General features: G+C 42.9%; 822 protein-coding genes, 2 tRNA genes, 2 other RNA genes, 3 pseudogenes and 2 riboswitches (2 of these 831 cut by a window edge). Of the genes and pseudogenes, 434 read left to right on the top strand and 395 right to left on the bottom strand.

Features of this window, described 5'->3' with window-relative positions; all coding sequences use genetic code 11:
- On the top strand, positions 1-2163 hold the 3' portion of the coding sequence (locus GVT53_RS11780; RefSeq protein WP_166248813.1) for a methylmalonyl-CoA mutase family protein. Its footprint begins 1296 nt before the window's first position; 2163 of the gene's 3459 nt are visible here — the last part of the coding sequence; its start codon lies off the left edge, out of view; the stop codon is at positions 2161-2163.
- 6 nt (positions 2164-2169) lie between these two features.
- On the opposite strand, the gene GVT53_RS11775 is transcribed toward GVT53_RS11780, so the two are convergent.
- Complete coding sequence (locus GVT53_RS11775; protein ID WP_166248812.1) at positions 2170-2571, bottom strand: hypothetical protein; 402 nt, start codon at positions 2569-2571, stop codon at positions 2170-2172.
- A 122-nt stretch (positions 2572-2693) separates the two neighbouring features.
- Between GVT53_RS11775 and GVT53_RS11770 the strand changes: the two genes are divergently transcribed.
- The 3 genes from GVT53_RS11770 (at position 2694) to GVT53_RS11760 (ending at position 5331) form a co-directional block, all read left to right on the top strand.
- Positions 2694-3146 (top strand): Lrp/AsnC family transcriptional regulator, encoded by a 453-nt coding sequence (locus GVT53_RS11770; RefSeq protein WP_166248811.1) that lies wholly within the window; start codon positions 2694-2696, stop codon positions 3144-3146.
- A gap of 62 nt (positions 3147-3208) precedes the next feature.
- Positions 3209-4636, top strand: a complete 1428-nt coding sequence (locus GVT53_RS11765; protein WP_166248810.1) for an alpha/beta hydrolase — start codon at positions 3209-3211, stop codon at positions 4634-4636.
- Positions 4637-4692: 56 nt separating this feature from the next.
- Complete coding sequence (locus GVT53_RS11760) at positions 4693-5331, top strand: DUF1684 domain-containing protein (protein ID WP_166248809.1); 639 nt, start codon at positions 4693-4695, stop codon at positions 5329-5331.
- A 55-nt stretch (positions 5332-5386) separates the two neighbouring features.
- On the opposite strand, the gene GVT53_RS11755 is transcribed toward GVT53_RS11760, so the two are convergent.
- From GVT53_RS11755 to GVT53_RS21065, 6 genes are all read right to left on the bottom strand, one after another.
- The gene (locus tag GVT53_RS11755) at positions 5387-6439 is read right to left on the bottom strand and encodes an outer membrane beta-barrel protein (protein WP_166248808.1); all 1053 of its coding nucleotides are present in this window, start codon (positions 6437-6439) and stop codon (positions 5387-5389) included.
- Positions 6440-6586: 147 nt separating this feature from the next.
- Positions 6587-7867 carry an ammonium transporter gene (locus GVT53_RS11750; RefSeq protein WP_166248807.1) on the bottom strand — a complete coding sequence of 427 codons (1281 nt, stop codon included), beginning with the start codon at positions 7865-7867 and terminating at the stop codon, positions 6587-6589.
- 34 nt (positions 7868-7901) lie between these two features.
- The gene (locus GVT53_RS11745) at positions 7902-8240 is read right to left on the bottom strand and encodes a P-II family nitrogen regulator (protein WP_108246498.1); all 339 of its coding nucleotides are present in this window, start codon (positions 8238-8240) and stop codon (positions 7902-7904) included.
- A 272-nt stretch (positions 8241-8512) separates the two neighbouring features.
- On the bottom strand, positions 8513-8884 hold the full coding sequence (gene crcB, locus GVT53_RS11740) for a fluoride efflux transporter CrcB (RefSeq protein ID WP_166248806.1): 372 nt from the start codon (positions 8882-8884) through the stop codon (positions 8513-8515).
- A gap of 15 nt (positions 8885-8899) precedes the next feature.
- Complete coding sequence (locus tag GVT53_RS11735) at positions 8900-9079, bottom strand: hypothetical protein (protein ID WP_166248805.1); 180 nt, start codon at positions 9077-9079, stop codon at positions 8900-8902.
- A gap of 118 nt (positions 9080-9197) precedes the next feature.
- Positions 9198-9386 carry a hypothetical protein gene (locus tag GVT53_RS21065; protein ID WP_240904994.1) on the bottom strand — a complete coding sequence of 63 codons (189 nt, stop codon included), beginning with the start codon at positions 9384-9386 and terminating at the stop codon, positions 9198-9200.
- A gap of 40 nt (positions 9387-9426) precedes the next feature.
- On the opposite strand from GVT53_RS21065, the gene GVT53_RS11730 reads away from it, so the two are divergent.
- Positions 9427-9813, top strand: coding sequence for a pyrophosphohydrolase domain-containing protein (locus GVT53_RS11730; protein WP_166248804.1), 387 nt, complete (start codon positions 9427-9429; stop codon positions 9811-9813).
- Positions 9814-9848: 35 nt separating this feature from the next.
- Here GVT53_RS11730 and GVT53_RS11725 read toward each other — a convergent pair whose 3' ends face one another.
- On the bottom strand, positions 9849-10916 hold the full coding sequence (locus GVT53_RS11725; protein ID WP_166248803.1) for a branched-chain amino acid aminotransferase: 1068 nt from the start codon (positions 10914-10916) through the stop codon (positions 9849-9851).
- A 106-nt stretch (positions 10917-11022) separates the two neighbouring features.
- On the opposite strand from GVT53_RS11725, the gene GVT53_RS11720 reads away from it, so the two are divergent.
- The 10 genes from GVT53_RS11720 (at position 11023) to GVT53_RS11675 (ending at position 20495) form a co-directional block, all read left to right on the top strand.
- Positions 11023-11499 carry a DUF4920 domain-containing protein gene (locus GVT53_RS11720; RefSeq protein WP_166248802.1) on the top strand — a complete coding sequence of 159 codons (477 nt, stop codon included), beginning with the start codon at positions 11023-11025 and terminating at the stop codon, positions 11497-11499.
- Complete coding sequence (gene mnmC2 / locus GVT53_RS11715) at positions 11496-12161, top strand: tRNA (5-methylaminomethyl-2-thiouridine)(34)-methyltransferase MnmC2 (RefSeq protein ID WP_166248801.1); 666 nt, start codon at positions 11496-11498, stop codon at positions 12159-12161. Before GVT53_RS11720 ends, mnmC2 begins: the two co-directional genes overlap by 4 nt.
- A gap of 133 nt (positions 12162-12294) precedes the next feature.
- Positions 12295-13239 (top strand): TIGR01777 family oxidoreductase, encoded by a 945-nt coding sequence (locus tag GVT53_RS11710; RefSeq protein WP_166248800.1) that lies wholly within the window; start codon positions 12295-12297, stop codon positions 13237-13239.
- Positions 13240-13376: 137 nt separating this feature from the next.
- The gene (locus GVT53_RS11705; protein WP_166248799.1) at positions 13377-13955 is read left to right on the top strand and encodes a nucleotide exchange factor GrpE; all 579 of its coding nucleotides are present in this window, start codon (positions 13377-13379) and stop codon (positions 13953-13955) included.
- A 6-nt stretch (positions 13956-13961) separates the two neighbouring features.
- Positions 13962-15077 (top strand): molecular chaperone DnaJ, encoded by a 1116-nt coding sequence (gene dnaJ, locus GVT53_RS11700; protein ID WP_166248798.1) that lies wholly within the window; start codon positions 13962-13964, stop codon positions 15075-15077.
- A gap of 182 nt (positions 15078-15259) precedes the next feature.
- Positions 15260-16198 (top strand): ABC transporter ATP-binding protein, encoded by a 939-nt coding sequence (locus GVT53_RS11695; protein ID WP_166248797.1) that lies wholly within the window; start codon positions 15260-15262, stop codon positions 16196-16198.
- Positions 16188-17525 carry an ABC transporter permease gene (locus tag GVT53_RS11690; protein WP_166248796.1) on the top strand — a complete coding sequence of 446 codons (1338 nt, stop codon included), beginning with the start codon at positions 16188-16190 and terminating at the stop codon, positions 17523-17525. Before GVT53_RS11695 ends, GVT53_RS11690 begins: the two co-directional genes overlap by 11 nt.
- A 6-nt stretch (positions 17526-17531) precedes the next feature.
- Positions 17532-18419 carry a mechanosensitive ion channel family protein gene (locus GVT53_RS11685; protein ID WP_166248795.1) on the top strand — a complete coding sequence of 296 codons (888 nt, stop codon included), beginning with the start codon at positions 17532-17534 and terminating at the stop codon, positions 18417-18419.
- 80 nt (positions 18420-18499) lie between these two features.
- Positions 18500-19321 carry a DUF6268 family outer membrane beta-barrel protein gene (locus GVT53_RS11680; protein WP_240904992.1) on the top strand — a complete coding sequence of 274 codons (822 nt, stop codon included), beginning with the start codon at positions 18500-18502 and terminating at the stop codon, positions 19319-19321.
- A 10-nt stretch (positions 19322-19331) separates the two neighbouring features.
- Positions 19332-20495, top strand: a complete 1164-nt coding sequence (locus GVT53_RS11675) for a sigma-54-dependent transcriptional regulator (protein ID WP_166248794.1) — start codon at positions 19332-19334, stop codon at positions 20493-20495.
- 7 nt (positions 20496-20502) lie between these two features.
- On the opposite strand, the gene GVT53_RS11670 is transcribed toward GVT53_RS11675, so the two are convergent.
- Complete coding sequence (locus GVT53_RS11670) at positions 20503-21213, bottom strand: hypothetical protein (RefSeq protein ID WP_166248793.1); 711 nt, start codon at positions 21211-21213, stop codon at positions 20503-20505.
- Between the two features lie 182 nt (positions 21214-21395).
- On the opposite strand from GVT53_RS11670, the gene GVT53_RS11665 reads away from it, so the two are divergent.
- Together GVT53_RS11665 and GVT53_RS11660 are read left to right on the top strand one after the other, a co-directional pair.
- A complete protein-coding gene (locus GVT53_RS11665; protein WP_166248792.1) occupies positions 21396-22280 on the top strand; it encodes a PPK2 family polyphosphate kinase in 885 nt (294 codons plus the stop codon).
- Positions 22277-23674 carry a M20/M25/M40 family metallo-hydrolase gene (locus tag GVT53_RS11660; protein ID WP_166248791.1) on the top strand — a complete coding sequence of 466 codons (1398 nt, stop codon included), beginning with the start codon at positions 22277-22279 and terminating at the stop codon, positions 23672-23674. Before GVT53_RS11665 ends, GVT53_RS11660 begins: the two co-directional genes overlap by 4 nt.
- A 61-nt stretch (positions 23675-23735) precedes the next feature.
- Here GVT53_RS11660 and GVT53_RS11655 read toward each other — a convergent pair whose 3' ends face one another.
- From GVT53_RS11655 to mnmE, 5 genes are all read right to left on the bottom strand, one after another.
- Positions 23736-24296 carry a PepSY domain-containing protein gene (locus tag GVT53_RS11655; protein ID WP_166248790.1) on the bottom strand — a complete coding sequence of 187 codons (561 nt, stop codon included), beginning with the start codon at positions 24294-24296 and terminating at the stop codon, positions 23736-23738.
- A gap of 141 nt (positions 24297-24437) precedes the next feature.
- Positions 24438-24725 carry a hypothetical protein gene (locus GVT53_RS11650; protein WP_166248789.1) on the bottom strand — a complete coding sequence of 96 codons (288 nt, stop codon included), beginning with the start codon at positions 24723-24725 and terminating at the stop codon, positions 24438-24440.
- A 124-nt stretch (positions 24726-24849) separates the two neighbouring features.
- Positions 24850-25182, bottom strand: a complete 333-nt coding sequence (locus tag GVT53_RS11645; protein WP_166248788.1) for a DUF3291 domain-containing protein — start codon at positions 25180-25182, stop codon at positions 24850-24852.
- Positions 25183-25329: 147 nt separating this feature from the next.
- Entirely contained in the window at positions 25330-25806 is a 477-nt protein-coding gene (locus GVT53_RS11640) for a tryptophan-rich sensory protein (RefSeq protein WP_166248787.1), read from the bottom strand.
- Between the two features lie 360 nt (positions 25807-26166).
- The gene (gene mnmE, locus GVT53_RS11635) at positions 26167-27537 is read right to left on the bottom strand and encodes a tRNA uridine-5-carboxymethylaminomethyl(34) synthesis GTPase MnmE (protein ID WP_166248786.1); all 1371 of its coding nucleotides are present in this window, start codon (positions 27535-27537) and stop codon (positions 26167-26169) included.
- A gap of 87 nt (positions 27538-27624) precedes the next feature.
- Here mnmE and GVT53_RS11630 point away from each other — a divergent pair, with 87 nt between their 5' ends.
- Positions 27625-27987 (top strand): DUF4870 domain-containing protein, encoded by a 363-nt coding sequence (locus GVT53_RS11630; protein ID WP_127140680.1) that lies wholly within the window; start codon positions 27625-27627, stop codon positions 27985-27987.
- Positions 27988-28046: 59 nt separating this feature from the next.
- On the opposite strand, the gene dnaN is transcribed toward GVT53_RS11630, so the two are convergent.
- The 5 genes from dnaN to GVT53_RS11605 all read right to left on the bottom strand — a co-directional run bounded on the left by dnaN (position 28047) and on the right by GVT53_RS11605 (position 32815).
- Positions 28047-29165, bottom strand: a complete 1119-nt coding sequence (gene dnaN / locus GVT53_RS11625; protein ID WP_108246520.1) for a DNA polymerase III subunit beta — start codon at positions 29163-29165, stop codon at positions 28047-28049.
- 121 nt (positions 29166-29286) lie between these two features.
- A complete protein-coding gene (gene gldG, locus GVT53_RS11620) occupies positions 29287-30951 on the bottom strand; it encodes a gliding motility-associated ABC transporter substrate-binding protein GldG (protein ID WP_166248785.1) in 1665 nt (554 codons plus the stop codon).
- Positions 30951-31682 carry a gliding motility-associated ABC transporter permease subunit GldF gene (gene gldF, locus GVT53_RS11615; RefSeq protein ID WP_166248784.1) on the bottom strand — a complete coding sequence of 244 codons (732 nt, stop codon included), beginning with the start codon at positions 31680-31682 and terminating at the stop codon, positions 30951-30953. Before gldF ends, gldG begins: the two co-directional genes overlap by 1 nt.
- Positions 31682-31984: a putative quinol monooxygenase gene (locus GVT53_RS11610; protein ID WP_166248783.1), complete on the bottom strand. Its 303-nt coding sequence runs from the start codon at positions 31982-31984 to the stop codon at positions 31682-31684. Before GVT53_RS11610 ends, gldF begins: the two co-directional genes overlap by 1 nt.
- A complete protein-coding gene (locus tag GVT53_RS11605; protein ID WP_166248782.1) occupies positions 31985-32815 on the bottom strand; it encodes an SAM hydrolase/SAM-dependent halogenase family protein in 831 nt (276 codons plus the stop codon).
- 119 nt (positions 32816-32934) lie between these two features.
- Between GVT53_RS11605 and GVT53_RS11600 the strand changes: the two genes are divergently transcribed.
- The 5 genes from GVT53_RS11600 to acs all read left to right on the top strand — a co-directional run bounded on the left by GVT53_RS11600 (position 32935) and on the right by acs (position 38972).
- Positions 32935-33894 carry a PhoH family protein gene (locus GVT53_RS11600; protein WP_166248781.1) on the top strand — a complete coding sequence of 320 codons (960 nt, stop codon included), beginning with the start codon at positions 32935-32937 and terminating at the stop codon, positions 33892-33894.
- A gap of 8 nt (positions 33895-33902) precedes the next feature.
- Positions 33903-34856 carry a phosphoribosylaminoimidazolesuccinocarboxamide synthase gene (locus GVT53_RS11595; RefSeq protein ID WP_417940442.1) on the top strand — a complete coding sequence of 318 codons (954 nt, stop codon included), beginning with the start codon at positions 33903-33905 and terminating at the stop codon, positions 34854-34856.
- A 144-nt stretch (positions 34857-35000) separates the two neighbouring features.
- The gene (locus tag GVT53_RS11590) at positions 35001-35264 is read left to right on the top strand and encodes a DUF4212 domain-containing protein (protein WP_166248779.1); all 264 of its coding nucleotides are present in this window, start codon (positions 35001-35003) and stop codon (positions 35262-35264) included.
- Positions 35265-35284: 20 nt separating this feature from the next.
- Positions 35285-37000 (top strand): sodium:solute symporter family protein, encoded by a 1716-nt coding sequence (locus GVT53_RS11585; protein ID WP_166248778.1) that lies wholly within the window; start codon positions 35285-35287, stop codon positions 36998-37000.
- A 64-nt stretch (positions 37001-37064) separates the two neighbouring features.
- Positions 37065-38972, top strand: a complete 1908-nt coding sequence (gene acs, locus GVT53_RS11580) for an acetate--CoA ligase (RefSeq protein WP_166248777.1) — start codon at positions 37065-37067, stop codon at positions 38970-38972.
- Between the two features lie 33 nt (positions 38973-39005).
- Here acs and GVT53_RS11575 read toward each other — a convergent pair whose 3' ends face one another.
- Both GVT53_RS11575 and GVT53_RS11570 read right to left on the bottom strand, forming a co-directional pair.
- Positions 39006-39656 carry a 3'-5' exonuclease gene (locus tag GVT53_RS11575; protein ID WP_166248776.1) on the bottom strand — a complete coding sequence of 217 codons (651 nt, stop codon included), beginning with the start codon at positions 39654-39656 and terminating at the stop codon, positions 39006-39008.
- Entirely contained in the window at positions 39656-41575 is a 1920-nt protein-coding gene (locus tag GVT53_RS11570; protein ID WP_166248775.1) for a DUF294 nucleotidyltransferase-like domain-containing protein, read from the bottom strand. The genes GVT53_RS11575 and GVT53_RS11570 overlap by 1 nt, the downstream gene beginning before the upstream one ends.
- Positions 41576-41762: 187 nt before the next feature.
- Between GVT53_RS11570 and GVT53_RS11565 the strand changes: the two genes are divergently transcribed.
- On the top strand, positions 41763-42695 hold the full coding sequence (locus GVT53_RS11565; protein ID WP_166248774.1) for a peptidylprolyl isomerase: 933 nt from the start codon (positions 41763-41765) through the stop codon (positions 42693-42695).
- A gap of 435 nt (positions 42696-43130) precedes the next feature.
- Here the strand turns inward: GVT53_RS11565 and GVT53_RS11560 are convergent, their stop codons facing one another.
- Positions 43131-43325: a cold-shock protein gene (locus tag GVT53_RS11560; protein WP_014034358.1), complete on the bottom strand. Its 195-nt coding sequence runs from the start codon at positions 43323-43325 to the stop codon at positions 43131-43133.
- An 82-nt stretch (positions 43326-43407) separates the two neighbouring features.
- A complete protein-coding gene (locus GVT53_RS11555) occupies positions 43408-44046 on the bottom strand; it encodes a peroxiredoxin (protein ID WP_166248773.1) in 639 nt (212 codons plus the stop codon).
- A 144-nt stretch (positions 44047-44190) separates the two neighbouring features.
- Between GVT53_RS11555 and GVT53_RS11550 the strand changes: the two genes are divergently transcribed.
- Positions 44191-44733, top strand: coding sequence for a YfiT family bacillithiol transferase (locus GVT53_RS11550; RefSeq protein ID WP_166248772.1), 543 nt, complete (start codon positions 44191-44193; stop codon positions 44731-44733).
- Position 44734: 1 nt separating this feature from the next.
- Here the strand turns inward: GVT53_RS11550 and GVT53_RS11545 are convergent, their stop codons facing one another.
- The 4 genes from GVT53_RS11545 to GVT53_RS11530 all read right to left on the bottom strand — a co-directional run bounded on the left by GVT53_RS11545 (position 44735) and on the right by GVT53_RS11530 (position 48149).
- The gene (locus tag GVT53_RS11545) at positions 44735-45277 is read right to left on the bottom strand and encodes a GNAT family N-acetyltransferase (RefSeq protein ID WP_166248771.1); all 543 of its coding nucleotides are present in this window, start codon (positions 45275-45277) and stop codon (positions 44735-44737) included.
- Between the two features lie 6 nt (positions 45278-45283).
- Positions 45284-45844: a thioredoxin family protein gene (locus GVT53_RS11540; protein WP_166248770.1), complete on the bottom strand. Its 561-nt coding sequence runs from the start codon at positions 45842-45844 to the stop codon at positions 45284-45286.
- Positions 45845-45938: 94 nt separating this feature from the next.
- Positions 45939-46319 (bottom strand): PUR family DNA/RNA-binding protein, encoded by a 381-nt coding sequence (locus GVT53_RS11535; RefSeq protein WP_166248769.1) that lies wholly within the window; start codon positions 46317-46319, stop codon positions 45939-45941.
- Positions 46320-46394: 75 nt separating this feature from the next.
- Positions 46395-48149 carry an ABC transporter ATP-binding protein gene (locus GVT53_RS11530; protein ID WP_166250476.1) on the bottom strand — a complete coding sequence of 585 codons (1755 nt, stop codon included), beginning with the start codon at positions 48147-48149 and terminating at the stop codon, positions 46395-46397.
- Positions 48150-48331: 182 nt separating this feature from the next.
- On the opposite strand from GVT53_RS11530, the gene nusB reads away from it, so the two are divergent.
- The 4 genes from nusB (at position 48332) to GVT53_RS11510 (ending at position 51544) form a co-directional block, all read left to right on the top strand.
- Positions 48332-49279: a transcription antitermination factor NusB gene (nusB, locus tag GVT53_RS11525; protein ID WP_166248768.1), complete on the top strand. Its 948-nt coding sequence runs from the start codon at positions 48332-48334 to the stop codon at positions 49277-49279.
- Between the two features lie 38 nt (positions 49280-49317).
- Positions 49318-49794 (top strand): DUF1573 domain-containing protein, encoded by a 477-nt coding sequence (locus tag GVT53_RS11520; RefSeq protein WP_166248767.1) that lies wholly within the window; start codon positions 49318-49320, stop codon positions 49792-49794.
- Positions 49795-49807: 13 nt separating this feature from the next.
- Positions 49808-50101 (top strand): preprotein translocase subunit YajC, encoded by a 294-nt coding sequence (gene yajC, locus GVT53_RS11515; protein ID WP_127138804.1) that lies wholly within the window; start codon positions 49808-49810, stop codon positions 50099-50101.
- 93 nt (positions 50102-50194) lie between these two features.
- Entirely contained in the window at positions 50195-51544 is a 1350-nt protein-coding gene (locus GVT53_RS11510) for a Gfo/Idh/MocA family protein (protein WP_166248766.1), read from the top strand.
- 88 nt (positions 51545-51632) lie between these two features.
- Here the strand turns inward: GVT53_RS11510 and GVT53_RS11505 are convergent, their stop codons facing one another.
- Positions 51633-52223, bottom strand: coding sequence for a YdeI/OmpD-associated family protein (locus GVT53_RS11505; protein ID WP_166248765.1), 591 nt, complete (start codon positions 52221-52223; stop codon positions 51633-51635).
- Positions 52224-52225: 2 nt separating this feature from the next.
- Complete coding sequence (gene pepT, locus GVT53_RS11500; RefSeq protein ID WP_166248764.1) at positions 52226-53455, bottom strand: peptidase T; 1230 nt, start codon at positions 53453-53455, stop codon at positions 52226-52228.
- A gap of 103 nt (positions 53456-53558) precedes the next feature.
- On the opposite strand from pepT, the gene GVT53_RS11495 reads away from it, so the two are divergent.
- The 5 genes from GVT53_RS11495 (at position 53559) to GVT53_RS11475 (ending at position 57228) form a co-directional block, all read left to right on the top strand.
- Positions 53559-53978 (top strand): hypothetical protein, encoded by a 420-nt coding sequence (locus GVT53_RS11495; RefSeq protein ID WP_166248763.1) that lies wholly within the window; start codon positions 53559-53561, stop codon positions 53976-53978.
- Positions 53979-54034: 56 nt separating this feature from the next.
- Complete coding sequence (locus GVT53_RS11490) at positions 54035-55075, top strand: quinone-dependent dihydroorotate dehydrogenase (RefSeq protein ID WP_166248762.1); 1041 nt, start codon at positions 54035-54037, stop codon at positions 55073-55075.
- 6 nt (positions 55076-55081) lie between these two features.
- A complete protein-coding gene (locus GVT53_RS11485; RefSeq protein ID WP_166248761.1) occupies positions 55082-55738 on the top strand; it encodes a LysE family translocator in 657 nt (218 codons plus the stop codon).
- A 21-nt stretch (positions 55739-55759) separates the two neighbouring features.
- Positions 55760-56623, top strand: a complete 864-nt coding sequence (locus tag GVT53_RS11480; protein ID WP_166248760.1) for a hydroxymethylglutaryl-CoA lyase — start codon at positions 55760-55762, stop codon at positions 56621-56623.
- Positions 56624-56709: 86 nt separating this feature from the next.
- Positions 56710-57228 carry a hypothetical protein gene (locus GVT53_RS11475; protein WP_166248759.1) on the top strand — a complete coding sequence of 173 codons (519 nt, stop codon included), beginning with the start codon at positions 56710-56712 and terminating at the stop codon, positions 57226-57228.
- Here the strand turns inward: GVT53_RS11475 and GVT53_RS11470 are convergent.
- Positions 57215-57544, bottom strand: coding sequence for a DUF6686 family protein (locus GVT53_RS11470; RefSeq protein ID WP_240904990.1), 330 nt, complete (start codon positions 57542-57544; stop codon positions 57215-57217). The genes GVT53_RS11475 and GVT53_RS11470 overlap by 14 nt on opposite strands.
- 173 nt (positions 57545-57717) lie before the next feature.
- Between GVT53_RS11470 and guaB the strand changes: the two genes are divergently transcribed.
- Positions 57718-59190, top strand: a complete 1473-nt coding sequence (gene guaB, locus GVT53_RS11465) for an IMP dehydrogenase (RefSeq protein ID WP_166248757.1) — start codon at positions 57718-57720, stop codon at positions 59188-59190.
- Positions 59191-59219: 29 nt separating this feature from the next.
- On the opposite strand, the gene GVT53_RS11460 is transcribed toward guaB, so the two are convergent.
- Positions 59220-59735 carry a thioredoxin family protein gene (locus tag GVT53_RS11460; protein ID WP_166248756.1) on the bottom strand — a complete coding sequence of 172 codons (516 nt, stop codon included), beginning with the start codon at positions 59733-59735 and terminating at the stop codon, positions 59220-59222.
- A 99-nt stretch (positions 59736-59834) separates the two neighbouring features.
- On the bottom strand, positions 59835-61073 hold the full coding sequence (lysA, locus tag GVT53_RS11455) for a diaminopimelate decarboxylase (RefSeq protein WP_166248755.1): 1239 nt from the start codon (positions 61071-61073) through the stop codon (positions 59835-59837).
- 161 nt (positions 61074-61234) lie between these two features.
- On the opposite strand from lysA, the gene GVT53_RS11450 reads away from it, so the two are divergent.
- The 5 genes from GVT53_RS11450 (at position 61235) to GVT53_RS11430 (ending at position 64927) form a co-directional block, all read left to right on the top strand.
- Positions 61235-61873 (top strand): LON peptidase substrate-binding domain-containing protein, encoded by a 639-nt coding sequence (locus tag GVT53_RS11450; protein WP_166248754.1) that lies wholly within the window; start codon positions 61235-61237, stop codon positions 61871-61873.
- 118 nt (positions 61874-61991) lie between these two features.
- Positions 61992-63185 carry an ADP-forming succinate--CoA ligase subunit beta gene (gene sucC / locus GVT53_RS11445; RefSeq protein WP_166248753.1) on the top strand — a complete coding sequence of 398 codons (1194 nt, stop codon included), beginning with the start codon at positions 61992-61994 and terminating at the stop codon, positions 63183-63185.
- A 344-nt stretch (positions 63186-63529) separates the two neighbouring features.
- A complete protein-coding gene (locus tag GVT53_RS11440) occupies positions 63530-63865 on the top strand; it encodes a hypothetical protein (RefSeq protein WP_166248752.1) in 336 nt (111 codons plus the stop codon).
- 118 nt (positions 63866-63983) lie between these two features.
- The gene (locus GVT53_RS11435; protein ID WP_166248751.1) at positions 63984-64385 is read left to right on the top strand and encodes a TerB family tellurite resistance protein; all 402 of its coding nucleotides are present in this window, start codon (positions 63984-63986) and stop codon (positions 64383-64385) included.
- A 116-nt stretch (positions 64386-64501) separates the two neighbouring features.
- Complete coding sequence (locus GVT53_RS11430; RefSeq protein ID WP_166248750.1) at positions 64502-64927, top strand: Hsp20/alpha crystallin family protein; 426 nt, start codon at positions 64502-64504, stop codon at positions 64925-64927.
- Between the two features lie 90 nt (positions 64928-65017).
- On the opposite strand, the gene uvrB is transcribed toward GVT53_RS11430, so the two are convergent.
- The 3 genes from uvrB to GVT53_RS11415 form a co-directional block, all read right to left on the bottom strand.
- Entirely contained in the window at positions 65018-67006 is a 1989-nt protein-coding gene (gene uvrB / locus GVT53_RS11425) for an excinuclease ABC subunit UvrB (RefSeq protein ID WP_166248749.1), read from the bottom strand.
- Positions 67007-67071: 65 nt separating this feature from the next.
- Positions 67072-67905, bottom strand: a complete 834-nt coding sequence (locus tag GVT53_RS11420) for an ABC transporter permease (protein ID WP_166248748.1) — start codon at positions 67903-67905, stop codon at positions 67072-67074.
- Positions 67906-67916: 11 nt separating this feature from the next.
- A complete protein-coding gene (locus GVT53_RS11415) occupies positions 67917-68813 on the bottom strand; it encodes an ABC transporter ATP-binding protein (protein WP_166248747.1) in 897 nt (298 codons plus the stop codon).
- A gap of 77 nt (positions 68814-68890) precedes the next feature.
- On the opposite strand from GVT53_RS11415, the gene GVT53_RS11410 reads away from it, so the two are divergent.
- Positions 68891-69967 (top strand): hypothetical protein, encoded by a 1077-nt coding sequence (locus tag GVT53_RS11410; RefSeq protein ID WP_166248746.1) that lies wholly within the window; start codon positions 68891-68893, stop codon positions 69965-69967.
- Here GVT53_RS11410 and GVT53_RS11405 read toward each other — a convergent pair.
- Genes GVT53_RS11405 through GVT53_RS11380 form a run of 6 tightly spaced genes read right to left on the bottom strand, consistent with a single transcriptional unit; the run spans position 69964 to position 75434 of the window.
- A complete protein-coding gene (locus GVT53_RS11405) occupies positions 69964-71022 on the bottom strand; it encodes a nucleoid-associated protein (RefSeq protein ID WP_166248745.1) in 1059 nt (352 codons plus the stop codon). The genes GVT53_RS11410 and GVT53_RS11405 overlap by 4 nt on opposite strands.
- 38 nt (positions 71023-71060) lie before the next feature.
- Positions 71061-71567 carry a plasmid pRiA4b ORF-3 family protein gene (locus GVT53_RS11400; protein WP_166248744.1) on the bottom strand — a complete coding sequence of 169 codons (507 nt, stop codon included), beginning with the start codon at positions 71565-71567 and terminating at the stop codon, positions 71061-71063.
- Between the two features lie 43 nt (positions 71568-71610).
- The gene (locus GVT53_RS11395) at positions 71611-72624 is read right to left on the bottom strand and encodes a COX15/CtaA family protein (protein WP_166248743.1); all 1014 of its coding nucleotides are present in this window, start codon (positions 72622-72624) and stop codon (positions 71611-71613) included.
- Complete coding sequence (locus GVT53_RS11390; protein ID WP_166248742.1) at positions 72621-74051, bottom strand: CCA tRNA nucleotidyltransferase; 1431 nt, start codon at positions 74049-74051, stop codon at positions 72621-72623. The genes GVT53_RS11395 and GVT53_RS11390 overlap by 4 nt, the downstream gene beginning before the upstream one ends.
- Before the next feature lie 2 nt (positions 74052-74053).
- Positions 74054-74614: an L-threonylcarbamoyladenylate synthase gene (locus GVT53_RS11385; protein WP_166248741.1), complete on the bottom strand. Its 561-nt coding sequence runs from the start codon at positions 74612-74614 to the stop codon at positions 74054-74056.
- A 4-nt stretch (positions 74615-74618) separates the two neighbouring features.
- Complete coding sequence (locus tag GVT53_RS11380; protein WP_166248740.1) at positions 74619-75434, bottom strand: zinc-binding alcohol dehydrogenase; 816 nt, start codon at positions 75432-75434, stop codon at positions 74619-74621.
- A 66-nt stretch (positions 75435-75500) separates the two neighbouring features.
- Between GVT53_RS11380 and GVT53_RS11375 the strand changes: the two genes are divergently transcribed.
- Positions 75501-76334 carry a glycosyltransferase family 2 protein gene (locus GVT53_RS11375; protein ID WP_166248739.1) on the top strand — a complete coding sequence of 278 codons (834 nt, stop codon included), beginning with the start codon at positions 75501-75503 and terminating at the stop codon, positions 76332-76334.
- Here GVT53_RS11375 and GVT53_RS11370 read toward each other — a convergent pair.
- Together GVT53_RS11370 and glf are read right to left on the bottom strand one after the other, a co-directional pair.
- Entirely contained in the window at positions 76316-77119 is an 804-nt protein-coding gene (locus GVT53_RS11370; RefSeq protein ID WP_166248738.1) for a glycosyltransferase family 2 protein, read from the bottom strand. The two genes, GVT53_RS11375 and GVT53_RS11370, sit on opposite strands and share 19 nt — an antisense overlap.
- Before the next feature lie 191 nt (positions 77120-77310).
- Positions 77311-78429 carry a UDP-galactopyranose mutase gene (gene glf, locus GVT53_RS11365; RefSeq protein WP_166248737.1) on the bottom strand — a complete coding sequence of 373 codons (1119 nt, stop codon included), beginning with the start codon at positions 78427-78429 and terminating at the stop codon, positions 77311-77313.
- 93 nt (positions 78430-78522) lie between these two features.
- On the opposite strand from glf, the gene GVT53_RS11360 reads away from it, so the two are divergent.
- On the top strand, positions 78523-79566 hold the full coding sequence (locus tag GVT53_RS11360) for a glycosyltransferase (protein ID WP_166248736.1): 1044 nt from the start codon (positions 78523-78525) through the stop codon (positions 79564-79566).
- Between the two features lie 3 nt (positions 79567-79569).
- Here the strand turns inward: GVT53_RS11360 and GVT53_RS11355 are convergent, their stop codons facing one another.
- Positions 79570-80385 (bottom strand): 2,3,4,5-tetrahydropyridine-2,6-dicarboxylate N-succinyltransferase, encoded by an 816-nt coding sequence (locus GVT53_RS11355; RefSeq protein WP_166248735.1) that lies wholly within the window; start codon positions 80383-80385, stop codon positions 79570-79572.
- A 99-nt stretch (positions 80386-80484) separates the two neighbouring features.
- Between GVT53_RS11355 and ruvX the strand changes: the two genes are divergently transcribed.
- The 3 genes from ruvX to GVT53_RS11340 are packed head-to-tail and all read left to right on the top strand — an operon-like array spanning position 80485 to position 81988.
- Entirely contained in the window at positions 80485-80895 is a 411-nt protein-coding gene (gene ruvX, locus GVT53_RS11350) for a Holliday junction resolvase RuvX (protein ID WP_166248734.1), read from the top strand.
- 3 nt (positions 80896-80898) lie between these two features.
- Positions 80899-81489 carry a peptide deformylase gene (def, locus tag GVT53_RS11345; protein WP_166248733.1) on the top strand — a complete coding sequence of 197 codons (591 nt, stop codon included), beginning with the start codon at positions 80899-80901 and terminating at the stop codon, positions 81487-81489.
- 55 nt (positions 81490-81544) lie between these two features.
- Positions 81545-81988, top strand: a complete 444-nt coding sequence (locus GVT53_RS11340; RefSeq protein WP_166248732.1) for a DUF5606 family protein — start codon at positions 81545-81547, stop codon at positions 81986-81988.
- Between the two features lie 3 nt (positions 81989-81991).
- On the opposite strand, the gene GVT53_RS11335 is transcribed toward GVT53_RS11340, so the two are convergent.
- Positions 81992-83527: a beta-N-acetylhexosaminidase gene (locus GVT53_RS11335; protein WP_166250475.1), complete on the bottom strand. Its 1536-nt coding sequence runs from the start codon at positions 83525-83527 to the stop codon at positions 81992-81994.
- A 54-nt stretch (positions 83528-83581) separates the two neighbouring features.
- The gene (locus GVT53_RS11330) at positions 83582-84226 is read right to left on the bottom strand and encodes a GDSL-type esterase/lipase family protein (RefSeq protein ID WP_166248731.1); all 645 of its coding nucleotides are present in this window, start codon (positions 84224-84226) and stop codon (positions 83582-83584) included.
- Positions 84227-84564: 338 nt separating this feature from the next.
- On the opposite strand from GVT53_RS11330, the gene mazG reads away from it, so the two are divergent.
- The 5 genes from mazG to GVT53_RS11305 all read left to right on the top strand — a co-directional run bounded on the left by mazG (position 84565) and on the right by GVT53_RS11305 (position 89546).
- A complete protein-coding gene (gene mazG, locus GVT53_RS11325) occupies positions 84565-85338 on the top strand; it encodes a nucleoside triphosphate pyrophosphohydrolase (protein WP_166248730.1) in 774 nt (257 codons plus the stop codon).
- Positions 85339-85420: 82 nt separating this feature from the next.
- The gene (locus GVT53_RS11320; RefSeq protein WP_166248729.1) at positions 85421-86788 is read left to right on the top strand and encodes an MATE family efflux transporter; all 1368 of its coding nucleotides are present in this window, start codon (positions 85421-85423) and stop codon (positions 86786-86788) included.
- 306 nt (positions 86789-87094) lie between these two features.
- Positions 87095-87322: a hypothetical protein gene (locus GVT53_RS11315; protein WP_166248728.1), complete on the top strand. Its 228-nt coding sequence runs from the start codon at positions 87095-87097 to the stop codon at positions 87320-87322.
- The gene (locus GVT53_RS11310; protein ID WP_166248727.1) at positions 87322-87891 is read left to right on the top strand and encodes a phosphatase PAP2 family protein; all 570 of its coding nucleotides are present in this window, start codon (positions 87322-87324) and stop codon (positions 87889-87891) included. The genes GVT53_RS11315 and GVT53_RS11310 overlap by 1 nt, the downstream gene beginning before the upstream one ends.
- Positions 87888-89546, top strand: coding sequence for an ArnT family glycosyltransferase (locus GVT53_RS11305; protein WP_166248726.1), 1659 nt, complete (start codon positions 87888-87890; stop codon positions 89544-89546). Before GVT53_RS11310 ends, GVT53_RS11305 begins: the two co-directional genes overlap by 4 nt.
- Here the strand turns inward: GVT53_RS11305 and GVT53_RS11300 are convergent.
- The 3 genes from GVT53_RS11300 to meaB are packed head-to-tail and all read right to left on the bottom strand — an operon-like array spanning position 89543 to position 92437.
- Complete coding sequence (locus tag GVT53_RS11300) at positions 89543-90415, bottom strand: lysylphosphatidylglycerol synthase transmembrane domain-containing protein (RefSeq protein ID WP_166248725.1); 873 nt, start codon at positions 90413-90415, stop codon at positions 89543-89545. The two genes, GVT53_RS11305 and GVT53_RS11300, sit on opposite strands and share 4 nt — an antisense overlap.
- Positions 90396-91358, bottom strand: coding sequence for a glycosyltransferase family 2 protein (locus GVT53_RS11295; protein ID WP_166248724.1), 963 nt, complete (start codon positions 91356-91358; stop codon positions 90396-90398). The genes GVT53_RS11300 and GVT53_RS11295 overlap by 20 nt, the downstream gene beginning before the upstream one ends.
- Before the next feature lie 35 nt (positions 91359-91393).
- A complete protein-coding gene (gene meaB / locus GVT53_RS11290; protein WP_166248723.1) occupies positions 91394-92437 on the bottom strand; it encodes a methylmalonyl Co-A mutase-associated GTPase MeaB in 1044 nt (347 codons plus the stop codon).
- A gap of 211 nt (positions 92438-92648) precedes the next feature.
- Here meaB and GVT53_RS11285 point away from each other — a divergent pair, with 211 nt between their 5' ends.
- From GVT53_RS11285 to GVT53_RS11270, 4 genes are all read left to right on the top strand, one after another.
- On the top strand, positions 92649-93074 hold the full coding sequence (locus GVT53_RS11285) for an Ohr family peroxiredoxin (protein ID WP_166248722.1): 426 nt from the start codon (positions 92649-92651) through the stop codon (positions 93072-93074).
- A 150-nt stretch (positions 93075-93224) separates the two neighbouring features.
- A complete protein-coding gene (locus GVT53_RS11280; protein ID WP_166248721.1) occupies positions 93225-93761 on the top strand; it encodes an RNA polymerase sigma factor in 537 nt (178 codons plus the stop codon).
- Positions 93751-94353, top strand: a complete 603-nt coding sequence (locus GVT53_RS11275) for a hypothetical protein (RefSeq protein WP_166248720.1) — start codon at positions 93751-93753, stop codon at positions 94351-94353. The genes GVT53_RS11280 and GVT53_RS11275 overlap by 11 nt, the downstream gene beginning before the upstream one ends.
- Positions 94325-95782, top strand: coding sequence for a hypothetical protein (locus tag GVT53_RS11270; protein ID WP_166248719.1), 1458 nt, complete (start codon positions 94325-94327; stop codon positions 95780-95782). The genes GVT53_RS11275 and GVT53_RS11270 overlap by 29 nt, the downstream gene beginning before the upstream one ends.
- An 82-nt stretch (positions 95783-95864) precedes the next feature.
- Here GVT53_RS11270 and msrA read toward each other — a convergent pair whose 3' ends face one another.
- Positions 95865-96560 carry a peptide-methionine (S)-S-oxide reductase MsrA gene (msrA, locus tag GVT53_RS11265; RefSeq protein WP_166248718.1) on the bottom strand — a complete coding sequence of 232 codons (696 nt, stop codon included), beginning with the start codon at positions 96558-96560 and terminating at the stop codon, positions 95865-95867.
- 404 nt (positions 96561-96964) lie between these two features.
- On the opposite strand from msrA, the gene GVT53_RS11260 reads away from it, so the two are divergent.
- Positions 96965-97201, top strand: coding sequence for a hypothetical protein (locus tag GVT53_RS11260; RefSeq protein ID WP_166248717.1), 237 nt, complete (start codon positions 96965-96967; stop codon positions 97199-97201).
- Positions 97202-97387: 186 nt separating this feature from the next.
- Here GVT53_RS11260 and GVT53_RS11255 read toward each other — a convergent pair whose 3' ends face one another.
- The 8 genes from GVT53_RS11255 to GVT53_RS11220 form a co-directional block, all read right to left on the bottom strand.
- Positions 97388-98608 (bottom strand): sensor histidine kinase, encoded by a 1221-nt coding sequence (locus GVT53_RS11255; protein WP_166248716.1) that lies wholly within the window; start codon positions 98606-98608, stop codon positions 97388-97390.
- 155 nt (positions 98609-98763) lie between these two features.
- Positions 98764-102126: a preprotein translocase subunit SecA gene (gene secA, locus GVT53_RS11250; RefSeq protein ID WP_166248715.1), complete on the bottom strand. Its 3363-nt coding sequence runs from the start codon at positions 102124-102126 to the stop codon at positions 98764-98766.
- 135 nt (positions 102127-102261) lie between these two features.
- Positions 102262-102486: a DUF2795 domain-containing protein gene (locus tag GVT53_RS11245; RefSeq protein ID WP_013551418.1), complete on the bottom strand. Its 225-nt coding sequence runs from the start codon at positions 102484-102486 to the stop codon at positions 102262-102264.
- 125 nt (positions 102487-102611) lie between these two features.
- Positions 102612-103169 carry a cob(I)yrinic acid a,c-diamide adenosyltransferase gene (locus tag GVT53_RS11240; protein WP_166248714.1) on the bottom strand — a complete coding sequence of 186 codons (558 nt, stop codon included), beginning with the start codon at positions 103167-103169 and terminating at the stop codon, positions 102612-102614.
- Positions 103170-103236: 67 nt separating this feature from the next.
- A complete protein-coding gene (locus GVT53_RS11235; protein WP_166248713.1) occupies positions 103237-103398 on the bottom strand; it encodes a hypothetical protein in 162 nt (53 codons plus the stop codon).
- Positions 103399-103415: 17 nt separating this feature from the next.
- Positions 103416-103916: a hypothetical protein gene (locus tag GVT53_RS11230; protein WP_166248712.1), complete on the bottom strand. Its 501-nt coding sequence runs from the start codon at positions 103914-103916 to the stop codon at positions 103416-103418.
- 3 nt (positions 103917-103919) lie between these two features.
- Positions 103920-105791, bottom strand: a complete 1872-nt coding sequence (locus GVT53_RS11225) for an ABC-F family ATP-binding cassette domain-containing protein (protein WP_166248711.1) — start codon at positions 105789-105791, stop codon at positions 103920-103922.
- Positions 105792-105812: 21 nt separating this feature from the next.
- Positions 105813-106982 (bottom strand): lipoprotein N-acyltransferase Lnb domain-containing protein, encoded by a 1170-nt coding sequence (locus GVT53_RS11220; protein WP_240904988.1) that lies wholly within the window; start codon positions 106980-106982, stop codon positions 105813-105815.
- A gap of 101 nt (positions 106983-107083) precedes the next feature.
- Between GVT53_RS11220 and GVT53_RS11215 the strand changes: the two genes are divergently transcribed.
- Positions 107084-107809: a CDP-alcohol phosphatidyltransferase family protein gene (locus GVT53_RS11215; protein ID WP_166248710.1), complete on the top strand. Its 726-nt coding sequence runs from the start codon at positions 107084-107086 to the stop codon at positions 107807-107809.
- A gap of 2 nt (positions 107810-107811) precedes the next feature.
- Here GVT53_RS11215 and GVT53_RS11210 read toward each other — a convergent pair.
- Positions 107812-108021: pseudogene (locus GVT53_RS11210) on the bottom strand (LPS export ABC transporter ATP-binding protein); the annotation flags it as partial.
- Positions 108022-108251: 230 nt separating this feature from the next.
- On the opposite strand from GVT53_RS11210, the gene GVT53_RS11205 reads away from it, so the two are divergent.
- Positions 108252-110696 (top strand): hypothetical protein, encoded by a 2445-nt coding sequence (locus GVT53_RS11205; protein WP_166248709.1) that lies wholly within the window; start codon positions 108252-108254, stop codon positions 110694-110696.
- Here the strand turns inward: GVT53_RS11205 and lptB are convergent.
- From lptB to GVT53_RS11185, 4 genes are read right to left on the bottom strand one after another with little or no spacing between them, the layout of a single operon-like run.
- A complete protein-coding gene (gene lptB / locus GVT53_RS11200) occupies positions 110693-111433 on the bottom strand; it encodes an LPS export ABC transporter ATP-binding protein (protein ID WP_108246602.1) in 741 nt (246 codons plus the stop codon). The two genes, GVT53_RS11205 and lptB, sit on opposite strands and share 4 nt — an antisense overlap.
- A gap of 57 nt (positions 111434-111490) precedes the next feature.
- Positions 111491-111841, bottom strand: coding sequence for a carboxymuconolactone decarboxylase family protein (locus GVT53_RS11195; protein ID WP_166248708.1), 351 nt, complete (start codon positions 111839-111841; stop codon positions 111491-111493).
- Positions 111831-112685 (bottom strand): twin-arginine translocase subunit TatC, encoded by an 855-nt coding sequence (gene tatC / locus GVT53_RS11190; protein WP_166248707.1) that lies wholly within the window; start codon positions 112683-112685, stop codon positions 111831-111833. The genes GVT53_RS11195 and tatC overlap by 11 nt, the downstream gene beginning before the upstream one ends.
- Complete coding sequence (locus tag GVT53_RS11185; protein WP_166248706.1) at positions 112685-113650, bottom strand: KpsF/GutQ family sugar-phosphate isomerase; 966 nt, start codon at positions 113648-113650, stop codon at positions 112685-112687. The genes tatC and GVT53_RS11185 overlap by 1 nt, the downstream gene beginning before the upstream one ends.
- Positions 113651-113846: 196 nt before the next feature.
- On the opposite strand from GVT53_RS11185, the gene recQ reads away from it, so the two are divergent.
- Positions 113847-116048, top strand: a complete 2202-nt coding sequence (recQ, locus tag GVT53_RS11180; protein ID WP_166248705.1) for a DNA helicase RecQ — start codon at positions 113847-113849, stop codon at positions 116046-116048.
- Here the strand turns inward: recQ and GVT53_RS11175 are convergent.
- From GVT53_RS11175 to GVT53_RS11165, 3 genes are read right to left on the bottom strand one after another with little or no spacing between them, the layout of a single operon-like run.
- Entirely contained in the window at positions 116045-116356 is a 312-nt protein-coding gene (locus GVT53_RS11175; RefSeq protein WP_166248704.1) for a CCC motif membrane protein, read from the bottom strand. The genes recQ and GVT53_RS11175 overlap by 4 nt on opposite strands.
- Before the next feature lie 9 nt (positions 116357-116365).
- Positions 116366-116689 (bottom strand): CCC motif membrane protein, encoded by a 324-nt coding sequence (locus GVT53_RS11170; RefSeq protein ID WP_166248703.1) that lies wholly within the window; start codon positions 116687-116689, stop codon positions 116366-116368.
- 12 nt (positions 116690-116701) lie between these two features.
- Positions 116702-117013, bottom strand: a complete 312-nt coding sequence (locus tag GVT53_RS11165; protein ID WP_240904987.1) for a DUF2752 domain-containing protein — start codon at positions 117011-117013, stop codon at positions 116702-116704.
- 79 nt (positions 117014-117092) lie between these two features.
- Here GVT53_RS11165 and GVT53_RS11160 point away from each other — a divergent pair, with 79 nt between their 5' ends.
- On the top strand, positions 117093-117635 hold the full coding sequence (locus GVT53_RS11160; RefSeq protein ID WP_166248702.1) for a Smr/MutS family protein: 543 nt from the start codon (positions 117093-117095) through the stop codon (positions 117633-117635).
- Here the strand turns inward: GVT53_RS11160 and GVT53_RS11155 are convergent.
- The gene (locus tag GVT53_RS11155; protein ID WP_166248701.1) at positions 117632-118153 is read right to left on the bottom strand and encodes a hypothetical protein; all 522 of its coding nucleotides are present in this window, start codon (positions 118151-118153) and stop codon (positions 117632-117634) included. The two genes, GVT53_RS11160 and GVT53_RS11155, sit on opposite strands and share 4 nt — an antisense overlap.
- Before the next feature lie 109 nt (positions 118154-118262).
- Between GVT53_RS11155 and GVT53_RS11150 the strand changes: the two genes are divergently transcribed.
- Complete coding sequence (locus GVT53_RS11150) at positions 118263-119411, top strand: cysteine desulfurase family protein (RefSeq protein WP_166248700.1); 1149 nt, start codon at positions 118263-118265, stop codon at positions 119409-119411.
- Here the strand turns inward: GVT53_RS11150 and GVT53_RS11145 are convergent, their stop codons facing one another.
- Positions 119412-120062, bottom strand: coding sequence for a hypothetical protein (locus GVT53_RS11145; RefSeq protein ID WP_166248699.1), 651 nt, complete (start codon positions 120060-120062; stop codon positions 119412-119414).
- Between the two features lie 121 nt (positions 120063-120183).
- On the bottom strand, positions 120184-121875 hold the full coding sequence (locus tag GVT53_RS11140; RefSeq protein ID WP_166250472.1) for a M23 family metallopeptidase: 1692 nt from the start codon (positions 121873-121875) through the stop codon (positions 120184-120186).
- A 167-nt stretch (positions 121876-122042) separates the two neighbouring features.
- Here GVT53_RS11140 and GVT53_RS11135 point away from each other — a divergent pair, with 167 nt between their 5' ends.
- The 5 genes from GVT53_RS11135 to GVT53_RS11115 all read left to right on the top strand — a co-directional run bounded on the left by GVT53_RS11135 (position 122043) and on the right by GVT53_RS11115 (position 124936).
- Positions 122043-122333, top strand: a complete 291-nt coding sequence (locus GVT53_RS11135; protein WP_166248698.1) for a hypothetical protein — start codon at positions 122043-122045, stop codon at positions 122331-122333.
- A gap of 18 nt (positions 122334-122351) precedes the next feature.
- Positions 122352-122645 (top strand): cell division protein ZapA, encoded by a 294-nt coding sequence (locus GVT53_RS11130; RefSeq protein ID WP_108246612.1) that lies wholly within the window; start codon positions 122352-122354, stop codon positions 122643-122645.
- A 55-nt stretch (positions 122646-122700) separates the two neighbouring features.
- A non-coding RNA gene (gene ssrS, locus GVT53_RS11125) (6S RNA) lies at positions 122701-122810 on the top strand.
- Positions 122811-122863: 53 nt separating this feature from the next.
- The gene (gene rny / locus GVT53_RS11120) at positions 122864-124435 is read left to right on the top strand and encodes a ribonuclease Y (protein ID WP_166248697.1); all 1572 of its coding nucleotides are present in this window, start codon (positions 122864-122866) and stop codon (positions 124433-124435) included.
- Between the two features lie 75 nt (positions 124436-124510).
- On the top strand, positions 124511-124936 hold the full coding sequence (locus tag GVT53_RS11115) for a CBS domain-containing protein (protein WP_166250471.1): 426 nt from the start codon (positions 124511-124513) through the stop codon (positions 124934-124936).
- 70 nt (positions 124937-125006) lie between these two features.
- Here the strand turns inward: GVT53_RS11115 and GVT53_RS11110 are convergent, their stop codons facing one another.
- The 14 genes from GVT53_RS11110 to GVT53_RS11045 all read right to left on the bottom strand — a co-directional run bounded on the left by GVT53_RS11110 (position 125007) and on the right by GVT53_RS11045 (position 141512).
- The gene (locus GVT53_RS11110; RefSeq protein WP_166248696.1) at positions 125007-127064 is read right to left on the bottom strand and encodes a DUF349 domain-containing protein; all 2058 of its coding nucleotides are present in this window, start codon (positions 127062-127064) and stop codon (positions 125007-125009) included.
- 143 nt (positions 127065-127207) lie between these two features.
- Positions 127208-127939, bottom strand: coding sequence for a shikimate dehydrogenase family protein (locus tag GVT53_RS11105; RefSeq protein WP_166248695.1), 732 nt, complete (start codon positions 127937-127939; stop codon positions 127208-127210).
- The gene (locus GVT53_RS11100; RefSeq protein ID WP_166248694.1) at positions 127914-128951 is read right to left on the bottom strand and encodes a DUF368 domain-containing protein; all 1038 of its coding nucleotides are present in this window, start codon (positions 128949-128951) and stop codon (positions 127914-127916) included. Before GVT53_RS11100 ends, GVT53_RS11105 begins: the two co-directional genes overlap by 26 nt.
- Before the next feature lie 19 nt (positions 128952-128970).
- Positions 128971-129888, bottom strand: coding sequence for a polyprenyl-phosphate transporter (locus GVT53_RS11095; RefSeq protein WP_166248693.1), 918 nt, complete (start codon positions 129886-129888; stop codon positions 128971-128973).
- Positions 129889-129910: 22 nt separating this feature from the next.
- Positions 129911-131311, bottom strand: a complete 1401-nt coding sequence (locus GVT53_RS11090; RefSeq protein ID WP_166248692.1) for a tetratricopeptide repeat protein — start codon at positions 131309-131311, stop codon at positions 129911-129913.
- Between the two features lie 86 nt (positions 131312-131397).
- Positions 131398-132594: an aspartate aminotransferase family protein gene (locus GVT53_RS11085; protein WP_166248691.1), complete on the bottom strand. Its 1197-nt coding sequence runs from the start codon at positions 132592-132594 to the stop codon at positions 131398-131400.
- Positions 132594-134297, bottom strand: coding sequence for an OstA-like protein (locus tag GVT53_RS11080; RefSeq protein WP_166248690.1), 1704 nt, complete (start codon positions 134295-134297; stop codon positions 132594-132596). The genes GVT53_RS11085 and GVT53_RS11080 overlap by 1 nt, the downstream gene beginning before the upstream one ends.
- Before the next feature lie 95 nt (positions 134298-134392).
- Positions 134393-134833: a DinB family protein gene (locus GVT53_RS11075; protein WP_166248689.1), complete on the bottom strand. Its 441-nt coding sequence runs from the start codon at positions 134831-134833 to the stop codon at positions 134393-134395.
- 5 nt (positions 134834-134838) lie between these two features.
- Positions 134839-135318: a Dps family protein gene (locus GVT53_RS11070; protein ID WP_166248688.1), complete on the bottom strand. Its 480-nt coding sequence runs from the start codon at positions 135316-135318 to the stop codon at positions 134839-134841.
- Between the two features lie 109 nt (positions 135319-135427).
- The gene (locus GVT53_RS11065) at positions 135428-136696 is read right to left on the bottom strand and encodes an adenylosuccinate synthase (protein ID WP_166248687.1); all 1269 of its coding nucleotides are present in this window, start codon (positions 136694-136696) and stop codon (positions 135428-135430) included.
- A 12-nt stretch (positions 136697-136708) separates the two neighbouring features.
- On the bottom strand, positions 136709-137164 hold the full coding sequence (locus GVT53_RS11060; RefSeq protein WP_166248686.1) for a Fur family transcriptional regulator: 456 nt from the start codon (positions 137162-137164) through the stop codon (positions 136709-136711).
- A 41-nt stretch (positions 137165-137205) separates the two neighbouring features.
- Positions 137206-139410 (bottom strand): RelA/SpoT family protein, encoded by a 2205-nt coding sequence (locus GVT53_RS11055; protein ID WP_166248685.1) that lies wholly within the window; start codon positions 139408-139410, stop codon positions 137206-137208.
- Between the two features lie 44 nt (positions 139411-139454).
- Positions 139455-140687: a M48 family metallopeptidase gene (locus GVT53_RS11050; RefSeq protein WP_166248684.1), complete on the bottom strand. Its 1233-nt coding sequence runs from the start codon at positions 140685-140687 to the stop codon at positions 139455-139457.
- 3 nt (positions 140688-140690) lie between these two features.
- On the bottom strand, positions 140691-141512 hold the full coding sequence (locus GVT53_RS11045) for a TrmH family RNA methyltransferase (RefSeq protein ID WP_166248683.1): 822 nt from the start codon (positions 141510-141512) through the stop codon (positions 140691-140693).
- 49 nt (positions 141513-141561) lie between these two features.
- On the opposite strand from GVT53_RS11045, the gene GVT53_RS11040 reads away from it, so the two are divergent.
- Complete coding sequence (locus GVT53_RS11040) at positions 141562-142365, top strand: DUF6503 family protein (protein WP_166248682.1); 804 nt, start codon at positions 141562-141564, stop codon at positions 142363-142365.
- 227 nt (positions 142366-142592) lie between these two features.
- Here GVT53_RS11040 and GVT53_RS11035 read toward each other — a convergent pair whose 3' ends face one another.
- The 6 genes from GVT53_RS11035 to GVT53_RS11010 form a co-directional block, all read right to left on the bottom strand.
- A complete protein-coding gene (locus tag GVT53_RS11035; RefSeq protein ID WP_166248681.1) occupies positions 142593-143891 on the bottom strand; it encodes an amidohydrolase family protein in 1299 nt (432 codons plus the stop codon).
- Positions 143892-143901: 10 nt separating this feature from the next.
- Positions 143902-146847: an amidohydrolase family protein gene (locus GVT53_RS11030; RefSeq protein WP_166248680.1), complete on the bottom strand. Its 2946-nt coding sequence runs from the start codon at positions 146845-146847 to the stop codon at positions 143902-143904.
- Positions 146848-146906: 59 nt separating this feature from the next.
- Positions 146907-147980, bottom strand: coding sequence for a DUF3810 domain-containing protein (locus GVT53_RS11025; RefSeq protein ID WP_166248679.1), 1074 nt, complete (start codon positions 147978-147980; stop codon positions 146907-146909).
- A gap of 84 nt (positions 147981-148064) precedes the next feature.
- Entirely contained in the window at positions 148065-149168 is a 1104-nt protein-coding gene (locus tag GVT53_RS11020) for a peptidylprolyl isomerase (RefSeq protein ID WP_166248678.1), read from the bottom strand.
- An 11-nt stretch (positions 149169-149179) separates the two neighbouring features.
- Positions 149180-149728, bottom strand: a complete 549-nt coding sequence (gldI, locus tag GVT53_RS11015; protein ID WP_166248677.1) for a gliding motility-associated peptidyl-prolyl isomerase GldI — start codon at positions 149726-149728, stop codon at positions 149180-149182.
- A complete protein-coding gene (locus GVT53_RS11010; protein WP_166248676.1) occupies positions 149725-150741 on the bottom strand; it encodes a DHH family phosphoesterase in 1017 nt (338 codons plus the stop codon). The genes gldI and GVT53_RS11010 overlap by 4 nt, the downstream gene beginning before the upstream one ends.
- A gap of 74 nt (positions 150742-150815) precedes the next feature.
- Here GVT53_RS11010 and GVT53_RS11005 point away from each other — a divergent pair, with 74 nt between their 5' ends.
- Both GVT53_RS11005 and GVT53_RS11000 read left to right on the top strand, forming a co-directional pair.
- Entirely contained in the window at positions 150816-151850 is a 1035-nt protein-coding gene (locus GVT53_RS11005) for an alkaline phosphatase D family protein (protein ID WP_166248675.1), read from the top strand.
- A 48-nt stretch (positions 151851-151898) separates the two neighbouring features.
- Positions 151899-152318: a nucleoside-diphosphate kinase gene (locus GVT53_RS11000; protein ID WP_166248674.1), complete on the top strand. Its 420-nt coding sequence runs from the start codon at positions 151899-151901 to the stop codon at positions 152316-152318.
- 193 nt (positions 152319-152511) lie between these two features.
- On the opposite strand, the gene GVT53_RS10995 is transcribed toward GVT53_RS11000, so the two are convergent.
- From GVT53_RS10995 to recF, 3 genes are read right to left on the bottom strand one after another with little or no spacing between them, the layout of a single operon-like run.
- Positions 152512-152808 carry a DciA family protein gene (locus tag GVT53_RS10995; protein WP_108246636.1) on the bottom strand — a complete coding sequence of 99 codons (297 nt, stop codon included), beginning with the start codon at positions 152806-152808 and terminating at the stop codon, positions 152512-152514.
- Positions 152808-153230 carry a hypothetical protein gene (locus tag GVT53_RS10990; protein WP_166248673.1) on the bottom strand — a complete coding sequence of 141 codons (423 nt, stop codon included), beginning with the start codon at positions 153228-153230 and terminating at the stop codon, positions 152808-152810. Before GVT53_RS10990 ends, GVT53_RS10995 begins: the two co-directional genes overlap by 1 nt.
- 4 nt (positions 153231-153234) lie before the next feature.
- Positions 153235-154314, bottom strand: a complete 1080-nt coding sequence (recF, locus tag GVT53_RS10985; RefSeq protein WP_166248672.1) for a DNA replication/repair protein RecF — start codon at positions 154312-154314, stop codon at positions 153235-153237.
- A 127-nt stretch (positions 154315-154441) separates the two neighbouring features.
- Between recF and GVT53_RS10980 the strand changes: the two genes are divergently transcribed.
- From GVT53_RS10980 to GVT53_RS10950, 7 genes are all read left to right on the top strand, one after another.
- Positions 154442-155203 (top strand): tetratricopeptide repeat protein, encoded by a 762-nt coding sequence (locus GVT53_RS10980; RefSeq protein WP_166248671.1) that lies wholly within the window; start codon positions 154442-154444, stop codon positions 155201-155203.
- A 3-nt stretch (positions 155204-155206) separates the two neighbouring features.
- Positions 155207-155689, top strand: coding sequence for a 6,7-dimethyl-8-ribityllumazine synthase (gene ribH, locus GVT53_RS10975; protein WP_166248670.1), 483 nt, complete (start codon positions 155207-155209; stop codon positions 155687-155689).
- Between the two features lie 162 nt (positions 155690-155851).
- On the top strand, positions 155852-156136 hold the full coding sequence (locus GVT53_RS10970; protein ID WP_108246641.1) for a riboflavin synthase subunit beta: 285 nt from the start codon (positions 155852-155854) through the stop codon (positions 156134-156136).
- Positions 156136-157986, top strand: a complete 1851-nt coding sequence (mutL, locus tag GVT53_RS10965) for a DNA mismatch repair endonuclease MutL (RefSeq protein WP_166248669.1) — start codon at positions 156136-156138, stop codon at positions 157984-157986. The genes GVT53_RS10970 and mutL overlap by 1 nt, the downstream gene beginning before the upstream one ends.
- A complete protein-coding gene (locus tag GVT53_RS10960) occupies positions 157987-158742 on the top strand; it encodes a rhomboid family intramembrane serine protease (protein WP_166248668.1) in 756 nt (251 codons plus the stop codon). It abuts the gene before it with no gap.
- A 3-nt stretch (positions 158743-158745) separates the two neighbouring features.
- Positions 158746-159609 carry a rhomboid family intramembrane serine protease gene (locus tag GVT53_RS10955; protein ID WP_166248667.1) on the top strand — a complete coding sequence of 288 codons (864 nt, stop codon included), beginning with the start codon at positions 158746-158748 and terminating at the stop codon, positions 159607-159609.
- A gap of 195 nt (positions 159610-159804) precedes the next feature.
- Entirely contained in the window at positions 159805-160653 is an 849-nt protein-coding gene (locus GVT53_RS10950; RefSeq protein ID WP_166248666.1) for an endonuclease/exonuclease/phosphatase family protein, read from the top strand.
- Here GVT53_RS10950 and GVT53_RS10945 read toward each other — a convergent pair.
- From GVT53_RS10945 to udk, 11 genes are all read right to left on the bottom strand, one after another.
- Positions 160642-160950 (bottom strand): DUF6122 family protein, encoded by a 309-nt coding sequence (locus GVT53_RS10945; RefSeq protein WP_166248665.1) that lies wholly within the window; start codon positions 160948-160950, stop codon positions 160642-160644. The genes GVT53_RS10950 and GVT53_RS10945 overlap by 12 nt on opposite strands.
- Complete coding sequence (locus tag GVT53_RS10940) at positions 160943-161575, bottom strand: WbqC family protein (RefSeq protein WP_166248664.1); 633 nt, start codon at positions 161573-161575, stop codon at positions 160943-160945. Before GVT53_RS10940 ends, GVT53_RS10945 begins: the two co-directional genes overlap by 8 nt.
- 20 nt (positions 161576-161595) lie before the next feature.
- Positions 161596-163335, bottom strand: a complete 1740-nt coding sequence (gene lepB / locus GVT53_RS10935) for a signal peptidase I (RefSeq protein WP_166248663.1) — start codon at positions 163333-163335, stop codon at positions 161596-161598.
- Between the two features lie 50 nt (positions 163336-163385).
- Entirely contained in the window at positions 163386-164087 is a 702-nt protein-coding gene (gene dapB, locus GVT53_RS10930; protein ID WP_166248662.1) for a 4-hydroxy-tetrahydrodipicolinate reductase, read from the bottom strand.
- A 3-nt stretch (positions 164088-164090) separates the two neighbouring features.
- Positions 164091-164747: a DUF5683 domain-containing protein gene (locus GVT53_RS10925; RefSeq protein ID WP_240904985.1), complete on the bottom strand. Its 657-nt coding sequence runs from the start codon at positions 164745-164747 to the stop codon at positions 164091-164093.
- Positions 164740-165645 (bottom strand): ParB/RepB/Spo0J family partition protein, encoded by a 906-nt coding sequence (locus tag GVT53_RS10920; protein ID WP_166248661.1) that lies wholly within the window; start codon positions 165643-165645, stop codon positions 164740-164742. Before GVT53_RS10920 ends, GVT53_RS10925 begins: the two co-directional genes overlap by 8 nt.
- The gene (locus GVT53_RS10915; protein WP_166248660.1) at positions 165646-166419 is read right to left on the bottom strand and encodes a ParA family protein; all 774 of its coding nucleotides are present in this window, start codon (positions 166417-166419) and stop codon (positions 165646-165648) included.
- A gap of 134 nt (positions 166420-166553) precedes the next feature.
- Positions 166554-168602, bottom strand: coding sequence for a methylmalonyl-CoA mutase (scpA, locus tag GVT53_RS10910; protein WP_417941830.1), 2049 nt, complete (start codon positions 168600-168602; stop codon positions 166554-166556).
- 16 nt (positions 168603-168618) lie between these two features.
- Complete coding sequence (locus GVT53_RS10905) at positions 168619-170001, bottom strand: methylmalonyl-CoA mutase subunit beta (RefSeq protein WP_166248658.1); 1383 nt, start codon at positions 169999-170001, stop codon at positions 168619-168621.
- Positions 169994-170326, bottom strand: a complete 333-nt coding sequence (locus GVT53_RS10900; RefSeq protein ID WP_166248657.1) for an FtsB family cell division protein — start codon at positions 170324-170326, stop codon at positions 169994-169996. Before GVT53_RS10900 ends, GVT53_RS10905 begins: the two co-directional genes overlap by 8 nt.
- A 1-nt stretch (position 170327) precedes the next feature.
- A complete protein-coding gene (udk, locus tag GVT53_RS10895) occupies positions 170328-170936 on the bottom strand; it encodes a uridine kinase (protein ID WP_166248656.1) in 609 nt (202 codons plus the stop codon).
- 179 nt (positions 170937-171115) lie between these two features.
- On the opposite strand from udk, the gene GVT53_RS10890 reads away from it, so the two are divergent.
- Genes GVT53_RS10890 through GVT53_RS10880 form a run of 3 tightly spaced genes read left to right on the top strand, consistent with a single transcriptional unit; the run spans position 171116 to position 174612 of the window.
- Entirely contained in the window at positions 171116-171616 is a 501-nt protein-coding gene (locus tag GVT53_RS10890) for an acyl-CoA carboxylase biotin carboxyl carrier protein subunit (RefSeq protein ID WP_166248655.1), read from the top strand.
- A gap of 6 nt (positions 171617-171622) precedes the next feature.
- The gene (gene accC, locus GVT53_RS10885) at positions 171623-173065 is read left to right on the top strand and encodes an acetyl-CoA carboxylase biotin carboxylase subunit (protein ID WP_166248654.1); all 1443 of its coding nucleotides are present in this window, start codon (positions 171623-171625) and stop codon (positions 173063-173065) included.
- Between the two features lie 5 nt (positions 173066-173070).
- Positions 173071-174612, top strand: coding sequence for an acyl-CoA carboxylase subunit beta (locus tag GVT53_RS10880; protein ID WP_166248653.1), 1542 nt, complete (start codon positions 173071-173073; stop codon positions 174610-174612).
- 77 nt (positions 174613-174689) lie between these two features.
- Here the strand turns inward: GVT53_RS10880 and GVT53_RS10875 are convergent, their stop codons facing one another.
- Positions 174690-175751 carry a Gfo/Idh/MocA family protein gene (locus tag GVT53_RS10875; protein WP_166248652.1) on the bottom strand — a complete coding sequence of 354 codons (1062 nt, stop codon included), beginning with the start codon at positions 175749-175751 and terminating at the stop codon, positions 174690-174692.
- A gap of 185 nt (positions 175752-175936) precedes the next feature.
- Between GVT53_RS10875 and GVT53_RS10870 the strand changes: the two genes are divergently transcribed.
- A complete protein-coding gene (locus GVT53_RS10870; protein WP_166248651.1) occupies positions 175937-177151 on the top strand; it encodes a multidrug effflux MFS transporter in 1215 nt (404 codons plus the stop codon).
- Here the strand turns inward: GVT53_RS10870 and GVT53_RS10865 are convergent.
- The 9 genes from GVT53_RS10865 to nagB form a co-directional block, all read right to left on the bottom strand.
- Positions 177148-178236 (bottom strand): anhydro-N-acetylmuramic acid kinase, encoded by a 1089-nt coding sequence (locus GVT53_RS10865; RefSeq protein ID WP_166248650.1) that lies wholly within the window; start codon positions 178234-178236, stop codon positions 177148-177150. The genes GVT53_RS10870 and GVT53_RS10865 overlap by 4 nt on opposite strands.
- Positions 178233-178898, bottom strand: coding sequence for a class I SAM-dependent methyltransferase (locus GVT53_RS10860; protein ID WP_166248649.1), 666 nt, complete (start codon positions 178896-178898; stop codon positions 178233-178235). Before GVT53_RS10860 ends, GVT53_RS10865 begins: the two co-directional genes overlap by 4 nt.
- Complete coding sequence (locus tag GVT53_RS10855) at positions 178895-180487, bottom strand: glycoside hydrolase family 3 protein (protein ID WP_166248648.1); 1593 nt, start codon at positions 180485-180487, stop codon at positions 178895-178897. The genes GVT53_RS10860 and GVT53_RS10855 overlap by 4 nt, the downstream gene beginning before the upstream one ends.
- Positions 180480-181760 (bottom strand): MFS transporter, encoded by a 1281-nt coding sequence (locus GVT53_RS10850; RefSeq protein WP_166248647.1) that lies wholly within the window; start codon positions 181758-181760, stop codon positions 180480-180482. The genes GVT53_RS10855 and GVT53_RS10850 overlap by 8 nt, the downstream gene beginning before the upstream one ends.
- The gene (locus tag GVT53_RS10845) at positions 181757-182242 is read right to left on the bottom strand and encodes a GNAT family N-acetyltransferase (RefSeq protein WP_205791636.1); all 486 of its coding nucleotides are present in this window, start codon (positions 182240-182242) and stop codon (positions 181757-181759) included. The genes GVT53_RS10850 and GVT53_RS10845 overlap by 4 nt, the downstream gene beginning before the upstream one ends.
- 3 nt (positions 182243-182245) lie before the next feature.
- Positions 182246-183730, bottom strand: a complete 1485-nt coding sequence (locus GVT53_RS10840; RefSeq protein WP_166248646.1) for a glycoside hydrolase family 10-like protein — start codon at positions 183728-183730, stop codon at positions 182246-182248.
- Between the two features lie 91 nt (positions 183731-183821).
- Entirely contained in the window at positions 183822-185162 is a 1341-nt protein-coding gene (locus GVT53_RS10835; protein WP_166248645.1) for a RagB/SusD family nutrient uptake outer membrane protein, read from the bottom strand.
- 17 nt (positions 185163-185179) lie between these two features.
- The gene (locus tag GVT53_RS10830) at positions 185180-188152 is read right to left on the bottom strand and encodes a SusC/RagA family TonB-linked outer membrane protein (protein ID WP_166248644.1); all 2973 of its coding nucleotides are present in this window, start codon (positions 188150-188152) and stop codon (positions 185180-185182) included.
- Positions 188153-188209: 57 nt separating this feature from the next.
- On the bottom strand, positions 188210-190117 hold the full coding sequence (gene nagB / locus GVT53_RS10825) for a glucosamine-6-phosphate deaminase (RefSeq protein WP_166248643.1): 1908 nt from the start codon (positions 190115-190117) through the stop codon (positions 188210-188212).
- A 178-nt stretch (positions 190118-190295) separates the two neighbouring features.
- On the opposite strand from nagB, the gene GVT53_RS10820 reads away from it, so the two are divergent.
- Both GVT53_RS10820 and murQ read left to right on the top strand, forming a co-directional pair.
- On the top strand, positions 190296-191045 hold the full coding sequence (locus GVT53_RS10820) for a DeoR/GlpR family DNA-binding transcription regulator (protein WP_166248642.1): 750 nt from the start codon (positions 190296-190298) through the stop codon (positions 191043-191045).
- A gap of 63 nt (positions 191046-191108) precedes the next feature.
- The gene (gene murQ / locus GVT53_RS10815) at positions 191109-191867 is read left to right on the top strand and encodes an N-acetylmuramic acid 6-phosphate etherase (protein ID WP_240905224.1); all 759 of its coding nucleotides are present in this window, start codon (positions 191109-191111) and stop codon (positions 191865-191867) included.
- A gap of 2 nt (positions 191868-191869) precedes the next feature.
- On the opposite strand, the gene GVT53_RS10810 is transcribed toward murQ, so the two are convergent.
- Complete coding sequence (locus GVT53_RS10810; protein WP_166248640.1) at positions 191870-192988, bottom strand: PQQ-dependent sugar dehydrogenase; 1119 nt, start codon at positions 192986-192988, stop codon at positions 191870-191872.
- 153 nt (positions 192989-193141) lie between these two features.
- On the opposite strand from GVT53_RS10810, the gene GVT53_RS10805 reads away from it, so the two are divergent.
- From GVT53_RS10805 to mobB (GVT53_RS10785), 5 genes are all read left to right on the top strand, one after another.
- On the top strand, positions 193142-201469 hold the full coding sequence (locus tag GVT53_RS10805; protein ID WP_166248639.1) for a T9SS type B sorting domain-containing protein: 8328 nt from the start codon (positions 193142-193144) through the stop codon (positions 201467-201469).
- Between the two features lie 235 nt (positions 201470-201704).
- Positions 201705-201778: transfer RNA gene (locus GVT53_RS10800), tRNA-Pro, on the top strand.
- Between the two features lie 217 nt (positions 201779-201995).
- Positions 201996-203231 carry a site-specific integrase gene (locus GVT53_RS10795; RefSeq protein ID WP_166248638.1) on the top strand — a complete coding sequence of 412 codons (1236 nt, stop codon included), beginning with the start codon at positions 201996-201998 and terminating at the stop codon, positions 203229-203231.
- A gap of 262 nt (positions 203232-203493) precedes the next feature.
- Complete coding sequence (locus GVT53_RS10790; protein WP_166248637.1) at positions 203494-204078, top strand: BfmA/BtgA family mobilization protein; 585 nt, start codon at positions 203494-203496, stop codon at positions 204076-204078.
- 5 nt (positions 204079-204083) lie between these two features.
- Positions 204084-205106 carry a MobB family relaxase gene (mobB, locus tag GVT53_RS10785; protein ID WP_166248636.1) on the top strand — a complete coding sequence of 341 codons (1023 nt, stop codon included), beginning with the start codon at positions 204084-204086 and terminating at the stop codon, positions 205104-205106.
- Positions 205107-205278: 172 nt separating this feature from the next.
- On the opposite strand, the gene GVT53_RS10780 is transcribed toward mobB (GVT53_RS10785), so the two are convergent.
- The 5 genes from GVT53_RS10780 to GVT53_RS10760 form a co-directional block, all read right to left on the bottom strand.
- On the bottom strand, positions 205279-209730 hold the full coding sequence (locus tag GVT53_RS10780; RefSeq protein ID WP_166248635.1) for a sacsin N-terminal ATP-binding-like domain-containing protein: 4452 nt from the start codon (positions 209728-209730) through the stop codon (positions 205279-205281).
- Between the two features lie 12 nt (positions 209731-209742).
- Positions 209743-210438 carry a hypothetical protein gene (locus GVT53_RS20940; protein ID WP_205791628.1) on the bottom strand — a complete coding sequence of 232 codons (696 nt, stop codon included), beginning with the start codon at positions 210436-210438 and terminating at the stop codon, positions 209743-209745.
- A complete protein-coding gene (locus tag GVT53_RS10770; protein WP_166248634.1) occupies positions 210428-211255 on the bottom strand; it encodes a DUF6615 family protein in 828 nt (275 codons plus the stop codon). The genes GVT53_RS20940 and GVT53_RS10770 overlap by 11 nt, the downstream gene beginning before the upstream one ends.
- Positions 211249-211518 (bottom strand): restriction endonuclease subunit S, encoded by a 270-nt coding sequence (locus GVT53_RS10765; RefSeq protein WP_166248633.1) that lies wholly within the window; start codon positions 211516-211518, stop codon positions 211249-211251. The genes GVT53_RS10770 and GVT53_RS10765 overlap by 7 nt, the downstream gene beginning before the upstream one ends.
- Before the next feature lie 312 nt (positions 211519-211830).
- Positions 211831-212094 carry a hypothetical protein gene (locus GVT53_RS10760; protein WP_166248632.1) on the bottom strand — a complete coding sequence of 88 codons (264 nt, stop codon included), beginning with the start codon at positions 212092-212094 and terminating at the stop codon, positions 211831-211833.
- 133 nt (positions 212095-212227) lie between these two features.
- Between GVT53_RS10760 and GVT53_RS10755 the strand changes: the two genes are divergently transcribed.
- From GVT53_RS10755 to GVT53_RS10745, 3 genes are all read left to right on the top strand, one after another.
- A complete protein-coding gene (locus GVT53_RS10755; protein WP_240904983.1) occupies positions 212228-213019 on the top strand; it encodes an RNA polymerase sigma factor in 792 nt (263 codons plus the stop codon).
- Position 213020: 1 nt separating this feature from the next.
- Positions 213021-214118, top strand: a complete 1098-nt coding sequence (locus GVT53_RS10750; RefSeq protein ID WP_166248631.1) for a hypothetical protein — start codon at positions 213021-213023, stop codon at positions 214116-214118.
- Between the two features lie 544 nt (positions 214119-214662).
- Entirely contained in the window at positions 214663-216240 is a 1578-nt protein-coding gene (locus tag GVT53_RS10745) for a sigma factor-like helix-turn-helix DNA-binding protein (protein ID WP_166248630.1), read from the top strand.
- Positions 216241-216263: 23 nt separating this feature from the next.
- Here the strand turns inward: GVT53_RS10745 and GVT53_RS10740 are convergent.
- Both GVT53_RS10740 and GVT53_RS10735 read right to left on the bottom strand, forming a co-directional pair.
- A pseudogene (locus tag GVT53_RS10740) lies at positions 216264-217600 on the bottom strand (IS3 family transposase).
- A 107-nt stretch (positions 217601-217707) separates the two neighbouring features.
- Positions 217708-220110 carry a hypothetical protein gene (locus tag GVT53_RS10735; RefSeq protein ID WP_166248629.1) on the bottom strand — a complete coding sequence of 801 codons (2403 nt, stop codon included), beginning with the start codon at positions 220108-220110 and terminating at the stop codon, positions 217708-217710.
- A 417-nt stretch (positions 220111-220527) separates the two neighbouring features.
- Between GVT53_RS10735 and istA the strand changes: the two genes are divergently transcribed.
- Both istA and istB read left to right on the top strand, forming a co-directional pair.
- Entirely contained in the window at positions 220528-222072 is a 1545-nt protein-coding gene (gene istA / locus GVT53_RS10730) for an IS21 family transposase (RefSeq protein ID WP_166248628.1), read from the top strand.
- 20 nt (positions 222073-222092) lie between these two features.
- Positions 222093-222830 (top strand): IS21-like element helper ATPase IstB, encoded by a 738-nt coding sequence (istB, locus tag GVT53_RS10725; protein WP_166247880.1) that lies wholly within the window; start codon positions 222093-222095, stop codon positions 222828-222830.
- A 2-nt stretch (positions 222831-222832) separates the two neighbouring features.
- On the opposite strand, the gene GVT53_RS10720 is transcribed toward istB, so the two are convergent.
- Both GVT53_RS10720 and GVT53_RS21220 read right to left on the bottom strand, forming a co-directional pair.
- Complete coding sequence (locus GVT53_RS10720) at positions 222833-223246, bottom strand: hypothetical protein (protein WP_166248627.1); 414 nt, start codon at positions 223244-223246, stop codon at positions 222833-222835.
- A 220-nt stretch (positions 223247-223466) separates the two neighbouring features.
- On the bottom strand, positions 223467-223700 hold the full coding sequence (locus GVT53_RS21220; RefSeq protein ID WP_335341874.1) for a helix-turn-helix domain-containing protein: 234 nt from the start codon (positions 223698-223700) through the stop codon (positions 223467-223469).
- 751 nt (positions 223701-224451) lie between these two features.
- On the opposite strand from GVT53_RS21220, the gene GVT53_RS10715 reads away from it, so the two are divergent.
- The 3 genes from GVT53_RS10715 to GVT53_RS10705 all read left to right on the top strand — a co-directional run bounded on the left by GVT53_RS10715 (position 224452) and on the right by GVT53_RS10705 (position 231312).
- The gene (locus GVT53_RS10715) at positions 224452-227484 is read left to right on the top strand and encodes a SusC/RagA family TonB-linked outer membrane protein (protein ID WP_166248626.1); all 3033 of its coding nucleotides are present in this window, start codon (positions 224452-224454) and stop codon (positions 227482-227484) included.
- 20 nt (positions 227485-227504) lie between these two features.
- The gene (locus tag GVT53_RS10710; RefSeq protein WP_166248625.1) at positions 227505-228932 is read left to right on the top strand and encodes a RagB/SusD family nutrient uptake outer membrane protein; all 1428 of its coding nucleotides are present in this window, start codon (positions 227505-227507) and stop codon (positions 228930-228932) included.
- 70 nt (positions 228933-229002) lie between these two features.
- Positions 229003-231312 (top strand): zinc-dependent metalloprotease, encoded by a 2310-nt coding sequence (locus GVT53_RS10705; protein WP_166248624.1) that lies wholly within the window; start codon positions 229003-229005, stop codon positions 231310-231312.
- A gap of 133 nt (positions 231313-231445) precedes the next feature.
- Here the strand turns inward: GVT53_RS10705 and GVT53_RS10700 are convergent, their stop codons facing one another.
- The 4 genes from GVT53_RS10700 to GVT53_RS10685 all read right to left on the bottom strand — a co-directional run bounded on the left by GVT53_RS10700 (position 231446) and on the right by GVT53_RS10685 (position 233675).
- On the bottom strand, positions 231446-231694 hold the full coding sequence (locus tag GVT53_RS10700) for a DUF6520 family protein (protein WP_166248623.1): 249 nt from the start codon (positions 231692-231694) through the stop codon (positions 231446-231448).
- 85 nt (positions 231695-231779) lie between these two features.
- Positions 231780-232214 carry a MauE/DoxX family redox-associated membrane protein gene (locus tag GVT53_RS10695; RefSeq protein ID WP_166248622.1) on the bottom strand — a complete coding sequence of 145 codons (435 nt, stop codon included), beginning with the start codon at positions 232212-232214 and terminating at the stop codon, positions 231780-231782.
- A gap of 76 nt (positions 232215-232290) precedes the next feature.
- Positions 232291-233253: a helix-turn-helix domain-containing protein gene (locus GVT53_RS10690; RefSeq protein ID WP_166248621.1), complete on the bottom strand. Its 963-nt coding sequence runs from the start codon at positions 233251-233253 to the stop codon at positions 232291-232293.
- Between the two features lie 50 nt (positions 233254-233303).
- Positions 233304-233675: a DUF7793 family protein gene (locus GVT53_RS10685; protein ID WP_166248620.1), complete on the bottom strand. Its 372-nt coding sequence runs from the start codon at positions 233673-233675 to the stop codon at positions 233304-233306.
- Positions 233676-234048: 373 nt separating this feature from the next.
- On the opposite strand from GVT53_RS10685, the gene GVT53_RS10680 reads away from it, so the two are divergent.
- From GVT53_RS10680 to GVT53_RS10660, 5 genes are all read left to right on the top strand, one after another.
- Positions 234049-234888, top strand: a complete 840-nt coding sequence (locus GVT53_RS10680) for an RteC domain-containing protein (RefSeq protein ID WP_166248619.1) — start codon at positions 234049-234051, stop codon at positions 234886-234888.
- A 270-nt stretch (positions 234889-235158) separates the two neighbouring features.
- A complete protein-coding gene (locus GVT53_RS10675) occupies positions 235159-235446 on the top strand; it encodes a helix-turn-helix domain-containing protein (protein WP_166248618.1) in 288 nt (95 codons plus the stop codon).
- A complete protein-coding gene (locus GVT53_RS10670; RefSeq protein ID WP_166248617.1) occupies positions 235443-236117 on the top strand; it encodes a hypothetical protein in 675 nt (224 codons plus the stop codon). Before GVT53_RS10675 ends, GVT53_RS10670 begins: the two co-directional genes overlap by 4 nt.
- Entirely contained in the window at positions 236101-236778 is a 678-nt protein-coding gene (locus GVT53_RS10665; protein ID WP_166248616.1) for a P-loop NTPase family protein, read from the top strand. The genes GVT53_RS10670 and GVT53_RS10665 overlap by 17 nt, the downstream gene beginning before the upstream one ends.
- 18 nt (positions 236779-236796) lie before the next feature.
- The gene (locus GVT53_RS10660; protein ID WP_166248615.1) at positions 236797-237912 is read left to right on the top strand and encodes an exonuclease/endonuclease/phosphatase family protein; all 1116 of its coding nucleotides are present in this window, start codon (positions 236797-236799) and stop codon (positions 237910-237912) included.
- 49 nt (positions 237913-237961) lie between these two features.
- Here GVT53_RS10660 and GVT53_RS10655 read toward each other — a convergent pair whose 3' ends face one another.
- The 3 genes from GVT53_RS10655 to GVT53_RS10645 form a co-directional block, all read right to left on the bottom strand.
- On the bottom strand, positions 237962-238558 hold the full coding sequence (locus GVT53_RS10655) for a mobile mystery protein B (RefSeq protein WP_166248614.1): 597 nt from the start codon (positions 238556-238558) through the stop codon (positions 237962-237964).
- The gene (locus GVT53_RS10650; RefSeq protein ID WP_166248613.1) at positions 238549-239010 is read right to left on the bottom strand and encodes a mobile mystery protein A; all 462 of its coding nucleotides are present in this window, start codon (positions 239008-239010) and stop codon (positions 238549-238551) included. The genes GVT53_RS10655 and GVT53_RS10650 overlap by 10 nt, the downstream gene beginning before the upstream one ends.
- A gap of 337 nt (positions 239011-239347) precedes the next feature.
- Positions 239348-239968, bottom strand: coding sequence for an N-acetylmuramoyl-L-alanine amidase family protein (locus GVT53_RS10645; RefSeq protein ID WP_166248612.1), 621 nt, complete (start codon positions 239966-239968; stop codon positions 239348-239350).
- Between the two features lie 247 nt (positions 239969-240215).
- Between GVT53_RS10645 and GVT53_RS10640 the strand changes: the two genes are divergently transcribed.
- Genes GVT53_RS10640 through GVT53_RS10605 form a run of 8 tightly spaced genes read left to right on the top strand, consistent with a single transcriptional unit; the run spans position 240216 to position 247104 of the window.
- Entirely contained in the window at positions 240216-240509 is a 294-nt protein-coding gene (locus GVT53_RS10640) for a hypothetical protein (RefSeq protein ID WP_166248611.1), read from the top strand.
- A 37-nt stretch (positions 240510-240546) separates the two neighbouring features.
- Positions 240547-240837 carry a hypothetical protein gene (locus tag GVT53_RS10635; RefSeq protein WP_166248610.1) on the top strand — a complete coding sequence of 97 codons (291 nt, stop codon included), beginning with the start codon at positions 240547-240549 and terminating at the stop codon, positions 240835-240837.
- Positions 240812-243238 (top strand): TraG family conjugative transposon ATPase, encoded by a 2427-nt coding sequence (locus tag GVT53_RS10630; protein WP_240904982.1) that lies wholly within the window; start codon positions 240812-240814, stop codon positions 243236-243238. Before GVT53_RS10635 ends, GVT53_RS10630 begins: the two co-directional genes overlap by 26 nt.
- Complete coding sequence (locus GVT53_RS10625) at positions 243225-243830, top strand: coiled-coil domain-containing protein (protein ID WP_166248609.1); 606 nt, start codon at positions 243225-243227, stop codon at positions 243828-243830. The genes GVT53_RS10630 and GVT53_RS10625 overlap by 14 nt, the downstream gene beginning before the upstream one ends.
- A gap of 11 nt (positions 243831-243841) precedes the next feature.
- Positions 243842-244666: a hypothetical protein gene (locus GVT53_RS10620; protein ID WP_166248608.1), complete on the top strand. Its 825-nt coding sequence runs from the start codon at positions 243842-243844 to the stop codon at positions 244664-244666.
- Positions 244667-244695: 29 nt separating this feature from the next.
- Positions 244696-245313, top strand: coding sequence for a conjugal transfer protein TraK (locus tag GVT53_RS10615; RefSeq protein WP_166248607.1), 618 nt, complete (start codon positions 244696-244698; stop codon positions 245311-245313).
- 7 nt (positions 245314-245320) lie between these two features.
- Positions 245321-246235 (top strand): conjugative transposon protein TraM, encoded by a 915-nt coding sequence (gene traM, locus GVT53_RS10610; RefSeq protein WP_166248606.1) that lies wholly within the window; start codon positions 245321-245323, stop codon positions 246233-246235.
- On the top strand, positions 246232-247104 hold the full coding sequence (locus GVT53_RS10605) for a DUF4138 domain-containing protein (protein WP_166248605.1): 873 nt from the start codon (positions 246232-246234) through the stop codon (positions 247102-247104). Before traM (GVT53_RS10610) ends, GVT53_RS10605 begins: the two co-directional genes overlap by 4 nt.
- A gap of 536 nt (positions 247105-247640) precedes the next feature.
- Here the strand turns inward: GVT53_RS10605 and GVT53_RS10600 are convergent.
- Positions 247641-249458: an alkaline phosphatase gene (locus tag GVT53_RS10600; RefSeq protein ID WP_166248604.1), complete on the bottom strand. Its 1818-nt coding sequence runs from the start codon at positions 249456-249458 to the stop codon at positions 247641-247643.
- Between the two features lie 360 nt (positions 249459-249818).
- Between GVT53_RS10600 and GVT53_RS10595 the strand changes: the two genes are divergently transcribed.
- The 14 genes from GVT53_RS10595 (at position 249819) to iolG (ending at position 270154) form a co-directional block, all read left to right on the top strand.
- Positions 249819-252980 (top strand): SusC/RagA family TonB-linked outer membrane protein, encoded by a 3162-nt coding sequence (locus tag GVT53_RS10595; protein WP_166248603.1) that lies wholly within the window; start codon positions 249819-249821, stop codon positions 252978-252980.
- A gap of 12 nt (positions 252981-252992) precedes the next feature.
- The gene (locus GVT53_RS10590; RefSeq protein WP_166248602.1) at positions 252993-254369 is read left to right on the top strand and encodes a RagB/SusD family nutrient uptake outer membrane protein; all 1377 of its coding nucleotides are present in this window, start codon (positions 252993-252995) and stop codon (positions 254367-254369) included.
- A gap of 21 nt (positions 254370-254390) precedes the next feature.
- Complete coding sequence (locus GVT53_RS10585) at positions 254391-255914, top strand: BspA family leucine-rich repeat surface protein (RefSeq protein WP_166248601.1); 1524 nt, start codon at positions 254391-254393, stop codon at positions 255912-255914.
- Positions 255915-255983: 69 nt separating this feature from the next.
- Entirely contained in the window at positions 255984-257891 is a 1908-nt protein-coding gene (locus GVT53_RS10580; protein ID WP_166248600.1) for a hypothetical protein, read from the top strand.
- 34 nt (positions 257892-257925) lie between these two features.
- Positions 257926-258798: an alpha/beta hydrolase gene (locus GVT53_RS10575; RefSeq protein WP_166248599.1), complete on the top strand. Its 873-nt coding sequence runs from the start codon at positions 257926-257928 to the stop codon at positions 258796-258798.
- 278 nt (positions 258799-259076) lie between these two features.
- The gene (locus GVT53_RS10570; protein WP_166248598.1) at positions 259077-260096 is read left to right on the top strand and encodes a LacI family DNA-binding transcriptional regulator; all 1020 of its coding nucleotides are present in this window, start codon (positions 259077-259079) and stop codon (positions 260094-260096) included.
- Positions 260097-260243: 147 nt separating this feature from the next.
- Complete coding sequence (locus tag GVT53_RS10565) at positions 260244-261215, top strand: class II fructose-bisphosphate aldolase (RefSeq protein ID WP_166248597.1); 972 nt, start codon at positions 260244-260246, stop codon at positions 261213-261215.
- Complete coding sequence (gene iolB / locus GVT53_RS10560; protein ID WP_166248596.1) at positions 261212-262102, top strand: 5-deoxy-glucuronate isomerase; 891 nt, start codon at positions 261212-261214, stop codon at positions 262100-262102. The genes GVT53_RS10565 and iolB overlap by 4 nt, the downstream gene beginning before the upstream one ends.
- Entirely contained in the window at positions 262095-263108 is a 1014-nt protein-coding gene (gene iolC / locus GVT53_RS10555; protein ID WP_166248595.1) for a 5-dehydro-2-deoxygluconokinase, read from the top strand. The genes iolB and iolC overlap by 8 nt, the downstream gene beginning before the upstream one ends.
- 99 nt (positions 263109-263207) lie before the next feature.
- A complete protein-coding gene (gene iolD / locus GVT53_RS10550; RefSeq protein ID WP_166248594.1) occupies positions 263208-265067 on the top strand; it encodes a 3D-(3,5/4)-trihydroxycyclohexane-1,2-dione acylhydrolase (decyclizing) in 1860 nt (619 codons plus the stop codon).
- A 36-nt stretch (positions 265068-265103) separates the two neighbouring features.
- A complete protein-coding gene (locus tag GVT53_RS10545) occupies positions 265104-266702 on the top strand; it encodes a solute:sodium symporter family transporter (RefSeq protein WP_166248593.1) in 1599 nt (532 codons plus the stop codon).
- A 36-nt stretch (positions 266703-266738) separates the two neighbouring features.
- Complete coding sequence (locus GVT53_RS10540; protein WP_166248592.1) at positions 266739-268211, top strand: CoA-acylating methylmalonate-semialdehyde dehydrogenase; 1473 nt, start codon at positions 266739-266741, stop codon at positions 268209-268211.
- Positions 268212-268221: 10 nt separating this feature from the next.
- Positions 268222-269127 carry a sugar phosphate isomerase/epimerase family protein gene (locus tag GVT53_RS10535; protein WP_166248591.1) on the top strand — a complete coding sequence of 302 codons (906 nt, stop codon included), beginning with the start codon at positions 268222-268224 and terminating at the stop codon, positions 269125-269127.
- A gap of 16 nt (positions 269128-269143) precedes the next feature.
- Positions 269144-270154, top strand: coding sequence for an inositol 2-dehydrogenase (gene iolG / locus GVT53_RS10530; RefSeq protein ID WP_166248590.1), 1011 nt, complete (start codon positions 269144-269146; stop codon positions 270152-270154).
- 105 nt (positions 270155-270259) lie between these two features.
- Here iolG and GVT53_RS21255 read toward each other — a convergent pair.
- The 6 genes and pseudogenes from GVT53_RS21255 to GVT53_RS10500 all read right to left on the bottom strand — a co-directional run.
- Positions 270260-270407: pseudogene (locus tag GVT53_RS21255) on the bottom strand (IS256 family transposase); the annotation flags it as partial.
- Positions 270408-271027: 620 nt separating this feature from the next.
- On the bottom strand, positions 271028-271984 hold the full coding sequence (locus GVT53_RS10520; protein ID WP_166248589.1) for a hypothetical protein: 957 nt from the start codon (positions 271982-271984) through the stop codon (positions 271028-271030).
- The gene (locus tag GVT53_RS10515) at positions 271981-272442 is read right to left on the bottom strand and encodes a hypothetical protein (RefSeq protein ID WP_166248588.1); all 462 of its coding nucleotides are present in this window, start codon (positions 272440-272442) and stop codon (positions 271981-271983) included. Before GVT53_RS10515 ends, GVT53_RS10520 begins: the two co-directional genes overlap by 4 nt.
- Positions 272443-272801: 359 nt before the next feature.
- Positions 272802-273965, bottom strand: coding sequence for an IS4 family transposase (locus GVT53_RS10510; protein WP_166248587.1), 1164 nt, complete (start codon positions 273963-273965; stop codon positions 272802-272804).
- Between the two features lie 289 nt (positions 273966-274254).
- A complete protein-coding gene (locus tag GVT53_RS10505; protein WP_166248586.1) occupies positions 274255-275112 on the bottom strand; it encodes a nucleotidyl transferase AbiEii/AbiGii toxin family protein in 858 nt (285 codons plus the stop codon).
- Positions 275109-275747, bottom strand: coding sequence for a type IV toxin-antitoxin system AbiEi family antitoxin domain-containing protein (locus GVT53_RS10500; RefSeq protein ID WP_166248585.1), 639 nt, complete (start codon positions 275745-275747; stop codon positions 275109-275111). The genes GVT53_RS10505 and GVT53_RS10500 overlap by 4 nt, the downstream gene beginning before the upstream one ends.
- A 315-nt stretch (positions 275748-276062) precedes the next feature.
- Between GVT53_RS10500 and GVT53_RS21250 the strand changes: the two genes are divergently transcribed.
- On the top strand, positions 276063-276167 hold the full coding sequence (locus GVT53_RS21250; RefSeq protein WP_417941801.1) for a transposase-like zinc-binding domain-containing protein: 105 nt from the start codon (positions 276063-276065) through the stop codon (positions 276165-276167).
- 674 nt (positions 276168-276841) lie between these two features.
- Here GVT53_RS21250 and GVT53_RS10495 read toward each other — a convergent pair.
- The 8 genes from GVT53_RS10495 to GVT53_RS10460 all read right to left on the bottom strand — a co-directional run bounded on the left by GVT53_RS10495 (position 276842) and on the right by GVT53_RS10460 (position 284431).
- Positions 276842-278464 (bottom strand): type IV secretory system conjugative DNA transfer family protein, encoded by a 1623-nt coding sequence (locus tag GVT53_RS10495; RefSeq protein WP_240905208.1) that lies wholly within the window; start codon positions 278462-278464, stop codon positions 276842-276844.
- Positions 278465-278469: 5 nt separating this feature from the next.
- On the bottom strand, positions 278470-279495 hold the full coding sequence (mobB, locus tag GVT53_RS10490) for a MobB family relaxase (protein WP_166248584.1): 1026 nt from the start codon (positions 279493-279495) through the stop codon (positions 278470-278472).
- 2 nt (positions 279496-279497) lie between these two features.
- Positions 279498-280085 (bottom strand): BfmA/BtgA family mobilization protein, encoded by a 588-nt coding sequence (locus GVT53_RS10485; protein ID WP_166248583.1) that lies wholly within the window; start codon positions 280083-280085, stop codon positions 279498-279500.
- A 531-nt stretch (positions 280086-280616) separates the two neighbouring features.
- The gene (locus tag GVT53_RS10480) at positions 280617-281066 is read right to left on the bottom strand and encodes a JAB domain-containing protein (protein ID WP_166248582.1); all 450 of its coding nucleotides are present in this window, start codon (positions 281064-281066) and stop codon (positions 280617-280619) included.
- 75 nt (positions 281067-281141) lie between these two features.
- Positions 281142-281522, bottom strand: a complete 381-nt coding sequence (locus tag GVT53_RS10475; RefSeq protein WP_166248581.1) for a DUF6876 family protein — start codon at positions 281520-281522, stop codon at positions 281142-281144.
- Positions 281523-281586: 64 nt separating this feature from the next.
- Positions 281587-281997 carry a single-stranded DNA-binding protein gene (locus GVT53_RS10470; protein ID WP_166248580.1) on the bottom strand — a complete coding sequence of 137 codons (411 nt, stop codon included), beginning with the start codon at positions 281995-281997 and terminating at the stop codon, positions 281587-281589.
- On the bottom strand, positions 281994-282188 hold the full coding sequence (locus GVT53_RS10465) for a hypothetical protein (RefSeq protein WP_166248579.1): 195 nt from the start codon (positions 282186-282188) through the stop codon (positions 281994-281996). Before GVT53_RS10465 ends, GVT53_RS10470 begins: the two co-directional genes overlap by 4 nt.
- A 677-nt stretch (positions 282189-282865) precedes the next feature.
- Positions 282866-284431 (bottom strand): Fic family protein, encoded by a 1566-nt coding sequence (locus tag GVT53_RS10460; protein ID WP_166248578.1) that lies wholly within the window; start codon positions 284429-284431, stop codon positions 282866-282868.
- 695 nt (positions 284432-285126) lie between these two features.
- Between GVT53_RS10460 and GVT53_RS10455 the strand changes: the two genes are divergently transcribed.
- The 16 genes from GVT53_RS10455 to GVT53_RS10380 all read left to right on the top strand — a co-directional run bounded on the left by GVT53_RS10455 (position 285127) and on the right by GVT53_RS10380 (position 297444).
- Positions 285127-286401, top strand: a complete 1275-nt coding sequence (locus GVT53_RS10455) for a site-specific integrase (protein WP_036385944.1) — start codon at positions 285127-285129, stop codon at positions 286399-286401.
- Positions 286402-286485: 84 nt separating this feature from the next.
- Positions 286486-286869, top strand: coding sequence for an ArsR/SmtB family transcription factor (locus GVT53_RS10450; protein ID WP_036379075.1), 384 nt, complete (start codon positions 286486-286488; stop codon positions 286867-286869).
- Complete coding sequence (merTP, locus tag GVT53_RS10445) at positions 286862-287464, top strand: mercuric transport protein MerTP (RefSeq protein WP_036379073.1); 603 nt, start codon at positions 286862-286864, stop codon at positions 287462-287464. The genes GVT53_RS10450 and merTP overlap by 8 nt, the downstream gene beginning before the upstream one ends.
- A 2-nt stretch (positions 287465-287466) precedes the next feature.
- Complete coding sequence (locus tag GVT53_RS21055; protein ID WP_081894160.1) at positions 287467-287679, top strand: GDCCVxC domain-containing (seleno)protein; 213 nt, start codon at positions 287467-287469, stop codon at positions 287677-287679.
- 108 nt (positions 287680-287787) lie between these two features.
- Positions 287788-288120 (top strand): ArsR/SmtB family transcription factor, encoded by a 333-nt coding sequence (locus GVT53_RS10435; RefSeq protein WP_036379071.1) that lies wholly within the window; start codon positions 287788-287790, stop codon positions 288118-288120.
- A 68-nt stretch (positions 288121-288188) separates the two neighbouring features.
- Positions 288189-288821 carry a hypothetical protein gene (locus GVT53_RS10430; RefSeq protein ID WP_166248577.1) on the top strand — a complete coding sequence of 211 codons (633 nt, stop codon included), beginning with the start codon at positions 288189-288191 and terminating at the stop codon, positions 288819-288821.
- Positions 288818-289288, top strand: a complete 471-nt coding sequence (locus GVT53_RS10425) for a DUF6428 family protein (RefSeq protein WP_036379069.1) — start codon at positions 288818-288820, stop codon at positions 289286-289288. Before GVT53_RS10430 ends, GVT53_RS10425 begins: the two co-directional genes overlap by 4 nt.
- 16 nt (positions 289289-289304) lie before the next feature.
- Positions 289305-289937 carry a low molecular weight phosphatase family protein gene (locus tag GVT53_RS10420; RefSeq protein WP_036379068.1) on the top strand — a complete coding sequence of 211 codons (633 nt, stop codon included), beginning with the start codon at positions 289305-289307 and terminating at the stop codon, positions 289935-289937.
- Positions 289938-289940: 3 nt separating this feature from the next.
- Positions 289941-290987 (top strand): ACR3 family arsenite efflux transporter, encoded by a 1047-nt coding sequence (gene arsB, locus GVT53_RS10415; protein ID WP_036379066.1) that lies wholly within the window; start codon positions 289941-289943, stop codon positions 290985-290987.
- A gap of 2 nt (positions 290988-290989) precedes the next feature.
- On the top strand, positions 290990-291760 hold the full coding sequence (locus GVT53_RS10410) for a metallophosphoesterase family protein (RefSeq protein ID WP_036379065.1): 771 nt from the start codon (positions 290990-290992) through the stop codon (positions 291758-291760).
- A 322-nt stretch (positions 291761-292082) separates the two neighbouring features.
- On the top strand, positions 292083-292679 hold the full coding sequence (locus GVT53_RS10405; protein WP_051947131.1) for a sigma-70 family RNA polymerase sigma factor: 597 nt from the start codon (positions 292083-292085) through the stop codon (positions 292677-292679).
- An 85-nt stretch (positions 292680-292764) separates the two neighbouring features.
- Entirely contained in the window at positions 292765-293001 is a 237-nt protein-coding gene (locus GVT53_RS10400; protein ID WP_051947130.1) for a thioredoxin family protein, read from the top strand.
- 12 nt (positions 293002-293013) lie between these two features.
- A complete protein-coding gene (locus GVT53_RS10395; RefSeq protein ID WP_051947129.1) occupies positions 293014-293988 on the top strand; it encodes a permease in 975 nt (324 codons plus the stop codon).
- A 12-nt stretch (positions 293989-294000) separates the two neighbouring features.
- Positions 294001-294540, top strand: coding sequence for a sigma-70 family RNA polymerase sigma factor (locus tag GVT53_RS10390; protein ID WP_051947128.1), 540 nt, complete (start codon positions 294001-294003; stop codon positions 294538-294540).
- 74 nt (positions 294541-294614) lie between these two features.
- On the top strand, positions 294615-295082 hold the full coding sequence (locus tag GVT53_RS10385; protein ID WP_161594391.1) for a DUF2703 domain-containing protein: 468 nt from the start codon (positions 294615-294617) through the stop codon (positions 295080-295082).
- Positions 295083-295647: 565 nt separating this feature from the next.
- On the top strand, positions 295648-297444 hold the full coding sequence (locus GVT53_RS10380) for a ParB/RepB/Spo0J family partition protein (protein WP_036385939.1): 1797 nt from the start codon (positions 295648-295650) through the stop codon (positions 297442-297444).
- 129 nt (positions 297445-297573) lie between these two features.
- Here GVT53_RS10380 and GVT53_RS10375 read toward each other — a convergent pair whose 3' ends face one another.
- Together GVT53_RS10375 and GVT53_RS10370 are read right to left on the bottom strand one after the other, a co-directional pair.
- Complete coding sequence (locus tag GVT53_RS10375) at positions 297574-299121, bottom strand: Fic family protein (RefSeq protein WP_036379063.1); 1548 nt, start codon at positions 299119-299121, stop codon at positions 297574-297576.
- A gap of 201 nt (positions 299122-299322) precedes the next feature.
- Positions 299323-300078: an SOS response-associated peptidase gene (locus tag GVT53_RS10370; protein WP_036379062.1), complete on the bottom strand. Its 756-nt coding sequence runs from the start codon at positions 300076-300078 to the stop codon at positions 299323-299325.
- Between the two features lie 116 nt (positions 300079-300194).
- Between GVT53_RS10370 and dinB the strand changes: the two genes are divergently transcribed.
- The 7 genes from dinB (at position 300195) to GVT53_RS10340 (ending at position 313079) form a co-directional block, all read left to right on the top strand.
- The gene (gene dinB, locus GVT53_RS10365; protein ID WP_036379060.1) at positions 300195-301409 is read left to right on the top strand and encodes a DNA polymerase IV; all 1215 of its coding nucleotides are present in this window, start codon (positions 300195-300197) and stop codon (positions 301407-301409) included.
- 1 nt (position 301410) lies between these two features.
- Positions 301411-304392, top strand: a complete 2982-nt coding sequence (locus tag GVT53_RS10360; protein ID WP_166248576.1) for a DNA polymerase III subunit alpha — start codon at positions 301411-301413, stop codon at positions 304390-304392.
- A 246-nt stretch (positions 304393-304638) separates the two neighbouring features.
- Entirely contained in the window at positions 304639-304947 is a 309-nt protein-coding gene (locus tag GVT53_RS21200; protein WP_081894468.1) for a DUF6660 family protein, read from the top strand.
- A 124-nt stretch (positions 304948-305071) separates the two neighbouring features.
- Positions 305072-309445: a CusA/CzcA family heavy metal efflux RND transporter gene (locus GVT53_RS10355; RefSeq protein ID WP_166248575.1), complete on the top strand. Its 4374-nt coding sequence runs from the start codon at positions 305072-305074 to the stop codon at positions 309443-309445.
- 4 nt (positions 309446-309449) lie between these two features.
- A complete protein-coding gene (locus tag GVT53_RS10350) occupies positions 309450-310649 on the top strand; it encodes an efflux RND transporter periplasmic adaptor subunit (RefSeq protein ID WP_119618874.1) in 1200 nt (399 codons plus the stop codon).
- A gap of 15 nt (positions 310650-310664) precedes the next feature.
- Positions 310665-311081: a Fur family transcriptional regulator gene (locus GVT53_RS10345; protein ID WP_067036187.1), complete on the top strand. Its 417-nt coding sequence runs from the start codon at positions 310665-310667 to the stop codon at positions 311079-311081.
- 42 nt (positions 311082-311123) lie between these two features.
- Complete coding sequence (locus tag GVT53_RS10340; RefSeq protein WP_067036191.1) at positions 311124-313079, top strand: heavy metal translocating P-type ATPase; 1956 nt, start codon at positions 311124-311126, stop codon at positions 313077-313079.
- A gap of 362 nt (positions 313080-313441) precedes the next feature.
- Here GVT53_RS10340 and GVT53_RS10335 read toward each other — a convergent pair whose 3' ends face one another.
- Positions 313442-313726 (bottom strand): hypothetical protein, encoded by a 285-nt coding sequence (locus GVT53_RS10335; protein ID WP_166248574.1) that lies wholly within the window; start codon positions 313724-313726, stop codon positions 313442-313444.
- A gap of 237 nt (positions 313727-313963) precedes the next feature.
- On the opposite strand from GVT53_RS10335, the gene GVT53_RS10330 reads away from it, so the two are divergent.
- From GVT53_RS10330 to GVT53_RS10300, 7 genes are all read left to right on the top strand, one after another.
- Positions 313964-314317: a single-stranded DNA-binding protein gene (locus GVT53_RS10330; RefSeq protein ID WP_166248573.1), complete on the top strand. Its 354-nt coding sequence runs from the start codon at positions 313964-313966 to the stop codon at positions 314315-314317.
- 62 nt (positions 314318-314379) lie between these two features.
- Positions 314380-314829, top strand: a complete 450-nt coding sequence (locus GVT53_RS10325; protein WP_166248572.1) for a JAB domain-containing protein — start codon at positions 314380-314382, stop codon at positions 314827-314829.
- 141 nt (positions 314830-314970) lie between these two features.
- Positions 314971-315192: a hypothetical protein gene (locus GVT53_RS10320; protein ID WP_166248571.1), complete on the top strand. Its 222-nt coding sequence runs from the start codon at positions 314971-314973 to the stop codon at positions 315190-315192.
- Between the two features lie 305 nt (positions 315193-315497).
- Positions 315498-315677 carry a hypothetical protein gene (locus tag GVT53_RS10315; protein ID WP_067036202.1) on the top strand — a complete coding sequence of 60 codons (180 nt, stop codon included), beginning with the start codon at positions 315498-315500 and terminating at the stop codon, positions 315675-315677.
- A gap of 472 nt (positions 315678-316149) precedes the next feature.
- A complete protein-coding gene (locus GVT53_RS10310) occupies positions 316150-316737 on the top strand; it encodes a BfmA/BtgA family mobilization protein (protein ID WP_166248570.1) in 588 nt (195 codons plus the stop codon).
- A gap of 2 nt (positions 316738-316739) precedes the next feature.
- Complete coding sequence (gene mobB, locus GVT53_RS10305) at positions 316740-317759, top strand: MobB family relaxase (RefSeq protein ID WP_166248569.1); 1020 nt, start codon at positions 316740-316742, stop codon at positions 317757-317759.
- A gap of 11 nt (positions 317760-317770) precedes the next feature.
- Positions 317771-319357, top strand: a complete 1587-nt coding sequence (locus GVT53_RS10300) for a type IV secretory system conjugative DNA transfer family protein (protein WP_205791914.1) — start codon at positions 317771-317773, stop codon at positions 319355-319357.
- Positions 319358-319634: 277 nt separating this feature from the next.
- On the opposite strand, the gene GVT53_RS10295 is transcribed toward GVT53_RS10300, so the two are convergent.
- The 8 genes from GVT53_RS10295 to GVT53_RS10260 all read right to left on the bottom strand — a co-directional run bounded on the left by GVT53_RS10295 (position 319635) and on the right by GVT53_RS10260 (position 327659).
- Positions 319635-319937, bottom strand: coding sequence for a hypothetical protein (locus GVT53_RS10295; RefSeq protein WP_166248568.1), 303 nt, complete (start codon positions 319935-319937; stop codon positions 319635-319637).
- Between the two features lie 443 nt (positions 319938-320380).
- Positions 320381-321295 (bottom strand): MvdC/MvdD family ATP grasp protein, encoded by a 915-nt coding sequence (locus GVT53_RS10290; protein ID WP_166248567.1) that lies wholly within the window; start codon positions 321293-321295, stop codon positions 320381-320383.
- A 5-nt stretch (positions 321296-321300) separates the two neighbouring features.
- The gene (locus GVT53_RS10285) at positions 321301-321642 is read right to left on the bottom strand and encodes a hypothetical protein (protein WP_166248566.1); all 342 of its coding nucleotides are present in this window, start codon (positions 321640-321642) and stop codon (positions 321301-321303) included.
- A 19-nt stretch (positions 321643-321661) separates the two neighbouring features.
- Positions 321662-322174, bottom strand: coding sequence for a hypothetical protein (locus GVT53_RS10280; RefSeq protein WP_166248565.1), 513 nt, complete (start codon positions 322172-322174; stop codon positions 321662-321664).
- 61 nt (positions 322175-322235) lie between these two features.
- Positions 322236-324872: a KAP family P-loop NTPase fold protein gene (locus GVT53_RS10275; protein ID WP_166248564.1), complete on the bottom strand. Its 2637-nt coding sequence runs from the start codon at positions 324870-324872 to the stop codon at positions 322236-322238.
- A gap of 66 nt (positions 324873-324938) precedes the next feature.
- The gene (locus GVT53_RS10270) at positions 324939-326204 is read right to left on the bottom strand and encodes an FRG domain-containing protein (protein ID WP_166248563.1); all 1266 of its coding nucleotides are present in this window, start codon (positions 326202-326204) and stop codon (positions 324939-324941) included.
- Positions 326205-326493: 289 nt separating this feature from the next.
- Positions 326494-326982 carry a hypothetical protein gene (locus GVT53_RS10265; protein WP_166248562.1) on the bottom strand — a complete coding sequence of 163 codons (489 nt, stop codon included), beginning with the start codon at positions 326980-326982 and terminating at the stop codon, positions 326494-326496.
- A 329-nt stretch (positions 326983-327311) separates the two neighbouring features.
- Complete coding sequence (locus GVT53_RS10260) at positions 327312-327659, bottom strand: hypothetical protein (RefSeq protein WP_166248561.1); 348 nt, start codon at positions 327657-327659, stop codon at positions 327312-327314.
- Between the two features lie 753 nt (positions 327660-328412).
- Between GVT53_RS10260 and GVT53_RS10255 the strand changes: the two genes are divergently transcribed.
- From GVT53_RS10255 to GVT53_RS10245, 3 genes are read left to right on the top strand one after another with little or no spacing between them, the layout of a single operon-like run.
- Entirely contained in the window at positions 328413-331436 is a 3024-nt protein-coding gene (locus tag GVT53_RS10255; RefSeq protein ID WP_166248560.1) for a SusC/RagA family TonB-linked outer membrane protein, read from the top strand.
- A 26-nt stretch (positions 331437-331462) separates the two neighbouring features.
- On the top strand, positions 331463-332833 hold the full coding sequence (locus GVT53_RS10250; protein ID WP_166248559.1) for a RagB/SusD family nutrient uptake outer membrane protein: 1371 nt from the start codon (positions 331463-331465) through the stop codon (positions 332831-332833).
- Complete coding sequence (locus tag GVT53_RS10245; RefSeq protein WP_166248558.1) at positions 332820-335108, top strand: zinc-dependent metalloprotease; 2289 nt, start codon at positions 332820-332822, stop codon at positions 335106-335108. The genes GVT53_RS10250 and GVT53_RS10245 overlap by 14 nt, the downstream gene beginning before the upstream one ends.
- A 31-nt stretch (positions 335109-335139) precedes the next feature.
- Here GVT53_RS10245 and GVT53_RS10240 read toward each other — a convergent pair whose 3' ends face one another.
- The 5 genes from GVT53_RS10240 to GVT53_RS10220 form a co-directional block, all read right to left on the bottom strand.
- Positions 335140-335424 carry a DUF6520 family protein gene (locus GVT53_RS10240; protein ID WP_166248557.1) on the bottom strand — a complete coding sequence of 95 codons (285 nt, stop codon included), beginning with the start codon at positions 335422-335424 and terminating at the stop codon, positions 335140-335142.
- Positions 335425-335482: 58 nt separating this feature from the next.
- A complete protein-coding gene (locus tag GVT53_RS10235) occupies positions 335483-336586 on the bottom strand; it encodes a hypothetical protein (protein ID WP_166248556.1) in 1104 nt (367 codons plus the stop codon).
- Positions 336580-337026, bottom strand: coding sequence for a MauE/DoxX family redox-associated membrane protein (locus GVT53_RS10230; protein ID WP_166248555.1), 447 nt, complete (start codon positions 337024-337026; stop codon positions 336580-336582). Before GVT53_RS10230 ends, GVT53_RS10235 begins: the two co-directional genes overlap by 7 nt.
- Positions 337027-337122: 96 nt before the next feature.
- On the bottom strand, positions 337123-338049 hold the full coding sequence (locus GVT53_RS10225; RefSeq protein ID WP_166248554.1) for a helix-turn-helix domain-containing protein: 927 nt from the start codon (positions 338047-338049) through the stop codon (positions 337123-337125).
- 18 nt (positions 338050-338067) lie between these two features.
- A complete protein-coding gene (locus GVT53_RS10220) occupies positions 338068-338454 on the bottom strand; it encodes a DUF7793 family protein (protein WP_166248553.1) in 387 nt (128 codons plus the stop codon).
- Between the two features lie 198 nt (positions 338455-338652).
- Here GVT53_RS10220 and GVT53_RS10215 point away from each other — a divergent pair, with 198 nt between their 5' ends.
- From GVT53_RS10215 to GVT53_RS10195, 5 genes are all read left to right on the top strand, one after another.
- Complete coding sequence (locus tag GVT53_RS10215) at positions 338653-341058, top strand: aminotransferase class I/II-fold pyridoxal phosphate-dependent enzyme (protein WP_166248552.1); 2406 nt, start codon at positions 338653-338655, stop codon at positions 341056-341058.
- 12 nt (positions 341059-341070) lie between these two features.
- Positions 341071-341910: an RteC domain-containing protein gene (locus GVT53_RS10210; protein WP_166248551.1), complete on the top strand. Its 840-nt coding sequence runs from the start codon at positions 341071-341073 to the stop codon at positions 341908-341910.
- Between the two features lie 284 nt (positions 341911-342194).
- Positions 342195-342473, top strand: a complete 279-nt coding sequence (locus GVT53_RS10205) for a helix-turn-helix domain-containing protein (RefSeq protein ID WP_166248550.1) — start codon at positions 342195-342197, stop codon at positions 342471-342473.
- A 1-nt stretch (position 342474) separates the two neighbouring features.
- Positions 342475-343014, top strand: coding sequence for a hypothetical protein (locus tag GVT53_RS10200; protein ID WP_166248549.1), 540 nt, complete (start codon positions 342475-342477; stop codon positions 343012-343014).
- Entirely contained in the window at positions 343011-343673 is a 663-nt protein-coding gene (locus GVT53_RS10195; RefSeq protein WP_166248548.1) for a P-loop NTPase family protein, read from the top strand. The genes GVT53_RS10200 and GVT53_RS10195 overlap by 4 nt, the downstream gene beginning before the upstream one ends.
- An 11-nt stretch (positions 343674-343684) precedes the next feature.
- Here the strand turns inward: GVT53_RS10195 and GVT53_RS10190 are convergent, their stop codons facing one another.
- On the bottom strand, positions 343685-345076 hold the full coding sequence (locus GVT53_RS10190) for a hypothetical protein (protein ID WP_166248547.1): 1392 nt from the start codon (positions 345074-345076) through the stop codon (positions 343685-343687).
- Positions 345054-346085 (bottom strand): nucleoid-associated protein, encoded by a 1032-nt coding sequence (locus GVT53_RS10185; protein ID WP_166248546.1) that lies wholly within the window; start codon positions 346083-346085, stop codon positions 345054-345056. Before GVT53_RS10185 ends, GVT53_RS10190 begins: the two co-directional genes overlap by 23 nt.
- Before the next feature lie 311 nt (positions 346086-346396).
- Between GVT53_RS10185 and GVT53_RS10180 the strand changes: the two genes are divergently transcribed.
- From GVT53_RS10180 to GVT53_RS10145, 8 genes are read left to right on the top strand one after another with little or no spacing between them, the layout of a single operon-like run.
- Positions 346397-346684, top strand: coding sequence for a hypothetical protein (locus tag GVT53_RS10180; RefSeq protein WP_166248545.1), 288 nt, complete (start codon positions 346397-346399; stop codon positions 346682-346684).
- Positions 346684-346962: a hypothetical protein gene (locus GVT53_RS10175; RefSeq protein ID WP_166248544.1), complete on the top strand. Its 279-nt coding sequence runs from the start codon at positions 346684-346686 to the stop codon at positions 346960-346962. Before GVT53_RS10180 ends, GVT53_RS10175 begins: the two co-directional genes overlap by 1 nt.
- A complete protein-coding gene (locus GVT53_RS10170; protein WP_166248543.1) occupies positions 346955-349366 on the top strand; it encodes a TraG family conjugative transposon ATPase in 2412 nt (803 codons plus the stop codon). Before GVT53_RS10175 ends, GVT53_RS10170 begins: the two co-directional genes overlap by 8 nt.
- Positions 349363-349968: a conjugal transfer protein gene (locus GVT53_RS10165; protein ID WP_166248542.1), complete on the top strand. Its 606-nt coding sequence runs from the start codon at positions 349363-349365 to the stop codon at positions 349966-349968. The genes GVT53_RS10170 and GVT53_RS10165 overlap by 4 nt, the downstream gene beginning before the upstream one ends.
- Positions 349968-350807, top strand: a complete 840-nt coding sequence (locus tag GVT53_RS10160; protein ID WP_205791912.1) for a hypothetical protein — start codon at positions 349968-349970, stop codon at positions 350805-350807. Before GVT53_RS10165 ends, GVT53_RS10160 begins: the two co-directional genes overlap by 1 nt.
- Before the next feature lie 10 nt (positions 350808-350817).
- Positions 350818-351444, top strand: a complete 627-nt coding sequence (locus tag GVT53_RS10155; protein ID WP_067029097.1) for a conjugal transfer protein TraK — start codon at positions 350818-350820, stop codon at positions 351442-351444.
- Complete coding sequence (gene traM, locus GVT53_RS10150) at positions 351425-352357, top strand: conjugative transposon protein TraM (protein WP_067029095.1); 933 nt, start codon at positions 351425-351427, stop codon at positions 352355-352357. Before GVT53_RS10155 ends, traM (GVT53_RS10150) begins: the two co-directional genes overlap by 20 nt.
- Positions 352354-353139 (top strand): DUF4138 domain-containing protein, encoded by a 786-nt coding sequence (locus tag GVT53_RS10145; RefSeq protein WP_166248541.1) that lies wholly within the window; start codon positions 352354-352356, stop codon positions 353137-353139. The genes traM (GVT53_RS10150) and GVT53_RS10145 overlap by 4 nt, the downstream gene beginning before the upstream one ends.
- A gap of 271 nt (positions 353140-353410) precedes the next feature.
- Here the strand turns inward: GVT53_RS10145 and GVT53_RS10140 are convergent, their stop codons facing one another.
- The 3 genes from GVT53_RS10140 to GVT53_RS21245 all read right to left on the bottom strand — a co-directional run bounded on the left by GVT53_RS10140 (position 353411) and on the right by GVT53_RS21245 (position 356406).
- Complete coding sequence (locus GVT53_RS10140) at positions 353411-355498, bottom strand: copper-translocating P-type ATPase (protein WP_417941782.1); 2088 nt, start codon at positions 355496-355498, stop codon at positions 353411-353413.
- Positions 355499-355514: 16 nt separating this feature from the next.
- Positions 355515-355808, bottom strand: a complete 294-nt coding sequence (locus GVT53_RS10135; RefSeq protein WP_090294862.1) for a phosphoribosylpyrophosphate synthetase — start codon at positions 355806-355808, stop codon at positions 355515-355517.
- A 178-nt stretch (positions 355809-355986) separates the two neighbouring features.
- Complete coding sequence (locus GVT53_RS21245) at positions 355987-356406, bottom strand: HYC_CC_PP family protein (RefSeq protein ID WP_067029091.1); 420 nt, start codon at positions 356404-356406, stop codon at positions 355987-355989.
- 607 nt (positions 356407-357013) lie between these two features.
- Between GVT53_RS21245 and GVT53_RS10130 the strand changes: the two genes are divergently transcribed.
- The 19 genes from GVT53_RS10130 to GVT53_RS10040 all read left to right on the top strand — a co-directional run bounded on the left by GVT53_RS10130 (position 357014) and on the right by GVT53_RS10040 (position 380501).
- The gene (locus GVT53_RS10130; RefSeq protein WP_083158111.1) at positions 357014-357394 is read left to right on the top strand and encodes an HYC_CC_PP family protein; all 381 of its coding nucleotides are present in this window, start codon (positions 357014-357016) and stop codon (positions 357392-357394) included.
- A gap of 104 nt (positions 357395-357498) precedes the next feature.
- Positions 357499-361335, top strand: coding sequence for an efflux RND transporter permease subunit (locus GVT53_RS10125; RefSeq protein ID WP_166248540.1), 3837 nt, complete (start codon positions 357499-357501; stop codon positions 361333-361335).
- 1 nt (position 361336) lies between these two features.
- Positions 361337-362560, top strand: coding sequence for a TolC family protein (locus GVT53_RS10120; protein ID WP_166248539.1), 1224 nt, complete (start codon positions 361337-361339; stop codon positions 362558-362560).
- Positions 362561-362564: 4 nt separating this feature from the next.
- Entirely contained in the window at positions 362565-364406 is a 1842-nt protein-coding gene (locus GVT53_RS10115; protein ID WP_067035951.1) for an efflux RND transporter periplasmic adaptor subunit, read from the top strand.
- Between the two features lie 25 nt (positions 364407-364431).
- Positions 364432-366888 (top strand): multicopper oxidase domain-containing protein, encoded by a 2457-nt coding sequence (locus tag GVT53_RS10110; RefSeq protein WP_036385870.1) that lies wholly within the window; start codon positions 364432-364434, stop codon positions 366886-366888.
- Entirely contained in the window at positions 366889-368196 is a 1308-nt protein-coding gene (locus tag GVT53_RS10105; RefSeq protein WP_166248538.1) for an APC family permease, read from the top strand.
- A gap of 131 nt (positions 368197-368327) precedes the next feature.
- Positions 368328-368957, top strand: coding sequence for a DUF3347 domain-containing protein (locus tag GVT53_RS10100; RefSeq protein WP_067035964.1), 630 nt, complete (start codon positions 368328-368330; stop codon positions 368955-368957).
- A complete protein-coding gene (locus tag GVT53_RS10095; RefSeq protein WP_036385864.1) occupies positions 368958-369416 on the top strand; it encodes a heme-binding domain-containing protein in 459 nt (152 codons plus the stop codon).
- A 340-nt stretch (positions 369417-369756) separates the two neighbouring features.
- Positions 369757-370254 (top strand): YybH family protein, encoded by a 498-nt coding sequence (locus tag GVT53_RS10090; RefSeq protein WP_036385862.1) that lies wholly within the window; start codon positions 369757-369759, stop codon positions 370252-370254.
- Positions 370254-370955, top strand: coding sequence for a PepSY domain-containing protein (locus GVT53_RS10085; RefSeq protein ID WP_166248537.1), 702 nt, complete (start codon positions 370254-370256; stop codon positions 370953-370955). Before GVT53_RS10090 ends, GVT53_RS10085 begins: the two co-directional genes overlap by 1 nt.
- Positions 370956-371228: 273 nt before the next feature.
- Entirely contained in the window at positions 371229-371816 is a 588-nt protein-coding gene (locus tag GVT53_RS10080; RefSeq protein WP_036383511.1) for a helix-turn-helix domain-containing protein, read from the top strand.
- Positions 371817-372020: 204 nt separating this feature from the next.
- Positions 372021-372245, top strand: a complete 225-nt coding sequence (locus tag GVT53_RS10075; protein WP_161594393.1) for a heavy-metal-associated domain-containing protein — start codon at positions 372021-372023, stop codon at positions 372243-372245.
- A gap of 336 nt (positions 372246-372581) precedes the next feature.
- Complete coding sequence (locus GVT53_RS21050; protein ID WP_235855789.1) at positions 372582-372920, top strand: DUF305 domain-containing protein; 339 nt, start codon at positions 372582-372584, stop codon at positions 372918-372920.
- A gap of 293 nt (positions 372921-373213) precedes the next feature.
- On the top strand, positions 373214-375472 hold the full coding sequence (locus tag GVT53_RS10065; RefSeq protein ID WP_166248536.1) for a heavy metal translocating P-type ATPase: 2259 nt from the start codon (positions 373214-373216) through the stop codon (positions 375470-375472).
- A 27-nt stretch (positions 375473-375499) separates the two neighbouring features.
- The gene (locus tag GVT53_RS10060) at positions 375500-375709 is read left to right on the top strand and encodes a heavy-metal-associated domain-containing protein (protein WP_090297511.1); all 210 of its coding nucleotides are present in this window, start codon (positions 375500-375502) and stop codon (positions 375707-375709) included.
- 781 nt (positions 375710-376490) lie between these two features.
- Positions 376491-377714 carry a site-specific integrase gene (locus GVT53_RS10055; RefSeq protein WP_166248535.1) on the top strand — a complete coding sequence of 408 codons (1224 nt, stop codon included), beginning with the start codon at positions 376491-376493 and terminating at the stop codon, positions 377712-377714.
- Between the two features lie 110 nt (positions 377715-377824).
- Positions 377825-378370 carry a DUF2004 domain-containing protein gene (locus GVT53_RS10050; protein WP_166248534.1) on the top strand — a complete coding sequence of 182 codons (546 nt, stop codon included), beginning with the start codon at positions 377825-377827 and terminating at the stop codon, positions 378368-378370.
- A 168-nt stretch (positions 378371-378538) separates the two neighbouring features.
- Positions 378539-379036 carry a hypothetical protein gene (locus GVT53_RS10045; RefSeq protein ID WP_166248533.1) on the top strand — a complete coding sequence of 166 codons (498 nt, stop codon included), beginning with the start codon at positions 378539-378541 and terminating at the stop codon, positions 379034-379036.
- A gap of 175 nt (positions 379037-379211) precedes the next feature.
- A complete protein-coding gene (locus GVT53_RS10040) occupies positions 379212-380501 on the top strand; it encodes a hypothetical protein (RefSeq protein WP_166248532.1) in 1290 nt (429 codons plus the stop codon).
- A gap of 428 nt (positions 380502-380929) precedes the next feature.
- Here the strand turns inward: GVT53_RS10040 and GVT53_RS10035 are convergent, their stop codons facing one another.
- Positions 380930-381925: an IS110 family RNA-guided transposase gene (locus GVT53_RS10035; RefSeq protein ID WP_166248531.1), complete on the bottom strand. Its 996-nt coding sequence runs from the start codon at positions 381923-381925 to the stop codon at positions 380930-380932.
- Between the two features lie 741 nt (positions 381926-382666).
- Here GVT53_RS10035 and GVT53_RS10030 point away from each other — a divergent pair.
- The gene (locus GVT53_RS10030; RefSeq protein ID WP_166248530.1) at positions 382667-383233 is read left to right on the top strand and encodes a BfmA/BtgA family mobilization protein; all 567 of its coding nucleotides are present in this window, start codon (positions 382667-382669) and stop codon (positions 383231-383233) included.
- A 146-nt stretch (positions 383234-383379) separates the two neighbouring features.
- Here GVT53_RS10030 and GVT53_RS10025 read toward each other — a convergent pair whose 3' ends face one another.
- Entirely contained in the window at positions 383380-383787 is a 408-nt protein-coding gene (locus GVT53_RS10025; protein ID WP_166248529.1) for a helix-turn-helix domain-containing protein, read from the bottom strand.
- A 144-nt stretch (positions 383788-383931) separates the two neighbouring features.
- Here GVT53_RS10025 and GVT53_RS10020 point away from each other — a divergent pair, with 144 nt between their 5' ends.
- From GVT53_RS10020 to GVT53_RS09925, 20 genes are all read left to right on the top strand, one after another.
- On the top strand, positions 383932-385158 hold the full coding sequence (locus GVT53_RS10020) for a HEPN domain-containing protein (RefSeq protein WP_166248528.1): 1227 nt from the start codon (positions 383932-383934) through the stop codon (positions 385156-385158).
- Complete coding sequence (locus tag GVT53_RS10015) at positions 385142-385492, top strand: hypothetical protein (protein WP_166248527.1); 351 nt, start codon at positions 385142-385144, stop codon at positions 385490-385492. The genes GVT53_RS10020 and GVT53_RS10015 overlap by 17 nt, the downstream gene beginning before the upstream one ends.
- Positions 385493-385496: 4 nt before the next feature.
- Positions 385497-385844, top strand: coding sequence for a hypothetical protein (locus GVT53_RS10010; protein ID WP_166248526.1), 348 nt, complete (start codon positions 385497-385499; stop codon positions 385842-385844).
- 30 nt (positions 385845-385874) lie between these two features.
- Complete coding sequence (locus GVT53_RS10005; RefSeq protein ID WP_240905206.1) at positions 385875-386198, top strand: hypothetical protein; 324 nt, start codon at positions 385875-385877, stop codon at positions 386196-386198.
- 433 nt (positions 386199-386631) lie between these two features.
- Entirely contained in the window at positions 386632-387291 is a 660-nt protein-coding gene (locus GVT53_RS10000; RefSeq protein WP_166248525.1) for a hypothetical protein, read from the top strand.
- A gap of 61 nt (positions 387292-387352) precedes the next feature.
- Entirely contained in the window at positions 387353-388237 is an 885-nt protein-coding gene (locus tag GVT53_RS09995) for a hypothetical protein (protein ID WP_166248524.1), read from the top strand.
- A gap of 153 nt (positions 388238-388390) precedes the next feature.
- Positions 388391-389476 carry a metallophosphoesterase family protein gene (locus GVT53_RS09990; protein WP_166248523.1) on the top strand — a complete coding sequence of 362 codons (1086 nt, stop codon included), beginning with the start codon at positions 388391-388393 and terminating at the stop codon, positions 389474-389476.
- Positions 389473-393078, top strand: coding sequence for an NACHT domain-containing protein (locus GVT53_RS09985; RefSeq protein ID WP_166248522.1), 3606 nt, complete (start codon positions 389473-389475; stop codon positions 393076-393078). Before GVT53_RS09990 ends, GVT53_RS09985 begins: the two co-directional genes overlap by 4 nt.
- A gap of 365 nt (positions 393079-393443) precedes the next feature.
- A complete protein-coding gene (locus GVT53_RS09980) occupies positions 393444-395444 on the top strand; it encodes a DUF4365 domain-containing protein (protein ID WP_166248521.1) in 2001 nt (666 codons plus the stop codon).
- A 105-nt stretch (positions 395445-395549) separates the two neighbouring features.
- Positions 395550-397535: a DUF4365 domain-containing protein gene (locus GVT53_RS09975; RefSeq protein ID WP_166248520.1), complete on the top strand. Its 1986-nt coding sequence runs from the start codon at positions 395550-395552 to the stop codon at positions 397533-397535.
- Positions 397536-397541: 6 nt separating this feature from the next.
- A complete protein-coding gene (locus tag GVT53_RS09970; protein WP_166248519.1) occupies positions 397542-398429 on the top strand; it encodes a restriction endonuclease in 888 nt (295 codons plus the stop codon).
- 287 nt (positions 398430-398716) lie between these two features.
- Positions 398717-398872, top strand: a complete 156-nt coding sequence (locus GVT53_RS09965) for a hypothetical protein (protein WP_166248518.1) — start codon at positions 398717-398719, stop codon at positions 398870-398872.
- 9 nt (positions 398873-398881) lie between these two features.
- Entirely contained in the window at positions 398882-399493 is a 612-nt protein-coding gene (locus tag GVT53_RS09960) for a GNAT family N-acetyltransferase (protein WP_166248517.1), read from the top strand.
- A 600-nt stretch (positions 399494-400093) separates the two neighbouring features.
- Positions 400094-400564 (top strand): hypothetical protein, encoded by a 471-nt coding sequence (locus GVT53_RS09955; protein WP_166248516.1) that lies wholly within the window; start codon positions 400094-400096, stop codon positions 400562-400564.
- A gap of 92 nt (positions 400565-400656) precedes the next feature.
- On the top strand, positions 400657-401871 hold the full coding sequence (locus tag GVT53_RS09950) for an efflux RND transporter periplasmic adaptor subunit (RefSeq protein WP_166248515.1): 1215 nt from the start codon (positions 400657-400659) through the stop codon (positions 401869-401871).
- A 125-nt stretch (positions 401872-401996) separates the two neighbouring features.
- Positions 401997-405167, top strand: a complete 3171-nt coding sequence (locus tag GVT53_RS09945; protein WP_166248514.1) for an efflux RND transporter permease subunit — start codon at positions 401997-401999, stop codon at positions 405165-405167.
- Between the two features lie 11 nt (positions 405168-405178).
- A complete protein-coding gene (locus GVT53_RS09940; protein ID WP_166248513.1) occupies positions 405179-406648 on the top strand; it encodes an efflux transporter outer membrane subunit in 1470 nt (489 codons plus the stop codon).
- Positions 406649-406711: 63 nt separating this feature from the next.
- The gene (locus tag GVT53_RS09935; RefSeq protein WP_166248512.1) at positions 406712-407599 is read left to right on the top strand and encodes a helix-turn-helix domain-containing protein; all 888 of its coding nucleotides are present in this window, start codon (positions 406712-406714) and stop codon (positions 407597-407599) included.
- Positions 407600-407697: 98 nt separating this feature from the next.
- Complete coding sequence (locus tag GVT53_RS09930; RefSeq protein ID WP_166248511.1) at positions 407698-408378, top strand: SDR family NAD(P)-dependent oxidoreductase; 681 nt, start codon at positions 407698-407700, stop codon at positions 408376-408378.
- A gap of 243 nt (positions 408379-408621) precedes the next feature.
- A complete protein-coding gene (locus GVT53_RS09925; RefSeq protein WP_166248510.1) occupies positions 408622-409083 on the top strand; it encodes an alpha/beta hydrolase fold domain-containing protein in 462 nt (153 codons plus the stop codon).
- A gap of 219 nt (positions 409084-409302) precedes the next feature.
- Here the strand turns inward: GVT53_RS09925 and GVT53_RS09920 are convergent, their stop codons facing one another.
- The 3 genes from GVT53_RS09920 to GVT53_RS09910 form a co-directional block, all read right to left on the bottom strand.
- Positions 409303-409509 carry a hypothetical protein gene (locus tag GVT53_RS09920; RefSeq protein ID WP_166248509.1) on the bottom strand — a complete coding sequence of 69 codons (207 nt, stop codon included), beginning with the start codon at positions 409507-409509 and terminating at the stop codon, positions 409303-409305.
- Between the two features lie 219 nt (positions 409510-409728).
- Positions 409729-410211, bottom strand: coding sequence for a thiol-disulfide oxidoreductase DCC family protein (locus tag GVT53_RS09915; RefSeq protein ID WP_166248508.1), 483 nt, complete (start codon positions 410209-410211; stop codon positions 409729-409731).
- Between the two features lie 143 nt (positions 410212-410354).
- A complete protein-coding gene (locus tag GVT53_RS09910; protein WP_166248507.1) occupies positions 410355-411335 on the bottom strand; it encodes a GlxA family transcriptional regulator in 981 nt (326 codons plus the stop codon).
- Positions 411336-411485: 150 nt separating this feature from the next.
- Here GVT53_RS09910 and GVT53_RS09905 point away from each other — a divergent pair, with 150 nt between their 5' ends.
- From GVT53_RS09905 to GVT53_RS09830, 16 genes are all read left to right on the top strand, one after another.
- Entirely contained in the window at positions 411486-412019 is a 534-nt protein-coding gene (locus GVT53_RS09905) for a dihydrofolate reductase family protein (RefSeq protein ID WP_166248506.1), read from the top strand.
- A gap of 1 nt (position 412020) precedes the next feature.
- Entirely contained in the window at positions 412021-412530 is a 510-nt protein-coding gene (locus tag GVT53_RS09900; protein WP_166248505.1) for a DinB family protein, read from the top strand.
- Entirely contained in the window at positions 412520-412936 is a 417-nt protein-coding gene (locus tag GVT53_RS09895) for a VOC family protein (RefSeq protein ID WP_166248504.1), read from the top strand. The genes GVT53_RS09900 and GVT53_RS09895 overlap by 11 nt, the downstream gene beginning before the upstream one ends.
- Before the next feature lie 22 nt (positions 412937-412958).
- Positions 412959-413402: an SRPBCC family protein gene (locus GVT53_RS09890; RefSeq protein WP_166248503.1), complete on the top strand. Its 444-nt coding sequence runs from the start codon at positions 412959-412961 to the stop codon at positions 413400-413402.
- A 36-nt stretch (positions 413403-413438) separates the two neighbouring features.
- Positions 413439-413861 carry a VOC family protein gene (locus GVT53_RS09885; RefSeq protein WP_166248502.1) on the top strand — a complete coding sequence of 141 codons (423 nt, stop codon included), beginning with the start codon at positions 413439-413441 and terminating at the stop codon, positions 413859-413861.
- A 28-nt stretch (positions 413862-413889) separates the two neighbouring features.
- Complete coding sequence (locus GVT53_RS09880) at positions 413890-414135, top strand: hypothetical protein (protein ID WP_166248501.1); 246 nt, start codon at positions 413890-413892, stop codon at positions 414133-414135.
- A gap of 107 nt (positions 414136-414242) precedes the next feature.
- Positions 414243-414448: riboswitch (cobalamin riboswitch) on the top strand.
- A 160-nt stretch (positions 414449-414608) separates the two neighbouring features.
- Complete coding sequence (gene metE / locus GVT53_RS09875; protein WP_166248500.1) at positions 414609-416930, top strand: 5-methyltetrahydropteroyltriglutamate--homocysteine S-methyltransferase; 2322 nt, start codon at positions 414609-414611, stop codon at positions 416928-416930.
- A 46-nt stretch (positions 416931-416976) separates the two neighbouring features.
- Complete coding sequence (locus GVT53_RS09870; RefSeq protein ID WP_166248499.1) at positions 416977-417468, top strand: PAS domain-containing protein; 492 nt, start codon at positions 416977-416979, stop codon at positions 417466-417468.
- An 80-nt stretch (positions 417469-417548) separates the two neighbouring features.
- A complete protein-coding gene (locus GVT53_RS21045) occupies positions 417549-417917 on the top strand; it encodes a hypothetical protein (RefSeq protein ID WP_240905204.1) in 369 nt (122 codons plus the stop codon).
- 168 nt (positions 417918-418085) lie between these two features.
- Positions 418086-418886: an MbnP family protein gene (locus tag GVT53_RS09860; RefSeq protein WP_166248498.1), complete on the top strand. Its 801-nt coding sequence runs from the start codon at positions 418086-418088 to the stop codon at positions 418884-418886.
- Positions 418887-418934: 48 nt separating this feature from the next.
- Positions 418935-419987 carry a cytochrome-c peroxidase gene (locus tag GVT53_RS09855; RefSeq protein WP_166248497.1) on the top strand — a complete coding sequence of 351 codons (1053 nt, stop codon included), beginning with the start codon at positions 418935-418937 and terminating at the stop codon, positions 419985-419987.
- Between the two features lie 4 nt (positions 419988-419991).
- Positions 419992-420972, top strand: coding sequence for an autotransporter outer membrane beta-barrel domain-containing protein (locus tag GVT53_RS09850; RefSeq protein WP_166248496.1), 981 nt, complete (start codon positions 419992-419994; stop codon positions 420970-420972).
- A gap of 276 nt (positions 420973-421248) precedes the next feature.
- Positions 421249-421848, top strand: a complete 600-nt coding sequence (pnuC, locus tag GVT53_RS09845) for a nicotinamide riboside transporter PnuC (protein WP_166248495.1) — start codon at positions 421249-421251, stop codon at positions 421846-421848.
- Positions 421835-422872, top strand: a complete 1038-nt coding sequence (locus GVT53_RS09840) for an acyl-CoA dehydrogenase family protein (RefSeq protein ID WP_166248494.1) — start codon at positions 421835-421837, stop codon at positions 422870-422872. The genes pnuC and GVT53_RS09840 overlap by 14 nt, the downstream gene beginning before the upstream one ends.
- Positions 422873-422926: 54 nt before the next feature.
- Positions 422927-423358 carry a hypothetical protein gene (locus GVT53_RS09835; protein ID WP_166248493.1) on the top strand — a complete coding sequence of 144 codons (432 nt, stop codon included), beginning with the start codon at positions 422927-422929 and terminating at the stop codon, positions 423356-423358.
- A gap of 132 nt (positions 423359-423490) precedes the next feature.
- Complete coding sequence (locus GVT53_RS09830; RefSeq protein ID WP_166248492.1) at positions 423491-426505, top strand: WD40/YVTN/BNR-like repeat-containing protein; 3015 nt, start codon at positions 423491-423493, stop codon at positions 426503-426505.
- 33 nt (positions 426506-426538) lie between these two features.
- On the opposite strand, the gene GVT53_RS09825 is transcribed toward GVT53_RS09830, so the two are convergent.
- Complete coding sequence (locus tag GVT53_RS09825; RefSeq protein WP_166248491.1) at positions 426539-426757, bottom strand: hypothetical protein; 219 nt, start codon at positions 426755-426757, stop codon at positions 426539-426541.
- A gap of 3 nt (positions 426758-426760) precedes the next feature.
- Positions 426761-427258, bottom strand: coding sequence for a DinB family protein (locus tag GVT53_RS09820; RefSeq protein ID WP_166248490.1), 498 nt, complete (start codon positions 427256-427258; stop codon positions 426761-426763).
- Between the two features lie 221 nt (positions 427259-427479).
- Between GVT53_RS09820 and GVT53_RS09815 the strand changes: the two genes are divergently transcribed.
- Together GVT53_RS09815 and GVT53_RS09810 are read left to right on the top strand one after the other, a co-directional pair.
- Positions 427480-428442, top strand: coding sequence for a helix-turn-helix transcriptional regulator (locus tag GVT53_RS09815; protein WP_240905223.1), 963 nt, complete (start codon positions 427480-427482; stop codon positions 428440-428442).
- Positions 428443-428458: 16 nt separating this feature from the next.
- The gene (locus tag GVT53_RS09810) at positions 428459-429070 is read left to right on the top strand and encodes an alpha-ketoglutarate-dependent dioxygenase AlkB family protein (RefSeq protein WP_166248488.1); all 612 of its coding nucleotides are present in this window, start codon (positions 428459-428461) and stop codon (positions 429068-429070) included.
- Here GVT53_RS09810 and GVT53_RS09805 read toward each other — a convergent pair whose 3' ends face one another.
- Both GVT53_RS09805 and GVT53_RS09800 read right to left on the bottom strand, forming a co-directional pair.
- Positions 429071-430612 carry a vanadium-dependent haloperoxidase gene (locus GVT53_RS09805; protein ID WP_166248487.1) on the bottom strand — a complete coding sequence of 514 codons (1542 nt, stop codon included), beginning with the start codon at positions 430610-430612 and terminating at the stop codon, positions 429071-429073.
- Positions 430602-431606 carry a transporter family protein gene (locus GVT53_RS09800; RefSeq protein WP_205791910.1) on the bottom strand — a complete coding sequence of 335 codons (1005 nt, stop codon included), beginning with the start codon at positions 431604-431606 and terminating at the stop codon, positions 430602-430604. Before GVT53_RS09800 ends, GVT53_RS09805 begins: the two co-directional genes overlap by 11 nt.
- Before the next feature lie 295 nt (positions 431607-431901).
- Between GVT53_RS09800 and GVT53_RS09795 the strand changes: the two genes are divergently transcribed.
- The 19 genes from GVT53_RS09795 to trxB all read left to right on the top strand — a co-directional run bounded on the left by GVT53_RS09795 (position 431902) and on the right by trxB (position 460623).
- Entirely contained in the window at positions 431902-434664 is a 2763-nt protein-coding gene (locus GVT53_RS09795; RefSeq protein ID WP_240905203.1) for a Two component regulator three Y domain-containing protein, read from the top strand.
- A gap of 234 nt (positions 434665-434898) precedes the next feature.
- Positions 434899-437949 (top strand): SusC/RagA family TonB-linked outer membrane protein, encoded by a 3051-nt coding sequence (locus GVT53_RS09790; protein ID WP_166248486.1) that lies wholly within the window; start codon positions 434899-434901, stop codon positions 437947-437949.
- 14 nt (positions 437950-437963) lie between these two features.
- Positions 437964-439514, top strand: coding sequence for a RagB/SusD family nutrient uptake outer membrane protein (locus GVT53_RS09785; RefSeq protein ID WP_166248485.1), 1551 nt, complete (start codon positions 437964-437966; stop codon positions 439512-439514).
- Positions 439515-439537: 23 nt separating this feature from the next.
- A complete protein-coding gene (locus tag GVT53_RS09780; protein WP_166248484.1) occupies positions 439538-441331 on the top strand; it encodes a LamG-like jellyroll fold domain-containing protein in 1794 nt (597 codons plus the stop codon).
- A gap of 53 nt (positions 441332-441384) precedes the next feature.
- The gene (locus GVT53_RS09775) at positions 441385-442761 is read left to right on the top strand and encodes a glucoamylase family protein (RefSeq protein ID WP_166248483.1); all 1377 of its coding nucleotides are present in this window, start codon (positions 441385-441387) and stop codon (positions 442759-442761) included.
- Positions 442754-444130, top strand: coding sequence for a glucoamylase family protein (locus GVT53_RS09770; RefSeq protein ID WP_166248482.1), 1377 nt, complete (start codon positions 442754-442756; stop codon positions 444128-444130). Before GVT53_RS09775 ends, GVT53_RS09770 begins: the two co-directional genes overlap by 8 nt.
- A 1-nt stretch (position 444131) precedes the next feature.
- Positions 444132-444917: a carboxylesterase family protein gene (locus tag GVT53_RS09765; RefSeq protein ID WP_166248481.1), complete on the top strand. Its 786-nt coding sequence runs from the start codon at positions 444132-444134 to the stop codon at positions 444915-444917.
- A gap of 49 nt (positions 444918-444966) precedes the next feature.
- On the top strand, positions 444967-447234 hold the full coding sequence (bglX, locus tag GVT53_RS09760) for a beta-glucosidase BglX (protein WP_166248480.1): 2268 nt from the start codon (positions 444967-444969) through the stop codon (positions 447232-447234).
- A gap of 8 nt (positions 447235-447242) precedes the next feature.
- On the top strand, positions 447243-448871 hold the full coding sequence (locus tag GVT53_RS09755) for a sulfatase family protein (protein ID WP_166248479.1): 1629 nt from the start codon (positions 447243-447245) through the stop codon (positions 448869-448871).
- Positions 448868-449698, top strand: coding sequence for an endonuclease/exonuclease/phosphatase family protein (locus tag GVT53_RS09750; protein ID WP_166248478.1), 831 nt, complete (start codon positions 448868-448870; stop codon positions 449696-449698). Before GVT53_RS09755 ends, GVT53_RS09750 begins: the two co-directional genes overlap by 4 nt.
- A 193-nt stretch (positions 449699-449891) precedes the next feature.
- Complete coding sequence (locus GVT53_RS09745) at positions 449892-450347, top strand: (2Fe-2S)-binding protein (RefSeq protein WP_166248477.1); 456 nt, start codon at positions 449892-449894, stop codon at positions 450345-450347.
- Positions 450348-450365: 18 nt separating this feature from the next.
- Positions 450366-452570 (top strand): xanthine dehydrogenase family protein molybdopterin-binding subunit, encoded by a 2205-nt coding sequence (locus GVT53_RS09740; RefSeq protein WP_166248476.1) that lies wholly within the window; start codon positions 450366-450368, stop codon positions 452568-452570.
- A 464-nt stretch (positions 452571-453034) separates the two neighbouring features.
- The gene (locus GVT53_RS09735) at positions 453035-454489 is read left to right on the top strand and encodes an arginine decarboxylase (RefSeq protein ID WP_166248475.1); all 1455 of its coding nucleotides are present in this window, start codon (positions 453035-453037) and stop codon (positions 454487-454489) included.
- A gap of 19 nt (positions 454490-454508) precedes the next feature.
- Positions 454509-455444 carry an agmatinase gene (gene speB, locus GVT53_RS09730; protein WP_166248474.1) on the top strand — a complete coding sequence of 312 codons (936 nt, stop codon included), beginning with the start codon at positions 454509-454511 and terminating at the stop codon, positions 455442-455444.
- Entirely contained in the window at positions 455437-456411 is a 975-nt protein-coding gene (locus GVT53_RS09725) for a deoxyhypusine synthase family protein (protein WP_166248473.1), read from the top strand. The genes speB and GVT53_RS09725 overlap by 8 nt, the downstream gene beginning before the upstream one ends.
- 2 nt (positions 456412-456413) lie before the next feature.
- Positions 456414-456722: a hypothetical protein gene (locus GVT53_RS09720; protein WP_166248472.1), complete on the top strand. Its 309-nt coding sequence runs from the start codon at positions 456414-456416 to the stop codon at positions 456720-456722.
- A gap of 226 nt (positions 456723-456948) precedes the next feature.
- A complete protein-coding gene (locus GVT53_RS09715) occupies positions 456949-457719 on the top strand; it encodes an RMD1 family protein (RefSeq protein ID WP_240905202.1) in 771 nt (256 codons plus the stop codon).
- A 13-nt stretch (positions 457720-457732) separates the two neighbouring features.
- The gene (gene rimK, locus GVT53_RS09710) at positions 457733-459103 is read left to right on the top strand and encodes a 30S ribosomal protein S6--L-glutamate ligase (protein WP_166248470.1); all 1371 of its coding nucleotides are present in this window, start codon (positions 457733-457735) and stop codon (positions 459101-459103) included.
- Positions 459104-459654: 551 nt separating this feature from the next.
- Positions 459655-460623 (top strand): thioredoxin-disulfide reductase, encoded by a 969-nt coding sequence (gene trxB / locus GVT53_RS09705; RefSeq protein ID WP_166248469.1) that lies wholly within the window; start codon positions 459655-459657, stop codon positions 460621-460623.
- 69 nt (positions 460624-460692) lie between these two features.
- On the opposite strand, the gene GVT53_RS09700 is transcribed toward trxB, so the two are convergent.
- Positions 460693-461136: a hypothetical protein gene (locus GVT53_RS09700; protein ID WP_166248468.1), complete on the bottom strand. Its 444-nt coding sequence runs from the start codon at positions 461134-461136 to the stop codon at positions 460693-460695.
- A 304-nt stretch (positions 461137-461440) separates the two neighbouring features.
- Between GVT53_RS09700 and GVT53_RS09695 the strand changes: the two genes are divergently transcribed.
- Positions 461441-464503 carry a SusC/RagA family TonB-linked outer membrane protein gene (locus GVT53_RS09695; protein ID WP_240905201.1) on the top strand — a complete coding sequence of 1021 codons (3063 nt, stop codon included), beginning with the start codon at positions 461441-461443 and terminating at the stop codon, positions 464501-464503.
- Between the two features lie 9 nt (positions 464504-464512).
- Entirely contained in the window at positions 464513-465916 is a 1404-nt protein-coding gene (locus GVT53_RS09690) for a SusD/RagB family nutrient-binding outer membrane lipoprotein (RefSeq protein WP_240905200.1), read from the top strand.
- 84 nt (positions 465917-466000) lie between these two features.
- Here the strand turns inward: GVT53_RS09690 and GVT53_RS09685 are convergent, their stop codons facing one another.
- The 7 genes from GVT53_RS09685 to GVT53_RS09655 all read right to left on the bottom strand — a co-directional run bounded on the left by GVT53_RS09685 (position 466001) and on the right by GVT53_RS09655 (position 473114).
- Positions 466001-467203: a C40 family peptidase gene (locus tag GVT53_RS09685; protein ID WP_166248466.1), complete on the bottom strand. Its 1203-nt coding sequence runs from the start codon at positions 467201-467203 to the stop codon at positions 466001-466003.
- A gap of 57 nt (positions 467204-467260) precedes the next feature.
- Positions 467261-468304, bottom strand: a complete 1044-nt coding sequence (locus tag GVT53_RS09680; RefSeq protein WP_166248465.1) for a pyridoxal phosphate-dependent aminotransferase family protein — start codon at positions 468302-468304, stop codon at positions 467261-467263.
- The gene (locus GVT53_RS09675; RefSeq protein WP_166248464.1) at positions 468304-469314 is read right to left on the bottom strand and encodes a dipeptide epimerase; all 1011 of its coding nucleotides are present in this window, start codon (positions 469312-469314) and stop codon (positions 468304-468306) included. The genes GVT53_RS09680 and GVT53_RS09675 overlap by 1 nt, the downstream gene beginning before the upstream one ends.
- Positions 469315-469422: 108 nt before the next feature.
- A complete protein-coding gene (locus tag GVT53_RS09670) occupies positions 469423-470145 on the bottom strand; it encodes a head GIN domain-containing protein (protein WP_166248463.1) in 723 nt (240 codons plus the stop codon).
- A 126-nt stretch (positions 470146-470271) separates the two neighbouring features.
- On the bottom strand, positions 470272-472014 hold the full coding sequence (locus GVT53_RS09665; protein WP_166248462.1) for a PspC domain-containing protein: 1743 nt from the start codon (positions 472012-472014) through the stop codon (positions 470272-470274).
- A 9-nt stretch (positions 472015-472023) separates the two neighbouring features.
- Positions 472024-472353: a PadR family transcriptional regulator gene (locus GVT53_RS09660; RefSeq protein ID WP_166248461.1), complete on the bottom strand. Its 330-nt coding sequence runs from the start codon at positions 472351-472353 to the stop codon at positions 472024-472026.
- A gap of 278 nt (positions 472354-472631) precedes the next feature.
- Positions 472632-473114, bottom strand: a complete 483-nt coding sequence (locus GVT53_RS09655) for a DUF4870 domain-containing protein (RefSeq protein ID WP_166248460.1) — start codon at positions 473112-473114, stop codon at positions 472632-472634.
- A gap of 168 nt (positions 473115-473282) precedes the next feature.
- On the opposite strand from GVT53_RS09655, the gene GVT53_RS09650 reads away from it, so the two are divergent.
- The 4 genes from GVT53_RS09650 to nudK all read left to right on the top strand — a co-directional run bounded on the left by GVT53_RS09650 (position 473283) and on the right by nudK (position 476188).
- Positions 473283-473741, top strand: a complete 459-nt coding sequence (locus tag GVT53_RS09650; protein ID WP_166248459.1) for a DUF4442 domain-containing protein — start codon at positions 473283-473285, stop codon at positions 473739-473741.
- A 117-nt stretch (positions 473742-473858) separates the two neighbouring features.
- Complete coding sequence (locus GVT53_RS09645) at positions 473859-474659, top strand: TIGR00266 family protein (RefSeq protein ID WP_166248458.1); 801 nt, start codon at positions 473859-473861, stop codon at positions 474657-474659.
- Positions 474660-474933: 274 nt separating this feature from the next.
- Complete coding sequence (locus GVT53_RS09640; protein ID WP_166250457.1) at positions 474934-475587, top strand: DUF2461 domain-containing protein; 654 nt, start codon at positions 474934-474936, stop codon at positions 475585-475587.
- A 13-nt stretch (positions 475588-475600) separates the two neighbouring features.
- Positions 475601-476188: a GDP-mannose pyrophosphatase NudK gene (nudK, locus tag GVT53_RS09635; protein ID WP_166248457.1), complete on the top strand. Its 588-nt coding sequence runs from the start codon at positions 475601-475603 to the stop codon at positions 476186-476188.
- On the opposite strand, the gene GVT53_RS09630 is transcribed toward nudK, so the two are convergent.
- A complete protein-coding gene (locus GVT53_RS09630) occupies positions 476182-477465 on the bottom strand; it encodes a D-alanyl-D-alanine carboxypeptidase (protein ID WP_166248456.1) in 1284 nt (427 codons plus the stop codon). The two genes, nudK and GVT53_RS09630, sit on opposite strands and share 7 nt — an antisense overlap.
- Before the next feature lie 120 nt (positions 477466-477585).
- Here GVT53_RS09630 and GVT53_RS21040 point away from each other — a divergent pair, with 120 nt between their 5' ends.
- On the top strand, positions 477586-477783 hold the full coding sequence (locus GVT53_RS21040) for a hypothetical protein (protein ID WP_240905222.1): 198 nt from the start codon (positions 477586-477588) through the stop codon (positions 477781-477783).
- A 32-nt stretch (positions 477784-477815) separates the two neighbouring features.
- Here GVT53_RS21040 and GVT53_RS09625 read toward each other — a convergent pair whose 3' ends face one another.
- Positions 477816-478757: a LysR substrate-binding domain-containing protein gene (locus GVT53_RS09625; protein ID WP_166248455.1), complete on the bottom strand. Its 942-nt coding sequence runs from the start codon at positions 478755-478757 to the stop codon at positions 477816-477818.
- A 144-nt stretch (positions 478758-478901) separates the two neighbouring features.
- Positions 478902-479321, bottom strand: coding sequence for a DUF2141 domain-containing protein (locus GVT53_RS09620; RefSeq protein ID WP_166248454.1), 420 nt, complete (start codon positions 479319-479321; stop codon positions 478902-478904).
- Positions 479322-479535: 214 nt separating this feature from the next.
- Between GVT53_RS09620 and GVT53_RS09615 the strand changes: the two genes are divergently transcribed.
- Positions 479536-481698 (top strand): TonB-dependent receptor, encoded by a 2163-nt coding sequence (locus GVT53_RS09615; protein ID WP_166248453.1) that lies wholly within the window; start codon positions 479536-479538, stop codon positions 481696-481698.
- 1 nt (position 481699) lies between these two features.
- Here the strand turns inward: GVT53_RS09615 and GVT53_RS09610 are convergent, their stop codons facing one another.
- A complete protein-coding gene (locus tag GVT53_RS09610; RefSeq protein WP_166248452.1) occupies positions 481700-482122 on the bottom strand; it encodes a DoxX family protein in 423 nt (140 codons plus the stop codon).
- Between the two features lie 227 nt (positions 482123-482349).
- Between GVT53_RS09610 and GVT53_RS09605 the strand changes: the two genes are divergently transcribed.
- Positions 482350-482991, top strand: coding sequence for a hypothetical protein (locus tag GVT53_RS09605; protein ID WP_166248451.1), 642 nt, complete (start codon positions 482350-482352; stop codon positions 482989-482991).
- A gap of 11 nt (positions 482992-483002) precedes the next feature.
- Here GVT53_RS09605 and GVT53_RS09600 read toward each other — a convergent pair whose 3' ends face one another.
- Positions 483003-483473, bottom strand: a complete 471-nt coding sequence (locus GVT53_RS09600) for a GNAT family N-acetyltransferase (RefSeq protein WP_166248450.1) — start codon at positions 483471-483473, stop codon at positions 483003-483005.
- A gap of 272 nt (positions 483474-483745) precedes the next feature.
- Between GVT53_RS09600 and GVT53_RS09595 the strand changes: the two genes are divergently transcribed.
- Both GVT53_RS09595 and GVT53_RS09590 read left to right on the top strand, forming a co-directional pair.
- On the top strand, positions 483746-485539 hold the full coding sequence (locus tag GVT53_RS09595) for a PorP/SprF family type IX secretion system membrane protein (protein WP_166248449.1): 1794 nt from the start codon (positions 483746-483748) through the stop codon (positions 485537-485539).
- A gap of 23 nt (positions 485540-485562) precedes the next feature.
- Positions 485563-485883 carry a DUF7677 family protein gene (locus tag GVT53_RS09590; protein ID WP_166248448.1) on the top strand — a complete coding sequence of 107 codons (321 nt, stop codon included), beginning with the start codon at positions 485563-485565 and terminating at the stop codon, positions 485881-485883.
- A gap of 45 nt (positions 485884-485928) precedes the next feature.
- Here GVT53_RS09590 and GVT53_RS09585 read toward each other — a convergent pair whose 3' ends face one another.
- On the bottom strand, positions 485929-486540 hold the full coding sequence (locus GVT53_RS09585; RefSeq protein WP_166248447.1) for an FMN-binding negative transcriptional regulator: 612 nt from the start codon (positions 486538-486540) through the stop codon (positions 485929-485931).
- A 155-nt stretch (positions 486541-486695) separates the two neighbouring features.
- On the opposite strand from GVT53_RS09585, the gene GVT53_RS09580 reads away from it, so the two are divergent.
- The 8 genes from GVT53_RS09580 (at position 486696) to GVT53_RS09545 (ending at position 491269) form a co-directional block, all read left to right on the top strand.
- A complete protein-coding gene (locus tag GVT53_RS09580; RefSeq protein ID WP_166248446.1) occupies positions 486696-487319 on the top strand; it encodes a tetratricopeptide repeat protein in 624 nt (207 codons plus the stop codon).
- 6 nt (positions 487320-487325) lie between these two features.
- Positions 487326-488654, top strand: coding sequence for a 2TM domain-containing protein (locus GVT53_RS09575; protein WP_166248445.1), 1329 nt, complete (start codon positions 487326-487328; stop codon positions 488652-488654).
- A 243-nt stretch (positions 488655-488897) separates the two neighbouring features.
- Entirely contained in the window at positions 488898-489176 is a 279-nt protein-coding gene (locus GVT53_RS09570; RefSeq protein WP_166248444.1) for a 2TM domain-containing protein, read from the top strand.
- A 44-nt stretch (positions 489177-489220) separates the two neighbouring features.
- Complete coding sequence (locus GVT53_RS09565; RefSeq protein ID WP_240905199.1) at positions 489221-489523, top strand: 2TM domain-containing protein; 303 nt, start codon at positions 489221-489223, stop codon at positions 489521-489523.
- A complete protein-coding gene (locus GVT53_RS09560; protein ID WP_240905197.1) occupies positions 489514-489831 on the top strand; it encodes a 2TM domain-containing protein in 318 nt (105 codons plus the stop codon). The genes GVT53_RS09565 and GVT53_RS09560 overlap by 10 nt, the downstream gene beginning before the upstream one ends.
- A 4-nt stretch (positions 489832-489835) precedes the next feature.
- Positions 489836-490168 (top strand): 2TM domain-containing protein, encoded by a 333-nt coding sequence (locus tag GVT53_RS09555; protein ID WP_220123547.1) that lies wholly within the window; start codon positions 489836-489838, stop codon positions 490166-490168.
- Positions 490169-490172: 4 nt separating this feature from the next.
- On the top strand, positions 490173-490466 hold the full coding sequence (locus tag GVT53_RS09550) for a 2TM domain-containing protein (RefSeq protein WP_166248441.1): 294 nt from the start codon (positions 490173-490175) through the stop codon (positions 490464-490466).
- Between the two features lie 47 nt (positions 490467-490513).
- The gene (locus tag GVT53_RS09545) at positions 490514-491269 is read left to right on the top strand and encodes a LytR/AlgR family response regulator transcription factor (protein ID WP_166248440.1); all 756 of its coding nucleotides are present in this window, start codon (positions 490514-490516) and stop codon (positions 491267-491269) included.
- A 90-nt stretch (positions 491270-491359) separates the two neighbouring features.
- Here the strand turns inward: GVT53_RS09545 and GVT53_RS09540 are convergent, their stop codons facing one another.
- Positions 491360-492550 carry an LETM1-related biofilm-associated protein gene (locus tag GVT53_RS09540; protein ID WP_166248439.1) on the bottom strand — a complete coding sequence of 397 codons (1191 nt, stop codon included), beginning with the start codon at positions 492548-492550 and terminating at the stop codon, positions 491360-491362.
- A gap of 165 nt (positions 492551-492715) precedes the next feature.
- Between GVT53_RS09540 and GVT53_RS09535 the strand changes: the two genes are divergently transcribed.
- Positions 492716-493996 (top strand): tetratricopeptide repeat protein, encoded by a 1281-nt coding sequence (locus tag GVT53_RS09535; protein ID WP_166248438.1) that lies wholly within the window; start codon positions 492716-492718, stop codon positions 493994-493996.
- 92 nt (positions 493997-494088) lie between these two features.
- On the opposite strand, the gene GVT53_RS09530 is transcribed toward GVT53_RS09535, so the two are convergent.
- Positions 494089-494628: a mechanosensitive ion channel domain-containing protein gene (locus GVT53_RS09530; RefSeq protein WP_166248437.1), complete on the bottom strand. Its 540-nt coding sequence runs from the start codon at positions 494626-494628 to the stop codon at positions 494089-494091.
- A 70-nt stretch (positions 494629-494698) separates the two neighbouring features.
- Here GVT53_RS09530 and GVT53_RS09525 point away from each other — a divergent pair, with 70 nt between their 5' ends.
- Positions 494699-495679, top strand: a complete 981-nt coding sequence (locus tag GVT53_RS09525; protein WP_166248436.1) for a CorA family divalent cation transporter — start codon at positions 494699-494701, stop codon at positions 495677-495679.
- Between the two features lie 14 nt (positions 495680-495693).
- Here the strand turns inward: GVT53_RS09525 and GVT53_RS09520 are convergent, their stop codons facing one another.
- The 8 genes from GVT53_RS09520 to GVT53_RS09485 form a co-directional block, all read right to left on the bottom strand.
- Positions 495694-496497 (bottom strand): anti-sigma factor, encoded by an 804-nt coding sequence (locus GVT53_RS09520; protein WP_309474622.1) that lies wholly within the window; start codon positions 496495-496497, stop codon positions 495694-495696.
- Positions 496494-497021 (bottom strand): RNA polymerase sigma factor, encoded by a 528-nt coding sequence (locus tag GVT53_RS09515; RefSeq protein WP_166248435.1) that lies wholly within the window; start codon positions 497019-497021, stop codon positions 496494-496496. The genes GVT53_RS09520 and GVT53_RS09515 overlap by 4 nt, the downstream gene beginning before the upstream one ends.
- Positions 497022-497062: 41 nt before the next feature.
- A complete protein-coding gene (locus GVT53_RS09510; protein ID WP_166248434.1) occupies positions 497063-497365 on the bottom strand; it encodes a GNAT family N-acetyltransferase in 303 nt (100 codons plus the stop codon).
- A 17-nt stretch (positions 497366-497382) separates the two neighbouring features.
- Positions 497383-497580 carry a (4Fe-4S)-binding protein gene (locus GVT53_RS09505; protein WP_166248433.1) on the bottom strand — a complete coding sequence of 66 codons (198 nt, stop codon included), beginning with the start codon at positions 497578-497580 and terminating at the stop codon, positions 497383-497385.
- Positions 497581-497635: 55 nt separating this feature from the next.
- Complete coding sequence (locus GVT53_RS09500; protein ID WP_166248432.1) at positions 497636-498223, bottom strand: superoxide dismutase family protein; 588 nt, start codon at positions 498221-498223, stop codon at positions 497636-497638.
- 69 nt (positions 498224-498292) lie between these two features.
- Complete coding sequence (locus GVT53_RS09495) at positions 498293-498991, bottom strand: DUF2490 domain-containing protein (protein WP_166248431.1); 699 nt, start codon at positions 498989-498991, stop codon at positions 498293-498295.
- Positions 498988-500907: a S9 family peptidase gene (locus GVT53_RS09490; RefSeq protein ID WP_166248430.1), complete on the bottom strand. Its 1920-nt coding sequence runs from the start codon at positions 500905-500907 to the stop codon at positions 498988-498990. Before GVT53_RS09490 ends, GVT53_RS09495 begins: the two co-directional genes overlap by 4 nt.
- A gap of 6 nt (positions 500908-500913) precedes the next feature.
- Positions 500914-504132: a VPS10 domain-containing protein gene (locus GVT53_RS09485; protein ID WP_240905196.1), complete on the bottom strand. Its 3219-nt coding sequence runs from the start codon at positions 504130-504132 to the stop codon at positions 500914-500916.
- Between the two features lie 256 nt (positions 504133-504388).
- On the opposite strand from GVT53_RS09485, the gene GVT53_RS09480 reads away from it, so the two are divergent.
- A complete protein-coding gene (locus tag GVT53_RS09480) occupies positions 504389-505642 on the top strand; it encodes an MFS transporter (protein WP_417941740.1) in 1254 nt (417 codons plus the stop codon).
- Between the two features lie 3 nt (positions 505643-505645).
- Here the strand turns inward: GVT53_RS09480 and GVT53_RS09475 are convergent, their stop codons facing one another.
- The 6 genes from GVT53_RS09475 to GVT53_RS09450 are packed head-to-tail and all read right to left on the bottom strand — an operon-like array spanning position 505646 to position 513533.
- A complete protein-coding gene (locus GVT53_RS09475) occupies positions 505646-506215 on the bottom strand; it encodes a YdeI/OmpD-associated family protein (protein WP_166248428.1) in 570 nt (189 codons plus the stop codon).
- Between the two features lies 1 nt (position 506216).
- Positions 506217-507830 (bottom strand): M1 family metallopeptidase, encoded by a 1614-nt coding sequence (locus GVT53_RS09470; protein WP_166248427.1) that lies wholly within the window; start codon positions 507828-507830, stop codon positions 506217-506219.
- Positions 507831-507844: 14 nt separating this feature from the next.
- Positions 507845-509176: a M28 family metallopeptidase gene (locus tag GVT53_RS09465; RefSeq protein WP_166248426.1), complete on the bottom strand. Its 1332-nt coding sequence runs from the start codon at positions 509174-509176 to the stop codon at positions 507845-507847.
- Position 509177: 1 nt separating this feature from the next.
- A complete protein-coding gene (locus GVT53_RS09460) occupies positions 509178-509795 on the bottom strand; it encodes a TMEM175 family protein (RefSeq protein ID WP_166248425.1) in 618 nt (205 codons plus the stop codon).
- A gap of 4 nt (positions 509796-509799) precedes the next feature.
- The gene (locus GVT53_RS09455; RefSeq protein ID WP_166248424.1) at positions 509800-511326 is read right to left on the bottom strand and encodes a nuclear transport factor 2 family protein; all 1527 of its coding nucleotides are present in this window, start codon (positions 511324-511326) and stop codon (positions 509800-509802) included.
- A complete protein-coding gene (locus tag GVT53_RS09450) occupies positions 511323-513533 on the bottom strand; it encodes a bifunctional alpha,alpha-trehalose-phosphate synthase (UDP-forming)/trehalose-phosphatase (RefSeq protein WP_166248423.1) in 2211 nt (736 codons plus the stop codon). The genes GVT53_RS09455 and GVT53_RS09450 overlap by 4 nt, the downstream gene beginning before the upstream one ends.
- Positions 513534-513636: 103 nt before the next feature.
- On the opposite strand from GVT53_RS09450, the gene GVT53_RS09445 reads away from it, so the two are divergent.
- Positions 513637-515436 (top strand): glycoside hydrolase family 15 protein, encoded by a 1800-nt coding sequence (locus tag GVT53_RS09445; protein WP_166248422.1) that lies wholly within the window; start codon positions 513637-513639, stop codon positions 515434-515436.
- 70 nt (positions 515437-515506) lie between these two features.
- On the opposite strand, the gene GVT53_RS09440 is transcribed toward GVT53_RS09445, so the two are convergent.
- From GVT53_RS09440 to GVT53_RS09415, 6 genes are all read right to left on the bottom strand, one after another.
- Positions 515507-517312 (bottom strand): acyl-CoA dehydrogenase family protein, encoded by a 1806-nt coding sequence (locus GVT53_RS09440; RefSeq protein ID WP_166248421.1) that lies wholly within the window; start codon positions 517310-517312, stop codon positions 515507-515509.
- 40 nt (positions 517313-517352) lie between these two features.
- On the bottom strand, positions 517353-517682 hold the full coding sequence (locus tag GVT53_RS09435; protein WP_240905195.1) for a four helix bundle protein: 330 nt from the start codon (positions 517680-517682) through the stop codon (positions 517353-517355).
- A 61-nt stretch (positions 517683-517743) separates the two neighbouring features.
- Positions 517744-518934, bottom strand: coding sequence for an acetyl-CoA C-acyltransferase (locus GVT53_RS09430; protein ID WP_166248420.1), 1191 nt, complete (start codon positions 518932-518934; stop codon positions 517744-517746).
- Positions 518935-518971: 37 nt separating this feature from the next.
- Positions 518972-519319, bottom strand: a complete 348-nt coding sequence (locus GVT53_RS09425) for a four helix bundle protein (RefSeq protein WP_166248419.1) — start codon at positions 519317-519319, stop codon at positions 518972-518974.
- Between the two features lie 42 nt (positions 519320-519361).
- Positions 519362-521767 carry a 3-hydroxyacyl-CoA dehydrogenase/enoyl-CoA hydratase family protein gene (locus tag GVT53_RS09420; RefSeq protein ID WP_166248418.1) on the bottom strand — a complete coding sequence of 802 codons (2406 nt, stop codon included), beginning with the start codon at positions 521765-521767 and terminating at the stop codon, positions 519362-519364.
- A gap of 15 nt (positions 521768-521782) precedes the next feature.
- On the bottom strand, positions 521783-522232 hold the full coding sequence (locus GVT53_RS09415; protein ID WP_166248417.1) for a MarR family winged helix-turn-helix transcriptional regulator: 450 nt from the start codon (positions 522230-522232) through the stop codon (positions 521783-521785).
- 205 nt (positions 522233-522437) lie between these two features.
- Between GVT53_RS09415 and GVT53_RS09410 the strand changes: the two genes are divergently transcribed.
- Positions 522438-523952, top strand: coding sequence for a BspA family leucine-rich repeat surface protein (locus GVT53_RS09410; protein WP_166248416.1), 1515 nt, complete (start codon positions 522438-522440; stop codon positions 523950-523952).
- A gap of 144 nt (positions 523953-524096) precedes the next feature.
- Here GVT53_RS09410 and GVT53_RS09405 read toward each other — a convergent pair whose 3' ends face one another.
- The 3 genes from GVT53_RS09405 to purL form a co-directional block, all read right to left on the bottom strand.
- Positions 524097-525866 carry an AMP-dependent synthetase/ligase gene (locus GVT53_RS09405; RefSeq protein ID WP_166248415.1) on the bottom strand — a complete coding sequence of 590 codons (1770 nt, stop codon included), beginning with the start codon at positions 525864-525866 and terminating at the stop codon, positions 524097-524099.
- A 92-nt stretch (positions 525867-525958) separates the two neighbouring features.
- The gene (locus tag GVT53_RS09400; RefSeq protein WP_166248414.1) at positions 525959-526414 is read right to left on the bottom strand and encodes a GNAT family N-acetyltransferase; all 456 of its coding nucleotides are present in this window, start codon (positions 526412-526414) and stop codon (positions 525959-525961) included.
- Position 526415: 1 nt separating this feature from the next.
- Positions 526416-530075 carry a phosphoribosylformylglycinamidine synthase gene (purL, locus tag GVT53_RS09395; RefSeq protein ID WP_166248413.1) on the bottom strand — a complete coding sequence of 1220 codons (3660 nt, stop codon included), beginning with the start codon at positions 530073-530075 and terminating at the stop codon, positions 526416-526418.
- Positions 530076-530607: 532 nt separating this feature from the next.
- On the opposite strand from purL, the gene GVT53_RS09390 reads away from it, so the two are divergent.
- Positions 530608-532200: an amidohydrolase gene (locus tag GVT53_RS09390; RefSeq protein ID WP_166248412.1), complete on the top strand. Its 1593-nt coding sequence runs from the start codon at positions 530608-530610 to the stop codon at positions 532198-532200.
- Between the two features lie 73 nt (positions 532201-532273).
- Here GVT53_RS09390 and GVT53_RS09385 read toward each other — a convergent pair whose 3' ends face one another.
- The 3 genes from GVT53_RS09385 to GVT53_RS09375 form a co-directional block, all read right to left on the bottom strand.
- Positions 532274-533176, bottom strand: a complete 903-nt coding sequence (locus GVT53_RS09385; protein WP_166248411.1) for a helix-turn-helix domain-containing protein — start codon at positions 533174-533176, stop codon at positions 532274-532276.
- Positions 533177-533234: 58 nt separating this feature from the next.
- Positions 533235-534077 carry an SDR family oxidoreductase gene (locus GVT53_RS09380; protein WP_166248410.1) on the bottom strand — a complete coding sequence of 281 codons (843 nt, stop codon included), beginning with the start codon at positions 534075-534077 and terminating at the stop codon, positions 533235-533237.
- 117 nt (positions 534078-534194) lie between these two features.
- Complete coding sequence (locus GVT53_RS09375) at positions 534195-535406, bottom strand: RsmB/NOP family class I SAM-dependent RNA methyltransferase (RefSeq protein ID WP_166250452.1); 1212 nt, start codon at positions 535404-535406, stop codon at positions 534195-534197.
- A gap of 59 nt (positions 535407-535465) precedes the next feature.
- Here GVT53_RS09375 and GVT53_RS09370 point away from each other — a divergent pair, with 59 nt between their 5' ends.
- Positions 535466-536497, top strand: coding sequence for a WD40/YVTN/BNR-like repeat-containing protein (locus GVT53_RS09370; protein WP_166248409.1), 1032 nt, complete (start codon positions 535466-535468; stop codon positions 536495-536497).
- Between the two features lie 52 nt (positions 536498-536549).
- On the opposite strand, the gene GVT53_RS09365 is transcribed toward GVT53_RS09370, so the two are convergent.
- Genes GVT53_RS09365 through GVT53_RS09350 form a run of 4 tightly spaced genes read right to left on the bottom strand, consistent with a single transcriptional unit; the run spans position 536550 to position 541657 of the window.
- Positions 536550-538376: an ABC transporter ATP-binding protein gene (locus tag GVT53_RS09365; protein WP_166248408.1), complete on the bottom strand. Its 1827-nt coding sequence runs from the start codon at positions 538374-538376 to the stop codon at positions 536550-536552.
- Positions 538377-538379: 3 nt separating this feature from the next.
- Positions 538380-540086, bottom strand: coding sequence for a phospho-sugar mutase (locus GVT53_RS09360; protein ID WP_166248407.1), 1707 nt, complete (start codon positions 540084-540086; stop codon positions 538380-538382).
- Positions 540087-540145: 59 nt separating this feature from the next.
- Positions 540146-541093, bottom strand: a complete 948-nt coding sequence (locus GVT53_RS09355; RefSeq protein WP_166248406.1) for a glycosyltransferase family 2 protein — start codon at positions 541091-541093, stop codon at positions 540146-540148.
- Positions 541094-541135: 42 nt separating this feature from the next.
- Positions 541136-541657 (bottom strand): DUF4199 domain-containing protein, encoded by a 522-nt coding sequence (locus tag GVT53_RS09350; RefSeq protein WP_166248405.1) that lies wholly within the window; start codon positions 541655-541657, stop codon positions 541136-541138.
- Between the two features lie 160 nt (positions 541658-541817).
- Here GVT53_RS09350 and GVT53_RS09345 point away from each other — a divergent pair, with 160 nt between their 5' ends.
- Both GVT53_RS09345 and GVT53_RS09340 read left to right on the top strand, forming a co-directional pair.
- Positions 541818-542090 (top strand): type B 50S ribosomal protein L31, encoded by a 273-nt coding sequence (locus GVT53_RS09345; protein WP_166248404.1) that lies wholly within the window; start codon positions 541818-541820, stop codon positions 542088-542090.
- Positions 542091-542171: 81 nt separating this feature from the next.
- On the top strand, positions 542172-543350 hold the full coding sequence (locus tag GVT53_RS09340) for a GlmU family protein (RefSeq protein WP_166248403.1): 1179 nt from the start codon (positions 542172-542174) through the stop codon (positions 543348-543350).
- Positions 543351-543615: 265 nt separating this feature from the next.
- On the opposite strand, the gene GVT53_RS09335 is transcribed toward GVT53_RS09340, so the two are convergent.
- On the bottom strand, positions 543616-544917 hold the full coding sequence (locus GVT53_RS09335) for an alpha-L-fucosidase (RefSeq protein ID WP_166248402.1): 1302 nt from the start codon (positions 544915-544917) through the stop codon (positions 543616-543618).
- 684 nt (positions 544918-545601) lie between these two features.
- Between GVT53_RS09335 and GVT53_RS09330 the strand changes: the two genes are divergently transcribed.
- Together GVT53_RS09330 and mtaB are read left to right on the top strand one after the other, a co-directional pair.
- Entirely contained in the window at positions 545602-547230 is a 1629-nt protein-coding gene (locus tag GVT53_RS09330) for a BspA family leucine-rich repeat surface protein (RefSeq protein WP_166248401.1), read from the top strand.
- A gap of 630 nt (positions 547231-547860) precedes the next feature.
- Positions 547861-549189, top strand: coding sequence for a tRNA (N(6)-L-threonylcarbamoyladenosine(37)-C(2))-methylthiotransferase MtaB (mtaB, locus tag GVT53_RS09325; protein WP_166248400.1), 1329 nt, complete (start codon positions 547861-547863; stop codon positions 549187-549189).
- 51 nt (positions 549190-549240) lie between these two features.
- On the opposite strand, the gene GVT53_RS09320 is transcribed toward mtaB, so the two are convergent.
- Positions 549241-549534: a GNAT family N-acetyltransferase gene (locus GVT53_RS09320; protein WP_163626701.1), complete on the bottom strand. Its 294-nt coding sequence runs from the start codon at positions 549532-549534 to the stop codon at positions 549241-549243.
- Positions 549535-549698: 164 nt separating this feature from the next.
- Here GVT53_RS09320 and GVT53_RS09315 point away from each other — a divergent pair, with 164 nt between their 5' ends.
- Together GVT53_RS09315 and GVT53_RS09310 are read left to right on the top strand one after the other, a co-directional pair.
- Complete coding sequence (locus GVT53_RS09315) at positions 549699-550361, top strand: alpha/beta hydrolase (protein ID WP_166248399.1); 663 nt, start codon at positions 549699-549701, stop codon at positions 550359-550361.
- Between the two features lie 47 nt (positions 550362-550408).
- Complete coding sequence (locus GVT53_RS09310) at positions 550409-551377, top strand: lytic transglycosylase domain-containing protein (RefSeq protein ID WP_166248398.1); 969 nt, start codon at positions 550409-550411, stop codon at positions 551375-551377.
- Positions 551378-551407: 30 nt separating this feature from the next.
- On the opposite strand, the gene GVT53_RS09305 is transcribed toward GVT53_RS09310, so the two are convergent.
- From GVT53_RS09305 to GVT53_RS09280, 6 genes are all read right to left on the bottom strand, one after another.
- The gene (locus GVT53_RS09305) at positions 551408-552298 is read right to left on the bottom strand and encodes a hypothetical protein (RefSeq protein ID WP_166248397.1); all 891 of its coding nucleotides are present in this window, start codon (positions 552296-552298) and stop codon (positions 551408-551410) included.
- A 144-nt stretch (positions 552299-552442) separates the two neighbouring features.
- Positions 552443-552913, bottom strand: a complete 471-nt coding sequence (locus tag GVT53_RS09300) for a hypothetical protein (RefSeq protein WP_240905194.1) — start codon at positions 552911-552913, stop codon at positions 552443-552445.
- A 376-nt stretch (positions 552914-553289) separates the two neighbouring features.
- Positions 553290-553949, bottom strand: coding sequence for a peptidoglycan DD-metalloendopeptidase family protein (locus tag GVT53_RS09295; RefSeq protein WP_166248395.1), 660 nt, complete (start codon positions 553947-553949; stop codon positions 553290-553292).
- Positions 553950-554135: 186 nt separating this feature from the next.
- Positions 554136-554735, bottom strand: a complete 600-nt coding sequence (locus tag GVT53_RS20935) for a hypothetical protein (RefSeq protein WP_205791906.1) — start codon at positions 554733-554735, stop codon at positions 554136-554138.
- Positions 554736-554991: 256 nt separating this feature from the next.
- A complete protein-coding gene (locus GVT53_RS09285; protein WP_166248394.1) occupies positions 554992-556176 on the bottom strand; it encodes a hypothetical protein in 1185 nt (394 codons plus the stop codon).
- A gap of 288 nt (positions 556177-556464) precedes the next feature.
- Positions 556465-556980, bottom strand: a complete 516-nt coding sequence (locus GVT53_RS09280) for a DUF2892 domain-containing protein (protein ID WP_166248393.1) — start codon at positions 556978-556980, stop codon at positions 556465-556467.
- A gap of 169 nt (positions 556981-557149) precedes the next feature.
- Here GVT53_RS09280 and rpmH point away from each other — a divergent pair, with 169 nt between their 5' ends.
- Positions 557150-557308, top strand: coding sequence for a 50S ribosomal protein L34 (rpmH, locus tag GVT53_RS09275; RefSeq protein WP_072882462.1), 159 nt, complete (start codon positions 557150-557152; stop codon positions 557306-557308).
- A gap of 94 nt (positions 557309-557402) precedes the next feature.
- Positions 557403-560255: a carbamoyl-phosphate synthase large subunit gene (gene carB / locus GVT53_RS09270; RefSeq protein WP_166248392.1), complete on the top strand. Its 2853-nt coding sequence runs from the start codon at positions 557403-557405 to the stop codon at positions 560253-560255.
- Positions 560256-560449: 194 nt separating this feature from the next.
- Here carB and GVT53_RS09265 read toward each other — a convergent pair whose 3' ends face one another.
- The 3 genes from GVT53_RS09265 to GVT53_RS09255 form a co-directional block, all read right to left on the bottom strand.
- Positions 560450-561034 carry a hypothetical protein gene (locus tag GVT53_RS09265; RefSeq protein WP_166248391.1) on the bottom strand — a complete coding sequence of 195 codons (585 nt, stop codon included), beginning with the start codon at positions 561032-561034 and terminating at the stop codon, positions 560450-560452.
- A 110-nt stretch (positions 561035-561144) separates the two neighbouring features.
- Positions 561145-561585 (bottom strand): carboxymuconolactone decarboxylase family protein, encoded by a 441-nt coding sequence (locus GVT53_RS09260; RefSeq protein WP_166248390.1) that lies wholly within the window; start codon positions 561583-561585, stop codon positions 561145-561147.
- A gap of 65 nt (positions 561586-561650) precedes the next feature.
- Positions 561651-562235, bottom strand: coding sequence for a Crp/Fnr family transcriptional regulator (locus GVT53_RS09255; RefSeq protein ID WP_166248389.1), 585 nt, complete (start codon positions 562233-562235; stop codon positions 561651-561653).
- 247 nt (positions 562236-562482) lie between these two features.
- Between GVT53_RS09255 and GVT53_RS09250 the strand changes: the two genes are divergently transcribed.
- From GVT53_RS09250 to GVT53_RS09235, 4 genes are all read left to right on the top strand, one after another.
- Positions 562483-562884 carry a hypothetical protein gene (locus GVT53_RS09250; protein WP_166248388.1) on the top strand — a complete coding sequence of 134 codons (402 nt, stop codon included), beginning with the start codon at positions 562483-562485 and terminating at the stop codon, positions 562882-562884.
- Between the two features lie 144 nt (positions 562885-563028).
- On the top strand, positions 563029-564111 hold the full coding sequence (locus tag GVT53_RS09245; RefSeq protein ID WP_166248387.1) for an efflux RND transporter periplasmic adaptor subunit: 1083 nt from the start codon (positions 563029-563031) through the stop codon (positions 564109-564111).
- A gap of 20 nt (positions 564112-564131) precedes the next feature.
- Positions 564132-567404: an efflux RND transporter permease subunit gene (locus GVT53_RS09240; protein WP_166248386.1), complete on the top strand. Its 3273-nt coding sequence runs from the start codon at positions 564132-564134 to the stop codon at positions 567402-567404.
- The gene (locus tag GVT53_RS09235) at positions 567364-568827 is read left to right on the top strand and encodes a TolC family protein (protein ID WP_166248385.1); all 1464 of its coding nucleotides are present in this window, start codon (positions 567364-567366) and stop codon (positions 568825-568827) included. Before GVT53_RS09240 ends, GVT53_RS09235 begins: the two co-directional genes overlap by 41 nt.
- Positions 568828-568926: 99 nt before the next feature.
- On the opposite strand, the gene GVT53_RS09230 is transcribed toward GVT53_RS09235, so the two are convergent.
- From GVT53_RS09230 to gndA, 8 genes are all read right to left on the bottom strand, one after another.
- A complete protein-coding gene (locus GVT53_RS09230) occupies positions 568927-570024 on the bottom strand; it encodes a serine hydrolase domain-containing protein (RefSeq protein WP_166248384.1) in 1098 nt (365 codons plus the stop codon).
- A 17-nt stretch (positions 570025-570041) separates the two neighbouring features.
- A complete protein-coding gene (locus tag GVT53_RS09225; protein WP_166248383.1) occupies positions 570042-570962 on the bottom strand; it encodes an amidohydrolase family protein in 921 nt (306 codons plus the stop codon).
- Positions 570959-571807: a helix-turn-helix domain-containing protein gene (locus GVT53_RS09220; RefSeq protein ID WP_166248382.1), complete on the bottom strand. Its 849-nt coding sequence runs from the start codon at positions 571805-571807 to the stop codon at positions 570959-570961. Before GVT53_RS09220 ends, GVT53_RS09225 begins: the two co-directional genes overlap by 4 nt.
- A 12-nt stretch (positions 571808-571819) precedes the next feature.
- Complete coding sequence (locus GVT53_RS09215) at positions 571820-572350, bottom strand: YybH family protein (protein ID WP_166248381.1); 531 nt, start codon at positions 572348-572350, stop codon at positions 571820-571822.
- Positions 572351-572423: 73 nt separating this feature from the next.
- The gene (locus GVT53_RS09210; protein WP_166248380.1) at positions 572424-572912 is read right to left on the bottom strand and encodes a YybH family protein; all 489 of its coding nucleotides are present in this window, start codon (positions 572910-572912) and stop codon (positions 572424-572426) included.
- Between the two features lie 11 nt (positions 572913-572923).
- Positions 572924-574954, bottom strand: a complete 2031-nt coding sequence (locus tag GVT53_RS09205; RefSeq protein WP_166248379.1) for a S9 family peptidase — start codon at positions 574952-574954, stop codon at positions 572924-572926.
- A 221-nt stretch (positions 574955-575175) separates the two neighbouring features.
- The gene (locus GVT53_RS09200; RefSeq protein WP_166248378.1) at positions 575176-575670 is read right to left on the bottom strand and encodes a hypothetical protein; all 495 of its coding nucleotides are present in this window, start codon (positions 575668-575670) and stop codon (positions 575176-575178) included.
- A 20-nt stretch (positions 575671-575690) separates the two neighbouring features.
- Complete coding sequence (gene gndA / locus GVT53_RS09195; RefSeq protein WP_166248377.1) at positions 575691-577100, bottom strand: NADP-dependent phosphogluconate dehydrogenase; 1410 nt, start codon at positions 577098-577100, stop codon at positions 575691-575693.
- Between the two features lie 165 nt (positions 577101-577265).
- On the opposite strand from gndA, the gene zwf reads away from it, so the two are divergent.
- A complete protein-coding gene (zwf, locus tag GVT53_RS09190; RefSeq protein ID WP_166248376.1) occupies positions 577266-578798 on the top strand; it encodes a glucose-6-phosphate dehydrogenase in 1533 nt (510 codons plus the stop codon).
- A gap of 97 nt (positions 578799-578895) precedes the next feature.
- A complete protein-coding gene (pgl, locus tag GVT53_RS09185) occupies positions 578896-579609 on the top strand; it encodes a 6-phosphogluconolactonase (RefSeq protein ID WP_166248375.1) in 714 nt (237 codons plus the stop codon).
- Positions 579610-579658: 49 nt separating this feature from the next.
- Here pgl and GVT53_RS09180 read toward each other — a convergent pair whose 3' ends face one another.
- The gene (locus tag GVT53_RS09180; protein WP_166248374.1) at positions 579659-580984 is read right to left on the bottom strand and encodes a hypothetical protein; all 1326 of its coding nucleotides are present in this window, start codon (positions 580982-580984) and stop codon (positions 579659-579661) included.
- A 336-nt stretch (positions 580985-581320) separates the two neighbouring features.
- Positions 581321-581866 carry an acyl-CoA thioesterase gene (locus tag GVT53_RS09175; RefSeq protein WP_166248373.1) on the bottom strand — a complete coding sequence of 182 codons (546 nt, stop codon included), beginning with the start codon at positions 581864-581866 and terminating at the stop codon, positions 581321-581323.
- A gap of 56 nt (positions 581867-581922) precedes the next feature.
- On the opposite strand from GVT53_RS09175, the gene GVT53_RS09170 reads away from it, so the two are divergent.
- Positions 581923-582321, top strand: coding sequence for an endonuclease domain-containing protein (locus GVT53_RS09170; protein WP_166248372.1), 399 nt, complete (start codon positions 581923-581925; stop codon positions 582319-582321).
- A 49-nt stretch (positions 582322-582370) separates the two neighbouring features.
- Here GVT53_RS09170 and GVT53_RS09165 read toward each other — a convergent pair whose 3' ends face one another.
- The 5 genes from GVT53_RS09165 to GVT53_RS09145 all read right to left on the bottom strand — a co-directional run bounded on the left by GVT53_RS09165 (position 582371) and on the right by GVT53_RS09145 (position 587265).
- The gene (locus GVT53_RS09165; RefSeq protein ID WP_166248371.1) at positions 582371-582736 is read right to left on the bottom strand and encodes a 6-phosphogluconate dehydrogenase; all 366 of its coding nucleotides are present in this window, start codon (positions 582734-582736) and stop codon (positions 582371-582373) included.
- Between the two features lie 12 nt (positions 582737-582748).
- On the bottom strand, positions 582749-584062 hold the full coding sequence (locus GVT53_RS09160; RefSeq protein WP_166248370.1) for a DNA recombination protein RmuC: 1314 nt from the start codon (positions 584060-584062) through the stop codon (positions 582749-582751).
- A 240-nt stretch (positions 584063-584302) separates the two neighbouring features.
- Positions 584303-585082 (bottom strand): ABC transporter ATP-binding protein, encoded by a 780-nt coding sequence (locus GVT53_RS09155; RefSeq protein WP_166248369.1) that lies wholly within the window; start codon positions 585080-585082, stop codon positions 584303-584305.
- Complete coding sequence (locus tag GVT53_RS09150; protein ID WP_166248368.1) at positions 585082-586113, bottom strand: FecCD family ABC transporter permease; 1032 nt, start codon at positions 586111-586113, stop codon at positions 585082-585084. Before GVT53_RS09150 ends, GVT53_RS09155 begins: the two co-directional genes overlap by 1 nt.
- Positions 586114-587265 (bottom strand): ABC transporter substrate-binding protein, encoded by a 1152-nt coding sequence (locus GVT53_RS09145; RefSeq protein ID WP_166248367.1) that lies wholly within the window; start codon positions 587263-587265, stop codon positions 586114-586116. It lies immediately after the preceding gene.
- Positions 587266-587320: 55 nt separating this feature from the next.
- A riboswitch (cobalamin riboswitch) is annotated at positions 587321-587554 on the top strand.
- Between the two features lie 69 nt (positions 587555-587623).
- Here GVT53_RS09145 and GVT53_RS09140 point away from each other — a divergent pair.
- Positions 587624-589486, top strand: coding sequence for a TonB-dependent receptor plug domain-containing protein (locus GVT53_RS09140; RefSeq protein WP_166248366.1), 1863 nt, complete (start codon positions 587624-587626; stop codon positions 589484-589486).
- 32 nt (positions 589487-589518) lie between these two features.
- On the opposite strand, the gene GVT53_RS09135 is transcribed toward GVT53_RS09140, so the two are convergent.
- On the bottom strand, positions 589519-591012 hold the full coding sequence (locus GVT53_RS09135; RefSeq protein WP_166248365.1) for a S41 family peptidase: 1494 nt from the start codon (positions 591010-591012) through the stop codon (positions 589519-589521).
- Between the two features lie 212 nt (positions 591013-591224).
- Here GVT53_RS09135 and GVT53_RS09130 point away from each other — a divergent pair, with 212 nt between their 5' ends.
- The 6 genes from GVT53_RS09130 to GVT53_RS09105 all read left to right on the top strand — a co-directional run bounded on the left by GVT53_RS09130 (position 591225) and on the right by GVT53_RS09105 (position 595517).
- Complete coding sequence (locus GVT53_RS09130) at positions 591225-591734, top strand: RNA polymerase sigma factor (RefSeq protein WP_166248364.1); 510 nt, start codon at positions 591225-591227, stop codon at positions 591732-591734.
- Complete coding sequence (locus GVT53_RS09125) at positions 591721-592155, top strand: hypothetical protein (RefSeq protein WP_166248363.1); 435 nt, start codon at positions 591721-591723, stop codon at positions 592153-592155. The genes GVT53_RS09130 and GVT53_RS09125 overlap by 14 nt, the downstream gene beginning before the upstream one ends.
- 13 nt (positions 592156-592168) lie before the next feature.
- Positions 592169-592708, top strand: coding sequence for a DUF4252 domain-containing protein (locus tag GVT53_RS09120; RefSeq protein WP_166248362.1), 540 nt, complete (start codon positions 592169-592171; stop codon positions 592706-592708).
- Between the two features lie 113 nt (positions 592709-592821).
- Positions 592822-593361, top strand: a complete 540-nt coding sequence (locus GVT53_RS09115) for a DUF4252 domain-containing protein (protein WP_166248361.1) — start codon at positions 592822-592824, stop codon at positions 593359-593361.
- Positions 593362-593486: 125 nt separating this feature from the next.
- Complete coding sequence (locus GVT53_RS09110) at positions 593487-594302, top strand: mechanosensitive ion channel family protein (RefSeq protein WP_166248360.1); 816 nt, start codon at positions 593487-593489, stop codon at positions 594300-594302.
- A 387-nt stretch (positions 594303-594689) separates the two neighbouring features.
- The gene (locus GVT53_RS09105; protein WP_166248359.1) at positions 594690-595517 is read left to right on the top strand and encodes a DUF1963 domain-containing protein; all 828 of its coding nucleotides are present in this window, start codon (positions 594690-594692) and stop codon (positions 595515-595517) included.
- A 57-nt stretch (positions 595518-595574) separates the two neighbouring features.
- On the opposite strand, the gene purB is transcribed toward GVT53_RS09105, so the two are convergent.
- From purB to GVT53_RS09065, 8 genes are all read right to left on the bottom strand, one after another.
- Positions 595575-596918: an adenylosuccinate lyase gene (gene purB / locus GVT53_RS09100; RefSeq protein WP_166248358.1), complete on the bottom strand. Its 1344-nt coding sequence runs from the start codon at positions 596916-596918 to the stop codon at positions 595575-595577.
- Positions 596919-596964: 46 nt separating this feature from the next.
- Entirely contained in the window at positions 596965-597537 is a 573-nt protein-coding gene (locus GVT53_RS09095; protein WP_166248357.1) for a hypothetical protein, read from the bottom strand.
- Entirely contained in the window at positions 597534-598229 is a 696-nt protein-coding gene (locus tag GVT53_RS09090; protein WP_166248356.1) for an SIR2 family NAD-dependent protein deacylase, read from the bottom strand. Before GVT53_RS09090 ends, GVT53_RS09095 begins: the two co-directional genes overlap by 4 nt.
- Before the next feature lie 21 nt (positions 598230-598250).
- Positions 598251-598997, bottom strand: a complete 747-nt coding sequence (locus GVT53_RS09085) for a DJ-1/PfpI family protein (RefSeq protein ID WP_166248355.1) — start codon at positions 598995-598997, stop codon at positions 598251-598253.
- 70 nt (positions 598998-599067) lie between these two features.
- Complete coding sequence (locus GVT53_RS09080) at positions 599068-599517, bottom strand: MarR family winged helix-turn-helix transcriptional regulator (RefSeq protein WP_166248354.1); 450 nt, start codon at positions 599515-599517, stop codon at positions 599068-599070.
- An 8-nt stretch (positions 599518-599525) separates the two neighbouring features.
- Positions 599526-600011: a glutathione peroxidase gene (locus GVT53_RS09075; RefSeq protein WP_166248353.1), complete on the bottom strand. Its 486-nt coding sequence runs from the start codon at positions 600009-600011 to the stop codon at positions 599526-599528.
- A gap of 1 nt (position 600012) precedes the next feature.
- Entirely contained in the window at positions 600013-600435 is a 423-nt protein-coding gene (locus tag GVT53_RS09070) for a DoxX family protein (RefSeq protein ID WP_166248352.1), read from the bottom strand.
- Positions 600436-600577: 142 nt separating this feature from the next.
- Positions 600578-601588 (bottom strand): glycoside hydrolase family 43 protein, encoded by a 1011-nt coding sequence (locus GVT53_RS09065; protein ID WP_166248351.1) that lies wholly within the window; start codon positions 601586-601588, stop codon positions 600578-600580.
- Positions 601589-601669: 81 nt separating this feature from the next.
- Between GVT53_RS09065 and GVT53_RS09060 the strand changes: the two genes are divergently transcribed.
- Genes GVT53_RS09060 through GVT53_RS09050 form a run of 3 tightly spaced genes read left to right on the top strand, consistent with a single transcriptional unit; the run spans position 601670 to position 603277 of the window.
- Positions 601670-602323: a TrmH family RNA methyltransferase gene (locus tag GVT53_RS09060; RefSeq protein WP_166248350.1), complete on the top strand. Its 654-nt coding sequence runs from the start codon at positions 601670-601672 to the stop codon at positions 602321-602323.
- A 42-nt stretch (positions 602324-602365) separates the two neighbouring features.
- Positions 602366-602893: an SRPBCC family protein gene (locus GVT53_RS09055; protein WP_166248349.1), complete on the top strand. Its 528-nt coding sequence runs from the start codon at positions 602366-602368 to the stop codon at positions 602891-602893.
- 3 nt (positions 602894-602896) lie between these two features.
- Complete coding sequence (locus GVT53_RS09050) at positions 602897-603277, top strand: VOC family protein (protein WP_240905193.1); 381 nt, start codon at positions 602897-602899, stop codon at positions 603275-603277.
- Between the two features lie 3 nt (positions 603278-603280).
- On the opposite strand, the gene GVT53_RS09045 is transcribed toward GVT53_RS09050, so the two are convergent.
- The 4 genes from GVT53_RS09045 to GVT53_RS09030 form a co-directional block, all read right to left on the bottom strand.
- On the bottom strand, positions 603281-604963 hold the full coding sequence (locus GVT53_RS09045; protein WP_166248348.1) for an alpha-amylase family glycosyl hydrolase: 1683 nt from the start codon (positions 604961-604963) through the stop codon (positions 603281-603283).
- Between the two features lie 98 nt (positions 604964-605061).
- Complete coding sequence (locus GVT53_RS09040) at positions 605062-605844, bottom strand: carboxypeptidase-like regulatory domain-containing protein (protein WP_166248347.1); 783 nt, start codon at positions 605842-605844, stop codon at positions 605062-605064.
- 75 nt (positions 605845-605919) lie between these two features.
- Complete coding sequence (locus tag GVT53_RS09035; protein WP_166248346.1) at positions 605920-607677, bottom strand: DEAD/DEAH box helicase; 1758 nt, start codon at positions 607675-607677, stop codon at positions 605920-605922.
- A 146-nt stretch (positions 607678-607823) separates the two neighbouring features.
- The gene (locus tag GVT53_RS09030) at positions 607824-608405 is read right to left on the bottom strand and encodes a non-canonical purine NTP diphosphatase (protein WP_166248345.1); all 582 of its coding nucleotides are present in this window, start codon (positions 608403-608405) and stop codon (positions 607824-607826) included.
- 58 nt (positions 608406-608463) lie between these two features.
- Between GVT53_RS09030 and GVT53_RS09025 the strand changes: the two genes are divergently transcribed.
- Both GVT53_RS09025 and serA read left to right on the top strand, forming a co-directional pair.
- Complete coding sequence (locus GVT53_RS09025) at positions 608464-608916, top strand: methyltransferase family protein (protein WP_166248344.1); 453 nt, start codon at positions 608464-608466, stop codon at positions 608914-608916.
- Between the two features lie 158 nt (positions 608917-609074).
- Positions 609075-610967 (top strand): phosphoglycerate dehydrogenase, encoded by a 1893-nt coding sequence (gene serA, locus GVT53_RS09020; protein WP_166248343.1) that lies wholly within the window; start codon positions 609075-609077, stop codon positions 610965-610967.
- 88 nt (positions 610968-611055) lie between these two features.
- On the opposite strand, the gene rlmH is transcribed toward serA, so the two are convergent.
- Positions 611056-611529 carry a 23S rRNA (pseudouridine(1915)-N(3))-methyltransferase RlmH gene (gene rlmH / locus GVT53_RS09015; protein ID WP_166248342.1) on the bottom strand — a complete coding sequence of 158 codons (474 nt, stop codon included), beginning with the start codon at positions 611527-611529 and terminating at the stop codon, positions 611056-611058.
- 92 nt (positions 611530-611621) lie between these two features.
- On the opposite strand from rlmH, the gene nadC reads away from it, so the two are divergent.
- Genes nadC through priA form a run of 4 tightly spaced genes read left to right on the top strand, consistent with a single transcriptional unit; the run spans position 611622 to position 616347 of the window.
- The gene (nadC, locus tag GVT53_RS09010; RefSeq protein WP_166248341.1) at positions 611622-612479 is read left to right on the top strand and encodes a carboxylating nicotinate-nucleotide diphosphorylase; all 858 of its coding nucleotides are present in this window, start codon (positions 611622-611624) and stop codon (positions 612477-612479) included.
- Positions 612480-613460: a YihY/virulence factor BrkB family protein gene (locus GVT53_RS09005; protein WP_166248340.1), complete on the top strand. Its 981-nt coding sequence runs from the start codon at positions 612480-612482 to the stop codon at positions 613458-613460. It begins immediately after the preceding gene.
- A complete protein-coding gene (locus tag GVT53_RS09000; RefSeq protein WP_240905192.1) occupies positions 613435-613884 on the top strand; it encodes a DUF2147 domain-containing protein in 450 nt (149 codons plus the stop codon). The genes GVT53_RS09005 and GVT53_RS09000 overlap by 26 nt, the downstream gene beginning before the upstream one ends.
- 3 nt (positions 613885-613887) lie before the next feature.
- On the top strand, positions 613888-616347 hold the full coding sequence (priA, locus tag GVT53_RS08995; RefSeq protein WP_166248339.1) for a replication restart helicase PriA: 2460 nt from the start codon (positions 613888-613890) through the stop codon (positions 616345-616347).
- Here priA and GVT53_RS08990 read toward each other — a convergent pair whose 3' ends face one another.
- A complete protein-coding gene (locus tag GVT53_RS08990; RefSeq protein ID WP_100818563.1) occupies positions 616348-617040 on the bottom strand; it encodes a LytR/AlgR family response regulator transcription factor in 693 nt (230 codons plus the stop codon). It abuts the gene before it with no gap.
- A gap of 235 nt (positions 617041-617275) precedes the next feature.
- Between GVT53_RS08990 and rpsF the strand changes: the two genes are divergently transcribed.
- The 10 genes from rpsF to GVT53_RS08940 all read left to right on the top strand — a co-directional run bounded on the left by rpsF (position 617276) and on the right by GVT53_RS08940 (position 638495).
- Positions 617276-617614: a 30S ribosomal protein S6 gene (gene rpsF / locus GVT53_RS08985; RefSeq protein ID WP_014031369.1), complete on the top strand. Its 339-nt coding sequence runs from the start codon at positions 617276-617278 to the stop codon at positions 617612-617614.
- A 4-nt stretch (positions 617615-617618) separates the two neighbouring features.
- Positions 617619-617915, top strand: a complete 297-nt coding sequence (gene rpsR, locus GVT53_RS08980; protein WP_014031368.1) for a 30S ribosomal protein S18 — start codon at positions 617619-617621, stop codon at positions 617913-617915.
- A gap of 13 nt (positions 617916-617928) precedes the next feature.
- Positions 617929-618381 carry a 50S ribosomal protein L9 gene (gene rplI / locus GVT53_RS08975; protein WP_166248338.1) on the top strand — a complete coding sequence of 151 codons (453 nt, stop codon included), beginning with the start codon at positions 617929-617931 and terminating at the stop codon, positions 618379-618381.
- A gap of 248 nt (positions 618382-618629) precedes the next feature.
- Positions 618630-621761: a TonB-dependent receptor gene (locus tag GVT53_RS08970; protein ID WP_166248337.1), complete on the top strand. Its 3132-nt coding sequence runs from the start codon at positions 618630-618632 to the stop codon at positions 621759-621761.
- A gap of 258 nt (positions 621762-622019) precedes the next feature.
- Entirely contained in the window at positions 622020-624020 is a 2001-nt protein-coding gene (locus tag GVT53_RS08965; protein ID WP_166248336.1) for a TonB-dependent receptor, read from the top strand.
- 45 nt (positions 624021-624065) lie between these two features.
- Positions 624066-627590: a deaminase domain-containing protein gene (locus GVT53_RS21035; RefSeq protein WP_240905184.1), complete on the top strand. Its 3525-nt coding sequence runs from the start codon at positions 624066-624068 to the stop codon at positions 627588-627590.
- On the top strand, positions 627577-627822 hold the full coding sequence (locus GVT53_RS08955) for a hypothetical protein (RefSeq protein ID WP_166248335.1): 246 nt from the start codon (positions 627577-627579) through the stop codon (positions 627820-627822). Before GVT53_RS21035 ends, GVT53_RS08955 begins: the two co-directional genes overlap by 14 nt.
- Before the next feature lie 434 nt (positions 627823-628256).
- Positions 628257-633095: a hypothetical protein gene (locus GVT53_RS08950; RefSeq protein ID WP_166248334.1), complete on the top strand. Its 4839-nt coding sequence runs from the start codon at positions 628257-628259 to the stop codon at positions 633093-633095.
- 5 nt (positions 633096-633100) lie between these two features.
- Positions 633101-635188: a fibronectin type III domain-containing protein gene (locus GVT53_RS08945; RefSeq protein WP_166248333.1), complete on the top strand. Its 2088-nt coding sequence runs from the start codon at positions 633101-633103 to the stop codon at positions 635186-635188.
- A gap of 589 nt (positions 635189-635777) precedes the next feature.
- Positions 635778-638495: a T9SS type A sorting domain-containing protein gene (locus GVT53_RS08940; protein ID WP_166248332.1), complete on the top strand. Its 2718-nt coding sequence runs from the start codon at positions 635778-635780 to the stop codon at positions 638493-638495.
- Between the two features lie 68 nt (positions 638496-638563).
- On the opposite strand, the gene GVT53_RS08935 is transcribed toward GVT53_RS08940, so the two are convergent.
- Entirely contained in the window at positions 638564-639028 is a 465-nt protein-coding gene (locus GVT53_RS08935; RefSeq protein ID WP_166248331.1) for a DUF4168 domain-containing protein, read from the bottom strand.
- 171 nt (positions 639029-639199) lie between these two features.
- Between GVT53_RS08935 and GVT53_RS08930 the strand changes: the two genes are divergently transcribed.
- Positions 639200-639670: a DUF6495 family protein gene (locus tag GVT53_RS08930; protein WP_166248330.1), complete on the top strand. Its 471-nt coding sequence runs from the start codon at positions 639200-639202 to the stop codon at positions 639668-639670.
- A 178-nt stretch (positions 639671-639848) separates the two neighbouring features.
- Positions 639849-641237, top strand: coding sequence for a histidine--tRNA ligase (gene hisS, locus GVT53_RS08925; protein ID WP_166248329.1), 1389 nt, complete (start codon positions 639849-639851; stop codon positions 641235-641237).
- Here hisS and GVT53_RS08920 read toward each other — a convergent pair.
- Together GVT53_RS08920 and GVT53_RS08915 are read right to left on the bottom strand one after the other, a co-directional pair.
- A complete protein-coding gene (locus GVT53_RS08920) occupies positions 641221-641769 on the bottom strand; it encodes an NUDIX hydrolase (protein ID WP_166248328.1) in 549 nt (182 codons plus the stop codon). The genes hisS and GVT53_RS08920 overlap by 17 nt on opposite strands.
- Positions 641770-641852: 83 nt before the next feature.
- Positions 641853-642941 (bottom strand): M42 family metallopeptidase, encoded by a 1089-nt coding sequence (locus GVT53_RS08915; RefSeq protein WP_166248327.1) that lies wholly within the window; start codon positions 642939-642941, stop codon positions 641853-641855.
- 102 nt (positions 642942-643043) lie between these two features.
- On the opposite strand from GVT53_RS08915, the gene GVT53_RS08910 reads away from it, so the two are divergent.
- Complete coding sequence (locus GVT53_RS08910; protein WP_166250448.1) at positions 643044-643763, top strand: DUF4294 domain-containing protein; 720 nt, start codon at positions 643044-643046, stop codon at positions 643761-643763.
- Here the strand turns inward: GVT53_RS08910 and GVT53_RS08905 are convergent.
- The gene (locus tag GVT53_RS08905; protein ID WP_166248326.1) at positions 643760-643996 is read right to left on the bottom strand and encodes a DUF6095 family protein; all 237 of its coding nucleotides are present in this window, start codon (positions 643994-643996) and stop codon (positions 643760-643762) included. The genes GVT53_RS08910 and GVT53_RS08905 overlap by 4 nt on opposite strands.
- Positions 643997-644053: 57 nt before the next feature.
- Between GVT53_RS08905 and GVT53_RS08900 the strand changes: the two genes are divergently transcribed.
- Positions 644054-645373, top strand: a complete 1320-nt coding sequence (locus tag GVT53_RS08900) for a GntP family permease (RefSeq protein WP_166248325.1) — start codon at positions 644054-644056, stop codon at positions 645371-645373.
- A gap of 8 nt (positions 645374-645381) precedes the next feature.
- Here the strand turns inward: GVT53_RS08900 and GVT53_RS08895 are convergent, their stop codons facing one another.
- The 8 genes from GVT53_RS08895 to GVT53_RS08860 all read right to left on the bottom strand — a co-directional run bounded on the left by GVT53_RS08895 (position 645382) and on the right by GVT53_RS08860 (position 656581).
- Positions 645382-646275, bottom strand: a complete 894-nt coding sequence (locus tag GVT53_RS08895; RefSeq protein WP_166248324.1) for a DUF4249 family protein — start codon at positions 646273-646275, stop codon at positions 645382-645384.
- Between the two features lie 4 nt (positions 646276-646279).
- Positions 646280-648655, bottom strand: coding sequence for a TonB-dependent receptor (locus GVT53_RS08890; RefSeq protein WP_166248323.1), 2376 nt, complete (start codon positions 648653-648655; stop codon positions 646280-646282).
- A 146-nt stretch (positions 648656-648801) separates the two neighbouring features.
- A complete protein-coding gene (locus tag GVT53_RS08885) occupies positions 648802-651021 on the bottom strand; it encodes an NADP-dependent isocitrate dehydrogenase (protein WP_166248322.1) in 2220 nt (739 codons plus the stop codon).
- Between the two features lie 621 nt (positions 651022-651642).
- Entirely contained in the window at positions 651643-651993 is a 351-nt protein-coding gene (gene rplS / locus GVT53_RS08880; protein ID WP_014031354.1) for a 50S ribosomal protein L19, read from the bottom strand.
- Positions 651994-652113: 120 nt separating this feature from the next.
- A complete protein-coding gene (gene trmD, locus GVT53_RS08875) occupies positions 652114-652791 on the bottom strand; it encodes a tRNA (guanosine(37)-N1)-methyltransferase TrmD (RefSeq protein ID WP_166250447.1) in 678 nt (225 codons plus the stop codon).
- Positions 652792-652889: 98 nt separating this feature from the next.
- Positions 652890-653495 carry a tRNA (guanine-N1)-methyltransferase gene (locus GVT53_RS08870; protein WP_166248321.1) on the bottom strand — a complete coding sequence of 202 codons (606 nt, stop codon included), beginning with the start codon at positions 653493-653495 and terminating at the stop codon, positions 652890-652892.
- A 107-nt stretch (positions 653496-653602) separates the two neighbouring features.
- Entirely contained in the window at positions 653603-655051 is a 1449-nt protein-coding gene (locus GVT53_RS08865) for a glyceraldehyde-3-phosphate dehydrogenase (protein ID WP_166248320.1), read from the bottom strand.
- Between the two features lie 129 nt (positions 655052-655180).
- Positions 655181-656581: a S1C family serine protease gene (locus tag GVT53_RS08860; protein WP_166248319.1), complete on the bottom strand. Its 1401-nt coding sequence runs from the start codon at positions 656579-656581 to the stop codon at positions 655181-655183.
- A gap of 134 nt (positions 656582-656715) precedes the next feature.
- On the opposite strand from GVT53_RS08860, the gene dapF reads away from it, so the two are divergent.
- The 4 genes from dapF to GVT53_RS08840 all read left to right on the top strand — a co-directional run bounded on the left by dapF (position 656716) and on the right by GVT53_RS08840 (position 659857).
- Positions 656716-657498 (top strand): diaminopimelate epimerase, encoded by a 783-nt coding sequence (gene dapF / locus GVT53_RS08855; RefSeq protein ID WP_166248318.1) that lies wholly within the window; start codon positions 656716-656718, stop codon positions 657496-657498.
- On the top strand, positions 657486-658019 hold the full coding sequence (locus GVT53_RS08850; RefSeq protein WP_166248317.1) for a GNAT family N-acetyltransferase: 534 nt from the start codon (positions 657486-657488) through the stop codon (positions 658017-658019). Before dapF ends, GVT53_RS08850 begins: the two co-directional genes overlap by 13 nt.
- A complete protein-coding gene (gene mltG / locus GVT53_RS08845) occupies positions 658009-659052 on the top strand; it encodes an endolytic transglycosylase MltG (protein WP_166248316.1) in 1044 nt (347 codons plus the stop codon). The genes GVT53_RS08850 and mltG overlap by 11 nt, the downstream gene beginning before the upstream one ends.
- A gap of 160 nt (positions 659053-659212) precedes the next feature.
- Positions 659213-659857: a hypothetical protein gene (locus GVT53_RS08840; protein ID WP_166248315.1), complete on the top strand. Its 645-nt coding sequence runs from the start codon at positions 659213-659215 to the stop codon at positions 659855-659857.
- A gap of 49 nt (positions 659858-659906) precedes the next feature.
- Here the strand turns inward: GVT53_RS08840 and GVT53_RS08835 are convergent, their stop codons facing one another.
- The 3 genes from GVT53_RS08835 to dnaA are packed head-to-tail and all read right to left on the bottom strand — an operon-like array spanning position 659907 to position 662533.
- Positions 659907-660635 carry an SAM-dependent methyltransferase gene (locus tag GVT53_RS08835; protein WP_166248314.1) on the bottom strand — a complete coding sequence of 243 codons (729 nt, stop codon included), beginning with the start codon at positions 660633-660635 and terminating at the stop codon, positions 659907-659909.
- Between the two features lie 4 nt (positions 660636-660639).
- Entirely contained in the window at positions 660640-661092 is a 453-nt protein-coding gene (locus GVT53_RS08830) for a low molecular weight protein-tyrosine-phosphatase (protein WP_166248313.1), read from the bottom strand.
- Between the two features lie 16 nt (positions 661093-661108).
- A complete protein-coding gene (gene dnaA, locus GVT53_RS08825) occupies positions 661109-662533 on the bottom strand; it encodes a chromosomal replication initiator protein DnaA (protein ID WP_166248312.1) in 1425 nt (474 codons plus the stop codon).
- A gap of 201 nt (positions 662534-662734) precedes the next feature.
- Between dnaA and GVT53_RS08820 the strand changes: the two genes are divergently transcribed.
- The gene (locus GVT53_RS08820) at positions 662735-663133 is read left to right on the top strand and encodes an acyl-CoA thioesterase (RefSeq protein WP_166248311.1); all 399 of its coding nucleotides are present in this window, start codon (positions 662735-662737) and stop codon (positions 663131-663133) included.
- 197 nt (positions 663134-663330) lie between these two features.
- Here the strand turns inward: GVT53_RS08820 and GVT53_RS08815 are convergent, their stop codons facing one another.
- Genes GVT53_RS08815 through ribD form a run of 4 tightly spaced genes read right to left on the bottom strand, consistent with a single transcriptional unit; the run spans position 663331 to position 666456 of the window.
- Complete coding sequence (locus GVT53_RS08815) at positions 663331-663945, bottom strand: IMPACT family protein (protein ID WP_166248310.1); 615 nt, start codon at positions 663943-663945, stop codon at positions 663331-663333.
- Positions 663945-664808, bottom strand: a complete 864-nt coding sequence (locus tag GVT53_RS08810; protein WP_166248309.1) for an EamA family transporter — start codon at positions 664806-664808, stop codon at positions 663945-663947. The genes GVT53_RS08815 and GVT53_RS08810 overlap by 1 nt, the downstream gene beginning before the upstream one ends.
- On the bottom strand, positions 664809-665411 hold the full coding sequence (locus tag GVT53_RS08805) for an HAD family hydrolase (RefSeq protein WP_166248308.1): 603 nt from the start codon (positions 665409-665411) through the stop codon (positions 664809-664811).
- Positions 665404-666456, bottom strand: coding sequence for a bifunctional diaminohydroxyphosphoribosylaminopyrimidine deaminase/5-amino-6-(5-phosphoribosylamino)uracil reductase RibD (gene ribD, locus GVT53_RS08800; RefSeq protein WP_240905180.1), 1053 nt, complete (start codon positions 666454-666456; stop codon positions 665404-665406). Before ribD ends, GVT53_RS08805 begins: the two co-directional genes overlap by 8 nt.
- Before the next feature lie 31 nt (positions 666457-666487).
- Here ribD and GVT53_RS08795 point away from each other — a divergent pair, with 31 nt between their 5' ends.
- From GVT53_RS08795 to GVT53_RS08770, 6 genes are all read left to right on the top strand, one after another.
- Positions 666488-666973, top strand: a complete 486-nt coding sequence (locus tag GVT53_RS08795; RefSeq protein WP_166248306.1) for a GNAT family N-acetyltransferase — start codon at positions 666488-666490, stop codon at positions 666971-666973.
- Complete coding sequence (gene prmC, locus GVT53_RS08790; RefSeq protein WP_166248305.1) at positions 666973-667923, top strand: peptide chain release factor N(5)-glutamine methyltransferase; 951 nt, start codon at positions 666973-666975, stop codon at positions 667921-667923. Before GVT53_RS08795 ends, prmC begins: the two co-directional genes overlap by 1 nt.
- Positions 667924-667954: 31 nt before the next feature.
- Positions 667955-669955 carry an NAD-dependent DNA ligase LigA gene (ligA, locus tag GVT53_RS08785; RefSeq protein ID WP_166248304.1) on the top strand — a complete coding sequence of 667 codons (2001 nt, stop codon included), beginning with the start codon at positions 667955-667957 and terminating at the stop codon, positions 669953-669955.
- On the top strand, positions 669952-670245 hold the full coding sequence (locus tag GVT53_RS08780; RefSeq protein ID WP_166248303.1) for a hypothetical protein: 294 nt from the start codon (positions 669952-669954) through the stop codon (positions 670243-670245). The genes ligA and GVT53_RS08780 overlap by 4 nt, the downstream gene beginning before the upstream one ends.
- A gap of 780 nt (positions 670246-671025) precedes the next feature.
- Positions 671026-672759 (top strand): BspA family leucine-rich repeat surface protein, encoded by a 1734-nt coding sequence (locus tag GVT53_RS08775; RefSeq protein WP_166248302.1) that lies wholly within the window; start codon positions 671026-671028, stop codon positions 672757-672759.
- 476 nt (positions 672760-673235) lie between these two features.
- Positions 673236-674741, top strand: a complete 1506-nt coding sequence (locus GVT53_RS08770) for a BspA family leucine-rich repeat surface protein (RefSeq protein WP_166248301.1) — start codon at positions 673236-673238, stop codon at positions 674739-674741.
- Positions 674742-674965: 224 nt separating this feature from the next.
- On the opposite strand, the gene GVT53_RS08765 is transcribed toward GVT53_RS08770, so the two are convergent.
- Positions 674966-675877: a metallophosphatase gene (locus GVT53_RS08765; protein ID WP_166248300.1), complete on the bottom strand. Its 912-nt coding sequence runs from the start codon at positions 675875-675877 to the stop codon at positions 674966-674968.
- Between the two features lie 3 nt (positions 675878-675880).
- Entirely contained in the window at positions 675881-676702 is an 822-nt protein-coding gene (locus GVT53_RS08760; RefSeq protein WP_166248299.1) for a 5'-nucleotidase C-terminal domain-containing protein, read from the bottom strand.
- Between the two features lie 7 nt (positions 676703-676709).
- Here GVT53_RS08760 and GVT53_RS08755 point away from each other — a divergent pair, with 7 nt between their 5' ends.
- The 13 genes from GVT53_RS08755 (at position 676710) to GVT53_RS08695 (ending at position 689530) form a co-directional block, all read left to right on the top strand.
- Positions 676710-677243, top strand: coding sequence for a DUF6913 domain-containing protein (locus GVT53_RS08755; RefSeq protein ID WP_166248298.1), 534 nt, complete (start codon positions 676710-676712; stop codon positions 677241-677243).
- A gap of 4 nt (positions 677244-677247) precedes the next feature.
- Entirely contained in the window at positions 677248-678138 is an 891-nt protein-coding gene (dapA, locus tag GVT53_RS08750) for a 4-hydroxy-tetrahydrodipicolinate synthase (protein ID WP_166248297.1), read from the top strand.
- A 108-nt stretch (positions 678139-678246) separates the two neighbouring features.
- Positions 678247-679080: an outer membrane protein assembly factor BamD gene (locus GVT53_RS08745; RefSeq protein ID WP_166248296.1), complete on the top strand. Its 834-nt coding sequence runs from the start codon at positions 678247-678249 to the stop codon at positions 679078-679080.
- A gap of 24 nt (positions 679081-679104) precedes the next feature.
- The gene (locus tag GVT53_RS08740; RefSeq protein ID WP_108246241.1) at positions 679105-679431 is read left to right on the top strand and encodes a DNA-directed RNA polymerase subunit omega; all 327 of its coding nucleotides are present in this window, start codon (positions 679105-679107) and stop codon (positions 679429-679431) included.
- A gap of 3 nt (positions 679432-679434) precedes the next feature.
- A complete protein-coding gene (gene coaBC, locus GVT53_RS08735; RefSeq protein WP_166248295.1) occupies positions 679435-680640 on the top strand; it encodes a bifunctional phosphopantothenoylcysteine decarboxylase/phosphopantothenate--cysteine ligase CoaBC in 1206 nt (401 codons plus the stop codon).
- On the top strand, positions 680633-681523 hold the full coding sequence (porD, locus tag GVT53_RS08730) for a type IX secretion system protein PorD (protein ID WP_166248294.1): 891 nt from the start codon (positions 680633-680635) through the stop codon (positions 681521-681523). Before coaBC ends, porD begins: the two co-directional genes overlap by 8 nt.
- Before the next feature lie 233 nt (positions 681524-681756).
- A complete protein-coding gene (gene recN, locus GVT53_RS08725) occupies positions 681757-683409 on the top strand; it encodes a DNA repair protein RecN (RefSeq protein WP_166248293.1) in 1653 nt (550 codons plus the stop codon).
- Positions 683410-683729: 320 nt separating this feature from the next.
- Positions 683730-684542: an enoyl-ACP reductase FabI gene (locus GVT53_RS08720; protein ID WP_108246237.1), complete on the top strand. Its 813-nt coding sequence runs from the start codon at positions 683730-683732 to the stop codon at positions 684540-684542.
- Between the two features lie 54 nt (positions 684543-684596).
- Complete coding sequence (locus GVT53_RS08715; protein WP_166248292.1) at positions 684597-685604, top strand: glycosyltransferase family 2 protein; 1008 nt, start codon at positions 684597-684599, stop codon at positions 685602-685604.
- Between the two features lie 2 nt (positions 685605-685606).
- On the top strand, positions 685607-686563 hold the full coding sequence (locus tag GVT53_RS08710; protein WP_166248291.1) for a CdaR family protein: 957 nt from the start codon (positions 685607-685609) through the stop codon (positions 686561-686563).
- Entirely contained in the window at positions 686560-687153 is a 594-nt protein-coding gene (gene coaE, locus GVT53_RS08705) for a dephospho-CoA kinase (RefSeq protein ID WP_166248290.1), read from the top strand. The genes GVT53_RS08710 and coaE overlap by 4 nt, the downstream gene beginning before the upstream one ends.
- Positions 687154-687217: 64 nt before the next feature.
- A complete protein-coding gene (locus GVT53_RS08700) occupies positions 687218-688804 on the top strand; it encodes a sensor histidine kinase (protein ID WP_166248289.1) in 1587 nt (528 codons plus the stop codon).
- Between the two features lie 9 nt (positions 688805-688813).
- The gene (locus tag GVT53_RS08695; RefSeq protein WP_166248288.1) at positions 688814-689530 is read left to right on the top strand and encodes a response regulator transcription factor; all 717 of its coding nucleotides are present in this window, start codon (positions 688814-688816) and stop codon (positions 689528-689530) included.
- Between the two features lie 79 nt (positions 689531-689609).
- Here the strand turns inward: GVT53_RS08695 and GVT53_RS08690 are convergent, their stop codons facing one another.
- From GVT53_RS08690 to GVT53_RS08655, 8 genes are all read right to left on the bottom strand, one after another.
- A complete protein-coding gene (locus GVT53_RS08690) occupies positions 689610-690104 on the bottom strand; it encodes a gluconokinase (RefSeq protein ID WP_166248287.1) in 495 nt (164 codons plus the stop codon).
- The gene (gene miaA / locus GVT53_RS08685; protein ID WP_166248286.1) at positions 690094-691020 is read right to left on the bottom strand and encodes a tRNA (adenosine(37)-N6)-dimethylallyltransferase MiaA; all 927 of its coding nucleotides are present in this window, start codon (positions 691018-691020) and stop codon (positions 690094-690096) included. Before miaA ends, GVT53_RS08690 begins: the two co-directional genes overlap by 11 nt.
- On the bottom strand, positions 691017-691868 hold the full coding sequence (locus GVT53_RS08680) for an ion transporter (RefSeq protein ID WP_166248285.1): 852 nt from the start codon (positions 691866-691868) through the stop codon (positions 691017-691019). Before GVT53_RS08680 ends, miaA begins: the two co-directional genes overlap by 4 nt.
- Positions 691869-691871: 3 nt before the next feature.
- Positions 691872-693188 (bottom strand): exonuclease domain-containing protein, encoded by a 1317-nt coding sequence (locus GVT53_RS08675; protein ID WP_166248284.1) that lies wholly within the window; start codon positions 693186-693188, stop codon positions 691872-691874.
- Between the two features lie 13 nt (positions 693189-693201).
- Positions 693202-693861, bottom strand: a complete 660-nt coding sequence (locus GVT53_RS08670) for a YggS family pyridoxal phosphate-dependent enzyme (RefSeq protein WP_166248283.1) — start codon at positions 693859-693861, stop codon at positions 693202-693204.
- A gap of 306 nt (positions 693862-694167) precedes the next feature.
- Positions 694168-695403: a DUF1015 domain-containing protein gene (locus GVT53_RS08665; protein ID WP_166248282.1), complete on the bottom strand. Its 1236-nt coding sequence runs from the start codon at positions 695401-695403 to the stop codon at positions 694168-694170.
- 6 nt (positions 695404-695409) lie between these two features.
- Positions 695410-696297, bottom strand: a complete 888-nt coding sequence (locus GVT53_RS08660) for a 3-hydroxybutyryl-CoA dehydrogenase (RefSeq protein ID WP_166248281.1) — start codon at positions 696295-696297, stop codon at positions 695410-695412.
- A gap of 51 nt (positions 696298-696348) precedes the next feature.
- Positions 696349-697314, bottom strand: coding sequence for a Gfo/Idh/MocA family protein (locus tag GVT53_RS08655; RefSeq protein ID WP_166250446.1), 966 nt, complete (start codon positions 697312-697314; stop codon positions 696349-696351).
- Positions 697315-697429: 115 nt separating this feature from the next.
- Here GVT53_RS08655 and GVT53_RS08650 point away from each other — a divergent pair, with 115 nt between their 5' ends.
- Positions 697430-698071, top strand: a complete 642-nt coding sequence (locus tag GVT53_RS08650; protein ID WP_166248280.1) for a protein-L-isoaspartate(D-aspartate) O-methyltransferase — start codon at positions 697430-697432, stop codon at positions 698069-698071.
- Here the strand turns inward: GVT53_RS08650 and smpB are convergent.
- Positions 698068-698529, bottom strand: a complete 462-nt coding sequence (gene smpB / locus GVT53_RS08645) for an SsrA-binding protein SmpB (RefSeq protein WP_166248279.1) — start codon at positions 698527-698529, stop codon at positions 698068-698070. The two genes, GVT53_RS08650 and smpB, sit on opposite strands and share 4 nt — an antisense overlap.
- 80 nt (positions 698530-698609) lie before the next feature.
- Here smpB and GVT53_RS08640 point away from each other — a divergent pair, with 80 nt between their 5' ends.
- A complete protein-coding gene (locus GVT53_RS08640; protein WP_240905178.1) occupies positions 698610-699347 on the top strand; it encodes a DUF6503 family protein in 738 nt (245 codons plus the stop codon).
- Between the two features lie 2 nt (positions 699348-699349).
- On the opposite strand, the gene GVT53_RS08635 is transcribed toward GVT53_RS08640, so the two are convergent.
- Positions 699350-699874 carry a SixA phosphatase family protein gene (locus GVT53_RS08635; protein WP_166248277.1) on the bottom strand — a complete coding sequence of 175 codons (525 nt, stop codon included), beginning with the start codon at positions 699872-699874 and terminating at the stop codon, positions 699350-699352.
- Positions 699875-699947: 73 nt separating this feature from the next.
- Between GVT53_RS08635 and GVT53_RS08630 the strand changes: the two genes are divergently transcribed.
- Entirely contained in the window at positions 699948-701414 is a 1467-nt protein-coding gene (locus GVT53_RS08630; protein WP_166248276.1) for a PorP/SprF family type IX secretion system membrane protein, read from the top strand.
- Positions 701415-701503: 89 nt separating this feature from the next.
- On the opposite strand, the gene GVT53_RS08625 is transcribed toward GVT53_RS08630, so the two are convergent.
- From GVT53_RS08625 to clpB, 10 genes are all read right to left on the bottom strand, one after another.
- The gene (locus tag GVT53_RS08625) at positions 701504-702067 is read right to left on the bottom strand and encodes a hypothetical protein (RefSeq protein ID WP_166248275.1); all 564 of its coding nucleotides are present in this window, start codon (positions 702065-702067) and stop codon (positions 701504-701506) included.
- A 4-nt stretch (positions 702068-702071) separates the two neighbouring features.
- On the bottom strand, positions 702072-706334 hold the full coding sequence (locus GVT53_RS08620; protein ID WP_166248274.1) for a leucine-rich repeat domain-containing protein: 4263 nt from the start codon (positions 706332-706334) through the stop codon (positions 702072-702074).
- A 41-nt stretch (positions 706335-706375) separates the two neighbouring features.
- Positions 706376-710455 (bottom strand): DUF4132 domain-containing protein, encoded by a 4080-nt coding sequence (locus tag GVT53_RS08615; RefSeq protein WP_166248273.1) that lies wholly within the window; start codon positions 710453-710455, stop codon positions 706376-706378.
- A gap of 135 nt (positions 710456-710590) precedes the next feature.
- Positions 710591-710761: a hypothetical protein gene (locus GVT53_RS08610; RefSeq protein WP_166248272.1), complete on the bottom strand. Its 171-nt coding sequence runs from the start codon at positions 710759-710761 to the stop codon at positions 710591-710593.
- Between the two features lie 2 nt (positions 710762-710763).
- Positions 710764-711678: a leucine-rich repeat domain-containing protein gene (locus tag GVT53_RS08605; protein WP_166248271.1), complete on the bottom strand. Its 915-nt coding sequence runs from the start codon at positions 711676-711678 to the stop codon at positions 710764-710766.
- 272 nt (positions 711679-711950) lie between these two features.
- Positions 711951-712547 (bottom strand): TetR/AcrR family transcriptional regulator, encoded by a 597-nt coding sequence (locus GVT53_RS08600; protein WP_166248270.1) that lies wholly within the window; start codon positions 712545-712547, stop codon positions 711951-711953.
- A 171-nt stretch (positions 712548-712718) separates the two neighbouring features.
- Positions 712719-713783: a dipeptidase gene (locus GVT53_RS08595; protein WP_166248269.1), complete on the bottom strand. Its 1065-nt coding sequence runs from the start codon at positions 713781-713783 to the stop codon at positions 712719-712721.
- Between the two features lie 12 nt (positions 713784-713795).
- Positions 713796-714260, bottom strand: a complete 465-nt coding sequence (locus GVT53_RS08590) for a RidA family protein (RefSeq protein ID WP_205791904.1) — start codon at positions 714258-714260, stop codon at positions 713796-713798.
- A gap of 11 nt (positions 714261-714271) precedes the next feature.
- A complete protein-coding gene (locus GVT53_RS08585) occupies positions 714272-715585 on the bottom strand; it encodes a gluconate:H+ symporter (protein ID WP_166248268.1) in 1314 nt (437 codons plus the stop codon).
- Between the two features lie 314 nt (positions 715586-715899).
- Positions 715900-718500 carry an ATP-dependent chaperone ClpB gene (gene clpB, locus GVT53_RS08580; RefSeq protein WP_166248267.1) on the bottom strand — a complete coding sequence of 867 codons (2601 nt, stop codon included), beginning with the start codon at positions 718498-718500 and terminating at the stop codon, positions 715900-715902.
- Between the two features lie 142 nt (positions 718501-718642).
- Here clpB and ytxJ point away from each other — a divergent pair, with 142 nt between their 5' ends.
- Positions 718643-719032 carry a bacillithiol system redox-active protein YtxJ gene (gene ytxJ / locus GVT53_RS08575; protein ID WP_166248266.1) on the top strand — a complete coding sequence of 130 codons (390 nt, stop codon included), beginning with the start codon at positions 718643-718645 and terminating at the stop codon, positions 719030-719032.
- A 31-nt stretch (positions 719033-719063) separates the two neighbouring features.
- Here ytxJ and GVT53_RS08570 read toward each other — a convergent pair whose 3' ends face one another.
- The gene (locus GVT53_RS08570; RefSeq protein WP_166248265.1) at positions 719064-720248 is read right to left on the bottom strand and encodes a hypothetical protein; all 1185 of its coding nucleotides are present in this window, start codon (positions 720246-720248) and stop codon (positions 719064-719066) included.
- Positions 720249-720498: 250 nt separating this feature from the next.
- Here GVT53_RS08570 and glyA point away from each other — a divergent pair, with 250 nt between their 5' ends.
- Positions 720499-721773 (top strand): serine hydroxymethyltransferase, encoded by a 1275-nt coding sequence (gene glyA, locus GVT53_RS08565; protein WP_166248264.1) that lies wholly within the window; start codon positions 720499-720501, stop codon positions 721771-721773.
- A 17-nt stretch (positions 721774-721790) separates the two neighbouring features.
- Here glyA and GVT53_RS08560 read toward each other — a convergent pair whose 3' ends face one another.
- The 7 genes from GVT53_RS08560 to GVT53_RS08530 all read right to left on the bottom strand — a co-directional run bounded on the left by GVT53_RS08560 (position 721791) and on the right by GVT53_RS08530 (position 728641).
- Positions 721791-722453 carry a hypothetical protein gene (locus tag GVT53_RS08560; RefSeq protein ID WP_166248263.1) on the bottom strand — a complete coding sequence of 221 codons (663 nt, stop codon included), beginning with the start codon at positions 722451-722453 and terminating at the stop codon, positions 721791-721793.
- 180 nt (positions 722454-722633) lie between these two features.
- Entirely contained in the window at positions 722634-723302 is a 669-nt protein-coding gene (locus GVT53_RS08555; RefSeq protein WP_166248262.1) for a response regulator transcription factor, read from the bottom strand.
- Between the two features lie 28 nt (positions 723303-723330).
- A complete protein-coding gene (locus tag GVT53_RS08550; RefSeq protein WP_166248261.1) occupies positions 723331-725415 on the bottom strand; it encodes a tetratricopeptide repeat-containing sensor histidine kinase in 2085 nt (694 codons plus the stop codon).
- Between the two features lie 335 nt (positions 725416-725750).
- Positions 725751-725924 carry a hypothetical protein gene (locus GVT53_RS08545; RefSeq protein WP_166248260.1) on the bottom strand — a complete coding sequence of 58 codons (174 nt, stop codon included), beginning with the start codon at positions 725922-725924 and terminating at the stop codon, positions 725751-725753.
- A gap of 138 nt (positions 725925-726062) precedes the next feature.
- The gene (locus tag GVT53_RS08540; RefSeq protein WP_166248259.1) at positions 726063-726797 is read right to left on the bottom strand and encodes a LytR/AlgR family response regulator transcription factor; all 735 of its coding nucleotides are present in this window, start codon (positions 726795-726797) and stop codon (positions 726063-726065) included.
- A 408-nt stretch (positions 726798-727205) separates the two neighbouring features.
- The gene (locus GVT53_RS08535; RefSeq protein WP_166248258.1) at positions 727206-727598 is read right to left on the bottom strand and encodes an acyl-CoA thioesterase; all 393 of its coding nucleotides are present in this window, start codon (positions 727596-727598) and stop codon (positions 727206-727208) included.
- Complete coding sequence (locus GVT53_RS08530; protein ID WP_166248257.1) at positions 727598-728641, bottom strand: glutaminyl-peptide cyclotransferase; 1044 nt, start codon at positions 728639-728641, stop codon at positions 727598-727600. Before GVT53_RS08530 ends, GVT53_RS08535 begins: the two co-directional genes overlap by 1 nt.
- Before the next feature lie 98 nt (positions 728642-728739).
- On the opposite strand from GVT53_RS08530, the gene ffs reads away from it, so the two are divergent.
- The 3 genes from ffs to fsa all read left to right on the top strand — a co-directional run bounded on the left by ffs (position 728740) and on the right by fsa (position 730368).
- Positions 728740-728838: signal recognition particle sRNA small type (gene ffs, locus GVT53_RS08525), an RNA gene on the top strand.
- 24 nt (positions 728839-728862) lie between these two features.
- Positions 728863-729672, top strand: coding sequence for an SDR family oxidoreductase (locus GVT53_RS08520; protein ID WP_166248256.1), 810 nt, complete (start codon positions 728863-728865; stop codon positions 729670-729672).
- A gap of 39 nt (positions 729673-729711) precedes the next feature.
- Entirely contained in the window at positions 729712-730368 is a 657-nt protein-coding gene (fsa, locus tag GVT53_RS08515) for a fructose-6-phosphate aldolase (protein WP_166248255.1), read from the top strand.
- Positions 730369-730423: 55 nt separating this feature from the next.
- On the opposite strand, the gene GVT53_RS08510 is transcribed toward fsa, so the two are convergent.
- The gene (locus GVT53_RS08510; RefSeq protein ID WP_240905177.1) at positions 730424-731812 is read right to left on the bottom strand and encodes a TlpA family protein disulfide reductase; all 1389 of its coding nucleotides are present in this window, start codon (positions 731810-731812) and stop codon (positions 730424-730426) included.
- Between the two features lie 171 nt (positions 731813-731983).
- Here GVT53_RS08510 and GVT53_RS08505 point away from each other — a divergent pair, with 171 nt between their 5' ends.
- Positions 731984-733612, top strand: a complete 1629-nt coding sequence (locus GVT53_RS08505; RefSeq protein WP_166248254.1) for an ABC-F family ATP-binding cassette domain-containing protein — start codon at positions 731984-731986, stop codon at positions 733610-733612.
- On the opposite strand, the gene GVT53_RS08500 is transcribed toward GVT53_RS08505, so the two are convergent.
- Positions 733609-734328, bottom strand: coding sequence for a hypothetical protein (locus GVT53_RS08500; RefSeq protein ID WP_166248253.1), 720 nt, complete (start codon positions 734326-734328; stop codon positions 733609-733611). The two genes, GVT53_RS08505 and GVT53_RS08500, sit on opposite strands and share 4 nt — an antisense overlap.
- Before the next feature lie 207 nt (positions 734329-734535).
- Here GVT53_RS08500 and GVT53_RS08495 point away from each other — a divergent pair, with 207 nt between their 5' ends.
- Positions 734536-735069: a fasciclin domain-containing protein gene (locus GVT53_RS08495; RefSeq protein WP_166248252.1), complete on the top strand. Its 534-nt coding sequence runs from the start codon at positions 734536-734538 to the stop codon at positions 735067-735069.
- On the opposite strand, the gene pheT is transcribed toward GVT53_RS08495, so the two are convergent.
- On the bottom strand, positions 735070-737484 hold the full coding sequence (gene pheT, locus GVT53_RS08490; protein WP_166248251.1) for a phenylalanine--tRNA ligase subunit beta: 2415 nt from the start codon (positions 737482-737484) through the stop codon (positions 735070-735072). It lies immediately after the preceding gene.
- 129 nt (positions 737485-737613) lie between these two features.
- Between pheT and GVT53_RS08485 the strand changes: the two genes are divergently transcribed.
- Positions 737614-738852 carry a peroxiredoxin family protein gene (locus GVT53_RS08485; RefSeq protein WP_166248250.1) on the top strand — a complete coding sequence of 413 codons (1239 nt, stop codon included), beginning with the start codon at positions 737614-737616 and terminating at the stop codon, positions 738850-738852.
- 192 nt (positions 738853-739044) lie between these two features.
- On the opposite strand, the gene leuB (GVT53_RS08480) is transcribed toward GVT53_RS08485, so the two are convergent.
- Both leuB (GVT53_RS08480) and GVT53_RS08475 read right to left on the bottom strand, forming a co-directional pair.
- The gene (gene leuB / locus GVT53_RS08480; protein ID WP_166248249.1) at positions 739045-740163 is read right to left on the bottom strand and encodes a 3-isopropylmalate dehydrogenase; all 1119 of its coding nucleotides are present in this window, start codon (positions 740161-740163) and stop codon (positions 739045-739047) included.
- A 5-nt stretch (positions 740164-740168) separates the two neighbouring features.
- Complete coding sequence (locus tag GVT53_RS08475) at positions 740169-741341, bottom strand: 2-isopropylmalate synthase (RefSeq protein ID WP_166248248.1); 1173 nt, start codon at positions 741339-741341, stop codon at positions 740169-740171.
- A 147-nt stretch (positions 741342-741488) separates the two neighbouring features.
- On the opposite strand from GVT53_RS08475, the gene GVT53_RS08470 reads away from it, so the two are divergent.
- Positions 741489-743033 (top strand): hypothetical protein, encoded by a 1545-nt coding sequence (locus GVT53_RS08470; RefSeq protein ID WP_166248247.1) that lies wholly within the window; start codon positions 741489-741491, stop codon positions 743031-743033.
- On the opposite strand, the gene GVT53_RS08465 is transcribed toward GVT53_RS08470, so the two are convergent.
- Together GVT53_RS08465 and panB are read right to left on the bottom strand one after the other, a co-directional pair.
- On the bottom strand, positions 743023-743727 hold the full coding sequence (locus GVT53_RS08465) for an RluA family pseudouridine synthase (RefSeq protein WP_166248246.1): 705 nt from the start codon (positions 743725-743727) through the stop codon (positions 743023-743025). The two genes, GVT53_RS08470 and GVT53_RS08465, sit on opposite strands and share 11 nt — an antisense overlap.
- Positions 743728-743923: 196 nt before the next feature.
- Positions 743924-744742 (bottom strand): 3-methyl-2-oxobutanoate hydroxymethyltransferase, encoded by an 819-nt coding sequence (gene panB / locus GVT53_RS08460; RefSeq protein ID WP_166248245.1) that lies wholly within the window; start codon positions 744740-744742, stop codon positions 743924-743926.
- Positions 744743-744812: 70 nt separating this feature from the next.
- Here panB and GVT53_RS08455 point away from each other — a divergent pair, with 70 nt between their 5' ends.
- On the top strand, positions 744813-745292 hold the full coding sequence (locus GVT53_RS08455) for a nuclear transport factor 2 family protein (RefSeq protein ID WP_166248244.1): 480 nt from the start codon (positions 744813-744815) through the stop codon (positions 745290-745292).
- Here GVT53_RS08455 and GVT53_RS08450 read toward each other — a convergent pair.
- Positions 745289-746713 (bottom strand): L-serine ammonia-lyase, encoded by a 1425-nt coding sequence (locus GVT53_RS08450; protein ID WP_166248243.1) that lies wholly within the window; start codon positions 746711-746713, stop codon positions 745289-745291. The genes GVT53_RS08455 and GVT53_RS08450 overlap by 4 nt on opposite strands.
- 232 nt (positions 746714-746945) lie before the next feature.
- Here GVT53_RS08450 and dnaK point away from each other — a divergent pair, with 232 nt between their 5' ends.
- A complete protein-coding gene (dnaK, locus tag GVT53_RS08445) occupies positions 746946-748874 on the top strand; it encodes a molecular chaperone DnaK (protein ID WP_166248242.1) in 1929 nt (642 codons plus the stop codon).
- Between the two features lie 73 nt (positions 748875-748947).
- Here dnaK and GVT53_RS08440 read toward each other — a convergent pair whose 3' ends face one another.
- Both GVT53_RS08440 and GVT53_RS08435 read right to left on the bottom strand, forming a co-directional pair.
- The gene (locus tag GVT53_RS08440) at positions 748948-749592 is read right to left on the bottom strand and encodes a response regulator transcription factor (RefSeq protein ID WP_166248241.1); all 645 of its coding nucleotides are present in this window, start codon (positions 749590-749592) and stop codon (positions 748948-748950) included.
- 692 nt (positions 749593-750284) lie between these two features.
- Complete coding sequence (locus tag GVT53_RS08435; RefSeq protein WP_166248240.1) at positions 750285-751133, bottom strand: TolB-like translocation protein; 849 nt, start codon at positions 751131-751133, stop codon at positions 750285-750287.
- A 345-nt stretch (positions 751134-751478) separates the two neighbouring features.
- Between GVT53_RS08435 and GVT53_RS08430 the strand changes: the two genes are divergently transcribed.
- Positions 751479-752975, top strand: a complete 1497-nt coding sequence (locus tag GVT53_RS08430) for a potassium/proton antiporter (protein ID WP_166248239.1) — start codon at positions 751479-751481, stop codon at positions 752973-752975.
- An 8-nt stretch (positions 752976-752983) separates the two neighbouring features.
- Here the strand turns inward: GVT53_RS08430 and GVT53_RS08425 are convergent, their stop codons facing one another.
- Positions 752984-753334 carry a tRNA-binding protein gene (locus tag GVT53_RS08425; RefSeq protein ID WP_166248238.1) on the bottom strand — a complete coding sequence of 117 codons (351 nt, stop codon included), beginning with the start codon at positions 753332-753334 and terminating at the stop codon, positions 752984-752986.
- A gap of 55 nt (positions 753335-753389) precedes the next feature.
- Positions 753390-753779 carry a DoxX family protein gene (locus GVT53_RS08420; protein WP_166248237.1) on the bottom strand — a complete coding sequence of 130 codons (390 nt, stop codon included), beginning with the start codon at positions 753777-753779 and terminating at the stop codon, positions 753390-753392.
- A 154-nt stretch (positions 753780-753933) separates the two neighbouring features.
- Between GVT53_RS08420 and GVT53_RS08415 the strand changes: the two genes are divergently transcribed.
- Positions 753934-755124, top strand: a complete 1191-nt coding sequence (locus GVT53_RS08415; RefSeq protein WP_166248236.1) for a TlpA family protein disulfide reductase — start codon at positions 753934-753936, stop codon at positions 755122-755124.
- Positions 755125-755150: 26 nt separating this feature from the next.
- Here the strand turns inward: GVT53_RS08415 and GVT53_RS08410 are convergent, their stop codons facing one another.
- The 5 genes from GVT53_RS08410 to GVT53_RS08390 all read right to left on the bottom strand — a co-directional run bounded on the left by GVT53_RS08410 (position 755151) and on the right by GVT53_RS08390 (position 758711).
- Positions 755151-756098, bottom strand: a complete 948-nt coding sequence (locus GVT53_RS08410; RefSeq protein WP_166248235.1) for a TolB family protein — start codon at positions 756096-756098, stop codon at positions 755151-755153.
- Positions 756099-756173: 75 nt separating this feature from the next.
- A complete protein-coding gene (gene arsB / locus GVT53_RS08405; protein ID WP_166248234.1) occupies positions 756174-757232 on the bottom strand; it encodes an ACR3 family arsenite efflux transporter in 1059 nt (352 codons plus the stop codon).
- Positions 757232-757849 carry an arsenate-mycothiol transferase ArsC gene (locus GVT53_RS08400; RefSeq protein ID WP_166248233.1) on the bottom strand — a complete coding sequence of 206 codons (618 nt, stop codon included), beginning with the start codon at positions 757847-757849 and terminating at the stop codon, positions 757232-757234. The genes arsB (GVT53_RS08405) and GVT53_RS08400 overlap by 1 nt, the downstream gene beginning before the upstream one ends.
- A gap of 16 nt (positions 757850-757865) precedes the next feature.
- The gene (locus GVT53_RS08395) at positions 757866-758333 is read right to left on the bottom strand and encodes a DUF6428 family protein (protein WP_166248232.1); all 468 of its coding nucleotides are present in this window, start codon (positions 758331-758333) and stop codon (positions 757866-757868) included.
- A gap of 48 nt (positions 758334-758381) precedes the next feature.
- Complete coding sequence (locus GVT53_RS08390) at positions 758382-758711, bottom strand: ArsR/SmtB family transcription factor (protein WP_166248231.1); 330 nt, start codon at positions 758709-758711, stop codon at positions 758382-758384.
- Positions 758712-758862: 151 nt separating this feature from the next.
- Between GVT53_RS08390 and GVT53_RS08385 the strand changes: the two genes are divergently transcribed.
- From GVT53_RS08385 to GVT53_RS08340, 10 genes are read left to right on the top strand one after another with little or no spacing between them, the layout of a single operon-like run.
- Positions 758863-760017 (top strand): cysteine desulfurase family protein, encoded by a 1155-nt coding sequence (locus GVT53_RS08385; protein WP_166248230.1) that lies wholly within the window; start codon positions 758863-758865, stop codon positions 760015-760017.
- Entirely contained in the window at positions 760014-761168 is a 1155-nt protein-coding gene (locus tag GVT53_RS08380) for an XdhC family protein (protein WP_166248229.1), read from the top strand. The genes GVT53_RS08385 and GVT53_RS08380 overlap by 4 nt, the downstream gene beginning before the upstream one ends.
- Positions 761165-761770 carry a nucleotidyltransferase family protein gene (locus GVT53_RS08375; RefSeq protein ID WP_166248228.1) on the top strand — a complete coding sequence of 202 codons (606 nt, stop codon included), beginning with the start codon at positions 761165-761167 and terminating at the stop codon, positions 761768-761770. The genes GVT53_RS08380 and GVT53_RS08375 overlap by 4 nt, the downstream gene beginning before the upstream one ends.
- A complete protein-coding gene (locus GVT53_RS08370) occupies positions 761767-762003 on the top strand; it encodes a MoaD/ThiS family protein (protein ID WP_166248227.1) in 237 nt (78 codons plus the stop codon). Before GVT53_RS08375 ends, GVT53_RS08370 begins: the two co-directional genes overlap by 4 nt.
- On the top strand, positions 762000-763013 hold the full coding sequence (locus GVT53_RS08365; RefSeq protein WP_166248226.1) for a HesA/MoeB/ThiF family protein: 1014 nt from the start codon (positions 762000-762002) through the stop codon (positions 763011-763013). Before GVT53_RS08370 ends, GVT53_RS08365 begins: the two co-directional genes overlap by 4 nt.
- Complete coding sequence (locus GVT53_RS08360; RefSeq protein WP_166248225.1) at positions 763006-763449, top strand: molybdenum cofactor biosynthesis protein MoaE; 444 nt, start codon at positions 763006-763008, stop codon at positions 763447-763449. Before GVT53_RS08365 ends, GVT53_RS08360 begins: the two co-directional genes overlap by 8 nt.
- The gene (gene moaCB, locus GVT53_RS08355; protein ID WP_166248224.1) at positions 763450-764346 is read left to right on the top strand and encodes a bifunctional molybdenum cofactor biosynthesis protein MoaC/MoaB; all 897 of its coding nucleotides are present in this window, start codon (positions 763450-763452) and stop codon (positions 764344-764346) included.
- A complete protein-coding gene (moaA, locus tag GVT53_RS08350; protein ID WP_166248223.1) occupies positions 764339-765331 on the top strand; it encodes a GTP 3',8-cyclase MoaA in 993 nt (330 codons plus the stop codon). The genes moaCB and moaA overlap by 8 nt, the downstream gene beginning before the upstream one ends.
- Entirely contained in the window at positions 765331-766497 is a 1167-nt protein-coding gene (locus GVT53_RS08345; RefSeq protein ID WP_166248222.1) for a molybdopterin molybdotransferase MoeA, read from the top strand. The genes moaA and GVT53_RS08345 overlap by 1 nt, the downstream gene beginning before the upstream one ends.
- A 3-nt stretch (positions 766498-766500) precedes the next feature.
- Positions 766501-767256 (top strand): sulfite exporter TauE/SafE family protein, encoded by a 756-nt coding sequence (locus GVT53_RS08340; RefSeq protein ID WP_166248221.1) that lies wholly within the window; start codon positions 766501-766503, stop codon positions 767254-767256.
- Here the strand turns inward: GVT53_RS08340 and GVT53_RS08335 are convergent.
- Positions 767253-767600: a winged helix-turn-helix domain-containing protein gene (locus tag GVT53_RS08335; RefSeq protein WP_166248220.1), complete on the bottom strand. Its 348-nt coding sequence runs from the start codon at positions 767598-767600 to the stop codon at positions 767253-767255. The two genes, GVT53_RS08340 and GVT53_RS08335, sit on opposite strands and share 4 nt — an antisense overlap.
- Before the next feature lie 417 nt (positions 767601-768017).
- Here GVT53_RS08335 and GVT53_RS08330 point away from each other — a divergent pair, with 417 nt between their 5' ends.
- On the top strand, positions 768018-770111 hold the full coding sequence (locus tag GVT53_RS08330; RefSeq protein ID WP_166248219.1) for a hypothetical protein: 2094 nt from the start codon (positions 768018-768020) through the stop codon (positions 770109-770111).
- Positions 770112-770186: 75 nt separating this feature from the next.
- On the opposite strand, the gene GVT53_RS08325 is transcribed toward GVT53_RS08330, so the two are convergent.
- Positions 770187-770271, bottom strand: a tRNA-Ser gene (locus GVT53_RS08325).
- Positions 770272-770425: 154 nt separating this feature from the next.
- On the opposite strand from GVT53_RS08325, the gene GVT53_RS08320 reads away from it, so the two are divergent.
- Entirely contained in the window at positions 770426-771178 is a 753-nt protein-coding gene (locus GVT53_RS08320) for a sulfite exporter TauE/SafE family protein (RefSeq protein WP_166250443.1), read from the top strand.
- Positions 771179-771190: 12 nt separating this feature from the next.
- Positions 771191-772384 (top strand): DegT/DnrJ/EryC1/StrS family aminotransferase, encoded by a 1194-nt coding sequence (locus tag GVT53_RS08315; RefSeq protein ID WP_166248218.1) that lies wholly within the window; start codon positions 771191-771193, stop codon positions 772382-772384.
- 65 nt (positions 772385-772449) lie between these two features.
- Here the strand turns inward: GVT53_RS08315 and ribB are convergent, their stop codons facing one another.
- From ribB to GVT53_RS08260, 11 genes are all read right to left on the bottom strand, one after another.
- Entirely contained in the window at positions 772450-773589 is a 1140-nt protein-coding gene (gene ribB, locus GVT53_RS08310; protein ID WP_166248217.1) for a 3,4-dihydroxy-2-butanone-4-phosphate synthase, read from the bottom strand.
- Positions 773586-775079 carry an LptF/LptG family permease gene (locus tag GVT53_RS08305; RefSeq protein ID WP_166248216.1) on the bottom strand — a complete coding sequence of 498 codons (1494 nt, stop codon included), beginning with the start codon at positions 775077-775079 and terminating at the stop codon, positions 773586-773588. Before GVT53_RS08305 ends, ribB begins: the two co-directional genes overlap by 4 nt.
- A gap of 3 nt (positions 775080-775082) precedes the next feature.
- Entirely contained in the window at positions 775083-775730 is a 648-nt protein-coding gene (lolA1, locus tag GVT53_RS08300; RefSeq protein ID WP_166250442.1) for an outer membrane lipoprotein periplasmic chaperone LolA1, read from the bottom strand.
- 4 nt (positions 775731-775734) lie between these two features.
- A complete protein-coding gene (locus GVT53_RS08295; protein ID WP_166248215.1) occupies positions 775735-778125 on the bottom strand; it encodes a DNA translocase FtsK in 2391 nt (796 codons plus the stop codon).
- A 62-nt stretch (positions 778126-778187) separates the two neighbouring features.
- A complete protein-coding gene (locus GVT53_RS08290; protein WP_166248214.1) occupies positions 778188-778553 on the bottom strand; it encodes a diacylglycerol kinase family protein in 366 nt (121 codons plus the stop codon).
- On the bottom strand, positions 778546-779052 hold the full coding sequence (gene tpx, locus GVT53_RS08285; protein ID WP_166248213.1) for a thiol peroxidase: 507 nt from the start codon (positions 779050-779052) through the stop codon (positions 778546-778548). The genes GVT53_RS08290 and tpx overlap by 8 nt, the downstream gene beginning before the upstream one ends.
- Before the next feature lie 96 nt (positions 779053-779148).
- Positions 779149-779406: a DUF6952 family protein gene (locus GVT53_RS08280; RefSeq protein ID WP_166248212.1), complete on the bottom strand. Its 258-nt coding sequence runs from the start codon at positions 779404-779406 to the stop codon at positions 779149-779151.
- Entirely contained in the window at positions 779387-779701 is a 315-nt protein-coding gene (locus tag GVT53_RS08275) for a thioredoxin family protein (protein WP_166248211.1), read from the bottom strand. Before GVT53_RS08275 ends, GVT53_RS08280 begins: the two co-directional genes overlap by 20 nt.
- 7 nt (positions 779702-779708) lie before the next feature.
- A complete protein-coding gene (locus tag GVT53_RS08270; protein ID WP_166248210.1) occupies positions 779709-780353 on the bottom strand; it encodes a peroxiredoxin in 645 nt (214 codons plus the stop codon).
- A 209-nt stretch (positions 780354-780562) separates the two neighbouring features.
- Entirely contained in the window at positions 780563-782053 is a 1491-nt protein-coding gene (gene nhaC / locus GVT53_RS08265; RefSeq protein WP_166248209.1) for a Na+/H+ antiporter NhaC, read from the bottom strand.
- Positions 782054-782125: 72 nt separating this feature from the next.
- Complete coding sequence (locus GVT53_RS08260) at positions 782126-783346, bottom strand: aminotransferase class I/II-fold pyridoxal phosphate-dependent enzyme (protein ID WP_166248208.1); 1221 nt, start codon at positions 783344-783346, stop codon at positions 782126-782128.
- 150 nt (positions 783347-783496) lie between these two features.
- On the opposite strand from GVT53_RS08260, the gene GVT53_RS08255 reads away from it, so the two are divergent.
- The 3 genes from GVT53_RS08255 (at position 783497) to lpdA (ending at position 788078) form a co-directional block, all read left to right on the top strand.
- Entirely contained in the window at positions 783497-783955 is a 459-nt protein-coding gene (locus GVT53_RS08255; protein ID WP_166248207.1) for an Lrp/AsnC family transcriptional regulator, read from the top strand.
- 479 nt (positions 783956-784434) lie between these two features.
- Positions 784435-785862, top strand: a complete 1428-nt coding sequence (locus tag GVT53_RS08250; RefSeq protein WP_166248206.1) for a BspA family leucine-rich repeat surface protein — start codon at positions 784435-784437, stop codon at positions 785860-785862.
- An 812-nt stretch (positions 785863-786674) separates the two neighbouring features.
- Positions 786675-788078, top strand: a complete 1404-nt coding sequence (gene lpdA, locus GVT53_RS08245; protein WP_166248205.1) for a dihydrolipoyl dehydrogenase — start codon at positions 786675-786677, stop codon at positions 788076-788078.
- Positions 788079-788312: 234 nt separating this feature from the next.
- Here the strand turns inward: lpdA and GVT53_RS08240 are convergent, their stop codons facing one another.
- Positions 788313-789509, bottom strand: a complete 1197-nt coding sequence (locus tag GVT53_RS08240; protein ID WP_166248204.1) for a heparan-alpha-glucosaminide N-acetyltransferase domain-containing protein — start codon at positions 789507-789509, stop codon at positions 788313-788315.
- Positions 789510-789641: 132 nt separating this feature from the next.
- Between GVT53_RS08240 and GVT53_RS08235 the strand changes: the two genes are divergently transcribed.
- The 7 genes from GVT53_RS08235 to GVT53_RS08205 all read left to right on the top strand — a co-directional run bounded on the left by GVT53_RS08235 (position 789642) and on the right by GVT53_RS08205 (position 799592).
- The gene (locus GVT53_RS08235; RefSeq protein ID WP_166248203.1) at positions 789642-790178 is read left to right on the top strand and encodes an NADPH-dependent FMN reductase; all 537 of its coding nucleotides are present in this window, start codon (positions 789642-789644) and stop codon (positions 790176-790178) included.
- Between the two features lie 3 nt (positions 790179-790181).
- Positions 790182-791480: an anthranilate synthase component I family protein gene (locus tag GVT53_RS08230; RefSeq protein WP_258537647.1), complete on the top strand. Its 1299-nt coding sequence runs from the start codon at positions 790182-790184 to the stop codon at positions 791478-791480.
- A 147-nt stretch (positions 791481-791627) separates the two neighbouring features.
- Entirely contained in the window at positions 791628-792935 is a 1308-nt protein-coding gene (gene tilS / locus GVT53_RS08225; RefSeq protein ID WP_166248201.1) for a tRNA lysidine(34) synthetase TilS, read from the top strand.
- Positions 792923-794911 (top strand): protein-disulfide reductase DsbD family protein, encoded by a 1989-nt coding sequence (locus GVT53_RS08220; RefSeq protein WP_166248200.1) that lies wholly within the window; start codon positions 792923-792925, stop codon positions 794909-794911. The genes tilS and GVT53_RS08220 overlap by 13 nt, the downstream gene beginning before the upstream one ends.
- Before the next feature lie 80 nt (positions 794912-794991).
- Positions 794992-797379, top strand: a complete 2388-nt coding sequence (locus GVT53_RS08215; RefSeq protein WP_166248199.1) for a penicillin acylase family protein — start codon at positions 794992-794994, stop codon at positions 797377-797379.
- Positions 797380-797485: 106 nt separating this feature from the next.
- Positions 797486-799021 (top strand): YifB family Mg chelatase-like AAA ATPase, encoded by a 1536-nt coding sequence (locus tag GVT53_RS08210; protein ID WP_166248198.1) that lies wholly within the window; start codon positions 797486-797488, stop codon positions 799019-799021.
- Between the two features lie 160 nt (positions 799022-799181).
- Positions 799182-799592, top strand: coding sequence for a hypothetical protein (locus tag GVT53_RS08205; protein ID WP_166248197.1), 411 nt, complete (start codon positions 799182-799184; stop codon positions 799590-799592).
- On the opposite strand, the gene GVT53_RS08200 is transcribed toward GVT53_RS08205, so the two are convergent.
- Entirely contained in the window at positions 799589-800032 is a 444-nt protein-coding gene (locus GVT53_RS08200) for a hypothetical protein (protein ID WP_166248196.1), read from the bottom strand. The genes GVT53_RS08205 and GVT53_RS08200 overlap by 4 nt on opposite strands.
- Positions 800033-800211: 179 nt before the next feature.
- On the opposite strand from GVT53_RS08200, the gene GVT53_RS08195 reads away from it, so the two are divergent.
- The 11 genes from GVT53_RS08195 to GVT53_RS08145 all read left to right on the top strand — a co-directional run bounded on the left by GVT53_RS08195 (position 800212) and on the right by GVT53_RS08145 (position 813171).
- On the top strand, positions 800212-801408 hold the full coding sequence (locus tag GVT53_RS08195; protein WP_166248195.1) for an Nramp family divalent metal transporter: 1197 nt from the start codon (positions 800212-800214) through the stop codon (positions 801406-801408).
- Positions 801408-802151 (top strand): 5-oxoprolinase subunit PxpA, encoded by a 744-nt coding sequence (gene pxpA / locus GVT53_RS08190; protein WP_166248194.1) that lies wholly within the window; start codon positions 801408-801410, stop codon positions 802149-802151. Before GVT53_RS08195 ends, pxpA begins: the two co-directional genes overlap by 1 nt.
- Positions 802148-802882, top strand: a complete 735-nt coding sequence (gene pxpB, locus GVT53_RS08185) for a 5-oxoprolinase subunit PxpB (RefSeq protein WP_166248193.1) — start codon at positions 802148-802150, stop codon at positions 802880-802882. The genes pxpA and pxpB overlap by 4 nt, the downstream gene beginning before the upstream one ends.
- Complete coding sequence (locus GVT53_RS08180; RefSeq protein ID WP_166248192.1) at positions 802875-803714, top strand: 5-oxoprolinase subunit C family protein; 840 nt, start codon at positions 802875-802877, stop codon at positions 803712-803714. The genes pxpB and GVT53_RS08180 overlap by 8 nt, the downstream gene beginning before the upstream one ends.
- 360 nt (positions 803715-804074) lie before the next feature.
- The gene (ilvD, locus tag GVT53_RS08175; RefSeq protein ID WP_166248191.1) at positions 804075-805751 is read left to right on the top strand and encodes a dihydroxy-acid dehydratase; all 1677 of its coding nucleotides are present in this window, start codon (positions 804075-804077) and stop codon (positions 805749-805751) included.
- 36 nt (positions 805752-805787) lie between these two features.
- Positions 805788-807521, top strand: a complete 1734-nt coding sequence (gene ilvB, locus GVT53_RS08170) for a biosynthetic-type acetolactate synthase large subunit (RefSeq protein WP_166248190.1) — start codon at positions 805788-805790, stop codon at positions 807519-807521.
- A complete protein-coding gene (locus tag GVT53_RS08165) occupies positions 807522-808100 on the top strand; it encodes an O-methyltransferase (RefSeq protein ID WP_166248189.1) in 579 nt (192 codons plus the stop codon).
- 7 nt (positions 808101-808107) lie between these two features.
- On the top strand, positions 808108-808635 hold the full coding sequence (gene ilvN, locus GVT53_RS08160; protein WP_166248188.1) for an acetolactate synthase small subunit: 528 nt from the start codon (positions 808108-808110) through the stop codon (positions 808633-808635).
- Positions 808636-808659: 24 nt separating this feature from the next.
- Positions 808660-810135 (top strand): ketol-acid reductoisomerase, encoded by a 1476-nt coding sequence (gene ilvC, locus GVT53_RS08155; protein ID WP_166248187.1) that lies wholly within the window; start codon positions 808660-808662, stop codon positions 810133-810135.
- Positions 810136-810153: 18 nt separating this feature from the next.
- Positions 810154-811419, top strand: a complete 1266-nt coding sequence (gene ilvA, locus GVT53_RS08150; protein WP_166248186.1) for a threonine ammonia-lyase — start codon at positions 810154-810156, stop codon at positions 811417-811419.
- 159 nt (positions 811420-811578) lie between these two features.
- Positions 811579-813171: an NADP-dependent glyceraldehyde-3-phosphate dehydrogenase gene (locus tag GVT53_RS08145; protein ID WP_166248185.1), complete on the top strand. Its 1593-nt coding sequence runs from the start codon at positions 811579-811581 to the stop codon at positions 813169-813171.
- Positions 813172-813365: 194 nt separating this feature from the next.
- Here GVT53_RS08145 and leuB (GVT53_RS08140) read toward each other — a convergent pair whose 3' ends face one another.
- The 5 genes from leuB (GVT53_RS08140) to recG form a co-directional block, all read right to left on the bottom strand.
- On the bottom strand, positions 813366-814424 hold the full coding sequence (gene leuB / locus GVT53_RS08140; RefSeq protein WP_166248184.1) for a 3-isopropylmalate dehydrogenase: 1059 nt from the start codon (positions 814422-814424) through the stop codon (positions 813366-813368).
- Positions 814425-814470: 46 nt separating this feature from the next.
- A complete protein-coding gene (locus tag GVT53_RS08135; RefSeq protein WP_166248183.1) occupies positions 814471-815988 on the bottom strand; it encodes an alpha-isopropylmalate synthase regulatory domain-containing protein in 1518 nt (505 codons plus the stop codon).
- Positions 815989-816018: 30 nt separating this feature from the next.
- On the bottom strand, positions 816019-816615 hold the full coding sequence (gene leuD, locus GVT53_RS08130; protein ID WP_166248182.1) for a 3-isopropylmalate dehydratase small subunit: 597 nt from the start codon (positions 816613-816615) through the stop codon (positions 816019-816021).
- Between the two features lie 74 nt (positions 816616-816689).
- A complete protein-coding gene (leuC, locus tag GVT53_RS08125) occupies positions 816690-818102 on the bottom strand; it encodes a 3-isopropylmalate dehydratase large subunit (RefSeq protein WP_166248181.1) in 1413 nt (470 codons plus the stop codon).
- 200 nt (positions 818103-818302) lie between these two features.
- Positions 818303-820408: an ATP-dependent DNA helicase RecG gene (gene recG / locus GVT53_RS08120; RefSeq protein ID WP_166248180.1), complete on the bottom strand. Its 2106-nt coding sequence runs from the start codon at positions 820406-820408 to the stop codon at positions 818303-818305.
- Between the two features lie 46 nt (positions 820409-820454).
- On the opposite strand from recG, the gene GVT53_RS08115 reads away from it, so the two are divergent.
- Both GVT53_RS08115 and GVT53_RS08110 read left to right on the top strand, forming a co-directional pair.
- On the top strand, positions 820455-822545 hold the full coding sequence (locus tag GVT53_RS08115) for a M1 family metallopeptidase (RefSeq protein WP_166248179.1): 2091 nt from the start codon (positions 820455-820457) through the stop codon (positions 822543-822545).
- Positions 822542-823456 carry a patatin-like phospholipase family protein gene (locus GVT53_RS08110; RefSeq protein ID WP_166248178.1) on the top strand — a complete coding sequence of 305 codons (915 nt, stop codon included), beginning with the start codon at positions 822542-822544 and terminating at the stop codon, positions 823454-823456. Before GVT53_RS08115 ends, GVT53_RS08110 begins: the two co-directional genes overlap by 4 nt.
- A 1-nt stretch (position 823457) precedes the next feature.
- Here GVT53_RS08110 and GVT53_RS08105 read toward each other — a convergent pair whose 3' ends face one another.
- The 5 genes from GVT53_RS08105 to GVT53_RS08085 form a co-directional block, all read right to left on the bottom strand.
- Positions 823458-823979, bottom strand: coding sequence for a DUF7935 family protein (locus GVT53_RS08105; RefSeq protein WP_166248177.1), 522 nt, complete (start codon positions 823977-823979; stop codon positions 823458-823460).
- 76 nt (positions 823980-824055) lie between these two features.
- A complete protein-coding gene (locus GVT53_RS08100) occupies positions 824056-824829 on the bottom strand; it encodes a coiled-coil domain-containing protein (RefSeq protein WP_166248176.1) in 774 nt (257 codons plus the stop codon).
- A 42-nt stretch (positions 824830-824871) separates the two neighbouring features.
- Positions 824872-826434 carry an FMN-binding glutamate synthase family protein gene (locus GVT53_RS08095; RefSeq protein ID WP_166248175.1) on the bottom strand — a complete coding sequence of 521 codons (1563 nt, stop codon included), beginning with the start codon at positions 826432-826434 and terminating at the stop codon, positions 824872-824874.
- 237 nt (positions 826435-826671) lie between these two features.
- A complete protein-coding gene (locus tag GVT53_RS08090) occupies positions 826672-827958 on the bottom strand; it encodes an amidohydrolase (RefSeq protein WP_166248174.1) in 1287 nt (428 codons plus the stop codon).
- A gap of 22 nt (positions 827959-827980) precedes the next feature.
- Positions 827981-828520 carry a DsrE family protein gene (locus tag GVT53_RS08085; protein ID WP_166248173.1) on the bottom strand — a complete coding sequence of 180 codons (540 nt, stop codon included), beginning with the start codon at positions 828518-828520 and terminating at the stop codon, positions 827981-827983.
- Positions 828521-828660: 140 nt separating this feature from the next.
- Here GVT53_RS08085 and GVT53_RS08080 point away from each other — a divergent pair, with 140 nt between their 5' ends.
- Both GVT53_RS08080 and GVT53_RS08075 read left to right on the top strand, forming a co-directional pair.
- A complete protein-coding gene (locus GVT53_RS08080; RefSeq protein WP_166248172.1) occupies positions 828661-830991 on the top strand; it encodes an ATP-dependent helicase in 2331 nt (776 codons plus the stop codon).
- A gap of 146 nt (positions 830992-831137) precedes the next feature.
- Positions 831138-833378, top strand: a complete 2241-nt coding sequence (locus GVT53_RS08075; RefSeq protein ID WP_166248171.1) for a hypothetical protein — start codon at positions 831138-831140, stop codon at positions 833376-833378.
- A 7-nt stretch (positions 833379-833385) separates the two neighbouring features.
- Here GVT53_RS08075 and GVT53_RS08070 read toward each other — a convergent pair whose 3' ends face one another.
- Entirely contained in the window at positions 833386-834012 is a 627-nt protein-coding gene (locus GVT53_RS08070; RefSeq protein WP_166248170.1) for a hypothetical protein, read from the bottom strand.
- 237 nt (positions 834013-834249) lie between these two features.
- Between GVT53_RS08070 and GVT53_RS08065 the strand changes: the two genes are divergently transcribed.
- Positions 834250-834870 carry an L-threonylcarbamoyladenylate synthase gene (locus GVT53_RS08065; RefSeq protein ID WP_166248169.1) on the top strand — a complete coding sequence of 207 codons (621 nt, stop codon included), beginning with the start codon at positions 834250-834252 and terminating at the stop codon, positions 834868-834870.
- A gap of 59 nt (positions 834871-834929) precedes the next feature.
- Here the strand turns inward: GVT53_RS08065 and GVT53_RS08060 are convergent, their stop codons facing one another.
- From GVT53_RS08060 to GVT53_RS08050, 3 genes are all read right to left on the bottom strand, one after another.
- Positions 834930-835802, bottom strand: a complete 873-nt coding sequence (locus GVT53_RS08060; RefSeq protein ID WP_166248168.1) for an OmpA family protein — start codon at positions 835800-835802, stop codon at positions 834930-834932.
- 96 nt (positions 835803-835898) lie between these two features.
- Positions 835899-836900: a glycosyltransferase family 2 protein gene (locus GVT53_RS08055; RefSeq protein ID WP_166248167.1), complete on the bottom strand. Its 1002-nt coding sequence runs from the start codon at positions 836898-836900 to the stop codon at positions 835899-835901.
- Positions 836901-836912: 12 nt separating this feature from the next.
- Positions 836913-837359, bottom strand: a complete 447-nt coding sequence (locus tag GVT53_RS08050) for a type I restriction enzyme HsdR N-terminal domain-containing protein (protein ID WP_166248166.1) — start codon at positions 837357-837359, stop codon at positions 836913-836915.
- Between the two features lie 26 nt (positions 837360-837385).
- Here GVT53_RS08050 and holA point away from each other — a divergent pair, with 26 nt between their 5' ends.
- Positions 837386-838387, top strand: coding sequence for a DNA polymerase III subunit delta (gene holA, locus GVT53_RS08045; protein ID WP_166248165.1), 1002 nt, complete (start codon positions 837386-837388; stop codon positions 838385-838387).
- A gap of 3 nt (positions 838388-838390) precedes the next feature.
- Here the strand turns inward: holA and GVT53_RS08040 are convergent, their stop codons facing one another.
- The 5 genes from GVT53_RS08040 to uvrA all read right to left on the bottom strand — a co-directional run bounded on the left by GVT53_RS08040 (position 838391) and on the right by uvrA (position 847842).
- Entirely contained in the window at positions 838391-838768 is a 378-nt protein-coding gene (locus tag GVT53_RS08040; protein WP_166248164.1) for a DoxX family protein, read from the bottom strand.
- A 96-nt stretch (positions 838769-838864) separates the two neighbouring features.
- Complete coding sequence (locus GVT53_RS08035; protein WP_166248163.1) at positions 838865-841276, bottom strand: alpha-ketoacid dehydrogenase subunit alpha/beta; 2412 nt, start codon at positions 841274-841276, stop codon at positions 838865-838867.
- Between the two features lie 157 nt (positions 841277-841433).
- On the bottom strand, positions 841434-844319 hold the full coding sequence (locus GVT53_RS08030) for a gluzincin family metallopeptidase (RefSeq protein ID WP_166248162.1): 2886 nt from the start codon (positions 844317-844319) through the stop codon (positions 841434-841436).
- Positions 844279-844965, bottom strand: a complete 687-nt coding sequence (locus tag GVT53_RS08025) for an LOG family protein (RefSeq protein WP_166248161.1) — start codon at positions 844963-844965, stop codon at positions 844279-844281. Before GVT53_RS08025 ends, GVT53_RS08030 begins: the two co-directional genes overlap by 41 nt.
- Positions 844966-844980: 15 nt before the next feature.
- Positions 844981-847842, bottom strand: coding sequence for an excinuclease ABC subunit UvrA (uvrA, locus tag GVT53_RS08020; protein WP_166248160.1), 2862 nt, complete (start codon positions 847840-847842; stop codon positions 844981-844983).
- Between the two features lie 108 nt (positions 847843-847950).
- On the opposite strand from uvrA, the gene GVT53_RS08015 reads away from it, so the two are divergent.
- Positions 847951-848850: a nucleoside hydrolase gene (locus GVT53_RS08015; protein ID WP_166248159.1), complete on the top strand. Its 900-nt coding sequence runs from the start codon at positions 847951-847953 to the stop codon at positions 848848-848850.
- A gap of 64 nt (positions 848851-848914) precedes the next feature.
- The gene (locus GVT53_RS08010; RefSeq protein ID WP_166248158.1) at positions 848915-849442 is read left to right on the top strand and encodes a hypothetical protein; all 528 of its coding nucleotides are present in this window, start codon (positions 848915-848917) and stop codon (positions 849440-849442) included.
- Here the strand turns inward: GVT53_RS08010 and GVT53_RS08005 are convergent, their stop codons facing one another.
- Together GVT53_RS08005 and GVT53_RS08000 are read right to left on the bottom strand one after the other, a co-directional pair.
- Positions 849443-850219: a TIGR03915 family putative DNA repair protein gene (locus tag GVT53_RS08005; protein WP_166248157.1), complete on the bottom strand. Its 777-nt coding sequence runs from the start codon at positions 850217-850219 to the stop codon at positions 849443-849445.
- 11 nt (positions 850220-850230) lie between these two features.
- Entirely contained in the window at positions 850231-851493 is a 1263-nt protein-coding gene (locus GVT53_RS08000) for a putative DNA modification/repair radical SAM protein (RefSeq protein WP_166248156.1), read from the bottom strand.
- A gap of 146 nt (positions 851494-851639) precedes the next feature.
- On the opposite strand from GVT53_RS08000, the gene GVT53_RS07995 reads away from it, so the two are divergent.
- Complete coding sequence (locus tag GVT53_RS07995; protein WP_166248155.1) at positions 851640-852392, top strand: XRE family transcriptional regulator; 753 nt, start codon at positions 851640-851642, stop codon at positions 852390-852392.
- Between the two features lie 6 nt (positions 852393-852398).
- On the opposite strand, the gene GVT53_RS07990 is transcribed toward GVT53_RS07995, so the two are convergent.
- The 4 genes from GVT53_RS07990 to GVT53_RS07975 are packed head-to-tail and all read right to left on the bottom strand — an operon-like array spanning position 852399 to position 856632.
- Positions 852399-853394 (bottom strand): SMP-30/gluconolactonase/LRE family protein, encoded by a 996-nt coding sequence (locus tag GVT53_RS07990; RefSeq protein WP_166248154.1) that lies wholly within the window; start codon positions 853392-853394, stop codon positions 852399-852401.
- Between the two features lie 37 nt (positions 853395-853431).
- Positions 853432-854358, bottom strand: a complete 927-nt coding sequence (locus GVT53_RS07985; RefSeq protein WP_166248153.1) for an ATP-grasp domain-containing protein — start codon at positions 854356-854358, stop codon at positions 853432-853434.
- Between the two features lie 10 nt (positions 854359-854368).
- Entirely contained in the window at positions 854369-856051 is a 1683-nt protein-coding gene (gene ggt, locus GVT53_RS07980; RefSeq protein ID WP_166248152.1) for a gamma-glutamyltransferase, read from the bottom strand.
- Entirely contained in the window at positions 856039-856632 is a 594-nt protein-coding gene (locus GVT53_RS07975) for an acyl carrier protein phosphodiesterase (RefSeq protein ID WP_166248151.1), read from the bottom strand. The genes ggt and GVT53_RS07975 overlap by 13 nt, the downstream gene beginning before the upstream one ends.
- A 91-nt stretch (positions 856633-856723) precedes the next feature.
- Here GVT53_RS07975 and glmM point away from each other — a divergent pair, with 91 nt between their 5' ends.
- A complete protein-coding gene (glmM, locus tag GVT53_RS07970) occupies positions 856724-858112 on the top strand; it encodes a phosphoglucosamine mutase (protein ID WP_166248150.1) in 1389 nt (462 codons plus the stop codon).
- On the opposite strand, the gene GVT53_RS07965 is transcribed toward glmM, so the two are convergent.
- Positions 858109-859026, bottom strand: a complete 918-nt coding sequence (locus GVT53_RS07965; protein WP_166248149.1) for a lysophospholipid acyltransferase family protein — start codon at positions 859024-859026, stop codon at positions 858109-858111. The two genes, glmM and GVT53_RS07965, sit on opposite strands and share 4 nt — an antisense overlap.
- A gap of 53 nt (positions 859027-859079) precedes the next feature.
- Here GVT53_RS07965 and GVT53_RS07960 point away from each other — a divergent pair, with 53 nt between their 5' ends.
- The gene (locus tag GVT53_RS07960; protein ID WP_166248148.1) at positions 859080-859730 is read left to right on the top strand and encodes a rhomboid family intramembrane serine protease; all 651 of its coding nucleotides are present in this window, start codon (positions 859080-859082) and stop codon (positions 859728-859730) included.
- 59 nt (positions 859731-859789) lie between these two features.
- On the opposite strand, the gene GVT53_RS07955 is transcribed toward GVT53_RS07960, so the two are convergent.
- Together GVT53_RS07955 and GVT53_RS07950 are read right to left on the bottom strand one after the other, a co-directional pair.
- A complete protein-coding gene (locus GVT53_RS07955) occupies positions 859790-860911 on the bottom strand; it encodes a TlpA disulfide reductase family protein (RefSeq protein ID WP_166248147.1) in 1122 nt (373 codons plus the stop codon).
- 95 nt (positions 860912-861006) lie between these two features.
- Complete coding sequence (locus tag GVT53_RS07950) at positions 861007-861507, bottom strand: hypothetical protein (protein WP_166248146.1); 501 nt, start codon at positions 861505-861507, stop codon at positions 861007-861009.
- An 89-nt stretch (positions 861508-861596) separates the two neighbouring features.
- Here GVT53_RS07950 and GVT53_RS07945 point away from each other — a divergent pair, with 89 nt between their 5' ends.
- Positions 861597-864512, top strand: a complete 2916-nt coding sequence (locus GVT53_RS07945) for an FAD-binding and (Fe-S)-binding domain-containing protein (RefSeq protein ID WP_166248145.1) — start codon at positions 861597-861599, stop codon at positions 864510-864512.
- Here the strand turns inward: GVT53_RS07945 and GVT53_RS07940 are convergent.
- Positions 864483-865403 carry a UDP-2,3-diacylglucosamine diphosphatase gene (locus GVT53_RS07940; protein WP_166248144.1) on the bottom strand — a complete coding sequence of 307 codons (921 nt, stop codon included), beginning with the start codon at positions 865401-865403 and terminating at the stop codon, positions 864483-864485. The two genes, GVT53_RS07945 and GVT53_RS07940, sit on opposite strands and share 30 nt — an antisense overlap.
- Positions 865404-865597: 194 nt before the next feature.
- Between GVT53_RS07940 and aroC the strand changes: the two genes are divergently transcribed.
- Both aroC and GVT53_RS07930 read left to right on the top strand, forming a co-directional pair.
- Positions 865598-866662 carry a chorismate synthase gene (gene aroC, locus GVT53_RS07935; protein ID WP_166248143.1) on the top strand — a complete coding sequence of 355 codons (1065 nt, stop codon included), beginning with the start codon at positions 865598-865600 and terminating at the stop codon, positions 866660-866662.
- A gap of 59 nt (positions 866663-866721) precedes the next feature.
- The gene (locus GVT53_RS07930) at positions 866722-868029 is read left to right on the top strand and encodes a dicarboxylate/amino acid:cation symporter (RefSeq protein ID WP_166248142.1); all 1308 of its coding nucleotides are present in this window, start codon (positions 866722-866724) and stop codon (positions 868027-868029) included.
- Positions 868030-868083: 54 nt separating this feature from the next.
- Here the strand turns inward: GVT53_RS07930 and GVT53_RS07925 are convergent, their stop codons facing one another.
- From GVT53_RS07925 to GVT53_RS07895, 7 genes are all read right to left on the bottom strand, one after another.
- Entirely contained in the window at positions 868084-870138 is a 2055-nt protein-coding gene (locus GVT53_RS07925; protein WP_166248141.1) for a DUF4139 domain-containing protein, read from the bottom strand.
- Positions 870139-870249: 111 nt separating this feature from the next.
- On the bottom strand, positions 870250-870654 hold the full coding sequence (locus GVT53_RS07920) for a thiol-disulfide oxidoreductase DCC family protein (protein ID WP_166250441.1): 405 nt from the start codon (positions 870652-870654) through the stop codon (positions 870250-870252).
- Between the two features lie 185 nt (positions 870655-870839).
- The gene (locus tag GVT53_RS07915) at positions 870840-871232 is read right to left on the bottom strand and encodes a DUF1398 domain-containing protein (RefSeq protein ID WP_166248140.1); all 393 of its coding nucleotides are present in this window, start codon (positions 871230-871232) and stop codon (positions 870840-870842) included.
- A gap of 189 nt (positions 871233-871421) precedes the next feature.
- Entirely contained in the window at positions 871422-871733 is a 312-nt protein-coding gene (locus GVT53_RS07910; RefSeq protein ID WP_166248139.1) for a type II toxin-antitoxin system RelE/ParE family toxin, read from the bottom strand.
- On the bottom strand, positions 871715-871957 hold the full coding sequence (locus tag GVT53_RS07905; protein ID WP_166248138.1) for a hypothetical protein: 243 nt from the start codon (positions 871955-871957) through the stop codon (positions 871715-871717). The genes GVT53_RS07910 and GVT53_RS07905 overlap by 19 nt, the downstream gene beginning before the upstream one ends.
- A 212-nt stretch (positions 871958-872169) precedes the next feature.
- Entirely contained in the window at positions 872170-872754 is a 585-nt protein-coding gene (locus GVT53_RS07900; RefSeq protein ID WP_166248137.1) for a hypothetical protein, read from the bottom strand.
- Between the two features lie 199 nt (positions 872755-872953).
- Entirely contained in the window at positions 872954-873520 is a 567-nt protein-coding gene (locus tag GVT53_RS07895) for a hypothetical protein (protein ID WP_166248136.1), read from the bottom strand.
- A 297-nt stretch (positions 873521-873817) separates the two neighbouring features.
- Between GVT53_RS07895 and GVT53_RS07890 the strand changes: the two genes are divergently transcribed.
- A complete protein-coding gene (locus tag GVT53_RS07890; protein WP_166248135.1) occupies positions 873818-874105 on the top strand; it encodes a hypothetical protein in 288 nt (95 codons plus the stop codon).
- 103 nt (positions 874106-874208) lie between these two features.
- Here the strand turns inward: GVT53_RS07890 and GVT53_RS07885 are convergent, their stop codons facing one another.
- The 4 genes from GVT53_RS07885 to GVT53_RS07870 all read right to left on the bottom strand — a co-directional run bounded on the left by GVT53_RS07885 (position 874209) and on the right by GVT53_RS07870 (position 880534).
- A complete protein-coding gene (locus GVT53_RS07885) occupies positions 874209-875426 on the bottom strand; it encodes a permease (RefSeq protein WP_166248134.1) in 1218 nt (405 codons plus the stop codon).
- Between the two features lie 172 nt (positions 875427-875598).
- Entirely contained in the window at positions 875599-877056 is a 1458-nt protein-coding gene (locus GVT53_RS07880) for a Gfo/Idh/MocA family protein (protein WP_166248133.1), read from the bottom strand.
- Between the two features lie 523 nt (positions 877057-877579).
- The gene (locus tag GVT53_RS07875; protein ID WP_166248132.1) at positions 877580-878149 is read right to left on the bottom strand and encodes a DapH/DapD/GlmU-related protein; all 570 of its coding nucleotides are present in this window, start codon (positions 878147-878149) and stop codon (positions 877580-877582) included.
- 213 nt (positions 878150-878362) lie between these two features.
- Positions 878363-880534, bottom strand: coding sequence for an endonuclease MutS2 (locus tag GVT53_RS07870; protein WP_166248131.1), 2172 nt, complete (start codon positions 880532-880534; stop codon positions 878363-878365).
- 122 nt (positions 880535-880656) lie between these two features.
- Here GVT53_RS07870 and ung point away from each other — a divergent pair, with 122 nt between their 5' ends.
- Positions 880657-881322 (top strand): uracil-DNA glycosylase, encoded by a 666-nt coding sequence (gene ung / locus GVT53_RS07865; protein WP_166248130.1) that lies wholly within the window; start codon positions 880657-880659, stop codon positions 881320-881322.
- Positions 881323-881351: 29 nt separating this feature from the next.
- Here the strand turns inward: ung and GVT53_RS07860 are convergent, their stop codons facing one another.
- The 5 genes from GVT53_RS07860 to GVT53_RS07840 form a co-directional block, all read right to left on the bottom strand.
- A complete protein-coding gene (locus tag GVT53_RS07860) occupies positions 881352-882200 on the bottom strand; it encodes a substrate-binding domain-containing protein (protein WP_166248129.1) in 849 nt (282 codons plus the stop codon).
- A 70-nt stretch (positions 882201-882270) separates the two neighbouring features.
- Complete coding sequence (locus tag GVT53_RS07855) at positions 882271-883158, bottom strand: nucleoside phosphorylase (protein WP_166248128.1); 888 nt, start codon at positions 883156-883158, stop codon at positions 882271-882273.
- Between the two features lie 3 nt (positions 883159-883161).
- The gene (locus GVT53_RS07850; RefSeq protein WP_166248127.1) at positions 883162-884094 is read right to left on the bottom strand and encodes a DUF1835 domain-containing protein; all 933 of its coding nucleotides are present in this window, start codon (positions 884092-884094) and stop codon (positions 883162-883164) included.
- Between the two features lie 144 nt (positions 884095-884238).
- Positions 884239-884568: a translation initiation factor gene (locus tag GVT53_RS07845; RefSeq protein ID WP_166248126.1), complete on the bottom strand. Its 330-nt coding sequence runs from the start codon at positions 884566-884568 to the stop codon at positions 884239-884241.
- A gap of 2 nt (positions 884569-884570) precedes the next feature.
- Entirely contained in the window at positions 884571-885521 is a 951-nt protein-coding gene (locus GVT53_RS07840; protein ID WP_166248125.1) for an isopenicillin N synthase family dioxygenase, read from the bottom strand.
- Between the two features lie 111 nt (positions 885522-885632).
- Between GVT53_RS07840 and GVT53_RS07835 the strand changes: the two genes are divergently transcribed.
- From GVT53_RS07835 to GVT53_RS07805, 7 genes are all read left to right on the top strand, one after another.
- Positions 885633-887612, top strand: coding sequence for an alpha-ketoacid dehydrogenase subunit alpha/beta (locus GVT53_RS07835; RefSeq protein WP_166248124.1), 1980 nt, complete (start codon positions 885633-885635; stop codon positions 887610-887612).
- 108 nt (positions 887613-887720) lie between these two features.
- Positions 887721-888206, top strand: a complete 486-nt coding sequence (locus tag GVT53_RS07830) for a lipocalin-like domain-containing protein (RefSeq protein WP_108247318.1) — start codon at positions 887721-887723, stop codon at positions 888204-888206.
- Between the two features lie 4 nt (positions 888207-888210).
- Positions 888211-888903 (top strand): YiaD family glycine zipper/OmpA-like lipoprotein, encoded by a 693-nt coding sequence (locus tag GVT53_RS07825; RefSeq protein WP_166248123.1) that lies wholly within the window; start codon positions 888211-888213, stop codon positions 888901-888903.
- Between the two features lie 164 nt (positions 888904-889067).
- On the top strand, positions 889068-889400 hold the full coding sequence (locus GVT53_RS07820; RefSeq protein ID WP_166248122.1) for a hypothetical protein: 333 nt from the start codon (positions 889068-889070) through the stop codon (positions 889398-889400).
- An 85-nt stretch (positions 889401-889485) separates the two neighbouring features.
- Positions 889486-890403: an EamA family transporter gene (locus GVT53_RS07815; protein ID WP_166248121.1), complete on the top strand. Its 918-nt coding sequence runs from the start codon at positions 889486-889488 to the stop codon at positions 890401-890403.
- 68 nt (positions 890404-890471) lie between these two features.
- A complete protein-coding gene (locus GVT53_RS07810) occupies positions 890472-891029 on the top strand; it encodes a DUF4251 domain-containing protein (RefSeq protein WP_166248120.1) in 558 nt (185 codons plus the stop codon).
- 121 nt (positions 891030-891150) lie between these two features.
- Positions 891151-892338 (top strand): PQQ-dependent sugar dehydrogenase, encoded by a 1188-nt coding sequence (locus tag GVT53_RS07805; RefSeq protein WP_166248119.1) that lies wholly within the window; start codon positions 891151-891153, stop codon positions 892336-892338.
- A 6-nt stretch (positions 892339-892344) separates the two neighbouring features.
- Here GVT53_RS07805 and GVT53_RS07800 read toward each other — a convergent pair whose 3' ends face one another.
- Positions 892345-892716, bottom strand: coding sequence for a hypothetical protein (locus GVT53_RS07800; protein ID WP_166248118.1), 372 nt, complete (start codon positions 892714-892716; stop codon positions 892345-892347).
- A gap of 453 nt (positions 892717-893169) precedes the next feature.
- Between GVT53_RS07800 and GVT53_RS07795 the strand changes: the two genes are divergently transcribed.
- Positions 893170-895470, top strand: a complete 2301-nt coding sequence (locus GVT53_RS07795; protein ID WP_166248117.1) for an ATP-binding protein — start codon at positions 893170-893172, stop codon at positions 895468-895470.
- Between the two features lie 14 nt (positions 895471-895484).
- Here GVT53_RS07795 and GVT53_RS07790 read toward each other — a convergent pair whose 3' ends face one another.
- The gene (locus tag GVT53_RS07790) at positions 895485-896105 is read right to left on the bottom strand and encodes a JAB domain-containing protein (protein WP_166248116.1); all 621 of its coding nucleotides are present in this window, start codon (positions 896103-896105) and stop codon (positions 895485-895487) included.
- Between the two features lie 125 nt (positions 896106-896230).
- Here GVT53_RS07790 and GVT53_RS07785 point away from each other — a divergent pair, with 125 nt between their 5' ends.
- The 12 genes from GVT53_RS07785 to GVT53_RS07730 all read left to right on the top strand — a co-directional run bounded on the left by GVT53_RS07785 (position 896231) and on the right by GVT53_RS07730 (position 909233).
- Positions 896231-898333: a lipocalin-like domain-containing protein gene (locus tag GVT53_RS07785; RefSeq protein ID WP_166248115.1), complete on the top strand. Its 2103-nt coding sequence runs from the start codon at positions 896231-896233 to the stop codon at positions 898331-898333.
- A 400-nt stretch (positions 898334-898733) separates the two neighbouring features.
- A complete protein-coding gene (locus tag GVT53_RS07780) occupies positions 898734-899315 on the top strand; it encodes a YdeI/OmpD-associated family protein (protein ID WP_166248114.1) in 582 nt (193 codons plus the stop codon).
- 24 nt (positions 899316-899339) lie between these two features.
- A complete protein-coding gene (locus GVT53_RS07775) occupies positions 899340-899684 on the top strand; it encodes a VOC family protein (RefSeq protein WP_166248113.1) in 345 nt (114 codons plus the stop codon).
- Positions 899681-900304 (top strand): YdeI/OmpD-associated family protein, encoded by a 624-nt coding sequence (locus GVT53_RS07770; RefSeq protein ID WP_166248112.1) that lies wholly within the window; start codon positions 899681-899683, stop codon positions 900302-900304. Before GVT53_RS07775 ends, GVT53_RS07770 begins: the two co-directional genes overlap by 4 nt.
- 60 nt (positions 900305-900364) lie before the next feature.
- Positions 900365-900862 carry a hypothetical protein gene (locus tag GVT53_RS07765; protein ID WP_166248111.1) on the top strand — a complete coding sequence of 166 codons (498 nt, stop codon included), beginning with the start codon at positions 900365-900367 and terminating at the stop codon, positions 900860-900862.
- Between the two features lie 2 nt (positions 900863-900864).
- Positions 900865-901674 carry a tetratricopeptide repeat protein gene (locus tag GVT53_RS07760; RefSeq protein ID WP_166248110.1) on the top strand — a complete coding sequence of 270 codons (810 nt, stop codon included), beginning with the start codon at positions 900865-900867 and terminating at the stop codon, positions 901672-901674.
- A gap of 128 nt (positions 901675-901802) precedes the next feature.
- Positions 901803-903494, top strand: coding sequence for a leucine-rich repeat domain-containing protein (locus GVT53_RS07755; protein ID WP_166248109.1), 1692 nt, complete (start codon positions 901803-901805; stop codon positions 903492-903494).
- Between the two features lie 231 nt (positions 903495-903725).
- Positions 903726-905660, top strand: coding sequence for a hypothetical protein (locus GVT53_RS07750; RefSeq protein WP_166248108.1), 1935 nt, complete (start codon positions 903726-903728; stop codon positions 905658-905660).
- 2 nt (positions 905661-905662) lie between these two features.
- On the top strand, positions 905663-906487 hold the full coding sequence (locus GVT53_RS07745) for a DUF2490 domain-containing protein (RefSeq protein ID WP_166248107.1): 825 nt from the start codon (positions 905663-905665) through the stop codon (positions 906485-906487).
- A 33-nt stretch (positions 906488-906520) separates the two neighbouring features.
- Positions 906521-907366 (top strand): MORN repeat-containing protein, encoded by an 846-nt coding sequence (locus GVT53_RS07740; protein WP_166248106.1) that lies wholly within the window; start codon positions 906521-906523, stop codon positions 907364-907366.
- Between the two features lie 171 nt (positions 907367-907537).
- A complete protein-coding gene (locus GVT53_RS07735) occupies positions 907538-908599 on the top strand; it encodes a leishmanolysin-related zinc metalloendopeptidase (RefSeq protein WP_166248105.1) in 1062 nt (353 codons plus the stop codon).
- Between the two features lie 205 nt (positions 908600-908804).
- Positions 908805-909233, top strand: a complete 429-nt coding sequence (locus tag GVT53_RS07730; protein WP_166248104.1) for an FKBP-type peptidyl-prolyl cis-trans isomerase — start codon at positions 908805-908807, stop codon at positions 909231-909233.
- Between the two features lie 108 nt (positions 909234-909341).
- Here GVT53_RS07730 and GVT53_RS07725 read toward each other — a convergent pair whose 3' ends face one another.
- From GVT53_RS07725 to GVT53_RS07715, 3 genes are all read right to left on the bottom strand, one after another.
- Complete coding sequence (locus GVT53_RS07725; RefSeq protein ID WP_166248103.1) at positions 909342-911096, bottom strand: serine hydrolase; 1755 nt, start codon at positions 911094-911096, stop codon at positions 909342-909344.
- A gap of 269 nt (positions 911097-911365) precedes the next feature.
- Positions 911366-911950 (bottom strand): porin family protein, encoded by a 585-nt coding sequence (locus tag GVT53_RS07720; protein WP_166248102.1) that lies wholly within the window; start codon positions 911948-911950, stop codon positions 911366-911368.
- 133 nt (positions 911951-912083) lie between these two features.
- A complete protein-coding gene (locus GVT53_RS07715) occupies positions 912084-913613 on the bottom strand; it encodes a prolyl oligopeptidase family serine peptidase (protein WP_166248101.1) in 1530 nt (509 codons plus the stop codon).
- 280 nt (positions 913614-913893) lie between these two features.
- Between GVT53_RS07715 and GVT53_RS07710 the strand changes: the two genes are divergently transcribed.
- The gene (locus GVT53_RS07710; RefSeq protein ID WP_108246048.1) at positions 913894-914736 is read left to right on the top strand and encodes a 1,4-dihydroxy-2-naphthoyl-CoA synthase; all 843 of its coding nucleotides are present in this window, start codon (positions 913894-913896) and stop codon (positions 914734-914736) included.
- A gap of 616 nt (positions 914737-915352) precedes the next feature.
- On the opposite strand, the gene GVT53_RS07705 is transcribed toward GVT53_RS07710, so the two are convergent.
- Positions 915353-916717 (bottom strand): serine hydrolase domain-containing protein, encoded by a 1365-nt coding sequence (locus GVT53_RS07705; RefSeq protein ID WP_166248100.1) that lies wholly within the window; start codon positions 916715-916717, stop codon positions 915353-915355.
- Positions 916718-916738: 21 nt separating this feature from the next.
- Here GVT53_RS07705 and GVT53_RS07700 point away from each other — a divergent pair, with 21 nt between their 5' ends.
- The 6 genes from GVT53_RS07700 to GVT53_RS07675 are packed head-to-tail and all read left to right on the top strand — an operon-like array spanning position 916739 to position 922307.
- Positions 916739-917611 (top strand): pirin family protein, encoded by an 873-nt coding sequence (locus GVT53_RS07700; RefSeq protein WP_166248099.1) that lies wholly within the window; start codon positions 916739-916741, stop codon positions 917609-917611.
- Positions 917612-917653: 42 nt separating this feature from the next.
- Positions 917654-919138 (top strand): FG-GAP repeat domain-containing protein, encoded by a 1485-nt coding sequence (locus GVT53_RS07695; protein WP_166248098.1) that lies wholly within the window; start codon positions 917654-917656, stop codon positions 919136-919138.
- Positions 919135-919572 carry a 3D domain-containing protein gene (locus GVT53_RS07690; protein WP_258537648.1) on the top strand — a complete coding sequence of 146 codons (438 nt, stop codon included), beginning with the start codon at positions 919135-919137 and terminating at the stop codon, positions 919570-919572. Before GVT53_RS07695 ends, GVT53_RS07690 begins: the two co-directional genes overlap by 4 nt.
- Positions 919559-920221 carry a peptidoglycan recognition protein family protein gene (locus tag GVT53_RS07685; protein WP_166248097.1) on the top strand — a complete coding sequence of 221 codons (663 nt, stop codon included), beginning with the start codon at positions 919559-919561 and terminating at the stop codon, positions 920219-920221. The genes GVT53_RS07690 and GVT53_RS07685 overlap by 14 nt, the downstream gene beginning before the upstream one ends.
- Positions 920218-921669, top strand: coding sequence for a M14 family zinc carboxypeptidase (locus tag GVT53_RS07680; protein ID WP_166248096.1), 1452 nt, complete (start codon positions 920218-920220; stop codon positions 921667-921669). The genes GVT53_RS07685 and GVT53_RS07680 overlap by 4 nt, the downstream gene beginning before the upstream one ends.
- 38 nt (positions 921670-921707) lie before the next feature.
- The gene (locus GVT53_RS07675) at positions 921708-922307 is read left to right on the top strand and encodes a 3-keto-disaccharide hydrolase (protein WP_166248095.1); all 600 of its coding nucleotides are present in this window, start codon (positions 921708-921710) and stop codon (positions 922305-922307) included.
- 54 nt (positions 922308-922361) lie between these two features.
- Here GVT53_RS07675 and GVT53_RS07670 read toward each other — a convergent pair whose 3' ends face one another.
- Positions 922362-922746, bottom strand: partial view of a 3-keto-disaccharide hydrolase gene (locus GVT53_RS07670; protein ID WP_166248094.1) — the 3' end only. 563 nt of this gene lie beyond the right edge of the window; 385 of the gene's 948 nt are visible here — the last part of the coding sequence; its start codon lies off the right edge, out of view; the stop codon is at positions 922362-922364.

Raw genomic sequence — 922746 nt, 5'->3', positions numbered from 1 at the left:
ACCCGATATTTATCAGAAATAGCCGAAAACAATAGAAGTTATGATGCCAAAGCGAAGGAAGAAGCCAAAATAGCCCAGAAGCTCTACGGTATCTTTTTAACGCTGGCATCGACCTTGGAAATGGACCAAGAACAGGCCGAAGAGTCATTTTTGGATAAAACCGGTTTGAATGAAGAGGAAGTGGAGAAGCATTTCAAAAATGAGGAATCCAAAGCGCTAGTTAATTTGCTCATCAAGGAGTTTGATCGGGTGAAAATGCACTTGAATCCTCATCATTGGGAGGCCATTTTAAAATGGAAGGAAAAAGTGGCCCGCTACAAAGCGGACATCTATTCCTTTAAAGTAAGGGACAAGGAAGTCAATATAAAAACGCATACCGAATCACTTTCTCACAGTCAAATTCCAAAAGTATCCCTGCCCAAATACCAAGCTTGGGGCGATATTTTACAGTGGATTTTACAGGAAAATGTACCCGGTGAATTTCCATATACTGCTGGACTATACCCTTTCAAAAGGGAAGGGGAGGACCCGACCCGAATGTTTGCCGGTGAGGGCGGGCCGGAGCGTACCAATCGTCGATTCCATTATGTGAGTATGGATATGCCCGCCAAACGCTTGTCCACCGCTTTTGACTCAGTGACTTTGTATGGAAATGACCCAGACCATCGCCCGGATATTTATGGGAAGATTGGTAACGCAGGGGTGTCCATTTGTTGTTTGGATGATGCCAAAAAGCTGTATTCCGGATTTGATTTGAGTAGCCCAATGACCTCGGTGAGTATGACCATTAATGGCCCAGCTCCAATGTTGTTGGCCTTTTTTATGAATGCGGCGATTGATCAAAACTGTGAGAAATACATCAAAGAAAATGGTCTGGAGAAAAAGGTCGGAGACAAAATCAAAGCCATTTTTAAAGAGAAAGGGATAGCACAGCCCGAATATTATGGCGAGCTTCCCGAAGGGAACAATGGTCTCGGATTGATGCTTTTAGGGGTCACAGGAGACCAAGTGCTTCCTGAAAATGTTTACCAAGAAATAAAGGCCAAGACCCTGAACCAGGTTCGCGGTACGGTGCAGGCCGATATTTTAAAGGAGGACCAAGCACAGAACACCTGTATTTTTTCAACGGAGTTCGCGTTGCGGTTGATGGGCGATGTACAGGAGTATTTTATTGAGCAACAGGTGCGCAACTTCTACTCGGTTTCCATATCTGGTTACCATATAGCCGAGGCGGGTGCCAACCCCATCACACAGTTGGCATTTACGCTTTCCAATGGGTTTACCTACGTGGAATATTATTTGAGCCGTGGAATGGACATCAACAAGTTTGGGCCCAACCTCTCGTTTTTCTTTTCCAACGGCGTAGACCCGGAATATGCAGTTATCGGTCGTGTTGCGCGTAGAATCTGGTCAAAGGCCTTGAAAGAAAAATATGGAGCCAATCCTAGGGCGCAAATGTTGAAGTATCACATCCAAACCTCTGGACGAAGCTTGCACGCGCAGGAGATTGATTTCAACGATATCCGTACCACGCTTCAGGCCCTGTACGCGATTTATGATAATTGCAACTCCCTGCATACCAATGCATATGATGAGGCGATTACCACGCCGACCGAGGAATCCGTTCGTAGGGCGATGGCCATTCAGTTGATCATCAACAAAGAATTGGGTCTGGCCAAAAATGAAAATCCGATACAAGGCTCGTTCATCATTGAAGAGCTAACGGATTTGGTCGAAGAGGCCGTTTTGATGGAGTTTGACAGAATTACCGAGCGTGGCGGCGTGCTTGGTGCTATGGAAACGATGTACCAACGCTCCAAAATTCAAGAAGAAAGCCTTCATTATGAAACCTTGAAACATTCTGGCGAGTATCCGATCATTGGGGTAAATACATTTTTGAGCTCCAAAGGTTCGCCGACCATTCTGCCTGCAGAAGTGATTCGGGCTACCGAAGCTGAAAAGGAAAATCAGATAAAAACCCTTCAAAACCTTCACAAGCGGGAAGCTGATGAAGCTGAAAAACAGTTGAACGAATTACAGGAGGTTGCCATCAACAATGAAAATATTTTTGAAAAATTGATGGAGGCCGCCAAATATTGCTCATTGGGGCAGATTACCAAAGCTTTGTTCCAAGTGGGCGGTCAGTATCGAAGAAATATGTAGGGGTGATCAGTCGTTCTTGTTGATCAAGGACTTTCTCCACTTTTTAAAGGAAACTCGGAAAATACGGATTTCTCTACGGAGGAGATTTAGGTATTCCTTTTCTTTTACACCGTCCCGTTCCAGCCCGTTGCAATATGCAAGAATATTGCGGGTCATAATATTTACGTAAGAAAGACTTCTCATTCTCGAGGAATAGCAATTGCTCAATGCAGCTTGTTCCACTTCTTTGGTGATCAAATCGGCATCGGCCAAGAGCGATTTGGAGATATCATCCCGGAACGAATCGATTTTGCGCAGTGACAAAATCTCTCTGTTTTGAGCAAAATAAACCGCAACCGCTTCGCTCATGTCGCGAAGGGCCAAAGATCTACGGTATACACCAAGGGAGTTAAGAGAATTCCTCTCCATGTTTTTCTAGCAATTTTGTACCATAAAATTACGCACGATTCAAATTTTTTTACTTTTGTTAGTAAGGCAATTATTCGATTTTACTTTCGATAACAAAAAAATAGTGGTAAATTTCTTTTGATATGAAGATAGATGACTTGAATTGGCAAATATTGAATCATTTGCAGCAAAATGCGAGGGAATCTTTTGCCAATATTGGAAGAAAGGTTGGGCTAACCCCGCCCGCCGTTGCGGAGCGTGTAAAAAAGATGGAAGACCTCGGAATCATTGAAAGTTATGGGGCCAATGTATCCTATCATCAGATGGGCTATCAGTTAAAGGCCATTATTATGTTGCGTGCCTTTATGGGGAAGCTGAAGCCTTTTTTGGAGAAGGTAAAAACCTTTCAGGAGGTGGTGAACTGTTATCGAATTACGGGCAATGAGAACATTATTATGGAGGTGGTGCTTAGGGATCAGTCCCATTTGGAGAAGTTTATCGATGAGCTCATTGTGTATGGTGAATGTAGAACGCATATCGTACTTTCCAATGTTGTGGCCAATTCTCCCATCAAAAAAAGTAAAACAGTTAAGTAGTTTTCTTGTTAAATTGATGATTTGGAAACAGACTTTGGCTAGATTTTTGTTAAAATAGAGTTATGAAAAAAACACATTTGCTATCGCTTCTGACCTTTTTTTGTGCAATGTCGGGCTTCTCACAACAATTGGTCCTGAAAAAAGGGGAGATTATTGAGAATCTTTCAATCAACGATTCCATCCAGAACACGTATTCTATGTATATCCCCAAAGCATTTACAATGGACAAAAAATGGCCCTTGATGGTAGTTTTGGATACGCAGGGGAATGCGGACAAGGCGCTTTCCATGTTTATGCTCGCCGCAGAAAATGAAGGTTATGTGCTGGCCGCTCCAAAATTGTTGGATAGTGTTTCCTTGACAAAAAATATGGTCGTTGTTAGCCAAACAATTCAGAAAGTCACTAGTTTGTTGACCATACATGGCGATAGGATTTATGCGGCCGGGAGGGGGCCTGGAGGTCAGTTTGCCAGTTTGGTGCCCATTTTGATCACGGGTGTCAACGGGGCCATGTCCATAGGGGCTTCTTTGGCAAACAGTCAACTGATCAATACCAAGAACCCTTTTCACTTTGTGGGGATTGTCAACAAGGAAAATTTTAATTATCCATATATGTTAATGGATACCAAGTTGCTGAACAGGTACAAGTTTCCAAATCAGGTGTTGTTGTACGATGGCAACGGCGAGTGGCCGGGGGCTTCCTATCTGGAAAAAGGCATGCAACTGTTCACTTTGGATGCGATGGGCAGAAAATGGATACCTAAGGATACGGCATATATTGAAAACGCCTACCGAGAGGATCTGGAAAAAGTAAATCAATTAAAAGAAATTGGTGATTTGTTATGGGCCGAACAGTACATGACCGAGATGATGTCCATGTACGGACCCTTTAAAAACACCGATTCCCTTAGGTTGGAACAACGGGATTTAAGGCGCGACAAAGAGTTTAGGGTTATGCAAAGAGCGGAGAATGCAGCCTTTTTACAGGAATCCATCTTAAAGGAAGATTACCAGTATTACTTGGATGACGATATGTACACGCATAACTTTAATAATTTGGGGTGGTGGAACTATCAAATGGGGGAGATAGGCAAGTTTATGGCCAGTCCAAAGCCTTTTGAGAGGCAAATGGGACATCGATTAAAGGGTTATGTGAATGCGTTGGCAGAAGATAGTGTGACACTTGTATTGGCAGAGGAAGTGGTGGACGAGGACGCGCTAGCCTTTTTGTATATGCTAAAGACCATTTTGGAACCCGAGAATACGGAATATTATTTCAAAATTATCTCGTTGAGTGCCAAAAACGATGATTTTGGAACCTCGCTCTTCTATTTGGAAGAACTTTTGAAAAAAGGATTTAAGGATAAGGAAAAACTCTACAGTCTTGAGCACACAGCATTGTTCCGTATAACTCCCGAGTTCAACGAAATGGTTTCAAAATATTTGGACGATGCACGTTACGACATCAAACTTGATGAAAATAGACCGTAGCCAAAGACTTTAGGTCTTCCAAGTTTAAGCTGTATTTTTGTGAAAACAGCTTCGGGATGAAATATGCACTATTACTATCGGTAGTTTTTTTGATGGCCTGCGGACGGGGTAAAAAATACCACGACGAAGAGAAGTCCGTAACCCCAAAATCAGATTTGGTAGCGGATATTCTCGAATATCAAAAGGAGCAGAACGAGAGTTTCAAGGACCCGGATTCATCCCCCTTGCCCGATAAATACCGCAAAGATTTTGAAGGACTCGATTTTTTTGAGCCCGATACCACTTATATAGTGAAGGCCCGCTTTGTTCGCACTCCCGATGCGGAACCCTTTCTAATGCCCAGCACCACGGATAGACAAACACGGGAAGTTGTATATGGAATCGCACATTTTAGCTTAAATGGTGAAGAGCATCAATTGGAAGTATACCAAAGTTTGGATTTGATGGATGATGAGGAATACGAAGATTATCTGTTTTTGCCTTTTTTGGATAATACCAATGGGGAAGAGACGTATGGAGGAGGGAGGTATATTGATTTGAAGATTCCCGAAGGCGATACGCTGGTGATCGACTTTAACAAGGCATACAATCCTTACTGCGTGTATAACAAAAAGTACTCCTGCCCTCTAGTGCCAAGGCAAAATTATTTGAGAACTAAAGTGAGAGCAGGAGTGAAAAATTTTAACAAGGACTAAAAAAGCCTTAATCCTATTGGAGTAAGGCTTTTTTCGTGTCATATCAATTATATGGTTAGAAGGAGTAAATCGCAGCGAACAATACAGAAGCCAAACTTCCTGTTGGTGCTAAATCGTTATCGATAAACGCATCTTCAGAGGCGCTGTCCAATCTAACTTCTGGCTTAAGAATCAAGTTTCCAATAGTGGCACTTCCCGTTAAAGTAACGGCAAATACATCTAAATCCCCTGTCAGTGAATCTGTTTGGTCTATAGCGCCCAAATCCGTTTCGGTAAAATACTCACCTCGTAACCCCAAGCTGAAAGTGTCTGAAATTGCATATTGGGGATAAAGTGCCACACCTGCAAAATCTACTTCTACGTCGCTGTTGTCAAAATAAGCTGCATTAATACCCAAAAAGAACTCATCTGAAAGGTCAAAACCACCGGTATAGTCGACTTCAAAACCACCTTGGCTGTACAAGAAGTTCAAAAATTGGCCAGAGTAACCTAATTGGGCACCAACAGCGTAATCGCCGGTTGGGTTGAACTCGGTCAAATCGGTTGGGTTCATCACAGCAACCATGGCGGACCATTCGTTGCCCAAATCAAAATCAGCCTTTAAACCTGTGTGGCTAAATGGCCCATAAGAGAATAGGTAAGATGTACTGTAGTTAAAGTTAGCTGCCGGAGATATTACTTCATAGCCCAAGAAAGTGTTGAAGTTACCAAAAGTAAGGGTTACGGCATCACTTACATTCCAATACACATATAATTGATTTATAATATCTCCCGTTGCTGAATACATGGGAGATTCAAAAATAGCATCGGTACCCCGTGGGCCAAATACCAAATCGGCCACAAAACCTACCTTTTCACCTTCATAAGCGGCTATAAGGTTGGCCATGCCCAAAGAGAAACCGGGTAATTGTGCAAAAGATGACCCTGGAGCAATGGCTTCCTCATCATTTGGAGCAGTGATATTCGCTCTGTAATAAGCGTCAACAGTACCACTAAAGCTGAACTTTGGAGTTGTCTCTTCCTCTTGTGCAGAGGCTGAAAATGTTACCATTGAAATAATGGCGATAGCCAAAATTTTTCCGAAATTTGTATTTATAATCGTTTTCATATCATAATCGTTTAGTTGTCCTTTCTTGAAGGACAGTTAGTTGTATAATAATTGTGAGTTTGATTGAAAAGGTTATCAGACGGAGCGTTTGGCAGAACGCTCCGTTCCTTTTTACAATCTTGTTGTGAGTTTGAAAGTCTTTCTTTCTTATTTGTCTTGAGAAATGTGTTCAGGATATGCTTCTACACCATGTTCGTGTAGATCAAGGCCTTCAACTTCCTCTTTTTCGGAAACTCTAAGTCCAATAGTCTTCTTCAAGATGAAAAGTACTATGAAGGATGCAAGGGCCGCCCAAAGAATGTAGGACAACGATCCGTAGGTCTGAACCCATAGTAGTTTGGCTCCGCCACCGTACAACAATCCGCCGTCAAGTGCAAATAGGCCAATCAGTACAGTTCCAAGGAATCCACATACTCCGTGAACGGAGATGGCACCTACTGGGTCGTCGATTTTAAGTTTTTTATCGATAAACTCAATGGATACTACCACTATTATACCGCATACCAAGCCAATGGCAAGGGCTCCCCAAGCATTCACGGCACCACATCCGGCTGTAATGCCCACCAACCCGGCCAAAGCGCCGTTAAGGGTCATGGAAATATCAGCTTTGCCATATCGGGCCCAAGTAAAGAAAAGGGCTGCAATGGCTCCGATGGCAGCGGCTAGGTTCGTGTTAATGATAACACTGGTCGCTGCGATGGTATCGTCGCCGCCCCAAGCTAATTGGGAACCACCGTTAAATCCGAACCATCCCAACCAAAGAATAAATACCCCTAGCGCACCAAAGGCCATGTTGTGACCAGGAATCGCCTGTGCTTTTCCATCTACGTATTTTCCGATTCTGGGTCCTACCAAAATAGCGGCAACCAATGCTGCTGCACCACCTACGGCGTGTACCACGGAAGAACCTGCAAAATCAACAAACCCTGCGGTGTTCAACCATGCATCGTCATCAAATGGCCAGTACCAGCTACCTGAAATCGGGTAGATGATGGTGGTAAGGACAGCGGAAAAAATCAAATAGGTCGAAAATTTGGTCCTACCTGCAATCGCTCCCGATACAATAGTGGCCGCTGTAGCGCAGAATACTGTTTGGAAGAACAGGTTGTACCAATCATCGGCACTAAAAAAGAAATATCCTTGATCGGATGGACTTGATCTAAAGAATCCTCCGCCTACGAGGTCGCTACCGTACATAATGGCGTAACCTACAGCCCAGAACATGACCGAACCAACGGCCAAGTCCATTACGTTTTTCATAATAATGTTACCAGTGTTCTTGCTTCGGGTAAAACCTATTTCCAACAGGGTGAAACCTGCCTGCATAAAAAACACCAATATAGCCGCAAGGGTGATCCAGAGGGCCCCCATGTCGCCAGTGATGGCTTCAACGGCTTTGTCTATCGCTTCTTGTTCTTGAATAATCATAATCTAAGTTTTTAAAGTTTTTTGGCTATTAATGTTAGTTGATTCCTGCGCTTCCGCTTTCCTTGGTTCTAATCCTGTAGGCTTCGATAACATCGGAGACGAAAATTTTTCCATCACCTACGTTGCCAGTGCTCGCAGTGTCCAATAAAACGTTCACGGTTTTTTCCAGGAAGTCATCGCTAACCACGATAACCAAATACCTTCGCTGTATATCGCTAGTGCTGTACGATATGCCACGATAGACATGTCCTTGTTTTTCATTTCCAACTCCCGTTACATCCCAGTAACTAAAGAAGTTGACCTCAATTTGATGGAGGGCTTTTTTCACCTCATCAAATTTGGATTTTCTAATAATTGCCTCGACTTTTTTCATAATTAAGTAGTTAATTGATGTCTCAAATATATAGGATAAAAGCCAAGACCATAAAAAAGTATGGGGTGTGTCGGGTATTTTTATGGGTATAAGAAAAATACCCCTTAAATTTTAGGGGTATTTAATTTTATATTAATATTTGTTGGGTAATTATTGATTTTAAGTTAACATTTGATGCATTTGAGCTCAATTTTCGCAAGATTATGCATCTTAAAAACTGTAAATGTTTAGTTTTTAACAAATTTTAACTTAAAAAATGTAATTTATAACTACTAAATGTGTTTGGCGACCCACAATCCCAAAACAACGGCCAAAACTCCGATGCCTATGCTGGAAATCATGTAGATAGAAAAATTGAGCAGGTCACCATCCTTTAATAAAGAATGTTTTTCGAAAGCAAATGCGGAAAAAGTAGTAAAGCCACCGCAGAACCCAGTGGCAAGAAACAAGGTGTTATTATAGGAAAGTATGTTGCCTTTAGCCGACAACCCAAGAAAAAGGCCTATCAATAAACATCCAACAATGTTCACTAAAAATGTTCCCAGAAAAAAATTGTGAAAAATCGGGTTGAGCGATCTGGAAATAAAATAGCGAAATACGCTTCCAAATCCCCCTCCCAAAAAGACAAGTAAGGCCTGTTTCATGCCCTAAAGATAAAACTAAACCGCTTCTTTGTATTCGGTTTCTACTGCCTCTCGGGGGAAAATTTTTGTAGATGAGGCTTCGGAAATCCGTTGAATCGGTTTTACAAATCGTTCTTTAGCCCCGTTGACGCTGAAAATCAACAGGATGGCATTAATAGCAAGCAAAACAAACAGAATACCAAAAAATACAGTCATTTAGGTTAGGTGCTAAATTAATGTTAAAGCAAAAGTACGTTTTTTCTTATAAGAACGAAATTGAAGTGTCAGTATTGTTGTGAGTATGAGTGTTTTTGTGGTAACTGCAAAATAATTGTTAATTTTTAAGGAAGTATTTAATCAAGAAAAGGATAATTATGAAAGATATGAATGAGATGAGTATCCAAATTACGCCTTTGTAATTTTTTTTGTGCAGTCTTTTGTCTTTTCTGTACGAGAAATAGATAATTGCGACAAAAGCAATAAAGAATAATGCAGCAAAAATTAGCTGTCCTGTGGTGAACATATTTTAATATTTTTATGCAAAGCTAAATCAAAATAAAGTAATGGAAAGTAAAATTAAAGCTGTGGAGCTATTCCACAATTCGTTTGGTCTGGGAGTGTTGAAAGCACCCAAAGCCGACCTGGGTGCTGATAAGAACAAACTTAGGTTTAATTTGATGGACGAGGAAAACCGCGAATATTTGGAAGCTGCCAATAACAACGATTTGGTGGAAGTTGCCGATGCACTTGGGGATATGCTCTATATTTTGTGCGGAACCATATTGGAGCATGGCATGCAATATAAGATAGAGGAAGTTTTTGAGGAGATACAGCGCAGTAACATGAGCAAACTTGGGGCTGATGGAAAACCTATTTACCGTGAGGATGGAAAAGTATTAAAGGGCCCCAACTACTTCAAACCTGACATTCAAGCTATAATTGATAAATAAAAAAGGCGCCATCGGCGCCTTTTTTATTGGGTTTATTAGATGACTTCGTGTCGCCATCCAAATTTATCTTCGGCACGGTTATATTGAATATCCGTCATTCTTTTCTTCAACAAAGAAGCATAGCTTTCTTCCAACTCTGGCAAATCATAATCTTTTCCATGATATCCAAAACCTGATATTGGGGAAACTACCGCTGCGGTACCTGCACCGAACATTTCCTTTAATGAGCCATTTTCTGCGGCCTCCACCAATTCGTGAACGGATATTTTACGAACTTCGGTTGTAATGCCTTCATCCTTGGCAATGTCCAAAATGCTCTTCCTTGTTATTCCGTCCAAGATACGGTCGCTCGTAGGAGCGGTCATCAAGGTATCGTTGATGCGCACAAAAACGTTCATGGCACCTGCCTCCTCAATAAATTCATGGGTATTGTCGTCCGTCCAGATGACTTGTTGGTAGCCCTTATCGGCGGCCAACTTTGTTGGATAAAACTGTCCGGCATAGTTACCGCCTGCTTTGGCGTAACCTACACCTCCATTGGCTGCTCGCGAATAGGTCTCTTCTATCAAGACCTTCACCTTTCCAGAAAAATAGGACCCGGAAGGAGCGCAAGCGATTATAAATTTATATTCGTTTGCAGGAGAGGCATGAAATCCGTTTCCTGATGCAAACACAAACGGTCTTATGTAAAGGGAGCTTCCGGGGTTTTGGGGGATCCAATCACTTTCCACTTGGATAAGTGTGTTGAGCCCTTCCATAAAATAAGCTTCGGGTATTTGTGGAATGGCAAGTCTCTCTGCGGACTTGTTCAATCGTTTGCAGTTTTCTTCGGGTCTAAAAAGCCAAACCTTGCCGTTATCGTCCTTGTAGGCTTTCATTCCTTCAAAAATGGATTGTCCGTAGTGGAAAATCTTTGCAGAAGGATCCAGTGTAATGGGCTGGTAGGGAACCACCTTGGGAGCGGACCACTCTCCGTTTTTATAATCACAGACCAACATATGGTCGGAATAAACACTTCCAAAAGAAAGATTGTCAAAATCCACATCATGGATTTTTGAGTTTTTAGCTCTTTCTATAGCTATTTTATTCGCTAATGTTTCCATATCACTTACATTTACAGGGCTAAAATTAGCTATTTATTGTTAGTTTTGGACGTTTATCAAATCTAAATATTAGACTTGACCCACAATTACTTAAATGTTATCAAAAATGAGGATTTTTAACACTTTTGCTGCTATTATTTTATTGGGTATTGTCCTGGTTTCGTGCAAGCAAGAAGCCATAAAGGGCGATTACTTTGGAGAGGAATTTAAAGTCTCCGGGGAGGCTTCCAAAACATCGGCTCCGTTTGAAGGAATTTCAGGTAAGGATTCTTTGCAGACCCAAATTGTTGGTGAGATCAAGGAAGTTTGCCAGGCTAAAGGTTGCTGGATGAAGGTGGAACTGGAGTCCAATGACGAGGTTTTTGTCCGCTTTAAAGATTATGGGTTCTTTGTGCCGAAAGATGCTGCCGGAAAGAAGGTGGTGATGAACGGTGCCGCTTTTTTCGAAGAGATGTCCGTTGAGGACCAAAAGCACTACGCCGAGGACGAAGGTGCATCCGAGGAGGAACTGGCCCAGATCACCGCTCCCAAGAAAACCCTAAGGTTCGAAGCGGACGGAGTACTGATCGCCAGCCAACCTTGAAGCGAAAGATAATCACCACAGGTGATGGCTCCAAGACCATCCAAATAGAAGATTGGGACGAACAGTACCATTCCAAACACGGTGCTGTCCAAGAGGCCTACCATGTTTTTATCGATCATGGTCTGAGATTGTTCCAAAATAGAAAAATCCATTTATTGGAAATCGGTTTTGGGACAGGCTTGAACGCGTTGATTACGCTCCACGAAGCAGCGACCCAAAACCTGCAAATCGATTACGTCGGTGTGGAGGCATTTCCCGTTTCCATGGAAGAAGTAAACCAATTGGATTATTGTAAGCAGTTGGAATTTGAAGGGCTGCAGCAAGCATTTCAACAAATGCACAGTGGCCCATGGGAAAAGCCTATTGCGATCACGCCCGATTTCTCCCTTTTGAAGCAAAAAAAGGATTTTAAGCAGATCAACCAGCAAAACCTGTTCAACCTTATCTATTTTGATGCATTTGGCGCCCGCGTGCAACCAGATCTGTGGACAGAAGAAATCTTCTCAAAAATGCACCAAGCGCTTACCATTGGTGGCGTTCTGGTCACTTATGCCGCCAAAGGCAGTGTACGCAGGGCCATGCAGGCCGTTGGTTTAACCGTTGAGCGATTGCCCGGACCACCCGGTAAAAGAGAAATGCTCAGGGCCGTTAAAACCCAATAACTGTCAACGACCTGTTAAGTTTTGGCACTTTGGTATCATAAATAGATCTAAAGTTTAAACAAATATGTTAAAGCTAAATTAAGGTCTCATAAACAGTCGATTAAACCTATAACTTTGTACAAAAGGATGATTTATGAAGGTGTTGATAACAGGAGCTACGGGATTAGTGGGGCAAGCCATAGTAAAGGTGTTGCACCAAAAAGGCATACCCGTAAATTATTTGACCACAAGCAAGGATAAGATAGATTCTTCCGAAGATTTCCAGGGATTTTATTGGAATCCGAACAAAGGAGAGATTGATTTGGAATGTTTTAGGGATGTACAGGCCATCATAAATTTGGCAGGTGCAAGTATCGCAAAACGTTGGACCCCAAAACATAAAAAGAGAGTGCTTTCCAGCAGGATAAATAGTCTTCAAACGTTGAAGAATGGATTGGAACGATCCAATAACAGAGAAGTGGAATGTTTGGTTTCCGCATCGGCGATAGGGATATACCCCGATTCCGTTTGTGATTATTATGATGAGGAAACCAACAAAGTAGACGATGGTTTTTTAGGGGAAGTAGTGACCAAATGGGAAGCTGAGGCCAATACATTTCAGAGCCTAGGGCTGGATGTGGCCAAAATACGAATAGGCCTTGTACTCTCTGCCGATGGCGGTGCGTTGCCAAAAATGGCCTTTCCGGTAAAAAATTTTATAGGTGCGCCCATTGGAACGGGAGACCAATGGCAATCTTGGGTACATATTGAAGATTTGGCACAAATGTTCGTCTTTGCCGTAGAGAACAATCTTAAAGGAGTCTACAATGCCGTGGCCCCAAATCCGGTGACCAACACAAAACTTACAAAGGAATTGGCAAGGGTTTTGGACCGTCCACTATGGTTGCCCAATGTGCCCGCTTTTCTTCTTAAAGCTATTTTGGGCAAAATGTCGACCCTTTTGTTGGCCAGTCAAAGAGTGAGCGGTAAAAAAATAGAGGAGGAAGGCTTTACTTTTCAATATGCCAATATATGTCAGGCACTCAAAAATTTGTATGCCTCTCAAGAAGAAGGTATTCCGGCATCCATTGAGGCATAGTCAAATCCAATTTCACAACGTTTTAAATACATAAAGTCCGCTTAGGCGGCTTTTTTTATGTTTTGCGGTGACATTTTGACATTTTTATACAATTGGCAGTACTTTTGCCACTTCAAATCAGAATAAAACAATAGAACATGAGCAATAAAAGTAAGGTTGAGGAAATGGAAGATGAGCCTAAAAAAGGGCAAACCGAAGAGAGTACTGAGCTGAACGATGAACATATAGAGGGCGAGAAGGCAGAGGAAAATGATGAAGAGGAGCTTTCGGAAGAGGAAAAGTTGCGTGAGGATTTGGCCAAGGAGAAGGAAAAATTCTTGAGGCTCTTTGCGGAATTTGAAAATTATAAGCGAAGAACCTCCAAGGAGCGCATGGATTTGTTCAAGACAGCGGGACAAGAAGTCATGGTGGCCATGCTTCCCATTTTGGACGATTTTGACCGTGCCCTAAAAGAGCTTTCCAAGTCCGAGGACAAAGAAATGTTCAAAGGAGTGGAACTCATCAGCAATAAATTTAGGGAAACCCTAAAAAATAAAGGTCTGGAGCAGGTCGAGGCCAAGCCAGGGGATAAGTTTGATGCCGAAGTGCACGATGCCATCACCCAAATACCGGCACCCGATAAAAAGATGAAAGGGAAAATCATAGATGTGGTGGAGAAAGGTTTTAAACTGGGAGACCGTATAATAAGACACCCTAAAGTTGTTGTTGGAAACTAAAGTTGTATGAAGGAAGATTATTACGAAATATTGGGAGTCTCCAAAGGAGCTTCAGCCGCGGAAATTAAGAAAGCCTACCGAAAAAAGGCCATCGAATTCCATCCGGATAAAAATCCTGGAGATGCCAAAGCGGAGGAAATGTTCAAGAAATCTGCTGAAGCCTACGAAGTGTTGGGCAATCCTGACAAAAGGGCAAGGTATGACCAACTTGGACACGCTGCCTTTGATGGTAGTGGAGGATTTGGCGGCGGAGGTATGAATATGGACGATATCTTCAGTCAGTTCGGTGATATTTTTGGAGGCGCCTTTGGTGGTGGATTCAGTGGATTTGGCGGATTTGGCGGCGGACAGCGCAGGGCCAAGGGGAGCAATCTCCGTATTCGCGTAAAGTTGACCTTGGAAGAGGTTGCCAATGGCGTAGAGAAAAAGGTGAAGGTACGTAGAAAGCTCCAAGCAGATGGCGTTACCTATAAAACCTGTCCAACCTGTAACGGAACCGGACAGATTACAAAAATCACCAATACCATATTGGGTAGAATGCAAACGGCGACTACCTGTACCACTTGTGGTGGAGCGGGGCAGACAATTGATAAAAAACCTGCGGATGCCGATGCACAGGGCCTCAAGGTAGTCGAGGAGACAGTATCCATCAAAATCCCGCCAGGTGTCGAGGACGGCATGCAGCTCAAAGTCACCGGAAAAGGCAACGATGCGCCCGGGAATGGAATTGCCGGTGATTTACTGGTAGCCATTGAAACGGTGGAGCACGATACGTTAAAACGAGAAGGGGATAACCTGCATTACGATTTGTACATCAGTATGCCCGAAGCGGTTCTTGGTAGTTCCAAGGAAATCGATGCCGTTGGGGGAAAGGTGCGCATAAAATTGGAGCCGGGCCTGCAATCCGGAAAAATTTTAAGGCTTCGTGGCAAGGGAATAAACAGTTTGAACGGGTATGGTGCCGGAGATTTGCTCGTACATGTGAACGTATGGACGCCAAAGACCATAAATAAAGAGCAGAAGGAATTTTTTGAGCGTATGCAGGACGATGAAAATTTTACCCCAAAACCTGAAAAATCGGACAAATCCTTTTTTGAAAAAGTGAAAGATATGTTCTCTTAAAAGAAAAAAAATCTTCTGTTTAAATAAAAAACGTATATTTGGAACTGATGTTGGGTAACCGATATCTAATTTTCTTTTTCATAGCAATTTTTTTCCCATCCTTGATTTTGTTGAGGGTGGGTTTTTGTTTTTATGGGAAAACAAGTAGCTAGCAATTACATATCTTTGAAAAAATAGTTTACATGGATCATATCCTTGTTGCCAAAAATGTAACCAAAACATACGGTGACCACACTGCATTGAGCAACATCTCACTTCAAATTCCGAAAAATTGCATTTACGGACTTTTGGGTCCCAATGGGGCCGGCAAAACCTCTTTCATCAGGATAATCAATCAAATCACGCATCAGGATTCCGGCGAAATTTTGTTGAACGGCGAGCCCTTGGCCCCAAAGCATATTGCATCCATCGGTTACTTGCCCGAGGAAAGGGGGCTCTACAAAAGTATGAAGGTAGGCGAACAGGCACTGTATTTGGCACAGTTGAAGGGATTGTCCAAAAACGAGGCCAAAACAAAGCTCAAATATTGGTTCGACCGTTTGAACATCGGGGATTGGTGGGACAAGAAGATTCAGGAACTCTCCAAAGGAATGGCACAGAAAATCCAGTTTATCGTTACTGTGCTCCACGAGCCCAAGTTGCTGATCTTTGATGAACCATTCAGTGGTTTTGATCCCATCAATGCCAACATCATCAAGGACGAGATCCTTCAATTAAAGGAAAATGGTACCTCGATTATTTTTTCCACGCACCGGATGGAATCCGTGGAAGAGCTTTGTGAGTACATTGCCCTGATCCATAAATCAGAGAAAATTCTGGATGGAAAATTGTCAGATATCAAAAAAGCATATAAGAACAATATTTTTAATGTAGGTGTGCAAGTACAAAATGATGCCAAGGGATTTCTGGATTCCTTGGAGGACAAGTTCAATATTCTTACTTCGGAAATTGATCCCATTGAAAATCAATTGAATTTTAAAGTACAACTGTCATCCACGCACACGGGAGATATTTTGACGATTTTATCAAAGAATGCCAACATAAACCGGTTCGAAGAGACCATACCTTCGGCCAACGACATTTTTATTCAAACCGTAAACAACAAGGACAATGGCAAATAAGCTTGGATTGATCATAAAACGGGAGTATTTGGCCAAGGTGCGCAACCGTTCCTTTATTGTTATGACCATTTTGAGTCCTCTTTTAATGGTGGGAATGATCGTATTGATCGCTTTTTTGGCCAAGGTGAATGATGACGAGACCAGAGTGGTAAGTGTTTTGAACAAAAGTTCCTTTTTCCAGAGCGATTTTTATCCTTCCAAAAATGTTTCCTACGTGCATATGGATGATCTGACCTTGGAACAGGCCAAGGACTCGACCAATGCCTTGGAATATTACGGACTGCTCTACATTCCCGAGGGGAAAACCGTGGAAGAAGTGTCCCGTTCCGCTTATCTGTTTACCAAGGACAATCCCAGTACATCCGTGACCAAAGAGCTAGAGGATGTATTTCAAAATCAGTTAAGACAAGACCGGCTACAAAAATTAGGCGTCACCTCCGAACAGTTTTCCACGGTGGAAAAACCTTTCGAAATCAATCTTTCCACGTTCGATGGAGAAAAAAGCATGCGGGGCGTTAACGAGATCAAAGCTTTTATTGGTGGTGGATTCGGCTATGCGATCATGATGTTCATTATAATTTATGGAGGTTTTGTGATGCGTAGTGTTATCGAGGAGAAAACAAGTAGGATCATTGAAGTGATCATTTCTTCAGTGAAACCGTTCCAACTGATGCTCGGGAAGATCATTGGCAATTCCTTGGCGGGCATTACGCAATTTTCCATTTGGATCATATCGGCCTCGGCCTTGTTGTTTTTGGCCGTACTGATTTTTGGCATCGACTTAAGTGCACTATCAAGCGAAGGTGTTGTAACGCCCGGAGCGGCAGGAATGTCCCAGTTTGGAGGAATGGACAGTGATATGGCCATGTATGCCAAGGAAATCTATGATATTCCCTGGGGCCTGCTCATTGTATCGTTCTTTATCTATTTTGTGCTGGGCTACCTTATTTATAGTTCCATTTATGCTGCGATCGGAGCGGCAGTGGATAATGAAACGGATACGCAACAATTTATATTCCCTATTATATTACCTTTAATGTTGGCTATTTACGTAGGGTTCTTTTCCGTTTTCAGCAATCCTCATGGTCCCATAGCGGTAGGTTTTTCCTTATTTCCGTTAACGTCGCCCATTGTTATGCTGATGCGTTTGCCAGGGGGGATCGGTGAAGGTGGAGTACCTTTATGGCAGTTTTTGTTGTCCGTTTTTCTTTTGGTCGTTACCTTTTTGGGTATTGTATCCTTGGCGGCAAAGATTTACAGAACAGGTATTTTGATGTATGGAAAAAAACCAACCTACAAGGAGTTGATAAAATGGTTGAGATATTAAAATAACATGCAAGAAGGCACAGAAGAAATAAAGGAAATCATTACAGAGGACCTATGGGGGTCCATAAAGGATTTTTTAGATCTCGGGGTTCACATTGGTGAAGGAGAAAAGTCCATAGACCTTACTATTGGACTCTTGTTGCTATTAACGCTCAGCATAGTGGTGACCAAGTTCTTGTTAAAATGGTTGCGCCACATATTTACGCGCAAAATGGAGCAAGAGGACAAGCATAAGTTTACCAGCGTCTTTAAGTTCATTAACTACGTGATCTACCTTATTGCCGTTTTGGTCACACTCAGTGCGGCCGGCGTGGACATTACTTTGGTGATCACTGCATCGGCAGCATTGTTCGTTGGATTGGGGCTTGCATTGCAGGAATTGTTCAAGGATGTTCTTGGAGGCATTTTTATTATAGTCGATAAATCCCTACAGGTGGGCGATGTGGTAGAGGTCGATGGTAAAGTGGGAAAGGTGTTCGAGATCAAGCTCCGCACAACACGCGCCATAACCCGGGATGATAAGGTACTGATCCTCCCCAACCATAAATTTATAAGCGATATTGTTTACAACTACACACAAAACCACAGGACCACCCGCGAAAAAGTAAGCGTGGGCGTGGCCTATGGGAGCGATGTGGATCTGGTGACCAAAATTTTGGAAGAGGTGGCACTAACGCAAAAACAAGTCCTTAAAAACCCAAAGCCCTTTGTACTGTTCGAGGATTTTGGTGATTCCGCACTACTGTTCTCCATTTACTTTTTTACCAACGATACCTTTCGGGACCCACGGATAAAAAGTGAAATGCGCTACAAGATAAATACCAAATTCAAAGAAAACAACGTTAGTATACCGTTCCCGCAGCGCGATATACATATTATTCAGCCCAAACAATAGAAGACATAAAAAAATCAAGACACCATACTGCAATTTGGAAGTGTATCGCTTTCGTTGTAATACTTTGTAGCCAAGGACTAGTGGCGCAAAGCACAGATATCTTTAGACTGGAATACCTAAATATTCCAGAAAATGAAAGTGGTGTAAAAACCCAGCGCTATAAAGCCCTTCTCAATATTCCCATCAAGCTCAACGAAAAAGATGAATATTTGGCCATAGGGGGTGAGTATAACCGTTTTGACATGGGCTATACCGCCGACCTCCCCTTTGATAAAAAGGAGATGATTCGGTTTCATATCATTGATTTTAACCTAGGGTTGATCAAAAAATGGAACGAAGACTGGAACTTGGTAACCATTTTGACGCCAAGAATAGCCTCCAATTTATTGGACGGGATAATAATGGATGATTTTTTCATGAATGCCTCGGCGGCCTTTTGGAAAGAAAAACCTAAGGCGGACAAACCCTTTAGAATTGTTTTGGGCCTCACCTATAACAGCACGGCAGGAGTTCCCGTGCCATTGCCACTTGTACACTATTATAGAAGATTTCATCCAGACTGGTCGTTTGTGATTGGAGTGCCAAAATCCAACCTTAAATACCATCTGGATAAAAAACACAGCTTTGAGTTGGCATCGTTCTTGGATGGTTATTTTATGAACCTGCAAAACGATATTATTTTGGACAATGGGTTGGTGGCATCCCGCATATCGTTCAATGCGTTGGTCGGAAGTCTGGGGTATCAATACAATGTAACGGACAATATTTCTTTTTTTGCCATAGCGGGAACTACGCTTTATCAAGAAGGAAAGTTGAGAAACAAAGAAAAAGGAGAAGTGTTTTTGTTCAATAAAGACCCAAATTTTTATATTAGGACAGGCTTCAAAATCGGAATATTTTAAATAGCAGCATATGTCAAAAATTTTGGTAATAGAGGACGAATCGGCAATTAGAAGGGTATTGGTCAAAATACTCGCTGAGGAGAACGATAGCTACAATGTGGTCGAGGCAGAGGATGGCCTATCTGGAATAGAGATTATCAAAAAGGAAGATTTTGACCTTGTGCTCTGCGACATCAAAATGCCAAAGATGGACGGGGTGGAAGTGTTGGAAGCGGCAAAAAAAATAAAACCGGAGATTCCCTTTATTATGATTTCGGGCCATGGAGACCTCGATACGGCCGTGAACACCATGAGGCTGGGAGCATACGACTATATTTCCAAACCACCGGATTTGAATAGATTGCTTACCACCGTTAGGAATGCACTGGATAGAAAAGAACTCGCTGTAGAGAACAAGGTGCTCAAGAAAAAGATTTCCAAGAACTACGAAATGATCGGTGAGAGCAAGGAAATTGGTGCTATCAAGGAAATGATCGAAAAAGTGGCCCCTACCGATGCAAGGGTCTTGATAACAGGGTCCAATGGAACGGGAAAAGAACTTGTGGCGCATTGGGTGCACCAAAAAAGCCCACGTTCCTCGTCGCCCTTTGTTGAGGTAAACTGTGCCGCAATCCCTTCGGAGTTGATAGAGAGTGAACTCTTCGGTCATGTTAAGGGAGCATTCACTTCTGCAGTAAAAGACCGTGCGGGCAAGTTTGAAGCGGCCAACAAGGGAACCATATTTTTGGACGAGATCGGGGATATGAGTCTTTCCGCACAGGCCAAGGTACTCAGGGCATTGCAGGAGAACAAGATTTCGCGTGTAGGTTCCGATAAGGATATAAAAGTGGACGTTCGCGTACTGGCGGCGACCAACAAAGATCTAAAAAAGGAAATCGAGGAAGGAAAGTTCCGGGAGGACCTGTACCATCGATTGGCGGTAATTTTGATCAAGGTTCCGGCCTTGAACGAAAGACGTGATGATATTCCATTGCTTATTGAACATTTTTCCACAAAAATTGCGGCCGAGCAGGGAACCGGTCAAAAAAGCTTCTCCAAAAAAGCGGTGGAATTGCTCAAAAGTTACGATTGGACAGGCAATGTCCGAGAACTGCGCAACGTAGTGGAGCGATTGATCATTTTGGGCGGCAAGGAAGTGTCCGAAGAGGATGTGAAGTTGTTTGCCAGTAAATAATCAATGATCAATTACAGTTTCCAATGCTTTCCAATGCTTTTTTTGCCAAGGTCTTTACCCTTTGGTGATATTCTTTTTTGTGTTGGGTAAGGTTTGTGTTGAGCAATTTTAGACGGGCCTCTTCGTAAATATTGGAGATAAACCTATGGGCCTCTTCGCAATCCACATCGGAAACCACTTTGCTCAAGGAAGATTCAAAATCCAACAAGCATTGGTGCACTTGTTTTTTAACCGAGGAACCTTGGGTCAGCATCATACCATGTTTAAAATCTAGGACGTCCGTGGTGTTCATCACCAATACATTGCTGCCATAATCGCTAAAAGTTTCCTGTTCAAATTCTTGGAGCACGTTAATTCCAATTATGGTGCTTTCCAAAGCTTTGTGCAGCGCCGGCTTGGACTTGACCAAGGCAGTGGCTTTAGTGGCCGTTTTTAAATGTTCAAGTGTCGATTCCAGACTTTCTATTGCACCTTCGCAACCGCAATCCATAAAATTGCCTTTGGTCTTTTCGATACCGTTCAGTGCTTTGTACGCATGGTATTTGGCCAAGTTCAAATCTTTGGCCATTACCGCATCCTCAATTTTACTTTTGATGAACTCCAGGTTGGAACTCGCATATTGGCATGCATTTGCCGGATTGCTGAAGGAAGCCATAAGCCAAAGGCTGAGCAAGCCAATGACAAAGACTATGAGTAGGATAATCTTTCTGCCTTTCATAACGCTTTAGATTTGGGACTTTGCGTATTGATTTCCATAAAGTTACATTTTCAACGTTCTGGCGGGCAAATAGATCGATTAAATAACCATCTTAAGGTATAAGCGGTAAAAGTATCGATGAACTGCATGTTCAGGAAGAGGGTGGGTTGAAGGAATGGTCAAAAAGGATTATATTCAATCCTATGAAAGAAATCAAATCAGAGGATTATCGGGTAACGGATAAAATAAAGTTGTCCGAAATTGATACACACGAGGACTTTAATGAGTCGGACAAAAAGCTGAAAAAGGAGCTGAAAAGTATCAGAAAGGATCTAGGGGATTTTCAAGATACACTATATGCACATGGAAAATACGGTGTGCTGGTCTGCCTACAGGGCATCGATACCGCTGGTAAGGATAGTTTGATCCGCGAAGTGTTCAAGGATTTTAATGTTAGGGGCGTAGTGGTGCACAGCTTTAAGGTACCATCTACCAAGGAAAAAAAGCACGATTATCTATGGCGACATTATATAGCCTTGCCCGAAAGAGGGAAATTCTCCGTTTTTAACCGTACCCATTATGAGAATGTTTTGGTCACCAAGGTGCATCCCGAATATATTTTGGGCGAGAACATACCGCAAATTGATTCTGTAGAGGACATTGATGAAGAGTTTTGGGAAAAACGCTATAATCAAATCAATGATTTTGAAAAGCATATTTCCGAAAATGGGACCATAATCTTTAAGTTTTTCCTACATCTATCCAAAGAAGAGCAGAGACAGCGCCTTTTGAGGAGGATTCGGTTAAAACAAAAGAATTGGAAATTTTCGCCGGGCGACCTCGAGGAACGAAAACTTTGGGATACGTATGAGGCCTGTTACGAGGAGGCCTTGAACAAAACTTCAAAGGAACATGCACCCTGGTTCGTGATTCCGGCCGATAACAAAAAAGCGGCCAGGGTAATTGTGGCATCCATAATGATGGAAGCGTTAAAAAAGTACAAAGATATAGAGGAACCCGAGCTGGACGATGAAATAAAGGCTAATTTAGAAATCTTTAAACAAGAACTGGAAAAAGAAACCACATGAGAACAGTCCTGATTTTGGCCTTTTTGTTGGTCAGTACCCCATTTTTTTCGCAGACCGAGGACGAAAAGCAATTAAAGGCAATTTATGATGAGGCATTGACCAATGGCAAGGCCTACGATTGGCTCAACTATTTGTCCAACCAAATCGGGGGACGTCTCTCCGGCTCGGTGCAGGCGCAGCAAGCAGTGGATTATACCAAGGACCAATTGGACTCTTTGGGATTGGATAAAGTTTGGCTGCAACCGGTAATGGTGCCCAAATGGGTAAGGGGAGTGCCCGAATTTGCCTACTTTGAGACCAAACCCGGACTAACGACCAACGTGCCCATTTGTGCGCTTGGAGGCTCGGTGGCAACACCTACCGGCGGATTAAAGGCCAATGTGTTAGAGGTACAGGGCATTGAGGATTTGGAGAAACTTGGACGCGAAAAGATAGAGGGCAAGATTGTTTTTTACAATCGCCCTATGGACCCTACCCTGATCAACACGTTTTCGGCATACTCCAATTGTGTGGACCAACGTTACTCCGGTGCGGCCGAAGCTGGAAAATATGGGGCACTGGGCGTTATTGTACGCTCCATGAACCTCCGTTTGGACGATTATCCGCACACGGGTTCCATGGGGTATGGCGATACCCCTGTCGATAAGCGCATACCCGCAGCTGCCATCAGTACCAATGGTGCCGAATTATTGAGCGCTACGTTAAAGCTTAATCCAGATGCCAAATTCTATTTTAAACAAAACTGTAAACAGTTGGAAGATGTACAATCGTACAACGTTATAGGTGAGATTACGGGTAGCGAATATCCCAACGAGATAATGGTCGTTGGCGGACATTTGGACTCTTGGGACCTTGGGGACGGTTCCCACGACGATGGCGCTGGGTGCGTGCAGAGCATGGATGTTCTAAGACTATTAAAAGAAACAGGGTATGAACCAAAACGAACGCTGCGCGTGGTGCTGTTTATGAACGAAGAAAATGGAATGCGCGGCGGCAATAAGTATGCAGAAGTGGCTCGAAACAAAGGAGAAAACCACATATTCGCTTTGGAAAGTGATTCAGGTGGTTTTACGCCCAGAGGTTTCTCCATTGATGCATCCGAAGAAAATATAGCCCAGATACAAAGTTGGAAGAATCTGTTCGACCCCTATTTAATACACATGTTTTATGAAGGAGGCAGCGGTGCGGATATTGGTCCGTTGAAGGATGAAGGCATAGTATTGGCCGGATTGCGTCCCGATTCCCAACGCTATTTTGATCACCACCATGCCGAAAACGATACATTTGAGCATGTGAACAAACGTGAACTGGAGTTGGGTGCGGCGACCATGGCCAGTCTTGTGTACCTTATTGATAAATACGGTACTGTTCCCGTCAAAAAAATAAAGGGATAGAAAACATGAATCCGGTTAGCCATTCAAATCTTGGTTTGGACAGTTTTCTTATGGAAAAGATTTACGCTTTGCCGGCTTTTCTCATCCGTTTTGGTCCATACCAGAGCCAAAAACCGGTAACGGTAAAAATAAATAGGGACACGCCCATTACGGTGGTGTAAATCAATTTAATATAGCCATCGGTGCCCAGATAATCATCCAGTATGGAGCCATCATGTATATCTTCTAAAAAGTCGGATCTTCTTTTTCCAATGGATAGTACGTTTCCATTCGCCCCATCCAACTGGACTTCATAAAAGGAGTCCACAAAAATAAATTTAAGGGACCCTTTTTCTTTTCTGATATCAATCCGGTCAACTTGAAAAGTTCTGTCGGTAAATTTGTTTTCAATGGTAGTGATGGCTATGGTATGAAGACTGTCAACGGACAGCCATTTTTTTAAGTCTGCAGTAGTTCCCGTTTGTGTTTTTGGGAGAATATATCCGTTAGAGTTCTTTTTCCACCCCAAAATAAGTCCGGATATGGATACAAAAAAGAAGAATATAAATAATAATGCTCCTGTGGTTCTGTGTACTTTTCTAAATATGCGTAATACTTTGGCTTGCTTCTTCCTTTTGCCCATTCGTCCTGTTAAAAATCCTAAAGATCAATAAAATTTATGGAAGGATAATATGTGTTTGCCCCTGAATTTAAAGGGCAAGGCAGTATTTAACATAAATTTTGGAATGTAACGGCCCCAAGTTGACCTAACCCGGTAAAAAGATCAACTGCCAGCGAACGGGGTACCAAATACACCTACGGCCAATTCGGCCCATACAAGAAGAAAAACTATTACTATGCCGGCTATGAGTGCAAACCTCATCTGGGTCGATGTTGCTTTACGAATGGCAAAATCTATGGAAAACCCAAGAACGGTAAGTAATCCTCCAGCTACCAGAAAATCGAAGAGCGACCAATTTACCTCAGAAGAAAATTGCATGGCCACAAACGGTACCAAAAGTAAAATGATAATGGAGGATAGAATCAATAGGTATCTTTTGCTAATTGACATGATTTGTGTTTTATATTATGACTAAATTAGTGCATAAACCATTGTTTTGAAAAGATTTAAGGAAAAAATTAACGGTCAATGCAAAATGCCTGCCTTTTCAAATTATCGGCCTTTCTGTAAGCATTCAAAATTTGAATACTTTGGCGTTTTCCAATAGTTTTTTGGCTTCGGCCCAATCGGGGAGTTCCTCGGCATCAATGGTTATGGTCCGGATTTCCTTGGCAATTTTTCCACTGTTTCTCATCGCTTCCAAATGAGCGCCGCTGTGGGCAAACTCCTTTAGCTCTTCTTCTGTGTTCCAGAGCGTCATGGTGTAGTGTGTGGTCCAAACTCCTTTTTTCTTGAAGTCCTTATAGTTTGTTGCCCTTAATTGTTTAAGGATTTTTAGGGCGGTTGCCGAGAGGGCAAAGAATTTGAACGGTCCCCTTAGTTCAATGGACGTAATGGTCGCTTTCATCAATAGATGTGTTACTTGGTTAATGTTAAGGGGTCGCTGCAACAGTTGTAAAGATACGTTTTGTTTGAAAAATAGCGGGCCACTAATTGTGGGCAATCATTATAGCTTCAGAATAAAAACTCGGAAATAAATATTGGCTAGATGACTTTATATCAATTTTTCAAGCTTCATTTCACCGATCACGATTATGGAGGCAAACACGGTCCATAGAATCACAGGTATTGTTAGAATTGCAGAAAGCTTGTTAACGGGGAAAAGTTTGTATACGATCAAAGCGGCCAACAGGATAACGATAAAATTCCCGATGAGCCCGAACCAGAGCGCAGAAACATGGGTTATCTTTGCCAATCCCAGCGTGTAGTATGCGTAAGTAGCGCACAATAAAGCAAGGCCGTACAGCCACCATTGGTGGTTAATTGATGTCTGAATCAGGTAATATCTGCCAATTCCCAGAAGGGTGAACAGTACAAACCAGACAATGGGAATAACAAATCCAGGCGGTGCATACCATAATTTTGGTGCTTCCCCGTTTTCAAAATTGAGTCCAAGGAAGGGAGCTGGAATGTTCACTACAATGAGTATCCCATAAAATGATAAAATGCTGAACAATAAAGACCACACCATCGTTTTTGTTTTAAGGAAAGTTCAATTAAAAAAGTAGTTCCAAAAATAGATTTCAAGTATTCAAATAGTTGATGGTCAACCTTGAAAACAAGATGTTAAGGGAAGAAAGGATAAAACTCCAAAAACCATTTTAAACCGTTCGATGTATGCAAATGCTTATCAATAATCCGAATAGCACAATATCATAAACCGTATGGGATTTTTGATTTGTTATAAGAACTTTCAGTCCGTTAGCTGGGTCATATAGAGCTCTTAAAAATTATTATTGGTTTTCAGAGCTGACCATGAATTTACGTAATTTTTCGAAGCAAAAACACGTTAGGCTTTAGCTTTAATAATTTTATTGGTTGTAGTTGTTTTCTATTTCCCGATACAGAAATTGGAAAAAATATTGCCCAACAAATCGTCCGTGGTAACACTTCCCGTGATTTCTCCCAAATGATAGAGCGCTTGACGGATATCGATGGCCATTAAATCGCTCGAGAGTTCCATATCCAGACCTTCCTTTACTTTTTGGATTTCCTCCAATGCTTTGAGCAAGGCGTCATAATGTCTGCTATTGGTCACAATGGTGGTGTCGCCGCTCAATGCCCCTGAATCCACCAAAGAAAGCAGCCTGCCTTCCAGTTCGGATATACCTTCTTTAAGTTTTGCGGAAAGGAAGAGCACATCGGGTATTTCTGATTGAATTTTTTCTTTTTGATTTGGATTTAGGAGGTCCACTTTGTTGCAGATGGGCAACAACCGTTTATTGGGATAACGTTGCTGGATTTGTTGTAATTCGGATTTGTCAAAATCCATTCCATCGAAAAGATAAATAATGAGCCGTGCCTTTTCAATTTTTTCAAAAGTACGCTCAATCCCTATTTTCTCTACCACATCCACCGTTTCGCGGATTCCTGCGGTATCAATAAACCTAAAACCGATGCCTTTTATACTGATATGGTCCTCGACCGTATCTCTTGTGGTACCCGCAATTTCACTGACGATGGCTCTTTCCTCGTTCAACAAAACATTGAGCAAAGTTGATTTCCCAACGTTGGGTTGCCCTACAATAGCCACCGGAATTCCATTTTTGATGACGTTGCCCAGGGCGAAGGAATCAATCAGTTTTTTAAGGACATTACTGATTTTGGTGAGCAATTCGTTGAACTGCGTCCTGTCCGCGAACTCAACATCTTCTTGGGAAAAATCGAGTTCCAGTTCAATAAGCGAAGCAAAGTTTAGCAGTTCTTGTCTTAGTTCTTGGATTTCATTGCTGAATCCACCGCGCATCTGTTGCATCGCAATGTCGTGGGCAGCTTCACTATCACTGGCAATCAAATCGGCCACCGCTTCGGCTTGACTCAAATCCATTTTACCATTAAGAAATGCACGTAGCGTAAATTCTCCTGCCGATGCCGAACGGCAGCCATTGCGCAACAACAATTGAATAATCTGTTGTTGGATAAAAGGAGAGCCGTGACAGGAAATCTCCACCACATTTTCACCTGTGTAGGAATGTGGCCCTTTAAAAATGGACACCAACGCCTCATCCAGAATTTTATCACCATCAACAATATTTCCCAAATGGATGGTATGGCTTTTCTGTTTGACCAATTTTTTATCCTTGATGGATTTGAACAATTTATCCACCAAGGTGATGGCATCCGGTCCTGAAACGCGGATTACAGCAATGGCCCCTGTTCCAGAAGGGGTTGCCAAGGCTACGATGTTATCTGTGTACGACATGGGTGCAAAAGTACAAATTAGCTGCTGTTTGTAACATTTTTAGTAATTTGTATACTAATAAGGTGAATCATCAAAATCAATCAAAAAATGGAAGTTATAAATCAAAAAGCAGTTAGAACGGACAACACTTTGTTGGCCGTAACACACCTGACCCAATTATTGGGCTACGCCATTGGCTTCGGGAGCCTAATCGTTCCCTTGATCATTTGGTTGTCATCCAAAGATAGGGTGGAGGGAATGAACGAACACGGAAAGGCCATCATCAATTTTCAAATCAGCCTTATACTTTATATCATCATCAGTATTCCGGCCATTTTACTTTTGGGCTTGGGTATATTGGGTTTGATAGGGGTAGCAATCATCGGTTTTATTCTGCCCATTGTGAATGCAGTCAAGGCAGCTAACGGCGAATCTCCATCACATTTTATGACGATCAGGTTTATATCATAAAACAAAAAAGCTGGAACAATTTGCTCCAGCTTTTTCAATTTTATGGTTGGGTAGTTAATTTAGTTGTTCAGCATCACAGGCATTACCAACATCGTCACGTGCTCTCCTTCATCCAATCCATCGATAGGGGTAAGGATTCCTGCTCTGTTTGGCAAACTCATTTCCAGAGAAACTTCATCAGAAGACAAATTGTTCAACATTTCCAATAGGAACCTGGAGTTGAAACCAATTTGCATATCGTCTCCTTGGTAGGAGCAGGACAATCTTTCTTCCGCTTTATTGCTGTAATCCACATCTTCCGCGGAAATATTCAATTCTGCGCCCGCAACTTTTAAGCGTATCTGGTGTGTGGTCTTGTTCGAGAAAATAGAAACCCTGCGCACAGAACTCTGAAACTGATTTCTGGCAATTGTCAATTTGTTCGGGTTTTCTTTTGGAATTACCGCTTCGTAGTTCGGGTATTTCCCATCAATTAAGCGACAAACCAATTCCGTATTGTCAAAATAGAATTTTGCGTTGCTGTCATTGTATTCGATGGTCACCTCGGATTCAGAACCTGCCAAAATACCTTTCAACAAAGTCAATGGTTTTTTCGGCATAATAAATTCCGCTACTTCGGAAGCCGAAACATCCTGACGTTGATATTTGACCAATTTGTGGGCATCCGTGGCCACAAAAGTCAAATTCTCTGGGGAGAATTGGAAAAACACACCGCTCATCACGGGGCGAAGGTCATCGTTTCCTGCAGCGAATATGGTTTTGTTGATGGCCGTTGCCAAAATATCGCCCAATAGGGTAGTAGAGCTCGGGTTGGAGACTTCCACCGCTTTGGGGAATTCTGCGCCATCGGCGTATGCCAAGGCATATTTACCGTGGTTGGAACTGATTTCCACTGTGTTGTTGTCCTCGACCACAAAGGTCAACGGTTGTTCGGGAAATGTTTTAAGGGTATCCAACAACAAACGGGCAGGAACGGCAATGGTTCCCTCGGAATCGGAATCCACTTCCAAAACCGAGCTCATCGTAGTTTCCAAATCCGAAGCGGAAACGGTTAGTTTACTTTCTTTAAGATCGAACAAAAAATTGTCCAGAATGGGCAAGGTGTTGCTGTTGTTGATAACTCCTCCCAAAACCTGAAGCTGTTTCAATAAATATGTACTGGATACAATAAACTTCATCAACGAAATACTTTAGTAATAGTTGCTTTTTTAGCAGTTTTCCCTTCAAAAAGGGCATATAAAATCAATAAAAACAAATATATCCTAAATGGATTTAGCAGAGAAACTAATTTATCAACAGTTAGGCGGTAAACTTCCGCTTTCTGTAGTAGCTGAAAAACAAACCGAACAATAGGGTTAAAACTACTGGCAATCCAATGTTTACGAGCTGCCACTTGGTTTTTTGTTCCGCTATTTTTTTGACATCCAAGAGCGGGATGGAAACTTTCTTGTTCCGAATGTTAATAAGCCCCGTATTGTCCAAGAGGTAATTTGTGCTGTTTACCAAGAATTCCTTGTTGCCGTAGAAGCTGTTCGTCCATTTATCGTAACCCAATTCCAAGGGTCGGCCATTGCGCAACTGGTTTTTGATCACATCACCATCAGAGATCACGATCATTTTGTTTTCGGGGCCTTCTTCCAGCGTGTTTTGCAGCTTCAATGGTTTCACCCTGTTCTTGTACATTGAGGTAAATTCACCTTCAATAAGCACAGCTAGCGGCAGATTGCCATTGTTGTAGGTTTCCCGGTCAGGTTCTTGGTTGATCATATCCAAGCTTACCACTCTAGGAATTCCATCGATCTTTGAAAGTGGCGAACTCTGCAACAAAATGGTTTTTTGATAATCGTTTTCCAATACATCCATTGGACTAGTAAACTGAAAGCGAACCGCTTCAATATTGGTGTTGATAGGGTGGTTGTTCTGCGAAAAAACCATCGGGTAATACAACCAAGGTAGGGGATTGTACTGAGAATCATTTCCTTCGCCCGTGGCCAGAACAATTTGGGTAAAATACAGGTCGTTGACCAAAACTGGATTAATTCTAACCCCATATTTAAAGAACAAATCCTTCAAATTAAGGTCTCTTGGAATGGCAATCGCCTCGCCACCACCAGCATAAATGCTGTCCATTTCCATATTGACCTGGTCCACCATCCAAATGGATTTACCGCCTTGAACCATATACTGATCCATCACATATTTTTCTTGGTCGGTGAATGCCTCTGTTGGCTTTGCAATGATGGCAAGATCAAACCCTTTGAGCTGATTCAAAACGTTTTGCGGATTGGTGGCCACCGAATCCAGCGTAATGGCGCCAATGTTGTAATAATCACGTATGGTGGTCAGGTAATCGGCAATAAAAATATCATCCAGTTCGCCATTTCCTTTGATGACGGCAATGCTCTTTTTTTCTTTAATGCTGAGTTTGGTAAAGGCATCGGCAAAGGCATATTCCAATTGTTGTACCGAATTGTTGATGCGATCCTCGGCCGTGGAACCCAATTTATTTTTGAGTAACTGCACTTTTACGGTCTGGTCGTTGTAATTGACCATCGCCCAAGGGAAAACCAGCTCGTTGGATACTTTCCCGTTTTCCTCAACGGTAACATTGGCGGGCTGTAATCCCAGGCTTTGTAATTGAGCGACCGTTTCCTGTGGATTTTCGCTATCCTCCAAAGGATCCACCAAGTTGTATTTGATGTTACTGTTCTTCGATGCGAAGGATTCCAACAATTGAATGGTTTCAGCTTTCAATTTGGAGAACTCTGCGGGAATGTTTCCATCCAACAATACATCTACAATAACGGGTGTTTCAAATTTTTGGGCCACTTCAACGGCGGGCTCGGAGAGTGTGTAGCGTTTATCTTCCGTAAGGTCCAATCGGGTGTAGACAAAACTGGCCAATAGGTTGATGACCACCACGGCCACGATCACTTTTACGATGGATATAAAAAACTTCCCCATTACCTTGGCAATTGTTTTAAACGTTGAAAAGTAAGATACAAAAACAACAATGTCAATGAGATGAAGTAGACCAAATCACGGGTATCTATCACACCTCTTGCAATACTATCAAAATGTGATTTTGCCCCGAGTGACTGAATGGTTTGTTGGGTTTCTCCGTTGGAAAACAGTGTTGCAGCGGCATCAAACCCATTAAAAATCAAGAAGCAGACCAAAATCCCTACCAAAAAGGCGATAATTTGATTATCCGATAAGGTGGATGCAAATATGCCTATCGATGTGTAGCAGGCCATCAAAAACAACAATCCAAAATAAGAGCCCAGTACGACGCCGAGGTCGTAATTGCCCGCTGTCATTCCCAATCCCGATATGGCAAAAACATACACTATGGTCGGGATTACTGCGATAACACACAAAAGAAAGGCGCCCCAAAACTTGCCGAGTACCAATTTCCAGATGGAGATGGGTTTGATCAACAGCAATTCCAACGTGCCCATTTTTCGTTCTTCGGAAAAACTCTTCATCGTGATGGCGGGCACCAAAAAGATAAAAATCCAAGGGGCCAGCAAAAAGAAGTTGCTCAAATCGGCAAAGCCGTAGTCAAAAATGTTGTATTCGCCCTTGAATACCCAAAGAAACAGTCCATTGAGCAATAAAAACGACCCTACGATCAAATAACCGATGGGCGATGTAAAAAAGGACCGTACCTCTCTCTTAAAAATTGCGAACATTAAGATGGGTTTGTTGATTGAATTTTATGAACACTCCAAGCTTCGGGTTTATCGGCGAACAATTTTTTGGTATTGCCCCAAACCCCTTTAAAGAAATCCGACTTTCTATAGTTGTTGAGATGGGCTTCCGTATTCCAAAAACTATAGGTGAAAAAAATGTTGGAATTATTAATGTCTTGATACAGTTCTATCATATTACATCCATCAAAAGCCAAGATGCCATTTTTAGATTCTTCAAAGATTCGTTCAAAACTAGCAATATTTTCGGGTTTAAAAGTCAGTTTTACAATGCGTATCAACATTTAGAGGAAATTTATGGTTACGGTATCCCTGTAATTCAGTCCAAGCAGGGAGGAAGCACCTCCAACGGAATTCAGATCGCTTTTATAAATGGCGAGTTCTATATAACCGGCGGAATTGAACAGTGCCAAGGCATCTCCGGGACCCTTGCGCTGGTTCCGTTCCAGATTATAATTGATGATGCCGTTATAGCTTTGATGTACCTGTCTTATGTTGGTGGTTCTCGCAATAATTTCAAAATCCCGTCCGCTTCGGTAAGCTTCAAACAGGCTTTTCTGAATATTTGTGACCACGTTTCCGTAGTTGTCTATATAAATAACATTGCCCGTGATGGTCTTGCCCTCATTGGTGATCCGTGGTTCAAAATCACGTAGCTCTTTCAAACTTTGGAAAGGTCGGCCTATAACTTCCAGTTTCCCGCCTCGCGCAATATGGCAAGCTACCTGAACAAAAATATTGAGCACGGGAAAGGCACCAGCTTCTGCATTGGGCAAATTGATTTCCACTACTTTTTCGGGTTGAACCTCGGAAGTTATCAAGGAAATAACACCGCTGTTGGCACTAACAAAATACTGTCCGTCCACCTGTACCACGATATGCTCGTTTTCGGGTGAAATTTCGGAATCCACCCCAACAATATGAACCGTTCCCTTAGGGAACGAACGATAGGCGTTCCTTAGGATATACGCGCACTCTTGAATATTGAACGGACTAATGGCGTGCGAAATATCAACAATACTAATATCGGGAAGGTTGCCCAGAATGGCCCCTTTAACAGCACCCACAAAGTGGTCCTTGTATCCAAAATCGGTAGTTAGGGTTATGATTGGCATACAATACTGTTGATATGTTTTTCCGCGTTCAAATTGATTTTTAGTTAAGTTTGTTTGTAAAATTAGTCAAAAAAGAAAGAATTAAATTCTTCAAAAACAACTGTAACACCTCACAATTTTTGAACGAACTAATAATCGAACTTACGGAAATCAGTCCTCAGGAATTTTTTGGGCAACAAAACTCAAATATCGAGTTGCTCAAGAAGTATTTTCCAAAGCTAAAAATTGTAGCGAGAGGCAACAAGATCAAGGTATTTGGTGATGAAGAACTTTTGGAAGAGTTCGACAAACGCTTTGATGAACTTACCAGTCAATTTGCCAAGTACAACAAGCTTGACGAAAACATGATCGAGCGGGTGCTTACCAGCAGCAGTAAGGAGGAATATACATCTTCCAAAAGCAGCGGTGATGTTTTGGTACACGGTGTTAGCGGTAGGTTGATAAAGGCCCAGACAGCGAACCAAAGACGTATGGTAGATGCCTGTAAAGTGGACGATATGGTATTTGCCATTGGTCCTGCAGGAACAGGTAAAACCTATACCGGTGTGGCCTTAGCTGTAAAAGCTTTGAAGGAAAAACAGGTCAGGCGAATTATTTTGACCCGTCCCGCTGTGGAAGCAGGGGAAAATCTTGGTTTTCTTCCGGGAGATCTTAAAGAGAAGCTAGATCCGTATATGCAACCTTTGTACGATGCCCTTCGGGATATGATTCCTTCCGAGAAATTGGAAAAATATATCGAGGACGGTACCATCCAAATTGCACCTATGGCCTTTATGCGCGGTCGTACACTGGATAACGCCTTTGTGATTTTGGACGAGGCCCAGAATACCACCCATGCCCAAATGAAAATGTTCTTGACCCGTATGGGAAAGAACGCCAAGTTTTTATTAACGGGCGACCCGGGTCAGATTGATTTGCCGAGAAGGGTGATCTCAGGGCTTAAGGAAGCATTGCTTATTTTAAAGAATGTGGAAGGTATAAGCATCATTTACTTGGATGATAAAGATGTGATACGACACAAATTGGTGAAAAAGGTGATTGATGCCTATAAAAACATAGAGCACCAGAATCAATTCTAGAAGATAGTATGGGAATGAATACACTGATGTCCACGGATTTTAACTTTCCTGGGCAAAAATCTGTTTATAAAGGAAAAGTAAGGGAAGTTTATACCTTGGACAACGATATTTTGGTGATGGTGGCCACAGACCGCCTTTCTGCCTTTGATGTGGTTATGCCCAAGGGAATCCCCTACAAAGGGCAAATATTGAACCAGATTGCAACCAAAATGATGAAGGATACCGAAGATATTGTCCCCAATTGGTTAATGGCGACGCCTGACCCCAACGTAGCGGTAGGCAAGGCTTGTATACCTTTCAAAGTGGAAATGGTGATAAGAGGCTATATGTCGGGTCACGCTGCCCGCGAATATAAAGCAGGTAAAAGGTTGCTTTGTAGTGTGCCCATGCCCGAAGGGATGCAAGAGAACGATAAATTTCCTGAACCCATCATCACACCGGCCACCAAAGCAGAAAAAGGGGATCACGACGAGGATATTTCCAAAGAAGATATTTTGAAGCGGGGCATCGTTTCCAAAGAGGATTATGAAGTCTTGGAAAAATATACCCGTGCCCTTTTTCAAAGAGGGACCGAAATAGCCGCAGAGCGCGGACTGATTTTGGTGGATACGAAATACGAATTCGGGAAGACCAAAGAGGGTCAAATTGTGTTGATTGATGAAATCCACACCCCGGATTCATCACGCTATTTTTATGCCGATGGTTACCAAGAGCGTCAAGAAAAAGGAGAACCTCAAAAACAACTCTCCAAGGAATTTGTAAGGCAATGGTTGATTTCCAATGGTTTTCAAGGCTTGGAAGGGCAGTCAGTTCCCGAGATGTCGGATGACTACATCGAATCGGTTTCCAATCGGTATATTGAACTTTATGAAAACATTACGGGAGAGCAATTTGTAAAAAGTGATATTTCCAACCTTCAGGAACGTATTCTATCCAATGTAAACGCATATTTGGCAAAATAACCATTGCACACTTGTTATGTGACCAATAAAAGAAAGGGAATTCTGTGAATTCCCTTTTTTTGTTGCCTCAATAGTAATAAATCTTAAAACTAAATTGATATATTGACATGGCACAAACAAATTAACTAAACAAACCACCAACCCATGTCAGAAAAACAAAAAAAGGCCACCGCCTATTGGAGGGAAAACCTAAAGTATTTGGTTATTCTATTGACCATCTGGTTTTTGGTCTCCTATGGAGCCGGAATCCTCTTTAAGGATGCATTGGACAACATTCGTATGGGAGGGTTTAAACTGGGGTTTTGGTTTGCCCAGCAGGGAGCTATCTACGTATTTGTGATTCTCATTTTTGTTTACGTTCGACTTATGAACAAGTTGGACAAAAAATACGGCTACAACGAGGATTAACCAATCATTAAAACTTTATCATGAGTGATGTTCAAATTTGGACCTACGTATTGGTCGCATTGTCCTTTGGTCTATATATAGGAATTGCCATCTGGTCCCGAGCCGGTTCCACCAAGGAATTTTACGTAGCTGGTGGTGGGGTCTCCCCATTTGCCAACGGAATGGCCACCGCAGCGGATTGGATGTCGGCGGCCTCGTTTATCTCCATGGCGGGAATCATTTCCTTTGCAGGATACGATGGCGCCGTATATTTGATGGGATGGACAGGGGGCTATGTGCTTTTGGCGCTGTTATTGGCACCTTACCTTCGAAAGTTCGGAAAGTTTACCGTGCCCGATTTTATTGGGGAACGCTACTATTCCAAAACTGCTCGGGTCGTGGCGGTTATTTGTGCTCTAATTGTTTCGTTCACTTATGTGGCAGGACAAATGCGGGGCGTGGGTATCGTCTTTTCCAGGTATTTGGAAGTTGATATCAATACAGGCGTTGTCATCGGTATGGTGATTGTTTTGTTTTATGCCGTTCTTGGAGGGATGAAGGGAATCACCTATACCCAAGTGGCCCAATACTGCGTGCTGATATTCGCTTTTATGGTGCCCGCCATATTTATTTCCATCCAGATGACGGGTAATCCAGTTCCCCAATTGGGTTTTGGGGATACATTATCCGATGGTTCCGGAACCTATCTTTTGGACAAACTGGACGGTCTGTCCGAAGAACTGGGTTTTGCCGCATATACCGATGGCTCCAAAAGTACCATTGATGTCTTTGCCATTACCCTCGCATTGATGGTGGGTACCGCGGGATTACCTCACGTGATTGTTCGATTTTTTACGGTAAAACGCGTCCGTGATGCCAGAAAATCGGCTGGATTGGCCCTGTTGTTTATTGCCATTTTGTACACCACGGCACCAGCAGTCGCTGTTTTTGCTAGAACCAACCTTATTGAAACCGTGAGTGGCAAGGAGTACGACAATATGCCCGAATGGTTCAGCCGTTGGGAAACCACAGGGTTGATTGCCCATGAGGATAAAAATGGCGATGGCAAAATTCAGTATGTTGCTGATCCCGAAATAAACGAATTGTCTGTTGACCCAGATATCACCGTATTGGCCAATCCAGAGATAGCCAATTTGCCCGCTTGGGTCATTGGTTTGATTGCAGCCGGAGGATTGGCGGCTGCCTTGTCCACCGCAGCGGGATTGTTGTTGGTGATTTCTTCTTCGGTTTCGCACGATTTGATCAAGAACGTACTTAAACCTGACCTTTCCGAAAAAGCAGAGATTTGGGTAGCCAGACTTTCTGCTGCGGTTGCCGTCGTTGTGGCAGGTTACTTCGGAATCAACCCGCCTGGTTTCGTGGCTGCGGTGGTGGCATTGGCCTTTGGGCTGGCTGCCGCATCGTTTTTTCCGGCCATTATTTTGGGGATTTTTTATAAGAAAATGAACAGTAAAGGAGCCATATCGGGAATGATTGTAGGTCTTTGCCTGATGCTTTTCTATATGTTGAAATTCAAATTTGGCATTTTTGATGGAGGCCAAGGAGCTGTTGCCGGACTTGAGGAAAGTTGGTGGTTCGGTGTTTCGCCCGAAGGATTTGGATCTATTGCGATGTTGGTCAATTTTATTGTGGCCATTCTGGTAAATCAATTCACGGCCGACCCTCCGGAAGAAGTGCAAGAAATTGTGGAAAATATTCGTATTCCCGCAGGAGCCGGTGAGGCAATTGAACACTGAACGGACTGTGATTTTGCCCCGTTTTTCCGTATTTTTAAGGCAGCTTAAAATTTAATTGAACACAATGAGTAACTACCACATCAAACATTTGGAGGAATATTTCCAGGTGTATCGAAAATCCGTAAGAAACCCCGAGGAATTTTGGGAAGAAGTCGCTGAAGAACACTTTTTCTGGCGGAAAAAATGGGATTCGGTGCTGGAATGGGATTTTACGAAACCGGAAATCAGTTGGTTCAAAGGTGCCAAGCTGAACATTACCGAAAATTGTATAGACCGCCATCTTCGTATTCGAGGAGATAAGACCGCCATTCTTTTTGAACCCAACGATCCTAATGAGGAAGCAGAGCACATAACCTACCGTCAACTTCATGAGCGGGTATGCAAATATGCCAATGTATTAAAGGAAAAAGGTGTTAAAAAGGGCGACAGGGTAGTTATCTATTTGCCCATGATCCCGGATTTGGCCATCGCTGTTTTGGCCTGTGCACGGATAGGGGCCATTCATTCCGTGGTTTTTGCAGGATTTTCATCAACCGCATTGTCAACCAGAATCAACGATTGTGGGGCGAAAATTGTACTTACTTCAGATGGTTCGTTCCGGGGAGCCAAAGTCATCGACCTTAAGGCCATTGTAGATGAAGCCCTGGAAAGTTGCCTGGATGTGAAGAGTGTTTTGGTTTCAAAACGAACAGGGGGCAAGGTCACAATGAAAGAGGGTCGAGACGTTTGGGTTCAGCCGTTATTGGATAAAGCATATTCTGATTGTGTGCCCGAACTCATGGATGCCGAGGACCCATTGTTCATATTGTATACCTCTGGCTCCACAGGTCGCCCAAAAGGGATGGTCCATACAACGGGAGGTTATATGGTTTACACGGCATACACATTTAAAAACGTTTTCCAGTACCGCGAAGATGATGTGTATTGGTGTACTGCCGACATCGGATGGATTACCGGTCACTCCTACATCGTTTACGGACCTTTGGCCAATGGGGCTACTTCGGTAATGTTCGAAGGAGTGCCATCTTATCCCGATTTTGGAAGGTTCTGGGATGTGGTTCAGAAGCACAAGGTAAACCAATTCTATACCGCTCCCACCGCGATCAGGGCCTTGGCCAAGGAAAACCTCGATTATGTTGTCAATCACGACCTTTCCAGTTTGAAGGTTTTGGGAACCGTGGGAGAGCCCATCAACGAGGAAGCTTGGCACTGGTACAACGATCATGTGGGCGATAAAAAATGCCCGATTGTGGATACTTGGTGGCAAACGGAAACAGGTGGAATCCTTATTTCACCCATTCCTTTTTCAACACCTACAAAACCGACCTATGCCACTTTGCCCATGCCGGGTATCCAGCCTGCGCTCATGGATGAAAATGGTAAGGAAATCAAGGGGAACCAAGTCGATGGAAGACTTTGTATCAAGTATCCGTGGCCATCCATTGCGCGAACTATTTGGGGCAACCACCAACGCTATAAAGACACCTATTTCTCTGCTTTTGAAGGGAAATATTTTACAGGTGATGGCGCTCTTCGGGATGAGGTAGGTTACTACCGAATCACGGGTAGGGTTGATGATGTCATTATCGTATCTGGACATAATCTGGGAACTGCTCCGATTGAAGATGCCATCAACGAGCATCCAGCGGTGGCCGAATCCGCCATTGTTGGATTCCCCCACGACATCAAAGGAAATGCATTGTACGGCTACGTTATTTTGAAGGAAACAGGGGAGACCCGTAATCGTGACAACCTGAAAAAGGAAATCAACCAATTGATAACCGAACATATCGGCCCTATCGCCAAGCTGGATAAGATACAGTTTGTAGACGGGCTTCCAAAAACACGAAGTGGTAAGATCATGAGGCGAATTTTAAGGAAAATCGCTTCAAAAGATACCAGTAATCTTGGTGATACTTCCACATTGTTGAATCCAGAGGTAGTGGAATCAATTATGAAGGAAAGTCTTTAATTATTTTTGGTCAATAAATTTTGAAGGACCTCTTTACCTAAGTAGGTCCTTCATTTTTTGTGGCTTTAGTTTTTCAATGGTTCTTAAAAAAGCAATTGCCGTAATAAAGGCGTCCCCCAGAGCCGTATGTCTGTCTTTTCTTGATATGCTAAATTTTTTGGCTAGGTCATCCAAGGAGTACCTTTCCTTTTTTTGGACCACAGAAGAAATCAAAAGGGTTCTAATGTAGAGCGATTCGGTATCCAACGTCTTGTTCTTGAGTTTAGGAAGTCCGTTTCTTTTAAGTGCCGCATTGATCATATTGACGTCGAACATCACATGATGCCCAACCAACACGTAGTTTTTTGCATATACCAAAAATTGCTTCAGGGCATCAAGTTCGGAAATGGTGTTCTTTTTACTGTGCTTAAGGATTCCGTGTATTTCGGCACTTTCCGAATCGTAATGTTCCTGTTGGATATAGACTTCAAAACTTTCTTTTACCACAATATTGTTATCCAAAAGTTTCAAGGCGCCGATGCATAGCATTCTGTCCTTGGTCAAACTAAAACCGGTGGTTTCGGTATCCAGTACCACAAATGTATTTTCGTGTACGCCTTCTGGAAGCTTTTCGTTGAAATGGGCCTCGTACTCCCACCAAAAATCGGGAAGTTCCAACGGTTTTTTTTTGGAAAAAGGCCACATTAGCGCAAAAGGTTTTTTACTTGGAACCTTACCTCGATCAAGGACTGAATTTCCTTTACGGTCTTAAAGGTTCTCTTTAGTTTGATTTTTTCTTCCTTGTTCAATTTGTCCAAAGCAATGTATCGGCCCGAATCGTTGTGGAGCAGGCCCTGTCTTGTTCTAAATTTGAGCAAAGCCTTACTGGCATAGGAACAAGCCAAATAGAGTTCCTTGTTGTTGGGCTCTAGTTCTGCGAGCTTTTCATAACGCTCGGCGGTGTTGTTGATGGATTTAATGGAATGTGACAAAATCAGTACCCGTGCCGCATCGATTATGGGCATTAGAGCGCGTAGTTTTAAATCGAAGAAATCTTTGTGTTCACCATCTTGCTCCACTAAAAAATCCCTAAAAAACCCGGAAGGTGATGGGTTTTGCAGTGCCCCGCTGGCCAAATGGGTAAAGAATAGTGGATATCCTTGGACGTTATCAAAAATACTTTGTGATAGTTCGTCGGCAAGGGCCTTATCTCCATAAGTAACATTGTAGTCGAAAAATATGGACGATAATAGGATTTCATCGGGTCCAGGGTTGTGTATCCAATGGGTGGTCACCTTTTTCCATTCACTTAGACTATGGCACCAAGACGGGTTGGATGCCATCATATCGGCCGGGCAGTATTCAAAACCGATGGTGTTGAGCATTTTGGAAATCCGTTCACTCAATTTTAGAAAATAGTTTCGGGTAGTTTCCAAATTTTCCTCGGGAACGTCTTCAAAAATAATGGCGTTGTCCTGGTCGGTGTTCAATAATTGCTCTCCGCGCCCCTGACTTCCCATGCTCAACCAGGTAAATTTTACGGGCGGCTCTTTGTCCATTTTGGATAAAGCGATTTTTACCACCTGTTTTGTAGAGGCATCATTGAGTTCGGAAATAATTTTGGAAACAAGCCCCAATGGAATGTTCTGTTCCAAATAGCCTTGGAGCAAATTCATGATTCCGTGTCGAATACCTCGCAATCTCTTGGCTTTGGTAGCCCTTTTAATGGCGCGCAACAGTACAGCGGGATTGTTTCCGACGGCCACCATGATATCGTGTTTGGAAAGGATTCCGACCACTTTGGTGTCCGTCGTTCCATCCTCTGTGAGCACTAAATGACTGATATCGCTCTTCATCATGGCCATTTGTGATTGTGCCAAGGTTAGTCCTTTGGGGTAGGTGATGATGGGCGAAGACATTACGGATTGGGCAGAAGCGGTTATGGGGTGCAATCCCGTGGCCACTTTTTTTCTGATATCCTTGTCTGTTATGATTCCCAAGGGTAGGTCGTTCCGCACAACCAGCATACAGCCTACATTGTGTTTGGTCATTTTGTTGGCAATGGTCTTTATCTGCGTGCCTTCTGTGCAGGTGATGAGCTTGGTGGAATATTTAATGGGCTGTAAATCCAGCATTTTGTCGCTAGAGTATTGGTTGGATTCACTGCTTTCACCATATAGTTTGCCGCGGTGCTTAATGGAATAGGGGTTACCTGTGTTGGATGCAAAGCTTTCTATCAAAAAATTTCCGATACGCTTGTTTTCGAGAGCTAGGGGTTTAAAATCCTTAATCGGAATGGCATAGAGGATAGTCTCTTCGTACGCCTTTGCTTCCAGTTTGTAGCTTTCGTTGGCCAGTAGGGGACGCAATCCGAACACATCGCCTTCATCACAGATGTCCAAAATTTGGCTCGAACCTGCTTTGGATAAAGCAACGGCCCCTTTGTTCACTACATAAAAATTGTTGTGGGGACTTTCACCCTGGCCAAAAACAATGGTGTTCGTTTCTTTGTGAATTATGGTGACCTCAAGTGACAATTGCTCCAATTGCCTTGCATCCATGGCATTGAATGGTGGGTAGTTTTTTAAAAAATCGGCAATCCGCTCGGATATGGTGTTTTTCATACTACTAATTTAAGCCTTGGTTTCATTTTCTAGAAATTATTGCCCTATAACCTTTTAATGGACAATTGTCTTACAAACCCTGTATTCCCCAAAGTGATTGCCAACTTTTTACCTTGCCCATAAACAACTATCTTTGCCCATCGGAAAAAAAGAATCCAATTTTCTAATAATCTATTAATCATATACAATGCAAGACGGAATCTACGCAAAGTTCAATACTTCCAAAGGTGAAATATTGGTGAAGCTTACGCACGATAAAACACCTGGAACGGTCGGCAACTTTGTTGCACTGGCGGAAGGGAATATGGAGAACAGTGCAAAACCACAAGGAAAACCGTATTATGATGGACTAAAGTTCCACAGGGTGATTGCCGATTTTATGGTTCAGGGTGGATGTCCATCCGGAACCGGGACCGGTGACCCGGGATATAAGTTTGATGACGAATTCCATCCAGATTTGGTGCATGATGGACCGGGGGTGCTTTCCATGGCCAATGCAGGACCTGGAACCAATGGAAGCCAATTTTTTATCACCCACGTAGCTACACCATGGTTGGATAACAAACATACCGTTTTCGGTCGTGTTGAAGAAGGTCAGGATGTTGTGGATGCCATTGCCCAAGGCGATGCCATTGAAACTTTGGAAATAGTTAGGGTAGGAGAAGAGGCCAAAAATTGGAACGCTATCGAGGCTTTCCGCACGTTTGAAGGCGCAAGGGAAAAGCGTATTGCAGAACAAAAGGCCGCTGCGGAGGCCGAACTCGAAAAATTGGCTGCCGGTTTTGATAAGACGGACAGTGGGCTGCGTTATAAAATTATTCAGAAAGGAAGCGGTGCCAAGGCGGAAAAAGGTAAAACCGTATCCGTGCATTATGAAGGGGCTTTGGCCAACGGTCAAGTTTTTGATTCATCCTACAAGAGAAAGCAACCTATAGATTTCTCATTGGGCATTGGACAGGTAATTCCCGGTTGGGACGAAGGTATTGGTTTGCTAAAGGTCGGGGATAAGGCACGTTTTGTGATTCCATCGCATTTAGCTTATGGAAGTACGGGAGCCGGCGGAGTTATTCCACCAAACGCAACATTGATTTTTGACGTGGAATTGATGAACGTGAAATAAGGAATTTCACATCAAAATATAGAAAGCCTTCAGTAATGGAGGCTTTTTTATTTGGCCCGGTTTACGCTCAAAAGCAATAAACAGGCGTTAAGTGCAAGTAGTGCAACAAGAATGCTTAAAAAAGTTGTCATGGTTGTAATGTGTTTATAGGGTAACAATTCAACGATGAAATACCCTACCTATTGCCCAAAAGGACTTTTTATTACTTTTTTGAACCATTGACACTCCATACCAATAGTAGGACATTAACAATCAAAAGGAACGACAGTACTCCGAAAAAGGTGTTCATTTATATTGGTTTAATGGTTATGGGGAACAGTGTTTGTTTATTGTTTAGATAGTAAATTTTGGAATGGTTGCGTGGACTTTGTAAAAAAGGCAAAAAAAAGCCCGGGCTTAAGCCCGGGCTTGTCTAGAAAAAAAGTTTATTATAACCTAATCCGCAACTTGTACGTTAACGGCGTTCAATCCTTTTTTACCTTGTTGTAGTTCGAATTCTACAACATCACCTTCTCTAATTTCATCGATTAAACCTGAAATGTGTACGAAGTGATCTGTGTTTGAACCATCTTCAGTGATAAATCCGTAACCTTTAGAATCATTGAAGAATTTTACTGTTCCTTTACTCATAATATAAATTGAAAAAATTAAATTGGCTCCAAAGGTACGTTTAATTTATTGGCAATCAGTTTTTTTCTTCAAATAAAAATAATTATGTGGTTGGATCGGGCGTCAAACGCAGGTATGGTTTTACTTCTTCCACGCCCTTTGTAAAAATACTTTTGGCCTCTTCCGTAGGAATGGCGGGGCTTACCACCACTTTTTCGCCATTTTTCCAGTTGGCGGGAGTCGCTACTTTATGGTTTGCCGTTAGTTGTAAGGAATCGACAACTCGTAGCAATTCGTAAAAATTACGTCCGGTGGAGGCGGGATAAGTGAGCGTAAGTTTGATTTTTTTATCGGGATCGATGATAAAAACCGAACGAACGGTGAGTGTATTGTCCGCGTTTGGGTGAATCATATCGTAAAGGTCGGATACCTTTCGCTCCACATCGGCAACTATAGGAAAGTTGACCTTGGTACTTTGTGTCTCGTTGATATCCTTGATCCATTCCATGTGGGATGCTGCCCCATCAACGCTTAGGGCCATCATTTTTACATTTCTTTTGTCAAACTCATCCTTGAACTTGGCGGCAGTGCCCAATTCGGTCGTGCAAACTGGGGTAAAATCCGCTGGGTGGGAGAACAGAATTCCCCAACTGTCCCCAAGGTATTCATAAAAATTCAATGTTCCTTCAGAAGTAACCGCTGTAAAATCCGGCGCGGTGTCCCCTAATCTTAAAGTTGCCATATATTTTAATTTTTAGGTTTATAAATCAGTACCCTACAAAATTACTAGATTATTTGGTTGACTGGTTTTAAATCAGTTAAAAGTGTATTAAAATATAACTTTTTGACGGACCATTTAATAAATAAAAGTCATTATTTTTAGTAGATGGAAAAAGAAACCTTGGAACAACTGCGCTATCCGATCGGAAAATTTGAAACCCCCGAAACCATTTCAAGTGCGGATCTTGAAAAATGGATCAGCGATTTGGAAACATTGCCCCAGCGGTTGAGCGATATAGTCACACCACTTTCCGATGATCAACTCGATACTCCTTACCGTCCCGAAGGTTGGACGGTCCGCCAATTGGTGCACCACATTTCCGATAGCCACCATAACAGCTATATCCGTTTTAAATGGGCCTTGACAGAGGATACGCCTACCATAAAGGCTTACGATGAAAAAGCTTGGGCCGAGTTGTTCGATTGCCGAACAGCGCCCATTTTAATGTCGCTGTACCATTTGAGCGCGATACACGCTAAGTTGGTATATTTATTAAAAGGTCTTTCGGAAGAGCAATTGGAGCGGAGTTTTATCCATCCCGATGGAAACCAAGAAACAACTTTAAAGGAGAATATTGCCCGTTACGCTTGGCATGGCAATCACCATTATGCGCATATCCAAAACTTGGTGAAGCGTAAAGGATGGTAGATTAAAGTTCCTTGGTCAAAATGTACATGGGCTTCTCTTCCGGTTTAACATGGGGGAGCGTTACCTCGCTTTCTCTTTTGATGGAAAAGCCATTATTTTGATAAAACTGTACCGGCTTGCCTTTTTGCATGGCATCCAGCCAAATTACTTTTTTGTTTAACGCTTTGGCCGTTTTTTCAATAAATTGAAGAACCTGTCTTCCGATTCCTCTGCCCGAATGTTCTTTTAACAGATAGATTTTTTCAGCTTTTAGCGCATCGGTATCGGATATCTCATCAATACCGCAATTTTTCACCAATTTGAGGATGCCTACAGTTTCATCTCCCGAGTTGACCAAAAAATTGAGTGCATTTGTATCCAGTAATTCCCGTTCTACGACTTCAGGAGTAAAACCATTGGAAATGTAAGGCGTAGGGTCTTCGTTCTCCCACAAATGGAGATAATTCTCGCAATAGGATTTGATACCAACTTTCAAATAAGCTTCAAGGTTGTCGAGGGTGACGGGCACCAGAGTTATGGTAATGCCCAAAACGGATAAACTCATTCCTTGTTAGGTGTTTTTCCATTTGATGTTACATCCCAAGCTCGGCTTTTGGTCCGGGTCCACTTCTTTGCCTTCAAGAACCGCGTCCATGCCTTTTTTAAGGTCGGTACCGGTCAGAGGGACATCGTTTCCAGGTCTGGACCCATCAAGCTGTCCTCGGTAGACCAAGTTCAGGTTTGCATCAAAAAGATAAATATCCGGAGTGCAGGCTGCGTCGTAGGCCTTGGCGACCTCCTGTGTCTCATCATACAGATAAGGAAAAGTGTATCCCTCTTCTTTGGCTTTTTGCTCCATTAAGTCTGGCGCATCTTGTGGGTAGTTTTCCACATCGTTACTGGATATGGCCACAAAGGCAATGCCCTTTTCTTGGTATTCTTTCGCCAATTTTACGATCATGGGATTTACATGGATCACAAACGGACAGTGGTTGCATATAAACAGGACCACCGTGCCTTTTTCACCTTTTGCATCGTTCAAGGAGATCGTGGTGTCCGAAACAGTGTCCAAAAGTTCAAAATCCGGTGCTTTGGTGCCCAAGGGGAGCATGTTACTGGGTGTCCTGGCCATTGTTCTATATTTTTTGTTGTGTATACGCTATGGTAAAAATAAAAAACGACCTGCAAAAATACAGGTCGTTTAAATTATTAAAGAAATTATTTTTTTAGATGTCGTCGAAACTCACATCGGTAAAATTGCTGCCGGTCGCTGTCCCGTTTTCACTGAAACTTTCTTCTTCCTCTTCCTTTTTAAAATCTTTTTGGTGGCGTTCGGAGATGACCTCGCTCCCTTTTTCATCAATGATGTAGTCCATCATTTCTTCCATGATCTCACGGAAAGCGCTAAAATCCTCCTTGTAAAGATAAATTTTGTGCTTTTTGTAGTGGAAAGAACCATCGTCGTGAGTAAATTTTTTACTCTCGGTTATGGTAAGGTAGTAATCCCCGGCCTTGGTGCTTCTTACGTCGAAAAAATAGGTTCTTCTCCCTGCTCTTAAGACTTTCGAATAAATCTCTTCCTGATCCATTGTATCTTTCTGGCCCATATGGTATAGTGTATTTAGTACTATGTTGAAATATGTTACCAAAAATGTAAAAAAAAAGCTAATTCAGCAACTTTTTTATGATTCTTTGCCGGAGAGTTGGTTTATGTAAAGATCTTTGTAATACCCATCGGTATTGTTCAACTCTTCGTGAGTGCCTTCCTGTATGATGCTTCCGTTGTCCATAATTATAATTTTGTCCGCATTCTTGGCAGAGGATACCCTATGGCTCACAATCAATGTGGTCTTGCTTTTTGATACTTTTTTCAGGTTGTTGAGGATTTCTTCTTCTGTCTCGGTATCCACGGCCGAAAGGGAATCATCGAACAAATAAATTTTTGGGTCTTTGAGCAGTGCCCTGGCTATGGAAACGCGTTGTTTTTGCCCGCCGCTCAAGGTAATGCCACGTTCACCGAGAATGGTGTCGTACTTTTTGGCAAAGCCCTGAATGTTTTTATGGACCACTGCTTTTTTGGCTACCTCCACAATTTCGTCGTGTGTGGCGTCTTCATCGCCAAAACGGATATTGTTCTCAATAGTGTCCGAGAACAGGAAAGCATCTTGCGGCACGGCTCCGATGGAACTGCGCAAACTGTCCAAATTTAGGTTTTGAACCGGGGTTCCATCGATCAGTACTTCACCTGATGAGGTATCGTACAAACGTGCTACCAAATCCAGAATGGTAGATTTTCCGGAACCTGTTTTGCCCAAAATGGCCACGGTTTGTCCTGCTTTTACCGAAAACGAAACATTTTTGAGGGCGGTAATGTTGGTGTCCTCATAAGTAAAGGTCACATTTTTGAACTCGATATCGCCTTTGATCGGAGTAGGCTCCTTAACCCTGTTTTGGATAGAGGGCTCCTCTTTCAAAAATTCGTTGATCCGTTTTTGTGAAGCCTCCGCCCGTTGTACTATGGATGTCAGCCATCCTACAATGGCCACGGGCCATGTGAGCATGTTCACATAGAGTATAAATTCGGCAATGATTCCAATGGTTTCAATTTCGCCATTGATGTATTGGCGACCACCAATGTATATGACGAACAGGTTACTTACGCCGATCAATAATATCATCAACGGAAAAAACCAGGCATTTACTTTGGCCAATGCCATACTGGTATCTTTTCCCTCTTGCGCCAAACTGCGCAGTTCATTGTTGATACGTGGCTCAATGCTATAGGCTTTGATCACCGATATTCCAGAAAAGGATTCTTGCGTAAATGTGGATAGCGTTGATAAAAATTCCTGCACCTTGGTGCTTCTTTTATGGATGATCTTGCTGATTTGATAAATCAAAACGGACAAAATGGGCAGCGGAAGCAAAGTGTATGCAGCAAGGGTAGGGGCCTTTATAAACATGAGCGGAATCAAGCAGGCAAAAAGCGTCAAGGTCTGGATACCGTACATAATGGCAGGCCCACCGTACAAACGCACTTGGTTGATGTCCTCACTGATGCGGTTCATTAAATCCCCGATCCTGTTTTTTTTGTAAAAATTAAGGCTAAGGAGCTGGTAATGGTCAAAAACCTCATTTTTTAAGTCGTATTCAATATATCTGGATACGTTGATGATGGTCTGGCGCATCAAAAAAGTAAATAGCCCTGAAAGAATGGCCGCTCCAACGATAATCAGAATATATTGGAGCAAAAGTCCCTTGGCATCCGATAACGTAATCACGTCCGACATGAAATCCTCCACCGCCTGGATGGATTTGTTCACGTACGAAGGCATCACCAATGAAAAAACACGGGCGATGATCGTAATCAAAACCCCTAAAAAAAGTTTGAGCCAGTATTTTTTAAAGTATTTGTTTAGGTGCTTTAGTTCCTTCATAAAAAGGGAAAAAGATGGTTTTTTAGCTTCGATGTAAGCGGACAATCCCGCAAATATATACCATAGCCCACAAAGTAAATGTTATAAAACTGATAAGAAAGCAAGTTTGGTAGGTAGGATTCAAATATAAGATTACTTTTGCGGTGTGAAAGCCAAACAATGACTTTAAAAGTTCTTTAGACATGTTAACCAGAAGGCACATTAGGGTAAAAGTGATGCAATGTATCTATGCATTGGTGCAATCCAAGGACGATTCGCTGCAAAAACAGGAAAAGTTCCTAAGAGTTAGTATAGAAAATATGTATGTTCTGTACCTTTTAATTTTGAGCCTTTTGGCCGAACTCCACCGTTTGGCCGAAAAACATGTGAGCCACGCTTCCAAAAAATATGTGGCTACCGAAGACGATAAGTACCCCGACCCGGAAAAGTTTGTGAAAAACCGATTGCTCCTTCAATTGGTGAACAACGAAGCATTGAAATCCGAACTCTCCAAGCGGAAACTTGACAATTGGTACTTGAACGATGAATACGTAAAAATTATCCACAAGGAGATTTTGGCAAGCGATATTTACAAAGAGTATATGTTCAATGGGGAGGATGATTATGCGGACGACCGAAATGTGATCATCCAGCTTTTTAAAGAGATCATAGCGCCCAACGAAAAAATTTACGATTATTTTGAGGATGACAAACTTACTTGGGTTGATGATTTCCCTATTGTGAACACTTTTTTGGTGAAGCGGCTTAAAAAGGCCAAGCCCGATTCCGGGGACCGATTCTTTTTGCCCGCATTGCTCAAGGATCAACAGGATATGGACTTTGCCAACGACCTCTTGACCAAGACACTGCTGAATGATGCCAAATGGGAGAAGGAAATAGAGGGCAAAACCCCAAATTGGGACAATGATCGTATTGCGGAAATTGACTCCATTGTTCTAAAAATGGCCATTTGTGAGCTGTTGAATTTTCCATCAATCCCCGAAAAAGTGACCTTGAACGAGTATTTGGAAATTGCCAAAGAATATTCTACGCCCAAGAGCAGCATATTTATTAACGGGGTGTTGGATAAGTTGGCGAAAGAGTACAAATCGGACGGAAGACTCCAAAAAATAGGCAGGGGCCTACAATAAACAATAATTCCTTAATTTTGGGAAAACAAATTTTAATCATGAAAAGAATAACAACAATTTTTAGTTTGATCGCAGTGGTTGCCCTAACCAGCGTATCATGCAAGGACAAGGCATCAAAAAAAATAGTTGCTGACAATGTTGAAACTGCCGTGGACAGAGATGAAGCGGCTAAAAACGTTCCGGTAATGTCTTTCGAGAAAACCGAGCACGATTTCGGTACCATCCAACGTGGAACTCCACAAGAGACTACTTTTACATTTACAAACACAGGTAATGCCCCTTTGATCATTACTGATGCAAAAAGTAGCTGCGGTTGTACAGTGCCAAATCCTCCAAAAGATCCTATTGCTCCAGGGGAGACAGGAGAATTGTTGGTAAAATTCAACGGTTCAGGTCAAAATCAAGTGACCAAGACCATTACAGTAACCGCAAACACTGCCAAAGGTTCCGAAATTTTAAGAATCAAAGCATTTGTACAGGCACCGGAAGCTACACCAGCAGGGCCAGTAAAATAATTAAAAGACCTAAATGGAAAACCTAGGACAGTTTTTACCGCTGATATTGATTTTTGCCGTGGCATATTTTTTTATGATCCGCCCGCAGATCAAACGTCAGAAGGATGAGAAAAAATTCGCTTCAGAATTAAAAAAGGGAGATAAAATTATAACCAAGAGTGGTTTGCACGGCAAGATCGTGGAATTGAACGACAAGGATTTTTCCTGTGTCATCGAGACCATGGCAGGCCGTTTAAAGTTTGATCGCTCCGCCATTTCCATGGAAATGAGCAAAAAATTAAATGCTCCCCCTGCTGAAAAAAAATAAGCGAAAACAGTAAACATTATATTAAGAACGTCCCTTGGGAATTACATTTCGAGGGACGTTTTTTTTGTATCTTATTCCAAATTTTTAAAAAGTATGGGAACCAGAAGACAGTTTGTAAAACAAAGCAGTTTAGGGGCAGCGGCCATGGGGGCATCAATGGTGTTTCCAACCGAGTTGTTGGCTACGATCAGAAAAAGTATCAGTCCAAACGATAAAATCCAGGTTGGATTGATCGGTTGTAAAGGAATGGGATTTTCCGATTTGAGTTCCATATTGCAGAACAGCGAGGTAGAAGTTGTGGCCCTTTGCGATGTGGATGAAAACGTGCTACGTGAGAAAACTGCCGAACTGGAAAAAGGAGGAATCAAAAAGCCAAAATGGTATTCCGATTACCGTAAACTGTTGGAAGATAAGGATATCCATATTGCCATAATCGGCACACCGGACCATTGGCATTGCCTACAACTTACAGATGCCATTGATGCTGGCAAGGATGTATATTGTGAAAAGCCGATCGCGAATTCCGTGGCCGAGAGCGATGCCATGTTGGCCAAGGTAAACGCAAGCGATAGGATGGTGCAGATAGGGCAGTGGCAACGCAGTGAGCCCCACTTTGTGGATGCCATCAATTACGTGCATTCCGGTAAATTGGGACAGATACGATTGGTAAAAGCATGGGCCTATCAAGGGTGGATGCAATCGGTGCCCGTGGTTCCCAATAGCCCGGTCCCGGCAGGTGTTGATTATGATATGTGGCTCGGACCTGCGGAGGACAGACCCTTCAACCCAAACAGGTTCCATTTCAATTTTAGATGGTTTTGGGACTATGCCGGTGGTCTGATGACAGATTGGGGCGTACATTTAATTGATTATGCCCTTTTTGGAATGAAGGCTTCCACGCCCAAATCGGTAATGGCCATGGGCGGAAAATTTGCTTATCCCAATGATGCCGCAGAAACTCCGGATACGTTACAAACCGTTTACGATTTTGGTGATTTCTCCCTATTGTGGGAGCATGCCACGGGAATCGATGGTGGAAACTACGGCCGTAACCATGGTGTTGCCTTTATCGGGAACAACGGAACCTTGGTGCTCGACCGTGGTGGTTGGGAAGTGATCCCTGAGCATGATCGTCCGCATTGGAGTCAAGATTTGGGACCAAAAATAGAAGCTGTGCCCTTGCAGCAGGGCGTTGGGCAAGGTTTGGGACTGCACACACAAAACTTTTTGGAAGCCGTGAAAACCCGGGATAAGACCATTTTAAAGGCACCGATAAAGATTGGTTACGATGCCGCCGTAGTAAGCCACATGGGGAACATTGCCTACAAAACAGGCGAACGTTTGTTCTGGGATGCGGAAAACCATAGGTTCAACCAAGCCGAGGCAGATGCCTTATTGACAAAAGAATATCATAATGGCTGGGAGTTTCCTAAAATGGGATAACTATTTTTTTGGTTGGAATCTGAGTGGATTTTTTAATAACAGCCAACGGTTAACTAAATATCGTTTCAATTGATAGATGAGGCGACGATTACCTATAAGAATCATTCAAACCCACCCCATCCTGAATCATGGGAAGAATTTTTTCCAGCCTACGTAATTTGGTTTTCTCCTGTTTGGCCTCGCCAATGTACTCGCAGAACTCCTTTTGTTTGTAGGGTGTGAAATTGTCAAAAGCAACCTTTAGTTTGGGGTTTTTGGCCAATTCTGATTGCAATATTTCCGGAATTTGAATCTTCTTGGCCTTCTCGGCCTTTACCTCCAATCCCTTTTTTTGATTGTCCAACGCCTCTTTCATATAGGCCAGGACAGTTTTTTCGTCGATTTCCTCCAGACTTTGGAACTTCCAGTGACGCATGCCCTTGGTTTTTCCTTCTTGGGCATTTTCCAGTACATTTTTTGGGTCCTTCAAATAAACGCCATTAAAAAACCAAACCCCAAAATGATGCTTGAACTTACATATCCCGAAAACATTTCTATTGTTCAAAGTGTACACCGGAATACCCCATTTAAAATTTTCTTCCGCCTCTGTTCTTAATGCGATTTCCCTAAGAAAAACAATTCCCTCCCTAAAGGGATGTTCGTTTTCGTAATAGGCTTCCAATTTTTCGGACTTTTCCACAACTACTTGATTTGACTAGCGGTAAGTTCGCAAATTTTTACGATAACCATCACCGCTTTTTCCATGCTTTCCAAAGGAACATACTCGTATTTGCCATGGAAATTGTGTCCGCCGGCAAAAATATTGGGGCACGGAAGTCCCATAAAACTGAGCTGGGAACCATCTGTACCGCCTCTAATGGGTTTTATGATAGGTTCAATTTGAAGGGATTTCATCGCCTCTTCCGCTATCTCCACAATATGAAAGACCGGTTCCACCTTTTCCCGCATGTTTTTGTATTGGTTCTCGATGGTCAAGGAAACGAACTCCCCATATTTTTTGTTGAGTTTTTCCTTGATGTCGTTCAAAAGGTCCTTTCTGGCCTGAAAATGCACAGCATCGTGATCACGGATGATCAAGTCTATTTCGGCTTTTTCAATCTCGCCCTTAATTTTATGCACATGGAAAAAACCTTCCCGACCCGTGGTGTGTTCGGGGACTTCGCTTGGGGGCAAATGGGTTAAATAATCGTTGGCAATCCCAATGGCGTTTACCATTTTGTTCTTTGCATATCCGGGGTGCACACTTTTACCGGTAATGGTAATTTTGGCTTTTGCCGCGTTAAAGTTTTCGTACTCCAGTTCTCCCACTTGGCTACCGTCCATCGTGTATGCCCATTCGGCACCAAATTTTTCCACATCGAATTTGTGGGCCCCTCTTCCAATTTCTTCATCGGGGGTAAAAGCGATCCTGATTTTACCATGTTTAATTTCGGGATGTTTGATGAGATATTCCATGGCTGTGATAATTTCAGCAACACCTGCTTTGTCATCAGCGCCTAAGAGCGTTGTCCCATCTGTTGTGATCAAGGTTTGTCCCTCGTAGGCCTTTAAATCTTCAAAATAATCGGGAGATAGCACAATGTTGTTCAACTTGTTCAATACGATATCCTTCCCGTCATAATTTTCAATGATCTGCGGCTTTACATTTTTACCCGAAAAATCCGGTGAGGTATCAAAATGGGAGACAAAACCAATGGTAGGAACTTTTTTATCTATGTTGCTGGGCAAAGTCGCCATAATGTAGGCGTTCTCGTCAATGGAGACCTCCTGCATGCCAATTTGATGCAGTTCCATCACCAATTTTTTGGCAAGGTCCCATTGTTTTTCAGTACTTGGGGTGGACTGCGAATAGGGGTCGCTCTGGGTGTCAGTGGTCACGTATTCTAAAAATCGGGGCAATAATTTTTCCATGGTCGGTGTTGATTTTTATCAAAAATAATGCTTATTCAAACGTAATTTTGCAAATCAAGGGCATTAATAAGTATCTTTCGGAAACCATTAAATTCAACCTCGCTTGAAACCGCTTGTATATATTCTTTTTTTGATATCCGGCTTTTATGGAACGGCCCAGATGGATTGTATTTTAGGTGTTGGCGGGCGCGATAACGAGACCATTGCCAAGGTTTTTGAGCTAACCGAAGAGCAGCAGGAAAACTTGAAAAATTGGAGCGCCGAACTAAAGATCAGAAACGATATTTTTAAGGAACGGGCAGCATATCTGATGAAACAAAACGAAGAGAGCTCTCCCGAAGTGCTGATGGAAGTATCGAAAAAGTATCAATCTTTTATAGATAGTATGGCAAAAAATGTCCATATGATGGATAAAAGACTATTGGAAAGCTTCAGTCAAGTTCAATACGACAGGTATTTGAAGTTATGTAACCAAATGACGTTGCGTCCCATCTACATAAACAGGTCTGTTGACGAAAATTGACCGAAATGTTAAGAACTGTTTTGAGAGTTTTTATTTTTGTCCAAAATCCATTCTGAATGTACAAAATCCTTATTCGCCCGGTACTTTTTTTGTTTGACCCGGAAGCTGTGCACCACTTTACTTTTAGGGCCATAAAGTTTTTTTCAAGATTGGGTTTGGGCGGAATTTTCCGCAATATTTTTGTTGTAGATGACCCAAGATTGGAGCGGGAAGTGTTTGGCGTACGATTTATAAACCCGGTGGGATTGGCCGCTGGTTTTGATAAAGATGCCAAACTTTACAATGAGTTTTCGGATTTTGGATTTGGATTTGTTGAAATAGGAACTGTAACCCCAAAACCACAATCGGGCAATCCCAAAAAACGATTGTTTCGATTAAAGGATGATAAGGCCATCATTAACAGGATGGGATTTAACAACAAAGGTGTTTTTGAGGCCGTTGAGCAGTTAAAGAAAAGGCACCGTGTAATTGTGGGGGGCAATATTGGCAAAAATAAAGTCACGCCCAACGAGGACGCATTGAAGGACTATCTCATCTGTTTTGAAGCTTTATTTGAGCATGTGGACTATTTTGTGGTAAATGTAAGTTCCCCCAATACGCCGGGATTGAGAGAGCTTCAGGATAGGGAGCCCTTGACCAATTTGCTCAAAAAGCTGAAAAGTCAGAATAAAAAGCTGGCCAAGTCCACGAAGAGAAAGGAGAAACCGATTTTGTTGAAAATTGCTCCGGATTTGACGGACGATCAACTCTTGGATATTATCGAAATTGTTGCCGACACAAAAATCGAAGGGGTCATAGCGACCAATACCACCATTGAACGTAAGGACTTAAAATCGCATCTCACCTTATCCGAAGAAGCCGGCGGTTTAAGCGGAAGGCCATTGACGAACAGAAGTACCGAGGTAATCCGTTTTTTGGCCGACAACAGTAGAAAGGCATTCCCGATCATAGGGGTCGGCGGCATACATTCCGAAGCGGACGCACTGGAAAAATTGGAAGCAGGTGCAGATTTGGTCCAACTTTACACAGGTTTTATATACGAAGGGCCCGCCCTTATCAAAAAAATCAACAAGGCCATTTTAGCAAAAATGGACTAATACGATATGCACAGTCCGTTATTATTTCTGGAGACCGTCAACTCACCTATTTTGATTGCGTTTTTGGTGTCTTCCCTTGCGTTGGCCTTATCACCGGGGCCGGATAATATTTTTGTGCTCACCCAAAGTATCGGTAATGGAACAAAATCAGGTCTGGCCACCGTGTTTGGTTTGGTCTCTGGCTGTTTGGTCCACACCACCTTATTGGCTTTTGGCGTTTCGGAAATCATCAAACGGAGCGATACATTGTTTTTTGCCATAAAGTTGTTTGGAGCCATGTACCTGTTGTATCTGGCTTTTCAAGTTTACCGAAGTGACGCTTCCATACTTTTGGATAAAGAGAACAACCCGGCCAAATCGCCCCAAAAACTGTTTTGGACGGGGTTTACCATGAACGTGCTCAACCCGAAGGTGACCATCTTCTTTTTGGCATTTTTCCCCGGGTTTTTGTTCAGTGATAGTTTGAGTGCCGTAGTTCAGTTCTACATTTTGGGGTTCATTTTTATGCTCTCCGCACTGCTTGTTTTTGGTGCCATTGCAGTTTTGGCGGGGAAGATTTCCAAATATCTGTCACGACATAAAAAAACAGGTGTCTATTTAAAATGGGTGCAGATTGTTGTTTTTGTAGGGATTGCCGTTTATCTATTTCTGTCGGAGAAATAAGTACTATTTTTACGGGAGACTATGCAAAAAGTAAAACTCATAGAATGTCCACGGGACGCCATGCAGGGTATCAAGACCTTTATTCCTACGGATGAAAAGGTGAAGTATATTCAATCCCTGCTGGGCTGCGGCTTTGATACTATTGACTTCGGCAGTTTTGTTTCCCCCAAGGCGATTCCACAGATGCAGGATACCGCAGAAGTTTTGGCAAAGTTGGATCTGTCCCGCACCCGAAGTAAGCTTTTGGCCATTGTGGCCAATGTGCGCGGCGCTCAAGATGCCTGTGAACACGAAGCGATAGATTATCTGGGATTTCCCTTTTCCATTTCAGAAAACTTTCAGATGCGGAACACGCACAAGACCATTGACCAATCCGTTGAAACTTTAAAGGGGATATTGGAGTTGGCCGATGCCCACAATAAGGAAGTCGTTACCTACATATCCATGGGGTTTGGAAACCCTTATGGAGATCCATGGAACGTGGAGATAGTAGGGGAGTGGACCGAGAGATTGGCCGAAATGGGGACTAAAATCCTTTCATTGTCCGATACCATTGGCAGTTCCACCCCAGAAGTAATCGACTATTTGTTCAGCAATCTTATTCCAAAGTATCCTGAAATAGAGTTCGGTGCCCATTTGCACACAACACCGACCAAATGGCACGAAAAAGTGAATGCGGCCTACAAGGCAGGTTGCCGTCGTTTTGATGGAGCCGTGCAGGGTTTTGGCGGTTGTCCCATGGCAAAGGACGAACTGACCGGCAATATGCCCACGGAAAAAATGCTGTCCTATTTTACTACAGAAAAGGCGGATTCGGGCGTTAACTGGATGGTTTTTGAAGCGGCTTACAATAAAGCCACAGAGTTGTTCTCCGTATACCATTAACTACTTTTCATCGACATAAATTTGTCTGCCATTTATTTAGATTGAGTCTAAATGGATATCTTTGAGACTTCCAATGAACCATCATTATGAAGTATAGCGGTCTATTGCCCAACTTGCCCAAGGAACTCCGTATTTTTATTGCAACTTTCGTCATTGTGCTATCCGTGGGATATTTTACGGGGTTGCTCTTTATCCAAGAAACCGAATCCACCACGCCAACAGGAATTGAGGAGAACTATTTGGGCAACGAAGATGATGAAGATGCCGATGTAATGAAATTTAAAAAAGGAAACCGCGAAATGCTAACTGTGGTTCACACGCATGTGCTTTCCATGTCACTTATATTTTTTCTATTGGGCGGATTGGTGTGGCTTGCAAAAGCCCCTAAAAAACTAAAACTCTTTTTGACGTTGGAACCATTTCTTTCCATTATTCTCACCTTCGGGGGTATTTATGTGATGTGGTCAGGAGTCAGTTGGTTTAGGTACGTCGTTGTTTTCTCTGGAATTTTGATGACAGTTACCTACACAGGTTCAGCAATATTAGTACTGTGGCAATGCTTGTTCCCGACCAGATATAAAATGTCGGATGTCAGTTCTCGATAAATTGATAGTCAATTTCAGAATGACTGAGAAGTTCAACACCCTGTTTTTCGAAGGATAGTAGGCTCAATATTTCACTGACCTCTTCCTTGTTTACCAAAATAATGAAGTGCTTTTTGCCCACGGAGATTGGAATTTTACGTTGATGGCTCCAGTTTTTCAAGTGTTTTTCCCAATAGGGGATATCCAACTGCTCAATGTATTCCCTCAGTGCATCAAGCTCCCATTCATAGAGTTCAAAGCATAGGTTGTTATATATCAACTGAAATAGTTTGGTGTGGTCACAGAAAGTCAATACACCATTTTTCGATCTGTTCATTACATTCAAAAATCTGCACATAAAAAAGATTTGAACCCTAAAGATAACAATTATATAGAATGATTCTAAATAATTGGATGAAATTCTGGTTAAGTCAAATAATGTAATCCGAACACGGTGAGGTAATCCAATAAATTAGTGGTATATTTGCACGCAATTAATCCGTAATTGCAATGGAAGCTCACCAGAACAAAATTGTTGGAGAAGGTCTTACTTATGACGACGTTCTTCTTGTGCCGGCATACTCCGAAGTACTTCCCCGAGAAGTAAACATCCAATCAAAATTTACCAAGAACATTACCATAAATGTGCCCATTGTCTCTGCGGCCATGGATACGGTGACCGAATCCCGGATGGCGATTGCCATGGCCAGGGAAGGTGGTATTGGTGTTCTGCATAAAAATATGACCATTGAGCAGCAGGCGCTCAAAGTGAGAAAAGTGAAGCGTGCCGAGAGCGGGATGATCATGGACCCGGTCACGCTTCCCCTCAATTCTTTTGTGCGCGACGCCAAAGCGAGTATGAGGGAACACAGCATTGGGGGCATTCCCATTGTGGACGATAACAAAAAACTTATCGGGATCGTGACCAACCGAGACCTTCGTTTTGAAAAGAATGACGATAGGCCCATTTCGGATGTCATGACATCCGAAAATTTGGTTACCGTTGCTGAAGGAACTTCATTGCAACAGGCGGAGGTCATCCTTCAAGAAAATAAAATTGAAAAATTGCCCGTGGTCAACGATAAGGATGAACTTATCGGGTTGATCACGTTCAGGGACATTACAAAACTTACCCAAAAACCAATTGCTAATAAAGACCAGTACGGTCGTTTGCGCGTAGCAGCCGCCATCGGTGTTACCGCTGATGCCGTTGATCGCGCCGGGGCATTGGTGAAATCTGGCGTGGATGCCATTATTATAGATACTGCCCATGGACATACCAAAGGTGTTGTCAGTATTTTAAAGGAAGTCAAGAAGTCCTTTCCGGAATTGGAGGTGGTTGTAGGTAACATTGCCACTGCCGAAGCTGCCAAATATTTGGTGGAAGCTGGTGCCGATGCCGTAAAAGTGGGTATAGGTCCAGGCTCCATTTGTACCACGCGAGTAGTTGCCGGGGTAGGTTTTCCACAATTTTCTGCAGTTTTGGAAGTTTCTGCCGCATTAAAGGGTACTGGGGTTCCTGTAATTGCCGATGGGGGAATCCGATACACTGGTGATATTCCCAAAGCCTTGGCCGCTGGAGCTGATACCGTAATGTTGGGCTCGCTATTGGCCGGAACCAAAGAATCCCCGGGAGAGACCATCATATATGAAGGTCGTAAGTTCAAATCCTACCGTGGCATGGGCTCCGTTGAGGCCATGAAACAGGGAAGTAAGGACCGATATTTCCAAGATGTGGAGGACGATATTAAAAAACTGGTTCCCGAAGGTATTGTGGGACGCGTGCCCTATAAAGGTGAATTGGTGGAAAGTATGCATCAGTTCATCGGAGGACTACGTGCCGGTATGGGATATTGTGGAGCAGGCGATATAGAAGCTTTGAAAAACAATGCCCGATTTGTGAAGATAACCTCCAGTGGTATCCACGAGAGTCACCCACATAACGTGACCATTACAAAGGAAAGTCCTAATTATAGTAGGTAAAATATAAGGTTTTGGCTCGCTGGGGAATTTTATTTCCCAGCATAGCTTTTCCAGTCCTTGTCCTTATAAATGTTATCGCCGAAGTATTTGGCAATCTGCATAAAGGGTTCCACTTGTTGATAACCGGGAACTGGGGATAGCATATTCAATTTTTCATCCAAGAAAACTACGGTCGGGTAACTCATCTTGCCTTGTAGCAAGGCTGCGGCCAATTCGTGGTAGCCCCTTCTTCCGGACGGAACATATTTGAATGTTTTGCCTTGGTATTCAATAGGGTCTTTACCTTCGGCATCCATTTTTACCATGTAAAAATTGTCCTGCATGTATTTGGATACTTCCGGATTTTGGAACGTATTTTTATCCATCTTTTTGCACCATCCGCACCAATCAGTGTACACATCCACAAATATTTTTTTGGGTTGGGCATCCGTTTTGGAAAGTTCAACGGCCTCTTCCCAAGAAATCCAATTGATATCTTGGGCTTGTGCATTCAAGCCGGAGAATACTAGAAAAAGTAAACAGATTTGAGTGAAAATTGAGCGCATAGTCTTGGTTTTTGACGTAATCGTCGTCCTATCAATACAAAACTAACGAAAATTGTGCCAAAAAAGTATTGCCTTTAACAGTCCGATAATGCTTTATGCTTACTTTACAGTTTGCTTTTTTGATGGTTCAAAAAGTTCCTTCACATCAACTTGGTTGTTCAGGATATCATCAAATGTTTCCCTTTTTCTGATTAGATGGGCCTTTCCTTGATACCAAAGGACTTCCGCTGGTCTGTATCTGGAGTTGTAATTGCTCGCCATGGTAAAGCAGTAAGCGCCTGCATTTTTAAAGCATAAAATGTCACCTTCGGATATTTCGTTGATTCTGCGGTTGCTGCCAAATGTATCCGTTTCACAAATATATCCCACTACCGAGTAGTAACGCTCCCTGCCTTTGGGATTGGAAATATTAATGATTTGATGGTTGGATCCATATAGCATGGGTCTTATCAAATGGTTGAAACCTGAGTCGATACTGGCAAAAACCGTAGAAGTAGTTTGTTTTACCACGTTTACTTTTGCCAAAAAGTAGCCGGCTTCGCTCACCAAAAATTTACCGGGCTCAAAAGCAAGGGTAAGTTCCCTACCATATTCTTTGCAGAACTCGTTGAATCTTTTGGTCAGTTTTTTGCCCAACTCATCAACATTGGTCTGAATATCACCTTCCTTGTACGGTACTTTAAAACCACTGCCAAAGTCGATAAATTCTAGGTCCTTGAAGTTTTTCGCGGTTTCAAAAAGTATTTCCGAAGCGTAAAGGAATACATCAATATCTAAAATATCGCTTCCCGTATGCATGTGGATCCCATTGATGTTCATGTTGGTCAAGTCGACAATACGCAATAAATGTGGAATCTGATGCACGCTGATACCGAACTTGGAATCGATATGTCCCACGGAAATATTGGAGTTTCCTCCCGCCATCACGTGTGGATTGATTCGGATACATACGGGAATATCGGGGTGCTTGCTGCCAAACTGTTCCAAAATGGACAGGTTGTCAATATTCACCTGAACTCCAAGGGCTGCGGCTTCCTCAATCTCTTCCAAAGAAACCCCGTTGGGCGTAAAAATGATGGATTCCGGCTTAAAACCGGCCAAAAGTCCCAATTTTACTTCTTGAATGGATACCGTGTCCAGTCCGCTTCCCAAGCTGTTCAGCAATCGTAAGATACTGACATTGGACAAAGCTTTGGCCGCATAGTTCAATTTAAGATTGGGTACACCTTTAAAAGCATTGGTCAACTTTTTATATTGTGAGGTAATCTTATCGGCATCATAAACATAAAGCGGTGCGCCAAATTGCTCGGTAAGCTGAAGTAAGTCCTTAGAATTCATGTTGTACGGTATTTTAAGCAAAACTATGTCTTGTTGCTTATACACGCAAGAAATAAAATATTTTTATCAAAATATAACAAGTTGTTTTATTTGAAACATTTGTGGTTTGCCTAGAGTTGTGGCTTTAAGTTTTGATGCGTATTTTTAGACAAATCACTATAATGAAACTGCCCTTGTTCCCATTGCAGTCGGTATTTTATCCGGGAGAAACGGTGCCGCTGCATATTTTTGAAGACCGTTATAAGCAATTGATCAACGATTGTAGGAGGGAAGCTATGACCTTTGGTGTTCCGGTTTATATCAATAATTCCATTTCTTATGGTACCGAAGTGCAATTGGTAGAGGTGGTGAACACTTACGATACCGGGGAGATGGATGTGGTTTGCGTGGCGCGTCAAGTTTTTAAGGTGCTGAGCTTTGAAAAACAATTGGAGGGAAAGCTCTACGGTGGTGGAGAAATCGAGTTCTTGGACCATGAGAACGATGCCGATGAAGGTTTAAGGGAAGAGGTGCTTCAAAAAGTAGAGGAGTTGTACGATATAATGGACGTTCCCTTTACCAAAACATCCCCGAAACAATTCAACAGCTACTCGCTTGCCCATAAAATGGGGCTTTCCTTTGAGCAGGAATATGAATTGTTGCTGATGCGCAGAGAAACCGATAGGCTGAATTTTATAAAAGCCCATTTGGAGGCAACGACCCATGTACTCCATAAGGTGAACCGCACCAAAGAGGTAATTGAAATGAACGGACATTTCAAAAATTTTGACCCCCTCGACTTTCAGGATTTTAAGTTGTAGCTGTTCTTGGTCCGGAAAGCGGTATTTTCTTCCTACTTATCGCTAATTAATCATTTAACATCTTCAATTTGTCAGCAGTGTTTTCTATTTTTGTCTGCAAACAAAAGTAAATTCACAGATGAATCTTCACGAATATCAAGGAAAAGAGATTTTAGCCAGTTTTGGAGTTAGGATCCAAAGAGGGATAGTTGCCCACAACGCCAAGGAAGCGGTTGATGCCGCAAAACAACTTACAGAAGAAACCGGAACCGGATGGCACGTAATCAAAGCGCAAGTACATGCTGGTGGCCGTGGTAAGGGCGGTGGTGTAAAGCTGGCCAAAAACTTGAAGGAAGTGGAAGAGTTGGCAGGTAGCATTATAGGGATGAACCTTGTTACCCCGCAAACATCTGCCGAAGGTAAAAAAGTGCACCAGGTTTTGGTGGCCGAGGATGTTTACTATCCAGGTGATAGCGAAACCAGTGAATTTTATATGTCCGTTCTTTTGAACAGGGGAACAGGTAAAAACATGATCATGTATTCTACCGAAGGTGGTATGGATATAGAAGAAGTGGCGGAAAAAACACCACATTTGATATTTACCGAAGAAGTAGATCCAGGATTGGGGCTCTTGCCTTTCCAAGCAAGAAGAATCGCCTTTAACCTTGGGTTGTCCGGAACCGCCTTCAAAGAGATGGTGAAGTTCGTTATGTCCTTGTACAAAGCCTATGTGGAAAGTGATTCAAGCCTTTTCGAGATCAATCCTGTTTTAAAGACTTCCGATGATAAAATCATGGCAGTTGATGCCAAGGTGACCATAGATGACAATGCATTGTACAGAAGAAAGGCTTATGCGGAAATGCGTGACCTTCGTGAAGAAAACCCAATTGAGGTCGAAGCACGCGAGGTTGGCTTAAATTATGTCGACCTTGATGGAAATGTAGGGTGTATGGTGAACGGAGCCGGGTTGGCAATGGCTACCATGGACTTGATTAAAATGGCCGGTGGAGAGCCTGCCAACTTCTTGGATGTTGGAGGTACCGCGGACGCCAAAAGGGTGGAAGAGGCCTTCCGTATTATTCTTAAGGACCCTAACGTAAAAGCCATATTGATCAATATCTTCGGGGGAATCGTTCGTTGTGATCGTGTTGCCCAAGGTGTGGTGGATGCCTATAAAAACATGGGAGATGCCATCCAGGTTCCAATTATTGTAAGGTTACAGGGAACCAATGCCGAGTTGGCCAAAGAAATTATCGATAATTCCGGTTTGGCTGTACATTCGGCCGTACAATTTAAAGAAGCTGCAGATAAGGTAGAAGAGGTTTTGAGCTAGTTCTAACCACATAAAATAGATAAAGGGCAACGTTTTGGTAACGTTGCCCTTTTTTTATCCTGCAATTTATCACCCATTGATTTTAGTGCTTTTCTAGACTGTTAACACTATTTCCTTTCTATTGAATATGTTCTTTGATTTCTGTTGAATTTCTTTTAAAGAAACTGGCTTTTTTGGTATTTTATTGCGATGGCAACTAGATTAAACATTTGTTAAATCGTTCACAGGTGTAACAATTATGTTTTTTTATCGTCTTATTTTTGAGGTGTCATTAAAAAGGGCGTTTAATCAAGCTTAAATATTGACATATCGTTAATCATCAATTTTAATCAAAAAACAAAATCATGAAAAATTTCAAAAAGATTACAGTAGCATTGGCATTGTTCGTAACAATGGGTGCGTTTGCAACAGAAGGAAAAAAAGAAACAAAAAACAACAACCTTTCCGGGCAGATTTATGAGATGTTGAAAGACAATCAATTTAATGCCGATGAAAAAGAATTGACTGCAGAAGTGAAATTCATCGTTAACGAAAAAGGTGAATTGGTCGTACTTTCTGTAGAGACCAAAGATGAAGTTTTGGAAGGTTTCGTAAAAAGCCGTTTGAACTATAAAAAAGTGCAATTGGACAATGTTGCACCAGGTAGAGTTTACGAAATTCCAGTAAGGATTACCGCTTAATAAACGGGAATTGTTTGAGTTAGTTAGAAAAAGCCCTGAAATTCAGGGCTTTTTTGTGTACTAAAATGGCCTATTTTGGAGTTATCTACTTAGGATTGCAAACCAAAACCATTATTTTATGGGTAGCCATGAGGAAAAACTGAGTATTCTCTCCGAGATGATCGCCTTTGCACGGGTAGATCATTCCCTAAAGCAATCTGAATATGATTTTTTGCTGAAAGTGGCCGATAGCCTTGGTGTAAGCAAAGCTATTTTTAATGGCCTTCTCAAACAGAAATCACCAAAAGTTCGGTTAAAAACCCAAGCGGAGCGCATTGTGCAGTTCCATAGGCTAATATTGTTGATGAATATCGACCGGGAGCAGCATAAAAAGGAAATCCATACACTTTACAATATCGGTCTTAAAATGGGGCTGCCACCCTCGGCCATTAGTCAGGTTCTACAGGTGATGCACCGTTACCCGAACAACATTGTTCCGCCAGATGTGCTGATCAATATCTTCAAGGCACATTATAATTGATGTCAAAATGGCATAATTTTAAATTGAATACATGTCAAAATGACGTTATTTTTCTGTTGGTACAGGTTTTGACTTATACATGGTGATTTAAATGTTTAACTAAAAATTGAATCGCCATGAGTATAGTAAAAAGAAATAACCTGTTTTTTCCATCCTTGATGAACGATTTTGTAAGTCCAGATTGGTTCGGTGGAACAGAAAAGTGGAATACTTCCATTCCTGCTGTGAACATAAAGGACAACACCGAAGGATTTGAATTGGAACTAGCCGTTCCTGGTATGAAGAAAGATGACTTTACCGTAGAAATCGACAATGATGTGTTGACCATTTCCAGTGAAATGAAATCCGAGAATGAAGAAAACAAAGAGAACTACACAAGAAAAGAGTTTTCCTATTCATCCTTTAAAAGAGCATTTACATTGCCCGAAACCGTAGATGGTTCCAAAATCGACGCCAAGTACGAAGACGGAGTTTTAAAATTGACATTGCCCAAAAAACAAGAGGCATTGCCAAAACCAAAAAGGTTGATAGAGATTGCATAAGACATTAGAACACCAACTATAGGTGTTTCATGATGGTTGGATTAGTTGGTTAGTTGAGGCGCGCTCCTGCATATGCGGGGGCGCGTTTTTTTATTCCTTTTCCTGAAGCATTTTTATCTCGTCCCTTAGTTTGGCCGCTTCCATAAAATCGAGTTCTTTGGCCGCCTTTTCCATGGCCTTTCTTTTTTCCCTGATCAGTTTTTCTTTTTGATCTTCGGTGATATATTTTAAGTCGGGCTCCGCGGCGCGCATTTCTTCCTTTTGAAAGTGGTACGTAGAAACCGAGTTTTTGGCCAAGGCACTATCCAGATTTTTTTTGAGGGCCATTGGGGTAATATTGTTCTCCTTGTTATAGGTCATTTGTTTTTCCCTACGGTAATTGGTCTCGTCAATGGTCTTTTGCATGCTCTCCGTGATTTTGTCGGCATACATAATGGCCTTGCCGTTCAAGTTACGTGCGGCCCTACCTACGGTCTGTGTCAAAGAGCGGTTACTTCGTAGGAAACCTTCTTTGTCCGCATCCAAAATGGCTACAAGTGAAACCTCTGGCAAATCCAAGCCCTCACGTAATAGGTTTACCCCGATCAATACATCAAAAATACCTTTTCTAAGGTCTTGCATGATTTCCACCCGCTCCAAGGTATCGACATCACTGTGTATGTACCTACAACGGACATCTATCCTTGTTAAATATTTGGTGAGCTCCTCGGCCATACGTTTGGTAAGGGTGGTCACCAAGGTGCGTTCGTCCAGTTCTACCCTTTGCTGAATCTCCTCAACAAGATCATCAATTTGGTTTTCACTGGGGCGGACTTCAATAATAGGGTCCAATAATCCAGTTGGACGGATAATCTGCTCCACATAAACACCTTCGCTCAACTCCAATTCGTAATCCGCGGGAGTGGCACTTACGTAAAGCACCTGGTTTTGAAGCGCTTCAAACTCTTCAAACTTTAACGGACGGTTGTCCATGGCGGCAGGCAAACGAAAACCATATTCTACGAGATTTTCTTTTCTGGAACGGTCGCCACCGTACATGGCATGCACTTGTGGAATGGTAACATGACTTTCATCGATGACCATTAAATAATCATCCGGAAAATAATCCAATAAACAGAAAGGTCGGGTCCCAGGTTTTCTGCCGTCCAAATATCTTGAGTAATTCTCGATTCCGGAACAATAACCAAGTTCCCGAATCATTTCCAAATCAAAATTGGTGCGTTCTTCCAAGCGTTTGGCTTCCAGCGGTCGGCCGATTTCCTTGAAGTAATCTATCTGCTTCACAAGGTCGTCCTGTATCTCCTTAATGGCATTCTGGAGCACATCGGGAGAGGTAACGAACATGTTCGCCGGGTAGATGTTCAGTGTGTCATATATTTCAATGACCTTATTGTTGTAGGGGTCCAATGCTTCGATTTCCTCGATTTCATCCCCAAAAAAATGGATACGGAACGCATGGTCCGCATAGCCGGGGAATACATCTACCACATCTCCTTTAACCCTAAAATTACCATTTCTGAAATCCGCGGTGGTTCGGGCGTACAGACTTTGCACCAACTGCTTTAAAAACTTGGTTCTTGAGATGACCTGGTCCCTATGGATGGTAATGACGTTTTTCTGGAACTCTATCGGGTTACCTATACCGTACAGGCAAGATACCGAAGCAACTACGAGCACATCCCGTCGTCCTGATAGAAGCGAGGAGGTGGTGCTTAATCTCAACTTCTCGATATCCTCGTTAATGGAGAGGTCTTTTTCAATGTAAAGTCCGCTTGTGGGGATATAGGCTTCGGGCTGGTAATAATCGTAATAGGATACAAAATATTCCACCGCATTGTTGGGAAAAAATTGCTTGAACTCCGAATACAATTGAGCGGCCAAGGTCTTGTTGTGCGCCAAAACCAAGGTAGGCTTCTGAACCGATTCCACCACATTGGCAACGGTAAATGTTTTCCCGGACCCGGTAACCCCGAGCAAGGTTTGATGTTGAGCCTTGGATTCAATGCCCTCCACCAATTGTCGTATCGCTTCGGGTTGATCCCCCGTCGGCTTAAAGTCGGAAACTACCTGAAATTTCATAAGGTAAAAATACTAAAGGTAGCTGCTATATTGAAGCAAACCTTGGATATTCTTACCTCTTGATACTACAAATCACGTTTCTTCAATAATGCGTAGGATAAATAGATGAAAATAGCGCTCCATGCCATGACAATAAAGAACTCGTACCAATACACATGGTAGTCAAACTTCATGTCCTCACCGATTTGTTGTCCAATATTTTGAACGGCCGAAAGTCTGGTGAAAGGTTCTTTGATCAAATTGGACATCGATTCCAACGGAAAGAAGCGTTTTACCGCTTTCGCAGCTTCCCAGCTCATCACCTTCCATCCCAATAAACCAAATACCACTTGCTCAAATATGGTCCATAAAATCAGGAAACCAAGTGCAAAGGCCGAACGTTTGACCAAAATCCCCAAGAAAAGGCAAAAGGAGAAGAAACCGACCAACTTAAGGAAGAAAGCTGGTAAAAACTCCAAATCAGAGAATATAATGGACATTTCGTTATAATCCGAATAGGCCAGGCCAAGAATCATGGAGACCACAAAAACAAATAGGGTGGATATCAAGGCAAAGCTTATCACGGTAAGGACTTTGGAAAGGATAAACTCTTTTTTCGACAATCCATCTATCAAGTTTTGTTTGATGGTCTTGTTGCTATATTCATTGGACATCATGGATACGATGACTATGGCCAAAAACAGCTTAAAAAGTGCCGTAACAAAGGTGTTGAAGTGCCAAATGTACGGGAAGTTGAATATGCCTTGGTCGGCCAAGTGAAACTCTACCGGGCCAATATCAAATTTTATGGCGGCGATAAGCGCGATGGAAGTAAGCAGTACAAAATAGGAGATGATCAGTACCTTGCTGGCCCTATTGTTCCAAAGTTTTATAAATTCTATTTGTAGGAGACGTAACATTCGTTCTTTGATTATTGGTTCTTGGTCAAGGTTAAAAATTGTTCTTCGAGGCTTTCTTTTCGCTTCACAAGGTGAGAAAGTGTGATACCTTTTTCAAACAGCATTTTGTTCAAACTCTCGGCGTCCATTTCCTCTTTTAAATAAGCGGTAAGGGTACCATTGAAGTTTTCGATTTTGCCGAAACTGGCACTTTTTTTCAATAGGGTTTGCAATTGGCCCAAGTCGTTGGACCTCAATTCAAAAAAGCCATGACTGGCCAACATACTGTCCACCGGTCCTGAATATAAATTTTCCCCTTTTCTAAGAATGATGACGTGCGAACATACCTTTTCCACCTCGTCCAATAGGTGGGAGGCCAATAAAATAGTGGTGCCTTGATTTGCAATGGTCTTGATAATTTCCCTAATTTGATGGATGCCCTGAGGGTCCAGACCATTGGTGGGCTCGTCCAAAATCAATATTTCAGGGTCGTTGAGCAGGGCAGAGGCAATGGCCATGCGTTGTTTCATCCCCAACGAATACGTCTTGAACTTACTGTTGCGACGGTCCCACAGCCCGACCAACTCCAGTTTTTCCTGAATTTTGGTTTCCGGTACATTTTTTATTTTGCAAACCAGTCTTAAATTCTGGATGGCGTTCATGTACGGATAAAAATTGGGGCGTTCAATAATGGCGCCGACCTTTTTTAAGGCGTCGTGGGTGGATGTGGTGCCATCAAACCAACTAAACTCCCCTGAAGTTCTATTTACAACATTTAAAATAATGCCCAAAGTGGTCGATTTGCCGCTCCCATTGGGCCCCAAGATGCCGTAAACGTTTCCTTTTTCAATGGTAAAGGATAGGTCGTTGACAGCGGTGAGGTAGCCGAATTTTTTGGTAAGATGGCTTACGGTAAGTATTGTTTCCAAAAGATGCTATCGTTTTTTGAATGGTTTATACTAACTTGACGAGGTATATTACAATTTGTTACAAATAATCGAATACAATGTCGGAAGAAAAGTTGATGTCGAAAAAGAAACCTGCTTATCCCATAAGCAAGGAACTTGATGAATATTTGAAATATTACAACCGAAAAATAGAGATTCCCATCCATTATGATGACCTTCTCCGGTTCTCGGGAAGTGTTGCCGTGTACGATGCGAACGATGAGGATACCCTATGGGTACGGGTTTTTTACCCCGAGTTTGATCGGGATGAAATAGATTTGGCGTTAAAACGGGTCTATTCCAATTTTGTTTCCGATGGTAGCGATAAGATTTTCCAATATTTGAACGTGGACTATGTGGATTATTGCACTTTCGGGAACTCTAAACCCTTTAGGATCAAGGTGCGGAACATTCTGAACGACAACTACACCTTGTTCTATGTAAAAAAAACAGATGCTTCCCGTGTGTACGGATTGGAGTTGGAGCATATGTTGTCACCGTACAATCTCAATTTTGTCATTTATCAAAATACATTGATCGAGGAGCACATTGTGGGTATTCCCGGAGATGTGTTCTTCAAAAAAAACCTGCCCGAATGCTCGGAGTTCGACAAGGCACAGATTGCCAAGGAATTTGTAAAGTTCAACGAGCGCTGCATGATTCGGTTATTGGGCGATATGCGCTCGTACAACTACGTTATTGTGCCAACGCACGATTTTGACAGTGTAAATTATAAGATCAGGGCCATAGATTTTGATCAACAATGTTACGAAGGGAAAATCAAGGTGTACCGCCCACAATTTTTTAAGGAGAACAAAGTAATGGTGGATTTGGTTCAGAGCAAGTTGACGGTGGATTCGGTGAACCAATACATTGTGGAGGAACGTTCCATAATCGCAAAACGGATTTTAAGTTGGGGCCGCAGGCTAAAGCGACTTTTGGATGTGTGCGAAGTTGATACCATTGCTCCGCCAGAAAACACCGAAATTTTAAAAACACAGTTATTGGAATTAACCGGGGATATCAATTTTCGGGATAGCAAAACCATGGGCGAAGTGTTGATACATGCCCTGGATTTTGTGAAGCGTAACTACGAAGACGTAAGTATGCGACAGATTATAGAAAAAAAATTCTAGCTCTTTTGCTCTTTGTTGAAATACACTAGATAGTAGTACATCTGGCGCTCCTCGTCCCAACCTTTTTCCACAAATTTTTCTGCGGATTCAGGGTTGATGAAATCCATTTTTATCTGGATGTTGGTGTCCAGATTGATGACATTCTTGATTTTTTTACGGGCATCGCTCACTGCCTTGTTCGCAATATCAAAATTGGAAACGTCCTCGATGCTGTATTTAGGCCCTTTTTCAACTTTATAATGTTTGAACTCAGGAATCAACTCGGGGTTTTCCATAACCTCGTTCAAAAATGAGGTCTCTTCAAAATTGTCGTTTTTGGCAAAATGGTTCACCGCACGGTTCATGAACATTACCTCTTGCTGTTTGTCCTCGGCGGGCAAAACCACATCCTTGGCAAAGTTCTGACAGAATTTGAGGTAATTCTTAGTGTAGAAGTTATCATCCGTCAAGGGCAGCACGCCCAAAAAGTTTTCCAGCCAGTATTTGGCATCGTAGCGGTTGCTGTCCACAGAAAGGATTTTGAACCCTTCTTCCTTGTTGATGTTAAAAACGATACACCCCTTGTCGAGCTTATTGATATTGATGCCTTGACGAATCAAAATCTCCAAATTGTGCTCATTTTCTTCAAATTGAAGAAAATCGTGCTTCAATTCACTTTTAAAAACACCTACGGCATCCGTTTTTTGGTTGTCGATGACCATATCCGAAAAATGCACCACATAAACCTCTCCGCTTTTGATGTGAGGGTGGTTGGATTGCTCATACAGATGGGTGGTTATTTTTTTGGATAACCTATGGTTGTCGGACGGATTATCAAAAATTCCAGAAACCGCCGTGAAAACCTCATTGAATTCCAAATCCACTTCGTGTCCGAACTTATAGTAGTTTTCCTCTTTTTCCCTAAAAGGCTTAAAGAAATATTCTTTTAAAAGTCCCGACATTTCATCGTTGAGCGAAAAGGGCTCTGCGGATAAAAAGGCAGACTCATTTTTACTTTTGTTGCCAACACGGTGAAGCGAAATACTTTCAATTTGGGCGTTATATAGGTTTAGCATATTAGGTGTTAATGGTTAAAACTTGGTCAAGCACTCGGTTAATTCCAGTTTTCATCAAAGTCCATGTCGTCATAACTGTCCAAAAGGTCGTCATAATCTCCATCTTGTTCATCATTGGGCTCGGCTTCGAACTTTTTTTCTGGCGGGGCGTCCGGCAGTTCACCAAAGGTGAACAATACATTCGGATAAATTCTCCCATCCTCTTTTTCAACAATGTCCGCCAGTTCCACAAAAAAGGTCCACATGCTAAAAAAATCATAGACATAAATCAACTTCGGATTATTTTCGGTGATCACATCCCCCAAAGTGGTTTCGTTCATCAACCGTATATCGGAACCGTTCTCGCTCATATCAAAAAGGGCGATTTCCTCATCTTGGTTCCATTCCTCGTCACACGTATAAAAGGAGGCCATTTCACTCCCCTCAAAACCAAAAGCTTGGGTTATGGCATTGTGGAAATCCTCCAAATTACTTTGGTCCTCAATTTCGATATCGCGAAAGATATCTTCCTCAGCATCAAGTATTATCCTGATTTTATAAATCATCCATCAAATTTTAGAGTGGGCACAAAGGTACAATAAATAGACCTTATTTGGAGAACCTGTGCAAGGTAAAAGTCATGGCGGCCAAAAGGAAAAATGCGCCAATTTGATGCGCAATTCCCAGCCAAAGTGGCACGGCGTAAATCAATGTGAGCACTCCCAGCACAAATTGTATAAAAACCAGGGCCAATAAGGTTTGTAATCCTTTTTCCTGAAGCGGCGTTCGCTGAATCTTACGGGTTCTGAACCAAATCAAGGCTATTATGCCAACTACAATGTATGCCAAGTATCGATGCACAAACTGTACACCGCTCTTTCCTTCATAAAAGTTTTTGATAACGGGCTGCTGCTCAATATAGACCGTTTCGTGGATCAGTTTGCCATCGCTCATCAGGGGCCAATGGTTGTGAATGAATCCTGCATCCAAACCGGCAACAAAAGCGCCCCAGATAATTTGAAGCAACAAAAGCACGAGTCCAACCCTGATCAAATTCCGGATTTTTAGGTTGATTTCTTTTTTATAGGGATAAATAAGGTCCAGGGCCACCCATAAACTATAGGCAAAGGTGAGAAAAGCCGTGGTCAAATGTGCGGCCAATCTAAAATGAGACACATCGGGACGGTCCACAAGCCCGCTCTTGACCATATACCAACCCAGAAAACCTTGGAACCCGCCCATAAAGAGCAAAACCAAGCATTTTTTTACCGTTGGCTTCTCCAATTTTTTTGTGAACAAAAAATAGAGGAACGGAATGATGAATACCACACCGATAAACCTTCCAATGACCCTGTGCAACCACTCCCAGAAATAGATGTCCTTAAATTCCTCGATTCCGAAATGGTTGTTGAGTTTTTGATATTCCGGATATTGCTTGTAGAGCTCAAAGGCTTCTTGCCATTCTTGCTCGTTCATGGGAGGAATGGTGCCCTGTATCAATTTATAGTCCGAAATGGAGAGCCCGGAATGGGTAAGGCGTGTAATGCCACCTACCAAGACCATCACAAAAATTAGAAAACACCCAGTGAGCAACCAATACACTACATATTTGTTCTTTTTCATTCAGAATGGACTTTTAGATTCATTTTTTTGCCTTTTTCCAGCATAAACTGGTAGGCAGCCTCATATTCGTTGGGTATTTCCCCTTCCAAAATGGCTTCTTTAATGGCGTCCTTGATGATACCGATTTCCTTGGAAGGTTTCAGGTTGAAGGTCTTCATGATCTCTTCACCGGAAACAGGGGGCTGAAAATTACGGATATGGTCCCGTTCTTCGACCTCCACTATTTTTTGACGAACTATTTTAAAGTTGTTCTTGTATTTTTTCTGTTTGTGCGGGTTTTTGGTCGTGATGTCGGCTTCGCACAAGGTCATAAGGTCATCCACAAAATCCCCTGCATCAAAAACCAAACGCCTTACCGCAGAATCGGTTACGTGATCTTCGGACAAAATGATGGGCCGTGAGCTCATCAATACCATTTTTTGGACGAATTTCATTTTCTCGTTCAAAGGCAACCGCAACCTCTTGAAGAGTTTGTACACCATTTTAGCCCCCACAAATTCGTGGGCGTGAAACGTCCAACCAATTTTTTTATGGAATTTTTTGGTAGGTGCCTTGCCAATATCGTGAAGCAATGCGGCCCAGCGCAACCAAAGATTGTCCGTGGTTTCGGAAATATTGTCCACGACCTCCAAGGTGTGCCAAAAATTATCTTTGTGGCGCTGCCCTTCTATTTCCTCTATACCTTGTAAGGCGGTAAGTTCTGGCAATATTAAAGGCAGTAGTTCAGTTTTGTGCATCAATGAGAATCCCAAGGATGGTTTGGAACTCATCAAAATTTTGTTCAGCTCGTCCACAATACGCTCCTTGGAAACAATTTTGATACGGTCCTTGTGCTCCGTAATGGCCTGAAGCGATTTAAGTTCAATATTAAAATGCAATTGCGTGGCGAATCGGATGGCGCGCATCATGCGCAATGGGTCATCGGAATAAGTAATTCCAGGTTCCAACGGTGTACGGATGATTTTTTTGTCCAAATCGGCCAAACCATCAAACGGGTCCAAAAGTTTGCCAAAGTTCGATTGGTTAAGCGCCAGGGCCATGGCGTTTATGGTGAAATCGCGGCGGTTTTGGTCGTCTTCCAAAGTGCCATCTTCCACAATGGGTTTTCGGCTATCTCGATTGTAACTTTCTTTACGGGCACCTACAAACTCAAGCTCCAAATCTTTGTGCTTGATCATGGCGGTTCCAAAGTTCTTGAATACGGAGATTTCTGGTTTGCCCTTAAGTTTGGAGGCTACTTTTTTGGCAAGTGCTATTCCGCTTCCAACGGCGACCACATCAATATCTTTTGGCGTATTTCTTTTTAAAAAATAATCGCGAACAAAACCACCGATAACGTAGGAGTCCACGCCCAGTTCGTCTGAAGCTTCGCCGATAAGTTTAAAAATAGGATGTTGTATTGCCGCTGTATGGAATTCCTTCGCCATTGTTATTCCCGAATAACCTTCACCTGTCCGTCGTTGCTCAATTTAATGATAGAGGAGGGGGAAGGGTTTATATTTTCATCGGGCAAATTTACCACATAGTCCACTCCTTTTAAAATTTCTTCAGCAATATCCTTGAATTGTTTTGGGGTGGGATTGCCCGAAATGTTGGCGGATGTGGATACAATGGGTTTTCTGAATTTATTGATGAGGTATTGGCAGAATTTATCGGAAGCGACACGAATGGCCAAAGTGTTGTCTTCTGCGATTAGATTACTGGCGACACCCATTGGTTCATCAAATACTATTGTCGTCGGTTTGGTTGCCAGGTCCATGATATCGTAGGCGACTTCGGGCACTTCTTTTACATGGCGCTCCAACATGGCCTGATTGGACACCAAACAGATGAGCGCCTTGGTATCTTCACGCTTTTTAAGGGCATACACTTTTTTTACGGCTTCTGGGTTTGTTGCGTCACAGCCGATCCCCCAGACCGTATCGGTAGGGTAGAGGATGAGCCCGCCTTCTTGCAGCACTTTATTGCAATTGTTGATTTCTTCGATCAATGTTCTAGAATTTTAGTTGAAAATGGTCAGTCAAAGCCTGCCATTGTACTCTATTTTTATCCATACCAATATTTCCTTTTTTTAGTGAAACTTTTTGTGATCCCCAAATGGGTATGGGCTCTTTTTCACTGTTATAGGCTTGTATGGATTGTGTTCCTTTTAACAGCCCCATCATTTTGAACCATAGATCGTCCGCATTGGGAGCAAGTTTTAGGAACAGGTCTTGTTCGAACACCTTTTGGTCCATTGCATTGGGTGGATATAAGGTTCCGCCGGCACCAATGGGTAAGGTAAGTTTAGGATTTTTACACCCAGATGGGTTGAAATTCCATTGTTTGTAAGGCAATAATTCACCTGATTTACTATAGGTTATGCACCGGGTTTGGTTTGCAATGATTTTATCAGGGTTTTTTTGATGGGCTTCATAAAGGTTTGATAACCAGTTTTTACGATACATCATATCATCATCGCAAGTAACAATGATTTTTTTTGGATACATTTTTAGGGGTTCCACCAATTTTCTATGCGAACTGAAGTAGTCGGTAAATTCAATTGAAAACAATTCTCCCACCAGATTATTCAGTTTTTTGGGAATATTGGTTTTTAAATCGCGGTGTAACCAAAGCACAATTTTTTCGGGCAGTAGATCTTGATTCAATAAACTCCGGATAGTTAGATGAACAATATGCAGCCGTGAAGGAATCGATGCCAGTGAAATTATAACCGGTACCTGTTTTTTATTGGATATAAGCTTTTCTTGGGATTGCCGAGTTAAGTTGGCTTGATGAAAAAGTGAAACAGGAATTTCCTTGACCTTCATTCTAAGAGTTTAGAATCACAAAATTAAGCATATGAGATAACATTTAATATTTCTATTTTTGCCCAGATGAACCAAAACGGAACAGAGTCACCGAAAATATCAGTAATCGTGAGCACTTATAATGCCGAAGAATGGCTTAAAAAGGTGCTGTGGGGATTCAATTGCCAGATTTTCAAGGACTTTGAAGTGGTTGTGGCCGATGATGGTTCTGGTCCCAAGACCAAAGAATTATTGGAAGAAATGTCCAATAAAGTTTTTTACAGCATTGTCCATGTGTGGCAAGAGGACGATGGTTTCCAGAAATCGAGAATCCTGAACAAAGCGGTTGAGGCCTGTAGTGCGGATTACATCATCATGACAGATGGGGATTGTATCCCTCGGGAGGACTTTGTAGAGGTACACTATATCAACAAGGAGCAAGGTTATTTTATTTCGGGCGGGTATTATATGCTTCCGATGAACATCTCCAAGTTGATAACCTTGAAAGATATAGAGGAACAGAATTGTTTTAATATCCACTGGCTTAAGGAAAAGGGCATCCCAAAGACTTTTAAGAACAACAAGCTTACGGCAAGTGGAATAATCTCTAAGCTATTGAACACGGTAACGCCGACCAATGCCAGTTGGAACGGTCACAATTCTTCCGGTTGGAAAAAGGATATTTTAAACGTAAACGGTTTTGATGAACGCATGCAGTATGGCGGACAGGACCGTGAGTTGGGAGAGCGCTTGTTCAATTTTGGAATAAAATCCAAACAATTGCGGTACAGTGCGGTCTGTGTGCATTTGGACCACAAACGTGGATACAAAACGCCTGAATCCATTGCAAAAAATCAAGCTATACGTAAGGAGACTAGGTCAAACAAAATGGTGTGGACACACTATGGCATCACTAAATAGTAGGCCAGCTCGTTCTTTTTTTCCAGTCTTTTTAGCTCTCTGAACCTTTCCAGAACACCAAGGGCGTTCAAGTAGCAGATGGTCCACCCTTTTTTGCCATCCAAAATTCCCAAACGAAGGATATAATGGTTGAAGAATTTCCAAACGGGCTTTACCGTCATCAGCACATAATTAAAATGCTTTTCCTTGTAAAAATCTTCTTTGGCCTTTAATTGACCATATTTGAGCATTTTTCCTTTATAGTCTTCGTAGTCTTTATAGCAAAAATGAGTCAATTTCTCTTTAAGGATTCCGGAGGTGCCGTCCACGACCAAGGTTTCATGTACAATTTTTTGATCCGTAAAATGAGCTTTGCTCTTTCGGAATAGTCTATAATTTTTGTCGGTTTGCCAACCACTGAAGTTCAAAGTCTCGTTTTGGAACATAAACTTTCGGTAGAACCAATAGGCCTCATGGGCATTTGGGTTGTTTATCGTTTCAACGATTTCCCTTTGAAGACTTTCTGTAACCACTTCATCGGCATCCAAGAACAAGATCCAATCGTTGGAGGCTTGTTTAAGGGTGAACGACTTTTGAGCGGTAAAGTTTTCAAAGGGATTTTGAATCACCCGCACTTTTGGGTGGCTCAAAAGATACTCGTAGGTGCCGTCGGTACTGTAGGAATCAACGACCAATATTTCGTCAGCAAAAGAAACGGAGTCAATACATTTTTCAATGTAGCCCATCTCGTTGTAGGTGATCACAAGTGCTGAGATTTTTTGCTTTGGGGTGCGCAAGTCAGCCATAATTTATTGGTGTAGTGTTTACTATTTACAAATCTATAACAAAAAAGTAGCGTAAAAATTGCTTCAACGTTTCTTTTTCTTACAAAACAATCAACGCTTAAATTTCCCTACTTGTTTTGTGTTAAAACTCTAATTCGGGCCTTTTCATTTATTCTTTAGACGGAAATGTGGGAAAAGAGTTGCGTATCGACTTAGGATTTTTCGTTAAATAGTTTTCTTGTATCGCTCAGTGCCGCACCAATAACCTGATGCATATCATAATACTTGTATTCGGCCAGTCTTCCTCCAAAAATCGTGGGTTCATTTTTTGCCATTTCCTGATAGGCTTTAAAAATTTCATTGTTCTTGGTATCGTTAATGGGATAGTAGGGTTCTTTTTCAGGTGAGGCTTCCAATGGGTACTCTTTTGTGATGACGGTAGACTTTTGCCTGCCAAATTCAAAATGTTTGTGCTCTATGATCCTGGTAAACGGAATTTTGGCTTCGGTATAGTTTACAACTGCATTGCCTTGATAGTTTGATTGTGCTAAGATTTCATGTTTAAAATCCAAGCTTCGATATTCTAGTTTACCATGGCAATAATCGAAGTATTCATCGATTTTTCCTGTGAAAACTATTTGTTTCGCCAAACCGGTCAAGGCTGCTTTTTCTTTAAAGAAGTCAATATTTGTTCTACACTCTATACCTTTTAACAATCCTTCGGTAAGTTTGTTGTAGCCACCAATAGGTATGCCTTGGTAGGTGTCGTTAAAATAGTTGTTATCGTAAGTGAACCTTAATGGCAATCTTTTGATGATAAATGCCGGAAGCTCGGTGGCTTTGCGCCCCCATTGTTTTTCGGTATATCCCTTGATCAATTTTTTGTAAATATCGTCCCCGACCAGTGACAGTGCCTGTTCTTCAAGGTTGGTAGGTGTTATGTTACGGTATTTGCTTGTCTGCTCATCAAGAACTGCCATGGCCTCATCCGGTGTCTTGGTGCCCCACAGTTGGTAAAAAGTGTTCATATTGAACGGCAGGTTGTAAAGTTTGCCCTCAAAATTGGCCAAGGGTGAGTTGGTGTATCGGTTGAAGGGAACGAAGCTATTTACGTAATCCCAGATGGTCTTATCGTTGGTGTGAAAAATATGTGCGCCATACTTATGTACATTTATCCCTTCGATGTCTTCGCAATAGGTATTTCCGCCAAGATGGTTTCGCTTGTCGATTACCAGACAATTTTTGCCATGTTTGGTCGCCTCGTGGGCGAAAACGGCACCATATAGCCCTGCGCCGACAATTAAAAAATCATACTTGGGACTACTTTTCATAAGGTCAGTGTTTTAGAAGTTTTAGCAAATGGTTGGGTGCAATTTATGGATTAGCTGCTTAAAAAGAATATTTTTGGAACATAAACACATACCATGCAACATACCGACCTGTTCTATATTTCCCGAAACTATAAGTTTTCCAAAAATGCAGCTTCCAAGCCCAAAATGGATTGCGAGAGCGTGTTGTCTCAAATAGGATTCAAAAACTTGGGTTTCAAGCAAAGCAACCATCCTAGTTCGGCCATTGGAGCTATCATCAGCTTTTTGGGCATAACCAAAGGTTTGATTTTACTGCCGTTTTCGTCGACCCTTTGTATGCAATATCCCCTCAGCAAGTTTTATACCTACAAAGTGGCACTGGCCAAGCTCAAGCGGTGTAAAATCATATTAATTGTACATGACGTAAAAACCTTGATGGGCAAAAACAAGGATGTAAAAAAGGAGATGAAACGTTTTAACAAGGCAGATGTTCTTATACTTCACAACGAGGTGATGATGAAATGGTTTGCCGAAAATGGGTATAAAGGGAAAATGGTACCGCTGTATCTGTTCGATTATTTATTGGCTTCCGGTCAGAGTTTGCCCAAAATGCAGGATAGCGTTGAAAAAAATGTGGTTTTTGCTGGTGGTTTGGGAATGGAAAAAAGTGCCTTTCTTTACAAGGCGGATGAGTTGAAGCAAAAGGATTTTACCCTAAAACTCTACGGAAACGGGTATCAAAAGGAAAAAGTGGGAGCTAACTCCGTTTTGGACTATCAAGGTGTTTTTGCTCCGGACGAGGTATTGGATAAGATGAAAGGAAATTTTGGCTTGGTGTGGAACGGGAACGCCATCAAGGAATGTGATGGCGATTTTGGCAAATACATCCAGTACAACAATCCACATAAAACCTCCCTGTACTTGTTGGCGGGATTGCCCGTAATCGTTTGGGACAAGGCTGCAGTTGCCAAATTAATAGAAGAAGAGCAGATTGGGTTTGCTATTTCATCTTTGGATGAACTGTCCGAAAAACTGAATAATATCGATGCCGAGACTTATTCCAAAATGGTCTCCAATGTGGATGCGATTAGGCATAAAATCACAAACGGCCACTTTTTAAAAGCGGCCGTTGAAAATGCTTTGGAACAGTTGAAATAATCGCTACACCGCAACATTGTGCTCACGTAGCGCATTGTTCAAAGATGTCTTTTTATCTGTACTTTCCTTCCTTTTACCAATGATCAAGGCACAGGGCACTTGATACTCGCCCGCAGGGAACTTTTTGGTATAACTTCCAGGGATCACCACTGACCGAGCTGGCACGCGACCTTTCAACTCAACGGGTTCATCACCTGTAACATCAATAATTTTGGTAGAGGCGGTCAAAACTACATTTGCGCCCAAAACGGCTTCTTTTTCTACTCGCACACCTTCCACCACAATACATCTGGAGCCGATAAAGGCATTGTCCTCGATAATCACGGGAGCTGCTTGCAACGGCTCCAATACGCCGCCAATTCCTACGCCACCGCTCAAATGGACATTTTTGCCGATTTGTGCACAACTGCCCACCGTGGCCCAAGTGTCCACCATCGTTCCTTCATCTACATAGGCACCGATGTTCACATAACTCGGCATCAAAATCGTGCCTTTGGAAATATAGGCCCCGTGTCTGGCAACCGCATGGGGAACCACGCGAACACCTTTCTCCTTGTAGCCTTTTTTCAATGGAATTTTATCGTGATATTCAAAAATGCCGGCTTCCAGCACCTCCATTTTTTGGATGGGGAAGTAAAGCACGACCCCCTTTTTTACCCACTCATTTATCTGCCAGCCATCTTCCGTCGGTTCCGCACATCGCAGGTCTCCTGAATCAATAAGCTTTACGACTTCGCGTATGGCGTCTTGAGTTTTTTCGTCTTCCAGCAACGCTCTATTGTCCCACGCTTTTTCAATAAGCGTTCTTAATTCTGTCATTTTCTTAAAGTTTTTACAAAGATAAGCCCCATGGCAGAATTATGGCCGGCATTTTTAAGCGCATAACATTTTTAAGGTTATTTTTGCCAAAAAATTATTTTGGCTAGAATTTTGGCTTTGGATTTTGGAAAGGTGCGGACCGGAATAGCGATTACCGATGAACTTCAGTTGATCGCTTCTGGGTTGACCACCATCGAGACCAAAGACTTGTTGTCCTTTTTGGAAGAATACATCCAAAAGGAATCCGTGGAACGTTTTGTTGTGGGGCTGCCCAAGCAAATGGATAACACCGCTTCCGAGTCAGAGGAACTTATCCAAGATTTTTTGAAAAAGCTGAAGGCCAAGTTTCCTTCCATGCCCGTAGAGCGCCAAGATGAGCGGTTCACCTCCAAAATGGCATTTCAATCCATGTTGGACAGCGGGATGAAAAAGAAAAAAAGAAGGGACAAGGCCCTAGTCGACGAAATAAGTGCCACGCTCATATTGCAGGCCTACTTAAACAGATTTTGATTTATGATTTTACCGATAGTAGCCTACGGAGACCCCGTTTTGCGAAAAAAGGCAAAGGATATCACATCCGAATATCCAAAACTTGACGAGTTGATTACCAATATGTGGGAGACCATGTACAATGCCCACGGTGTTGGACTGGCCGCACCGCAGGTGGGACTTCCCATACGAATATTTATGGTGGACACTACTCCTTTTGCTGACGATGACGAGTTGACCGAAGCCGAGCAGAAACAGCTCGATGGATTCAAAAAAGTGTTCATCAATGCCACGATTGAAGAGGAAAACGGCAAGGAGTGGGATTTTAACGAAGGTTGTTTGAGCATTCCCGATATTCGTGAAGATGTAAAGCGCAAGCCCGAAATCACCATCAACTATTTGGATGAGGATTTCAAGGAGCATACTGAAACCTTTGACGGCCTCTTGGCCCGTGTGATCCAACACGAATATGATCATATTGAAGGTGTTTTGTTCACCGATAAGCTTTCAACCCTCAAGAAACGATTGTTGAAAAGCCGATTGGAAAAGATTTCAAAAGGAAAAATAACAGTGGACTACCGAATGAGGTTTCCCAATATCAAAAAAGGACGTTAAAAAAATCGCAGTTTGCGATAAAAACATATTTTTGCGCCCATAAATCACTATTTGAATGGCATTAGACAAGATTTTATCTATTGGAGGTAAACCAGGACTTTACAAATTATTGACCCAAACCCGAGGTGGCTTTGTTGGCGAATCCCTATTGGATGGCAAACGTGTAACCGTTGGATTAAGAAGCAATGTAAGCGTGTTGTCCGAAATAGCCATTTACACTTTGGAAGAGGAAGTTCCTTTAAAGGAAGTGTTTCAAAAAATAAAGGAAAAAGAAGGGGGCGAGAAAACCTCCATCAGCCATAAAGCTGAAAAAATCGAGTTGGAAGAGTATTTCTTCGAAGTACTGCCCAATTATGATGAGGACCGAGTGTACGCCAGTGACATCAAGAAAATCATACAGTGGTACAACATCCTTCTCGACAACGACATCACTGATTTTGTTGAGGACGAAAAGGATGCTGAAGAATCTACAGTGTCCACCTCCGAAGAGGAAGAATAAACACTATTCTTTTTCCCAATCCACCAATTTAGTTGGGTAGTAGTTGATCTGCTTGGCTTCCAAATAGGGAACCTGTGCGGCCAAGCGCTCTTTGTAGTCTTCCCAATCAAGGTGCTCGCTTGGCGACCATCCCAATTCGGCATATCCAATTAATCGCGGGAAGGCCAAATACTCCAATTCGGAACTGTTGCTAATGGTTTCGGACCAAAGCGGGGCTTCAATCCCCAAAATGCTTTCTTTGGAGAGTCCCTCAACATAAGTTTCAGGGTCCCATTGGTACCCCACATCAACAGGAATGTAACCTGCCCATTTTAACCCATATTCCGAAATAGAATCGTACTTCATGTCCAAATAGGCCTTTTTAGCAGGTGAAACAATAATTTTAGAGCCATTTTCCGCCGCTTTCAAAGCATTTTCAGCGTTGTTCCATAATTGTATCACGGCGTTGGAGGCAATATCGGCCTGTGCGATTTCATCCCAACCGATCATTCTTTTGTTGTGCTTTTGAACCAACTTGCCCACTTTTTCCACAAAAAGAATGTAATCGCTCTTCTTGGTTACATGGCTTTCATCACCCCCAATGTGAAAATAGGGCCCAGGTGTGATAGCGGCGATTTCGCCGATTACGTCATCCAAAAAGCTGTAAACCGTGTCTTTTTTGGCATCAAAAGAACTGTAGCCCACCTTCATGTCGGTACGTACACGTGGGGTCTCCGCTCCGGCATAGTGTAAAAAGGGATAAGATAGCGTAGCGGCATTGGTGTGTCCCGGCATATCAATTTCAGGGATAATGGTAATGTGCCTATCCGCCGCATAGGCCACAATGTCTTGGTATTGTTCTTGGGTATAAAATCCGCCTTCGCCTCCACCAACTTCGCTTGTACTACCCACTTCGGTAAGTTTTGGCCATGATTTGATCTCGATTCGCCATCCCTGATCGTCGGATAAATGCAGGTGCAGCGTATTGAATTTGTAGTATGCCAAGGCATCGATATATTTTTTGACTTCATCTACGGTGAAAAAGTGACGGGCCACGTCCAACATGGAACTGCGGAATTCGAATTTGGGAGCATCTATAATCTTGCCAGAAGGAATCACCCACATGGGACGGTCCGTCAACGTATCGTTGCTGATCTCTGGAATAAGTTGACGAAGCGTCTGTACGCCTCGGAATGCACCTGCGGCAGTTTTGGCGTTCAATAAAATGGAATCCTTTTTAATATATAGTTGATAGGATTCCGGCGTTTCCAAATCCACACTGTCCGATTGGTTAATGTAGATCAACCGCTCCAATTTATCTTCGGATGATGCATTTACGGCAATATCAAGGCCAATTTTCTCTTTGATGCTTTCCGATAAAAATTTCCCCACGTTCTCAAATTGAGGGTCTGTGGTCGAAGTGTAGATAACAGTTCCGGCATCCAGTCCAAAAACACTCCCCGTGGGAATGGTTTTAATGGGTTTGGGAATCAACGGAGCGTTGGCTAGGTCGGTTTTCGGAAAATTGATTTCCTCTTTTTTGGTTTGGCAAGCTGCCATGCAGATAACTGTAACGAACAGCAAAATTGATTTGTAAATCACGTTTGTTTAGTTTTAGTCTATGTAGTCTTTGATCACATCGTACCAGATGTCATAACCTTTATCGTTCATGTGCAGGCCATCTTCAATAAAAATGTCTTGCTTTACTTTTCTGTCATCCAGCATTGGATACCAAACATCCACAAAATCTATCTTCTCGTTTTCCGAGGCCAGTTTGTCCAATTTGCGGTTCAATCTGCGGTACCTTCCCCTGTATTTCCAACGGGCAATACTTGGTTTGGCAGAAATCAACACAATCTCCATGTTAGGGTTTCGCTGTTGAAGAACGCTGAGAATGTATTCCGCCCTCTTCATAATTTGTCGTGGTCTCTTCTTGGCGAAAATATCGTTGTCGCCTTCGTAGATAAAAACCTTTACGGGGTTGTAGTTCAAGATAAGCTCATCCAAAAAAAGCTCAAGGTCGGAAAATTGAGAACCTCCAAACCCTGTATTCAGCACTTGATATTCTGGAAAACGCTCTTGGACATCTTCCCAAAAACGAATACTCGAACTTCCCGTAAAAACAATTGTCGGTTTGGACGAATCCCAAAGGGAATCATTCTTTTGCTGGATTGCCTTTACTTCATTTTGGAAAGGATTATCGGTTTGCCCAATGGCCATTAAAGGCACCATGAGCAACGCCATAAAAAGATGTTTCATTCTAGCACTTTTACCTTAAAATGAGGTTGAAGATAGTGATATTTTCCCTAAGTAGGCTTTGTTGAAAAATACTAAAATACTTTTTATTAACCGTCAGTTCAAGTTTTTCTGAAGGAAAAGTACCTGCTTGCCGGCTGGCAGGTCGAGAACAAGGTTACTTCTCTTATCAATTATTTCTCGATACAATTTTTTTATGGTTTTGACTTTAGTTTATCCTGAGCATAGACGAAGGTCTCAACCAACAAAAACCAATCGAAATGACAAATTTTTCATAAGTAAATTTCGATGATGGAATCTCAACCAACGGGACTTCGTATTTTTGGGGAAAATCCTAAACCATGAACACAAGATCGGAACAGTTGGCCGCTTTTGACCGCCTTTTGACCATAATGGATGAACTCCGAGAGCAATGTCCCTGGGATAGAAAGCAGACGATGCAAACCCTTCGCCACTTGACCATTGAAGAGACCTACGAACTGGGCGACGCCATTCTGGACAATGATTTGGAGGAAGTGAAGAAGGAGCTGGGCGATATTTTACTGCACATTGTTTTTTATGCTAAAATCGGTTCCGAAACCCAAGATTTTGACATTGCCGATGTGGCCAATGGCATCTGCGATAAATTAATCAACAGGCATCCACACATTTATGGCGATGTAAAGGTGGAGAATGAAGAGCAAGTAAAGCAGAACTGGGAAAACATCAAACTAAAAGAAGGGAAAAAAAGTGTCCTCGAAGGGGTTCCCAACGGACTGCCTTCTTTGGTAAAGGCGAACCGGATTCAAGATAAGGTGGCCGGCGTAGGATTTGATTGGGAAAAACCCGAACAGGTTTTTGAAAAGTTGAAAGAGGAGCTGGGCGAGCTTCAAGAAGAAGTGGAAGCCAATGATACCGACAAAATGGAATCTGAATTTGGCGATGTGCTATTTTCCATGGTGAATTACGCCCGTTTTTTGAAAATCAATCCGGAAAATGCACTGGAACGAACCAATAAAAAATTCATCAAGCGTTTTCAATATTTGGAACAAAAAGCAAAAGAGGCAGGGAAATCCATGAGCGATATGACCTTGGCTGAGATGGACGTCTTCTGGGATGAGGCGAAGCAACTTTGAATTTATCGGTAAGCTAACATATGATTTGGAGACAAATGTCCCCAATCTGGCTATATTTGCCATCCTTTTTTAAATATCCGTTGTGTTTCAAAACTACACCAAAGAGTTCGCCTATAACCTTAAATTGTCCTATCCAGTTATTTTGGGGATGTTGGGGCATACGTTTGTGGCCTTTGCAGACAACATTATGGTGGGACAGTTGGGCACGGCGGAATTGGCCGCCGTTTCTTTGGGAAACAGTTTTGTTTTTATCGCAATGTCCCTGGGTATCGGTTTTTCCACCGCGATTACTCCTTTGGTGGCCGAAGCGGATGGCGCAAAAGACGAGGCAGCGGGCAAAAGTGCTTTAAAACACGGTTTGGTGCTTTGTACCATTTTAGGATTGTCCCTTTTTGGACTGATTCAAGTTTCTAAACCTTTGATGCACCATATGGAGCAACCCCCAGAGGTAGTGGAACTCGCTATGCCCTATTTGGACTTGGTGGCATTTTCATTGGTGCCCTTGATCATATTCCAGGCTTTTAAACAGTTTTCGGATGGTTTGTCGCAGACCAAATACCCCATGTACACTACCATTATGGCCAATGTGGTCAATATTACCTTGAACTATCTGCTCATTTTTGGTTCCTTCGGATTTCCCAAAATGGGGATTGTGGGAGCGGCTGTGGGTACCTTGGTATCCCGGGTAATTATGGTTGCCTTTATTTGGTATTTGCTCAAACGAAAAAAGAAGTTTGAATCCTACGTGACCAACTTCAATTTTAAAAAGATTGAGAAAAAAGTGATGCGAAAAATCATTGACCTTGGTTTTCCCTCTGCTTTACAGATGTTTTTTGAGGTGGCCATTTTCACCGCGGCCATTTGGTTGAGCGGGGTGTTGGGAAAAAATGCCCAAGCGGCCAACCAAATTGCATTGAACTTGAGCAGTATGACCTTTATGGTGGGTACGGGCCTCGGTGTGGCGGCCATAGTACGGGTCGGCAACCAAAAAGGACTAAAAAACCACAAAGAGTTGAAGCGTATTGCTGAATCCGTATTTTTCTTGACATTGCTTGTGGAAATCGCATTTGCCGCCATTTTCCTGCTGGGAAGGCATTGGTTCCCCACGATTTATTTGGATGTGGACGATATCGCCAACCAGGCCGATAATAGCGAAGTGATTTTTATTGCAGCCAAATTGTTGCTGGTCGCCGCCTTTTTTCAAATTTCTGATGGATTGCAAGTGGTGGTTTTGGGAGCGTTACGCGGTCTACAGGATGTGAAGATACCTACGCTCATTACTTTTATCGCCTATTGGTTGATTGGTTTTCCCATCAGTTATTATTTGGGACTGCATACCAGTTTTGAAAGCACGGGCATCTGGATTGGATTGTTGTCGGGGCTTACCGCATCGGCGGTAATGTTGTATCTTCGATTCAACTTTTTGACCAAGAAATTGATTGAAGAATAGTTTCGTCACCCTGAGCTTGTCTCAGGTCTCATAATACATTGAAAAATCTATATGAGATGTTGAAACAAGTTGTAGATTATAAATTAAATTCGTCATTTCGAGTGATTTTTGTTGGTTGAACGAAGTCTAAATCAACCAAAATCATATCGAGAAATGGAGTTTTAAGCCAGGCACTGATTCTCGATACAAAATTCCTTTGGAATTTGACTCGAATTGACAGCTTTTGGCGTGGGGGGAAACCTTCAAAATGCACAAGAGGTATTGAATTAAAAAGATTCCAAATTCTGAAATCTAACTATTTGATAAATGGAACTACCTAAATTTTTATTGGCCGACAACACGGATTATCCCGAGGCCATTTTTATCGTCCATACCGAATATCCCAGATTCATCATCAATCTGGAAAATGATGAGGTGGAATGGATGGAAGAATTCTCCAAACAAGACGAAGCCGATTTAATGGAAGAAGCCGAAAGCTTGATTGAGGCCGCCACCGCTTTTTATGATCGGGAAGTCTCCAGATACGACGATTGATGATCGAACAGTTGCTGGAATACGATAAAGAGCTGTTTTTGTTCCTCAACGGATTGGGAACCGAAACCTGGGACGGCTTTTGGATGTTTATGACAACGACCAGAAACTCCGCGCCACTTTATCTGTTGTTGCTGTATTTGTCCTATCGAACCTTTGGTTGGAAAGGAACAGGTATAATTTTGGTGTCCATCGCCTTGCTGATCACCTGCACCGATCAGTTGTCCAACTTTTTTAAGTATGGCATAGGTCGCTTGCGACCCTGTCACGACCCTGAAGTGAGCAGCGCAATGCGCTTGGTAAAGAGCTACTGCGGCGGACAGTTTGGGTATTTTTCCGCCCACGCGGCCAATTCTTTTGGTCCAGCCATTTTCTTTATCGTGTTGTTCAAGAATAAAGTGAAATATATTTCTTGGGTATTGTTGCTTTGGGCGTGCATTGTCGCATACAGCCGAATTTACATCGGTGTGCATTACCCGTTGGATGTGGTTACAGGAGCCTTGGTAGGTTCACTTTTCGGATGGTTGTGGGCCAAGTTGGCTATATTTGCTTTCCAAAAAACAGGGGTATGATCTCAACCGCCAGATATTGGTTTTACATTGGATTGATTGTGTTGGTGTACATCATTGGGATGTTTGTGACCCTGTTGGAAAACGACTCGGCACAATTTGCCGTTATGGCGATGCGAATGGTGCAGGAAAATGATTTTTTGAGCCTGTTCAAAGGCCCCGAAGAGTATCTGGACAAGCCCCATATGCACTACTGGTTGGCCGCACTTTCCTATAAAATCTTCGGCATTCACGATTGGGCGTACCGGATTCCCGGTATTTTGTCCACCTTGCTGGGGGCTTACAGTTGCTACGGTCTAGGAAAATTACTTTACAATAAGGATGTTGGTCGATATGCCTCATTGATTTTTATGACGGCCCAAACCATCGTTTTGGCCAACATCGATGTGCGCACCGATGCCGTTCTTACAGGATTTAGCATTTTTTCCATTTGGCAGTTGGCCACCTATATTGAGAAAAATACGTTGAAAAGCATCATTTTGGGTGCCTTTGGGGCGGGAATCGCCTTTTCCACCAAAGGTCAGATTGCTTTGGTCGTGATTGGGATGGCCATTCTCTGTCATCTGGCCTATACCCGAAAGTGGCAGCAATTACTCAATTGGAGGGTATTGGTGGCGATTTTGGTCTTTGGTTTGACGATATCCCCAATGCTGTATGCCTATTACCATCAGTTTGATTTACACCCTGAAAAAATCATCCGTGGCAAGGATAACCGTAGTGGTATCTTCTTCATTTTCTGGGAGCAGAGTTTTGAACGGATGAGTGGTGAAGGCATCGGTAAGAACAGTAGCGACTTTTTCTTTTTCTTCCACACGTTTTTATGGGTCTTCCTACCGTGGACGGTTCTCGCCCTTATCGGTTATTGGACGAAAATAAAGGCCTTTTGGCAAGCCAAATTTGCATACAAACCTAATTTGGAGTTTTTGACCGTGGGTGGAATTTCAATTTTGTTCCTGCTCATCAGTTTTGCACAGTTTAAACTGCCGCACTATATGAATGTGCTAATGCCTTTGTATGCCATTTTATCCGCTGGGTTTCTATATGTCTTGCATCAACAGCAAAAATTAAAGATGGCCAAGATCATCTTGGGTATCCAATATTTTATATTGGGTCTCGTGGTAATTTTTACGTTATTGGTGAGTTTTTATGTTTTCAAATTAGAGCATTGGTACAGTTATTTGTTTTTGTTGATGGCTCTCGGTTTAGTGGCTTATTTCATTCTAAAAAAGGAAACTGCCTATGCCAAAATTGTAACGGTTGCCATTTTTAGTGCGGTGTTGTTGAACGGATTTATGAATGCTCATTTTTACCCCAAACTGCTCGAATACCAGGGTGGGTCCACAATGGCGAAAAAGGTTCGGGAGAAGAATATTCCCGTGGACAATATTTATAAGATTTCGGAAAAATATTCTTGGTCCTTGGATTTTTACAATAAAAAGCCGGTTCAAATAGTTTCGATACCCGAAATAGCCAAAAAGAATGATGTTTGGGTCTACGCTACGGATGATGAATTAAAACAATTGAAAGACAATGGAATGGTTTGGGACGAGCAAATAACCGTAGACCAATTCCGGATTACCCGATTACAGGTCAAATTCCTGAATCCGAATACACGGGAGGGCAAGTTGAACAAAATGCATTTGGTGCATTTGGACTAGTCCACTGATTCCAGTTTTGGTTTTTTAAAGTGGTAGATCACCCCAAACAGCGAAGTTAGGGCAGTAATTAGAAAGAAAGCGAAGCTAATCCCAATGGATGTGCTTTCGTCCAACCCCAACCATTTTGCACCATATAAAAAAGTAACCTCGCGACTTCCGATACCGCCAATGGTCAATGGAATTACGGAGACAATGGAAGAGACCAAAAATACAAACAGGTATTCAATGGCGTCCAAGCTAACGGACAAAGACTTCAATATAAAAAGTACGCTGACCAACTGCGCCAATTGGACCAAGGCCGAAAACCCCACGGATTTCCAAAAAACGGGTAGGGTAGTGGGGAAAAAGGTCTTGTTTACGAACCAAAACACAAGTACGCTCAACGGAATGGCTGCTACAATCAACCCATAAAAACTTTGGAAAAATTCATTTTTGGACAACAGGGCAAGAACACAAGCATATACAAAAAGCAACAACATCCCGCTTAAACGATCCAATAGCAAACTGGACACCACTTTTTTGGTGCCGGGTTGGTATTCTTTCTGAATCACGTAGCCTTTATAAGCATCACCGCCAATACCTCCAGGCAGGAACAGGTTGTAGAACATTCCCAACAGGTAAAGCTTCAAATTGCTCCATTGTGTGATTTTCGCCCCTATTTGATGGAAATACAAGTTAGTTCGAAAGGCGGATAAAGCTTTGGACAACACAAAAAACAGCAACGCCAAGAGTAAATATAGAGGGTCGCTCTTTTTTAGGGTCTGGAGCACATCCTTCAACTCTATTTTGGTGAAAATAAAGTAAATCAGAACTGCACTAATAATAATTTTTAGGGCAGTGATTAGCTTTTTACGCAGCTTTTCCGTCACCTATGCTGATTTTTTTGATGCGATACGGTCTTTTTTGTTGCGATTCGTAGTAGGTACGAATCAAAAGTTCCATCACGATTCCGATGGTAAACAATTGAATGCCCCCCACAATGAACATCATACCAAATATGAGTAAAGGTCGGGTTCCGATGTCCTGTCCAAATCCAAGTTTCACAATCAATAAGTAAACGTTGATCAAAACCCCAAGGATTACAAGTAGCACCCCAAAGATTCCGAAGAGGTGGATGGGGCGTTGGAAGTATTTTCTAATGAACAGTAACAGCATCATATCGGCCACTACCTTAAAAACCCGTTCCAAACCGTATTTGGAAACCCCAGCGTGTCTGGCGTGATGTTTTACGGGAACCTGTTTTATCTGAGCACCTTCCAAATACGCCAAAAGTGTAATGAAACGGTGCATTTCACCATACAGATTCAGGCTTTTGGCAATGTCCTTGGTGAAAACCTTGAGCGCACAGCCATTGTCCTTGATATCCAATTTGGTTACCCGGCGCACTAGGAAATTGGCGATTTTGGACGGTATTTTTTTGACTTGGGAGTCCTTTCTTTTCTGCCGGATACCGGTAACGAGATCATATTCTTCGGTGATGGCGTATTCCAACATTCCAGGAATATCGGAGGGGTCGTTTTGGAGATCTCCATCCATCGTGATGATATATTCGCCCTCGGCATAATCGATTCCTGCCGCCAAGGCCAAACTCTGGCCGTAGTTCTTTTTCAATTCAATCAAATGGACTCTTTTATCATCCATTTCCTTGACCTTGATGCGCGTTTTATCGGTGGAAAAATCATCCACATATACAATTTGATAGTTGTATCCCTCAAGGCTTTCGTTGATTTTTTGGGTCAAAAGGACCACATTGTCCTCCTCGTTGTACAAAGGAACCACTATGGATAAAAGGGAATCGGTGACAGTGCTCATTCAGTATAAAATCTGTGCAAATTTATTGCTTTTATTTAAAGTTCCTCGGTAATCTTGTCCAATAGGATTTTTGCGGCGTAGAACGGCGAAATTTTATGTGCTTCAATTTCCGTCAACAACTTGGCCTGTTGTTTTTTAAAGCTTGCCTTTTGATGGAAAAATTGTTTGATGTATTCGTCCACCGTCTGAAGAAACCAGTTCTTGTTCTGTTGTTGTCGGTTCTTTTCAAAAAAGCCGTTTTCTTTGGTGTGCTCCACAAATTGCTGCACCATTTCCCAGATTTCCTCAATACCCGTATTTTCAACTGCGGAACACTTTATCACTTTCGGCGTCCATCCATTGGCTTTGGGCGGATAGAGATGCAATGCTCTGGAAAATTCGGTTACGGCCAGCTTCGCGTGCTCCAAATTGCTGCCATCCGCTTTGTTTATGGCAATGGCATCGGCCATCTCCATTATTCCTCTTTTTATGCCTTGCAGTTCGTCTCCGGCACCGGATAATTTCAGCAAAAGGAAAAAATCAACCATACTGTGCACGGCAATTTCACTTTGGCCCACACCCACGGTTTCCACTAAAATAACATTGTATCCTGCTGCTTCGCAGAGTATGATGCTTTCACGGGTTTTTTGGGCCACACCGCCCAAGGAAGTTCCAGAAGGGGAGGGGCGGATAAAGGCATTCGGGTCCTTGGCCAAGGTTTCCATTCGGGTTTTATCGCCCAAAATACTTCCCTTGCTCAAAGAGCTGGTGGGGTCCACCGCCAAAACGGCGACTTTGTTTCCTTGGTCTGTCAAGGTTTTGCCCAAGGTTTCAATAAATGAACTTTTACCGACCCCGGGGACGCCCGTAATTCCCAAACGGATACTGTTGGTGGGTTGGGCCAAGCACTTTTCAATAACGGCGTTGGCCTTTTCAAAATGGGCGGCCTTTGTGCTTTCCAAAAGGGTTATGGCCTTGGCAAGCATAGCTTTGTTGCCATCAAAAATACCTTGGGCCAAAGCATCTGCAGAAAGTTCTTGTTTTCTGATTGCCTTGATTTTGGAAATAGTGTCCGGAGGTGTTTTTTTATTGTCTGCCAAGCGTACGGTTCATCAGTTTATACGAATTTATAAAGATTTTACGGGTTTGTTGGGACTTTGCTTGGTTTTGCACCTTCATTTTTAACCATCCATTTCACAAAAATTTAATATCTGTTAAAGTGTACTTCCGCTAGCAAATTGGTACCTTATTCATTTAATAATCGGTCATCATAAGGAATGCCGATTTTATGAACCTATAAACATTTAAAAGATGAAAACTATTTTTGAGGCCAAGGCCACTAATACAGGAGGAAGATCCGGACACGTGAAGAGCGAAGATGGCGTTTTGGATTTACCTATTTCAATGCCAAATTCTAAAGGGAAACCGGACCCGAAATCCACCAATCCTGAAGAACTTTTTGCTGCTGCCTACTCCACTTGTTATGCAGGTGCGGTGGAAGCCGTTGCCAAAAATCACGATATTGATGATCTCGGAGATTTTAGTGTTACGGCCATAGTTGCCTTTAATAAAGAGGACGATGGATTTTTCTTGGAGGTTACCTTGGATACGTACTTGCCAACGGTAGATAAGAAAATGGGGGAGACCATTATCAACGAAGCACATGAAATGTGCCCATATAGCAAGGCGACCCGTGATAATATTACGGTGCACCTAAATCTATTATTGGACGAATAATCGATTTAACTTCTTAAAAATGAGCTCTGTTGATTTTTCAACGGGGCTTTTTTTGTTAAAAATGCGCCAAAAACGCACTAATTTGCAACGTTGCTTTTTTTGCATCGTCCTTAATACAGAACAACTAAAAAACCAGACATAGAACCGAGTGTGCTCCATATAGAGCTTGTAGAAAAGTGCAAGGCGAACGACCGCCAGGCTCAAATGCAACTGTACCGTCAGTATTGCGATGGTATGTTTTGTGTGGCCATGAGGTTTTTGAAAAATTCTGATGATGCCGAGGATGTACTCCAAGATTCCTTTATAAAAGCGTTTCAGCGGATAGGGCAGTTTAAGGGAGATGTGACGTTCGGGGCCTGGTTGAAAAGGATTGTTGTGAACGGTAGTATCGATTTTTTAAAGTCGAAGCACCAACGAACAGTGGAACTGAATGAAAGTTACTTGCAGGTGGCGGAAGACGATGATTGGTCGGTTGAGGAAGGAATCTCCATGGAACAAGTGAAAGAGGCCATCGAGGAACTGCCCCAAAAATATAGATATGTAGTGCAATTGTTCTTGGTGGAGGGGTACGACCATTCGGAAATTTCTGAAATACTGGGAATAACCGAAACGGCTTCTCGGACCCGATTGCTTCGAGGAAAGGCACAATTAAAAGAAAAACTAAAAGATTTGGCTTATGGCACGTGATCTTAGGGAATTGTTTGAAAAGGAAAGAGAGGAAAAACGCTTCAAGATGAAAGAGGGGCATGAAGACCGCTTTTTCGCGAAGCTGGAAGAGGAGTTGCCCAACGACCCTCCCAAAAAGAAGGTCATTTCCCTTTGGATGCAGATAGCGGCTTCGGTCGTGGTAGCAGTAGGATTGTTCATTTATTATTTCAACAGTAATGGAGGTACGGTTGATCCCGATGAAAAAATAACCGTGGTGGACAGGGAGAACCCAAGTAGAGGGTCCCAGGGTATTTCATTGGGAGATTTATCTCCAGACCTCAAAAAGATTGAAACATACTATACCACCAATATCAACATACAGTTGTCCGAACTGGCCGGTGACCCCGGAAACAAGGAGCTTGTGGACAGTTATATGGACCGGTTGGCGGAGCTGAACAAGGAATACCTAAAGCTGAATCAGGAGTTGAACGAGTTGGGTCCCAACGATCAGACCATAAGCGCGCTCATCAATAACCTACAGCTACGTTTACAGTTGTTGCAAAAATTAAAATCAAAGTTGAATCAATTAAAATCATCAAAAAATGAACAGGAATCATCAAATATTGTGTAGCGGATTGCTCCTTGCCCTGGTCGGGTTTACCGGCCATGCGCAGGAGAAGTCCAAAACCTACAAGGAAACCTTCAATGTCAATAAGGACACAGAACTGAACATCAACACCAGTTATGCGGATATCGAATTTGAAACTTGGGATAATGACCAAGTGGAAATCACTGCCGTAATCGAACTGGAAGGTGTGGACCAAAAGGAAGCGGATTCTTATCTGGACAAGGATTTGGTAAAAATTATGGGGAATAGCAAAGAGATTGAAGTCAGTACCGAAGGTTCTGCTCCATATTCTTACGATTTTAGAACGGTGAACATTGATATACCGGACATGCCATCGGTGGCAGAGATCATTGCGAGTGTTGAGATTCCGGAGATTCCCGAAATTGAAATCCCTGAGATTGCGGTAATGCCCTCGATGCCTCCATTGCCTCCTTTACCCCCCATAGATTTTGATTTCGATGCCTATAAAAAGGATGGGGACAAGTACATGAAAGAATGGAAAAAGGAGTTCGATAAAACCTTTGACAAGGAATACAAGGAGCGCTTTGAGAAATGGGGCGAGGAGATGGAGAAAATGGCTGAGGAACGTGAGGCCCGTAGGGAAGAGCTTAGGGGCGAACGGGAAAAGATCAGGGAAGAACGGGAAAAAGTGAGGGAAGAAATGCACGAAAGACTCAGGGAACAACGTGAAGAAATCCGCGCACAGCAAGCTGAGATCAGGGAGGAGCAGGCCGAACTAAGAAAGCAACTGCGGGAAGAGGTAAGGACCATTCATGGCAGCCCCAACGTATTTTATTTCTCATCTGATGGAAAACATAAGGAGTATAAGGTCAAAAAACGGATCATCATCAAAATGCCAAAGTACATCAAGGTAAAAATGAATGTACGCCACGGTGAGGTAAAATTGGCGGAAAATGCCAAGAACATCAATGCAAGCTTGTCCTACGCAAGCTTGCTTGCCTCTACCATTGACGGTGCCAATACGGATATCCGTGTATCGTATTCGCCGGTGGTGGTGCAAAATTGGAATTATGGCAGCCTCAGGACCGATTACTCGGACAAAGTCAATTTAAAGGAGGTTAAGCAGCTAAAGTTGAACTCGGTATCGTCCAATGTGGTCATTGGAAAGGTTGTGGGAAAGGCTTTTGTAACAAACAATTTTGGGGTGCTGAACATTGGTGAGGTATCCAATGGGTTCAATACCATCGATATATCCGTTGAGAATGGGGAACTGGATTGTAAACTGCCCGAAACCCCTTATGTTATTTCCGTAAACGAGACTACATCAGGTTTTCAATACCCAAAAGCTTTGAAATTGACATCGACCAAAAACCAAGGTGGCAATTTACATACCGGTTACAACATCAGTAAAAATGATGGAAAAACCATCAAGATCAACTCCAAGTACAGCGAGGTGGTTCTAAAGAACTAGCTTGTTTCTCTGGGTCTCCCAAGCCCCCAAACCATTATTGGTCAATATCACTCTTCAACGACCAGCACCTGCCCGGCTATTTTTAGTGTGCATCTTCTTTTAGGTAGGACTTAAAGTTTTCTTTGAAACGATTTAATCTAGGAATAGATACATTTCTGATATAACTGTTATTGGGATTTCGCTTTTCGTAATCCTGATGATATTCCTCCGCCATGTAGAATTTTTTGAAAGGGGTCACTTCCGTTACAATGGTGCGGTCTCCATAGGCATTTTCCGTTTTCAGAAGGTCAATATAATCCTGAATGATTTTCTTTTCCTTGTCGTTTTTATAAAAAGCGATGGAACGGTACTGGGTTCCCTTGTCCGGTCCCTGCCTGTTGAGGGTAGTGGGGTCGTGCGAGCCAAAGAATACCTGTACCAATTGCCTAAAGGATATAACATTAGGGTCATAATAGACCTCCACGGCTTCTGCATGGCTGGTCCTACCATAGGATACCTCTTCGTAGGTCGGGTTTTTCTCCGAACCGCCGGAATATCCGGAGTACACTTCCTTAACACCCTTTACGCTCTCAAAAATGGCCTCCACGCACCAAAAGCACCCGCTGGCAAAATAAGCGGTCTCATATTCTTGGAGCTGCTCTGCGCTCAATTTGGTTGCCATATGTGTGTCCGGTTCTTCCTTTTGGGCAACTTCTTGCTTGTCGGATTTGTTCTTGAGTTGGCAACTTATCGATGCCAGAAACAGTAGAATTAAAAATGGAGTTCTCACGCTTATCATTTTAGTTTTTTGTTTAGTAGCAATAAGATACCAACAATTACTTGGATGGCCGTTAAAAAATGTTAATCATCGTGTATTGGACGGATTGAACGCCAGCATTGGCGGAGTATCAAAAACGTAGGAAACAACCGGTAATCACTCAAGTTGGATTACATGCATATAATCTTTTTCTTACAAATAAATTATTGCCTTTCAGTAGGTTACAGATGAACTGCAAAGTGGATTATCGATGAAATGCACATGCGTTCGGTATGTTGTTTTTGTCACCAAAAACGTTAGTCGTCGATAAAAAACACTTTAACCGATAAAAATTTATTCACCGACAGAAAAGTGTCATTGAGCGATTGAAATCGAGTCGGGGTTGCAGGTGAAAGTACTTTTACATCGTAAAACAAAAAGAACAAATGAAGACAATTTTCACCATCATCGCAATAACTTTTTTCGGAACTATGGCTTCTGCCCAAGATATTTCCAAAGAGGCCAAAGTGGATGCCATTTCCATGGGTGTTGAGTTGAAGGTTGATTTCAATCAAACCATCAAAAAGGATAGAAAAACGGCCAGACTTTACAAGTTCAAGAACTCCCTTATCAAAAAAGAGCTTTCTTTTAAAACTAAAAGGGACGGTGCAAAGTTGGCTTAATTATGCTATTGGATGTGCTGATACCTTTTGTGCTGTCGCTAAGTGTTGCCTTTGTTCTGGCAAGCATAGCGTTCTCCTTTAGGCAAAGAAAATTTTAGAGGTTTAAGTTTATATTGGAATAGGTTAATACAAGAGGTCGGTGCAAACCGGCCTTTCCTTTTTTAGGGAAGGTAAATAGCTGGCCGCTTATTGATCTACGGAATTGAACTGTTCTATCACCTCTTCGAACTCAATGGTGTAGTGTGTGCCTTTTTTATCGTAGTCCCTGGTAATGGTGCCCCTGAGCTGTCGTGCCAAGTTGTAGATAAGCTTTAGCCCAAGCGAATTGGAGGTTTTCGGGTTTATTTCCTCCGAGTATCCAATGCCATTGTCCCCGAGGTGCATTCGGTAACGGTTGTCATCAATTTTTTCTACGGAGACATGTATTTCGCCGTCCGGAATCTCGGCGATTCCATATTTTAGGGCATTGGTGATGGTTTCGTTGATGATTAGACCCAAGGGAATCACGGTATCTATACTCAACTTGTAATTGTTGATATCGAGATTGACTTTTACATCGTTTACACTGCCTTTAACGGACCGGACCAAATAATCGCACAATTCTTGAACATAGGGTTTCAGTTCAATTTTTGATAGATAGTCATCCCGTTTGTAGAGCATTTCGTGTACCATGGCCATGGATACCACCCTGTTTTGACTGCTTTTTATAATGTTGCTGATTTTGCTGTCATCAATTGAGCGCGATTGAAGGCTCAAAAGACTTGAAACGGTCTGGAGGTTATTTTTTACACGATGGTGCACTTCTTTTAGGAGTATCTCTTTTTCATCGATACGTTCCTGGATTTCATTACGGGACTTGTACAATCTGTGGTGGGCGCTCAGCAGGTTTTTGCCAAAAACTCCTCCCAGCAGATAAACAGCAAAAAGGGCACTCAAATAAGCGAACCAGTCGCGGGACTCCAATGGGATCGTATTTTCGGAAATCTTGAAATCCCCTGTGTCATACAAAAATAAGAGCGTAAGAACGGCCAAATTCAGTATAAGGTACAATTGTCCGAAGACCCTTGTGGTCACATAACCGGCAAATACTATTATGGCCAGAACAAAAACGAACGGGCTTTCTATTCCTCCACTGTAGAGGGTAATCACAATGGCTCCCAACATGGACAAGATGGAAGTGAGGTTATAGGTGAGCACCAATTTTTCATGTTGTTTATAAAGAAGGGTGTTCAATAGATTGATGGCTGCGTAGCCCCAAAAAGTATAGGGAATGACGCCATCTATGCCCAAAAAGAAGTAACACACCAACCCAAAGATGGCAGCAAAGAAGGAAGAATTGTAATTTACCTTTAGTATCAAAGTAACTTTGTCTTTTATCCTATATGTATCCTTACCAGGACTTTTCATATGCTGCGTGTGAATATGCCTCTATCACAAAAAGGTTGAGCGGTGTGATAGAGTTGCTTAATGGGGTGTTTTACGGTGTAAATCTAACTATGTTTTTGATATAAAAAAAGTGGCAGCTTTAATAACTGCCACTTTGCGTTTGTATTGGATGGGGTTTAGTCGTTGACCAATACCCATTCTCCTTTGTCTATCAGGGGTTCGGCCTGTTTGTACTTTACAGTTTTGCTTTCCCCGGACATTACATTTTTAATGGTGACCTTTTCATTTCTACCAATTTTCGGTTTTTCCCGAACAATGGTTTCGGTTACCTGTTGTCGCTGTCCTTGCGTTTGGCCCGCAGCTCTATTTTGAGCGGCCAATTCGTCGCTGTTCGGAATTTCCTCTTTTGAAGTCTGGATGTTTTCCTTGGGTCGGCGAACGTTTCTGGCTTCTTGGATCTGAGCTGTGTTTTCCGATGGCAACTCTCCTTTGAAAAGGAAGGATATTACCTCACGGTTTACCTTGTCTATCATTTCCTTGAAAAGCTCAAAAGCCTCGAACTTGTAGATCAACAACGGATCCTTTTGCTCGTGAACCGCCAATTGCACGGATTGTTTCAACTCGTCCATTTTGCGCAAGTGCGTTTTCCAAGAATCGTCTATAATGGCCAATGTGATGTTCTTCTCAAAATCGGTAATCAACTGTTTTCCGTTTGAGTTGTAAGCTTTTTCCAAGTTGGTTACAACATTCAAGGATTTGATACCGTCCGTAAAAGGAACCACGATGCGTTCAAATTTGCTGGACTCATCCTCGTACACCTTTTTGATGACCTGGAAGGCAACCGTGGCGCTACGCTCCATTTTTTCTTTGTAGAAACTGTAGGCTTCGTCGTTGACTTTATTGGCAATCTGTTGGAAGCTCATTTTTTTGAACTCTTCCTCATCGATAGGTGAGGTGATGGAAAAATATTTAATGAGCTCGAACTCGAAATTCTTATAATCGTCGGCCATTTTATTGGTCTCCGCAATGGCCTCGGAAGTATCATAGATCATATTGGCGATGTCTACTTTTAGGCGCTCACCTTCCAATGCGTGCCTTCTTCTTTTGTAGATGACCTCACGTTGGGCATTCATTACATCATCGTACTCCAACAAACGCTTACGGATACCGAAGTTGTTTTCCTCCACTTTTTTCTGTGCACGTTCTATGGATTTGGTCATCATGGAGTGCTGAATCACTTCTCCATCTTCCAAGCCCATGCGGTCCATCATTTTGGCAACACGGTCAGATCCGAACAAACGCATCAGGTTATCTTCCAAAGAAACATAGAACTGCGAGCTGCCTGGGTCTCCTTGACGTCCGGAACGACCTCTCAACTGCCTGTCCACACGTCTGGAATCGTGGCGCTCCGTACCAATAATGGCCAAACCACCGGCTTTTTTTACTTCCGATGATAATTTAATGTCGGTACCCCTACCGGCCATGTTGGTCGCAATGGTAACAATACCGCCTTTACCGGCTTCGGCAACAATGTCGGCCTCTTTTTTATGGAGTTTTGCGTTCAATACGTTATGTGGAACCTTGCGAACGCTCAATAATTTGGATAACAATTCCGAAATTTCAACGGAGGTGGTACCGATCAGTACCGGTCTTCCTGCCTGAGACATTTTCGTAACCTCGTCGATGATGGCATTGTATTTTTCACGCTTGGTCTTGTAGATCAAATCTTGCCTATCGTCACGGGCAATGGGTCGGTTGGTCGGAATTTCCATCACATCCAACTTATAGATTTCCCAAAATTCACCTGCTTCTGTTACCGCAGTACCTGTCATTCCCGACAGCTTGTTGTACATTCTAAAGTAGTTCTGGAGGGTAACGGTGGCAAATGTCTGGGTCATGGCCTCGATTTTTACGTTCTCCTTGGCCTCAATGGCTTGGTGGAGCCCGTCCGAGTACCTACGACCGTCCATGATACGACCGGTTTGCTCGTCCACGATCATTACCTTGTTGTTCATCACCACATACTCCACATCCTTTTCAAACAGGGTATAGGCTTTCAGCAACTGGGTCATGGTGTGGATTCGCTCACTCTTTACGGCAAATTCCTTAAAGAGTTCTTCCTTGAGCTCAGCCTCTTTTTCAATGTCGAGGTTTTGGTTCTCGATTTTGGCAATTTCACTACCGATATCGGGCATCACAAAAAATTCCTTGTCCTGATCTGTAGAGATGCTTTCTACCCCTTTATCGGTCAATTCAATTTGATTGTTTTTTTCATCGATAACGAACAATAGGTCTTCGTCCACCTTGGGCATTTCCCTATTATTGTCCTGCATATAGAAGTTCTCGGTCTTTTGAAGCAATTGCTTGACCCCTTCTTCACTCAAAAACTTGATGAGCGCCTTATTTTTAGGAAGTCCACGGTGAACTCGTAGCAATAGGAAGCCTCCTTCCTTAGTGTTCCCTTCTTTGATCAACCTTTTGGCTTCTGCCAAAACGCCTGTTAAATGTTGACGTTGTTTTTGGACGATATCCGAAACCTGCGGTTTTAGTTCATTGAACTCGTGGCGATCTCCTTCGGGAACCGGTCCAGAAATAATCAGTGGGGTACGGGCATCATCGATCAACACGGAATCCACCTCATCCACAATGGCGTAGTGGTGGGGACGCTGTACCAGATCATCTGGAGTGTGCGCCATGTTGTCACGGAGGTAATCAAAACCGAATTCGTTGTTGGTTCCGTAGGTGATGTCCGCATTGTAAGCGGCCCTTCTTCCGTCCGAATTGGGTCTGTGCTTGTCGATACAATCCACGGAAAGTCCATGAAACTCGAACAAGGGAGCCATCCAAGCACTGTCCCTTTTTGCCAAATAGTCGTTTACCGTTACCAAATGCGCGCCTTTTCCGGCCAATGCATTGAGGTAGAGCGGGAGGGTAGCTACCAAGGTTTTACCTTCACCTGTTTGCATTTCGGCAATCTTGCCTTGATGCAGCGCGATACCGCCGATAAGCTGTACATCGTAGTGTACCATATCCCAGGTAACTTCTTTACCTGCGGCGTCCCATGAGTTTTGCCAGATTGCTTTATCGCCTTCCAAGGAAACATAATCCTTTTCGCCGGAAAGCACCCTGTCGAATTCGCTGGCCGTTACCGTCAAAGTTTCGTTGGCTGCAAATCGCTTGGCCGTTTCCTTTACCACGGCAAAGGCTTCGGGAAGGATATCTTCCAGTGTTTTTTCAGAAATTTTATAGGCTTCTTCGTTGAGCTTGTCGATTTCGGAATAGATTTCTTCGTTACGATCAATGTCGTTCGAATTTTCCACTTCTTCTTTTAGCGCAGCGATTTTATCGTTGATCTCTTTACAATCTTCAGCTATTCTTTCTTTAAAAGATGCTGTTTTCTGTCTCAGTTCATCATGTGATAATCCTTCCAGTTGTTGCTCAAAGGATTTTATCTCTTTCACTAAAGGTTGTAGTGACTTTACATCCTTCTCCGATTTATCTCCTACGAATACCTTTAGTACGGAATTAATAAAACTCATGAAATGTTTTTTCTTTTGATTGTCAAAAGCCGTTCCATTGATGGGATTACGATGGAATTCTTCGGCTAGGCTGTCAAAATTACACAAAAAAAAGCCTCAAAAGAGACTTTTTAACTTGGTTTGTGCTTTTGGGATCTAATATTCATCCTCGTTCCAGAGGTAATCTTCCTCGGTGGGATAATCCGGCCAAATCTCTTCGATGGACTCGTATATCTCGCCCCCTTCTTCTTCCATCGATTGCAAATTCTCTACAACTTCCAACGGCGCTCCTGTACGAATCGCATAATCTATCAGTTCGTCTTTGGTTGCTGGCCAAGGCGCATCACTTAAATATGAAGCTAATTCTAAAGTCCAGTACATAGTAACGGTTTGATTTTAAATTTTTTGCAAAAATAATTTTTAAACCCAATCTGCCAAGTAAAAACACTATTATTTAAAAATTATTTTATTGTTGACAAAACATTTAGGATAAAAAAACGATTTTGTCAGTCCAACTTCTCAGGAATCCACTTGACCTCTTGAGCATTTAAATCCTTGGACAATTTGCGTGCCAGAACAAACAGGTAATCGGAAAGTCGATTAATATAGGAAAGCAAATTATCGGGAACTGGCTCGTTCTCGTGTAAATAGGAGATCATGCGTTCGCCTCGGCGGCAAACCGTTCTGGCAATATGACAGTATGACACGGTGGTGTGCCCGCCAGGGAGAATAAAATGTGTCATTTCAGGAAGTTCCTCGTTCATTCGGTCCATTTCCTGTTCTAGAAACTCAATATCCTCGGAACTGATGCGGGGTATTTTAAGCCTTTTGTCCTTTTTGGGTTCGGTGGCCAATATGGAACCTACCGTAAAAAGCTTGTCTTGGATCAGGCTCAGCGTTTTTTTGGAATGTTCATCCATTTCTTGATCCCGCAAAAGTCCTAAATGGGAATTGAGCTCATCTATAGTGCCGTAACTTTCAATACGAATATGGTGTTTGGGTACACGGGTGCCCGTAAATAACGATGTGGTGCCCTTGTCCCCGGTTTTGGTGTATATCTTCATTTTTCAGTAGTCAGTAGTCAGTAGTCAGTAGTCAGGGATGCTTATCTGTATTTCTGGCTAATATTGATTATTGTTCATTGTTTTTGTCGTGTTGGCGTTTGCCCTCCATAAACTTACGGGACTTTCGGCGTTTGGTTCCTTTTCTGTTTCTGAACAAAATAATCAGATAAATAAGCCCCAAAACGGCCAAAACATACCAAATGGTGTTGTCTGATGCTAGATTTTCCATAACCTAAAATTACCGTTTTAAATCCGAATCGTGAAATGTTCCTTTACCTGTTCCCTTCGGATGGAAATAAGGCCGCAATGGTACATATCTATGCTTACGGTGATTTCTGGTAGGGCAATCAAACGTTTCCATTGTTCCAAAATTTCCTTGTTATCATAAATGGAGTCGACCAAAATAAGACTGTCGTTGTGCAATATTCCTTCGGAACGTATTTTTTGGAAGGTAGGGATATCCATTTCATCAACAAAAAGAAGGTCCATGGGGTTTTTGTCAAATTGAGTATTGGGAAAAGTCTGTTTTACCAATTCTTTGACTTCGGTATTATTTTCAATGCTGATGTTTTGAAGGCCAAAATAGTCGATGGTCTTGAGCAGTACATTGATGCTTTTGTTCCTGTGGAGCTTTTTTTGTGAATAAAGGCATCGGGTCACATATTGGAACACAAAAGGGGAGTGCACGCCATGATGGTTGGTGGATTGTGCCAGAAACTTTAGATATGAAACGAATCGAAACCACATTGTTTACCCCTCTAAAATGGAGGAAAGCTCGAACCAGCGTTCCGTCTTCTTCTCAATGGTATCGGTTATTTCCTTGAGTTCAATGGAAAGGTTGGCAATCTCGTCCCCGTCCAATTTGGGGTCTGTGAACTTATTTTGTAGTACCACTTTTTTCTCTTCCAGTTTTTGAATGTCCTTTTCCAGTTGTTTGTATTCCTTTTGTTCCGAATAAGACAATTTGCCGCTGCTGGTGTCCCGCCAATTGTTCTCGGTTTTTTCTGAAGAAGTGTTCTTGTTTTCGCGTTCCTCGATTACCTTACTGCTCTCGTAGGCCCTGTAATCCGAGTAGTTTCCAGGGAAATCTTCTATAGCCCCTTCTCCACGGAACACGAATAGGTGATCTACGATTTTATCCATAAAATAACGGTCGTGCGAGACCACGATCAAGCAGCCGGGGAAATCCAACAGGAAGCTTTCCAGTACGTTCAAGGTAACGATGTCCAGATCGTTGGTGGGCTCATCCAGAATCAGGAAATTTGGATTTTGAATCAGTACGGTGCACAAATACAGTCGTTTTCTTTCCCCACCGCTCAGTTTTTCAACAAAATCGTACTGCTTTTTTCTATCAAAAAGAAAACGCTCCAATAGCTGTTGTGCAGAAATCTGCCTTCCTTTTTTCAAAGGGATGTAATCCCCAAACTCACGGATGACATCAATCACCTTTTGACCTTCTTTATTGGGAATCCCTTTTTGGGTATAGTAACCAAACTTTAGGGTGTCGCCAACCACTACTTTTCCGCCTTCTACTTCTTCCCGTTCGGTTATGATGTTTAAAAAAGTGGATTTCCCTGTTCCGTTTTTTCCAATGATGCCCACACGTTCACCTTTGGTGAAGTTGTAATCGAACTTGTCCAAAATGATTTTGTCACCATAGGATTTGGAAACATTGTGAAGCTCTAAAATCTTGCTGCCCAAGCGCTCCATATTCAGTTCCAGTTGTACCTCATGTTCTTGACGCCTTTGGTGAGCCCGCTGTTTTATCTCTGCAAAATCATCAATCCGGGATTTTGATTTTGTGGTACGGGCCTTGGGTTGCCTGCGCATCCAATCCAACTCCTTTTTGTACAGCATTTTGGTTTTTTGCTGCTCTACCGCCTCACGTTCCAAACGTGCCTCTTTTTCGTTCAGGTAATAGGAGTAATTTCCTTTGTAAGTGTATAACTGGTTGTTGTCCAGTTCCAATATTTCGTTGCAGACCCTATCCAAAAAATAACGGTCGTGCGTTACCATGAACAGGGTAATGCTTTCTTTGGCAAAGTAAGCTTCCAGCCACTCGATCATTTCAAGGTCCAAGTGGTTGGTGGGCTCGTCCAGAATCAACAAATCGGGTTTATTGAGCAGCGCATTGGCCAAGGCCAAACGCTTTTTTTGTCCACCCGAAAGTGTGCTTACCTTGGCATCGAGCTTGGAAAGCTGTAATTGAAAAAGAATTTGCTTGTACTGGGTTTCAAAATCCCAAGCATTGAGTCGCTCCATGGCCTCGAATGCTTTTTGGTACTGCTCCGTATTCTCTGGGTTCTCCACGGCCTTTTCGTAGTTCGCAATGACCTTTAGGATTTCGTTGTCCGTAGTAAAAATGGTCTCCTCAATGGTCAAATTCGGGTTCAGGTCGGGTTCTTGCTCCAAAAACGAAATTTTGATGCCCTTACGAGTGGTCACCTGTCCCGTTTCGGATGTGTCCTTTCCCGACATAATGTTGAGGATGGAGGTTTTGCCACTTCCGTTTTTGGCAATAAGGGCAATCTTTTGGTCTTTATTGATTCCAAAGGAAATATCGGAGAAGAGTACCAGCTCCCCATACGATTTTGATATGTTTTCGACCGTTAATAAGTTCATGGGTATTGTTTGTGGGCCAACCTATAATTTGGAATACCTGATGATGTACAGGTACCGAATAGCCAGCGTCAAAAGTAACGGAATAACTACAGGAGAAAAAATCTGAACCTTAATTATCCATAGCAAAAGCACAATGCCCATCAACCCTAAAGCCGCCCAAAAGTATTTTGGGGCCCATTGGGGCACCTTATCTTGGAAAACCAAGGCAAAAGCAACAATTGCATTGGTGGGGAATGCCCATAAAATGTTGAAGTTATATGGGGTGGAAGTGTGGTCCGCCGCCACCCAGAGCAAAAAGAGAAAGGTCCCTGCCACTCCCGTAATAAATAACAGCGAAAAGTCCAACCAGCGGCTGCGTGTTTTGTGTTTGTAATCAAAATAGGTGATGATCGCCGTGAAGGCCATTAGCATCAAAAACCAGAAGAGTGGTGAGAGCGGAAAAAAGCTTTGTTGAAGGTGTTCGCTGTAGTCCAAAATGGTCCGCTCCCTTTTTACCAAAGGTTTTCCGTTCAAGGTAGTGTGCCTTAGTTGTTCCATGGCATAATACGGCAAAAACATATGTTCCTGTACCGTGGCCTTTCTGTCCACAGGTGAACCAAAAGCTAGGTCAATGCCGAACATGGACCAAGTGTTCACATCCATAAATTGGCGCACCAATTGTCGGAACGTGTATTGTTTTTCCAAATATGAGCCATCAAAAACAATGGCCTCGCCAAACTGCTCTTTTAAAATATCCCCTGTAATGCTGGAGCAGTTGTTCAAAAGCGGGTCATAAAGGTAATCCCTGTTTTCGGGCAGATAATTTTCTTCAAAAAAAGCGAGCAGCTGATTGCGTTGTTGCAGATTGAGGTCCAAAATTTGCTCTTTCACCCATCTTTTTTCCAATTCGTACTCATACAGGAAGGCTTCGAAACTTCTGCGGGATAGGGAATAGATCATTCGGCCCTTGGTGAAGTTTAGGTAGAAGTTGGGTTGATTAAAATCAAAAGTCCCATAATTGTAGACTACATCGATTCCAAGCGCCGGGTCTTGAACGCGGAAAGCGCTATGGCCAAAAGCATAGTACAATTCGTCGCCTGCGGCACAGGTAAGCAGGCTTACTTTTGCATTTTCTGTGAGTTGCGGGGCTTGGGAAAAAACAAATTTTCCGATGATGAAGCAAAAAAATAATAGATGGAGCTTTCGTCTCATTCTGTATTTTATCAGAACAAATATCAGAATAAAAACGACTCGGGCCACGATCCGTTGCACACAGTTTAATTTTTCCTTTATTTTTACGGAAATCTAATTTCATGAAGTCCTATATTCCCAATTTTTTAACCCTGCTCAATGTTTTGAGCGGTTGTATAGCCACGGTGTTTGCAGTGCTCAATCATTTGGAATGGGCTGCACTTTTTGTGTTTATCGGGATTTTCTTTGATTTTTTTGATGGCCTTGCTGCCCGTCTGCTCTATGTGCAAAGTGAAATAGGAGTGCAATTGGATTCATTGGCCGATGTGATTACAAGTGGTCTGGTGCCGGGCGTGGTGATGTTCCAGTTGTTGAGCATGGCGGAACGAGGCGGTTGGAACTTAGGTTTTATTGGTCACGATGCAGAAATTACGCTGTTGCCTTTTGTTGGCTTTGCGATAACCTTGGCCTCGGCCTACCGATTGGCCAAGTTCAATGTGGATGAGAATCAAATATCTTCTTTTGTGGGACTGCCGACACCGGCCAATGCTCTTTTGATCCTTTCCTTGCCCTTGATTCTTTTGTACCATAACAACGATGCATTGAACAACATCATCCTTAACCCATGGTTTTTGGTGATTTTGACGGTTTTGAGTTCCTATCTGCTGAACTCGCCGATAAAATTGTTTGCTTTAAAGTTTAAAAACTGGAGTTTTAAGGATAATGGCATTCGCTACCTGTTCCTTATCGGCAGCTTGGTATTGCTGTTAACACTACGCTTTTTGGCGATACCTGTAATTATACTTTTTTATGTATTGGCTTCTTTGCTGATGCCTTCGGAGAAGTAAATTTAAAAATCCAATTTCTTTTTACGGAGCTCAAAGTTTTGGCCCAAGTAAACCTTTCTTACCATTTCATCCATGGCAAGTTCTTCGGGAACACCAGCTTTTAGGATACCACCTTCGAACATCAAATAAGAGCGTTCGGTAATGGCCAAGGTTTCCTGAACGTTGTGGTCGGTGATCAAAATACCGATGTTTTTGTTCTTTAAGTGCGCAATTTGGAATGGTTTGTGTGGGAAAAGTATTATGATAATTTGTTTTAATAAAACTTTCTGTTCGTTTTTATATAGATAAATTACTTAAAAAGTCCGGAATAACGAATAAATTAGAATCGATTGGAGTTTGCGATTAAATCCACCTATTGTATACAAGTCTTGTTTGTGTATTTTCTAATGAGTGAACGGAAGACTAATTTTTTCTAGGTAACCAATCATTAAATTTTTTTAAAATGCCTAAACACGTACCATTATTTATTACAGCAGCTTTATTTTTTCTCATAAACACTCTCAATGCCCAAAATGAAATAGAAGGGCAATACAGGGAATATTTTGAAAAACCCAGAGAGGTCGTATACCTGCAAGTTAGCAAGGATATATTTCTTCCGGATGAAGAAATATGGTTCAAAGGTTATTTGTATGACCTAAAAAGGGCCCAACCCTCTAAAATTTCCAAAACCATTAATGTAGGCGTTTATGACAGCTTAGGTGTTTTGAAAAAAGAATTGCTCTACTACATAAACGAAGGTTTTTTTAAAGGAAGTGTAAAAGTAGATTCAACATTCAGTGAAGGCCGCTATTTTTTAAAAGCTAAAACCAACTGGATGCGAAACTTTAAAGATGATAATGCATTTTTGAAGCAAATCTTAGTCGTAAAGTCCGATTATAATATTCCGTTAAATCAACAGGATCCAAGAAAAGTAGATATCCAGTTTTTGCCGGAGGGCGGCAAACTTGTAGCAGGTATAAACAATATTGTGGGGGTCAAAGTACAGAATGGTATGGGTGTACCTTTACAAATGGATAACATAAAAGTTGTGGATGAGGCTGGTAAGCAATTGGCATTGATTGAAACTAATAGCTTAGGTCTTGGAAAATTTGAGATTACACCTGAATTGAACGTGTTTTATTTTGCCAATCTGCAAATGCCTTCTGGGGAGGAATTAAGTGTTAGGGTTCCCAGGATTTACGCTAAGGGAATTAACTTGAATGTAGTTGACAATCCCTACAAGAAAGAAGTTTTGGTCCAAGTTGAGTCCAATGATTTGGCATTGCAGGATGGGGATGTCAGAACAAATTTGGTTTTGCATAAAGATGGTGAGATCATATCTAAACCTGTCTTGTTAAGCAAAAACAGTAAAGTGTTCACCACTTATTTCGATAAGACCAAATTGTTGACAGGCGTAAATATCCTGACCTTGCTGGACGATAGGAACAACCCTATTGAAGAAAGACAATTTTATGTTTGGAAAGGTGGGGTGGCAAATAGGGTTGAAGCCTCCATAAACTATGCAACGGATACAAAAGACTCTTTGGAAATAACATTAAACTCCAGAGGGTATCAGCCTATGGGAGTAAGTGTTTCCGTGTTGCCCGAAAACACAAAGGTTTATAAGGGAGAAAATAGTATTTACGAACAAATTTATCTTATGCCCTATATACAGGGGGATGTAGAAAATGCAGGCTACTATTTCAGCAAAAATGAGATTAAGAAAAAATATGACCTTGATTTGCTCCTTTTAACACAAGGTTATAGTAAATATGATTGGCAAGAGATTTTAAGCGATAAATTACAAACCAAGTATAATCCGGTAGATGGATTGACTCTTTATGGCTTTTTGAATGAAGAATTGAAAAGGGAAAATATTTTAGTACATAAATCGATAGAGCATGAGGCAACAGAAGTAACCCTTTCTCCGGGCCAAGATAAGTTTTTGATTACCAACTTTTATCCAATCAATGGAGAAAACATCTTCTTTTCAAAAAAGAACAATTGGGGGAAGTTATCGAAGTTAGATATGTATGCCCGCTTATCTAACAGCTACTTTTTGGATGAGAAAATTGATGTTTCCGGTATTAAAAAAATAAACTTCTTTAACGCCGAGAGTGGAATAATGCGCTCAAGAAGCAACAATTTAGAATTGCCCGGTTTACATTCAGATGATAAACTTATAGCGCTTGACAATGTTACGGTTACCGAGCAAAGTAAACTTGAAAAACAAGCCAGAGAGAATATAAGAGTTCCCCGATACTTGGCTAATAAAATTACAGTTGTTGATGAGGAGTTGGCCCTTACGTTTGGTACAGTTGCATCATTGTTGCGCTCTAAAGGCTATGAGGTATTGGAGGAATTACAGGCCTATGATGGTGGTAGTAATGATTTCATCAGTAGGGTAAAAATAAGGTCACGGCGTAACCCCACATCTGGGGTTAATATTGTTTTGGACGATGTTGTGCTGATGAATTTAGATGCGATTTATAATATGCCCTTAACTCAGGTAGAGAGCTTTTATATTGATCGTTTATCAAGGTATATGGGGACCAGAGCAGGGAACAAAGAAACGATATATATTTTTACAAGGCAACGTCAAGAACTAAATCTAACCCCGGGCAAAGGTTTTATGTCAGATAAATCTTTTGCATTTAAGGTGGACAACGGGTTCGAAAAACAAAAGAAATTTTATAACCCCGAATTCATCTCGTTTACCAACACTGCTTTTGAGAATTTTGGATTGATTCATTGGGAGCCATTGATATGGATAGACAAGAATAACAGCTATACACTCAAAATTCCCAACTATGGATTCGATAACTTAAAGGTGGTTGTTGAAGGAATGGGAGAGGACGGGAGTGTATTCTCCAATGTTGAAATATTGAACACCGTTAGGTCCAACTAAAAATCCAATTTCTTTTTACGGAGCTCAAAGTTTTGGCCCAAGTAGACCTTTCTCACCATTTCATCCATGGCCAGTTCTTCGGGCACCCCTGCTTTTAGGATACCGCCTTCGAACATCAAATAAGAGCGTTCGGTAATGGCCAACGTTTCCTGAACGTTGTGGTCGGTGATCAAAATACCAATGTTTTTGTTCTTCAACTGGGCCACGATTCGCTGAATGTCCTCAACCGCTACGGGGTCCACACCGGCAAAGGGTTCATCCAAAAGGATAAATTTTGGGTCTGTGGCCAAGGCACGGGCAATCTCGGTTCTACGGCGTTCTCCCCCTGAGAGCAGGTCACCTCGGTTTTTACGGATGTGCCCAAGACCAAACTCATCGATTAGGGACTCCATTTTCATATGTTGCTCCTTTTTGCTCAATTTGGTAAGCTGCAACACGCTCAAAATATTTTTCTCGATGCTCAATTTTCGGAAAACAGAGGCTTCCTGTGCCAAATAACCAATACCGTTCTGTGCCCTTTTGTACATGGGAAAACTGGTAATGTTCATGTCGTCCAGATAGATGTTGCCGCCATTCGGCTTTATCAGGCCAACGATCATGTAGAACGATGTGGTCTTTCCAGCTCCGTTTGGGCCTAGCAACCCAACAATTTCGCCTTGGTTTACTTCAAGGGAAATACCTTTAACAACTTTTCGGCCACGATAGGCCTTCATTATATTTTCTGCGCGTAGCTTCATAGGAATTTGCCAAAACTAAACATATTCTTTGTCTACCGAACGGTCTTTTGGATTTTTTTAAGCTTCGCTTTCTTCCAAGGCCTCCCAATATTCGTAGGCACGGCGTAAATGGGGCACTACAATGGTACCTCCGACCAGGGTAGCTATCCCCAAGGTTTCCATTACTTCTTCCTTGTTGGCACCTGCATTTTTGGAGCTCTCCAAATGATATTTTACGCAGTCATCACATCGGAGTACTGCAGAGGCTACCAAGCCCAACAATTCTTTGGTCTTTACGTCCAAGGCCCCGGCCATATAGGCGTTGGTGTCCAAGTTAAAGATGCGTTTTATGAGTTTGTTGTTTTCGGCAAGCAGCTTATCGTTCATCTTGGCACGATAGGCATTGAACTCTTCTACTTTATTTGGCATTGTTTTGTGCTTTCTGTCTTTTAGCTTCCTTTTTTGCTTCTTTTTTGACTACCATTTTGGAAATGAATATACTGACCTGATATAAAATAAGTACAGGTATGCAGACTATAATTTGACTTGTGATATCGGGAGGTGTAATGATAGCGGACAGTATCAAAATGATGACAAGTGCAATTTTCCTGTATTTCTTCAAGATTTCGGGAGTTACCAATCCAACCTTCGTCAAAAAGAAGATAACAATGGGCAGTTCGAACATGATTCCGCAGGCGATTACAGATGCCCTTACCGTTCCAATATAGGAGGCCAGATCGATTTCGTTCAATACTTCTTTGCTCACTTGGTACGATCCCAAAAAGTTGATGGATAGCGGTGCAACGATGTAATATCCAAATAATACCCCAAGGAAGAACAGTCCCGAAGCTGTAATGATGAATCCCCTGGAATGCTTTCTTTCGTTGTCGTAAAGCCCTGGGCTAATGAATTTCCACAATTCCCATAAAATATATGGAAAGCCTAGAATAACCCCTGCCCAGATGGATGTCCAGATATGTGCGGAAAACTGTCCGGCCATCAACCTGCTCTGGATTGTGAATGGGATCGTGTCTCCACAGAACTCGGAATCTACTCCGAAGAACTTTCCGATATTACAGAAAAACTGATAGGTCGGGAAATCCATGTTCTTGGGCCCGAACAATATGGTATCAAAAATAAAGCCCCTGAACACAAAGGCAAAACAAGCAATGATCACAACTGCCAGTGTGGAGCGTACCAAATGCCAACGTAACTCTTCCAAATGGTCCAAAAAGGACATTTCATCTGGGCTTTTTCTCTCTTTTTTAGCCATTATAGGATTCCCTCGTTTATAAGGTTATGGATGTGGACCACGCCCGCATAGTTGTCGCCATCAAAGGCCAACAATTGGGATATGCTCTTTTCCTGCAATAGTTTCAACGCTTTCACGGCCAAGGTGTCCACGTCTATGGTTTTTGGGTTGGAAGTCATTATATCCTTTGCGGTAAGTCCACTTATATTATCATATTTGCTCAACATTCTTCGTACATCGCCATCGGTTACAATGCCCACGACCTTGCCTTGTTCCAGCACGGCCGTAACGCCCAACATTTTTTCGGATATTTCTACAATTACGTCTTTTACCGTGGCATTTACATCGACCTGTGGTTTCTGGTTGTTCACCACAATATCGGCAACGCGCAAATATAGTTTCTTTCCCAATGCACCACCAGGGTGGTATTTGGCAAAATCGGCACTGCTGAACCCTTTGAGCTCCAGCAGGCAAATGGCGAGTGCATCGCCTATGGACATTTGTGCGGAGGTACTGGTGGTAGGTGCCAAATTGTTGGGGCAAGCCTCTTTTTCCACATAGGTGTTCAGGACAAAATCGGCTTGTTTGGCCAACACGGAGTCCATGTTTCCCGTAATTCCGATAAGCTTATGGTTTCCTGATTTAATCAAAGGAAGCAAAGCTTTGATCTCGGCGGTGTTCCCGCTTTGGGACAAGCAGACGACCACATCGTTTTGTTGGATGGTGCCCAAGTCGCCGTGAATGGCATCTGCAGCATGCATAAAAATCGCCGGTGTTCCGGTGGAGTTCAATGTGGCCACAATCTTGGACGCTACAATCGCACTTTTGCCGACCCCGGAAACAATGACCCTGCCATCCGATTCCAAAATATGTTGCACGGCATGTGCAAATTGCTCGTCCAAAAGACCGATTAGGTTTGCCACGGCCTTGCTCTCTATTTCAAGGGTCCGTTTTGCTATGGATAAAATTGACTTTATGTCGCTCAAAGTATAAAAAAGTAATAAACCGATTAACTGATTGTATTCCTAAAAGAATATCTTATCTTTAAGATTACAAAACTAATCAAACTATCTTTTACAGACTATTATGGAAGTGAGAATAGATTCATCTGTAATCGAACGGTTAAAATTAAAAGCTTCAACTGCCTTTTAGGTTGCTTGTAACAAATTGAAAAATGCTGAAATGAGCCTAATGAATACTGATTTACATTCCTCGCTCAAAAAATATTTTGGTTTCTCGAAGTTCAAAGGATTACAGGAAGGTGTAATCCAGAATATCCTTAGTGATAACGATACATTTGTAATTATGCCCACTGGCGGCGGTAAATCCCTGTGCTATCAATTACCGGCCATAATGAAAGAGGGAACCGCAATAGTTGTTTCCCCACTGATTGCCCTGATGAAAAACCAAGTGGATGCCATTCGCGGCATATCCGAGCAACACGGCATTGCCCATGTGCTTAACTCTTCCTTGACCAAAACCGAGGTAAAGCAGGTAAAGGCGGATATTACCAATGGCGTGACCAAACTGCTTTATGTGGCGCCGGAATCATTGACGAAGGAAGAGAACGTGGAATTTCTGAAAAATGTAAAGCTTTCCTTTGTTGCTGTGGACGAAGCCCACTGTATTTCGGAATGGGGGCACGATTTTAGGCCCGAATACCGAAACCTTCGCGGTATCATCAACCGATTGGGGGACAACATCCCCATTATTGGCCTTACTGCAACCGCTACGCCCAAAGTACAGGAAGATATCATCAAAAATTTGGGCATGACGGATGCCAAGGTCTTCAAGGCATCTTTCAACCGTCCCAACCTGTTTTACGAAGTGCGACCCAAGACCAAGGATGTCGATGCCGATATTATCCGTTTTGTGAAACAGAATCAAGGAAAATCAGGAATCATATATTGCTTGAGCCGCAAAAGAGTAGAGGAATTGGCCCAAGTGCTCCAAGTAAACGGGGTAAGCGCTGTTCCGTATCATGCCGGTTTCGATGCCAAGACCCGTTCCAAGTATCAGGATATGTTCTTGATGGAAGAGGTGGATGTAGTCGTGGCCACCATTGCCTTTGGTATGGGGATAGACAAACCAGATGTACGTTTCGTCATCCATCACGATATTCCAAAAAGCATTGAAAGTTATTACCAAGAGACCGGGCGTGCAGGGCGAGATGGAGGCGAAGGACATTGTTTGGCCTATTACGCCTATAAAGATGTCGAGAAGCTGGAAAAATTCATGTCAGGAAAGCCAGTGGCGGAGCAGGAGATTGGAAATGCCCTGCTGCAAGAGATTGTGGCCTACGCCGAAACATCCATATCCCGTAGAAAATTTATTCTGCACTACTTCGGTGAGGATTTTGATGAGGAAAATGGAGAAGGGGCGGATATGGACGATAATTCCAGAAACCCCAAGCCCAAAGAAGAAGCACAGGAAGATGTGGTAAAGCTTTTGACGGTGGTGCGGGACACCAAAGAAAAATTCAAGACCAAAGAAATCGTAAGGGTGTTGGTGGGAAAGACCAATGCCATGATATCTTCCCACAAGACCGACGAGAAAAGTTTCTTTGGAATAGGTAAGGATAAGGACAAGGAATTTTGGATGGCATTGACCAGACAGGTTTTGGTGGCCGGACTGCTGAAAAAGGAAATTGAACGATATGGTATCTTAAACCTGACAGAAGCAGGTAAGGAATATCTCGAGAATCCAGAGTCGTTTATGATGACAAAGGACCATGTGTATTCCAAAGATGACACAGGAAATATTGTAACCGCCGAAAAATCGAATGGGGCAGTTGCCGATGAGAATTTATTGAAATTGCTCCGTGACCTTCGTAAGAGAGAGGCACAAAAGCATGAAGTGCCGCCATTTGTGGTTTTCCAGGACCCTTCGCTGGAGGATATGTCCTTAAAATATCCAGTGACCATGAACGAGCTTCTCAATATTCAGGGTGTTGGGGAAGGAAAGGCAAAAAAGTACGGAAAGGCTTTCGTAGAGCTGATCTCCAAATATGTGGAGGAAAACGATATTATAAGACCGGATGATCTTGTAGTGAAAAGTACCGGTGCCAATTCCGCCTTAAAGCTCTACGTGATCCAAAGTGTGGATAGAAAGTTGCCTTTGGACGACATTGCATCTGCCAAAGGATTGGAATTGCCGGAACTGATCAAAGAAATGGAGCAGATTGTTTTCAGCGGAACCAAATTGAACATTGGTTATTGGATAGATGAAATATTGGATGAGGACCAACAGGAAGAGATCCATGATTACTTTTTGGAGGCCGATACGGATTCCATATCCGCTGCCGTTGATGAATTTGATGGCGATTACGAAGATGAAGAACTCCGATTGTACCGCCTTAAATTTATAAGTGAAGTGGCGAATTAAAATTCGCCACTCAACTCACCAGTAGTAATTGCCGCAACGATCAATCCAAAATAAAGGATTGTGAACACCAAATAAACAAGCGCCAAGGCCAATCCTATATATGAAAGGATCTTGCCTGTTTTTACATTGCTGTAATCCGTATAATTCTCTGGGCTTTGTTCGTACAACTGGGTCGCGGTCTTAGCTTTTACCAATCCAATGATGCTAAAAATGGCACCAAAAGGCCCACAACAGAACAAGGTGAGGACAATGGAGAGTATCCCCATTGTCAACACCGTGCTTGCCCCGGGTAAGGGTTGTTGGTTCATAAAACTATCTTATTGATATTGTTCTGTCATTTCCTGGACTTTTTCCATGTAGCCTTCCCAGCCTCCCAATTGGTTGATTGACCAAAAAGTGTACAACAGATAAAGAACACCGATCACCATCCCTATTATTGCAAGAATCTTTACGGTTTTTAGCGTGCTGTAATTCTTGTATAGCTCTGGATTTTCAGTATAGGTCTTTTCATCCTTTTTTACCAAAAAGAAAGCTATTCCTGCCAAGATAAGTCCTGGGGCCCCTCCAAAGCAACAGCATAAAAAGGATAAAATGGCCAAAACTAGGGCGATGGTTACATTAGGTAGATTTTTTTGTTCCATGGTTTTTAATGTTTAGTGGATAAATTTGAATATATAATTTATTAAAATTAAAGCAACGGTTGCTATGCCAAGACCAGAGATCAAAAAATTGTTGACCTTTACATTCAGTACTTTGTCGCAAATTACCAATGCAAACAGGGGGATAATGGTATAGATTGCCGGGTACATTTGAAAAGCGGCCAAAAATTCACCGTGCAGCAAAAGATTCACCGAACGTTGCAGTCCGCAACCCGGACAGTCCACCCCAAGGAGCTGTTTGTTTAGGCACGGAAGCATGTAGTCCTCTACATGAATGGCGGTTATGGTCGGTGTTAGGTACATCATTATCTGTAGAGCCCGAAAATACTATTATTTTTGTATTCAAGTTTAATTTTCAGGTCATTTTTATAGTTGGAAAGTAAGTATGGGCAAGTTTTCGATAGGGGATAGGGCAGAGGTATTGGACGAGGCCATTTCGGGCATCATTCAAAAAATTGACGGTGATCAGGTAACGTTGATTACCGACGATGGCTTTCCCATGCATTTTGCTGCCGGTGACCTTGTTAAAATTGGTGGCGATATTTCCGTTTCCAACCACGAAGTGGCCAAAATCAAAAAAGAAAAAGAGATTCCCAGAAGAAGAAATGCGCCTACCATAAAGCCCAAAGAGCGCACTGCACCTAAAATGGAGGTGGACCTGCATATCCATCAACTCGTTAAATCCAGCAAGGGCATGAGCAACTACGATATGCTCAACATCCAATTGGACACCGCCAAAAGGCAGTTGGATTTTGCCATTGGCAAACGAATCCAAAAAGTAGTTTTTATCCACGGGGTTGGCGAGGGTGTGCTAAAAGAGGAGCTGCACTACCTCTTCAATAGGTACGACAATGTGAAGTTTTACGATGCCGATTATCAAAAATACGGGTTGGGAGCTACAGAGGTCTATATTTATCAAAATGCCTAATCGGGCACTACGGTGTTCACCTCTCCAAACTCATTAATGGCCAAGTTGGTGATGCGTTCCCCGTTCCCCGTCACAAAGGATATGCCGCTAAGGCTAATATTGTGAACATATCGAGTGGTGTCGTTCTCGGCAAGCATCGTCTCAATGATCACCATGCCATCTTCCGCAACTACCTCATCTAAAACTGTGGGATTTACCACGGGGATGTCGTCGCAAAAGTATTCTTTGTTCACACCATCGGAGAAAACCCTGTAAGTGACCTGGGATTGACTCGGAACGGTACTTTCGGTAATTACAGTGTCTCCGGCGACGCCATTGTTCAAGGCTCCGTTCTGAAGTTCCAGAATTAGGGCCTCGTTTTCGTTTATTTTGAAAAATAAGTTTTTGGCGTTGCCAACAGGGTTGGAGCAGAACTGTACGGATACACTGTCAAAATCGATGGTCTCGATTTGAAGATCGCCATCGCTACAGGAAAGTATCGCTATAGAACCGATAATTGAAAAGATAAATTTTCTCATGCACCAAATTTAAAGCAATTCCATTTTAATTCACCAATCCTTAGGAGCACTTTAAAAGAAATTAACTTTATTTCCTGTACTTTTGCACCTGTTAAAAGTGAACCCGAACATGCAAAAAGTCTATCTGGACAACGCTGCGACAACGCAGGTAAGGAAAGAGGTAATTGAACGGATGCAAGAAGCTCTTGCGCAACAATATGGCAACCCATCGTCTACCCATAGTTTTGGTAGATCGGCAAAAACCGCTGTGGAGCAAGCAAGAAAAACCATTGCCAAAACCTTGAATGCGCAACCATCGGAAATCATTTTTACCTCGGGCGGTACCGAGGCGGATAACATGATCTTGCGATGTGCCGTAAGGGATTTGGGTGTTGAGACCATTATCACTTCCAAAATTGAACATCATGCAGTGCTCCATACGGTGGAGGAACTGGAAAAAGAATATGGCATCAATGTTTGGTATGTGGATTTGGATGAATTTGGCAGCCCGGATATGGAACATTTGGAAGAATTGCTCAAAACCGATGACACCAAAAAGTTGGTCAGCTTGATGCATGTGAACAACGAAATCGGTAATATCACCGACATCGCAGCTGTGGGTGATCTTTGCAAGGCGAACAAGGCACTTTTTCATTCAGATACCGTACAATCCATTGGACATTATCCTTGGGATGTGCAGGCGGTCCATGTTGATTTTATGACAGCGGCCGCCCATAAGTTCCATGGTCCAAAAGGTGTTGGTTTTGCTTTTATCCGTAAAAATTCGGGATTAAAACCGTTGATCGTGGGCGGTTCCCAAGAACGTGGATTCAGGGCCGGAACAGAGCCGTTCCATAACATAGTTGGTCTGGAAGAAGCGTTCGTGCAGGCGTATGAGCATTTGGATGAAGAAATCGGAGCCGTAAAAGAGCTTAAGAAATATTTTGTGGATAGGATTTTGGAAGAGATCCCTGGTGCGGTTTGCAATGGCCTTTCCGGTGATATGGAAAAAAGTACTTATACCTTGGCCAATATTCGTTTGCCTTTTGATAAGCAAAAAGGGTTGATGCTGTTGTTTCACTTGGATATGAAAGGTATTGCCTGTTCCAAAGGAAGTGCGTGCCAATCGGGAAGCAATCAAGGTTCGCACGTACTCAATGAAATTTTGGAAGGGGAGGAGTTGGACAAGCCCAGTTTGCGCTTTTCTTTCTCTATGTACAACACCAAAGAAGAACTGGATTACACTGTTGAGGTGTTAAAGGAGTTTGCGAATAGCTGATCAGTCTTTTCGGTCCCTCTTTTTTTCCTTGTCGTACGGGAACTTTCTGGAGGCGGTCTTCATCATTTTATCGATGAGCTCGTTGGTGTTTTTTCCGGTTTTCTTGGAAATTTCGTTCTCGTATTTCCAAAGTAGTTTTCCCGTGTCGCCATCGCTTATTTTAACGCCGATACGACCATAGTTGGCGTTCCCGCTGAAGTAATCCAAAATACTAAAATCCGTCGGCACCCCTTCGGAAAGTAAAATATTGAGGTTTAGATTGCCGCTTATTATTCCGTCCACATCCAATATTTTGCACAATTCCTGAGTGGTATACGTATCAATATTGTTGTAATTGATGTTGTTTTGTGCCAGAATGGCGTTGGTGTTCATGATATTTTGGAAATCCACATTGAACTTCTTACGTTTTTTTCGTCTGGAAAAATAAGTTTCCAAAGCATTCTGCACAGCGTAGCCTTCTTTTTCGGCCAACATGTTCAGCTCATCCATATCCACGGCTTTTTTAAGTTCCAAATGGGCGATAAACGGAACAATGGCCAAAATTTCGTGGTCTTCGGTGTATTCATCAAACCGTATGCTCTCATAAATGTTCTTTTGCGCCATTGCTAACACACTGGTGAAAAGAACAAAAACAAAGACAATTTTTTTCATTCATCAAATTTTAATTCAACAATCTGGATCTTTGGATGAGGTCGCTTTTTTGATGGGTCGATAAGTGCCGTAAAAAACGGAATTTTAATTGTTTGGCCGCTTTTCGTGTGCAAAAGTAACGCTATTTCCTGAAAAAAGTGCTCGTATAAGTAGTTGAATTGCCCACATTGTCCGTAACGGTAACCATAAGTTCACATTCCGTTTCGTTCACAATATTGTCATCAAAATTATAGGTGATCGTGTTTGTTTTGGGTTCGTACTCCATCAAAATCCATTTTCCGTTGAGTGTCGCGGAATAGGAATCGATGCCGCTAAGGTCGTCCGTAATGGTGAGGCTCAGATAGCTGTAATTGCTCAGCCATTGCTTTTCCTTAAAGTTTTTGGGACTTATTTGGGGAGCCACGCTATCCTTTACCAGTGTGTACGTGCCCAAAGTTCGTGTGCGGGTGGTGAAGGACCCATCACGTTTGTAGGTCTTGGAATACGAAGGTCTCATTCTGCTATCCAGATGGGCGATGAACATCTGGTCCCTATCTTCCATGGGATATTTTGAGGGGTCAAAACTAATGGTGAAGTTTCGGTGAGCGGCCACGCTGTTGTCGTGTATGGTCACGGTATCGTTTCCTTTTTCCAAATTGATGTAGAAATCTTCATAAAAAGTACTGGCAGGAAAATAGACTTTGGCGGCACCCAGATCAAAGTTGTTCGGTTTGTCCGCAATCAAATAATTGTCGGTGGTTTTGTCCTTTTTTGTGATTTTTTCCACCTCTTTTTTGCCTTCGACGGGTACAATGAGCTTTGTGGTGTTCCCGGCCAGATCGGAAATCAGCAGTTCCACGTTGTAGGACATGCCTTCTTCTATATTGATTTTGCCATCGTTGTAAAGCGATTTGTAAATACTCAGGTGGTTGTACGGTTCCTTAAAGCACTTTTGTATACGCTCCCGGTGGTCATAGTAATGGGCGTAATCTATCAAGGTGTTGATGTAGCGTGTTTCCGCAAAAGAGAAGGTCTCGAAATCAAACTCCGAATAAACTCTGCCGTTTACGGTCTGTTTTATGGCGTAGACCCCATTTTGGTTGGCGGCCATGTCCAAGCGGTCAAAAGTATTTACCCCAAAACCAATAGTCCCACTGGCGGTCACCTTGTCCGCCAAAAAGGAGCCATCGGCCTGTCGAGTATAGTTCAATTGGATTTTTTCGGCGCTTTGATTGATCAATGCACCGTCGGAAATGGGATAGCCGTACAACCCCAGCAAAGTAGGGTCTGTTGCATCCCTTACCTCATAACCGTAGAGCAACGGATTGGTGGGTTTTCCGTTAACGCTGTTTCGTATCTCAAAATGAACGTGGGGTCCACCAGAGCTGCCCGTATTGCCAGAGTAAGCGATTATACTTCCTTTGCTAACCTTGAGCTCGCCATAATCCGGGAACATTTCCACCTCATAGGACTGCTTTTCATATTGGAACTTTTTTACGTATTCCTCTATTTCCGGCCCAAATTTTTTAAGGTGCGCGAAAACCGAGGTATATCCGTTTGGGTGAGCCACATAAAGCGCTTTTCCATATCCCCAATGCGAAACTTTGATCCTTGTCACCGTGCCATCGGCTATGGAATATACCGGTAGACCTTCACGTTGCTGGGTCTTGATGTCCATTCCCGCATGAAAATGGTTTGATCTAAGCTCACCAAATGTTCCTGCCAAAACGATGGGGATATCCATTGGGGAGCCGAAAACATCTTGCGGGTATTCCTTTTGAGCGGATAAGTGCAGGACGATAAAAAAAAGAATGGAAAAAAATTTGAGGCGCATAAAAAAACAATAATTCCCTACGAAAATAACCAATGTTTTCATTTGGTGAAATGTTTTGGGAAAACGACTTTTTACTTCAAGCAAAGCTTTAAGAATAAATCTTAAAAGTATTGCGAGGTTGTGCCAGTATCGTTAACTTTGTTTTATACGTATTGTTGTTTGCATATATGAGCGAACTTGTTGAGATTGTTGATTCTTTGGAGAACAAGGTGAGCAAATTGCTTCACAAAATGGAGCTGTTGCACCAACTCAATGCCAAGTTGAGACAGGATTTGGAACTTCAAAAAGAAGAAAACGAGCTACAACGCAAGAACCTCAGCGAATGGGAGGAGAAATACGACTCCCTAAAAATGGCGAACACAATGCTGGGTAGTAGTACTAGTAAAACTGAAGCTAAGCTCAAGATAAATACATTGATTCGCGAACTTGATGTTTGCATAGCCAAGTTGGCGGATTAACGGACGGTTACCGAGATTATGGACGAGAAGCTCAAAATAAAGCTTTCCATTGCTGATAGGGTATATCCTTTAACGATTGACCCCAAGCAAGAGGAAGGGTTGCGCAAAGCGGCCAAGAACATAGAAAATCTGGCAAAAAAGTTTGAGCAAAACTATGCCGTTCGGGACAAGCAGGATGTTTTGGCCATGTGTGCCTTGCAATTTGCATCCAAAATTGAGCAAAGCGGAATAGACCGTTCCGAGAATGCAGAGGCAGCCATGCAGCGCCTCAGGGCATTGGACGAACTGGTACATTCCAAATTGGGGGAATAAGTTCTTTTAAATAAAATATTGTTACTGCCCACATTGGTAATTTATTTTTTGACAAACTCAACACTAATATAATTAGAAAGGGTGAGTTTAGGCTGTAAAAGCAGGCCCTACTCGTATAGGGATCCTTGATCAGTCTGTTAGCCCTAAACCTGTATTTTGGAGTTTGTACAAAACTTCTTCCGATGTGGGCTTTTTTTTTTAACTAAACACGATCAAACATGGATAATATCATAGTAATTGTTGTCGCAGCTGTTGTGGGGTTGGCAATAGGATTTGCAATAGCCAAAATGATGGAGAAGGGCAAGGCGTCGAAAACCATTGCCAATGCCAAGAGGGAAGCCGCCAACATTGTGAAGGAGGCAAATAAAGAAGGGGAGAGCATTAAAAAAGATAAGATTTTCCAGGCGAAGGAAAAATTCTTGGAGTTGAAGGCCGAGCATGAAAAAGTTATTATCAACAAGGATAAAAAAATCGCCGAGGCAGAAAAACGTACCAGGGACAAGGAGTCCCAAGTAAGTAGCGAACTGGCCAAGAACAAAAAACTCAACGATCAATATCAACAAAAGATAAAAGAGATCGAGTACAAAAGTGATATACTCGATAAAAAACAAGCGGAGGTCGAAAAGCTCCACAAAAGCCAAGTCCAACAGTTGGAAGTGATTTCCGGGCTGTCCGCAGAGGATGCCAAGGCACAATTGCTGGAATCTTTGAAAGAAACCGCTAAAAGTGACGCAATGGCGTACTTGCAAAATACCTTGGAAGAAGCAAAGCTTACCGCACAGCAGGAGGCCCGAAAAATTGTGGTCAATACCATTCAACGTATCGGTACCGAAGAAGCAGTGGAAAACTGTGTTTCCGTGTTCAACTTGGAGTCCGATGACGTAAAAGGGCGAATCATTGGCCGCGAAGGTCGAAATATTCGAGCCATTGAGGCCGCTACCGGAGTGGAAATCATTGTGGATGACACACCGGAAGCCATTATTCTTTCCTGTTTTGATTCCGTACGAAGAGAGGTGGCCCGTTTATCATTGCACCGATTGGTGACCGATGGACGTATTCACCCTGCCCGTATCGAGGAGGTAGTGAAGAAGACCGAAAAGCAAATCAACGAAGAGATAGCAGAGATAGGAAAACGAACCGTAATCGATTTGGGAATCCATGGATTGCACCCTGAATTGATCAAAGCGGTGGGCCGAATGAAATATCGTTCCTCTTACGGACAAAACCTGTTGCAGCACTCTAGGGAAGTCGCCAAACTATGTGGGGTAATGGCCGCTGAACTGGGGCTTAACCCCAAATTGGCGAAACGGGCCGGATTGCTTCACGATATAGGAAAAGTGCCCATGGCCGAAGTGGAAGTGGAAACCCCGCACGCTATTTTGGGTATGCAGTGGGCGCAAAAATTCGGTGAAAAGGACGAAGTCTGTAATGCGATAGGTGCCCACCACGATGAAATAGAGATGACCACCCTGTTGTCCCCGATTGTTCAGGTGTGTGATGCCATCAGTGGTGCGCGACCCGGAGCCAGAAGACAGGTGTTGGACTCCTACATTCAGCGTTTGAAGGATTTGGAGGATATTGCCTTTGGTTTCAACGGAGTTCAGAAAGCTTATGCCATTCAGGCCGGTAGGGAGCTACGGGTAATCGTGGAAAGCGAAAAAGTAAACGATGACAAGGCTGCCGAACTATCCTTTGAGATTTCTCAAAAAATCCAAACGGACATGACCTACCCGGGACAGGTTAAGGTAACCGTAATCCGAGAAACTAGATCGGTAAACGTAGCAAAGTAGTCTGCTGACAATTATCATACTTTTCCAGATGGGATAGGACTAACTTCATTCAAGGAATTGATAAATACTTGAATGATGAAAAATAGTGTACCTGTTTCAAAAATAATGACCAAAAAATTGGTGACACTTACCGCCAATGATGATTTGGTGACCGCAGAGCAGCTTTTTAAAAAGCACCACATTCGGCATATCCCCGTTGTCGAGGGCAATACCATCAAAGGAATGTTGAGCTATACCGACTTGCTTCGCATTAGTTTTGCCGATGCGGTCGATGAACATGAGGAATATGTGGATACCATTGTGTACAACATGTTCACTATTCCCCAAGTAATGGTAAGTGATGTGGTTAGCGTTACATCTGCAACCTCCATACGCGATGTGGCACGTTTTCTTTCCAAAAAGGAATTTCATGCGCTGCCCGTTGTGGACAATGGTGAACTTGTGGGCATTGTGACCACCACGGATTTGATTAACTATCTGTTGGAGTATATTGAAGGGTAATTATCCAAGAATAAGAAAGGACCGCTGATAAGACGGTCCTTTTATTGTTTTTTGGAGTTACAAAAAGTGGCTATTCTTCTTCGCTGCTCTCGGTTTCCTCTTCTTCGGATTCCTTATTGAGCTTGTGTTCCAGAATATTGAGGTTTTTCATCTTTTCCTTCCAAGTCTGAAGTGCTTCTTTCTGCTTGTTCAGGTTGTTTATGACCTCCTTTACCAATGGATTGTCCTCGGAGTCGTTGGAGAAGAACTGGAGGTTGTTCTCCAATTGACGGATTTCAGATTTTACCTCATCAATTTTACGCTTAACAAACACGCGCTCGTTGCCAATGGCATAGTTGTCCTCTGTTTTGGCCAGCTCTTGGACCTTGTTTCCGTATTTGAGCAGTTCGGATTGTTGTTTGCCAACTCCCAATTTCTTGAGCAGGGCATCCACAATTTTGTTGAACTTACTATTGATGTGCTTCTTGTTGTAGGGAATACGGCCATACTGCTTCCATTCCGATAGAAAGGCTTTGATGTCCTCGATATCCTTTTTCTTGTCGCCACTAAGTTGGAATTCTTTTAAACGGTCAAGACATTCACTTTTCTTTTTAAAGTTCTCGAACTCTTCTTGGTGGGCCTCGTTCTTTTCGGAATGAAGGCGGTCAAAATAATGGTTGCAAGCATCCTTGAACTCTTTCCAGATTTTGTCCGAGTACTTTCTGGGAACATGGCCGATTTTTTTCCAGTCCCTCTGTATTCGCTTCATTTGAGGCGTAACCTCGGCCCAATCATCACTATCTTTTAAGGAGATGGCCAGTTCTAGAAGCTCTTTTTTCTTTTCCAGATTTTCTTGTTGCTCCTTTTTTTGATTCTTGTAAAAAGCATTTTTCGTCCTGTTGAACTTGCGAACACTTTGTTTAAACTGGTCCCAGGTTTCTTCGTTCACCTTTTGGGGAACCTTCCCCGCCTTAAAAAAGGAGTCCCTTAAGGCTTCCACTTCTTTTATTTGTTGCTGAATACCGCGATGGTTGTTCGCAACATTTTCGGAAATTGAGGTGATGGAGGCAATGATCTCCTGTTTTTTCTCATAATTTTTCTCGTAGACCTTTTCCAGTTCCTGGAAATGTTCTTGTCTACGCAGGTGCATCGCTTTGGTGGCGTTGCTGAATTTTTCCCAAATTTCCTCCCGATGTTCCTTGGCTACAGGCCCTATGTCCTCTTTCCATATCTTGTGAAGGGTCTGCAACTCACGGAACGCTTTGTTCAGATCAGGTTCGTCGGCCAATGCTTCGGCACGCTCCACCAACTTTTGTTTTTCCTCCAGATTGTGTTTAAAGTCCAGGTCGCGCAACTCACGGTTTAGGTGCAGAAAATCATAAAAGATTTCCATATGATGGTGGTAGGTCCGCCAAACATCGTTGTAATTGGTACGGGGGACAGGACCGGCGTTTCTCCACCGATGCTGTAAATCTTTAAAGTTATTATAGGTAGTGTTAATGTCTTCTTCAATGTCAATGAGGCCTTTTAGCTCTTCAATGATCTCCAATCTGTTTTTAAGGTTGGTCTTCAAGGACTGGTCCAATTGTTTGTAGTATTGGTCCCTTTTTTCCCGGAAATCTGAATAAACCTCGTTGAACTGCCTTTTGGCCACAGAGTTGTAGCGGAAATCTATCTCGTTTCCACCCTTGGATACAAACTCCTCCTTTTTTTCATCTAAAAAATCCTGAAACTTTTGGTCAAACTCATATTTAATGGCGCTCACGTGCTTATTGATGGCCTGTACCTTTTCATTTTTGACCAATCGCTGCAATTCCCCTACGAGGTTTTCCATGGACATGGAGTGGTAGTCCAACATGGGAATGGTATGCCGTTTCTCGTTCTCGGTATCTTCGGCATCCTCTGCATTGGACTCGTCAATTTCATCCAAATGATCATTGGAATCATCGTTTTTGGCACTCGTTTCCTCATCCTTGGTTTCCGAAACAGTTTCCTTTTCAGGTTGTTTTTCTTCCTCCTTCTCGGGTACAGTTTGCTCGGACACTTCTGGATTTGCCTGTTCGGTACCTTCCAAAGGTGTTTTTGTGCGCTCTGTTATTTCCTCTTTCCCACCTTCAGCTTGCTGAAGTTTACGATCGTTTTCCTGCATTGGTTGCTTGTTTACCTAATTGATTGATGAAAGTTATAGCCAATTTAACAACTTAATTGTCTAATAGCAAAAGTATTGATTCTTCTTTTGCCTAATATGATGGTTGTGTGGGTAAGGCAAATCCCTATGCCAATAGCTCGTTTTTAGACATTGTTCCAAATTTCCCAAGCTTTTTCAGCCTGTTCTTGCAACATTTTTAATCCATTGCAAATAGCGGCTCCGTTGGATTCGCCCATGGCCAGAAAACTGGTTTTTTCAGGATTGTAGATTAAATCGTAAAGCAGGTGCTGCGTTCCGATGTGCTGGTAGGGAATTTCAGGTTTGTCCTCAATGTTGGGATAGGTTCCTAGGGGTGTACAATTAATGATCAACGTATTTTCTTGGACAATGTCTTTGTTCAGTTCATTATAGGTATACTGCCCATTTTTTTTGCTACGGGAGACGTAGGTGTTGGCAATGCCAAGTTCGTTGAGCACATATTTAACCGCTTTGGAGGCGCCTCCCGTTCCCAAAATCAATGCGCTTTTGTGATGCGGCTTTAAGTAGGGTTCCAATGATTTTTGAAAACCGTGGGCATCCGTATTGAATCCCTTTAGCTTATTTCCTGAAAATTGAACGGTGTTAACGGCCCCGATTTTCTCTGCTTTTGGGTCTAGCTCATCCAAAAAAGGAATAATTTCCTGCTTGTACGGAATGGTGACATTGAGCCCTCTTATATTTTCCTGTTTGAGCACATCTTTGACCTCTTCTATTTTTTGAAGGTCAAAATTCTCATAGCTGTGGTCCATCAATCCCAAATCTTTGAATTTTTGGGTAAAATAACCTTGCGAAAAGGAGTAGGAGATGTTTTTACCGAGAAGGCCGTATCTGTTCATGTTTTTTTCTGTTGTTGCCATACCAATCCAAGACCAATAATACCAAAATCCCCAGTAAAATAAAAAGGATGGCCCACCAGCTTTCGGCTTTTGCCATATCTGGAATGTATCGGGTATAATTGACGATAACCTTGTTTCCGTTGGAGTCCAATAAGGGGTGTCCCGCAGGGTCTAATTTAAAAATTGTTTTTTTCCATGGCCACAACACGCCCAAAGACCCTGTGATAAACCCAAGCAGAACTACGGTGGTTGTTGATTTGTAATGCTTTAATAAATAGCTCAATAGATGCGAAAATGTTACTAATCCGGCAATTGACCCTAAGGTGAAAACTGCCAGTATTTTTAGGGTCTGCATCCGTTCGGCATTGTTCAAAAAACTGAAGTCCCCAGAAAATATCTCGGAAAATGTATCATAAAGTGCATTGACAGAATCCACTAGAAGCAACACGTAATTCCCCATCAAAATCAAAATAAAGGAACCTGAAAGTCCGGGAAGGGTCATTCCGGATACACTGACAATACCGCAGAAAAAAATAAAGAGTAGGTTATCATTTTCTTTTGCGGGATTTAAAAAGCTGATGGAGATACCAATGGCCAGCCCGATGAGTCCGGCGGGGATGGTGCGTTTGTTCCACGGCGAAAAGTCTTTTCCGATATGATAGATGGAGCCGATGACCATTCCAAAAAAGGTGGCCCAAACAAGAAGTTCGTTATGCTTTAAAAAGTAATCCAGAATGCGAGAGACGCTAAAGTAGCTGACCAACATTCCAAAAATCAGCAGTCCCAAAAACTTTGCGTTGATATACCTGAAAAAACTGCTAAACCTTCCGTTGAAGAACAGTTTAAGTGCTTTTGAGTTCAGTTTTTGCAAGGAATAGATAAATTCTTCATAAAAACCGGCAACAAAGGCAACTATCCCCCCGGAAACACCTGGGACCTTGTTGGCAGCTCCCATGCAGAGGCCCTTGATGACCAAGAAGAAGTTGTCCAGAAATGTTCTAGGTTGCTGCATGTGCCTAAATAGGTTTTCCTTATTTTTTGGAAGCTAATCTTTCCAGGATAAAAATAAGTGAAAAACCTAGGATGGCTAATACAATGGCCAGCATTAATTTACTATCTCCCTCAAAAGCACCGGGGAGTACGTTCATATCGTCCACAACAATAATCTTTTCACCAAAGGTCTTGGTCTCCAGAACTTTTTTCCAAGGCCAAATTTTATTCAACGAACCCAGAATAAAACCGGTTAAAAGTGCCAACGTTATGTTTTTATAGTGGTTGAACATCCATTTAAGGAGTCGGGCAAAGCTCAGCAGGCCAAAAATGGCGCCAAGGCCCACAGTCAAGATAATTTTGATGTCCCTTTCGTGTACGGCGTCCAAAATGGTTTTGTAGGAACCCAAGAGCACCAAGATAAAGGCTCCCGAAATACCGGGAAGGATCATGGCGCAAATGGCCAAGGCACCAGAGAGGAACAGATAGGGTAGGTTGTCGGTGTTATCGCTTGCGGGCAATTCCGTAATGAAGAATGCAAGGGCAGCGCCGATAATCAAAATAACAATGGAACCGATGTTCCACTTGGTAATTTCCTTGCCCACCAAAAATATGGAAGCGACGACCAATCCAAAGAAAAAGGACCAGAGCAAAATAGGTTCATTTTCCAAAAGCCAGCTCAGGAACTTTGCCAAGGAGAGCACGCTGATGAAAATGCCAAGAAACAGCGCCACCAAAAAATTGCCGTTCACCTTGTTCCAAACAGCTTTTATACCATCTTTTTTAAAGGTGGCGATCAAAGAGAGGTTGATATTGTTGATGGAAGTGATGAGCTCCTCATAAATACCCGATATAAAGGCTATGGTTCCTCCAGAGACCCCTGGCACCACATCGGCAGCGCCCATGGCCATTCCTTTAAGGGTAATAAAAACGTAGTCCAGTATACGGCGTGCTTGCATGGATTTGTATAAAATGTACTGGCTACTTGGCTGTTTTCCTAATTTTTGAAACCAACGCTTTCACCCAATCTACTTCAGTGAATTCCGGGAATTCTTTTTCAAACTGCCGCAATTTACCAATATCCAATTTCATGGCCTTGGATAAAATCTGTTTTGATTCCACCAGGTCATCGTTTTTAAAATGGATGCCCGCCAATTTATAGGTCAGCTCTGAATTATCGGGATAAAATTCCAATCCCTGGATCAATACTTGTATGGCGGAATTGTAATCACCTATTTTATTGAGGACTTCGGCCCAGTTTTTCCATGTGGTCAGCTCGTAGTTGCCGAGCTCCACGGCTTGTTTATATGCGAAATCCGCTTCGTCCCAATTTTTTAGGGCAGCGTAAATTTTTCCTGCTTTTTTCCAATATTTTGGATTTTCACCGTCAATATTGATGGCTTTGTTGATGTAATACAGGGCTTTTTCATAATTTTTTTGTCCAAAATGAAAATCTGTAATGGCCAACCAACCCTTGTCCAGCAAAGGGTCCTCATGAACGGTGTGATAGTAATAGTATTTTGCCAGATCGTAGTTCCCCAGTTTTTCATGACATTTGCCCAGTCGCAAAAATGCGTAGGAGGTAGGGTCTTCGATGGATATGGTGGATTCATAATTTTCGATGGCCTCATTGTACCTGCCCAATTTTTCCAAAACCTTGCCTTTTTCAAAATAGGCCCCGATAAAGGAATCGTCCGAAATCACGGCGAAATCAAAAGCGGTCAACGCCTCGATGTATAATTTTTTTGCAAGGTACATTTTACCTAGTTGATGCCAAGCGACCTCACAATAGGGGTTTCTGTCCAGATAATCGTTAAGGTAATAGATGCTGCCATCAAAATCTTCCAAAAACTCAAAGCAGTACACCACGTTGTAAAGGGATGAATAATCTTCGTCATCAATCTCAACACAGCGCATAAAGCTGAGCTTTGCTTGCTCATAATTATCCATGAACAGGTATTCCATGCCTAAAAGCGAGTGGATATCGAACGAGTGGTCCGTGATATCCAAAGCTTCCAACAATAGGTTTACGGCTTCTTGGTGCTTGTCCTGTTTGGAACGGATATTGGCCCGTTGGATAAAGACTTCCTCGTTGGCCGCGTTAATGTTCTGAATCTCGTCCAGAAGTGTTTCGGCAGCTTCAAATTTGTCCTCGAAAGCCAAGACCTCCACTTGTAAAAGCTTCAATTCCATAGAATTTGGATGTTGCTCCAAACCAATTTGGATGGCTTTTTTGCCCAAGGAGATTTTACCGTTGTTCAGGTAGTGGTGAATGATTTCCTCAAAGTCCTCCGCATCAAAGAAATAGACGTCATCCGTCTTGAGCATGGACTCAAATTTACTAATGGATTTGTCAGGATATTCGTTAGATTCTAACGCCATAGGAACGTTTTTGGTTGAACTATGGACTTAAAATTAACCCTTTGAGCTACTCTTAAAGTCCATTTTTTGGGTATGTTATCAACAAATTAGTTAACAGTATCGAATTTGTAGCTATTTAAAATGCTGAGAATTTGGTCGCATCCCTGCTCAATTTCTTTCATGGAAATGGTTAGGGGAGGGGAGATTCTTACAGCTCTGGACTCAAATAAAAGCCAGAAAAGTATCAGCCCCTTTTTTGCTGCTTCCAAAACCAAATAATCGGCTACTTCCTTGCTTTCCATAATGGGGGCAAGCATTAAACCCTTGCCTCGTATTTCTTTTATCAATGGATGTTGCAATAATTTTCGGAACATTTTTTCTTTTTCCAAGGTTTGTGGAATCAGGTCTGTTTCAGTGATTTCCTTTAGGGTTGCCAAACTTGCGGCTGCAATTACAGGGTTTCCTCCGAAAGTGGTGATATGGCCAAATTTTGGGTTTTCCATTAGGTCTGTCATCAATTCATGCGAGGCTACAAAAGCACCTACGGGCAGTCCTGATGCCATTCCTTTTCCAATGACCAAGATGTCTGGCGGGCAATCAAAGTGTTCAAAAGCGAACAATTTGCCGGTACGGCCGAAGCCGGGCTGTATTTCGTCCAGAATCAACAATGCCCCTACTTCGTCGCAGCGTTTTCGTACTTTTTCCAGATATCCGTTTTCGGGCAAAATAAAGCCTGCACCACCTTGGATGGTTTCCAAGACCACGGCAGCAGTTTTTTCGGAGATGTTCTTGATTTCTTCTTCAGCATTGAACTGAATGAAACGAATATCGGGAATCAAAGGTCGAAAAGCACTTTTGCGTTCTTCCAGTCCCATAAGGCTCAAACTGCCCATAGTGTTGCCGTGATAGGCGTTTTTGGCGGCGATTACCTGTGAACGTCCGGTATGCCTTCGGGCCAATTTAATGGCTCCTTCCATGGCCTCGGTTCCTGAATTGACCAAATACGTGGTGTTCAGATTTTTTGGCAGGTGGGCGGCCAGCAATTTGGAGAACTCCACGGCAGGTCGTTGCACGTATTCGCCGTAGACCATTACGTGCATGTATTGGTCTACCTGTGCTTTGATGGCCTCCACTACCTTGGGGTGGCCATGTCCCAAACTGCACGCGGAAACACCGGCCACAAAGTCCAAATGGGCGTTCCCATCCACGTCGTAGATGTAGCTCCCCTTGGCATGTGAAACCTCCAAGGCCAATGGATGTGGGGAGGTTTGGGCTTGGTATGTAAAAAAATCGTTTTTGGACATTATGGGGTCTGTGCTTTCTTTTTAAGAACAGGTTTTTTGGGTTTTACCGCCTTGGTGTTCGGAGCGTTTATGGGGTCGTTCTGGTTGTTCTGCCGCTCGTTTTCCTCTGCATCAATATCAATGGGGTTGTCTAAGCCCCTAATTTTTACCAGTTCGATATTATTGTCGTCTTCATCGAATATTTCTTCTTTGGACCTGATCCGTTCGTCGCCGCGCCAAACAAATCCTTTCAGTTTTCTGCTCTCTACGGGCAGATCGGTCTCGGGAAAAATATCACCATCTGGATTCACAAAAAAGGTGATGTCCTCAATATCGTTGTTTGCCATGAGCAACCGTATCTTGCTACAAATGGTCTTATCGATTCCGACCAGTTCTTCGTCATCGTTGTACACGTAGTAGATTACCTCGGTGTTTTGGACCAAATCAATGATCTTCAATTCATTTTCTATAAACTTGCCAAAGAGATTTTTACCCTTGGCCTGGTTATACCCAGTGTTGCTGATGGTGTCCAGAGAAATAATGAATGCATTTTCTATGACCTTAAGGGAATCCAGTTTATCGGTTTCCATATCGGATATCAAATGGATACTGTCCCCCGTTATTTGGTTGTCCACGTTCCATAAAATCGGATCGGTGATCAACTGGGTAATCCCTGTTCTTTCTTCAAAATGGATGGAATCGCATTTGCCGCTCAAATCTGTTTTATAAAACTTGGCGTTTCTGAAGGCCCTAAGAATTCGTTCCTCTTCTTTACCGGTAACCATTAAGGTGTCGCCGTGCATGTAGAGGGAATCTTTTTCCACCAAGCTGATGGAAACCGCTCTTTTGGTCGCAAAAACCGAATCTTTGGCTTTGTGTACTTCGGCGTAGTGCGCCCTGATCACTCCATTGTTGATGGTGTCCGTAATCTGGATATTGTTCGTGGCCGAGGCAAATTCAGTAGCCTTATCAAAATAGAGGCTGTCGCCCTCGATTATTTTATTGTCGTAATCGATGCGGGTGTTTTTAATACCATATCCCTGCTCAATTTTGGTATCGTAAAAACCACGTTCGCAGTAAATTTTGTACTCTTCCCCAGTAATGGTGGACGGACCGTACATGTAAGCGTTTTTGGAGGTGGTGTAATAATCCAGTTGCTCCGAATCGATAATATAATCAGGGTTGTCTATATGTACATTACGTTGGAACTGGTACTTTTTGGGCGTCATAAAATAGGTGCCCACTTTGCTGGTAAGCACATTGGCCGAGTCTACCACTTTACCGCCGGAACGGTAATAGGCTTCTTGTTTTTCCCTATCAAAATAGAGGGTATCGGTGGTCAACCGCATTTGCCCGTTCGTGAGATCTACATTTTCCCACGCCTTTGCCAGTTTGGTGTTTCCATCGTAATCCATTTTTCCGCTGTTCATCTCAATGGAATCCCCTTGTTGCAAACGGATGTTGCCAATGGCCTTTAAGCGATTCTCCTCGGCATAAAAAATAGCAATATCACACCAAAGGTCTGCTCCTTGGTGTTCAAACTGTACCTGTCGCTCATCGTCCTTGCTAAAAATGGATGCGCCAGGAAACTGGGCCTCATCCTTGGTGAAGTTGGCCCCGTAAACAATGTTGATCTGTCTGCCGCCTTCCGGTTGTTGGTTCTGTGCAAAAGCGCTGAAAGCGAAAAGTGATAGAATGAGAAATGAAATGCTTTTCAAGTCCATAAAATTTTGCCCAAAAGTAGGGTTTTTAACGGAAGTGACATGCATCGTTTAGAAAGCTTTGGGATTTCTCTGCCAAACGTTTACGGCGCTGTATTCTATTTTCCTCGTTTGAGAGTTAAGGTGATTTGTCCGCAATGGTAAGTTGTGTGATATAAAATATGCCCTAATAACCTGACCCTGGAAATGGGACCAAAAAAAGGCGTGTCCAAGGTTTCCATCCATTCTTTTTCGGATAGATTTTCCACAAGGTCGTACAGAACAAGGTAGCCATCTTGTACAAGTTGTTGACTTTCTTCCTTGTCGTAGACTTTCCCCGAGTCTATTTGGCCCATGGTTGTGTTTTCAACATCTGTGGGAATCCCAAAAAATTGTGAGAGCAGATGTATTATTTCTCCAATATGACGATAAATGAACCCAACGGATGCGGTATCATCATTTAATTTTAGCGCGCTGTTTTCTTGAGTGATCTCATCGAACGTAAAATCACAGGTTTTTTTGTTCTGCGCGATTAAATCCTTAAGAATGTCTTTGGTCATATAAGTTATTGATTGAGGTACGCCGAGTACATCCAAATCAGTTTTTCCTGCTCGCGGATGTAGTCGCTCATCAACGCATTGGTGCCTTCATCATTGGACTCACCGGACATTTCCAGCAACTCTCTTTCCAAAGGAAGGATTACTTCATAACCCTTTAAAATTTCTTGAATGGCCGTGTTGCCACTGGATACATTTTTTGCTGCTTTGATCTTGGCTATTTCCAGATAATCGGTATAGGTATGCAGTGGAGTAAAGCCCAAGGTCAAGATCCTTTCCGCGATTTCATCAATTTTCAACAATGAATCGTTGTAGAGTTCTTCAAACTTTATGTGAAGTTCAAAAAACTTTTCACCCTTGATGTTCCAATGGAACCCACGGGCATTCATATAGAAAATCTGATAGTTGGCCAAAAGTTCGTTCAGTTTGTCGGATAGGTTGTTCGATGCTTGTTTGTCAAGACCTATTTTATTGAGATTGCTTGCCATATTTCTTTATTTTGTTTACTGTAAATATAAGAAATAAGCAGCCTGCCTAAAGTGACATAGGTCACATAATGTTAAGCTTCCCAAGCCAATGAACCAACTGAACTTTTTATTATCTGTGAATGGTCTGGAGCCTGTCCGGGCCCACGGATACAATCTTAATGGGCACGTTCAATTGTTCTTCCAAAAAGGCGATATAATCATTCAAATTAGCGGGTAAGTCCTCCGCTTTGGAAAGTTTGGTCAAATCTTGCGACCATCCCTTCATTTCCTTGTAGATAGGGGTGACATATTCCTCTTCTATACTGTATGGCAGGTGTTGAATCTCCTCTCCTTTGTATTTATAGGCCGTACAGACCTTAATGGTTTCAAAACCACTGAGCACATCGGCTTTCATCATCATCAACTCGGTAACCCCATTGATTTGAACTGCATATTTTAATGCTACCAAATCCAGCCAGCCACAACGTCGCGGTCTTCCCGTGGTCGCGCCAAACTCGTTTCCTACTTTGGCCATCATGGCACCGTCTTCATCAAAAAGTTCGGTAGGGAACGGTCCGCTTCCCACTCGGGTGGTGTAGGCTTTAAAAATTCCCAAGACATTTTTAATGTTGTTCGGGGCAACACCTAATCCAGTACAGGCACCTGCTGCTGTTGTATTGGAAGAAGTTACAAAGGGATAGGTCCCAAAATCAATGTCCAACAAAGACCCTTGGGCACCTTCCGCCAATATTTTTTTTCCTTCTGCCTGGGCTTTGAAAATGTACTCCTCACTATCAATGAAGGTCAATTTTTTAAGGGTTTCCACACCTTCGCAGAACTCGGCTTCCAATTCGTCCAGATTGTACTGGATATCCACATCGTAAAAATCGATCATAGCCTCATGCTTGTCAGCCAAAGCCCTGTATTTTGTCTTCCAATCATCAAACTCCAAATCTCCCACGCGCATACCGTTCCGCCCGGTTTTGTCCATGTAGGTAGGGCCAATGCCTTTTAAGGTCGAGCCGATTTTGGCCTTTCCTTTGGAAGCTTCGGAAGCTGCATCCAATAGTCGATGGGTTGGTAGAATTAAGTGCGCCTTACGGGAAATGTAAAGTTTGGATTCTATATCAATGTTGAATTTCTCCAGATTATCCAGCTCCTTTTTAAAGATTACCGGGTCTATTACAACACCATTGCCCACCACGTTGATGGCGTTTTTATGAAAAATCCCTGAGGGAATGGTGTGCAAAACGTGTTTTATGCCATCAAACTCCAAGGTGTGCCCGGCATTCGGACCTCCTTGAAATCTGGCGATAATATCGTATTCCTTGGTCAGTACATCAACAATTTTTCCTTTTCCTTCGTCTCCCCATTGGAGTCCAAGCAATAAATCTACCATGTAATATGTGGGTTATTCAGTTAGGTTTTTTTCTTTGTTACGGGTTCCGTAGAAGTACAATGAGTGGTTACTGATCTTAATGTCAAAGACCTCCTCAATGGTTTTTTTGATGGATTGAATGCGCGGGTCGCAAAATTCCACGACTTCACCGGTATCGGTAAGTATAACGTGGTCGTGCTGACGGTCAAAATAGGACTTTTCGTATTGTGCCTGATTTTTTCCAAATTGGTGCTTTCGTACCAGTTTGCACTCCAATAAAAGTTCTATGGTATTGTAAAGTGTGGCACGACTTACCCTGTAATTCTTGGTCTTCATTTTAATGTAAAGGGATTCTACATCAAAATGGTCGTCACTTTCATAAATTTCCTGTAAAATGGCGTAGCGTTCAGGGGTTTTGCGGTGTCCCTTTTCCTCAAGAAAGGCCGTGAACACGTTTTTTACAATTTCCTGATTTTTATTATTTCCCATGGCTTTCTACCTATGCTAATGCACAAAGGTACAGTTAAAAATTAAATTCTGGTCACTTTATCTATACCTTCGACCTGCTTTAAATTGTTCATCAACCGCTGGAGGATATTATTGTTTTTTACCACAAGCGTAATTTTTCCCTTAAAGGTTCCGCCATCTGCACTAAAATTGAGGTTCCTCATATTTACATGCATATTCTCCGAAATAATCTTGGTGATATCCTTGACCAGCCCCATGTTGTCGATTCCCGTGATTTGGATGTCGACAGAAAATTCTTCTTGGGAGGAATCTATCCATTTGGCGCTAATGATGCGGTACGCGTAGTTGGACTGCAACGAAATGGCGTTGGGGCAGTTCTTTTTATGGACTTTAATCCCGTCGTTCACACTTACAAATCCAAATACATCGTCCCCGGGTATGGGGTTGCAACATTGGGACAATTTATAGTTGAGCCTTTCTTCCTCTTTGCCAAAAACGAGCAAGTCGTACTTGGTGGTAATCTCGTTTTTGTCGACATCTTTTGGAGCAGGACTTTTACGGATCCTGTTCTTAAAGAAATTGATAAATGCATTGTGGTAAGAAGAAGAGAAATCTTTCAGCTTCTCGTTGTCAATAACTCCTATGCCGACCCTATAGAAAAGGTCTAAACTGGTTTTTAGTTTGAAAAAGGTCACCAATTTGTTCACGGTGTCCTCGTTCAGGTTGATTTTCTGTGCCTTGAGTTTGCGGCGCAAAATTTCCTTTCCTTCTTCGGCGACTTCTTTTTTCTCCTCGCTTAGCGATGATTTGATTTTGGAACGTGCCCTTGCCGTTTCGGCATAATCCAACCATGTTTGGGTAGGTTTGGCACTTTCGGAGGTGATGATCTCCACTTGGTCGCCACTTCGGAGCTTCGTTCCCAGTGGCACCAATTTTCCATTGACCTTGGCACCACGGGTCTTCATCCCGATTTCCGTATGAATGTTGAAAGCGAAATCCAAAGCGGTCGCCCCTTTGGGCATGGATTTTAGATCTCCTTTGGGAGTGAAGACAAATATTTCCTTGGCGTAGAGGTTGAGCTTGAACTCTTCCACAAAGTCCACGGCATTCCCGTTGGCACTTTCAAGTGCTTCCTGAAGCTTGTTGAGCCACTCTTCGATACCTTGTTCCTTTTGGGCGCCGTGCTTGTATTTAAAGTGGGCCGCATAGCCTTTTTCGGCAATCTCGTGCATGCGTTCGCTTCTGATCTGCACTTCTACCCATTTGCCCTTGGGACCCATAACGGTAATGTGCAGCGCTTCGTAACCCGTGGATTTGGGCGATGTGATCCAGTCGCGCAAACGGATAGGGTTGGGAGTGAAGTGATCGGTAACTATAGAGTAAATTTTCCAGGCAAGGAACTTTTCGTTTTTCTTGTCGGATTTATAGATGATGCGGATTGCGAATTTGTCATATACTTCATCAAAGGTGACGTTCTGTGTCTTCATCTTTTTACGGATGGAGAAAATGGACTTCATCCTGCCCTTGATAAAATAGTTGAGCCCCTCTTTATCCAAAGATGTCCTGATCACATTGGAAAAATCCTCGATATAGGCTAAGCTCTCCTCTTCGGTGTCCTCTATTTTGGCATAAATGTCGTTGTAGACTTCGGGCTCTGTATATTTTAGTGAGAGGTCCTCCAAATGTGTTTTGATGTTGTACAGCCCAATTCTATGTGCCAAAGGGGCATAGATGTAGAGCGTTTCCGACGCAATCTTCACTTGTTTGTGCTCCGGCATGGAATCCATGGTGAGCATATTGTGATAACGGTCGGCAATCTTGATGATGATTACCCGAACGTCATCATGCAGGGTCAGCAACATTTTACGGAAGTTTTCCGCTTGCTGACTTATATCCTTGTCCTTTTTAAGGTGGGCGATCTTTGTCAGTCCGTCCACTATTCGTGCAACCGTCTCCCCGAACATTCGCTCTATGTCGGCCAAAGTATACGCGGTATCCTCAACTACATCGTGCAGCAGGGCAGATGCAATGGAAACGGCATCCAGGCCTATTTCCGAGGCCACGATTTTGGCAACGGCAATGGGGTGGAAGATGTAGGCTTCTCCGGATTTTCTTCGCTGGTCCTTGTGGGCGTCAACGGCCACGTCAAAGGCGGAACGAATCAATTTCTTGTCCTCGTCCGTCAATGTTTGGTAGCTTATGCGAAGTAATTCCTTGTACTGCTTCGCAATCTCCTTGTTCTCTTTTTCAATAGCAGCCTCTGTCATAGTATATTAAATTTACTATAATCTTATGTTCTAAACAACAAAAACTATGCCTTTAGGTTACGGATACGTTCCACTAAAGGGGGGTGTGAATAATGTACGAATACGTATGCTGGGTGAGGTGTTAAATTGCTCAAGCTTTTTTTGGACAGCTTTTTTAGTGATGATACCAATGGTGTCGCCGCAAAGGTATTCTTGGCAAAATCATCCGCCTGAAACTCGAACTTTCTTGATAAATAGTTCATGATCAAACCGGTCAATTCCGATATCGGGCTGTACAACAAGGCAAACCCTACCAATGCGGCGTGGAAACTAGGTGTGGACACCCCGATGGCCCGGGATATTTCCGGATGGTTGATGAACAACGAAAGAACGAACAACGTCAAACCAGTGGTCAATAATGAAACTACAAGGTTCACAATAATATGATTGCGTTTGTAATGACCTACTTCGTGGGCCAAAACGGCAACAATTTCATCTTCACTAAGATCATTGATCAAGGTATCGAACAAAGTGATTCTTTTCTCTTTTCCAAATCCTGAAAAATAGGCATTTGCTTTGGTGGATCGCTTGGAACCATCGATCACAAATATATTTTGAAGCTCGAAGCCTACTTTTTGCGCATAATTTTCAATGGAACTCTTTAGACTGCCATCTTCAAGCGGTGTCTGTTTATTGAACATGGGCACGATCAGCCGGCTATAAAACAGGTTGATAAACAAAATGAAGATTCCAACGGCAATCCATGCGTAGACCCAAAAATATTGCCCTGTGGACTGGTAGAACAACATGAACAATGTCAAAATACCTCCTCCAAGAACAACGGTTAGGATGCTGCCCTTTATTTTATCGGAGAAAAAAGTGGATTTGGAGGTCTTGTTGAAGCCATATTCTTCCTCGATCACAAAAGTGCGGTAATAGGAAAAGGGGAGCCCCAAAATGGCGCTTCCCAGCATAACGATTCCAAAGAAAATCAATGCCATCGGTATGGGTTTTTCAGTGATGGAACGCGTGAGTTGGTCCACCCATTCAAAACCTCCAAAAGCGAGGAAGCAGATAGTCAATACAAGCGAAAAACCATCCGAAATAACACCGAATTTGTAATTGGTCCGTTTGTATTGTTGCGATTTTTGATATTCCTGTTCATCAAAAACATCGGCAAGTTCTGGTGGCAAAGTCGATTTGAAACGCTTGGCATTCAAGTGCTCCAAATACTGGTGAGCCAGGTATTGGACCACAAGTATGGCCATAATGATATAAAAGAGTACATTTTTTTCCATAGCTTAAAATCCGCGCTGGCGCTTCGCCTCAAATATAAGTATTGCGGCGGATACCGAAACATTCATGGAGTCGATTTCTCCCTGCATCGGTATAATTATGTTTTGGTCGGAATTTTGAAGCCATTTTTCGGTCAATCCAGTTGCTTCCGTACCCATTACAAGGGCCGAAGCGGCTTTAAAATCACAATCCACATAATTTTTGGAAGCGGTCAATGCGGCACAGTAGATTTTGATTTGGTTGGTTTGTAAAAAATCAATGATTTCGTCCGTTGTTCCCACGCCAATCTGGTTGGTAAAAAGGCAACCCACGCTGGAACGGATAATGTTTGGACTATATAGGTCGGATTTGGGGTTTGCTATTAAAACAGCGTCAACGGCAGCGGCATCCGCAGTTCGCAAAAGCGCGCCGATGTTTCCTGGTTTTTCGGGAGCTTCGGCAACCAGTACCAAAGGTGTTTTGTTCTTGAACGTTATGTGCTCCAGTGCATGGTTTTTGGACTGCACCAGCCCGAGAACACCCTCCGTGGTGCCGCGATGGGCAATTTTACCATACACACCCTCGGAAACTCGGATGGTTTCTGCGCTTGAAGCATTTGTAATCGATGCGATGGAAATGTCGCCCATAATCTCTGGGCAAAAAAGTAGCGTTTGTAGCACATAGCCTCCTTTTTGCGCCAATTCAATCTCCCGTTGACCTTCCACAACAAAAAGTCCAGCCTTTCTTCGTTCACGGGATTTGTCTTTTAGTAAAATGATGTTTTTTACCAAAGGATTTTGGGCACTGCTGATGAATTTAGCTTCCATATTCATGGTAAAAATAGCCATTCTTGTAATTAAAAAAACTTGTTTTCGACCAATTGGAAAAATAGACATCATGAACAGATTGACCATCCTATTGTTTTTTATTGGTGTAACCGCCTGTAAACAAAATCCCAAAACCGAAAAAAGTGAAACACCGATTCAGCAGGAGATGTTGGAGAACGAAGCTGTTTATCCAGACGCCATGGTCAAGGTTTTTGACGCCCATGGAGGTTTGAAAAAGTGGAAAACGCAACGTACATTGTCTTATGTGATTCCAAAACCTGAGTTTCCTGAAACGCACACCGTGGATTTGTGGTCCCGAAAGGATAGAATCGACACAGAAAAATTTTCAATGGGTTTTGACGGGGAACAAGCTTGGCTGGCCGATACCGACGAAATTTACAAAGGTGATGCAGGCTTTTATCATAATTTGATGTTCTATTTCTACGCAATGCCTTTTGTCTTGGCCGATGATGGCATTATGTACACTGCTACCGAAGATTTGGAGTATGAAGGAAAAAAATACCCCGGCCTGCAAATAGCTTACGAATCAGGGGTTGGTGCCTCATCCAAAGATGAATACTATATCCATTTTGACCCTGAAACCCATCAAATGGCCTGGTTGGGTTATACGGTTACGTATCGTTCAGGAGAAAGCTCGGACAATGTCAAATGGATTCGTTATGACGATTGGCAAGAAGTGAATGGGCTGATACTCCCTAAATCCATTACATGGTATAAGTATGAAGGCAGGCAATTACAGGAACCAGCGAACACGGTCAATTTTGAAGAAGTCAGTTTGAACGAAGATACGAAGCCCGAAGCGTTTTATGATAAACCGGAAAACGGGGAGTATGTTGCCATTAAAATGAATTAATCAAGAGCATTTTTGGTGGAAATCTGTCAATTCGAGTGATTTTTTTAGTGTAGCGGAGAAAAATTTTATCGAGAATGGCAATTTTGATGCTAGAAACCTGGTTCTCGATACTTTTTCCATAGGAAAAAACTCGAACTGACATATTTGCTGAAAGTAAAACAGCCTAGCGATATTAATGAAAAACGGCGCCTTTTTGGGCGCCGTTTTTTTATTTGTTGAGGAATCTACTATTGTCCTTCTTTCTCTCTTTCGTATTTGCCCATATATCTTTTCCAAAGTTCGGTTTGGTGGGTTTCCAGCGAAATGTCCCTGCCATCAATGTATGCTTTGGAGAGTTTGTTGGTTCGCATGTCCAATGCATCTCCTTCAGAAATAAAGAGCGTGGCACTTTTGCCCTCTTCCAAGGTTCCGTACATATCGTCGATGCCTAAAATTTTCGCGGTATTTCCAGTGATCAGTTGCAGGGCCTTTTCCTTGTCGAGTCCTTGGGCCGCTACCTGACCGGCATAGAAAGCCATGTTCCGGGTCTGGAAATTGGCCATTTCCTCATTCTGAATGGCGACCAATAGGCCCGCCTCCACCAAAAGCTTTGGCAACTTATAGTTTAAATCGTAATCATCGTCATCAAATTCTGGTAGCGAATGGGTCACGTTGACCAAAATGGGTATGTTGTTTTCCTTTAGGAAGTCCGTAATTTTATTGGCACGGTATCCGCCAACGATCACCACGTTTTTAACGCCCATATTTTTGGTTACGGTGACGGCATCTATCATTTCTTTTTCACCATTGGTATGGATGAACAAGCGTTGGGACCCATCAAAAAGACCTTGCATGGCGGCAAAAGGCAAGTTTTTGTTGCCTTCTCCTGTTTCCCCATAGGCTTTGGAATTTTGAAGGAACATCTTGATGTCATCCATCTCTTTTCCGTAATCTTCATTGGGAATAAAGCCTCTTTCCTCTCCGGCCCACCAACGGCCTCTTCTAAAGAAGTTGGGCCAGTTCATATGGATGCCATCATCCGTTTTAAGGGCTGCATCTTCCCAGTTCCATGCATCAAACTGGACAATGCTGGAAGTTCCCGAGATGGTGCCTCCCTGTGGAGTGATCTGTCCGATCAGGACGCCGTTGGGGCGCATGCTTTCCACAACTTTGGATTCCGCATTGTACGCGATCAAACTGCGCACATGGGGAATCATTTCACCGATTTCGTCTTGGTCGTCACTTGCCCTAACGGCATCCACCTCCACCAAACCCAGTGATTTGGACGGGGCGATAAAACCAGGGTACACATGTTTGCCTTTGGCATCGATCATGGTGCCTATTGTTGGAACCATTAGGTCCGCACCAATGGCCGTAATTTTACCATCTTTAAAAACAATGGTACAGTTCTCTATCACTTCTCCATTACCAATATGGGCCGTGGCCCCAATAATTGCAATTTGCTCTGATTGTGGAGGGGCGGGGGTCTGCTGTGCGTTCAAGGAAACCCCAAAAATTAGTGCTATGATTAAAATTATTTTTTTCATGTCTTTCTTTTTAAAGGGTGTCACATTCAAACCGTTCTTTTTTATTTTGTACCGGAGTTCTGGTTTTTCCTCCTTTTTTCTTTTCGTTCAGCATCATTCCAATCAATTTGTTTCGTTCTTTTTTGACGGACTCTCTCATCATTTTATCTTTTTCCAAATCAAAGTACACCGTGCCTTCCACCAAAGTTTTTTCCGCTTTGGCATAAACGGACAACGGATGGTCGCTCCACAGCACCACATCGGCATCCTTGCCTTCTTCGATACTGCCCACGCGGTCGTCCAGGTGAAGCAATTTGGCAGGATTCAAGGTGACCGTTTTCCAGGCTTCAATTTCTGACATCCCGCCATATTTCACCGTTTTTGCGGCTTCTTGGTTCAATCTTCTTGACATTTCCGCATCATCACTGTTGATGGCCACGGTTACGCCTTGACTTGTCATGATGGCGGCGTTGTAGGGAATGGCATCGTTCACTTCATATTTGTATGCCCACCAGTCACTGAATGTACCTCCACCAACACCGTGCTCGGCCATTTTATCGGCTACTTTGTAACCTTCCAAAATATGGGTGAAGGTGTTCACTCGGAAATCAAATTTCTCGGCGACTTTCATCATCATGTTGATTTCGCTCTGTACATAAGAGTGGCAAGAAATGAATCTTTCCCCGTTCAAAATTTCCACCAAGGTTTCCATTTCCTCATCGTAACGGTAAGGTTCCCCACTTTTCTTCTTTTCATCGTATTCCTTGGCGCGTTGGAAGTAGTCCGTATACACCTGCTCAACACCCATTCTTGTCTGTGGAAAACGGGAATAACTACCCCAGTTGGATTGTTTTACGTTTTCGCCCAAGGCAAACTTGATGAACTTTGGCGAGTTTTCGAAAATCAAACCCTCGGCATTTTCTCCCCACTTGAATCTTAGGATTGCGGATTGTCCACCAATGGGGTTGGCGGAACCGTGCAACAGTTGGGCAGTGGTAACGCCTCCGGCCAAATTCCTATAAATGTCCATGTCCTTTGGGTCCACTACATCTTCCATATGTACCTCGGCCGAAGAGTTATGTCCTCCTTCGTTGATGGCCAATGCGGCAATATGGGTATGCTCGTCAATGATTCCCGCGGTCAGGTGCTTTCCTGTGGCATCGACTACAGTGGCACCGCCTGCACGAAGGTCTTTTCCAACTTTGGCAATCTTTCCTTTTTTGATGAGAACATCGGTGTTTTCCAAAATGCTTTCGCCCGTCCAGACCGTTGCGTTCTTGAAAAGGAAATCCTCTTGCTGTGGTTTTTCCTTGTAGCCATACCCCACATTTGGATAGGTGAGTGCGATAAGCTCAGGTTTTTCAGCATCATCATCATTTTCAGATTTTTCATCGAAAGACGAAGTTTGGGTCATGGTAGCTGATGTTTCATCACCATTTGGAAGCACCACATTTCCCTTGATGGTTTGCGTATCTGGAATTATATGGGCCACCATACGGTACGAGCCAACATTGTCCTCGCTGAAAGAGATATTCAACCAATCCGATGAGTAATCTATTTTAGCTTCCAAGGTTTCGTCACCTTTTTTGATTTCAGCCTTTGGCTTGCTGGCATCTCCGGTCAAAGAGACTTTGTAAGTGGTACCATTGACGGCGAGGTCATAATCCCCGCGAATATCGATGACATCCATACTCTCGATTACGTTTTTGGTTCCTTGGACCCAGTTTTCATAAAGCGTGGTTCCTTTGTCAAAAATAGCACCGGAAGTGATTAAGAAATTGGCTTGACTACCAGCTTTCAACGTGCCAATTTCGCCCGATTTGCCCAAAATTTGAGCGGGAACCGTGGTCAAGGCTTCGAGTGCTTTGGTTTCGGAAAGGCCGTAAGTGATGGCCTTCATTATTTTTTCCTTCAATTCTTTTGGAGATTTGAGGCCGTGCAGTGTAATGGAAAACTCCACACCATTATCGGCCAAAACCTTTGGGTTCGACGGTGCCAGGTTCCAATGTCTCATATCTTTTAAAGCGATGTATTTGGCCTCGTAAGGATTGGATACATCAAAAGCATCGGGAAAATTAAGCGGTAAAATCAATTTGGCATTGGTGGCTTTAATGTCATCGATACGCTCATATTCGTCACCTCCGGCCAAAATGGTGTACTGGATTCCGAACAAATCCCCGATTTTATCGGCACGTAAAACATTGCCGTTGTCGCCGGCGGCATAAATCTGGGTCAAACCTTTATTGGCAATAAGGGCTTCCAAAGAACGGTCTTTGGTATCCACATTGCCCTTGCTGTACCAGTCCATATCATAATACACTTGGCGCATCAAAGCCATGGCGCCCATCAATGATCCCGGGTATGATTGTCTTGATGCTTGGCTTTTTTCAAAAGAAAAGTATTGGGCGGATTTATCGGAAAGGATGCGCTGCGCTTCGGATGCTTCGTCGTTCAAGGCGACCAATAGCCCGGTTCCTCTGGCGATTCCGTCCTCAATGTGCGCATTGATGGCTCCAAAACCGGCATTTCGCAGCTCTTTGGCTTCTTTGGCATCATAAGAAAAGCTGTTGATGGCATCGTTCTCGGGCATGATATGGTCGTTCCAGTAGAAACCTTCCCTGGATGGCCCGTACTGTGCAGACCTTCCACCGCCGCTTGCTTCTTTGGGAAGTTTTACACCAAACCCAGAGAAAACATCAATAAAAGAAGGGTAAATGGATTTTCCGTTCAGGTCCTCCACGACTGCATTTTTAGGAATGCTTACGGATTTGCCCACCTGCACCACTTTACCGTTTTGGATCAGTAAAGTCCCGTTATTGATAACTTCTGTGGGGGTCACATAGATCTTGGCATTGGTGAATGCCGTGTAATTGTTGTTCTTCTTTGCTTTTACACCGTCATTTATGGGAAAATAATCCTGTGCAAACAAAGAAGCACTGCTAATGAATAGCAACAGTGCCAATAGTTTAATTTTCATAAGGTTTTAATTGAGTTAGAATGCTTAAATATAGGCTTTGTGATACTACTTCACAAGTTTCAAAGTAGCTCAGGATGAGCTTTATGGTAGTTGATCATAAGCCCGACCATGGAGTTGTAGCTTTTGATGCCTTCCTTTTGGTTGTTCACCTTTAAAAAAGTGTTGAATACGGATTTGAAGATGGGTTCCATGGGATTCTCATATTTTTCCCAAAAATCACGTAATTCGTTGAAATTTGCTTTCACTCCGAAGTTAATGGAGGCCACAAGCACATTATATGCTTCCTCATCTTTATAAAAAAGGTCGGTAAGGCAGTATCCCAAGGCGTGGTGGTAGGCGGAATATTTAAAATAGGGGTCATTGCTTTGCAAAGTCACCAAGTTGCCCAAAAAATTGGTGGCGTCCTCAGCTGAGTATCCCAATTGATGCCCCACTTCATGGCCGCTTACCACGGGCAACCTGAATTTTGGGGTGAGGCCATTTACCTGAGCTTCGATGGTGAACGGATTAAGGTAGCCCCCATACCCCATAAACGTCAATGGTGCACTATAAATGGATTGTTTTAGGCTTTTGTGATCGTAATTAAACTGTGGATAGTGTTTTTCAAGTTGGCCGTAGGCTTCCTTGGTCTTGGAGAATATTTCTTTTTTGGTGTACGGGATATGCACCGCGGAAACGGTGTCCCCATTGATCTGATATTGATATTGATTTGCCTTCTCAACCAGATATTGGGTGTATTCCACCAATTCGTCAACGGTATATACACGTTCAATGCCCAATTTCCAGTCGATGGGTTGGCGGTGATAGTTCATTCCCCAAAGCAGATGAAAGGCAAAATATACGATGGACAACACCGCAACTATGTGCTTTAGGAACAAAAACGGCTTTTGCTTGATGCTTTTCCAATGCTTGTACACATATCGAATGGCCAAAATGGTCAGTGCCGTATAAATCAAATCCCCGAATGAAAATGGAATCCAACCGAACAATATTCTTAAACACTTGGAAATATAGGGATAGAGGCCATTACTATAATATTCCTCAACAAAGTTGGGATAGCTGCTGAGCCACTTTACCAGCAGTATCTGGACAGGAAGGGCTATGGCTATGATGGTCTTGGTTTTTTGTCCCATGGAACAAGAAAGGAAAAAATGTTAGGGCAATAAAAAAGCCGCACGAAAAGTACGGCTTTTTTAGATTTTATTTTCAAGTCGATCCTATTGGATTCCGACAATTTCCACATCAAAAACCAAAGTGGATCCTCCGGGAATAGGACCGTAGTCGTTGTCGCCATATCCTAAGTGAGGGGGGATGAACAAGCGTACTTTGTCCCCGACCTGCATGGTCAACAATCCTTCGCGGAAACCGGCCGCCAGTTGGGCGTCAGGGCTGTAAGCCATTGGGAATGGACGATATCCGCCTTGATCTCTCCTGCCCGGGTTCAGTTGATTGAACTGCTCGGCAATTTCTTCAATATTGCTATCGAACAAATCCCCATTGAACAGCCATCCGGCATAGTTTACCAATACTTTTTGACCTACTTTGGGCTGCTCGCCATCACCTTCCTTCAAGGTTAGAATTCGTAATCCACTTGGAGTTTCCTCGGCCTGGTCGATTTGTTCTGCAAATTGAGCGGCCAAATCTTCCTTCATTTTTTTGAATGCGGCTTCAGCGGCTTTCGCTTCTTCAAAGTAGTCACTCATGATCTTAACTGCGTCAAATTGCTTCGCTTCCTTGCCGTTGCGTACAATTTCTACATGATTCATTACAACATCGGTTTTCGGCCTATCCTGTGCACCGGTTTCAACACTGGCAATGGTATCCACCACATCCATTCCGGCAACAACCTCACCAAAAACGGTGTGCTTGTCATCCAACCAAGGCGTTGCCTTGTGGGTGATAAAAAACTGACTGCTGTTGGTCTTTGGACCTCGGTTGGCCATGGAAAGGATGCCTTTTTTGGAGTGTCTCAAAGAATCATTGAACTCGTCTTTAAAGGTGTATCCGATGTTGCCGCTTCCACTACCGGTCGGGTCTCCCCCTTGAATCATAAAATCGTTGATGACCCTATGAAAAACAATCCCATCATAGAACTTTTTGTCCTTGTACTCTTCGTTCACAAAAGGGTTTTTGCCTTCCGCCAAGGATACAAAGTTGGCTACGGTAACAGGTGTTTTTTTGTACTCCAATTGGATGATGATATCTCCCTTCGTGGTTTGGATGTCGGCAAAAATGCCATCGCCCAAATCGGCATACTTACTCGATTTGCATCCTATGATGATTAGGAGAAACACGGGGATGATGTAAAATAATTTCTTCATTGCTTATGAATTTAGTTTAAACTGTCGTTGTCTATTATGATTGTATGTAATTCCACAGATGATTTAAGCGGTGTTTTGGGACCAATGGCCTTATTGTCGCCTTGATAACCGAAGGCTAGGGGCGAAGGGAACAAAAATGTTGCCTTCTCGTTTATTTTTAACAGCTTCACCGCGTTCTGAAGCCCAGGAAACAATTGTTGTTTGTCGATAACATGAGATTGCGGCCCAATGTTATCCGCGGTATAAATGGTGTCCCCGTCCAAGCGCATCAAATTATAGGAAAACAAAATCTGGTCACCTGCTTTTAATTGATACGTAGCGGTGTCGTTTTTGGTCTCGTAGTAATACCAAAATCCGTTTGGATTAGACATATACTCGTGAACGGTATCCTTGGAAATAATATCTTGAATGGCTTTTTCCTCCTCGGCCAATAATTTTTTGGTGCGCTCGATGGATTCCTTGTAGAAACTACCAGATTTCACTTCCACAGGTCTTCTCGGTTCGGGACCCCCACAGCTCAAAACGATTGCAACCAATAAAACGGCTAGAAAAAATCTCATGGGTTCAATTTGTCTTTATAGGTTTTTAAAATATCGTAGAATTTGGAAATGGTCTCTTCCATACTGGTTTCGCTTCGCCCACCTGCGGCATTGGTATGTCCGCCCCCGTTAAAATGCTCCCGAGCAAATTCGTTGACGGAAAAATCGCCAACGGAGCGCAACGAGATTTTGATAATACCTTCTTCACGGTTTTCTATAAAGATGAGGGCAAAAATAATGCCTTCCAACGTTAGCCCATAATTTACAAAGCCTTCCGTATCTCCCTTGTTAAAATTGTACTGGTCCAATTCTTCTTGGGTAAGGGTAATGTAGGCTGTCCTGTATTCGGGCAGAATCACCATGTTGCTCAGTGCGACCCCCAACAAATGTAAGCGGGATGGGGAATTGGTATCAAAAACCTCCCGGTGTATTTCCATATTGTCCGCTCCCTTGTCAATAAGTTCGGCCACGACACGGTGCGTTTTGCTGGATGTGGAACGGTACTTAAAAGAGCCGGTATCCGTCATAATGCCCGTGTACAGATTGGTGGCCATATCGGCATCAATCTGGTCGGTTTCCCCTAAAAAGTCGATAAAATTGTACACCATTTCGCAGGTGGAGCTCATCGTCACATCGGAATAGGTCACCTTGGCATAATCGCTTGGCTGTTGATGATGGTCTATCATAATAAAATCAGCTTTGGCTTCTTGTAACACCGGTTCCATTTGCCCAACACGGGAAAGGTCGTTAAAGTCCAAGGTAAAAATCACCGAGGCCCCATCAATTATTTCTTTTGCTTTTGGGTTTTCCCTTTCAAAATTGATAACGGTATCGTTGCCCGGCATCCATTTCAGGAATTTTGGGTAGTCGTTTGGTGCAATAACAAATACTGTATGTCCCTTCGCCTTTAAAAATCCATACAGTGCCAAGCAGGAGCCCATGGCATCCCCATCTGGATTTCTGTGGGGGATGATCGCTATCTTTTGAGGCTGGGAAAGAATCGACTTTACCGTCGTGATATCCGCTGAATTCATGCGGCCAAATATACAATAATATAATATAGAGGTAATTCGGTTTATCCCTATTTTTGGATTTGTAAAAACACATCATGAAGCAATTCCATATTTATGTAGCGGTCTTGGTTTTATTTTCTGCCTGTAAAAAGAAGGCCGAGAAAACCGTTGAGGTCGAAGAACAGTCAACTCCAGATTTTGTCGTGGCCTTTGGCTCCTGCAATATGTCGCAAGAGCCCAACTATTTTTGGGACGATATATTGGCCGAGAAGCCAGATGTTTGGATTTGGGGCGGGGACATTGTGTATGCGGATACGGACGATGTTGACCGGTTAAGGTCCATTTATGCCATGCAGGATACCGTTGCAGGTTATGCCAAACTGAGGAACGAAGTGCCCGTTATCGGTACTTGGGACGATCACGATTTTGGTGTGAACGACGGTGGTTCCGATTTTGCGATAAAGGCAGAAAGCCAGCAAGTGTTCTTGGATTTTATGGACGTGCCGCAAGATAGTGGACGGAGAACCCAAGAGGGGGTCTATGCTTCGCATGATTACGAAGTGCCGGCCGGCAAGGTAAAGGTAATCGTTTTGGATACCCGGTATTTTAGAAGTGAACTTATTGACGATACCGATTCCAAAAAACGCTACAAACCGACAACGGATTCCACGGCGACCGTTTTGGGAGCTGCCCAATGGCAATGGTTGGAAAAGGAGCTTAACGGTTCCGATGCGGATTTCAATCTGATCATGTCCAGCATACAGGTCCTTTCGGGCGAACATGGTTTTGAGACATGGGGCAATTTTCCGTTAGAGGTGAAAAAACTGGAGAACATAATCGTGCAATCAGGAGCAAAAGGTGTGATCTTATTATCTGGTGACCGCCATATTTCGGAGTTCTCTAGAGCCGAAGTCGAGGGCTTGTCTTATCCTTTGGTGGATTTTACCAGTAGCGGGCTTACACATTCGTACTCGAGCTTTAGCGGAGAACCCAATCAGCATCGCGTAGGTGAAGTGGTTTCCGATAAAAGTTATGGCATCATCAACCTAAATATTGAAGAAAAAAAGGCCGAATTTAAAATTATGGGGGACAATGGTACAGTTCTCCAAGAGTTAAAACAAAGCTATTGAGCCTTGTACCTTGGTCGAAAAAGCTTAAGTTTGCGCAAAATTTAAAAAATGACTGGAAATAGAACGTTTACCATGATTAAGCCCGATGCCGTTGAAAATGGGTATATCGGGGCGATTTTGGATAAAATTACGGCTGCTGGATTTAAGATTGTGGCCATGAAGTACACACAATTGAGCACAAGGGATGCCGAATTATTCTATGCCATACATAAAGAGCGTCCGTTTTTTGGTGAATTGGTGGAGTTTATGACAAGAGGCCCCATCGTTGCCGCCATCTTGGAAAAAGACAATGCCGTGGATGATTTCCGTGCGTTGATCGGGGCGACCAACCCAGAGGAAGCTGCCGAAGGGACTATCAGAAAACTGTACGCTGCCAGTATCGGCGAGAATGCCGTTCACGGTTCCGATAGTGATGAAAATGCTGCTATCGAGGGTGCTTTCCACTTCTCAGGAAGGGAAATCTACTAATCGATTTACAAGATAAGTTTAGCAAAGCCACCTTTTTTGGGTGGCTTTTTTGTTTATTCCGTGCGGTTGCTGAGCGCTGGTCATTGAGCGAAGTCGAAATGAGTCGTAGCACGACACGGAGTCTCATAAGTAAGGGGTGGGGCGCTGAAACCTGCCTTTGCCGGCAGGCAGGCGAGTTCGGCATAACGTCGAGTTATCTCAGGACCAACTTTTTCACCAATTCCTTGCCCAATTCTTCATTGATCATTTTAACGATTTTGGATTTGCCCAAACTCAATTCCTCTCGTAACACGGAAGAAGAAAGCGAAACGTAGAGCGTCTCGTTCTTGAGCTCAACCGCCGATGTATAATTGTTTACCCCATTGCCCATCAATTTCACCCAGGCTTCTCTGGCATCCACTTTGTCCATGCCCTTTTGGAGCTTGTTTTCTTGGATAAATTCGCTGAGCGCTTCGCTCAACGGAATATGTGAACTATGTCTTTTCGCCATTATTGTGGGATTTTGATGGGTTCAAAACGTTTGTATTTATAGGTAACACCCTCTTGGTTGATAACCGAAAAGGAAACCGAATCCAACTGCACCAACTTTTCTTCCCATTCGCTGAACTCATTTTTATAAAGAAGGGTAAAAGTATCGTTGATGTCAGATACCTCAAAATCTTCCACATCTTTTGAGGTGTCGTAGGTGCCATCAAACTGGGGTTTCATCTTTTTTCGATACCCTTTGCCTTCCTTCAATTGAATAAAATCGATTGTCGAGTTCATACCATATTCCTTGATGGAGCCATCGGGGAATTCCACTTCGGATATCTCCCAATAACCGTTCAAAAAATGCAAATCCTCGTTCTTTACAGATGAATCGTTGCAGCTCCAGAACAATACAATCAATAAAAAGGGAACAATGCGCTTCATGATGCTACAAGGTAAATATTTTATAACTCTGATGAATGTTCTTGACAACATTTTCGGTGCGGTCCGCATGGGTGTCGCTAATAAAAATCTGACCAAAATTATCGTCCTTCACCAGACCAACAATGTGGGATACACGGTTTTCGTCCAGTTTGTCAAAAATATCATCCAACAATAAAATCGGAGTGGTGTCCGCCAATTGTTTGATGAAATGAAATTGTGCCAGCTTCAAGGCGATCAAAAAAGATTTTTGTTGGCCTTGGCTCCCGAATTTTTTGATCGGGTGTCCGGCAATGGTAAAGCTCAGGTCGTCCTTGTGCACCCCCACCGAGGTATATTGCAGGGCGCGGTCTTTCTCAATATTGTTTTTTAAAAGATGCAGCAAATTGTTATCGCTCAATTGACTTTCGTAGGAGAGGTCGATTTTTTCGTCCTTTTCGGAGATATTTTGGTATTGCTCCTTAAAAATGGGCAGGAAAGAATCGATAAATGCAACCCTTTTTTGATGGATCGCAGTCCCCAAAGTGTTCATCTGTTCGTTGTAAATGCTCAAAGTATCGTTGTCGAAGGTGCGGTTGGCAGCAAAATACTTGAGCAGCGAATTGCGTTGGGTCACCACCTTGTTATATTTGATGAGGTTCTGCAGATATGCCTTGTCCGATTGCGAGATAACGCCGTCCATAAACTTTCTGCGGGTGTCGCTTCCCTCCAATATCAAATCACGATCTGAAGGCGATATGATCACCAACGGCAAAAAACCAATGTGCTCCGAAAACTTTTCATAGGGCTTTCCATTGCGTTTTATCACTTTTTTGGTTCCTTTTTTAAAAGAGCACAGTATTTTTTCGGTTCTCTGGTTTTTCTCAAATTCCCCTTCCACCACAAAAAAATCGGTGTCGTGTTTTATGTTTTGTGTGGACACGGGGTTAAAGTAGCTTTTGCCAAAGCACAAATGGTAAATGGAGTCCAGAACATTGGTCTTTCCCACGCCATTATCGCCCACCAAACAGTTGATGACAGGGTCGAATTCCAGGGTCTTGGAATCAAAATTTTTGTAATTGACTAAAGATAAATGTCTTAAAAACATAAAAAATTAGAGAAACGATTTGGAATTAAAAGGTGGCCCCTCTAAAAAGGGAATCCAAAAATAACGAATAAATTACCTTTTGGTTTTGGATAAAAACTTTATTTTTGCGCGACCAATTAAATGACGGATGGCAACATACAAGAAGAGAGGCTTTAAGCCAAAAAATAAAGAGGAAGAAGCTCAGATAGAGGAACACGACAGCACAACGGCTGAAGTTTTCAATACTTTGGACGAGGGTGCCTCCAAGACCGAAGCTTGGGTTCAGAAGAACCAAAACTATATTTTGGGCGTAATCGGTGTAATCGCCGTAGGTGTTTTGGCCTATTTGGGATACCACCAGTTCATCCAGAACCCAAAGGAAGCTTCCGCAGCAAACGAACTTTTTTATCCACAACAATATTTTGATCAAGCCTTGGCAAGTGAAACCGAAAAAGATTCGTTGTTCAATATGGCTTTGAACGGTGCGCAAGGTAAATATGGTTTCTTGGACATTATCGAGGAATACAGTGGTACCAAAGCGGCCAATTTGGCAAAATATTCCGCTGGTATGACGTATTTGAACCTAAAGCAATATGACCAGGCCATTGAGCATTTGGAAGAGTTCTCTTCCGATGATGATATTATGGGGGCCATGGCCAAAGGAGGAATAGGCGATGCCTTTTCGCAGTTGAACCAGAACGATGATGCCTTGGATTATTATGAAAAGGCCATTGCACACAGCGACAACGAATTCACTGCACCTCGATTTTTACACAAAGCTGGTGTGGTAGCTTTGGAACTAGGTGAAAAAAGCAAAGCTTTGGGGTATTTTGAAAGAATTAAAGAGGAATATCCGAACTCTCAAGAAGCCAATGGTGTTGATGCCCTGATCGGATTGGCACAAAACTAGAACATGGCCACAGAGAACAAAAACTTATCCGTTTACGATAAAAGCAAAATCCCAAATGCGAAGGACCTTCGGTTTGGGATTGTTGTTTCGGAATGGAACGAAGAAATTACCGAGGCCCTTTACTTGGGCGCGATGGAGGCCCTTGTGGATTGCGGTGCCCTTCCCGAAAATTTGCTTCGTTGGAGCGTGCCGGGGAGTTTTGAACTGACTTTCGGTTGCAAAAAAATGATTCAAACGGAAAAAGTGGACGCCGTTATAGCCATTGGCAGCGTTATTCGAGGGGAGACCAGCCATTTTGATTTTGTCTGCAGCGCCACGGCCCAAGGCATCAAGGACCTGAACGTTGCTTACGATGTTCCTGTGATTTTTTGCGTGCTAACGGACGATAATATTGAGCAGTCCAGAGCTAGAAGTGGGGGCAAGCACGGTAATAAAGGGACCGAAGCTGCTATTGCGGCCATCCAAATGGCAGTGTTGGGGAAATAGGCTTAAGTATCAAGAGCAAGATCAATAACTCCAACAATCCAACGATCTAATCATTTTGCAATCCAATTACTGGAATAATCGGTTGTTAACATTTTTTGGGACGATCGTCCGACCCCTTTTTTCTATTTTGAGTACCTTTGAGGTTACAGCGATAAGGATACCATGCGAAACCCTTTAAAACTTAGGAAAAACAAGAGCTTCGATTACTCCCCTAGATATTATAAGGGAGAGGGGAATCCTTATAAAATTGAGCACAAACTTGATAAATTCAGAACCACGGCACATTCCACCAGGGGACTTAAAAACAAGGTTACCTCTGCCATGGACGATTTGCAGACCGAAGGGGACAAAAATTTGAAACTTCGTTTTTGGATCATTGTTGCCGTTCTGGTATTGCTGTTTCTGTTTATCATCGATTTTGACCTTTCAATATTCCTGAATCCATAATGGCGGACATCATTAAACTTTTACCGGACCATGTCGCTAACCAAATAGCAGCAGGGGAGGTGGTACAACGGCCCGCTTCCGTAGTAAAAGAGCTCATGGAGAATGCCATTGATGCAGGTGCATCGTGCATAAAGTTGATTATCAAGGACGGTGGCAAAACGCTTATCCAAGTAGTGGACGATGGAAGCGGTATGAGCGAAACCGATGCCCGCTTGTCCTTTGAACGCCACGCTACTTCAAAAATATCATCGGCACAGGACCTATTCAATCTGGCCACCAAAGGCTTTCGAGGAGAGGCGTTGGCTTCCATAGCCGCGATTGCGCACGTGGACATGCAAACGCGTACCGCAAACAACGAAGTGGGTACACATCTTAAGATCGAGGGAAGCAAAATCGTGTCCCAAGAGGTTGTCGCTACTCCCAAGGGAACTTCCATATCCGTTAAGAATCTATTTTTTAATATTCCGGCAAGGCGAAATTTTTTAAAATCAACGCAAGTGGAACTTCGTCATATTACGGACGAGTTTCATCGTGTGGCCTTGGTCCATCCAAATATCGAATTCCATTTTTACAATAATGGTTCAGAGATCTTTAACCTGCCGAGCACAAAACACCGTCAACGTGTCGTACATGTATTTGGTACTAAAATGGATGGCCGACTGGTTCCTGTTTCCGAGGAGACGGAGGTGGTAAAAGTTTCGGGGTTTGTCTGTAAGCCCGAGTTTGCCAAAAAGAGCAGGGGAGAGCAGTTCTTCTTTGCCAACAACCGATTTATCAAGAGTCCGTACCTGCATCACGCTGTGGTGGCTGCTTTTGAAGGTTTGATCAAATCCGATACCCACCCGGGGTATTTTTTGTATCTGGATGTGGATCCGTCCTCTATCGATATCAATATACACCCCACCAAGACAGAGGTAAAGTTTGATGATGAAAACACGTTGTACGCCATTTTAAGGTCTACGATCAAGCATAGCTTGGGGCAGTTCAATGTGGCGCCCGTTCTGGATTTTGACCATGACCCTAATCTGGATACGCCTTATTCATACAAGGAAAAAGGAGCTGTAATTCCCAAGGTGACGGTGGATGCCAGTTTTAATCCTTTTCAAGAAACACCGGTGAAAAAGAGTGCATCAGGAAATGGTTTTCGTAAACAGAGCGCCAAAGGATGGGAAGACTTGTACGAGGGTCTGGGTAATCAAGATGACCAGAATGCCTTCAGCAGTGTGGTTATTGAGTCAGAAAGTGAGGAGCAGGGCACCCTGTATTCGGGGAATGATATTGAGGAGCATTTGGCCAGCACCTTTCAACTACGGCGTAAATATGTGGTGAGTACGGTGAAATCCGGAATGTTGGTCATCCATCAAAACAGGGCCCACGAGCGGATTCTATTCGAGAAATTTTTAGGCGAGATCACGGTAAAGGAAGGGGTAAGCCAACAGCTGCTCTTTCCTTTGGAACTTACCTTTAACAAACAAGAATTGGCCGTGGTGAGAGAAATCCAAGAAAGCCTGACAAACATTGGGTTTGTATTTGATGGCTTGGATAACGAGACTGTAAAAGTGACAGGTGTGCCCATGATGTTTCCCGAAAGTGGAATTGGCACGGTATTGGATCGCTTGATTGCAGATTATATGGAGGGTTATTCCGATGGTTCCATTTCGCAGGCCGAAATATTGGCCAAGGTGCTGAGTAGGAACCTAGCGGTGCGCACAGGGGACGTGTTGGATTCTGAATCGCAATTAATGTTGGTGAACAACCTTTTTGCTTGCAAGGAGCCAAATTTGAGCCCTTTTCAAAAAATAACATATACCATTATCTCCGAAGGGGATATTGATAAAAAATTCAACTAGATGGGTAGATTGACCGAGGCAGTAAAGCATATTTTGATCATAAACGTGATCTTGTTTTTTGCCACTCAATTATATGGAGATCAAATGTACCAATGGCTGGCACTTTGGTTTCCCAAAAACGAAAATTTCCAGGTTTGGCAAATAATTACCCACATGTTCATGCATGGTGGTTTTATGCACATAGCGTTCAATATGTTCGCGCTTTGGATGTTCGGTACGCCCGTTGAGCGTGTTCTGGGAAAAAACAGATTTTTATTTGTTTATTTTTCTGCAGGTTTGGGCGCGGTGCTTTTTCAATTAGGGTTTTATTACTTTAATTTTTTACCGGCCCAATCGGAATTGTTGAGTACAGGTCTTTCGAACCAACAAATATTGGACATGATGGCTTCGAACCGGCTCCAGGAAGGATTGTCGGAAGTTCAGATTTCGACATTAAGAGCAGTGATTCCGGAATATGCCCAAATCTACAATGCCAGTATGGTGGGTGCCTCTGGATGTATTATGGGGATTTTGGCCGCTTTTGGAATGATGAATCCTGAAGCCCGGCTCATGTTGATATTTTTGCCCATACCCATCAAGGCCAAATATTTTATTCCCGGAATAATCTTGTTGGATGTGATTTCGGCGATTACCGGGCAGTCCTTTTTCAGTCCTAGCAATACCGCTTACATGGCGCACGTTGGAGGAGCGCTGACCGGATTTATAATAATGTGGTACTGGAAAAGGAACCAGTTCAACAAAAATAGGTGGGATTAATTTATGATGAGCGGTGGATTACGATATCAATTTGCAAGGCTTAGCATAGCCGAAAAGCTCATTGCCATCAATGTGCTTATATTTTTATTGGACGGACTATCGGGCGCCTTGCTAGGTCATTCGTTTTCACGTTGGTTTCATTTGCCAAAGGATTTTTTTGAATTTTTGACCCAACCTTGGTCCTTGGTGACCTATTCCTTTTTCCATGCAGGGTTTGGACATATTTTTTGGAACATGATAGTCCTTTATTTTGCAGGAAGGATTTTCCTCAACCTTTTTGATGCACAACGCTTTATCAATGTATATTTTTTAGGTTTGATGTTGGGCGGATTGGTGTTCCTGCTCAGTTATAACGTATTTCCGACCCTTGTCAACTCCAATACGGCATTGATAGGGGCATCTGCGGGCGTCAACGCAGTGCTTATCTTTGTCTGTGCCTATATTCCAAACCAAGAGGTCCGTGTAATTTTCTTCAATATCAAATTATGGTACATTGGACTCGCTTTGGTCATCAAGGATTTGGTGTTGATTGGAATGGGGGATAACATTGGTGGCGGTATGGCCCATTTGGGCGGTGCCTTTTTAGGATATGTGTACGCCAGACAATTGTTCAAGGGAAATGACATCGGTTCTGGTTTCACCAAATTTAGGGATGCCATTGCAAATATGTTCAAACCAAAAGAGAAAAAGGCACCCTTGAAAACCGTTTATAGGAAAAAGGCGGCTTCGAGCAGCAAAGCAGATTACGACAAACAGGCCAAGCAAAAAAGGATTGATTCGATTTTGGACAAGATCAGTAAATCTGGCTATGAAAGCTTGTCCAAAGAGGAGAAGGACTTTTTGTTTAAGGCAGGTAAGGAAGATTAAGCTGTGAGAAAATCTACTTCCATATTTGATAGGGTGGTGTATGCAATTAATATTTTGTTTGCATTTCTATTGATATTCACGGGTATTATCTCATTTATTCCATCCAGGTTTTTCTCTGCTATTTCAGTGCTAAGTTTGGTGGTTCCTTTTCTTTTTATGTTTAATATCCTTTTCCTTTTATATTGGATGGCAAAAATGAAACGAAAGTTTCTTCTTTCATTGACAGCTATCGTTCTCGGTTATTTTATGTTTGGCCCTTTTTACGGCCTAGGTGGTAATGAAGAGGTACAAAATGAAAAACCATCAGTGTTAAAGGTAATGTCATTCAATACTTGGCATTTTAATATCAATGGATGGATTAAGGAAGCTAATGTTGGTGATAGAATAATTGATTTTATCAAGTCTGAAAATCCGGATATTTTATTGATTCAAGAACATAGCAGGATACGGCATCGACAACTTAAACAATATCCATATCGGAGCGAAACCCCGTATACCTCGTCAAAGACTACTCAAGCAATCTTTTCCAAATACCCGATTATAGGAAACGGTTCACTGGATCTACCAAACACCCTGAATAATATTATTTATGCTGATATTTTGTTTCGAAAGGATACGATTAGGGTTTATAACCTGCATTTACAATCATTTAAAATAATACCCAGTACGGATAATTTTTCTGATGGTAAAAAATCAGAAAAGACCTATAAGAGATTGGTTGAGACCTTTTCCAAACAAGTGGAGCAGGCCGAAATTCTCAGGAATCATTTGCGGAAGAGTCCTTATGCCAATATTGTTTGCGGCGATTTCAACAATACCCAGTTCTCCAATGTGTATAAAATCGTAAAAGATGATTTGCAAGATACTTTTTTAGAAGCGGGAAAAGGTTTTGGCCGTACATACGATCTTTGGAAGATTCCGCTTCGCATTGATTATATCCTTGCCGACCCAAACTTTGAGGTGCTATCCCACCAAAACTTTGATGAACGCCTATCCGATCATTACCCGGTAATGGCAACATTGCGTTTGAAATCACATCAATAGGCAATCCACCGTATCTGCAACAATATGGATCATTAATGCCAAACCTATTAGCCGTGTGGGCTTGAAGAACAGAAGCAGTGCATAAACAGGAATAATCCAATAGCTATGAAAGGTGTGAAAACCAATACTGCAACGATGCGGGTCAAAAAGCGGGTTGGCCCAAAGGTGGTCTATATCTATTAGAATCCCCGCTAAAAGAATTAGGGTTACTTTTAAGCGATTATCTTTAAAGAACAATAGTGCAATTACGATGGGAACCAAAAAATGTATACCGTAGTGTATAAGGTGCCTAGTCATTTGTAAAATCCAAAGATAGGTCCTTTAAGTAGCTAAGTGTATTGGTACCCTCGTTGAACAAGAGGTCTAGAATGCTCAAATTGGCAATAAAACCATGGCGCTCTTCAAATACTTGAGTGTATTGTTCAATGCCCCAGTCCTTTTCTTTTTTGGCTTCCACCAAAAATCGAGCATCAAAAAGTGTTTCCGGCGACACTTCATATTTTTCGGTTTTTTCGGTTGGAATCCCCATTTGTATGCAACCGGCAACAGCTTCAATGGTTTTTAGGTTGAAATCATACAATGAATCATCATTTCCTTCATAGAGTGGTCGAATTTCGTCTTCGTAAAATTCAAAGAAGGGTGAAGTACGGTATGCCGTTTCCAAAGTTCGCCAATGTTCTTTTTTCCAATTATAGCTGTTTTCGGTACGCACATCAACGTATTTTTGGTGCCCTTCTTTACCTCCTACATGTGTAATGGGGATATTGAGCATGTGCTTGCCTTTATCCGTTGAAATATAGCAACGGTTCCGATAGGTCTGCTTTTGGAAATTATCATGTGCTTCCCAAATCACCTCGTGCTGAACAATGGCCGCAAAAGTGGCAATGCTGGGAAAATAGGTTGGGTGGACAATAATTTTCAAAGAACCTGCTTTAAATGTTGTTATGCGTTTTTCTTCTTTCTTTTTCGGAAGAAATCAAAAATAAACCAAGCGGCCAATAGCGCAATAAAGTACCAAAAATAGGATACAGGTTCTCCCCTTCCGCCAACAGTAGTGAAAACTCGGTCCCAGCGGACCCTCCAATTGGAGATTCCCTGTCTAAAGTTGTCAAAGCTCATCCAAAGAAAAACGGGTTTCCCCACAATATGATCGGCAGGCACATACCCCCAACTTCTACTGTCCTCGGAATGATCGCGGTTGTCCCCCATCATCCAGTAATAATCCTGTTTAAAGGTGTAGGAGTCTGCTTCTTGCCCATTAATGAGTACTTGGTTCCCACTGATCTTAACATCGTTGTGCTCGTAATCCCGAATGATTTTTTTGTACAGCGGGATGGTTTTCCAATCAATGTCTACCGTAGTTCCTGCCTTTGGGATGTAAATCGGGCCAAAGTTATCGTTGTTCCAAGGGTAAAGGTTTGGTTTTTGAGGAAATGCTCCGCCATATTGTCCTTTGGGTTCAATGGTTTGTACCACTGAATCAATTGCAGGATTGTTTCGCAGGGCAGTAACCATTTCAGCCGTTAGGTTGGCTGTGCGCGAACGAGGCTTTTCTTCAGAAAGTGAGAGTCTCAACTGGCGTATCGCATCGGTCGGTATTCCCTTTTCCTGCGTATAAAGTTCAATTTTTCCATCTGCCGTTGGTCTTCCTCCGGAAATAAATGGGGCCAAGGCGTTATATTGACCTTCGCTGATATTGGTTGCAATATACTTGCGAACATAGTCAGAGGCGTCAACTTCTTCCAGATACTTACTGGAAACCCCGTTTTTGGCGTAAATGTCGTATACGTACATGGGTTTGGCCCTGTCCGAAAGTTGAAGCTGTTCACCGTTGATGTAAACATATCCATTGATGACCTCCAAGGAATCCCCAGGGGTGCCCACACAGCGCTTTACGTAATTGGATTTTTTGTCTATGGGTTTAATGACGGCTTTTTGGGCCTTAAAAAACTGGTAAAGTGTATCCGAAGGTAGACTGAACACCACAATATCATTTTTCTCAACTCTCTCAAACCCGGGCAATCGCATATAGGGCAATTGCAATTTGTTGATCCAAGATGTTTTGTGCGTTTCAGGATTTACATCAGCCAAGTACGACCTTGTTTTTACCACAGGAAGCGTATCATGGACCATAGGTGCGGCCAAAGTGGTCATGGGAACTCTTGCACCGTAATGAAACTTGCTCACGAACAAAAAGTCGCCAACGCGCAGCGTGCGTTCCAATGACCCTGTCGGAATTACATAGGGCTGAATAAAATAAGTGTGTACAAATGTTGCGGCAACAATGGCAAACACGATGGAACTGACCCATTCGCCCAGACCTGTTGTTGGTTTTAGGCTACGGTCCTCGATATATTTCACATCTTCAGCGTAGTTGATGTAGTAGATGTAAAAACCAAGGGTAAGGATGACCAACCAAGTGTCCACAAGGGAATTTTTTCCAAAACTTCGGATGGTTTCCACCCAAACCACGGGGAACATCAATAAATTGATGATGGGAATAAACAATAAAAGTACCCACCACCAAGGTCTATTTATGATTTTCATCAAAACAATCCCGTTATAGACAGGGATGGCAGCTTCCCATGCTTTTCTGCCGGCCTTAACGTAGAGTTTCCAAGTTCCCAAAAAATGGATGACCTGAATGATCAGGATAAAAATGATCCATTGTATACCGTCCATAGTAATAAGTTTCTTTGTTAGACCCTGGGTCTATGTTCCTGTTACGTTTTTTAGCTTAGGTTTAACACGTCTTTCATGGAGAAAACCCCTGTTTTTCCTTGTATCCACTCTGATGCGATAACCGCTCCGAGCGCAAATCCTTCCCTATTATGTGCTTCGTGCTTGATCTCGATGGTGTCCACGGAACTTGTATAGGCAATGCTGTGTGTTCCCGGTACCATGCCTTCCCTTAAGGATGTAATGGAAATGGTCGAATCATTGGATTTCTCCAATTCCCAGTTTTTATACTTGGTGTTTTCAATGATTCCTTCGGCAAGGGTAATGGCAGTGCCGCTTGGAGCATCCAATTTTTGGGTATGATGGATTTCTTCCATGGCAACTTTGTACTGGTTCAATCCGCCCATCATTTTGGCCAGATGTTTATTGAGTTCAAAAAAGATATTTACGCCCAAACTAAAGTTGGAAGCATAGATGAACGCACTTTTGTTGTCCTCACAAATTTTGATGGCTTGGGAATACTTATCCAACCATCCCGTAGTGCCACTGATTACGGGAACCTTGTTCTTAAAACAATTGGTGATATTGTCAAAAGCGGCTTCTGGAGTACTAAAGTCAATGGCAACATCCATTGAGGCGTAATCCACATCTTGCGAAGGGTCATCAATCTTTGCTACGATGGAATGGCCTCTGCCTTGAGCGATCTGCTCTATCATCTTTCCCATTTTGCCATATCCAAACAGACCAATCTTCATATATTAAAATTTTATGACCATAGCCATACCATAGTTTGGCTTGTTGGTAAACGGATTTATATCTAAATAAGGGTTAAAGTCAACGGCTAGGTCGTCACTCACATTATACTGTTTTAAGTGTGAGTCCACGTTGGCGTCAATAATGTTCAGGGCATAAAGGGCAATAGTGATCACCAAGGCCAAATCCCTATCCCGTTGTGTGTTTTCCTGTGCTTCCTGCAATGCTTCGGTAGATACATCCGGACCGCTTCCATCCCCGTTCAAATCCCAAAACTCATCATCCTCAAAGCCGGCGAGTCGTCTTTTAAATGCGCTCCTTGCACTTCGATATTGGGTGTTATTATATGAATAGACATAAATTCCCGTTCCGATGGCACCCCAAACTATGGGTGCTTTCCAGTAGCGTTTGTTATAGATTTGCCCAAGGCCCGGAAGAACGGCCGAATAAAATGCAGCTTTACTGGGTGCAAGGGGGTTGATGTTTCTTTGCTTGGTCACTTCTTCAAAAGTAACACCTTCCCCTTCCACGGTTTGGGCAATGGAATCCACTTCTTTGCTTTGTTGGGGCTGTTCCTTTTCCGTGCTCTCCTCTTCTTCTTGAGAAAAACCTGAATGAAACAACAAAAAAGCAAAGAGCAATAAAAGGAGGTTTTTATTCACCTGTCAACAATTTTTTGATACGCTTAAAGTCTTCTTCCGAATGGAAGGGTATCACAATTTTTCCTTTTCCGTTTTTGGATGTGGTAATGTCCACCTTGGTTGCTAGTCGCTCTTTGATGGAGTCCAAACTGTTGGAAACAAATTCAGGAACGTCAGGTGTATTTTTTTTCTTCTCCGGACCTGAGCTTTTAGGTTCCTTATGGTCTTTTACCAATTGTTCGGTAGCTCTAACGGAGAGTCCATCGGAAACCACCTTTTCGTAAATGGCTATTTGGTCTTTTTTCTTATCGATGTTGATAAGTGCCCTGCCGTGTCCCATACTGATGAAACCGTCCCGCATACCCGTTTGGATAATGGGATCCAGTTTTAGCAAGCGTAAATAATTGGTGATGGTGGAACGTTTTTTGCCCACACGGTCACTCAATTTTTCTTGTGTGATCTCTATCTCATCGATCAGTCGTTGATAGGAAAGCGCAATTTCGATCGGGTCAAGGTCTTGCCTTTGGATGTTCTCCACCAAGGCCATTTCCAAGGATTCTTGGTCGTTGGCGATGCGGATATAGGCCGGAATGGTTTCCAATCCCACCAATTTGGAGGCACGGAACCTACGCTCACCTGAAACCAACTGGAATTTGTTAAAGTCCAGTTTCCTGACCGTTATCGGTTGTATGATGCCCAGTTCGCGGATGGAACTGGCCAGTTCTTCAAGGGTTTCGTCGTTAAAATTGGAACGTGGCTGAAATGGGTTTACTTCAATGGAATTGATATCCAGTTCTACAACATTCCCTATGACCTTGTCCGCATTTTTGTCCGAAACTGACTTGATATCGTTCTCCGGATCATTTAATAGAGCGGACAGGCCTCTTCCCAACGCCTGTTTTTTTGTTGCTTTCGCCATCTAAACTTTCTCCTTGTTTTTCTTCAAAATTTCGTTGGCTAAGTTAAGATAATTGGAGGCACCTTTGCTGCTTGCATCATATTTTATAATGCTCTCGCCATAACTTGGTGCTTCGCTCAGCCTAACGTTTCTCTGGATAATGGTGTCGAAGACCATATCCGCGAAGTGCTTCTTCACTTCCTCAACAACTTGGTTGGAAAGTCGTAACCTGGAATCGTACATGGTCAACAACATTCCTTCGATGTCCAAATCGTTATTATGTATTTTTTGTACGCTTTTTACGGTGTTCAATAATTTGCCAAGGCCTTCCAAAGCAAAATATTCACATTGTATCGGGATCATAACGGAGTCTGCCGCGGTTAGGGCGTTCAATGTCAGTAATCCCAATGATGGAGCGCAATCTATCAGTACAAAATCGTATTTGTCCCCAAGATTTTTTAAAGCTTCTTTGAGCATGTACTCCCTATTGTCCTTGTCCACCAATTCAATCTCAATGGCGACCAGGTCAATATGGGCCGGTACCAAATCTACGTTCGGGGAATCGGTAGCGATGGTCACTTCCTCAACGCTCATGGTGTGTTCCAAAAGCTGATAGGTTCCGTTTTCCACAGAATCAACATCAATTCCCAAACCGGATGTTGCATTGGCCTGGGGGTCGGCATCAATTAATAACACCTTTTTTTCCAATACACCTAAGGAGGCTGCAAGGTTTACCGTAGTAGTGGTTTTTCCTACACCGCCCTTTTGGTTTGCTATAGCAATAATCTTGCCCATTTCATAGTAAGTTAGGTGCTAAAAATACGATTATTTAGGATGCGATAAAATGTAATTTGTTAACAGGGGGTGAATAAACCTGCTATTCAGCGTTAAATAAAGTTAAACTTATATTTATTAGACCGTTATAGTGATCAATCTAAAAGTATATTAAGGATTTGAGTTGCCGCATCGGCAATTTTGGTGCCGGGTCCAAAAACGGCAACGGCTCCATTGTCCAATAAATGTTTGTAATCCTGCTTTGGAATCACACCGCCAACGATGACCATAATGTCCTCTCGTCCGTATTTTTTGAGTTCTTGGACCACCTCGGGCACCAATGTTTTGTGGCCCCCTGCAAGCGAGGAAATCCCCAACACATGCACATCGTTTTCAACCGCTTGTTTGGCAACTTCGGCCGGGGTTTGGAACAACGGCCCAATATCCACATCAAAACCGAGGTCCGCATACCCTGTGGCCACTACTTTGGCACCACGGTCGTGTCCATCTTGACCCATTTTGGCCACCATGATACGAGGTCGACGGCCTTCTTGCTCTGCAAAGGAGTCGGCAAGCTTTCGGGCTTTTTCAAAACTTTCGTCGTTTTTGATTTCTTTGGAGTACACGCCGGTAAACGATTGGATTTTTGCTCTGTAGCGTCCGAACGCGCTTTCCATGGCATCACTGATCTCTCCCAAGGTAGCTCGCTCTTTGGCAGCTTCTACTGCTAAAGCTAATAAATTTTCACGGTCGGAATTGTTTTCATTGGCTTTTTTGGCAGCCATGCGGATAGCTTCGAGTGCTTTTTCCACTTTTTTGGAATCCCTGCTGCTTCGGATTTGGTCCAAACGGGCCATTTGCTGTTTGCGGACCTTGGCATTGTCCACTTCCAAAATTTGTAGGTCGTCCTCATTTTCCAACCGGTATTTGTTGACACCGACTATCACGTCCTGACCGCTATCGATACGGGCCTGTTTCTTTGCTGCGGCCTCTTCAATCCGCATTTTTGGGATGCCTTTTTCAATGGCTTTCGTCATCCCGCCCAATTTTTCCACTTCTTGGATCAGTTCCCATGCATTTTCGGCAATCTCCTGTGTCAGTTGCTCCACTTTATGGCTCCCTGCCCAAGGGTCTACCGTTTTGGTGATATGGGTTTCTTGTTGCAAATAGATTTGCGTGTTCCGTGCTATTCTCGCTGAAAAATCGGTGGGCAATGCAATGGCTTCGTCCAAAGCGTTGGTGTGAAGGCTTTGCGTGCCTCCAAACGCCGCTGCCATCGCCTCAATGGTTGTTCTGGCCACATTGTTGAAGGGATCCTGCTCCGTTAAGCTCCATCCGCTGGTTTGGCTGTGGGTGCGGAGCATCGATGATTTTGGATTTGTGGGATTGAATTGATCCACCAATTTTGCCCAGAGCATTCTTCCTGCGCGCATTTTCGCGATTTCTGCGAAATGATTCATTCCAATACCCCAGAAAAATGAAAGTCTTGGAGCAAATTCATCAATTTTAAGACCTGCTTTTATTCCGGTTCGGATGTACTCAACACCATCGGCCAACGTATAGGCCAGTTCCATGGATGCGGGTGCCCCCGCTTCGTGCATGTGGTAGCCAGAAATACTGATGCTATTGAACCGGGGCATGTGTTTACTGGTAAATTCAAAAATATCCGCAACGAGTTGCATGGACGGAGTAGGTGGGTAGATATAGGTGTTCCGCACCATAAATTCCTTCAAAATATCGTTTTGGATGGTTCCCGAAAGTTGCTCCATGGAAACACCTTGCTCCAGACCTGCAACGATGTAAAAGGCCATTATGGGAATCACAGCCCCGTTCATGGTCATGGAAACCGACATTTTGTCCAAAGGAATGCCGTTGAACAAAATCTTCATGTCCTCAATGGAATCTATGGCGACACCTGCTTTGCCCACGTCGCCGACTACGCGGTCGTTGTCCGAGTCATAGCCTCTGTGCGTGGGGAGGTCAAAGGCGACGGAAAGCCCTTTTTGGCCCGCCTCCAAGTTTCTTCGGTAAAATGCATTGCTTTCCTCGGCCGTGGAAAAGCCCGCATATTGACGGATGGTCCAAGGTCTGCGCACGTACATGGTGGAGTAGGGACCACGTAAAAATGGAGAGATTCCTGCGGCAAAATTCTCGTGCTCGTAATTTTGGGTCTCGACTGCGCTCGACCTGACAGCCAATTCCATTTGTTGAAGGTCCTTTCTACTCATCGTTCAATCTTTTTTGTTCAGAGGCTTCGGCCAATCTTTTTTCAATGATAGGTTCAATGATGGTTTTCCGCGCTTTTTGCTTCACAAAGGGGTAGAGTTCCAAATCATCCTTCATCCTATCTTGTGGATTCTGATATTTGTTGGTCCCCAGTGATACTATCTTGCCTTCATCAAAAAGTTGCTGCTCTTTTTCGGCACTTTCCTTTACTTTTTGTTGAATGCTTCCTTTTTTTAAACTGTCCAGAAAACCACCGGCTTTTTCAATCTGCTTAAAAAGAACCAAGGCTTTTTCGGCCAATTGATTGGTAAGCGATTCGATGTAGTAAGCACCTTCCGAAATTTGTGATGCCCCGGCAAAGTAGCCTTCCTCCTTCAATACTAACAACTGGTTGCGGGCGATGCGTTGCCCAAACTCGTTGTCTTTATGGTAGATGGCGTCGTAGGCCAAATTACAAACAGTGTCCGCTCCTCCCAAAACTGCTGACATACACTCGGATGTGGTGCGCAGCATGTTTACATTGTAATCATATAGCGTTTTGTTGCGTTTTGATGGGATTGCCAGAATATTGCACTCGCTTTTGATTCCGTATTCGGCTGCCAGACTGTTCCAGAGCCACCGTAATGCTTTGATTTTGGCTATTTCAAAGAAATAATTGCTGCCCACGGCCACTTTAAAAGTGAACGGGAGCGATTTCTCGTCACCTTTTGAAGTTATATGATTTAGATATTCATTGGCGTGTGCCAAACCATAGGCCAATTGCTGAACCATGTTAGCCCCTGAATTTTGATAAAGGGACAGGTCAACTCCGATGATAGAAACATCCGAAGTGCCCAACGACACCAATCCTCCAAATAGTTCGTGGTCTTTTTCCAGATTGTGGAACCAATTGCCATCTTTGGCCAAATGCCCAATGATGTCAATGTTCAAATGGGCCTTTGCTTTTTTATCTTTGAGAAGGGACACCAATTTTTTGATGGGTTCTATGGCCAAAAACTCAAAATAGAAATAGAGTTCCACTTCTTGAAGGTCGATCCCTGCAAATAAGGTTTCAAAATCTGTAGTTTCATTGGGTATATTGAAAATCAAACTTTCTACACCTTTTTCAAGGATTTCAAGGGCCTTTGCATTCGATTTTTTTTCGTCCCCAACATAAATGGACTGGGCTACGGACCAGTCATGATTTTTGGGCAATTGAAAGGTTGGGATATTTTTTAAATCGTCTTGATTGTAGAATGGCTTAACATTGATGCCCTCCAAGGATTCCCATACCAAAGTTTCGTTGTAATCCGCACCTTTAAGGTCCACTTGGATTTTTTGCTTCCATTGTTTGGTGGATACTTCTGGGAACTCTTTAAATAGGCCGGTATTACTCATCTTGCTTGTTCTTTAGACTATCTTCATATTCAATCAGGAATATTTCTTCATTGTCCTTTTTCATATAATATTTCTCGCGGGCAAGTTTTTCAAGCTCGTGTTCGTTGGACATCTTTTTTAAGATTTCTTTATCCTTGGCAATCTCGCTCTTAAGAAACTCCTTCTCTTTTTCCAACTTATCGATTTCGTTTTCAAGCTCCAAATGAATCATAAGGGAATTGGTATCAAAAAACGCCATCCAGATCACAAAAATGGTCAACACCAGAATATAGGTGTTGGTCATAATCTTGAACCATTTCTTTTTTCGCAACTCCTTTAGTCCCATGTTACGCAAGTTTGTTGTTGATGATGGTCCTTACGATATCCACTGCGACCGTGTTGTAATGGTTGTTTGGGATAATGATGTCCGCAAACTCCTTTGACGGTTCAATAAATTGAAGGTGCATCGGCTTTACGGCAGTTTGATACCGGGTCAGCACCTTTTTTAGGTCGTGCCCACGTTCTTGGGTGTCCCGCTGCAATCGTCTGATCAATCGCTCGTCCGAATCGGCATGGACAAATATTTTTATGTCGAAAAGCTCCCTCAATTTAGGGTTGCTCAACACCAAAATCCCCTCCACGATCATTACTTTTCTCGGTGCTGTGGGAACAGTTTCCTTCATTCGGGTTTCCTCAACAAAGGAATAAATAGGGGTATCCACAGTTTTTCCTTCCCTTAGCTGATTGATATGCTCGATCATAAGGTCAAAATCAATCGAATTGGGGTGGTCAAAATTCACTTTGGCCCTTTCCTCCCTGCTCATATGGGAGAGGTCGTTATAGTAGGAATCTTGGGATATTACGCCCACTTCGTCCTTTGGCAGTTGTTCCACAATTTGGTTGACCACCGTAGTTTTTCCGCACCCTGTGCCGCCAGCAATCCCTAAGATCAGCATAGTTTGAATTTTGATGTCAAAAATAAACAAATGATTATATCCGCTGTCTATCTGTAACTCAACATAATTAATGATTAATAATACAGAAATTAATGATCATTGTCATAATTAATCCTTTGGATGGTGTATAACTTTGTATGATTTCTGATGTATTACCCTTATATTTATCAAGCTAACCCATGGAAAATTCTCATATGGATAACTCTTATTCCGTCAAGGTTGGAGACGACTTTGACTTTACTCTTTCCAAAGACACCATTTCTTCGTTGGATTTGATCAAAACAGGTGATAACGCATATCATTTGCTTCAAAATGGTGCTTCCTACCACTTGAAAATTCTGCACTCTGACTTTAATAGGGGCAAATATACCCTTAGTGTAAACGGTACTGAATTTGAGACCTCGATACAAACACCTTTGGACGAGCTTATCAAAAAAATGGGATTTGCCGTCAATGCAGGAAAGAACGTAGACTCCATTTCGGCCCCTATGCCAGGTCTGATTCTGGATATTTTAGTGGAAGAAGGCCAAGAGGTAAGCGAAGAGGACCAATTATTGATTTTGGAGGCCATGAAAATGGAAAATATCATCACCTCTCCCAGAAGTGGAGTGATCAAATCAATCCATATATCAAAAGGTGAAGCTGTGGACAAGAAACAATTGTTGATTGAATTTCAATAGAACACCATGAAAAAAATATTGATCGCCAATCGGGGCGAAATTGCGGTCCGGGTTATGAAGACCGTAAAAAAAATGGGCATCAAGACCGTTGCCGTATTTTCGGAAGCAGACAGGAATGCACCACATGTTCAATTTGCGGATGAAGCGGTATGTATCGGGGAGGCCCCCTCGAACAAATCCTATTTACGGGGTGACAAGATCATTGAGGTGGCCAAAGAACTCCATGTTGATGGCATTCATCCGGGATACGGATTCTTGAGCGAAAACGCCGACTTTGCCGAAGCAGTAGAAAATAGCGGGATCACATTTATTGGGCCAAAATCCAAGGCCATCCGCATCATGGGAAGCAAACTGGCGGCCAAAGAAACGGTAAAGGAGTACAACATTCCCATGGTTCCGGGTATTGATGAGGCCATAACCGATGTTGCCAAGGCCAAAGAGATTGCCAACGAGGTAGGGTATCCTATTTTGATAAAGGCTTCCGCCGGTGGCGGTGGCAAGGGAATGCGCATTGTGGAGAAAGAATCGGATTTGGAGTCCGGTATGAAACGTGCCATAAGTGAGGCCACCTCCGCCTTTGGCGATGGTTCCGTATTTGTGGAAAAATACGTGAAATCACCCAGGCACATCGAGGTACAGGTGATGGCCGACACCCATGGCAACGTCCTACATTTCTTTGAAAGGGAGTGCAGCGTACAGCGACGCCACCAAAAAGTAGTGGAAGAGGCACCTTCGTCCATTTTAACACCCGAACTGCGAAAGGAAATGGGAGAGGCCGCTTGTAAAGTGGCCAAATCCTGTGATTATGTTGGAGCTGGCACGGTCGAATTTTTGATGGATGCCGATCACAATTTTTACTTTTTGGAAATGAACACCCGTTTACAAGTGGAACATCCAGTAACCGAATTGATTACGGGAGTGGATTTGGTGGAATTACAGATAAAAGTGGCCCGTGGGGAAGCACTCCCCATGAAACAGGAAGACCTTAAAATCAATGGGCATGCCGTGGAACTTCGGGTATATGCCGAGGACCCCTTGAACGATTTTTTGCCCAGCGTCGGCAATTTGGAAACCTATCAATTGCCCGTCGGCGAAGGGATAAGGGTGGACAATGGTTTTACGGAAGGAATGGACATCCCCATTTATTACGATCCCATGCTGTCCAAGTTGATTACCTATGGTAAAACGCGTGAGGAGGCCATTGAGTTGATGCTTGATGCCATTCAGAATTACAAGGTCAAAGGGGTACAGACCACCTTGCCTTTCGGAAGTTTTGTATTTGCCCATGAAGCGTTCCGATCAGGGAATTTTGACACCCATTTTGTAAAGACACATTATTCTCCGGAAAAAATAAAGGAGCAAGCCGCAAAACAAGCCGAGGTAGCGGCAATGATCGCCCTTTATCAATTTCTGGAAGACAAAAAAATAGTACGATTACCTTCAAACTGAATCCTATGGATCCCAAGATAAAAGCACTACAGGAAAAAATTGCCGAAGCTCATTTGGGTGGAGGCGTAAAACGTATCGAAAAACAGCATCAGAAAAAAAAGCTGACCGCCCGTGAAAGGGTGCTCTATTTTTTGGATGAAGGCTCTTTTGAAGAAATGGGCATTTTAGTGACCCACCGTACCACCGATTTTGGTATGGACAAGGAGATGTATTATGGCGATGGTGTGGTAACCGGCTACGGAACGGTAAATGGAAGATTGGTGTATGTGTATGCCCAGGATTTTACCGTTTTCGGGGGAGCCCTTTCCGAGACCCATGCGGAAAAAATCTGTAAAGTAATGGATCTGGCCATGAAGGTCGGCGCACCCATTATCGGACTGAACGACTCAGGTGGGGCCCGGATACAGGAAGGAGTGCGGTCGCTTGGCGGATATGCCGATATTTTTTACCGCAATGTTCAGGCGTCCGGGGTAATCCCTCAGATTTCGGCCATTATGGGACCATGCGCAGGTGGAGCGGTGTATTCCCCTGCCATGACGGACTTCATCATTATGGTGGAAGAAACGAGTTACATGTTTGTTACGGGGCCTAATGTGGTCAAAACCGTGACCAACGAAACCGTGACTTCGGAAGAGCTGGGCGGGGCCAGTACCCATGCTGTAAAATCCGGGGTGGCGCACAAAACATCCGCCAATGATGCCACTTGTTTGAACGACATTCGAAAGTTGTTGGACTATCTGCCCCAGAACAATAAAGAAATCACACCCAAAATTCCATACGAACTGGGCGACGAAACTAGGGAGGAACTGTCCGGTATTGTTCCTGACAACGCCAATAAACCCTACGACATGCACGATGTGATCAGTGGAATTATTGATGCGGATTCTTTTTATGAGATCCATAAAGATTATGCAGAGAACATCATTACAGGTTTTGCCCGTTTGGGAGGGAGGAGCATTGGAATCGTCGCCAATCAACCTATGTTTTTGGCCGGGGTGTTGGATGTGAACAGTTCCACCAAGGCGGCCCGATTCACCCGTTTTTGTGACTCTTTCAATATCCCCTTGCTGGTATTGGTGGATGTTCCCGGGTTTCTGCCAGGAACGGACCAAGAGTGGAACGGAATTATAATGCACGGGGCAAAATTGCTTTATGCATTGAGTGAAGCCACCGTGCCAAGAGTCACGGTAATCACCCGTAAAGCGTATGGTGGTGCCTACGACGTAATGAACTCCAAGCATATTGGGGCGGACTTCAATTTTGCTTGGCCAAGCGCCGAAATCGCCGTAATGGGCGCAAAGGGCGCCAGTGAAATCATTTTTAGAAAGGAAATTGCCGCTGCAGATGACCCAGAGGCCAAATTGAAAGAAAAGGAAACCGAGTATGCCGATAAGTTTGCCAATCCTTACCGTGCCGCCAAACGTGGATTTATTGATGAAGTAATTCTGCCCAAAGACACCCGTAGCAAATTGTTGAAAACGTTTGCCATGCTGGAGAACAAAGAGGTTCAGACCCCTTGGAAGAAGCATGGGAATATTCCGTTATAAACAAAAATTAAAGGGTGAAGGGTTGACACGAATTGCACTAATTTTTACTAAGCACTGAACCTAACCTGACATTTTATCTACAACATGATGGTTTTTCCCGTCCTAACCGATTCATCTGCGGCAAGAACAATTTTGAGACTGTTGACGGCGTCGGCTAAATGATGGGTCAAGTCTCTATCGTTTACAATGGCATCCAATAGATATTCCTGCTCCAACAAGCATAGTCCATCATGGTCTGGTTCATCAGAGGTACTGATGATTTCATCTTTTTTGGTGAAATTTCCATTTGCATCAAGTTCGCTGTGGTGTAACTTTAAGCTACCTGTTTTGGAATGTCCTTCCACATCGTCGGATGCACCTTTGTCTTGATCACTGATGGAAACGCACCCTTTTGGACCAATGACATCTTTGATGAAAAAAGCAGTTTCGCTCATCATGGGCCCCCAACCTGCTTCGTACCAGCCAACCGAGCCGTCTTCAAAACGAACTTGCAACTGTCCGTAATTGTACATATCGGAATCTACTTCATCGGACAAATGGGCGCCAATGGCAGAAACACTGATGGGTTTGGAACGGGTCATGGAGCACATCACATCAACATAATGTACTCCGCAGTCCACAATGGGGGACATGGAGTTCATCAATTGTTTATGGGTATGCCAATGGTCTCCAGAACTTTGTTGGTTCAAGTTCATGCGCATTACCAAAGGTTTGCCCAAAGTTTGGGCCATTTCAGTGAACTTTGCCCAAGTCGGGTGTACCCTCAAAATATAGCCCACAACCATTTTACGATTGTTTTGAAGTGCAAGCTCTACCAAAGTTTGAGCTTCCTCAACCGTTAATGCCAATGGCTTCTCCACAAAAACATGGCAGTTGGCATTCAAGGCCATTTTTACATAATCAAAATGGGTGTCGGGATAGGTGTTGATGGAAACCACATCCGGTTTCGATGTTTCAAGGGCTTCAGCATAATCAGAAAACATCGGGGCGCCCCCCAATTCATTGGAAAGGCGTTCCCTGCTTTTGGCGCCTCTGCTGACCAATCCAACGATTTCAAAGCTTTTCAATTTGCGATAGGCGCGAGCATGTGAGGTGCCCATATTTCCACATCCAACTACCAATACTTTTAAACTTGCCATGGCGATAAAAATTTGATTTAAATATAAGGTTCTCTATGGGATTTATCTGTTTCAAACAAGTTTTGGGAAGGTGAAACGCCCATACATCAGGTGTGATTTTTAACTACAACGTTGGATATGTTTCGTTAACATTAAACCTTTCTTAAATGCTTTACCGATCCGTTGGGTATGACTAATTTTGCCGGATGGAAAAGTTAAATCAAAAACCCAACTTTGAGTTTGTGGCCATGATGGCCGCTTTAATGTCCATTGTGGCTCTTGCCATTGATGCCATTCTGCCAGCAATTTCCAATATTGGGGAAGCCATCAAGAGTACAGATTCCAGAGATCACCAATTGTTGGTGACCATGATTTTTTTGGGACTTGGCGTTGGGCAATTGTTTTTTGGCCCGTTGTCGGACAGTTATGGAAGAAAACCCGTTGTCTACATGGGGTTCATCATTTTTTTGATCGCCAGTATCATTTGCCTATACGCTCCAAACTTGGAGATTATGGTATTGGGCAGGATCCTTCAGGGCATAGGGTTATCGGCACCAAGAACCATTTCCATATCCATTATTCGTGATACGTATCAAGGGGACTACATGGCAAAGATAATGTCGTTTGTAGTGGCATTTTTTATTCTGGTGCCGGTAGTGGCTCCCGCTATAGGTAAGTTGATTTTGGACGCGGCCGGTTGGAAAGCCATTTTTTATGTGCAGATGTTCTTTGTGCTGGTGGTCGCTGTTTGGTTTTGGAAAAGACAAAGAGAAACGCTTCATCCAGAGTATAAAATTCCCTTTACAAGACATGTTTTTGTTGATGGGATAAAGGAGTTTGTGAAATATAGGGAGACCGTTGCCTTTACATTGACTTCAGGTTTGGTCACCGGTGCATTTTTAGTGTATTTGAGTTCGGCCCAACATATTTTTGAAGACCAATATGCCTTAAAGGAAATGTTCCCTTACATCTTTGCGGGACTTGCGGTTTCAATCGGACTTTCCACATTTTTGAACGGTACCCTTGTGATGCGTTTTGGAATGCGAAAACTTTCTTTGATGGCCACTATTGTGTTTTGTACGGTCGCCATCTTGTATTCGGTTTTGTTTTTGAATTCGCCCAATCCCAGTATTTATGTATTGGTTGCATTTTTGTCCGTGCAATTTTTCTGTCTCGGGTTTATGTGGGGGAATTTCCGCTCCATTGCCATGGAACCCATCGGACACATTGCAGGAATTGGCGCTGCCATCAACGGTTTTGTGTCCACTTTGCTTTCCATACCGATCGCAACGTTTATCGGTGAATTTGTAAAGGATAGTGTTTGGCCGCTCTTCGCAGGTTTGGCCATTTGCGGTCTGTGCGCGCTGGCGATTTTCTTGTTGGTGAACAGGCCGAAAAGGAAGCGTGTCGTTACGACTTAATCTTTTATTGGAAAAAATACTTCACCACTGCACGAATCGGAAGTGGCACCGGTAACTGATTTCAGTACGTTGGTTTTTCCTTCCAAGCGGAGTACGCCCATTAATGCAAAGACTAAAGCCTCTTTGTAGGCGATCAACGTTTTGTTTGGCACTACAACTTCAATGCTAATACCCAGTTTACTTTGTAATGTATCGATAAAAAATTGATTGAGGGCACCGCCTCCTGTTGCCAAAAGTTTGCTGTTGGATGTACTATTGTTCTTGTACTTGCGGACGCTCAATGCAATCTGTTCACAATTGTGATGAATGAAAGTATGTAAGAGATCCTCGTTGGAGCTTTTTGAAGCTTCTATCAATGGAACAATTTCCGAAGTGAACCATTCATAGCCTGTGGATTTTGGATAGGGAAGCGTGTAATACTTTAAACTGTTCAGTTTTTGTAATAAAGAATTGTCCAGCTTACCTGAACGCGCAATTTTTCCATCGGCATCGTAGGCAAGGCCCATTTTATGTGTAATGTAGTTCAACGGCATATTGGCCAAACCGATATCGTAGGCAATACGCTCACCGTCCTTATCAAAAGAAATATTACTGATGCCCCCCAAATTGAGGCAAAAATCATACTCATGAAAAAGTAATTTATCCCCAATAGGAACCAGTGGAGCTCCTTGGCCTTTCAGCGATACGTCCTTGGTTCTAAAATCACAGACTACCTGTTTTCCCGATGTGTTTGCCAGTAGTTGCCCATCTCCCAACTGAAAAGTGACGCCTTCTTCGGGTCGGTGATGCGAAGTATGGCCATGACTGGCAATAAAATCGACCTCTTCCTCCAATTCATCAATAAATAACTTGGATTGCTGCCCCAGCCAAATGCCATAATCCTTATGGAGCTGGTCGTGGTCCTCCTCCGAAAGATGGATCGCATTTTTGAGATACTCCCTCATCTCATCGGAATAGTCGATTTCTGCGGTATTTTTTATGGAAAAATTCCATTTGTTATCCTCTTCCCAAATATGGCAATAGGCAATGTCCAATCCATCCAGCGAAGTTCCGGACATTAGGCCCAAGACTTTGTATGTGCTCATGCTTTGTTGATTTTTATGATCAGGGAAACAGGTTTCTCTTCATCGTTCACAATTTCAACGAATTCAAAATTGCTGTTTTCAATTTGATTCAGTTCCAAAATCCAATCCCCAAAAGTTCTGGCATACCAAGAATGCCCGTCCTTAAAATTGCCGGGCAACCCTTTCCATGAATCGGATAGCCATTGGCTTTTGTAGGGCAAATTGTTCTGTAATAAAAAATAGGGGTGCAGGGTCTGGACTACGACCGTTCCATTTTTGGATAATTGATCGAGGGTGTTCGACAACAATTTTTTTATATCGTTCTTTTGGTATAGGCAAAAATTGAACACTGCGGCATCAAAAGTTCCATTAGGGATGGTTTTTTCTGCAATAATTTCTTCAAATGTGAACACTTCAAAGTTTTGGTCACTTTGCTTTCGCGCTTGCATGATCAAAACCTCGGTAGCATCCAACCCCATTGCTTCCCAACCCAAATTTTTCATTTCTCTCGTCAACCAACCTTCACCGCAACCAATGTCCACAATCTTTTTTCCATCTAGTTGTTTGATGGTATCTAAAATGGCCGGATTCGTAAACTTTCTTGACGGAATTGCATTGTTTTGAATGATTTTTATCCATTCTTTCGCATTTCTGTTCCAAGAATCAAGAATTTCTCCACTCATGGTCGGAAGGTTTTTAATTGAATGGGAAGTTTTCCCCGAGCTTCAATTTTACCGGAGAAATGTTCAAATGCAACTTCTTGGAACTCTGGAAAAACTTGATATACCAACACTACATTGGACGATGGTTGCAATTTTAAAATATCCAGCACATAGGGATTGCCGAACAGGTAGATCAAAGTGTTTTTTTCTTCCAATAGCCTATGAATGTCAGCCAATGTTTTTTCATCAAACCCAAACTGGTCTTTGGGCTTAACGGCTGGGGGAAATAGGCTAAGAAGGACCAAGTCCTTTTCGGATAGAAGAGCTTCCTCCAAATTCATGGTTGTTGAATCAAAATTGGATGAAATCTGTTCGGAAAAGCTGTTTTTTTTATCAAAACTGACCGAAACATTCAAAAAATCAGTGTTTTTTACTTTTTTGACCAATGTTGAGTCTCCGAAAAGTTCCGTTATACTTTTTTTGGCAATTTCACGATTCAATATGGAATCTGTTTGCATTTCAGCGCCCTGTGATTTGGAGTAATTTTCTTTTTTGAAAATCTTATCCTTCATTGCCCAAACCCTGTCAAAACTCTTTTGGATGCTTGTTTCGGTAGCTTTTGCCATTATTTCATCGATTCCCTCTACTACATTTTCGCTAAAGCAGAGTACATCCATACCTGCGGCGAAGGCAGCATGTTCCAGTCTCCCTTTTTTGGGGAACATTTTTGAAACGGCGTGCATATTCAAAGCATCGGAAATTACGACTCCATTAAAACCCAATTGATCTCTTAGCAAACCGGAAATGATTTTGGACGATGTGGTGGATGGGTTTTCCGAATCTAACCGGGGGAGTAGCAAATGGCCGACCATAACTGAGTCTATCCCTGACCCAATCAATTTTTTGAACGGATATAGCTCATTTTCCATAAGTTCATCCATGGATTTATCGATTACCGGCAGCCCTAAATGGGAATCGGTGGCCGTGTCGCCATGCCCCGGAAAGTGCTTGATGGAATTGAGGGTGCCGCTGTTGCTCATCCCTTTAATAAATGCTTCGGCTTTGCCAAGGACTTTTTCTTTATCATCCCCGAAAGAGCGATATCCGATTACGGGATTCTCCGGATTGTTGTTGATGTCCACGACCGGTGCCAGATTCCATTGTATGCCCGCCGCTCGGCAATCACCTCCAATAGCTTCGCCCACCTTGTAAATAAGGTCGTTGTTGTCCGTTAAAGCCCCCAAAGTGATGGCATACGGGTATTGTGGTGTGTTTTCAATACGCATGGCGAGCCCCCATTCGGCATCAATGGCGATCAAAAGGGGAACACTGGCAGCTTTTTGGTAACGGTGTATCAGTTCCAATAAACGATGATAGCTATTTTCGTTATGGACAATTTTTTTCTTCCCTTCAAAATTGGTGGCCGCACTGGCCCTGCTATGGAAAAAGCAAATGGAGCCGATATGTTGTTCCCTTATGAGTTTCTCCATCTGTTGTACCTCTTCCTCGGTATCGTTTATAAAAACCGCGGGCATAAACAACTGACCCACCTTTTGTTTTAAGGTCAATGGTTGAGTGAGAAGGATATGTGTTTGAGAGGTGTTAGTCATTGGATTCTATCGTTTTTTTGCCGTAGTCGGCAGGATATTTTAGATAGCGGAGGACCAAAAATGCGGGAAGGGCGGCGATTACGACCCAAATAAAGAAACCATCGTACCCCAACCATTCTTGGATATACCCGCTCAGCATTCCGGGAAGCATCATTCCTAAGGCCATAAAGCCAGTGGCAATGGCATAATGAGATGTTTTTGAGGCACCTTCTGCCACATAGATCAGATACATCATAAAAGCGGCAAATCCGAAACCGTAACCAAATTGTTCCAACACCACGGTTCCAACAACGGCATAAATACTGGTGGTTTGTGTGATGGCCAACAGTGCGTAGAGTGCGTTGGGCAAGTTAAGGGCCAAAAGCATCGGAAGCATCCATTTTTTTAGACCGTCACGGGAAATTAAGATTCCTCCGAGGATACCTCCGAGCGATAACATTATGACGCCTACCGTACCATAAATGGTTCCGACGGCTTCGGTGGAGTAGGCCAATCCTCCCACTTCCAGATCATCCAGTAAAAAAGGTGATGCCATTTTCACCAATTGTGATTCGCCCAAGCGATAGGTCAATACAAACAAAAGGGCCACGCCAATTTGATGTTTTTTGAAAAATGTGGCAAATACTTCAAAAAAACCAGCAGGTCTTTCCTTGGATTCTATCGCTGTTCCTTCAAATTTGGGTGCGGTAAAAAAGTTGGAAATGGTCAGGGCAATCATTAAAACTGCCGCGCTGATCATGGTAACGGACCACGCTTTGGTATTGTCTCCATATTGATTTTCCAGAAAACCAGCAAAAATCACCAAAAGTCCCTGCCCAGTGACCATGGCCAAGCGGTAGAACGTACTGCGAAGGCCAATGAAAAAGGATTGTTTTTTCTGGGTAAGGCCAATCATGTAATAGCCATCGGAAGCAATATCGTTGGTGGCGGAGGCGAAGGCCGCCATCCAAAAGAACGCTAAGGTTATAATGAAGAATGAGTTGGATGGCAAAAAGAGACCAATCCCTAAAAAAGCAAGTGAAATGACCAATTGCATTCCCAAAAACCATTTTCGCTTGGTACCGTTGAGGTCCACAATGGGGCTCCACAAGGGCTTTATTACCCATGGGAGATATAGCCAACTGGTATATAGGCCTATCTCGGCATTTCCAATACCCAAACGTTTGTACATAATTACTGAAACCGTGACCACTAGAATGTATGGGATTCCTTGCGTGAAATACAAAAAGGGAATCCACAGCCAAGCGTTTTTGTCTTTGGGAGCAATATTCATTTGGGTTGTTTTAAAAGGTTCTGATAAATGCTTTTCTCGGACTTTTCAATAATCTTGGCGTCCACAATTTGCTGGTAATAGGCGGCAGGACCGACCCCGCCGATAATGGCATAGGCATACCCCATATCTCTTAGACTCAACAACGACTTTACCAACAAGATTTTGCCTACGCCCTTTCCTCTTTCGTTTTGAAGTACGCCAGTTGGGCCAAAAAAGTTCTTCGCTGTACTTTCAAAACAGGCAAAACCCAGTATTTTTTGTCCTTTCTGGGCAATAAAACAATTTACGGGCAATGCGGAAAAGGCTGCTTCTGCCTCATCTGCCCAATTTTTACTGAAATGCATATCGATCCAGTGGACTACAAGGCTTTTCTCGGGGGCAATGGGTCGCCTAAAGATAATGCCCTCCTTCTCCAAAAGAGTATTTTCCTCTTTTGAGATATTCGGTAGGTCCAAAAGTCGAACAAGCATGTCCTGCATCATCCTTTAATTAAAGATTATCGGTTGCATGGCACTGTGATTGCCATAGGCATCACTTATATTGATCTGTAAATCCTTTCGGACTTGTTTCGGCTTCAAATTAAATTGATAACAACCTTCAATATCGCTTTCTGAAAGATATTGCTTTCCAATGAGTTGTTGCTTATCTTTTTTGGCTACATAAAGATTTAAAAATCGCGGTATATCATCGGTGTGACTGATGCAAATCTCCAATTTTTGATAGTTGGTCTCAACGGAATTGATAGCGGGAAGTTGAACCTCGCGTACAATTCTGTTCAATGGTTTTGGGTTTTCAGAAGGAAGTTCATAGTATTTTTTTCGCAGCTTTTGATTGACTTTTTCGTGTTGCCCCATCAAGGATTTGGCACTAAAAAAAATGTTGCCATCTACGTTTTCCAAGTTGCGGGCATAATCCAATTGCTTTGGTATTTCGTTTTTCTTTTCCCATGCCTTGTCGGCATTGTTCATTATTTTGTAGGTGCCATTTCCAATATATAGATTGGTTTTAGGGGTATGCTCGTCCCACCAAGAGGTTATGATTTTATGGGAAGCAATGGGGTAGTCCATGCTCCAGTACACTTGTGGTGCCAAATAATCCAACCAACCTTCTTGAACCCACAGAACGGGGTCGGCATAAAGATCTTCGTAAGTAGTTTGCCCGGCTTTGGTATCGGAACCCATTGGGTCGGTACTCTTGTTTTTCCAAACCCCAAATGGACTAATGCCAAATTGAACCCACGGCTTATGTTTTTTGATAGTTCGATGTACATTTTGTACGAGCGAGTCCACATTGCTACGTCGCCAATCATCCAGGGATTGGCCTTTTAAACCATATTTTGCAAAGGTTTCGGCATCATCAAAGGTTTCCCCTTCTACTTTGTAGGGATAGAAGTAATCATCAAAATGAATGGCATCTACCTGATATTGTGTAACCAGTTCCTCTATGATCGTATTGAATTTTTCCCTGACTTTGGGCAGTCCAGGGTTGTAATAGTTCTTTTTTCCGTAGGAAACTATCCAATCAGGGTGCTGGTAATAATCGTGTTCTTTCGAAAGTAGGGTAGTGTCCAGACTTACTGTGGCTCTGTATGGGTTGAGCCATGCATGGAACTCCATCCCGCGTTTATGGGTTTCATTGATCATCCATTTGAGCGGTTCATCAAAACCTTCGGGCGCTTCACCTTCCGTGCCCGTTAAATATCTGGACCAAGGTGCCAAATCGGTAGGATAGAGGGCGTCTCCTGCGGTGCGTACCTGTACAATGGCCGCATTGAAATTCATGTTTTGATAGAAATCAAGGATTTTGATGAAATCCTTCTTTTTCTTGGCAATGTCGTCATCTGGGTGTTTGGGCCAGTCAATATTTGCCACGGTCGCAATCCACACGCCCCTAAATTCTTCTTTGGGTGCTTTGGAAACAGCACAGGAAAATAGAAAAAGGAGTGGTAATATGTATAAAATTCGATGCATATAAGCGAAAAAAAGGCCTACGTATGCACTAAATGTAGGCCTTTTGCTAGATTAAATTAAACAACTAACAACTTAAAAACATTGTCATTTTTTAGATGGCTGGATCAGCCGGTGTATTTGTATTGTTATCTCTTTCCGTGTTGGGGTAGGGGTAGAAGTTTCTGTTGCGCTCTTCTTCAAAGTTTTGAACGGACGGTGTTGGTTCGGGTCTTCCAAATCTTCTGCTATCCTCTAAGCTTGCCCCGGTCAGGAACAGTTCAATCCTCCTGTTTTTGTATACTTCTTCCAATAGTGCATCTACGGAGGTATCGCCAGTATAGTCCGGTAGGTTGGCATTTACGCCAAAAACATCGTCGGTATCCGTCAAGACTGCATTTAGAGCTGTTACGGCCGCACCTGTATCTGGTGAGGCCTTTCTAAGATTGGCCTCTGCGATAATAAGGTTCATCTCGTCCGGAAGATATAGCGGGATTGATTCTGACCCGTTTTCGTCATCAAAAAAGCCTCCTAGATCCTCAATGGGAAGTTGATTAAGGTTAACCGTGTCCAATGGAATCAGGTAGAACTCTGTTCTACCATCATTTTCATCTATATCAAATGATTCTGGCAATCCGAAATTGTCCCTAGGCTTAAAGTTTGGTGTGTTATTTTGATAGACTCTGGCCCAAACGGGGTTCAGGTTTTGTGAATCGTAGCTAAAAACGGATGTTGATGATTGGTCTACCTCTGATGCTGCGGCAATGGCTGCATCGTAGTTGCCTGCATATAGGTTGAACCTGGCCAGCATGGCGTCTATGGTATTTTCCAAGTCGATTTCCCCTCTTAAGATCTCAGATTCAAATTCGGAAGAAATTGGAGTGGCCGCCAACGTATTCTTCGCTTCGTTCAACAGGGTGATCGCGGTGTTAAAGCCTTCGATGCGTGAAACGAATGGGGGATTGTCCTCCGAAGTTGCCACTATGACCTGTTCGTAATTTTGGGCCATAGCACCAATGCTCATGGCACGGTATAGGTTGGCATAGGCAATCAATCCACTTTGTGTTCCCGGAACAATATCAATGGTGGAGGCGTTTGCAGCGATGTCTTCTGCTATGCCGATTACTCTTAACATGGTGGTCCAAAGACCGACTACATTGGAGTTGGTGTTGGGAATGTCGCCGCCATCCTCTAAATCGATCATGTTTTGAAAAGTGGTGGTGATAGCTGCCTCACGTGTTGTAATGGCAGGGGTCTCCACAATATACCGCAACCCGGTTGTGGAATACAGTTCCTGCATTCCAATGGTGGCGGCCAATATTCCTTCCCTTGATGAGAATACTTGATCGCTGGTCGCCGCATTTGGGTTTTCAAAATCTGTTTCGCAAGATGTAACTGCCAATATGGTGGTCAGCAAGAACATCAGCTTGTATGTGTTATATCTGTAAAATTTCATTGTCAATTTTTTTAAGATTAGAAGCTTACGTTAACGCCTAACTGATATGTTCTTGGTATTGGTACAGTTGCGAAGTCAAATCCACGAACACCGTTGCTTTGTCCGGCAGCGCTTACTTCAGGATCCCATCCCGAGTAATCGTCCCAAGAGATAAGGTTTCTTCCTACCAAGCTGAACTTAACATTGTCTATGTACTCCCAGTTTGGTTTAAAGTTATAGCTCAGGGCCACTTCACGTAGTTTTACGAAAGACCCGTCCTCTACAAATTCTTCGAAAATGTTTGCTTGTGCACTTCCGTATCCTTTTGGACGGTTGCCCAATAGTTCTTGTCCAACGTTGTATCCGCCACCGAACACTACGTTATCCAATAACCTTCTGTTCCAGTTGAAAACATCGTACCCTTGCACGGCATCGAATTGCACCCGAAGGCCGAAGTTTTTATAGGAGAACTCATTGATCAATGAACCAAACCAGTCTGGGTTTGGATCTCCTATAACTTTGGAGGACTCCCCATCTTCGGTGGTTCCTCTATAGGGGTATCCATTTTCATCGAGGGCGATGGAGCCATCTTCGTTTCTTGCATAGAACTGTCTGTAGAAAACGCCCAGCGGCTCTCCTTCGATCACATAATTGGTCGAGAAACTTCCGGCCAAGGTGAGCCTTCCACCACCCGCAACATTGGTTACCTCGTTCTTATTTTGGGAAAAAGTTGCGGTTACGTCCCAACTAAAATCAGGGGTTCTGATAGGAGCTCCTCTCAGTAGTACCTCCACACCAGTATTCTCTAAGTTCCCTACGTTCTCGAACCTTGAGCCGAACCCACTGGATGGGGCCAGAACCCTTGGCAAAAGAAGGTCGGTTACTTTTTGTTTGTAGTACGAGAATTCAATACCCAATCTATTGTCGAACAATCCGGCATCAAAACCTAATTCAATTTCATCCTGTCTTTCTGGCTTTAGGTCTTCGTTGCCCTGTGCGGTAGAAGGGGTCAAACTTACGGACCCGGTCAATGCAGATGGATTGTATATGGAGAACCTGTCAAAAGCTCCCAAAGCTGTTAAGTTACCGGCTTGTCCCCAGGATGCCCTAAGTTTTAAAAGGTTGAATGTGCTTCCGAATGTATCTTGCCAAAAGTCCTCGTCCGAAATCACATAAGATCCACTGGCCTTAAAATAGATTTGATTGCGCTCGTCCTCGCCAAATGTTGACGCTCCATCCATACGAACGGCTCCATTGACATAAATTTTGTCGTTTAAGGCGAATGATTGCTGGAAGAACGCTCCCCAATAGGAAATCTTTGACCTAGATTCACCCTGTTCCAAGATACTTCCCCCGGTTGCCGTTTGTACAACGGGCGGTAGTCCTGTAGCATTTATGCCCACTCTGTCTCTTTCTTCATATTGCCAAGAACCACCTAATGTGGAAGTTGAGCTGATAGCATTGCTCAAATCGGTCTCATATGTTAAATTAAGGTCCGAATTGTACTGGAAGTTGTTCAAATCCGCTCTCCTTGCATACCCATCTGGGTTGGGCGAGGTGTTGCCTATGGGGATATAGGCTGTTGCGGATTGATTGTAATAATCCATACCCAATGTGTATTTTGCACTCAAATGCTCATTGAAGTTGGCGTTCAAAGCGATGCTGGTAATAAAGCGGTTGGTTTTTTGGCCAAAATCAAAACGGTCAACAGCTTCTGCTGGATTGGTCCGCGCCACTGCCGGGGAGGTTACTGGATAAACACCGGAATCGTCTGGTGATGGATCAATGGAGTTGTCGCTGAACACAAAACCTGTGATGGCACCATATGCGTTGTTGATACCACCGTTCGGCACATCTTTGCTTACACTGCGCACATAGTTGAACCCTCCTGTAATATCCAGCCAATCAGTAGCTTTTTGGGTCAAGTTTGCTTTGAACCCGTATCGCTTAAAGTTGGTGTTCTTCACAATACCTTCGTTGTCTAGGTGGGAGGCCGACAAATAGTATGATGTTTTTTCGGAACCCCCTGTCATGGATAAGTAGTTTTCTACGCCAAAACCAGTTTCAAAAAAAGCATCTTGCAGGTTATAGCGTTCAACTTCATAGGTGTCCAAGTTGTTTCGGTCACCGGGAACTTCCCATGCCAATGGAACTGTATTGTAATCTATTTCCTTGCGGAGCTCATTGATCCGTGTGTTGGTCATGAAGGTGAATTTTGGTTTACCGGTCCTACCTTGTTTGGTAAAGATCTGCACCACTCCGTTACTGGCCCGGGAGCCATAGATTGCCGCTGCGGCCGCACCTTTGATCACCTCGATTTTCTCGATGTCGTTAGGGTTAATGTCCGCTAAGCGGTTTTGGGAATTACCACCAAGGTCTACCAACTCGTTACTGGAGTTGCTAATAATGATTCCGTCTACAATGTAGAGTGGGTCGGAGTTACCGGAAATGGTACTCGGTCCCCTCAAACGGATGCTTATACCGCCCGCAGGGTCACCAGAGTTTTGTTGAACCAAGGCCCCGGTGATTTTTCCGGCAATAGCTTGATCAATCTGTGTTGCCCCGTTATCCGTTAAATCTTCGGCTTTAACAGAAGAAATGGCATTACCAAGCGTCCTTTTGTTGACACCTGATCCCGAACCGGTGACAACGACCTCGTCGAGGCTCAAAAGGTCTTCAGCAAGCGCAATGTCGGTGGAGATTGTTTGTCCACTTCCGGCATCTACAGCAATTTTCTGGGTCGTAAAACCAAGAGAGCTGAACACCAATGTCTGTGATCCGGTTTCCAAAGTTGCCGTAAAGCTGTAGTTACCATCAAAATCGGTTACTGTACCGAAAGATGTGTTTTCAATAAAAACCGAAGCGCCCGCCAAAGGAAGTTCGGTGCCGGCTTCTGTTACAGTTCCAGTAAAGGTGTATTGGCTCTGGGCAAACGCTGAAAGCGTGGATGCCAAGAGCACAAATAGCACCAATTGGAACCTCAATCCTAAGTAGTCATGAAGTTTTCGCATAAAAATGAGTAGTTTAATTTAATTGAGTTTAGTTAGAACGAGTAGTTTTTTTCTTCATTAAAAATGATAGCGCACAAAGCCTTCCATGGCTTCGTATTCTGCCATTCCTAGCGCATTATATCGGTTAGCTGTGTCTTTGTTTCTTTGCTCAGCACGTTGCCAGAACTCCCTTTCGTCGTTGCCAGGGAACATGGCACTGTCCTTTTGGGATTGGTGCTTGAAAATGGCATTGATTTTTCGGGCCATGTCCTTCGGGCCAATTGGTACGGCCATTTCCATGTCGGCAATGTCCCATTCCTGCCAAGCACCGCGATACAGCCATACGTAGCAGTTTCTGATCCATTCCACACGGTCTTCCTTCAATTTTTCAAGGGCCTTGAATATGATCTGAAGACATACCCTATGTGTTCCATGCGGGTCGGACAAATCACCAGCGGCAAAAATTTGATGCGGTTTTAATTTGTTCAGCAAATCATACGTTATCTGCACGTCTTCATCTGAAAGCGGCTTTTTTCTAACGGCACCGGTTTCGTAGAAAGGTAGATTTTGGAAGTGGGCATTTTCTTCGGGCACACCGCAATATCTACAAGCGGCCAATGCTTCTCCTTTTCTTATGAGTCCTTTGAACTGCTGTACTTCTGGGCTATCGAGTTCCCCAGGCTTTTTGTTGGCCAAAAATTCGCGCACCTCTTTAAACTTCTTTCTAAGATCTTTGTTGTCTTTTTGAACGTCCGTGGCGAAATCCAAAAAGCGAATGACCTCATCATCAAACACAGCAATGTTTCCTGAAGTTTGATAGGCTACATGAACATCATGTCCTTGGTCTACCAGCCTTAATAAGGTTCCTCCCATGGAAATAACGTCATCGTCGGGGTGCGGACTAAAAATCAATGAGGTTTTGGGGTGAGGTTTTGCTCTTTCGGGTCTTTGACTGTCGTCTGCATTGGGTTTTCCGCCCGGCCAACCGGTTATGGTATGTTGTAGTTGATTGAATACTTTAAGGTTGATTTGTTCTGCTGAACCGATTTCCGCAATGAGATTACCCATTCCGTACTCATTGTAATCCTCGTTGGTCAACTTCAAAATTGCTTTGTTCAGTTTTTCGGAAAGCCAAATAGTAGCAGTTTTGATAAGTTTTTCGTCCCAATCACATTCAGTGGCCAACCAAGGGGTTTTAATTCTTGTTAGGGAAGAGGCTGCTGCCTCGTCCAGAACAAAATCACAATTTTCATGATGTTGTAGGAACGTGGCCGGTACGGATTCTTTGATTTCGCCTTCGACCGCTTGTTGTATAATACTGGACTTTCCCTCGCCCCATGCCATAAGGATTATTTTTCGGGCATTCATTATGGTGCCCACTCCCATGGTTATTGCTCTTTTGGGAACGTTTTCCTCTCCAAAGAAGTCGCTGGCGGCATCGAGTCGGGTAACACGGTCCAAACGAATCAATCGGGTTTTACTGTTAAGTGTGGAACCAGGCTCGTTAAAACCGATGTGGCCGGTTCTTCCAATTCCAAGAACTTGAATATCGATTCCGCCTACATTCTTGATTTTTTCTTCATAATCATCGCAATATTTTCTAACCTCGTCCATGGAAAGATTTCCGTCCGGGATGTGGACATTGTGCGGTTCAATGTCGATATGGTCGAACAAATGTTCGTTCATGAACCTCACGTAACTGTGAATGGAATCGGGCTCCATTGGAAAGTACTCGTCCAAATTGAATGTGATTACATTTTTGAAACTCAATCGTCCTTCTTTGTGGAACTGGACCAAGTAATCATAAACTTTCACAGGCGTTGAGCCTGTTGCCAAACCTAGAACAGCTTTAGTTCCCTGTTCTTGTTTTTGTTTGATCAAACTGGCAATCTCGTTGGCAACGGACAACGAAGCTGCATCTGAATCCCCGTGGATAATAGTGCGGATTTTTTCAAATCTTAATTCTTCCTGATAAGGCTGGTACATAAGAAAATAAATAAAATTTTAGCAGAATGCTGAAAAAGTTAGTTCCAAATATATGCAAAAAACTGCAAAAACTGCAATTAAATGCATTTTTAAATAAGTTTACGTGGTAAACCGCAAATTTTTGCAGTATTTTGCCATTGTTAGCGATACTTTTGATATTTATTTAACTTTATCGCCTATGTTAAAAGAAGAAAGGCAGCAGTTTATATTGAACGAGGTCGGGATCCATAACAGGATTCTTTTGACGGACATTGCCGATGAGCTGAATGTTTCGGTGGATACCATCCGTAGGGATATTAAGGAGTTACATACTGCAAAACAATTGAAAAAGGTACATGGTGGTGCTGTCTCGTTGGGGTTCAACAATTATAATCCAACAGGGAAAAAGATTTATTCCCTTGAAAAAAAATCACAAATAGCGGAGAAGGCCCTAGGTTTGATCAAGGACGGGCAGGTGATTTTGTTGAGCGGAGGTACTACCAATTTGGAACTGGCCAGAAAATTACCCCCAAAAATGAAGTTGACCTGCTTTACCCCGAGTCTTCCGATTGCGGTCCAACTTTTGGGAAAAAGCAATATTGAAGTCATTTTTATAGGGGGACGCCTTTCCAAGGATTCCCAGATTACAGTTGGTGGCAGTGCCATAAATATGCTCTCCGAAATAAAGGTGGATATTTGTTTTTTGGGTACCAACTCGATCCACCCAATGGAAGGGTTGACAGAGTTTGATTGGGAGATAGTGCAAATGAAAAAGGCCATGATCCATAGTTCCAGAAAGGTAGTCTCTCCCTGCATCTCGGAAAAGATAGGATCCTTGCAGCGCTATAAGATATGTAGTGTGGAGGAAATCGATGTCATGATTACAGAACTTGAGCCCTGGGACGCAAAACTAGAAGCATTTAAAAATTTGAACATTCAAATACTATAAATAGTGGTAGAAAAACACATTAAGATTACCGAGGAACCATCTCACTACGATGGATTGGATAAGATGGATACTTTGGATATCGTGACCAATATAAACAACGAGGACAAAAAAGTGGCCGATGCTGTACAAATGGTATTGCCACAAGTGGCCAAAGTGGTAGATGAAGCGGCGGAACGTTTTGAAAAGGGCGGACGATTATTTTATATTGGTGCGGGTACCAGCGGAAGATTGGGCATTTTGGATGCTTCCGAAATACCGCCGACCTTCGGTATGCCCTACGATAAAGTTATTGGCCTCATTGCAGGGGGCGACAAAGCTATCCGTAAGGCCGTGGAAAATGCGGAGGACGATACGAAACAGGCTTGGAAAGATCTTCAGGAGTACGACATAAACAAAAATGATGTTTTGGTGGGCATTGCAGCGTCCGGTACCACTCCTTATGTGTTGGGAGGTGTTGCGGATGCCAAGGCTAACGGAATCTTAACGGTGGGCATCACCAATAATCCAGGCTCACCTTTGGCCCAAGCCACGGATATCCCCATTGGGGTTAATGTGGGGCCCGAATTTTTAACGGGAAGTACCCGTATGAAAAGTGGGACCAGTCAAAAATTAGTGCTCAACATGATTTCCACTGCTTTAATGATACGTGTGGGGCGGGTAAAAGGAAATAAAATGGTGAACATGCAATTGAGCAATACCAAATTGGTGGACAGGGGAACCCGCTATATTATGGAAGAGCTTGGTCTTGATTACGATGACGCCGAAAGGGCCCTCAAAAAGTACGGCTCCGTAAAGTTGGCCGTCGATGCCCTAAAAAAATAAGGTTACTTAGGTTCCAATCGGTAAATGCCCTTATTTTCTATGCTTACATAGATAAAGCCATCGGGAGCCTGCCTAACGTTGCGTACCCTTCCCATGCCGTCCAATAATTTTTCGCGGTAGACCACTTTGTTGTTCTGTAGTTCCAAGCGCTCCAAATATTGAAAGGCTAACGAACCCACCAATAGGTTGCCTTCCCATTCGGGGTATTTCCCGGAAGTAATGAACGCCATGCCCGAGGGTGCAATGGAGGGTGTCCATTGATACAGTGGCTGTTCCATACCGGGCCGGGAGGTTTCATCGGTAATTTCCGTACCGCTATAATTAATCCCGAAGGTAATTACGGGCCATCCGTAGTTTTTCCCTTTTTGTATGATGTTGATTTCGTCGCCGCCACGTGGTCCATGTTCATGTTCCCATAATGCACCTGTCTCAGGGTGCAGTGCCAAACCCTGTGGATTTCGATGTCCATAGCTCCAAATAGCTTTTTTTGCTCCCGAGTCATTTACAAATGGATTGTCGCTAGGGATACTGCCATCATCATGAAGGCGATAGATTTTGCCTCCGTCCCGAGTAATATCTTGAGGGTTTACATCCCTGTTGCCTCTTTCTCCAATAGAGAAAAATAGATAGCCTTCGTTATCAAACTCTATTCTGGAACCAAAGTGCTGGCCCCTTGTGGAATTGGGACTTGCCTTGTACAGTTGTTGTATGTCCGTCAATGTGTTGTTGGATAACTTGGCCCGCATGATGGCGGTATTTCCCCCTTTGTCCTCTCCTTCGAAAGAGGCGTAGGAGAAATATATCCAGCCATTGCTGGCGTGGTCCGGATGCAGCTCAATATCCATCAAGCCACCTTGGCCCCTGTTGTAAACCTGTGGCGTATTCTTGACTTCTGTTACGTTGCCAGCTTTGTAAAGTAGGAGCTTTCCTGATTTTTCGGACAATAAAATTGAGTTGTCGGGCAAGAAAACCATTCCCCATCCGTTCTCAATATTTCCAATCACCAATTCCACAGTAAAATCGGTGCTTTGGGGAAGATTTATATCTTGATCGGCGGTTTGTGCGCAGGATGTACTTAGCAGTACAACGAAAAAATAGGGTATTAAGAGACTATTTTGCATAATTTTACGTTGAAATAACAGATTTTATGGATGAACGGCCTTTTTTTGAGCTGTGCCATATAAGATAAAGAGAAATTTTATAAGAACAGAAAATTACAATTAAAGAATATTGAGATCCCAAATCTGAATGTTCTTCTTAACAAGACTTAACCTATGCTCCCACAAAAAACAAGGCATTTGCTATATGCCGTGTTGTTGGTGTTCATATCAATCTTCGGTTCCACGGTATTGGCCAAAACCCATGTAGCTCGTATACTCACAAAAATAGTATCGAAGGAAACAGGGCCCGATACCCAGAAAAAGATTTCAGATGCAACCTCAAAAAATGCATCCAACGAAGAAGGAGAGCTGTTCGCAACAACTGCTATGTTCGCCACCATCATCAATGGTGCCAACGAAGAGGTCGTGTGTCCCAATGATGGGAGTACAGTGGCCAAGTTCTTTTTATGCGGAACCAGTGATACCCGGACGCTCACCTTGAGCCAATCGGGGAGTTCTTACCAATGGCAAAGGCTCGACCCCAACAGCTGTGCACCAACGGTAGTGGAAGATTGCCCCACTATAAACAATGCCTGTACTTGGAACACCGTGGGTACTGGAGCTACCTTCAATCTGGCCACTGCGGGCGAATTCCGTGTGCGGGTAAATTCTGGTCAATATTATTATTTCAAGTCGACCCTCAACCCATTGAACCCCCAACTTATCAAAGAGGATATTATTTGTGGTAACCCGGGAAGGGTAGAGGTGACCAATGTCCCTGCCGGTTATGAGTACAGTTTGAACAGTGCCGCAGGTCCCTATCAAGATGCTCCGTTCTTCGATATTCCCGCTTCGGGCGATTACCGTGTGTATGTTCGATTGAAAAATGTTTCCGAAACGGCATGTGTTTTTCCATCAAACTTGTTGAGGGTAGATGATCTTGACATCAATGTAGATGTTACCGCCCATGATATTTTGTGCAGCGGTGAACTGGGCAGCATTGATGTTGCCGTTTCCGGAGTGCCCGGTTTTTACACCTACAGATTGGTGAAAAACGGTGTTACGGTAGATACGTTTGGCCCCAACGGAGCTGATACGTATACATTTGCAAATGTAAGTCCGGGTACCTACAATATTCGTGTTGAAACCAATAATTGTTCGGAGACCATTACCTCCGATATTGATGGTGACCCGATCGTGATAGGGGGAGGAATTAGTCCATTGGCTGTTTCGGCAACGGCATCCGATAGTTTTGGATGCGGTGCAACATCGGTCAATGTAAACGTAGCCACAACCGGCGGTACCGCACCCTACCGAATTAGTGTGGATGGCGGGGCATTTGGCCCAACGTACCCGAGCACCACCAGTTTCTCCGTATCAACGGCAGGAACCTACAATATTTTAGTGGAAGATGCCAATGGGTGCCAGCGAACCGCGGCAGTAGATGTGGAAAATATTCCGCCGCCCGTTTTCAGCTATGTTGAAGAAGACGCTAATTGTGGTGGTGCCAACGATGGTAGGATCACGGTAAACGTCACCAGTGGGTTTGGTTATGAAATTGCATATAGTATCAATAATGGAGGTAGCTTTCAGATAAGCAATGTGTTTTCCAATTTGGCACCGGGTACTTACGACTTGGTTTTGAGGTATGAACAAGACGCATTCACTTGTACAACTTCGCCCCAAACAGTAACCATAGGAACGCCATCAACCATCACGGCAACCGCTACACCAGATAGTTTTCCTGTCTGTACCGATGAAAACGGAGGACAAATCACCATCTCCGGGGTTTCTGGGGGAACTGGACCTTATGAATATAGTATTGGTGCCGGTTTTGGAAGCAATAATGTGTTCTCCAATTTGGGAGTCGGAACTTATACTCCCATGGTCCGTGATGCCAATGGGTGTGTGCAAACGTTGCCAGATATTCCTTTCAACAGCTTGAACAAACCAACGAATATCGATTTCAGTATCTCGAGCCTGGATTGTATCACCACAACAGCATCTTTGGATTTAAGCGTAACAGGTGGTTCAGGTACCTATACTTATGAAATTATTTCACCATCGACAAGTGCGGTAAACAATGGGAACAATAATACGTTTACTGGATTGGGCTTGGGTACATATACCTTTAGGGTAACCGATGATGAAGGTTGTTCTTACGAAGAAAATTATGCCATTACTGATATCAGCTCCATAGGCGTGCAAGGGCAACAGACCCGAGTGGTTACCTGTGTGGGCGATTCCGACGGACAAGGACGATTTTTGGTGGATGGATTCAACTCCACCTACAGTTATAGTATCGATGGCGGGACAGTTTTCACAGGGGAGAGCGATAGCATTGTAGCGTTGACAGGTTTGTCCGCCGGAAGCTACGTGATTACCGTTACCGATGAAGAAACCAATTGTGTGGACACAGCTACCTTGGTCATTGAAGAACCATCCACTGCATTCGATATTTCAAGTTTGGATGTAACTGCAATGAGCTGCCAGAATGGAAACACGGGAGCCGTTCGTGTAAATACCGTTGGCGGATGGGGCGGTAACCGATATACCTTGACACAGCCCGATGGCTCCACACGGGGACCAAAGAACGGAAGTACATTCTCCAACCTTTCGCAAGAAGGAACCTACCAGGTCAGGGTAACCGATGCCAACGGATGTACCGTGACCGAAAGTTTTACGTTGACCCGTATAAATGCGCCAACACTGACTTTGGATAACGGTGCATCGGATTTCTGTTACGATAACTTTACCGCAGCTACCCTTGCGGTAAATGCTTCGGGCGGATTGGCGCCCTACCAATATCGAATCAATGGTGGGGTATTGGGAGGAAGCAATAGCTTTGCGGGACTTACGCCGGGTACATATACCATTGAGGTGGTGGATGCCAACGATTGTAGGGATACCGTTACCGCGACCATACAGCCCCAAGTAATGGCGGACGCTTCAATAATTCAAGAGTTGGACTGTGCAGGCCCTCCTGGTCAAATTCAAGTGGATATCAGGAATGGATACACCTCATCAGGCGATTATGATTTTTATGAAGTGAGCATCAACGGTGCCCCATATACTTCGGACAATAACAATATTACAGGAAATTCGTTTGTGTACAGTATTCCGAACGATGGTTCGATCATTACCGATACCACCTTCCAGTTCAGTATTACCGATGCCCGTGGCTGTACCACGCAAACCAATACTGTGACCATATCGCCTCCAGAGACCATTGCAGGTAGTGTGGTGGGAACAGACACGCAATGTGGGGATGATACAAGTGGCATTGTGGAACTGATTCCGGATACAACACAAGGGATACCTCCTTACGAATACAGTAATGATGGGGGAACAACCTTTGGCAGTCAAAATATATTCTCGGGATATGGAGCAGGTACACATACAGGGTTCGTTATCCGTGATAGCAGAGGTTGTGTTAGCCCAATATATGATGTGACCATAGGTTCCAGCGATCCATTGGATGCCACGGCCACACCTACGGATGCCGTTTGTTCATCAATCTTTAATCAGGTATACGGATCTATCCAAGCGAATGTAATTTCAGGAGCGGCTGCACCTTATGATTATGTATTGGTCGATGAATTTGGAGGGACCGTAGCTTCATCACCAGGCTCACCAGACCCAACGGTAACCTTTCCCAACCTACCTCTTGGAAACTATACCGTGGTAGTTACCAATGCTCTTGGGTGCGAGGACCGCGTTCAGGTGGTCATAGACCAAAACGAATTGGATTTGACACCTATTGATGCAGAACCAACCGTATGTTCTGATACTTCATTCCCATATCGTGTTCAGGCCAGTGGGGGGACCGAACCTTATGAATTTAGACTTGTGGGAGACCCGACATGGACACTTGGAGAGGGCCCTAACAACGATATTTTTGATGTAACCGGTCAAGTCGTTCCCGGTGTCACTTACTTTGTTGAAGTAAGGGATGCTAACGGCTGTACCTATATTGAAGAAATTGAACCCATTGGTCCAACCAGTCCTGTTGCTGTTAGCGCAACATCATTGGCGGCTTCGTGTAACGTAGCGGGCAGCGGTTCCATTGATTATGAGGTCTCTGGAATTTCGGCACCGGGCAATTTTACCGTGACCGTCGAAAATACGGATACTGGGGCAACCGTTTCAACCGATACATTTACTGGTGAAACCATACCGTACAATGGAACGGTTACAGGATTGGCTCCCGGAAACTATCAAATCATTGTTACCGACGACACCAACGGATGTAGTGGAAGCACTTTGGCTTTTATCGATATCAGTTCCGTCTCCATAGCCATTGACAATTTTGTGGAAGCTACCTGTAATGCTGGAGCTTTGGTTACGGTAAGAGGCTTTGGAAGCACCGAACCCTACGGTTATGCCTATGTGCCCACCGGAAGTGCAGCGCCATCAACATTTACATCAGAAACCACTTTTGAGGTACCCGGGCCATATCCGGCTGACTACGATTTTTATGTACAGGATGCCAATGGCTGTACCGCTTTGACCACATTAACGGTGACCCAAGAGGCGGGAGTGCCCGACCCGGTAATCGACGTGGTAAACCAGTGTACCGCCACAAGTGGGTATCAAATCAATATTGTTTCTCCACTTTCCACAGGTTCCGGATTACCGGAAGAAACGTTCCAGTATGATCTTGGAAGCGGTTTCCAATCAAGTACGTCATTTGTGGTACCTAATCCTGGAAGTTATGTGATCACCGTAAGGGACGGCAACGGATGTACCAACACAGTGACCGCTGAGGTATTTGATTTCTTCGCGATTTCAGCCGATGCCACATCCTATCCGACCTGTAACGCTGGTGATGGTGTAATTACCGTAAATACGACAGGGGGTAGTGGTAATTTTCAATACCAACTAAGAGATGTGGATAATGGAATGGCCAATGTAGGGCCTCCACAAATCAATAACAATATTTTTAATAATGTTGACCCTGGTAACTACAATATTTTGGTTACGGATTTAGATTCAAACACAACTCCATTGTGTTCCGATGAAGCTGAGGTGATTGTCTCCACAGTGGATACACCTGCTATTACCGCCACACCAAAAAGTGACATTACATGTTTTGGAGCTGATGATGGAACCATTTCTGTGGAATTGGACCCGTTGACTGCCACCGATACTCCGATTAACTATGTGCTGTACCAAGGTTCTACAGCAACAGTAGTGGCAGGGCCACAACCGATGAATCTTTTTGACGATTTGGAGCCAGGAACGTATCAAGTTGAGGTGGTTTCCAATAGGGGATGTGCTGTTCGTTCTGGTGATATTACAATAAATGAACCTACGCAACTGCAGATCAATGCGGTGAATACCGAGTTCAGTTGTAATCCTTCCAGTAACCAATTTAGTATGGCCTATATCGACGTTTATGTTGATACAAATGGGGATGGAACAGGAACATTCACTGGAACTGGGCCCTATAGTTATAGTATGAATGATGGTACACCGCAGTTCGATGGGACCAATTTTCAGTTTAATGATAATCGGTTTCCTGTTATTGATAATGGAACCGACCAGACGATTATCTTAACGGTACGTGACCAAAGTGGTTGTGAAATTACGGATACTGTCTTCATCCCAGCCCCAACGGACATCACTTTTAGCTACAATGTGAATCCGATTACCTGTGATGCATCAGGAAGTGGCGTAAGCGCAGGTTCCATTGATATCATAGTAAACGAGGGTCCTGGAGATTATGAAGTGCAGATACTGCCCTTGGGCTCCGAACCTGCCCGTAACTCGGGAGGAAGCGATAGGGTCACTTGGGATATTGCCACGCCCGGAAACTATATTTTTGCTGTCACCGATGTGGGAAGTGGCGGATGTAGTTATTTGACGACTACCGTCAACATGCCAGAGTACAATACCATTGAAGCGGTTATCGCCGAAGTGGAACCCGTAACTTGTTTTAACGGTTCCGATGGTGTTATTAGTTTGGCCATCAATAATTACAGTGGTCAATATAATTATGAGGTCTTTACGCGTGATAACTCAGGAGTGGAAACGACTACGGGCATCACAGGCACTTTTGATACCAATTCACCTATCAATACCCCAGAGCGTATTGAAAACGTTCCTGCAGGCAACTTGGTGGTCCGAGTAGAAGCATTGGATTCGCCGTACTGCGATACCGTAAGTAATGTTACAACCGTTCGTTCGCCCGATAGGGGATTGACTGTTGATGCGGTACAAACATCCCCGGTTACCTGTAATGTGCCCGGACTGGGAGAGATTACAGCTTCAGGTGATGGAGGATGGGGTACCTATGAATATCAACTGGTGGCATCCGATGGAACCATATTGGTGGATTACCCCAATACCAATCCAGTATTCGAAAATCTATCAACGGATACCTACACTGTAAATGTGAGGGATTTAAGGGGTTGTGAGTCTACAATAGATGTAGATTTGCTTCCACCAATAGAAATTACAGCGGATATTCGTATTGTTAGCCCATTGGCGTGCAACAATGATAACGATGCCATAATAGAAGCCTATAATGAGGCAGGAGGACAAGGGCCTGGCAACTATCTCTATCAATTGAACAGAATTACGGACGGTACCAACAGTGGTCTACAAACTACGCCCCGATTTGGCAATCTTTCCGCAGGAGACTACAGAATCACCATTTTTGATGGCTGGAACTGTAGTGCCCAAACAGATTTGATAACCATTACGGACCCGGAAATAGTGGTTGCCGAATTGAGGGAGCTTCAACCGCCGGGTTGTGGGGATTTGGGTAGAATGGAGCTCGAGGTGACCAATCCAGAGCCGGGTGTCAATTATTCCTATAGAAAAGCAGGGACAAGTGATACTTTTGTTGATTTCGGAGTTGGCATGACAAGTGTTCAAATTGCTGTGGACATTACCACAGATCCAGGACCGTTCCAGTACGAAGTACAAAACGACAATTGGTGTCCGTATGAAACATCCAACCAAATTTCTTTGGACCCTGCAGCACCTTTGGTGATCGATCTTGATCTGTTGAACGCTACGATCAACTGTGCAGGAGAAGCTACCGGAATCATTCGTTCCGAAGCATTTGGGGGAATCGGAAACTACACCTATACCTTGGTTAACTCCAATACGTTGCCTGTTTCGGCAGCATCAATAGTGCGCCCGACCCAGAATTCAGGTATTTTCAGGGAACTGAACCCGGGAATCTATTATGTCTATGCACAAAGTGGTGGATGCGAGGTGATGTCCGACCGCATTGAAATTGAACCAAAAGACCCATTGGTGTTGGATTATTTGGAAGCTGTACCGGTAATGTGTGCGGGGGATATGAACGGGCAGATCATTATTGAAGCAAGCGGTGGAACAGGTCAGATACGATATTCCATTTCCGATACCTTGAGCGAGTTTTTCGAAGGTGACGACCCCGATAACCCTAACAGAAAAACGTTCAACGATTTGGCACCAAGAACCTATGATATCATCATTCAAGATGATTTGGGGTGTACCATTACCAGAACAGTGGAAATTACCCAGCCTATGGAGCTGGTGGCCGGAGTTGCGGAAACCACACCGGAAACCTGCATGGGAGACGGTGATGGAAGTATGACTCTTGAGATAACCGGAGGAACAGCACCTTACTATACCAGTGTCAATTCAGCGGACGATGCGGATTTTGTACAAAACGATAGTCTTTTCTTTGACAACCTCCAAGGAGGTGAGAGTTATGTCGTTTTTGTTCGCGATGCCAATGGTTGCCAAACCAACGTGATCGCTGAAATTGGAGTGGGAGTTGACATTATTGCTGAACCATTGGTGGAATATGGTTGCGAAGGCATATTCCCAAATAGTACGGTCACCATCAATATTGCGGATGGTTCACAACTATCGGATTTATTGTTCTCTTTGGATGTGGACGATGTACAGATGGCCACAAACCAGCGAACCTTTGGTGATTTACCAGCAGGGGAACATACCGTTTATATTTATCATGCAAATGGATGTGTCACGTTTGTAGAGTTTGAAGTGGAATCTTACGAACCTTTGACTTTGGAAGCCTCCAAAACCGGTCCGAATGAGGTTACCGCAATTGCGACGGGAGGCTTTGGTGGATACGAATATTTCTTCCAAGGGGAATCTTATGGCGAGGAGAACATTTTCAATATAACCGAAGATTCCAATATAACCATAATGGTTCGTGATCAAAATGGATGCGAGGCAACATTGGTAATGCCCTTTAACTTTGAGGGAATGCCCGAAATGCCGAATTTCTTTACCCCGGACGGGGATAACATGAACGACTTTTGGTATCCTGGAAACCGCGAATTTTTCCCGAATATAGATGTGATCATTTATGATCGCTATGGTAGGGTAGTGGCTCGTTTAGATCAAGTGAAAAAATGGGACGGTAACTACGACGGTAACCCTCTTCCAACAGGTGATTATTGGTATGTGGTCAATGCAAACGACACTGAAAAACAACGCTTTGTTGGACACTTTACCTTATATCGCGAGTAGACGGGGTTCATATACTTGATGCGGAAACATACCTCTTCATATTTGCCGATAAAAGTTTTATTGGCAGAAGGTTGAAATGTCGTCAAAATTTTTATTTTTGCAGTCCGTTTTCGGGATGTGGCCCTTCGGCTACGCTCAGGATGGACTCCGTCCGGTACCCAGACTGCTTGGCAGTAAGACGGAATTGAAATTTGGGTATTATTTTTTTGGATTTTTATCAGCATTTTGCTGATTTCGGGATGTGGCGCAGTCTGGTAGCGTACACGCATGGGGTGCGTGTGGTCGCTGGTTCGAATCCAGTCATCCCGACGAACCACTAAATAGGTGGTATCAAAGCACTGTCAACTGACTGATTGACAGTGCTTTTTGTTTTTATTGCATTCAATTGAATTCATTTAAAACCATATAAAAGGTGTAGAGTTCGGTGAATGGTTCGGTACGTTCATTGTGCATAATTTAGATAGCGTTTGACGCTGTTCATGGGTGTTTTACAAACCTGTTTTGTCAAACCCAAAAGTTATGTATTATGCGCAATTCCAACACTTTAAAAGTACTTCTCTTCACACGGGATATTTCAAATAATCCCCAAAAGTTGACCATTTATGCCCGTATCACCGTCAATGGGAAGAGGGCAGAAATCAGTCTGAAACGCTATGTTTCGGTGAATGAATGGGACGAAAACAAGGGAAGGCTCCATGGACTTACCCATAAGGCCCGTTTATTGAACAGCTATCTTGATGAGGTGTATGCTGCAATCATGGACACCCATAAGGTATTGTTGCGGGAAGAAAAGATGATCACGGCACAGGCAATCAAAGCCCGTTATCTAGGGCAGGACGAGCAACATAGTACCCTGCATGAACTTATCGAGTATCATAATAAAACACAAAAGAGTGTGCTCCGCCCCGGAACGATGAAGAACTATTATGGGACCAAAAAGTATCTTTTTCGCTTTTTGGAATCCAAATACAAACTCCCCGACATCCGATTGAAACAATTGAACTATAAATTCATTACTGATTTTGAACATTATCTATTGAACGGCCCACAACTCCAAAAGGGTAAGAAATGTACCAATAATGGAGCAATGAAACACTTGGAGCGTTTAATGAAAATGGTCAAGCTGGGCGTCAAGTTGGAATGGTTGGACAAAGACCCTTTCATTAACTATAAGCTCCGGTTTCATAAAACCGAACGCAGTTATCTAACGGAAAGGGAACTTAAGCGCATTGAAGAAACGGGCTTTACTGGAGCAGGATATGAAAAGGTCAAGGATGCATTTCTTTTCGCCTGTTATACTGGTCTATCCTATATAGATGTTCGGGAACTTGAAAAGAACCAACTGGTACTTGGTATTGATGGAAACCAATGGATCTATACCAAAAGGGAAAAAACATTGGAAAGTGTGAAATTGCCTTTATTGCCCAAAGCAAAAGAAATCATTGAAAAGTATTGGGACAGTCCAGAGACCGATACTAAAATACTACCTGTACTCTCCAATCAAAAGACAAACAAATATCTAAAAGAGATTGCCAAGGCCTGTGGTATTTACAAGACCATATCCTTTCATTCGGCCAGGCACACTTTTGCAACGACTGTAACCCTTTCCAATGGAGTCCCGATAGAAACAGTTTCCAAAATGCTCGGTCATACAAAATTGTCCACTACCCAAATCTATGCAAGGGTACTGGAACATAAGATAGGGGAGGACATGCAAAACCTTATAGAGCATATGCAGACCAAAAAAGCAGCCGAAGGATGATAAGGCTGTATTCATTCGGTCCCGCTTGCGGGACGAAGGAATAGCAAGAGGGTGATGCGCAAATTGCGCCATCACGGTTGTTTTCGGGTTTTCAACAAGTTGAAAACCAGTTGATTGAATTGATTTTGGAATGCTGTGCAAAATCAGGGGTTACAGTAGACTTTTCCGAAATCTACAGTAAAACCTTTGGGAAGCCCAGTAAACACTGGAAATTTTTGATGAAAAAATTGACGCAATTTCACTAAAAAACTAAATCGCACCTATGGAAAAGCAATCAACAAACGGCAGAACAAAGAAAGGAAACGGTGGTTATTCCAATATCACCATAAAGAAAGAAACGGTCACACGCTTTCGCACTTATTCCAAAAAGTTCAACAGGTCCCATAGCGATGTTTTGGATGCAATGATACAATACTTCAAGGAGAACAACCTTGACCCTTTCGGAGAGGGAACAAAGATTATCCTTGATAGTATCAAAAAATTGGAAGTGAAAATGATGAAGAAATTCGATAGGCTCATCGCCATTATCAAGAACATGGAAAAGACCAGTATCCGACCCACCTATGAAATGATGTTGATACTTTACGAAGCCTATGTAAAGGATGGGAGGAAACCCAAGTCTAGACCAATCCAATTTAAGGAAGAGCAAAAGAATTTTTTGGAGCCTAAAAACACCGTACCGAAAACAGAGCATGATAGAATGCTTCTAGAATTCAATGAATATAAAAAACGCTGCAATGAAATCCTCCATAATGTGGAAAAGGTGGAGCCTATGATGGGAAAGCCATATCTGAAAATCAATATGGGCATCGGGGATTTTGAAAGCCTGAAACATCAATTAAGATAACAACTATGTACCTTACCATCTCGGCACAGAAAATGGGCAGTACCTATAACTCCAGTGTAGGGAACTATGTGGATTATCTGGAAAAGGAAAACCAAGATAGATTGCCCGAACAAAGGGAGGAATTCTTTGACCAAGAGAACGACAGCTTAAGCCCTCAAACGGTCATCGTGGAAATAGATGCCAACACGGCCAAGTTAAGGCAGAAGGACCCAAAATTTTATTCCATAGTGGTCAGTCCCAACAAAAGTGAATTACAGGCAATTGGAAATGATCCGAACCTGTTAAGGGAATATACAAGGAAACTCATGGAGGACTATGCCAAGAGCTTTCACCGCAACCAAGAAGTCAAGGCCGAAAACTTGAAATACTATGCCAAAATTGAGCATGAACGCACCTATCGTGGCTTTGACAAACAGGTTCAGGAGAATGCAACATACCGCGGGGAGATAGCAAGGCTCAGGAACGAGATACGGAAAGTGGAACGGGGAGAATCCATTGGCAATGTCAATGAGCTTGAAAAAAGGATTAAAGAGCAAGAAAGATTGGCCCCACACAAACAGAACGGAAAATTGGTGGCCGCAGGAATGAAAAAGGAGGGGCCACAGACCCATATCCATATCATTGTCAGTAGAAGGGATGTGACGAACACCTACACCCTTTCCCCAATGGCAAAACATAAGGCTTCGGAAGTGGAACTGAACGGAAAGATGGTAAAAAGAGGTTTTGATCGGGACAATTTTTACCAAGCAGCAGAGAAGACCTTTGATAGGACAACGGGCTTTAAAAGGAACTATGTGGAATCCTATGTTGGGAGAAAGGCCCATGCCAAGGAGCCGGGGAAGTTCTTTGCCAAGGTGATGGGGTTGCCCACCAAGGAAAAGGACATGGCCTTTAAACTGCTAAAGACCATGGGAGTAAAGGCTCCCAGTATACCGACCAATAAAGTGCAAATAGCTGCCAAGATCATCAAGGCACTTGGAAGGGGAATCAATAAGGCAAGGGGCACGGGTGAGGACATGGGCTACTGAAATCCAAGAAGTAGGTTGCGCCTTATCGTGTTTTTGCTTAACGTTTTTCTGCCGAAATACTACAAAAACCCGACAGGATCCATGCGCAAAAGTTGGGGTAAGAATTTGGGGTTATTTTTTTCTATTTATAACTCGTTCGGTTTTAAAGGGAGCTTACAAGCTTACATTGGTTTTAGACTGCATATTCTTTTAATTTTATTTTCACTCTGTATTTTAAAGGCTTTAATTTACCTAGCTTATTGATATCCTTAATCGCAAATATCTTGGATTGCTTGTTAACTAACCAAATTTCATATTGTTTAGCATTTTTATAGCCAAATTCTCTTTCAGGTTCGGACAAGTCAAATGAAAATCCATTATAGTATTTACTTTCTATATACTTCATCTCATTAGCTTTATTATCAAAGTATTTAATGTCATAGTGAGCGTTTTCATTGGTTTTTGCTATGAGCTCCACTTTAGAATATAAATCTGGTTTACTTAGCAAATATTTTTTAATAACCTCCTCTACACTATTTCCTAATTTTTTCTTTTCTGTATCTGACAAGCCATTACTTGAACCTTTCGTAGCACCTAACCAGATTCCATTATTTTGTGGTTCTTGACGCTCCGTAATATTTTCAAATTCAAAATCTTCCACAAGTTCTGGTTCCTCATTAAGATTTAAATTAAATTGAGGTTCTTTTTCTTCAATGGCTTGAATATTCTTTTCGGATAGTTTTTTCTTTATATAATCGATATTACCTTCAAAGTAACTTAGGCTATTTAATAATTCATCTTTTCTTATTTGATACCTCTCATCTTCATTAAATTCTTTACTATTTTTATTCTCAATCAAATCATAATCTAGGTGTTTATCATCTTCAAAATCGAATTCAACAAATCCAAGTTTGTTCTTTAAAAGGTTCACAATTTCATTTGTAAGATTATAGCTATTCTTATTTTGGTCTAAGCTAAAATCATTTAATAAAGTTTCTATTTGGTGTAAATACTTTATAAAGTTTGCTTGCAGTTCTCCTGTACTTTTAGATAAATGATACCATACTTGATTTTTTATTTTTTTCTTATGTTTCTCATAAAATGTAGAAAGTTCCTTTGTGTATAGTGAATCAAAAGACAGTTTGTAATCTGATATTTCATTATATCTCTCAATGTCAAGATTTAAATTCTGAAAACACCCTCTAATCTTCGAAAGTTCTTCAAAATTATCATCAGAATTAAACAACAACTGTGGTTCAATTAAGGGGAAATGTTGAATGATATATTCCTCTATGTTATTTTCATTTAAATCTCTTGGAATACTGATATTTTTAAGTTTGAAAATAGTCTTCCATATTGATAATCTAACACTTATTTCACCTAATAGTATTTTTGCTTCTTCTAGTATACCATCTGCTAGTTCATTCTTTAAATCATAGATATTATCTTCTCGCGATTGCATAATTATTGTCTCAAAAGTTTTCTTCTCATCGAGTGTGTCGAAGACTTTTAAAAATACATCCGAAAGGTTATCCCTAAATATTTTTTTTTGCTTAGAATCGGCAATAGTTGAACCATTAGGGATATTAAAATAAAAGGTATTATTCTTATATATATAATTATAGGGTTCAATACTAAAAACTTCAGTGTCAATACTACATTCTAACTTAGAACAAACCTCTATTTTTAATTTATTCAATAATTGAACTTGCCCATTCTTTACATCTTCCTTAGTTATTTTATCTAATCTAAAAGCCAATATAAAGGGCTTAATTTCCTTTATAAATTTTTGGAAAGCATCTGCAATAAAATGGTTTGGCGTTTTTTCCTCTATTTTTAAATCTAGAGCATTTAAATCTTTAAGACCAAACATCTTTATAGCCCTAGAACCACCTGACCGAGACGGATAATAAAATATGGGAAATTTTCTTGTTAACGAATCTGGTAGTTGTATTCTATCACTAAAATAGATTTCGCTAGCCTTTTTAACCACAATATCATCACCTACTCTAGCATATAATTCAGTATCTAGTATTTGTTCCTCATTTTCCTTATAATGGCTTACCAATCTTTTATAAAAAACTTGTGCACCTTTTTTGTTATTTCTATTGGCAAGCTCTTGTGTCTTAGTTTTTAAATAATTTATATCTAAATCATTGAAATCTTTTTTTGCCCCAAAAAAGACAAGAATTCTATCAACCTCAAACTTATCCAGTTTTTCATTCTTTGCAAGCAAAGAATCGTAATCAACTTTGAATGGATTGAACCATTCTTGCTTTTTATTCGTAATCAAATAATTCTTGATTTCGAAAAATTCTGTTAATTGATAAAAAATTGGATTTTCAAAAGAACCTACATTTCTTTGTTTATTATAATATATGAAACTCAACCTTTCCTCTGAAGAATAAGACTTTGTGAAATTTGTAAATATTTTGATCAGTCTTTCATCTAAGGAAAGCCAACATAGAATCTGATTAATACTTGTTGAATCTTGTTTAAGAATTCTACCTAAGTTTTTTATACTATATAAGTTATAACTACGAATAGTTTGGCCATATGCTTTTTTGCAAAAAGACAGGTATTGATTACTTACGCCTCTATTTAGTTTTTCAATAATGGTAAATGGGTTCGCTCCCAGCCATTTAAAAAAAGTCTCAACCTTTTTTATGTCTTGATTTTGTAGTCCTAAATCAGCTATTGTTGCAATTGTATTTGACTCATCGTATAATTTTCCTAAAATATTGAATGACAACTGTCCAATTTCAAATTCTTTAGAAAGCACCAAGCATTTAATATCAGATAACTCGTTAGTTTGATTTAAACAAGGTATTATGCCGTCATAATCTAGCTCAGGATTATCTTCTCTTAAATTATAATTATAAAATAGCTTCTGATAAAACTCTTTGATTACTTCATTTTTATTTACCTCCGATTTTTTAAGGTAATTATTGGTCTCACTGATTATTTTCTCATTTACTATTTGAGGCTGGAATTCGTGAACATCTGAAATCTTATCCAATTTAGCTTTTAAGCTTCTAGACTTATGTGTAGCTGTTTGCAATTTAAGTTGAACTATCAACTCTCTAAATAAATCTGAATTTAAAAATCGAATGTTGGAATAAAATGGTACTTGTAAATCTTTATTATCCGTCGTTTTATCTGTATAAACAAAGTCTTCTATTTTAATTGGATCTTCTTTTTCATCAATTAAAACTTGAAACTTTTCATTTGGATATATTTCTAATAATAGACTTACTAACCTTGCTCTTTGTTTTACTGTTAATGCAACTGCCAATCGTTCTATTATTTCTCTATAATTTTTTGGCTTATTCACATATTGCTGTGGTGTAATAGGCAAATCACAAAATACTATTTGCTCACTATAAAGATGTTCAAGTTTATTGTCCGCAATAAATTCTGCGATTCTGTTTCCTAAATTTTTAGCAATTGATGCTGTAACATACTCGCCTGAAAAGATTGGGTAAACTTTAAATTTTTCCCAATAATTATCTATTAAAATAGAATAAGGCTCATAAACTTTTAAATCATCATTATTAATTGATTGATATGGCAACCAGGATTTTGTGTGTTTGTGTTTTAAATTTTCAACTAATTCTAAATGCAACTGAAACAGTTTTTTTAATACAAATGGATTGACTTTAGACTTTGTACTATGATTTCTATTTTGGTCCAATTCTAAACTAGCGTGTGCTACAAATGGTAACTCAAAGGGAATTTGAGTTTTAAAATAGTTGTATAATACTTTATCGCTAAAGGATAAATCATCATTATAGGCAATTTTAACGCTGTATTTTTTTGGTTGGCTAGAGTCTTTATCCTCGATAAGGCTTTCATCTACAATACCGTCAGAACTTATAACAAAATATATCTTTCCATTATGATTAATTTCAAATTTATTCTCAGCGATTTTCTTCCTTGAAACAGAAATTGTTTTACTTAAAAAGTCACCCTCAATTTCTATAGCTTCTATGTTTTTAAGGAATAAAAGTGTTTTTTCGCTTATTGACTTAAGCTGCTCTTTGATGCCTTCTTCATATTCTGCTTTGTAGTTAATAGTAATAGTGGTTGTAAAGGCTTTTCTATTGATATAATCTTCAATTTCACAACAGTTTAACAATGGTAAAGGATACACATTATCCTTTAAATTTCGTTCTTTTCTAATAACTGATAGTTCCTGTTCAGTATATCCTATTTTATTTAATAGAATGTCTCTTTTTAATGCCGAATCGAAAATCAAAGCAAACCCATTGCTTAAAATAGATATTTTACTTGCCCAATTAATAATTGAACGAAAACCAAGTCCTTTATTACCTATAAAATCTGACGAAACTTTAGATGATAAACCAGGGTAAAAAATAGAATCGTAACCTTTAACAGAGAACGGTTTGTTACCGTTATTGCTAATCTCTAAAAGTTGATTTCTAGTATCTAGGTGGATTCTTACTTTAGAAGCACCTTCGTCTTCACAGTTTTGAAACAACTCCAATAGTTGTCTTCCATTATAACCTTGATTGGTTTGTTTCTCAATACTGTTTAAGCTTAATAAGTTCTTTGGGTTTCGTAATTCTTCCCATCGTTTTCTTATAATCGCTTCTACTTGGTTTTTAACATTTATTCCTTCCATAAACTAAAAGCGTTAATCTTTCCTAAGAAATCCATTTAACTTCTTTTTTATCACCTCTATATCATTACTTAAATCTCGAATCAATCGTTTTCCAGAATTATGGGCAAACTCCGTATAATTTAATATGATCAGTTTTAAACCATTTTTGGGCAATTCAATTTTTCTTCGCTCATCATATCGTTTCCGTTGCTCACCTCTAGATATGCCCGATACAGTCATGCGCTTATCAAAATGAGGAACCGACTCTGAATGTTGACGTTCGTAATATTCTAAAACTAAATTCAAGGTAGGGTAGTAGGCGTCTACCGGTAATTTTGTACCCGAATCGCCTTTTAGGAAATCAAAACGATGCTGTCGTATAGCGGTTTGCTGTAAAACTTGGTCACAGAGGTCAATAATATAAGCTTCATCATTATTTTTTGCTGTAGTAGGCTTTTGTTTTGGTTGGTTGCCTTTAGTTTTTTTTTGAACATTGGCTTTTTTGAGCAGAGGAGAAGCTAAAGGTGCTTTGCCGCCAATAATAACTACACTCCTGAAATCGGCTACGGTGTAGCTTCGATTTAAACAAAAATCTGATGCATAAAATCCCCTCCTTCTAATTTTGGCTCTAATTCCTTTTTGTGCGTTGCCATCTGCTTCAAGTTTAAGGGTTATTAATTCTTCAATTTCTTTGGCTTCTTCTTTAGTAAATTCAATTCTACCTTTCATCCCTTGAATCTGTATTATCAATTATTATTTTGGCAATCGGATTCCAAGTGTCATAAGAATATAGTTCGTTAGATAAATTTGTTTCAGATGATGGATTTTCGTTTTCTAAGCTATCAACTTTTTTATATCCACTTAAAGAATTTTTAATCTCACCTATAGATTTTGCTCTGTAATTCTGCTGTTGTGAGGAAGAGGCCATTTTATGACGAGAAGATTTAGAACAGGTCAAAGCAGTCCAAGGGTATGCATATTTAGGAGTTATTTGAGTATAAGTTGGGGTTTTGGTTTTTCTTTTATAAAAATATTGAAATACTCTAGGCTCAACAATCGAACATCCAAACTGCCGTTCGTCAAAAAACCAGTACTTTTTTAAATATGGGAATGTAATATTTGTATTTCCATTATATAGGAGATAAAATGGTAGACAACCATTACTCTTAGCATAATCATAAAGCTTATCCCATTGGTACTTACTAGATGTCTTATAGCCTGTATCTAAACCCTTATATTTTTTATCATTCTTTAAAACTTTGGCTTGAAGGGCATAATGGTCATACGTGCCCATGTTGTTTTTTATATAGAGCTCAACATCATTTCCATTTACAGATTCATCAAAAGCTTTACGGATATAACAATCTGCTTTACCAGTTATATTACCCCAGTTAGTAAGTTCATAAATTAAATCGGCAGTTAAGCCAATTTCGGGAACCTCAATACCTAAATTGTGATAAGCGGCAATTTTATGCCACACCGCTTCTGAAATTCTAATAAAGAGCTGACATAAAGAGGTATGTTTATTTACTGTAGATACTAACACACCTTTACTTTACCTGTTACCACACTATTAATTAAACTACTTTTATGTTCTTGTAGCTTTGCTATTTCTTGTTCTTTAAGTCTATTAACCTCTCCCTTTAAATCAGTAATATATTCGTCAATATTTCCCAATTCACCAATTACCTTTAACAAGAATTGCATAATTGGTTTGTTTTGACAGACATTCTGTGGTATTCCTAACCAAGTTTCTCCTCTTGATATTTTGCCATTTTCACAAACTACTGTGATATTATTCTGATACATTGAACATATTATTAATTAATACTTGGGGGAGAAATCCTTTTATAATAGAATCTCAATATAAGGATTATTCTTAGTAGTGGTTTATGGGAATCTATAACAATGAAATAACCATTAATTGATGTTTGCAAAAAGGCCTCTCCCCTTACAAAATCAAGGAATTCTTAGTAAGAATGAATGATGAAGGAGTATTTCACCTTGCTCAGTAGTATTAGTTTGGTAAGTTTTGGGACTCTTGCAGCACTTCACTGCGTTCCGTTCGCTTTCTTTGAAAGATTAATTAAACGGCACTTGAAGATAATTGAGTGCTAAACTCTAATTTAATTCGGCATATATGACCTTGGTGATCATATCTGGCTCTATATCTAATAAATCAGCAAGCCTTACTATTTCCCCCATGGTGAACTTATCGGGATGGTTCAGTTTGACCATGTACCTACCATAATTTATGCCAAGTGATTTCGCTATTCTAGTCGGATATAATTCAGCAAGTGTGTACATCTTTCGAATTTTTCCCGTCTCGAACATTGAACCTATGGAAACCAGTGCAGGGTCTTTATGATCATCTTTTTTTGTCATGGGCGTAATTGTTAACCCTAAAATGACAAGTAATTCATTTATAGTATCGTAAAATATACTTATAATAAGTTAATAATTACTATTAATAAATAAATGATTACATTTGGTAAGTTATCATTAAAATTTTAATCTCGTGATTTCAAATATTGACCACAAACATCTGGAATTATTGAAGAAAGGTTGTACTTCAACTTTTGCGGAAATCTATACCAGATATCACACACAGATTTTCTGGCTTGGCAAGAGTTTTCTTGATGATGGTTTTGTTGTGGAAACCTTGGTCCAGAATGTATTCTTGAAGTTGTGGGTACATAGGGACAGTTTGGAATCACCCAAGCATATTTATTTTTTCTTGCGGTTTGTTATGAAAAGGGAGTGCATTACATATTACAATCGCCCAAAGAACAGGTTTTTCAGGAAATTCCACTCGTTGGAGTGTTATGAAAATTACCAAGACTATATGATCGGGTATGACCCTCGTGAGGATAACAACAATTTTAAATTACAGGAAGGGGAACAAGAGAAGTTCGAAAGTATCAAACTCGTCCTGCCCTTATTGGATGACAGTAAAAGACATTTGATTAATCTTTGTTTGAAACATGGCTTTCAGTATAAAGCTATTTCCAAGGTGTTGGGTAAAGGCATCAATGAAACTTGTAGGGAAATCAAGGAAGCCATTGAAGATATCAAGACCATCATTCATCAGGGAAATAAGCTCGTTTCCAGTAACAACAATACGGATGAGATAAAGTTTACTGGCGAGATGACAGAAGAGCAGACAAGGGTGCTTAAAATGCGTTGTGAACTAAGATGTTCCTTTTCCGAAATAGCCAATGAACTTAATCTCTCCCAAAAGGAAGTGCATCAGGAATTCATGATAGCATATAGGTTAATGGAAGCAAAACATCAATTACAATCAGTCTAGAATGGAAAAGTCAACCCTAAAACTCACTCGAAAGATCCAAATACTGATTGACCTTCCTACAAAAGAAGAAAAAAAGGAGGCTCTTGATAAATTGTACCAATGGCAGAACAGGTGCTTTAGGGCGGCCAACCTCATAGTGACCCACCTTTATGTTCAGGAAATGATAAGGGAATTCTTTTATCTATCGGATGGGATAAAATATAAATTGGCTGATGAAAAGAAAGATGAACAAGGAATCCTTAATCGTTCCAGGATCAACACTACCTATCGAGTGGTATCAGATCGTTTTAAAGGAGAAATCCCCACAAACATATTGTCCAATTTGAACCAGGCCTTGATTTCATCTTTCAAAAAGAACAGACCAGTGTATTGGAACGGTGAACAATCTTTGAAAAACTTTAGGAGGGATATAGCCTTCCCTTTTGACATGGAGGGTATGAGTGGATTACACTATAGTGAAGAGAAAAAAACCTTTTGCTTTCGTTTATTTCAGATTCCCTTTAAAACCTACTTAGGCAAAGATTTTACTGATAAACGAAAATTGTTGGAGCGGGTAGTTGAGGGCAAAACTAAGCTGTGCACATCGCACATCAAGCTAAAAGGTGGCAAGATTTTCTTATTGGCAGTATTTGAAATTGAAAAGGAAAGTCACAACTTAAGACCTGAAATAATTGCAGAGGCTTCTCTGTCCCTTGAATATCCCATTGTTGTTAAGGTCGGTAAAACAAGGCTTACTATTGGCACAAAGGAAGAGTTTTTATACAGAAGACTGGCGATACAATCGGCACACAGACGGGCAAAGATTGGGGCAACTTATTCCAGATCGGGTAATGGCATCAAAAGAAAACTAAAGGCAGTTGACAGACTTGGACAAACGGAACGTAAATATGTCCATAACCGTTTGCATGTCTATAGCCGGAGATTGATTGATTTTTGTGTTAAGCATAAAGCGGGAACCCTCATACTATTGAATCAGGAGGAAAAAACTGAGATTGCCAAAGAAGAGGGATTTGTATTGAGAAATTGGAGCTACTATGATTTGATGACCAAAATAGAATATAAAGCAAAGAAAGCTGGTCTCGAAGTTATAATTGACTAACAAAACCTATCGAGGGTGCTTGTACACCCGTAAGGTGAGGTCATTGGCACTCACTAAATGCGAACAGCATATACAACGCGTGGGCTCTCTTATGTGTGATTTTTACTTCAATCTAAGATAGATATTCTTTTTTGAGAAGACTAAAGAAAGGCTAAGACTATAGCATTTTTAACCCTTACTTGAATAATCTTGCTAAACTTTTTTACAGAATTTCACATTTTTCAATTCATGGAAAATTCTTACATTTAAAGCATCTCCCCAAAATTTAATTGATTCATTGAAAATTAAGCCTGACTATATAATCTGAAAGTTTATGGATATCTGATTAAGTTTTTAATTGAACATAATAATTGTTCCGTATTTCTACATGTCTTAATCAGGCAAATAATATTAAACAGCACATTTGGATTTTGCCGAGACACAGGCTAGCGCTGAAAAAACTAGGTAGCTGCTTTCTGATAAAGTTAGAACGAAATTGGGAAAACAAAAAAAGTATAAATAAAACAACTGTATTTAAAGAAGATAATATTGATTTGTGAAAAGTATGACTATTGACGAAATCTACAAAAAAGAAGAAATAAGTGTTAGGTCTTACCACATCTGTAAATACAACAAATTAAATTCTATATCAGATTTAAAGAAGTACTATCATCTCAAAAAATCCTTTGAAGGGCTTCAGAATTGTGGGCGTAAATCTAATGAGGAGTTAATTAATATATGTAATAGATATCAAGATGAAGTAACTGAAAATAGAGAAATTGAAATCAAAAAAGAGAATCCTCTAAAAAGCATAATTTTCAATTTAACTAGAGTTCAAAGAGAAGTTATAAATAGCTTTATTTTCGTAAATACTGATAGTTTATCTACAAGAAGCAAGAATGCAATCTCCATGTTTTTAAATCACAACTTAAAGGTTAAAAATTTTGCCGAAAAAATTCTTCTTACTGAAAGTTTTGACCTTGAAAACATCAAGAATGTTGGATATAAATGTGTTCCTGAATTAAAAGTCTATATTTCGATTATTAAAGATTTTTTATTAGAAGTTAGCCATACAAAAGATGAACGGTATTTAATAGCATTAAAGAATAAATTTCTAATACAGCGAACTTTCGATATTCCATTTGTTCCAAGCCAAATATTAGAATCCGAATCTATTTTTCAACTTACAGACTTTCTCTTAAATCAAAATGCATTTTTTGATGAAAATCAAACAATAATTATTAAGAAAGCCTTAAAGCTATACGATAATCAGAGAGAATTTACGCTCGATGAGATTGCTGAACAAGTTGACCTTTCGAGAGAAAGAGTTAGGCAAATCAGAAAGCTTTGTCTTGATAAATTATCTAACAAGCTACTTTTTATTTCTAATTTCAATGACGATTTATTTCAAAAATACAGCATAGATACGGAGTCCAGTTATATTGAAATTGATACAGATGTTTCAGACAAAATCAACAAATCAAATAATTCTAATTTTTCGATAGAATTTATCACTTTTATACTTTCAGCATATCTAAAAGACAGTTTTACACTTGTTGGAAATTATGAAGACGTTTTGCAACCAAAATATTTTAATTCTCGCAACAGACATAATTGGAATAATTTCTATTTAGTAGAAAAACAACTGGCTTCTGAAATTGATTTTACTGCTTTAACCAACGATATTTCAAGCAGAATATGTGATAGAATTGAAGAATCTTATTCTTTTCATTTTAAGAGCTATCTTTCTAAATTTCTAACTAAAGGCAATATTGATATTTTAGATTTATTGTTGCCAATTTGTGAGAACTTAATAAATAGTGAATTTGAAATTTATCTTGATTTAGATGAAAACCTAATTTTTAAAAGAAACACCAATCGACAAGCACACGAATACGCTTACGAAGCACTTGAACATTTAGGAAGGCCATCAAAAGTAAAAGTGATTTTTGAAAAGGTAATAGAACTTCATCCCAATTATAATACTGAGGAAGCAAAAATCAGAGTTTCAATGAAACGAAAAAATGGTTTTGTTCCAATTGGTAGAAAAAGCGTATTTGGATTAAAAAAATGGGAAAGTGAATTAGAAAATTTCAAGGGAGGAACAATAAGAGATATTGTTGTACGTCTTCAAACGAATTAGGACTGTCCCGATCCAAAGTTAAGTCATAGTTTCAACTTTTGAATTAGGTGCTCTTTCCTTCTTTTGAGCATCGTTCTTTTCTTTATCGATTTACGTTTTTCCAATATCTTTTTGTCCCTTCCGAAATATACGGCTGCCGGTGTCAGGTTGTCCAATGATTCGTGGTATCTCCTGTTGTTGTAATAGTCCACGAACTCTTCCAACCTTTCCTTGAGTTCCCCCGGCATATAGTAGTTGTCCAGTTTGATGATGTTCTTCATCGAACGGTGGTAACGCTCTATCTTGCCCTGCGTCTGTGGATGGTTCGGTTTTCCCCGGATATGCTCCATCTCCCTTTCCTTTATGAACTCCTTCAGTTCGCCACTGATGTAACAGGGCCCGTTGTCCGACAGGAGCCTTGGCATTTGCCCTTTGGGCAGCGATACCTTTTCCAATGCCCTTCCCACTGTTTTCTTCACATCCCCTGCGTTCATCGAGGGACAGAGTTCCCAATGGATAATATATCGGCTGTAATCGTCCAGAATGGTCGAGAGATAGTACCAGCCCCACCCGACGATCTTCAGATAGGTGAAGTCCGTCTGCCACATCTGGTGAACCCTTATGGTCTTGTCCCTGTACTCCTGTGAAGCGGCCATGGTATCAAAAGCAGGGGATGTCACCAGTCCACGTGACTTAAGTATGCGGTAGACACTGCTCTCCGAGATATAGTATTCCCGCTCATCGGTCATCTTACAGGCAAGTCCGCGACAGGATTCCTCCGGGAAGTCCAGGGCCATCTCCACGACCTCCGACCTAATCTTGTCGGGTATCCTGTTCCAATAGGTATTGCGTGCCCTATGGTTGGGCGCAAGTCCGTCAAAGCCACCTTCGAGGTACTTACCGTACCAGTTGTAGAAGGTGCTCTTGTTTATCCCTATTTCCTTCAATGTCCTGTTCACGCCTATTTCAGATGTCTCCACAAGCCTTATGATCTCGTATTTCTCCTGTTGGGTAAATCGCATGTACTTCCTCCATTTTACCCTAAGCCATTGGTACTTTTTTTGAGCACCCGGTTCTGGAGCAACAGTTCGGCCACCGTTTCCTTAAGCTGGGAGTTCTCCCCACGGAGTTCCTTTACTTCACTGGTATTGGCCTCGCGCATGGTGTCACCCATCAGGCGCTTCTTCCCAGCTTCCAGAAAATCCTTGCTCCAACGATAGTACAGTGCCGGGGCAATGCCCTCACGCCTGCAGATGCCGGATACCGATTCCTCGCCCTTGAGACCTTCCAGCACGATACGGATCTTTTCCTCTGCAGAAAACTTCCTCCTTGTATTCCTTTTAATGTCCTTTACGATTGATTCCGTGTTCTTCTTTGTCATTTTAAGTGATTTAAATGGTTAATGAATCCATCTTCAAGGCTAGCCTTGAAGATAACAAAACCATCACTTATCTTTAGACCAAGATCAGTCCACTTTTAGTTGAAGATTTACATTGCAGTTCCTACATTTCCTGCATTGTCTTTTACTTCTGCGTGGATGTACCAGCCCGTGCCCCCTATATTGAAGGAAGTGGTCTTGGATTGGCTATTGCTCCAAGAACTCCACGAAGGGTGTTCGGTTGCAGGTACAGAGGCGCTTTGGATTTTGGCAAATCGTTGTACATCAAAGCCACTACCTCCATTTTCATCTTGGAATACCAATTGAATGTCCGTATCGGTATCCAAGTTTCCGCTGGCAGGTGTGGCAACAATCGTTGGTGCGATATCGTCATCAATAATGCTAAGCGTACGGTAGAATGGTTCTGACCAGACCCCTGTATCGGTCTGAGTCCTAAGACTGATAATATAATCCGCAGATACATTGTTGTATGCCGAAAAATCGGTCATTGGTGTACCAGCATTATAAATTTGCGTGTCGGATGGGTTCCCATCAGTATCATAGATACGTTGGGTAACGATCCATTCCTGAACGGATAGGGTTCTTCCGTAGGGATCTACCGAATTATCTTCAATGGCGATGGTCATATTGCCAGAGTAGGTATTAAGCTGATCGGGCAAAATGTTGAACTGTGCAATTGGCAAATCAGTTGCGCCTCCGGAACCTGCTGTTTTCTCAACATAGATGCTGGAAGGACTACTCCAGGTTCCTTGGTGATCCTGTACCCTTAGCATCACAAGATATTCTCCGTCCGCTACACTGTTTTTATCGAACTGGCCATCAACCCAATCGTTTGTGCTGCCAGCGTCCACGGATTTCCATTTCCACTCCGATTGAGCGATACCATTGTTGGCGCCGCCATCCAGGTCGTAAGAGGTATTGTTAATGAATCCGGTATCGGCGCTTAAGGTAAAACTGGCCACGGGTTTTCTGTGAAAATATAAGGTGGTGGGAGCTGTGGGCATATCTTCGAAAGTGAAGGTGTATTGGCCAGGTTTTTCGTAATACTCCGGCACATCTTCTAAGTAAAGTCCATCCCAAGATACCTTTCCTGTGTTGTTGTCAAAATAGGTTTCATCGTGGGTGATTTTCCATCTTCCTGAAGGATAACTTGCATTTGCTGTGTTGGATTTTAATTGTGAAGGGTCTACATCAATCTCAACCGAAGTTCCAGCTATAAAAAATTCACCGGTCGTTACTGTTCCGAATTGATATTGTTCATAAATATATTGGGCCATATCGTCCATCCAAGTGGACCAGCTTCCTGAATCTCGGTTGACAAAAATACCCTGATCGTTATTTTGTTGTATAAACCGTTCGAATTGGGATTGGTTTGCATTCGTTCCCCATCCGATATAATGGATATCCTCGTTGATGGTACGCATCAATATTTCAGATAGGTCTTTGTCGTTGTCAAAATCTGCGACTTCAAGGTCGTCCAAGTTCACGTTAAAACGCAGTGCGCTGTTTCTCCATTGCGGTTCACGCAGCACATCCTTGAAGGCACGCAGTTCCAGTTTTTCGATATTGATATCCTTGAAATAGGCTCCCGATTGTTCGTGTACATAGAAACCATAACTCCCTTGTGTATGGGTCGTGTCATTGATGTCAAAGGACTGGATCCAATTGGTACCAGCATCGCCGCCACCACCTTTTCTGGAGATTTTGATGTTGTCACCGCTCATTTCAATTTTAAAATCAATAACCTGGCCATTGTAATAGGCCGCGAACATATCGCTTCGGTTCCCGTTCCACCCATAGGTAGCCGAACCGTTAGTCCCACTATTGGTGTTAAGGGCAAGAAGGGAAACAGATCCGTTCTCCACCTTGATGATTCCTTCCGCGGGGAATCCATCCCCTGAGGCATATCCTTGTATATTTCCACAATAGGTATGGTTGTCGATGATGTATGCATAAAAATTCTGATTATCGACCTTCCTGAAAATAAAGCCCACTTCGGCATGTACATATGGATTGTCGGAAAGGCCAAAAGTGGCGGAGATCGATCCGTCCGAAATATCACCAGTCGGGTCGTACATAGCATATCCATAACCATTGTAGCGACCAACAAAGTCGGCGGTCACACGGTTGGTGGCCGGGTCAAATGTAAAATAATCCCCAGTATATGAAGAGTGTACCGGAGGCTCAGTTCCGTTGAAGTTCATTTTATTCCAATTGTTGAAGATGTCGCTTGCATCCGCTTGATTGGAAGAAATGGAATTCCGTTGATATGCTTCAACACGTAGTTTTCCCAAAGGGATTCCCTTGGCGTACATGGCTTGCTCTAGGTCGTTCTCAAATGTCGAGAGATCTATATCGGCGGACCCCACTGTCACCATTACGTCCACATTCGGACCTTGCTGAACCGTCATATCCACAGTTTGGGCCTTGAGGCTACCAAACAGTTGAAAAAATGCTATAAATGTTAGTGTGGTTTGTAGTATTTGTTTCATGGTCGGTTGTACTATTTAAAAATTGAACTGCTGATAGGTTGGTTCATTGTCCTATGGTCAAAACTGAAATTCGAATCGAATACCGATGTACAGTTCGTAGAAGTAGCAATGTTGAAATAGGACTTATCACTGATTTTTTTGATTAGAGCCAATCCGTCGGCATTAGATCCTAGGTTACAATCATATAATAAAAGTTGAATGTTTGTACCCTGATAGACTCCTTCCAGCATGGAAAGCTCAAATTCTTGTTTTACCATTTCAGATGGAAACGCCGGACATAGTATACCACCCTCGCCGGGTTAAAGTGACCATAGCTGGCCGGACGAAAGTGACCCACCCCCGCCGGGCCAAAGTGGACCACCTTTAGATTAGATCTATCTGTAAAAAGTCTAAGTGCTTTTTTTGTTAAAAAGCACCATGGCGAACAAGCAGATAGACATGCGAAAAACAAAACTGATATACAAACTGTACACCTCCGGTACGAGCAAGCGTGGGATAAGCCAACAATTGGGCATATCCCGTGTCACGGTCAGGAAGTACATCGAATTCTTCAGGCGGTACCGTTTTACGGCCTACGAAGTGGAGAAGATGACCCTGGAGGAACTCCACGGCCTTTTTAAGGACGGGCAAAAGCGCAAGAGCCAACGTTTGCTGACCTTAAGGCAGTACTTTCCCTATTTTGACAAGGAAATAAGAAAGACCGGGGTTACCCGACAGTTGCTCTGGGAGGAATATCATGCCAAGCACCCCGATGGCTTCAAACTCTCACAGTTCAAGTACTGGTACGCCGAATGGCGCAAGGAGACCTCTCCGGTAATGCACATGGAGCACAAGGCCGGTGACAAGCTGTTCATCGATTTCACGGGAAAGAAACTCCATATCGTCGACAGGGAGACCGGTGAACTGAGGGAACTGGAGGTGTTCGTTTGCATACTGGGTAGCAGCCAATACACTTATGTAGAGGCCTGTGCAAGCCAAAAACTGGAGGACTTCATCCGCTGCACCGAGAACTCCCTATGGTTCTACGGCGGCGTACCAAAGGCCCTGGTGCCCGACAACCTGAAGTCGGCGGTTACCAAGAGCAGCCGTTACGAGCCCAAGGTCAACGAGGTGTTCGCCGACTTTGCCGAACACTACGAAACGGCGGTACTGCCCACACGTACCTATAGGCCAAGGGACAAGGCCATAGTGGAGAACGCCGTGAAGATAATCTACACCAGGGTGTTCGCCCCTTTACGCAACCAGGTATTCCACAGCATAACGGATCTCAACATGGCGATAAGGGAACTGTTGGAAAAACACAATGCAATGTCGTTCAGGGGAAGGGAATATTCCAGGCGTTCGCTTTTCATGGAAATCGAGAAGGGAGAACTGATGCCCCTGCCAGGGAAACGCTATGAGGTAAAACGCTATGCCCAGGCCACCGTACACAAGAACAGCCATATCTATTTCGGGAAGGACAAGCATTATTACAGCGTGTCCTACAGACATATAGGCAAACAGGTCAAGCTGGTCTATACCGACAGTATCGTCGAGATCTACCATAAGCACGAAAGGTTCGCCGTACATACAAGGAACAGGAAAAAATACGGATATACCACCTTGGCCGACCATATGCCATCGCACCATCGTTTCGTAAGCGAGTGGAGCAGCGAAAGGTTCATCGATTGGGCGGGCAATATCGGCGAATACTGTAAAGGGTACATCATTGCCATCCTGGAAAAAAAGCAGCACCCCGAGCAATCCTACAAATCCTGCCTCGGCGTGCTCCACCTTGCCAAAAAGTACGGAAGGGAACGTCTTGACGGTGCCTGTAGGCGTGCCTCGGAATATGGGGCGTACAATTACAATATGGTAGAGCGCATCCTCAAAAAGGGATGGGACCAGATCGATGACCATAATGATGAAGGAACGAAAATGCCCGAACACAAGAACATAAGGGGCGGAAAATACTATGAATAAAAACACTTAAAACTGGACATATGAACAAAAAAACAATGCAATTGATGAAAGAAATGAGGTTCTTTGGAATGCACAGGGCCTTTGCAACAACAATGGAAACCGGAGGTGCCGATACCGACTATACCAATGACGAACTCATTGCCTATCTCATCCAGAGCGAATGGGACGACCGGCACAACCGTAGGATAGAGCGATTGACCAAGTCCGCAAGGTTCAGGTATATGGCCGTCATGGAAGCTATCGACTACCGACCGTCACGCCAACTGGACAAGAACCTGGTCCGGCGACTAGGCTCTTGCGACTTCATCCCAAAAAGGGAGAACATACTTATTACAGGTAGTACCGGTGTGGGAAAAAGTTATCTGGCCTCGGCCATTGGCCACCAGGCCTGCTCCTTGGGGCGAAAGGTCATGTACTTCAACACCGCCAAGCTCTTTACCCTGCTCAAGACATCAAAGGCCGACGGTTCCTATCCAAAACAGATAAACAAACTTGAAAAACAGGACTTGCTCATCTTGGACGACTTCGGCCTTAAACCATTGGACAACATCAACAGGCATGCGCTTATGGAGATCATCGAGGACCGTCACGGCAAAAGGTCCACTATTATAGCATCACAACTACCAGTCGAAGTATGGCATGACATCATAGGTGAAAAAACACTGGCCGATGCCATCCTCGACCGTTTGGTGCACACGGCACACAGAATCGACATAAAAGGAGAATCAATGAGAAGAAAATTGAAAAATAAAAACTAAGTTTAACCCAAGGATAGATCAAATCTAGGCAGTTCGTTTACCCTGGTCAGTTTCATCCGGCGAAGGTGGGTCAGTTTACCCGGCTTATCCAATTTGTTCTCAAAAGTAATTACGTCTGGTTGTAATACTACTTTGACGTTTTTAGCAGGTGTTTTTCCAATATTCTTTATATAAATCTTTAAAATTTGTCTTTCTTTATGAAAATCTGCAATTATATATGGTCTTTTTTCTAAATAATTCTGAGTTTCTATTCTTTGTAACATTTCCCAAGTAAAGATTACATAGAAGTATGTCAGAACTATCATTCCAAAACTTAAATAATCCGTTGCTTTCCAATTCACTTTATCAATTACATGTAGTACTACAAATATTGTAATTAAGATTAATGGGATTATTATTCTAAAAAATTTCTTCATAAACATGCTACAACTATCTCATATACCAAATTTTGATTTGCATACACCCCAAAATTGGCTAGCTATGCCAAACTTTTTATGTGCTTGCAAAAGCATAATATTTTTTATTCAACAAATCTTTTTGGGGATGATGCTAAATGTAAGAATTTTCTAGAAAAAGAAATTGTGGATTTCTGTAAAGGAATTTAATAAAGGTAGGGAGTAGATAGGATTAATTATATTAAAGGCCCGCCAGCTTGAAAAATTCGCTAAGCTTTATACCTTTGGCTTCGCAGATTCTATTTAAAGTCTCCACGGGTATTCTATATTCGTTTCTGCCTTTTATTTTCCTTACAGTACTTTCGTCAATATTGTGTTTAATAGCAAAGGAACTCTGGGACTTTCCTTCCCTTAACCAAGGGAGTAACCATTCCTTGGTTATATAGCTACATATTTCCACATTAATATTTGACATCAAGACAAAGGAATAGGATGGGAAATAAAATACTTCGGTCGTTCGACCGAAAACTAAAATATTTTATTATATTGCATCCAGTTATTTAAATTTGCGATTCTTCGTTTAGAACATATTTGAAGCAATCGCTTTGATTCTCGGATGGAAAACTGGTAATTTTTTATGCGAACGAGATGATAAGCAGTTTGCTCACGACCCGGGCGTGGGCTCACTTATCGTTTGCAGGGCATTTACCAGTGCCTCCGTCCGTTAAGTTGAGTTCCGCGCCTTTTTTTGGGTATTTGGTTCATTACAACTTTCTTCTTAGCGTTTGGTTTCTTTTATCCTTTCGGAGTATCGCCCAACCAACTGGGTTATGGGAAACATTTGGCAATTTTTTTCTGTAGGGTTCACCCCGTGTTTTTGTTCCATTTTTGGGGCCTGTCACTCGGTGTTTGATATCCTGTTCAAGAAAAAGCCAAAGAATCCCGTTTAATCCTTGGGCCATAGTTGTGGGATATATGTTACACACTTTTCCGGTTCACGATATCCTTTGGTCCCATGACTGACGTATACACTTTTTTAGGGCAACCGGCCCAATCACAAAACCATGGTCTTTTTTGGTTTAGGAATCCTATTTCTGGGTATGCTATTACCCGGACAGGGTGGCCTATGTCCGAACCTTGATGTCCTTTTTGGAAGATACGGATTTTCCGTGACTTAAAGGGCAGTGTGGAGAATAACTAACGCTTTAATCAAAAGAACTCAATTTATGCAACCAATAACAATACGCATGCGCAGGGGAATCCTGTCCGTGCTCCTCTATGTCTTTTTAACGCCACATTTTTCATTTAATGTGCAGGCGGGCACTGTCTTGGAACCGCCACAGGCCACCGTTACCGGCACCGTGACCGATAGTACGGGCAAGCCCCTGGCCGGGGTGAACCTTGTGGTGGAGTCCAAGCATATCGGGACCATTTCCGGTTTGGACGGTTCCTTTTCCATTAATGCCGGTCCTTCTGATGTTCTGGTCTTTTCCATGGTGGGTTATAAAACCCTTTCCGTGCCCATAGGGGGTAGGGAAGAGGTCTTTGTTTCTTTGGAAGAAGATGTCACAGTTCTTGGGGAAGTGGTCCTCAATGCCGGGTATTATACCGTTTCGGAGAAAGAACGTACCGGAAATATTGTGGCCATCGGTGCCGAAGTAATCGATAAACAGCCGGTGGGCAATCCCTTGGCGGCCATGCAGGGACATCTTTCCGGGGTCAATATTGTACAGAATACCGGAGTGCCCGGAGGGGGCTTTGAGATCGAGGTCCGTGGTCGTAATTTTATCAACGGGGTCAGCGATCCCTTGTACATCGTGGATGGTGTGCCCTTTGGTTCCCAGTCCTTGGGCTCGACCAGTATGTCCAGTTTGATCGTTGGTGGGGACATCAGCCCCCTCAACGCCATTAATCCCAATGATATTGAAAGTGTCGAAGTCCTGAAAGATGCCGATGCGACCGCCATTTATGGATCCCGTGGTGCCAATGGGGTCGTATTGATCACTACCAAAAAGGGCAGGGCCGGAAAAACAAGGTTCGATGCCCATCTCAGTACCTCTCTTGGTTCAGTATCCCATTTCTTGGATTTGATGCACACACGGGAATATTTGGAGGTGCGAAGGGAAGGCATTGTCAATGATGGCTATGGAGATTTGTTGAATGACCCTGCCTTTGATTTTATATGGCCGGAACTCAAGACCTGGGACAGTGAACGTTATACCGATTGGCAAGAGGAACTGATTGGAGGCACAGCCTACCGGAACAATGTACAGCTTTCTGTTTCGGGGGGTAGTGCCCATACACAATTTTTGGTCAGTGGGGCCCTTCAAAACGAGACCACGGTATTTCCAGGGGATTTCAATTATAAAAGGGCATCGGTTCACAGCAATCTGAACCATCGATCCAAAAATGGCCGTTTTGGCCTTAACCTTTCCACGGGCTTTACCCACGAGGTCAACGATTTGCCCGCTGCTGATTTTACCCAGAGCGCTTATACGTTGAAGCCCAATGCTCCAAGGGTATTTGATGAACAAGGGAACTTGAACTGGGAGAACAATACCTGGGACAATCCACTGGCCTCTTTGGAGGAAACCTATGGACTGGAGTCCAATACCATCATCTCCAATGCGGTCCTATCCTATAGTATTCTGCCCGACCTGGTCGTCAAGTCAAGCATGGGTTTTACCCGGTATCGTTTGGATTCCCGAAGGACCTTGCCCAGCTCGGCAAGGAACCCTGGGGATGGGCATACGCCCCAATCAAGTTCCTCCTTGACCACCAATGGCTCGTATCGGGAGTCATGGATAGTGGAGCCACAGATCGGTTGGAAGAAGCAGTGGGGCGGTTTTGCCGTGGATATTCTGGTAGGTACCTCCTTTCAAGAGGAAACTGCCCAACAATTGGTCCAACGGGGCAAGGGTTTTCCAAGTGATAACCTCATTCAGAACTTGGCCGCCGCCGAGACCTTGGAGATCATCACGGACACGGATAGCGAGTACAGGTACAATGCCCTCTTTGGACGGGTCAACCTCAAATTTCAGGATAGGTATATCCTAAATCTCACGGGGCGAAGGGATGGATCCTCCCGCTTTGGACCGGGCAAGCAGTTCGGGAACTTTGGTGCCATTGGAGCCGCATGGCTCTTTTCCAATGAGACATTTCTGGCCAACAGTGATGTTATAAGCTACGGGAAGCTACGGGGCAGTTATGGTACAACGGGCAGTGACAATATCGGGGATTACCGTTTTTTGGACACCTATGATGTCACAGGGCAGGAATATGATGGGACCATGGTACTGGAACCCACCGGTATCTTCAACCCATTATTTGGATGGGAGGAGAACAGGAAATTGGAATTGGCCATGGAATTGGGCTTTTTCAAGGACCGATTGCTGGTCAATACTTCCTGGTATCGGAACCGCTCCTCCAACCAATTGGTGGGTATTCCATTGGCTGCGACAACGGGCTTTTCACAGCTTACCGGGAATTTTGACGCCACAGTGCAAAACACTGGATTTGAGATTGATTTCCGCAGTATCAATATCAAAAATAGAAGGTTTTCATGGAGTACGAACTTTAATATTACCGTACCCAAGAACAAACTGGTCGCCTTCGATGGTCTGGAGACCTCCACCTTCTCCAACCGCTATATCATTGGGGAACCCTTGACCATTGTGAAATTGTACCGGTCCCACGGAGTGGACCCGGAAACCGGCTCTTATGATATCGAAGATTATAACGGCGATGGGGAAATCAGTAGCCTTGAAGATCGGCAATGGGTAGAGGATTTTGCCCCTGAACTGTACGGGGGATTGGGCAATACCCTTAGCTTGGGCAATTTGAGCCTGGATTTCTTTTTTCAGTTCAAAAAACAGCGTGCCTATAATACCATGGGGTTCGGGGCAACGCCCGGCTATGGAAACAATATGCCGAGGGCAATGCTCGACAGGTGGAGGGAAGCTGGGGATGTGGCCACATATCAAAGGGCCTCCGGGGGACTTTCCCTGATTCCAGGAACAGGGCCATTTCAGGAAGTGAGCAATTTGGCCGTTTCCGATGCCTCCTTTGTCCGTTTGCGGAACATTTCCCTCAATTATGAGATTCCATCAAGGGATAGTGGGTTGGATGTCAATGTGTATCTACAGGGACAGAACCTATTGACCTTTACGGGTTATGATGGACCGGATCCCGAACAGCCGTCCAATACCCGCTTGCCGGCCCTTAGACAAATCACCTTGGGACTTCAACTGAGTTTTTAACCTAAAAAAAAAAAAGAAACATGAAAACGCATAATACCATTTACATGGGGAAACACCTTTTTTCATTAGCCTTTTTGGGTGCACGTCCAACCCTAACCGCATTACCGCTATTGACGTTGCTGTTTTTCGGATGTACCGACTTTGTGGAGGTCGACCCTCCAAAGAACATTCTTATAGCTGAGACCGTTTTTGATCAACCCGCCACAGTGGAATCCGCATTGGCCAACCTCTATCATGATATGCGGGAACAAGGAATGGTGTCAGGGGGCACGGGACTGACCACTGGATTGGGCATCTATGCCGATGAACTGGAGTACTACGGTACCAATGCCGATTTCTCACAAATGTACCTTCATGGGGTCCATGCGGGCAACAGCACGGTGTCGGAATGGTGGCGTCAAGCGTATCATATCATATACAGTGCGAATGACATCATCAAGGGAGTGGAACTCTCGGATTCATTGACCGAAGAGGAAAAGAACCGGTTCAAAGGGCAGTCCCTGTTTGTCAGGGCCTATATCCATAGTCTGTTGACCCAATTGTTCGGTAATGTTCCCTATATCGCCACCACGGATTATCAGGAAAACAACCAGGTGTCCAGAACGCCGGAAGATCAGGTCATGGAATACATCATTCGCGATTTGGAAGAGGCATCTGACCTTTTATCGGGCATCGGCAGTTTATCGGATGAAAGAGTTCTTCCCGACCACTATGCCGTCAAGGCACTCCTGGCAAGGATGTACCTCCACGCGGAAAATTGGGAAGAGGCGGATGCCATGGCCACCAAACTTATCGGCGCCTTTGGATTAGAGCCCGATCTTGATAAGGTATTCCTTAAAGGTTCCCCCGAAACCATTTGGCAGCTCAAAGCGGGCAATAGTCCCCGAAACACGCGCGAGGCTGTCCAATTTATCATTCAGGCCATTCCGGGACAGGACTATGCCCTGTCGGAAAATCTGATGTCCAACTTTGAGGTAGGTGACCAAAGATGGGACCACTGGGTGGGCAGTATGTCGGATGCGGAAAATACCACCACCCTGTATTACCCTTTTAAATACAAGGCGGATCTCAATGAAGAAGAGTCCGTGGAATATTCCATTGTTTTCCGTTTGGCGGAACAATACTTGATACGGGCCGAGGCCAGGCTTCGGTCAGGGGAAATCGACGGGGCCCGGAGCGACCTTGATGCCATACGAAATAGAGCGGGCTTGGCCGATATGGCGGAAGCTGGCGAGAATGCCTTAATGGATGCCATAGTGCATGAGCGCCGTATGGAACTCTTTGCCGAGCGGGGCCATCGTTGGTTCGATCTCAAGCGTACGGGTATGGCGGGGCAAATAATGTCACAGGCCAAGGCGAATTGGAAGGACACCGATCTATTGTTCCCCATCCCGGAATCCGAGTTGGAAACCAATCCCAATCTAGCACCACAGAACAACGGTTATTAAATAAATTTCCTGTTGGGCCTTACCTGTTTGGGGTAGGCCCGATAGGAATCACTATAAATATTTATATACCATGAAAACAACGATATGGATGATGCTTTTGATGCTCTCCACTTCAGCGATTGTCGCAAATATCTCACGGAAAAAGTCCATGGGGTTCATGGATAATGATCCCCAAATTGAACCCCAATTTTTGTCTTCCCTTATCAAGGATGATAGATTGTACCTGGATGTCCCAAAGGAAGTGCTGGGCAAGCCCATGTTGTTCGTGAGATATGGAAGGGAGAATAAGGGGCCTTATTACCTCCAGGTCATATGGTCTTTGAAAGGGGATGAAGTACTACTGAAGCAGCCCAGTATACGGCCGGTAAAAGGAATCATTCTGCCCATAAGGCCCAATCTGGTCCTTGATGAAAATATCCTTGCGATATTTCCCTTGGAAGAAAACTCTGGGGTGACGGACAAATATCGGATCGATGTAACCGATCTTTTATTGCAGGATGACATTGAATGGGCGCCCGGTTTTTCAGAACGCCCGGTACCCGGGATCACGAAGCTGTTAGGGGCCAAAAACTTGGAAAGGGAGGTGGTGGTCAAAATCCGTAAGGGCATTATCAAGGGAGGTTCCAAAATAGCCTTGCCCATTTTTTATGGATTTGCACCCTTGCCCGATCCCATGGCGACCAGAGGATTTGATTATCGGATGGGGTTTAGTACCGAAGGATCCATAGATAGGAAGCATAAAACCCATAACACAAAAGGCAATATCAACCGTTGGCGATTGGAAAAGAAGTTCAGTGACAGTGTTATCAGTGTACCCAAGCAGCCGATTACATTGACCATGTCCCCGGATATTCCAAAGAAGTGGAGACCTTATGTTAGAGCCGGGGTAGAGGAGTGGCTTTCCGCTTTCGAGGCCGCTGGCTTCAAGAATGCCATTGTGGTCAAAGAAACGGATAGTATCAGTGAATGGGACCAGCACAGTATCCATACCTCACTGATCAAATGGGGGCGAGCCAAATACCTGAGGGGAAATGAAGATATGGATTATGGAGGTACCGCCTCCTTGATGTGCGATTTGCGTACTGGGGAGATCCTTAGGGGAGACATCTATTTGGGAGCCTCTGTCCAAAGTTTGTCGGAACGCTATTTTATACGAGCGGCACCCTTGGACAAGCGAGCACAAAACTTCCCGTTTCCCGAGGAGTTGGTCGGTGCTCTTTTCCAAAGATTGACGGCCCATGAGGCGGGCCATTTCTTTGGTCTTATCGATTCCAATTATGGGGAATATGGCTATCCCATCGAGAAAATGAACGATAGTACTTGGTTAAGGGAGATGGGCCATACCCCGAGTATCATGAATTATACAAGGACCAATAATCTACCACAACCAGAGGACAGTATTCCCCCCGAACTGCTCATGAACAAAGTAGGCCCCATGGATAGGTACCAGATCCAATGGGGCTATACGGAATTCCCGAAGGAAATGGATTCTCAGGATAGGGAGGCCGAATTGGAACGAATGCTACGTTGGCAGGATTCGGTGCTTTGGTACCGATTCAATATGTCCAGACCGGAAAGAATAGGCCCCGGAACCACCAATGAGGTAGTGGAGACCAATGATCCTGTGGGAAGTGCCGGCATGGCCTTGAAGAACCTACAACGTGTTTTGGAACTATTGCCAGAGGCCATAGGGGATGAACCGGATTATGGACGGTTGGACCGACTGTACCACGATGTCCAAAAGCATTGGTACGATCATATGGTACATGTGGCCAGTCTATTGGGGGGCTATGATATTCGATACAAGCCCATGGAGCTTTCTGGGAACATGTATGTCCCGATATCCATGGAAAAACAGCAAGCAGCCTTGGATTATTTGCAGGTCAATGCCTTCCAAACGCCACAATGGTTGGTTGAACCGGAGTTTGCCGTCAAAATCAGGTACTCCACTTTCCCGAATGAAGTATTGGCCTACCAGCAACTATTGTTAATGGATATGTTGGCCCCAGATCGACTGAAGCGCTTGGAATATCTTGAACTTCATATTGGGCACAAAGACGCTGTTGCACAATATTTAGATAAGGTACAGGCTGGATTGTTCCAAGAATTACAACGTGGGACCGGACCTGTAGATCCAGGTAGGCAAGAGCTACAAAAGACCTATATCGATAGGTTGGTCAGCATTATGGCCAAAGAACGAGTCAACTTTTTCGCAACGACCAAGTCACATGATTACACCGATTATACAAAAGGTCTTATGATGGAGTGCTTGATTGAGCTGCAAGAGGATTTGGGGCATAGATTGAAAAGGGACAAGGACCTTGTCTCCCAAGGCCATTGGCAAAGGTGCCTTGAAAAAATACAAACACTCCTGAGGTAGGGAATCCAGTTTAAAGAGCAGGAACAAACAATATTCCATGGACGCAATGAATCCGGTTTTGTTGTACCTGGATGTTTGAATTAGCCAAAAAAGGTGCCCACGACTGGGGCACCTTTCTTTTTCCAATGAGCTATTATAGCTCCCTCATTAGAGGAGTACTCTCATCATTGGGTTCAGAGTAAACTTGTTGGCCAAAAGCGGTACAGGCAATAGATCCTGATTCCCCACAATTGTCATCCACGGTGACCTCCTGCCATCCTAAGGCTGGATGTTCATAATAACCTATTTTCGGAACTGGTTTGTTCTCCGTGGCAAAGGCCAGACCAACTGCCAAGAGAATGGCAAAGGCCGGTAATACGAGTTTTAAAAATCTAGCTTTCATAGTATTGAGAATTAGATATTACTGCCTACTCTTTTTCCTAGGTTTTCGGCTTCCCCTATCACTGCACAGTGTTTTTAGATGTTGACTATTTTCCTTTGTTTTCCATAAGTGCGATACCGGTCAAGGTCAGTGCCATCCAACAGGCATTGAACACCAAGTGGGTTTCCCAGCCCATGGTGGATATGATCCCGCCACAAGAGCAGGGGATATGATTGCTAAAGTTGAGCACAACAATGATATATGCTGAGAATAGTGTCATCAGGGCCAGCGATCCGTATAGTGCGAACAGTCGATATGGACGCATAAGGAGAAAGATCCCCAAAACAAGCTCTAAAACCGGAACCAACCACGCCACCCAATTTTCATTTCCCAGCACCATATCGGATTGACCCAATTGTTCCTTGAATTGTTGAAAGTCCATCAACTTGCTAGTTGCCGCATAGACAAAAAGTATGGCATGCAAGAGACAAATAACCTCTATGATGATGTCCTTAAGTTTTATATCTCTAGTATTGTACATTGTAACTACCTGATTTACAATGTAAAATTAAAGTATCTAAAAGATCTCTTAGGGATTATTTAGGCTCTGGGAAGGATTATTTGGAGCGTTTCCGCAGTTGGGATGGTGTATAACCGTACCTTTTTTTGAATTCCCTGGTAAAGTGGTTCCCCTTTTTGAAACCCACGGTCCTGGCTATGGCAATAATGGTCTTGTTGGAATGATCTATCAGGATGTGGGCCTTTCGGAGCCGTTCATGTTTTTGATATTGAAAGGCCGTCATGCCGAAAAGCTCCTTGAATCCCTTTTTGAACTTATACTCGTTGGTATTGCAAAAATGGGCCAGCTCTCTTATGGAGGGCAGTGGCATATCTAGGTTATCCATGATATGCCGTTCGACTTTTCTTAGGTTCTCCAGATCCACAGCGCGGAGGATATGGGTCTCTGTTTTTTCCGGTCGGGGCAATAGCCCATGGGCCTGTAATTGTTTTTTCAGTTTTTTTTGAAGGAAGCCCTGATCCGTCTCCTCTTTCTTGACCAGATCAAAGCTGGTCACCATAAAAGTTCCCTTTTTCTCCCTGTGTTCCGGGAAATGAACCAAATGACAATGGGCAGGGCGCAGGAGTCCGGATCGTTCGGAAAATGACAACTTTAGGGTAAGCTCCCATATCCAGTCTTTCGGAGCTGCTTTCAACAGTTTTTTCCATCCCTTTTGGGAGCTCTTCTCCAATATTTGGGTAAATGGGCGACCCTTCAAGGTCCCTTCTTTGTAGTGCAATAGTGTATTGACAGTAGGATTGGTTCTGATAATTTGGCCTAAGCTATCCAGTTCAAAGTACAATTGAACGACCATTTCATAGGCGTTGTGGAGTTTGATAAAGCCTTGGTGCAGAAAGGCGTCCCTGAGTTCCTCGGTAGTGGAGTTGACCAAAAAGGTCAGGGCTTCCAGTGCATCGTTTTTATCCGTTCGTTTGATTTGGTAGGAGAAGTTCCCATTGGCGATATGTACCAATTGGTTGTAGATATCCTCCAATCTTTTTTTGTTTTCTGGACTGTCCATAATTGTCCCCGTGTTTTAGATTCATGATCCATTGGAAACGGTTACACTAGCTATCGATGCCGCGACAGGTATTTGCGGGCCGTTTCCATGTGGGGGAACACTTTGATGGGCGCCGAACGCATTCGGTTCGAAATGTATTTGGAGAAGGCACGTTCCAAGGGTGTGGCCGCCACCAGGACCAGTTCCTCGACCAATCCAGCACCATCTCCCGATAAAAAGTGCCAGGCATCCTTTTCGATATGCCTGACCCCATTGATGTTGCAAAGGATACGATAGGGTTTTCCCTGTTGCAGGAGCATGCGACGGGCCACCGTTTTTTTGGCTCCCGAAAGGTCAATGGAGATACCCTCTTTCCAAACAAAAAAGAGAATGTCATTCTCCAACCACATGGTGGCCAATTCGGTTTCCACAATTCTTTTCATCCTTCGCGATTTCAAAAAGAGCGGTTAATTTATAAAATTTTTAAAAAATTATTTAACAAGAAAAATCTTCTTTTTTAACAAAATAGGCTCCAAAATGTAAAAAAACGTATCTGTCAGGGATTATTTTAGGCGCTAACTGCCCCTTGAATACAAAATTTTATGGATTTTGATTAGTTTGAAAAAGTGCGATTTGATACCAATTCGTTCAGCAGTTCAAACTTGTACAATTGATTTGGTACAGCATGGACCGATTTGAAGGATGTCCGGTATACATGTTCCCCAATTATGAAATCGATGGATTGTGCTCCCCTTTACAAGTTCAACTTGGGAGGGAACACAGCAAGCTTTTGGAGACTATTAAAGATTACCTATAATGAAATATCAAAAACTGCTATCGGAATTTGAGGGACAATTGGAGGCCTTGGAAAGTGGGACCGGAGATATCCTTTACAAAGCGGAGAAGGGCATCGCAATGGTGGAGAAATGCATTCGAAAACTACAAAAGCAGATAGTGGGCCAGGATTTTGAGACCCAAGCCGACGAGATTTATTTTTTTAAGCACGTCAAGCCCCAGATCTTTAGCAAGCTCATCTATTATATCCGGCTCTTTAGTATTGAGAGCAAGCGCCCCCGGGGCAAGGATGTGGCCCAGGTCAAATACCTACAACAACAAATTGATAAATTACAAAACTTCTTTAATGAAAATCTGGAGTTCTATAACTATTACCGACGAGGGGCGATGTCCATGGACGAGCAGTATTTTGTCCGGGGCAATCGGGACCTGCGCATGCCCTTGGAATCCTTCCACTTTTTGATCGACGACCAGTTCTCCACCTGTCTGGACGGCACGGTGGCCACCATCATGGCCTACGATATGCTCATCGTTTACCTTAGAAAGGAAGTGGACGATTTGAACAATAATATGGAACCTACAAAGAACACTATCATGGAAAAACCATCAAAACTTTTTTGGACGGGCAGTAAGATTGATCTCATCGAACTGCTCTATGCCCTACATACCAGTAAATGCATCAATGGAGGTACCGTGGACATCAAGGAAATGGCCTCCCATTTCGAATACTTCTACAATGTCGATCTGGGCAATTACTACCACACTTTTATCGATATCCGTTCCCGTAAGAGCAGCCGGACACGCTTTTTGGATAGACTCATTGAGATGCTCAACCAACGGATGGAATCCCTGGAAGAATAGCCCTCGAATTTTTCCCAAGTTGGTACCAACTTGGGAATTTTCATTTTCAGGGGGTTTGGGTACCTATTTTTCCCATTTCCGGTTTTTTTTTTCACTTTCCAAAAATCCAAATGGCGCTAAATCGATGCAAATTTTAGGATAAAAAAATCGTTCCCAAGTTGGTACCAACTTGGGAATTTTTTCCAAAAAGCTTTTTGAGTTTTGTGGTTGAACACGGATAACAGGCCTAGGACCCATAAGGTCCATCGTCTATCCCAAAACCACAAGCATATGGCTGCAACGATTATTACCACGGAAGACCTCATGGAGTTCAAGATGGAACTCTTGGAGGAGTTCAAGAAATTGATGGTGGAACATACCCATCCAAAACCCAAAAACTGGCTGCGATCAAGTGATATCCGAAAACGATTCGAAATAAGTCCCAGTACCCTGCACAGTCTACGCAGCAGGAATATCATTCCCAGCTACAAAGTAGGGGGACTTGTTTTTTACGACGCAGAGGAAATCGACCAGATCATTCTGGACAACAAGGTGGAATCCATGGACGGAACGTTATGAACTATATCAAGCACCTTACTGCTGTTTTGGTGGAAATCTATGGGGATGAGCGTCTAAGCCCCGGTCATATCAGTTTGTACTTGGCCTTGTTTTTTTATTGGAATATGTATCGGTTTCCCAAGGAATTTCCGGTCAATCGCAAGGAACTGATGAAGATGGCCAAGATTGGGTCCAAGTCCACATATCATCGTTTGTTGAAACAATTGGACCATATGGGCTATATCAACTATTCCCCTTCACATAGTCCAGCACGTTCCAGTAGGGTCGGACTGTCCCAAAATTGGGACAAGAGCGGTACGGTCATGGAACGAAGCCGTTCCATTTTTGGGAGGTACTGTCCCATTAGTGTACCGGACACCATATATAAGAAAACAAACCAAACGAACAAACGCTCTTTGGGAGCACAGCCCAGGAGTCAATTGGAAGTCCTTAATTTTTTTAAGGAAAATGGATATGGCCAAGAAGAGGCCCAGCGATTCTTCAACCACTATCAAGCCATTGGATGGAAAATTGGTGGCAAGATTTCCATTGTGGATTGGGAGGCAGTAGCGCACAATTGGATGCTCAAGGCCGATGAAATAAAAAAGGCAACCGGCACTTCAAAAGGACAATCAAAAGACCCGGACCATTTGATGGTCGAAACACAAAAGGACTATGGGCAACCCCTCTAAGATAATGGAAGGTGGGGTGGTCTATTCCCTGGGAGAGTTCGACGGGAGGCAGGTCGAATATGATTTCTCCAAGGTATTGAACTATCTGGATGCCAAAGGAAAACTCTTGTTTGGACGCAATTTTAGGCTCTATCCCGAGGACCATGAAGTCTTGTTGAAGTTGTGCAACTATATGGTCCGTGACCATACCAGTTGTCAAAAACTGGGCATTGACCCTGATAAGGGCATCCTGCTTTCGGGTCCGGTGGGCTGTGGCAAGACCACCCTGATGAAACTGATCCGTCACATTACCCCACACTATCGGCCCTATGAGGTCATCCCGGCCAGGAACATTGTCTTTGGGTTCAACCATGTCGGCCATCGTATCATCGAGGACTATGGCAACGGGCGGTATTTCTGTTTCGATGACATCGGGGTGGAACAGATGGGGCGGCATTTCGGGAAGGATTGCAATGTCATCGGGGAAATACTACTGTCCCGGCATGAGCTGTTCCTGGAATCGGGCCTCCGCACCCACGCCACCACGAATCTTAACGCGGAGGAACTGGAGGAGCGCTATGGCAAGCGGGTCCGGAGCCGTATGCGGGAACTGTTCAATTTGGTGGCCTTTGACCAAAATGCCCAGGACAAACGGGGAACAAAAAACACTGACAAAAAATAAAATCAAAAATCGACAATCATGAGAATAGCGACGATGAACATCCAGAACCTTTTTCACAGAGACCTCTCCTTTTTAAGGCAAAATGCTTCCAAGAACCTTCAGGATTGGATGGAGGAATTCCAATCCTTGTTGAAAAATCCCAATAAGGAACATCAAGAATTGGGACGGATGCGGGAACTGGCCTTTTTGATGGGCTTCAGTCCACAGGCTACGGAGCCCTTTTTGACATTGCGTCAAAAAGGGGGGCATCTTTACGTAAAACCATTAGGTGGGGAACGCCAGACAAGAGCTACGGAGCGGGTCGGTTGGAACGGCTGGGTGGAACTCAGGACTTATCCCTTGGATGAAAAGCACCGAAATGCCAAAGTGGAGTGTATAGCCAAGGCCAATCCGGATATTTTGGTATTGCAGGAAGTGGAGGACAGGGCCTCCCTATCGGATTTCAACAGGGATTATTTGGGGCCAAAATTGGGCGGTGCCTTTGAGCAGTGGCTGTTCACGGAAGGCAACGACAATAGGGGGCTGGGCCATGCCATTCTTACCAGGAACGGTTACCGAATCGTCGGGTTCCAACCCCATGCCCATGAACGAGACCGAGAAGGCAAGGACCTTTTTGAAATGGACTGCCCGGAATATACCGTTGTGACCCCGACCGGGGATGAGTTGACCATCATCAGCGCGAGGTTCCAACAGGATGGCAAGGATTTGGATTTCGGTGGGAAACGAAAGGAGCAGGCCCAAAAAGTCCGTACCTATTGTGACCGCCTGCTGATGCAAGAAAAGAAAGGGATTGTGGTATGTGGAACTTTGGGGGAAGTTTCCTATGGTGATTGTTTGCGGCCCTTGTTGGGGGATAAAACCTTAAGGGATCTTCCCGATCATTTGCGGCTTGAAACAGTAAACGGCATCAGACAAAACAAGCTCTCCAACAATGAATCCATTGGAGGCTGGTTGGCCAAGCACGATTATTTGTTGAGTTCGGTGCCCTTGCATACTGGAATACAGCAGTGCGGCGTTCATTTTCCATCGGTTTTACGGGAAAGAGAGGGAGGGAAATGTCTTTTTCCTGGAAGTTCTAAAAACAGGGTGAGCGCTTCAATGCCGCCCTTGCTTTGGGCTGATTTTAAACTTTAGGCGGTTTCCTAATAAGAATCACATAATAAAAGCTATTTGCATCGGGGGTTTAGTTTTTTGCAAATTCGATCAAGGGAGCAATATTTCCTTGATCTGCTTCTTTCAAGGCTTTGATATACCGTTTTCTGGTTTCGTTGGCCTTTACCATATTGGATTGATGCCATGAAAACACTTCATTTCCAAATATGGATTCCATGATAATGTCGGCCATCAGTCTGGAGTGTCTTCCATTTCCATTGGGGAAGCAATGGATGGATACGATGCGATGTTTAAATCGTATGGCGGTTTCTTCAGGGGAAAACGTTTGGTTTTCTATCCAATATTTGGTGTCGTCCAGTAAGTTCTTTGTTTCGATTCCAATCTGCGTCCACGGAATTCCTATGTTTTTTTCGGTCTTTCGGAATTCACCGGCCCATTTCCATACATCGCCATACATTCTCTTGTGGAGATCTTTTACAAACTTTTCGGTTAAAATTTTTTCAGCTTTTAATTTGGTGTGAATGCTCCATTCGACCGCTTTTTCAATGTTCAATTGTTCAAACTCATTCAGTTCCCCTTGGGTGGTGATGGACTTTATTTTAAGGCCTTCCTTTTCTTCCTCGTCCAAAGGTGTTTGGCCGTATTTATAATCGAATTCTAATCCCATAGCGATCTTCTCATCTCCCGTTTTATTTCATCGGCAAGCTCTTTTATGGTCTTTTCTATTTTTTCATCACCAATTCCCTGGTTCTCCAATTTCATATTTTGATTGGTCCTCAAAACTATTTTCTTGGCCAGTTTTTCTGCCTTTAGTTGTATCAAATCATTGATGGTACCATCCACTGGGACCAGTGCATACACTAATTTCAAATCCATGGCATGGGCCACATCCTTTAAGGAATTAAGGGTTATTCTGCCATTGGCCTCGCTGACTTCAATATTTTTCACCCCTTGTCTGGTTATGTTCAATTGGGTTCCAAGCTGGGCCATTGTCATGTTCAAGGCAGTCCTGATGGTATGAATCCATCCACGTTCGGGGATTGGGACCTTTCTGGCCTCAGAAAAGGGCCGGAGCTTTTGGTCCAACTGTTCTATCAAAAGCTTTTGTTTGTTTCTCATTATAGTAAATTTATACGTTGACAAATATAAATAAAAGTAAATTGATATATTTACAAATATATAAAAATGTTAATATATATATTTACAAAAAAAACTAATAAGTAAACAATTGGAGTTACTTTGTGTTATTTCTTCAAAACTGGAGTCCACTTGGTTCCTACATTGGATTTCTTAAGGGTTTATAAACGAACATGCATGTTTTAACCAAGTTCAGTACATTTTAATTCTTGGATATTATACGGTTTTATTCTGTTTTCCGCTTACTGATTTCCTCCGTAATTGGCGTATGAACGCGCAGCACAATTGTCGCAGTAAGGTGACCAGTGTTATGAATATTTCAGTCATGGTAGAAGGTTTTGATCAATGATTGTAGGAGCGCTAGGGCAATGGCCTTTCGGCTTTCTGTTCTTTTGGTAAATTCCGCTTCAAGGCTATTTGAAACAAAACCCGTTTCCAAAAGTAGGGAAGGGCAATGACCATGGGTATCGCGTAACACCTGGAAGTTGGCATATTTGATGCCCCTGTTATGCATACCCAACCGGTGATGTAAGTCGTCGGCCAAAATGGAGGCCATGTTCTTAGATTTATTATCGACTAGCCCATGGAACAAAAAGATTTCAAAGCCCTGGGCTTTCTCATTCGGAGCTTGGTTGCAATGGATAGAGACAAGCACATCTGCACGAAGTACCTTGGCCAGCCTAGTGCGGGTACCCAAGGAGACCAAGGTGTCAGAATAGCGGGTCAGGTAGATTTCCAAACTGTCCTGGAACAGGCTCCGGTTCAATTGCAGGCATTGCTGGGCTATATCCAAGACCACTTCCTTTTCCAGAATCCCATTGGTGCCAATAGCACCAGAATCAGGACCTCCATGGCCAGGGTCGATGACCACAATGGGCTTTTGGGCCATTGCCAGTGAACAGCAAACGAACATTGTTAGGGTGCACAGGTACATTTTCATATTGGAAGACTTTTGTTTGAACAATTTCCAGCGATACGATGATTTTGGTGCCAATATTTCAATAATTAACAGCTTTAAGTGTTAAAAAATGTGATTAATCAAGCCTTTTCTCCATATCACTGGAAATTCCACATCGGAAATCCCATGGGACGATAAAAACAAGTCCTAGGGTCATTTCAATCAATCATAACGAACAGGTCCTCTTTCCCGAAGTATCGGGTTGGACCGACCAAAAAAACGAACAGTCATGAAAAACTTTAAAAAATCAGTAGCACTTGTTATTGGACTTCTCGTCACACAGGCCAGCTATCCCCAGATTGGAGGGATAGAAGATTCCGTAAATGATATTTCGGATACCATCCGGGCCATTTTTCCCATAATCCTCGGGGTGATCTTCTTGATTGGCTTTCTTTTCAATGCGGGCCATTTTTTTGGGGAGAACGCCGACCTCAAGAAGGGGATTACCCGGGTTCTCGTCTTTGTGCTCATTGCTGGGGCGGTCGTTGGGATCTTTACCTATCTCATCGGTATTGTCGTCTAAATCTCGAAAGATCATCTTCATTCAACAGTATAATGATATGAAACAGTATAGTGTTTACCGAAACATACGTGTCCGTGCCTTGATCTTTGGATTGCCCGTGGCTTTTTTTGCCCTCCAGATGATGGCCGTTGTGGGCTCCCTCATGGCGGTCATCTTCTCTTTTAATTTAATCCTCCTCATTTTGATAGGCATTGGCAATACAGTGCTTTATGGTGTATTGCTCAAACTGGCCCAAGAACCGGGAATGCTCCAAATAAGGGTATGGTTCCCGCATAGTATCTCGAACAAAAAAATAACTCCCTATGAGCATTGCGATGAACTTTCATGAACACTATCCCCTTGTGGATATCGATCGGAACAGGGTATTGGCCAACAATGGGAACATCGCTTATGCCTACCGAGTGGAACTGCCCGAAATCCATTCATTGTCAGAGGCCGATTTCGAGGAGCTTCACGGCCATTGGTTCCAAGCCTTGAAATCCCTCCCCATTGGCACTTTGGTCCACAAGCAGGATATGTACCAAAAAACATGCTATGATGCCAGTCAACTGCCCAGCAGTTCCTTTTTGGCAAAGGCCACAAGGGACCATTTTGAAGGCAGGGAACACCTTCGCCATGAGTCCCTGATCTTTTTTATCTGGCCCAAGAACAAGACCATCACCAGCACGGCATTGATTAATCCTTTTACCAAGGCATCCAAAAAGTTGCCGGAGATCCTTGGGGAACGAGCGGAGGAGTTTGGCAAAGCGGTCAGGGATGCCGTTGGATATCTCAACAATTCCCCAAAACTAAAACTGTTGCTGTTCAATCAGGCCGCTATGATCCAATATACCGATGCTTATTTCAATGGATTCAATGAAGGATTCGATACGGACATGGTATTGGACAAGGATAAAGTGCAAGTTGGTAATCATTGGTTTGGGGCCATGGCCGTGAACAATGAAGCTTGTTTTGGGGATACCGTGCAGACCAGCCGGCCCAACGAACAATATACCGCAGATGGATTTTTGTTCCACCAAGGTTTTATCGATGGGTTCGGGCTTAGCTTTCCTGGAAATCATATTGTCAACCAGATCATCCATTTGGATGATCGACATAAATGGCGCAAATTGCTCGAAAAGCGATTGGAGGAACTCTCCAAGAGCAGCAATTTCGGTTCCCGGAACAAACTGCTATTTGATAGGGTATCGGATACCCTATCCGAGCTCAACCAGGATGATTCGGCATTGATCATCAGGGGCCAATTGAACGTGCTTTGTTGGGCAAAGGGTGAAAAGGGCTTGGATCGATCGTTATCAGATCTCATCGCCCGTTTCAAGGAATTGGACATTAAACCCTACTGTCCGGTGGGCAAGTCACGTATCCATTATGTGCTCAACAGCTATCCCTTCTTTTCCAGTAATTTTGGCGATACCGACCTTTATGTCACCGACCTAAAGCATGCGCTCTGCCTATGGATCAATTCCACGAACTACCGTTCGGACAAAAAAGGGATCATTTTCAATGACCGCCTGGACAACATCCCGGTAGTGAAGGATGTTTGGGACGAGGGGAAGCGGCGTATCAAGGCCCGCAACTTTGCCATATTCGCCCCCACGGGAGAGGGCAAGTCTTTTTTGGCCAACAACATCCTACGACAGTATTTTGAGCAGGACGTACGGCTAGTGATCATTGATCTGGGCGGCAGTTACGCCAAGTTTGCCCAGTTGTATCCGGAAGAGCATATCATCCTGAAATACGAACCTGGAAAAAACCTTGGTATCAACCCCTTCTATAAAACCCCAGGCGACGGTGTCGCCGCGGAGTGGTTGGAGGACCTGACCAACTTCTTGATGGAGCTCTATGCTTCCAGTGATAACAATGCTAAGGCGCAACAAGTGGCCCTGAAGAAAATCCTTCGCTCCTATTATGAAAGGATCAAGGAGGGGCATTCCCTCGAAGGCTTGTATGACTACATTGAAGAACACCAAAATACGGTATTGGAAACCTTGGGCATTGACCCGAGCTATTTCAATCCGACCAATTTTTTGCACATTCTCTCCGAGTATGTGGGCGATGGTATGTACAGTTTTCTTTTTAAGGTCGGGGAGGACCGATCCCACCGGTTGGAGGACAAACGGCTGATCATATTCGAGTTGGACGAGGTCAGGGACAACCGTGAGGTCTTGTCCGTGATGCTCAAGTTGATCAAGTCTGCCATCCAACGGACCATTTGGCAAAACCGTAGCGAGCGGGGAATCATTCTCTTTGATGAGTTTGCCAAACAGCTCAAGTTTCCCAATGTTCTGGAGAGCGTGGAGTTCTACTATCAGGCCATTCGAAAACAGAACGGGGCCATCGGCATTGTACTGCAGTCGATCAACCAATTGCCAGAGAACCATACCTCTGCCACCATTCTGGAAAACACCCAGGTCATCTACAGCCTACGGAATGAAAAGGGGTATGATGCGCTTCGGCGACGCCTCAATTTAAGCGCCCATGACCTGAACCAGCTGAAATCTATCAGAAACGACCTGAAAGGCGAGCGCAAGTACACGGAGATCTTTATCAAGATCGGGTCCGAAAGCAATATCTACCGTTTGGAAGTGCCCCCAGAGGCCTATGCCGCCTATCTCACCGACGGTACCGAAAACCAGGTCATCATGGCGCTTTATGAAAAGACCAGGGATATGGAACTGGCCATCCAAGCATTCATCCATCAGAAAAAACCGCAACATGAAAACAGCTAAAAACCAATCCGTGAAGAAAGTGCCCTTTCCAATCATGGTGACCCTGACCCTCCTGCTTTTATCGCCCGGCCGTGCTACGGCCCAGGGGATGCCGGTGTACGACAATACCAACTTTATATCCTTGGCCAAACAGCTAGTTGAATCCGCCAAGCAGACCGCGGAATTATTGAAGATGGTGGAGCAGCTCAATGCAGTACGGGAAAAGATAGAAAAGGTCAACAATGCGGTGAGGCAGTACCAAGCGGTCCGGGACATTACCCGCAACAATGAACGACTTTTTGAGATGGTCCGGGACGATTTGAGGGAAGTCTTGAATTCCCCTTATATCCATGGCGACGAAGTGGAGACCATATCCAATGCCTTCAACGGCATCATGGAACACTCCCTGGACCAATTGGATTTTATGGGGCAGGTGCTCAGCAATGACTTTTTGAACATGACAGACGCAGAACGGTTGGGGATATTGGAGGCCCAACGGGAGGAATCCCGAAAAATGTTGGCCGATATCCAGCATCGGAAAAAACGGTATGACATGATCATTTCCTTTCGGAAGATGCAGGTCTTGATCAAGGACAGGAAACCCAACTATTAAACTAGAACGACATGGGACTTGAATATGTGGATGCGGTCTTTCAGACCATCAAGGACAGCAGTTTTGCCACCTATACCATCGGTGGGATGAAGGCCTTGGCCGTACTGTTCTTTTTGGTCAATATCATCAAAAAGTATTACGAGGGCGGAGCGATGCGCACAGGACTCACATGGGGACTTACGCCTACCGATCTGATTAGGAATTTTTCGGTGGTATTGGTCGTATTGTTCTCAACGGAAGTGTTGGGAGCCTTTGACACCATTTTAGTGGCCATTGAGACCCAGTACCAAGATACGGCACCTGAACTATTGCCGCTAGGACTTCAGGAAGTAGAAGTTGAGGAAGAGGCAGGTCTCTTGGATGCGGCCACCAAGGCCATGGGTTTATTGTACGAATGGCTGGCCACCCCATTTATGGGGCTAAGGACCCTGGCCTGGGCCGGGAGTTTGGTACTTTGGGTACTGGACCTGTTCATATATCCGCTCTTTTTGGCCGAGCGCTATTTTATCCTTGGGGCGATGCAGGCATTTTTTCCCTTGGTCATTGCCATGGCAGTCTTTGAGAAGTTCAGGGAAATGGGCTATCGCTTCTTTCGCTTGTATGCAGCCGTGTATATGGTCGTCCCCGCCTTCTTTTTGGTCAATGTCTTTGTCAATGCCCTGTACCAGGAAATCACGTACAATTTTTGGCCCAACCTGTTCGGGACGGACTTTGGTAGCGAGCTGTTCGCACCTTTGATCGAACTGGCGGGGATAGGGTTTATCGTATTGCTGAAGTTCAAGCTCTATAAACGGGCGACGACTTTTACCTTCCGACTTTTTGCGGGGGGAGCCTAAGGCATATTCATTTTTGAAAACCAATCGATATGAAAAAAGTATATAAAAACATCACTGATGTCCTTCGTTTGAACCGTTTTATTGTGTTGGCGGTGGTCGTTCTCTGTCTGTTGACAAGCGGCATTTCGATGGGGCTGCTGTTTCGTTATCAAGAGAAATTATTGAACGCTGCCTTTGCGATAGATGCGGAAGGCACGATACTGCCATTGCGGCTGGTCGGCCAAGAAGAGAAACGGGAGGTGGAGGCTTTGGCCCATATCGACTTGTTCCATCGCCTTTTTTATGGCATGGATGATAGCAATTACCGGGACCATTTGGATAGGGCTCTATGGTTGGGGGATACTTCAGTGGATGCCGTTTACCGCCAAAAAAAGTCGGATGGGGTCTACAACCGATTGTTGCAGTTTTCCTTGCGGCAACAGGTTGTACAGGTGGACATTGAACTGGACTTGGAGAAGGGGCCCTATCGTTTTAGGGCACGGACGGTGTTTGAGGTACATCGGGGAACGGTCATGGACCGTTATCAGCTGAATACTTCAGGGGTGCTGATTGTGGTGGACAGGAACTTTCCGCACAATCCCCATGGACTGTTGATTACCGATTTCTTCGAGGATTCCCTTCACAAATTGGAAACACAAACCAAATAATATCATAATGAAACTGGATAGAAACAAATTGTTGTTCATCGGGCTGCTTATCAGCATCTGTGGGTTTATCATTCTCTATGCCCTGCAGATGGGGGAAACCTCGAAAGATGAGGAGATAAGGCAACCAAGGGTACCGGAACTGGTAGAGGAACCAGAGGAGTTCAGCTCAAAACTGGAGGCCGTTGACGCCATCAAGGAAGAGAGGCAACGAACAAAGCCCAGTCTGTACGGGGAAGAGTATATTGATTCCACCGGGACCTACGACCCGGAAATACGGGAAAAACAGCGCCAGCGTATCGTGGACAGCATCTACAGGGAGGGGCGAATTGATTATGGGGCGGGCTCTTACCGAAAGCCCACAACGAAAACCCAATCAATAGGGGGTGCCCAAACGGAAAACTCCGACCCTAAGCCAGAACCAAAACCCATTGATTTTTCAAAGGCCCATACGGCCTTTTTTGGCTCAAGACCGATACAACAAGACAGTGTTCATCCCCCCGTTGCCATCAAGGCCGTGGTCAATGGCGAGCAACGGGTACGGGCCAAAAACCGCCTTGAGCTTCGGTTAATGGAAGATGTTGTATTCAACAGTAGACTTTTTAAGCGGAACACCTTGCTCTATGGCTTTGTCTCCTTTCGGGCCAATCGGGTGTTTGTCGCTATTGACCATATCGGCCAGTACTCGGTCCGTTTAAAGGCCTACGATATCATGGACGGGGGAGAGGGCATCTATGTGGAGAACAGTTATCGCGAAGAAGCAAAACGTGAGGTGCTGGACGATGCCGTTCAGGATATCAATCTTCCGGGAATGCCGCAATTGGGAGGCATCAAACAGGTGTTCCGACGCTCCAATCGTACCGTGCGCGTGACCGTTCATGATGGTTATCAACTCATACTCAAATCTGAAAATCAAACCTTATGAAATCACTTCAATATCTTACGGTACTTTTTTTGTCCGTTGCAACGACTAATGCCCAATCGGACACTTTATATGTCAACGATACCCATGTGTTGTCCCTGATATTCCCAAAGCCGATATCGAGGGCGGTTACTGGGCATTCCAATTATACGCTGGGATATAATCAAGAAACCCCTGAAAGGGTAGGGCTATTGCAGGGAAACCGGGGTGCTGACAGCAATTTGCTGGTGATGACCGAGGATGGTCTGGCCTATTCCTATTATCTGGTCTATCGTAAACAACTAGTGGAAAGCCATAGGTTTGTAGCCATAAATGAAGCTATTGGCCATGTGCTTCCTGAAAAGCATAATGATGACCTGACCCAAAAAGAAAAAGTCAGGTCTCCAAGCACCCGACTATCGGATAGTCTTCAATACCGAAAGGCTAGTCGCTATTTTTTGGAACAAAATACTAGTATGCTCAAGGCCAAACGTAGAGATGGGATGGTCCTTCGACTTCGTGATGTGTCCTATTTTGGCAAGGAAACCTATATCGTTCTTGAAATCGAAAATAGGTCCGATATTGATTTTGAGGTGGATTTTGTTCAGTTGTTCTGGGCACATGGAAATCCAAGAAAGAAATCCTCCTATCAGAAGCTTATCCTAGAACCACTTTACAGTTACAAAGGGCCTTCAATGGTTAAGGTGGGTACAGTGGAGCGTTTTGTATATGTCGTACCAAAGTTCACCTTGACTGGCAAGGAACGACTAATGATTGAAATCGAAGAAAAGAGAGGCAGTCGCAAACTGATGCTAAAAGGTAAAAGGAACCGTGGGCGCATTTGGGATTCTAATACCACATGGGAAAGCAATGAACCAAACAGGATATTGTGACCGAAAGTTTTTACTCGCCATTAAACCCTTGGATATCGATTTTCCAAAGCACCATGCTCTCGAGGTGCAATTGGGGGTTGCAGTTCGATATTTTTCATTTATAAAACGATCGAATCACTGCCTCACTGCTTAAGTTAGCGCTATGCGCAATATGGTTGTTTTCCATAAAATAGGTCTAAAACCAAATAATGAGGTAGGTTGCAAAAAACGGTCATGGTATACCACTCAAACGGGAAAAAGGAGCATGGTAAAATCACAAATAAGTGACTGATTCAGATTTGACTATAGTCAAAATTGAGGTGGTTCAATTTTTCTGTTTTTAGTGGTTCCAATTATCCGTCCCATCCATAAGGGTTTCGTATTGTACTATTTTTAAACAGTTCAGGTTTGGGGATGGTATAGAATTTTTTGCCAATTCCCTACAGGATTATGCCTGTTTTTTGTCCTGATAAAGAAAAACTTGGGAACAAACAGTTCCCAAGTCCATTCAATATCAGCACTTAAATCAAAAGCTAACTAAACTAATCATTAAAAAATTATTCACCGTTTTGTATATTCAGAATGTCCATGATTTTATGGAAAACCTCGTTGTTTTCATAAACACCCTGAAATTTATGGGAATAGGGGCCATAAGCAAATATGGGAACCATGGCGGCGGTATGGTCATGGGTGGTGAAATCACCTTCTACCCAATGGTCTTGGATACTTCCCTGTGGGATGCTAAAACCGGAAGTTTCGTGGTCCGCGGTTATAATTACAAGCGTGTTGCCCGAACGGTCCGCAAATTTGATGGCTTCGGTAATGGCTTTGTCGAAATCTATGCCTTCGCTGACGACGCCGGGAGCATTGTTCAGGTGTGCATATTTATCTATCTTGGCTCCTTCCACCATCAGGAAAAAAGGCTTTTTTTTGGATTTTAGGAAAGCAATGCCATTTTTGGTTGCTTTGGCCAATAGATCATCCCTGCCCTCGATAACCCCAGGTAGATCACCTTTTGCAAAAAAGTGTCCGACTCTTTTATCTTTGGAGTTTCCTATATCTTCTATGTGGTTTATGATTTTGAATCCTTGTAATGTCTCCTTGTCTTCAAAATCATTTTCACCTCCACCCATGAACAACGAAAGTCGGCTCTTTGACAAATCTGCTGCAATCTCTTCGGTGTATGATCGATCTTCTTGGTGTGCATAAAAGGATGCAGGTGTAGCCCCTGTTAATTTGTCTGTAGTGATACAACCAGAGATGAAACCTGCTTTGGAAAGAACTTCGGGCATATTGGCAAGTGGGGCTCTAAGCGTATCCAGTCCAATGGCCCTGTTGTACGTTTTGGACCCTGTTGCCAAAGCTGTGCCAGCAGCGGCCGAATCAGTGGTGAAATCATCTGCGGAGGCTGTTTTTAGAAAACCGATGCTTTTTAGCTGAGTAAGGGTCAATGCGCCACCGTTGGCCAAAACGGAAGAAGAAATATGGGATAGCCCATTTCCATCACCAATAAGGAAGATGACGTTTTCAACGGTACTTTCTTTTTGGTCTGAAGCGTAGCTTGGCTTATATACTTTGGAGATTTGTTTGTTCTTAAAAGTCCTTTTGGGCATTGAGACAAGAAATTCCCCACAGCTAAAAGGGGTGTCTGTATTGATGTAGTCCACACCTAGTTTGGCCAAAGCCCTCCAGGCAGTCTTGGTGTCCGGTGTGGCCCAAAACCTGAATGGTTTGCCATAGCTATGGGCTTTATCAATGGTCTCTTCAACTTTTATATAATCCGATGCTGTTAACCTGCCTAACCCATTCCATTTGGATATCTTCTTAAAATTAAGACTGATAAGTGCAACTTTGTCCCATTGTTTTGGATCGTTGATATCCTCTAGGCTTTGATAATCGAACATTATGTATGAAGGATAGCTCGAATACGTGTGGACAGGGGGACGATTCCCAGATATTGTCAATGTAATGTTCGAATGGTTCTTTATTTCAGGATAATCTTGCAATACCAACATCAATCTTTCCAAGGTAGGTACAGCTTCTGACTTGATATCGATCAGTAGTTGAAAGTGTTCTTGATTTAACAAATTTAGCGCAATCGCTTTTTGGATAGGCTGTAAATATAAACTTTCAATGGTTCTATCTTCTACTATTTCCGAGGCCTCATGGGTAGCATACAAAATACCATCCCTTAAATATATATCCACCTCTATGGATTGGGCTCCCCCGGAAAAAGCTTTCCAAAAGGGAATATCTTGCTCATAGTCATTATGTGAATGTACTTCTTGGGCAGATAGGTGCACGGATACAAAGTATAGCAAAAAAAGAATCCTTATAAATTTGAAAGATTCGGATTTACCAAAAGAAAGGCTCATAAAACTGGATTTTGTTAATATTTATGAAAGTGCCATCAACATGGCGGAATAGGAATTTACCTATTCAAAACAACGACAAAAATGCTTTGCAAAAAAAAAATATTGTGCAAAGGTTTGCACAAATAACGATGGTTGTTGCTTAATTTTCAATTGGTTGTGAACCTATGATTTGATAGCCTCGATATGGATTGGGTTGAGTTCTTTAAATTGGTTAAAAAACCTATGTGAATCCAGGGTTAAATACTTGCAAATTAAAGATTAACCAATGCAAACCTTTGCATAAAGTTTTGTTCTTCCTGTGTTATCAAAATCGTTTTTTTATTGTTATTTGGTTGTCGAATTAATAAAAACTATCCAAACATGAAGAAATTTAAATTATTGATATTCATTTTTCTTATTGGTGCGACAACTACAATGTGGGCACAGCAAACAATAAGTGGTACGGTTTCTGACAGTGAGGGGGTCCCCTTGCCAGGAGCCAGTATAATAGAGAAAGGGACTGCCAATGGAGCAGTTTCTGATTTTAATGGACGATACACAATTACTACATTATCGAATGCACCTACATTGGTGGCTTCCTATTTGGGATTCGAGACGATGGAAAGAAAAGTTGGTCCTACTACGCAAACGATTGATTTTGTCATGAAGGAGGCCAGCAATGTGTTGGATGATGTAGTAGTAATCGGTTATGGTACGAGTTCAAAGGAAAGAATTACAGGTGCTGTTGCAAGCGTTGACGCGGAGGATATCCAACAGTATTCAAATGCCAATATTGACCAAGCCATCGTTGGAAAATTGCCTGGGGTGGATATTTTGACCAACGCAAGAAACCCTGGGGATGGTAATACGATAACCATTCGTGGGGCGGGTTCCATTACCAGGGATGCCAATCCTTTGGTGGTCGTGGATGGTTTTCCATTGGCGGAAGGCAGTTCCTTGAACGTGCTCAACCCCAATGACATTGAAAGTATAGATGTTATCAAGGATGCCGCTTCATCGGCCATTTACGGTTCCCGTGCTGCCAATGGCCTTATCATGATTACCACCAAAAAGGGAAGGAGCAAAAAAACAACGGTAGAGATACGTTCAGTTATGGGAATCCAAGAGCGCACGGGCAGCTATGATTTGTTAAATGCCTATGATGCTGCGGTCTTCTTTAAGGATGCCCGTAACAATGCATACGTGAAGAACCATGCCAATGTTAGTATCAACGATACGGAGGAAGAACGCATTGCCAATGGGGCCAATGTTAGGGAACTTATCCTTGATTACACCGTTCCCTACCTTAACAATGAACAAGGATTGACCGATTTTGACTGGGAAGATGCCGTATACAGGGCAGGTGTTGTACAAAACTATCATGTGGGTGTCTCTGGAGCCAATGAAAATACCGATTATTCGGTGTCGTTGGGGTATACGGATGAGGAAGGTATTGTGATTACGGCTGATCAACAACGTTATACAGCCAATATCAAAGTAAATACCAGATTGGGTAAACACTTTAAATATGGGGTCAATGTCAATGGATATTATGCGGAACGGGGACTCACGGGCGGAAGTAATCAGTATCGTTACCCCATAGACCCAGCAGGAAGGGCAATGGTGTATATGTATCCTTTCTTTTCTGCCTATGACGATACAGACCCCACGGGCTATAATATAGAAGCACAGATTCGGGCCAATAGGCCTTACAATGCCAATATGCAGGAAAATCCCGTGGCCATGGCAGAATTGTCCAAATACCAAAGAAGGGAGTTCAGGACTTTTGGGAACACTTACCTCTCCTATGAGCCTATTAAAAACTTGGAACTGAAAACCTCATTGGGCTTTCTGTACCATTCTAGCTTTACAGATCAATATGCCCCCATGTTGACTGGAGCCTATAGGGAATTGATCAGCGAGAGGGATTCACAACAGGGATCGGAGAGCAGGAGTGACCAAGGTGATATCCTGATTGAAAATACGGCAAATTATACTTTTGAGACTGGGAAACATTCGTTCAACGCCTTGTTGGGACAGAGTTTCCAGAAAAGTACCTATACTTCCCTTTCTGTGGACGGTTATGATTTCCCCAATGATATCATTGAAAATATCGATGGGTCAACTGTACAGACGGCAGGTGCTTCCAGAAGTAGATGGGCTCAACTTTCCTATTTCGGTAGGCTGATGTACAATTATGACAATACATATTTTCTGTCTGGTTCCATTAGAACCGATGGGTCCTCACGCTTTGGTAAGGACAATAGGTACGGTACCTTTGGATCTTTCTCTGCGGGTTGGGTGTTGAGCAATGAATCCTTCTTTCCTGAAAATGATATTTTAACCTATGCCAAGCTACGCTATAGTTGGGGAGAGACCGGGAATAACCAAATAGGAAACTATGCACAATATGCCTCAATAAGTACGGGAAGGGATTATCCCTATGACAGTACGTTATATCCTGGGGCAGCACCATCGAGTGCACCATCCTATAATTTGGGATGGGAAACCAATACGTCCAATAACTTTGGTGCCGATTTCACCTTCTTTAACAAGGTGAGATTGGGGGTGGACTATTATATCGCGGATATTACAGACCTTCTCTTGGATAGACCGGTACCCAAACATACCGGCTTTAATACATCATTGCAAAATATAGGTGAAATGAGGAACAAGGGTTGGGAATTCAACCTTAGTGCCTCGGACTTCAGGTTTGGAGACCTTAGCCTTGGACTAAATGCCAATCTAGCAACCAATAACAATGAAATCCTTTCCCTCGGTGGAGCCGAAGAACTGTATGAAGGAAGCAACCAAAGATTTATTACAAGGGTCGGGGAATCATTGGCCAACTTATATGGCTACAAGATTATCGGAATCCTTAAATCGGAAGAAGAGGTGCAGGAATATACCAGTAGAAAAAATACTACCCTCTCTGCGGAAGTGGGAGATTATATCTTTCAGGATACCGATGGGAACGACGTAATAGATGCAAACGACAGGGTACTTTTGGGAGATTACAATGCAGAAGTGACCTATGGTTTTGGAATTAACCTAGCCTACAAAGGATTTGACTTCAACATGAACTTTAATGGGACCATGGGTAGGGTCGCATTTGATGAAATGACCTCACGTTATTTGGAATATGGAGAAGCTTTTACCAATACCAACTATTACTATTTCAACAATTACTGGGATGCTACTCGAAATCCCGATGGATTTTTGGCGCCGCCTGATGCCTATGGAAATACAGCGACAAGAAAGGCTAGTAGAAACCCAACCAACTATAATGTATTGGATGCGGATTATTTAAGATTGAGGAGTGTACAATTGGGGTATAACCTGCCAAAGACAATTTTGGAGCAACTGCACCTTCAAAGCCTGAGGGTTTATGTATCCGCCAATAACTTGTATACTTGGACGGATTACAGGGGGATGAACCCGGATGGAGGTAATACGGGAAATCCACTTAATAGGGGACACATCCAGGGAACCACTGGTGTTCCGAGACTAATTTCTGCAGGTATTAATCTATCATTTCAATAAAAAAACAAAACGATGATTATAAAAAGAACATTTATTGTCATATCAGCACTGCTGTTATGCATTGCTTGTGAAAGCGAGTTAGATCAGTTTCCTGAAACAGGAATATTGGCAGATAATTATTATACAGACCAGGATAATGTGGAATCCACAGTGAACGCCACGTACAATGAATTACAGGCGCTCTATGATTACTATATGATTCTTTGGGGAGAGATTCCTACGGATAATGCTTATATACAAGCGCCAAACTCAAATGGGGGCGCCAGGTCCTTGGAGGATTTTTCATGGACAAGTACCGACGGATTTGTCGGTAGTATCTGGGAAAATTGCTATGAAGGGATTTTATATGCGAATACGGTTTTGGATGTTATTGATGAGGTAGTGTACGATAGTGAGTCCCTGAAAAGTGTCCGTATAGGTGAAATGAAATTCATCAGGGCATTTTTATATGACATTCTGACGACTATCTATGGGGATGTTCCATTGGTATTGACCATAGACGACCCGACCAATGCCTTTGATGATACCAGGACCCCTGTTGCCGAGATATATGACCAAATCGAGAGAGATTTGCTGGATGCCATTGAACTATTGCCCAAAAACAACAGTACAGGTAGGGCTGACCAATATGCGGCGAGGGCAATTTTGGCCAAACACTATATGAAAAGACAACTGTTCGGTCAAGCTGAGGATCAATTGGAAATTATTGTGAATTCCAATAAATATGGCCTTGCCCCAATCGAAGGGCTCTTTGGAGTGGAGAATGAAGGGAATGACGAGGATGTCTTTAGTATCCAATATGCCTCGAATTTGGATGGTATGAGTGAGGGAAGCAGGTTTTATTACTTGTTTACGCAACCTGACAACCAAGGGGGTATGGGTGCCATGGCAATGGAAAGTTCCCTGTACGATCTCTACGAAACGGATGATTTGCGGAGGAATTTTATCAATGTATCGAACAATGTGTACTATATCGATAAATGGACCCCTTCTCCCAATAGTAATAACAGTGATGGGGGGGACAACCATTATGTGGTAAGGTATGCGGATGTTCTATTGTTATATGCAGAATGTTTGAATGAGAACGATAAAACGCCCTTGGCCAAGACCTATCTTGACCTTGTAAGGAATCGGGCGAATCTTGGGGAAACCACGGCAACAGATAAAGCCAGTATGCGCGATGCCATTGCACTTGAAAGAAGATTGGAACTCGTAGGCGAGGGGCATCGTTGGGGCGATCTTTTGAGAACAGGAAAGGCCATTGAGACGATGAATTCATTTTTTCAGGATCAAGGCAGGAACATTACAGTGGACCCCTTTCGTTTGTTGGCCCCTCTTCCACAAGCTGAAGTGGATATTACGGAAATGGAACAGAACCCAGGGTATTAATTAAAAAAATATAGTACATACATGAAACGTTTTTATAAATTGATTTTGATCGCTGCAAGTATTGGGGTAGCAGTATACTCCTGCGATGTGGATAGTACCGATTATTCCGTGGACGACAGGGACGTCTATATTGAATCCATTATAATCGAAGCGGCGAAGAACAGTTGTGTGGAGGAGGATATTGAAGTTTCAGTGTCAAACCCTTCTAGAAGTATCACAGCTTCATTACCGAGTGATTGTGATGCCAGCGAGATCATATTGACCATATATCTTAGCGAGGGGATTACCACATCCCCTGCCTCCGGGGATAGTTTCGGCACGGGAACGTCTTCCCTTTTGGTAACTGGATTTGGTCTGGAGGAAGAATATTCGGTAAACCTAAAAGTCTTGGAGCCTTTCGAGTCCGATGATGAATTTGTAACCGTATGGCGTGTTGGAGCTGATGAAAGTATTACCCTTCCGTTGGTTGAAACAGGGACCTATAACTTTAAGGTTTTTTGGGGTGATGGAACGGAAAGCATCGTCGCCACATATGATCTTGAGTCTGCCACCCATACGTATACGGAGGCCGGGGATTATACGGTAACTGTGTGGGGGGCCATCGAGGGCTTCAATTTTTATAAGACCGACCAAAGTGCGGACAATATAATAGATGTAACCAATTGGGGTCAGCTGAAACTGGGTAACGAAGAAGCCTATTTTAGGGGATGTTCCAATCTGCAGATCTCGGCATCCGATGCCCCTGATTTAAGTGGAACCACTACGCTGAAGGCGATGTTCAGAGAAGCCACCTCCTTCAACAGTAATATCAACCATTGGGACGTTAGTGGGGTGACCAATATGCAAGATGTTTTTTATAAAGCATCCAGCTATAACCAACCCTTGGACAAATGGGATGTGGGGAATGTCACCACTTTTGAAACGATGTTCAGGGATTCTGCCTTTGACCAGGATATCTCTGGATGGGATGTAAGCAAAGCAACAACTTTGAAGAATATGTTCAGGGATTGTCCGTTCAACCAACCAATCGGATCTTGGAATATCTCGAATGTGACGAGTTTACAATCCACTTTTAGAGGGAACGATGCCTTTGATCAAGACCTTTCAGGATGGGGTGATAAACTGGGCAATGTCGTGACCATGCGTGAATTGTTCCGTGAGTCGGATTTTAATGGGGATTTAAGCGCATGGGATGTAAGTAAGGTGTTGAGTATGTGGGATATGTTCAAGGATAGTGGGTTCAACAACCCTTCGATAACCGGATGGGATGTGAGTGGACTTGACAATATGGAGACCATGTTCGGAGGTGAAGACTGTGCTTTTAATCAAGATATTTCAGGATGGGATGTGAGCAATGTAGTGAACATGCAGAATTTGTTCAAAGAAAACAAAGTCTTCAATCAGGACTTATCCGGCTGGAATGTGGACAATGTGATGTGTAACTATGATTTTGATACGGATGCACCCCAATGGGAGGATTCCCATAAACCAAATTTCATCGCCGACAAGACGGACAATAATGAATTTTGTAACAGGGATAACTAAAATTGTTTTTTCTCATTGTATGAAGGGGCTCCAGTGTTGGGGTCCCTTCCAATGCATTAAATTAGTGCCATGACAAGAATATCTATCTATTGTATTTCGTTGTTCAGTTTTTTGCTGACAAATGCCTGTTCGTCTGATGGAGATGATCCTGCGACAACACCCCCACCTTCCAAAGGAGAAGAAAATCCCGACCCTGAACCTGTGGTACGGGATTCCACAACTGCTTTTTATAGACAATTTTTCTTTAGGGGCACGCATAATTCCTATTCCGGCAACCAAGGGGGGATGGAACGGGAAGGGTTGGCGACCCAGCTTGAAAGGGGGCTCAGGTTCTTTGAGTTTGATCTTTTTAGTTTCTATACAGCGGAGGAATTCAGGGCCAATTGGACCGAAGAGGTGGACTATCTCTCCTCTTTCCATCATATGGATAAGAGTTATCTATTTTCCTACTCGAATGTCGGTGGGCTATTAAAAATATATGAAGTGGTCAACGGGGAGCAAGAGTTGAGATATGATAATAGCACAAATCCATGGACGGAAGAAAATAGAGAATTCAATGTGTTGAACTACCAAGGTGAACAGTACGTTTTGGATTATGTTCCAACCAGTGGTGATTTAACAGTACACAACTTCGACGGAACGGTTTTGAGTGAGTTGGGATCTAAAAATGCAGGGGTTGTAAATGCTCGGTTATCCAGTTTCGTTTTCGATGAAAAAGCATTTATCACTTTGTATTCCAGTGATATGGGGACTTATGAAATTAAGGAAGTCATTATTGATGGTGATGATGTTGGATTGGGATCCACACTTTATAAAGTGGAATCCGTGCCGTCAGGAGAATCCTTTTACCCTTTTGAGCAAGACGATAGGCTCTATATTTTCCGGCACAATGTCAATACCGTGACCAACTATAGGGTAGAGTCCATTGGGATCGGGAATACATCCTGGTCTATGGAAAATTCTGAGATGGGAAGTTCCGATTTGTTGAAAGGGGATGTAACGATGGTCCAATCCAATGGAAAGACCTATGTCAACTCCTATACGTCGAATGGAAATGTAATAGGTTCGCAATTGATAATTGATGAGGATATTCCGGTTTTGGTGTATGAGTACAATAATGAAACAGATGTATTGGTAGGGGCAGAGGTGAAATTGAATTCGATGGATACGGGCTACAATTTGTTGTTGAAGAAGGGAAACGCTGTACAACTGTTGGCAATTCACGTTGGGGAATTGGTTTTAGGACATGATGCCCCTGGCGATGAAGTCGACCTTACCGTTGATAACCCATCCTCCATATTACTTGAAGATTGGATTGATTATATGGTACAATGGAGCGATAACAATCCGAACCATGAACCTCTTTTTATTATGACCGAGTTAAAAGAATACGAACAGTGGTTGGCAGATGCCAAATGGCAGTATATAATTGAACTAATGCAGGCCAAATTTGGTGATAGGCTCAGGTATCATAGTTCAAGTGGTTTCCATAGTGAGGGCATTGTTGACCAAGAGAAGATTGTTGATGGAAAAACCCTTTACTTTATGGATGAAAATGGTTCCAAGGAAGGAGGTTTGCTCGGAAAGGTGGTACTTTATATCCAACCCAACAATAACATTACCAAAAGTGAGTACACCAATAACTTTCAACCTTTTGGAACCTCCAGTGGGGTGCTGCAAGAGAATTTTTTGCAACTCAAGCGATATAGGGAGGACAATAAATTGGTGTCGCCAGACTGGAGAAATCCCGACAATTACGGAAATGATATCGGGGCATATATAGATGCCAAGGATGATAGTTACATCAGTCGCATCTTTCATATGGAAAGTTCGGATGGGGATGGGCAATATGACAATATTCGTTGTACAAATGTAATGTTTGCTGTTTCGGACAGGCCTTATGAAGGGTTATATGTCGACTATGTAGAGGAACAGGAAGTAAGGAACGATTTGGAAAAGGTCGTAGGATGTGATTGATTTGTCACTATTTGTCAATACTTAATACTTAATCATGAGATTTATCTTTTTTGTTTTATTTTATAGTTTTATGTTGTCGGGACAAGCCCAAGATTATATTGTGCCTCTATGGGAGGATGAGGTTCCAAATGCCAAAGTGTCCACACTTGAAGAACAATTGAAAAATCCTAACGCTCGGGTAATATCCAAAGTTATTGACCCGTCTTTGGAGGTGTATTTGCCATCGTCGGTTATCAATACAGGGACTATGGTTATGATATGTCCTGGGGGAGGATATGGTGCGCTAGCATATGACAAAGAAGGAACTGATATAGCCAAGTGGTTGAATGGTCAAGGTATAGCTGCCGCTGTACTAAAATATCGTTTACCGGAAGACGAATCCAATCAAGTACCACACCTTACTCCATTAATGGATGCCAAGCAGGGAATCGAAATACTCCGCTCCATGGCTGGACAATGGGGTGTCGATCCCAGTAAGGTAGGAGTGATGGGTTTTTCTGCCGGTGGACATTTAGCATCTACGTTGGGAACCCATTTTGAGGAAGCCAACCGACCTGATTTTATGATATTGATCTACCCGGTAGTGACGATGAAAAAGGATTATACCCATAATGGTTCTAGAAACAACCTGTTGGGGAATGAACCTTCCAAAGAATTGGTGGACCTATATTCTAATGAATTACAGGTGAAACCGAATACTCCGACGACCTTTATACTGCATTGTGAGGACGATTTGGTTGTCCCCGTTGAAAATAGCATACAATTCTATGGTGCACTTAAAAAAGAGGGGGTAAAGGTGGAAATGCACCTTTATCCGGACGGTGGACATGGGTTTGCCATGGGCTTTCAACACGGTAGGCTGGCCACTTGGAGGTCATTGTTATTGGAATGGTTGAAGGCAATATGAACCGTGGGGATTAAAGTTGTCAAGTAAGCCAAAAGTATGCCGGTTGGGGACATCTTGTCCCAATGCACTATTACGCTATGAGAACGGAATGGCCCGTTTTGGAGCCATTGCCCGGTAAAGTTTGTGGGGTAAGGTTACTTTTGTAAAAAGAGACTTTAATGTGGGATATTTGTCGTATTTTGTTTATTGATATCGTGGACCTGCCCGGTAACTATGGCGGTAACCTTTTACTTTGTCATATTGGGCTGTACCATGAATAAATGATTAATGAATGAAATATGAGGAAGGGACGGGTAACCTTAAAAGATATTGCTGTTAAACTGAATTTATCGCCCTCTACGGTTTCTAGGGCACTCAATGACCATCCAGCTATTGGTGATAGCACTAAAAAGGCAGTCAAGAGGTTGGCTGAGGTTTTGGATTATCAACCCAATCCCATGGCTTTGGGGCTGCTGCAAAAAAAATCACATACCATAGGGGTCATTGTTCCAGAGATAACCAGCCACTTTTTTTCTGCAATTATTACGGGGATACAGGATGTTGTTGGGCCTACCCAATACAATATTATGATATGTATTTCCAACGAGTCTTTTGAGGAGGAAGTCACTTTGGTGAAAAAATTGTCACGCATGCGTGTGGATGGCATTTTAGTTTCTCCCGCATCCGGCACCAAGAGCTTTGAACATTTTCAAAATTTGCAAAAAAACGAAATTCCTGTTGTGGTGTTTGACAGGGACTGCCCTGGGCTGGACTCGGATAAAGTATTGGTGGATGATTATTCAGGGGCCTACCAAGCAGTAGAGTACCTGATTCATTCCGGATGTAAAAAAATTGCACACTTGGGAGGGCCGTTAAACTTGAGCACCACAAAGCACAGAATGCAAGGTTACTTGGATGCATTGGAGAAAAATAATATGCCAATCAGAAAAGAATACATACAACATGTTCAGGGTTTTTCCCATAATGACGGATTGAAGCCTGCAAAAAAACTGTTGAACCAAACTGATGTACCCGATGCCATATTTGCGATAAATGACAACATTGCGACCTCGGCCATGCACATAGCCAAAAAAAATGGACTTAGGATTCCTGAGGATATATCCATTGTCGGATTTGATGATGAACCTCATTCCACATATTTTTCCCCGTCACTATCCACAGTTTGGCAACCGGTATACAGTATGGGAATGTTGTCTGCCAGGATATTGCTGAAACGTTTGAAGGATAATAACGTAGCGAAGAACTTTCGTGAAGAAATCTTTAAGCCTGAATTGGTGGTCAGAGCTTCTTCCAAATAGGGTTATGTAGTTTTTTCCAGTTAAAAAGGTGCCGGTTTTCATGCAAACCTTTGCATGGAGTTTTTGCTGTAATTCTTTCTGCCATAGTGTTTTTTTTGTTCTTTTATCCTCGGCAATAGGTTATTGCCAGCACATAAAAATTAAAACATGGTAGTTTCTCCTAAAGTATTTTTTGATGATTGTTATGGGGTCTATGGGATTGCAGCGGTAAATGTTTTTACCATGGAGCAAATACTCGGACTGTTCCGTGCTGGCCAAAAAGCCAATGCTCCTTTTATAGTGCAGTTGACACCTGTAGCAAGGGATTATGCCCACGCCAAAATGTTGTCTGCCATGATAGGTGCGGCTTCCAGGTGCTATCCCAACGCCGTCTATGCGGTCCATTTGGATCATGGCAATGAAACACACGCTTTTGATGCCATAGATTCAAAGGAATATCAGTCCGTTATGATAGATGCATCACACGATGACTTTGAGACAAATGTGACAAGGACTAGGTCTGTGGTGTCAAGAGCCCATGAACACAATATAATGGTAGAGGCGGAATTAGGGGTTTTGGCCGGTGTGGAAGACGATGTGTCCATTGCAGAAGAGGACTCTTCCTATACAAAACCTTCGGAGGTGGCCAGGTTTGTCAAAGAAACTTGTTGTGACAGTCTTGCTGTTGCCGTAGGCACGAGTCACGGGGCCTATAAGTTTTCTGGAGGACAGGGCATTCAATTCCATATACTTGAGAAAATCCAGGAGAAACTCAATGGATTTCCTATTGTGCTGCACGGAGGATCTGCGGTCAATACCGAAGAGATTGAAAGAATCAACAGGTATGGAGGTCAATTGGCCAGAGGAGCTGCTGGGGTATCGACAGATGAGCTTGTAAAATCCATAAAGTACGGTGTGTGTAAGATTAATATCGCTACAGATACACGATTGCTATGGGCCAGGGTGCATCGTGAATTTTTTGGGGATGAACCCGAATTGTTCGATCCAGTCATTCCCGGGAGGAAATATATGAAGGAGTATGAAAGGTTTATGCTGAACAAGTTTGATTTGCTTGGAGCCACTGGGAAAGCAGACCGTATCAAAAAAAGAATGAACAATAAATTAGTACTGAACAAATGAGCAAAAAATCCCATTTACTGGTAAGGCCTGGGAAATCAAAGGGAGAGTACCATAAGGTGACGCCGGAGACCGCAAATTGGAACTATCTGAGTTTTGGGGCACGATTGATGTCAAAAGATGAAAAGTGGACACATCGAACCGGGGACAATGAAATGGTCATCGTCCTTCTGGCCGGCAACTTCAAAGTGGATAGTGATAAGGGATCATGGGAAACTGTAAATGGTAGAAAGGATGTTTTTAGTGGGGTGGCACATACACTCTATTTGCCAAAGGGAAGTACTTTCACCTTAACCGCAACCAGTGAAGTGCTCGACATAGCTTATGGATGGTGTTTGGCCGAGGAAGATCATCCGGCCAAGTTTGTTGCCCCAGAGGAAGCCCCGGTGGTTATTTTTGGGGGCGATAATGCTACCCGTCAATTTAATGACCTTGTGCCTCCGGGATTTGGCTGTAGTAAAATCGTGGTCAGGGAAGTGTACACACCTTCGGGAAACTGGAGTTCTTTTCCCGCGCATAAACACGATGAGAGAATCGTGGATTCCCAAGGAAATGTTTTGGAGCCCATACAAGAGGAAACGTACTTTTATAAATTTCAGAAACCTGAAGCTTACGCCATACAACAGGTATATACCTTGGACCGATCTTTGGATGAAATCGTGAGACCCCACCACAATGATGTGGTATTGATCCCAAAAGGATTTCATCCTGTAGTGGCCGAACACGGCTTCCATTGCTACTATCTTAATTTTTTGGCAGGAACGGATCAGTGTCTGGCCAATACTACAGATCCAAATCATGAATGGATATACGGTTCGTGGAAGACCAAGGATGAAAGATTACCCTTGGTAACGGCAAAAATGAACAAACAACAACCAAATAATGGATAGTAAAAAATACGACGTAATTACATTGGGTAGGTCTTCTATCGATTTATATTCACAGAACATAGGTTCTCCTTTCAACGAAATAAAAGGGTTCGACGCCTTTGTGGGAGGCTCTCCTTTGAACATTGCAGTGGCCTGTTCTAGGCTGGGGCTTCAATCCAGTCTCCTAACGGCCGTAGGCAATGATAAAGTGGGGGAGTTCATCATAAATTTTTTGAATTCCGAAAAGGTGAATACCGAGTGTATTCCCATAAAAAATGGAGCGAGAAGTAGTGCTGTGGTTCTGGGAATTGAACCCCCGGATAAGTTTCCGTTGGTTTTTTATCGCGATAACGCCGCAGATAGTCAACTTGATATTGATGATGTATTGGCTGCCAATATATCAGATTACAGGGTGTTGTTGATCAATGGAACGGCAATGAATGTTGAACCCAGTCGGAGTGCAACCTTCTTTGCTACAGAAATAGCTGAGAAAAATGATGTTGACATTGTATTGGACCTTGATTTCAGGGCCGATCAATGGCATGATTACCGCGCTTTTGGGATAACGATGAGAGCGATTTTGCCCAAGGTGAAGATTGCCATTGGAACGGAAGAGGAGATTCTTGCAGCTACCCTAAGTGAGGCTTCCCAGGTCGTTATTAAGCATCAGCAGATATCCGCACCTGAAATCACAGGTGACATTGAGAAATCAATAGCATGGTTGCTCTCTTCCGGGATAGAGACACTTTTGGTAAAAAGAGGAGGGGATGGGGTCAGTATCTATACGAAGGACGGCTCTAGGCAAGATGTTCCGGGCTTTCCTGTTGAAGTGGTTAATGTCCTTGGGGCTGGTGATGCTTTTGCAGGCGGCTTTATTTATGGTTTGCTTAAGGGCTGGGATCTGTATAAATCCTGTCGAATGGGAAATGCCAGTGGGGCACAGGTAGTGACAAAAAAAGGGTGCGCGAACTTTATGCCGACAATCGAGGAATCCTTAAAATTTATTGAAGACAAAGGAGGGTTTTAATTGTGGGCCCGCAGTATCCAAAGTTGTGTAAACAAAAAGGGTGTTCAAATGATGGTACCCGAAACGTGGCAATTAACTAAACACCATAGAAGAAAACCAATGAAGACAATACGATTAACGGTGGCACAGGCAACCATAGCCTATTTGAAAAACCAGTATGTGGAACGAGATGGAAAGGAACACAAGTTTTTTGCCGGATGTTTCGGTATCCTGGGACACGGTAATGTAGCAGGCATCGGACAGGCTTTGCAGCAAGAGCCGGATTTTCCGTTCTATGTTGCACGTAATGAACAGGCCATGGTGCATGCTGCGGTGGCATATGCTAAAGTAAAGAACCGCTTGGAGAGCTTTGTGTGCACGACATCCATTGGGCCTGGAGCCACAAATATGGTTACAGGCGCTGCTTTGGCCACCATAAACCGAATCCCTGTATTATTGATACCAGGTGATATATTTGCGACCAGACAAGTGGCTCCGGTCCTTCAACAACTGGAATCCAGTATTTCCCAGGACGTTTCGGTAAACGATTGCTTTAAGCCCGTGTCTAAATATTGGGACCGTATCAACCGCCCAGAGCAATTGATTACTGCACTCCCAGAGGTTATGCGGGTATTGACATCCCCAGCTGATACTGGTGCTGTAACCCTTGGCATCCCCCAAGACGTACAGGCGGAAGCATTTGATTTTCCGATTGATATGTTCCGTAAAAAGACCTGGCCTATTGGCCGGACATTGCCAGATCGTTCCCTTTTACAGAGAGCGGTCACCTTAATTAGGGCAAGTAAAAAACCCTTTATTGTAGCTGGAGGAGGTGTGATTTACAGCGGAGCTACTGAAATATTGCAAAAACTGGTTGAACGAACAGGTATCCCGGTGGGGGAAACATATGCAGGAAAAGGTTCTTTGCCTTATGATGTCCCTCAAAACCTTGGTGCCATCGGGGTAACGGGGACACCAGGTGCCATTGAAATGGCCAAGGATGCTGATGTGGTTATTGGTATAGGTACACGGTACAGTGATTTTACCACAGTGTCCAAATCAGGGTTTCAAAACCCCAATGTACGTTTTATCAATATCAATGTGACCGAATTTGATTGTTTTAAACATGGCGCTTTACCCTTGGTGGGGGATGCCAAGGCGGTACTGGAAGAACTTTACGAACATCTTTCCGATTTTGAAGTGATGGAAACCTATAGGAAAAGGGTAGTGGAACTGAATCAAAGCTGGGACAGTTTTGTGGAAGAAATCTACAGCGAAAGGAACGAATCACCTGCTTTTCAGGGTGAGGTCATTGGAGCGGTAAACAATTTTTCGGATGCCAGGGACATTGTCCTTTGTGCTGCCGGGAGTTTGCCGGGCGACTTGCATAAACTATGGAGGACAAGAGACCCCAAAGGTTTTCATTTGGAATATGGCTATTCCTGTATGGGGTATGAAATCGCGGGTGGATTGGGCGCCAAGATGGCGCGCCCCGATAACGAGGTCTATGTGATGGTTGGTGATGGGAGTTATCTGATGATGTCCCAGGAAATCGTTACCTCAATACAGGAAAGAAAAAAGCTTACCATCGTGTTGTTGAACAATGATGGATATTCCAGTATAGGCTCGTTATCCGCTTCTTTGGGAAGTGACGGATTTGGGACCTATTATCGGTACAGAAATGAGGAGACCCAACAGTTGGACGGTGGGTTGTTGCCCGTTGATTATGCTGCCAATGCGGCCAGTATGGGGGCCCATGTTATCAAAGCTTCCAATGTGAGTGAGTTGCACCAAGCCCTCAAAGAGGCGAAGAAAATAGATCGGACGACTTTGATATACATAGAGGTGGACCGCAAAAAGGCGGTGCCCGGATTTGCCTGGTGGGACGTTGCAGTAGCCGAAGTTTCACAAAAGGAAGAAGTCAACGCATCCTATAAAACCTACCGGGAAAATAAAAAACAACAAAAGTATTATCTCTAAACAAGCACATAACAAACTAACAAATAAACAAACTGGATGGACTCTGACTTATTCATCATCTTCACCTCATTTATTCTATTCACTGTTGGGGTTGCATACTTTACTTGGTACAGCCTTAGAAAGACCAACTTAAAATCTTCGGATGGCTATTTTTTGGGGGGGAGAAGCTTGACAGGAACTGTCATAGCCGGATCTATGCTATTGACAAATATTTCCTCGGAACATTTGATCGGTATGAACGGCAATTCGTACGTCAATGGATTTATTGTGATTGCTTGGGAGGTTACCTCCTCAATCGCCCTGGTCGTGGCAGCTGTGTTTTTTGTGCCCAAATATCTTAAAATGGGACTTACTACCATACCGCAATTCCTCGAAAAACGGTTTGATGGCTTCACGAGGTCACTGGTGGCAGTTATCCTTATCTTTTCATTTGTTGTAACGCTCTTGCCCATTGTCTTGTATTCAGGGGCCATTGGTATAGAAAGTTTGTTCGGGGTTTCTGAAATCCTTGGGGTGGATAAAACGGAGGGTTTATGGATCACCGTGGTCATCATAGGTGCCATAGGATCCATTTATGCCATTTTTGGGGGGTTGAAGGCTGTTGCATTTTCAGATACCATTAATGGTTTTGGACTTTTGTTGGGAGGTTTGCTGATTCCAGTTCTTGCCTTGGTGGCCATCGGGGATGGTAATCCATTGGACGGCCTCTACAAAGTGTATGAATTTGCACCGGAGAAATTTAATGTGATAGGCGCCCCTGATTCGGTATTGCCCTTTGAGGTGCTTTTTACCGGGTTGATAATTAACCAATTGTATTTCTGGGGGATGAACCAAACGATAATTCAAAGAGCCTTGGGAGCAAAGAACTTAAAGGAAGCACAAAAAGGGCTATTGTTGACCGGATTGTTCAAAATTTTGATTCCTTTGATCATTGTATTGCCCGGGGTTATATGTTTCTTCTATTTTCAAGACGCGTATTATGACCAACAGGACAGTGTTTATCCCCAACTGGTCAAAAAGGTATTGCCTGTGTGGTTGATCGGTTTTTTTGCCGCTGTCATTATGGGGGCGGTTTTGAGTACCTTCAATTCCGTGCTCAACTCAGTGGCCACGCTTTTTAGTATTGATATTGTAAAGAAACATTTCAAGAAAGATATCAGTGATCGTAAACTTGTGTTCGTTGGCAAATCGACTTCCGCAATATTGGCGGTGGTGGCGATTTTTACTGCGCCAATGATGGCCAACGCCCCCGATGGGCTCTATCAACTGTTACAAGAACTTAACGGAATATATTTTATCCCCATAGCTTCTATTCTCCTGGCCGGATTTTTTATGAAGCGGGTATCTGCAACGGGGGCAAAGGCCGCTTTGTTTTTTGGACTTGCATTCTACATCTTCATGTCGTGGATATACACCGGCCATGGTATTCATTTTGTGCACCTATGGGGCATTGAATTTGTGATGAACGTAATCATCATGTTTGTTGTTTCCCATTATTATCCCAGACAGGATAGTTATGAAATGACCGATGTTGGAGCGGTAAGCCTTGTGTCATGGAAATATACCAAGGCTATGTCCATTGGGCTTTGTTTGGTCACCGTTTTGATATATGTATTGCTTGGAAGTAATTCATAGTTAAATAAGTTAATAAATAGTTTAAGAATAAGAATAATGAATATTTTAAAAAATTACATTGACGGACAGTGGTCCACGAGTGAATCAAAGGAAACGATACCTGTTTATAACCCGGCCAATCAAGAAATTTTGGCTCAAGTTCCCTTAGGCAATGAAACCGTTAAGGACGTTAATCGTGCTGTAACAACGGCTCATAGTGCATATATGGAATGGAGTAAGGTTCCTGTGATGAAAAGGGTCCAAGTGCTCTATAAGCTTAAATCTTTGTTGGAGGAGCATCGGGAAGAGTTGGCTGTTATCATAACAAATGAATCGGGAAAGACTAAAGCTGAGTCCCTTGGAGAAATTCAACGGGCCATTGAAAATGTAGAGGTCGCCTGTGGAACCCCAATGCTTATGGGAGGGGATATTATTGAGGATATTGCAACGGGGATTGATGAGATGATGATTCGACAGCCTTTAGGGGTATCGGCCTGTATCACGCCATTCAACTTTCCGGGAATGATCGTATTTTGGTTTTTGCCCTATGCCATTGCAACGGGTAATGCTTTTATCGTTAAACCTTCGGAAAAAGTCCCTTTGACCATGATGAAAGTGTTTGAACTCATCGATACATTGGATCTGCCCAAAGGGTTGGTGAGTTTGGTACATGGGGGCAAGGAATCCGTTGATGCGCTGTTGGAACACCCCTTGGTCAAAGGGATCAGCTTTGTGGGAAGTACACCTGTGGCCCGTTATATTTATTCTAAAGGAACGGCAAATGGAAAACGTGTTCAAGCACAGGGTGGCGCTAAAAACCCTGTTGTTGTTATGCCCGATGCCGATAAGGAAATGTCCGCAAGAATTATCGCGGATTCAGTATATGGATGTGCAGGCCAACGATGCCTTGCTGCATCGACAATTATTAACGTAGGTGATGAAAAAGGGGAATTTAAGGAATCCCTGTTTGAAATGGTGAAAAAACGTACCACGGGCTATGGATTGGACAATGTGGATATGGGACCGGTTATCACACCAGAAAGTAAAATAAGGATAGAAGGACTTATACAAAAGGGAATAGATGAGGGGGCCAATATCCTATTGGACGGAAGGAAAGCCAAGATTGAGGGGTATGAAAAAGGAAATTTTATAACACCTACCATATTGGAAAATGTGGCATTGGACAAAGAACTGATAAGGACTGAGATCTTTGGTCCTGTGATGAGCCTAATATCCATGAAAAACATTGATGAGGCCTTAAAGTTTGTCAACAATGGGAGCTATGGAAATATGGCATGTTTGTTCACAACAAGTGGTGCCAATGCCAGAAAATTTCGAAATGAAGCGGATGCAGGGAACATCGGTATAAATATAGGTGTTGCTGCTCCCATGGCGCAATTCCCGTTCAGTGGCTGGAAGGATAGCTTTTTTGGTGATTTGCATGGCCAGGGAAAACACGCGATAGAATTTTTCACACAGACCAAAGTGGTAATTGAACGTTGGCCAAATATATGGTCCCGTAAATTTTAAGGTATAAAGAATGATTAAAATAGCAAATGCTCCTTGTTCTTGGGGAGCTCTGGAATTCGATCTCGATAAAAAATCCGAAGAAATAGGCTATGCGCAAGTTTTGGACGAAATACAGGAAACGGGTTACTTAGGTACCGAACTTGGTGATTGGGGCTATATGCCAACGGACCCCAAACGTTTAAGGGAGGAGATATCCAAACGTGGCTTGGAGCTTTTGGGAGCCTTTGTCCCTGTTGCATTGACAGATGAAAATCAACACAAAAAGGGGATTGAATCTGCCATCCAGGTTGCTCGACTGATGTCTATGGCCGGATATGACAAGGCTTTCATCGTACTCGCCGATGACAATGCGTCAGTGCCGGAAAGAACCATAAACGCGGGTAGAATCAGCTCCGAAATGGGTTTGGATACTGAACAATGGTCAATTTTTGCAAGGGGTGCCGAGGAAATAGCCCGTAGCGTAAAAAAAGCCTATGGAATCCGTACTGTTTTTCACCATCATTGTGCTGGGTATGTTGAAACACCTGACGAAATAGATATTTTGATGCAGTTGACAGATCCAAATATTTTGGGGCTATGCCTTGATATGGGACATTATGCATTTGGTGGGGGCGATCCCGTCAAAGCCCTAAAAAAATACAAAGACAGGATATGGCATGTACATTTTAAGGACTATGACCCAGTGGCCGCACAGGAATCCAGAAATATTGGAGGGGATTATTTTGATGCTTTGAAAAGAGGTGTCTTTTGTGAACTGGGCAAAGGGAATGTGGATTTTAAATCGGTCGTGGAAATCTTGGATAATATGGGGTATGAGGATTGGATCGTAGTGGAACAAGACATACTTCCAGGGATGGGCAATCCAAAAATATGTGCCAAGGCAAATAGGGAATATATCAAGACATTAGGGTTATAGTTATACATTTATATCAATGAGAAATTTAAGAATAGCCATTGCTGGCTTAGGGAGAATCGGCAAGATCCATTTAGGGAACCTTTGCCAAATGCGGGGAGTGGAAGTCGTGGCTGCCATGGATCCCTTGGAAGAAGGTAGACAGTACGCCAAAGAAAAGAATGTGCCATGTGTTGTTTCCGCATATAAGGAAATGTTGGATGCCACAGCTCCGTTGGATGCGGTAATAATATGCTCTCCAACAGATACCCATGCCGAATATGTGGAAATGGCGGTAAGGGCCGGAATAAATGTATTTTGTGAGAAGCCTTTGGACTTGTCCTTGCAACGGGTGGTCGAGGTACTTAAGGTGGTGGAGGAATCCAATGTCAAATTAATGTTGGGTTTCAATCGAAGGTTTGACAAAGAATTCAAAAAAGTTAAGGAACTGGTGCAAAATGGAGCGGTTGGCCATCCTCATCTGGTCAAAATAACCAGCAGGGACCCCGGGGCGCCACCAATAAGCTATATTGAGAAATCGGGAGGACTGTTTTTGGATATGACCATCCATGATTTCGATGTGGCCCGTTTTGTGGTTGATAAGGAGGTTGAGGAGGTTTATGCCAAAGGAACTGTTCTGATAGATAAGGCCATTGGCGAGGCCGGGGACATAGATACTGCGGTAGTCACATTGACCTATACGGATGGAACTATGGCCGTAATAGATAACAGTAGAAAAGCATCTTATGGATACGATCAAAGGATCGAGGTCTTTGGTTCAGAGGGAATGGTACAGTCTAATAATAATTTTATGGATTCCCATAAGCTGTACAACGCCGAAGGGATACATGCAGCTCTTCCACTACATTTCTTTTTGGAAAGATATAGGGACGCGTATATGGTAGAAGTACAGGATTTTATAAATAGTCTTGGAAAAGGGGTTGACGTGCCCGTCAATGGTAACGATGGATTGCAATCTCTCAAAATCGGTCTTGCCGCCATAAAATCTTTAAAGGAAAATAGACCGGTAAGATTAGCTGAAATTGTTTGAAAATGTTGGGTATGTTGATTTTGTAATAAAGGATTATTGGAGGATACTATCCCAATAAGTGTGTAAGTTGAAAAGAAAGGGGGTGACTTTATTTAAAGTCTGCCCCTTTTTTTCATAAATAGTAAGGAACTGGTTCAAAATGATGTCCCAGTTCCTAATGGGCATAGGCCACTTCGTGGTGGCCTCCCGTGTTGCCAAATGTACGGATTGTATCATCGCTCGGGAAGGAAAGCTTGTTCTTGGTGTACTTCCTTTTTTCCGTCCCTGCACAGGCCCACGGCCACGTAGAGGTCTTGGCGAAGACCTTGGAACTCTCATGCACCTCGAGTGCGATGCCTTCCACCATGTTGCCTCGTTTGGGCACGATCATGGGCTTGAAACCGGCATCCCTGTCCCTGGGGACGGATATCTCGGACTCTCCGAAGGAGGAGCCCGCCATCTTTTTGGAATAACCGTTACGGGAGTAGCCACCCTTGGAGCGTTTCTTTTATAATCCAGGTTGACGTCCAGTTCCCCTTCCAGCATCTTCTCGATGTGGGCTACTGGAGTTCCTTGAGAAAACCGTTCAGTTCCTCTCCGAATTTCAACTGTTTTAAAATCTCATGATTGTACAATTCTTCTTTCTTCATAAGGTGTAAATATTTAAAGTAAAAGAAATAGCGGGGGCATATCCCCGCCAATTTTCTATTTACACACTGTATGGGATAGTAGGTATCAATGACTAGTTTGTGTTTACAATAATAAGGGTGTGAAATTTATATTTCAGTAATATAAATCGTGTTTATCTGGACATGTTACCTTTACCCTAACAGAAAATTTGCAACTGGTTTGTTAGGTTTATGGTAGTATTGTTAAAGAGGGGAAGGTATGCTTTTACTTTTTTGAAAATATGTTTACCGCAATACCTTCTAAAGCATTTTTTTGCGTGGCCCAAATATTCAATTTCTCCCCATTTTCCACTTCTAGTCCCGCAGCGCCGATAAAATCCACTCCATTGGTGCAGTTGAAATACTTTGTTCCGATTTTTTCCATTTGTGGCTCGAAGTGATCCACACTGCTCACATAAATAAGGTCAGCTTGAGAAATATTCATTTCTTGATAGAACCCAATGGCATAGATGTGCTTTTCGTCCATAATGAGATTGATGGATTGATAACTTGCCCAATTGGTAGGTGCGTCAAAACTTTTGAGCAACCTGTACTTTCCATTTTCAGGTTCAACGGCATAAAAATCCCAGATTCGGGAATCCCAATTGGCCACTACCATTAAATAACCCTCGTCGAGAGCCAATAGTCCTGTTGCACCGGCTGTTGGTCTTTTCACTTCCCCGAACCTATCAATAGTGATATCGGGTAGTGACTTATAAAGGTTACCATTCCTATAGTTGTAGATGCTGGCCTTGGCCCTGGTTTTATTGAAATTATCTTCAATCCCTACCGCAAGATATCCATTGCTTACTTGGATTCCTCCCGCATGTCGGAAAGGATCTTTCATAAGTGTGATAAGGGTGTCGGTTTCTTGGCTTTCTAAATCCGCTTGTAGGATATAAGATCGGTGTAACGAACTTCCAGAAACCAAAAGTTTTTTTCTTCCATGGATTTCCATTACCTGAATCCCTTGAAAATGCCCATTTTCCGTAGGGACATCCAGGATGTTCCTTATATGGATTGTGGTTGGACTGGAATCGATGTCGTTGAATGCTTCGGGAACATTCTTTACTTTTTGGGACCACGTCGGGAAAGAGCATAGTAGGAGTGGAATTACAAAGTATGGTAATTTGAAAGTGCCTCTTAGGCTAGGAAAAACGAAGACAGCTGTTCTTTGAATCATTTCATTGGCTGGTTTGATGGTTCATAAGGTGCGCAAAACTTCTCACTGTTTGTTAATTGCCAAAGTGGAGTCTTTGTGGGGCTGGTATCCATATCTCGGTGATTAGTTCGGTCGGATGATACAAAATCTGGTCCTCCCGTGGGCCATTTTTCCGATTCAATATTTAAGATGCACAGATACTCTATGGTAGGGATGGCCCGGACGGGATAAGTTGATTCTTCGGGATTGATAAGTGAAGGACTTGTCATAAATGAATGGGTAAACAGACCCCTTTCTTTAGCATCCCTACCAAATGCAGTTTTTACCATTTTGTCCCCACATGCGCTCGTATGCAACCATGATTGATTGTTCGCTAAAATAAAAATTTTGGGCCTCTCCATCTTTTCGGTCAAACCTTGGTTATCGGGAGTTCTCTGTGTTGCGTTGATACAACCAAACACAATTGAAAGTAATGGCATAAGGATGACTTTCAGTAGTATGATATGCACAAGGATAAAATTTAGTTTGTTTGGGTAAACAAATAAATATCATTTGTCCAATTATATGAAAGAAATGATGTATTGTTTTATGCAAACCTTTGCATTTTTTGAAGAAAGCATAAAATGAGGGGAATAGAAATATGAAACCATTCTTGGTAATTATTGCTTTAGATTTCCAATTGGAATCGCACAAGGCGTATAAAATAGTATACAAATAGATTATTGATACCTGTTTCGGTATCAAATGACGAACTGCTCCATACCACTTGAAAAATCCAATAAAAAGATAGTTTTCCTTTAAAATAAATCACTAGTGTCCCATTAAAATTGGGGCGTTTTTAAAAATTAAATAAACTTTGCCCATTAAGGCTTATTCGTTCTTTGTCATTTTGAAATTTAGTTTTGCTAAAGAGTTCCCGAAGGTTCGTTTTATCTGTCAGTGAGATGCTTAATATTTGGAGTACTTCATATGTGCTTCTGTCCAGTTTCATATCGTGCTGAACGATTGCCACCAAGCAGTATGTGCATATAGCGGCATAGATCTGGATTCTAACAGCATTCTCGCTAGTACCCCAGAACTTCTTGATTCTAAGGTGCTGCTTCAGCCATTTGAAAAACAGTTCTACCTGCCATCGGTTCTTATAAAGTTCAGCAACTTGCAGAGCTGAGATGTAGCAGGCATTGGTCAAGAAAACAAACTCACGGTTTTGCTCCTCATCCCAGTATTTGACCAAGCGAAGCGGCCCGGGATAGTACTGCTTCGGATAAAATCCGGTCAATTCAATTGTCACATCTGAAAGTACATTCCGGGGCAACCTGCGTTTCCATTTGATGGATTTGTATTGAAGGTTCTTTTTTGCCCTGATAACGAAGTAGGCTCCTATCTGATGGATCTTGTACAACATCTTAAAGTTATTGTAAGCTCGGTCAAATATATAGTAAGAATCTGGTTCATAGGGGATTTCTTTCATAGCCTTTGAGTCGTGTACAGAAGCTTCAGTAATATGAAAGAATGTCGGTATCTGTGTTTCTACATCATACAATGTATGCACTTTGACACCTCCTTTTCTCTTACGGAACTTTGCCCACCAAAATATGGAAAGGCATAGGTCAATCGTCGTCGAGTCGAAAGCGTAAACGTTACCACCGAGATTGAAGATGTTGGTGGTACGCTTCTCTCTTGCTTGGTTTACCAAATAGTAAGCATACTCTTCAAAGATATGATAGTCCCTATCCTGATTGGCTCTTGCCAAAGATGATTTTGAGACATTCTTGCCCATTCCCAAATGGTAACATTTGGAGTGATGGGCGTCCAAGGCGACAATCAGACCCCTCAAACTTTCACGATTGGAGAGCTGGCCGAACATCAAAACAAGGAGTTGATTCCAGCAGCTGAAATGCTTCACATATTTGTCACCTTCATACTTGGCGACAATACGATTGAACTTACTCCGATTAAGAAACGAGACCAACTGAGCGAAAACGTATTTATCTTGAAACATATGCTGTCAGATTCATCTGATACAAAGCTATGTTTTTCAAGTCCGTTCGCTCGAAAAACCTCTGTAACTAACTATATTTCAAATATTTCAAAGGACAATTTTAGATTTTAATGGGACAGTAATGAAAATAAATAAAAGCTTGTATTTTTAATTATTAGGAATGAGAAAGACATGGATCAATAGATTATGATAGACCTATGGACATGTTTAAAAAGGCAGCATAAATTAACCTAGATTTGTAGAAAACCTGTCCTGTTAATTGGGGAATGAACAGATAATTGACTTGACTTTATTCGCTTTTGAATTTGATTTTCCCAACTAGATCATGGAAATATTCAGGGCTCCAAATACTTAAAACATCATCATTTTTAATAAATCTGATAACGTCTTCTTTGATGTTTTTAAATGATACTGAATCAATTTTTTTTTGGAGTATTTCAATTATCTGATCGGGAGAAATATCGTCCGCTTGCCAGTCGTTTGTGTCTTTCGCCCTTGCCAAAAAATGGCTCAGATCTAAAGAAATTCCCTTCTTGATATACCATTCCAAATCATACCAGTCCCGCCCTTTTACCCTATTTTTCCATTGTCTAAATAATAATGCGTGCACTTTACCAGCAAACAAACTTGGCCCGGCAAAACACTTTACATAAAAAGAAAATGGCCTGAGCAATAGCTTTTCTTCTGTATTAAAGTTCAGGGGTGGCCGCCGGTCCACTTCTATCTTTATTTTCAGGGTCCTATTTGAACGTACCCCTGTTTGTTTAATAACATCTTCAAGTACGATTTCCTGCCATATGGTTTCAGCTTTCAAAAAAGCAGAGTCTATCGCTGATTCTTTTGTCTTTTTCTTTTCCTTGATGCTGACATTGAGTCCCAACGATTTGAATTCATCCAGAATTGCCTTGAAATAAGGTTCTATGGAAAAATTGGGGTCTGGTTGAAGTAAAGAGAAACCCAGGTCTTCTGAATACCTGTCCAGCCCATAGAAAATCCTGAGAGCGGTTCCGCCGTAAAAAGCTGCTTTTTCAAAAAAATCGGTCCTCGATAAACCTGCCAATGTGATTTCTTGCATTATTTCGCGTAGTGCGGACAATATCTCATCTTCATTTCTTGGATTATATTCTTCTATCCATTCTTTGATCATAGTACCCTCAATGTTTTGATTAGCATTTTTAAACTGTTTTTTTTAGGTGCGTTTTCGATCCATGTTTCCATAATCTCCTTATTCAATGTGTTCAATATTTCACTGTCCATTCGAAGATCGTCCAATAGAAACTGTTGCGTTTGCTTGATGCTTCTGAGATTGACCCTTGGTGTCAAAACGATTTTATCGCACAACGCCTTTTCAGGAGAAGCAATCAGTGCTGTTTGTTTAGGGGAGTATACTATACTTTTTATTCCGTAAGAGTAATAGGGTAACTTTAGTTGATGGTAACTAAACCTTCCAACTGGGGTTTTATATGTTTTTGAGGTTTTTATAGTTGCCGAACTTATCTCATAGGTTCTCTCCGGGATTAAGTTCCAGTAGAATAGTGCAGTTTCCAGTGAAACATAACTGGGGCCCCTTAGGTGATTTGCTATTAGAAAAGGTTCCGGTGATGGTAGATCCATTTCTGGCCCTGTTATATACAGTCCCCTTCTAATGGGTATGAGCTCATTGTTTTTGATCAACTCACTGATTTTATCGTTGGGTCGATCATAATCGCTAAGCAACTCCAAAATTAAATGTCTAGAGATGGGCCCTTCTGCAAAATCTTTTATCTTCGCTCTAAAATCCATATTGTAACTATATGACTAGATAATCGGATATTTTCCGATTAAGTATCATAAAAATAACAATAAAATGTAAAATATTAAACACATAATCGGATATTTTCCGATTGTGTGTACTTTTTATGACAACTGTATTGAAGTGGGGTAATGTAGTAAAACAGTTGTTTTTGCTTATTATTGAATTTAAATAATTAAAAGCCAGTGTTTTGGATGCTTTCCAGATACTGGTTTTTGTTGCTGTATGGGGTTCTCTGTTCTAAGAAATTTCATTAGCCCTCGTGATACAAGGCTTCTTTTCAATATCGTGTAGTAGATTAGTGGATGGAAAAGAAACGCTGCCCCAACTGTAATGGATATGCCATAAAGAATGGAAAACAAAAAGGCAATCAGCGCTACAAGTGCAAACTATGCCAAAAATCATTTTAATTACAATACCAATACAAAGCCTATGAGCCCCAAGTGGATTCACTAATAAAAACGTTGTTAAAAGAAGGTTGTGGGGTACGGAGCATTTCAAGAATATTGGGCATTTCTCCCAAAACGGTACTTGTAAATCTTCAACTAAAAGTGGACTATTTTGATAACAATTAAAGAGACACTTTTAGTTGACGTAGTTACCCCTTATACCGGCAGGGTTTGCCCCCCTATGGTTCCAACTACAAATAAACAAAGGTTTGTTTTTGTGATACCCAAAGTTGCCATGGGCAGCTGTGAAAACTTATTAGTGGGGCTTCGAGAAAAACATGGGTATAGACTAGTTGTTATAGGTTCAAAGTAATATGTCTTTATTCTAGCATGAATATTTTAATCATTTGGCGATGTCCTAAAAGGGGTAGGGCTACATTTTTAGGGAAGGCTACAAGTCGTTGAGAAATATTCTTAGCGAATTGTCTTTTATAGCTTGTTTCCAACGGTCCGGGCCATCATTAGTTTACTTTTCATAGTAGTAAAGTCAGCTTTAACCTGATTATAATGTTATAAAACATAATTTTTCAGTGATAGTGGACCAGTCGAGAACAACAATTGTTTCTTGAGGTAGGGACTGTACGAAAAAGTTTTATTCCACTGCTGGCTTGATGTATACTTTGACAGGATTCATATTAGGGCTTTTGAAACAATCCCTTGACCTCCAAATGTATCCTATTAAAGTTGGCAGCTATTTCAGGGCTATCAGATGTGAATTTTAGATGTGGTAAATCCCGCTCTGCCTTTGGCACCGGAAACCGCACTTTTCTGTCCTTCCCATCCGAAAAAGCGATAAACTCTCCTTGTTTCAATCGGAAGAACTCCTCGGACCGTACCTTGCCCACTTCACGTTCAATGTTGGTTATCCGGGTATCGGATGCCATAAAATCCACTTTCTTGCTCACGCTCCGTAAGGGCTTTTTGACCAATTCGAAAAAGCGTTCATAATAGTAGGCGGTGTCAGGATCATTGGCCTTCCCAAAAAACTGATAGGACAGGTTGGAGAGGATGGCCCTACTGGCTTTATCGCCGTACATCATATCGTTCTGTGCCTTGTCCTGCATCACATAGACGGTGGTGATGTCATAGCTACGTAGGGTAGCGGGGATTCGGTGCATATTGAGCAGCCGGATGGTCGGGGCCTCTTCCATCAATACAAATGAATGTCTTTGCCCCCTAAGGCTCATCTGTTTGATAACGGTATGCAGGATGGTTGCAATGATGGGGGAGTAGGCGGTCTCGAATTTGGGATGGTTGACGATAGATAGTATAGCAGGGTGTTCTGGGTTGTTGATGTCCAGGTCCACTTCATCGGCGGAGAGGGCCATGAATATCCGGCGGGTCGATATTTTCTTGAGGGCGTTGGCTAGTGTAGAGAGCACCCCGGCAGTTTGTCTTTCCGAGGCCCTGCCTGCGATAAAGGCATCGGCCATGGCTTTGGCCACCAAGTCTTGGCTCAGCCATTGGATGAGATGGTCAGGTTCCAACAACTGGTATACGGCAATCAGATGGGGCAGGGTACAGTATTTGGGATGATGGGTACGGAGCATCCATATCAATCCGCCCAGCAGTCCTTCGACGGCATCGTTGAAGAACTTGGAGGCCCCTTGGGCCACGGACTCCCGTTGTTCGAGAAGGTTTTCCAGTAGGACCCGGGAGACCTCATTCACACTTTCCTCATCGGGCAGGTATCGGGGCGCAATGGGATTCACCCTTTGGTGGATGGTATCAAAGGACACGATATGAAAAGGAATGCCTTGGTCTTTGAAGAGGGGATAGGCCAGTTCGGTGATCTCAAAGTGTTTGTAGTCATGGATGACCCCACAGAAGCCATGTTTCTGAAAATGTCGTAACAAGGCATTGACCACGGATTCCGTTTTCCCACTTCCGGCAGAGCCGATAATGGAAATTCCCCTTCTAATGTTTTTGAGTGTCAGGGCACCGCTGCGTAGTGGCAGCCGAGCTTGGTATTTCGGGGGAATGGTGTCTTCGTCCTCATGTATATGAAACAACAATCCGATTAGCATATTCAGGAAGAGCGAAGGAAGCAGGGCATATAACAATAAGGGTGCTACAATGATCCAATCCAAGAAGTAAACAAACAGAGCGCTATCCAACGTGAACAGCCCTGTAACTATCAGCCCACCCCTTCGGTGGACATATTGGAACAGCAGCATGCCCAGGCCTAAGGGAAGGTACAGCCACCACCAATGTTGAGTGAAAAAGATATCAATATGATCAAGGTACTCCAAGGACATAGCGGTTAGATTTCAATGGAGCTGGCCTTTCGGGCCAGGGCTGCGGCCTTTTGAAGGCGGGCGATGGTCTTTCGGGCGATGGCGACCTTACTGGTCGGAATGTTGGGCAGCGGTACCTTGGCCCCGGTCTTGGACAACAGTTTGAGGGCCACGGCCCGTTTGGAGGCGGGCAGTCCCATGATTTTGGAAAAGTAGGCCTTGGGGTCTTTGTCGAGGGTCTTTCGGGCCTTGTAGGATTCCACATAGTTCCGGTTGTATTTGAACATCCGATCAAAGGTCTTTTCGGCTTTGTCAAAAAATTGGTCCCTACGGAAGCCCCGTTTGACGGTCTTTCCATGGAGTTGGACCTCGGATTCACGGTAGCTGCTCCCTGGGGACAGACTATAGGTGTTGGTAACGTCCTTCCGGCTCATCACGATATGCACATGCGTTTGGGAACCCGGTTTTTGCATCCCGGCTGTGATGGGCTTTCCATCCAATTTATGGGGCATTTGTTTGTAGAGTCGGTCAATATCCCGTTGGATGTGTTTGGGATTCCCTTGGAGGGCTCCGCGGTTGACCTTGGCCAAGTCATTTTGAAGTTTGGCGATCTGTGCCCGATAGGGGCGGTTTTCCCGGATTTCCCGGTCCCGTCCGGAATAGGTCCGTTCCTTTTCGATCTTGGCAAAATATTTCAGTTGCTCCACTTGAACGGGTTCCTTACGGTAGAAGGAAGCCGCATAGTCCTTCATGATCTCCCGGACATAGGCCTTAAGTTTTTCGGGATCATTTTGGATGGCGGCCAGTTCCCGCTGACTGGGATTGATGGTCAGGGAATAGAACTTGGGCTCGCTTTGTTTGAGTCGGTCCGTATTGGCGTCGATTTCCTGGACCACGGTCTTGGGATCGATATGGTCTTGCTGTTGGTTAAAAAAAGGTTCCTGTTGTTCGGGGGAGAGCGCCTTGTTTTCTTTTTCCAGATAGTTTACAAAGTCCGCTGAGCTTTGGGAAAAGGTCTCGCCTAGATGTTGTCGGGTAATGGTGATGTACATGGCTATGGTATTTTAAAATGTTCTTGAACGGCCTTCCATTCGGATAGGGTCATATCCAATTGGAGTCGGGGGGTACCGAGAGTCGGACGGATGACCTTGACCCGATTCAGGAGTTGCTCGTTGATTAGGGTTTTAAGCTGGGCCAGTTCCTGTTCCAGGAGTTGGTGTTGTTTGCGCTCCTCGAGCAGGGCAAATTCGGTATCGAGGTCCATCCCTTGGATCTCGGGAATGACCAATTCGGCCTTGGGGATATCGCCAGCCTTTTGAGTTGAGGAGGTCGGTCCTCCTTCAAATAACAGTTCCATCATCGCCTTGGTGGGCATGATACCGTGCTTTTCGAGATCCTTGATGATGGCGATGGTGGCATTGTTGCGTTTGGCGGTAAAGTCACGGAACTTTTGGAGGAAGTCCATGATCAGGCCCATGCGCTTGCCCAGGTTTTCGTGGGGGGAGATCTCATTGTACTTGAAGAAATCGAGCATCCCAGAAAGGGCCAGGGTATGGGTCTTGTAGTACATGCGCGAGAAGGACTGGAACCGTCTGGCGGTCTCCTTTTTGAAGCGTATGTTGCTAAAACTTTCAGTTCCCATAGATGTTTTTGGTTTGGATTTGCCGCAAATCCATGCCTGTTTATAGGGGTTTCGGGGGCATTTGCCGCAAATCGGGGCCTCCCAAGGCCCATGTTTAATAATCTTTTCAATAATAAACCACTGTAAAACAGCGGTTTATTTAAAAATCAATACATGCAACACCGGCTGGCCGTGTTGCCCTCTTGCTCTTCCTTATTGTGCGCAGCACAAAATTCATCGCCTAGGTCAAGGTATTGGATGTGCGCTATTGAAGGAAAAAGGGATAAAATTTTAAGAAGGGAAAGGATATGGAAATATGGATTTTGCAGCAATTGCCGGAAAAGGCTGGATTTTTATTAAAATGGTGGAGATGATTTAGATAGGGAAACCGTCTCACCATACCATCAACGCCATTGAAAAACCCGAAAGAAAAGGGACTACAAAACAGATTGAATTTAATTTGCATATGACAGGTCATAGACCGAAAGAAGCCACCCCGATGGGATGGCTATCAAGTTTCAGCGTATAAAATGGCTGTCGTGAACGGACAACTCACAGCAGGCCATTATCCGCGAAACTAAAGTAGTCCCCGTTGGGCACGATGATCAGGTGATCGAGCACTTTGATATCGAAGAGTGCAGCAGCCCGTTTGATTTTTTGGGTCAGCTGTTTATCGGGCTGGCTGGGTTTGAGGTTCCCCGAGGGGTGGTTATGGGCGAGGATAATGCCCACGCTCAAGGTCTTGAGCACCACGGCAAAGAGGATGCGCAGATCTACCACGGTACCCGTGATGCCCCCATCGGACACCTGATAGGTACCTTTGACCCGATTGGAATTGTTGAGCAATAGGATTTTAAAGGATTCTTTAAGGGCCAGGGTATCGGCATCCCAATTTTGGTGCAATAGTGCGGCCACATCACGGGAAGAGGACAATTGGGGAGTTTGGGATATTCGGGTATGCTCCCGGTAGCTGATTTTTATTTCATTAACTTTAAAGATCATTTTTCTAAATTTTAGGGTTAAGAAGAATGAAAGAGGGGATGTACTAAGGGTTATTGGGGCATCCCCTCGACCATTTTAATATTCGGAGGGCAATAGCAGGGTATTGTCCACAAAAAAGAGTCGGATCTGTTCCAAGGGAAAATCCGTAAAATGGTACTGTTGACGAGCAAGTACGGTCCCGTTGCCATCGGTGTAGGTAATCACGGCATCATGGCCATGGGTTTCCACTTCGGATGGGGAATAGCGTTTAAAGTCGATGGTAATAAACCGGCTTTTGTCCTTTAGGCTCCTGCCCATTATGGAGGCGTCTGTCAGCAGCCAAAAGGCGTTGGCGGTCTGTGCTAGGAATTGTATGCCCTCGGTGTACCGTGTTCGGCAGAGGGGAAGGGTAAAAATCTGTTGCGAGCCGCAAAACTGGCTTAGCTGTTCTTTGAGGTGTTGGGAGTTTGTTTCCATGGGAATTGATTTTGGATTGAACAAAAAGAAAAGAAGGGATGCCCGAAGGGGGCACCCCGGGGTGCTAGGCATCCTTTTTGGTGGATGTCTTTTTAGCGGTCTTGGACTTGGGCGTCTTGGACTGGCTGTCCTCTTGGGCAGCTTTGGGACCCATTAGCAGCACTTCATCGGCGATGATTTCGGTCACATAGCGTTGGTTGCCGTCCTCGGTGGTATAGGAACGGGTCTTGATCTTCCCTTGCACGCCGATCTCGCTGCCCTTGGCGGTGTACTTTTCGAGGATGTCGGCGGTCTTGCCCCAGGCCACGACCTGGTGCCAGTCGGTATTCTGGATCTTTTCCCCTTGGTTGTTGGTGTAATGTTCATTGGTGGCCATGGGAAAACGGGCCACTTTACGGCCTCCATCGAGGAGGGTGATCTTGGGGTCTTCCCCCACATTTCCGATTAACTGTACATGATTTCTGAAATTGCTCATGATTGAAAGGATTTATGCCCAAATCGGGCGGTTAGAAAATAATTGAACTCTTGATTGACGGACCGAACCACATCCCCAGCAGCAATACAACAAAAGCCGAAGGCCACTGATTTACTTATGGTATCCGGAGCGTCTTCCTTTTTTTGAAGGTTTTGTGCTGCTTCCGATATATGGGATGTGTACGATTTCATGTTTTGTGGTATTTGATTTACTTCCAGTAGTGCCATCGCTGTCACCTTTTTTTGATGCTAAATGGGATACGGCATCCCTTGCTGTGGGAGCCGTATAAAAAAGAAACCCCACCGAAGTGGGGTCTGGCTTTATGCCGGCTACAGGAAGGGATGTTGTTGTTTTGCCACCCAAAAAAGGAGGGACGGCGGGCTTAGCAGGGAATATCAATAACGAAACTGGAGAAGTTCATATGCCATGGAAGCGGCACGAAACAAATTATAGGAGTCTGACTCCCATATAGAAGGTCACAGATGTAGTTTGGTGTGCCTACGTATAGCTGGGGTATTATTGAACTTATTGAAAGATGATTGGCCAATTTTGGATGGCAACGAAGTAGCTGTATATGAGTATATCAACTGAAAACAGCCCGGATTCTCTAGTTATGACCGGTACCTAAATATGGGAGGAGGTCAAGAGCAAAATTCAGTGGATAGGGAACCGGTACGAAAAAAGGGGAGCTTACACTTACACTCACCCTGCAGAATTGGAGCCTGGTGGTCCAGCAACTTTATATTAAATTTGGGGAGAGGATTCCCTTGGAATTAAATCCCAATCCCTCTGGGGCTAGCCCCAGAGGGATTGACAGATCGGACAGAGTTTAATTTACAGACCCCCGGTTTGGGATAAGATCACTTTTTTAAGAATTGAAAATAAGGTTATAGCGGTATTCGATATCCTTAATTTCACTTTCACTGAGTTGTACAAACTCTTTCTTTTTGGCTCTTTTGGACAAGGAGCCATCGTTTTGTTCCAAAAAGCTGACCAATAATGATACCATATCATCCGGCATTTCATAGGTATTGTCAATGTAGTATTTAAACTCTTCATATTTGCCGAGATAGTTCACTTCATTTGGAATAATGTTCTCAATGGTATCCTTGACACAAGAGTATAAGAACTCTGCTTGTGGGGTCACATCAAAATAACGATAGTAATCTATTGTTTCGTTTATGACCTCCACGTTGTGGTCACCTGTTTCTTTCCAATCAATAAAATCCAATAGCGGGATGGAATACCCTTCCAATACTTTTTGATAATCCCCAATATGGCTTAGTATGGATGCGGAAACTGGGAAAATCAAGCCCTGTTCCGAAAATTGCTTTTTTGCCAAAACATGATGGATCAAATAACGATGTATTCGCCCATTTCCGTCGGCAAATGGATGTATAAATACAAAGCCGAACGAAATACTGGCAGCAGCAAGTACTGCATCCATTTCGTTATCCAATAGTTTTTGGCTGGTTTCCAATAATCCTGTCATAAGTTGTTGGATATCCTCATGTTTGGCGGAGATATGATCTGGAACCGGAGAAAAGGTATCCCTGTCCCGTTCTCCTATAAAACCACCTTTTTTCCGATACCCCATTTCAATAAAGCGTGGGTTTTCAATCACCAGTTGTTGTAGCCGTTCAAATTCATTATGACTTAGATCTGTCATCCCTGCTTGACCTATAGCTTGTCCCCATCGCGCGGCACGTTTACTCTTTGGGCTTTCGCCTTCGATGGTGAAGGAGGCCTTTGAATCCTTTAACAACAAAAATGCAGCTGCCCGTCGTAGGATATTTTTCCGAATGCCCTTGAGATAGGCACTGTTTTTATTGGAGAGTTTTTCATTGATATATTGCTCCAACAATGCAGTTCTTCGTATCAATGGACAGAAGTCAACAGTTCCCGGCAAATTATTATTGACCATTTGTCTCGGCGATCGAATTCCCTTTATCCCAAATTGTTGTTTTGTATCAATAACATCCACATAACTCTTTTTACTTAGGTCTGAAATCCCTGAAAGTTCCCTTTGCATCAACCACTCCACTAAAAACCATATCCTTCTTGAATATTGGCCGGTTGGCTCGATACTGACTAATTGAGTCAGTTCATCTTCGGTATAATGCTTTGTAAGAGCACTGAAAGTCAATAGATTTACACCTTCATACTTAAGTGCAAAAACAAGGTGCTTATATAATGCCTCTACTTCCGAGAGTTCAAGGGAATCATCCACTTCATAGCTCTTTGGAAGATAAGTGAAACTTTTGTCCTTGATCCGTTTGTTTTTTAAACTGACGACTGTAAAGGGTATTGGTAATGGGACAGCGAGCCCTAGCTTATGTATAATGGCTGCATAGCCAGAGATGATACCTTCTTCTGGAAGAACCACACCGTTAAAAACGGGTGCAACAAATGAAAAGTGGGCGCTTTTTAACATTATTTAAAAAATATAAGCGCAAGTTATATTAAATATACGTGCAGTACAATAAAAATAGGCGCAAATTTGGCAATTGTATAAAAAGTGGGTACTGGCACGAAGATGTTTGAACCTACCTCATTTTTGTATGAGCCGGATAGCCGAGATTACAAAAGTGGAAAATTTGAACCATCTACTATTTGGATGTAATAAATGGAGAGTCAGATATTTGTGCTATGCTGTAGGGTTGCTCAATACAATCCGTCTATTATAGTAAAAATTGGAAGGATTGTCCAGATTTTACATAACGTGGATGTGGTTTTTAAAATATTTGGTCCTTTTTGAACAGTTTTGACTATATTTATTCTCTGAGGATATGTACTTATGCTCAATCCATACAAAAATGTGCAATAAGGTGTGCAGGATTTAAAATATCAGTGCTAGTTATTGATTAATAATAACTTACAAAAATATAGATGGTCCAGTCATCCCGACGAACCATGGTTTTATGACACTAAGTAAAACCTTAATTAATTGAAAACCAGAAAATTAATTTTTTCTGGTTTTTTTTATTTCCATCTGAAACCATCGGTGAGGATGTCCTATAGAGTGTCCTATTTTTGTCGGGAAAAATTCCCTAAATTGTACTTCCATTATTGATTTTTCGTGTGATTTGACTTTCGCTTCAACCAATGTTTCACTTAAAGCGAGAACACATGAATACCTCTAACTCCTTCAGTATCAGTTTTTGGCTGAAAAAATCAGGAAGAAAAAAAGATGGACGGTTTCCAATTTATGTCCGGATCAGATGTAAAGGAAAAAATGCAGATCTCAGTGTCCATAGATCAACTTTTGAAGAACGATGGTGTCCTATTTTGGGAAAAATGGACCATAGGGCCAGTGAATCCGTTGTTGTAAACAAATATCTGGACGACGTCCGTGCAAAGTTGCTGGAATGCCATCGGCAACTTAGTGCCGAGAGTAACTTTATAACGGCACAATCCATCAAGCTTCGATATCTGGGAAAGGACAAGGTGATGCTCACCCTATTGGACCTTTTGGAGTACAACCGAACCTATGAGTTGCCCAAACTGGCCAAAGGGACGGTCAAGAACTATTCCTCCACAGAGACCTACCTGAAACGCTTCATTGCCAAAAAATATCGGGTACCCGATATTGGGCTGGCCTCGATAGACTATGCCTTTTTGATCGAGTTTGAAAACTTCCTGCGGAACTGCGAACCCATCAAATCGTTCCAGACATTGAACAACAACGGTATCATGAAACATATGCTGCGGTTCAAGAAATTGGTGACCATGGCCTATAAATTTGATTGTATCCCCAAGAATCCCTTCAATCTGTATAAAGTGAAAATGGAGGATTATGACAGTGCTTTCTTGGAAGAGGAGGAAATTCTGGCGCTGGACCAATTGGAATTCGAGGAAAAGGGCATGGAACTGGTCCGGGATATTTTCCTTTTTGCCTGTTATACCGGACTCAGCTACATAGAGATCAAACTTCTCAATCCCAATGGTATCGTATCCGGCATCGACGGGGAACTCTGGATCGATGTAAAACGCCAAAAGACCAAGACCGAAGTGAAGGTTCCCCTATTGCCCAAAGCCAAGAAAATCTTGGAGAAGTATGTGGATTTTCCCAAAAATGAAAATACCGTTCTTCCAGTGTATTCCAATCAAAAGGTGAACCAATACCTAAAGATCATTGCACAAAGGGCAAATATTGATAAGCACCTAACCTTCCATGTGGCCAGACATACCTTTGCAACGACAATCACCTTAATGAACGACGTGCCCATTGAGACCGTTTCCAAACTCCTCGGGCATACCAAGCTTTCAACGACCCAAAAGTATGCTAGGGTCGTGGAAAAGAAAATCAGCAAGGACATGGCCCAGTTGAAGGAGAAATTGGGAAGCGGGCAAAGTAAAGCGAACGACAATTCGGAATATCCGACCCTAAAGATTATCAGGTAATGTGACCCAGGGCTTGATATTGTTCTTTTGCCACCCATTTATTTTAGAGTTTGCTAAAATAATAAATTACTGTAACTTCGTAGTATGGATAAGAACATATGCATACGTTTGGAGGCGGATGCCAAACAGATAATGGAATGCAGGGAAACTATGCAAAATTTGGAAAATTCCATGGACTCCCTTTCAGGGATAATGAATTTAATGGGCAATCCGGTTCGGCTTAAGATTCTCTACCTTTTGAACCAAGAGCAACGCTTATGTGTCTGTGACCTTAGTGATATACTGGAAATGAATGTATCCGCAATTTCACAACATTTGCGCAAGCTCAAGGACAGAAATTTGATCACATCCCAAAAGGAAGGCCAGATGATCCATTATTCCTTGGTGACCGATCATTCGCCGTTACTTTTTCCAATTTTTGACCTGCTCGATAAAAAAGAACAAATAAAACCAGTAAACCATGAATAACAAGAAAACCTTAATGGGATCTTCCATTATTTTGGCCATGGCCACCTCCCTTTGTTGCATAGGACCACTTTTGGCCATTGTGGCCGGAACATCTGGCCTGGCGTCCAATTTTAAGTTTTTGGAACCGTTCAGACCGTATTTGATCGGAATTACGGGTTTGGTTTTGGTAGTGGCGTGGTACCAACAGTTAAGGACAGTCGCCAAAAAGGAAATAGACTGTGCATGCGATACGGACGAAAAGCCGGCCTTTTGGAAGGGTAAAATTTGGTTGATGACCATCACGGTCTTTGCCTTAGCGATGCTTGCCTTTCCCTATTATGCCCAATCTTTGTACCCGAAACAGGAAGCCAAGGGTCAAACGAACTTTTTTGCGAGCCAAGATGTCAAGGAAATCAATATTCCGGTCGTGGGAATGACATGCAGTGGGTGCGAGGCACATATTGAACACGAGGTCAATGGACTTGATGGGATCATCATGGTCAAGGCAGATTACCAAAAAGCCAATGCACAGATAATGTACGATCCCGCCAAAACCACCAGGGATGCTATCGTGAACGCCATTTTGAAAACCGGATACACCATAAAGGACCAGTGATAATGGATATCAATCTGTACTCTACAATTACCTGTCCGCATTGTGGCAATTCCAAAGAGGAAAAGATGCCTACGGATTCTTGTCAGTTCTTTTATGAATGTGAAAATTGCGGCTCCATTCTAAGGCCCAAAAATGGCGATTGTTGCGTGTATTGTTCCTTTGGTTCGGTGGCCTGTCCCCCCATTCAGGCAACATCCGGATGTTGTGGTACATGACCAAGTGACCCTGAAAATTTGTAAAGCCTTGGTTTGAACCTAAGTATTTTTATCGAAAATCTTTTTATGTTGAATCAATATATTGTAATATTGCGATAAAATAATGATATGGGACTGGCAAAGACCGAAATATTTACCGAAAACCAGAATGAGCTCGCCCTCATCGGTAAGGTATTTGCCCATCCCGCCCGGATTGCCATATTGCAGCACCTCTTCAAGGTCAAGGCCTGTGTCTGTGGTGACCTTGTGGACGAGATAGGACTGGCACAGCCTACGGTTTCACAACACTTGAAGGAACTCCGGAACATGGGACTCATCAAGGGCGATGTGGAGGGCACCAGTGTCTGTTACTGTGTCAATGTGGCAAATTGGAACGAAATGAAGGATAAGTTCAAGGCATTCCTCGATCAGGGGATTGAACTGGACCAAGAGTGCTGTTAGTATTTTTTTGAACCCATTAATCGTTTTATTGCGATTAACTAATAAACTGAAACCATAAAATAGAAACCATGAAAACAAAAATGATCCTAACCATGGCACTGCTGCTGTTGTGCCTCCCATTGACCACACATTCCCAGGAACTGAGGGGAAAGATCCAACGCTCCGTAAAGGAACTGAAGACCGTTTTTCCCCAGATACCCAAAGAAAAGATCCAGCTTTTGGACCAACTCGCCGCCAGAATGGTGTCCAATATGGGGGAGACCCCTTATACCGTTGAATTTGTGGACCAGGACAATGACGATATGGGCCAATTGGCCATGATCTGGCTCAGGACGGGCCTTATGTACTACGGATTATATGACAGGTTCAAGGTGGAATCCGCTGGTCTGGATACCGCCAATGAGACCCTTCCCGGTCTGGCCCTGCTGAAGAACGATGGGTTCAGGGTCTCCAATGCGCAGGGCGAATCCCTGTTCACGTATTCGGTCCGCTATGGCTCCGATAGTTGGACCATCAACAGAAAGACCCTCGAATCCTTACATTTGGACGAGGACAGCAGTGTCAAGGTATATGTACAGGATGGGCTGACGGACCGAAATGCAGAGGTCCTTTTTGAAAACAAGGCCGTCATCGCGGGGGAAATGATCTATGTCGCCACCCAGGTCGATGCTATTATCAAAGCTAAAATGAACAATCCATGAAATTATCAGAAGTAAAAGAAGTACTGTCCCGATTGGAAACCCTTGGCTTCCAATTGCCCACCGGGGAAATGGTCCCCGGACATTTCCATGTCACCGAAGTGGGGAAGATTCACAAACACTTTATAGACTGCGGGGGAACCGTGCGCCATGAGGAAGTGGTCAGTTTCCAACTGTGGGAGGCCAACGACTATGACCACAGGTTGCATCCCGAAAAGTTGGTTCATATCATCGAACTGTCCCAAAAGGTATTGGAAATAGAGGACTCACTGGAAGTCGAAGTGGAATACCAGGGCACCACTATCGGAAAATATGGCCTTGCCTTTGATGAAGGGCATTTTCTGTTGACCACCAAGATGACCGACTGCCTTGCCAAGGACCAGTGTGGGGTCCCCGAAAAGAAACCAAAGGTAAGACTGTCCCAATTGAAAAGTGAGCCCTGCTGTTCCCCGGACGGCAATTGTTGCTAAATCTTAATTCTATATAATGACTACGACCACAACTAGCCTGTTCCCTGAAATAGCGGGATTCATCACAACCTTGAAACTGGATGCCGTTTCCCCGGAGCGTAGGGAAATCCTTGATCCCCTTGCCGGGTTCATACAGTCGAAAGTTTCCGAAAATCAGGAAATACGCCTGAATTTCATTTGCACCCACAATTCCAGGAGGAGCCACCTGTCACAGATATGGGCACAGGCCATGGCTTTCCATTTCAACATCAAGAACGTATTTTGCTATTCGGGGGGGACCGAAGCCACGGCCCTGTTCCCGATGGTGGCGGAAACCTTGGGGAAACAAGGGTTCCAGATCCAACAGCTTTCACAGGGACAAAATCCTGTCTATGCCATCAAATATGCGGAAAATGCCCATCCGGTGATCGGGTTCTCCAAGAAAATGGACGATGCCTTCAACCCCAGTTCCGGCTTTGGGGCCATCATGACCTGTGATTCGGCCAATGAGGCCTGTCCCTTTGTGCCCGGTGCGGAAAAGCGCATCCCCATCACCTTTGAGGATCCCAAGGCCTTTGACAATACCCCGCAACAGGCCGAGAAATACCTTGAAAGGAGCATACAGATAGCAACGGAACTTTGGTATGTATTTTCACAGATCAAATCATAACACATGGCAGTAAAAAAATTGAGCTTTTTGGACAGGAACCTTACCCTTTGGATCTTTATCGCCATGGCGGTAGGGGTCGGTATCGGTTACTTCTTCCCGTCCTTCCCCGACATCATCAATTCGTTCAACAGCGGCACCACTAACATCCCCATTGCCATAGGTCTCATCCTGATGATGTACCCACCTTTGGCAAAAGTGGATTATAAACTGTTGCCCAAGGTGTTCAAGAACACCAGGATCTTGACCATTTCCCTGGTGCTCAACTGGATCATCGGCCCCGTGTTGATGTTCGTCCTGGCCATCCTCTTTTTGAGGGACTATCCCGAGTATATGGTCGGATTGATATTGATAGGTTTGGCCCGTTGCATTGCCATGGTGCTGGTCTGGAATGACCTGGCCGAGGGCAGTGCGGAATATGGTGCGGGACTGGTGGCCCTGAACAGTATCTTCCAAGTGTTTGCCTACAGTTTCTATGCGTGGATCTTTATCACCGTTTTGCCCCCATATTTTGGCTTTGAAGGGGCCATTGTGGACATCTCCATAGGGACCATAGCGGAGAGTGTGGCCATTTATTTGGGCATCCCCTTCCTTATGGGCATCCTTAGCCGAACGATATTGGTCCGGATCAAAGGGGAACAGTGGTATGCCCAAAAGTTTGTTCCCGCCATTTCTCCCATGACCTTGATCGCCCTGTTGTTCACCATTGTGATCATGTTCTCCCTCAAAGGGGAACTTATCGTGGAGATTCCCATGGACGTGGTGGTGATCGCCATACCCCTCTTGGTGTACTTTACCCTGATGTTCATCATTGGGTTCTTTTTCACCAAGGCGATGGGTGCCGAATATGACAAGACCGCTTCGGTGGCCTTTACAGCAGCCGGGAACAACTTTGAGCTCGCCATTGCCGTGGCCATTGCCGTCTTCGGACTGGATTCCGGCCAGGCCTTTGCAGGGGTCATCGGGCCCTTGGTGGAAGTTCCTGCCCTGATTCTGTTGGTAAGGGTCGCCTTTTGGTTGCGCAAAAAGTATTTTAAACCGCAAACCGCATAAGGATGAAAATTGCACTCTTCTCGGACATCCACGCCAACCTTCCTGCCCTTGAGGCCTTTTTTGTGGATGTGGAAAAACATAGGCCGGACGCCATCTATTGCCTTGGGGACCTTGTGGGCTATAACATCTGGCCCAACGAGGTGGTCCATGAGATCAGAAAACGCCGGATACCCACCATTGCGGGCAACTATGATTTTGGCATCGGACGCAACAGTGATGATTGTGGCTGTGCCTACAAGAGCGATGAGGAAAAGGCGAACGGGGCAATTTCCATATCCTATACCAACTCCATTATGGGGGATGATGAAAGGGCCTACCTGAAAAACCTTCCATCCCATATCAATGTGGAGTTCAAAAGGAACGATGAAACAGTGAACCTACTCCTGGTGCATGGAAGCCCAAGACGAATCAACGAGTATCTTTTCGAGGACCGGAAGGAGAAGAGCCTGGTACGCATCCTGCGGGATGCAAATGCCGATATCCTCTGTTTTGGACATACACACCAACCCTATCACAAGGCCCTTTTGGATTATGATGGAGGCACCATATACCGCCATGCGATAAATATCGGATCCATCGGAAAGCCCAAGGATGGCGACAATAGGGGATGCTATGTGCTGTTGAACATGGATGGGAACTTCCGTAGGCCGGACAAGAATAGCATCCATGTGGAGTTTGTACGCTTCGAATATGATGTCGAAAAGGCGGCCAAAGCCGTTGAGGGCAGCATATTGCCCAACGCTTACGCTGGAGCATTGAGAAAGGCCCATTGATTATTTTTTAAGGCCTTAGTCTAAATATTTTCTTGTAAGACAATCCAAATCTGTGATGAATTTTGTAAGGAACAATGTAAGTACAAGAATATAACAGGCAACTTGGTGGAAATATTTTCCATTGTAAATCTACCCTTGATCAGCATTTAAGGGAATTGAAAACCATGGTCAGTTACAGGGAAATTTTACCACTACTAAAGCTTCATCCTTAATTGACAAAGGAAATAGGAAGAGTGAAAAATAAAAGTTTCACCAACCTCTTTGTATACATATCCTGTGTAGGCTGGCACACCATTAAACCGAAAGCCATAAAAGCAAAGCCATGAAAAAGAAATGTTGCGATATTAATGAACAGATCGAAAGTTTCTACAGTTATTTAAAATACTTTACCTTAAAAAAGGTTCGGGATGAAACCATTGCGGAAGATATTGTGCAAGAGGTAATGCTGAAACTGGTCGAGTCCTATCAAAAAAATAGGGAAATTGAAAACATCAAGGCCTGGCTGTTTCAAGTTGCCAGAAATACCATTTATGACCATTTCAAAAAGAGTGCCCCAATTGTTGAACTTAGTGATGTAAAGATACTTGAGGCAACTGAACCAACCAATCTGGAGCTATCCGTGTATGATCATATGATACCCATGATCCAGTTCCTTCCCAAAAAATATGCCGAGCCTTTACAATGGAGTGACATCGACAAACTATCCCAAAAAGATGTAGCTGAAAAGCTGAACTTGGGGTATTCGGCTGCAAAAATGCGGGTGCAAAGGGCAAGAACAAAGCTAAGGGAATTATTTGTGGAATGCTGTGATATCGTATATGATGCCAATGGCAACTTCGTCAATTGCTCTGTTAAGGAATCGTGTATCCCGTTAATAAACCACTTGGTTGATTTTCAGGCATCCACAAAGTACAAATAGGTAGAATCATTTTTTTATTGAGAATTGTGTCTTTTGACACGCCATTTTAGACTACATAGTAAAGTTTATTTAAAATTACTGAACTATGAGTACTGAAGTCAAAATTTTACATTCATCCTGCTGCGCCACTGCATCCCCCATAAGGGCACAAATCGAAAAAATTGCCAGTGAAAACCATCTGGACGTAAACATCACCGAGTTTTCTGACCTCAAGGACACCATGCCCTACGGGGTCCTTACCTTTCCTGCATTGGTCATTGACGGGAAGGTTTATGACTATAAAAAAGTCAGCAACGACAAGGTGTTATTAGCAATTCTTTAAAACGTTTTTAAGATGGAAATCTTTACAAAACTGCTTACCCGACTGGCAGACTATGTTGTCCATGTCCTTTTGGGTATTCCTGATACGGATACATTCGGCTCAGCATTACACTATTTCATCATTGCCTTTGGCTCTATTTCCATTCTGGTTGTGCTGGTGACCTATGTAATGGGAGTGGTAACAAGCTATTTGCCCATGGAAAAAATCCGGGATTATTTGGAGAAACACAAAAAATCAGGTCTTGGGAATGTTGTGGCCTCCTCTTTGGGTGCCTTGACACCTTTTTGCTCGTGTTCTTCCATTCCTTTGTTCGTGGGAATGATGCAGGTCAGGATCCCACTGGGAATTTCACTTTCCTTCCTCATAACCTCACCCTTGGTGAACGAAATCGCTATTGCCATTTTCTGGTTGGGCTATGGTTGGAAAGTTACAATAGTGTACCTACTTTCAGGAATCGTCTTGGGGGTGATCGGTGGAATTATCCTGGAAAAGATGGGTATGGCCAAATATGTGGCAGAATGGCTCAAGGACAATGAATGGAAAGCGCATTCGAGGGAAAAGGATAGCAGAAATTTGCTGAAACGATTTCCTGGAATTCATCGGGAGGCCATTCGGACCCTTAAAAACCTTGTCCCCTATATTTTTATAGGAATTGCAATAGGGTCCTTTATCCACGGCTATGTCCCCGAGTCATTTTTTGGCACCTATATTTCAAAATCCAACCCTTTTGCGATTCCCATTGCCGTATTGGTATCGATTCCATTGTACATTGATGCGGTTGGAATCCTGCCCATATTGGATTCGCTCGTTGACAAAGGGGTTCCGTTAGGGACGGCCATGGCCTTTATGATGGGTTCGATCGGACTTTCCATCCCCGAAGGCCTGCTGCTCCAAAAAGTGATGCAAAGGCAGTTGATCATTGCCTTCTTTTCAACTATTGCCATTGGAATGATCATTTCCGGTTATTTGTTCAACCTCCTTTTTTAACAACCTATACTTATGAAATGTGATATATTCAATATTTGGGAAGACCTTCGGACTGATTTAAGGAACTATGTGGGCAAGCGTGTTTACAATGAGCATGATGTTGATGATATAATGCAAACGATTCTTATCAAGGTCATAACATATTGTGAGAAAAAAAATGACGTAAGATATATAAAGGCTTGGTTATACAGGATTGCACAACATACAATTTTTGACTTTTACAAGAAGCCAAGAAAGACCACACTTGTTGACCTGGAACAGTTGCACCTGTTTGTTCCGGATGAATATGATGAAAACGTCTTTGTTTGGCTCGATAAGTTTATAAATGGTCTCCCTATCGACTATTCAACTCCCTTGAGACTTTCGGATATAGAAGGCCTTCCGCAGAAAAGTATTGCCGCGCATCTGGGCTTGACATTATCGGCAACAAAGTCAAGGATCTTAAGGGCAAGGAAAAAGGTTAGGGCAAAGTTTGATGAATGTGGTGAAGTTGAATATTCTGAAAACCAAATGTGGAGATTTACCATTACAAAATCCTGTTGCCTATCATAATTTTGTATAAACCTGCATCCTTTGTCCATTTTCCATGTCTTAGGGGTAAACTTTAATCTTAAAAACGTATGAACATGGAAGTAAAGACAAAAAATGCATTGAGAGTGACCCTTTTTCAAGTGGGAATGCCAACAACTGGGGAAGGTACTTGCTCAGCCTGTGATTCTGTTCAAGGTGTATTGCTATCGGCGATTCAAGAAGTTCAAGAACTCTTTGATCATTTGAACTGCGAAATCTTGTTCAGTTCAACCATGATTAAAACGATAGAGGAAGCCGAAAAAGCCCATATTGTTGCTTCCCCTACCATAAGGGTCGGCAACCTCGATTTCCATCCTGAACATTTGGAAGACAGTCCGGAAGCCAGGGAATGGGTTTGGAATGGAGCTACAATGGGAGAACCCAATAAAGAAATCTTAATCGAGGTATTGCTCAAAGGCTATTTTGAACCCAAAAATGACCATGGGGAAATAACCTTGTCCCCTTACATTCTAAAACACTTAAAAGGAGAAGTGACCGCGGATTCCAACTGCGGATGCCATTGATGAATGATTGGGTGAACCGCCTTAGGTTCTGTTAGATGAGATTTACCTCATACAAGAAAAGACCTTATTAAGCTCATCGGAAACGATGGGCTTTTGTTTTACCTATTTTTTGAATTTGGCAATCTTCCCAGTAGTATTTCATTACCGTTCAATACCCCAATGCCGTATCGTCCCCTCGTTTGTCCGCCCCGCCCTCAAATAAGTCATTTTCAGGACTAGGACGGCGGATACGCTTCCCATAACCTAGGTTCGTGCCTGATTGATATTGTAGCCTTTGGTTTTTAGGGTTCTATGGGTTTTCAAAGAAAAACCTTCGGTTTCAAACATGCGTACAAGGGATATCCATCTAAGGTTTGGAACTATAATACCCTTATGGGCCTTCTGGAGGGGTAGATTTCTTTTTTATCTTCCAATAGTTTTCGAAAGATAAGCCCGCAAATGGTTTGTCGGACAAGGGACATAAAGCCGTTCCCCTGTCACTTTTTATTCCGTTTCCTTGCCACTCCAAAAATTTGTCTTCCGCTTGGTTTCCGCTCAAATATTGTTTAACCAAAATCCAAAGATCATGGAAGCACAAACAAAGAAGAGAGCGACACGTAAAGCAGGTAACAACCAAGGTTCAAAGTCGGAACAAACCAAAACTGTGGAGAAGGTGGAAAACGTTCCACAGATCCAGTTGTTGGGAATCGATTCGGTTTTCCCGGACCCAGACCAACCCCGAAAAACCTTTGATGAGCAAAGTCTCAATCATTTGGAACAGAGCATTGCCGAACATGGGGTGCTGCAGCCGATCACCGTACGAAAATCCGACGAAGGTTTTATCATCGTCATGGGTGAGCGAAGGTATCGTGCCAGTAAATTGGCAGGATTGACCACTATCCCTGCCATGGTAAGGGACTATAGGGACACTGAGATTCTGGAGGTCCAGATCATCGAGAACCTACAGCGCAAGGATGTGGAACCCACGGAGGAGGCCGAGGCCATCCAATTTTTGTTGGATCGTTACGAACCCGGGGAGATTGCAAAACGTCTGGGCCGATCTGAGAACTATATCCGGCAACGCATCAAGTTGGCAGGATTGATCGAGGGATTCAAGGCCTTTATCCGCAGTGGGGAAATGACCCTCTCCCTAGGGGTGGCCGTGGCCCTTTTTGAACCCGGAGAACAACTGATGCTGTTGGAAAGCCTAGAAGACGAATTCCAGGAACATCGGATCAAACGGATGATCGAAAGCCGCACCTTCGATCTGTCCAAAGCCCCTTTTGGGTTGTCGGATAAGACGTTGCTTCCCAAAGCCGGGGCTTGCCATACCTGTCCCTTCAATGCTGCCAATCAGGGCAATTTGTTCGGTGATGGGAAGATGGTCTGTACCCGGACCTCCTGTTTTGAGAACAAAAAGACCAAGACCTTTATGCAGCTATTGAAAAGCGTGAAAAAGGAAGGATTGAAACTGGTGCCCAACATCAACAAATACCGGGTGGACGAGGAACGCAACCAATGGGTCATGGCCCAAATGGAAAAGGAGGGCCTAGCGGTGCATTTGACCAATGGGCTGGACATTTTAAAGGAGCCCATAGAACCTACCATGAATCACATTAGGGAGGAGCACCGACACTATGAATATACCGAGGAAGAGTTGGGTGAATTCCTGAAAGAGGCCCTGGAATCCTTCACGGAGGAAAAGGAGGCATGGGACAAGGCCGTGGACCTTGGATTTGAAAAGGGTATCCTGCTGGAAACGGACACCTATTTGACCCGGCCGGTATTTGTGAAGGTCAGGGAAGAAACCCATAGTGGAAGTTCAGGTACCAAGGCCTTGGAGCAACGCAAAATGTCCGAGTGTACCCCGGAGGAGCAGATCATCAAGATCAATACACGGGAATTGCGGAAAAAACAGATCGAGAACAACAACCAGTTCAAGGAAGTCGTGGACATGATACGTGAGACCGATTATATCAACCTGAAAAAGCCTTTGTCCACGGATGAAATGGTGGCCATTGCCATTTCCCTGTTCGAGAACAACATCGGGTATTATAGCCAAAGGGAACATTTTGGGGAATTCTTCGGCGAGGATTCCAAGTTATCCGATGGGGAACGGGTGGCCCGGTTCAAACAGGGTTTCAAAAAGGAGACCTTGTATAAACTGCTCCGGTTCCTGTTGACCCGACAGGTACACCTTGGGGAAAGCAACCACTCCAATGATTTGACCAACCGATCCTTTTATGTGGCAATGCAATCCTTTTACAAGGAGAAGATTTTGGGAATCGAAAAATCCTATACTGAAAAGCGTCAAAAACGGGAGGAACGGATCAAGGAAAGGGTGGCCAGTTTAGAACGGCAGGCCAAAATATTGGAGGGATAGGGCTTCCAAATGGTACAAAAGAAGGGTTCGGGAAAGCGAACCCTTTTTATTTTGGTCGAACCATGCCGGTGTCCTACCACAGATAGGGATTTGAATAGTTAGGGAACCCAAACTGGGTCAGGTTACCCATCAACCTTGGAAAATACTTTGGAATGAATCTTCAATTTCCTGGATTTCAGCATCTGTCAATTCCGCAAATTCCTTTTCCCTTCTTTTTTTGGACAATATACCTTCATTCTGGTTCAGAAACTTGATCAAAAGATCGACTTTGGTATCCGGTAAGGTCACACGGGCATTGATAAGGTTTGTCATCCGATCGTATTTTTCCAAATAGTCCAATTCTTCCGGTATGATCCTTTCAATGGTCTCTTCCACACAGGTATACAGGAATTCCGCTTGTTTGGTCAAATCAAAGTACCGGTATAGATCAATGGTTTCGTTCAGGATATCGATGTTATGGTCTTGTGTTTCCTCCCATTCGATCAAATCGACCCTTGGCGAGGAAAAATGCTCCAGAATATCCTGATATTCATCAATCCGTTCCAGAATGGCAGAGGATATGGGGAATATCATACCTCTCTTGGTATACCCCATCCGGGTAAGCAAATGGTGGATGATATAGCGATGTATCCTCCCGTTGCCATCGGATAGGGGATGGATAAAAACAAAGCCAAATGCGATGGTGGCCGCGGCCAATACAGGATTGTACCGAGACTTCTGCAACAGCTCGTTCGTGCCGAACAACCCTTGCATCAAAAGAGGAAGGTCCTTGGCCTTGGCAGAGATGTGGTCGGGCAAGGGGGAGAGGGTCTCCCTATCGTGCTCCCCAATAAAGCCTTCCCCGGTCCTGATGCCCATATGCCTCAGTTTTTTGTTGCCGATGACAATATGCTGTAACCGTTCGATCTCCTGTATGCCCAAAGGGGACTTGCCCGATTGGCCTATGGCTTTTCCCCAATTCCTTGCCCGCATGCTCGGGGGATGTTCCCCTTCTATGGCAAAGGATGCCTTCGAGTCCTTCAACAATAAAAAAGCAGCGGTCCTTCGAATAAGATCCTTGTCCCGTTTGCCCAATCCCTTTTCGATGGTTTCAGATAGGTCCTTGGCAATATACCCATCCAGTTTTGCCGTCCGTCGGATCATCGGGCAGTACCCCGGGACCCCGGGCAGGTTGTTCTTGACGCGATGCCGTGTGGAATTCTCGGGCTCGGCCGTATATTGTAGGTTGGGGTCCACCACCGTTACATAAGTGCCCTTGTTCAGGTTCGGTACGTCAAGGGTTATTCCGGTCAGCCATTCGTATAGAAACCACGCCCTTCTAGTGTATTGCCCCGTGGGCTCCTCTTCCAACATTTGGTGTATGATGGCATCCCCGGTCAACTCGAAAAACCTTTTGAGGAGATATAGGTCCAAGGGCTCGTATTTAAGGGCAAAGACCAAATGGCTTTTCAGGTCGTCCTTGGGTTTGTGCCTTATGGTGAACACTTGCCATTGGTCCGTATCGTAGCGTTGGTGCTTCTCCGTTGCCATGGCCAATATATCAGGCAGGGGAACCGCTACATCAAATTGATTCTCCATTGTGGCAATCAAAAGGGACTGACCTACCAAGAAACCTTCCTCAGGTAAGGTGCGGCCATGAAAAACCGTTATTTTCTGTGAAAAATCATTATTTTTCATATGATGACGTGAAATATAATGACAAATATACCATGAAAAACAATTACTTGGCGTGAAAAACGATGATTTTTATATATTTTTCATGAAATATAAGTACATCTGTCTGGGTTGACCGTTGAAGATCTTGCACTTCCGGGGCTAGCGAACCCTTAATGGGGGATATTCCCTGTCCGTACCCATGAACATGGTCAAAAGGAAAGGTCAATAGGGTATGGACACCTCTTCGTAGTCCACTTTTTCAATGATGCCCGGATAGTTGGAATCCACACTTCTACTATAGAGGTCCTTGGTGACGGGATAGGCTTCCAGATCACCTTCCCATAGATCGTCATCGATAAGATCTTGAACATCTGATTTATTGTTGCCGTTATGTAACCAAGCATCCAAGTTTTCATCATCAATGATGACGGGTCGCCTTTTCTTTTCATTGTGGATTTCCTCGAACATGGGGGTGGCGTCCTTGGTGAGTACGGCAAAGGTCCTCCGTCCATCGGCCGTGTTGGTATAGATGCCCGCTAGGTATATGGGGTCGCCGTTCTTTCTATGGAAATAAAACGGAACTTTAAAATCCTTTCCCTTGACTTTCACTTTCGTATTGTGTGGTTCGAAGAATCCGTCCACGGGAATGATACAGCGTTGGTGCTCCCAACAGTACCGGTACACGAAGTGGTCAAAGAGCTTTTCGGATTTGGCATTCAGTCCCCCAAAGGTTTTTGGGTTCTTGAAATACTCCGTGTAATTTTCCTGCTTTTCCTTTGGGGGCATGATGCCCCACATCGCAGGGAGCATATTGTAGGGCTCTTCCTGGCCCAAAGTCCACATCACAGGATGGCTCCAGCCGTTGGCGTGGAAATAAATGAGTTCCAGGTCGGTGTCCAGGTCACCGTACATGGCCTTGACAGAAAGGAGTTTTTCCAGCTCCTTCCGTTCCCGGGTCTGTCTGGTCGAGTAACACATGTTGAGGTTGAATTATGCCGTATTAAGATAGGCAAAATTGTTAAAGTTTTGAAACGGGTTGTTCCTTTCCGTACATTTGGATATTTTCCAAATTATAGGAATAAATCCAACATTTTATGAAACCCACCATTCTCCATATCGATCTGGATACCTTCTTCGTCTCCTGTGAACGACTACTGGACAGCCGTCTGATGAAGCGGCCCCTCTTGGTCGGTGGGTTGGGGGACAGAGGGGTGGTCGCGGCCTGTAGCTATGAGACCCGGCGTTTTGGGGTGCATTCAGGGATGCCCATGAAAGTGGCCCGGAGGTTGTGTCCGGAGGCCACTGTGATTAAGGGCAATGCAGGGACCTATATGAAGTTCTCGGACAATGTGACCGAGATTATCAAGGAGAGTGTCCCGGTCTTTGAAAAGGCCAGTGTGGACGAGTTCTATGCCGACCTTTCCGGGATGGACCGTTTCTTTGGCTGTTACAAATACGCCTCGGAAATTCGACAACGGATCTTGAGGGAAACGGGATTGCCTATTTCCTTTGGACTCTCCCAGAACAAGGTGGTCTCCAAAGTGGCCACCGGGGAGGCCAAGCCCAACAACCAGATGAAGATCGATCTTGGACTGGAGAAAGAGTTCCTGGCGCCTTTACACATTCGTAAACTGCCCTCCGTGGGGGAGAAAACCTATGGGCTTTTGTCCAATATGGGGGTGACTACCATACAGACCGTACAGCAACTGCCCTTGGAGATGCTGGAAAGCGCCTTTGGGTTGCATGGACGGACCATCTGGATGCGGGCCCAGGGGCTGGACAATTCCCCCTTGCTCCCGTTTCATGAACGGAAGTCCATTTCTACGGAACGTACCTATGGAAAGGATACCACCGATATGGTCAAACTGGAGACCACCTTGTTCGCCATGGCCGAGAACCTGGCCTACCAACTCCGAAGGGCCAATAAGATGACGGGCTGTGTGAGTGTGAAGATCCGGTACAGTGATTTCAAGACCTACACCAAGCAGAAACGGGTTCCCTATACTTCTGCGGACCATGTGTTGGTACCCTTGGTGAAGGAACTCTTTACCTCCCTTTATGACCGAAGGATGCTCATCCGACTCGTGGGTGTCAACTACAGTCATATCGTAGGGGGGCATTACCAGATCGACCTGTTCGCGGATGACGAAAAACTGCTCAACCTCTATCAGGCCATGGATCGTGTACGGAATCGATTTGGGGAATCCAGTTTGATGCGGGCCTCGGCCATGGGGGCCCATAGTATAGGAAGAGGCGGAAACCCCTTTGACGGACAACCACCCATCTTATTGGCCCATAGACAACAATAGCATGTACTTGAACTGCCATACCTATTATTCCCTGAACTACGGGGTGCTCTCCGAAACGGAGCTATTGGAACTGGCCCGTTCCCATGGGGTGGAAGTGCTGGCCCTGACCGACATCAACAACAGTTCAGCGGGTATGAACTTTGTGCGCTTGGCCCATGAACAGGGGATACGTCCCATTTTGGGTATCGATTTTCGGAACGGGAATGTACAGGAGTTTGTGGGACTGGCCCAAAACAATGAGGGGTTTCGGGAGATCAATGCTTTTCTTTCCCAGCACCTGCACAAAGGAACACCTATTCCGACTGTGGCCCCAATTTTTGAACATGTCCATGTCATCTATCCTTTCGAGAAGATCCAGGAGGAGGAACGAACGGATTTCCGGGCTTATGAGTACATTGGGGTCTCGGTGGACGAACTACGGAAATTGCGGTTCTCCCGGTATCGGGATTATACCGATAGATTGGTGTTGTTACAGCCCGTGAGCTTTCGTAACAAAAAGGATTTCAATACCCATCGCTTGCTTAGGGCCATAGGCTTGAACACACTATTGAGCAAACTGCCACAGTCCGAGGAGGCCAGGCCCACCGATACCCTTCGGCCCATGGAGGAACTGCAAAAAGCCTTGGCCGATGTTCCCCATATCTGGGAGAATACGCAGCGGTTGATGGACTCCTGTACCATTGCCTTTGGGTTTGGAAGTGAGCGGGTTTCCCAGAACCAGTCCCGTTTTTTGGCGTCCAAGGCCTTGGATGTGGAGCGGTTGCGGGAACTGGCATTGGATGGGCTGCCTCGACGCTATGCCCATCCCACGGAAAAGGTCAAGGAGCGGATGTTCCGGGAACTGCGTACCATTCAGGAACTGGACTTCGTGTCCTATTTTTTGATCAACCATGATATCGTCTCCTATGCCAAGTCCAAAGGGTATCCCTATGTGGGCAGGGGGAGTGGGGCCAACAGTCTGGTGGCCTACCTAATTGGGATCACCGATGTGGATCCCATTGAACTGGACCTGTATTTTGAACGGTTCATCAATCCCTTTAGGGCCTCCCCTCCGGATTTTGACATTGATTTTTCCACCTGGGACCGGGACGATGTCACGGCCTATATTTTTGAACGTTTCGAGCATGTGGCCCTATTGGGAACCTACAACACCTTTAAATACCGGGCCGCTGTTCGGGAACTGGGCAAGGTGTTCGGTCTGCCCACCGAGGAAATCGATAAGCTCAGTGCAGGTCGGTATGAGCAAGGAAGCTTGGACGAACTGGCCCGATTGGTGCTGAAATACGCCACCTATATCCATGGGATGCCCAATTACATCAGTGTGCATTCCTCGGGGATCTTGATTCTGGACCGTTCCGAGCATTACTATTCGGCCACGACCCTGCCGCCCAAAGGGTTTCCGACGGTGCAGTTCGATATGATCATTGCCGAGGATGTAGGCCTGTTCAAGTTCGATATCCTTGGGCAACGGGGATTGGCCAAGATCAAGGAGGCGGTTGAGGTGATCAAGGACAACCGACCCGATGCCATGCTTTGGGACATCAAGAGCGTGGAGGCCATGAAACAGGATGCCAATATCAATCGGCTGTTGAGCCAAGGAAGGGCGATAGGGGCCTATTATGTGGAATCCCCAGCCATGCGGGGGCTGATGAAAAAGCTACGGACCCATGACTACTTGGGACTGGTGGCGGCCAGCTCCGTGATCCGTCCAGGGGTATCCTCCTCGGGGATGAAGGATGAATATATCCGCAGGGAGCGGGAACCGGAACGCCGCAAGGAGGCCAATCCCATCCTGTTGGAGATCATGCCGGAGACCCATGGGATCATGGTCTATCAAGAGGATGTGCTCAAGGTGGCCCATCTCTTTGCAGGACTCGACCTAGGGGAGGCCGATGTGTTGCGACGGGGGATGAGCGGAAAGTTCCGTTCCCGGGAGGAATTCCAAGCAGTGAAACTCAAGTTTTTTGAAAACTGCAAACAAAGGGGGCACGATGCTGCCTTGACCCAAATGGTCTGGGAACAGATCGAGAGTTTTGCGGGTTATGCCTTTGCCAAGGGACATTCCGCTTCCTATGCCGTGGAAAGCTACCAGAGCCTGTATCTGAAATGCTACTTTCCCCTGGAATTTATGGTAGCCGTGCTCAACAATAGGGGAGGGTTCTATGATACAGAGCTCTATGTCCATGAGGCTAAGATGTGGGGAGGAATTATCCATCCGCCCTGTATCAACCGCAGTGATCATGTCAATGTCATCTATGGGAAGCACATCTATTTGGGGCTGGGGCAGCTTCGGAGTTTGGAACGTTTGGTCATCCAACGCATTTTGAACGAAAGGCAACTCCATGGCAAATTCCGAGATTTTGATGATTTTATCGACCGTGTCCCCATTGCCATCGAACAGTTGACCATCTTGGTGCGTATCGATGCCTTTCGTGTCTTTGACGTGCCCAAGAAGCAAGTGCTTTGGCAGGCCGTGTTCAAGACCAAGGCCCATCGAAAGGAAACTATCCAGAAACTGCTCTTTAAACCCAACCACAGGCATTTTACATTGCCGAATTTACCTTCCCATCCTATTGAGGATGCCTACGACCAAATGGAACTTCTGGGTTTTCCACTATGCGGGTATTATGAACTTATGGACGGCAAAGTGAAGAGTAGGCTGACTGCCGGTGATTTTGAGGCCTATGTCAACCAAAGGATCTGGATCTATGGTTCCCTAGTGCATACCCGATTGAACACCACATCCAAAGGGGACACCATGCGCTTTACCACCATGCTCGATCTGGAAGGGCACTTTTTTGACTGTGTACACTTTCCACAAACGATGGCATCCACACCCATTCATGGAAAGGGCATCTATTTATGCCACGGAACGGTGACCGAAGAGTTCGGGCATTTCAGTCTGGAGGTGGTTACGACCGTCAAACAACCCTTGAAACCTGACCCGAGACAAGTGGGATCGGGAGCGCTATTGGCCAAATAAAAGCGAGTAAGGACGTATTCCGATCAATACTGCGCAAAGATAAACCCGGAAAATATTTCTCGGGAAAGGGACGGCATAAGGCCGTTGCCGATGTCACTTTTTTCATACTCTAGTAATGACCTGATATTTTAGGGGGAAAACTCCAATAATGAAGTTTGGAACTACTTTTTATTGGTCCAAAAAGAGTTCCTTTTAAGAACCATTCTTTGCAATAGAGTTGCACTTGGATTTTTTTATCTTTGCCCCGTGAAATTTTTGACAATCATATTAACAATATACTTCTTGGCGCTCAACGTGGTGCCTTGTAGTGATTCAGGGAATGCCTCTGACGATTGCCAAACTGTTTCGGTAGTCGATTCTGACGGCGACCAAGGTGACGATTGTGAACTTTGCTCGCCTTTCTGTCAATGTCATTGTTGCCACGTTCACACCATAGATTTTGGGCTTGTCGCATTTGAACCGTACCAGCCAGAAATCCCAGACGAATTCTTTGCCCATTTTGATGACCTCGGCAAGGATATTCCACCTTCTCTTTTACAGCCCCCTCGGGCATGATCCAGTTTTTATAGGATAAAACTATCCTGTTTTGACGTGACTTTTTCATGGTTACGTCAATATCGTGCGTTGCTTTTCATCAATGCGCCCAGTAAGAATATAAACTGAATCAATACCCTTGTCCATGATCAACAGAATCATTGATTTTTCAATCAATAACAAATTTATTATAGGTCTGCTGACCCTCGCATTGATTGGTGCGGGCGTTTATAGCATGACCCAAGTTCCCATCGATGCCGTACCGGATATCACCAATAATCAAGTACAGGTCATTACCCAATCACCCAACCTGGGAACGGAGGATATAGAACAATTTGTAACCTATCCCGTGGAAGTTGCGATGAGCAACCTACCCAATGTCAAGGAAATCCGCTCTGTTTCCCGTTTTGGGCTTTCTGTGGTGACCATTGTATTTGACGATGAGGTGGGCACTTATTTGCCCAGACAACTTGTAGCCGAAAAACTGCCCGAGGTTCAGGAACAGATCCCTTCTGGCTTTGGCAAACCCGTTATGGGGCCAATTTCAACGGGATTGGGTGAAATCTACCAATATACCCTTGAAGTAGATGATGAACATCAAGGTGAATATTCGGCAACGGAACTGCGAACGATGCAGGACTGGATTGTACGGAGACAGATGGCCATGGTACCCGGCGTGGTCGAGGTAAACGCCTTTGGCGGAAACAAAAAGCAATACGAAGTGGCGGTTGACCCGGACGAACTTCGCGCCATTGGTATTACCATTACAGAAGTGTTCTCGGCCCTTGAAAACAACAACCAGAATACAGGTGGGGCCTACATCGAGCGTAACCACCAAGCCAACTTCATTCGTGGTGAAGGGCTGGCCAGGACCATATCGGATATTGAAAACATGGTGGTCAAGGCCGTTAATGGCATTCCCATCAAAGTGAAGGATATAGGTAAGGTAAGCATGGGAAGTGCGGTACGCTATGGTGCGCTTACCAAAGATGGAAAGGGCGAAGCCGTGGGCGGAATGATCTTGATGCTCAAAGGGGCAAATTCCAACGAGGTGATCGAGAACGTGACCCGACGTGTGGAACAGATACAACGGTCCCTTCCTGAAGGGGTGTCCATCAAACCTTTCCTTGACCGTAGCGAATTGATCGCCGAGACAACAGGCACGGTAACGGGGAACCTTTTGGAAGGTGGGCTTATCGTGATCTTCGTGTTGGTCTTGTTATTGGGAAATTGGCGTGGCGGACTCATTGTGGCTTCGACCATACCCTTATCCCTATTGTTTGCCTTTATTCTGATGAATGTTTTTGACGTATGGGCAAACTTGATGAGCTTGGGGGCAATCGATTTTGGAATCATTGTGGATGGTGCGGTGATCATCGTAGAGGGCACCGTTTTTTTAATGTACTCCTATGTGGTCAAAAAGAATGGCGTTAGTGCAGAAACACGGGATGACATCGCCGCCAAGGCCTCCAAAAAAATGATGAACGCCGCTTTCTTTGGCCAGCTGATCATTCTGATCGTGTTCCTGCCCATTTTGGCCTTGGAGGGTGTCGAAGGGAAAATGTTCCGGCCCATGGCCCTTACCTTCATTTTCGCCATGATCGGGGCCATGCTATTGTGTCTTACCTATGTGCCCATGGTTTCGGCATTGTTCCTACGGCCGCCAAAATCCAAAAAACAATCCTATGGCGATAGGTTCGTGCATTGGATTGAGCAGAAATATGAACCGTTGTTGACCAAATCACTTTCCAAGGCCAAAGTGGTCGTAAGCATTGCCATTGCCATTTTTGCCATTGCCATTTTCGTCTTTACGAGAATGGGCGGTGAGTTTATCCCGCAATTGGACGAAGGTGATATTGCCTTTCACGCGATCTTGAAACCCGGCAGTTCCCTGTCGGAAACCATCGAAACCACGACAAAGATTGAACGTATCGTGAAGGCCGAATTTCCCGAAGCGGAAACCGTTCTCAGCCGTATCGGTGTCGCCGATGTACCAACGGACCCGATGCCCATGGATATCGCCGATGTCTTCGTTATCCTCAAACCAACGGATGAATGGACATCTGCAGAAAGCAAGGATGAATTGGTGGAAAAAATGAAGGAGGCCATCAGTATCGTTCCCGGTGTGAATTTTGAGTTTACCCAACCTATAGAAATGCGCTTCAACGAATTGCTTACGGGTGTTCGTGAGGATGTGGCCATTAAATTGTTCGGGGAAGACCTCGGCATATTGGCAAGCAAGGCCGAGGAAATGGGGGAAATCATTGCCACCGTTCCCGGTGTGGCAGATATGAAAGTTGAGGCCACGGACGGCCTGCCACAAATCACCATTGACTATAACCGCAATAAATTGGCACAGTACGGTCTAAAGATCGAACAGCTCAATAAAGTGGTACAGGCCGCCTTTGCAGGAGGAAAGGCGGGCGTAATCTTCGAGGGTGAAAAACGGTTTGACCTGGTCGTAAGACTTCAAAAGGAAAACCGGCAAGGCATCGAGGACATCCAGAACCTGTTCATCAACCTGCCCAATGGTTCGCAAATCCCATTACGGGAAATTGCCGAGGTAAGTTATGAACCCGGCCCGATGCAGATAAGCCGTGACAATACCAATAGGCGGACCTATGTGGGCATCAATATTCGCGACCGTGATGTAAAATCCGTTGTAGAGGATATCCAAGAAAAATTGGATGCCCAGTTTGACCTGCCCACAGGATATTACATTCGGTATGGTGGTGCTTTCGAAAATCTGGAACGCGCCAGCAATAGATTGCAAACTGTTGTCCCTATTGCCTTGTTCCTGATTTTCATATTGATTTATTTTGCGCTAAAGTCCTTTCCACAGACCTTGATGATCTACCTCGCCATTCCGATGGCCACTATTGGCGGTGTGTTCGCCCTCTGGTTAAGGGATATGCCCTTTAGTATTTCCGCGGGGGTCGGCTTTATCGTGCTTTTTGGCGTGGCCGTTCTGAACGGACTCGTCATGATAAGTGGTCTCAATGAACTGAAGGAAGAAGGCGTGACCAATCTTAAAGGTAGAATTATAGAAGGCACCAAAAGACGGATTCGTCCCATTATGCTCACGGCCTTTACGGATATTTTAGGGTTTCTTCCCATGGCCGTTTCGGCTTCGGCCGGGGCAGAGGTACAGCGACCTTTGGCCACCGTGGTCATTGGTGGCTTGATAACTTCGACCCTCTTGACCCTCTTTATCCTACCCATCTTTTACCAATGGGTCGAGGGACGTTCGGAACGGATGAGGAAACCCGACCCGAAATGGGTTACCCCTGTGGTCATGGTCCTTCTTTTGTTCGCCACCGCACTGCCTGCCAAAATGCATGCGCAAGAAGGTTTTGAAAATGCACGGCAGATCCAGCCTAATGATTCACTGCCCGCTATTTCATTGGAAGAGGCGGTGGAAGTTTCCAGGAAAAACTACCCGCTGTTGAAAGCGAAACAATGGGAGGTCCAAAAACAAACCGCCTTAAAAGGTATGGCTTACGAACTTGGCAATACCCAAGTCTTCACAGGTGGCGAAGAAATTGCGGACGGACAAGGAATTTATACCTTGGTTGGGGTTGGACAACAGAATATCGACCTGTTGGGCATCAGTGCAAAAAGGCGTTTGCAGAGACAACGCATCGCTTTGGCCGAGACAGCTCTTGACCTTTCCGAACTGCAAGTGGAACAGGAGGTCAAAAAGGCTTGGTCAGAAGCCTATCGACAACGACAGAAATTTGAACTGTACCGTGAACTGGATTCCATTTATTCACAGTTTAAAAGAGCAATAGAACTCAACTTCAAGGTAGAGGCCATTTCCCGGCTGGAATATTCATCGGCCACAAATCAGGCCTTACAAATCAACAATCAACTGCAACAGGCCGAAAGTGATTATGCCATTGCCCTGCAAAAGCTCAATCTTTGGTTGGTTTCGGACATCTACTATTCCGTTCCAGAAAAACTTGATGAAAGTGCGGTAACGGTTTTGGGATGGGAAGGGGATTTGGGAAAACACCCAGAGCTGGAACTTTCACAAAGGCGCATCGAGGAGGCCGAGGCGACATACGATGCAGCACGGGCTGACTTGCTGCCTAAGTTCAACCTTCAGGGCGGACTGCAACAGGTCAATGGTGATAGCGGGTTCTACACCTATCAAGCCGGCATTTCGGTTCCTTTGTTTTCAGGTGGACAGCGTAGTCAAGCCAAGGCCGCCAAAATTGAAAGTGAAATCGCAAAGACCAATGCGGATTATACCAAACGCCAGCTGCAATCCGAATATCGGCAGGCGGTGCAAGCCTATCAGAAATGGAGCGCATCGTGGCAATTTTATAGGGACAAGGCCTTGCCGCTTGCCCAAGAGCAGCGCAGGGGAGCATTGTTGGCCTACGCGGAGGGTGCGGTGGACTATGCAGCGTTCACACAGATTATTCGGGATGCCATAAACACGGAAATGGATGCACTTGACGCTCTTGACAACTATCTAGAATCAGTATTTGAATTACAATATTTTAAACAATAGACAAATGAACAATCTTTTTAAATATAACGTTATTGGGCTTGTGGCGATGCTCTTGGTACTTGCTTCCTGTGGGAATTCCAAAGCCGATACTGAAGAAGCAAAGCAAAAAAAACCTGAAATGGACGAAATGCACAAAGAAAGTGAAGCCAAAGAAGCCATGCTTACGGAGGCGCAGTGCCGGAATCTTAACATGAGAATCGATACCGTCGCCCAACGTGTTATGAAGCAGTATGTGGAAGCCAATGGCCAACTGGAGGTCCCACCTCAGAATGAAGCGACCATTACGACGGTCGTGGGTGCCAATGTGGTGTCCATAGAGGTCATTGAAGGCGACAAAGTAAAAAAGGGACAAACGGTCGCCTATTTGTCCCACCCCAATATCATCCAGAAACAGACCGATTACCTGAACGCCTACAGTAACAGCCAGTTTCTGAAAAAGGAATTTGAAAGACAAAAAACCCTGTATGATGCCGGGGTGGGCAGCGGGGCCAACTTTCAAAAGGCCGAAGCGGAATACCGGGCATCCCAAAGCCTGGCAAAGGGATTGGAAGCACAGTTGCAACAATTGAACATTGGTGCGTCCGGGGTGAGAAACGGTACGATTTACCAACGGGTGGCATTGCGAAGTCCCATTGAGGGATTTGTCCAAAACGTAGCGGTGAAGACCGGACAGTATGTAGAACCGCAGACCGACCTATTTGAAATCGTTGACACCCATCACGTCCATGCCGATTTAATGGTGTTTGAAAAGGATGTGTACAAAGTAAAGGTAGGGCAGCAAGTATCCTTCAATGTACAATCCATTCCCGGAAAGGAACTTACTGCGAAAATTTATTCCGTAGGGAAAACTTTCGAGCAAAATCCCAAAGCGATACACGTCCATGCTGAAATCGAGAACAAGGAAGGGCAGCTGATTCCAGGGATGTATGTTGAAGGACGGATTGAAATCCAAAAATCCGAGACCGTTGCGGTGCCTGAAAGTGCAATAAGTTCGAACGAGGGAAAGAAGTATATTTTTAAAGCGGAGCGTGAAGGCAATGACTGGAGCTTCAAACCTGTCGAAATTAACACAGGCCCAAATGACGGGGATTGGGTCGCCATCGATTTTGTAGATTCCGTTGGGCCAAATACTACATTTGCATACAACAATGCCTACTATTTAATGGCCCAAATGAAAAAAGGGGATGCGGGACATAGCCATTGATAAAATTACAATATGATGACAGAAATTGAAAAAACATTGGAAAACAAAGGTGTACGCCCAACGGCGATGCGTATTTTGATCTATAAATATTTGGCTGAAAAGGAAGTGGCCATTGCCCTGACCGATATGGAGAACGCTTTCTCAAAAGCGGACAGAACCACATTGTACCGGACCCTGAAGACCTTTGAGGAAAAACGCATTGTGCACCAAATAGATGATGGCACCAATATTTCAAAGTATGCCCTGTGCGAACCAGGTTGCAATTGTGAAATGGAACAAGATCTGCACCTGCACTTTCATTGCGATAACTGTGATGAAACGGTCTGTCTCACTGAGCATAAGATTCCCCATATCAATCTACCTGATGGGTATGTGGCAGAAAATGCCAATTTGGTCATTAAGGGAATCTGCGACAAATGCAGCGGTCAATAAATGCACTTCCGTTGCACGAAACTAATTACGACCTTACCGTCTATGAAAAAGAAAAAAGTAAAACTACGTGATCTAGGTTCAAAGGAACGCCAGGGCGAAAGTGGCCATAACCATGGTGGTCCTGAAGGTGTATCTAAATTCAAGACCTATTTACCGGCCATTTTCAGTTTTGTAATGCTCATCATCGGCATTGCAGTGGACTATTTTGATGCTTTCCCGTTTTTCAAGGGCTGGATAAGGATTATATGGTACACCCTTGCCTATTTGCCTGTTGGTTTCCCTGTCATCAGAGAAGGTTGGAACAGTATAAAGCATGGTGATTTCTTTACTGAATTTTTCCTGATGTCCATTGCCACTCTAGGGGCCTTTGCCATAGGCGAATACCCAGAGGGCGTGGCCGTAATGTTGTTTTACGCCGTGGGCGAACTGTTCCAAAATGCAGCAGTCAATCGGGCAAAGGGAAATATTAAGGCCCTTTTGGATGCGCGACCGGACGAAGCTTTGGTGCTTCGTAACGGGAATTTCGTTACCGTAAATCCCCAAACCGTCGAGATTGGCGAAAGGATACAAGTACGTGTGGGGGAGAAAATCCCCTTGGACGGCATTCTCTTATCCGAAAGAGCTTCTCTCAATACGGCGGCAATTACTGGCGAAAGTAAGCCCGATACGATAAATAGAGACGAAAAAGTCTATGCCGGAAGTATTAATCTCGAGGGTGTTATCGATGTAGAAACCTCCAAAGAATTCAAGGATAGTTCCATCACTCGAATCTTGGATATGGTACAAAACGCTACAGCCAGAAAATCAAAGACAGAACTGTTCATCAGAAAATTTGCAAGAATTTATACGCCCATTGTAGTTTTCCTTGCCATTGGATTAACGTTCTTGCCCTACTTTTTTCTAAATGACTATGTATTTAAGGATTGGCTTTATCGCGCTTTAATATTCCTTGTCGTTTCCTGTCCCTGTGCCTTGGTCATTTCCATTCCGCTCGGCTATTTTGGTGGTCTGGGAGCGGCATCCCGAAATGGGATTCTTTTCAAAGGTGCATCTTTTTTGGAAGCAATCACCAAAGTGAACACGGTAGTGATGGACAAAACGGGAACCGTTACCAAAGGGGTTTTTAAAATCAAGGAGATCAAGACCGCGCAATTTGAGGAAGCCAAGTTTATGAAATACCTGATGGCCATGGAGGAACAATCTACCCATCCCATAGCAAAAGCAATTTTGGAATACAAAGCCGAAGGCACGGATATAAAGGCAACCGATGTATCGGAAGTTGCAGGAAAGGGATTAAGGGGAACGGTCAATGGGAAAACAGTGCTGGTGGGCAATAAAGCCCTAATGGCCTCAAACAACATTGATGTACCTTCAGAAACCGATGATATTGTAGATTCTATTGTAATGTTGGCCATTGATGAAAAATTTGCAGGCTATGTTACCATTGCAGATGAACTCAAGGAAGATGCCCATCAAGCCATCCAACAAATCAGGGATGCCGGGATTTCGAAAATCATAATGCTTTCGGGTGACAAAGATTCCATAACGCAACAAGTCTCGAAAAAGTTGAACTTTGATTGGGCAAAGGGCGGCCTGTTGCCAGAAGATAAGCTCGGCGAAGTCGAAGAACTCAAAAAACAATCAGACACCAAAGTGGCCTTTATGGGCGATGGCATTAATGATGCGCCCGTTCTGGCCATCAGCGATGTGGGCATTGCCATGGGAGGCTTGGGTAGTGATGTGGCCATTGAAACAGCAGATGTCATCATTCAGACCGACCAACCGAGCAAGATGGCACGAGCCATTAAAATAGGACGCTCCACCCGAAAGATAGTTTGGCAAAATATTGGGCTCGCTTTTGGCGTGAAGGCATTTGTGCTCATCCTTGGAGCGGGAGGCCTAGCCACGATGTGGGAAGCAGTTTTTGCTGATGTGGGGGTTGCCTTATTGGCAATATTGAATGCTGTTCGACTTCAGCGGATGAAGTGGAACACTTAGTTTCAAAGAGGAACCATTTTTGGAGGCTATCTTATTTTTCAGCCGTTGTTGGCAGCCCCATGGTTCGCCAAGACCTTCGATAAAATTGTACATGAGAGGCTTCGCAGGTTGTGTCACCCAAACAACTGTCCGTGTATTGGAGGGGACTTCAGGAAGGTTAGGGGTCTGATTCTTCGAGAAACGGCGACAGGACTTATGAGACAATATGAAAGCTTCCGGGCATAAAAAACCGTATCCGAACAATTACGAAATGCTTATCACTGTAGATGAAAAATAATCCGGTCGTAGGGTAACTCCAATACGTTTGTTCCCTTATTGTCGTAATGTTTGATGAAACTTCATTTGGCCAGAAAGGAAGTCGTTCAAACGGATTTTTGGTGCGCCCTTCCTTTGCAAACCCTTCTTGGGGTTTTGCCTGTTAGGCCGCAAATCCGCTTGTCCGCCCAACAAATTTTAAGGGGTCCATAATAAAAGAAGCCCTCGTTGTTTTTCGGGGCATCGAAAAACAGGGCAGTGCCCAAGGACTTCCCATCAGGACACCATCGCCTGCACTCGCTTAACTTCCCGTACGCTCCCTTGCCAATGGGTCGGATGGAATTCCTAAGGCCCTTATCGAACCTGTCAAGGCCAAGGCAGGTTTTGTCCACAAATAGGGTTTCCACTTCCTTGAAAACCTAAAGGTTTTGCTACGTCGCGGAGCCTCCCGATTTCTGTCCAAAAGCCTTGACAGAACCCCCTTCTTTTATTGTGCTGCGCACGTAAGAAGCAAACAAACGCCCCTTAAAATTTGGGAAACAAAAACCAAAAAAATAAAGGGGAAATTTTTAACCCTGTTTGCTGATTTATCCATACTGGAAGATAGCAGGCCTTTAAAACTTTTTATCATGAGTACATTGAGAAACAAAGTGCAACTTATTGGAAACGTGGGGCAGGATCCCACTATCACAGACCTTGACAAAGGGAAACGTGTGGCACGGTTCACCATGGCCACCAATGAACATTACAAAAACTCCGAAGGGGAACGGGTGACCAACACCGAATGGCATACCATCATCGCATGGGGAAAACTGGCCGACATCATCGAGGGCTTCGTGACCAAGGGCAAGGAAGTTGCCATCGAAGGGAAATTGACCTCACGTTCCTATGAGGACAAAGAGGGTACTAAAAAGTATGTGACCGAGGTAGTGGCCAGTGAGATCCTGCTTTTGGGCGGGGGTGATAACAATACCACCGAGTAAATGGATAGGGGGTGTCCAGTCTTTGGGCATCCCTTTCTTTTTTCATCCTTAACACATTTGAAATGGAACACCGTGTCAATGAAATACAGATCAGTTATCGGGAAAAACTCAGCACGCTGAAATCCCTTTCCGTGACGAACTCCAATGAGGTGGCGAATCTATTGTTCCAAAATTGGGACAACAAGACCATAGGCCTGCACGAAACCTTTAAGATCGTGCTGCTCAACCAGTCCAATAAGGTCAAGGGCATTTATCCGTTATCCCATGGAGGCATCACGGGAACCTTGGTGGATATGCGTATCCTTTTTGCCATTACGCTAAAGACCCTTTCGGTGGGAATCATCCTTGCCCATAACCATCCCTCCGGGCAACTTAAGGCCAGCGAACCTGATAAGCAATTGACCCGAAAGATCAAAGAAGCCGCTCAGCTTTTTGATGTCAAGATTTTGGACCATATTATCCTTGCCCCTGATGGACGATACTACAGTTTTGCGGATAATGGAATCTTATAATCCAATGTTCATAGAAGTGAATATGGAAATGACCCATCTTGAAATAGGGTCGGAACTGCAACATGATCTTGGGGATTATCCCGATGGTTTTGATCCTAGCCTTTATGATTTGTAAACAATGAATTTCTTTAGCATTGAATTATGGTCTATTTGAATTTTACCAACCTTGATAGCGAGACCCAGGAACGTTTGCTTTCCAGTTCCAAAGAGGATGTGGAAAGCCGTTCCGGGACCGAATTGCGCCAATTTGCAGAAACCCACGATAAGGACTATGATGCCTTATTGGAAGATGCCCGCCCTGAGCGGAGTCGAAGGGAAGCTTTGCGAAACCTATACCATTATGATTTCGTGTTCAATATGTGAACCCTTAAACCCACCATCCAAGCCCATCCACCATGATGGGCTTTTTTATGGGTTCATGGTTGGTTTTTAGGTGGGTCGAACACCCAAAAACCAATATGGGAAATTCTTGTTTGTAAAGTGCCGGGCAACCCCAAAGAATACCTATCCCTTATTTGACCGCAAGTTCGCCCTTCAAAAATGTTCCCATCAAAAGACTACGGCATAAACCGTTCGTGCCTCACTATTTATTCCGTTTCCTTTTGAGCTGAAATTTTTGGGAAGTGCGGGGATGCCCTCAAATAATCGATAATTTAAAATCATGTATTATGAAAGCAATTGTAAAAAAGTCATTGGAAATCCCTGCAAAGAAACATCCAAAGAAAAGCGTTGTCAAAAAGACAGCGGATGCCACGGTGGACAAAACCTACTCCTTGGTGGTCAATCTCTGGATATTTCGGTATGAGTATTACAGGGAACAGACCAATACTGTTCCATCGGAGGACTGACGGGAACAAGACCCTTGAAAAAGGGTCTTTTTTTTGGCATTCCCGTGGAACTCCTGACGTTGTGGAAACCCAAAAATGGCAGTTTTATTTATGTTGCGGGCAAATGATGCCATTTGCCCGCAGAACGCATTTTTGTGCCTGATGGAATGTGGGTATATTTAAGAGGCTACATCGTAGCAAAGTTTGCACGGCAACCCAACTTGATCTGACTTTCCAAAAGTCCGTGCTCCATAGGGTAAAATAGGATAAGGGACGGCTGTCTTTTTAAGATGGTTTGTGCGATGCTTTTTGGGCCTTTGGCGCAAAAAGGAGAAGCAAGAGGATAGCGTGCTGGCGCAACGCTACCGATCATAGTTGCTCCGCAAGGCCCCTGTTTATGGGGGTTTTGGGTATTTTATAAAATTTTGAGCTTTTGGTTTTTGTTGAAAAAATGGGCCGGGCCCAGTAAAACCAAGGAATTTTTGTTGAAAAAATGGATAAAGGATACGAAAAAGAGACGTTTGCGGGACTGAGGATCAAAATCTCGGTGGCCCTGAAATTTCGGAGCTTTTCCAAACGGCAAGGAAAGTCCCATTCCATGACCTTGTTGGCCATGGTGGAGTTCTTTGACCATAATGGCATATCGCCCGATGAACGGATGCACGAGACCATTGCAAGCCTTAAATATCTGATCAAACGGCGATTCAATGCCATGGTGGCCATTATGCGCAGTATCGAAAAAGAGCAGACCCTGCCCACGGTCAGTATGATACAGGCCCTTTTCCAGCAGGAACTGGAGTCTGAAGACGGCGAGGAATGGGAAGGGGACTTTGATTTTTTTGAAAAGCAGCTGACCGAGATCAATTCCCCTACCAACCCAGAACTCTTGGACAAGGAGACCACGGTGCCCAAGATCGTACATGAGCGCCTGAAGGAACAGTTGGAAGAATTGAAAGCTGATTTTAACCATGTGCTGGACCATGTGTCCGTGGCCAAGAACCGTTTCGGAAAGGACCACCTCAAATTGGACCTCAAACCAGGGGCCATTGAACAGTACCGCACCAAACTCAAAAATCTATAATCATGTACATCGCCATCACAAGACAACATTTGGGGGATAAATATCACGGCAGTGCCAGTGATTTTGTCAAGTATCTCGAAAAGGAGAACGAAGGTAAGGCCTTAGAAGAGCAAGAACTCTTTTTCAATCAAACAGAAAATGACATCGATGCCCAAAGGGTCGTTGCCGAGATCGATGCCAATACCTCCAAACTCAGCAAGAAAGATCCCAAGTTTTATTCTATCATGGTCAGTCCCTCCCAAAGCGAGCTCAACCATATCGGCAACGACCCCGAAAAGCTGAAAGAGTACAGCCGGGAAATCATGAAGACCTATGCAGCCTCCTTTTATCGGGACAAAGAGGTGACGGTCAAGGATGTGCTCTATTTCGCGAAGTTGGAAAGGGAACGCACCTATTCCGAAAAGGACAAGAAAGTCAAGGAGAACCAGGCCTATGCCAGCAAGATCTTGGAGCTGCAACACCAGGTCAGGGCCATCAAAGAAGGTAGGGAGCAAGGGGACATGGCCAAACTTAAGGAAAAAATACAGGTCTTGGAAACGGAGGCGCCCCATAAACAAAATGGCAAGCGCATCGTTCCCGGAATGACAAAGGAAGGCCACCAGAGCCATATCCATATCATCGTCAGCCGAAAGGATATCACCAACGCCCATAGCCTCTCCCCAGGATCCAAGTTCCGGACCTCGGAAACCACCCTCAATGGGGAGAAGGTCAAACAGGGGTTTGACCGGGACAAATTCTATCGGGCGGCGGAGAAGAGCTTTGACAGACAATTTGGGTACCGGAGGAACTTTGTGGAGACCTACCATGCCCGAAACCTCTTGGACAAGGATCCCAAACAATTCTTTGCAACCCTTTTAGGGCTTCCTTCCAACGAGAAACAGGCCGCCAAACAATTGTTGTTCAAGGCAGGGGTCAAGGTGCCGAGCATCCCCACGAACCAAGCTCAGTTGGCGTATAAGACCCTAATGCAACTCAAAAAAGGTATCGGAAAAGCCCTGGAGTCGGGATCGATTGGAATTTAAATTGTAGTGATATGGAAAATATAGGATGGATTGGAATAGTTTCAGGTTTGGTAATTGGAGGTGGGGTTTCATTTGTACTGAATCGCTTTCTCAAATATGGGTTTGTGATATGGTTTTTGGGCATTGTTCTTTTGGCTCTGGCCAATGGTTTACTTTGGGGGTGGGATGAATTTATAAAGGGGTCATTGGTCCATTGGTTGCCGCTGTTTTTTGTCCATGTGGTGATCTATGGTTTGGTGGACCACTACAAAGACGATAAGAAACCTTCCAAAGTTTTTGAAGTGAAAATGAAGGTCAAGGGTAGGCCCTTGGTGCTGGGAAACATTCGGCGTGGGGTATCTGTGATGGCCTCTGCAGGAAGCGGAAAGACGGAGAGTGTCATCTATAATTTTTTAAAGCATTTTCAAAAGGAGCATTTCTCCGGGGTCATCCACGATTACAAGGATTTTGAGATTACCGAAATGGCATATCCCTTGTGGAATGGGGAGCAGATCCCCTTTAAGATTGTTTCCTTTGGCCCCATCTATAATCGGGTCAATCCCATCGCACCCCGATACCTGCGGGATGAGGAAAGTGTCCATGAGGTGTCAAGGGTGCTATTGGAGAATTTGATGGAACATCGGTACTCAGATGACAACAGTACTTCCCGTTTTTTTAAAGATGCTGCCGAAGGTTTGATCAGTGGATTGATTTGGCGGTTGAAAACCGATTATCCGCACTATTGCACTTTGCCGCATCTAATGGCTGTTTTTCAACAATTGGCCACCAAAAGTTTGATTAAGTTTTTAAAAGGGAACATTACTTCGCGGGCCATGGCGGATGCCTTTATCAGTGGTATCGGGTCCGAACGGCAAACTGCTGGAGTGCTCAGCACCTTGGCCAATGGATTTAAAAAGATCAGTACCCGGAAGATTTTCATGGTGCTTTCCAAAGATGAGATTTCCTTGGATATTAATAATGAGCAGCACCCATCTGTTATAGCCTTGGTGAACAATCCCCAAAAGGATGCTTCCCTTTCCCCAGTGATTGCCACCATCATCCATACGATTTCCAAGAAGATGAGCCAACGGAACCGGAAACCTTCCTTTATGTTGTTGGAAGAGGCCTCGACCTTACGACTGTTGAACATGCACCGCATACCGGCCACTTTGCGGAGTTATGACATTGTTAGTGTCTATGTGCTGCAGGACAAGATCCAGAACGATATGATGTACGGGGAGAAGGCTAGTAAAGCGATTCTATCCAATCTCTCTTACCAGTTCTTCGGGAAAGTTAATGACCCGGACACGGCAAGATACTATGAGCGGTTTTTTGAGTTGGTCAAGATACCGACCCGGAGTGTGAGCAAAAGTTCAGGGTTGAACTTGGAAAGACGTATCACGGAAGGGGAGAAGGAAGTATCCAAAAGAAGGGCCGAGGTGTTCTTTCGGTTGAAACAGGGGGAGTTTGTGGTGTTTGCTGATGGGAAGGATAGAAAGGTAAGGTTTGTTAAACCAGAAATTCAAAGAGGATTGCCTAATCCTTTAGAGGTTACTGAACTGGAATTGGAACAGCATTATTTAAAGGTACACCATGATATTGGTACTATTTTTAAGTGAAATAAAGGGATTGTTTTAATTGTTCTTGATAAAATCCAAGACAAAGTCGGCCCTTTCCTCAATCATGGTTTTGGGTATTTGCACAATTTAGTTTAGATATACCTGATAGGTTAAGATTAGAATTCTTTAAAAACCAAATTTCATTCAAGGATTTTGATAATGTCAATTAATTAAATGTCATAAATATTGCCTTTTGCATTTTGAGACGATTGTATGATTTGAACAGCAGAGAATTATCGCAATAAATTAATCTATAAAATTTTTGGATTGAAGTTATTCAATCAATTTTAGCCTTGGACATTGTATCTATCTTGATTGAATCATGGACTTTTTCAAAATCTCTTTTCGTTGTATTTTCTAAAAACTCTTTTTTAATTGGTGTTTCCAAGGGTTGTTTGGTGCCATTTTCACTTTCTTTACCGTTGATGAACAGAAGCGATGCACAGAGAAAAACTACAAGTACCGCGGTTGACACTATACCAAATTTGAAAAAATGATATCCCCTTATCAGATGGGTTGCCTTTCGGTTGTTCATTTCGATGTTATTATTAATGCAATACAACGCATCCTTGATTTCCATCTGCATGAATTTTTTTTCACTCAAAGATTGGTGGTTCAATATGGTCATTGGGGACTTATACCCATAATTGAACTTCTTTACATTGAAATTTTTTAACGAGTTGATTATCGCTAAAATGTAGCACAGAAAGCACATGATTAACAACATTATGAAAACAACCCGAAAAATAATTTGTGCATTCAGAACGGTTTCAACGATGAAGGGAACGAACAAACTCAGTAGTGCAAATACAAGCCCTGTTTGCGAAACCAATTGTGCGGTCTTATTTTCAATCATTAACAACCTTGAATTCTCCTCGGATTCCATTTCTTTTAGATAGGATTTATGTAACTCCAATTGCTCTCTCCTTAGATTCCGATAATCATTTTTATCATAATCAAAGGGTTTTTTTGATTTCAATTGCCGGGGTAAGAAAAGAAATTTGAAAAAACTCATGGGATAATTTAAGTCAGACCATTTATTATTGCCTCGGATATTTTTTGGCCTGTTTGCAATTCAATCCATGCCCATTGACCATTAGGGTTCAGTTCTAGAAAAAAATATTCATTTTCCATTGTCTTTATCATATCGATGGCCCCAAATCCCAATTTGCATTCCTTTACCAGTTGAACACACTTCTTTTCTATTGTTTTGGGTAGTCTAGTTTCCCTGAAATCCAATTTTTTCCGTCTCCAATCCACCTTGGTGGCCTCATCTTCTTGGCTATCAACAGCGGCGGCAAAAACCTTGTCTTTTACTACAGTGACCCGAATTTCATATTCCTTTTGTATGTTTTTTTGGAGAATACAAGGATTCATATCGAACGAATCAAGGTCTTTAATTACATCCTCCCCAACCACATTTGTAAAGATAAATCCTGGCTGGTCCTGATAGTCAATCCGCGTTTTGGAAATTGGCTTGATGACAATGCTTCCATCATGCTGATCATAAAACGTTTTGACCATGTCCCTTTTGTTCGTAATCAAGGTCGGGGGGATATTAAATCCCAGACCTTTGGCTTTCTTTAATTGTACTGTTTTGTTTTCTGCAAAATAGATGTGTCTGGGTTCGCTTAACCATTGACAATCAATCGATGATACTATATTTTGAACAAGTGCATCGTACTCCCCCAATAAATATAACCTTTCTTCCTCGGACACACCTTGGATTTGAGGGAGCTTTGTTCTTCGGAACCAACCCGACGTGAACGTTTTGAAACCTTTAAAGTTGAAATTAAAGGTATAGTTAATTTCAAAGGCATAATCCTGTGAAATCAAGTCCTCACAGTTCAATCTTTGGTACGGAATATTCCTTTGGTTTAATTTATTAATAAGGAAATCTGTAGTATAATCGGTTCTATGGGTTATAATAAGAATCATACCTGTCAAACATCGGAATCTGCTGCCTCATCATACGTCCTTGTGGCCGTTGAAGTATCCATCATTTGGATAAGGTGGTGCAAATTGTTGTCCAAATCCGTGGATTCCATTTGCGTATTGGTACGAGTTGCAGTGTCCATATAGGAGGCCTTCAAGGAGTCATCCGAATCGGAAACTTCTACATAATCTTTTGTCCCAGTGCTGGTATCCATGGATAGCACATCAAAAGCGGGCAATCCCGTTTTACGGTCTACGGATAAATTTAGGTTTTCATCGTAATACAACACTGAATCATTAAATCCATCCTCAGTGCATTGTTCCAAAAATTGAAATGTGATTGGCTTCATAAAAGGCAATTTATTAGCATTAAAGATTATACTTCATCAACATATTGATTTGAGCCAAATCATACTCATTAAAGGTAATCATATCACGTTTCAATAAAAAACAATAGTCCATTAGCTCATTGACAAAACAGATGGGTGGTTTGCTGGCATGGGTGCCCTTCCAGCCTTTGGAATTGATTTTTTCCCTAATGGTAACTCCAACAAAAAACTGACCTCTTTGTCCGTGTACTTTCATGCCATTACGATCAGAGGTATAAACTGTAATGCCATTTGTGTCCATATGTTTTGCCTCAAAGTTGAAGACATTGACCAACCATTCATGGGTTAGGTACAATGGGACAAAATTAGGTTCGGATGTCTTCTCCTTTTTGTTTTCATATTCAAGGATTTCCTCCAGAACCGCTGTGTCCACCAATACTATTCTTTGTTGCCGAATATTATAAATAAGGTGGCCGACCTTTAACTTGTCCAGTAATGAATTGTGGTAACTTAGTTCCGGGTTGGTATAATGTTCAATATTGTATTTTTCCATTTTTTAGTTTAATTCTTTCAGCCACATACTTTGATGGTCCAAAAGAACGATTGATTCATAACTATGCCCTTCGCCATACCTGGGATGCCACAACCTCCATGGCTGGAGGGAATTCAAATTCAAACTCAATTCCATCTTTCCCAGAAGCTTCCAATTGCATTGCAAATTCTTGAAATTCATCGATAAATTCAGAAGTTAATTGTCCTTCATCCTTCTTCATTTTCATATCATCAAGAAATGACATAAAGTTGGATCTATTGCCAAATATATCGTTTACAATACTTTCAATGCCTAATTTATTTGCCTCTGTTAATCCATGGGGAGTTTGTATGAACCTAATCAGAAATTGATCTAGATGATCCTTGATGAAAGCGATAAAAATGTCATTAGCCTCAGTAAACCGAACCCTTCTGGACGTTCGTGAATTGGGACCTGAGGGATCCCATTCTGTGACTAGGCAATATCCGTAATAGTTCCAAACATCATCATCAGGGAAGCGTACTGTCTGAGTATAATTTTTAAAGGCTCCGATAAGCAAGGCTTTGATTTCCGGTTTACTGAGAATCCATTGATCCCCATGGTAATAGCTGTACCATCTATTCAGCAAACAGGCACGAAACTCCAAGGAGTAATCTTCGAAGTTGAGCAACTCAATTGTAAACGCTTTTAAACTTTCCCGTTTTCCATTATAGAATTTCTTTGAAGTTCTTTCTTCATAATCCCCAATCACATTTCTTAAATTGTCCAAATCATAGCCATAGAACCCTATGGCGTGTTCCTCTTTTTCCATGGGTATGCTGGCTAGAAAAAAGATTGCACGTATAAATTTTTCGAATGACGCCCTATCCGGGAGATTATAGATACTTACCTCATAAAACCGTGCGCGTACCGCATCCAACTTGCCTTCTCCGTTCCATCTTGAAATTGCATCCTGTATACTGTCCAAATCTTTTCCAATCTCAGATTTGAATACCTCCTCTGAAATTTCGTGTTCTTGCAACATATCCTGGAAATATCGATAATAGTGTGAGGGGAAAACAATGGATAGATGGCTTTTCGATGCATAGGTGTTGTTCGTAAATAGGTCGGATACCAGCTTTTTTAAATCATTCAGGGAATCATCCCCCATATTGAGCACCTGTGTTGCATGGATCCCCAACCTTGATTCCTCGAATTTTCTAAAACGGATGGCTAGTCCGGTCTTATTCTCGCCCTCATATGCCAATAACAGGGCATCCCGGGCCACCCCACTGGCACTGTGTGTATTCTGTGAAGGATGTAGGTAGTAATAAGAATCCAAAAATAGTATTCTGTACACATCATAAAATTTGAATTTCAAAAGTTTGACGTTGAGATAGTCCTTAAAGTCCACTTCTTGTTCCATTTCCTTGTACTCTCTAAGGAAATTTTTTAGAAACCGTTTTACATCGCGGATATGTTTTAGGCAAAAGTTTCCTTTGTCCCTGGTCAAGTAACGTACTAAATAACCAAAGTAATTGTCAATTTCTTGTTTTTTTGAGGGAAGTTCTTCCTTTAACCGATCAGCGAGATACTTCTTGATCTTGGCCTCCGTAATTGGTAAGAGGTGCTCTTCCTTGAGAAAGATTTTTTCTGCGAAGGCATCGTTTTTAGGTATACCAATTTTATTCAAGGATTCTGAAATATAGGTCTTGTCATAGGCAACCAGATATATGAAGTTGTCAAAATTGGCAGTGTTTCTTATCAGTTTCAATATCTCAAATACTTCATCCGCCTTTAACCGATCCATATCATCCAGCACAATCAAAAACTTTTTCCCCAAGTTTTTCAAAGAAATGTTGATCCGCTTAAAATCTTCCGTGACACTATTGTCTTTGCCGAATTCCAAAAGATGCCCTATAAACTGAAAAAAGGAACTTGGGCTTGATTTCAAAATGTTTCTGGAGTACTTGCCCATATCCATATAGATATCAAAGCTGTAGGGACGAATTTTCAATCGAAGAAGTTCAAAAAACTCTTGTATTATTGTGTTTGTGCCCAAGTTCAACCATGGATTGAAATTTAATACCAATAAATCCTTTTGATCCCTTTTGCTGATTTCACGCTCAACTAAATTCAAAAATGAGGTCTTGCCGGATCCCCATTCACCGGTTACCCCAAATGCTATGGAATTCTTATTTGTAGCTGCAACGATTTCATCAACAAGTAATCGGACCTTGGGCATACGTTCCAATACATCCTCCTCTTCATCATCTATGGGTTCATCCACCAATCCAGAAGATTGGCTGACTTCAGGGCCCTTCTTGCCTTTCATTTGATTAATAGGCCTAAGAATCACCAGCAAAAAGCAATACAGCATGACTATATCCAAATAAGCAATTTCCGAAATCAGATGAAGGCTGGTAAACTGATATCGAATCGAGAAAAATCGGTAGTAGATGTAAATCCCCAGTACAAAGATCAACACAGCTGAATATCCCTTTCCCAAATCGGTAAGTTTGGTGAATTTTCCCTGGATATCGTAACACATCCAGATTAAAAAACCAAGTAGTGTAAGGTCAATAAAAATGTTGGATTGAACTTGGCCAAGAATTGGCTTCACTATTAATGAATTGAATACGTCTTCCAAAGGATTCTGAAAGATGATTACAAGTCCTATGCCCAAAAGAAGCAACCTGACCTCTTTCTTTATCATATTCTTGGCAAACCAATTTTTCATAGTTTGACACCCCAATCTTTAGGATTTTCACAAGTAGGCGAGAACAAGCAATTACTTATAGCCATCTTACCTGCTGTTTTTTGTTCTTGATTTTTCATAAATGTCCCAAGTATTAATTTCTGGTGTTGGATAAATATAATCTCTTGTAATTCCGTCATATTCTAATCTTTTCCGAATATGGTCTGCAAGTTTCTTATTTATGTTAAGGCAACAGCAAAATCTATATTCTTCAGGTTCATTTTCTTCTTTAGCTTCTAAATATTGCTCATTGCCAACAATTTCCAATGGTTTGATTGGGTCAGCATTCCAAGTAAAGACACCAACTTGATTCTGAATGTTTTTACTATTGTTTAAGGAAAATATAAAACCACTTTCAGCATCCTTATCACTAAAAAAGCTCAAAGGAATTTTTACCATATGCTTAATCTCTGTTACAAATTTCACAAGTCCTGAACCAAATACTTTGCTTTTGTCAATTATACTACGACCTTTAAAATGTTCCTCCATTTCTAATCTTTGTTTGTCGTCTTTGGCAATTTTAGCAATCAGTTCTAAAGTCAAGGACTGACCAACATCTTCAAAACTTCCGTCCATTAATTTTCGCATTCCCCCTTCTCCCATATACTCTTCTTCGATGTAAAACAAACTAAAATAATCATCTATTTCTTTTGCTCCTTGATTTAGTTCTAATCCATCTAACCCAAAGAATAGTGCGTTTTGAAATTTGTATGTCCAATCTAGTAAGGGAGTTGGACAACTATGATGTTGTAGAAAACCAAGTATCGAAATTGCATTTAAACTGTCAATATTGTGTTCGGACAGAATTTGTTTTATATATTCTTCGTAATCTACTTTCCCGTTAGTTACAAGTTTATCTAAAAATTCTTCGAATGAATTTTCTTCTTCGTGTAATTTGTGAAGAATCCAATAACGTTGAAGGTTGCTATAAAGTCTCCATCTTGCTTCTCTTTGACCCCTAAACAGCATATCTTCTTTAACTTTGTATTCATCATATATCTTATCAAAATGTTCTGTGGTGTCGATATTTATTTGGTCAAAACATTTTGATTTTTGAAGTATAGAAGAATATTCAGAAATAAAGTCTTTAGAATAGTAAGGTGGTTGAAGTTGTGAACCAAGAAGTGCCATCATAAATGCATTTGCTCTTGGTGTAACGGATTCAGGATTAGCTTTTCCGTTATGGTCAAATTCCATATCGATTAAGTCCTGCAAAAGATTTGGGTTAAATATTTTTTCGAGTCCACCGCTTCTTAAATATTCGTTGGTAAACTGAACCTTTAAATCTAAATTCGAAATTTCTCTTTTTGCCATATTTTTTTCAGCTTGCAGGTAACTAGCTTATATACCCAACTTTCTTGAGATTATGTCACCAATTTCGTCATGTTGTGCACAAGTTTTGCAATTGAATGCAGAGCATAGCTTTCTATATATTCAATAAATCTTTGGGGGGAGAATAGAATCTAAATGTAAGAATTTTCTAGGGATATTGGTCGTTGAAAATTTAGTCATGTAGAATCATCCAGGCCCTTAATATCAAAGCAACCGATATAAACTTTAATTGTCTTTATCTACAATACTTAATTGTAGGGTAAGGTTTTAATTAAAGTTGATAATACTTTTTCATTTCGTTTTTGACTTTGGACATATCAATTCCCTTTTTCTCAGAAAATTCAATCAAATCTTGTTCAATTGAAGCCTGCAATTTGTGAGCTTTTAATGTTATCGCTTTTATTCTTTCATAAAGTTTTTCAAAGTATGAATCTGATTTTAAATCATCTTTATTCTCTGTAATGCTCTTATGAATAAGCCAGTTTCTTTGTGTTAAAAGTTTTGACAATTCCATCTCCAAGGGTTTAGAGAATAGCGATTCTTTTTTGATAATGTTTATCGCCATGCCAAGTGTATACTTCCGTTGTATTTTTAAAAGATCGTCCGCTTCTTTCTTTTGGTCAGGCTCTGTTTTTTTTAAGACTATGGAGTGACTTAGAGCGTCCTCCAAAATTTGAACGGCACATAAAGATTCACCTAAAAAGGTGTAGAGAGTTATTTCATTTTTAGAGGCCTCTTTAAATTTAATGTTTTCAATCATTGGTGTTTTTTGAGGAAGTTTTAGAAAATAAGCAGTTCTATCATGGGGTAGCTTGCACGTCTTTGTTGTATTTGTTCTGTTTGAATCATTTTATTTCATAGTGGGTGATTGTTTAGCAAAGTCTTGATAGAACTACCACCATATACATAGATTTGTTAAACATATTTCGCCAATTTGATTGGCTATGCCCAACTTTTGCATTTTAATGCAAAGCATAGTTTCCGTAAAATTCAATAACTTTTGGGGGGGATGAATGTTAAATGTAAGAAATTTCCAGAAAAAGTTTGTCGGAGAATAGAATCGTCCTACTGATATAAGTAAAACATTTATTATTTTGTTGACCCTCCCTTTTTCCTTGGCCTTTTTCTAGCTTCTTTTAGTCTAAGGAATTCTTTGATTTTCTTTTCATCCTTAGAAAGTACTCTTTTAAAGAAATCAAATACTGAAATATCGAAATAATCGCATAGGTAGAATAATGTTTTCAACTCAAAATTGGGATTAGATTCAATTCTTCCCATATTTAAGGTAATCTTATATTTTTGTTCGAAATCAGAATTAACGAAAGACTGGGATGCACTCTTTTTGAAACCGAGTTTTTTCCCTTTCTCAGCTCTCAGCTCCTTTAGGACCATTTCAGTTGAAGTGGTATAATATAAAATTCTGGCCTCGTTCATCATCTAATCAAAGGAAATGAATAAAAAACACGATTTCAACGACGTTTATGTCGTTGAAATATTTTATATTTGATCAACTCTTATTTAGAAAGAGTGTAATTTTGCGATTCTTCTAGGAAAAAATTAGAAGCATTCGCTTTGAATCTCGCATTAGAAAACTGGTAATTTTTATGTGTACGAGATGATAAGTGTAATTGCTCACGACCCGGGGCGTGGGCTCACTTGTCTGTACACAGGGCATACCAGTGCCTCTAATGCAGTAAGTTGAGTTCCGCGCCTTTTTTGGTTTTTGGTTCGTTGCAACTTTCTTCTTAGCGCTTGATTTCTTTATTTTTTTGAAGTGTCGCCTAACCATTTAGGTTATGGGAAACACTTGGCAACTTTTTTATGTGGGGTTCACTCTGTGTGATTGTCCTGTTTTTGGGACATCGCACTCAGTATTCGATATCCTGTTTAAGAAAAAGCCAAAGAACCCCGTATAATTCCAAGACTAGGGTTGTGGGATACCCGTTACACTGATTTTTCGGTTCACGATATCCTTTAGTCCCACAACTAACGACTACACTTTTTGGTAACCGACCCAGCACGAAATCATGGTCTTTTTTTAGTTAAGGAATCCATTTCCACGGGCTTTTGCCCCTTGGACAGGACGGCCTTTGTCCGAACCTTGATGCCCTTCTGGAAGTTACGGCTTTTCCGTGGCTTTTTGGGTAGTGTGTTGAATAACTAACAAAGAAATCAAACGAACTCATTTTTATGAAACAATCAATATCATACATGTGCAGGGGGACCCTGTTCATGCTCCTATATGTCTTTTTAATGCCATTCTTTTTAATCAATGTACAGGCGGGCACAGTCTTGGAACCACCACAAGCCACTGTTTCCGGCACCGTGACCGATACCTCCGGGAATCCCTTGGCCGGGGTAAACCTTGTGGTGGAATCCAAGAATATCGGAACCATATCAGATTTTGATGGTTCCTTTTCTATCAATGCAGGTCCTACCGATGTGATTATCTTTTCCATGGTGGGCTTTAAATCCCTTACTGTTCCCATTGCTGGTCGAGAGGAAGTTATCGTCCAATTGGAAGAGGATGTCACGGTGTTGAAGGAAGTGGTACTGAATGCTGGATATTATACTGTCTCAGAAAGGGAACACACGGGAAATATTGAAAAGGTGACCGCTGTGGACATTGAGAAACAGCCCATATCAAATCCCTTGGTGGCCTTGCAGGGTCGGATGGCAGGCGTAGAGGTCCAACAGACTTCGGGCCTTCCGGGGGCCAAGTTCAACATCAAGATTCGGGGCCGGAACAGCATCCGATCGGATGCCAATGAACCCTTATATATTGTGGATGGGGTACCCTATTCGTCGACAAGCCTAGGGGAGGGGCAGGCATCACTGGCATTGTCCTCAGGTGCGATAAGTCCACTGAACAACATCAATCCAATGGATATCGAGAGCATCGAGGTGCTCAAGGACGCGGATGCAACGGCCATTTATGGGTCCCGAGGGGCCAATGGGGTGGTATTGATAACCACAAAGCGGGGAAAGACAGGTGAAACACGCGTAGAGATCAATCTATTGACGGGAATGGGAAAGGTTAGCCGAACCTTGGACCTGATGGGCACATCCGACTATTTGGCCATGCGAAGGGAGGCCTTTGCCAACGATGGGGTGGAGAATTATCCAGCCAATGCCCATGATATCAATGGAAACTGGGACCAGGGCAGGGAGACCGACTGGCAAAAGCTGTTCTTTGGCAGGACATCCTATCTCACCAATGCGCAGGTTTCGGTGTCTGGTGGTGATGTGCGGACCCGGTTTTTGGTCAGTGGGAACTATCATGGGCAGACCAGTGTTTTTCCCGGGGACCACAAAAATGACAAGGTGACCTTTTCGGCCAATATAGGGCACAAGGGCATGGACGATAGATTGTCCCTTCAGCTATCCACCAGTTTTACCACCAACAGGAACAACCTTCCAGGGGATGGGCTACTGGTGCAGCAAGCCTATTTTGTTCCGCCCAACGGTCCAGAGCCCTATACTGAAGACGGGAGCCTGAATTGGGAGAACTCCACTTGGACCAATCCCTTGGTCGGGTTCGAACGGAAATATGAATCCAATGCCTCGACCTTGATCGGAAACCTGACATTGGGCTATGAACTGACCAAGGACTTGACGTTAAAAACAAATCTGGGCTATACCGAAAACCACTTGCGGGAGATCAATACCAATCCCCATACAAGATATGATCCTGTCTATGGAGCCGGCCCCGAAAACTCCAGTGTGCTGCACAACCAAGGAAAAAGGACTTCATGGATTTTGGAGCCCCAATTGGATTATAAGGTCGTGTTCGGGGATGTTACATTGGGAGCCCTTGTCGGAGCGACCTTCCAAGAACAAAAAGGAGACCGCCTTTCCCAATATGGTTTTGGGTTCACCAGCAATAAACTGATCGAGAACCTTTCTGCGGCTTCCAGATTATCACTTTTGGCGGACGAGGAACAACAATACCGATATCAGGCCCTATATGGGAGGGTCAATCTTGGTCTTATGGACAGATATTTCTTGAACCTGACCGGGCGTAGGGATGGTTCCAGTCGATTCGGGCCCAACAAACGCTTTGGGAATTTTGGGGCCATCGGGGCCGCATGGCTCTTCTCGGAAGAAGGGATTGTCCAGAAGGTTCCCTACCTAAGCTTTGGAAAAATAAGGGCCAGCTATGGGACATCGGGTAGCGACCAGATAGGGGATTACCAGTATTTGGATACCTATTCCATGGGATCGGATCAATATCAAGGGGTCTTGGGAATCTACCCAACAAGGTTGTTCAATCCAGACTATAATTGGGAGGAAAACAGAAAGTGGGAACTATCCATGGACCTGGGATGGTTCCATGACCGTGTCTTTATCAGTGGGAGCTATTATAATAATCGTTCCTCCAACCAATTGGTGGGTATACCTTTACCTGCAACCACAGGATTTTCTTCCATCAACGGTAATTTGGAAGCCACCGTGGAAAACCGGGGGTGGGAACTGGAGCTCAGTACGGTCAATGCTCGATCGGAGAGATTCCAATGGACCTCTTCCTTTAACTTGACACTGCCCAAAAATCTGCTAGTGTCCTTTCCAAATCTGGAAGAGTCCACCTATGCCAATCAATTGGTGGTAGGAGAGTCCTTGAACAGTGTTAAGTTGTACCAATGGAACGGGGTGGATACCGAAACGGGGCTACATACCTTTGAAGATTTCAATGGGGATGGGACAATATCTTCCTTGAATGACCGGTCAATCATCAAAAATCTTGACCCTAAGTTCTATGGTGGACTTTCCAATCATGTTTCCTTGGGGAGGTTTGAATTGGATTGTCTGTTCCAGTTCACCAAACAATCCGGTCTTAATTTTCTGTCCCGTGCCGCACCTCCTGGCGTAATGGCCAATCAACCCAAAGTAGTATTGCAGCGGTGGCAACAAGTTGGGGACGTGACGGACTTCCAACGGTTCTCTTCGGGTACCCCGGATACGTACAGGGCCTTTCAATTGTACCAACAAAGTACCGCAGTGGCCACTGATGCCTCCTTCATCAGGTTGCAAAATATATCGGTATCCTATCAATTGGCCAGCCGGCCAACAGAAGGGTTTTCCTGTGACCTCTTCCTGAGAGGCCAAAATCTCTTCACTTGGACCAATTATCTGGGAACCGATCCGGAAGCAAGGAACCCGCTGGCGGTCCCATCATTGCGGATGCTATCCATAGGGACCAGGTTGAATTTTTAAGTATTTGTCAAACATTAACTAGGATTATGAAAACATATTTAAAAAAACTTTTATTGATTTTTCCCTTGTTGGTCTCCTGTGAGGATTTTTTGGACCTCTCCCCCCCAAAGAACCAATTGGTAGGGGAGCATGTCTTCGAGGAAGCGGCGACGGTAGATGGGGTATTTGCCCATATCTACACAGGGCTTCGGGAGTCAGCATTTACCGCGGGCACAGGGTCGGGGATTTCGTATGCCTTGGGACATTATGCGGATGAATTGGACCATTTGAGTGAAAACCAACCGGTAACACGCAATTTTTACAACAATAGCGTGCTGCCAGGGGACAGTAGTGTGGACGGTCTATGGAATTCCAGTTATAAACTTATCTATGATTGCAACAGCATTCTGGAGGGCGTGGAAAATTCCAGTTCATTGTCGCAAATGGAAAAGGATCGATTCATGGGGGAAGCTTTCTTTCTGAGGGCATTCCTGCACTTTTATTTGGTGAACTTGTTCGGGGATATTCCCTATGTCGATAACACGGACTATAGGGCCAACCTAAAGTTATCTGGAATGGAACGTGATGCCGTTTATGAACGAATCTTGGAAGATGCACGAAAAGCAAGGGAATTGTTGGCCAACCAAGGATCTTTGGGTAACCAATTCAGGCCCGATCAATGGACCGCTACAACATTTTTGGCAAGGGTATACCTCTATATGGAAAATTGGGAATCGGCAAGGGAAGAGGCCGAGTATGTTATCTCTGAGGGTCCCTTTTTGCTGGAGGAAGAGCTGGAAAGTGTTTTTTTAAAGGATAGCCAAGAAACCCTATGGCATTTGGGTGCCGGAGCTCCCGGGGAGAATACTGAGGAAGGAAACACTTTCATAGCCTTCAATGCCCCACCGAGATACACGGCATTGAGCAATGCACTTTTGGACAGTTTTGAAGCCGGAGATGGAAGATATGTGCATTGGGTGGGATCTATTTCCGATGACAGTCAAACTTGGTATTTTCCTTTCAAATACAGGTATAATGGGCTCACGGATGAAACCATGGAATATTCCATTCTGTTCAGATTGGCAGAGCCCTATTTGATCTCAGCAGAGGCCCACGCACAGTTGGGAGCGTTGGTTGAAGGAAGTTACTATGTGAACAAAGTAAGGGAAAGGGCCGATTTGCCCCCACTTCCCATGATGGAAAGGGATGACCTCTTGGGCGCCATTTACCATGAAAGGAGAATCGAGTTTTTTTCGGAACAGGGCCATCGCTTTTTTGACCTGAAAAGAACGGGAAGGGCCAATGGTATCCTTTCGATGACCAAACCCTATTGGGACGGTACGGATATCCTATTGCCGCTACCGGAGAACGAATTGTTGAAAAACCCAAACCTTTTACCACAAAATGAGGGGTATTGATATGGTAAGGCACATGAACCGGCGGTTCTTGTTTTCATGTATTGTTTGGTTAGCTGCCTGTCCCCTTTGGGGGCAGGCTACCTTTGTATTAAAGGGCCATTTGAAAGATGACCGCTTGATTTTGGAGATGGATAAACAGCTAATGGACGTCCCGATGCTCCTGGTTCGCCACGAGATAGGATTCCACCAGGTAACTTGGTCAAAGGAAGGGAGACACCTCCTGTTGTACATGGGATTGGTCCCTTCGGAGGTGGGGATTCAGGTTCCCCCACTATTTACGAACCAACGTATAGAACGTCAATTGCTGGGTCGTTTTCCCATTCTGGAGGGGAATCCAGATGAAAGCACCATTTCCATTGATGCCACCGATCTGTTTGTCAAGACATATATTCGTTGGAATATACAGAGCCAAGAGACCATAAAGGGAAATCTAACCTTTATCAAGGCTGTTGAACATAGGGAAGCAGAGGTCATTGTTCGGACGGTACGAACCATGGAAAGGCAAGGTGATAACAGCACGGAGAATGCGGATTTCAGCCTGTATCTATTACCCGATCCCATGAGGCCCCGTTTGTTCGATCACCGGATGGGGTATGAAAGTGAGGGTACTTTCAGTTCGATTAACTGGGCAACGAAATCCGAAAAGGGTAGTAGCACGCGATGGAGATTGGTTAAAAAGGACATGAAAAGTGTCATTTCACCCCCGATAAAGCCCATTGTCCTTTATTTGGACCCAAAAATCCCGGATAAATGGAAGCCCTATGTTCGCTCTGGTATCGAGGAATGGCTCCCGGCCTTTAAGGAAGCCGGTTTTAGCAATGCGATAGAGGTAAGGGAGCTGGAAAAGGGTACAAAAGAAGACTTTGGACAACAGATGGGTATTTCCATGGTACATTGGGTCGATAAATCGCACATTCGAGGTAAGGAGGGTGGAGGTTCAAATTGCCAGAAAGTGACCGATTTTCGAACAGGGGAGATACTCAAGGCGGATATTTACTTGACCAATCCTATGGGACTTGCACAGGATTATTTTGTTCGGTGTGCTCCATTGGACAAACGGGCACAACGTTTTCCTTTCCCGGATGACCTTATGGGGAGACTGATCCAATCCGTGACCGCCCATGAAACGGGTCATGCCCTTGGTCTGAGGGACGGTAATTATGGGGAGTATGCCTATCCCTTTGTAAGGATGCGGGACACCCAATGGCTCCAGCGCATGTCACACGTACCGAGCATCATGAGCTATTCCCGGCACCACCATATTGCGCAGCCGGAGGATGGCATATCGACCGATTTGTTGTTGCAACGGGTCGGTCCCATGGACCTATACCAGATCAAATGGGGGTATACGCCCATTCCAGATGCAAAGGACCCTTGGGAAGAATTGCCCTATCTTGAACGATTGATTAGGGTTCAGGATTCCGTTCCATGGTTTCGTTTTACCGTAAAGATCAATCCACCCCTTGGACCCGGGGGTACGGAAGAAGTTGCAGATAACAATGATCCAATACAAAGCATGGCATTGGGTCTTAAGAATCTCGAACGGGTCATGGACATCATACCTGAAACCACCCAAGGACCTAGGGATGATGGACTTTTGGAACAATTGCATGAAAAGACACTGGAGTTTTGGTACAAACAGATGTACCATGTATTGTCCATGGTAGGAGGATATTCCATGCAATACAAGGATGGAAACCAAAATGGACCGTTATTTGTTCCCATTGCAATGGAAGAGCAGTTACAGGCTTTGGATTTTTTGTTGGAAAACGGTTTTAAGGCACCCAAATGGATTTCCAAACCTTCTTATGAAGAGCGACTGCACAATAGCGAGGACAAAAATCTATTGCTCGGAAACCAATTGAGACTTCTCAAGGATTTAATGGAACCAGCCAGATGGAAACGAATGGAATTTATGGAAGAGGGACATGGGTTTGAAGGCTTGACCGAATTAATGATGTCCAAAATCCAAGAAGGACTTTTTGAGGAGTTGGAACAACAGGAGGTCATTGTTGAAAAACACAGACAAGCACTTCAAATGGGTTATGTGATGGAAATGGAGACCGCACTCCAAACGAAACGGGATTTGGTTAGGGGGTTGTCTGGATATAATCGCTATCAGCAAGGGCAATATGTCCTTGGGGGTATTCGATCTAAGAAGCCATTGCTCCTTAAGAAAATCCTAAAGGGCTTGGACCATAGTCAACATCCTTCGACTCAAGGCCACCTAATGATGTGCAGGGACTATTTGTGTAATGCTCCAATTGAAGAATAATAAAAGGGGCTTCTCTTGAAGCCCCCTTTTTTTAATGACTGGTCCTGCTTAATTGTTTGGTACACATGGTTTCCCCTTCAAACTGGTAAACAGCTGGGTAAGGGTAAACCGAATACGTACAGTCTTGATTCCCGGTCAATTGACAGTCCACATCCTCTACAAGTTCACAGGGTTGCTGCGGGTCACCTGTTTCGATATAACCATCTATTAATGTGAATTCATCTGCCTGGGTATCCATGGCAGTAAAGGCGCTGGCGGCTATGGCAAATACAATGGCCAATGCCGGGATAAAAAACTTGATTGCTCTTGTTTTCATAATGGTAGAATTTTAATGTTACGATCTACTCTGTTGATGGGTTTTCGATCTTCCCCCGCTACCGGCCGGTAGTTATTTTTTGTGCTTTATCAGGTATATAATTGGTGAAATAGGGCTCCAAAGTTCGGTAAACGGAAACCTTATTATCGATCAAAGCAATCACAAGGTTACCATGAAGCGTAAATTCCCTGACCTTGTGTTTTTGGATATGGTATAGATAAAAACTGAATTCATAGGTTTTTTTTTGGTAATTATAGGCATCAATGATAATGGCTTGGTCCAGCATTTCCCTACTCTCATTTCGGCCTAATCTATCCGATTGGATGAGCATCAACTCCTTGGAAAGAACTGCTGATGTATTGATGGTAAGGGGAGGGGCTTTCATCTGGATTTGCCCCTTTTTGTTGGCCAAGGCAACCTGAAGCTGTGCGTACTGTACCGTGTCGATGGTCCGTTGCTTTTTTTGACCGGTTAGCTCGGAATCAAAGGTGATAAATTGGTTTCTGTAGTAATACACATAACCCAAGGTCTGGTTGTTTTCACTGTTGACCAACATTCCGTCGACATCGAAAACACCATCAAGCTGTGACTCCAATAAAGAGGTATCCAAATGAACTTGGAAACTATCCGTTTTTTTGATTATACCCAAGGTGGTTTTTTGGTTGTTTGCATTGATGGTCCGGATAAAGACCCTATTGCTGTCAATGGGGATTGCCCTGTTGAAGTATGCTGTTCGTTCCATCCATGGATCGGCCTTCCATTCGTTGATTTTTCCCCTCAGGATAAAGGGCATGGTACCATCCATGACAAAGAAATAAGGAGGTAGGACGCTTGTCCTTAAGGAACGGTATTGGATCTTTCGGTCCCTAGGTTCCAACCTGATGTGGACCGTATCCTTTGTCCCCAGATTTACTTGGAGCATATGCCAAGGAGCGGTTTGGTTCCCAAGATATAAGTAGTTCTTGTCAAACCCAGCAATATAATAGGAATTATAGCCAATATCAAGATCAAATTCCTTGGTGACCGGGTGGGGAGGAAATCTTCTTGTAAACGCATTGTTGCGGTGTATCTGTCTTTCCGAAGAGAGGAATAATATGACCACCATTCCAATACAGAGGATGATTGTTCCAATAAGTTTAGTATAGGTATTGCGTATTAACATGTTCGGGTTTTTAGGATTGTAGTCTGCTCACAATACCAGATTGCCAGTATGGAAAGGGACATAAAGAAAACATTGAATATGATATGCTCTGTCCATCCCAGATCTTCCAACACACCGCCACAGGAACAAGGGATGTAATCACTAAAATTTAGGACTAAAAAAATGTAAGTGGTGAACATGGTCATCAGTCCCAAACTGGCATAAAGCGCATATAGGCGGAACCGGTCCATGAAAAGGAGAATGGCCAAAATATATTCTATCAAAGGAACCGACCAGGCCACCCATCCAGCATAAGCGGTCAAGATAGGGGATTGGCCCAATTGTACCTTGAATTGTTGGAAATCCCATAGTTTGCTAGTGGCGGCATAGATGAATAGAATGGCACAGAGTACACTGATCGAATAAGGGAGCCAAAACCTGATGTCTTTTGAACGCTGCATATCTTTTGATTTGATATGACAAAGTTCGGGAGTCTGATGTATCTCTAAGGGAGTATTTGTTATCTGAAACGGAGTAAATACATGATTTTAAGGTTTTTATGACCTTAAATCAGTAGGGGACATTCCATATTTGTCCTTGAATGCCCTTGAAAAATGGGTCTTGCTCTTAAAGCCGGTCATTTGGATGATTTGCTTTATCGTCAAGGTGCTGTGCTGGATCAGGGTCCTTGCCATTCGAAGACGTTCCCTGATCAGAAATCTAAAAATGGTCGTCCCGTAAATCTGTTTGAAACCATATTTCAGTTTGTACTCATTGGTGCCCTTCTGACGGGCAAGATCCTGCAAGGTGGGAAGGTCCTTGTCCAAGTTGTTGATGATCATATCATGGACGTCCCTGATGATTTGGATGTCCTCTGGCGTCAACGTGACCTTATGTTCCTTGATACCCTTGGTTACTTTGAGTTTATTTTTGGGCAGCCCCGTTTCAAAAGGCTCCCCCTTGGAAAAGAAGACGGAGTTCAACAGGATTTTTTGACCGCTCCCATCCAAGGCCTGGTACACCGATATTTGACAATCCTTGGCCAGCAAAAGACCATCGTTCGTAATGAATTCCAGGAACAATACCGTTTCAGACCGCTCCCGCTTCAAATGCTTGGCCATCTTCTTGGTCCATCTTTCCCAGGACCGTTCGGTCATGAATTCAGTGATATGTTTTCCGAAAAGATCCTTAGGGGGATAGGACAATAGGGAGCATGTGCCGTTGGTCAGCAGTTCAATGTGGCCATTCGCATCCAAGATCATGGACAGTTGGATGACACATTGTGGGGTGTTGTGCGCGTTTGCAAAACCTTGATGGATAAAGGCCGCCCCTATTTCCTCATTGACCATGTTCAGCATGACCACCAAAGAAGCAATATTGTCATTTTTATCCGAAGGCTCAATGGAATAGAAGAAATTGCCCTTGGCCATTTCCAAGAGCATCCTCTGTATCCGTTTTACCCTAAAGTCATCGCTGTTCGGCATCCTGTTTTATAGTATAGATTAGTTATCATCGGTTTCCTTAATTCCCAAGTAGGCCAAGGCCTCCGATTTTTTGGTAAAGGATCGTGTAGGCACTTTTTGGGAATGGGTGTCCAGATAAATGGAGCTGATCATATCCGTAACCGGTGGATCGATCAAAAAGGCCAGTTTCTCGATCCAAAGGGAACCTTCCAAAGCCAAATAGTCCCTTGCGGCCTTATCGATATTCCGGACCTCCCGTATATCGCAGAGCACAGGCATCACTTTACCTTCCTGTAATTCCATCCGATCCTTGACAATGAGTTGTGCTGCCTTAACATTGATACAAGGCACTTTCTTGTAAATGATATGTAAAAGATCATCGGTCAACAGATATATGGCATAGCGGTTTTCATGTGTTTTTTTCATCTCCGGAAAACTGGTTAGCGCAATCAATTTACAAAATTACTGCAATTGATTTTTTTACAGGAGAGCTATTGAGCTTAATAAAAGGATTTTAGTTATCTGAAAAGGAGTATTTGTTATCTGAAAAGGATTAAATAGAATAAGTATGCTTTATCAACTTACAAAATCCGTTTCTTTTTATCACAAATTAAATCAAATAAAATGGCCAAGATCAAACACCACAATTTTTTGAACACCGTACATGAGGTATTTACTGATGCCAAGAACGCCGGGGTATTACACCTCTATGCCGGGGGAGCATCCTTTTCGGGCAGGACCATTGAGGTAGAGGGGAAGGAACTGTACCATTTTGGGACCACGGGTTATTTAGGGCTGGAACAGGATTCCCGCTTAAAGGAGGCCGCCAAGGAGGCCATTGATAGGTATGGGACACAATTTCCCTTATCCAAATCCTATATCTCCAATCCGTTATATGAGAAATTGGAAAACTCGATTTCCGAAATGTACGGCTATCCCATTGTCATTACCAAAAACAGTACCCTTGGGCACCTAGGGGTCATCCCCAGTGCCGTGGACGATGATGATGTGATCATTCTGGACCATCAGGTCCATTGGAGTGTACAGAATGCGGCCAAAATGCTAAAGACTCGGAGTGTGCCCATCGAGATGATCCGACATAACCAATTGGAGATGTTGGAGGACAAGATCAAAAAATACCAGCATTCCAAGGGGAGAATCTGGTACATGGCCGATGGCATTTATTCCATGTATGGGGACTATGCCCCAGTCAAAGAACTGATGCGGCTAGCTGAGAGATATCCCCAGCTCCATTTTTACTTTGATGATGTACATGGCATGAGTTGGGTGGGTAGGAATGGTACCGGATATGTATTGGACCAATTAGGGGATTTGCCTGAAAATGTACTCTTGTTCGGGACACTGAGCAAGACCTTCGGGGCCAGTGGGGCTGTTCTGGCCTGTTCCAATGCTTCGATGTACGATAAGATCAAGACTTTTGGCGGTCCCCTGACCTTTTCGGCTCAGTTGGAACCCGCTTCTGTAGCCGCGGCCATGGCCTCCGCACAGATCCACCTATCATCCGAGATTTATGGACTACAACAAGAATTGAGGGAACGTATCGACTTTTTCAATGCATGCCTCTCTGCTACCGAATTACCGCTGATTGACCAGAACGAATCCCCGGTGTTCTATATCGGGACCGGTATGCCCAAAACCGGGTACAATTTTGTGAACCGTTTGATGGGGGAGGGCTTCTTTGTCAACCTCGGGATCTTTCCTGCGGTACCTGTAAAGAATACTGGTGTAAGGATTACGATTTCAAGGCATAACCAAAAAAAGGAAATCAAAGCATTGGTGGAAGCCATGGAATATCATTTTCCAAAGGCATTGGAAGATACCCAGACCGATGCCCAAAGGGTATTCCACGCCTTTAAAATGGAACCAAAGACCCTAAGTGGGCCGAAAGTAACCTCTGAGCTTACCATCGAAGTATTCGATACCATTGACCAAGTTGAAAAGGAGGCATGGAACCAAAGTTTAGGTGGGCAAGGGGTCTATGATTGGGAGGGGCTGAAGTTTTTGGAAGAGGTATTCCAGGGTAACCCAAGAAAGGAACATAACTGGTTGTTCCGATATGTGGTCATCAAGGATACTGATGGGATACCTGTATTGATGACTTTTGTGACCCTTTCCCTTTGGAAGGATGATATGTTGGCACAAGCACAAATTTCTACAGCTATTGAGGAGGAAAGGAAAACCGATCCCTACCATTTGTCATCCAAGGTCCTGTCCCTGGGTTGCCTGTTCACGGAAGGAAATCACCTCTATTGGAATGCATCACATAGGTTGGGCATGGAGGCTAGGGACACCCTATTGGAAACCTTGGAAAAACTGGAACTCCAGTTAGGTGCCAAGATGACCGTCCTACGGGACTTTGGTGAACATACGTCATGGAACGAACCGCTTTACGGGCATGGATTTCTAAGGGTGCAGATGCCCAACGCCTGTTATGTTGTCCTGGACGAGGTGGATTCCATGGAAGATTATTTGCAAAGGTTGTCCTCCAGAAACAGAAGACATTTTCGAAAGGATGTCCAACCCTATCTCGATAGGGCAAAGACAGTTGTTCTCCCATCCATGTCAACAAATCAAATTGAACAGGTCAAATCCTTGTTCGGGGAAGTACAGTCCAGAAATTTGGGGCTCAATACCTTTTCCTTTCCGGACTCCCTGTTTGAAAAGATGAACGAAAACCATTTGTGGGAGTTTATTCTCCTTTGTTCATGGGATAAACCTGAAAGGATAGTGGGTGTAATGTTCTGTTATACCAATTTGAACCAGGTCTATGTCCCTGCTTTTGTAGGTATGGATTATGACGGTCTGGAAGAGTTTGCCATTTATCGGCAATTGCTCTACCGGACCATTGAACGGGCCATTGGATTGGGCATTCCCAAAATCGATTTTGGGTTGACCGCTGCCTTTGAGAAACGGAAACTCGGTGCAACGGTCGAGAAAAAATATGCCTATCTCCAGACCAATGACAATTTCATCCTGGAATTGCTCGGAATCATGGAAGGCCAGCATTAATGGAAAAACGTCATGAAATACCAAAAGCTGCTATCAGAATTTGAAGGCCAATTGGATGCCTTGGAAAGCGGGAACGGGGATATTCTTTTCAAAGCGGAAAAGGGTATCGTACTTGTGGAGAAGAGCATCCGTAAACTCCAAAAACAGATTACCGGCAAGACCTTCGAGACCCAAGCGGACGAAATCTACTTCTTTAAGCACGTCAAGCCCCAAATCTTTAGCAAGCTGATCTATTATGTCAAATTGTTCAATATCGAGAGCAAGCGGCCTAGGGGAAATGATGCGGCACAGATCAAGTACCTACAACTTCAGATCGACAAGTTCCAGACCTTTTTTAACGATAATCTGGAGTTTTATAATTATTACCGTCGTGGGGCCATGTCCCTCGACGAGCAGTATTTTGTTCGGGGTAACCGAGATCTCAGGTTGCCCCTTGAATCCTTCCACTTTTTGATCGATGACCAGTTTTCTACCTGTCAGGATGGTACCGTGGCCACGATCATGGCCTATGACATGCTCATCGTGTACCTGAGAAAAGAGGTGGATGACCTACAAAACAATTTAGAACCCCAAAAGAACATGACCATGGAAAAACCTTCAAAACTCTTCTGGACCGGCAACAAGACCGATCTGATCGAACTATTATATGCACTCCAATCCAGCAAATGTATCAATAGCGGTACCACTGACATCAAGGAGTTGGCCTCGCATTTTGAACATTTTTATAACGTTGACCTAGGGAATTACTACCACACTTTTATTGATATTCGGTCCCGAAAGACCAGTAAGACCCGTTTCTTGGACAAGCTCATTGAGATGCTCAACCAACGCATGGATTCCCTGGATGAGTGAGTCTTTATTTTTCCCAAGTTGGTACCAACTTGGGAATTTGCATTTTGATGGGCCATAAGGGTATAATCTTGAGATTTATGAGCCCATTATTGGATGTACATTGTTCAAATTGAACCAAATACCATCAAATCCTATGCGTAGAAAAAAACACCCACCTTGGTACCAACTTGGGAAGTTTTTCCAAAAACTTTTTTGAGTTTTGTCCCTGAAAGTCAAATCTATCGAAGGGCCATCAAATGAAATGATAGTAATGGGATGGTCCTTCTTTTAAAACTCAAAAAACTATGGGAGCGACCATCATCACCTCAGAAGATCTCATGGAGTTCAAAGTGGAACTCTTGGAAGACATCAAAGCATTATTGAAGGACCAAAGTGGACAACTGGGCAAAAAATGGCTTAAATCCAATGAAGTACGCGACCTTTTGGGCATATCGCCAGGTACCCTTCAGAACCTTAGGATCAATGGGACCCTGCCCTATACCAAGATAGGTGGGGTGCTTTACTACGAATACCACGAAATCATGGAGGTGCTGGAACAAAACAAGGTCCATAACCGAATTTAGGGTGGAGGACGTCAATTATATCAAACACCTGAACGGGGTGTTTGCACAATTTGCCAAGGACAACCGTTTGAACCCGACCCATATCAGTTTGTATATCGGGCTCTTCCAATTGTGGAACCAAAATTATTTCGTTGCCGACTTCTATATCAGTAGGGAAGAGGCCATGGCGTATGCCAAAATCGGGTCCAAATCGACCTATCACCGCTGCATCCGAGAGCTCAGCCATTGGAACTATATTCTGTATTCCCCATCCCACAATCCCTACAAGGGCAGCCGGATCAAGATGTTCGATTTTGGGACAAGTACTGGACAAGCACTGGACCGGCACCGTACCAAAATCGGGACAAGCAATGGACAAGCATTGGTACCTATAAACAAACAAATACAAACAATAAAAAACAATACAAACGCGCAGAAACGGAAAAAAATAAAAATGGAAGAGTTACAGGTTGATGAAAACAATAACAAACACACCCCTACTGTCCCATATTGGGACAACCTACGGACCAGCAAGGAAAAGGACTACGACGAACCGCTATGAATTTTAAGGCCCCACATATCATCATTGAAGGTGCCATAAGTTATGAACTGGGCTCCCTGAAGGGCAGGGAGATCAAATACGATTTCGAGAAGATCTTGGTCTATCTCGATGCCAAGGGAAAAATCCTTTTCGGCAATAAATTCAGGATCCATAGGGAGGACCGGGAGATCCTGTACAAGCTCAGCCTTTATTTTATCAGGGATCGGGAGCGTTGTAAGCAATATGGAATCGACGTGGATAAGGGGCTACTCCTCTCTGGACCGGTAGGTTGTGGAAAGACCAGTCTGATGAAACTGTTCAAGTTCATCGTGCCCCACCAACGGCCTTATGAGGTCATCCCCTGTCGAAACATTGTATTTGGATTTAATCATCTTGGATATAAAATCATTGGGGATTATGGGAATTCCCAATCCTTTTGTTTTGATGATCTGGGCGTGGAGCCCGATGGGGTGCATTTTGGAAAAGAATGTAATGTCTTGGGGGAGATCCTATTGTCTCGTTATGAACTGTTCACGGACCATAAGATCAAGAGCCACGCTACTACAAATCTCAACGCACAGGAACTGGAAGCAAGATATGGAAACAGGGTAAGGTCAAGAATGCGGGAACTCTTCAACCTTGTAGGATTCGATAAGGATTGCAAGGACAAAAGAAAATAGAGTCTAGATTTTCAGAAATTCTCTAAATTAAATTCAGACCTAATTCGTTTTAGTTTTTTGTTGTTTTTTATGAATCCATTTGCCTGGAAGGAAGTAATGACGAAAAATATAGTAAGCTGAAAGATTATGGCCCAATTCTCTGGTGTAATCGTACGCAAATCCAATTGGTAGGAAAAATTAATGGTTTTAATTAAAGGCCAAAGCAAATAGGTGCAAATAAATAAAAACAATATCGAAGAAATCGTGAAATATGACCAGATATACCTTTTGGCGTAGTTTAATTTTTCTTGAATATGTTTAACTATTACCCTAATCTCTTCCTTTTCGGTATCATTGTCACAAAAGAACTTATGGTCCCCTATTTTCTTGACTTTTCTACCAAAAAGCCTATATATGGACTCTAAATCCAAAAAATGATTTTTCAATGAAAAGTTTAAGATGATTGAGGAGACTAGGATTGAAAAAACGAGTCCAATCTGGAATACTGAATTTGTGGTTTTACTTAAACCAAAAAGAATTGCGGAAAATGCAATGGGAATGGAAAGAATTTTAATTGTCAGCTTGGATGTGATTTCCGCAAATGGCATCAATGAATCACTTTTAAAATCTTCATATTCTTCTCTTAAATTTTCGATGGATATGCCATGGAGATAAACTTGAAAGTCTAGATGGGCATTAGCATATATTTTATCTAAATTTTTAAAAGCGTACTCAAGCCTTTTATCCAATGGTGTACCGCTTACATAGTCAATAAGATTTTTTTTGAAGAATCTGGGAAATTGATATTTTGAATCGGCAGAGAAACAACCATCAAATAGATTGACCCTTTCAGATAAATCTATATCATCATTGGAGAAATTTGACGGTATTTTAAATTGAATCTTTTGGGTAAAGGTGGTCAATAAAAATATTCCTGTTTCTAGATTGTAATAGTCAATGAAAGTAAAATCATCCTCAGATGTATTTGAATTGGTGCCAATTTCAATCCATTTATCCAAAAAAGTTTTGAATCCAAAAGTGTTGGTAAAAAAAAAGTCATCATTGTCCCAATTTTTTGATTTATAGGCTTTACTTTCAATCCATGAAAGATGTCTTTTTGTTTTCGTATCGAAAATCAGATAATCTTTTTTTTGATCAAGTGCCTTTAACGATTTGGAAAACCTATCCTTTGAATCAAATATTGATATATTAGATATTGTGTTCCCGTCCACCAATCGAAATGTATCTGAAATCCCAGTATTTGCAAATAAGGAATCAAAGTCATGGTCTTCGAAATTTGCCAATAAACCTTTCAATACTTCCTCAGACCCATTAACCAATAATTCATTTGTCCCTTCCTGAATTTCAAAGGAATTTTTTTCAAAGAATTTGACTAAAACGTCATGCTTCGTTCTTGGATTCATAATCCTGAATTATTTTTTCCGCTAAGGTTGAATCATCAATGACAACAACACCATTTGAAACTTTCACCGTTTGGTTTTCCAAAAAGATTCTTGGAAACTGAAGCTTAATCTCACCGACTTTTACAGATATATTCCTGAACAAGTTTTTACTTGTTGTGATTAACTTAAACCTTTCCGTAAATATAAAATTGTTCTCATCACATGTATCTCGTATAAGATTTCTATTGTCCGGGCCATAGAGATGTTCACTCAAAGAATAGATATTAATAATGTCATCTTCATTGGACATAGCATAGTTTAAAACCAGTTGGAGTTTTTCAGTGGCCGAACCAGCGTGTTCCGCTTCATCAAAATCACCGATTTTTAATATTGCCTTTCTCAAGTGAATAGCATATTCACTGTTTTTATGTAATTCAGACGCACCTAACCAATTTGCAAAATAGTCTGAAACACCATCTTGTTTATTTCCACTGTAGGTAAATGAGAGATAATTCAAAAGGTCATCATTTTGACTAAGCTTATATATGTTATAGTTGACCCTGGCTGCCATAGCCAAATTGTTTGTATCAGCATATTCAACAGAATTCAATACATATTTTGAGTTTTCCGATGAATACTTGATTTGGCCACCAGTAGTGTCTCTAATGAGGAACACATAAAAAAAGTCATTTCCATTTTGTTGAGCCTCTATAAACACAAATTTCCCCCCTTTTGCTGTTTTTGTTAATTCCAAAATTGAAGCAATCGAATCAACCATTTCTGAAGTACATTCAACAAAAGTCTTTTCTGACTTTTTGAGTCCATCATACATTCCTTTGAACCTGCTGTTTTCCTTAAACTTTGTGTTGCTTATTCTATTGTCATTTCTGTAGCTGTCTACCAGGGAGTCGCAGAATTTTTCTATTGATTCATCATCAATATCAATGGTCGATTTTGATTTTACTACAATAACTGTATCGGAGAACTGTTCTTTCTCGATACTGTGAATGATTAAGTTACGATATGGCATTTATTGGTATTTGTTGGTTAATGATGAATTATCAAAACTGGGGGGAGAGAATTTACTCACGTAAAATACTAAGATTTTTTCTTTGCTTGCCTTAATACTGTAGTTTTTTCCAATTCTGGATATTTTGAAATTTTATTTTGTCCACAATAAGATGAAAATCCAAATATTGAATGTTTTTAAATGGAGCCAATTGATGGCATTTCAGTTTAAATTTTATTTTATGCACAAATACTTGATATTCAGTTATTTGAACTGAATATTCCTGTACTTTTCACATATCATTAATCGTCTAACCCTTAAACGTTTACGATATGCGGAAACCGTTCTTTATCACCTTATTATTGCTTTTTACCTCCAGTGCCGTTTTGGCCCAGATTGGGGGCATCGAGGATTCGGTCAACGATATTTCAGATACCATTCGGGCCATATTTCCCATCATATTGGGGGTCATCTTTTTAGTGGGCTTCCTTTTTAATGCCGGACATTTCTTTGGGGAGAATGCTGACCTAAAAAGGGGCATTACCCGGGTCTTGGTCTTTGTGTTGATTGCCGGGGCCGTTGTGGGCATCTTTACCTATCTCATCGGAATTGTGGTCTGATGAAACAGTTCGAGGTCTATAGGAATATACGAAAACGGGCCATGATCATGGGACTGTCCATTTCCCTGTTTGCCCTGATGATGGTTGCTGCCATCGGTTCGCTTTTGATCATCATTTTTTCTTTTCATTTTGGTGTCATCGTGTGCCTACTGCTCTTCAATGCCCTGCTCTATGGGGCATTGTTGCAGTGGGTGAAGAAACCCTTCCAATTCAAGGTAGTGCAAACCTTTCCCAAGACCATAAGCCTAAAACAATTGAATCCCTTTGACTATGTCTAAACTCAATTTCAATGCATATCACCCAATCCTGGATATCCAGAACCATGTGGTCTTTGGGAGCAATGGCGATGTGGTGTTGTGTTATCAAGTGGAATTACCTGAGATATACTCCCTTTCTGAAACTGATTTTGAGGAACTGCATGGGATGTGGTTCCAAGCCTTTAAATCCTTGCCCGGGGGTACGGTTATCCATAAGCAGGATATATATCAAAAGAAGGGCTATGATGCTAGAAATCTTCCAAGGGATACCTTTCTGGCAAAGGCTACCCATAATTATTTTGTAGGTAGGGAGCATTTGGGCCATCAGAGTTATCTCTTCTTTATACTTCCTCTTGACAAGGCATTCAATGCCACCAAATATGTCAATCCCTTTCGAAAAGTGGAGAAAGGATTGCATCGGAAACTGGATGTGCAGGTAGCGGAATTTATTACTGCCATCAACGATGCGGTATCCTATGTCAACAACTCCAAAAGCGTGTCCATGGTTCCCATGGAACCTGAACCAATATTACAGCATACCCAGGATTATTTCAATGGGTTCAATCTTGATTTTGATACGGATATCCTGCTAGGAAAAGGCCCCATCGAAATTGGTGACCATTATTTCGATGTGATTGCGATCAGCAATGAAGGTTGTTTTGGTGAAACTGTGCAAAGCAGTGTGCCCAACGGGAAATTCAGTTCGGACGGATTCAGTTTTCATAAAGGTTTTTTGGACGGTCTGGGACTGGAATTGGGGGAGAACCATATCATCAACCAAATCCTATATCTAGATCATACCCATCAATGGCGTAAACTATTGGATAAAAAAATTGAGGAACTCTCCAAGAGCTCCAATTTTGGTTCCCAGAACAAAGTGGTCCGCAACAAGGTCCAACATATCTTGGACAGGATCAATGGGGATGATACCGCACGAATAATTCGTGGCCATGTGAATATTGTTTATTGGCATACGGAAGTTGGGGTGTTGAAGCGAATTGCTTCTGGCATCAAGGCGCAATTGAAGGAACTGGATATACGACCCTATCATCCCCAAGGGGAGGAGCGCAAACATTATTTTTTGAACTCCTATCCCAGTTATGCTTCCAACTTTTCCAATGAAGATCTTTTTGTGATGGACCTGAAGGCAGCCCTTTGTCTGTATATCAACAATACCAATTATCGCTCTGATGAAACAGGAATCGTTTTTAATGATAGACAGTACAATATTCCTGTGGTCAAGGATGTATGGGACGAGGGGAAAAGGCGTATCAAGGCCCGGAACTTTGCCATTTTTGCCCCGACAGGAGAAGGGAAATCCTTCTTGGCCAATAATATCCTACGTCAATACTTTGAGGCGGATGTACGACTGGTCATTATCGATTTAGGGGGTTCTTATGCCAAATTTGCCCAATTGTATCCCGATGATCACGTGGTCCTTCGCTATGAGCAAGGCAAGAATTTGGGTATTAATCCCTTTTATATCGCCGATCCGTCCGATTTGACCCCTGAACGACTGGAAGATCTGGCCCTCTTTCTTTTGGAGCTCTTGGCTGAAAACCAGGTGACCAAATCCAAGGAAGTGGCCTTGAAAAAAGTGTTGTTGCACTATTATGATGCTGTCAGGGCGGGGCATTCCTTGGCTTCCCTATATCAATTTGTGGATAAGCACAAGGATACCTTGATCGAGGAGACCCGAGTTCATGAATCCGATTTCAATGTCTATGGATTTTTGCACATTCTTTCCGAATATGTGGATGGGGGACTGTACAGTTTTCTGTTCCATGTGGCAGAAGACCAGACCTATAAAATAGAGGACAAGCGCCTGATTGTCTTTGAACTGGACGAAGTGCGAGACAATAAGGAAATCCTGTCCGTAATGCTCAAATTGATCAAGTCCGCCATCCAACGCACCATTTGGAGGAACAGGTCGGAACGGGGCATTATTCTTTTCGATGAGTTTGCCAAGCAGCTTAAATTTCCCCATGTATTGGAGAGTGTGGAGTTCTATTACCAGGCCATCCGAAAGCAAAACGGGGCCATTGGTATCATCCTGCAATCCATCAACCAATTACCGGAAAATGCCACTTCGGCAAGTATCCTGGAGAATACGCAGGTCGTGTACAGTTTACGGAACGAGAAGGGCTATGATGAATTGGTTAGACGGTTGCACCTCTCCAACCATGATCTCAATCAATTGAAGTCCCTTAGAAACAACCTAACAGGGGAACGCAAATACACCGAAATCTTTATCAAGATCGGGAAGGAAAGCAATGTCTTTCGCCTGGAGGTGCCCCCAGAGGTCTATGCGGCCTATCTCACCGATGGGGTGGAACATGGTCAGATCATGGAACTCTTTGACCAGTTTGGGGATATGGAACGGGCCATTACGGAATTCATAAATCAACAAAAGAAAATAATATGAGAATAGATTGGAAACAAACCTTATGGAAAAATCCCCGGTTATGGATCTTAGCGCTGTCCTTGGCCCTGTTATTGCCCGCAGGCGCTGCCTGCCAAGGGATGCCGGTGTATGACAATACGAACTTTATCAGTATGACCAAATCCCTGTTGGAATCGGCCAAGCAGACCACGGAACTGTTGAAGACCGTGGAGTTTTTGAAAGAGCAGAAAGACAATATTGTCAAGGTCAACAATACCATCAAGCAATTGAAGGCGGTGCGGGAACTCGCACGGAACAACGAGATTTTGTTTCGAACGGTACAGAACGATCTTCGAGATATTCTGAACTCACCCTATATCAAGGCAGGGGAGGTGGAACAGGTATCCAGAGCCTTTGAGCAGATCATGGATACGGCCATCGATGATCTGGATTTTGTGAACCAGATTTTGTCCAGTGATTTTTTGAAAATGACCGATGCGGAGCGCACGGCCATTTTGATGGAAAAAAAAGTGCAGTCCCAGGAAATGGTGGCCGAGTTGGAGGTCAAGACCCGACGCTATCGGGAGATCATTTCCTTTCGGAGGATGCAGGACATCATCAATAATCGGGAAACGGAATACTGATGGCGGGAATCTTTTTGGGCATAGGATTGGAATATGTGGATGCCGTCTTCCAGACCATCAAGGACAGTGATTTCTCCCAATATACCATTGTGGGGATGAAGACCCTGGCCGTACTGTTTTTTTTGATCAATATTTTGAAGAAATACAATGAGGGAATAGCTTCCACCGATGGCCATACCTGGGGGTTGACCCCCACGGAACTGGCCAAGAATTTTTTGGTGGTGCTCTTGGTCATTTTCTCCACTGAGGTATTGGGAGTGTTCGATGGGATCCTGGTGGCCATTGAGGCCCAATACCGGGACACGGCTCCGGCACTCCTCCCATTACAGTTGCAGGATGTGGACCTGGAACGGGATGTGGGTGCCTTGGAAGCCGCCAAGAAAGCCATGGCACTGTTGTATGAGGCCTTGGTCACTCCTTTGTACGGATTAAAGGTCTTGGCCTTTATCATCGGGGTCATTCTTTGGTTGATGGACCTGTTCATCTATCCTTTGTTCCTTGCAGAGCGATATTTCCTATTGGGGATCCTACAGGCCTTTTTTCCCTTGGTCATCAGCTTGGCCGTCTTTGAGAAGTTTCGACCCTTGGCCTATCAGTTTTTTAAGTTGTATGCAGCAGTATATATGCTGGTTCCCGCCTTCTTTTTGGTCAATGTCTTCGTCAACAACCTTTATACGGAGATCACTACCAACTTCTGGGGGAACCTCTTTGGTTTCGATTTTGGGAGTGAATTCTTTGCCTCCATCATTGAACTCGGGACCATTGGCTTTATTGTCTTGCTCAAATTTAAATTGTACCGAAGGGCGACCAGTTTTACCCTTCGATTGTTCACCGGTTAAATTGAAGTCTATGAAAACACCTTTTAAAAGTATTGTTCATGTGCTGCGGCTCAACCGTTTTGTGGTTCTTGCCGTGGTTATCGCCTCGGGTTTGGTCTGTATGGTTGCTATGGTCCTAGTGGGCAGGATATACCGTGAATCGTTGAACGGGGCCTTCGTGGTCAATGGGGAAGGGGAGGTCATACCGCTTTCCTGGGCCGAACAACGAGATCATCTGGAAGTGGAGGCCCTGGCCCATTTGGAACAGTTTCATAGGTGGTTTTATGGGGTGGATGCCGGCAGTTATGAGAAGAACATGGAGAGGGCCCTTTGGTTGGGTAATGCCTCCGTGGGTGCTGTCTACCAACAGAAAAAGGCAGACGGTTTCTATAACCGGTTGTTGCAATATTCCCTTGTGCAAGAGGTCATCAGAATCGATGCAGAGCTGGATTGGGATGGGACTTCCTTTGCCTTTAGGTCCCAATTGCATATACGGATCAATCGGGGAACCGTCACCGATACCTATGAACTGGTGACCTCGGGACATCTGATCCAAGTGGAACGGAATTTCCCCCATAATCCACATGGATTGTTGATCACTGATTTTTTTGAAAACTCACTTCGTAAACTTGAAACTCATGAAAACACAGAAGAATAAAATAGTTTTTGTTCTGGTACTGGTATGTATGGTACTCTTTATCACCATATATAGTATCGTCACTTTTGGAAAGCCAAAAAAGGAAAGCCTTGATGTGGGAAGGATCCCCATGCCGGATCTGGAGGACACTTCAGTGGAATTTGAATCCAAACTGGAAGCCGTGGAAGCCATCAAGGTGGAAAAACAATCCACGGCACCCCAAGTATATCCCGACCACATGGTGGATGATAAAGGGTATTTCAATCCAAATTATATGGAATATGAAAAGCAGCGGATCATAGACAGTGTCTTTGATACCAATGTCTTTACTGCGAAAAAAGTTTCTGTATCGGATGTAGATGAAATGCCCCAGTTGGAGGTTGTAAAAAAGGTAAGGGAAGATGACCAAAACATGGCAATAGGTTCCCCAAGGACGGAAACGGATCTGGGACTTGCACATCAACTGTTCTTTGCCTCCAATCCAAAAAGGAACCGTCCCGATGGAAATTTACCAACTGCCGCTGCGGCCAAGGTGTATGTGGATGGAGATCAAACCCTTCGGGACGGACAACGTTTGGACTTGCGACTCACACATGACTATGTTGTGGATGGAAACAGAGTGCCAGGAGGTACCCGCCTCTATGGCTTTGTAAAGATAAGGCCCAACCGGGTGATGGTGGAACTTACCCGATTGGGGACAACCCTTATGGATATGCAAGCCTATGATGCCCAGGATGGACAGGAAGGGATTTATGTGAAGAACCATCTGCGAGGTGAAGTGGTGGATCGGTCTTTGGAAGAGGGCCTTGGAGAGATCAATGTGCCGGGTGTGCCCCAGTTCAATGGGATCAAACGCATATTTCAGCGCGATCAACGTACCGTTAAGGTTCAGATTTCCGATCATTATCAATTCTTCTTAATACCTAGATCATGAAAACACTAAACGTCATCATTGCAGTAATGCTAATGGCCTATGGACACACCGTGTCGGGCCAAAAGGCCCTGGATACCATCCGTGCCAATTCACAAATGAACGTGGCCCTTTTTTTTTCCAGTCCCATCAAACAGGCTATAACGGGAAACACTAAAGCGATCTTTACCTATAACCGGGAAGAAGCTCAATATTTTGGGCTATTGCAGTCCACAGCCAACACCATTACCAACCTTTTGGTGGTCACCATGGACGGACAAGCATATGAATTTAAGGTGGCCTATAGGGAAAACGTTGCCCAAACCCATTTTTTTGTGGACAAGGCGCATAGCATTGGTCCAGTACAGCAATTACCTGGTAAAAAAGGGGATTCCTTGGCTTCCCACACAGCTCGATTTCCTCTTTTAAGTGGATTGCCATCAAGTGATGGAAATGGTGCCTTGGCATCGGTACGAAGAAAGGGAATCCGATTGCGGTTGAAAAGGTTGGTCTACCGAAACGCTCAAGTATTTATGGTCGTAGAGGTGCGCAACCGATCAGGCATTGATTTTGAAGTAGGCACCCTTGAGGCCCTAAGGATAAATGGCAGCTTGAAACGGAGATCCTCGTATCAAGAAACCAAGTTGGAACCCCATTATATCTTTGAACGGCCCAAAATCATTAAAACCGGGACTTCCCAAGGATTTGTACTTGTGCTACCCAAATTTATCCTTTCCCCTAAGGAGCATCTAAGACTGATTCTCTTGGAAAGCCGTGGAAGCAGAAGGTTGGAGCTCAACTATTGACCTATCGATAAAGGGAAGTGGAATCCCTTTTTGGGTATACACTTTAACATGAAAACAAAATTTTGCCATAACAAAGGTTATAATGGTTACTAAGAAAGGAAATAAATTAGGAATGGCACACCTCAAGAAAAATGGAACTGGCTTCCAGCAGTATTAATACCAGAATCCAGTATTCTCTTCGTAGTGGCCTAATAGGATTGCGGGAACACTGAAAATCCGTATTGCTATTGGGAATGCACCCTTTTATATGCTAAATTGCTCTATTTGCCTATCATCCTTTGATCTGATTACTTCCTATCTTACGTTTTAACAACTGCGCATTGATGGCCACAATGATGGTGCTCAGGCTCATGAACACAGCACCGACGGCAGGGCCCATGACAAACCCTGAGGAATACAGTACACCGGCGGCCAACGGAATGGCGACCACATTGTAGGCCGTTGCCCAAATCAGGTTCTGGATCATTTTGTTGTAGGTGGCCTTGCCGAACAGGATGAGATTGGCAATATCCTTGGGGTTACTGTTGACTAAGATGATGTCGGCGGTTTCCGCCGCAACGTCTGTACCGGAACCAACGGCAATGCCCACATTGGCCTTTGCAAGGGCCGGGGCATCGTTCACACCGTCCCCGGTCATGGCCACGAACTCGCCCTTACGTTGGAGTTCTTCCACTATTTCCACTTTTTGGTGGGGCAACACTTCGGCATAGTAGCCATCCAAACCGAGTTTTTCGCTAACGGCCCTGGCCGTTTTTTCATTGTCCCCAGTGGCCATCAATACCTTGATGTCGTTCTTCTTGAATACTTGGATGGCCTCTTGGGATTCCGATCGTATCTCATCGGCCAGTGCAATGTATCCGGCCAGTTTTTCCTCGATCAACACAAATACCACGGTTTCGGCGGCATCGCTATAGGCGTCTTTGGGAATGGGAATGTTGTTGTCCCTTAAAAAACCGGGACTGACCACTTTTACCGGTTTGTCCTCCACGGTTGCCTCGACCCCTTTTCCAGTGATCGCATGAAAGTTCGAGGGATTGGGAATGGTGACCTTTTCCTCTTGGGCCCTTTTGATGATACCCACGGCAATGGGGTGTTCCGAGCTTTGTTCCAAGGCACTTGCCAGGCGAAGGACTTCATCCGGGGAATAGTTGTCATCGACCGATTGGATTCGGGTAACGCCAAAATCACCTTTGGTCAGGGTCCCCGTTTTATCAAATAACAAGGCCGATATCTTCCGGGATTCCTCAAAGGCGGTCCTGTTGCGGATCAATAGGCCGTTTTGGGCGGATACCGCGGTGGAAATGGCCACCACCAAAGGGATGGCAAGACCCAGGGCATGGGGACAGGCAATGACCATAACGGTCACCATGCGTTCCAGGGCATAAACAAAGGGGAAACCCAGGGCCAACCATACCGCCAGGGTCCCAAAACCAATGGCCAAGGCGATATAGGTCAACCATTTGGCGGCCCTATCGGAAAGGTTCTGCATTTTGGACTTGGTCTTTTGGGCCTCTTCCACCATCGTGATCACTTTGTTGAGGTAACTATCCTTGCCCGTGTGCTCCACTTTGATCTTTAAGGTGCTGTTGCCATTGACAGAACCGCCGATCACCTTGTCCTTTTCCTCTTTCTTTACAGGTTTCGATTCCCCCGTGAGCATGGATTCGTTCAGGTAACTGCTGCCTTCGACGATGGTACCGTCGGCTGGGACCTTTTCCCCCGGCTTGACCAGTATGATGTCATCTTTCAATACCGCTTCCAACGGTATGTCCTCTATGGTTTCCCCTTTGACACGGTGTGCTTCGGCAGGCATCATGCTGACCAACAACTGTAAGGCTTTTGAGGCACCAAGGACGCTCTTCATCTCTATCCAATGCCCGAGTAGCATGATGGCGATAAGGGTGGACAGTTCCCAGAAAAAGTCTTGGCCCTTCAGTCCGAATACGGTGGCCGTGCTATAGAAATAGGCTACGGAAATGGCCATGGAGATCAAGGTCATCATTCCCGGTGCACCCTGTTTTATTTCTGACCAAAAACCTTTCAAAAAAGGCCATCCCCCATAGAAATATACAATGGTGGAAAGCCCGAAAAGAAAGTAAGGGTTACCGGGAAGCAGGTATTCATACCCAAAAAAATCCTGGATCATGGGCGATAGGAACAAAATGGGTATGGTGAGTACCAGTGTTGTCCAAAATCGCTTTCGAAAGTCGGCGATCATCATTTTGTGGTGGTCATGACCCATTTGGCCATGTGCGGGGTTGTGCCCAGAATGGCCCCCAGGGCCATGGTCCATTTTGGAGTGGTCGGTCTTATCGTGGTTCATCCGTGAATGGTCGTGGTGTTGGTGCTTTTCCATCATCGGTTCTTTTTAAGGGTTATCGTAATTTTTTTCTCATTTTTTCAGAAATGTTTTCGGCATAGACGCCATAGGCATCCACCAGGATGCCCCTAATGCCATCCTTGGAGGATATGGCGTACAGCACGCTGTTGTCATCGGTGCTGCTCATCCCCTCAAAACGATGGGTCTGGTCGACCTTAAAGTCCTCCGGTCGAATTTCGATTTTAAGGGAAGCGCATTCCAGACAATGGGGCTTGAGATTAAAATCATAGGTATAGCCCTTTGCCTGTAAATCGGATATGGCTTCTGAAAGGGTATCATAATTTTTCATAGGGTTTCGATTTTGGGTTATTGTGATATAACCATTTGTTGTTACAATCTCCATTGATAAATCGTCGTTTTTACAACAGATCAGAATGTATTGTCCTGAAAATGCCCCAGCCATTTAAAGGACGAATGTCCTTACAAAGGGACAAACCAGGGCATAGTGCCCAAGGTGGAAAAAAAAATCAAATCAATAAAGTCCTGTGGAGGATAGGGAGGTTTCGTTCGACCCAAGGGGGGATATAGTCTTTAAAAGGAACAATGCTTTCCTGTAGCCCACCAAAGCTATCGGTATGGTAAAAAATGGAGGTATATGGAACTAAGAGTGTATCGAAATCAAGGTCAAAAGATCGAACCATCAGGTCATTCTTGCCGAAATTGGCATAAGTAGCCGTGCTACAGCAATTCTTTTGCTCCAAAGAACACTTCCTTAAGGGGCTTTTGGGGTTTTGAAGCTTTTGGTCGCAGGGTTTTGCCTTTCCTGTCACGGAAAAACTGACCAATTTGTTACAACAAAAATGGGCGTTGGAAGCAAAGGAAGTCGTACTGACCAATACGGAACAGGCTAGAAACAGGGATAATATTTTCGATATGGTTTGCTTCACCTATTAAAATTAAAAAAAATAGTACACCGATCATAAAACATATTGAAATCAATTCGATCTTAACTCACTCATACATTAGTAGTTTTTTGTATTCTGATAATGTGGATTGTTCCTGTTTCAAAAGTATGGGAACTACTTCTGAAAAAACATGATGGACATCATGTTTTGGATTGGGTGGAACAACTTCATATGCCCATTCGATTTCTGTTGCTTGGGCAACAGGTGAAGCTAAAGGTCAATGTGCCCGATCCACCGACAGGATGTGGTATGGGACAACCTTTGTGGCCCGGCCTAAGAAATTGGTATACCATATATTCCCTATGGAAGACAAAATAGCATAGCCCGTCCTTCCTTCATTTCTGACATAAGGCCGACCTGAAAAAGCCGTTATGTCATTGCTGGCCAGGGAACGTTTTGTCATACTATATGTAATTGAAAATCAAACCGATGATTTTGTGGGACCTGCTTAGGTTCAGGGCTGTGGAATGGCAAGGATTTTACATGAAATCGCCATAAAAAATATGTTAAATAAAATAGGGTTGTTAAAATTATTGTAGTTTTGTAATCGCATATGAAACTATTTTGGTTCAAAATATTATCTTGTTTCATGGCACTGAATGTGCTGGCCTCCACATTTTCCTTTGCGGTGGGGCAACACTATTGTGGTGAGGATCTTGTTGATTTTTCCTTCTTCGGTAAAGCGGAATCCTGTGGAATGGATGTGCAACAAGCTTCCGATTCGCATGAACATAATCTGCAAAAAAATGGATGCTGTGAAGATGAGACACTTTCTGTCCTCGGGCAGGAAGATCTTCTACTTTCAGTTGAAAATGTAAGTATAGGGGAGCATCAGTTCCTAATTGCCTTCACCTACAGTTACATCAATCTTTTTGAGGGATCACAGGAAAATATAGTTCCTGTCGTACATTACCCTCCGCCCCTTTTGGTCAAGGATATTCAGATTCTTGATCAAACTTTCCTTATTTAAGAGCATATCGATGACGTTTGGCCGTGCTATGGTTTTTGGCATGGCCCTAGGTATTTATTGCCTTTGGAACAATTTCACTATTTCCAACACAATAAACTCATGATATGCTCAATAAAATCATAAAATACTTTTTAGAGAACAAACTGGTGACCGTTCTCGTTTTAATAATGTTGGTTACCTGGGGGATTGTCACTTCCCCCTTCAATTGGAATACGGGCTTTTTGCCCAAAGACCCGGTGCCCGTGGATGCCATTCCCGATATTGGGGAAAACCAGCAAATTGTTTTCACGCAATGGCCCGGACGTTCGCCACAAGATATCGAGGATCAGATTTCTTATCCAATGACGACCTATTTACTGGGGATTCCAGGAGTGAAAACAATCCGTAGTTCATCCATCTTTGGATTTTCCAGTATCTATATCATTTTTGATGATGATGTGGAATTTTATTGGTCGCGTTCCCGGATCCTGGAAAAATTGAATTCACTTCCCACGGGTCTGTTGCCCGATGGCGTTACCCCGACTTTGGGTCCCGACGCCACGGCATTGGGACAGGTATATTGGTATACCTTGGAAGGAAGGGACAAGGATGGCAACCCTACGGGAGGATGGGATCTGCACGAGATACGGACCGCCCAGGATTTTTATGTGAAATATGGATTGAATGCCGTGGACGGGGTGTCCGAAGTGGCTTCGATCGGGGGTTATGTCCAAGAATATCAAGTGGATGTAAATCCGGATGCCCTAAAGGCCTATAATATCCCCTTATACAAGGTCATGGAGGCCGTACGGAAGTCGAACAGGGATGTGGGCGCCAAGACCATTGAAGTCAATCAAGCAGAATATTTGGTCAGGGGCTTGGGGTATGTCAAAAATACGGAAGACATAGAAAAGGCCGTGGTTGCCGTATTTGACAATGTCCCGGTTCGGATCAAGGATATTGGGGTGGTCAGCTTGGGACCGGCCACACGAAGGGGCGTGCTAGATAAAGGGGGCGCCGAAGTGGTAGGTGGCGTAGTGGTCGCCCGTTATGGTTCCAATCCCTTGGCGGTCATCAATAATGTGAAGGACAAGATCAAGGAAATCGCACCCGGATTGCCCAAGAAGACATTGGCCAATGGTGTGGTAAGCCAATTGACCGTGATCCCATTTTATGACCGGACACAGCTCATCCACGAGACCATAGGCACTTTGGAAAATGCCCTGTCGCACGAAATACTGATCAGCATCATCGTTGTACTGGTACTTGTCCTCAACTTGAGGGCCTCTGTGATCATATCCAGTCTATTGCCCGTCGGGGTACTAATGACCTTTATTGTCATGCAATATGCCGGGGTAGATGCCAATGTGGTCGCGCTTTCCGGAATAGCCATTGCCATAGGGGTGATGGTGGACGTGGGGATCGTGTTCGTCGAGAACATTATCCGACATTTGGAAATGCCCGAGAACCATGGTGCCAAGGGCAAGGAACTCATTCAGGTAATATATAGGGCCACCGTGGAAGTGGCCTCGGCAATTACCACGGCATTGGCGACCACTGTCGTGAGCTTTGTGCCTGTCTTTGCCATGCAATCGGCAGAAGGGAAGTTGTTTAGACCCCTGGCCTTTACCAAGACCTTCGCCCTGTTGAGCGCCTTTGTACTGGGAATCGTTGTACTGCCTGCCTTGGCCCATTTTGTACTGGGGGTGGATTATGACAAGAAACGGGTGCGACGATTTTGGTCCATTCTATTGATATCCACCGGGCTTATCTTTGCATTCTATGCCCAGATGTGGTTGCCATTGGTCATTTCACTCATTGGGTTGAACAATTTGATGGAACCCAAATGGCCGGAGCACTATAAATCGTTTCCCAACTATATCAATTTGGGATTGACCGTTTTTATCGCCTCGTTCTTCTTGACCGAGGAATGGATGCCCTTGGGACCCCAAAACGGTATTGTGGTCAACTACTTTTTTGTGTTGTTTCTAGTGGGCATTATCCTGGCCGCTTTGATGGGAATCGTACATTTCTATACACCGGTCCTAAAGTGGTGTCTGGAAAACAAGGGAAAGTTCATGCTCATCCCATTCGTGACCCTGTTTTTTGGGGTATTGGTTTGGCTGGGGTTCGATAGCACCTTTGGAATCGTGGCCAAAGGCTTTGAATCGGTAGGTTGGAAAAGTGTCAGACAGACCTCGGGATGGCAGGCAGCTTCCAAGAGATTCCCGGGAATAGGATCCGAGTTCATGCCATCACTCAATGAAGGTTCGTTCCTGTTGATGCCGACATCCATGCCGCATTCAGGGGTGGAATACAACAAAAGGGTGGTTGGACAGTTGGATATGCTCTTGGGAAGCATACCCGAAGTGGACTTGGTTGTCGGTAAACTCGGTCGCGTTGAATCCGCACTGGACCCTGCACCCATTTCCATGTATGAGAACATCATCAACTATAAACCTGAATTCATTGTGAATGAAGACGGACATAGGGTCCGTTATAAAGTAGATCGAAAAGATAGGTTCATTACCCAGCATAAAGACACTTTGACCAATGAGGAGGCCTTGCAGCGAGGGATTGCCGAGAAGGACCTGATCGTGGATGAGGACGGTGAGTTTTTCCGAAACTGGAGGCCCCATATCAAATCCCCCAACGATATCTGGGATGAGATCGTAAAGGTCACCAAAATCCCGGGCATAACCTCTGCTCCCAAATTACAGCCCATTGAAACCCGGTTGGTGATGCTGCAGACCGGAATGCGCGCTCCCATGGGGATCAAGGTTTTTGGACCCGATCTGAAGACCATCGAGGATTTTGGGATGCAATTGGAAGGTATCTTGAAGGAAGTGCCCTCGGTCAAGGCAGAAGCCGCATTCGCCGATAGAATAGTCGGCAAACCTTATTTGCACCTCAATATCAACAGGGACGGGATATCCCGATATGGTTTGAACATTGAAGATGTGCAGCAAAGCATCGAAACAGCGATCGGTGGGATGAAAATCACCTCCACCGTTGAGGGTAGGGAACGTTTTCCCGTGCGGGTGCGCTACCCGAGGGAATTGAGGGACGACCCGGAATCGTTGAAGAAAATTTTGATTCCCACACCGGTAGGGGCGCAAATTCCCTTATCCCAAGTGGTGGATTTTGAATATGTCCGCGGGCCTCAGGCCATCAAGAGCGAAAACACCTTTTTGGTGGGCTATGTGCTTTTTGATAAACGGGACGGTTTTGCGGAAGTCGATGTGGTGAACGATGCCCAGGAAGCCATCCAGAAAAAAATCGATGCAGGGGAATTAACGGTTCCCGCCGGAATAAGCTATAAGTTTTCTGGGAGTTATGAGAACCAAATCAGGGCAGTGAAAAGACTGTCCATTGTCATACCGATCAGTTTGATCGTGATTTTCTTGCTCCTGTTTTTTCAGTTCAAGACGGTCATCGCATCCTCCATCCATTTTTCAGGCGTTTTTGTTGCTTTTGCGGGAGGTTTCATAATGCTCTGGCTCTATGGTCAGGATTGGTTCATGAATTTTGCCATTGCAGGGGTCAACATGCGCGATCTGTTCCAAATGCACACGATCAACTTAAGCGTTGCGGTTTGGGTAGGATTTATCGCGCTTTTCGGTATTGCCACCGATGATGGTGTCATCATGGGTACGTACATCCACCAGGTTTTCGAGGAAAAGAACCCTCAAACCGTACCGGATGTGAGAGCGGCAGTTTTGGAGGCCGGGAAAAAAAGGGTGCGTCCCGCCATGATGACGGCAGCGGTGGCCATTATCGCCCTTTTACCAATACTCACCTCGACCGGAAAAGGGGCCGACATTATGATTCCCATGGCCATCCCGACTTTTGGGGGAATGACCATACAGATCATGACCATGTTCGTGGTCCCGGTACTCCAAGCCTATTGGAGGGAAACAGTCATTAAAAATCGCAACAAAGCATTGAAAAAAATACAGTAAAATGAAAAAGGTAGTGACCATTATATTTATCTTGACAAGTATCCTATCCAATGGCCAGACCTTGGAAGACTACTTTGAGATTGCTGCTGGGAACAACCCGGGGCTTCTTTCACAGTACAAAGATTTTGAGGCGGCGTTACAAAAGGTACCGCAGGTAAAGGCTTTACCAGATCCAAACCTGTCCTTTGGGTACTTCATCTCCCCGGTCGAAACCCGGGTAGGGCCCCAAAAGGCAAGGTTTTCACTGACTCAGATGTTTCCTTGGTTTGGAACCTTAAAGGCCCAAGGTGATGCCGCTGCACTTATGGCAGAGGCCAAGTACCAGTCTTTTTTGGATGCCAGGAACAAACTTTATTACGAGGTTTCAGCAGCTTATTTTCCATTGTACGAACTTAAGGAGTGGGTACGGATCGAAGAGGACAACATCGCCATTCTGGAATCCTACAAGACGGTTTCCAATACGAAATTTAAAAACGGCCTGGGATCATTGGTCGATGTCTTAAGGGTGGACGTGCTTTTAAAGGAAGCCCGGACGAATCTGGGTATCCTTAAACATAAGGAAATCCCCCTTTTGGCGTCCTTCAATAAACTATTGGACCGTAAGGAAGATGAACAAATAAACATCCCTGAGACCTTTGGGGTCAATGTACTGCCCATTGATTACACAAAAGATTCCTTGGTGGTGGACCATCCGCTTTTGAATTCCCTGGAATTAAAGGTCAAGGCAGCAGAGGTCTCTGAAAGGGCAGCCCTTAAACAAGGCTTGCCAAAAGTTGGGATCGGACTGGACTATGTAATGGTTGATAAGCGTACCGACATGGTGGTTCCCGATAATGGCAAGGATGTATTGATGCCCATGGTTACCTTGAGCCTGCCCCTATTCAGGGGTAAGTACAGGGCAGCCGAAAAGGAGGCCCAATTGATGCAGGAAAGTTATGCACTGCAAAAAAAGGAAGTCACCAATACATTGAAGACCAATTATGAAATGGCCGTTTTTGACATAAGGCAGCAGACGGATTTGATTTCCCTCTTTGATGAACAGATCATGGAATCGGAACAAGCACTCAATCTGTTGTTCACAGCCTATGGGAATTCCGGGAAGGACTTCGAGGAGGTGTTACGAATGCAGCAACAATTGTTGAAGTATACTAAATTGAAAATAAGCGCATTGACGCAATATGAAATAGCGTTGGCCAAGTTTAACTATATCACGGCAAAAAAATAATCAGATGAAATCAGAAACACAAAAAATAGTAAAAATAGCCTTGTCCACCTTGGTTCTTGGACTTTTGCTGGGATGGCTATTGTTCGGGGGCTCCAAGGGCAATGCCACAGAGGAACACCAACATACTTCGGAAGTATCGGGAGAAACCATTTGGACCTGCTCCATGCATCCCCAGATCAGACAGACGGAACCGGGAGATTGTCCCATTTGTGGGATGGACTTGATCCCTTTGGAAAATGACAACGGTTCGGAACTGGACCCCATGGCCGTTAGCATGTCGAAAACCGCCATGCAGCTTGCCAATGTCACTACGGAAATCGTGGGCAAGACCGCCCCGGTCAAATTGATCGATCTTAATGGAAAGGTGGAAGCGGATGAACGATCGATCTATTCCCAATCTTCCCATATTCCCGGGAGGGTGGAACGGCTAATGGTCAATTTTACAGGGGAGTACATCAAACAGGGGCAGATCATCGCCTATATTTATTCCCCTGACCTGGTCACTGCCCAAGAGGAACTTTTTGAAGCAAGAAAGGTAGCGGACACCCAACCGCAGTTTTTTAATGCCGCCAAGGAAAAATTAAAAAACTGGAAGCTTTCCGACAACCAAATCGCACAGATACTTCAATCCGGGACCGTTAAGGAGGAATTGCCGATACATGCCGATGTTTCAGGCTACGTTACCGAAAAAATGGTAAACCTTGGCGACTATGTCAACAAGGGCAAGGCATTATATCAAATTGCCAACCTGAACAGCGTTTGGGTATTGTTCGATATTTATGAGTCCGACATGCCCTGGGTAAGGAAAGGCGACGAAGTGGTCTTTACCATACCCTCCCTCCCGGGCGAAAATTTCAAAGGCAGGATTTCCTATATCGACCCGGTGATCAATCCCATGACAAGGGTTGCCAAGGCCAGAATCGAGATCGGGAACACCGGTTTAAGGTTAAAGCCGGAAATGTTCGCTTCCGGAACCGTAAAAGCAAAACAGCCCATTGCATCAGAAGCGATAACCATTCCTAAGTCGGCAGTGATGTGGACCGGGGAACGTTCTGTGGTATACATCAAGAATACCACATCCAATGGGGTGAATTTTGTGTTGCGCGATGTCACCTTGGGACCATCGTTGGGAAATGGTTTCATTGTCAAGGAGGGGCTGCAAGAAGGGGATGAGATCGCGGTAAACGGGACCTTTAGTATCGACGCGGCGGCCCAATTGGCCGGGAAACCGAGCATGATGAATCCTGAAGGTGGGCCCGCCATGACGGGACATAACCACGGAGGCATGAAGATGGGGGATGACAAGGGTACAGGCGGTAGCGATCATTCGGAAATGGATATGGGGGATCCCGGCTTGGAAAACAAAACAGACCATTCTGATATGAACCAGCGAATGACGGCGACAGCGACTTTTAAAAACCAATTAAAACAGGTGTTGAGCGCCTACTTGGAGTTAAAGGATGCCCTTGTCAATGATAATGGTACCAAGGCAAATGCCGCTGCAAAAAAAGTGTTGTCGGCCTTGGAACATGTGGATATGAAACAATTGACGGACAAGAAGGCGCACGGCCATTGGATGACGATATCGAAGGAAATCTCCAGTTCGGCGAATTCCATTTCAAAGATATCGGATGTCAAGGTGCAACGCAACCATTTTAAACAGCTGTCCGCCCATTTATCCAATGGTATCAAGCTTTTTGGGGTGGATCAAAAGATATACGAACAGTTTTGCCCGATGGCCGATAACAACAAAGGTGCCTATTGGTTGAGTACGACCAAAGAGATCACAAACCCCTATTTCGGAGAGGCTATGTTGACCTGCGGTGAAATCACCGATGAAATGTAATTGAACAAATGTAAATGAATGAATGATGAAAATATTGAAATCTAAAATCTTGTTTTTTGTCCTAACTGCCTTGACGACCCATGTTTTTGGGCAAGTGGGGACAAATGGTGAGGACAGAAAAGAGGAAGGTAGACCCGTTCGGGAATACAATCTTGTACTGGAACAGAACAAATTGACCCTCGGTGGGGTCACTGCCGATGCAATGACCATCAATGGGAGTATTCCGGGACCGGTCTTGGAATTCAACGAGGGTGACTTCGCCCTGATCAACGTGACCAATAAGATGGATGTGGAAACCTCCGTACACTGGCATGGATTGATCTTGCCCAATTTTTATGACGGGGTTCCCTATTTGACCACACCGCCCATAGAACCTGGCACAACTTTCCAATATCGGATTCCGATCAACCAATCAGGTACCTATTGGTACCATTCCCACACCATGCTGCAAGAGCAAAAGGGGGTGTATGGCTCGATACTGATCCATCCCAAGGAAAAGACGTTGGACTACGATAAGGATTTGGTCGTGGTGCTCTCCGATTGGACGAACGAAAAGGCCATGAACGTGCTCCGAAACCTTAAACGGGGAAACGAGTGGTACCAGGTCAAAAAAGGGACCGCGGTGCCCTTGAGCAGGGTCATCAAGGAAGGTGCACTAGGTGCACAACTCAAATTTTGGCGAGATCGTATGGAAGGAGCGGATATTGCGGATATCTACTACCCCGCATTTTTGACCAATGGGAAAACATTGGCCGAATACCCTGATTTCAAACCAGGGGAAAAAGTGCGGCTCCGGTTCGTCAATGCCTCTGCCTCCACCTATTATTGGATGGATTTCGGTGGCGGTAACCCCATGGTGGTTTCCGGGGATGGTGTCGATGTGGAGCCTGTTTCCAAAAGTCGTTTTCTTTTTGGCATTGCCGAGACCTATGATGTCATCGTGACCGTTCCTGAAGGCACTTTGGAGGTAACGGCCACGGCACAGGACGGCTCCGGGCATACCTCGTTGCATTTAGGGCAGGGAACGCTTTTTCCCGCAACGACCATCGATAGGCCCGACAAAGTGGCGATGATGAAACAAATGGCCCAAATGGACATGAAAATGGGAGCTCCGGCAATGGCCGGCAACAAGAAGAAAAATACACCCGAATATTTGATGCAAAAGTATGGGATGCAGATGGACATGAAGGATGGCAGCATGGATATGGGTATGCACAATGGGATGTCGATGGATAAGACCGAAATGAGCGGTCAAAAGGATAAACCCATTGCGAAGATGGATGATAAAAGGCCTATGAATGCGAATGAAGATCATAGGCACATGGAGATGGATAAAAAGATGGGGGATATGGCAGGAATGGAAAAGGATTCAACGTCAATGAAATCCACCGGACATAAGGACAAGATGGAAAACCCTATGGTTCAGACTATGCCAATGATGCAGAAAGACACTTCAGCTTTTGATTACGATACCCGTAAAACGTATTTCAACTATGACTTCTTAAAAGCAAAGGAAAGTACTACCTATAATGCCGATCTGCCCGTCAATGACATTCTGTTGAACCTGACGGGAAATATGCAACGGTATATCTGGAGTATGAACGGTGTGCCACTTTCAGAAACCGATAAGATCAAGATCAAAGGTGGGGAAGTAACCCGGATCACCCTCAACAACCTGACCATGATGCACCATCCGATGCACCTCCATGGGCATTATTTCAGGGTCATCAATGAGAATGGTGAAAAGTCACCCTTGAAACATACGGTCAATGTGCCGCCCATGCAGAAAGTGGTCATCGAATTTTATAATGAAGAGTACGGGGATTGGTTTTTCCACTGTCATATCCTCTACCACATGATGGGGGGCATGGCCAGGGTTTTCAGTTATGATACCCCAAGGGATCTGAGGATGAAGGATTTTCCTGTTCAAAAGTTGGTAGATGAAACTGACCATTATTATGCTTGGGGTGCTGCCAGATTGGGTTCCAATTTTAATGAACTCTTCCTTGTTTCAAGTAATATCAGGAATGAATTTGGGGTACGGGCAGAATTTGACTACGACCAAAATGCCGAGGTGGAAGTCAATTATAACAGGTATCTCAATGACTGGGTACGGGTCTATGCAGGGGTAAACACGGAAACCTCCATCCCTGATTCCTATGACCGTTTCAATACAGTGGGACTGATAGGGGTCAAGTATTTTACCCCATACCGCTTTAATATGGATGTGAGTATGGACCACCAGCTGCGTCCAAGAATAAGGTTGGATAGGGAACTATTGCTTTTTCCCAGGATTTTCCTCGAGGGGGAATATGAATTTCGGGCCGATTTTGGATGGGTCAACGATTTGGGGAATTCATCCTATGAAAGTGAGACCCAATGGCTGGTAGGGGCCTCCTATATCCTTTCACGTAATTTTTCAATCCAGGCCAATTACAACAACCGATATGGTTGGGGCGGAGGCCTGCTAGCCCGTTTTTAAATGGCAGAATACAAAAAAAATAGCCTGAGTCTGACCAATACCATTGCTTTGGGAACCGGTGTGATGATCGGTGCGGGAATTTTTGCGCTCTTGGGTCAGGTTGCCGAACTCTCCGGCCAATGGTTTCCCTTTGCTTTTTTAATCGGGGCAGTCATCTCAGGTTTCAGTTCCTACACCTATGTCAAAATGTCCAATACCTACCCCTCTGCCGGGGGCATTGGCATGTACCTCAAAAAGGTTTACGGTAAAACGGCCTGGACCGCTACCGGTGCACTGCTGATGGCCCTTTCCATGGTCATCAATGAGAGTTTGGTGGCCCGGACGTTCGGGACCTACGTATTGGAGCTTTTTGATGTGGAGTCGAAAGGATTCTGGCCCCCGATCCTTGGGGTATTGTTGTTGATCACAGCCTTTATTGTCAATGTGATGGGAAACAAAGCTATCGGGGGATCGTCCTTGGTCATGGCCATACTAAAAATCGGCGGGATAGCGGTTTTTGCCATTGGTGGCCTTTGGGCAGCTGGATTTACCTTTGATCAGGTCGTTCCTTCCCAGTCCTTGACCGAGCATTCCCTGGTGGATTATTTGGGGGCATTGGCACTGTCGATATTGGCCTATAAGGGTTTTACCACCATTACCAATAGTGGGGATGAGATCGTCGATCCCAAACGTAACGTGGGACGGGCCATTGTCATTTCTTTGGTGATATGTACCCTGGTCTATCTCATGGTGGCATTTGCGGTCTCTTCCAATCTTTCCATCCAGGAAATCATTGCGGCCAAGGACTATTCGCTGGCCGAGGCATCCAGACCCGCTTTTGGAAAATATGGGGTCTGGTTCACCGTTGGTCTGGCGATCATATCCACCGTTTCCGGGGTCGTTGCCAGCATTTTTGCCGTTTCCCGGATGACCACCATGCTCACTGAAAAGGAATTGATACCACATCGACATTTTGGGATTCCCGGGGACATACAGAAACATATGTTGGTGTATACCGTGGTGATTGCCATAGGGCTCACCATGTTGTTCGATCTGAGCCGGATCGCTGCATTGGGGGCCATCTTTTATTTGATCATGGATATCGGGATCCATTGGGGGGTCCTAAACAATCTACGAAAGGAAATCGGTGCAAATCCCATTATCCTCATTACGGCCCTTGTGCTGGATGTACTGGTGTTGGGCGCCTTTATTTGGTCAAAGGCCGGTATTGATCTTTTGGTGGTCATTGTTGCCCTGGTATTGATGGTGCTTATTTTTTTCGGGGAACGATTGTTTTTGGGGAAAAAGCGTACGGTCGAGGAAGAATAAGGGTAGAGTGCTTGCGTGGGAGAAATGGAAAATTAGATGAAAAAATTAAAATAGTAACAATAATGGGGGATAATACAAATATGCCGACCCCGGGCAATCAAAATCAGGAATTAATCTTAAAATCAATTACAATGAAAAGAACAACAGTTACATTAAGTACAATTGCCATTGCGCTATTGACCGTTACCGTGATTTCCTGTAAGGACGGTAAGAAGGAAACAAATGACAAGGAAGGAGCCCATATGGAGATGGGAACGGAAGAGGGCCATCACCATGAGAGCTCTGCGGGGGAAATGGACCACGGGACCATGGACCATGATATGGGTTCGTCCGATGCACAGGGCACATCTGTGATCGATAGCTACCTCCAACTGAAGGATGCCCTGGTGGCGGACAATAAGGATGAAGCGGCCAAATCGGGCCAAGCCTTGGCCAGTGCCTTGGGCAGCTTTGATATCAGCGTATACGATGAACAGCAACAGAAGGAGCTGTCCGATATCATTGAAGTGGCCAAGGAACATGGGGAGCATATCGCCAAAAGTGATATCGGTCACCAACGGGAACACTTTGAGGGACTGGGCAAGGATATGGTCGATTTTATTGCCATAACCGGGACTTCCAAAACCTTGTACCAACAATTCTGCCCCATGTACAACAACAACCAAGGAGGAACGTGGCTCAGCGCAAGTAGCGAAATCCAGAATCCATTTTTTGGAAGTAAGATGTTGACCTGTGGTAAGGTGCAAAAGGAAATCAATTAAATGAAAGTACTGAAAATCATAGTATTGGTAGTGCTGTTGGGATTTGTGGGCATCCAGTTTGTGCCCACAGATCCCAACTTGAGCGATGTGGTTCCCGATACGGACTTCATGTCGGTGAACCAGGTTGCCAAGGATATCGAACACGATTTGCGGGTATCTTGCTATGATTGCCACAGTAACAACACCCAATACCCGTGGTACAATAAGGTCCAACCCATCGCCTGGTTTTTGGAAGAACACATAAAAGAGGGAAAGGAAGAACTCAATTTCAATGAATGGGGCGACTATTCGGATCGAAGAAAAAGGAGCAAACTAAAGTCCATCGCAAGTCAGATCGAAGACGATAAGATGCCCCTATCTTCCTATACCCTGATCCATAAGGATGCAAAATTATCGGTGGAAGAGAAAGAACGGATATTGACCTTGGTAAATGATCTAATGGAAGAATTGGATAATTGAAAATGACATGGAAATTACCCTAAAACCGGGACAAACGATATTGCTATTGTTGTTGGTCATGTCCGGTTACTATGAATGAGGAAATAAAGTCCTGAAAGGGAGGGGAACACCCAAAGTTGATTGGTTGGTGAGTTAGTTAGTTAATCGTTCCCTTCCCTTGTCAGGCACTAATGGAAAAAAAGGATGAAAGATTGTTGTCGTGACAATGGACCTGTGCAGCCGAAAAAGGCCATTTTAAAAAAATGGTTGGCCCATATCCTGTATGGGATCGTCATTTCGATTGTCCTGGGAGCCTTTATCATACAATATATACTAACCTAAACAATGTTAAAACAAACCAATGAAACGTATTACTTTACAGATTTTTCTAATGGCCGTATTTCTCACAGGGACAAGCTTTGGCCAAACAAACCCTAACAAGGAAAACCTAGACCAGGACAGGGCCGCTGTGCTGAGGATATTGGAAAGCTATAAAGAAGCACTGCAAAACTTGACCACGGAAGGTACCTTGGAGCTTTTTGCGGAAGATTCCGAAGTTTTTGAATCCGGGGGCGTGGAAGGCACCTATCAACATTATCACGACCATCATATAGGTCCAGAACTTGGACATTTCAACAGTTTTAAGTTCTCGGATTATACCATTGAAGTGAAGGTGGAGCTACCCTTTGCCTTTACTACGGAAAGCTATGTCTATACCATTGGCCTAAAATCGGAAAATGGAGGTGAGGGCAAAACGATCAGCAGAAAAGGGGTTGCCACCACCATCCTTAAAAAAACGGATGGGGATTGGAAAATTGTAAAGATGCATAACTCCTCACGGAACAACGGGAAGAACTAATGGTCGGAAGAAAAACATCGATGAAGGTCAGAAAGATACATAGATATCTTGGCCTATTTATTGGGATCCAGTTCCTAATGTGGACCATCAGTGGACTATATTTTAGTTGGACGGACATTGACGAGATCCATGGAGATCAATTCATCAAGGAGCATCCGGACCAGTCAGAATTTGGGAATTTAATTGCTCCCAATGGACACGGGAACGTTAAAATCAAATCTTTGGAAATGAGAAATATAGGGGGAAGTCCCTATTATTGGATCAATGGTGAGGTTTTGATGGATGCACAAACGGGGGAGATCAAAAAGGGTATCGATGAACAACAGGCCTTGGCCGTTGCTTCACAGTATATGTTGCCCGAACTTAAGGTCAAAAGTGTTGAAAGACTCACCCAAACAGGTGGGCAGCACGAGTATCGTGGACGTCCATTACCGGCCTATGTGATCACCTATGAAACGGATGAAAACCTTAAAGCGTATGTCTCAGAGACCGATGGGTCGTTTCAACGTGTAAGGCATCGGTCCTGGAGATGGTTCGATTTTTTGTGGATGACCCATACCATGGACTATGAGGGACGGGACGATTTTAACACCATGGTTTTACGGATTTTTTCCCTGATGGGATTGATTACCGTTTTGAGTGGATTCTTGTTGTGGTATGTCAGCTCACCAACGATCAGAAAATTATGGAAAAGGCGATAGTTCAAACACATTGACATACTTATTTGGCAAAGGACTCCTGTTAGGAGCAAATAGTTGACTATTGTGCCAGTTGAACCATTTTGGGAAAAATGAGCGAACTTAGGAGGCAAAGACGAAAGAAAAAAAGGGGGCTGGCGAAAAGGAAACGGGACCCGGCCAAGAATAGAAAGGAAAAAAGAATGAAAATCCTTGGCATATTGGCCTTGATATTGATCGTTATATTGGCAGTGGTCGTCATTTTTTTGAAGGCCCTGTGGAAATTCACTGCATGATATGGAAGTTGGGTCCAGTAAATCGAAAGATGTGTTGTACATCAAAAACATGGTCTGTCCGAGATGCATCATGGCCGTCAAAGGTATTTTGGACGATGAGGGCATTCCCTATATGAATGTGTCGTTGGGTGAAATAACCCTCAATGGGAAAATCACGCCTGAAAAACGGGAAGGTCTCAACGAACGACTTGAGAAAATTGGATTTACGATCATCAACGATCGTAAAGGTCAGTTGATAGAACAGATCAAAAACCTAGTGATTGAGGCGATACACTACACCGGACCCATGGAAAAGGTCAAATGGCCCGAATACCTTTCCGATGGATTGCATCTTGACTATAAGTATCTTAGTTCGCTGTTTTCCGCGGTGGAAAGCATTACCTTGGAGCAATATATCATCAACCAAAAGATTGAAAAGATCAAAGAGTTTCTTGTTTATGACGAATTGGGCTTAAAGGAAATAGCGTTTCAATTGGACTATAGCAGCGTTGCCTATTTAAGCAACCAATTTAAAAAAGTTACTGGAATGACACCTACACAATTTAAGAAAAGTGCCATACAAAATAGAATATCGCTTGATGATATTTAACCTCTACCATTAAGGGCGCAATACCTTTCCAAGGAACCAGCCTCCTAAACGCTATTTAAAAAACACCTTTCTTCGCAAATGGGTCAAGGTTTGTTTTTTTTCAAACAACGCCCTTATACAGAAAGTGTTACTTTTCCCATACGTGTTGGAACCAACATTGTTGATTCTAGGTGTAAAATTGTTAAAATAAAAAATGATCACAACATGAAAAGAAGATACCAAATAGAAGGAATGACTTGTGATGGCTGTAGGGGGCACGTTGAAGAAGCTCTTTTCAATGTGGCCGGTGTAGCCGATGTAGCGGTCGATCTAAAAAACGCAGAAGCTACAGTGGAGTCGCAATTTGAGGTCCCCCTTGAAAAGCTACAAAAGGCATTGGAAAATAAGGGGGGTCAATATAAAATACAAGCGATGAACAAAGCCAATTGAACCGATATACGATAACTGGAACAGGTAAATTGTCAGGCCTACAATTGGAATGGAACAATTCAATACTCGAAAGTCAAGGAATAATCACAATAACCAGATAAAATTTGCACAATGGAAGATAGTCAAAGGAAATCCAATAATTATTTAAAGTTTTTTGCGATGATTGGTACTTCAATGGTCGCCATGTTTTTTTTAATGTACACCCACTCATATCAAATCATTGATCATTTTTGGTATAGTGAGACTAGATTTTTCATGACTTTGATCATGGGGGGATCGATGATCATTATTATGCTGCTATATATGCTACAGATGTATAAAGACCGACGCAAGAACATGTCAATATTAGCCTTGGGTGTTTTGTTGATTGCAGGTGGGATATGGCTGGTCAGGAGTCAGGTTACCGTTTCAGGAGTCGACTACATGGAAGGAATGATACCCCATCATTCCATTGCTATTTTGACCAGTGAACGTTCTCAAATAAAAGATGTCAGGGTACGGGAGCTTGCCAATGAAATTATCAAGGCACAACGCAGGGAGATAATGGAAATGCAGTGGTTGATAAACGACATCAAGGAAAATGGAATAGTGGAAACCGAAGCAGGAAAAGAAAAGCGGCCTATTCCTAAATTCGAGGGATCTCTTAGGGAAGAAACAAAGAATCTGGCCGAATGAGAGGCGATTATTTACTACCAATATTCTTGTTTTGCCCCAAGTTCACTACAATGGTTTGTCCTATCGAATATATTCTAAACTGATCGGGGCAAATTCTCCAAAAAAGATTGACGTGGGCGAACCTGATTTCATAGATGTTGCCGAATTCTATAAACCACTCACCAATTATAAGTACTTGACGAGGAAAGATAAAAGTTGATTTTTCGGAAAATTCTACAACTCTTTCAGTAAATAACGTAACAGTCCATTTTAGGTCTATTCTGAAATTTGTACCATACAAATTGGAGTAGAAAATGGATGCAATCGATATTATTGAGGACACCGAAAGGAAAGCGAAGACGGTGTCAAAAAAATCTTTCCCGGTCACTGGAATGACCTGTGCTGCCTGTGCATCCAGCGTGGAATCCATGCTGGGCCATACCGAAGGGGTCTACAATGCCAGTGTCAACTTTGCCAACAGTACGGTCCTTGTGGAGTATGACAGTGCTATGGACCTAAGCGATCTTCAAAATGCGGTACGTCAAATCGGTTATAATATAATTGTGGATGCCGAGGATCCTACCGAAGTACAGGAAGAGCTTTCGAAAAAGCATTATGTATCCATAAAAAAGCGAACCCTTTGGTCCGCTATTTTGACACTTCCCATTTTCCTTCTTGGGATGTTTTTTATGGATTGGGTCCCGGGTAGGTGGATTTCGTTGGTACTTGCCGTTCCTATCCTGTTCTGGTTTGGCCGAAGCTTTTTCATAAATGCCTTCAAACAGGCCAGATTCGGTAAGGCCAATATGGATACCTTGGTCGCACTCAGTACGGGCATTGCCTTTTTGTTCAGTGCATTCAATACCTTTTTTCCTGAATTTTGGCTCAGTAAAGGCATGGAACCCCATGTATATTATGAGGCGGCCACAGTGATCATCACCTTTATTTCATTGGGGAAATTATTGGAAGAAAAGGCGAAATCAAATACATCCTCCGCCATAAAGAAATTGATAGGGTTGCAGCCCAAGACCTTAAAGGTGATAGAAGATGGGGAGGAAAGGGAAATCTCTATTTCTTCGGTCAAGGTAGGTCAAACGATATTGGTCAGACCGGGAGAGAAAATCCCTGTGGATGGAACAGTGTCCAAAGGAAGTTCCTATGTTGATGAAAGTATGATCACGGGCGAACCCGTCCCTGTAGAAAAGACAAAGGGTGAAAAAGTTTTTGCCGGTACCGTAAACCAAAAAGGAAGCTTTCAGTTTGTAGCTGACCGGGTGGGAGGGGAGACCCTTTTGTCCCAGATCATCAAGATGGTGCAGGAAGCACAGGGGAGCAAGGCGCCCGTACAAAAATTGGTGGACAGGATTGCCGGTATTTTTGTTCCCGTGGTAATGACGATTTCAGTGGTGACATTTATCACCTGGATGTTCCTGGGAGGTGAGGACGCTTTTACCCATGCACTGTTGACCGCAGTTGCCGTATTGGTAATAGCTTGTCCTTGTGCGCTGGGTTTGGCAACCCCCACAGCCATCATGGTGGGAATCGGCAAGGGGGCCGAACACAATATCCTCATCAAAGATGCGGAAAGTTTGGAGTTGGGTTACAAAGTAAATGCCATTGTCCTGGATAAAACGGGAACCATAACAGAAGGAAAGCCAGTGGTGACCGATATGGTCTTTGCGGACCATGTGACCGATCACAGGGGCCTGGAGCAAATTTTATATGCCATGGAAGGACAGTCCGAACATCCCTTGGCTGAAGCCGTGGTCTCCTTTTTAAAAAATAGAAAGGTAAATCCGATCGAAATTTTGAACTTCAATAGTATTACAGGAAAAGGTGTTCGAGCTGAGGCATTGGATGGAACCCAATACCTTGTGGGCAATCATAAGTTGATGGTCGAAAAAGGAATCGCCATGGATGACAACCTGGGGCACATGGTCGAAGGGTTAGAGCAGGAGGCCAAAACGGTCATATACTTTGGCGGTGGAGGCAAGGTAAAGGCGATTTTGGCCATTATGGATAGCATAAAAAAGTCCTCAAAGGAAGCCATACGGGAAATGCAGGGGAATGGTATGGAAGTTTACATGATGACCGGTGATAACAAGATGACAGCTGAAGCCGTATCACAACAGGTGGGTATCAAAAGCTATGAAGCCGAAGTGCTCCCATCAGAGAAAGCTGATTTTGTAAAAAGGCTTCAAGAAAGTGGAAAGGTGGTCGCCATGGTGGGCGATGGTATCAATGATTCGCAGGCACTTGCCCAAGCAGATGTCAGCATCGCCATGGGCAAAGGGTCCGACATAGCCATGGATGTCGCGAAAATGACCCTGATCACCTCTGATTTAAATGCGATTCCCAAAGCGCTGAAGCTCTCCCATAAGACCGTTATAGGTATAAGGCAAAATCTTTTTTGGGCCTTTATATACAATATCATTGGAATTCCTATAGCTGCAGGGCTGCTGTATCCGATCAATGGATTTTTGTTGGACCCGATGATCGCTGGTGCCGCTATGGCTTTTAGCAGTGTATCGGTCGTATTGAACAGTTTGAGGCTTAAAACGATTAAACTATAGTAATTTTCTAATTTAAAATCGATGAACATGAGTACATTACAATTCAAATCAAATATTAAGTGCAGTGGGTGTGCCAATACCGTAAAACCATTTTTGGATAAGGTGGATGGCGTGACCGATTGGTCTGTTGACTTTGCCTCCCAAGACAAATTGTTGATCGTACAGACCACAAGTGCCACGGAAGAGGAAATCACTTCTGCTGTTGAATCGGCTGGATATCATTTGACCAAGAAATAAAAGGAACGTCCAGAAGAATATATTAAAAGGTTCGAATAGGATTGGGGGTTACCTTAATCCTATTCGGGTTGTATAAGTTTATTGGATTTTTCTACACAACTTCGGTATAGGCATGGTCATTGGTAGTATTGAAAACATCACAAGATTCAGGTATCACTGCAATCAAAATCTCTAAACTCGATCGTGTCCATCATGTAAGGTGGACCAGTAATGGCTTGGCTGGAACACCGGTGGCAAAAATCTAAATCTTGTAATTTATACGGCTAGGTTAAAATTGACAATCAAAGTTCTTATTATATCTGCTTGTCGATAGGCCGAATAGATGCTTAACTTGTTTGTGATGAGCTTTTGAACTCACAAAAATTCCTTTGTCTATTTTGATTTAAAATTAAATAAAACAAGATGGTGTGGTTTGATTTTAAATATCGATATTTACGTTGTGAAAATCATTATTTCACACGAAGATGTCCTATGGGATGTCCTATTTTGGGAAAATCGACATAATATTCTGGATATTAATGGGTTAGCACCTCGTCAAGAGGTCAGTCATCCCGACTTACCTTGTTTAAGTAAAATCAAAACACTGTTAATCTTATGATTTTCAGTGTTTTGTGTTTTTGGGCATATCATCTAAAATCAATTAAAACCATCTAAAATCATATCAAGGGTGTTCTTATCGGGAGCAGACTATTACACTTTATGTTGTAATTTTAGATGACTTCATGAAGCATTTTGCTTGTGTTTTGACTTTCGCAGTATTAACAGTTTAAAACGTTGCAACATGCAGAAAAACAATCGTTTAACAATTAATTTCTTTACTAGAAAGCACAAGGTGCAATCCGAGAACCGGATTGTCTATTGTAGGATCACCATCGATGGTGAGCGTACCGATTTTAGCATAAATCGGGAGATAAAAGCCAATTTATGGGACAATAACCGTAAAAGGGGCAAGGGTTTTTCCAGTTATGTGATTTCCCTGAACAAGTACCTGGACCAAATTTATACAGGACTACATGAGGCCCATAGATTGATGATGGCAGAAGAAAAAGTAATCACTCCATTATACATCAAAGCAAGATTTTTTGGGGAAGATGAGGGCGGAAAAACATTGAAACAATTGATTGCCTACCACAATGGAACCATGCACACTTCTTTACGTCCGGGAACCAGAAAGAATTACCACATCACAGAACGATGTGTAGGCCTATTTTTAAAAGAGGAATATGGGATGGAGGATATAAAGCTCAAAAAATTGAATTATCGTTTTATTTCCGACTTTGAACAGTATCTAAGAAAGTACAGACCATCTACACGGACCAAATGCACCAACAACGGGGCCATGAAACATATGGAACGGCTAAAGAAAATGTCGAGGTTGGCCGTTCGGTTGGATTGGATAACAAAAGACCCTTTTGAAAACTATAAACTGCGTTTTGAGAAAACCGAACGGGAATATTTAACTAAGCGTGAATTGAGATTGATAGAAGAAACCACGTTCACAAAGGAGGGGGTTGAGAAATGCAAGAATGTGTTTCTTTTCTCGTGCTATACTGGCCTATCCTACATTGATTTGAAGGCATTGACACCTGACCATGTTCTTAAGGGAATAGACGGTAACGACTGGTTGTTTACAAAAAGGATAAAGACAGACGAGAAACTCAAAATCCCGTTACTGCCGCAAGCAAAGGATATCATCAAGAAATATGAAGATTCTGCCGAAAGGAGAATAACAAAAGTCCTATTGCCTGTTTACAGTAATCAGAAGGTCAATTATTACCTAAAGGAAATCTGCAAAGCTTGTGGGATAAACAAGAAGGTGACATTCCACACGGCGAGACACACTTTTGCAACAACGGTAACACTATCCAATGGAGTTCCAATTGAAACTGTGTCCAAAATGCTCGGTCACACCAAACTTACCACCACCCAAATTTATGCAAGGGTCTTGGAAAAGAAAGTCGGTGAAGATATGAGGAAATTGGTTGAAACGATGGGCGATAAGTAAAGCTTTTTAGTAAGAAATAATCAAATTCATCGATTTTATTCCATTTTAGGAGTATATAAATGTATTTTACATCCATATAACCTAGTTGTGGTGCATTTAAGACAGACATTTTGAAACAAATTTTAATAATTGCAATTATGTTCTCATTTTTTGGTTGTAAAAACAAAACCGAAGAACTTCCATATTTCGGAACAATTACATTATCCAATGCTCGGGACTATGAAATTGAAAACATAAAGATTAATAACAATAATGTATCAATTGACCTAAACTTTGAACTTGATAAAATAAATCGCAAAACTTTAAGTAATGTTCGGAGTATTTTAGAAAGTTTAGAATCTATCGATAAACAAAATCAGAATAAATTTCGAAATTACATCTCAGAAGATGGAATGGTCCAAGACTATTTTAATTTCTACATCCAAGAATATGACTTTCAACAATTAAATAATTATTTAAATGACGCTGATCAAAGTCTACTAATAGAATTACGACTATTAAACGCAACTAAACTTAAAAGGGTTGGAATATATCCCGATTCACCAAGTTCTTTTGCCGTTTTGGACTATAAAGTTTTTGATGAGTATTCAGACCAAATTTTAGTAGTGGTTTTGAACGAAAAAGGCGAAATAGAAAAAATAACAATTGAAAGCTAAATAATAAAAAAAACGACACCACAACACAGTATATTAAACATTGTGGCGCAGTTGCTATAAACAGAGTCTCGGCGCAAAATAAACAAAAGATTAAACGAAATTAATTAACCAAAACCCACAACGTATCATATACAAATACGCTGGCCTACATAAACAACCATGACTGGAATGTTGAAAAAGCTGAGAGACACCTTTAAACAACGACATGATATTTTGTTGACAAAAAAAACAAAAGAATATTATAAAGGTCTAAATAACAAAGACCTAGTGGAACTAATCATCGCCTTTCCAAATACGAGTGAAAACCTTTCTAAATTTTGTCTAGATCTATTAATTCAACGGGAGAAGAACCAAGATTTAGAATTTGAAATAGCGAAAGGTTTGGAAATGTGTTATCAAACAAAATCAGATAAAATAAAAGTATTCGAATACTTAGTTAAGGAAAAAAATATTCTTCGGTCGAGTATATATCAATACGCAAAGGAATTTATGGTTAAACGATATTTCGATTATTACCTAAATGGATCACATTGGAATTCGAAAAATCAAATCCTTAAAAGTTCGATTTTGACCGAGCTTGAAATACAACAATGTGCTAAAATCGCGATGAGCGATTATAAAAAGCATGTTGAGGATTCACTTCGAAATATTGAAATGTATACTTAAAAATAATATGTAGAATACATATGTATACAAACAACGTGCATAATCAATTGCGGTCGGATTTGCCTGCCGGAAAATTCTGCATTCGATTATCTTTTACTCTTGGCGGACACTTTTGTCCCGAAAGGTCGTATCTTATTATACACAAGAACGTTTTGAAAAACCGAACGAAATAAATATGACAAATCATTTACAACTATTTCTTCTATCAATATTGCTTTTGACTTTTAGTTGTAAAGAGAAGTCAAGTGGACAAAAAAAGAGCGGAACAGAAAAGCAAGTGGAGCAAAAAGTATTAATTGAACAACCAAAAGATTCAGTTGAGAAGAAAAAAAGAAAAAATACACCCAAGCATTACGAGCAAAAATATGTAGTTGCGAGGTCTGGGCTTAATTATAGAGATTTACCTAATGGAAATGTTTTAGGTAAATTTCCATTGAACACTCATTTAAAAATTATTGAATACACCAATATTACCGACCAAATAAAAGACGGAGAATGGGTAATCAAAGGGGAATGGGTAGGTGTTGAGAAAGATTTAGATACAGTTTATGTATTCAATGGTTTCTTGTCATATTCTTCTGTTAAGTCTGATATAAAATTGTATTCTTCTTCCCCCTTTTATAAAGAGAAAGATGGAAAAACAAGAATTGCCTTTTTAAATCTATCAGAAACCTATTTTTATGATGAAAATGGAAAACGAAACCAAGAATCAATACTTACAGAAAATGATTTAGAAAATGACACTATAAGACTGAATCCAAATCAAAGAAAAAAACTTATTAATGGACTTAAAATATCCGAATCGGATAAAGTATTTGTCTACCTAATTAAATATGACAGTATCTTAAGTTTTAATATTAAGGATTTGCCCGCGATTGCCTGTGTCAATATATATGGTTCAGATAATTACAGCAATCTCGAAGATGCCTATGAATTTGGATTTGATTTAGATGGAAAAATTATAGATTCGGATAATTTCGTATATATCGGCCAAAAAAATCCTTTTCAAACAGGTATGCTTGAATCCATAGTTTGGAAAAGAATAGATGACCGTGACTTTCCAAAAAAATTCAGTACTGACATTATTGATGTTAGCAGAAGACGTTGGTTCAATGGCATCGAGGCTGGTCAGTCCTATATATTTTCAGCTAATAATCTCGATTATTTTATTCAAAACTTGATTAAAGATGAAAAAATGAAACATCGATATGTTGTAGTCGTTGATTCAAAAACCAAGAATATTATTTATGAAAATGTTCAAATAGATTCAGAAGGCACTTATTTAATTCCTTTGATAACAGAGGATTCAAAAGAGCAGTATTACAGTCAGTGGACTGGAAAATTATTTATAAATAAACCTGTTATTATGTTTGGTTTTTTAGGTCATAATTTTGGTTGTCCTTCCATTGCTGTTTTGGATGAAACCGAACCACCAATACCCATACTTTGTGACAACAGGCATTAATAAATCGAACGCATAGCAAAGAGCTGAGTTAAATGATGCGTCTTTTTAAGCCAATTTCAACAACTTAGTGGACACCGTTAACAAGGCCAGCTTTTTGCTGTTTGCTATCGTTTTTAATCGGGCTAAATTTCGGTGTGCTAGAGTAATACCGTGACAAACAAATCTCATTTCATATAGTTCCTCATAGCATTGAATAATCAAGAAATATATAAAATTGATTATATTTATAAAGTGTCTTGGAACACAAATAGTACGGCATTGATTATTTGATTTGACTTTCCTAAAGTCCGTACAAACAACATGGAATTACAGTGGTAGCTGATTTTCAAATCAGCTTGTATTTATTCGGTCCCGCTTGCGGGACGAAGGATTTCCATGTCAAAAACAAGTCAAAAATGAACAAAGTGAACAATTCGATGATATCGGTATCAAGCGACACTTTTTTGATAGGGCCTCTGCCGTTTTACCACGGCACACACCCTAAGGACAAGCTTGTTTCGGACATTGTTGAGGACAAGCATTTTGTTCTTTCCCTCCTCGGCCTTTCTTTCATAATAGGCCTTCAGTTCCGGATCGTGCCTGACTGCGGCAAGTGCGCACATGTGCAACTGTTTTTTCATCGTCTTGTTGGCCATATGGTGCACCCTGGAGCGTTTCTGGATACTGGAACCGGAGGTGTGCTCGAAGGGCACCACACCACAGTAGCAGGCAAGCTGTTTGGGAGTTTCGTACCTGGTGAAAAAATTGGTGAAGATGGTGAAGTATAGTGCCGTGAACATACCTATCCCCGTCACGGAGGTCGCCAGTCGCACCGTGGTGTTCAGCCTTTCATCGGAGAGCACAAGAGCCTCTATCTCGCCCTCCATGCGGCGTATCTCGTCGTTGAGGCACTTGGTCGTCTTCCTGATGTGCCTTTGGACCAGTTTTCCAAGTTCCGGGTCAAAGGTCTTGAGTTCATTGGGATGTTTGCCCAGGTCGGCCCTGAACCTGACCAGTTGGTCCCTTACCTTGAGCAGGGCATTGACCTTTTCCAGGATCTCCGGGACCGGTCTGTACAGTTCCATCTCGTTGTGGTTCTTGGCGGCGTACCGTGCGATCCGGATGGCGTCCAGCCTATCGTTCTTTCCGCGTTGTATCCCCAGGCTACGTGTGATCCTCAACGACATCTCGACGCAGAAATTGACCTGTTTTTCCAGCAGCCTTGCGATGACCAGCCTGCCGTATATCCCGGTATGTTCCAGACAGACCAGGGTGCTTTCCAAGGGTATGCCCCTGTTCTTGAGCAGCCTTATGAACGCTCTGGTGCCCTTTTGTGAATTGTCGAACACGAACGAGGCCGTGTCGTCCCCTTCGATAATGGCGATGTCAAAGGACTTTTTGGATATGTCCACGCCAACAAAATACTTGAAGTCAGATTTTTCCATGATAAAAAAGTTTAAAAAATGAGAGATCCATGAATTAGGCACAACCGACAACTGAACGATTATCCAATCCCTGATAATAGGCCTTCAAGCCTGAATTTCCATATGATGCAGGCCCAGAAGATGACCGATAAAGCATTTAATCCTACCTTATAAGTCCTGAACTTTGAATAGCAATTAATACGTCTTTATCGGTCTGGTTGCCGTCCAATATCATTGAGGTTCCAAGGTAGGCAATACCCGATTCCTTCTCAATGGACGGCGATATATGTTCCGGTCCTATACATAGGGATGTTGATGTAATGATATCTGAACCATATCGAAACCCTGGACAATAGGCCTTGAAGCCTGTATTTCCATCTGATGCCGTTCAGAGATGACCGATAAAAGGATTTGAAAAGCATAAGTCCTGGACTTTTCTTGCGCTTAATCCTCCTTTATCGGTCGGTGGCCACTTACGGTCACCGAGGGTATTCCCGAGTTAAAGACGACCGTCATTTGAGCAACGATCATCTTAAAGGAAAAGCTCTATGTAAATGGCCAGCGCTAAACTAAGGGAATAGCAAGAGGATAGCGCGCTAAAGCGACGCTATTGATTCATTTTCCTTCGGAAAAGCCCTGTTTATAAGGGTTTCAATGAATTTTTGAATTTAGGGATTACCGTTTTTATTGTTGCAAAAACGTTGAAAGTACCTGGAATCACTGAAAAGAATTGTAACAATTGTACCTCTTAAAACTTGAAATATGGACGATTTTAAAGCAGTTAGGATAAAGAAAAGGACTTTGTCCAGATTTAAAGTGTTTTCCAAAAAAGTAGGCAAGAGTTATTCCCATACCTTGGATATGGTCATGGATTTTTTTGAGTGGCATGGGTTCTTGCCATCGGAAAGGTTTGAAAAGAGCATAGGTCAAGAGATCATCAAGAACAGGAAACGGACGGATGCGGTCATTGCCATTATCAGGGATATTGAAAAGAACCAGACACTTCCAACCATCGGTATGATGCAGGCTTTGTTCAATCAGGAACTGGACAATGATGGGGAAGAGGATGATTTTCTTGAGGATATGATCGAGAAGAATCCCCCAAAGCCATATCCAAAGTTCGAGGGTGAGGTAATGGTTCCTAGGATCAAGTATGATCATTTGGAAGAAAAGGCAGCCTCACTTCAAACAGATTTAAAGGATATCCTCGATAAGGTAAAAGTGGTCAAGGGCAGTTTTGGGAAGAGCTATCTGAAGCTTGAAATAACGGAAGGGAGGTTGGAAAGATATAAACTTGAAGCCAACAGACCTTTGGATTCTCTTTATTGATATGAAGTATGTGCCAAATTAAAAGAAAAATTTGCCTCGCTCAGTAGTATTAGTTTGGTAAGTTTTGGGACGCTTGCAGCGCGAAACGTGGTTTCGCTCGCCGTTTTGAAAGTTGCTTTGCGGGAAGTTTTAATTCGATGATTGGTTTATTTCTTGTTCAGTAACTTTTCCAAGTAAGAAACTTTGTCTTTTTCAGCCTGAACAAGACGCTCATATAGCTCAACAACTTTTTCAATTGTATTAAAGGTTGGTTGATAGTTGAGAGAACTGGCGATTATTGTTGAATTGTCGCTGCTTGTATTGTTATATGTGTTGTTGATAATATTAAAAACAGCTTCTTCGGAGAAATTCTCGATTCCCTCTTTGGTAACTCCCAAAGCCTTGGCAATCTCTTCCAACTTGGCATCGTCCACCTTTTCACTGTTCTCAATGTTGGAAACAGCCTGTTGGCTGATGCCCAGTTCTTCTGCCAAGGTCTCCTGTTTCATTCCACGGAGTTCCCTTATCCTACTGATCTTTCTGCCTATATGGTTGTTCTTGGTCTTTGTCTGCATATCTCAAATATAGGGTGTTTCGTACAATAATCCGATTGTAAAATACAAAACAGTTTCAATAAAGTACAAGTGTACATGGTGGGGTACATGGGAATGTGGCCTTAATATGGTCGGAGATTCTTGAACCTTATAAATCACGAACCCATGAAGAACTGCACAAACATACCGGAAAACTTTGAAAGAGCTGAGGAACTCTCCAAATTGATTGACAGCATCCTGAATGTGATTACCATCGATGCTATCTTTCTTTCACGAAAACAAATAGAGGGAGATACTACTTATCATATCCTCACCCTCTTTACAGATGTCGATAACGACCCCATTCCTAAGGAGATAATGACATTGGTGTCAAAGCTAGGGAAAGAACATCCTGATTTCAGGATAAGGATTTATACCGAGGAACAATCCGAGATAGGTCTTTCGCGTGGGTCGCTTTACTTCTTGGAACACTGTTGTCTTGGCGATACGGTTTATGCCCGTATAGAGGGTGCAAACCTCTTGGACTATCCAGAAATGACCCTGACCAATATCATTAAAAGGACCATCCGCAATTGTGATTCGGAAATGAACAAGGTCACGACATTTGCCAATACTGCGGACATATTGATAAAGGAAGGGGACTATGCCATTGCCACCTTCAACATGCACCAAGCCTTTGAGCTAGCTTTCCGCTTCATCGAACAGATGTGCATTGGAAGGAGCAAGGTTACGCATAGCATCATCAGCCATATCAACTATTGCAAACATTACTTTCCAACGATTATTCCGTTTTCAAAAACCTCGGAATTGGACAACAACGAACTGCTGCTGTTGCTGGAACACGCCTATAGCGTGGCACGTTATGGCAATGAATTTGAAATAGACAAAACCCAGGCCCAGACCATCCAATCCGAACTTAGGGAATTTATTGAAAAGGTGCAAGCCGTTTATAGGAGGCACTATGCCCATTGTAAGCATAGGATTGAGGGCGAGGAGGATTCCACCGATGAAGCCCAAATTGAAGCCTATAATAATGGGGATGAACCTGAAGAATCCCTATGGGGAAAACTGAAAGATTGGGAGGAAGAACACTTTATCACTTTGATGTCCTTTAACGGACACAAGACCATAGACATCACCACAGAGGGTTATTTGGACTCTTCATTCATGATTTCCAATTTGATAAAAGTATGTATAACGGCAATGGAATCGGATATGTTATCAAATCGGGTGGTTCCAGAACCGGACCACAATATACGTGAAGTGCTTGGATATGTATTGGATATGATACCCCATGATGAGATGAGATTTCTTGATAAGATCAGCAAACTGCTTTCTGAACCGAAATACAATCATGAATCCAAAATAGCATACTATGAAGAAGAAGAATAAAAAGCTGAATACCTTGGAAGAGATTCAACAGTTGAGGAACAATCTTTCGGGATTATTGGGAAACAAAAAGTCAATAGATTCAAAGGGCAACTATGTGTCCTTTGAGGTAAGGGACAATAACCACCTTTTAATGCAAATCATAAGTCTTTTGGAGGTCTGTGTTTTTGCTCTTGGTGGAGAGGGAATGATATTATCCCCTGACAATAAAAATGCATCCAAAGAGGATAGTGTCACGCAAGTATTGGAACTGGTATTAAGCATTCTTCCAGATAGCCAAATGTATTTCATGGACAAACTGGACGAAAAACTATCGAAACTGGAAAACAAAAAATGAATCCATGAACCCAAACGAAGAAAAACTAATAAAGGATTTGAGACTTCACTCAAACGACCATTCCCCTACCTTGGTTCCCCATCCATGGTTAAAGGACAAGTTCCAACCCACGTTCTTTTACCTTGACGGTCATGCCGATCTATTGTTGACCGTTCGAGCATTGCTATACCTTTCCATGAGGGCAATAAATCCTGATCTTGGTTCGGATGATATTATGGATAGGAACGAAGAGGAATTCATCCATCAGGCGATGACCATTGCCAACCGTTTAATGCCAGTCGGGGAAGAAGCTTTGATGGACCATTTGAACCTATTTTATAGGGAAGAAAAGAGAGCCGAAGAAGAGGACTGATTTAAGAAAACAACAAATAAAGGGATAGCTATGAAAAAGAACAAAAAGGAATTGAAGAAACTGATGGAATCCGCAAGATATAAGTTGGAGGTACTGGAGCCTACCAATCTACAAAAAGGTAAGTTCAGACCGTCCTTTGTTTTGTTGGATGGATACTTGGACCTCTTTGATACCATAGAAGCATTGATCAATGTTTGTATCTTGGCAACCCAAGGAGACCCTTATTCCCCACCGCACGTAAAACAGCCGGGAGAGGATATACGTAAGACCTTAGAACTTGTCACACAACTCTTGCCTTTTGAAGAAGGGGAGTTCTTGGATGAGGTGAACCAACTTTTAAAGAAAGAAAGCTGAATACTAAGTTCTTATTTCTTATAATTACTGATTGTCAAGGATGTACTCATCCAAAAGTTCTGCTGTATTTTTACTAATTTACAGAATTCCTCTTGTATGCTTATGGATGGATTTTTATATTTAACAAATTTCCCCAATCATACACTAAGACCAAATTTAAATGAAAAATTATGCCCTCTTGTGCATTGTATCATTGGCTATACTATTTTTTAGCTCTTGTAATAAGTGTAATCCTAGGGAAAAAATCACTGCCAAATATGGTATTTCGATATTGGGGAAAGGAGGAGCAGTAGACTTCAAAAATGTCGTTTATTTCGAAATAGGCGATGATTTTATTTATTTCTATTCGAACGATTCTGGAGTACCGTTTCAATTACTCAAAAAGGAGAATGTCAATGGAATAACCATATTGGACAAACCAAACCAATAAAATATGAGTAAAAATTTACTAATCGTTTTTCTTGTGTTCTCTTGTCTTAGCCACGGACAGAGTTTATTTAAACAAATTGATTTAGTTGATGAGTTCGGAGATAAAACAGGAACAGCTTTTGCCAATATTACACATGGTACTTTTTCAAATACTGCGACAAGCGATTCAAAACTATTGGTCAAAGCAATACTTAACCCTTCGCATGGATATAATTTAGACGAATACAAAGCCTATTTGAAAGAGGAATACGATAAATATGGCTATAGTGAGAAACAGATTAAACAAGGATTGAAATATGCTAATAAAAGTCTTGACGCGGCAAATAACCTTAAAGGTACTATAACCTTCAAACTTTATGAGTATGGAGACCATTTGGCGAATATTGATGGTGACGAATATGGACAGCTTTCAATAAAATTAGCAGACGGCAAAAAAATTAGAACCTTGATGGGGTTGTCCTCTTTTCACGGTGGTGACGTTGTAATCATCGGATATAAGGAAAAAACCAAAGGAATGTCTGGTGTTGAGAATATGATCAAATATGGAACCTATTATTGGGAACAAACGGAAATATATGATTCGATAGTCAATTCAGATGAACCAATTGAAGTTGTCATATCCCTCAAAAACTCAACTTATAAATTTACACTCGAAAGACCTTAATAGCGCATAAATTTCTTTCTGGTAACTGAAATTCGGTGTTGTCGATTATTAAAGTCAAAATATGACAAAGAAAAATAACCAAGAACAAAGGTCAGAAAAGACCAAAGAAGTGGAGATTACCAAAGATGAATTGGTTATTCTTTCCAAAAGAGAAAAAATATTTTGTTACAGTCTTGCAGTATTCTCTTTGATAGCCCCTTGGATTTTCACACGATATGGACCCTTTCCTGTGTTAACTTTTTCAGATACTGGGGAGATTGGGGATACTATTGGAGGTATATCTGCCCCTTTCATTGGATTGGTTGCTGCTTTTTTGGTTTATAAATCCTTTGAGGCCCAAATTAAAGCTAATCATAGCCAGCAAGTCAATCATAGGGAGCAACTGAATTTTCAGCAGGAAAATCATGATAAGCAGATGAGATTGATAAGGAAAGAACAGGGCTTATCCACCCTTTCTTATTTATTCAAAGAAATTGAGCCAATCATTTATGAAAATGAAGCGAAACTTGAAAGGGGATCAATTGGATACATGATAGCCAATCTTGAAGCTCTAGAAATGGCAAGGAAAAATATAGGGGTACAAAATTATGAAGAGTTTGTCTCCAAAAAGGAAGTGTTGATAGCCAAGGAAATCGAAAAATCGATTTATATCATATCGTATAATATCAACCATTTAAAGGTTGTAATCAATCATGTGATTAATTATAGTGAAGAATTTTTTGGAGAAAGTAATACTGTTGAGCTAACAAATTTTTATACATCCAAGATTAATTCAATAATTAATAGATGCGACTACAGAAAACTACTTAAAGAGCCAGTAAATAACTTAGAAGGGCTATTGCGTTTTGATGACCCGAATGATGTTGCAGTATTTATTAGTAGTAGAAATGATTTTAAAGAAATTTTGGATAAGTTTGTTGGTCTTTCTTTCAGTTCACTTTTTTAAAACACTCTTTTAAGAAAGCAGCTTGATAATTAGATTAGTTTTGAAGAGACCCTGTCCGAAAGATCGGGGTATCTACACTTTGTCTATTGTAATTTGAGTTGTGATTCACTAATTTCTTTGTGGTCATTTTCCTATATTTAGTTTTTTTATGAAATGCGACTAGTCCATCTATCTGACATTCATTTATCTAATTCAAATTATCATGAGTTTGTACACAAGTACCGAAAAGCACTTATTTCGGATTTGAAGAACTTTAATGCTCTGAAGAAAATAGATACTTTGTTGATTACTGGTGATTTAGTGGATAAGGGCGGACATTCACTATTGGAGATCAAAGGTTTTGATGGATACAAGAATCCTTACGATATTTTTGATGAAGTCTTCATCCAACCGATATTGGAAGGAGTTGGTATTTCAAAAGATAATATCTTGTTTATTCCTGGAAACCATGATGTTAATGAACGTGAATTTTCATATTATGACGAATGTGAATTAATTGACAAGATTGATGAAAGTAGTATAGAGAGTTTTTTAAAGGACAACCAATCCACATTTCTGCATAATGAAAGAATCAAAAATTTTAAGGAGTTTGAAAGGGCTTTTCATCTCAACAACTCACTATATGATTTTTCAAATAATCATTCTACATATATATATAATTATGCTGATGAATTCAAAATAGGATTCATATTAATAAATGATTCTTGGCGCTGTAAAACAAGAAAGTTTATTGGAGAGGAGGAATCAAAAATATTTTTTGGATACCATCAGTTGGACTACGGCCTAGAATATTTTGAAACTCATAAAACAGATTTAAACATTTGTCTATTCCATCACTCTCTAGATGATTATGCTGAAAAAAAGGAGGTAGAGAGAATTTTAAGGACAAAAGAAATAGAATTGTTCTTGTATGGGCATTACCATAATACAAAGTTTGAATATTCATATGATCCTTTTGGTAGTTGTGTAGGAATTCGTGGAAGGGCGGCCCTTAATAGACCAGAAGAGAAAATTTCGGAATACCAACCTGGTTATCAAATAATTGATTTGGATTTAAATTCATATAAAGTGAATAAAATCCATTATCGTAAATATATCTACAATGGTTCTCGTTTTGATTCAGATACGGAAACGGCGTTAGGGGGGATAGTTCAGGACCAGCAAGTTTTTATTCTGAGGAGAGAAAATCGAACATCAAAAGGATTTGATTTGGATCGTGAAAAGTTTTATAAATCATGAGACAAGAGCATTACGAATTAAGGTACTTAAATAAAACAAAAGATTACACTAGTAATTTTTCCCTACTTGGTGTGGACAATAAAGTATTGTTGGCTGATGAAATATTCAGGCAAAAAAAGATTGTATTGCTTGGCAATCCAGGTATCGGGAAAACTACTGAGCTAAAACACCTATTCGATGACTTATGGGAAAAAAAGGATGAATCAGGTTTGATCCCATTTTTTATTGACTTAAAATATTTTAGAAGAGCAAATAAGTTTGAAGATTTAATCCTTTATAAAGATTGGAAAAGTCTGCCAAATGTTGTTTTTATTCTAGATAGTTTGGATGAAATAGAGCACTTGCATGATTTTATTTCTGAATTTGAGATTTTCACAACTAAGCATACCGATTTGGGATTAAGATATGTAATTAGTTGTAGAACAAATATTTATGAAAAGTACTTAGTTAAAATTTCAGGGTTCCAAACTTATTATTTACAGAATTTAAACTTTGATCAAGCTAAGTCTATTCTTTACAAGAAATATGCAATCGAAATTGATAAACTATCAATTGATGAAAAAAACAAGGAATTTATTCAGTCACCTTTTTTCCTTCGGCTATTTGCGGAATTTTACAGTAAAGAGGGGAGGCTTCCCACCTCCGATTCTGAAATATGGAATCTATATATTAATGAAACTATAAATACGCATAAAACAAAATATATTAAAAAAGGTTTAATTCTGAAACCTATTCTAATTAATCGTTTGGAGAAAGTTGCATTTATTAATGAGTTAATGCAGAGGAATTATATTAGTGATGCACATCTCTATGAAATATTTAATTATGAATACGAAACCTTTACTTCTAATCCACCATTAATAAATTATAATTCTGCTCAAGATAATTGGAGCTTTGAGCATAGACAAGTGCAAGAATTTTTTGTAGCCAAGGTTTTGTTAAATAAGAACTTAGATCAAATCTTGGAAATCATCAAGATTGATAATATTAACGCTATACACCCCTCCTTGTTTAATTCAATTACTTTTTTGATAAATCTTTTTGATGAAATTGACCCGGTACGTATTGGGTTAATTGATTGGTTGAAAGAGAATCAAATAGAAATTTTGTTTAAGGCGGATTCAGATAGAATAGATAAAAAAATTAGAGTCAACATATTTCAAGAATACTTTAAAAAGGAGTGTATAGAAAAGACCCTATGGATCAATACTCGTAGAACATTCGAACCTGATGAAATTGGTCGTTTTGGTAATTGTAAAGAGAATTTTGATTTTTTATTAGTAATAGTCAATAACTTCAAAAAATATCATTTCAGAGCTCTTTTTTCTGCCATTGAACTTATGAACTTTTTTTCTCCAGATTCTTATTCTACAAGCATTCTAAAGAAAGAATTATTTGATAAGTTAAAGAGTAAAGATTTTCCAATTGGTGCTAAATCTCAAATTTTGAGATTAATAAAAAAGCACCATTTTGTTGGATTGGATAAAGAATATTTGAATCGGATATATGACCTGTTCAAAACTGAAACAAATAAGCAGCTAAATAATAATTTATTACTTCTTCTTTCAGATGAGGAGAATATTGACCAATATTATGAATTCATAAAGCACGAATATTTGCTTGCCCATAATATTAAGAGAAGGTTAGAGTTGGATGAAGTCCTCAGGGGAAATAGATTAATATTAAATAAGTTGATTTTAAGAATCCAAGATCCTAAAAACTTTTTAGAGATTATTTCTATTTATTTTAATAATGAATTGCGACCAACTTATGCTAATGACTTTGAACCAGGATTGGTTGATAAATGCTTAAGCTTAATTAAAGAAGACCCCAACTTTATTATCGACTTATTTTCTGAGATAAAAGATGATTACCGATTTTTCAGGCATGATGAAGTATTGGAAAAAATTGTCAAAGCAAGTAATAAACAGAGCGAGGTAATATCTTATTTATTGAAAAGTAGTGATGTTGATGATAACCGATATTTTATTTCAAAAATTGTTAAAGAAGAAAACATCGAAAGACTTGTTGAAGAGCTAATTGAAGGAGATGCATCTCAACAACAAATAGAATACTTCAGAAATAATATAGGTAATACTAACAGTAGGAAGTTAGCTGTATATTTTAATGATTTAATGGAGGAAAAAGGAATTGGATTCAAGGAAGAGGTTTTTTCTGAAGAAAAATTCATTAGGTATCAAGAGGATTACAATTTGCATATCCAAGACAATTTCGACATCCTATTTGATAAAAAACGATTGACTGATGAAATTAAGAATATACTCGAAAATTATAATAACGAAATAAGTAGAGAAAGGTTAAATGAACTTAGAAGGAATTGGTATGAACAAAATGGTCATGGTAATGAAATTGACACTTCTTTGAGCATTCTGGAAAACCTAATGTTTTCTTTAAACTTGGATGTTCTTCCATTTTCTGAAGTAGACAAAATCTTTGAAAGAGATGACTTTTTTCTTGTTGATACAATAAGGAAAAAAATCGAGAAGCACCAAAATAAGAATAAAGAGCTTATTATTTCGAAGGAACAAAAGAAATTTATAGAAAACTGGTCTCTGTCTATGGCAGAGAAAATTGATTTTAAAAGTATAGCAAAAGCTACGGGGCCAACCTCATTTTCCTATTCCTACGATTATAAGAAAATGGAAACAGTATTTTATTTCCAAAAAAGGTTTGGGTTTGTCTTACCAAATGATTTTTTGCTAAATAGTATTGAGTTTTATGAGTTTGATAAAACAGGCGAATTGGATGAAAGTTTTTACTATTTAAAAAGTCTTATTAGTGACGATAAGATGTTTGATAAGCAAATAGTTTATAACTTGAATGAGAAACAACTGTTGGGTTTATCTAAGTCTAAACATATTGAGTATGCATTAAAGCACAACTTAAGCGAATGCTTCAAAAGTATACGTGAATATCTCATTCAGGGGGAATCATTCTTCAATGAAAGAACCAAACTTGAGGATTATGTAAATCTTACAAATGATAAAGAAATATTATTAGAACTGTGTTTTGATGAAGAAAGTTATATCTATTGGAGATCAATCGATTTGATGTTGAAATTAAACATCAATAAAGATTTTTGCATTTCGTGCGCAATCCAATATTTAGATTTGAAAAAGGAAAAATTTAAAACAGATGCTTTTAAAATCTTAATTGAACTTAATCATATTAAAACTTATGAATATTTGATTGACGCTTTAAGGGATGAAAAACCTTTTTCACTTTATTCAATTAAGTTTTCCCATTTTAATAATATTCCATCCTCTGCCAAACTGGGTGAATTATTTGAATTGATATACTCCACCGAAATAGATGGATTTGAATCTAGCTATTATAGGGATTTTTTTAGGGCTCTTATCACTAATCTATCTTCGAATGGTGAAGATTTCCCAAAGATACAGGAAGTCTTACATGGAATTAAAAAAGATTTAAAGGATAAGAAATCTGATTTATTTCATATCAATTTATTAATTGATGATTCTGAAAACGCTTATATCAACTCAAAATCAAAACCGTATACTTTTAAACAAGCAAAAAAGATTGCATTAGAGTTATCAAATGACGCCGATTTTTTGGGTTAGATAGAATAAGAAAGATTTCTATCTTGATAGTTCAATTAGTATTTATTGTTCATAATATCTCATTCTTCATTTCGAAGAATGATGATTTAAAAATGTATTTATTGGTGTTTAATTCTATATCCACAAGGCCTATCTAAATATTTGAATTTGATTGATTCATTTTATATTTGGATGAGCCGGATGGTTGAGGCCACCGAAATCGGAAAATTTGAGTCATCTAATATAGTATTAGTGATTTGAAATTCGGTTTTTTGTCGTGTTGGCGGGTACTCAATTTTATCAGACGAAGGTGGTATACTATGTCCGGCGTTTCCAATCTTATCAAGTATTTCAATAATTTTAAGTATTGAATCAATATCATTATCATGGATGATTTCCTAAATAGGATGAAATTACCCAAAGGGAGTGAAAAGGAAGATCTTGAACAAATATCCAAGGACAAACTACGTCCATTATTTGATTCTAAAAAGTTTCAAATTAGAGAAGAGATGTATAGAGATAAAGGAGTTGATTTTGATATTGAACTAAAGTTTAATGGAAATTATACCAATTTCAGATTTCTAATACAATTAAAAGCAACTAATACTATTGAGTGCAATACAGACAAATCTTATAGTAAGAGTATTGACACTTCTAATATTCAATACTTATTGAATTCTGGAAAGCCATCTTATTACATCTTGTATCATGAGAAATCAAAGGAATTTTATTATTCCAATTTGGGAGATTTTTTGAAAACAATTGGGAGTAAAGAAAAGGATTGGAATAAACAAAAAACTAACACCTTAAGGTTTGAAAAAAGGTTCAATAAAGAGGTAACGGATAAAATTTATCAAACTGTCCTGGATCATGGGAAAAATTTTAGAAAGCTTAATGAAAAAATAGCCCTTTCAACAAAAGATAACTTTGGAAAAATATCGATTACAGATGAAAATTTAAACTTTTATTCCGAAAACGAACTTAGGGACCAAATAGAGCAACATGGATTGGGTTTAATAAATGAGGGAAACTCAAAACTCATTATTAAAGCATCTCATAGTATTTCGAAAAACCTCTATACAAAGCACCCTAAATTTAATTTAGTTTTGGCAATGGCTCACTATCACACAGGTAATATGCTTGAGTCACTTTCTAACCTAAAGGATTCAGGAAAATATTTAAATAAACTTGAAAAGGAGGATTTAAGCCTTCATCAATATTTTATGGCAGCTGTAAAATATTCACTAGGGCTTTTAAACAATAGAGAATATTCAGATTTAATGGACTCAATTGAGGGTTCTAGTTTGCTTCAATATTATATAAAGATTGAAAAGTTGAGCCGTAAACATGAAGATAATTCGCATGATTATTCCTTGAATTCTTATAAAAAAGAATTAGACAAAATCCTAAATAATAAAGATGTTCCAGCTACCATAATAAATTTGGCCCAAATCGAGTATTACAAATTTTGGTCCTTGGATATTAATATCCGTAATCTCCAAAATCTAATGTTACTAAGCAAAGAGATATACAGTCCAGAGGTCATAGAATCTGGGCAACAAATAACAAATCAAATTACAGAAATTCAGTCCTTTCATGAAAACTTAAGAAAAAAGATAGTTGTTGATAAAGATTATTTTAACTATTGGTTATTAGAAACTCATAGGATTAATTACCATTTTGAAGCATTTTTTATTGATGCCATAATAAATGGAGAGAATGCAACCATTATTAGTGGAGTTGAGTTTTTATTGAGTGAGGTTAGAAAAATAAAAAACAAGTATTTGCAAATAGGACATATAGAAAATCAAATCGTTTGTATGTCCTATGAGTACGAAATGTTGGAGTTTTTAAATGAAAGAGTAGACTTGGAAAGGTTGAAAAAAGAAATATGTGATTTATTAGAACTTTATGAATTAAGAGACTTGAAAAGAAGGTTTGACTTAATTCAAAACGGAAGTACAAAGTTAAGTAGGCTAAAGGATTTCTATGAGGAATCAAAGGAGAGTTACGACAAAACCGTTAAAAAAGTAAAAAGTTATATGGAAAAGGTAGCGGCGTTTGACAAAGAAGACAAAAACAGACAAAATTTGCTACCCTCTGAAGTTTACAGTGTTGAATTGTTCCCATTGGGTGTTTTTTCCTTTTCAAAGGAAAATCTTCACGAGTTTTATAAAATACTTGGTATTGAAGAAGCGGAATTGAAAACACAGCTTGAAAATATGTTCCTATTTGTCATCCCACGTCTTAACCTTTTTAAACCAAAAATAGTTCAGGAAGGTTTTTTAAATGGAATACTCGAATATGAAGGTATTAGTAGTTGGAAACTAGCATACGAAAGAAGAAAAAAATTATTTGAGGGCAAGTTTATTAAACGAGATTTATAATAATTACGGTGACTTTTATCAAAAATTGTATTCAACTTTGATGATTTACCAATTCTAGAGTTTATTTCTCATGATATTTGATTATCTCTCGCAAATTATAAGGGAATGACCAGACCAAAACGGCACGATAATCACATACTAGAAACGGAGTCAAATAAATATTTTAAGAATTGTATCCCAAATGAATGGTTTGTAGATAAGCCAGAACATGATTATGGGATTGACTTCATTGTTAATCTTGTTTTGAGGGGATATGTAACCGGTTTAAACTTTTCAGTCCAGTTGAAGAGTATGAAAGTGAATCGCAATGAAGATTTTGCTTGTGTGACTCTAAAACATTCCACTCTGGGCATGTTCAACACACGATTAGAACCTGTGTTAATAATAGCATATGTAAAAGAGGATGAAGAGGCTTATTGGTGTTGGTATGCTGATTTAAAGATTGACCTTACATCTTCACAGAAAAGCTATAGAATTCGAGTGCCAAAGTCAAACAAGCTTAGTGAAATTGATACTAAAGGAATTTTTAGCTATGTGCAGAATGTCTTTGGCATAAAAACCTTTATCGAAGATATTGGTCAATTAGAATACACTCAAATGTCAGATTTTGAAATATTGGCATGGAAGAATTATTTCTCCTGTAAATATGAGGATGCAGCCTTCTATTTACGAAAGCTTCTAAAATCAAATAACAATAGCACAATTTATTTAGAAGCACTTTCATATAGCTTATATCAACTTTTTAACTATCAGGAAGCTCTCTATTATATTAATAAGGCAATTGCTATATCAGAAACTCCAAACAACAAATTAATAAAGGCATGCATCCTTGCGGAAGATGGACTACAAAATAATATTAAATCAAAACTTATTCAGGCAAAAGAATTATTTGCCCAATTTATTTCAGAGTTCCCTAATCAAGACATGTACAACTATAACTATGCCAACACTTTAAATGGTTTGGAAGAAAGTAAAAAGGCACTTGAGTATTACGAAAAGTGCCTAAAAATAAATCCAAATCATTCTCAAGCATGGAAAAATCTAGGCTCAGTTTATTATAAATTAGAGGCTCATGAGAAAGAATTGGAATGCTATGATAAAGCCTTAGCAATAAACCCAAATCTGTCTCAAGCGTTATTTAGTAAGGGCGTTACCCTTTCCCATATATACCAAAAACATGAGGAAGCATTACCTCTAATGTTGAAATCAATTGAGCTTGAAGAATTCACATTTAGAAACTATTCGATTGGCTATTATTGGTTAGCATATGTTTATGAAAAATTAAGTGACTTAAAAAGTGCATTCAAATTCATAAATGATGGTTTGGAGCAATACCCAGAAAACACGTTTCTCCTAAAATTCAAGGCATATTTATCCAATTCGTATTGGAAGGATCATGTTTGGATTAAAGAGGAGGCCATTAAATTTTTTGAGTATCGATTATCGGTCAAAGCCAATTTTGAGAATTTATATTATCTAATAATAATTAGAGAAATTAATGACGAAGAAACCATTTTAAATTTAATTGCTGAATACATACCCTTATTCAAAACACTTACAACAGAGAATCTTAATAAATGCAAGATCAAAATATTTGATCACATATCCTTCCTACGTCACTACAACCAGTATATGGATTTTAGACACCAATTTCCTTTATCTAGGTACACTGACCATTTGGTTTCTGATTTTTACATTATATCATCCGAATTTTGGGATATTCTAGATTTGGTTTTTGCCACCAGCTATAGTGCTGCATTGTTGGAGTATCGTAATGGAATGACCTCTGAATATATTGCTGAAAAAATTTTATCAAGATTATTGTATGCGCCAAATTCAATTTTCGAGTTGATACCAAGCAAAGATTTTTCAAAGGACGAATCAATATCCATTGTTTCTCATAATTACATAGAATTTCCGAATATAATAATAAGAGAATTTGGAGCACAAGTAGGTTATATAACGGGGGTATTGGGTCTGAATAAACCTAATTCTGCGGAACATTTACCTGAAAAATGGGTTGATGCTCTAAGAGAAAAAATTTTTATTAATCTCAATGAAAAACTCAAATTAATTGAAAAGGAAAAATGACTAAATATGGCAAGAAAGGGAAGGAAATTTGAAGTATTAGTTGAATCACTTGAAAAACATGCACTAAATAAAGAGGGAGTAATTTCTTCACCGGGGTATCTGATGGATGAAGTGACCAATCAAATGAGAGAAGTTGATGTTTTGATAGAAACTAAAATTGGAACTTCCAATATTTCAATTGTTCTTGAATGCAGAGATAGGAAAATGAAACAAGACCTAACTTGGATAGAACAACTAAATTCTAAATTGAAAGATATAAATGCCGATAAGATAATTGCTGTTTCATCGTCAGGATTTAGCAAATCAGCATTGGAAAAGGCTAAACGTTACGGAATAGAAACTAGGTCATTCGATGAAATCGATAAAAATATAATTGAATCTTGGTGGCAGGTAACCCACATTGATTTTATTAGTAAGCAGTTCAGAATAGTATACTTTTATCCTTATCTAGAGGACAAAGACTTTTTCAAAAAGTATAGAATACCAATAAATTCAGAAGAAAAATACATTTTAGACACCTCTGAAAATCGTTTGGTGAGCGCATCTGAATTATTTCAAGAAAATTGTAATCAAATCCAAAGTCTTTGGGGAAGTCTCATTCCTAATGGTAAAGCGTCAAGGGATAGAATCAATATTGATTGTGATAATCCAGAAAGAGAATTGCAATTTGTTTTTAATGAGCATAAAAGTAAAATTTTAAAAATTGAATATGTTGCTGATATATTTATAGTTGGCAAGAAAATCCCACTAAGCAAAGTATCAAGTTATACTTCACCAGATTCTACCATATCTCACATAATTGAATACGATGGATTTCCAATAAAAAACAAAAACTTGCTCAGAATAATAAGAAGTAAAGATGGAAATTCTATAATATCCTTTGGGCAAGAATAATTCCAAAAATATACTATGCTCAAAGTTTTCCTTGAAAATTTAAGTTACCTGTTTTTTAAGAAATTTAGGTATGCTGTTTTGTAATAGGATTAAAGTAACCATTCATGATTAGAGCTGAAGATCACCCAATCTTTAGGAGTGGTTATTTTACAATAAGTATTATTAATAATGAAACTCTTTTTAAAAGACCTATTAGAGAATCAAATTATACACACTGATAGTGTTTTTGGTACAAAATTTGTTTTATAAGGTTTAATTTATATAATTTTGTACCATATATAGAAACAATGGCAATAGCAATTAAATCTATACCTGTATTAAAAGATAAGGCAGCAGCTCATTTTACTGTTAAAATAGCTGAAAACTCTGCTAAGAAATCTTCTATTGACTTTTCTAAACAAACTTCTGTTGCTTCAAAGATTTTAGCTAAAGCTAAATTATAATCTTTTGCTTTGGGTTTTCTACTTGAAAGTTGCACGTTAAAACCCTACAATCAAGAAATCATTGATAGTTGTCAACCTTTTGATTGTGATCATCCTGATTTAAATGATTTTTTTAGAAATGATGTGGAAAATTATTCTGCTGAACTTTTAGGAAAAACTTATTGTTTTACTCTTGATGAAGATCCATCAATAATTGTTTGTGCTTTTACAATATCAAATGATAGTATTAAAACCACGCATCTTCCAAATTCTAGGAAAAAGAAAGTAATTAGGGAAATACCACGTGAAAAACATATGAGAAGCTATCCTGCGGTTCTAATTGGTCGTTTGGGAGTTCACAAAGATTATAGAAATGTTGAAGGTGAAGAGGATAATACTGGAAAACAATTAATGGATTTCATTAAGTCTTGGTTTATAGATGGAGCAAATAAAACAGGATGTCGTTTTATTGTTGTGGATTCATATAATGAACCCAGGGCATTAAGATATTATGCTAAAAATGGTTTTGAAAGTCTATTTTCTACTGAAGAACAGGAGAGGGAATTTACAGGTTTACCGGATGAAGTAAAGCTGTCAACGAGACTATTATTCTTTGACTTGATAGTTTTGGCAAAAGAATAGACATACAATTACTTGAAAATGTAGAGCTATATTTTATCGAGTTAATATTTGGATTTTATGTTTGAATCCAAATAGTTTAAATTTTAATCTTATTTTTACTAGTAGTTAAACACATAAAATTTGTGTTCAAAAGTTGTTTTTTGCTTTCCGTGTTCTTAACGGGAATACCTTCAAGATTGCAGAGTTAAAACAATGATTTTCAATATGATAAGATTTTGTCGATGATTCAGTCATCCCGACTTACCTTATTTAAGTAAAATCAAAACACTGTTAATCTTATGATTTTCAGTGTTTTGTGTTTTTTGGCATATCATCTAAAATCAATTAAAACCATATAAAAGGTGTAGAGTTCGGTGAATGGTTCCGTACGTTCATTGTGCATAATTTAGATAGCGTTTGACGCTGTTCATGGGTGTTTTGCAAACCTGTTTTTGTCAAAGCCTAAAGTTATGTATTATACGCAATTCCAAGTACTTCTATTAGTCATTATTCCGAACTAGATTAGATTTTGGTTATTTCCTTCCTTTTTTTGGTTACCCCGACCACAGACCCACCCACTAATTTTGTCGTGTAACAATGATGAAATTAAATCGAGGAACCATGAAAACAATCAATTTTATAACCCACGTACTACTATCGTTTGTTATGGTGGGATTGAGCACACAGGCACAGACAACGGACATTGGTGTTGAAAACAAGAAAAAGATTGAAAATTCCTTGCAACTTTTCAAGCAGTTATCGAAAGATATTGCAATTGATAAGGAGTTTAACTACCGACAGGAACTTAAGGCATCCCGGTCTGAACAGACCATGTTCTATTTCAGGGACACGACCCTGAGCAAGACCCAATTGTTGAGACACCTTAAAAGAGCAGCAAGAAACTCGGACAACAGCATCCAATTCAAGAGGTACTTTCTGGAAAAGCAATTGCACTTTATCAATGATCTGGACAGGAGAACCATTTCCGGCGTGTATGATGCCATGCGTTCAAAAACCTTGAACGGGTACTTGGATATATTGGCGGTATTCGCAGCCACTGACCGAATAGTGCCGACTATGGCACGTAGTTAAGATTTTGGTCATTTTTAAAAATAATATGGTTATCAAGAATGGCAACACCTCCAATAATTTTGCTCACATAATCTAAAATCAAAGTAGAAATCATGATAAGACTAAATTTAAACACAAAGAAAAACCTGACCATAGGCATAATGGTCCTGGCGATATCGGTATTCATTTATGCTTTCACGACCGCAGAAAATGAAACTGAAAAACAAGAAGCAGAGGTGGCCGCACTTCCAGTTGAGGTGGCCCAACCCATTTATGAAAAGATTACCGAGTGGGACGAATACACCGGTAGGTTCGAGGCCAGCAGTAGGGTAGAGGTCCGTGCCCGTGTGAGCGGCTTTTTGGAGAAAGTCAACTTCCAGGACGGTGAACATGTGAAAAAAGGACAAGTACTGTTCGTTATCGACCAAAGACCTTACAGAATTGCATTGGATGAGGCAAAGGCCAATTATGCCCAAGCGCTGGCATCGCTAAAAACAGCGCAGGACAATTTTGAAAGGGTAGAATCCTTAAGGGAGACAGGAGCGTTGTCCATTGAGGAATACGATAGAAGAAAACAGGCGCTGGTCCATGCAGAGGCCAGTATCCAATTGGCACAGGCCAAGGTAGACAATGCCAAACTCAATTTGGAATTCACGGAAGTAAAAGCTCCCATCTCTGGACTTGTAAGTAGGGATAGGGTCAATGGAGGAAACCTAGTGGATGGCGGAAGTGCGAATTCCACCTTGTTGACCACCATTGTTGCCACTAGCCCCATTCATTTCTATTTTACCGGAAGTGAATCCGATTACCTGAGATATGTACGCTTGGCCAGAAGCGGGGAACGCGGTGAGGCCCGTTCCGAAGCATTGCCTGTTTTTATAAAACTATTGGATGAGGATGAATTCGTGCACGAGGCCACCTTGGATTTTGTGGACAACGAAATCGACAACAATTCCGGGACCATTGAAAGCAGGGCGGTCCTTGAAAACAAAGATCATCTGTTGGAACCCGGAATGTATGGCAAGGCCCGATTAGTGGGAAGTGCGGAACATAAGGCCTTGATGGTTCCCGATGAGATCATAGGCACCAATCAGTCCATCCGGTTTATCTATGCCTTGTCAGATGATAATCAAGTGGTCAGCAAGGCCGTTACCTTGGGCCCCTTGCATTCCAATGGGTTGAGAATCGTTCGTGAAGGTATTTCACCTGACGACAGGGTCATTGTCAACAATATTCAAAAAATAAGGCCGGGCATGGTTGTGAATCCTTCACAAGTAGCCATACAGGGCGAGGTAAATAACCTGACAACCGTGGCCCAAGTAGATTGATATTGGAATAGTAGCCAACAGCAAAATTAGAATCATCAACAAGTATACTTCTTTTGCCTTCCAACCCTTAGTTGAACATGGGGGTTGGATGGGCACAGGGAAAGCTATTATCAAAAAGTAAAGCAATGAAATTCAGTCATATATTTATTAAAAGGCCCATATTCGCCGCAGTACTCAGCGTACTGATCCTGATCGTGGGCGGCCTGGCATACGTCTCTTTGCCCATCTCTCAATTTCCGGACGTGGCGCCTCCTACCATCGAGGTAGTGGCCGTTTATCCCGGAGCAAATGCACAGACCCTTTCCGAGAGCGTAGCGGCACCGTTGGAAAAAGAGATCAACGGGGTGGAGGATATGATCTACATGACCTCGCAGTCATCAGCAGATGGCCGTGTGGTATTACAGGTAGCCTTTGAGTTGGGAACTGACCTCGACAAAGCACAGGTGCAGGTGCAGAACCGGGTGGCCATAGCAGAGCCACGCCTGCCCGAATCTGTAAAACGATTGGGAATCACGACCAAAAAAATATCCCCGGATATGTTGATGGTAGTCAATATGTATTCACCGAACAAGACCTACGACCAGACCTATATGGGCAACTATGCGGTGCTACAGCTGAAAGACGAACTCGCCCGTATTAAAGGAGTCGGTGATATCCAAATCTTTGGAGCGGCCGAATATGCCATGCGTATCTGGCTCAATCCTGATAAAATAGCAACATTGGATATCACTGCCGGAGAAGTGGTCGCTGCCTTGCGAGCACAGAATATTCAGATTGCCAGTGGTACGCTAAATACCTTGCCCTCTGGGAGCCAATCCGCCTTTGAGGTCAATATACAGACCCAGGGAAAACTGGTGACCACCGAACAGTTCGAGAATGTCATTATCAAATCCAGTGAAGATGGACGGATTGTACGGTTAAAGGATATAGGTCGAGTGGAACTTGGTGCGCAAAACTATGCCACCAAGGGATATTTGGGAAAGGATCCCGCTATTGCCATGCCCATTTTCCAACAACCGGGAGGGAACGCCTTGGAGACTGCCTCACAGATTCAGGATAAAATGAAGGAACTCTCCAAAAACTTTCCAAATGATCTGGAGTATAAAATAGCCTATAATCCCACGGAATTTATCCAAAAGTCTGTCGATGAAGTGTACCACACCATTTTTGAAGCAGTGATTTTGGTGGTCTTGGTGATTTTGTTGTTCCTCCAGTCGTGGCGGGCGGCCATAATCCCGATTCTCGCCATTCCCGTTTCCCTTATCGGAACTTTTGCGGTGATGCAGGCCATTGGATTCTCGCTGAATAATTTAACCCTGTTCGGATTGGTGCTTGCCATTGGTATTGTGGTGGATGATGCCATTGTAGTGGTCGAAAATATGGAACGATATCTGGCGAAGGGGCTATCCCCCAAAGAGGCAGCTTTTAAGACGATGGATGAGGTTGGGGGAGCCCTGGTTGCCATTGGGTTGGTGTTGATCGCCGTTTTTATTCCCACCGCATTTTTGGAGGGTATTTCCGGACAATTTTACAAACAGTTTGGGATGACGATTGCTGTGGCCACCGCCATTTCGGTTTTCGTATCCCTTACCTTGAGCCCGGCCATGGCCGCATTGCTCATGAAGCATGAAGAAAAATCGAGCACAAAGAAAACACCTGTATGGTTAAGGCCATTGGCCTTTATCGGAAACCGCTTCAACGGTTTTATGGATTGGATTTCGGATAAATATGGTAAGGCCGTTCAAAAATTGGTGCGTACCGCCACGATGGTCATGGCAGTTTATTTTGGACTGATCGTCATTACAGGATTTGAGTTTAACCGTGTGCCACAAGGATTTATTCCAGCCATGGACCAGCAGTATTTTATTACCATTGTCCAGCTTCCTCCGGGTTCCTCATTAACGAGGACCGACAAAGTGGTCCGTGAGGTACTTGATTTGGGCTTGGACATCGATGGTGTGGAAAATGCCGTTTCCTTTACTGGGTTTGATGCAGCATCGTTTACCAATGCTTCCAATGCTGCAGCAGTCTTCTTGACCTTGGAAGATTTTGAGCTTCGCAATGATAAAGGACTCGGCTATGAAGAATTATTGGGGACAGTAAGGGCAAAGTTCTCCCAAATTGATGATGCCATTGTATTGGTCATCCCGCCACCATCGGTAAGAGGTATCGGTAATGCAGGAGGGTTTAGGATGATGGTTCAGGATAGGGGTAACTTGGGCACCGAAGAACTGCTCAAGGCCACCAATGAGCTGGCCATGGCAGCCAACCAAGACCCGATATTGAACAACGTGTTCAGCTTTTTCAATAACCAAACGCCGCAATTGTTCTTGGATATCGACCGTGTAAAGGCCGAAAAATTGGGGATAGATGTGGGAGATATATTCCAATCGTTGGAGATTTATATGGGTTCCGCCTTTGTGAACGAGTTCAATTACTTGGGACGGACTTTTCAAGTGACGGCCCAGGCCGATGCTCCAAACCGATTGACTCCCGACGATATTTCCAGGATCAAGGTGCGCAATGATAAAGGAGAGATGGTGCCCTTGGGTACGGTCTCACAGCAAGAGGATATATCGGGTCCTTCACGAATCCCTAGGTTCAACCTCTATCCATCGGCTTCGCTCAACGGGGATTTTACGCCGGGATATAGCTCTGGCGAAGGGCTGGACAGAATGGAAGAATTGGCTGCGGAAATATTGCCGCCAGGGATATCCTATCAATGGACAGAAATCGCCTATCAGGAAAGAAAAGCGGGCAATACCGCAGGCATAGCGTTTTTGTTGGCCGTCGTATTTGTGTTCCTATTGTTGGCCGCCCAGTTCGAGAGCTTGGTATTGCCATTGGCAGTCATCTTTATTGTGCCCATGGTATTGCTATCGGCAATGATAGGTGTTGACTTGGCCGGTCTTGACAATAACATCATGGTGCAGATTGGTCTCGTTGTTCTGGTAGGTTTGGCAAGTAAGAATGCCATTTTGATCGTGGAGTTCGCCAAACAATTGGAGGACCAAGGGGAAGAATTAAAAACAGCAGTTATTGAAGCTTCAAAGTTGAGATTGAGACCCATTTTAATGACGGCCATGGCCTTCATCCTAGGGGTTGTACCATTGGCCATTGCCACGGGAGCTGGTTCGGAACTGCGCGTGTCCTTGGGTATAGCCGTATTCAGTGGAATGCTCGGTGTGACCGTTTTCGGAATCTTCCTTACCCCCGTGTTCTATTATCTGGGCAGAAAATGGTCCTTAAAAAGAGCTTCAAGGGAAGAGAAGGAGCTGGTTCATCAATTAAATTAAAACTAGAAACCATGAAAAATTCAATTATACTATCAATAATCGCACTTCTGCTGGTATCCTGTGGGGTCACAAAAAGAGACTACAGCGTGGGGAACAAAGCGGATGTGGATTCAAGTTTCCTCAAAACGGAAATCAAAGAGGAGGCTTATACCGAAGCAGCGATAACAAAAGAATGGTGGTCAGAATTCAATGACCCGATTCTTGACACCCTCATTGAGAAGGCCAGAAAACATAATCTGGATATTAATTCGGCCGTGGCCAATTACAAGGCTTCACGTGCTTTTCTGAAAGAAAACAAATTGGACCGATTGCCCACAGTAACAGCCAATGGCAATTATACACGTACCCGTTTGGGTGAGAACGTTTTTGTTCAGGGCAGTAACCCAACGTTCAACACCTATAACGCAAGTTTTGATGCTTTCTGGGAGGCTGACCTTTTCGGGAGGGTAACCAATAGAATCAAAGGGGCGTATGCCAATAGTCATCTTGCTTTGGCGGATATGCACGGAATGTATGTAAGTATTTTTGCCGAAGTGGCCAATAATTACATGGAGCTGCGCGGTACCCAGTATTTGCTCGATATTGCCCAACGTAATTTAGAGGGACAACAGGAAACCTATGAGCTCACCGTCAAGTTAACTGAAGCAGGTACCAGTAACAGCCTTGATGTATCCAGAGCATTGGCCCAGTTGGAAAGTACCCGTGCCAGTATTCCGCCATTGGAAGCGAGAATAGAAGCATTAAAGAACAGTTTGAGCGTACTTATCGGAGAGGTACCGGGAAATCTGGACAATACCATTGTCGATAAAAAGCCTTTGCCAAGTTTACCGGGAACAGTCGAGTTGGGAGATATTAGGGAAATGCTCAGAAGAAGGCCCGATGTTCGTAGGGCGGAGGCCGCTCTTCAGGTACGGATTGCGGAATATAACATTTCAGTGGCCGACCTGTACCCCAAGATTGAGTTTGGTGGATCCGTTGGGTTCTCAGCGGTTGATTTTGCCAATTTTGGTGAAAAACCATCCTTTACCTGGACCCTAATGCCGAGTATCAGTTGGGCCGCATTTAATCTGGGCCGTGTAAAACAGCAGATCAAAAGGAGCGATGCCCGGACCATTGCAGCCCTTAATCAATATGAGAAAGCGGTATTGCAAGGATTGGAGGACATCAAGACCTCCTTGGCAAACTATAGCAAAGAGCTGGAACGAAGGGAAATCCTGCGTATATCGTCCGAAGCAAGTGCGCAAGCTGCCACTTTTGCCAAGCAGCGATTTAATTCCGGATTGGACAGTTTTATCGATTACCTAAATGCCGATAACGCTTTGTTGCAGGCAGAGAATGCATTAGCTTTAAGCGAGATTTCGTCGGCAACCTCCCTAATAGCCATTTACAAGGCTTTGGGCGGTGGATGGGAAATCATTTCAGAGGAAGAGTTGGATACAAAATTTGAAAACCTGCATCTGGCCAATGCCGATGCCAATTAAAACTTAGGTTGTAAGGTGGGACGGTGAATTGTGACAAAATGATACCGACCCACTACATGATATATGAACAAGGCCGATATACCTGTTTTTGAAAATACGAACGATCTACATGAGGCCATTGGTTTTGCCCATAGGAGTCACATGCCCAACTTTGATGTGTTTCCGGTAGAGGATATGGAAGCCTCGTCCAGAAGGTGCATGCCGCCCTATCGACAAGGATTTTATCAGATAGGATTGTTGAACTATACGGGTAAAAGCCAGCTCAACCTCAATACGGATACCTTGGAACTGAATGAGTTTCCGTTGTGGTTTGTGGTTCCGGGACAGGTGTTCTCTTGGTTCAGGGACGAGAAGATGTCAGGATATTATGTGATGTTCAGGAAGGAGTTTTTGATCAATACATTTCCGGATCTGCAGAAGGATTTTCCTTTTTTGAAAATGTCCGAAAACAATGTGCTGATGCTGACCAAAGAAGAACATGAGTCGTTGTATTTTGATATGGAGCGGATGCATTCGGTATTTAAGAACCCGCATCCGTATCAAGAAAAAATGTTGGAGGGTATGCTCGGTTCCCTGTTGTATTTCTGTAAGGCAATCCATGAGCGCCACAAAACAACAGAAAATCACTTGAGCCGATCGCAGATCATTGCGAATCAATTTGAAGCGTTGGTGGATAAAATGTATGTGGACACCAAAAACGTGAGCGATTATGCGGAAGAATTGAACATAACACCCAATTACCTGACCACGACCATCAAGAAATTGACGGGCAAAAGTGCCAAGGACATCATTCAGGAACGGCTTTTGATGGAAAGTAAGAGCCTGTTGAAATATTCGGGGCTCGATATTGCTGAGATCGCCTATCGCCTCAACTTTCAAGAACCAACACATTTTACCAGGTTCTTTAAAAATTTGAGCGGTGTAACGCCAAATCAGTTCAGAAGGATGTAAAAAGTTTAAATACCGATTTGACCAACAATAAATTGAAAAAGAACATTATCACCAATGAAAAACCATATGCTAAATTTGTAAAATGAAATAAATGAGTGATGAAGAATGATAAATATGTTGCCGTTGTAACGGAGGCCGGTAACGGATTGGGCCATAAATTGGCCAAGATCTTATTGGAAAATGGGTATCAGGTCGTACTTGCGGCCTGCGGAGAAAGTTTTGAGTTGCTTTCCAAGGACGGCGAGGAATTGCATGGATACGAGCTTTTGCAAGTTGATTTCAGCTCGGAGGCCAGTTTGGGGATATTGAAAAATACCCTGGATGAATCCTATGGCAAATTGGACCTTTTGATCAATAACGCCGAAATCGTCAACGGTTTTGGCCACAAGATCGATCAGATCAATATAGAGGATATCAAGGAGGTCTACGAGATCAATTTTTTCTCAATCATTCGGACCATACAAACACTTAAGCCTTTATTGAACCGGAGTGACGACCCGAGAATCATCAATATCACCAGTTCCTTGGGCGACATCAATAAAATGAAGGACGAAGACTTTTGTTATTCAAATTATAGCCTTACCGCTTATTCCACTTCAAAAGCGGCCCTTAACATGTTTACGCATTTGCAGTGCAAGGAGTTTAAGCCGTCAAAAATCAAAATGTACAGTTTTGACCCGGTGAACATGAAAAATTGTACGTATAACTCCGTAATTATTTGCGACGGTATCAAGGATGAGTTTATTGGCCTTATCGAAAGAAATCCGATGAATGGGTAAGTGCTCCATAAAAGTACATCAAAGTATGAATTTTAGAAATTTTAATGGCTGATAACGTGTTTTTTACGTGATTACCTATTCAGAAAACTAAATTTATCTAATCTTTTTTGAAAAATAAGGGGAGTCGTCCCACCTCACCTTTCGGTATTTGGTTTCCGACTTTAACGCATCCGGAAGGCTGTTCCATATTGACTGGCTCATTTTCTCCAACAAGAGCTTTTTGGAAAAGGTGTCGGTGGTAACATGACCGCTGTGACGGCCCTTAAGGCAAAGGCCGAGAACGGACCTGAAATCAAGGCACAGATTTTATTGTGGCCCGTTACCGATGCATCCTTTAGCCAAGAGTCCTATCAAAAATTCGCCACAGGTAGGTTTTTGACCGTACCGGTAATGAAATGGATGTGGGACCAATACACCACAGACCCTGAAGAAAGAAAATCTATTTACGCCTCACCTTTACAGGCAAGTGTAGATGAATTAAAAGGACTCCCGCCCGCAGTGATCTTGGTGGCCGAGAACGATATTCTTAGGGATGAAGGAGAGGCCTATGGCCGTAAATTGGATGCGGCCGGAGTGGAAGTGACCACGGTCCGTTACAATGGCACCATACATGATTTTGGATTGTTGAACGCACTGGCCAATCAACCTTCCACAAAGGCGATGTTGGACCACGCCGCAGCCGAACTGAAAAAATACTTGAAATAACATTGAACCATTGATGTTGGGTGTGGTTTTGATCGATAGGGGCTGGAAGAATGATTCCGGCCCTTGTCTTTTGTTGACCAAGACAACTCAAAAGAAGAATTATTAAGTGAAAAGGTAAGTCAAGAACAATTTAAATTTTAAAGGGATTGATAAGGTTTGAATTCATTTAAAACCATCCAAAAGCTCTTGAGTTCAGTAAATGTCTCGCTCTTAAAATTGCTAATTTGTGGCTACACCTTCAACAAAGAGTAAAATAAAAGCGATAATGCCCAGTATCACCAAAATGGAAACAATTATCACCCAGGGAAACCTGTTCTTTTGACTGTTTGTGGTCTGGTTTCTAAAATTGGCACCTTTTCTCCCTTTTGTCGGCATCGGTGCACTGTCTTTCGCCTCCCAGTCTGTTTTTTTACCTTTCTTTTCCATTTTAATTTTTTTTAAAAAGCGATGTTCCATGTTACTTGCCCTTTAATAATTTGAGATAGTTTGTGTAAATGGCAACGCTTCTAGATGATTCAACAATCATTGTTTTTTAAAAACTAATTGTGGCAAGTCAAAAAAATTGCCTTGATAGGAACAAAAATTATCGCTATCACAAGAATTTTGGTTGGACTTTTAACCTTGAAGAGCGTTACAAATCAATATTTATGTAAGAATCGAATTCAGCAGAAGTATAACAACAAGCAAGAGTATGCCAAGATAACATATCCAATAATGATGAAGTTTGATAGGATTTTCACCAAATAGAAATTTGCTCACTTTGAATAAGGAAGAGCGGTGATTTGAAACAAACCGATACACAATATCACTGATTGCCCTAAAAAAGGGATATGTAGTGTACCAAGAAATGAGAAAGGCCCATGTGGGCTTTTTTTCCAACGTTTTATAGGCCGCACCTGCCCCGCTATAAATTTTACCATTGGTGTCTATTAAGCGTATGGCCTTTTGGAACTTCTTTTCAGATATTTCTTTGATGCCTTGATGAATTTCTTGGTAGGGGGCGTAGAGGACCGAACTTCCCGTAAGATGCTTTAATCGGGTCACCCAATACTTGCAAAACCCACATTGCCCGTCCCATATCAGCAAAGGGGCAGTTGGTCTGTATGTGGAAAAAGTGGGAAGTTCCATAAAAGTGTTCTATTGTCATATGGGCAAAAAGGCCAAAATCGATTGAACTAAAAAGTTACCAAAAAAAATAATGGAGAAAAAGAGCAGCTTTAATAAGGTCAACATTTTACCGCTTACAGTTAAAGTTTAACGGGTTTCCATAGCTAGATGGAATGGATTCTGCTATACTTGTTCAGGTATTCCAAGGGGGTCAGCCGTGTATGTTTCTTAAAAACATCCCTAAAGGCCTTCGGGTCGTTGTAACCGACCTCGTACATTACTTCATTGACCGTTTTTCTCCCTTTTTCAAGTTCTTTCTTGGCCGCTTCGATTTTAACCCGCTGCAGGTATTCAATAACTGTGTTCGATGTAGCTTTTTTAAAACGTCTCTCAAAAGTTCTTCGGCTCAGGGCGACTTTCTCCGAAAGTTCGTCCACGGTAATTTTTTCGGGATAGTTCTGTTCTATAAACTCCTGTGCCTTGAGCACCTCTTTGTCGTTGTGCGATTTTTGGCCCTTGAAGATAATGAAGGGCGATTGGCTCATCCGGCTGATATCAATTTCAAAAATTTTTGAAGAGAGCACGGCCATTTCGCGGCCTGCGAATTTTTCCACCAAATAAAGGTTAAGGTTCAAGGAGGAATATGCACCTCCACTCGTATACAATCCGTTCTCGTCGGTTATGATCTTGTCATCTATCAAGTTCACTTGCGGGTACATTTCCCTAAACTCGCTTGCAGCCAACCAGTGGGTGGCACATTCCCTTCCATCCAACAGGCCAGTGCCGGCCAATATAAACGCACCGATGCATAAACTTGCCACTTCGGCACCTTTGCCATACTGTTCTTTGATCCAAGGAATAAATGCGCTGTTTTTGGACACCACCTCGTTGTAGTCGCCATGTATGGCCGGGATAATGATCAGGTCCGTCCTATCTATCTCACCAATCGTTGAATCGGGTATAATGCTGAACATACCATTGCTCAACCTTGAGCTGTGGTGCGTGCCAACAAGATGGGTGGAGAACAAGGGGCCCTTGCCCGACCTTTTAAGGGCATCATTGGTCATGTTGAACATTTTAAAGGTAGCCTCCAAATTGCTCAGGCTCGAATCGCCTTCGGGAACAAGAATCGAGATATGTTTCATTTTCTGAAAATCAATGGATTGGTATACATTCAAAGATATGGTAAAGCACTGTCGCAATCAACCCGCCATATTGACGTAATTATACCCCCAAAGTACGGATTGGTACTTTTATATTTGATAACCCATTGAATATTAATCAAAAAGAAAAGGATGAGACAAGTCATATTATCAATGTTGATATCCGTTGACGGTTATATCGAAGGCATGGACAATGACATTGAATGGCATGTTTGGAATGATGAGATGCAGACCTATATGATGGACTTTATGGAAACTGTGGACACCTTCATCTACGGTAGAAAATCGTACGAGCTAATGCTTGATTATTGGCCCCAAAAGCAAGGGGAGTTTGCCGATATCATGAACAAAACCCCAAAAATTGTATGCTCCACCACACTACGGGAAGCAAAAATGAATGCAAGAGTGGTAAACAAAAACCTGGTTGAAGCCATAGAAAACGAAAAAGCAAAGCAGGGAAAGGATATGGTGCTGTTCGCCGGGGCAGATCTGGCATCATCATTTATGGAACATAACCTGATAGATGAGTATAGGCTAATTGTAAATCCGGTAGTTCTGGGCAAGGGAACGCCATTGTTCCAGAACCAAAAACAGCAACAGTTAAAATTGGTGGGAGCCAAGGCGTTTGCCTGTGGTAATGTACTGCTTACCTATAAACCCAAATAACATGGAGAAAACCATTTTAAAAGATTATGATAGCGCAACATCGGCACTCGTTAAGCTACTTTCCTCACTGACCGATGCAGAACTCAATCGCAAACCGTCAGAAAATGGTTGGACGGCCGGGCAGATTGGCGATCATCTGTGTAAATCGTATAACGTATCCCATATTTTGATGGGAAAGGTTAGGGAAACCCGGCGACCACCGGACCAAAAATTGGGAGAGATACGGGAACTCTTTTTAAATTTTGATATAAAAATGGATTCCCCCAAAGCAGTGCTACCTGCCAATGGGCCTATTGACAAGGAAAACCTTTTGGGCCGTTTACAGCAAAAAATTCAATGGGTGAACAAAAACTGTAAGGATATGGACCTATCAAAAACCTGTTTGGATTTTGAAATCCCGGAATACGGCCCGTTTACCCGTCTCGAGTGGATTGGCTTTAACACGGTGCATACCCGCCGCCATGTCCATCAACTTGAGCAAACCATTAAAATATTAAAAAATGACACCTAAAAGAATTTGGGCCAACCTTGGCGTAGAAAATGTGGAACGGACGCAGGAGTTTTATCGGGCACTGGGAATTAAACAAAATGGAGTTCCTACAAAGGATTTGGTAAGCTTTCTGTTTGGCGAGGATGATTTTGTGATTCACTTTTTTGAGAAGGAAAAACTGAAAACAAGTCTTGAGGGAGAAATGGCCGATCTGAGCCGGGGCAACGAAATTATGTTTACCCTTTCCGCAGAGAGCAAGGATGAGATTCACGATTGGTTGGATAAAGTGAAAAAGATAGGAGGGAGCGTTCGGTACGACCCCAGAAAAGACAGCAAAAAGTTCTACGACGAAAACGGTTTTTACGTTGGTGTTTTTGCCGATTTGGATGGACATTTATTCAACTTATTTTGTAATTTAAATAAATAACCTGTTAAAATTCAGAACAATAATGGAAATTCAGAAGTTTAAAATAACTATTGAGGCAGCGCCTGAAATAGTTTGGAAAATACTTTGGAACGATAATACCTACCGGCAGTGGGCGGCCGTTTTTGCAGAAGGCTCCATGGCCAAAACGGATTGGAAGGAGGGGAGCAAAGCCTATTTTATAGGTCCGGACGGGAGAGGGATGGTGAGCCGTATCAAAAAAAATGTTCTCAACCAACGAATGACCATCGAACATTTGGGAGTGGTAGAGGGCGGCATCGAAAATTTTGAAAGCAAAGAGGCCAAAAAGTGGGCCGGTGCCGGGGAAGAATATACTTTGGAAGAAATCGATGGCAGTACCCAACTTCGGGTAGAAATGGAAATGTTGGAGGAGTACAAGGATCTTTTTGAAGAAGCATGGCCCAAAGCTTTAGAAAAAATTAAAGAACTGGCCGAATCATTACCATAAATGCACATTTCATATTAACCTTATAAAACCTAAACAATGAAAGTAAACCCTTATTTAAATTTTAACGGAAATGCCGAGGAAGCCTTTAATTTTTACAAATCGGTATTTGGTGGAGATTTTACGGCAGTCATGAAAATGAGCGATGCACCGGACAGTGATAAAATACCAGCGAAAGAAAAGGACCGCATCATGCATATCTCACTACCTATTTCCGAGGACATCACATTAATGGCGTCGGATATTCTGCCCTCCATGGGCCATTCCCTGAACAATGGTAACAATGTTTACTTGTCCTTGCATCCAAATAGTAAAGAAGAAGCTGACCGTTTGTTCAATGGACTTTCCCAAAATGGTCATATAGAAATGCCCATGGCCGATCAATTTTGGGGAGATTACTTCGGAAGTTTCGTGGATCGGTTCGGTGTTCATTGGATGATCAATTATAATCCTGAATTTTAGTAATCTTTCAAAATTTACAGAAACCGCTATGCACAACAGCTTTATCGAGCAATCTACAAAAACAGTGGAAGTGTTTTCTACCTCGGTGACATCGATTGAAAAAGGGGAATTTCTTTTGGACAGGCTCCAAAAGGAATTCCCTTACTATGAAATTAATTTCGACCTCGAGGATTGCGACAATATCCTAAGAGTGGAAAACGTTGGGGGAAATTTGGATTCAGCACGGATCATCTCGTTTATGGAAAAATACGGGGAAAAAATCAGAATATTATGAGTTTTCGGGCTTTCGGATAAACCAACTATCCAAAGAAAGAGCGCGAATGGAACAAGAAAAAAGAATATTGCATACATTTACACCTAAATAAGTTCTTTACTTAATTTCTTTATCAAAACGATAGAGGTTCTCGACAAGTGTCGGGATTAAAAGGGAATCGTGTGTAAATCACGAGCTGACGCGCAACTGTAAGTCCGATTCCATTTTGGGATAGTACGTTTTTGCCAAGTGTGCCATTGTCCACTGATACAGGGGATGAGAAGGCGGCAAAGATCGGACAAGCCAGGATACCTGCCTAGATCGTTCCTACTTTGTAGGATTTTGACGGTGCCTTCGCGTAAAGGGCAGGTCGAACGTTTGAAATTTACCCGGAACCTTGGGCAAATTCCATTCCCGTTCTTCTTGTTTGAGGCATTGCGAAGTTGAGCTAAGGAGCTTTTATCTAATTGTTCAATTTTATAAAAGCTTTAGCAATGAAAACAAGCAATTTGGGCTACCCAAGAATTGGGGCCCACCGTGAGCTGAAAAGGGCTTGCGAAAAGTATTGGTCCAACAAAATCTCTTTGGAAGACCTTGTCGAAACCGGTAAAAGCATACGTGCGGAAAACTGGAAGCTTCAACAAGAGAAAGGAATCGACCTTGTTCCATCCAACGATTTTTCCTTCTACGATCAAGTTTTGGATACCACGTTAATGGTCGGGGCCATCCCAGAGCGTTACAAAAACGTTCAGAAGTCAAGCAAAAACCTTTTGGACCTATATTTTGCAATGGCAAGGGGGTTGCAAAAGGATGGAGTGGATGTCATCGCCATGGAAATGACCAAATGGTTCGATACCAACTACCATTACATTGTTCCTGAATTTATAAAAGACCAAGAATTTGAGTGGGTTTCGCAAAAAGTGGTAGAGGAGTTCAAAGAAGCCAAAAATTTGGGCATACACACCAAACCAGTACTCCTAGGCCCCGTGACTTATCTATTATTGGGCAAGGAAAAGGAGGAGGGCTTTCATCGGCTCGACCTTTTACAGAAATTGATTCCCGTCTATCATTCTATTTTGAAAGAGCTGTTGGATGCAGGTGCAACTTGGGTCCAGTTTGATGAACCTATACTTTCTACTGATCTTTCAAGTAAAGAACAGGAAGCCATTGGCATAGTTTATAACGGAATAGCAGAATCATTTCCAAACCTAAAAATCCTATTGGCCAGTTATTTTGGCGACTATGGCGATAATCTGGATACCGTCCTAGATCTGCCAGTTTGTGCCCTTCATTTGGATTTGAAACGGGGACAGGGTCAGTTGGATAACGTTTTGGAATCGGAAAAGCTCAAAGAAAACACATCCTTGTCCTTAGGGGTTGTTGATGGACGCAATGTCTGGAAGAATGATTTTGAAACTTCATTGCAGTTCATTCAGAAAGCCAAAGAAAAATTGGGCGAAGAACGTATCATTGTTTCTCCGTCCTGCTCCTTGCTTCATGTTCCCTATGATCTAGAGCTTGAAGAAAACGAAAGGATACTCTCAGCCGAAATAAAGGATTGGATGGCATTTGCCAAACAGAAACTGGAGGAGCTTCAAAGTTTGAAAATACTGGCAAAAAGTCCCGACTACAGATCCCAAAAGCTCTTTTTGGACAATGCCGCTTCGATGGAAAGGAGAGGCGGTTCCAAGTTGATCCATAAACCTAAAGTAAAACACCGACTGGAACAGTTGGAGAAAAAAGACTATTACAGAGAATCGCCATTTGCCAAAAGAAAGATCCTTCAGGAAGAGCATTTAAAATTGCCACTATTTCCTACCACTACCATTGGTTCGTTTCCGCAGACCCAAGAGGTAAGGCGAAATAGGTCGATGTTTAAAAAAGGAGAACTTCAAGAGCGGGAATATGTGGGTTTTTTGATGGAAAAAACAACCGAGACCATTCGTTTACAGGAAGAAATAGGTCTCGATGTTCCCGTGCACGGAGAATTTGAGCGTAACGATATGGTGGAATACTTTGGGGAGCAATTGGAAGGTTTCACCTTTACCCAGAACGGTTGGGTACAGAGTTATGGTTCGCGCTGTGTAAAACCACCGATCATCTACGGGGATGTTTCAAGACCTGTTCCCATGACGGTATTTTGGACCTCGTTTGCACAATCGTTGACCGATAAACCGGTAAAGGGAATGCTCACGGGACCGGTAACCATTTTGCAATGGTCGTTTGTTCGGGACGATCAGGCACGCTCCGCGACCTGCGAGCAAATTGCATTGGCCATTTTGGACGAAGTACTGGATCTGGAAAAGGAAGGTATCAGTATTATCCAAGTAGATGAACCTGCAATTCGCGAAGGGCTGCCCCTGCGTAAAAAGGACTGGGGAAGGTATTTGGACTGGGCGATTGGAGCCTTTAAACTGTCCACGAGCGGTGTGAAGGATTCCACCCAGATTCATACCCATATGTGTTACTCTGAGTTCAACGACATTATCCAGAGCATTGCGGACATGGATGCCGATGTGATAACCATAGAGTGTTCCCGTTCCCAGATGGAACTGTTGGATGCTTTTTACGAGTTTGATTATCCCAACGATATAGGCCCGGGAGTGTACGATATTCATTCGCCAAGGGTTCCGTCCGAAGAGGAGATTGTCAAACTATTACAAAAAGCAGAACATGTACTGCCAGCATCCAAATTGTGGGTAAACCCGGATTGTGGGCTAAAAACCAGAGGTTGGGAGGAAACCATAAACGCCTTAAAGGTAATGGTCTCCGCAGCACAGCAGATGAGAGAAACTGTTGGCCAGCCATCAAATTAAAACTGATCGGGGCCGATCTGGTATCGGCCCCTTAAACAAAAAGAATATGGTAAACGAAAGTAACATCCGCATTTCACCATTGCTCAGTTTCGATTTTTATCTCGAAAACTATCACAAGTTGATGGGGCAGCTTAGAAAGGAATTTGAACTAAAGCAGATGAGATCAATATTGAGAAATAATATTGGCGACAACATTCAGCATATTATAAAAACCGAGGATTACGAAGCTTTGGTCATTACCGACCTGAATCAGGCCATAGTCTGGGTAAATGATGGTTTTACAGAAATGACAGGCTACCATAAAAACTATGCACTGGGCAAAAAACCTAGTTTTCTTCAAGGAGAAAAGACATCGGAAGCAACCAAACAGAAAATTAGGGAAAAGCTCAAAACCGAACACGGCTATGAGGGCTCCATACTAAATTATAGAAAGAATGGAGAGGCCTACCGGTGCCGAATAAAAATAATCCCATTGTATGATTCCAAAAAACAGCTGACCCATTTTATTGCGTTGGAGCGGGAATTGTTGGCCGCTTAAAAAAGAAAATTAATTTGCCCGATCTTCTTAATATTTCTGCCATCCTGTTTTATCTTTGCCCTACTAAATAATCGCTTTCGTTGACGAACCGCAGTCTCCCCATACTATTCACACTTTTATATGTAATGGCCATGTTACGGCCCGTTATGCCCGTGTTCGAATATGTGGTGAACCAAGATTATATTGCGGAATACCTTTGCGTGAACAAGGACAAGCCCATGCTGGATTGTAACGGAAAGTGTTATTTGGCCAAAATGTTACAAGAGGAACAGGACGAGAAAAGGCAAAATTTGCCATCCATTAATTTAGAGGAATATCCAATCGGTTTTGTGAACATCCTTTTCTGTGATTTTGTGGAAATTATATCGGAAACGAACAAGTTGCCCGAATTTATACAGAGTGATCCCGGGCAGTTCGCTCAATCTGTTTTTCACCCGCCCAACTGTTGATTCAAATTTTATTGGTTCTAAGGCTATTTCCCATTTTGGGATCATAGTCCTATGCAAAGTATTTGGTGATGTTCATACCGTGCACCATCCGATGCTGCGCAATTAATTTTAACAGGAAATCCAAACCATTATAAAGGATTTCCCATAACCTTAATATTTGAATTAAAAATGAAATCATTATATAAATTATCCATCTTACCGTTCTTATTTGTTTTTGTAATCTCTTGTAGTGATGATGACTCTTCCGGAGACGAACTAACGGGATCGGGAATGGTTAAAATCGAATTTGACAACAGCGTTGCCGGGGATGACCTTATTTTGGGCTCTTCGTACACCAACTCCCAAAATGAGACCCTGACCATAGACCGTCTCAATTACATTGTGGGCAATTTTAGGCTCACCGATGCCCAAGGGAACGTATTTACCTATCCCAAGGACCAAGGCTATTTTATAACCAGCGAGGAAACAGGAAATACCGAAGTGGTTTTGATGGATGTCCCTGCCGGCAGATATACCACTATGACCTTTGGTATAGGTGTGGACCAAGAAAAATACCTTTTGGGGGCCGAAGGCCAAGGCGATTTGTTGACAGAGGCAGAAAGCACCAACATGATGTGGTCTTGGCAAGCAGGCTATAAATTTTTGAACTTTGAAGGCTCTTTTACCTCTACGACCGTAACCGAGGCCACAGATTTTAAAATCCATATGGGAAGCCACGGTTCCAGTTTGGACAACTATAAGGAGACTACCTTAAGTTTGGGCACCGAAGCTTTGGTAAGCGATGACATGACCCCAATTATTCATCTTGTTGTCAATGCAGGCAATATTTTGGACGGGGACAACAAAATATCGCTAACAGAACAGGCCGTGATTATGGTGAGTGAGGAAAAATCACCAAAAATCGCTGTGAATACTTCAAATATGTTCAGTGTGGACCATGTTCACAATGGAGATGGAAGCTCACATTAAAAGATACTTTGGGCCGTCCTTTTATGGACGGCCCATAAATCAAAAAGTATGAAAACAAAGTATCTTTTTTGGGCAATACCACTTTTGATGCTGGGAGCCTGTAATAACGACAATGGGGAGTATATCGACATTGAGGATAACGAGCGTTTGTCCGTTACCTTACCTGCCAATTTTCCGCCCATGGTGTACAATGTGGAAGAAAACCCACCGACCAAATATGGCTTTGAGCTGGGCAAAAAGTTGTTCTACGACGGAAAACTGTCCGCGAATGGTTTTATATCATGCGGCTTCTGTCATGAGCAACGATTCTCCTTTACGCACCATGGCCATCAATTCAGTCACGGTATAGACGACAAAGAGGGGACAAGGAACACGCCCTCGATAGCCAACATGGCCTTTTTCTCCGAATTTGCTTGGGACGGGGCAACCAGTCATTTGGACCTATTTCCCATAATTCCCATTACAAACGAAGTGGAAATGGGTGAGACCATGACGAGCGTATTGGAAAAATTAAGGGCGGATAGTCAGTATCAAAAGGAGTTCGAAGCAGCCTTTGAAGAAGGGGGCGTCAACCACGAAAACTTTTTGAAGGCCATTGCCCAATTTATGGTGATGATGGTTTCCTATAACTCCAAATATGACAAATATGTGCGAAACGAAGATGGTGTCACCTTAACGGAGCAAGAACTCCAAGGAATGCATGTTTTTCAGGAAAAATGTGCAAGCTGCCATACCACGGACCTTTTTTCCGATGGAAGTTTTAGGAACAATGGGCTTCCTCCAAATTCGAGCCTGAACGATATTGGACGCGCCGAAGTAAGCGGCAGCACCAACGATACGTATAAGTTTAAGGTGCCCAGTCTCAGGAATGTGGCCCTTACCGCACCCTACATGCACGATGGCAGGTTCGGGAGTTTGGAATCTGTGCTGAATTTTTATCAGAACGGCGTACAGGACTCGCCTACTTTGGACCCCTTGCTCAAAACTGAAGAAGGTCTTGGAATCTCCCTTGACGATACCGAAAAACTGGCCTTGATCGCATTTTTGGGCACACTCACCGATGAAGAATTTATTAATGACGAACGTTTCGCCGAATACTGATTTTATGAAAACATATATAACAGCAGCTTTACTGATTATGATGGGCATTTATACAATGCAAGCAAGCGAGATGCCCATAAAACTTTGTTACCGGACCGTTTCATACACCTCAATGGAATTTGATGATTTCTGCGATGTTTGCGGTTGTAGTGGCAATGGCGGAAGTATGGGGTTTGGCACCGGGCTCAACAACAATTTTATAGGGCTTCGGTACATTGGACAACGCTATAGGTCACGCGATGGAATCTTTTCCAATTCGCCGTGGATTGATGAAAATTTCAATACCATACAATTATGGACACAAATCCCGGTTGGAAAAAGGTTGATCATCAATGCGGTGATGCCCTATCAATTCCATTCCAGGGAATTTTCGGACAATACGGAGCAGCATATCAACGGATTGGGGGATGCCACTGTCCTGGGGTTTTATCAAATCCTAAAACAAACACCGGACAGTATCATTTCTATTGAACCACAGCACACTTTACAATTGGGAGGAGGCATAAAAATGCCGACCGGTAAGTTCGATGAAGAAAACCTCGAAGGAAGTGTCAACCCAAGTTTTCAGTTGGGCACAGGGAGCTGGGACTATGTTTTGGGGGCCAATTACGGCGTTACCCATCGTAATTGGGGTCTTTCTGCCATGGTCAACTACACCATCAAAACCAAAAATGATAAAGAATATAGGTTCGGAAACCAGTTCAACTATGCGCTAAATGCCTATAAAACCTATTATTTGGGAACCAATTTCGCTTTAACGCCCCAGGCTGGAATTGGTGGGGAACATTTTGAGAAAAACAAGGAGTTTGGGTTTGAAGTGAACGACACAGGCGGAAATGCCCTTTTCAGTAGGTTGGGGGTTGAGGTAAATTACAGACAATATGCCTTGGGGCTGTCTTCGATGCTGCCCGTTGCCCAAGATTTGAACAATGGTAAGGTTGAGGTAAAGAGTAGATTTTCGGTCTATTTGAATATCAACATTTAATACATACAGAGTGCCGGGAAGCATTTTGTTTCTTGGTACTCTTTTGATAATTAACACCCCAGTGGGTTTATGTGAAACTACTATTGATTAACCTCCTTATTTAGCCCGTAATTAATATCTTTGTTCAACATGGGGTGCCCCCTTTAGGGCTGAGATCATACCCGGAAGTCGAGTACTTCGCACCTGATCCAGGTAATGCTGGCGTAGGGATTTAGGCAAGTTTGCCCGTATTCCAATTTGGGTACCCATGATTTTAAATATAGGTTACTTAAAAAAATGGAATACTTTTCTCAACTCGTGGTTTTACAATGGATCGGAACCCTTTTTGGGGTGGTTCAGGTGTTATTGGCCAGACAGAACAATATCCACAATTACCTTTTCGGCATTGTTGCCATTCTCATCAGTGTCTGGGTGCTCTATCAATCCCAATTATATGCCGATATTTTGCTCAATATGTATTATCTGGTCATGAGTATTTATGGTTGGTTTTATTGGAAGATGGGCAAACAAAAACAAGAAGCCCCCATCTCTTACTCTACCAAAAAGGAGCATGGCATAGCTGCGGGCATTGTACTGGGCTGTTTTATTTTGATGGCCTATTGGCTAGGGCAACATACAGATTCCGATGTGCCATATTGGGATGCCGTGGTCTGTGCCTTTGCATGGGCCGGTATGTGGTTGATGGCCAAACGAAAAATAGAGAATTGGGTATATCTGAACATCAGCAATATTATATCCATACCCTTGCTCATTTATAAAGAACTTTACATTTATGCCGGCTTGACCGCTTTTTTGTTCACCGTTGCAATTTCGGGGTATATCAAATGGAAAAAAATAATAGACAACAATAACAGCGAGGCCTATGCAGGAGCCTGATGAATTGGATTTCAGCAAGTCGATTTTCAGCGATGAAGTTTTAGCGTGGATCGCGAAGGAAAACCTCTGGAATATTTGGGTGCCCCAATGTTTTGGAGGACTGGAAATGTCCTTTTCCGAAGGTCTGGAAAAACTGCGGTCGCTCGCCAAAATGGATGGCAGCCTGGGCTGGACCGTTACCCTGTGCAGCGGAGCCAACTTTTTCGTGGGCAATTTACAGAAAAGCGTGGCCGACGATATTTTTACGAACCCCGAACGTCCCGTTTGCTTTGGAGGAAGCGGCGGAGTTTTTGGAACCGCTGAAAGGGACGGGGACGGTTACATTATTTCAGGAACTTGGAAATATGCAACTGGGGCACCTTACCTTACCCATTTTACCTTGAATGCAAAAATTCAGGAAAATGGTAAGGATATTGTTCAAAAAGATGGTACGCCAATGGTGCGCTCCTTTGTGCTGAAAAAAAATCAAGTGGAAATTATACCGGATTGGGAAACCATGGGGTTAAAGGCAACTGCAACGGAATCATTTAAAGTAGAAAAGCAGTGGGTTCACGAAAAGTATAGTTTTGTTTACAATGAAGTGCATCGGCCGCACCCAATTTTCAAGGTGCATTTCTCCATTTTTGCAGACCTCACATTATGGGTCAACTATGTGGGAATGGCCGAACATTTTCTGGAAGAGTCAAAAAAAATAAGCGGTTCCACAGAACCTATCCGCCAATTGCTGGCCCAAGTCGAAATAGCTGGTTCATTGTTGATGGGATATGCAGCACAAATAGAAAAAAATGTAGCACAAGGCGATACATTTTCCGAAAAATTCATAAATAAAGTGCACGATGAAGCCTCAAAATCCGTAAAACTGCTTTCACAGGCGATTTTGGGCACATACCCAAGTCTGGGGATTTTGGCAAGCACGGAAAGTCATGTGCTCAATCAGATATTCAGGGACTATTTTACAGCGACACAGCACCATATTTTTAGGAAGGGAACAACATCAACAAGAATTTTAAAGGACATAAATTAGCTATAGGATGGCGCAACGGATTGAAAATCCTTCATCTTATGCGTAAAGTGACCTATGAAAAAGTTAATCTCAAGTTTACTCATCACCCTATTATTGGGTCCATTGTTGGCATGTAATAATGATGACAATGGCAATATGGGCCCAAGAAACAATTCAATTTTAGGGAAATGGAAATTGACGGCGGCTTATATTAGCTCGGGCGGACCACAATATTGGGTAGATGTCGAAGATGGGGAGGAGATAGAATTCCTTTCCGATGGCAGTTTCACTTCTACCAATTATCCGGAATGCACCGAAGACGGGTATGTCCTCGATGGAGAAAGTCTGGCACTACATTATGATTGTGAGGATATGGAGCTGGTCGCCGAAAACGAAGAGGGTGTGATCACCTTTAGGATAGAATTCAAGAATGATGGATTCCTATTATCACCCACCAGTGTAATCTGTATCGAGGGTTGCAGTTACAAATATGAAAGGATGGATTAATGGTCGTTTTTGGTTGTAGAATCCGCAAATAACCATGTTCTCAATCATAAAGCCCGTAATTCCGGTGCCATACCATTTCAGATTGACTAGGTATTTAGTAGATTTGGCAATAAACCAACTTCTAACTAGCTCATGAGATTAAAGCAGCGTACCTTTTACTTCCTTTTTACATTTTTTTTAAGTTGTGCCATCTTCGCACAAGATTTCGAAGCCTTAAAATACAGGACCATTGGCCCTGCAAGGGGCGGTAGGGTAACCACCGTTACGGGAACGGCCATGTTGCCGGGTACTTTTTATTTTGGCGCGACCGGTGCCGGTGTCTGGAAAACCGAAGACTACGGGACCAGTTGGCACAATGTTTCCGATGGATTTTTTAAAACGCCTTCCATTGGGGCGATAGAGATTGCGGCCAACGATCCCAACATTGTTTATGTAGGTACTGGGTCCGATGGTATCCGTAGCAACATCATCGAAGGCAAGGGAATGTACAAATCCATTGATGCCGGAAAAACATGGGAGCACATTGGATTGGAAAAAGCAGGGCAGATAGGTGCCGTGGAAATAGACCCTACGAACAGCAATATTGTTTGGGTGGCGGCCATTGGAAATGCGTTTAAGTCCAACGAGGAACGTGGTGTTTTTAAAACAACCGATGGTGGTGAAACTTGGGAAAAGGTACTCTATGTTTCCGACGAGACAGGATTTGCCGATTTGGAGTTGCTTCCGGGCAATCCCAACGTAGTGTATGCGGCTGCTTGGAAAGCACGTCGTACACCTTGGACCATTGATTCTGGCGGAAAAAACAGTGAAGGTGGCATCTATAAATCCGTAAATGGCGGAAAAGATTGGCAGAAATTGGAAGAAGGACTTCCTACGGGATTGATCGGAAAGATTGATTTGGCCGTTTCACCAGTGGATTCCAGAATATTATATGCCGTTATCGAGGCCCCAGGCGAGGATAGGGGGTTGTACAAATCTGTAGATCAGGGCAAATCCTTTGAGCATGTTTCAGATGATGAAAGATTGGTGAACCGACCATTTTACTATACCAATATTGAATTGGATCCTACTGATCCCGATATCGTTTACTCCAATGCCAATCCATTGATAAAATCCACCGATGGGGGAAAGACTTGGAGACGAATGAGCGTTCCCCACGGCGATAACCACGATATTTGGCTCAACCCAGATAATCCTGATTTATTGATCCAATGTAACGATGGTGGCGCCAATGTATCGCACAATGGCGGGGAAACATGGTCCACCCAGTATAACCAGCCTACGGCCGAGATTTACCAAGTTGCCGTAGATGACCAATACCCCTATTGGGTGTACGGTGCTCAGCAGGACAACACTACATTGGCCATACCAAGCATGTCTCCTACGGCTACATCCCCTGCGAACGGAAGTACAATGATGGATGTCGGTGGATGCGAAACAGGTCCTGTGATCCCAATGCCGGGCAATCATTATATCGTTTACAACAACTGCAAGGGACGCTTTAGCGTTTATAGCAAAAAAACAGGACAAAGTCGTGAGTATTCCATCGGAGCATCAAACATATATGGACATAATCCGAAGGATTTAAAATATAGATTCCAGCGAGTAGCACCCATCCATGTGTCACCGTTTGACCCGGAAGTGGTGTATATGGGGTCCCAATTCCTACACAGGACCAGTAACGGAGGAAAAAACTGGGAAATTATCTCTCCAGACCTTACCGCCAATGAACCGGACAAGCAGGTGATTTCTGGAAACCCGATTACAAGGGACATCACCGGAGAGGAATACTACAGTACGCTGTATTCCATCAGGGAATCAAAAATAAGCAAAGGTGTTATCTGGACAGGATCCAACGATGGCGTTATCTCCATCACAAAGGACGGAGGTGCCACTTGGAAGAACGTAACCCCCAAGAAATTGCCCAAAGGCGGAAGGATAGAGTCCGTGGAACCATCACAGTTCGACCCGGCAAAGGCCTACGTTGCGGTGGACCGTCACTTGTTGGGCGATACTACACCCTATCTTTACAAAACGGATAATTATGGTGAAAGTTGGGAATTGATTAGTACAGAATCCAACGGGATACCATCCGACCATACAACGAGGGTTTTACGGGAAGACCCAGCTCGCGAAGGATTGTTGTATGCGGGTACCGAGTACGGCATGTTCGTATCCTTCGATGACGGCGCAACTTGGGAGAAGTTCCAACAAAACCTTCCGGTGACCCCAATTACGGATATTGTACTTTTTCGTGGGGACTTAATTTTAAGTACCATGGGTCGTGGTTTTTGGATCTTGGACAATGTGACTCCCCTGCAAGATGAAAACATAACCAAATTGGGCGATACACCAGTGTTGTTCAAACCGGACGACACCTACAGATACCAGACTCCATGGGGCGGCGGCGACTTTCCGGAATACCCATCAACCAGTGTGATCATTGATTATTACCTGCCATCCGACGTAAAAGAGGGTGTCAGTCTTCAAATTATGGATGCGCAAGGCAAGGAAATCTCCACTATTGTGAGTGATTCTACCAAGTTGAGGGCTGCCACGGAAAAAGTGGAGGATATGAGCTTGAGCATGACATTTGTTTACATGAACGAAAAGTTGGAAACCAAAAAGGGAATCAACCGGTTTGAATGGAACTTGCAGCAAAAAGGGCCTTGGGACAAGAATGAACGAAGAAGATACAAGAACGGCCCCATGGTATTACCGGGCAAGTACACGGCAAAACTAACGGTCGGCGACCGATCTTTCGAGAAATCCTTTGAAGTGCTCATGGACCCCAAAGTCGAGGATGAAGGCATTTCCATGGCCGATTTGAAAGAGCAGCAGGAACTTCAGTTTAAAGTGATAGACCTGTTGTCCGAAGCACGGAAACTTCAGGACAAGGTTGAAAAGAAAATCAAAGAGCTGGAAAAATCAAAAGCGGGAGAGGACAAAATCCAACCTTACAAAGACATTTTAAAAGAGCTCAAAAACGATGAAGGTGCCTACCCCGAAGTGGTAATGGTCGCCCAAATATCCTATTTGTATTATATCGTGAGCGGTTCCGATAAAGAGCCGGGCCAAGAAGAAAAGGATAGATACCAAGAGTTGCTGGCCCAATTCAATGAGCTTAAGGGAAAGGCCAATTTATAATTCAAAAGCCCCTTTATAAGGGGCTTTTTCTTTTTATTGCAATTCTTCACACTGAAAACCTTTGTTGTGCAATAACGAGGAGATTATCGGTGCGTCCAAGTTCTTGCTCTCCACTCGAAGAATGTTGTCGCAATCCTCCAGATCAAAGTTCCAATGCCCATTGTTATGGACCAACCTGTTCAACCATGGACGAAGCTGTTTTACTTCACCTTCCTGTTTTACGGAAGTTTTAAATACATGGACGGTTATCATAATTTAATTGCGGTCATAAAAAAATGGGGGCTCAATATTTAGGGAACGAAGATACACATAGCCTTGGCCGCGGTGGTGAATCTCATTATCAATAAAATACAGGATAGATGATTGGACCGTTCCTTCATACTGCCCAAAAAGTTTGATGTGCTCCTGGTAACGTTCCAATGGAATCTGTGCCCATAATTTGATGATTTCCTCTGTGTCCTGGTCCCATTTCTTCAAAAAACCGGCCTTTGTGCTACCGTAGTCCCTGTGTTCGTCAAAGTCCTCGGTTTTGCCCGATACGATTTCCGTAAGTCCCGGAACGGCAATGGCCAAAAGTTCCTTTACCATTTCGGCAAAAGGCCGCATTCCGCCAATACTGTGTTCAAAGAACTCTTTTTCAGGAAAGGCTTCGATGAGCTTTCGAGTAAGTTTTCGGTGGCCCTGGTAATGCTCCAAAAATTGTACGGGTGTAATTACTTGGGCCGTTGTCTGTTCATTAATGGTCTTTTCCATAAGATGATGTTTAAAGGTTTATTGTTTCTGAAATCAAAAGTAAAACGGGGGAGTGACAGCCCCGTGTCAGCAGTAAAAATCAAAAACAAAAAAAGTTGTTGACAGGCAGTTGTCATAAGGCCGGCTTAGCTTTGGCGTTTTACAAATGATGAAAGATGAACAGGAACAAATCTCCCTTCCTTGGATTGAAATCCTATCTTTGGGAGATAGCTCATGCAATTATGGGAATGGATACCGTAAAACGTTTTGATAGAATAGTCGCCATTTTAATTCAGCTGCAGACCAAGCGCATTGTAAAGGCACAGGAACTCGCGGACCGGTTTGAGGTGAGCTTGCGTACCATTTACAGGGATATTCGCACCTTGGAGGCCTCGGGGGTCCCGATTGTAAGCGAAGCGGGAGTGGGTTACTCCATTATGGAAGGTTATCGTTTGCCCCCTGTGATGTTTACCCGCGAAGAGGCCGGAAGTTTTGTGGCCGCCGAAAAGCTCATGCAAAAATTTACCGATAAATCCCTGGGTGCTTATTATGAGTCGGCCATGTTCAAACTAAAATCGGTCTTGCGCGGAAAAGAGAAAGATTGGGTGGAAGCTTTGGAGTCTCAAGTATCCATAGTACCGGGACAGGTTCTGTTTAACGAAAAGGTACCCAATGCCCTTGAAATTTTGTTCGAGAGCATTGCAGAGCGGAAACAGGTATTTCTCAGGTATGAATCATTGCGGGAAGAGACCCCTTCGGAACGGTGGATTGAACCTGTCGGGCTTTTCAACGAAAACGGATTTTGGTACATTTTGGGCTATTGTCACTTACGGACCGATTACCGGCATTTTAGAACAGATAGAATCCATAAAATAGCAAGAACCTCGTTGGATTTTTTGTTGGAACATGGCACCATTGATGAGCACAGGAACAAAGAGCGGGAAGTAACAAAAACCAAGGTAAGAATATTGGTCGATAAGTCTGTGTCCAAGTATATCCGTGGCCAAAGCAAACACTATGGCCTAATTTTAGAGGAAGTCAAAGGAAAAGAAGTGGAAATGACCTTTATGACAACCGATCTGGAAAATGGCTTTGCACGTTGGTATCTGATGTTTGGGGATTATGCCAAGATCATTGAACCACAGGTATTACGGGAGCGTGTAATCGAAATATTGGTCAAAAGTCAGGAAAGATTAACCCCATGATTTTAAAGAGTAAAAAATGGATTTGTTCACCGATCAGATAAACCCTGAGAAGAATTGGTTGCCCAAAGATGGCGTGGTCAATTATTATGGGCCAATCATGACACATGAGGAGGCCAACCGGTATTTTAAAGAATTATGGGATACCATTGCTTGGAAGAAGGATGTTGCAGTGATCTACGGTAAGCGGATTGAAACCAAGCGAAAAGTGGCGTGGTACGGTGATGAACCTTTTGAATATACCTATTCCAATAACACCAAAAAAGCATTGCCATGGACTCCGGAATTGTTGAAGCTGAAGGAGATTGCCGAAAAGCTCTCTCAAGAGACCTACAATTCTTGTTTATTGAATTTATATCATTCAGGGGAAGAAGGTATGGCATGGCATAGTGATGCCGAGAAGGATTTGAAGAAAAATGGAGCCATTGCCTCCCTTAGTTTTGGAGCTGAACGAAAGTTTGCCTTCAAGCACAAAGAATCCAAAGAAAAAGTAGGGTTGACCCTCGACCACGGAAGCCTTTTGGTAATGAAGGGAAGTACCCAATCACATTGGCTGCACCGCTTACCGCCCACCAAAAGGGTAAGTGTCCCGAGAATCAACCTTACGTTTAGAACAATAGTCAGTGTTTAGTTATTGGTCTGCTCCGTCTACCTTTGCCCTGTTAATGGTATATTGGGCGACCTCCCGTCCTTGGTCCGTGCCTACCGTGGCATCAAAACTCCAATGGATTCCACCATATACTCTGGAAATTGCCGCTTCCTCGGCCCATGCTCTCATCTGTTCGGCTTCTTGTGGAAAAACGTAGGACAGCACTTCGGATGCGGCGGCGGAAAAAACACTATGTCCGGAAGTATAACTCGGAAAGTTAGGTGTACCGGCAATGGTTTTAAAACCGTCTATGAGCTGAATAGGCCTAGGGTAATGGTAATAATATTTGGCATCCCAACAACTGATGCCCGAGTCCATTATGGCCATGTTCATATAGGCCAAGGTCCTGGTGGTCTGCAAAGGGTTTAGGCGGTATTCCACAATAAGTTCGTTTGCAATACGGTTCCAATGTCCTGGCGGTGTATAGGTTCCAAGGCCATCTTGCCAAAAATTAGCAATTCTGCGATGTTCTTCGGTCATGTTGTCGGCATAATCTTTTAGTAACTCTACATCATCCAAAAATTCTTGGGAATCCAATTGTGGTGGCGCTATGGGACGTACACTTTCCACATCGTCAACACTCCACATGGTCACTTGTCCAAAAAGCGGTGTCAGACCCACGGGACGAACAGGAACCTCCAGATTGTCCCATGCCCATCCGAATCTATCGTAAGCAGCTTGCTTTATGGAGTCGGAAACGGCTTTTGGTGTCTGTGCGTTCTTCATGCCATCATTGGAGGCCCTTGTCAATGCAGTCTCGGAAACGGCATCCCCAATCGTGGTTCCAGCAGTAATGTCGCTCATTACATTGCCTCCCGAGAGCAATAGGGTTTCCAAATGCTCATCTTCCATTTGCTGGAGATATTCAGCTTCAAGGGGAAACATGGCCGTGAGGATATTTTTTGATGCTCTGGCAATTACAGCTCCATCCGAAGGGTACGAAGGTATGTTGTTTTCTTCATAAGCATACTCGATGCTTTCATCAACCGCAAAAGGAGCAGCTCTATTGTACCCGTATTTATGGTGCCAAGCGGAGATGAGGCCGTCAAACTGGGCTACGGACATATAGGCCAATGCCCTACAGGCATAAGGCGGGTGTGCGAAGGGGAATGCGGGCGGTCCCTCTGGATTGGCAGGGTTGGGCAAGGTGTAGGAGCCATCTGCATTGGGGCCGGGTATCAGATTGTATTTGGCAATGAGTTCCAATGCAATCTCGTTCCAGCGGATAGCTGGATTGTTGGTCCAATATTTTATGGCATTTTTTTGGCTGGAAGTTATGTTGGCCATAGCTTCTTTTACCTCTTCCAATTCATTTTGATAGGCTTGTGAATCAGTAGCCTCAGGGACTGGTATGTCTATGGATGCACCGGATTCTTCCAGTATTGGCACCCAGTCGCCTCCATTTACGGTTAGTTCTGAATAAGCATAACCTTCATAAGGTATGTATTGAGGTAGGTCTTTTTCACAAGAGGTCATGGCTATAAATCCAAAGACCACAAAAAGTGCAAATATTTTATTGTTCATCGGTAGTTTCTTTTTGTTTTTTTATGAAATTGAATTGATAAGTAAGCCCAAAGCCCGTATTGCTGAACTTGGGTACGTTTCTGCCGTTGACCACTCTGTTGTGATAGACAAGAAAACCTAGCCCTTTTACTGATTTTAAGAAATATTGGGCAGCGAAACCAATCCGGTCAAATTCCACTTTATTGGTAGGCTGTGCCGCATTGTAGGCCCTAATATCATCGCCACTTGTCGAGTTAAGGCCTATGTAGCTCAATTCAAGTTTCAAAGAGGTGTTGAACAGCCATTTGCCCAGAATTGCTTCGTAGGTCCATGCATTGGGAACGTCCATCCAAGCGGTGTAATAACTGCCATTGTTATAGTAATAGTCCCGTTCGGCCTCGGTATAGCCCCGCCAAAGATGTGCAACGGACGCCCTAAAGTAGAATTGGCTGTTCAACTCATACTGACCGATGGCGCGCAGAGAAAATTCGGGGGCACCAGCACCGATACTGTAGGGTCTGTAATCCGAAAGATAGTTGGTGAACGGTGTGGAAAAACCGGCCGTGGCAAGCGCGGTGAGTTTTCCGGGCCCCACCTCTCGACGTAAGGCGCGGTATTTTAAGGCAAACCCAATGTCTTGAAATCCATTGACTCCGGCGAATTTTCCACCGTTGGGTTCCGAAGATTCCGTTTTTACGTAAGGCAGGCTCACATAAAAATTAAGGTCGTCCAAAATACCTATGGCCGCCATAGGCATAATGGTATTTCGGTCCACGGTGGCTATGGTTTCGTTTGTTCTTAGATAGGACCCTTCCCAATATCGGTCAAAAGTTCCCATATCGTAGGAAAACAGGACACAAATGTTTTTGGAGGGCATCATAAGTGCATCCGATGGTGTTTGCGCCTGTAGAGATTGGGGGGACATAAAGAATACGGCCCATACAAACAACACAGCAACCCATCCTACTTTTTCAATGTGAAGGGATGGGGGGTAAAGGTGTTTTTTTAATATCATAAAAATAGTTTTGATTGGTTGATGATTGTTAAAAGGCTAAAATAGAGCTGTAGTCTATTACTGGAATTAAGGAAATCCCAATAATGGTTATGGAAGGGCTAAAAAGGTTGTGCCACAATTAATTTAGATTAGTAAAAGATAAATTGATGAGGGGTTCATCGCCATTCATCACACCAATGCCATATTTTATTTAATCGATTTAAGATTGCGCCTTAAAAATTTAAGCTCAAAGCAGTAAGGGTTAGTTTTGTAAATTCATTGTTTAGAAAGACCTTTATCCGATAAATCAACGGGAATGCCAATATTATTGAGATTCATATCCATTATATTTTTACTTGTCTGTTTATCGGTCAATGGTCAACAGTTGTTACCGCCTATCCAGAACTATCAATTGCTGGATTATAAGGGGGGAACAAAAAACTGGGATGTTTCCGTCAACGAAAATGGGGAATTGTTCGTGGCGAACAACAAAGGATTGTTGCACTACAATGGTGAGCAATGGACGTTGAACAAATTGCCGAACAATACCATCATCAGGTCCGTTAAAAGCATTGGCGACAGGGTCTACACAGGGTCTTACGAAGAGTTTGGCTATTGGACCAAAAATGAGTTTGGTGAATTGGGCTATACCTCGTTGACACATCTTATTAAGGACCACACCTTTACGAGTGAGGAATTCTGGGAAATTTTTCCATCTTCGGAGGGTAGGGTAATGTTCCGTTCCTTTTCTGCCATTTATTCTTATGCGAATGATAAGATTACGGTTGTGGACCCACCATTTGTGGTCTCCGATTTTATCGAGTTCAAGGACAAATTGATTGTGGCGGGAGGCTCTGTGGGACTTTTTGAGGTAAAGGATGATTCCTATGTGCCGTTGCCCGATCAAGACCTATTGCAGGGAAAGACCATTAACGATATGGCCATTTTTAAGGGAAAGCTGCTTATAGGCACTAAATTGAGCGGTTGCTTTATGTTCGATGGACAAAAGCTTTCTGCGTGGTCTACGCCCATCAACAATGAACTCAAGGAGCACCAATTGAACAAGATCACCCTTTTGGGAGATTACCTGTTGGGTTTTGGGACCATAAAAAATGGAATGTACCTATACGATTCCGAATCCGGGAAACATAGAATTTTAAATCGAGAATCAGGTCTACAAAACAATACGGTGCTTTCCTCACTATTGTTTAAAGACCTGCTCTGGTTGGGGCTGGACAATGGAATTGCCCGGGCAAGCCTCAACAACCCGATTACCTACTTTACCGATTACACGGGAGCACTCGGCATGGTTTACGACATTGCCTGGTACAACGGGAAGTTATTTTTAGGGAGCAATACAGGAGTATTTTATTTTGAGGGCAACCAGCTCAAGTTTGTGAACGGCTCACAAGGCCATGTATGGGATTTGGACGTAATCGAGGGCGATTTGCTCTGTGGCCATACCCGGGGAACCTTTAAAGTATCCGAAAACAGTTTTGAACTCATGAGCGAAATTGCCGGAGGATACCAAATAATTAAAGTACCGAACCAAAGTTCGACCTATGTACAAGGAACCTATAACGGACTAGCAAAGTTCACAAAATTAAAAGACGGCACATGGAACGTCGTCAAAATAGAAGGCGTGGACGACCCTGTAAAGCAACTGTGCTTTGAAACGCCCGATATTCTCTGGACGGCACACCCTTACAAGGGATTTTCCAGGATTCATTTTAAGGGGACGGGGTACGGTACGGCAGATAGGATACAGAAATTCGAACAACAAGAGGCACCTAGCGAGTACAATGTAAAGCTATACAATATCAAAAACCATATTGTGCTCAATAGCGAAGGGAATTGGTACACCTACAATCCCATTGGTGACAAAATCGAAAGATTTGAGGAATTCAAGGATTACAGGAACAAGGAGCTGCTATTTTTTGATGAAGAATATTTTTGGTTTGTGGATGACAATGAACAAAAGGCCATTATCTACACCGACCTGAAGGGAGACAGTTTAATGCTCACCGATTTGCCATTGCGGGAAAGGTTGGCACCGGATTCTCAAAACTTGGTCAAGGTAAACGATAGCACCTCCTACATAACCCTGATAGATGGATTTGCGAAGGTCAATGCACCTATATTAAAAGAGATTTCCAAGCAAGAAGAACTTCCGGTTCCAAGCTTTATCGTTTTAAAAGACCAAGAAAGCAAACATTCCGTAATGGAGGGGAATATTGAAGTGCCTTTTAGATACTCACAGTCCATAACCATCGAAGCGGCATCTCCCCAGTATATATACCCACATTACTATTACAAGTTGGAAGGCCCCAAAGAATACTCCAGGTACGTGGAGAGTGGTTCCATCAACTTTCAAAACCTGCCGTACGGCGAATACACCTTCAAGATTGCCACAGCGGGTATGGACAATACTATCTCGGAATTTAAACAACTTAATTTTACCATATCGCCCCCGTGGTACTTTTCTTGGTGGAGTCTGTTCTTTTATGCCGCTCTAGGTTTTTTGGCCATTTACTTGGTAAGAAGGTATAACCGAAAAAAATTGGAGAGAAAGCACAGGGAACTGGAAGAACGTTTGCATCACGAGCAGCAGGAGCGATTGGACAAAATGGAAAAAGAGGAACTGGCCAAGGAAGTAAAACAAAAACAGAACGAGCTGGCCAGCACAACCTTGAACATTGCCCGAAAAAATGAAATGATCTTGGAGCTGAAGAATATGCTGGTCATGAACAAGGATAAGTTCTCCAATTCACAGCGTTACCGGTCTTTTATCAAAAAACTCAACAGCTCCATTGAAGATACCGAAGATTGGAGACGCTTTGAGGTTAATTTCAAGGAATTGCACGAGGATTTCTTCGAGCGATTGCTCAAATCCTACCCATCTTTGACACCAAAGGACCTAAAACTATGCGCTTACCTAAAAATGAACCTGTCCACAAAGGAAATTGCGCCGCTAATGGGAATAACGGTAAGAGGGGTGGAAATACATCGCTACCGCCTTCGAAAAAAACTGGATATGGACAGTTCCGATAACCTGTCCAATTTCCTCATCACCTTTTAAATAGGTGATACAGGTGCTTTTGTAGTGTTAAAAACAGTTTTTTGGATTACATCATCACTACATCACTATGTTAATTTTTTTTACATCAAAGTAAATGTCAGATACTGCAAACACTGTGAAACAAGGGTTTCAAGACATTTTAAAAATGATGTATTTATTATGTATTCCGTTAAGCCAGCCATCGACCCACTCTTTATTAATTTAGTAAAAATCTAACTCTATTTTTGCACAATTATGAAAATTAAAAGCAAACTTTTGCTAATACCATTTTTATTGTTTCAGGCCGTGCTTTTGGCCCAAAATGATATAACGATTTCGGGAACGGTAACCGATGACCAAGGGCAACCTTTGCCCGGGGCAAGTGTGGTGCTGGAGGGTACTACTACAGGGATCCAAACGGACTTTGATGGAAACTACACTTTGGACAACGTGCCCGGTGATGGCACTTTGGTGTTCAGTTATGTCGGTTTTACTTCACAGACCGTACCTATTAATAATAGGACAACAATCAACCTAACAATGCAGGAGGATACCCAAAGTCTGGATGAAGTGGTCGTTGTAGGGTATGGAACCCAAAAGAAGGCCGATTTAACAGGTTCCATTGCCACGGTGGATGCCGAGCAAATTGAAAAGACACCTTCCGCTAACCCATTGCAATCCTTACAGGGCAAAGTGGCCGGGGTCCAAATTGTTACCACAGGTACGCCGGGAGGCTCGCCCAATGTGCGTATTAGGGGGCTCGGCACCTATGACTCAGATGATTCGGCGGCAACTAAGGTACTGTACGTGGTGGACGGAATGTTCTACAGTAACATTGACTTCCTGAACCCCAACGATATCAAGTCCATGAACGTGTTGAAGGATGCATCTTCCTCGGCCATTTATGGGGTGAGGGCAGCGAACGGCGTTATCATCATCGAAACAAAATCCGGAGGCAAGAACAGAAAGCCTACCATTGAGTATAATGGCTACACAGGTATCCAACGTGCCCAAAATGTTCTGCAAATGGCCAATGCCGAGCAATTTGTGACCATGGCCGTAGAGTCCGGCTCAGATGCCGATGTGCAATATATATTGAATGCCATGCAACGTTATGGTAGAAGTCGAATCAACCCTAACGTACCTAATGTAAACACCGATTGGTACGACGAGATTATCCGTGACGGATTGATTCAGAACCATAGCATAAGTGTTACTGGGGGTACAGAAAATGTCTCATACTCCTTGGGTACCAACTACTTCTCACAAGAAGGCCTGTTGGATATGAAAAACGAGTACGAACGCTTCAACATTCGCTCAAAACTGGATGTTGATGTTCTTGATAATTTAAGAATGGGCGTGAATACCATTTTTAGTAATGCTACTCAGCAAACCCCGGAAGATTCGGCATGGTTCAAAGCATATTTTGCCGTCCCGATTCTGCCTGTTTTTGATGACATGAACACCGCCGCAACACCAACTCGATATGCGAATGCGCAAGCGCTGGGGTATAGGGGTACACAAAACCCGTTTCCAGATATGGATTACAACGATAACCGGTTGAAAATACGAAAGTTATTGGCCAACATCTATTTGGAGACCGACCTTATCAAAGACAAGCTTACTTTTAAAACAACTTATAATATCGATTTTTCCGCACTGGAGGAACGCTATGTGAACCTGCCCTACAACATGGGCTTTGGCGATCAGCGAATATCCGATATCAACAGAAAGCAGAACAACTACTACAACCAGATTTGGGACAACGTTCTTACCTATACCGATACCTATGCAGATGATCACAACGTTACCGTAATGGCAGGTACATCTTTTAGGGACGAGGCGGCCAATAGGTTTGAGGCAACCGGCAGCGATATTGCAGGAATCAATTACGAAACGTCTTGGTATTTGGATTTTGCGGACCCCTTGTCGTTCAATAACAATGTAGAAGAAGATAACAGTAGGATTTACGGACAATCCTATTTTGGCAGGGTATCCTACAACTTCAAAAACCGTTATTTGCTCTACGGGACATTCAGGGCCGATAGATCTTCCAAATTCACCAAAGAACAATGGGGCTATTTTCCATCTGTAGGTGCAGGTTGGGTGGTTTCCCAAGAACCCTTTATGGAAAATGTAGGCTTCTTCGATTTCTTAAAATTAAGGGCCGCATGGGGTCGATTGGGTAACGATAATGTTCCTGCCAGTGCAGGTGCCAATACCATTTCCAACGAAACCGTTGATTTGGGCGATACCCCAAATACAGGCGTAACCGCTACGAGTACATTTACCGACCTTACATGGGAGGTTGTGGAAGAGCTGGACTTTGGTTTCAACATGAACATCCTTAACAACCGTTTGTCACTGGAGGCGGATTACTACATCCGGGACACGGAGGATGCCATTATGCCAGTGTACATTCCCATTGCAAACCAAACAGTTTCCAGAAACTCAGGAGTTATCCGTAACTCAGGGGTAGAGGTGGCACTGAACTGGAGCGATGAGATCACACCTGATTTTACATACACCGTTGGGGCCAATTTTACCACCGTAAAAAATGAGGCCATCGAGATTGAGGACAGTAGGGGGTACATTGATTCGGGTTCGGCAGAATTTAGGCAAAGGACCATTGTGGGCGAACCGCTTTATGCATTTTATGGATATGAAACCACTGGAGTTTATCAAAATCAGGCACAGATAGATGCCGACCCGGTGGCGCAGAATGCAATTGCGAACGGGCAAAATGTAGAGCCCGGATATTTGATATTTAACGACAGGGACGGTGATGGTGCCATTACAGATCAGGATAGAACGGTATTAGGTTCGTTCCTTCCCAAGTTCACCTATGGTGGTAACATAGGACTAAATTATAAGGACTTTGGTTTTTCCATGAATTTTTACGGCCAATCCGGCAACAAGATACTGAATAGAAAACGAGGAGAGGTCATATTTACCAACGACACCAATATGGATGCGGATTTGGCCAAAAACCGTTGGCACGGCGAAGGGACCAGCAACAGTTATCCGTCATCGGCAGGACTCAGAAACAGTTGGAACCAACGCTTGAGCAATTTTTGGGTAGAGGACGGTGATTTCTTCAGGATACAGAACATTCAGTTGGCCTACACCCTAAGAGGTGATAAACTTAAAGGCAATATGCCCGATTTTAAATTCACATTGACCGCAGAAAGACCTTTGACATTGTTTAGCTACAACGGGTTCAACCCAGAAGTGTCGGATGGCGTAGATCGTCAAACGTACCCGGTACCTGCGATTTACACCATAGGTGTTAATGTTAAACTATAAAAAAGAAAATTGAGATGAAACGTAATAATAACCTATTATATAAAGTAGTATTTGTACTGATTGCGATGATTGCCATCCAATCATGTTCCGACAAGTTCGAAGAAAGAGAAGGACAGCTCAATGCCGACGACTTGGATTACACTGCTACCGAAAACATGATCCAAGCACTGATCGGGTCCTATCACGTAATTGCCACAAGAGGGTGGGAAGAACCCTTGTTGCTTTCCGTTCGTGGCGATGATGTAAATGCAGGAGGTCTTGGAGATCAACAACCTTATGCCGATACCGACAACTTTGTCTATGCCCAAGGCTATTGGATGTACAACCAGCTTTGGAATGCTCATTATGGGGATATCGTTAAATTGAACACGCAGATTGAATTGATAGAAAACTTCAAGGAATTTGCAAGTGAAGAAAATCAGGCAACCGCAGACCGGTACATAGCTGAGATCAAAGTGATGAGAGCTTGGTTACATTTTAACCTGTCAAGGGTTTGGGGGGATGTTTTCATCGTAGAATCCACACAACCAGATGCAGAAATCGCCAATGGAACCGCGACCAAGCAGGAGATCATGCAGTACATATCCGACCAAATGGACGAGGCCATTCCGTTGTTGCCCGATTCCAGACCCAATGAAAGAACCGATATTCCCGGAGGAGTAACACGTTACACGGCTTATGCATTAAAAGCTATGGCGCACATGGAAATGGAGGATTATCAGGGTATGGCAGATGCTGCAGCAGCTATAATCAACTCCAATAAATTTTCATTGCACCCCGACTTTTACAGCCTGTTCAAAAAACCAGGTGAGTTGAGCGACGAGAGCCTTCTCGAACTACAGTTTTCCGATTATGGGTCAAGCACAGGAGATACGTTCTACCATTTATATGCCCCATTTGGCCCACAAGGTTGGACACCGGCAAGGGAGAATGCCTCCGATGGATGGGGCTTTTATGAGCCAAGTTTAAAGTTCATCAAATTTATGCTCGATAGGGACGAATCCGTTCGGTTGGAAACCAGTGTCCTTTGGACAAATCGCGGGATTGCCGAGTTGCAAACAGACCCGAACTATGCCACCCTTCCGGCTTTCGTGAACAACACAACAAGAGATGGCGACATCATCAACGACTACCCCCGTGCCCTGTTTTCAAGTGGCAAGCACTACCTGCCTTCTGTACAGTTGACCGATCAAAGAAATGATTATGGGGGAGGTAAGAACATGATTGTGATTCGCTATGCCGAAATATTGCTAATGTACGCCGAGGCACTCACGCGTGGGGCCACAGGTTCCGGAATGACCGCCGACCAAGCCGTGAACATGGTACGCTCTAGAGCGGGCCTGTCGCCATTGTCCGGAGTTACCTCCGACGATGTTATGGACGAGAAATTCGCCGAACTGGGCATGGAATGGGGCATCCGTTACTATGATATGATCCGTTTGGACAACTATTCCGAACTAAGCTATGATGGTAGGACTTTCACGGCCGAAAAAGAGCTATTGCCATACCCACAGGCACAAGTGGACGCCCTTCCAACATTGGGCGGTGGAAGTAGCGAAGATTAAACTAACCAAATAAACAACACAAGATGAAATATATAGTTAAATCCATAATCATGTTACTGGCACTTCTTGTAGTGTCCTGTAACGAAGGAATTGACCCCATAACCGCTGTGGATGCTGGAGTTGATGAAACAGCGCCCCAAGTAAGTATAAGCGCGCCCGTGGCAGGAAGCGTGATCCAGGTGCCGGCCGAAACTACAAACGTGCCGATTTCATTTCAGGTGACCGACGACATAGAAGTAGGCTCCATCAATGTACAAATGAATGGAACTACCATTGCCACTTATGACGGTGGATTCGTGGATTATCGTAGGGTACTTGTAAACAATTTGGTATTTGAAGGTCTGGTCGATGGGGAGCACGAGCTGACCGTTACCGCAACGGATTTGGATGGAAAATCTACTTCCGCTACCGTAAACTTTTCCAAGGAACCCCCTTATTTGCCCAAATATGAGGGAGAGATACTGTATATGCCCTTCAATGGCGATTGGATAGATTTGATTTCTTTCCAAACCCCTGCCATAGAAGGGGAGCCATCGTTTGCCAGTGAAGAAGAAAGCCTTAATGGTTCAGGTGCCTATGCAGGAGCGGAAGGTGCTTATTTAACGTTGCCAACAGACGGATTGACAAATCCTGAGTTCAGTGCCATTTTTTGGTTGAAAATCAATGCAGTTCCTGATCGTGCAGGAATTTTGACCATGAGTCCTCCGATGACCGATGGAACCACCAATGACCGTAACAAAGGTTTTGCTTTCTTCAGGGAAAATGCAGGTGGAGAGCAAAGATTCAAGCTTACCGCAGGTTACGGTGAAGGTGCTGAATGGTTTGATGGTGGAGAAATGGCAGATGTAGATCCCTCTACCGGTGAATGGGTCAACTTGGCATTTACCATATCAGGTTCCCAGGCCACAGTTTACATCAATGGTCAAGTAGTGAGTCAAAATCCATTCCCAGGCATCGATTGGACGGATTGCAATGTACTGTCCATAATGTCCGGGGCACCCAACTTTACAGAGTGGGGCCATTTTTCAGATCAAAGTTTGATGGATGAGCTCAGAATCTTTGATCGTGCCATAACCCAAGAAGAAGTTCTAACCATAATGGCAGATGATTCAGGAGAGTTTGTTTCATCATACCCACCAACCTTTGATGGTGAGTTCTTCTATATGCCGTTTGATGGAGACTATATGGAAATGTTCAGAGAGGTCGAGGCGACCGAAGTTGGAAATCCAGGATTTGCTGGAGAAAGCGTAGAAGGTACCGATGCTTATGCCGGAGCCGTTGATTCTTATCTAACATTCCCAACACAGGGATTGACATCGGACAGTTTCAGTGCCACCATGTGGTACAAAATGAACGTCACCGAGAACAATGCAGGAATTTTAACGGTAGGCCCCGAGGATACCGAAAATGCAGGTTATCCAGAAGTTCAGAACCTTAGAACAAGCGGATTCCGTTTCTTTAGGGAAAATGTAGGCGGAATGCAACGCTTTAAGTTAAATGTAGGTGATGGAACGGCAGATGCATGGGTAGATGGTGGAGAAAATGCCGACCTAGATCCATTGGTTGCAACGGGTTGGATACACCTGGCCATTACAATATCCGGTTCCAATGCTGTCGTTTATATCGATGGAGAACCGGTGGGCCAAAATACAATATCAGGTATCGATTGGACCGATTGTGATTTCTTCAGTATAGGTTCCGGTGCACCAACATTTACAGAGTGGGGCCATTTCTCCGATGAAAGTCAAATAGACGAGTTGAGGTTCTATAACAAATCGCTTACCCAAGAAGAGGTACAGGAAGTAATGAATAATTAGTGTGCATTTAATTGACACTAAAAAAAATTGAGATAGTAAGTTTAGTTTATTTTATGAGGTTATTTTTAATCACACTGGCCATTGCCGCCCTGCTAACAGGGTGCAATGGCCAAAAAACTAAGGAAGACGCAAAGAAATCTACTGGAGTAGATGCAGATAGTTTGGCCATGGCCGACAAGGCATTGTTGGACACGGTGCAGTACCAAACCTTCAATTATTTTTGGGATGGTGCGGAACCCGTTTCAGGATTGGCAAGGGAACGCATACACTTGGATGGCATTTATCCCAACCACGATAAGGATATTATTACCACCGGGGGTTCTGGGTTTGGACTTATGGCCATTTTGGTTGGTGTAGAAAGAGGTTTCATCACACGCGAACAGGCTTTGGAGCGCTACGAGCGTATTGTGGACTTTTTGGAAAAAGCAGACCGTTTTCACGGAGCTTGGCCGCATTGGTTGTTGCCCTCTGGCAAAGTGACCCCGTTCAGTAAAAAAGACAATGGTGGTGATTTGGTGGAGACCGCCTTTTTGGTGCAAGGATTGTTAACAGTCCAGGCCTATTTTAAAGATGGTAGCGAGCGCGAAAAGCAATTGGCCGCAAAAATCGAAGAACTATGGGAAGGCGTAGAATGGGATTGGTACACCAAAAATAGCGAAGATGTACTGTATTGGCATTGGAGCCCTGAGTACCAATGGGAAATGAACTTTCCCGTAGGAGGTTATAACGAAGCCCTGATCATGTACATTTTGGCAGCGGCATCCCCAACGCACCCCATCGAAAAATCGGTTTATGAAAAAGGATGGGGAGTCGATGGAGCAATCACCAAGGATACCACATATTATGGTTTGGAGACCGAAATGAACCATTACGAGCATAGCGATGCACCCGTAGGCCCACTGTTCTGGGCACACTATTCTTATTTGGGCTTGAACCCTAAAGGACTTAAAGATCAATTTGGCGATTACTGGAAATTGAACCAAAACCATGCATTGATCCATTATAAATATTGTGTGGACAATCCAAAGGATTATGAGGGATATGGAAAAGATTGTTGGGGCCTTACCTCCAGCTATTCCATAAATGGATATGCCGGGCACCGCCCCGAAGCTGATTTGGGCGTAATATCCCCGACTGCTGCACTTTCCTCCATGCCGTATACCCCTGAAGAGAGCAAACAGTTTTTAAGGTTCATGTACAACGAACAGGATAGCCTCATAGGCAAATACGGACCTTATGATGCCTTTAGTTTGGAGGACGATTGGTACCTGCCCCGATATTTGGCCATTGATCAAGGGCCTATTCCCGTCATGATAGAAAACTACCGTAGCGGGCTGTTCTGGAAACTGTTTATGGCCAATGAAGAAGTACAAAAAGGCTTGAGGAAATTGGGTTTTGAAAGCCCAAATATGGAACCTGCAGATGATTAAAAAAGCATTACATCTAGTTCTCTTCGCTACATTGATTTTATCCTGTGGAGGAGGGGACGATTATACCTATATTCCAACGGAACCTGAAATTCCGGGAAATGGTTCTGAAGAGGAGGAGGAAGAACCATCTATAACGGATGAAGAATTGCTCGACCTTGCCCAAGAGGAAACTTTTAAGTATTTCTGGGATTATGCCGATTCAAACTCCGGCGGGGCGAGGGAACGTTACCATCCAAACGACCCCGGAAATAGTGAGGGGGTGGTAACCGCAGGTGGAACCGGCTTTGGACTCATGGCCATTTTGGTCGGAATTGAAAGAGGATTTATTTCTAGGTCCGAAGCTGTGGAACGCTTGGACACCTTACTGGATTTTTTGGAAAATGCCGATCGTTTTCATGGAGCATGGTCGCATTGGATCAATGGTGCCACCGGTGCCGTGATTCCATTTAGCGATTTGGACAATGGGGGCGATTTGGTGGAAACCGCTTTTTTGGCCCAAGGCCTTATCTGCATCAAAGAATATTTTAAAAACGGTTCGGATGCCGAACAAGCTTTGGCCCAACAGGCCGATGACCTTTGGAAAGGCGTGGAATGGGATTGGTATACCCAAAATCAGAATGTCCTGTATTGGCATTGGAGCCCCGATCATGGTTTCGATATCAATCTGCAATTAAAAGGATACAACGAGGTATTGATTACGTACATCATGGCAGCGGCGTCTCCTGATTTTTCGATTGATAAAGAAGTTTATACGAACGGTTGGGCATCAAATGGAGGAATCCAATCGGCAAATACACAGTATGGTCATCCACTTTTGGTAAAGCATAATGGAGCGGAACAATTTGGCGGACCCTTGTTTTGGGCCCATTATTCTTACTTGGGATTAGACCCCCGAAATTTGTCCGACGATTATGTGAACTATTGGGATGTAAACGTCAACCACACCATGATAAATTATGAATATTGTGTGGCAAACCCAGGGTTTCATCAAGATTATGGAGCCGATTGTTGGGGGTTAACGGCCAGTTATTCCCGAAACAACGATGGAAGTATAGGATACAATGCACATAGCCCGAACAATGATACAGGGGTTATCTCACCGACCGCCGCTATCAGTTCAATTCCTTATGCACCGGAAGAATCTCTAGCTGCAATGCATTATTTTTACAGAAATAGAGAAGATTTGTTGGGGCCTGCAGGATTTTATGATGCCTTTAGCCCAGAATACGATTGGGTGGCAGAAGCGTATTTGGCCATAGACCAAGGTCCGCAGATCATTATGATTGAAAACTATAGGACCGGTTTGCTTTGGGATTTGTTTATGGCAAATGAAGATGTTCAGGCCGGTTTGACCAAACTCGGATTCTGATATGACAACAAGACAATTATCATTTTTTATGTTGTTCCTCGCTTGTAATTTGGCCGCTGCACAATGGCAATCAAAGTACAAGACCAAAATGCTTATTGATGGGAACGATACCTTACGATACCGTATTATGTATCCCAAGAACTTTAAGGAGGACGGAAACTATCCCGTGGTGCTTTTTCTGCATGGCGCAGGCGAGCGCGGAAACGACAACGAAAAACAACTGTGGAACGGCGGCAAATTGTTCGCAACGGATTATTTGCAGGAACGCTACCCTGCGGTTGTCATATTTCCGCAGTGTCCCAGGGACAGCTATTGGGCCAGTGTGGATGTAGATAGAAGTTCCTATCCCATCAATTTGGATTTTAAGTACAGCGAAGGCCCTACAAAACCAATGCAAATGGTAATGGATTTATTGGACAGCACCATAGCAGAGCCGTACACCAAAGATGATCAGGTCTATTTGATGGGTCTTTCCATGGGCGGTATGGGAACCTTTGAATTATTGAGTAGAAAACCCAATACGTTTGCGGCCGCTGTGCCCATCTGTGGGGGTGGAGAACCAGAATCCGTCTCCGTTTATGCCAAGAATACGCCATTATGGGTATTTCATGGTGCGCAGGATAATGTAGTGCACCCATTGCAATCCATGGAAATGGTTTCCGCTTTGTTGAAAGAAGGGGTGCATCCGAAGTTTACGATGTACGATTTTGCCAATCACAATAGCTGGGACCCAGCATTCGCGGAACCCGATTTGTTGCCTTGGTTGTTCTCGCATATCAAAAAATAGGGACAAGGAAAACATCAGAATAAAAAAATAATACCAAACAACCTATTTCATGATCTATAAGAAATTACTAATCACAATACTGTTCCTTTCCTTTTTTGGAGCGTATGCCCAGCAGCGAATACCAGAAGTGGAGCAATTGCTGCAAAAAATGACCATTGAGGAAAAAATTGGTCAATTGAACCTGTTGACCCCTGGCGGCGGCGTTGCCACGGGCGAAGTGGTCAGTAAAGATGTCGGCACAAAAATCAAATCGGGGCAAGTTGGGGGACTTTTTGGTGTCGCAGGGCCAGCTAAAGTTAGAAAGGCCCAAGAATTGGCCGTTAAAGAGAGTCGATTGGGCATTCCCTTATTGATTGGTTCCGATGTCATCCATGGGTACAAAACAACATACCCCATTCCTTTGGGCCTATCGTCCAGTTGGGATATGGATTTGGTAAAACAAGCCGCACAAATGGCGGCAAGGGAAGCCACCGCAGATGGAATCAATTGGAATTTCTCTCCCATGGTGGATATTGCCCGCGACCCTCGCTGGGGGCGTATTGCCGAAGGAGCAGGCGAGGATCCATACCTCGGTTCTAAAATAGCGGAGGCCATGGTAAAAGGCTATCAGGGCAATGATTTGGCTGCTTCCCATACCATGTTGGCCTGTGTAAAGCATTTTGCACTTTACGGAGCGGTCGAGGCCGGAAGGGACTACCACTCGGTGGATATGAGCAAAATCAAAATGTTCAACCAATATATGCAACCGTACAAGGCGGCCATCGATGCTGGTGCTGCCAGTGTAATGAGTTCTTTTAACGACGTGGATGGCGTGCCCGCCACGGGTAACAAATGGTTGTTGACAGATGTGCTGCGCGATCAATGGGGATTTGAAGGTTTTGTGGTTTCGGATTATACATCGCTCAACGAAATGATTCCACACGGATTGGGGGATCTTCAAGCTGTTTCTGCATTGGCATTGAAAGCTGGGCTGGATATGGATATGGTGGGCGAAGGTTTTCTGACCACTTTGAAGAAATCCCTGGATGAAGGAAAAGTGACAGAAGCAGATATTACGAATGCTTGCCGCAGGGTTTTGGAAGCCAAGTATATATCTGGATTATTGGATGACCCATACAAGTATTTGGATTCCAAACGTCCCAAAAAGGACATATTGACCGATGAGAACAGGGCCCTGGCACGCAAATTGGCGACCCGCTCCTTCGTACTGCTAAAAAATCATAACAACATACTTCCTTTGGAAAAAAAAGGAAAGATTGCCTTGATCGGTCCATTGGCCGATAGCAGGGAAAATATGCTCGGTACTTGGGCTCCCACAGGAGATTTTAATTTGGCGGTTACCATCTTGGAAGGATTTAACAATATAGCTTCTGAAGCAACGGTACACTATGCAAAAGGAGCCAATATTTCTGATGATGCCGATTTTGCCAAAAATGTCAATTCTTTGGGAGAACGAATCATGATCGATGAGCGTTCCCCCGAAACCATGCTTCAAGAAGCTGTGGATTTGGCCAAAACTTCGGATGTTGTAGTGGCCGTCGTAGGCGAAGCAACCGAAATGAGCGGAGAATCGGCCAGCCGTACCGATATTTCCATCCCCGAGAGTCAAAAGAAATTGATAAGGGCATTGGTGGCAACAGGAAAACCTGTCGCACTTGTTTTAATGAGCGGCAGACCGCTTACCATTCCAGAAGAATTTAACATGCCCGTTTCCATAATACAAGTTTGGCACCCTGGTGTTGAGGCAGGAAATGCCATTGCCGATGTAGTTTTCGGCGATTACAACCCGTCAGGGAAATTAACGGCCACTTGGCCTGTCAATGTAGGTCAGATACCCGTGTACCATAGTGTAAAAGCTACGGGACGACCCGCACCGGAAAGTGGCGAGTTTCAAAAATTCAGGTCAAACTACCTGGATGCGACTAATGCGCCCTTGTTGCCATTTGGGTACGGATTGAGCTACTCCACATTTGACTATTCCAATCTGAAATTGAACAAGAAGGAAATCAATCAAGGCGAGGAGATTACCGCTACCGTGACTGTTACCAATACGGGTAATTATGATGGTGAAGAAGTGGTCCAATTGTACTTGCGGGATGTGGTCAGAAGCATTACGCCCCCTAAACGACAATTGAAAGGTTTTCAGAAAATCATGCTCAAAAAAGGGGAGCGCAAGGAAGTTGCCATCACTTTATCGCCGGACGATTTAAAATTCTACAACGCCCAATTGGAGTTTGTATCAGAACCCGGAGAGTTTGAAGTTTTTGTGGGAACCAATTCAAATGCCGAGCTGTCGGAAACATTCACATTAAAATAAAATCACACATGCGCATTGGATTAACGCTTCTTGGATTACTTCTCATTATTTCTTGCAAACAGAAAGAAAAGCCTAAAGAAAAGGTTGTCCAAGGTCCGCCGAACATTATTTTTATTATGTCGGACGATCATGCCTATCAAGCTATTAGTGCCTATGATCACGAGTTGGGCAAGTTGGCGCCAACGCCGAATATTGACAGGATTGCGAAGAACGGGGCCATTTTTCAGAATAATTTTTGTACCAATTCCATTTGTGGTCCCAGTAGAGCGGTGATTTTAACAGGGAAACACAGCCATATTAATGGTTTCCGTATGAATGGTGAGCGGTTTGACAATAGTCAACCCACCCTGCCCAAACATTTGCAAAAGTTGGGATACGAAACAGCCATTGTAGGCAAATGGCATTTACATGGCAAACCAACGGGATTCGATTACTGGGACATCCTTAACGACCAAGGAAATTATTATAATCCTGAATTTATCCAAGGCGAAGATACCACTGTCGTTGAAGGTTATGCCACCGATTTGATCACCGATAAAAGTTTGGAGTGGTTGCAAAAACGGAAAGATGGCCAAAAACCTTTCTATTTGATGGTGCACCACAAAGCGCCGCACCGAAATTGGATGCCAGCTTTGCGCCATTTAAACGTTTACGATTCCATCACTTTCCCGTTGCCGGACACCTATTTTCCAGAGTTTGAGGATCAAACTGCGGCAGCCCAACAACAACAGACCATTTACAGGGATATGTACGAGGGGCACGACCTAAAAATGAGCGATGGCCCGGGAAGCACCGATTTGGCCCACAACCCTTGGACCACGGATTTTGAGCGGATGACACCGGAACAACGCAGCATTTGGGACGAAGCCTATCTACCGAAAAACAATGCTTTTTACGAAGCTGATCTACATGGGAAAGAATTGGCCGAATGGAAGGGACAACGGTACCTGCATGAATATTTGGCCACGGTAAAATCCGTTGATGAGGGTATAGGACGGATTTTGGACTACTTGGAGGAAACCGGCTTGGACGAGAACACCTTAGTGGTATATACTTCCGATCAAGGGTTTTATTTGGGCGAGCACGGTTGGTTCGATAAACGATTTATTTACGAAGAATCGATGAGAATGCCCTTGTTGATGCAGTTGCCGGGGGTAATCGAACCTGGAACCAATATTGATGCTTTGGTACAGAACTTGGATTTTGCACCCACCTTTTTGGATTTGGCAGGAGGGCGGGAATATGCTGCCAATATGCAGGGGGAATCGTTCCGTGGACTTTTGGAAGGCGCTCAAGATGATTTCAAGGATGCTGTATATTACCATTATTACGATTTTCCAGCCTTTCATATGGTCAAAAGGCAATATGGGGTTCGAACCGATAAGTACAAACTCATCCATTTTTACGATGACATAGATGAATGGGAGTTCTACGATTTGGAGAAGGACCCAAAGGAACTGCACAATGCCATCAATGATGAAGAATATAAAGATATCGTAACCTTGATGCACAAAAAATTGGATAGTTTGCAAACCCATTACAAAGTAACCGACAAAGAATTCGAGACCACTCCCAAGGAAAAGGTGGATAGAACCTATAAGGCCTTTGAAAAACTAAGAGGAACACCCATACAATGAAAAACATATTTTTTGCCATTTTCGCCCTAGGGACTTTAGTAAGTTCTTATGCCCAAACAATCGACATTATATCCTACAATATCCGTTACGATAACCCGGACGATGCCCCCAACAACTGGGACAACCGTAAGGATTTTTTGATTTCGCAGCTCAACTTTTATAATCCCGATGTGTTCGGTATTCAAGAAGGATTGATTCATCAGGTGAAAGAAATCGACGAGGGTCTGCAAGACTATGCCTATTTTGGCGTGGGTCGTGACCACGGTGATGAAAGAGGGGAGCACACAGCTGTTTTTTACAATACCAAACGGGTAAAGCTTCTTGAGCAATCCACGTTTTGGTTGTCCCTGACCCCGGAAAAACCATCCAAAGGATGGGATGCGGCCTTGCCAAGAACTTGTACTTATGGAATTTTCCAAAACAAAAGTGATGGTTCAAAGTTCATGGTGTTCAATACCCATTTTGACCATGTTGGGGTCAAGGCGCGGGAAGAAAGCTCCAAGCTCATCCTTGAAAAGATCAAGGAGTTGAACACCGAGGATTATCCCGTAGTGGTCACTGGAGATTTTAATCTGGAAAGTGACAGTCCGGGCGTACAAGTAATTTTAAAGGAAATGGCCGACACCCACATTGCTGCCGGTGCAAATGCCTTTGGCCCAGAAGGAACCTTTAATGGTTTTGAATTCAATAAACCTGTTGAAAGAAGAATCGATTACATTTTTGTGTCAGATGATTTTGAGGTGCTTAAAAGCGCTATTTTGAGCGACTCGGAGGATACTCGGTACCCATCGGACCATTTACCTGTTTTTGCCCGGTTGAAATATTAAAATCGATGCTTTTAGATCATCAATTATCATTCGGTTTTTTAACTTGAAGAACCAATAAAACCGGCCATTTATTTATATTCATTTTAAGTAAGCGCAAAAAACGTAAAAACAATGTTAATTTTATCGTGATGTTTATGTGAACTGCTCAAATTGTTGTGAGAAATCTTTAACTTCAAAGGAATTAATCAACATTATGGCTACTTATACACTTAACATCAACGGAACAAAACAAGAGGTCGATGTGGATCCCTCCACACCAATGCTCTGGGTTTTAAGAGACCACTTAAACTTAGTTGGAACAAAATATGGATGCGGAATTGCCCAATGTGGCGCATGTACCATTCATTTGAACGGCACGGCTACCCGGGCATGTATGTTGACCGTTTCATCCGTGGGAGACCAAGAAATCACTACGATCGAAGGCTTGTCCGAAGAAGGCGACCACCCAGTTCAAAAAGCATGGCTGGAAGTGGATGTACCGCAATGTGGATATTGCCAAGCCGGCCAGATCATGACAGCTTCTGCGCTCTTGGAGAAAAACCCCAATCCAACAGATGAAGAGATTGAAGTGGCCATGAACGGAAATATATGCCGTTGTGGAACCTATACCAGAATCAAAAAGGCCGTTAAATTGGCCGCCAAATCATAAACCCAAAAAAAGACTAACATGACACTTGTAAAGACAAAAATAGGACGACGCGCCTTTATCAGGAATACAGGATTGGCCAGTGGTGGACTTGTAATTGGGTTTAATTGGTTGGCATCGTGCAAAATGACCCCGGAACAGGTGAGCAACCTGCCCAAAGAGTGGTTCGAGCTCAATGGTTTCCTAAAAGTTGGTGATAACGGGTTGGTGACCATTATGTCGCCCAATCCTGAGATAGGTCAGAACGTAAAAACATCCATGCCCATGATCGTTGCCGAAGAGCTCGACATAGCTTGGAAAGATGTAATGGTGGAACAAGCGCCACTGAACACGGATATTTTTACACGCCAGTTGGCGGGTGGTAGCCAATCTATCCGACAAGGATGGGAAAGTTTGCGAATGGCGGGAGCCACCGCAAAGCAGATGTTAAAGGAGGCTGCAGCACAAACTTGGGGTGTTTCCGCAGATGAAATTACCACCAAAGATGGTGTGCTGACCCATGAGGCAAGCGGAAATTCTGCGGGTTATGGAGAAATGGCCTCTGCCGCAACAAACATCGAAGTGCCCGAGGAGGTACAATTAAAGGATAACGGTAACTTTTCCATTATCGGTACGGACAAAAGGAACGTGGACGGTAAAGAAATTGTTACGGGAAAACCATTGTTTGGATTGGATGTATATAAGGAAGGCATGTTAACGGCCATGATCGTGCATCCACCAGCTTTTGGAATGAAATATAAGGGAATGAATGCAGATGCCGTGAAATCCATGCCGGGCATCAAGGATGTTTTTCATTTTGAGGTATATCCCGAGGGTATAGAGAAGCAATGGTCCGATCAAGGTGGCATTGCGGAACTTGTGGCCATAGTGGGCAATAGTACTTGGGAGTGCATGCAGGCAAAAAAATCGCTTCAGGTGGAGTGGGAGCAGGATGGCACCGCCGAAAGCACTTCTTACCACGAAGAGGCCCTGGCGAAATTGCTGGAAAAACCATCAGAAACACCAGCAAGAGAGGACGGAGATGTGGATGCAGCATTCAAAAGTGCAGCAAAAATAGTGGAAAGTACCTATTCCGCTCCCTATTTGGCCCACAACACCATGGAGCCCATGAACTTTTTTGCGCACGTGACCCCGGAGAAAGCAGAATTGTTGGGTCCGATACAAACCCCTGAGTTCACAGAAAAAACGGTAGCTGCCCGATTGGGCATGCCCGTAGAAAAAATAGATATTATGATGACCCGTATGGGAGGTGGTTTTGGCCGCCGGCTCTATGGGCCATTTGTAATTGAAGCAGCGGTAATTTCCCAAAAAATGAATGCGCCCATCAAACTGGTGTACTCCAGAGAAGATGATATGACGCAAGGTACCTACCGACCTTCCTATAAAGTAAAGTACAAAGCTGGACTGGACAAAAACGGAAAACTGATAGCTTGGCATGTACGTGGAGCAGGAACCAACGATGATCTCATCTTTGAAAACCGTTTCCCCGCTGGAGCAGTGGACAATTATTTGGCAGAAAAGCACAGCTTGCAGACCAATGTGACCACTGGGGCATGGAGAGCACCACGTTCCAACTTTATCGCGGGAGCCGAACAGGCCTTTATGGATGAGGTGGCCGAAGCTGCGGGCAAAGACCCATTGGATTTTAGGTTGGAACTATTTGATAGGGCCATAAACAATCCAGTTGGCGATCCGGAAAGCAACGATTACGACCCCGAACGTTATGCAGGCGTGCTCAAATTGGTAAAGGAGAAGGCCAATTGGGGAACGGACACTGGCAAAGCTCGTGGAGTGGCGGCCTATTACTGCCATAATTCCTATGTGGCGCAAGTAATAGAGCTGGAAGATGGCGGTGGCGATATACCAAGAGTGGACAAAATCACCTGTGCAGTGGATTGCGGTATAGTGATAAATCCATTGGCGGCCAAAAACCAGATAGAGGGGGGAATGATCGATGGGATCGGACACTCGACCTACAGTGCCATGTCTTTTGAAGAAGGTAGACCACAACAATCAAATTTTGATACCTATCGTCTAATCCGACATGCCGAAGCGCCCAAAAATATAGAAGTGCACTTTGTGGATAATGGAATAGACCCTACCGGTCTTGGTGAGCCATCGTTGCCACCTGCCATAGCGGCATTGTCCAACGCACTGTACAAATCCACGGGAAGGCGTTTTTACAAACAACCGTTCATTACCGATAAGGCGCCATTGGTAGGTTGATCACATTCAATTAAAATATAAAAATAATAGCTGGCCGGTAGATGTTTTTTGCTGGCCAGTTTTTGTTGGCAAGACTTTTAAAATTCATTTTTTTGATTTAAATAAATGATAATCAAATGTTTAAATCAAATAAAAATTCTTGTAAAAAAAGTTGCAGTGTTGGATTTTTATTTATGTTTGCCCCATAAAATGAATCCCAAGAATTAGGGTTCATTGCCTATAAGCTTTGAAGAATTTTTTCATGTTCGGGCTTTTGGGGATAAGAAAGTCTACCCAAAAAGCCGTCTTAAGATCAAGACACCGAATACTCGGGCTGACTTTCGACGAACTACATTGTTACAACCGTGATTTTTCGCGGAACCCCTATTTTGTACCCTATACCGTATTTGAATTTCGTATCTGAAAAATTAGATTTTTAGACTTCTATTTTTCTCATTATCTTTTAATACAATTACGAAATTTAAATGAAAACAAAATACATCGATTTAATCGAGCAGACTTATGATTTTCCGCAACAGGAATTTCAATTGGAAGACAACAAATTACAATTTCACGGCATAGATCTTTACGGACTCGCCCAAAAGTACGGCACTCCCCTAAAGTTTACCTATTTGCCCAAAATATCGGATAACATTCAACGGGCAAAAAGTTGGTTCGGTTCCGCTATAAAAAAGCACAGGTACGCAGGTAAATACCATTATTGTTATTGTACCAAAAGCTCTCATTTTGAGCACGTGCTCAATGAGGCACTTAAAAATGATATTCATATCGAAACCTCTTCGGCCTTCGATATCAATATTGTGGAACATTTAAAGAAGAGCGGTAGAATAACCAAGGATACTTATGTGATCTGTAATGGCTTTAAAAGGGACCAGTACATTCAAAATATAGCCCGTTTGATCAATGACGGACATAAAAAATGTATCCCTATCATAGACAATTATGAGGAAATCAATTTGTTGGGAGATGCCATAGAAGGTAAATTTCAGATAGGGATTCGCATTGCATCCGAAGAAGAGCCCAAGTTCGAATTTTATACATCCAGATTGGGTATTGGCTATAAGAACATAGTTCCGTTCTTTAACCAATCCATAAAACCCAATGAGCAGGTGGAGCTGAAAATGCTGCATTTCTTTATAAACACGGGTATCAGGGATACGGCCTATTATTGGAACGAGCTTTTAAAATGTTTGAAGGTGTACATCAGCCTAAAAAAAGTATGCCCTACGTTGGATAGCTTGAACATAGGAGGTGGCTTCCCCATCAAAAATTCATTGGCCTTTGAGTATGATTACGAGTATATGGTGGATGAGATCATCCATCAAATTGGACAGGCCTGTGAAGAGGCCGGAGTGGATGTCCCCAACATCTTTACCGAGTTCGGAAGTTTTACCGTAGGGGAAAGCGGGGGCAATATTTACGAGGTGCTCTATCAAAAACAACAGAACGACCGTGAAAAGTGGAACATGATCAATTCCTCGTTTATTACCACAATGCCAGATTCTTGGGCCATAAGCAAGCGTTTCATCATGTTGTCCATAAACCGATGGAACGATGAGTATGAGCGTATTCTTTTGGGCGGACTTACCTGCGATAGCGACGATTATTACAATTCGGAGCAGCACATGAACGCCATTTATCTGCCCAAATATAGAAAGGACAAACCCTTGTACATAGGTTTTTTCAATACGGGGGCCTACCAAGAAACCATTGGGGGGTTTGGAGGACTGCAACACTGTCTTATTCCCCATCCCAAGCACATTCTCATCAATAGGGACGAGGAGGGCAATATAAAAACATCTGTATTTGCAGAGCAGCAAACGGCCGGTGAATTTTTGTCCATTCTCGGTTATGAAAGCAAAAAAACGGCCGAAGTAAAGGTAAAGGCCAATACTATATCAGTACCTAGCAATAATTGAAAAAGGAAGTATTAAAAAAATGAAAACAGAAAGAACGTATGCCGGAATCCCAAAGGAATACGGCTCGGCCGAAAAGGCCAAAGTAGTACTGTTGCCCGTGCCATACGATGGTACCAGTACTTGGGGAAAAGGTGCGGACAAAGGTCCAGAAGCCTTTTTGGAAGCCTCCGAAAACATGGAGATTTATGATATCGAGACCGATAGCGAGGTCTATAAACAAGGGATTTATTTGGCAGATACTCTGGAAAATTTTGAAACTCCGGATGCCATGGTGGAAACCGTGCATAAAACCGTAAAGGACTATATAAAACGGGGCAAGTTAGTGACCATGGTCGGCGGTGAACATTCGATTTCTATTGGGGCCATAAGGGCTTTTAGTGAATGCGTGGAAGACCTTACCGTATTACAGATCGATGCCCATGCCGATTTGCGCAAAGAGTACGGAGGAACAAAATACAACCACGCCTGTGCCATGTACGAGGCCAAGGAAACCACAAATCTGGTCCAAGTCGGCATCCGTAGTATGGATTACACCGAAACCTTGGTTATGGACAGGGACAATGTATTCTTTGCCCATGAAATGATTTCAGAGGATTTCTGGATGGATTCCGCACTGGATTTGATGACGGACAACGTGTATATCACATTTGATCTGGATGCATTCGATCCTTCCATATTGCCATCGACAGGTACACCGGAACCAGGAGGACTCTTTTGGTACGAGACCCTCGACTTTTTAAAAAGGGTTTTTAAGGAGAAAAACGTGGTAGGTTTAGATATCGTGGAACTTTGCCCGAATGATATCGATAGATCTTCCGATTTCTTGGCGGCAAAGCTCTATTATAAAATGTTGAGCTATAAATTTTCAAATAACAACGAATACATGGATGAAAATTTTGAGGACGATGACGACTTCAAAAAATCCAAAAACAATTTAGAGGATTACGATGAGTAACAAAGGAGAAATATCACAATTTATACAAAAATACTTTTTGCACTTTAACTCGGCAGCCCTAGTGGACGCTGCCAAGGGGTACGAAGACCAATTGAACAAGGGCTCCAAAATGTTGGTGTCCCTCGCCGGAGCAATGAGTACCGCTGAACTTGGAAAAATATTCGCAGAAATGATCCGTACCGACAAGGTTCACATTATTTCATGTACAGGTGCCAACCTTGAGGAGGATTTGATGAACCTTGTGGCCCACTCACATTACAAAAGAGTGCCCAATTATAGGGACCTTACCCCGCAGGAAGAATGGGATTTGCTGGAAAACGGGCTAAACCGTGTAACCGATACCTGTATTCCCGAGGAAGAGGCTTTTAGAAGATTGCAAAAACACATCTACGATATTTGGAAGGATGCAGAAGCCAAGGGAGAGCGTTATTTTCCACACGAGTTCATGTACAAACTGTTGCTTTCCGGAGTGTTGGAGCAGTATTATGAAATAGATATCAAGGATTCATGGATGTATGCAGCTGCCGAAAAAAACCTGCCTATCGTTGTGCCGGGCTGGGAAGATAGCACCATGGGAAATATATTTGCCAGCTACGTGATCAAAGGCGAATTGAAGGCGAGCACCATGAAATCCGGTATTGAATATATGACGTTCTTGGCCGATTGGTACATGAACAACTCTAAAAAAGGCATCGGCTTCTTCCAAATAGGAGGAGGTATTGCAGGGGATTTCCCAATTTGTGTGGTTCCCATGCTCTATCAGGATCTGGAACAGACCGAAACGCCGTTTTGGAGCTATTTTTGCCAAATCAGCGATTCCACCACAAGCTACGGATCATATTCCGGGGCAGTTCCCAACGAAAAGATTACTTGGGGCAAATTGGATATCGATACACCCAAATTTATTGTTGAATCGGATGCGACCATTGTGGCACCATTGATTTTTGCTTACTTATTAGACATGTAACCATGAGAAAAGGACAAACCCCTGTTTTAAAGCGTGTAATCGTTGATTATAAAAAATTGGACAAGAACATACTCAACCTTCTTGTTGAGAAATTCCCCGATGGTTACGATGACGATGATATAGTTACATACAGAAATGCCAGCAACGAAGTAGTGGAGTGTGTTGAGGTAAGAACAGACGACACCGCTTACCTTATAAAAGTGAGCAAGCGTTTGGTGATGGCCATGGAGGATTTTGACGATTCGGACAACGGCGATAGCGAAGACTCCGACCTGGACACCGACGAGTTGGAAGGTTCCGAAGAAGAATAGACTTTTTAATCTATGGATGAAATTCTATTTGCATTTTGGTTGAAATTCGTCAATTCGAGTGATTTTTTGGAGTGAAACAAAAACTAGTATCGAGAATTGCAATTTCTAGGCCAGAGCCTTTGTTCTCGATACTTTTTCCTGTGGGAAAAATTCGAACAGACATTTCTTTTGCCATTATCATTCAAAACAAAAAATAGTTTTAAAGATTAATATGAAATCAAAAGCAATGGCTCTTCACCTGGCAACAAGCACCAATATACTTGCCTGTCGGAGAGCTTTGAACAAGGAATTGATTTATGGCGATAGGGATGAACTTTTTTATTCCGATGCATCACGTTACCTTTATATTTTCAGATATGGTGTTGTTTCCTTTTTTGGGTACTCCGAAAACGAAATATCCGAATTATTGATGGAAATCAAGCCATTTTGTGAAGAGTGGCGGCAATCGGACATTACAGAGACCATGGACATGGCGCTCGTGTCCGATCGCGAAAAGGCAACCATAGATAATGACAAGGTGATCTTGCCAAAATCAAATGTGGAAGGTATTCGTTTGGCATTGTTGCATCTGTCCCAGTCCGTGGCCCTGGATTATTATGCGGGACTTTCGGAACAAGCGATGAAGGAGACCCGGCAGCACACCACCTATCTGGAACAAAAAGGTAAACTGGACTTGGGGGGCAAGAAGTTGAAACGCCACATTGCAAAAGTGTTGAACATCAACAATCAAATCTCTGAAAACCTCTATATTTTTGATTCCCACGAAGTAGTGTGGGAAGACATGGAACTGGACCGATTGGACAAGGGTTTAAAACAAATCTTTGATTTAAAGGAAAGGTACCGGAATATTAAGGAGCAGGGAATAGTGATCAAGGAAAACCTCAGTCTGTTCATGAATATTATGGACCACAGGGAAAGCAGCAGACTGGAGTGGATCATTATTATTTTGATCTTGGTCGAGGTGGTCGACCTGTTTATTATGAGATTAATCAGTTAAATAAATAGTTGTTTTGAACGATTTAAAAATATTGGGTAGCGAAGAATGGTGCCGTTTTGATGATTTGGGAATTCCGGCCATAAAGGCAAGAGTGGATTCCGGCGCAAAAACATCATCGATTCAAGCCAGTAAGATCAAAATTTTTAACAAGGGGCTGGAAGAATGGGTCAGGTTCGAGGTCAATCCCGTTCAAGACAACAGGAGCATATCCTTATTATGCCAGGCCAAACTGGTCGATGTCCGTAATGTTAAGAGCTCACAGGGCATCGCAGAGGAGCGCCCCGTAATAAGGACTTCGGTGAGCATTGCCGGTAAAAGTTATGAAATAGACCTTACCTTGGCCAATAGGGATACCATGGAGTACCGAATGTTGTTGGGTCGCGAGGCCATGAACGACAGGTTTTTGGTGAATCCTTCCGAAAGTTTTATTCAGGGAGACATCACGGAAGAGCAATTGGAACAAAAATATAAGCCCTACACAACCGAAAAAAAGGGACTTAGAATAGGGCTTTTGGCCAGCAACCCCAATCTTTACAGCAACAAAAGAATCATTGAAGCAGGCGAAATGCGTGGTCATAAAGTGGTTTTTTTGAACGTGGAGCATGTATACATGAAATTGGACGCATCTACACCGGAAATCAGGTACCGCGGCGGAAACATTCTTGATAAGTTCGATGCCGTGATTCCAAGGATAAAGCCTGCGGTCACATTTTATGGTTGTGCCTTGTTGCGACAGTTTGATACCCTTGGGGTCTATTGTTTAAACTCGGCCGACTCCATTGGTAGATCAAGGGACAAGCTTTTCGCATCGCAAATGTTTTCCAAGAACGATATACACATACCTACCACAGGTTTTGCCAAATCGCCTATGGATACCAAGGACCTTATTAGGATGGTTAGCGGAGCTCCGTTGATCATCAAACTATTGGAGAGCACACAGGGCAAGGGCGTTGTGCTTGCAGAAACCAATAAGGCCGCGGAAAGTGTGATAAATGCTTTTAAAAGCGTACAGACCAATATTTTGGTCCAAGAATTTATCAAGGAGGCCAATGGGCACGATATTCGTTGCTTTGTAGTGAATGGCAAAGTTGTGGCCTCTATGCAGCGTACCGCCCAAAAAGGAGAATTTAGGGCGAATATTCACCAAGGAGGCGCGGCATCCAAGGTCAAAATAACTCCAGAAGAGCGCAAATTGGCCATAAAATCTGCAAAAGTGTTCAATTTGGATGTTGCCGGGGTAGACCTTATTAGATCCAATAAAGGCCCTTTGCTCTTGGAAGTTAACTCTTCACCCGGATTGGAGGGTATCGAAAATACCACAGGAAAGGACATTGCCAATGTAATGATCGAAACCATCGAAAGAAAGTTAAAATACAAGCATTAAATAGCTTGAATAGTTCAATTGTTTGAAAATCAAATAATTAATATTTTTATAAATAATTTCCTACACAGGCCCCGAAAATTGCAAGTATAAATTCAAAAGGGGCATTCGTTAACCCAGAAGCCCCATTCGTTAGTTTGGCCCCTAACAAATCATAATACCGTTGTATGTTTGTCCCAGTTAACGCTAAGCTCATGAAGCTTACGTTCTAAACCTTAAATAGGATGGGGTGATTATGGGGTACTTTGTGTTCTTAACCTAATATCTTATTTGCAAAAAAAGGTTTACGTTGCTCCAAGGGGTTTTTGAGGTTGAGCCCCTTGGTTGTAACGGTTTTCTAAGATCAAATATATGTTCCCATAAATTTGACCTACTTTTTCGGAAAAAGAGCCGTTTTTAACGGCTCTTTTTTATTTGTACCCGATGCAAATGCCTTTTAAGAATCCACTCATTCACAATTGTTCACATCTTTTCAGGAAACCCAGAAAACCTTGGGTGTAAGTTTTTGGACAAAAAACCTACTTTTGTAATGTAACATTTCAGGAAGAAGATATATGTCAGAACAAGTGGAAAGAATAAAAACATTGATCATTGGGTCGGGGCCTGCGGGCTATACAGCGGCCATTTATGCCTCTAGGGCAGATTTAAAACCGGTAATGTATACAGGACTGGAGCCTGGCGGACAGTTGACCACTACAACAGAGGTTGACAATTTTCCAGGGTACCCAGAAGGGATAGATGGACCCACCATGATGATGCAATTGCAACAACAGGCCGAACGGTTTGGCACCGAAGTAAGAATAGGAATGGTAACGGCGGTGGAGTTAAGCGACGAAGTCGGGGGAATCCATAAAATTACTGTGGACGATGCTACCGAACTTGAAGCGGAGACCGTTATTATCTCAACAGGAGCTTCGGCCAAATATCTGAATATTCCAAGCGAGCAGCGTTTACGTGGCGGAGGAGTATCTGCATGCGCCGTGTGTGACGGCTTTTTCTACAAAGGTCAAGAAGTGGCAATCGTAGGGGCAGGAGACACTGCTGCGGAAGAAGCCTCTTACTTGGCAAACATCTGTACCAAGGTAACCATGTTGGTGCGCAAGGATCACATGAGGGCATCCAAGGCCATGCAGCATAGGGTGAACAGTATCGATAACATTGAAATCAGGTACAATACCGAAGTGGATGAAGTACTGGGCGACCAAGTTGTGGAAGGGCTAAGAATCGTCAACAATGAAACAGGTGAGAAAGAGGAGATTTCCATTACCGGATTGTTCATTGCCATTGGCCATAAGCCCAATACCGATGTGTTCAAAGGTCAATTGGATATGGATGAGACAGGTTATATCATTACACAACCAAAGTCCACCAAAACCAATAAACCCGGTGTGTTTGCCAGCGGTGATGCCCAGGACAAAATATACAGACAAGCAGTCACTGCGGCCGGAACAGGCTGTATGGCGGCTTTGGATGCAGAGCGCTATTTGGCGGCTGTAGAGAGCAAGGAAATGTTGGCTTCGTAGTAAGCTGATTAAAACTGGATATAAAAAAGGCACTGAAATTTCAGTGCCTTTTTTCATGATTGTACTAGTTTAATCAATCCGCTTGTAATTTTCTGAAAATGTCCTGTTTCCATCAGAGTCCACAGTGATTTGACTGAAGGTGTCTTCCTTAAGGATAAGTTCGAACGTAAAGTTTCGCATGGTATCCAAAGCTTTCATCATATCATCATCACCGTATTCGATCACTTCGATCAAGGAATTGTCCGTAACCCTGTAGGATCCATAACCGAATCTTCCATTAGGGTCGTCCGGTACGTATCGGGTCCACATGATCTTTTCCTTGGAATACATTTTGACCTGTCGGTACCCGTCCGATTTTTCTATGGTATCTATAACGTTTTCCCCGTCATAGTTGTAAAAACTTTGAAGCTCCCAAGTTCCTTCAATAGTTGGGTCTTTTGGTTTGTGTTCCGTGAAACTTCCCCCTATCACAAAAACGAAAATAAGAGTGAAAAGTAAAACTGATTTTTTCATGATGCCCTACTTTTATGTTTTATAAGTCTTTAAAAGATAGGTATAATTTTTAATAAAATTAAATTTTTAGACGCTAAATTTTATCATTTTGACAATGATTGAAGTGTGTCTCGTACAATCTAGAAAGTAAAGAATGGTATCTGTAATACGATGTTTTTAAAAAATGCCGGAACTATTTGAAGATACTTGACCTGAGGCCTATAAATAATCATTAATCAAACATTTTTTAGTTAAAATGTTTGATTTGTAAAAAAAATTAACCACTTTTCACCCTTATTCACTTAAACCTAACCTAATGAAAAGCATGTTTTTAACATTAGCAGCAATGTTCTCATGCATTGTTGCGTTTGGTCAGACCATTACGGGTACCGTATCCGATACTTCGGGCACACCTTTACCTGGGGTGACCATTGTGGTGAGTGGTGCCAATATAGGTACAACTACCGATTTTGATGGAAATTATTCCATAAACGCCTCAAGCGGGCAAGTATTACGATTTTCCTATATAGGAATGAAGCCAAAGGACATTACAGTGGGTTCTGAAACCACATTGAATGTAGTTCTGGAGGAAGATTCAACACAACTGGATGAGGTTGTGGTTACTGCATTTGGTATCTCCCAAGAGAAGAAAGCTTTGGGTTATGCAGTGCAGAGTGTAGATGCAGAAGCTATAGCCAACACAAAACAGTCTAATCTTGTTAATTCGTTGCAAGGGCAGGTAGCTGGTGTTCAAATTACCAATTCTGGAGGAGCACCGGGCCAAAGCGCTAGAATTATAATAAGGGGAATCAATTCTCTTGATCCAAATGCGGACAACCAACCGCTTTTTGTCGTGGATGGTGTGCCCATTGACAATTCCACAGTAGAATCGCCAAACACACCAAGGGGACTATCTAATAGGGCCGCTGATATTAACCCGGCTGATGTCGAGTCCATGTCAGTTTTGAAAGGTGCAGCGGCAACAGCTCTTTATGGAGTAAGGGCCGCAAATGGGGCGGTTATTATCACTACAAAGAAAGGAAAGAAAGGAAAGGTGAGCATTAACCTTAATACTTCTGTCGGATTTGAGGAACTCAATCGCTTGCCCAAACTCCAAAAGGAATATGGTCAAGGTTTTAGCGGGGAATACGACCCGTCAAGTTTTTGGCCAAGCTGGGGAGCTCCTATCGACCAGGTTGCTTTAAGCGAACCCGGGCATAAATACCAAGATAATTGGAATAGGGCTTTTAATACAGGGATGCAAACAGACCATAGTATAAGTATTTCCGGAGGGGGAGATAAAGCAACATTTTATGCATCATTGGGACGTTTTGACCAGAAAGGGATTATTCCTTTTAGTACTTGGGATAGGACTACTGCAAAAATATCGGGAACGGTCACAATGAACGAAAAGTTCAATTTTGGAGGCTCTATAAATTACTCCAACTCAGGGGGAAATAGGGTTCCTCACGATCGTTTTATGGAAAGGATGATGTATTGGGCGGAAACTCAAGATGTAAGGGATTATATAAATGAAGATGGGACAATGAAGACCTATGGAAACACCAATCCAATTTATGATGCACGTTTTAGTACATACAAGGATGATGTAAATAGGATAATCGGTAACCTGAACTTTAATTACAGTCCGTTGGAATGGTTAACCCTTTCTTACCGTATAGGGACTGATTTTTACAGCGATTCCAGAACTGAAATCACCCCAGGGCCTAAAGGTATAGATGGGGAATTGCCATTGGATTCGGAAGGCTTTATGGAGGAAACACGTATAAACAGTAGAGATATAACCTCCAATTTTTATATCACACTGAACAATGAATTTGGTGATGACCTAACAACCACTCTGAGGTTGGGGAACGATATATTTGAAAGGAAATACGATAGGTTGACCTCAAGGGGCGAGCTTTTCATTATTCCCGAATTTTATAATCTCAATAACACCAGCAGAATATTCTCGGACCAAGGGAAAAGCATAAGAAGATTGGTCGGTTTTTATGGAGATCTAATGTTGAACTATAAAGACTACCTGTTTTTGAATGTAACTGGCCGAAATGATATTTCTTCAACGCTCCCCAAAGACAATAATTCATTCTTTTATCCATCAGTTAATTTGGGCTATGTGTTCACAGAGCATTTTGATGCCCCTACATGGTTCACTTTTGGAAAAGTAAGGGCATCATGGGCACAGGTAGGTAAAGATACAAACCCCCACATACTTGGTTCAACGTTTGTTTCACCAGGTCATTTTCCGCTGGACGGACAAGTCGGGTTTAGTAGAAATAGTGAATTTGGAGACCCATTACTAAAACCAGAATTAACAACATCAATGGAGTTTGGTGCACAGCTATCCTTTTTTGATAGTCGATTGGATTTGGATTTTACTTATTATAAATCCAATGCAGAAGATCAAATCATCCCAGTGCCTATTTCCGATGCAACCGGATTCTCTTCCTACATAACCAATGCAGGAGAAATTCAGAATAGTGGATTTGAGATTGTTTTGGGAGCTGATATTGTTCGTAATGAGGATTTTACTTGGAAAACAACGGCCAACCTATCCATGAACAACAACGAGGTCAAATCCATAAGGGAAGGTATTGATGAAATCATTGTGGGAAACCAATTTGGTTATGTTGGAAGTACGGTCACCATGAAACTGATAGAAGGAGAGGCCTATGGAAACCTATATGGAACAAGCTATCAAAGATTTGGGGCGGACGAAGAGTCTATATTCCTACAGCGTAATTTGCCCACGGTAATCGGAGAGGATGGCTTCCCTGTTCGGAATTTGGATCAGCTTATACTCGGTAACGCAGTTCCCAAGTGGATAGGAGGTTTAAAAAACGAGTTTACCTATAAGAATTTTGATTTTAGCTTTTTGATAGACTTTAGGGCAGATGTAGATCAATATAACCAGTATGATAACTTTTTGTCGGCCTTTGGTAAAAATGAATATACCCTAGCTAGGAACGATTTTCGTGTTTTTGACGGGGTTTTGGCGGACGGAACACCAAATACCCAAGAAGTTTGGTTGGGACAAGGTGTGGGCCCCGATGGCAGGGACTATGGTGCGGGCTATTGGAGAAATGCCTATAGGGGGGTCAGTGAAAATTTTGTACAGGACGCTAGCTTCATTAAATTAAGGAACATATCATTGGCATATAATTTAGATGGCAGGGCACTTGCTAAGTTACCCTTCACTTCATTGCGAATATCATTGGCAGCGAACAATATCATTTTATATACACCATGGGATGGTTTCGACCCAGAGTCATTTTCTGCAGGTGCTGGAGGAAATGCCATAGGTTTTACTGGTCTTGGTTTTCCGGGCACACAGAGCTATTTTCTAACATTTAATTTTGGAATATAAAAAACTAGAATGATGAAAATCAATAATAAGATAATAAGAAATGTAGGGCTCGCTTTGACTTTGATCACGGTTTCCTGTGACTCATATTTGGATGTCAATGAAAATCCCAACAATCCTGAAGATGCTCCCATCTCTGGACTAATGATCAATACTACCTACGAATCGGCAAAAAACACTTTTAGGGTAGGGAGTATCACTTCAAACTATGTGCAGTATTTGGCCTCGCCAAACCAGGCAAGTGCGTCGGATACCATGGAGCCTGTAAGCCACAATAATACTTGGTTCAATATTTATAATGTTATGACCGATTTGACGGTATTGATTGAAAAGGCCGAAGAGCAAGGCGCCAATCATTATAAAGGCGCAGCACAAGTATTGATGGCCTTGAACTTGGGGATGGGAGTGGATATTTTTGGTGATATGCCATTTTCAGAAAGTTTTACTTTTGAAACAGTTACCCCTTCTTATGATGATGATGGTGAACTCTATACCATGATTATGGGATTTTTGGACGAAGGAATAGTTAACCTGCAAGGAGAAACAACAGTTTCTATGGGAGACGATGACTTTATCTACCAAGGTGACACAACAAAGTGGATAGCTTTTGCCAATATGTTGAAGGCACGGTACATGATCCATACCCAAGAAAATGCATCAGTAATATTGCAGGCGATAGATAATGGCTTTCAATCGAATGATGATGATGCGAAGGTTAATTTCTTTGAACAGGACATCAACCCTTGGGCAGATGTTGCCAGAGACAACGCGGACCTGTTGTTGGGAGGATGGATATCCGAACAATTTATCGAAGCATTGGACGGGACATCATATCCAACGATCGATCCTAGGTTAGGTCTTATGGTAGGTACCACGGATGATGATACTTTTGTAGGTACTGTAAATGGCGCCGGTAGGGGGAATGCACCAGCACAAGGAGCCAGGTCAACATTGATAGAGGACCAATATTACACATCCATAACCTCTCCTATATTGATAGGAACATATAGTGAGCAAAAATTTATAGAAGCTGAAGCAGCCTTCGAAATAGATAAATCTAGATCCTATCAGGCATATTTGGACGGAATAATCGCACACATGCAAATGCTCGAAGTTCCACAAGATGAAATCGATACATACCTTGCCGACCCTAGTGTTAGTATGGGTGAAGGGGCATTTACTTTAGCGGACATTTTCAAGGAAAAGTGGGTAGCTTTATTTTTGCACCCAGAATCTTGGAATGATGCAAGAAGGTTTGATTACCAGTATGAGGATATGGATTTGCCCGCTAATTTGAATCCAAATTTGAATGGCCAGTTTATAAGAAGGTTGCCATATCCAGACAATGAAGTAAGTCGGAATGGGCAGAATGTGCCAGAGGTTACCCTCCTCGATCGAATTTTCTGGGACGAATAGTCAAAAAAACAACCTTAATTCATAAGAAAAGGCCATCCGATCGGGTGGCCTTTTTACTTTTATTGTGCCAAAGTTTTTTGAATTTCAAAAAATATTCTCCTTGGTCAGGTACAAGAGTCCTTCCCCCGTTTCGTTCAGAATACGTTTGGTACGTAGGTAGCGGTCGTAATTGTATGCATCAAAATTTTCGGAATTTTTGTCCATACTACTAATGTGAACATTGCCCGCCGAATGGATAAATTCATTGTTTCCTATCCACATTCCCACATGAATCACGCGTTCCGATGTGGAATCAGTGGCTTTGCGTCCAAAGAACAAAAGGTCCCCGGCAATCAATTTATCAAAATCCTTGGAATCATCCACAAAAAAGCCTTCATGGATTTGTTGTGAAGCATCGCGAGGAATGATCATTCCGTTCATCAAGTAAACAGTTTTGGTAAAACCACTACAGTCTACGCCTTTGGTGGAAGTACCTCCCCATAAATAGGGAACACCGAGCATGGTCTTGGAGGTCTCGACCAAACTTTCTTTGGTAAGGGCCAATGTGGATTTCCATTCATCAAAAGTATTGGCTTCTTCCTTTTGTAAATATGCCTCCCGTCCATCAGGATATTGTACCTGATAAAAATTGCCATCTTCGGCGATCAACCTAAAAATATTACCGGCCACTACATCCGAAACAGCTTCGGAACTAGTGTCGGCTGTTGCGTATGACTTTCCGTAAGTATTGGTGTAGATTACCTTAGCAGTAGCTTGCCATGCATCAAATTCCTCCTTGGTCATTAATTCAATACCACCAGCATCTACCCACCCCAGATAGTCGTCCGGGGTTTGAATGTGGTACCAGCTCCTTTCTTTTTGATAGATGTTGAGAGGCATTCCCAAAGTACCCTGTGTGACCATTTCGGCAGCATGTGAGGGTTTAGATCGTAGGTTGGCAACGGAATTGTTGATTACCCCGTAAACCATTCCCTCTAACTCATCTGAAGGTAATATCTCAATACTGTCCGTGTACTTTATTTTTTGGGAATCCAATTCCTTTTTAAAAGTATTCAACGCTTCTGGAAGGTTGGTCTTGCCCTTTAGGATGTAACCCGTGGAATTTTTTTCAGATTGAATGTCAAAAAGTGCCACCCGCTTATCCGGGGCGTAGGTTTCCCTAACGGAAGAAATAATTTCATCCACCTTATTAGGTTCCGTACTTTGCTCTGTTTTACAGGCTGAAAAAACAAGGGCAACCAACAAAAAGAGATAAAATTTGGTAGTATGGAAAGATGGGAACTTCATATTTTTTTAATTTTTGATTCAATACTTGCAAAATAACCAATTAAAGAGACATGTTGGTCAACCTGTAATTGTATTGATGCAATGTGCTAGATTTTCAATGTCTTGTTTGGTGTGATAGGCACTGAGCACAATACGACTGACCAAAGGCCCATTTTCATCCGGATAATTGAAGTTGGTAAAAATAAACCCACTCTTGTTCAGGGCGGTTGCGACGCTGGTATCCTGAAATTCAAATGTAGGATGTCCATCCATATGGTTGAAAAAAGCTGGGTTTTTTAGTTGTGATCTAAAATTTTGATAGTTGCCTTTTAGTTCCATCAAGCGTTTTGAATACACTTCCTTGGCACCCATTAACGTGGCCATAAATGCAGGGGAAGCTGGACTGGCCCCGCCATAAAAGGGGGTGGATTGCAGCATTTTGGTGTCGGACGCATCCCCAAAAACAGCTCCCGCTTGTGTGCCCAGTGCCTTACCGAGCGAGCAGCAAACCATAAGTTTGGCAGGTTGAAGAGCTTTGAGCATACGATAGCAACCATTTCCGTTGTCGCCCACGATTCCGATGCCGTGCGAATCGTCACCCACCAAGATCATCTTGTCCAAGGGAAGTTGACGTAGTCCATCAAAATTTAGGAACTGATTGCCAGAAAAGTCAATGGTGTCAAAAAGAAGTACGGGCAATTTTGTCCCGTGAACAGTCTTGGATATTTTGTTCGAAAGTTGTACAAAGTCTTTGGACTGCTTTACACCGTTGATCAACAGCGCAGTATGTGCATTGGGTGCCGCAAATACAGGATGACCTCTGTCCAGCAGTGTATGAACCACTAATTGAGCGGCCAAATAGCCACTGGACATGGTTGCGCAACCTTCGCAGCCCACCCAGTTTGCCAGATAAAGTTCAGCTTCTTCGTATATGGATAATTGCAAATTGGATTTTCTGGAGGCGCCATATTGCATCCCGTACGTGGAAACGTTTTTTAAGTACAGTTCTTTGAACGGGGCGTAGTTCTGTAAACCCAAATAAGAGGTGCCCCCAAAATATAAATACGGTTTCCCACCAATCAGGATCTCTCTATCGGGTATGCTTTGGATGGGATAGGCCATTAGAGCAATTCTATTCCGCTGCCGGGCAACTTGGGGAACACTACTTTTCCGCCCTCTAAAATTTCAACGCCTTTGGCAATATCACCTTTTAGGAGCATGGCGCCATCCATATCCACATAATCCAGTTGTGGCAATAATTGGGCAATGGCAGAGATGCCTACGGTAGATTCCGTCATGCATCCCACCATAAGCTGTAGTCCCAGTTCCCTTCCTTTTTTGATCATCCGTCGAGCGGGCGTCAACCCTCCGCACTTGGTCAATTTAATGTTGATGCCGTGAAAATAACCTCCGCATTCCTCTACATCGCTTTCAACGATGCAACTTTCGTCGGCGATAACGGGTAGCACGGATTTTTCCTTTACCAAAGCCATACCATCCCAGTCATCCGCCTTTAACGGCTGCTCCAAAAATTCAACCCCCAATTCCTTCAATAACGGTGCATTTTTGATGGTTTGCTCCGCGGTCCATGCCGTATTGGCATCTATTCTAAAAATACTATCGGTGTGTTTTCGTAGTTCGCGTACTATGGCAACATCGTCCGGTGTTCCAAGTTTTATCTTGTACAGCGGCCAAGGTTTTTCCTGGAGCTTCGCCACCATTTTTTCGATGGTATCTATTCCAATGGTATAGTTGGTCATCGGATACTTTTCCGCAGTAGTGCCCCAAATTTCGTAAAGTGGTTGCCCTTTCAACTTTCCGTACAGGTCGTTTGCGGCCAAATCCAAAGCGCAAAGGGTAAATTTATGCAGGTCCAGTGACTCTAAAAATTCATAAAAGTTCTCGGGCGTGTCAAAATCATAACCTTCAATTTGTTCCCTTACCGCGTCTATTTCGGCCATCATCCCTTCGATGGTGATTTTGTAATAAGGGTTTGATGTAGCCTCACCGTAACCCGTTTTTCCATCCAAGGACATGCAAACGATCAGGGTGTCCTGTTCGTCCCGGGATTCTCGAGATATAGTAAAGGTGTGGGCTAATTGAAGTATGTATTTTTTTAAAGTTATCTGCATGGGTTTTCTATAATTGCGTCTTGCTAATATAGGGCTTCATACAAACATATTATAAACAAAAGCCCACTGAATATTCAGCGGGCCTTTGCATATTTAAAGGGAATTGGATTAATATTTGCGCACGCTTCCTGAAACGGATTTTTTGGTCTCCACGCTGGCATCGCCAGTGTATTTGATATCCGCTCCGCTGCTGGCATCGGCTACCAAAGACTCCGAAACATTCACGGAGATATCGGCCCCGCTGCTCGCATCGGCATTGCATCTTTTCACGATCAGGTCCTGGGCCTTAATGTCCGAACCGCTGCTGGCGTCTGCAAAAAGTGCATCTGCCTGACCGGATACTTTAATATCGGCCCCGCTACTGGCATCGGCAGATACTTCGCCGGCCACCACCTCAACATGCAGGTCGGAGCCACTGCTGGCATCCAGCTCAATGTTGTTGGCCTTTACCACGTTTTGTGCAATAAGGTCGGCGCCACTGGAACTTTCCAAAGCGGTGATCTCCGGAAGGGTAACATAGACGTTTTTGGTGGCACGACCGATATTTTCGATGGCATGGATCTTAAGTCTGCCATCTTTAACATCAGTTCCGATCAGGTCAATGATGTTCTCGTCGGCCTCTACGGTAATGTTGAATTCGGACCCTTGTGTTACAAATACGTCGATTCCTTCGGAAGCTGATACAATGTCAAAAGTTTCTTTTACATCGCGGCTTTCCTCGACGATTTCGCCATTACCGGTTTTTCCGTTGCCGAAGTTCATATCCATCATGCATGAGGATGCAAAGAGGGATAGGAGTGCGGCGATTGCTAATCTTGCTAGTGTTGTCATGATTGTTGTTTTACTATTGATTGATTTTAAAATGATTAGTTGTCCTCTGAAATAAATTCAGTTCAAATGTCTGTTTTTAAATGTGCGTTTTAAATAATGATCTACTGAATTGACGATTTAAGCGACTCAATTGTTACTTTTTTCCTTGGCTTTAACTTTTACACCATCCTCATTGATTTTCATTTCAAAGGAATCTTGACTGTCTTTGATGTTGATATCGATACCATCTTCATTGATGATGATCTTGCCATTGCCATCGGATTCCTCGTCATCATCGTCTTCGGGGCAATCCAAGCATTGCAATTCTCCGTCATCGCTCATTAGCCAGTGTTGACCTGCCATGCCACTTCTGTAAAACCCTTGGTCGTTATCGATGCCCCGGCCAATGTAGCGGCTGGTGGAATCATCAAAATATACCGTCATGGATTCTGGAACATAAAGAGTTATGGTCACCTCTTGGTTTCTGGCTTTGTTGGATACATCGGTCGTCAAATATTTGTCCAATACAATTTCATTCCCATCAACCGTGTAAGCATACTCAATATTTCTAGCACGGTCACGAGCTGATGGTGTGGAGCTTCCATCTGCATCTTTTCTAATATTGATGCTGATGGAATCCGTATCCGACTTTCTGATTTTGATATCCACTTCATCGGACATCAAAATGCGGTTGTCGTTTTCGTCATAGCCAAAGGTCATCCGTCCAAAATGAATATCGCCCCGATCGTAATCCATGTCTCCGTCCTTCATGGTGATGACCAATGTGTCGGAAGGAATTTCCAATGCCAGTTCCGTATTGTCGTTTACACTGCCCGTGTGAGAGAATTCAGCGGCTTGCTTCACCCCAAGGGCAATAAGCGCCCCAACGGATATCAACCATAGGCCCAACAGTGCAAATTTGGCAATGTTTCCGATGGATTTGAGGTTGGTCACCAAAATCTTCAATCCCAAATACATTACAAAGAAGAAAGGGATTCCCAAAGCGAAAAAGCCAAACAATAAGGTGGCCCAAACAGGAATAATCCCAGCCTCGATAATGGTATTGTAAAGATCAATGATCGGAAAATTCGAGGCATCGAATGCGCCCAGCGTCACTATGGCAATGAACAGCGCAATTAGGTTTGCTGCGCCAACCAGCACCAGAATAATGCCTATAAACTTACCGAATATCTTGAACAGGAACAGGATAATGTCCCCGATGGTATCAAAAAAGGTCTTGGAGCCGCTTTTGACCTTATTGCCCACTTTTTCGTAGTCAACATTTTTTACTTTGTCTGCAACATCATCAAACCCCTCTTTAACTTTGCGTTCTATATTGCTGATGTTGACGGGCTCCCCCCGCATATCCAATTTTTGGGAGGTTGTGGCGGCCTCGGGAACTAATATCCAAAGCAGGATATAGGCGATAAGTCCAAAACCACTGGTAAATACGGCCAAAAGGATAAATATGAGCCTTACCCAAAGGGAATCGATGCCCAAATAATGTTCCAGACCGGCGCAAACACCCCCAATATATTTGTGGTCGATGTCCCTGTAGAGTTTTTTTGCCCTTCTCGCAGTAGGTTCGGCATAGCTCTTTCTGGGTTCGTCCTCAAAAATATCCTCGTCCACCATGTAATCTTCGGGCTGTCCCATAACATCGATTACCTGATCCACCTCTTTGTGGGTGATCACTTGGCGTTCGTTCTCCATTTTTTCGAGAAAGAGCTCGGCTATCCTCGCCTCGATATCGGCAATGATCTCATCGCTTCCCTTGGTACCGGCGAAGGAGCGTTTTATGGACTCCAGGTACCGTCTCAGCTTGTTATACGCATCGTCGTCTATGTGGAAGAGCGTATTTGCTAGATTTATATTTACTGTCTTGTTCATTTTTTGATTTTATTTTGTGTTGGTTACCAGGTTTACTGCATTTCTTAGTTCGTCCCAAGTGCCATTGAGTTCGTTCAGGAACAACTGGCCAGTCTCGGTGAGTGCATAGTATTTTCGGGGAGGTCCCGATGTGGATTCTTCCCAACGGTAATTGAGCAATCCCGCGTTCTTTAGCCTTGTCAGCAAAGGGTATATGGTACCTTCCACTACTAACATCTTTGCGTCTTTAAGGGCGTCCAGAATCTCTGAGGCATATTTGTCGTCATCTTTTAAAATGGACAAAATGCAGTACTCCAGAACCCCCTTGCGCATTTGTGCTTTTGTGTTTTCTATATTCATAATTTCATGGGTCTAAATTTATGCTGAACTGGGTTCGGCATCTGATTAACAGTTCGTTTTTGTTCTTCCAAAGGTTGTTTGGTTACGTTTCCACCCCATTCCCCTGAATTGGGCAGGGGAGTGGAAACGGTTCTTTGATTGATGATTTGATGATTTCTTTCGTTTTTTGATTGACCCTTTGCTTCGACTACGCTCAGCATAAACTCGCTCAGGGCTAGTGATTAAACTCCGTTTTACTTTGATTGATTATGATGTCGGAGGTGATTAAGCTCCTTATATTACTTGATGAATTTTATGGTGAATGGATATTTAAAATATTCTCCCTCGTTGGTTCTGATGGTGGCCAAAATGGTAAAAACAATGTTCACAACGGCCAGCGCCAGTTGCAGAAATCCTGAAATGCCCACGGGCCAAATCAATCTTCCAAACCTAAAATCGTCGCTGTCGATATGGATATTCAGGTTGTTCAGGTCGCTCAACCCATGGAACCCGAAAAAGTTCCAATCGAACAAGTCTGGCCAAAAACCGATAAAAAACGGAATAGTGACCAAACCTGCCACGATGGAGTAAAGCAACATACTAATTTGAAAATTAAGAGCCTGTTTACCGTTGTAATCGACAAACGCATGCTCTTTTTTGTTGGCGGTCCATAGAATCAGTGGAAGTATAAAATTCCCAAAAGGGATAAAGTACTTCGAGAACATTGACGCGTGGATGATCGCGGATAAATTTCGTTCGTGTTTGGTGATTGTAGTTGCCATTTTCTGATTGCTGTTTTTTGATTGTAAAGGGGTTAACCTATTAGCTTACGATGCAAATATATATCCAAAAGACAGTACTATGCAAAACAAAGTACTATAATTTAACATATAATTAACAAATATTGGTAACATCTTTTTACCTATTTTTAGGGCAAACAAACCCAAGTTATGGCATTGACACCCAGTAAAATCAATATGTTTACATTTATGAAGCTGCCTTCGGCGTGGTGGTGCGGAGTGCGGCTCAAGAATATTGACGAGAAGAAAGCAATTACCACGGTAAAGCATAAATGGATCAACCAAAATCCGTTTAAATCCATGTTTTGGGCCGTTCAAGGAATGGCCGCCGAGCTGAGTACGGGTGCATTGGTGATGAACGAAATCCAGAAAAGCGGCAAAAAAGTATCCATGCTCGTGGCCAACAACAAAGCCACCTTTACCAAAAAAGCCACCGGACGCATCAATTTTACCTGCGAGGATGGTGAGCAGATTGCGGATGCCATCCAAAAAACCGTGGAAACCGGCGAAGGACAAACGTGTTGGATGAAAGCGACGGGAGTGAATCAAGATGGGGTGGAAGTGTCCACTTTTCATTTTGAGTGGACGGTGAAGGTGAAGCCAAGTTAGAGGTGTAAAGTTAAAAGGCTGAAGTTATGGGAAAGTTGAATCGATAGCTTTTTAAGAGTGTAACAAAATCACCGATTCCCCAACATATAATCAGAAATCAAAAAACATCAATATCAAATGAACGCACACGAAATAGATTATCACATTTACGGGGAAGAAATGCAATATGTGGAGATAGAACTAGATCCACAGGAAGCTGTTATTGCCGAAGCAGGCAGTTTCATGATGATGGACTCCGAGATTAAAATGGACACCATCTTTGGCGACGGTTCCAATCAAGATACAGGGGTTTTGGGCAAATTATTCTCGGCTGGAAAGCGACTGCTCACGGGCGAGAGCCTTTTTATGACCGCTTTCTTGAACATTGGTCAAGGAAAAAAGCAGGTAAGCTTTGCTTCGCCTTATCCCGGTAAAATTGTACCCATCGACCTTTCTGAAAAAGGAGGAAAGTTCATCTGTCAAAAAGATGCGTTTCTATGTGCCGCAAAAGGCGTTTCCGTAGGCATCGAGTTCTCCAAACGCTTGGGACGTGGCTTTTTCGGTGGTGAGGGCTTTATCATGCAAAAATTGGAAGGCGATGGAATGGCCTTTGTGCACGCAGGCGGAACCATGGCCAAGAAAACATTGGCACCAGGCGAGACCTTAAGAGTGGATACAGGCTGTATCGTTGGTTTTTCCCAAACCGTGGATTATAACATTGAATTTATAGGCGGTATCCGAAACTCGGTATTCGGAGGCGAAGGACTCTTCTTCGCAACCCTTCGCGGACCTGGAACCGTATATGTGCAATCCCTGCCGTTCAGTAGGTTGGCCAGTCGTGTTTGGGCCGCTGCACCCAGAGGTGGAGGAAAAGACAAAGGTGAAGGAAGCATCTTGGGTGGCCTTGGCGATTTGCTCGATGGGGACAATAGGTTTTAATTTTTAGGAGTCAGGAGTCAGGAGTCAGGAGTCAGGAGTCAGGAGTCAGGAGAAGGGTTAAATGTAACAAAATGTCATTTCGAGCTGGTGCCTGAGCGGAGTCGAAGGCATAGTCGAGAAATATTTAATTTGAAGTCAGAAGTTAGGAGTCAGGAGTCGGTTGTTTTGTGTATCAATGTCATTCTGAACGAAGTGAAGAATTTCATCTGATATCTTAAGTCTGAAATCAGAGATTTGAAGTTTGAAGTCTGAAAAAATCACTTCTTTTGTGGATATGAATTTCAACGACCTGTTCCATTTTCTGGAAGAATTGCAACAAAACAACAACAAGGAATGGATGGATGCGAACCGTAAATGGTACAAATCCCTCCGTAACGACTTCATCACTTGGTTGGACGATTTGGATATGACGATGGCTCAGCTCCATGATGATTATTATCCAACTCCCGGCAAAAAAGGCATCAATCGAATCAACAATAATTTGATGTTCCACCCGAACAAGCCCATCTACAAAGACCATTTTGGGGCAGGTTTGGACAAAGCGCCCAATTCAGCGGATTTTTATATCGAAATTGGCCTGAAGCATTGCCTGTTGGCAGGTGGTCGCTGGCGACCCGATTCCAAAACGCTACGCAGTATCCGCGATGCCATCGATTATAATGGTGAAGAGTTGCAAAAGATTTTGGACAAACCATCCTTCAAAAAAATGTTCGGTGGACTGTACGAGGATGAAAAACTGGTGTCATCGCCCAAAGGGTTTTCCAACGACCACCCACATATCGAATTGCTACGCAACAAAACCTTCGCTGTGGAATATCAATTGACAAGAGCAGATGTCCTTAGCGATGATTTCAAAGAAAAAATTGTTGCCGTTTATAAAGAAATGCTTCCCTTTAGGCAATATTTAAATCAAGCCGTAACGGTTTAAACCTCCTCTCAATATGAAATATGGAAATGTAAGAAACATTGAAAAAGAACTCCTCTCTGACAATTGGTACACGCTGAACAAAATAACGTTTGAGTATCAGCGAGAGGACGGTAGCTGGGAAAAACAATCCCGTGAAGCTTACGATAGGGGGAATGGGGCCGCAATTTTGCTTTACAATCTAAAAAAAGGAAAAGTAGTGCTTACCAGACAATTTCGAATGCCCACTTATGTCAATGGCAACACGGATGGAATGATGATCGAGGCCTGTGCGGGACTACTGGAAAAAGGAAATGCCGAGGAAACCATAAAAATGGAAGTAGAGGAGGAGACCGGGTACAAAATTGATAAGGTAAAAAAGGTCTTTGAATCCTATATGTCCCCTGGTTCGGTAACCGAGATTCTTTATTTTTTTATTGGGCAGTATGAAGATGCCATGAAAGTAAGTGAGGGCGGCGGAGCCGAGGACGAGACAGAGAATATCGAAGTTTTGGAACTGGATTTTAAAGAAGCGATAAGTATGGTGCAATCAGGTGAAATCAAAGATGCCAAGACCATTATGTTGTTGCAATACGCCCAAATTCACGGAATTTTTGATCAGTAATTTTCGTGGAGGCTTTTTAAGGTAGCATACATAGTTTTTCTAATCACTTTTGAGGGAATTCTAAAATGATTGTTCATAAAACTGAAGATGAGCAATTTCCCCGATTTGGTCTTGACATAGCCGCTCAAATTATAATTGTTCCCAAACGAGCCTGATTTGGCAAATAGAAATGGCTCCGTGGTCGGGTCTTCCCATTTTTCAACAGTATTGTCCGGGCCCCACATTGGAAAAAGTGCAAACAGGCGCTCTTCCGGGATTTCCTGGTGAAGTTTTTGAAGAATTTGAACAAAGGATTTTGGCGTGAAGAGATTGTATCGGGAGAGCCCGGAACCATCTACCCAACGCGGGCGGTGTTCCAAATCCTTAAACTGATTGTCCAACATAAATTCTATGGCATTTTGTGTGCTCAAGGTATCGGAAATCATGCCCGAAGCTGCGAACAATAATTGTTCCGCCAAAAAGTTGTCGCTTTTCAATAGCATGCGTTTGTAAATAGAGTCGGTTTCCATACCGTACAGCATTTGTTTCTCGCTATCGGGAAAGTGTGGGGTAAGTATAATTTCTTTTCCAATAGCCGTTTCCAATAGTTGCTTCGTTAAACTATCGCTGGTCATAAAAGGAACTTCCAAAGTGTCTTTTTCGGTTGGTGAGATGTAAAATTGGTTGTGGAACTCCTCACGCTTTATCGTCGTGTCCTTCACCAGAGTTTTGTCAAAGAAAGTTTTGGGAGAAACTTCCAATGCTTCATTATTGGAAATCGTGACAACATTCCCGTAAAACGGTAAAGTGGATTTTTCGGGCGAGAAATAAGTATCATAATCTTCCCATGCCCAGCCAGGCCCATACCGTTGCTCATCATGATTTTTGGTATAAAGTGCTATGGTTCTTTGTTTTTTTAACCAATTTATGGCCGTACTGTCCATAAAATAAGGGTGTAACCATGTAGGGTCGCCAGTCCCCTCTATAAAAATGGTGTCGTTGGCGACTACATACTTGAGGGTCGGTATATTTTTGGGCAGCAAATTAAGGCCGGTGTAAAAAGTCACGACCTTGGTGTTACTGGCCGGGGTAAAGTATTTATCCCCATTCAGATTGTAGATTTCTTTATGGCTGTTGGCATCAATGACCACCAATCCGTGGAAAGAGTTTTGAAGGTTATCGTCCTCTATTTTTGAATTGATCGTTTTTTTGATGGAACTGCAACCGGACAGTAAGATGGTGCCTATAAAACATCTTGTTATCAGTACTTTAAATTTGGTTTTATGTTTTTTGAGCATAGGATTCTTTCGTCGAATTTAACAACAAGATATTCAATTTTTAACTGGAAGTTAGCTTTTTTAAGCCCCTTTTTTAGTAATTTAGGTCACAACCTATTTACCCAATTTAATCAAATTGATATGCCTAGAGCTATGTTAGATTACACCAAAACAATCCTACAAAAGGTGAGTTTTGATGCTAAACTCTTCACTAGGGAACTTCAGAAAGCAATTTCGAGATTGTTACCCAATGAAGTAGAGGAATTGAAAATCTGGTTGCAATTTTATATTGTGGACAAACCGGAATTACAATCAACATTGTTATTATTAAAAATTTAAACACTGACAAGAGCCGCTGAAAAGCGGCTCTTTTAATTTTTGGACAAGGGGCTTACGATTTTCACGTCCTGAAAAGCAATGGCTCCACGAACAATGCTGGAAATGACCTCTCTCAGTGCGTCCGTTATTTGTATTTTAAGTTCACTTTTATGATAGATCATACTTATTTCCCGGGCGGGGGAAGGGGTCTGGAAAGATTTAAGGTTAGTCGCTTTTTCTTTATCCAAGTGCAGGGTGTTCAAGTAGGGCAACAAGGTCATTCCCATACCTTCATCTGCCAAGCTCACCAAAGTTTCAAAACTTCCGCTCTCTATCTTAAAATGCTCGCCGCGCAGGTTTTTGGAGGCTTTGCATAGGTTGATGACCCCCTCTCGAAAACAATGTCCATCCTGTAACAAAAGCACATCGTTCACATCTAGATCGCTTGTGGTCAGTTCATTTTCCGAAGCCAAGCGGTGATTCTTCGGGACATACCCAACAAAAGGTTCATAGTACAGGGGACGTTCCTTAATAAATTCAATTTCAAGGGGTGTCGCAGCAATGCCGGCATCCAAATGCCCGTCCATAATATTCTTGATCATGGTCTGGGTAGACTGTTCCTTTATAATCAGGTTTACTTTTGGATATTTTTTTATGAACGAGTTCAAGAACATGGGGAGCAATGTTGGCATTACGGTGGGTATGATTCCCAAGGTGTAGTCGCCACCGATATAACCCTTGTCCTGATCTACAATATCTTTGATGCGCTCGGCTTCTGCCACGATGTTTTTTGCTTGGGCAACTATTTTTTTGCCCACTTCGGTTATGGTTATGGGCTTTTTGCCCCTGTCAAAAATGAGTACATCCAGTTCGTCCTCCAACTTTTGAACCTGCATGCTCAGTGTAGGTTGGGTAACAAAGCTCTTTTCCGCGGCCAAGGTAAAGTTCTTGTGCTCGGCCACGGCTAACACATATTGAAGTTGGGTAATGGTCATTCAATTATAAGTTTAGGGTATAAAAGTATAAAAAACCATCAGGTTAATCTATAGAAAAAGCGTATTCCTAAAGCTTGGATATATGTAAATAAAAAGCCCGCTCTGGGGCGGGCTTCCTTTTTGATCGATGATGTTTTTTTTAGGCTAGAACCGAATGGTAAACTCCATATCTTCTTCGCCAACAGTAAATTTGGCGCTGTTAAAGGTCGGTGGTCCCATCGTCATATCGTTGCCCGACATGCCGTAGCCTTCTTTGGGCATTCCGTTGGATTCATAATCCATACGATTGTTTTCATTGGCATCGTGCATGGCCATGATCGCATAGGTGCCAGGGGCCACATTGGTAAAGGTCAAGGTGACTTTACCATCTGCAATGGCACTTTGTAGATTTTGGACGCCCGGTCCTTTCATAAAGGTTTCTTCGGTATGCAGACCGGCAAGCACCTTACCTTCATCATTGGTGATGTTATCGATGGTCACGGTAATGTCCACACCTGTTTTTTCTTGTGCGATTCCTGCAATACTCACTAAAAAGAGACTTAATACTAGTGTCAGAGTTTTCATAATGGTTGTTTTTGATGTTTTGTATGCCCCAAAATTCAGAAAGAAGCATCACCGGAAAAATTTTAACCTACCGAAATGTTGATTTTTTGGAGTGAACTGCATTAGGAAATCGGCAATTCAATTCGGTTGTGAAAATCTACAGTTGGGTACTTCCTTTTGGTTTGGCAACCTGCGTGCAAGCAATTTTGTGGCATCAATCAAAAAGAGAAAAATAATGAAAATTCTTATCAACCTTATTATTACAGGGCTGTGCACGGGAGCTGTTTTTGCCCAACAGACCATCACAGGGAAAGTAACCGATGCAAAGAACGTTCCCATAGAAGGGGCCAATATCTACTTGGAGGGCACTTATGATGGCGCATCTTCGGATGCCAACGGAAATTTTAGTTTTGAGACCACGGAGGAAGGCCTTCAAACGCTTATTGTCTCCATGTTGTCCTATGAACCGCACTACGAGGCTGGCGATATTTCCTATTTTAAGGATTTGCACATCAAATTAATGGAATCCGTCAACACCCTATCCGGTGTTACCTTGACAGCCGGTACTTTTGAAGCTGGTGACAATTCCAAGGCATCGGTATTAAAACCATTGGATATTGTGACCACTGCCGGTGCTGCCGGAGATTTTGTGGCCGCTTTGCAGACCCTGCCGGGCACCACAACCGTCAACGAGGATGGACGCTTGTTCGTAAGGGGAGGAACAGCGGGCGAAACCCAAGTTTTTATCGATGGCCTCCGGGTATTTCAGCCGTTCAATGCCACAGCGAACAATACGCCTACCCGTGGGAGGTTCTCCCCATTTCTATTTAAAGGAATTTCTTTTAGTACGGGAGGGTATTCTGCCGAGTACGGTCAAGCGTTGTCCAGCGTATTACTGCTCAACACCACGGATGTTCCCTTGCAAGAGCAAACCGAAATCTCCGTAATGAGCGTTGGGGGCGGGCTGGGGCATACCGAAATCTGGGGAGACCAATCGTTGAGCATCAACACCTCCTACATGAACCTGGCCCCCTACGAAGCCTTGATTCCTTCCACCCAAGGAGTTCGATGGAAAAGTCCTTATGAATCCATTTCGGGCGAGGCCGTTTTTAGGAGCAAAGGCGAAAAAAGTATGTTCAAACTGTACACAGGGTTCAACCATTCCAATCTGGATATTGAGCAAGAGGACATCAATTTTGATGATTATGTACGTTTCGGTTTGAAGAACAACAACCTGTATTTCAATTCATCCTATAAATATTATTTTGGGAACGATTGGAGTCTTACCTCGGGTGCTTCCATTGCATGGGACACTAACGATATAGGTATTAATGATGACAAGGTAGATAACAAGGAAACATCTACGCACCTCAAGGTCAAGGCCCGTAAAAATTTCAGTAATCGGTTCGATTTGAGTTTTGGGACGGAATATTTCCACACCAATTTTGATGAAACCTTTACCGATGTAAATACCAATGAGTTTGATAATGGATACACGGATGGATTATGGGCCGGTTTTGCCGAATCCGACATTTATTTGAGCAACAAATTCGCCATGAAGTTGGGCATAAGGGCCACACAAAGCAGTTTGTTGGATGAGTTTAAAGTGTCCCCAAGGCTGTCATTGGCCTACAAACCTGGGGAAAACGGACAATTTTCCTTGGCCTATGGCGATTTTTACCAGAGACCGCTTTCAGATGTCATAAAGTTTGATGGAAGTTTGTCCATGGAGAAAGCTTCGCATTACATTTTGAACTATCAATACATAAACAATGGAAAAACCTTTAGAACGGAGCTTTACTATAAGGATTATGACCAATTGGTAAAGTATGATTCGGAAATGCCACAGTTCAATTCCGATTACAGTAATTCCGGAGGGGGATATGCCCAAGGAGTAGATGTTTTTTGGAGAGACAGTAAGAGCATTGAAAATTTGGATTACTGGTTTTCCTACTCTTATTTGGATACCGAGCGCGATTACCAAAATTTTCCTGAACGGGCGACCCCGAATTTTGCACCAAAGCACAATGCTTCGCTGGTAACCAAATATTGGGTGGACAAGTTGCGCTCTCAAGTAGGGTTATCATATTCTTACGGCTCGGGAAGGCCTTACCACAATCCGAACAACCCTGGTTTTATGCAAGAAAAAACCAAATCGTACAACAACTTGAGCTTTAACTGGGCCTATCTCATCGACCAGCAAAAAATCCTGTACTTCTCTGTTAGCAATTTATTGAGCCTAAACAACGTCAGTAATTACCAATATGCCAACACCCCCGATGTAGGTGGCGTGTACAATAGAAGGGCCATAACGCCACCGGCGGACAGTTTTTTCTTTGTAGGCTTCTTTTGGACGATAAGCACGGACGGCAAAAGCAATCAACTGGATAACCTTTAGGCTATTGCTGCATTTTAAGGTAATAATCTACGGAATGCTTTCCCGAACCGTAGATAATAAAAAACAGGGACGTAATCAGAACAATGATGGCCAACATAAGGTTGTTGGTATCCATTTGTCCCAAAAAATTGGTGAGTACGGCGCCAAACAAAAGGGGGAGTTGAGCTATGGCGGCCCATCTTGTGAGCAGCCCGACCACTATAAGAATTCCCCCTACAAAATGGGCGGGGATCAAATAATGCAGAAGGATCATTCCACCGGGAATATTTTGGAAAGGTGCTGCCAACCGTTCCATTTCTTCATGATGGGTCATAAACTCGATACCCTTGACAAAAAAAACAATACCCAGCAAAACCCGAATCAAATCCAATATAAGATAGGTGTGGGCGTTGGCCCATTTGTTGAGCTTTTTTATGAGACCCATGGTGTTGAGGTTTGTGGATTGATTACATAAGGTACTCATTTTTAGCGATATATTTAATTTTTTCACATAAATTTTGATGATAACATTTGAATTTTAATCAAAATCAATTTAAATCATCAATTGGTCAATTGAAACGGCCCATCCATCAATTCAGCAGTTCATACTTTTGTCAGTTTTCATATTTTTAATTCAGATACCTAAAGTGTAATGCTAATGTTCCAACGAAAATGAAAAATATTCTTAGTTGCCTTGTTGTGCTGGCCGTTTTTTTAAGCTGTTCGGATGAGAGAAAATTTGTCAACTTAGCTCTTAAAATAGACCAAAAAATCTATCTGGTACCATTTTTTGCAAACCAGTCCATATTGGAAAATCAATTGTCCGAGGATGTTACTCCCAGCGTTACCAGCTTCGTGCAAATCATCGAAGAAGATGGTACCTTTTTTGTGGAACCAAGAAATTTTGAAAAAATTTTGAATTTGATAGCCGACAATTATGTTATATATGAAAAAAAGGAGAAGACCCACGATGGCTACCTAGCCTTTGGGAACAACGACATTTATAATCATTCCATACAAAACGTCAATACCGACAAAATTGGCCAACAGATAAATCAAGAGGTGGTAAGAATATTTAATAATGCACAGGATAGATCACTCGAGATTGTGTGGACAAGATTTCCTAGGCCAGTAGCAGAAAAAAATTGTGTTGTCAAAAATGTTTGGGTGGTGTCCAGTCCTTACCAAGGCACAACCATTGGTAACTATGAAGAAACAGTATTGATCGATTTAAATGATATTGTTGATTTTTTTGACAATGGTACACGTTTAACATATAATGAGCGTGAAGGGATTCTTTATGTAATCAAGTAAGCCTTGTTAGCTTAAAAACTAAGCTCCATCTGAATATCGCTTCGGGCATATGGCGAAGCTACTTTGGCCATTTCTATAAAGCCGAGTTTTTTATAGAGTGCCAGTGCTGGAGCCAATTTTCTATTGCTTTCCAGAAATATTTTCTTGGCGCCCAGTTGTTTTGCCTTTTCAATAATATGGAGGCCCAACAGTTTCCCGATCCCTTTGCCCTGTGCAGTAGGAGAGACGCCCATTTTGGATAGTTCAAAATCATATCCCTCATACGGGCAAGGAATCAGGGCGCAGACCCCGACCGGTATTCCATTCAACAAGGCAACTGCGATATATCCGCCTTTGTCCAAAATATATCCTTGTGGATCATGGAGTGCAAGACGGTCCATTTCCTCAATTTGGAAATATTTGATGATCCACTCCTCGTTCAGCAGCCTAAAAGCATCTTTATAAGCTTCGGAATAGGGGACAATGGTAAAAGAGGCATCCATTTTGAGGTTTTTTTTCGTTTTTGCCGTTAAAAATAATTTGAATTTCAACAACATTCGTAAACTCAAAAGCACTTTTTATCGACTGAAACTGCTTATCTATCAATTCACTATGCTGTTCAACGAAAAAATTATCAGTTGAACGATAAAATATGTAGTTTTACTTTAGATTAGTCATAAAATTCTTACGAGGTCCCAAATCTTGCGAATGACAAACTTAAAAACATATCGGCCTGTCCCAATCAGGCAACTTAACCTACAAATCCCAATCGGCTATGGAGATAAAACTACCCACGTTTCCCCAAACTACATTCCCGTGCCCATGTGAGCGTTATCTATTTGCGTTTCTGGTCATTATTTTTCTCGGTCTTCCATTGCAGGCCCAAGAGCAAAATGGTCCCAATGTAAGTTACGATGTACCGTTTCAAAATTTGTTGAAATTCAACCGATTTTTGATCAATCCCACTTTTTCATCCATTCGGGAGGACAAATCGTACATCAATTTTTTCCATCGAAGTCAAAGTGCAGATTTCGCCAACAACCGTCAGAACTACTTTTTGAGTTACAGCGGCCGTCTGAACGATAGAATTGGCTTGGGGCTAAGCCTTTACAACCAGCGAGTTGGCATTATCTCCAATTTGGGCATAATGGCCAATTACTCCCATGGCATACAGCTGGGGGAAGAGAGCAGCCTGACTTTTGGCGTGAACATTCCCTATTATGTGAGCAGTTATGACCCGAGTAGGGTGGTTGCCTTGGATGAAGACCCTTTTTTGAACGATGCTGGCGAAAGTTCCATTATCTCTTTTCAACCCGGGCTGAACCTTAGTTTGGGCAAGTTTGATTTTGGTGTTTTTGCCCAAAATTTGGTGGACTTTAATTTAAAATCCAGTGAATCGCTGACCCAGTTCAAACAAAAAACATTCTCTGGGCATGTACAGTATGTTCACCAGTTGGAACATGGTAAGGGCATTTTTGAGGATGCGCGATTAATGCCATTGGCAAGAGCTCGTTTTGAAGGCAGTGAAGACCCTGTTTTCGGGGGAGGTGTAATTTTTGACCTTCCAAAACTAGGTTGGATACAGGCCGGTTACGATCAATTTTACGGCGCATCCGCAGGAACAGGCTTCAATTTGAACCAACGGTTGTCCTTCGGCTATAATTTTGAGAAAAGCATGGTGAACAGTATTGCCAATTTGGGAGTTACCCACGAAATTTCCATTGCTTACTCTTTTGTGCCCAATCTTTCCAAAAACACATTTGTTTCCAATGATGAAGAAGATGTACAGCAAAAGAAAATTGAAAATTCAGCTGTGGCGGCTGCCGGAGAAGAAACCAAAAAGACGGAACAGAGCAGCAAATTGGATGTAGAGACCACATTGCGCCCCACCAATAAGGAAGAAAGAGCCTACTGGGAGGAACGTGTGGCCGAGTTACAGGAAAAGCAAGAAGACAGCTATGCCGTAATAGACGATCTGCTCTATAAGGTGGATTCCATGAAACAGAGCAGGGAGCAAGATATGGAAAAGCGTTTTGAGATGGTAATGCGCTTGGTAAAACGCCACAATGGGGACGAAATTCCCGATATGAGGGAGAAGGCTCAAAAGCTGTATATGGCCGATAGTAAGGACTTGGATTCCCTGTACAATGCCATTGATGCTTCCACGGCAACCGCCTTGGCCGCAAATTCGCAATCGGTATCTAAAAATATAGAGAAAAAAAGTGAGGGGACTTTTCAGGGAGGAGCCTTCAAGCCCATTGAAAAATATATCAATCTGGAAGGTGTAGGACAAGGGCATTATATTGTGGCGAACGTATTTAAAAACGAGACCTACTTAAAAAACTTCATGGAAGAATTAAAGAGCAAAGGATTACAGGCACAATATTTCAAGAATCCGGATAACGGTCTCAACTATGTCTATTTGGCAAAGTACGAGGAAAATGAATTGGCCTATCAGGCCTATCGATCAAAAATGAAGGGCAAGTACCAAGACGAAATTTGGATCATGCACGTCGAAAACTCAAGATATGCCAACTGGGCCGATGCTATTTTTCAGGATATAGAATAATTTAAAATAATTTGATTTTATCTATGAAATTGAGTAACTCATTTAGTGGAGCATTAAGAACATTTGCATATTTCATTGCCAGTGGAACTCACTATCAATTACATGGAGTTGACTATTTGAATTTATTTGGTGAAGAACCAAGTGCTATTGAACAAGCTTTCGCAATATATGCCAACGTGATTGAATTGGATGAAAATGGAAATGTTGTAAATGCAAAATATGCTGAAAAAAGAGCCGTTGATTATATTCGTGCTTACTGCAACCCCGATTTTGAAGTGGAACCACCATATGAGCAATGGGAAGTAGAACTGCATTCTCCACCGCCTATAAAAGATTTGATTTAAAAGTAAATTAAAAAACAGGAGAAAATTCCAGGTAAAATATAAAAATCAAGACTCCTTGTCTTTCATAAAATCTGCAATGCCCTGGCTCCCTGAGTCGGGGCGTTCTTTTAGCTCGGATATTATCTTTTGATGATCATCGGAACGGGTCTGCGATAATTTATAGGTTGCCTGTATATCCGAAACCTTAACTTGAAACCCTACAACGCCCTTTACTTGCCGCAATGTTTTTGAGGACATATTTTCAAGTGAAATCGGGTTTTTGGAACCTTTCTCATATTTATCCACCAATCGGTGCATCGATGCCATGGTCTCCTCCTCCGTTAGAATGCTCAACTTTCCGTAAACGTGGACTGCAATGTAGTTCCAAGTGGGTACTTCTTCCTCTTTGTACCACGAAGATGAGACATAGGCATGCGGTCCGTTGAAAATGCACAGTACTTCGGACTCATCCTTAAAATGTTTCCATTGTGGATTGGCTTTAGCTATGTGTCCCACCAAAATATCGTTTCCTTGCTCATCGGATTCCAGTTCCAAGGGAATGTGCGTCCCCCACGGTCTATTGTCCACAATATTGATCAAAATACCAAAACTGTTTTGCCTTAAAAAACCTTTGATTTCTTCAATATCGTTATTGCTATAGTGGGTAGGGGTGTACATAGACGCGCTTGAATTTTAAACCGAACGCTAAAATATAAATTAAGTTGCGATGGACTACGGTTCATCCCCGAATGTTCACAGTTGGGTAAATCTTCTTTTAAAAAATGCAGTCTTGCAATCATCTTTGTGGCATCAATAATCATAAAACAATAGTCATGAAAAAACTTATTTTGGCAATTTTACTTATCGGTTCAACATTTGTAAACGCCCAGGACCGCTATTCCAGCGGAATGGAAAAGGCTTTTGAGCTATGGCAAAACCAAAAAACTACGGAAGCATCAAATTTGTTCGAACGTATCGCAACGGCCGAACCGGATAAATGGTTGCCTTACTACTACGTATCACAGATCAATACGGTAATTTCTTTTGGGGAGAAGGATGAAGAAAAATTGAGCAAACAATTGGAAAAAGCCAAAGAGTTTTTGGATGTTGCCAAGGCCATTTCTCCGGACAATCCAGAAATTCTGATTCAGGAAGCCCTGATCAATACGGCATGGATCGCTTTTGATGGTGCCACGTATGGAATGACACTTTCCCCTAAGAACGTACAATTGTATCAAAAAGCATTGGAAATAGCGCCCGACAATCCAAGGGTAGTACTTTCCAAAGCGGAATGGGACATGGGGTCGGCACGGTATTTTGGAAAGGACATTACTCCCTATTGCAAAGATGTGGAAAGGGCCTTGGAACTTTTTGCTACCTTTAAATCCGAAACTCCGTTTTACCCGACCTGGGGAAAAGAAAGGGCGGAAGAAGTGTTGAAAAGCTGTGGTAAATAGAAGCCAATGAAACTCTTTATAAAAGAACTCTTAAAGGCATTATTAATAGGGGTCGCTATTTTTATAGTTTTCCTCATTATTTTCTTTATCAAGGGTTGGGATCTTACGTACCAGCAATTATGGGAGGAATTTTGGGAGAGCATGATCTTTTCCATTATCATCTATATGTTCAACGCCGCATCTTTTATCCTATTGATGCGCAAGTACGATAAGGAACTCTTTACCAAAAAATATATCGGTTACGGTATTTTGGGGAACATTGTTGCCTCCATTTTAGGAATAATGGTCTCCAGGTTTGTCCTTATGGTTTTGGTGAATCAAAAATCCATGGGACAATTTTTAGCCGAGGAGCGTTCCGAATTCTATGTGAGTTCTTTTATTATTTCCATGGTCGTGGCATTGATGTTCTATGCGGCCTATTATTACAAAAACTACAAGGAAAAACAGGTCAAGGAGCAGAAAATCATTGCTGGTTCGGCATCGGCCCGGTTTGATGCTTTAAAAAACCAGTTGGACCCCCATTTTTTGTTCAACAGCCTTAATGTATTGACCAGTTTGATTGATGAGGATCCGCACCAAGCGCAGAACTTTACCACATCTTTATCAAAGGTATATCGATACGTATTGGAGCAGAAAAACAAGGACCTGGTCACTGTGGATGAAGAATTAAATTTTGCCCGGACCTATGTGCGACTCCTTAAAATGCGTTTTGAGGACAGCATTGTTTTCGATATTCCGGACAATTGTTCTCAGCCTGAAGCCAAAATAGTGCCGCTCTCGTTGCAGCTTTTGCTGGAGAATGCGGTAAAGCACAATGTGGTCACATCTTCACGGCCACTGCATATTAAGGTGTTTGAGCAAAACGGGATGTTGGTGGTGAGCAACAATCTCCAAGAAAAACAAGTGGTAAAAAAGAGCAGCGGGGTAGGGCTGCAGAACATAAAACAGCGCTACAATATTCTTACAGACCGCGAAATGATCATTGAAAAAACAGAAAGTGATTTTAGGGTGTTCATTCCCATGCTTACTCAAAAATATACGGTTCTAGAGACACAGGAGAGCTATATCGAGGAAAAACGCTACGCAAATGCCAAGGAACGGGTCAAGAACATTAAGGACTTCTACGGCAATCTTATGGCCTATTGTATTGTAATCCCATTTTTATGGTGGCTCAATCTCCATACTACGGACTTTTTGTGGGCCTTTTTCCCTACACTGGGTTGGGGATTTGGACTAACCGCCCATGGTATGGCGGCATTTGGCTATAATCCGCTTTGGGGGAAACGTTGGGAGGAGCGCAAGATCAAGGAACTGATGGAAAAGGACGATTTCTAGGAATTCAGATTTCAGTTTTTTGATTGTCTAGATAAAATGAACTCTGCATAAGGGTTGCGATCACTAAAATTTCACAAACTTCCCTCAACCCTCAACCCTCAACCCTCAACCCTCAACCCTCAACCCTTGACCCCTCCAACTACAACTCATCCCATTAAAATTACAGTTCGGGAATTCACTTTTCTTTTTGCGCTTCGGCATCAGGATATTTGTCCTGTAATCAATTAGTAAAACTGAACAATCATGAAAAATTTAAATGAACATCGCTATACCAGAGCAAAGGAAAGATTGGAAAATCTTAAGTCTTTTTACCATAGCCTGATCGCGTATTGTGTGGTAATTCCGGTTTTGGTCTACATCAATTATAGGACCACCGATATTCCTTGGGCCATTTTCCCCGCCGTGGGCTGGGGACTTGGTTTGGTAAGTCTTTGGATGACGGCCTACGGACACAACCCGATTTTTGGAAAGGATTGGGAAGAGCGTAAGATTCAGGAGTTTATGAACGATAAAGAATTTTAAGAATGAGTATTTTTAGCTACAACATCACATCAAACAACAATACAATGGAAACTACAGATAAGGAAAATAAATATATAAGGGCACGCGAGCGTGTACAGGAGCTTAAAAGATTTTACGGGAACCTAACTTCGTATGTGTTTGTAATTGGCGGTTTGGCGCTTCTAAATTATTATACTACGGGATTTGGTTATATGTGGTTCCTGTGGGCCGCTTTTGGTTGGGGAATCGGTATTGTTTTCCATGCCATTAAAACCTTCGACCTTAATCCCTTTTTTGGAAAACAATGGGAAAAGCGCAAACTGGAAGAGTTTATGCGCGAGGATGAACAAAACAATAAATGGAAATAGTCATGGAAAACGTCAATAAAGAAAAGTACAATAGGGCTAAAAAAAGAGTCGATGAACTCAAGGGGTTTTATATCCATTTGGCCATTTATATAGTGATAAACGCCTTTATTTTGGTGAACATATACTTAAGAAACGATAATTTTTGGAGTTGGGAGCATTTCATCACCTTAATTGCTTGGGGCGTGGGGTTGTTGTTCCACGCATCAAAAACCTTTGGGTTCAATCCTTTTTTGAGCAAGGATTGGGAGGAACGTCAAATACAAAAGTATATGGACGAGGACAAAGAAGAAATGAACAAGTACAAGTAAGGTGATGTACGACAAACACAAAGCCAAGCAGAACGCCGAAAAGCGGGTCAAAGAGCTCAAAGGGTACTACAGGCATATAATCGTCTTTATTGTTATCAACGGCTTCCTGTACCTTCTTAAGGTAGGCGCATTGAACTCATTTTTGCCGGACACTTTTCCAAGGGAGTCCTATTATTATGATTGGATCAACGCCAATATTTTGATATGGGCAGTCATTTTGGTCGTTCACACCTTAATTCTGCAACGACATAAATTTACCTTCTTTAAAAAATGGGAAGAACGGCAGATACAAAAATATATGGACGAGGATAGGGGCAAGGTAGATAAATACAAATAATGCCATGGACAGAAGCACCCCTTTGGAAAGGGCCAAACAAAAAGTAAACGCCATAAAAAGGTTTTATCACCATTTGGCATTGTTCTTTTTTTTGAGCGCGGTTCTTTTGGCCTCAAAGGGAGGTTTAGTGGAATGGGTCAAGGAAAACAGTGCCAATCCGGATAAGGAATTTTTAAAATGGGTAGATTGGAATATTTTAGCGATTCCCATAATTTGGGGCGCTGTAATCGTTGTCCAGGGATGTTATACATTTGGATTCTTTTTGGATGACAAGAGAAGGTCAACGACCAATAATTGATAAGTAAAAAGAAATAGAACCGTCACCAAACCAAAAACCGAACTTATATGAATGTCCTGATCATTGAAGACGAAAAACCAGCGGCAAGAAGATTGTCCAGATTGCTCTCCGAACTGGAAATGGAGGTTTCCACCATGTTGCATTCCGTAGAAGAATCCATTGCATGGTTTCGGGAAAATCCGCACCCCGATCTGATCTTTTTGGACATCCAATTATCCGATGGACTTTCCTTTGAAATTTTTGATGAGGTCGAGGTGAAAAGTGCCATTATTTTTACCACTGCTTATGACGAATATGCCCTCCAAGCATTCAAGTTAAACAGCATTGATTATTTGTTGAAACCAATAGACGAAGAGGAGCTGGAAAGTGCGGTAAAAAAGTACCGGAATTTTAAACCTGAAAACCAAAAGATCCCCATCGATTTTAACGACATAAAAAAGCTTTTGGTGAACCCTCTGGAACGCGAATTCAAGAAGCGGTTTACAGCCAGGGTAGGGCAACACTTAAAAATTATAAACGCCGACGAGGTGGAATGTTTTTACAGTGAGAACAAAGGTACCTATGCCGCTACTTCGGACGGAAGAAATTATTTGTTGGACACTACCTTGGAACAGTTGGAGGAAGAGTTGGAGCCACAGACATTTTTTAGGGTAAGTCGAAAGTTCTATGTGAACATCAATCACATAGGGGACATCATTTCATACACAAATTCAAGGCTTCAGATCAAGTTAAAACGCTTTGATGAGCATGAGGTGATCGTGAGCAGGGAACGTGTAAGGGACTTTAAGTTATGGTTGGAGTAAGGTTTTTTAAAAATCTGATTATCAAAATAATAATAAAAATTAAAAACCTATCATAAATTTTCTTTATAGTAGTTTTTTTGAATGAAAACCCTATTTTTCCTCCACTCGGTTGTCGTCAAAAGCGGATGGAAGAAGTTTGGGTATCAATTTAATAAAAATGGGGAGAAGAATCGCTCCTCCAGGCAGCATAAAAATGGCCAAGGAAGGAATGCTTTTAAAAATATCAAGAAGTTGGTTTTGGACTTTTTTCTTCTCTTCATCGTTCAAATCTTTCACGGTCGACTTGGATAAAAGCGTAACCAATTCTCTACTTTGTGAAAGCTCTTTTTTTAATCTTTTGCTATTTCTGAGAATTAATTTGCTCACATTTTTGGACATTCCATCATAGAATTGAACGGCCAAATTTTTGTTGTTCAAGTAGGCAACTTTCTCCTTGTTCAACTCAAAGAAGTTCATCACAAAATCGAGCTCAAATTCCACCTCTTTTTTGGTCTTTCCGAGGTCCTTTCCGAGACCAAAAATATAGTCCGTTTCGGAGTAGTCCAATAGCTTGTCCTCCCATATCGTTAAGCAGGCCATATCCAGAAAATAATCCTTCTCGTTTTTGGTAAAGTTTTGGTTCAATAAATCGGAATATTCACCCTCAAATTTTGCATTGTCAAGATCTACATAGGTGAGCGAGGAACCCAATAATTGAATCAATTTGGCATCCGATTCATGGGTCTCCTTGGAGTTGAGGGCATGGTACACAATATTGATGGTGACATACTCCAAGAGCTGTGCGTGCTGCATCATATTTTTGTCACCTCTCAAATATATTTTGAAGATGAGTATGTCCACATAAAGCAGTGAATTCGTCAAACTATTTCCCAAGGCCCTGCTAAACGTGTTATCGCTCAAATAGATTCTGGAGTCGATTAACTTTTCCAGCTGTGAAATGGTTTTTGAGCCGCTCAATATCTTGCTCAAAAACGAGATTTTGCTCACATTTAAAGATTGGTAGTACTCGAATACTTTATTGACAAAGGCCTCGAAATCGGTCTTTCCAGCCTCAAATGTGTAGGTGTAATACAATGCGGTGAGCAGGTTGATCTTGGCAATCTCGTCCTCGCTCAAAGTGTGTTCCACTTCTATAAAAGATGGGATGCTCAAATGGACCCCATATATAAAACCATTCGTTTTGAGTTCTCTGTACAAACTGTCAAAGTCTTCAAAAGCGGAAGATTCTTGATCTACTAGATGACCAAACTTGTTGATCCAGCCAGAAGCGGAAGGGTTCATGGGTACGTATTAACGCCTCAAAGTAAAACAATTTCTCCGACTTTGTTTTAACACAGCTTTGTGAGTTTGATAAAATTACGTGAATAGAATTTTAACATTTAAAAACCAAACCGCACCCTGATCAGTTCCGTAGGTAAGAGTAGGCCGAGCCCCAAAACAAATAACATGAAAGCAACAGGACAGTATATATGTTTATTTCTTAGCATGATTTTTCTGATGTCGTGCGGGCAAGACCAGTATGTATTTAAGACCAACAGACAGGATTATGATTATTTTTTGACATCGGGTCCGTTGGGGGTAAAACCCGTTGGTCTTCAGTTTGAGGCAAGAACGGACAGTCCCCAATTACCTACGTTGTGGAACTTGGCCAATGAGAATATTCAGGTTTTTAAGGAGACGGGCGATATCAAATTTTTGAAAAATGCGGAGGAGACCCTTAAAAAGGCAGTGAGTGTTGCCACAGTTGAAAAATCGGCATACTTAAGAGCGTTGGCCAGAAACTACATGTTACAGCACAGGTTTAAGGAGGCTTTGGCCTTGGCGGAAGATGCAAGGGACCTGGATACCGATGTAAGGGCAACGCAAAGTTTACTTTTTGACCTGCACATGGAACTTGGCAATTATCATCTCGCGAACAAATATTTGGATAGCATAAAGGATGAGTCCAGCTATGAGTATGTGGTACGGTTGGCCAAGTGGGCCGATCATAAGGGAAATTTGGGTACGGCAATTCAACTTATGGAAGATGCAACCGCAAAGGCCAAAATTTCGCAGAATGAAGATCTGATATTGTCATCCTATACCAATTTGGCGAACTATTACGGTGAAGCTGGCCGTATCGAGGAGGCTTATGACCTATATCTGAAAGCACTCAAAATTGATTCGAACAATGTAAATGCAAAAAGGGGTATTGCTTGGATCGTATACTCTTATGAAAGAAATGGTAAGGAAGCCCTGCGGATTTTGGACTCCATTACACAAAAGAACAAATCTCCCGAACATTATTTGTTCAAAGCAGAAGTTGCCGCATTTATAAACGACGACATGCTCAGGGTGCAGGCCTTGGACGATTATTACAAAATGGTAGGAAGAAACACCGATTATGGGGATATGTACAATGCCCATAATGTAGATTTTTTATTGAGCATGGACGTGGAACAACGGGCCTATAAATTGGCGCAGGAGGAGGTGAGCATACGGCCCACACCCGATTCTTATGCGTGGTTGGCCTATAGCTTGCTTCATTTGGGAGAAGAGCAAAAGGCCATGGAGGTCATTGACCGTCACGTGATAAATGCCACCTTTGAGCCTGCCATTCTGCAACGTGCAGCAGAAATTTATAAGGCCAACGGCAAAGAGGGAAAGGTCCGGGAACTAAAGAAAAAATTAATGGGGGCAACTTTTGAGCTGGGTCCCATAAAAGAGGCAGAGGTTGCCAGTCTATAAATTTCCCCCAATAAAAGCAAGGTTGAGAACCGATGAGATCTCAGCTTGGTTGTTGTTTTTAGGTACGCCATGGTATTTTGCCATGGCGTTTTTTAATCATCGGCAATTGTGTTTTCGGTAATGTTCTCCTCTTCTTTCAATATTTCAATGCCCTTCTGGATCACGAGGTTGGTCGGAATGGTGATTCTTTTTCCGTCATCGGTGCGCATAAACAAATAAAATCCGCTGATGTCCTCGACTTTTCCGGTCCAATCAAAATCCTTGTCCATCACCCTTATTCTGTCCCCTAAACGCAAGGGATGGTTAAAAAAGAGAATAACGCTTGCGGTAAGGTTGGAAAGGATGGACCATTGTGCCACAAAACCTACGCCCAAAATGGCCAATATGGAGGAAATAAAAACTGAAAAATCTTCAAAATTAACGCCCCATATCAATGAAATACCAACAAAGGCTATGAGATAGAACATCAAATTGCTCAGATAAAAAATAATTTTCCGGCTGTTCATGTCAATAGAACTTGTTCTGCCAAAGCGCCGAATAGCTCTTTTGCTAACAGAATTTAACGCTATTATGATGGCCAAAAGAATTATGGTGAACAAAATCTCGGATTTGAAGGACATAGTGTCAAACATGATGCTTCTTAGTAAATTTGATTAAATTGATAACTCTAAACTACGAATAAACCCTTTCATATTTTAAGCCATGAAAACAGATTTTGAAGAAAATTCGTGGGTGATAAATTACTCTCCCGAAAATTACTATAACCACAAATTCTCTTTGGAGGATGATTTGTCGCTTTCAAAAGGAGATAAATCCATTACTTGGGTGAACACATATGGTTTGGATTATATGGATGAGTTTAGGCTAATGGTGAACGGTAATAACCTTGATGACTTTTTGCTGCGTCTGCTCTTGAACCAAAAAATGGGAAACAAGGTCATAGTTTTGGAGGACCAATTGTTTATAGCGGCGCGGATTCTTAAAACGGAACACGATAGCATGGAATCCGAACAAATGTATTTTGTGGTGTCCAAGGATTTTAATTGGTGCATTCAAGAAAAGTGGGGAGATCACTTTGATTGGATCCGTCAACGTATATTCGAGAACAAGGGCATCATCAGGAAAAAACGTGCCGATTACCTGCTCTTTTTTATTCTCGAGACCTTGATTACCAACTATAAAGATAAATACGAAGAGACCGTGATAATGGAAAATGCCTTGGAAGCCATTGTAAAGCGGGAGCCAACACCGGAATTTATGTTCGAGGTGGAACAGAAAAAAGCGGTTATACAAGATTTTAAAAAGGCTTCCCATGGACTTAGGGATATCATTATAAAATTGGAACGGGTAGAGGTAAAGGGCTTTCAGACCAAATACTTTAGCGAACTTCGGGAGCAGATAAATGGTTTGATAGCGGATGTCGACTCAGATATTATGGAACTCGAAAGCCAAATAAACCTGTTTTTCAGTGTCCAGGGCCACCGTTTGAACGAGGTAATGAAGACCTTGACCATCTTCTCAGTGGTTTTTATTCCCCTAACATTTCTGGCCGGCATTTACGGGATGAACTTCGAAAACATGCCCGAGCTAAGGTCTCCCTACGGATATTTTATCCTTTTGGGCGTAATGTTGGTGGTTACCATAATCACCATCATAATTTTTAAACGGAAAAAATGGTTCTAGAATGTTCCTTTGTGTTAGGAACCTACGGCACCAAGTGTGTACAATTGCTCCAATGTTGGTGTTTCACTACCTCCTTCGGGCTCTAGCGTAATACCAAAAGCTTCCGATTCGTTAGCGTTTTCTAAAGTGAACAATTTGGTGTCAACCGAAGCAAAATCATCCAATAATCCAATACTGGTAGGGGTCAACGGATCCAACTTTAGGGACCAGACCTGATAGGTGAAGCCTTCGGGCGGCTCCGGAAGTCCTTTGGCATCGATGATTACCTTGCTTTCTTCCTTGTTCCAATAGGCTTTCGCATAGGAAGAAGGGGATACGGTTTGTCCACCAAGTGCAATAACGGTAACGTTTTGATCTCTGATATCCTCTAGTAGCGATTCTTTGAAGGTGATTTCCTCTTGGGTATCGGATAATATGTCCTCCAAACTTTGTTTCTCTTGGTTGGTCAGTTCAATTTCGGATTTCAACTTGGAATTTTCCGTGTACATCCAGAAGAGTCCTATTGCCAACAATACGGATGCGGCCCATCCCAGATAACTGCCCCACGGGGTTCCTTTGCTTGTGGACCTTTCTGGCGTAAATGGAATAACGTCGCCTATTCTCGCTTTGATCTTGGCAAACCCATCCAATGGCATTCTTGGTGATGTTGCTTCGGTAATCGCAAGAATGGCTTTTTCTATGGCCTCTATCTCTATCCTTATTTCAGGATATTGTTCGGCATACTGTTGCACCTCCAAATTTTCTTCGGCGGGCAATGCCCCGGCAACATATAGTTCCAATTTCCCAGACGCTATGTATTCTTTCACATCCATGCTCATGCCATATTTTTTCTAATTTTCGAAATACAGCTTCTTATTCTCGTTTTAATGGTGCCGACTGGCGTATTGAGTTCTTTTGCGGCTTCTTTTTGTGTGAAACCTTTAAAATAAAGCATATCAATCAATAAAATGCACTTCTCCTTTAAACCTTTCAACAGGGACTGAAGCCCAATAGTGTCCATTTTACCATTTAGATCTTCGCCGTTTTCATAGATACCTACGAGAGAATCTACGGGGAGGTTCTTTTTTTTATTTTTATGGGTTTTGGAGCGCACTTCATCGATTGCCGCGTTCCTGGCAATGTTTAAAATCCAAGTAAAAAACCGACCTTTGGAGGTGTCGTATTGGTCCGACTTCTCCCAAATCTTTACAAATACATCCTGACAAATCTCTTGGGAGCGCTCAGTATCCTTCACGATTACATTGATTACCCCACATATATTGTCAGCATACATGTTGTACAGCGTTTCAAAGGCAACACTGTCCTTTTCCTGAAATTTTTCTATGAGGTTGTCCAATTGCATAACCGGTTGGTTAAAGATATAAAAAGTTGGCCGTGTTTGTACTATTCAATATTGATTCCCTTTAGTACCAGTGTTTTCCATTCGGGATGCTCTTTCAAGTATTTTGCAACGAAGGGGCACAAAGGTATAAGTGTCCAATCTTCTTTTTTAATGTGTTCCAGTGTCTGTTTAATGAGCTCTGAGCCTATACCTCGGCCTTCATAACCTCGGGGGACTTCGGTATGGGTGAGGTATATTTTTTCCTTGGCCTTGATGTATTCAATTTTTGCGATATCGCCGTTATCCAGTTCAAACTGGAATCTTTTGGCAGATTCGTTATCTACAAGTCGATATTGTTTTTCCACAAGATGTTGGCTATTGGTTATCGATAGCTCAATGCGCCGGATGGGCATTTTGAGATTTGTTGTTTTAATTGCTCGGTGGTCGCGTTTTCAGCCTTTATCCACGGTTTCTCTTTTGGATTGTACACCTGCGGAAGCATTTTTACGCAAATTCCGGCGTGTTGGCAAAGTTCGGGTTTCCAAATCACGGAAATATCACCATTTGAATATTCTTTCATAGCTAGTTGTTGGGTTAAAAAAAGAGCTGCTTGATCGCAGCTCTTTTAAATTATCTTATTGAATGATACCAGTGCACGCTATTCTTGCACCGGCAGCACCGGAAGGTTGCGAAGTAAAATCATCGGTTCCTTGGTGCACTATCACTGCTTTTCCTAAAATATCTTTGGTGTCGTCACCACATCCCATGCACCATTCGTCCGTGGTAAACTCAACAGTGGCATTACCGTCGGTATCTGCCGTGAAATTACCTATGTCACCTTTGTGATAACCTTCTTCGGAGCCCCATTTTCCATGTGGCTCTTTGGTGGGGTTCCAGTGGCCTCCGGTCGATTTTCCATCTGCGGAAGAGCAATCAGCTTTCTCGTGCAGGTGAATGGCATGTTCGCCCTCATCAAGCCCTGTAAAATTGGCCCTCATGATAACCTCTCCATTTTCCTCGGTAAATACAACCTCACCATTCACATTACTGTCACTTTTGGGCTCCATGGTAAAAGTAACCACTTCCGGGTCGAGCGTTTCAACTACCTGATCCACGGTTTCCTCTACTTCTTCAGTAGCCTCTTCGGTTTCTTTCTTTGCTTCTTTACAGCTAAACGCCGCTATAAATAGTAGCGCTAAAGCTATTGCTTGTATGCTTTTCATTAAAATGAGTTTTTTAGATTATCCACTAATTTAGACATTATTTACGCCAGAGCCAACCTCTTTTGTGCTCTATTGATCAGTTTTTTTGCCTTTAAACCATCCACTTAGATCCGGATTATAGAAAACCGCAAGTTGTAGGCGATCATAGACGGCATTGGCAAATTGGTTTCTCAAGTACCCTACCTGTACACTGCTGTTTTCGGTAATGTTAACACCAACAGCTGTATATAACCTGTTCTGTCCGAACAGATCATCCTGTAGGTTTATGAACAATTCATCATAAAAATTGAGAAAGAATGTATTGGTGAGCGGTAATGTCATTTGAATACGATAACGGGCCCGATGTTGCGTATCGGTAGTTTCGCCAAAATCCAAAAACCGCTGTTCCAAACGGTAGCGATGCTCAAACAGGAACTCCCAAACCTTGTTTTTAAGAATGAACTGCTCAAAAATCCGGTGCTCCTTGGAGTTGATCTCGCCCTCGAATTCATAAAAATTGTTGTCCGTATCAATATATGCGTAACCAGCGGTAGCAATGGCATTTGGGTCTATATGGTAGTTGAGCCCCGTACGCAACAACATTTGGTTAAAGTTGCTCGTGGTTTCATAAAATCGGAACTGTGCCTCCGAATGTACGCTAAAGCGTTCCGAAACCTTATTGGTGCCAAAGTACATGTACCAGGCACCCATTTCGTCCTCGCCGGGTTGTTGCGCGGTAGCGTTGAATATTCCAATCAATACCAATAGACCTGTTAATCTTTTGATCATTTACTCTCTTCTTTAATCGGAGTACTTGTTTCTTCTTTCAGGTACTCATCCAAAAATTCCAAAATTTTACTGTATGCAGTAATTTGATTTTCTTTTTTGACAAAACCGTGACCTTCATCCTCAAACAGAACATACTCCACGGGCACGCCATTTTTACGCACTCCGGCCACAATTTCATCCGACTCCGCTTGAAGCACTCTTGGGTCCTGCGAACCTTGTAGCACGATCAGCGGCTTGGTGACCTTATCGGTATGGAACAGCGGTGAAATTTGCTTTAAACGAACCGAATCCGCACTGTAAGGGTCCCCCAGCTCTTTGTAAAGGGCATCTTTAAAGGACTCCCACCATGGCGGAATGCTCTTAAGTGTTCGCATCCAGTTGGTCACCCCAAACAGGTTGACACCCACATCAAACTCTTCGGGAGTGTAGGTGAGGGCGGCCATGGTCATATAACCACCGTAGGACCCGCCGATGATTCCTATTTTTTCACCGTCGATCTCAGGTTGTTGGGCCAACCAGTTTTTGCCTTCCACACAATCTTTCAGGTCTTTATCGCCATGGTTCAGATCATCCATTTGGTAAAAGGTTTTTCCGTAGCCGCTACTGCCACGGTTGTTCACGGCCAAAATCGCATAGCCGTGGTTTACCAAATATTGGATGAACGAGCTGAAATTTTGGCGTGATTGACCACCGGGTCCTCCGTGCACCCAGACCAAAGCGGGCACAGGGTTTTCTGCACTTGCTTGGTGGGGCGTGTAGTAAATGGCCGGAATTTCCACCCCGTCAAAGGATTTGTACCGGATTACCTCGGCCTTTACCAAGTCCTGAGCCTGAACCTCTGGATTTAGGACGTCGGTCAACTTTTTCTGCTCTTTGGTCTCTAGGTTATAAACATATAGGTTTGATGGCGTATGCGAACCTCCCGCATAAAAGCGCATCATAGTCTCGTCATCGGAAAAACTTACACTGGTTATCTCCATGTTTTTGATAGTGGGCAAATCAATGTTTTCACCGGTTGCTACTTCCATAACTTCGATGGTGTTTTTGGCATCCTCATTAATGTAGGTAACTTGATAAGTGCCTTGGTCGGTAAAGTAACTTCCGGAAATATCCCAATCCCTTTCCATGGCTTTCTCGTAGGAGGCATCCGCAATGTTGTATTTCATCAAATAAGAAAACTCGCTGCCATCATCTGTAGTGTAATAAAATGCCGAGCCATCGGGTGAGAAATCCTGAGAAGAATTTCCACTTTGGTTCTTATTGATTTTCATGAGTTCACCTGACTCCAGATTGTGCAAAAACAAATCATTGTCGTTCGTGTTGATGGATTTGCTCAACGCAAGATATTTTTCGTCCGGGGAAACCACCCCGACATCATATCCATCATTATTTTGATAGACCAATTCGGACGTCAAACTTTCCAAATCCATTTTATAGAGATCTACATACCTATTGTCCCTTTTGTTGGAACCGTAGAAAAATGCCGTCTTGTCCTCCGACCATTGATAAAATAGCGAGCGAGCACCTTCTTCGGGTGTCAAATCCTTGTGGCTCCCATCGGTATCGCGCACAAAAATGTGATAGATTTCGTCCCCGTTGTTATCCATTCGGAACAACATTCGCTCATCTTTTGGAAAATAAGAGATGGCAAAAACCGAGGAACTGTCCGATTGTGTAATGGGTTGCATCTCACCTCCAGAGGTGGGTATGGTGTACATGTTGTAAATGCCCGAACGGTTACTGGATACTAGCAATTTGGATTTGTCGGGTGAAAAACTCCCGCCCGCAACGGACTCGTTGTCCATCATTTGCGAAATGGTGTACGTCTTCATCGTGTCTGCGATGGAGGGCTCTTTTTTCTCTTCTTTGCACGCCCAAATGCTTGTGATCAGGGCAATGGCCAATATTTTTTTCATGGTTCTTTAGTTTAAGTTAAAACGTTCTGTCTCCTTAAACGGAGATAGGTCCAATGATTCAATGGAAGTTCGGTAATATTTCCATTGATCATTAAAGAAAGCATTGGTCTTGTCCAACGCAGTCCTTAGTTCTTCCTCGGCAAAGCGAATCATTCTTTTTTCGGTTGCGGTAATCCCCGACTTCCTTGACCCTACATAATAGGAGGCATTGCCCAATCGGGACATAACATTGGGTTCGGGGTCGTCCGTTATGCCTTGGCGTTTGTCTTCCTTGCCCAAATACAAGGCAATCACGGAGTCGATTTGTTTTACGATTTCCTCCGAGGCCTTGATTTGCTCTTTGTATTTTTCCTTGTTCAGCTCTTTGAGCTCTTTTTTGAATTTATCTGCCAAATCCTTGCTCTCTACCAACTGTTTTACGGCATCGGCAGCTGTTTGTGTGTACCCCTCAAGTTTTTTGCTGCTCTCGTAGACTTCGTTGATGGAGGCCATATCAACATCCAACCTTGGGTCGGTCTTGACGGTGATGGAGGTTGAATCAGAAGCTTCGCCATAAATAACTTTTACTTTGTAAGTGCCTGGTTTCACATCGACCCCGCCTCTTTCTCTTTTGTTTTTACTGATGGTCCTTGATGGCCTGTCCGGTCCCTTTTCGTCCAAGTTCCAATAAATTCTGTGGAAACCTGCCTTTTCCGGGGTTTTGTATTTCAAAGTTCTGATGAGCCTATCACCATCATAAAACTCGAAGAAGATGGAGTCCTTGGTTTTTTCATTGGACTTTTTTTCGTCAGCTTCATCCTCAGCTTCTTTTTCCTCTTCATTTTCGTCTTTTTTCTCTTCTTGGGTCTTTTTGCTACCCTCTTTCAGGTAATAGGTGATCATGGCACCGGATTCCCTGTTTTCTCCACTGTAAATGGCATCTCCCCCAAATCTGCCACCAGTTGGCTGTTGATAGGCTGCTAAATAGGCATCTGGGCTATCGAACAAACTGATTTCTTTTTGTAAAGTAGCTGTATTGCCTGCCAACTTTCTCAATGGTCGGATATCGTCCAAAACCCAAGCGGCCCTTCCAAAGGTGCCTATTACCAAATCCTGCTCTCTGGGGTGAATCGCCAAATCTTTTGTGGAAACCGTTGGAAAACCCTTGTTCCATTTCTGCCAGCTGCTTCCTGCATCCAAAGAAATATAAAGACCATCGTCGGTGCCCAAGAACATAAGGTCAGGGTTTTCTGGGTCTTCAATTATGGACAACGTATAGCTTTCCACATCATCTTCATCTACGATTCGGGTCCAGGTTTTACCATAATCCGTGGTCCGGTATGCGTAAGGGGCGTAGTTGAACCTTCTGTAATCGTTGGCGATCAGAAGTGCCTCTCCTTTATTGTTATGGGATGCTTTTATCTGTGGAATCCAGCTTCCGGCGGGAAGACCTTTGATATTTTTTGTGACCTCTACCCAAGTATCACCACCGTTCAGGGTGTAGTGCACACGACCATCATCGGTCCCTATCCAAAGCATATCTTTTTCAACAGGAGAGGGTTCTATTACAATTATGGTGCAATGATTTTCGGCACCTGTGGCGTCCATGGTCAAACCACCGCTTTCGCTTTGCTTTTGTTTCTCCTTGTCATTGGTGGTCAGGTCCGGAGAAATTACTTCCCAGGTCAACCCCTTATCCGTGGATTTGTGTACAAACTGACTTCCAAAATATACGGTGCTGTTATCGAACGGGTCTTGGCCAATGGCCGCGTTCCAGTTGAATCGTAGTTGGGTGTCCGCATCGGGTGGAGTGGGGCGTACAATGTAGCCATCCCCAGTTTTCCAATCGTAACGGCTCACATAGCCTTGCTGGCTCATGGCATAACCAAACTGGCTATCGTCTCTATCAGGAACCACGTCGAATCCATCGCCAAAAGCAATTTCCTGCCAATAACTGTTTCTGATACCTTGGCTTTTCCAAACGTAGGCGGGACCTCTCCACGAACCGTTGTCCTGCATACCGCCATATACATTATAGGGATATTCATTGTCCGTGCTGATGTGATAGAACTGGGCAACTGGCAAATTGCCGATAAAACGCCAAGTTTGCCCCCCGTTTTTGGTGATGTTGAGACCTCCATCGTTGCCATCCAGCATAAACTGGCCGTTTTCCGGGTGAATCCACCATGCATGGTGATCAGGGTGAATGCCATTGTCCACGCCATAGGCGGGCATCAGTTGGGTGAAATTTTTCCCGCCATCTTCGGAAACATTGATGTAAGTGAATACAGAGTAGACCCGATTTTCATTTTGAGGGTCTACGTATATCTCCGAATAATAGAACGGACGGTTTCCGATATCGCTCTTATCGTTTATTTTCTCCCATTTGAAACCGCCATCAGTGGATTTGTACAAGGCATTTTTCTTGGCTTCTACCAAGGCATACACAATATTGGGCTTGTTCCTGGCAATCGCAACGCCAATTCTACCCAAATCTCCTTTGGGCAGACCATCATCAGCAGTGACTTCTCTCCAAGTTTTGCCGCCGTCATGTGTAATGTGCAGTCCACTGCCTTCGCCTCCAGAATTGAAGAACCAAGGTTCTCTTTTGTGTTCCCACATGGCAGCGATCAGTTTGTTTGGGTTTTTGGGGTCCATCACCAAATCCGCAACACCTGTTTTGTTGTTGACGAACAAAACTTTCTCCCAGGTTTCCCCGCCATCGGTGGTTTTAAAAACCCCACGTTCCGGATGCTCGCCCCAAGGAGAGCCAATGGCTCCGACATATACCACATCTGGGTCGGTAGGGTCTATGATCACCCTGTGGATGTGCCTTGTTTTTTCCAATCCCATGGATTTCCAGGATTTGCCTCCGTCCAGTGATTTGTAGATGCCATATCCGCCGTTTAAGCTGTTTCTTGGGTTGCCTTCGCCGGTACCAACCCAAATTACGGATGGATTGGATTGTTGAATGGCCACTGCACCGATTGATGCAGTTATTTCGTTATCGAACACGGGATTCCATTTAATACCTCCAGAAGTGGATTTCCACAAACCGCCCGAAGCGGTGCCCACAAACATTACATCTGGGTTGGAGTGTACAACATCAATGGAAGTGACACGGCCGCTCATTCCAGCAGGGCCGATGTTTCTTGGTTTCATGTCCTGGACCAAATCCATGCTGAAGTCTTGGGCCGTAGTGCTTGCTACAATAAGTGACAGAAGGAAGAAAATTGATTTTTTCATTAGTTGGTTTTGCTGTTTTTTTAAGTTTAGTTGCCTAAAGATACCAAAAACACTTACCCTATTTCTTAAAGGGATGTTAACGGATTTCTAGGTCATAACATTTACCAAAACCTTTTAATGGATAATCTTTCAAATGGTCTTGGGAACGGTATTATGTAAACCTTAAAACCTGATTTGTAGAACAGGTATTGTTTTTTATTCCCCCATGCTTTTGGGTTTTTCCAGTTTTTTGATGACTTTTAACCAAATCCAAGTTTTGAAGGAAACCAAACCAAGCTGGCTCTATTTATTGTTATTGATTCTTTCGGGTGAGGCCATCTTTATCCTTCCTTTTGTACTGCCGCGTGTTTTCCGCCCCACGGTTTTGGATGTTTTGGAGCTGGACAACGTGGAATTGGGGCTTTGCTTTTCGGTTTATGGTCTGGTCGCCATGGTTTCTTATGTATTGGGAGGTCCCTTGGCCGATAAATACCAACCCCGAAAATTGATAGCCATTGCTTTATGGATGACTGCATTGGGCGGTTTTTTGTTTGCCCAATATCCCGATTTGTGGGTACTTCAGATATTGTACGGTTGGTGGGGCTTTACCACGATATTTCTGTTTTGGGCACCCATGATCAAGGCCACTAGAATTTGGGGCGGTACCGATTCCCAGGGAAAGGCCTTCGGTTTTCTTGATGGCGGACGTGGGCTTACGGGCGCTCTTTTCAGTTTGCTGGGGGTTGTAGTGTTTTCGTTCTTTTTGTCCGAGTCTGTGGATGTTGCCAGTTTGGATAACCGTAAAGAAGCGTTTACCTATGTCCTCTACTTAACGTCCATAATCATCATTTTGGTGGGTGTTTTGGTCTGGTTTTTCATGAAAACCGACAAGAATGAAGAAAAGGTGACCTTAGAACGTATTTCTTGGAAAGACATCAAGCAGGTCCTAAAATTGCCATCGGTCTGGCTGTTGATGGTCATCATACTTTGTGGATATGTCGGGTACAAGATCACGGACATCATTTCCCAATATGCCGAAGAGGTGATGCTGTACAACCAAGTGGATTCGGCCAAGGTGGGAACCTTGTTGCAGTTCCTTCGCCCTACCACTGGTATTCTGGTAGGTTTGATAGCGGACAGGTTAAAAATTACATGGCTTTTGTTTATGAGCTTTGTTCTTGCATTGATTGGCGGGCTGTTGTTTGCCAGCGGAGCGATTGCACCTACCACTACGCTTTTGTTCTTTATATCGGTTGTGGTTATAGCAGCAGGGGTCTACGCCATCCGGGCATTGTACTTTGGCGTAATGCAGGTGGGACGTATTCCAATGACCTTAACGGGAACTGCCGTAGGTCTTATCTCATTGATTGGCTACACGCCCGATGTATTTGCCGGTCCTGCATACGGTATGCTGCTGGATGCGCACCCCGGCGAGGAGCTGGGTCACCAAAATGTGTTTTGGATGTTGAGTGCTTTTGCTTTTGTTGGGGGAGTGGCCGCTTGGATCTACCATAGAAAATACGGCAGATAAGTTTTACGTTCTGTATTTGATGTTTTTTTCCGAAAGGGATACGATTTCCGATATTCTTTTATTTCGGGTCTCTTGTCGTTTGGCCTGTTTTAACCAATAGAGATAACTTTTTCTTTGACCTTTTGTAAAACTTTTAAAGTTCTTATGTGCAGTTGTATTATGACCGAACGCTTTTTGTAAATCTTCGGGAACAATACCGTTTTCAACATCATCCAATTCGGTCCAAGAGCCATTTTCCTTGGCAATTTCTATCGCATCAAGTCCACTTTTATGCATCAAACCGTTGGATTTTAACTCCTTTATGTAATCCTTGTTCACCTTGCTCCAAGTACTTTTAGGTTTTCTGGGGCAGAAGTATTGCTTTCGTTTGCCGTCGCCGAGACTACGAACCGTGCTATCTATCCAACCATAACATAGGGCCACTTTTACGGCTTCTTCCCATCGCATACTATCCTTGTGGTGTTCCACTTTGTAGAAAATAAGATGTATGCCCGTGTGGGTGTTATGGTTCTCATGTAGCCAATCGCGCCACTCCCCATCATTTTTGAAGTAATGCTCTGGGTGCTTTTCCAAATCAGATTTTTTGGGTCTCTATGTAAAAGTTTTTATCGAAGTTCACTTGGCTTCCGTCCAATTTTTCTTTTTTCCATTCGTTGCTGGGGAACAGCCACTTTTCGGCACCATTTACAAAAACTCGGACTGGCATATCAAAATCATCCACTACATTGGTATAACGGTACTCAATCGAGTCTCCTTCCAATTTGTACTCCAAAGTTGGAATCATGGTCGTCCGAAGGTATTGGTCGAAAAAGGCTGATAGGTCTTTCTCCGTTTTATTGCTCAGGTAATCCTCAATTTCTTTCGTTGTGACCGTTTGATGATAAAAATCCTTGTTCAGGCCTCGAAGTACCTGTCTCCATTTTTCATCATCTTCCACCAATTGGCGCAGGGTGTGGAGGATGTTCGCACCTTTGTAATACATGTCTCCCGAACCGGATTGGTTTACCCCATAAGGTCCAATAATGGGACGGTCGTTTTGTATTTTGGAGCGTGTTCCTATAACGTATTCTTCGGACGCTTTTGTGCCAAAATGATAATCGAGATAGAGGTTCTCCGAGTAAGCCGTAAATCCCTCATGCACCCACATATCGGCAATGTCCTTGTAAGTGATATTGTTCGCGAACCATTCGTGCCCCGCTTCGTGTATAATGATAAAATCGAATTGAAGCCCCCATCCCGTGCCGGATAGATCGCTGCCCAAATATCCGTTTTGATATTGATTTCCGTAAGTGACCGAGCTTTGGTGCTCCATACCCAGATAAGGCACTTCCACTAGTTTGAACCCATCCTCATAAAAAGGGTAGGGGCCAAACCAATGTTCAAAGGCCTGGAGCATCATGGGGGTCTGGACAAACTGCTTTTTGGCTTTTTCGAGATTTTCGGGCAACACGTAATAATCCAGCTTCAAAGGACCGTTTTCACCTTCGTAAACTTCATCAAAATGGACATAGTTCCCAATGTTGACATTTACCCCATAGTTGTTGATGGGGTTTTTTACCACCCAATTGTAGGTGGTAAAATCACCTTTTTCCTCAACGCTCTCCAGTTGTCCGTTGGAAACATCCATTAGTTCTTTGGGAACGGTAACGCTTATCCGCATACTGTCCACTTCGTCGTACATATGGTCTTTGTTGGGCCACCAAACGCTGGCTCCCAATCCTTGGCAAGATGTGGCCACAAAGGGATTGCCATTACTATCTTCTTTCCATGAAAAACCGCCATCCCATGGGGCTCTTACCGCTTCTCTTGGATGTCCTGAATATGTGATCTTTATTTCGTTGAACTCTCCAGGGACCTGTTTTTTCTTTAGTTTGATGAAATGTGCATTGCCCTGCGAAGTAAATTTTAGTTTTTTACCGTCCTGTTCAATAGATGAGATTTCCATTGGCTTTTGAAGGTCGATTTGAAGTGTTTTGTGCTCCTCCAACACTTTATACCTCAACACATTGTAGCCCGAAATGAATTTTTTGGAAGGTTCCACTTTTACATTGAGGTCGTAATGGTTCAAATCCCACCATTCACGTTCCGGTGTAATACTGCCTCTCAAGGTATCCTGTTTGGTGAAATTTTGAGCATGCGTGGCCAAGATTCCAATAAAAAGTGTGGTAAAAAAGAGTATTTGCTTCATATATGCCATCGTAATTATCTAAAAACTTTGTTCGGGAAGACCACTGGGCTTTCGTGTCCATCTTTACCAACGGCGGCAACTCCAAAAAAGTAATTGTCTATTACCACTCCCTCCAAGGTGTGCTCTGTAACGTCGCCCACATACTTGTAATGGTCCCAAGTAGGGGAAGTGGTGTCCCTCCAATATATTTTGTACCCGACCGCATTTTCCACTTTGCTCCATCTAAACTTGGCACTTGGTTCAACCACGCCTCCGATTTCAACCGTCTCGGGGGCAGGTGGCGCCCATGCTATAGAGGCGAGGTTGATGGCGTTTACCGCGGTAAGTTTTTTGGCATATTCAAAATTCACGTGTTCCAAAACATCACCGTAGGCAATACCGTCCTCTTCGCGTATGTCTTGGTGTTGCTGTGTATAATTCTCGTGGGCTTCCATAATTCTGATACCTGCATAACCTACATCGTTAAAAGGTCTATGGTGACCGCCGCGACCAAACCTATCCAAGCGGTAGATCATCATGGGGTTCATTTCTGGCATATAGGTCTGGGTGGTTTTGTGTACATATCGTGCCAATTGTCGGGAGATTCCATCCACTTCGCCACCGTAAAAACGCCTTGCTCTTCGCTCTTCCTCGGTCTCGGTCGGGGGAACGGGTTCGGAAAAAATTCTAAAATCCCTATTGCTTACCACACCATCGACCCCCGTGATGTTTCCGATCATATCGTTGTTGAGGATGCCCACAATATCCCAGCCTTTTTCCTTGGCATGTTCAGCAAGACCTTTTCCGCCATATAGTCCTTGTTCCTCTCCGGACAGGCCTACAAAAATGATACTGCTCTCGAACTTGTATTTTGATAAAACTCTAGCAGCCTCAATGGTTCCTGCCATTCCACTGGCATTATCGTTGGCACCGGGGGAGTCAGATGTGTAGTTGTTAGGGTCGCTGACACGGGAGTCGATGTCCCCGCTCATGATGATAAAGCGGTTGGGAAACTTGGTGCCGCGCTGAATGGCCACCACGTTCACAATTTCCACATCTTTCACGATTCTGGCGTTATCGCCTTCTTCTATAAAGTTACTCTGATAAAATACCTCTAGACAATCACTACAGTCGGCTGAGATTTTCTCCAATTCAGACTTGATCCATCTTCTTGCAGCACCGATTCCCCGGGTTTGGGAAACCGTGTCGCTCAAGGTATGTCTGGTTCCAAAGTTGGCCAAAGTGGTTACATCGTTTTCAATTCGTTCTGCTGACACTGCGTTGATGATGTCATAGATTCTGGTATCGGTTTGGGCATAGATTGTGGTCGTGAAAATCACAAATAGCAAGTGGAGTATTTTTCTCATATTAAAAAGCGTTGGTTTTTTTCTGAAAGTAAACTGCGTGAAAATAACAAAAAGGACCCAAAAGAGCATATACGATACCTGGAAGACCGTAATATAATCCCAATTGAAGCTTGGCAATACCAATGGAGACTAGGGCAACGATCACAAAAAGCCCAAAATGACGAGCATAGAAAAGATGTTTCATGTTGCTGTTATCTGCTTTTTTGTACACTCTTAAATACATAAGCGCATAGCAGGCGAAAATTAGAAGAAACCCAAGACTGTACAGTTGGAACAATGATGAAAATTCATCTGCATTGATTTGTAGCGTGCCGGTCCATGAATTGATCAAGGACTTTATGGGGAAGATGTAATAGAGTATCAAAAAAAGGAGAACCGCATTTAGGCCAATAATAAGGTTGTCCATATAGCTGGTCCTTCGGAAGAAATTGTAATGTACCGACCATAATCCGACCAGCGCAAAAAAACTTACCCCAAAACTCAAAAACACCATCCAGTCTACCTGTAAGATTGAAGTTTCTGCCTGGGTGCCCACGGAAACCACCAATAAAGTGGCGGCAAAGGCAAAAACCCCATCGCTAAAGGCTTCAATTCTACTTCTATTATGAGGCAGTTTCATTGGGTTATTGAATAAACGTGACCTTCGCGATTTCTCCGTTCGTTACTTCGTAAATGGCGATGGCCTTAAAAACGCTTCCGTTTACGGTTACGGACTCATGGTCAATAACCTTGTTTCCGATTACGATCCTGTTTACTATCTCACAGTTCAAATCCGGTGTGCTCTCAAAAAATGAACCGTATTGTTGCTTTAATTTTGAAAGGCCTTTTGAGTTGAGCTTGTTCGGATATTGATAGAGTTCTATACCCTGCGAATAGGTGTCCGCAAAAGCATCCAAATCCCTTTTGTTATATGCATCCAGCTGTTCTTGAACTATGCTCTCGGCATCGGTCAACGGGCCATCGGGAAAAATAAAGGTCATCGAGGAAATAGTCCCATTGGCCACTTGGTAAATGGCCACTTGGCGACCGTCCCTGCCATCAACCTTGGTAACTTCCTCATCGATAACCGTGTTTCCTACTACGATTCGGTTAACGACTTCCACGCTCGAGGATTTGACGTTTTCAAAAAACCGTTCATAATTCTCCCTCATTTTGTCGCTGCCCTGATACATTTTCTCGTTAGGAAAACGGCTGACCTGCACATTTTCTGCAAAACATGAGACAAAGGCATCCAAATCCCTGTTGTTAAACGATCGTACTTGTTTTTGAATGATTTTGGCAGGAGATTCCTCAGCCACAAAGGCCAAGCGTTTGCCGTTGGGGCTAATGGCAATTCGACTAATATTGTTGATTTCTTCCTGCGGAAATTCGATGATAGTTTCCCAATCGGGATTTTCAGAATCAATGTCCAGCATCAAAAGTTTTTTGCCGGCCCCGGTGATAATGATATTTTCGTTCAACCAGCAAATATCCTCTTCTTTATCGTAGGTGTTTGTAATTTTTTTGGATTCTCCCGTAATGGGGTCAAGGGACAAAATTTCCCAAGCATTGTTCTTTTTGCCGATAAAGCTCACCAAATCGGTGCCGGGTATGTTGTGCAGCGACCGTCCCACATTTTGATAAACCGTTTTTTGGGTATTGTCTTCCAAATTGATGATCTTTAAATCCATGCGGTTTTCCACCAAGACCGTTGCAATCAAAATATGCTTGTTGTACCAAACGTGATAGCCAATTTTTAAATCGGTTATCGGGCTGGATTCACTGGTTTTAAAATCATATCTGTATAAACGTTGCAATCCGTCCACATCCAACCGGATGGCCGAAATTGCATTTTCTCCGGGGATACGGAGCGGAGAGTATTCGCTGCCTGCCGTGGTATAGGTCAGCCAAGAGGATGTACTTCCTTCATTCACATTAAATTGAAGAACATCCGTTTGATCTTGCCGATTGGATGCAAATAGAACACTGCCATTGTCCCAAAAAGAAGGTTGGTTGTCGTACCCCGGGTTGTTGGATATATTTTTTGGGTTGGTCAATACGGGTTTTCCATTATTCAGTTCCAAATCAAAAAGGTAGACCTCTGTTTCGGTCTGGGCAGAAATTTGGATGCTTGTAAGCAAAAAGCAAATAATGAAAATCGCTCGTGTCATGGTTTTGTAAAACGTTTTAAAAGCTGCCTAACCCTTGCAGTGTTTTCCACATGGTATTTGGCTTGGGTTTTTTTAAGTCCGACCTTAACGGTAATTGCCGAATCTGGTAGCTCTTGGAACATAAATTCATCGGTCCAGTCGTCACCTATGGCAAATACAAAGTCGTAATCATCTTCGCTCAACATTCTGGTGGCAGCCCTACCTTTGTTCACGTTGCTGTTCTTTATTTCCATGACCTTGTTTCCGTTAAGAACGCTAATATCGTCATTACCTATTAAACTACGCAAAACGGTATTCAACTCTGTGGCTCTTTTTTCCCCAAAGTCGGGATCGGTATTTCGGTAGTGCCAAGCCAAGGAATAGTTTTTTTCCTCGATAAACGAGCCGGGCGTCCTGTCCACAAAGGATTCCAGTACGGGCCTTATTTTGCTCATCCAATCGCCTTTTACCTGTTCCAACATTTTGAATGCTTCCCCATTTCTGGAAATCCATACCCCGTGTTCTACGATCATATTGTATTTTTTCTCAAGGAACCAGCGCGTAAAGGTTTCCTTATCGCGACCACTGATCAAGAACATAGTGGTGTTTTCCTGTTGGTGCAATTTATCCAGGAGTTCATATAGTTCTTCATCTGGAGAGGCTTGTTGAGGATCTTTGTGAAATCCGGCCAAAGTCCCATCATAATCCAAGAACAATAGTCTTTTTTTGGATTTGAAATATGATTCTTCCATGGATAAAAGGATTTCTGAAGACATTTTTTCGGAGATAAACGCCTTGCCCAAATCCCTTTTTTCCTTAAGGGATCTCATAAACTCATTGGCCCAGACTTCCACGTTGTAGCGCTCCAGTCTTTTTTGCAGAAAGGTGTTTCGGGAAACTTGCTCTTCCATGGGCATGTTAAAGGCTCTTTTGAGTGTATCCGCTTGTTGCTCAAAGTTGTTGGGGTTGATCAACAATGCTTCGTTCATTTCGTAAGCGGAACCTGCCATTTCGCTCAAAATCAGCACCCCGGATTTATCCGTTCGTGTAGCAATGTATTCCTTTGCCACCAAGTTCATACCATCGCGCAAAGGGGTGAGCCAGGCAATATCGCTAGAGGTGTAGAGATCAATCAAGCTTTCAAAGGGCAGGGAACGGTAGAAATACCAAATCGGCGTCCAGTTCACGGTGGACAGTTCGCCATTGATTCTACCGACCAATTCATCGACCTCTCTTTTTAATAATTGATATTGCGGCACATTGGAGCGGGAGGGCACGGCCAAAATGATCAACCTGACTTTTTCTTTGTATTCCGGGTATTTTTGAAGGAAATATTCAAAGGCATTGATGCGCTTTGCGATTCCCTTACTGTAATCCAATCGATCTATGGATAGGATGAGCTTTGCGTCTGGTGTTGAGGCCTTGTGGTTGTCCAAGCGAACTTGTAGGTCGCTTCGTTCTTCATTGCTTTTGGAGTCGTGTGAGAGTGCCGCATCCCTAAACTTTTTATAATCTATACCCATAGGGAAGGAATCCACTTTTATGACCCTGTTGTCGAGGTAGATCTCATTAAAACTTACGTCCAGTCCGAGCAGTCTTCGCACCGAACTCAAAAAGTGCCTTTCGTAGTCGTAGGTGTGGAAACCGATAAGATCCGAGCCCAACAATCCTTCCAGGATCTCATCGCGCCAAGGCAGTGTTCGGAAAATTTCGAAAGAAGGAAATGGAATGTGCAAAAAGAAACCAATGGTGGTATTGGGGCGCTTTTCGCGTACCATTTGAGGTACGAGCATCAATTGGTAATCGTGTACCCAAATGGTATCGTCCTCATCGGAATTCTCGATGATGGCATCTGCAAACTTTTGGTTTACGGCCTTGTAGGTGTCCCAATAATTCAGTTCAAACTCGGAATATTTCAAAAAATAGTGAAACAAGGGCCAAATGGTCCTATTGCTAAAGCCGTAGTAAAAACCATCTATTTCATCGGAATTAAGCTTTACTTTGGCACAGCCATGTTCTTTTAGTGCTTTGTCAATATCATCCTCCAGTTCCTCGGGGGTATCTTCGTCGGTTAATCCGGACCAACCGATCCATAGACTTTCACCTCCACTGTGCACGGATTTCATCCCAGTGGCCAAACCGCCAACACTTGGTATTGCATTAAGTGTTCCATTGCTAATTTGTAACTGAACGGGTAATCGATTTGAGATTATGATAGTTTTGCCCATAAAAGGATAAGTTTTGACGTGTTTTAATTTTTTGTTTCTTTAAAAATCGGGAAATTCGAGCGTAAAACCAATTCATTCTAACCCTTTTGAGAATTTTTGAGCTATGGATAATTTGAATTACGGAATTATAGGAAATTGCAGGAGTGCGGCATTGATTTCCAAAGAAGGTTCTATTGACTGGTGCTGTTTGCCACAATTTGACTCCACATCGATATTTGCCAAACTCTTGGATGAGCAAAAGGGCGGCAGTTTTGAGATTCATCCAAAAGGTGATTATACGGTACAACAATCTTATTATAAAAATACGGCCATTTTGGTGACCCGATTTACCGATGGCGACAATATTTTTGAACTACAGGATTTTATGCCCCGCCATCATAAAATGAACGGAAAATATAAGGCACAGCCAGAAATTATCCGGTATGTGAAATATGTGTCGGGATCACCAAAGTTCACGGTCAAATACGACCCTAAACTGGAATATGGCCTGGGAGAGACCAAGCATTTTGTAAAAGAGGACTTTGTGGCCAGCCTTACCCATAAATTAAAATACGATACACTTTTTCTATACACTTCTTTTGACAAGGAGGCGGTTCTTAAGGGTGAAGAGATAACCCTTAAGGAAGATGGCTATTTCTTGATCAGATACAATGAAAAGATATTGAAGCCGACCACGGAAAAAATGGGGCTGGAACTGGAACGCACCAAAGTGTATTGGTTGGATTGGTCTGCAAAGACTCCGGATTACCAAAAGTTCAAGGATGAAATTATCCGAAGCGCCATTACCCTTAAAATGTTGACCTACGATAAAACCGGTGCTGTGCTTGCGGCTGCGACCACATCGCTTCCCGAGACTATTGGTGAGGTCAGGAACTGGGATTATCGCTTTTGCTGGATCAGGGATGCATCGATGGTGATCAAGGTGGTTTCCGAACTGGGCCATAAAAATTCGGCCAAGCGTTACCTTCAGTTTATTATTGATTTGATGCCCGATAAGGACGAGAAGCTCCAGATCATGTACGGTATCAACAAGGAAAAAAAGCTGACGGAAATAACCTTGGGCCATTTGGACGGCTATAAAGGGTCTAAACCTGTTCGTGTGGGCAATGCGGCCTACATGCAAAAGCAGAACGATATCTACGGAATATTGATGGATGTGATCTACGAGCAGTTGAAAAATTTTAGCAACGACATTGAAAATGTGGAAGAGCTTTGGAGCATTACCAAGGGTATTGTGTGGATCGTTGGCAAACACTGGGAAGAACCGGACAAGGGTATTTGGGAGTTCCGAGGTGAGGACAAACACTTCACGTTTTCCAAGGTCCTATGTTGGGTCGCACTAGATAGAGCCATAAAAGTGGCCAAAATGTTCGGGAAAACACGAAAACTGGAACGGTGGACAGCGCTTGAACAGAAGATAAAGGATGACATCCATGAAAATGCATGGAACAGTGACATCAATGCATTTGTACAGAGCTATGGGTCCAGACATTTGGATGCATCCGTTTTATTGATGGAGCCTTATGGGTTTATCCATCCGCGCGACCCCAAATATGTGAGCACTGTAAAGGCTATTGAAGAAGGTTTGAGCAATGACGGTCTTTTATATCGTTACAAAAACGAAGATGATTTTGGATTGCCCTCATCCTCATTTACCATTTGTACGTTCTGGTTCATCAATGCCCTCTTTAAAATAGGGGAAGAAGAAAAGGCCCTGGAACATTTTGAGCGTTTGTTGGGTTACAGTAACCATTTGGGATTGTTCAGCGAGGACATCGACTTTAAAACAAAACGTTTGTTGGGCAATTTCCCACAAGCTTACTCGCATTTGGCCCTTATTGAGTGTGCGATTAATTTTTCCACTAAGCAAAAGGACGAGCGAATACTGGAGTCCATCAAATAAATAAAATAAAAAACGCCCCGATCGGGGCGTTTTCAAATCCAAGTGGGTTTTATCCCAACACTTATTTGAATTAGTCAAAGGTATACCCATTATCTGCGGCAACTTTGTCGGCGATCTGCGTTCTAAGTTTCACCACATTGGGTTGGTTTGTATACTTGGTAAAGCGTTTTAGTCCCATCAACATCATTCGTTGTTCATCACCTTCGGCAAAGGAAACTATGGCTTCTTTTCCTTTTTGCTGGATGATGTCAACCGCTCTGTACAAATACAATTTGGACATCGCTATTTGTGCTGCCTGGGCTTCTTCACCAAAGCGTTTTGCATTTTTCTCAGTTCTGAGAATGGCTGATTCCGCCATATAAATTTGAATCAAGATATCGGAAGCGGCCATCAAGAGCATTTGATGTTCTTCCAAATCGGGACCAAATTTCTGAACGGCGCTACCAGCGACCATCAAAAAGACTTTTTTCAGTCTTGCAAGCAAGTCTTTTTCTTCGGACAGCAATTCGGAATAGTCCGGTGTGTCAAAAGATGGAATGCCCATCAATTCCTCTCCCACTTTTGTGGCGGGCCCCAAAAGGTCCACATGGCCTTTCATAGCTTTCTTCACCAACATTCCAACGGAAAGCATGCGATTGATTTCGTTGGTGCCTTCGTAAATTCTGGAAATACGGGCATCTCGCCATGCCGATTCCATTGGGGTATCGGCACTAAAGCCCATTCCCCCGAATATTTGGATGCCTTCGTCCGTGGTATGTTGTACGTGCTCGGAAACGGCTACCTTCAAAATGGAACATTCAATGGCATACTCCTCTACACCTTTGAGCTCTGCTTCTTGGTGCGGATTGCCGCTTGCTTCGCGAATGGCAATTCTGTCCTCGATATTCTTTGCGGCACGATAGCAGGCTGCTTCGTCCACATAGGCGTTGGTGGCCATATCTGCAATTTTTGCTTTGATGGCACCAAAGTTGATGATCGGGGTTTTAAACTGAACACGCTCGTTGGCGTATTTTGTGGCTTCGCTGATAACACGGCGCTGCGCTTCCAAACAAGCGGCCGCCAATTTAATACGACCTACGTTCAAGGCATTCATCGCGATTTTAAAACCGTTTCCTCTTTCGGACAGCATATTTTCAACGGGAACCTTGGTTTCGTTGAAGAATACTTGTCGGGTAGAGGAGGAGTGAATGCCCAATTTCTTTTCCTCATCACCCAATGAAATTCCATTTTCCGGGTCGTTTTCCACGATAAACCCGGTGATGTTTTTGTCATCTTCAATTCGCGCAAAAACAATGAAAAGGTTACAGAATCCAGCATTGGAAATCCACATTTTCTGTCCCGTGATGCTGTAATGTTTGCCGTCATCCGAAAGCACGGCCTTCGTTTTTCCCGAGTTCGCATCGGAACCTGCTCCCGGTTCTGTTAAACAATAGGCACCGAACCATTCGCCGGTAGCCAATTTGGGCACATATTTTTGAATTTGTTCTTCGGTTCCGTACAGCGTGATGGGCATAGTTCCAATTCCGGTGTGGGCTCCAAAAGCGGTACTAAAGGAACCCGTAGCGCCCGAAATGTAATCGCAGACCAGCATGGTGGAAACAAATCCCATTCCCATACCGCCATAAGCTTCGGGAACGGCCACACTTAGCAAGCCAAGTTCGCCGGCTTTTCGCATACATTCCTCGGTGTAGGCGTAGTCTTTTTTCTCAAAACGCTCCCAGTGTGCCCAAAGTTCACGGTCCACAAATTCCTTGGTGCTTTCGCGCATCATTTTTTGTTCCTCGTTGAGGTCCTCCAGGGTGAATACGTCCTCGCATTTGGTCTCCTTGACCAAGAATTGACCTCCTCTCAGTATGTCTTTTTCTGTTGTTTCCATTTTTTTAATGATTAAAGAAGATAGAAAATAGACGAAAGACTTATTTCAATCCGTTTTGAAAACCCATCGTCATCTTTTGCCATTCTTCTATTTTATCTTCAAGTTTGTTTAAATTTTCAGTGTTAATATAATTTCGATGTTTAGCTATTAAAAGTTGCGTGCCTAATTCAAAAGAGGAGCCTAGAGCCACGTTGATAAAATATTTGAAGGATTTATCGGTTCTGGAGGATCCCTCAGCAATGTTACTTGGCATTGAAACTGAGCACCTGCTTATTTGGGAACTTAAGTCATATCGCTCATGAGTGGGAAAATTAAGTAGCAAATCAGAAATATCATTTGCAATTTCCAAACCGAGTGACCAAATCTTCAAATTTTTATAGTTATGCCTTTTCACGATAGGACGTCTCTTTTCTCTAATCTCTTTTCGAATATTAAGAAAGGAACTCGAATATCCCCGCAGCACCCTGGCCTGTACCTACGCACATGGTGACCATCCCGTATTTGCCTTTCATGTCCCGCTTTCTCATTTCATCAAAAAGCTGAACTGACAATTTGGCCCCGGTACATCCCAATGGGTGACCCAGTGCTATGGCCCCTCCGTTTACGTTCACGATTTCTTGGTTCAGTCCCAATTCTCGGATAACGGCCAATGATTGCGATGCAAACGCTTCGTTCAATTCAATAAGGTCTATTTGGTCCTGCTTCATTCCGGCTTGTTTTAGTGCTTTTGGAATGGCTTTTACAGGCCCTATTCCCATAATTCTTGGTTCTACTCCTGCTGCAGCGTAGTTGACCAATCTGGCAATGGGTTCCAAATTGAGTTCTTTGACCATTTCTTCGCTCATCACCATGACAAAGGCCGCTCCATCGCTCATTTGTGAGGAATTCCCTGCGGTTACGCTACCTCCTTCTGCAAAAACTGGTCTTAGTTTGTTCAATGTAGGGATATTGGTCCCTTTTCTTGGTCCTTCGTCCTTGTTTACGGTATAGGTTTTGGTCTCTTTTTTGCCTGATTCATTTACAAAAGTATGCTCCACATCAATGGGAACTATTTGATCTTGAAAACGATTTTCCTCTTGGGCTTTTAACGCTTTCATATGGGAATTGTAGGCAAAAACATCTTGATCCTCCCGGGAAACCTTGAATTGTTTGGCAACGGCTTCGGCGGTAAGTCCCATGCCCCAATAATAATCTTCATGTCCTTCCTTGGCCGTTGCGTAATCGGGTGTGGGCTTGTAACCTCCCATGGGGATGTAGCTCATGCTTTCGGCACCCCCTGCGATAATGCAATCTGCCATACCCGCTTGGATTTTGGCTGTGGCAATCCCTATCGTTTCCAATCCTGAGGCACAATAGCGGTTCACGGTCACCCCAGGTACATCGTCAATGTCCAGACCCATAAGCGAGATAAGTCTTCCCATGTTCAATCCTTGTTCGGCTTCGGGCATCGCATTTCCCACGATAACGTCGTCAATACGTTTTTTGTCCAATTGAGGAAGCTCTTTCATGATGTGTTCGATGGTTTCGGCAGCCAGTTCATCTGGACGCTTAAACCTGAACAGTCCTTTTGGAGCTTTGCCCACGGCTGTTCTATATCCTTTTACTATGTATGCTGTTTTCATTTAATAAGTATTGAGAATTGAGATGTTAGTATTGAGGTTAAAGCTTTTGTTGTAATGAATAAATCATTTTTTGTATTTCAATACATGCATCTATCAGTGTTTGTACATTCTGATTTTTAGTTAAGTTTAATTCAATAATTAAAATCAATTGCGTCTGTAATTCGTATAGAGAACCGTTCGCAATACCTAAAAAGTGCTTAAACTCTTTATTTGAATTTCTTCCAGCCCCTTCGGCAATATTGGAAGGAACTGATACCGCACTTCTTTTAATTTGATTAATCAAACCAAATTTTTCGTCTTTTGGCAATTCAGGCATGAGTAGATAGATGGACTTGGAAAGTTGAATCGATTTCCTCCAAATTTTTAAGTCTTCTACCTTGTGCATATCTAATTACTCAATTCTAGTATCTCACTACTATCGCAACAACTAGTTGCGAAGTGGTTTTCCTGTTTTCAACATATGCTGGATACGCTCCAACGTCTTTCTTTCGGTACAAAGGGATAGAAATGCTTCTCTTTCCAAATCCAAAAGATATTGTTCGGTTACCATTGTGGCTTCCGAAAGGTCGCCTCCGGCCATTACATAGGCCAGCTTGTCGGCAATCTTTTTGTCGTGTTCAGAAATGTAATGTCCAGCTTCCATAGAGTCTGTTCCTACCAAGAACATACCCAATGCCTGTTTTCCAAGTACTTTCACATCTTTGCGCTTCACAGGTTTGGTGTAACCCGCATCTGCCATAAGTTTAGCGTGGGCTTTTGCTGTTGCGATTTGACGGTCTTTATTGACCACAACAACATCTTTGCCTTTTTGCAAGATGCCCAAATCAAATGCTTCATAGGCCGATGTGGACACTTTGGCCATTCCGATGGTGAGGAAATACTCTTGAAGCACATTGAGCTCCACATCATTCTTTCTGAATGTGTCCGAAGCGCGAAGGGCCATTTCTTTGGAACCGCCCCCGCCTGGAATCACACCAACACCGAACTCCACCAAACCAATATAGGTCTCTGCCGCGGCAACTACTTTGTCGGCATGGAGCGAAAGCTCGCAACCACCGCCCAGCGTCATACCGTGCGGTGCGGAAACGGTCGGTATTGAGGAGTATCGCATCCGCATCATCGTGTCCTGAAACATTTTGATGGCCATGTTCAGCTCATCATATTCTTGTTCCACGGCCATCATAAAAATCATTCCGATGTTGGCGCCTACGGAAAAATTCGCAGCTTGGTTACCTATGACCAATCCTGCAAAATCTTTTTCTGCCAAGTCAACGGCCTTGTTCAAACCTGCGAGTACATCGCCGCCAATGGTGTTCATTTTGGATTGGAATTCACAGTTCAGGATTCCATCGCCCAAATCTTCAATCACGACACCACTGTTTTTGAAGACTTCTTTTGTTTTTCTGATGTTGTCCAAAATGATGAAGGCATCCTGACCTGGAACTTTTTCCATGGTCTTTTTGGGAATATCGTAGAAGTAGGTATTGCCCTCTTTTACCGTATAGAAGGACTCAATTCCTGCTTCTTTCATTTCGGATACCCATGGAGCGGCTTCCAAACCTTCGGCCTTAATGAATTCAAGACCTTTTTCGAGCCCTACGGCATCCCAAATTTGGAAGGGTCCGTGCTCCCAGCCAAAACCGGCCTTCATGGCATCATCTATTTTGTATAACTCATCCGTGATTTCTGGAATTCGATGGGTAACGTAGGCAAAAAGTGCTCCGAAGCTCTTTCGGTAGAACGCTCCGGCTTTATCTTTTCCATCAACCAAAACGGGAAAACGGTCAATAACTTTATCAATGGACTTGGTGAGTTCCAGCGTGGCGAATTTTGCACTCTTTTTGGCCCGATAGTCCATAGTGTCCAAATCCAAGGTCAGGATTTCGCTCTTGCCATCGTCTCCCTTAACTTTTTTATAAAAACCTTGTCCAGTTTTACTGCCCAACCACTTGTTGTCCATCATGGTTTGGATAAAATCGGGCAACTGGAACAGTTCGTGGCGCTCATCGTCCTTGCAGTTTTCACTGATTCCGTTGGCCACGTGCACAAGGGTGTCCAATCCAACCACATCCACGGTTCGGAAGGTAGCGGATTTGGGTCTGCCAATCACGGGACCGGTCAATTTGTCGACTTCCTCCACCGTCATCTCCATTTCTTTTACGGCATGGAAAAGACTTTGGATACTGAAGATTCCTATTCTGTTTCCAATAAAGGCGGGTGTATCCTTGGCCACCACGGAGGTCTTGCCCAAGAACTGCTCTCCGTACCCGTTGAGGAACTCCAGAACATCTTTGGAGGTTTTGGGTCCCGGGATGATTTCAAAGAGTTTTAAGTATCGTGCAGGATTGAAAAAGTGGGTACCGCAGAAATGCTTTTGGAAATCCTCACTTCTTCCTTCGCTCATAAAGCGGATGGGAATACCTGATGTGTTGGAAGTGATGAGTGTTCCCGGTGTGCGGTGTTTATCCAAGTTTTCGAACACCTGCTTTTTGATGTCCAAGCGTTCCACGACCACCTCAATGATCCAATCCACATCGGCAACTTTGGAAATATCATCTTCCATGTTTCCAGTGGTGATGCGATCCGCAAATTTTTTGTGGTAAATAGGGGAGGGCTTGGATTTGAGGGCGGACGCCAGTGATTCGTTCACCAAACGGTTGCGTACCGCTTTATCTTCCAAGGTAAGTCCTTGGGCCTTTTCCTTGTCGGTAAGTTCGCGTGGGACAATGTCCAGTAATAGAACTTCGACCCCAATATTCGCAAAATGGCATGCAATGCCACTTCCCATAATTCCGGAACCGATAACGGCAACTTTGTTTATATGCCTTTTCATGTGCGAGTTTGAAATTTAATTATTAGTTGTTTTTGTATAGATTTTCTTGTCTGTAATCAGTTTGTTGATGATGTCAATTATTTTAAAGAACCCCACCAAATCTTCTTGGGCGGTATTTTCTTTTACAACTTCATTGAAGCGTAATACCACTTCTTTGGATTCTTCCCTTTTTTCGAGGCCCAGCGGTGTCAAAAAAATAAGGACTCCGCGTCCGTCTTTGGGATTGCGCTTTCGCTCAATGTAGCCTCTTTGCTCAATATTTTTTAATATCCGGGACAAACTAGTTGATTCCATTCCCATTTTGGGCCCCAAGGTGGTACTCGGCGTACCTCCTTTTGGGTCAATACTCAATAAGGTAAATCCAATGGCCATTGTAAGCCCGTAGTTTTTTGCTTCCTCATTGTACATTTTGCTAACCGCCTGCCAGGTGGCCCTAAGGGCATGATCAATGGTCAAATCTTTCATAAGCTCGTTTGGTATTCTCAAATATATAAAAATTTATTATGCATGCATAATAAATTTAGGTTAAGTGTGCGCGATTTTCAATTAAAATGTGAATCAGAGTTCCATCCGTCAATTCAAAAGGGGCATCCGTCAGATCGTGGGTCGAAAAATGAAACAATAGCGGGATATTGTATCAAAATAAGTGTTTTTAATTAAAAATTAAATTATGAAAATCAGAAATCTAATTTATGGGATAGTTTTTTTAGGATTGCTTTGGTCCTGTAGTAAAGATGATGGCCCGACCCCAGCGGAAGAAAAAAACAAAGCTCCTAAAATTGAAGCACAGAGCTTCAGTGCAGCAGAAACAATTACGGATGAAGCACCTATCGGAACTGTTAAGGCAACAGACGAAGATCAAGATGAATTGACGTTCTCCATTACCGTAAACGATGAGAATCTTTTTGAAATCACAGATTTGGGCGTCCTTAGTTTGGCAAGTGGCAAATCATTGGATGCCACCGTTAAGCAAGAGCATATTATTACGGTAAGTGTGGACGATGGTGAGGATTCGGCCGAGGCACAGGTTACCATAAAAGTAACCCTTGTAAATCAGCCACCTTCTATGGAAGGTAAAGAAGTTACGGTTAAGGAAGATATAACCGAAGAGGAAATTATAGCAACCATGATGGCCAGCGATGGTGATGGAGATGCATTGGTCTTTTCCATTGAAGAAGATATTGATGATCTTTTTGCCATAAATGATGCGGGAGAAGTAAAATTGGCCCAAGGTAAATCTTTGGATTACGAAACCAAAACAGCGCATGTCTTAAAAATCAAGGTAGACGATGGTAAAGAATCTACTATTGCCGACCTTACCATAACCGTGGAAAATATAATCGAAGGTATTGCCGAAGACCCGACATCCTTTGTGACCACATGGAAGACCGAAACCAATGGTGAAAAGATTACTATTGGAGCCAATGATAATTACGAATATGACTTTACCATAGATTGGGGAGATGGCACGGTCGAAGACATTACTGAACAGACAGCAGTGTTGTTTGAGCATACCTACGCGTCAGCAGGCACTTATAAGGTGGCCATACAAGGAGACTTCCCATCAATAAACATGTATAGCATTTTTGTAAACCTAGGGATTTTGGAAACAGCGAAGCTAGTTAGTTTGGACCAATGGGGCAGTATAGTTTGGCAAAGATTATACGGTGGTTTTTCTTATTGCGTTAATATGGTTTATAATGCTAGCGATGCCCCTAACTTAAGTGAATGCGAGAATATATCTGGATTATTTGCAGGCGCTAGTTCATTTAATGGAGATCTTAGTAATTGGGATACTCATAATGTGAATAACATGGCAGGTACTTTTAGGGAGGCTAGTTCATTTAATGGCGATATCAGTACTTGGGATACGGCTAACGTTATTACAATGTTTCAAATGTTTAAGGAAGCTTCTGTATTCGATCAAGATTTAGGAGGTTGGGAAATTAAAAACGTAGCATCCTTTAATGGAATGCTTGATAATTCTGGAATGTCTTCGGATAACCTCAATGCCACCTTGATTGGTTGGGCGGATTATGTTCAACAAAATAATGCGCCTCTTAATGTACAATTAGGTATCGACAATCTTACATTTTGTGGACAAGAAGCACTAGAGGCTGCAACCAAGTTGATCACTCTTTACAACTGGGAGTTGCAAGGTAATTTTGGCCAACAGTGTAATTAACTTTACAATCAAATAAAATTGCCACCGGGAAACATTGGTTTTTCGGTGGTTTTTTTATGTCTTGAGCAATTCTTCCTCTCGATAGTTATCGAGACGTTCAGAATGACAGCCAAATTTTAAACACCCTGTAAATTGAACATTGTTTTAATGTTCGTAGATGTCATTGTACAAATCAAGGTACATTTCCTTAACGGGCTTGCGCTTTAATTTCATGGTAGGGGTAAGGTGGCCGTCTTCCACGCTCCAAACATCCGGGGTAAGCCTAAACTGTTTTACCTTTTCCCACTTGGCGAATTCTTGGTTGGCCCAATCCACTTCTTCCTGCATGCGAGCGATCACTTTTTCGTTTTTCACCAGTTCTTCGTTCGAGCCAACATCAATATTATGTCGTTTGGCCCATTCCTTGACAAATTCAAAGTTGGGCTGAATCAGGGCAGCGGGCATTTTCTCGCCTTCGCCCACGACCATGATTTGTTCTATAAATCTGGATTGCTTAAAGCGGTTCTCCAACAACTGTGGGGCCACATATTTTCCGCCGGAGGTCTTGAACATCTCCTTTTTACGATCCGTAATGCGCAAAAAGCCCTCTGCATCGATTTCACCAATGTCACCCGTGTGAAAATAGGCACCTGTCATCACCTCAGCGGTTTTTTCAGGGTTCTTGTAATAGCCCATCATCACGTTTGGCCCTTTGCAAAGAATTTCCCCGTCTTCGGCGATTTTTACCTCTACATCATCAATCATTTTGCCTACGGTACCGATTTTCCAGCCTTTATTGCGTTGGTCGTTCACAGCGATCACGGGAGAGGTCTCGGTGAGTCCGTAACCTTCCATCACGGGCATATCTGCCGCAGCGAAAACCCGGGCAAGCCTGGGTTGCAAAGCGGCACTTCCGGATACCATTACGGACAGATTGCCTCCCAGTCCCTCTTTCCATTTGCTAAAGATGAGCTTTCGGGCCAGGCCTAACTTGGTCTCGTACCACCAACCGTTGGTCCCGTAGGGTTCAAATTTGAGCCCCACCTCAACGGCCCAAAAGAACAATTTCTTTTTAATGCCGGTAAGCAATGCCCCTTTGGCAATAATGGCATCGTATACTTTTTCCAGTAACCGTGGAACCACTGTCATTACCGTGGGTTTCACTTCTTTTACGTTGTCACTGATTTTGTCCAATCCTTCCGCAAAATGGATTTGAACGCCACAATATTGGTACAAATACAAGATCATACGTTCAAAAATGTGGCAAACAGGCAAAAAGCTCAGGGCCACGCCACCGGTTTCAAAAGGTACCCTTACCTTACTGGATACCACATTGGACACAATATTGTTATGGGAGAGCATAACTCCTTTGGGGCGCCCAGTAGTGCCCGAGGTATAGATCAGGGTAGCCAGATCGTCCGGTTTTACGCTCTTTTTGATTTCTTCGACTTGATCTTGGTTGGAGGCATCCGAGCCCAATTCCAATAGTTCCCCCCAGTTTTTACAGTTGTTGAGCTGGTCAAAAGAATAGACATCTTTCAGGTTTTCCACTTTTGACTGTATGGCCTGCACTTTCTCCAGAACTTCATCACAGGAAACAAAACAAAGTTTTGCCTCGGAGTGGTTCAGGATGTATTCGTAATCCTCTTCCGAAATGGTAGGGTAGATAGGGACATTTTGCGCACCAATCTGAAGAATTCCAATATCCACAATGTTCCATTCCGTACGATTGGTCATGGAGATCACCGCAATCTTATCATTGGGCTTAACCCCCATTCGAAGTAAAGCCCTGCTTATGGCGTTGGCTTTATCAATATATTCCTGTGTTGATGTTGCGATCCATGTACCGTCACTTTTGGTGACCAATGATTTTTCTAACGGATAATTTTCGAGTTGATAGTATGGGAAATCAAATAATCGGGTAACAGTTTGCATAGTAAGTTATGTGTATAGCGAATGCAAATTAGGGAAAGAGAACCGTATTTTAAAACGAGTTATTCAAAAAAAAGCATAATTCTTTGGTAATTTTATTGAATATGCAATTTCATGCCCTCGTGGGAATCCCGAAAACCCAGTGCTTTGTAAAACTTTAGCGCATCCGGTCTTTTTTTGTCGGTGGTCAATTGCACTACATGGGCACCTTTTTCTTTTGAACGTTCGATGGCCCACAGGAACAACCGTTTCCCAATACCCTCGCCCCGATAATCTTCATGAACCCGTACCGCTTCAATTTGTGCGCGAATACCACCTTGATAGGTGAGATATTGGATAAAACTCAGTTGTAATGTTCCGATGATTTTATTCTCGGGCGTTACCATAACCATCAATTCTTGGTTGGGGTCATTATCGATATTTTCAAATGCAGAATAATATTTTTCGGGAAGAGGTTCTTGATAATCTTCCCTAAGCTTTCCCAAATCATCATTGGCAAGCATTTCAACTATAAAGGGTACATCGTCTCTTTTCGCTTGCCTTATGGTCATATTATCTGTTTTCCAACCAAACCCTTGCGTTCACAAAAGCTTGTAACCAAGGTGAAACTACATCTGTTCTATCCTTCGGATAATGTGCCCAGTTCCACGGGAAGGTCGAGCGCTCAATATGGGGCATGGTGACCAAGTGCCTACCTGTTCTGTCACAAAGCATGGCGGTGTTGTAATCACTTCCGTTTGGGTTGGCAGGGTAGCCTTCGTAGCCATATTTGGCCACGATATTATATTGGTCCTCGGTATGTGGCAAGCTAAATTTGCCCTCACCATGACTGATCCAAACACCCAATGTGCTTCCCGCAAGGTTGGAAAGCATCACGGAGTTGTTCTCCTGGATTTTTACCGAGGTAAAATTGCTCTCGTGCTTGTGTGAATCATTATAGGTCATTCTGCCATGGGTGCCGTGTTCTGGGTTGATGAGGTCCAATTCCATGAACAATTGGCATCCGTTACAAATCCCTACGGACAAGGTGTCTGGTCTTGCAAAGAAATCTTTTAAGGCTTTGTTGGCCTTATCGTTGTATTTGAAGGCACCGGCCCAACCTTTGGCACTTCCCAAAACATCGGAGTTGGAGAAACCACCAACGGCGCCGATAAATTGAATGTCTTCCAAGGTTTCCCTGCCGGTGATAAGGTCGGTCATGTGCACATCTTTCACATCAAAACCGGCCAAGAACATCGCATTGGCCATTTCTCGCTCGGAATTACTTCCTTTTTCACGTAGGATGGCCGCTTTGGGTCGATTTGCTCTTGGGACTTCTGGCAGAGCACCACTGAATTCTGATGGAAAACTGTATTCCAAGGGCTGCTCTTTATAATTATCATATCGGTCTTTGGCCAGGCCATTCGCGGTCTGTTTGTTGTCCAACAGATAGGAGGTTTTAAACCAAGTATCGCGCAGGGAGGCAATGTTCAAACCGATTTCAATGCCCTTGTTCTTGATTTTCAAGGTACTTTCCGTTGATGGAACACCGATTTTGGTAAATTCAACACCGGCCGATTTCAGTTCATTTTCCGCAGAGGCATCTTTGGCTTGGAAAACAATACCAATATTTTCAGAGAACAATAGTTTGATGATATCTTGTTCACCGATGTCGGACAGATCTAGATTGGCACCCAAATCATTATCAGCAAAGCAAAGTTCCAAAAGTGTGGTGATCAATCCTCCCGAAGCCACATCGTGACCTGCCAATATTTTACCATCTTTAATAAGTTGTTGCAATGTATTGAAAGCGGTCTTAAAGTAGCCAGCATCCAAAACGGAAGGAGCTTCATCACCAATACCGTTCAAAATCTGAGCAAAGGAAGAACCGCCCAATTTATGGCTGTCCTTGGACAGATTAATGTAGTAAATATCCCCGCCATCTTTCTGCAAAACAGGCTCTACCACTTGGTTGATGTTGCTGCAGTTGCCCGCGGCCGAAATAATCACTGTTCCGGGAGACAAGACATCTCCATCTTTATATTTTTGCTTCATGGAAAGCGAATCCTTTCCAGTGGGCACATTAATGCCCAAATCGATTACAAACTCCGACAAAGATTCAACGGCCGAATACAAACGGGCATCCTCGCCTTCGTTTCTACAGGGCCACATCCAGTTGGCGGAAAGCGACACGGATTTTAGTCCATCTTTTAACGGTGCCCAAACAATGTTGGTCAAGGATTCGGCAACACTGTTTCGACTTCCTGCTACGGGGTCTATCAAGGCCGAGATGGGGGAGTGGCCAATACTGGTGGCGATTCCTTCTTTTCCTTTAAAATCGAGCGCCATAACACCACAGTTGTTCAAAGGCAACTGCAATGGGCCGGCACATTGTTGCTTTGCAACACGTCCGCCCACGCAACGGTCCACTTTATTGGTCAACCAATCTTTGCTGGCAACCGCCTCCAATTGAAGCACTTGCTCCAAATAGTCGTGGAAGTGTTCCAAGGCGTAGGAGAGTGCGGGATATTTTTTCTGTGCCGTTTTATCGGCCAAGATGCTTTTGGGAGAGCTTCCGAACATGTCGGAAAGTTCCAGGTTCATCGGGGTTTCGCCGGTTTCACCCGATGTGAATTTAAAGGTGTGGTCTCCTGTAACTTCACCCACGTTGTACATGGGGGCGCGCTCACGGGCCGACACCCGGCTCAACAGGTCCAAGTCTTTTTCACCGATGACCAGTCCCATGCGTTCTTGCGATTCGTTCCCGATCAATTCTTTTTTGGAAAGTGTTGGGTCTCCAACCGGTAATTTGTCCGTATCGATGGTTCCCCCGGTTTCTTCCACCAATTCCGATAAACAGTTCAGGTGTCCACCAGCTCCGTGATCGTGAATGGAAACGATGGGGTTATCGTGACTTTCGAACAATCCGCGAACGGCGTTCGAAGCTCTTTTTTGCATTTCTGGGTTGGAACGTTGTACGGCGTTCAACTCAATGGCAGAGCTGAATTCACCGGTATCTGCACTGGATACGGCGGCTCCTCCCATCCCGATACGATAGTTGTCACCACCAAGAACAACTATTCTGTCTCCTTTGCTCGGTGTATCTTTCAAGGCCTGGTCAATCTTTCCATAACCGATACCACCGGCCATCATAATGACTTTGTCGAACCCTAATTTGCGTGCTTCTTCTTCATGTTCAAAGGTCAGAACCGAACCAGCGATCAACGGTTGACCAAATTTGTTTCCGAAGTCGGATGCCCCGTTGGATGCCTTGATCAAAATATCCATGGGCGTCTGGTACAACCAATCCCGTTCTTTCATTCCTTTTTCCCAGGGACGGTTTTCTTCCAAACGGGAGTAGGATGTCATGTAAACGGCGGTACCTGCCAATGGCAACGAACCTTTTCCACCAGCCAAACGGTCCCGAATCTCGCCTCCGGAACCTGTTGCGGCACCATTGAATGGTTCCACGGTGGTCGGGAAGTTATGGGTCTCCGCCTTTAGTGAAAGGACTGAATCAAATTCCTTTTCTTCATAAAAGTCAGGCTTGTCAGCGCTTTTTGGTGCAAACTGAACAGCTTTTGGCCCTTTGACGAAGGCTACGTTGTCCTTATAGGCCGAAACAATATCGTTGGGGTTGGCTTCGGATGTCTTTTTGATCAATTTGAAAAGGGAAGAAGGTTTTTCTTCTCCATCGATGACAAAAGTTCCATTGAAAATTTTGTGCCTACAGTGCTCGGAATTCACCTGACTGAAACCAAACACTTCGGAATCCGTTAATTTTCGGCCTAATTTTTTAGCTAGGCCTTCCAGATAGGCAACCTCTTCATCACTTAGGGCCAATCCCTCTTTTTGGTTGTAAGATGCAATGTCGTCTATCCCTTGAATGGCTTCCGGAACTATATCTATGGTGAATATATCCTGCCCCAGTGCCTTGTACTTTTGGGAAAGCATCGGATCAAAATCGGTAAAGTCTTCGGGTACCGAATGGAATTCCTCAATTCGAATAATTCCTTGGATGCCCATGTTTTGGGTAATCTCGGTGGCATTGGTACTCCACGGTGTTACCATGGCGGCACGTGGGCCAACAAAAAAGGCGTCGAGAGACGCCGCTTCAATCTTAGGTTGGTCGCCAAACAACCAAGTCAGTTTGTTACTATCTTCCTGAGCGATTTCCTGAGTGGTTTGGACGGCAAAAACCTTGGTAGCCTTGTCCCCAAAAAAATGGATCATACAATCTGTGCGTTGAACGGTTTAAGAAAGTGCAAAAATACGATTTTGCTCTGTAATTCATCCTACCGGAAAGGTGTTTTGTTAACGAACCCATGTTGATAGCTCATTCGTCAATTCAAAAGGGGCATACGTGAATCCATCACTTCGTATATAGTTTAATTGAAGTAGGTTTGATTTTGAACAGATAAACGATTCGATGAAAGAAAATGAAAAATCGGATAAACGGCATAAGTTTCAAATAATCACTTTTTTATTGGTAGTGACCATAATTTTACTTTTACTGTTTGATGAGGACAGGGAGTGGGCTAATTTCTTACGGCATTTTTTCAGGAATCTGCTGAAAAATATTTGATGGCAAACCGATTTACATCAATCAGCTCTGTTTCAGGTGGGACTAATTGAGAATTTAATAAAACTTGAGTTATACATTTTATCGGATCCCCAAAAGTATGCCCTTAAAGGCTTTCAATTAAACGGATTGAAGTAGTTTTCCTTATCTTAGAAGAATAATAGCTAACTCAAAACCAACCTTATGAAAACAACAAAAATCCTGTTGTCCGGGATTATGCTGTTCGCTGGCGTAGCCACATCAACAGCACAGAAAAAGTACTCCAAAAGTCAAATTAAAAAATTCAAGGCTGAGGTAGAAGCCCTAGTGGACGCCAATAAAAAGCAGACACAGGTCATGGTGGATAAAATTTTCAGTTTTGCCGAACTGGGCTTTCAAGAGGAGGAAAGTTCCAAATACCTCACAGGAATCTTGGAAGAAAACGGTTTCACCGTGGAGCATTCAGTCTCTAATATTCCCACCTCTTGGTTCGCAACTTGGAGCAATGGGGACGGGCCCGTTATTGCCTTGGGCAGTGATGTGGATTGTATCCCAAAAGCATCCCAATATCCTGGGGTAGCTTATAATAAGCCCATTGTTGAAGGGGCACCTGGTCACGGTGAGGGACACAACGCCGGTATTCCATTGAACATTACATCGGCCTTGGCGGTTAAGGAAGTAATGGAAAAGGAAGGCATTGGAGGCACTTTGATTCTTTGGCCCGGAATTGCCGAGGAGTTGGTCGCGGCTAAAGCCTGGTACGTTCGGGACGGACTTTTTGATGATATTGATATGTGCATTTTTACCCACGTGAGCAGTAATCTGAGTGTATCTTGGGGACCTACCCGCGGAACTGGGTTGATTTCTGTGGAATATATGTTCGAAGGTGAAGCTGCGCATTCCGCAGGAGCCCCGTGGAGAGGTAGAAGTGCTCTGGACGCTGCTGAACTTATGAATGTAGGTTGGAACTATAAAAGGGAGCATTTGCATCCATTAAAGCGTTCCCATTCCATTTTCACAGATTCTGGAGACCAGCCTAATGTGGTTCCTTCCAAGGCCGCTATTTGGTATTATTTTAGAGATATTACCTATGAGGGAATCATGGAAATGTATGCCGAGGCGAACGATATTGCCAAGGGTGCGGCCATGATGACAGGCACTACCATGACATCACGCGTATTGGGAACTGCATGGCCGAGACACTACAATAAAGTGATTGCCGAAACCATGTATGAAAACATAAAGGAAGTTGGACTTCCTGAATGGACGGAAGCAGACCAAAAATTGGCCAAAGCGGTACAGACCGAAGTAGCATCTGAAAAAATCGAAGGATTGCCTACCGAGCTATCTGAAATGGGACTGCCTGTTTTGGAGCCTGTTAGCGGTGGTTCGGATGATATCGGTGACATTTCTTGGAAGGTGCCTACGGTTACCATGCGTTTTCCTTCCAATATACCGGGATTGCCGGGTCATCACTGGGCCAATGCGATTGCCATGGCAACACCTATTGCCCACAAAGGAGTTACGGCCGGAGCAAAGGCAGAGGCAATGACCATTATCGATTTCTTATTGAATCCAGAACTATTGACCCAAGCGTGGGATTATTTTAACAAGGAACAGACCAAGGAGACCAAGTATGAGCCGATGATTTCTGCAGATGATATGCCGCCCACGTTCTTGAACAAGGACAAACAGGATATGTTCCGTCCAGCTTTGGAGGAATTTTATTATGATGAAACCAAATACGATACCTACTTGGAGCAGTTGGGTGTAGAGTATCCAACGGTGAAACAATAGCGGTTTATGCAGAGTAAATCCGGACAAGTTTGAATTGATAAAGCTCAGAACAGAACGTGTCCGGATTTATTTTTTAATTGAAGGAGGCCCTAAAAGCCATAGGAGATAGATTGGTCTTTGTCTTGAAAAGTTTACTGAAGGACTGTGAATGTTCAAAGCCCAAGGTGTAGGCTATTTCACCTACAGAAAGTTGGGTGGTGGACAATTTCTCTTTTGCTATATCTATAAGTTTTTCATGTATGTGCTGCTGGGTGCTTAGCCCGGTCAACATTTTGAGCAAACTGCTCAGGTAACTTGATGAAACATGTAAACTATCGGCTATGAATTGGACGGTCGGAATCCCTTTGTTGAGAACATCTTCTCCATTGAAATAGAGGTCGAGAAGATTCTCCAGCCGAACCAAAATCTCGTGGTTGTTGATTTTTCTGGTAATGAACTGTCTTTGGTAGTATCTTTCTGCATAATTGAGCAATAATTCAAGTTGCGAGACAATAATGTTTTGACTGAATTTGTCCATATTGGACTTATATTCATGTTGAATATTGAGTAGGATTTCGGTAATGGTTCGTTCTTCTTTGTCCGATAGAAATAAGGCCTCGTTTATGGCATAGCCGAAAAAGTCATAGTTCTTGATGGTCTTGGCCAATGGTGTGCCCCATAAAAAATCTGGATGAATCAATAATAACCAACCTGATGGTTTCTTCTCCGAGGGCAGCATTTGAAACTGAAGTACCTGTTTTGGCCCTACAAAGGTCAATAGCCCTTCATCAAAATCATATTCTTGTTGCCCGTACCTAACTTTGGCGTGGATATCCCTTTTCAATCCAATGGAGTAAAAATTTTGCATCCAATGGATTTCATTTTCCTTGGTTTTATATTCAACCTGCCCGTAATCTACAAGACTTACCAAAGGGTGTTCGGGTTTGGGCAGATCACAAAACTTATGGAACTCGCTGAGGGTGTTAAATGTGTGCATGTTATCTTGTTTAAAAGGAGCGAGCGTTTTTCCCTCGCTCCTTTTTTGAAATTAATGATTAATTCTTAAAATCCGTAGAGTGACTTAACGCCTTATTGTTTTCCAAGGCTGTTTCCAAGCTTTTCAACTTATCTTGGGCCATATTGTAGGAGTCGCTCCCCAAGAATAAATGAAGAGTTGGGTTCTCGCTTTCGGCCACTTCGATCAATACCTCCGCGGCCTTTTCAGGATTACCGAGCTGATTTCCAGCGATATCTTCCTTGTGCATACGTTCCGATTCCCGCGCCTCAGTATAAACATCCATTCTGTTTTTGGCCAAGTTTAAAGAATCATCGGATAGAAACTCGGTACGGAAATATCCCGGATACACTACCGTAGCATTGATTCCAAATGGTTTTGCTTCTGCGGAAAGTGCTTCGGTAAGCCCAACCACGGCAAACTTTGTGGCGCAATAAATGCCAAAGCCGGGAAAATTGGCCACCATACCTGCAATCGATGAAATATTGAAAATATGCCCTGATTTTTGTTCCCTAAGATGCGGCATCACTTTCCTTACGATGTTCAACATCCCAAAAACATTTACATCGAAGTTTTGTCGTGACTCATCATCGGATAGCTCTTCCAAGGTCCCATTTTGACCATAACCTGCGTTGTTGACGACAACATCGATACGATCAAATGCTTCCAAGACTCCGGAAATGCCAGCCTCCACGCTTTCTTCATTTACCAAATCTACTTGGAGGGGAAGAAAATTGTGGTGTTTGCCCACTGCACTTTCCAATGCATTTAAACTTCTCGAAGTAGCAGCTACTCGGTAGCCATGGTTCAACAATTTTTTTACCAAAATCAGTCCCAAACCTTTGGATGCGCCAGTGACCAACCATACTTTTTTTGTGTCCATTTTCTTTGAATTTTTGATTAATACAAATTGACACAGCAAAGTTGCCCATAGTTAGGAACAGGTATGTAGTCTAATCTATGATTGTTGTAGCTTAAATTTAGGAAGGATAACTCAAAATCAGTTTTTCTTCAACAGCGCCATATAAAATCCATCAAAGCCGGTCTCCGAAGCAAACACATTGCGTTCTTTTACAAATTCAAAATCTTTTCCGTTCTCGGACTCCAAGAATTTTTTGACTTGCTCTGCATTCTCTTGTGGCAGGATAGAGCATGTAGCATAGACCATTTGCCCCCCTTTTTTCACCATTTTGCTGTAATTCTGAAGAATATCTTGCTGCACACCCATAATGCGGTCCACGAATTCGGGCTCCAGTTTCCATTTGGAATCGGGATTTCTTTTGATGACGCCCAACCCGGAGCACGGGGCATCCAACAATAACCTATCGGCGCTATTGTGCAATTTTTTGATCACCTTGGTGGAATCGATCACTCTGGTCTCTACATTGTGGACACCATTTCGCCTAGCCCTCTTTTTGAGCTTTTTGAGTTTGCTTTCATAAATATCCAAAGCAATTAATTGACCCTTGTTTTGCATTTGTGAGGCCAAATGAAGTGTTTTTCCTCCCGCTCCGGCACAGGCATCTATCACACGCTGTCCCGGTTCAACCTCCAAAAACGGGGCGACCAATTGCGACGATGCATCCTGCACCTCGAACAACCCATCCTTAAAGGTTTGGGTCACAAAAACATTTTGGCGTTCTACCAGTTTTAGTGCATCGGGATACCCCTCTATAAATTCGGTGGCAATATCTTCCTTTGCCAAAAATGATTTCAATTGTGGTTTAGGGACTTTGAGCGTGTTGGTTCGTAGGATGACTTCGGCCTGTTTGTTTTGGGCCGCTATTTCCTTGGTCCAAACTTCAGTTCCAAGTGACCTTTCACCAAGTTCATCCATCCAATCAGGAATCGACTCCCTAAACTTTCGGATTTTGGAAAGTTCATCAAACCGACCTTTGATTCTTCTTTCAGGGGTGCCTTCCAACTGCTTCCAGTCTGGAATCCGAATACCGCGGAGTACGCACCAAACACCGAACAATCGGAATAAGTGCTCCCTGGTGTATGGCTCGTGAACTTCGGCTATTTCGGAATAGAGGCGTTTCCATCGAACGATATCATAGGTCGTTTCGGCGATAAAGCCACGGTCACGGGATCCCCAGCGTTTATCGTAACGTAATACTTTTTCGATTACTTTATCGGCATATTCCCCTTCGTTAAAAATCATGTGAAGGGCATCAATTACGGCAAATACCAAGTTTCTGTGTAAACGCATCATATAAAATAAGGTTGCAAAGGTATGATTTCTCCTTACTTTTGAAGAAAATAAATACAATGAGGTCAATCCTTTCCCTTTTTGCCGTTTTGGTTTTGTTTTCGTGTGCCGAAGAACCGAAAAAACAACCCTTTCAATCCGTTAACGTAACCGCGGTTTTTGAAGATTCGGTAAGTATTCGGGCCATCACATTTTTGGATGGTAGAACATTGGCCTTTGCAGGCAGCAATGGAGTGTACGGCACCGTGGATGTCAATTCCAATAAGGTCAGGACCAATATTCAATCCTACGACTCCATCACACCTAGTTTTAGGGCCGTGGGCGGAACTTCTGAAGATTTTTTCATGCTTTCCATAGAAAGTCCGGCCTTGCTATATAAAACAGGCGATACCGGAAAAATGGAATTGGTGTACACGGAAGAGGGCGAAGGTGTTTTTTATGATAGCCTTGCGTTTTGGAACGATACCGAGGGGATTGCGGTTGGCGATACGGTAAATGGGTGTCTTTCCATCATCATCACGAGAGATGGGGGAGTTACTTGGACCAAACTGGCGTGTTCCGATTTACCAAAAGGTATTGAAGGTGAAGGAGCTTTTGCAGCCAGTAACAGTAATATCGCCGTACAAGGAAACAAAGTTTGGATCGGGACCACCGAAGGTAGAATTTATTATTCCGCAGATAAGGGAGCGACATGGGGCATACAGGAAACCCCGATAACCTCCGATGAACCAACACAAGGGATTTATTCCATCGACTTTTATGATGAGAATGTTGGATTTGCCATAGGTGGGGACTATACAAAACCAAGTTCAAGTGTCAAGAACAAGATAAAAACCGTTGATGGTGGGAAAAGCTGGCAATTGATTGCCGATGGTCAGGAACCGGGCTATAAAAGTTGTGTGCAGTTTGTGCCCAATTCTGGCGGTGAAGCATTGGTGGCCACCGGTTTTACTGGAATTTCTTATTCATCTGATGGCGGGGCGAGCTGGAAGGGATTGAGCGAAGAACCTTTTTTTACATTACGATTTTTAAATGATTCGACGGCCTATGCTGCAGGGAGTGGGAGAATCGCGAAGTTGGAGTTCAAATAATTTTTTTCAGGAGTCAGGAGACAGGACTCCAACAATCCAAGAATCCGTCTTTCTACGAAGTAAACGACTGCATTTCCACTAGCTTTTTGTAGTTTTTTGCAGATTTTATCAATTCTTCATGGGTGCCTTGCTCCACGATTTCGCCTTTGCTCATCACTACAATGGTATCCGCATTCTGGATGGTGGACAAACGGTGCGCAATTACAATGGAAGTCCTGTTCTTCATCATTTTCTCCAACGCGTCCTGCACCAGGCGCTCACTTTCGGTATCCAGTGCCGATGTGGCTTCGTCCAAAATCATGATGGGCGGATTTTTGAGCACCGCTCTTGCAATGGACAGGCGTTGTTTTTGTCCGCCGCTCAATTTATTTCCGCTATCGCCGATATTGGTTTCATAACCATTCGGCAGTTCGCTTATAAAATCGTGGGCGTTCGCGACTTTGGCCGCTTCCATAATTTCTTCATCCGTGGCATTTTCCTTGCCCAGCGCAATGTTGTTCTTTACGGAGTCGTTGAATAGGATGGAATCCTGCGTTACCAGTCCCATAAGTCCACGCAGCGATTTCTTGGTGATGTTTTTGATATTGTTGCCATCAATCAAAATTTCTCCTTCATTTACATCATAAAAGCGCGTCACCAAGTTGGCCACGGTACTTTTTCCACTTCCGGATTGCCCTACCAAGGCGACGGTTTTTCCTTTATCAACCTTTAGGTTGAAATTTTTCAGTACATAATCGTCTTCGTATTTAAAGGATATGTTTTTAAGCTCTACACCAGCGTTGAAATCAGTTATTTCCTTTGCGCCGTCAATATCCTTGATGGGGTTTTCGGATTCGAGTATCTCCAAAACGCGCTCGGCAGCCGAATTTCCTTTTTTAACGGCATACGAAGCTTTGCTTATGGCTTTTGCTGGGGTCAAAATATTGAAAGCCAGTCCCATATAGGAAATAAACGATGCTGCATCCAAAGTTCCTTCCAAGAGGACCATTCGCCCGCCAAACCAGAGCAGGACGCCAAACACAACAATCCCCAAAAATTCACTGGTCGGCGATGATAGGTTCTGACGGTTCAATAAAGAGTTTGAAAATCTAAAAAAGCGGGTAGTGGAGCTTTTGAACGTATTGTAGAACTTGGATTCGGCATTAAATGCTTTGATGACCCGAAGCCCACCCAAAGTTTCTTCCACAATGGAAAGAAATTCCCCTTGCTCTTTTTGTACCCTGTCCGATTTTTTCTTTAACGACTTTCCGATTCGGGATATGATCATTCCGGCAATTGGAATAAAAATGAACACAAAAATGGTGAGCTTCACGCTGATGATGAACATCACTATGATTGTGAAAAGAATGGTCAAGGGCTCGCGCACGATCAATTCCAAAATGGAGAGGAAAGAGTGCTGTATCTCTAAAACATCGGAAGTGATCCTAGCAATAACATCCCCCTTCTTTTTCTCGGAAAAATAGGAAATGGGCAAATCCACGATTTTCTGGTACATTTTGTTGCGGATATCCTTGAGTACGCCATTGCGTAAAAAGGTAATAAAGTACATCGCCAAGTAATTGAAGATGTTCTTGAAGAGGAATAAAAACAAGATGAGTCCAACCGCCATCAGAAGCCCTTTCATGGGGTCTTCGCCAGAATATTGGGTTACTTGATAATTCATGTAGTCCATGAAATAATCCTTGAGCTTGCCAACGCCTTCATATGTCGGTGGCTCGTTGATTTGCTTGGTCTTATCAAAAAGTACATTTAGCATTGGGATGAGTGCAGCGTAGGACAATGCACTGAACAATGCATACAGAATATTGAAAAAAATATTCAGAATACCGAATTTACGGTATGGCACCGCAAACCGGAGAATCTTTTTAAAGTAGTTCATTCACTATAAATTCAGCTCGGACAGGATACCTTCTATTTTGGTTTCCAACTGCGAATTTACGGATTTAAAATCCGCTGCCTTGTCCAATTTTGCATTTGTGCTGATGTAGAACTTTACTTTGGGTTCTGTTCCACTGGGTCGAGCGGCAATTCGGGTGCCGTCTTCCGTTTCATAGATCAATACGTTGGATTTTGGCAAATGAAGCGTAAACTCCTCTCCGGTCTGTACATTTTTAACGATGGAGGTGTTGTAATCTTCAATGTATAGCAATTTTGAACCTTGAACGGTGTCCACTGGATTTTCTTTGAAATCCTTCAGCATCTGTTTGATTTCCTCTGCGCCGCTCATTCCTTTTTTGGTGATGGATATCAATTTTTCCTTGTAAAAACCAAATTCCACGTAGGCATCAATCAAATCTTTGTAGAAAGAGCTTCCGTTGGCCTTGGCCTTGGCTGCGATTTCGCAGGCCAATAGGGTAGAGGTCACGGCATCTTTGTCGCGCACGAAGTCGCCCACCATGTAACCAAAACTTTCTTCGCCGCCCCCGATAAATTCGGAACTTGGGAAGTCCTTGATCATTTTACCGATCCACTTGAAGCCCGTCAATGCTGTTTTGAACTCCACTCCATACGATTTGGCCATTTGCTGCATCATTGGGGTGGAAACAATGGTTGTGGCAATAAATTCGTTGCCCTTGAACCCTTTTTCTTTGTATTCGTCCAAAAGGAACTTGGTCATCAGCACCATGGTCTGGTTTCCGTTGAGCAATTCTATTTTGCCATCCAAGTTACGAACGGCTATGCCCAAACGATCGCTGTCGGGGTCGGTACCCACCACCATATCGGCACCGATTTCCTCTGCTTTGGCAATGGCCATGGACAATGCTTCGGGTTCTTCAGGGTTTGGTGATTCCACCGTGGGAAAATCGCCATTGGGCTCCGCCTGTTCTTCAATGATGGTGACGTTTTTGTATCCAGCTCGCTTCAATACTTCGGGAATAGCGGTAATCGAGGTACCGTGCAACGAGGTGAACACAATTTTAAAATCGCCCTTGCCTTTGGCATCAAAGCTTCCATTTTTAACGGATGCTTCAAAAAAGGCTTCATCCACATCCTTGTCGATCAAATGGATGAGGCTTTCATTCTTGTCAAATTTAATGTCCTCGAAAGATAGTGAGTTGATTTCTGCAATGATCTCACCATCTTGTGGCGGAACAATCTGTCCGCCATCGGCCCAATATACTTTGTAACCGTTGTATTCTGGCGGGTTGTGGGAAGCCGTGAGCACGATTCCGGCGTGGCAGCCCAAATATTTTACCGCGAACGAGAGTTCCGGTGTGGTCCTTAAATCCGAGAACAAATGCACCCTGATGCCATTGGCGGAAAAAACCTCTGCCACCGTTTTGGCCAAGGATTTGGAGTTGTGCCTGCAGTCGTATGCAATAACTACCCTAAGATCATCGTCGGTATAGGATTTTTTGAGGTAATTGCTGAGTCCTTGGGTGTTTTTGCCCAAAGTGTATTTATTGATCCTATTCGTTCCTACGCCCATTACACCGCGCATGCCTCCCGTACCGAACTCCAAATCCTTATAAAAACGTTCCTTGAGCTCTTCGGGGTCGTTTTCTATAAGGTGTTTGATTTCTTTCTTTGTGTCTTCGTCAAAAAAATCGGTCAACCAAGATTGTGCTGTGGTTATAATGGAATCCATAGTGTTTATCGTTGTTTTAGCGTCTTAAAAATACAAAGTTTAAAGGGTTTGGGTATGGCCTACAGGTTAATTTTATCGGAGATATTGTATCTCGTGTCGTTTTTTCGGGACCTTACCATGATTTCGCCCAGAAAACCGGCCAAAAACAATTGGGTACCTATGATCATGGCCGTTAATGCTATATAAAACTGGGGACGTTGGGTGATCAAGCGTCCCAATGGGTTTAAAAAAAGCTTGTCGATTCCCAAATAGAGTGCAAATCCAAGGCCCACTATAAACATAAGTACGCCCCAAGCACCAAATAGGTGCATAGGTCTACGTCCGAACTTGGAAACGAACCAAATGGTGATCAAATCCAAAAAACCGTTGATAAAGCGTTCCGCTCCAAATTTGGTGGAACCATATTTTCTCGCTTGGTGCTGGACCACTTTTTCCGTAATGTCGGAAAAGCCGGCATTTTTTGCCAAAACCGGGATATATCGGTGCATTTCGCCCGATACTTCGATGGTTTTTACCACTTTGTTGTTGAAGGCCTTTAGCCCACAGTTAAAGTCGTGCAATTTTACACCGGATGTTTTCCTGGCCGCCCAGTTGAACAGTTTGGAGGGAATGTTTTTGGTGATGACGGAGTCGTACCGTTTCTTTTTCCAGCCCGAGACTACATGGTGGCCCCCTTGAGCGATCATTCGGTACAGTTCGGGGATTTCTTCGGGATTGTCCTGCAGGTCGGCGTCCATGGTAATGACCACTTCGCCTTCGGCAGTCTTAAAACCGGCGTGCAGCGCTTGCGATTTTCCGTAGTTTTTCAGGAAACGGATGCCTTTTACATTCTTGTTGATGTTGGACAGTTCCAAAATGGTTTCCCAAGATGTATCGGTACTGCCATCATCAATAAAAATAACCTCATAAGAAAAATGATTGGATTGCATTACCTGTACAATCCAATCATGTAGTTCTTTAAGCGATTCTTGCTCGTTCAGTAAAGGAATTACAATGGAAATCTGCATTGTTCGATTCTGGAATTCCCTCCAAAAGTAGCATTTTTTGTTTTAGTAATCGGCTTTGGACTTTTTCAAGATCAAACCTGAGATCAAGCCAAAGATCAGACCAAGTACGCAGTTCATGATCAACAGAACCGGATACTGTATCCAGGCAAAGCTTTTCTGCATTTCTACGCCCTGTTCCCATTGTTCCTCGGTCATGTTGGGGTTTTGCGCCATAGCTTTTGGTTTGGCAATTTCCATGGCCTTGTCCATAAAATCGGGCTCAATAAAATTGGTGAGCACAAATTGATAGATCAAGGAAATTATGGCACCGACCAAGGCGATTCCCACACCGACCTTTAAAGCCTCCGAAATGGTCAAGTATCCACCATTGGCCTTTTTAAAGGCATTGACCCCTAAAAAGATGATGGCGGCCAAGATTACGATGGAGATTACGATGACCGCCGTACTGGTCTCGTAATGCATTTTTTGGGTGTAGAGCATAACGCCGAACACCACTCCGATTAGACCTAACAACAGTCCGTAGTTAAGTGCGAATTTTCCCGTTTTGGGTTGTTGTTCTTCCATGATTTTTAAAATTAGTGTTGCTTACAGATGGTTAGTAAAGGATTGCTTATTTTTGTTACACATAAATTTAACTTTATTTTTTTAGTGATTTTAACTTGGAGAGTTAAAAGAAATTATTAAATTTGCACCCTGAAAATTCTGAGATTAAGCATTTAAGACGATGAGAAAAGATATACACCCAGAAAACTATAGATTGGTTGCTTTTAAAGACATGTCCAATGATGATGTGTTCCTAACAAAGTCTACTGCAGAAGCTAAAGAGACCATCGAGGTTGATGGCGTTGAATATCCTTTGGTAAAATTGGAGATTTCAAGAACTTCTCACCCATACTATACTGGTAAGACCAAATTGGTCGATACCGCTGGTAGAATCGACAAGTTCAAGAACAAGTACAAGAAATTCAAGAAAGAAGAAGAGAAGGAGGCCGAGTAGGTCGTACTTTTTAACGAAATATAGGAGCGCTCTCGATACTTTTCGAGGGCGTTTTTTATTTTTGGTACTCAAAGCTGCGCTATGAACTATATCCTATCCGACGGCAATCACCGCGAAGACCTGTTCCCCTTTACCTTTACACGTCCCGTATCCGACATTCGGGTGGGCATCCTGACCATTGGCGAGAAATGGGAGAAATGGTTGGATTCGTCCGTGAGCCATCAAACGGAGGACTATCTTTCGGAAAAATTCCCGTTGACAGTTGCAGCGGAAAACACCGTGATCAATGGCAGCTACTTGCCCAACAAAATTTTGGTGGAAGCCATTCAGAAGCTGAAAATGGGCGAAGCTTTGATCGGGGATGATGGTTATATCGCCTACGTCACGGAAAATCTGGAAACTGGTTTTGAGGAATCGGCCTATACCGCGGTTCCGTTTGATGATGAGGTGTTGACCATCAAAAATACTTGGGACATTTTTTCCAACAACGCAGCGGCCCTTCAAGCGGATTTTGATTTGATCACGAAAGGCAGAACCAGTCAACCCATACCCGAGACCAACCAAGTAAAGTGTCCCGAAAACATATTTATCGAGGAAGGAGCATCGGTGGAGTTCTGTATTTTGAATGCCTCCACAGGCCCCATTTACATTGGCAAAAATGCTTTGATGATGGAAGGCTGTATGGTTCGTGGTGGACTGGCCCTCTGTGAAAACGCCATTTTAAAGATGGGCGCAAAAATCTACGGTGCCGTAACCGCTGGGCCGGGCTGTAAATTGGGCGGGGAAGTGAACAATGCAGTCCTGTTCGCCAATTCCAACAAAGGGCACGATGGCTTTTTGGGTAATTCCGTGTTAGGGGAGTGGTGCAACATTGGTGCTGACACAAATACTTCCAACTTAAAAAACAACTATGCCGAAGTCAGGCTTTGGAACTACAAAACAGGTGGTTTTGCCAAAACAGGGCTTCAATTTTGCGGTTTAATGATGGGCGACCACAGCAAATGTGGTATCAATGTGATGTTCAATACGGGGACCGTGATCGGAGTGAGCGCCAATATTTTTGGTAGCGGATTCCCACGGAATTTTATCCCCAGTTTTAGTTGGGGCGGGGCCACGGCAGGCTACACCACATTTAGGACCAACAAGGCTTTTGAAGTGGCCGAGGCCATGATGAAACGCCGCAACATGGAATTCAACGAGACCGAAGCCAAAATTTTGGAGCATGTGTTCGAGTTTACCCAAAAGTGGCGGAACTACTAGAAATCACTTCAATTTCCCCACTAACACCCAATCGTTGGCTTTGTCAATTACCGCCGGTGTAATGTGTATTGCCCTTTTTAAGCACAATGGTCTCCTTCATGGTCGGGCCACGGCCGTTGTTTTTGTAATCCTAATCTATATTGATGGCATCCCCCGAGGTTTAGGGCTTTAAATGGCCCACTTGCAAAAATTTTAGTTTCATTGCCAAAGTTTAAGTTAGAAGTTGAAGGTACTTAAGTTTGATGGGTGTTTTACGTGTTAATGGCTATTTCAAGCGCACTTCGAGCACAAAATCCGGTAGGTCGTAATCGCGGTCTTTGGGCAGTGAGACCAAGGTTCCGTAGGAGTTGGTAGTATGCTTCAACTTTTGCTTGGTTTGAAAATCCGTGACATTCTCAATATCCCCATCAATGGTGGGCAAAAGGAAATTGTTGGTCTTCCAATCGGTAATATGCACAAAGATTTTATCGTTTTTTTGAGTGGTCACCCCCCAGCTTTGCGCAGCGACCGGCCCTCCTCTTGTCCCATAAATGGTACTGCCGTATTTGTCCGTCCAATTGCCCACCACCTTTAAAGTGTCGATAAATTCTGGTTGAATCTTGCCATTGGGCATAGGCCCCACATTCAGGAGAAAATTGGAGTTGTACCCGGCGGCCCTCACCAAATATTGGATCAGTTCCTTGGAGGATTTGTAGGCCTTGTCCTGTAGCGAAAACCCCCATTGGTGCGCCATGGTCTCGGCAGTTTCCAGGGGCAGCTTGCCAACTTTGGCATCTGCGCTATAACCGCCTTTGTTCTCGCCGGGCAAATCCCTCTCGAACATTTGAAAATCCTCGCCCGGGTTGGGCGCTTGGTGGTGATTGCTCCCGATCATGGCCTGCGGCTGTAGCCCGTGAATCAGATCATACGTTTTTCTGAGTTGCCAATCGGCCTCTTTTTTGTCCCACCAACCATCAAACCAAATGCCGCCAACATCCCCGTAGTTGGTCAAAAGTTCCGTGAGTTGACCGTTCATGTAATCCAGATAATCCTCCCAATTGCCGCTGTCGGGTCTTCCCGCTTTTTTGCCCGTATCGCCCCTGGGGTAGTAATCGTTATGGTGCCAATCCAGTTGGGAATAGTACAAAAACAACTTTAAACCGTGTTTTCTACAGGCTTCGGCCATTTGTTTGATGACGTCTTTTTTGTAGACGGTCCGGTCCATAATGTCCCAATCGGACAGTTTACTATCGAACATGGCAAAGCCATCGTGGTGTTTGGTGGTAATGGTGATGTATTTCATCCCGGCGGACTTGGCCAAAAGCACCCATTCCTCCGCATCAAATTCGGTGGGGTTGAAGAAGGCCGGCAATTTCTCATAAGTTTTTTTATCGATGGATTTTGTCTCCATTACCCATTCGTGAACGCCCAACACGGAATACACCCCCCAATGGATGAACATCCCGAACTTGGCATCTTGGTACCACTCCCTATTTTCCAGGTTTTCGGCGGTTGGCTCGTATACTTGTGCAAAGCACAGCTCGGAAAAAATCAAAGCAAGTAGGGCAAAGGCGATACGCTTTTTCATTTGGTTTGGATTTAGTTAATGTTGAGCGTTGGTTAATAGGTTCAAATCGACCTAAAACAGTTGTTGTTGGTATGCGCAAACAAGTTAATCAAAAGATTTTAGAAGTCGGAAGTCGGAAGTCGGGAGGCAGTAGGCAGTAGGCAGTGGGCAGTGAGCAGCAAGCAGTAAGCAGTAAGCAGTAAGCATTTGGCAGTAAGCAGTTGGCAGTTAACAATGAACAATGAACAATTATCAGTTCGGGAACCTTTAACCCTTTACCTTTTTCCCTTTAACCAAATAACCAAGAGCCAGGACATAAGACATAGGACGACAATTAACAGTCAGAAGTCGGAAGTACGAAGTCAGAGGTCAGTTGACAATAAACAATAAACAATTGCCAGTTCGAGAACCTTTCACCCTTCACCCAAATAACCGAATAACCAAATAATCCACCCTTCGACTACCTGCCGGCCGCAGGCGGGCGCTCAGGGTCCGCTCTTCCAAGAATCCAACAATCGAGTAATCCCTTAACCCATCAACCATTAACAAATAACCGAATAACCGAATAACCGAATAACCGAACCTCCCCATCAACCCAAACCCCTCATCCGTCAACTCAAATGGGGCATCCGTCAATTAGTGGTTAAAAACCTCGGCAGAACTCCCGAATTTGCTTAAATATTTAATCATTAATCTAAAAAAATCATGAAAAAGATACTTTTTTCAGTATTGACCGTGGCCCTGTTGTGGTCCTGCGGCAAGGACGACGGCCCGGACACCCCGCCAGCGTCCAGCAAGCCCACCATAACGGACTTTACGCCGAAAACGGGCCCCGAGGGCACAGAGGTGACCATTACGGGAACCAACTTTTCCACCACAAAAACGGAGAACACCGTTAAGTTTGGCGACATAACCGCCACGGTGGACAATGCCACCGCTACGCAATTGATGACCAAGGTGCCCACCGGCGCCACAACGGGCAAGATAACCGTTACCGTAGATGGCCAGACCGCCACAAGTACCGGAACATTTACCGTTGGCGAGGTTGAACCCGATAACCAGGCCCCCGTAATGGAAGACCAAGAGCTTACCGTAGCGGAGGACATAACCGATACCGACGAGATCGGCCAAGTGGAGGCCACAGATAATGATAAAGACGACACACTTAAATTCTCCATTGTCGAGAATGACAACGACCTGTTCTTGCTCTCCGACGCTGGTGTGCTCACATTGGCCGAGGGAAAGACGTTGGACTATGAGACCGCGACCTCCCATAGCATTACCGTAAGCGTTACCGATGGCGAAAAAACCGACGAGGCCAAGATTGCCATTTTGGTGGAGAATGTTGCCGAGGCAATCGACCCGGACGACCCTACCTCTTTTGTGACCAAATGGGAGACCACAACCCCCGAAGAGACCATTTATATAGGTGCCAATGCCGATTACGCCTACGACTTTACCGTGGACTGGGGCGATGGTACCGTGGAGACCATTAACGAGCTGCCCGAGAACCATATGTTTGAACATACCTATCAGGAGCCGGGCATCCATACCGTGGCCATACAGGGAACTTTCCCTGCAATTCATAGTGAAATCGTTGATAATGATCAATTATTGAAATTAGTCGGTCTGGAGCGATGGGGCACCATCGTATGGCAAGACTTTGCCTATGCTTTTAGTGGGTGTGAAAATATGGTGTACAATGCCACCGATGCACCGGACCTTTCCAATGTTACAAGTTTATTAGGTATGTTCAATGGAGCTTCTTCGTTTAATGGCGATCTCAATGATTGGGACACGGAAACGATCACTGATATGAGTTATATGTTCGAAGGGGCAACTTCTTTTAACGGGGACATCAGCAGTTGGGATACTTACAATGTGGCCGCCGTGCAGTATATGTTTAGGGGAGCCACCTCTTTTAACGGAGATCTTAGTGATTGGGATACCACCAATGTGACCGACATGCAGAGTATGTTTGAAGGAGCCACCTCTTTTAACGGAGATATAAGTGGTTGGGAAACCCCCAACGTGACCAATCTGGTGAATATGTTCTTAGGGGCAACTTCTTTTGACCAAAACTTGGGCGGTTGGGATATTAGCCTTATTGGTCCGACTAGTATGGTATCTATGCTCGATAATTCTGGAATGAGTCCAGAGAATTACGATAAAACGCTATTGAATTGGGCTTTTTTGCCCCAGGGCCAAGTTCCTCAAGATATACTCTTCGGAGGCGAAGGGCTATTTTATTGTAACGATACATGGAGAAATGCATTAATGAACACTCATGGATGGGAATTTATTGGTGATGCACCAAGTCCCAATTGTCCTTAACAAAGTTTAGCTTATACATGCCCTTTCCCATATAGAGGGTAAAAAATCACCGGTGGCCTTAGGGTTTCCGGTGGTTTTGTTTTTTAGAAGTCGGAAGTCGGAATTCAGTAGGCAGTGGGCAGTTGGCAGTTGGCAGTGGGCAGTGGGCAGTTGGCAGTTTACAATGAACAATAAACAATGAACAATGAACAGTTACCAATTGTCAGTTCGAGAACCTTTTACCCATCGCCCATCAACCCATCACCAAATAACCAAATAACCGAATAACCGAATAATCCACCCTTCGACTCCGCTCAGGGTCCGCTCTTCCAACAATCCAACAATCGAGTAATTTCTTAACCCTTAACCTTTCACCCTTCAACCATTAACCAATAACCGAATAACCCAAAAGTAGACTCAAGAACCAAGACATAAGACATAGGACGACAATTAACTATCAGAAGTCAGTAGGCAGTTACCAATTGCCAGTTCGGGAACCTTTTATCCTTCAACCATTAACCCATCACCAAATAACCAAATAACCGAATAACCAAATAACCAAATAACCCAACACACCCATCAACCAATAACCCTTTGCGATAACTCCCAACAAATCACTATCTTTGCGCCCCTAAAACGCAAGGCGGGCAAATGAACAAAAAAGTCGCATTTTACACACTGGGCTGCAAACTCAATTTCTCCGAAACCTCTACCATTGCAAGGGGCTTTGAAAAGGAGGAGTTTGAGCGCGTGGACTTTTCGGAGGAGGCCGATGTGTACGTGATCAATACCTGTTCGGTAACGGAGAATGCCGATAAACGTTTTAAGACCATCGTAAAACAGGCCCAAAAAGCCAATCCCGAGGCATTTGTGGCGGCCGTGGGCTGCTACGCACAGCTAAAACCGGAAGAATTGGCCGAGGTGGACGGTGTGGATTTGGTGCTGGGCGCCACGGAGAAGTTCAAAATCACCGATTACCTGAACGACCTTACCAAAAACGACAAGGGCGAAGTGCATTCCTGCGAAATAGCCGATGCCGATTTTTATGTGGGCAGTTATGCCATTGGCGACCGAACGCGTGCCTTTTTAAAGGTTCAGGATGGCTGCGATTACAAATGTACGTACTGCACCATTCCGCTGGCCCGCGGAATTTCACGTAGCGATACGTTGGACAATGTACTGAACAATGCAAGGGAAATCGCTTCGCAGGACATCAAGGAGATTGTGTTGACGGGCGTGAACATTGGCGATTACGGCAAAGGGGAGTTCGGCAACAAAAAGCACCAACATACGTTCTTGGACCTTGTGAAGGCCCTGGACACCATTGATGGCATCCATCGGCTTCGTATCTCGTCCATTGAACCCAATTTGCTCAAGAACGAGACCATCGATTTTGTGGCGCAGAGCAATTCTTTTGTCCCTCATTTTCACGTACCCTTGCAGAGCGGTAGCGACGACATTTTAAAAAAGATGCGCCGCCGATATTTGTCCAATTTGTATGTAGATCGGGTAAAGCGTATCAAAAACGCCATGCCCCATGCCTGTATCGGGGTAGATGTGATCGTTGGATTCCCGGGGGAGACCGATGAACATTTTTTGGAGACCTATCATTTTTTGAACGAATTGGATATTTCCTATCTGCACGTTTTTACCTATTCCGAAAGGGATAATACCGTGGCTGCCGAAATGGGCGAGGTGGTGCCCAAAAAAGTGCGTAGCAAGCGTAGCAAGATGCTCCGTGGGCTATCGGCCAAAAAACGTAGGGCTTTTTATGAGAGTCAATTGGGAACGGTGCGCACCGTTCTGTTCGAGGGCGAGAACAAAAAAGGCTACATCCACGGATTTACCGAGAACTACGTGAAGGTAAAGGCGCCCTGGGACCCCGAATTGGTGAATACCTTGCACCAAGTGGAACTAACGGACATTGATGCGGATGGTCTGGTACGGTTCGAGTTTGTTTCCAGTGAGGTAACGGCATAAAAAAACCTCCCGATAAGGAGGCTTACATGCTTTTTGGATGTCCGGTCAGGATCAGATACGGATTCCTACCGGTAACATCTCTTTGTATTGCCTGTTTTTTCTAAGAAAACCTGCAATCTGTGGGCTAGTGGGCACAACCCTAAGGTTGTTTTCTTGGATTTCGTTCAATACCGCTTTAATAAAATCCTCTTTAAAACCCTCTTCGGTAATTTCTTCTGGAATAACCAGCTTTGTCAAAAATACCTTGCGCTCCTGTGAAGAGTACTCAATTTTGGCTAAATGCCCATTGACCGTAGTTTCAAATTGACGTAAGAAACTATTGTCAGTGATTTCCAATGTTGTCATATAGTACTTGTTTTTTTAAATGACCTTAGAAATACCGGAATAAGGCATTTCTATATTCCCCTGATTAAAAAAATATGTTCGTTTCGCGGGGTTGGCTGCAAAAGGGATACAAAATTAGTCAAAATATTGCTAATTTCCTAGTGCTTAGCGATATTTGGTGCCATATGTCCGATAATAAAACCCATGTGTACCTGATGCCGGGAATGGCTGCGAACGTTTCCATCTTTGACGGGATCGAGCTGCCGGAAAATCAATTTAGCGTACATAAACTGGAATGGTTTGTTCCCGAAAAAGGGATGAGCCTTACGGATTATGCCCAAAAGATGTGCGAAAAAATCCATGGCCCGGACCCTGTGCTATTGGGCGTTTCCTTCGGGGGGATGTTGGTACAGGAGATGGCGAAGATCATCCCCGTAAAAAAGGTCATTGTGGTATCCTCGGTAAAAAGCAGGCACGAATTGCCGAAACGGATGCTTTTTGCCAAGTACACCAAAGTACATAAGCTGTTGCCCACGGGATTGGTGAACAATGTGGAGCTGTTGGCCAAGTACGCCTTTGGTGAAACGGTGACCAAGCGCCTTCATTTGTACGAGAAATATTTATCCATTCGGGACAAGTATTACATTGATTGGTGCTTAGACCAGATCGTGAATTGGGAGCAAGAGACCCCGCCGGACAATTTGGTGCATATACAAGGTGATCGGGATGCCGTATTCCCCATGGTCAATATCAAGAACTGCCATGTGGTGAAAAATGGCACCCATACCATGATCATTCACCGGGCCCGATGGTTCAATGAGCATCTCCCCACAATTATTTTGGAATAATTTCGTCTTTATAATAGTATCTTTACATAACATTTAATCGGGAAGACATGAAACATCTGAAAAACATATTGGCATTTATAGGATTGATAGCTGTTGTGAGCACTTTGATTTTTGCCGTGCAGACCAATGAAGTTGAAGAGCAACCTGTAGCAAAGGTGGCCGAGCCGGAGACCACGGACAAAAATGTGGCGGACACCTACCAGATCAGTGCCATAGAGATTCCCAAGGACCTCAACTTTGCAGGTGAAGCCGTTCCGCAGGAAGACCCGGAAATCATGGAGCGGGTGGATCGTGAGTTTTTGGTGAACACCTATTGGCAGTCCAACGCACTTTTGTTGATGAAGCGGGCCAATAAATACTTTCCGATCATTGAACCGATCCTTAAAAAGAACGGCATCCCCGACGATTTTAAATATCTCGCCGTGGCCGAGAGCGGTCTGGAAAATGTGGTTTCCCCGGCTGGGGCCACAGGTTTTTGGCAGATTATGAAGGGTACCGGAAGAGAGTACGGCCTAGAGGTTAACGATAATGTGGACGAGCGCTATCATATTGAAAAAGCTACCCAAGTGGCCTGTGATTATTTGAACAAATGGAAAGATCGCTTTGGAAGCTGGACCTTGACCGCCGCCGCCTACAACGCTGGTCCTGCGGGCATCCAAAAATATATGGGCATTCAGCAAGTGGACGGTTACTACGATTTGTTATTGGGGCAGGAGACCGGACGTTATGTGTTCCGTATCTTGGCGATAAAGGAGATCATTTCCAACCGCGATAAATACGGCTTTCAACTGGAAGAGGAAGATATGTACGCAAAAGTGCCCACATTTAAGGTTGAAGTGGACACGGCCGTTACAAACTGGGCGGATTTTGCAGAGCTCTACGAGATCAATTACAAGATTTTAAAGCGCCACAATCCATGGTTGCGCGAGCCGCACTTGAACAACTCATCACGTAAAAAGTACACTATTGAAATCCCGAACAAAGGGTATTACCGCGTGGGGAGTACGGGGAGGTGATTTACACTTTTAGTTTTTTAGGAATTGTTACTACTTGCTGGCATTATCAATAATTTTATTTGCTAGTGCTCTGTTAATACCTAATTCTCCTTGCCATGAAGAAATGGGGAATTCGACATCGGCTCTTGGAAGGGAGCTTTTATGGATGTTTAATTCCCATTCGAGCTTTTGTTCATAGGGTACAAATGCATTCATAATGCTGTAATCGTTGTCATATGAATTTCTAAGTATTCCTAACTCAGCCATACACTTTACGATCCAGGTACGAGAAATATTGTTGCTTTTTGGAAGACAACGCTCCTTGGATAATCTCTTGAGTAGACCAGAGGGAGTTTCATCCCGAGGTGCTTTTTCAATAATGTCAAGTACTTCTAAAAAGGTGTTTTTTTCATCATCCGTAGCAATTACACCCTCAAAGGTTAGAATCTCTTTTAGATCCAAGAGTATTTCGCTATAGCCACCGAACCTGCAATATCCTATATATAGATCATACAGATTTTTGCTGTCATTGCTCCATACGGTGTCCTGTATACCACATACTCGGCAAACATTATTTTGCTCAAGTACATTGGCGGAGCAAGGTTTAAAATCATGAAGAGGCATGTTTTTGGCAAAATAGTAACTGAAAATAGGTTGTATTCCTCTATTGAAACCAGCCCCGACGGCCTTAATGAAAAGATTGGAGACCATGTATTCAAGGTTATGGTTCTCTATGATGTTCTTTAGTTCGTTTACAACTTCATTATGTTCATATTTTGTAATCCTGTTGGGTTCAAAATTACTGGCTTCAAGATGTTCTTGTTGTTGTGGAGCTAATTGATCGGTATGTCGGTAAACATCGATTTTCTTTTCAGGGTCATACTTCGAGTTCTCATACCTGTAGATTTTTGATAGAACTTTGATTAATTCTTTGTTCAGCATAGTTTGGATTTAAATAACTAAAGACATTTAAAAGGCACATAAACATGTGTTGATACATATTTAACTATATACCAAAGTTCGAGGGTTTCTTTCCTCGGGAGTACAGGGCGTTAAATTCCATTTTTCTCTTATTAGGTGACCTCCTTACTGAATTTTGAGTTTTAGTGCATCATAGGTATCCGTTCTTATGCCGATAAGTCCATATTTTGTTTCTCCTTTTTTTATGACCGTACCACTGATGTTGTATTCCAACAATTCAGTCTTTAACTTTTTATTGGCCGAACCTGCAACTATCATGTTTCCTCCCGCTATACCAGGACCCAAGACTAAACCAATGGGAGTGGAACTCGTTTCTACAGGTAAACCATTTGGGCCTGGTTTGGAAGTATAAAGGTTTAAAGGGGTCAAAAGTAAATACCACAGATAGGAAGCAGGACTTTGCTTTAGTGTTTTAAAGACTTTTTCATTTTCCATGATATAAACGCCATTGCCATTTTCATACTCCAATGCAACATCTTTACCAAACATTATATCCCGGTCAGAGTTGTTGGTAATTTTAACTGCAACCAATTTAACCCCGTTTTTTTCTTCTTTTTTCTCATATTTCTTATCCAACAGATCATATCTGTATTGAAGGGATATTCCACCAACTTCATTGGTCGAGATGTAATTGAGGCCTCCAGGCTGAATTGTTCTGTATTTGGAGGCACACCCTGTTAAGTATAGAACAACAATAAGAAGAACAGATGTTTTAATAATTTTCATGTAAGTATGGCATTAATCGGATTTGGTCGTGTTATTCGAAATCCGAAACGAGCGGCGAAGAAATAAGAAAACAGGGAAAAAAAGTACCCGCAATTGACGGATGGCCTATTTCAATTGACGGATGCAGATTTTACATAGTTTATACTAATAGGATATAGTTGAATTTTCACAAACGGTTTATTGTCCAATACTGAATACTAGAAATAAGCTCTTAGGTACATTGTTTTTAATATTTGAACAGGAAGTAGGGCGAAGGGAAATATGTTTCCACGTTTGATAGTAATCCTGGCGAAATGTATCCCCAATCGGAATATCCGGCATCCATCGCTGCTTGGGTGAGAATTTGTAGATGGACATGGCAAAACCAACCGCCGCTATCACTTTCTTTCCCGATATGCGCAAATTTTTGACCAGCTTTAATGTTTTCACCTTCGCTGACTGGGTGCGGTGTTTTCAAATGGCCATATAAAGAATAAAAAACTACGCCGTTGACATCATGCTTTAGGATGATATAGCCCCCGTAATTACCAACTACGGTTTCTTTCCCTGTTTTATGGACTTCGGCGTCCAGAGGGGAATACATTGGGGTGTCATACGGCACGATAATATCCAGACCGAGATGATAATACCGTTGTTCCTCGATAATATTCGGGTAAGCCCTTAGGAGACTCTTTCGCTCTTCCAAATATTTGCCAATGCCCCATTGGTGGGAAGATGCATCCAACTCGTCAAAAACCATGGTATTGAATTCCTCGAAATCGAATAGGTTGTATTCAAGATTCTTTGGGTTGTTGGATGAAAAATCAAAAATGTATGGTTCTCCTTTTAGGAAATCACCGAATAGGGGGTGAAGGGTAATACCGTTTAGGTTGAGGGGGAAATACATTATTGTATGGTTAATTATTGAGCAATAATTTTTGGGGAGTTACACTTATCGGTATCGTATAACCGTCAGTTACGGGTTAAATTAGCGATTATTTTCGGTTTAGCACAGGCTTTAGCAATTCCGAGTGGATTCGGACGTAGTTGAATCCGCCGTAATTGCGGTTATACATTGTTGTAGTGCGTTTTTTCATTTTTCAGATAACAGTTTTACAATATTCTGGCGATATTCCTCATCCTTTTCATTCAATTCGACAGTTCCGTTTTTTAAGTCAGGATTTAGATAGAATTCAGCGTATAGATTTTGCTCATTGTTGTCGTCAAAAAACAGCTTAAATTTAAATCGACCATTTTCTAAAGTTGCGTTTTCTCGGTTTAAAGGAAATATTGTGAAAGTCAGTTTTTCAGTCGAGAATTTCGTTTGTTTAGGTTGTCCGTAAAGTTTAGAAATTACACTTATCAGCTTATCGCTTTCAGTTCCGATTGATTGTATTTCAATTCCGTTTTCTACAAATCGTGTATTATCAAGCTCATTATTCACGATTCCGGCTGGAATTCCGTCCGCAATATTGATTTTTAGTCCAACAATCAGATTTTCATATTTTGCTTTACAAGTCAAACTCCAAAATCCATTGTCGATTTTTTCCTTTTTAGTGATTGTGAAAATTAAATCTTGCCAACCTTCTTCAGCGTCTTGATTTGAAGTCAGTTCAATTAGATTTTTGTTTTGACTAAATCCGAAAACGCTACTTAAAATTCCCATTATTAATATTAGTTTCTTTATTTTCATTAGGTTGCTCTCAAATGCACTACAACTATTAAGCTAAACGTCGTTTTAATGACGCTTTAGCGACAGATAAGTGAAGTTAGATTTTTTCTGGATAAAACATCAAAGGAAATTGACCAATGCCCCATTTGAATTGACGGATATGGACTTTGAGTTCATTTTGAGAGTCGACGTAAATTTAGATTGTACTTATCGGTTAGTCGATGAATCGTAGCTTGGCGATGGCCGGCTTTGATTTTTGGTATAGTGTTATATAACACTATATTTCTAAAGTTTCGATTGAACAATCATAGGTAGAGCTGCAAAAAATATATTTACCCTTTTTGATTAATTGAACAGCTCGTTCTTCAAATTTAATCTTTGCTTCTTCTTCGCTACCAAAAGATTGTTCTATATACAAACCATTTTTGTAATCTTCAGAAATCCAATGATTTTTATATAATGATGGTCCTTCCCAACCAGCAAAACCAATTCCAACTTTAATTACACCAGCCTTATTATTCGTATAGGAAGAAGAGTTTGCAGTAAAGTTTTTAATTACTTGAATTATTCTACGTTCATCTTCTTCTATACTATTAAGCGTACAAGACAGCGAAGCTATAATCATGCCAGGTCTATCTAAGAAGGATTTGGCAAAAAGGATAATTATTTTATTATGATATCTAATATATTGATTGATTGCTTTTTTACCGGTCCAAAAGAATAATTTGTTTGAACATCTATCAATATCCCTCACCATTTTTTTATGAAGTTTATTAATATCATCTCCAAAATTAAGCTGAAATCCAAATGGATCTTTTACAAAGGAATTGGAATCAAAATAATATAATTTGTAATCATTTTTTCCAATTGCCCAAAAGGTTTTATTCTTTTTATCGATTAAAAGAACTTCGTATAATCTTGCATTGGCCTTGGTCAACAATATTAAATCAATTTCATAATTTGTATACTTATAACTTTTTTTATGCTTTAGCAGGTCAAGAAGATTGGATACTTCATTATCAAATGTTCCATTTAAATAATCTTTGTAAAAATTTATAAACTTTTCTCTCTTTTTTTTAGAGATGAAATCATCTGTTTGATAAGTCTCATATATTTTCAACCATTCTTTTAGGGTAGACCTTTCTTTTTTTAATAAAACACCAAACTCAATGGCTTGTTTGTATATTTGAACATTTCTAAATCGTGACTGTTCTTTTTTAGTTTTTGATTTAAGAAAATCCTTATACCAATCAATGCTAGCTTCCAGTATATCAAATTTTTCAGCAATCGATAAATCAATATTGGTAAAAGATTTTTCCGACGAATAATTCCTTATAAAGCAATGGTCTTTAATTTCATTGTTTTTAATCAAGTTCATCACCATTGAATGATGTGTAGAATTCCATTTCTCTTCTTCGGCTGAGGTTAAATATCCTTTTTCTATAATTTCATCAATATCCATATTGTTTTATTTAAGATTTGGTTGTTATGTTGAATTGGCGGCATTTGGTATGCTCCCAAAAAATGAAACGAACTTGTACCCACGATACCAACAATATACTCTCAGGTAGCTTTTACAAGAAATATCGTTCTATTAAACGATATCAATGAATGTCCAAACAGGTTGAGTCTTTGGAACTAAACTATGGAATTTGAACTTAATAAATTGCAATGAATTTACGGATGGGCCATATGAATTGACGAATCGCCAATCCAATAGAAAAAAAAGAAGATAAGGAGTGGAGGAAGATTAAATCTTCTTCATCTGCTGCTGCATCATCTTGATCTGGTCGGTAAGCATGTTGTTCTTGTCCAACTTTTTGGCCTCGTTCAACAATTGGGTGGCTTCGCGCTTTCTGCGCTTTTGCATGGCAATGCCCGCCAAGCTCAATTTGGCCATGGCCACATCATAATCCATGGTGAGACCATATTTCAATGCCTTTTTAAAGTATTTTTCGGCCTGGGTCAGGTTTTTTTGTGAAAAGATAATGCCGTGCAAGTAGTTGTAGTACCCCACTTGTTTTTTGATCAGAGCGGACTCTGGGTTCTTTATTTTATCGAGCCACCGTTGAACCCCGTCCAAATCCTGCTTTCTCATCTTAAGAAAAGCCAACAGGATAAATTCATTCCTAAAGTACAGAAAAATGAACACGAGGGAGAGCAAGATCAATGCGATTCCGTTGCCAATATTGCCCTCCACAAACTGGTAAACGGCATAAGCAATGATAAGAACGGCAATAACGAGCTTGATATTTTTATTGAACATATGGTCTAGTGATTTTTACCTTAAGTTAAGCGCTGGCAAAAGTACTAAAAAGTTAATTAAATATTTTAAGTTTGGACTTGCCAAAGTAAAAAGTCTTCGTATATTTGCGCCCAGAATTTTTTAGGGAAAACAAATTTCCCATCAACAAAATCCATAAAACAGTTCGGAAATGAAAAGAACGTATCAACCATCCAAAAGGAAGAGAAGAAACAAGCATGGTTTTAGGGAGCGCATGGCGACTGCCAATGGTAGAAAAGTTCTTGCGAGAAGAAGAGCCAAGGGAAGAAAAAGATTAACCGTTTCCTCTGAGCCAAGACATAAAAAATAATGATAGTATCTATTATTTAAATTAAAGGTGTTACTTTTCTAGGTAACACCTTTTTTTTGACATATAAGCAAATAACGAGAAACCCCTAAAGAAAATGCCGAAAAGAAAAGATTTAAATTCCATTTTGATTATTGGTTCTGGTCCGATCATCATCGGTCAGGCATGTGAGTTCGATTACTCTGGTTCCCAGGCACTTCGCTCCCTTCGGGAAGACGGTATCGAGACAATTTTGATAAACAGCAATCCCGCTACAATTATGACGGACCCTGCCATGGCAGACCATGTTTATCTAAAACCGTTGACTACCAAATCGATCATAGAAATACTTCAAAAACACCCCAATATTGATGCTGTATTGCCCACAATGGGAGGCCAAACGGCATTGAACCTCTGTATCGAAGCAGACGAAAAAGGCATCTGGGAAGATTTTGGCGTGGAGATCATAGGTGTGGATATCGATGCCATCAACATTACGGAAGATCGTGAGAAATTTAGGGAACTCATGCTCAAAATAGGGATAGGTATGCCACCTCAAGCTTCCGCCACATCGTTCTTAAAAGGAAAGGAAATTGCCCAGGAATTCGGTTTCCCCTTGGTGATTAGAGCTTCGTTTACCCTTGGTGGGGCAGGAGCGGGTATTGTTCACGACCCGGAGCATTTTGATGATATGTTGAGCCATGGATTGGAAGTTTCTCCCATCCATGAGGTAATGATAGACAAGGCCTTAATGGGCTGGAAAGAATATGAGTTGGAGCTTTTGCGGGACAAAAACGACAACGTGGTGATCATCTGTACCATTGAAAATATGGACCCCATGGGTATCCACACTGGGGACTCCATCACTGTGGCACCGGCTATGACGCTTTCAGATAGTACATTCCAACGAATGAGGGATATGGCCATCCATATGATGCGCAGTATAGGGGACTTCGCAGGAGGGTGCAACGTACAGTTTGCCGTGAGCCCAGATGAAAAAGAAGATATTATAGCGATAGAAATCAACCCAAGGGTATCAAGATCGTCTGCATTGGCATCCAAAGCTACCGGATACCCGATTGCAAAAATCGCCGCTAAATTGGCCATCGGCTATACGTTGGACGAGTTGGACAACCAGATTACCAAATCCACATCAGCCTTGTTCGAGCCGACTTTGGACTACGTAATCGTAAAAATACCACGTTGGAACTTTGACAAATTCGAAGGTTCCGACAGAACTTTGGGACTACAGATGAAGTCTGTGGGAGAGGTGATGGGCATTGGACGTTCGTTCCAGGAAGCCTTGCACAAGGCCACACAATCCCTTGAGATCAAACGAAACGGCTTGGGTGCCGATGGAAAAGGGTACAAGGATTATGAGACCATTATCGAGAAGTTAAGAGTGCCCAGTTGGGACCGGGTTTTTGTGATCTACGATGCCATTCAACTTGGGATTCCATTGAAACGCATTCACGAAATCACCAAGATCGATATGTGGTTCCTTAAACAATACGAGGAATTGCACTATTTGGAACAGGAAATATCAAAATATACCATAGAAAGTTTGCCAAAGGCCTTGCTTTTGGAAGCCAAACAAAAAGGTTTTGCGGACAGACAGATTGCCCACATGCTGGATTGTTGGGAGAGCGAAGTGCACAGCAAGCGAATGGATTTGAACATCAATCGTGTGTACAAATTGGTGGATACTTGTGCGGCGGAGTTCAAAGCGGTAACACCTTACTATTATTCCACTTTTGAGGAGGAGGTAGAGACCGCCGATGGCGAGCGCTACGTAGCCAACGACAGTGTGGTTACGGACAAGAAAAAAGTTGTGGTACTGGGCTCGGGCCCAAACCGTATCGGACAGGGAATCGAGTTCGATTATTGCTGTGTGCACGGGGTGTTGGCAGCTGCGGAATGCGGCTATGAGACCATCATGATCAACTGCAACCCGGAAACGGTATCCACGGATTTTGATACGGCTGACAAACTTTACTTTGAGCCCGTATTCTGGGAGCATATTTACGACATTATCCTTCACGAGAAACCAGAAGGCGTAATCGTGCAGTTGGGAGGTCAGACCGCATTGAAATTGGCCGAAAAACTGGACAAATACGGAATCAATATTATCGGAACCAGTTTCCAATCCTTGGATTTGGCAGAGGATAGGGGGAGTTTCTCCACCTTGTTAAAGGACAACGATATTCCTTATCCAAGATTCGGTGTGGCCGAAACAGCCGACGAAGCCTTGGATTTGGCAGATGAACTAAAGTTCCCATTGTTGGTAAGGCCATCTTATGTATTGGGTGGACAGGGAATGAAAATTGTGATCAACAAAGAAGAACTGGAAGCGCACGTAGTGGATTTATTGCGTAAGATACCAAACAACAAGTTGCTGTTGGACCACTACTTGGACGGGGCCATAGAAGCAGAGGCAGATGCCATTTGTGATGGAGAGGATGTGTACATTATCGGTATAATGGAGCACATTGAACCCTGTGGAATCCACTCAGGTGACTCCAACGCTACTTTGCCGCCGTTCAACTTGGGCGAATTTGTACTGCAACAGATAAAAGACCATACCAAAAAGATTGCTTTGGCACTCAACACGGTTGGTTTGATCAACATTCAGTTTGCGGTCAAGGATGATATCGTTTACATCATCGAGGCCAATCCACGGGCATCGCGTACCGTTCCGTTTATAGCAAAGGCATACAAAGAGCCTTACGTAAACTATGCGACCAAAGTGATGCTGGGAGATAAGAAAGTAAAGGATTTTGACTTTAAGCCACATTTGGATGGTTATGCGATCAAGCAGCCAGTGTTCTCCTTCAACAAGTTCCCTAACGTGAACAAGAATTTGGGGCCAGAAATGAAGAGTACCGGTGAGAGCATCCTGTTCATTGATAGCCTAAAAGATGATGAGTTCTATAACTTGTACGCCAGGAGAAAAATGTACTTGAGCAAGTAGATAATATAATAAATCAGGTTATATAACCCTTATTATGGAAATATGTCAGTTCGAGTGATTTTTCTTTGAAAAAATCGTATCGAGAACCGCAGCATCAAGCTAAGGCTCTATTCTCGACACAAAATTCCTTAGGAATTTCACTCGAATTGACAATTAAGGGAACAAACAAGCACCTTAACCTTTAAAGCGGTTTCCTAATCGGTAAGTTCAAAAGATTCGGCAATCGTTTTAAAGGTTTTTTTATGCTCCTCCTTTTTGTTCTTTAGGGTCCAGCACATGAGCATATAAACCTTTTCGTTTCCATCAATAAAGGTCAAGAAATACGAGATTTCGTCGTCCACACCGTTTACCTTGGCATCTAGCTCCAAGGATTCTGCATCTAAACCATTGACCTTATAAGATTTTGAATTGGATTTGTTGATGATTTCCGTTGTCCTGGACAGTATCTTAAGGCGTGCGTCCCTATAGTTCTGCAATACGGAAAGTTCATCGTCATATTGCTCCAAATCCCTGTAAACCTCCTCAAAACCAGCTTTGGGTTCTTCAATAATGATCAAATAGGTTTCCTTGAGAAGACTTTGAAATTGCAACGAAGCTTCCTCGTTCAGTCCCGTGGTACCGTTCATGAAGCGGGGAACGCTTATCTGATATTCATTGTTGATTTTTATGGTATTGAAGTCTTCATCTTTTGCCTCAGCATCCTTTTCATCGGACTTAAAGTTTTTACATGCTGTGCAGCAAAGTACCAGTGTACATAAAAAAGCAAATTTGATTCTCATAACAACTTTGAGGTATTTAGCACACACTAATATAGGGTATATTTGTTTGAATACGTTAAACAAAAAAGGCCCAAATATGGGCCTCTGCAAGATTATTTTGCGCAAAGTACTCAATTCGGTATAGGTTTATGGGTGCTTATCGCAATTCGGTTCCACGCATTTATGGTGATAATGGCCATTATTATTTGGGAGAGATAATGTTCGTCAAATAATTTGATGGCGTTCTCGTAGGTTTCTGTACTAAGTCCATTTTTATGGACCAAGGTAATCTCTTCAGTAGCCTTTAAGATTACCCGTTCCTCTTCGGAGAAAAGCTCGGTCTCCCACCAAGCATCCAATAAAAACAATCGTTTTGCGTCCTCTCCCAACTTTAGGGCATCCTTGGTGTGCATATCCAAACAAAAGGCACATCCATTGATTTGGGACGCCCTTATTTTTATCAACTCATAATGGGTTTTGTCCAGCTGGCTTTGTTGTAGATATTTTTCCAGGCCGAACATAGCTTTAAAGGCCAAAGGTTCCACAGCATCAATTTGAATTCTTTTTTCCATAATGGTATCTTTTAGAATGATGACGCTAAGGTATTTCAATCGGGGGCCAGAAAAATTAAACGGGTTTAAGAACGATTCTTGGCCCGTATCTCACTTACATATTCCGGGGTCAACCCTAAAAAAGAAGCGATCAAGTATTGTGGAACACGTTGGGCAAACTCAGGAAAATGCTCCGTAAAATGAAGATAGATTTCCTCTTTGGACAAATCATAGACGTATTTTACCTTGATCAACGAGGCCCCATAAGCAATTTGATAAATGGTCCTAAAATAGCGCTCTAGTACGGGAAACTCCTTGAGCAACAGCTCCTGTTGTTCGTTGCTAATGCATAAAACCTGACTTTTTTCCACGGCCTGTACATTGAAATCTGTATTTGTACGGTTCTGGAAAGCCAAAAAATCAGTCAGCCACCAACCCTCCAAAGCAAACTGCACCGTACGTTCTGCGCCATTTTCCGATGTAAAGTACATATGTAGGCAGCCCTTGATTACAAAGTAATTGTGGTTGCAAGGATTGCCCGCTTGCATCGCTATTTCCTTTTTGGCTAAAGTGAGCGTTTCAAAGTGGGACAGTATTTTAGGAAAATCGGTATCCTCAAAAGAAACATATTTTTTTAAATGATGGTAAAAAGGGTGTTCGGTAGCTTTCAAAACGGAATGGTAACTTTTGCATGTAAATTAATGGAAAAGATTCAATTTGGACGTTTTTTCGTTCAAGTCATCAGTTGAAAAGTTGGGGTTCCGGGGAAATTTAAAAAGTACAATTTGTTTAATTCTAATTTTTGACCGGCGTTTACGAAATTTTCATCAAGAAAAATAGTCCACTAATCGATTTTAACCATAATTAACAACAACCATTTGTTGGATAACATTGGGTAACATAGCTTTGTCCCTTGAAATGAAAAAGGCATTTGCAAAATATTTGTTTCCGCTCTTTATCCTACTATTGGGTGGATTCGTCAATTTATATGCAGACTCGCAAACAACTACAGATGCGAATAATGCCTGCCATCTTCAAGATTTAGACAACCATCGCTCCGCTGCCACGTTCAACGCGCTCCAATTGGGATTGGAAAAAAGGCATTGCGCCGAAATCGACGTTGAGGAAAAGGAGGAGCGAGAGGAAGAAGTAGCATCACATAGTTTTTCAGTAAAACAGGGCACTATTTCTGCCGCCTATGAATTTGCCGCCTCATGGGGGCAACTGTTTTTGGAATCTAACGGTAATTTTGGGTTGGAACGGCCCAAATTGTCTTCTCCCATAAAGAAGCATGTTAGATTTCAGGTTTTCCGTATTTAGAATTTTTATTTAAGCAAGGCCGAACCTGTGCTTTGCTGCATCTACAAACCTTTGGGTAACAATCAATAACCAAGGGCAGGTCCCTTTACATGGATTCGGACTTCCCTTGACCATTTTCTAAATATTTTTTAAACCAGTAAAACTATGAGGAGATTTTCCATCTTCATCGGCTTGCTTGTAGCGATGTGCTATGTGAGCTGCGAATCCAAAAAACACGAAAACAAAGAAGAAACCAAATATCTTGTTTCAAGTCCAATACAGTTGGATACCTCTATAACCAAGGATTATGTCTGCCAAATTCATTCGGTCAGGCATATCGAATTAAGGGCCTTGGAAAAAGGTTATCTGCAGGATATTTATGTAGATGAAGGTCAATTCGTAAAAAAGGGACAGCGCATGTTCCATATCATGCCCAACGTGTACCAAGCTGACCTACAAAAAGCCAAAGCAGAGGCAGAGGTTGCCGAAATCGAATACCAGAACACCAAATTATTAGCAGATGGTGAAGTAGTATCGGCCAACGAACTGGCCATGGCAAAGGCCGAATTTGACAGGGCCAAGGCAGAGGTCGCATTGGCGGAGACCCACTTGGGCTTTACCAATATCAAGGCTCCGTTCGATGGTATAATGGACCATCTTGAGGTTAGGGAAGGTAGCTTGTTGGACGAAGGAGAGCTGCTGACCAAACTCTCGGATAACTCGCAAATGTGGGTCTATTTCAATGTGCCCGAAGCAGAGTACCTCGACTATATAATAAGCGCCAAGAAAAATGAGAAACAAAAGGTGGAACTATTGATGGCCAACAACAAGAGGTTCAATCAGCCCGGGGTGGTCGAGACCATTGAGGGAGAGTTCAACCACGAAACGGGAAACATTGCCTTTAGGGCCACATTCCCAAATCCGGATGGCATTCTTAGGCATGGTGAAACCGGAAGTATTTTAATGCGCGTTCCCTTGGACGGAGCAATGCTCATACCGCAAAAGGCAACATTTGAAGTATTGGACAAAAAATTTGTTTTTGTAATCGATGAGAACGACAAGGTACAGCAAAGGGAAATTAAAGTTGGCGCAGAGTTACAGCACCTATTCGTGGTTGAAAAAGGCCTTTCTTTAAAGGACAAGATCCTTTTGGAAGGTATCCGGATGGTAAGGAACGGGGAAAAGATTCATTATCAATTTGAAAAACCCGAATCCGTGTTGTCGCACCTTGAGTTATATTCTGAGTAACAATCCCATAATCTTTTACAATGTTTAAAAAATTCATACACAGACCTGTATTGGCTATTGTGATTTCGGTCATAATTGTATTTACGGGACTGCTGGCCATAAAACAACTGCCCATTTCGCAGTTTCCACAAATCGCGCCGACCACGGTCAATATTTTTATTGCTTACCCAGGTTCAAGTGCCGATGTGTTGGTGAAATCAACCCTTATTCCTTTGGAAACATCCATTAACGGGGTACAGGGTATGCGCTATATCGCTTCCGATGCCACCAGTGCAGGAGAAGGAACGTTGCGTGTCATTTTTGAACCCGGAACCGACCCCAACCAAGCTGTTGTTCGGGTCAAGACACGGGTAGACCAAGTAATGCCGTTATTGCCCGAACTTGTGCAACGCGAAGGGGTTATCATTACCCCCGTACAGCCCAGTATGTTGATGTACGTTAACCTGTACAGCGATGCCAAGGACAATGATGAGAAATTTCTCTACAATTATGCATACACCAAGATAATTCCCGAAATACAAAGGATCAATGGTATCGCAAGCGCCCAAATTTTAGGTAGCCGGAAGTTTGCCATGCGGGTTTGGCTAAAACCAGACCGCATGCGAGCCTATGATGTATCCGCCGAGGAAATCCTAACGGCAATGGAGGAACAGAGTATTTTGGCTCGCCCCGGACGTGTGGGGCGTAGCTCCGGAAAAAGGGCGCAATCGCTGGAATATGTGCTGGTCTATCAGGATAGGTATAACGAACCCGAGCAGTACAAGGATATCATTATTAAGGCGAACGGCGAAGGTGAACTATTGAAACTTGGTGATGTGGCCGATGTGGAGCTTGGAAGTGAGTTCTTTGATATTTACTCCAATTTGGACGGAGACCCATCTGCTTCCATAGTCCTAAAACAAACATTTGGCAGTAACGGTAGCGATGTAATAGATGCCGTAAAGGAAAAACTCGTAGAGCTTGAGGAGGAAATGCCACCGGGAATCGATTATAAAATCAGTTATGACGTTTCCAACTTTCTGGATGCTTCCATTGAGCAGGTTTTACATACGTTACGGGATGCCTTCATTCTAGTAGCGGTAGTAGTGTTCCTCTTTTTAGGCGATTGGCGTTCCACTTTGATTCCTATCATTGCCGTGCCCGTATCCCTTATCGGTGCATTCTTTGTGATGCAGCTCTTTGGGCTGTCCATTAACCTGATTACACTTTTTGCCTTGGTTTTGGCCATTGGTATTGTGGTGGATGATGCCATTGTGGTGGTGGAAGCCGTCCATATGAAGATGGAAAAAGAAAACATGACGCCTTACAAGGCCGCTTATGAAGTATTGGGGGAAATAGGTGGCGCTATTATCGCCATTACCATGGTGATGGTGTCCGTTTTTATTCCTATTTCATTTATGACGGGACCTGTCGGTGTATTTTATAGACAGTTTTCCATTACCATGGCGGGGTCGATTATTATTTCCGCGTTAGTTGCACTTACCTTGACACCGGTTCTCTGTGCCATGATGCTGAAGAACAATCACGGTAAGCCTAGAAAAAAATCACCCATTAACCGATTTATAGATTGGTTTAATAGGAGGTTCGAGAAACTCACAGGAAGATACATCAACGTATTGAGCAAGATTGTGAACCGAAGGATTGTGACCTTTGGCGTTTTGATAGCTTTTTGTGCCGGTATTTTCTTTACCAATCAAACACTTCCTGCAGGATTTATCCCCAATGAAGATCAGGGGATGATCTATGCGATTATCCAAACGCCTCCAGGTGCCACTTTGGAAAGAACGAACGAGGTTGCCCGAAAACTTCAGGCTATCTGTGAAGAGACCGAAGGCGTGGAATCCGTTTCCTCCCTGGCCGGTTACGAAATCATGACCGAAGGGCGGGGTTCCAACGCCGGCACCTGTTTGATCAACCTTAAGCCATGGTCGCAACGGGAACATTCCGTTCACGAGATTATGGAGGAGCTGGAGGAAGAGACCAAGGACCTTGGGGCGGTTATCGAATACTTTGAGCCCCCAGCGGTGCCCGGGTTTGGGTCTTCAGGTGGTTTTTCCATGCGTTTATTGGATAAAACGGACGGAACCGACTATCATGAGTTTGAGCGCATCAACAACGATTTTATGGATGCCTTGCGAGAACGAGAAGAGTTGAAGGGATTGTTCACCTTCTACGCGGCCAACTATCCGCAGTACGAGCTAAAGATCAATAATAAGGCCGCCATGCAGAAAGGGGTATCCATTGGAAAAGCGATGGAAAACCTGAACATCCTTATCGGAAGTACCTATGAACAAGGCTTTATCCGTTTCGGTAGGTTTTTCAAAGTGTATACCCAAGCAGCCCCCGAATACAGAGCGCTTCCTTCGGATCTAGAAAAGCTTTTTGTGAAAAACGAGAAAGGGGAAATGGTGCCGTATTCGGCCTTTATGAGCATGGAAAAAAGATTGGGCCCAAATGAGATTACCAGATACAACCTGTACAACTCAGCAGCCATTCGCGGTTTGCCAGCTGCCGGATATACAAGTGGGGACGCCATTAAGGCCATTGAAGAGGTCGCAGAGCAAACCTTGCCAAGAGGGTACGATATCGCTTGGGAGGGACTATCCTATGACGAAGCACAGCGCGGAAATGAATCACTTTACATTTTTATAGTCGTACTCATCTTCGTGTACCTCGTTTTGGCCGCACAGTACGAAAGTTTCTTGTTGCCCTTGGCAGTTATCCTATCGCTGCCCGTTGGTATTTTTGGCTCCTTTTTCCTCTTGAAGGCGATGGGGCTGGCCAATGATGTATATGCCCAGATCGGTATTATCATGCTGGTGGGATTGCTGGGTAAAAATGCCGTGTTGATCGTGGAATTTGCAGTGCAAAAACGTCGCGAGGGCTTTACCATTCTTAATGCTGCCATAGAAGGTGCCAGACAGCGTTTTCGACCTATTTTGATGACGTCCTTTGCATTTATTGCCGGTTTGATTCCCTTGGTGATCGCGACAGGAGCAGGTGCCATAGGAAATAAGACCATTGGCGGCTCTGCAATGGGAGGTATGATTGTAGGAACGTTATTTGGGGTTTTATTGATTCCCGGCCTATACTTCATATTTGCAAAAATGGCGGATGGAAAAAGCTTGATCAAGGATCAGCATGATGAACCAATGTCGGAAGAGTTTTTTCATCGAAATGATACGGTTTTTAAATTGAAGGCCCGTTTGCGCTTGATGAATCAACGTTTGAAAAAAATGACGACTTCAAAAAATGGAAAGAAGAATAAAAAAGGCAACCAAGATGAAGCATAGCAAATCACTTTTAGTCGGAATCATAACCATAACCATGGTGGCCCTCTATTCCTGCGTGCCCACTCGCGAGATAAGGGATGAGAACGTTACGGTCCCCGTGGTATATCAAAATCAATCCTCCGATACCACGAATACCGGTTTGGTGGAATGGAGATCGTTCTTTAAAGACCCTAACCTGATTGCACTGATAGATTCGGCCTTGGTGAAGAACCAAGAGTTGAACATTATGCTACAGCAGGTAGATATGGCCCAGAATAGGATTCAGGCCAAAAAGGGGGAGTATCTGCCTTTTGTCAACCTTCAGGCCGGCGCCGAGGTTGAGAAAGTAGGTGAATATACCCGAAATGGTGCGCTAGAGAAAAACCTTGAGGTGAAGGAAGGCGAAGCGTTCCCCGAACCCTTGACCAATTATAGGGTCGGGGCCTTCGCCACTTGGGAAATCGATGTCTGGAAGAAGCTCCGTAACGAGAAAAAAGCAGCTGTTTACGAATATTTATCCAGCGTAGAGGGCAAGAATTTTATGGTGACCCATCTGGTTGCGGAAATTGCCGACTCTTATTACGAGTTAATGGCCTTGGACAACCAAATGGCCATTATCGACCAAAACCTGGAGATTCAGCAGAATGCGTTGCGCATGGTAAAACTGCAAAAGCAGGCAGCCCGTGCCACGGAATTGGCGGTAAAGCGTTTTCAGGCAGAAGTGATGAAAAACCAAAGCCATAAATACGAAATTCAGCAGGAAATTGTAGAGGCAGAGAACCGATTGAACTTTTTGTTGGGTCGTACTCCTCAGCATATTCAAAGGGCGTCCGATGGTTTTATCGACACACCCATTGATACCATTTATGCCGGTATACCCTCACAGTTGCTGCGGAACCGTCCAGATATTCGAAACGCTGAATATGAATTGGCAGCGGCCAAACTGGACACCAAAGCTGCCAAAGCGAATTTTTATCCACAGTTTACCATTAAAGCTGGCTTGGGATTGGAAGCTTTCGATACCAAGTATTTGACCACAACCCCGGAATCGGTACTCTATTCCGCCATTGGTGATATGGTAGCACCATTGATTAACCGAAATGCGATAAAGGCCCAGTATAAGAATGCTACGGCCCGACAGTTGCAAGCGGTCTTCGAATATGAAAAGGCCATTTTGAATGGTTATATCGAAGTGGCGAATCAGTTATCAAATATTGATAACTTAAAAAAGAGCTATGAATTAAAAAATGGTCAAGTACAGGCATTGACGGAATCTATAGACTTGTCAACTCGTTTATTCCAATCCGCAAGGGTTGAATATATCGAAGTGCTTCTGGCACAGCGAGAGGCCCTGGAATCCAGAATGGAATTGGTAGAGACCAAAAAAGACCAGTTGTTGGCCCAGGTAAATATGTACCGCGCCTTGGGCGGCGGCTGGAATTAAGTCCCAAATCGATAGTTTTACCTGCTGTCTTGGCTATTGATTTACCCAAAATGAATCCCGGTTTACAATTGTAAACCGGGATTCTAATTTTATGATGAATTATTTTGTGGCGATATCGCTTAAAGCTTGATAAAGCTCAAATAGTACCGGATTTTTAAATTCATTGTTCCAAAGCACAACAATACGGTCGTTGTCAATAAAACGAAGTGCATAGCTGGAAGTTCCGGCCGAAGCTCCACCATGACTGACCGTTGAAGCAAATTCATTTCCCATATACGGGAAATCGATCAAGCTAAAACCATAGCCGTATGGACTTTGGTGAGGTCCCCATCCACTTTTTGCTTCTTCGGGCAGGGAATGGGGCTGAAATGCGAGAGCCCAAGACTGTTTTGAAATCAATTTATCCGTTCCAACGGCCATCATAAATTTATGCAAGTCCTGCAAGGTGGTTTTTTCCCCACCAGGACCGGAAAAATCAAGCTCCTTTGCCGGTAGCAACGGCTCGCCTGTTTCAAGATAATAAACGGGCATGCTTGGCCCATAAATGGGAGCGGACCAATACGTGTCCGACATATGCAGAGGCTTAAAGATTTTTTCCTGTAAAATGACATTGTAATCATCCCCCAAATGAGCCATTACAATTTCAGAAAGAAGCACATATCCTGTATTGCTGTATAAAAATGCTGTGCCCGGCTCGAATGCCAAAGCTGTTTTTGCAATTTTTTGCTCCAGAATACTCCTTTGGCTTTTTTGGTCGTGCTCCGCTTTCGCTCTTTCCTCATAAACTTGACTCGAGAACCCGGAACGATGGCTCAATAGATCGTGAACGGTGATTTTATCGGCTATTTTATGCTTGAACCATGGAAGGTGTTTGGATATGGGGTCTCCCAAAAGGACTTTTTCTTCTTCTAGCAGTTGTAAGATCAATACAGCCGTAAACATTTTGCCCACGCTTGCATCCCAGAATCGCATTTTAGGGGAGTTGGGAATGTTCAGGCTACGGTCGGCAAGTCCGAACGCTCCTTCATAAATTATGTTTTCTCCCTCGGCAACCAACAGGGCACCGTGCGTTTTTCCTTCATCAAAAAGTTGTTTGGCAAAGGCCTCGATTTTAGGCGCATCCTCTTTAGTAAGTTGACCAAAGCTTATGGACACGATAAAAAAACAATAAATACATATAAAATAGTTGACTCTCATCTATCAAATTTTATGTTTTATGGGTTCTTATGATTGTCAATTTGCGTTTGGGACAGTCCCAAAAACTCAGCGGCATTGTCATAAAAAATGTCCTCTTTTTGTTCCAGTGTCAGAAATTCTGCCGAATTGATGGCGTCCACCGCAATATCGATGGTCTCAGGCCATACCATTTGGTCGGTGCCAAACATGATTCTGTTACCGAAACCTGAATCCACCAAACCTTTAATGAAGTTATGGAATTCCGCTTTGGGCAATACCCAGTCAATCGCGGCCACATCCAAATATAATTGCGGATGCATGTACAGCATAGCTTTCATATCCTCTAAATAAGGCCAGCCTCCGTGCATTACATAAACCTTTAGGTTCGGATGGGCGACCAATACGTCCTCCAACTGTTTTGGGTTGGCGTTTTTTACCCTGATTTCACTCATTCCCATATGATAAAGTCCACCAGGAGGCCCTCCTGGCATAATATGGAAGCCTACGGGCAGATTCGCTTTTTCGGCCAAATCGAACAAGGGTTCAAGTGAGGCATCATCTGCGGTAACACCGCCGTAAAACGGATTTAGTTCACCAATGGCTACCAATTCCCCTTTTTCGGCCATCGTTTTCAACTGTTCAAGAGGCATATTTCGTCCACTTACCAGAATACGTTCTGGATCGTCCTGTTTCCATAATTGCCCATCGGAGGTCAGCGCCAGCACAATGTTGTGCTCATCCATTTTTTTAAAGGTTTCCATCTTTAGCTGTTCGGGTGTTTTCACGCCCTTGTACATTTCATTTTTCAATGGATTTGGATGGTCCATACCGAACATCATACCGCCTAATTCTTGATTGTAGGCGTGCAGGTGCATATCTATTATGGGGCCTATGTATTTTTGGGAGTGCAGGGTTCCCCAAAAGGAGAATAGTACCAACCCGATTAAAATTTTCTTCATGATTTGATGTACTGGTCGTTGAGTGCAACCAAGGTATCCGATTCAGAAATTCTGTAATTGTAAAAATCCGAACTCTTTGATTTGAACCGTAAGAACTCGGAAGGGGAGATTCCTCCAAATTCCCTAAAATCTTTAATGAAATGTGCCTGGTCAAAATAACCGCATGCATAGGAAATCTCGGTCAAAGAGCCATTCGAATCGCTTGAAAGCAATTGAGCGGCCTTGTTGAAGCGAATGATTTTTCGGTAGTATGCAGGACTCATTCCAATATGTTTTTTGAACAACTTTTGCAGTCCTCGATTTGAAATGCAAAGGGACTGGCTTAACGTATCAATAGAGATCGAGTTTTCGGAATTCAAAAGTTGCAGTGCGCAGGGGAGCCTGGGATCAATTTCTGGAAATCCCATTTTTTTGCTGATGAATATTTCCAGCAAGGAAAACATCTCTCCGATGGATTTACATTCTCGAAGTTGGGTGGCGATTTGCTCGATCTCGCTAGCTGGAAAAATGATATCCAACTCGCTCAACGTGTCCAGTAACTCGAAAGCAGGTATTTTTTTTAAATAGGAAAGCCCGTAACTACTAAATTGAATGGTCATGAACTTCATTCCAGTATAAGGTTTAAAGAACACAGTGGAGCTGCAGGAGGTATAAATGGAATGGGCCGATGAGGTTTTGTTGACCAGTATCTCCTCATCCAAAGAAAACAAAATATTGGTGGTCGCATTCGGAAATATGGCGGTTCTACCCTCTAAGATATCCTCTTGGGTCAACTCCACATAGGTCATAAACTTTACGACCTGTAAAAGTGTTGGATTTTTAGGTATGTGGAGTTGTTGAATCATTTTGGAGCCTACTTATTCTACCATAGTTGAGTCTGGAGTTTGGCCTGGCAACGGCAATTCGGTAACGGGAGCATCCCAGACCACTTTCCAATCTCCATCCATTTTTTCCCAGAGCACCATATAGTTGCCTTTATCTTCCATAGCTGGAATCGGCGAGTTTTCATTTGGTGTAAATATCATGGTGTATTTGCCGTATTCCGTCGCCAAATCACCACTGGCCTTCACTTCTTGCGTATTAAGGTCGAATTCCCATGTTCCAAATTGAATGTTCTGTTTCCAAGCGGCTTTATAGTTCTCGACCCCGATAACAGCAGGTTGGTTGGGCATAAACTGGATACTGTTGTCGGCGAAATGTACGGCAGCGGAGTCAATCATGCCCGAAGCATAAAATCCTTCGATTTTTTCATTCTTTTCTTCAATGATTTTTTGAATTTGCGCAGAATATGCCTCCCCTGACATAGGTTGAGGGGCGGGTTGCTCACAACTGGTGGCAAATCCAATGGTAAGCAATGCTGAAATACTAAGTAAGAATTGATTTTTCATAATGATATAGTTGATGGGTTATTACGCATTTTTATGTGCGGGGGAACTATATCAAATACAAATATTTAAAATATTATTCTACTACTAATGATGATGCAAGCTCCCTGTGCAACTTCCATTCACCATCTTTATCTTTTTTCATGATTACCATAAACGTATCTTCCATTTCGTGCACGGTTCCGTTTTCATCCGTATAGTACACGGAGCTTACGCCAAAATCGTAAGCCATGGTATCGGATAATATCACGGTTTCCTTAGGATTCATCTTTATACTGTCGTAACGGAATTTATTTCCGTGCTGTTCTCTAAGTTTTCGGTAGGCTATCCAGTCTTCACTTCCGGGACCAACGGAAATCATGTCCTTTGTCGTGAATTTTCCCAAATCCCCGTATCGTCTTTCCCTTACTGTTTGCTCAAAGGACTTTCTGACTTGTTCGATTTTTGCCAATTCTTCAGCTACATTGATTTTATTGGTCTGCTCTGGCTTCGCAACAACTTTGTCCTGTTTTTCATTACAGGAAAACAAAATCAATGCTATTATAAGAAATACTGGCTTTATCATAATGACATGGTTTATTCGCCCCCTTTGTATTTATCAAACCAAGCCAATACAGCAGCGATTTTCGCAATCAAGTTGCTGGGCTTGTTGGCGATACCGTGTCCAGCACCTGGAATGCGGACCATGGCGGTTTCCACGTTTTCCAACTTTAGGGCTGCGTAAAACTGCTCGGATTCCGCTATCGGCGTTCTGTAATCTTCCTCTCCCGTCAACAGCATGGTGGGGGTGGTCACATTGCCGACGTAGGTCAGAGGAGAGCGTCTCATATAATTTTCCGGGTCTTCCCAAGGTTTTTTACCGAACCAATATTTGGAGAAAAATTGAACCCCATCGGCATACAGTACAAAACTGGTCCAGTTGATGACAGGTTTGGCCACTACGGCAGCTTTAAAACGGTCTGTTTTGCCCACGATCCAAGCCGTAAGCACACCACCTCCGGAACCACCGGTAACAAACAAATTGTTTTCATCCACGTAGCCTTTTTCCAAAAGGGCATCCACGCCCGACATCAAATCTTCGTAATCGTGGTTGGGATAATCGTGGTGTATCAGGTTTCCGAATTCTTCACCATAGCTGGTACTTCCACGAGGGTTGGTGTAGAGCACCACATATCCCGCAGCGGCATAGGCTTGTATCTCGGCGGAATATACTGCGCCATAACTGGTAAAGGGTCCACCGTGAATTTCAAGAATCATCGGATATTTTTTTGACGGGTCGAAATCGGGCGGAGTTACTACCCAGCCTTGGATTTTTCTTTGGTCGTATGATGATTCCCACCACATTTCCTCGACTTTGCCCAATTTCTTGAAGGAGAAAAGGTCTTCGTTTACGTTGGTAAGCCGCTTAGTTGTCTTGGTATCGGCAGCCGCCAAATCGGATGGGTGACTGGTATCACCCATGGTGTAAGCGAATTTATTGTTGTTGGAAGCGGAGAAACTTGCTGCGTTATAGGGTCTTCCCAGCGATAGACCGCCGAGTCCGTCAGTAATATTATCCACCTTTCCCGATAGGCTGATCGAGCCCAATTTGCCCATACCTTGGTCGGTATAGCTAAAATAAAGCCCGTTGCCCTTACTGTTCCAAGCCATATCTTCCACATCACGGTCAAAATCGCCGGAGATCAATTGGGAATCGGAACCATCGGCGTTCATAACATACAAACGAGTAACTTGGTAACCTTGCAAGCGGTCGTCATAGCCCAAATACGCAATTTTGGAACCATCGGGGGACAAAACTGGACTTCCGTCTGGACCATATCGGTCTGTGAGCGGAGTGGTTTCCCCTGTAGTCACGTTAATTGAATAAATTTCACTATCGGCAGGTTCAAATTCTTCATCTTTATGGAAGTTGGCACTAAAATATAAATGACTGTTATCCTTGGCCCAAATAGGGCCTCCGTGGTCAAACTCGGAAAACGTAAGCTGTTTTGGTGTCCCTCCGCTAATGGGCAAGGTAAATAACTGGGAGTTCCCGCCTTTGTAATATCCGGCACCATCACCACGGTAGTTCATTTTGTCGATGTATTTTGGCGGGTCGTTCCATTTGGCCCCTTCTGGTTTGCCCGGCATTTTTATGATGGATTCATTCGCTTCGGGCACAAACATGTTGAAGGCTAGGTGCTTATCATCATGTGACCAAGAAACGGAGCCCGGGGATTGTGGTGTATTGGTGAGGGCCATAGTTTCCTTGGTATCCAACCACATGAGGTACAGCTTCATTTTATCATCCGCCATATTGGATTTGAAAACGATTTTTGTCCCATCATGAGACCATCTTGGGGCGAAATCGTTATGGTTGCCCGTGGTCAATGGGCGATTGTTGGAGCCATCAAAATTGATGATCCAAAGGTTGGACAGATTGCGGTCTGTCATCACATCCTTAAAATTTCGAACATAGATGATTTTTGAGCCATCCGGAGAAATCTGCGGATCGGAAACGTATTCCATATTGAAGATGTCCAATAGCTCCAGATTGGATTGTACTTGACCAAACCCTAAAGGGTTTATGGCCACAAACAATAACAGGGTGGCGAGTAATTTTTTCATGAAGTTGGTTAATTAGTTCTTTAAAAATAAGCAAATTATCCCTAGTTGGGATATAACTTTAAAAAGTAATACGATTAATAAGTGGTCGTGATGTTGTGGTCCATACTGAAATGAACAGGTCCAGTTTTTCTCTACTAGTGTTATTAAACCTATTAAGGTTCATTTTGAGAAGATTTGGTCGGAAAGGAAAGTTATATGCTAAAGAGAAGAGTGTTTTTTCATTAATTATCAATATAGATTTCAGACATTGACTTGTTATCGCTGCCATCAACTACAAATTTCACTTCTTTTTTGGATTTCGGAATCTGTACAATCAAAAAAGGGCTTAATTTTTTTCTGTCATTTTTTTCATTTGAATTGATAAAATTATACTCAATTATCAGTGTATCTTGACTTTCTTTAATTCCTTTCAAATGGATTTTATCCAATCCATTGTCAATGGAATTCGTCCTGAAAATCTCAATTAGCATCTGTTTTTTGTATAAACTTTTATCATCCAACTTGTATTTCTCGCGAAAATCAGGTGGGAGATAATCTTTATTGAAAAATTTATTGAAGCATACGATTTGTAAATTTTCGATGGGAGAATCAGTTCCCTCTGCAAGAACTGTGTATTCCACGTCTTTGTAATCATTGCTTTGTGAGAACCCATTATTTGAAAAAAGACAAAAATAGAATACACAAAACAACTTAAAAATGATGACTTTTAGTTTCATTGATTATCATTTTCTCGATTTTACCTCTCCCACTCCGTATGGAAAATACCATCACGATCCAAGCGCTCGTAGGTGTGAGACCCAAAATAATCGCGTTGCGCCTGAATCAAATTTAAGGGCAAACGACTACTGGTGTACGCATCAAAATAAGTTAGCGCATTGGAAAGTCCTGGCAATGGAATACCATTGGTGGCACCATAACTGACCAATTCCCTGGCGGCATCCACCGTGCTTTGCACTTTTTCCACAAATGAAGGGGACAACAGCAGGTTTTGTAAATTCTCATCGGCCTGATAGGCTTCTGTAATATCGGCCAACATGGCGGCACGGATAATACAGCCCGCACGCCATATTTTGGCGATTTCTCCCAATTCCAGTTCGTAACCATACTCTTTGGAGGCATCCGCCAATTGGTGCATGCCCTGTGCATATGTAATGATAAAGGCAAAATAAAGCGCTTGCTCTGCTTTGGACGTAAAATCAGCCTTGTTTACAGGTTTTGGAGAGGGCCGGTCGTACAATTCGTCCGCTTTTACACGTTCATCTTTTAGGGCGGATATTTCTCGCATGCTCACTGCAATATCAATGGTAGGCACTGGAATGCCCAGATCCATCGCATTTTGCGAGGTCCATTTTCCGGTTCCCTTTTGTTTGGCCTTGTCCAGAATCATATCCACAAGGTCGTTGTCCGTCAAATCATCTTTTTGATCAAAGATTTCGGAGGTGATTTCCACTAAAAAAGACTGTAGGCGACCTTCATTCCAATCGGAATAGGTTTTGTGAAGCTCATCGTTGGTGAGTCCGCCCGCTTTTTTGAGCAGGTCATAAATTTCGGAAGTCAACTGCATCAAACCGTACTCGATGCCGTTGTGCACCATTTTTACGTAGTTACCAGCTGATTTTGGACCCAAATAGGCCACACAGGGCTCTCCTTTATATTTGGCGGAAACAGCTTCGAAAATCGGCTTAACGTGCTGATAGGCTTCCTTGGAACCCCCAGGCATGATGCTTGGGCCTTTTCTGGCACCTTCGGCACCACCGGAAACCCCTGCGCCAAAAAAGTTGATGCCCTTTTCTTTTAGGTAGGCTTCGCGACGGTCGGTATCGGTGTAAAAGGAGTTTCCACCATCAATAATAATATCTCCTTCGTCCAAATGCGGCAACAATCCTTCGATTACACTGTCCACAATTTTTCCGGCCGGTACCAACAACATAATTTTTCGGGGGGTTGTCAACGCTTGAACAAAGGTTTTTACATCCGAAGAGGCGTTTACTTTGGCGGTATCACCACCTTCTTTGATCAGTGCACTTACCTTTTCTTCATCCAGATCATTTCCAAATGCGGAAAATCCGTTATCGGCCACATTTAAAATAAAATTACGTCCCATTACTCCAAGGCCCACAAGGCCAAAATCATACGTGTCTGCCATTTTATATTTTTTCTTCTTCTTAGGTGTTAAGACATCACTAAGGTTGATGTTTATTGAATTAGGAACCTAAAATAAACCTTATATTCGTGATGCTCAAAAATATTGACAGCTTATTAAAATGAATTTGTCAACGAGGGCAAAACTCGCCAGAAAACAAAAAACAATATGAAAAAGACCGATAATCAGATGCTCGTGATTTTTGGGGCATCGGGTGATTTGACCGCTAGAAAACTGATTCCTTCCTTATTCAATCTCTACTTGGCCAAACAATTGCCAGAAAACTTTGTGGTACTTGGTGTTAGCCGAAGCAATCTTTCGGATGAGGCATTCCGCGAACGTGTGGTGTACGATAGCGAATATTTGAAGAAAAAGACAAAAGATCTAGATCAAGAGAAAATAAAAGGTTTCGCCGACAAATTGTATTATGAGGATTTGGGCGATAGCTACGATACGGACTATGGTGCCTTGCGTAAAAGAGTGGAAACACTTAAGGAAAAGCACAATACATCGGGAAACATCATCTATTACTTGTCCACTCCGCCCACTTTGTACGAGACAGTTTCACAAAACCTGTCCAATGCGGGCATGAATGCCCAGAACAACGGTTGGAAACGATTGATAGTTGAAAAACCGTTTGGCTATAGTCTGGAAACCGCACAAGAACTGAACAAAGGATTGCATAAATATTTTAAGGAGCATCAGATTTACCGGATAGACCACTATTTGGGCAAAGAAACGGTTCAAAACTTATTGGTGACCCGTTTTTCGAACAGTATTTTTGAGCCACTTTGGAACAGAAATTACATTCAGCGGGTCGAGGTGACCAACGCCGAAAGTGTTGGGGTGGAAAAACGTGGTGGCTACTACGACAAATCGGGTGCCCTTCGGGATATGTTCCAAAACCATCTGTTACAGATTGTCTCCTTGGTGGTAATGGAGCCGCCAATCGGTGCCGATGCCGAGGAAATCCGAAATGAAAAGGTAAAGGCATTGAAATCCTTACGAATTATGACGGACGAGAAAGAGCTTTTTGAAAACACGATCAGGGCCCAATATGTGGCATCCAAAGTGGATGGAAAAGAGGTAAAGGGCTATCGCGAGGAAGATGGGGTTGATCCTGATTCCACTACAGAAACCTATGCCGCCATTAAGTTTTATGTGGACAACTGGCGTTGGCACGGGGTTCCTTTTTATGTGAGGACCGCAAAAAGAATGCCCACCAAGGTTACGGAGGTAGTGATTCACTTTAAAAAACCGCACCATCAAATATTCAAAGGGTCCGGTATGCAGGAAATGGACAATAAATTGATTATCCGTATCCAGCCCGATGAAGGAATCTTGGTCAAATTTGGGGTAAAAGTACCAGGGCAGGGCTTTAAGGTGGAACGCGCAAATTTGGATTTCTACTACTCCAGTTTGGTCGATACTTATGTAATGGAGGCCTACGAACGTTTACTATTGGATGCCATGCAAGGTGATGCCACATTATATGCACGTGCCGATGAGGTGGAGGCCGCTTGGGAGTTTGTAGACCCAATTTTAAATTATTGGCAAAGTGGCAAGGACGTTAGAATGTACGGCTATGCCGCAGGAGCATGGGGCCCCCAGAATGCGGATAATTTAATTGAAGACGATGGATATTGGCGAAATCCTACCGAGAACTTGGCAGATGACCCCGGCTATTGTGTAATCTGTTAGAAGTCAGAAGTCAGAAGTCGGAAGTCAGAAGTCGGAAGTCGGAGGGCGGGCAAAATATGTCAGTTCGAGCACAGTAGAGAACCAAAATTAATTCAAAATGGATTTAAAAATATATAAAGATAAAAAAGAGGTGGCCGAACAGTTTTCCAACTATTTGGTAGACCAGCTAAAGGATAAAGAAAGTTTTCACATGGCATTGTCGGGCGGTAGTACGCCAAAAATAGTTTTTGATGTGTTGGCCGATAATTTTGCCGATAAAGTGGATTGGAACAAAGTACATTTTTATTGGGGGGACGAACGTTGCGTTCCTCCTTCGGATGACGAAAGCAATTATAAAATGACGGTGGAGCACCTATTTTCCAAAATTGAGGTACCCAAAGCGAACATCCATCGCATACTGGGCGAGAAGAGTCCTACCGATGAAGCCATACGGTATGCCAATTTATTGGAAATTAACATGGACAGGGTGGAAGAAGTGCCCCAATTTGATTTGGTGATCTTGGGTATGGGCGATGACGGTCACACGGCCTCTATCTTCCCACATGAAATTGAGCTATGGGATGCCGAGGACCATTGTGTAGTAGCTACCCATCCAGATTCAGGCCAAAAACGGGTATCCATCAATGGTAAAGTCATCAATACGGCCAAAGAAGTGGCTTTTTTGGTCACAGGAGCATCAAAGGCTGAAAAAGTGGAAGCGGTGGTGGAGAAAACCGAAGGTTCAGAGGCATATCCGGCATCCTTGGTCAACCCGTCATCAGGAAATTTAGTATGGTTTTTGGATGAGGCGGCGGCATCATTATTGAAATAAAATATACAAGTACACTATTTTTAAACTTGACGATATTTGTAAAATCAATTTAGTCCTTCCACCACTCTGCCAATTCTATCTCTTTAGCTTTTTCATCATTATCAAACCAAGCTTTTTTAAAATTCCTCCACCCTTTATCATCATACTTTCCATTTGGATAAAACTCTCCAGCTCCAGTATCAAAATCTGGCCCAACGTTCGGAACATAATAATCTGCCCAATAGCAAATTTTAGCTTTCTTGGTTTTGTAATCCGTCCATTTGCCTATAAAGGCATTATTCTCTGGTCTCACCTCAAAATCATCGTATTTTATTTCATTTTTTATGTTTAAATACCATTTTGAATATAAACTTCCTTTAAAGGCCCCACTATACTTTTGTGATTTATTTTCATGAAATTTATAATTTGCAGTTAAAACACCTCTGTCCTTGATATGATTCAAATCAATCCCCTCGTATTCCAAATATTTGGGATGTACCTCTTTCAACCCAAATATTCTTGTCAGCGTTATGGTTCCTTGAAATTCGCAAATGTTGCCTTTGACATTGGATTTACCTTTCACTTTATATACTCTCGAATTTTCCGAATCCTTTTCAATTGATAATAGCTTAATTTTTATCCTTTGATAATTTTCCCCAATAATTCCAAAGATTCCATTGCTAGGGGTTTGGGTCCATATTTCTGAAAAATCAAATTTTTCGTAAGATGAAATCAAGTTTTCATTTTTGAGCTGATCGAGAGGAAGAAAATCGTTCAAGGCTTTTTTGTACCAAACGGTTCTTATTTGAATCGATTCTATTGTTGATTTTGTGTTGAAATCAGAAATGTTTAATGCTGTAAGGTCGCTCTCAAAAGAAATTTCTCCACCTATATAGGCGTTTTTGTTCAAAAAGAATTGAATCTTATCATTTGTTTCTATAAAGTAGTTATCATTGATATAAGAGTACCATAGTTGATAATCTGGATGAGCCATGACAAACTTTTCGATTGTAGTTCCCAAACCTATGTTCTCTTGTGTTTGAAATTCTTCCGATAGTACGTCAATAACACCAATGTTTGTATTATATGTATAGGAAGAATAATCAAATTCTGGAGTAATTCTTACTTGATCTTTATCATCAATGGAGAAAATGTAAACTGGTATATCTTCGGATCCTTCATCAGTATATTTTGTTTGGATTTCCTTTCTAACTTTAAAAAGTAGGTCCTTTGACTTCGCAAATGGTATACTTTCACCTATTTTGAAGATGCCTGCTTGACCATCGGAAATCAAGTACATATCATCGGATGGTTGAACCTTTTTTAAATTATCCATCCCTTGGACACTTGCGGTCACTGATAGAATGAAATAAAAAGTATTTATTATTTTTCTCATTTTTTATAATTTAAATTCGTTTTCAAGGATACCGAGGTTAAATTATCCAATAGAAAAATAGCTGATCAGTATATTTTTAAGTTTTATGTAATTCTAACTTGATTATGTTTTAAGTGGGGTCAGAAATGTAATTTTGGATTTTATCCGCATATTATCACAATTTTTTCAATAAAATTTGCAACTGATGAGATTTATTTTTTGAGCTTATCATATGAAGTTCATCTATATTCTTGTTCCTAAACAACATTGACCCTAGTAAAGGCCTTTCCAAGAACATTTTTTATGTTGGACCAAGATAAAAATATAAAGATCATTAGGAAATGCCGAGAAAATAGGTCAATCAAAATCCATCTTAACGTTTTCACCTTGTAGGAACTCCACGTACTCGTTTACTTTAAAATTGTTGGATTCGTACTTGCTATCACGTTTAAAAGCGGATTGCTTACGTTCTTTACTACGTGCAAAACGGCGGATATCCTGTTTGGTCTTTAAAACGAGCCCGGGAACTTTTTTATTTTTTCCATCTTTTCCTTTGGCTACCATGGTAAAATAGGAGGAGTTGCAGTGTTTTACCTCTCCTGTGGTCACATTTTCGGATTCCACCCGAACACCTACCACCATGGAGGTTTTTCCCGTGTAATTGATGCTGGCCTTTAACGTGGCCAGTTCACCAACTTCAATGGGGTTCAAGAAATCCACACGATTTACCGAAGCCGTTACGCAGTAGCTTTGCGAATGTTTGGAGGCACAGGCGAAGGCTATTTGGTCCATAAGGTTCAGAATGTGCCCACCGTGCACCTTGCCGCCAAAATTGGAGTGGGAGGGGAGCATGAGTTCGGTAATGGAAACCCTACTTTCTCGGGATGATTTGAATTTTTTCATATTTTGATGGAGTTTTGATACCCCCTTTTTTTAAAAGGAAATAAAAGACGTGCAAAATGATTATCAAATATAATCCAAAGCTTAAGGAACTTGCAAGGGAACTCAGGAGGAATGCTACGAAATCTGAAGTACGGCTATGGCAAAAGCTAAAACGTGACCAGATGCACGGATACGATTTTCACAGGCAAAAGCCTATTGATGAATATATAGTTGACTTTTTCTGCAACAAATTACAGTTGGCCGTAGAGGTGGATGGTTATTCCCATCAACTTGAAGAAGTTTGGGAGAAAGATGTAATAAAGAAAAATCGTTTGAACGAACTTGGTATAAATGTGCTTCGATTTTCAGATGCTGAAGTTTTAAGAGATATGGACAATGTTTTGCGAGCGATTGAAGCATATATTTTTCAGTTTGAAGCTAATGGAAATACACCTCCCTCAATCCCTCCTTCCTAGGAGGGAAGATGTTTATCCCCTCTAGAAAGAGGGGTTAGGGGTGTGTCTTTTAATTTCTAAAAATCGGTGATTTTTCAGATTTCACTTCTTTGATAAAATATTTGGTGTCGCCCAACCAAAAAAAAGTGGCGTAGCGTTCTTTGTAGGTCACCTTGATGTATTGACCTTGGAACTCCTTCATTTTTTCAATGATTTCCTTTTCACCATCTTCCACGGAGAACGAAAACACATTGGTGCCAGATAATCCCTGACTGATCTGTCCTTCCCAGGTCTTTACCAAAACACCTTTTCTACTGAATTTAATGAGCTCTCCCGAACGATACCCCTCGCTGTAGGGCACGTAATAGATAAAGGTAAAATACCCCACAATGCCAATAACTACGGCTGCAATAAAAATGATCAGGAATTTTTTCATAATATGGATGGACTAGTTAAGTTCTTCTTGGTCGTCATCAAGGGCACGTTTTAATAGTTTGTCGTCGATACTTTTGCTGGCCTTCGCTCCCAAAGATTTCAAATTCTCCACACGTTTGATAAGGTTGCCCCGACCGGTCAATTTTTTCATGGCACTTTGGTACGAATTCTGAACAGTGCCTATTTGATTCCCAACTTTCAAAAGTTCGTCGGTTAAATTGGTGAAGGAATCGTACAGCTTACCTGCCTCTGTGGCGATTTCAATGGCGTACCTTTTCTGTTTGTCATTTTTCCAGAGGTTGTCCACCAATTTTAATGCGGCCAAAAGCGTTGATGGGGTCACAATGATGACATCCTTTACAAAGGCATCTTCATACAGATTGGGCTCAAACGCCGAAGCGATTGCAAATGCGGGTTCTGTGGGTATGAACATAAAAACGGTATCCGGGCTTTCATCTATCAGGAGCTGATAACTTTTCTTGCTCAGTTCGTCCACATGCCTTTTAATGGAGTCTATATGCTGTTTTAGGTGGATTTCCCGTTGTTTTTCATCTTCTTCCGATACATAACGTTCAAAATGGACAATGGAAACTTTGCTGTCCACAATCATTTTTTTGCCATCGGGCAAGTGGATCAGCACATCGGTCTGGTATCTTTTACCATCCTCGTCCTTAAAACTGTCCTGTAGCGTATATTCTCGGTCCTTGGTCAGTCCGGATTTCTCTAAAATACGGGTCAATATTACCTCGCCCCAGTTCCCCTGCATTTTCGAATCCCCTTTTAAGGCCTTGGTCAGGTTTTCGGCTTCTTGTGTTATTTTCAGGTTTTGACTGCGCAAATCCAACAGTTGCTGTTTTAAGGCGGCGTGCAGCCCAAAATTTTCTTGCTGCGATTTTGCGACTTTTTCCTCGAACTCCTTTATTTTTTTATTGAGGGGGGTAAGGATGTTATCAATATTTTCCTTGTTGCTTTTGGTGAATTTCTCGCTTTTCTCGTCCAAGATTTTGTTGGCAAGATTTTCAAACTCCTTGGTGAATTTTTCCTGCAGTTTTTCCAGTTCTTGCTTTTGTTCCAGCAGTTTTTCTTCCAGATTGTCCGATTTGGATTCTTCTCTGGCCAAAGCAATTTCCAGTTCTGACTTTTTGGTCTGAACCTCCCGTAATTCTTCCTTCAATAAGGCTTCGGTTTCCTTGGATTTGATTTCCCTGTCCTGCCAAACACTTTCTGCGGACTTGGTTTTTAGTTTTTGAATGTACACCCCCGCAAATAGCCCAACGGCCAATGTGATGATGAAGCCTATGATAATATAGATAAGTTCTTCGCCCATTAAAAAATTTCTGAAGGATAAAGATAACGGATTACAAAGATAATATGTCATTCTGCGAAAGCAGAAATCCACAAAATGAATGTTGAAATTTGTCAGTTCGAGTGTTTTTTGGAAAAAACGTATCGAGAACTAAAATTTCAAATCCAAAAACTAATTCTCGATACAAAATTCCCTTGGAATTTCACTCGAATTTACAGTTCTTGCTAAAACGAACTTTCTAGATATAACTATCTGCAATCTCTATTTTGAAATCTTAAACGAACCCGTTTTAGCATCAAACTGAACCATTTCCGAAGGAAACAAACGGTCAAAATGTTTTTGTTCGATAAGTTGGCAAGGGTCTCCGAAGGGATTGCCTTTTCCATCCAAAATCAATATGCGGTCGCATAACTGAATGGCCAATTCGATTTCGTGGGTAGTGAACAGGATGGTTTTCTGTTTGTCGTGGGCCAATGCTTGAAGCATTTTGAAAATCTGCACTTTGTGGTACAAATCCAAATGCGTGGTGGGCTCATCCAACAAAATCAAGGAAGTGTCCTGTGCCATCGCCCGTGCCACCAGCACCCGTTGCAGCTGACCATCACTAAGCTCGTGGCACTTATTGTTGCGAAGTTCGCTCAACAAAAAAGCTTTCAAACTAGTTTGGATCTGTTGCTTGTCTTCTTTCGTCAAGGTGCCCAACCAATTGGTGTAGGGTTGTCGCCCCAAGGCAATCAATTCCTGTACGGTCAGGTTTTTGGAAGCAGGCTGCTCCGTCAATACCACGCTGAGTTCCTTGGAAAGGTCGGAGGAGGTGTATTTTTCCAGACTTTGGCCTTTCAACCGAATGTTTCCATCAAGTTTAGGCTGAAATCCCCCCAAAGTGCGCAACAAAGTTGATTTTCCGATGCCGTTGATGCCCACAACCCCGCATAGCATTCCAGTTTCCAAATCAAAATTGATACGCTCAGCGACTGTTTTGGAGTCATACCCGATGGATAAATCAGAAATTGACAATATGTTTTTTTCCGTTTTTTCCATCAAAACATCATTTTACGTTTACGAACCAAGAGCCAGATGACCACAGGAGCCCCCACTAAAGATGTAACGGCGTTTATGGGCAATACGCTGGCGGAATTGGGCAATTGCGCCAAAGTATCGCACAGCAGCATTAAAATGGCGCCGTAAAGCATTACGGCAGGAATCAATACTTTGTGTTCCATCGTATTGAAAATTTGACGGGTAAGATGCGGCACGGCCAATCCCACAAACGCAATGGGACCTGCAAATGCAGTGATACCACCTGCCAATAATCCTGTCGCGACAATGACGGTCAATCTGGATTTTTTCAAGGAAACACCAAGACTTTGCGCGTAGTTTTCTCCCAAAAGAAAGGCGTTCAACGATTTTATGGAGATAATACTCAGTAAAACACCTAGTGCGACAATGCCCCCCAACAAAAGCAGTTGGTTCACAGATAGATTGCCCACACTTCCGAAGGACCAAAAAATGAAACGTTGCAGGTTTTCTGCTGTGGAAAAATAGGCCAGAACGCTAACAATGGCCGAGGTAATGCTCCCGAACATCAGCCCTATGATCAACAGCGCCATGGTATCCTTCACCCTTTGGGCAACTATCATTACAATCAAAAGGACCAAAAAACTACCGATACTTGCGGCAATGGCCAAGGAAACATCGCCCAGAAAGGTAAATGCGCCATATCCTGTCAATAAAGTGATACCCATCAAAAGTAAAGCGGCTCCCAAACTGGCCCCCGAACTGATTCCCAATACAAACGGGCCGGCCAAGGGGTTCCTGAACAGGGTTTGCATTAAAAGTCCGCTCAAGGAAAGTCCGGCCCCGACCACAATAGAGGTAAATGCCTTGGGTATCCTATAATCCCAGATAATGTATTCCCACGAAGTGATTTTCGGGTTTTCTCCGAACAGGGTGGACAACATATCCGCGAAAGGGATGTTCACCGACCCCGAACTCACATTTAGGAGCCAAGCGCACAACAAGGCCAAAAGCATTAGCAAAAAGGAGAACCGATATGTTCGCGGCCCCTGCATTTATGGCAATGGTTTTATGAATTGCAGTTCGTGTTCCGGCAATAATTCCGGATGCAATATTTTGATGAGGTCCCTCAACACCACATCGGGGCGGTGAGGGGCCAACTCATAAAAAATAAGCCCTCCGGTTTCACCTTTGTCAATGGCGTTGGAATAGACGTGTTTGGTTTTAAATGCATCAAACTGTTGATGGTGCGTATTGGCCTCGGCCAATTCGGAGTAAGTGGTCACTGCTGATGGATTGAACCAATATTCAGCATCTTGGGCTTTTTCCAGGACCGACTCCAAACTGAGTCCTATGCTTCCGGTTTCATCAGTATCGGACCAAATATAATCGGCATTGGCATCCTGCAAAAATTTGGCCATCCAACTATTCCCACCGGCCACGTACCAGACATCTTTGTACAATCCGCCGGTTAAAACCGTTGGTTTGGTCTTTGCTTTTTGGGCAATCTCTTTGGCTTTTTTGTATGATGATTCAACCGATGCAAAAATACTGTCGCCCAAGGCTTCTTTTTGAAAGAAAGGAGCGAAGAATTTTATCCATTCCGCTTTTCCCAAAGGTGTGTGCTCCACCCAGTCGCCATTGTAGACTACTGGCGTTCCTGATTTTTCAATAATATCGTAGGCCTTGTTTTCATTATTGATGCTGAACCCGACAATCAGTTGTGGATTCAAGGCAAGCACCATTTCCGTATTGAGCTTATCGTTCATCCCCAAATCTTGGATTTGTCCGCTGTTCACGAGTTTTCTAGCTTCTGGGGAGGAGATGTAATCCGTATTGGGGAATCCGACCACGGTAGGGAGTTCCCCCAATTGTTTAATGGGTTCAATATGGGTTGTGGAGGTAAGCACTACTTTTTCTACAGGTGTTCCAATGATGGCATCATAAGCATCTCTGGGAAAAGACATGGCGGCCAGTTTTTCTTTTGGCACCAAGGCGTATTTATAATTGTCCGCTCCCGGCCACGCGTTGGATACTTCTATAACCGTAATGTCACCCTCATGTTGCACCGTGAAACCCGTTGCATGTGCAATGTTCGAAACTGTGTCATTTTTCTGAACAGGTTGCTTTTTTTCTGCATGTTTGCATCCCATCAAACCCACCAAAAGGAAGCTCAGGAATAGAATTGACCTTTGTTTTGTTGCCATACACCAAAAGTAAGATTATTTAAGTTTTACGGGAAAAGATTAAACAGTTTGATTAGCTTTGGCCTCGAATTTTGGTTCGCACGGATGTTTCCGTGGGATTAAAAGGGAATCCGGTGCAAAACCGGAGCTGTTCCCGCAACTGTAAATGTATGTGCCGAATCGGCACTGATGTTTTTTGAGCATCAGTACGTAGTAGGCGATTGTCTCTTCTTCAAAGCCACTGCCCAATGGGTGGGAAGGTAGGGGGCAAAACACAAGCCAGGAGACCTGCCAGATTCAAACAAACAATGTTAAACTTTCGGGATAAAGGTTTACGTATGGGTATCATACTATTCTCCCGTTTATTCAATTAAACGAAATGAAAAAAAATCATTTATGGTTAATTACCGCCCTATTGGCGGGGAAGGGCATTTTTGCGCAAAATGTACCGCAAGATTCACTTAAAGTGCAGCAACTGGACGAGGTTGTCGTAAGCGATTCAAAATTTGAATTGAAAAGAGAAAACTCAGGAAAAACAGTAATCAAAATCACTGCCGAGGAAATGCAGCGCAACCAAGGCAGGACGGTTGCGGAAATCATCAATACCAAAAGTGGTATCGAGATTGCCGGTAGTCGCGGCCGTGACGGCGACGTGCTTGGGGTGTATGCCCGTGGTGGTCGTGGGCGTCAGGTCTTGATCATTATTGATGGTGTCCGTGTGCAGGACCCATCAACATTTTCTGCCGAGTACGACCTTCGTTTGCTTTCGCCCAACACCATCGAATCCATAGAAATCATTAAAGGAGCGGCAAGTACTTTGTACGGTACCAATGCGGTTACGGCGGTGATCAACATCACTACAAAAAAAAGCTCGCAAAAGAAGATTGCCGGTAATTTTGAAACGAGTGTAGGAACCAATCAAACGGCGGATGACCAAAATTACAATCTTGGAAGTATTCAGAATTACGCCAATGTGAACGGGACTTTGGGCAAGTTCAATTATGGGGTCGATTTTTCCAACAGATATAAAAGTGGATTGTCGGCAGCGGTGACTCCCGAAAACGAAGAGGATATTTTTTCCCACTTTAGCACCAATGTAAAGCTGGGCTGTCAGTTTTCGGAAAGTTTTGGAGTTCAGGTTTATGGAAACCAAACAAAGTTTAAGAATGAATACGATGCCTCGATGGCCGAAGCTCCAAATTTGGGCGAGAACGAGCAGCAGCGTGTTGGTCTTTCCTCCGAATTGAGCTATGGCAAAGGTTCTATACACTTGAACACGGCGTTTACCGATTATGAGTCTGTGGCCAACGATACCTTTGGTGAAAGCATTACCGAGGGAAGCAATTGGGTATTGGATGTCTATAACAAATATGTTTTTGGTGAGCAATTCCACACTGTTTTAGGGGTGAACTATATAAAGGATGAAGCAATATTCGCTGATGAAGTTGATTTTACCATCGTCGACCCTTATGCGAATGTGGTCTATGTTTCGGACTTTGGCCTGAACTTGAATGCCGGTGCACGATTGAACACTCACTCCGAATACGGAAATCATTTTGTGTACAATGTGAACCCATCCTATGTGTTTGATACGGAAAATGGATATATAAAATTGATGGGGTCGTATGCCACATCGTACATTACCCCTAATTTAACGCAATTGTTCGGTGCTTTTGGCGGAAATCCCGAGTTGGAGCCGGAAGAAAATTCGACCATTGAAGGTGGTATTGAATTTAAACTGGACCATACGTTCAGAATCAGCACGGTTTATTTTGATAGAAATGAAACCAATGCCATTGGATACGATGCCAATTTTATGAGCATCAATGTGGCGGATGAAATCGATGCCAATGGGGTAGAGGTAGAGGCTACGTGGTTGCCCTTGAGTAATTTTAGTGTCAACGCCAATTATACCTTTACGGAACGGAAAGGGGACAATGCCATCCGTATTCCAAAACACAAGGCCAATGTTTCTTTGTGGTATCAGTTTTGTGAAAGCACCAATGCATCGTTGGATTATGCCTACACCGGGGAACGTTTTGATACCGATTTCAATACCTTTTCGGATATCGCTTTGGAACCATTTTCCTTGTTGAACTTTTCCATCAGGCACGAGCTGATCAAGAACAAACTCAATGTGTTCGTGAATGCGGACAACTTGTTGAATGAAGATTATAGGGAATTGCTTGGCTTCACTACCCGAGGACGAAACTTTAGGGTTGGTCTCAACCTAAACCTTTAAAAAAGAAAAGCGGCCGATCGGCCGCTTTTTTATTACTTGTTCAATTGTAATGGGTTTTCCAGATACATATTGTCTTTGACCGGAGTGTGCAGTCGTGAACTATCAAAATATGCTGCGGGCATTTTCACGGTAAAGTCCGTTTTTGCGGAAACCCCGGTTATTTCTTGAAGGGCGCGGGCCAAGAGAGGTTCGTTTACATCCCCCAAAACACCAAGGTTGGTCAAATCTTCGCTTAGGGCAATATCTGGAACCAGACCGCTGGTATAATCGGAAAATCCATCCGCATTTTCGTTTCTGCCCACTAAAGGCTGCAATCCCCAGCTATTTTGTGAATTGATATTGCCTTCTCGATCACTGTTATAGATAAAGGAATTGCCAGGGTCGTCGACCAAAGTAATTGAAAATTCATTTTTTCCACTGGTAACTTCCCCAATATGAATAACATCCATGTACGGGGCAAGACCGTTCATAACAAGCTCGCTTGCGGAAGCGGAACCATTTGTTGCGAGCACAAATACTCTGTTCAAATTAAGTGAATTGATAGCTGATTCTCCAGTAGTATTTGCAAAATAATCCGTAAGATCTTCTTCGGAAAACTCAGCTTGAATCTTATCGTTCCATCGTTGTTTAATGTAAACATCGCTGGTATTGGCACCATAAATCATGCTTGCCAAGAGGCGAGAGGTGTTTACACTTCCGCCCGGATTGTAGCGGACATCCAAAACCAATTCTGTAGCACCCTCGGCCTTAAATTTTGCAAAAGCATCATTCAAATCTTCATTAAAACTGCTCAAAAAACGGTTGTACATCAAATAGGCAACCTTAGTGCCGTTTACGTCCAGGGTTTCTGCGATCAAAATAGGGTCTTCCACTTGGTTTTCTACTTTGGTCAGGGTTACCTCTTTTGCACTATCGGAAATGGTATTGTTTGATACGGTAGCCATTCCAAGTGTGTAAGTGCTATTATCGCCATATAACAGTTCAATATAATTGCTTACGGTGAGCTGCACGCCATCCACTCTTGTGAAAAATTCTCCTCTGGATATATCCTTGGTAGCAGCATCGGAATCGGGCCAAACGTATTGTACAAACCCAAAAACATCGTTGGTGTCCCCAATTGTGCCCAATCCAAACTCCAAGCCATTACTTTGGGATATGCCCGAAAGACTGTTCACTAAATCTTTATAGTTATCATTCTCAGAGCTGAAACGGTCAATAGCGGCATTTGAACCCACTATTTCCCTATGGTTGTTACAAATACTGTAATAAAAATTTTCCGGATCGGGATAAGATTCTAAAAATGCGGTGTATTCGGCATTGGTGGTGAACCTGTCATCAGCAAGGTCAGGTACATCAGCTTGCCAAAAATACCACAGGTTCATGGCCCTCCACATAAAATTTTGGGCAGCCACATCTGCTGTTGGGTCTGGGTTAGGGTTTGGACCGGGTTCAATGCCATTGTCGTCATTGCTACAGGATGCCAGCAACAAGGACAATCCTAAAAACAGGAAATAATACTTTTTCATAGCTTAATTTTTAATGAATTTACTCAAATTTTGTTCCAAATTTATCAGAGGTGTAGGTTGGATTGAGTAAAATTACATGGTAAACCATGCAAATTTCCTTTGCAAAATAGGCTTATATAGGCAGATAGCAAATTTTTTGTAACAATTTTCGATATGTATCGTCTGGATAGTGTAAGTCGATATTAACGGCACAAAACAACTAAGACAACCAAATGAAACAAACAGAATTTTTAAATGTGGTATTGCCCTTTCAGGACAAACTGTACAGGCTCGCAAAGCGACTGTTGGTTTCCAGGGAAGAAGCGGAAGACGCCACTCAGGAAATTTTGTTGAAGCTTTGGTCAAAGAACGAGTCCATGTCAAAGTACAAAAATGTAGAGGCCTTTGCCATGACGATGACCAAAAACTTTTGTTTGGACCGTTTAAAGTCCAAGCAAGCAGGAAACCTAAAATTGGTCCATAGTAACTACAGCGATGAGAACACCTCCCTACAGAAACAATTGGAGGCCGAGGACAGCATAAGTTGGATGGAACGGATTATGGAGGAACTGCCAGAACAACAAAAAATGATATTGCAGCTACGGGATGTAGAGCAATACGAGTTCGACGAGATATGCGAACTCTTGGACATGAAACCCACAGCAGTGCGCGTAGCACTGTCGAGGGCGAGAAAAACAGTTAGGGACGAATTAATAAAAAAACACAGCTATGGAATTGGGTAACATAGAAAAAATATTGGAGAAGTATTTCGAGGCCACTGCAACAGTGGACGAGGAAAGAACACTTAGGGCGTATTTTTCACAAGATGAGGTCGCACCTCACTTGGAGCAGTACAAACCTATGTTCAACTACTTCTCCATGGCGAAGGAAGAAAAGTACACCAAGCAGGTACCATTAAAACCTAGAGTAAACTATTACAAGTGGCTATCCGTTGCAGCGGCAGTAGTTTTGACCTTCGGTATTTATTTTGGTAATCAGTACCAAGAAACAAAGCGTTTGGAGGAACAAAAAGCGGAATACGCTTACCAAGAAACCAAAAAGGCTTTTGAACTCTTAGCAGAAAATTTTAGCCGCGGAACAGAAAAGGTGGCCTACTTAAAAGAGTTCGAAGAAGCGAAAGAGAAAATTTACAACAACAATTAAAAAACGAAACAAGATGAAGAAGTATATTTTAATCACAGTAATGGCATTGTTGCCCTTGGCAGGTTTTTCACAATCCCTTTTTGACCAATTTGAGGATTTGGATGAAGTTACATCCGTAGTGGTGAACAAAAGTATGTTCAACCTGCTGGCAAAAATCGATGTGGAGGTCGATGACCCCGAAGCACAGGATTTTATGGATATTGCAAGTAGCCTGAAAAGCCTGAAGGTCTTCACTACCGAGGACAAGAAAATAGGAGAGAACATGAAGTCTTCTGTGGACAGCTATCTTAGGTCTTCCAAAATGGAGGAATTGATGCGGGTTAAGGACAAAGATGCCAATGTCAAGTTCTACATTAAAGAAGGCAGGGATGCCGACCACGTTAGCGAACTGCTTATGTTCGTGACAGGTATGGGAGATGTTGAGGCGAACGGCAGAAAGTTCGAAACGGTCATCCTGTCCCTTACCGGGGATATCGACCTGAACAAAATCGGTTCGTTGACCAAAAAAATGAACTTGCCCGAAGAGCTCAACGAAGCAGGGAAGAAGAATTAATCATACCACGGTTGACAATAGTGGGTCGGTGATTGTAACAAAGCACAATTAAAGCCAACTAATTATTGTCAACCGATTTTTAGGTTACGGAATCAATCAAAAACATAGAAAAGATGAAACATATTATTAAAACCATGTTGGTGGCCGGAGCGGTACTCTTAGCTTCATGCGCATCGCAGCCAAGTCTACAGGAATATTATGTGGACAATTCGGAGAATCCCAACTTTTTGTCCATAGATGTTCCGGCGAGCATCCTCAAATTGAACGAGGAGGAACTGAACCCGACGCAAAAGGAAGCCATCGAATCGCTTCGTAAGTTCAATCTGTTGGCATTCAAGAAAAATGCAGAGAACGAAGTGGAATACGAAATGGAGAAGAAAAAAGTACGTGAAATCCTGAAAGGGGATGACTTTGTGGAATTGATGAAAATCAATTCAAAATATGGCAAGGGCGTCATTAAATACTTGGGCGATGAGGATGCCATAGATGAGGTCATTATTTATGGGGATAGCGACGACAAAGGCTTTGCCTTGGTACGCGTATTGGGAAAAAACATGAACCCGGCGCATATTATCCAATTAATGCAGGCCATTCAAAAATCCGATTACAAAGGGGAAGGACTTGGTGAAATAGGGGATTTTCTAAAAGGCTGAAACCAACGGTAACAAGAAAGTTTTACAAGGGCGACAAATGTCGCCCTTTTTTATTATTGCATAAAACGTGACCTTGTTTAGTATCTTAGTGTCTCATAATAAGAACACTAACAAAACCAACCCCTATGGAAAAAGCACAAGAATGGTTCGATTACGCAATTGAATTGGCAAAAGAATTTGGCCCCAAACTGGTTACCGCCCTCATCATTTATTTGGTGGGAATGTGGGTGGTAAATAAAATAATCAAGGGTACCCGAAAGGTGATGTCCAAAAGCAAGTACGACCAATCCCTGCAGAAATTTTTACTGAACCTGTTTTCTTGGGCGTTAAAAGTGTTCTTGATAATCATAGTAATTTCCAGACTGGGGGTGGATGTTACCACTTTTGCCGCGGTCATAGCTGCTGCGGGTCTCGCGGTAGGTTTGGCGCTGCAAGGTTCGCTCTCCAATTTTGCGGGAGGAGTGCTCATCATGATTTTTAAGCCGTACAAAATCGGCGACCTTATCGAGGCACAAGATGTTTTGGGCAGGGTAAAGGGCATCGAAATATTCACCACAAAATTGGTTACCCCTCAAAATAGACTGGCCATTGTTCCCAACGGTGCCATGGCCAATGGAAACATCATCAATTATACCGCGGAAGGAAAAGTTAGGGTCGATACCGTTATAGGGGTAGGATATGACGAGGATATCAAAAAAACCAAAGAAGTACTGTTAAAGGTGTTGACCTCGAACGATAAAGTGCTCGAAGATCCTGCACCCTCCGTAAATGTTTTGGAACTGGCGGACAGCTCCGTGAATTTTGCCGTACGTCCCTTCTGCAAACCGGAAGATTATTGGGATGTTTATTTTGCTACCTATGAAAACAGTAAAGTCGCTCTTGACGAAGCAGGTATTGAAATTCCTTACCCGCATCGCGTACAGGTGCAAAAAGGAGGTTGATTATCTCCGCTTCCCTTAAGATATTAAACCCCAGTGTAATTCGCCGGGGTAATTTGTTTCAACTCAGTTTTAATATCATCTGAAACGTTCAAGGTCTCAATAAAATCTGCAATTGATTTTTGGTTGAATTGGTGTAAGCCCATAAAAAAACTGAGTATTCCTTGACCTAAAGGCTTTAGTTGGATTTTATTGTATAAAATTCTAACTTCACCATTGCCTGCCAGCTTAGAGGCATCTTTTTCACTAAAATAATAGCGTAGATAAATTAAGTTCTATAGTTGCAAGTCATTACCTCTTCATAAGTTAATTTCAGCCAATTTGAGACTGAAATAAATTTTACTGGAAGGTCTGCGTAAATTGCCGCTAGGAAATAAATCTAGATTATGGATGGCAGGGAACTTTTTAAATAAATACCATCATTTAATTAAAAAGCGGACGAAATTGATTGCTAAGGACCAAGAAGGTTGGTCCAAGGATATATTGGCTACCCGTTTTGGTGGTCAACCTGCTGGAAAAGTTGGAATGGAATGGCCAATTTGTAAAGCATGTGAATGGCCTATGACATTTATTGGACAAGTCCATTCCTCTTCATATTTACACGCTTCTCCATTCCATTTTTTTTCTTTTTTTTATTGCCACTCATGTAATACTGCGCTATCTCGAACATCGGTATCGTTTAATGATGAAACGGAAACGGCATTAGGTTGGAAAATCTTTGCATATGAAACATTAAAGACCGAAGATGCCTTTTTAATCCCTTTACCGGATTACGGTGACCCTAAAGAACTACTGATCAAAGAGCAGCAGGTGGAGTCGATTTTGGAAGATAGTTTTCCGGATTTTGTAGGGTTTGAATTGTACATACCCGTTATTTGGAGCGACATGAACAAATTGATTGACCCTGAGACAAATAGAGTTACAGGGGAATATTGGGACAAGGTGGACAATATTGAAAAAGCTGCCGGTACCCTGGTTGGCTTTAAGCAAAACCCACATTTGAGAAATAAAGGAGTTATGCTTGGGGGTTATCCATATTGGTGCAACGGGCCAGATGAGACACCTAGTTGTACCATTTGTGAATCCCCAATGGAGCTATTATTGCAAATTTCACCTACCCAAATTGTAAAATATAATTGGGGGGATTGCTGGACTTCATATATATTTTATTGTTCCAAACACAAACAACAATTTGCTTTATGTTTTCAAGGAACCTAGGTTTTGGAAAATAAACCTAACGGGAGAGTCAATACAATTCGCTTTTATGGAGCCAAACTAAACCCCAGTGTAATTCGCCGGGGTAATTTGTTTCAACTCAGTTTTAATATCATCTGAAACGTTCAAGGTCTCAATAAAATCTGCAATTGATTTTTGGTTGATTTTTTCGTTGGTACGCGTCAATCCTTTTAGAGCTTCGTACGGGTTCGGATAGCCTTCCCTTCGCAAAATGGTCTGGATGGCCTCGGCAACCACGGCCCAATTATTTTCCAAATCCTCTTCGAACTTGGATTGGTTCAATACCAACTTGTTCAAACCTTTCAAGGTCGATTGAAACCCAACAAGGGTATGCGCGAACGGCACCCCGACATTTCGTAAAACAGTGCTGTCCGTAAGGTCGCGTTGTAATCTAGAGATGGGCAATTTCGCCGATAAATGTTCAAAAACCGCATTGGCCAAACCTAAATTCCCTTCAGAATTCTCAAAATCAATGGGGTTTACCTTGTGCGGCATGGCCGAAGAGCCTACTTCCCCCTTTTTTATTTTCTGTTTGAAATAATCCATGGATATGTAGGTCCAAATGTCCCTATCCAGATCAATCAAAATAGTATTGATTCGTTTTAGACAATCGAACAAAGCGGCCATATGGTCGTAATGCTCAATTTGGGTGGTTGGGAAAGAGTGGTGCAACCCCAGTTTTTCCTGAACAAATTGTTTGCCGAAAGCCCTCCAATCAATTGTTGGATAGGCAACTTTGTGAGCGTTGTAGTTTCCGGTGGCACCACCAAACTTGGCAGCGCTCGGTATATCGTTCAATAAATTGAACTGCTCTTTGAACCGTTCCACAAAAACATCGATTTCCTTGCCCAAACGGGTAGGGGAGGCAGGTTGACCGTGCGTTCGGGCCAACATTGGGATGTTTTCCCATTCCTTGGCCAGCTCCTTCAATTTTTCAAAAACCTCCAAATAGGAGGGTACGTAAACATCGTTCATGGCTTCCTTGATGGATAGTGGAATGGCCGTGTTGTTGATGTCTTGGGAAGTCAACCCAAAGTGGATAAACTCCTTGTATTTTTGAAGGTTCAGGGCATCAAACTTTTGCTTGATAAAGTATTCAACCGCCTTTACATCGTGGTTGGTGGTTTTTTCAATATCCTTGATGGCCTGTGCATCTTCCGTAGAAAACTCTTGATAGATTTTCTGCAATTCAGGAAACAGCGCTGTATTGAAATCGGCCAGTTGCGGCAAAGGAATTTCACAAAGTGCGATAAAATACTCGATCTCTACCTGAACACGGTATTTGATCAGGGCCTCTTCCGAAAAATAGTCTTTTAAGGCTTTGGTTTTGTTTCTATATCTACCGTCAATTGGCGAAATGGCGTTTAGTTGTGTCAGCGACATGGTCCAGAAAATTTTGAAAGGGTCAAAGATACTTAAACGCCGCGGTTTAGACACCCAATTTGGCCAACTTATCCAGAGTTTTTTTTGCCCGGTTCCTGTATCCTGTGGTTCCCGAGGCGTAGCTGTCCTCCAAAACCAGTTTGAGTTCGGAATGCACCCAACCAAACTTTAGCCCAAGATAATAAAGACTTGTCATGGCGAATACCTTTGGTGCAACGTTCATGGGGCCAATGAGCCAATCAAAACAAGAGGTCACCATTTTGTTCAACTGTTTGTCCGAAATATTTTGGACGAAAACGGGATCTTTTTTCTTGAAATAGCGTTCGCTGACCATTTCGCAAACGTGGGCGATGGGACGAATGCAGGATTCGGACTTTAAATCCGATAAACCATCCACAAAATCATCAATAAAGGGAAGGATATAGGGCAGTTCCTTGCGCATTAAATGGTCGAAGGTCCAACTCGCGTTGAAGGTCCCTTTTTTGTCTTCGAGTAAAACTTCATTATAGAGGGTTTGTGCCAGTTGTGGAGCTGCTTGCAACTCCTTGACCAATCCATCAATTTGAGATTTGGATATTCTTCCTGAATTAAGCGCAATATGAAGTTCCTCACGGTTCATCTGCGATGTTTAAGTTGATCGGCCAATTCTGTAATACCGATTGCAGCGGTTTTGGGGATGATGGTAAGGTTGTCAAAATCGGTGGACCGGATATTGGGTTTGGGATCAATAAAGTAAATAGGTGTTTGTTTGGGTGCATAATGAATCAGACTTGCCGCTGGATACACCTGCATGGAAGTGCCGACAATGATCAATATTTCCGCTGTTTGGGTAATTTCCGCTGCAGTTTCAAGCATTGGAACCATTTCGCCGAACCACACTATATGTGGTCGCAACTGATGGCCATTATCGTCCAAATTCCCCAAAACCAAATCTTTTTTCCAATCCAGAACATGGTTTTCATCCACTGTGCTTCGAACTTTGAACAATTCCCCGTGCAGGTGCACTACATGGGAGCTCCCGGCCTGTTCGTGAAGATTGTCCACATTTTGGGTAACAATGCTCACATCAAAATCTTGTTCCAGTTCTGCCAGTGCCACATGGCCTTTGTTTGGGGAAACCTCCAATAATTGCCTTCTTCGTTGGTTGTAAAACTCAAGCACCAACTCTGGGTTGCGGGCAAATCCTTGCGGCGATGCGACTTCCATAACATCGTGTCCTTCCCAAAGTCCATTTTCGTCACGAAAGGTTTTGAGGCCGCTTTCGGCGCTCATTCCAGCTCCGGTAAGTACTACGATTTTTGGTTTGGACATATTCTTGGTTTTTATTCAAAACTAGTCTTCTTTCCAGTTTTGGAGACGGTCCAAATATAAATAGCTTTCCACAAATGTGCGATGCTCTTTGCTTGTCATGGTTTCCAAAAGGTTCAATGCGGATATATAGCTTGCCAAGTTGCCGTTGGACGAGTAAAATTTTCCATCTTTCACAAAGGTTACCAAACTATCGTCCTGAACTTTTAAGTTGGGGTAATCCTTTTGAAGTTGTTTGCCACCGCCTATCCAAGTTACGATTTTCTTTCCGTCCGCAATTCCAGACGCGCCAATGAGGTGTGCCCCGGCACAGTTGCTCACCGTATATTCGGTTTCGTTGTTTTTCTTTTTGATGAATTCCACTATTTTTTCATTGTGCACCTGTGCATACATATCATAAGCGCTGGGAACGAACAAAGCGGTCAATTTAGGGCAATCATCAAAGGTATAATCGGGAACAAAATGCATGCCCTCCTCGGTGGTTATTGGGTTTTCTGTCTCGGCTATGGTGATAACGTTGAAGAGTTGTTCTCCATCGGCCGATGGTTTTGCGAAAACGTCGGAAGTAGCTACCACTTCGCTTTGGAGCACCCCGTTGTACATTAAAAGCCCGATGGTGGGCAGGTCTTGTTTAAACGGTTTTAAATGTTTGGTCAACGTATCGGATGGGGATTGGGTTTCCACAATTGCTTCTTTCTTGGAATCTGTGGACTGTTTTGTGTTGCAGCTAAACACTAAAAGGGCAAAAAATAGCACAAAGGAGGTTCTCATAAAACATTGTTATTTAATTATTATCCAATACAAATGTACCCATCAAAAGTCTGGAAAAAATTAAACAGGTTTAAGAAGTCTTGGCATTGAGCACCTCCAATAATTTAAACAAAGTTTTCTGGAAGGTGACGATTTCTTTTTCGGAAATGGTGTCATCCCCAAAGGAGGCTATGATTTTTTCGGGAACTTGTTTGGCCTTTTTCTTCAGTACTTTTCCTGCTTTTGTCAATGAGATCATAACCGTGCGCTCATCTGTTGTGGAGCGGTTGCGTTCAATGAGTTGCTTTTGCTCCAGTCGTTTTAGCAAGGGGGTAAGTGTGTTGGATTCCAAATACAGCTGTTGGCCAATTTTTTTTACGCTTTGGTCGTTATGCTGCCATAGAATCAGCAGTACCAGGTATTGTGGATAGGTAATCCCTAATTCCTCAAGGTAGGGGCCATAAATTTTTGTGGTCAGCCGAGATGCGGCGTACAATGGAAAACAAAGTTGGTTCTCCAAATAAAGTTCGGGGGCATTCATATTTTTGGTCACAATAGTTTTTCGATATCCTTTTCAATCTCTTTTGGCACTGATGTTGGTCCGAACCTTTTTACGGGAACCCCATCCTTATCCAGTAAAAACTTGGTGAAATTCCATTTGATCTTGCTTCCGAGCAGGCCGCCGGAAAGTTTGGATTTTAGGAATTTGAAGATTGGGTGTGCTTTTTTTCCGTTCACTTCGATTTTTTCGAACATGGGAAAACTTACACCGTAGTTTACTTGACAGAATTGCTGAATTTCTTCGGAGGTCCCCTCTTCTTGGTTGCCAAACTGATTACAAGGAAAACCAAGGACCACAAATCCCCTGTCCTTGTATTTTTGATATAGCTTTTCCAGCCCTTCATATTGTGGGGTCAACCCACAGGCGCTAGCGGTATTTACAACTAAAACGACCTTGCCCTTGAATTGGTCCAGTTTCATTTTTTCACCAGTCAGGCCATTGGCCTCAAAATCATAGAAAGAAGGTGTCTCCATGTCAATTTTTGGATTTGTTCATCAAATGTTTCAAAGCTCCAGTGGACCATAATGCCCAAAAAATCAGCACAGGTTGAAAGAACAGTCGAATCAATCGTTTTTGATCGGTGTCCAGCCCAAAAGCATCGATTCCGTTGGTGTATTGCGATATATTGCCCGGGAAAATAAGGACATAGAATAGGGCAAGTACAATCCCTACTTTTACTTGGTGCTTCCAAAGGAAAATCATGGCCAAACCGAGGGCTATTTCCACCACACCCGATGCTACAACCACAAAGTCCATGAATTCTGGGCTGCTGGGCAGCCACCTTGGCACTTGGGCTTGAAACTCTTCTCTTTGGAACGTGAGATGGCCTATACCGGCCAAAACCATCATACCTCCGAGGACTATCCGCATTATTTTCTGAAATAAAGTAGTTTTCATGTATCGTAAAGGATTAAATCGTGTGCGATACAAATGTATGAAGTTTAAACCGAAAAACGAAATGTAGGGAAATGGTCATCTGCCTTTGACCAAATTATTTGGTCAAAGTGGACTTGTACCTTGTGTTCCTATCGGTATAACTCTAGTTTCCCCCGACTCCTTCAAAAGTCATTACAACAGGTTTTATGGTGCCGTCCGCATTAAATTCCATTTTGTCCATGCAGGTTACGCGATGGTCACGGTCCTTGTTGGGAATGGGTCTACGGTGATACACGATAATCCACTCATCCGTACCCGGTTTGTTAATCACGGAGTGGTGCCCCGCCCCGGTAGCGATATCACCTTCCTTTGATTCCAAAATGGTTCCGATTCGCTGATACGGTCCTGTTGGCTTATCCGCCATGGCGTAGGCGACTTTGTAACTGCCGTCCGTCCAATTACCCTCCGACCACATAAAGTAATAAACCCCATTGCGCAAAAACATAAATGGCCCTTCCACATAACCTTCCGGGGTAATTTCCTTGAAAAGGTTGCCATCTTCCCATGGTTCAAAGCCTGTAAAATCGGCATTGAGTTTCCCCAAGTTGCAATGGCTCCATCCCCCGTAGAAGAAATAATGGGTGCCGTCCACATCTTTAAAAACAAATTGGTCGATAGGTTGCGCATCGTTATAAAAGTCGGAAATCAATGGTTCGCCCAAATGATCTTCAAAAGGTCCGCCCGGGTTATCCGCCACGGCCACACCAATGCCCCCATAATGATTGATGTCGTTATTGGGGTCGTAGGAACTTCTTCCGGGCCGTTGAATGTCGTTGGCACCGAAGAACAGATAGTACTTGCTATCTTTTTCAATGATGGAGGGTGCCCAAAGTGCCTGTCTCAACCATTTGATCTTGGTGGTGTCCAAAATACGCTCGTGCTTTTCCCAATTCACCAAATCCTTGGATGAAAAGGCATCAAAATGAAGTTGTTTGTCGTAATCGTCCGAAAAAGTAGGGTAGACCCAATACGTGTCCCCAAATACAATGCCTTCTGGGTCGGCGTACCATCCTTCAAAAATTGGGTTGTTCTGTGTTTTTTTAGATTGTTGGGCAAATATGCATGATGTTCCAAGCAAAGCACAAACTATGATAAATAGGTTTCTGGCGATCATATGGGTTTATTTGTTTTTTTATGTTTGATATATCAATTTAGCATCTAATATAACATTTCCAATTTTTCCTATATTGGTTTTATGTTTGATGATGATTTGTTGACATATCTGGAATCTTACCTGACAGAAGAACGCAAACAACGTTTTTTGGATGTTCTTCGGCAACGTACCCGGCATATTGCCATTGCTGTTGAGGATGTATACCAACTGCACAATACCAGTGCGATCCTGCGTAGCTGCGATGCCTTTGGGATTCAGGACCTGCACGTGGTGGAGAATCGATTTGGCAAACGTTTGGACAAGAATATTGCCATGGGCGCGGAACAATGGGTAGATGTGCACCGCTATAAGAATGTTACAAATTGTATTTCCACATTAAGGGACAATGGTTATCAAATAATCGCTACCACGCCCCACGATGATTCCACTTTGCTCCCGGACTTTTGCCCAAGGGAGAAATCCGCTATCTTTTTTGGCACGGAGCGGCAGGGGCTGTCCCAAGAGGTGATGCAACAGGCCGATGGGTTTCTTAAAATTCCCATGGTGGGTTTTTCCGAGAGTTTGAATGTTTCCGTTTCGGCGGCAATCATTATACAGCAATTGGCACAAAAGGTACGGGATTCCGACCTGGATTGGCAATTGTCCGATATGGAGGTGCTCGAAAAGCGTTTGGATTGGACCAAAAAGTCCATAAAAGATGTAAAGGGCATCATAAAAAGATATCTTTCCGCATAGATAATTTTTGTATTTTTAATTGGTAACCAATCATTTACAGTTATGATAGTGCTTTATATTGTTTTGGGCATACTTGCCCTGATTCTTTTGTTGGCGGCCATTGCCCCAAAAAGCTATAATGTCTCCCGAGCTATTGAAATCAACCGGCCGAAGGATGTTGTTTTTGCATATGTGAAATCCTTGAAAAATCAGGATGAGTGGTCGCCATGGGGAAAGCGAGACCCAAATATGACAACGGAGTTCACTGGAATCGATGGCGAGGCAGGGGTCACTAATAAATGGAAAGGCAACAAGCAAGTAGGGGAAGGGGAGCAGGAGATCACCAAAATTGTTGAGGGCAAGCGTATTGAAAGTGAACTCAGGTTTTTGAAACCGTTCAAATCCACTTCGGATGCATATATCGAAACCGTGGAGGTGGGCAGCGATAGGACTAAAGTAATCTGGGGCTTTTCGGGAAAGAATGTATTTCCCATGAGCATTATGATGCTGTTTATGAGCATGGACAAGGCGGTGGGAAAGGATTTTGAAGAAGGTTTGGACAGTTTAAAACAAATTCTAGAAAACAAATAAGTTATGGATTACAACATGGTGGGCTGGTTCGAGATTCCTGTTGCAGACATGGAGCGGGCCAAAACGTTTTATGAAGCCGTTTTTGAGGTAGCGATAAGTTTACAGGATTTTGGGGGAACCAAAATGGGCTGGTTTCCTGCGGACCATGGAAAACCCGGAGCTGCGGGCTCTTTGATTCAAAACAGGGATTGGTACAAACCCAGTGATAGCCAAGGAACGCTCATTTATTTCAATAGTTTGGACGTTCAGAACGAACTGGACCGGATTGAAAAGAACGGAGGAAAAATTGTTCAGGCCAAGACCCATATTAGCAAGGATATAGGTTACATGGCCGTTTTTTTGGATTCGGAAGGAAATAGGATTGCATTGCATTCCAGACAGTAGAAACTACTCTACAAGTTCCAGTAGGGCAATATCAAAATCATTTTCCAAAATTACCTTTCCGTTGGCAACGGTCACTTCGGTTTCGGAGTAGGTGTCGTACAATACGGTGCCATCTCCAAAAAAGCCTTTTACCCAGAGTGATTTTTTCCCTTTGGGCAAATCCAACCCCACTACAACTTTGTCCCGGTATTCGCCACTTACATAGGTTCTTGAGAACACATACGGCGATTTGGCCAAGCGTTTGTGCTTGCCGGCACCTATTGCGGGGTGGTTGGCCCTAAACTGACCCAATTTTTGCCAGTGCCTGTGTATTTTTTGGGTTTCCGGCAGACTGTCCAAATCTTCCCAGTTCATAAAGGAGCGTAGGGTGGCATCACCTTCAGTGCCCTCAATGGTCAAGCTGCGTGCAGTTTCGTCCCCATAATACACTTGGGACGCCCCAGGGGTGAGCAACAATACATTGGCGGTTCTATATGGTTTTGTCCTGTCCTTGTCATACGGTGCGCCGTCATCATGGGAGGTTAAATAATTGAGTACACTCTTATCCTTTAACTTACTGTTCAGCAGGCGGTTGTATTTTTTAAAGATGTTCTCGTAATCATCATCTGCATCCTGTTTCAGTTCAAAATTGATGAGACTTTTGAATCCATAATCAAAGAAGTCCACTTTTTTATCCCCAAAATCAAATTCTCGACCGCTGGAAATACCATAATTGTAGACTTCTCCCACCATGTAAAAAGGGTTGTCGTCCAATATGTCGTCCTGATGTTTCTTTTTCCACATTTCAAACGCATAATTGGCTTCTTTGTGAAGGTCGGCCCATGCATTTTCGTTTACATGTTTTACGGTATCCACCCGAAAACCGTCAACGCCAAATTCGTTGATATAGTCGGTCAACCATTTAATGATGTAGTAACGTGGCGCCCTTGGATATCCTGTGCGTTCAAAAAACAATTGTAGCTCATCGAGTTCCTTGCTCAAACGGCCTTCCTCTTTCCATTTTGCCAAAAGGGCATCGGGGAGCTCCACGGGCTCTTCCGATTCGGTAAGGATATCGGGCAGGTTGGCCACTAAAGTGCATTCTGTGGTGTTCTCGTAGGTAGTAAACTCACACGTTGGGCCGGTTCTTACCCAGTCATCTGGCCAAACAGGGTCCTTTTCCGTAACAGGTCCGGTATGGTTTAGCACAACGTCCAATATTATACGTATTCCTTTGCTATGTGCTGTTTTTACAAGGTTTGATAGGTCTTTTTTGGTACCGAAATTGGGGTCGATGGTAGTCCAGTCCTTGGTCCAATAGCCATGGTAACCGTAGGTTTTTCCCGTGCCCTCGTCGGTGCCGCCGTGGATTTGTTCTACGATCGGGGTAAACCATATGGCATTTATCCCCAAATCGGTGAAGTAACCTTCTTCAATTTTTTTTGTGATTCCCTGAATATCGCCTCCTTCAAACCCTCTGAGCACTGCGGTTTCTTCGGTTCGGTCAAAGTTGACATCGTTGTTTGGGTTCCCGTTGTTGAAGCGATCCGTCAACAGAAAGTAAATATTGGCGCCCTCCCAAACAAAGGGCACATCCTTTTTGGGAGCTTCTTCTTTGACTACTTTGGTGATTTGTTGTTTCTTTTCAACTTTTTTGCAACCAAGAAATAGGGATAGTAATGCCAAAACAACAAGCGGTTTTTTCATGTATTGGGATTTTCTCTAAAGCTATAAAATGCATATGTAACTATGAAATTTATTTATAGCCCGCCGCGAGCAGATCACAATACAAGGGGTCAAGGGGGTTATTGGGTCCTGTTCAGTACTTTATATTCTTCGTAACAACTGGAAATCGCATCCAAAATTTGAAGGTCGTTCGCCGTTTTGATAAAGGATTTTGAATAGTTGCAATTGTTGAGTATGTCCTCAATGTCCACTTTTTCCAATTGGAGCAGTTCCGTTAGGGTTTCCCTATCAAATTTTGAGGCCAATAAATCCCTGATGTTGTCATCTTCCTTAATTTGACGAAGCTTGCGCATCTGTCTTGGTTTTTTGCCAAAAAGATTGCGCAACAAATCGGCGGGGTTTAGAATGGCCCCCAGTACTTTTGTAACGGCACTAGGGCTTTTATTGCCCGCTTCGTAACTGGTGTTGAGTCCGGAAATACTATATTGATAGGCGTTGTTCACCGGAAGGTTTTTTACATCTATTTCCAAATAACCAGTAAGTTGGTAGGGTCTAACCACCACTTCTTCCAAGGCATAGGCCAGCTCGGTCAATGCAATTTCGGTATTGCCAAACCGGAACATATCGTTGGTGACCCTCACTTTTTGGGTTTTAAAGCCAAGATAGGAGAAGTACAACGTATCATTGACTGCTGCGGGAATGGTAAATTTTCCATCCTGATCGGTAATGGTACCCTTAACTTGATTGAGGTTGACCACGTGCACGCTCTCCAAGGGATATTCCGTTTGGGCATTGATCACCGTAGCGGTAAAATCATTTACCTCTTGGGCTTCGTCACCTTCAATTTGTGAAAAACCGAGGAGTGGGATCAGGGACAATAGTATAAGTAGTACTCTTCTCATGCAATCTTTGTAGGTATAAAAATACTAAACAAAGAAAAATAAATAGGAGAGACTTACCATTTAATATAGAATTAACTAATAAAATCCCTGTTTCTTTTTACCTCCCTTTTTGCCATAACCACCTTTTTTTCCGCCTTTATAGGAGCTGCCGCCCTTACGATGGCCTCCGCCTCCGCCTTTTCGGCCACGACGTTTTTTTCCTCCTTTTCCACCGCCGCCGGCACCTGGATTCTTGGAAACTTCTACATTGATAAAACGTCCTTCCAATTTAAAATCGGTAAAGGTTTGAAGGATGAATTCGGTAAGTTGTGCATCGGTATTGAAGAAAGAGAAAGAATCTTTGGTGTCCACATTGTAAACATCCTCTTTTTCCAAGTTCAAGGTGTCGCGCAAGAAATCTTTCAGGCTCATCCAATCGTATCCATCACGTTCCCCAACATTGATAAAGTAACGAACGGAACCTTCGGATGGAACATCCCCTTTCGAAGCTCCCCTTTCCTTGCCGGAATCCTGACTGTTGAGATCTTTGGATTTGCTGTAGTAATTGTAAAACTGTGTAAATTCTACAGAAACAATTTTTTTGATGAGTTCGTCCCGATCAATACCTTCCAAAACATCGTTGATGGCCGGTAGGTAATTCTCAATTTCTTTATTGATTTTGGTTTCCTTGATCTTATTGGCCAAGTGATATAATTGGATCTCGCAGATTTCGATGCCGTCCGGAATATTCTTGGACAAGAACTCCTGTTGAATCTTTTTCTCGATGGCCTTGATCTTTCTCAATTCCGAACGAGTGATGATGACCATGGAGATACCGGATTTTCCGGCACGTCCTGTACGGCCACTTCGGTGGGTATAGGTCTCGATTTCATCAGGCAATTGATAGTTGATCACGTGGGTCACGTCATCCACATCGATGCCACGGGCCGCCACATCGGTGGCCACCAACATCTGCACTTGTTTTTTTCGGAAGGAGTTCATGACCAAATCACGTTGGTTTTGACTCAAATCCCCATGCAAAGCACCGGCATTGTAGCCATCTTCGATAAGCTTTTCGGCCACACGTTGGGTATCCCTTTTGGTTCTACAGAATACTACGGAGAAGATACCTGGATTGGCATCGGCCAAACGTTTTAGGGCCGCATAGCGGTCACGTCCGCCCACCACATAATACTCGTGCTGTACGGTAGAAGCTCCGGCATTTTTGGAACCCACGGTTATCTCCACAGGGTTTTTCATGAACTTTTTGGCGATCGTAGCCACTTCCTTGGGCATTGTCGCAGAAAAAAGCCATGTGAATTTTTCTTGAGGGGTGTTGGACAAAATGTCCTTGATATCTTCGTAGAAGCCCATGTTCAACATTTCATCGGCTTCGTCCAATACACAATAATCGATTTTGGAGATGTCCACCATGTTTCGGCCGATCATATCCTTCATACGGCCAGGGGTTGCCACAATAATCTGTGCACCTCTTTTTATCTGTCTGGCCTGTTCCGTAATGCTGGCGCCACCATAAATGGCCACAACATTAAGTCCTTTTATGTATTTGGAATAGAGTTTTAGTTCGTTGGTAATCTGTAAACAGAGTTCCCGGGTAGGGGAGAGAATCAACCCTTGGGTGGTTCTGCTGTCGTGTTGGATTTTTTGAATCATCGGAAATCCAAAGGCAGCAGTTTTACCTGTTCCTGTTTGCGCCAAGGCAACCAGATCGGTTTCTTGATCCAATAAAATTGGGATTGATTTTTCTTGTACTTCAGAGGGGGATTCAAATCCAAGGTCGGAAATAGCATCCAATAGGGGTTTGTCCAACCCCAAGGCTTCAAATTTTGTCATAGCGGTGTAAATACCTTAAATCGCAAATATGTTTGTGTTGTATAGAGCGATTTTTAGTATTTCCCGATCAAGCCCATCACAACACCTTGCCCATACCGGCGGCGTTAATAAAGCGGCAAAGGTACACTTATTTTGATCGGTGCAAGCTAAGTGGCCTTCTTTTTTAAGAATTGCACCAATTTTTGGATGGCCCTACCTCGGTGACTGATAGCGTTTTTGGTCTCGGAAGGCAGTTCACCAAAGGTTTTGTCGTATCCATTGGGCTTGAAAATAGGGTCGTAGCCAAAACCACCTTTTCCATGGAGTTCTGTGGTAATTTCACCTTCCACAATGCCATCGAACGTGAAATTTTCGCCCTGGAGGTTTAAATGGACGACTGTTTTAAAGTGTGCCGAACGGTCGGTAGCCCCCTCCAGTTCGGTTAATAACTTCGACATATTGTCCCCGGCGTTCTTTTGTTCACCGGCATATCTTGCCGAATAGACTCCCGGAGCTCCGTTCAAGGCATCGACCAGCAAGCCTGTATCATCAGAAAAACAATCCAGACCATAGGTTTGGGTCACATAATCCGCTTTGATCTTTGCGTTTTCTTCCAACGTATCACCGGTTTCGGGAATTTCATCAAAACACTCAATATCCTTTAAGGACAATAGCTCAATGCTTTTGGGTAGCAATTGCTGAACTTCTTTCAGTTTATGGTCATTATGGGTAGCAAAAACGAGTTTCAAATCAAAAGGGTTCTAATTGAGTTTCAAAAGTAGTAATTTCGAAGTTTAAGCCAGTAATATGAAAATGAAAGTGCCACCAGCTTTGGTGATGTTGATTTTTGGAGCCCTAATGTATGTTTTGGACCTATTTTTGCCCGTTGGCGAGTTCGATTTCTTTGGACGGCAAGAAATTTCCGCATTTTTGTTTGGACTTGGATTTTTGGCAATCCTCATATCCGTGATTCAATTTTTTATCAAAAAGACCACAACAGACCCATTGAATCCAAAAAAGGCATCCAGTTTGGTCACCAGCGGCATCTATAACTTTTCGCGGAACCCCATGTATTTGGGCATGTTACTTTTTTTGCTGGCTTTTGGCCTAAAGTTGGGAAACGCATTTAATACGTTGGTCGCGGCGGGTTTTGTTTCGTATATGAACCATTTTCAGATCAAGCCCGAAGAAGAGGCGCTCAAAAAAATGTTCGGTCAGGAATATACCATCTATTGTAAGCTCACAAGACGTTGGTTTTAAGAAGATGAAATTCAAAAATTCTCTTTTTTGGGTATCATTTAAAACAAATTGTAACGGATTTTTGATTTATCCGTAAATGTGTAAGGTTTTTGGGATCTTCCGATTATAAGGATGGAATTAATGTTTAATTTTACGCTTTAATTTTTTTGAAACGACCCATGGTAGAGACAGGACGCAAATATGTGTTCGATTTTGACAGTACGCTCACACGTGTTGAGGCGTTGGATGTTTTGGCGGAAATGACCCTGCAAGGCAATCCAAAAAGGAACGAAATCGTGGCGGAAATCCAAAAAATCACCAATTTGGGAATTGATGGGGATATTTCTTTCACAGAATCTTTGGAGCGAAGAATCCGCTTGTTGAACGCCAACAAAAGTGATTTGGAGGCTTTGGTCAAGGAACTCCGACAAAAAATCTCAAAATCAATTGAATCGAACAAGCAATTTTTTCACGAGTTCTCGGAGGATATTTATGTGATTTCCTGTGGTTTCAAGGAATTTATTGATCCCATTGTTGAAGAATACAACATCCCATCCGATAGGGTGTACGCCAACACATTTAAGTTTGATGCCGATGGAAATATTATCGGTTTTGACGAAACGAACGTACTGGCGGCCCACAACGGAAAAATTGATTGTTTGAGGAATCTGGATTTGGAAGGCGAGGTCCAGGTAATTGGCGATGGTTATAGCGATTATGTAATGCGCGAAGCCGGGATAGCCCATAAATTTTTTGCCTACACTGAAAATGTGCACCGAGAAAAGGCGACCAATAATGCCGACCACGTTGCACCTAACCTAGATGAATTTTTATTTGTGAACGATTTGCCAAGAAACTTATCATATCCTAAGAACAGAATCAAGATTTTATTACTGGAAAATGTACACACCGCGGCTTTTGACAATCTTTCTGAAGAAGGGTTTTCCGTGGAGTTGATCAAGACCAGCCTATCCGAAGATGAACTTATTGAGCGCATCAAAGGTGTGCATGTGTTGGGAATTAGGTCCAAAACACAGGTAACCCAAAAGGTTTTGGATGCGGCCGATAAATTATTGGTCGTTGGCGCCTTTTGTATCGGGACCACCCAGATAGATCTCGAATACAGTAAAAAGAAGGGGGTGGTTGTGTTCAATGCACCATACAGCAACACCCGTTCCGTAGTGGAACTTGCCATAGGGCAGATCATTATGTTGATGCGCAGTATTTTTCCACGAAGTACGGAAATCCATAATGGCGAATGGAACAAGACCGCTGCGGGATCTCAAGAAGTTCGAGGGAAGAACCTGGGCATTGTTGGTTATGGCAACATTGGTAAACAAATGTCCGTTTTGGCCGAAGCCATGGGGATGAAAGTGTACTATTATGATGTGGATGATCAGTTGGCTATCGGAAACGCCATAAAATGCAGTACATTGGAAGATCTATTGAATGTTTCTGACGTGGTCACATTACATGTTGATGACAATAAGGCCAACAAAAACTTCATTGGGGAGCGTGAGATCAACCAAATGAAGGATGGTGCCAAGCTAATCAATCTTTCTAGAGGTTTTGTAGTTGATATTGATGCTTTGGCATCCGCCTTAAAAAGTGGTAAGTTAGGTGGTGCGGCCGTGGATGTTTATCCTTCGGAACCACGTAGCAATGGAGGTTTTGAAACACCATTGCAAGGTTTGTCCAATGTGATACTTACCCCGCATATTGGAGGTAGTACCGAGGAGGCACAACGCGATATTGCGGATTTTGTGCCCAATAAGATCATGGATTACATCAATACAGGAAATACGGTCGATGCCGTTAACTTCCCGAATATACGGTTGCCCAAACAGAACAAGGCGCATCGGTTCCTGCACATTCACCGCAATGTTCCGGGCATCATGGCCAAGATCAACGAAATATTGGCGCAATACGGTCTCAATATCTCAGGACAGTACCTTTCAACCGATAGTGAAGTAGGTTATGTGATTACCGATTTGGACAAGGAATACGACAAGGATGTGATCAAGGCCCTCAAAAAAATCGAGAATACCATCAAGTTTAGGGTACTATATTAACAGAAGCAAGACCGCTGCGCTTCAAGAAACAGGAACAAGGACAGTTTTGGTCTTGGTTCTTGGCTCTTGCCTCTTGCCTCCAATGATGTCATTGATGATGGTAGGGTTCATTTCGTAGAATGGTGAACCCCCTGTAAATCTGTTCCACAATGAATAATCGCACCATTTGGTGGGAAAAGGTCATTTTGGACAAACTTATTTTACCTGAGCTCTTGGCATAGACGGCATCACTAAACCCATAAGGACCTCCAATGGCCAATACCAAGTTTTTAATGCCACTGTTCATCTTTTTCTGCAAAAACTGGGCAAAGTCCATCGAACTGTATTGTTTGCCCTTTTCATCCAGCAGTATCAAAGTATCCGTAGGTTGCAATTGAGCCAGAATAAGCTCCCCTTCCTTATCTTTTTGTTGTGCTTCGGAAAGATTTTTTCGGTTTTTAATATCAGGAATAATATCAATTTGAAACTTAACATAATGTTTCAACCGTTTCTCGTAAACAGTGATAAGTTCTTCAAGTTCAGACTTATCGGTTTTTCCAATGGCAACTAAAGTAATCTGCATGCCCAAAAATAAACGTTTCAGCTTAAATTAAGGGCACGCAAGTCGTGGACAACGAACAATGTTTTTACTACTTTCGTTAAAAGCTCAATTGGATGATTTCCGAAGAACAATTTCAAAACGAACTGGATTTGATCATTGCCAATGCCGTAAGAGAAGACGTTGGTGATGGAGACCATAGCTCCTTGGCTTGCATACCTGCGTCCGCACAAGGAAAGGCAAAACTTCTCGTAAAAGATGAAGGTGTTATTGCCGGAGTGGCATTTGCCAAAAAAGTTTTCCAATATGTAGACCCTGGCCTGACCATGGAAATTTTGGTGGATGATGGCGCACAAGTGAAGTACGGGGATATTGTTTTTTATGTGGAGGGCAGCTCGCAGAGCATATTAAAGGCCGAGCGTCTGGTGCTCAACGCCATGCAGCGTATGAGTGCCATCGCCACCAAAACCCAAGATTTTGTGTCCCTTTTAGATGGTACCGATACCAAGATTCTGGACACGCGCAAAACCACTCCGGGCATTCGGGCGCTGGAGAAGTGGGCCGTGAAGATCGGGGGAGGCGAGAACCATAGGTTTGCACTATACGATATGATCATGCTCAAGGATAACCACATCGATTTTGCGGGCGGAATCACCAAGGCCATCCAAAAAACACAAGATTATTTAAGGAATAACGGGAAAGATCTAAAAATTATAGTAGAAGCCAGAAATTTGGACGAGGTCGAAGAAATATTGAAATCCGGTGGGGTGTACCGTATCCTTTTGGATAATTTTGATTATGATGAAACACGGGAAGCGGTCAAAAGAATAGGGGATAAGTGTCTGACAGAGTCCTCCGGAGGAATAACCGAGGACACCATCCGTAAATATGCGGAATGTGGGGTCGACTATATTTCTTCGGGTGCGCTTACCCATTCCGTTTACAATATGGATTTAAGTTTAAAAGCCGTTTAAATGTCAGCAGGCATCGAAGAGCAGTTGGAAAAAATACCCGTCATCAATTGGGTCGTCCGGTTGATGAAAAAGATAAAGCTAAAAGCTTTTGAAGGACTCTCTTTATACGACCTCATAGAAATGTATTTGGTCGGAATCGTAAAGGGAACACTCTCATCAAGGGCCAGTTCCATTGCCTTCAGCCTGTTTTTGGCATTGTTTCCCTTGCTGATTTTTATGGTGACGTTGATTCCGTTCATAATTCCCTACGTTAGTGTGGGCAACGAGAATTTTGACGCCCAGTTTTTGGACTTTTTGGAGTCTTTTTTGCCTTCCGCAACGAGTGATTACTTTGGGGAGATTTACCAGCAGATCAAGGACCAGAAGCAGGGAGGGTTATTGTCCTCAGCCTTTATTTTATCCATTTTTTTAGTGGCCAATGGCGTTAATGCCATTTTCGGGGGATTCGAGAATTCGTACCATGTGGAACTTACCCGTAATTTTTTTCGTCAGTACGCCTATGCGCTTATGGTCGGGTTGATTCTTTCCATTTTATTGATTGTTGGTGCCGTTGCTTTTGTGTATTTCGAATTTTACATTGTGGAATATACAAGCGAGTACCTTGGAAAAAGATTGGGCTATGATGTGGAAAAAGGGGATACGGTGGGCATACAAATCGCCAAGGTGCTGTTTTTCTTGTTTCTATCCTATTTAACAACTGCGATACTGTACTATTTTGGAACTGCAGAGGGGAGAAATGCACGCTTTTTTTCAGCGGGAGCCCTTATGACGACTCTCTTGTTCTTGCTCACCTCTTATCTTTTTGGTATTTACGTGGATAAATTTGCACGATATAATGAACTTTACGGGGCTTTGGGCGGATTATTGATCTTAATGGTGTTTATTTGGTTAAATTCGAATATCTTATTATTGGGTTTTGAACTGAACGCAACCTTAAATTCACTAAAAAAACGACATGAAAGGCAGAAAAATGAGGAGTAAATGGATTTATCCGCTGTGTTTTCTGCTTTGCCAGATAACATGGTCCCAGACCGTTTTTGGAAAGTGGAAAACCATTGATGATAGAAACGGTGTGGAAAAGGCCATTATCGAAATCTATAAAGAGGATGGAATGCTTCACGCAAAAGTGGTCAAGATTCTGGAAGAAGGAAAAAAAGGCGCGCTGTGCACCAAATGTGATGGGGAGAAAAAGAACAAACCTATTCTCGGCATGACGATCATGAACGATTTTGAGGAACATAAAGATGGTGTTTACAAGGGCGATAGCCTATTTGATCCCGAACAGGCAATGACATTTCGTGGAAAGGTATGGCTGGATGAGGATAATGTGAATCGATTGAAAGTAAGAGGGTATTTGGCATTTTTGCACCGGACACAGACATGGCATAGGGTAGAAGAGAATTAGGTTATGGATTATTTTTTGGATGTTGTTCTTCCCATTCCTTTGGAAAGACGCTTCACATATAAAATTACGCAGGCCGAAGCGGATTTTATCAAGGAAGGAATGCGCGTGGCCGTTCCTTTCGGAAAATCAAAAATTTATACTGCCTTGGCCTATAGCGTGCATCAAAATGCACCTGAAGCCTACGAACCCAAGGAAATTTATCAAATTCTTGACGAGCAACCTGTTGTGACCCAAGTGCAGTTGAAGCATTGGGAATGGGTGGCCAAATACTACATGTGCACTTTGGGAGAAGTCATTAGGAGTGCCCTGCCCAGTGCTTTTATGTTGGAGAGCGAAACACTGATTTTGCCCAATAAAAATGCGGATGTAGATGAAGCGGAGCTTACCGATGATGAATTTTTAGTGTTCGAGGCCCTGCAGCATCAAACCGCCTTAAAAATTTCCGAAATCAGTGATATTGTTGACAAGAAAAACGTTTTGAAACTCATCAATATGTTGGTGCATAAAGGTGTAGTGCTTCAAAAAGAAGAATTGTACGAACAGTACAAGCCCAAGTTGGTACGCTATGTAAAACTTTCGGAAAAATATGATGATGAGGAACAACTGGCCGACCTGTTGAACGAACTTACCCGGGCGCCCAAGCAAAGCCAAGTAGTGCTTTCTCTTTTTCAGCTAAAATCTAAAAAAGGAAACAAGCCCATTGCCATTGCCGAACTGGAAAAAGAGAGCAGGGCCTCCCGAGCGGTGATAAAGTCGCTTATCGATAAAAATATTTTGGAAGAATACCACATTCGAAAAGATCGAGTGGATTTTGACGAGCGTTCGGAGGCATCTCGCCATATAGATCTGAATGAATACCAGCAGCAAGCTTTAGAGGATATCAGCAAAGGTTTTGATGAAAAAAAGCCAGTGCTTTTGCATGGCGTCACATCGTCAGGGAAAACCGAGGTTTACGTAAAACTCATTCAAAAATGTTTGGAAGAAGGTAAACAGGCGCTGTATTTGCTTCCGGAGATTGCATTGACTTCACAATTGATCAATCGACTGAGGCAATATTTCGGACATCAAGTATCCGTTTATCATTCAAAATACAGTATCCACGAAAGGGTAGAGGTGTGGAACAATGTGTTGGGGAATGCCGAAAAGGCTCAAATTGTACTTGGTGCCCGTTCATCACTCTTTTTGCCCTTCTCCAATTTGGGTTTGGTAGTGGTTGATGAAGAACACGAAAATTCCTTTAAGCAATTTGATCCTGCGCCGCGCTATCATGCCCGGGATGCTGCGGTAGTTTTAGCTTCCATGCACAGGGCCAATATTGTTTTGGGTTCCGCTACGCCAAGTATAGAGAGTATGTACAATGCCAGGATAAAAAAGTATGGCTACGCTTCCATTGCGCATCGATTTGGCGATGTATTGATGCCGGACATCAATTTGGTGGATATAAAGGAAGCGACCCGTAAGCGTAGGATGAAGGGACATTTTTCGGAAATTTTGATCAAGACCATAACAGAAGCATTGGAGGAAGGGGAACAAATCATTCTGTTTCAAAATAGACGGGGCTTTGCCCCGGTGGTGGAATGCACAACCTGCGGACATGTGGCCCAATGTCCCAATTGCGATGTGAGCTTGACCTATCATCAGCATAGAAATCAATTGCGTTGCCACTATTGCGGCTATCATATGGCCTTGCAACAAGCTTGTTTGGCCTGTGGAAGTTCTACTTTGGATAACAAGGGCTTCGGCACGGAACAGATTCAACAGGAATTGGGGCAGTTGTTCCCCGATGTTTCGGTAGGGCGAATGGATTTGGACACCACAAGAGGGAAATATGCGTATGAAAAAATCATTTCATCTTTTGAAAACCAAGAGATGGATATTTTGGTGGGTACCCAAATGGTGACCAAGGGATTGGACTTTAGAAATGTAAGTTTGGTAGGCATCATGAATGCGGATTCCATGCTCAACTTCCCCGATTTTCGCGCCCATGAACGCAGTTTTCAAATGCTCACGCAGGTTGCGGGCAGGGCAGGGCGTACCCAAAAACGTGGAAAGGTGCTCATTCAGACCTACAACCCGTACCATCAGATTTTGCAGCAGGTAACCACCAACAATTACGATAAAATGTTCGAAGAACAGTTTTATGAAAGGGAGCAGTTCAAGTACCCACCTTTGGTGCGACTCATCAAAATCACGTTAAAAGATAAGGATTTCAATAAATTGAACGAGGCTTCGGATTGGATGGCGGGTTCGTTGCGCAATGTGTTGGGCCCAAACATTCTTGGTCCCGAATACCCACCTGTGGCTCGGATAAGAAGAGATTATTTAAAAAACATAATGGTCAAAATACCTCAGAAACAGCCTTTGGCGCAAACAAAAAATAGCATTAAAAGAATCGAGAAATCCTTTAATGCTATTTCCAAGTATAAAAGTGTACGGTTGGTCTACAACGTGGACCACATATAATTATACGTTGGCCAGCGCTTCCGCCAGTTCTGTCTTTTTGTTTCTGCTCAATGGAATCTGTCTGCCCCCTACTTCAACATTTTTACTGTTGAATTTCTCGATCTTCTCCAGATTCACAATATAAGATTTATGGATACGTAGAAATTTTTCGGCAGGCAATTGCTTTTCGAAAGATTTCATGGTGGAAAGGATTACGATATTGGCTTCATCTGTCACCAATTTAATGTAATCTCCCAAAGCTTCTATCCATTTAATGTCGTTTAGGATAACCTTGCGTTTTTTAAGGTTGCTCTTAACAAATATATGCTCTTCATCCTCGTCCACCCTGTTCATTTGCTCGTATTTGGCAACAGCTCTTTTTACGGAAGCTTCAAAACGGGCCAAAGTGATGGGTTTGTGAAGGTAATCGGTAACGTCGTAATCGAACGCTTTTAGTGCATAATCAGGTTTTCCTGTAATCAGGATTACCTGTGGTGGGTTCTCTAGGGCCTCTAAAAGGTCAAAACCGCTGATGATCGGCATTTCAACATCTAAAAAGATAAGGTCGATTTCGTGGTTTTTCAGGCCATTCTTGGCTTCAATGGCATTGCTGTACTCAGCGACCAAAGCTAGGTGTGGATGATTGTTGACCAATTTCGCAACGGCCATGCGCTGCATGGAAGAATCGTCTACAATTATACTTTTTAATTTCATGAATGGGGTGATTTGTAGGGTTTTAAATCGTCGGCAAATTACATAAAAAACACGGTTAAGAGCAACAAAAGATGTAAACATGGTCTATTTTGTTGTGTAAATTGCCATAAGTGTTATTTAGGTTTATTAGGTTTTTTACTGTTGATAACTCATGTACTTAAACGAAGTTTTTTTACTTTTCTTGCAGGGTGAAAGAAATATTATTAATTTTGCGCTCCTTTAAAAATATATTATAATGAACCATTACGAAACTGTTTTCATTTTGAATCCCGTTCTGTCTGAGACACAGATAGAGGAAACAGTCAAGAAATTCGAGGATTTCTTGATTAAGAATGGTGCCAAAATGGTCTCCAAAGAAGATTGGGGACTTAAAAAATTGGCCTATCCCATTCAGCACAAGAAAAGTGGATTTTACCACTTGTTCGAATTCCAAGCTCCAGGTGAGGCCATTGGCCCTTACGAATTGGAGTTTAGGAGAGATGAGCGCATTATGCGTTTCCTGACCGTTAAATTGGACAAGCATGCAATTGCTTGGGCGGAAAAAAGAAGAAACAAACTAAAAGCAAAGGCATAAGGGTATGGCATCTATTGAGCAACAAGCAAAATCGAAAAAAGATGGGGAAATCAGATATTTGACCCCGCTTAACATTGAGACCAGCAAGCAAAAGAAGTATTGTAGGTTCAAGAAGTCAGGTATCAAGTACATAGATTACAAAGACCCGGATTTCTTGATGAAGTTGGTGAACGAGCAAGGTAAATTGCTTCCAAGAAGACTTACAGGTACTTCCTTGAAATACCAAAGAAAAGTGGCGCAGGCCGTAAAACGTGCCCGTCACCTAGCGTTAATGCCGTATGTTGGCGATATGTTGAAATAAAAAACACCAGAGAATGGAACTTATTCTAAAAGAAGATGTACAGGATTTGGGATTTAAGGATGATATCGTTACCGTAAAGAACGGTTACGGCAGAAACTTCCTAATCCCACAAGGTTTGGCCGATTTGGCTACACCATCCGCCAAAAAAGTTTTGGCAGAGAACCTTAAGCAAAGAGCTCACAAGGAGAAAAAAGTTATTGACGAGGCTACCAAGATTGCCGATGCGCTGAAACAATTGGAAATCAAAATCGCCGCAAAAGCTGGTGCCGGAGATAAATTGTTCGGTTCTGTTACCAATATCGACCTTGCCGCTGCTTTGGACAAGGAAGGACACCAAATCGATAGAAAATTCATCAATATCAAAGGTGGAGCTATCAAAAGAACTGGTCCTTACGAAGCGATTATCAGATTGCACAGGGAAGTCGTTGTGGAATTCCCATTTGAAGTGGTTGCGGAAGCAAACTAAACTTCTAAACATATAGAATAAAAACCCGGGCAATCTGCTCGGGTTTTTTTGTGGTCAGAAATATTTTGAATCTGATTGATTCCCCCCTAGTTTGATGTACTTTACAAAATAGAATCACCCATCCAAACAATATGGAAAAGTAGGATTTTAGTGTTTAAATTTTCGTTAATAAATCATTAAAGAGTTATGGGTGCACAGCACTTTTTTTATCTATGTTTGTAATAGAGCAAACTAATAACTAACTCATTATGAAGAAAATTCAACTCTTTGGACTCCTTTTTTTATTGGTATTCACTTCTGTTTTTTCGCAGGTTACCACTTCTAACATTCGAGGAACAGTTTCGGATGATCAAGGAGAGCCTTTATTGGGTGCAAATGTGGTTGCCGTGCACACACCAACAGGTACTCGTTATGGTGCCATAACCAATGAGGAAGGACGTTTTAACCTTCTTAACTTAAGGGTGGGAGGGCCCTATGAGGTTTCAATTTCTTATGTTGGTTTTAAAACAGAGACTCAGACCGATGTTTTTTTATCGCTAGGTAAAACATTCAACCTCAATGTCAACTTGGCTTCCGATAGCCAACAATTGGAAGAAGTGATAGTTGTATCGGATAGGGGCGGCACCTTTGGCAGTGATCGTACAGGTGCAGAAACCAGTGTAGGTCGAAGGGAGTTGACCCGTTTGCCGACAATTTCAAGGTCGACAAACGATTTTACTCGATTGGAGCCCACTGCCAGTGCAGGTTCTTTTGGAGGAAGGAACGATCAATTCAATAACTTTTCCTTGGATGGAGCCATATTTAATAATCCTTTTGGACTGGATGCCGCTCAACCGGGAGGGCAAACAGATGCCAATCCGATTTCCATTGATGCCATAGAGCAAATCCAAGTGAGCATTGCTCCGTACGATGTTACCCAATCCGGATTTACAGGGGCCTCCGTAAATGCGGTTACCAAAAGTGGTACAAATGAGTTCTATGGTACAGTTTATGGTTTCTACCGCAACGAAGATCTTACTGGAGGTAAAGTAAAGGGTGATGATGTGTTCAAGGCAGACCTAAGTCAGTCTCAATACGGAATCAGTATTGGCGGTCCTATTGTAAAAAACAAGTTATTCTTCTTTGCCAATTTTGAAAAAGACGATAGAACCGATTTGGGAAGCGGAGGTTTTGTGCCAAATAGAGGAACAGGTGGAATCAATGAGTCTCGTGTATTGGCCTCGGATTTTGAATTGGTTTCCAATATTTTAAGCCAAGTTTCCATTGGGGATGGACAATTTTACGATCCTGGAAGTTATGAAGGCTTTAATTTTGATCAAGAATCTACCAAAGGAATATTTAAATTGGACTGGAACATAAACCAAAACAATAGGTTGGCCATTATCTACAACTTCCTGAACGCCTCTAAAGAAAAACCTGCACACCCGACCGCACTGGGGTTTAGGGGGCCTAATCTAACCACGTTACAGTTTGAAAATGCTGGTTACGAAATCAATAATAAAATTCGATCGGTTCAATTGGAGTTAAATTCTACATTATCTGATCAAGCAATCAATAAATTACAGGTAGGGTACACTCATTTTGATGATTTCCGAAATCCAAAATCCACGCCTGCACCCACCATCACCTTGTTGGATGAGAATGGAAGTTCCAACTATATCATTGCAGGACATGAACCGTTCTCCATTAACAACCGTTTGGATCAAAAGGTGTTTCAGCTTACCAATAATCTAAACTTTTTTGAAGGAGATCATACCTTTACGATCGGTTTTTCCTTTGAAAGGTTCGAGTTCGACAACTCCTTTAATTTAGGTGCTTATGGTGACCAAGGTGTATTCTTCCCAACGGGTTCCATAGCGGATTTTAGAGATCCGGCCAACGAAGCCGACCTCGTAGCTTTCTATCAAGATGCTTTCAATGCGGCCATTGCTGCGAACAATTCTTTGGAGGCCAATGGTGAAGGAAATCTGGGAGGATGGGCCTTGGCCGAAACCAATGTGGGGCAATTGGCTTTTTACTTGCAAGATGAATGGAATGCCACTGAGAACTTTAAATTGACTTATGGAGTGCGCTTTGATCGTCCTCTTTATTTCGATTCTTCTAGAAAAGCACAGGATGTAATAGATGTTGCCCCGGCCTATGTTCCCGATATTCCTTATATAAACCCAAATAATGGTGAGACCGTATTTTTTGATTCCACCAAAATGCCCACCGATCAGTGGTTGATATCACCACGGTTAGGATTTAATTGGGATGTAAATGGAGACAACACGCTTCAGTTAAGAGGAGGAACCGGTGTGTTTACAGGGCGTTTCCCATTTGTTTGGTTGGGTAATCAAATAGCCAATCCAAATGTATTCTTTTATCAAGTAGTAGATCCGGATTTTAAATGGCCGCAAGTATGGAGAACTAGCTTGGGCGCGGATTATAGATTCGACAATGGGTTGATCCTTACGGCAGACCTTTCATATTCCAAAGATGTAAACGGGCCGCACGTACAAAACTGGGGCTTGACCGAACCATCTGAGACATTGCAAGGAGTGGATTCACGGCCCGTTTATGCCGATAGTGATTTGATCAATAATGCTTATGTGTTCTCAAATTCCGATAAAGGTAGAATTTGGAATGCAGTGCTTAAGGCGCAAAAAACTTTTGACAATGGCCTGTACGCCAGTTTGGCCTATAGTTATTTAAATTCAAAGGATGTTAATTCCATCGAAGCGGAAATAACCGGCGATGCTTTTGTGGCCAATGCCATTTCTGGTAATGCCAATGATGATGTATTATCCTACTCCAGATATGGGGACACCCATAGGTTTGTCGGAGTTATTTCAAAAGCCTTTAAAACAGGTACCACCATTTCTGCCTTTTATGAATATGCACAAGGAGGGAGGTATAACTATATCTATGGTGGGGATATCAACAACGACGGGTCGGCCATAAACGACCTTTTATATATACCCACTGCATCGGAAATTGGCCAAATGAATTTTGCCAGTGCTGATCAGGCCCAAGCCTTTGAACAATTTATTCAACAAGATGATTATTTAAGCGATAATCGAGGGGAATATGCCGAAAGATATGGGGCGTTGGCCCCTTGGAGAGGTAGATGGGACATGAAAATCCTCCAAGATATCAAGATTGCCGATAAGAACACCATTCAATTAAGTGTTGATGTTCTTAACATAGGAAACTTGATCAGTTCTGACTGGGGAGTCGTTGAAATTCCTCAGAATCAACAAGTTTTGGGGGTTACTGTAGATGAAAATAATGTGCCAACATATACCTTTGATACAAATTTTACAGAGACGTTTAGTTCGGACACAAGTTTGTTGTCTAGATGGCAGGCCCAATTCGGAGTTCGCTATATCTTTAACTAGCTGCCACATAAATACATTGGCAAGGCTGCGCAATAGCGCAGCCTTTTTTATTTTTTTAAGATGAAGTACAGATGATTGACAAAAGAGAAATTGGGGGAGCTCCATCCAGAATTCATCAATTTTATTGTTGATTTAAATATTTTTAAAATCATCCATCAATTCAAAAGGGGCAACCATTGGTTCAACAGGCCCATCCGTCAAACGGGTAAAAAATAGAACGATGTGAAATAGTATCATTGGGGAATTAACCGACCTAAATTGTACAGGCTTTTATTTCCTTTTATGATGTGCGGGTTCCTAGGTCTTTCTCAAAGCATCGACCTTGACCGATTGGGCAAAGCAAAACTCTTTGATTACAGCGGAAGCTTATCGGCCAACGGTGTTTTCTATGAAGGTACCGCTAACCGCCAGGCATTTACCTATTTTGTGAACGGAAACCTCAATTTCAATATCGCTGAGGTTTATAATGTTCCGCTCTCTTTTGCCTACACTAACCAAAATTTTGATTTTTCCAGCCCTTTTAAGCTGAACCGCTTGAGCATAAGCCCATCCTATAAATGGATTACGGCGCATATCGGCGATGTGGCCATGTCATTTTCACCCTACACGCTCAGTGGACATCAATTTACAGGAGTTGGAATCGACCTTGTTCCTCCGGGGCCGTTTAAAGTCAGTGCCATGTACGGCAGGTTTTTGAGGGCGGTGGAGTATAATATTGACAAACCCAACCAACAAACAGCTTATTTACGGCGAGGTTTCGGACTAAAGTCTTCCTATGCTTTTGAGAAGTTTAATCTAGGTTTGATTTTTTTCAAAGGGTTCGATGATAAAAACTCCCTCCACGAGCCTTTTCCTGTGGAATTGGGACTATCGCCCAAGGATAATACGGCTGTATCCTTTTTGACCGATTTTCAGGTAAAAGAAAAAATCAATATCCGAATGGAATATGCCGTCTCCGGCATTACGGAAGATGTTAGGGTAACTGATAAAAGTGGCGACAGCGGGATGCTTTCTTTGTTTCTAAATGAAAACATCACAACCCAATATACCAACGCTTTCAATGCATCCATAGGTTATAGCTTGGGCAATGGAACCCTGGGCGGCGCATACGAACGTGTGGACCCTAACTACAGAACGTTTGGCGCCTATTATTTCAACAACGATCTGGAAAACATTACGGTAAATGCCTCCCAGACCATTTTTGACAATAAACTCAATATTGGTGTTAATGCAGGTTTGCAACGTGATAATCTGGACGATTCCAAGGCCTCGGCAATGAAACGATTGGTAAGTGCCATCAACCTGAACTATGCCCCAACGGAAAGATTGGGCATCAATGGTTCCTTTTCCAATTTTCAATCCTATACCAACATCAGGGACCAGTTCGACTATATCAACCAAGTGAATGGATTGGATAACCTGGACACCTTAAACTACCGCCAAATCTCCAAAAACGCCAATTTGAGCGTAAACTATACGGTAAAACAGACCGAAACCCGAACTGACAGGGCCAACATCAATGTGGTGTATCAGGATTCCAATGAAGAACAGGAAGGTGCGGCCATTGAAAACAGCGGAACCCGATTTTATAACGGTTCAGCTTCATACGCCTTGGGTTACCCACAACAATCGTTGACCATAACCGTGGCGGCCAATACCTCCTACACCAAAACCGGGGAAATGGACGCGGGTCTTACGCTGGGCCCGACCTTGGGCGTTGCCAAACAGTTTTTTGACAAGAAGTTGCGTAGTAATTTTTCAGCTTCCTACAATACCTCTTTTGCCAATGGAGCGCAACAGAACCAGTTCTATAACCTTCGGTTGGGGGGCAATTATGCTTGGAAGGAAGGGCACAATTTTTCGTTGAACATACTTTCCCTCTTCAGAAATACAGTGCAAGCCAGTACCACGGATTTTACGACCACTTTTGGCTACACCTATACCTTTGGACGAGGGAAAAAGAACAATGTCGACCGGCCCCCGTCCTCATTCGGGCAAAGTCCACCACAAAATAATCTGTTGACTTTCCGCTACAGGGATGTGGTGTACAGTGGAACCCCTTCGGAAATTAAACAGCAACTGCAAAATGTGTTGCAGCAATCCCGATACGACCCAATGCCCCAAGAAAAGCGTGATGAACTCGAACAAATGTTGATGGATTTTGAAAAGGATAACAATACAGACCGATTGAAGGACGTAGCGATTGCTTTTTTGAAGGAGCTCCATCGTTTTGAGGAATTGAACAAGACAAAAGAATAAACAAAGACAGTGCCGCCCCAAGCCTGCCGATTAAAATGCCTACTTATGAAAATGACCGTCTACACAGCAAAAAGAAAATGGTTGTACTGGCCAATGTTATGCTGCTTACTGCTGCACAGCCATCTGTCCATAGCCCAGTCCTTTCCCGTACAAGTGATTGCGCAGGCCAACCCTCCCGCACCTGCCAATTTCTCCGATTTTGCCAATGCAGGGACACTGAACGGACCGTTGCGGGTACAAATTGTACTCAACGATTTCCAGATTTCCGACCGGCAGGTACGTTTACAGGTATCGTTCAACGGGAACGGCATCGGTTTCCAGAGCAACGAAAATGTCATCGGGGCCACACCGTTCTTTTTGGAAGGCGGCATCCCCACCGTGCTGGAACATACCCAGCTCGCCCCGTATTTTGAGTTCGGCAACCTTACGGGGATAACCCCCAATGTGTACGGCAGTCCCATCCCCGATGGCGTTTATCAAGTCTGTTTTCAGGTGTTCGATGTCCTCACGGGCAAACGGCTCTCCAACAACGCCTGTACCGCTATAAACGTATTCAAGAACAGTCCGCCCATCTTGGTATTGCCCGAAAATGGAAGCGATATCGTGGAACGTAGCCCTCAGAACATTGTGTTCCAATGGACGCCACGGCACATCAACGTAAGCCAAGTGGAGTACGAGCTCAGTTTGGTGGAGATTTGGGACAACGCATTGGACCCCCAGGCCGCTTTTTTGGGCTCTACACCCATGTTCACCACTACCACCAATGCCACCACCTACGTGTATGGCCCAAGCGACCCCATGCTGCTGCCCAACAGAACATACGCTTGGCGTGTACAGGCTAGGGCCAAACAGGGAGCAGAGGACATTGGCATGTTCCTGAACCAAGGGTACAGCCAAATATTTTCGTTCAAGCATATAGAAGGCTGCTACGTGCCCAATGGCATATACCATGAGGTAAGGGGCGCCAACCAAGCCAACATTTTTTGGGAGGACAACAGTACCAGCGTACCCCAGTTTAAGGTACGGTACCGTGCCAAGGGCAACGGGAACGCATGGTTCCATAACCAGACCACAGCCAACTGGACTACGCTTTGGGATTTACAGGCCGACACCACCTATGAATACCAGTTACAAAAGACCTGTGCCGTGGCCGAGAGCGATTGGAGCCCCCTACGGCAGTTTACCACCAATCTGGAGACCGAGGAAGAGGATCTGTACCAATGCGGCGTGTCTCCCGATGTGGACATTACCAACCAAGACCCCTTGCCCCAATTGGGCGTAGGCGAGAGCTTTACCGCGGGCGACTTCCAAGTGGTGGCCACCGAGGTGCACGGCGGCAACGGTTACTTTACGGGGAGGGGCTATACCCGCTTGCCCTATTTGGGCAACATAAAACTGGCGGTGCACTTCACCAATATATTGGTGAACACGGACAGGCAGCTTGCCCAAGGTACCGTGATCACAGAGTATGACCCCACCATGGGCAGTATTGTGGACACGGGCGATGTGGTGGAGACGGTAGGGGAGCTTGCTTCGTCCATACGGGAGCTGCTCCAAAACTTTACTGGAACTCCAGAGCAAATAGAGCAACTTGAAACTGAAAACGAGCAGCAGGAAAGTTATGTGGAGGAACTATTGGCCGATGAATCCATTCCCCAAAACATAAGGAACGAACTGGCAGCCAATCACAGTGCCTATAATGCTGCTAGCTTAGACTTGATAAACGAGGCCACCCAAGGAGGCCCCAACCCAGAGGGTTATAACACTGCCAACCAGATACAGGCGTACAACGATCTTGAGGAAAGTATACAAGATGCGGAGAGTTTCCGAGATGCCTCATCCAGCCCCAATGAAATTGCCTTTGACCCCGAAGATGCTCTTGCACTCGAAGGAACTACCGAAACAAACATTGTAGTCTATGTGTCGCCGGCGGGAGTACCCGTAGCGTTGTCTGGAGAGGTGCCCGTAAAATATTATACGGTCAAAAACGGGATTACCGCTTATGGTTCCTTACAGAGTTTTACCATTGAGGATGGTACCAATGCAGGCGAGTACAAAGCCCATAAAAAGGGAAATGAGTTTACGGGCTATAAAATCAATAAAGATTCAGAGCCCTATGATTTTGGAGCACTTCCAGACCCGAAAAACATCCGTTTTAGGTACATAAAAGAGGAAAAAACCTGTGCTCCCATTTTGTACGAGGCACAATACCAACCTGAAAGCATAAACACAACAGGCGAGGGAACCTTGGTTACGGATTGGGGCGATATACAATGGAACTTGTTGCCCATTGAAAAGCAGGGGTACACTACCTGTTTGCCAGGCTTGGACTACGACGGGTTTACCGAATACTTTATGGGAACCTATAACCCCTTTGGCTATGGCGGCTTTTTGCGCAAAGTGGTGGCCATTGACGGTAGTGTGGCCCATGTGTACTCCATTGCCGACCAAGAAGGTTGGATAATCCACTACCAGTACAACAGGGGCAACGGAAGATGGGAGCCCATCGCTGTGCCCGAGTATGATGTGGACACCGCAGCGGCTCTCGATTACCTTTTTGGGCAGGTGTTTAGCTCCGCGGCAGGGCATTTGGTATTGGATGCCGCGGGCATGGTGCCCGTGGCCGGAGAGGTTTTTGATGTGGCCAACGGCATATGGTATACCATTGAAGGGGACGGTACCAGTGCAGCCATCTCCTTTGCCTCCACCATACCCTTGGTATATGCCACTACGGTGAAAAATGCGGGAAAAATTGTTAAATTAGCCAATGGCACCACCGTTTTGGTAAAGTTCTCCAAGGAGGCGACGGAGCGGTTGGTGGATGTTCTTAAGAGATTGGACTTGGATGCGGCGCAGCTCCAAAAGCTAAGTGACGACCTTACGGACAAGGAGTTTGCCGAGGCGATTGCGGAGAACCCTGATTTGGTCGAGAGTTGGAAAATACTTTCAAATGGAAGCACTTCTTTAAAAAGTATCGACAATATCAATGCAGTGCATGCTTTTAGGGCAGCCAACCCACAAATTGCGGACGATGCAATACAAGCAGCGTTTGACGGATTAAAGACTAGTAGAAAACAGCCTTTCATTAATGCCTTGGGAAGCTGTGCAGACAATACAAGCCTGATAGGTTCATTGAAAAAATCAAAGCTTGCTTCAGTTGAAGAAATCAAAGACGCTCTAAATAAAATACGTGATTACAGAACTGGAAAAACCGGAGGAGGAAATTATGGGTATTTGGAAGGGGATATACCAAATGTTGATATCAATAATAATAAAATGTGGGAGAGTGTTTCGATTGAAGATGCTGAATTAGAAACCCATATTTTTGATGCAGTAGAATCAGTTGGGGTTTCGGGAAGTTGGGTAAGAATTACAGATTCGGAATATCGAATGTTGAATGACTTAGCTAAAAAATTAGGAGGAGTTAAAAATCAAGTAAACGATAAAATAGAGGGAACATTAAAAATCGTATCAGAAAATCCATACTGTACCTCTTGTCAAGGTGTTATACAACAGTTTAGTGAGATGTTTCCTAACATAGAAATAAAGTTAATCGATGGAGTTAGATAAAGAATTAGTTTTTAAAGTATCAGTTACTTTTCCAGAATTATTAGAGAAAGCTATCGAAAATCATAATAGGTTTAGAGGCACAGATTTTGAAATTATTGAACATATCCCAGACGAAGTGCATTTTTGTAAATTAAGGGTAAGTAAATTTAAACCGGAAGACATTTTTGGTTTAGGCTACAAATTGGCAGCGTTACAATATAAGATGCGAGAAGAAGGGGAGATTGATTGGTGATTTTAGAACTAAGGAGGTTCCTATCAAATCCTGAAATTATCGAGCCAAAAGGCTGATGATTTGATTGCCCCCCGCTAGCGCGAGCCTCCAGGCTGGTGCCGAATATGAGTAAGATATTGAAATTATCATATAAAAGTTCTTTGAGATACTTTAAGAATAAAGTAAATACTCGAGAATTCGTAGCCAAAAGCTCAATCTCCATCACCACATTAATTTTTTTAATACACCAAAACTGTTTTCTTGGTAACATTCACTCTTTGTAAAAAGTAGTTAAAAACGGGAAAAAATATTTCCTGTTTGGATTTTCGTTAACTCATTTGGTGCATTCGTCAATTCAAACGGGGCATCCGTAAATTCATGCCCCAAATTTTGTGAAGTATTGCCTTACTTACCACTTGTCCGTTCATTTTAAAGTGCAGCGGCAACAAAACTATATGAAAACCAACCTACTTACAATTTCACTGTTATGGTGCTGTGTCTCCTTGTGGGCAACAACCGCGCCGATCGATTCGGTTACCAAAGGTAAACCTACGCACCCCTTGCGGAATATAGGTCATGGCCAAACCGATACCACAGATTTAAAACAAAACAATATAGCAGGTTTGCTGCAACGATGGCAAAAGCAGAAGTCCCAAAAGCAAGTGTCCAAAACTAAATTCAGGAGCTTTTCCGAGCTGGAATCCCCCAATATGGACATTCATTCTGGACTGTGGGACAATGTGGCCGAATTTTCGCCCGATTATGTGGCACAACAGTTCAATATTGAGCCCGAGACCCAAAAAATATTGAATGATGCCCAAAAGGTTTTCCAAATTATTGAGGATGAACAACGCTTTATACAAATTATAGGAGGGGAACAGGCTGTTGAGCTGCCCGTGGGAATACGGCAGAATATTTCCCCCGATTCCGAGGATTCCTCCAACAAATCCAATTCATACATCACCTTGGGCATCTTCCGTATGGAATACCACCCCACCTACACAGAGGTTGACCTGTTTGCCAAAGTGGAACTGGGCGAGTTGAACACAGAACTTATGTTCAGTGCCACCAATGTAAGGATTTCCAAAAATGGAGGTATTTATGAGGAGGCAAGCCTTAATCTATTGATCGATGTTCCCGTTGGTATGGGCGGAGGGCAATGGCTGCTTACCTTTTTGGGAGGTATTGACCCAAGCGGGGAAGCGAATGGACAAACCTTTATCACCATCAACTGCGAGGGAAAGATCAGGGAGCTTTCCATAAGTGCCGATGTACGTATCGCCAAAACCGTGGCCATTCCAATTACAGAAAACGGTAAAATCAAGTATCCGGACAAAACGGAGCCAGGCAGTGGAGAAAAAGCGGTGGGGAACGATAGCTATGTGGGAGCCAACTTTTCTATGCACACCACCAACATACACGATTTGCTCATTCAGCTCGACCTGCCACCCTTCGAGCTCAGGGCTTTGCCCAAATGGGGCTTTAAAATGCAGAACACGGTGCTGGATCTGAGCGATACCGCCAATTCCGCAAGTATGGACTTTCCTCAAATGTACACGGCACAGAATCTATTGGTGCCGGGCAATGAAAATCTGTGGCGAGGCTTTTTTGCGGAAGAAGTGAAAGTATATCTCCCCGAAGAATTTGGTAAAAGAAATTCCGATGAACGCGTAAGCATAGGTGCACAAAATTTATTGTTGGACAATTTTGGGGTGTCCGGCGATTTTTTTGCTACCAACATTATCGGTATCGATGAGGGAAATGCGAATAAATGGCAGTTCTCTCTGGACTCTTTGGGAGTAGATATTAAAGTGAACCGGTTTATGAAAGCCGGTTTTAGCGGAAGAATCGTCTTGCCCATAAGCGATTCGGAAAGTTCTGGTGGACAATTGGGTTACTCTGGAGTCATTTCTTCCAATCAGGATTATTTTGTCAAGGTTAAGGTGGAAGAAGACGTTCCCTTCAATATTTTCAGTTCAAAAGCAAGAATCTTTAAGGAGTCTTACATCAATTTAGAGGTGGAGGACAAGAAGTTTTATCCAGAGGCCAATCTTTCCGGGATAATGGCATTCGACCCAGAACAAAATGCCCAAGTATCAGGTTCGGATGAAGAATTACTGACATTTTCAGGGCTTAAATTCCAAGATCTACATATTCAGACCAAAGAGCGACCCTATTTGTCCATTGGATATGCTGGCTATTTGGATACCATCGCTCCTCCCGAAATTGCAGGATTTGAACTGGGAGTTTATGATGTTTCCATGGAAACCATCGGTAATGATGAGGCAAGGCTGTCCATGAACAGTTATATCAATTTGGATGAATCTGGAATACATGGGGATGTAAGGGTCCATATTTTTGGCAAATTGGAGGACGGTGATTATTTAAAATGGAAATACCATACCACCGAAGTTAGTGAGGTACAAGTGGATGTTACCCGAAAAGGATTTGAATTCAGTGGTCGATTGGCATTTTTTAGGGAGAATGCAGTCTATGGAAAAGGTTTTGCCGGAGAGCTGGATCTGTATTCCGAAAGTCTCGGTATTGAAATAGGGGCACAAGGCTTGTTCGGAAATACAGGGGAGTACCGCTATTGGTATGTGGATGCCCATGGAAGGCCAACGGGCTCCGACAACCCAAATTTTACGATCTATGATATTGGCGGTGGGGTGTACCACCACATGCGAAAATCTGGCCTAAACGATGCTGCTGGCTCCATGTCGGGAATATATTATGCTCCAGATGAAAATATTGGTCTTGGATTTAAGGCCCTTGCAGCATTTGAGGTGAAAAAAGGAGCGGCTTTTACAGGGCTGGTCGCTATAGAAATGAGTTTTAACTCGGCCACCAACGGAGGAGGGCTAAGTAGATTGGGATTCTATGGGGCAGCTGCTTTGATACAGGGAGGGGGGCAATCAAGAGACCCCTTCGGTTCGGTTGGTGATATGCAGCAACAAGTATCCGACAAAGAGGCATCGCTGTCAAATTTCCACGAGCTGTCCATAGACCGTGAAGGCATTCAATACTTTGTAGATCATGTTTTCCCCGAAGTGCTTACAGGAGAGGAACTTTTTGCCGCCCAGGTCGCTATAGATTTTGATTTTGAGAACCGTACCTATTGGGGCATGTTCGATGTTTTCCTGAATGCCGGGCCTATAAAGGGGGCAGGGGAAAAGAATCGTTTAGGCTATTTGGAGTTCTACAATGCTCCAGAGGATTGGTACATTTATGTGGGAACGCCTTACAAACGTTTTGGATTGCAGGGCATTCCCATTGGCCCGCTTACGGCAAAAGTAGACCTGTACTTTATGACGGGAACCATTCTTCCAGACCCAGCAAGGCCGCCACAAAATGTCATCGATATTCTAAATCTTAAAGGGGATGAACTTCTATTTGGACGAAACTTCGACCAAAATTTGACGGAAGGTGCAGGATATGCGTTCGGCGCATCCTTCTCCGTGGGCAAAGAAATTGACTGGGGAATCGTTTATGCCAGTGTACGGGCAGGAGTAGGTTTTGATTTGATGCTCCGTGATTTTGGCGATGCCCATTGTTTGGGAAAATCTGGACCGCTAGGTATGGATGGATGGTACGCCACCGGTCAATTATATGCATATCTACAAGGGGAAATTGGGGCACAGGTCAAGTTGTTCGGCATGCGTAAGCGTGTTCCGATTTTAAAAGCAGGACTTGCCGTTTTGGCACAGGCCCAATTGCCCAACCCTTGGTTTATAAGAGGGTATGCAGGCATCGATGTAAAGGTTTTGGGGGTAGTAAGTATTCGGACCCGATTAAAAGTGACCATTGGTGAAGAGTGTGAGATCGTGGGCAAGTCTGGAATTCAAGATATAGTAATGATTTCGGATGTCATGCCAGGTGACGGTTATAGGGATGTCGACGTTTTCGATGCTGTCCAAGTGGCCTTTAATGCGCCAATGGAGAGTGAACTTCGTATACAGGATGATGAGGGGTGGAAAACCTACAGGGTACATTTGGATGATTTTATCATTACCAACCAAGGAAACCCCATCGAGGGAGCGTACGAGTTTAATCAAGAACAGGATCTTTTGGTATTCAAATCATTCGAGATCCTTCCTCCTGAGGAAGAAATATATGTGAAGGTCAAAGTTGGTTTTCAGCAAAAAATAGGGAACAGTTGGATAATGGTAAGGGAGGATGGAAAACCCATAATCGAGGAAAAAGAAGTCACCTTTACCACAGGTACCGCGCCAACCTATATTCCAAGAAAAAATATAAAATACATGTATCCTGTTGTGGACCAGAAATATATGTTGCCCAAGGAGAGCAATCAGGGCTACGTTCAATTGCATTCCGGACAAGAATATCTTTTTGGGAATGGGTACAAGGATGAATTATACTTTTTGGATGAATCGGGGAACAAGATCAAAGCTGATTTTCAATATATAGCTTCCCAAAAACGACTGAATTTTTCAATCCCCAACCTAAAGAATGAAACAACCTATACCTATGCATTGATCACTTTGAATCCGAGTGATGTGGAGGAATCCTTGGTAATGACGCAAGAGGAATTCAGCCAAGTTTCGGAGGATTTGGAAATCTCGACCAATAGTATAGTTGGCAGCGCTAAAAGCGGGGCTTTTATTTCCCGATTGAACTTTTCATTTACAACAAGCCGCCATGATACGTTCAAGGAAAAAATGAATGCAATGAAGGTCAAAAATACCATTACCTATCTGGATGGCTACCAAGATTCAGACGCCATATCCAATGTGGCTAGAATGTCGTTGATCATGGAGGAGTATGAGCCTTTCAGTATCGAAGAACTTGTGGGAACTGTCTATACTCAAAACACAGCTTTGATAAAATTCGATGCAGTCTTGGATGATGAATATTACAAAAAGGACATTTATTCTTTGGTCTATGCAGAGTATCCTTTGGATGGAGATTTAAGGGTGCAAAGGAACACAGCGGTCTTGGGTATTCCACCAAAGAAATCGATTCAAATCAGTTCTAATTATGTGAACTACCAGCAAACTGATGATGGAAACAACTTTTTAAATACGTATTTCCCTTATCGTTGGCATCTGCCCATTACCTATTATTCCGATTTTAAGGATTTACAATATCAAGTATCCAACCGGTATTTGGTGGACGATGTAAATAATCAGGTCAAACTTCAAAAATACGAGCACATCATGTGGGGCAGGTTTCCATTTATAAGACAAGAAAAATATCGGGTTCGATTTAGTTATGTTTTACCGAACAAAAGTTCTGGAAATTCACAAACCATTATTTATAAAAACTCGCTCTAAAAAAGATGGATAAAAAAAGAGCATACGGATTCTGGTTTTTTATTCTCTTCGTTTTTTTTGGATGGACCCAGGACGAAACTTTGGATACCATACAAGCTCCCAAAATAGTTGTAAAAGGTTTCGCCAAAAAGGAAGCTATATATCTACGTTGGGCTGTTAACGACAAATGGGCCTGGAAGTATGGAAATGAATATGGGTACCATGTGGAAAGAGTAACCATTTTCAGGGATGGCAGTCCTTTGGAACAACCAGAAAAAATACTGTTGTCAGGTAGACCCGTTAAGCCCAAACCATTATCGGAGTGGGAATCCCTTATCAAAGATAATGATATGGCCGCAGTAGCGGCCCAAGCAATTTATGGGGAAAGTTTTTCGGTAAATGATGAGAATGAAAGCTTATTCATGAGGGTGGTGAACGAAAGTGGTGAGTTGGAACAGCGTTTTGGGTTTTCCATGTTTGCCATTGATCAAGATTTTGTTGCGGCACAATATGCAGGTCTTGGTTATATGGACAATGACGTGAAACAAGGGGAAAGATATTTGTACAATATAAGACCGGCAACTCCTCCAGAAATCCTAAAAATTGATGAATACGGAATTTTAATAGCGCCTACAGCGCAATTCAGCTTACCCAAGCCTTATGATTTTGCAGGGTATTATTACAACAATGCCTTTGTACTGATTTGGGAATACGATGGATTACTGGATTTTTATACCACCTATGACCTGGAAAAATCGGAGGATGGCACAACATTTAAGAAGATAAACGATGTGCCCATTACCAAATTGGCCGTTACCGATGTATCGGGAATATCGTTTACGGATAGTATTCCGGAATATGGAAAAAAGTACTGGTATCGTGTAAGGGGAAGAACTTTTTTTGATGAAGTGGGGCCACCTTCCGATACCACATCCATTATTGCTTTTAAAGAACTGTTGGCAGTGCCCCAATTCACTAAAAACAAAATTCTTTCAGAAAAAGAAGTCGGGCTGCAATGGGATTTTCCAAAAGATGAGGCATGGAAGCTGACAAATTTTGATGTGCTTCGAGCGTCCAAGGCCATAGGTCCCTACAAGGAAGTGGCCACGGCGCTGGACAAGCAAATAAGAAGCTTTCAATACAATGGACTGGAAACCATCAATTATTTTAAGGTCAGGGCACACGGAATAGCTGGAGATCATCAAGACTCTTCGCCCGCCATGATTCAGCCTGTGGATTCCATTCCCCCCGATAAGCCTGTTGGACTTCAGGGTACAATGGATACGCTCGGGGTGGTGCAATTATCTTGGCACCCCAATACCGAAATGGATTTAAAGGGGTACACGGTACTTCGAGCCGACCGCGACAACCAAGAATTCACCCGATTGACCAAAAGAGAGATTTTTGAAACTAATTTTAAGGATACCATCAACATAAAAAGCTTTACCAACAAGGTATATTATCAAGTCATCGCCTCGGATTTACGTTATAACGAATCCCAACCCTCGGATACTTTGGTACTGGAACGTCCCAGTCGTGTGCCACCGACAAGCCCTGTTTTTACGGAATATGAACTCTTGGGGGATACCGTTCTGTTAAGATGGACAAGAAGTTCTTCGGATAGACTCGCTAAGCAAATTATTTATAGAAGAGACCCTTCGTTGACCAATGGTTTATGGGAAAATATTTTTGAAACCAAGGATCTGTCCTTGACGACATTCAAGGATGTCAAGATCGGACCCAATACCAGATACAGCTACACCATAACGTCGATGAACACTGCTGGACTGGAAAGCAAACCATCTCCTGTGGTAACCATTACAACGCCGCAAGCGTTGTTAAAGCCGAACATTAAGGGATTTTATGCCATGGTGGACCGGGAAAGCAAGCATGTTACCTTGACATGGCGCTATAATCAACCTAACGTACTGGAAATACAATTGTTCAAAAAGGAGAATGAAGGAGCTTACAGTTTATACAAAATTTTTGAACCGTCCACGGGCCAATTTTTGGACACAAACCTTATCCCAAATTCCAATTATGGATATGGCATAAAAGCGGTTTTTACTGATGGCAGCACAAGCCAGTGGGAGGAAATTGACATAAAATATTAGAATAATGAAGAATACAATTTGGTTTCTGTTATTGGTTTTTGCTTTCACTCCGTTTTTCACAATTGCCCAAAATAAATATAAGGTTGAATTTGTAGGCACGGATAATGGAAAATGCTCACCTAGGAGTTATGGTATATATATGGATTTAGAAAATTTCAATGAAGATAACTTGAATACAGCATATCAACTGTTCTGGGTTAATAGAACAGACGTTCATAATAAATCCATTGATAAGATAGTCACAAGTGGAAATGAATATGGGTATGTAAGAAAAAAACTTGCAAATGGGGATCCAAACCCCTCTTGCCCTTTAGCTTATTCAGAAAATGAATATACCTTTTTAGGATGTATAAATAATGGTTGGGGTTATGGTCAGGCAACTCCTGAGTTTGATGTTGAATATTTTAATGTATATAAAATTGTTAATTTAAAGAATATAAATGATTTAACAGAAATGGGTCTTTGCGAATCTCAGCCCATTCGAATTGCAAATATCAACAATGGATGTTATACCAATTATTCCTTATCCATAATTATTAACAATAATGAACAAGTGCTCTTGCCTTATGGAAAGCATTCCAACCCATATATGTTCAAACCCTCAGAGATAGATGGAGTCCAAGAAGGTGAAGTGGTGTATTTAAAAGTATACCACAACGAAGAGGGAACTGTTTCAAGTTTATTGAATATAGATATTAACCCTTGCGTCCCCGTTTTAGACCCAGATGTCCAGAACAATTTGGTTGGAGAAGATGTGACTTGTCCAGGAGGGGAGGATGGAGGAATAATTGCGACTTTTGATAGCCCTTTAAAAGATGATGAGTCAATGGTTTTGGTATTTAAGATAGGGGATGCGGAAAAACATATGTCACCTCCACTTCTCAAGTCTGATTTTGAGGGGAATATATTAAATTACACAAGTAATGAGCTAGGGGCAGGAGATTATACAATGCATTGGAATGTTAAAGTGGGCAACAACTTTATCGTTGGAGGGCAAGAGCCAGTAACTATCGGAGAACCCGATCTCTTCAATATTGAACTAGACGACATTATTAATGCTACCTGCCAAGGCGGTAACGATGGCGAAATTACCATAACACCTTCGGGAGGCTCCCCACCCTATACGTTTAATTGGAAAAGAGACGAAAATGATTTCGTCTTGCCCCAAGGTTCCACCGACACCCATTTGGTCAACCTACCGGAAGGGACATATAGCTTAACCTTGACCGATAGCCACAATTGTAATTATGAGTCCCAAGTATTTATGGTTGATGCAGATAACGCAAGTCCCCAACTCGATTCCCATCTGCAAACACAACCGGGCACATACCCAAATTTCCTGCCCACAGGATCCATCGTAATTCAAAACATTATCGGGGGTAGTGGAAATTATCTTCTCCACTGGGAAAAGGATGGTGTTGAATTCCAACCACAAAATCCCTACAATTTAAGTCAATTGGAATCAGGAAGCTACGTTCTGACCATTGAAGATGCTGATACAGGATGCTCAACTGAAGTGGAACCACCATTTGAGATTATAGAGTTGGACCCATTGACCGTTGAAATAACCGAAACTATCGGGATAACCTGTGAAGGAGACCAGGGAACCCTTAAAGCACAGGGAGTAGGGGGGACAAACTCTTATTCTTATGAATGGTCCACAGGGGAAACCACGCAATCCATACATGTGGGGCAGGGCGAATATACTGTTACGGTAACGGATACCGGTGAAAATATAGCCCAGGAAATATATCAATTTGATTACGCCAATCCCTTGCTTACCGTTGAGGTCAACACCACCAATGTGCTTTGCAAAGATGAGGCCACAGGAGCCATCGAACTTGATGTTTCAGGAGGCACCGGAGGCCCCTATACCATTGGCTGGTTGGACACACAAGAAGATAGCTCCGTACGAACAAATTTGGAAGCCGGAGAGTATATTTATTTCGTTTCGGACGGGGAATGTCAGGTTACCAATGACAACGAACCCATCGTCATCGAAGAACCCGAAGGCTTTTTTACCGTTGAAAATATTTCCCAGACACCTGTTAGTTTAAATGGGGAAAGTGATGGAAGCTTTGAGGTTTTATTGGAAAACGGACAGCCTCCATATATCTTTAGTTGGACCAAGGACGACCAACCTTACCAACCCACGGTCGAATCCTCAGAAACGAATTTGGTAGGTTTGGAAGCAGGGACTTATCAGGTAATCGTGTTAGATGCAAAAGGATGCCAAGCCACACTCGATGTCCCCATAGAGATCAACGAACCGGACCCCTTGGCCATCATTCAATTGAATACAATGGATGTAAGCTGTAAAGGCTCATTTACAGGTTCGATCACTGCTGAGGTAACAGGAATCCCCCCTTTTGCCTACACATGGAAAAAACAAGGTGATATCAGTTTTTCAGCGCCCGACCAAAAAACCATCTCAGGACTTTCCAGCGGCACATACATATTGTCTGCTTCCGACAACTCCATTGTTCCAACAGTGACCGAAGTGGTTGTAATTCATGAACCAGTCGCAGAATTAACGGCGACAGCAATGCCCAATCTTACCGAATGTTTCTTGGGAAATGAAGGTGAAATCCAAATCATCGCTTCGGGTGGTGTAGCCCCATACCAATACTCGAACAATTCAGGTCTAAGTTTTCAAGAACAGCCAATTTTTGACGAATTGGAGTCGGGAGTATATGAGGTTATCGTACGGGATGCCAATCAATGTGAATATCAAACCTCGGTTATACTTGGGCAACCCGACCAAACCAATGCGGAATTTGCATTGTCCACACAAGTATTGACAGGCGAAACCGTTTTGGCGGTAGACCTTAGCTATCCAATTCCCGACACGTTGGAGTGGGTGGTTCCGGAGGAGGCCATTGTATTGAGCAAAAATTCAGACGAATTGGAAATGGTCTTTAATCAACCTGGCGAATATGAAGTGGGTGTTTTGGCGTACCGCGGAGATTGCCTGTCAACAGAAACGAAAAAAATACTCGTTTTGGAGAGCGATGGAATATCTGAAGAGGTACAGGAAAACGACACAGGTAAAAAAATACAACACTTTATTCTTTATCCCAATCCAACAACGGGGAACTTCAATGTGGGGGTACAGTTAGGTGCCCCTAGCAATATCAGTTTAAAAATATTTGGTTTGGCCAGCAATAATCTTATCCGTCAGGAACAAGCATTTGGCAGCGAAACGTATGATATACCAATGGATATATCAGGTTTGCCATCAGGTTTGTATGTAGTTGTTTTGGAGACTCAGTTCGGTATTTCAATTCAAAAGTTGATACTTAACTAAAACGGCTTAGAATAAAAAACCCCGGGCAATTTGCTCGGGTTTTTTTATAAAATCATTTAAAAGCTGAGTTACTGCTGTTGTTCCAAAGCCGCTTTTAACCGCCCCTGTAGTTCCGTATCGCTTTGCAATGCCATGGCAATGGTTTGGTACCTTTCCATACTCAGACCCTCATTGCTGATAATTTCTTCGATTTGCTGGGTGAAGCCTACCTGCATCTGCTGTATCTCGTTCATTAATTTGCCAAATCGTTCCTTTTCCTCGTCACTGGCATCTACCGTTTTTTCGGGAGAAGCGGCAGCTTGGTACATTTCGTTGAATCGGTTGGCCTCAAAACCACTTTCCTCAACGGTTTTCATTACTTTTTGCTGCGCTTCCATATTCACTTTTTGGATGTCTTGGAAAGCGGAAGCTATCTTGTTCAGTTCTGTATCGCTGACCTCTACCTGCTCTTGGGCGTTTATTTGGGAAAAAGCTGCCGCGCCAATGGTTGCCATACAGACCATGAACGTTTTCATTGATTTCAAAAATGTCATTTTATCTTCTTTTTAATACATGTTAATTTCCGAAACTACAATATTTAAAGAGGCTTGCCAAACATTCAAGGTTAAGGTAAACTTAAAGCGAATACCTCTGATCAATGGATTTGACGGTTTTCTTGGCCTAAAAACGAAGGGGTTCTGACTTACCTTTTATATTTTTGCAGCATGAAGTACAGACGACTGACAAAGGAGCAATTAGAGGAGCTCCATCCGGAATTCATCAACTTTTTGGCCACCCAGTCCATTACTGCGGAGGAGTGGGATACCCTTAAAAAGGAAAAACCAGAGTTGGCCGAGGAGGAAATCGATGTTTTTAGCGATTTGATATGGGAAGGTGTCCTGAACAAGGTGGAGTATCTTGAAAATGTTTCCGAAAGGCATATGCACCTGTTCCATTTAACGGATAAGGAAATGAAGTTGCTTTCCGTTAAAATCCTAAACCCGGAAATTGACCTAAGGACCGAGGTTGGTTTTGGCTGGTTCAAACGTAATTACCAGTCCGATTTTGTAGAATACCTTACGGCTTCCAAGGCGTATGGTGAGGATAAAAATGTGGACAAGTTCGAAATCATCAAGCAAGGGGCCGTTATCACCAAAGGTGAGCTGTATCAATGGTTTGAACAGATTGTGGAATAATCAGATCTCGGACATCAGATGTCAGACTTCAAATATTGGGTTCAAGAAAGAATAAACCTGCTTGTCCGTTCGAGCGCAGTCGAGAACCTATCAAAAGAAGAATCTGGTTAAGCCTTTACTCATTTGACCTTGACCCTTTAATCAAAACTGTATATTTACATAGGAATTTTAATACCACATGGCACAAAAACCATCCATAGCTAAAGGAACCCGCGATTTTTCACCGGCAGAGGTGGCCAAGCGCAACTATATCATCCAAACCATTAAAAAACACTTTGAAACCTATGGTTTCCAACCGATAGAGACGCCATCTTTCGAGAATTCCGAGACCTTGATGGGCAAATATGGGGATGAAGGCGACCGCTTGATTTTTAAAATTTTGAATTCAGGGGATTTTATTTCCAAAGTGGATGATGTGACCTACAGCTCTAAAAATTCTGCTTCGCTGACCCCTAAAATCTCCGAAAAGGCGTTGCGCTACGACCTTACAGTACCTTTCGCCCGTTATGTGGTGATGCACCAGAACGAGATTGATTTTCCGTTCAAACGGTATCAAATTCAGCCCGTATGGCGTGCCGACCGTCCCCAAAAAGGGCGTTTTCGCGAGTTTTACCAATGCGATGCCGATGTGGTGGGAGCGGATTCCTTGCTTCAAGAAGTGGAATTTGTACAATTGTACGATGCCGTTTTTACCGATTTGGGCCTGACAGGCGCCACCATCAAAATCAATAACCGAAAAGTACTTTCAGGAATTGCCGAAGTGATTGGGGCCAAACATTTGTTGGTCGATTTTACCGTCGCTCTGGACAAATTGGACAAGATAGGAGAGGAGAAGGTCAAGGCTGAAATGATGGAAAAAGGCATTTCCGAAGCAGCCATAGCCAAAGCCCAGCCTTTGTTTGATATGGTAGGAACCGCTTCCGAGCAGTTGGAAAAGCTAAAAACCATTCTTGCCGACTCCGAAGTGGGAATGTTGGGAGTTTCCGAATTGGAAGAGATTATTTCCACGGTGGATATGGTCGGACTCCAATCGGCAAGACTTCAATTGGATGTGACCCTTGCCCGTGGTCTTAATTATTACACAGGCGCAATTTTTGAAGTAGCTGCACCCGAGGGGGTAAAAATGGGTTCCATTGGTGGCGGCGGTCGGTATGATGATCTTACCGGCATTTTTGGACTCAAGGATGTGAGCGGGGTCGGTATTTCCTTCGGATTGGACCGTATTTACCTGGTTTTGGAAGAATTGAACCTGTTCCCGGATAGTTTGGATTCCTCCTTGGACGTGCTTTGCCTGAATTTTGGAAAGCGAGAAGGAATGGCAGCCTTAAAATTGGTCTCTGGACTGCGAAAACAAGGATTGCGTGCCGATTTATACCCTACGGATACAAAAGTGCAGAAACAGTTCAAGTATGCCGATAAGAGGGGAGTTCCGTATGTGATTCTTTTGGGAGAGCAAGAGTTGACGGATGGCAAATTTGTGGTCAAGAACATGAAAACCGGCGACCAAAAGGAGTATGCTCTCGATGCGCTCCGGGAATTTGCGGAAAAAGTCACGTCCGACTTTTAATTGCTTTGATAATGGTTTTGTAATAGGTGGGTCCGTGAGGTACGTATTTGCCCACACTGGCGAGGCCCCAGGTTTCTTCGGCAAACTTAAAAAGTGGAACAAGCGCCAAATCATCAACCTCACTTTCTTGTTTGTTGAGTTGGTTCAAGGGAACGGTTAATTGGCACAAAAAAATGTGGTGTAGTTCGGCATCGGTAAAGTCTTCGGATATTTTATGAATGGCCTTGAAGGTGCACAGCAGCTCCAAATCGGATTCCGATACCGTAAGTCCAACCTCTTCCGCTACTTCCCTAACGGCAGCGTTAACAATATTTTCTCCCGCCGAAACATGCCCTGCCACCGAGACATCCCAAAGTGAGGGATGCGTGGCCTTGTTTTTGCTCCTTTGTTGTATTAAAACCCGGCCATCGGGAGTATACAACCATACATGAACCGTTGGGTGCAACAGGCCTTTTTGGTGTGCTTCCGATTTTAAACAAGATTGCCCTGTCGGTTTTCCTTGGTCGTCCAAAATGTCAACTAGCTCATCCATATCACATAAAGATAAAAAAAAGTCACCCCGAAGCTGGCTCGGGGTGACAAATTTTATTATCTCGAAAGATGGACCGAATCCAGTTAATCAAAATAACTGAACGTTTCTCCTTCTTTAATGTTCAACAAGGTTTCATAAATCAAGCGTATAACGTTCTCCACATCATCTTTATGAACGGTTTCCACTGTGGTGTGCATGTATCGTAGCGGCAATGAAATCAATGCAGAAGCAACACCGCCATTACTGTAGGCAAAAGCATCGGTATCGGTACCGGTATATCGAGAAGATGCATTGCGCTGGAAAGGAATCTTGTTGGCCTCTGCGGTTTCCAAGATACGCTCGCGCAACTTGTTCTGCACGGCAGGCGCATAAGAAATCACAGGACCGTCACCAATTTTGGTCTCTCCCTCCGTTTTTTTATTGATCATCGGGGTAGTGGTATCGTGACATACATCCGTTACGATCGCTACGTTCGGCTTAATGGTCTGCGTGATCATTTCGGCACCACGTAGCCCAATTTCCTCTTGTACGGAATTGGTAATGTACAATCCAAAAGGCAATTCTTTTTTGTTTTCTTTGAGCAAGCGTGCAACCTCAGCGATCATGTAGCCGCCCATTCGGTTGTCCAACGCTCGGCAAACAAATTTATCCTTGTTCAAAATATGGAATTGGTCGGGATAGGTGATCACGCAACCTACGTGAACGCCCATTTTTTCCACCTCTTCTTTATCCTTGGCACCTATATCAATAAAAATGTTGTCCAATTTTGGTGGTTCTTCCTTAGCCTTGTTCCTGGTATGTATGGCCGGCCACCCAAATACACCTTTTACGATACCATTTTTGGTATGGATGTCCACCCATTTGGATGGTGCAATCTGATGGTCGCTACCCCCGTTTCGGATAACGTAAAGCAAACCTTCATCGGTGATATAGTTGACGTACCAAGAAATTTCATCGGAATGCCCTTCGATGACCACCCTGTATTTCGCATCTGGATTGATAACCCCTACGGCAGTTCCGTAAGTGTCCGTGATAAATTCATCCACATACGGTTTTACGTAGTCCATCCAAATTTTCTGTCCTTCCCATTCATATCCCGTTGGGGATGGATTGTTCAGGTATTTTTCTAAAAATTCAAGGGATTTTTCGTTAATGATTTTCTCTTTTGACATGTATCTGATTTAGAACACAAACTTAAGAATATTCACTTTTATTTAATAGCCAAATCACACCTTTATACTTACTTTTGGCAAGACTTTTGAGAAAGAAATATGATGCTACGTATCTGTTTTTTAGTTATTTTCTTAACTATTTATGGCTTTGGATGGGCCCAGGAATCGAAAGGGGATTCCATTATAAGTCCAATGGATTCCATAGCCAATGATTCCATAGAGGACTACTATGTTCGGTTCGAAGGGGATTCCATTTTGATGAGTTCCATTGAGCTCGAAGAGGTCTATATTTTCGGAAAATTGGACTTTGCCAGTCGTGAGGATAAATTACGGTACTACATTCTTCGCCGTAAAACCTTAAAAGTATATCCCTATGCCAAATTGGCCGCCGAACGGCTGGTGGAGCTGAACGATAGTCTCCAACATATCAAAAAGCGTAGGCACCAAAGGCGATATACACGAAAGGTTCAAAAATATATAGAAGGTGAGTTTTCCGAAGAACTTAAAAAATTGACCCGTACCGAAGGGCAGATTCTGGTCAAACTGATTCACCGTCAAACAGGTACAACCGCTTTTGATTTGGTAAAGGATTTAAGAAGTGGTTGGAGGGCGTTCTGGTACAATACCACGGCCAGTTTGTTCAAGATCAGTTTAAAAGAAGAATTTCGTCCCGAAGAAGTACACGAAGATTATCTCATCGAAGATATTCTGCAACGGGCGTTTGCTGCAAGCCGATTGGAGCGGCAAAAATCCGTTCTGGACTATGATTATGCCCAACTTTCCAATAAATGGAAAAACCAACCGCCCAGCACGGGGAATTAGTCTTCTTGTTTTTTACCGAAAACAGCATCCATCACAATACTTACGGACCTAAATCCGAGGTAAATGGCCAAAATGGCGCAGATAATGCCTAAAATCAAAACAGGCCAATAAAAGGGGTGCCCCTCATTTTTGAATGCTTCGTAAATCAAAAATGGCCCCATAAACATGGCGAGTACCGTGTAGCCAAACGATTTTATTCCCTTTACCAGAAGTTCCTTGTTGGTATGCCTCATAGGACCAAAATAGGAATATTAGCTTATATTTAGAGGGAATAGCGCTAAAAATTGACCATGGAAATTCTAGTTCTCGGGGTTGTTGTCCTCTTCATCATAATTGCGACGGTAAAATTTAAAATGCACCCCATATTTTCTTTGACCATTGCCGCTGTGGCCTCTGGTTTTTTGTTGGGAATAGCACCTGGCAATATCATGTCCACCATGGCGGAAGGGTTTGGCAATACGCTTTCGGGCATTGGATTGGTCATTGCGTTCGGTACCGTAATCGGTATTTATTTGGAAAAGACTGGCGGCACTCAAGTGTTGGCCAATAGTATTTTAAAACTTATCGGGTTAAAACGCTCTCCCTTGGCCATCAATCTAGCTGGATTTGTCATTTCCATTCCAGTGTATTGTGATTCCGGGTATATCATTCTCTCTTCTTTAAATAAAGCTATCAGCAAAAAAACGGGTATACCTGCCTTGGTTTTTGCCATTGCCTTGGCCACGGGATTGTATTCCGCGCACGTTTTTGTGCCTCCCACACCGGGCCCCTTGGCGGCCGCGGCCATTTTAGGTGCAGATTTGGGAATGGTGCTCATCTTTGGACTTATGGTTGCCGTTCCGGTTTCTATCTCAGGATATTTTTGGGCACGGTTCATTGGCAAATCCTTACAAGAAGATGAAACTGCCAACGTACGGGAAGAAAAAGAGGTTGTTCACGCCACAGTAAAGCCTTTTCAAGCTTTTTTGCCTTTGCTTGTTCCTATAATTTTGATCGCAATGAAATCTATAGTGGATTACCCGACCCACCCTTTGGGTGAAGGGATGGTGTTCCAAGTTTTCAGTTTTCTGGGCAGCCCGGTAATCGCCTTATTGATTGGTGTTTTCTTTGCATTTGCCTTGGGAAGAAATGTTCCTTCGGATGAGAAAAAAGGATGGGTGCCCGAAGCGTTCAAACAGGCCGGGGCCATTGTGCTCATTACAGGAGCTGGGGGTGCTTTTGGTGCCATTTTACGGACCATGGACATTGCATCCATCATTAATTTGGAGTCCAGTACCGGAGTCGGTGGACTTTTGATTGCTTTTGCCATAGCAGCTGTGCTCAAAACGGCCCAAGGTTCCTCCACGGTTGCCATCATAACCACATCGGCAATCATTGCCCCGTTATTGGAGACCTTCGGGTTGGTATCCATTACCGATAAGGCCTTGGCGGTTCTTGCCATTGGGGCAGGGGCCATGACGGTCTCCCATATCAACGATAGTTATTTTTGGGTGGTGTCCCAATTTTCGAACATGAAGGTTAAAACGGCTCTACGGGGACATACCCTCGGTACGTTGGTTCAGGGAATTGTGGGCATTTTGATGATACTGCTGTTATATGCACTTGTATAGTTCCGGAGTTATTCGATTATAAGGCTGCGCCGATATTCCTGAACCACGGCAAAGTAGCCCAACGCAAAATCATTGGGGCTTTCCACATCGTCGATTACCGTAACATTCTCCGAACCCGTAATATCAAAAACGTTTCCGCGAACTGTGGCCACGGGTGTCTGAAAAGGCCCTCCACCATTGCCGGTCTGTTCCAATACCAAGTCCATATAATTGTAAAAGCCCCGTGTGGCCCCTAAAATGCTCACCGTTATTTCATCGCCGGGTTGGGTCTCTTCATCATAGAAAAAAGAAAATTCAAACTGTTGGCCCTGGAAAAACTCGTCTTCCACGGTTTGAAATTCACCGAACATAAAATCGAACACATAAAAGTTGTCTGTGCTCCCATCATCCGTAAATGTTACTTTGACCTCTGTTTGCTCTTCATCAAAAAATACTTCGTCACCTTGTTCCAGATTGTCAATAGGAACGGTCGGGGCATATTCGGTCTGGGCAAAATAATACTTGTCCTCATAATCGATTTCCAAAATGAATACCGTTCCCAGTTCGGCTGCCGATGTAGGTATGCGTTGGTCCGTTGGCAAATTGGGGTCTGGAATATATATTCCCGAGCCCGGTGTTTCCTCGACCAAGGATGATGTGGATAGGTTGTCAAATGTTCCTTCGTCGTTCAATTGGCCATAGGATATGGTCACGTTTTCGGCCTGCACGGGCTGGTTTTCTTCGAAAAAAATACTGCTGGTCCTAAGCCCTATACGGACATTTATGAATTGTTGTTCCTTGTCCACACGCAAAACGGCATCAACTACCAGTTTGGATTCTGTCTCTGATAGATCAACATCGACGACATCTTCACAGGAACCGAGTATCAGAGCAATAAAAATGAAGGTCAGTAGCTTTTTCATGCCGTTAAAATTTAAAATTATAGGTCACGGAAGGGATAATCCCAAAAATGGAGGTGCGAACGGCTTCGTTTCTGCCCGTATCCTCGTTCTCCCTAAAATTAATGGATGCCGCATTTTTACGACTGTAGGCATTGTAAATACTGAACACCCATTCGGATTGAACCCTCCTTTGTTTGTTACGTTTTGGTGTTAAAACAGCGGAAATATCCAGTCTGTGGTAATCGGGAAGTCGCTCTTTGTTCCTTAAGCCATAATAGGGCACGGTAATATCTTCAAACTCAAATTGACCGATGGGGTAATTGGTGGGTTGCCCTGTTTGATAGATAAAATTCGCATTGAAACTCCATTTTTCATTCAGCTCAAAACTACCATATACAGAAAGATCGTGGGTTTTGTCGTATGGCGTGTTGTACCATTGTCCCATGTTGATTCCGGTTTCCAAGTCGGACCTGCCCGGGGTCCTTTGTTCAGATTTCGATAGGGTGTAGGCCAGCCAGCCTGTAAATCGACCTTCATTTTTTCGGAGCAAAAGCTCCAGTCCATACGCTCTGGCCTCACCATTCAAGATAACCTGTTCTATGGCATCATTGGCAATTAGGTTGGCACCGTCTATATAATCTATCCTATTTTGTATGGTCTTGTAAAATGTTTCAGCTTCCAAGCTGTAGGCACCTTCTTTGATATTTCTAAAATATCCGATGGCATATTGGTCCAACAGCTGTGGTTCCACAAACGGGCCACTGGGTGTCCATACATCCAACGGTGTAGGGGAGTTTGTATTTGAAATAAGATGGAGGTACTGTGCCAATCGGGTATAACTGGCCTTGATGGAATTATTTTCCTTAAAGGTGTAGGACATTGAAATCCTTGGTTCCAGATTAAAAAAGCTTTTGAGTGTTTCGCTCCTGCCCGGATTTATGGTATCTATCGGGTTTGCTTCTCCATACGTCTGGGTAAAAGCATCAAATTCCACGGGATTATCATCCGCATACACAAAAAACTCATCCTGTCCGAACCTGCTAAATTGACTTGCCCTTAGACCATATTCCACGCTTAGGTTATCCGTGATTTCATGTTCCACATCAATATAAGCGGCGTTTTCGTTGGCGTATTTTTTTGTAAGCTGGTCTTCCACGATTCCGGAATCCGGGCTGTTGGGCACTATTTTCCCTGGATTGAAAATATAGTAGATGCCGTTTATCCCGTAATTCAACTGGAGTTTATTGCTTAGGTAGTGCTTTAGGTCGTACTTCAAGTTAAAGTTTTGGATGCCAGAATTCCACTCAAATCCCACAAAATCAAGCTCAAGGCCATAATAATAATCGGAATAAATAAGCGATAGATTGGAAAAGAGTTTATCGGAGAACAAGTGGTTCCATCGCAAATTGCCAACGGCATTTCCATATTCGTTCACAAAACGGTCACTTACATTAAAAAGGTCCCTCCCAAAATATCCGGAGAGAAAAATGCTATTGTTCTCGTTGATTCTATGGGTTATCTTGGTATTGAGGTCATAGAAATAGGCCTTGTTCTCAATATCAAATAATGGGAGGAACAAATGTGCATACGATGCCCTTCCACCAGCTAAAAACGAAGTTTTGTCTTTTTGTATGGGGCCTTCAATCAATAATCTACTTGCTACGGCACCTATGCCGCCGTTTACTTTGAATTCTTTGCTGTTCCCCTCCTTTTGAAAGATATCCAGCACAGAGGATACCCTTCCTCCATATCGTGCAGGGATTCCACCCTTAAAGAGTTTTACATCCTTTATCGCGTCCGGATTGAATACCGAAAAGAAGCCGAACAGGTGGGAGGAATTGAACACCGTTGCCTCATCCAAAAGGATAAGGTTTTGGTCGGCAGCACCGCCGCGAACATTAAAACCGGAAGAAGCTTCGCCGGCACTGGTGACACCTGGTAAAAGCAAAAGCGATTTTATCACATCGGACTCACCTAAAACTACCGGGATTTCCTTGATTGTATTGGACGACAAAGAGGTAACGCTCATCTGGGGTTTCCGAATGTCGAGTTTTTCCACGTTGTCGGTGACCACGACTTCCTGAAGTTCCTCGGTCTTTTCGGTCAGATTAAAATCTAGCTTTATATTTTGGTCCAAGGTGATGGTCCTTACCACTTCTTGAAAACCCAAATAGCTCACTATGATTTGATATTCGCCCTCGGGAAGTGTGATGGAGTAAAAACCGTACTCGTTGGTCGTGGTTCCCGTTTTTAATTCCGATACGGCAACCGTTACCCCAATCAGGGATTCGTTGCTGGATGCTTCAAAAACAGTACCGCTCAGGGTATATTTTTCTTGGGCTTGGATTACAAAAAAATGCCCAAACAGGGCTAGCAAAAATGCAAGATAATGTCTGGGCATTCGATTGTTTTTTTAAAAGTAACCATTTATCTGGCACCGAAAAAACGAATGTAGCCACCTAAGATTATTTTAACATTATTATAGGATAAAATAAAAGGCAGCCGATTGTAGGGCTGCCTTTTTATTGTCATTTATGTTTATTTTGATTATCCAATGGAATTCAAAATGTTGTTTAAGGTTTCGCTGGGCCGCATGGCTTTGGATGCCATTTCTGGATTTGGCAGGTAATATCCTCCAATATCCACGGGCGAACCTTGTGCATCTATCAACTCTTGTGCAATTTTATCCTCGTTGGAGGACATGGCATCGTACACTTTGCTGAATGTGTTTTTAAGTTCCCCGTCCTTGTCCTGTTTGGCCAATTGCTCCGCCCAATATAGGGCAAGGTAGAAGTGGCTTCCACGGGTATCTATTTCATTCACCTTTCTGGATGGTGACCTATCTTGGTTCAAGAATTCTTCGGTTGCTTTGTCCAAGGCATCGGCAAGTACCTGGGCCTTTTTATTGTTGTTCTTTTCCCCAAAGAATTCCAAGGAAACGGCCAATGCCAAGAATTCACCGAGGGAATCCCATCGCAAGTGACCTTCTTCCAAAAATTGCTCCACGTGTTTGGGAGCAGAACCTCCGGCACCTGTCTCAAACAATCCTCCACCGTTCATTAAGGGCACAATGGACAACATCTTTGCACTGGTTCCAACTTCCAAAATAGGGAAGAGGTCGGTCAAGTAGTCCCTCAACACATTTCCTGATACGGAGATGGTGTCTTTTCCTTCTTTCATTCGCTTCAAGGTGAACTTGGTCGCTTCGATGGGGGAAAGGATTCTAATGTCCAGCCCTGAGGTATCGTGGTCTTTTAGGTAAACGTTTACTTTTTTGATCAATTCGGCATCATGGGCCCTGTTTTCATCCAACCAGAAAACGGCCGGGGTACCTGTTGCCCTTGCCCTGGAAACGGCCAATTTTACCCAGTCCTGGACCGGGGCATCCTTTACTTGGCACATTCTCCAGATGTCGCCTTCTTCCACAGCGTGCTCGATCAATGTTTCACCAGCTTTGTTGACAACTTTTACGGTGCCTGCTTGCTCGATTTCGAAGGTCTTGTCATGGGAACCATATTCCTCTGCTTTCTGCGCCATCAAACCTACGTTGGGAACCGTTCCCATGGTTGTGGGGTCGAAAGCTCCATGTTCCTTGCAAAAATCGATAGTGGCTTGGTACACGCCAGAGTAACTACTGTCTGGAATGATAGCTTTTGTATCTTGAAGCTCACCGTTCTTGTCCCACATTTTACCAGAATTTCGGATCATAGCGGGCATGGAGGCATCGATGATCACATCACTTGGCACATGAAGGTTGGTAATGCCCTTATCGGAATTTACCATGGCCAAATCAGGTCCGTTTTCAATGCTTGCTTTTATGGCGTTTTCAATTTCCTTGTGCTGGTCTTCTGGCAATTTCCCTATTTTATCGAAAAGGGTTTCCAGTCCGTCGTTCGGGTTGATTCCCAGTTTTTCGAAAGTATCGCCATAGTTTTTGAACAGTTCGGCGAAATATACTTCCAATGCATGTCCAAAAATGATGGGGTCGGAAACCTTCATCATAGTGGCTTTAAAGTGCAATGAAAGCAAAATACCTTTTTCTCTTGCATCTTTGATTTCCTTGGTCAAGAATTCCACCAATGCTTTTTTGCTCATCACTGTGGCATCGATAACTTCACCTTTTATAAGCGCAAGTTTGTCCTTGAGTACGGTTGTGCTGCCGTCCGACCCCACTAATTCAATACGAACTTCATCCGCATTGGATAGGGTCAAGGATTTTTCGTTGGATTTAAAGTCTCCATGCGACATGGTGGCTACATGGGTCTTGGAATCCGAAGACCATTCGCCCATGGTGTGCGGATGTGCCTTGGCGTAATTTTTTACGGCTTTTGGTGCGCGTCTGTCCGAGTTTCCTTCGCGGAGCACTGGGTTAACGGCACTGCCTTTTACTTTATCGTATTTGGCCTTAATGGCTTTTTCCTCGTCCGTTTTTGGCTCATCGGGATAATTCGGTAGCTTGTACCCTTTTTTTTGTAGTTCCTCAATGGCTTCTTTCAATTGTGGAATTGAAGCACTGATGTTTGGAAGTTTTATAATGTTAGCCTCGGGGGTTTTTGCAAGTTCCCCTAAAATGGACAAATCGTCGGGTATTTGCTGGTCCTTGGTCAACAATTCCGGAAACACGGCAGCGATTCTACCGGCCAAAGAGATGTCTTTGGTCTCTACTTCGATATCGGCGGTTTCGGTGAAAGATTTTACTATGGGTAAGAAGGATAATGTTGCTAAGGCGGGTGCCTCGTCTGTTTTGGTATAATAAAGTTTAGCCATTTATATGTATTTGTTTGAGCGGTTGCAAATATACAATATATGGACGGTGAAGTACGAATGGAAGTGACTAAAAGTGTGGGTATTTGGTGATAATTTGTTAAAAAACAAAAGCCATTTCCTTGTTTTTACCAAGGAGATGGCTTTCAGAATGGACTCAAGATTTGTTTGGTGGTACCAAAACTGTAACCGATTTGATTACATCTTTTGCCCTTTCGACGTTTGCTTTGCCATGTTCTTAATTTTTCAATTAATCTACATTTTGCAAAGTATACTGCTATATTCCTAAATTTTATCAAAATGGAAAATTGCTCTTCCATCCGCACATAAAATCTATTATTTCTCATCGGGTCTCGCCAAAGCATTCACCGGTTCGAAATTCCTTTTGTGATCAGTAGTGTTACCAATTAAAAGGGAATCTACAGTTTTAAAGAACGTCAACTTTAAATCGATATCATTGTGATGGTATCGCAATCATATCTTTGTCTAAAGTAGGTTGTAAAATCAAATTTTGCAATTTTGCAAGGCATTAAAAATCAACACGATATGAACCATGGTTATTAACAATTGTTCATAAAAAAAGCACCCTGAAAAGGGTGCTTTTTAATGTTGTTGGAATAAGGATTATCCCTTAACTTCTTTAATACGGGCCTTTTTACCGGTAAGACCTCTAAAGTAGAAGATTCTTGATCTACGTACTTTACCTTTTTTGTTTACTTCAACTCTTTGCAAAGCTGGCATGTTTACCGGGAAAATTCTTTCCACGCCTACCGTACCGGACATTTTGCGAATGGTAAAAGTTTCTGTTGCACCGCTTCCTCTGCGCTGTATCACAACACCTTTAAAGAACTGGGTACGTGTTTTTTCACCTTCCTTGATTTCGTAATAAACAGTGATGGTATCACCAGCTGAAAATTTTGGAAATTCTTTTTTTGGAACAAATTCGTCTTCAACAAATTTTATTAAGGATTCCATTGTATGTGTTTTAAATGTTTTTGCAAAACCAACTTACACGGATTTCGTCAGAGGTTAATTTTGAGATTGCAAAAGTAATCTAATATTTAGAAATAGCAAGTTGTTTTTTGCCTTTTTGAGTTATTTTTCCAAAAGATCGGGCCTTCTTTCCTGTGTGCGTTCCAGAGCTTGTTGTTCCCGCCATTTTTCAATTTTGGGAAAGTTGCCGCTCAACAAAATTTTGGGCACTTCCATTCCTTTGTATTCAGCGGGCCGGGTGTACACAGGTGGCGCCAACAAATTATCTTGGAACGTATCCGTTAGGGCAGAGGTTTCATCATTCAGTACGCCGGGCAACAATCGAATTACCGCATCGCACAAAATGGCTGCTGCCAATTCGCCTCCGGAAAGCACGTAATCACCAATGGAAATTTCACGTGTCACGAACATGTCCCTCACCCGTTGGTCCACACCTTTGTAGTGGCCGCAGAGCACAATGATGTTCTTTTTCATTGAAATCTCATTGGCCATCCCCTGATTCAAGGTTTTTCCGTCCGGGGTCATATAAATGACCTCGTCATACTCCCTTTCCGATTTGAGTTGGGAAATACATTTGTCGATGGGTTCTATCATCATCACCATGCCGGCACCGCCGCCAAACTGATAATCGTCCACTTGTTTATAGTTTCCGGTGGTGTAGTCCCTTAAATTATGAAGGTGCACCTCTACCAGATCCTTTTCTATGGCCCGTTTTAGGATGGACGCTTCAAAAGGACTTTTTAAAAGCTCGGGGAGTACGGTAATGATGTCAATCCGCATGGACATTGTTGCTGTGTATTGATTTGCCGCAAAAGTAATGAATGCCGGCAATAACTACCCTATAAAAAGAAAGGCTTCCGAAAAGGAAGCCTTGATTCTTATTTTTTCTGCTTGTTGAGTTCGTCCTGAAGCTGTCTGCTTATTTTCTGCTCGCGCTCCAGAGCTCTTCTTCTATGATTTTGATATTCTTCTTCCAGCTCGGCAAGGGCCGATTTGGCCTCCTGCGTTAAAAAGTTGCTGTTTCTAAATCTGTATATAAAGAATAATAGGAGCAACAAGAGCCCAAAAATAATGGACCACAATATAAAATTGTAGGTTCCCTTGCTGATTAGCATACCAAAGAACGAAATACTGTCTTTTTCCTCGGTTACACTGTTCAATTTATTGGTGGTTTCCTGCAGTTTGCCGTTCAGGTCCTCTATCTCTGCATCGTTCGCCGTAATGGTCGCGGATAAGTCCTTGATGGTCTTATTGGCGGTCTCGATGGAATCAAATACGTTTTCTTTTGTTTTATATAGGTCGGTAATCTTCACCACCTCGTATTGGATACCATTGGCCCTATAATTGCCCGACTTACGTTCCAATTCCTCAAACTGGCCCCTAAGGCTGTTGTCAGTTTCTTCTGTTGATTCTTCTTCCTGTGCGTGTAAGGACAGGGCAGGGATGAGTAAGGCTAAGGCAAATAAAATGCGTAAATGCTTCATGTTCAATAATGTTCTCGTATTAAATATAGATTAAGGGTGGGGCGAAATTACATCAATATACCTAATTTAAAAAAAGAAAATCAGTTCAAAGAACAATTCGTGCCCCATTAATAATACGTATAACGCCTAACTTTTGCGATATATTTTGCCAATCGTACAACTTGATGCGAATAACCATACTCGTTATCGTACCAAATATACAATACGACATTTTTTCCGCCGGGAGCTACAATAGTGGCCTTGCTGTCATAAATTGATGGCGCTGAGGTACCTACAATGTCCGAGGAGACCAGTTCGTTGCTCAGCGCATACTTGATTTGCTCCACCAAGTCACCTTCCAATGCATATTTTTTTATAATGGTATCAATGCCCTCTTTTGATGTTTTGTTCTTGACCTCTAAGTTTAAGATGGCAAGTGACCCATTGGGTACGGGAACCCTTATGGCGTTCGAGGTCAGTTTTCCCTTTAGCGATGGCAATGCTTTGGCAACTGCCGACCCTGCACCTGTTTCCGTAATCACCATGTTGAGCGCTGCCGCACGGCCACGACGGTACTTATTGTGCATATTGTCCACCAAATTCTGGTCATTGGTATAGGCGTGGATGGTCTCCAAATGCCCTTTTTTAATGCCCAGGGAATCCTCGATGACCTTTAGGATAGGGGTTATGGCGTTGGTAGTGCATGAAGCCGCCGAATATATTTTGGTCTTGTCCGGATCAAAATCCTTGTGGTTTACACCGTGGACGATATTGGGCACCTCTTTTCCGGGGGCGGTCAACAACACCTTGCTGGCCCCTTTTGATTTTAAATGACGGGACAGTTCCTTGTTGTCCCTAAACGCTCCGGTGTTATCGATAATCAAGGCGTTTTGGATGCCGTATTGGGTATAATCGATATCTTCGGGTTGATTGGCATTGATGATTTTTACGGTTGTACCATTAATGATGAGTGCTTGCTTTTCCATATCAACATCAACAGTTCCGGTAAAAGGTCCGTGAACCGAATCGGTCTTAAGGAGTGCGGCCCTTTTTTCCAAAACTTCCTTGTTCATTTCGCCGCGGACTACAATGGCACGCAATCGTAACTGACTCCCTCGGCCCGTTTTGGCCATAAGTTCGCGCGCTACCAAACGGCCAATTCGGCCAAAACCATACAGCACCACATCTTTTGGATTTATGGCTTTGGAGGTTTGGGCTCCCTTTAGTTTATCGATAACAAAGGCCTTTACATTTAAATGGGCGTTCTGGCTGGAATTATACTCGTAGGTCAATTTGCCGATATCGAGTTTGGCAGGAGGGAGGTTAAGATCGTTGATGGCCCGTAGGATTTCCACGGAATCAAAAATGGACATGGGTTTTTGAACGAATTCACCTGCGTATTCGTGCAGGTTGATGATGTCGCTCACGTTCTTGTCGATGATTTGATTTTTGAAGAGAACCACTTCGATGGCCTTGTCGTACCAAAGGTCGCTTATGATTTTTATGAATTCGGTAGTGGCTTTGCGTCTATCTGCCTGAAAGGCAAGTTCTTTTTCGTAAGATAAATTGTTGTTCATGGATGATGGTTGCGGTTGTGATGATTAATTTCGTGGCTAAATTATATATTTCAAACGTTTTCGTAAAACAAAACGAATATAAAAAAGGCGCCTTTTTACGGACGCCTTTAAGTGTTTTTTCAGCACTTTTTACTGAAGTATCATATGTTCTTTTTCACCATCTTCATTGATCATGGTGAAACTGGTTCGTCCATATCGGGACAATTGGCCAAAGCGTTGCTTGGCATCATCAATATTATTGATGGGTTCACCATCCAATTCAACGATGACCTTGTTGGTCAAACCATATCTAGAGTAACCTTGGGGAACATCAATAATCTTAACGCCTTTGGATACGCCAAACTTCTTTTTGTCCTCTTTGGTCAAGTTTTTGACTTTAAAAGAAGTAGCTGGTAGAATAATGCTGTTCTGCTTTTTCAAGGTTACATTTTTTACCAGATTTTCGCCATCTCGGTCCAATGTTACTTGTACCACATCGCCGGGCCTTTTGGAATTTAAATACCCTGTAAGTTCAGAGAACTTGCCAATATTGACGTTATCCACTTTTTTAATGACGTCACCTTGCATTATACCGGCCTCATCGGCGCCGGACTCTTCTTCCACGCCTGCCACATAAACACCTTCAAGCTCATCGAGCCCCATTTCAATAGCTTGTGGAGACCTGGTATTTGCAGCGGAAATACCCAACAGACCTTTTTGGACATTACCGAACTCCATAATATCCTCCACGACCTTTTTGGCAATATTACTGGGAACCGCAAAGGCATAGCCTACGTAGGAGCCTGTTTGCGAGGTGATGGCGGTGTTTATGCCTATAAGATCACCATTGGTGTTCACCAAAGCGCCACCACTGTTTCCCGGGTTGACCGCGGCATCGGTCTGTATAAAGGATTGTGCGCCGGTTGGGGAAAGTGACCGTGCTTTGGCACTCACTATTCCAGCAGTTACGGTAGAGGTAAGGTTGAAGGGGTTGCCAACGGCAAGTACCCACTCGCCAATTTTCGCATTGTCGGAATCCCCGAAAGCCAAATAGGGAAGAGCATCCTCGGCATCTATCTTTAAAAGGGCGATGTCCGAGTCGGCGTCGGTTCCGATTACTTCGGCCTCGTATGATTTGTTGTTGTTCAATACCACTTCCAGTTGGCTAGAGTTGGCGATTACGTGATTGTTGGTCACTATGTAACCATCTGGAGAAATGATCACCCCGGAACCGGTTCCTACCTGTGGGGTCGATTTACGTTCATACCCATAAAAGAACTCGGCAATACTGGACGGCCCCCTACTGCTCATGGTCATATTTTTTACGTGTACCACGGAATTCACCGTTTTTTCGGCCGCAGAGGTAAAATCAACCTCGTTGATACCTGCCCCACTGGCGGAAGTTTCCAGATTACTCGTGGTTACAAAAGGTGTTTCCTCTTGCGTAGTGACCCATTTATAGCTTTCTTTCTCAAAAAATAATTTGTAAGCTCCCAGTGTAATTGCTCCCGCAAATACAGATACAAGGAATAAACTAGCTATTTTCTTCATAATTCATTAACAATTTAACATTAAGCTTTATCAAAATTAAAAGTTTTCAATTTTTGGCTAAGTCGGTTTAACGCTGTTTTAACTCCAAAAAAAACCTTAAAAAACCCCATATATTTGTTCCTTTGTAGATAATCATGGAACTACAGTTTTTTAAATACCAAGGAACGGGAAACGATTTTGTAATTATTGACAATCGTCAGGATATATTTCCCAAAAACAATACCAAACTTGTGGCACAGCTCTGCGACCGAAGATTTGGCATTGGAGCGGATGGTTTGATACTGCTCGAAAATGACAAAGTGTCTGATTTTAAGATGGTTTACTACAATGCAGATGGTGCAGAGAGCAGCATGTGCGGTAACGGAGGTCGCTGTTTGGTGGCCTTTGCCCATTATTTGGGGGTGATAGAAAGGGAGACCACCTTTAATGCGGTTGATGGTTTGCACCATGCAACGGTAGATGGACATATGGTGAATCTGAGGATGATAGACGTGGACAAGATCCACGAGAAGCAAAACCATAGTTTTTTGGATACCGGCTCCCCGCATCATGTGCAACTAGTGAACGAACTGAATAAATTTGATGTGCAGAAAGAAGGCAAAAAACTCCGCTATGGAATTTACGGTGCCTCCGGGAGCAACATCAATTTTGTGGAGCAGACCCAAGACAATGCTTTTGATGTACGTACCTACGAAAGGGGAGTGGAGGGGGAGACCTTTTCCTGTGGCACAGGGGTGACGGCCGTGGCCTTGGCCATGTACGAATCCGGTAAAACCGCCGCCAACGAAGTTCATATCCATACTATTGGAGGGGATTTGACCATTTCTTTTGAGAAAAAGGAGGGTAAATACAGCAATATCTTTTTAAAAGGACCTGCCATTCAAGTATTTAAAGGAACCGTCGAATGCTCAATCTAAAAGGAAAACACGTCTATTTGCGGGCCTTGGAGCCCACCGACCTCGATTTTCTGTACAAATTGGAAAACGATACATCGGTGTGGGAACTGAGCGGTACGCTAAAACCCTACTCCAAAAAGGTGCTTCAATTGTATCTGGACAATGCCCACAGGGATATTTATGATGTAAAACAATTGCGTTTGTGCATCAGTAATCATCAAGATGACTGCATTGGCTTGATTGATTTGTTCGATTTTGACCCGAAACACCAAAGGGCCGGTATTGGAATCATTATTGTGGAACCTGGGGACAGAAACAAAGGCGCAGGGGCCGAGGCATTGTCACTTTTGTGCGATTATGCTTTCTCCACTTTGGATTTGCATCAATTATACGCCAATATCTTGGAGGATAACGAGGCCAGCATCCATCTCTTTCAAAAAATGGGTTTTGAAAAAATCGGCATCAAAAAAGAATGGATAAGGACGAACCAAGGGTTCAAGAACGAAATAATGTATCAAAAGATAAAATCGGATGAATCTTAAAAAAGTACTTTGGGCAACGGCCATTCTCGGGTTGTTGATTTGCGGTTTTGTGGCCTACCAAATTTATAGTGCCATTTTTAGCCCCAATACCCAGTTCAATAACGACGAAGCGTTTGTTTACATTGAAACGGGTGCCTCCTTCGTCGATGTTAAAAATTCGCTGGAACCTTTGTTGCAGGATTTGTCCACTTTTGAGTCCGTGGCCAAGCGCAAAGGATACACCACCAATGTCAAAGCAGGAAAATATGCTTTGAAGAAGGGTATGAACAACAACGAAATCATAAACACCCTGCGCAGCGCCAATATCCCTGTGCAAGTATCCTTCAATAATCAAGAATCGCTGGCATTGTTGGCCGGAAGAGTTTCTGAACAGATTGAGGCCGATAGTTTGGAATTGCTTCAAACCTTTAATGATGCAAGTTTTTTGGAAGAAACCAAGTTTGACGAAGACACCAAATTGGCGATGTACATTCCAAATACCTACGAATTTTTCTGGAATACCGACGCCAAAAGTTTTAGGGACAGAATGCGCACCGAATATGAGCGTTTCTGGAACAGTGACCGTTTGCAAAAGGCAAAAAACCTTGGATTGACTCCCAATGAGGTTACGGCCTTGGCGGCGATAGTCCAGAAAGAAACTGCAAAAGTGGATGAGCGCCCCCGTGTTGCCGGAGTATACCTGAACAGGATTAGAAGGGGAATGTTGCTGCAAGCGGACCCGACCGTGATTTATGCCATTAAAAAGGAAACCGGCAATTACGATACCATCATAAAACGGGTGCTTTTTCGTGATTTGGAAATGGACTCACCCTATAATACCTATAAATATGCGGGCGTTCCCCCGGGGCCGATAACCATGCCGGACATTACTTCAATCGATGCGGTTTTGAACCCCGAAAAACACGATTATCTTTATTTTGTGGCCGATGTTTCCAACTTTGGCTACCACATGTTTGCCAAAACTTTGGCGCAACACAACCGAAATAAGGTGCAGTACACCCGATGGTTAAATCAACAAAAAGTTCTGAGATAAGGTTCTTTGTCGTTGATTTTCATCCATTTAACGTATTTTAAGGCTGATTTAAGAAATCTTTATGAGCTTTAGGGTGCCCTTTAACTTATCTCCATCTATATTTGCCGGCCAAATTGATTTTTGATACGTATATAGTATCGAGATCACAAATATGAACATTATGAAAAGATGGATAGGTTTTGTACTACATCTTGCCATGATCGTAGTTTTGACAAGTTTTGGTTCCTATACCGTAATGAAAAAGGAGACTGTTGAAATTCCCGATTCATTGAAGGTAACGGCCAATTTGGAAACTTTTGCACCGCAGGTTTCCGTTGAACTTCTTGACGAGGACGAGGTAACCCCTCCTTTTCTGGGAAAAGCCTACAATGGCTTTAAGGAAGCACTTGCTTTCAAGGAATCCCAGGGCAAATATCAAAGAGTAAATACATTGGGTTATTTGGGCAAATACCAGTTTGGTAGCAGCACATTAAATTTGATGGGAGTTTACGATATGGATGAATTTTTGGACAATCCAAAACTTCAGGAAAAGGCTTTTGTGGCCAATATTGCCCGTAACAAGTGGATTTTGAGAAGGGACATTAAACGTTTCAACGGAAAAACTATCGGAGGCATCAAAGTAACCGAGTCTGGTATTTTGGCTGCGGCACATTTGGCCGGAGCAGGCAATGTCAAAAAGTATCTACGATCATACGGACAAACAGATGTAACCGATGCTTACGGAAGTAGCATCTCGTATTACATGAAAAAATTTGCAGGTTACGATATTTCGAATATCAAACAGCAAAAAAATGCAAAAGTCTAATTGGTACAGATGAACTAAAATAAAAAAGCCCCGAATTTCGGGGCTTTTTTTATGCTTGAATAATATATATTGTTGGTCTTTTGTCCAGGTCTATCTCTATTTCGCTCCATTCATGGGCGCTTTTAGTGGAGATAAACTCTGTGGGCAACGTAATATCGCATGCAATGCACAGGCGGGTTGATTTCTGTAATGTTTTTACAAGTTCCTTTACCAACTTATTGTTGCGGTAAGGGGTTTCCATAAAAATCTGTGACTGTCCTTTGTCCTTGGATAATCTTTCCAAGCTCTTCACCATTTTTTTGCGCTCTGCATTATCGATGGGCAAATAACCATTGAAAGCAAAGTTCTGACCGTTCATGCCACTGCTCATCATGGCCATCAAAATAGAGGAGGGGCCCACCAACGGTACCACTTGTATTCTTTTTTCATGGGCCACACGAACTACATCGGCCCCTGGGTCGGCAATGCCCGGACAACCTGCTTCGGACAAAATGCCAATATCATGTCCATGAATACAGGGATCCAAAAAACCGGGGATTTCTTCCGGTTTGGTGTATTTGTTCAACGATTGTAAATGGAGTTCCGGTTGCGATTTGCTGGGGCTCACCCGTTTTATAAAACGTCTGGCCGTTTTTTCGTTTTCCACGATATAGTGGTCAATACGCTCAATCGTCCCTTTTACCGAAATGGGCAGAACTTCCAAGGGGGCATTGTCTCCCAACGCTGTGGGAATCAAATAGACTTTGCCCACTACCAAACCAGGTTTTACCTCTTCCATGGGCTTAATTTAGTTTTTTCGCAATTGCCTCACAAGCCTTATCGATCATTTGGTATACATTTTCAAACCCATCATCACCACCGTAATAGGGGTCCGGGACCTCTTTAATGTCCAATTCGACCTCGCTCAACAATAATTTTATCTTGTTGGCTTCTTCTTGGTTTGAAGCAAGACTGGCCACATCGGAAAAATTACTTCGGTCCATCACATAAATATAATCGAACTCGGAAAAATCTTGCTTGGAAAATTTTCTACACTTTTGGGTGCTTATATCCAGACCATGTTTATGGGCCACTGCAATGGAGCGTTTATCGGGCGGATTGCCCACATGATAGCCTGCAGTACCTGCGGAATCCACAAAAACGGAATCCGAATCAACTTTGGATTTTAAGATGCCTTCGCCCAAAGGTGACCTGCAAATGTTTCCCAAGCAGACCATCAAAACTTTGGTTTTCATAAATGAGTTGTGAAAATTAAGAGAATTTCTTGCTCAAATCCTCAATGTACTTTCTGAATTGTTTATCGGTCTCCGCAAGATTGTCCACCGTTTTGCATGCATGCAGTACGGTCGCGTGATCACGCTTTCCTATTTGTGAACCGATGCTGGCCAAAGATGCCTTGGTGAATTTCTTTGCAAAGAACATGGCCAATTGCCTTGCCTGTACAATGTGGCGTTTTCTTGTTTTGGATTGAAGCGTGGCCACATCCATTTCAAAGTAATCCGATACTACTTTTTGGATGTAGTCGATGGATACTTCGCGCTTGGTATTCTTTACGAATTTCTCCACCACTTGTTGGGCCAGTTCCAAAGTAACCTCGCGTTTGTTGAAAGATGACTGCGCAATCAACGAAATAATGGCACCTTCCAGCTCACGGATATTCGTCTTGATGTTCTTGGCCACGTGATCAATGATGTCATCGGGCATTTCAACCCCGTCACGGTACAATTTGTTCTTTAAGATGGACACACGGGTTTCGTAATCGGGGCTTTGCAGTTCTGCGGATAGCCCCCATTTGAAACGGGAGAGCAAACGCTGCTCAATGTCCTGCATATCCACAGGAGCTTTGTCCGATGTCAAAATCACCTGCTTGCCATTTTGGTGCAAATGGTTGAAAATATGAAAGAAAACATCTTGCGTCCCGGATTTCCCCGATAGGAATTGTACATCATCAATGATAAGTACATCTATCAACTGGTAAAAGTGGATAAAATCGTTTCGGGTATTCTTTTTTACCGATTCTATGTATTGTTGCGTGAATTTCTCCGCAGAAATATAGAGCACGGTCTTTTCCGGGTACTTGTCCTTGATCTCAACCCCAATGGCATGGGCCAAGTGGGTCTTTCCCAAACCTACACCACCAAAAACCAATAATGGGTTAAAGGATGTCCCGCCCGGTTTGTTGGCCACGGCCATACCGGCCGACCTTGCCAAACGGTTGGAATCACCTTCGAGGAAATTATCGAAATTATAGTTGGGATTTAACTGGGATTCAATTTTGATATTTCGAATACCAGGAATCACAAATGGATTTTTAAGCTCTGGACTTTTGGACGTAATCGGTACATCCAATTCCTGCGGTCCCACAGCGGTACGGTTAGAACTTGGAATCTGTTCCGTAAAAGGTTCCTTGTTGCCGTATTTGTTCTCCATTTTTATAACGTAGATGAGCTTTGCGTTGCTGCCCAATTCACGGGTCATGGCAACCTTAAGAAGCTTCACATAATGCTCTTCGAGCCATTCGTAGAAAAACTTGCTGGGTACTTGGATGCTGAGCGCCTTATCAGTTAGTTTTATAGGTTTGATGGGTTCAAACCATGTTTTGAATGCCTGCGGTTGGATGTTATCTTGGATAAAAGCCAAACAGTTGTTCCATACGGAATTAGCAGTAGCACTCATAGAAGTTTTTCCTTGTTTTAATGGTTAGCTTTAAACTTAAGAGTAAGCATCTAAAGGGTTATAAGATGCTTATTGGATGCGACAAATATGTGAACAAATCTTTTAAAAAAAAAATCAATTTGACATTGAAAGTTTTGTTTTTTTTTCGCATGTTACCCTCAAAATAAGCAAGCCACTAAATATATAATTTTTCAGTTAAAAATGGGTCTAAATTCATATTCTTTTCGGGTTCGGTATGCAGAAACCGACCAAATGGGGGTTGTTTATCATGGAAACTACGCACAGTATTTTGAGTTGGGCCGGGTGGAGTGGTTAAGGAACATGGGGATCACTTACAAGAGCATGGAAGATAATGGTATAATGTTGCCCGTAATTTCCTTACATATTGACTACAAAAAGTCTGCGTTGTATGACGATTTGCTAACGGTACGTACCCGATTGAAATCCATACCCATGGTGAAGATAGAGTTCGATTATGATTTGCTGAACGAGGCAGGGGAACTACTTGCCACTGCAAACACGGTCTTGGCCTTTATGGACAAAAAAACCGGAAGGCCCATTAAATGCCCCGATTATATCTTGGATAAATTGGATGATTGATTTTTTTTAGAAGTAAGGAGTAAGGAGTAAGGAGTAAGGAGTAAGGAGTAAGGAGTAAGGAGTCAGGAGTCGGGAGTCAGGAGTCAGGAATCAGGAGTCGGGAAAAGTCTTTATTCTTATGTCCTACAGCGCAGCGGTCTTATATCTTACAGCGTAGCGGTCTTAGGTCTAATCTCTAACAACGCAGTGGTCTTATGTCAATCCATCATGGTAACATCCACACCGTGCATTTCATCGAAAAGTTGAAAAATTTCTTCAGATTCACTTAATCGAACCGAAATAATAAGCTCACAATCCAATTCCATTTTTTGGGAAACAATGTCCAAATCTTTCTGTTTGATGGTCCGCATGACAATATCCATTTCTGGATAACCAAATTGCAGACGGAATTGCGCCTTGATCGTTTTCTTCACGATTTTGGCACTTTCCAAGGCAAGTTGCGCAGCGGTTTTGTAGGCCTGTATCAATCCGCCCACCCCCAGTTTGGTGCCGCCGAAGATTCTAGTGACCGTAATCAGCACATTGGTCACATCAAAAGATTGGATTTGTCCATAAATCGGCATTCCTGCCGAGTTGTTCGGTTCACCATCATCATTGGCCCTATATGTTGGGTTTTTGGTTCCCAATTGCCAAGCGTAGCAAACGTGATTGGCCGTATGATATTTTTTGCGGAGTTTTTCTACAATCGGTTTTACGTCATCCTCGGAAGCAATCGGATGAACTTGCGCATGGAATTTGCTTTTTCTGTCCTTATATAAAATCTCTGGGGAAGTTCTGGTAACGGTCCTATAAACATCATCTTTTTTCTCCATCAGAACAAAGCTACCAATATTATGCTCAAAACGGCGAGGACAACACCTCCCCAGTTTTTTGGACTGAGTTTCTCCTTAAAGAACAAAATTCCGAAAAGAGTGGAGCACATCACAATGGCAACGTTGTTTAGGGTAAATATAGCAGCACTACTCAAAATATCGGCCCGAAGGGCGCGAATCAGAAAATAGATGGAAAAGTAGTTGGGAACCCCAAGGGCAATTCCGCCCGCAATATTTTTAAGGTTGATTTTTAAGGGAGTTTTTATTGCCTTTATTCCGATAAAGATAAACCCGGTAAAAGCCGCAAAGCCAAAGATCATGGATGAGAAGACTGGAATCTCTTGGTCGGTCAAGTGGATTTCCTCAAAATATTGAATACTGGTATCGATAACTCCCGACCCTAGAAACACCAATAAAGGTAGAATTAGTGCCTTACGTACGATTTTAATGCTCTTCTCTTTGATTGAAGCCAAGTAAACGGCGACCAGTGCCAGCACAATCCCAATAATTTGAAGTGCGCTTAACTGTTCCCCGTAAAGCACAACACCCATCACTACGGGAATGGCCAACGACATTTTGGTGGCCACCGATGCAACCGAAACTCCCGACACCTGAGCCGTTCGGGCCATCAAATTGAAAATCACAATAAAAAGGACACCTAATAATATAGGACCGATGAGCCAAGGTTTACTGGTAAAGTCACTAACTCCAACAGGGCCATCGTACAAAAAGAATCCAACGGCACAGGCAACCACATAGTTGGTGATAATGGCGTAAAGCGTCTGGATTTTAAAAACGTCAAATAGTTTAAAGACCACAAAAATCAAAGTCGAGCTCAGAACGCTCAAGATCAGGTATACCATTTACAGTTTTGATTTTAGTTGGGTAATATCCTCTTTGCCCACTTGCAAGTTCCAGACATGGATTCCAAATTCCGCTGCGGAATCGGTATTTTCTTTAACGTCGTCCACAAAAAAAGTTTCCTCGGGAACAAGATTGTTTTCTTGCAATACAAAATCAAAAATTTCTGAATCTGGTTTCCGCATCCCCATTTCGTAACTTAGGTAAAACACATCAAACGCATTTTTGAACCTATTGAACCGCTCCATTCCCATTTGTTCCTTTACACGTTCCATATGCAAGTCGTTGGTGTTGCTCAGCAAAAGCATTTTATATTGATTTTCCATCGCCAACTGCTCTATGAATTCTAGTCGGTGCTCTGGAAAATCCAAAAGAATGGAGTTCCAGGCTTGCGTTAAATACTCCCTGCTGGCATTTGGAAAATGTGCTGCGACTTCATCCAAGAAATCAGAAGAAGCAATTAAGCCTTTCTCATAATCCTGAAACAAGCTTTCCAAGTTAGGAGTAACTTCGGTAAACCCGTGCTGCACCATTGCCTTTGCCGTGGCAGGTTTATCCAGATTGATGAGGACGTCGCCAAAGTCGAGTATAATATTTTTAATCATTTCGGTAAATGGATAAGGTGTCGGTTAGGATTTGCTTTTGATAGCTTAAAGTTCCAAACAATTTCGGAGCAAGCAAACCTTTTTCAAAACAAACCGCACCTTTAAAAACACGGGCTTCGTCCCACAAGTTCTCATCGATAAAAGTTTGAAGCATTTTTGCCCCTCCTTCAATAATTACACTTGTGATGTTGTGTTGATGGAGCGCATTGCAGATTTGTTGGGCCAAAGGTTGTGAAAAATCGATTGCCACATAATCAATGCCTGCTATATATTTTGATGCATCTTCAATCTTCGTTAGAATTATGGTCTGTACAGCTTTATCCAAAACGTGATGGCTCGAATCAATTTTCAAATCCCGATCCAAAACAACACGTATTGGGTCTTTGCCTGCCCAATTTCGGGTTGTCAACTTGGGATTGTCCTCCAAAATGGTGTTGGTTCCGGCCAAAATGGCCTGCTCTTGGCTTCGCCATTGGTGAACCAATTGTTTGGAATGGGAATTCGTAATCCAAAAGGGTTCCGGATTTTCACTTCGTTTGGAGGTGTCAGGGGACAAAAAACCGTCATTGGACTCCGCCCACTTTAAAATAATATAGGGTCGCTTCTTCTCCTGAAACGTCAAAAATCGTTTGTGGTGTTCCCTACATTCATCTTCCAGAATACCCACAGTCACCTTGCAGCCAGCATCCTCCAATTTTTTGATGCCTTTTCCTGCCACTTTATCGTGCGGATCCTGTAAACCGATAAAAACTTCTTTGAGTTGGTGCTTGGCAATCAAATCGGCGCAAGGGGGAGTTTTTCCATAATGCGAACAGGGTTCCAAAGTAACATATAGCGAAGCATCTTTCAACAAACTCTTGTCCGTTACCGAATTGATGGCATTCACTTCGGCGTGCGGACCTCCGTAGGGGTCGGTAAAACCCTCCCCAATAATTTTTTGATCGTGAACGATAACACATCCAACCATAGGATTTGGGGCCGTGGTTCCCAGTCCCTTTTTGGCTAGTTCTATGCAGCGAAGGATGTATTTTTGATGTATATTCACCCCGCAAAAATAGAACATTAAATACAGAAAAATGGGAGATACGGTGATTCGTGAAATAACCCCCGAAGACAACGCACAGGTGGCCCAAGTAATACGAAAGGTTTTTGAGGATATGGGCGTTCCCAAAGTGGGCACCGCTTATGCCGACAAAGCTTTGGACGATATGTACTCCAATTATAATGTGCCCAAGGCGGCTTATTTTGTGGTGGAGTTTGATGGGCGAATTATTGGCTGTGCAGGTGTGGCGCAGTTGGACAACTATGATGGAAACGTCTGTGAACTTCAAAAAATGTACTTTTTGGAGGAGGCCAGGGGCAAAGGCCTTGGCGCCAAAATGATCGAAGCTTGCCTGAACAAGGCCAAGGAGTTTGGTTTTGAAGCCTGCTATCTGGAAACCATGCCCTATATGGAGGCCGCCCAAAAGTTGTACAAAAAGAACGGTTTTGACTATATCGATGCCCCAATGGGCAACACAGGACATTATTCCTGCCCCGTTTGGATGCTTAAAAAACTGTAATGCTCCTCAAAGAAATCAAAGATATTTTCCATAAGGAACTAGGTGAAATCTATCCCAAAGAGGAAATCGATTCCTTTTTCTACACCTGTATCGAGCATTATTTGAAGTTGCAACGGTTTATCTTGGCGATTCAGCCCGGAATTACCTTGACCAAAGAAGAAGAGCAGCCCCTTTTTGAGGCAATGTCCGAATTGAAATTGGAAAAACCACTTCAATATATTTTGGGAACGGCCCATTTTATGGATTTGGAGCTTCAGGTGGATGAAAATGTACTGATTCCGAGGCCTGAGACCGAAGAATTGGTGCAATGGATTTTGGACGATTGTCAGAAGGAGGAACCGTTTAATTCGGACGCTGTGCGCCCGCCTGCCGCACGGGTAGGGAGCCAAATGGTCATTGAGCGGAGTCGAAATGACCATTCTTTACGGATTTTAGACATCGGAACAGGAAGCGGTTGTATTGCCATTGCCTTGTCAAAGTATCTTCCGGACACCAATGTGTTTGCTTTGGACGTTTCCGAAGGTGCATTGAAAGTGGCCCAAAAAAATGCAGCATCAAACGGGGTGGACATCACGTTTTTGCACCAAGATATTCTTAATCCTGAACTTGAATTTGCATCTGAACTTGTTTTTGATGTAATCGTGTCCAATCCGCCTTATGTCAGGGAGTTGGAAAAGAATGGGATTCAAAAAAATGTAAAGGATTTTGAGCCGGACACCGCTCTTTTTGTGGCGGACGAAGACCCGTTGATTTTCTATAAAGCCATAATCAATTTTTCGGAACGTCATCTACAGGAGAATGGAAGCCTATACTTCGAAATCAATCAATATTTGGGTGAGGAGACCAAAGCGCTTTTCAATCATCGTAATTTTTCAGAAATTGAACTGCGAAAAGATATGTTTGGCAACAACAGAATGCTAAAAGCAAATGTCCCCTCGAGGGGACTTTAGGGGTGTTTTTTAATCCTGATAAAGAAAACCAATGAGTATAGAACAAAAAATAACCTCCCTGCGCGAGGAGCTAAGGGAGCACAACTATAAATACTACGTGCTCGATGAGCCGTCGATTTCCGATTACGAGTTTGATATGAAGTTGAAGGAACTTCAAAAACTGGAAGCGGAACATCCCGAATTTCACGACCCGACCTCGCCAACCTTGAGAGTGGGCGGGATGGTGACCAAAAACTTTGAGACCGTTCCCCACGAGCATCGAATGTATTCGCTGGACAATTCATATTCCAAAGAGGATTTGGAGGATTGGGAGAAGCGTATCCAGCGTATTTTGGGGGATGCCGAAGTGGAATTCACGTGTGAGTTAAAATATGACGGCGCTTCCATCAGTCTTACCTACGAAAACGGATTTTTGGCCAAAGCGGTAACCCGTGGCGATGGTTTTCAAGGGGATGATGTGACCAATAATATCAAAACCATAAAATCGGTTCCCTTGCAATTGAAAGGGGATTATCCATCAAAATTTGATATTCGAGGGGAGATTATCCTAACACTGGAAGGTTTTGCCAAAATGAACGCAGAGCGTGTGGAAGCGGGTGAGGAGCCTTACATGAACCCTAGAAATACCGCATCTGGAAGTTTAAAATTACAGGATAGTGCCTTGGTGGCGCAACGACCGTTGGAATGCCTATTGTACAGCATAGCCGGCAATGATCTGGGAGTAAATTCCCAGTTTGACGTATTGGAAAAAGCACGCTCATGGGGATTCAAGGTCCCCACGGTCGCAAAGCTCTGTAAATCCACTGCGGAAGTAATGCAGTTTGTGGAATACTGGGCCATCCACCGTCACGATCTGCCCTATGAAACGGATGGCGTCGTGGTCAAGGTAAACAGCATCCAACAGCAAGACGAACTGGGCTACACCGCAAAATCCCCGCGTTGGGCGATGGCCTACAAGTTCAAGGCGGAACAGGCCACCACCATATTGAACAAAATCACCTATCAAGTTGGGCGTACGGGCGCGATTACCCCTGTGGCCAACTTGCAACCCGTTTTGCTGGCAGGAACTACGGTAAAACGTGCTTCGTTGCACAATGCCGACCAAATTGCCAAGCTCGATGTGCGCGAAGGCGATTCCGTTTTTGTGGAAAAAGGCGGGGAGATCATCCCTAAAATCGTGAAGGTCGATTTCACCAAAAGAGACGTAAATTCAAAACCCACCGAGTATATAACGCATTGTCCCGAATGTGGCACGGAACTCATCAGAAAAGAAGGCGAAGCCCAGCATTTTTGTCCGAATGATATTGGTTGCCCCCCACAGATTACGGGCCGTATCCAGCACTTTATTTCCAGAAAGGCCATGGATATCGAAGGTTTGGGCGGTGAAACGGTGGAACTGCTCTTCAAAGAGGGGTTGATCAACAATTATGCGGACCTCTACATTTTGACCAAGGAACAGATTTTGCCCTTGGAACGTATGGCGGACAAATCTGCCGAAAACTTGGTGAACGGCGTGCAGGCATCCAAAGCGATTCCGTTTGAACGGGTACTTTTTGCCTTGGGAATCCGATATGTGGGGGAGACGGTGGCCAAAAAACTGGCAAAGGCCTTCAAAAATATAGATGCATTGATGGTCGCTTCGCAAGAACAACTGGTGGCCGTGGACGAGATAGGGGAGCGGATTGCCGAAAGCGTGGTCAGTTTTTTCTCCGAGCCTGCGAATGTTGGGACGATTGACCGTTTAAAATCCTACGGACTGCAATTTTCCTTGTCCGAAGCGCAATTGGAGAATCAAACGGAACTGCTCAAGGGCCAGACTTTTGTAATTTCGGGTGTGTTCGAGACCATTGGCCGTAACGATCTTAAGAAATTGATCGAGGACAATGGGGGCAAAGTGTCTTCGTCCATATCCTCGAAAACCAGTTTTTTGGTCGCGGGCGACAATATGGGTCCCAGCAAGCGAACCAAAGCGGAAGGTTTGGGCGTGCCCATCATATCGGAACAGGAATTTCTTCAAAAATTGAATGTATGACACCCAGCACCTACGAAGAGTTTGAAGCTACATTGAACCAGTACAGACCGCCAGCGGAATGGTCCGCACCCTTAAAATCCCTTTGGCACGATGCGAAGGGCGATTGGGAATCCTCGCACGATATTGCCCAAGAATTAAAATCCCAAATGGGCAGTTGGATCCACGCTTACTTGCACCGAAAGGAAGGGGACAAATGGAATGCCGGATATTGGTACGGACGGGCCGATAAGCCTTTTCCCGAATGCAGCTTCGAGGAGGAGCTGAGGGAGTTGGTGGAAGCGAATCTTTGATCAATTTACAATAAACAACCATCCATTCCGGGCGTGCGGAGGTCGGATAAAGGCGCCAAGAACCATGACATAAAAATGGAAGTCGGAAGTCGGAAGTCAGAGGTCAGGAGTCAGTGGGCAGTGAGCAGTGGGCAGTTGGCAGAGAGCAGTTTACAATGAACAATTACCAATAACCGAATAACCCAAAAGTAGACTCAAGAGCCAAGACATAAGACATAAGACGACAATTAACAATCAACAGTTAACAATTACCAGTTCGGGAACCTTTCATCCTTCATCCTTCATCCTTCATCCTTTAACCATTAACCATTAACCATTAACCATTAACCATTAACCTAATAACCAAATCACCGAATAACCGAATAACCGAATCATCCACCCTTCGACTACGCTCAGGGTCCGCTCTTCCAACAATCCAACAATCGAATAATCCCTTTCCCCTTCAACCAATAACAAATAACCGAATAACCGAATAACTGAATAACCCAAGAGTAGACTCAAGAGCCAGGACATAAGACAAAAGACATAAATGTAAGTCAGAAGTCAGAAGTCCGAAGTCAGGAGTCAGTGGGCAGTACGCAGTACGCAGTGGGCAGTTGACATGAACAATGAACAATTGCCAGTTCGAGAACCTTTTACCTTTAACCCAATAACCGAATCCCCCCATCAACCCAAACCCCTCATCCGTCAACTCAAACGGGGCATACGTCAATTAGTGGCCCAAAACCTCGGCAGAACTCCCGAATTTGCTTAAATATTTAATCATTAATCCAAAAAATCATGAAAAAGATACTTTTTTCAGTGTTTGCCGTGGCCCTGTTGTGGTCCTGCGGTAAAGATGACGGCCCGGACACCCCGTCGGAAGACGAGAACAATGTTCCGGTAATAGCCGCGCAGGACTTTAGTGCTGCCGAAACCATTTCCGATACCGAGGTGATCGGTACGGTAAAGGCCTCCGATGAGGACGGGGACACGCTCACCTTTACCATTGAAGCAAACAGCGACGACCTGTTCGAGATTACCGCCTCCGGTGACTTGAGCCTTGCGAGCGGAAAGAGTTTGGATGCAGCGGCCAAGGAACAGCACAACATTACCGTTAAGGTGGACGATGGGGAGGACACGGCAAGTGCCACGATCACCATTAAAGTGATCACAGTTGCCCCGACCAACGAAGTCCCCGTAATGGAAGACCAAGAGCTTACCGTAGCGGAGGACATTGCCGATACTGAGGTAATCGGCCAAGTGGTGGCCACAGATGCCGATGAAGATGACCTTACCTTTACCATGGAGGCCAACGACCTGTTTATGCTCTCCGAAAGTGGTATTTTGACCTTGGCAGAAGGCAAATCCTTGGACTACGAGACCGCCACCTCTCATAGCATTACCGTAAGCGTAACCGATGGCGAAAATACCGCCGAGGCCAAAATTGCCATTTTGGTGGAGAACATACCAGAGGCTGACCCCAACGACCCTACTGCTTTTGTGACCAAATGGGAGACCACAACCCCCGATGAGACCATTTATATGGGTGCCAATAAAAATTATGAATATGACTTTACCGTGGACTGGGGCGATGGTACCGTGGAGACCATTAAGGAGCTGCCCGAGAACCATATGTTTGAACATGCCTATGCGGAGCCGGGCACCCATACCGTGGCCATACAGGGAGAGTTTCCAGCGATTAAAATGCAATCTCTTTCAGTTCAACAATTGTCTAAATTAAGGAGTTTGGAACAATGGGGCAATATAGCATGGCAAGATCTTTCCAGTGCTTTTTATAAGTGTGGTAACATGGTGTACAATGCTACCGATGCACCAAATCTCTCCAATGTAAAGGATCTGAGTTCCATGTTTTATGCAGGCGTCGCTTCTTTTAATGGCAGCCTTAATGATTGGGATACTTCCACAATCACTAATATGTCATCCATGTTCGCGCAAACAACCTTTAATGGCGATCTCAACTGGAATACCTCCTCAGTAACCAATATGAGTGGAATGTTTGCTCAAGCATATGCTTTTAATGGAGACATTAGTGGATGGGACACTGGCAGTGTAATCGATATGCAGAGTATGTTTTATGAAGCCAATGCTTTTAATGGAGACATTACTGGGTGGGACACTGGTAATGTAGTCATTATGTATGGTATGTTTAATGGTGCCGATGCTTTTAATAGAGACATTAGTGTTTGGGATGTTAGTAATGTAAGCACAATGCAGAATATGCTTAAAAATGCCCTTGCTTTTAATCAAAACTTGGGCGGTTGGGATATTGGAAATGTAAACACAATGGCCTTTATGCTCGACAATAGCGGTATGTCCAAGGAGAATTTGAATGCAACATTAATAGGCTGGCATAGTTATGCTTCCCTAAAAACCGCCCCATTAAATGTGAATTTGGGCCTTAATGATCTAACTATTTGTGGACTCACTGCCATAGAAGCAAAAGCAGACTTGATGGCAAGTTATGGCTGGACTTTTTCCGGTAACCCAGATGAAGAGGACGCGTGTAATTGATTTTGACGCCACGATTTTTTAGACAATTTATTGCATAACATACCGGGAGGGCCAAGTGCTTTTCCGGTTTTGTTTTTTTGGGGTTAGATGTGAGATTTGAGTAGTGAGTAGTCAGAATTCGGATATTTGAGGTCGGAAGTCGGAAGTCAGAAGTCAGTAGGCAGTACGCAGTGGGCAGTTGACAATGAACAATGAACAATGAACAATTAACAGTTACCAATTGTCAGTTACCAATTGCCAGTTCGAGAACCTTTTACCTTTAACCCAATAACCCAATAACCCAATAACCAAATAACCGAATAACCGAATAACCGAATAACCGAATAACCAAATAACCAAATAACCCAATAACCGAATCCCCCATCAACCCAAATCCCTCATCCGTCAACTCAAACGGGGCATCCATCAATTGGTGGCCCAAAAGTCCGTAAGTTCTCACGATACTTGCTTGAATTTGCAATAAATGTATCATGCTTATGACTAGTAAGAAACTGTTTTTATCGATGTTTGCAATGGCCATACTTTGGTCTTGCTCTAAAGATGATGGGCCAAAGGAATTTGCCAATCAACCTCCTGTAATATACGACCAGACCTTAAATGTTTTGGAAAAAACCGTAACGGACACCCAAACGGTGGGCCTGGTAAAAGCCTATGATGCCAATATGGTCACCAAGCTGGCCTTTAGCATAACCGCCAACAGCAACGATTTGTTCGTGATCGAGGGGGCAACAGGCGCATTGGGCATAAAAACTGGTAAAACCCTTGACCTTGTGGAGACTCCGCTGCAAAAGATAACCGTAGCGGTCACGGATGGGGAAAGGGAAGATTCGGCAGAGATCACCATTTGCGATTGTACCCCCACCTTTGCCAAGGATGCATATGAATTTGAGGTGAGTGAAAATATTTCTTCCGATGAGTTGATCCATGCTTTTGAGATTATCGATGTGGATACCGACCCGAAAGACCTTGTAATAACAATATCCACGAACGACAATGGCCTATTTGCCATAAATACCAAAGGAGAACTTAGATTGGCCTCCAATAAGAGCCTTGATTTTGAGACGGCGACCGAACACAATATCAAAGTAAGTGTTACGGATGGTGTCGAAACCACCGAAGTGGAAGTGAAGATCGTTGTACTGAACGAGGTGGAGGGCATATCGGATGATCCAACTTCTTTTGTGACCACTTGGAAAACAGAGGAGGCGGGTGAAAAAATAGTAATTGGTACTCAAAATGCTTACAATTATGATTTTACCATTGATTGGGGAGACGGTACTGTGGAAGATATTGTTCAGGTGAATGTGGGTAGTTTTGAGCATACTTATGAAGAGGCAGGTACTTATACCGTTGCGATACAAGGAGTTTTTCCGGCCATCCGAATGGAAAATAGCAACACTAAGGGCAATCTTATTGGTCTTGAGCAATGGGGCGATATAGCGTGGTATTCAATGACAGCCGCTTTTTTGGAGTGCGAAAATATGATCTATAACGCAACAGATGTGCCAGATATCTCGAATGTTAGTTCTATGTTGGTAATGTTTGCTGGAGCTACAGCTTTTAATGGAGATCTTAGCTTATGGAATGTTGAGAATGTTACCGACATGGGTGCTATGTTCAGCGGTGCAACTACTTTTAACGGAGACCTTAGTGACTGGGATACAAAAAATATTACCAATATGTCCTATATGTTCAGCAAAGCCGAAGCATTCGACCAAGATTTGGGAGGGTGGAAAATCGGCAGTATAGAAGATATGTCCAATATGTTCGATAACAGCGGCATGTCGAAAGAAAACCTAAATGCCACCATAATAGGTTGGAACAGTTATGTGGATGCAAATAATGGCCCAATCGATATTAGTGTTGGAATAGATAATCTTACCGTTTGTGGTGCAGCGGCATTGTCTGCCGGTGATAATTTGATGTTGAATTACAATTGGGAGTTCACAGGGACCGCAGAGTTTCTTGAAGAATGTAATTGATTATTGAAATAGCAATTTTTCATACTATTTGTTTTTAAAGAGACCGGGAGGGCCAAGTGCTTTCCCGGTTTTGTTTTTTGGGGTCGGGAGTCAGTGGGCAGTGAGCAGTGAGCAGTTTACAATGAACAATAAACAATTGTCAGTTCGAGAACCTTTTACCCTTTACCCTTCGCCCATCACCCAATAACCCAATAACTCAATAACCAATAACCAATAACCATTGACTAAACCGTAATACTAATTCCGTTGGCCGATGCGTTTTTATCGGAATCAAAGTAAAAATCTATTCTGCCCAAATTAATCCCGTAGCATCCTACTTGGTTTACAAGTACGGAGTTCCCGTTTTGGTTAGTGCGCACATCGGGCTTGTCCAAAAACGTATGGGTGTGACCACCAATGATCAGATCCGTGTGGTAGGTTTGCTGCGCCAAACGGGTATCGCAGGGTTTTTCGGGGTATTCATAATCATAGCCCAAATGCGATAGGCAAATGATCAAGTCGCACTGTTCTTCCTCTTTGAGCTGTTTTTCCATGTCCAAAGCTATCTCGTAAGGATTCAGATATTGGGTTTCCTTGTACAATTTTTTGGTCACCAGTCCGTCCAGTTCAATGCCCAGGCCATACACCCCGATCTTAATACCATCTACCGTATAGATTTTATAAGGTTTTACGTACCCGTCCATCACCGTGTTGGTAAAATCGTAGTTTGCGCTGATCATTTCAAAAGTGGCATTTGGCATTTGTGCCAGCAGACCATCAATGCCGTTGTCAAAATCGTGGTTGCCAATGGTGGCGGCATCGTACTTGAGCTTGCTCATCAATTTAAACTCAAGCTCGCCCCCGTAAAAATTAAAATAGGGTGTGCCCTGGAAAATATCACCGGCATCAAAAAGCAGGGTGTTCGGGTTTTCGTTACGGATCTGTTCCACCAGAGTAGCGCGCCTTGCCACCCCGCCCAAATTTGGGTGTCTGGAGTGGTTGGGGGGAAAGGTGTCGATATGGCTGTGCACATCGTTGGTGTGCAGGATGGTAATCTGTTTTTTGCCCAAATTGGAGCACGAACTCAAGCTGAGGCCGCCCAATCCGATTAAAGTGGATGCAGCGGTAGTATTGGTGATAAAGTCCCTTCTTTTCATCTTCTAATTAAGTTGTTTGATTCGATCATCGGCTACTGCCTGTAAAGTATCCATCTTTTTAAAGTAATCTATCATGGCATTGCGCAGTAGGTAATCCGTTGCCGTTCTCGAAACAATTTGGTCAAAAAAGCCTACGCTGGGGCCACCGTTCACCAAATAATCGGAGGAGGCCACAAAATAGTTTCGGCTCTCGTCAAAAGGTTGCCCCTGTATATTTACCGATTCGAGCGAACCGTTCTTGTCCGTAACGATCTCTATCCCGGATACAGGGTGTCTTCGGGAGGATTTTGCCACAAAATTGATGAGTTCCCGGGTAGCGGAGCCACTGAGCTCTACCACTTCGATGTAATTTTCGAACGGCATAACCTCATAAGCGTTTCTGGCGGTCACATTCCCTTCCGAAATAATGGAGCGGACCCCACCGGCATTGAGCACCACAAAATCCAAGGTCTTTTCCGTTCTGGAATTGAAAATGGGAGCAGCCTGCTCTAGAACTATGTCCGCCAACAGGTTCCCCATGGATGAGGTGCGTTCCCCATCGTTCAGCAACAATGGTTTTGGGGCATAGGCCAAGGTGCTGTCCAATATCTCGTTGATTCTTTTTCTGTACGGTTCCACAAAGGCTTCAATGGAATCGGTCTGTGCGTAGGTAGAGTCGATGGGAATTTGCTTGCCCTGTATTTCCGATAGTTTATCGGCGTCATTTTTACAGGATATCAAAAAACAAAAAGTTATAAATACAACAAATTGTTTAAATTTTAGATTGTTCACGTGCGTATCTTTGTTAAGTCGTCTTGGTAGATTATTTACCTTTGTAAAAATCATCAAAAATATGTTTTTGAAAGGACTCCAAGACAAATTTAAGGTTAAATCGGGGCATAAATATTTAAGGGAGGAATTGGAAAAGCCTTCAAAGTCCGTGTCCAGGGAAAAGGGGATTACCAGTGTTGGTTGCATTGTTGATGTCGATAAATTTCAAAAAGCAGAGGCCTTTTACGAACTTATTGAAGAATTTTCGCTAAGGCCCAATGCCATAAAAATAATTGGCTATAAACGGGAGTACGACAAAAACTCGCCTTATGCCATTCAAATGTTCTCCGATAAGGACCTTGGATGGAAGGGCCAGATAGAAAACAGCTATGTGCTGGAATTTTTGAGCAGAGAATACGATATGCTCATCAATTATTATGAAGAAGATAATTTAATGATGAAGCTATTGTCGGTAAAGACCCCCGCCCGCCTTAAGGTAGGTTTGGGCGCCCAGGACCCCAAGATAAACGATTTGATCTTAAATACCCCTTTGGGCGACTTTACGTTGTTCAAGAGCGAACTGAAAAAATATTTAAAGGTCTTAAAAGAAATTTGAAGTAATGGAACAATTGATCGGAACAGGAGTGGCTTTGATAACCCCGTTCAGAGAAGATGTATCGGTGGATGTGGAAGCCCTGGAGAAAGTTGTGGAACATAACATTCAAGGTGGTGTGGATTATTTGGTGGTCTTGGGAACAACGGCCGAATCCGCAACCCTTTCACAAGCGGAGAAACAATTGGTGGTAGATGTAGTCGTCCGTACCAATGCAGGTAGGCTTCCATTGGTACTTGGTGTGGGCGGCAACAATACCATGGCGGTGGTACACGAGCTAAAAACATTGGACTTGTCGGATTTTGATGCCATCCTATCCGTTTCCCCATATTACAACAAACCAACCCAAGAGGGCATATACCAGCACTTTAAATTGATCGCAGAAGTATCTCCCATCCCGATTATATTATACAATGTACCCTCAAGAACAGGCAGCAATATGTTGCCGTCGACCACGCTAAGGTTGGCACACGACTTCCCCAACATAGTTGGTATCAAGGAAGCATGCGGTGATGCCGTTCAGATTGATAAAATACTCAAGGACAGACCGGAAGGCTTTTTGGTGATCTCCGGTGATGATGCCACGGCCTTGCCAACGGTTTTGGCAGGCGGGGCAGGGGTTATCTCCGTTTTGGGCCAGGGATTGCCATCGCTTTTTTCCGATATGATTAAATTTGGATTGGAAGGAAATGTAAAGGAAGCATATCGCATCCATCACAGATTATCCTCGTTGATGTTGCTGATTTTTGAAGAGGGGAACCCCACTGGCATAAAAAGTATCTTTGAGAGCAAGGGCATTTCAAGGTCGACGGTAAGATTGCCTTTGGTAGAGGCAACGCCGGTTTTGAAGGATAAAATCGTTGCTTCGTTGGTACAACTGGACAGGGCACATGTTTAAAATTCGTTAAAACTTGCCCAAACCCTTGGGTATTGATCTTGGTTGCCGTTACATTTGAAGGGTAAAAAATCTTTTTTTATATCCGTTCAATATCACTAATTTTGCAAAATGTTTTTGAAAATGAGGTCAATACTCCTTTTTTGTTGTGCAGCAGTACTTCTCGTATCCTGTAGTGAGTATCAAAAGGTACTTAAGGAAACCGATGTGAAGGCCAAATATGATATGGCCGAAAAGCTGTACGAGGAAGGCGATTATAAAAGAGCGGTTCGTTTGTTCGAGCAGATTGCGCCCCAGTACGTGGGCAAGCCACAAGGGGAACGCGTAATGTTCTTTTTTGCGGACAGCTATTTCAAGAACGGCGATTATTATTTGGCGGGATATCAGTTTGAGCGTTTCATAAAATCATATCCACGTAGTGATAAGATTCAAGAAGCAAGTTTTTTAGGGGCAAAAAGTTATTACATGCTTTCCCCAAGATATTCTTTGGATCAAACCGAAACCGACAAGGCCCTGTTAAAATTGCAGACTTTTATCAACAATTACTCCGAGTCGGAGTTTTTTGAGGAAGCCAATGCCATGGCCAAGGAATTGACCGCCAAAAAGGAAAAGAAAGAAATAGAGATTGCAAAGCAATTCAATAAGTTGGGAGAATTCAACCTGCCCGTTTTGATTTCTGCAATCACCGCCTTTGATAATTTTATAACGGACAATCCCGGTTCCATTTACAGGGAAGAAGCCTTATATTATAGAATTGAAGCGGCCACCAGACTGGCCTTGAACAGTACATTTGACAAAAAACAGGAGCGCTTGGAAGATGCTCTTGATTCATATAATACATTAATGCGCTATTTTCCAGAAACGGAATTCAAGAAACAAGCAGATGACTATGCCGAGACTATCCGAGAGGAATTGAGCGTGTACAACACTTCCGTATCCAAATAAAAAACAGCTTTTAAACCATTGCATATGCAAGATTTGAAAAACACAAAGGCCCCGGTTTCCACAAAAACTCTCAACAGAAACGAGTTTGACGAAAAAACCGAAAATATTTACGAAGCTATCTCCATAGCTTCAAAAAGAGCGATCCAAATCAATTCCGAGATAAAAAAGGAATTGTTGGAGAAGCTGGAAGAATTCGCGACCTACAGCGACAGTTTGGAAGAAGTCTTTGAGAACAAAGAGCAGATCGAGGTTTCCAAATTCTACGAAAAGTTGCCAAAACCACACGCTTTGGCCGTACAAGAGTGGTTAGAGGATAAAATTTATTACAGGAATACAGAGAAAGACGCATAAGAAATGCTCAGCGGTAAAAATATCCTTTTGGGAGTTTCCGGGGGAATTGCCGCCTACAAGACCACTTTTCTTGTTCGTTTACTGATTAAAGCTGGCGCCCAGGTCAAAGTTGTTATGACCCAGAGCGCCAGCTCTTTTGTTTCTCCACTCACGCTTTCCACACTTTCCAAAAACCCAGTGTTGATGGATTTTATCAACGAGGAAGATGGGAGCCTTTCTTGGAACAACCATGTGGAGCTCGGACTTTGGGCCGATGTGATGTTGATTGCCCCCGCCACTGCGAATACGTTGTCCAAGATGGCCAATGGCACTTGCGATAACCTTCTTTTGGCCACCTATTTATCTGCTAAATGCCCCGTGTATTTTGCGCCTGCCATGGATTTGGATATGTACAAGCATCCCTCGACCAAGAATTCTTTGGAGAAATTGCAATCTTTTGGGAATATCTTGATTCCTGCTGAATCAGGCGAGCTTGCTAGCGGACTTCACGGAGAAGGACGCATGGCGGAGCCAGAGAACATCGTGGCCTTCATGCAAGAAGATTTGGGCAAAGGACTGCTATTATCAGGAAAAAAAGTGCTCATTACCGCAGGGCCCACACAAGAGGCCATCGACCCCGTTCGATTTTTGGGAAACCGTTCCACGGGCACCATGGGGTTTGAACTGGCCAAGAAGGCAGCAAACTTGGGTGCAAAGGTGATTTTGGTTTCAGGGCCGACACATTTGAGCATAGAGCACGCTAATATTCAGCTGATTCGAGTGACATCTGCCCAGGACATGTACGAAGCCTGTCATGAATATTATGCAGATGCAAACATTGCCATATGTGCCGCCGCAGTGGCGGATTATCGACCTAAAATCATTGCTTCGGAAAAAGTGAAGAAGCAAGAGGGGGATATGAAAATCGAATTGGAACGAACCCCTGATATTTTAATGTCACTTGGCGAGGCCAAAAAGAGTCAGTTCTTGGTGGGATTTGCCTTGGAGACCCAGAATGAACTGGAAAATGCCAAAGGCAAGCTCAAAAGAAAACATTTGGACGGCATCGTTCTTAATTCATTAAAAGATGATGGCGCAGGGTTTGGGGGAAGCACGAATAAAATTACTTTCATAGATAAGAATTCGCAGATAAAAACGTTTGATTTGAAGACGAAGCCCGAGGTGGCTTCCGATATTTGGAAAGAAATCATCTCCAGAATCCATGCGTAACTTATTTTATTCTGTTTTAGTATTGTTAATGGCCGCAGGGGTCACTGCACAGGAATTAAATTGTGCGGTCACCGTGAACTCCGACCAAGTGGGGCAGACCAATCAACAGATTTTTAGGACGTTGGAGCGTTCGTTGACCGATTTTGTGAACAAAACAAAGTGGACGAACAGGGCCTATCGCGAAAATGAACGGGTCAATGCGCGTTTGTTCATAACTGTGACCCAATATGAATCGGACCGGTTTGAGGCCAACATCCAGATTCAGTCCACGCGCCCCGTTTTTAATACCACTTACGAAAGTCCGGTGTTCAACTACAAGGACAATTCGTTTAACTTTCAATATCAGGAATTCCAACCATTGGTGTACAATCCAAATAATATTGATTCCAATTTGGTAGGTGTGATCTCTTATTACGTTTACATCATGTTAGGGTTGGATGCCGATACGTTCTCCTTGGAGGGCGGGAATGATTTTTATCGTCAGGCCCAGAACATTGTGACCCAGGCGCAAAGTTCCGGCTATGCCGGTTGGAGCCAAGAAACGGGAGATCGTAGCCGTTTTGAATTGGTGGACAATCTCCTGAGCAACTCTTTTCGGGAATATCGCATTGCCATGTACAACTATCACAGAAAAGGGCTCGATATTTTGGCGGACAACAACAGTACCGGCAAGCAAATCATTGCGGGAAGTCTTCGTTTGTTCGAAACACTTATTAGCCGCAGGCCCAATGCCTTCTTGATTCAGACCTTTTTTGATGCCAAGTCCGAGGAAATCCAGAATATCTTCTCCGATGGTCCAAAGGTGGACATCGTAAAACTCAAGGAAACCCTTAATAAAGTGGCGCCATTTTATTCCAGCACATGGAATGAAATAAATTACTAGGGCGATCTATTGTGTAATTTGAAGGTACAGCGCGATTCTGGGGGTCAGTTCGAGTGATTTTGAGGAACGAAAAATCGTATCGAGAACTTTTATGGATAAAAATTCTTTTTCTCGATACAGATTTCACTCATATTATCGTGAAATCCACTCGAAATGACGATTTTTTTCAAAATGAACAATAGGTTAGTGCAGTTCTCCAAAGAAATTTATCTTTACGGGTAAATTCTTCAATATTGCTAGCAAATCTATCCATCCAAAATTATGCACTCATTGATGATGTAAGTGTGTCTTTTTCAAACGGATTCACTACCATAACAGGTGAAACCGGGGCGGGAAAATCCATACTATTGGGCGGACTTTCCATGGTTTTGGGGAAGCGGGCCGATTTATCATCTTTAAAAAATACAGCACAAAAATGTGTGATAGAGGCCGAGTTCGATATTTCCAAATATCAGCTCCAGCCGTTTTTTGAGGAAAATGAACTGGACTACGAGGAGACGACCATTCTTCGCAGGGAGATATTGCCCAGTGGAAAGTCAAGGGCGTTTGTAAACGATTCCCCCGTTACTTTGGATGTAATGCGGGCGCTGGGCGACCAATTGGTGGACGTGCACTCGCAGCACCAGACCATGCAGCTCACCGACAACGATTTTCAGATGAAAGTGTTGGATGCGTTGGCCGACAACTCAGAGAGTCTCTCAGAATATACGGAGGAGCTTGAAAAGTTGCGAACTGCGTCGAAGGAACTTCAAAAGTTGGAGGATTTCCAGGCCGATGCCGATAAAGAACACGATTACAATAGTTTTTTGTTGAAGGAACTGGAAGATGCCAAGCTCAAGGAAGGCATGCAGGAAGAACTCGAAGAAGAGTATGAGCAATTGAGCAACGTGGAGCAGATTATGGAGCAGTTGTCCGCAGGACATCAGTTGTTGAATGATGAGCAATTGGGCATTGTGGGCCGACTTACCGATTTAAAACGAGCGTTTCAAGGATTGACGGATTTCGGGGCTGACTATAAATCTTTATATGACAGGATTCAGTCTGTATTGATTGAAACGGACGACATCGCTTCAGAATTGGAGCAGTTGCAGGAAGGTGTGGAGGCCGACCCAGAGCGTTTGGAAGTCGTCAACGGAAAATTGCAGCAACTCTACGATCTTCAGAAAAAACATCATACTGATTCGGTAACGGATTTATTGGCCATTCAACAGGAATTGGCACAAAAGGTCGATGCGGTCGCCAATATTGAATCTAAAATCAAAGAAAAACAACAAGAGGTCGATGCTATCACCAAAAGTGCTGATGCATGGGCCAAAAAAATCAGTGATGGAAGAAAGGCTGTCATTCCCAAGTTGAACGAAAGACTTCAAGCCAACCTAGCATCTTTGGGAATGTCGGCGGCCACATTTAAAATTGAGGTGAACCCATCCAAATCATTTAAAACCAACGGGAAAGATGATTTGATATTCTTGTTTTCGGCAAACAAAGGCTCCAATTACGGAGAATTGAAAAAGGTAGCATCGGGCGGTGAACTTTCGCGCATCATGCTCACCATAAAATCCATTTTGGCCGAATACGAAAATTTGCCTACCATGATGTTCGATGAAATCGATACGGGGGTTTCCGGTGAAATATCCAACCGAATGGGAGAAATTATGCAACAGATGAGCGGCACTATGCAGGTATTCTCCATTACGCATTTGCCCCAGGTGGCATCAAAAGGAAAGTATCAGTTTAAAGTGTACAAGGAAGAAGGGGCAGAGGGCACGAGTACGCACATTAAACAACTTAGCACGGACGAACGTGTGCGGGAGTTGGCGGAAATGTTGGGCGGCAAGTCCTTGTCCGAATCCGCTCTGGCCCACGCGAGGGAACTGTTGCAATAATTGGTGTTTAGCTTGGAAATTGTCAGTTCGAGTTTTATCAGAATGAAAAAGTATTGAGAACAGGTTTTATATCTTAAAACACTCATTTCTCGACACAATTTTTTTACCCTTACGGTTTAAAAATCACTCGAAATGACAAACTTGAATTAAAAGTAAGACTATACTTTATCTCTGAATTTATTTTAGGGTCTCATGTAGGGCTATTGGATGAGATGGGTGCTGAAACAAGTTAAGCATAACGAGAATCTATCTATTTGTGTTGGGTTAACATTCAAATAGTTTAAATATCTTTGCCCTACAATCAACAATTGCAAGAAATTATGGCATACAATCTTTTAAAAGGTAAAAAAGGAATCATTTTTGGCGCATTGGACCCCAACTCCATTGCTTGGAAAACCGCAGAGCGCGTTCACGAAGAAGGTGGCGAGTTTGTTCTGACCAATGCACCTATTGCTATGCGCATGGGGCAAATCAATGAACTGGCGGAAAAAACCAATTCTGAAATAATTCCCGCAGATGCCACTAACGAAGAGGACTTGAAAAACTTGGTGGAGAAATCCATGGAGATTTTGGGCGGAAAATTGGACTTTGTCCTTCATTCCATCGGTATGTCCGTAAACGTTAGAAAAGGGAGACATTACACGGACGAGAACTATAGTTTTACCGAGAAGGGCTGGGACGTATCGGCATTATCTTTTCACAAAGTTATGCAGTCCCTATACAAAGCTGAAGCGATGAACCAATGGGGAAGTATAGTCGCCTTGACCTATATGGCAGCACAAAGAACATTCCCCGATTATAACGATATGGCCGACAATAAGGCGTATTTGGAGTCTGTTGCAAGAAGTTTTGGTTACTTTTTTGGAAAAGAGCACAAAGTAAGGGTGAACACGATTTCGCAATCACCGACCCCGACCACGGCCGGACAGGGTGTTAAAGGTTTTGATGGTTTTATCAACTACGCGGAAAAAATGTCGCCGTTGGGCAACGCAACCGCAGATGATTGCGCCAACTATACCGTATCACTATTCTCTGATTTGACCAAAAAAGTGACGATGCAGAACTTGTTCCACGATGGTGGTTTCTCCAATACCGGGGTAAGCCAAGAAGTAATCGATGAGTTTTCAAAATAAACTTTAAAAAATATATGGGAAGCCACTCTATCAGGGGTGGCTTTTCTGTTTAAGATGAATACATTTTTTTCCATTGTGGTTCCAGTTTACAACAGGCCCGAAGAGACCAGGGAGCTGTTGGAGAGTCTTCAGAAACAAGACTTCCAGAAAGATTTTGAGGTGGTCATTGTAGAAGATGGTTCCTCGCAAAGTTCGGAGGAAGTCGTGAATAGGTTTCGAGAGGGGCTGAACATTTCCTATTATTTTAAAGAAAATTCAGGGCCGGGGGATTCCAGAAACTTTGGAATGCAAAAGGCCAAGGGAAATTATTTTATCATTTTGGATTCCGACTGCATCCTTCCTAAACAATATTTGTCCGAAGTGGACAAGGAGCTAACCAAGGAATTTGTACACTGTTTTGGTGGCCCGGATGCCGCCGACGATTCCTTTACCACCATCCAGAAGGCCATCAATTATGTAATGACATCGTTCCTGACCACAGGAGGTATCCGTGGAGGTAAAAAAGCAGTAGGGAAATTTCAGCCGCGGAGCTTTAACATGGGCATTTCCAAGGACGCATTTGAAAAAGCAGGAGGTTTTGGACGCATTCACCCCGGGGAGGACCCGGATTTGACTTTTCGCATCTGGAAAGCTGGATTCGAAACCCGATTGTTCCCCAAGGCATTCGTGTACCACAAACGACGCATTGATTGGAACAAGTTCTATATCCAAGTAAATAAATTTGGCATGGTACGCCCAATCCTCAATAAATGGCACCCGGGAACGGCAAAGCCGACCTATTGGTTTCCTACCTTGTTTATGCTGGGGCTTATAATTGCCATGGTAGTGGCCATGGCAGGGCTAATACTGCCTTTGCTATTGTATGCATTCTATTTTTTGGTACTATTTTTGGATGCATTGATAAAGAGTAAAAGCTTGATTGTGGCCCTTTTGTCCATTTTTGCCCTTTTGATTCAGTTCACGGGATATGGAATAGGTTTTTTCAAGTCCACAATGTTGCTTAACTTTAGTAATAAGAAGCCAGAGGAACTGTTTCCAAAACTATTTTTCAAGAAGAAATAAAAGTGTTCAAAAAGGTATTGCAAGGTCTTAACCAGAGGAAAGCAAAAGTATTCTTGCTATTTCTGATATGCTCTTTTTTGGCATGGTTCATCAGCAATTTGTCAGAAACCTACGAATCAAGAGCCTATTTCAACTTGAATTATAGAAATCTTCCCGATTCTTTGTTGCTGGGGGAGAATTCAAACAATCAGATTGAGGCCAAACTCAGAACAAGTGGGTTTCAATTTTTGTACTATAAAGTTTTTAGAAGTCAAATCGATATAGATGTATCCCAAGTGGTCTACCAAAATGGCCAATATGTTCTTAGGGAAGAGGTGCTGATGCGACAAATGGACCAACAACTCTCGCAGAACATCTCTTTATTGGACTTGGACCCGAACGTTTTGGATGTGGATCTATATAAGGTCGATTCCAAAAAAATACCGATTGGGGCAAACCTGAACCTTAAATTGCAACAAAATTATATTTTGGACGGGAAGGTCAAAATTTCACCTGATTCGGTCGTTGTGAAGGGGCCAAAAAGTGAAATTGATACCATAAGATCCATAAAAACTTCGTCCATACAATTAAACAATGTAAACGAGGACTTTTCCAGTGAAGTAACCCTTGTTTTTCCAAAAGGATTGGATAACAGTATATTTTCCGTGGGTCGTGCAACGGTTTTTGGCAAGGTTGCCAAATTCTCAGAAAAGGTTTTTGAAGTCCCTGTCCAAGTAAAGAATATCCCTGAAGGGTATCAGGTAAAGACGTTCCCCAATTCGGTTACCTTATTGTGCAAGGCGACCATAGAGCGTTTAAAAGAAATATCTGCCGCTGACTTTGAGGTTGTGGCGGATTATGGCCAGTTGGATGGCTCCGAAAGCAGTAAATTGTTCTTGGAAATCACGGAAAGTCCCCAAAAAGTCTACGATGTAAAGTTGGAAGAGAAGACGGTAAACTTTGTTTTGGAACAGCAATGATGATAGTGGGACTAACAGGCGGAATTGGCAGTGGAAAGAGCACTGTTGCAAAAATGTTCATGGACTTGGGCATTCCTGTCTATGATTCCGACAAGGAAGCCAAAGAGCTGATGGTGACCTCCGAGAAGGTTAGAGTAGCGATAATCGAATTATTGGGAAATAGTGCGTACAACAGCGAAGGCCTTGACAGGTCTTATATTGCGGATAAAGTATTCAAAGATTCCGAATTGCTCGAAAAACTAAACGGAATCGTACACCCAGCAGTTAGGGAGCACTTTTTAAACTGGGCCAAAAAGCAGAAATCGCCCTATGTGGTTCAGGAAACCGCTTTGATTTTTGAAAACGATGCCCAAGATAAATATGATTGTACTATATTGGTGACTGCACCATTGAACTCCCGCATTCAGAGAGTGGTACAGAGGGACGGGACCAGCGAAAAAGCGGTAAAGGACCGCATGAACAACCAACTGGAAGACAGCCACAAAAAAAAATTGGCCGATTTCAACATAGAAAACCTGGACTTGGACAAAACCAAGGAAAAGGTTAAAGAACTACACCTCAAACTATTAGCGCTGGCCCAGAAATTTTAACATTTATGTTAAGTTTTGGTTAAACGCTAAAAGTACTAAATGTTAAATTTTTAATTTTACACCAATGAACAAGAAGCTATTCGTTCTTCTGGTTGTTCTTATGAGTTTATCTCTTTTGGGGATAATTTTTGTGCAGGTTTATTGGATCAGAACATCCATAAACGATAAGGAAGAACAATTTTCGAGGACAGTTACGGACATTCTGGATAAAGTGGCGAGTAGGGTGGAGAAGCGCGAGATGAAGGAATACTCGGACCGTTTGGCATCTCTTGCAGATAGTATTGGCGAGCCCAAGAGCACGCAGTACAAGAATTTTTTGTTCGTGGATCGGGATTTGAATTCCGATGAAATTCTTTTTTATTCCCACGGAATTCTTGAAGAAGATTACAATATAACCTCTGCGTTCTTTGATATTAATACAGATGGTAACGAAGATACGACCACCATCAAGAATTTCACCAGCAAGCGTACCAAGGCCGTATTTAAGGAAGAGTACGGGCTGGATGGAAAAAGCTATAGCCTTACCCCGATACAGCGTGCCGAGAAAATCGGTGGATTGAGCAGTATTGACAAGGCGGCTTGGGAAGATGTATTTATGGAAGCGGCCAAAACACGGCCCATTCATAAGCGGGTATCCAAACAAGAGCTGGAACTGTTGCTGAGCCAAGAGTTGAGCAATCGGAATATTGATACCGATTACGAATACGGGGTTTATAGCCAAGGCTACCCAACTAAAGTGCGCTCCAGAAAGTTTAAATTTTCGGGCTCCAAAATGTACAAGGCCCCAATTTTTAAGGATAGCGAAGGAGTGTCCAACTTTTCCTTGTTGCTCACATTTCCGAGCATGAAAAAATACATTTTCAGTTCTGTGATGGGAATGGCACTTTTGTCCTTGGTATTTACCTTGGTCATCATGTTGGCCTATTCCAGTGCCATTTACCAGTTGATCAAACAAAAACGGATATCTGAAATCAAGTCGGATTTTATCAATAATATGACGCACGAGTTCAAAACGCCCATAGCCACCATCAATTTGGCGGTGGAAGCCATCCGAAACCCAAAGTCCATCGAGGACAAGGAAAAGGTACTGAGGTATTTGGGCATGATTCGTGATGAGAATAAACGGATGCACGCTCAGGTTGAAAACGTATTGAGAATATCCAAATTGGAAAAAAATCAGTTGGATATCACTAAGGACCGTGTGAACGTACATGACATCATTACTGACGCCATTGCCCATATAGAGCTTATTGTGCAGGATAGGGGAGGCTATGTAAATGCCCATCTTGATGCAGAAAGGGCCGAAGTTTTGGCCAACGATATGCACATGACCAATGTTGTGGTGAATATTTTGGACAATGCCGTAAAGTATTCCCCCGAAACCCCCAAGATAGACGTGTTTACCGAGGTGGTAAAAAACAGCATCATTATAAAAGTGCAAGATCACGGTGCGGGAATGAGCAAGGCCGTGCTTAAAAAAGTATTTGAAAAATTTTACCGGGAACATACCGGCGACATACATAACGTTAAAGGCCACGGATTAGGATTGGCCTACGTAAAACGAATTATAGATGATCATCAGGGCGAGGTTTATGCAGAAAGTGAAAAAGGAAAAGGAAGCACTTTCTTTATAAAACTGCCTTTAATTTAAAAACGAACTATGGAAACAGAGAAAAAAAAGATACTATTGGTTGAGGACGATCCAAATTTTGGAATTGTCCTAAAGGATTATTTGACCATGAACGACTTTGATGTCGTGCTGGCCAAAAATGGAATGGAAGGTTTTGAAAAATTCAAAAAGGACAATTATGACGTTTGTATTTTGGACGTTATGATGCCCTACAAGGATGGATTTACCTTGGCCAAGGAAATCCGTGAAAAAAACGAGAACGTTCCTATCATCTTTTTAACGGCCAAAACAATGAAGGAAGACGTGTTGAAAGGGTACAAGGCAGGTGCTGACGATTATTTGAACAAACCCTTCGATTCCGAGGTCCTTCTGATGAAATTGAAGGCAATCCTTCAAAGAAAAGCCTCTGGTTCCTTGGCCGATAGCAAACAGTTCGAGTTTGAGATCGGCAACTTCCATTTAAACTCAAAACTCCGTTTCTTGAAATATAAAGAAGAGGAGCCCATTAAATTGTCTCCAAAGGAAAACGAACTATTGCGTTTATTGGCATTGCACGAAAACGATCTGATGCCGAGGGAACTGGCTCTCACCAAAATCTGGAGGGACGACAACTACTTTACTTCCAGGAGTATGGACGTATATATCGCCAAGCTAAGGAAATATCTGAAAAAAGACGACCTGGTTGAAATATTAAATATACACGGGGAAGGATTTAGACTTGTGGTAAAAGCAGAAAACGAGCAATGATCCATCCAACGTCTCCATATCATATTAAAAAAGCCACCTTTTTAAAGGTGGCTTTTTTCTGCCGAAAATTCGAGGGATTTTAATCTTTGAGCTTTTTAATTATGTTTTTCACAACCTTGGCAGGGGTTTCATCTATGGAAACAGTTATTGCCTTGGAAGGCGGCTCCAATGCATCAAATTGGGATTGCAACAGGTTCAAGGGCATAAAATGTCCCTTCCTTTGTTCCAACCGAGACTTTATCAACTCAAAGGAACCATCTAAATATACAAATTCCATGCAATTGCCCATCCCGGCCCTTAAAAGGCTCCTATAATTCTTTTTTAAAGCCGAACATGCAATTATGGCTCCGTGGTCTTTATGTTCTACGGCCAATCTATTTAGGGCGACCAACCATTCCTTACGGTCTTGATCATTCAAGGGAGAGCCCGCGCTCATTTTTTTAACGTTCGCTTCAGGATGAAAGTCATCACCATCAAAAAAGGGTACGGAGAGTTCTTTGGAAAGTCGTTTTCCAATTTCGGTCTTACCCGAACCGCTCACTCCCATAACTATTAGTACAGTTTTATTGGGCATAAAGGTTGGTTTTAAGTCGGTCTGTTACCATTTGGAGCACCGATTTTGGTTCAGCATCATGGGGTACCCATGAAATGGCCTCGTTCTTTCGCAGCCAAGTCAGTTGCCGTTTTGCAAATCGTCTTGTATTTTTTTTGATTTCCGAAATAGCAGCCTCTAATGTGCATTGACCTTCAATATATTCAAAAAGTTCTTTGTAACCAACTGTTTGTAACGCGTTCAGGTTTCTGTACGGGTAAAGTTTTTGGGCTTCTTGGAGCAGCCCGGCTTCCATCATAAGGTCTACACGGGCATTTATCCTATCGTATATTGTTTGTCTGGGGGCATCCACGCCAATGTAAAGGGATTTAAACGGTCTCTCGGGTTTTGGTCGGTTTAAAAATGATGAATATGGCCTGTTCGATGCCCTACATATTTCCAAGGCCCTTATCAACCTGTGGGGGTTCTCCAAATCCACCGTTTTATAATAGTCAGGGTCCTTTTGTTTTAGCTCATTTTGAAGGCTTTTTACCCCTTCACTTTCCAACTGTTGGTTTAGGTTGGCCCGGATTTCCGGGTCAACTTCGGGAAACTCGTCCAATCCATTGATTACGGCATCCACGTAAAGTCCACTGCCTCCGACCATAACCACGATTTCCTTCTCTTGGAACAATTCATCAAGAAGCGATAGGGCCTCTTTCTCAAAATCGCCAACGGAAAAGGGTTCGGTAATACTTTTATGCTGAATAAAATGATGGGGGGCTGCCTCCAATTCATCTTTGGAGGGAACGGCCGTGCCGATTTGCATCTCTTTAAAAAACTGTCTGGAATCGGCCGAAAGTATTTCGGTATCAAAATGCTGGGCCAATCGGATGCCCAAAGCGGTCTTTCCAATGGCGGTTGGACCCACAACTGCAAGCAAAACCTTGGTACTCATAACGGATGGCCACAATTATAACAATGATCGGCATCATCACGGTGACCTTCCACGGAGCAATTTGGGCAGGCCTGGGTATTTACGTGTACCAGATGACCATTGTCCTTGCTATCATTTTTTTTGTTTCCGTTCCGGGTAAATTCTGCGGTAACAATTCCCGTGGGCACCGCTATGATCCCGTAACCCAGGACCATGATCACAGTCGCCAAAAACTGCCCTAGATTGGACTGTGGGGCAATATCCCCATAGCCCACCGTGGTCAAGGTAACAATGGTCCAATAGATACTTTTGGGAATGCTGGTAAAGCCGGAATCGTCTCCCTCTACGATATACATTAGGGTACCCATGATAACGGATAAAATCAGGACCACGTAGATAAATACGGCAATCTTGGCCCGGCTAGCCTTTAAGGCCGACTGTAACTGGGATGCTTCCCCCATAAACTTTACGAGCTTCAATATCCTGAAAATACGGAGCAACCGAAAAGCCCTTACTGCCAATAATACTTGGGACCCCGCCAAAATATAGGAAAGGTAGAGTGGTATGGTGGACAAAAAATCAATGATGCCATAAAAACTGAACACATATTTCATTGGTTTTTTGATGCTGATCAACCTTGCGATATACTCAAGGGTAAAGAAAATGGTGATTACCCATTCAAGCGTCAAGAGCGTACGGTGATAACGTGCATCAAAATCATCGATGCTTTCCAACATTACCAAAATAACACTGATGATGATCAGGATGAAAAGGGCGATATCAAAAAACTTGCCCGATGGAGTGTCCGCCTCATAAATGACTTCATGAAGTTTGTTCTTCCATTTGGCTTGTGGTTTATAGTCTTTCAACAATCAGGGAGTTAGGGCAATGGTCTTTAAACGGTTGTTTTTTCTCAAATAGGTTTCAACGATAAAGGTGGTGTTATCATCGCTCTTTATCGGAGTCATTATCGATTCTAAGATATGAATATTATTGATTTGGTGGTTGAGCTCCACGAACCCAAATCCTTGAAGTTTACCATTCTTTATCAAGATAAAACTTCTTTCCCCGGTTTCCCTTCCACGATCGATAAGTGCAATATCCTTGTTTTGAATGCTATATTTTTCGAAAGCGGAAAGCACCTTGTCGTTACATTCTGATGCCTTTTCAGCCTCCACGGGGCCCGTCCCCAGAGAACATGGGCAAAGTTCGAACTCTTCGGATATTTTGTTCAAAAAGCTCTTGGCGGACTGAATTCCATTGAAAGCCATTTTTTTGTGTTCCAGAGTCCGGTTCTTTTCCACTTCCAACACTATATGCTCGGTACCATTTTGATTAAAATCTATGGTATGGGTAAAAAGCTTCTTTTTTGAAACATGGTTGTATCGCGGTCTGTTCTTTTTTTGCTCCACATAGGCCTTTAAAATGGCAATAAGCTCGCTTCCAGTGGTTTCGTAGGTGACTTTTTTCGTTTCTTTTTGAAGTTTTCTTGCCAGTTTGCCCACATTGGTAAAATGTTGGTTCACCCTTTTCTTGATGTCCTTGGTCTTCCCTAGAAAGATGATTTCCCCATCCTTGTCGTGCATATAGTACACTCCTGTTTCGGACGGAAGGTTAAATACCATATCCAGTTGGTTGGGAGAGAGTTCCCCATGGGTCTCTTCGCGGATGACCTCGGTGATGATGTTCTTGTCCGAATCCTTGTCCAACAACAATTTAAAGAGCTTTAATGTGGCAAGCGCATCCCCGTTCGCCCGGTGCCTATCGCTCATGGGAATGCCCAACGAACGTGCCAATTTGCCCAAACTGTGCGATTCCGCTTCGGGTATGAGCTGTTTGGAAAGGTCGACGGTACAAAGCGTTTTGCGCTGAAAATCGTATCCCAAACGTCTAAACTCCGTTCTTAGGATGCGATAATCGAATTGGGCATTGTGCGCCACCAAAGTGGCACCATCGGTAATTTCCACAATGCGTTTGGCCACTTCGTGAAACTTGGGCGCCGAGCGCAGCATTTTATTGTTGATTCCCGTGAGTTTGGCCACAAAAGGCTGTATCTCCCGTTCTGGATTGATCAAACAGATGAATTTGTCTACCACCTGATGCCCATCAAACCTGTGGATGGCGATTTCGGTAATGCCTTCCTCATTGTATTTTCCTCCCGTGCTTTCAATGTCAAGTATCGCGTACATGGAAAATTACTGGTTATGAATAGTTTCTAGCCCCAAATATACTGCTTCCGATCCGTACCATGTTGCTGCCTTCTTCAATGGCAATTTTGTAATCGCCGCTCATGCCCATGGAAAGGATGGTGATGTCGTTCAACTTGGTTGTAAGTTCATCGAACATGGATTTAAGTTGGGCAAACTCCCTACGAACCTGACTTTCATCATCTGTAAAAGTCGCCATGCCCATTAATCCCACAATTTTGATGTTTTCCATGGCCTTAAATGTGTCAGACTCCAAAAGTTCGTCCAGTTCAGTTTTGTCCAGACCAAATTTGGTATCCTCTTCGGCAATATGTATTTGAAGCAAACACGGAATCACACGATCGTATTTTTTAGCCTGTTTGTTGATTTCTTTTAATAATCGCGGGCTGTCGACACCATGAATAAGGGAAACAAACTCGGCCATATATTTCACCTTGTTGCGTTGCACGTGGCCGATCATGTGCCATTCGATATCCTTGGGCAGATCTTCCCATTTTTGGACCATCTCCTGCACTTTGTTTTCCCCAAATGCACGTTGTCCAGCCTCGTAGGCCTCCAAGATGTCCTCGTTGGGCTTGGTTTTGGAAACGGCGACCAGGGTAACTCCTTCGGGGAGTTCGGATTTTATTGTATTGAGATTATTTTTTATGGACATAGTTTAATTGATGTCATTCCGCTCTCGACAAATATCGATATGCTGCGGAATCTTTTAAATTTATGAATTCCTGCTTTTTTATTCCGTTGCAGAACGGAGCGAAGAAACTACAAAAAATCATTAAAGGTTCGTTTTGATGAAAAATTTGTCATTTCGAGTGGTTTTTTGGACCAAAGTTCAAAAAAATGTATCGAGAAAAGAATTTTCTAAGGAAATAAACCTTGTTCTCGATACTTTTTCTTTCCGAAAAACTCGAACTGACGGTTTTCTGTCATGCTATCATCAAAATGAACTATGGGTTAAAATTTATAATTCATAAATAGCCAGCCCGCTACGGAGCTTGGGCTCAATATACGTGCTTTTCGGGGGCATTACCAAACCTGCATCGGCAATGGTCTTGATTTCCTGTACGGTGGTGGGAACCAAGCTAAAACCTACTGAAAAGTCGCCCGAATCCACCAAATCTTTCATTTGGATAAGGTTATTTTTGCCATATCCGTAGCAAATCCGTTTATCGTTCCTAAGGTCTGTGATGCCCAAAATGGGCTCTAAAATGGTTTTGTAAAGGATTTGGGTGTCCAATTTGCTCAATGCATCGGTAAACTCATGGTTCGTTTGCCGGAAATGCAGGGTATAGAACTCGCCCTCCAAATACATACTGAACTCATGTTTTTTGGATGGCTTGCAGAGTCCATGGGTCCTTTTTTCTATTCTAAAATGTTCATCAAGTTTGATTAAAAACTCTTTTTTTGAATAGCCGTTCAAATCTTTGACCATACGGTTGAACTCAGAGATCTTCATTTGGGATTCAGGAATCAGGTAGGCCATAAAATAGTTGTAGGCCTCTTCTCCAGTATGATTATCGTTTTCGGACATTTTTAAGTCTGCCAATAAGCTGGAAGACGCACAACGGTGGTGTCCATCCGCAATATAGAGCGCTTTTAGGTCGCCAAAGGCCTTCTCCAGTTTCTCTATTCCTTCGGGATAGGAGATTTTCCAAAGTTTATGGTTGACTCTGTCGGTTGTCGTAAAGTCGTATTCTGGTTTCCGTTCTATTTTCCGCTGAAAGATTTCATCCACCAGTTCATTGTCCTCATAGGTCATTAGCACGGGCTCGGCATTAAAGCCAACGGTATGCAGGTAATCTGCAAAAAGCTCCTCACGATCTTGGATGGTGTCCTCGTGTTTTTTTATGACGTTGTTTTTGTAATCGTCCACACTACAGGCACAAAAGAACCCCAAACTTTTAAAGTTCCCGTTTTCAATTTGATAGAGGTAAAAGCTGGGTTCCTCATCTTTTTGAAAGATGTTTTCCTCCAAAAACTCCAAATACCGATTGTGCACCAAACCAAACCGTTCTTTGCCCTTGATGTTCTTTTCAAACTTGAATCCGGGGTTGATGATGTGCAGAAAAGAGAAGGGATTGTATTGCAACACCGCCTTCAATTCCTCCTTGGAGTACTCTTCGTAGGAGCGCGATGCAACAAAAAAAGCTTTGTCCTTTGTAGGGCGGATGGCCTTAAAAGGCTTTACAATGGCCATGAAATCTTATTTGAATTGTGCGGAAACATTTTCAGCCTTTCTGGATTCGGAATAATCGTAAAAACCTTCCACCGATTTTACACCGAGCTTGCCCGCCATCACCATATTTACGAGTAGGGGACATGGAGCGTATTTCGGATTTTTGAATCCATCGTACATCACGTTCAAAATGGAAAGGCACACATCCAATCCTATAAAATCCGCCAGTTGGAGCGGTCCCATGGGGTGTGCCATGCCCAGTTTCATCACCGTATCGATTTCTTCAACACCGGCAACGCCATTGTACAAGGTTTCGATGGATTCATTGATCATGGGCATCAAGATGCGGTTGGCCACAAATCCTGGATAATCGTTTACCTCGGTCGGGGTTTTGCCCAATTTTTTGGAAAGTTCCATGATGGTTTCCGTTACCTCGTCCGATGTGCTGTACCCACGGATGATCTCCACCAACTTCATGATTGGAACTGGGTTCATAAAGTGCATTCCGATCACTTTTTCAGGGCGCTTTGTGGCGGCACCGATTTGGGTTATGGAAATAGAGGACGTATTGGTGGCCAAAATGGTCTCTGCTTTGCAGACTTCGTCCAAGTCCCTGAAAATTTGGAGTTTAATGTCCAAGTTTTCCGTGGCTGCTTCAATCACCAAATCCGTGTTGGAAACGCCATCCTTTAAATTGGTGTAGGTGGCAATATTGGCCAGTGTCGCTTCTTTTTTGGCTTCGTCAATGACTTCTTTAGAAATCATTCGGTCCAAATTTTTGGTGATGGTTGCCATTCCTTTATCCAAGGATGCCTGCGCAATATCCACCAAATTCACTTTATATCCGTTTTGGGCAAAAACGTGGGCAATACCATTTCCCATGGTTCCAGCACCGATTACAGCTATTTGTTCCATAGTATATTATTTAAAATTGTGTCATTTCGAGCAAAGTCGAGAAGACGACGATTAATTTTCAAAAGACTCAATAATCTGAAGGGCCACACGAAGGGCATTGGTGCCTTGTTCCAAACTTACGATCGGGGTAGTATCGTTGTTGATGGCATCGGCAAAAGTTTCCAACTCGTCCAAAATGGCATTGTTGACGTCTATTTCGGGGTTTTCAAAATAGATTTGTTTCTTTTCCCCTTCGGCATTTTGAAGGATCATATCAAAGTCCCCAGGATTTTCTGGAGCATCCTTCATTTTGACCACTTCCACTTTTTTCTCCAAAAAGTCTACCGAAATATAGGCATCCCGCTGAAAAAAACGCGACTTGCGCATATTCTTCAGCGAAATTCGGCTGGAGGTAAGGTTGGCCACACAGCCATTTTTAAACTGAATGCGCGCATTGGCAATATCGGGCGATTGACTGATTACGGAAACACCACTGGCATTTATTTTCTCCACTTCGGAAGGCACGACGCTCAAAATCGCATCAATATCGTGGATCATAAGGTCCAGTACCACAGGGACATCGGTTCCACGCGGGTTGAATTCCGCCAAGCGATGCGTTTCAATGAACATGGGGTTTTCTATTTTGTCCTTTACCGCTAAAAATGCGGGATTAAAGCGTTCCACATGCCCAACTTGACCTTTAACATTATGTTTTTTGGAAAGCTCCAATAACTCTTCCGCTTCCTCAAGCGTGTTGGTGATAGGTTTTTCTATGAATATATGCTTGCCTTTTTCGATGGCTTTTTTGGCACAATCAAAGTGGGACAATGTCGGTGTTACAATATCGACGACATCCACGGCATCCATCAAATTATTGATATTATCGTAATGGGTATAACCGAATTCTGCGGCTACTTTTTTGGCATTGATCTCGTCCGGATCGTAAAATCCGATAAGTTCATATTTATCGGACTGGTTCAAGAGCCTGAGGTGTATCTTTCCTAAATGTCCCGCTCCCAGGACACCAACTTTTAGCATAATACCTGTTTTGGTCAAAAATACGGATATGAAGCCAGTTTCCATAAATTTTTGAGCGGAACTAAGGGGATATTTTTAGGGAACTTTATAAATTCGTGCCACCAGACCACAGACCATGAAGGATACGCTCAAACATAGGGGAATGCGCAAGAACTTGGCGGAGATTGTTGCCGCAAAGGGAGTTACGGACAAAAAAGTTTTGGAAGCCATAAAAACTATACCGAGGCATTTGTTTTTGGACAGTGGTTTTGAAGATCATGCGTATCAGGACAAGGCGTTTCCCATAGGTGCCGATCAGACCATTTCCCAGCCTTATACCGTTGCTTTTCAAACAGAATTATTGGAGGTGGGGCCCAATGCGAAGATTTTGGAGATCGGGACGGGAAGCGGTTATCAAACTGCGGTTTTGTTGCATTTAAAGGCCAAGGTCTACACCATTGAACGCCAGTTGGAACTGTTCAAGACCACCCGATTGTTCTTCAATAAAATGCATTATCGTCCCAAGAAAATGATTTTTGGCGATGGCTACAAAGGCTTGCCCGAAGAGGCCCCTTTTGATGGCATTATCGTGACTGCGGGCGCACCCGAAGTGCCACGGGCTCTTTTATCCCAACTAAAAGTAGGGGGTAGGTTGGTGATTCCCGTGGGAACAGATGAACAGATTATGACCTTGTTCGTGCGAAAGTCTGAAAAAGAATTTGAGAAAAAAGAATTTGGCTCTTTCCGATTCGTTCCTTTGTTGGAGGATAAAAACTAGTTGTTGAAACTTTTTTTGATTCGGTCCAAGTTCCGTTTGCTGTCCCGACTTTTAATGGTTTCCCGTTTGTCGTACAGTTTTTTACCCTTGGCCAGACCGATGTTCATTTTGGCCAATCCCCTATCATTGATAAAAACTTTGAGCGGAACTATGGTAAGCCCGGTCGTGGCCACCTCTTTGTTGAGTTTCTTCAATTCCCGTTTGTTGAGCAACAGCTTGCGCACGGCCTTTGGGGCATGGTTAAAGTGACTTGCGTGACTGTATTCATCAATTTGCATGTTCACGACGAAAAGTTCTCCTTTATCATTGAACTCACAAAAACTTTGTGAAATGGAAGCCTTGCCCAATCGAAGCGATTTAATTTCGGTCCCCCCCAGCACAATGCCTGCGGTGTAGGTGTCCAAAATTTCATAATCAAATCGGGCCCTTTTATTTTTTATGTTGATATTTTGTTGCATCGGGCACAAAAATATAAACTCTTTGCTTAGAAAATTGTAATGTTATGCTAGATTTTACGAATAAGTACCCAAACCACCTTATGAAAAGAATTTTAATCCCCCTGATACTTGTTTTAACAATTGGATGCAAGAAAGAACCCAAGAAAGTATTGACAGCCCAGCAAATCGTGGATAATTCCATTGCGGACAGTGGCGGAAAACGCTTCAATGACCACAAGGTAACCTTTGATTTTAGGGACAAGAGCTATGTTTCCGAAAATGTGGACGGGCAACGGGTTTATACTAGAATTTCAGAAGTGGATTCAATGACTATTACCGATGTTAAGCGGGGCGACGAATTTGAACGCTATATGAACGATTCCTTGGTGATGGTCCACGATACCATGGCGGTTAAATATGCGAATTCCATCAACTCGGTGCATTATTTTGTGCGTTTGCCTTATGGTTTGAACGATGGTGCCGTAAACAAGGAGCTTTTGGGCAAGGAAATCATCGAAAACAAAGAATATTACAAAGTAAAAGTAACGTTCGACCAACAGGGCGGGGGAGAAGATTTTGAGGACACATACCTGTATTGGTTTGATTTAAAAACCTTTAAACCCGAATATCTCGCTTATGACTTTCATGTGGACGGGGGCGGTCAACGTTTCAGAAAAGCTTACAACGAACGCTATGTTAATGGTATCCGCTTTGTGGATTACGAGAATTATAAGCCCAAAAACGATGGTACAGGCATCTTGCAAATTGGTCAGTTGCACAACAAAGGCGAATTGGAGCTTTTGAGCAAGATCGAGCTAAAAAATATTGTTGTGGAGTAGTTTTAATCCATTTTTAAACGGATGTCAGTAGGGACTCCATCAATAATTCTTATGATGAACAGGCTGCCGTTGTCCGAGTCATCCATTTGTTCGTATTTTTCCATACCAATTACTTTGTTCACTAGCATTGGAGTGGTGTTGCTATGTCCCACCACCAAAACATTTTTGCCTTCGTTCACCAATTTAAATTCTTCCACATCAAATGTACTTGGGTCGTAATATTTGATATCGATATCTTTTTTTACAGAAGTCGGTGCCGCGGTCATGGAAGTGCGCTCGTAGTTTGTGGAATATACCACGTCCAGAGGGATGGCATCAAACACCTCGGCCCAGCGAATGGCCCTGTCCAGCCCATCTTGGTTCAGCTCTGGGTCGGGGTTCTCCGGGTCGGTTCTATCTTTTTCTGCATGACGGATAAAATAGAAGGTTGAAATAACAGGTTCTTCTGCAATTTTTGTATCTTTTTTGCAACTTATACTCCCAACGAGGATAATTGCAAGGGCGATTAGAGGTTTAATGTTTTGCATAGTTCTATAAAAAGTTCCCGTGTATTTTTGTTAATCAGTTTTTAAAAGTAACGTTTAATTTTCATTTTCTCGTATGCCCAAGTTTTTGGTTTGTTTGTTCGCATTGGTGATTTGTAACGCGAGTTGGGGTCAAGAACCTGTTCTTCCATCGGATTTTAGGCAACATTCTCTAACGCAGTACAATGCCAGTTTGTTCAATCCTACCTATGTTCTGGATTGGAACAACCCCAATTCCCTTTCTGTTTGGGCACGCTGGCAATGGCAGGCCATTGATGGTGACCCTACTTCCGTTTTTGCCAATTACACGCATCGGTTCAACAATACATCCGGTGCTTCCATCGGATTTTTGCAGCACAATACGGGTGTGTTTTTATACACGGGCGGCAATTTGAACTTTGCACAGGCTTTTGAGTTGGATGAGGATATCCGATTAATGGCCGGACTGAACATTTTTGCTTTTCAGCAAACGGTGGCAGACGAACAGTTTTTTCAAGGAGATGAATTAGATCCAATTTTTCTGGAAGATTTTGAAGCGTTCAGGGTCCAATTTTCGCCGGGATTACGATTGGTCGTAAACCGGTTCAGTGTTGGATTGGCGTTGGAAAATGCAGTTGGCTTCAATGTGTCCGGCAGCAGCGAAAACACGGATAGCTTTCAGAGCGTCACCGGAACGTTGAGCAACGATTTTCCAGTGATGATTTCAGAAGGTCTTGGCCATAGTTTTGTGAGGCCAGTGGTCTATGTAAAATCCATCCCTAATGGCGATACACAATACGGACTGAACGGTCTGTTTTCGACCTCCAAGTTTTGGGTTCAAGGCGGCTACAACAGTTTTTATGGTCCTTCGGGAGGGCTGGGCATAACAATTTCCAACGCTTTTTCCATTGGCGGACTCATGGAGTTTGGTACCGATAGTTCCCTTGCAGAAGAAGAATCCACCATAGAATTTATTGCATCCTATCACTTTGGAAAATCAAAACCAAGGGAAAAGTTACAACCTGAAGAGGAAGAAGTTTTGCCTGAGCCCGATGAGGATGAACAGGCAAGACAAAAGCAAGAACAGATTGAGATACAGCGCAGACAGCAAGAACAAAAAGAACTTGAGGCGAGAAGAAGGTTGGAGCGGGAAAAAGATTCCTTGGCCGAAGTACAACGAATTAAGGAGCAATTGGAACTTCAACATGAAAAAGAACAAAGGGAGCTACAGCGAAAAAAGGATAGTATTGCACAGTTGCAGAACCAAAAAGTGGTCGTAAGGCCCAACGAACGCTACGAAGAGGTAGAAAATGAAGATGGCCTGGAACCTGGGTTTTATCTGATCGCCAACGTATATGGCACCAAAAAGTACTTTGACAATTTCATGAAAACGCTCAGGGAAAAAGGTCTGGAGCCCAAATCTTTTTATAGAAGCTTCAACAAGTACAATTATGTGTATTTGGAACGCTACAACACCATGGAAGAGGCCAGAAAAGCCCGCGACAGTAAGTTTTTTGGCAAGTATGAGGACAAGACCTGGATTTTTAGGGTGAAAGGAGACTAGTTACTTCTTAAGCTCCTGCTTACCACAAATAGTTCAAAAATGGTATGCATTTCATCTTACTGAAAGACAATTGTTGGCGAAAACAAAAATCACCACATAAAATATTCGGATGTTTTCTGCTTATAGTCCGTGTGGACCGATTTTTGGAAGAAAACCGTCAATTGGTTATAGAAATTGATCATTTGTTGTCCGTTTATCACCTTGGATGCGGCAATACAAAGCGCATATTCATCGTCAACCATTAACTGGATGTTCAGCATTAAATATTGGCTGTACATTCGGTTCATCATCGGCGTAAACGGAGCAATTATGTTTTCCCCTACATTTTGCACTTCCATGTCGCAGGATATAACTGGGCTTTTTATAAAAGGTCCGTATTCTCCCAAAGCAGTTACTTCTTTCAGGTCTTTCACGTACCTTTTTTCCTTTTGCCATAGTTGCTTTTCCTCTATGATCAAATGGTGACCAGCAGTCTTTCTTTCCTTTTTTTCTGTAGAAAACTTAAGGACAAGGCCACTTTTAAATTGTACATAAACTGCCTTTGTAACACTGTGATATCCGTTCTCCAAGCTATATTTTCCTTCATACCACACTTTATAAAAGACCTCATTGCGCAACTGGATAGTCCAATCTGTTTGATTTTCTTCTCCCATCTTATTACTGTTCCAATATCGATTCTATGTCCCGCACAACCTCCGAATACACTACCGGGGGCACCTCCCCGAAGGGTACCAGCCTATGGTCGTCCTCGGATCGGGGGTCGTTTACGCTGTCCGTTCCGGTATATACTGAACCCATTTGCACGAAAAACAATTTTTCAATCTTTTCCGCTTCATCTTCCTCAACAGGTTGTACATTGACTCCCTCTACCATGATAAAGGCTTCTAAATTGTAAGCAGGGATACTCTTTATAAAAGAGGATACCCTTCCACCGGCCAGTATACTGCCCCTGTGCCATCCCAGGGCTGGCAACCCATATTTTATGCTACCTGCAATGTCACGTGTTTCGTGATCATAATTGAATTTTTCATCTTTCCTATCATCGGAAACTCTATAAACTTTCCTGTCCAGCTGAGAGAATGGAGGTATGATCTTCCTTTCTTTTAGGACGGCGGACCAGCGGTCTTTTTCTGATGTGTCGAGGTTTATAGGATGCACCAGTTTTACCAATGCCGTGTTTTCCAATTGAAGAACCTTTCCATCCATATCCAGTAAATGCCCATTCTCATCTACCATAAAACTTTTGGACAGGTTCCCATTTTGGTAGGTTCCCCATATAAAGTTCCGTGCCAGGGCAAAGGCAAGCGGCTTCTCGAGAAACCGTTCTTCCCATTCGTCCGTGGGCCATACGTCCTGGGTACAGAGCTTTAGCTCCAGATTACCGGCAAACTGCCTTGAGGCCCTTTTCAAATCCTTTCTTATGGATTTAATGGTTTCTTTCGCTTCTGCTGTCATTTTAGGGGCTCTTGTAGTCTTTTTTCCTTTTCCATCTTCAAACACCAAGCTAAAGGACGGGTCGATGGACAGCTCATAGATGGCATTACCGTCCCTGATTTTTTTGGTGAGCCCATCAAATCCAAAGTCGGGCATTATGGCATCTTGCAGTTCCTGTACCAGCATGCCACGGGCTTCGGCTATTTGCTTAAAAGCGTCTTGTGCCGCATCTCTTACGTTCGGGTACCGGACATCAAAATAGTTGATAATATTGTCCAGGGCCCTTGCTGCCTTTATGGTGCCAACGAGACCCAATACAACGCATGCATTGGGATTTGTCCCTGAAATCGCCTCCTTTTCCAAATGGTCCACGATGGAATCCCCCCCGAACATCCCTATCAGCGTAAGGGCGAACCTGTTCTTGGCCAAAATCCCCCCGTTTTCCTTGACGAGTTCGAGCAATATGGAAGAAAACCCTTTGGCACTTTCTTTATCGATCAGGGGGTATATGTCGCGTGCCTCAGGGTCGGGGGATAGGTCGTTCCAAGATTTTTGCCTATAACACAGGTACAGCAGTTCCTGCTCGTTTAGTTCCTCCCCATTGTTCCACTTTGGCGTGGGGAGTTTGGATACATCAAACCACCAGGCCGGAGCCCTGTTGAGTTTGCCCCTTTCGGTCGCGTTTGAAACCCTTCTTTTGGCCTCCGCTATGGTGATCTGGGTAGGGACGGCATAGAATTTTTTGACCAGTAGGTTGCGCAGGTCCTCGTTTTTTTCGTTGTCCATCACCACCATCAGTTCGCCCCAGGTCTCTTCAAATGGCAGCAATAGCCTTATCCCCAGTTCCTTTTTGTCTTCATTCTCATCATGGAGCAGTGGCCGTGCCCTTGGAACTACCGTCTTTGCACCAAATTTTATGATTTCATTACAGGCCAGCAGCCTTAGTTCTGAAGATCTGGAGTCCAACAATTTCCAGACCCTCTCGTGGTAGGGACTGTAATCAATCGTAGAAATGGCATCGAACAATGAGGGATAGCTCCTTAGTTGAAGCTCTAGATTTCCGTTAAAGTTGGCTTTAAAGGTTTTTCCAATAATGTTCATGGCACCTTCTCCTATATGTTCCACAATCACCTTTATGATATTTACATCAATAGGATTAATGTTCTCGACATATTTTTCAACTGCCGGGAGGGCGGATTTGCCGTAATGTGTAAAAATCCAATCTATAAATGATGGTATGGATTTAAGTGAAAAAGCAAAAGGTTTCAATGACCATTGAAAATAGAAATCTTTATCTCTTGCAAGTGAATCGGAAATGTGCTGCAACGTTTCCTCTACAATGCCGAAAGCAAGTATTTTATATTCGCCACTTCCTTTTTCCACTAACAATTTAGCAGCTTCCAGTTTACAGTTTCTATTACAATGAGGCTCCAAGGTATCCGTTAAGGCATGTAGAATTTTGGAATATTTTTTGGTATCATACTCCAATAAGGTATCGAACACCTTATAAGGTAGGTGGTTGGTGCCGTCATCATAGGTATTGAGATATAATTTAGGAAGATAGGGTTCAATAGATGCTGGCCTATGTTTTATGAAGAGTTCCACGAAGGCATTTTTATTCTCATTTTTTGCCGATTCAATAAAGTATTCTGGAGAGTCATCAAAATGCTCCAATAAATAGGTGCCCATAGAGGAGGGGCTACCATCCGTTAGGAGGGTAGAACCGTTTATAAAGCACCTTGAAAGTATGAAGTCCTTTTCAATCCCATATTTTTCCAGCGCGGACAGTAGGTTCTCAAATTTTTCAGTTGGGTTTTCTAAACTGTTTTTCTGCAACCACTCTAATAGCCCTTTGTAAAAGAAAAAAGACCCATTATCATAGTCGAAGGCTTCCTGCGCTATAAAGGTAAGGATACGATCATCCATAAAATCCCATTGAGATAGGGGTTTTAGAAGGGTAAAGATAGATTGAAAACCATAATCGTCCCTTCTGGGAACGGCAGGGGGGCATTCGTCCACTTCTCCAGTAAGAAAGGAGACCACTCGTTCAAACTGTCTTTCCGATTTATACCTCATTCTATCAAATGAGTCCCTTTTAAAATTGTTAAATTTCTCCTTTCTGTCACTTAACGCTTGTTGTTTTTCCTTTTGACTGGGAGTTGGCAACAGTTTTCCTTTTGGTGCGGGGATGGCCTGCTTGCTTATAAGTTTTTTGATATTTTTCCAATCATACAGATTGGGAATATGCTCTGGTAAATTTTTAAATTGACCTTTTTTTATATTGTAAAAATCCACTGTCTGAAGATGCTCTAACTGGGCAAGGCGAGGATCCAAAAAATCCAGGTTTTTCACGGCAATATTAAGACAGGTTAAATTCTCCAATTCAAAAATAACTTCGGGTATCTTAGTAAAGCTGGTCGTGTCCAATATCAACGTTTGTAATTGGGTCAGGTTTTTAAAGCTTTCGGGCAGAGCCTCCACCTTTATCTTCTCGATTTCCAACTTAACCAGGCTTTTTAAGTTTCCAAAAGAATCGGGCAAGGTAATAGGTTCTTTTTCCTTGCTGTAAGAATCTATCGAGAGTGTTTTGAGTTTGCTTAGCTTGTCAATTTCCTTCGGCAGTTCTTGGATGGCTGAATCAGCTATAATCAATTCTTCGAGATTTTCTAGGCTCCACAGCGTATCAGGGAGTTGTTTTGCCCCGTACAAACGAAGATATGTAAGCTTTTGTAAGTGACCTATACAATCTGAAACGATACCATTCCGATTTCTATATGCAATATCCAATTGTTGAAGGTTTTGCAAGACCCTAAAGTCATAGTTTAAATTATAAACATCATATAATCTCAATTCCTCAAGATTGGGCATCTGGCCAAAACCATCTAAACTGATGCTTTTCTGGGGTTTATCTGAAAAGGAAATCTCTAATTTTTTTAACGTATTTAATTGCAGTATTCCATCAATATCAATACTGGAAACACCGTACAACTCCAATTCTTCCAGTAGGGGAAGTCGGCTCAAGCCACGTGATATACTTAATTGAGGCCTGTTCTCGGAACCTATTTTTAATATTTTTAAATTCTGCAATTGCCCGATCTCATCAGGTAGTTCCTCAATAGACCTGAAGTCGAGCTTTTCCAAGGACGTGATTTTACAAACAGCTTTGATCAGCGCTACAGATACCTCTTCCCAATAATAGAGTTCCGATGGGCATGTCTTCTGGGCTTGCTGGGTGTCCCACACATCCTTTATATCCTTAACATCGGAAAAATCATTGATCACGGTTAGCTCTTTATAACCAGCATCCAGCTTTTTTTGGATTTCCTTTTCTATATTTTTTTGGCAGGTCTCCACAGTAGAAAAAGATTTTGATCCGACCCTGGCCTTTTTTAAATATCTTACACCATAGGTGGTTTCATAATCAGTACCTTTTTCTTCAATGCTCCAGAATCTTTTGTCCGATTCCCTGTAAAAATACCTTTTCATTTTTTAGATTATTCGCTGTTAAAATGTAGAATAAGGTCTTTCTAACCTTGCTCCAATATCGATTCTATGTCCCGCACAACCTCCGAATACACTACCGGGGGCACCTCCCCGAAGGGTATCAGCCTATGGTCGTCCCCCGACCTCGGCTCATTGATGGTATCTGTTCCTGTGTGCACCGAGTCCAATGGGACAAAAAACAGCCTTTCGATACTTTCCCCTTCACTAACCAAATTTTGTACGTTCACGCCTTTCAACATAATAAAGGCTTCCAGATTATGGACAGGGATACTTTTCTTGTAAGAGGATACCTCCCCGCCATCCAGTATACTGCCCCTTCGCCACCCCAGTTTTGCCGCACGATATTTGAAATCTCCATTGGGAACATTTCTGCTTGCATAGCTGTGATCGAACGTTTTCTCTTTGTTGTCATCGGAAACTCTATAAACCTTTCTGTCCAATTGCGGGAAGGGCGGTGCAATCTTTTTTTCCTCAAAAATGGCGGACCATTGATTCTTTTCCGTTGATTCCAGGTTTAAGGGGTGTGCCAGTACCACCAGTTCATCCGGTCCCAATTTGATGGTCTCTCCATGCCGATCTAACAATTTACCTTGCTCATCTACCATAAAATTTTTGCACAGGTTCCCATTTTGGTAGGTTGCCCATATAAAATTCTGTGCCAGGGCAAAGGCAAGCGGATTTTTGAAGAACCTTTTTTCCCATTCTTCCAAGGGCCATACACCTTGGTTGCACAGTTCCTTTTCCAGATTGGTATTGGATTGTTTTACCGCCTTTTTTATTTCTTTTTCCAAAGCAATAATACTGTCCTTCATTTTTGATGAGATCGGTTGAGGGATGCTCTTGGTCCTTTTCCCTTTTGCATCTTCGAATACCAGACCAAGGGACCTATCAATGGATAGCTCATAGGTGGCATCGCCATCCTTGATTTTTTTGGTAAGCCCTTTAAAACCAAAATCGGGGATGATGGCATCCTTGAGTTCCTGTATGAGCATACCTTTGGTATCGGCTATCTGTTCAAAGGCGGTCTCTGCAGCTTCCCTTACATTGGGATATTTTATGGAAAAGTAGTTGGTTATATTATCCAAGGCCCGTGCGGCCCTTATGGTGCCCACGAGGCCCAATACCATACATGCATTGGGATTTGTTCCGGAAATGGCTTCTTTTTCAAGAAAATTCACGATTGAATCTTCTCCTAAAATCCCTATTATGGAGAGCACAAATCTGTTTTTTGCCATGATTCCTCCGTTTTCCTTGACGAGTTTAAGTAGGGCAGGGGACAGGCCTTTGGTACTTTTCTTTTCGATAAGGGCATACATATCCCGAGCCTCGGGGTCGGGGGATATATCGTCCCACGATTTTTGTCTATAAAAAAGGTACAGCAGTTCCTTTTCTTCCAGTTCCTCCCCATTGTTCCATTTTAACGTGGGGAGTTTTGAGATGTCCAGCCATTTGGCGGGTTTTCTGTTGAGTTTGCCCCTTTCGGTCGCGTTTGAAACCCTTCTTTTGGCCTCGGCTATGGTGATCTGTGTAGGGACAGCATAGAATTTTTTGACCAATAGGTTGCGCAGGTCCTCGTTTTTTTCGTTGTCCATCACCACCATCAGTTCGTCCCAAGTCTCTTCAAATGGCAACAATAACCTTATCCCTAGTTCCCTGTTGTCTGCATTATCATCTTTTAATAGAGCCTTACCTCTTGGAACCACTGCTTGTGCCCCGAACTTTATGATTTCTTTACAGGCCAAGAGCCTTAGTTCTGGCGAGTCGGATTCCAACAATTTCCAGACTTCTTCGTGGTAGGGCATATAATCAATGTTGGAAAGGGCATCGAACAGTGCTATGTAATACCTTATCGGGGTAAGGCCGCCTTCATAAAAAGATACTTTAAAGGCTTCCCCGACCATATCCATAGCATCTTCCTTTAAATGCTTGACTGCCAATTTTATAATGTTTATATCGATTTTTTTGGTGTTCCTAACATACTTTTCCACTGCCGGGAGGGCGGATTTGCCATAATGTGTGAAAATCCAATCAATAAATGATGGAACGTATGTACCCAATGACCACATGAATTTATTTTCTGGAAAGTCGGAAATGTGCTGCAAAGTTTCCTCTACAATACCGAAAGCAAATGTCCTATACTTGTCATCTCCTTTTTCCACTAACAATCTGGCAGCCTCCATTCTACAGTTTCTTCTGCACCTTGGCTCTAATGTATCCATAAGATTGAACAAGATCTTGGAGTATTTTGCCGCATTATACTCCAATAGGGCATCGAACATCTCATATGGTAAGTGGTTGGAGCCGTCATCATAGGTATCGAGATATAATTGCGGGAGATAAGGTTCAATAGATGCTGGTCTATGTTTTATGAAGAGTTCCACTAAGGCTTTCCTATGCTGATTTTTTGCCAATTCAATGAAGTATTCCGGTGAATCTTCAAAATGTTCCAATATATAGGTGCCCAGCGAGGTGGGTTTGCCATTGGGCAGGACAGTGGAGTTTTTTGTCAAGCATCTGGAGAGAACATTTTTTTTCTTTATGTCGTATTTTTCAAGTTCACTCAGTATATCCTCAAATTTCATGTTTGGGTTCTCGGAACTGATTTTGTGCAACCAGGTGAGCATGCCCTTAAAGCTAAAATCGTCTTGGGATATAAAGGTAAGGATGCGTTCATCCATAAAATCCCATTGCGGAAATGGCTTTAAAAGGATAAAGATGGATTCAAAGACCCCGATACTCCTGAAATCGACTGAATCGGGTAGCGGACACTTGTCAGTCTCCCCTTTTAGGAAGGAGACCACTTCTTCAAATCGTTCTACTTGATATTTTCTCTTATTAAAAGACTTGTCCTCAAAAAAAGACCACTCTTCCTTTCTGTCCGCTAAAGCTTTTTCTTTTTCCTCCTTTGTAGGTGTGGGGAGTATTTTATTTTCGGGTAGGGCATTTCCCAATATATGGTTCTTGATTTCATTCCAATCTCGAGATTTTTTAAATCTTGCCAATAACTCCTCGGGCACATTTTTAAATTGGCCATCTTCCATGTTATAGAAATTAACCCAATTAAGCTTTTTTAACTGGGCAAGACGTGGATCCAAATAATCCATGTTTTTTACATCAATATTAAGACGGGTTAAATTTTCCAAATGAAAAATAGCATCGGGAATCTTATCAAGGTTGGTCAGTTCTAAAACCAACATCTCTAATTCTATCAGGTCTTTAAAACTTTCAGGCAGGTTTTCTACCTTGTACCCGTATATCACCAGTTCTGTCAAGTTTTTTAATTTTCCAATGGATTGGGGAAGAACAAGGGATTGACCCGCAAGGTCGTCGCTTTCTGACATATGAAGATGGAATTCATAGAGTTTCTCGAGATTGCCCAGTTCTTCAGGTATGTTTTTAATTTTAGAGTGGGATATACCCAATTCCATCAGATTTTCCAATTCCCATATAGTATCGGGAATTTGTGCTACATATGACATGTTAAGCTCTCTAAGCTTTTTTAAGCGGCCAATGCTTTCGGGAAGGATGCCATCCACCGACCAACCAAACTGGATATTCAATGTATTGAGATTTTCCAAATCCCCAATGTTGTCATTGATACGGGAAACACCCTCCAACTTCAATTCTTCAAGTTGGGTAAGTCTGCCCAAAGCATTGGGTATGATCCCATTGGGATTTTTGAAGTGTATGTGCAATTTCTTCAGGTTATGAAGTTGCCCTATTTCAATAGGAAGTTCTATGACATTTTTAAGTAAGAGTTCTTGAAGAGATGTTATTTTACAGACTTCCTTTATCAAAAATGAGTTGTACAGGTTAAATTTAAGGGGCAGATGCTTTTGAGCCTGTTGGATCTCCCAAACTTTAACTATATGGTCTATTTCGGAAAAATCGTCAATAATGGTCAACTCTATATAATTATCATCCAGCTTTTTTTGGATTTCTTTTTCTATGTTCTTTTGGCACGTTTCTACCGAGGAAAAGGATTTTGAACCAAATTTGGATTTTTTTAAAAAAGACACCCCATAACTGATATTATAACTGGTCCCCTTGTCTTCAATGCTCCAGAATCTTTTGTCCGATGCCCTGTAAAAATATCTTTTCATTGTCTTGGTTGTTTTAAGCGAGATGAATGTGCTTATAATTTTGTTCAACCAAAATATGCGAACAGATCCATATAGGGAGCACTCAATTGACGGATGGTGGGTTTCAATTGACGGATGGCGGGATTCCCCTGAAATTCACTGCTTGAACCCCAATTTTAAACTGGATAACAAAACCCTATCGAGTTTTTTTAGTTGCGCAGGGCTTGGGGCCGAAAAATCCATCTTACCAACATCGATGAAAAGCGAGGTCAAATTCTCCAAATGGATAATAGCTTCGGTAACCTTTGCAAAAGATGTTTCGCTCAAACTCAATTTTTTAATTGAGCAAAACTTTTAAAGCTTTCGGGTAGGTTTTCCACTTTACGCCAACGTATGGTCAATTCGTCTAGGTTGCCAAGGTTTCCAAAAGAATGGGGCAGTGTCAGAGGTTGGTCCATAAGATTGGTATACATAAAGTCGAGTTCTAATTTTTTCAGTTTGCTCAGGTTCTCGATAGTATCAGGTAGTTCTTTCACCTCCGAATATGTAAAAACCAATTCTTCCAAGTTTTTTAATTCATATACAGTATCCGGGATTTGTTTTGCATAAAATAAGCGGAGGTATGTAAGTTTTTTTAATCTGTCAATGTTCTGGGGAATTATACCCTCTCCTTCGTTCCAAAAACCAATATTCAATTTTTTTAGATTTTCCAGATTTCCAAAGTTTTCAATAGAGAAGACATTCTCCAGGTTCAATTCTTGAAGTGCTTCCATATTGCCCAAACTGTTGGTTATCTGTCCTTTGGAGTTAGGGTTAAAGTTTATGCTCAGTTTTTTTAAGTTGTGCAATTGTTGGATTTCATCGGGAAGTTGGGAAACATTGCGAAGGGTGAGTTCTTCAATTGATGTGATTCTACTCAACGCTTTTATTAATATGGGCGGTGAGATATTGAGGTAATATTTTAAAGGCTGTTCTTTTAGTGCTTTTTGGATTTCCCATACGTCTTGCATTGTGGAAACCCCAGAAAATTCCTCAAGAATGGTAATTTCTTCATAATTGTCATCCATTTTTTTTTGGATTTCCTTTTCTATGTTCTTTTGGCACGTTTCTATCGAGGAAAATGATTTAGAACCAAATCGTTCTCTTCCTAAATATTCTACCCCATAACTGGTATTGTAACTGGTCTCCTTGTCTTCAATGCTCCAGAATCTTTTGTCCGATGCCCTGTAAAAATATCTTTTCATTGTATTGGTTGTTTTTAAGCGAGATGAATGCGCTTATAATTTTGTTCAACCAAAATATGCGAACAGATCCATATAGGGAGTATTCAATTGACGGATGGTGGGTTTCAATTGACGGATGGCGGAATTTCCCAGAAATTCACTGCTTGAATCCCGATTTTATGCTAAAAAGATCATAATGAAAATAGTACCAGGACCAGGCCGTGTGACTTGATTTTTTGGCTTTGGCACCAACATCTTTTTTTGATAAAATGAATAGCTGTAGAGGAAAAATGTTACTTTTTAAGCTCCTGCTTAACCAAATATTCCAAATAGGTAATGGTGTTGACCAAGTACTTTCGGTCTTGGGTCATCGTGCTCATGGCAACCGCACCTTGCACCATGGTGAAAAGTTGCTTGGCAAATTGAAGCGGAGGAACAGGAAGCTTAATTTCGTTCTCTTTGCCACCGTTTTCAAGGACTAAGGCAATCTTGCCCTCGATTTCCTTAATGGTCTCCTTGACCGCAGCGGCCAATAGTTTGTTGTTTCCCTGTGCGTCCACGCCCACGTTCAAGAGCGGGCAACCGCCCATCGGAAGCGTAAAAACATCATATTGTTTGTAGAAGTTTAATAGGGAATACAGTTTGGCCAATGCTTCATCTCCTGTACCAAGTTTATCATCAACAGCGTGCAACAACATATTTCTATTGTGCTCAAAAGCGCTCAATGCCAATGCCTCCTTATTTTCAAAATTACCGTAAATGGCTCCTTTGGTAAGCCCGGTGGCCTCGGTAAGATCGCTCATACTGGTACCTATATAACCATGCCTATTAAATATGGGGGCAACGGTTTCTATAATGTAAGCGGTAGTTCGTTCTGCTTTTTTGGTCATTCTTAGGTTGCTGTTGGTCGAAACTAAGATATAAAAAATCAAATACCCTTTGGTATTTAAACTGTCCAAAGCCCGTATTTTAACATGTTTCTGGTCTTTTTTGATAAAAAAACCTTTCTTGGCAAGTCCTGTTTTGGATAAACCTTTGAAAAAATTGGTTTAGTTTATTGCTTAGCGCCAAACCCTTTTAAGGAAGTTGATAAAGTTCTGATGCATGATTTTTTCAATATCCGAGCTGTTATAACCTCTTTTGGACAGCATACTTGGAATTTTTTGAAGGTCGGCAATAGTATCCAAATCCCATGGACTCTGTTCTTTGCCGAAGGCGCCATCCAAATCGGTTCCTATGCCAACGTGGTCACAGTCGCCCGCCAATTGACAAATGTGGTCAATATTATCAATTGCAATTTCCATGGTAACGTTCATTTCTTTTGGGGTGGATTTACCACGAACCCAATTGGGAACCATCATCCAGGCATCCAAAGCCACTCCGATCACAGCGTCCCTGCCAATAAGTTCCTTGATTTGCTCATCGGAAAACTGGCGGTTGTGGTCCACCAATTTTCTACAATTGTTGTGACTGGCCCAAACGGGACCGTTGTACACCTTCATAGTTTCCCAAAAACTTTTATCGCAAAGATGGGTGGCATCCAAAATAAGATTGAGCTCTTCCACTTTTTTGAGCAATTCCCGCCCTTTTCGGCCAATCCCGCCTACGGAATCCGTTCCGTGGGCGTAAATGCCGGGACCATAATGTGCAGGACCAATGGCCCGAAGACCTGATTCGTAGGATTTTTCCAAATAGCTCAAATCTACAATGGAGTCGGCGCCCTCCAAACTTAAAATGTACCCAACAGGTTTTTTCGGTTCATCACTTTTCCAAAGCTGGAGATGATGTTCCAAACCTTCTAAATCTCTGATTTGAACCATTTCACCAGCTTCTTCCATGGTTTTGTACCATGCCAATTGCCCTTGGGTCTGTGCCCACGCTTGATGCTGTGAATTCCAACCGGGAATTGGACTCCCTTTTTTTACGAAACGCGCAATCTGTGTGGCCATGCACAGCCCAATATTGCCTTTTCGCATGGCTGGGAGAGAAACGGTGTTCTTGCCACGGTCAGGTTTGTCGTTCATGCCTTGTTCGCGCTCCCTTATCTCGGGAACAGAGAGTCTAAGGTCCCTGTTCCATTCGAGGGCGTTCATGGCAAGGTCGAGATGGGCATCGAATATAAACATGAAAGGGTGGTGTTATTTGTGAAGTTCAAAAATGGCTTCAATCTCAACGGGAATATTACCGGGGAGCATCATTCCTACCGCACTACGTGCCCCGATACCGTTTTCTTTTCCAAAGATGTCCGCCATCAATTCACTAAACCCATTGATGACATACGGTTGCTTGCCAAAGTCTGGAGTGCAATTCACCATTCCCAGTACTTTGACCATTCTTTTGATTTTGTCCAAACTGCCAAAATGGGTGGTAATGGTGGATAGCATGGTCAATCCTACCTGACGAGCCGCTAATTTGGCTTGTTCTTCATCTAGATCATCGCCAGCACGTCCCGTCATAAGGGAGCCATCCAAATTTACAGGCCCCTGGCCGGATACGTACAAAAAGTTATCGACCACTAAAACAGGGCGATAAACGCCGGCAGGTGGCGGGGCAGGTGGTAATTGGAGGTTCAATGCCTCCATTCGTTGTGATGGTGATTCCATAATTTATATTGTTAGATTATACTGTTGATTGCTAAAACGCCCAATAGTCCCATGATACCTACCAAGGTCTCCATAACGGTCCAAGAGGAAAGGGTTTCCTTAACGGATAGGTTGAAGTATTCCTTGAACATCCAAAAGCCTGTGTCGTTGACGTGGGAGAGCATTAAACTCCCGGAACCAATGGCCAATACCATCAATTCTGGACTTGTTCCCGTGCCCGAAGCCAAGGGGAGCACAATTCCGGCAGCGGTAAGCCCGGCTACGGTGGCCGACCCCACACTTACCCGGATGGCGGTGGCGATGAGCCATGCCAGCACCAAAGGTGAAATACTGGAACCTTTTAAACTATCGGCGATATAGTCGCTTACTTGGCTGTCAATCAAGACTTCTTTCAAAGCTCCAGCTCCCGCAATGATCAAAAGAATCATGGTGATACTGGAAACCGAGGCGGACAAGGAATCCATAATGGTGCTCATTTCCTTACCCTTTGCCAATCCCAATGAGTATATGGCGATGAGTACGGAAATCAACAAAGCGATTACGGGATTGCCGATAAAGGCGAGTATGTTTCTGAGTGTGCCTTCCTCCAAAAATTGTTCGGCAGCAATGCCAACACCAATAAAGATGATAGGGGAAAGGGCGGTCAGAATACTTACCGCGGTCGATGGCAGTTCTTCCTCGGGTATAGGTTCGGCATTGTAAAACTCCTTCAATGGCTTGGCCTCTATCTTTTTCAGGGTTCGGGCAAACAATGGTCCCGCAACAATTATGGCGGGAACGGCAACAATAAGCCCATACATCAATGTCTTTCCAATATCAGCATTGAACATGGCCGCGATGGCCGTTGGGGCTGGGTGCGGGGGAAGATATCCGTGCGTTACCGATAACGAGGTAAGCATGGGCAATCCCACGTACAAAAGGGGCAATCCCGTTGAAAAGGCTACGGTAAATACCAAAGGAATCAAGATAACGAAGCCTACGGAATAGAACATCGGGATACCTACTATAAACCCTGTGACCACCATGGCCCATTGCACATGTTTTACTCCAAATTTAGCGACCAATTGTGTCGTAATCTGTTGGGCGGCACCACTATCCGCAACCAATTTTCCAAGCATGGCACCGAGTCCAAGTATAAGAACCAGAAAGCCCAAGGTGTTCCCGATGCCCCGTTGTATGGATTGCACTAGATTGCCCAGTTCCATCCCTTGAAAAATGCCCACGAACAGGCATACAATGATAAAGGAAATAAAGGCGTTGAGTTTAAATTTTGCAATGAGCAGGAACAGCAGTAAGATACCTAGAACGGCAATAATCAGTGGCATATTTAGGATATGGTTTTGAGCTAAAATAAGGATTTAAATGTGATGCACATTGATTATTTCGAAATTCTAAGGATATGGTCCAAGATTGTGAAAGAACTAAAAAAATATCAGTTCTATTTTCTCATGGGGAAAGACATCTGATTGTCGGCAAGAAGGTCGAGAACTTGATTGATGTTTTCAAAGTTTCGTTTCTCGATACATTTTTTTGAACTGTGGTTCAAAAAATCACTCGAAACGACCAATTTTTCATAAAAAAACCTCCTCCAAAAAAAGCTATGGGAGAGGTTTTCCTGACTGAAACTTATTCTGAGAACTTATTCTACAAGTTCATCTTGATTTCTGAATACCAATTGATCATCAAAAGAGTCCAAAAGCACTATGCTGTCAGAAGTTATCTTTCCTGAAAGCAACTCTTTGGACAGGTTGTTCAACACTTCTTTCTGAATCAATCGTTTTACGGGTCGAGCCCCATATTGAGGATCATATCCTTTCGCTGCCAAATAGTCTATCGCTTCTTGGGTAGCATCGAGAGTGATGTTCTGTTGGGCCAACATTTTCTTCAAGTTGTCCAATTGCAATCCCACAATATCCTTGATGTCCGATTTGCTCAACGGAGTGAACATTATAATGTCATCAATACGGTTCAAAAACTCGGGCCTGATGGTCTTGCGAAGCAATCCCAAGACTTCGACTCTTGCGGCTTCCGAAGCGCTCTCCACATCAACGGCATCTTCAAACTTCTCCTGAATGATGTGGCTTCCCATATTACTCGTCATAATAATGATAGAGTTTTTGAAATCCGCCACACGACCTTTGTTATCGGTCAACCTACCTTCATCCAATACTTGCAATAAGATGTTGAAGGTATCGGGGTGTGCTTTTTCAATCTCGTCCAACAGAATTACGGAATATGGCTTTCTTCTTACGGCTTCGGTCAACTGACCGCCTTCGTCATAACCCACATATCCTGGAGGTGCACCTACCAAACGGCTCACGGAGTGGCGCTCTTGGTATTCGCTCATATCTATCCGAGTGATGGCATTTTCATCATCGAACAAATAGGCGGCCAAGGTTTTGGCCAGCTCGGTCTTACCAACACCGGTCGTACCCAAAAACAGGAACGAACCGATGGGTTTTTTGGCATCTTGCAAGCCTGCCCGGCTTCTACGGATGGCATCGGATACGGCAACTATGGCTTCATCTTGACCTACTACGCGTTTGTGGAGCACACCTTCCAATTGCAAGAGTTTTTCGCGTTCGCTCTGCATCATCTTGTTTACGGGAATGCCAGTCCATTTGGCCACCACTTCCGCAATATCCTCATAAGTAACTTCTTCTTTGATCAAGGTGCCGGCTGTTTGCTGTTCCGCCAATTCATCTTGGAGTTTTTCCAATCGCTCTTGGGCCTCTTTTATTTTGCCGTAGCGCAATTCGGCCACTTTTCCATAATCGCCGTTTCGTTCGGCACGTTCGGCTTCAATCTTATAGTTTTCAATATCCTCTTTGGTTTTTTGGATATTGTCCACCACGGTTTTTTCACTTTCCCACTTGGCAAAGATTTCGTTCCGTTCTTCTTTAAGATTGGCGAGGTCCAAGTTCAAGGTTTTCAATTTGGAAGTATCGTTTTCCCTTTTGATGGCCTCCAACTCAATTTCCAATTGCATTATTTTACGGTCCAGTACATCCAGTTCTTCGGGTTTGGAGTTGATTTCCATTCGAAGTTTGGAAGCGGCCTCGTCCATAAGGTCAATGGCCTTATCGGGCAAAAACCTATTGGTAATGTAGCGTTGTGATAGCTCCACGGCACCGATGACCGCCTCATCTTTGATGCGGACCTTGTGGTGTGCCTCATATTTTTCCTTGATTCCCCTAAGGATGGAAATGGCACTCTCGGTATCGGGCTCATCCACCACGACCTTTTGAAACCTACGTTCCAAAGCTTTGTCCTTTTCAAAGTATTTTTGGTACTCGTCCAAGGTAGTGGCTCCAATGGCTCTCAACTCACCACGGGCCAAGGCGGGTTTCAGGATATTTGCGGCATCCATTGCACCTTGTCCGCCACCGGCACCTACAAGTGTATGAATCTCATCAATAAAGAGCACAATGTTCCCGTCGGATGAGGTTACCTCTTTGATCACGGCTTTCAACCTTTCCTCGAACTCACCCTTGTATTTGGCACCTGCGATAAGTGCCCCCATATCCAAGGAATAAATAATTTTGTCCTTAAGGTTTTCGGGTACATCTCCCTGAATGATTCGGTGTGCCAGACCTTCGGCAATGGCAGTTTTACCCACGCCGGGTTCACCTACCAACATCGGGTTGTTCTTGGTACGTCGTGACAAAATTTGCAAAACCCTTCGGATTTCCTCGTCACGCCCTATTACGGGGTCCAATTTGCCGCTATCGGCCATTTGGTTGAGGTTGTTGGCGTATTTATCCAAGGAGTTGTAGGTTTCCTCGGCACTTTGCGAAGTCACCTTGCCACCTTTGCGCAATTCTTCAATGGCAGCTTTCAAATCTTTTTCGGTCACGCCCTGATCTTTTAGGATTTGGGCGATTTTGCTTTTTGATTTGAAAATGGCCAATAACAAATGCTCAACGGAAACGTATTCATCACCCATATTTTTGGCAACGATGCTCGCTTCGTTTACGGTTTTCCCAGCTTCTCTGGAAAGCATTATCTCGCCTCCGGACACTTTTGAAAAGCTCTGGAGTTCCTTGTCCAATATTTGGTTGAGGAGGTTGGTGTTGACGTTCAATTTTTTCAAAATGAAAGGCAACACGTTTTCATCGACCTCGGCAATGGCCTTGAACAAGTGTTCGTTCTCAATTTGTTGATGCCCGAATTCTTGGGCCAATTGCTGGGCCCTTTGAATGGCTTCCTGTGATTTTATGGTAAAATTATTAAAGTTCATTATCGTTGTTTTTCTCTATTAGGTCAACAACCTTACCATTGCGTTCGAACCGTCAAAATGTCCGCTAAAACCAGAAATAGCAGGACATTTCGTCAGATGTAAGTTTTTTGTTCGCTCACGACTTATCCCCTAAATTTGTGGTATGGGAATATTTGACAGTGTATTTGGAAAGCAGGAGAGAGCGAAAGAGGAAAAGAAGGAGTTGCCGTGGATTCAATTAACGTCTTTGGAGCAATTGGATGCGATTGCGGAAAGCTCAAAAGTTAAGCCCCAAGTGATTTATAAACATTCAAGTACCTGCGGCATCAGCAGAATGGTGTTGAACATGTTTTCTGAATCTTATGATATGGATTTGGACATCGACCTCTATTTTTTAACGATACAGCAGCACAGGGATGTGTCCAATGCTATCCAAGATAAGTTTGAAGTTCGGCACGAGTCCCCTCAATTATTGGTTGTTAAAAATGGAGAAGTGGTTTTTCACACTTCGCATGGAGCCATTTCGGATACGGACCTTACGAAGTATGTATAAAAAGAAAGCCCCGAAGAACGGGGCTTTTTTATTAGTTGAACTGATACTTTGAGACAATGCTCTTGAGCCGTAGTTTCAAGTCTTCACCGGCATCATATACCATTTGCTCGTTGGATGGAAAGGGAACTTCCCTAGCATTCAAGTACAGCATTAAATCATCTTCCAAAGCTCTTTTGTCGCCTTGGTAATTGGCGAAAATATGTTCGAACAAGAACTCACTGGACAAGGGGTAGGAGTTGATTTCCTGTCCGTTTCTCAGGTCAGTGAAACTTACTTTGGCTGCGATTTGAGCTGTTTTGGTTTGGGTAAACTGGAAAAATTTACAGCTAACCGTCCGCATTTTGTCCACTTTTATCTTGTTGCCCAAGCTATCTTTTACCACATTGCCATCACGGTCCAATAGATATTCCCAGCCATCCTTTATTTGTCTTTCTTTGATTATTTGGGTCTCATTGATACGTTCAGGCGATACATTGATTTCCATAAAATCAAGATTCATGGCATAATCATATTTTACATTGGCCAACGGACTGGTATGGTATTGCAGCCAAAAGTTATCGATTCCGAAGGCGTTAAAATCCAAAAGTTCGGATTCCAAACGCTCAGGGATGATCTGCTGTGTTTGGTTTGCAATCTGTACCCTTACAAACTCTAATCCCTTGTTATGGGCTTCATCCATTTTGTCCGCGGTATCCCTGTAACCTGGATTAATTTCCTGCAAATACTTTAAATCTTCGTAGGCGGTTCTGTAATCCGCTTTGTATTTGGCCGATGCCAACAGGTTCGAGGCATTTTGGTACAAATGTTCCGAAAGATCGTCCTTGGTGTTCAAAATTTTGTTGTCGTAGTTCACAAAATTGAACTCGGCCTGTCTACCCTCATCATTAATGTACAACGGCAACAGTGGACGGATACGCTGTTGAATCTGTTTCAACTGCAAATATTTATTGTAGATGGTCTCCAGATTGGCAGGGTTGCCATCATTCTGGAGAAAGGCGATTTCCTGTTGCTCCCTGGCAGCATTCTTGGCAAAAGCCTCTTCCAACAAAAGAATGTATTCCTGATGCCCCTTTTTGGTCTTGTTCTCGGCCAAATTCTTAATGGCCTTGTTCATGGCGGTGGAATAATTTCCGGTATTCAGGGCCTCTTGTGTTTTCTTTACGCCACTGCAGGCGCTTAAAACTATAATTGCTGTTAAGAGTAAAAATTTTTTCATACTGGTCAACATTATTGGTTGTTTAGGGGAATTCAATAGCTGTGCCAAAAGCTCCCAAACAAATAAACGAAAAAGAATGTATGGTAGTATATGGTGTTTAAAAATCTGGAACAGAGTAGTGTAGGGTCGATATTTTAATTTTTTGAAATTGTTAATTGTCGTTTGATAAAATTAAGTCCCAATTGCTTTTTTATGAATGAAAATCCCTTGTCAATTCGTAATTTTACGCCCTTAATTAAACTACGGCAACATGCAACGAGACCAGAAGATTTTTGAACTTATAGCGCAAGAGAAGGAAAGACAGTTGGAGGGTATTGAACTAATAGCTTCCGAGAACTTTGTAAGTCCGCAAGTTATGGAAGCCGCTGGCTCCGTGCTTACGAACAAATATGCCGAAGGGTATCCGGGAAAGCGCTATTATGGCGGTTGCGAAGTGGTGGACCAAGTGGAGCAGTTGGCCATTGACCGTGCCAAGGAACTGTTCGGTGCCGCATATGCGAACGTTCAGCCACATTCTGGCTCACAGGCCAATGCATCGGTGTACCATGCATGTCTTAACGCAGGGGATAAGATTTTAGGTTTCGATTTGTCCCACGGAGGGCATTTGACCCATGGTTCGCCCGTAAATTTCTCCGGAAAATTGTACAACCCTGTTTTTTATGGGGTGGATGAGGAGACCGGCATGTTGAACTACGACAAGATTCAGGAGATTGCCGATAAGGAAAAGCCCAAGTTGATCATTGCCGGGGCATCTGCCTATTCCAGGGATATGGATTTTAAACGATTCCGTGAGATTGCCGATAGTGTCGGTGCTATTCTGTTGGCCGATATTTCGCACCCAGCGGGATTGATCGCCAAGGGTATTTTGAACGACCCCATCCCACATTGCCACATTGTTACCACTACCACCCATAAAACCCTACGTGGCCCACGTGGCGGTCTTATTTTGATGGGAGAGAACTTTGATAATCCATTTGGTATAAAACTAAAGAACGGAAACCTTAGAAAAATGTCCGCTTTGTTGGATCTGGCGGTATTCCCGGGTAATCAAGGGGGACCTTTGGAGCATATCATCGCTGCCAAGGCCATTGCTTTTGGCGAAGCACTTACCGATGAGTACCTACACTATATGGTTCAGGCCAAGAAAAATGCAGCTGCCATGGCTAAAGCCTTTATGGATAAGGATTACAAAGTAATTTCCGGAGGTACGGACAATCATATGATGTTGATCGATCTTAGGAACAAGGACATTTCAGGAAAAGAGGCCGAAGAGGTGCTGGTAAAGGCCGATATCACTGCAAACAAGAACATGGTGCCATTTGATGATAAATCACCCTTCATCACCTCTGGAATCCGTTTTGGTACGTCCGCCATTACCACAAGAGGTCTTAAGGAAGCCGATATGGAAACCGTGGTTGGGTTTATCGACGAGATTATTACCGATGCCGAAAACGATAAAAAGGTGGCCGAAATAAAACAAAAGGTCAACGACTTGATGAAATCGCGACCTTTGTTCAGTGCTTAGTATTTGCTAGCGGTATATTATTCGAAGAGGAAGATGTTTTCCTCGTAAAATTTTTTCTGCTGAAGGGAGTAGATCAAAGCTTCATGTTCCTGCTCCCCTTTGTCAAAATATAGTCCCCAAAAGTTGTAGTAACTGGTTTCCATGTTCATTTTGGTAGGGCAGCTTATAGAGGTGTCCTCAAAAACGGGCACAAAAATTTCATAGGGCATTTCGGTCAACCCTTTGGTGAAATACACAAAGTGTTTGCCCACAGCGGTCAATATTCTGCTGGCATGCTCTGGAATGCTATGTCTGTGCAATCGGCTAATGATCATGGAGGTGTCCTTAAAATGTAAGGAAAGTTCAAGAATATCGGTAGGGTAAGAGCTTTCTTGGTTCAGTTTATCCAAAGCCTTGGACAATGAATTTGAGATGTTGGAACGATTTTCATCGGAAAAATTATAATTTCCCCAGTCCCCATTGTTAAAATGGCGCAGACATTCCGTGATCCCAAAATTATGATGAAGGTCTATGATCAGATCTGTTCTGTTTTTTATGGAATCGTGTTTGCACTTAACCTTTGCGGTCGCAAAAAAATACTTTTCCAGAACTCTAAGAAAATCATCCAGTCCATCAGTGGCCTCATAGGTTTTTGGACCTGTGTATTTATGGTTTTTGTTCGATCTGTTTTTTGATGACATGTGGTGTTCATTGAATTCTTAAATCCTTTCAACATAAAGTTAGGATGAATCTTTTGTATGGGATTGCAGATAATCCTTAAAAATTCTATGGATTTTCCCTTGTTTGTAGGATTTTTTTGAAAAACTTCTTTTAAATCAACCACAAATGGTGATTATAGAAGAGAGGTGAAGCTATTTTGACTAAATAAACCCACGGTTTCTTGCGGCCAATATCAAGGCCATATCATTCTCGTTCTCTGTTCCGAACAATGTTTTTAAATGCCGCTTTCTATTCTCGATGGAGGAGGGGGAGAGCCTAATGAATTTTTCCAGGTCCTTGTTCTTGGTTCCTTTGGAAAGGTGGTAGAGTATCTGTTTGTCCTTTTCGTCGATTTCGATATCGTTGGCCATTTTTTTTCTGATGGCGCCCAAAGCCTTGGAAGAATAGTAGGGCGGATCTAGCATAATGGTCTTAACGGCATCTTCCAACGTTTTGGGGTCTATATCGGTCTTCACCAGATAACCGTCCGGGTCAACGGATTTTAAAATACTGTTGATCCTAAAATTATCACTGAAAGAGGACATGAACACAATTTTGCTCTTGGGTACGATCTTGCGGGCCAAAATACCAAGGTCCTCCCCGGTGTAGGGTTGGTCTTCGTTGGGCGCGAACAATTGCACGTCCAAGAACAGAATATCATATTGAAAGTTTTTAGCCGAATCCTCGATGAGTTTTTTGCCGGTGTGGAACGAAGTTGCCGTGTCCACAATAATGTTATAACCTTCAAAATCAATGCCCTCAAGTATAAATTTATACCCGAGCATGGTCATCTCGTGATCGTCTATGGCAAGTATTCTCAATGTTTTCATGGTAGGTTCTATTACTGTATTTGGGGAGTTATGCATTTACTAATTTAGGTTCGTCAGGTATTTTTACATCGGTATATTTTGCGGGGATCAGGATTTTAATCGTAGTTCCCTTGCCGCGTTTACTGTCAATATCCAAGGTTCCCTTAATTTTTTTGACCCTTGAAATAATGTTTCTCAATCCAATTCCTTTTTTCTTTTTATTGATGTCGAAACCGACACCATCATCGGTGATGGTCAACTTTAGCATATCCTCCATGGCATGAAACGAAATGGAAACATGCTCGCTTTTAGCGTGTTTTACACAATTTTTCAATGATTCTTGAATAATCCTGTACGCATTGATCTTGATATCCCCCAGCAAATCGTCCCAATATAGTTCCGTATCATACGTAAAGTTGCACATTATGCCAGAGGATTGTTCAATTTCACCTATCATGTTTTTGAGGGACACAATAAAATTATGAAATTTTTCGTATGCGGAGTGGTTCAGTTCGTGGGAAATGGTCCTGATTTCTTCTTCCAAGTTCTGCAATTTTTCTATGAGGGCCGACCGCTGCTGCACGGAGGCAGGGTCGTTTCGTTCGTTTAGGCCGCTCAAAATTAATCGTATTCCCAGCATTTCGCCCAAAATACCATCGTGCAGTTCCTCGGAAATCCGTTTTTGTTCCAGTTTTTTGCCCTCTTCGAACTTTCCTTGTTGGGAAAGCAAAAGGTTGTAGATTTCTTGGTTGCTTTCCTGTTGCCGCTGTTTAAACTTTAACTGGTTGTTGTTCACGTACAGGGAAACCATGGTTATAAAACCAATACCAAAAATCAACAACAATATGGCCGAGTACACCCACACCTGCTTTTCTTTGGTCAGGATTTGGTTTTCCTCTATAATTTCGTCGGTTTCCAGCCGTATCCGTGCAAATTTGTCCCTTTTGGTACGTTCTTCCTCACTGATAATTTCGTTCAATTGGTAGTACTCCTCTGCATAGTCGGACGCTTTGGCGGTATCCAGCTTCGTCAATAATTTTAGAGCGTCCAAGGACCGGTCGTTGTTGTAGGTTTCCTGGGCTATGGCGAAGGACTCATTGGCCTGTGCAATGGCCTGTGTGGTATCTTTTTTGGCGGCCAACACTTCGGCATAAAAATAATGGAGCCGGGCCTTGTCGTAGAGGTCTCCGGTTTGGGTATTGATGTCGAACGCTTCTTTTAAAAGTTTTTCTGCTTGTTCGGTATCGCCGTCAACCTTGAGAATGGAATACGCTAAGCTTCCTAAGGCTTTTTCATGTAACCCTGGTGATTCCTCTTTTAAACCTTGATCAGCTAGCATATCTTGATAAGCTTGTTTAGCTTTTACATAATCACCTGAATTAAGATAAACACTGGCGATATTGTTTTGATTTTGCCAAATCAGTTCATTTTTGTTTTTAATGTTTGATTTTTTAAGGTATTCTTTGGCTTTATTGTATGAGCTCAGTGATTTTTCTTTGTCACCCATACCATTTGCCAGAATACCTAAAATATTATAGGTATTGTAAAGCCTGTAATTGTCATCAAGCTCATCAAAAATTTTTATGGCGGCGGAGGCGCTGATTTCTCCGCCTAAGTAATCTTTATACGAATCCTGAACCCGCGCCATGCCGTAAAACATTCTAGCTTTAAGGGATTGTGAGGTGGAATCTTTGGGCAATTCCTCAAAATTATCCAGTGCTTTTTTGTAATGAAAAAAAGCACTGTCCATAACCCCTTTGCTTTCCATAAAGGTGGCAAGGTCCCAATAGGAATATCCCAATATTTTAGTGGCACCTACCTCTTCCGATAATTTTAAGAGTTCGGCGTTCGATTTTCTAAAGCCCAAAGAGTCCCTCAATTTCATATAGGCCAGTGAGACCTGCGAGAGCTGTTCCAGTTGGGTGGTATCCTGTGGCATTGCCAACACCTTGGCTTCTGCATCCCTTAAATAAGCTTTCCGGTCTTCGAGGGACAATTCTTTGGCGGTTTTGGCAATATCCAACAGTCTTTGGATAGTATCTACCTCAGAGCGGGATGCAACTTCCGGTTTGGGTTTTTGCCGGGAGCACCCCAAAACAATTAAGATTAGCAGTATAAAGGTTCCGTTTTTCAAATCGATTTGGTTCGTTTATATATCCAAGGTAACAAAAAAAGCCCCAAATTATTAAGGTTTGGGGCTGAGTTGTATGTTCCAATATCTATTTAAAGTTGACGACCATCGTTGATAGTTCGTTGTAACCTGATCGCGCTGTGTTTTAAAAACCCAGTATGAACCCGATCTTGAAGCAACTTTTTTTGGTAACTTTTTATTCGATGGTTTTTATAAATGGGAGCTATCTTATTTTGTATTGAAGATTCATCCTTTTGATAAAATAGCACCACTGACAGAATGGAAATTGAAACTATATTTTTTATTAAGCTGGTTATGGTATTTGAGAACATTATTTATTACTCATTATCGCCACGTCCATCTACATTTGAATCATCATCATCCGTTGCGTTTTGGTCGATGGTCAATTGCTCGAACATGGCTTCGGTGTCCTGTACATCGGTTTCGGCCTCACAAGAGTAGAATCCAACCGTTAATAATGCCACTGCTAAAATGCTAAGTACTTTTTTCATAATGATAGGTTTTATGGTGTTGTATTAAGTTTATGGTGCTAAAGTACAGGGCATTTTAAGCCGGGAAGGTATAAATACGGAGGGCGTAGTATTCTAACATAGTCTGTTAGAATTTTGCGGTAATCTGCAAGAATTTTGCTAATTAAGGGCCTTTGAGGTCGTTTTGGAGAGCATTTCCTTTAATTGGTCTACCTTGTCCTTATAGGTCTTGGAAAAGGGCAGTTCTTCCTCTTCGCCATGGTTGAGACTGCAAATGGACTTTCCGTAATTGATACGGGAAACATAACGACTGTTGAGGATATAGCTCTGGTGGACCCGTATAAAATCCTTGGGGAGTTTTTCCTCAAAAGATTTCAAGGTCTTAAAGGCACTGATCACGGTTCCATCCTTCATATAAAAATCCGTGGTGTTGTTGTCGGATTTAAGGTATAGGATGTTTTTGGTGTCCAAATACCGGTAGTCCTTGTAGGACTTTAAACAAATCGTGGACGGTGCGTCCTGCTGTGGGTACAGTTTTCTTAAGCGAAGTATCGTCTTCCGGATGTCGAATTCGTTATGGGGCAAGATCCAATAATCAAAAAAACCGCTTTTAATTGCGTTATAGGCGTACTTTTTGGTTTTGGCATATCCTATTATAATAGGTAGCGTTTGCATGTACTGGTTCAGCTCGGTAACCATCTGAAAGTAATCCATGCCATCTTCACCAAGGTTGATGAGCACCAGATCCGGGTTGTATTTTAAAATGGAATTGAGACCGGCGGAAGCATTCGTGTCCACTCCGGCACTCACCAAATCGTCATACTCATCCAAATAAAGCTGCAACTGAAGCTTTGAGGTCGCATCGGGGTCGATTATGTTGTAGGTGTATTCCATGTGCAATTTGCTGATTGCAAGTTACTAACGCGCATAAAAAACTCATTGCAGTTTTCCCTTAAAAAAACTATGGGTTTCTCCTTAAATGGGGCTATTTTCCTACAGTTTTCCATAAAAAATCGTTAAAACGACCTTAACTGTAATTTTACTTACGTTTTTATTGCCCAGTTTTTTGTTGGGCCCAAACGCAAAAAAATAACTGTTTTACGATATGGAATTTGGGAAGGTCCGGAATGTGAATGTGGTCAAGGTTGCGTGTAGTTGGTTCAACAAATAGGTTTAGTTTATGTTTGGTTCACTACTATATTACAACTTGTTGCTTCCCTCTCAAAATTTTGAGCAAGGGTTTTTTGGGATGTGGCCCTATATTTCGATGAAATACAGTGTTTTAATGCATTTACTTGCGGTTTACTGCATAAAAAGAGCTTCAATTTCTTCCGGAACCCGTTTGGGCCGAAAGGTTTTGGCATCCAATAGACACCATTCCGTAATGGCTTTCACCAATAGTTCGTCCGTTTCTTTGTTCTTGATTTCTACGATGCGAGTGGAAATTGGTCCTTTATTTTTCGCTATGTAAGTGTGCATTAATATGGTGTTGCCCAACACGGCGGATTTATGGTAAGTGATATTATGGTTTCTAACCACCCAAATCAAGGATTTTTGTACCTCGTCGGAGGTAACGTGTGTCCAATGTTTTTTGGAAATGTCCTGAATCCATTCCACATACCTAATATTGTTTACGTGGTTCAGGTCATCCAAATCGTTCGGGATAACATCAAAAGCTTCGGAATAGGTCTTCATTACTCTTTTTTACGGATTTTGACCTCAAAAAGGGTATCCCAGTTTTTGCCGGTGACAAAAAAGGTTTTTCTTTCTGGATGATAGGCCACTCCATTGAGTACGGAGTTTCCCTCGTCCCAATTAGGGCCTTTTTTTACCTTGTTCTTGAGTCCGCCAAAGTTGATGACCCCTTCAATGGCCCCTGATGTGGCATCGATGATCATCATGCTTTCCTTTTGGTAGACGTTGGCGTAGATCTTGCCATCAACGTACTCCAACTCGTTGGCCATGTTAAAAATGGATTTGTTGGTGGCCGTTTCAATATAGCCTTGTTCTTCCAAGGTTTCCGGGTCAAGGAACCATATCTTCTCGGTCCCGTCGCTTTTGAAGATTTTATCGCCATCGTTGCAAAGGCCCCATCCCTCGCGACTTTTACCATAGGTAAAGTTTTTGATCTTTTCTAAATTGGAGATGTCATAAACAAAACCCATCCCACTTTGCCATGTAAGTTGATATAATTTGTCGTTTATTATGGTAATGCCCTCACCGAACACGGAGGCATCCATGTCAATTTGCTGAAGGATCTCGCCCGTTTCAAAATTCACCTTTCTAACGGTAGAGGCACCGCGTTTACCGGTGCTTTCGAACAGTGTATCTCCATAAAACTCCAAGCCTTGGGTGTAAGCACCCGTATCGTGTGGATAACTATTGATGATCTCGTAGGTGAATACTTCTGGGGCAGTGGCGGCCAATAATCTCAAATCCTTTTCAACCTCCACTGTTTTTTCCTCGATTTTAAACTTGGCCACCAATGTTTTGTTGCCCAAAGTTGGCACATCCAAGGTCAATTTTCCATTTTCAACGGCGAGTTCCTTTCCATCCAAATAATAATGTAGATCGGAAATTTCGATGTCCTTTTTGTTCTTCAGCGCTACACCTACCTTTTGGTTTTGCTGTATGGCCTTGTTTTCCAGTTGAATGGAAAAATGCTTGGCCGGGTCGGCACTTCCCCCGCATGCCAAAAAGAAGAGCAATGCCCCTGATATGGATAAAAGTTTGCCCATTGTTCTTATTGCTTGTGTCATAAATCGTTAATCGTGAAACACCGAAATTAAGAATCAATTGGGATTGCCACAAATATAAAAGGTCGTATATTTGCACTTGGCAAGTCCTACACGACCAGCTCCTGCAGAATCCCCCAGGGCGGGAACGCAGCAAGGGTATGCGGTCGTAGCGGTGCGATGTAGGTAGCTTGCCTTTTTTTGTACCCAAAAATCAGATGATCATGGATAAAAAAGTTGTACTGATCACCGGCGGTTCTTCAGGTATTGGTAAATCCATCGGAACGTATTTGTCCCAAAAAGGATTTATTGTTTACGGTACTACGCGAAATCCAAATAACTACCCAGACTTTAAGGCATTTGAACTTGTTCAATTGGACGTGAAGGATGTGGTAAGCATCCAAAATGCCGTTTCACATATCATTTCCAAAGAAAATAGATTGGATGTGCTCATCAACAATGCAGGGGTGGGCATCACTGGGCCGATAGAAGAAACTCCGCACGAAGAGATTCTTCACGTTTTTGACACCAACTTCCACGGCCCCGTACACGTGATGAAGGCCGTTTTGCCGCAAATGCGCAAACAGGGCGGGGGAGCCATCATCAATATAACATCCATTGCAGGCTATATGGGATTGCCCTATCGTGGGTTCTATTCTGCCACAAAAGGTGCTTTGGGACTCATTACCGAGGCGCTGCGCATGGAGACCAAAGATTTTGGGATAAAAATAACCAACGTAGCTCCCGGAGATTTTGCCACAAATATCGCGTCGGGCAGGTACCATTCCCCGGTAATCAAGGGGTCTGCCTACGAGGAAAAGTATGGTCAAACCCTAAAAGGAATCGATCAGGATGTGGACGGTGGGGGGGACCCCATCCAAGTGGCCGAGGCGGTTTACAAGATCATCAACCAGAAAAATCCTAAGGTGCACAACCCGGTTGGGGCATTTTTACAAAAGTTTTCCCTTAGGTTAAAGAAGATTTTACCCGACAAAGTCTACGAAAAATTACTCCTCAACCATTATAAGTTGTAATTTTACACGTATTAGTGAACCAATTATAAATACTTAGAAATGAAGTTTTTTATTGATACTGCCAACCTTGATCAAATTAAGGAGGCCCAAGAACTGGGCGTGTTGGATGGTGTGACCACCAACCCTTCCCTTATGGCGAAAGAAGGTATTACAGGAAAAGATAATATTTTAAAGCACTACGTGGACATCTGCAACATTGTTGATGGTGATGTTTCCGCGGAAGTGGTTTCCACCGATTTTGATGGAATGGTGAAAGAAGGGGAGGAACTAGCGGATCTGCACGAGCAGATCGTGGTAAAAGTTCCCATGATCAGGGATGGTGTAAAAGCACTGAAATATTTTTCGGATAAAGGCATTCGTACCAACTGTACTTTGGTGTTCTCACCAGGACAGGCGCTATTGGCCGCCAAAGCCGGGGCAACTTATGTTTCCCCTTTCTTGGGCAGATTGGACGATATTTCCACCGATGGTCTTAACTTGATCGCGGAAATCCGTTTGATCTATGACAACTACGGGTTCGAGACCGAAATATTGGCCGCGTCCATCCGTCACACCATGCACGTGATCGATTGTGCCAAATTGGGTGCCGATGTTATGACAGGGCCATTATCATCTATTGATGGACTGTTGAAACACCCATTGACCGATATTGGATTGGCCAAGTTCTTGGAAGATTACAAGAAAGGCAATTCCTAATCCAGATTCTAAAAAGTAAAGAAGGGCCCTGAATGAAAATTCGGGGCTTTTTTATTTAAAGTGATGTGTAAAGGTTGGCGAACCCATCGACAACAACGGTATCCTTGGCAATAACACACTTATTGAGCCCATCGATGATCATGGCCATTTGCAGCTCTTTAAAGTTCTCCCCAAAGAATTGTTTGGATTTGTCCATTTTGTACTCATCCATCAATTGCTTCCATTGTGCGGAATTGGTCCTTACATTGATCCCGATAAAGTTATAGTTCGGGTATTTTCCTTTAAGCGAGAGAATATGCTTGTTAACGTTTTTAAAATGCGTTTTTTGGTCAGCGGTCCAAAAGTAAAACACCGTGTTCTCCTCATGGTTTGCAAGTTTTTTAAGGGAAACTTCTTCTCCGTTAAAGTTTTTGACCATTATATTGGGCAACGTTGTGTTGGGCTGTAAATTTTTGATTCCGTTGTACAATAGCTCAATTTCCTCCTTATGCTCTGGATTGGACGAAAGCGATTTGAATTTTTCGATAAATACGGTGGCCTCCTCACTGGGGGTGTGCTCCCTTAGTAGGTAATCCATGGCAACATTGCGGAAGAGGATGTCCCTTAGTTCCGTTTGTTTCACCATACTGTCCACCAAGTTCAACTTGTGTTTGTTGAAATGCAATCGGTCAACGACCGGCTTTTTATCGGTAGAGCAATCCTCTAAGCAGGTCATGTAGGCCATATTCCCAAAATGCCATTTCATAAAATCGAAATAGGGCCTAAAGTAAGTCAGGTCCTTATTGTTGAACTGGATATTTTTGCGGTAACTATAAAACTCGTCCTCAAGGTCGTGAATGGTCTCCTCTCCGGTTTTTTTCTTGTGGTAAAAGGGGTATTTTTCCTTGCTGATGTAGGTATTGTAATCTATGGAGGCCTCGGCCATGGCCAATGCCTTGGGATGGAATTGTTCGTCGGCGTTCAACTCCTGCAACAGTGCCACCTTATTGCTGTGGAGTGAATCAATTTTTTTACTGAAATCTTCCGGGTCCAATGTGTAATAATCCTTCATCAACTCCTCTTCGCTCTCATTTTTCAAGAAAATCTCTATCAAAAAGTTATTGATTTCGCTGCCCTTGCCGGAGTAAACAAGCGATTCATCAAATTCTACTGTATTGAGACGGGCCAAAAGACTGTCTCCTTTGGATAAATACACATACTGTAGCTCAGGACTGTGGTCAAAATGATAAAGGCCATCCTCAATATTGTCAAGCTGAAAAGAAAAATGGTTCTTGTCATCGAGCTTTACGGAATCCACATAAGAATCGTTGTGATAAAGTACCACATAATCGCTTGTGGGATTCACGATTTCACCACCAAAAAAAACAGTGGTCGCATTTTCCGAAGAATCGGAACACGATACAAGAGAAGAAACAAAAGTGAGACTTAGTAGAAATCTAACCATATATAGATACCAATCTATTTGACTTTCAAATGTAAGCAACCCACCAAGCTAAACTTGTTAATGGGTAGTTAAATGTTGTTGACCGGTAGTTTTCCATCGTTCAAATATGCGTTTTAAAATTAGAATTACGAATCGTATTTAGCTACTTTTGCAAAAAATAAAGATAGTTGCATGTTATCAGTATCTAATTTATCCGTACAGTTTGGCAAAAGAGTTTTGTTCGATGAAGTCAATGTAACCTTTACCCAAGGTAACTGTTACGGCATTATTGGCGCCAACGGCGCTGGTAAATCCACTTTCTTGAAAATATTGTCCGGTCAAATAGATCCCACTTCGGGCCATGTACATTTGGAACCGGGCAAACGGATGTCCATTCTGGAACAGAACCATAATGCCTACGACGAATATCCCGTATTGGAAACCGTGGTGATGGGCAATAAGCCCTTGTTCGGGATAAAAAAGGAAATTGATGCGCTTTATGCAGACTATACGGATGAAAACGCCGAAAAAATTGGCGAGCTTCAGGTTGCCTTCGAAGAAATGAACGGGTGGAACGCCGATAGCGATGCTGCGGCAATGCTCTCCAATCTAGGAATTACGGAAGACCTGCACTACACCAATATGGCCGACCTTGATTCCAAGCTTAAGGTGCGTGTGCTTTTGGCGCAGGCCCTGTTCGGTAGCCCGGATGTGCTGATCATGGATGAGCCTACCAACGATTTGGATTATGAAACCATCAACTGGTTGGAAAACTTCTTGGCCAACTACGACAACACCGTGATCGTGGTTTCTCACGATAGGCATTTCTTGGATGCCGTTTGTACCTCTATTGCGGATATCGACTTTGGAAAAATCAACTTGTTTTCCGGTAACTATACCTTTTGGTACGAGAGCAGCCAATTGGCCGCCCGTCAACGTGCGCAACAAAACAAAAAGGCCGAGGAGAAGGCCAAGGAGCTCAATGAGTTCATTCAACGCTTCAGTGCCAACGTGGCAAAGAGCAAACAGGCCACATCGCGTAAAAAGATGCTGGAGAAACTTAAGGTGGAAGATATCAAACCATCGAGTAGGAGGTACCCCGCCATTATTTTTGACCGTGAGCGCGAAGCGGGAGACCAAATTTTGAACGTGGAAAAACTTTCTGCCACATCCGAAGATGGAGATTTGTTGTTCAAAGATGTGAACATCAACCTGGCCAAGGGCGATAAAGTTGCGATTTTATCCAAAGATTCACGGGCAACCACGGCTTTTTACGATATTATTGCTGATAAGATCAAACCTGAAAGCGGCAAATTCCAATGGGGAGTGACCACTACGCAATCCTATTTGCCCGCAGATAATTCATCATTCTTCGAAGAAAACATCAATTTAGTGGACTGGTTGCGGCAATGGGCCAAGACCGAAGAGGAACGCGAAGAAGTGTATCTGAGAGGTTTCTTGGGCAAAATGCTTTTCAGTGGTGAAGAAGCACTTAAAAAATGTACGGTACTTTCCGGTGGTGAAAAAGTACGTTGTATGCTAAGCCGAATGATGATGCTTCGCGCCAACGTGCTAATGCTGGACGAACCCACCAACCATTTGGATCTGGAAAGCATTACGGCCTTCAACAACTCCTTGAAAAATTTTAAGGGCACCATTTTGCTTACTACCCACGATCATGAGTTTGTGAACACGGTGGCAAACAGAATCATTGAATTAACGCCAAACGGTGCCATAGACCGTTACTTGAGCTTTGACGACTACATGTCCGACAAGTCCATTAAGGAGCAGCGTGAAAAAATGTATGCGGTTACCGCTTAAGCATTAAAATACTTGCTTTTCCAGATGGCGGGGTTAAAGTTTTTCCCCAAGGCAAACCCATAGAAAATCACTATGGATGCCAAGCATTTGAACATAAAAAAGTAGATGATCCAGAACTCTGCGGTACTACTTTTTTTGGAGAATAAGCCCTCGGGAACCAAAAGCGTCGCAAAGTAACTGATAGCAAGAACCACAAGAGTCAGATTGGCGATGTTCTTGAAGGGCCACGCAAAAAGTTTCCGCAAAGGATGCAGGTCGTTTCCCCATTTGTGGATCAAATAGTAATAATCGTTGCCGATGGGAGCAAACAGTAGGGGGTCGTCCTTGTCCTCCAGTTTGAACAATTTGGAAGGCGCCATAATTTTAAACCCTTTGATCTCGGTATTATGTGCAGCTTCCAACTGTTTGATTTTGGAAATCGCCTTTTGGGGAATTTTACCTTTAAAATAAGAACTGTCCAAAAAACGAAGACGGTAATCAATGCAGATTTCTTTGATTTGATCTATGTGAAAGATCTTATCTGTTTCCAAGAGGTCAAAATCAAAGTCGTTGCTACGTACTTTGTTTTTTGATTCCAATTGTTGGGAGATTTGCTCATCCCATTGTAAATCTTGCCTTAAAATTAGTTGGACCTCTGCCAAAATTTGTTCGCCATCAGCCTTTTTATTTTTGATGTGTCGAAGTCTGTGCTCAATATTTGTTCCTTTCAAAATCATGCAGTTTTTTTAGTAATCCACTCAAAGTTAAGGAATTGAATTTTTGGATGTGACCGTCGCCATAAAACATCACGTTAAGTTTCTGTTAAATGGATTTTTTCAAACTAAAATAAATAAGAAAAGTCAACAAAAAAGATGTATCTTATCGACGTTTTTGGCAGTTAATCGTGAAACCATACTAAAAAGTCCTAAAATTCGACCAACCAAATGAATACCCCCGCCACCAAATTCTTATTGGGCATCTGTTTGAGCCTTTCCTTATGTACCGTTGCCCAGAACACGGACAAGTCAATTTCCTACACCGGTAAAATGGACAATCATAAAATTCTTTTGGCAGCAGTGAACGCAACCGAGTTGGGAGCTTTGCTTCAAAAATCGGGTCCCTTCACCATTTTTGCGCCCTCAGATGCCGCCTTCGAAAAATTTTCGAACAATAAAATGAGCGATTTGATCAACGCCAAGGACAAAAGCGCGTTGAAATCATTGGTTTCCTATCACATTGTGGCAGGTCAATTAACAGCTTCGCGCATGCTTCGAGCCATTGGCAGGGGCAATGGTATTGCCAGTTTTACAACAGTGCAGGGCAAAAAGTTAACCGCCCATTTGGATGGCTACGATATTGTACTTACCGATCCAGTTGGGAACATGGCCAGGATTACGACCGCCGATTTAAATTTGGATATGGAAAATGAGGATGTGGTCCATGAGATAGACCGTGTTATCCTTCCTGCGCAAATGTGATCAACGAAGTTCGGCCCCCAGTTCTTTTTGATACTGGGCCAATAGTTTGCCCATAATCTTATCGATTTGCTTATCTGTCAGGGTTTTCTTTTCATCCATCAAGGTAAAGCTCACGGCATAGGATTTTTTCCCCTCGGGAAGGTTTTTGCCCGTATACACATCGAACAAGTTTACCTTTTTGAGCAATTTCTTTTCGGTGTTCCAAGCAATGTCGTACACTTTTTGGAACGATACAGAGTCGTCCAACAACAGGGCAAAATCCCTTGTTACCTCTGGAAACCTCGGAATTTCTTTGAACGCGACGTTTTGGGTGCTCACACACTGTAGGATGGCATCCCAATCCAAATCAGCATAAAAAACCTCTTGCTTAATATCGAACTGTTTTAAGGCAGCTTTGCCCACCAACCCCAAGGAGACCAAAACCATATTGTTTTTGGTATAGGAGATTCCTTCGGATAGATCTATGGCATGGGATAGCGGCGTTGTATTTACATCCTTTAGTCCCAAACGCTCAAAAATATTTTCAACGATTCCCTTTAAATAGAAAAAATCCGTTTTTTTGGAAGCGACCGCCCAACTGTTTTGAGTACGGTCACCAGAAACAAAAATGGCCAAATGTTGCTTTTCCGGGTGTTTTCCTTCAGTTTTATGATAGGTTTTGCCGAACTCGAAAAGTTTTAGGTCGTTTTTTTGTCTGTTGTGGTTGTAACTTACCGTTTGAAGCCCAGAGTAGAGCATGGATGTCCTCAAAACCGATAAATCGGAACTTAATGGGTTCAACATTTGAACGGCACTATCATCACCAGAGGTAATCTCCGATGAGACCAGACTATTCGTCATAATTTCATAAAAACCCTTGGAGGCCAGCATACTACCAACTATATCTTGGATTCTATAGTTTTCAAAGCGAGATGTTTTGGCGATGGAAGCATTGAGTTTTTCTTTGAAATCGATATTGTTATAGCCGTACACCCTCAATATCTCTTCGATCACATCAACTTCTCTGGTCACATCAACTCGATAGGTCGGAATGGTCAAGCCAAGACCTGATTCCGTTACGTTGTTGATTCGGATCTCCAAAGAGGATAGGATGGATTTGATCGTATCCTGGGGTATTTCCTGCCCGATCAATGAATTGATTTTGTTGAAGGTCAAGAAAACCTGTCTTTCTTGCGGCTTTTTTGGAAACAGGTCCACAATCTCCGAAGTAATGTACCCGCCAGCGATTTCCCTTATCAGAAGCGCAGCTCTTTTGAGCGCATACTTTGTCATGTTGATGTCGATACCTCTCTCAAACCTGAAAGATGCATCGGTGTTAAGTCCATGTCTTTTGGCGGTTTTTCTAATGGAAACGGGATCAAAATAAGCACTTTCCAAGAAAATGGAGGTTGTGTGTTCCGTAACGCCGGAATGGATTCCGCCAAAAACACCGGCTATGCACATTGGGCTGCCAGCATCACAGATCATAAGGTCGTCTTCGTGCAATTCACGTTCCACACCGTCCAATGTTGTGAACTTGGTTCCGCCTGGCAAGGTTTTAACCTCTACCTTATTTCCCTTTATTTTAAAAGCATCAAAAGCGTGCAATGGCTGTCCCAGTTCATGAAGTACATAGTTGGTAACGTCCACTATATTGTTTATTGGGGCCAAACCGATGGCCTTCAATCTATTTTTTAACCAGTCGGGCGAGTCTTGGACCACTAAATTGCTAATGGTGACGCCGCAATATCTGGGGGCAAGGTCACTTTCCGTAACCTCCACATCGACCTTTAAAGAGCGATTGTCTATGGAAAAATTACTTACGGAAGGGGTAACCAGCTCTTTTTGGATTTCCTTTTGTTCCAAGCCGGCCTTAAGGTCGCGTGCTACGCCAAAATGGCTCATGGCATCGGCACGGTTCGGGGTAAGTCCTATTTCAAAGACCTCATCATTTTCAATCTCAAATACTTTGGAGCAAGGAGTGCCGGGGACCAGTTCTTCATTGAGGACCATAATGCCATCATGGCTTTCACCAACACCGATTTCGTCTTCGGCACAGATCATGCCTTCGCTTACCTCGCCGCGGATCTTCCCTTTTTTGATCACCCAGGCCTCACCTTCTTTGGTGTATAGGGTAGTGCCAACGGTGGCCACTGGCACTTTTTGCCCGGCCGCAACATTGGGGGCGCCGCAAACAATCTGCAAAGGTGCTTCTTGACCAACATCTACGGTGGTTAATTTTAGTTTGTCCGCGTTCGGGTGTTTTTCACAGGTAAGTACATGGCCTACCACAATACCTTTTAAACCACCCTTAACTGATTCAAACTGGGTAATGCCCTCAACTTCCAGACCTAGATCCGTTAACAGTTCACCTGCTTTGTGAGCGTCCCAATCAATTTGCAAAAATTGCTTTAACCAGTTATAAGAAATCTTCATACCCCATTTTTAGAGGGCACAAATATATAACAATAGGGGAACAGATTCAACGATAATAATAACCATAAGCCTATAGAAGTGGTTCGTTTTAAAATGTATTTCCTACATTTAGGTAAAATCTTTCAATTTATGAATAGAATCGGGATCGCAATATTGGGTTCATTGATGTTTTTTTGCTCTTGCAAAAAGGCCGAAAGCCCTAAATTGAATACAGGCGAGTGGCTGGCAAAAATGGAGGTGTCCGAATCGAGGCAGTTGCCATTTGAGTTCACACTTTCCCAAAATGCCGATGGAGGATATGTAATGAAGGCTTACAATGCCGAGGAAGTGGTAACTATTGATGAGTTTACTTTTAATGGGGATTCCATCAAGGTCCGGATGCCCATTTTTGAGGGGTACATAGCCGGGACCTACACTTCCAATGAGATAACAGGGGAGTTTATAGAGGAAAGCAAAGAGCGTAGGGTACCGTTCAGAGCGACATATGGTATGCAAGACCGTTTTGAAGCAGAGGAAGCGCCCGCTGTGAACCTTTCCGGGATTTGGGAGACTTACTTTAATGTGAACACCGAAGCGGAGTACCCTGCAAAGGGCATTTTTATGCAGAACGGAAATAATGTAAAAGGGACCTTTAGGACCAATACGGGGGACTACCGTTATCTGGACGGTGTGGTAACCGGAGACAGCATGAAGCTTTCTGCATTTGATGGGTCGCATGTTTTTTTGTTTTTGGCCAAGGTTACGGACAGCACGCTCGATGGTAAGTTTTATTCGGGAAAACATACTGTACAGGAATTCTTGGGAGCGCGGAACGAAGCCTTTGAGCTACCGGATTCCAACCAGCTCACCTATTTGAGGGAAGGATATGACAGGTTTGACTTTTCCTTTCCAAACGCACAGGGAAAAATGGTCGGTTTGGACGACCCAATGTTCCAAGGTAAAGCGGTCTTGGTGCAGATCATGGGAACATGGTGCACAAATTGTTTGGACGAGACGCGGTTTTATGTGGATTTCATTAAGAACAATCCAGACTTGGACCTACAATTTGTGGGGTTGGCATTCGAGTACGCAAAAACGGAAGAAAAGGCTTTTGAGGGCATTAAAAGGCTAAAGGAGCGCGAAGAGGTTCCATACCCCATTTTATTGGCACAATATGGTACATCGAACAAGCAAAAAGCCAACGAGAAATTGCCGATGTTGAATCATATTCTTTCTTATCCTACCACAATTTATATTGATAAGGATGGTGAAGTGCGCAAAATTCACACAGGCTTTAATGGACCGGCAACTGGGGAAAAATTTGTCGAGTTCAAAAAAGAATTCAATACAACCATTCAAGAATTGACCTCGTCCGAAGAAACGGAATAAAATAACTAGGTTAATCCGGTGTGCATTCTAGTGAAATTTGTCGGTTCGAGTGGTTTTTCGAAAGATAAGTTGTATCGAGAACTCAAATTTCAAGTGCAAAACAAACTGATTCTCGATAAAAAATCCCTACGGAATTTCACCCGAATTGACTGTCTTGACTTATAAAATTTTCAAAATACAAAATGGGTGCACTTAGATTATCGTTGATTTCCCCAAATCGATGTTCTCATCGTTCATAAGAGTGTCATCTTCAATATCTACAATGTTGTGTGCGATAAAATCCCCGACTTGGCTTGTGCCGTATTGACTGTTCTCTCTCAAATCCGGGGTAACAATTCCCTTTTTTAACGATTTGTCCACAGCTTTTTTGATGGCCCATGCCTCTTCGGCCATTCCAAAATGTTCCAAAAGCATTGCGGCAGATAGTATGGATGCAATCGGGTTGGCTATGTTCTTTCCTTTTGCTTGCGGGTAAGAGCCGTGAATAGGCTCGAAAAGTGCGTTCTCCTCACCAATTGAGGCCGATGCCAACAAACCGATGGAGCCACCGATAACACTGCCTTCATCAGAAATAATGTCACCGAACATGTTCTCGGTCAAAATAACATCGAACTGTTTGGGATCGAGGATGATTTGCATTGCGGCGTTGTCCACAAACAAAAAATCCAATGTCACCTCAGGATAGCTTTCACCGATTCGTTTTACCACTTTTCTCCAAAGACGGGACGATTCCAATACATTGGCCTTGTCCACCAAAGTAAGTTTCTTTTTTCTTCCTTTTGCCGCTTTAAAGGCCAAATGGGCGATACGGCTTATTTCCGCCTCGGTGTATTCACAGAGATCGGAGGCTTTAGTGCCTTCTTCGTTCAGTTTTTTCTCCCCAAAATAAATCCCGCCCGTAAGTTCACGGTAGATTACAAAATCGGTACCGTTGATCACTTTCTTTTTTAAGGGTGATTTGTCCAACAAAGTTGGATGTGAAATTATAGGGCGAATATTGGCAAACAGACCAAGTTCTTTTCGTAACTGAAGCAAGCCCTGTTCCGGTCGTACTTTTGCATCGGGGTCATTGTCGTATTTTGGGTCGCCAATGGCACCGAAGAGCACGGCATCGGCTTCTTTGCAAAGTTTTAGTGTAGCATCGGGCAGGGGAGTGCCTTTTTTGTCGATGGCGATGGCGCCAACGGGAGCTTCTTTAAATATAAATCGTTGATTAAATGTCTCTTCAACGGCTTCCAAACATTTCACGGCTTGGGCCAGCACTTCGGGTCCCACACCATCTCCGGGAAGCAATGCAATTTTCAATGTCATATATGTTACGCTAAACTTTTCATTCCCACATTGCTGGTCTCAACAATTTCGTGGATATCTTGGTCCAAAATTTCTTTCTTCACGTCCGCGTATTTCAAGAAGTTTTCATACACCATGTCCAATTGTAGCTTTGTGAGTTCGTATCCTACTTTTTTGGCCCTGTAGGCCAAAGCGGCACGCCCACTTCTAGCGGTCAGAACAATCGATGATTCACTGACACCAACATCTTTGGGGTCTATGATTTCGTAAGTTTCACGACGTTTGATGACACCATCTTGATGGATTCCAGAGCTATGTGCAAATGCATTGGACCCCACAATTGCCTTGTTGGGCTGTACCGGCATTCCCATTTTTTGTGAAACCATGGTGCTGGTATCCCAAAGCAATTGACTATTGATATTTGTATCCAAGTCTAAGTGCGGGTGTTGTCTCATTATCATCACCACTTCTTCCAAAGAAGTGTTCCCGGCTCTTTCACCGATACCGTTGATGGTACATTCGATTTGTCTGGCCCCGTTGATCACGCCAGCTATGGAATTCGCCGTGGCCAAACCAAGGTCGTTGTGGCAATGACAGGAAAGAATGGCCTTATCAATGCCGGTCACATTTTCTTTCAAATATTTCATTTTGGCGCCATATTCCTCTGGAAGGCAATATCCCGTTGTATCAGGTATGTTCAGCACGGTGGCCCCTGCTTTTATGACAGCCTCGCAGATTCGGGCCAAAAATTCGTTGTCGGTACGTCCGGCATCCTCGGCATAGAATTCTACATCCTCTACAAAGGTCTTGGCATAGGCTACCGCATCAACGGCACGCTCTATAATTTTATCTTGGGTGGAGTTGAACTTGTATTTGATGTGGGATTCCGAAGTTCCGATTCCGGTATGTATTCTTGGCCTTTTGGCATCTTTAATGGCTTCTGCGGCCACTTCAATGTCTTTTTTCACGGCACGGGTCAATCCACAGACCGTTGCATTTTTGACCAACTTGGCGATTTCGTTCACAGATTTGAAATCACCGGGGCTGGATATGGGGAAGCCTGCTTCGATCACATCAACTCCGAGTTCGTCCAATCGTTCGGCAATGATCAATTTTTGTTCGGTATCCAGTTTGCACCCTGGAACCTGTTCTCCATCTCTTAGTGTTGTGTCAAAAATTTCTACCTTATCTTTACCCATGATATCAACCTATTTTTTTCTATGACTAACGAAATTAGCAAAGCAAGGTTGAAGATGAAAAGCAGCTGGGATGACGTTACAATGTTAAACTGCTTTTTGTTGAACTTAATTAACTGAAATACAACATTTTAAATATTAATTTTTACGATGACAAATGCCCATCAGGATGCTTTGTTTGTTTTGGTGAAATCCCTTTCCAAATCTGAAAAACGCCAATTTAAACTCTATGTTGGCCGATTGGGAGTTAATACGGATGCCAAGTTTCTTGCGCTTTTCAACTTGCTGGACAAGATGCGCAAATATGATGAAAAGCAGATTTTGGACAGTGGTATTGTCAAAAAATCACAGCTTTCCAACCTTAAAGCGCATTTGTACAAACAGATTTTGGTGAGTCTACGTTTGAACCCGGTCAACCAGAATGTTCGCATACAGATTCGTGAACAATTGGATTTTGCCACCATTCTTTATCAAAAAGGGCTTTATAAACAAAGTTTGAAGATTTTGGAAAAGGCCAAAAGTTTTGCCATTGAGAACGAGGAAAAGAACGTGGCCTACGAAATTGTGGAGCTGGAGAAGGTAATCGAAACCCAGTATATCACCAGGAGTATTCCGGACAGGGCGGACGAACTTGCCGTTGAGGCCAAGGAACTTTCTGCGCAAAATGTAATGACGAGCAAGCTTTCCAACCTCTCTTTGCAATTATATGGAATGATGCTGAAAGTAGGGTATGTACGGAGCGATGAAGACCTTCAAAAAGTAAAAAGCTATTTTGAAGAGCATTTGCCCAAATATGACATTGAAAAGCTGGGTTTCCGTGAAAAATTATGGCTCTACAAGGCCCATCTATGGTACAGTTTACTGATTCAGGACTTTTTGTCAGCCTATAAATACGCCAGTAAATGGGTGGACCTTTTTTATGAAAACGAGCATATGATTCCGTTGAACCCCGTGTTCTTTTTAAAGGGTAACCATTATTTGTTGGAATCGTTGTTCTTTGTAAAGTATGCATCCCAGTTCAGGGAAACCTTGGAGCGTTTGGAAGAGCAAGTCCAAGATGCCGGTTTTCCTAAAAACGACAACATTACTTCGCTAGCCTTTTTGTACATCAATACCAACAAATTGAACCTTCATTTTTTGGAGGGTACCTTTGATAAGGGCATTTATTTGGTGAACATTATCGAGTACGGTATCAAAAAACATAGGCAACAGATAGATGAGCATCACATTATGCTGCTTTACTACAAAATTGCCTGCCTGTACTTTGGAAATGGTGATAACAAGAACTGCATAGCCTATCTCAAAAAGATTATTTCCAACAAGAAATTAAAGATGCGGGAGGATTTAATGTGTTTTGCACGAGTTTTGAGTCTGGTCGCACATTACGAAGCCGGAATGGACTACCATTTGGAAGTACAGCTTAAAAGTACGTACAAGTTCTTGCTGAAAATGAACGATTTACATGAGGTGCAAAAAGAAATGATCAAGTTTTTAAGAAGTTTGGGAGACATTTACCCGACCGATTTAAAGGCAGAGTTCCAAAAGCTCTACAACGAGCTGAAAAAATACGAGAACCATCCGTACGAAAAACGGGCGTTCCTGTATTTGGACATCCTTTCATGGCTGGAAAGTCATTTGCAGAACAAGCCTGTTTCCGAAATTATCAGGGAAAAGGCCTTGGCGCTTACTCGCTAATACAAGCCTGCCAAATAGGGTCTTCGGGTGGAGGAGCCAAAAAAGTATTGGATTCTTTTTGTACCGGGTGGACTATTGTCAAACTTCTGGCATGTAAGTGTATGCCACCATCTTTGTTGCTGCGGTCCGCGCCGTATTTTAAGTCTCCTTTTATGGTACAGCCTATGGCTGCCAATTGCGCCCTGATTTGATGGTGTCTGCCTGTTTTCAAATCAATCTCCAACAAGAAATAATTATCCAGTTTTTTTATAAGTCTATAGTTTAAAACAGCTTTTTTGCTTTCAGGAACTTCCTTTTCATGGGCATAGGACTTGTTTTGCTTCGGATTCCGAACGAGCCAATGGGTCAACGTATCACTTTCTTGGGGTGGCGCATTTTTCACGACGGCCCAGTATATTTTTTTGGTTTCACCTTGGGCAAACATCTTGTTGAGCCGGGGCAGGGCCTTGGAAGTTTTGGCGAACAGAACAATGCCGGACGTAGGGCGGTCCAATCGATGTACCACGCCCAAATACACGTTCCCGGGCTTGTTGTATTTTTCTTTTAGATACTGCTTTACGACCTCGCTCAATGGGTCATCGCCCGTTTTATCCCCCTGTACAATATCTCCAACGCGTTTGTTGACCACAATTAGGTGATTGTCTTCAAATAATACTTGAAGATTGGAGGATGTTGACCTGTTGGATTCTTTCATTTTTGGATTTTTGGAATTCACTTTAGCGAGGATTTGAATTTAGAAATCACTTTGATGAAAAATTTGTCATTTCGAGTGGTTTTTTGAACCCAAGATCAAAAAAATGTATCGTGAAAAGAATTCATGTTGACCCAAACTTGGTTCTCGATACTTTTTCCTTCGGAAAAAAACTCGAACTAACGGTTTTATCATACAATTAATAAGACTCATCCTCATTCGGAAAGTCCTGACTCTTTACATCATCCACATATTGTGAAACAGCCTTGGTCATTTCGTCATATAAATTCACATATCTTCTTAGGAACCTCGGGTGGAACTCGTGGGTCATGCCCAGCATATCGTGAACCACCAAAACCTGACCGTCCACATGGTGTCCAGCACCGATACCGATAATTGGGATGGAGACGCTTTCCGCAACCTCTTTGGCCAATTTTGCGGGTATTTTTTCCAAAACAATGGCAAAACAGCCCAATTCTTCCAATAATTTGGCGTCGGATTTCAGTTTTTCGGCTTCCTCGTCTTCCTTGGCGCGAACGGTATAGGTTCCGAATTTGTAAATGGATTGTGGCGTAAGTCCCAAATGTCCCATCACGGGAATACCCGCCTCCAAAATTCGGCTTATGGATACTTTTATTTCTTCACCGCCCTCAACTTTGATGGCATGGGCGCCACTTTCTTTCATGATCCGGATAGCGGAACGCAAGGCTTCTTTGGAGTCACCTTGATAGCTGCCAAAAGGGAGGTCGACTACGACCAAAGCTCGTTTTGCCGCCCTAACTACAGAACTGGCATGGTAGATCATTTGATCTAGGGTGATGGGCAAAGTGGTTTCGTGGCCTGCCATCACATTACTGGCGGAATCGCCCACCAAAATGGCATCCACATTGGCGCCATCCACAATTTTGGCCATGGAATAATCGTAGGAGGTGAGCATACTGATTTTCTCACCACGCTTTTTCATATCCACCAATGATTTTACGGTTACCCTTTTATATTCTTTTTTAGCTGTAGACATCGAAATTCTATTTGATGGCTAAAAGTAAGCAGATTTGTTTAATTTAGGCTTCAATCAAAAAACTAATCAAATGAGAAAACTGTTAAGCTGCATTGCGTTTTTTGCTTTAGGTACTTTGGGATATGCCCAAGGCCCAAATGCTTCAAACGAAGCAATTGAAAATGAAGTGAAGCAAGTCATCGAAACCTTTTTTGAAGGTTTCCACAAGCAAGATTCCACCATCATCAAAAGTACTGTGGCGGACGAAATAGTGTTGCAGACCACGGGAAGAAGCCCTGAGGGCAAGACGCTTTTCAAAACGGAAGAATTTTCAAAATTTCTAAAATCCATTGTTGGTATTCCAGAAACCGTGAAGTTTGAAGAGAAGCTCACGTCTTTTTCCATTCAAGTGGACAGGACCATGGCCAATGCTTGGGTAGGGTACGAATTTTGGCTCAACGGCGAGTTCAGTCACTGCGGCATCAATTCTTTCCAGCTCATCAATTTTGATGGCGAATGGAAAATCATCTACCTGATTGATACTAGGGGCAAGGAAGGCTGTCTGGACTAGCAATCGCTTAAGAACACGCCTACGGCCAATCCACCTTCGGAGGTTTCCTTGTATTTGGAGCTCATATCCTTCGCGGTTTCCCACATAGTATTCACCACCTTGTCCAATGGCACCTTAACTTCGTTTGGATCGGTGTCCAGGGCCAGTTCGGCCGCGTTGATGGCTTTTATCGCTCCCATGGCATTGCGCTCAATGCAGGGAACCTGCACCAGTCCCCCAATAGGATCACAAGTGAGGCCCAAGTGATGTTCCATGGCAATTTCGGCAGCAATCAAAACTTGTTCGGGCGATCCGCCCATAAGTTCTGTCAGCCCTGCGGCCGCCATGGCGGACGAAACCCCGATTTCTGCTTGGCAGCCACCCATGGCTGCGGAAATGGTGGCTCCTTTTTTAAAGATGCTCCCAATCTCGCTGGCCACCAAAAGAAATTGCTTCACGTCATCAAAGTCGGCATCGTGGTTTTCAATCACCATATAATACATCAAAACAGCGGGGATTACGCCTGCACTTCCGTTTGTTGGAGCAGTGACCACTCGCCCCAAAGAGGCATTCACCTCGTTGACGCTGAGGGCAAAACAGCTCACCCATTTAATGATCTGTCGGAATTTAACCTCTGTATCCCGAATACTTTCCAACCATTCCTGTGGATTGGAGTAGGGGACATCTCCTTTTAGCTTCTGATGCATCTCGTAGGCACGTCGTTTCACGTTCAATCCACCCGGTAGTTTACCTTCGGTATGGCAGCCCACGTACATGCTCTCCAGCATGGTGTTCCAGATTTTAGCGATACCTTCATCAATCTCGGTTTGTGTCCGTAGCGAAAGTTCATTTTCCATCACTATGGTGGAGATGGACTTGTTTTGCGCATTGCAATGTTGGAGCAACTCGTCTCCGGTTGTAACAGGGTGCGGGAATGTTTTAAAGGTTTCTTTGTTCTCCTTGGCATGGATACGTTCTTCCTTCACTACAAATCCACCACCAATGGAATAATAGGTTTCGGATATGGTCTCGCCATTGGACAGTTGAGCTTCAAACTGCATGGCGTTGGCATGAAAGGGTAGAAATTCCTTTTTAAAGATGATATCGTTGGTAAAACTGAACGGAATTTCTCTTTTTCCACCAAAACTGAGTTTGTTTTCAGCTTTAATCGTATCAATACTGCCTGAAATGCTGTCAATATCGATGGTTACCGGGTCGGTGCCCAACAATCCCATCACCACGGCAATGTCTGTAGCATGGCCCTTTCCGGTAAGGCAAAGGGAACCGTACAAATATACTTTGATGGATTGTACGTCATCAAAAACATGTTGCTCTTCAAGCTCGGTTATCCAGCGTTCCGCCGCACGCCACGGGCCAAGGGTATGGGAGCTGGAAGGCCCTACACCGATCTTAAGCATATCAAACACACTAATGCACTCCATAAACTCAATTTACAGTTTCAAATATAGGAAGCTAAACGGGATTAAAATGCGAATATTTAAATATAGCTGTCGCTTTTTCAACATTTATTGTCACATCTTCAAAACAGTGTGAATATACAAGCGTTCCGAACAATAATCTGACACCTTGTCATATTCTTTGGCGTGGCATGATCATTGACATTTTAAGAGCGAAACAAAATTGAATTTTTAAACAGATATAACTTTAGATACGATGAGCAAGATTATAGGTATAGACTTAGGTACGACCAACTCCTGCGTCTCTGTAATGGAAGGTAACGAACCAGTGGTGATTCCAAACGCCGAGGGTAAACGAACTACTCCATCGATGATCGCATTTGTTGACGGTGGGGAGATCAAGGTCGGTGACCCTGCAAAAAGACAAGCGGTGACCAACCCGCATAAAACGATTTATTCCATTAAGCGGTTTATGGGTAACAAATACTCAGAATCCAGCAAGGAGGCCACTAGGGTCCCTTATAAAGTGGTGAAAGGTGACAACGATACGCCACGTGTAGATGTGGATGGTCGTTTGTATACTCCACAGGAACTGTCTGCCATGATTCTTCAAAAAATGAAGAAAACCGCAGAGGATTACTTGGGGCAAGATGTAACCAGAGCGGTCATCACCGTTCCGGCATATTTTAACGATTCACAAAGACAGGCCACCAAAGAAGCTGGTGAAATCGCAGGTCTTACCGTGGAACGTATCATCAACGAGCCAACTGCCGCATCCTTGGCATACGGACTTGATAAAAAAGACACTGAACAGAAAATTGTAGTTTTTGACTTTGGTGGTGGTACGCACGATGTTTCCATTTTGGAATTGGGAGATGGCGTTTTTGAAGTATTGGCCACAGATGGTGATACCCACTTGGGTGGTGACGACGTTGACCAAAAAATCATTGATTGGTTGGCCGAAGAGTTCAAGAAAGATGAGGATATGGACCTTCGTGAGGACCCAATGGCGTTACAACGTTTGAGGGAAGCTGCCGAAAAGGCAAAAATCGAGTTGTCTTCTTCTGCACAGACAGAAATCAACCTGCCTTACGTAACAGCTACCTCTTCCGGACCTAAGCACTTGGTAAGAACATTGTCCCGTTCCAAATTTGAGCAATTGATCGCCGACTTGGTAAAAAGGACCATCGAACCATGTGAGAAAGCATTAAAGTCCGCAGGACTATCCAAAAGCGATATTGACGAGATTATCTTGGTAGGTGGTTCTACACGTATCCCTGCGGTACAGGAAGCCGTTGAGAAATTCTTCGGGAAAAAACCATCCAAAGGTGTAAACCCAGATGAGGTTGTGGCCGTAGGTGCCGCTATCCAAGGTGGTGTATTGACAGGAGATGTAAAAGACGTACTCTTGTTGGACGTGACCCCACTTTCTTTGGGTATCGAAACCATGGGAAGCGTATTTACCAAATTGATCGAAGCGAACACGACCATCCCGACCAAGAAATCACAGGTATTCTCCACCGCAGCGGACAATCAACCATCGGTTGAAATCCATGTACTGCAAGGTGAAAGGCCTATGGCAGCGGATAACAAGACCATTGGTAGGTTCCACTTGGACGGTATTCCACCAGCACCAAGGGGTACACCTCAAATTGAAGTAACTTTTGATATTGATGCCAACGGTATCATCAAGGTTTCCGCGACCGATAAGGCAACTGGCAAGTCGCAGGATATCCGAATAGAGGCTTCTTCAGGTTTGACCGAGGAAGAAATCCAAAAGATGAAAGCGGAAGCAGAGGCCAATGCCGATGCGGATAAAAAAGCGAAGGAAACAGCCGACAAATTGAACGAGGCCGACGCCATGATCTTCCAAACGGAAAAGCAATTGAGCGAGTTTGGCGATAAATTGTCAGACGACAAGAAAAAGCCGATCGAAGATGCTTTGGAAGAATTGAAGAAGGCTTACGAAAGCAAAGATTTAGCTGTTATCACACCAGCTTTGGATAAAATCAACGAAGCTTGGAAAGTAGCTTCCGAAGAAATGTACAAAGCACAGGCCGAATCACAAGGGGGTGCCGCAGGAGCAGGAGCTTCCGGTGGTGCAGCCGGTAGTGATGCGGCCAACAACGGCGGAGCTTCTGAAGGTGACAACGTTGAAGACGTGGACTTCGAAGAAGTGAAATAATCAGATTACTTGATAAAAATAGAAAAGCCCTGACCACATGGTCAGGGCTTTTTGTTTGATAGAAGTTTCCTATTCACGCTGCGTTCAATTGCTGTATTTCCATTTCCTTGATTTTCCGCAAAGCTTCGGATTTTGAGTTTACATTGAGTTTGACGTAAATGTTCTGAATGTGAAAATTGACCGCGCTGGGAGTAACAAAAAGCTTGTCCGCGATCATTTTGTAGGTAAATCCTTGGGTCAGCAGTTCAATGATTTCGTTTTCCTTTTTGGAGAACACCTCGAAAGACTTGGTCTGGAACGAATCAATGATTTTTTTCGCTACGTCCAGTTCCAAGGCAATGCCATGCTGGTCCAGGGCATCCAACGCATTGAACAATCTGTCCTTGGTTATCGGTTTGATCAGATAACCGCTAGCTCCTTTTTTAAAGGCTTCCTTAATGAGCTTAAAGTCATTCTTTTTGCTCATCATCAATACCTTAAGGTCCTTGTTCTTTCGGTAAAAATACTCCAGCCCGTCAATGCCCGATATACCGTTGAGCATCGCTTCGCAGATAATGATATCCGGATGGGAGCGCCCAAAATTGGACAATAGTTCGTGCACAGAACCATAGGTTCCGTGGAGTTCGTATTGTTTATTGTCAGTAAAATACTGATGGTAAATGCCGCCGATAGCACCATCATTGTCGATGATGGCAATTTTTAATGGTTTTTTTTCCATGATAAGAAAGATTTGGGGGATTAATACTGTTACATCATTTGTTCTGTAGGTTAAGTTTTTGGACATAGTTGTCCTTCTCCGCATAATTGAAGTTGGGATAAACATATATTGAAACTGACCGTAATGCCTTTGGGAAAAGCTATACCAATCGATGTTCCATTTAAGTTTACTTCAAAAATGGGTGTGATCCATAAAGGGATCGGTCGCTAAAATTTTTGTTTAGTTGAGGTTTTGCCTCATCAAAAAAGTAAGGTAAAAAGAGGTTTTGGGACGCCTTTTTTTCGTGTGTTGTAGTTTCTGTTCATGACTTAATAGATTTGGGATTGTATTATTTCAATAGTGAATTTAGAATTTTTTAACTATTGAGCAGAATTTTTGTAGTTGTTTTCGTTCAAATGCACTTTTGATTAAAGCCATTCACCTGAAATGATGGAGTGTAGAAGACAGGTGCTTTAATGTAATTAGTTGTATTTCAAATTTTTACATAAAAAAATAGGATGCCGTCCCATCAGCATCCTATTCTTGGTATAAATCGGTCAGATTGAAATAATACAACCCGCTTTCTATGATAGTCTGTCAGTTTCCCCCTGTCTTTCTTATCATGGTCATGAGTGTTTCAAAATTCGGCTATGAAACAACATCATAAGACACTTCAGGTTTATTGACCGATTCAATAAGTATTTTTCTGTATTCTATTCTTCGTCTTGGAACGCTGTATCCACGTAGTCGATGGTATCATCGTTCATAACAGTTTGGAGTCCTGTACCTCCATCAGCAACATCGTTGTACTGATCCCGCTTATTTGAACGTCCGTAGGCCACAGTATATTGTGATATGGTGCTGTTGAACCCTCTATTGGACACTACAAACCCCATTTTTTTCTCAGGGCTCAATTGAATCGCGTACTCATCACTGTTACTATTGATGTGGGCGCCCAGGTTCACGGATGTGGTAAGGGTATTTTTAACAACTTGTGAAGCGTAAAGGTCCAATCCACCGTAACCATCTCTTCCTTCGGAAGCAAAGAACAACAGGGTCTCGTTATAGATGCTCGGATAGAGTTCGTCTTCTTTAGTGTTTACCTTAGGTCCAAGGTTTTTGGATACCCCTGGGGTGCCATCGGCAGCGATTTCCGCTACATAAATATCGTATTTACCATAAGTTCCCTTCATGTTGGAAGCAAAGAACAAGCGAGATCCGTCGGCGGTAACCGTTGGGTGTTTGGCAGAGTAATGCTTTGGACATACCTCCAATTGGGTAACATTGGTCCATTCGCCGTTTATGTTTTCTGCACGGTACACATGGTACACCAATTCTTTTTTGGAGAACACACCATAAAGTGGTTTTTCGTAAGTACCCTTGCTAAAGTAGGCCGTTTTGCCATCTTTGGTAATCGACATGTTCGGTACGTAACCATCAATGGTGGAAACGCTTTCGTCCATAGTGTCGTTGATCATTTTTTCATTTGCCTGTGCAAAAGTATTTTGACTGGCTAGGATTGTTCCTGTAATAAGTAGGCTGTAAATAATTGAACGTGTCATGATGTATAGATTTGGGGGTTAATACATCACAAAGATCAAAAAGTTTGGTGCCGAATACTTATCAATTTTTCATAGGTTTTTACGTTTAACGACTAAAAAGTGCATTTTATCGAATATTTTTTAGTGATTTAACAGTGGGGTAACATTGAAAATACACTTAAACGCCTTTTTTCGTTCTTTAACGGGAATTAAATAGTGTTTTGGGTTTTTGGTGAATTCAGGTAAACGACCCATGCTTCAAGTGAATATTTCAATCAAATTGGATTAACTTCGCCTTGTTCGGTAAACCGTATATATAGATTGTCAAGGAAATTGTTTTCTTGTATTTCTCAACCCTAGTTCAACATGAATATCACCATTGAAAATATCATTTTAATAGGATCAATACTTTTATTGGTGAGCATTGTGGCGGGCAAAACAGGCTACCGTTTTGGTGTGCCTACCTTATTGTTGTTTTTGAGCATAGGTATGTTGGCAGGTTCGGATGGTATCGGAGGTATTTATTTTGACAATCCAAAAATTGCCCAGTTCGTTGGAGTCGTCTCTTTGAACTTTATACTTTTTTCCGGTGGATTGGATACGAACTGGCAATCGGTGAAACCTGTGCTTAAAGAAGGGGTGATGCTCTCCACCGTTGGTGTTTTGCTCACCGCGGTCGGTTTGGGGTATTTTGTATACCTGATTACCGATTTTAGTCTATATGAAAGTCTATTGTTGGGGGCCATTGTCTCCTCTACGGATGCCGCTGCGGTTTTCTCGATACTTAGGGGCAAGAACCTGGCATTGAAAAAGAACCTAAGGCCGACCTTGGAGCTGGAGAGTGGTAGTAACGATCCCATGGCCTATGTGCTTACCATCGCTTTTTTGACGCTGGTGCAATTCCCCGAAAAAAATATCCTGTCCGTACTGCCCATGTTCTTTCTGCAAATGGCCTTGGGCGGCGCTGCCGGTTTTTTGTTCGGTAAACTCAGTAAAATAATCATTAATACCCTACAGCTCGATTTTGAAGGACTTTACCCGGTACTTACCATTGCGCTGATGTTCATTACCTTTTCAGCTACGGATTTTATAGGGGGCAATGGGTTTTTGGCCATCTACATTTGTTCCGTATATCTGGGCAACCAAAACCTGATCCATAAAAAAACCATTATGCGGATGTTCGATGGGCTTGCTTGGCTCATGCAGATAGTATTGTTCCTTACGTTGGGACTATTGGTTTTTCCAACACAGGTAATTCCTTTTATCGGGATAGGATTGCTAATTTCCCTATTTCTGATTTTTGTGGCCCGACCCTTGGCCGTAATGCTCTCCCTTTTGCCATTTAAAATGAAGATGAGACGAAGGTTCTACATATCATGGGTTGGACTTAGGGGAGCGGTGCCCATTGTGTTTGCTACGTACCCATTGTTAGCGGGCATAGACAAGGCAAATGTGATCTTTAATATTGTGTTCTTCGTATCGATAACTTCCGTACTCATTCAGGGAAGTACCTTATCTGTTGTTGCCAAATGGTTGCACGTAGGATTGCCAGAGAGCGTTAAACCACTTTCTCCCACCGATGAGCTGTTGTCCGAACACCCTAAGGCCATTATGAAGGAGATTACCATCAGTAGTGCCTGCCCTGCTACGGGCGAGAAAATCGTTAACTTGAATTTTCCCAAAAAAGCGATCATCGCCATGATACAGCGAAACGGCAACTACCTTACCCCGAACGGATCAACTATACTTGAGGCAAACGATACTTTGGTGGTGCTCACGGACAAACCTGAAATTCTGGATAAAGTCTACACCTCCCTTTCCATGCCCATGGCCAAGGATAATGTCGCGGAAGAAGCGACCTAAGGGCCTCTCTATCCAATTCTGGTACCGTTCTTAATCTTTCTTTCCGGTTGTATCAAGGTAATCTCCTTGTCATTGCCAATTCCACCAAGTACCAAACATTCGCTCATAATATTGGCAATTTGTTTTGGAGGGAAGTTCACCACCGCCACAACTTGTTTTCCTACCAGTTCTTCAGGAGTGTATAGATCCGTGATTTGGGCAGAGGTCTTTCTTTTTCCAATCGGGCCAAAATCGATTATCATTTTGTAGGCGGGATTTCTAGCTTCTTGGAACACTCCGGCTTCCAAAATGGTTCCAATGCGCATATCCACTTTGGTAAAATCGCTCCAAGACAGTTTTTCCGATGTTTTCTCCTCCATTTTTCAAAAATTTATGGCAAAAATAGGGTTGTATCGAACAAGGAGTTGACCTATTTCAGAATAAATTTTTTATCAACGGGATGTTTGACCGCCGTTGCCACACCAAAATCAGACAGAAAACAAAAGTGACCAAGGCCAAAATAAAAAGAGTGCCTCCATCATCCTGAACCACAATGCCCAAGCGGGTAAAATGTGAAAAAAGTGCCCCGAGCATGATCCCAATGCCCAAGAGCGCCCCTATCCAAGTAGTTTTGGGAATTAGAATAAGAATGGCCGTTATCAACTCAACTATACCCAAACCTATTCTGCCCCAAGGCTCCAGGCCCAGTTGTTCAAAAATATAGACGGATTCCGGAGCTGCCGAGAACTTAAAAAATAGGGTCTGCAATAAAATTAGGGCAGGAACAATTCTCAATGTTCCATTTATGATCGATTTTGTTTTCATTATGATTATTGATTGGGTTTTTCGCTTATTTGGTCGAGAAAGGCCATTGTAAATAACTGGTCGATAGCAAATAAACTTTCATCGAGATCACTCAGACGAATTTGAAGCTTCCCCTAGTCTTAAAATCATCCGTAGAAATATTAATTTTACAAACATGAGGCATCTACTGAAACTCACATTATTTTTCCTGTTGCTGATGCAATCCTGTTCCGAGAAACCATGGCTTTCGGGAACAATCAATTTGGATGATGGCGAAGATTGGAAGCCCATGGTTTATTTGATCGGACCAGAAAAATTGAATGATGTGGCCCAAAGTTTTGTAGGGAAAGTATTGGACTCCGCACAAGTGGCCCAAAACGGACATTTTGAATTTAAGGACCAACCTGAATTCCAAAATCCGGTTTTGTTGGAGCTTGCTGTTCAACAGAAAGGCGAGAAGTATTCCAATAGGTTATTGAATGAAAACCCCGAAACGGACAACTATTTCCCATTGGTTTATGAGCCTGGCACCGAAATAACAATTGAAGCAGAGATCGCCCGTTTTCAATCCACTTTCTCTATACAAGAACCTTCACCAGAAAATGCGGCACTCCTACAAGTAAGGGATTTGCGTTTAAAGGCTTATGGAAAACATCTCGAAAATGAAAAAGATGTCCACGGGGCAGACAAGGATTTGTTGGAGCGTGAAAAGAATCAATTTAACTTCAAAAGGGAGTTGATCAATTTTGCAGACCGCTCAGAGGAGCTATTGCCCGCCCTGGTTGCCTTGCGATGGGCAAGCCCCGAAGGAAACTATGAACGTGTTGCGGAAATGCTGTATGATCAATCGGTAAAATGGAACGGATTGTTTCCACAGCATCCATGGGTAATAGAGCTGGCTTCCATGGCCAAGAAGGAAAACCTGCCCGTTTTGGTAGGGGATGTTGTTGCGGACATAGAACTTCCGTCAAAGGAAGGCAAAACTATCTTGTTGCATACTTTGTTAACGGGCCAAAAATTAGTGGTGTTGGATGTTTGGGCATCGTGGTGTGCGCCATGTAGGATGGAAAACCGGGACGTTCTGGTGCCGCTCTGGGAAAAATATAATACGGATGGTTTTCAAATTGTGGCCTATGGGCTGGAAAGCAGTGAAACCGCTTGGCACAATGCCATAGAAAGGGATGGTGCCTACCGTTGGCCGCACTTCTCACATTTGGAGGGGGACCAAAACCCTTTAATGGATGCGTTTCGATTAAAAACCATTCCAGCTAACTTTTTATTGAACGAGGAAGGAAGGGTTTTGGCCAAAAATCTACATGGAGAGGAGTTGACCAAATTTGTGGACAATTACATGGTTGGTAAATAATTGCCCAAGCAAACACTTACATATAGTTAATTTTTATAAATAAAATTCGGAGCCTGTTGGTATTTGAAAGTATCATCCGTTAAGATTTCCATTTCTTTGGTTTCCCAATTCATCAGACCAATATGAAACTGGGATTGGTCATCATCAAAAAGTTCAATGGCGAGCCACTTTCCATCAGGACTCCAATCGTGCCACCCTTCATTTTGACTGTTTTCGGTCAATTTCCATGTTTTGCTGCCATCCAAGTTAACGGCATATAAGCTGTACTTGCCGTTTTGCTTACTTTGATATGTGACAAAGTCTTCGGTCTGATGTAGTTTGGGGGCTCCGGCACGATACCCAAATTTCCCGGCCGTGCTGTCTTGCTTGGGATAGTGGGTCAGTTGCTTTCTGTTTTTGCCGTCCACATCAATGATATAAAGTTCTTCGTCGAAGCCGTTAATTTCTTTGCGAACTGTTTTACCGCCTCTAAAAACGACCTGTTTGCCATTGTTAACAAATAGGGGGTCGGCCGCAAAAGCCAATCCCGTTTCCAATCGGTCGATGATGTTTCCTTTTTGGTCCAAAATGTAGAACGTATTTTCGGTGATCAATTTAGGTTTCACGATAAGTTCAGTGCCATCCTTTCTAGTGCTCATCCAACTGTCGGCCAACTCCAGTTCCGATACCTTTTGAACATTTTCTCCTTTAAAATTGCTTTTGTATAAGAAGTAGCAACGCTTGCAGGCCCCTCTATCCGAAATAAAATACAAGGTGTCCTCGTAGGAATAATACGTCCAATCCACAGGGTACAGATCTGTGATGTTGGTTTTGCCTGTACCATCAAGATTCATGGCATAAATCTCGTAGTTGTCAATATCCACATCCCTTAAAACGTTGTAGACCAGGCCCAATTCCCGTTGACTGTTTTCCTTTTCTGATTTACATGATAACAGCAACACTAAAAATCCAAGAATAGTAATTCCTTTAACCATGATATGTTTAGTTTGTTTAGAAAATTTTTACATGGCCTGAAGTTACTAAACTCTTCGAATTTTTAAAATATTGATCTACCCCTGAGTTTCGACTTCTTTAGTGGAGTAATATTGTTTTTTTAGCCAGAAGGAAACACGGACCAACAAAATCAGTGCGGGTACTTCCACCAAGGGCCCGATAACACCAGCAAACGCCTGTCCGGAATTCAATCCAAACACGGCAATGGCAACGGCAATAGCCAGTTCAAAGTTGTTTCCGGCAGCGGTGAACGCCACCGAAGCTGTTTTATCGTATTCGGCACCCATTGCTTTTGTGGTGAAAAAACCGATAATGAACATCAAGGCAAAATAAATCAACAAGGGAACTGCAATAATCAAAACATCCATGGGTATTTCAACAATCAGTTCTCCTTTCAATGAAAACATCACAACAATGGTGAAGAGCAGCGCAATCAATGTGATTGGGGAAATAGCTGGAATAAACTTTTCGGTGTACCAAGCTTCGCCTTTTGATTTCACAAGAATTTGTCGACTCAAAATACCCATCAAAAAAGGAATTCCAAGATAAATGGCCACACTCTCGGCAATGGTTCCGATGGAGATGTCGACAATGGCCCCATCAAACCCAAAATAGGGCGGAAGTATGGTAATAAAAATCCAAGCGTAAAAGCTATAGGCAAATACTTGAAAAACACTGTTCAGTGCCACTAACCCTGCACCGTATTCGCTGCTGCCTTCGGCCAGATCATTCCAAACCAAAACCATCGCAATGCACCGAGCCAAACCGATTAAAATAAGACCGACCATATACTCAGGATAGTCCCGTAAAAAAATGACGGCCAGCGCAAACATTAAAATGGGGCCCACAATCCAATTCAAAAAGAGTGAGATGGAGAGGATTTTGGTGTTTTTGAACACTTTGGGCAACAGGGAGTACTTTACCTTGGCCAAAGGTGGGTACATCATCAATATTAAACCAATGGCAATGGGAATATTGGTGGTTCCGCTGCTGAATGAGTTGACGAAATCGGGAAAGGTTGGAAAAAAGTAACCTATTATAACGCCCAAGATCATTGCCACAAAAATCCAAAGGGTCAAGTTTCTATCTAAAAAGCTCAATTTTTTGTTCGCCATTAGTGCTGAATTTGGGAAAAGACGTAAAACATTTCGGAGGCAATCTGTTTGCTTCGTTCGCGATATTTTTCAGCTTGCTGAGGTGTGTTGTCGAAAGCCTTCGGGTCTTCATAGGTGATTGGAATCCGTTTTTCGGCCCCTGGTACAAATGGGCAACCTTCATCCGCCTGCGAACAGGTCATAATGGCTGCAAAGTCGGACTTTGGGTTGAAATCATCATCCATCCGTTTGGAAAAAGCAATCACAGGATGTTCGTTTTCCGAAAACTTGATGGCGTAGACCGGGTTCTTTCCTTCGGAAAGTGTGTTTACTTCAAAACCTGAATTCGCTAGGGTAGAGGCTACCATAGGAAATAGTGCGGTCGCCTCCGTTCCACCAGAGTAGCAAGTAACGTTTTTAATTCCAAAATGATGCGCCATGGTCTGCGCCCAAATTTGGGACAAATGGCTCCTTCGGGAGTTGTGGGTGCAGATAAAGTTGATGTGAATGGATTCGCTGTCATCAACTTTTCCCTGAATATATTCCACAAGAGGAGACAGGATTTGTTTTCTCTCTTTTGAAATGGTTTCCGTTTCCAAATCGGAAATAAACTCGTTCAATACCGTGTAATGGGACATATTTTTCGTTTTTGGATTAGCAACAACCGCTTCCCGGAGCGCAGGTTTGTGTATTTTGAACTTCGGATAGTTCCACCTTTGGTTTTTTAGCAGGTACTCCGCATTGGTCTTTCGCCAAACAATCGGTTTGCTTGGTCGTCAACAAGAAGTTGGTTCCGTCAAAATCGAGGGCAAATTTCTCGATGGTCTGACCCTGGTATTCCACCTCCACCTCAAGATTTCCGATATCCAATGTTTTTTGTGACAATTCAATAATGTGGACCAATTTTTCGGGATGAAGCCTGTGGTCGTAATCATCCGCATTCCAAAGTTGAAAGTTGACCACTTCTTCGTGGCGAACCGTGCCGCCACAATCAATAAAGTGCTTGGTAATTTTGCCCACTTCGGTAACGTGGAAGTGCTTGGGAACCAACTCTCCGTTCGGCAATTGAAACCCAATGGTCTCCAAATGTTCTAGGGCTGATTTTACTTCTTCTAACCTCATATCTAAATTTATTTATTGCAATATTACGATTAATGAACTCAAATTTTTTTAGCAGCAATCCTTTTGATTCAGGTCTTGGTCCAGAAAATCGGACATCACGGCCTTCATTTTTTTCCAATTCTCGGCATCGATGCAATAACAAACACTGGTACCTTCCACATTGCCTTTGATGAGACCCAATTGCTTCAATTCTTTTAGGTGTTGCGAAATCGTGGGCTGGGCCAAACCGATTTCATCCACAAGGTCTCCACAAACACAGGCATTCAATTTGTACAAATATTGCAAAATGGCCACCCGGGCAGGATGCCCAAGAACCTTGGCATATTGCGCAATCTGGTTTTGCTTTTCGGTGAATATTTCAGTTTTGGTTAAGCCCATAATCATTATTTATTCATTGCAATATTACGATTAATGGTTTTATGACCCAAGAATTTTTGAAACTTATTTCATAATGATTTAAAAAATATACGCAAGTCCCTGTTATTCTTATTAAATTGCGTTATGCATATCCGTACATAACGATAATGATTTGTCCTTGAACGAAAAAACATATCTGGATTACAATGCGACCACACCGACGGATGCACGTGTGGTGCAGGCGATGCTGCCCCATTTCACCAACAATTTTGGCAATGCCAGTAGCGACCATTCTTTTGGCTGGTATGCCGATGATGCGGTGGAAACTGCTCGTAATCAGGTGGCAAAACTGGTCAACTGTAGGACTACGGAAATAACCTTTACTTCCGGTGCCACGGAAGCGGCCAATTTGGCCTTGTTCGGATTCTGTAAAAGGAATCGAAGCAAGGGAAACCACATCATTTCCTGCAAAACGGAACACAAAGCGGTATTGGATACCCTGAAAGCCTTGGAGGCCGATGGTTTCCAAGTCACTTATTTGAATGTGGACAGTCACGGAAACATTGACTTGAATGCGTTGGAAGAAGCCATAAACCCACCCACAATTTTGGTTTGCCTGATGCTGGCCAATAACGAAACCGGCTTGATTCACCCCATAAAAAACATCACAGCATTGGCAGACTCCAAAGGAGTGCCTGTAATGTCCGATATAACCCAAGCGGTTGGTAAAATACCCGTTGACTTACAAGATTTAGGAATTGACATAGCGATTTTTTCATCACACAAACTTTATGGCCCCAAAGGTGTTGGCGCGCTTTATTTGAACAAAAATAACAACATCGCTATCGATAAGCATCTTTTCGGTGGAAACCACGAAAAAGGGATTCGTCCAGGTACTTTAAATGTTCCTGGCGTTGTTGGTTTTGGCGAAGCCTGCAGCATTGCGCAAAACAGCTTGGATGAAAATCATCAAAAACTGGTAAGCCTTCAAAACCAATTGGAGCAAGAACTCTTGAACATAGAAGGGGCAACCATCAATTGCCGCAATGAAGCACGTTTGCCCAATACCACTAAGGTGTCGTTCAAAGGAGTGGATGGCACCAAGCTACTTCGCTATTTAAACACTTTGGCTGTATCCCGAGGTTCTGCCTGTACCGCCAATCAAGTCAATCCATCCCACGTGTTAAAAGCGATGGGCGTTGTAGACGATGTTGCTTTGGCCAGTTTACGGGTCAGCACAGGTCGCAATACTACTTCCGAAGATATCGAGAAGGCTGTTACAGAAATAAAAAAAGCTGTCAACCAACTAAAAACCATTTCCGTATGAGAGAGTTGGATGTCATTATAAAAAAATATCAAGAGCTGAAATCACGAGGTGTTCGCTGTATTTTGGCCACTGTGGTGCACGTTGATGGTTCTTCTTATCGCCGAGCAGGTGCACGGATGTTGGTGGACGAATATGGGAATATCACAGGGGCCATCAGTGGAGGTTGTTTGGAGGGGGATGCGCTCCGAAAAGCACTTTTTGCCTTGGACCGAATGGAAAATAAATTGGTCACCTACGATACGAGTGACGAAGATGATGCGGTAATCGGTGCACAATTGGGCTGCAACGGCATCATTCAGGTGCTTTTTGAGCCCATAGATTATACTGACGCGAAGAATCCCTGTGAGCTGCTGAGAACCGTTGCCGAACAAGAAGTCCCGATGGCGATTTCCGTGCTTTTTGATTTGGATAAAACCCAAAAACAACTTGGGACCATTTTGATTGCTGATGGAAAAGGAACCGTTGCAGGCAAGCAAATACCTGATGATTTGCACAAGCCCTTGCTTTTCAAAAGCAAAGAGGTTATTGACGGAGGTAATACGTGTTTTGGTGAAATGGAGTTCGATGGTGATAAGCTTTATGCATTTGTCCAGAAGCATCAACCACCGGTAAATCTGGTCCTGGTGGGAGCAGGGAACGATGCACAAGTTCTGGCTCAGCAAGCGGAATTGTTAGGTTGGAAGGTAATCATAACTGATGGACGTCCCACCCACGCCAGCAAAGAACGTTTTGTGGGGTCTTGCCAAGTGATTGTCGCAAAACCCGAAGAAACGCTACAGAATATCAAAATTGATCAACGAACCTGTTTTGTGCTGATGAGCCATAATTATAACTATGATTTGGCTGTCCTGAAGTTATTACTGGGTAAAACCGAGATACCCTATATCGGTATTCTTGGGCCTTTAAAAAAATATGAGCGTATGCTCAACGAGTTGGCTAATGATGGCATCGAAGTGTCAAAAGATGATCTGAACAAAATCCACGCACCCGTAGGATTGGAAATAGGAGCGGAGACCCCAGCCGAAATCGGATTGTCCGTTCTCGCAGAAATTCAAAGTGTGTTGAGGAATAAAAATGCCCGACCATTAAAGCAGAAAACCGAACCGATTCACGATACAACAGCAAATCAATTCCAAAAAATAAACCTTTGAGCACAGAAGCAAACATAGCAGTGGTCGTTTTGGCAGCAGGAGGTTCAACTCGTTTGGGACGGCCCAAGCAGCTCGTGGAATTCAAGGGAAAAACACTTTTGGAACATACGATGGACGAAGTTGGTATGCTCGGTTTTCAAAACAAGATTTTAGTGTTGGGTTCTCGTCACGAAGAGATTCTGGGAAGAATCGACACAAGCGAATTCAAAGTGGTCATTAATGGCGATTGGGAGCAAGGAATGGCATCCAGTATCAAAATAGGTTTGGAAACCGCATTGGCGGAAGAAAGAGAGTTAGATCACGTATTGTTTTTAGTGTCCGACCAACCCTTTTTGGAGCGCAAGAACTTAATCAAACTGGTGCATACGCAACTGACGAAGCGTCCCAAAGCAACCTACTCCCAATATGGAGATAGTATCGGGGTGCCGGCCATTTTTGGCAAGGCCGCATTTCCATTGTTGTTGCAATTGGAGGGAGACGAAGGTGCAAAGATACTATTGCAATTGGATGATTTCAATTTCTGTACGGAAACCTTTAAAAAGGGAGGTTTTGATGTGGATACCGAAGAAGATGTACAGCAACTAAAGCAAATGGAAGTATGACAGTAACCATAAAATATTTTGGTCTGGTGGCCGAAGCTGCCGATAAGTCAGAAGAAGTGATGGAACTCAAAGGACAACTTACCGCTTCGGAGCTAAAAACACAGTGCCTGAACGGACTTTCGATTGTGGATAAAGACTCGGTTCAGATTGCGGTAAATCAAAATTTGGATGATAAAACAACCCTAAAAGATGGGGATGAAGTGGCTTTGTTGCCACCGTTCGCGGGAGGATGAGTAGATACGACAGACAAATAAAACTCAAGGAAGTTGGGCCAGAGGGCCAGGAAAAGCTTCGCAATGCCAAGGTGTTGATTGTTGGTGTTGGAGGATTGGGCTGTCCTGCCGCAATGTATCTGGTCGGCGCAGGAGTGGGTACCATTGGTTTGATGGATCACGATAGGGTCGATAAGTCCAACCTGCATAGGCAAATCCTCTTTCAAGAGTTGGATATTGGGAAACCCAAAGCAATCGTTGCCAAGGAACGTCTGGAAAAACAGAACTCTGACGTACAGTTTGAAGTGTACGAAGAGCCGTTGACGATTGCAAACGCCGAGAAAATTATCAAGCAATACGATATGGTCTTGGATGGTACGGACAACTTTGAAACCAAGTATCTCATCAACGATTCTTGCCTATTGGCCGACAAACCTTGGGTTTTTGCCTCCATTTACAAAAATGAAGGACAATTGTCGGTCTTCAATTATAAGGACGGGCCCACCTATCGCTGTGTGTTTCCGAAAAGTACGCGAGAGAACATCAGTTGTGAGACCACAGGCGTACTGGGCGTGCTGCCAGGTATTTTGGGCAGCCTTCAAGCTGCTGAAGTTCTTAAAATAATCTTAGGCGCGGGAGAAGTATTGTCAGGCAAGCTAAAGTTGATAAATATGATGCGTGGCAGCGAGCAGACCATCAAAATAAACAAGCGCCCCGAAGAAGTGGACAAAATACGCAAGGAGGGCATAGCCCCTGTTTATATTGATTGCGATTTGAAAAATAAGGAACAATGGTACCTTGATGTTCGGGAAGTATTCGAGCAGCCCAAACCAAAAGGCAAAAAAGTACTGAGTATTCCTTTGAGCGATTTAACATTGCGATATCAAGAAATACCGAACAATGAGGAAGTTTTTGTATTCTGCCAGTCTGGAAAGCGAAGCAAAAACGCTATAGAAATCCTTAAAAATGAATTTGGCTTCCACAACCTTAAAAATGTGGAAGGCGGCATAGAAACAATTATTGATGGATAAGAAGAAACCAAAAAAAGTATTTGTACAAGGAGCGATTCCTCCCGAAAAAATAGCCAACTCGGTGGCCAATCACCAAAGCAAGACCAACATTGGAGCCCACAGTATTTTTCTGGGACAGGTGAGGGCCGACGAAGTGGACGGTAAAACCGTAACCGCTATCGATTATACGACCTATGAGGAAATGGCGGAAAAAGTGTTCCACGAAATTCGCGAGGCGGCTTTTTCCAAGTTTGACATTACCTGTGCCCATATTTACCACAGTTTGGGTAAGGTGAAGGTTGGGGAATTGTGTTTGTTTGTGTTCACATCGTCGGCACATCGAAAAATTACTATTGAGGCCACAAACTTTTTTGTGGAGGAAATCAAGGCAAAAGTGCCTGTATTCGGTAAAGAGATTTTTGAGGACGAAACCCACCAATGGAAAGTAAATAAGTAAATGGTAGACATTACACATAAACAAACTACTTTGCGGGAAGCCACCGCGGAAGCTATCGTAAAAACGAGTAGTCAGGCTACGATTGATGCCATACAAAACAACGCCGTTCCCAAAGGAAATGTGTTTGAAATGGCGAAGGCCGCCGGGTTGTTGGGCGTCAAAAAAACGCCGGACCTGTTGCCCGATTGCCATCCGTTGCCCATTGAGTACACTGGAATCGATTATGAAATCGATGGTTTGGACATCATCATTTCGATGACGGTAAAAACCATTTACAAAACAGGCGTTGAGGTAGAGGCGATGCACGGGGCCAGCGTTGTGGCACTCACGATGTACGATATGCTCAAACCGATTGACAAAAATGTTGAAATCAGTACCATTCGTCTCAAAACGAAAAAAGGAGGAAAATCCTCTTTCAAAATCAATTCAGAAGGGTTGACTGCGGATGTTGTTGTTTGTTCCGATACCATTTCCAAAGGAAAAGGCGAGGACAGGGCAGGAGAGGCTATCATCGAGAAATTGAAGGCTTTGGGAGTGGTATCTCAAAAAAGCATTATTCCCGATGAAGCTGAGGAAATCATCAAAAAAGTAGAACATACCATTGCAGACTTGTTGATTTTCACAGGAGGAACGGGTGTGGGGCCGCGTGATGTCACCCCACAGACCTTGGAACCTATGTTGGACATCAAACTAAAAGGAGTAGAAGAACAAATGCGTAGCTACGGGCAAAACCGTATGCCGTATGCGATGTTCTCGCGTTCCATCGCGGGCATCAAGGACGGTAAACTCATTCTGGCACTACCGGGTTCCACCAAAGGTGCAGCAGAATCGATGGATGCGATTTTCCCCCATGTGCTGCACGCATTTAAAGTGATAGAAGGAAAAAGACATGATTGACAAAAAACCACAAATAATCGACAATTTTGGTAGGCCACATACCTATCTCCGCATTTCGTTGACGGATAGATGCAACCTGCGGTGTTTTTACTGCATGCCCGAAGAAGGGATTGAGCTGATGGAAAAACCTAGCATCATGACGCTGGAGGAAATCATCGAAATGACTCGTACATTCCGGGATTTGGGGGTGGATACGGTGCGTTTGACAGGCGGCGAACCTTTGGTTCGGAAAAATTTTGGCTATTTGGTCGAAGAGCTGGCCAAACTGGGCGTTACCTTAAAATTGACCACCAACGGCATTGTGCTTGATAAATACCTAGAACTCTTTCAGAAAATTGGGCTGCGTAAAATCAACTTTAGTCTGGATACCCTGGACAAGGCCAAATCCATTTTCATCACAAAGCGGGATTATTACGAACGCATCATGCGGAACCTAAATATGGCGTTGGACATGGATATGGACCTCAAAATCAATATTGTTCTGATCAAAGGGGTGAACGACAATGAAATCAATGATTTTATTGCTTTAACCAAGGATAAAAAAATTACGCCCAAGTTCATCGAGTTTATGCCTTTTAAGGGCAACAAATGGGATTGGAGCAAGGGCGTGTCCAAGGAAGAAATCTTAAAGACCGTTAGCGGCAAGTTCGGTGAAATAGAAACCCTCGATAATCCAAAACACAGTACTTCCACCAACTTTAGGGTAAAGGGCCACAAAGGCAGTTTTGGCATTGTGAGCACCATTACCAATCCGTTTTGTGATGAATGCAACCGTATTCGTTTGACGGCGGATGGGAAAATGAAAAATTGTCTCTTTGCCACCTCCGAAACCGACTTGCTGACCCCGTTTCGCAACGGAGAGCCCATTGAAAACATCATTTTGGAAGCCATTAAATCCAAAAAACATTCCAGGGATGGCATGGATGTAAAAATGGATGCCGACCATTATGAGCAAAACCGTTCCATGATTTCAATAGGAGGCTAATGGTTACGATTGAAGAAGCACTTCGCATCATTGAAGACCAAAAGATTGAACTAAAAAGCGAATCCAAGCCTTTGGAGGAGGCACTCGGCTTTGCCTTGGCAGCCCATACGGCTGCACCATTTGATGTGCCTGAGTTTGACAATTCCGCGATGGACGGATATGCCCTTTGTGGGCTTTATCAACAGTATCAACTGGTAGGAGAAGTGGCTGCTGGTGATTCCAAGGATATTGCGTTGCAAGAAGGCGAGGCCGTTCGCATTTTTACGGGCGCCAAGGTGCCCCAAAACACTACGGCGGTCATGATGCAGGAGAAAACCTCGATGAAAGAGCGCACGTTGTTTCTTGATGAGATGCCCAAAGCAGGGCAAAATGTTCGGGAAAAAGGAGGTCAATTGAAAGAGGGACAAGCGGTGTTTGCAAAAGGACATATGTTGAACCCACCCTCCTTGGCGTTGATGGGCAGTTTGGGGTTGTCAACACTGGAAGTATTTTCCAAACCGCGTGTCAACATCATCACAACGGGAAACGAATTGGTAAAACCGGGCAACCCCAAAACCAAGGGACAAATCTATGAATCCAACAGCTATGCAATTGCGGGAGCACTGCAGCAATTTGGGTTTCAGCACCATCAAAAAATACAGCTTCAAGATGATTTTGAAGCCACAAAGGCAGGGATTAAAACGGCTTTGGAATCTTGCGATGTGTTGATTATCTCTGGCGGAATATCGGTTGGAGATTATGATTTTGTAAAACAATCCCTCGAAGAAAATGGAGTCAATGAGTTGTTTTACAAGGTGTTTCAGAAGCCTGGGAAGCCGCTTTATTTTGGTCGAAAGCAAAATCAGTTTGTGTTTGCCTTGCCAGGGAATCCAGCTTCGTCATTGACCTGTTTTTATGTGTACGTGCTTCCGCTGCTTCAAAAATTATCAGGATATTCCAAAACCGGTTTACCGACCTATCAGTTCCCAATAAAGCATGCTTTTGAAAATCGTTTTGGACGTCCTTCCTTTCTAAAAGCTGCGGTCATAGATGGAAAAGTAGCCATTTTGGACGGTCAAGGTTCCTCAATGATTCAATCCATGGCCCAAGGCAATGCACTTGCTTTTGTGGAAGATGGCGAAGTTTTGAAAAAGGGTGATTTGATGAAGTGTAAGCTAATTTCCTGATTGATGAGCGTTGAATACTTACCCATCGTTTTTTTTCTGATTGCACTCTTTTATAGCTCCGTAGGATTTGGAGGTGGGTCGAGTTATTTGGCGATTTTAAGCCTTTTCCTCACCGATTTTTATGAAATCCGCTCTATTGCCCTCATTTTAAACATCTGTGTGGTCGCCATCGGGACTCTGGTTTTTATTCGCAATCGGGTTTTTGATCTCAAGTTGTTCTGGCCCTTTTTGGCCATGAGCATTCCTTTTGCTTATCTCGGTGCTCAAATACGTCTGTCCCAAACCACATTCTTCTTGATTTTGGGCGCAGCCTTGGTAATGGCCGGATTCTTCATGTTACTTCGCTTTGCAAAGAAAAAACTGGATTCAAAGAAGTTTTCTAATCCAAAGAAGTTGGCGCTTGGTGGCGGCATTGGCTTACTTTCCGGAATATCTGGTATAGGTGGCGGTATTTTTTTATCGCCAGTGCTTAACCTGCTCAAATGGGAAAACCCAAGAGTGGTCGCTTCGCTGGCATCCGTGTTCATCTTAGTGAACTCCATTGCTGGTTTGATTGGCCTGAATATGGCGGGAACCTTCCAACTGAACAACGATTTGATGCTACAATTGATTGTTGCCGTTGTGATTGGTGGAAGTATTGGTTCTTATTTATCCAACAAACGGTTCAATCTGAAGTTTTTGGGCGTGCTAACCAGTATTTTGGTGCTGTATGTGGGTTTTCGGTTGATTCTACTTCACGGATTCGGTATCAAGATCTAAATCAGCCCCAACATTTCTTCAGTATGTTGTTCCAAGGTTGCTTGAATCTTGTCGCTCATGTTTTGAAAGGCAGCAAGTACTTTTTTCCCCCTTTCCGTCAATTCGGCACCGCCGCCTTGGGTACCGCCCTTGTGCAGTTCCACGTAGGGTTGTTGGCCTCTTTGGTTCATATCTTCCACCATGGACCAGGCTTTGCGGTAGGACATGCCCATATCTTTCGCGGCTTTGGACAGGGAACCGTTTTTATCGATCATCACCAACAATTGCGCCCTTCCCGGACCAAAAAACTTTTTTCCATCAATATCTATCCAGCAGCGGTTGCGCAGTTCTTTTTTAGTTTTCATAACGTTTAAATTTAAGCATCTATACGGTAAATAGAATATTCATTCCAAATAAAAAATATAGGATAATGTTGTTCTTATTTAAACAAAACGTATTGCATCATTCTTTTTCGAATGATGTTTAACTGTTTGTTATCCAACGGTAATGTCTTACCTTTATTTACAGTGTACCGTATTCAAAACATAATTATATCCCTTCTCTTTTTTATTCTGTCAATTGTTGCCCTTGCACAGGAACGGGCAGCCAAAGGGACAGAAGGTCTGCATTTACTTGAAAATATCCACCTACAATTGAATAAAACGGCCTTTTTAAAGGGAGAGCACATATGGTTCAAGGCATATGTTCAAAATCAGAATCAACATTTACCATCCTTGGCAACTAAAAACCTACATGTAGGAATTTTTTCAAAAGATGGAAGCATGCTGACAAAAAAGATGTTTTTAGTACGCAATGGTGTTTCTTATGGTGATTTTAAAGTTGATTCAACTTTTGTTGAGGATTCATATACCATAATGGCCTGGACCAACTACATGAAGAATTTTGAGTTTACTATTCCTTTTCTTCAAAATATAGAAATCATTGGAGTAGCGGAACAATCAGAATCAAAGAACAAAGGTGGCATCACGATTTTAGTTTATCCCGAAGGTCAACAAATTGTAGCGAACACCTACAATAATGTTGGCTTTAAGATTTTTAACCAAGCCTTACAACCAATAAGTGCAAAAAAAATACAACTGATTACGGGAAAAGGTGAACTAATACAGTCAAATATTCAAACAAACCAATTGGGGCAAGGTAGGTTTGGTTTCTTTGCCGAACGAACCGAAACCTATTTTTTGAAATTACAAAATCCAAACGGTCTTTGGATTGCCAAGGAGTTGGAAGTTAAACCACACCATGGAATAGGAATAAGCATCGATAATACAGCAAAGCATGTTGTTGTACTAAACCCCAAACGGTTTAAATCTATTTTAAATAACGAGAAATTTTCTATGGCTATCTATAACCATGTAAACGGAAATTATGTTTATCGTTATGAGCTTGATGGAGATAGCGGACCCATTTCCGTAAATCGCAATCAAATCCCTGGCGGAATCAATACAGCGGTGATTTTGGATGAAACTATGAGACCCATTTCACAACGTATGTTCTTTAATAGACAAAATTTGAAGGAAAGGGTAGGCTCTGTAGATGTAAGCTATTGTTTAAACAAACCTCAAGATTCCTTACAGATAGATATGATACTTCCTCAAGGGCATCAAATGGCCAATTTAAGTTTGTCGGTTTTACCCGCTGAATCAAATGCATACTTTCCTGATAATTCCATAGCCTCTTCTTTTTTGATTCAGCCTTATCTCCATAAACGTATTGAAGGCCGCTATTTTTTTGTTGGCAATAAACGTTCAAGGGATTATCAAATGGACACCAGATTACTTATGGAAGGAGCCGAAAGGTTTGACCAGTATATCAAAGCAGGAAATGCTAAAAATAGCACTTACAAACATGAAGAGGACATTGCTTTCAACGGTAAGATTTTGGATGCCGACCTCGAAAACGAAAAACAAGTTTCGTTGTTTTCCCAAGCATTGGGTACAATCAATTTTTTTGAGCTCTCAACCAACAAGAATTTTGAAGGAAACCTGCCTTTGTTTGAGGGGGATTCCATAATGATCAGCGTACTGAACCACAAAGGAAAACTTAGAAAACCAAAAGCAGAACTCTATTTTGATGATAACAATGCAGATACTTTTGATTATACCAAATGGTTGAGCAAAGCGGGCCGGTTTAAATCAGGGTTTTCGCAATTAAGAATGAATGAAAGTTTTAGTCTTACGGATGGAATCATATCTCTGGATGAAGTGGTAGTTTCGGAAAGAGCAAAGGAGACTACAAAGTTTCAAATAACTCCTGAAATTCAAATGAGAATCATTGATAAAACAACCGTGAAACGGTATCCAAGTTTTATAAGCTACATACGAAAATTAGGGTTTCAAACACGTCCCAATAGTAAAGAAGGAGGTGTTGGTGTTTATGTTCCCGACCCTCCTGGCCTAGCCCGAGTGCCTGTTTTAATAGAAGGACTTCCGGTTGATTCGGGACAACTTATGTCCATGCCCCTTTCCATGGTAAAATCAATGGTTTATAATAGGTATGTAACTCCTCATCAAGGACCATTTATTTCCTTGTCATTACGGTCTGATTATGATGGATTATACGGAAGGAACCGGTTCACAAGTATTACTGTACCAAAAGGATTCAGTAGGGCACAAGCCTATTTTGCTCCAAATTACCCGGATTATGGTTCATCGTTATATCAAAGATATGGTGCCATTTGGTGGGAAAGTCAATTTGAGATACACTCAGATGTCCCATATTCAATTACAGTTCCTTTAAATGAACAGCGGGAGGTAAAGGTTATAATTGAAGGAATGTCCATCAATGGTTTTTTATATTATACAGAACAAAACTGCAGTCCTTTTGAAACCAATTATTCATCCAATCAACAAGAATAATTCCGTAATGGATTGTTTTCAACGACATACATCATTAAAAATAAAAACCCGCAACATTGGTTGCGGGCTTTTTTGCGGAGGAAGAGGGATTCGAACCCCCGGAGGTGTGACCCTCAACAGTTTTCAAGACTGCCGCATTCGACCACTCTGCCATTCCTCCTAAGCGGGTGCAAATATATAAAGCTTTTTCGTATCCCAAAAGACCTTTTTGTATTATTGTTTAATTCATTGGTACAATTCGTTTTACATCAGTCAAATAAAAGTTTGCAAAAATCAGTATGTCCGTTCAAAACAATGGTCATACCTTTGTTTTTATGCTCGAGTGGTACCATTATTTACTATTGATTGCAGTAGGTTTTGCCGTAGGTTTCATAAATACGGTAGCCGGGGGCGGCTCCCTACTTTCCTTGCCCACACTTATCTTTTTGGGATTGCCACCGGCTGTTGCAAACGGTACCAATCGGGTCGCCATCGTAATCCAAACTGCCATGGGCACAGCTGGTTTTAGGAGCAAGGGCATTTCTACATATCCATTTAATGTGTATTTGGGTATTTCGGCCTTTTTGGGTGCTATAATCGGGGCTTATATTGCGGTGGATATAGACGGGGAAACCTTTAACAGAATCTTGGCCATAGTGATGATAGCCGTAGTGCTCATCATCATTTTTAAACCCAAAATGCGGGTGGAAGAGATGCAGGAAAGGCTCACTGGCAAATACCTTTGGGCAGCGTTGATCGTATTCTTTTTTTTTGGTATTTACGGAGGTTTTATCAATGCGGGTCTTGGATTTTTAATGATGCTTTTTTTGCATTACTTTAATCAAATGAACCTGGTAAGGTCCAATGCAACCAAGGTGGCCGTGGTTTTTATCTATATGTTGGCCGCTTTGGCGGTTTTTGTATTTAATGATAAGGTCAACTGGAAACTAGGGCTTGTACTTGCCATTGGTAATGGTTCGGGCGCTTGGTTTGCCAGTAGGTTCTCCGTAAAAAAAGGGGACGGATTCATAAGAACATTTTTAGTCATTGCCGTAGTCTTGATGGCCATCAAACTATGGTTCTTTTAAATAAAATTTAATATGCCGGGATTTGAACTTTTTGGGGATAAGGAAAGAAAGGAAGTACAGGACGTAATGGACTCAGGGGTGCTGATGCGCTACGGGTTCGATGGCATGCGGAACGGACATTGGAAAACCAAAGAACTTGAAGCAGGATTGTCCGAGCGCATGCAATCCAAATACGCACATGCCGTGAGCAGCGGTACGGCCGCATTGACGGTAGCCCTTGCCAGTGCAGGTGTTGGGGCAGGGGATGAGGTAATCATGCCCACTTTTACATTTGTGGCCAGCTTTGAATCTATTTTGGCATTGGGAGCAGTTCCTGTTCTGGTCGATATTGATGATACCCTCACATTAAACCCCGAAGCGGTGGAAAAGGCCATCAATCCAAAGACCAAGGTGGTAATGCCCGTGCACATGTGCGGTTCCATGGCCAATTTGAACGCCCTCAAAACCATTTGTGACAAACATGGGTTATTGTTGCTGGAAGATGCCTGTCAGGCCATCGGGGGAACCTATAATGGCAAGCCGCTTGGCAGTATTGGCGATTTGGGCTGCTTTTCTTTTGATTATGTAAAAACCATTACCTGCGGAGAAGGCGGTGCCCTAATTACAAATAACAAGAAATACTATGAGAATGCACACAAGTATTCCGATCACGGTCATGATCACATCGGAAACAATAGGGGAGCGGAGGAACATCCGTTTTTAGGCTATAATTTCCGAATCTCCGAGATGAACGCCGCCGTAGGTGTGGCCCAATTGGCCCGTTTGGATGAGTTTTTGGCTATCCAAAAAAGGAATTATACCATTTTAAGGGAGGCCTTATCAGATATTCCCGAAGTAGTTTTTAGGACTGTTCCCAAAGGAGGCGTGGAGAACTATTCTTTTCTGAATTTCTTTATGCCAACTGAAGATTTGGCGCAAACAGCCCATCAAGAACTGATTGAAGCAGAGGTCGATGGCTGTTTTTATTGGTACGATAACAATTGGCATTATTATAAGAAATGGGAGCATTTGATCCAGAAAAAGTCTTTGGGAAAATTGCCAAAGGATGTCCTTGAGGCATTGCCCGATTACAGCAAAGCTGATTTTTCGGAATCCGACAAATGGATGTCGCGGAACATCTCTTGCTTGATCAAATTGGGTTGGTCCGAAGAGGAAGTGGCCGAACGAGCCAAAAAAATGGTAGAAGCGGTTAAGGCATCGTTGTAAACCGTCAATAGGTCAAACCATGGAACAGGATGCTACTATTTGACTCTTGAATTTGAAATTATTGTTTAGTAATTGACGTACTCCACAATCTCCAGACCGTATCCTACCATGCCCACACGTTTGGTCTGGCCCGAGTTCGTCAATAATCTAATTTTGGATATATTAATGTCGTGCAGAATTTGCGCCCCAATACCAAAGTCCTTGTGATCCATCTCAACTTTAGGGGCCTTGGTGATGCCCTCGCCCTGTAGTTTTTTGAATTCCGACAATCTGTTCAACAAATTCATGGATTGGTTTCCTTGATTAATAAAAATCATGGCACTCTTTTCCTCTTTGTTCAGCGCATCGAACATTTGCTGAAGCGCCTCGTCCGGATTATTGGTCAAGGTGCCCAGGATATCGTTGTTCACCAAGGTAGAGTTGATACGGGTCAATACAGGTTCCCCTGATTTCCAGTTTCCTTTTAACAACGCAATATGGACTTGATCGTTGGTGGTTTGTTTATAGGCCCGTAACCGGAATTCGCCAAACCGTGTTTTTATGGTAAAGGCTTCTTTGAGCTCTATCAAACTGTCGTGTTCCATTCGGTAGGCGATCAAATCCTCGATGGAAACAATTTTAAGGTCGAATTTCTTGGCAACTTCCATCAATTGGGGCAATCGCGCCATGGAACCGTCTTCGTTCATGATCTCCACGATAACTCCAGCAGGTTCCAATCCCGCCAGTCGGGCAAAGTCAATGGCTGCTTCGGTGTGTCCGGTTCGTCGCAATACGCCTCCTTCTTTGGCAATCAATGGAAAAATATGTCCAGGTCTGGCCAACTCATGGGGTTTTGTGTCCTTATCTGTGAGCGCTAGCACGGTTTTGGCCCTATCGCCGGCGGATATTCCGGTGGTCACTCCTTTTCCCCTTAAATCAACCGATACGGTAAATGCGGTTTCCAAAGGATCCGTGTTGTGGTTCACCATTTTATGAAGTCCCAAATCTTTACAGCGCCCTTCTGTTAGTGGAGCGCAGATAAGACCGCGACCATGGGTGGCCATAAAATTGATGGTCTCGGGGGTTATCAATTCGGCAGCTGCCAAAAAATCACCTTCGTTTTCCCGATTTTCATCATCCACCACTATAATTACCTTACCATCCCTAATATCGGCAATGGCTTCTTCTATGGCATTCAGTTGTACTTTCTTATCCTTGGCGATCATTGGTCTTCAGCTTCTTTTTCTTTCTTTTTAAATAATGATTTGATGCGGTCGATAAAATGACCAAACCCTACCAATCCTTTATCGGCAGTGGCCCTTCTGGTGAGCGATATGCCCAAGGGCAGCATGATCATAGTGGGCAACCAAGCTCCAATAGCGGGATGAATATTGCCCTCCTTGGCATAATTGCCGGCAAAAACCCCGATAAAATAGTAGGTCAAAAATAGGATAATCGCAACAACCATGGGCAGACCCAATCCGCCTTTACGGATGATGGCGCCCAAAGGTGCCCCCACAAAAAATAGTATGATGCACGAAAGTGCAAGCGCGTATTTTTGGTGTAGGGACAAAATATGGCTGTTATAAAATTTATATCGGCTCTGGAGTTCTTGCTTTTTGGAATCGACCGTGTTAATGATGCTGGAAACCTCGTTCAATGCCTTTTTCATTACTTGAATCTGTTCCCATTGTTCTAAACCGGACACAAATTGGTCAATGGTTTCTATGGAATCCCGTTGGATGGTGTCCTTTGCCTTTATAAGCTCCAATTTTTGTTGTGTAGTGTCTATGGGTGCCTTAACAGGAAAGGCTCCCATGCGGTTTACCACGTTTTTGGAAAATGCCGTAACTTTTTCGAGGTTGTTTTCACGTAGCGAATCGATGTCTTTGATGAGGCGGCCAACATTTTTCATTTTGTTGGTGGTGATGTTCTGGTCCTCTTCCAAATCTTGGTCGTTGAGTTCCGAAATGTCAATATTGATGGTGTAGGTATCAAAATTGGATTTTGCAAAGGGTTGTTTGCGTTTTTCCTGGGCGTCTTTTTTTACGATTTCTTCGTAGTAATTCCCATCTTTCAGGACCAATTGTATGATGTCGGATTCCTCGCTACTGATCAACTCGCCAGCTTTTGCCTTGATGACGGTGTTATTGATGTTCTGGTCGGTCTTCTTGTGAATAATCACATTGTCCAGGAATCGGTCCTGTTCCCCATATTTCTTGTCCACTTTAATGTTCATTCCCTGTCCGGTTCCCTCAAAATCGCTAAAAACACCTTCGGTAATTGCCGCGGCTGGCTTTACCTTGGCGATGTTCCGTCTAAGGTTGAACATTTTTTGTTCGGATTTTGGGATAACATCATTGGCAAAAAAGAAGGTCACCAATCCCAAGAACAAAACAAATACGATAAGGCTGCGCATCCCTCTTTGTAGGGATATCCCGGAAGCTTTCATGGCGGCGAACTCATAGTTTTCCGCAAACGTACCAAAGGTAAGGATAGAGGAGAGGAGTACTGTGAGGGGCAGCACCTTGTCCACCAATGTGGGAATAAAGTAAAAAATAAACTTGCCAATAATGACCATGCCCAGTCCCTTTCCAGCTAAATCATCGATGAAAAGCCATATTCCCTGAAAAATGAATATGACGATCAGGATGAAAAAGGAACTGAAGAAGTTGTAAAGAAATCTTCTTAGTATATACTGGTCAAGTATTTTCAATGCCTAGTTTCTTATGATGTAGTACCCTTTGTCCTCGTACTTTTTCTCGTCAAAGGTAAACAGAGTACTCGATATGGGCTGATTGGTTTTGAAAGAATTAACGGTAATAGTGGTTTTGGTACCATTGCTTCCCGTTTGGATCAGCTTGTAGATGTGTTTTGTTTGCGTATCGATTCCCAAAAGCACTGATTTGATCTCGGTATTGGAATCAATCGGAATCAATTTTACGTATTGAATTTTCCTGCCTCCCACATTTTGAAGGATGTCCCATTCGTAATTATGCCCCGTTTTGTAAAAGGTCAACATTTTGGAAGGGCTTACGTTGTCGTTGTCCTCGTTAACATCCTCAATGGTAACCTCTTCGTTTTCGGGCACTACGGTGTAGACTTTTTTGCCATCGTACATTTGCTTGGCCCCAAAATAGTTCAGTAGGTACTTTTCACCGTCCAAGGTCACGTTTCCGTTGGTTTCCTGTTTTAGATTTGCCTCTGTGTTCTCCAAAGTGGATTGGAAATCAATATAAATGTTATCGTAGCTCTGTACTTTGTTGTACACCTCGTCCAACAAAGCTTTTGCTTTACCTGAGTTTTGCCCGTAAGAAAATAGTCCAACGGCAAACAATGTTATAAAAAGAATACTTTTCTTGATCATGATTTTATTTTGCTTCATTTTCTAATAATTGATCTAAGGCATACATATCGGGGACCAAAACCTGTCGGGCCTTACTGCCTTCAAACGGCCCAACAATTCCGGCAGCTTCTAATTGATCTATGATTCTACCGGCACGATTGTATCCCAATTTTAATTTTCGTTGGATCAAAGAGGCGGAACCTTGCTGTGCGGTAACGATAACCTCGGCAGCTTCCCGGAACATGGCATCCCTGTCCTCGATATCATTATCAAGACTTGTGCCAGATTCTTCACCTACATACTCTGGCAGCAAGTGGGCTTCCGGATAGGCACGCTGTGATCCAATGTAATCGGTGATTTTTGCCACTTCGGGCGTGTCCACAAAGGCACACTGAAGCCTTGTAACGTCGTTTCCTTGGGTGTAGAGCATATCTCCGCGACCAATCAACTGGTCGGCCCCTTGGGCGTCCAAAATGGTTCTGGAGTCAATTTTTGAAGTTACCCTGAACGCAATCCGCGCCGGGAAGTTGGCCTTTATGATACCCGTAATCACGTTTACCGAAGGTCTTTGCGTGGCAATGATCAAGTGAATACCGATGGCACGTGCCAACTGTGCCAATCTGGCAATGGGTGTTTCCACTTCTTTGCCAGCTGTCATGATCAAATCGGCGAACTCATCTATCACCAAAACAATGTAGGGGAGAAATTTGTGCCCGTCGTTCGGGTTGAGCTTTCTCGCCTTGAACTTTACATTATACTCTTTAATATTACGTACCATAGCTGTTTTTAGCAGCTCGTAGCGGTTGTCCATTTCAATACAGAGCGAGTTCAATGTGTTGATTACCTTGGTGTTGTCCGTTATGATGGCCTCATCGGAATCTGGCAATTTGGCCAAGAAATGACGCTCAATTTTATTGTAGAGGGTCAATTCCACCTTTTTGGGGTCAACAAATATAAATTTGACCTCCGCTGGATGCTTTTTGTAGAGGAGGGAAGTAATGACGGCATTTAGACCCACGGATTTACCTTGACCGGTGGCACCTGCCATGAGCAAGTGGGGCATTTTGGCCAAATCCACCACAAATGTTTCGTTGCTGATGGTTTTTCCGAACGCAATCGGCAGTTCCATCTCTGCCTTTTGGAATTTGTTCGATGCAATCACCGAGCGCATGGAAACGATGGTGGCGTTTTTGTTCGGTACCTCGATACCCACGGTTCCTTTTCCGGGAATAGGGGCGATGATTCGGATACCCAATGCAGCCAATGACAAAGCGATGTCGTCTTCTAAGTTTTTGATCTTGGAGATTCGGATTCCGGCCTCTGGTACAATCTCGTATAGGGTTACGGTCGGACCAATGGTCGCTTTGATCTGCGCAATCCCAATTTTATAGTTTTTGAGGGTGCTTACAATTCGGTTTTTGTTCTCCTCTAGTTCTTCTTGATTGATGGTGATCCCACCGGAAGCCCCATGTGCTTCGAGCAGGTCCATGGTCGGGAATTTGTAGTTGCCCAATTCCAATTTGGGGTCAAATTCGCCAAAATCCTCTACCAGTTTGGCTGCTTTGGCATCGGTTTCCTCTTCCTCGACCGGAGTTTCCTCAACTTTTAATGCAATATCGGATTCCTCCTCTTCTGGAATGTTGACATCGAGCCCAGCTTCATCCAAAGGAGGAATATCCTTTTTATGGGTGTAAGTGTCCACTTTTTCGGGAACCGTATCTTCCGTGGTCAATATAAGACCATCTTCTTCATCTTCAATCGGGGATTCCTTGGTTTGATGAGTAGCGGGCTCTTCTTTAAAGTCCGATTTGATTTTTTGACTTTGTCGTTTGAAGAAATTGGCGAATCCCTCGGGCGTGAAATTGAACAATCGCACCAAGATTACCATCAAAACAAATATGAGGATCAAGAACACACCGATTTTTCCCGTGTAATCCTGAAGGAAATCGTTCATTTCATAACCGATAAGACCTCCCAACAATGGAAAGTCAGCAGCAAAAAAGCCAAGTGCAATGGATCCCCAGATGACTCCGACCAGTCCCCAAATCCATTTGTAGATCAATCGTTTGCCGTCCAATCCAAGAAATAGATAGAGCCCGGTAATGGCCAATAGGACCGGGAACACAAAAGAGGCGAGCCCAAATCCACGGTACATAAAAAAGTGGCTTACGTTGGCCCCAAATTTATTGAGCAAATTACTGGCTTCGGCATTGCGGTCCGCAAATTGGGACAGCATGCTCTGATCCTCCTGCCATGTAAAATAGAATGACATAAAGGAGAAGAAAAGCGCAATGCTGAGAACGATCAAAAGACTACCGAAAATAATCTTGTTCTGCTTGGAAGGCTTGAACGAGCGCTTCGTTTTGGCAGTGGCGGTAGTTTTTTTTGTTTTTGATTTTGTTCTTTTTTTGGCCATTAATCGATTTTAAGCGGGGCTAAGTTACAAATTTACGTTGCTACTGCGGGTGTCGGATTTTACTAAAAAATCTTCGGCACATAAATGATCAGGCCTATAATACTCGCCAGGACCGACACTATCATAACGGCTCCTGCGGAAATATCTTTTATCAAACCAATCTTGGGGTCCAAATTGGGCTGGATGTAGTCGCATATCTTTTCTATGGCGGTATTCACACCTTCTACGCCCATTACCAAACCAATGGCCAATATCTGGGCCATCCATTCGGTGTTGGAAATTTGAAAGTAGAAGCCAAAGGCCGTTACGATAAGTGCGATAAAGAACTGGATCTTAATACTGGGCTCCGTCCGCAACAACAGTAACATGCCCCTTAGGGCAAACCCAACACTTTTGATCCTGTTCCGTAAAAAAGATTCCTTAGGCATCCATCAACGCTTCGAGAGCGGCTTTATAATTGGGTTCGTCGACAGTTTCCGATACTTGTTCGGAGTGAACGACCTCACCATTTTCGTTGATAACGACCACAGATCTTGATAAAAGGCCTTGCAATGGACCATCGGTAAATGCAACATTGTAGGCTTTTCCAAAATTGCCATCCCTAAAATCGGAGAGCGTTTCTACCTTATCAATGCCCTCCGAACCGCAAAAACGCGCTTGTGCGAATGGCAAATCCTTGGAAATGCACAATATTTTGGTGTTCTCCAATTCTGCGGCCTCTTGGTTAAACTGGCGCACGGATTGTGCACAAGTTCCCGTATCGATGCTTGGAAAAATATTAAGAACGACCTTTTGACCTTTGTAATCGGATAGGCTAGTGGTGGATAGGTCGGTTTTTACCAAAGTAAAGTTAGGGGCTTGGGAACCATTTTTTGGAAGGTCGCCAAGTGTGTGAATTTCATTTCCTTTAAGTGTAACAGTTGCCATAATCGTAGTTTTGATTCGAGACCAAAAATACTAAAAAAACCTTCCCGAAGACTGTTACGGGAAGGTTCTTACCATTAATAGTTATGACAATGTCCGTTACTTGTCTATTGACCCGAGTACTCGTGACATGAAACCATTGAGTGCTTCCTTTTTGGGAGTACCGTTCTTGATTTCATGGGTCACTTCGATGGCTCCGTACAGATTGGAGATCAATTCCCCGATCATGTCCAGTTCCTCATCTTTTAAGCTGGAAACCTCACAGACGCTTTCCAAGGTATCGGCAGTTTCCTGCAAGTAGTCCTCATCGTGCTCCTCGGCAAAATTGACCAATTGTTTAATTATGGGCAACTTCATGGATCAAGTCTTTTAAAACATCATACTTATTGGTCTGCACCTGATTCTTCAACGATCCTTTTGAAAAAGCGGCGAAGGTGGGCAGATTGTCCACATTGGCCAGTTTTCTGGATTCCGGGAATTTTTCGGCATCGACCATAACAAAGGTTACGTTCTCGTTCAAAGACGCTTCCTTTTTGAACTTTGGCTTCATGATCCTGCAGTTGCCGCACCAAGATGCGCTGTACTGCACCACCACGTTGTCATTGTTGGCAATGACCTCGCTTAAATTGTCTTTGTCCAATTCTACGATCATAGCGCTCTTAGTTTACGTGATTGGCCAAGTAATCGGAAACACCGGCTCTGTCCGCATTCATGGCTTGTTTTCCTTCTTCCCAGTTGGCCGGGCAAACCTCACCTTTTTCCTGCACGTGGGTGTAGGCATCTACCAAACGCAAAAATTCCTTTACGTTTCTTCCCAACGGCATGTGGTTGATGCTCTCATGGAATACGGTTCCTTCTTCATCGATCAAGTACGTAGCTCTGTAGGTTACATTGTCGCCTTCCATTACAACAGAGTTGGTTTCTTCATTGAAGTCCTCTTTCATGATGTCCAAGATGCCCAGGGCACTTGCCAAGTTTCTATTGCTGTCAGAAACGATAGGGTAGGTCACCCCTTCGATTCCACCGTTGTCCTTTTCGGTGTTCAACCATGCAAAATGCACTTCGGCAGTATCACAAGAAGCTCCGATAACAATGGTATTTCTCTTTTCAAACTCACTAAGGTTTTGTTGAAAGGCAAAAAGCTCGGTCGGACAGACAAAAGTGAAGTCTTTTGGGTACCAGAACAACAATACTTTCTTGTTTTCTGCTTTGGCTTTCTCTAAAATGTTGATTTTGAACGTATCGCCCAATTCGTCGATGGCGTTTACTTCAATGTTTGGAAATTTTCTTCCTACTAAAGTCATTTATTGGATGTTTTTTAAATTTTTCAGAAGCAAAAATAAGGTGGATTTATGGCTTTTTTCAACTTGAAAATTAGTATTTCTTATGGTCGGATAGCACGTGACTATGCCGCAAAAAAGCACTGTCAATATTGATGTTCTGATAAAATTGAGCATCAAATTTTGACATCTTCCCAAAGAAATGGCCGCAATGAAAAAAGTAGGATTAAAATTTATTCGGCCGGACTTGTAGCAAGCTGTTTGATTTTGATTCTGAACGCCGCAAACAACAAGGTCATAATGGGGCTCAACCAATTAAAAATGGCGTACAAAAAGTATTCGCCGACGCCGACGCCCAAAACGCTACTGTGATAAGCACCACAAGTGTTCCAAGGCACCAATACAGAAGTTACCGTTCCCGAATCTTCCAAGGTCCTACTCAAATTTTCAGGGGCAAGTCCTCGTTCCCTATAAGCTTTGGAGAACATTTTTCCGGGTACCACAATGGCCAAATACTGGTCGGACGCTGTAACGTTCAATGCCAAACAGCTCCCAACGGTACTGGCAAACAATCCAAACGTGGTCTTGGCCAATTTTAGAAGGGATTCCGTGATACGTTCCAAAGCCCCGATACCGTCCATGATGCCTCCGAATACCATGGCACAGACAATCAACCAAATAGTGCCGAGCATGCCCGACATTCCTCCGGAAGAGAACAAATCGTTCAAGGCCGGATCGTTTGTCGCTATTTCGGTATCAACGGTAATGGCGTTTAAAATGCCCTTGTAACCGGTTTCAAAATTTAATGCGGTACCTCCGCCAATGTTGGCAACAATGTCCGGTTGAAAAATGATCGCAAACACACCGCCCAATAAAGTTCCGGCCAAAAGGGCCATCAACGGCGGGGCTTTTTTAAGGATCAATCCGATGACCACCAAAGGAACAATGAACAACCAACCATTTATATTAAAGGTGGTCCCAATATTGGTAAGGAGCGAACTTGTGTCCGCCACTCCGGAGGTATCGATCGTAAAACCAAGAATAATAAAAACAATCAAGGTCACCACAACGGTCGGTACCGTGGTGTAGGTCATATAACGAATGTGCGAGAACAAATCTCCACCGGCCATGGCAGGGGCCAAGTTGGTGGTGTCGCTCAATGGCGACATTTTATCCCCGAAGTAAGCTCCGGAAAGCACGGCGCCGGCCGTCATTCCCAACGAGATGCCCAAAGCTTCCCCGATTCCTATCAAGGCAATGCCCACGGTCGCGGCAGTGGTCCAGCTACTTCCCGTAGCAATGGAAATAATGGCACAGATCACCACACAGGCCGCCAAAAATATGGTTGGATTCAAAATTTGAAGTCCGTAATAAATCATTGCCGGAATAATTCCGCTTACCAGCCATGTTCCGGATAACGCGCCCACCATTAAAAGGATGAGCAGCGCTCCTGTGGTAGACCGAACATTTTCTGCGACCTCATCGATCATTTGGTCGTAGGACACCTTATTGAATATACCTACGATGGCCGCTACCGCACCGCCCATTAAGAGGATAAACTGGTTGGAGCCGCTCAGGGCATCATCCCCAAAAACAAAAACATTGTAGGCGAGCATGGCCACAAGGGCAAACACGGGTATCAATGCTTCCCATATGCTCAATTCCTTGTTTTTTACAATATGTTCGTCTTCCCTAAATTTTGGATTCTCCTCTGTGTTCGGCATCTGGTCTGAGTTTGTTAAGAGGTAATATTACGATTTTGCACCTTGTTGTGCAAACCCCATTAGTCGACTTAATTAGACCAAACTTGCATCGGGCGATAGAATACCCAACTTTTCCATACAACCGCGCATGGTAACATAGGTCTTTCGGATGTCGTTGTCCAGACCAATGGAAAAACGGATAAGTCCCTGGGAAAGACCGAGTTCCTTTTGTTCTTCTTCGGGTATTTCGGAAGAGGTGGAAGTTCCCGAAGCACTGAAAAGGGTCTTGTAAAACCCAAGGCTCACGGCCAAATATCCCAGCTTTTCGGTCTGCATTGATTCCATCAACGCATTGGCACGCTCCACCGAGCCCACATCGAGGGTCAGCATGCCTCCAAAACCGTATTCATGGTTCATTTGGGATTTCATCAACTGGTGTCCCGAATGACTTTCCAACCCGGGATAGACCACTTTTAAGCCGTCTTTTTCAAACTGTTCGGCCAGGTAATGGGCATTTTCACTATGCTTTTTGATACGGATGTGAAGCGTGCGCATATTCTTCAAAATGGAAGCGGCACGAAGGCTGTCCAACGTACTGCCCAAAAGCATTCCCGCTCCGCTGTTCACATCCTTCAAACTCAAACAAAAATCCGTGGAGGCGCACACAGCGCCGGCAACGCAATCACTGGTGCCGTTGATGAACTTGGTAAGACTGTGCACTACAATATCGGCCCCCAGCTTTGCTGCATTTATGGACAACGGAGAAAACGTATTGTCCACTACCAACGGCATATTGTTTTTCTTGGCGATTTTGGATAGCGAAGGGATATCGGCAATTTCCAATAACGGGTTGCTGACGGCTTCGCAGTAAATCATTTTGGTTTTGGGTGTAATGGATTGCTTCACCGTTTCCAAGTCGGTGATGTCCACAAAGGAGACCTCAATATTGAATTTTTTTACAAAATTTTTCAGGAAAGCATAGGTTCCACCGTAAATGGTTCGGCTACACACGATATGGTCGCCCGAATCGCACAATTGGAGTATGACCGCGGTTATCGCGCCCATGCCACTGGCGTACACATTGGCGGATTCGGTTCCTTCCAGTTGCGCCATGGCCTCGCCCAAATACAGGTTGGAAGGGGAGGAGTGGCGGCTGTACAGGTAGCACCCTTCGGTATTGCCCTCGAAGGTATCGAACATGGTTTTTGCCGATAGAAATGTGTAGGTCGATGAATCTGATATGGAAGGGTTTACACCTCCGAATTCACCAAAATATTGAAGGTCCTGTATGTGTTCCGATGCTTTGTAGTCCATAATGTGCTGTTTTTAGTAAAATTAGGAATTGATAGACCCAAAATCAATAGATGTATTAAAATGAAGATGATTGGTCGGAATAGCTATAAAAATTAGGAAATTGTTCCGTAAAATTGGAATTTAGCGGTTCATCATAGAAAAATAGTCGGTATGAAACTGGATAATGTGGACATTGAATTGATCAGGCTGCTGCAAAAGGACAGTAAAAAGACCACCAAACAATATGCGGATGCTTTGCATTTGTCCAAGACCGCCGTTTACGAGCGCATTCGCCGACTGGAACGCAACGGGGTGATCACCCAGTACACCGCCTTGGTGGACAAGGTGAAGGTGGGCCGTGATTTTATGGTACTTTGCCAAATACGGTTGGTGCAGCACACCAAGGAAAATGTGATAAAGTTCGAGCGCGAGGTACTGCAGCTTAAGGAAGTATCCGAGTGTTTTCATGTGGGTGGGGACTACGACTATATCCTTAAAATCTTCGTAAAGGACATGAAGAGCTATCGTGAATTTATGCTCACCAAACTTACCGCCATCGCCAATATCGGCAACACGCAAAGCTCTTTTGTGATCAACGAGGTCAAGAACAGCCCTTCGGTTCATATTTAGTTTTTTTAGGAGTCGGAAGTTGGAAGTCGGAAGTACGAAGTCAGAGGTCAGTTGGCAGTGAGTAGTTGGCAGTTAACAGTTGGCAGTTAACAGTTAACAATGAACAATCAACGGTTACCAATTGTCAGTTCAAGAACCTTTCACCTTTAACCCTTTACCCTTCACCCAAATAACCGAATAACCGAATAACCAAATAACCGAATAACCAAATCATCCAAGCATCCACCCTTCGACTACGCTCAGGGTCCGCTCTTCCAACAATCCAACAATCGAGTAATCCCTTTACCCTTCGCCCATCAACCAATAACCATTAACCAATAACCAAATAACCAAATAACCGAATAACCGAATAACCAAACACCCCCATCAACCCAAACCCCTCATCCGTCAACTCAAATGGGGCATACGTCAATTGGTGGTCCAAAACCTCGGCAGAACTCCCGAATTTGCCCAAATGTTTAATAATAAAAATCTAAAAAATGATGAAAAAGATTCTTTTTTCAGTGTTGGCCGTGGCCCTGTTGTGGTCCTGCGGTAAAGATGACGGCCCGGACACCCCGCCGAAAGATGGGAACAGTGTTCCGGTAATAGCCGCGCAGGACTTTAGTGCTGCCGAAACCATTTCCGATACAGAAGTGATCGGCACGGTAAAGGCCTCCGATGAGGACGGGGACACGCTCACCTTTACCATTGAAGCAAACAGCGACGACCTGTTCGAGATTACCGCCTCCGGCGAATTGAGCCTTGCGAGCGGAAAGACCTTGGATGCAGCGGCCAAGGAGCAGCACAACATTACCGTTAAGGTGGACGACGGGGAGGACACGGCAAGTGCCACGATCACCATTAAAGTGACCACTGTTGCCCCGACCAACGAAGCCCCCGAAATGGCCGACCAAGAGTTTGTGGCAGCGGAGGACATTGCCGATACCGACGTGATCGGCCAAGTGGTGGCCACAGATGTCAATGAAGATGACCTTACCTTTGCCATGGTGACCAACGACAACGACCTGTTTATGCTCTCCGAAAGCGGTATTTTGACCTTGGCAGAAGGAAAAACCCTGGACTACGAGACCGCCACCTCGCACAGCATTACCGTAAGCGTAACCGATGGCGAAAAAACCGCCGAGGCCACCGTGACCATTACCGTGGAGAACGTAATCGAAAGTATGGCCGAAGATCCCGACTCTTTTATTACAACATGGGAGGTATCCGATATTGATAATAATCATTTATTATTACCTACTAACGATTTATACAGTTATGATTTTACTGTAGATTGGGGCGATGGCACCGTGGAGGATTACACGGACAATGATAATCCTGAACATTTTTATGAAAATGCCGGTGTTTATACTGTTGCAATAAAGGGAGAATTTCCTTCGATTAAAGTGACCATAGCGAATCGGGATAAGTTGTTAAGTGTAGATCGATGGGGCAATATTGCTTGGCAAACTTTTAGGTCAGCCTTTGAAAATACACCCAAGTTGGAGTTTAATACTTCCGATACACCTCATCTTTCCAATGTTGTCGATATGTCTCTAATGTTTAAAGGATCTAATTTTAATGGGGACATCAGCGATTGGGAAGTCGGTAATGTTACCAATATGAATTATATGTTTTTGGAGGCCTCCAACTTTGACCAAGATTTAGGTGGTTGGAATATTGAAAATGTAGAGAATATGTCAAATATGTTTGATAACAGTGGTATGTCCAAAGAAAGCCTAAATGCCACTTTGATCGGTTGGAGCAATTATGTGGATGAAAACAATGCTCCCAAAAATGTAACAATCGGAATACATGGCATGGCCATTTGTGGGGAAGCTTTAATGGAGGCTATGATCAATCTTGCTGAGGTCCATGTTTGGAACTTTACAGGAAACTTTGAAGTCTTTGAAACTTGTGATTGATTCCCCTAAACAATAAATCCGTTTTTCAATTATAAATAGTTGAACAGACCGGGAGGGCCACGTGCTTTTCCGGTTTTGTTTTTTTGGGGTTAGATGTGAGATTTGAGTAGTGAGTAGTCAGTAAGCAGTATGCAGTTGGCAGTTTACAGTGAGCAGTGGGCAGTGGGCAGTGGGCAGTGAGCAGTGGGCAGTTAACAATAACAAATAACCGAATCATCGAACAATCCAACCGTCTAAACATCCAATAATCCCTTTTACCCTTCACCCTTCGCCCATCAACCATCAACCATCAACAAATAACCATTAACCAATAACAAATAACCGAACCATCCAACAATCCACCCTTCGACTCCGCTCAGGGTCCGACGCTCAATAAGTGAAAATTCGTGGAATTCGAGTCAATTTCAAATAACCGAATAACCAAATAACCAAATAACCAAATAATCAAGAGCCAGGACATAGGACATAGGACGACAATTAACAATCAACAGTTACCAATTATCAGTTCGAGAACCTTTTAACCATTAACCAATAACTGAATAACCAAATAACAGAATCATCCACCCTTCGACTACGCTCAGGGTCCGCTCTTCCAACAATCCAACAATCGAGTAATCCCTTTACCCTTCAACCATCAACAAATAACCATTAACCAAATAACCGAATAACCGAATAACAGAATCATCCATCAGCCAAGTAAGCCCAAACAATCCAACAGAATAGATTGGTACTGTCCCGAAAAACATTTGTATTTTTACACTTGTTTTACAAGAACACAGTTTTTTAGCAATTATCCTTACAAACAATACCATATGAATCAATATGATGTAGCCGTCATCGGCTCTGGACCAGGAGGCTATGTGGCGGCCATTCGATGTGCCCAATTGGGAATGAAAACCGCAATAATAGAAAAATATGCCACGCTCGGCGGAACTTGCCTTAACGTAGGCTGTATCCCCTCCAAAGCGCTTTTGGACTCTTCGCACCACTACGAGGATGCGGTAAAGCACTTCGAGGAGCACGGTATCGAGATCCCGGGCGACGTAAAAGTGAACTTGGAGCAGATGATCGCCCGTAAACAGGGCGTTGTGGACCAGACCACCAAGGGCATCGAATTTTTGATGGACAAGAACAAAATAGATGTGTACCATGGTGTCGGTAGCTTTAAGGATGCCACGCACATCAACATCGCAAAAGAGGACGGCGAAGAGACGATCGAAGCCAAAAACACCATTATTGCCACGGGGTCCAAACCATCATCCTTGCCATTTATCGAAATTGACAAGGAGCGCGTGATCACTTCCACGGAGGCATTGAAGCTGAAGGAAATCCCGAAGCATTTGATCGTTATCGGTGGTGGTGTCATCGGGTTGGAACTGGGCCAAGTGTACAAACGCTTGGGCGCCGATGTAACCGTGGTGGAGTTTATGGACCGCATTATCCCGGGAATGGACGGTGCATTGTCCAAAGAGTTGACCAAGGTGATGAAAAAACAAAAGGTAAAGTTCAACCTGTCCCATAAAGTTAAATCCGTGGAACGCAAAGGTGATGAGGTAATCGTGAAGGCAGACGACAAAAAAGGCGAGGAAGTCACCATTAAAGGGGACTACTGCTTGGTGAGCGTTGGCCGTAAACCCTACACCGATGGATTGAACGCCGATGCTGCCGGTGTAAAACTGGACGACAGGGGCCGAGTAGAGGTAAACGAACATCTACAGACCAATGTTTCCAACATTTACGCCATTGGCGATGTGGTGAAAGGCGCCATGTTGGCCCACAAGGCCGAGGAAGAAGGAACCATGGTCGCTGAGATCTTGGCGGGCCAAAAACCGCATATCGATTACAATTTGATTCCCGGTGTAGTGTACACATGGCCAGAAGTTGCCGCTGTGGGCAAAACCGAGGAACAATTGAAGGAAGAGGGCGTGGAATACAAATCAGGTCAGTTTCCCATGCGCGCGTTGGGCCGTGCCCGTGCCAGTATGGACATTGATGGTTTTGTAAAGATCCTTGCCGATAAAAATACCGATGAGGTGCTGGGCATCCATATGATCGGGGCACGTTGCGCCGATTTGATCGCCGAAGGCGTCACCGCAATGGAGTTCAGGGCATCTGCCGAGGATATTTCCCGAATGAGCCATGCGCACCCTACCTATGCCGAAGCCGTTAAGGAAGCTGCCTTGGCCGCAACGGACGATAGGGCCTTGCACGTTTAGGTAGAAAAGGAACAGTTGTCGGTTATACGTTTTGATGAAAATTTGTCATTTCGGGTGTTTTTTGACCTTGGTGTCAAAAAATGTATCGAGAAAGAATTTTTGGAATATCAAGTTGCATTCTTGACGAGAGCTACTTTTTCCTTCGGAAAACTCAAACCGACGGTTCCTGAAATACCATCAAAACAACATAATTAAAGTATAGAAAAGCGTTCAGTCGAAGGATTGGATGCTTTTTTAGCTTCTAACGGTACGCAACAAACGTCTAAGGAAAAGTCGAACCCGAATGAACATCTCTCGGAGTACGGGAATGGAAATTTCCCTTAATTCAATGAGCTGCAACCTTGCATAAGAAATGCCCGAAGCTATCTGTGCTCTGACATCTGCTTCGTATTTGTTGTATTGTAGCGACAACCAAGTACAAGCTACCATAAACGCCAAAGCGCCCGGAATTGCGATCTCCGGGGAAAGCGAGTGGTTAAAGAAGCGGTATAGGCCCAATCCGGTAAAACTGCCATAAAGGATAACAAAGTGGATCACATAGATGGAAAGCGTACTTGCGCCGATTTTTAAAACGGTTTTGTTCGTCAATAACTGACGGAGTACCATAAATACGGCAAATACCACGAACACATTGCCCAAACGGATAAAGAGATAATTATTGGCAAGGAGCAGTTTAAGAAAATGCAATCCGGTGTTTTCGTAAACCAATTCAAAGAAATTCGAAGATTGATAAACCAACAGATAGCCAACTGCCAAGGCTATGGAAATGGCAGCGGGGTACAAATACCTATAATTTTTGAATTTAGCGAACAACACGGATATAAACGCACCAATGGTCGTATAACCAAACCAAGGTACAATGGTGAATACGGAGCCGTTGGCCTTTGTGAAGTAATTGGCCAAAAAGTCGGGCAAAAACGCAAAGGACCAATCTTTGTAGACCCTTTCAAAAAGGAAAAGCACCAAAGTAATGGCAACAAGAACGGTAGGGAACACATAGCTTTTCTTTTTGGCGGTCAGCACGTATACACCGATAAGGCCCAATATGGACAGCCCAATGCAGTGTAGCACATCCACCAAATAGAAAGAACCGTAAATTTCCCCCTTGAACAGACCACCAAGGTTCATCCGTAGTAAATACCCGATCAGCAGTAGCTGTAAACCGCGCCGGATTCCTTTGGAAACCCTCGGGTTTTCCATTCCGTTCTGGGGAACGCGAATCAATAAATAGGTGAAAATAAAGCCGGAAACGGTAAAGAACACGGGGGCTGTTATTCCCCTAAAATATAACCAAATGTTATAGGCCGTGTTGCTGGTGTCCCTAAAAATCGGGTCCAACAAACCATCGATAAAATGCCCTTGCAGCATCATCAGAATGGCCCATGCCCGCATGGCATCAATAAAAAATAACCTGTTGTTTTTGGCTGTCATTCAATTAAAATTCACCCTCTATATACTTGTTTTGCAGTCACTTTGGACGTTACGGATGTCAAAAATATACAAAATAGTCGCATCTCTGTGCCAATTGCGGTATTTTAGCGAAACAATCAACGAATTTTTACAATGGCTGCACTTTTGGCATTAGCAGGGAGCAATTCTTCAACTTCTATTAATTATAAATTGATAAAACATACAGCTTCACTGGTCAAAGACCATGATATTGAGTTGTTGAACATGGCAGAGCACCCTTTTCCCCTGTTTAGCGCGGACCTTGAAAAAGCGGAGGGGTACTCGGATGCCTTGGTGGATTTCAAAGCTAAAATCAACAGAGCAGAGGGACTAATGCTGTCCGTAAACGAACATAACGGAAACCCCTCAGCATATTTTAAAAATGTACTGGATTGGCTATCCCGTTTGGACCGGAATTTTTTGGAAGGCACCAAAATTTTTTTGATGTCCACATCGGGGGGCAAGCGTGGAGGGAAAGGCTCGTTTACCGTTATCGAAAATATGCTGCCCAGATTTGGCGGAGAAATAACAGCGGGGTTTTCGTTGCCATCGTTCTACGACAATTTTGATGATGAGGGCATTGTGGATGAAGCCTTACAAATGGAACACCGGAAGGCGCTGGATGCATTTTTGGATTCCTTAAATTCATAACTATTGCGGATTCATCGTTCCTTTCGGATAAACCCCCTTTTACAAAGTAAAGAGGCGCTGTTTTGGTGGGCCAAAAAGTTTGATATGGCCGTTTGGTTGGACAGCAATGCCCACCAAGACCACTATTCCACTTTTGAAGCAGGTTTAGCGGTTGGGGCGTGCCGTACATTGTATACCGCCGATGCGCTCAACACCTTTTTGGAGAACGAAAATGATTGGTTGTTCGGTTATTTATCCTATGATGTAAAGAACGAGTTGGAGGATTTGACCTCGAATAATTTTGATGGTCTCGATTTTCCGGCATTACAGTTCTTTCAGCCGCAAAAAATTATTATTGTTGATGGCGGACAACTCCACTTTAAGTATTTGGAGGATGTGGCCAATGAAATTGATGGTGATTTAGCGGAAATCCGTAATTTTTCACCGCAAGAAACGTCGCCCAAACCCAATGAACCCATCAAAATAAAGATGCGGATTCATAAAGATGCCTATTTTGAGAAGGCCCGTCGTTTTTTGGAGCATATTCACCGGGGGGATATTTACGAGGCCAATTTTTGTCAGGAGTTTTATGCAGAGGATGTGGCCGTAGACCCATGGGAAACCTATCAAAAACTGAATGGTATTTCCGAACCACCGTTTGCCGCATTTGCAAAACTCAGTGATAAGTACCTAATGTGCGCCTCCCCGGAACGATACATCAAAAAAATGGGCCAAAAGGTAATTTCGCAGCCCATAAAAGGCACTGCAAGACGGGGCATGGACGAGCGGGAAGACGAAAAAATCAAGCAGGAGTTGGCCCAAGATAAAAAAGAGCGTTCCGAAAATATTATGATCACCGATTTGGTCCGTAACGATTTGTCCAAAAGTGCGATACGTGGGTCGGTACAGGTGGAGGAACTTTGCAAACCGCACACTTTTAAGCAAGTACATCAATTGATCTCGACCATAGTTTCAAAAGTTCCAACGAATAAAAGCCCATTGGAATTGATCAAGGATACCTTCCCGATGGGGAGTATGACCGGTGCACCGAAAATTTCCGCGATGAAGATCATCGAGGAACTGGAGGAGACCAAGCGGGGTCTGTACAGCGGAGCCGTAGGTTATTTTGCGCCCAATGGCGATTTTGACTTTAATGTGGTCATTCGAAGTATTTTGTACAATGCCAGCAAAAAATATGTTTCTTTTTCTGTGGGCAGTGCCATCACCTCAAAATCCGATCCCGAAAAAGAGTATCAAGAATGTCTGCTCAAAGCAAAAGCAATGCGAACGGTTTTGGAGGAAAGGGAAGCGCAGGGGAGGTAACAGGACCGTTACGCTTTTGGACAAAAGGACGGACTTCAAGGTGCTATCAAATATCTAGCTCAAACCCAAATGTCGATAGAACAACAACAAAATAACCTGTAACCGAATAACGACGTCGGGACAAGGGTTTATTCGTAAATTCGCAGCATGGTCCAAAAATTCAATAACCATATTGTAACCGACTTGCCATTTCTCAAAGAGAAGAAACTTTTGGTGGCCTGTAGTGGAGGACTTGATAGTGTTGTTTTGGTCCATTTATGTGCTGCCTTGGATTTTGATTTTACCCTGGCACATTGCAATTTTTCGTTGCGAGGTGCGGAAAGTGACGGGGATGAGGAATTCGTAAGGCAATTGGCATCCAAATTAGGGGTTGAATGTTTTGTTGAGCAATTTGACACTGGACACTATGCCGAAACACAGCGTTTGTCGGTACAGATGGCAGCACGGGAGCTGCGTTACCAATGGTTTGACGAACTGCTGCAATCCAAAAGGTTGGATTATATTTTAACGGCCCACCATGCGGACGACAGTTTGGAGACTTTTCTTATCAATCTATCCCGTGGAACAGGGATTGAAGGGCTCTTGGGCATCCCTGAAGTGAATGGAACCATTGTTCGGCCGTTGTTGCCTTTTTCCAGGAAAGAGATTCTGGCGTTTGCGGAGTCGGAGGGGATTGAATGGCGGGAAGATGGCAGCAATGCGAGCACTGCATACCTTCGCAACAAGATTCGTCATGAGGTGGTTCCGCATCTAAAAGAACTCCATCCAGCTTTTCTTCAAAATTTTCAAAATACGCAACACTTTTTGGGACAGACCAACGATTTGGTCATCAATCATTTAAAAGAATTGAAGCAGAAAATGTTCCGGCATGAAAAAGGTGTCGTAAAAATTCAAATTTCCGAACTGGAAAAGTTGCAGCCCTTGGATGCTTATTTGTACGGATTGTTGAGCGAATATGGTTTTACGGAATGGAACGATGTAAAAAGTCTGTTGGGCGCCATGAGCGGCAAGCAGTTGATTTCCAAAACGCACAGACTGTTGAAGGATAGGGATTGTCTAATGTTGTCCAAAATTGAAATCAAGGCAAATACGTCCTATGCCGTCCATTTAAACGAAACCACGTCCGATTTACCCATTAAGTTAAAGTTGGAAGAGTGGAAAACACTGGGTGAGACGGCTGAAAATGTCGTATTTTTGGATAAGGAAAAGTTAAACTTTCCCTTGGTGTTAAGGAATTGGAAAAAAGGCGACTATTTTTATCCTTTTGGGATGCGGGGCAAAAAAAAGTTGTCCAAATTTTTCAAGGATGAAAAGATGGACCTCATTTCAAAAGAAAAGCAATGGTTGCTCTGTTCGGACGAAGAAATTGTCTGGGTATTGGGCAAACGGGCGGACGAACGATTCAAAGTTGAGGAATCAACTCAAGAAATAGTTAAGATTACATGGCATACATAAGATTATTGGTACTTTTTTTAGGATTGTTTTTTATCAACCTGACAGCGTTTGCACAAACCGATGAGAATCCCGCCGTTTGGAGCCATGAGGTGAATAAATTGTCCGATACCGAATACGAACTGGTGTTCAAGGCCAAAATTATGGATGGGTGGCACATCTACTCACAATACACGGACGAAGGCGGTTCCTTGCCCAGTGAGTTCACTTTTGAGAAGGCCGGAGAGCATTACGAGCTTGTAGGTAAGACAGAGGAAAGTGAAACGATCATAGAATACAGTGATATTTTTGAGGTTGATGAAACCTTTTTTAAGGAAGAGGCCATTTTCACCCAAAAAATCAAATTGTTGGACCCGGAGGTCAACCAAATATCCGTAAACCTGTTTTACCAGATATGCAAGGAGGTTTGTTTGCCCGTTGATGAATATTTTCAAATTTCGTTGGATGGAAGCGGATTTGTCGCCGAAGAGACAGCTTTGGATGAACGCAGCGTGGCATTGGGCGAATCGCTGAAGGTGGATTTAAAGAACAAAAACCTCCTGAATCAAAACGGGGTTACCGATTCCGAAGGAAAATCCAACCTATGGGTGATTTTCGGTTTAGGTTTTATCGGCGGATTGATTGCCTTGTTGACCCCTTGCGTGTTCCCCATGATTCCGCTGACGGTCTCTTTTTTTACCAAACAAACAAAAAATAAGTCCAAAGGTATAGCCAACGCCATATTGTACGGTTTCTTTATCGTGCTGATTTATTTCTTGCTGAGCTTACCGTTCCATTTGTTCAATTCGGTGGACTCGCAGATATTGAACACCATCGCAACCAATATTTGGTTGAATGTGTTCTTCTTTATCATTTTTGTATTCTTTGCCTTTTCGTTTTTTGGGTATTATGAATTGACGTTGCCCAGCTCTTGGGCCAATAAAATGGATTCCGCCTCGTCCAAAGTAGGAGGGGGGCTCGGTATCTTTTTTATGGCATTGACCCTCGCCATCGTTTCGTTTTCCTGTACAGGCCCCATTTTGGGCGGGCTTTTGGGGAGTACAACATTGGCCGAAGGGAATGTGGCCACCAACTTAACCTCCGGAATGGTAGGTTTTGGTTTGGCATTGGCCCTTCCGTTTGCGTTGTTTGCCATGTTTCCGGCCTGGTTAAATTCGTTGCCAAAGTCTGGCGGCTGGATGACAACCGTAAAAGTGGTGCTTGGATTTTTGGAACTGGCCTTGGCCTTCAAATTCCTGTCAAATGCCGATTTGGTAGGCAACTGGGGCATCTTTAAACGGGAGATATTCGTCGGCATCTGGGTAGTGCTGTTCGTTTTGATGACACTTTACCTCTTTGGAATTTTCAGGTTTCCGCACGATGGGCCCAAAAAGAAACTTTCATCGACCCGCAAGGCAATAGGTTTGGTCAGTTTTGCCTTTACCGTTTACTTGGTGCTAGGCCTGTTTAACATTACACAGTTGAAGTTGTTGAGTGGATTTCCCCCACCAAGTTTTTACAGTGTTGTGGAAACAGAAAGCGATTGTCCGTTAGGCTTGGATTGTTACAAGGATTTTGAAGAAGGCGTGGCATACGCACAAAAGGTCAACAAGCCCATTCTGCTCGATTTTACGGGCTGGGCCTGTGTGAATTGTAGAAAAATGGAGGAAAATGTGTGGAGCGATTCCAACATCTATCCCATTTTGAAGGAAGATTATGTGTTGATTTCATTGTATGTAGATGATAGAAAGGAACTTCCAGAATCAGAAAAATTTGATTTTAAATACGACTCGGGTCGGGTAAAACCAATTGAGACCATTGGTCAAAAATGGGGAACGTTCCAGACCATCAATTTCAATGCGGCATCGCAGCCATATTATGTCTTGCTCTCCCCAAATTTGGAGATTTTAAATGAAGCGGTACAATATGTTGATGTTGAGACTTATGAGAAATGGTTAAGGTCGGGCTTGGAAAAACACCATCTTTCCATGAACAAATAGTTGAGATTTGTCAACATATTTTTTAAGTCATCTAAGAAATTAATTATACCTTAGAGTATTAATCGACTTAACCCATCTTCGTGAAAAAGTACAAAAAGATTCTTCTTGTTCTTGCAGGATTGCTTCTACTTGTAATTATTGGCATTGCTATATTTATAAATACCTTAAAACCGGATTATAGCGGTGAAAAAAAACTGGCCGGTATTTCCAATGAGGTGACCACTTATTTTGACTCCTACGGAATTCCGCATATTTATGCCCAAAACGAGGCAGATGCTTTGCGGGCATTGGGATATGTGCACGCACAGGACAGGTTATGGCAGATGGAATTGTTGCGTAGAGTGGCCAAAGGTCGACTTTCTGAGGTTTTTGGAAAGGATATGATCGGCACGGATAAGTTTTTTCTGTCCCTCGGTATTGCCGACCACACAAAAGAAACTGTTGCCGCTCTTGATGCCGATAGTGAAACCATTTTGATGGCCCAAGCCTACCTGGATGGCATCAATGAATTTATAGCACAAGGTCCCACCCCCATAGAGTTCTATCTGACTGGGATTGATAAGGAACCTTTCACCATTGAAGATGTGTACAATGCCGTTGGTTATATGGCCTTCAGTTTTGCCATGGCGCACAAAACAGACCCTTTGTTGACCAGTATGCGAAACAAACTGGGCGAGGAATATATGCGCGACTTGACGGTTGATTCAGATACAACCACCGTCTGGATAAAAAATTATAAAGGCGAAGTAACCGACACTTTGGGAACCAATATTACGGCAAGTGTAACGGAGGCCCTTGGCAAACTGCCCATTCCCCAATTTGAGGGGAGCAATAGCTGGGTGGTTGCCCCACAAAAAACAAAAAATGGCAAGGTGATTTTTGCCAACGACCCCCATATTGGGTTTGCACAGCCCTCCGTATGGTATGAGGCCCATATAAGCACCCCTACCTACGAAAAGTATGGATATCATTTGGCGGGAGTTCCCTTCCCTTTATTGGGGCACGATAGAAATCTGGCCTACGGACTCACCATGTTCGAGAATGACGATATCGACTTTTATTACGAGCAGACCCATCCGTCCGACAGCACAAAATACCGAGTGGCCGAAGGCTGGAAGGACTATAAATTCGTAAACAAGACCATTAAGGTAAAAGATGGCGAAGATGTTTCCTTTACTTACAAAAAAACACACCATGGACCGGTACTGAACAACATTGCGGACCAAATATCCGGCGAGCGGCCCGTTGCCATGTCTTGGATCTATACCAAGCCCAAGAACAAGGTGATACATGCCCTGTATGGGTTGAGTCATGCCACCAACATGGAAGAGTTTAAAAACGCTTTGCCCAATATTCATGCGCCAGGGCTCAATGTTATGTATGGCGATGCCCAAGGAAACGTGGCCTGGTGGGCGACGGCCAAACTTTATCAAATGCCCGATAGTTTGTCCACCAAGTTTATTTTGGACGGTACATCAGGTAAAGAAGAACCCTTACGTTATCTGGACTTTTCGGAAAACCCAATGGCCGAAAACCCACCATGGAACTATGTATATTCTGCCAATAATCAACCCGATTCCATTGCAGGAATGCTATACCCCGGCTATTATTTGCCAGAAAACCGTGCAAAACGAATTGTACAGTTATTGGATGCCAAAAATAATTGGGACAAGGAATCCATCTCTGAAATGATTTTGGATGTAACCTCTCCAGTGAACACGGAGGTGGTCACCGAATTGATCAAACTGTTCGATGTTTCAAGTTTGAATGAAGAGCAACTGGTGCTATTGGATTCCCTAAAAAATTGGGATGGAAAATACACCTTAAAAAGCACAAGTCCGGTGCTTTACCATAGAACATTGTATTTTATGGTGAAGAATACCATGGAGGATGAATTGGGTCCCGAGATGTTCAAACAATTTCTGTCCACACATTTGTTCAAAAGGCAGATTGATTGGGGGGCACGGATCAAAGATTCAAAATGGTGGGATAATATAAACACCCCTGATGTTGTGGAAACCAGACAGGATATTGTAATGATGTCATTTTCCCAAACTTGGGAATCATTGGTAAAGGACTTTGGTGAAGACACAAAAGAATGGACCTGGGACAAAGTGCATACCTTGGAGCATGGACACCCCTTTGGGCAAGTGGCATCCTTGAGAAAGTACTTCAACGTGGGACCATTCCCGGTGGAGGGCACCCGTGAGGTGATAAACAATCTGGCCTTTCCTTATGATAGTACAGGTTTTTACAAAGTAAGCTCCGGACCATCGACCCGTAGAATCATCGATTTTTCCGATGTGGAGAACAGCATCAGTATTTTGCCTACCGGGCAGTCCGGTAATCCCCTGAGCAAACATTACGATGATCAGGCACAGATGTATGTCAACGGGGAGTTCCGTAAAATGATGATGAACAAGCAGGAAATTGAGGAAACTGCGGAGTCTGTTTTGATCTTCCGTTAATCCAAACGGGGCATTCGTCAATTCAAATTGGGGTATCCGTCAAACCATTGATTTTTTTGATTGGAGATTGGCTATTTTCTCAGCCTTTTTCAATTAAAAAGTTGATATGCTCATAAAAGTTCACGGAAGTGCCGTTTTTGGGATTGAAGCGACAACCATTGTTGTGGAGGTCAATATAGATAAAGGAATCGGATATCATTTGGTAGGTTTGCCCGATAATGCCATCAAGGAAAGCAATTTTAGGATAGCTGCCGCCCTGCAGAACAACGGGTACCGAATTCCAGGAAAAAAGATCACCATCAACATGGCACCGGCCGACCTAAGAAAGGAAGGCTCCGCCTACGACCTTACTTTGGCCATTGGTATTTTGGCCGCATCCGACCAGATTCGGTCAGAAAACATTCAGAAATACCTGATCATGGGCGAGCTTTCCCTTGACGGAAGCGTACAGCCCATTAAAGGCGCCCTCCCCATCGCCATAAAGGCACAGGAGGAAGGTTTCGAGGGGTTTATCCTGCCCAAAGAAAACGCCAAAGAAGCCGCCGTGGTTAATGGATTAAAAGTTTATGGAGTGGAAAATATCAAGGAGGTCATTGATTTTTTTGATGAGAATGCACCGCTCCAACAAACGGAAATTGACACACGGCGGGAATTTTATGATCATTTACATTTACCCGAATTTGATTTTTCCGATGTAAAGGGGCAGGAAAGTATAAAACGCTGTATGGAAATTGCCGCGGCGGGCGGACACAACATTATTCTGATTGGCCCGCCCGGGGCCGGAAAGACCATGTTGGCCAAACGTTTACCATCCATTTTGCCACCGATGACGCTTCACGAAGCGTTGGAAACCACCAAAATCCACAGTGTGGTAGGCAAGGTCAAGAATAAGGGGCTGATGAGCCAACGGCCATTCCGCAATCCCCATCATACCATAAGTTCCGCAGCCTTGGTGGGCGGTGGGAGCTATCCCCAACCCGGGGAAATATCGTTATCGCACAATGGCGTATTGTTCTTGGACGAACTTCCCGAATTTGAACGAAGGGTGCTGGAAGTGATGCGCCAACCCATGGAAGATAGGGAAGTGACCATCGCCCGTGCACAATTTACAGTGACCTACCCCAGCAGTTTTATGCTGGTGGCCAGTATGAACCCGAGTCCCGGCGGTTATTTTAACGACCCCGATGCCCCGGTCACCTCATCACCAGCCGAAATGCAACGGTATCTGGGGAAAATATCCGGACCATTGTTGGACAGGATCGATATTCATATTGAAGTGACGCCTGTACCTTTTGATAAACTATCGGAAGAGCGAAAAGGGGAAAGCAGTGTAGTGATCAGAAAAAGAGTAGAAGCGGCACGTCAATTACAGACCAGCAGATTTGAAAACGTTGATGGCATTCATTACAATGCCCAAATGGGGACCAAACATATCAGGGAATTCTGCAAACTCAACGAATCCTCCAAAAATCTATTGAAAGAAGCCATGCAACGGCTCAATCTGTCCGCAAGGGCATACGATAGAATTTTGAAGGTCTCCCGAACCATTGCCGATTTGGATGGTGTTGAAAAAATATCAGAGATGCATATATCCGAAGCTATTCAATACCGAAGCTTAGATCGCGAGGGGTGGTTGGGTTGAAAATAACAGAAAAAAGGGTTTAAGTGACTGTTATTGAGTAAATTCACAATAAAACCAACATAATCGACGAAATATGCAACTAATTCGTTAAAAGTTGCTTAACGTTCTGCATCAAAGCATCTTATGGCGTAATTTTGCGCGATTTTAGAAAACATAGGACATGCAGTTTGTGGAGTTGAACCCGGTGGGCAATTTTGACCCTTGGGAGCAGGAGAAAATTGATGAGTTGCTACATCAGGAGATTAAAGAGTCGTTAAGCAACAGATTGGTATTTGAAGATGACAGTATAAAACTCTGGGACCTTCGTCTACTTCCCGGGGAACGGTTGAATTTTAGGAGGCACAATACCAATTATGGTTGGGTCTGCACTACTGGAGGCTTGCTGATCACCAGGTACGGTAACGGCAAAATAGACATGGTAAAACTTAATCAGGGTGATACCGAGTATTTTGAAAACAGGGGCAAGGACTACATCAACGATTTGGAAAACATAGGTGAGGATATGGTGGTCATCAATATCTTGGAATACAAGCACACCAAAAAAGAGAACAGCCTATCGTTCTGTAATTAAATCGCCTTGATATTGGCCTTTAGCCCTGAGATGATACCTAGAATATTTTCTACGGTTTCATCCAAATAATATTTAATGGCCAAATGCGGAATCCTGATGGTCGTGAAGCCATTTTTAAAGGAATGCATGGCATCTTCAAGGTCGTTTATCGCCTGCTCATGGGTAATCATGTTATAATTTTGGTCAATCTCAATATTGAGCTTTACCCGTGAAATCGCAATATCTACGGATTTTTTTCCATCCCACCATTCCAACATGGGATGTACACCTGCGTCCTTTAGTGCATAGAAAAGGTGAATGGCCTCGATTGGGGTGTCGTTATCGAGAATTACCTTTTTGATGAGTTTTGCATGTCGTTCGCAAAGCGTAACACCTAAAGATTCTTTTGATGCGATATATTGTCGGGGGCTAATGCTTTTGCCACAATCCTTACATGTCATAAGTTTTTTAAGGTTTAAGTCTAAGTATGATTTGGGACTATTATAACTTTGGGATTTTTGAAATAGTATAAAAATTCGATGTATAGCAACCCACTTTTAGACGAAATACACATTTTTGGACGAAATGCATGATTTGTCCATTTATACCTTTAAATTAATCCTCCTAAACCAACGAGCCAATGTTTAAAAAAATAGGCCCCGGCGTTCTTGTTGCGGCAGCTTTTGTGGGTCCCGGCACCATTACCATGTGCACACTTGCCGGAGCTCAATTTGGATATGCCCTTATATGGGCTTTGTTGGTTTCTATAATAGCCACTATGGTTTTACAGGCCATGGCGGGTAGAATAGGTTTGGTCACTCAAAGTGGACTGGTGGATGTGGTAAGAACGGAGCTGAGCACACCCTGGTTCAAAAACCTGGTGATTATAATTGTTCTTGGGGCCATCCTAATTGGTAATGCAGCCTATGAGGCAGGAAACATTGGTGGTGCGACTTTGGGACTCGAACAATTAGTGCCCCGGCAACAGTTGAGGCCTTTTTTGCCGGCAACTATAGGAATTGTCATCTTTTTGTTGCTATGGTTCAGTAGTTACAAGATTTTGGAGAAAATATTCATGGGACTCGTAGGTATTATGGGTGTCAGTTTTGTCATCTGCGCCGTCATCACCCAACCATCGATGATAGGGATATTGAAAGGTATGTTTGTTCCCAAACTGCCCGAAAACGGATTACTTACTTTAGTAGCTTTGGTGGGAACCACTGTGGTTCCCTATAACCTGTTCTTGCACGCCTCTTTGGTGAAGGAAAAATGGAACTCCACTAAGGATTTAAAAGCAGTGAACAGGGATACCATCATATCCATTGGATTGGGAGGATTGGTTTCCATGGCCATATTGATTACTGCTTCCGCTGCGCCCATATCGGAAATAAACAATGCCTTGGATATGGCGAAGGCCTTGGAGCCCTTGTTTGGCAAAATGGCGTTCCTGTTTATGGCAATCGGACTTTTGGCCGCAGGAATCACTTCGGCCATTACGGCACCATTGGCAGCGGCCTATGTGGCCAGCAGTTGTTTTGGCTGGGAAGGTGGGATGCAGAACAAAAAGTTTAAAATGGTCTGGGCCATTGTATTGCTATGCGGAGTGGTGTTCCTTTCTTTTGATATAAAACCTATCGAAGTGATTCAGTTTGCCCAAGTGGCCAATGGTATTTTGCTCCCGGTGATGGCTTCGCTATTATTATGGGTGGTGAACAAGAAATCGGTAATGGGTAACAACACGAACAGTCTTTTGCAGAATGTGGTCGGAATCGCTATTGTGGTATTTGCCATATTTCTTGGTACAAAAAGTATATTTAAGGTAATCGGATTGTTTTAATGAATCAGTTTAAGATAGATATCAATTGTGATGTAGGAGAAGGCGTGGGAAACGAAGCCGATATTTTTCCCTATATAAGCTCCTGCAACATTGCCTGTGGCGGCCACGCGGGTGATTTGGAAACCATGTTCAAGGTAGCTTCATTGGCTAAAAAGCATCAACTTAAGGTGGGTGCGCACCCATCATATCCCGATAAGGCCAATTTTGGCAGAGAGGTGATGAACATTTCAAACCAAGCATTAATACAGAGTATTGAACAGCAATTGACGGATTTTGATAAGGTTTTGAAAGACGAAGAAATCCCGTTGCATCATATCAAAGCACACGGGGCGCTGTACAATCAAACCGCAAAGGACGAGCATTTGGCAGCGGTATATTTGGAAGCCATTGTCGGTTACAAAGAGAAAGCCCTGCTATACGTCCCATTTGATTCTGTAGTTGCAAAAATGGCGAAGGAGCAAGGTTTTTTGGTTTGGTTCGAGGCCTTTGCAGACAGAAATTACAATTCCGACCTATCGCTCGTCTCCAGAAAAGATGAAAATGCGCTAATTGAAGACCCAGAAGCGGTATTGCAACATATTTTGCCCATCATCAAAAATGGCAGGGTCTGGACCGTGGAGCGTGAGTGGCGTAAAATCCAAGCAGATACCCTTTGTATTCATGGCGATACAGTTTCTGCCTTAAAAATATTAATGTATCTTTCTAAACAATTACCCCAAAATCAGGTGCACATACAAAAATGAAAAGTTACCCCATTAGCATCAAACCCTTTGGAGAACGAGCTGTTTTAGTAGAGTGGCCCGAAGAGGTGAGCGAATCCATTTTGGCTGACATCCTTGACTTTATGGACGCATTTAAAGAGCTGGAGATTCCAGGTTGGGAAATGTCGGTCGCCTATAATTCCTTGACGATGGTCTATAATCAAGATCATATCGATTTTGAGGAAACCAAAAATATGATTTTGGAATGTCAGGAGCAGCAAGCAAAATCCAAGACCGAACGGATTCAGCATTTATGGACATTGCCCGTGTGTTACGACCTTGAATTTGGAATGGACATTGAAGAAGCGGCCAAAACATTGGGTATTTCTGTGGAAGAGCTTATCCAGCAGCACACCTCACATCAATATGTGGTGTACGGCATCGGGTTTTTGCCCGGATTTATGTATTTGGGCGGACTTCCATCAACTTTGGAAATTCCACGCAGGGCAGAACCCCGATTAAAAGTGCAGAAAGGTTCCGTAGGCTTGGCCAGTAAGCAAACCGGCATTTATCCGCAGGATTCCCCCGGGGGATGGAACATTATCGGCAATTGCCCCGTTGATTTATTCAACCCCATGAAGGACGAGCCTTGTTTTGTGAAAGTAGGGGATAAGATACAGTTTGAGCGCATCTCCAAAGCAGAGTATAAACTCCATAAGATTGAAGGCGAAGTAGGTATTTACGAACCCGAAAAAGTTGTACTGAATGCTTAAAGTGTTGAAACCAGGCCTTTTTTCGAGTATCCAGGACCTTGGTAGGTTCGGACATCGCGACATTGGTGTGCCCATTGCCGGCGCCATGGATGTGGAATCGGTGAAAAAGGCAAACCTTTTGCTGGAAAACGATGAGAACGATGCCGTTTTGGAAATGACGATGACGGGCCCCACGCTTCAATTTGATACCGACACTTATATTTGTTTGTCCGGTGCGCATATTGTTGCCACATTGAACAACGAGCCGATTGATAATTACGCGGTGATTAAGGTGGAAAAGGGCGATATTTTGTCGTATGGGCGACTGGAGAAAGGCTTTAGGGGGTATTTGGCCGTAAAAGGCGGTTTTCAATCAAATAAGGTACTTGATAGCCGTTCCCAATTTTATCCGGTAACCAAATCGGCACGACTTAAAGACGGGGATGAAATTCCGTATAAAGAGACCAAGAACTACAAACCCAAAATTTCTGAAGTAAAAATTGAGGAACATTTTGAGCAGAACGTTTTAAAGGTTTATAAAGGGCCGGAGTTTTCTTTATTGTCCGATGGGCAGCTCACGGAAATCTTTGCAAAGCCTTACACGGTATCCAAAGAAAACAATCGAATGGCCTACCAACTTTCCGAACTGATAACGGGGCACTCACATTCCATGTTGACCTCTGGGACTTTACCAGGCACGATTCAACTTACCCCGGCAGGCCGTATGATCATTTTAATGAAAGACGGCCAAACCACAGGTGGCTATCCTCGCATATTGCAATTGAGCGAGGAATCCATTTCGGTGCTTGCGCAGAAAAAGTATGGGGATGAGTTGAAGTTTAAATTGGTTTGATGAAAAAAGCGCCCAAGATTTAAATCAGAAACATTTTTTTCGTACCATTACAATATGAAAGCAAATAAGCAAGTCTTTATCGAAGTCATTATTATTCCAGCAATGGGGTGATACGGACTTGCTATTGACTTAAAAAGGCCTGTATCCGACATGATACAGGCCTTTTTTATTTGCTATAAAATTAATTGAATATTGGAATTTTAATCAATCTAAAAAATTGAAATACAGATAGTTATGTTTATTATGTTTCCAGTGGATTTAAACAGTCAAGAACTGTTAAAAATCTAGGGCTTTTTAAACATATATCTTTGAATTACGGTATAAATTCAGAAGAATACTGTATTTGAATGAAATTTGACAATGGAATTGAACAAGTTTAGTAAAAAAGTAACACAAGACCCAACCTTGCCGGCCGCTCAGGCCATGCTGCACGCAATTGGACTAACAGACGAAGATTTACAAAAACCTTTAATCGGAATAGCGAGCACGGGTTACGAGGGCAACCCCTGCAATATGCATTTGAATGATTTGGCCCTCGATGTAAAGAAAGGAGTGGAGTCTTCCAATTTGGTCGGACTTATCTTTAATACCATTGGGGTCAGCGACGGAATTTCCAATGGAACCCCGGGAATGCGCTATTCCTTACCTTCCCGAGATATTATCGCGGATTCCATTGAAACCGTGATTCACGCCATGAGTTATGATGGTTTGGTCACTGTGGTAGGATGCGATAAAAATATGCCCGGTGCCCTAATGGCGCAACTGCGGTTGAACCGTCCGTCCATTTTGGTGTATGGCGGAACTATAGCACCAGGTTGCCATAACAATAAAAAACTCGATATCATCTCCGCTTTTGAGGCTTACGGACAAAAAGTGGCCGGAGCGATAGATGAAAAAGAATACAAAGAAGTCATTCACAAAGCGTGCCCGGGAGCCGGCGCCTGCGGGGGTATGTACACGGCGAACACTATGGCATCTGCCATTGAGGCCATGGGAATGTCTATGCCGTTCAACTCTTCCATTCCGGCGGTTAACGATAAAAAACAAGCAGATTGCGAAGCATCGGGAGCGGCACTGTATCATTTATTGAAAGAAGACATCAAACCAAGGGACATTGTAACCAAGAAAGCATTGGAAAATGCCTTTAGGTTGGTGACCGTGCTTGGAGGTTCTACCAATGCTGTACTTCACTTTATGGCCATAGCGCACGCCGCTGAGGTAGACTTTACCTTGGAAGACATCACAAGAATAAGTGAATCAACTCCATTGTTGGCCGATTTAAAACCAAGTGGAAAATATTTGATGGAAGACCTACACAAGGTGGGAGGGGTTCCTGCGGTATTGAAATATATGTTGAAGGAAGGTATGCTTCACGGCGATTGTATGACGGTCACTGGAAAAACCTTGGCAGAAAACCTATTGGATGCCCCGGATTTGGCCGAAGGGCAGGATATCATCAGAAAGAAAGAACAGCCTATTAAGGAAACGGGTCATATTCGTATATTATATGGAAACCTCGCTTCCGAAGGTGCCGTGGCCAAAATCACAGGGAAAGAAGGACTGGAATTCACGGGAACTGCCCGGGTTTTTGATAGCGAGGCCGAAGTTAACGAGGGAATCCACACAGGCAAGGTCCAAAAAGGTGACGTAGTGGTCATCCGGTACGAAGGGCCAAAAGGGGCTCCGGGAATGCCCGAAATGTTGAAACCCACTTCCGCCATTATGGGCGCAGGTCTTGGAAAGGATGTAGCCTTGATTACCGATGGCAGGTTCTCCGGTGGTTCCCACGGATTTGTGGTGGGCCACGTTTCCCCCGAAGCACAAGTAGGTGGGGGCATCGCCTTGGTGAAAAATGGCGATGAAATCACTATTGACGCCGTAAACAATACCATCAACATCAACATCTCGGACGAAGAGTTCGAACAACGAAGAAAAGAATGGAAGCAACCTGAACTTAAAATCAAGTCGGGAAGCTTGTACAAATACGCCAAAACGGTATCATCTGCAGCAAAAGGCTGTGTTACCGATTTGTTTTAACAATTATGATAGGGGTATCTCCCTAAATACAGGCTTATGGAGACATTGAAAGCACAAAAAAAAGATAGTAAAAGTCAAAAGTCAATCAGGATATCTGGTGCAGAAGCCATTATCCATTGTTTGCTCGCAGAAGGGGTCGATTTGATATATGGTTACCCGGGCGGTGCCATTATGCCCGTCTACGATGAACTTTACAAATTTCAAGATAAATTGACGCATATTCTGACGCGTCACGAGCAAGGTGCCACGCACGCCGCCCAAGGCTATGCAAGGGTTACCGGCAGAGTGGGGGTTGCCATGGCAACTTCAGGCCCTGGTGCGACCAATTTGGTGACCGGAATTGCCGATGCGCAGATAGATTCCACACCTATGGTCTGCATTACCGGACAGGTGACCAGAAGCCTTTTGGGTTCTGATGCGTTTCAAGAAACGGATATCGTGGGCATTTCCACGCCGGTGACCAAATGGAACTACCAGATTACCAAAGTAGAAGAGATTCCTGAGATTATGGCGAAGGCATTTTACATTGCCCGCTCGGGAAGACCGGGCCCCGTATTGGTGGACATAACCAAAAACGCCCAGTTTGATGAGCTTGATTTTGTATATGAAAAATGTACCGCGGTAAGAAGCTATACGCCAGCTCCCAAACCGGAGCCTAGTAGTCTTGAAAAAGCGGCCGAATTGATTAATAGTGCCAAAAAGCCATTTATTGTATTTGGTCAAGGGGTGATTTTGGGCGAAGCAGAAGCCGAACTCAAAGCCTTTGTTGAAAAAACCGGTATTCCTGCAGCTTGGACCATTCTAGGTCTTTCTGCCATGGATACCGACCATCCGTTGAATGTGGGTATGGTGGGCATGCATGGAAATTACGGTCCCAATATGTTGACCAACGAGTGCGACCTGCTCATTGCCATCGGGATGCGTTTCGACGACCGTGTTACAGGAGATTTGAACACCTACGCGAAGCAGGCCAAGATCATTCATTTTGAGATAGACCCTGCCGAGGTCAACAAAAATGTGAAAGTGGATGTGGCTGTTTTGGGCAATTCAAAGGAAACTTTAAGCCAGATATTGCCTTTGGTCAATAAAAATGAACATAAAGAATGGAAAGCCGAATTTGATAAAATGTATCAAATTGAATATGACACCTTGATCAACAACGATATTCATCCGACCAAAGAAGGCTTGACCATGGGCGAAGTAATCGAGCAGATCAATATGGCCTCTGGCCATGAAGCCGTGATTGTTTCTGATGTGGGTCAGCACCAAATGATTGCCTGTCGCTATGCCAAATTCAAAAAATCCAAGAGCAATATTACCTCTGGAGGCCTGGGAACCATGGGGTTTGGACTTCCAGCGGCCATTGGTGCCAAAATGGGCGCTATGGATCGCGAAGTGGTCGCTATTATCGGTGACGGCGGTTATCAAATGACCATTCAGGAGCTCGGTGTTATTTTTCAACATAACGTGCCTGTCAAAATCGTGGTATTGAACAACGATCACTTGGGAATGGTGCGCCAATGGCAAGAATTGTTCTTTGACAGACGCTATGCTTCTACGGTAATGACCAACCCGGATTTTGTGAAAATCGCTGAGGGGTATCATATCAAATCTAGAAGGGTATCCGAACGTGGCGACCTTCAAGAAGCGGTAAAAGAAATGATGGCCTCCAAGGACCCATACTTTTTGGAAGTGAAGGTGGAAAAAGAGGATAACGTATTCCCGATGATCCCATCAGGGGCATCCGTTTCAGATATCAGGTTGAAGTAAATGAATCAATCCATCATCATAGAAAAGCCCAAGCAATATCAAGATTTGCTTGAGAAGAGCAAAGAGATGGGATTCACCATGCCTTCCGATATTTATATTGGCACTTTGTTGAAGACCCTTGTAGCATCAAAACCGTCGGGTAAGTTTTTGGAATTGGGTACAGGCATTGGACTATCATTGTCCTGGTTGATTCAAGGAATGGATGAGGAATCAAAAATAAAAAGTGTGGACAATGATGCTGCGCTCATCGAAGTGGCAAAATTGTTTTTTGAAGACGAAGACAGATTGGAGCTTGTGTGTGATGATGGAGGGAAATGGCTGGAAGAATACAATGGCGATACTTTCGATTTGATTTTTGCAGATGCGTGGCCGGGAAAGTACAGTCATTTGGACAAAACCTTGGGATTGTTGAAAAAGGGCGGTTACTATGTAATCGACGATATGAAAAAACAGCCCAATTGGCCGGAAGGACATGAACAAAAGGCAAACCAATTGATCAAATCAATTGAAAAAAGAAAAGACATTACAATAACAAAGATGGACTGGTCCACAGGACTTATAGTCGCAGTAAAAAAATAAGAACAGCATGGGAAAACAATGGTATACCATCTCGGTGTATTCCGAAAATCATGTAGGATTGCTCAATAGGATATCAGGTATATTCTTAAAGCGACACATTAATATTGAAAGCTTAAATGTTTCAAAATCAGAGATTGAGGGGGTTTCAAAATTTACGATTGTGGTTTTTACGACCGAGGATTGGACACGCAAGATCGTGGGTCAAATTGAAAAGCAGATAGAGGTCATCAAGGCCTATTACCATACCGATGATGAAACCATTTATCAAGAATCGGCATTGTTCAAGATTGCTTCGCATTTGCTGTTCGATGAAAGACAGATTCAAAACATCATCAAAGAAAGCAATGCACAGATTGTAACCGTGAACCGTGATTTTTTTGCCTTGGCCAAAACAGGCCGTAGGCACGAAATAGACGAAATGCACGATGCGCTTTTGCCCTACGGAATCATGCAGTTTGTGCGTTCGGGCAGAATCGCAGTAACCAAGGCAGCAATGCCAATAAGCGAAATATTACAAGAATTTCAAGAAAACTAAATAGCGTAAAATCAAATATTAAAAATGGCAAATTACTTTAACACACTATCACTTCGCGAACAACTGACACAGTTGGGGAAATGTAGATTTATGGATTCCAGCGAGTTTGCTGATGGTGTTACCGCACTAAAAGGAAAAAAAATTGTAATTGTTGGGTGTGGCGCCCAAGGGTTGAACCAAGGACTGAACATGCGTGACTCCGGTTTGGATATCTCCTATGCCCTGCGTCCAGCTGCAATCAAGGAACAACGTCAATCCTACAAAAACGCAAAGGAAAATAACTTTACGGTGGGAACTTACGAGGAATTGATTCCAACCGCCGATTTGGTAATCAACCTTACTCCGGATAAGCAGCACACCAATGTGGTAAGCACGGTAATGCCATTGATGAAGCAAGGAGCAACATTGTCCTATTCCCATGGTTTCAACATCGTGGAAGAAGGAATGCAGGTTCGTGAAGACCTTACTGTGATTATGGTAGCTCCAAAAAGCCCTGGTTCCGAAGTGCGTGAAGAGTACAAAAGAGGGTTTGGTGTACCAACTTTGATTGCCGTTCACCCAGAAAACGACCCGGAAGGAAAGGGTTTGGAACAGGCCAAAGCCTACGCCGCAGGAACCGGAGGTGACAAGGCAGGAGTTCTTGAGTCATCATTTGTGGCGGAAGTAAAGTCAGATTTGATGGGAGAGCAGACCATTCTTTGTGGTTTGTTGCAAACAGGATCTATTCTTTCCTTCAACAAAATGGTCGAAAAAGGAGTGGATGAAGCCTACGCCTCCAAACTGATTCAATACGGATGGGAAACCATTACCGAAGGTTTGAAGCAGGGAGGTATTACCAATATGATGGACCGCTTGTCCAATCCAGCCAAGATCAAAGCCTTTGATTTGGCCGAAGAATTGAAAGTGATCATGCGTCCCTTGTTCCAAAAGCACATGGATGACATTATGAGCGGACATTTCTCCAAAACGATGATGGAAGACTGGGACAATGGGGATAAAAACCTATTGGACTGGAGAGCAGCCACGGGAGAAACCGCATTTGAAAAAACACCGGCAGGGGATATGGAAATCTCCGAGCAGGAATACTACGACAATGGCGTGTTGATGGTCGCCTTTGTGAAGTCTGGTGTGGAATTGGCCTACGAGACCATGACCGAGTCAGGGATTATCGGTGAGTCTGCCTATTATGAGTCATTGCACGAGACCCCATTGATCGCCAACACCATTGCAAGAAAGAAATTGTTCGAAATGAACCGTGTGATCTCCGATACGGCTGAATACGGCTGTTACTTGTTCGATCATGCTTGTAAGCCATTGTTGACCGACTTTATGAAAAAAGTGGACACGGACATCATCGGAAAACACTTTGGCGAAGGCAAAGATACCGGTGTGGACAACGTAAGGTTGATTGCTGTGAACAAAGCCATCCGCGAGCATGATGTAGAAGTTGTCGGTGCAAGATTGCGTGCATCCATGACCGCTATGAAGCCAATCGGATAACACAAAACCATTGGCCCCATGAGTGAAACTGTGGAAACCTATTTTCCGCAAATAGCGGATATTTATCAAGCAGCAAAGACCATTGCCCAAGTGGCAGAGGAAACACCCTTGCAGCAAAGTATCCGCTATTCCAAATCGCATGGGGCCAATATTCTTCTCAAAAGAGAAGATCTTCACAGGGTACGCAGCTACAAAATCCGTGGTGCGTACAACAAAATAAGTTCGTTGAGCCAAAAACAATTGGACAGCGGCGTGGTTTGCGCCAGTGCAGGAAACCACGCACAGGGGGTTGCCTTTGCCTGTAGTCATTTACAGGTGAAAGGAACCATTTATATGCCCGTGGTGACCCCAAAGCAGAAAATAGATCAGACCAAGATGTTCGGTGGCGAATGGGTCGATGTGGTCTTGGAGGGAGACACCTTTGACGACTCCAAAAAAGCCGCCCAAATATTTTGTGAGCAAGAGGGGAAAACCTTTGTACATCCGTTTGATGATGAAAAAACCATCGAGGGCCAAGCAACCGTTGGTTTGGAGATACTGCAACAATCCAACGAACCCATCGACTACGTTTTTGTGGCCGTTGGCGGTGGTGGATTGGCATCCGGATTGTGTGGCACGTTCCAAGCATTGTCCCCCAACACCAAAATAATAGGTGTGGAGCCCGAGGGAGCGCCATCTATGTTGAAGTCCATAGAGAAGGGTGAACTGGTGGAGTTGGAAAATATCGATAAGTTTATCGACGGAGCAGCCGTTCAAAAAGTTGGGTCGTTGACCTATCCCATTTGCAAAGCGCATTTGCACAAAATGATCACCGTTCCCGAAGGGAAAGTGTGCCAGACCATTTTGGATCTCTATAACAGAGATGCCATTGTGGTGGAGCCCGCAGGCGCCCTTACGATTGCGGCCTTGGACTATTTTAAGGAAGAAATCAAGGGCAAAAACGTCGTTTGTGTGGTAAGTGGTAGCAACAACGACATTACCCGTACGGCCGAAATCAAGGAAAGAGCCTTGTTGTATGCCCAATTGAAGCATTACTTTATAGTGAGGTTTCCGCAGCGTCCAGGAGCTTTGAAAGAGTTTGTAGTGGATATCTTGGGTCCCAACGACGACATTACCCATTTTGAATACTCCAAAAAATCGAGCAGGGAAAATGCCCCCGCCATTGTTGGAGTGGAACTAAAATCGCCCGACGATTTGGAACCTTTGATTCAACGGATGAAAGCGAACAATTTCTTTGGGGATTATCTCAACAACAAACCTGATTTGTTCCAGTATTTGGTGTGATGCCACCAACATTTTCAAGCATCGTTATTATAAAGTCTGGTTTTCAATCCATAAGAAGGCATTTGGCGTGGAACCAACAGCATTTTCAATGGATTTTGTGTTAGTTTTGTATGGATTGACGACCATTAATCAACACTAATCGCTTAAAAACAACAACTAATGGCAGCAACTAAGAGAGCTATACCTGAACAATATCAAATCACTGAAGAAATTCATCAAAAAACATATTTGGTCAACGGGGCACTGCGCAAATGGGAAGGCAGCACCACTCCTGTAATCTCCACGATTTCCTCCACCGAGGAATATGCCCCGACCACGTTGGGAAGCGTGCCCGATATGGGTGAACCCGAGGCAATGGATGCTTTGAACGCTGCTTTGGCCGCTTATGACAAAGGCCAGGGGCTTTGGCCCACGATGAAGGTAAAGGACCGTGTGGAATGTATGGAGACCTTTGTAAGGAAGATGGAGCAGAAACGCGAAGAAGTGGTAAAGCTTTTGATGTGGGAAATCGGTAAATCCAAGCCAGATTCGTACAAGGAGTTCGACCGTACCGTTGAGTATATTTACGACACCATCGAAGATTACAAAAAACTGGACCGTGACTGTGCCAAGTTTGAAAAACACGATGGCGTTTATGCCCACATACGTCGAGGTCCTTTGGGTGTTGTATTGTGTCTTGGCCCATACAATTACCCTTTAAATGAGACTTTTGCCTTATTGATTCCCGCCATCATTATGGGGAACACCACCATTTTTAAGCCCGCAAAGCACGGCGTTTTATTGATCACACCGCTTTTGGAGGCATTTCAGAGCAGTTTTCCCAAGGGAGTGGTCAATATACTTTTTGGTCGTGGAAGAGCCGTAGCGGCACCGATAATGAAAACAGGGAAGGTGGATGTGTTGGCCTTGATCGGGAACAGTGTTTCTGCCAATGCTTTGCAGGAACAGCACCCAAAAAGTAACCGATTGCGTTTAGTCTTGGGCTTGGAAGCAAAAAATCCGGCAATCGTACTGCCTGATGCCGAGTTGGATTTGACCATCAACGAGTGCATTTCGGGGACCTTGTCCTTTAACGGACAACGTTGCACTGCTTTAAAAGTGGTTTATGTCCACGATGAAGTGAAGGATGAATTCTTGAAACGCTTCGCGGAGAAGGTTGATGGATTGAAATTTGGCAACCCTTGGGATGATGGCGTCAACTTGACTCCGCTTCCCGAGCCCGACAAACCGGCATACATTCAAGAATTGTTGGATGATGCTTTGGCCAAGGGTGCCAAGATCATCAATAAAAAAGGAGGGAAGCATTTTGACAATTATATATGGCCGGCCGTGTTGTATCCTGTGACTAAGGATATGCGGGTGTATCAAGAAGAGCAGTTTGGTCCCATTATTCCAGTGCTTTCGTTCAAAGAGATCGAGGAGCCATTGGATGATATGGCAGAATCCAACTATGGTCAGCAAGTAAGCTTGTTCGGGAAAGATGTGTATACTTTGTCACCGCTGATCGACAGCTTGGCCAACTTGGTGTGTAGAGTGAACCTGAACAGTTCTTGCCAGCGTGGACCGGATGTGTACCCATTTACGGGAAGAAAGGACTCTGCGCAATCCACATTGAGCGTTCACGATGCATTGCGCTCATTCTCCATAAGAACTTTTGTGGCTTTTAAGGACAATGATTTGAACACCCAGACCGTGGAACAATTAATGGAAGCCAAAGTGAGCAATTTCTTGAGCACGGATTATATATTGTAGAAAAAAATGTCAGTTCGAGTTTTTTCCAAAGGAAAAAGTATCGAGAACGAGATTTAAAATGATGAAATTCTGATTCTCGATACCTTTTTCGTTTCACTCAAAGCACTCGAATTGACGAATTGCCATATGGTATAAAAGATTAAAATAAAAAGCCCCGAATTCGGGGCTTTCTTTTTGGTTTTTATGTGGGTCGATTAAATGTTTTCAGCCAACCAGTTCCCAACTTCGCTGGTCTTGTAAGCTTTTCCGGCATCGGCAAGATCTTCCGTCACCACACCTTCGGCCAGTGATTTGTTCACCACTTCGCGAATGGCTTCGGCTTCATCTCTAAGTCCAAAAGCAGTTTCGAACATCATTGCAGCGGACAAAACCGTCGCCAATGGATTGGCAATATCTTTTCCTGCTGCTTGTGGGTAAGAACCGTGAATGGGTTCGAACAAAGATGTCTTTTCCCCCAAAGAGGCGGAAGGCATCAATCCCATAGATCCTGAAATCACAGAAGCTTCATCTGTTAGAATATCGCCAAATAGGTTTTCTGTGATCAACACATCATAAGCGCTCGGCCATTGCACCAAACGCATGGCCACGGCATCCACAAATTCATAGGATACTTCCACTTCGGGATAGTCTTTTTCCAATTTCTGAACGGTTTCTCTCCACAAACGGGACGTTTCCAAAACGTTTGCTTTGTCCACACAGCATAGCTTTTTGGAACGCTGCATCGCCATTTCAAAACCTTTTTTGGCCAAACGCTCCACTTCGGCACGGGTATAGGTACAAGTGTCGTAAGCGGTGTTGTCGTTATCCTCACGGCCTCTTTTTCCGAAATAGATACCTCCCGTGAGTTCACGTAGAAAAACAAGGTCGGTACCTTCAATACGTTCTTTTTTCAAGGGTGACTTGTCAATCAAAGATGGAAAGGTGAAGGTTGGGCGCACATTGGCAAACAATCCCAACTTTTGACGCATTTTCAACAAACCTTGCTCTGGACGTACCTTGGCAGATGGGTCATTGTCAAACCGTGGGTGACCAATGGCACCAAAAAGAACGGCATCGGCGGCCACACAGGCTTCGTGGGTTTCATCTGGATATGGTTCGCCAACAGCATCAATCGCTGCAGCACCTGTAAGTGCAGGTGTCCAACTAATTTCGTGTCCGAACTTGGCAGCTACGGCATCGGATACTTTTACGGCTTGATCTATTACTTCTGGGCCAATTCCATCTCCGGCCAAGAGCGCTATGTTTAATTTCATTTCTTTTCGTTATTCGTTTATCGTTGTTGGTTGATAGTTTTTAGTATTAAACCAAGTTTAGCATTTTTTCGGTGGCTTTTATGGCGGATACCGTTTGGTCTGAATCCAGCCCGCGCGTGGTAAAATCCTTGTCCTTGGTCTGCCAAGTGATCAGGGTTTCACAAAGTGCGTCCGAGTTACTGCCTGGGGGTATACGAACGGCATAATCCACCAATTTTGGCAGTTCGCGCCCTTCTTTTTTATATACTTTTTTCAAGGCGTTGATAAAGGCATCGAATTGACCGTCCCCTTGGGCGTGTTCCTCATAGGTCTTCCCTTCAATTTCGATGGAAAGGGTAGTGGAGGGCTTCAATCCTTTGGAATGGGTCAGTACGTACGATTTTACAAATACCCTTTGCTGATGCAGTTTGTTGTCCAGCACATCGGAAATGATGTAAGGCAGATCGTCTTTGGTTACCCGTTCTTTTTTATCTCCAAGCTCAATGATGCGTTCGGTAACCTTTTTCAGTTCATCATCGTTCAAAGTCAATCCAAGCTCTTGAAGGTTCTTTTGGATATTGGCCTTTCCTGATGTTTTGCCCAGTGCATATTTACGTTTTCTACCAAATCTTTCAGGGAGCAAGTCATTAAAGTAAAGATTCTTTTTGCTATCTCCATCTGCATGTATTCCAGCGGTTTGGGTAAAAACATTGTCTCCGACGATAGGTTTGTTGTCAGGTATGCCGAAGCCTGTAAAGGCAGATACCAATTTACTAACTTTGTAAAGGGATGATTCCTTTACGCCAATCTTGATTTCCGGTAAAAAATCGTTGATTACTGCAACGGCACTTGCCAAAGGTGCGTTTCCCGCGCGTTCGCCCATCCCGTTCACGGTAAGGTGCAATCCGTGGACGCCGGCCTTTAAGGCTTCCATTACATTTGCCACGCTGAGATCGTAATCATTATGACCGTGGAAATCGAAATGGGTATTCGGATACCTTTCAATGATTTCTTTTAAAAAAGAACCTGTCTCAGTGTGTGTAAGAATCCCGAGGGTGTCCGGAAGCAGAATTCGTTTAATGGGTTGCTCGGTTAAAAAATCCAAAAACTGAAAAACATAGTCCTTGGAGCTGCGCATTCCATTGCTCCAATCCTCAAGATAAACGTTGGTGTCTATTCCGAGTTTATTTCCTTCCAAAACAACCTTTTCTATTTCCGTAAAGTGTTGTTCTGGAGTTTTTTTAAGCTGATGGGTTAAATGATTCAATGAACCCTTCGTGAGCAAGTTTTGTACCTTGGCACCAGCTTCTTGCATCCATTTTAGGGAGACACCATTGTCCACAAATGTGAGCACTTCTACTTTGGAAATATAACCTTCGGCGGCGGCCCAATCGGTAATGTTTTTAACTGCCTGCAGTTCTCCTTCGGAAACACGGGCCGAAGCCACCTCGATGCGATCTACCTTAAGTTCTTCCAATAAAAGTTTGGCCAAGGTGAGTTTTTCGGAAGCCGAAAAAGAAACCCCAGAGGTTTGTTCACCATCCCGTAGGGTGGTGTCCATAATTTCTATGGTGCGTGTTTTCATTATTTGTGCCGTGGTGTTCCGAACAATGGATTATAAAGGTGTGTTTTCGGCGTATTTTTCTATATCCTCTTGGATGTTCAACAAATAGTCGATGTCATCAAAGCCATTGAGCATATTGCCTTTTTTATAATCGTTGATGTCGAAGCTTTCACTTTCACCGGTTGCCAGAATGGTAATCTTCTGTTCAGGCAGGTTGATTTCCAACTCCGTTTTTGGGTCGGCTTCAATCGCCTTAAAGATTTTGTCCAAAAATTCTGGGCTCACTTGAACAGGAAGCACACCGATGTTCAGACAGTTGCCCCTAAAAATATCCGCAAAAAAACTGGAAACCACACAACGGAATCCGTAGTCGTAAACCGCCCAAGCTGCGTGTTCTCTTGAAGAACCGGAACCAAAGTTTTTTCCGCCTACCAAAATCTTTCCGGAATAGATGGGGTTGTTCAGTACAAATTGCTCCTTTGGCGTTCCGTCTGAATTGTATCTCCAGTCACGGAACAAATTGTCGCCAAACCCTTTACGCTCCGTTGCTTTTAGGAATCGAGCAGGAATTATCTGGTCGGTATCCACATTTTCGATGGGTAATGGTACCGCTGAACTGGTTAGTATGTTGAATTTATCGTAAGCCATTATTTTTTCAATTATCAGTTATCAATGTTCAATTAACAATGAATTGCTAATTGCTTATTGTGCATTGTTTATTGTTAAGCTAAAACTTCTTCGTGCATCAATTCCCTTGGGTCGGTTACTTTACCTGTAACGGCAGCTGCAGCGGCCACCAATGGACTGGCCAATAGGGTACGCGCACCTGGGCCTTGTCTTCCCTCAAAGTTTCTGTTGGAAGTACTTACCGCATATTTTCCGGCCGGGATTTTATCATCGTTCATCGCCAAGCAAGCAGAGCATCCAGGCTCTCTCAGTTCAAAACCAGCTTCGGTCAAAATATCCAGGATACCTTCTTCCTTGATGGCCTCTTCCACTTTGTGCGAGCCGGGAACCAGCCACGCGGTTACGTTATCGGCCTTTTTTCTTCCTTTTATGATGGAGGCAAAAGCTCTAAAATCTTCAATCCTGCCATTGGTACAACTTCCCAGGAACACAAAATCGATAGGCTTGCCCACCATAGGCTCTCCTTCGTTGTAGTCCATATACTCCAAGGATTTTTTGTACGTCGCAACGGCACCATCAATGGTTTCGGCCAAGGGAATGGTATTACTGATTCCAATGCCCATACCTGGGTTGGTACCAAAAGTGATCATAGGTTCGATTTCGCTCGCATCAAAAGTGACCTCTTTGTCAAATTCAGCATCTCCATCAGAATAAAGCGTGCTCCAATATTCCATCGCAGCATCCCAATCCTTGCCTTTTGGGGTATATTCTCTTCCCTTGATGTAGTCGAATGTCTTCTCGTCTGGAGCGATCATACCACCACGGGCACCCATTTCAATACTCAGGTTACAAACCGTCATACGGCCTTCCATCGACATATTTTTGAAAACATCTCCAGCATATTCCACAAAATATCCGGTTGCACCGGAGGTGGACAGTTTGGAAATGATGAAAAGCGCCACATCTTTGGGAGTGACGGCCTCGCTCAATTCTCCAGTAACATTGATGCGCATACTTTTGGGCTTGGGCTGCATAATGCATTGGGTGGACAGCACCATTTCCACTTCACTGGTTCCGATGCCAAATGCGATGGCACCAAAGGCTCCGTGGGTTGATGTGTGCGAATCGCCACAAACTATAGTGGCCCCAGGGACGGTTATTCCGTTTTCCGGGCCAATTACGTGCACAATGCCGTTTTTCCTATGTCCAAGTCCCCAATACGGTATGTTGTGGGCGTTGGCGTTTTCCTCCAAAGCCTTTAATTGATTGGCGGACAAAGGGTCCTTAACGGGCAAGTGCTGGTTTCTCGTAGGGGTATTGTGGTCTGCGGTCGCAAAAGTGCGCTCCGGATACAATACTTTTATGCCTCTGTTCTTTAATCCTAAAAAAGCTACGGGACTCGTTACTTCGTGGACCAAATGCCTGTCAATAAAGAGTACATCCGGACCATTCTCGATATGCTTCACCACGTGGGAATCCCAAACTTTATCAAAAAGTGTCTTGCTCATTGTGTCTTCCATAATTTGTAAGCCTACAAAGTTAAAATTTGTATGTGAAACCGATTTTCGGTTCTGGTAAAATTACGATGTTCAACCGCAATTTCAATGGGTTGTTTTTAAAGTTAACAAATGGTAAGGGTTGATTTTCAATTTATAACAAAGAAGTGTAGAGAATTGCAATATCTTCTAATTACAAACCTAAATCGCTGCTAACTGATATAATTCCAAATGGTTTTGTTGGCCATCATTTTGGAAAAGGCATTCAAGATGGGCGCATTTTCCGCTTTTTCCAGTCTTGGGTCGTCTTTTAGCAATTGAATGGCGTGATAACGGGCCGTTTTCAAAATTTGATTGTCCTTAACGATGTCCGCTATTTTGAGGTTCAGCATACCGCTTTGTTGGGTGCCCATCAAATCTCCCGGGCCACGAAGCTTAAGGTCGACCTCGGCAATTTCGAAACCATCATTGGTGCGTACCATAGTCTGTAAACGGGTCTTGGAATCCTCGGAAAGTTTATGGCCCGTCATCAGAATACAAAAGCTCTGCTCTGCACCTCGGCCCACGCGACCGCGCAGCTGATGCAATTGCGATAGCCCGAAGCGCTCGGCACTCTCAATGATCATTACGGAGGCGTTGGGAACGTTCACGCCCACCTCGATGACCGTGGTGGCGATCATAATCTGTGTTTCGCCCTTAACAAAACGCTCCATCTCATAGTCTTTGTCAGCCGGCTTCATTTTGCCGTGTACAATCGATATCTGATACTCGGGTTGCGGAAAATCACGGACAATACTTTCATAACCATCCATCAAATCTTTGTAATCCAAGGCTTCGGATTCTTGAATCAGGGGATATACAATGTAGATTTGTCTCCCTTTTTTGATTTCATCTTTGATGAATCTGAATACTTTTAAACGGTTACTGTCAAAACGATGTACTGTTTTTATAGGTTTTCTTCCAGGCGGTAGCTCATCAATCACAGAGATGTCCAAATCGCCATAAAGGCTCATCGCCAAGGTTCTGGGAATGGGAGTAGCCGTCATCACCAAAATATGGGGGGGTGTCTGATTTTTATGCCATAGTTTTGACCGCTGCGCCACACCAAACCTGTGCTGTTCGTCCACAATGGCCAAACCAAGATTTTTGAACTGTACTTTGTCCTCCAAAACCGCGTGTGTGCCGACCAATATGTTCAAATTGCCATTTTCCAGTTGATTGTGGAGCAAGGTGCGCTCGGACTTTTTCGTGGACCCGGTCAACAGGGCAATCTTAACGTCCATAGGTTCCAGAAGCTCCTTGAGCCCATTGTAATGCTGGGTTGCCAAAATTTCTGTGGGAGCCATCAAACAGGTTTGGAAACCGTTGTCAATGGCCAAAAGCATACACATCAATGCTACAATCGTTTTCCCAGACCCCACATCGCCTTGCAGCAATCGGTTCATTTGGGCATTGCTTCCCAAATCGTTCCGAATTTCCTTGATCACCCTTTTTTGCGCCGTCGTAAGCTCAAAGGGCAGGTGGTTTTCAAAGAACTCGGTAAATTTTTCGCCCACAGCTTCAAAGGGCATCCCTTTTATTTTTTGCTTCCGCTGTAAATTCTGGGATATCAACCGCAACTGCACAAAAAACAACTCTTCAAACTTTAATCGAAACTGCGCCTTTGCCAACAATTCTTGATTCTTCGGAAAATGAATGTTGAAAAGAGCGGAGCTCTTGGAAATCAACTTTAATTCTTCCAAAATGGGGCGTGACAAGGATTCGGGAAACTTGCCTTGGCATTCCAGAAACAATTGTTGAATCATTTTTCCGATGACCCGATTGGTAATTCCCTTGTTGCTCAATTTTTCGGTGGATGGATAAATGGGCTGCATCACCATTTTTAACCCTTGTTGATGCTTTTGCAGAGTCTCCATTTCGGGATGGGGCATCGAGAAGGTACTTCCGTATTTGTTTACCCTTCCAAAAACCACGTAGGGCTCGTTCAGTTTTAAATTTTCCTTGATCCATTTGTGCCCTCGGAACCAAACCAGGTCCATTTGCCCCGTTTCATCCACAAAAGAGGCCACCAAACGTTTGCCCCGTTTTTGTTCCACCGTTTTTATATGGACAATTTTGCCAACCACTTGCACATCGGCACCGCTGGGCTGCAGTTGATTGATCTTATAATAACTCGTCTTGTCCAAATAGCGGTTAGGAAATAAGTGCAGCAGGTCCCGAAAGGTCTCAATGCCCAATTCGGCCTTTAGGACATCGGCCCGGTTGGGGCCAACTCCTTTGAGATATGCTATGGGAGTTTGCAGAAAATTGGGATTCATCGAACTAAAATATGTAATTTGGAAGGACTTTTGATAAGATGATGGTATGAAGCTGAGCCCCATATTTGTTTTTTTCCTATTCGTACAAATGTTGTCCGCCCAAACTCAGGATAAGGTGGATTTTGTCCACGCCAAAGTTTTGATTGAGCCAACACCCTCCGAAAACCGCATAAATGGTAGCGTGACCTATCAATTTGATGTAATTGAAGATGTAGGTTCCGTTTATCTTGATGCCGTTGATTTGGAATTTTCATCGGTTTTTTTGGATGATGCAAAGATAGATTTTGATTACAATGGCCGAAAAATCACCATCAATAAAAAGATGGAAAAGGGAGATACCCATACCTTGAAACTAAATTATGTGGCCAAACCAAAACAAACGGTATATTTTTTAGGATGGAATGATGCCGTCAGGAACAATGAGCAAGTTTGGACGCAGGGACAGGGGAAATATACCAGTCGCTGGTTGCCCAGTTTTGACGATATGACCGAAAAGGTCGAGTTTGACCTGGATATCATCTTAGAACAGGATTATACGGTAATTGCGAACGGCAAGTTGGTAAAAAAAAACACCTTGCCCGATGCCAAAGGGTATTTGTGGCAGTTTGATATGGAGAAACCGATGAGCAGCTACCTGGTAGGTTTTGCCATTGGGGACTTCAATAAAAAAACGGTTGAATCATCTTCTGAAATTCCGATTGAACTGTACTATGAACCCACGGATTTTACCAAAGTTGAGCCCACGTACCGATACAGCAAACATATTTTTGATTTTTTGGAAGAAGAAATTGGCGTGGCCTATCCTTGGCAGAATTATAAACAAGTTCCGGTTCAGGATTTTCTCTACGCTGGTATGGAAAACACTACCTGCACCATATTTTCCAATCAGTATGTGATAGATTCCACTGCCTTTGTGGACAAAAACTACGTGAATGTCAACGCGCACGAACTTGCCCACCAATGGTTTGGAAATTTGGTAACGGAGACCAGTAGCGAACACCATTGGTTGCACGAAGGTTTTGCCACATTTTACGCGTATCTGGCGGAAAAGGACATTTTTGGTGATGATCATCATTATTGGCATTTGTTGGAAACGGCCAATGCCCTTCATCGTTTTTCGGGGGATGATGGTGGGGAGGCGCTTCGCAATCCAAATGCAGGCAGTCTTACCTTTTACGAAAAAGGTGCTTGGGCCTTGGTAATGCTTCAGGATAGTGTAGGGGAGGATTCCTTTAAGGAAGGGGTTCGGAACTACCTAAAAAAACACGCATATAAAAATGTGACCATTCCCGATTTGATTGTAGAAATAGAACAAGCATCGAACTCAAATCTGGATGATTTTCAGGAATTATGGTTGCAAAACCCTGAATTTCCATATGAACAGGTCGTTGAATTTTTAAAAAAGAAAAATGCATCCATCAAAACCTATTTTGAGTTGAAAGATAAGGTAGCAGCCCAACCTGAAAACACGGAGATTATTTTACAACGAGCTTGGAAAAGATTAAAATCAAACCAACTCAAAGAAAACCTTGTTTTGGATTACGGCGATAAGCTTTCCACGGACTTTTTGGAAGCCATTATCAAAGCTGAAGATTTAAAAGTGAGGCAAGCCGTTATTTTGTCCCAAAACCAGATTCCCGCTGAGCTTCGAAGAACTGTGGAAGGACTTTTAAAGGATAAAAGCTACACTACGATCGAGGCCGCACTGTATCGATTATGGACCGATTTCCCAGAAAACAGAAGCAAATACCTCAATGAAACCGATGGCATCACAGGCTTCCCCAACAAGAATATTCGATTATTGTGGTTGACCTTGGCCTTGGTGACTCCCGAATATAATCCAGATTCAAGAGCTATCTATTTTGATGAATTGAGCGGGTATACAGGTGCGGAACATCATTTTGAGACCCGTCTGATTGCCTTTCAATACCTTAAAAATATTGGTGGCTTTACCGATATTGTGCTCAAAAACCTTGTGGAAGCTTGCAATCACCATGTTTGGCATTTCAAAAAGTCGGCCCGGACCATCTTGAGCGATTTTTTGCAATCTGAAGGTAACACGGCCCGTATTAAGGGACTTTACCCTTTGCTAAGTCAGGAAGAAAAGCAATATTTGGAGAAAACTTTAGGTGAATGAGGGCATTGGTCATTTCGGGGGGAGGTAGCAAGGGTGCCTTTGCGGGCGGCGTTGCCCAATTTTTGATTCAGGAAGCCAAGCACGATTACGATTTATTTGTCGGAACCTCCACGGGAAGTCTTTTGATATCACATTTGGCCCTGAACAAGTTGGACAAGATCAAGAATATCTATTCCAACGTGAATCAGGACAGCATCTTCAATAATTGCCCGTTCATCATCAAAAAAAGGCATGGGGTAGAGACCATTGCCATCAACCATTGGAACGTTATCAAAAACTTTATCAAGGGGAAAAAAACGTTTGGAGAAAGTGAGAACCTAAGAAAATTGATCCGCAATTCCATTACCGTTCAGGAGTTTAACAAGCTAAAAAAGAGCAAGACCGATGTGGTCGTCACGGTATCCAACCTTTCTTTGAACCAAGTGGAATATAAATCCATCAACGATTGCACGTATGACGAATTCTGCGATTGGATATGGATTTCATCCAACTACACGCCTTTTATGAGCTTGGTCAAAAAGAATGGCTGTGAATATGCCGATGGGGGATTAGGGACTTTAGTTCCCATTGAAGAAGCCTTGAACCGAGGTGCGACCGAAGTGGATGTGGTGGTGCTCCATACAGAGGTAAACCACTTGAACCGGATGTCGTCCAAAAACCCTTTTGACCTCATTACCACTATTTTTGGTTTTATGCTGGACCGTATCGAGAATCAGAACATCCGTATCGGCAAATTAGTGGCAAATCAGAAAAATGCCATCATCAATTTCTATTACACGCCAACGGTCCTCACCACAAACTCATTGGTCTTTAATAAGGAACGAATGACCTTGTGGTGGAAGCGCGGTTATTTGTATGCCAAAAACAAGAACGACGAAACAAGTCCCATTGAACCGGAAAAGCAGGAATGAATTACGACCAAAGATCGCTAACTTCCTTTTTTACGTAGGCCAAAGCTGCGTTGGACGGTGATTCTTTTTCCATGGTCTGGTTAAGGATGTCCTCACGGAGTTTATCCGGCGAATCTGTTGCGCTCATTCCAGCAGAACGTATAATTTGTATGGTAGTGTTCTTCGCCGTTTTTATGATGTTCCAGCAAGCATCCGACATATAAATTTGTTGGGACAAGTTGTGCTCGAACTCGGTTTCAATCTGTTTTATGAGCAAATTTTCATAGTCACCTTTGTTTTTGGTGGTGGGTGAAACGCGAACCACTAAGCTGTTAAGGGCAATGCGTTCCAAAAATAGCGCCATGCGCTCATAGGCTTGCAAACGAATGGGCAAAGTTTCCTTTTGCGAATCCTTGTGCAATAGGAATCTTCTGCGTCCATCTTCATTACGGGTATGCAATCTAAAAAAATAGAAGGCCACGGCACCGGTAACAACGGCAGGCATTAAATAGGCGAATAACTGAAGGATTTGATCTCCACTCATAAGGTAGTCTGGTTTTTTATTGATTTTACACTACCAAGAACGAACCAAAACCTCAAAAAGTATTTTGGACCAAAGGTTATTGTCCCGCCTTGGCGCTTTCCTTCGCCTTAGCGTAAAATCCTTTGTAATCGGGCTGCAGTCTAATATTGATGCCTTCTTTAAAATTACCGTCCTTTGCCGAAATAGCTATACTTTCCGCAGGAACCTCTAAACTGGATACCAGTTCGGAAGCCACAGAGGCTACTTGGCCATAAGTGGGGCCAAACTCGCCGGTAATGTTCAGGCCTTCGACTTCTGCCTTAAAATTTGGATTTGCCTTTATGATATTGGCAACCCCGGCCAACCACGTTTTTCCCTCTTCGGTCAAATCGGAGGAAGTATCCGAGCCAAAAAGTGTGTTCAAACTATTGCTGATGACCACTACGCCGGCTTCAACGCTAACCTTGGCATTCTCTCCCAAGGTCTGCTTTATTCGTGTTAAAGAAACGATCGCGCTGGAATCGTTCGCGGAGATCATGTCATTTATTCCACTAAGTTGTCTTTCCTTTCTGGCAAGAGCGGCCATTGCACGGTCCACGTTGTCGGAGTTTTGTTTGGATAGCTGGGAAAAGTTGCTCATGTTGCCCAGAAGTGTTGCATTTGCATCCCGCAGGGTTGCATTTTCGGATTTTAAGGCCTCGGCCTCGGCGCTGCTCGATGATATTTCTCGTTTTGCAACGGCCAATTCCTGTTCCACTTCGGATATCCTTGATTTTAGATTGTCAATTTCGGCAATCAAATCACTTTTTCTTTGCGAATAAACGCTTGTGGTTATAACAAGAAGCGCTATGACGAGTAGATTGTTTTTCATAGGTAGATAAAATTATTTGGGTCTAAGTTATAATGTTTTTAATTAAGTTGTTTTTTGCCCCCCCAGATGCTCGCAATCATAGAGCTCTTGCATGGAGGTGAAGGGTACTTGCTCCTTTTGGTACTTGTACACCCTTCTAATGTCGCTGCTAAGATAATCATCATCCACGTTCACCTGTATATCTTCCATATGAAATTGGCATGGATGTTCGTACCCCGCCGCATGGGTTATTTCCAAAAGCTCTTTTCTGAATGTTTTAAAATATTGGGCCAATCTATCGGATTTTAAAGGCACGTTGATTCCGCTTTGTCGCCATTTATTCTGCGTGGCCACGCCAGCGGGACACCTATTGGTGTGGCAAACCTGCGCCTGAATGCACCCAATGCTCATCATGGCCTCGCGGGCCACATTGATGCAATCTGCGCCCATGGCAAATGCCATCGCCGCCTTTCCGGGGAATCCTAATTTTCCACTGCCAATAAAAACGATTCTATCGGTAAGCCCGTGGTCCAAAAATATTTTGTAGACCGAGGAAAAGCCGTAGGTCCATGGAAGGGAAACATGGTCTGCAAAACTTGGTGGTGCGGCACCGGTTCCGCCTTCACCGCCATCAATGGTGATAAAATCCGGGCCTTTGCCCGTTTTTTTCATCAAATCGGCCAGTTGTTGCCATTGTTCAATTTTTCCAATGGCCCCCTTGATTCCAACGGGCAATCCGGTTTCCTCTGCAATGGATTCTATAAAATCCAAAAGCTCGGGAATAGTGGAGAATGCTTTGTGCGTAGGTGGGGAGATGACATCCTTTCCAACTTCAACACCTCGTATTTCTGCCAGCTCAGGTGTTATTTTGGAGCCCGGAAGCACACCGCCCTTTCCAGGTTTTGCCCCTTGTGACAGCTTGATTTCAATCGCTTTTACACAAGGGTTTTCATCCACCAAAACCTTTAATTTGTCCATGGAAAAGCCCCCATCTTTAGATCTAACTCCAAAATATCCCGTTCCAAAATGAAAAATTACATCACCGCCTTGTTTGTGATAGGGGGAAAGCCCACCTTCACCTGTATTGTGATAGGCCCCACACTTTTCCACGCCCCTGTTCAACGATTCGATCGCTGCAGCGGACAGCGAGCCGAAACTCATCGCGGATACATTGATGATGGAAGCAGGGCGATATGGTTTTCTACGTTTGTTATGGGCACCCATTACTTTTGCGCAGGGCAAAAAATAGGGATGTGCAATATTTGGATGGTTTTCGGGTACTTGGTACCCAATCATCGCATTTTTTATGAAGATATGCTGATGTTTGTAGATGTCCCTATCAGTTCCAAAACCTTCGTAGTTATTTTCTTTCTTGGCGGAAGCATATATCCAGCTTCGCTCAATTCTATTAAAAGGAAGTTCTTCCCGATTGTTGGCGACAAAATATTGCCGCATTTCGGGCCCTATACTTTCCAACCAATACCGCAGGTGACCCACAATGGGGTAATTATGACTTATGGTATGGGCTTTTTGGAAAAATATGTCGCGTATGGCGACCAATAAGAGGAAAAACAAAATCCAGGTCCACCAAGGGATGTCTCCTAAAAAATCAAAGAATGCTTCCATGTATTCTATTTGAAGTAGCAGTTGCAAATATCAAGCCCCAATATCCAAATTCCAAATACTGGAGGATGTTGGGGCTTAAAATTATATTTTATCATAGCGTCGGTTCGAGTTTTTCCTTTGGAAAACTACCTGCCGGCAGGTCGAGAACTGTATTTATTCTTTAGAATTTTTGATTCTCGATACAATTTTTCTTCGATGTTCTTGAAAAATCACTCGAATTGACAGCTTTGAAAACACCTATTTGCTTCTGTCCAAATAATCCAAAGCAATTTCCGTCATTGCTTTTACGCCAAGCTGTAATCCGCTATCATCAATTTTAAAGTCGGGGGTGTGGTGCGGAAAATGTTCATCAGGACCTGCATTCGGGTCTTTTCCCCCTAAAATGTAAAAGAACCCTGGAATTTTTTCTTGGTAGAACGAGAAATCCTCCGCTCCCGTAATGGCCTTGATCAAGTGTACATTTTCTGCCCCTGCCACTTCTTGCAGACTCGATAATGAAGTAGCTGTCAAATCTACATCGTTGAATGTGATCGGTACCCCTTTGTCAATTTCTACGGTGGCTTCGGCACGGTATGCCTTGGCAATGGTAGAGGCCATCTCCTTCATTCTTTCGTTCACTTGTTTTTGCATATCGTAATCCAAGGTTCGGATGGTTCCAATGAGCTCTGCACTTTCTGGAATGATGTTGTTCCGGACCCCGCCACTTATTTTTCCAACTGTGATTACGGCAGCTTCCTTGGTCAGTTCCAATTCACGGCTGATGATGGACTGGAACCCATCCACAATCTTGGAGGCCACAAAAATCGGGTCGATACCGCCCCATGGCTGGGAACCGTGGGATTGCTTTCCTTTGATTTTTACCACAAATCGTTGTGCTGCTGCCAAGGCACCGCCTGGTTTGTAGGCAATGTGTCCAACAGGAAGGTAGGAACCTATGTGAAGGCCATAGATGGCATCCACTTTAGGGTTTTCGAGCACGCCCTCTTTCACCATAAGTTCTGCGCCACCTTCTTCGCCAGGGGGCGCGCCCTCTTCAGCAGGTTGAAAGATAAATTTGATGGTTCCGTGGATCTTATCCTTGTTTTTCGACAAAACCTCAGCGGTTCCCATCATAATGGCGACATGGGTGTCGTGTCCGCAGGCATGCATTACACCTACTTCTTGACCCAGATACTCGGATGTAACCTCGGATTTGTAGGGAAGGTCGTTCCGTTCCGTAACAGGGAGCGCATCAATATCTGCTCTAAGGGCAACGACTTTTCCGGGGTGGTCTCCTTTCAAAAGTCCGACCACACCTGTATGGGCAACCCCGGTCTGCACATCGATTCCTAACGATTTGAGGTGTTTTGCGATTTTTTCGGCAGTTTTAAACTCTCGGTTGCTAAGCTCCGGATGTTGGTGTATATCACGGCGCCATTCGATCACTTTGGATTCAACGGCAGCGATATCTTTTTCCAGCCCGTGATCTTGGGCGTACATGGACAAACTTGCGGTGCAAAGTGCAAGTGCTAAAATGTGCTTCATAATATAATTGTGTTGAGTTAGTTTATAATTTAATGGGGCGATATCCTTGGTTTTGCAATTGGATGTTGGCCGTCATGGCAGAGAGCGCAATCTTGACCCCGGGAATCAAATCTTCCTTTGGAAAATCCCTTGTTTTGGAAGATTGCCCACACATGATGATTTCCACATCCGCGTTCAACAAACTCTCAATAAGTTCTCGATTTGGATTCTCTACCTTATATCTTGCTTTATATGCATCGTCGGACAATAAATTCCTTGCTGCGGTGCCATGTACCACCAATGCCGCCTTTAATTGTGAGACGGGTATTCCGCTTTGGGCATGCATGTTCAAAAAACGGGCAACGGTATTAATGTTCCTGTTGACCTCTGTATCCGATTCCGGGCCATCCTTTACATCAAAAACTGCTTTAAATTCTTGTGATTGGTCCGTTGCAAAATCCGGATTGTCAATTTCCCAAACGGCACCAAAGTCCTCAATGATCGGGCCTGTTTTGGTATTTTGTGAAAACCCGGAATAAACAAGAATAATTAAAAGGAATTGAGGTAAACGTTGAAAATTCATCAGTTATTTGAGTTGAGTGGTTAAATATATTTAAAAATAAGTCCAAAACCGAAATCAATGTTTATAAATATTGAAAGCTAGATTTTAGCAAAAGATCATTATTGGCTAATTTCACACCTACTTTTAAAAGTTTCTGGCCCTTGAGTAATTTTATAGATGAATTGAATGATGCGCAGCGCGCTCCCGTGCTGCACAAGGATGGACCTCTAATGGTAATTGCCGGTGCCGGCTCCGGAAAGACCCGTGTGCTTACCTACAGAATCGCCCATTTGATGGAGCAAGGGGTGGATTCCTTTAATATTTTGGCCCTGACCTTTACCAACAAGGCAGCGCGTGAAATGAAGAAGCGTATTGCGACCATCGTGGGGAATTCCGAGGCCAAGAACCTGTGGATGGGCACGTTCCACTCCGTTTTCGCCAAATTGCTGCGTTTTGATGGTGACAAACTGGGCTATCCGAGCAACTTTACCATTTACGATACCCAAGATTCCCAACGGTTGATCGCTGCCATTATCAAGGAAATGGGCCTCGATAAAGATGTGTACAAGTACAAGCAGGTCCAGAACCGAATCTCCTCTTATAAAAACAGTTTGATCACCGTAAAGGCCTATTTCCAGAATCCTGAATTGATGGAGGCCGACGCCATGGCGAAACGCCCCAGATTGGGGGAGATCTATCAGAATTATGTGGACCGATGCTTTAAGGCGGGTGCCATGGATTTTGATGACCTTTTGTTGCGCACCAACGAACTGTTGACCCGTTTTCCGGAGGTATTGATGAAATACCAAGATCGTTTCCGATATATTTTGGTGGATGAGTACCAGGATACCAACCACTCCCAGTACCTGATTGTAAAAGCTTTGTCCGATCGTTATCAAAACATTTGCGTGGTTGGGGACGATGCCCAGAGTATTTATTCCTTTAGGGGGGCCAACATTAACAACATCCTCAACTTTCAAAAGGATTACGACGATGTGGCGATGTACCGTTTGGAACAGAATTACCGTTCCACCAAAAATATAGTGAGTGCGGCCAATTCCATCATTGCCAACAATAAAAACCAGTTGGAGAAGAACGTTTGGACTTCCAATGATGATGGAGGATTGATAAAAATACACCGCAGTGTAACGGATGCCGAAGAAGGACGCTACGTGGCGGGCTCCATTTTTGAGAACAAGATGCAAAACCAGATGCAGAACGGGGAATTTGCGGTGTTGTACCGTACCAATTCACAATCCCGTGCCATAGAGGATGCATTGCGCAAACGGGATATTCCATACCGGATTTATGGTGGATTATCTTTTTATCAACGTAAGGAGATAAAGGATGTACTTGCTTATTTACGATTGATTGTCAATCCAAAAGATGAGGAAGCGCTAAAACGTGTCATTAACTTTCCAACAAGGGGGATAGGGCAGACCACTATTGATAAACTGGTGGTTGCGGCGAACCATTACGGGAGGTCCATTTACGAGGTGATGGACAATCTGGACAGGTTGAACCTGAACATCAATGCAGGTACAAAGCGCAAGTTGGCCGATTTTGTTACCATGATCAAAAGTTTTCAGATCATGAACGAAGGTTCGGATGCCTTTACGCTGTCCGAACATGTGGCCAAAAAAACAGGGTTGTTGTTAGAGTTCAAAAAAGATGGTACTCCCGAGGGGATTGCCAAGATGGAGAACATCGAAGAGCTTCTCAATGGTATCAAGGACTTTGTGGAGGGCCAGAAAGAAATTGCCGATGCGACCGGAAGTTTGACAGAATTTCTCGAGGATGTGGCCCTCGCCACCGATATGGACAAGGATATCGAGGATGATGATAGAGTGGCTTTAATGACCATTCACTTGGCAAAAGGTTTGGAGTTCCCCTATGTTTACATTGTTGGGATGGAAGAGGATTTGTTCCCATCTGCCATGAGCATGAACACCCGAAGCGAACTCGAAGAAGAGCGACGACTGTTCTACGTTGCCCTTACCCGAGCCGAAAAACAGGCCTTTTTGACCTATACCCAAAACAGGTACCGCTGGGGTAAATTGATCGATGCGGAGCCCAGTCGTTTTTTGGAGGAAATTGAGGAGCGGTATGTGGAGAACCTGACCCCTGTCAATGATGGCTATCGGTATAAATCCACGATCGATAAAAATATTTTTGGCGAGGTGGACAAGAGCAAACTACGCCAGGTAAAACCACAGAATGGTACGCCACCAAGTGTACAAAAGCCCAACGAAAACCAATTACGCAAGTTGCGCAAACTAAAGCCGGAGATATCGTCTCCCGCGCAGCCGATGGATTTGGACCCTGGTTTGGTAACGGGAGCGCGCGTTAACCACACTCGTTTTGGAAGGGGAAAAATCTTAAATATTGAGGGAGCCGGCAATGATAGGAAGGCTGAAATCCATTTTGATCAAGGTGGGATCAAGAAATTATTGCTCCGTTTTGCCAAACTTGAGGTTTTGGACAATGCCTAATACAAATTTTCGCTTTCTGATAATTAAGTCGTTACAGGTTTAGGGATTTTTCAAATAATTTTTGGGAGTCGGTTCGAGTGGTTAAAATTGATTAAATTCAGAGCTATTATTCTGAATTTAACGACCAAACCAACCAACCTCCCCCTATGAAGAATCATTTTTTTAGACCTGTATTTTTAGCGGTTGCCATTCTTGTTGTCACACTTTTTGGAGTGGCCGGTTATCACTACGCAATTGGATACCCTGCCTGGGTAACTATGTTGGCCGGAATACTGATAGGTTTTGTTCTCATCGTTCTATTAAAATTTCTGCTCACTTGGCTGGCACCGTTGGTCAAACAAATACCCTTGACCCTTGTAACCTCGGTTTTGGGCGGATTTTTGGCCCTTTACATTATGCGCATGTACGCCTTTAGGTGGCCATCCATTCTGTTTTATGGTCTTGCTTTGTTCGGATTTATCTGCCTCGTATTTATTGTTTTGGGTGTCCGGCAAATCATCAAAAAGAAAAATACGGGAACTGGAAGCATACTTGTAGTTCTTGGTATTGTGCTGATAGCTTTAGGGTTTTACGGATTCAATGCCCTAAATGGGGACCCGTATTTGGAAGAGCTATCACCCGAAGAAGGTATATCCGTAACTACGCTGAGCGAATTGGGGGTTGATGACCCTTCTGAAAAAGGCAATTTTGAGGTCGAGGTTTTTACCTACGGCAGTGGAACGGATGAAAAAAGACCTGAATATGCCGAAGGTATCAAGATAAAGACACCAACTGTTGATGCTTCCTTGTTGTTGCCGGAATGGAAAGGGAAAAAGAAAAAGTGGCGCGAAAAATATTGGGGCTTTGGAGTGGACAGTTTTCCGTTGAATGCCCGTGTGTACATGCCCAAGGGCGAAGGACCTTTCCCAATGGTGATGATGGTGCATGGCAACCACAGCATGCTCGATTATTCCGATGGTGGCTACGCCTATCTTGGAGAGCTTTTGGCCAGTAGGGGAATCATAGGGGTCTCAGTGGATGAGAATTTTATCAACGGTCATTGGTCGGGCGACTTTATGGGCAAGGAAATGCCCGTTCGTGGCTGGTTGTTGCTCAAACATTTGGAACAATGGAACCAATGGAACCAAGACAGTAATTCCGAATTGGCCGGTAAGGTGGATATGGACAATATTGTTCTTGTAGGTCATTCCAGGGGAGGAGAGGCCGTGTCCATAGCCGCAGCGTTCAACAAACTGGATAGATTTCCCGATAACGGTAACGAAAAGTTTGATTTTGGTTATGGCATCAAAGGGATAATCACCATTGCACCAACAGATTATCGCTATGATCGGGAAATCAGCCTAAAGGATATCAATTATTTGAGTATTCAAGGAGCTTATGATTCGGATGAGACCAGTTTCTGGGGGATGCGTCCTTTCCATCGTTTACAATTTTCAGATGATTTTGACGGATTTAAAGCTGGTCTGTATATGAACCATGCAAACCATGGTCAGTTTAACTCCACTTGGGGACGTTCGGATTTTGGTGCTCCTATGAAATGGTTGCTCAACCTTGAGCCTTTGGTTTCGGGTGAAGAACAACGGAAGGTCGCCGAGGTTTATGTAAGCGGTTTTGCAGAAGCGGTGTTAAATGGGAACGAAAGGTACCGGCCCATGTTCAAAAATGTGGATTTGGTGAGCAATTGGCTGCCAAAGGAAGATTACAGGAGCCAATACAGTGATGCAAATAAGCAGGTACTTGTAGATTTTGAGGGCGATTTGGATGTGACCCGTGCATGTAAAGGAGTGCAATTGTCCGCAAAGAACTTTAAAGTTTGGCGTGAAATGGAATTGGAATCCCGAGATGGGGGAAGCCAACAGAACAACGCCCTTGTACTTGGATGGAGCTATGGCCCGGACGTTGATAATGATTCCTTGCCCACGTATACAATTAATTTACCGGACACGTTGCAGCATTTTGGGACCGCTGATACTTTGGCAATTTCAATGGCTATGGGGGACATCGCTGAATTAGAAATCGGGGATGAAGACAAAAAGACGAAGGAAAAAAAGACGGAAGACCCAAAAGTGGGATTCAATTTTAGTATTGTACTGAAAGACAGTTTAGGAAACTCGGCAGGAGTAGCGTTGGCCGATCACAATAGGTTGCCCGGTACCATAAGGACCAAGTTTACCAAGTTCAAGTTTTTGGACAAGGATATGATCGGGAACAATTCCGAAATTCAGTTAAAGAGTTGTTATGTGTCCATTTCGTCTTTCTTAAAAATGAACGACAGTCTTGATTTATCAAAACTTAAGCATATTGCCCTGGTTTTTGACGAAGATACCTTGGGGGTTGTTATTTTGGATGATATAGGCTTTTACAGGCAAAGCGGTGTTGATGATTAAATGGTATTCATTCATCAAAAGTAATAAGGCTCTTTTTGTTGTACGACAACTCTTGTAACGGTATTTGGGCTTCTTCAATGTAACCGTTGGTGATTTTATAGATTTTCTGGGTCACTTTCGAAGTGTTCTCAGCAGTGTTTCCACCAAGGATATAATACATTTGGTGATTTAGCTCGGTCTGCGAAATTTCACGGTACAGCATTGGTGTGCCATATAAAGAGGACACCCTTACTTTTTCGTTTGTTTTATATAGCGCAATGTTTTTGATTTGGTTGCCCAAACAGTCCATTTTGGTTTCCCAAGAGAAAATTGCGAATTGTTCGTCTTCTGAGACAACTAAGTCAATTCGGTGCTGGTTTTTGTTAAAAGTATCCACCAAATTATCAAACTTTTTGCTGGTCCGTATATTTTCTATCAATCCCCTTATCTTTTCATTAATGATCACAATACCATCAATGTTTTTGCACCCCGTAACCTCCAATTTTTCCAATTGTCCCAAAAGGACGTCCAATTGGGCCAAGGTTTCTTTTGTGTCCAGCTGATTTTGTTCTGACTTGTTTTGCGAATCACAACCTATAAAAAATATCAAAAGAAGAGAGGTCAAGATCAACGGAGCATATGTTTTTAATTTCATAGCGGTATAATTTTGATTTAAAGTTGCAGTATTATTATCAATCTTTAGGGGTATAATTTATGTAACCCCCATTTGAATTGACGAATGCCCCTTTTCACTTTATATATAGATTCTGAAAAGATCTTGGGTTGGGTGCTTTATCATATATTTAACAGGGATTGAATCCTTTTCTAGCAAGGTGTATTTAATATTATCTTTGTAGTCAACCCCTTATGTTGATCCCAATATTTTGATAAGATGGCAGAGTTTATAAAACTTTATGAAGAAAACCCGAACCCCAAACAGGTACAACAAGTTGTGGATGTGCTGAAAAGGGGCGGACTTGTAATTTATCCTACCGATACGGTTTACGGATTAGGTTGCGATATTACCAATTCAAAGGCATTGCAGCGCATTGCAAGAATAAAAGGGGTAAAGTTGGAAAAGGCCAATTGGTCCTTTATTTGTGCCGACCTGAGCAATTTATCCGATTATGTTCGCCAAATAGACAGCCCTACGTTCAAGATTCTTAAGAGGACTTTGCCGGGCCCGTATACTTTTATTCTACCGGGAAACAACAATCTACCGAAGGATTTTAAGAAAAAGAAGACCGTAGGTATTCGTGTGCCCGATAATTCAATTGCACGAGCCTTGGTGGCCGGATTGGGACATCCCATTGTTTCTACATCTATTCGTGATGATGACGATATTTTGGAATATACCACAGATCCCGAGCTAATTTATGAAAAGTGGCAAAATCTTGTGGATGTTGTGATTGATGGGGGCTACGGGGACAATGTTGCTTCCACTGTCATAGATCTATCCGGTGATGAACCGGAAGTTATCCGTGAGGGCAAAGGAAGCCTTGATATTTATTGACAAAAAAAAGCGGCCAAATATTTGGCCGCTTTCCTTTTTTATAAGCTTGAGCTTATTTTTTATTTGCCGGAACCTCCGATAGCAGGGTCCTTCATTCCTTCTTCGATCATGCTATAGAACTGATCGATTTTTGGAAGTACAACAATTCTTGTTCTTCTGTTTTTGGCTCTGTTTGCAGAAGTATCGTTGCCAACCAATGGTACGTAGTAGCTACGTCCGGCAGCAGTCATTCTTGCAGGGTCTACACCAAAATCATCTTGTAGTATCCTAACAACGGATGTTGCTCTTTTGGCACTCAAATCCCAGTTGTCAAGTAGAACACCGCTTCTGTAAGGTACATTATCAGTGTGTCCTTCTACCATAAATTCAAAATCAGGTTTGTTGTTTACCACTTTGGCTACTTTTCCAAGTACTTCTTTTGCAGCATTGGTTACGTTGTAGCTTCCGCTTCTAAACAATAGTTTGTCGGAGATGGATACGAATACCACACCTTTTTCAACACTGATTTCGATGTCTTCATCGTCCAAGTTGCCCAATACACCTTTTAAGCTCTGTACCAAAGAAAGGTTTACAGAATCCCTGCGTGTAACGGCATCTTGCAGTTTTCTAATGGTAAGGTCTTTTTCTTTTAAGCTTTCCAAAGATTTTTCAAGGTTTTCTGCACCTTTGGTTGTAAGCGTGGTCAAGTTGCCCATATTGTTTATGAGCTCTTGGTTGTTCGCTTTAAGGAATGCATTTTGATCTTCGAGAGTTTTCAACCTAGAGTCTGCGGTTGCTTTTTCTTCCAAGCAATCGTTCAATTTAACGGTTGCAGAGTTCAATAGGTCTTGTGCTTCTTTGTGCTTGGCCTCCAGTTCGGCATATTTCTTTTGCGATACGCAAGAGGATAATAGGACTGTCATCGCCAATGTTCCTAGAAAAATTTTTTTCATAGTTCAGAGTATAATTTAAGGATTGTTAGATATATCAAATGTTAAAAAACTAAACCAAAATTAGAGAAAAAGCCAAGTTCCCATATTTCGGTATCGTTAATCTTTTACTAAAATGTTAAAATTCTCTACTTGATGTACGAAGTAGGACCACACTATGGATGTCGTGATGTAATATTTTAATATAAAATTAGCTTTTTCCCGCTTTTTATACATTTTTATAAAGTTAGCATAAAAACTGAGATGGGCCCTTAATATGGCAAAGCAATGGTCGAACTTGAACTGGGCAACAAAGCGTAGGGCGGCCACTGCATCCAAGAGCAATCTTGCGAATACCAAGGGCAACGCTTTTTTGCTGGGAAGGTTCTTGGTGATGGAGTACAGGGAATTTCTAAAATTCAGGAATGTTTTTTTGGGGTTCATGTTGGATAACGTACTGCCCCCTAAATGGTAAACGCTGCTGTGGCCCACATAATAAATTTTGTGACCTGCATTTTTGGCGCGCCAACAAAGATCTATTTCTTCTTGATGGGCAAAATAATCTTCATCAAAGCCTTCCAGTTGATGAAATACATCACTTTTAACGAACATACATGCTCCCGTGGCCCAGAACACTTCCTGAATATCGTTGTACTGCCCCTCGTCCTTTTCTATGGTCTGGAAAATACGTCCCCTGCAAAACGGGTACCCGAACATATCAATGAACCCGCCTGCCGCACCGGCATATTCAAAATGATCTTTTTGCGTGAGGTCCAAAATTTTGGGTTGGATGATGGAAGCTTCAGGAATAGACTTAAAAGCATCCTTGATGGGTTCCAGCCAATTGGGAGTTACTTCCACATCGGAATTCAGTAAACAGAATACATCGGCTTCAATATGCTTAAGGCCATCGTTATAACCTTTGGCAAAACCACCGTTGCTACTATTCTGAACGATTCCGACCGTTGGGTAGTTCTGTTTTAGAAAATCCACCGATCCGTCGGTGCTGTTATTGTCCACCACATAAATCTCCGCTCCATGGGAGTATTCCGTAATCGAAGGCAGGAACCTTTCGAGCAAGGCTTCCCCATTCCAGTTGAGTATGACTACGGCGATTTTCAAAACGGAGGCAAATTAACGGCTAAAATCAGGAATATCCTTCAAAAACGTGTACTTTTCATTTTCGTGGTCCATTTTGCAATAATAATGGTCCATGCCATTGGTCACCATCAAGTGTTTGGCCTCTAGTTTATAATTGTACCGTGCAATTTGGTCAAAGGTATCTTGGGTAACCTTCACATCGGGCGATTTGCACTCGATCAATAGGTTAATGGTGCCATCAGGATCAAATACCACAACATCATACCTTTTTTTCAAATCGTTCACCACCAGTTGCTTTTCCACATTGATAAGGCTCTTTGGGTAATTTTTTGTGAACACCAAATACCGGAGTACGTGTTGCCGTACCCATTCCTCTGGTTGAAGTATCACAAATTTTTTACGTATCCCGTCAAAAATGTACTGTCTATTTTGGCTATTTTTGACCCTAAACGAATACGGGGGAAAGTTCAAATCTTGCATTGGACAAAACTGGTGAATTATTTTGAATGGACAAAGTAAAGGAGATTGTATCGGAAATCAAGAACGGTAATCCAAAACCTATTTATTTTTTAATGGGGGAGGAGCCTTATTATATTGATAGGATTTCCCAATACATTGCCCAAAACGTGCTTACGGAAGACGAAAAGGGCTTTAACCAGATGGTACTTTATGGCAAGGATACCACTATTGACGATATTGTTGCCAACGCGAAGCGCTTTCCCATGATGGCGCAGTACCAAGTGGTGATCGTAAAAGAGGCACAGCACCTCTCCAGGACCATCGAAAACCTTGTTTCCTATGCCGAGAACCCCCAGCCGACCACCATTTTAGTACTCTGTTACAAGTACAAAAAACTGGATAAGCGAAAAAAACTCTACAAGGCCATTAAAAAGAGCGGGGAGCTTTTTGAAAGTAAAAAACTGTACGATAATCAGGTTGCCGATTGGATCCGCAGGACCTTGGCGGGCAAAAAGTATAAGATTTCCCCCAAGTCCTGCATAATGTTGGTGGAATTTTTGGGAACCGATTTGAGCAAGATCAGTAACGAACTAGACAAGTTGACGTTGATCGTACCGCCTACCACGGAAATAACGCCGGAGTTGATCGAGGAGCACATAGGAATAAGTAAGGATTTCAATAATTTTGAGCTAAAAAAGGCGATCGGGGAGCGTGACGTCAAAAAGGCATCACGAATTATTGATTACTTCGCCCAAAACCCAAAGGACAACCCTTTTGTTGTAACGGTCACATTACTGAATACCTTTTTTACACAGCTCTTACAATACCATGGCCTTAAGGACCATTCCCCCGGTAACGTGGCCAAGGTACTTGGTGTAAACCCTTATTTCGTGAACGAGTACGTGGTGGCCGCAAAAAATTACCCTATGAAAAGAGTGAGCGGTATAATTTCCAGTTTAAGGACGTTGGACCTCAAGGGCAAAGGGGTAGGGGCCAGTAACATGGCGCAGGCCGATTTACTGAAGGAACTCCTTTCCGAAATAATCTAAAGATTATTTTTTGTCCACGCTGTACTTACCCGGACCCAATAGCATGATAACCACGAACACGGTAAGGTATAGCAAAGCCATTTCCTTTCTTCCGAAAGGGTCGGCGCCGTGGATTACAAACCCTGCCACAAACATGGTAATTGCGGTCGGGATGGCGGCCCATCTTGTTTTAAAACCTATAATGATCAATAACGGACATACAAATTCCGCTACAACGGTCAAAAACAATGTTGGAGCTTGGCCAATACCAAAAGGATTGGCAAATTCCGTATTTCCGTTGATCAGATTCATAAGTTTTGGATAACCATGGGTGAGCATAAATGCAGATGGAACTATTCTCAATATTGCAAGACCCAAGTGTATCAAAGTATTGTTTTTCATGTGGGGAAAATTAATGCACGTGAAAATATAAATTATGTTTTAAAAAACGCAACATTAATTGACGAAAAGCACTTTTGAATTGACGGATAAAGAAAATCAACGCAATTCGGGATAGGAATTTGGGTCTGATTCGTGCATTATTTGGTACACTTTTTCAAAAATGTCCTCGGCATTGGGTTTGGAAAAGTAATCGCCATCCGATGCATAGGCCGGTCGGTGGGCCTTGGCCGATAAGGTTTGTGGCGCACTGTCCAGATACTTGTACCCACCTTGCTTTTCCACTACCTCTTGCATTAAATATGCGGAACAACCGCCCGGTACATCTTCGTCTATCACCAAGAAACGGTTGGTTTTTTTTAGGCTTTTAACCACATCGTGATCCAGATCAAACGGTAAAAGGGATTGGGCATCGATCACCTCGGCATCAATACCAACTTCCAATAGGTCGTTCGCTACTTTTTCAACAATACGTAGTGTTGAGCCGTAGGACAACAGTGTAATGTCCGTTCCCTCCTTTAAGGTTTCCACTTTTCCGATAGGGGTGCAGAATTCACCAAGGTTAGAAGGTTTTTGTTCTTTTAAGCGATAACCGTTAAGACTTTCTATGATCAAAGCGGGTTCATCACTCTTCATAAGCGTATTGTAAAACCCTGCAGCTTGGGTCATGTTTCTGGGCGCCAAGATGTACATTCCGCGTAATAAATGGACCAATCCGCCCATGGGGGACCCGGAATGCCAGATACCTTCCAAGCGGTGCCCGCGCGTGCGAACTATGAGCGGTGCTTTTTGCTTGCCCACGGTCCGGTACATTAAGGTGGCCAGGTCGTCGCTCAAGGTTTGGATGGCATAAAGTATATAATCCAAATATTGTATTTCGGCAATGGGACGCAATCCGCGCAGCGCCATGCCAATTCCTTGACCTATTATGGATGTTTCGCGTATCCCGGTATCGGCGACCCGCAGTTCACCATATTTTTTTTGAAGCCCTTCCAGCCCTTGGTTTACATCACCTATGTTACCGGTATCTTCCCCAAAAATCAGTGCATTGGGATATTTGGTAAAGAGGGCGTCAAAATTGTCCCTTAAAATGATTCTGCCATCAACTTCCTCCACTTTGTCAGGGTATGATGGTGGTACGGCTGTTATCTTGGTGGCCTTGTTGTCCAGCTCATTGTAAAGATGCGAACTATATTGGGGCTCATTGGTCTTCAAAAAATTATTTACCCATTGTTGAAGCTGTTTTTTCTCGGGGGTCGATTCACCCAAAAGATAACGCAGAGCTTGCCTGGATTTTGAGGCCAGGTCTTTCTTCAAAGGCTCTTCAATGGCAATCAAATCATTTTTGGATTTGTTGATAAAAGCTCTGTTCGGGCTTTGCTCCGCCGCTTTTTCCAATAATTGCACCAATTCCTTTTTTGCGGCCAATTGAGGCTTTAAAAATTCCGACCATGCTTCTTTTTTGGCTGCGCGGACTTTATGTTTTATCTCACGCTCTACTTTTTTAAGCGCTTCTTCGGTGCTTATGCCATTTTCAATGATCCACTCCCTAAAACGTTTGTTGCAATCGTTCTCCCGTTCCCATTCCAAACGTTCTGCAGATTTATACCTTTCATGCGAACCTGATGTGGAGTGACCTTGCGGCTGTGTAAGTTCTGTGACGTGGATGAGCACCGGTACGTGTTCCTCGCGGGCAATGTCGGATGCATTTTCAAAGGCATGGATCAGTGCTGTATAGTCCCAACCCTTTACTTTCAGTATTTCATATCCTTTATGTTCTTCATCTCGCTGTAAACCGCTCATGGCCTCGGAGATATTGCCTTTGGTGGTATGGAATTCCGACGGCACTGAAATTCCGTATTCGTCGTCCCAAATACTGATCACCATCGGAACCTGCATTACACCTGCAGCGTTCAAGGTCTCAAAAAAGTGTCCCTCACTGGTACTTGCGTTGCCAATGGTTCCCCAAGCTACCTCATTTCCGTTTTTGGAGAAATTGGTCTGGTCTATGCCCTCGACATGCCTGTATATTTTGGATGCCTGTGCCAGACCGAGCAGTCGTGGCATTTGGCCTGCGGTACACGAAATGTCCGCACTGCTGTTCTTTTGTTCCGTTAAGTTTTTCCAAGTACCGTCCTCGTTCAGACTGTGGGTCACAAAGTGTCCCCCCATTTGCCTTCCGGCACTCATGGGTTCTTTTTCAAGGTCGGTCGTTGCGTACAGTCCATGAAAAAATGCTTTTGGGCTTAAATAGCCCAAGGCCATCATAAAGGTTTGATCGCGATAATAGCCACTTCTAAAATCACCATCTTGAAATGCTCTTGCCATGGCAAGTTGCGGAAGCTCCTTTCCGTCTCCGAAGATTCCAAACTTTGCCTTTCCGGAAAGTACTTCACGACGCCCCAATACACTGCATTCCCTGCTTGTAACGGCCGTCTCGTAATCCTGGAGGATCTGGGATTTGAAATCGTCAAAGGAGATATCGTTACTTGTACTAGGGTTAGGTTTCATGGATGATTCAAGATTTATGCAAACCTACTAAAAATACATCAAAATTGCAATATCCACTATCGTTAATAAATTTAGAATTTATTAAAAAAAGAGGATTAAAAATAAAATTATGATAACTAAACCTGGTTTTGTGCTTGTCGTATTATTGATTTGATAATTAAAACCACTTTCTAGTGAACAGTCCTGTTAGGGTTCTGGGGCTAATGGTGACTATAAACCGTATGCGTTCCCCATAGTTGTCCTGCGCTATTTCCCACCCTCGATTGGAATATACGGGGAAGTAGAGTTCAAAATAATCCGTGACCAAATTTAAACGTATGCCCGAATCGTAAACAAACCGGGTGTTGTCCCCCTTATTTTTTATGAAGCCCAAATCACCGTACGCTTCGATCCATCGCCAAATGTTGGTGCTTGCATTGGTCGTTGCGATCCAATCGTTGGCAAAAGGGTTTTCCAATTTTGATTTAAACCCGCCCTCGGCAATGATCACTTGCTGACTGTATAGCCCGGAATCCTCCGATCTGCCCAAATAGGCAAGATCGAACATGTAGTCCGTAGGCCTGTCCAAAGCAAAACTAAAAAAGTTGGATTGGGTCTTGTTCCTTAAAAATTTACCCGCATAAAAGCGCAAATTGAGCTGTCGGTTGCTCTGAAACAGTTTTCTGTATTCCAGCTCCAGGGCCAGTTTGGTAAATTCACTGGAATGTTGGGCATCTATGGACCATAGGGAATAGTTGAGGATATTGTTGTCCACGTCGGTGAACCTTACATTCATTACCCCATAATCCGGATCGGTATCCAATTCCCCGACAAGGCTCTCATCGATGCTCCTGTACACACTTCGGTACCTAAAAAGAAGGTTTTGTCTCCGATTAGAGCGCAGATCGTTGGGTCGCCACCCAAAACTTACGGCCGGGGTAATTGTGGTAAATCTTGAGTTTTCCTGAAAATGTGATGTGGAGGCCGAAAACGAGTAGTTGGTGACGTACAGCCCTGTTTTTTGATGATATTTACGATACCTGAATCCAACTTTTCCCACAAGTGTCCGCTCTAAAAACGAGTAGGTGGGCGATATATCATACTGGAACTGGCGCTCTAAAAAGGTTTTGTTGTACAATCGTAGACCAGGTGTAATGCCGTCGTATAGGTTAAAGTTTGCGATCGGAACATAAAAAACCTGATTGTAATAAGGGTCTTCCGTGTCCTTGAAGAATTGAAATTTCAACTTTTTGTTACTGGATAGCCAGCCGTTCAGTGTTTTCCAATTGTCCCGTTGATTGAATTCCGGAATTTTTTGGTCATAATTGAGCACCAAACGGTCTTCACTATTTCGGGGAATGGTAAAACTCCTTGTGGTATCTATGCCCGAAAACCAATACTGAGACACGACCGAATCGTTTGCCAGCCCAAAAACCGAGATGGGCACATTGGTGCCCCGCTTGTTTTTTAGGGTGAAGGTGATGGAATCTTCGGACTTTTGGATTTTTTTGATTTTAAAGTCTATTTTTTTGTCCGTGGAAACATATTCGTCAAAGAACCAATCAACATCTTTGTCCGCATATTTTTCGATGGTTTTTCTAAAGTCTTGGGAGCTTACACCCTGTTTTTGCTTGTAATTTTTGTAAAAGTTCAGTACCGTGCTATCTATTTCCCTTTTGCCCAAATAGGCGGATAAATAGGACATTCCAAGTCCCGCCTTATACCCATTGGCGATTTTTTCATTGAACTTGATCAACGAATCGTTGGAGGTCGTCAACGCCTGGTCAATGTTTTTCCGGGCGGACAGCATGCTGAACAAGGCGTATTGTTCGTTAAAATCCATTTGGGCCAAATGAAAGTTCTTCAATCCCCAAATACGGGAAAGTTTTCCGATCAGTTTTTGATCTGGATAATGCTCCTCCACAAACTTGATCATAAGGTAATACCCAATGGCATCGTTTACCCATCGTTCTTTGCGTGGATTTAGATATAATGATTCCTTCAGGTAATTTCGGATGGCGGTTTTTAAAAATTTCATTTCAAACTGGAATCGCTCTTCGTAGGGCCTTATAAAAGAAGGAAGTTGACTGATTCCGTAAAGTGGCGACCTGTTGTAGTCATATTCGCTTACCAAGAGATTATCATGGGGGTATTCCCCTAAGTTCTCATAAAGAAACTGTGAAATATTGTTTATGGATATGCCCTGGGCTATTTCTTCGTATTTGTTGGACTCTATATCCGTAGTGATATTTAGATGGCCCGTGATGTGTTTGGTGAACCTTTCATCAATGGTGAGGATAATTTCACAACTTTTTCTTTTATCGCCAAATAGCTGTACGTGCTGGCCACCTGGAAAATTGGAAACAACAGACATACGATAATTGGAGGCCACATATAAAAGATTCGGAAAAGTGAAGTTGATTCGTGTGTCGGTGATATCGGTATAGAGATCGTCCAGGTTCATATTATCGTAAAGTTCCCAATCTCCATTTGTAAAAACTGCAGGGGTAAGGTACCAGTCCTTTAAATTATATCCGTTGCCGGTATGTCCATATCCAGTAAACTTGGCTTCGGGCAATTTAATGGTGTAGGTAAAAAACAGCTTAACAGACTCTCCGGGCTTTAGGATCTGGTTTAGCTTCACGGCAATGATATCCGTGTTTCCCCTTCTTTTCCAGTCCAGTCCCGCGTAGTTGTTGTCCACAATGGTCTTGATGGTGGTATGGCCCCGTTCCCTGTCCTTTGCCAAGTGCAAGCTCCTGTTGAACTCTTCTCCAAATCTTTTGGCCAGTGCCGTATTTTTGTTGGAATAGGCATGGTTCCAGTCGTTAAAATAAAGTGTTGAAAGTCCTTGGGATGATTGATTGACGTAGGTGAAATGCTGCCGTATCCGAATCTGATTGGTAGGTCCATCGAGCGTGGCCACAATCTCATTTTGGTGTTGCGACCAAAGTGTTGGGCACACCATAAGAATAAGCATAAAAATGCCGGGGAATGTACGATGGTTGATCAACGCGATACGATTAAAAGTTTGGACTAAGGGTTCTGCCCTTGTAGAAGGCATCTATAATTTCTACCACTTCGTCTTCTGTGTCCACCAATTTGATCAGGTCCAAGTCCTTTGGGCTAATGTTGCCCGCTTCGACCAAGGTATCTTTGATCCATTCCATCAAACCTTTCCAAAAATCGGTGCCCACAAGTATAATGGGGAAGGTGTGTATTTTATGGGTCTGGATAAGGGTGAGTGCCTCAAAAAACTCATCCAATGTGCCAAAACCTCCCGGCATTACCACAAAACCTTGCGAATATTTTACAAACATCACTTTGCGCACAAAAAAGTAATCAAAGTCAAGGCTTTTGTCATCATCGATATAAGGATTGTCGTGCTGTTCAAAAGGAAGGTCAATGTTCAATCCAACGGAAGTGCCCCCCGCTAAGTTTGCCCCCTTGTTACCGGCCTCCATAATTCCTGGGCCACCACCGGTGATCACACCGTAGCCAGCTTCGGCTATTTTTTTGGATATTTTTACGGCCAAATCATAATAAGGATGACCTTCGCGAACCCTTGCCGACCCAAAAATGGAGACACAGGGACCTATTCTGCTCATTTTTTCAAATCCATTGACAAACTCGCCCATAATTTTGAATATGGCCCATGAATCGTTCGTCTTGATCTCATTCCATCCTTTGGAATGTTGCTCTCTTCGCATATGCATAACTTTTATTTAAACTGCGCGTGCAATTTTTTGTTTCGTATTTTCCAGTTCTTTCTTTAAAAATTTGGCGGTAAAGCTTTTCTTGTCCTTGGCCACTTCTTCCGGCGTACCTGTAGCAACAACCGTTCCACCTCCTCTTCCTCCTTCATATCCTATATCGATGATGTGGTCCATCATTTTGATCACATCCATGTTGTGTTCGATTACCAAAATAGTGTTGCCCTTGTCCACCAAACGGTCGAGTACGTCCATAAGCACCCTAATGTCTTCAAAATGCAAGCCTGTTGTTGGTTCGTCGAGGATGTAAAAAGTGTTTCCAGTGTCCCGTTTGGAAAGCTCGGTAGCTAACTTTACCCTTTGGGCCTCTCCGCCAGAGAGGGTAGTGGACTGTTGCCCCAATGATATATAACCCAAACCTACATCTTTTATTGTCTTAAGTTTACGATGAATTTTTGGAATATTCTCAAAGAAATCCACTGCTTCATTGATGGTCATTTCCAAAACATCGGCAATAGATTTACCCTTGTACCGTATTTCCAAGGTTTCCCTGTTGAATCTTTTCCCGTTGCAGGTTTCACATTCCACATAAACATCGGGCAAGAAGTTCATTTCAATGACTTTAAGGCCGCCACCCTGACAGGTTTCGCATCTTCCCCCGGCCACATTAAAGCTAAAACGCCCCGGTTTATAGCCGCGAATGGTTGCTTCGGTAGTTTTAGCGAAAAGTGAGCGTATTTCACTGAAGACTCCGGTGTACGTAGCGGGATTGGATCGTGGTGTACGTCCAATCGGCGATTGGTTGATGTCGATGACCTTGTCAATATGCTCCAGCCCCTTGATTTTTTTATAGGGCATCGGTTTTTTTACGCCATTGAAATAATGGGCGTTCATTATGGGGTAGAGGGTCTCGTTCACCAAAGTGGATTTCCCACTACCGGATACCCCAGTAACACCGATCAATTTTCCCAAAGGGAAATCCACCGATACATTTTTAAGATTGTTGCCCGTGCAGCCCGATAGCGTAATTTTTTTACCGGTTCCCTTACGTCTTTCTTTCGGGACGGGAATTTCCAGCTCCCCGGTAATATACTGTGCGGTCAATGTTTGTTGGTTCACCAAATCTTTTGGACTTCCTTCGGAAATGATTTCCCCACCATGCTTGCCCGCTTTGGGACCAATATCGATGACGTGGTCCGCACATTCGATCATATCACGGTCGTGTTCCACCACAATAACGGAGTTTCCAATATCGCGTAGTGCTTCCAAGGAGTGAATCAATCGTTCGTTGTCTCGCTGGTGGAGACCAATACTGGGTTCATCCAAAATGTAAAGCACACCCACCAATTGCGAACCTATCTGCGTAGCAAGTCGAATACGTTGCGCCTCACCGCCTGATAATGACTTGGAACTTCGGTTCAAGGAGAGATAGTCCAGCCCCACATCCAATAAAAACCCGACACGGGCTTTGATCTCTTTTATGATTTCCTCCGCAATCTTCTTCTGATTGCCTTCCAACGTATCTTCCAAATGCTTGAAGAAAGCGGCAAGCTCGGCAATATCCATCTGTGCCAATTCGGCAATGTTTTTGCCATCTATTTTAAAATAGAGGGACTCTTTTCGCAAACGGGAACCACTGCAACTGGGACATTCCACCTTGTCCATATAATCTTTGGCCCAACGTTTTATGGAAGTGGAGTTGGCTTCTTCATACTGGGTTTTGATGAAGTTGGAAATGCCTTCGTAATCAATTTTATACTGTCTTTTTACGCCCAGACTTTTGGAATCCACTTCAAAACTCTCTTTGCCACCGTTCAAAATAACGTTCATGGCTTCTTCCGGAATCTTTTCAATGGCATCCGTCAAATCAAAATTATAGCGCTGCGCAATGGTTTCAAGTTGTTTGAAGGCCCAAGATTTTTTGTATTCGCCCAAGGGGGCAAGTCCTCCCGATTTGATGGATATTTTTTTGTTGGGGATGATTTTGTCTTCGTTTACTTGGTATACATGACCAAGACCATTGCATTCGGGACACATTCCCTTCGGCGAGTTGAAAGAAAACGTGTTTGGCTCGGGAGTGGGGTAGGAGATGCCCGATGAGGGACACATTAAATCCCTGCTGAAATAGCGAGGTTCGGTTTCGCCCTCTTCCAAAACCATCAAAACATTGTCCCCACTGTACATGGCCGTATTGATGGTCTCGCTCAAGCGTTTGTGGAAATCTTCGCTGTCACCGACCTTCAAACGATCTATTACAATCTCGATATCGTGGGTTTTGTAGCGATCAACCTTCATCCCTTTGGTAATGTCGGTAACCTCACCATCGACCCGCACCTTTACAAAACCTTGCTTTGCAATCTGTTCAAAAAGTTCGCGATAATGCCCTTTTCTGGATTTGATGACAGGTGCAAGCACATTGATTTTCTTGTCCTTGTATGATGCAATGATCAAATCCTTGATTTGCTCATCGCTGTAGCTCACCATTTTCTCGCCCGTATTGTAACTGTAGGCGTCACCGGCTCTGGCAAACAGCAATCGAAGGAAGTCATAAACCTCTGTGATGGTACCCACCGTGGAGCGCGGGGATTTTGAGGTGGTTTTCTGCTCGATGGCGATTACTGGGGACAGGCCATCGATTTTATCCACATCGGGACGTTCCAGTCCGCCCAAAAATTGTCTCGCATAGGCCGAAAAGGTTTCGATGTACCTCCGCTGGCCTTCCGCATAAATGGTATCGAAGGCCAAAGAAGATTTTCCGCTCCCCGAAAGCCCCGTGATGACCACCAGTTTTTCCCGTGGAATGGTGACATCTATATTTTTTAGGTTATGGACCCTTGCGCCCTTAACCTCAATATTTTCCTCGTAATTGATCATAAATCATAGCAAACCTCAAATGTAGCGATTTGGGATGTAAAAACGAAGCCGATGCCCGTTACCATTTTGATAAAATAAACAGTAAGTTTATCGGATAAATTTTTTAAAATGAATCCTAAGTTTTTGTTACAGCGCATTTTGCCGTGTTTTATGTTCTTCCTCGGTCTTGCCTTTGGTTTGGGGCAGACTCAACAAGTAATTGTTGATGCCGACACAGGGAACGAGGTGGATGATTTTTATGCCCTGGCACTTATTTTGGCGGACTCCAGCACCGAGGTGTCAGCTTTGAATGCCGCACATTGGCAAACCAGCCATTGGGCAGTAAATCGGACCATGGAAAACAGTCACCGCCTAAACCAACAACTATTGGGTGAGATGGGATTGCAGGTAAAAACCCTTCGGGGCGCGCAAGCCCGCATGTACGATTGGGGGGATAGGGCACAACACTCTGCGGCGGCCTACAACATTATAGCACAAGCCAAACAAAACAAGGAAGTAACGGTTTTGGTCCTGGGCGCGTTGACCAATGTGGCATCCGCTGTTTTTATAAGCCCGGAAATTGCTGAAAACCTTAAAATATACTGGTTGGGAACCACCATTGATTTTGACACCAACGTGCTCAAAAGAAATGACTTCAATGCTTTGATGGATCCATTTGCACTGGATTATTTGTTGGACTCCAAGGTAGATATGAACATAATGCCCATAAACGTGGCCGTTGATATGGAAATTGGATATGAAGAGCTTTCTCAGGCCATTGGAAACACAAAACTTGGCAATTTTTTGATCAAACGCTGGGATGACCATTTGGATGGTGCCCGAAAAAGCAGGGTTTTGTGGGATTTGGCGTTGGTATCTGTGTTTTTAAACCCTGAATTCGGCAAAACCACCATCGTGCAAACATCTCGGGATAGTGGAAATCGTAGAGTTACATACTACAGTGCCATTGATGCGAACGCGATTTACCAAGATTTTTACAAGGTGTTGTCGGCTTTTGAAAAACGGTAGTTTTTTTGAGGAAAAAGTTATGGAAATTTATAGATTAGGGTTTTAATTAAGTAACAATATCAAAATGAAACTACTAGGCATAGGCTCCAGAATAGACCATCCGGAATATGGAAAAGGGGTGGTCACCAACGTATCATCCAAACATTATTGGGTCACTTTTTTGGAAAATGGATTGGAAACCATTGATTTGGACGCTGAATTTGAAGTGATCGAAGCCATAGAGGAGGAAGTGGACAGCGTTAGCTTTTTTGATGTGGAGCGCTCCTTGGTGAAGATTCTCGAAAAGTGGAGCGACACGCACGAAAAAGTGGCCATAGCCGATAAATGGAAGGGTGGCAAACTGATTTTGGAGCCGGATGATGGCACGGCCAACAAGGAAATGCCCATTGAGACCTTCTTCCATAAAATTGTGATGGTACGCGACCGCATCCGTGTGATGGAGCAAAAAATAAACAGCAGTAAAAACCTGGACGATCAAGAAAAGGTGGATTTACAGCAATACATTACCCGCATTTATGGCAGTTTGACCAGTTTTAATGTACTGTTCAAGATCAAGAATGATCATTTTGTGGGGGAGAAGGGCAAGGGATGATTAAACCGCCTCCTTTTTCTCACTCAAATACTTCCAATACCGTTTGGGTACATGCTGCGTATGAAGCTTTGGGTTGATGCGCGAAGCAATGTTGGTGCTTTTAAAATAATCGTTCCACAGCGTCTGGTATTCGTATTCCTCAGGAGCAAACGCATCACTTTTTACCGTTTTGTTATGATGGATGTCTTTCAGGTTGAGGGAAACCATTTCCACGTGGTCCAAATCGTAATAAATGCCATATTTGCGCTTTACGTCATAAATCAACCATTTTTGATCCGCATAGCGGTCACGAAAATGCTTGGAGATCAATGGTAAAACATCAAAATCAGGTTCAATATTGGCAAAGTAAATTTCATCCTTGGTCAACTGAAAGCGTACAAAGGCTTCCATACGATGTTTTTCGCGACCCACTTTTTTTGCCAATTGGGCAATATGCAGCACTGTACTGTCCGAATAGTCCAAATACTTGCCGTTTTGCGTCCTCATTAGCTTTTGAATGTAGGTATAGAGCATCATTTCCACACCCTCTGTCTCGCTCAAAAAAGCAAAGTACACATTGGAAATGGCATTGTGGCTCTTGTTGCGGATACCGTTCCAAACCCGTTTGGCCTTTTCCACGTGCGTAAACACGGTTTCGGTCTCAGAAAACAATCCATTTTGGGATTGATTGTTCTTTTGGATGTCGGCCACATTGATTTTCTCATCAAAGGCGACGAAGACGGAGGTCAGAAATCCATTAAAACTTCCGTCATAAACTAAGGTTGTTGTAGCATTCATACTATTTATTGTTAATTGAACAATGACAACTGCGTACTGTACTGATTCCGAAACTTTCCAGTGGAATTTTGCAGAATCATTCCTTTAATCTTATCCGCATCCAAGTCACGACGTTCCCAAAGACGGGATTCGCATACCATAAAATATTGGGCACGGTTGAGGGCCACTCCGATTTTTTTGAGATGGTCCCAGTTCAATTTTCGAAATTTTCTAGCTTTTACGATTTTGTCGACCGACTGCATTCCAACCCCCGGGATTCTGGCCAAAAGACGCTTGTCCGCCGTATTCACGTTCACAGGAAAATGATGCAGGTTCCGCAAGGCCCACGAAAGCTTCGGGTCCACGTCCATATCCAAATTGGGATGCTGGTTGTTCAAGATTTCCCCTACCGAAAACCCGTAAAACCGCAACAACCAATCAGTTTGGTACAATCGGTTCTCGCGCAACATGGGTACTTGGGAGCCTATGGCTGGCAAACGTGCATCATGGGTGACGGGCACGTAGCCAGAATAGTAAACCCGTTTCATATTGTATGTTTTGTAATAATAGGTGGCCGAATACATAATGTCCTTATCCGACTCCCCAGAAGCGCCCACGATCATTTGTGTGCTTTGCCCCGCAGGCGCATATTTAGGAATGTTTTTAATGACTTTGTGCTCCGACTGGTATCTTACAATTTCATTTTTCACCTTTTCCATTGGTTTGGTAAAGTCTTCGTGCTTTTTGTCCGGCGCCAACAATTTTAGACCGGATATCGTGGGCACTTCAATATTTACGGAAAGGCGGTCGGCATAGAGACCGGCTTCATACATCAATTCATCGCTTGCCCCGGGAATTGATTTCAGATGGATATAGCCATTGAAATTCTCTTCTTCCCGCAGTTTTTTGGCCACGGATACCAAACGTTCCATCGTGTGGTCGGGACTTTTGAATATTCCAGAGCTCAAAAAGAGCCCCTCAATATAATTTCTGCGATAAAAATTGATGGTAAGGTCGACCACCTCCTGAACTTTGAAGGCCGCCCTGGGCACATCGTTGCTTTTTCGCGTAACGCAATAGGCGCAATCAAAAATGCAATGGTTGGTCAACAGGATTTTCAACAGGGACACACATCGGCCATCCGCCGTATAGGTATGGCAAATTCCCATTTTGGAGGCATTGCCCAAACCTTTGTTCTGATTGGTTCTGGTACTTCCGCTACTGGCACAGGAGACATCGTATTTGGCAGCATCGGCCAATATGTTCAGTTTTTCGCGTATCCTATCAAAATTCATAACTTGGAATTATTCCAATCAAATATATGGATATATTCCAAATAATGGAAATAATCCATAAAAGTTTTTGGAAATATTCCAAAATAACTATATTTGAGAATGGATCGTCACTTCGAAATGTTCGACTTGGCATTATCAACATGAAGATGGAAAATGAAATAATCCTAAAACGATTTACCGATATCCGCAGGGAACTTGGCTATACCCAAACCGAGTTCGCTAAATTATTGGGCGTAAAGAATACCACGGCCGATATTGAGCGGGGAAGGACCAAACTCTCCGGGAAGGTGGTTTCGGAGCTCTTGCGACAATTCAAAATAAACCCATTATGGTTGTTTGGTGAAAGCGATCAAAAACATTTGGACACTTCAAAAACCAGTGTTATTCCAAAAGTCGTTACCGTTGACAATTCCGAAAACGATAATATGGTGATGGTGAACTCCAAAGCGGCTGCGGGATATCCACAGAACATCTCCGACACCAGTTGGTACCGACAATTGCCCGCTTTTGATATGCCGATTCCAGAATTCAGGAATGCAACATATCGTGGTTTTCAGGTTGAAGGCGACAGTATGCTGCCCAATTTAAGGCCGAATGATTGGGTTTTGGCCCGAGCCATTGAGCATATTGACCATGTAAGTCCGAATAAAATGTATGTGGTAGTGCTGCAAGATTCGGTGATGGTGAAGAAAATTGAGCGCAAGCCCAATTCCAACAATATCACCTTGATTTCTTTGAACGAGACGTATCCGCCCTACGAAATCAAACCCTATCAAATCCAAGAAATTTGGGAGGTTAGTAGCAAACTCACCTTCAATGTGGATGCCACCACCGAAACAGGCCTGCTGAAACAGCTTCAGGAATCCATGGAGGAGTTGAAAAGGCAGATTGCCAAATAAGGGCGTCTAAAAGCCGCTCCCTTTGGTTTTGGTTTGAATTCTCATCAAGTAGTTGTGCGCGGTCATATAAAGTACCGAGCCATCTTCGCCCCATGTGCAATTGGCGGTCCGCTGTCCGGTCTCTATACGTCCCAAAAGTTTTCCTTCGGGGGTGATGACCAAAACTCCGCTCGGCCCTGTGGAGAAAATCGTCCCATCTTGCGCTACCTTAAGTCCGTCCAACGAACCTTTTAACCCCTCTTTTTGCAGTTCAGAAGCATCAAAAAATATGCGTCCTTCATCCAGAGAACCATCTTCTTGAACGTTATAGGCCATAATATAAGGAGCATTGGGGTCCGATTGGTTTACATAAAGGTTTTTTTCATCAGGGGATAGCGCTACGCCATTGGGACGGTTAAGATTGCCTACCACCATATCCACCTTTCCATCCGTATCAATTTTATAGACACCAAAAGCCTCAATTTCACGCGTTTCTGAATTTTCCCCTTCCGGCAGCCCATAAGGCGGGTCAGTAAAATAATAGGTTCCATTCGAAGCTTGTACAATATCATTGGGGCTATGGAAGCGTTTGCCTTGCCACGTATCGGCCACCGTTATTTTTCCACCTTGCGACAGTGGCATACGTGATATTCTTCGGTCGCCATGCTCGCAGGCGACCAGTTCCCCATCATTATTTATAATAAGTCCATTGCTGCCCGGTTCACGACTGTACGGCAAAATGCCTGTGTATCCCGAGGGTTTTAAAAATTCAGAAAGCCCTTCACGTTCCTTCCATTTAAAGATCGTGTTTTGTGGGGCATCGGAAAACAGAAGAAATTCACCTTCCTTCACCCAAACAGGCCCTTCGGACCATATAAACCCTTCGGCCAATACCTCGACTTTTGCATTTTTATCAATATAATTGTAGAATGTATCATCCAGCGCTACCAGATTGCCCGTGGTGTTTTTTTGGGCAAAACAACCAATGGTGATGCTCAATATTAGGAAAGTTAATTTTTTCATTTTCAATTTTTTATGTGAATATAAAGTTGTCTTTCAATTAGGACTGATTAAATGTACGTGTCTCTTTGATGGCCTTTGCCAAGGTAACCGAGGCCTCGGGGTTAAGGCGGAACCACAGTTCGGGTTCAAAAATCTCCAGCTCGGCCAAGGCCCAATTGCCATTATTGTCCTTAAAGATATCCACTCTGGCATAAACGGGCAATTCAGGAGTGGCATGCACTACATTTTTGGCGAATACGATTTGTTCGGCACTCGGCGAGTAGGGGTGAACGGTTCCCCCAAAATCATCTTGGACCCTAAAATCCCCGGATTTTGCAATTTTCAAGACGGCATGGGTGAACTCGCCATTGAAAACCATCATGGAAATTTCCCCTTCCGAGACAATGTTGTGCTGAAATTCCTGAAGCATCATAGCCTCTTCTTTTACCAATTGCTGAAAGATGTTCTCGTAATCGGCGATTGCATTCTCTTCTATTTTGTAGGTGTGGCGGGCCGCCCCGGAAACACAGGGTTTCAAAGTATAGGTATCTGAGGTAAAACCATATTCCGATTTTGCTCTTTCAATGGTCTGGTTCAGTGTAATGACCGTGCCTTTTTCAATAAAAGTTGTTTTAGGTATGGTTATTCCTGCTTTTGATATATCCTGTAAATAATGTTTATCGATGTTCCAATAAATAAGCTTTTTGGAATTGATAAATTGTGTTTGTTCGGATGTTTTTTGCAGCCATTTGGAAAACTCCGCATACCGATCAAAATAGTCCCAAGTGGTCCGGAACAGGGCATATTTGGTCGTCGACCAATCAAAATCAGGGTCGTCCCAAGCTTTTCTTACTGCTTTTAACCCTTGGTTTTCCAAGGCGTCCAGAACCAGTTGGTCTTCTTGGAGCACATTTTCAATGTATGGAGTTTTCTTTTCTGGAGCCACATAACGGCGGTCCGTTAAAACAACTATATCTAACTTCATCCAGTAAAAATTAATAGCCTACAGCAGTATCGTCGCCTCTTTTGTCGGCGCCTCCTTCCAATTTTCCATCGGGCAGCACACGAATGGCATCCACTTTTCCGATAATGGGCGTGCGTTCTTCGTTGATGATATATCCTTTGGATTTTAATTCTTCAATTAGTTCCTCGGAGAATCCTTCTGGTTCAAAAATGACCATATCGGGCAACCATTGGTGATGGAAGCGAGGTGCATTTACGGCTTCCTGCATGCTCAAATTGAACTCATATACATTAAGAATGGTCTGTGCCACTGCGGTAATGATGGTAGATCCACCGGGAGTACCCACGACCATATATAATTTCCCGTCTTTTTCAACAATTGTTGGAGTCATGCTGCTGAGCATTCTTTTTTCGGGTTCAATACTATTTGCCTTGGCACCGATAAGCCCAAACATGTTCGGGACTCCGGGCTTGGCACTAAAATCGTCCATTTCGTTGTTCAAAAAGATGCCCAACTCCTCGCAAAACAGCTTGGAGCCATAACCGCCATTTAAGGTAGACGTTACAGAAACGGCATTGCCCTCCGCATCAACTATGGAGAAGTGTGTGGTCTGTGCACTTTCAATGATTTCCACTTCGCCATGGCTTACTTCTGATGACAACGTTGCCTTATCAAATGAGAAATTATCCATTCTATCTTGCAGGTACTCATCACTCAAAAGAACATTGTAAGGTATGTCCACAAAATCCGGGTCTCCCAGATAAAAGTTCCTGTCGGCGTAGGCTCTTCGGGAAGCTTCGGTGAACAATTGGATGGTCTTGGTCGAGTTATGACCAAATTCAGCAACATCATAGGGTTCCATCATCTTAAATATTTGGTTGATGGTGACCCCACCGCTGCTGGGCGGACTCATGGAAATAATTTTGATGTCCTTGTAATCAAAAACAATGGGGTCTCTCCAAACGGCTTCGTATTTTGCCAAATCTTCCTCAGTGATGAGACCGCCGTTTTCCTGCACAAACGCCGCCAGTTTTTGTGCAACTTCGCCCTTGTAGAATCCATCGCGCCCTTTTTCCATGATTTTCTGTAGGGTTTCGGCGTAAGTTGGATATTTTATGGTGTCACCCGTAGCAAATGGGCCGGCAAATTTGGTACTGTCACCATTAGCTTCGATAAATTGTTCCCTATAACCTTCCAATCGCTTGGCTTGCTTTTCTGTGACAACAATACCTTTGTTTGCAAGTGCGATAATGGGCTCAATAATATCTTTCAAATGTAGTTTTCCGAATTTTTTGTGTACTTCCAGAACGCCGGCAACGGTTCCGGGAACCCCGACAGCTGTTCCGCCCGAAGTGCTCAACCCTGGGATAACATTGCCCAAGGAGTCCAAATACATGTCCTTGTGTGCGGCAAGTGGTGCTTTTTCGCGATAATCGATTCCGCCGACCTCGCCGTTGCTTTTTCGGTAGACCATAAACCCGCCACCGCCGACACTACCTGCAAAAGGGTAGGCAATAACCAATGTCAACTCTGTTGCGACCATGGCATCAAAGGCATTCCCGCCTTTTTTCATAATGTCCACCGCCAGTTGCGATGCTTCTTTTCGGGCAGAGACGACCATAGCCTTTTCGGCGACCAATCCGGTAGGTGCGGCAGGTTTTTCTTTACAGTTGATGAAAAAAATCAAGGGGAGGAGAAGTATCAGTCTTCGCATAGGGAAATAAATTTTTGGTTGGAAAAAGTTATCAATTCTTCAAAAAATGAAGTGAATTCGTTTTCAAATTCTGTGTAGTGTTCTTCGAGGTCCAAAATGGCAAAGTTCATTCTGGACTTATTTTTTGTTCTTCGGTTCATCCCGTTGAGCACACGGTCGATTCCCGCTAAGTTGGCATAATTGAGCAGCCAGTTATCGGCCATCATATAGGGCATCATTCGCTTGGTGGCCATAGGCAGGATATCGTAATTGTCCTCCAATAGGTCATAGAAGTTTTCTACATATTCATCCAAAGGTACATCTGAATAATCGGTCCAATTCTTGGCCAAAAAATGATCATAGTAGATGTCAACAATCACACGACTGTAATGACTGTAGTTTTTGTGCAGGCGTTTGCTGCTTTGCCTTACCGTGGGGTGGGCATCGGTAAACGTATCGATTTCACGATGCAACAAAATGCCTTTTTGGATTTTTTCCGGAAGGTGCTTGTACTTGTTGCCACGGATATGGTCGGCAAAGAAATTACCCAAAGTGATTTCCTTATCGTCAAAAGATAGGTAGATATGCGCTAAGAAGTTCATCGGGGCAAAGTCCTTTTCAGTCGAAATTTACAAATTCAAAACATGTAATCGGTCAAGCCCAACTATATTTGCAAAAACTTTTTTAACAATTATGACACTGATCAAATCAATTTCTGGAATACGCGGCACTATTGGAGGCCATACAAATGATAATTTAACACCCGTGGATGCGGTTAAATTCGCAGCGGCCTACGGAACTTGGTTAAAATCGTATGCAAAGAAGGATGATTTAAAAGTTGTAATTGGACGTGATGCCCGTTTATCGGGAGAGATGATCCAGAATTTGGTGGTTTCTACCTTGGTAGGTCTAGGAATCGATGTGATCGATTTAGGATTGTCCACTACACCGACCGTGGAAATTGCCGTTCCTTTGGAAAAGGCTGATGGCGGCATCATTTTAACGGCCAGCCATAACCCGAAGCAATGGAACGCCCTTAAATTATTGAATGAAAAAGGAGAGTTCTTGGATGCTGAACAAGGGGCAAAGATTTTGGCCTTGGCTGAGAAAGAGGATTTTGAGTTTGCGGAGGTGGATGACTTGGGGGAAATCATCAAAAACGATTCCTATATCGATATCCACATTGATGAAGTCTTGGAATTGCCCTTGGTGGATGCCGAGACCATTAAAAAAGCTGGATTTAAAGTAGTTGTTGATGGGGTAAACTCCACAGGGGGCATCGCCATTCCCAAATTGCTTGAAGAGTTGGGCGTGGAAGTAGTAAAGCTCTACTGCGACCCAACCGGACATTTTCCACACAACCCGGAACCCTTAAAAGAACATTTGGGTGACATCTGCAAAAAAGTTGTGGAGGAGAAGGCTAATTTTGGTATCGTGGTGGATCCCGATGTGGATCGCTTGGCATTCATAAGCAACGATGGACAAATGTTCGGTGAAGAATATACCTTGGTAGCCTGTGCGGATTATGTGCTGTCCAAAACCAAGGGAAATACGGTTTCCAATCTATCATCTTCCAGAGCTTTGCGCGATATTACCGAAAAACACGGGGGTACCTACGAAGCTGCTGCGGTAGGCGAGGTGAACGTAGTGACCAAAATGAAGGCCAACAACGCTATAATAGGAGGTGAGGGCAACGGAGGAATCATTTATCCAGAAAGTCATTATGGGCGTGATGCCTTGGTGGGCACGGCTTTGTTCTTAATGTTGATGGCCGAGCGCGGAGGTACCGTGGCCGAATTGCGAGCCAGCTACCCGAGCTACTTTATGAGCAAAAAGAAAATTGAATTGACACCGGAATTGGATGTGGATGCGCTGTTGGAAGCCATGCACAACAAATATAAAGATGAGGAAGTATCGACCATTGATGGGGTGAAAATCGATTTCCCCGAAAATTGGGTACACTTGAGAAAATCGAACACAGAACCCATCATCAGAATCTATACCGAAGCAAAATCACAGGAAGAAGCCGATGGATTGGCCGATAGAATCATCAGCGAAATCAAAGAAGTGGCCGGAATCTAGGAATTCTCCGCTTTTGTGGGGTTTTGTTGAAACTCTTTGGGAACCTTGTTCCTGTGTTTCCATCGTTTATGCGTCCAAAAGTAATACTCAGGCGCTTCCCGAATGGACTTTTCCGTTTCCCTTAAAAAGGCATCCGTAATTCCGTAGTCAGGAACTTCGGTCGGGTTTTCGGTAAGTATTTTAAAGGTGCCCTGGTAATAGCCCCTCCGTAGTTTTTTTACCTTGAGGTACACGGGGATTATGTCGTTGTTTTTACAGATTTCCTCGCCTCCGACATGGGCCGGAACCACTATCCCCATAAAATCGGTCCAATATTTGGCCCTGCTTGCCATGGGTGATTGGTCACTTATAATGCCCACCATCAACAACTCGTTTCTCTCTTTGGCTGCCTCCAGGATTTTTCTGGATTCCCTTGTGGAAATCAGTTCAGTATTGTATTTGCCGCGGATGTCCCTTACCAATTTATCAAAATACTTGTTCTCCACTTTTTGATAAATACCATATCCTTTGGATATGATTTGAAGGTTCAAGGACAGTACCCATTCCCAACTGGCATAGTGGGGGAGCATCAGCATGGTATTGAGGCCCTTTTTTTCCAAGCCGTTGAGCAGTTCAATATTGGTTACGGTAAACCGCTCCTGGATTTCTTTTTTGCTCATGCCCATGGTCTTCATCATTTCCAAGAAGATGTCGCACATGTGCCTGAAGAATTTTTTTTCTATCCGTAAACGTTCTTCTTCCGATTTTTCGGGGAAGACAAGTGCCAAATTGTTGCGGACCACTTTTTTGCGATAGCCAATTACATGGTACAGGAGCACGTAAACACCATCAGAAATAAAATAAATGACTTTAAATGGGAGTCTGGAAATCAACCAGAGCAAAGGATAAACAAGGATATAAACTACCAGCTGCATAGACTATTCTTGTGTGCAAATATAGCTATATTTGAACCCAAACCTTTATTTACATGCTCAATTTACATATTGCTACCATTGCCATTATGGCCGCCAATGTACTGGTTTCCCTACGTGGATTTAACAGTCCCGTTTTTTTTGATAGATACAAGTTCAGTATCAGTTCCATACAGGCCGGTCAAAAGGAACGCATGTTGACCTCGGGTTTTTTACATGTGGATATTTCGCATTTGTTCCTGAACATGTTCACGCTCTACTTTTTTGCTCCCGTGGTGATCAATTGGTTCGGTTCCATCAGGTTTTTGATCATTTACTTGGTCAGTTTGATCGCGGGCAGTCTTTTGGCTTTGTTTTTCCATAAAGATGAGCCTTATTACAGTGCCGTTGGCGCAAGTGGTGCAGTGATGGGGGTGCTGTATGCTGCCATATTGTTGAATCCTGATATGCAATTGGGCATCATGTTTATTCCCATACCATTGCCGGCCTACGTGTTGGGTATAGCCTATTTATTGTATTCCATTTGGGGGATGAAGAGCAGGATGGGCAATATTGGACATACCGCACACTTTGGAGGGGCCATAGGTGGTTACGCGACCACACTGCTCTTTAGGCCTGAGCTTTTTGTGACGGATACCTTGATCGTGGTGTTGTTGGCCATTCCTATCATTGTGCTTTTTGTGTTGGATAAGATGGGGAGGCTGTAGGCTACAAAAAAGGCCCTGAAATTATCAAGGCCTTCTTTATCAAAAATATGTTTTGCTGCCTAGCTCTTGCCGAGTATTTCAGCTACTTTTTCTTCCAAGGCCGGGCCTCGTAGGTCTCTTGCTACGATCACTCCGTTCTGGTCTATTAAAAAGGCCGCAGGAATGGCATTGATATTATATAAACGCGCGATAGGGTCTTGAAAACGTTGAAGGTTGGAAATGTGGTTCCACTCTAGACCATCGGATTCGATGGCGTTCTTCCAAAGGTCCTCTTTGTTGTCCAGGGACACACCCAAAACATCGAACCCCTTTTCGTGATATTTTTTATACACCGATACAATGTTCGGATTCTCGGCACGACAAGGTCTGCACCAACCGGCCCAAAAATCCACCAAGGTAAGCTTTGCGTTGTTGGTAACATCGCTGAGCGCCAATACATCACCAGATGGAGTAGGGGCCGAGAAATCCGGGGCTACGGCTCCAATTTCTGTTGATTTTAAGTTTTCCAACTGCTCTGCAATTTTCTTTGCCGGCTCAGTTTCCTTCATTTCAGGGGTAAGGCCCTCAAACATTGATTTTACTTCATCAACAGGTACGGCCTTGGTGGCCAAAAGGTTGCCTATGACCAATACGGATACGAAGGCATTTGGATTGTTTTTGGCAAAATCGATATTAAAGTTTTTGGCGTCCTCTTGGAATTCGATGAATTCTTCACGTAGCGCGGTAACGGTAGCCGTATCTTGTTGTTGGGCGGCCGTACGCATATCGTTTTGCATGGACCTAGCACGCTCGGATAGTTTTCTGGATTGGGTCAAAAAGTCCATAAAAAGGTCGTTTTGCTCCGTACCTTTTATGGTAGCTTGGTCAATGCTGTCCTTTTGAAATTCAACTTCAATGGTGCCGTTTTCAACGATAACGGGTACATTTCCCCGGACTTTGTCCACAAAAAGATAATGCATTTTGGGTTCTTCCTGATTCCCGTTGAAGGTAAACAGCCCGTTCTCAACGGTAGCGGTATCGATATCTACCAACTGGTTGATGGAATCGGTGGTTTTTAAAAATATTTGGGTGCCATTTTCGGGTTCCCCGGTTATTGTGCCGCTCAACGTATATCCTTTTGGGTCGGATTTACATGAAGCCAACAAAAGTACTCCCAGTGATATTGTAAATAGTTTTTTCATTTCAAAATATTTAAGTTGCTAAGGTATTCAATGTTTGCGGCATAAAAAAACCCTTGGCTTTGTTTGACCAAGGGTTTTCTGATGTATAGGCTGTATTAAAATTGATATCGGATACCTAAAGCGATATCAAAATCAAAATCGTTGTCAAAGCCATCGTAGCCGACAAGGCCGATTTCGGGTCTAAAGTCCAATGATAGCAATAAAGGAATGTCAAAATTGTATTCCACGCCAATATCCCCTGCGGCAAATACAAAAAGTCCATCGTTGTCATCATCGAAATCTGGGTCCGGATGGTCAAAATCCACGCTTCCCAATCCACCACCAACACCGTAGTACCAGTTAAAGTTGCCATCCAAAGGACGTACCCATTGGTAAATACCAGTCAGTTTAAATGCGTCAAAATGTCGGCTGTCCCTCCAGCCAAGGTCAAATTCGGCACGATTGCTCGCACCAATCGATTTTTGATAGGAAATTTCGGCCCCGAAACCGTCACTGTCACCCAGTCTAAGACCTAGGGCATGTTCAGAAATACTTTGGGCGCTTACGCTAGCTGTTGCAAATAACATAACAGCAGCAATTAATGTGGTAATCTTCATGAGTTTCTCTTTTAAGTTAAAAATTAGAGATAGTTTTGTGTTAGATTTACGTTTCAAAAACCGTTTTAGTTCCCAAAAAGTATTCCAAATTGAATAAAAATCTGTTAAAAGACCTTTCCACCTCACTGAAAGGTGAGCTGTTGTTCGATGATTTGAGCAAGGCGATTTATGCCACCGATGCCTCTGTTTATCGCAAGTTGCCCACTGCTGTGGCTTATCCAAAAAACACGGATGACCTCAAAACCTTGCTCACTTTTGCAAGCAAAAATAAAGTCGGGCTTATACCCCGAACTGCTGGCACTTCTTTGGCAGGTCAGTGTGTGGGAGAGGGGATTGTGGTGGATGTCAGTCGCCATTTTACCAAAATTGTCAGTTTGGACAAGGATAAAAAACAGGTTACCGTACAGCCCGGGGTGGTACGCGATGAACTGAACCAGTATTTGAAACCGTTTGGTCTCTTTTTTGGTCCCAATACTTCAACGTCCAACCGATGTATGATAGGGGGAATGGTAGGAAACAATTCATCGGGGACTACATCCATACAATATGGTGTTACCCGGGACAAGGTGTTGGCCATGCAATGCGTGCTCTCCGATGGCAGTGATGCCTATTTCTCGGATATTTCCAAAGAGGAATTTGACAGAAAGAGGGAAGGAAGTTCGTTGGAAGCTACAATTTACAGAAAACTGTATGAAGAACTTTCCGTTGCGGAAACACGGCACAAAATAAGGGAAGAGTTTCCCAAACCAAGTATTCACAGAAGAAACACGGGCTATGCAGTGGACGAGCTGCTGCACAACGCCATTTTTGGAGAAAATGACGCAGATTTCAATCTGTGCAAGCTGTTGTCCGGTAGTGAAGGTACGTTGGCCTTTACAACCGAAATAACCCTCCAGTTGGATGATTTGCCACCACCATTCGCGGCAATGGTCGCCACGCACTATAAAACCTTGGAAGATTGTCTCAGTGACGTGGCTCCCGTAATGCAGCATAGCCTTCATTTGTGCGAGATGATGGACAAGGTGATCTTGGATTGTACCAAAAATAACCGAGCACAGTTGGCCAACCGATTTTTTGTAGAGGGAGATCCTGCAGGAATTTTGATGTTGGAGGTGAAAGCGGATTCCAAGGAAGATTTGGAAAGGCAATTGGATGGACTCCTAAAAACCATTGAAGCATCAGGATTGAGTTATGCCAATCCCATCTTGTACGGAGACGATATCAATAAGGCCATAGAACTTAGAAAGGCCGGTCTTGGACTTTTGGGCAACATGGTCGGTGATAAAAAAGCGGTGGCCTGTATCGAGGATACTGCCGTGGCCCTGGAGGATTTAAAGGATTTTATTGCAGAGTTTTCGCAAATTATGAAAGGGTACGACCAAAGTGCGGTGTACTATGCGCATGCGGGTGCCGGCGAACTGCATTTGCGCCCCATACTTAACCTGAAAAAATCTGAAGATGTGGTGCTTTTCCGAAGCATCACTACCGATGTGGCCAAGTTGACAAAAAAATACAACGGTAGTTTTAGTGGGGAACATGGAGATGGTATCGTCCGTGCCGAGTTTATTCCGTTGATGATCGGAGAGGCGAATTATGAGCTGCTGAAAAGGGTAAAATCTTTTTTTGACCCCGATTGTATTCTGAACCCCGGAAAAATAGTGGAGGCCTATCCAATGGATGAGTCTTTACGCTACGTAGTGGACCGAAAGGAGCCTGAGGTGAACACGGTAATGGATTTTTCGGACAGCGAAGGAATTTTAAAGGCCGCCGAAAAATGTAACGGTAGTGGGGACTGCAGAAAAAGCCACCACATGAACGGGGGCATGTGCCCAAGTTACCAAGCCACCAAAGATGAAAAGGATACTACACGTGCCAGGGCCAATGCTTTGCGCGAATTTTTGACCAATTCCGACAAAACCAATCGGTTTGACCATGAAGAATTAAAAACAGCCTTCGACCTTTGTTTGAGCTGTAAGGCCTGCGCCAGTGAATGTCCCAGTAATGTGGACGTTTCGGCATTAAAAGCGGAATTCCTCTATAATTATCAAGAAGCAAACGGATATACGCTACGAAGCAAATTGTTCGCCCATAACACGCAATTGAATGCCATGGGCAGCAAAGTGGCCGGTATCACCAATTGGATGTACGAGTCCAAAACGGTCGGGAGTCTGCTAAAAAAAGCGGTCGGGGTGGCCCCAGAGCGTAATTTGCCGAAAGTGGGACGCTTCAACTTTGAAGAATATCTTAAAAAATACCGAGTAAAGCGCACGGATATTTCCAAGAGACCGGTTGTTCTATACATTGATGAGTTCGTCAGGTATTTGGACATTCAAGTGGGCAAGGATGCCATTGAATTGTTGTGCCGATTGGGGTATGATGTGGAGCTGTTCTATGGTGAAAGTGGCAGGACCTATCTATCCAAAGGGTTTTTAAAACAGGCCAAAAAATTGGTGGCCCGCAACATGGAGAACCTCAAGGATATTTTGGATGCAGGGACGTCCATTGTGGGGTTGGAGCCGTCTGCCATTCTTTCTTTCAGGGACGAATATCAGCGCCTGCACGATGATAAGGGACAATTAATTAAGTTGTCCTCACAATCCTTTTTGATCGAGGAATTCTTGGCGGCGGAGATAGTGGCCGGGCACATTTCGTCCGATAGTTTCACCAAAGAAGAGCGCACGGTGAAAATCCATGGGCATTGCCATCAAAAAGCATTGAGCAACCAAAAAGTAACTTTTGATATCTTAAATCTGCCGAAGAACTATAAAGTAACGATCATACCGTCCGGTTGCTGTGGTATGGCCGGTTCGTTCGGGTACGAAAAAGAACATTATGAGGTAAGTATGCAGGTTGGTGGGTTAAAACTCTTCCCTGCGGTGAAGAAGAGCTCCGAAGATACGTTGATCGCGGCGAATGGGACAAGCTGTAGGCATCAAATAAAAGATGGGACGAAAAGGGAGGCACAACACCCGGTTTCAATCCTGAGACAGGCCCTTGTCATCTAGGTAATCGTTCTCGATATTCTCTTCTTCGGTTTCGCTAAAATGGTCTTCGGCCACGTCCTCAATGTTCACCTCTTTGTCGGTGATCGAGGCAATGAGGTCGTTCATGTCCATTTCCTTTAGATCTTCGTCCATAAAAAACGGGGAGAGCCTATCGTGGTTATAGTGGTAAATTTTCCATCGTTTGAACGAATATTCCAAGGCGGTCAAATTTTCTACCCAATCCCCGGAATTGAGATAGGTACAACTGCCATATTTGTTTTCGTACACCTCTTTTTTAGGTTGATGGATATGGCCGCAAACCACATAATCATACTCATTTTCTATAGCAAGTTCTGCAGCGGTCTTTTCAAAATTATTGATGTACTTGACGGCACCTTTGACACTGTTCTTTATTTTTTTGGATAACGAATACTTCTCGCGGCCCATTTTGGCCAAACACCAGTTCAGAAAGCTGTTGATCAAAATAAGAAGGTCGTACCCATAACCGCCAAGCTTGGCCAGCCATTTTGCATTTTGTATGGAAACATCGAACACATCACCGTGAAAAATCCATGCCTTTTTGCCATCCAGGTTGAGCACCAACTTGTCCATAACCTTAAAGTTTCCCATTGAAGTATTACTGAACTTACGGAGCATTTCATCGTGATTGCCAGTAATATAGTAAACCTCGACACCCTTGGATGCCATCCCGATTATTTTCCTTAGGACCTTAAGGTGGGAAGGAGGGAAATACCGTTTGCTAAACTGCCAAATATCAATAATATCACCATTTAAAATCAACTTTTTGGGCTGAATACTATTGAGGTACGTGATGAGTTCTTCTGCGTGGCAACCATAGGTTCCCAGATGTACATCCGAGATTACGGCCAATTCTATCTTCCTTTTTTTCAATGGTATGGGATTTAATACAAAATAAAACGGTAGGAATAAAATAGAAATCAAATCCAAATCATTAATTCATGAGGATATTGTTAAAATAATATCACCTTAAGGTGAATTATGTTACAATAATATTAAGTCAAACCCCTGTTTTTGAATTAGCTTTGTAACATCTACCTTTGATGGCGACTTAATTTTTATACCGAATGGCTGGAAATTCTTTTGGACAACTTTTTAAGCTCACCACTTTTGGTGAATCTCACGGAAAAGCATTGGGGGGCATTATTGATGGGTGCCCTTCGGGAATTACATTGGATTTGGACAAAGTCCAAGAGGAGCTGAATCGTAGAAAACCGGGACAGTCCGCCATTGTAACCCAAAGAAAGGAACCCGATACGGTCGAAATTTACTCCGGGGTATTCGAGGGGAAAACTACCGGAACGCCCATAGGCTTTGCCATTCACAATACCAACCAGAAGTCCAAGGATTATTCGCACATCAAAGATTCGTACCGACCATCACATGCGGATTATGTGTACGATAAAAAATATGGTTTCCGCGATTACCGCGGTGGCGGCAGAAGTTCGGCCCGTGAAACGGCCAGTAGGGTAGTGGCCGGTGCCATTGCAAAACAATTCCTGAGCGAGATCCAAATAAATGCATTTGTATCCCAAGTCGGTGAGATGAAATTGGACAAACCCTACCAAGAACTGGATTTTTCACTGATAGAATCCAATGCCGTTCGTTGTCCCGATACCGAAATGGCGCAGAAAATGGAAGACTATATCAAATCCATAAAAAAAGAAGGCGATACAATTGGAGGGGTTATCACTTGTGTCATTCAAAATGTACCGATTGGTCTTGGCGAACCTGTTTTTGATAAGCTGCATGCCAAACTGGGAGAGGCCATGTTGTCCATTAATGCCGTAAAGGGTTTTGAATACGGAAGCGGTTTTGCAGGTGTTGCCATGAAGGGCAGCCAACACAACGATGCATTCAACACCGATGGCACCACCAAAACCAATCGAAGTGGCGGTGTTCAAGGGGGCATCAGCAATGGTATGGACATTTATTTCAGTGTGGCTTTTAAACCTGTAGCTACCGTGTTGCAATCTTATGATACCATCAACAAAGAGGGCGAAAAAGTAACTGCGCAGGGCAAGGGAAGGCATGATCCGTGTGTGGTTCCAAGGGCGGTCCCCATCGTGGAGGCCATGGCTGCATTGGTACTTGCCGACTATTCGCTTTTGGCCCGGGCCAACAAAATCTAGGTCGGCGTTAGGACGTTTCCATTCAATAAAGTATCTTTCCGTTCCTAACTTAACTCTTTATGAAGAAACTGGAATTACACTGGCAAATCCTAATAGGAATGGCCGCAGGTGTTTTGTTTGCTCTGTTAATGGTTCAATTTGAATGGGGACCCAAAATTGTCTCCGATTGGATCAAGCCCTTCGGTAATATTTTCATCAACTCTTTAAAATTGATTGCGGTGCCCTTAATCTTGGCATCTTTGATCAAAGGCGTTTCCGATCTAAAGGATATCTCCAAACTATCCAAAATGGGTGGTAGGACCATCGGAATTTATATCATGACCACGATTATTGCGGTTACTATAGGTTTGCTTGTAGTGAATACTGTAAAGCCTGGAAGTTCCATTACCGAAGATACCCGGAATGAATTGGTGGAGAACTATAAAGGTGATGCCGACAACATTAAAACCGCTGCGGACAAACAAAAGCAGGCAGGTCCCTTACAGGCATTGGAGGATTTGGTGCCCAGCAATATTTTTAAGGCCGCAAGTGACAATGGCAACATGCTCCAGGTCATATTCTTTGCCATTTTCTTTGGAATCGGACTGATTTTGATTCCCGAAAAAACAGCAAAACCCGTTAAAAAATTCTTTGATGGCTTCAATGAGGTCATTCTTAAACTGATAGATATTATTATGTTGGCCGCTCCCTACGGTGTGTTTGCCCTATTGGCGGCCCTTGTGGTGGAATCCCCAAGTTTGGACCTGTTCAAGGCATTGGCTTGGTATTCCTTCTGTGTACTGCTTGGCCTTGCATTGATGTTATGTGTTTACCTCTTGATCGCTTGGGTTTTTACAAAAAGAAGCCCGGCCTTTTTTATGAAAGGGATGTCACCCGCACAATTATTGGCATTTTCTACTAGTTCCAGTGCGGCGACCTTGCCCGTTACCATGGAAAGGGTAGAGGAGCACTTGGGCGTAGAAGAGGAAGTCACCAGTTTTGTATTGCCCATCGGAGCCACCATTAATATGGACGGTACCAGTTTGTATCAGGCTGTGGCCGCCGTTTTTATCGCGCAGGCCTTTGGTATGGACCTTAGCCTATCCGCGCAACTAGGAATCATTGTAACGGCTACCTTGGCCTCCATTGGCAGTGCCGCGGTTCCCGGGGCGGGAATGGTAATGTTGGTGATCGTATTGGCACAAGCGGGAATTCCCGAAGCTGGACTTGCACTTATTTTTGCCGTGGACAGACCGTTGGACATGTGCAGAACGGTTGTGAATGTTTCCGGTGATGCGACCGTATCCATGGTCGTGGCAAAATCAGTTGGTAAATTGGGCGAGCCGAAAGTAAAGAATTGGGACGACAATTATCATAAGAAACAATAGAATAGATTTAAGAATTGTAAAAAAAGACCTCTTTTAAAGAGGTCTTTTTTTGTTTTAGAGCGAGATATATCTTCCTTTTGGGAATTTAACTTGAAAGGAGAAGATTTCTTTCTGGACGGATTTGGGCCCGAGTGTCATGTTCCACGTTAACAAGCCTTTGCTTTCGTCGTACTTGGCATTGTTGGTACTAACATCATCCACTTTAATCTCTTTGTTCTGGGATTTTGGTATTCGGTCCATTAGCTTCAGACTGATGGGGGTATTTTTATTGTTCTTAACTTCCAAAACATATGTACGATCCACTATTCGATTGCTTCCAACAAAGGGTTTGCTTTTAAAATTTCGGTCCTGTTGCCTTGTTACGGAAATATTGTGCTCAATGCCCAAGGATAGAATCATTTCTTTTTTAGTAGTATATGGATCTATTACCGTTTTACCAGCATAGGTTCCCTCAAAGTAGATATTGGCTTCTCCCGGTAAAAGTTGATGTTGTTCCCAATCCTTGAAACTTGCGGTGAGATAAACATTATCATTTAGAACGGGTGCGGCAAAGTATTCATAAGTGGCCGGCATTTTAAATGTATTCACCTCAATGGCGGTTATATCCCCATTTGCCAAAATAGTGTACGGCTTTTTTATGGCGAATTCTGTTTTGGTTGCTCCTTCCTGCATTTGGCTTTTTTTGGTTGTTATCACAACAACGCCATTTGCACCCCGGTTTCCATATATGGAGGAGGCATTAGTACCTTTTAAGACCTCAACGTCCTGGATTTCGTTCTCGTCCAAATCACCTTCGGTAAAATTATCAATAGGAACTCCATCAATAATATATAAGGGTTCTGGTGTACTATCAATAGATGACGCACCTCTAATGGAAATTCCTGCTGCACGACCGCTTAAGGCTCTTTCAGGAGAAACCGAACCGACTGCTGCCGTGCCGTATCCGGTTACGACAACTTCATCCAAACTTTGTGCATCTTCTTCCATACGAACATTTATAATGGAAGAGTAGATGGGCAATTCTTGCGTATGCATCCCAATGTAGGAATAGGTCAATTCTTTCCCGGAAGGTACCTCCAACGTATAATTTCCATCAAAATCCGAAGTGGTTCCCATAGAGGTTCCCTGGACTACAATATTGACACCGGGTAGGGGTGCACCGGATTCGTCCGTCACAGTTCCTGTAACTTTTTTAACGTAGGGGTTAAAAGCATATCCCTTTTTGCTTGTAGTTGCAGCATTTCTTTTGTTATAAGCACTTACAAAATTCAAATAATGTGCCTCAATAGTAGGTTTGCTGATATTATATTGAGGGTTTCCCGTGGAGAGGGAAATTTTGACGTTCTTCCAATCCTGACCCGTATTTTGGTATACGTTGCCTTTATATGCCAGAGAAATAGGAGCATTCAAACCAGAGGATTTAATATCGTAATTGGGTACCCATCCCGCGTCTTTGACCAAGTAGGATAGCGTAGCATTCAAAGTTGTGGTAATAGGTGCATCAAAAGTGATGGTGATTTCTCCCTGTGGAGTTTGGATACCATTATTGGCTTCGGCCAGTTGTTGCCGTAAATCATTGATTTCAAGATTGAATTTATTGATATTCAGGTTGGTCTTGAATATTTCATTTTTGATTTTCGTAATTCGCTCACGATAGTAGGCACCTATTTGTTTCATACGCTCCAAATCCAATACTTGGCTGTCCCCGTTTACGATTCGATTGGAGGTAATCACCTTTTCTTCTTCTTCGAGACCAGCGATAGTATTTTTTAGCAGTGAGATTTCATACTCCAATGCCTCTATGCGGTCTTCCCATTCTTTGATTTTAGGATTGCTTTCGGATTTTTCGAGGTAATTGATGTCGTAAGCAATGGATAAAATGGAAACGTGACCCAGGCCAGAGATTTGAATGCTGCTTTCATCAATTTTATGGGACAGTCCAGTAAATATTACTTCGTTGGAACCCTCATGGAGCGTACAAGAAGCTGTTCGGGTAATCTGGGCTCCACTCAGGTAAACAGTTACTTCCTTGATCTTGGAAGGGGTTTTAGTTGAGTTGGCCAATAAAAACAAGGGAGCCAATAAAAATAGGATAACTGTATTTTTCATAAGAGTCGGATATTTAATTGTTTACCCAAACCTATGATTCACATATTCCAATTAAAACCAGCAATGGTGTGAATGGGCCGATTGACTTAGGGAAAGTCGGGTTTAGATGAGTCAGTCCAAAAACTTGGCCTTTAATTCCGGTGTGGGAATCATACAGGCTTCCTGTTTGCCGAACCATTTGTAACGGTTTTTGGCGACAAAATCATAAATAGCGTTGCGGACAGATGTGGGGATCCATGTAAAAACTGCTGTAAGTTTCCATAATCCTCCAAGTTCCTGTGCAATTTCCAAGGCGGCATCCGATTTGGTGTAGTAGGCCACGCCCGGCTCAATAAGGATGATGGAATCCACCTTACTGGTGTCTATGTGGCGTTGTTTTACCAATTGCTCGCCAATCTCGCTTTGCAAAGCTGCATAGCGGAATATATCCTTTTTGTCCCTTTTGATGACAAACTGGACGGAGTTGTTGCACAAGTTGCAAACGCCATCGAACAAGATTATTTTTTTATTTTCCATATCCCTGTAATTCCTGCGCAGGCAGAAATCCAATTTCTTTTCCACAAAGATACGCAGGTTTGCCATCAAAGGCTAACGGGCTGGCACAAATGCGATAGAAGGCTTAATTTTTTAAGAGTAGGGAATTTGGATTAGGGGGGCGAGAACGAGCAATTACTTATAGCTATGTTGCGTGTTCGTTTTTTCTATACAGTCGGTACAAGTTCTACTAAAATTTCATTTCCAGATTTATCATAGTAAGTGCAAGTCATTTTCTCAAGATCAACATTCCATTTTTCGATTCCTGTTTCTGCACAATGATTGCAAAATGTTAAATAATCGGTTTCTCCTTTTTGGTGAATTTTCAAATATTTTCTGAACGTATCTTTATCAGAAATGTCTGCAATTTTTAAATTTTTGTATTTGGGTTTAGATTTAGTTTCAAATCCATTCTTTCCAAAATATTCGGTATGACTGTCGAAAACCCAAGTTTCAAAGGCTAAGACTCCCATTTCCTTGATTTCTTGAATATAGTTGGGAAAATCAGCTCCTGATTTAACTTTTCCGTGTGCAGATTCAATCTGTTCTACTGTAAACATTATTTATAATTTTTATTTAGGTGTCTATCTGCCATTTTTTCTAATTACACACAACGGTCTCGGCTATGAGTAGTTGCGTGGTTTAGCACTAAACTTTGCAGGTACACACCAAACTGAAAATCCGCGAGGATTTTCAGAAGTAGGCGAGAACCGGCAATTACTTATAGCCAACTTTGATGAGCAACATTATTATTTGTTTTCTAATATTTCCAAAAGTTTTTTCGGATGCTGTCTATTGTCCCAAAAGGCAGTAATTATAATTTCCTTTTCAGTAACTTTATAGTAAATGCTAAAATTGCCCATAGAAGCAACTCTCGCATCTTTAAAATCAGTAGCTTTATAAATCAGAGGTTTATCGGCAATCTGTTTTGTTCTTTCAGAGACAAGTTTTACAAGTTTTTTTGAATAAGTGTTGGATTTATTTCTTTTAACCCAATATTCTAAAATTCCCACGAACTGTATATCGGCTGTACGTGTCCAAATCACATTTCGTTTAGCCATTCCAGATTTCGTTTATCCATAGCCTCTTGAGAAATCAGTTTTCCATTTATGATGTCTTGCTCACTCATTTCCAACATTATTTTTTGTTCTTTGGTCAATTCTACTATTTCTGATTCGGAAGAACTCGAAGTAATTAGTTTATCAAGTGCTACTAAAAAATCTTTATTTTTAATAGATAGTATTTTGTCAATCAATCTGTTACGTATGTTATCTACTGTTGCCATCTGATTTTAAATTTTATCTAAATATCTGAAAACTTGCTCATTTCTCCTAATGTAACCAAACGGTTCGTGTATGAACAGTTGCGTGGATTAGCACTTAACTTTGCAAGCCTGCCTGCCGGCAGGCAGGTACATACCAAACTGAAAATCCGCGAGGATTTTCAGAAGTAGGCGAGAACAAGCAATTACTTATAGCCATTGTCGGCATTTCGTTTTTATTCAACTTTTAATTTCATTCCGTAATAGGCATTGATTAAGTATAGCAAATTAATTAAAGGTCCTATCATCAACGCTTGTTTCCAATCAATAATTCCGATAAATGTAATTAAGAATGTCAAAAATGTAATTCCCGAAAGTGCTATTGCAGTCCATTTAAGCCATTTTTTTAGATAAATGTCAGATGAGTATAGTTTTAGTAGTCCACCCAAAAAAATCAAGTTTCCAAATACGAAAACTACGGTTGCCATTTGATTTGCCATTTGCGATAATTCAAAGGATGTGTTTTCATATCCACCGAGCATTATCGGATAGGTTGAAAGTAGAATCAGTTGCCCAACGGAAATTATCGCCCAACTTATTTTCTTAAAATTAAAAGCAAAGTATAATGCACCAATTGCTATAAATGTCATAAAAAGAAATTCCACTTTCCAATGCATACCATATACATCCCAATTTTCATTCACATAGTTGTGCCTTTCCATTGGGTTTAATGGTGCTTTGCTCGATAAATAAATATAAATTCCGATTGTTATATTTATTAATATCGAACCTGAAGTCCAAAGTAATTTTCCAAGTTTCATAAAATGGTGTTTTAAATGAATGCCAACGGTTTTCGGCTATGATTTCGTTGTGGCTGGCGTCTGGTGAGCGACGGCGTTGGACGGTGCGATTTTCCAGCGAGCCAAGTCGTTTGACGAAATCATTCCTTTTAGTTATTAGTTTTCTTAAAAGTAGGGAATTTAGTTCAAGGTAGGAGGGAACAATGAATTATTGCCAGTGTTAGCCACAGTTTTTTATTTCCAAGTCTGTATTGTTATTAAAAAATGCAACTGCTCTATTTTTAGATTCCGCACTCTTAAATGAAATTAGGTATTTTTCTTTTCTTGATGTATTTTCTAATTTGAGCTTAAAGGCAATTTCTGCAGTCAACAAGTTGCCAGTCATACTAACCCACCACGGTATGACTAGTTGGCCCTCATTATCATAAATATTGATCGATTTTACGTTTTGCAAATCAATCCCCTTTTTAAAAATTATTGTGTCTCGAAATATAAGTCCTTGGGATACATGCCCATTTTCCATAAATAAGACTTTCTTGGAAAAAAGCAACGTTCCCAGTGAAAGGAACCCCAGCAAACATAAAATTCCAATCGTCAAATCTTTTAGGAAAAGAGGCCACTGAAAAAGGGAAAGTGAACCGAAAAAAAGCCAAATCATAAAAATTCCAGACAAAGCTTTTGCCCCGTCATTAAAGTAATTGTCCAGAATAGTTATATGACTTTTCAAAATTGTAGCTAACTCGTTTATATAAGCATAAAATACATCGATATACACCCAAAAGGGCATCAAACCGATGTGTTTAATCGTCGCACACTAATTTCACCGAAATTTCCCTCACAATCAATAAGTTAATTTAGCTAGTTGTAAAAAAGTTATCAACCAATCCTATTTTCCGTTTCGGGAGAAAATGTATATTTGAAGTGCGAAACGTATTTATTTTAATGCCCTCCAACCTCTACATGTCTTAAATAGAAGATAAAGGATAGGCAAACGGGTGCAAGTCCCGAAGACCACTCAGGGCATAGCTTTGATACGTTTCGCGGTGACCTATCCTCATTTGTCTAACTTTTTAACTACTCTATTATGCGAAACGGAGAAGGTCAAGAAAAAAGCTGCCCGCATTGCGGCAATGCTAACGCGCAAAGCGCAACCCAAACCCCTCAAACACTAACCCCTGCACAGTTGGAACTGCTGGAGTATGCCGATGCCCTGGACGGCCCCGATGTGGTAAAATCCCTAAAATTGCTCCACGATGTGGTCGTTTACCATTCCTATGAACCTATTGATGAGGAAGAAAAAAATGCGCTCTTCCATCTAAAAGGGCTTTGGGAATGTATTGAGCAAATAATTGGGGAGCAAGTCCAAAGTTAGCGGTACGAAGTTGGAATTAAAAGGGCTGCAAGGCTTCAGATATGGCGATACCTTTGCGGTCCTTTTCTTTTGGGATGGGGATCGTACTTTTAGTTCTTCTCCATCAAACGGTAAACTTCAAGACAATCCCAACGGCCAACCACACATAGCAAACCAAAGCGGTCCATTTAAGGATTTTCTCCAAGAGCGGGCTTTTTTGGGCCATTTCTTTATGGTGCTTAACGCTCTTCCATTTGTAGTGGCCAAAGTACACCATCAACCCGGATAGGAAAACAAAGGCCAAGTTCAGGAAAAACGTGTAATCAATAGCAAAATATTCTTTGTTGGCAATGCCTTTATCGGTACCCTGTGGGATCAGACCGAACAGGTCAAAACCATAGTGGAGCAATAGCGATGCGGCAATCAATGATGTGAAGAGCAAAAACAAGATGAAAAGGGACATTTTCCATCCGTAATATTTCGCATTGATGCGCAGCACAGGAAATACGACCAAATCACTAAAAATAAAGGCCATGACCCCGGCAAAACTTACGCCTTTGCCATACAACAGTGCAGCAAGGGGGATGTTGCCCATTGACCCGATAAAAGTCAAAAATGCGGCAAACGGCCCCACAATTACATGTTCCAATAAGGTAAAAAAACCAAAGGATCGCTGCCCCTCTCCCGTATTGATAAAAAGTGTCTGAAAGAACGAATCGGGAACAAACGCGGCGACAATCCCTGCAATGGTAAAGCCTACGGTAACATCTTTCCAAACCATCTTCCATTCCATTCCGTACTGTTTGCCGACCTTGGCCCAGTTTTCGTGCGACTTTATTTTTTCGGTCAAGGATTTTTTATCCGCATGGTACTCACTGGGCCCCTCAAGGCGTTCCCTTGCCTTTCGAATCAGTTTTTTGGGATTGATGATGCGGATAAGCAACCAACTTGATAAAATAAGGATTATGCCGCCAACATACTCGCCAACAACAAACTGCCAACCCAAAAAGATGGATATGACGATCCCCAGTTCAATGACCAGGTTCGTGGATGCCAACAAAAAAGCAATGGATGAGACAAAGCTCGCCCCTTTTTTAAACAGTGATTTGGAGGTGGCAAGCGCAGAAAAACTGCAAGAACTGCTTATAAAACCAAAAAAAGTACCCAACAATACGCTCTTGCCGCCTTTGTCGCCCATCATGTCCTGCATCCTTTTTTCGGTAACGAAGACTTGGATCATGGAGCTTATTAAATAACCTAGGGCAAATGCCCATAGTGCCATCCAAAAAAAGCCAAAAGTTGTGTAGGCCGCTTCTCCCCACTCATTCAAAAATTGATTCATGAAACATGGAATTTGATGCTTTAGCTATAAAAACAGGTTGTATAAGTTCTGGGATTTTTGGGCCAATTCAAAATAATCCATTGTTCAACTTTCTGGACTACTTGTCTTTGCGGTGATAAACTAAAAAAAGGGCCGCAAATGCGGCCCTTTTAAATTTATATGGATAGATAATTTACATTTCCCAACCTTCGCGGTAGGTACGGGTAACATACTGGTTGGCATCTTCAAAATTGGTGATTTCCATATTTTCGCCATCCCAAAGCAGTTTTTTACGACCGTAGAACTCCATGTTTCCTTTTTCATTCTGTTTACGTAACATGTAGCTACGAATCGCCAAATTGCCCATAAGTACGGTTTCCGTCATAGGTCCGGCGTAATCGAACGAAGAGGTAAGGTCTTGGTGCTGTTCGCTGCCAAATCCTGCTTTACAGGCATCCACCCATTTGCGTTGGTGGCCGTATTCCGGTTCTGGCATATCTTCCACTTCCGGCCCAAATTCCGTGGCACCACTGTTCATATACAATTTTGGGGTCAACGGTGAGCTATCATTGATGTTGGTGGAAATTACCCCATGCTCTCCATGGATCAGCACACCATTTTGACTTCCCGGCCCTCCAATATCGCTATCGGCAGGAATGATCTCCGGATGCGAGGGACGGATACCGCCATCGCTCCAGGTCATGGTCAATGGGGCGGCGGTTTTGTCCGTAGCCTCATAATTCAAAGTGATGAATGAGGAGGGCGGACAGCCTTCTGGGTGGTAATCCGGATTCCACATTTGGGAAAATACCGTGCCCACGCTGCATTCTGCCGCCGTAGGGTAGCCCAACTTCAAGGTGCGGTAAGGGATATCGATCAAGTGACATCCAACATCGCCCAAGGCGCCGGTTCCATAATCCCACCAGCCCCGCCAGTTGAACGGATGCAGGTTCGGTGTGTACGGACGCATGGGGGCAGGGCCCAACCATAGGTCCCAGTTCAAGTCGTTGGGTTTGCTGGATGGGTCCGGTTCGGGCATTGCATTTCCTTGGGGCCATACCGGACGGTTGGTCCAAATCTCAACTTTGGTAATGCGACCCAGCGCACCGGAATCGACCCATTTTTGGACCATGCCCAACAATGGGTTGGAAGCGCCTTGGTTTCCCATTTGGGTGACCACTTTTTTATCGCGGGCCATTTGGGTGAGCATACGCGCTTCGCGGATGTTGTGCGTCATGGGTTTTTGCACATACACGTGTTTGCCGCGTTGCATGGCATAGGCCGCTGCCGGACCGTGAACATGGTCGGGCGTACTGATGGTCACCGCGTCGATATCCTTCATGGAATCGAGCATTTCGCGGTAATCGTTAAAGAGCTTTGCTTTTGGAAAACGCTCTACCGATTGCTTGGCCGATCCGGAAAAATCGACATCACAAAGGGCCACCACATTTTCGCGCCCGTTTACGGAGGCGTTGGCAATGTCGCTGGCTCCTTTGCCGCCCGCACCAATGGCGGCGATGTTCAAGCGGTCGCTAGGGGCCAAAAAGCCGGGACCGCCCAGCACATGGCGGGGCACAATAAAAATGCTGGACGCCAGCGCGGTGTTTTTCACAAAATTTCTTCTGCTTTGGGAATTGGTTGTTTTTTTCATTTTTTCGTTATACGATGTTTAGTTTCTAATTGCTAAACAAGATAGGAAAAATGAGCTGAACGGTCGGAAGGATTTTGTTATGGGTGTAAAATGGGGAGAGGTTTGTTATCGGCCTCGTGTAAGAGCAGTAGGGAATTTCAAGCCATTAAACTGTCTGACAGCACTGGCCTGTGACTTAAAATTTTATATTTCAAAATAATACTGAACCCGCTATTGCTTTACACAATGTTGTATTTACGTCTACGGTTTCTTTAGATAGGTCCTTTGAAAAATTGAAATACTTTTAAATACTGTTCAGATTTTTCATTTTTAAAGTTAGCGGTAACATTTCTAAGATTCTCTGGCAGTCTCATTATCTGGTAAAGTTCTTTCATAGTTAGTGTCGCCATATATTGTTAACACCTCTATCGATTGGTTTGAATCCATATGTTCCTCTTGAATAGTTGCTTTTCCATATTTCCTTTTTTTGAAGAAATATTGGTACAACTTAAAATTGATAGTATAATTATTTAAAGTTTCACGTCTATTCTATTTGCTTGATTACTTTTGCCGGTATGCCACCAACAATAGTGTTATCAGGTACATTTTGATGAACAACTGCACCGGCGGCCACAACTGAATTTTCTCCAACTGTAACGCCAGGAAAAATTGTTGCATTTGCACCAATCCAAACATTTTGTTTTATGTGAATATGTCCAACCGTTAAAGTCTTTCTGTTGTTTACTGAAATTGGATGACTCTCGGAAGTCAAATTTACCCTTGGTGCAATCATCACATTGTCATCTATGGTTATGCCTCCTAAATCCAAAAAGGAGCATGCGTGATTGATGAATATGTTTTTGCCAAGCTTTATATTCTTTCCGTAATTGGTAAAAAATGGTGTAAATACTGTCGTGCTTTCATCAATTCTTTGGTCGATAATTTGGCTCAACAATTTTCTGATTTCTTTATCGTCCGCCTCATTATTGAGCTTTACAAGCAGTTTTTTTGTTTCGCTAACAGCAGTTCCGATTTGAGAATAGTCAGGGTCATTGAATGGAACAGATTCACCACTTTTTAATCTCTCGAATATATTTTTTTCTGAATTATTCATTCACTCGGTTTGTTTTTCAAGGTTACATACAACGTTAAAGAATATGAATCGTTTTTAATACTTCGACTGCGCTAGTAGAATTTGATTTTAGTAACCAATTACGAAGTTCGCGGAAAATCCCTTCAAAAACAATAGGCCAATCCATTGACTTATGGCGAGTTGTCAACATATGGATGCCGTTGGATTCCTGCTTTTGCAGGAATGACAATGGATTTACTTCTTCGCCTCCACCAATTCCAATTGGTCCACGCTCACATTGGTGGTGAACATACCGTAGTTGACCACCGCTTTGCCTTTTTCGAGCGTGTCGATACTGCCCACGGCCTTACCATCCATCAAACGAACGCGGTCCCCGATTTTAAACACTGGGCGGGGTTTGTTCTTTTCGGCCTGGATTTCTTTCTTTTTTTGGATTTTCTTCTCGACCCGTACCTTTTTGATTTTTTGTTCCAGCTCTTCGGCCACCTGTTTCTTTTCTTCTTGTTTGGCCTTGGCCTTTTTGGCAGTTGTCTTTTTGCGCTTGCTGTTTTCCGTTTCCACAATACGGAGCATTTCGGAGATCAACGGGCGTTTTTTCTTGTCGATGAAGTATTTTTCCGCTGCCGTGTTCACCTTGTTGCCCAGTTGGATCATGCGCTGGTTGTGGTCGTACATTTCTTGGTAGCTCTCCAACTTGGATTTGATCTTGGAATTAAGCTGTTCCAAGCGCTCGTTTTCTTCACGGGCCTTGGCTTCTTCGTCCTTCAGTTTGGAGCCGGTCTCCACCATTTTGCTGCGTTCCTTCTGTAGCTTGGCAATGGTGGCATCAAAACGGACTTTTCCGCGTTCTATTTTCTTCTTGGCCTTGTTGATCAAGGAATAGGGGATGCCGTTCTTTTGGGCCACCTCAAACGTAAAGGAGCTTCCCGCTTCGCCCAAAACCAATTGAAAGGTAGGTTCCAATGTTTTGGAATTGAACAGCATATTGGCATTGGTGGCATGTGGCAATTCGTTGGCCAGCGCCTTCAAATTGGCGTAATGGGTTGTGATTACGCCATATGCCTCACGCTCGTAGAACACCTCCAAAAAAGCTTCGGCCAAGGCGCCGCCCAGTTCGGGGTCACTTCCCGTTCCAAATTCATCGATCAAGAACAAGGTTTTGTCGTTGCACTTCCGCAGAAAGCGATTCATGTTCTTTAAGCGATAGCTATACGTACTTAAATGATTTTCAATGGATTGATTATCTCCAATGTCTGTCAAAATTTGGTCAAAAAAACAAACGGAACTGCGCTCGTGCACAGGGATCAGCATCCCACTTTGAAGCATTACTTGAAGCAATCCAATGGTCTTTAATGTGATACTTTTTCCACCCGCATTCGGTCCCGAAATCACTATGATTCGGTTCTCCTTGTGGAGTTTTATCGTCTGCGGCCAAGTTTTTTCGTTCTTTCGTTTGTTGGATAAATAGAGCAGGGGATGGAAGGCATCACGGAGGTGCATTTCGCGCTCTTCGTTGATTTCAGGCAACAGGCCATCCATTTCGTTGGCATATCTGGCCTTGGCCGCAGTAATGTCCGTTCCGGCCAAATAGGCTTGATATGCTTTCAGCAATTCCAAGTAAGGACGGATTTCGTCGGTCAACTTGTTCAGGATGCGCTGTACCTCTTCTTTCTCGTCAAATTCCAAGTTGCTCAATTCCCTGGTGTAGGAGAGGGTGGCTTCCGGAACAATGTATACGATGCTCCCCGTTTTGGAAGTGCCCATCACGGTACCCTTCACTTTTTTGCGGTGCATGGCCTTAACCGCTAAAACCCGACGGTTCTCGACCACGGATTCGCGGATTTCATCCAAAAAGTCCGAAGATTGATAACGCCCCAGTGCAGCGCTAAAACTTTGATTGATCTTACTGCGCACCTCATTGATTTTACTACGGATATATCGCAATTCGTCTGAAGCAGAGTCCTTGATCTCCCCGAATTTATCGATAACATCATCAATGGCATCCGGAATTTCGGGATGTAGTTCCAGAGTATCCACTTTGCTAAAAAGCAGAGGGTAGTATTCCTTGAACTTCTTGAAGAATTTATGATGAATCGTGACGGTTTTGCAGATGCTGCCGATTTTTCGAAAACCCGAGATTTCCAAAGTACTGTTGTCAATCTTGAGTAGGCCCAATTCGCTGTTGATTTGGTCAAAACCGTGATTGGGAATACGGTTATCGTTGGAAAACGAAGCCAGATACTCCGAAGTCTGTCCCAAAGCCTCCATCAGCTCATCCTTATTTTTGAACGGCTGTATCTGTAATGCATCTTCCTTTCCCAATTCGGTATTGCATCGCGCAGCTATTTGCGTCAATACGGTGGGAAATTCTAAATCTTGGAGTGTTTTGGGGTGAATGTTTCGCATCTTTTTCGACTAGCAGGGCAAATATAGGATTTTGATGTGTTTTAGCGGATGTGCTGTCTAGCAAAAACTGTCTGCATTGCGTACTTTTGGGTGAAACTCGAAATTCCCATCAAAACCATCATATGGAGGTAAACATTGAACCCAGTTGGAAAACGCAATTATCTGACGAATTCGAAAAACCTTATTTCCAACAATTGGCCGCTTTTGTGAAGCAGGAATATCAACAACATACCTGTTACCCAAAGGGTAAGGACATTTTTTCCGCTTTTGATCATTGTCCGTTCCAGGAAACCAAGGTGGTGATCATTGGTCAGGATCCCTACCACGGGCCAAATCAAGCGAACGGCTTGTGTTTTTCCGTAAAGGATGGCATTCCGCATCCGCCATCTCTGGTCAATATTTTCAAGGAAATCAAGACCGATGTGGAAAAGCCCTATCCCAAAAGTGGCAATCTGGAGCGGTGGGCCGACCAAGGGGTTCTTCTGTTGAATGCGACCTTGACGGTTCGTGCACACCAAGCTGGGAGCCATCAGAAAAAAGGGTGGGAACAATTTACCGATGCGGTGATCCAAACGGTTTCCAGCGAACTTGAAGGTGTTGTTTTTTTGCTTTGGGGCGGGTTTGCCAAGAAAAAATCGGCCTTGATCGATAAAAGCAAGCATCATATTTTAACCTCGGGACATCCCTCTCCCTTGAGCGCCAACCGAGGTCTGTGGTTCGGCAACCAGCATTTCAGCAAGACCAGTAAACTACTAGCCCAAATGGGCAAAGAACCGATTGATTGGTAAACTCAATGGGTAGACTATTGGATCTTGGGTTATTTCCAAAGAAAGGTTTCAATGGGCTTAATTTCATCCACTAAATTAAGGTCGTGTAGCCTTTTTTGTACCTCGTTGACGGTTGCTGCTGAAAGTTGTTCCTGCCCCCAAGTGGTTTTAGATAGCCATTCTTTTATATCTTCCAGTTTTTGCTCGTATCTGTTGGACAACGTTCTATCTATGCTTGGAATTTGCTTGAATTCCGAGGTGTACGTGTTGATAACCTCCAGAATATGTTTGAGCACTCCTTCGTTTTCTTTCAAAAAGGTTTCCGAGGCAGCGATCACAAAACACGGCCAAGGGGTAGGGCAGTCACCGACCCGTTTAAAGGTCCCATTGTCCACAAGCGGTTTGGTGGTGAAGTGTTCCCACATAAAATAGGCACCGGAACCGTTGGTCAGGCTTTCTACGGCACCATCGAGGTTATTGATGATTTCAAATTCAAGGTTTTCCGTGTTCCATCCTTGGTTTTGGGCGTTGATATAGGCCATTAAGTGGCTTCCGCTGCCCAACCGGCTGATAGCGACTTTATCATTTTTTAGGTCCAAAATGGAGTTGCGGCTACTATTCGCATCCACATGAATGCCCCAAAGCAGGGGAGAGGACACATATTCTTGCACAATTTTACTGGGATTGCCCTGAGAGATGCTTTTAATGATGCCCTCGGTAAGAATGATGCCCAAATCCGCTTCACCGTCCTGCAGCATTTGTGTCATTTTTCCGGTGCCCTCCGGAACATCGGTCCATTCCAGTTCAATGCCCCTATCTTCAAAAGCACTGTCTTCCATGGCCAAATGCCAAGGAAGGTTAAAATGTTCTGGGACACCAATTATTTTTACCGTTTTCATAGGGCTCGTTGCTTTGTGATATTAAAATTATGATTCCGTTCGGTATCTATCAAAAAAAGTGTGATCAAAATCATACCAATCGACTATTGGCGATGCAATTCAAGGTGTATTGAATGAGTTCGTCGACGGTTTTATGGCCCTGTTCGGAAAACTCGCCGGTGACCCTATTCGCTAATATGGCGTTTAGGGAAACTGCCCTGTGCCCAAGGAGTTTGGCAAGACCGTAAATGCCAGCTGTTTCCATTTCCAGATTGGTTATCCTAAGGTTTTTATGGGAAAACTGGGCTAGCTTCTCGTTAAAATCTTTAAGGGATGGTTTTAGTCGTAATGTTCTTCCTTGTGGCCCGTAAAAACCTGAATTTGTACATGTTGCCCCTAATCGTATACGATTTGAGTCGAAAATGTCGCCCAACTCCTTGTCAAAATCTACAGCGTAAGGATGAATGTTGTGCTGCTCCCAACCAAGGTGGTCGTGTAATGCCAGTTCCAGCGCTGTGTTCTTGATATGTTCGGATTCATAAAAGTGGAGCAGGTTGTCAAAACCTATTCCGGAACTGCTCATTAAAAATGTATCGATAGGGATGTCGGGTTGTATCGACCCAGATGTACCAATCCGTATAAAACTGAGTTGTATTTTTTCTGATTTAGTGTCCCGGGAATCAAAATCAATATTGGCCAAGGCATCTAATTCATTAAAAACAATGTCAATATTGTCCGTTCCGATACCTGTGGAGATTGCAGTGATTCGCTTACCGGCGTAAATACCGGTATGGGTGACAAACTCACGTTTTCCCTTCCTTATTTCGATGGAGTCGAAATATTTGGAAACCTCAGGAACACGTTCCGGGTCGCCTACAGTAATAATAATGCTGGATATGTCTTCGGGAAGAAGATTGAGATGGTAAATGCTCCCATCAGCATTCAGAATAAGCTCTGAATTGCTCAATGAAGCTTTCATCTATTACAATTTCAGGATTCGTTCGGTGTCGGTATTGTATAAGAAGTTATACTTTAAAGAGCCCCCTAGATACATTTGATTATCACGAAGTTCTGAATAATAGTTCGCTTCTTGTTTTAGCACGTGCAACCCTTTTTTGGTCAATTTCACGGGGTCAAAAGAACTGAACAATGGTTTCAGGGAAGAAATCATTCTGTCATATTGTGTATCGCCAAAACCATAAAATCCTTGATTGGTCAATAGTTTGCCCATTAGCTCTTTTCTGGATTGTGGCTTTTCTTCTTTTGCCACTTCCAAAATGTGGTTTTCCAAATCGTTGAGACCATTTTTTATGGTAGGGTAACGCTTTAAATGCGTTTTAAGGGCATCCGAAAGGTATTCGAACTGGAAATCGTTGTTGGCAATCTGGTTTTCCAAGCGGATGGGATTATCACTGCAATACAATTGCCAAATGTAATCCGCATATTCAATATCGTCCTGTGAAAGGAGTTTTTTATTGTCGTAGAGCTCGAGCAGTTTTTCGTCGTTCAGCTCATTTAGTCCATAAAGTTTGCTGGAGCCTTCGACCTTGCCACTGCACACCAAGTAGATTTCGGCATGTCTTCTGTGGGATTTTAGCCAACTCAGCACGGCCAGCATGTTTATTTGACAAAAAAGGTCATATTCAAACCACAGAACAATTTGGTCCTGCTGTTTGTGATTACAAAGGGACCTGTATTCTTTTAGGGTTTTTTCGATGAACCAAGATTTGGAGACTTTGTAATTTTTATTGAGGAACTCGAACCTTGTTTTCCAGAAAGATTCGCTCCCCACGGAAGAGAGGGTTTTGCCTTCGCAAAGCATCTCTCTCCATGTAATTACGTCTCCTTTTAATTGTAAAGACTGTAATCTGGACGTGAAACTGTCCCCGTTGGTTATGTGCAACAGTGATTTCATTTTCAGCTCAGTTTTCGTTGGTTAGGAAGAATAAAAGTAAGGTTTAAAGCAAGAACACAAAAATTTTTTCACAAAACATTGTTGTTCTGGACAAGTTTTTAACATCAATTAAAATCTGAATCGATTTTTTGTTAAATTTTTACATTATCCGCCAACACGCTTTACGGAAAATCCATTTTCCTTTAGGAAGTCCATGATTTTATCGCGATAATCCCCCTGAATAATAATCGCTTCGTTCTTAAAACTGCCCCCGACACCCAAGAGGGTTTTCAGGTCTTTGGTCAGTTTTTTAAAGTCGCTATCCGCGCCATTATATCCTTCAATAATAGTGACAGGTTTTCCCTTTCGTTTTTCATATTTACAGATAATGGGATCCTCTTGTAGCCAATATGCGGGTCCGTTATCGCTATTGTCCGGTTCGTTCTCCGGCTTATGGTCGGGAAATAGATTTTTAAGCTGGTCTTGTAGGTCCATCTTTATTTTTTTACGAGTCCGAGTTCAATAAGTCGTTCGTGCAGGTATTCACCGGCCGTAATATCCTCGAATGCTTTGGGATTGTCCTCGTCGATACAGTTTTCCAGGCAGTTCAACGGCATATCGCTCACGGGATGCATAAAAAACGGAATGGAATAACGGGAGGTGCCCCAAAGTTCTTTTGGTGGATTTACGACTTGATGGATCGTGGATTTTAATTTGTTGTTGGACAAACGCGATAGCATATCGCCCACATTGATCATCAACTGGTCCGGTTGGGCAATGGCATCCACCCAATTGCCCTCATGGTCTTTTACTTGAAGTCCCTTCCCGTGTGCGCCCATGAGCAATGTAATCAGGTTGATATCGCCGTGTGCGGCTGCTCTCACCGCGTTTTTTGGCTCTTCGGTAATAGGCGGATAGTGGATGGGCCTTAAAATGGAATTCCCATTTTTGATGTAGTCATCAAAATAATCCTCCTCAAGATCTAGGTGCAAAGCCAATGCACGCAACACATATTTTGCTGTTTTTTCCAGCATTTTGTAGGTTTCTTTTCCCACTCCGTTAAAATCGGGAAGCTCTGCCACGGTAACATTGTCGGGGTATTCGGCTTCCAATTCTGGATTGTCTTCCACATACTGCCCAAAATGCCAGAATTCCTTCAGGTCGCCTTCTTTTTTTCCTTTGGCGTGTTCTTTTCCAAAGGAAGTATATCCACGTTGGCCGCCTATGCCTTCAATTTCATATTTATCTTTTACGTCCTGCGGAAGGTTGAAGAATTTTTTTATCTCGCTGTAAAGGTCGTTCACCAATTTATCGGATAAAAAATGTCCGCTCAGCGCCACAAAGCCAATATCCTCAAAAGCGGCACCTATTTCATTGACAAATTTTTCTTTTCGTTTTGGGTCGCCCGAAACAAAGTCGTTCAGGTCCACACTTGGAATCGCACTCATAGTATCATCTTTGATGTAAAATCAAAAATAAGGAAATAAGCTGAAGGTTTTAGAATTTTAAAGCGTTTTGAAGGGCTTTTTACTACTTTTAGCCAACAGAATTTTTACGATATGAGGTATCATGTTGGCAGCTTGGAACGCGAAAAGTTGCTGGAGTTGTACACAGGCATGTTGAAGCCAAGGATGATAGAGGAAAAAATGTTGATTCTTCTAAGGCAGGGCAAAATTTCCAAGTGGTTCAGTGGAATGGGGCAGGAGGCCATTTCCGTTGGAGTGACCCAGGCACTCAAGGAAAGCGAGTATATCCTCCCCATGCATAGAAATTTGGGCGTCTTCACTTCCAGAAACATTCCTTTGAACCGTCTTTTTGCCCAATGGCAAGGAAAACAGAGCGGATTTACCCAAGGCAGGGACCGTAGTTTTCATTTTGGGACCCAAGAATATAAAATAATCGGTATGATCTCCCATTTGGGGCCCCAACTTGGAGTGGCCGACGGAATCGCCTTAGCGGACATGCTCCGAAGAAAAAAGCGTGTAACTGCAGTATTTACAGGTGAAGGAGCCACTAGTGAAGGGGATTTTCACGAAGCATTGAACGTGGCCTCCGTGTGGAACCTCCCTGTTTTGTTCTGTATCGAAAACAATGGGTATGGACTTTCCACGCCGACCAATGAGCAATACAAGTGTGAACATTTGGCGGACCGTGCCAAAGGATATGGTATGGAATCGCGAATAATTGATGGAAACAACATTTTGGAGGTGTACACCAAGGTCGATGAATTGTGCAAGGCAATCCGAAGACGTCCAAGACCCGTATTGCTGGAATTCAAGACTTTTCGCATGCGGGGTCACGAAGAGGCGAGTGGCACTAAATATGTCCCGGACAAGTTGATGAAGGAATGGGGCAAAAAAGACCCTATTTCCAATTATGAAGAATTTTTATTGGAGGAAGGGGTGCTTACCCATGATCATATTGAGGAACTTAAGGCGGGATTCACCGAGGAAATCAATGCAAACTTGCAGTTGGCCTTTGATGAGAGCGAGATTGATTGTATTGAAAGTAAAGAGTTGAATGAGGTGTACCATAATTTTGATTATCAAAATATTGAACCTAAGTCAGACTCAAAAGAGAACATCCGTTTTGTGGATGCCATCTCCCAAGGTTTGGAGCAATCCATGTACCGTCACAACGAACTCATCATCATGGGACAAGATGTGGCGGATTATGGCGGAGTGTTTAAAATCACCGAAGGTTTTGTGCCCAAATTTGGCAAGAGCCGGGTGCGGAATACACCCATTTGTGAATCGTCCATAGTCTCTACGGCCATGGGGCTGTCCATTAACGGTATGAAGGCCGTCGTTGAAATGCAGTTCGCCGATTTTGTGAGCTCTGGCTTCAACCCAATCGTAAATTATTTGGCCAAAGTACATTACCGTTGGAACGAAAAAGCCGATGTGGTAATACGCATGCCCTGCGGTGGTGGCGTAGGGGCGGGGCCGTTCCATTCCCAGACCAACGAGGCCTGGTTCACCAAAACACCAGGTTTAAAAGTCGTTTACCCCGCATTCCCGGATGATGCAAAAGGATTATTGAACACGGCGATCAACGACCCCAACCCGGTGCTGTTTTTTGAACATAAGGGATTGTACCGCAGTGTTAAGGGAGATGTTCCTACGGATTATTACACATTGCCTTTTGGCAAGGCCAAACTGTTGAAGGAGGGGGAATCCCTATCTGTGGTAACCTACGGTGCAGGGGTGCATTGGGCGCTGGAAGTTTTGGAAAAATACCCAGAGATTGATGCGGATGTGCTGGATTTGAGAACGCTTCAACCCTTGGATAAGGAAGCCATTTTCGATTCGGTGAAAAAGACGGGCAAATTGATCATACTGCAAGAGGATACTTTGTTCGGGGGCATTGCCAGCGATATATCGGCCATGGTGATGGAAAATTGTTTTGAATATTTGGACGCTCCCGTCAAAAGGGTGGGCAGTTTGGAAACCCCGGTTCCCTTTGCAAGATCACTCGAAACAAATTATTTGCCCAAAAATCGGTTCGAATCGGAATTAGTTGAACTGTATCGATATTAATATGTTGTTTATCCCGTTTAAAGTAAGCGGATTAGCCATTTTTTTCATAATTTAACAACTATAAATACGTCCCCAAACGTATATCCTTAAACATTAACTTAATTATCTATGATGAAACGATCACTCTTATTGATTACAGTGGTGGGACTTTTGCTCTCATCATGTTCGGTTTCCAAAAGCGCTAGAACACAGCGAGACTTGTTCAGCGGAACTTGGAACTTGGACAATGTTTACTACCAAAATGCTTCCGGAAACTTTAAATCCACCATCTTCAACGATGCAGAGGATATCTGCTTTGAGGACAGTGAGTGGTTTTTTAGGGACAATAACAGTACTGGGCGCTATACGATAGCTCCAAGTTCCCTCTGCCAAGGAGGCGACCGTTTTTTTAGATGGTCCGTTGTGGAGCCGGAACAAAATTACCAGAGTCAATTACAGTTCAAGTTTATTGATGAAAACCGAAAGGATATCTCTGGAGGTTACGGATACCGTTTGAACATTGTTAGTTTGTCCGAGCAGTCTATGACGCTTAACTCCAATGTTTCGGTTGACGGTCAGAGTGTGACCATTGTTTACGAATTCTCAAAAAAATAATTACATGAAAAATATTGTATTGAAAGGTGCAACTGCTTTTTTAGCGTTGACCATGATCATTAGCTGTGATGCTGTCAAAAATGCCAACAACACCCAAAAAGGTGCTGCAATCGGTGCCGGTGGCGGTGCCGTTATCGGTGGTGTCATCGGTAACAACGTTGGTAAAGGAAACACCGCGCTGGGCGCCATTATCGGTGCTGTGGTGGGTGGAGCCGCCGGTGGTTATATAGGTAACCGTATGGACAGGCAGGCCGAAAAAATCGAGCAAGAAATCCCAGGTGCCGAAGTGCAAAGGGTAGGCGAGGGTATCAACGTTACCTTTAGCGGAGAGAACGGTGTTTATTTTGACACCAACAAATCCGATATCAAAGGCGCTTCTGCCACTACATTGGACAAATTGGCAGGAATCTTTAAGGAATACCCAAAAACCAACATCTTGGTCGAAGGCCATACCGATTCCGATGGAGCTGCCGATTACAACATGGGGCTTTCACAACGCAGGGCCCAAGCGGTAACCAGTTATTTGGTGTCCAAAGGTATTTCCAGCGGACGTTTTACCACTAAATGGTACGGCGAGGAGCAACCTATCGAAAGCAACGAAACAGCTTCGGGAAAAGCAGCGAACAGACGTGTGGAGTTGGCCATTATAGCCAGCGACGAGCTTAAAGAGGAAGCCAAAGAGCAGACAGAAAATTAAAGGTCTTTCTCTTTGCAGAACATAAGGCCCGGATAAAACCGGGCTTTTTTTATGGCCAGATGTTAAATAAACTATTAAATGTGAGTTAAGCCGTTACAGTATTGCAAGAATTGTTTTAACTTAATAGTGAACAACACGTTACACCATTAAAATCTTGTAAAGCCATGCAAAGTATAAGCCCCAACACTATTGAGCACAAACAGGAACTTCTTGTTAGGGTGGAAAGAAACGAACGTATGGTACAACGGCTTTCCGAAAAGCTCAATTCGTACACGTATGAGCCCAAATGCCCGCAGCGGTTCGAAAAGTTTTACGAGCTCAATAGGCATATCCAGGAATTTAGGAAGCATCAAAAAAGAGTGTTGTCCAAAATAAGAAATCAAAAGGTGGACCTAACGGAAACGGATACCACCGAAATCAAATCCCATCTGGACCGTTTTAAAATATTGGAAAGCGAGTTCGCGGCATACCTGTTCGACCTTAACAAGCCTCTGTAACTTGGATTTTATCCTAAATTTTCAACAAATCCCCTTTTGCCCAATATTCATGCGTAATTTTGCCGGACACTAAAACCGTCTTTCCGTGGCAAAATCCTCAAACTCCGTACTTGTCATCCTCGCATTTTTTGCCATCTATTTTATATGGGGCTCCACCTATTTGCTGAACAAGATAGCCGTTATGGAACTGGAACCGTTTATGTTGGCGAGCTGCAGGTTCACCGTGGCGGGACTCTGTATTTTTATCTTGGCAAAACTTATGGGGATTTCGTTGCGCATTACCAAAAAGCAATTGCTCAACTCCGTTATTGCGGGCATACTTTTTTTGAGTGTCGGCAACGGTTTGGTCGTTTGGGCGCTGCGTTATGTGGATACCGGCTTCGCGGCCCTCGAAATATCGTCCCAACCGCTCATTATCCTTTTGATGATGCGTATACTCCAAGGAAAAAAAATACAGCCCATGTCCGTAGTGGGAGTGGTTTTGGGCATTGTGGGCATTTACCTGCTGGTGAGCCAAAAACAGATCATTGCCCAAGAAGAGTCCATCGTGGGAATGGCAATGATATTCTTTTGTATGCTCTGTTGGGCCTATGCCAGTCTTTTTGTGGCGAAAGCCGACCTGCCCACCAATTACTTTGTGAACACGGGCTACCAAATGTTCTTTGCGGGCCTTATTTTAAGTTTGATGAGCCTTGGGTTTGGTGAAGAATGGTCGTCCCCATTGGCTTGGAGCGGCGATGTGCAGATTTCGATGCTGTTGCTCATCTTTTTTGGCAGTATCTTGGCCTTTACCTCGTTCAACTACCTGCTCAAGACCGTTTCCCCGGAAAAAGTGGCCACCTCCACTTATGTGAACCCCATTGTAGCACTGTTGTTGGGCTGGTATTTTTTGGACGAACAGATTACCCTGCAATCCATTCTGGCGGCGGCCATATTGCTGACAGGTGTCTATTTCATCAATACCAAAAAGACCTTGGCCATTTTTGAGCGCTTTAAACGTTAAGACTCCGTTATTTGTCTCGGAATTGGCATTGCTTTTTTGTATTTTGAATGAAGTAAACACGTAAAACAATGAAGTCTATCCTAAAATTTGGAGCTTATCTTTTTCTTTTGATGTCAGTGGCCTGTGCCTCGAGCAAGGACCAGTCATCGCCGGAAGCAATCGCCGCTTTGGACAAAATGATCCAAAACCAACAATTTCAGATTGATGCCAATTGGGCCCAGCCCATGGCCAGCCAAGGCTTGAACAGTATCGCAAATGCAGGGCTTTTGCCCTTTGGCAGTACCGCTAGCCGTATAGACATTTCCGGCTCGGGCGGCTATCTGCGCATGGTGGGCGACAGCGTAGAGGCCGATCTGCCCTTCTTCGGGGAGCGCCAATTGGGCGGTTTTTACAACCAAAACAAGGCAGGCATCAAGTTTGAGGGCATACCCAGGGACTTTTCCGTTTCCCCAAATAAAAAGGATTCCGGCAAGACCATGCGGTTCAACATCAGCAACGAATCCGAGAATTATCAGGTGATCGCCCAACTTTACCCAAATGGCAATGCCCGCCTAACGGTATCCAGTAGCCATCGTACCAATATTTGGTATCAGGGCGACCTTTCCGAGTATCAAAAGAAGGAATAGAAAATAGGGAGGAACCAATTTCATTTGGCTCTTTCGACCATTGCCGTGGGATATCCTTCCACTTTCCATCATTTTGTCATAGCTTTATTGATTCAGAAACCAAAACATCTAAACTAGTAAAATGAAAATGTACACCTTGACCCAACGGTCAATATTTATTTTGATGCTCTTGACGGCTTTTGTGGCCTGTAAGGAAAACAAAAAGGACCAAGAGGAACCGACCCAAGAAGAAGTAGCGGAAAATACCGAAACCACCACCGATTTGCCACTGGACCGCCTCAACCTGCCCGATGGATTTAGCATAGACGTATATGCGGAAAATATTGAAGGGGCCCGTTCCATGGCCATGGGCGACGATGGAACCCTATTTGTGGGCACCCGTAACGAGGGAAAAGTCTATGCGCTCAAAGATTCCGATGGCGACTACAAGGTAGACAAGACCTATACCATTGCCTCCGATCTGGAGCAGCCCAACGGGGTTGCGTTCAAAAATGGCGACCTGTACGTTGCAGCGGTGAGCAAAATGTTCAAGTACGCGGATATCGAGTCCCAGTTGGAAAACCCGAAGGAACCCGAACTGGTCTACGATGATTACCCCACCGAGTTCCACCACGGCTGGAAATACATCGCTTTTGGCCCCGACGACAAATTGTACGTGCCCGTTGGCGCCCCCTGCAATATTTGCGACAGCGCCACGGTGGACAAGCGTTATGCCTCCATTACCCGAATGGACCTCGATGGCAGCAACCGGGAGATCGTAGCGCACGGTGTACGGAACACCGTAGGGTTTACGTGGCACCCGGAGACCAAGGAACTTTGGTTTACCGATAACAACAGGGATATGATGGGCGATGATACCCCTCCGGGAGAGCTGAACAAATTAACAGAGGTAGGCCAGCATTTTGGGTATCCGTTCTGCCATGGCGGAACCATTAAAGATCCCGAGTATGGCGACCAGCGACCCTGTTCCGATTTTGTGGCGCCGGTGCAGCCATTGCAGGCCCACGTAGCGGCTTTGGGCGTTAAGTTTGGCCAAGGCCCCATGTTCCCCGATACATATACCGGCCACGCGTTTATGGCAGAGCACGGTTCTTGGAACCGTTCCAAAAAAGTGGGGTACCGGGTAAGCATGGTAAAACTGGAAAACGGCGAGGCCGTAAGCTACGAACCTTTTATAGATGGCTGGCTGGACGAAGAATCGCAAGAGGCATTTGGTAGGCCGGTGGATTTACTGTTCCTGCAAGATGGTTCCCTGCTCATCTCCGACGATGAGGGCAACGCCATTTACAGGGTGACTTACAAGGGATAACCTTTTTTAAAATAACGATTCGAGGTACTTGGGGATGGGCAATTGCTCCATTTTCCAAGTACTTTTTTTTTGGTCCTTATCGGTGACCTCCACAAAATAGTAGTTGGGCATCCCGCTTTTTGGGGGATGTATGTGCTCTACCGAAAACGTACTTTCCTCGTGCACAAACACGTACTCGGTGGTATCTCCGTCGGCAGACTCCCTTACTTCGCCATTTCCAAGGATCAGGTTGGGCCTGGTAAGGATGCCGTTGCGCTTGTTCCAGCACAGGTAGCGGATTTCGCCGCTGCGCAACCGGTCTATCCTAATAGTGTATCGCCCATCTCCGATATAGGCTAAAATGTTCTGAATATTGGGGTCTCTCCAAAAAATGGCCAAGTAGGTTTAAGTGGGTTTGGAGTGTGTACGAACGGTATAAAACCTGAGGTATTGTTTTAACATCTGTATTTTCTGGAAAACTCGGCTCCAAGGAGCCAGCCTACCATAAAAATGATGAATCCCAATAGTACCAAGCATACAATTTGTAAGGTGTTTATCGTCTCAAGTGTAGTCATACTCTTATTTTTTTACCAAACTACACAATATGCAATTATTTTACGTACCCCAATTGACGAATGCCCCTTTTGAATTGAGGAATGGCCGTTTTGAACCAACGGATTTAAAAAATGGGTAAAAAGGGGAGGTGGGGAGGTTGGGTTTTTGGGAAGGTTGGAGAAAGCCTAAAGGGCTTTTTTTATAGGGTTACGGTTTTCCGTAAGCTGTTACGTGTTAAAGACTTATATTTGGCTATAAAGTTTCCCAACCACTAACTATATCACTACTAAAATGCGAGTGAAACTAACACAACTGCAAAGAGTTATTGTTGCAATCCTTTACTTGGTTGTTTTATTCATTTTGTTTACCATAATAGATGGAAATTATAATGATTTACTATGGGACACTTCAAATGATAAAAGAATTTGGTTCTTTTCTGGGGCACTATTAATTATTTTGGGAAAGTACATCGCGGAGCCATTTTTCAGTAAGCCAACCGATGCAATAGCTAACTCTTTGGCATTGCTTATTACATTGTTGACAATTACGGATAAATCTAAATTTGTTTTTTATGAAGTTGTATTGGCAATTTCATTCTTGGTACTTTTTAGCAGTCTTTTGACAATCTTTCTGAAAAATTTTGAGGGTGAAATAGTGGATAAGATTAATAGGATTGCGTATAAATTCTCCACTGTTGTTGGGAATAGTAGGGTACTATTCTCCTTTATTTATATTCCTGCAATATATTCCTACTTCTTGAACATTGACAACCCAGATGTTGTTGCATTTGTTGTTTTACTCGCTTTTTGGATATGTATTGTCTTTTTTGACATAATCGGAAAAGCTGTAGAATTTCTAGGATCATTATTTAAGAATGAAAAATTAGATGTCGAAGAACTTGGAACTGCTATAAGTTGTGAGAACCCACTTCTGTACCATGTGGAGATTGATTATTTAAAACACAAGAAATCGAGTGTCACTTTAGGGGATTTAGTCACAATCGAAAATGAAAAGTTATCAAAGTCCATTGGAATTATAATAAATAAAAAACAACTTCTAAATAAATTATGGTTAGAAATTTATTTATTAACCGATGAAGATAATGAACCAATAAAAATACCTCAAAATCATAGGTTGGCATATGATGGTTTAAAATCAATTCTTAAATCCTTGAACTCTGTTTCTAAAATAAACTCTTTGGATTCTCTTCCATCAACGATAAAGAATAAGGTAACGAAAAGTAAACTCTATTTAAATAGGGAAAATTTTATAGGTTATATTGAAAAGGGTTCCAACATAAATAAAATTGTTTTCCAACATCTTGGTAGTAATGAAATAAATGAAGGGGAAATAGTTACCTCTACGATTTATGAAAATGAAACCATATATCAATTAATGGATGGTTTGACAGGTGAAGAGCCTCTTGAGTTTAAAGATAGATATGGTTACGAACTGGCCTATGCACGAAAATTAGGATTTTATGATGAAGATCAACATGAATTGAAAACAAGAAAATGGTTGCCAAAAATTTATGAACCTGTATTTGGTTTTTCAAATGGTAATATTTCGGAGGAACAACTTAAGAATATCGCCGAAAATTCAATAGGTAGATTGCCTGGTACAAATTTTCATATTCCAATAAAAGATTATCATTCACTTGTAACTCATAATACAGCAATACTTGGAATTTTAGGAATAGGCAAATCAAGATTAACCTTTGAACTTGTTAAAAAATTACTGGATAATATTGAAGATTTAAAAATTGTTTGTATTGACATTACAAATGAATACATGCTTGATTCAAAGTTGCCAAAATATATTGATGACGCTTTGATAAAAGCTGATGATCAAAATGCTTTCAATTCAATTAATGCAACCTACAATCATATTCATATAGATGGTCAGAAACAGATACCAGAGAAGAGCGGAAATCAATCGTTGTATCGTAAAGAAGTAAAAAAAGATTTAATTAATTTCTTTTTTAATCAGGAAGAATTGCCTGAAAATTTTGAATTCAATAATGATAAAAGAGTAAGAATTTATAATCCAGATTTACATAAAGCTTCCAAAGGAGAGAAAATCGGATTTAATGTGATTGCAACCTCAATGACTCAAACTGAAAAAACAAGAATAATTTCCGAGGAAATACTTAAAGTTTTAATGCATTATCCTCCGAGCGAAAATAACACAGCCCGTGTTTTGATTGTTTTTGAAGAAGCTCATTCATTGATTCCTGAATGGAATTCTGTTGCGAATGAAGGAGACAAAACAGCTGTTAATGGTACTGCTAAGGTTTTATTACAAGGAAGAAAATATGGTTTAGGTTCATTAATTATAACTCAAAGAACTGCTAATATTAGTAAAAGTGTATTGAATCAATGCAATACAATTTTCGCTTTAAGGGTTTTTGATGATACCGGTAAACAATTTTTAGAAAATTATATTGGTACAGATTATTCAAATACTTTGCCTACTCTGGAAGAAAGACAATCCATAGCGGTTGGAAAGGCATTAAAACTTAAGCAACCAATTATTATACAATTAAATGATATGAAATACATCATGAAAAATCAAGAACAAGAACAACAAGAAGAGTAAAGTCATTAAATCATTTAAATCCCCCCAATCTCCTTCAACCCCAACCCCGTTAACTCTTTAATGGTTTCATCGTCAAAACCTTTGTCTTTCATCTTCTTGGCAATACTAATCGCCTTTTCTTTTTCGGCCCGCTTTTTCTCGGTATCGATCTTAAACTGTTCCAGTTCCTGCTTTTCGGGGCCCATAATTTCAAAAAGGCCGCTTTTTTGGAGTTCGTCCATTACGCCTTGGTCGGCAAAACTGGTATAGTTGGTCTCGGTGATCACCAAATGGTCCAGCACTTCCACTTTTATGAGTTTGCCCACTTTTAGCATGTGGTCGGTAAAGGTAATATCGGCATCGGTTGCTTCGTGCGTGCCGCTGGGGTGGTTGTGCACCAAGATCAGCTTGCTGGCCAGTTTGTAGATCGCCATCCGGAACACATCGGGCGGGTCGGCGTTCACGCGGTTGCTGGCCCCCAGGCCAATGAGCTCCACGAACAGTATTTTGTTGTTGTGGTTAAGGCCCACCACCCAAAAATGCTCTTGGTTGCGGCGTATCTTGTTCTCGCGCAGCAAAACCTGCTGCATGATTGCATATATGTCCGCGGAGTTGAGCACTTTGATCTTCTGTTCTTTGGTAAGCCGTACGTTCATGGTAGGTGTTTGTGTTTTTTGGGTTTGGGAAAGGTAGTCCATGCCCGTGAAAAAAACAAAACCACGGTTGTCGGTATCAAAAAAAATAGTTTATTTGATGTACAGATCATTTAACCTCAAACCATATGGGCTTATCCAAGTTCCTTTTGCGCTCTTGCTTTTCATTCATAACAATATTGGTCTTGGGCTGCTCCAAAGACGATGGCCCCGTAGATCATAGCGACCCAAATTCGTTTTACAGCGGTGCGGCCACCAATGCCAATAGTGCCGACCTTTTGGGGTATTGGGCCATAACAGAGGCCGAGTACGAGGGCACCAGAATACCCATACCTATTAATTATACTGATTGTGGCCGCGATTTTTTTGTGTATCGCGAAGGTGGTACATACCAAGAATACCAATATACCAGTTCGGCCTGTGAAACCATTAGCAGCCAACTAAAATGGGAGCTGGACAAAGGGGTTCTTACCATGAGCACACTTTCGGGCAGTACAGATGATCTGGTGATCATCAAACTTACGGCCACGGAATTTCAGTTTAAGGCACGCGTGGATATTGATGAAGATGGGGAGTTGGATGTTGTAGTGCTCATTGCCAAGCGCTACACCCCGGATGAACAGGATTTTTATACCCAATCTTTCCAGTATTACGATAGCGATTATAATTATGAGCTTATAGGCTACACCTGGCAGCCCTACGATGGTTTCCATACGTTTGAAAAATATGAGATCTATAGAAGTCAGGGTGAAAACTGTTCCAAAGCCAATGCAGAACTGGTAGCTACGATCACCGATGTGAACGACACGGAATATTTTGATCTAGAACCTCCCGTAAGCGAGCAATTGTGTTATTTTTTACGAATCTATACGGATCAGGGCATTTTGGGAGATAGTAATTTACAAGATTTCGACCCCAGTTATCTTCGTATAGCCCCCGTGAATTTAAACGAACCCACTGTTGCGGGCAACACGATTTCGTTGAGCTGGGACGCTTCGGATTCCCCCTATTTTTCTCACTACGAGATTGTATTGCGTAATCATGAGGGTGGTTCGGGGAATGGTTTTCAAGATAAAACCGTGGCCACTATTTCGGATAGGGAAACCACTTCGTGGGTGGATGAAAACCCGCCGTATTTTGAAAATCCCTACTATCACATTAGGGTGCATACCCTTTTTGGATACAAAACGGATTATAGTACGGACGTAACCACCTATTGGCAAGTTCCTTTTAAAAGACCGGAGATTCTATCTTTAAAGGAGATAAAGTCCTATGCCATAGATCCCTCGGAACCCGTAATCTATTTTTGGGGTCAGGAAAGTGGGGAGGGCATGACACCTTTGTATTTGTACCGCTATAACTATGATACCCATCAAATTGATGCCATTGCAAATATTGCTCCGCAGTATGACACCGATGTGCCTATCAAAGTTATTGTTTCGCCAAACGGCAAAGAGCTTATAATAAAGCAAGGTGTTGAACTCCATTTTTATGATGCTTCGACCATGCAATTCAAATATGCCATCGACCCGGAAACTGTTTTCAGTATTGGTGATTTCAACTATGATCCTCTGCGAGATATCTGGGTAATTTCGGATAGTGACGATATTTTTACCGTAAAAAGGGATAATTCCACTATGAGCTTTATTGATACCGCGCCACATTTTGTGGAACACCAAGGTAGCGGCAGGTACAAGTTCATTATTTTAAACAATGGGCAGATAATTTTGGGGCACCGCTACGAAACTACCAGTTTTGTGTTCGATTTGGATGCTACTGGAAATTTTAATGGAAATCAATCTGTCAATATACAGTTTAGACAGGCAAACATTTATGAACAAGAAGAATTAATGTACAATGCAGCTGCCAACCTATTGGTGGATAGTGAACCAAACCGATTGTATTCCAGTACCACCTTCCAAAATTTAGGATCTTTTGAAAAACCGAATTTCCCAACGGGTTTAAGTTTGGATGGAAGCAAAATATTTGGCACGGACAACGATTACGAATGGAACATCGATGATGACAGCCCACATAAAAAAGAGGCCCTAATTTTTGATAGGAACACTTCCACAGTCACAAGCGTGCAAACTCTGGGCTATCCACATATTCTTTTTGAGAACTTTAGAGGAGAAGTGATGAGTATCTCTAGCGGTTTAAAAAGGGCAACCCTTTATAGGGATTTGGCCGATACCGCTGATATTTTTATTGAAAAGATTGAGGTGCCATAAGTGAGGTTCATCAACAAGCGTAAAAAAACCGCCCCAAACGCTATTCGTATGGGGCGGTCCCGGTTTTCTTCGGAATCCAATTACTGCACAATGCTGTTCAGTGGTTGTACCTGCGCATCAAAATCCTTTGGGGTGGCGGCCAATGCCCCAATTTGTTCCTGTGCTTCTTTCCATTCCTGCTGTTCAATGGCCTCGCGCACGCCTGGAAGTGTCTTTCCCCATTACCGTACCGATGGCCCTAAAAAAGCCGGGGTAGGGGGTGATTTATTTTCATTGTTTTGAATCAACTTCCTAAATTTAAGCGATCGGTTATAGGTAATAAAGCAAAAAGGGAAGAAGTGATGTCGAATTGTCAAAGAATTTACATTTTCTTTGAAAGGAGCCCTCAAAAATATATTTCATGAACCCAAAAGTTGATTTCTTTTTTGAAAAACCATCCCAATGGCAAAATGCATTCAGGGAATTGCGAAGCATTGCCCTAGATACGGGTTTGACCGAAGAGCTTAAATGGGGCAAGCCCTGCTATACCTTAAATGGCAGTAATATTTTTTTGATCCATGGTTTTAAGGAATACTGTGCTTTGTTGTTTCACAAAGGTGTTTTGTTGAAGGATACAGAAAATATTTTAGTCCAACAGACGAAAAATGTGCAATCTGCGCGCCAGATCAGGTTTACCGACATTGGAGAGATAAAGGAACTTGAAAAAGTATTGAAAGCTTATATTTATGAAGCTATTGAAGTGGAAAAAGCAGGTTTGGAAGTGAAACTGAAAAAGACTTCTGAGTTTGATATGCCCAAAGAGCTTCAGAACAAATTGGATGGTGACGCGGAATTTAGAACAGCTTTTGAGGCTTTGACGCCGGGGCGGCAGCGTGGGTATATGCTGCATATTTCCCAAGCCAAACAGTCCAAGACCAGAATGGCCAGAATTGAAAAATCCATTCCCAAGATTTTTGATGGGAAGGGATATAACGAACAGTAGTTTTAAAATAAAATCTTTGTAGCAATGCGCAGAATTGTTCCCAACATCCATTCCAATGACCTAAATGCAAGCAAATCGTTTTATATGGATTTCCTTGGAATGGAATTGGTCATGGATATTGGATGGGTCATAACATTCGCCTCTAAAGATAATCCAACGGCACAAATCAATATCTTTAAAAATGATAAGCCCATAGTTGACGAATCCTTTATATCCATTGAAGTATCCAACGTAGACAAATTGTACGAGCAGGCCCAAGAAAATGAGCTCAGTATAGTTTACGAAATAAGGAATGAAGATTGGGGTGTTCGCCGATTCTTTGTAAAAGATCCCAATGGAGCCACAATTAATCTTTTGACACACCTATGAATCCAGAAATTGACCATTATTTATTGGAAGGCTGCGGAAGATGTTCGTTGTACCGTACCCCGGAATGTAAGGTGCATTTGTGGCAAAAAGAGCTCAAATTCCTTAGAAACTTGGTCTTGGAATGCGGACTGACCGAGGAATTGAAATGGAGCATGCCCTGTTACACCTTTCAACAGAAGAACATTGTGATGATAGCGGCCTTTAAGGACAACTGTACCCTCAGTTTTTTTAAAGGTTCCCTCTTAAAAGATGAAAACGGGATATTGGAGAGGCCCGGAAAAAATTCCAATGTAGCGCGCGTGGTCCGGTTTACCGATGTGGAACAGGTCCGTGCCCTGAAAACTACATTAAGGACATATATTTTTGAGGCCATAGCGGTTGAAAAAGCAGGCCTGAAGGTGAAAAAGAAACAGGTTTCGGAATATGATATGCCCGAGGAGCTTCAGAACAAATTGGATGGCGACGCGGAATTTAGGACAGCTTTTGAGGCTTTGACACCGGGGCGGCAGCGTGGGTATATGCTCCATATTTCCCAGGCCAAACAGTCCAAGACCAGAATGGCCAGAATTGAAAAATCCATTCCCAAGATTTTTGATGGCAAAGGGTTTAATGAACTATAGCCAATGGTGTAATTGATACGAAATTAGTACCTTGGCATTACCATTAACCGAATACATTACTTGAAAAGCAAACTCAATATTTGGCTGTTGGCCAGTTTCTTATTAGCGGGCCTAGTTACGCTGTGGCTTTACGCAAGGATAACCAGCGAAGTTGGTGAAATCCATTATGACAGTTCGTTGGATTCGGAAGAATTCAGTCCCTGTGGCGATTATAAAATTTACCAGTATCACGATATAGACACCCATTACCAAGGAGGCGAAAAAGCTATTGGTAAAGCAATTTTATCAAAAATAGATGCGGATGGATTGCCAAAAAATGGTTTGTTGACAGTACGTTTTGTGGTAAACTGCAAGGGTGATACCGGTTATTTTAGAACCAAAATGGTAGATTCAAATATTAGAGAGGTAGAAGTTCCAAGAAACGTTTCCAAAAAGTTATATGACTTAATTTCCGGACTAAAGGGTTGGGTGCCGGGAAAAATACAGGATGAGCCAATGGACAGTTATGCGCAAGTGGTATTTAAGTTGGAAAACGGCAAGGTCACCGATATTTTTTGATTATGAGGTTGTTCATCAACATAATAAAAGTATTGCTCGCAACCGTATTTACGGCTTATTCGCTCTTTGTTGCTTATCAATTGTTTTTAGCGCCAAAAGAAAAACGATTTAAAACAGCGGGAGCCATTCAGGGATACGGTATATCCCAATCCATGTTCGATATTCTAAACTGGCAACATCCGGATTATGCCGCGCCTTATTTTGAGCGTTCGGTCGCCTTCAACAAACGCGGGGACTATGAAACGGGCTTCGGGTACCTGGACACGGCCGTTGAACTTAAACCCTTGCACCATCTTGGGTATCGAGGGCATCTCAAATTAAGGTTTTTAAGAGATTATAAAGCAGCTTTAAAGGATTTTGACCAATTGGATGCGATGACTCCCGATGTGGTTGATGCGCCATGGGGAGAGGACATCGATTTCTCACGAGGGGAATGCTATTATGGTCTTGGGGATTATCAAACAGCATTGCAGCATTTTGAACAAAGTGTAATCAACCAAGGAGCGGATTGGGTAGATGTTCAGGCCTTTGTGTACCAAGGTCTGTGCCACTATGAGTTGGAAAATTACGGGGACGCCATACGGGCCTTTAAAAAAGGTCTGGAACAATACGATACCACTTGTGAGGCCTATTTTGGGCTGGCCAACACTTATTTAAAGGTCGGTGACACCGTTAGTGCAAAAAATAGCCTTACCAAAGCACAAGGAACTTTGATATATAAAAGAGACGACCCGTACAAGCAACAATTAAATGAGATTTATCAAGAAGATTTGGATGAATTGACGGCCACTTTATCTAAAAATCAATACTGATTAGCGCAAACCATAACATATTAGTAAAAAAAATCTTACTTTTAATACTGGCACATTAAAATTCATTAACCCATTCTTCCGTACATATTGCACCATGTCAGTATTTTGACTAAACAATCCAACCTCTTATGAAAAACCTAATTTATCTGTTAACGCTGTTCACTATCCTTATCTCATGTTCTGAAAGTGAAGGTCCAACACCGCCCAACACCCCGGAAACACCTGAAGCCATAGAACAAGGCGCCCAATCTTTTAGTATTGGCAACAAAGAAATTACCGCTAAAAATCCATCAGGGCTTACGGCCAAAGAATATATACCAGCCTATGTTTTTGTAAGTGTGGAAACTGAAAACGGCAATAAAATATTTGATAGGCAACGACTTACCGTTATTGCCAACGATGATGATTATGTGACCGAAGAAATAATGCTCGATCCCGGAACATACACATTAACCGAATTTATAGTGGTCGATTCCGATGATTTGGTCATTTCCTTGGTGCCAAAGGCAACTTCGGCATTATCACAATTTACAGGAACTTCGCTCCCTTTCGATTTTACAGTTCAAGAAGCGGATTCAAAAAACACGACCATTGAAAACATTGATGCCGCCGGTTACTCCTGGGTAGCATTTGGATATGAGGAAGATGACCTTGTTTTTCCCGATGCAGAAAGTTTTTTTATGCTCACGGTGGACGATACGGAGCATTTGACCACCAAAACTATCGAGATAAAATCATTGACAGGTTCAACCTACCGAATTGACTGGGGCGATGGTACAGAAGATGAATATGTGTCCACCTTAAGTGGTATGGATATAAACAATGCGCTGTCCCACGATTATGAAGAGCAGGGTGTTTATGAAATAAAGATTTTTGGAGCTGTTGAGGTCATAGAATATTTAAGTTTCAACAACAGTGATCAAGAACAAAACCTTCAAACCAATATTACATCCGCAGAAATCGACAAATTGATTTTACTGAAAACATGTGAATTTTATGCAGGAGCACTGACATCTTTGGACACTTCCAATAATAGTGCGTTGGAAAAATTGAGTGTCGGGTATAATCAAATAACAAATTTGAATCTTTCCAACAACGTGAATTTAAAAACGCTTTGGGCGAGACATAACCAGTTGACCCAGATAGATGTCTCTGAAAATGCCGATCTAGAGTCCTTATCAATATCCGGAAATCAAATCTCAACTTTGGATATCTCAAACAACGCTATGTTAAAATCACTTCTTGCGAGCGAAAATAATTTTACAAGTTTTGATTTCACCAATAATTCTGCTCTTGAGTCAATTGATTTAAGTGATAACTCATTGACAAACATCGATGTTTCGCAAAATTTAAACTTAAGGCAGATCAGAGTGGGCAGAAATAACCTTACAGGGGTTGACCTGTCCAATAATTCCGAATTGGGAAGTCTAGAATTGTATGGAAATCAAATAACTGCGATTGATTTGACGGCTAACATAAAGCTAAGGGAGCTTTACATGGAGAACAATTTGTTGACTGATTTGGACTTATCAAAAAATGTGGAATTGATAACTTTAGATATTGAGAATAACAATTTCAGCCAAATCGATATTACACAGAACCCCAATATTTTTGTTCTTGAAGTTGGCGGCAATCAGTTTCTGGCACCAGAGCTGGACCAAATGATTTCTTTCATTTACGATCAGGCAGTTCTTAATTCAACTACTTTAGGGTATATTGACTTTAAAAACAATCCCGGAACAGATTCAATTGATCAGACTACAATTGCCAAAATCAATGAATTGGCATTGGACTATCAATGGACGTTCAACAATAATTGATAAAAAGCTTATTGGGCCAATACCCATTAGAAACGAAAAGCGCATCTATCGGTGCGCTTTTTTAGTGTTTAAATTTTAGACTTTACTTGAACAATGCCGCCCTCAAATTATCAATCAATTAATTTTTTATGATAAAACAGGACGAATTCTAAAAAGCTACAATATTAATAGTCCAAAAGTCCCTTTGGGTTCGTAAATTACTACAACTATCAGCTAAACCATAATTTCTACATGATACAGCCCTCTAAAAAACGGCTTTTTCCTGTTCTACTTTTTTTAGTTTTTTCAGCCCTTGCCTTTGGCCAAGATCGAAAAACATACGAAGGACCACTGCAAGTGGGGCCTTATTCGGGAAAAGCGCTATATCAATTCGTTATTTCCGACCTCGATACCATTTATGACGGGGATTTTCAATTACAGCAATCCAATTTGGAGACCTTGGTGGAGAACGAGGATACATCGTTCCGTTTTTCCGGGGGATTTGACAAGGGTGAAGCGAACGGTCCATGGGAATTCGAGTTCGGCGAGTACAAGACCAACAGTCAGAGCCAAGTAGTGGGCTACGAATACCGGGTTCTGGTGAGCGGTGTTCAGCAAATAGGGGAGGGCAACCTTGTTGATGGCAAACCTGATGGGACTTGGACCTACACCATCAACCAAATCAAGGATTCGGAAATCGAGAAAATTGTTTTTAAAAGCAGTATTTCTTTTGATGAAGGAGTGCCGCGCCAAAATTTTCAGATAGAGAACGATAGCAGCGTGCTGGTCGGGCGTTTTTTAAGGGACGGACTTGCCCACGATGAATGGTCCTTTTATGGCACCGAGGCCGTTGAGGAGCTCGAAGATTGGTTTTTTGAGGATGGTTTGCTGAGAACCGTAAAAATAAAGTCGGAAGGTAAGTCACAAGAAATAAATGTGTTCGCTCAAAACCCTTCAAACTATAAAACCGTAACGCTGGACGAAGGTTACTTGACCTTGTTGAAAACCGTTGTTCAATTGGAAAGCCGGGAGAGCCAAATCGTAAGGTTGTTGGATCAGAACATGGGGTATTACCAAAAAGTAAATAGCGTCCTTGATCATTTGGGCACATCGGATTTTAAGACCAATATGAAGGTCAGGGTGCCCCACTATCCTTTGGATTCCGTTCAAGATCAAACCTTGGACAAGATTGTTTCCGAATATGGGGCCGCTTCCAAAATGAGCACCACAATTTTGAAAAACAGCCATTTGAACATAGTAAAGCGTACCGACCCCGAAGCACTTTTTTACTACAATGCCGCTAAAAAAATAAACAGCGATTTCTTGGTCCCGTTGTCCACATTGGTAGCACACAGGGAATTGGGAATCATTCAGTACCAAGAAATTCCCGAGCTGTTGAAGAGACTTTGGCCCAATGGAAAACCCGGCCCCGAAATTATTGCGGTGGCCGACGAAGAGGGAAACACAAGGGTATTCAGTCTGCCAAGTTCCAAAGAGTTCGAATATGAAAGCAACGACCTTCTTGCAGTAGAGGCCTTGGCCACTTACGCCAAAATGAGCCTGGAATTTATAAAAGGTTCGCTGGCCTCCCGTTTGACCAACGAGGAACAGTTACAAATGTTGAACGGGCTGGAAGAAGAGCTTATTGAATTGAACAATGATCTGGAACAGGAATTGGATTCCGTTCCTGGGCTTTCATCGGAATACAAGGGTGCACTAAAACAATTGAAGAACGTGGCCGATAGTTCCTTGACCAACTATGCGGACCTAAAAAAGCCCGATGAAAAATTGGAGTACGGAAAAAGGGCCAAAACATGTCTCGCCCAATTGAGCAATTTTGCGGTGAACATCAAAAAACTTCCGCAACATATTGCAACCATAGAAAAAGAGTATACCAATGCCGTATGGAACCCTTTTATGGCGAATGTGATGGAAGAGGATGTTAAAAAACGAATCGTTTCGGCCTACAAGGATATACTGATACCATATTTTATTAAAACGGCTACAGAAGAGCTGACATGTGACAATATAGCTACATTGAACGAGCAGATGATGAACACCCATCAAAGTATTTTGGATTTACGGAACAAGGATACCCGTAAGCTGGAGCGAAAACTCCGTCGTGAAAAACGGCCGAAAGAAGTTTTAGCGCTGATACTCGAACAATCAACCTTAAAAAACCAATAGGCATGAGGAACAGTAAAAATAGCTTTTTGGCGGTTGTTGTTCTGCTTTTTGGATGTACGGTGTTTGCTCAAGAATCGGAACCGGAAGTGCTTCCGGAAACATCACAATATAAAGACCCCAAAACCAAGGTCTGGTTCAATACCTACGGGAATATTCGGATCGGCAAGCGTTTCTTTTGGGACGCACAAACACATTTTAGGTTCGAAGAAACAGAGAGCACGCCGTTCATGGGACAAATCGGTCAAATCTATAACCGGCATGCCATTGGTTATATTTTCGACAAAAAATCCAACTTTAGATTGGGTGGAGTGGTGCGTATCAATTTTAACACCGATGAGGATTCCGATGGCAGAAATGTGGTGCCCGAATGGCGTATATGGCATCAATACCAATTTGCCATGCCTTTTTACACGGCCATGTTTTATCACCGTATCCGAATAGAGCACCGTTGGAGCCAAGGGTTTGCCGAGGATAGCGATTATATTTTTAGAAACCGTTGGCGATATATGTTCCGGGCAAAAATCCCATTGAACAATACTAAGTTGAGCCCCAAGACCATTTATGTTGCACCTGAAGCGGAATTGATCATGCAGAGCGGCAAGGAAGTGGTGGCGAGCCCCATGGAAGACCTTCGTTTAACGACCACTATTGGATATATTGTCACCCCTAGGCTCACGTTTGCCGCAGGAGTTTTGTACAACCAAGGACAAGAAAGGTACAACGGGGGATACTATCAACAAGGATGGACATTGCGTTTCCACATGTATTATTCACCCGACTTTAGAAGGGTTAAAAATAAACTTCCCGACGTCCATTTGACCGATTGATACGTATTTAGTAGTGAACCAAGCACTTAACACATGAAAATAAAAAAATACGCTCCCTTTATACTTTTGGCCGTTTTTGCTTTGGCCACGTTGTTCTTTGTTACAAAATCCGTTCAGCTGGAAAACGACCTTGCACAGGTCAAAGAAGAAAACAAGGCTATCTCGGATAAAATTAATGCTTATGAGCAATTGAACAAGATAGATTCGCTGTTGCTCCAAGAAGATTATGATGGGGCAATCGCATCGTACAGTGCCTCGATGAAATCAAGTGAGGAAAACAACATGGTAATCCCTTTGCGCATCGCACTGGCCGAAAAACTGAAGGGCAGCCGCACGAATATCAATCCAGTCCCAGATAGCGTAATTTCAGAAAAGGATACAATGGCCATGTCAAATTGGTCCGAAGAAATGGCCGTAAGAAAATACGATTCCATCAATTTTTCGTTGGAAAAGACAAAAGTGCAGCTGGCCCGTCTAAAAAAGCAGCTTCAGCAAAAATCCTTCGGGGAATACATTACCTTCAAAAGTAAGAAAGGCAACCAAATGCACTATATCGGTCAGGTTAAAGATGGCAAGGCCCATGGTTTTGGCGTTGCACTTTTGGAGACCGGAAGCCGATACGAAGGGGAATGGGCCAATAACCAACGCCATGGAGAGGGCACTTTTTACTGGGCCGATGGCGAATACTACGTAGGAAGCTATAAAGATGACAAGCGAAATGGCTACGGAACATACTACTGGCCCAACGGGGAAAAGTACACAGGTGAGTGGAAAAACGATAAGCGAAGCGGCACCGGTAAGTTTTATGATGCCGATGGCGGAGTAGTGGCCGGAGGTGAGTGGAACGATGATAAACTGGTAGAGGTCAACGAGAAGTGATTTCAGGATTCAATCAATTATCATTAAAAAACAACCATTCTTACATATATAATTCCATTCTATACATAATCATTCCTGTTTTGGCACAAGGTTAGAGTAATCTCCTTTTTTTTGTTAAATTGAGTTAAAATCAAAACTTTGGTTTACTACATTAACTTAAAAATTGAGAACATGATTACGAGAAACCTCACAAAATCTTTCCGTTATTCTTTATCATTTACAGCAGCCGCGGGAATGCTGATTTTTTCCTCTTGCTCCAACGATGCTGGTATGGACGAAGATATAAACTCTATCCAAAAGTCCGAACCTACATTGGTAACGCTTGCAGCACGCACAGGAGAGCCCATTATTTTGGATGATCTGATCACTACGGACATTTCAACCGCAAGGGCAACAGGCGCTGCAGGTACCGATAACGGACGCTTTAATATCAGCCTAAAGTTTTTGTTGCCGCCCACCGAACGTCAGCAAGAAGTATTTGATCAAGCTGCAGCCCGATGGGAGCGAATCATTATAAAGGACGTTCCATCCATAACAGGAACCATTCCATCTGCATTTACAGGTTTTCCGCCTGCTGTGGATGGAACCTTGGACGATATAGTAATAGAAGTGGCATTGGCACCAATCGACGGTCCTGGCGGTGTCTTGGGGCAGGCTGGACCCAATTTTGTCCGAACAAGTGATTTCTTGCCAATTTCGGGCGTTATGTATTTTGATGTAGAGGATCTGGACTTTTTGGAAAGCTTGGATTTGTTCGAAGATGTGATTGTTCATGAAATGGGACACGTTTTGGGCATTGGAACACTTTGGAACACAGCTGATTTTGGATTTGACAGAACCTTGATGCTAGGTGGCGAGACCACCCCATATTTTGCAGGTCACAAGGCAAACGTATTCTGGAATGCTGAGGGAGGAACAGGGGAACTGCCCATAGAAAGCCTTTATGGACCAGGAACGGCATTTGGCCACTGGCAAGAGTCCACCTTGAACAATGAATTGATGACCGGGTTCTTGAACTTGGGTGAAAATCCATTGAGCAGGATCACGGCCGGCTCCATGAAAGACCTAGGCTATGGTGCGGCAAGCGTAGGGGAGCAGTACGACCTACCACGAGGAACACCGGGTGTTGATTTAAGCACCTTAGAGGAAGGCGATACATCTGAAGGACTCAACATTGCTTCCAAAGAAATACTTTTAATGCCAGTAGGTTTTGTGAATACAGACAAGAAATAAAGCATAGCTTGGATTAAAAAAACTAAGGTCCACGTTGTGGGCCTTTTTTATGCTATTTAACATATTTCTATAGAATTCCGGCGCAAATTAGAGCGAACTTGGTCAAAAATCCAAATTTTCCAAAGGTATCGGCCAACTCTTTCGTTGAACCATTTTATACCCTTTATATTTGCAACGTTTTGATTTTAAAACTATAAACAAAATTATGAGTAAAGTAAAAGAGAATGACACTGTAAAGGTGCACTACACAGGTAAATTGACCAATGGACAGGTTTTTGACAGTTCACTGGAACGCGAACCTATGGAAGTTGCATTGGGACAGGGTCAACTTATACCAGGTTTTGAAAAAGGGCTTATCGATATGGAGGTCAACGAAAAGAAAACCATCACTATAGACAAGGAAGAGGCGTATGGAGAGGTAAACGACGCACTTTTTCAGAAAATCTCAAAAACACAATTGCCCGAAGACCTTAAGCCAGAGGTGGGCATGGGCTTGGTAGGCTCCAATGCACAAGGACAAGAGCAGCAGTTTAGAGTGGCCAAGGTAGAAGAAGAAGATATTATCATAGATGCCAACCACCCGTTGGCCGGCCACGATTTGGTATTTGACCTTGAAGTGGTCGAGATACTTTAAACGAGTTATATTATAAAATTGTAAAAACCACCCAAAAGGGTGGTTTTTTTGTTCACAGTGTTTTGTAACCGATTGGTATTCCACATTATACTTGTACAATTGAACTTCTTATTTTTTATCGTACGGAATATAATTTTCCCATTCCCATGGTGTATAATTGTCCATCAAGATTACTTCCAATAACTCTTTAAAAATACCATTGCCATTTTCAAAATTGGTCATGACCATAATGCCTTTTCCGGTCTCAGGGAACAAAACAGAGTGGTGGACAAATCCACTACCATGGCCCTCCTTAAATACTGCCTTGCCATAAGGTGTTTCAAAATAACCCCAACCTAGTCCGTACCCCAGATTGATATTGTCATATTTGTCCGTGGTTTTGCCTTCACCTTCATAAAACTGCTTTTCGGTTCTGATACGAATATGTGGACTGAAAATTTCTTCGTAGGATTCCTTACTGATCAATTTTTGATTGAGCACTGCCGTCAAGAATTTGGTATAGTCTTCCGCTGTGGTCTCCAATGTACCGCCACCACGGGGCTCATTGTCCTTGTCCTTTTTAAGCACTTGGGCATTTTCATTGTGGCCCAAAGCAAAATCCATATCAAATTTGGTTTTCCATTCATAGGCAGAGTCGTTCATGCCCAATGGGTTAAAAATATGCTCTTTCGCCAATTGTTCCAGCCCTTTCCCCGTCAATTTTTCGAGCACTACTTGTAAATAAATAAAGCCTTCGCCACTATACCCGAATTTAGTGCCGGGTTCCCAATGCGTACGTAGTTTATGATCTTCCTCAAACCATCTGTAATTTTTAAAACCCGTGGTGTGGGTTAGGCACATTCTGGCAGTTATATTGGTGTACAGCGAATCCTCCCTCAAACTAGAAAAATCATCGTGCCAACGCGTCTGGGGTTCGTACTCATGTATTTTTTGTGGTAAATAGGATTCGAGAGGTGTATCCAAATCTATCACACCTTTTTCGACCAGCTTCATCACCAAAACACCAAATACCGCTTTGCTAAAGGAAGCTCCATAAATGTTGGTGGAATCGGTCAAAGGAATACGGTTAGGATAATTTTTATAGCCAAAAACTTTTTGATAAACAGGCTGGTTATCGTTAAAAACTGATATAGCAGCACCGTATATTTTGGCATCCCTCATCAACTGTTCAATTTTGGCGGTAACAGAATCCTTTGTTATCTCGGAACCATCCAAACGCTCAATGGTTTCTGGTTTTTGAGCAGTACAACTGTCCAAAAGCGTTATGCCCATTAAAACCATTAAAAGAAAGGTCTTGTTCTTCTTCAACCGGATAAATGGAATGGAGAACGGATAGTAACATTTATTTTTTTGTACTACATACACGATGTTGAACAACATTATTCCAATACAAATCGGCACCACTGAAATAAAAATAAAAAACCCCCACTTTTCAATAATCAGCAAGCTTACAAAGGATAAAATGGCCAAGATCAGTACAGTAATCTGAAAATTGATGACCTTGATGCCATGCTCGTTATATATTGGGTTGTCTTCCCGCTTGTGAATCCACAGAAAAAGTGGAATCAGTACATTTAATAATGGCAAAATTAACCCGGCAAAGGGTGTTGCATGTATCAACAATAACCATTTCTTCTTTACGATTTCTTCTTTTGGGTCGTCCAAAACAACAAGATCGTCCACTTCTATTTCCAAGGCCACTGCCAAAAGTTTGATAGTGTTTAGGTGAGGGGAGACCTCTTCCTTTTCAATACGCTGGATGGTCCTCACCGTTACATTGGTTCGGTCGGCCAGTTCTTCTTGGGAATAACCTTTAATTTTCCTCTGATATTTTAATCGTTCCCCGATTGATGAATTGTTCATGATCTATAATTTTTGATTCACCAACAAAACTATCCCGAAAGGTGGGACAGCACCACGACATTTAGATGTCACCTTTATGTCATACCCAGTAAAGACAGTACTTAAAAGCATATTATTTGTAGCAATCTGGTTCTGAACGTCAACTTACCCCGATATTTTAAATATACCTAACAAAAGATTGATTATAACTGTATTTGATAAAAAAACTCCATCTAAGCGAATAGATGGAGTTTCCCATTTTCTTTTTCAATTTTTTTAATACAGTTCTTTTAGAACATAAATCCAAGACCTGCGGACCAAACGGAGTTGTGAACATCTACATCCTCGATCATCTCGGAAAAACCGTAAGAGTATCTTCCTTGGATAAAGAATCCGGAAGGGAACTTGTATTCTACACCCGCGGTTCCTTGAAAATCAAAACTGTTAATGGAATCCGAATCAAAATCACCAGAATCCTCTCCTGGATCAAAATCGAGTTCCTCGTTCACTTTAAAGCCGAATTGTGGACCACCGTGAATGTTAAGTCCATCAGCGATATAAAACTTTAAAAGCACGGGTACTTGAATATAATCTACCTGAAATTGTGCATCTGGGGTATCAGGTTCATCGGTAATATCAAAACCTTGCGCAGAGTAAAATACCTCTGGTTGCAACGATACATGGTCGGATAAGGGCGCTTCGGCCAAAAGGCCTAAATAGAAGGACGTTCTTGAATCCGGACTATCAAAATCATCACCGGCCACGGTAGCAAAGTTCGCACCACCACGTACACCTAATTGTACATTGTTCGTATTCTGCGCAAAAGAGGTCAAGCCTACAAAAAGGACACCTAATAAAATTAAATTCTTCTTCATGATATTAATTGTTTTGGGGTTTCTAATCCGTCACGAAAATACCATGGAGCCCATTTCGGGGTTGATGCATACCAACAAAATATTGACCCTAAAAGGCAAACAACTGATTTTTAGAAGGGAAAAAATAAGTTCTTTATTTTTTGAGTTGCTTTAATCGATTGATGGCATTTGGATTTTGAGGATTCAATTCCAGAGACTTTTCAAAACTGCCGATGGCCTTTTTCTTGTCGCCAATGAACAAATACCCTTCTCCCAAACTATCATAAAGATTGGCGGAATCCGGGTAAAGTTTTGTTGCCAATAAGAACACATGTATTCCTTGCGAAGATGTTTCTGGGTTGAAAACAAGTTGCAGACCAAGCGTATTTAAATTTCCTTCCGGTGCTTGAAACAAGGGGTGCAATTCGGTTATCGAGTCGTAAAGGTGTATTAAGTTTTTATAGTTTTGGCCCGAGGCCATATCGTTAAAATCCTGAAATGTAAATACCTCTTTTTTGGGTTGTTTGATTTTCAACGTGACCAAACTATTTCCAACTCCATTATTTTGCGGATTATTTTCGATGAACTTTAATGCTTTTTTATCCTCTTTTAAAGTCGCCTTTAAAAAATTCAATGCGTATTTCGAAACCCATTTGTAGGATTCCATGATTTCGGAATCGCTTTTGTCCTGTCTTTTGTCCCTATTTTCGAAAAGAACCCCTAAAGTGCTAAAGTAGCTGTGTGTCAGATTATTAAACCTCAATCGATACACTTTGCCGTTTGCAATGCTGTCGTATAATTGGAATTTCGTGTTGAGTTCGGCGTCTATTTTGTCTTCTTTTAAGATTATTTCAGGGATTTCTTTCTGGGCCATGTGAATGTATGGCACATCTATTTTGTTGGAATCAAAAAATGGGGATTGTTCGAGTAATCCATATTGGTATCTTTCCGTACCGTCAAGACTAACAATGGCCTGTATATTATCGTTTCTGTTTTGGACGATAACATTGGATAAACCACCAAAACTGAAGCCCATAAGCGCAATATTGTCGTAATCCGCAAAATGAAGTTTCCCCGCTTGTTTGATCAAAAACTCCGTATCCCTGGCCTGAGTTTCGATTTCCTTCTCGTAGTTACTGCTGAACCATCGGGTTTCGGTACCTCGACTTGGACTTGACATAACCACAAAACCGTTACTTGCCAAATACTCACAAAGCGCAAAATTTTCAATGGAAGACGCTTGAAAACTTGGTCTGTAAATGACTGTCGGAAATTTTCCATTTGCAAATTCCACCTTTGCATAAGCCGTCGTTTTTTCCGTAAGGTGTTTTTGATTGGAAGGTGTGTTGGAATAATTAAACCAATTCAATATTTCCTCATTGGGCAAGTGTTCCCATTCTTCCTCTTCTTTTAAAATTTCAAGATAATCCAATACCATCAACGGTTTGGTATCATCCACACGCTGTTCTGTGGGATACCATATACTTACTGGAATCGGTCTTTCTGTTTTTTTATTGGTGTAGTCATAGATCCTACTGTAAGTCCTTGTGCTATCATAGGCCTTATACTGTTGAAATCCCACTTTGAATTTACCATTATCAAGATCAATTTCCGTAAGGGAGGTCTGTGAAACTATTAAAGTGGTTTGAAGGAATAATAAAATGAGTAGAATTGTCAATCTCATGATAAATCAGTTAGTGTTCACTTTCAAAGATGGCTTTGTTGAACTATTGTTACAGTATATTTTTAGGAATACTGTTGTAATGATGCTTTTGAGGGAAAGTTAAAAGTTAATGAAAATAAGGATATCCAACAATAAGAGCTATCATGCTTTATTGGTTATAAAATTTTGAAAATCATCCGTTTACTTCCCTCAAAACGCTTTCAAATCCGTTCCGTGATTTATTGGAAATGACTATAATCCAGAATTTCCGTTATTTTGTGTTTCAATAAAATCCGCAACTATGGAATCACCCAACTGGCAGACCGCCATGGAATTCGAAGATATTACCTATAAAAAATGTAACGGCGTGGCGCGTATCGCCTTTAACCGTCCGGATATACGCAATGCGTTCCGACCCAAGACCACTAGCGAACTGTACAAAGCCTTTTACGATGCGCAAGAGGATACCTCCATTGGGGTAGTGCTGCTCTCTGGCGAAGGGCCCTCTTCCAAGGATGGCAAATGGGCCTTTTGCAGCGGGGGCGACCAAAAGGCACGCGGTCACAAAGGCTACGTGGGCGATGATGGCTACCACCGCTTGAATATTCTGGAAGTACAGCGTTTGATTCGTTTTATGCCTAAAGTAGTTATTGCCGTGGTACCAGGATGGGCCGTTGGGGGAGGGCACAGCCTTCATGTAGTGTGCGACATGACCCTTGCCAGCAAGGAACACGCCATTTTTAAACAAACCGATGCCGACGTTACCAGTTTTGATGGTGGCTACGGCTCTGCATATCTCGCCAAAATGGTGGGGCAAAAAAAGGCGCGTGAGATTTTCTTTTTAGGAAGGAACTATTCTGCACAAGAAGCATATGAAATGGGGATGGTAAACGCAGTTATCCCTCATGATGAATTGGAGGATACCGCCTATCAATGGGCCCAGGAAGTCTTGGCCAAATCACCGACCTCCATAAAAATGCTCAAATTCGCCATGAACCTTACAGACGATGGTATGGTAGGACAACAGGTGTTTGCAGGTGAGGCTACACGATTGGCCTATATGACCGATGAGGCCAAAGAAGGTAGAAATGCTTTCTTGGAAAAGCGCAAGCCTGATTTTGGCAAGGACAAATGGATTCCATAGTCAACGGTCAGTCATCAATAAACAATTTACAATTACTCATTGCCGTTCTGAAGGAGCGTAGCGACTGAAGAAACTGAAATATTGCTACCCTTCGACTGTGCGGTACAGCGAGACAATCAATTCAGGATTGGCCCTAAATAGAAAAGAGCCCTGCCGTTATGGTCAGGACTCTTTTACGAGAACACTATATGAAAATGAAAAAATTACTTTCGTTTTTTATTACATAGTAAATGTACCTCTCAACTCCTTCCAAATAAAATCATTGTTGTGAAGTGCCCTTTATTTGTTGCCACTTGAGGTTTTTTGTGATTCTACGTTTGATAGTCGCCATATAAATTTGGATTTATTGACAGCCTGCCGCAGACGGGTGCTCAAAATAATTTAGGGTCCTTTGTGAAATTCGTGTCAGTTTAAAAGTTTAGGATGGCCCTAAATAGAAAAGAGCCCTGCCGTTATGGTCAAGACTCTTTTACGAGAACACTATATGAAAATGAAAAAATTACTTTCGTTTTTTATTACATGGTAAAACTACCACGAGTGTTCCCATAAACGAAATTATTGTTGTGAAGTGTGCCAATCCTGTGGTTTTTCAGGCCTTTTAGTATATCTTATCGATTTAAGGCACTGCTTTTACGATGTTCGACAGCAATCCGTTTACATCAAAATACGGTTCCTCGGCCAAACCTGTCCTTACAACGACCAAGTCTTTGGAAGGAATCATGAATACATGCTGACCTTCAAAACCATTGCAAGAAAACATATCTCTCGGCACATCGGGATACTTACCTTCTGCGTTCAACCAAAAATGAGCACCGTAAGTGCCATTGGAATTGGCCGTTGGAGTCGTTATATAATCTATCCATGAAGCATCAAACAATTGTTCCTCGTTCCAATTTCCCTTGTCCAGGTGCAATTGTCCAAATCGGGCCCAATCCCTTGTACTGGCCCATGCGTAGGAAGAGCCCACATAATTCCCTGCTATATCTGCCTCCAATATCATGGAATACATCCCTATTTTATCGATCAAAGCAGCGTAGGGGAAGTCCAAATATTCTTGATGGCCACGAAATTGTTGTTTGAGTATCCCTGACAGCAAATTTGTAGTTCCCGAAGAGTAGTTCCATATTTCCGTTGGCTTTGCTATCGCCTTTTTATCGCGTTGTGCTTGGGTCATATCGCTATCGAGGAACAGCATGCGGGTAACATCGGATATGCCCGTATAATCCTCGTCCCATGCCAATCCGCTTTGCATGCGCAACAAATGGTTCAGGGTGATGTTCTTTCGTTCATCATCCTTCCATTCGGGAATGGGAGCGGGCCAATCCATTTCCAGTTTTCCTTGATGCTCCAGAATTCCATAACAGGTGGCCAAAACACTTTTGGTCATGGACCAACCCAAGATGGGCGTATCCTTATCAAAGCCATCAATATATTTTTCGGTGATCAGGTGTCCCTTATATAAAATAAGAAGGGTCCGTGTTTTTTGTGTCTCCGGCTCTGCAAAGGCAATGGCCAGAGCCTTGTTGATTTGGTCCATATCCACTTCGGGCAATACGGTATCCATCGGAGCTGCTTGTCCGTAGGGGTAGGGAATGGTATCAACAGGTTGATGTCGTTGCGGTCTGATGGTCAATGCCTTGGGATCGTAATCATCATTGATCAAAACAGCCCCTAATCCATCACGATAAACGGCTGTACGCTTCATCAAACCATAAACAGTGGACGATGCGGACTCCTCACTTTCATTAACTTCCGTGGAAGCTATTTTGATAAGAGGAGCACTATTGTCGTATTGGTTCATGCTTGCAGCGGAACGATGCGCAACAAAAACACCGGAGGCCACATTTTTGGCGGCATAACCGGAGATAATGTTCAGTTTGGGATAATTCAGGTAGACTACCACTCCTACGATAACAATAAGGAGAAGTAAAAGACGCTTAAGTAGTTTCATGGTATAGGATGTATTTGTAACTTTCTGCATCTAAATATAAACATTTAACACATGTCCAACATCGGATTGATCATTGAAGAACGCAGCAGGGATATTGGCGATTTTTTGGTGGGGAGGCTGATTCCCTTTCGCAAAAAGCGCATGATCGGCCCCTTTATTTTTATAGACCATATGGGACCTACACAGCTAGGACCCAAAAAGTATATGGATGTGGACCAACATCCGCACATGGGTTTGTCCACTTTGACCTTTATGTTGGAAGGGGAAATCAACCACGAGGACAGCCTTGGAACCCATCAGCGCATTAAACCCGGTTCGGTAAACTGGATGACGGCAGGGAAGGGGGTGACCCATACCGAACGGACGCCTCCGGATATGCGCAATGGCAATACGTTTACGGCTCATGGTTATCAAATTTGGGTCGCATTGCCCAAAGAATTGGAAGACATGGAACCCCAATTCCACCATATTGATGGGAAGGACATCCCTACATGGACCGATGGTACGACTGCATTTAAATTGGTTGCGGGAGAAGGATACGGCAAAAAATCGCCTGTACCCGTTCACTCCAACCTTTTTATGGTAGAAGTAATTGCCAAAGAAGAATATACTTTGAGCGTAAACGGAAATTTAAAAGGTGAAATAGGGATATGTATCGTGGAGGGCAGTATTGAAGCCTGTGGAGAAACGGTTGGCGAAGGAAATATCTTGGTGTCAAAAGTAGAGGACACCTGCAACATCAAACTAAAACCAAAAACCCATTTGTTGTTGTTCGGGGGCGAACCTTTCCCTGAGGAACGCTATATTTATTGGAATTTTGTTTCTTCCAGCAAAGAAAAACTGGAAGCGGCAAAAAAAGCATGGGCCGATAAAACATTTCCTATGATGGAAAACGATGATTCCTATGTACCATTGCCCAGCTAAACTTTAACCAGCACAATTAAAAATTAACGCCAAAACCGACCAATGCCGATCAAACAACCTTATTTTTCCGTAGTTCCCCTACTATTTATTATTTTGATGGGATCCTGTAAAAAAGAAAAACCAAAACCCAAAGAAGCCCAACTTTACGATACTTACTGCGCCAGTTGCCACTTAGCTCCCAAAATTGATGAATTGCCCAAAGAGGTTTGGAAAAAATCGGTTCTGCCCGCCATGATGGCCCGTATGGAAGTCGAGGGGCTTGAGCAAGATGTGGTTGTGGAGCCGGGCGTGCTCAGGCCAAAAATCACTTTGAACGAATGGGTGCAATTGGAAAACTATATTGTGTCCAATGCTCCAGAGAGCCTAGAGAGCATAAAAATGCCCCATGCGGATACAGTAAAACAATTCAAAACCAAGTCGTTTGCACTCGATGAGCAAAACGGGGCCATGATCACTTATCTGGAATTTTTAAACGAGGATAATCAGGTATATTATGGCGACCTTACCGGGACTTTAGGTTCCTTTGATTTTGCCGAAGAAAAGTCCGATCAAATATATCAAGGTAACAGTCCCGTAACTTGGTACAGCAAAAAAGATTCCGTTACCATTGTCAGCGAAGTTGGGATCATACGTCCGTCCGAGCTGGAAAAGGGCAAACTATTTCGTAAAGTGGGCGAGGATACGCTCACATTGCAGAACAATTTTCATAGGCCCGTTCACACCTTACTGGAAGACCTGAACGGTGATGGCAAAAAAGAAATCGTGGTAAGTGAGTTTGGAAATGAATCCGGTCGGTTATCGCTGTTGATCGAAAATGATGAAGGCAAATATGACAAAAAGGTATTGCTGAACCTTCCCGGAGCCATTCGTACCGTGGCCAAGGATATGAACAAGGATGGCAAACTTGACATCGTAGCGTTGATGACACAGAGTACGGAGAGCATTACGGTTTTTCATCAAACCGAAGATTTGGTGTTCGAGGCAGAACAACTGTTAGGGTTCAGTCCCTTATTCGGGACTAGTTGGTTCGAACTCGTGGATTATAATGGTGATGGTCTGGAGGATATTATAACTGTTCAAGGTGACAATGCCGATATTTCCTATGTTCACAAACCCTATCATGGTATGCGCATTTACCTAAACAACGGGAACAACACGTATTCGGAGTCTTATTTTTATCCCATGTACGGTGCCACAAGGGTGCTGTCGAGGGATTTTGACCAAGATGGCGACACCGATTTTGCATTGATAAGTACATTCCCCAACTATTTGGAGTTTCCGGAACGTTCCTTTGTGTATTTGGAGAACAAGGACTCGGAAACGTTTGAATTTTCTACCCATATATTGGAAGATCCATCATTGGCGCGTTGGTTTTTAATGGATGCTTCCGATGTTGACGATGACGGCGATTTGGATATTGTGCTTAGCTCATTGACGTTAGGATTCACGCCGGTTCCCGATGTGTTGTCGGACCGATGGAACAATACCAATGTGGACATTATGCTCTTGGAAAATTTATTGCATTGAAAAAACTGGTTTTCATATTGATCGTTTTTCTTGTGGGATGCTCATCAAAAGAGGATTCGGATAAAGCCCGCAAAAAATATGATTGGTATGGACACGAAGTCACGGCATCCGCATACAACTCCGTATTTTGGCAAACGGACAGCATTGACCCTTCTGTTGCGGCCTGGGGAGATACCTTAAAGCCGGGAATGAAAAGTATCGCGGTTTCGCGAGACCTCATTAAAATGGGTTTGACGCACAATACCATGGTTAAAATAGATACCTTTCCAGATACCTTTTATGTGAAGGACAAAATGCACTGGCGTTGGCGAAATCGAATTGATATTTACATGGGGAAAGACGTAAAAAAAGCACGGGAATGGGGCAGGAAAAAACTGATTATCTGTTATGCAGTTCCCATCGATTCCATAAATACCACGAATGAAAAAAACTAGTTTGATTGCATTGGCACTTGTCTTGGGAGCATGTTCCACACAAAAGGAAATTGTGGATATCCCCATTATTTTTGATGAACAACGCGTGGAACTGACCAAAGAATACTTGCTGAACCGGTACGAGCTGGACCAGGAAACTCCCGAAATCACCCCTAGAATGGTGGTATTGCATTGGACAGCCATTCCATCTTTGAAAAAATCGTTCGAAGCCTTTAACAGGTCCACATTGCCCAATTGGCGGCCCGATTTGGTGAATGTGAGCGGACTGAACGTATCTTCCCATTTTTTGGTGGATCAAGATGGCACCATTTATCGGTTGATGCCCGAAACTACCATGGCAAGACATACCATTGGGTTGAACCATTGTGCCATTGGTATAGAAAATGTCGGTGGTACCGAAGGATTGCCATTGACCAAAAAGCAATTGCGTTCCAATATTTATCTGGTGGACTATTTGGCATCAAAATATGATATTGATTACGTAATAGGTCACCAAGAATACACTTTGTTCGAAGATCATCCGCTTTGGTTGGAGGTAGATGATGGTTATCGTACCGAAAAAACGGACCCAGGAATGGATTTTGTGGAAAAGGTCCGAAATGCCACTAAAAAATTTAACTTTAAACCTGTTCCAACAAAAAAACAATGATAAAGCAACTTTTACTTTCGGCTTTCGCCCTTATCCTTTTAGGTAATGTTCAGGCGCAGGATGAGCTTACTTCCAAACTATACGAAACTTACGATGACTACAAAGAATCGAGTATTGTAAAACGAAGGATAAAACATACCGATATTCAACCCTTGATTGAAAAATTCAAGGCGAACCCAAAATTTGAGGTGCAAAAAGTAGGGGAGTCCATTCAAGGGCGAGACCTGCATTTGATAAGCATTGGTTCGGGGGATAGCAACATTTTTCTGTGGTCCCAAATGCACGGTGACGAGCCAACGGCCACCCAAGCCATTTTTGATATCCTGAATTTTTTGGATGCCCCTGAGTTCAAGGAAGAGAAGGAAGCCATCCTGTCCAACCTAAAACTTCACTTTTTGCCCATGCTCAATCCCGATGGTGCAGAAGTGTTCACGAGAAGGAATGCCCTGGGCATCGATATTAATCGGGATGCCCTGCGATTACAGTCTCCCGAGGGACAAACTTTGAAACGTATTCGTGATAGTTTGGATGCCGATTTTGGTTTTAACCTTCATGATCAGAGCAAATACTACAATGCCGAACGTACCGAAAAACCGGCAACCATTTCCTATTTGGCCACAGCTTACAATTACAAGAAGGACATCAACGAAGTGCGTGCAAATGCCATGAAAGTGATTGTGTTTATGAACAGAATCATACAAAACTACGCTCCGGGACAGGTAGGCCGGTACAGCGACGATTTTGAGCCACGTGCCTTTGGCGACAACATTGCCAAATGGGGCACGAGCCTTATTCTTATAGAATCCGGAGGCTACCCGGGAGACCCGGAAAAACAAGAAATCCGTAAGTTGAACTACGTTTCCATTCTTTCGGCCCTGTACACGATAGCCAATCAATCGTACAAGGATATTCCCGTGGAAGACTATGAGAAAATCCCAAAAAATGATCGTATGCTGTTCGATTTAAAGATAGAGAACGTCACCTACGAACTTTTGGGCAATGATTACATTATTGACTTGGGAATTATTAATCATGAGGTGGATTTAAAGGGTCACAACGAGTTTTATTACAAAAGTTCCGTGGCCGACCAAGGCGACCTTTCTACCTATTCTGCCTACAAAACCTTTGATGCGGAAGGCTATACCATTGTCCAGCCAAAGGTGGCCAAAGTGGACCGAATTGATGATCCCATGCAATTATTAAAGGACGGTGTGGCCTATGTAAAGACCGAAAAGCCGGAGAAAAGTGCCTTTGTACATTTTCCGCTCATTTTGGTCGAAGATACATTCAAGTTGAGGAGTTTCAGCATGCAGCCCGGAGCGAACCCGACATTCTTTTTAAAGAAAGATGGAAAATTGACCCATGCCGTAATCAATGGTTTTTTGATAGACCTTTCCAAGCCTTTGGAACAACAAAGTACAGGAAATGGTCTGATCAACGGAAAATAGATTTTAGAAATAGTAAATAACCCTTTTAGCACATAAAAATGAAGAAACAGATTTTAGTAGGATTATGCCTGTTGGCAGCACAATTGACTTTTGCACAAGAGTCCATTACACTTTTTAACGGTGAAAACCTCGATGGTTGGATCAATCATGGCGAAGAAAAATGGTTTGTGGAAGATGGACAGCTCATCTGCGAAAGCGGTCCAAAAGGTGAATATGGCTATTTGTCCACAGACAAATTCTACAAGGATTTTGAATTGACCTTGGAATTTAAGCAAGAGGCCGATGGTAACAGCGGTGTTTTTATCCGTTCCACTTTTGAAGGCACCAAAGTAACCGGTTGGCAAGTAGAGGTTGCTCCTCCAGGAAAGGATACAGGTGGCATTTACGAGTCTTATGGTCGTGGCTGGTTGATAAAACCGGACCCAGAAAAAGATAAGGCCCTAAAAATGGGGGAGTGGAACACCATGAAAATACGTGTAGAAGGCCCAGAGGTTACTTCTTGGCTCAATGGTGTGGAAATGGTGCATCTGGAAGATGAAAAAATCGGCGAGGGCGAAGGCGCCATTGCGCTACAGATTCACGATGGGGGAGGTATTCGCGTAAAATGGCGAAACATTGAACTCGTTCCCTTGGATTAAAAAATAAAAAAGCCCGATTTAGAGAATCGGGCTTTTTTATATAATGTTGATTTTCTAATTCTTTAGGGGAGTAACTTCAAAAGCCCTGTACTCAATGGGTCCGTGGTCTCCCTGAATCATGAATGGGCCAGGCTCCCCTTCCTTGCTGTCCAAAGCCCCACCGGTAATACCTGGAATGGTCGCATCGGAAATCACGGTTTTGCCGTTAAGCGTTACCGTAACCCGTCGACCAATCAAAGTTATATCATAGGTCTGCCATTCGCCCGCAGGTTTCGAAGCATTCTGATTGGGTTCCAAAAAACCGTAAACACCTCCCAAATAGATATCGGCAGGTTCCAAACCTTCACTGTCCACAATTTGAACTTCATATCGACCACGTAAATAAACACCACTATTGCTTCCTTCTGGATAACGGAATTCTACGTGTACTTTAAAGTCT

It is taken from the genome of Flagellimonas oceani (assembly GCF_011068285.1).
GTDB lineage: Bacteria > Bacteroidota > Bacteroidia > Flavobacteriales > Flavobacteriaceae > Flagellimonas > Flagellimonas oceani.
Note: the sequence above shows the minus strand (reverse complement) of the source record. Positions and strands in the feature narration are given on the sequence as shown.

What these genes read in the sequence shown, in the direction of transcription:
- GVT53_RS10495 (WP_240905208.1), bottom strand. Translation starts at nt 278,464, where the DNA reads ATGTCCTTGGAGTACCTTGATCATATTGATATCTTTTTCACTCAACAT.
- GVT53_RS11705 (WP_166248799.1), top strand. Translation starts at nt 13,377, where the DNA reads ATGAGCAATAAAAGTAAGGTTGAGGAAATGGAAGATGAGCCTAAAAAA.
- holA (WP_166248165.1), top strand. Translation starts at nt 837,386, where the DNA reads ATGGACAAAGTAAAGGAGATTGTATCGGAAATCAAGAACGGTAATCCA.
- GVT53_RS11530 (WP_166250476.1), bottom strand. Translation starts at nt 48,149, where the DNA reads ATGAAGGAACTAAAGCACCTAAACAAATACTTTAAAAAATACTGGCTC.
- gldI (WP_166248677.1), bottom strand. Translation starts at nt 149,728, where the DNA reads ATGAGATTTTTTCTAGCCGTTTTATTGGTTGCAATCGTTTTGAGCTGT.
- GVT53_RS09370 (WP_166248409.1), top strand. Translation starts at nt 535,466, where the DNA reads ATGAGGTCAATCCTTTCCCTTTTTGCCGTTTTGGTTTTGTTTTCGTGT.
- GVT53_RS08295 (WP_166248215.1), bottom strand. Translation starts at nt 778,125, where the DNA reads ATGGCCAAAAAAAGAACAAAATCAAAAACAAAAAAAACTACCGCCACT.
- GVT53_RS08915 (WP_166248327.1), bottom strand. Translation starts at nt 642,941, where the DNA reads ATGTCAAAAGAGAAAATCATTAACGAAAAATCCCTTGAATTTTTAGAA.
- GVT53_RS09950 (WP_166248515.1), top strand. Translation starts at nt 400,657, where the DNA reads ATGATAAGACTAAATTTAAACACAAAGAAAAACCTGACCATAGGCATA.
- GVT53_RS10475 (WP_166248581.1), bottom strand. Translation starts at nt 281,522, where the DNA reads ATGGAAACAAACTCCCAACACCTCAAAGAACAGCTAAGCCAGTTTTGC.
- GVT53_RS10065 (WP_166248536.1), top strand. Translation starts at nt 373,214, where the DNA reads ATGGATGCAATCGATATTATTGAGGACACCGAAAGGAAAGCGAAGACG.
- GVT53_RS10640 (WP_166248611.1), top strand. Translation starts at nt 240,216, where the DNA reads ATGAAAAACTTTAAAAAATCAGTAGCACTTGTTATTGGACTTCTCGTC.
- GVT53_RS10165 (WP_166248542.1), top strand. Translation starts at nt 349,363, where the DNA reads ATGAGAATAGATTGGAAACAAACCTTATGGAAAAATCCCCGGTTATGG.
- GVT53_RS11655 (WP_166248790.1), bottom strand. Translation starts at nt 24,296, where the DNA reads ATGGGCAAAAGGAAGAAGCAAGCCAAAGTATTACGCATATTTAGAAAA.
- GVT53_RS11090 (WP_166248692.1), bottom strand. Translation starts at nt 131,311, where the DNA reads ATGGCGTTAGAATCTAACGAATATCCTGACAAATCCATTAGTAAATTT.
- GVT53_RS10145 (WP_166248541.1), top strand. Translation starts at nt 352,354, where the DNA reads ATGAAAACACTAAACGTCATCATTGCAGTAATGCTAATGGCCTATGGA.
- GVT53_RS09890 (WP_166248503.1), top strand. Translation starts at nt 412,959, where the DNA reads ATGGAAATTCAGAAGTTTAAAATAACTATTGAGGCAGCGCCTGAAATA.
- GVT53_RS11215 (WP_166248710.1), top strand. Translation starts at nt 107,084, where the DNA reads ATGAAGTCCTATATTCCCAATTTTTTAACCCTGCTCAATGTTTTGAGC.
- GVT53_RS10805 (WP_166248639.1), top strand. Translation starts at nt 193,142, where the DNA reads ATGCTCCCACAAAAAACAAGGCATTTGCTATATGCCGTGTTGTTGGTG.
- GVT53_RS10190 (WP_166248547.1), bottom strand. Translation starts at nt 345,076, where the DNA reads ATGAATCCAAGAACGAAGCATGACGTTTTAGTCAAATTCTTTGAAAAA.
- GVT53_RS09915 (WP_166248508.1), bottom strand. Translation starts at nt 410,211, where the DNA reads ATGGAACTTCCCACTTTTTCCACATACAGACCAACTGCCCCTTTGCTG.
- GVT53_RS10995 (WP_108246636.1), bottom strand. Translation starts at nt 152,808, where the DNA reads ATGGCGAAAAGACATAGTTCACATATTCCGTTGAGCGAAGCGCTCAGC.
- pxpB (WP_166248193.1), top strand. Translation starts at nt 802,148, where the DNA reads ATGAAAAGTTACCCCATTAGCATCAAACCCTTTGGAGAACGAGCTGTT.
- GVT53_RS11640 (WP_166248787.1), bottom strand. Translation starts at nt 25,806, where the DNA reads ATGGTGTGGTCTTTATTGTTCAGCATTTTATCATTTTATGGGATACTC.
- GVT53_RS09980 (WP_166248521.1), top strand. Translation starts at nt 393,444, where the DNA reads ATGGATGATTTCCTAAATAGGATGAAATTACCCAAAGGGAGTGAAAAG.
- GVT53_RS09525 (WP_166248436.1), top strand. Translation starts at nt 494,699, where the DNA reads ATGAAAACAGATTTTGAAGAAAATTCGTGGGTGATAAATTACTCTCCC.
- GVT53_RS10960 (WP_166248668.1), top strand. Translation starts at nt 157,987, where the DNA reads ATGGGTAGATTGACCGAGGCAGTAAAGCATATTTTGATCATAAACGTG.
- GVT53_RS09670 (WP_166248463.1), bottom strand. Translation starts at nt 470,145, where the DNA reads ATGACAACACTAGCAAGATTAGCAATCGCCGCACTCCTATCCCTCTTT.
- GVT53_RS07775 (WP_166248113.1), top strand. Translation starts at nt 899,340, where the DNA reads ATGCGCAGAATTGTTCCCAACATCCATTCCAATGACCTAAATGCAAGC.
- GVT53_RS11040 (WP_166248682.1), top strand. Translation starts at nt 141,562, where the DNA reads ATGAACAGATTGACCATCCTATTGTTTTTTATTGGTGTAACCGCCTGT.
- GVT53_RS10115 (WP_067035951.1), top strand. Translation starts at nt 362,565, where the DNA reads ATGAAATCAGAAACACAAAAAATAGTAAAAATAGCCTTGTCCACCTTG.
- rplI (WP_166248338.1), top strand. Translation starts at nt 617,929, where the DNA reads ATGGAACTTATTCTAAAAGAAGATGTACAGGATTTGGGATTTAAGGAT.
- GVT53_RS11010 (WP_166248676.1), bottom strand. Translation starts at nt 150,741, where the DNA reads ATGAATTCAGCGGATATCACGACGGTAAAGTCGATTCTTTCCCAGCCT.
- GVT53_RS10535 (WP_166248591.1), top strand. Translation starts at nt 268,222, where the DNA reads ATGATTAAAATAGCAAATGCTCCTTGTTCTTGGGGAGCTCTGGAATTC.
- GVT53_RS08040 (WP_166248164.1), bottom strand. Translation starts at nt 838,768, where the DNA reads ATGAAAAACAATACTTTGATACACTTGGGTCTTGCAATATTGAGAATA.
- GVT53_RS11730 (WP_166248804.1), top strand. Translation starts at nt 9,427, where the DNA reads ATGGAAAGTAAAATTAAAGCTGTGGAGCTATTCCACAATTCGTTTGGT.
- GVT53_RS09805 (WP_166248487.1), bottom strand. Translation starts at nt 430,612, where the DNA reads ATGAACAATAAAATATTTGCACTTTTTGTGGTCTTTGGATTTATAGCC.
- GVT53_RS08420 (WP_166248237.1), bottom strand. Translation starts at nt 753,779, where the DNA reads ATGAAAACAAAATCGATCATAAATGGAACATTGAGAATTGTTCCTGCC.
- GVT53_RS08180 (WP_166248192.1), top strand. Translation starts at nt 802,875, where the DNA reads ATGCTTAAAGTGTTGAAACCAGGCCTTTTTTCGAGTATCCAGGACCTT.
- GVT53_RS07900 (WP_166248137.1), bottom strand. Translation starts at nt 872,754, where the DNA reads ATGAAACTTGGAAAATTACTTTGGACTTCAGGTTCGATATTAATAAAT.
- pheT (WP_166248251.1), bottom strand. Translation starts at nt 737,484, where the DNA reads ATGAAGATTTCTTATAACTGGTTAAAGCAATTTTTGCAAATTGATTGG.
- GVT53_RS11045 (WP_166248683.1), bottom strand. Translation starts at nt 141,512, where the DNA reads ATGGCTATTTTTACCATGAATATGGAAGCTAAATTCATCAGCAGTGCC.
- GVT53_RS08895 (WP_166248324.1), bottom strand. Translation starts at nt 646,275, where the DNA reads ATGAAAAAGCTACTGACCTTCATTTTTATTGCTCTGATACTCGGTTCC.
- trmD (WP_166250447.1), bottom strand. Translation starts at nt 652,791, where the DNA reads ATGCGGATTGACATCATTACCGTACTCCCCGAGCTTTTAAAAAGTCCT.
- GVT53_RS08145 (WP_166248185.1), top strand. Translation starts at nt 811,579, where the DNA reads ATGGCAGCAACTAAGAGAGCTATACCTGAACAATATCAAATCACTGAA.
- GVT53_RS09545 (WP_166248440.1), top strand. Translation starts at nt 490,514, where the DNA reads ATGAATGTCCTGATCATTGAAGACGAAAAACCAGCGGCAAGAAGATTG.
- GVT53_RS11000 (WP_166248674.1), top strand. Translation starts at nt 151,899, where the DNA reads ATGACTGGAAATAGAACGTTTACCATGATTAAGCCCGATGCCGTTGAA.
- GVT53_RS10360 (WP_166248576.1), top strand. Translation starts at nt 301,411, where the DNA reads ATGTACTTGAACTGCCATACCTATTATTCCCTGAACTACGGGGTGCTC.
- GVT53_RS10410 (WP_036379065.1), top strand. Translation starts at nt 290,990, where the DNA reads ATGAAAATTGCACTCTTCTCGGACATCCACGCCAACCTTCCTGCCCTT.
- GVT53_RS09855 (WP_166248497.1), top strand. Translation starts at nt 418,935, where the DNA reads ATGAAAACAAAGTATCTTTTTTGGGCAATACCACTTTTGATGCTGGGA.
- GVT53_RS09680 (WP_166248465.1), bottom strand. Translation starts at nt 468,304, where the DNA reads ATGGCCTATCCCATCCAAAGCATACCCGATAGAGAGATCCTGATTGGT.
- arsB (WP_036379066.1), top strand. Translation starts at nt 289,941, where the DNA reads ATGGCAGTAAAAAAATTGAGCTTTTTGGACAGGAACCTTACCCTTTGG.
- GVT53_RS10290 (WP_166248567.1), bottom strand. Translation starts at nt 321,295, where the DNA reads ATGATTCTTATTATAACCCATAGAACCGATTATACTACAGATTTCCTT.
- GVT53_RS08890 (WP_166248323.1), bottom strand. Translation starts at nt 648,655, where the DNA reads ATGCCCAGACATTATCTTGCATTTTTGCTAGCCCTGTTTGGGCATTTT.
- GVT53_RS08930 (WP_166248330.1), top strand. Translation starts at nt 639,200, where the DNA reads ATGAAGTACAGACGACTGACAAAGGAGCAATTAGAGGAGCTCCATCCG.
- guaB (WP_166248757.1), top strand. Translation starts at nt 57,718, where the DNA reads ATGGAAGCTCACCAGAACAAAATTGTTGGAGAAGGTCTTACTTATGAC.
- def (WP_166248733.1), top strand. Translation starts at nt 80,899, where the DNA reads ATGATTTTACCGATAGTAGCCTACGGAGACCCCGTTTTGCGAAAAAAG.
- GVT53_RS09205 (WP_166248379.1), bottom strand. Translation starts at nt 574,954, where the DNA reads ATGAAAAAATTACTCGCCACCCTGTTATTGTTTGTGGCCATAAACCCT.
- GVT53_RS09615 (WP_166248453.1), top strand. Translation starts at nt 479,536, where the DNA reads ATGAAAATTCTTATCAACCTTATTATTACAGGGCTGTGCACGGGAGCT.
- GVT53_RS07700 (WP_166248099.1), top strand. Translation starts at nt 916,739, where the DNA reads ATGTCCAACATCGGATTGATCATTGAAGAACGCAGCAGGGATATTGGC.
- GVT53_RS08025 (WP_166248161.1), bottom strand. Translation starts at nt 844,965, where the DNA reads ATGCGAAGAGAGCAACATTCCAAAGGATGGAATGAGATCAAGACGAAC.
- GVT53_RS08500 (WP_166248253.1), bottom strand. Translation starts at nt 734,328, where the DNA reads ATGATTTTGAAAGGAACAAATATTGAGCACAGACTTCGACACATCAAA.
- GVT53_RS11590 (WP_166248779.1), top strand. Translation starts at nt 35,001, where the DNA reads ATGTCAGAAAAACAAAAAAAGGCCACCGCCTATTGGAGGGAAAACCTA.
- udk (WP_166248656.1), bottom strand. Translation starts at nt 170,936, where the DNA reads ATGCTGATCTTAGGGATTGCTGGCGGCACAGGGTGCGGAAAAACTACG.
- GVT53_RS09535 (WP_166248438.1), top strand. Translation starts at nt 492,716, where the DNA reads ATGAAAGCAACAGGACAGTATATATGTTTATTTCTTAGCATGATTTTT.
- GVT53_RS09725 (WP_166248473.1), top strand. Translation starts at nt 455,437, where the DNA reads ATGAGTAACAAAGGAGAAATATCACAATTTATACAAAAATACTTTTTG.
- GVT53_RS11435 (WP_166248751.1), top strand. Translation starts at nt 63,984, where the DNA reads ATGGGTAGCCATGAGGAAAAACTGAGTATTCTCTCCGAGATGATCGCC.
- GVT53_RS08070 (WP_166248170.1), bottom strand. Translation starts at nt 834,012, where the DNA reads ATGAAATTAAAAACATATGCTCCGTTGATCTTGACCTCTCTTCTTTTG.
- GVT53_RS11380 (WP_166248740.1), bottom strand. Translation starts at nt 75,434, where the DNA reads ATGAAGGTCAAGGAAATTCCTGTTTCACTTTTTCATCAAGCCAACTTA.
- GVT53_RS10435 (WP_036379071.1), top strand. Translation starts at nt 287,788, where the DNA reads ATGGGACTGGCAAAGACCGAAATATTTACCGAAAACCAGAATGAGCTC.
- GVT53_RS08410 (WP_166248235.1), bottom strand. Translation starts at nt 756,098, where the DNA reads ATGGTTAAAGGAATTACTATTCTTGGATTTTTAGTGTTGCTGTTATCA.
- GVT53_RS10450 (WP_036379075.1), top strand. Translation starts at nt 286,486, where the DNA reads ATGGATAAGAACATATGCATACGTTTGGAGGCGGATGCCAAACAGATA.
- GVT53_RS10020 (WP_166248528.1), top strand. Translation starts at nt 383,932, where the DNA reads ATGAAGAACTGCACAAACATACCGGAAAACTTTGAAAGAGCTGAGGAA.
- GVT53_RS10100 (WP_067035964.1), top strand. Translation starts at nt 368,328, where the DNA reads ATGAAAAGAACAACAGTTACATTAAGTACAATTGCCATTGCGCTATTG.
- GVT53_RS09465 (WP_166248426.1), bottom strand. Translation starts at nt 509,176, where the DNA reads ATGAGAAAAATACTCCACTTGCTATTTGTGATTTTCACGACCACAATC.
- pepT (WP_166248764.1), bottom strand. Translation starts at nt 53,455, where the DNA reads ATGGAAAAATTATTGCCCCGATTTTTAGAATACGTGACCACTGACACC.
- speB (WP_166248474.1), top strand. Translation starts at nt 454,509, where the DNA reads ATGAAAACAGAAAGAACGTATGCCGGAATCCCAAAGGAATACGGCTCG.
- GVT53_RS11510 (WP_166248766.1), top strand. Translation starts at nt 50,195, where the DNA reads ATGGGAACCAGAAGACAGTTTGTAAAACAAAGCAGTTTAGGGGCAGCG.
- GVT53_RS10170 (WP_166248543.1), top strand. Translation starts at nt 346,955, where the DNA reads ATGTCTAAACTCAATTTCAATGCATATCACCCAATCCTGGATATCCAG.
- acs (WP_166248777.1), top strand. Translation starts at nt 37,065, where the DNA reads ATGAGTAACTACCACATCAAACATTTGGAGGAATATTTCCAGGTGTAT.
- GVT53_RS08815 (WP_166248310.1), bottom strand. Translation starts at nt 663,945, where the DNA reads ATGGAGAAAAAAGATGATGTTTATAGGACCGTTACCAGAACTTCCCCA.
- GVT53_RS08085 (WP_166248173.1), bottom strand. Translation starts at nt 828,520, where the DNA reads ATGAATTTTCAACGTTTACCTCAATTCCTTTTAATTATTCTTGTTTAT.
- iolC (WP_166248595.1), top strand. Translation starts at nt 262,095, where the DNA reads ATGGATAGTAAAAAATACGACGTAATTACATTGGGTAGGTCTTCTATC.
- GVT53_RS11115 (WP_166250471.1), top strand. Translation starts at nt 124,511, where the DNA reads ATGAAAAATAGTGTACCTGTTTCAAAAATAATGACCAAAAAATTGGTG.
- hisS (WP_166248329.1), top strand. Translation starts at nt 639,849, where the DNA reads ATGGCACAAAAACCATCCATAGCTAAAGGAACCCGCGATTTTTCACCG.
- GVT53_RS08100 (WP_166248176.1), bottom strand. Translation starts at nt 824,829, where the DNA reads ATGAAAAACAATCTACTCGTCATAGCGCTTCTTGTTATAACCACAAGC.
- GVT53_RS11025 (WP_166248679.1), bottom strand. Translation starts at nt 147,980, where the DNA reads ATGGGACAAAAAACCAAGACCATCATAGCCATAGCCCTTCCTGTCCAG.
- GVT53_RS11310 (WP_166248727.1), top strand. Translation starts at nt 87,322, where the DNA reads ATGATCGAACAGTTGCTGGAATACGATAAAGAGCTGTTTTTGTTCCTC.
- GVT53_RS11650 (WP_166248789.1), bottom strand. Translation starts at nt 24,725, where the DNA reads ATGTCAATTAGCAAAAGATACCTATTGATTCTATCCTCCATTATCATT.
- GVT53_RS21250 (WP_417941801.1), top strand. Translation starts at nt 276,063, where the DNA reads ATGGAAAAGAAACGCTGCCCCAACTGTAATGGATATGCCATAAAGAAT.
- GVT53_RS10325 (WP_166248572.1), top strand. Translation starts at nt 314,380, where the DNA reads ATGGAACACCGTGTCAATGAAATACAGATCAGTTATCGGGAAAAACTC.
- GVT53_RS08075 (WP_166248171.1), top strand. Translation starts at nt 831,138, where the DNA reads ATGAAGAATCATTTTTTTAGACCTGTATTTTTAGCGGTTGCCATTCTT.
- GVT53_RS10595 (WP_166248603.1), top strand. Translation starts at nt 249,819, where the DNA reads ATGAAGAAATTTAAATTATTGATATTCATTTTTCTTATTGGTGCGACA.
- GVT53_RS08320 (WP_166250443.1), top strand. Translation starts at nt 770,426, where the DNA reads ATGCTCGAGTGGTACCATTATTTACTATTGATTGCAGTAGGTTTTGCC.
- GVT53_RS10700 (WP_166248623.1), bottom strand. Translation starts at nt 231,694, where the DNA reads ATGAAAGCTAGATTTTTAAAACTCGTATTACCGGCCTTTGCCATTCTC.
- GVT53_RS08695 (WP_166248288.1), top strand. Translation starts at nt 688,814, where the DNA reads ATGGAAACAGAGAAAAAAAAGATACTATTGGTTGAGGACGATCCAAAT.
- GVT53_RS10705 (WP_166248624.1), top strand. Translation starts at nt 229,003, where the DNA reads ATGAAAACAACGATATGGATGATGCTTTTGATGCTCTCCACTTCAGCG.
- GVT53_RS09645 (WP_166248458.1), top strand. Translation starts at nt 473,859, where the DNA reads ATGAACGCACACGAAATAGATTATCACATTTACGGGGAAGAAATGCAA.
- dnaA (WP_166248312.1), bottom strand. Translation starts at nt 662,533, where the DNA reads ATGAGTGCTACTGCTAATTCCGTATGGAACAACTGTTTGGCTTTTATC.
- msrA (WP_166248718.1), bottom strand. Translation starts at nt 96,560, where the DNA reads ATGATAAGCGTGAGAACTCCATTTTTAATTCTACTGTTTCTGGCATCG.
- GVT53_RS08065 (WP_166248169.1), top strand. Translation starts at nt 834,250, where the DNA reads ATGGCAGAGTTTATAAAACTTTATGAAGAAAACCCGAACCCCAAACAG.
- GVT53_RS09490 (WP_166248430.1), bottom strand. Translation starts at nt 500,907, where the DNA reads ATGAAAAAAATATTGGCCATTGCCCTGATCACAAGCATTTGGGCGTGC.
- GVT53_RS09750 (WP_166248478.1), top strand. Translation starts at nt 448,868, where the DNA reads ATGAAAAACATATTTTTTGCCATTTTCGCCCTAGGGACTTTAGTAAGT.
- GVT53_RS07995 (WP_166248155.1), top strand. Translation starts at nt 851,640, where the DNA reads ATGGAAAATGAAATAATCCTAAAACGATTTACCGATATCCGCAGGGAA.
- GVT53_RS08390 (WP_166248231.1), bottom strand. Translation starts at nt 758,711, where the DNA reads ATGGGCTTAACCAAAACTGAAATATTCACCGAAAAGCAAAACCAGATT.
- GVT53_RS08200 (WP_166248196.1), bottom strand. Translation starts at nt 800,032, where the DNA reads ATGACATGTAAGGATTGTGGCAAAAGCATTAGCCCCCGACAATATATC.
- GVT53_RS08835 (WP_166248314.1), bottom strand. Translation starts at nt 660,635, where the DNA reads ATGGAAGAGGTAAAACCTGGTTTGGTAGTGGGCAAAGTCTATTTGATT.
- GVT53_RS09745 (WP_166248477.1), top strand. Translation starts at nt 449,892, where the DNA reads ATGGCTACTTATACACTTAACATCAACGGAACAAAACAAGAGGTCGAT.
- GVT53_RS10790 (WP_166248637.1), top strand. Translation starts at nt 203,494, where the DNA reads ATGGAAAAGCAATCAACAAACGGCAGAACAAAGAAAGGAAACGGTGGT.
- GVT53_RS08850 (WP_166248317.1), top strand. Translation starts at nt 657,486, where the DNA reads ATGCTCAATCTAAAAGGAAAACACGTCTATTTGCGGGCCTTGGAGCCC.
- GVT53_RS09320 (WP_163626701.1), bottom strand. Translation starts at nt 549,534, where the DNA reads ATGACAACATTGGAAATCACTGACAATAGTTTCTTACGTCAATTTGAA.
- GVT53_RS08700 (WP_166248289.1), top strand. Translation starts at nt 687,218, where the DNA reads ATGAACAAGAAGCTATTCGTTCTTCTGGTTGTTCTTATGAGTTTATCT.
- GVT53_RS09815 (WP_240905223.1), top strand. Translation starts at nt 427,480, where the DNA reads ATGGGAATGGATACCGTAAAACGTTTTGATAGAATAGTCGCCATTTTA.
- GVT53_RS09810 (WP_166248488.1), top strand. Translation starts at nt 428,459, where the DNA reads ATGGATTTGTTCACCGATCAGATAAACCCTGAGAAGAATTGGTTGCCC.
- crcB (WP_166248806.1), bottom strand. Translation starts at nt 8,884, where the DNA reads ATGAAACAGGCCTTACTTGTCTTTTTGGGAGGGGGATTTGGAAGCGTA.
- GVT53_RS08755 (WP_166248298.1), top strand. Translation starts at nt 676,710, where the DNA reads ATGTTTTTGAAAGGACTCCAAGACAAATTTAAGGTTAAATCGGGGCAT.
- GVT53_RS09155 (WP_166248369.1), bottom strand. Translation starts at nt 585,082, where the DNA reads ATGGAAAAAACGGAAAAAAACATATTGTCAATTTCTGATTTATCCATC.
- GVT53_RS10460 (WP_166248578.1), bottom strand. Translation starts at nt 284,431, where the DNA reads ATGTTAAAAAGCGCCCACTTTTCATTTGTTGCACCCGTTTTTAACGGT.
- GVT53_RS10040 (WP_166248532.1), top strand. Translation starts at nt 379,212, where the DNA reads ATGACAAATCATTTACAACTATTTCTTCTATCAATATTGCTTTTGACT.
- GVT53_RS21220 (WP_335341874.1), bottom strand. Translation starts at nt 223,700, where the DNA reads ATGTCAAATATTAATGTGGAAATATGTAGCTATATAACCAAGGAATGG.
- GVT53_RS11055 (WP_166248685.1), bottom strand. Translation starts at nt 139,410, where the DNA reads ATGACAGAGGCTGCTATTGAAAAAGAGAACAAGGAGATTGCGAAGCAG.
- GVT53_RS08485 (WP_166248250.1), top strand. Translation starts at nt 737,614, where the DNA reads ATGAATAGAATCGGGATCGCAATATTGGGTTCATTGATGTTTTTTTGC.
- GVT53_RS08050 (WP_166248166.1), bottom strand. Translation starts at nt 837,359, where the DNA reads ATGCAAGATTTGAACTTTCCCCCGTATTCGTTTAGGGTCAAAAATAGC.
- GVT53_RS09090 (WP_166248356.1), bottom strand. Translation starts at nt 598,229, where the DNA reads ATGTCCAAACCAAAAATCGTAGTACTTACCGGAGCTGGAATGAGCGCC.
- GVT53_RS10570 (WP_166248598.1), top strand. Translation starts at nt 259,077, where the DNA reads ATGAGGAAGGGACGGGTAACCTTAAAAGATATTGCTGTTAAACTGAAT.
- ribB (WP_166248217.1), bottom strand. Translation starts at nt 773,589, where the DNA reads ATGATCGCCAAGGATAAGAAAGTACAACTGAATGCCATAGAAGAAGCC.
- panB (WP_166248245.1), bottom strand. Translation starts at nt 744,742, where the DNA reads ATGTCTACAGCTAAAAAAGAATATAAAAGGGTAACCGTAAAATCATTG.
- GVT53_RS11295 (WP_166248724.1), bottom strand. Translation starts at nt 91,358, where the DNA reads ATGAGCACTGTCACCGATTCCCTTTTATCCATAGTGGTTCCTTTGTAC.
- GVT53_RS07835 (WP_166248124.1), top strand. Translation starts at nt 885,633, where the DNA reads ATGAGGTATCATGTTGGCAGCTTGGAACGCGAAAAGTTGCTGGAGTTG.
- GVT53_RS10765 (WP_166248633.1), bottom strand. Translation starts at nt 211,518, where the DNA reads ATGTATCAGAATAATATCACAGTAGTTTGTGAAAATGGCAAAATATCA.
- GVT53_RS10110 (WP_036385870.1), top strand. Translation starts at nt 364,432, where the DNA reads ATGAAAATATTGAAATCTAAAATCTTGTTTTTTGTCCTAACTGCCTTG.
- GVT53_RS08520 (WP_166248256.1), top strand. Translation starts at nt 728,863, where the DNA reads ATGGATAAAAAAGTTGTACTGATCACCGGCGGTTCTTCAGGTATTGGT.
- carB (WP_166248392.1), top strand. Translation starts at nt 557,403, where the DNA reads ATGCCGAAAAGAAAAGATTTAAATTCCATTTTGATTATTGGTTCTGGT.
- GVT53_RS07745 (WP_166248107.1), top strand. Translation starts at nt 905,663, where the DNA reads ATGAGGAACAGTAAAAATAGCTTTTTGGCGGTTGTTGTTCTGCTTTTT.
- GVT53_RS08450 (WP_166248243.1), bottom strand. Translation starts at nt 746,713, where the DNA reads ATGGAGTGCATTAGTGTGTTTGATATGCTTAAGATCGGTGTAGGGCCT.
- scpA (WP_417941830.1), bottom strand. Translation starts at nt 168,602, where the DNA reads ATGGAATTGGCTGTCAGGTCGAGCGCAGTCGAGACCCAAAATTACGAG.
- GVT53_RS08290 (WP_166248214.1), bottom strand. Translation starts at nt 778,553, where the DNA reads ATGCCTAAGGAATCTTTTTTACGGAACAGGATCAAAAGTGTTGGGTTT.
- dnaK (WP_166248242.1), top strand. Translation starts at nt 746,946, where the DNA reads ATGAGCAAGATTATAGGTATAGACTTAGGTACGACCAACTCCTGCGTC.
- GVT53_RS09570 (WP_166248444.1), top strand. Translation starts at nt 488,898, where the DNA reads ATGAAAAATTTAAATGAACATCGCTATACCAGAGCAAAGGAAAGATTG.
- pxpA (WP_166248194.1), top strand. Translation starts at nt 801,408, where the DNA reads ATGAATCAGTTTAAGATAGATATCAATTGTGATGTAGGAGAAGGCGTG.
- GVT53_RS10645 (WP_166248612.1), bottom strand. Translation starts at nt 239,968, where the DNA reads ATGAAAATGTACCTGTGCACCCTAACAATGTTCGTTTGCTGTTCACTG.
- rpmH (WP_072882462.1), top strand. Translation starts at nt 557,150, where the DNA reads ATGAAAAGAACGTATCAACCATCCAAAAGGAAGAGAAGAAACAAGCAT.
- GVT53_RS10830 (WP_166248644.1), bottom strand. Translation starts at nt 188,152, where the DNA reads ATGCGAAAACTTCATGACTACTTAGGATTGAGGTTCCAATTGGTGCTA.
- GVT53_RS08860 (WP_166248319.1), bottom strand. Translation starts at nt 656,581, where the DNA reads ATGAAGAAAATAGCTAGTTTATTCCTTGTATCTGTATTTGCGGGAGCA.
- GVT53_RS09115 (WP_166248361.1), top strand. Translation starts at nt 592,822, where the DNA reads ATGAAACATATTATTAAAACCATGTTGGTGGCCGGAGCGGTACTCTTA.
- GVT53_RS08015 (WP_166248159.1), top strand. Translation starts at nt 847,951, where the DNA reads ATGAATCCTAAGTTTTTGTTACAGCGCATTTTGCCGTGTTTTATGTTC.
- GVT53_RS09715 (WP_240905202.1), top strand. Translation starts at nt 456,949, where the DNA reads ATGGCTCTTCACCTGGCAACAAGCACCAATATACTTGCCTGTCGGAGA.
- GVT53_RS09280 (WP_166248393.1), bottom strand. Translation starts at nt 556,980, where the DNA reads ATGTTCAATAAAAATATCAAGCTCGTTATTGCCGTTCTTATCATTGCT.
- GVT53_RS10025 (WP_166248529.1), bottom strand. Translation starts at nt 383,787, where the DNA reads ATGCAGACAAAGACCAAGAACAACCATATAGGCAGAAAGATCAGTAGG.
- GVT53_RS09380 (WP_166248410.1), bottom strand. Translation starts at nt 534,077, where the DNA reads ATGGACACAAAAAAAGTATGGTTGGTCACTGGCGCATCCAAAGGTTTG.
- GVT53_RS09080 (WP_166248354.1), bottom strand. Translation starts at nt 599,517, where the DNA reads ATGAATGCCCCCGAACTTTATTTGGAGAACCAACTTTGTTTTCCATTG.
- GVT53_RS10000 (WP_166248525.1), top strand. Translation starts at nt 386,632, where the DNA reads ATGAGTAAAAATTTACTAATCGTTTTTCTTGTGTTCTCTTGTCTTAGC.
- GVT53_RS09385 (WP_166248411.1), bottom strand. Translation starts at nt 533,176, where the DNA reads ATGCACACATTTAACACCCTCAGCGAGTTCCATAAGTTTTGTGATCTG.
- purL (WP_166248413.1), bottom strand. Translation starts at nt 530,075, where the DNA reads ATGATCCATTTTTTTGGGGACAAGGCTACCAAGGTTTTTGCCGTCCAA.
- GVT53_RS07755 (WP_166248109.1), top strand. Translation starts at nt 901,803, where the DNA reads ATGAAAAACCTAATTTATCTGTTAACGCTGTTCACTATCCTTATCTCA.
- GVT53_RS09720 (WP_166248472.1), top strand. Translation starts at nt 456,414, where the DNA reads ATGAGAAAAGGACAAACCCCTGTTTTAAAGCGTGTAATCGTTGATTAT.
- GVT53_RS08865 (WP_166248320.1), bottom strand. Translation starts at nt 655,051, where the DNA reads ATGAACAACAATTTATCTTACGAAAAAGAACTTGCCTTTCAGGCAGAT.
- GVT53_RS11710 (WP_166248800.1), top strand. Translation starts at nt 12,295, where the DNA reads ATGAAGGTGTTGATAACAGGAGCTACGGGATTAGTGGGGCAAGCCATA.
- coaE (WP_166248290.1), top strand. Translation starts at nt 686,560, where the DNA reads ATGATGATAGTGGGACTAACAGGCGGAATTGGCAGTGGAAAGAGCACT.
- ligA (WP_166248304.1), top strand. Translation starts at nt 667,955, where the DNA reads ATGAGTATAGAACAAAAAATAACCTCCCTGCGCGAGGAGCTAAGGGAG.
- merTP (WP_036379073.1), top strand. Translation starts at nt 286,862, where the DNA reads ATGAATAACAAGAAAACCTTAATGGGATCTTCCATTATTTTGGCCATG.
- GVT53_RS10195 (WP_166248548.1), top strand. Translation starts at nt 343,011, where the DNA reads ATGAATTTTAAGGCCCCACATATCATCATTGAAGGTGCCATAAGTTAT.
- iolB (WP_166248596.1), top strand. Translation starts at nt 261,212, where the DNA reads ATGAGCAAAAAATCCCATTTACTGGTAAGGCCTGGGAAATCAAAGGGA.
- GVT53_RS09085 (WP_166248355.1), bottom strand. Translation starts at nt 598,997, where the DNA reads ATGAGAACCTCCTTTGTGCTATTTTTTGCCCTTTTAGTGTTTAGCTGC.
- GVT53_RS09145 (WP_166248367.1), bottom strand. Translation starts at nt 587,265, where the DNA reads ATGGCAACAAAACAAAGGTCAATTCTATTCCTGAGCTTCCTTTTGGTG.
- GVT53_RS09740 (WP_166248476.1), top strand. Translation starts at nt 450,366, where the DNA reads ATGACACTTGTAAAGACAAAAATAGGACGACGCGCCTTTATCAGGAAT.
- GVT53_RS11535 (WP_166248769.1), bottom strand. Translation starts at nt 46,319, where the DNA reads ATGGGCCAGAAAGATACAATGGATCAGGAAGAGATTTATTCGAAAGTC.
- GVT53_RS11440 (WP_166248752.1), top strand. Translation starts at nt 63,530, where the DNA reads ATGAAAAATTTCAAAAAGATTACAGTAGCATTGGCATTGTTCGTAACA.
- GVT53_RS09850 (WP_166248496.1), top strand. Translation starts at nt 419,992, where the DNA reads ATGAAAACATATATAACAGCAGCTTTACTGATTATGATGGGCATTTAT.
- GVT53_RS10180 (WP_166248545.1), top strand. Translation starts at nt 346,397, where the DNA reads ATGCGGAAACCGTTCTTTATCACCTTATTATTGCTTTTTACCTCCAGT.
- GVT53_RS09675 (WP_166248464.1), bottom strand. Translation starts at nt 469,314, where the DNA reads ATGCAGATAACTTTAAAAAAATACATACTTCAATTAGCCCACACCTTT.
- GVT53_RS10890 (WP_166248655.1), top strand. Translation starts at nt 171,116, where the DNA reads ATGGAAAATTCTCATATGGATAACTCTTATTCCGTCAAGGTTGGAGAC.
- GVT53_RS07725 (WP_166248103.1), bottom strand. Translation starts at nt 911,096, where the DNA reads ATGAACAATTCATCAATCGGGGAACGATTAAAATATCAGAGGAAAATT.
- GVT53_RS10510 (WP_166248587.1), bottom strand. Translation starts at nt 273,965, where the DNA reads ATGTTTCAAGATAAATACGTTTTCGCTCAGTTGGTCTCGTTTCTTAAT.
- GVT53_RS10045 (WP_166248533.1), top strand. Translation starts at nt 378,539, where the DNA reads ATGTTGAAAAAGCTGAGAGACACCTTTAAACAACGACATGATATTTTG.
- GVT53_RS08660 (WP_166248281.1), bottom strand. Translation starts at nt 696,297, where the DNA reads ATGGAACAAATAGCTGTAATCGGTGCTGGAACCATGGGAAATGGTATT.
- GVT53_RS10615 (WP_166248607.1), top strand. Translation starts at nt 244,696, where the DNA reads ATGAAAAAAGTATATAAAAACATCACTGATGTCCTTCGTTTGAACCGT.
- GVT53_RS10850 (WP_166248647.1), bottom strand. Translation starts at nt 181,760, where the DNA reads ATGAATATTGCTCCCAAAGACAAAAACGCTTGGCTGTGGATTCCCTTT.
- mtaB (WP_166248400.1), top strand. Translation starts at nt 547,861, where the DNA reads ATGAACAAAAAAGTCGCATTTTACACACTGGGCTGCAAACTCAATTTC.
- GVT53_RS11460 (WP_166248756.1), bottom strand. Translation starts at nt 59,735, where the DNA reads ATGCGCTCAATTTTCACTCAAATCTGTTTACTTTTTCTAGTATTCTCC.
- GVT53_RS10565 (WP_166248597.1), top strand. Translation starts at nt 260,244, where the DNA reads ATGGTAGTTTCTCCTAAAGTATTTTTTGATGATTGTTATGGGGTCTAT.
- GVT53_RS09765 (WP_166248481.1), top strand. Translation starts at nt 444,132, where the DNA reads ATGACAACAAGACAATTATCATTTTTTATGTTGTTCCTCGCTTGTAAT.
- GVT53_RS10780 (WP_166248635.1), bottom strand. Translation starts at nt 209,730, where the DNA reads ATGGAAGGAATAAATGTTAAAAACCAAGTAGAAGCGATTATAAGAAAA.
- GVT53_RS11550 (WP_166248772.1), top strand. Translation starts at nt 44,191, where the DNA reads ATGGAAAAAGAAACCTTGGAACAACTGCGCTATCCGATCGGAAAATTT.
- GVT53_RS08555 (WP_166248262.1), bottom strand. Translation starts at nt 723,302, where the DNA reads ATGAAAACATTGAGAATACTTGCCATAGACGATCACGAGATGACCATG.
- GVT53_RS10130 (WP_083158111.1), top strand. Translation starts at nt 357,014, where the DNA reads ATGGCACTGAATGTGCTGGCCTCCACATTTTCCTTTGCGGTGGGGCAA.
- GVT53_RS08135 (WP_166248183.1), bottom strand. Translation starts at nt 815,988, where the DNA reads ATGAAAACACGCACCATAGAAATTATGGACACCACCCTACGGGATGGT.
- GVT53_RS09940 (WP_166248513.1), top strand. Translation starts at nt 405,179, where the DNA reads ATGAAAAATTCAATTATACTATCAATAATCGCACTTCTGCTGGTATCC.
- GVT53_RS09165 (WP_166248371.1), bottom strand. Translation starts at nt 582,736, where the DNA reads ATGAAAAAATTCCTGATCATTTTTATTGCAGCCGTAGTTATTGGCATT.
- GVT53_RS11775 (WP_166248812.1), bottom strand. Translation starts at nt 2,571, where the DNA reads ATGGAGAGGAATTCTCTTAACTCCCTTGGTGTATACCGTAGATCTTTG.
- GVT53_RS08345 (WP_166248222.1), top strand. Translation starts at nt 765,331, where the DNA reads ATGGTTACGATTGAAGAAGCACTTCGCATCATTGAAGACCAAAAGATT.
- GVT53_RS07925 (WP_166248141.1), bottom strand. Translation starts at nt 870,138, where the DNA reads ATGAAAAATACAGTTATCCTATTTTTATTGGCTCCCTTGTTTTTATTG.
- GVT53_RS11605 (WP_166248782.1), bottom strand. Translation starts at nt 32,815, where the DNA reads ATGCCAATCATAACCCTAACTACCGATTTTGGATACAAGGACCACTTT.
- GVT53_RS08260 (WP_166248208.1), bottom strand. Translation starts at nt 783,346, where the DNA reads ATGGACTACAAAGCATCGGAACACATACAGGACCTTCAATATTTTGGT.
- GVT53_RS10540 (WP_166248592.1), top strand. Translation starts at nt 266,739, where the DNA reads ATGAATATTTTAAAAAATTACATTGACGGACAGTGGTCCACGAGTGAA.
- GVT53_RS11540 (WP_166248770.1), bottom strand. Translation starts at nt 45,844, where the DNA reads ATGGCCAGGACACCCAGTAACATGCTCCCCTTGGGCACCAAAGCACCG.
- GVT53_RS08810 (WP_166248309.1), bottom strand. Translation starts at nt 664,808, where the DNA reads ATGGTATACCTGATCTTGAGCGTTCTGAGCTCGACTTTGATTTTTGTG.
- GVT53_RS10135 (WP_090294862.1), bottom strand. Translation starts at nt 355,808, where the DNA reads ATGAAAAATTATGATACCCTTTCAGAAGCCATATCCGATTTACAGGCA.
- GVT53_RS10080 (WP_036383511.1), top strand. Translation starts at nt 371,229, where the DNA reads ATGGAAGTTGGGTCCAGTAAATCGAAAGATGTGTTGTACATCAAAAAC.
- gldG (WP_166248785.1), bottom strand. Translation starts at nt 30,951, where the DNA reads ATGGGGAAGTTTTTTATATCCATCGTAAAAGTGATCGTGGCCGTGGTG.
- GVT53_RS10125 (WP_166248540.1), top strand. Translation starts at nt 357,499, where the DNA reads ATGCTCAATAAAATCATAAAATACTTTTTAGAGAACAAACTGGTGACC.
- GVT53_RS08235 (WP_166248203.1), top strand. Translation starts at nt 789,642, where the DNA reads ATGGCTGCACTTTTGGCATTAGCAGGGAGCAATTCTTCAACTTCTATT.
- GVT53_RS10735 (WP_166248629.1), bottom strand. Translation starts at nt 220,110, where the DNA reads ATGAAACAAATACTACAAACCACACTAACATTTATAGCATTTTTTCAA.
- coaBC (WP_166248295.1), top strand. Translation starts at nt 679,435, where the DNA reads ATGCTCAGCGGTAAAAATATCCTTTTGGGAGTTTCCGGGGGAATTGCC.
- GVT53_RS21055 (WP_081894160.1), top strand. Translation starts at nt 287,467, where the DNA reads ATGGATATCAATCTGTACTCTACAATTACCTGTCCGCATTGTGGCAAT.
- GVT53_RS08955 (WP_166248335.1), top strand. Translation starts at nt 627,577, where the DNA reads ATGGAGTTAGATAAAGAATTAGTTTTTAAAGTATCAGTTACTTTTCCA.
- GVT53_RS10675 (WP_166248618.1), top strand. Translation starts at nt 235,159, where the DNA reads ATGGCTGCAACGATTATTACCACGGAAGACCTCATGGAGTTCAAGATG.
- metE (WP_166248500.1), top strand. Translation starts at nt 414,609, where the DNA reads ATGAAAACAAGCAATTTGGGCTACCCAAGAATTGGGGCCCACCGTGAG.
- GVT53_RS08110 (WP_166248178.1), top strand. Translation starts at nt 822,542, where the DNA reads ATGAGGGCATTGGTCATTTCGGGGGGAGGTAGCAAGGGTGCCTTTGCG.
- GVT53_RS10605 (WP_166248605.1), top strand. Translation starts at nt 246,232, where the DNA reads ATGAAATCACTTCAATATCTTACGGTACTTTTTTTGTCCGTTGCAACG.
- GVT53_RS09005 (WP_166248340.1), top strand. Translation starts at nt 612,480, where the DNA reads ATGTCAGCAGGCATCGAAGAGCAGTTGGAAAAAATACCCGTCATCAAT.
- GVT53_RS09625 (WP_166248455.1), bottom strand. Translation starts at nt 478,757, where the DNA reads ATGACCATTACCCAACTTCAATATGTGTTAGCCGTGGCCGAGCACAAG.
- GVT53_RS09820 (WP_166248490.1), bottom strand. Translation starts at nt 427,258, where the DNA reads ATGGAAAAGACCATTAATGAACAGACAACGGCCCAAGTAATTACACCC.
- GVT53_RS08440 (WP_166248241.1), bottom strand. Translation starts at nt 749,592, where the DNA reads ATGGAAAAAAAACCATTAAAAATTGCCATCATCGACAATGATGGTGCT.
- GVT53_RS10220 (WP_166248553.1), bottom strand. Translation starts at nt 338,454, where the DNA reads ATGAAAAAAACACATGAAAACCGCTATGCCATATATCTGTTGACCGAT.
- pgl (WP_166248375.1), top strand. Translation starts at nt 578,896, where the DNA reads ATGGATTTAAAAATATATAAAGATAAAAAAGAGGTGGCCGAACAGTTT.
- GVT53_RS09230 (WP_166248384.1), bottom strand. Translation starts at nt 570,024, where the DNA reads ATGAGAGTCAACTATTTTATATGTATTTATTGTTTTTTTATCGTGTCC.
- GVT53_RS09910 (WP_166248507.1), bottom strand. Translation starts at nt 411,335, where the DNA reads ATGAAACATATCTCGATTCTTGTTCCCGAAGGCGATTCGAGCCTGAGC.
- ribH (WP_166248670.1), top strand. Translation starts at nt 155,207, where the DNA reads ATGGCCACAGAGAACAAAAACTTATCCGTTTACGATAAAAGCAAAATC.
- GVT53_RS11370 (WP_166248738.1), bottom strand. Translation starts at nt 77,119, where the DNA reads ATGGCTGACTTGCGCACCCCAAAGCAAAAAATCTCAGCACTTGTGATC.
- GVT53_RS10920 (WP_166248661.1), bottom strand. Translation starts at nt 165,645, where the DNA reads ATGGCGAAAGCAACAAAAAAACAGGCGTTGGGAAGAGGCCTGTCCGCT.
- GVT53_RS08415 (WP_166248236.1), top strand. Translation starts at nt 753,934, where the DNA reads ATGAGGCATCTACTGAAACTCACATTATTTTTCCTGTTGCTGATGCAA.
- tilS (WP_166248201.1), top strand. Translation starts at nt 791,628, where the DNA reads ATGGTCCAAAAATTCAATAACCATATTGTAACCGACTTGCCATTTCTC.
- GVT53_RS10810 (WP_166248640.1), bottom strand. Translation starts at nt 192,988, where the DNA reads ATGCAAAATAGTCTCTTAATACCCTATTTTTTCGTTGTACTGCTAAGT.
- GVT53_RS09470 (WP_166248427.1), bottom strand. Translation starts at nt 507,830, where the DNA reads ATGAAGCAAATACTCTTTTTTACCACACTTTTTATTGGAATCTTGGCC.
- GVT53_RS09315 (WP_166248399.1), top strand. Translation starts at nt 549,699, where the DNA reads ATGTCCGATAATAAAACCCATGTGTACCTGATGCCGGGAATGGCTGCG.
- GVT53_RS09520 (WP_309474622.1), bottom strand. Translation starts at nt 496,497, where the DNA reads ATGAGCATGGATGTGAAAGAATACATAGCGTCTGGGAAATTGGAACTA.
- GVT53_RS08275 (WP_166248211.1), bottom strand. Translation starts at nt 779,701, where the DNA reads ATGATCGTAGAATTGGACAAAGACAATTTAAGCGAGGTCATTGCCAAC.
- GVT53_RS10855 (WP_166248648.1), bottom strand. Translation starts at nt 180,487, where the DNA reads ATGACTAACACCTCTCAAACACATATCCTTCTCACTCAACCATTGACC.
- GVT53_RS08380 (WP_166248229.1), top strand. Translation starts at nt 760,014, where the DNA reads ATGAGAGAGTTGGATGTCATTATAAAAAAATATCAAGAGCTGAAATCA.
- GVT53_RS11675 (WP_166248794.1), top strand. Translation starts at nt 19,332, where the DNA reads ATGTCAAAAATTTTGGTAATAGAGGACGAATCGGCAATTAGAAGGGTA.
- ytxJ (WP_166248266.1), top strand. Translation starts at nt 718,643, where the DNA reads ATGGGAATATTTGACAGTGTATTTGGAAAGCAGGAGAGAGCGAAAGAG.
- GVT53_RS10990 (WP_166248673.1), bottom strand. Translation starts at nt 153,230, where the DNA reads ATGAAGCGCATTGTTCCCTTTTTATTGATTGTATTGTTCTGGAGCTGC.
- mltG (WP_166248316.1), top strand. Translation starts at nt 658,009, where the DNA reads ATGAATCTTAAAAAAGTACTTTGGGCAACGGCCATTCTCGGGTTGTTG.
- GVT53_RS08395 (WP_166248232.1), bottom strand. Translation starts at nt 758,333, where the DNA reads ATGAGGTTAGAAGAAGTAAAATCAGCCCTAGAACATTTGGAGACCATT.
- GVT53_RS10370 (WP_036379062.1), bottom strand. Translation starts at nt 300,078, where the DNA reads ATGTGTTACTCGACCAGACAGACCCGGGAACGGAAGGAGCTGGAAAAA.
- GVT53_RS10980 (WP_166248671.1), top strand. Translation starts at nt 154,442, where the DNA reads ATGGCAACATACAAGAAGAGAGGCTTTAAGCCAAAAAATAAAGAGGAA.
- GVT53_RS08570 (WP_166248265.1), bottom strand. Translation starts at nt 720,248, where the DNA reads ATGAAAAAATTTTTACTCTTAACAGCAATTATAGTTTTAAGCGCCTGC.
- GVT53_RS08720 (WP_108246237.1), top strand. Translation starts at nt 683,730, where the DNA reads ATGGCATACAATCTTTTAAAAGGTAAAAAAGGAATCATTTTTGGCGCA.
- GVT53_RS09055 (WP_166248349.1), top strand. Translation starts at nt 602,366, where the DNA reads ATGATAGTGCTTTATATTGTTTTGGGCATACTTGCCCTGATTCTTTTG.
- GVT53_RS09345 (WP_166248404.1), top strand. Translation starts at nt 541,818, where the DNA reads ATGAGAAAAGATATACACCCAGAAAACTATAGATTGGTTGCTTTTAAA.
- GVT53_RS20935 (WP_205791906.1), bottom strand. Translation starts at nt 554,735, where the DNA reads ATGAAAATAAAGAAACTAATATTAATAATGGGAATTTTAAGTAGCGTT.
- GVT53_RS09485 (WP_240905196.1), bottom strand. Translation starts at nt 504,132, where the DNA reads ATGAAAAAATCAATTTTCTTCCTTCTGTCACTTATTGTAGCAAGCACT.
- GVT53_RS08360 (WP_166248225.1), top strand. Translation starts at nt 763,006, where the DNA reads ATGGATAAGAAGAAACCAAAAAAAGTATTTGTACAAGGAGCGATTCCT.
- GVT53_RS08665 (WP_166248282.1), bottom strand. Translation starts at nt 695,403, where the DNA reads ATGGCCATTGTAAAGCCTTTTAAGGCCATCCGCCCTACAAAGGACAAA.
- GVT53_RS07735 (WP_166248105.1), top strand. Translation starts at nt 907,538, where the DNA reads ATGATTACGAGAAACCTCACAAAATCTTTCCGTTATTCTTTATCATTT.
- GVT53_RS10210 (WP_166248551.1), top strand. Translation starts at nt 341,071, where the DNA reads ATGAAATACCAAAAGCTGCTATCAGAATTTGAAGGCCAATTGGATGCC.
- GVT53_RS10315 (WP_067036202.1), top strand. Translation starts at nt 315,498, where the DNA reads ATGAAAGCAATTGTAAAAAAGTCATTGGAAATCCCTGCAAAGAAACAT.
- GVT53_RS09445 (WP_166248422.1), top strand. Translation starts at nt 513,637, where the DNA reads ATGGATAATTTGAATTACGGAATTATAGGAAATTGCAGGAGTGCGGCA.
- GVT53_RS20940 (WP_205791628.1), bottom strand. Translation starts at nt 210,438, where the DNA reads ATGAAAGGTAGAATTGAATTTACTAAAGAAGAAGCCAAAGAAATTGAA.
- GVT53_RS10760 (WP_166248632.1), bottom strand. Translation starts at nt 212,094, where the DNA reads ATGACAAAAAAAGATGATCATAAAGACCCTGCACTGGTTTCCATAGGT.
- fsa (WP_166248255.1), top strand. Translation starts at nt 729,712, where the DNA reads ATGAAGTTTTTTATTGATACTGCCAACCTTGATCAAATTAAGGAGGCC.
- arsB (WP_166248234.1), bottom strand. Translation starts at nt 757,232, where the DNA reads ATGGCGAACAAAAAATTGAGCTTTTTAGATAGAAACTTGACCCTTTGG.
- iolD (WP_166248594.1), top strand. Translation starts at nt 263,208, where the DNA reads ATGAAGACAATACGATTAACGGTGGCACAGGCAACCATAGCCTATTTG.
- GVT53_RS09375 (WP_166250452.1), bottom strand. Translation starts at nt 535,406, where the DNA reads ATGCGTTTACACAGAAACTTGGTATTTGCCGTAATTGATGCCCTTCAC.
- GVT53_RS08605 (WP_166248271.1), bottom strand. Translation starts at nt 711,678, where the DNA reads ATGAAAAGATATTTTTACAGGGCATCGGACAAAAGATTCTGGAGCATT.
- GVT53_RS10670 (WP_166248617.1), top strand. Translation starts at nt 235,443, where the DNA reads ATGAACTATATCAAGCACCTTACTGCTGTTTTGGTGGAAATCTATGGG.
- GVT53_RS08330 (WP_166248219.1), top strand. Translation starts at nt 768,018, where the DNA reads ATGCTGACAAAAAAGATGTTTTTAGTACGCAATGGTGTTTCTTATGGT.
- GVT53_RS09885 (WP_166248502.1), top strand. Translation starts at nt 413,439, where the DNA reads ATGAAAGTAAACCCTTATTTAAATTTTAACGGAAATGCCGAGGAAGCC.
- GVT53_RS08210 (WP_166248198.1), top strand. Translation starts at nt 797,486, where the DNA reads ATGCTCATAAAAGTTCACGGAAGTGCCGTTTTTGGGATTGAAGCGACA.
- GVT53_RS11255 (WP_166248716.1), bottom strand. Translation starts at nt 98,608, where the DNA reads ATGAAAAGTCCTGGTAAGGATACATATAGGATAAAAGACAAAGTTACT.
- mobB (WP_166248636.1), top strand. Translation starts at nt 204,084, where the DNA reads ATGTACCTTACCATCTCGGCACAGAAAATGGGCAGTACCTATAACTCC.
- GVT53_RS09825 (WP_166248491.1), bottom strand. Translation starts at nt 426,757, where the DNA reads ATGATAACCGTCCATGTATTTAAAACTTCCGTAAAACAGGAAGGTGAA.
- dapA (WP_166248297.1), top strand. Translation starts at nt 677,248, where the DNA reads ATGGAACAATTGATCGGAACAGGAGTGGCTTTGATAACCCCGTTCAGA.
- GVT53_RS11080 (WP_166248690.1), bottom strand. Translation starts at nt 134,297, where the DNA reads ATGGACTTGAAAAGCATTTCATTTCTCATTCTATCACTTTTCGCTTTC.
- GVT53_RS09920 (WP_166248509.1), bottom strand. Translation starts at nt 409,509, where the DNA reads ATGGAAAAGAAAGGTAAAAAAACAGACTGGGAGGCGAAAGACAGTGCA.
- GVT53_RS10245 (WP_166248558.1), top strand. Translation starts at nt 332,820, where the DNA reads ATGAGGGGTATTGATATGGTAAGGCACATGAACCGGCGGTTCTTGTTT.
- GVT53_RS09355 (WP_166248406.1), bottom strand. Translation starts at nt 541,093, where the DNA reads ATGCAGATTTCCATTGTAATTCCTTTACTGAACGAGCAAGAATCGCTT.
- GVT53_RS09530 (WP_166248437.1), bottom strand. Translation starts at nt 494,628, where the DNA reads ATGTTTGACACTATGTCCTTCAAATCCGAGATTTTGTTCACCATAATT.
- rplS (WP_014031354.1), bottom strand. Translation starts at nt 651,993, where the DNA reads ATGGAATCCTTAATAAAATTTGTTGAAGACGAATTTGTTCCAAAAAAA.
- GVT53_RS11050 (WP_166248684.1), bottom strand. Translation starts at nt 140,687, where the DNA reads ATGGAAAAAAATGTACTCTTTTATATCATTATGGCCATACTTGTGGTC.
- GVT53_RS09975 (WP_166248520.1), top strand. Translation starts at nt 395,550, where the DNA reads ATGACCAGACCAAAACGGCACGATAATCACATACTAGAAACGGAGTCA.
- GVT53_RS11355 (WP_166248735.1), bottom strand. Translation starts at nt 80,385, where the DNA reads ATGACAGAATTAAGAACGCTTATTGAAAAAGCGTGGGACAATAGAGCG.
- GVT53_RS09735 (WP_166248475.1), top strand. Translation starts at nt 453,035, where the DNA reads ATGAAAACAAAATACATCGATTTAATCGAGCAGACTTATGATTTTCCG.
- leuB (WP_166248184.1), bottom strand. Translation starts at nt 814,424, where the DNA reads ATGAAATTAAACATAGCGCTCTTGGCCGGAGATGGAATTGGCCCAGAA.
- GVT53_RS11430 (WP_166248750.1), top strand. Translation starts at nt 64,502, where the DNA reads ATGAGTATAGTAAAAAGAAATAACCTGTTTTTTCCATCCTTGATGAAC.
- GVT53_RS08970 (WP_166248337.1), top strand. Translation starts at nt 618,630, where the DNA reads ATGAAGAAAATTCAACTCTTTGGACTCCTTTTTTTATTGGTATTCACT.
- GVT53_RS10400 (WP_051947130.1), top strand. Translation starts at nt 292,765, where the DNA reads ATGAGTACTGAAGTCAAAATTTTACATTCATCCTGCTGCGCCACTGCA.
- GVT53_RS08910 (WP_166250448.1), top strand. Translation starts at nt 643,044, where the DNA reads ATGCTACGTATCTGTTTTTTAGTTATTTTCTTAACTATTTATGGCTTT.
- GVT53_RS10175 (WP_166248544.1), top strand. Translation starts at nt 346,684, where the DNA reads ATGAAACAGTTCGAGGTCTATAGGAATATACGAAAACGGGCCATGATC.
- GVT53_RS10390 (WP_051947128.1), top strand. Translation starts at nt 294,001, where the DNA reads ATGAAATGTGATATATTCAATATTTGGGAAGACCTTCGGACTGATTTA.
- GVT53_RS07965 (WP_166248149.1), bottom strand. Translation starts at nt 859,026, where the DNA reads ATGCAGCTGGTAGTTTATATCCTTGTTTATCCTTTGCTCTGGTTGATT.
- GVT53_RS10425 (WP_036379069.1), top strand. Translation starts at nt 288,818, where the DNA reads ATGAAATTATCAGAAGTAAAAGAAGTACTGTCCCGATTGGAAACCCTT.
- GVT53_RS07960 (WP_166248148.1), top strand. Translation starts at nt 859,080, where the DNA reads ATGCTCAATTTACATATTGCTACCATTGCCATTATGGCCGCCAATGTA.
- GVT53_RS08335 (WP_166248220.1), bottom strand. Translation starts at nt 767,600, where the DNA reads ATGAAAACTAAAAAAGAACTGCGCAACCGCTGCTGGATAGATATTGAT.
- GVT53_RS11560 (WP_014034358.1), bottom strand. Translation starts at nt 43,325, where the DNA reads ATGAGTAAAGGAACAGTAAAATTCTTCAATGATTCTAAAGGTTACGGA.
- GVT53_RS11335 (WP_166250475.1), bottom strand. Translation starts at nt 83,527, where the DNA reads ATGGCAGCTTGCCAAACCAAAAAAGAGGAAATCAATTTTCCGAAAACC.
- GVT53_RS08000 (WP_166248156.1), bottom strand. Translation starts at nt 851,493, where the DNA reads ATGAATTTTGATAGGATACGCGAAAAACTGAACATATTGGCCGATGCT.
- trxB (WP_166248469.1), top strand. Translation starts at nt 459,655, where the DNA reads ATGTCAGAACAAGTGGAAAGAATAAAAACATTGATCATTGGGTCGGGG.
- GVT53_RS21065 (WP_240904994.1), bottom strand. Translation starts at nt 9,386, where the DNA reads ATGTTCACCACAGGACAGCTAATTTTTGCTGCATTATTCTTTATTGCT.
- GVT53_RS11035 (WP_166248681.1), bottom strand. Translation starts at nt 143,891, where the DNA reads ATGAAAAAAATAATTTTAATCATAGCACTAATTTTTGGGGTTTCCTTG.
- GVT53_RS09060 (WP_166248350.1), top strand. Translation starts at nt 601,670, where the DNA reads ATGTTTGATGATGATTTGTTGACATATCTGGAATCTTACCTGACAGAA.
- GVT53_RS11020 (WP_166248678.1), bottom strand. Translation starts at nt 149,168, where the DNA reads ATGAAGAAATTATTTTACATCATCCCCGTGTTTCTCCTAATCATCATA.
- GVT53_RS11595 (WP_417940442.1), top strand. Translation starts at nt 33,903, where the DNA reads ATGGGAATGAATACACTGATGTCCACGGATTTTAACTTTCCTGGGCAA.
- GVT53_RS10345 (WP_067036187.1), top strand. Translation starts at nt 310,665, where the DNA reads ATGACAGAAATTGAAAAAACATTGGAAAACAAAGGTGTACGCCCAACG.
- ilvN (WP_166248188.1), top strand. Translation starts at nt 808,108, where the DNA reads ATGGGAAAACAATGGTATACCATCTCGGTGTATTCCGAAAATCATGTA.
- GVT53_RS11065 (WP_166248687.1), bottom strand. Translation starts at nt 136,696, where the DNA reads ATGGTAGATTTATTGCTTGGACTCCAATGGGGAGACGAAGGAAAAGGA.
- lpdA (WP_166248205.1), top strand. Translation starts at nt 786,675, where the DNA reads ATGAATCAATATGATGTAGCCGTCATCGGCTCTGGACCAGGAGGCTAT.
- GVT53_RS08010 (WP_166248158.1), top strand. Translation starts at nt 848,915, where the DNA reads ATGAAACTACTAGGCATAGGCTCCAGAATAGACCATCCGGAATATGGA.
- GVT53_RS10240 (WP_166248557.1), bottom strand. Translation starts at nt 335,424, where the DNA reads ATGAAAACAAGAGCAATCAAGTTTTTTATCCCGGCATTGGCCATTGTA.
- GVT53_RS07680 (WP_166248096.1), top strand. Translation starts at nt 920,218, where the DNA reads ATGATAAAGCAACTTTTACTTTCGGCTTTCGCCCTTATCCTTTTAGGT.
- GVT53_RS07790 (WP_166248116.1), bottom strand. Translation starts at nt 896,105, where the DNA reads ATGAACGTACGGCTTACCAAAGAACAGAAGATCAAAGTGCTCAACTCC.
- GVT53_RS11245 (WP_013551418.1), bottom strand. Translation starts at nt 102,486, where the DNA reads ATGTACTGGACTTTAGAATTAGCTTCATATTTAAGTGATGCGCCTTGG.
- GVT53_RS09930 (WP_166248511.1), top strand. Translation starts at nt 407,698, where the DNA reads ATGAAGAATGATAAATATGTTGCCGTTGTAACGGAGGCCGGTAACGGA.
- nadC (WP_166248341.1), top strand. Translation starts at nt 611,622, where the DNA reads ATGATTTCCGAAGAACAATTTCAAAACGAACTGGATTTGATCATTGCC.
- GVT53_RS11105 (WP_166248695.1), bottom strand. Translation starts at nt 127,939, where the DNA reads ATGAACAGATACGGCCTTCTCGGTAAAAACATCTCCTACTCCTTTTCG.
- GVT53_RS09775 (WP_166248483.1), top strand. Translation starts at nt 441,385, where the DNA reads ATGAGGTTATTTTTAATCACACTGGCCATTGCCGCCCTGCTAACAGGG.
- GVT53_RS08205 (WP_166248197.1), top strand. Translation starts at nt 799,182, where the DNA reads ATGCAGTTTGTGGAGTTGAACCCGGTGGGCAATTTTGACCCTTGGGAG.
- GVT53_RS08430 (WP_166248239.1), top strand. Translation starts at nt 751,479, where the DNA reads ATGAATATCACCATTGAAAATATCATTTTAATAGGATCAATACTTTTA.
- GVT53_RS08770 (WP_166248301.1), top strand. Translation starts at nt 673,236, where the DNA reads ATGACTAGTAAGAAACTGTTTTTATCGATGTTTGCAATGGCCATACTT.
- GVT53_RS11070 (WP_166248688.1), bottom strand. Translation starts at nt 135,318, where the DNA reads ATGGCAAGCAATCTCAATAAAATAGGTCTTGACAAACAAGCATCGAAC.
- GVT53_RS09150 (WP_166248368.1), bottom strand. Translation starts at nt 586,113, where the DNA reads ATGCAGGGGCCGCGAACATATCGGTTCTCCTTTTTGCTAATGCTTTTG.
- GVT53_RS08090 (WP_166248174.1), bottom strand. Translation starts at nt 827,958, where the DNA reads ATGAAGCACATTTTAGCACTTGCACTTTGCACCGCAAGTTTGTCCATG.
- GVT53_RS07975 (WP_166248151.1), bottom strand. Translation starts at nt 856,632, where the DNA reads ATGAACTTCTTAGCGCATATCTACCTATCTTTTGACGATAAGGAAATC.
- GVT53_RS10420 (WP_036379068.1), top strand. Translation starts at nt 289,305, where the DNA reads ATGACTACGACCACAACTAGCCTGTTCCCTGAAATAGCGGGATTCATC.
- GVT53_RS07890 (WP_166248135.1), top strand. Translation starts at nt 873,818, where the DNA reads ATGCGAAACGGAGAAGGTCAAGAAAAAAGCTGCCCGCATTGCGGCAAT.
- GVT53_RS10875 (WP_166248652.1), bottom strand. Translation starts at nt 175,751, where the DNA reads ATGGCAAGTTTAAAAGTATTGGTAGTTGGATGTGGAAATATGGGCACC.
- GVT53_RS10310 (WP_166248570.1), top strand. Translation starts at nt 316,150, where the DNA reads ATGGATAAAGGATACGAAAAAGAGACGTTTGCGGGACTGAGGATCAAA.
- GVT53_RS11395 (WP_166248743.1), bottom strand. Translation starts at nt 72,624, where the DNA reads ATGAAAAAGAACAAATATGTAGTGTATTGGTTGCTCACTGGGTGTTTT.
- GVT53_RS10395 (WP_051947129.1), top strand. Translation starts at nt 293,014, where the DNA reads ATGGAAATCTTTACAAAACTGCTTACCCGACTGGCAGACTATGTTGTC.
- GVT53_RS10820 (WP_166248642.1), top strand. Translation starts at nt 190,296, where the DNA reads ATGTTAAAAGAAGAAAGGCAGCAGTTTATATTGAACGAGGTCGGGATC.
- GVT53_RS09365 (WP_166248408.1), bottom strand. Translation starts at nt 538,376, where the DNA reads ATGAACTACTTTAAAAAGATTCTCCGGTTTGCGGTGCCATACCGTAAA.
- GVT53_RS11480 (WP_166248760.1), top strand. Translation starts at nt 55,760, where the DNA reads ATGCAAAAAGTAAAACTCATAGAATGTCCACGGGACGCCATGCAGGGT.
- GVT53_RS11645 (WP_166248788.1), bottom strand. Translation starts at nt 25,182, where the DNA reads ATGAAAGCGACCATTACGTCCATTGAACTAAGGGGACCGTTCAAATTC.
- gldF (WP_166248784.1), bottom strand. Translation starts at nt 31,682, where the DNA reads ATGTTCGCAATTTTTAAGAGAGAGGTACGGTCCTTTTTTACATCGCCC.
- GVT53_RS09590 (WP_166248448.1), top strand. Translation starts at nt 485,563, where the DNA reads ATGAAATTGAGTAACTCATTTAGTGGAGCATTAAGAACATTTGCATAT.
- GVT53_RS11195 (WP_166248708.1), bottom strand. Translation starts at nt 111,841, where the DNA reads ATGCCAAATAAAGTAGAAGAGTTCAATGCCTATCGTGCCAAGATGAAC.
- rny (WP_166248697.1), top strand. Translation starts at nt 122,864, where the DNA reads ATGGATAATATCATAGTAATTGTTGTCGCAGCTGTTGTGGGGTTGGCA.
- porD (WP_166248294.1), top strand. Translation starts at nt 680,633, where the DNA reads ATGCGTAACTTATTTTATTCTGTTTTAGTATTGTTAATGGCCGCAGGG.
- GVT53_RS09330 (WP_166248401.1), top strand. Translation starts at nt 545,602, where the DNA reads ATGAAAAAGATACTTTTTTCAGTATTGACCGTGGCCCTGTTGTGGTCC.
- GVT53_RS09245 (WP_166248387.1), top strand. Translation starts at nt 563,029, where the DNA reads ATGAGGAGATTTTCCATCTTCATCGGCTTGCTTGTAGCGATGTGCTAT.
- glf (WP_166248737.1), bottom strand. Translation starts at nt 78,429, where the DNA reads ATGAAAAGTAGTCCCAAGTATGATTTTTTAATTGTCGGCGCAGGGCTA.
- GVT53_RS08945 (WP_166248333.1), top strand. Translation starts at nt 633,101, where the DNA reads ATGGATAAAAAAAGAGCATACGGATTCTGGTTTTTTATTCTCTTCGTT.
- GVT53_RS08465 (WP_166248246.1), bottom strand. Translation starts at nt 743,727, where the DNA reads ATGAAAGAATCCAACAGGTCAACATCCTCCAATCTTCAAGTATTATTT.
- GVT53_RS07805 (WP_166248119.1), top strand. Translation starts at nt 891,151, where the DNA reads ATGAAAATGTACACCTTGACCCAACGGTCAATATTTATTTTGATGCTC.
- iolG (WP_166248590.1), top strand. Translation starts at nt 269,144, where the DNA reads ATGAGAAATTTAAGAATAGCCATTGCTGGCTTAGGGAGAATCGGCAAG.
- GVT53_RS09125 (WP_166248363.1), top strand. Translation starts at nt 591,721, where the DNA reads ATGGAATTGGGTAACATAGAAAAAATATTGGAGAAGTATTTCGAGGCC.
- ilvC (WP_166248187.1), top strand. Translation starts at nt 808,660, where the DNA reads ATGGCAAATTACTTTAACACACTATCACTTCGCGAACAACTGACACAG.
- GVT53_RS09860 (WP_166248498.1), top strand. Translation starts at nt 418,086, where the DNA reads ATGAAATCATTATATAAATTATCCATCTTACCGTTCTTATTTGTTTTT.
- GVT53_RS09135 (WP_166248365.1), bottom strand. Translation starts at nt 591,012, where the DNA reads ATGAAAAAGTATTATTTCCTGTTTTTAGGATTGTCCTTGTTGCTGGCA.
- GVT53_RS10270 (WP_166248563.1), bottom strand. Translation starts at nt 326,204, where the DNA reads ATGGCAAAAAGAGAAATTTCGAATTTAGATTTAAAGGTTCAGTTTACC.
- GVT53_RS10680 (WP_166248619.1), top strand. Translation starts at nt 234,049, where the DNA reads ATGAAATATCAAAAACTGCTATCGGAATTTGAGGGACAATTGGAGGCC.
- purB (WP_166248358.1), bottom strand. Translation starts at nt 596,918, where the DNA reads ATGTCGCTGACACAACTAAACGCCATTTCGCCAATTGACGGTAGATAT.
- GVT53_RS07720 (WP_166248102.1), bottom strand. Translation starts at nt 911,950, where the DNA reads ATGAAGAAGAATTTAATTTTATTAGGTGTCCTTTTTGTAGGCTTGACC.
- GVT53_RS09600 (WP_166248450.1), bottom strand. Translation starts at nt 483,473, where the DNA reads ATGGATGCCTCTTTTACCATTGTCCCCTATTCCGAAGCTTATAAAGAT.
- GVT53_RS09095 (WP_166248357.1), bottom strand. Translation starts at nt 597,537, where the DNA reads ATGAACCGTGAGGAACTTCATATTGCGCTTAATTCAGGAAGAATATCC.
- GVT53_RS08165 (WP_166248189.1), top strand. Translation starts at nt 807,522, where the DNA reads ATGAATCAATCCATCATCATAGAAAAGCCCAAGCAATATCAAGATTTG.
- GVT53_RS10695 (WP_166248622.1), bottom strand. Translation starts at nt 232,214, where the DNA reads ATGTACAATACTAGAGATATAAAACTTAAGGACATCATCATAGAGGTT.
- GVT53_RS11360 (WP_166248736.1), top strand. Translation starts at nt 78,523, where the DNA reads ATGCAACATACCGACCTGTTCTATATTTCCCGAAACTATAAGTTTTCC.
- GVT53_RS07885 (WP_166248134.1), bottom strand. Translation starts at nt 875,426, where the DNA reads ATGAATCAATTTTTGAATGAGTGGGGAGAAGCGGCCTACACAACTTTT.
- GVT53_RS07770 (WP_166248112.1), top strand. Translation starts at nt 899,681, where the DNA reads ATGAATCCAGAAATTGACCATTATTTATTGGAAGGCTGCGGAAGATGT.
- GVT53_RS09800 (WP_205791910.1), bottom strand. Translation starts at nt 431,606, where the DNA reads ATGATATTAAAAAAACACCTTTACCCCCCATCCCTTCACATTGAAAAA.
- GVT53_RS08655 (WP_166250446.1), bottom strand. Translation starts at nt 697,314, where the DNA reads ATGCTAAAAGTTGGTGTCCTGGGAGCGGGACATTTAGGAAAGATACAC.
- GVT53_RS10160 (WP_205791912.1), top strand. Translation starts at nt 349,968, where the DNA reads ATGGCGGGAATCTTTTTGGGCATAGGATTGGAATATGTGGATGCCGTC.
- GVT53_RS11405 (WP_166248745.1), bottom strand. Translation starts at nt 71,022, where the DNA reads ATGCTAAACCTATATAACGCCCAAATTGAAAGTATTTCGCTTCACCGT.
- GVT53_RS09630 (WP_166248456.1), bottom strand. Translation starts at nt 477,465, where the DNA reads ATGCTCAAAAAACATAAAACCAAATTTAAAGTACTGATAACAAGATGT.
- GVT53_RS08775 (WP_166248302.1), top strand. Translation starts at nt 671,026, where the DNA reads ATGAAAAAGATACTTTTTTCAGTGTTTGCCGTGGCCCTGTTGTGGTCC.
- GVT53_RS10500 (WP_166248585.1), bottom strand. Translation starts at nt 275,747, where the DNA reads ATGGATTTTAGAGCGAAGATAAAAGATTTTGCAGAAGGGCCCATCTCT.
- GVT53_RS11230 (WP_166248712.1), bottom strand. Translation starts at nt 103,916, where the DNA reads ATGTGGTTTCGATTCGTTTCATATCTAAAGTTTCTGGCACAATCCACC.
- GVT53_RS10715 (WP_166248626.1), top strand. Translation starts at nt 224,452, where the DNA reads ATGCAACCAATAACAATACGCATGCGCAGGGGAATCCTGTCCGTGCTC.
- GVT53_RS11305 (WP_166248726.1), top strand. Translation starts at nt 87,888, where the DNA reads ATGATCTCAACCGCCAGATATTGGTTTTACATTGGATTGATTGTGTTG.
- GVT53_RS09405 (WP_166248415.1), bottom strand. Translation starts at nt 525,866, where the DNA reads ATGCAAACTGTTACCCGATTATTTGATTTCCCATACTATCAACTCGAA.
- tpx (WP_166248213.1), bottom strand. Translation starts at nt 779,052, where the DNA reads ATGGCAACTGTTACACTTAAAGGAAATGAAATTCACACACTTGGCGAC.
- GVT53_RS10665 (WP_166248616.1), top strand. Translation starts at nt 236,101, where the DNA reads ATGGGCAACCCCTCTAAGATAATGGAAGGTGGGGTGGTCTATTCCCTG.
- GVT53_RS07930 (WP_166248142.1), top strand. Translation starts at nt 866,722, where the DNA reads ATGAAGAAACTGGAATTACACTGGCAAATCCTAATAGGAATGGCCGCA.
- GVT53_RS09995 (WP_166248524.1), top strand. Translation starts at nt 387,353, where the DNA reads ATGACAAAGAAAAATAACCAAGAACAAAGGTCAGAAAAGACCAAAGAA.
- GVT53_RS08780 (WP_166248303.1), top strand. Translation starts at nt 669,952, where the DNA reads ATGACACCCAGCACCTACGAAGAGTTTGAAGCTACATTGAACCAGTAC.
- GVT53_RS09595 (WP_166248449.1), top strand. Translation starts at nt 483,746, where the DNA reads ATGGAGATAAAACTACCCACGTTTCCCCAAACTACATTCCCGTGCCCA.
- GVT53_RS08530 (WP_166248257.1), bottom strand. Translation starts at nt 728,641, where the DNA reads ATGGGCAAACTTTTATCCATATCAGGGGCATTGCTCTTCTTTTTGGCA.
- priA (WP_166248339.1), top strand. Translation starts at nt 613,888, where the DNA reads ATGGATTATTTTTTGGATGTTGTTCTTCCCATTCCTTTGGAAAGACGC.
- GVT53_RS09605 (WP_166248451.1), top strand. Translation starts at nt 482,350, where the DNA reads ATGAAAAATATTCTTAGTTGCCTTGTTGTGCTGGCCGTTTTTTTAAGC.
- GVT53_RS07740 (WP_166248106.1), top strand. Translation starts at nt 906,521, where the DNA reads ATGAAAATAAAAAAATACGCTCCCTTTATACTTTTGGCCGTTTTTGCT.
- istB (WP_166247880.1), top strand. Translation starts at nt 222,093, where the DNA reads ATGAACAAAAAAACAATGCAATTGATGAAAGAAATGAGGTTCTTTGGA.
- serA (WP_166248343.1), top strand. Translation starts at nt 609,075, where the DNA reads ATGGTAGAGACAGGACGCAAATATGTGTTCGATTTTGACAGTACGCTC.
- GVT53_RS09350 (WP_166248405.1), bottom strand. Translation starts at nt 541,657, where the DNA reads ATGGAAGAACAACAACCCAAAACGGGAAAATTCGCACTTAACTACGGA.
- GVT53_RS09260 (WP_166248390.1), bottom strand. Translation starts at nt 561,585, where the DNA reads ATGGAAAAAAGAATTCAAATTGATGCTGTGGAACCTTTGGCCTTTAAA.
- GVT53_RS09390 (WP_166248412.1), top strand. Translation starts at nt 530,608, where the DNA reads ATGAAAACAACAAAAATCCTGTTGTCCGGGATTATGCTGTTCGCTGGC.
- uvrB (WP_166248749.1), bottom strand. Translation starts at nt 67,006, where the DNA reads ATGAAATTTCAGGTAGTTTCCGACTTTAAGCCGACGGGGGATCAACCC.
- GVT53_RS11565 (WP_166248774.1), top strand. Translation starts at nt 41,763, where the DNA reads ATGCAAGACGGAATCTACGCAAAGTTCAATACTTCCAAAGGTGAAATA.
- GVT53_RS11690 (WP_166248796.1), top strand. Translation starts at nt 16,188, where the DNA reads ATGGCAAATAAGCTTGGATTGATCATAAAACGGGAGTATTTGGCCAAG.
- GVT53_RS10275 (WP_166248564.1), bottom strand. Translation starts at nt 324,872, where the DNA reads ATGAAAAATTGGTTTGCCAAGAATATGATAAAGAAAGAGGTCAGGTTG.
- GVT53_RS10095 (WP_036385864.1), top strand. Translation starts at nt 368,958, where the DNA reads ATGAAAGTACTGAAAATCATAGTATTGGTAGTGCTGTTGGGATTTGTG.
- GVT53_RS08195 (WP_166248195.1), top strand. Translation starts at nt 800,212, where the DNA reads ATGTTTAAAAAAATAGGCCCCGGCGTTCTTGTTGCGGCAGCTTTTGTG.
- dapF (WP_166248318.1), top strand. Translation starts at nt 656,716, where the DNA reads ATGGAACTACAGTTTTTTAAATACCAAGGAACGGGAAACGATTTTGTA.
- ggt (WP_166248152.1), bottom strand. Translation starts at nt 856,051, where the DNA reads ATGCGAAGACTGATACTTCTCCTCCCCTTGATTTTTTTCATCAACTGT.
- GVT53_RS08675 (WP_166248284.1), bottom strand. Translation starts at nt 693,188, where the DNA reads ATGTACGCGATACTTGACATTGAAAGCACGGGAGGAAAATACAATGAG.
- GVT53_RS09585 (WP_166248447.1), bottom strand. Translation starts at nt 486,540, where the DNA reads ATGTACACCCCTACCCACTATAGCAATAACGATATTGAAGAAATCAAA.
- GVT53_RS11375 (WP_166248739.1), top strand. Translation starts at nt 75,501, where the DNA reads ATGAACCAAAACGGAACAGAGTCACCGAAAATATCAGTAATCGTGAGC.
- GVT53_RS10330 (WP_166248573.1), top strand. Translation starts at nt 313,964, where the DNA reads ATGAGTACATTGAGAAACAAAGTGCAACTTATTGGAAACGTGGGGCAG.
- GVT53_RS09450 (WP_166248423.1), bottom strand. Translation starts at nt 513,533, where the DNA reads ATGGGCAAAACTATCATAATCTCAAATCGATTACCCGTTCAGTTACAA.
- lepB (WP_166248663.1), bottom strand. Translation starts at nt 163,335, where the DNA reads ATGGACGGTATACAATGGATCATTTTTATCCTGATCATTCAGGTCATC.
- mobB (WP_166248584.1), bottom strand. Translation starts at nt 279,495, where the DNA reads ATGTACATCACCATTACCCGACAACATCTAGGCGAGACCTTTTCCCAA.
- GVT53_RS09925 (WP_166248510.1), top strand. Translation starts at nt 408,622, where the DNA reads ATGACCGCTGTGACGGCCCTTAAGGCAAAGGCCGAGAACGGACCTGAA.
- murQ (WP_240905224.1), top strand. Translation starts at nt 191,109, where the DNA reads ATGGATACTTTGGATATCGTGACCAATATAAACAACGAGGACAAAAAA.
- gndA (WP_166248377.1), bottom strand. Translation starts at nt 577,100, where the DNA reads ATGGCAGACACGTATGATTTTGGCCTTGTGGGCCTTGGAGTAATGGGA.
- GVT53_RS11260 (WP_166248717.1), top strand. Translation starts at nt 96,965, where the DNA reads ATGAAGACAATTTTCACCATCATCGCAATAACTTTTTTCGGAACTATG.
- GVT53_RS09575 (WP_166248445.1), top strand. Translation starts at nt 487,326, where the DNA reads ATGAAACTCTTTATAAAAGAACTCTTAAAGGCATTATTAATAGGGGTC.
- GVT53_RS10455 (WP_036385944.1), top strand. Translation starts at nt 285,127, where the DNA reads ATGAATACCTCTAACTCCTTCAGTATCAGTTTTTGGCTGAAAAAATCA.
- GVT53_RS09835 (WP_166248493.1), top strand. Translation starts at nt 422,927, where the DNA reads ATGAAAAAGTTAATCTCAAGTTTACTCATCACCCTATTATTGGGTCCA.
- GVT53_RS11665 (WP_166248792.1), top strand. Translation starts at nt 21,396, where the DNA reads ATGAAAGAAATCAAATCAGAGGATTATCGGGTAACGGATAAAATAAAG.
- recQ (WP_166248705.1), top strand. Translation starts at nt 113,847, where the DNA reads ATGAGCCTAATGAATACTGATTTACATTCCTCGCTCAAAAAATATTTT.
- GVT53_RS09830 (WP_166248492.1), top strand. Translation starts at nt 423,491, where the DNA reads ATGAGATTAAAGCAGCGTACCTTTTACTTCCTTTTTACATTTTTTTTA.
- GVT53_RS10660 (WP_166248615.1), top strand. Translation starts at nt 236,797, where the DNA reads ATGAGAATAGCGACGATGAACATCCAGAACCTTTTTCACAGAGACCTC.
- GVT53_RS08585 (WP_166248268.1), bottom strand. Translation starts at nt 715,585, where the DNA reads ATGCCACTGATTATTGCCGTTCTAGGTATCTTACTGCTGTTCCTGCTC.
- GVT53_RS10035 (WP_166248531.1), bottom strand. Translation starts at nt 381,925, where the DNA reads ATGGAAAAATCTGACTTCAAGTATTTTGTTGGCGTGGACATATCCAAA.
- GVT53_RS08840 (WP_166248315.1), top strand. Translation starts at nt 659,213, where the DNA reads ATGAAAAGATGGATAGGTTTTGTACTACATCTTGCCATGATCGTAGTT.
- GVT53_RS07870 (WP_166248131.1), bottom strand. Translation starts at nt 880,534, where the DNA reads ATGCGAAACATTCACCCCAAAACACTCCAAGATTTAGAATTTCCCACC.
- GVT53_RS11225 (WP_166248711.1), bottom strand. Translation starts at nt 105,791, where the DNA reads ATGAACTTATTAACGGTCGAAAACATATCAAAATCGTATGGGGAGCTG.
- GVT53_RS11760 (WP_166248809.1), top strand. Translation starts at nt 4,693, where the DNA reads ATGAAATATGCACTATTACTATCGGTAGTTTTTTTGATGGCCTGCGGA.
- GVT53_RS07825 (WP_166248123.1), top strand. Translation starts at nt 888,211, where the DNA reads ATGAAAAATATTGTATTGAAAGGTGCAACTGCTTTTTTAGCGTTGACC.
- GVT53_RS09120 (WP_166248362.1), top strand. Translation starts at nt 592,169, where the DNA reads ATGAAGAAGTATATTTTAATCACAGTAATGGCATTGTTGCCCTTGGCA.
- GVT53_RS10650 (WP_166248613.1), bottom strand. Translation starts at nt 239,010, where the DNA reads ATGAGAAACAAACAAAAGCTTTTGATAGAACAGTTGGACCAAAAGCTC.
- GVT53_RS10230 (WP_166248555.1), bottom strand. Translation starts at nt 337,026, where the DNA reads ATGCAGCGTTCAAAAGACATCAGGTTTTGGCTCCCTTATTCGATCAGT.
- GVT53_RS11315 (WP_166248728.1), top strand. Translation starts at nt 87,095, where the DNA reads ATGGAACTACCTAAATTTTTATTGGCCGACAACACGGATTATCCCGAG.
- GVT53_RS11555 (WP_166248773.1), bottom strand. Translation starts at nt 44,046, where the DNA reads ATGGCAACTTTAAGATTAGGGGACACCGCGCCGGATTTTACAGCGGTT.
- GVT53_RS10380 (WP_036385939.1), top strand. Translation starts at nt 295,648, where the DNA reads ATGGAAGCACAAACAAAGAAGAGAGCGACACGTAAAGCAGGTAACAAC.
- GVT53_RS11745 (WP_108246498.1), bottom strand. Translation starts at nt 8,240, where the DNA reads ATGAAAAAAGTCGAGGCAATTATTAGAAAATCCAAATTTGATGAGGTG.
- GVT53_RS07990 (WP_166248154.1), bottom strand. Translation starts at nt 853,394, where the DNA reads ATGAAAAAATTAACTTTCCTAATATTGAGCATCACCATTGGTTGTTTT.
- ilvD (WP_166248191.1), top strand. Translation starts at nt 804,075, where the DNA reads ATGGAATTGAACAAGTTTAGTAAAAAAGTAACACAAGACCCAACCTTG.
- GVT53_RS07750 (WP_166248108.1), top strand. Translation starts at nt 903,726, where the DNA reads ATGATACAGCCCTCTAAAAAACGGCTTTTTCCTGTTCTACTTTTTTTA.
- yajC (WP_127138804.1), top strand. Translation starts at nt 49,808, where the DNA reads ATGGAAAACCTAGGACAGTTTTTACCGCTGATATTGATTTTTGCCGTG.
- GVT53_RS09050 (WP_240905193.1), top strand. Translation starts at nt 602,897, where the DNA reads ATGGATTACAACATGGTGGGCTGGTTCGAGATTCCTGTTGCAGACATG.
- GVT53_RS08495 (WP_166248252.1), top strand. Translation starts at nt 734,536, where the DNA reads ATGAATACCCCCGCCACCAAATTCTTATTGGGCATCTGTTTGAGCCTT.
- GVT53_RS11270 (WP_166248719.1), top strand. Translation starts at nt 94,325, where the DNA reads ATGAACAGGAATCATCAAATATTGTGTAGCGGATTGCTCCTTGCCCTG.
- GVT53_RS11470 (WP_240904990.1), bottom strand. Translation starts at nt 57,544, where the DNA reads ATGAACAGATCGAAAAATGGTGTATTGACTTTCTGTGACCACACCAAA.
- lysA (WP_166248755.1), bottom strand. Translation starts at nt 61,073, where the DNA reads ATGAATTCTAAGGACTTACTTCAGCTTACCGAGCAATTTGGCGCACCG.
- GVT53_RS10385 (WP_161594391.1), top strand. Translation starts at nt 294,615, where the DNA reads ATGGAAGTAAAGACAAAAAATGCATTGAGAGTGACCCTTTTTCAAGTG.
- GVT53_RS08920 (WP_166248328.1), bottom strand. Translation starts at nt 641,769, where the DNA reads ATGGATGAGCTAGTTGACATTTTGGACGACCAAGGAAAACCGACAGGG.
- secA (WP_166248715.1), bottom strand. Translation starts at nt 102,126, where the DNA reads ATGAGTTTTATTAATTCCGTACTAAAGGTATTCGTAGGAGATAAATCG.
- GVT53_RS11575 (WP_166248776.1), bottom strand. Translation starts at nt 39,656, where the DNA reads ATGTGGCCTTTTTCCAAAAAAAAACCGTTGGAACTTCCCGATTTTTGG.
- GVT53_RS11170 (WP_166248703.1), bottom strand. Translation starts at nt 116,689, where the DNA reads ATGGAACAAAAAAATCTACCTAATGTAACCATCGCCCTAGTTTTGGCC.
- GVT53_RS07785 (WP_166248115.1), top strand. Translation starts at nt 896,231, where the DNA reads ATGGGCTTATCCAAGTTCCTTTTGCGCTCTTGCTTTTCATTCATAACA.
- GVT53_RS10340 (WP_067036191.1), top strand. Translation starts at nt 311,124, where the DNA reads ATGAAAAAGAAAAAAGTAAAACTACGTGATCTAGGTTCAAAGGAACGC.
- traM (WP_067029095.1), top strand. Translation starts at nt 351,425, where the DNA reads ATGAAAACACAGAAGAATAAAATAGTTTTTGTTCTGGTACTGGTATGT.
- GVT53_RS08885 (WP_166248322.1), bottom strand. Translation starts at nt 651,021, where the DNA reads ATGGCTAAACTTTATTATACCAAAACAGACGAGGCACCCGCCTTAGCA.
- GVT53_RS11410 (WP_166248746.1), top strand. Translation starts at nt 68,891, where the DNA reads ATGTCGGAAGAAAAGTTGATGTCGAAAAAGAAACCTGCTTATCCCATA.
- GVT53_RS11175 (WP_166248704.1), bottom strand. Translation starts at nt 116,356, where the DNA reads ATGAACCAACAACCCTTACCCGGGGCAAGCACGGTGTTGACAATGGGG.
- GVT53_RS08060 (WP_166248168.1), bottom strand. Translation starts at nt 835,802, where the DNA reads ATGAAAAAAATTTTTCTAGGAACATTGGCGATGACAGTCCTATTATCC.
- GVT53_RS10745 (WP_166248630.1), top strand. Translation starts at nt 214,663, where the DNA reads ATGACTATTGACGAAATCTACAAAAAAGAAGAAATAAGTGTTAGGTCT.
- GVT53_RS10350 (WP_119618874.1), top strand. Translation starts at nt 309,450, where the DNA reads ATGAACAATCTTTTTAAATATAACGTTATTGGGCTTGTGGCGATGCTC.
- GVT53_RS10015 (WP_166248527.1), top strand. Translation starts at nt 385,142, where the DNA reads ATGAAGAAGAAGAATAAAAAGCTGAATACCTTGGAAGAGATTCAACAG.
- GVT53_RS10625 (WP_166248609.1), top strand. Translation starts at nt 243,225, where the DNA reads ATGAAAACAGCTAAAAACCAATCCGTGAAGAAAGTGCCCTTTCCAATC.
- GVT53_RS10235 (WP_166248556.1), bottom strand. Translation starts at nt 336,586, where the DNA reads ATGTTAATACGCAATACCTATACTAAACTTATTGGAACAATCATCCTC.
- GVT53_RS07955 (WP_166248147.1), bottom strand. Translation starts at nt 860,911, where the DNA reads ATGAAAAAACTATTTACAATATCACTGGGAGTACTTTTGTTGGCTTCA.
- GVT53_RS07920 (WP_166250441.1), bottom strand. Translation starts at nt 870,654, where the DNA reads ATGGAAAATAAAAAAATAATCTTGTTCGATGGCGTTTGCAACTTGTGC.
- GVT53_RS10880 (WP_166248653.1), top strand. Translation starts at nt 173,071, where the DNA reads ATGGATCCCAAGATAAAAGCACTACAGGAAAAAATTGCCGAAGCTCAT.
- GVT53_RS08935 (WP_166248331.1), bottom strand. Translation starts at nt 639,028, where the DNA reads ATGACATTTTTGAAATCAATGAAAACGTTCATGGTCTGTATGGCAACC.
- GVT53_RS09840 (WP_166248494.1), top strand. Translation starts at nt 421,835, where the DNA reads ATGCAGGAGCCTGATGAATTGGATTTCAGCAAGTCGATTTTCAGCGAT.
- GVT53_RS09500 (WP_166248432.1), bottom strand. Translation starts at nt 498,223, where the DNA reads ATGAAAAGCATACAAGCAATAGCTTTAGCGCTACTATTTATAGCGGCG.
- GVT53_RS09160 (WP_166248370.1), bottom strand. Translation starts at nt 584,062, where the DNA reads ATGGGCGAAGAACTTATCTATATTATCATAGGCTTCATCATCACATTG.
- GVT53_RS09945 (WP_166248514.1), top strand. Translation starts at nt 401,997, where the DNA reads ATGAAATTCAGTCATATATTTATTAAAAGGCCCATATTCGCCGCAGTA.
- GVT53_RS11140 (WP_166250472.1), bottom strand. Translation starts at nt 121,875, where the DNA reads ATGCGCCTCAAATTTTTTTCCATTCTTTTTTTTATCGTCCTGCACTTA.
- GVT53_RS07895 (WP_166248136.1), bottom strand. Translation starts at nt 873,520, where the DNA reads ATGCCCTTTTGGGTGTATATCGATGTATTTTATGCTTATATAAACGAG.
- GVT53_RS10485 (WP_166248583.1), bottom strand. Translation starts at nt 280,085, where the DNA reads ATGGGAACTGAAAGTTTTAGCAACATACGCTTCAAAAAGGAGACCGCC.
- GVT53_RS11520 (WP_166248767.1), top strand. Translation starts at nt 49,318, where the DNA reads ATGAAAAGAATAACAACAATTTTTAGTTTGATCGCAGTGGTTGCCCTA.
- mobB (WP_166248569.1), top strand. Translation starts at nt 316,740, where the DNA reads ATGTACATCGCCATCACAAGACAACATTTGGGGGATAAATATCACGGC.
- GVT53_RS09455 (WP_166248424.1), bottom strand. Translation starts at nt 511,326, where the DNA reads ATGACACGAGCGATTTTCATTATTTGCTTTTTGCTTACAAGCATCCAA.
- GVT53_RS10870 (WP_166248651.1), top strand. Translation starts at nt 175,937, where the DNA reads ATGGAAAAGTTAAATCAAAAACCCAACTTTGAGTTTGTGGCCATGATG.
- GVT53_RS10265 (WP_166248562.1), bottom strand. Translation starts at nt 326,982, where the DNA reads ATGATTGAAAACATTAAATTTAAAGAGGCCTCTAAAAATGAAATAACT.
- GVT53_RS08625 (WP_166248275.1), bottom strand. Translation starts at nt 702,067, where the DNA reads ATGGGAGAAGAAAATCAAACAGATTGGACTATCCAGTTGCGCAATGAG.
- GVT53_RS08455 (WP_166248244.1), top strand. Translation starts at nt 744,813, where the DNA reads ATGAGAAAACTGTTAAGCTGCATTGCGTTTTTTGCTTTAGGTACTTTG.
- recF (WP_166248672.1), bottom strand. Translation starts at nt 154,314, where the DNA reads ATGTTTTTAAGACATTTATCTTTAGTCAATTACAAAAATTTTGATTCC.
- GVT53_RS09785 (WP_166248485.1), top strand. Translation starts at nt 437,964, where the DNA reads ATGAAACGTAATAATAACCTATTATATAAAGTAGTATTTGTACTGATT.
- GVT53_RS11030 (WP_166248680.1), bottom strand. Translation starts at nt 146,847, where the DNA reads ATGAAAATTAAACTATTGGCACTGTTGCTATTCATTAGCAGTGCTTCT.
- GVT53_RS10945 (WP_166248665.1), bottom strand. Translation starts at nt 160,950, where the DNA reads ATGACTAGGCACCTTATACACTACGGTATACATTTTTTGGTTCCCATC.
- uvrA (WP_166248160.1), bottom strand. Translation starts at nt 847,842, where the DNA reads ATGATCAATTACGAGGAAAATATTGAGGTTAAGGGCGCAAGGGTCCAT.
- GVT53_RS10085 (WP_166248537.1), top strand. Translation starts at nt 370,254, where the DNA reads ATGGTCGGAAGAAAAACATCGATGAAGGTCAGAAAGATACATAGATAT.
- GVT53_RS08370 (WP_166248227.1), top strand. Translation starts at nt 761,767, where the DNA reads ATGACAGTAACCATAAAATATTTTGGTCTGGTGGCCGAAGCTGCCGAT.
- GVT53_RS10280 (WP_166248565.1), bottom strand. Translation starts at nt 322,174, where the DNA reads ATGGAAAAATACAATATTGAACATTATACCAACCCGGAACTAAGTTAC.
- GVT53_RS08615 (WP_166248273.1), bottom strand. Translation starts at nt 710,455, where the DNA reads ATGAAAAGATATTTTTACAGGGCATCGGACAAAAGATTCTGGAGCATT.
- GVT53_RS07880 (WP_166248133.1), bottom strand. Translation starts at nt 877,056, where the DNA reads ATGAAAAAAACAACCAATTCCCAAAGCAGAAGAAATTTTGTGAAAAAC.
- GVT53_RS07850 (WP_166248127.1), bottom strand. Translation starts at nt 884,094, where the DNA reads ATGAAATCACTGTTGCACATAACCAACGGGGACAGTTTCACGTCCAGA.
- GVT53_RS11630 (WP_127140680.1), top strand. Translation starts at nt 27,625, where the DNA reads ATGGAAGTTATAAATCAAAAAGCAGTTAGAACGGACAACACTTTGTTG.
- nudK (WP_166248457.1), top strand. Translation starts at nt 475,601, where the DNA reads ATGAAATATGGAAATGTAAGAAACATTGAAAAAGAACTCCTCTCTGAC.
- GVT53_RS09220 (WP_166248382.1), bottom strand. Translation starts at nt 571,807, where the DNA reads ATGATTCAACAACTCCACATACCTAAAAATCCAACACTTTTACAGGTC.
- GVT53_RS09695 (WP_240905201.1), top strand. Translation starts at nt 461,441, where the DNA reads ATGTTTTTAACATTAGCAGCAATGTTCTCATGCATTGTTGCGTTTGGT.
- GVT53_RS10750 (WP_166248631.1), top strand. Translation starts at nt 213,021, where the DNA reads ATGGAAAAGTCAACCCTAAAACTCACTCGAAAGATCCAAATACTGATT.
- GVT53_RS08475 (WP_166248248.1), bottom strand. Translation starts at nt 741,341, where the DNA reads ATGGGTAAAGATAAGGTAGAAATTTTTGACACAACACTAAGAGATGGA.
- GVT53_RS11475 (WP_166248759.1), top strand. Translation starts at nt 56,710, where the DNA reads ATGAAGTATAGCGGTCTATTGCCCAACTTGCCCAAGGAACTCCGTATT.
- leuB (WP_166248249.1), bottom strand. Translation starts at nt 740,163, where the DNA reads ATGACATTGAAAATTGCATTGCTTCCCGGAGATGGTGTGGGACCCGAA.
- GVT53_RS09655 (WP_166248460.1), bottom strand. Translation starts at nt 473,114, where the DNA reads ATGGCAACTACAATCACCAAACACGAACGAAATTTATCCGCGATCATC.
- GVT53_RS09235 (WP_166248385.1), top strand. Translation starts at nt 567,364, where the DNA reads ATGGAAAGAAGAATAAAAAAGGCAACCAAGATGAAGCATAGCAAATCA.
- GVT53_RS07685 (WP_166248097.1), top strand. Translation starts at nt 919,559, where the DNA reads ATGAAAAAAACTAGTTTGATTGCATTGGCACTTGTCTTGGGAGCATGT.
- GVT53_RS08640 (WP_240905178.1), top strand. Translation starts at nt 698,610, where the DNA reads ATGAAAAGAATTTTAATCCCCCTGATACTTGTTTTAACAATTGGATGC.
- GVT53_RS08990 (WP_100818563.1), bottom strand. Translation starts at nt 617,040, where the DNA reads ATGAAATTAAAAAGTATAATTGTAGACGATTCTTCCATGCAGCGCATG.
- GVT53_RS09515 (WP_166248435.1), bottom strand. Translation starts at nt 497,021, where the DNA reads ATGCAATTGGACAACCTCATAGAAAAATTTCAGGAAAAGGACAGTGTT.
- GVT53_RS09070 (WP_166248352.1), bottom strand. Translation starts at nt 600,435, where the DNA reads ATGAAAACTACTTTATTTCAGAAAATAATGCGGATAGTCCTCGGAGGT.
- GVT53_RS09415 (WP_166248417.1), bottom strand. Translation starts at nt 522,232, where the DNA reads ATGAAAGATTTGACCATTGATCATGCCCTTAGGGCCACCTGGCAGGCG.
- GVT53_RS11685 (WP_166248795.1), top strand. Translation starts at nt 17,532, where the DNA reads ATGCAAGAAGGCACAGAAGAAATAAAGGAAATCATTACAGAGGACCTA.
- GVT53_RS09430 (WP_166248420.1), bottom strand. Translation starts at nt 518,934, where the DNA reads ATGAAAACAGCATACATAGTAAAAGGATATAGAACAGCCGTGGGCAAA.
- GVT53_RS09240 (WP_166248386.1), top strand. Translation starts at nt 564,132, where the DNA reads ATGTTTAAAAAATTCATACACAGACCTGTATTGGCTATTGTGATTTCG.
- GVT53_RS08765 (WP_166248300.1), bottom strand. Translation starts at nt 675,877, where the DNA reads ATGAAAAGAAGGGACTTTATCACCAATACTACCGCTGCATCCACTTTA.
- GVT53_RS09110 (WP_166248360.1), top strand. Translation starts at nt 593,487, where the DNA reads ATGGAAAAAGCACAAGAATGGTTCGATTACGCAATTGAATTGGCAAAA.
- GVT53_RS10710 (WP_166248625.1), top strand. Translation starts at nt 227,505, where the DNA reads ATGAAAACGCATAATACCATTTACATGGGGAAACACCTTTTTTCATTA.
- GVT53_RS10005 (WP_240905206.1), top strand. Translation starts at nt 385,875, where the DNA reads ATGAAAAAGAACAAAAAGGAATTGAAGAAACTGATGGAATCCGCAAGA.
- ilvA (WP_166248186.1), top strand. Translation starts at nt 810,154, where the DNA reads ATGAGTGAAACTGTGGAAACCTATTTTCCGCAAATAGCGGATATTTAT.
- GVT53_RS08005 (WP_166248157.1), bottom strand. Translation starts at nt 850,219, where the DNA reads ATGAATGCTACAACAACCTTAGTTTATGACGGAAGTTTTAATGGATTT.
- GVT53_RS08950 (WP_166248334.1), top strand. Translation starts at nt 628,257, where the DNA reads ATGAAAACCAACCTACTTACAATTTCACTGTTATGGTGCTGTGTCTCC.
- GVT53_RS11755 (WP_166248808.1), bottom strand. Translation starts at nt 6,439, where the DNA reads ATGAAAACGATTATAAATACAAATTTCGGAAAAATTTTGGCTATCGCC.
- GVT53_RS10630 (WP_240904982.1), top strand. Translation starts at nt 240,812, where the DNA reads ATGAGCATTGCGATGAACTTTCATGAACACTATCCCCTTGTGGATATC.
- GVT53_RS08560 (WP_166248263.1), bottom strand. Translation starts at nt 722,453, where the DNA reads ATGTCATCAAAAAACAGATCGAACAAAAACCATAAATACACAGGTCCA.
- GVT53_RS09965 (WP_166248518.1), top strand. Translation starts at nt 398,717, where the DNA reads ATGGCAATAGCAATTAAATCTATACCTGTATTAAAAGATAAGGCAGCA.
- GVT53_RS08535 (WP_166248258.1), bottom strand. Translation starts at nt 727,598, where the DNA reads ATGAAGACCTATTCCGAAGCTTTTGATGTTATCCCGAACGATTTGGAT.
- nhaC (WP_166248209.1), bottom strand. Translation starts at nt 782,053, where the DNA reads ATGCCGAACACAGAGGAGAATCCAAAATTTAGGGAAGACGAACATATT.
- pnuC (WP_166248495.1), top strand. Translation starts at nt 421,249, where the DNA reads ATGGAATACTTTTCTCAACTCGTGGTTTTACAATGGATCGGAACCCTT.
- GVT53_RS11450 (WP_166248754.1), top strand. Translation starts at nt 61,235, where the DNA reads ATGAAACTGCCCTTGTTCCCATTGCAGTCGGTATTTTATCCGGGAGAA.
- moaA (WP_166248223.1), top strand. Translation starts at nt 764,339, where the DNA reads ATGATTGACAAAAAACCACAAATAATCGACAATTTTGGTAGGCCACAT.
- GVT53_RS07675 (WP_166248095.1), top strand. Translation starts at nt 921,708, where the DNA reads ATGAAGAAACAGATTTTAGTAGGATTATGCCTGTTGGCAGCACAATTG.
- GVT53_RS09040 (WP_166248347.1), bottom strand. Translation starts at nt 605,844, where the DNA reads ATGAGAAGAGTACTACTTATACTATTGTCCCTGATCCCACTCCTCGGT.
- GVT53_RS09180 (WP_166248374.1), bottom strand. Translation starts at nt 580,984, where the DNA reads ATGAGAAAAATAATAAATACTTTTTATTTCATTCTATCAGTGACCGCA.
- GVT53_RS10320 (WP_166248571.1), top strand. Translation starts at nt 314,971, where the DNA reads ATGGTCTATTTGAATTTTACCAACCTTGATAGCGAGACCCAGGAACGT.
- GVT53_RS11660 (WP_166248791.1), top strand. Translation starts at nt 22,277, where the DNA reads ATGAGAACAGTCCTGATTTTGGCCTTTTTGTTGGTCAGTACCCCATTT.
- GVT53_RS11610 (WP_166248783.1), bottom strand. Translation starts at nt 31,984, where the DNA reads ATGTTGATACGCATTGTAAAACTGACTTTTAAACCCGAAAATATTGCT.
- GVT53_RS09105 (WP_166248359.1), top strand. Translation starts at nt 594,690, where the DNA reads ATGGCAGGGAACTTTTTAAATAAATACCATCATTTAATTAAAAAGCGG.
- GVT53_RS09560 (WP_240905197.1), top strand. Translation starts at nt 489,514, where the DNA reads ATGGAAATAGTCATGGAAAACGTCAATAAAGAAAAGTACAATAGGGCT.
- GVT53_RS09340 (WP_166248403.1), top strand. Translation starts at nt 542,172, where the DNA reads ATGAACTATATCCTATCCGACGGCAATCACCGCGAAGACCTGTTCCCC.
- GVT53_RS09250 (WP_166248388.1), top strand. Translation starts at nt 562,483, where the DNA reads ATGAAAAAGGCATTTGCAAAATATTTGTTTCCGCTCTTTATCCTACTA.
- GVT53_RS11585 (WP_166248778.1), top strand. Translation starts at nt 35,285, where the DNA reads ATGAGTGATGTTCAAATTTGGACCTACGTATTGGTCGCATTGTCCTTT.
- GVT53_RS11545 (WP_166248771.1), bottom strand. Translation starts at nt 45,277, where the DNA reads ATGAGTTTATCCGTTTTGGGCATTACCATAACTCTGGTGCCCGTCACC.
- ung (WP_166248130.1), top strand. Translation starts at nt 880,657, where the DNA reads ATGGAGGTAAACATTGAACCCAGTTGGAAAACGCAATTATCTGACGAA.
- GVT53_RS08255 (WP_166248207.1), top strand. Translation starts at nt 783,497, where the DNA reads ATGAAACTGGATAATGTGGACATTGAATTGATCAGGCTGCTGCAAAAG.
- GVT53_RS11135 (WP_166248698.1), top strand. Translation starts at nt 122,043, where the DNA reads ATGAGCGAACTTGTTGAGATTGTTGATTCTTTGGAGAACAAGGTGAGC.
- GVT53_RS11770 (WP_166248811.1), top strand. Translation starts at nt 2,694, where the DNA reads ATGAAGATAGATGACTTGAATTGGCAAATATTGAATCATTTGCAGCAA.
- GVT53_RS09495 (WP_166248431.1), bottom strand. Translation starts at nt 498,991, where the DNA reads ATGATCAAAAGATTAACAGGTCTATTGGTATTGATTGGAATATTCAAC.
- GVT53_RS07705 (WP_166248100.1), bottom strand. Translation starts at nt 916,717, where the DNA reads ATGCAGAAAGTTACAAATACATCCTATACCATGAAACTACTTAAGCGT.
- GVT53_RS11670 (WP_166248793.1), bottom strand. Translation starts at nt 21,213, where the DNA reads ATGAAAGGCAGAAAGATTATCCTACTCATAGTCTTTGTCATTGGCTTG.
- GVT53_RS10520 (WP_166248589.1), bottom strand. Translation starts at nt 271,984, where the DNA reads ATGATTCAAAGAACAGCTGTCTTCGTTTTTCCTAGCCTAAGAGGCACT.
- GVT53_RS11720 (WP_166248802.1), top strand. Translation starts at nt 11,023, where the DNA reads ATGAGGATTTTTAACACTTTTGCTGCTATTATTTTATTGGGTATTGTC.
- GVT53_RS10655 (WP_166248614.1), bottom strand. Translation starts at nt 238,558, where the DNA reads ATGGGATTAGAATTCGATTATAAATACGGCCAAACACCTTTGGACGAG.
- moaCB (WP_166248224.1), top strand. Translation starts at nt 763,450, where the DNA reads ATGGTAGACATTACACATAAACAAACTACTTTGCGGGAAGCCACCGCG.
- GVT53_RS11100 (WP_166248694.1), bottom strand. Translation starts at nt 128,951, where the DNA reads ATGCAGCAACCTAGAACATTTCTGGACAACTTCTTCTTGGTCATCAAG.
- GVT53_RS08510 (WP_240905177.1), bottom strand. Translation starts at nt 731,812, where the DNA reads ATGGTTAGATTTCTACTAAGTCTCACTTTTGTTTCTTCTCTTGTATCG.
- clpB (WP_166248267.1), bottom strand. Translation starts at nt 718,500, where the DNA reads ATGAACTTTAATAATTTTACCATAAAATCACAGGAAGCCATTCAAAGG.
- GVT53_RS10185 (WP_166248546.1), bottom strand. Translation starts at nt 346,085, where the DNA reads ATGCCATATCGTAACTTAATCATTCACAGTATCGAGAAAGAACAGTTC.
- GVT53_RS08540 (WP_166248259.1), bottom strand. Translation starts at nt 726,797, where the DNA reads ATGGAATACACCTACAACATAATCGACCCCGATGCGACCTCAAAGCTT.
- GVT53_RS07830 (WP_108247318.1), top strand. Translation starts at nt 887,721, where the DNA reads ATGATGAAACGATCACTCTTATTGATTACAGTGGTGGGACTTTTGCTC.
- GVT53_RS10260 (WP_166248561.1), bottom strand. Translation starts at nt 327,659, where the DNA reads ATGATGAACGAGGCCAGAATTTTATATTATACCACTTCAACTGAAATG.
- GVT53_RS10470 (WP_166248580.1), bottom strand. Translation starts at nt 281,997, where the DNA reads ATGAGCAATTTCAGAAATCATGTACAGTTAATCGGAAATGTGGGGGAA.
- GVT53_RS08340 (WP_166248221.1), top strand. Translation starts at nt 766,501, where the DNA reads ATGAGCGTTGAATACTTACCCATCGTTTTTTTTCTGATTGCACTCTTT.
- dnaN (WP_108246520.1), bottom strand. Translation starts at nt 29,165, where the DNA reads ATGAAGTTTATTGTATCCAGTACATATTTATTGAAACAGCTTCAGGTT.
- GVT53_RS11085 (WP_166248691.1), bottom strand. Translation starts at nt 132,594, where the DNA reads ATGTCCAAAAACGATTTTTTTACATACCAAGCCCAAACCTCCCCACAT.
- GVT53_RS07730 (WP_166248104.1), top strand. Translation starts at nt 908,805, where the DNA reads ATGAGTAAAGTAAAAGAGAATGACACTGTAAAGGTGCACTACACAGGT.
- GVT53_RS07915 (WP_166248140.1), bottom strand. Translation starts at nt 871,232, where the DNA reads ATGTTTACAGTAGAACAGATTGAATCTGCACACGGAAAAGTTAAATCA.
- GVT53_RS09335 (WP_166248402.1), bottom strand. Translation starts at nt 544,917, where the DNA reads ATGAAAAAGCGTATCGCCTTTGCCCTACTTGCTTTGATTTTTTCCGAG.
- GVT53_RS10590 (WP_166248602.1), top strand. Translation starts at nt 252,993, where the DNA reads ATGATTATAAAAAGAACATTTATTGTCATATCAGCACTGCTGTTATGC.
- lptB (WP_108246602.1), bottom strand. Translation starts at nt 111,433, where the DNA reads ATGAAGCTACGCGCAGAAAATATAATGAAGGCCTATCGTGGCCGAAAA.
- GVT53_RS09700 (WP_166248468.1), bottom strand. Translation starts at nt 461,136, where the DNA reads ATGAAAAAATCAGTTTTACTTTTCACTCTTATTTTCGTTTTTGTGATA.
- GVT53_RS09200 (WP_166248378.1), bottom strand. Translation starts at nt 575,670, where the DNA reads ATGAAACTAAAAGTCATCATTTTTAAGTTGTTTTGTGTATTCTATTTT.
- GVT53_RS09175 (WP_166248373.1), bottom strand. Translation starts at nt 581,866, where the DNA reads ATGAAAAAATTCAAATCATCCCGAGAAAGTAGGGTTTCCATTACCGAA.
- GVT53_RS09895 (WP_166248504.1), top strand. Translation starts at nt 412,520, where the DNA reads ATGACACCTAAAAGAATTTGGGCCAACCTTGGCGTAGAAAATGTGGAA.
- GVT53_RS10575 (WP_166248599.1), top strand. Translation starts at nt 257,926, where the DNA reads ATGAGATTTATCTTTTTTGTTTTATTTTATAGTTTTATGTTGTCGGGA.
- GVT53_RS09985 (WP_166248522.1), top strand. Translation starts at nt 389,473, where the DNA reads ATGAGACAAGAGCATTACGAATTAAGGTACTTAAATAAAACAAAAGAT.
- GVT53_RS10405 (WP_051947131.1), top strand. Translation starts at nt 292,083, where the DNA reads ATGAAAAAGAAATGTTGCGATATTAATGAACAGATCGAAAGTTTCTAC.
- GVT53_RS09650 (WP_166248459.1), top strand. Translation starts at nt 473,283, where the DNA reads ATGGCATTGACACCCAGTAAAATCAATATGTTTACATTTATGAAGCTG.
- GVT53_RS08830 (WP_166248313.1), bottom strand. Translation starts at nt 661,092, where the DNA reads ATGAAAACCAAAGTTTTGATGGTCTGCTTGGGAAACATTTGCAGGTCA.
- GVT53_RS09075 (WP_166248353.1), bottom strand. Translation starts at nt 600,011, where the DNA reads ATGGAGACACCTTCTTTCTATGATTTTGAGGCCAATGGCCTGACTGGT.
- GVT53_RS09400 (WP_166248414.1), bottom strand. Translation starts at nt 526,414, where the DNA reads ATGACCATAAGGCAAGCGAAAAGAGACGATGTACCCTTTATAGTTGAA.
- GVT53_RS11725 (WP_166248803.1), bottom strand. Translation starts at nt 10,916, where the DNA reads ATGGAAACATTAGCGAATAAAATAGCTATAGAAAGAGCTAAAAACTCA.
- GVT53_RS10480 (WP_166248582.1), bottom strand. Translation starts at nt 281,066, where the DNA reads ATGATCTTTAAAGTTAATGAAATAAAAATCAGCTACCGGGAGCATACC.
- GVT53_RS09505 (WP_166248433.1), bottom strand. Translation starts at nt 497,580, where the DNA reads ATGAAAGAATATTCAAATGGTGATATTTCCGTGATTTGGAAACCCGAA.
- GVT53_RS11240 (WP_166248714.1), bottom strand. Translation starts at nt 103,169, where the DNA reads ATGAAGATATACACCAAAACCGGGGACAAGGGCACCACATCGTTATTT.
- GVT53_RS09610 (WP_166248452.1), bottom strand. Translation starts at nt 482,122, where the DNA reads ATGGGTCTCATAAAAAAGCTCAACAAATGGGCCAACGCCCACACCTAT.
- GVT53_RS10845 (WP_205791636.1), bottom strand. Translation starts at nt 182,242, where the DNA reads ATGATGCAGGACATGCTTGTTCGACTTTTGGACCTACCGAATATCTCA.
- GVT53_RS09790 (WP_166248486.1), top strand. Translation starts at nt 434,899, where the DNA reads ATGAAAATTAAAAGCAAACTTTTGCTAATACCATTTTTATTGTTTCAG.
- GVT53_RS07950 (WP_166248146.1), bottom strand. Translation starts at nt 861,507, where the DNA reads ATGAAGATTACCACATTAATTGCTGCTGTTATGTTATTTGCAACAGCT.
- GVT53_RS10255 (WP_166248560.1), top strand. Translation starts at nt 328,413, where the DNA reads ATGAAACAATCAATATCATACATGTGCAGGGGGACCCTGTTCATGCTC.
- GVT53_RS07810 (WP_166248120.1), top strand. Translation starts at nt 890,472, where the DNA reads ATGAAGTCTATCCTAAAATTTGGAGCTTATCTTTTTCTTTTGATGTCA.
- GVT53_RS09970 (WP_166248519.1), top strand. Translation starts at nt 397,542, where the DNA reads ATGGCAAGAAAGGGAAGGAAATTTGAAGTATTAGTTGAATCACTTGAA.
- GVT53_RS08315 (WP_166248218.1), top strand. Translation starts at nt 771,191, where the DNA reads ATGCCGGGATTTGAACTTTTTGGGGATAAGGAAAGAAAGGAAGTACAG.
- GVT53_RS10010 (WP_166248526.1), top strand. Translation starts at nt 385,497, where the DNA reads ATGAACCCAAACGAAGAAAAACTAATAAAGGATTTGAGACTTCACTCA.
- nusB (WP_166248768.1), top strand. Translation starts at nt 48,332, where the DNA reads ATGTTAACCAGAAGGCACATTAGGGTAAAAGTGATGCAATGTATCTAT.
- GVT53_RS09310 (WP_166248398.1), top strand. Translation starts at nt 550,409, where the DNA reads ATGAAACATCTGAAAAACATATTGGCATTTATAGGATTGATAGCTGTT.
- GVT53_RS10285 (WP_166248566.1), bottom strand. Translation starts at nt 321,642, where the DNA reads ATGAAGCCAATCACATTTCAATTTTTGGAACAATGCACTGAGGATGGA.
- GVT53_RS10355 (WP_166248575.1), top strand. Translation starts at nt 305,072, where the DNA reads ATGATCAACAGAATCATTGATTTTTCAATCAATAACAAATTTATTATA.
- GVT53_RS09900 (WP_166248505.1), top strand. Translation starts at nt 412,021, where the DNA reads ATGGAGAAAACCATTTTAAAAGATTATGATAGCGCAACATCGGCACTC.
- GVT53_RS08940 (WP_166248332.1), top strand. Translation starts at nt 635,778, where the DNA reads ATGTTCAAACCCTCAGAGATAGATGGAGTCCAAGAAGGTGAAGTGGTG.
- GVT53_RS11095 (WP_166248693.1), bottom strand. Translation starts at nt 129,888, where the DNA reads ATGCAAGCACGCCGTATACTGGACTACGTTTTTATTACCCTTAAAGGA.
- GVT53_RS08545 (WP_166248260.1), bottom strand. Translation starts at nt 725,924, where the DNA reads ATGAAAAAAGTACTTAGCATTTTAGCAGTGGCATTATTAACGGTTGGA.
- GVT53_RS08690 (WP_166248287.1), bottom strand. Translation starts at nt 690,104, where the DNA reads ATGCCCAATAAAACTGTACTAATAGTTATGGGAGTGAGCGGTTCGGGT.
- GVT53_RS09065 (WP_166248351.1), bottom strand. Translation starts at nt 601,588, where the DNA reads ATGATCGCCAGAAACCTATTTATCATAGTTTGTGCTTTGCTTGGAACA.
- GVT53_RS09665 (WP_166248462.1), bottom strand. Translation starts at nt 472,014, where the DNA reads ATGAACAAGACAGTAAATATAAATCTAGCAAATACGCTCTTCCACATA.
- GVT53_RS10250 (WP_166248559.1), top strand. Translation starts at nt 331,463, where the DNA reads ATGAAAACATATTTAAAAAAACTTTTATTGATTTTTCCCTTGTTGGTC.
- GVT53_RS21040 (WP_240905222.1), top strand. Translation starts at nt 477,586, where the DNA reads ATGCCTAGAGCTATGTTAGATTACACCAAAACAATCCTACAAAAGGTG.
- GVT53_RS10075 (WP_161594393.1), top strand. Translation starts at nt 372,021, where the DNA reads ATGAAAAGAAGATACCAAATAGAAGGAATGACTTGTGATGGCTGTAGG.
- GVT53_RS10090 (WP_036385862.1), top strand. Translation starts at nt 369,757, where the DNA reads ATGAAACGTATTACTTTACAGATTTTTCTAATGGCCGTATTTCTCACA.
- GVT53_RS11145 (WP_166248699.1), bottom strand. Translation starts at nt 120,062, where the DNA reads ATGAAAAAAATTGTCTTTGTTTTTGTTCTTTTCACCAGTGTGTTAGCA.
- GVT53_RS11205 (WP_166248709.1), top strand. Translation starts at nt 108,252, where the DNA reads ATGCCTAAACACGTACCATTATTTATTACAGCAGCTTTATTTTTTCTC.
- dinB (WP_036379060.1), top strand. Translation starts at nt 300,195, where the DNA reads ATGAAACCCACCATTCTCCATATCGATCTGGATACCTTCTTCGTCTCC.
- GVT53_RS11485 (WP_166248761.1), top strand. Translation starts at nt 55,082, where the DNA reads ATGCACAGTCCGTTATTATTTCTGGAGACCGTCAACTCACCTATTTTG.
- GVT53_RS09640 (WP_166250457.1), top strand. Translation starts at nt 474,934, where the DNA reads ATGAATTTCAACGACCTGTTCCATTTTCTGGAAGAATTGCAACAAAAC.
- GVT53_RS09285 (WP_166248394.1), bottom strand. Translation starts at nt 556,176, where the DNA reads ATGGATATTGATGAAATTATAGAAAAAGGATATTTAACCTCAGCCGAA.
- GVT53_RS09555 (WP_220123547.1), top strand. Translation starts at nt 489,836, where the DNA reads ATGTACGACAAACACAAAGCCAAGCAGAACGCCGAAAAGCGGGTCAAA.
- GVT53_RS09620 (WP_166248454.1), bottom strand. Translation starts at nt 479,321, where the DNA reads ATGAAAACTCTGACACTAGTATTAAGTCTCTTTTTAGTGAGTATTGCA.
- accC (WP_166248654.1), top strand. Translation starts at nt 171,623, where the DNA reads ATGAAAAAAATATTGATCGCCAATCGGGGCGAAATTGCGGTCCGGGTT.
- GVT53_RS10860 (WP_166248649.1), bottom strand. Translation starts at nt 178,898, where the DNA reads ATGAGTGGAGAAATTCTTGATTCTTGGAACAGAAATGCGAAAGAATGG.
- GVT53_RS07820 (WP_166248122.1), top strand. Translation starts at nt 889,068, where the DNA reads ATGCAAAGTATAAGCCCCAACACTATTGAGCACAAACAGGAACTTCTT.
- GVT53_RS11400 (WP_166248744.1), bottom strand. Translation starts at nt 71,567, where the DNA reads ATGATTTATAAAATCAGGATAATACTTGATGCTGAGGAAGATATCTTT.
- GVT53_RS09170 (WP_166248372.1), top strand. Translation starts at nt 581,923, where the DNA reads ATGATTATCAAATATAATCCAAAGCTTAAGGAACTTGCAAGGGAACTC.
- mazG (WP_166248730.1), top strand. Translation starts at nt 84,565, where the DNA reads ATGAACACAAGATCGGAACAGTTGGCCGCTTTTGACCGCCTTTTGACC.
- GVT53_RS10300 (WP_205791914.1), top strand. Translation starts at nt 317,771, where the DNA reads ATGGAAAATATAGGATGGATTGGAATAGTTTCAGGTTTGGTAATTGGA.
- GVT53_RS07840 (WP_166248125.1), bottom strand. Translation starts at nt 885,521, where the DNA reads ATGAGTGCGATTCCAAGTGTGGACCTGAACGACTTTGTTTCGGGCGAC.
- GVT53_RS10955 (WP_166248667.1), top strand. Translation starts at nt 158,746, where the DNA reads ATGATGAGCGGTGGATTACGATATCAATTTGCAAGGCTTAGCATAGCC.
- GVT53_RS10295 (WP_166248568.1), bottom strand. Translation starts at nt 319,937, where the DNA reads ATGGAAATCAAGGATGCGTTGTATTGCATTAATAATAACATCGAAATG.
- rlmH (WP_166248342.1), bottom strand. Translation starts at nt 611,529, where the DNA reads ATGCAGATTACTTTAGTTGCCATTGGAAAAACCGATAAGTCTGAACTT.
- GVT53_RS08905 (WP_166248326.1), bottom strand. Translation starts at nt 643,996, where the DNA reads ATGAGGCATACCAACAAGGAACTTCTGGTAAAGGGAATAAAATCGTTT.
- traM (WP_166248606.1), top strand. Translation starts at nt 245,321, where the DNA reads ATGAAACTGGATAGAAACAAATTGTTGTTCATCGGGCTGCTTATCAGC.
- GVT53_RS11490 (WP_166248762.1), top strand. Translation starts at nt 54,035, where the DNA reads ATGTACAAAATCCTTATTCGCCCGGTACTTTTTTTGTTTGACCCGGAA.
- GVT53_RS08220 (WP_166248200.1), top strand. Translation starts at nt 792,923, where the DNA reads ATGGCATACATAAGATTATTGGTACTTTTTTTAGGATTGTTTTTTATC.
- GVT53_RS08105 (WP_166248177.1), bottom strand. Translation starts at nt 823,979, where the DNA reads ATGAGTGGAGATCAAATCCTTCAGTTATTCGCCTATTTAATGCCTGCC.
- GVT53_RS10055 (WP_166248535.1), top strand. Translation starts at nt 376,491, where the DNA reads ATGCAGAAAAACAATCGTTTAACAATTAATTTCTTTACTAGAAAGCAC.
- GVT53_RS08270 (WP_166248210.1), bottom strand. Translation starts at nt 780,353, where the DNA reads ATGACTTTAGTAGGAAGAAAATTTCCAAACATTGAAGTAAACGCCATC.
- GVT53_RS09225 (WP_166248383.1), bottom strand. Translation starts at nt 570,962, where the DNA reads ATGAAGAAAATTTTAATCGGGTTGGTACTATTCTCCTTTTGGGGAACC.
- GVT53_RS11075 (WP_166248689.1), bottom strand. Translation starts at nt 134,833, where the DNA reads ATGACCAAAGACATTCTTAAGGATTTAATCGCGCAGAACAAAAAAACC.
- tatC (WP_166248707.1), bottom strand. Translation starts at nt 112,685, where the DNA reads ATGGCTAAAAAAGAGAGAAAAAGCCCAGATGAAATGTCCTTTTTGGAC.
- GVT53_RS10685 (WP_166248620.1), bottom strand. Translation starts at nt 233,675, where the DNA reads ATGAAAAGAATTGTGGAAACCGAATTGGCCACCATGTGGTTGGAGAAT.
- GVT53_RS09425 (WP_166248419.1), bottom strand. Translation starts at nt 519,319, where the DNA reads ATGCACAAGGTAGAAGACTTAAAAATTTGGAGGAAATCGATTCAACTT.
- GVT53_RS11160 (WP_166248702.1), top strand. Translation starts at nt 117,093, where the DNA reads ATGGGCAAGTTTTCGATAGGGGATAGGGCAGAGGTATTGGACGAGGCC.
- GVT53_RS10215 (WP_166248552.1), top strand. Translation starts at nt 338,653, where the DNA reads ATGGCCAAGATCAAACACCACAATTTTTTGAACACCGTACATGAGGTA.
- aroC (WP_166248143.1), top strand. Translation starts at nt 865,598, where the DNA reads ATGGCTGGAAATTCTTTTGGACAACTTTTTAAGCTCACCACTTTTGGT.
- GVT53_RS07855 (WP_166248128.1), bottom strand. Translation starts at nt 883,158, where the DNA reads ATGAAAGCTTCATTGAGCAATTCAGAGCTTATTCTGAATGCTGATGGG.
- GVT53_RS08115 (WP_166248179.1), top strand. Translation starts at nt 820,455, where the DNA reads ATGAAGCTGAGCCCCATATTTGTTTTTTTCCTATTCGTACAAATGTTG.
- GVT53_RS08595 (WP_166248269.1), bottom strand. Translation starts at nt 713,783, where the DNA reads ATGTTTATATTCGATGCCCATCTCGACCTTGCCATGAACGCCCTCGAA.
- GVT53_RS07905 (WP_166248138.1), bottom strand. Translation starts at nt 871,957, where the DNA reads ATGGCAACAGTAGATAACATACGTAACAGATTGATTGACAAAATACTA.
- GVT53_RS11330 (WP_166248731.1), bottom strand. Translation starts at nt 84,226, where the DNA reads ATGAAACATCTTTTTATGGCGTTGCTCATGGTGCCTTTAATGGCCATT.
- GVT53_RS09565 (WP_240905199.1), top strand. Translation starts at nt 489,221, where the DNA reads ATGGAAACTACAGATAAGGAAAATAAATATATAAGGGCACGCGAGCGT.
- GVT53_RS07985 (WP_166248153.1), bottom strand. Translation starts at nt 854,358, where the DNA reads ATGAAGTTAGATATAGTTGTTTTAACGGACCGCCGTTATGTGGCTCCA.
- GVT53_RS11130 (WP_108246612.1), top strand. Translation starts at nt 122,352, where the DNA reads ATGGACGAGAAGCTCAAAATAAAGCTTTCCATTGCTGATAGGGTATAT.
- GVT53_RS09990 (WP_166248523.1), top strand. Translation starts at nt 388,391, where the DNA reads ATGCGACTAGTCCATCTATCTGACATTCATTTATCTAATTCAAATTAT.
- GVT53_RS09360 (WP_166248407.1), bottom strand. Translation starts at nt 540,086, where the DNA reads ATGGATTCCATTATAACCACAGCACAATCTTGGTTGACCGATTTTTTT.
- GVT53_RS08425 (WP_166248238.1), bottom strand. Translation starts at nt 753,334, where the DNA reads ATGGAGGAGAAAACATCGGAAAAACTGTCTTGGAGCGATTTTACCAAA.
- ilvB (WP_166248190.1), top strand. Translation starts at nt 805,788, where the DNA reads ATGGAGACATTGAAAGCACAAAAAAAAGATAGTAAAAGTCAAAAGTCA.
- GVT53_RS10840 (WP_166248646.1), bottom strand. Translation starts at nt 183,730, where the DNA reads ATGCATCGAATTTTATACATATTACCACTCCTTTTTCTATTTTCCTGT.
- GVT53_RS08820 (WP_166248311.1), top strand. Translation starts at nt 662,735, where the DNA reads ATGGGTCTAAATTCATATTCTTTTCGGGTTCGGTATGCAGAAACCGAC.
- GVT53_RS09870 (WP_166248499.1), top strand. Translation starts at nt 416,977, where the DNA reads ATGGTAAACGAAAGTAACATCCGCATTTCACCATTGCTCAGTTTCGAT.
- GVT53_RS10205 (WP_166248550.1), top strand. Translation starts at nt 342,195, where the DNA reads ATGGGAGCGACCATCATCACCTCAGAAGATCTCATGGAGTTCAAAGTG.
- GVT53_RS10835 (WP_166248645.1), bottom strand. Translation starts at nt 185,162, where the DNA reads ATGAAATTTTACAGATATAACACATACAAGCTGATGTTCTTGCTGACC.
- GVT53_RS09905 (WP_166248506.1), top strand. Translation starts at nt 411,486, where the DNA reads ATGAGACAAGTCATATTATCAATGTTGATATCCGTTGACGGTTATATC.
- GVT53_RS09025 (WP_166248344.1), top strand. Translation starts at nt 608,464, where the DNA reads ATGAAAATGAAAGTGCCACCAGCTTTGGTGATGTTGATTTTTGGAGCC.
- GVT53_RS10865 (WP_166248650.1), bottom strand. Translation starts at nt 178,236, where the DNA reads ATGAGCACATACAAAGTCTTGGGCCTAATGTCCGGAACTTCGCTGGAT.
- GVT53_RS08670 (WP_166248283.1), bottom strand. Translation starts at nt 693,861, where the DNA reads ATGTCCATAAAAAATAATCTCAATACAATAAAATCCGAACTCCCCGAA.
- nagB (WP_166248643.1), bottom strand. Translation starts at nt 190,117, where the DNA reads ATGTACCAGCCTTATCAGGAAGAATTAAGATTTGAAAAAATCCGCACT.
- prmC (WP_166248305.1), top strand. Translation starts at nt 666,973, where the DNA reads ATGCTCCTCAAAGAAATCAAAGATATTTTCCATAAGGAACTAGGTGAA.
- GVT53_RS11165 (WP_240904987.1), bottom strand. Translation starts at nt 117,013, where the DNA reads ATGATGTACCTAACACCGACCATAACCGCCATTCATGTAGAGGACTAC.
- GVT53_RS21035 (WP_240905184.1), top strand. Translation starts at nt 624,066, where the DNA reads ATGAAAATGACCGTCTACACAGCAAAAAGAAAATGGTTGTACTGGCCA.
- GVT53_RS08250 (WP_166248206.1), top strand. Translation starts at nt 784,435, where the DNA reads ATGATGAAAAAGATTCTTTTTTCAGTGTTGGCCGTGGCCCTGTTGTGG.
- GVT53_RS10720 (WP_166248627.1), bottom strand. Translation starts at nt 223,246, where the DNA reads ATGAAGAAATTTTTTAGAATAATAATCCCATTAATCTTAATTACAATA.
- lolA1 (WP_166250442.1), bottom strand. Translation starts at nt 775,730, where the DNA reads ATGATCAAGAAAAGTATTCTTTTTATAACATTGTTTGCCGTTGGACTA.
- GVT53_RS09795 (WP_240905203.1), top strand. Translation starts at nt 431,902, where the DNA reads ATGCCAATATTATTGAGATTCATATCCATTATATTTTTACTTGTCTGT.
- GVT53_RS11275 (WP_166248720.1), top strand. Translation starts at nt 93,751, where the DNA reads ATGGCACGTGATCTTAGGGAATTGTTTGAAAAGGAAAGAGAGGAAAAA.
- GVT53_RS09690 (WP_240905200.1), top strand. Translation starts at nt 464,513, where the DNA reads ATGATGAAAATCAATAATAAGATAATAAGAAATGTAGGGCTCGCTTTG.
- smpB (WP_166248279.1), bottom strand. Translation starts at nt 698,529, where the DNA reads ATGCAACAAAATATCAACATAAAAAATAAAAGGGCCCGATTTGATTAT.
- mnmE (WP_166248786.1), bottom strand. Translation starts at nt 27,537, where the DNA reads ATGTCGTACACAGATAACATCGTAGCCTTGGCAACCCCTTCTGGAACA.
- GVT53_RS11695 (WP_166248797.1), top strand. Translation starts at nt 15,260, where the DNA reads ATGGATCATATCCTTGTTGCCAAAAATGTAACCAAAACATACGGTGAC.
- GVT53_RS11735 (WP_166248805.1), bottom strand. Translation starts at nt 9,079, where the DNA reads ATGACTGTATTTTTTGGTATTCTGTTTGTTTTGCTTGCTATTAATGCC.
- GVT53_RS10105 (WP_166248538.1), top strand. Translation starts at nt 366,889, where the DNA reads ATGGCAGAATACAAAAAAAATAGCCTGAGTCTGACCAATACCATTGCT.
- GVT53_RS08650 (WP_166248280.1), top strand. Translation starts at nt 697,430, where the DNA reads ATGAAGGATACGCTCAAACATAGGGGAATGCGCAAGAACTTGGCGGAG.
- GVT53_RS07875 (WP_166248132.1), bottom strand. Translation starts at nt 878,149, where the DNA reads ATGAATAATTCAGAAAAAAATATATTCGAGAGATTAAAAAGTGGTGAA.
- GVT53_RS09955 (WP_166248516.1), top strand. Translation starts at nt 400,094, where the DNA reads ATGAAAACAATCAATTTTATAACCCACGTACTACTATCGTTTGTTATG.
- GVT53_RS08240 (WP_166248204.1), bottom strand. Translation starts at nt 789,509, where the DNA reads ATGACAGCCAAAAACAACAGGTTATTTTTTATTGATGCCATGCGGGCA.
- GVT53_RS09880 (WP_166248501.1), top strand. Translation starts at nt 413,890, where the DNA reads ATGCACAACAGCTTTATCGAGCAATCTACAAAAACAGTGGAAGTGTTT.
- GVT53_RS09685 (WP_166248466.1), bottom strand. Translation starts at nt 467,203, where the DNA reads ATGAAGTTCCCATCTTTCCATACTACCAAATTTTATCTCTTTTTGTTG.
- GVT53_RS09780 (WP_166248484.1), top strand. Translation starts at nt 439,538, where the DNA reads ATGAAATATATAGTTAAATCCATAATCATGTTACTGGCACTTCTTGTA.
- GVT53_RS09140 (WP_166248366.1), top strand. Translation starts at nt 587,624, where the DNA reads ATGAAAAAAAATCATTTATGGTTAATTACCGCCCTATTGGCGGGGAAG.
- GVT53_RS09210 (WP_166248380.1), bottom strand. Translation starts at nt 572,912, where the DNA reads ATGATAAAGCCAGTATTTCTTATAATAGCATTGATTTTGTTTTCCTGT.
- glyA (WP_166248264.1), top strand. Translation starts at nt 720,499, where the DNA reads ATGCAACGAGACCAGAAGATTTTTGAACTTATAGCGCAAGAGAAGGAA.
- GVT53_RS08435 (WP_166248240.1), bottom strand. Translation starts at nt 751,133, where the DNA reads ATGACACGTTCAATTATTTACAGCCTACTTATTACAGGAACAATCCTA.
- GVT53_RS10600 (WP_166248604.1), bottom strand. Translation starts at nt 249,458, where the DNA reads ATGAGCCTTTCTTTTGGTAAATCCGAATCTTTCAAATTTATAAGGATT.
- GVT53_RS08590 (WP_205791904.1), bottom strand. Translation starts at nt 714,260, where the DNA reads ATGGAATCACCATCACAACGAATGGAGGCATTGAACCTCCAATTACCA.
- GVT53_RS09770 (WP_166248482.1), top strand. Translation starts at nt 442,754, where the DNA reads ATGATTAAAAAAGCATTACATCTAGTTCTCTTCGCTACATTGATTTTA.
- GVT53_RS10515 (WP_166248588.1), bottom strand. Translation starts at nt 272,442, where the DNA reads ATGCCATTACTTTCAATTGTGTTTGGTTGTATCAACGCAACACAGAGA.
- GVT53_RS10225 (WP_166248554.1), bottom strand. Translation starts at nt 338,049, where the DNA reads ATGCCGAACAGCGATGACTTTAGGGTAAAACGGATACAGAGGATGCTC.
- GVT53_RS10030 (WP_166248530.1), top strand. Translation starts at nt 382,667, where the DNA reads ATGGACGATTTTAAAGCAGTTAGGATAAAGAAAAGGACTTTGTCCAGA.
- GVT53_RS11340 (WP_166248732.1), top strand. Translation starts at nt 81,545, where the DNA reads ATGGCATTAGACAAGATTTTATCTATTGGAGGTAAACCAGGACTTTAC.
- GVT53_RS09540 (WP_166248439.1), bottom strand. Translation starts at nt 492,550, where the DNA reads ATGAACCCTTCCGCTTCTGGCTGGATCAACAAGTTTGGTCATCTAGTA.
- mutL (WP_166248669.1), top strand. Translation starts at nt 156,136, where the DNA reads ATGGCGGACATCATTAAACTTTTACCGGACCATGTCGCTAACCAAATA.
- GVT53_RS09305 (WP_166248397.1), bottom strand. Translation starts at nt 552,298, where the DNA reads ATGCTGAACAAAGAATTAATCAAAGTTCTATCAAAAATCTACAGGTAT.
- GVT53_RS10060 (WP_090297511.1), top strand. Translation starts at nt 375,500, where the DNA reads ATGAGTACATTACAATTCAAATCAAATATTAAGTGCAGTGGGTGTGCC.
- GVT53_RS07845 (WP_166248126.1), bottom strand. Translation starts at nt 884,568, where the DNA reads ATGGACCTACAAGACCAGCTTAAAAATCTATTTCCCGACCATAAGCCG.
- GVT53_RS09045 (WP_166248348.1), bottom strand. Translation starts at nt 604,963, where the DNA reads ATGAAAAAACCGCTTGTTGTTTTGGCATTACTATCCCTATTTCTTGGT.
- GVT53_RS10585 (WP_166248601.1), top strand. Translation starts at nt 254,391, where the DNA reads ATGAAACGTTTTTATAAATTGATTTTGATCGCTGCAAGTATTGGGGTA.
- GVT53_RS08870 (WP_166248321.1), bottom strand. Translation starts at nt 653,495, where the DNA reads ATGAAGCATTTACGCATTTTATTTGCCTTAGCCTTACTCATCCCTGCC.
- GVT53_RS08740 (WP_108246241.1), top strand. Translation starts at nt 679,105, where the DNA reads ATGCAAGATTTGAAAAACACAAAGGCCCCGGTTTCCACAAAAACTCTC.
- GVT53_RS21050 (WP_235855789.1), top strand. Translation starts at nt 372,582, where the DNA reads ATGTCAATATTAGCCTTGGGTGTTTTGTTGATTGCAGGTGGGATATGG.
- GVT53_RS10155 (WP_067029097.1), top strand. Translation starts at nt 350,818, where the DNA reads ATGAAAACACCTTTTAAAAGTATTGTTCATGTGCTGCGGCTCAACCGT.
- GVT53_RS08745 (WP_166248296.1), top strand. Translation starts at nt 678,247, where the DNA reads ATGTTTTTGAAAATGAGGTCAATACTCCTTTTTTGTTGTGCAGCAGTA.
- GVT53_RS10620 (WP_166248608.1), top strand. Translation starts at nt 243,842, where the DNA reads ATGGGACTTGAATATGTGGATGCGGTCTTTCAGACCATCAAGGACAGC.
- GVT53_RS11150 (WP_166248700.1), top strand. Translation starts at nt 118,263, where the DNA reads ATGCAAAAAGTCTATCTGGACAACGCTGCGACAACGCAGGTAAGGAAA.
- GVT53_RS09660 (WP_166248461.1), bottom strand. Translation starts at nt 472,353, where the DNA reads ATGAATATAGAAAACACAAAAGCACAAATGCGCAAGGGGGTTCTGGAG.
- GVT53_RS08095 (WP_166248175.1), bottom strand. Translation starts at nt 826,434, where the DNA reads ATGGAAGCATTCTTTGATTTTTTAGGAGACATCCCTTGGTGGACCTGG.
- GVT53_RS09550 (WP_166248441.1), top strand. Translation starts at nt 490,173, where the DNA reads ATGGACAGAAGCACCCCTTTGGAAAGGGCCAAACAAAAAGTAAACGCC.
- GVT53_RS07760 (WP_166248110.1), top strand. Translation starts at nt 900,865, where the DNA reads ATGAGGTTGTTCATCAACATAATAAAAGTATTGCTCGCAACCGTATTT.
- GVT53_RS09755 (WP_166248479.1), top strand. Translation starts at nt 447,243, where the DNA reads ATGCGCATTGGATTAACGCTTCTTGGATTACTTCTCATTATTTCTTGC.
- GVT53_RS09420 (WP_166248418.1), bottom strand. Translation starts at nt 521,767, where the DNA reads ATGAAAAGGCATATAAACAAAGTTGCCGTTATCGGTTCCGGAATTATG.
- GVT53_RS09265 (WP_166248391.1), bottom strand. Translation starts at nt 561,034, where the DNA reads ATGAGAATCAAATTTGCTTTTTTATGTACACTGGTACTTTGCTGCACA.
- GVT53_RS10690 (WP_166248621.1), bottom strand. Translation starts at nt 233,253, where the DNA reads ATGGACAGTCCAGAAAACAAAAAAAGATTGGAGGATATCTACAACCAA.
- rpsF (WP_014031369.1), top strand. Translation starts at nt 617,276, where the DNA reads ATGAACCATTACGAAACTGTTTTCATTTTGAATCCCGTTCTGTCTGAG.
- GVT53_RS08715 (WP_166248292.1), top strand. Translation starts at nt 684,597, where the DNA reads ATGAATACATTTTTTTCCATTGTGGTTCCAGTTTACAACAGGCCCGAA.
- GVT53_RS08365 (WP_166248226.1), top strand. Translation starts at nt 762,000, where the DNA reads ATGAGTAGATACGACAGACAAATAAAACTCAAGGAAGTTGGGCCAGAG.
- GVT53_RS09440 (WP_166248421.1), bottom strand. Translation starts at nt 517,312, where the DNA reads ATGGAAACAACAGAAAAAGACATACTGAGAGGAGGTCAATTCTTGGTC.
- GVT53_RS07715 (WP_166248101.1), bottom strand. Translation starts at nt 913,613, where the DNA reads ATGAGATTGACAATTCTACTCATTTTATTATTCCTTCAAACCACTTTA.
- GVT53_RS11220 (WP_240904988.1), bottom strand. Translation starts at nt 106,982, where the DNA reads ATGAGACGAAAGCTCCATCTATTATTTTTTTGCTTCATCATCGGAAAA.
- GVT53_RS11390 (WP_166248742.1), bottom strand. Translation starts at nt 74,051, where the DNA reads ATGGCGAAGGAATTCCATACAGCGGCAATACAACATCCTATTTTTAAA.
- GVT53_RS11285 (WP_166248722.1), top strand. Translation starts at nt 92,649, where the DNA reads ATGAAAACTATTTTTGAGGCCAAGGCCACTAATACAGGAGGAAGATCC.
- GVT53_RS10950 (WP_166248666.1), top strand. Translation starts at nt 159,805, where the DNA reads ATGAAACGAAAGTTTCTTCTTTCATTGACAGCTATCGTTCTCGGTTAT.
- GVT53_RS09000 (WP_240905192.1), top strand. Translation starts at nt 613,435, where the DNA reads ATGAAAGGCAGAAAAATGAGGAGTAAATGGATTTATCCGCTGTGTTTT.
- GVT53_RS08760 (WP_166248299.1), bottom strand. Translation starts at nt 676,702, where the DNA reads ATGATTTTTACAAAGGTAAATAATCTACCAAGACGACTTAACAAAGAT.
- GVT53_RS08795 (WP_166248306.1), top strand. Translation starts at nt 666,488, where the DNA reads ATGGGAGATACGGTGATTCGTGAAATAACCCCCGAAGACAACGCACAG.
- dnaJ (WP_166248798.1), top strand. Translation starts at nt 13,962, where the DNA reads ATGAAGGAAGATTATTACGAAATATTGGGAGTCTCCAAAGGAGCTTCA.
- GVT53_RS10915 (WP_166248660.1), bottom strand. Translation starts at nt 166,419, where the DNA reads ATGGGCAAGATTATTGCTATAGCAAACCAAAAGGGCGGTGTAGGAAAA.
- GVT53_RS10905 (WP_166248658.1), bottom strand. Translation starts at nt 170,001, where the DNA reads ATGAGTAATACCGGCCTATTTAAAGAGTTCCCAGAAGTATCCACCAAA.
- GVT53_RS07710 (WP_108246048.1), top strand. Translation starts at nt 913,894, where the DNA reads ATGGAATCACCCAACTGGCAGACCGCCATGGAATTCGAAGATATTACC.
- GVT53_RS07780 (WP_166248114.1), top strand. Translation starts at nt 898,734, where the DNA reads ATGAACCCAAAAGTTGATTTCTTTTTTGAAAAACCATCCCAATGGCAA.
- GVT53_RS10795 (WP_166248638.1), top strand. Translation starts at nt 201,996, where the DNA reads ATGCGCAATTCCAACACTTTAAAAGTACTTCTCTTCACACGGGATATT.
- GVT53_RS10970 (WP_108246641.1), top strand. Translation starts at nt 155,852, where the DNA reads ATGCGAAACCCTTTAAAACTTAGGAAAAACAAGAGCTTCGATTACTCC.
- GVT53_RS09035 (WP_166248346.1), bottom strand. Translation starts at nt 607,677, where the DNA reads ATGACAAAATTTGAAGCCTTGGGGTTGGACAAACCCCTATTGGATGCT.
- GVT53_RS08470 (WP_166248247.1), top strand. Translation starts at nt 741,489, where the DNA reads ATGACAAATGCCCATCAGGATGCTTTGTTTGTTTTGGTGAAATCCCTT.
- GVT53_RS08600 (WP_166248270.1), bottom strand. Translation starts at nt 712,547, where the DNA reads ATGACCAAAAAAGCAGAACGAACTACCGCTTACATTATAGAAACCGTT.
- GVT53_RS11420 (WP_166248748.1), bottom strand. Translation starts at nt 67,905, where the DNA reads ATGTTACGTCTCCTACAAATAGAATTTATAAAACTTTGGAACAATAGG.
- GVT53_RS09295 (WP_166248395.1), bottom strand. Translation starts at nt 553,949, where the DNA reads ATGTATTTCCCCCTCAACCTAAACGGTATTACCCTTCACCCCCTATTC.
- GVT53_RS07910 (WP_166248139.1), bottom strand. Translation starts at nt 871,733, where the DNA reads ATGGCTAAACGAAATGTGATTTGGACACGTACAGCCGATATACAGTTC.
- zwf (WP_166248376.1), top strand. Translation starts at nt 577,266, where the DNA reads ATGAAAAAGACCGATAATCAGATGCTCGTGATTTTTGGGGCATCGGGT.
- GVT53_RS10140 (WP_417941782.1), bottom strand. Translation starts at nt 355,498, where the DNA reads ATGATGGAAAAGCACCAACACCACGACCATTCACGGATGAACCACGAT.
- GVT53_RS10635 (WP_166248610.1), top strand. Translation starts at nt 240,547, where the DNA reads ATGAAACAGTATAGTGTTTACCGAAACATACGTGTCCGTGCCTTGATC.
- GVT53_RS08635 (WP_166248277.1), bottom strand. Translation starts at nt 699,874, where the DNA reads ATGCAAAACATTAAACCTCTAATCGCCCTTGCAATTATCCTCGTTGGG.
- glmM (WP_166248150.1), top strand. Translation starts at nt 856,724, where the DNA reads ATGACACTGATCAAATCAATTTCTGGAATACGCGGCACTATTGGAGGC.
- GVT53_RS09215 (WP_166248381.1), bottom strand. Translation starts at nt 572,350, where the DNA reads ATGAAAAATCAATTCTTACTTAGTATTTCAGCATTGCTTACCATTGGA.
- GVT53_RS10375 (WP_036379063.1), bottom strand. Translation starts at nt 299,121, where the DNA reads ATGAAAAATAATGATTTTTCACAGAAAATAACGGTTTTTCATGGCCGC.
- leuD (WP_166248182.1), bottom strand. Translation starts at nt 816,615, where the DNA reads ATGGCTTACGATAAATTCAACATACTAACCAGTTCAGCGGTACCATTA.
- GVT53_RS08400 (WP_166248233.1), bottom strand. Translation starts at nt 757,849, where the DNA reads ATGTCCCATTACACGGTATTGAACGAGTTTATTTCCGATTTGGAAACG.
- sucC (WP_166248753.1), top strand. Translation starts at nt 61,992, where the DNA reads ATGAATCTTCACGAATATCAAGGAAAAGAGATTTTAGCCAGTTTTGGA.
- rpsR (WP_014031368.1), top strand. Translation starts at nt 617,619, where the DNA reads ATGGCATCTATTGAGCAACAAGCAAAATCGAAAAAAGATGGGGAAATC.
- dapB (WP_166248662.1), bottom strand. Translation starts at nt 164,087, where the DNA reads ATGAAGATTGGTCTGTTTGGATATGGCAAAATGGGAAAGATGATAGAG.
- GVT53_RS08030 (WP_166248162.1), bottom strand. Translation starts at nt 844,319, where the DNA reads ATGCCTTCTACAAGGGCAGAACCCTTAGTCCAAACTTTTAATCGTATC.
- GVT53_RS08280 (WP_166248212.1), bottom strand. Translation starts at nt 779,406, where the DNA reads ATGAAGTTGCCCATAATTAAACAATTGGTCAATTTTGCCGAGGAGCAC.
- GVT53_RS10900 (WP_166248657.1), bottom strand. Translation starts at nt 170,326, where the DNA reads ATGGGACTAAAGGAGTTGCGAAAAAAGAAATGGTTCAAGATTATGACC.
- GVT53_RS09130 (WP_166248364.1), top strand. Translation starts at nt 591,225, where the DNA reads ATGAAACAAACAGAATTTTTAAATGTGGTATTGCCCTTTCAGGACAAA.
- miaA (WP_166248286.1), bottom strand. Translation starts at nt 691,020, where the DNA reads ATGAGTACCAAGGTTTTGCTTGCAGTTGTGGGTCCAACCGCCATTGGA.
- bglX (WP_166248480.1), top strand. Translation starts at nt 444,967, where the DNA reads ATGATCTATAAGAAATTACTAATCACAATACTGTTCCTTTCCTTTTTT.
- GVT53_RS08505 (WP_166248254.1), top strand. Translation starts at nt 731,984, where the DNA reads ATGTTATCAGTATCTAATTTATCCGTACAGTTTGGCAAAAGAGTTTTG.
- GVT53_RS09935 (WP_166248512.1), top strand. Translation starts at nt 406,712, where the DNA reads ATGAACAAGGCCGATATACCTGTTTTTGAAAATACGAACGATCTACAT.
- GVT53_RS10580 (WP_166248600.1), top strand. Translation starts at nt 255,984, where the DNA reads ATGACAAGAATATCTATCTATTGTATTTCGTTGTTCAGTTTTTTGCTG.
- GVT53_RS10505 (WP_166248586.1), bottom strand. Translation starts at nt 275,112, where the DNA reads ATGATCAAAGAATGGATAGAAGAATATAATCCAAGAAATGAAGATGAG.
- GVT53_RS11005 (WP_166248675.1), top strand. Translation starts at nt 150,816, where the DNA reads ATGAAGCAATTCCATATTTATGTAGCGGTCTTGGTTTTATTTTCTGCC.
- recG (WP_166248180.1), bottom strand. Translation starts at nt 820,408, where the DNA reads ATGAATCCCAATTTTCTGCAAACTCCCATAGCATATCTCAAAGGAGTT.
- istA (WP_166248628.1), top strand. Translation starts at nt 220,528, where the DNA reads ATGGCGAACAAGCAGATAGACATGCGAAAAACAAAACTGATATACAAA.
- GVT53_RS11570 (WP_166248775.1), bottom strand. Translation starts at nt 41,575, where the DNA reads ATGAAAAACACCATATCCGAGCGGATTGCCGATTTTTTAAAAAACTAC.
- GVT53_RS08630 (WP_166248276.1), top strand. Translation starts at nt 699,948, where the DNA reads ATGCCCAAGTTTTTGGTTTGTTTGTTCGCATTGGTGATTTGTAACGCG.
- leuC (WP_166248181.1), bottom strand. Translation starts at nt 818,102, where the DNA reads ATGAGCAAGACACTTTTTGATAAAGTTTGGGATTCCCACGTGGTGAAG.
- GVT53_RS08035 (WP_166248163.1), bottom strand. Translation starts at nt 841,276, where the DNA reads ATGAAACCTAACCCTAGTACAAGTAACGATATCTCCTTTGACGATTTC.
- GVT53_RS10120 (WP_166248539.1), top strand. Translation starts at nt 361,337, where the DNA reads ATGAAAAAGGTAGTGACCATTATATTTATCTTGACAAGTATCCTATCC.
- GVT53_RS11110 (WP_166248696.1), bottom strand. Translation starts at nt 127,064, where the DNA reads ATGCAGGAAAACGATCGTAAACTTCAGCAAGCTGAAGGTGGGAAAGAG.
- GVT53_RS08805 (WP_166248308.1), bottom strand. Translation starts at nt 665,411, where the DNA reads ATGATTAAAAATATTATACTCGACTTTGGCGACGTCCTCATCAATCTG.
- GVT53_RS11750 (WP_166248807.1), bottom strand. Translation starts at nt 7,867, where the DNA reads ATGATTATTCAAGAACAAGAAGCGATAGACAAAGCCGTTGAAGCCATC.
- GVT53_RS10430 (WP_166248577.1), top strand. Translation starts at nt 288,189, where the DNA reads ATGAAAACAAAAATGATCCTAACCATGGCACTGCTGCTGTTGTGCCTC.
- GVT53_RS08620 (WP_166248274.1), bottom strand. Translation starts at nt 706,334, where the DNA reads ATGAAAAGGTATTTTTACAGGGAATCGGACAAAAGATTCTGGAGCATT.
- GVT53_RS09580 (WP_166248446.1), top strand. Translation starts at nt 486,696, where the DNA reads ATGAAAAAACTTATTTTGGCAATTTTACTTATCGGTTCAACATTTGTA.
- GVT53_RS09410 (WP_166248416.1), top strand. Translation starts at nt 522,438, where the DNA reads ATGAAAATCAGAAATCTAATTTATGGGATAGTTTTTTTAGGATTGCTT.
- GVT53_RS11765 (WP_166248810.1), top strand. Translation starts at nt 3,209, where the DNA reads ATGAAAAAAACACATTTGCTATCGCTTCTGACCTTTTTTTGTGCAATG.
- GVT53_RS09460 (WP_166248425.1), bottom strand. Translation starts at nt 509,795, where the DNA reads ATGAAACTGCCTCATAATAGAAGTAGAATTGAAGCCTTTAGCGATGGG.
- GVT53_RS10465 (WP_166248579.1), bottom strand. Translation starts at nt 282,188, where the DNA reads ATGAAATCGTACACATCCCATATATCGGAAGCAGCACAAAACCTTCAA.
- GVT53_RS08900 (WP_166248325.1), top strand. Translation starts at nt 644,054, where the DNA reads ATGGAAATTCTAGTTCTCGGGGTTGTTGTCCTCTTCATCATAATTGCG.
- GVT53_RS07860 (WP_166248129.1), bottom strand. Translation starts at nt 882,200, where the DNA reads ATGAAAACGGTAAAAATAATTGGTGTCCCAGAACATTTTAACCTTCCT.
- GVT53_RS07695 (WP_166248098.1), top strand. Translation starts at nt 917,654, where the DNA reads ATGCCGATCAAACAACCTTATTTTTCCGTAGTTCCCCTACTATTTATT.
- GVT53_RS11155 (WP_166248701.1), bottom strand. Translation starts at nt 118,153, where the DNA reads ATGAGAAAATTTATCTTTTCAATTATCGGTTCTATAGCGATACTTTCC.
- GVT53_RS11060 (WP_166248686.1), bottom strand. Translation starts at nt 137,164, where the DNA reads ATGGGAAATAATAAAAATCAGGAAATTGTAAAAAACGTGTTCACGGCC.
- GVT53_RS10545 (WP_166248593.1), top strand. Translation starts at nt 265,104, where the DNA reads ATGGACTCTGACTTATTCATCATCTTCACCTCATTTATTCTATTCACT.
- GVT53_RS11235 (WP_166248713.1), bottom strand. Translation starts at nt 103,398, where the DNA reads ATGGAAAATCTAGCATCAGACAACACCATTTGGTATGTTTTGGCCGTT.